This window comes from Vibrio neptunius (assembly GCA_019339365.1).
GTDB classification, from domain to species: Bacteria; Pseudomonadota; Gammaproteobacteria; order Enterobacterales; family Vibrionaceae; genus Vibrio; species Vibrio neptunius.
The window spans coordinates 115,344-1,038,089 of sequence record CP079859.1 but is presented as its reverse complement, the minus strand read 5'-3'; the positions used below and the strand labels follow the sequence as shown (position 1 = coordinate 1,038,089).

Below are 922,746 nucleotides of genomic sequence, written 5' to 3'. Positions count from 1 at the left end.
TGTATCCGGTGCCTCAACGGTAAAGGATGCCTCACCATTCACATTCATTGTTACATTACGCGCTTTATATTCCGCACTGTTATCACACAGTGAAAATGTCTTCACCGTTTTGTCAGACAGTACTTCTCGCCAGTAATCTCCACCATGGCTATCTAGGTTTACAATAGCGACAGAACCTGGTTTAAGCCCCTGATAAATTTCACCTTTAGCACGTTTAACGCCATCCATTGAGCCGAAACCTTCCAAGTGCGCAGCTGCAACGTTATTCACCAATGCGACATCTGGGCTAACCAGTTGTGTCGTGTAAGCAATCTCTCCAATATGGTTGGCACCCAATTCAATGACGGCAAAGTCATCTTCCGGTTGAGAACGCAGCAAAGTTAGTGGAACACCGATATCATTGTTAAAGTTGCCAGCGGTATACAGCACTTGGCCTTGCTGGCTCATAATACTGGCGACCATTTCTTTGACTGTCGTTTTGCCGCAGCTTCCTGTAATCGCTACAGTTGGCGTTTGACACACTTGATGAACAAACTGACCCAGCTTACCCAGTGCAACCTTGGTGTTTTCAACCAACAACTGAGGCACCTGAACGTCGACCGCTTTGCTCACCAACAACGCACTCGCTCCAGACGTGACAGCCTGACCTGCAAAGTCATGGGCATCAAATCGTTCACCCACCAATGCGACAAATAGAGACCCTGACTCAATCGTCCTCGTATCCGTTGAGACAGATTGAATAGCAGTATCGTCACCGATGAGTTGGGCGTCCAGTACATCAACAAGTTGGGACAGCATTAGAGTAATCATAGTGTTAGCTCCAGAAGTCGTTGGGCAGATTCGCGATCAGAGTAATGAATGGTTTCATTAGCCATCACTTGGTAGTCTTCATGGCCTTTACCAGCGAGCAAAATAATATCGTCGCCACTGCTGTGCTTTAGTGCCTGAGCTAAAGCGTTATAGCGATCATGTTCAACAATGGCATTTTGAGGTGAAGCCATACCCGCCAGCATATCTTTTACTATCGCTGACGGCGATTCGCTGCGAGGATTATCATCCGTTAGAATAACCACATCCGCTAAACTTTCGCCAATTGATGCCATCATCGGGCGCTTGCCAGTATCTCTATCTCCGCCACAACCAAATATTGCCCACAATCTCCCTTTGCAATGGACCCTCAGCGCAGACAGCGCTTTCTCCAAGGCGTCAGGAGTATGTGCATAATCAACCACAACTTTGGCTTTGCCCTCTGCCTGAAACAATTCCATACGCCCTAAGACAGGTTTAAGTTGGCTGGCAGTGTCTATCAACGCTTGTTTTTCTATTCCCATAGATAGCAGCGCAGTAAAAGCCACCAGCACATTGCTGGCATTAAATGCTCCAATCAAAGGTACTGTAAAGCAGCCTTCACCATACTGACCGGAAAATTTCAGCGAAATACCCGCTTCAGAATATTCGACATGGCTAGCAAATACGCCATTACCGTTTTGAATCGGAGATAAAGAGACCGGAATACAATTGCCGAGCTGTTTAATCCAGCTTTCCCCTATGGGGTCATCAATATTGATCACAGCCTGAGCGCAATCATGTTGAGTAAACAAGGATAGCTTGGCTCGTGCATACTCTTCCATTGTGCCATGGTAATCGAGATGATCACGACTGAGATTAGAGAATACACCAACCGCAAAGCTGAGCGCTTTCACTCTGTCTTGAACCAAACCGTGAGACGAAATCTCCATCGCGGTATATTGTGCACCTTGTTTTTCTAAATCCACCAAAGTTTGCTGAACTTCTAACGCATTGCCCGTTGTATTCAAGGCTGGCTTCAACGAGTCTAAAAAACCGTTGCCTGTCGTTCCCAATACCGCCGCTTTTTTCCCAGTCAGCTCTATCCATTGAGCAATCAACTGAGTGATGGTCGTTTTACCGTTAGTTCCTGTCACTGCGATAAGTTGATTGCGCTCAAGAGGTTGAAAGCGGTTAGCAAGTCCAGACAAATGGCTGGATAGCTGCTTGATGTAAATCACAGGAACATCACCAATCCATGTCACCTTACCGTGGACGGCCTTCTCATCCGCTTCAGCAATAATGGCGTTGGCTCCCTGCTCAACCGCAGAGTGGATAAACTGCCGCCCATCGACAGCATGACCTTTAATGGCAACAAAGGTAGAACCAGGAACCACTTTACGACTATCGAGAACCAGTCTCTCAATAACAATGCCACCTCCAGTCTGGGGCGACAAGTCAGCCAAAGGAGCAAGCAAATTAGCCAGTGTGAGTTCTTTGGTCATCTAACACCTCACTTATTCTTCTTTAAATCTGTTTTCATCAGGAGCAACATTGAGGATCTGCAGTGTGCCCTTTAATATCTCAGAAAACACGGGGCCAGCCACGGAACCGCCATAGTAGTTGTCTCCTTGAGGTTCATTAACCACTACCACTAGAGCTACGCGTGGATTACTGACAGGCGCCACACCTGCGGTATAGGCAAAATACTCATCACCATATCCCCCTGCAATCGCCTTGCGTGAGGTACCTGTCTTTGCTGCAACACGATAACCAGGCACCGCCGCTTTGGTTGCAGTACCACCAGGCTGAGTTACGGTTTCTAACATATTCAGCACCATATGTGCATTGTTCTCATCAATCACCTGACGGGATAGGTCCTGTTGGTTGTTTTCGATAATATGGATGGGTTGATACTTGCCGAAATTACCCAGTGTGGCATAAGCATGCGCAAGTTGAAGGGGTGTAATAGTCAAACCATAACCAAATGCCAAAGTTGCAATTTCAAATTTGGACCAACGACGTCGATCGGGGAAAATACCTGATGTTTCACCCACTAGGTTCAGCCCTGACATTTCACCAAACCCGATAGAACTGTACATACCAAGCAAGGCTTCTAAAGGCATATCGAGCGCTAGCTTAGCAACACCGATGTTACTCGATTTTTTCAAAATCGTCGTTAGATCCGCTTTTCCTACTTTGGATGTATCACGTACTCTCTGGCCGCCAATTGGCATAATGCCACTGCCAGTATCAATGATCGTATTTTTATCAGCGACCCCGTTTTCCAGCGCGGCTAAAACAACAAAAGGTTTCACCGTTGAACCAGGCTCAAACGCATCAGTGATGGCCCGGTTTCTCATTTTGGCCGATTGAAGGTCAGAACGGTTATTTGGGTTGTATGAAGGAGCATTGACCATCGCCAACACTGCACCGGTCTTTACATCCAATATCACCGCTGTTCCCGAGGTAGCACGGTAATCAGCTACAGCTTGCTTGATAGAACGATAAGCAATGGCCTGAATACGTTGATCAATTGTCAGCTCGAGCGGTTTACCTTCTTCTCGCTCTTCCAATGAAATGTTTTCAACTACCCGACCATATCGGTCTTTACGAATGATGCGTTTACCCGCTTCCCCCGTCAGCCATTTATCATAGCTACGCTCAACACCTTCCAATCCGTGGCCATCAATACCAGTTACACCGACTAAGTGAGCACTAACTTCACCTGTCGGATAATAACGTCTGGACTCAGCTTTCAGACCAACGCCTGCAAGTTTCAGTTCACGGATATAGTGAGCCATTGCTGGGCTAACTTGACGTTGAAGATAGACAAACCGGCGGGATTTGTTACGACGGATTTTGTTGACCATTTCTTTACGGTCAAGGCCGAGAACATCGGCCAGAGCATACCAACGATCCATGTTAGCAAAGCCGTCACGTTTAAAAATAGTTGCCGGATCAGCCCAAACCGCCTCCACGGGCACACTAACAGCGAGAGGCTCACCATTGCGATCAGAAATGATTCCTCGAGCAGAGTGAATCGTTTTCGCTCGGATAGAACGTAAATCCCCCTGCTGAATGAGATTGTCAGGCTCAACGATTTGAATGTAGGCTATGCGGGCTACCAGAGCTGAGAATGCCCCTAAAACAAACAATAGGACTAAGTAAAAACGCCAACGGATCAAGCTAGGCTTCTCTGTATTCGCCGGTTTCTTGGTAGGAGCGGTGACTTTACTTTTACTCATGGGAGGTCAATTACCACTTCTTTATCTGAGTCCGGACGTTTCATTTGCAGTTCATCTTTGGCAATTTCTTGCACTCGACTATGCTCGGCTAGCGCCGTTTCTTCAATCAGCAAGTTGCGCCACTCATTGTCTAGCCTTTCTCGTTCCTGCAACGCTTGATCTTTTTCGGTAATGGCTTGTCGTGTGTGGTGTGTCGTGAAAACAACGCCCATGGCAGATGCAAAGATCAAAATCAATACCAGCAAAGGCATTCGCCCCACTGTCAGAAGGTCGACAACAATCAGTTTAGCTAGATTTGACTTGGCTTTACTCATTGCTATCAGAGTTTCTCCGCAATACGCAGTACAGAGCTACGAGAGCGAGTATTGATATCAATTTCTCGCTTAGAAGGCTTAATCGCTTTGCCTATTGGCTTTAAGTTAGCACTACCTAGGGCTTTGATTTGTGCTTCTGTCATTGGAATTCCATGAGGGACTTCAGGACCTTTGCTCTCTTTGCGAATAAAGCGCTTAACCATGCGATCTTCAAGGGAGTGGAAACTGATCACGGACAGACGGCCTTCAGCAGCTAAAATACTAGCAGCGCCTTTTAACGCGGTATCGATTTCTTCAAGCTCACTATTGATGTAAATACGGAACGCCTGAAATGCACGCGTAGCTGGGTGTTTTTTCTCTTTAAAACTCTTTGGCGCCGCGTCGGAAATCAGCTTAGCAAGCTGACCTGTACGTAGCAGCGGTTCATTTTCTTCGTTTTCCCGGTAAGCCACAATCGCTTTCGCAATTCGACGAGCATGTTTATCCTCACCAAACTCACGAATAACCCAAGTGATGTCATCTAGATCGGCTTCCATTAGCCACTGAGAAACAGGGATCCCCGATGTGGGATCCATGCGCATATCCAGCGGGCCATCTTTCATAAAACTGAAACCACGCTCAGCATCATCGAGCTGAGGAGATGAAACACCAAGATCAAGCAAGACACCATCAACTTGACCAACTAAACCTCGCTCTTTTGCATACTTCGCCATGCCTGAGAAAGGGCCATGAATAATCGTAAATCTAGGATCATCGATCGTTTGAGCTTCTTCAATGGCTTGCGGATCACGATCGATACTAAAAAGACGACCATGCTCTCCCAGCTGAGAAAGGATTTGACGACTGTGCCCACCACGACCAAAGGTTCCGTCAATGTAGGTACCATCAGGCTTAATGGCTAAGCCATCGATAGATTCATGCAGTAATACAGAAATGTGCTTAAATTCTTCGGTCATGATTTTTTATCTCGCTCTCGCACCGCGCGCTCAAACTCTCCAGTGTACTGATTTAGAGGGTGATCGCCACCCATTGCAGACTGGAACACGTGATATTGCGCTAAGTTTAGTGCTTGCAGAATTAATTTCGTCAATAAAAAGCAAAAAACCCATCATAACGCTGAGGTTACGATGGGTTTCGAATAGGTGGAGCCGACATGTAAGCCGGGTTCTGTTCCGCTTATGCGGTGGTAGCCATTCGTCTAGGCCAGCAATCGCTCACTGGCTCAAGCAACCTACCCGCTTCCTTACGCGAGCAACGCAATGTGGAAGCCTATTTGGTCTTGCTCCGGGTGGAGTTTACCTTGCAGCGAACTGTTACCAGTCGCCCGGTGCGCTCTTACCGCACCCTTTCACCCTTACCTGTACCCTAAGGCCATCGGCGGTCTTCTCTCTGCTGCACTTGTCGTAGGCTTGCGCCTCCCAGGCGTTACCTGGCACCCTGCTCTATGGAGCCCGGACTTTCCTCCCCTTCATCAGTCTCCCCAACACAAGGCTAGGGACATCAATGAAGCAGCGACTACCCAGTCAACTCCGATGCGGATTGTATAGAGATTGCCACTCAGTGTCTAGCGAGATCACACATTTGCCGTAAACCAACAACCAAGTGATTAGAAAACGAGCGACAACGTATTCACTCTAGACTCAGTTGAGGTTTTCTAGCCCCCATTTATATAAGGCATTTTTCTTCAAGTTATAGATTTCAGCCGACATGGCTGCAGCCTTCTTCAAAGGCAGTTCTTTTGTCAATATAGCCAAGGTACGAGTCGCTTCTTCCGGAAGAGAATCTTCAATAGCCGAGCGATAACCATGAATAAGTAGCGCCATTTCCCCTCTTTGCTGGTTCTCGTCCGATTTAACCCATTCAACGAGCTCCCCCAAAGGTAACCCGTGAATCGTTTCAAACGTTTTAGTCAGTTCACGAGCCAGAACCACTTCGCGCTCAGGGCCTAATATCTCCAACATATCTTCCAGAGAATCCACAATACGATGTGGGGACTCATAAAAGATACAAGTGCGCTCAGCTTTTGCTATCTCAAGAAATTTATCTTTGCGACCTTTACTTTTTGCTGGCAGAAAACCTTCGAAACTAAACCTATCAGAAGGTAGTCCAGAGGCACTTAACGCCGTGACAACTGCACAGGCACCAGGAAGTGGCACAACTTTAACGCCAGCCTGACGACATTTGGTGACCAAATGATACCCTGGATCACTAATTAGTGGCGTTCCTGCATCAGACACTAAGGCAATTGAGTGTCCGGATAATAGCTTTTCGACCAACATTTGCGCTTTTTGCTGTTCATTATGGTCATGCAATGCAAAGGTTTTTGTCGGAATGCCGAAATGAGACAACAGTTTGCCAGTATGGCGAGTATCTTCGGCAGCAATGAGATCGACATCGGTTAAAACATCAAGTGCACGTTGAGTGATATCCCCTAAATTTCCAATTGGGGTTGGAACAATGTAGAGAGTTGGGACCTCGGTTGGTAAGGTTTTGTTATCTGTCATTTGTTTACCATCACTTCAACGATTAATATAGACACAATTTTATACGGAATTAGTTAATTACTCATGGCCATAAAAAACCAAAAGCGACTTAGTGTAACACGCTTACTGACTCCTGTAGCCCTCGCTGTCACACTAGCAGCCTGTTCTACAACCCCCTCAGCGCCAACCAGCGTAGACATTACGCTCGATCCAAACCAGTCTATGCAGACTTATCTAATGCGAGCAGACAGTAGTGAAGGAAGTATTCAGAACGATTGGTTGGTTATGGCATTGAAAGCGGCCGTTGAGTCAAGTGACATTGCTCAGGCTAAGTTGCTACTCAAGCGACTAGCAAGACAAAACCTTTCCCATCTGCAACAAGCAGAATGGCAGCTCGCTAATGCTGAAGCTTTAATCAAACAAGAGCAATATGAGCAAGCACTGAACACACTTAAGTTCAAAACATCGTGGAAACTGGCCGATGAGCAGTGGAAAAGTTATCACCAGCTTCGTGCCAAGCTGTTCTCTCAACAAGGCCAGTACTTTGAAGCCGCTCGTGCATTAACTGAGTCAGCGGAGTTTGTTAAAGGTTCTGAGCAAGAAGTTATCGCACAAAGTGTGTGGAACAACCTGAGCCAATACAGTCAGTACCAGATCACCCAATTCTCTGCGGAGCCTGATGAAGCTGTTCTGGACGGTTGGCTGCAGTTAGCTATCTATACAAAAACATTATCCGGCAATATTCCTCAGCTTAAAAATACTCTCGAAAAGTGGTTGGAAGAAAATCCGGCTCACCCTGCAGCAGTTTACACGCCTAAAGCGATTAGCAATATTCTCGCTCTCGATATTGTAAAACCCGTCAGTACAGCCTTGCTTCTGCCTTTGTCTGGTAAATTCGCTAAACAAGCTCAGTTGATTCGTGATGGCTTCATCTTAGAAATGATGAACGACACGCAGCGCGATGAGAACGCTAATTTGACTGTCATTGATACCAATACCGTGACGCCAGAGCAGCTAGAGCAGACTTTAGTAGAGAAGAACATCGACTTTGTCGTTGGCCCACTCATCAAAAGCAACATTGAAAAGCTACAGCAAGCCCAAACCAGCTTTTCACGCCCACTGCCTACTTTAGCGTTAAATATTCCAGATGACCTAGAACTAGGCAATAACACTTGCTATTTAGCACTCTCACCAGAGCAAGAAGTTGCTCAAGCGGCAAAACACCTGTTTGCTCAAGGCTACCGCTACCCATTGATTCTTGCCCCTCAAGGCAGGCTTGGTACACGTGTTGTTGAAGCTTTCGAAAAGGAATGGAAGCATTACAGTAAAGATAAAGTCGCAGTCAATCTGTTTGGCGACAAACGCCAGCTTCAACGCGATATTAATAAAGTCTTTGGCTTACAAGAAAGCCAACAGCATATCGCGCAGATGGAATCATTACTTAATATCCCTCTAGAAAGCCAGCCGCGTAGCCGTCGTGATATAGATGCTGTCTATATCGTCGCAGGTAGCTCCGAACTAACATTGATTAAGCCATTTATAGAAGTCGCAGTCAATCCAGATACTACACCACCCAAACTGTTTTCAAATTCACGCAGTAATAGCGGGCGTCAACAATATGAAGATCTAACTGGAGTCATGTATAGTGACATCCCTCTTCTAATACAGCCAAATGCAGCACTAGAGGCTCAGATGGAACAACTTTGGCCGAAAGACTCTAATGCGGAGAAACGTCTTCAAGCTCTCGGAATGGATGCCTATTTACTCATGGAACAATTACCACAAATGAAAGTTGTCCAGGGTCATACTTTACAGGGTAATACCGGAGTACTGAGTATCAACGAAGACTGCGTAGTGCAACGAGAAATCAGTTGGGCTGAGCATGGCGTGGCTAAATAGACGTCATAGTGGCAAGCATTATGAGGTTCTGGCGGAGCAGTACTTGGTTCGTCAGGGTTTATCACCAATAGGAAGAAACTTCCATTCCAAAGGGGGTGAACTCGATCTTATAATGCTTGAAGGCTCAACCGTAGTTTTTGTTGAAGTACGCTATCGTGCAAGCCAACATTATGGTCATGCGGCAGAAACGGTCACCCCAAGTAAGATAAACAAACTCATTAACACAGCTAACGTCTGGTTGATGAAGCAAGGGAAATCTGTTCATACCACAGACTTTCGATTTGACTTGGTAGCGATGCACCAGCAAGGTAAACAAATCGAATGGATAAAAAACGCAATAACCCAAGGATAATCAATGCTAGACAGCATTAAAGACAGCTTCACTGAAAGTATTCAGATTCAAATCGCAGCAGCAGAAGCCCTGCCCGATGCAATTACCCACGCCGCCCAAGCAATGGTAGCGAGCTTATTAAACGGCAACAAGATCTTATGTTGTGGCAATGGAGGGTCGTCTTCTAATGCGCAGCAATTTGTATCCTGCCTCCTAAACCGTTTTGAAACTGAACGACCGAGTCTACCTGCTATGGCACTCACTGCCGACAATACAACGCTGACTGCCGTCGCCAATGATTACCATTATGAAGAGATCTTCTCAAAGCAGGTCAGAGCGTTTGGCCAGGCAGGAGACATTTTACTGGCTATATCGACCAGTGGTAACAAGTAAGAACATCATCAAAGCTATGGAAGCGGCGGTTACACGTGACATGACGATAATTGCTTTCACAGGTAAAGACGGTGGTGAAATGGCTGGTCTGTTAGGTGAGAATGATGTTGAGATTCGGATTCCATCTCACAGAACCGCAAGGATCCATGAAGTGCATATGGTGACACTCCACTGCTTATGCGATCTTATTGATCAAGTTCTATTTCCTGCGCACGAAGAGTAAGCTATGAAACACCTTAAAGCTTTTGTTATTACTTGTATTTTGCTAAGCACTACTGGATGTGCTGGTTTGTTTGTTGCCGGCGCCGCCACCACAGTTAACGTTGTGACTGACACTCGTACCACTCAAGAAATGTGGAACGACAATAACATCGAATTTGAAGTAGCCGGTCTGACGAACAAACCTCCTTTTCAGCGCGAAGTCCGAATTACAGCAAGTTCTTATGATGGAACCGTAATACTAATGGGCCAAGCCAGCAATCAAGATCTACTCAATCAATTTGTTGCTACAATAAAAGACTTTAAAGGTGTGGAAAAAATCCATAATCAGGTTCGAATTAAAGCACCATTGTCCGTTGGCCAAATAAGTCACGACAGTTGGATCACAACTAAGGTCAAATCTGCTCTTCTAACAAATGGCCAACTGAGTGGCGTGAAAGTAAAAGTCATTACTGAAGACAAAGAAGTGTTTTTGTTAGGCTACGTTTCTCCAGAGCAAGCGGCTATTGCAGTGGATGTTGCGCGAAACATTTCAGGGGTAAAGCAAGTCATTAAGGCGTTCAAGACTGGAAGCTAGTGTTATTTTATTACTCAATTTAAGACAAAAAAGCAGCGGTATCGCTGCTTTTTTCACTTTACAACTCTTAAGCTCGGACGACCTTTTGGTCGAGGTGGCTCATCATCTGGAGTGTTTTCTTCTTTGTTACTAGGCTCTATAGCCAAAGATAACCCTGAATCATCTTCTGGTGAATCTTCAACTTCAAACACTTCTTCATCAAAGTCGTTCATGTATGCCTCTTCGGGCTCAAACATAGTACCAGCACCGTTTTCACGCGCATAGATAGCTTGGACAGCATACAGTGGAACAATAACAGAATGAGGACGGCCAGAGAAACGAGCGTTAAAAGTGATTGCCTCGTTACCTAGCTCAAGGTTGCCTACTGCTCGTGGAGCAATGTTCAGAATAATTTGTCCATCTTGAACAAATTCAACTGGAACACGAACGCCAGGAAGGGTAGCGGCAACAACCAGATGAGGAGTCAAATCATTATCCACCAGCCAATCATAAAATGCTCTAAGCATATATGGTCGGCGTGGTGTCATTTTTTCTATGTCCATTTCGCTTCCAATTAGCGACTCAGACGCATTTCACGTTCAGCTTCTGTCAAAGAGGCTAAGAATGAATCACGCTCAAATACGCGGTTCATGTAAACCTTCAGCTCTTTAGAGCCAGGACCGGCAAGTTCGATACCTAGCTGAGGCAAACGCCACAATAGTGGAGCTAAATAACAATCGATCAGACTGAACTCTTCGCTCATGAAGTATTCAAACTCTGCAAAGACAGGGCCAAGAGTCAGAAGGTCGTTACGTAGTTTGTTACGTGCAGCTTCAGCTTCTTCAGCATTGCCTTTCACCACTTTTTCTGCCAGTGAATACCAGTTTTTCTCAATACGATAAATCATCAAACGACTGTTACCACGAGCAACTGGGTAAACAGGCATTAATGGAGGATGCGGGAAACGCTCGTCCAGATATTCCATGATAATTTTTGAATCGTAAAGCGCTAGCTCGCGATCAACCAAGGTTGGCACTGATTTATACGGATTTAGCTCAATCAGCTCTGCAGGAAGATTCGCTTCGTCGACGAGTTCAACTTCGACACTCACCCCTTTTTCAGCTAGAACGATACGTACCTGATGGCTATACATATCAGATGCACTTGAAAATAGAGTCATCACAGAACGTTTATTGGCAGCTACAGCCATGGAGCCCTCCAGCACACTTACAGATATAAAAATAATGGAGGTCAAGCCTCCATTATCAACAATAAAAATTGGGAATTAGCACAGCATGATAGCACAATTAGTGCACATCACGCCAATACTCTTTCTTAAGTAGAACCACCACGATGGTGAAGATAACGAGAAATGCCATGACCCACCAACCAAGAGCATGACGCTCCAGTTTCACAGGGTCACCTGAGTACTCAAGGAAGTTCACCAGATCGCGAACTGCATCGTTATACTCTTCTTGGTTAAGCTCGCCAGTACCATCGCTTTCAACACCAACTACAACCTTATGCTCTTCGCCATCAACGATTTGAGTATCGTAAACTGGCTTGGGAATGCCCTGAAGCTCTTCCAATACATGCGGCATACCGACACTTGGGAAAACAATGTTGTTTACTCCAAATGGACGAGATGGGTCTTCATAGAAAGAACGTAAGTATGTATATAGCCAGTCAGAACCACGAACACGGGCAACTAGCGTCAAATCTGGTGGCGTTGCACCAAACCATTTCGCAGCTGATTTGTCCGGAATGGCGTTTTCCATCAGATCACCAACTTTCGCATTTGGGTCGAAAATCAGGTTTTCCTTTAGCAACTCAACTGGAATACCGATATCACGAGCAACACGCTCGTAGCGTTGGTACTGCGCTGAGTGACACCCGAAGCAGTAGTTCATAAACAGCTTGGCACCATTTTGTAGTGAAGCTTGGTCACTTAGGTCGTTGTTTGCTTTATCAAGCGGTACATTTGCGCCCGCTGCCATTGCCAGAGAAGGCAGCATTGCAAACAAAATTACAATCCATTTTTTCATTTGAATGTCACCCTTTCTGGTAGTGGCTTAGTCGCTTCGTTCTTACTGTAGAAGTACAGAAGGACGAAGAACATGAAGTAAGCTAAGCTAAAGATCTGAGCTAATAGCGTGTATGTTGGCGTCGCTGGAAGCGCACCAAGAACACCTAGGGCAATAAAGCTGATCGTAAACTGGATGATATTGAATAAATGGAACTTACTGCGGTAGCGGTAAGAGCGAACTTTACAACGGTCTAGCCATGGTAGAACAAACAACACGACAATAGATGCCCCCATTGCGATAACACCTAGCAACTTATCAGGAACCGCACGTAGAATCGCGTAGAACGGTGTGAAGTACCATACTGGAGCAATGTGCTCTGGTGTTTTCAGTGGGTTAGCAGCTTCAAAGTTAGGCGGCTCAAGGAAGTATCCACCCATTTCTGGGTTGAAGAACAACACATAACAGAACAGGAATAGGAAACCTGCTACACCAACCATATCCTTCACCGTACCGTAAGGGTGGAAAGGAATAGAGTCAATGATGTCGTATTTCTTCGTGTAATCCTTATGGAATGGGAACTGAGTTTTGTAGTCATCGCCCATCGAACCTTTAGGTAGCTTAGTTTCGATACCGTCTGGGTTGTTAGAACCTACTTCATGCAGTGCCAAGACGTGCAGAACGATAAGCAGCAGAAGCACGATAGGAAGTGCGATAACGTGCAGAGCAAAGAAACGGTTCAGGGTAGCGCCTGAGATCACGTAGTCACCACGAATCCATAGCGTTAGGTCATCACCAATAACAGGAATTGCACCAAACAATGAAATGATTACCTGTGCACCCCAGTAAGACATCTGTCCCCAAGGTAGCAAGTAGCCCATGAATGCTTCTGCCATCAACACTAAGAAAATAAGCATACCGAAGATCCACAGTAGTTCACGAGGCTTCTGGTATGAACCGTAGATCAAGCCACGGAACATGTGCAGGTAAACAACAACGAAGAACGCAGAAGCACCCGTTGAGTGCATATAACGGAGTAGCCAACCGTACTCTACGTCACGCATGATGTATTCGATAGAAGCAAACGCGCCATCGCCAGATGGAACGTAGTTCATTGTCAGCCAGATACCTGTCAGAATCTGATTAACCAACACAAGCATTGCTAGTGAGCCAAACAGATACCAAAAGTTAAAGTTCTTCGGCATCGGATACTCAGAAAGGTGCTTTTTGTACGCATTCATTGCGGGTAGACGTTTTTCTACCCAATCAAGTAGAGCTTGCATTATGCCTCCCCTTCTTCGTCAACACCAATAATAATCTTAGTATCACTCAGGTACATGTGCTTTGGAACAACCAAATTAAGTGGAGCAGGTACACCCTGGAATACACGACCAGCCATATCAAACTTGGAGCCATGACAAGGACAGAAGAAACCTGATTTAACACCCTGAACCTGTTCACTGAAACTGTCCGGTAAATAAGTAGGTGAACAACCAAGGTGGGTACAGATACCTACAGCAACAAAGTACTCAGGCTTAATAGAACGGTAGGCATTTTGAGCATATGTGGGTTGCTGCTCTTCGCCTGATGCTGGGTCACGAAGCTGACCGTCGATACTTTTCAGCGCGTCTACAATGGATTGTGCACGGCGGACAACCCACACAGGTTTACCACGCCACTCGACACGAACCATCTGCCCTTCTTCAAGTTTACCGATATCAACTTCAACAGGGGCACCCGCAGCTTTTGCTTTTTCACTTGGGTTCCAAGATTTAATAAAAGGAACGGCGACAGCAGCTGCTCCGAGACCACCCACAACCGCGGTTGTAGCTGTCAAGAAACGTCTGCGACCGTTATTTAAAGGCGCATTGCTCATCCAAACATTCTCCCATTTGCTCCTTTTGGATTATTATTATTCCGCTTAAAGAGCATGGCTAACAAAATACGAATTTAGTTGTATTTATTTGATGGCAAATGATAAATAAAACCCTACTTTTTGACAAGATAAAGCTACCTTTTTGTAACAACCGTGAAGTAAATCGCCTATGAGGTCACAAAAGGGGAATATGTCAGATAAAAGTTAGTGAAACAGGTCTGGGAGAAGGGATTCTTTTGCTGAGAAAAACAAAAAGCCTGGCAAGAAGCCAGGCTTTTGAGACCACATTCCGGTGAGAACACCGAAGGCCAATCTTTTCGAAAAAGATTAACGCTTAGAGAACTGTGGACGACGACGTGCTTTACGTAGACCAACTTTCTTACGTTCAACGCAACGAGCGTCACGAGTAACGTAACCAGCGGCACGTAGAGTAGGACGTAGAGACTCATCGTATTCCATTAGAGCGCGAGTGATACCGTGACGGATAGCACCTGCTTGACCAGAAATACCGCCACCTTTAACAGTAACGTATAGGTCTAATTTCTCAGTCAATTCAACTAGCTCTAGAGGCTGTTTAACAACCATACGAGAAGTTGGACGACCGAAGTACTCATCAAGGCTACGCTTGTTGATTACGATGTTGCCGCTGCCTGGTTTGATGAAAACACGTGCAGCTGAGCTTTTGCGACGGCCAGTGCCGTAGTATTGATTCTCTGCCATTTTCGAAATCCCCGATTAGATGTCTAGTACTTGTGGTTGTTGAGCAACATGGTTGTGCTCAGCACCAGCGTAAACTTTCAGTTTACGGTACATAGCACGGCCTAGAGGACCACGTGGTAGCATACCTTTAACTGCTAGTTCAATCGCCATCTCTGGCTTACGATCAATTAGCTTCTCGAAGCTGATTGATTTTAGGCCGCCTGGGAATTCAGTGTGACGGTAGTAAATCTTACCTTTCGCTTTGTTACCAGTTACAGTAACTTTCTCCGCGTTTACAACGATGATGTAATCACCAGTGTCAACGTGTGGAGTGTACTCAGCTTTATGTTTGCCACGTAGGCGAGATGCAATTTCACTTGCTAGACGACCAAGAGTTTTACCTTCAGCGTCTACAACGTACCAGTCGCGTTTTACAGTTTCTGGTTTAGCAACGAAAGTTTTCATGCTAATAATAACCCGTTAATTTAAATTTACACTTCAGGAGCATTGCTCCCACTGACTAAGAGCCCAGTCATCACCCCTTCGAGTGGATGGCACTCTCGACCCTAGATCCGCTATGGATTTGGTCTGCAGTAACGGTGGGTCGCAGGATTATAGAGAAGTCAGTTGAAAAAATCACCTCTTTTCGGATAAAAAGTTAAATTTTTTTTCACTCCTCGTAGAAACACCCAACCCCTTATGCCAAATGCTCTTTCGCCAGATAATCATGACTTTGCATTTCGATCAATCGAGACTGGCAACGTTTGAATTCAAATTCCAATTGTCCCTGAGTGTATAACTCCTCTAACGGTACTTGTGCTGAGATAATCAATTTGACGTTTCGCTCATAGAACTCGTCCACCAGCGCAATGAAACGACGAGCTGCGTCGTCGCTTGCCCTCCCCATTTGTTGTACATCGGCAAGTAGCACCGTATTGTAAATTCTTGATAATTCAATATAGTCATTCTGACTTCTGGCCGATTGACATAACTGACTAAAAGTGGCGTGCAATACCCCTTCGTAAGAATTCACGACTTCTATCTGACGATGATTAATGTCTATGCTTTTGTCACCCTGCTTGTTTTCACCAACAAGCTGTTCAAAGTAATGGCACAGGTTGGTGTTGGCCTTCGTATCTAATGGGAAATGGTAAATCTCTGCTTGTTCCAATGTTCTTAGTCGGTAATCTATACCGCTGTCGACATTCAGTATCCGGCAATTAGCGTTGATTAACTCAATGGCTGGTAAGAAACGTACTCTTTGTAAACCATTTCGGTAAAGATCTTGAGGTGGGATATTAGACGTAGCTACAAGCACTACACCACGCTTAAACAAGGCTTGGAATAAAGTACCTAAAATCATTGCATCCGTGATATCTGAAACAAAAAACTCATCAAAACAGATAATTTCTGCTTCTGATTTAAACTTATCCGCCACTAACTCCAGAGGATCATTAACCTCTCCCAATGTGTTCAGCTCATCATGTACTCGATACATAAATCGGTGAAAGTGTACCCGCATTTTTTTTTTTCACAGGGCAAAGCTTCATAAAACGTATCCATTAAATACGTCTTTCCACGCCCTACCCCTCCCCAAAAATACAACCCCTTAGGGGCGACAGGTAACGAGGCTGTTTTACCGAACCAACTCTTCCACCTCGCAACAGGTTCAACTGAGGTGTTTACGTATTGAACAAATTCATGGTAGAGATTATCCAAAGCTGTCACTGCTTGAAGCTGCGCTTCATCTTGTTGAAAGCCATGTTCTTTTACATCTTTTGTATAGATCTCTAAGGGTGTCATCACTTCACTCACGTGCTATAGAAGGATTGAAACTGCTATGCAGAGCACACGCATTTTTCTTTATCGTCTCGAATTCTCATAGTAACATGTCCGATGAGCATGTGTAACCAGCCGGTAAAAAACATGTTAAATAACAATGATAAGGAGCGAATATGCCTTGGATTTATGCCCTCGTAGGTTTGCTTGTTGGCGCTGTTTTAGGAATCATCATCTCGCGCATTTCCACTCCGGGATACAAAAAACAGAAGACCATCCAGAAAGACTTAGAAACTGCTAAGTTCGAGCTTGAGCAACAAAAACAAGATCTTGCCGATCATTTTGCTCAGACAGCCGAAATGTTAGATTCACTGGGTAAGGAATACACTAAGTTGTACCAACATATGACGAAAACGTCTGCAGAACTGTTGCCAAACATTCCTGAGCAAGACAATCCGTTCAATAAAAAAGTCGCGGATCAATCTCAAACTGCACAGTCCGCTGAGCCCAAACAACCATCGCAGGCGTTTAGTGAAGCACCTAAAGATTACGTTTCAGGAGCAACGGGCATGTTAGCAGAAGAGGAAAAAGAAGTTCTCGACTCTGCACAGGCAGTCACTGCAAAAGCGTCGTAGTTCTATTTCACTTCTTGCTGAACTTTGCAAAGGTTTTTGAGTCATAACTCCCATAAGTGTCGATTGATTTCTTATTTTTCAAACAAATATTGAATCTCAGGCCTTAACTTAACTAGGAGTTATCAGATGAAAAAACCTTTGCTTGCTTTAACCGTCCTGTCTTTAAGCTTAAGTTCAATCATCACACCCATACAAGCTACAGCGGCTCTCCCTCTCTCTGTAGACGGAGAACAATTACCTAGCCTTGCACCAATGCTTGAAACCGTAACCCCTGCGGTGGTCAGTATTTCAGTAGAAGGCACTCAAGTATCTAAGCAACGTATACCCGATCAGTTCCGTTTCTTCTTCGGACCTGAATTTCCAACAGAACAATTGCAAGAACGTCCATTTAGAGGGCTCGGCTCCGGGGTTATCGTTAATGCAGAAAAAGGCTATGTGGTCACCAACTACCATGTCATTAATGGCGCAGAAAAAATTCGCGTTAAACTGCATGATGGCCGTGAGTACGATGCTGAGCTAGTTGGCGGAGACCAGATGTCAGATGTGGCTCTTCTGCAACTTGAGAAAGCTAAAAACTTAACGGAAATTAAGATTGCAGATTCCGATGCTTTGCGTGTCGGTGACTTCGCTGTCGCGATTGGTAACCCATTCGGCTTAGGTCAAACAGTGACTTCAGGTATTGTCTCTGCGTTAGGTCGAAGTGGTTTAAATATCGAAAACTTCGAGAACTTCATCCAGACCGATGCAGCCATTAACAGCGGCAACTCAGGTGGTGCTCTGGTTAATCTGAAAGGTGAACTGATTGGTATCAATACTGCGATTCTGGGTCCAAACGGTGGCAACGTTGGGATAGGTTTTGCCATTCCATCTAACATGATGACAAACCTCACCGACCAAATCTTAGAGTTTGGTGAAGTCAAGCGCGGAATGCTCGGTGTACAAGGGGGAGAAATCACTTCCGAACTTGCGGACGCTCTGGGTTATGAATCAAGTAAAGGGGCTTTTGTCAGCCAAGTGGTTCCAGACAGCGCTGCTGACAAAGCAGGCATTAAAGCTGGCGACGTCATTGTTTCTGTCAACGGCAAAGAGATTCACTCATTTAGTGAGCTGCGAGCTAAGGTCGCAACACTCGGTGCTGGCAAAAAGATCTCACTCGGAATTATCCGTGATGGCAAAAAGAGAACTTTGAGGTCACCCTAGGCGAGCAACAAAACGTGAAAGCATCAGCAGATAAACTGCACGAAGGGCTTTCTGGTGCTGAGTTAACCAACACAACATCGAGTGACTCAGTCCAAGGCATAAAAGTCGCTTCAGTAGAAAAAGGCTCGAAAGCTGAGGCGTATCAACTTGCAAAAGGAGACATTATCATTGGTGTAAACCGTAAGCGTGTCAAAAACCTTGCAGAGTTCAGAAAAGTCCTTGAAAAACAACCTGGTGTTTTGGCTTTAAATATTCAGCGCGGTGACCGCACGATTTATTTGGTTGTGCGTTAAAAACGAAAAATCCATGTCAAAGGACGGTAGGATCTTCTACCGTCCTTTTATTATTTTCTCATCTAATGCTATCCTTTCGCCACTTGTATGAATTTTGAAGTGGTTAGGAAAATATGCTGCAATTCTTGTTGCGTTCAATCGGTTTAGGGTTGGCGACAGCTGCTCTGTTACTATTAGCTATCCCCTCTCTACGTTCCAGTATTCTTCCTCAGACTTTCAGCAATGAAATCAATATCACTTCAGCTCAAGAGATATCCTTTAATGGTGCGGTGCGAAAAGCAGCCCCTGCCGTAGTCAATATATACAGCCGAAAATACACGGAAGACGATCGTTCTAAACTCCTGACTCAAGGGCTAGGCTCTGGAGTCATCGTTAGTGAAAAAGGCTACATCATAACCAACTACCATGTCGTCGCTCAGGCTGATCAGATTGTAGTAGCACTTCAGGATGGACGGGTAGCTGCCGCTCAATTAGTGGGTACTGACAAACGTACTGACATCGCGATTTTGCGTGTCGAAGGCAGTAATCTCCCCGTGATACCACTCAATCCTAATTACACTCCAACCGTAGGCGATGTGGTTCTTGCTATTGGTAACCCATACAATCTAGGTCAAACGACAACCTTTGGAATTGTTTCTGCGACTGGCCGTTCTTCCATTAGTGCAGGTGGACGACAAGGCTTTATTCAGACTGACGCGGCGATCAATGAAGGTAATTCTGGAGGGGCGTTAGTCAATACAAGAGGAGAGTTAGTTGGGATCAATACAGCCTCATTCCAGCAAGCAACTGAACTAGAAACCTACGGCATTTCTTTTGCTATTCCATACGCGCTGGCGAATAAGATCATGCAGAAGATCATTGCCGATGGTCGTGTTATCCGAGGCTATATAGGCATCGACGGTCAAGATATTAATTCCGTCACCTCTCGTTTATTGGGTAATGAGCATTTGGGCGGCATTGTTGTATTAGGCGTTGACCCTAACGGACCTGGTGCAGACGCAGGATTTCAGGCTCAGGACATTATTCTTAAAATCGATGGACAAAAAATCAATGGTCGTCAAAGCGTAATGGATATTGTCACTGAATTGAGACCAGGGACTAGCGTCGATGTACTGATTCTACGTAAGGGTAAAGAACAAACACTTAACGTTATGATTGCAGAAGACACTCAAGAGATTTAAAAATTGAATAAAAAAATCCCATACTTTCTAGCATGGGATTTGTTTTTACTCGCTGTCTTGCTCCATTGTAGAGCCTTCGATTTCTATGCGTGTTACTCTTTGCAATCCTCTAGGTAGTAGACTGCCTCGACGGCCTCGCTCACCACGGAAGTTGTCCAGATCGGCGCTCTTCAAACCTAGCTTACGCTTACCCGCATAAAGAGTGACTGAAGCTCCTTGAGGCAAGGATATCAAATGTGATACCACCTCTTCGCGTTCTTTGGCTTTAGCAGCAGGAATATTGATAATCTTATTACCCTTACCTTTACCCAATTGAGGAAGATCCTTGATAGGGAATAACAGCATTCGACCTTGGTTGGTGATCGCTAAAATTTCATCATTATCTAGATCACTAATGGTGTCAGGAGTAATCACTTCCGAGTTTTGTGGTAATGTAACCAGTGCTTTACCACTACGGTTTTTTGATAAAAGATCACTGCCTTTACAAACGAAACCATAGCCAGCATCAGAACCCACTAACCACAATTGCTCTTCTTCCCCCATTACCACATGACGGATATTAGTTCCTGCACTAATGTTAAGACGCCCAGTAATCGGCTCGCCCTGACTACGGGCTGACGGTAGAGAATGCGACTCGAGTGAGTAGCTTCGACCATCACTGCCGAGGAAAACGGCCTGCTGATTACTCTTACCGCGAGCATGAGCAAGGTATTTATCACCCGACTTATAGTTCAGGCCATCCGCATCAACATCATGTCCTTTAGCATGACGAATCCAACCTTTCTCAGAAAGCACAACCGTAATTGGTTCACTAGGGACTAAGTCACGCTCTGTTAGCGCCTTGGCTTCTGCGCGCTCAACCATTGGCGAACGGCGATCATCACCATACTTGTCTGCGTCCGCTTTGATTTCTTTCTTCAGAAGCGTATTAAGACGTCGCTCAGAACCTAATAGTTGCTCTAGCTTTTCACGTTCTTTTTCTAGCTCTTCCTGCTCTCCACGAATCTTCATCTCTTCCAATTTCGCTAAGTGGCGAAGCTTGGTATCGAGAATCGCATCGGCTTGAATATCAGTAATACCAAAACGTTCCATCAGCACCGCTTTAGGATCGTCTTCAGTACGAATAATCTCAATCACCTCATCAAGGTTAAGGTATGCAACCAACAAACCTTCCAAGATGTGCAAGCGAGCCATAACTTTATCTAAACGGTGTTGCAAACGACGACGTACAGTCGCACGGCGGAATTCGATCCATTCAGAGAGAATTTGAACGAGCCCTTTCACCTGAGGACGGTTGTCTAAACCAATCATGTTTAGGTTTACACGGAAGTTCTTTTCAAGATCGGTTGAAGCAAATAGGTGGTTCATCAACTGATCACAGTCAACGCGGTTTGAACGCGGCACCACCACGATACGAGTCGGATTCTCGTGATCGGATTCATCACGCAGATCGTCAACCATAGGCAGCTTTTTAGCACGCATTTGGTTAGCGATTTGCTCTAGTAACTTAGCGCCGGACACTTGGTGTGGCAGAGCGGTAATGACGATCTCTGAACCTTCTTTATGCCACACAGCACGCATTTTAATGCTGCCGCGACCAGTACGATAAATCTTCTCTAAGTCTGCTTTAGGCGAAATGATCTCTGCTTCTGTTGGGTAATCAGGCCCTTGAACAAAGTTCATTACATCTGCAAGTTCAGACTTTGGATTGTCGATAAGGTGAATCGTTGCTTCCGCCACTTCACGTACGTTGTGTGGTGGAATATCCGTGGCCATACCTACCGCAATACCTGTCACACCGTTAAGCAGGATGTGGGGTAAACGTGATGGCAACATTTGCGGCTCTTTCATTGTACCGTCAAAGTTCGGCTGCCATTCCACGGTGCCTTGACCTAGCTCGCCAAGCAAAACTTCCGCAAACTTAGAGAGTTTGGCTTCGGTATAACGCATCGCCGCGAACGATTTAGGATCATCAGGCGCACCCCAGTTCCCTTGACCATCTACGAGCGGATAGCGATATGAAAATGGCTGAGCCATCAATACCATAGCTTCGTAACAAGCAGAATCCCCGTGAGGATGGTATTTACCTAACACGTCACCAACAGTACGTGCTGATTTTTTGTATTTTGCCGCTGCCGAAAGGCCAAGCTCCGACATTGCGTAGATAATACGACGCTGAACCGGCTTTAAACCGTCACCAATATATGGCAACGCGCGATCCATAATGACGTACATCGAATAATTGAGATAAGCGTCTTCGGTGAACTTGCGCATTGGCAACTGTTCAACGCCATCAAATGTGATTTCAGTAGACATCTGTTAAACCTCTGCCATGTCGCCGTTGTTTTGTAACCAAGAGCGACGATCATCAGCACGCTTCTTACCAAGCAGCATATCCATCATTTCCATGGTGGCTTGGTTGTCATCAATGGTTAGCTGAACTAAGCGACGAGTATTTGGATCCATCGTCGTTTCACGAAGTTGCAGTGGGTTCATCTCACCCAAACCTTTGAATCGCTGTACGTTGATTTTTGCTTTCTTCTTCGACAAGCGCTCTAGAATGCCTTCTTTTTCATCGTCATCAAGGGCATAGAATACTTCCTTACCACAGTCGATACGATAGAGCGGTGGCATGGCTACATAGATATGACCCGCTTCAACGAGAGAGCGGAAATGACGCGTAAATAGAGCACATAGTAGCGTTGCGATATGCAAACCATCCGAGTCCGCATCGGCAAGGATACAGATCTTACCGTAGCGAAGACCATCAAGGTTCTCACTATCAGGATCAATCCCTAGTGCCACTGAGATATCATGGACTTCTTGAGAAGCGAGTACCTGATCAGGAGAGACTTCCCACGTATTAAGAATTTTACCGCGTAGTGGCATTACCGCTTGGAACTCACGATCACGAGCTTGCTTAGCTGAACCACCTGCCGAGTCACCCTCGACGAAGAAGATTTCAGTGCGGTTTAAATCTTGAACCGAACAGTCCGTCAGTTTGCCTGGTAGAGCTGGACCTGAAGCCACTTTTTTACGCACCACCTTCTTACTTGCACGCATACGACGGTGAGCGTTGGCAATACAGACTTCAGCCAGCTGTTCAGCCAATTGTGGTTTTTCATTTAGCCATAAGCTGAATGAATCCTTCACGACTCCAGAAACAAATGCAGCAGTTTGACGTGAAGAGAGACGCTCTTTAGTCTGACCAGCAAATTGGGGATCCTGCATCTTAACCGACAACACGTAAGAACAGCGATCAAATACATCATCCCCCGTCAGCTTAACGCCACGTGGCAACAGGTTGCGGAATTCACAGAATTCACGCATTGCATCAAGTAACCCCTGTCGTAGACCGTTAACGTGAGTACCACCTTGTGCGGTAGGAATGAGGTTAACGTAGCTTTCGGTGATCATCTCACCACCTTCTGGCTGCCAAATGACAGCCCAGTTTGCGGCTTCTGTTTCAGCAGAAAATTCGCCAGTAAATGGCTCTTCGGGCAAAACTGTATAGCCTTTCACGCCTTCCGCAAGATAATCTTTGAGACCATCTTCATACAACCATTTATGCTCGTTACCATTGACCTTATCAGAGAACGTGATTTCCAGTCCTGGACAAAGCACAGCTTTGGCTCGAAGGTTGTTAATCAGTCGGGTGACTGAGAAGTTTGCCGAGTCAAAGTACTTAGCGTCCGGCCAGAAGTGGACGCTAGTCCCTTTGTTACGACGTCCACAAGTCCCTGTCACGGTTAAATCAGAAACCTTATCACCATGTTCAAATGCAATGTCATACACCTGACCATCACGGCGCACCGTCACTTCCACACGCTTAGACAAGGCGTTCACCACGGAGATACCTACCCCGTGTAGACCACCAGAGAATTGATAGTTTTTATTCGAGAACTTACCACCTGCGTGAAGCTTACATAGAATAAGCTCCACACCAGAGACTTTCTCTTCTGGGTGGATATCAACGGGCATGCCTCGACCATCATCGATCACTTCAAGTGACTGGTCAGCATGGAGAATTACTTGAACTTTTGAAGCGTGTCCGGCGAGCGCTTCATCGACACTGTTATCGATGACTTCTTGTCCCAAATGGTTGGGACGCGCGGTATCCGTATACATCCCTGGTCGGCGACGTACTGGCTCCAAACCATTAAGAACCTCAATGGCTCCTGCATTATATTGTTCAGTCATAATACGGAATTTCGTTATATAAAATAAATGGGTTACTGAGCCAGCAATTTTTTGTTCTTTTTATCAATGAGCCTAAAAAGTAGCAAAAACGGCCAAACTCTCGTCGTTCTGAATCCAGCTCAGTACAGGTGAAACATAGTCTGGAAGAGAGGCAATGATGTCAAGCGGGATAACGAAGTAACCACTAAAATTATGACTCTTCCCTCAAGGAGTGCTAGAGCTGAAGAAATTCGATAATTTGTTGGGGGTAGCGTTCGAAGTTAATAAAACTATGATCCCCTCCTTCTTCAACCGTTTGCTTAGCTCCTAAAAATTTATCGACTGCCTGATGATAATCCAGCACTTCATCCTTAGTTTGCTGCAAAAGCCAGAAATCCTGAGGTCGCTTGATTGAAGGTGTATCCAATACTTTAAGCTCATCAATGTGTCTATCTTCTAAAACATAACGTTGATGTGTATAGGGATTTTCTTGTTCACCTAAGTAATCAGCGAGCAATTCATAAGGTTTTACTGCTGGGTTAACAACCACAGCTCTGAAGCCAAATTGAGCATTCAGCCACATAGACATGTATCCCCCAAGAGAGCTGCCAATCAAACCAATACGATATTCATTGATATGTTGTTCAATAATGTCCAATAAACACTCAGCGGCTTGTTTCGGGAAGCACGGTAGCTGAGGCACAACCACCTTAATATCAGGATGATATTGCTTACAATACTCCTTCATAACATTAGCTTTATGAGACAAAGGAGAACTGTTAAAGCCATGAATATAAAGAAGTAATGAAGGTCGCATAGAGATCCTTAGTAAGAAGAATTCAAGTTTAATAGCCCGTTGAATGAAAATCAGGTTGGAAGCTACCCACAGGTAGCCGTTTCACTTCAGTCTCGACAGTACCGTCGTCGTGTAACAGAAGTTCACGCCAACCTGGAGCCTGATTATCTAAAGCAAAATCATCGCAGTGTGGTTTGAACTGAACGCAGGTGGATGGCGTTGCCATAACACGAACGCCTTTACGAACGACATTCATATCTTGATGCACATGACCACATAAGACAGCTTTAACGTTATTATGTTTATCAAGGATTTGCCATAAATCTTCTGAATCTTTCAAGGTGTGCTGATCTAGCCAAGCACTACCAACCAGTATAGGATGATGATGAAGTAAAATCAGGGTGTAGCGTTGAGGGTACTGAGCGAGCTTTTCCTCAAGAAGCATAAGCTGCTTATCGCTCAAACGACCATGCGGTACACCTGCAACCTGAGAGTCGAGCACAATCATCTGCCATTGTTCACCCAACAGTGCATGTTCAATTTGCTGAATTTGCGGAGAAGGTATCACTGATGTCATGCTCGGTTTGAAATCATGATTACCCGGCAGCCAGAAACATTTTTTCTTGAGTGGGATAATACCTTTCTCAAACCGTTGGTAAGAAGCTTCGCTATGATCTTGTGAAATATCCCCTGTCGCCAAAATGGCATCATAGGCAGGATTTTCTTCGACAATAGCGTCAATGACAGCTTTAAAACTGTCGCCTGTATTCACACTCAAAAGGCTTCCATCTGCTGCTTCAAATAGATGAGTATCTGTAATCTGGAGCAGCCTAATGCTGCTATCTGATGAGCTTGACGTTACTTTCAAAACTAAAACCTAAATATTGATCGGCGTCCGGCTGATACCATGCCTTAAGCAAAAAGATAACCAATCACCCAAGAAACGATTCAATTGTACTTTCTCATCTTGTTGAACCATTTTGTCATTGGGATATTCGTATCGAGCATTCACTCGTTTTAAATGTTCGCACTCGCATACCTCGGCGACACGAGCATCGTGATAGAGCCTGACAGACATTTTTGGCAATGGAAACACCGGTATATCATCACTTTGACAAATATCGACCAAAGTTGTGTACTTTGTGACTTCGACCACTTGAATTTGATACGCCATGTCAGCAGCTTGATAGCAGCGTAAATCTCCGACCTTTGCTCCAAGTGGAAGTAAAGCGTTGAGCTTGGCGTAATTGGTTTCATAGGTACGCATCAAATCTGCTAAATCAACGTGATACGCCTTTTTTACTGCTGCTTGTGCCATTGTTCTCTTACTGCTTGGTAGTTGAGCTGTAACCACTGCAAAGCAATGATCGAAGCACCATTTTCAAATTTCCCGTCCGTGACCCATTGATAGGCGACCTCGCGATCAACCACATGAACTCGGATATCCTCACCTTCATAGTCTAAACCATGAACGCCATGTGCGGAGGAAGCTTGGGCTTTCCCAACGTACACATCCAGTTTCTCTGAACAGCCTCCAGAAGAAGGATAATAGGACATCACTTTGATTAACCCATCAACTGAAATGCCGGCTTCTTCTGCCGCTTCGCGACGAACCACCTCTTCTGGTGACTCTTGTGTATCAATCATCCCAGCGACAATTTCTAGTTGCCATGGATGAGCATGCTCCAAAGCCCCCACTCGAATTTGTTCAATCAACACAACCTGATCCGTCACTGGGTCATATGGCAGTAGAGCCGCAGCGTGCCCTCGCTCGAACATTTCACGTTCAATCACTTCACTCCAACCTCCTTCAAACAATTTATGTCGAAAGCGATACTTAACCATCTTAAAAAAGCCCTTAAATAGAGTTTCTTTTGAGATAATCTCTACATCTTGTGGAGTAAATTCACTTTGTTGACTGTCAGATAGTTGCATTCGGCACCTCAGTGAGTGAATCTTATAGTTTACTCAGACAAAAGCTTAACTTCCAAGGATATGGCTCAACTTTTTATACAATTTTTGTATTCTGAGTTAAATTGATGAATTAAATATATTGCACAAGTGGATAGTTAAGTGTAAAAATTTGCAAAGTTTTGCGTGAATTAGCATCAGTATGAGTTAAACTCTCGATGAGTCACCTTTTTCATATTTTGGCAGGAATAGGACCTATGAAAAAACTGCTTCCACTATTTATCAGTGCAGCACTAGGAAGCCTGAGCACAAATGCTTTCGCTGACACACTGACGGAAATTTATAACCAAGCAAAAGATAACGACCCAACATTACTTAGCGCAGCAGCTTCTCGCGATTCTGCATTTGAAGCGGTGACTTCTAGCCGTGCAACCTTACTACCTCAAATTAGTTTAACAGCAGCTTATGACGTAAACCGTGGTGAACGTAACAGTGCCACATACGATTCTGACGTTTGGACTGCCGCAGTAGGCTTTACCCAAGAGTTATACAAGCGCTCAAGCTGGATAACTCTAGATACAGCGGAAAAAACGGCACGCCAAGCTGACGCGACTTATGCAGCAGCCCAGCAAGATCTCATTCTTAGGGTTGCCACTGCCTATTTTGAAGTGCTAAGAGCAAAAGACAATTTGGTTTTTGTTCAAGCCGAAAAAGCGGCAGTGGGTCGCCAATTAGAGCAAACTAAACAACGTTTTGAAGTAGGCCTTTCTGCCATTACTGACGTACATGATGCGCAGGCGCAGTACGACTCAGTGTTAGCTGATGAGGTATTAGCTGAAAATAGTTTGGTAAACAGCTACGAGGGTTTACGAGAGATCACCGGCCTAGAACACGCCAATCTAAATGTATTAGACATTACTCGTTTCTCTGCGACTAAAACTCAAACGCCAGTCGACGCTTTAGTTGAAGAAGCTCAGCAGAAAAACCTGAGCCTACTGTCTTCACGTATCGCACAAGATATCGCCAAGGATAACATTTCACTTCAAAGCTCAGGTCACCTACCTTCATTAACTTTGGATGGTAACTACAGCCTTGCCGAACAAATGAATAGTACCCCAAGCTCTGGTGATTATGACTCAGATGGCTTTAACATCGGGCTAAATTTGTCGGTACCTCTATACACGGGTGGTTCAACGACCTCTCTCACCAAGCAAGCTGAATTTGATTACGTAGCAGCGAGCCAAGATTTAGAAGCCACTTACCGCGGCGTAGTAAAAAACGTACGTGCTTTTAACAATGACATCAGCGCTTCAATTGGAGCACTGCGTGCTTATGAACAAACCGTTGTATCGACTAAGTCTGCTTTAGAAGCCACTGAGGCGGGGTTCGATGTTGGTACTCGTACTATCGTTGATGTTCTCGATTCGACTCGCAACTTGTATGATGCGAACAAGAATTTATCTAACGCACGTTACGATTACATTCTGAGCGTATTAAAACTTCGCCAAGCCGTCGGAACTTTAAGCGAACAGGATGTTCTCGATATCAATGCTGGTTTGAAAGAGGCGCCAGCGAGTAGCTAAAACGAAAAAGGTTGATGCCTTGGCATCAACCTTTTCGATCTCTGGGAGACCAGTGACTAATAGACTGTATCTATTGCTACTTCTTTTTCTACCAGCCACTCGACCTTATCACCGTTCTTAAGCATGACAGCCACATCCACTGGTTGATCTGCATTCACAGCAAACTGCCACACAAAAGCGACCTCCCAGTGACTTTGATTATGTGTGCGTAATTCCAGTAATTCACCATCAATAGTCCAGCTATCATCACCTTGCTTAATAGAAATACTGTCAACTTCCAGAGTTGCGGGTAATAGCTTGTCAGACTCTAGATACAGCGAACCATGGAGCGTTTGATCTTGGACTTCACCTAAGGTCGGCATCTTATTCAACCAAAGGTTACTCTTCAAGCGTACCGTCGCTTCTTCAACTGTTGCTTGGTTTCTTTGTTCCCAACCGACTGGTGCGGTTGAACACCCTGCTAAAAGCACTGCGCCAAGAACGACTAATGCGATTTTTTTCATTGTTATCACCTTTGAGCCAACCACTCTTTCAGAATCTGAATATCATTCTGATATTCATTCTTTATTTCTTCAACCCAGTCATCGATATTTTCCCACCATGCAGGCAAGTCAGGGGATTGTGCTTTCTGAGCAATTTTCTGAATATGTTTGAGGCCAATAGAGCCCGCTGCGCCTTTAATCTTATGCGCTTCAGAAACAATACCGTCTTGATGCTTCGCTGTCATATTCGAATTAAGCACTTCAATGTATTCTGGCATCATGTTCTCAAACATATCAATACTATCCAGCACTGGCTTAGCACCAACAATACCCACGTAAGAGTCCAGCATCTCTAGGTCCAGCACTCGGCTGTATAAATCGTTAATTTCTGGAATATCGACCTCTTCAACAGGCTCTGGACGTTGGTACACTTCATCCGAGGTAAACTTGGCAATCACTTCCTGCACCGCGATCACCGATAGGGGTTTACTAATCGCATCGTCCATGCCTTTTTCAAGATACTCATTTTTATTCTTCAGTACATTAGCAGTAAGGGCGACCAAAGGAGGTAAATCTTTATAGGTTTTACGATAAAATTCTGCGACATCGAAACCTGTCATATCCGGAAGCTGTATATCGAGAAAGGCGAGATCATAGATCTCAGGGTCAAACATTTCGATCGCATCTTGCCCGGTCATGGCGACACTAACCTCATGCCCCATACTTTCAAGCAGCGAGCGCGCAACAGTGATGTTGAGTTCAATATCTTCAACCATAAAGATATTAAGTTCCTTACGCTCAGTATCAGGGACTCCAGACTCTTCCACGGCCTGAGATAGAGGGACATGAATAGTCACGGTAAAGGTACTACCAAAGCCTTCCTCGCTGCTTACCGTAATATCTCCATCCATCATCTTAATCAGTTGTTTAGACACGGCAAGGCCAATCCCCGTACCAACAGCATGCAGATTATCTTTGCCCGATTTAACTTGATAATACATGGCAAAAATCTTTTCCAATTCGGCTTCCGGTATCCCAATACCACTGTCTTCAATTTCCATTGTAATGCGAGCAAACTCTTCATCGACTTCAGCTTCTACCGTCATTACAACACCGCCTTCTTTGGTGAACTTCATGGCGTTGCTAATCAAATTCCACAACACCTGCCTCAATCGGGTTGCATCTACATCAATTGCCGTTGGAAGTTCACTAAGACGCTCAAGGTCAAAGCGCAGACCTTTCTGAGACGCCATTAAGGCAGAAATGCTCTCTATTTCAGCAACAAACTCTTCAAAATTCAGTGACGACGGGAAAAGCTCAAGCTTACGGCGATCAAACTTATCCATATCAATAATATCGTTAAAAATATTACCAAGAGTAATCGCGCTAACATTGATAGTTTGCATGTGGTTTCGCTGCTCATCTGTCAATGTCGTATCAAGCAGCATGCGGCTCAATCCAACAATACCATTAAGAGGTGTTCGCAGTTCATGGCTGATGGTTGAAATGAAAGTCGTTTTATCTCGACTCGCTTTCTTCAAAGATTCTTCATGACGCTTACGCTCGGTAATGTCACGTCCAAAACCAACCAATCCAAGATGACGGCCATCCTTGCTATAAAACGGAACTTTACGCAATTCAAAATAGTTCTTACGACCATCTGGGTATTCCAACCATTGCTCATAGGTCAACGCCTGATTGTTTGCAAACACCTTTTCATCTGTATCGACAATCTGCTGAGCAACTTCTCTGCTATAAACGTCCCATGGTGTTAAACCGACTAATTGATTTTCTTTTTTACCAGTCAACTCTTCCATGGCACGGTTACAGCCAGAGAACACACCATCGGCATTGCGGTAGTATATAAGATCAGGAGAAGCATCTATAAATGAACGAAGTAGCGCGGTTCTTTCAGCTAACTCAAGTTGAGTACGCTCACGCTGATAAACCTCATTTTCGAGATCTTTCATTGCTTCTTCGCGTGCTTCTTCAGCTTTAATCCGCTCTTCAATTTCCTGATTGAGCTTGGCAATGTTTTGCTGCAGCTTATGATTCAAGTCCTGATCCCGAGAGCGCATATCTTTGAGTTTAGAAACAAGCTTGGACAGGCGTTGGCGCGACTCCTCAAGCTGATCGACTACCACTGAAAGGAAGTACACAGCCCAAGGTGTGATCAGCAGACCGAAAAATACAGAGCGAACGATATCAATGTCATCCACATGGCCACTCAAAACTAACGTAATGCCAACCTGAACGACAACAGCTAAAGCGACTAATGCCAAGGCAAGTAAAATTGAGAAACGCAAAATGCCGAGCTTAACCAGAAGATCGACATAATACTGAGCGAGGTTTTTTATCGGTTTCATTGAGCGCTCCGTGCGACAAGGTTAGGTAAATACTACCTGTTTTCACTGAGCACGGCTAAGGGAACCTAGGTCCTGACGACGTTAATTGTCTGATGTGTGATGGACACAAGTTTGATTGCGTCCATTTGCTTTCGCCTGATACAAAGCACTGTCAGCCAGAGCAATCAAGCTTTCGCTATTGTCCATAGGTTGAGGAGAAAGAGTCGCGATACCAATACTCACGGTCAAGATGGAGGAGGCTTCTGAAGCACAATGCTCTAAATGCAACAACTTCACTTCTTGGTGAATCTTTTCTGCAACCTGCAAGGCACCGTCAACCGTTGTATTAGGTAAAATAAAACCAAACTCCTCACCGCCATATCGAGCCACGCAATCACTGGTTCGAAATAACACTGACTTGAACACCCCTGCAACTTTAGCTAGGGCTTCATCACCTGTTTGATGTCCATAATAGTCGTTGAAGCCTTTGAAATAGTCGATATCACATAACATAACGCTTAGAGGCTGACGCTCACGTATATGCAATGGCCACAAGGTCGCTAACTGTTCATCAAATCGACGTCGATTCGGAATTTGCGTCAAACTATCAATAAAGCTGAGCCGCTCGAGTTCCTGATTCGCCTCTTCAAGTTTTTGCGCAGCAAGATAACGATCAGAGACATCCCTAGCCATGACCAAGACACCATTCGTACCTGAAGCAGGATCGCGAAAAGGCGATTTCACCACATCATACCAAGTGAACTCACCGTTACTATTGATTGCCTTGTCAATGTAACGCAATGACTTTCCCTCATACAGCACCTTTTGATCCGTTTCAGACAAACGGCTATATACATCATCAGGAATCACATCTTGCAACCGTTTACCGATGAGATCATCAACATCAGAAATACCAAGAGCGCGAACAAATGGCTTATTACATGCCTGATAGACCATATTCTCGTTAAATATACCTATAGAGTCAGGGCTGGACTCTAGAATATTTTGCAAAATGGTATCGCGCTGAGCCAAAGCCACTTCAGTATCACGACGCTTGTCCATCTCATTACGGAGGTTTTGTTGCATATTGTGCCAGTCCGTCACATCATGACTGATACCTATGCTTCCCATCGTTTCCCCTGATGAAGAAATCAAAATATTCTGATAGGTTTCGAGTAGGCAACTTCGGCCATCGGCATTTGTGGTCCAGCGGCGTTTATTTGCCCGCCCTTTAACGACTCCTTTAATGTCTTCACTGCCTTCCTCAGCACGTACGCCCCAGAAACGTTCAAATGCACGATTCGTTGAAATTAATTCACCTTCGTTATTTTTTATAAAAACCAATTCAGAAAGGTTATCCAATGCACTTCTGACCACTGAAAGAGACTCAATTTCTCGCGCCATTTCATCCTCAGTTGCTTGGTAGGAAGACAGATATAGCAGCCAAGAAACACGTCTCCGGTAAATGGTTCTACGGCCACTCATCTCTACCTTAACACGGGTATTTTTCGACACCCGCCATTCTATAGGAAAGCGCTTAAACCCTTCGCCAGAGAACTGGTTGATTATCGATAGTAAGAATTGACATGGAACGGTGTCGGGCAAAAGATACGATTTACCTACCCGGCGAATTGCCAGCAATTGCATGGCACCCTTATTGGCAAGAAGTAACTTACCAGACTGAGCTTCAACTAATATCAAGGCTGTCGGTGTATCCTGAACCAACGCCTCAATATGTTTTTGTAAGCGAGAATAGAGCACAAAGGACATAATCACACAAAACAGAATGACAACAAGGCCAAAACCATGCCCATGGGAGGTATCCAATAACCAGTAAAACACCTGCTCCATTCTAATACTCTATGTCCATCTGCAACCTAATACTAAGGTTACAAAAGATATCAGCTTATTGCTGATTTTTCTGTATTTATTGAGGGTTTTGTATATAAAAAAGGTTGGTTAATTAAGGAACCTTGTGGCCCATCACGCTCAAGCGTACGTCCAATTTCTGTCATGGCTAACCAACGATTCTCACTCCATATAGGTGCGAGTAGTGTCGGCCCACGAACTGCTGAAGAAACCCGATGAAACACAATATCGGGTGGTGTCATGCGGATCATTGCGCTAGCAGTATCCACATATTGCTGCAGAGAGGGAGCATTAAGCTTGCCTGCCTTCCAAGCTTTAGCCATGGTACTACCTTCTACAATGTGCAAGCTGTGAAGTTTGATCCCATCAGTTCCGACATCAATAACTTTACGCATCGTATCAATGTTATCTTGGTGGGTTTCTTTCGGTAGGCCAACTATTAAGTGGGTACAGACTTTAATACCTAAAGCTCTCGCTCGTTTAGCGATGCTAGCATAACAATTAAAATCATGGCCGCGATTTATACGCTTAAGGGTATGATTGTTCGCAGTCTGAAGACCGAGCTCAAGCCAGACTTCATAACCTCGCCGCACATAACTCGCCAAAAGCTCTAACACTGCATCAGGAACACAGTCAGGTCTTGTTCCAACGCACAGTCCAACAATGTTTGCCGTTTTTAATGCCTGTTCATACATACGTTTCAACACTTCGACTTCTGCATAGGTGCTGGTGTAGGCCTGAAAATAAGCAAGATATTTTTCCGCTCTGCTGATTTCACCAGCGCGATCTTTGAGCTGTTCACCTATGCTCTTGATCTGATTTTTTTCGTCTGAAAAAGAAGCAACATTACAGAAAGTACACCCTCCTCGGCCTATTGTTCCATCTCTATTTGGACAGCTAAAGCCACCATGTAACGTCAACTTATGTACTTTCTCCCCGTAGCGGCGCTGAAGATCTTGCCCAATCGTATTGACTAGTTCGTGCAGTTGCAATTCCCACCCCAAACAATAATAAATATCATTCCCATTAATGTAATTAAATTACACAAATGAAAAAAATAAAGGTTGAAAGTTATCGATTTAAAACGGCTAGGGAGTTATCCAAAATCAATAAACATGCATAAAATGAAGCAATAAATACCAATGTTAAGCAAAAGTTAAACATAAAGATCAAAATCAGACATAAAAAAGAACGCCATCACCTCGAATTTCGATTGCATTTACGCCTAACAAAATTGTAGGATAATTTCAGATTTTAGTTTTATTTGTGCATTAAATTACACATTTAGTTACTAAAACATCGGTGTTTTCCAGCTCTCACCTATATAAATCACTAGATTGTGATACAAAAAACATGGATTGCACCAAGGATTGTTTTTCTCGCAATATTTTTCCTGCGAGGTACGGAATGGAGTCAAAGTCGCCAACCTAGGCAGGCTGCGAATCATAAAAATAAAGGACTGGACGTAGAACTAGTATCAGCTAGTACATTTGCGTCTACTGAACTGGAAGGATGTATCTATGGTAGATAGAGAGCAAAGTTCACAGGGTCTGTATACTCCTGAACTGGAGCATGACGCTTGTGGTATCGGTTTTGTTGCTCACCTCAAAAACCGTAAATCGCACGAAGTAGTAACTCAGGCATTGGATATGCTGGCACGAATGGAACACCGCGGTGGTCAAGGTTGTGACCCATGCAGCGGTGACGGTGCGGGTATCTTGCTACAAAAACCTCATGAATTCCTGTTAGAAGAAGCGGTTAAGCTAGGCATTAAACTGCCTTCGTTTGAAAAGTATGGTGTTGGTATCGTTCTTTTCCCGAAAGACGAATACAAACGTGAGCAATGCCGTGACATTCTGGAACGTAACGCACAACGTCTAGATCTTGAAGTCATCGGCTACCGTGTACTACCAACTGACAACTCAATGATCGGTGCAGATCCACTAAGCACAGAACCTCAGTTTGAGCATGTGTTTATCTCTGGTGGCCCGGGTATCACACCCGAAGAGCTTGAGCGCAAACTGTATGTACTTCGTAACTACACTGTACGTGTTTGCCTAGAAAGCGTTTCGAACATTGGTGACGACTTCTACATTAACTCGATGTCTTACAAGACATTGGTGTACAAAGGTCAGTTAACGACCGAGCAAGTACCTCAGTACTTCCTTGATCTGCAAAACCCAACCATGGTGACAGCACTGGCACTGGTACACTCTCGTTTCTCTACCAATACCTTCCCGAAATGGCGTCTTGCACAGCCTTTCCGTTACATTGCACACAACGGTGAAATCAATACCGTTCGCGGCAACTTGAATTGGATGAAAGCCCGTGAAGCAATCCTAGAATCAGACCTGTTTACTCAGGCTGAAATCGACATGCTTCTTCCAATCTGTCAGGAAGGGAGCTCAGATTCATCTAACTTTGACATGGCACTTGAGCTCCTAGTTCTTTCTGGTCGCAGCCTGCCACACGCATTGATGATGTTGATCCCAGAAGCATGGCAAGAAAACAAAAACATGGATCCTAAACGTCGCGCATTCTATCAATACCACGCGAATATCATGGAACCATGGGATGGTCCTGCTTCAGTATGTTTTACTGATGGTGTTCAAGTTGGTGCGACACTCGACCGTAACGGCCTACGCCCTTCTCGCTACACAGTGACCAAAGACAATTTCCTCGTGATGGCATCAGAGTCTGGTGTCGTGGATATTGAACCAGAGAACGTTGAGTTCCGCGGACGTCTACAACCAGGTCGTATCTTCGTTGCAGACCTCGAGCAAGGTCGCATCATTTCTGACGAAGAAGTGAAAGACAGCATTGCAACGGCGCAGCCTTACGAGAAGTGGGTAGAAGAAAACCTACTGAGCTTGAAGAAGCTACCAGATGCGAGCAACCAGTTCAGCCAACCTTCTCCTGAGCGTTTGCTGCACCGTCAACAAGCTTTCGGTGTGAGCACTGAAGAAGTGAACGAAATCATCGTTCCAATGGCGAATGACGCGAAGGAACCATTATCAGCTATGGGAGCCGACTGGCCTCTTGCGGTTCTATCTCATCAGTCTCAGCACCTTTCAAACTACTTTAAGCAGCTGTTTGCACAGGTAACTAACCCACCGATCGACCCGATCCGTGAGCGTATGGTTATGTCGCTGAACACATACTTGGGTAAAGACCAAAACCTTCTGGCTGAAACGCCACTTCACTGTCAGAAAGTCGAGTTGGAATCACCTGTTCTGGCGAACTCCGAGCTTGAAAAACTGCGTGCTATCGATAACGAGCACCTACAAGCGAAGACGTTGGATATCGTATTCCAAGCCAATGAAGATCAAGGCAAGCTTGAGCGTGCACTAAAACGTATCTGCCAATACGCAGAAGACGCGGTTGTCGATGGTTACTCAATCATCTTACTAACTGACCGTGCAGTGAACTCAAACCATGCAGCGATTCCAGCAATGCTGGCTGTTGGTGCTGTGCACCACCACTTGATCCGCAAAGGTCTACGTGCGAAATGTGACATCGTGGTTGAAACCGGTGACGCACGCGAAACGCACCACTTTGCAACGCTACTTGGTTACGGTGCGAATGCGGTTAACCCTTACCTAGTGATTGAAACCATCATTGAACTTCAACGTACCAAGAAGTTGAATCCAGAAGCGAACCCTCGCGATCTGTTCAACAATTACCGTAAAGCGATCAATGGCGGTCTTCTGAAGATCTTTTCGAAGATGGGGATTTCTACGCTACAGTCGTACCATGGTGCGCAAATCTTCGAAGCCTTGGGGATCCACAAGTCAGTGGTGGACAAGTACTTCACTGGTACGGTTTCCCGTATCCAAGGCCTAACCCTTGATGATATCGCCAAAGAAGTTTTGATCCGTCACCGCATCGGTTACCCGCAACGCGAAATTCCAATTCAAATGTTGGATGTTGGTGGTGTTTACCAATGGAAACAGCGTGGTGAGAAGCACCTGTTCAACCCAGAAACCATTTCTCTACTGCAAGAGTCTACGCGCAACAAGAACTACGATCAGTTCAAGCAATACGCGACCGCTGTAGATAAACAAGGTGACAACGCGGTAACCCTGCGTAGCCAACTTGAGTTCATTAAAAACCCAGCAGGCTCTATCTCTATCGACGAAGTCGAGCCAATTGAAAGCATAGTGAAACGCTTCGCGACCGGCGCAATGTCATTCGGTTCTATTTCGTACGAAGCACACTCGACACTGGCTGTTGCGATGAACCGCCTTGGCGCGAAATCGAACTCCGGTGAAGGTGGTGAAGACCCAATGCGTTTCGAGCGCAAAGAAAATGGCGATTGGGAGCGATCAGCAATCAAGCAGGTCGCTTCAGGTCGTTTCGGCGTAACCTCTTACTACCTAACCAACGCTGATGAGCTACAGATCAAGATGGCTCAAGGCGCGAAACCAGGTGAAGGTGGTCAGCTACCAGGCGATAAGGTAGACGATTGGATCGGTGCAACACGTCACTCAACTCCGGGTGTCGGTCTTATCTCGCCACCGCCACACCACGATATCTATTCAATCGAAGATTTGGCTCAGCTTATCTATGACTTGAAGAATGCGAACCGCGCGGGTCGTGTAAACGTTAAACTGGTATCGGAAGCGGGCGTCGGTACTATCGCTTCTGGTGTTGCTAAAGCGAAAGCAGACGTTGTACTTATCGCAGGTTTCGACGGCGGTACTGGTGCATCACCAATGTCTTCAATCCGTCATACTGGTCTTCCTTGGGAACTTGGTTTGGCAGAAACGCACCAAACGCTACTGAAGAACGGTCTGCGTAACCGTATCGTGGTTCAAGCGGATGGTCAGATGAAGACACCTCGTGACCTTGCAGTGGCAACACTACTTGGTGCAGAAGAATGGGGCGTGGCAACCGCAGCATTGGTGGTTGAAGGCTGTATTATGATGCGTAAGTGTCATAAGAACACCTGTCCTGTCGGTATCGCGACTCAAAACAAGACGCTTCGTGAGCGCTTTGATGGTCGCGTAGAAGACGTCGTCACCTTCTTCCAATACATGGCACAAGGTCTGCGTGAAATCATGGCTGAACTTGGCTTCCGCACTATCGATGAGATGGTCGGTCAAGGCCAGAAACTGAAGATTCGTCAAGACGTTTCTCACTGGAAATACAAGAACCTAGATCTGTCCCCTGTTCTCCACGTTGAGCAACCACGCGAAGCCGATGGCGTATTCAACCAAGCTCAGCAGAACCACAACCTAGAAGAAGTGCTAGACCGCAAGCTGATTCAAGCAGCAATTCCTGCTCTGGAGAAAGGCGAAGCGGTGAATGCCGAATTCCCTATCGTCAACACGGACCGCTCTGCAGGTACCATGTTGTCGAACGAAATATCTAAAGTGTACAAAGATGCGGGTCTGCCTGAGCCAATGAACGTCAAGTTCAAAGGTTCTGCGGGTCAGTCATTCGGTGCATTCCTAGCTAAGGGCGTGAAGTTCGAAGTGGAAGGCGACGCGAACGACTACTGGGGTAAAGGCTTATCTGGCGGTACATTAGTACTCTACCCAGACGCGAAATCGAGCATTGTCGCGGAAGACAACATCGTAGTTGGTAACGTGTGTTTCTACGGTGCAACTTCGGGTGAGTCTTTCATTCGCGGTATGGCTGGTGAACGTTTCTGTGTTCGTAACTCAGGCGCGAAAGTCGTAGTAGAAGGCGTCGGTGACCACGGTTGTGAATACATGACTGGCGGTGCAGCAATTATCCTTGGTTCAACAGGTCGTAACTTTGCCGCAGGTATGAGTGGCGGCGTGGCTTACGTATGGGATAAATCAGGTGACTTTGAGTCAAAGCTGAACCCAGAGCTAGTAGACCTAGATCCAATAGAGCAAGAAGACCGAGAGCTATTACTCGACATGCTAACTAAGCATATTCAATTCACAGGAAGTGAAGTCGCTCAGTCTTTCCTAGACAACTTTGAAGCAAGCCTAGCCTCTATGGTTAAAGTAATGCCACGTGACTACAAAGCAGTTCTTCAAAAACGCAAAGCTGAAGCACAGTCTCAAGGAAACGAAACTCAAGTGGAGGCCGTATAATGGGTAAGCCTACTGGATTTTTAGAGCATGGTCGTGAACTACCACAGAAGATCGACCCAGCTGAACGCATCAAGAACAACAAAGAGTTCGTTCTGAACGAGGAGTTTGGTGACAAGATCAATACCCAAGCTTCTCGCTGTATGGATTGTGGTGTGCCGTTTTGTCATAACGGCTGCCCTATCGGTAATATCATCCCAGAGTTTAACGATGCCGTTTATCGTGATAGCTGGGAAGAAGCATGGAACATTCTAAGCTCAACCAATAACTTCCCAGAGTTTACTGGTCGTGTTTGCCCTGCTCCCTGTGAAAGTGCTTGTGTACTTGGCATCAACCAAGATCCAATCACTATCTGTAATATCGAGAAAACCATCGTAGAAACGGCGTATCGTGAAGGGTACGCCAAACCAAAAACACCACGTTCTCGCACTGGCAAAACCGTTGCGATCATCGGTTCGGGCCCTGCAGGCCTTGCGGCGGCTGAGCAGCTAAACAGTGCAGGTCATACCGTGACGGTATTCGAGCGAGACGAGAAGGTGGGTGGTCTGCTACGTTTTGGTATCCCAGATTTCAAACTGGGTATGGACGTGATTGATCGTAAGATCAACCTGATGGCAGAAGCGGGCATCGAATTCAAAGTAAACCAACACGTTGGTGTTGATGTGAATGCCCAGCAACTGCGTCAAGAGTTCGATGTGGTTCTGCTAACGGGTGGCTCAACTGTCCCACGTGATTTACCTGTTCTAGGTCGTGAGCTAAAAGGCGTTCATTTCGCGATGGAATTCCTAGGTCAAAACAACCGCCGCGCCAACAACATGGATCTTAAAACCGAAGAGATCCACGCAAAAGGCAAACATGTTGTCGTCATTGGTGGTGGTGATACTGGTTCTGACTGCGTAGGTACATCAAACCGCCACGGTGCAGCAAGCATCACTCAGGTTGAAATCATGCCGATTCCACCAGAGAAACGCCCTGCTAATATGCCATGGCCACAGTACCCGATGATCTTGCGTACTTCGACATCTCATGAAGAAGGCGTTGATCGTCACTGGAATATCCTAACCAAAGAGTTCATTGGTAATGACAAAGGTGAAGTCACTGGCCTTCGATTAGCTGATATCGTTTGGCAAGATGCAAAAGCAGGCGAGCGTCCAAACTTCAAAGAAGTAGAAGGCAGCGAGCGTGTAATCGCGTGTGATCTGGCATTTCTAGCGATGGGCTTCCTACACCCAGAACCAACAGGGGTACTTGCTCAACTGGATATCGCGCTAGATGAGCGTGGTAACGTGGCAACTCAAGGTTTTGCTACAAACCAAGAAGGTGTATTTGCTGCTGGTGATATGCGAACAGGCCAGTCTTTAGTGGTTCGTTGTATCAATGAAGGTCGCGAATGTGCCCGTGCGATCGATGACTACCTAATGGGTGGGACTCATCTTGAAGCGAAAGACGATTCACTAATGCTATCAGCATAAGTCGAATCAACTCCAGCATCAGACAACAATGAATGATTCTGGAGTTCAAACGAATAACTAATCAATCCTTCCAAACTATCCATCTTGACCAGCACATTGTGCTGGTCTTTTTTATTTCAACCGAATTCAATTGTTGCAAAATTGTAACAACCAAAAACATATGCTCATGATATATAAGCACTTTTTAGGATATTAGTGGGTAAATAGAACATTGATGTTATATATCACCAAAAACTTGACCTTTTCTATCATACGCTATACGTTGTGAAGTCGATGAAAATGATTTCGTCTTGATTTAAAAAATAATAACAAACCATTCTGTGTATATTTATGCAGAATTTAACAATTTTAAAGCATAGTTAGTCATACATACCAACCCTTGTGATGTTGGTAGTTCTGTCTGGAAGACAGAGAAGCAAAGGGAGAATTGCAATGGCTTTATATGATCCTAGTCTTGAAAAAGACAACTGTGGATTTGGTTTGATCGCTCACATGGAAGGACAACCAAGCCACAAACTGGTTCGTACAGCAATTTCGGCATTGGATCGCATGACCCACCGAGGTGGTATCGCCGCCGACGGTAAAACTGGCGATGGTTGTGGACTTCTATTACAAAAGCCCGACTCATATTTACGCCTCATCGCGGAAGAGAACAGCTTTAACCTCAGTAAACAATACGCTGTAGGTATGATGTTTTTCAGCCAAGATCCAGTCAAAGCACAATCTGCTAAAGACATCATCAATAAAGAGTTAACTCAAGAAACTCTGACCGTTTCAGGTTGGCGTGATGTGCCGACCAACTCAGATGTTTTAGGCCCAATCGCGCTGGATTCGTTACCTAATATTCAACAAGTATTCATTTCAGCCCCTGCAGGCTGGCGTGAGCGTGACATTGAACGTCGTTTGTATATCGCACGCCGCCGCATAGAAAAACAAATCACGCAAGACAGTGATTTTTATATCTGCAGCTTGTCCACACAGGTGATTGTATATAAAGGCCTGTGTATGCCTGCAGACTTACCACGCTTTTACCTCGATCTCGCAGATTTGCGCATGGAATCCGCTATTTGCTTGTTCCACCAGCGTTTTTCAACAAATACCCAACCACGTTGGCCTCTGGCTCAACCCTTCCGCTATCTGGCACACAATGGTGAAATCAATACCATTGAAGGCAATCGCCAGTGGGCACGTGCTCGTGCATACAAATTCGCTTCGCCCCTACTGCCTGACTTGCAAACGGCAGCTCCATTTGTGAACGAAACGGGCTCTGATTCATCCAGTCTGGATAACATGCTCGACCTTTTCCTAGCGGGTGGCATGGACGTCTTCCGTGCGATGAGAATGCTGGTGCCGCCTGCATGGCAAAATCACCCGGATATGGATCCGGATTTGCGTGCATTCTACGATTTCAACTCCAAACATATGGAACCATGGGATGGCCCTGCTGGCATCGTATTGTCCGATGGTCGTTATGCTGCGTGTAATCTAGATCGTAATGGCCTGCGCCCCGCTCGTTATGTCATCACTAAAGATCAGCTCATTACACTGGCATCAGAGGTTGGTATTTGGGATTATGCTCCCGACGAAGTGGCAGAAAAAGGCCGTGTTGGACCGGGCGAATTGTTGGTCGTTGACACACGCCGCGGGAAATTATGGCAATCAAGTGAAATTGACAACGATCTAAAAGGTCGTCACCCATATAAAGAGTGGATGGACAATAACGTCCATAAGCTCACACCATTTGCTCAGTTGCCTGAAGATCAGGTAGGTAAGCGCAATTTTGATAGTGACTTGCTCAAGACCTATCAGAAGCAATTCGCTATGACTAACGAAGAAGTCGATCAAGTCCTTCGAGTCCTTGGTGATATGGGTCAAGAAGCGGTTGGCTCTATGGGTGATGATACCCCGATGGCCATTCTTTCCTCGAAAGAGCGATTAGTTACAGACTACTTCCGTCAGAAATTTGCTCAGGTCACCAATCCACCGATCGATCCGTTGCGTGAAAAGCACGTCATGTCACTGGCGACCAGCGTTGGTCAAGAAATGAACGTATTCTGTGAAACCGATGGACACGCTCATCGCGTCACTTTTGATTCCCCGGTGCTGCTGTACTCGGACATGCAGCAACTGCTCGAACTGGCTGATGCGCACTACCGTCATACCATCTTAGATATCAATTACGATCCTAAGAGTAAGGACCTCCAACAAGCGATCAACGATTTATGTGACCAAGCAGTCGATATTGTACGTGAAGGTACTGTACTGGTGGTGTTATCTGATCGCGCGTTGGTGAAAGGCAAGCTGCCAATTCCTGCTGCTATGGCGGTAGGCGCGGTGCAAACACGTTTAATTGAAGAGAATCTTCGTTGTGATGCCAACATTATTGTCGAGACAGCCACTGCTCGCGATCCACATCAATTCGCTGTCCTACTTGGATTTGGCGCAACAGCGGTATACCCATACTTAGCTTATGAAGCCTTGAGTAAACTGATTGATGATGGTGCACTTATAAAAAGCTACCGCGATGTGATGCAAAACTATCAATATGGTATCAACAAAGGCCTCTACAAAATCATGTCCAAAATGGGCATATCCACCGTCGCCTCTTACCGTTGTTCGCAACTGTTTGAAGCGGTAGGCCTGAGTGAAGATGTCGTCGAACTTTGCTTCCGCGGGGTCACGACACGTATACAGGGCGCCAGCTTCGACGATTTCCAGCAAGACTTGTTTAACCTTTCACGTAAAGCTTGGGCGAAACGTAAAGCCATCGAACACGGTGGTTTGCTTAAATACGTCCATGGCGGTGAGTATCATGCCTATAACCCAGATGTCGTAGGCACACTCCAACAGGCGGTAAAGTCTGGTGAGAGTGCTGATTATCAGAGCTTTGCCAAGCAAGTAAACCAACGTCCGGTTGCGATGCTGCGCGATTTGATGACGCTGAAAAAATCCGCAACACCGCTACCTTTAGAAAAGGTCGAGCCAAGCACAGAGTTATTTAAGCGTTTCGACTCTGCCGCGATGTCCATTGGTGCTCTGAGCCCAGAAGCCCATGAAGCACTAGCAACTGCGATGAACCGTCTTGGTGGCTATTCAAATTCAGGTGAAGGTGGTGAAGATCCACGTCGCTTCGGCACAGAGCGTAACTCTCGCATTAAGCAAATTGCCTCAGGTCGATTTGGTGTCACTCCGCATTACCTGACCAATGCCGATGTTCTGCAAATCAAAGTCGCTCAGGGTGCAAAGCCGGGTGAAGGTGGTCAGCTTCCAGGACATAAAGTGACGGCGGAAATCGCTAAGCTACGTTATTCAGTCCAAGGCGTGACGCTGATCTCTCCTCCGCCACATCACGATATTTATTCAATTGAAGATTTAGCTCAGCTGATTTTCGACCTAAAACAGGTCAATCCAAACGCCCTAGTATCAGTCAAACTCGTTTCCGAACCCGGTGTCGGTACTATTGCCACAGGCGTTGCAAAAGCGTATGCAGACTTGATCACTATATCAGGCTATGACGGAGGGACTGCCGCCAGCCCACTGACATCGGTAAAGTACGCAGGTTGTCCTTGGGAGCTGGGCCTTGCAGAGACTCAACAAGCCCTGGTTGCTAACGGGCTTCGTCACAAGATTCGCCTTCAAGTGGATGGCGGTCTAAAAACAGGTTTAGACGTTGTAAAAGCCGCGATTCTAGGTGCAGAAAGCTTCGGTTTTGGAACAGCACCTATGGTAGCGATGGGCTGTAAGTTCCTGCGCATTTGTCACCTCAACAATTGTGCAACAGGCGTTGCCACTCAAGACGAATTGTTACGCAAAGAGTTCTTCAAAGGCTTGCCAGAGCAAGTGATGAATTATTTTGTCGGTTTGGCTGATGAAGTACGCACCTTGTTAGCGGAACTGGAAGTGGAAAAACTCACTGATCTCATCGGGCGAACTGAGTTGCTGGAGGCAGCAGAAGGCATGACCGCCAAGCAAGCCAAGCTCGACTTAAGCAATATTCTCGAGGCGCCTGCATCACCAGAAGGTCATCCACTATTTTGGACAGAGCCTAACACACCGTTTGATAAAGCCGAGTTAAACCAGAAGATTATTGATGACGCGCTCTCAGCCGTAGAATCCGGCGAATCAGCTAGCTTCTTCTACAATGTCATCAATACCGATCGCTCGATTGGTGCGCGTCTATCAGGTGAAATAGCGAAACGCTATGGAAACCAAGGCATGGCGGCCACCCCCATTAAGCTGCATCTTGATGGCACCGCTGGACAGTCATTTGGGGTCTGGAATGCGGGTGGCGTAGAACAGTACCTCACTGGTGACGCCAACGACTATGTTGGTAAAGGTATGGCTGGTGGCAAGTTGGTCATCAAACCACATCAGGGAACCGCATTCCGCTGTAATGAAGCCACCATCATTGGTAACACCTGCTTATACGGGGCGACTGGAGGCAAACTGTTTGCAGCTGGTACGGCAGGCGAGCGCTTTGGCGTCCGTAACTCTGGAACCATCGCTGTCATAGAAGGCGCTGGCGACAACGCTTGTGAATACATGACAGGCGGTATTGTGGCAATTCTTGGCGCAACTGGGGTCAATTTTGGCGCAGGGATGACAGGGGGATTTGCCTACGTTCTTGATAAGAACGAAGACTTCCAAGGCCGGGTGAACAATGAATCCGTAGAAGCATTGGCGCTATCTGATCTCTATATCCATCAGGAACATTTACGTGGTCTGATTGCAGAGCATCTTGAAGAAACAAATTCCGTCCACGCAGAAGATATTCTGGCGAACTTTGATGAATGGATTCCAAAGTTCTATCTAGTGAAACCTAAAGCTGCAGACCTTCGTACCCTGCTGGGTCACCAAAGTCGTAGTGCCGCTGAACTTCGCGTTCAAGCGCAGTAATCATGGAGGATGTTTGAATCATGAGCCAGAACGTATACCAATTTATTGATGTACAACGCGTCGATCCTGCGAAGAAACCGATTAAAGTTCGCAAGATTGAATTCGTCGAAATTTATGAACCCTTTACCAAGCAACAAGCCACTGCTCAAGCTGATCGCTGTCTTGACTGCGGTAACCCATACTGCGAGTGGAAATGCCCTGTACATAACTACATTCCGCAATGGCTAAAACTTGCGAATGAGGGGCGAATCTTGGAAGCCGTTGAGCTTTCTCACCAAACTAATAGCTTACCAGAAGTGTGTGGGCGAGTTTGTCCACAAGACCGATTATGCGAAGGTTCTTGTACCCTGAATGATGACTTTGGCGCCGTAACCATAGGTAATATTGAAAAATATATCACAGATAAAGCCTTCGAAATGGGTTGGAAACCAGATATGTCCAAGGTGGAATGGACAGATAAGAAGGTCGCTATTATTGGCGCAGGCCCAGCAGGACTTGCTGCTGCAGATATTTTAGTGCGCAATGGAGTCAAACCTGTTGTGTTCGATCGCTACCCAGAAATCGGTGGCCTACTCACTTTTGGTATCCCATCATTCAAACTGGAAAAAGGCGTCATGGAAAACCGACGTCGAGTCTTTACTGAAATGGGCGTGGAATTCCAGCTCAACGTTGAGGTAGGTAAAGATGTTCAGATGCAGCAACTGATTGAAGAATACGATGCCGTGTTTCTAGGGGTTGGTACCTATAAAAACATGCGTGCCGGCCTAGAAAATGAAGAAGCGCCGGGTGTCTATGATGCACTGCCGTTTTTGATTTCCAACACATACAAAGTCATGGGCTTGGAAGCTGAGCAACCCTTCATTGATATGACGGGTAAGAAAGTCGTCGTACTCGGGGGCGGTGATACCGCGATGGACTGTGTTCGCACATCCATTAGACAAGGGGCCTCTAACGTCATTTGTGCCTATCGACGTGATGAAGCCAACATGCCAGGTTCTCGTCGAGAAGTAAAAAATGCTAAAGAAGAAGGCGTGGATTTTAAGTTTAACCTTCAACCTTTAGGTGTCGAAGTGGATGCCTTTGGCAAAGTTTCGGGGGTGAAAGTGGTTAAAACCGCGCTTGGAGAGCCCGATGAAGCAGGGCGTCGCCGTCCAGAGCCTGTGGCAGGCAGTGAACACATATTGCCAGCAGATGCAGTGATCATGGCATTTGGCTTCCAGCCACATAAAATGGAATGGTTGACACCGTATGATGTTGAACTCGATCAATGGGGACGCATCAAAGCACCTTCAGACCAAGAGTTTATGTTCCAGACAAGCAACAAAAAAATCTTTGCCGGAGGGGATGCCGTTCGCGGATCTGATCTTGTCGTCACTGCGATTGATGAAGGCCGCAAAGCTGCTGAAGGTATACTTGATTACCTTGAGTTATAGTCCTACCTCAACTCACAAAAGGATCCACTAATTGGATCCTTTTTTCATTTAAAACATATAATTGAATTCGATAATATACATCGCATTAATTAGATGCTCAGAAATTGTGTAGGGAAAATCGCTTAGAACAAGGCAAAGATTGCAGCTAGCTAGTTGTTCTGCCTACAAAATCTTTAACGCAGTTATCAGCGATTTTAACAAGCAAGAATGAGCAGATAATTGGTGTGATTGGTATAAAAACAAGACAAGGTATTTAAAATGAAGAACGCCGCTCTCCTTTTAATCACCCTATTGGGTTTAACCGCTTGTAGCCAAGGAGTACAAGATATGTCAGATCGCACAGCTTCCCCTTGTGGTGACAAGCCTAACTGCGTTTCAACACAAGATACTCGACCAGAGCATAACCTCGCACCGTTTGAACTCAATGACGGCGTGACCTTAGATCAGATCGAAGCTGTGGTACTAAAAGAGCCAAGAACCAAAACTGCGAAAAAAAGCGCTGATTATTTACGAGTAGAATTTACCAGTAAGATCATGCGTTTCGTCGATGATTTGGAATTAAGAATAGAAGGGAACAGTCTGATTGTTCGCTCTGAATCTCGCACCGGTCACTCTGATTTTGGGGTTAACCGTAAACGCGCTGATGCTCTTAGAGTAGCCCTTACTGAAGCTAAGCTAATTAAATAGCTGCTTACACAAGATCCCGATTCTTTTCTGAGGCTTTCAAAATATGAACCCTCACAAAGCTAGCTGAGGGAAATGACCTTTGTTGCTATTGCAGCAACTATGCGTAGTCATTACTGGTACAAAAAACCGAAGCATTTTGCTTCGGTTTTATATATTCAGTGGTGCGAGTCTGCTACTCGGCTTCTTCACGGAAGACAACTAGGCGCTTTGGTGCCACCTTACCATCATCATTGACTTCAGCAACACCAATGAACAACTTCTCTTCACCGGAAGTCATACGCAGCGGTGTGCCTTCTGGTGCGCCGAATACTTGCACTGGCATACCGTGCTGAACCAAATTGGTTAATTCAGCATTGAGGTTTACTTCTGGTAGATCTTCTACTGCAGTATCCATTGGTAGAAGCAAAGGATCGAGTAACTCTTTAGGTGCAATTTCATCACGTTGTGCTTGTTCTAAGAGGTCATTGAGCTGCTCTAACGTCACCATTTTCTCATACGGGTATTTGGCAACACCAGTACGACGAAGCATAGTCACGTGAGCACCACAACCAAGCATTTCACCCAAGTCATCGACGATGGTACGGATGTAAGTCCCTTTTGAACAGTGGACTTCCATCTCGACTTCATCACCTTCAAAACGATGCAGTACGATTTCATAAACCGTAATTTTGCGTGATTCACGCGGTACTTCAATGCCTTTACGAGCATATTCGTATAAAGGCTTACCTTGATATTTCAACGCCGAAAACATTGAAGGTACTTGGTCAGACTCACCACGGAACTTATCGATAGATGCTTCTAGCTTCTCTAGAGACACATCCACTGGACGAGTCTCAACCACTTCACCATCAGAATCCGAAGTATCCGTACGCTCACCTAACTTGGCGATCACTCGGTAGCGCTTATCAGAATCCAACAAGAACTGAGAAAACTTGGTTGCTTCACCAAGACAAATTGGCAGCATACCTGTCGCTAGGGATCCAGAGCACCGGTATGACCTGCTTTCTCAGCAAAGTAAATGCGTTTTACTTTCTGCAGCGCATCATTAGATGAAATGCCTGTTGGCTTGTCTAGGAGGACAACCCCATTAATTGGACGACCTTTACGACGGCGAGCCATTATGCCTTACCTTCTTCCGAATTTTCGTCTTCACGGCCAGCGTCTTGCTGTTTGCGCTTGTCTTCATTGATGACTTCACTGACGAGGTTAGACATACGCATACCATCAACCAAAGTACTATCGTAATGAAAACGAATTTCTGGGGTAAGGCGCAATCGAATGCGCTTACCTAGCATCATACGGATATGCACTTCGTGTTCGCGTAATGCTTCTAGGCAAGATTCAGGTGTTTGCTCACCAACACAAAGGAAAGTTACAAACACTTTTGCGTATGCTAGGTCACGTGACACTTCTACATCAGAAATGGTCACCATACCTAAGCGGGAGTCACGAACTTCACGCTGAAGGATCATTGCGAGTTCTTTTTGCAGCTGCTGAGCAACACGCTGCGTTCGGCTAAATTCTTTTGACATATTTTTTCTCTTATTAGAAAGAATGGGGGATGGATAAATTCCAGCCCCCCATGGCGTATTCAACAACCAATTACTACTTAACTATCAATAAGTAAGCCTGTAATTTTAGTCAATTAGTCTAGAGTTCGTTTTACTTCAACGATTTCGAAGACCTCGATTTGGTCACCAACGCGAACATCATTGTAGTTCTTAACGCCGATACCACATTCGTAGCCGTTCTTAACTTCTTGTACGTCATCTTTAAAGCGACGGAGTGACTCTAGTTCACCTTCGTAGATAACCACGTTCTCACGTAGTACACGAATTGGGTTACTGCGCTTAATAGTACCTTCAGTAACCATACAACCCGCAATAGCGCCAAGTTTTGGTGACTTAAATACATCACGCACTTCTGCAAGGCCGATAATTTCTTGCTTGAACTCTGGAGCAAGCATACCGCCCATTGCTTGTTTTACTTCATCAATCAATTGGTAAATGATTGAGTAGTAACGTAGATCTAGGTTTTCAGCTTCAACTGCACGACGCGCAGTTGCATCAGCACGAACGTTGAAACCTAGGATGATAGCGTTAGATGCGGCCGCTAGAACAGCATCGGTTTCTGTAATACCACCAACACCAGAACCCACGATGTTCACTTTCACTTCTTCAGTAGAAAGTTTACGTAGCGAGTCTGCGATAGCTTCCACAGAACCTTGAACGTCTGCTTTAAGTACCACATTAAGCTCAGCCACTTCACCAGCTGCCATGTTAGAGAACATGTTCTCTAGTTTCGCTTTTTGTTGACGTGCTAGTTTAACATCACGGAATTTACCTTGACGGTAGTTGGCAACTTCACGTGCTTTACGCTCATCACGAACAACCGTCGCTTCATCACCAGATGCAGGCACACCAGACAGACCAATGATTTCTACTGGGATAGAAGGACCCGCAGTGAAGATCTCTTGACCATTCTCGTCACGCATTGCACGAACACGGCCGTACTCTTGACCACAAAGAAGGATATCACCTTTGTTTAGAGTACCAGACTGAACCAGTACAGTGGCAACAGGGCCGCGACCTTTATCTAGGCGAGATTCAACAACCACACCAGACGCCATGCCTTCTTCTACCGCTGTCAGCTCAAGAACTTCAGATTGTAGAAGGATAGTTTCTAGCAGACCTTCAATGTTTGTACCCTGTTTCGCAGAGATGTGAACAAACATGTTCTCACCGCCCCACTCCTCAGGAATAACATCGTATTGAGCCAGCTCATTCTTAACGTTGTCTGGGTTCGCGTCTTCTTTATCGATCTTGTTCACTGCAACAATCAGAGGTACACCCGCCGCTTTCGCGTGCTGGATTGCTTCGATTGTCTGTGGCATTACGCCATCGTCTGCTGCTACAACAAGAACAACGATATCTGTTGCCTGAGCACCACGAGCACGCATTGCAGTAAACGCCGCGTGTCCAGGAGTATCTAGGAAGGTGATCATGCCGTTTTCAGTTTCAACGTGGTATGCACCGATGTGCTGTGTGATACCACCGGCTTCGCCTGACGCAACGTGCGCTTTACGGATGTAGTCAAGTGTCGATGTCTTACCATGGTCAACGTGACCCATGATGGTAACAACTGGAGCACGAGGTACCGCTTCCGCATTGCTGTCACGATCTGACAGTACTGCTTCTTCTAGCTCGTTCTCTTTACGCAGAATTACCTTGTGACCCATTTCTTCAGCTACAAGTTGTGCTGTTTCTTGGTCGATAACCTGGTTGATCGTCGCCATTGCCCCCATCTTCATCATTACTTTGATAACTTCTGTCCCTTTTACAGACATCTTGTTAGCCAGTTCTGATACAACGATGGTTTCACCGACAACAACGTCAGCTTTCGCAACAGTAGCTGTCTTATCGAAACCTTGCTGCATTGAAGCAGGCTTCGCCAATTTACCTTTGTTGCGACCTTTAGCGCCGCGCTGGTTACGGCCACCACGGTTTTGATCATCGTTGCCAGAAGCTTTCTTCTTCTTCTTACGACGACCACCTTCTTCTTTGCGATCCGCAGCATCTTCTGCTTCGCGAGCGTATGATGAAGTTGTTACGTGATAGTCAGAGTTTTCCAACTCTTTCTTCTTCTGTTCCGCTTCATTCCAGCGAGCTTCATTTTCTTCAGCAAGCTTACGAGCTTCTTCAACCAGCTTAGCTGCTTCTTGTTCAGCTTTACGCTGTGCTTCTTCTTCCTGACGACGTTTCAGTTCGTCAGCTTCGTTTTTCGCTTGCGCGTTCACTTCTGCACTTTTTGTTGCATTCATGTCTTTCTTAGCCTTATCAGCTTGTACGCGTTTGGCCTTTTCTTCAGCTTCACGTTTTGCGTCCGCTTCTCGCTTCGCTTTTTCTTCGGCCTCGCGTTGTGCTTTCTCTGCAGCTTCACGTTTTGCTAGCTCTTCAGCTTCACGCTTTGCTGCTTCCTCAGCCTCGCGGTTCGCGTCGTCTTCGATAGTGCTGCGCTTCACATAAGTGCGCTTTTTGCGCACTTCTACTTGAACATCCTTACTCTTGCCGCCACCAGCATTGACGCTTAGTGTGCTGCGAGTTTTACGCTGTAGAGTTAAACGAGTTGGTTCAGCTTCACCAGAAGTATCACCGTGCTCTTTTTTCAGGTGAGTAAGCAATTTTTGCTTCTCTTCTTCGGTTACCTGATCTGCACTCGCTTTTGTCATACCAGCATCAGCAAGTTGCTCTAATAAGCGGTCAACTGGTGTACCAATTTCTTCACTCAGTGCTTTAACAGTAATTTGTGTCATGCCGCTTTCTCCTTGCTGAATATTATTCGTCTTCGCCGAACCAACAGATGTTACGAGCTGCCATGATTAATTCACCCGCACGTTCTTCAGTTAGGCCATCGATACCTTCTAGGTCATCAATACCTTGATCAGCCAAATCTTCCAGTGTTACAACACCTTTCGCTGCCAGTTTAAATGCCATTTCACGTTCTAAACCTTCTAGAGCAAGCAGGTCTTCTGCAGGCTCTAGGCCTTCAAAAGATTCTTCCTGAGCCAGAGCCAGTGTAGTTAGGGCATCTTTTGCACGACTACGTAGTTCTTCGACAAGATCTTCGTCCAGACCATCAACTTCAAGCAGTTCGTTTACTGGTACGTAAGCCACCTCTTCAAGAGAAGAGAAGCCTTCTTCAACTAACAGCTGAGCGAAATCTTCTTCGATATCTAGGTATTTCATGAAGTTTTCAATTGACGCTTGAGACTCTTCTGCGTGTTTCTTCTGCAGATCTTCAACCGTCATTACGTTCAGTTCCCAACCGGTGAGTTGAGAAGCCAGACGTACGTTTTGACCGCTACGGCCAATGGCTTGTGCTAGGTTATCGGGGTCAACAGCGATATCCATTGCGTGAGCATCTTCATCAACGATGATAGAAGCTACGTCTGCTGGTGCCATTGCATTGATAACAAACTGAGCTGGGTTATCGTCCCAAAGCACGATATCAATACGCTCACCGCCAAGCTCGCCAGAGACTGCCTGTACACGTGCTCCACGCATACCAACACACGCACCCACTGGGTCGATGCGCTTGTCGTTAGTCTTCACTGCAATCTTCGCACGAGAACCCGGATCGCGAGCCGCACCTTTCAGTTCAATGATCTCTTCTGCAATTTCCGGTACTTCAACACGGAATAGCTCCGCCAGCATTTCTGGCTTAGACCGTGTGATGAATAGTTGGAAACCACGAGCTTCTGGCGCTACGCGGTACAGGAGACCACGAACGCGGTCCCCCGGACGGTGGTTTTCACGAGGAAGCTGGTCATCACGTAGAATTACCGCTTCAGCGTTGTTACCTAGGTCAAGTACGATAGTTTCGCGGTTAACTTTCTTAACCACACCAGTAACTAGCTCACCTTCATTGTCGATGAACTGCTCAACGATCTGTGCACGTTCAGCTTCACGAACTTTCTGTACGATGACCTGCTTCGCTGTTTGCGTAGTAATACGGTCAAAAGTTACTGATTCGATATCATCTTCTACGTAGTCACCTAGTTCAATCGTCTCATCATCAAACTGTGCTGCTTCAAGAGAGATTTCTTTTGTTGGGTTCTCTACTTCTTCAACAACTAACCAACGACGATAAGTATCGAACTCACCCGTTTTACGGTCAATTTCAACACGTACATCGATTTCGATTTCGTGTTTCTTTTTTGTAGATGTAGCTAGAGCTATCTCTAGGGCTTCAAAGATGCGCTCACGAGGTACCCCTTTTTCGTTTGATACCGCTTCTGCTACCGCTAAAATTTCTTTACTCATTTTAAATAGCCTCTAAGACCTTAATTAAAATTTAGGGATCAGGTTAGCTTTTGAAATGTTGCTCAAAGCAAACTCTTCTGCGTTGCCGTCCACAGTAACTGTTACTGTTTCACCCTCGATTGCGTGGATAACACCTTTCCACTTACGACGGTTACCAACAGCCATTTTCAAAACGATGCTTACCTCGTGACCAATAAATTGTTCATAGTGTGCTGCTTTGAAAAGTGGTCTTTCTAAACCTGGAGAAGACACTTCTAGGTTGTAAGCCACGGTGATTGGATCTTCAACGTCCATGACTGCACTGACCTGACGGCTAACTTCTGCACAATCATCTACAGAGATGCCATTTTCATGATCAATAAAGATACGTAGTGTTGAATGTTCGCCTGCGCGAATAAATTCTAATCCAACTAACTCATAACCTGATGCAGCTACTGGTGCTTCAAGCATTTCAGTAAGTTGTCTTTCTAAACCAGTCATTTAAACCACTCCAGAAACAAAAAAAGGGCTCAGAGCCCAATTTAAATTCCAAGCAATGTCTGAAATTCTGAGATACAGAAATTCAGATAACAAAAAACCCCGAAAGTCGGGGTTTTTTGATGCTGGACCCTGATGTGTTAAGCAATCAAAATCTGCTTAACTCACAGTTGCTATTGCAACTGCGCAAACTTGTCCACATCCACTATCTATAAAAGAAAAGGGATTTGGTTGCGGGGGCCGGATTTGAACCGACGACCTTCGGGTTATGAGCCCGACGAGCTACCAAGCTGCTCCACCCCGCGTCCGACTTGTCGAGCATTATACGCTCTCCAAGGTGTTTTACAAGTTTGTAAATAATGGTGCCGAGAGAGGGACTCGAACCCTCACACCTAAGGCACTAGCACCTCATGCTAGCGTGTCTACCAATTTCACCATCTCGGCAGCTAAATCTTTAGCTTATTGAGGAATTTCGTCGCCTGTAGGGGCTGGAACTTCACTCGCAGCATCGTCAGCTTTCTGGATAACTTGACCTTGAGTCGGGTCAACCCACTGAGATTCAGTTTTATGAGTTGACATGTTACCTAGCACTAAGCTGAGGATAAAAAATACTGTTGCAAAAATTGCAGTCATTCGGGTTAGGAAATTACCTGAGCCGCTTGCGCCAAACACTGTGTTTGATGCGCCAGCACCGAATGAGGCTCCCATATCTGCGCCTTTACCTTGTTGAATCAGCACTAGGCCGATTACACCAACCGCTGCCAACAGGTAAATCACAAGTAGAACTGTAAACATGATTTCCACCTATGTTCCAAATTGTTGAGCCAGCGCCGCTCGAAAACTCATTTTTGATGTTTTTGACCAAGGCTAGCGACCTCCTTACCGAAGGCCGAGCAATACTAGCGAAACGTTATTACGCTGACAAGTAGAATTTTTCAAAAAAAGACGACTTGGAGGCTAAGCGGTCAAAAAAAGGACAAAAGTCTTACTTTTCTCTACCTTCGCGTATGCACTCTACCTAAAACGCTGAAAACTCTGGGCTGTATTCAATTAGACCACTTCGATGAGTAAACTCACCTTCTGCAAGCGCTATAACTTGGAATGAACCAGTTGGCACTTCCCATTGACAGTTGAAACCATACTTTTCACTCACTTCAAAACCAAAGCGCGAATAATACTCAGGTTCACCCAGTACCACACAAGCCGGGTAGCCGAACTCTTTTAGCGATTCCAGACCTTCCTTAACTAGCTCAGCCGCCAGACCTTGTCGGCGGTAGTCTGCTTTTATAGCGAGTGGAGCCAAGCCCTGCCAGTTTAAGTCTTCACCATTTAATGTAACCGGACTGAACATGACGTGCCCAACCACTTCTCCTTCATCATTACAGGCAACCAATGATAAGGTTCTACGTCCATTTTCTCTTAGCTTCATAACTAAAGCTGCTTCAGCTTTTGTTTCAAAAGCAGACTTAAGTAGTCTGTCGACCGCAAGAATATCAGCCGGAGCTTCAGTTCGAATTAGCATTAATCACCTCACTTTGTGCAATAGGCGATTGTAACCCTTTCTGCACAAAATCGGCTAGTTGATTTAATAGAGTTTGCAATGGTTTCGGCAACTGCTCGAAATCAATACTATCCATTAAGTTTTTAATCTCTAACCCCAGCTCTGTATCCCCTTCTATAGACAAGCGGCGCTGAAAGAATAATGTATCAGGATCTTCTTTTCTTCCTGCGATTAATACTAGGTCATTGAGATTACCGCGAAACGTAATATCTTCCTCGACTTGAGAATTTGCAACAATCAGCTTGTCTTTCTTATAGCTCAAACACCAACTAAGATGCATATCCTTTATCTCTATTTTCAACCACTTATCTAGGAGAAACTCAAAATCACCGTCTTCGAGCGCCTCTTTAAATACCATCTTCAACCCATCCAGCAAGGCTTTTTTTTGTACAGATTCTGGTAATAACTGGACTGGAGATCTCAAAATTGATGCGGCATTTTCAACTAGCTGAGTACGAATCTTGTTAATCACGAGCGTTATCCGTTACTTTGTAAATAGGAAACTCATCATAATGGATGATGATGGAGCGATTCCTGTTGTGTATCAAAAATGAGTCTGATACCGCTAACCCTTTAATCTAGCGGCAATCACAGTTATAGTTATTGGTATCGCTTCTATTCACAACTCTGTGACTCGTATTGCTCTTTGGAGAGTCGGTAATACCTTTGATGCTTTCGCAACAACTACAGCATTGGTTCACGAAGATAACGGCGAACAGCCCGTTTTTTTTCGCCATTTTGGATAGCCAGCATAACTATGCCATGGTTAATGGTCGCTATTGCGATATAGCAGGTCTATCCAATCGAGAACTGGTCGGTATGAGCGATACGCAAACCTTAGGTGAACATTTCTATCATCAGCTCAAGCCTTATTATGAGAGAGCCTTTAACGGAGAATTTCTCGAAGCAGAAATCACACTGAACGAGATTGAGCTCGAAACCAGTCTGCATTTCAGCTTAGCCCCCATCGTAATCGACAAGAAAATTGACTACGTAGCTTTTCATGCTGTCGATACATCCGAAAAACATATTCTGGTTCGCTCTCTAGAAGAGTCGGAAAATAAGTTCTCAACACTCACTACCTTATTACCAGATGGCTTGCTCATTGTAGAAGACGATTGCATCATTTCAGCCAACCCTGCGGCGGTACGTTTACTCGGCTTTGAAGATAACAGTGATTTGTTGGGTGAAGAGCTTTCACGCTTATTTGTCGATGAGAAAACCAAAACGGTTTTCAGTAAATCGCTCAGCAGTTCACTGGCGAAAGCACCTTTAACCTGTCTGACAGGGCCAAGGTGTGGCTTTGAGCGCCGTGTTCAACTGCACGCTGATGAGGCAATGGTGCTAGGCAGTGGTTCTCAGTTAGTCCTCATTCAAGATGCTGATGAGGCCACCAAACATCTAAGTAACAAGCCCTTAGAGGATGCACACATTGATTCTTTAACTGGCCTTTACAATCGTTTTGGTTTTACCAAACGTCTTGAGCAGTTCATTCATAATGAAACACCACTTTTGTTGCTCTATTTAGATATTGATAATTTTAAAAACATCAATGATTCTCTAGGCCATCATATCGGTGACAAAGTGATAAAAGAAGTGTCGTCACGTCTTAAGCGTTTGTTGCCACAGCACGCAGTAGTAGGGCATTTAGGAGGCGATGAATTCGGTCTGATTATGCCTGAACCAGACAATCATCACATGGCCGAAATGCTTGCTGAACGCATCATTTCCCTCATTAATCAGCCTTTTGATCTGCACCATTTCAGCAAACGTTTAGCGTGCTCTATTGGCAGTGTGGCTTATCCAGGTGACGGCAACGACGCTCGTATTCTGCTGCAAAACGCAGACACCGCGATGTACGAAGCCAAAGACCGTGGCCGGAATCGTCTGATTAAGTTTAATGACCAGATGAACAAAGAAGCGCGTATGCGTTTATGGCTAGAGATAGAGCTGCAAAAAGCCCTGCAACAAAATGGCTTGGAAGTGTGGTACCAGCCTAAGGTTAACGCCCGTGATTTCAGCATTAATGGCGCCGAAGCTCTTATCCGCTGGAAACATCCCGTGGAAGGTTACATTAGCCCAGGAGCCTTCATTCCCGTAGCTGAGCGAGCAGGTTTGATTGAACACTTGGGTAGAGTTGTCATGCGAGAAGTATTCAGTACCGTTAAGCGTTGGAAACTTCAAAGTATTTTGCCAGGTCGAGTCGCAATCAACCTGTCGCCAGAACAGTTTGGCAATCCAAAACTGATCGATTACATGGAAAAACTCCTGCGTACTACAGAGCTTGATCCCAACTGTATCACGTTCGAACTGACCGAAAGTGCAGTGATGAGCGATAGCGAGCATACGCTGCAAATGCTTAACGCCATTAAAAAGCTTGGCTTTGCTTTGTCGATTGACGACTTTGGTACCGGCTATTCTTCGCTTTCTTATCTGGCCCGTTTCCCGATTGATGAGCTTAAGATTGATCGCGCTTTCATCAGTGACATAGATACGCTACCGAAACAGGTAACGGTGATCGAAAATATCATTAATCTGGGTAAATCACTTAATCTGACTGTCGTTGCCGAAGGCGTCGAAACTCAGCAACAAGCGACTCTCCTCTCTAACCTCAATTGCAATTCGATTCAGGGATTCCATTTCTATCGCCCGCAACCAAAGCACGAGGTCGAAGAGTTATTTGCTCAGCACCGCCGCCACAAAAACTGAACGCTACTCACTGTAAATGAGTATTTAACTCAGAAACTTACCTAAACCTGCCTTAAATCAAACTTGCCATTCACATTCCTTCATAAAATACGGAGCAATTTTTTGCAAAGACTGTTAAACAGATTGGAAGATGCATGGAACTCTTGTGCCCTGCAGGTAACTTACCTGCTCTTAAAACAGCCATCGACTGTGGTGCTGACGCTGTATACATCGGCTTCAAAGACGATACCAATGCGCGCCACTTCGCAGGTCTTAACTTCACTGGCAAGAAACTGGACAAAGCGGTTCAGTACGTTCACGACCATAAGAAAAAAATTCACGTCGCGCTGAATACTTTCGCCCATCCTGATGGATTTGAACGCTGGACGGACGCCGTCGATCGCGCCGCTCAAAGTGGCATTAATGCATTAATCATTGCTGATATCGCCGTACTGGATTACGCCGCCAACAAATACCCTGAGCTCGAACTGCATTTGTCGGTTCAAGCATCTGCAACCAATGTCGCAGCGATAGACTTCTATAAACGCAATTTCAATGTTAAACGTGTGGTGCTGCCGCGTGTACTGTCTATCCATCAGGTCAAACAGCTGTCACGCAATATTCCACAGGATGTCGATTTGGAAGTGTTCGCCTTCGGCAGCTTATGCATTATGTCTGAAGGCCGCTGTTACCTTTCTTCATATATGACGGGCGAGTCTCCCAATACCGTTGGCGCGTGCTCACCGGCAAAGTTTGTTCGTTGGCAGGAGACAGACAAAGGACTGGAATCTCGGTTGAATAAAATTCTCATTGATCGCTACAGTGATGGCGAAAATGCTGGCTACCCCACTTTGTGTAAGGGCCGATTCACGGCAGAGCTGGACGAGCACACTCAGGCTTATCATGCATTGGAAGAGCCCACCAGCCTCAATACACTCTCGATGTTGCCTGATTTGTTCGCCGCGAATGTGGCTTCTGTAAAAATCGAAGGCCGTCAACGAAGCCCCGCCTATGTAGAACAGGTGACTCGTACCTGGCGTGCCGCCATTGACCACTACTTAGCCAAACCTGAAACCTATCAAGTTGAAGCAGCTTGGGATGCTACGCTGGCCAACGTCTCGGAAGGTACTCAGACAACCCTCGGTGCTTATCACCGTAAGTGGCAGTAAGGTATAGAATGGAAAATACGATGAAATACGCCCTTGGTCCTCTCCTTTACTTCTGGCCTAAGCAAGATGTTGAAGAGTTTTATCTGCAAGCCGCATCGAGCGACGCCGACATCATTTATCTAGGTGAGAGCGTGTGTTCCAAACGTAGAGAAATGAAACCTGCACATTGGCTGGATATTGCAAGAGCGCTCAGCCAATCCGGCAAACAAGTCGTGCTATCCACCATGGCATTGCTTGAAGCGCCTAGTGAAGTCAATATCATGAAGAAGTACATTGATAATGGCGAATTTGCTATCGAAGCTAACGATGTCTCTGCCATACAGTTGGCTTCTGAACAGAAGATTCCGTTTGTCGTCGGCCCTGCTGTGAATGTTTATAACGCACATACGCTGAAACTATTTGTTAAACAAGGCATGATCCGATGGTGTATGCCAGTTGAGCTTTCCCGCGACTGGTTGGATAAAACAATGATGCAATCTGAAGAAATAGGGATTCGTGGACAGTTCGATGTTGAAGTTTTCAGCCATGGCTATTTGCCACTGGCCTACTCTGCGCGCTGCTTCACTGCTCGTGCTGAAAATAGAGCCAAAGACGATTGTGAAACTTGCTGTATCAAATACCCAACAGGTATAAAAGTCAGCAGTCAGGAAGGTCAACAAGTGTTTAATCTCAATGGTATTCAGACTCAATCAGGCTATTGCTACAACCTGATTAACGATTTGCCAAGTATGAGAGGATTGGTCGATGTCGTTCGTCTCAGCCCACTTGGCATCGAGACCCTTTCAGAGTTAAACCATTTTCGAGCTAACGAATTCGGACAAAGTCCGATGAACATTGAAAGCCGCCAATGTAACGGTTATTGGCATCAGATCGCAGGCCTGGAAGTGAAAAACCTCTGACCCTAGAGCCATAAAAAAGGCCGATACCACTGAGTGATATCGGCCTTTTCGCTGTTTTTACACTCGCTATTAAGCTTGTGGACGCATCGCAGGGAACAGAATCACGTCACGGATGGTGTGCGTGTTAGTAAACAGCATCGCTAGACGATCGATACCGATACCTTGCCCTGCCGTTGGCGGTAAGCCGTGCTCAAGGGCGGTAATGTAATCTGCATCATAGTACATTGCTTCGTCATCACCTGCGTCTTTCGCATCAACCTGAGCTTTAAAGCGCGCATCTTGATCTTCTGCATCATTAAGCTCTGAGAAGCCATTCGCCACTTCACGGCCGCCAATGAAGAATTCGAAACGGTCTGTGAAGAATGGGTTGTCATCGCTGCGACGAGCAAGAGGAGAAATATCCGCTGGGTAGCCAGTAATGAACGTTGGTTGGATTAGCTGAGGTTCCGCAGTCTCACCAAAGATCTCTTCTAGCAGTTGACCACATGTCCAGAACGTTTCTACTTCAACGTGTACTGATTTTGCGATAGCAACCATCTTGTCACGACTAGTAAGGTCTTGTTCTGTGAGCGCCTGGATCTCAGCGTGCTCTGGGTTGTAGTGTTTGATTGCTTCAAACATGCTCATGCGAGCGTACTTACCACCAAACTCAACTGTTTCGTCACCGTAAGGCATAGACGTTGAACCAAGAACGTCCATCGCAACTGTGCTTAGCATCTCTTCAGTCAGATCCATTAGGTCTTTGTAATCAGAGTACGCTTGGTAGAATTCCATCATAGTGAATTCTGGGTTGTGACGTGGCGATAGACCTTCGTTACGGAAGTTACGGTTGATCTCGAATACGCGGTCAAAACCACCAACCACTAGACGCTTTAGGTAAAGCTCTGGAGCAACACGTAGGTACATGTCGATGTCTAGTGCGTTGTGGTGAGTGATGAATGGGCGAGCCGTTGCACCACCTGGGATAACGTGCATCATTGGCGTTTCAACTTCTAGGTAACCTTTTGAGCTCATGAAGTTACGGATTGCCGATACAAGCTTAGAACGGATGATGAACGCTTCACGTGAATCTTGGTTGACGATAAGGTCAACGTAACGCTGACGGTAACGCATCTCTTGGTCAGTCAGACCGTGGAATTTCTCTGGAAGTGGACGAAGTGCTTTCGTTAGCAACTCGTACGACTCCATGTTCACGTAAAGGTCGCCTTTACCTGACTTGTGAAGAGCACCTTTCACACCGATGATGTCACCGATATCTAGGCCTTGGTATTTCTCTTTCAGCTCTTTTTGAACATCTTTTGCAGCGTAAGCTTGGATACGACCAGAGGTTTCTTGAATCGCTAGGAAAGGACCACGCTTAGCCATGACACGACCAGCGATTGCCACAACATGGTTTAGCTCTTCTAGCTCTTCTTTCGTCTTTTCACCGAATTCCGCTTGAAGATCGCCAGCTAGGTGCTCACGACGGAAGTCATTTGGGTGGCCGTTTGCTTTGCAGCTCTGACGGATATGATCCAGTTTAGCGCGGCGCTCAGCAATCAGCTTATTCTCTTCTTGTACATTGTCGTTTTGAACAGCATCAGTCATTTTGATGTATCCTGTCTTTCTTTATGAAAATAGTTTTTCGGTGAAAAGCTTACAGGCCTGATTTCAGGCTAGCTTCGATAAATTTGTCTAGGTCGCCGTCAAGAACCGCTTGAGTGTTGCGATTTTCAACGCTAGTACGCAGATCTTTGATGCGTGAGTCATCCAGTACGTATGAACGTATCTGGCTACCCCAACCGATGTCTGACTTAGCGTCTTCATTGGCTTGCTTCTCTGCATTTTGCTTTTGAATCTCTAATTCAAATAGCTTCGCACGAAGCTGTTTCATCGCCTGATCTTTGTTCTTGTGCTGAGAACGATCATTCTGACACTGAACCACAGTATTGGTTGGAACGTGAGTAATACGTACCGCCGATTCCGTGGTGTTAACGTGCTGACCACCCGCACCAGATGCACGGTATACATCAATACGTAGATCAGAAGGGTTAATGTCAATGTCGATGTTGTCATCAATCTCTGGGTAGATAAACGCAGAAGCAAACGATGTATGACGACGGCCACTTGAATCGAATGGCGATTTACGAACCAAGCGATGAACACCTGTTTCCGTACGTAGCCAACCATAAGCGTATTCGCCGGAGATCTTAACCGTTGCACCTTTCAGACCAGCAACTTCACCTTCAGAGACTTCGATCACTTCCGTCTTAAAGCCTTTCGCTTCAGCCCAACGTAAATACATACGTAGCATCATCGATGTCCAATCTTGCGCTTCTGTACCGCCAGAGCCTGACTGCAAATCAATGTAGCAATCAGACGCGTCATGATCGCCAGAGAACATACGACGAAACTCCAGCTTTTCTAACTTAGCTTCAAGCTCAGCAAGCTCTGGTTCAATTTCATCAAAGGTTTCTTGATCTTCTTCTTCAACTGCAAGCTCTAGAAGACCATCAACGTCCTCCACTCCTTGCTCTAGTTGGTCAATCGTTTCTACAACCGCTTCTAGCGCAGAACGTTCTTTACCTAGCGCTTGCGCACGCTCAGGTTCGTTCCACACATCCGGTTGTTCTAGTTCTGCGTTGACTTCTTCTAGACGCTCTTGCTTAGCGTCATAGTCAAAGATACCCCCTCAGGACATTGGTGCGCTCAGACACGTCCTTAAGGCGGTTTTTAATGGGATTGATTTCAAACATGTTTGCTCAACATTTATGAGTAGAATTTAACCGAAGAATTGTACTGAAAAGTGTGACGAAGATACAGGGATTTTTTGCACTCGAGCCTGAGAATAATACAACGAAAAATCCCCTGTCACACGAGGTACGACAGGGGATTATTATCCATGATTTGTTTTAGCTCAAACCGTTTTTTTGGCTAACTCTGGTTGAGTCGGTTTTCCAATAAAGAACATGCAGAGTATCGCCGCAATGGTTGGTAGTAACCACCCCATACCGATATCAAACAACGGTAACATACTCAGAGCAGATACATCAATGCCCGCTACTTTTGCTGCATCAATCAGAGCAAATAGAAGCGACACTAAAATAACCGTACGATAAGCTAATTTAGGACTTTGCAGTTTCTTGCGAACAAAGGTCAGTGCAACCAAAGCGATAGCGACTGGGTATAGAGCAAAGAGCACAGGAACAGACAGAGTGATCAGTTGAGAAAGACCGACATTGGCAACCAAAGCACACGCTGCACCATTGATTAGAACCCAAGTTTTATAAGACATCGGCGTCAAAGAACTGAAGTAATCAGAACACGCTGAGATAATACCTATCGCGGTCGTCAAACACGCTAAAAGCACAATCACTGACAACACAAGTTGACCATAAGGGCCGAAGAGAGATTGAACGTACACACTCAGAATCACACCACCATTGTCTGCGCCAGCAGCGACAGCCGCACTGGTTGCGCCGAGATAGAATAGCGATACGTATACAAACGCCAATCCTGCAGCGGCAACACACGCTGCTCTGATCAAGTATTTTGCAGTCGCCTTTTGGTCTGAAATACCTTTTTGACGGAGTGCATCGACGATAAGCCCACCGAACATCAACGAGGCAAAAGTGTCCATCGTGTTATAGCCTTCGAGGAAGCCTTTTTGCAATGGGTGCGAAAGGTAATCACCGTTTGCCGCAATCATTTCCCCTTGAGGATCGATAAACACAGCAACAGCAAGCACAAGCAAACCTAAGAAAAGCACTGGAGTCAACACTTTACCGATCACATCAATCAGTTTGCCTTGTGACCAAGCAAATAGCATTGCCACAGCAAAAAATAGGATAGAGAAAACCGTTAAATGCGATTGTGCCGCCTCGACGAAAAAGGGTTTTACCGCCATTTCGTAAGCCACCAAACCTGTGCGTGGCGCGGCAAATGCAGGTCCGATAATGATAAAGATCAATACCGCAATGGTCATTGCAACACGTTTAGGCAAATCTTTAGTGAGATGATCCCAAGAGCCACCAGCAACGGCAATAGCAACGATAGTAATAAGAGGAAGACCTACCGCCGTTAAAAGAAAACCTGTCATCGCAGGCACGAGGTTCTCACCTGCTAGCTGTCCTGCCAATGGCGGGAAGATAATGTTGCCCGCTCCAAGGAAGAAAGCGAAAAGCATAAAGCCCACCGCAATAATATCTGTTAATTTTAAAGTCTGATTCACAAGAGACCCTTAAATATTTTGATTGATGTTGTGCATGCTGAGCAGTCCGAATTGGCTACCCAATCTATAAATTTGGAGGCGAATAATGACGAAACACACACCTAACCGCAAGCCTAGGGCAAAAAACACCATATAAATTTATGTATTAGCCAGAATACTAGTAGTTTAAACCACCACAACATTAATTATTAGCTTAATATATGGATCAATAAATCAAAAAAATGAAACACTGATAGAACAAAAGGCCATACAAAGATCCAACATTAGACTTAATCACTCAATTAATAAACATGTGTAGAACAAAATGAAAAAAAACCAACTCAAGACAAAAGACTTTTCATTCAAGCAGTTTAAAATTGCAGGTGGTCACTCAGGCATGCCTGTCAGTACTGATGGCGTCTTACTCGGTGCGTGGTGCGACATCAAACAAGCGAATACCATTTTAGATATTGGAACTGGCACAGGTTTATTGGCTCTAATGTGTGCACAGCGAAATCCTGACTCTGTCATTGACGCAATCGACATTGATCAGCACGCTTTGCTGGCTGCGAAAGAGAACTTCGCCTCTTCTCCTTGGCTTTCCCGATTGACACTGCTGGAAGGTGACGTGCTTAACTTTCCATTCGTAACAAGCTATGACGCGATTGTCTGTAATCCGCCTTATTTCAATTCAGGGGAGCATGCCCAAAATCAGCAACGAGCGACCGCAAGACATACTTTAACCTTAAGCCACGAAGCTTTGCTTAGACAGTGCTTTAAATTACTGAGCTCTGACGGCCGGGCTTGGTTTGTCCTTCCTGAAGCAGAAGGACGTATGTTTATCTCCTTAGCAGAAACACTGGGTTGGCATCTGGTTGGTTTGTGTGAAGTACAGCCTACAGCCAAGAAACCCGTTAGCCGCTTACTGATTCAACTTGGTCAGCACGCCTCTAACGCCAAGACAGAACGTTTGATAATTCAACAAGATAATGGCTATAGCGATGAATTCGTCGCATTAACTAAAGCGTTTTATTTAAAGATGTAAAAATTAAGGTGTGATCCTTATCACCGAACCCTCTATAATACGTACCCTTAAATTATCATTCTCACTTACCAGCTCGTGGAGACACCAGAGTGATCAAAAATTTTGCTGAACTAGAGCTAGATGAAAACCTGCTCGTTGCCATCGAAGAAATGGGTTATACCCGTCCAACCCAGATCCAGGCCGAAGCAATTCCACAAGCTTTGGACGGCAGAGACATTCTCGCTTCAGCGCCAACCGGCACAGGTAAAACCGCAGCTTTTGTTCTGCCCGCTCTACAATACTTGCAGGACTTCCCGCGTCGTAAGCCGGGGCCTGCCCGTGTGCTTATCCTGACTCCTACTCGCGAGTTGGCAATGCAAGTCGCTGATCAAGCTCGTGAGCTCGCCAAAAACACTAATCTGAACATCTTCACCATCACTGGTGGTGTGCAGTATCAAGAACACGCCGATATTCTCGCTAAGACACAAGATATTGTTGTTGCAACGCCTGGTCGTTTGATGGAATACATCGAAGCGGAACGTTTTGACTGCCGTGCTATTGAATGGTTGATCCTTGATGAAGCGGATCGCATGCTCGATATGGGCTTTGGCCCGACAGTGGATCGCCTTTCTTCTGAATGTCGCTGGCGTAAACAAACGCTGCTCTTCTCTGCAACGCTAGAAGGCAAAGGCGTGGAAGGATTCACCGCAGATCTGCTTAAAGAACCTGCTGAGATCGACGCTGAGCCATCTCGCCGTGAACGTAAGAAAATTGCCCAGTGGTATCACCGTGCAGATGATATGGCGCATAAGCTGGCACTGTTGAAAACCATCATCAACGACCAAGCTGAGCGCTCTATTGTATTTCTGAAAACTCGTGAACGTTTAGCCGAGCTGCGCGTTGAACTGGAAAAAGCGCAAATTCCTTGTGCGTGGATCCAAGGTGAAATGCCGCAAGATCGTCGTAACAATGCCATTGCGCGTTTTCGTGACGGTACAGTAAACGTACTTCTGGCCACAGACGTCGCTGCCCGTGGTATCGACCTGCCAGATGTTAGCCATGTCATTAACTACGACATGCCACGCAGTGCAGACGTGTACCTCCACCGTATCGGCCGTACCGCCCGCGCAGGTAAAAAAGGCAATGCGATCTCTTTAGTTGAAGCTCATGACCAAACCATGATGGACCGTGTTGCTCGCTACGTAAAAGAAGAGATCAAAGAGCGCTTTATTAAAGAGCTTCGTCCGAAACACAAAAAACCAGTGTTTAAGAAGAAGAAAAAAGACGACAAGAAAAAAACAGCTTCTAAAGGCAAAAAGAAAGTCGCCAAGAAGAAATAGCGAAAGAGCTAGAGAAATTTGGAGGGTTGATGTGAGAGCATCAACCCTTTCTTTTTTCGAGCACATTAAGACCACGTCATCCTCAAGAGTGAGGTACGAACGAGTTGGGGATCTCATCAAACTTACGACTCGCTTTAAAAGATTCCTTACTCACTCATTCTTCGTTCTAAGGAATGACGGCCTAAAAAAATACCGCCTTAATGAGGCGGTATTTTTATAGCTTAGACTATCCAAAGGTCTTCTAAGTAGTTGGGGGCAGAACAAGGCAACAAGCAAATTCAGCCCCAAAAACATATTCTCACTCCATCTTCAAAGCATTTGTTGTGAGAGCAAGGCGACAAGTAAACTCAGCCTTGGGAGCGTAGTCCACTACGTGACCAAGGTGAGTTTGCGCAGTCAACGCCGCTATCGCAGCAAAGGCGAAGAAGATTAGTGTTCGCGGGTTGCGCGGAACTCCACTTCTGGGAAACGCTCTTTCGCCAGATTTAAGTTAACCATAGTCGGAGCAATGTACGTCAGGTTATCGCCACCATCTAGGGCTAGGTTGGTTTGGTTCTTACGCTGGAACTCATCCAGTTTCTTACCATCTTCACATTCGACCCAACGTGCGGTTGCAACGTTAACGCTCTCATAAATCGCTTCAACGTTGTACTCGGCTTTTAAACGCGCAACGACGACGTCAAACTGAAGCACACCGACCGCACCAACAATTAGGTCATTGTTTTGTAGTGGACGGAATACCTGTACAGCCCCTTCTTCAGACAGCTGGACCAGACCTTTAAGCAACTGCTTTTGCTTCAATGGATCTCTTAAGCGAATACGACGGAATAGCTCAGGCGCAAAGTTTGGAATACCTGAGAATTTCAGAGCTTCACCTTGAGTGAAGGTATCACCAATCTGAATGGTGCCGTGGTTATGCAAACCAATAATATCACCCGCGTAGGCATTTTCAGCACGAGAGCGATCACCCGCCATAAAGGTTACCGCATCAGAGATATTGATCTGCTTGCCAAGGCGCACATGGTTCATCTTCATACCCTGTGTGTAGGTACCAGATACAATACGCATGAAAGCAATACGGTCACGGTGCTTGGGATCCATGTTGGCCTGAATCTTAAATACGAAGCCAGAGAATTTCTCTTCGTTCGCTTCAACTTGACGTTCATTCGCTTGACGAGGCATTGGCGCAGGCGCCCATTCCGTCAAACCGTCCAACATATGGTCAACACCAAAGTTACCCAGTGCCGTACCAAAGTATACTGGCGTCAGTTCACCAGCAAGGAACAGCTCCTGATCAAACTCAGGGCATGCACCAATCACAAGCTCTAACTCTTCACGTAACTGTTCCGCTAACTCAGCGCCAACAGCTTCATCAAGTTCAGGGTTATCCAGCCCCTTCACCACCAGTTTCTCCTGAATGGTGTGGCCTTGGCCTGTGCTGTAGAGAATCGTTTCATCACGGTGAATGTGATAGACACCTTTAAACTCTTTGCCACACCCAATTGGCCAAGTAATCGGCGCACAGGAAATGTTTAGCTCACTTTCAACTTCATCCAATAACTCCATTGGGTCACGAATATCGCGGTCGAGTTTGTTCATGAAAGTGACGATAGGTGTATCACGAAGACGGGTAACTTCCATCAACTTACGTGTACGATCTTCAACACCTTTAGCGGCATCAATAACCATCAAACAAGAGTCAACTGCGGTCAACGTACGGTAGGTATCTTCTGAGAAGTCCTCGTGCCCAGGAGTATCCAATAGGTTGACCAGACAATCGTTATAAGGGAACTGCATCACAGAAGTAGTTACCGAGATACCACGTTCTTTTTCCATTTCCATCCAGTCAGATTTCGCGTGCTGAGCAGAACCTCGACCTTTGACTGTCCCAGCCGTTTGGATTGCACGCCCGAAAAGTAATACTTTTTCAGTAATGGTGGTCTTACCCGCATCTGGGTGAGAAATGATAGCGAACGTTCTACGCTTAGAAACTTCGCCCGTAAATGCTGTATTTGACATCAAAAGGTCTTCTTCGGTCTGTAAGCTAGAATCTCGTCACGAATCGTCATGACATATCACCTAGCAGATGGATTCGATATTGCGCGGTATTCTCGCTTATATTGCGCTTTGGAGCAACAGAGGCAAATAAAACCTCGATAAATCACATCCAAACAAGATACAAATTAAAATATCAATAAATTTGGGCTATAACTAAAGGAGTAGAGGGAACCATAGAAAATTATGCCTGCGAGCAAAAAAATTAATTCATTAGCATTTAGACAAGCGAAGACTGTTTTTCTCGTATCCGTGATACTAGGGATTATATTCAGCTTGTATCAAATTTTGGTGGATCTTCATCAGGAACAAAAGCGGATTGAAGAACACTACCAATTTAAGCTACTGCAGAACTACTCCAACGCGAGTCAAGCTGCCTATCACTTGAATCAGCTCCTAGCGGAACAGGTGGCATCAAGCTTGATGATGGATGGTGCTATTTATCAGGTTTCGATTGTTGACGACTTTGGCGATACCTTGACCGAAAGAGAAAGAGGTGTGTCACTTGAAAGCTCGTTTACAGAGGCACTTTCACGCTATCTAACACCGACAACCCCAGTCTATAAAACCGAGTTACATCAACCTAATTCGCATGTTGTCGTTGGGACACTGAGTTTCTCGGTCAATGGCGCCAATATCGCCAAGGACTTTATCGCTAAAACCAGTCAAATACTGCTGTTTGACCTGTTCCGGAATGTCTTGCTGACGACGATCTTATTGTTGTTCTTCTACCAAAAGCTCTCGAAGCCACTGGTGACGTTGATTGACTGGGTTCGCTCACTGCAAGATAAAAAAGCCGAAGTTCCAATGCCGAATCTGTATCGAGATGATGAACTCGGACACTTGGCGAAAACCTTCCATAATTTATGGAAAGACAGAGAAGCGGCAGAAGCAAAACTGAATCAATTGGCTTATTACGATTCACTCACGGGATTAGCCAATCGTAGTTTGTTGCTGCAAATGCTCGAAGAAGCGATCGATAATGCCAACAAGACCAATACATCTGGTGTGCTTTTCTATCTCGATTTAGATCGCTTTAAAACAATTAACGATTCATTAGGCCACACCATTGGTGACCACCTTATCAAAGCGATCTCGAAACGCATGGAGGCATGGTTGGTCGCAGATTATACAGCCGCACGTATCGGAGGAGACGAGTTCGCTATCTTAATGCCATCGATATCGACTGACAAAGCCCATGAAACTGCTCAACAGCTTTTAGCCTTGATCTCAAACCCTTACTCGATCGACGATCACTTACTTTACTGCACGACGAGTGTCGGTATTTCTGTGTTCCCCTCGGTCAACAGCACTAATATAGATGTATTGCGTCAGGCTGACACCGCCCTCTATCGAGCTAAAGTGGCTGGTAGAAATAAGTACATGTTCTATGAACCAGAAATGCAGGCTCAGGTCGAATCATTTTTAGAGATAGAGAAAGGGCTTCATGAAGCACTCAACAAAGGACAGTTAGAGCTCTACTATCAACCTCAGGTAAATGGAGAACAACAGATTGTCGGTGTTGAAGCCTTGATTCGTTGGAACCATCCTGAAAAAGGCGTTTTGCCTCCCGGCGTATTTATGCCAATTGCCGAAGAAACAGGACAGATCTTACAAATTGGTAATTGGATTATTGAACAAGCGTGCTACCAATACTCGCGTTGGCGTAAACAAGGGGTGCTGCCTGATACTTTCCGTCGCCTTGCCATCAACATCAGCCCATTACAATTTTCACAGAACAGCTTTGTCGAGCATATACATGATGTGCTTGCCCAAGCTGATATTGATGGCGAGCATATAGAATTGGAGATTACTGAGAACCTGTTACTTGAAAACGTTGAGAGTGCGATACAGAAAATGAGCGAACTAAAGCAATACAACCTCAAAATTTCGATCGACGACTTTGGTACGGGCTATTCTTCGCTCAGATACTTAAAACACCTTGCCGCTGATGTGTTAAAAATAGATCGCTCTTTTGTAACTCAATTGCATTTGGATGAAAGTGATCAAGCTATCGTAGATACTATCATTATGACAGCTCAGAGATTGAACCTAGAAGTGATAGCTGAAGGCGTAGAAGACGCTAACGAACTCAATACGCTAAAGCAACTCGGTTGTGACCAGTTTCAGGGCTATCTGTTCGACAAACCTCTCCCAGCATCCGAGTTAATTTCTCGATTTGAAGCAAATTTCTACCCCGTTGAAGGCTCACCCATCATCAAAGCAGTTCAAAAGTAGTTTACAAGAAGATGTAACTCATGATGATGGCATCTTCTTTGCCTTCATCCGTCGGATAGTACTTACGACGCCGATCGACTTCATTGAACCCCGCTGACTCGTACAAGTGAGCAGCACGAGTATTGCTTTCCCTCACCTCTAACCAGGCACTTTCCGCGTTTCTTTGCTCGCACAAGGCTAAAAACGATTCGATAAGCTGTTTGCCATATCCTTTACCTTGCAGAGTCGGATCCACAGCAATATTGAGCAGGGTGACTTCACCGATTATGTTCTGAGCATAAAAATACCCGACAACCTTATCATCATCGATGAGCACATGATGACACGCCCCTCTGCTTGTCACATCGCGAATCATTGTTTCTGTCCAAGGGTGCGTATGGGCTTGAATTTCTATTGAGTACACCGATTCTAGGTGAGTTTCAGCTAACGGAAGTAACTTCATTTTATTTCAAAGCTTGAATCTGCTGCCAAAGCGCGCGTTTATGTTGTTGATTGCCATCAATCTCACTCAGGTTTGGAGAATGAAGCGTTTTCTGGCCAAGATCCCTTTGCCCCTCACAGCCTGCGAACCAGATCCATTCGACCTGAGTGGGTGTAAGTAGACTAAAGTGTTCAGGGGCCAAATAGAGAGCATGTTCCAACGTCAAGTTCATTGTTTTTATAATGTTCTCAAACAGTATCGCAGTCGAACCCGAAGGTTGTTGAGGTGAAACCAAGAGGATTTTACAGTCTTCAGACAAAGTAATGCCTTCAACACTATAGCCATGTAACCTATCTGGATGGACCAGTTCATAGGCTTGTATCCCCATTTCATGTATATACGTAAGCTCTCGAGTCGACATCATTGGCAAATCGCTAGAATGAAAAACGATGCCATGCTATCACAAGCTGGCACCGCTATTATATGACTAAACGAAGTGAAAAGCCTTAGAAGCTCGCTTTCACTGCGTCTGCAATTTTTAATGCTGATGACTTCACTAGCTCAGCGTCTTCACCTTCCACCATGACGCGGATAAGGGGTTCAGTGCCTGATTTACGTAGTAGCACTCGACCTTTATCACCAAGTTCGGCTTCAACGGCGGCGACGGAAGCTTTTACCGCTTCAGCCTCTAGTGGATTAGAATCACCAGAAAAACGGACATTCTCCAGAACTTGAGGGTATAACGTCATACCTTGAGAAAGTTCATGCAAAGACATATCACTACCGACCACGGATGCCAATACTTGTAATGCAGCCACGATCGCATCGCCAGTGGTCACTTTATCAAGTAAGATCACATGTCCTGAATTTTCCGCCCCGATCTTCCAGCCTTTTTCAAGCAGCTGCTCCATCACATAACGGTCACCTACCGCCGCACGAACGAAGGGAATACCTAATTGCTTGAGGCCATTTTCCATTCCTAGGTTCGTCATCAGGGTTCCAACAACACCACCTTTCAACTCACCACGACGCATAGCATCACGAGCAATGATGTAAGCAATCTGGTCACCATCGACCTTATTCCCAAGGTGATCAACCATGATGATGCGGTCACCATCACCATCGAAAGCTAAACCAAGATGGGCCTGCTCCTGTACTACTCTCTGCTGTAGGGCTTTGACATCGGTTGCGCCCACTTCGTAGTTTATGTTGGTACCATTCGGTTCAATACCCATAGCAATCACATCTGCGCCTAACTCACTAAACACAGCCGGAGCAATATGGTAAGTCGCACCGTGGGCACAATCCACTACAATTTTCAATCCAGCGAGACTAAGTTCTGAAGGGTATGTGCTTTTACAAAACTCAATGTAACGTCCAGCAGCGTCATCAAGGCGACTCGCTTTACCTAGCAATGACGACTCGACACATTCAATGTCTTTATCAAGCTCCGCTTCAATCGCTAGCTCAATATCATCGGGGAGCTTAGTGCCCTCTGAAGAGAAGAATTTAATACCGTTATCGTAATAAGGGTTGTGAGAAGCGGAAATCACAATACCTGCTTCAGCCCGAAACGTTTGAGTCAAGTATGCCACTGCTGGTGTTGGCATTGGGCCAGTAAAGGTCGCTTGTAAACCCGCAGCAGCAAGGCCTGCTTCGAGAGCAGACTCCAACATGTAACCTGAGATTCGGGTATCTTTGCCAATAATGACTTTCTTTGTGCCCTGTTTTGCTAGGACTCTTCCTGCGGCCCATCCAAGCTTAAGCACAAAATCCGGTGTGATCGGGTACTGCCCCACTTTTCCACGTACACCATCTGTACCAAAATAACGTCTTTTATTAGACATGGTTGTTCCTTTTATCTTTCTATTCTGATCAATGATTCGCGTTGGTCATCGAAACCATTCTTATCGCATCCAACGTTTGCTCAAAATCGTGCACACGTATGATTTGTGCTCCTTTCATAGCGGCGATTGTAGCGCATGCGACACTAGCTGACACGCACTCTGCTGGGACTTTATCGAGGAGTTTGAAGATCATAGATTTTCGCGACATCCCTGCAAGAATTGGCAGACCAAATTGATGGAATTCTTCTAGGTGAGACAGCATATGGTAGTTGTGTTCAAGCGTTTTACCAAAGCCAAACCCAGGATCTAAGATCAATTTTTCACGAGCAATCCCTACCGCTTGACATGCAGCAACACGTTCTTGAAGAAATGCACCCACTTCTTGAATTAGATCTTCATAATGTGGGTGAGCTTGCATTGTGCGAGGTTGTCCCTGCATATGCATAAGACAAATAGGCAAACCACTAGCGGCAGCAACTTCTAATGCTCCTGGTTCTTGCAATGCACGGACATCATTAATGATATCAGCACCAACACTTGCCGCTTGCCGCATCACTTCGGCTTTACTGGTATCGATAGAGATCCATACATCAGATTGAGCACGAATTCCTTTAATAACGGGAATGGTACGTTGAAGTTCTTCTTCTAACGTAACATCAGGCGCGCCTGGACGAGTCGATTCACCACCAACATCAATAATGGTCACACCTGAATCGATCATACGTTGAGCTTGAGCAAGCGCATCTTCCAGTGCCCTAAACTTTCCACCATCAGAGAAAGAATCAGGGGTGACATTCAGAATGCCCATCACTTGTGGTTGAGATAAATCGAGAGTTTTATTATTGGCTTTCAAGATCATAAACACAAAAACCCCGAGTTGCCTCGGGGTTTCTCTTAATCATAACAATTATTCTGAATCTTTCTTCTCAGTCGTTTCAGCTGAAGCAGAATCTTGTGAAGGCGTTGGTTCATCAGCTTTCACTTCAGTCGCTTCTGCTTTACCTTCAGATTTGTCGTCAGGCTTTGCGTCTGGTTTATTGCTAACGCTGTCACCCCAACCTGCTGGTTCACGGATCTCTGCCTTACGCTGCATTAGATCTTCAATCTGGCCCGCATCGATCGTTTCGTACTTCATCAACGCATCTTTCATGGCATGCATGATATCCATGTTATCTTGAATCAGCTTTAGTGCACGATCGTAGTTGCGATCAATAATGGCTCGGATTTCTGAGTCTATCAGTTTGGCAGTATCATCAGACACATGCTTAGTCTGAGTCACACTGCGCCCCAAGAATACTTCGCCTTCTTCCTCGGCATACAGAAGAGGCCCAAGTTTTTCTGAGTATCCCCACTGAGTAACCATGTTGCGTGCCAGATTCGTCGCTACCTTGATATCATTCGATGCACCAGTAGAGACTTTATCAGCGCCATAGATCAAGTCTTCAGCAATACGTCCACCGTATAGAGTTGCAATTTTGCTCTCTAGGAATTGACGGCTGTAGCTAATTGCATCTTCTTCTGGGAGGAAGAAGGTTACACCAAGAGCGCGTCCGCGTGGGATAATTGTCACCTTGTGGACAGGATCATGTTCTGGTGACAGGTAACCAACAATAGCGTGGCCCGCTTCATGATATGCAGTCGATTCTTTAATCTCTTCAGACATAACCATAGATTTGCGTTCTGCACCCATGTTGATTTTGTCTTTTGCTTTTTCAAACTCAACCATGGAAACATTGCGCTTATTTCCACGCGCAGCAAACAACGCGGCTTCATTAACGAGGTTGGCAAGATCTGCACCAGAATAACCCGGTGTACCGCGCGCCAATACGGAGGCATCGACATCATCTGCACGCGGAACTTTACGCATATGGACTTTCAGGATCTGCTCACGACCACGGACATCTGGCAGACCTACCACTACTTGGCGGTCAAAGCGACCAGGGCGAAGCAGCGCAGGGTCAAGAACATCTGGACGGTTGGTAGCTGCGATAACAATGATGCCTTCGTTACCTTCGAAGCCATCCATCTCAACCAGCATTTGGTTAAGAGTCTGCTCACGCTCATCGTGTCCACCACCAACACCCGCACCACGCTGACGACCTACTGCATCAATCTCATCAATAAAGATGATACAAGGCGCGGCTTTTTTAGCTTGCTCGAACATGTCACGTACACGTGATGCACCAACACCAACGAACATTTCAACAAAGTCAGAACCTGAAATAGTAAAGAACGGAACTTTCGCTTCACCAGCGATCGCTTTAGCGAGAAGCGTTTTACCCGTACCTGGAGGGCCAACCATAAGCACACCCGTTGGGATCTTACCACCAAGTTTTTGGAATCGGCTCGGGTCACGAAGGAAATCAACCAACTCTTTGACATCTTCTTTTGCTTCATCACAGCCTGCAACATCAGCAAAAGTTGTCTTGATTTGTTCCTCACTCATCATTCGAGCTTTACTCTTACCGAAAGACATTGCGCCTTTACCGCCACCGCCTTGCATTTGACGCATGAAGAAAATCCATACACCAATCAGTAAGATCATTGGGAACCAAGAAATGAAAATGGTACTCAGCAAGCTCTGCTCTTCTGGCGGCGTACCTTGTACTTTAACATTCTGATTAATCAGGTCATCCAGCAGTTTCTGGTCATAGACCGGCATGTAAGTAACATAACGCGAGCCACCGCCACGACGAGTGAAGGTAATCTCCTCGCCTTTAAATGTTGCTTCCTGAACCTGGCCTTGGCCAACTTCCTGTACAAAAGTGGTGTAATCAACCGCTCTGCCGTTGTTTTCTCCAGGACCAAAGCTCTGGAAAACCGACATCAAGACTACGGCGATCACAAGCCACAGAATTAAATTTTTTGCCATGTCACTCAAGGTGTCAGCCTCGCGATAACTAATTGTAATTAAAGGTAGGGTACTACAGTTTGATGACTGTAGCTACATTGTTAACTGTTGCTCGATCAAGCAAATAGTTAACCTTTGTAACCAGTGGCTACAATAAATACTTCTCGGGAGCGAGCCCTTGAAGAATCGGGTTTACGGATTTTCACAACTTTGAACATGTCACGAACATCTTTAACGTATTGATCGAAGCCCTCTCCCTGAAAGACTTTGACAACAAAGCTACCATTGGGCGCAAGAACTTGTCGACACATATCTAAAGCTAATTCGACCAAATACATTGCTCGCGGCTGATCAACCGAATTGTTCCCAGCAATATTTGGTGCCATGTCAGACATAACTACATTAACCATTGAAGGTTGGATTCTGTCGAGTAACGCTTCTAAAACCGCATCTTCACGGAAGTCACCCTGCAGAAAACTCACACCAGCGATAGGGTCCATTGGCAGTAAATCACACGCGATGATTTTACCTTCATCCCCTACTATCTTAGCAGCATATTGGGACCAACCACCTGGGGCAGCACCTAAATCAACGACGGTCATCCCAGATTTGAGTATTTTGTCTTTGTTTTGAATCTCTTCCATTTTGAAATAGGCGCGAGAACGGTAGCCCTTTTTACGAGCTTCGTTTGCGAATTTATCGTCAAAATGTTCTTTCAACCAACGGCCAGAACTAGCCGAATGTTTCTGTTTACTCATTCGATTCCTAACTAATAGAGGGACCATCTTGCCCAATAAATTATAGTCTTCAAGGATAGATGGCGTTAAAATGGTATTTTTCAACCCTTATAGTAAAGAAAATTGGCCGCGTAATGAACCTAAGCACCAAACAAAAACAGCATCTAAAAGGCCTAGCGCACAGTCTAAAACCTGTTGTGCTTATGGGCGCGAATGGACTAACCGAAGCTGTTCTAGCGGAAATCGAAATCGCTCTCGATCATCATGAGTTGATTAAAGTAAAAATCGCTTCTGAAGATCGTGAAACGAAAAACCTGATTGTAGACGCTATCGTCCGTGAAACAGGCGCAGAGAAAGTACAAGTTATCGGCAAAACGCTGGTTCTGTATCGTCAGACTGAAGATCGCAAAATCGAATTACCACGTAAGTAATACTGGTTTCGCTTTTCTTGGTATAAAAAAGGTCGCATTCAGCGACCTTTTTGGGTTTTATCAAGCAGAGAGTGTTAAACATACTCAACGCTATCAATTTCAAAATCGCGATCACCACCAGGTGTAGAAATCACAACTTCATCACCTTCCATCTTACCAATCAAGCCACGAGCAATTGGTGAGCTTACCGAAATTCGACCAGCTTTAATGTCTGCTTCATCGTCACCCACAATCTGGTATGTTTTCTCTGCTTCCGTGTCGCAGTCAATCAAGGTGACTGTCGAGCCAAAGATAACCTTGCCTGAGTTATCCATCTTAGTAACATCAATGACCTGCGCTACTGAAAGTTTATATTCAATATCGCGGATCTGTGCTTCACAGATACCCTGCTCTTCGCGTGCCGCGTGGTATTCTGCGTTTTCTTTCAGGTCACCTAGCTCTCGAGCCTCTGCTATAGCTTCGGAAATCTGTGGGCGAAGTTTCAGTAGTCGGTCTAATTCTTCACGCAGCTTTTGTTCGCCACGCACTGTCATTGGGACTTTTTCCATTGTTTACCTCATTGCCAAAGCTACCTTTGGACAAAACAAAACTACCTAATCCTATGGATTAGGTAGTGAGTGAACGAATCATTTTCCTTTAGTGTAAACAAAGTTAGCGACTAAATCATCTGAATTCAATACTCATCATTTTTCCGCCCCATTTATGATAGTTCAGTCAACTAAATTTCCTGAAAACGTTTTTTTATAGTTGCTCCATTGGATAAAAAAAACTAAATAATAAAAATGTAAACAAACGAAAAAAATTGAAATAAATCCCATAAAAAACAAATACTTGATTATTTTTTACATAAAATAAAACAGTGTTCATTATTCCAATTTATATCATTTTACTAACTCATCGAGGAACTTTGGCGGTACAACAAGGCTCACCAAATGCTCTATGGCATTCCATGTGTGTTGTATTTCTTATCAATGATCACTCGAATCCATAGAACGGAAGAAAGAGAAAGGTGTAGCAAACTTTATGCTGTTTCTCAAAAAACTATTTATGGACAGTAAATTAGGACTTATAAGATGAACAAAACTCTGATCGCTCTAGCAGTTTCTGCAGCAGCAGTGGCAACTGGCGCAAACGCGGCGGAAATCTACAGCCAAGACGGCAACACTATCGAAATGGGAGGCCGCGCAGAAGCTCGCCTATCTCTAAAAGATGGTAAAGCTCAAGACAACTCTCGCGTGCGCCTGAACTTCCTAGGTACAGCTCAGATCAACGACAGCCTATACGGTGTCGGTTTCTACGAAGGTGAGTTCACTACAAATGAAAATGGTGGCGCAACAGATAGCAGCACAGACACTCTAACAAACCGTTACCTATACGGTGGTCTGGGTGGTCAGTTTGGTGAAGTCACTTATGGTAAAAACGAAGGTGCCCTAGGCGTACTAACAGACTTTACTGATATCATGGCTTACCATGGTAACTCAGCAGCAGACAAGCTAGCTGTAGCTGATCGTTCAGACAACATGATCTCTTACAAAGGCCAATTTGCTGACCTTGGCGTAAAAGCGAGCTACCGTTTTGCTGACCGTACAGAAGATGCAACTACGGGTTCATACACAGACAACGATGCTGACGGCTACTCTCTATCAGCTATCTACGCTTTCGGCGAAAGTGGTGTGAAGGTAGGTGCTGGTTACGCTGCTCAAGACGAAGCTAACGAGTACATGGGTACTGCGTCATACTCAATCAATGACCTTTACTTTGCTGGTATTTACACAGACGGTGAAAAGCAACTTTCTAACTCAAAGAGCACTGTTGACTACACAGGTTACGAACTAGCAGCAGCCTACACTATGGGTCAGACTGTTTTCTCGACGACATACAACAACGCAGAAACTAACAAAGAGACTTCTGCTGACAACGTAGCAATTGATGCAACTTACTACTTCAAGCCTAACTTCCGTGGCTACGTTTCTTACAACTTTAACCTAATCAGTGAAGGCGATAAGATCGGTTCGGTAGCAGCTTCAAACGGCACAGCTAGCAAGATTGACTCAGAAGACGAAATCGCTCTAGGTCTACGTTACGACTTCTAATTTGTGATTTAACGTCATGATATCTAAACGCCCGCTGCTAGCGGGCGTTTTTTTTTACTGGCTATACTGCTTTCTTGTCTTTCGATCTCACGGCGCTTTGCTATGCAGCTTTCCAAACTGTTTCTGTTGTTTTTTATCTCTCTGTTTTCTCTCTCAGCTTTTGCCTATGCGCCCGTGGGTCAATTGCCCAATGGCAGTCGAGCAGCTCTGCTTGTAGAATCACTCGACCAGCAAAATTCCTTACTTGATACTCACAATAGTGATCAGTACTTTCCTCCCGCGAGCACACTCAAGCTCGTCACTGCCTTAGCAGCAAAGCTTGAGCTAGGTGATAACTTTCGCTTTGAAACCCAACTTGAGCAAACCGATAAAGACATCATCATCCACTTTTCTGGCGACCCTACTCTGACAACTGAAGATTTAAAGCAGTTGTTTGTCGTCGCGAAGAGACATGGACTTAGCACGATTAAAGGCGACATCTGGTTAGATAACAGCGCGTTTACTGGATACGACCGCGCTGTCGGCTGGCCATGGGATATACTAGGCGTTTGTTATAGCGCCCCTGCAACTGCCATTTCACTTGACGGTAACTGTGTCCAAGCTTCTATTTATACCCAAGATGATGGCAACACTCGCGTTTACGTACCGGAGCACTTTCCTGTCTACGTCACTACCCAGGCATCCAGTGTCAGCAAAGACCATCAAGAAAGTACTCAGTGTGATTTGGAGCTGATCTCCTCTCCAGATAACCATTATCAGCTTCAAGGTTGTTTAACCGAGCGGAGCAAACCCCTGCCACTCAAATTCGCGGTACAAGATCCTGAGCTTTACACTCAGCGAATGTTAAACAGCGTGTTAAACCAATTAAATCTGCCTTTCTCAGGAACGGTACGTATTGGGCGACCAGATCACTCAACCAGCAAGGTCCTTCTCGCCACTCATAGTTCTTTACCACTCACAAAGTTACTTGAAACCATGCTGAAAAAATCGGATAACCTGATCGCCGATAATCTCACTAAAACACTGGGGGCCAAGTTTTATATCCAGCCCGGCAGCTTCAGCAATGGTACTAAAGCTATTAAGCAGATTATTTTTTCCAACACCGGAATAAACTTAGAGGCCACCCCAATGGCCGACGGTTCTGGTTTATCAAGAAACAACCGTTTTACCAGTCAGGCGATGTCTAAAATCTTACGCTACATCTGGCTCAATGACAGCACATTGAAGATGATTGATTTGATGCCAAAGTCGGGTGAATCTGGCACGCTAAAATATCGCCGAAGTATGCGTAAAGACCCAATAAAAGGAGCACTAATCGCTAAAAGTGGTTCACTTTACGGCAGTAATAATATGGCTGGTTTTGGGCTAGATGGGTCGGGAAAGCCAACCACCTTGTTCGTACAGTATGTGGCAGATTATTTGCCACCAAAGAAAAAGAGCGATGGTAAACCGACCATCGCTCCTATCACACAATTTGAAACTTTGTTTTATCAAGACATCGTAAAATTCAGTCAGGCAATGCCTAGAAAGTGATTCACAACGGTGAAGTAAATCCACATACCGGATATATCGACAATCGAAGCTAACACTGGGCTCACCAATACAGCTGGGTCCAGTTTGAACGCCCGAGCGAGAATCGGTAACAAACCGCCTAAGGTTGTCGACATCGTTACCTGAATAAACAGTGCGACTGCAATCGCCAGTGCGATATTGATGAGTTCAAAGCCGCCCGTTGATGCGCCATCACTAAACAGCATGACCCTGCCAACAATGACCAGCGCGATAGCCAAAGCCAAACACAATGCGACACGACTTTCTTTCCAAAACACCGCCAACCACTGGCGCTTTTTCAGCTCCCCTGTCGCTAAAGCTCGTATCACCAAAGTCGCCGCTTGAGAACCCGTGTTGCCGCCAGCTGCAGCAATGACGGGCATATAAACCGCCAACAACACCAGTTGACTCAAGGTGTCCTCATACTGGGCAATGATTAACCCAGAAACAATACCCAACAACGCCAAGGCAATGATCCAGCCAATGCGCTGTTTCACGTGCCCCAATACGGATGTACTAAGGTAACTGTTGGATGTTTCCACCTCTGAATGAATCAGGCCTAATTGGTGCGCGTAATGGCGCGCTAGCTTGTCATGGCCTTCATTTTCCAGCACAGAAATCAACTGCTGGACATAGCCAACTGAACAGTGGTGCAAGATAGCTACCGCTTCTTCAATAGGCATCACAGTCAACAAGTGAACCTGCTGTTGTTGCTCGTATTGCAGAAATGCATTGCGAGCTGCCCCAATTTCTTCCGAAGAGAAATGTAGGGTGTTTTCAATGTATGTATTGCTCATTACCGTCATGGCGAATCTCCCGATTGGCAGTAGGTAACGACCATCCAGTTACAGCAAGCACAACAAGCCTAACGCATACTGAGTATGAGTCTGTAACTGAATACTAGATAGGAAGGAGAAAAATCTGAGATTACTCAAGAAAAGAGACACTCTGCCACTTAGGCAGAGACGAAGATCGCCAATACCGAAGCGGTTTATTTTTCTCCCTTCATACTAGGAGGATGGTCGGTATTGTTCATAAAAATCTCCGAATGAACTGCCAGTTTGGCAGCGCGAGCATGATAACAAAGCGCAGGCTTTTTTACAGTCAATTTAATGAAAAAATCTCAGACTATTGACCAAATTTCTCGTATTAAAAAAGCGCCATTGAGGCGCTTTTTGTTATTGATGTTCAGCAGACGCTTACTTAATCGTAATACGAGCAAATTTACGTTTACCAACTTGGAATACGTACGTACCTGCTTGCGGCGCAAACTTAGAATCGGCGACTTTCTCACTATCAATCTTCGCAGCACCTTGCTTGACCATACGCATCGCTTCAGAGGTCGACGCACATAGGCCAGCTTCTTTCAGAAGGTTGCTAACCGGAAGGCCTGCATCAAATTCAAACTCTGGCATTTCATCTGGAATTTGATTCTTAGCAAAACGATTCACGAACTCTTGCTCGGCTGAGTCTGCATCCGCTTCGCTATGGAAGCGAGCAATGATCTCTTTTGCTAGCAAGACTTTAATGTCACGTGGGTTCTTACCTTCAGCAATACTTGCTTTAAACTGTTCGATTTCTTCCAAAGGACGGAACGACAGCAGTTCGTAGTAACTCCACATCAAATCGTCTGAGATTGACATGATCTTACCGAACATTTCACTTGGTGCTTCACTGATACCGATGTAGTTGTTAGCAGACTTCGACATTTTCTTCTCGCCGTCCAAACCAACAAGAAGTGGCATCATTAGTACCGCCTGTGGCTTCTGACCATTCGATTTTTGCAACTCGCGGCCCATCAGCAGGTTAAACTTCTGATCGGTACCACCTAGCTCAACGTCAGTTTCCATCGCAACGGAGTCCCAACCTTGCAGCAATGGGTACATAAACTCATGGATAGCGATTGGCTGACCGCCTGCGTAACGCTTTTTAAAGTCATCACGTTCAAGCATGCGAGCAACCGTTTGGTTCGCTGCAAGACGGATCATGCCTTCTGCGCCTAGTTCAGATAGCCATTCCGAGTTGAACTGAATCTTAGTTTTCGCAGGATCAAGGATCTTAAACACCTGTTCCTTGTAAGTTTCGGCATTTCGAAGTACATCTTCACGGCTCAGTGGTGGGCGAGTACTGTTCTTACCCGTTGGGTCACCGACCATAGCGGTGAAATCACCGATAAGGAACGTCACTTCATGGCCAAGCTCTTGGAACAAGCGTAGCTTATTGAAAATAACCGTGTGACCCAGGTGAATGTCTGGAGCGGTTGGATCAGCACCCAACTTAATACGTAGAGGACGATTCTCTTTCAGCTTTTCAATCAGCTCTTCTTCTGGAATTAGCTCTTCAACGCCGCGTTTAATCTCGGCCAGTGCAGCTTCAATGCTCGCCATTCTTGTTCACTCCCACAGATTTGGCAAAAATTTGGTAATTTCCCATCTTACTTGAATAGCGATGCTTTTTGAAACCAGTTAGACTAAACAGCTAGCTATTTTTACTGAATTTTTTAGAACGAACATAAATGTTGTCTATTTTTGCTCGACTTCCATGGATGCACCGAGCCTGTATCACCTTATTTAGTGCACTGATTGTCATCGCACTTTTTCTGCCATCACCTCAAGATCTCAGACCGGATGAGAAGCTTTATGAGGTTGGTGAACACTACCCTATCGCAATCGATGCTGAGGCGTTGATGTCTTCTGATTCAGAAAACACAGCGGCCTCACTGCGCTGGGAGAAACACACCATAGGTTCTGGTGACAGCATGGCTCTGCTTTTTCAACGAGCTGGTCTCTCCTCCCGCCTACTGTATGATCTGACCACAACCAGCAAAGAAATTAAGCAGCAGCTGACACGAGTCCGTCCTGGCGACTCCTTTCAGTTCGGTTTCGACACAGATGATCAACTGGTCCAGATAAAGCGTCAGCTCAATGCTTACGAAACCTTTTTAATTACCCGCTCTGAGACTGGATTTACTTCGCAACTCAATAAAAAAGAAGTCTCTTACCAATACAACTATGCAGAAGCAGACATCACGTCCAATTTCTGGAACGCGGGAGTTGGTGCAGGCCTCACTGCCAATCAGATTATGGAGTTGGCGGGTATTTTTGGCTGGGACATTGATTTCGCGCTCGACATCCGTAAAGGCGATCATTTTGAGATCCTGTATCAGGAACGCGTGGTAGAGGGAGAAGTGGTTGGACGTGGTAAGATTATCGCAGCAATTTTTACCAACCAAGGCGACACCTTCAAAGCGATTATCAATGATAAGAATGGCAACTACTACGATGAAAATGGTCGTGCGATGAAGAAAGCCTTCTTGCGTTCGCCACTGGATTTCCGTCGTGTTTCTTCCAACTTTAATCCTCGCCGTCGCCACCCAGTGACAGGAAAAGTACGTGCACACAGAGGAACAGATTACGCAGCCCCTGTAGGAACACCAATTTGGGCCGCTGGTGATGGTATCGTGCAAAAATCCAGCTACAACCAGTTCAATGGTAATTACGTATTCATCAAACACAGCAATACTTACATCACCAAGTACTTGCACTTAACTAAGCGAACGGTGAAAACCGGTCAGCGTGTCAAACAAGGCCAAACTATTGGTACTTTGGGCGGAACAGGACGAGTGACTGGCCCTCACCTGCATTATGAGTTCCTAGTCAATGGTGTTCACAAGAACCCAAGAACCGTTAAACTTCCACAATCTAAGTCATTAACTGGTAAAGATAAAGCCACCTTTATCGCCAACGCCAAGTTAAGGCTAGAAAAACTTGATCGCTACGGTGAACTGCTCGCGACTCGTTAAACTGTTTTAAGAAAAAGCCCGCTACTGCGGGCTTTTTTAATCTTCTACAATGATATTCGCGTTTTCTTCAACCTTGTGCTGCCGACCCAACATCAACAAGCATGGCGTCAACACCAAAGTTAATACCGTTGCAAACGCTAGCCCTCCAGCAACGGCGGTTGCCAATTGCGACCACCACTGAGTGCTTGGCGCACCGAACTCAACTTTCTGATTAATCAAGTCGATATTCATCTCCAATACCATAGGTAGAAGACCTAGAATTGTCGTCACTGTGGTTAGCAGAACTGGACGCAAACGCTGCATCCCTGTCCTTAAAATCGCATCTCGCTTATCCATACCGCGCTTGAGAAGTTGATTGTAGGTATCAATCAAAACGATGTTGTTATTCACCACAATGCCCGCCAAAGCAATCACCCCAATCCCTGACATGATAACGCCAAATGGCTTTTGGAAGATAAGTAAGCCAACAAAAACGCCCACGGTGGAGAACAGCACAGCACTGAGGATTAAAAATGCTTGATAGAAGCTATTAAACTGGGTGATCAAGATTAACGCCATCACTACTAAAGCGATCAAAAATGCCTTCTGTAAAAAAGCGGAGGAGTTTTCCTGTTCTTCATTCTGGCCACGAATCTTAAACTCGACCCCATCTGGCAGGTTCAGATCGGCAAGTGCTTGTTCAACGTTAGGCAGCTCCAACGCTAAGTTGTAGCCTTCTTTCATGTCGGCAAAAATATTGATCACTCTATGCCCGTCTATACGCCGTATCGTGTCTTGCTTATGATCAGGAACAATGCTGGCAAAGTTGGTGATAGGAACCATACCCGCGGCGGTTTTGACTTTAAGCTGATCGAAACGGCCAATATCACGCTTATCTTCTGGGTAACGAACCAGAATATCGACCTCTTCAGTGGCATCGTCTGGTAAGTAGTCCCCAAGTTTGAGGCCATTAGTGACAAACTGAACTGTATTGCCGACTAATGTCGCATCAGCGAGAAAGCGGGAGGCATCATCACGGCGGATGTCTATCTGCCAGTCGATGCCTTCTTTACTCGAGGTATCACTAATATTGGTGAAAGCAGGGTATGCATCTGCCCAGTGACGAACCATTTTAGCCGCACGGTCTAGCTCTCCCGGAATGCGCGTCGACATTTCAATCACCAGATCATGCTCCACAGGCGGCCCCGCATCTGGGAACTTGTACTCGATTTCTACCCCAGCGTATTGGTCGGTCGTTTGCTTTAATTCATCAATAATGGTTTTCACTTTACGGCGATATTGCCAATCCACTGGCGTGATCTGAATCTGGCCGATTTCATCGTCACCACCCGTTTTGGTATAAACGCTTTCAAATTCATCATGACCGAGCATGACAGACTCGATATCACGCATGATGACGTCTTTTTCATTGATAGACAGATCGCCATAAGAACGTACTTTGACAGTAAAGAATGGCGGGTCCACTTCAGGAAAAAACTCTGCACCTAAACCCGCTTTGGCATAGGTGAAACCGACTCCCACAGCAAGTAAAATCGCGCTTAACAGAATCTTTAGTGGATGGCGTAAAGCGATGTTAAGTGTTTCAAGATAGAGTTTAGTGAGCCCAGTCGCCTTAGAAAAGTCACCATCATGCAGAGCAACCATTTTCTCACGTTGCTGTTGAGTGACATGTTGCGGCTTGCCAATCAAGCCACCTAGCACAGGGACAAACAACAATGCCATTGCCAATGACGCTGCCAATGTGGCAATCAGGGTCAAAGGCAGGTATTTCATAAACTCGCCGGTAATATCTGGCCAAAATAATAACGGAGCAAATGCCGCTAAGGTTGTCGCGGTAGACGCTGTAATAGGCCAGGCCATACGTTTGGCGGCATCCCGGTATGCATCTCGGCGCGGCGTTCCTTCTTGCATACGACGATCAGCAAACTCCGTCACAACAATCGCGCCATCCACCAGCATACCGACCGCCATGATCAACGAGAACAACACCACAATGTTGACCGTCAAACCAAACACAGAAAGAACCAATAACCCGGTAAGAAACGAGCCGGGAATGGACACCCCCACTAATAAGGCCGTTCGGACACCCAAAATGGCGATGATCACTACAACAACCAGAATGATCGCTGACAGAATGTTGTTTTGCAGGTCATTGAGCATCATTTTGACGTCTTTCGACTGATCCCAAGTGTACTTCACCTGTAAGTTATTCGGCCAGTCGACGCGTTTTTGGCCTTCTTCCATGACCTGCTTGATCAAAGCAACAGTCTCAATAATGTTTTCGCCCGCTCGCTTTTTCACATCCAGAACAATCGCAGATTCGCCGTCAAGACGCGCGTAACTTTCAGGATCGCGAAACGCTCTGCGAACCGTTGCGACATCACCGAAAGTGATCACTTGTTTCCCGTCTACCTTAACTGGTAACTCTAGAACATCTTTCAACGAATCAAATACGGATGGGACTTTGACGGAGAAACGACCATAACCAGTGTCAACGAAACCTGCCGCCACAACTCGGTTATTGAGCGCAATAAGATTATAGATATCCGCTTGATCTAATCCATAGCTCTCCATTAATAAAGGGTCAACAATGATCTCAACTATGTCTTCCCTATCACCAGCGATATCGACTTCTAAGATCTGTCGGAAACTCTCCAGCTTATCTCGGAGTTGACGGGCTATTTGCACTATGGTGCGCTCGGGCACCGTACCATACAAAACCACCGTCAAAGCCGGCTCTTCTGAAGCGAACGTTACCTCATTGACCGTCGGCTCATCACTGTCTTCCGGTAATTTGGGCTTGGCTAAATCCACCGCTTCTCGCACATCCGCCATGGCTTTATTCAGATCCACACCAACACTAAACTCCAATTGTACGGAAGCATGCCCTTCGGAAGCGGTTGAGGTCATCTCCTTGACCCCTTCAATCGAGCGCAACTCTTGCTCGATTGGGCGAACCAAGAGACGTTCAGCATCAGTCGGTGAAATACCCTGATGCCCCACGGATACATAAATGATCGGAATGGTGATATCTGGGCTGGATTCTTTCGGTACCGTCAGGTACGTCATCACACCAGCTATCAAAACGAAAACCAATAACACCAGCATGGTACGGGTGCGAGATAAGGCCGCATCAATTAAGGCGTACATAATGACTCCTTACTATTGCTGCTCGACAGCGATCACTGGATCGCCGTCTCGCACAAAGCCTTGCCCAGTGGTGATAATACTGACCTGCTCACCCAACCCTGTTAGCCATACGCCGTCTTGCTCCGCTTTGACTAGCTGAATCGGAATAAAGTGCACTCTTTCTTCAATAAGCGTTTTAACTCCTAAGTTGCCAGATTCATCCAAGGCCAACATTGCTGGAGTCACTTTCACTGCCAGTTGCTGCTTGAGATTGAGTTCGACTTCAGCACTGATCCCAGCAGGAATTTTTTGCTGTGGATTAGGCAGAATAATTTCTATCGGAAAAGTATTGGTAGAAGCTGAAGAAATCCGAGAAATATAACGAACCTTACCCTCGACTTTTTGGCCACCAATAAAACTGACTAAAGCAGGCTGGTTAAGCGTAAGGTCTTGGATATGACGTTCGCTCACATCGGCTTCAATTACTACCTGACTAAGATCAATCAAACTTGCAACCGGATCACCAACGCCAACAAAATCACCGAGTTCGATATCCAAGCTGTCGACAATGCCGCTAAATGGTGCTGTGACCGCAGTATTTCTCAGAGCAATTTTGGCATTGCTTACCATTGCTTTGGCTTCAACTAAGGCCGCCTGCGCATTGCTGAAAGCCACCTCGCCTTGTAATCCTTTATCTTTAAGTGACTGAGCTGCCTTGTATTCTTTCTCACGCACTTTAAGCATGGCCTTAGCACGCTCAAGCTGGATCTCTAAATCCCCTTTATCAATCAAAGCAATGACTTGCCCCTGCTTGACGCTATATCCCTTGCGTACTTTTAACTCAACGATTTTTCCCGCGATCTCTGCACCGAGCTTAGCCTGTTTTTCTGGTGCGGTTCTGCCGTATAAGTCGATGGATTTATGGGTATTTTGAGCAGCAAAGGTCTGAAAGGCCACTTTCGCCAATGGCACAACGTCTTGCTGATGCTCAGGCTGACCATCGTCTGCTTTGAGTGTGCCAAGACCGAGCCAAATCGATAAAATGAGAATAATGACGAGTGAAACAATGTAGGGTCTGGCCGTGAGAAAACGGAATAGTGAAAATCTGCCCATAACAATCCTTTGCTAAGTAAAAGCACCAACGCTTATAGGCTCAGGATATAAATTAACCAGTGAAAAATAAAACACAGTTGGACAGTAATTCAGCCAAGGTCTCAGTTCTGGCCGAGTTGCATAGGTATTTAGAAGAAAAAAAAGCCGCGACTTAGCGCAGCTCTTCAAATAAGGCTTTTGATTTAGACACTGAATGAAGCGCCACAGCCACAAGTTGTTGTCGCATTAGGGTTACTAACAAAGAAACGTGAACCTTCCAACCCCTCGGTATAATCTACTTGACCACCAACAAGATACTGTAAGCTCATTGGGTCAACCACAAGCGTGACGCCGCTATTTACAATCGTGGTATCGCCGTCATTGACACTCTCATCGAATGTGAAGCCATACTGAAAGCCGCTGCAGCCCCCACCCGTAATGTAAACACGCAACTTCAGGTTTGGATTTTCTTCTTCAGCGATTAGCGCGCCGACACGTTGTGCCGCTGCATCTGAAAATGTTAGTGGGATATTTAGTTCGCTCACGATGACCTCTCTCACTCATGTAAATCCAATCACTGCACACAGTTTTGGATAAATCATCTTTCTATAATCGGTCCATTATCTAATACCTGAGTTATCCGTTCAAGTATTCACCACCTTTCGTCGATTTTTTTCATAAAAACTCCGCTTTCTTGATGGAAAACTGCCCATAATGTGGCGCAAAGCGTTTTCTTGAATAGGAATCGGCGGGTACAATGCCAGCCAAATTGGTCCGAGCAATCAAAAGAGGATATATCCATGACCAAATCAGCAGAGCTTTACGAAAAAGCACAACAGACTATTCCTGGTGGCGTTAACTCTCCAGTACGTGCTTTCAATGGCGTTGGCGGTGCACCTATTTTTGTAGAACGTGCAGATGGCCCGTTGATTTTCGATGCTGATGGTAAAGCGTATATTGATTATGTTGGCTCTTGGGGTCCTATGATCCTCGGCCACAACCACGCGGTCATTCGCGAAGCAGTGATTGAAGCAGCGCAACGCGGTCTAAGTTTTGGTGCGCCAACGGAATTGGAAATCCAAATGGCAGAACTGGTCTCTGAGCTCGTCCCATCAATGGAACAAGTCAGAATGGTCAGCTCAGGCACAGAAGCGACCATGAGTGCCATTCGCCTCGCACGCGGCTTTACCAACAGAGACAAAATTATCAAGTTTGAAGGCTGCTACCACGGTCATGCAGACAGCTTGCTGGTAAAAGCGGGGTCTGGTGCACTGACACTTGGTCAACCAAGCTCTCCAGGTGTTCCTGCCGATTTTGCAAAGCACACGCTAACCGCGACATTTAATGATTTAGATTCTGTTCGCGAACTGTTCGCAGCCAACAAAGGCGAAATCGCTTGTATTATCGTTGAACCCGTCGCGGGCAACATGAACTGTATCCCACCCGTCGCAGGGTTCCACGAAGGCTTACGTCAAATCTGTGATGAAGAAGGTGCACTGCTGATCTTTGATGAAGTCATGACTGGTTTCCGCGTCGCTTTAGGTGGTGCTCAAGGCTATTACAATATCAAGCCAGATATCACTACCCTAGGTAAAGTCATCGGTGGTGGTATGCCAGTGGGTGCCTTTGGTGGCCGTAAAGACGTAATGCAACACATCGCGCCAACAGGTCCGGTTTATCAGGCAGGTACGTTGTCTGGCAACCCAGTAGCAATGGCGGCAGGTTACGCTTGTTTAAGCCTATTGCAAGAAGAAGGTAACGAGAAACGCCTCGCTTCAAAAACCAAACAATTAGCCGATGGTTTTAAATCTCTTGCCGAGCAACACGGTATTCCAATGGTCGTGAATCAAGTCGGTGGCATGTTTGGTTTCTTCTTTACTGAACAGGAAGAAATAAACTGCTATGAAGACGTCACCAAATGCGACATCGAACGCTTTAAACGCTTCTTCCACCTAATGCTAGAGCATGGCGTTTATCTAGCGCCGTCGGCTTTTGAAGCCAGCTTTACGTCGTTGGCACATGGCAGCAAAGAGATTGAAGCGACATTAGAAGCAGCAGATCGCTGCTTTGCGATTCTAGCCAAAGAAGCGTAATTCAACATGATAATAAAAAAGGCTGCGCATGCAGCCTTTTTTATCGCCAGTTAAATACCACTAACACTACCAGAAGAAAAAGAATCAGTGAGAACCAAGGCATTTTTCGCTTCGGCTTAGTACTCCCACAACAGGATTTATCATTATTACAACAGCCCATAATTTCATCCTACGCTGATAACATTTTGATATTGCATTGAAGACTCAATGTTTTACAGCCATTATACTGCTATTGCGATGAATAATTGGACCACAAACGTGTCAGAAAAACTAAAAATAACTTCCAGCCATTGGGTATTGATTATTTCCTTACTTGCTGCTGGCTTTGCCTGTTTCCTGTTAGTTGAACCTTATATCAACTCAATTGTGATGGCATTTATCATCTCTCTACTGATGTTTCCCATTCATGAGTGGATTGAAAACAGAATGCCGAACTACAGAAATATCGCATCGCTACTCTCTTGCACCTTGCTTACCGTTATCATAGTACTCCCTCTACTGTTTGTTTTTGCCGCGATTGTTCAGCAGGGCTCCGCCTTTTCACAGAATGTGTATCAATGGGTAACGCATGGCGGCATCCAAGCTTTGTTTGAACATCCTTGGGTGGTAAAAGGCTTGTCAATCATCAATACCTACTTACCTTTTGATGAGATTCAACCTCAGGAAATCGGTCAGAAAGTGGCTCAGTTCGCCACATCATTTGGTTCGAACTTAGTCGGTATCAGTGCAAAAATCCTAGGCGATGCCACTAACTTCCTACTCAACTTTTTCCTGATGTTGTTTGTTTTGTTTTTTTTGCTCCGTGACCACGACAAAATCATTGCCGCGATTCGTCACATTCTACCGCTGTCTCGCAGTCAAGAGGACAAACTGCTGGATGAAGTTGAGCAAGTCTCTAAGTCCGCTGTAATGGGATCATTCCTAACCGCAATCGCGCAGGGCTTTGCGGGCGGTCTTGGTATGTGGCTCGCTGGTTTTCCTGGCTTATTTTGGGGCACCATGATGGGGTTTGCTTCCTTTATCCCAGTCGTCGGCACTGCACTTATCTGGATTCCAGCCGCCGCTTATCTTTTCTTAACCGGAGATACTACTTGGGCAATCTTCCTAACGATTTGGAGTGTTGCGATTGTCGGCTCGATAGATAACCTACTAAGACCGCTTCTTATGCAAGGCAGCGCAGGGATGAATACCTTGATGATTTTTTTCTCTCTATTAGGCGGCCTTCATCTCTTTGGCTTGATTGGACTTATCTACGGCCCTTTGATCTTCGCCATCACTATGGTGCTGTTTAATATTTACGAAGAAGAATTTCAGGACTTCCTCGACGAACAAGATCAAAACTAACATCTAAGGAACAGGAAAACTTCAAGAATGCGGGGGATTATGCGAAAATCCCCCGTCTTTTTTTCAGTCAGAGTCCATTATGTCTGCCTATATTGCACCGAGCCAAATTGCGCAACGACAACTCGCCTACTTTAAAGGTAAACATGTTCTTGTTGCTGGGGAATCAGAAGATCTGTTCCCTCTAGAGCTAACCAAACACTGTGAGTCCGTTACTGTGTTCACGACTAATTATGGATATTATCGTCAGTTGGAGCCCCACTCTCAGCTCACTACTGTGTTTGGCGCGGAGTTTACTCAGCAGACTCAAGCCGACATGATTCTACTGTACTGGCCTAAAGCAAAAGCGGAAGCGGAGTTTTTGCTGGCTATGCTGCTGGCCAAACTAGGGCCAGAAACTGAAGTCGTCGTTGTTGGTGAAAATCGCTCGGGGGTAAAAAGCATCGAAAAGATGTTTAAACCCTATGGACCAATCAATAAATTCGATTCAGCAAGACGTTGTTCTTTTTACTGGGGACAATGCCTTGAGCAGCCTGCTGAGTTCAATCTCAATGATTGGTTTAAGCAGTATCAGGTCAGCTATCAAGGGCATGAACTGACGATCAAAAGTTTACCTGGGGTATTCAGTCACGGTCAGTTCGATATTGGTAGCCAATTGCTGTTAGATACTCTGCCAGCGCTGTCAGGAAAAGTATTGGATTTTGGTTGTGGAGCCGGAGTAATTGGCTCAGTGATAGCAATGCGCCATGCTGAGATTGAACTCGAAATGTGCGACATCAGTGCACTAGCGGTTGAATCGAGTAAAGCGACACTCGACGCCAATGGATTACAAGGACGAGTGTTTGCCTCAGACATTTATTCTGATACCAGCCAAGATTACCAATTTATTATCAGTAACCCGCCTTTTCATTCTGGTCTAGATACCAGCTACAGTGCCACGGAAACCCTATTAGCTAATGCGCCAAAATACCAGAATACCAATGGTCAACTGTTGATTGTTGCCAATAGTTTTCTCAAGTACCCACCTATTATTCAACAGGCGTTTGGTAATTGTGAGACGCTAAATAAGACCAACAAATTCGCTATATACTCCGCAAAGAAGTAATTAATAGGCCCGAATCTTCCCTTTCTATCGGGCCCATTTGTTCCAATATCGCAAAATTTGCGCATCTCACCACGCTTTAATTTAGACTTACTTGTCAAAGTAAAAAAACTCGTTAATTTTGTCATTCAAAGAAAGTTACGTTTTTACTTAGGCAAGTTTATCGCTTGCTTTGATAACGGAAAGTCAAATTAGCTCATGTTCAAGTTGTATCGAAAACAAAGATTTAAGCGCCTACAACACACTTTGATGTTGGCTTTTCTGGTGCTTAGCATTACACCTCTCACCATTATTGCGCTCTTCTTTTTGCAATCTCACACCAAAGATCTACAAGAACAAAGTACTTCCCACCTAATCTCAGTGCGTGACAGCAAACAGCAGCAAGTCGTCGATTACATGGATGCCAAAGAATCGGAGATCATGGGCTTCGTGCGCTCCGAACTGGCTTATGCCAGTGGCGGCCGCTTTTATGGATTGGTCAATGCCTTTCGAAGTTTAGGTTTAGATATTGAGCAAGCCCGTGATTATGCGCAGCAACGTTACATTCCAGGCTCTGGAGATCAAATAAAAACGTCAATCCTTCCTCAATCCAATGTTTACAATGGCTCTGAGCGATACCGATTACTTCATAAACGCTACCATCGCGCCTACCTAGAGCTGCTTAAGCGCTCTGACTTTGACGATGTTTTGCTCGTCGACTTAGAGGGTAATGTCACCTATTCGATCTACAAAAACGATAACTATGGAACGAATCTACTGACTGGTCGTTTTCGAGAGACCAACTTAGGCAGCACTTTCCACAAGCTGAAAACTCAAGTCACCAAAAAGCGTAAATCCAATGAAGACTATACGCCCGTCATTGTTTCCGATTTCGAGATGGATAGAGGTAAACCTGTCGCTTGGCTCGGCGCTCCTATCGTCCAACAAGGCTACCTTCACAGCTATGCCATGTTCCGTTTACCAAACAATGGCATCACCAAGCTAATAGCCGATACAAACAATGCCTCAGCAATGAAAACCTTGCTGGTCGGTGCTGACCATCAATCAAGAACGATGGCGTACGAGCAAAAGGATATCGACAAGAGCCGCACTGTGGTTGATTTAGCATTACAGGGCAAAACTGATTTCGGAACATACACAAATATGGTCGGAGAAGCGACTATTGCGGCTTACAGCCCAATTTCGTTTAAAGGTATCGACTGGGCGATTGTGGTAGAAGTGCCAGAAAAAGAGGCTTTTGCACGGGTCCACCAGCTCGAAACTGTGTTTGTTTTTGCCATGCTATGTGCAATCGTGCTGGTAGTTGCCGCGTCTCATTATTTATCCAATTTTATAACCTCTCCTTTGTTGAAGCTAACCTGGGCGGCAGAAAAAGTCTCGGCAGGTGACCTCGATACTAATATGATCAATACCGAGCGTAAGGACGAGATTGGTCGACTGGCTATCAGTTTTGAACGCATGCAACGCTCTATTCGAGACAAAATACTGTTGATAAAACAACAGAACGAGGAGCTAGAAAGTAATCTTAAACTGATACAAAAACAAAATGATGAACTGCAACTCGCCAATAAACTGAAAGACGAGTTCCTCGCCACCACTTCTCATGAACTACGCACACCACTCCATGGCATGGTAGGCATCGCAGAAGCACTAATCTCCGGTGCCAATGGGCCAATTACCGCCAATCATAAGTACCAACTTGACATCATTATCAGTAGCGGCCAGCGACTCGCAACCTTGGTTGACGACCTACTTGACTACCACAAAATGCGCTACGGAAATCTCGATATCGACACCCAAGCAGTGGATATCTCTGGTGCCACGCGCTTGGTACTCGAACTGTCTAATCATTTATTAGGTAATAAACCCATTCGCATCATTAATCAGGTTCCTAACGAGCCGCTATGGGTATGCGCTGATCCTCAACGCTTAGAGCAAGTGCTTTATAATCTCGTTGGCAACGCCATCAAATACACCACTGAAGGTAAAATCGTTATTTCCGCTACCCAAGTTGACGAAAATATCAGAGTACAGGTGGTGGATACAGGTCAGGGAATTCCAGCTGATCAGCTCGAGCACATCTTTGAACCACTTATTCAAGCAGGTAGCGATAGCAGCCGCTATCGGCAAGGTGCTGGTTTAGGGCTGTCCATAAGCCGTCAGTTAATCGATTTAATGCAAGGCACGCTCTACGTCAGCAGCCAACCTATGGTTGGTACAACATTTAGCTTCACTTTGCCCATCGCCTCAAGCGAGCAGATATCTTTAGCAAGTCATATCGAAGGCGAACATTTCATTGCTCCAGAAAATAATGACCTCGAATTATTCGAAGGCTCAAACTTACCGGAAAACCCAGACGGCCCCTTACTCTTAGTGGTCGATGATGAGCCCGTTAACCTACGTGTCTTAGATAGCTTCCTTCGCCTTGAAGGCTACAGAGTACGCACCGCTAAAAATGGTGAAGAAGCTATTGAATCTGTTCATCATGAAAAACCGGAACTGATGCTACTCGATATCATGATGCCAGGAATGAGCGGTTACCAGGTATGTGAAGTATTGCGCAAAGACTACGACCATGCTCAGTTGCCCGTCATTATGCTTACCGCCTTGAATCAGCCCGATGATCGAGTTCGAGGTTTTGAAGCTGGCGCCAATGACTACCTATCAAAACCTTTTAATAAACAAGAGCTCGCTGCAAGGATTACAGCGCATTTAACCGCTAGCAAGGCTGAGGTGCGTAGAATTGAAAACCAGCAGTTGCAAAATGAGCTGAAACAACGCGCCATGGTTGAAGCCAGTTTATTGGAGACACAAGGACGCTTATTAGAACAATTAGAGTCCGCACCGGAAGCCATTATCTGTGTTCGCGACGACAATAAAATACGCTTTACCAATGATGCCGCCTCGCGTCTATTTAAGCGCTCCACAGAACAGTTGCGGCGTTCCAACGCGGATGAATTAATTGCACCAAAATTCCTTAACGTAGAACAGCCGCACTACTGTGGTGTCATTGATGTATATGTCGAAGATGTCCGTCAGCACTTGTCTGCAGATATACTAAAACTTCCTGAAGGGTCAGGACTAAAATCCATGTATATTTTCGATGTTGGGGGCGGAGTCAATGCGGCGCGAATCACCAATCTTGAAACAGCCATCGAAGCACTATCTAGCTACGCTTTTGAAGGTGACAAAGCGAAGCTTCAGGAATTGAAAGAACTTGGTGGAGAATTCACACGCTTGGCTGATCGTGTGACTGCGGAAAACCAATCTAAGCAAGATACCATGCGTGAAGTGCTGGTCGATTCAATGGCGAGTGCTCTGCTCTACTGGGAGAATGTTACCGGCCAAAGCAAGTTTGTATTCGCTGAACAAAGTGGTTTGTGGCGTGTATATCTTGACCGGAGCACACTGCAAACCCGTACTTTGGATAAATACCTTCGAATAGAAACCTTACCAAAAACACCACGCTGGCGAACGGTTCTAAATTCCTTGGACTACATTTTGGAACATTGTCAGGAAATGAGTCCAGAACGCACTCATATTGAACACTTGCGAGACAAGCTTCAATACCTTCTTACCAACTAGATGCCTCAACTAAAAAGCCCGCCCAGCGGGCTTTGTTTTGTCTAACCTCTCTCAAAGACAAATTCATCAAATGAGGTGGATATCAAAAGTTTTTACACAATATAAAACAACTTAAATTTAAGCGGAAAAATCCGATGCTATGTGGCCCTTACTAGACCAAAGTGACCGTTATTTAGCAACTCATTGAAGAAAATAACTCAGTTTGCGAACATAATCACAACAAGACGGCAGAATTAATTTTCCGTTATAAATTAACCCTAAAACTCTTTAGTGACAATGGTCTCACATACTCAACAACAGAATAAAACCAAAGAGATAAAAAGACACAAAACAAAAGTAACCACTCACTTTCAACCTTAATCATCTTCAATAATGCGATCCAACTCCAATCAAAGAACGAGTCAATATTTGAGCAAAAAAAGAGTGGATTAACGAAATTAACGTCTTTCGTGTGTTTTTTAACGTTTTTAACGAGATGGGCAATTGCCAAATTTAACGTAAAGGTGTTTTCTTAACTTGCCTAAGGCCTACAGGCCACTCAATCCCCTTATGCTCCTCCGCATATTAAGGATACGATTGAGGTAGGTTTTAGGGAGCGTCTATCCATTGACGACATTCGATTCCATACAGTGAAATGAAAGCAAATAGTAAGGAACAGCTATGCTTGCCAATATTAAAAGAACAACGCTAGCAACAGCAATTTTTGCAGTAGCGACAACAGGATTTACTTCTGTCGCTACCGCCGCTGAACGCAGTGAACTAACAGTACACCCTAAAGAATTCACCACTTTTGTACGCAATTTTAACCCGTATTTAGGAGCCACGAACCTTCACACAACAACAGACTTCTTATACGAGCCTCTTGTTGTGTTTAACGAAATGCATGGTAACACTCCTGTATTCCGTTTGGCTGAAAGCTTCAAAATGTCTGATGACCTAATGAGCGTTACTTTCGATATTCGTAAAGGCGTGAAATGGTCAGATGGCGAAACCTTTGATGCTAACGACGTTGTTTACTCTTTTAACCTAGTAAAAGAGAAGCCAGAGCTGGACCAAAGTGGTATCAACTCTTGGGTAGCTGGTGTTGAAAAACTGAATGACTACCAAGTCAAATTCCGCCTAACTGAGTCGAACTCTAACGTTCCTTACGAAATTGCTAAGGTGCCAGTTGTTCCTGAGCATATTTGGAAGGATGTTAAAAACCCAGCGACCTTCACGAACGAAAACCCGGTAGGTTCAGGCCCATTCACTGAAATCGATACCTTTACTGCGCAACTCTACATTCAGTGTCGTAACCCGAATTACTGGGATGCAGACAACTTGGAAGTGGATTGTCTTCGGGTCCCTCAAATCGCCAACAATGATCAGTTCCTTGGAAAAGTGGTTAACGGCGAAATGGATTGGACGTCGTCTTTTATTCCAGATATTGACCGCACGTACGCAGCGTCAAGCCCTAGCCACCAATACTGGTATCCACCAGCGGGTACTCAGGCATTCGTCATCAACTTCAAGAACCCAGATGCAGCTAAGCATGAAGCCTTGAACAATGTTGATTTCCGTCGCGCGTTCTCTATGGCACTGGATCGTCAAACCATCATTGATATCGCTTACTACGGTGGCGGTACAGTGAACGACTTTGCTTCAGGCCTTGGTTATGCATTTGAAGCTTGGTCTGACGAGAATGTTCACAATAAGTACAAAGCGTACAACACTTACAATGTCAGGGGTGCAAAAGCACTGCTAGACAAAGCAGGCTTTAAAGATGTCAACAAAGATGGCTTTGTAGACACGCCGTCAGGTAAATCATTTGAGCTCTTGATTCAATCACCAAACGGTTGGACAGACTTCAACAATACTGTTCAGCTAGCGGTAGAACAGCTCGCTGAAGTGGGCATCAAAGCCAAAGCTCGTACACCGGATTTCTCTGTGTATAACCAAGCCATGCTGGAAGGTAGCTACGATGTCTCGTACACCAACTACTTCCATGGTGCAGATCCCTACACTTACTGGAACAGTGCTTACAACTCAGCATTGCAATCTGGTGATGGCATGCCTCGCTTTGCCATGCACTTCTACAAAAATGATCAGCTAGATGGCCTACTTAACAGCTTCTACAAAACAGCGGATAAAAACGAGCAGCTAGAAATTGCTCACGGCATCCAGCAAATCATTGCCGCAGATCAAGTAACTGTACCTGTCATGTCTGGTGCTTACATGTATCAATACAACACAACTCGCTTCACTGGTTGGTGGAATAAAGACAATCCCAAGGGCCGTCCAAACATTTGGGCTGGTATTCCTGAGCGTCTACTTCACGTTCTGGACCTAAAACCAGTTCAGTAAGCGTTCATCTGCGTGGCGCACATTCCGTGCGCCGCCTTTTCCCCAAAAACTTTAACCAATTAAAGTATGGCGCCAGTCGTCAGGGGATTGTTCGCTCTCAATTTTGACTTTCGCTAGGAGCGACCTGAAACCAGAAACAGGGAAAATCTGGGCGAGTAAGGTGTAAGTTATGGGTTATTTTTTAAGACGTTTGTCATTTTACTTTGTCGCACTTTTAGTAGCCGCGACACTTAATTTTATTATTCCACGGGCAATGCCGGGCGATCCGGTCACCATGATGTTTGCTAACGCATCTGTCCAAGTGACGCCTGAGCGCATTGCCGCAATGAAAGAACTGCTGGGTTTTGTTGATGGTGGACTCTTTGTCCAGTACGTCGCCTACATGAAAAACATACTCAGTTGGGAACTGGGGACTTCCATACAGTTTTACCCACTCGCCGTTAATGACTTGCTAGGTAGCGCATTTGGCTGGTCACTGTTTCTGGCGGGCACAGCGGTCATTCTGTCTTTTTCTATCGGCTCTATTCTCGGTATCTACGCGGCTTGGAAGCGCGGTAGCAAGTACGACGCATTCATTACACCGGGCATGCTGATCATTCAAGCCGTACCACAAGTCGTCATTGCTATGATTGCCATGTTCATATTTGCGATTGGCTTGAAGTGGTTCCCGACTGGCTATGCGTATACCGCCGGCACTTCTCCAGACTGGACGAGTTGGGCATTCATTAAAGATGTGGCTTATCACGCTGTCCTTCCTCTTTTCTGTGCATCTGTTGTTCAGATCGGTGGCTTCCTTGTCAATATGCGCAACAACATGATTAACCTGCTAGCAGAAGACTACATCACAATGGCCAAAGGCAAAGGCTTGAGTGAGAACCGTGTGGTCTTCAATTACGCAGCACGAAATGCTTTATTGCCTAGTGTAACCGCCTTATCCATGGCGCTAGGTATGGCGATTGGTGGTCAGTTGATCATCGAAATCATCTTCAACTACCCAGGTTTAGGTTCAGTACTTTTCAATGCGATTAAAGCTCGTGACTATCAAGTTCTTCAGGGCCAGCTACTGATCATGACGCTATTCATGCTGTTCTTTAACTTATTGGCTGACATGCTTTATGTCGTTCTTGACCCTCGCCTACGTAAGGGAGGCAAATAATCATGAAGGGATTCATCAAACTCATCATAGGTAACCCAATCGCTTTGATTGGTAGCATCATCATCGGCATCTTCTTGTTTATTGCGCTTGCAGCACCTCTGCTCAGTAAACACGCACCGGACAAACGTACAGGTAACCCACACGAGTACCCAGCTTTCATCGTGAAATCAGCGCAAGCCAACCCAGACGGCTGGGTGGCAGAAAACCTAGCAACAGACCGCCGCACGCTGTTGATGTCGAAAAAAGCCGATCACACACTTGGCACCACCCGCATGGGACGCGATGTCTGGTCGCAGTTTGTCCACGGTGCTCGTGTATCACTTGCCGTCGGTTTTGGTGCTGGTATTACTGTGTGCTTTCTAGCTACTGTGATCGGCATTTCAGCGGGTTATTTCGGTGGTCGCATCGATGACTTTTTAACCGCAGCAATGAACATCATGTTGGTTATTCCACAGTACCCTCTACTCTTCGTATTGGCCGCGTTCATTGGCGAGGCCGGACCATTAACCATCGCCGTGATCATTGGCCTAACTGCTTGGGCCTGGGGCGCTCGGGTCATTCGCTCACAAACTTTAGCTCTACGTGAGAAAGAGTTCGTTAAAGCCGCAGAAGTACTCGGCGAATCATCTTGGCGCATCATCTTTGTCGAGATCCTACCGAACTTAATCCCAATTGTTGGCGCAAGTTTCATTGGTTCAGTGATGTACGCCATCATGATGGAAGCGACCATTTCCTTCCTTGGCTTAGGTGACCCTAATACCGTTAGCTGGGGCATCATGCTGTACAACGTTCAAACTTCATCCTCAATGCTTATTGGCGCTTGGTGGGAACTGTTTGCACCCTGTGCGGCCCTTGTCTTACTTGTGACTGGATTGGCATTGCTTAACTTCGCTGTAGACGAAATTGCTAACCCGCAGCTGCGCTCGCACAAAGGGATGAAGCGTTGGAAAAAACTAGCCCAGCAAGACAAAAAAGAACGTGAGCCAGAACTGGCACCACAAAATGCACTTTGGAGCGGAGATAAATAATTATGACAGCCCCACTCATTTCTATCCGTAACTTATGTGTTGATTACATTACAGCAGCGGGCGACGTGCGCGCCTGTAACAATGTCAGCTTTGATATCGCTCCAGGTGAAGTCTTTGGCTTAGCGGGCGAATCAGGCTGCGGAAAATCAACGGTCGCGTTCTCGTTAATGCGATTGCACAAGCCGCCTGCATTTATTACCGGGGGCCAAGTCATCTTCAATGGCGAAAACATCCTCAACTACAGCGATGAAAGAATGCAAGCCTTTCGCTGGAGCGAAATGTCAATGGTATTTCAGAGTGCGATGAATGCGCTGAACCCCGTTCTAACTATGGAAGAGCAATTTTGCGACGTGATTATGCGTCATACCAACATGACGCGTGAACAAGCACGTAAACGCGCAGAAGGGTTACTGGAGATCGTAGACATTCATCCAAGCCGTTTGACTGACTACCCTCACCAGTTTTCTGGTGGAATGCGCCAGCGTTTGGTTATCGCCATTGCCCTCGCACTCAATCCTAAAATGATCATTATGGATGAACCCACCACTGCTTTAGATGTTGTGGTACAACGCGAGATTCTTCAGAAGATCTACGCTCTGAAAGAAGAATTTGGTTTCTCTATCTTGTTCATTACCCACGATCTCTCGCTGATGGTCGAATTCTCAGATCGCATCGGCATTATGTACTCCGGTGAATTGATCGAAGTGGCGCCATCGAAGCAAATTTTAGAAAGCCCTTACCACCCGTACACCAAAGGGCTGGGAAGCTCTTTTCCTCCACTCACTGGTCCTAAAACCAAGTTGACTGGTATCCCTGGCAACCCACTCAACCTGCTGGAAATTCCACAAGGTTGTCGATTCCAAGCACGATGCGATCGTGTCCACGAAGCCTGTACCAAGATACCAACTCAACTGAAACAAATAGAACCAAGTCGTTTCTCAAACTGCCACCTCTATGGTGAGCCAATAGCCCAAGTCAAACTCTAGCGCTGGAAGACAAAAACATAACGATTACTGGAGACAATAATGAGCAAAGAATTTGGTGAACTACTAGTGGAAGGGAAAAATCTCGTTAAAGACTTTCCTATTAACAGTAATGCGCTGCAGCAACCCATGATGCGCGCGATAAACGACGTATCGTTTAAAATGTACAAAAGTCGCGGCTTGTCAGTGGTTGGCGAGTCAGGCTCAGGCAAATCGACCACTGCCAAGATGATCGCAAAGATGTATGCCCCAACCAGCGGCACCATTGAATATAAGGGGCGTGATATCCAGAGCATTGGTTCTCGTTCTGATCTAATGGCCTATCGCGAAGGCGTGCAAATGGTCTGGCAAGACCCCTTTGGATCTCTAAACCCAACCCATAATATTTTCCATCATATTGCCCGTCCATTGCTGATCCATAAAAAGGTCAAACCGGGGAATAAGAAGGAATTGGAAGAACGTGTTTACGACTTGCTTGAGCAAGTAGGACTCATTCCGCCTAAGGAAACCGCGCAAAAATTCCCGCACCAACTTTCCGGCGGTCAACGCCAAAGGGTCAACCTAGCGCGTAATATTGCTGTTGGCGCTGAGGTAGTACTCGCGGATGAACCAACATCCATGTTGGATGTCTCGATTCGCGCGGGCGTCCTTAACTTGATGGAAGAGATGAAGTTTGAAAAACAGATGTCACTGCTCTATATCACTCATGACATCGCAACCGCGCGCTACATCGCAGAAGATCTTGCCGTAATGTACGTCGGTCACATGGTCGAATGGGGAGATACAGAAGAGATCATTCACACCCCCCAACATCCATACACTCAATTACTGGTTTCCGCTGTGCCGGATCCAAGCAAGTCGATCCATGAACAGCTTAAAGGCAAGAAAGGTGAGATCCCTCTTTGGACACCTAACTCCCTAGGCTGCCCGTTTGCTGGACGTTGTCAGCATGCAACCAATCAATGCCGAGAACAATTGCCAGAAGTCACTCAACTGTCAGACAACCACTTTGTACGTTGTTACTTATATCAAAGCTAAAACCATGTTGAAGCCAGCCTATAAAACTTGGCTCATCAGATTTGCTCGGAGATTTTAATGCTGCTACTTACGAACCATATTGGTTATGAATCCCTGGGACCAAAACAGGCTATTCTGATGGCAGATGGACCCAACCTACCCTCTTTCACTGCCCTTTTGGTCTGTGCAGTTAACCATCAGACTGTTGCGTCACTGGATGTTGAGATTGGGACTCGAGTGGCAAATTGGCACCAGGGGTATTTTTTTCGCATTGATTTTTCCAACGTGAAAACACTAGGGCGCTACTACCTCAAATACAATAGTTGTCAGTCCTCTATTTTTTCGATCGAACAAGATCTGCTCTTCACCTCCACACTGTCTGACGTACTGCACTATTTTAAATCCCAACGCAGCAGCGGCATCTATGATCGTCGGGATCAAAACATACCGCTATTAAACAGCAGTCAAACTGTCGACGTTCGTGGCGGCTGGTACGATGCCTCTGGTGACGTCAGCAAATATTTAAGTCATCTCTCTTATGCCAACTATCTGAACCCACAACAAATTCCAATGGTGGTGTGGAATATACTCAAAGGTCTTAAGTTATGCAGTACCAACGCAAAGCTGGCAGGCTTCACTCAGTTACGTCTCAAAGAAGAGGCCTTATTTGGTGCCGATTTTCTGGTCCGGATGCAGCACGAATCGGGATTTTTCTATACCACAATCTTTGATAAGTGGTCGAAAGACCCAGAGCAGCGTGAGATATGCTCTTACGCAACGCAAGACGGCCACAAATCAGACGACTTTCAGGCCGGCTTTCGTCAAGGTGGTGGCATAGCCATAGCAGCATTAGCGGCAGCAGCACGTTTGGATACCCATGGCGACTTTACCACGCAGCAATACCTGAATGCTGCTGAATCCGGTTACCACCACCTGAAAGAACTCAATTGTCACTACCTCAATGATGGCGAAGAAAACATTATTGATGAGTATTGCGCACTGATGGCCTGCGCAGAACTGTACCAAACAACGCAAAAGCATTTCTATCTTGAAGAAAGCCGATACTGGGCGGCACGTTTAACGCAGCGACAGCAGTCAGATGCACTTATCCAGAATTTCTGGTCAGCGAATAAGGACGGCTCACGCCCTTATTATCATGCGGCGGAAGCTGGCTTACCTGTCATTGCTCTATGCCTGTATTTAGAGATCGAAGATGACTCACAACGACGCCAATCAACAGTCGATACCATCACGTATGCCTGTCAATTTGAACTGACGGTTTCCACTAAAGTCGCCAACCCTTTTGGCTATCCACGTCAGTATGTAAAAGGCGTTAATCAAGTAAAACAGGACGCTTTCTTCATCGCTCAGGATAATGAGAGTGGCTATTGGTGGCAGGGAGAAAATGCCCGTTTAGCGTCATTGTCTGCAATGGCGTACCTCGCTCAGCGGCATCTATGCGACGCTGAGCAAAAAAACAAGCTCAACCAGTTTGCCCAAAATGCTCTCAATTGGATTCTCGGCCTTAACCCGTATGACATGTGCATGTTAGATGGGCACGGACGCAACAATCCCGACTATTTACCACACCTTGGTTTTTTTAATGCCAAAGGAGGGATTTGTAACGGCATAACGGCAGGCTTCGACGATTCAGACGATATTGCATTTAACCCAACCGGACAAAAAGACGACATGCTACAAAACTGGCGCTGGGGCGAGCAATGGATTCCCCATAGTGCATGGTATTTACTTGCCATCATGGCTCAGCAAGCTCATTTCAGTCGCGTAGAGGAGCACTAACATGACTGAGTATTTTGTCGGAATTGATGGCGGAGGCACATCTTGCCGAGCACGCATCAGGGATCAACACGGTAAGCAACTTGGAGAAGGTAAAAGTGGCAGCGCCAATATTCTTTTAGGGGTCGATGTGGCACTTCAGTCAATTATCGACGCGGTAACAACTGCTACTCAAGAAGCTGGACTCGACTCATCTCAACTAAAACACATGCATTTAGGGTTAGCCTTGGCTGGGGCAGAACAAAGGTCGGTTTGGCATGAGTTTATGGCTCAAGCCCACCCTTTCGCTTCTATCGTACTCAACACTGATGCTTATGGGGCGTGCTTAGGCGCTCACAATGGCGACAGTGGGGCGATTATGATTGCTGGGACAGGGTCTTGTGGCATTTATTTGTCCGGCAATGAGCAGCATGTTGTAGGGGGCGAGAGTTTCCTATTTCCGATCAAGGCGGTGGCGCCGTGATGGGGCTGACACTGATTCAAAAAGTACTCCTTGCTGAAGATGGTATTGGTGAAAAAACACCTTTATGCCAAGAAGTGATGACCCACTTCTCCAACGATGTCGACCAAATTGTGAGTTGGTCGAAAAACGCCTTACCCTGTGACTATGGCCAGTTTTCGCCAATGATTTTTCGCCATGCGACCCAAGCCGATTCATTAGCTATCTCGTTACTTAAGCAAACTGCAGCAGACATTGAAATGTTCATTCTCGCCTTACATAAGAAAGGTGCCAACCGAATCTGCCTAATGGGCAGCATAGCAGAGCGTATGCATGACTGGCTTTCGCCTCCTGTTCAACAGTGGATTGTTGAACCCCAGTTCGATGCCATTGATGGGGCATTAATGTTTGCTGGCAAACCAGAGCACAACCTGTATTAAAGGGGATACCATGAGTTATCGTATTGACCTCACCGTTCTGTCAGAGCATAAGCAATACTGTCGTTTTGGTCTGACGCTGCACAATCTGTCGGATCAAGCACTAAACAATTGGCATTTGCAGTTCATCATTGACCGCTACATCCTTCCTGATAGCTTTCGTCATGGTTCGATCAAACAAACAGGCAGCTTTTGCGTTGTTACTCCGGATAGCCACACACTCGACGCAAATCAGCATTATTACTGCGAATTTAGCATCAATACAGCGCCATTGCGCTTTTACACTGACGGCCTCAAAGATGCTTTGATTGTCAGTGACAATGGTGCCAGTGAGTTAGCAGTAACGTTGACGCCTATTGCTCTCGCCTCCCCCTATCAAGAGCGCACCCAACTTGACCCGATATCTGCTGCAGAGCACTCACTGATCCCGGCACCAAATCAGATCAGTTATCAGGGTGGAACCTTTCATTTATCGGCCTCCAGCCAGATTACCCTGCAAACTGCGCAAGCGGAAAAAGCCGCGACTTGGCTAGAGAAAGAACTAACTACTCTATTTGGCTATCAGGCCAAGGCTATTGGTCAAAGCGAAATCCTGTTTCGCAATAATCCAACTCTGGATGAAAGTCAGTATCAGCTTATCGTATCCGCTACCGGTGTCAGGATTGAATCGGCATCGGCAGCAGGTTTCGTACATGCCAGTGCCACGTTAATGCAACTCATAACACTAGATAACGACCAATTAACAGTGCCTTATGTCAAGGTAATGGATAAGCCTCGCTTTAAATACCGAGGCATGATGCTCGACTGCGCTCGCCATTTCCATCCAATCGACGATATCAAACGGTTAATTAACCAACTCGCTCATTACAAGTTCAATACTTTTCACTGGCATTTAACCGATGATGAAGGCTGGAGACTGGAGATCAACGCTTTTCCTCAGCTCACGCAAGTAGGGGCATTTCGTGGAAGAGACTCGGAACTCAAGCCGCAGTTTAGCCACATTTCGCCAGTATATGGCGGGTATTATTCTCAGCATCAGGTAAGAGAAGTGATTGCTTATGCTCAAGAGCGAGGCATTACCGTGATTCCTGAAATTGATATTCCGGGTCACTGCCGAGCAGCGATTAAAGCCCTTCCAGAATTACTGCTCGATCCGAGCGACAAATCGGAATATCGCAGTATTCAGCATTACACCGATAATGTTCTCTCTCCTGCAATACCGGGGACTTATGAGTTTCTCGATAAAGTGCTTGAAGAAGTCGCCAGTCTGTTTCCAGCCCTTTGGGTGCATATTGGCGCCGATGAAGTGCCCGATGGCGTTTGGCTTCAGAGCGCGAATTGCCAAGCATTAATGGAATCTGAAGGTTACCAGAATACCAAAGAGCTTCAGGGGCACCTGCTGCGATATGCCGAGCAAAAATTACGCTCTTTGGGCAAGCGTATGGTCGGCTGGGAAGAAGCTCAGCACGGAGATAAAGTCAGCAAAGATACCGTAATTTATTCTTGGTTGAGTGAAGAGGCAGCCCTCAAGTGTGCCAAACAAGGTTTCGATGTTGTCCTACAACCGGCCCAATCCACCTATCTGGATATGGCGCAGGACTATTCCCCTGAGGAACCTGGCGTCGACTGGGCGAATGTCATTCCTCTCGAAAGCGCGTATCGCTATGAACCTCTGGCTGATATTCCACAAGAAGACCCAATCCGTAAACGTATTCTCGGCATTCAGTGCGCGCTATGGTGTGAACTTGTCTCCCACCAGCAACGGCTGGACTACATGGTGTTCCCTCGCCTGACAGCAATAGCAGAAGCTTGCTGGACAATGAAACAACATCGCGACTGGCACGACTATCAAGCAAGGCTGAAAGGCCATTTATCTTTACTGGATAAACAAGGCATTAATTATCGCAACCCTTGGAAATAACTTTTGCTGACGGCCATAGCCCTTAGCAGTTTTCTCTAGCAAATACATTAAGCCGCTGTTTCAGTGGCGGTAGGAAAAGGAATAAAACATGAAATACGGCTATTTCGATAACGAGAATCGTGAATACGTCATCACTCGCCCTGACGTACCTGCGCCATGGACAAACTACCTAGGCACTGAGAAGTTCTGTACGGTGATCTCGCACAATGCGGGAGGCTATTCGTTCTACAACTCGCCAGAATACAACCGTGTGACTAAATTCCGCCCGAATGCGACCTTCGATCGCCCAGGACATTACGTTTATCTGCGTGATGATGAAACAGGTGATTACTGGTCAATCTCTTGGCAACCAGTGGCCAAAAGCCTAGATGAAGCAAACTACGAAGTCCGTCATGGCTTGTCATACTCTAAGTTCAAGTGTAAATACAGCGGTATTACCGCGACGAAAACACTCTTCGTCCCTAAAGGCGAAGACGCGGAAATTTGGGATGTGGTGATCAAGAACACCTCTGAAAAACCACGCACCATCAGCGCGTTCTCTTTTGTTGAATTCTCATTCAGCCATATCCAATCTGATAACCAAAACCATCAGATGTCTCTGTACTCAGCGGGTACGACTTACAATGAAGGCGTAATTGAATACGACCTGTACTACAACACCAACGACTTCGAAGGTTTCTACTACCTTGCTTCGACGTTTTCTCCAGATTCTTACGATGGTCAGCGTGACAGCTTCCTAGGTCTTTACCGCGACGAAGCTAACCCAATCGCCGTAGAAAAAGGCCAATGCTCCAACACAGCTCAGACTTGTTATAACCACTGTGGTTCTCTACACAAGCAATTCACCATCCAACCGGGTGAAGAAGTTCGCTTTGCTTACATTCTAGGTATCGGCAAAGGCAACGGTGAACGCCTGCGTGCTCAATACCAAGATCTAGCAGAAGTCGATAACGCCTTCGCTGGAATCAAAGCCCACTGGGAAGAGCGTTGTGGCAAGTTCCAAGTGACATCGCCAAACCAAGGTCTAGATACCATGATTAATGCTTGGACACTATACCAAGCTGAAACCTGTGTGGTGTGGTCTCGTTTTGCATCCTTTATCGAAGTAGGTGGTCGTACTGGCCTTGGTTACCGCGATACCGCACAAGATGCGATTTCAGTCCCTCATGCCAACCCAGCAATGACACGCAAGCGTATCGTTGATCTACTGCGCGGTCAGGTGAAAGCGGGTTATGGTCTGCACCTATTCGATCCAGACTGGTTCGATCCAGAGAAAGCAGACGTGAAACCGTCTAAGTCACCAACGGTTGTTCCTACCCCTTCCGACGAAGACAAAATCCACGGCATTGAAGACACGTGTTCTGATGACCACCTATGGTTAGTGCCAACCATCTGTAAATACGTGATGGAAATCGGTGAGCACAGCTTCTTCGACGAAATAATTCCTTACGCAGATGGTGGCGATGCCAGCGTTTATGATCACATGAAAGCTGCCCTAGATTTCTCGGCTGAGTACGTAGGTCAAACCGGTATCTGTAAAGGTCTACGCGCAGACTGGAACGACTGCCTGAACCTAGGCGGTGGCGAATCATCAATGGTGTCGTTCCTCCATTTCTGGGCGCTACAAGAGTTCATCGACCTTGCTAAATTCTTGGGCAAAGACGCAGATGTAGAGAAATACACCGAAATGGCAGCAAACGTTCGTGAAGCATGTGAGACACATCTTTGGGATGATGAAGGCGGTTGGTACATCCGTGGTCTGACTAAAGATGGTGACAAGATCGGTACTGCTCAGCAAACAGAAGGTCGAGTTCACTTAGAGTCAAATACGCTAGCAGTATTGTCTGGTGCCGTTTCTCAAGAGCGTGGTGAGAAAGCGATGGATGCGGTTGATGAGAACCTATTCTCAGAGTATGGCTTACACCTCAACTCTCCATCTTTCGCCACACCTAACGATGACATCGGCTTCGTCACTCGCGTTTATCAAGGCGTCAAAGAAAACGGCGCTATCTTCTCACATCCAAACCCATGGGCTTGGGTTGCAGAAGCGAAATTGGGGCGTGGTGACCGTGCAATGAAATTTTACGATGCACTCAACCCATACAACCAAAATGACATTATCGAAAAACGGATTGCAGAACCCTACTCTTACGTGCAGTTCATCATGGGTCGTGACCACCAAGATCACGGACGTGCCAACCACCCGTGGCTAACTGGCACATCGGGCTGGGCTTACTTCGCAGTCACCAACTTCATTCTTGGCGTACGTACAGGTTTTGACGGGCTGACGATTGATCCGTGTATCCCAACCAACTGGCCGGGTTTCGAAGTGACCCGTCAGTGGCTAGAGGCGACGTACAACATCAAAGTGGAGAACCCAGACTCAGTGAGCAAAGGGGTCAAATCGATCCTAGTCAATGGAGAAGAAGTGTCTGGCTCCGCGATACCCGTACAGCCAAAAGGCAGCGTCAACGACGTCGTCGTTGTACTTGGTTAACTACCCAACGGGCCTCTCTCGCAGAGGCTCTTTTGTTGAATAAAGGATTAAAGCAATGATTAAGTTTGGTACTGGTGGCTGGCGCGCATTTATCGGTGAAGAGTTTACCAAAGACAATGTTCGCTTGGTTGCCCAAGCGCTGGCAAACATCATCAACCACGAGAAAGTCGCCGACAAAGGATTCATTATTGGTTATGACCGTCGTTTTTTATCCGATAAAGCGGGGCGCTGGTTCGCCGAGGTGCTTGCTGCTAACAATATTCCCGTTAGCTTCATCGACAAATTTGTTCCGACGCCAATTGTGATGTTTAAAGCCAAAGCGATGGGTTGTGCCTACTCGGCATGCATTACTGCGTCCCACAACCCAGCAGATTACAACGGCATTAAAGTCTTTATTGAAGGGGGCCGTGATGCCGATGAGATAATCACTGAAAAGATCGAAACTCAAATTGCAGCTTTAACTGGCGATAAAGTGCAAAGCGTAGAGTTTGAGCAGGCGGTTGAAGATAAACTGATTACAATCATTAACCCAATGAACGAATTCGTCGATTCGATTATCGATTTTATCGACATAGAAGCGATCAAAAAAGCCAATTTACGTGTACTGATTGATCCTATGTTTGGTGTGGCTAAAAACGCGCTGCAAACGGTATTGATCAATGGTCGCTGTGACGTTGATGTGATTAACGATGGCAAAAACCCTGACTTTGGTGGCTTGATGCCGTCTCCCAGCGCTGCCACTTTATATCGTCTAAAACATCTTGTTGCAGAGCAAGGTTACGATATTGGTATTGGTACCGATGGTGACGCTGATCGTCTCGGCATCATCGACGAAAAAGGTCACTTTATTCACCCTAATGAAGTGCTGATCCTGCTTTACTATTACTTGCTTGAGTACAAAGGCTGGTCCGGCTCCGTAGTTCGTAACATTGCGACTACTCATATCCTCGACAAAATAGCAGCTGACCACGGTGAGAAGAGCTTTGAAGTACCCGTCGGCTTTAAGCACATCAGCTCGCAAATGGAAGCCGATGATTCGTTGATCGGTGGTGAAAGCTCGGGCGGTTTGACCATTCGCGGCCATATCAAAGGTAAAGATGGCGTGTTTGCCTCCAGTCTGCTGGTTGAGATGATTTCAGTGACAGGCAAAAAGCTTTCTGAGCTGCTTGATGAAATCTATACCAAATACGGCTACGCCTATACGGCTGAAGGAGACTGTAGCTTTAAAGCCGGACAAAAGCAGGCACTCCACCACAAGATATATGTCGAGAAGCAACTACCACAGTTTGAGTTTGAAATTGAACGCGTGAGCTACGAAGATGGCGCTAAAGTCTATTTCAAAAATGGCGGTTGGGTCATTGCCCGATTCTCTGGTACCGAGCCTCTTCTGCGTATCTTTGCAGAGATGGCGGACAAGGAGACCGCAGAAGGCATCGTTGAACAGTTCAAAACATTCTTACAACTGTAACTAGCCTAGAGCTCAAAACACCTAGCGATTTGCTGGGTGTTTTGTTATTTAAAAAGCCAATACACCTTGCGTTTCAACTTTAACCGAGACAGGTTGACCTATCGACAGTGGCTCCGCGGAACTGGCCAACAATCGGCTACCACTGGCATCAATCACATAACGGCAATGGTCACCCATAAACTGTTGCTCCAAAACCGTCACACTACTCTCCTCAGTCGCACTGATCTGAACATGCTGTGGACGCAGCAATAGCTCACATTCCGCTTGTAGCTGAATTTCTTGCTGAGCTTGCGCCTCAACCACCCCTAACTCAGTTTCAAACTCAGACTCAGACACACGCTTCGCGATCAAGTAGCTGCCGCCTCCTAAGAAATCCGCAACAAATTTGCTCGAAGGCTGATAGTAAAGCTCACTCGCCGTACCATACTGTTCAATCACGCCGTGGTTCATCACCGCCATCTTATCGGCGAAGGCAAACGCCTCTTCCCGACTATGAGTAACAAATATCGCCGTGACGCCATGCTTTTTGAAGATCTTACGGATTTCTGCAATTAACTCGTGTCGAACCTGAGTGTCTATGTTAGAAAAGGGTTCATCTAACAGCAGTAGGTCAGGTTTGTATGCTAATGAGCGAGCAATAGCCACACGCTGCTGCTGTCCACCGGACAACTGATGCGGATAGCGCCCCTCAAAACCTGTCAGGTGAACCAGCTCAAGCATTTCTGCCACTTTGGCTTTTCTATCACCATTAGCCAACGTCTTCAGACCAAAAGCCACATTTTCTTCAACAGTTAAGTGTGGGAAAAGGGCGTAATCCTGAAAAATCATACCAATATTACGCTGCTCAGGCGGCAGCCAGTGTTTACCGTCGTCAATCGTCATACAGTTCAAACTCATTGAGCCTGAGCTGAGCGGCAACAAGCCCGCAATCGCTTTAAGTAAAGTGGTCTTCCCGCAGCCACTCGCACCTAGTAAGCAAACAATCTCACCGTGTTCCACCTCTAGCGACAGAGATTCCAATACGGTTGTCTGTTCATCGTACTTACAAGTTAAGTTATTGATTGATAATGCACAGCTCATCAGTGTGTATGCTCCAGTGAACGGTTAACCATAACTAAGGGAATCAATCCGACTAATACCAGCAGCACCGCAGGTAGGGCTGCCAATTCGAGTTGTTCGTCAGAGGCAAAGTTGTAGACATAGGTTGCCAATGTTTCGAAGTTGAAAGGCCTAAGCAGCAACGCTGCATTCAGCTCTTTCATTGATTCAATAAAAACCAACAAGCCAGCAATTAAGGCACCACGGCGAATCAAAGGGAAATGCACTCGCCACAACATCTGATTGGAATTGCACCCCATAGTGCGGGAAGCCATATCCAGAGAGGGCGAAACCTTATTTAAGCTGCTTTCAATACTGCCGATTGCAACCGCAGAAAATCGGACGACCAAGGCAAAAATAAGCGCAAACATTGAGCCTGAAAAAACCAGCCCCGGCCTACCCCATTGCATAAATTTGGCAATGTCATTGACCAAATGGTCCATAAACAAAACCGGGACCATTACCCCGATCGCCAACACGGTCCCCGGTACCGCGTACCCCATAGAAGACAAGCGCATGAACGCCAGCCCCTGACGGTTAGCTGCTAAGCGATTATAAAAATTCACGGTGATAGCGACAATTACCCCAATAACGGCCGCCGATAGCGAAACGTAGAGGCTATTCAACGCGTATTCTCGGAATTCCGGTGTCCAGCTCTGTGCAAAATACTTATAAGCGTAGATCACCAGTTGCATCAACGGGAACAAGAATGCAATCGCAACCAGTCCCCAGCACCAAGTCAGCGCCAGCCATTTCTTCCAGCCTGATAACTCGTAACGAAAGTCCTCCCGGCTACTGAACTGATTCTGGAATAGTTTTTGTTTACGACGACTGTAGCGCTCTGCGCTAAGCAGGAGAATCACAAACACCAACATAATGGCAGAAATCTTAGCGGCCGCGGTCAAGCTTGAGTAACCGAGCCAGGTATCATAAACCGCAGTGGTCAGAGTATTGACGGCGAAATAGCTCACCGTACCGAAATCACCAATGGTTTCCATTGCAACCAACGACAGACCGACGGCAATGGAGGGGCGGACAAGTGGAAGCGAGATACGACAGAAACTTTCCCAAGGAGAGCATTTTAGTAAGCGCGCTGATTGCAGCAAAGAGACATTTTGCTCCATAAATGCAGCACGACACAGCAGATAAACGTAAGGGTAAAGCACCAATGCCAGCACAATGATAGCGCCAGTCAACGTTCTGATATCTGGAAACCAATAATCTCCGGGGCCCCAACCTGTTAAATCACGCAGCAAAATTTGTAATGGTCCGGCAAAGTCGAGCCAATCAGTAAAGATGTAACCAACGATGTAACCCGGCATAGCCAGAGGCAACACTAAAGCCCATTGTAAAATCCGCTCGCTGGGTATCCGACACATGGCCATAATCCAAGCAGAAGGGATACCAAAAACTAGGGACAGAGCCATCGTACCTGCGGCCAAGACTACCGTATTAAAGGTATAGGTTGGCATTACCGTCGACATCAGATGCGAGAACAGGTCATCCGTCTCGCCGATAGAGGTAAGGAATATCGCTAAGATCGGCAAAACCAGTAGCAGGGCTAACGTCCCACTACTGGTTTTCCATAAATAATTATTTTCTTTCATCGCCTAACAATCACAGGTATACATCAATCAAATGCACTTGCTAATACATCTCATATACCTTCAATACGCTTAAGGGTCTGTTATACCCTTATAAACAAACAACCTCAAGTGGCCCTTGTAAAAGAGCGACTTGAGGTTGTGTATATAAAGCGTCGAACGATTACAGGTCGAACTTCACTTCATCAAGAAGCTTGATTGCTGCTGCGTGGTGGTCGGCAATTTCATCGAGAGAAATCGTGTCAGCTTTGAAATCGCCCCAAGATGCTACTAGGTCAGAACGCTTAACGCCTTCTTTCACTGGGTACTCGTAGTTCACTTCAGCGTACATGCTTTGAGCTTTATCACCCGCTAGGAATTCCATCAGCTTAAGTGCGTTCTCTTTGTTCGGAGAGTACTTAGCCATTGCCATACCAGAGATGTTTACATGCGTACCAGTTGTTTTCTGGTTAGGGAAGTTAATGTAAACCGCATCAGCCCACGCTTTCTGCTCTTTATCGTTCACCATCTTACCTAGGTAGTAGCTGTTACCCAGAGAAACGTCACATAGACCTTCTTTAATCGCTTTAACCTGTGCACGGTCGTTACCTTGAGGTTTACGCGCTAGGTTAGCTTTAACGCCTTCTAGCCACTCTTTAGTTTCCGCTTCGCCTTTATGAGCAATCATGGAAGAGACGAGAGAAACGTTGTAAGGGTGCTTACCACTACGAGTACAGATTTTGCCTTTGAATTCAGGCTTAGTAAGATCAGCGTACGTGAAATCATCACCTAGCTTACCAACACGGTCACGTGAAGAGTAAACGCTACGAGTACGGGTTGTCAGAGCAAACCACTCATTGTCAGCATCTTGGTACTGAGCTGGGATGTTCTTTTCAAGAACAGCGCTTTCTACTGACTGAACCAAGTCTTGCTTAGTTAGCTCAGACAAACGGCTGATGTCTACCGTCAGAATCACGTCAGCTGGGCTGTACTCGCCTTCTTGAGCTAGTTTCTCTGCTAGGCCTTTCTTTGCGAACTTAACGTTTACTTTGATGCCTGTTTCTTTAGTGAACTCGTTGAACATAGGTTCAACTAGGAAAGGTTGACGGTAAGAGTAGACGTTCACTTCTTCAGCAGCCATCGCAGTCGGTGCTAATGTCGCACATGCCAGAGCAGAAAGAGTCAGCAGTTTTTTCATTGGTTCAGTCCTTTAACTTCGTAATGATAACGTTTATCAGTTGCGTTATTATATTCATGATGATTTAGAAAACAATGCTGTAAAACGCAAAAACCTGCCGAACTTGGCAGGTTTTTGAGTATTTTATTTGTAACAGTCTGTGTCTTGTTCGAACTTATTTCACAGTCACAAATTCAGGGTAGGCACCCACACCACAATCGTGCATGTCCATACCTTCCAATTCTTCATCTTCAGACACTCGGATTCCGATCGTTGCTTTAAGCACTGCCCACACCGCAAGACTTGCACCGAACACCCAAGCAAAGATAACCGCCGCACCCAATAGCTGAGCACCAAACGTTGCATCACCATTACTCAGTGGCACAACCATCAGGCCGAAGAAACCACATACACCGTGCACCGAAATCGCCCCCACTGGATCGTCAACCTTGAGCTTATCAAGCGCAATGATACTGAACACGACAAGTGCGCCCGATACTGCACCAATAGCCACGGCATAGATTGGCGATGGAGACAGCGGATCGGCAGTGATGGCAACCAGACCAGCCAATGCACCATTGAGGATCATCGTTAGGTCTGCTTTACCCCACGTCGTTTTACACACCAGAAGAGCGGCAATCGCACCAGCTGCTGCTGCCGCATTTGTGTTGAGGAAGATTTGACCTACTGCCGTTGCATTCTCAAAGTCAGAGACCATCAACTGAGAACCACCGTTGAAACCAAACCAACCGAACCAAAGGATAAAGGTACCCAGTGTCGCAAGGGGCATGTTCGAACCCGGAATTGGGTAAATCTCACCATTTTTCCCGTATTTGCCTTTTCGAGCGCCTAACAGTAATACACCTGCTAATGCCGCGGCTGCACCCGCCATGTGTACAATACCTGAGCCAGCAAAGTCACTAAATCCCGCTTCTGACAAGAAACCTCCTCCCCAAGTCCAGTAACCTTCCATTGGGTAGATAAATGCCGTAAGTACCATTGAGAAAATAAGGAATGACCATAACTTCATTCGCTCTGCGACCGCACCAGACACAACAGACATAGCTGTCGCAACAAACACCACTTGGAAGAAGAAGTCAGATTCTAGAGAGTGGTCTGCGCCTTCCCCTTGTGTTCCTATCAACGTACCAAATGAAGGTAGCCAGCCGCCTTCACCATTGTCGACATACATGATGTTGTAGCCAACGACCAAATACATGGTACATGCAATTGCATATAAGCAAACATTTTTGGTCAGAATTTCAGTGGTGTTCTTTGAACGAACTAAACCCGCCTCAAGCATGGCAAAACCAGCCGCCATCCACATGACCAACGCACCTGAAATGAGGAAGAAAAAAAGTGTCTAGTGCATAACGTAATTCGGTTACTGTGGTTGTTAATTCCATTTTTTTATCTCCAGTTCTTTGAATTCTTAAAGCGCCTCAGCGTCCATTTCACCAGTACGAATGCGCACTGCCTGGCTCAGGTCATAAACAAAGATTTTTCCGTCACCGATTTTTCCTGTGTGCGCCGCTTTGGATACAGCTTCAATCACGCGGTCTACATTTTCAGCCTGTGTTGCTATCTCGAGTTTCACCTTAGGCAGGAAATCCACTTGATACTCTGCACCACGATAAAGCTCGGTGTGGCCTTTCTGACGCCCAAATCCTTTCACTTCGGATACCGTCATACCTTCGATACCGACATCAGCAAGAGCCTCTCGAACATCGTCTAATTTGAATGGTTTGATAATCGCATTAATAAGTTTCATCGCATCCTCTCTGAAGCTGTCATCCTTTTTATCTTTAATAATCCAAGTGACATGCCAACTTATTAAGCATTTGATAATTAATGATTTATTAATCGCAGAGGGCCAAATACACAAAAAGGCGCACCATAACGGTGCGCCTTTATCACAATAATGAGGCAATAATTTCATTCTTCACTATATCAGTGCAGATTTATTTGGTGGTCAGAAAACCTTTCCATTGTTCAATCAGTAGCTCAAAGTCATCTAAGCCACAACTGGCCGTACTCTCACTGTCATAAAAATTAAACTCGCTGTCTTCTGCCATCGCTTCCCCATGCGCCAACACATTCTCTTGAATGGTGACTTCATCACCATGAATAGAGATGGAAATCTCAGTACCCAGCATGGTGTGTTCCTGAAGTGGAGACTGGTGTACAGCCTCTAGCATAGACTCGACCTGCTCTATCTTCTGCCAATCCTTACCGATTTCTTCCTGCAACCAGCGACCAGCAATTTCATGGCCCATACTCGACTTAACGTAGTACTCGCCCATTAAAGTGTTTCTAATAAACTCAAATTCCATAGGGCGCCTCTTGCGGTTCTGCCTAACTCAATGGGCGGGAGTATACAAGGACTAAAGGTGTGAGGCGAGGTATAGACGACAAACTCCATTCTTATGATTAATTGCAACTCACTCTCGTCATCCTCAAGAATGAGGAACGAATGAGTTGGGGATCTTTTAAAACAACGACATACTTGAAGAGATTCCCTACTCCTTCCTTCGTCAGTCTAGGGAATGACAGAATTAGAATAGATCCTACTACTCTCGCATCTAGAGCGAAGCGTTCCATAGGACCAAGTCCGTTCCCATTGTCCAAAAAAAGCGCCCACCTTAAGGTGGGCGCTTAGTCAGCCATTCAGTGTTCCAGAGCTAATTATGCAGGCTCTTGAAAAATCACTGAGTCCGCTTTCTTAGTGTACTGATCCATCTTATGGAAGTTCAAGTAACGGTAGGTATCTGCGGCTGTCGCGTCGATTTGCTTCGCGTACTCTAGATACTCTTCCTTAGTGGGAATCTTACCTAGAATCGCACCAACCGCCGAAAGCTCAGCAGAAGCAAGATAAACGTTAGCACCGGTACCTAAACGGTTCGGGAAGTTACGTGTCGACGTTGACATTACTGTCGCCTTATCTGCCACACGTGCCTGGTTACCCATACATAGTGAACACCCTGGCGTTTCAATACGAACACCAGCACGGCCGTATATACCGTAGTAACCTTCTTCGGTTAGCTGATCGCGGTCCATCTTCGTTGGTGGAGCCACCCATAGGCGAGTATCTAACTGACCACCGAACTGTTCTAGTAGCTTACCTGCAGCGCGGAAATGGCCGATGTTAGTCATACAAGAACCAATGAAGACTTCATCGATATTGGTACCCTGAACTTCAGAAAGTAGACGAGCGTCATCTGGATCGTTTGGTGCACACAGAATAGGTTGATCAATTTCTGCTAGGTCGATTTCAATGATGTGAGCGTATTCCGCATCTGCGTCTGCTTCCATCAACTCTGGCTTCGCCAACCACTCTTCCATCGCAGTGATACGACGCTCGATAGTACGACGGTCACCGTAACCTTCGGAAATCATCCACTTAAGCATGGTGATATTCGAGTTTAGATACTCTTCAATCGACTCTTGAGACAATTTAACTGTACAACCAGCCGCTGAACGCTCTGCAGAAGCATCTGAAAGCTCAAACGCCTGCTCAACCGTTAGGTGTTCAACACCTTCAATCTCAAGCACGCGGCCAGAGAATTCGTTAATCTTACCCGCTTTCTCAACTGTCAATAGACCTTGTTGAATGGCGTAGTAAGGAATCGCATGAACTAAATCACGTAGCGTGATACCTGGCTGCATTTCGCCTTTAAAACGAACCAAGATTGATTCCGGCATATCAAGCGGCATAACACCTGTCGCTGCAGCAAACGCAACTAGACCAGAACCAGCTGGGAATGAAATACCCAGAGGGAAACGAGTGTGCGAGTCACCACCTGTACCAACAGTATCAGGAAGAAGCATACGGTTTAGCCATGAGTGGATAACGCCATCGCCTGGACGAAGAGAGACACCACCACGGTTCATGATGAAATCAGGCAACGTATGGTGCGTGTTGACGTCGACTGGTTTTGGATACGCAGAAGTATGACAGAATGACTGCATCACTAGATCAGCTGAGAAGCCAAGACACGCAAGGTCTTTTAGCTCATCACGCGTCATAGGGCCAGTTGTATCCTGAGAACCGACTGTCGTCATCTTAGGTTCGCAGTATTGACCAGCGCGAACACCTTCAACGCCACATGCTTTACCGACCATCTTCTGAGCCAGTGTGTAACCCTTGCTTGATGCGGAAGGATCAATCGGCTTCGCAAACAGATCGTTTTCTTCTAGGCCAAGCGAAGTACGAGCACGACTTGTTAAACCACGACCAATGATCAATGGAATACGGCCACCAGCGCGCACTTCATCAAGCAGTACCTTGCTCAGCTCAAAGTTTGAAATTTCTGCGCCACCTTTGCGCACAACACCTTCATATGGGTAAATTTCAATCACGTCACCCATGTTCATGTCTTGAACGTTTAGCTCAATTGGTAGTGCACCTGAGTCTTCCATCGTGTTGTAGAAGATTGGTGCGATCTTACCGCCTAAACAGATACCGCCTGTACGTTTGTTTGGTACAAATGGGATATCTTCACCCATGAACCAAAGTACAGAGTTAGTCGCTGACTTACGTGAAGAACCGGTACCCACGACATCACCGACGTAAGCCAATGGAATACCATCTTTTTGTAGCTCTTCGATTTGTTTGATAGGACCAACGCTTCCTGGTTCGTCTGGGTTGATACCATCACGTTCCATTTTCAGCATCGCTTTCGCGTGCACTGGGATATCTGGGCGCGACCATGCATCAGGCGCCGGAGACAAGTCATCGGTGTTAGTTTCACCAGTGACTTTGAATACTTTAACGGTAATTTTCTCAGCAACTTTCTCTTTCGAGGTAAACCACTCAGCATCAGCCCAAGATTGCAGTACTTGCTGTGCGTAAGTGTTACCTGCTTTCGCTTTCTCCTCTACGTCATAGAAAGCATCAAACATGAGTAGAGTGTGAGATAGTGCTTTTGCAGCAATAGATGCCAACGCGTCATCATCAAGAAGGTCAACTAGCGGAGCGATATTGTAGCCACCCTGCATCGTACCCAACAACTCAGCTGCTTTTTCACGACTTACCAGTGGCGATTCCACTTCGCCTTTGGTAATAGCCGTCAGAAAACCTGCTTTGACATATGCAGCTTCATCTACGCCAGGTGGGATACGATTTTCTAGTAGGTCAAGAATTACAGTTTCTTCACCTTGAGGGGGATTTTTCAGAAGTTCGACAAGACCAGCAACTTGCTCGGCGTCTAGTGGTTTAGGAACAACTCCTTCAGCAGCACGCTCTGCGACGTGTTTACGATAGGCTTCAAGCACGACTTTTTCCTCTCATTGCGGTTCCTCCGTTATTATTACTATTATTCAACGTAACGAAGTGAACATCCTTGGAAACTTGGCTCTCCTTTTTGCCATATTTTTCATTCATCTTGAGTGAGAAACAGTGCCAGAGAGGCCAAACTGTGGGCAGTAGGATAGCAAATTTAACGATAAATTAAAATCTCATCATTTTGACCAACATAGCAACTTAAGACTAAAGTTCTATGATTTTCTTTGCTTAATTTCATCAATTCCCTGCTTTGATAATAGATGATTGATTGAATGAATTATTAAATAACTATTTAAAACTCGTCCCTATAATCAAGTATATAGAATCGTAGTTTTGTTCTGTTCTGCCATAGCCAAACATGATTGGCCCAACGGGAGAATCAACCCCGGCAAACAGAGAACCTGCAGCGTACAATGGCGCCGAATCGAGTTTGATGCTTGGATCTGACCAAACACCACCGTATTCAAAAGACGCACCTAAGTAAAATGGTGAAGAAAACAACCCAAAGTCATTGTCGAACCAACGGTAGCGATACACCAAACTACCAAACGCTTTGTTCTGACCAATCAAGCTATTACGTGGGATACCAGATAAATTGAGGAAGCCGCCAAGCTCTTTGGGGTCGATGATAAGAGAAGAATTTTTGCTTTCTACCACTCCAACATCGAGGTTCGCAACCAAAGTATGGCGCGAGAAGCTATTGGCATAGACGATCTTAGCACCATATTCATAAGCCGTATCTTCATCATGACCTGCGAAAACACTACCTGAACTGCCGACACTTTCATCATGTGACACTAGGTAATCCAGATTCAAGTACAGCCCTCTATTGGGCAAACTGTAGTTATCTAAGGTATCGATGCGATAATTGGCAAACGCACCTAATCGCTTAAATGAGACGTCACCCAATGATGGCAGCGACGCGAGTTCTCCTGAGCCATCAGTGTATCTGACACCGACTTTAAATCGTCGCCACAAAGTATCTTGGTAACCCACAGCCCACTCAGATTCCCACTCAGTAAACGATATCGGGAAAAAATCTTGAGTCGCTTTGAGTGACGGCACTTCCCCTACATCGTTAGACACATTGACCTTTTCATTGCTGAACGTGACGCCCAAAGTAGTGAACACGTCAGAACTGGAAAAAATCGGGCTGTAAAATTCCCCTTCTATGAGTTTATCTGTGCCCATTTCAACATTAAGAGTCAGCTCAGCGCCAAACTCATTGATATTGGTAAAATTGGTCGATACCCCTATTGCGTATTGACTGTCAGTATCAAAGTCATCTTCCAGGAAGAAACGGAAGTTGACATAGTTAGGACCCCAAGACTTTTCTTTGACGTTTACAATTAAGGCGTCCTGATCGTCAATTTTATCATAGCGATAAGTGATCAATTCAAAACGATCTAACGCGTAAAGATTCTGAATACTCTGCTCAACTTCCGACGTTTTATAGCGATGACCTGCACTAAGGCCCAAATGTTTCTCTAGTATGGCATCACTATAGTGAGTGTGATTATGGACAACAATCTTATCAACGGTGATTTCGTCGCCATATCGCAGCTTTCTGCGTACATCTTCTTTGTGATCAACGTAATCCTGATACTCAGATGAAGACACGCTGTAGCGTTTGAGTAACTCTTTGTTTTGAATAGTAATTTGATAACCTTTTCTGAACGCTTCAGGCATCTTGTCAAATTCTGTCGTTTCCATATCACCAACTTGTGGCTTAAGGAACACATCGTCTTCCGTCAGCGTCTTCGCTTGGCGATTAGTCGTACTGCGCACTAAATAATTCGACAATTGATCCGCTACGGAGAACAGAGTAGTAAAATCATCTTCGTCTTTGTAATCAGTGCTGATATCAACGGCAATAACGATATCTGCGCCTAGATCTCTCGCCACATTGACAGGCATATTGTTGGTTACCCCACCATCCACCAGAAGCTGGTCATTGAGTTCGTAGGGTGGTAAGGCTCCCGGAACTGACATGCTAGCCATCATGGCATCAACAAGGTAACCATTTTCGATGACAACAGGTTTGAGCTCAAGAATGTCGGTTGCAACTGAACGATAAGGAATGGCGAGTTCATCAAAAGATTTAAACGGTGGAAGGTTGCCAGACGATTCACGTAGGATTTTTAGCATTCCTTGTCCTTGCACGATGCCACGGGCAGCACGCACTTCCCCCAGCGAAGACCTAAGTCTGTCGTCAGTTGGAATCTGTCTTCGTATTCTTTGTCACGCACACGACGCTGGCTGCGATCAACCCGATCACGGTAGCCACGGTTCCAATCTATGGTCTCGGTCAGGGTTTCAATCTCGTCCGCACTCATGCCAGTTGCGTACAAGCCACCCACGTAAGCCCCCATGCTGGTGCCCGTTATGTAATCAACTGGAATTCTGAGCTCTTCAAGCGCTTTCAAAACACCGATGTGCGCCGCCCCCTTAGCACCACCACCAGCTAGGACCACCGCGATTTTTGGCCGTTCTGGTACGGCAAGTTCTCTTGTATCAGAAAACGCCATGCGTGGTAACACAAACGCAGATGTAAATAAAAGCCAGACTAGTTTTTTCACTCTAGAGTTCCCGTATTATTCGCATACGTAAAGAAGTCGATAGTTTTATATTATTGACACAAGCAACTGTTTACCAACTCAATATGTTCTTTATCCACTGAGTAGGCTGACTGTCACATTGTTGTTGAAGCACACCATTTTTATCCCAAACGGGTAACTTAAACGAATTCTTACAGTCCAGTTGCAGGCTGCCTTGTTCTGTGGATGCAAAACCGAGGGTGCTGACGCCTTTTGGCCAAGGTAGCGACAGCTTTTCCGGTATGCGGTGATTGAGATATTCCGCATAGACTCTTAACGCACCACTGGAGCCCGTAAGTTTGGTTGGCTTATTATCATCTCGGCCAAGCCAGATAGTTGTCACTTCGCGTCCGTCAACACCAACGAACCAGCTGTCACGCGTATCGTTACTGGTCCCGGTTTTTCCGGCTAACGCCGCCCAGGCAAACTGGCGATTAAGATAACGGCCAGTGCCCTCCAAAACGCCGCGTTTCATAGCATAGGTCGTCAGCCAAGCGGCTTGCTGGTCGATAGTTTGAGACATGCGCGGCAGTGACTGAAAAAGGGCATTACCTTCTAAGTCAACCACAGAACGCAGCGCAGACAATGGCGCTTTCTTGCCCGAATTGGTCAACGTCTGATACATCTGCGCGACCTGAAATGGCGTCAATGTGAAAGAACCAAGAAACATTGATGGCACTGGACGGATTTCATTGCGGTCGACCCCCAACTTTTCCAAAGTATTGACAACATTTGGAATGCCGAGCTCCATACCCAGCTGCACTGTCGGTACATTGAGAGATTTTGCCAACGCCATGTACAAAGGGACATCACCCCGGAACTTACGATCATAGTTACGCGGCGACCAAACACTGCCTTTTGAACCTTTAAGGCTGATGGGTTTATCGTGCAAAGTGGTAGCAAGATTGTACTTATCAGGCTGTTCCAGAGCAGTGAGATAGACCGCTGGTTTGGCTAGTGAGCCAATTTGACGACTGGCGTTCAACGCACGATTGAATCCGTCATAGCCTGTCCGCTTACCTCCGACCATAGCGCGAATCTCTCCGGTATGGCGGTCAACGGCGATTGCAGCCCCTTCAAGCGATTTGCCTGCGATTTTACTAAGCTGAGGTATTTTCTTGGCAATGGCCTGCTCCAACTCTTGTTGAGAAACCGGATCGAGAGATGTAAACACCCTGAGGCCAATATCCGACTGAAACGCCTCACCCACTTTCTCTTTCAGCTCAATCTTCAACTGCTGGAAGTAAGCCGGTTGCCGGCTGGCAATACGCGGATTATCCTGAATATCCAGCGGACGACTCGCTGCCATGTCGTACTGGTTAGCGCTCAGGATCCCCTGCTGCATCATCAGACGAAGCACTAAATCTCGACGTTCTTTGGCTCGCTCAGGGAAACGCACTGGGTTGTAGTAAGATGGCCCCTTAACCATACCCACCAACAACGCCAACTGGTCAATGCGCAGTTCTTGAATCGGCTGTCCAAAATATAGGCGAGAAGCCAGTCCAAAGCCGTGAATGGCTTCTCCACGACTTTGCCCTAAATACACTTCATTCAGATAGCCTTCCAGAATGCGATCTTTGCTGTAGCGATAATCGATGATCAATGCCATGTAGGCTTCACGGACCTTACGCCACAGCGTTCGGTCACTGGAGAGGAAAATATTCTTCGCGAGCTGCTGCGTTAGGGTACTCCCCCTTGCACCGTGCGACCCGCCTTAACGTTGGCAACTAATGCACGGACAATGGCAAACGGTGAGACGCCATCATGCTGATAAAAATCTCTGTCTTCAGTCGCCAGCAACGCATCCACCATGACCTCAGGAAACTGATCACGCCTTAAGAACAGGCGCTGTTCATCGTGATTTTTCTCCAACATCCCCAACATCTTCGGCTCGACCCGCAAATAGCCAAGGTCTCCCGGTGATTCGAGCGACTGAATACGAAGTAAGCTTGAACCATCAAAGTGCAGCATCACATGGCGATCTGGCTCGGGCCCATCGGTAAACTCAAACGGGCGGCGAATCAGTTCAATTTTGGTTGACGACGACGAATATTCACCTGGATAACGGGGCTGACGTACTTTGCGGTAATTGAGTACATCGAGTTCATTGCGAACTTCCTGAATCGAGATCGAATCACCCGGAGAAAGGTTAAGAATGCGAGCGTAAACCACGGTCGGCAAGTCAAACAACTGTCCTTCAAAACGCTGTTTAACCACACTGTCTAGGTAAATACCGACAAACAATAACAAAGCAAACCCAGCTAAACCTAGCTTCCAAGTCACCCCCCATAGAGTTTTTAACCAGCGACGTTGGCCATTTGGCGTGGTTTTACGTTTCACTGTTGCCCGCTTGCGAGCAGGCTTTTTCGTTGCTTTGGTTTTACTGCTCGCAGGTGTTTTTTTCTTGGTCATGATTACAGTTGTCGCTTAGTTTTGGTCGTTGCCATATGGTTAGCCGGATCGTCTGGCCAAACATGCTTGGGGTAGCGCCCTTTCATTTCTTTTTGCACATCTTTATAGGCACCAGACCAGAAGCTCGCTAAATCACCTGTGACTTGGAGAGGCCGTTGTGCTGGAGAGAGTAATTCCATAACCAACGTTTTGCGGCCATCAGCAATGTTTGGCGACCTCTGCTCACCAAACATTTCTTGCATACGAACAGAAAGCACAGGCTCTTGGCCTTGTTGATAGCGTATCTTCTTCTTCGAACCTGTAGGTACGACGTAGTGTGTCGGCAGCCATTGGTCAATTTCCTGATTAAGTGGCCAAGCTATATAGGCCATCAGAGCAGGTTCCAAATCCACTTTAGCTAGCGCTTTGATTGAACTTACTCCAACCAGATAAGGCTCTAACCAAGTCTCAAGATTCTCCAACAATTCTGCATCGGAAACACCGGGCCATTGATGTTCTGGCAACCATTCAGCAGCACATCGGATGCGTTCAAGAGTGTCTTTGCTTCTATCCGACCAGTTTAATATATCCAGCCCTTTGCGACGTACACAATTTAGTAAAGCCTCGGTCATTTTTTGTTTATCTGGCTCAGGGAGTGGACAACGCTCAATCACTAAGCGCCCCAAATGACGTTGATGTTCTGCTATCAATCGCCCTTTGCGCTCATCCCAATCGACACTTTCTTTTGCCACAATCAATTGAGGAAGCCATTTCTCGATTGCAACGATGTCTAGTTCCGCAGCAAGAAAAATTCTCGAGGAATCAGAGTAGCTGCGCATCAGATCAGCGACTACCAGATACTCAGCGGTCGCGAGGCGTTCATCATCGGCCATTTCAGCACCATGACCGTTCGCCAATAAGAACTTCCCCGTCTGCGATTTTCTTCGTTGACCGATACGGTCAGGAAAAGCCGTCGCCAAGATCACGGCGACTAATGACTCATCAACAGCTTCAAGAGAAAAATTGATCGACAATTTACGTGCTAACACTTGGCCACGTTGCTGCGCGACTTTCTGTTTACTGTGAACACCGCGCTTAAAGCGATCAACACTGTGCATGAAATCGAGGACGTTATGTTCCGGTTCTTCTAGTAAACTCGCCACCGCTGAGGCTGTATTCTTCCAAACTTGCAGTTCAGTGTGCACCAACATCGCCGCAATTCGCGGCTCAACGCCGAGTTCATTTGTTAGGCGGCCATGTTCGGTTAACTGGTATTTGTCATCCAAAAGCCCCAGTTTGTTGAGCAAACGACGTGATTGATTCAGGCTATTCTGAGGAGGGACATCGAGCCATTTCATTTCAGCAGCACTCGCTGCGCCCCACTGTGCTAATTCTAATGCTAATGCTGCCAAATCTGAGTGAAGAATTTCAGCCTGTGGGACTTCTGGTTGCTGATTCAACTGGCTTTCACTATACAGACGCAGGCAAATTCCGGGTTCAATACGCCCAGCACGACCAGCCCGCTGTACCGCTGAAGATTGCGCAATTCTGCTTTGTTCCAGTTTTGTCACACCACTTTTTAAATCAAACTTCGCGACTCGTTCTAACCCTGCATCCACGACCAAGCGAATTCCTTCGATGGTTATTGACGTTTCAGCAATATTGGTCGCTAGCACCACCTTACGCTTACCATTTGGTGCTGGCTGAATGGCCGCTTGCTGCTGAGCAAAACCAAGTTGCCCGTACAAAGGACATACTTCGACGTTATCTGGCAGGTCACTCATTCTATCAGCAACACGCTTTATTGCCGCGACACCAGGTAAAAAAGCCAAAACAGAACCGGATTCTTTGCTCATTAGCGAAGCAATTTGCTTGGCCATCACCTCTTCCAATCGCTCATTGGGCTTTAGTGGCTGATAGCGATATTCAACGGGAAAACTGCGACCTTGAGATTCAATATATGCCGCATCCGGCATCAGTTGTCTCAATGCTCGTTGGTCAAGTGTTGCCGACATTACCACCAGTTTTAGATCCTCTCGAAAAGCATCTTGAATCTCAAGACTAAATGCCAAGGCGGTATCAGCATGAATACTACGCTCGTGAAATTCATCAAAAATTAGCAGTGAGACACCATCCAGTTCAGGATCTGACTGGACCATTCGGGTCAGGATTCCTTCGGTAACAATCTCTAATTTAGTCTCTGGGCCTATCTGGGTTTCTCCCCGCACTCGATATCCTACTTGCTGTCCGACCTTTTCTCCCAGTTGCTGAGCCAAATAACGAGCAATATTGCGTGCGGCTAGGCGTCTAGGTTCAAGCATTATAATTTTCCCATCCACGACGTTCTCACGAAGTAATTGCAGAGGAAAGCGGGTCGATTTACCGGCACCGGGCGCAGCTTTGAGGATAACTTGAGAACGAGTTCGCACGCTTGAGAGTAGCTCATGCATCACGCTCTCGATAGGCAGCTGTGACAATGGAAAAACCTTATGGTGTAATAATGTGAGTATTGTACATAAATCCAGTCCCAAATGAAGTTTGATCCCCAACTCGAATCAGCAATCCTAATTAAACGCTATAAACGTTTTTTGACAGACATCCTATTGCCCGACAACAGCGAACGTACTATACATTGTGCCAATACTGGCGCGATGACAGGGTGTGCAACTGCGGGCAACACGGTTTGGTACTCCACATCCGACAACCCGAAACGCAAATACCCTAACAGCTGGGAACTGACACAAACCTCGCATGGGTACTATATTTGCGTTAACACTGCGAGATCCAATCAGTTGGCGGTAGAGGCCATTGAATCGGGAGTTATCAGTGAATTACAGGGCTATGAAGAGCTGAAGACAGAGGTGAAATACGGCATTGAAAATAGTCGGATTGATATCTTGCTCAAGTCACAACATCAACCAACGTGCTATATAGAAGTAAAAAGTGTTACGCTGTTAGATGAAGAGCAGCAAGGACAGGGCTATTTTCCCGATGCAGTGACCACTCGTGGCCAGAAGCATCTGAGAGAGCTCACAGAAATGGCACAAAATGGAAGCAGAGCAGTACTTTTGTTCACTGTTTTACATTCAGGCATTGAAAAAGTCTCTCCAGCACACCATATAGACGCAAAATATTCACAATTGTTGAAAAGCGCACAAGAGCAAGGGGTGGAAGTTTTGTGCTACAAAGCAAAGCTTTCAAACACTGAGATGAAATTGATGGAACGCATCGATTTCACCTGTTGAGAAAAAAATGATGTCATCTTCACATTGACGACAAGTTTACGCTCCAGAGTTTGCCTCATATTGTTCTTTTTGCTATAGATAGCCGCCTTAAAATCTAACTGCGAGCGCAGTTGATTAGGTGTTAGTAGGAGATGCTGCATGCCAGAACCGAAGAAAAAAGCGCTAGGCATCCTAGCCATTGCAGGGGTTGAGCCATATACAGAGAAGGCTGGTGAAGAATACATGTCACCGGAACAAATGGCTCATTTCACAAAAATTTTGACAGCATGGCGCAACCAGCTCAGGGAAGAAGTTGATCGCACCGTTCACCATATGCAAGATGAAGCGGCGAATTTCCCAGATCCAGTTGACCGTGCATCACAAGAAGAAGAGTTCAGCCTTGAACTTCGTAACCGTGATCGCGAACGTCGTCTCATCAAAAAAATAGAGAAAACGTTAAACAAAATTGAAGAAGACGAGTTTGGCTTCTGTGATTCTTGTGGTGTCGAAATCGGCATTCGTCGCCTTGAAGCGCGCCCAACCGCTGACCTGTGTATTGATTGTAAGACGCTGGCAGAAATTAAAGAAAAGCAGATGCAAGGCTAAGCATTCGCTGTTAATAAACACGGTAAGAGGGAGCATACGCTCCCTTTTTGATTTTGATACGATAATAAATGATGAGTTACACAGGCCGTTTTGCACCATCCCCTTCTGGCCCATTGCATTTTGGCTCTTTGATCGCCGCTTTAGGCAGCTACTTTCAAGCCAAGGCCCAACAGGGAAAATGGTTGGTTAGAATCGAAGATCTCGACCCGCCTAGGGAGATGCCAGGCGCTACAGACTTGATCCTTCGTACGCTCGACGCGTATCAACTCCACTGGGATGGTGAGGTTGTATATCAAAGCCAACGACATGAGCGATATCAGGCCCAGATTGAACAGTGGTTGGGCTCATACCAAGCCTATTATTGCCAATGTACTCGTAAGCAAGTCAAAGCCATGGGTGGCTTTTATAATGGTACGTGTCGTCATCGGCTACTCGACAATCAAAAAGAATGTGCCGTGCGTTTAACCATGACACATCCTGTTTATTGTTTTGACGATCAAAAACACGGACAATTAAGTATCCCTAGTCAACTGGCAGATGAAGATTTTATTATAAAGCGTCGAGATGGATTGTTTGCTTACAACCTTGCAGTAGTATTGGATGACATTGATCAAGGGGTCACAGAAGTGGTTAGGGGTGCAGATTTAATTGAGCCTACAGGTCGCCAAATAAGTATGTACAAAGTGTTGGGGGTACCCCCTATCAGCTACCTCCATTTGCCATTGGCACTGGATAAAAATGGTCATAAATTATCCAAGCAAAATCACGCACCAGCCATTGATAACTGCAAGCCTAAACCAGCTTTAATCGAAGCAATGCGTTTTTTAGGTTTTGAGATGCCAAAGGAAATAGAGCAAGCTAATGTCCCAGAAATCATTGAGTGGGGAGTCTCAAACTGGCAAGTTAACCAGTTACCAGACTCGACTGAGATCACACCAATATTCTCAAATCGCTCACTGTGAGCTATCATTAGCCGCAAATCCGCCCCTAGGGCATAAACAGAATCAGAAGCAAGTCCTGACTAGGCACATTCAAACGCAGCTCACAACCAAAGAGATCAGCGTGACGAGTCACTAAAGCACATGAATAAAAACGACTATACACCAAGCGAAAAAGAAAATTATCCAGAGCTATCTCTGAACATTATTACTCGCCAAGAGCATAATATCTCTCGCAAACAAATCAGTGACAATGCATTGAAGGTGCTATACCGACTTCATGGTGCAGGCTTTGAGGCCTTCCTAGTCGGTGGTGGCGTACGCGATCTACTACTGGGTCAAAGCCCGAAAGATTTTGATATCGCTACCAATGCCACTCCTGAGCAAATTCGTCAATTGTTTAAAAACTGCCGCTTAATTGGTCGCCGTTTTCGTCTCGCACACATCATGTTTGGCCGCGACATCATCGAGGTAGCGACATTTCGTGGTCACCATCAGGAAACCAGTAAAAACATCTCTCAACAATCCAAAGAAGGGATGCTGTTACGCGACAATGTCTATGGCACCATAGATGAAGATGCTGAGCGGCGTGATTTCACCATCAATGCAATGTATTACAACATCGGTGATTATGCGATTCATGACTATGCTGGCGGTAATGAAGACTTAGAAGACCGATTAGTACGCCTGATTGGCGACCCTGAAACGCGTTATCGTGAAGATCCAGTGCGCATGCTGCGTGCCATTCGTTTTGCCGTAAAGCTCGACTTCGATATCGAAGAAGAAACGGCCGCACCTATAGAAGAAATGTCACCGCTGCTACGTGATATTCCATCGGCACGCCTGTATGAAGAGTCACTGAAGATGCTGCAATCAGGATATGGTCTAGAAACTTATCACCTGATGCGCGAATACAATCTTTTCCAGCAATTGTTCCCTATCATCTCTGCTGATTTCACTGCAGACTACGCTTCCAAAACAGAACAGATGCTTGACTTAGTTCTTGATTCAACCGATCAACGCATAGAAGAAGGCAAACGTATCAACCCTGCATTTATGTTCGCTGCTATGTTGTGGTATCCGTTGCAGGTTCGTGCTGCCCTACTGATGGAAAAGCGCAAACTGCCTTACTACGACGCTATCATGGAAGCGAGCAACTACATTCTTGATGATCAGGTTCGTACTATTGCCATACCACGCCGCCATACCGCCACTATTCGAGAAATTTGGCAGTTACAACTGCGCATGCCACGCCGAAATGGCAAACGCGCCTTCCGCTTGATGGAATTGAATAAGTTCAGAGCGGGGTATGACTTCCTCGAAATGCGAGGAGAGATTGAAGGTGGTGAAACTGAACAGCTAGCAAAATGGTGGGAAACCTTCCAAAACGCTGGACGTAACATGCGCCAAGCCATGGTTGCCGATCTCGATGTTGATTCGCCTGAGCCAAGCAAGAAGCGACGTCGCAAGCCATTTCGTAAGAAAAAGAGCAAGGCTCAATCATCATGATCACGGCATACATTGCTGTCGGCAGTAATCTTGCCGATCCTGTGACTCAAGCAGAAAGTGCGATTGAAGCTCTAAAAAAGCTACCAAGATCAGAGTTTTGTCGGACTTCTATGCTGTACAGTAGCACTCCGATGGGACCACAAAACCAGCCGGATTACATTAATGCGGTGGTAGAGATCCACACTGAATTAACGCCACTTGAACTACTTGATTGCACACAGGCGATCGAGCAAGAGCAAGGGCGTGTCCGTAAGAACGAGCGTTGGGGGCCAAGAACCCTCGACTTAGACATCGTTCTTTATGGCAATGAGGTGATTGATTCCGAGCGCCTGACAGTTCCTCATTATGGGATGAAGGAGCGCGAGTTCGTGCTTTATCCGCTCGCAGAAATCGCACCAAATTTAACCCTCCCATGTGGGACCAGACTGGAAGAACTACTCAATGTAGTCAAGCAAAACGGTCTGCGTACTTGGCAATCATAGCCAACTCCTTAAAAGGAAAAATCATGAAAAAAATTACCATAAACGACCTGATGAAATGGAAGCAGGAAGGTCGTAAATTCGCGACTTCCACCGCGTACGACGCCAGCTTTGCTCAGCTATTTGAAAGTGCGGAGATGCCAGTACTGTTAGTTGGTGACTCACTGGGAATGGTGTTGCAAGGTACACGCGATACGTTACCTGTTACGGTAGAAGAAATTGCTTATCATACACGTTGTGTACGTGCAGGTAGCCCTAATTGTTTGTTAATGGCCGATATGCCATTCATGAGCTATGCCACTCCAGAGCAAGCTTGTGACAGCGCCGCAAAGCTCATGCGCGCAGGCGCAAACATGGTAAAAATTGAAGGTGGCGATTGGCTAGTCGATACCGTAAGAATGCTGACAGAACGCGCGGTCCCTGTGTGCGCTCACCTTGGTCTCACACCTCAATCAGTGAACATTTTTGGTGGCTTCAAAGTCCAAGGTCGCGATCAAGATAAAGCAGATCGAATGGTTCGTGATGCGCTAGCGCTTCAAGACGCAGGTGCACAAATCATTCTATTGGAATGTGTTCCAAGCGAGCTTGCCGCTCGCATTACAGAAGTATGCGATGTCCCTGTTATTGGCATTGGCGCGGGTAATACGACCGATGGTCAGATCCTAGTGATGCACGATATGTTTGGTATTTCAGCCAATTACATGCCGAAGTTCTCAAAGGACTTCCTTGCTGAAACAGGTGACATGCGTAAAGCTGTTGCTATGTACAAAGACGAAGTTGAAAGTGGTGCCTTCCCAGGTGAAGCCCACACCATTGCGTAAGGATTTGACTGATGCAAACTTTTGCTGAAATTGCCGCTCTCCGTGAGCAGCTCAAACCGTATAAGCGTGATGGTCGCAGAATCGCCTTTGTTCCAACGATGGGTAACCTCCATGAAGGCCACCTCACTCTGGTTCGTAAAGCGCGCGAGCACGCTGACATTGTTGTGGTGAGTATTTTTGTTAACCCAATGCAGTTTGAACGCAGCGATGACCTCAACAATTACCCAAGAACTTTAGAAGACGATCTCACTAAGTTAGGTGCCGAAAGTGTAGATTTCGTTTTCACCCCGACCCAAGAAATCATCTACCCTGAAGGTCTGGATAAACACAGTTCAATTGAGGTTCCTAGTTTATCAAACATCCTGGAAGGAGCTTCTCGTCCCGGTCATTTTCGTGGTGTTGCGACTGTCGTCACTAAACTATTTAACATCGTTCAGCCAGATGTTGCTTGCTTCGGTGAAAAAGATTTCCAACAGCTCGCCGTGATTCGCAAAATGGCTGAAGATTTAGCCATGGACATAGAGATCGTAGGCGTGGCCACTGTTCGTGAAATGGATGGTCTGGCGATGAGCTCACGCAACGGCCTACTGACGATTGATGAACGACAGCGTGCCCCTGTTTTGGCTCGCACAATGCGTTGGATCAGCAGTGCTATGCGAGGCGGACGCGATGACTACGCATCTGTGATTGAAGATGCGAATGATCAGCTACGCGCAGCAGGCCTGCAGCCTGATGAGATCTTTATTCGCGATGCCCGCACCCTGCAAGGGATCACTGCCGATACCACTCAAGCTGTGATTCTAATGTCTGCTTTCTTAGGTAAAGCTCGCCTGATCGATAACCAAGTTGTCGAAATGGTGGTTGAATCAAAAGAAGAAGAAACCGCTGAAGCGCCTTCGGAAAGCGCTGAATAGCGAGAAGCGAGAAGCGAGAAGCGAGAAGCGAGAAGCGAGAAGCGAGAAGCGAGAAGCGAGAAGCGAGAAGCGAGAAAAGTTTGAAGGGTTGATATGAGAGTATCAACCCTTTTTGTTTTTATGGTCATCCTCAAGAGTAAGGAACGAACGAGTTGGGGATCTCATCAAGCTACCGACTCGATGTAAGAGATTCCCTACTCCTTCCTTCGTCAGTCTAGGGAATGACAATTAATCCCGAAGGGCGAAGCCCGCTCCCGTTTCCAAAAGCGAAGCGCTCCCGCTCTCCATAGGACGAAGTCCGTTCCCAGCAAACTGCTAGCTACGCAATCCTATCCCACGAGTCACTAGGTAATGGGCTACGGTATACAAAGCAACGACAAACACACCCAGAACACCGAATGACGTCATAATACCCACGTCCGATACCCCGAGAAAGCCGTATCTGAACGCATTAACCATATAGACGATGGGGTTTATTTTCGACACACCTTGCCAAAATTCAGGTAGCAGACTTATTGAGTAAAACACACCACCCAGATAAGTCAGTGGCGTCAGGACAAATGTCGGAATAATAGAGATATCATCATAAGTCTTCGCATAAACTGCATTGATTAAGCCGCCTAGTGAGAACACAACTGAAGTCATGAATACCGTTGCGAATATAATTCCCCAGTGATCAACTTGCAGGTCAACAAAGAATAGTGAAACAAAAGTCACAATAATTCCGACCAGTAAGCCCCGTACCACTCCTCCCATTACAAAGCCAAGAATAATGACATAGTTTGGTACAGGAGCTACGAGCAGTTCTTCAATGTTTTTCTGAAATTTAGCACTGAAAAATGATGACGCGACATTTGAATAAGAGTTAGTGATAACCGACATCATGATAAGACCAGGCACTATATATTCCATATAGCTGAAGCCATTCATTTCTCCAATTCTTGAACCTATCAGGCTACCAAAAATAATGAAATACAACGTCATTGTGATGGCTGGTGGAACCAAAGTCTGAACCCAAATGCGAGTAAAGCGATTAACTTCTTTCGTCAGCAAACTGCGAAAGGCCGTCCAATATAGGCGATACATATTACTGACCTCCCTCACGGACAATATTGACAAACAGCTCTTCCAATCGGTTTGCTTTATTGCGCATCGACAACACCTTTACTCCCAGCTCTGTTAGCTGACTGAAAATACTATTGAGCCCCTGAGTTTTCTCAATTTCAATCTCGAGCGAACCATTAACCACACTTTGACTGTTTACACCTTTCAACAGAGGGACCTCGACGCCTTCCTCTAAATCAAAAATAAAGGTTTCTACATGCAGCTTACCGAGTAGGTGTTTCATCGTGGTGTTTTCTATTAACTCACCTTTGCTGATGATACCTATGTTACGACATAGCATTTCAGCTTCTTCAAGGTAATGGGTCGTCAAAATGATCGTGATACCTTCTTGGTTAATCTCTTTAAGAAACTCCCACATAGAACGGCGCAGTTCAATATCGACGCCTGCCGTCGGTTCATCCAGAATCAATAACTTAGGCTCATGGACTAAGGCGCGGGCAATCATCAGACGACGTTTCATTCCTCCAGATAAGTTTCGTGCGCGTTCGTTACGTTTTTCCCACAAATCAAGCTTGGTTAAATACTTTTCGGCCCTTTGCTTCGCTAAAGGGCGTGACACCCCATAGTATCCAGCCTGTTGCAAAACAATTTGCTCAACGGTTTCAAATTGATTGAAGTTAAACTCCTGCGGGACTAAACCTAGGTGTTGCTTAGCCAGCTCCAGATCTTTGTCAGTGTCATAACCAAATACTCTAACCTTGCCAGAAGTCTTATTGACCAGAGAGGAGATCACACCAATAGTCGTCGACTTACCGGCACCGTTAGGCCCCAATAAGGCATAAAAGTCGCCTTTGGCGACATTGAGGCTAATACCCTTCAGCGCCTCAAATCCCCCGCATAGGTTTTGCGAAGTTGTTCAATTTCTAATGCATACATAGTTTTCAGTGTAATTGTTGGTTTGTGCGGATGTGGGTAACGTGCGTATGCCGTTAGAGAGCCACGAGTGTAATTCAGTTTATCGTTGAATAACGATGAATACAATTGCACGATTCGATTTATTTGGAAATATGAAATGCTGTAACCCTACTGCAAAAACGCCGCTGAGAGTCAGCGGCGTGAGTAGGTATTTGTCAGTCTAAACCGCTTGGAACTGATGCTCATCACTCTCGACATGCTTCAACGCCGCTTTGAGCGCCTCGTAACGAAATTTATATGTATTTTCTTGAGGTACTAAATCAATAACATGGAATTTTTCCAATTGTTGGCGGGTGCTTTCATTCGGGCACAACAGATAAACTTGGCAATTCGCGTCAAGAGCATCTTTAATCGCATTTTCTAGCGCGAGCCCGACCGTCACATCAATCATAGGCACGTCCGTCAGGTCTAGGATCATCACCTCGTAATCAGAAATACTGCTGTGCTGGCGTGAGATGGCTTTCGAAACACTAAAAATCATCGGCCCAGACAAATAGAAAAACAGTACTTTGTCATTGGCTCTATCTAACAGAGCTCTTTCACTGTCTGTCAAAGGAACATCATTTTCATCCGCATCACTGATGGCTTTGACCTGTCGAGCTTGTTCACGACTCAAACGTTCAATAATGATGATATTAGAAATGAAAACGCCAAGTCCCACAGCCACGATAAGATCCACAAACACTGTCAACAACATGACACCATACATGACCGCCATCCCCGCAAAGCTCACTTTATGCGCTCGTTGGATGAAGCTCCAGTCAAGTATATTGAAGCCAACGTACACCGCTATACCCGCCAATACCGCCATAGGAATAGGCTCGGTCAAACCTCCAGCGACCAACACCACTAAAGCGAGCATTAAAGCACGGATCACCCCAGATAGTGGTGAACGAGCCCCTACCTGAATATTTGTCACGGTCCCCATCGTAGCACCAGCCCCCGGCAGTGCACCAAAAAGACCTGAGACCATGTTCGCTAAGCCTTGACCGCGAAGTTCTTTATCTGAGTTGTGTTCTTTGCGAGTCAGTGAGTCGCCAATGACAGCAGTCAGCAGTGTATCGATACACCCCAGTGTTCCCAATACCAGCGCATCGATGACCATCTCGGTGAACATAGAAGAATCAATGTGCGGAATCACTAGAGATGGCAAGCCCGCTGGAATTTCACCAATACGACGAATATCTTCAGTGTCAAACACAACGATAGATAAGAGGGTAACGGCAATTAATGCCACTAGCTGAGCGGGTACGTATTTACGGTATTTTTTGGGAAAGAAAAACAAAATTCCCAGTGTCAGGAGACCGAGAAATAGCTCACTGAACTTCATATTGGCAACCGTTTCAGGGAAAGCGGATAAGGTGCCTAATACTCCGCCAGAAGGAGCGGCATGACCAAGCAGTGGCGACAACTGAAGAATAATCAAGATGACACCTATCCCTGACATAAAGCCAGAAATCACACTGTACGGCATCAAGGTAACATACTTTCCGAGCTTCAATGTTCCTAGTAAGATCTGAAAAGCACCGGCCATCATCACAACCGTAAAAGTCATCGCCATGCCAGTCTCGGGGTATTTAGCCATCATACTAGTAAGCACAGCGGTCATAATCACTGTCATTGGGCCTGTAGGCTCTGAAATCAGTGAGTTTGAACCACCAAATAGAGAAGCAAATAAACCGACCAAGATCGCGCCCCAAAGTCCGGCTTCAGCACCAGCTCCCGAAGCGACCCCAAAAGCTAGCGCTAATGGTAACGAAATAATAGCGGTGGTCACTCCACCAAAGGCATCACCTTTCAGATTAATATCTTCAAAACGATTTCCAAACACAATCCAGCTCCACTGCTTAATTAATGCGATTTTGATACTCGAAGAGGTAATGAGTCGTGAATACCCTCATTAAAAATAATAAATTAGACTAAATTTGCTGACATCTTCGTTGATATACCAACTAAAAAGCAACTTTAGCAAATATACCTAACTCGCGTTAGTACGATCACAGCCCCATCAAACACACTATATAACTCTTTGTTAGATTCACTACTAAGTTTATGATTTTTAGCGATGAAACACGTCAGATGAGTGCTTTTTTACACAGTTTTGACAGGAATGAAATTGTAACATTGTGTATAGTAGCGAAAGAAATGTTTAGGATTGATTGTAAGATGCCGGAAATTAAACAGCTTTTTGAAAACAACTCAAAGTGGTCTGAATCCATTAAGGCTGAACGACCAGAGTACTTTGCAAAACTTGAAGAAGGCCAGAACCCTGGGTTCCTTTGGATCGGTTGCTCTGACAGCCGAGTGCCTGCCGAGCGCCTTACTGGACTGTATTCAGGCGAACTATTCGTTCATCGCAATGTTGCTAATCAGGTTATCCATACGGACCTTAATTGCTTATCAGTTGTCCAGTATGCTGTAGAAGTTCTGAAAGTGAAACACATCATCGTTTGTGGCCATTATGGCTGTGGTGGTGTTAACGCTGCTATTGATAACCCCCAATTGGGACTAATCAATAACTGGTTACTCCACATTCGCGATAATTACCTCAAATATAAGACGCAAATCGAATCGTTACCACGTGCCCAATGGGGCAACAAGCTATGCGAAATCAATGTCGCAGAGCAAGTTTATAACCTAGGTCACTCAACAATACTGCAAGGTGCATGGGAAAGAGGCCAAGAGGTTGAGATTCATGGCTTCGTCTACGGTATTGGCAATGGCAAACTGCAAGATTTAGGTGTTCGCTGCTCAAGCCGAGAAACGTTAGAAAGTCGCCATCAAGAGGCATTGGATAAGATTTTAACTTCTCCTGTACTCGGCTAAACAACAAAAGACCCGCGAAATAGCGGGTCTTTTTACATTTGTCTAAGGAAAAACGTGGCTATTCTTGAGGAACCACTTTACCAATGTAAGGAAGGTGACGATACTTCTGCGCGTAATCAATACCCACCCCAACAACAAACTCATCGGGAATAGCAAACCCAATCCAATCAACCGGAACTTCAACTTCACGGCGTGACGGCTTATCGAGCAAAGTGCAGATAGCGATAGATTTGGGTTCACGCAAAGAAAGGATCTCTTTGATTTTATTCAGTGTATTGCCCGTATCAATAATATCTTCAATGATTAGAACATCTTTACCTTTAATATCATCATCCAGATCTTTAAGAATGCGAACATCGCGAGAGCTTTCCATCGTGTTGCCGTAACTAGAAGCCGTCATGAAATCTACTTGATGCGTTAGTTCAATCTTTCGAGCCAAGTCTGCCATAAAGACAAATGAGCCACGTAACAAACCAACCAGTACTAAATCTTCGCTGCCTTGATAGTGAAGGGTAATGGCTTTACCCAGTTCACTTACGCGTTCCTGAACCTCTTGCTCAGAAATCATTACTTCTACTGTATGTTTCATACCAATCTCGTTCTCTGCATTAACGATAGTTCACTAAACATTAGTTTAGATACCGTCAGATGATCTTAAGCACGTAGTTTATCACCACTATGTAGCAGGAGAAACGTTTGCTTGATTAAAGGCTGCAATAAACATATGCAACTACATGATCAGAAGCACGGTATTAATAAAAATGATTATTAAATAAACTGAAATCGTTGACCTAATTCATATGCACCATTACACTCATTACTGCGAAAGCAATAATAAAATACTAATTAGGGCAAAAGCCCACATATACAACTCAATTGGCAAGGAAATATAACTATGGATTCTATAGCTAAGAGACCGCGTACGCGTCTTTCACCACAAAAACGTAAACAACAGCTGATGGAAATCGCACTAGAGGTGTTTGCAAGACGTGGTATTGGACGTGGTGGTCACGCTGACATCGCAGAAATCGCACAGGTTTCTGTTGCAACTGTGTTTAACTACTTCCCAACCCGAGAAGATCTGGTTGATGATGTACTTAACTACGTAGTTCGTCAGTTCTCAAACTTCCTATCAGATAATATCGATCTTGATATTCATGCAAAAGAAAACCTACGTAACCTGACTTCGGCAATGGTTGATCTTGTTGTCAATGACTGTCACTGGTTGAAAGTTTGGTTTGAGTGGAGTGCATCGACTCGTGACGAAGTATGGCCATTGTTTGTGACAACAAACCGTACTAATCAATTGTTGGTCCAAAACATGTTTGTCAAAGCCATCGAGCGTGGTGAAGTGTGCGATGATCATGACCCAGCAGACCTAGCGACGCTATTCCACGGCATCTGCTACTCACTGTTTGTGCAGGCTAACCGTACTCAAGATGATGAGTCTGTAAACCGCCTGACACAAAGCTACCTAGATATGCTTTGCATCTACAAGTAGATTAACCAGTCTCATTGTAAAGCCGGGGTTTCACCCGGCTTTTTTATGTCTGCAAACACCCTAAAATAAAAAAGCCGCTGAGTAATCAGCGGCTTTTGTTATTCAGTCTTCAGAGAAATTATTTTTTCTTTTTAACTGCTTTTTTGTTTGGAAGGTCAGTGATAGAACCTTCGAATACTTCAGCAGCTAGGCCGACAGACTCATGTAGAGTTGGGTGAGCGTGGATAGTCAGCGCGATATCTTCTGCATCACAACCCATCTCGATAGCTAGACCGATTTCACCAAGTAGTTCACCACCGTTAGTACCAACGATCGCACCACCAATAACACGGTGAGTCTCTTTGTCGAAGATAAGCTTAGTCATACCGTCTGCGCAGTCAGAGGCGATGGCACGACCTGATGCAGCCCAAGGGAAAGTTGCCACTTCGTACTTGATGCCTTCTTCCTTCGCTTCTTTCTCCGTTTTACCAACCCACGCCACTTCTGGCTCAGTGTAAGCAATTGAAGGAATAACTTTAGGATCGAAGTAATGTTTCTTGCCAGCAATGACTTCAGCGGCTACATGGCCTTCATGCACACCTTTGTGCGCCAGCATTGGTTGACCAACGATATCACCGATCGCAAAGATATGAGGTACGTTTGTACGAAGCTGCTTGTCTACATTGATAAAACCACGCTCATCAATTTCTAGACCTGCTTTCTCACCATCGATAAGTTTACCATTTGGTACACGGCCGATAGCCACTAGAACGGCATCATAGCGCTCTGCATCAGCAGGTGCTTTCTTGCCTTCCATTGATACATAAATACCGTCTTCTTTTGCTTCAACTGCTGTCACTTTCGTTTCTAGCATTAGGTTGAACTTGTCTTTCACACGCTTAGTGTAAACTTTAACGATATCTTTATCTGCCGCAGGAATAACCTGATCAAACATCTCAACAACGTCAACTTTAGAACCTAGAGACTGGTACACCGTTCCCATTTCTAGACCGATGATACCACCGCCCATGATGAGTAGTTTTTCAGGAACTTCTTTCAGTTCGAGTGCGTCAGTAGAATCCCAAATTCGTGGATCTTCATGTGGGATGAATGGCAGTTTGATAGGGCGAGAACCAGCAGCAACAATCGCGTTATCAAAGTTTACTGTTGTTGCCTCACCTTCTCCTTCAACAAGGATAGAGTTAGGACCAGTAAATTTACCGTAACCATTAACAACCGTCACGTTACGCATCTTAGCCATACCGCTAAGACCGCCAGTCAGTTGATTAACAACCTTCTCTTTCCAGATACGAATTTTGCTGATGTCAGTTTGCGGCTCACCGAACACAACACCGTGATCTGCCATAGCTTTGGCTTCTTCAATAACTTTAGATACGTGAAGAAGTGCTTTGGATGGGATACAACCCACGTTTAGACATACACCGCCAAGAGTGCTATAGCGCTCGATTAGTACAGTTTCAAGACCTAAGTCTGCACAACGGAAGGCAGCGGAGTAACCAGCAGGACCAGAACCAAGTACAACAACTTGGGCTTTAATTTCTTTGCTCATTTTGACCTCTTGTAGTCATTATCCCTAACAGGCTGAGTGGGTATTGATTCTTATGTTTAAGAGTGGTTAGTTTTAAACAATTGTTTTCAGACCGCCAACAGTTTACAGAGATGTTAATGGTGTGAAAAGCAATTCCATTTAGCCTGTGAGCTAGCCAACAATTAAGTAAGGAAAACGTTCCCTTGACTCATTGTCAGATGTTTCTATTAACAGAGGCGGCTAAAAAAGGCCGCCTCTCAATCATCTCAATTCAATTAAAGAACCAGACGACGGATATCTGATAGCGCTGCGTTCAAGAACGTGATGAAGCGAGCACCTTCAGCACCATCAATCACACGGTGATCGTACGATAGAGATAGTGGAAGCTGTAGACGTGGTTCGAACTCTTTACCGTTCCACACTGGCTTCATTTCAGACTTAGACACACCTAGGATACCAACTTCTGGAGCATTTACGATTGGTGTAAACGCAGTACCACCAATACCACCAAGGCTAGAGATTGTGAAACAACCACCTTGCATATCACCAGCAGTTAGCTTACCTGCACGCGCTTTCTTAGAAATAGCCATTAGCTCTTCAGATAGCTCGTAGATGCCTTTCTTGTTCACATCTTTAAAGACAGGAACAACTAGGCCGTTAGGCGTATCGACTGCGATACCGATGTTGACATATTTCTTCAGAATGATGCTTTCGCCATCTTCGGATAGAGAAGAGTTGAACGCTGGGAATGCTTCTAGCGCTTTCGCTGCTGCTTTCATGATGAACACAAGTGGTGTGATCTTCATACCAGTGTCTTTCTTCGCTTCGATAGCGTTCTGCTCTTTACGGAATGCTTCTAGCTCAGTGATATCAGCGTTGTCCCACTGTGTAACGTGAGGGATCATTACCCAGTTACGGTGTAGGTTTGCACCCGAGATCTTCTTGATCTTAGAAAGCTTCTGAACTTCAGTTTCACCAAACTTGCTGAAGTCAACTTTCGGCCAAGGCAGTAGACCAAGCGCTGCGCCGTCGCCTTTACCAGATGCCGCTGCACCTGCGCCAGACTCAAGACGCTTAAGTGCATCTTTAACGTAAGACTGTACGTCTTCTTTTAGGATACGGCTCTTACGACCAGTACCTTTAACTTTAGAAAGGTTAACGCCAAACTCGCGAGCTAGACGACGAACAACTGGAGATGCGTGTGCGTACTCGTTGTTCTCTTGGAAATCGCCAGTCGTTGCTGGAGCTGCTGCCGCTGGTGCTTCAGCTTTAGGCACTGACGCTGCAGGTGCCGCCGCTTGAGCTGGAGCCGCGGCAGGAGCAGGTGCTGCACCCGCTACTTCGAAGACCATGATTAGCGAGCCAGTAGACACTTTGTCGCCTGTTGCAATCTTGATTTCTTTAACTGTACCAGCAAATGGAGCAGGAACTTCCATTGAAGCTTTGTCGCCTTCAACAGTGATTAGAGATTGCTCTTCTTCCACTGTATCGCCAACGGCAACCATGATCTCAGTGACTTCAACTTCGTCACCGCCGATATCAGGAACGTTCACTTCTTTAGCTGCAGATGCAACCGGAGCTGCCGCTGGCGCTTCTACTGCTGTAGGAGCCGCTGCTGCGCCTGAACCTGCTACCGGAGCGCCGGCCGTTTCGAATACCATGATTAGTGAGCCAGTCGTTACTTTATCGCCTGCTGCTACTTTGATTTCTTTTAGAGTACCAGCGAATGGTGCTGGTACTTCCATAGAAGCTTTGTCGCCTTCAACTGTTAGAAGAGATTGCTCTTCTTCGATGCTGTCGCCAACTGCAACCATGATTTCAGTGACTTCAACTTCATCGCCACCGATATCTGGTACGTGAACTTCTTTAAGCTCTGCCGCTGCTGGAGCTGGAGCTGCTTCTGCCGCAGGAGCAGGCGCAGCGTCAGCTGCACCCTCGGCTTCGACATTCTCTTCAACGAATAGCATGATTAGAGAACCAGTAGAAACAGAGTCGCCTTCAGCAACTTTGATTTCTTTAACGATACCCGCTTGAGATGCAGGAACTTCCATAGAAGCTTTATCGCCTTCAACTGTGATAAGAGACTGCTCTTCTTCAACCTTGTCGCCAACGCTTACAAGAATTTCAGTAACTTCAACCTCATCCGCACCGATGTCTGGTACATTAATTTCGATTGCCATTTCTTATTTACCTTCTCAATTAAGCGTATAGCGGGTTAGTTTTTTCTGTGTCGATGTCGAACTTAGCAATCGCTTCAATGACTACTGACTTCTCAACATCACCACGCTTAGCCAGTTCACTTAGCGCTGCTACAACAACGTAACCTGCGTTCACTTCGAAGTGACGACGTAGGTTTTCGCGGCTGTCTGAACGACCAAAGCCATCAGTACCCAGTACTTTATAAGACTCAGAAGGCATGAACGCACGAACTTGTTCTGCGTAGTTCTTCATGTAGTCAGTCGCTGCGATTGCTGGCTCACTGCCCATCACTTGTGTGATGTAAGGCACTTTTGTGTCAGCTTCTGGGTGTAGCATGTTGTCACGCTCTACCGCTTGGCCGTCGCGAGTCAGTTCGTTGAATGACGTTACAGAGAACACGTCAGACGCGATGCCGTACTCTTCGCTTAGGATAGTCGCTGCTTTACGTACTTCGTTCATGATAGTACCAGAGCCCATTAGCTGAACTTTAGACTTGTCACCTGCGTAAGACTCAAGCTTGTAAATACCCTTACGAATGCCTTCTTCAGCGCCTTCTGGCATGGCTGGCATTGCGTAGTTTTCGTTCATTACCGTTAGGTAGTAGAACACGTTCTCTTGGTTCTCACCGTACATGCGACGGATACCGTCTTGCATGATTACCGCAACTTCATACGCGAATGTTGGGTCGTAAGAGATACAGTTAGGAACTGTGTTCGCCATGATGTGTGAGTGACCGTCTTCGTGCTGTAGACCTTCACCGTTTAGCGTTGTACGACCAGCAGTAGCACCTAGTAGGAAACCACGAGCTTGTTGGTCACCCGCCATCCATGCCATATCGCCTACACGTTGGAAACCAAACATTGAGTAGTAGATGTAGAATGGAATCATTGGCAGGTCATTGGTGCTGTAAGATGTCGCAGCAGCAACCCAAGAAGCCATTGAGCCTAGCTCGTTGATACCTTCTTGTAGAACCTGACCAGATGTCGCTTCTTTGTAGTAAGAAACGATGCCTTTATCTTCTGGCGTGTATTCCTGACCGTGCGGGTTGTAGATACCGATCTGACGGAATAGACCTTCCATACCAAACGTACGTGCTTCGTCACAGATGATAGGAACGATGTTCTTACCAATGTTCTTGTTCTTAAGCAGGATGTTAAGCGTACGTACATAAGCCATCGTTGTTGAAATGTCACGCTTTTGCTCACTTAGTAGCGGCGCGAATTCTTCTAGCTCAGGTACTTTGAATTCTTGAGTAAAGTTAGGTAAACGCTGTGGCGTGTAACCTTTTAGTTCTTTACGACGAGCGTGTAGGTATTCGTATTCCGCAGAACCTTCTTCAAGTTTCAGGTACGGAAGCTCTTTAACCGCTTCGTCAGTTAAGATGTCTTGAAGACCTAGACGATCACGTAGGTGTAGTACGTGAGTCATGTCCATCTTCTTAACTTGGTGCGCGATGTTCTTACCTTCAGCCGCTTCACCCATACCGTAACCTTTAACAGTCTTAGCTAGGATTACTGTTGGACGACCTTTAGTCTCTGCCGCGTTTTTGTATGCTGCGTACAGTTTAGAAGACTCGTGACCACCACGCTTAAGTGCGAAGATTTCGTCGTCTGTCATGTCTGCAACGAGTGCAGCTGTCTCTGGGTATTTACCAAAGAAGTGCTCACGTACGTATGCGCCATCTTTAGATTTAAATGTTTGGTAGTCACCGTCTACAGTTTCGTTCATTAGCTGTAGAAGCTTGCCAGACGTGTCTTTCGCAAGTAGTGCATCCCAGTTGCTACCCCAGATAACTTTAACAACGTTCCAACCAGCACCTTTGAATAGGCCTTCTAGCTCTTGGATGATGCTACCGTTACCCATTACAGGGCCGTCTAGACGCTGTAGGTTACAGTTAACTAGGAAACATAGGTTGTCTAGTTTCTCACGCGCAGCGAAAGACAGTGAACCACGTGATTCTGGCTCATCCATCTCACCGTCACCTAGGAACGCGTATACACGTTGAGCTGTCGTATCTTTCAGACCACGACCGTCAAGGTACTTGAGGAAACGCGCTTGGTAGATCGCAGAGATTGGGCCTAGACCCATAGATACCGTTGGGAACTGCCAGAACTCAGGCATCAGTTTAGGGTGCGGGTATGATGGGATACCTTTGCCGTCTACTTCTTGACGGAAGTTGTCTAGCTGCTCTTCAGTTAGACGACCTTCAACGAATGCACGAGAGTAGATACCTGGTGAGATGTGACCTTGGTAGTACACTAGATCGCCACCGTCCGTCTCATTTGGAGCGCGGAAGAAGTGGTTGAAACATACTTCGTAGAATGCAGCAGAAGACTGGAAAGACGCCATGTGGCCGCCTAGCTCTAGGTCTTTCTTAGATGCACGTAGAACGATCATGATTGCGTTCCAGCGGATGATGGAACGAATACGGCGCTCAAGTGTTGTGTCACCTGGGTAAGCTGGTTCTTGATCTGCAGGAATCGTGTTGATGTAGTTGGTTGTGATTCCAGTTGGCATGTCAACACCGTCTAGACGTGCTTTGTCCAGAACTTGCTCTAGTAGGAACTGAGCACGCTCTACACCTTCTTCACGTACAACTGACTCAAGGGCTTGTAGCCATTCTTGAGTTTCCAGTGCGTCTACGTCATGCTTCATATCAGACATGGCGATCTATCCTTCTGTTGGTTGGATCTACTTATTTAAGTAACGCTCTTACGAGTCGTTACCCTGCTGAATTCGACGCAAAGATCGCTCACGGCGAGACTCTTCACGACTCAAATCCAACAATGTTTCTTCAATATAAGCTAAGTGTGAGTGCGACATTTCACGCGCCTTTTCTGGCTGACCAGAAACAATCGCATCAACGATATTAGCTCGGTGTTTACTTACTTTTTCCACCACTTCATCGCGGCGATGTAAGAGCTTAAGATTCTGAAGGACGTTTTGCTCCAGCAAAGGGGCCAAACTGCGAACGATATGAAGCAGGACAACGTTGTGCGCCGCTTCAGTCAAAGCGATCAGAAACTGCATAACTGCAGCCGCTTCTGCTTCAACATTTTTCTTCGTTTGCTCTTCGCTGATGTTTTTCAGGCAAGCCTGAATACGGGCAAAGTCCTCATCGGTGCCACGAACTGCTGCAAAATAAGCAGAAATACCTTCCATCGCATGGCGCGTTTCCAGTAAATCGAGCTGTGTTTCCGAATGGCTAGACAATAAATTTAGCAGAGGATCGGAAAAACTCGTCCAGATATTCTCGCTAACAAATGTGCCACCACCCTGGCGACGAGTAAGAAGACGTTTAGCTTCGAGGCGTTGAATTGCTTCACGGATTGAAGGACGAGACACATCAAACTGCTTTGCCAGTTCGCGCTCTGGTGGCAACTGCTGCCCCGGAGACAATGTTCCTTCCACAATCAGCCGTTCTAACTCTTGTTCAATTACATCAGAGAGTTTTGGCTGACGAATCCTTTGATAAGCCATAGTTGTTGTTCTTCTACTCTTTGCAGTCAATTGGTATTACCAATTTTAAGTTGGCGACGAAATTAACATAATTAAAACGCAAGTTCCAGTCAAAAATTGACCCAAATCATAGAACAAGCCATGCATCAACACTTTGATAACATTAGCTGATTAAAACAGCAATCAAATTGGTCTGACCAATTACAAAATATAAACAGATGGGAATAAGCCGTGCTAGCAAACACACTTTAATTGGTCAGTTTTAAAGGAATATGAACAGAATATGTTGTAACGAGATGGGAAGTTGCAGGATGTGGGATGCGGGATGCGGGATGCGGGATGCGGGATGCGGGATGCGGGATGCGGGATGCGGGATGCGGGATGCGGGATGCGGGATGCGGGATGCGGGATGCGGGATGCGGGATGCGGGATGCGGGATGCGGGATGCGGGATGCGGGATGCGGGATGCGGGATGCGGGATAATTATATCCCTTTAGTAAAAGGTGCCGTCAACCTCTTCCGATAAATCTACAACACCTTACTCTCAAAGGATAAAGTCCGTCCCCGCTTCCAGTAGCGAAGCGCTCCGTAATCCACAGAGCGCTGCCCATGCCTTTATTTCGCCTCAATATGATCAATCATTAACTGCAGCGATTGATTGCCGCGGAACTCGTTGATATCAAGCTTATACGCTAAACGAACCGTTTTCGCTGAAGCATCTGGCCAGCGACGCAGATCGACGTTGAATGCAATACCATCAATCATAATATTGGTTGGATGACCTTTGTGTAGAGGTTCTAGCATTAGTTTTAGGTGCTTTTCTCCCACCAGTTTCTGATGCAGAACCTTAAACTCACCGTCGAACAATGGCTCAGGGAACGCCTGCCCCCATGGTCCACCAGCACGAAGCATCTCTGCGATGTGCATTGAAAACTCTTCTGGCTTCAATTCACCGTCAGACAAAATCACACCTTTGAGTGCAGCGTCGTCCAACTCTTGTTTCACAGCCTCATCAAACAACTGAGCAAATCGTTCGAAGTCTTTTTCCATGATCGTCAGGCCAGCCGCCATGGCGTGACCACCAAACTTGAGGATCAGACCGGGATTTTGAGTATCAATACGATCGAGAGTGTCACGCATATGCAGGCCTGGAATCGAACGGCATGAGCCCTTAATGCTCCCTTCACCACCATCGGCGAAGGCAATCACAGGGCGGTGGAACTTCTCTTTGATTCGAGATGCTAAAATGCCAATCACACCTTGGTGCCAGTCACGCTGAAAAAGTACCAGCCCATGGGGCATGTTCTTATCACCAAATTGAAGACGCTCACAAAAAGCCATCGCTTCCTGCTTCATGCCTTCTTCGATTTCTTTACGCGTTTGGTTCAAACCATCCAGCTCACTCGCCATACGACGTGCAGCATGAATGTTGTTGGCCATCAATAGTTCAACACCAAATGACATGTCATCCAAACGACCAGCTGCGTTGATACGCGGACCCAGTGCAAAACCGAAATCGGCAGCGACCAATCGACGTGCATCTCGCTTTGCGACTTCAATCAAGGCTTGAATACCAGGTCTTGCTTTACCCGCACGTATACGCTGCAAACCTTGGTGAACCAGAATGCGGTTGTTTTCATCCAGAGGCACTACATCAGCAACCGTGCCCAGAGCAACCAAGTCGATCAGTTCCATCAGTTTAGGCTCTGCCATGCCCTGATGAACAAACCACCCGTGCTTTCTCATATGAACACACAGTGCCATCATGAGATAAAACGCGACTCCCACTCCAGCTAGGGCTTTCGAAGGAAAAGCACACTCTTCGAGATTTGGGTTGACCATAGCGTCAACATTCGGTAATTCGTGGCCGGGTAAGTGGTGGTCAGTAACCAGTACCTTCAAGCCCTGCTCTTTCGCATAGCGCACACCATCAATTGAAGAAACGCCATTATCGACCGTCATGATCACTTCAGCTCCAATCTCAATCGCCTGATCAACGACTTCAGGGCTAAGACCATAACCATCTTCAAAACGATTTGGCACCAAATAATCGACGTTATTGGAACCTAGCATTCGTAATGCAATCACCGACAAGGCCGAGCTGGTTGCCCCATCGGCGTCGAAATCTCCTACGACAATAATACGTTTATTGCCTTGAATAGCTTCAAACAGCAGCTCGACAGCAGCGTCAATACCGTGCAGTTTTTGATAAGAGTGCAATGCACGCGCCGTCGTTTCTAACTGCTGGGCACTGGTGATACCGCGTGAGATATAAATGCGCTTAAGAAGTGGCGCAATGTCGGTAGAAAGCAGACTGAGATCAACCTCAGGCCGTCGTTGAATTTCGATCATAGATTGGATTGAGCCTTGTTCTTGGGCAGGACGCCTGAATAGCGAACAAGTTAACAGATGAGAATCTTATATCAACCTAATTCATGGCATAGGATTCTCATCACAAGATAGCTTCTCAGGCACTCAAACGTAACTCTGAAGGCTGAGTTACGATTTTTGTGTTTGTTGTAGGCGTTGCAGCATCTGCTCAGGTGGTAAATAACCACCAACCATTTCACCGTTTGGTAGGAAAATTGCTGGCGTTCCGCTGATACCTAACTCACGTCCAAGTGCGTAATGCTCTTTGATGATTTCCTGATACTTGGCGAAATTTTTGCTCTTTTCAGGGAATTCACGTTTTACCTTGCCGTTATGCATGGCAGCTTGAGGATCATCCGAACCCCAAATCGTTGCCATTTGATCCGCAACAGAACCCGTTGCGCCCTGACGTGGGTAAGCCATGTAACGAATAGTAATGCCTAAATCGTTGTAGTCTTTCATTTGGCTATGAAGACGCACACAGTAACCACAAGTAATATCGGTGAAGACAGTGATAACGTATTTCTCGTCTTTGGCCTTAAACTCGATCATGCTGTCTTTGAAAGTTTCAATTTTATTCGCATTGATCGGTGCCTGACGTTTCGCCAACACATCTTCATACTGACCATTGCCATCAAGCTTATACAGTGTGCCCGCTAGAAAGTAGTCACCGTTTGGCGAAGCGAAAAGAATTCCACCACTAGTCTGCACTTCGACTAAACCATCTATCTCTGCTGGAACCACTTGTTTTACTTCTAGCCCTAACTTGGCAAAACGCTCTTCAAGCTGAGCCTTATCAAATTTGACTTCCGCTGCTACTGCCTGTGCCGCCACGAGCAGTGGTAACGTAAGTAGAGTTATTCGGCGTATTACGCTCATTAAATTCACCTTATTTTTAATATGATAAGAGATAATCCCTTATGCTCTTGGATGATGTTCACTGTGTAGCTGTTTTAGCCGTTCTGTCGCTACATGAGTATAAATTTGTGTCGTCGATAAGTCGCTGTGTCCGAGCAACATCTGTACGACTCGCAGGTCGGCGCCATAGTTAAGCAAATGCGTCGCAAAAGCGTGGCGCAATACGTGAGGTGATAACATCTCTGTATCGATACCCGCTAAAACCGCATAATGCTTGATACGATACCAGAAAGTCTGGCGCGTCATCTGGCGTGCTCTTTTTGCTCGGAAAGACAACATCAGATGTGATTTCCCCAAGTAACTCAGACCTGCCTTGTTGGATAAAAGTTTCAATCCAATCCACCGCATTTTCACCCATTGGCACCAAACGCTCTTTGCCCCCTTTACCCGTAACACGCACAACGCCCTGACGAAGGCTGATATTTTCCATCGTCAAACTGACGAGCTCGGTCACACGCAAGCCTGTCGCATAAAGTAATTCCAACATGGCTTTGTCACGCAGTTCCATTGCATCGTTTGGGTCTGGCGCATTGAGCAGCGCTTCAACCTGCTCTTCACTTAGATCTTTGGGTAGTCTCTTGGGCAACTTAGGGCTGACCAATAAAGCACTAGGATCATCCGCTCGCACTTTTTCTCGATGCAAATACTGAAACAAGCGACGAATCGCAGACAACATGCGGGCTCTTGAGGTCTGCTTGAAGCCCTGATCCATTAACCAACTTTGGTAATCCTGTAAACCAGACAAACTAATAAAATCGAGCCTATAGTTATTTGCAGTCATCCACTGAAGTAGTTTGGATAAATCATTACGATAAGATACCAACGTATTTTCGGATAATCCTCGCTCCAACCACATCGCATCTAGAAACTGCTCTACCATCCCCTGATCGGGTGACATCATCTCTGACACTGTAATCCTCAACTTTATGATATGCGCTCAATGTAAGTGCCACGCAGCAATAAAGCTATAAAAATTGCCATTCGATATGGATATTCGCTGCAAAGCTCGCCATTTTGTGTTTAGAATTCGCTATTGATTCAAAATAATGAAAAAGAACGTGATGAAAATTGGTCTATTTTACGGTTCTACGACTTGCTACACAGAAATGGCAGCCGAGAAAATGCGTGCCATCATAGGTGAGGAATTGGTGGATATCCGCAATGTCAAAGAAACGCCTCTGGCAGAGATGGCTGATTATGACTTTCTGATTTTAGGCATTTCAACCTGGGATTTTGGTGAAATTCAAGAAGACTGGAATGAGATATGGGATCAAATCGATGGTTTATCGCTCAATGGTAAGACCATCGCACTGTATGGCTTAGGCGATCAAGAAGGCTACGGCGAATGGTATCTGGATGCAATGGGCATGTTGCACGATCAACTTAAGAAGACAGGTGCAAACCTGATTGGCTACTGGCCAAACGATGATAGTTACGAGTTTGAAGCATCAAAGGCACTGACCGAAGATGGCAGCCAGTTTGTCGGCCTCGCTCTAGACGAAGATTCTCAGTATGAGCTCAGCGATGAGCGTATTGCTACTTGGGTTGAGCAGATCTTAGTTGAATATCAAGAGACGCTTTAGAAAAAGCATCAAACCAAGCATCGTCATTCCCGAGAGGGAGGGACGACCGAGTTGGGAATCTCCTAAACAGTAACAGCACACAAGAGATTCCTTATTCACTCATTCTTCGTTCTAAGGAATGACAACTCCGCGGCCTAAACGACTCTAGCGACACAACCCACTTCTAAATCGTACCCAATCAAACACCAACCCTGGGTCAGTTTTGCGCAGTGGCGCAATGTACTGGTGGCCAGTAATGCGCGGTAAGGTGATTTTCGGGTAACTGACTTGAATCTGCTTGGTGAGCTCCGTTAAAGCTTGGTATTGCGCATCAGTGTAGGCGATGCAGTCACTGCCTTCCAATTCAATACCAATCGAATAATCATTACACTTTTCTCGCCCCGCAAAACTTGAAACGCCAGCATGCCATGCCCTCGCTGTGAATGGTACAAACTGCACCACTTCACCGTCACGCCTTATCAGACAATGCGCAGAAACGCCCATCTCATGAATCACTTTAAAAAACGGATGCTCTTCAGCGTTGAGTTGCCCAGTAAAGAACTGCTCGATATATGGCCCGCCAAATTGGCCCGGTGGCAAGCTGATGTTATGCACCACCAGCAAGGAGATGTCTGTTGCATCGGTTCGCTGATCGAAAAAGGGAGACGGGACATATCTGGCACCTTGATACCAACCACTTTTATCAATCATGTTTGTCTCCTTTTGCTTACTAAGCTCTTGATTTTAGACTTTCAACAGTGAAATACCAGAATAATGGCTGAATTTCCTTCACAGTCATCGTATCATGCGCACCTTATGTTCAACTGCCTATTAGATTTGCAATGAAAGAAACCCACAATAGCCAAGAACGTCTTGAATATTTGAAACAGCATTTGCCTCTGGAAATCTCTCGCTCCGTGACCGAAACCATAAAAGAAGATCTCGGTGGTACCTTAGATCCAAGCGCTGATATTACCGCAAGTCTAATCCCTGCTGATGCCCACAACGAAGCCACCATCATTACCCGTGAGCATGGTGTATTTTGTGGTCAAGCATGGGCTGATGAAGTCTTCAAGCAACTGGGTGGTGAAGTAACGATTACATGGCATGTTCAAGATGGTGATGTCGTTGAGCCTAATCAGATACTTTGTCACCTATCAGGCCCTTCACGCGCGCTATTGACCGGCGAACGTAATGCGATGAACTTTATCCAAACACTATCAGGTTGCGCCACGATTACTGCCGAGTACGCAAAGCATCTCGAAGGCACAGATTGTAGACTGTTAGATACCCGTAAAACCATCCCTGGCCTACGCAGCGCGCTAAAATATGCCGTAGCGTGTGGCGGTGGTTTTAATCACCGTATCGGTGTTTTCGATGCCTATTTAATTAAAGAAAATCACATTATTGCCAATGGCGGCATCGCTCAAACGATTCAGAATGCTAAACAGTTGAATCCGGGTAAACCTGTTGAAGTTGAAACAGAGAGCTTAGAAGAACTGACTGAGGCAATAGAAGCTGGTGCTGACATCATCATGCTTGATAACTTCACAACCGAGATGATGCGTCAAGCCGTGAAGATTAACGCTGGTCGTGCTGCGCTAGAAAACTCAGGTAATGTCACTCTCGAAACCCTGCGCGAGTACGCGGAAACGGGTGTCGACTACATTTCTGTTGGCGCTCTAACCAAGCACGTCAAAGCCATGGATTTGTCAATGCGCTTTAAATAAACCCAACCGATATACAGAAAGGGGGCACTGCCTCTCTTTCTGCATTTTAAAGCTCCCACCATGTAAGACAATAAATACCAATTCATACAGCACTGATGTGTAATTCTAATGTCTGATTTGGATTAAGCTAAACTGGTCCTCTCGAATATATCCTCCTGTCTGATAGTAAGACCTGCGCTCATTATCCTACTCTTCAGCCAAATCCCTAAAACAGGCTGAGGAATCAATATCATGAGGATATCGTACATCAATAGATCACGAGGGTTTACGCTTATAGAACTAATGATCGTCGTGGCGATCATTGGTATTTTGTCTGCATTCGCCATTCCAGCTTACCAAAACTACACTCAACGCGCTCACGCCAGCGATCTACTTAGCGCAACATCCGCAATGAAAACAGCGGTAAACCTTTGTCTTACAAATCAGAGCTCAGCGGCTAGCTGTACCTCTGGGAACCATGGTGTACCAATACAGCAGAACTTCAACGGCTTTTATGTCAAGGCACAAACCAGCGGAGCTGCTAGTGTGATTGTCGCCGCCCTATCAGGGGCGAAAGGCTCGTTGCCAAGCAATGCCAGTGTGACTCTAACGCCAGACTTTTCGACCAGCGGGATTTCATGGTCAATCAGTTGTAGCGGTACCGAGAGCCAAAATTGGTGTCCAAGTCGCTAATGACGAGTCAGTTACCTCTGCTGCTGCAAAGAGCAAATAAGATAAATGAAGAGCAAGCTCTGCATGTGGTTGAGACTATTAGCGAGCGTAAAACGGATGCTTACACAGCGCTACTCTCACTTGATCAACTATCGCCCAAAAAACTGACTATGATACTCAGCGAGTTATTTAACCTTCCTATCATCAATTTGGACTCATACGATTACGTTCTGTGCTGCCAACACCTTGGGCTTGGAGATTTAGTGCGTCGTCACTCCGCGCTGCCTATTACTATCGACAACGAACAATTGACTTTGGCGGTTATCGATCCCTCCATCGCAGAACCTGAGCAAGACTTTCGCTTCGCCACAGGTATGAAAATCAATCTCGTTCTGTGTGATGCACGCACTATCACCAATGCGATACACAACTTGTACGGAGACACAGAATCGGAAAAATGGAGCGGTTTTAAAGAACTCACTCCCCAACAACTGGAACAACTGGTCGAGCTCCCAGCAGAGGAAACCGTCGATCATGACGCTCTTTATCAAGATACTTCGCCAATCAGTTGCTACATAAATCAAGTGCTGTTAGATGCCGTACGAAAACGTGCTTCAGATATTCATTTTGAACCTTATAAAGACTGGTTCCGCATTCGGTTCAGATGCGATGGTTTACTGATTGAGATGCAGCAGCCTCCTAGTCATCTGTCTCATCGTTTAACTGCCAGACTGAAAATACTCGCCAAACTCGATGTTTCAGAGCGCCGACTTCCACAAGATGGACGCATCACATTAGCGGTATCACCATCAAAAATATCGATATACGAGTCTCAACTTTACCGACAATTTGGGGTGAGAAAGCGGTGCTGCGATTACTCGACAAACGAATCACTAGCTTACAGTTGGACCACTTAGGCTACAACCCATCCCAAAGCGCATGTTATCGTCATGCACTAGCCAAACCTCAGGGGATGATCCTCATCACAGGCCCAACAGGTTGTGGTAAGACGCTCTCTTTGTACAGTGGTCTGAATATCCTCAATCAAGAGGATATCAATATTGCTACAGCAGAGGACCCCGTCGAAATACACTTATCTGGAATCAATCAAGTTCAGATCCAACCCAAAATTGGATTTGGTTTCGCTCAGGCGCTACGCGCTTTTCTCCGCCAGGACCCTGATGTGGTTATGGTCGGTGAGATACGTGATTCTGAAACAGCCGACATCGCTACTAAAGCTTCACAGACAGGACATTTAGTGCTTTCCACTCTACACACTAACTCAGCATCAGAAGCCGTTCTTCGCATGCAGAACATGGGCGTAAAGCCTTTCAATATCGCGGCTGCTCTAAGCCTTGTCATTGCTCAAAGATTGGTTAGACGCCTTTGTCCTCAATGCAAGCAAGCATCTCTGACTTCAATTTCTTCAAAAGATCAGGTGTTTGAAGCTAATCCAGAAGGTTGTCATTACTGTAATCAAGGCTACGCAGGACGAATAGGCCTGTTTGAAATACTTCACGTCACCCCCCAAATGGCAGAAATGATAGCGGCGGGTGCTACACCCCATCAAATTGAGAAATTAGCAACGGAACAAGGGATGCAGACTCTACAACAGTCTGGATTAGAAAAGCTGTCACAGGGGCTGACTAGCCAGGCTGAGCTGCAACGGGTACTACCAGAGCCATGACCATGAGCAGAGAATCCACTCGTACTTTTACCAAACTGGAGTCGTACTACTGGCAAGGTGTAAACCAAAAAGGTTTGAGGTTAAAAGGAACAATATTAGCGTTCAGTGACATACAGGTGATGGAACAACTCAACGAGCGCAATATTGATGTACGCCTCATTCGTCGAAAACCACTCGCCTGCGATTGGCGGTTCAAGCACAGCATTAGCAGCAAAGAACTCACCCATATCACGCGCCAGTGGGCGACAATGCTCACAGCTGGCTTACCGATAACCACCTCACTTAACATCATCATGCAAAACCAAAAACGTACTGAGGTAAGAGCAACATTATGGATGATAAGACATCAACTCCAAGCGGGCCACTCAGTCACAAGCGCTCTCAGGAACTCATCCCGATGCTTTGATTCACTGTACCTAGATATTGTTGATGTGGGCGAAAAAACCGGGGATTTGGCCGCTTCATTGGAGCGCATAGCTGAGCATAGAGAGAGAACTGAACAGCTAACCTATCGAATTCAATGTGCTGCTATCTATCCCAGTCTGGTTATGTTAACAGCATTGGCTGTCACTGCTTTGATGCTAACCAAAGTCATTCCGGAGTTTGAAGCCCTATTTAGCGGATACCAATCTGAACTTCCATGGTTCACCCAACAAGTTCTCTGGCTATCACAGACAGTGCAGCGGTATAGCTTAAGCATTGTTGCTTTCACTATTCTGGTACCAATAGCCATTACATTTTTATATAGAAGTTCGGCTCAATTCCAACACGAGGTTAGTCGTGCTAAGTTACGCCTGCCTGTAATAGGAAATTTGTTCATCAAAAGTTGTCTGGCGCGTTTCAGTCGTACACTGTCGACATGCATAGCATCGGGTTTACCCATCCTTATCAGCTTGGAAACAGCCGCACGAACAACGAGGAATGCTCACTATAAAAAAGCGATTGAACACATTGTCCAACAAGCTAGCTCAGGCGTCTCGTTGCACTCCGCTATGCGTCAATCAGGACGTTTTCCTGAACTCATGGTGCAAATGATTATGATAGGAGAAGAGTCTGGGCAACTTGATAAGATGCTGGAAAGAGTCGTGACACAGTTAGAAGACGAAATTAACACTGCTATTGAAAGCTTTGAAAAAATACTCGAACCGATTTTAATTTTAGTGCTAGGAGGTTTGGTAGGAAGTTTGGTAATTGCTATGTATCTACCTATCTTTAACTTAATGAACATAATGGGATAGTATATCTGCCTCAACTCCAGACGGCATAAGCACCAACTGAATTTTTATGGAACTCTTTAACTATTATCCGTGGTTGTTTCCAACTCTAGCGACTCTTTTTGGCCTTATCATAGGCAGCTTTCTCAACGTCGTCATTCATCGCTTACCTAAAATGATGGAAAGAGAGTGGCGCCAAGAGTGTTCTGAAAGCTTCCCTGAGTATGGCATTCAACCGCCACAAGGCACTTATAACCTCAGCATCCCCAGATCAACGTGCCCAAACTGCGACACTCAAATACGCAATATTGATAACATACCGTTACTGAGTTGGTTGGTTTTACGAGGGAAATGTCGTTTTTGCAAACATGTTATCAACCCACGCTATCCTATCGTTGAACTGGTTTCAGGGGTAATGAGTTTTGCGATCGCTTACCAATTCGAACTCAGCGTATTTACTGTCGCTCTGTTATTCTTTACCTTCGTTTTAATCGCTGCAACATTTATCGACCTCGACACCATGCTATTGCCTGACCAATTAACTTTACCACTGATTTGGTCTGGAATAGCCCTGTCATTGTTCGGCTTTAGCCCAGTCTCTTTACAAGACTCAGTGATTGGAGCAATGGTAGGCTACTTATGCCTGTGGTCCGTATACTGGGGGTTCAAACTTCTTACGGGTAAAGAGGGGATGGGTTATGGTGATTTCAAGCTGCTTTCTGCTCTCGGCGCGTGGTTAGGTTGGCAGTATTTACCTGTTATTGTTCTTCTCTCTTCATTAGTTGGCCTAATGTTCGGTCTCATTCAATTGCGACTCAGAAACCAAGGCATCGACAAAGCGTTCCCATTTGGTCCTTATCTTGCTATTGCGGGGTGGATCAGTGTGATGTGGGGAGAAAACATCGTACATTGGTACTTCACACAAGTTTTGGGGATCTGATATGCCTTTTGTTATCGGTCTAACAGGCGGTATTGCTAGCGGGAAAACGACTGTAGCCAACCTTTTTCATGATCTTTATGGTATTGAAATCGTCGATGCAGATATCGTTGCTCGAGAAGTGGTGGAGCCAGGTGGTGAGGGACTGAAAGCTATCGAAGAACGATACGGTTCTAACATTTTACTGGCAGACGGGACTCTAAACCGAGCTAAACTTAGAGAATACATTTTTACCAGTGATGAGGAAAAAACATGGCTCAACCAGCTGCTGCATCCCATGATTCGTCGAAAAATGCGTGCTGATATTACCAAAGTTTCGTCTCCTTACGCTTTACTGGTTATCCCGTTAATGGTCGAAAATAACCTGCAAAACCTAACAAATCGAGTGTTAGTTGTTGATGTAGATGAGCAAACGCAGCGCCAAAGAACAATGGATAGAGATCAGGTTCCTGTTGAACAGGTTGACTCAATCTTAGCGGCTCAAGCCAGCCGTTCACAACGACTGGCTATCGCAGACGATGTGATTAAAAATAACGCAACAAACGAAGAACTTTTGCCTCAAATCACAGAATTGCACCAAAAGTACCTAGAAATATGTAGGGAAAATCGGTGAGAATAAAGAAAGAAGAACCTAAGGCCGCATGTAATGACAACGCACTTTTTTGAACATCCGTTAAATGAGAAAACTCGCATATATTTACGCGTTGAAGCGTTATTGAATCAGTTAAGCGTTTCTTCTCAATTTAACGATGACATGCAGCATCTCTTGTTTTTCCGTTCTTTGTTTGATCTTCTGGAGATATTCGAACAGATACAACTTAAAAGTGAGCTTGCTAAAGACATAGAGAAGCAGCGCCTAACTTACCGCTCTTGGTTGGATGTTGACGGTGTAGACCAAGAAATGCTCAGCGGTGTTCTTAACGAAGTTGACCATGTTCACAGTGCCTTGATGGCGGCTGAACGTTTTGGTCAAAGTCTTAAAGAAGATCGCTTTCTCAGTGCTATTCGCCAACGATTCAACTTGCCCGGTGGATCATGCTGCTTTGACTTACCAGCCCTTCACCACTGGCTGCACTTACCGGTAGAGCAAAAAACCAAAGACACCAATCTATGGTTAGATACACTTCAACCTCTAACAGACGCACTCAAGCTTTGGTTGCGCTTAACCCGTGAAACTGGCCACTTCCAACCACAAGAAGCTACGGCAGGCTTTTACCAAAGTGATGCAGAAGATGCCAATATTCTGCGCCTCGAAATCCCAATGCAATACGGTGTTTTCCCAATGATTTCCGGCCATAAAAACCGTTTTGCAATCAAGTTTATCAACTTTACTTCGGGACAAGCTTCCGTCGATAATATTCAGTTCCGTCTGGCAGTTTGTAGCTAGCTTAGATAGCACTATACTCGCTCAACATTCAACATTTTCAGAGATAATCCCATGTCTAAAACTACCACCGTTCCCTGCCCAAAATGCAGTACAGACGTCGAGTGGGGAGAGCAAAGCCCTTTTCGTCCATTCTGTAGCAAACAATGCCAAATGATCGACTTTGGTGAATGGGCTGATGAAGAGAACAGCATACCAGGCGCACCGGATATGTCCGACTCTGACGGGTGGTCTGAAGAACAAAATTAATTGAGGCGTGAGATTTAAACCAGCATAGAGGGCTGATGTGAGAACATCGGCGCTTTTTATTTCTTCAGAGGAAACGAAATAGTATCCCGTCATCCTCAAGAGTGAGGTACGAGCGAATTGGGGATCTCATTTCACAAGTCGAAAGCTTGATGAGACTCCCTACTCCTTCCTTCGTCAGTCTAGGGAATGACAGGAAGTTTAAGTACAATTTTCAAATTCTGCGTATAAAAAAGCGGAGACCGATTGGTCTCCGCTAATACTATGAGAACGCTAGTTATAGCATTACTTCTTAGCAAGCTTCTCTTTAATACGAGCTGACTTACCAGAACGCTCACGTAGGTAGTACAGTTTGGCACGACGTACTGCACCGCGGCGTTTAACTTCAATGCTATCAACCATTGGAGAGTGAGTTTGGAACGTACGCTCTACGCCTTCACCGTTAGAAATCTTACGTACAGTGAATGCAGAGTGTAGACCTCGGTTACGAATACCGATTACAACGCCTTCAAAAGCCTGTAGACGCTCACGATCACCTTCTTTTACCTTAACTTGAACAACAACTGTGTCACCAGGTGCAAAGTTAGGCAGGTCTTTTTTCATTTGCTCTTCTTCAAGAGCCTTGATGATGTTACTCATTTTCAATATTCCTAGAATAAACTGATACTAAATTTAATAGGTTACTTCGCTTTACATTCTTTAATGAACTCAGCGAGTAATAGTTCCTGTTCGTCAGTCAGAGCTAGGTTTTCCAGGAGCTCTGGTCTTCTTATCCAGGTGCGGCCTAACGACTGCTTGAGCCGCCAACGACGAATGTCCCTGTGGTTACCGGATTTGAGCACCGCCGGTACTTCATCTCCGTCTAACACTTCGGGACGCGTATAATGTGGACAATCCAATAAGCCATTGGCAAAAGAATCTTCTTCTGCTGACGCGAAATCACCCAGTACCCCTGGAATAAACCGAGATACCGAGTCGATTAGCGTCATGGCTGGAATCTCTCCACCCGTCATCACGAAATCTCCGATTGACCATTCTTCGTCAACCTCAGATTGGATGATACGCTCATCTACCCCTTCATAGCGGCCGCAAATCAGAAGTAGATTCTCATTGGTTGCCAGCTCTTCCACCCCTTTCTGGTCGAGTTTACGACCTTGAGGTGATAGGTAAATAACTTTCGTCTTACCCGGTGAGGCTTGCTTAGCGGTATGGATAGCATCGCGCAAAGGCTGAACCATCATAAGCATACCTGGGCCACCACCGTAAGGTCTATCATCGACAGTTCGATGCTTGTCGTAAGTGAAATCACGAGGATTCCAAGTCTCAATCGACAAGAGACCTTTCTTAACCGCTTGACCTGTTACTCCAAAATCAGTAACAGAACGGAACATTTCAGGAAATAGGCTAATTACGCCAACCCACATGTCTATCTCGCTCTGGTAATTTGGAGTTTAGAATCCAGGATCCCAGTCAACTTCGATCCGTTGAGCTTCACGATCAATCAACTTGATCACTTGCTCTTCAAGGAACGGAATTAATCGTTCCTTTTGCCCGAAAGCATCTTTCAAATTTGCTTTAACAACCAAAACATCGTTGGAACCCGTTTCAAGCATGTCAGAGACCGTGCCTAAATCATAACCGTTATCAGTTACAACCTGCATTCCAATCAAATCACGCCAGTAGAACTCATCTTCTGGCAATTCTGGCAGTACCGCAGGGTCAATTGCGATTTCAAAGTTAGTCAGTAATTGCGCTTCTTCGCGCACGTCCAAACCTTCTAGCTTTACCACCAAACCTTTGTTATGGCGCTTCCAGCTTTCTACTTTTCGCTCAACCCACTCACCTTTCTGGTTGATAAACCAAGGTGCGTAATCAAATATGCTTTCAGTATTGTCTGTGTAGGAAAAAACTTTAAGCCAGCCACGAATGCCGTAAGTAGCACCAAACTTACCTACAACAATCTTCTCGCTGCTCATTGTTTCATTACCTTTCATCGACATAAGCTAATTACTACTTCTTAAATTAAGAATTAAGCCGCTTTTTGAGCGTCTTTAACTAGCTTAGCTACGCGGTCAGATAGAGATGCGCCTTGACCAACCCAGTGGTTAACGCGATCTAGGTCTAGACGTAGACCTTCTTCTTGACCTTTAGCCGTTGGGTTGAAGAAACCAACTTTCTCGATGAAACGGCCAGTTGCAGCATTGCGGCTGTCCGCTACTACGATTTGATAAAATGGACGCTTCTTAGCGCCGTGACGTGCCAAACGAATGGTTACCATGTCGTCCTCTTTGCTTTCTCAAAAATAAAATTAACCCCAGGAACTGCTCAATGAAAAACAGTTTGGGGTCTCGTGCCAAAATAAAGCTCCGGAATTTTACTCTTATTCCGGAGCAATGCAAGGCATTTAGCTACTTTTTCACCACCATAAAATGAGATTAGAGTTTGTGACTCAGCTAACACCTTGAATTTTTTCGTTGCCGGATGAAATTAGCGTCCGAAGGGATTGAAGCCACCGCCTCCACCCATGCCACCCATCATGCCTTGCATGTTGCGCATCATGCCTTTCATTCCACCCTTCTGCATTTTCTTCATCATTTTCTGCATCTGAGTGAATTGCTTGAGTAATCGGTTAACATCCTGAACCTGAGTACCAGAACCCGCGGCAATACGTTTCTTACGTGAGCCTTTAATCAACTCAGGGCGTTGACGTTCTTTCATGGTCATGGAATTGATAATGGCTTCCATTTGCTTAAACATCTTGTCATCAACTTTATCTTTGACGTTGTCTGGCAAATTACTCATACCTGGCAGCTTGTCCATCATACCCATCATGCCACCCATATTCTGCATTTGGCCAAGTTGTTCACGAAAGTCTTCAAGGTCGAAACCTTTCTTCTCTTTGAACTTCTTGGCTAGCTTCTCTGCTTTCTCAGTATCCACATTGCGTTGTAGGTCTTCGATAAGCGACAGGACGTCACCCATGCCAAGAATACGTGAAGCAACACGATCTGGGTGGAATGGTTCTAGCGCATCGGTTTTTTCACCAACACCTAAGAACTTAATTGGTTTACCTGTGATATGACGAACCGAAAGTGCAGCACCGCCGCGCGCATCACCATCTACCTTGGTTAAGATAACCCCTGTCAGTGGTAACGCATCGCCAAAGGCTTTAGCCGTGTTTGCGGCATCCTGACCTGTCATCGCATCGACAACAAACAAGGTTTCAACAGGATCAATCGTAGAGTGAAGCTCTTGGATCTCGCCCATCATCTGCTCATCGATCGCGAGGCGACCCGCAGTATCGACGAGGAGAACGTCATAAAATTTCTTCTTCGCATGGTCTATCGCCGCGTTGGCAATATCAATCGGCTTTTGATCGGGCGAAGATGGGAAGAAATCGACCCCAATGTCTGAAGCAAGCGTTTCTAACTGTTTGATCGCCGCTGGGCGATAAACGTCCGCAGAAACAACCAAGACTTTCTTCTTGTCTCTCTCTTTAAGCAGCTTAGAAAGCTTACCAACCGAGGTAGTTTTACCCGCGCCTTGCAAACCTGCCATTAAAATCACAGCTGGCGGCTGTGCTGCAAGATTCAGAGCTTCATTGGACTCACCCATAACAGCTTCAAGTTCAGATTGAACAATCTTAATGAACTCTTGGCCAGGCGTAAGAGACTTAGAAACCTCTACGCCCACAGCACCTTCTTTTACGCGCTTAACAAAATCACGTACAACCGGAAGAGCGACATCCGCCTCAAGCAATGCCATGCGCACTTCACGTAAAGTGTCTTTAATATTGTCTTCGGTCAAACGACCTTTGCCGCTGATGTTCTTCAGCGTTTTGGATAATCGATCCGTTAAATTATCAAACATCTTAGTCTCTTTACCTGAGCGACCTACAGTGCAGTCGCCCTAAAACGACGACAAATTACTGTGAGTATACCTTAGCCAGTCCCTCCTTTGCACGACTGCAATAACATTTGATCTCTCACTCAACACAAAATCAGGGAGATAAGTCATAGCTCAAGCTGTTGATGCAGGGTATAATTTGCTAAAAATTCACCAGATCTTTAGAGAAGAATGGACAACTTAATTGCCGTTGCTGCTGCCGTGCTTTATTTTTTAGCAATAGCAACCATAGTACCAGGCCTTGTGCACCAAACAGGGATCCGAACCAAAACGGTCTTGATCAGTGCTTTTTTAGCGCTCGTTTTTCATGCCTGGTTATTGAGCGATCTTATTATCGAAGGTTCGGGACAAAATCTTAGCATCCTCAACGTTGCCTCGCTGATTAGCTTTATTATTTCTCTGGTCTTAAGCATAGCAATGCTTAAAACACGTCTTTGGTTCTTACTGCCCGTAGTATATAGTTTTGCGGCAATCAATCTTTCTGCAGCCTCTTTTTACCCAGCACCTTTATTACGCATCTTGAACAAGATCCTAAACTGCTTATCCACATTTCGTTGGCACTATTCTCATACTCAACATTAACCATAGGTGCCTTGTATGCCCTGCAGCTAGCGTGGTTAGATCATAAACTTAAAACGAAAAAAGCCTTAGTGATCAACCCCAATTTGCCACCACTTTTAATGGTTGAACGACAGCTGTTTAAAATTATCTTAGTCGGAAACTTGCTTCTTACAGGCACACTGATTACTGGTTTCATCTTTGTTCAAGATATGTTTGCCCAAGGTAAAGCGCACAAAGGTATTTTGTCTTTCATTGCCTGGGTAGTGTATTCAATTCTTCTATGGGGCCACTATCAGAAAGGATGGCGTGGCCGCAAAGTTACATGGTTTGCAGTTGCTGGAGCAACTTTATTAACGCTTGCCTACTTCGGTAGTCGCTTTGTTCGCGAGATCATTCTTAACTAATTGATATTCACAGGTGCATATAATGCACCTTTCTTTTACAATACCCTGCCCACTACCTGAGATTGACTTGGCGCTTTAGTTAGGTCATAAATTAATCAAACATCAAAAGGAAAAGATAAGTTTTGGACGACATATCAACGGGTATCTTGTTTGCGCTACTCGCGTGTCTGATTGTTATTTCAGGATATTTCTCAGGTTCAGAGACTGGCATGATGGCTCTGAATCGGTATCGCCTTAAGCACCTTGCGAATAATGGACACAAAGGAGCAAAACGGGTTGAGAAGCTTCTAGATCGCCCTGATCGTTTGATTGGCTTGATTCTGATCGGCAATAACCTAGTCAACATTCTCGCCTCTGCTATCGCAACAATTCTCGGTATGCGTTTATACGGGGACATCGGTGTCGCTATTGCCACTGGTGCGTTAACCATGGTTATTCTTGTCTTTGCCGAAGTCACACCTAAAACACTGGCGGCGCTCTACCCAGAACGGGTATCTTACGCTAGTAGCATTCTTCTCAGTCTCCTGATGAAACTCCTGTCACCACTAGTTATGCTAGTTAACTTCATCACCAATGGTTTTATTCGATTACTTGGAATACGAGCGAGTCACGGTGGCGATGACCACCTCAGTTCAGAAGAATTACGCACCGTTGTTAATGAAGCAGGTAGTCTGATCCCAAGGCGACACCAGGATATGCTGATCTCAATCCTTGATCTTGAACATGTGACAGTGAACGACATCATGGTGCCAAGAAATGAGGTTACAGGTATCGATATCAATGACGATTGGAAATCGATTGTTCGCCAGCTGACCCACTCCCCTCACGGCCGAGTTGTTCTCTACCGTGATCAAATTGATGAAGTCGTCGGCATGCTTCGCTTGCGAGAGTCCTATCGTTTGATGCTGGAAAAGAATGAGTTCAATAAAGAAACACTCCTTCGAGCAGCAGATGAAGTTTACTTTATTCCAGAAAGCACACCACTCAATATTCAGTTACTGAAGTTCCAACGCAATAAGGAGCGAATTGGCCTAATCGTTAACGAGTACGGTGATATCATAGGTTTAATTACTCTCGAGGACATTCTGGAAGAAATCGTTGGTGAGTTTACTACCTCTATTGCACCAAGTTTGTCTGAAGAAATCACCCCACAAGGTGATGGCAGCTTCTTAATTGAAGGCAGTGCCAATATTCGCGATATCAACAAAGGTTTAATGTGGAAGCTACCGACTGACGGCCCTCGTACATTGAATGGTTTGATCCTTGAGCATTTAGAGGATATTCCTGAAAGCCACTTGAGTGTTCAAGTGTCAGGGCATCCAATGGAAATCGTCGAGTTAGAAGAGAACCGTATTAAACTCGTCAAAGTATTCCCAAGTAACGCCAATCAAGGCAATTGACAAGTTAGCTTTCGGAACACATGTAAGAGTGCACCACAGTACAAATAATAAAGCCTTGGCGATGCCAAGGCTTTGTCATTTATCTGAGGGTGATTTACTCTTCGTTCATACTGAAAAGGTTTTCCATGTTCAGCCCCTGTTTGATCAGTATCTCTCTTAAGCGGCGTAAGCCTTCGACCTGAATTTGACGCACACGCTCACGAGTCAAATTGATTTCGCGGCCTACTTCTTCCAATGTCGACGGTTCATACCCTAGCAGCCCGAATCGGCGAGCAAGCACTTCTTTTTGCTTCGGATTGAGTTCATCCAACCAATCGATCAATGAGGACTTGATATCATCATCTTGTGTGGATACCTCTGGGTCTGAGTTATTTACATCGGGAATAATGTCTAATAAAGCTTTCTCACCATCCCCACCAATTGGGGTATCGACTGAACTAATACGTTCATTAAGGCGTAGCATCTTACTGACATCATCAACTGGCTTATCAAGCTGTGTTGCAATCTCTTCTGCCGTCGGTTCATGGTCAAGTTTTTGTGATAACTCACGAGCAGTGCGTAGATAAATGTTCAGCTCTTTGACGACATGGATTGGAAGACGAATAGTTCGGGTCTGGTTCATAAGAGCTCGCTCAATGGTTTGACGGATCCACCACGTTGCGTAGGTTGAGAATCTAAAACCTCTTTCAGGATCAAATTTCTCAACAGCTCGTATCAGTCCAAGATTGCCCTCTTCGATCAAATCAAGCAGAGCAAGACCACGGTTACTGTATCGACGGGATATTTTCACCACCAAGCGAAGATTACTCTCAATCATACGTTTGCGCGCGGCTTCATCGCCTCTCAGGGCGCGACGTGCGTACAAGACTTCTTCTTCTGCGGTGAGTAGTGGAGAAAAACCAATTTCTCCTAAATAAAGTTGAGTGGCATCCAAACTTTTAGTGGAAACATCGAATTCATCTTTGTTTTCCTCAGTTTGGGTACGGTTGGTGGTAGTCAGTTCAACTGCCTGAACAGATTCCATTGTAGGTTCAAGCTCAAACTCTTCGACTTTCGTTGCTGTATTGCTGATACTCATAGCGCCTCCCCCTGGCGAGCTAGCAAGACATTACTACTTCTAATGTCGCTATATACCTATTAAGTATTATGGTAAGTAGCGTTTTGGATTCACCGACTTACCTTGGTAGCGAATTTCAAAGTGTAGACGAACACTGTTGGTTCCAGAACTGCCCATCGTTGCGATTTTCTGGCCTGCTTTTACACTTTGTCCTTCGTGTACGAGCAACCGTTCATTATGCGCATAAGCACTGAGGTAATTATCGTTATGTTTGATAATCACAAGATTACCATACCCACGCAGCGCGTTACCCGAATAAACGACGGTGCCACTAGCTGTAGACGATATCGACTGACCTCGCTGTCCTGCAATGTCGATGCCTTTATTACCTTGATCTCCAGCTGAGAAGTTTTTGATTATCCTCCCTTTTGTTGGCCACAACCACTTTGAGATTTTATCATTCTTTGGTTTTGAGCTACTGACTGGTTTGTTAACTTTTTGTTTACTTTTAGGAACAACATACTCCTTTGACTTTGATTGATCAACCTTCTTGATTGAATCTTTTTTAACCACTTTTTGTTTGTTTTGTGCACTACTGGCGTTAAGTGATTGATTCGAGTTTTTACTCGAATTTATACTAGGTGCAGAGGCTGCAGCGACAACAACAGGGGTAGATACCGCACCTATGCCTGTACTACCGTACGCTGGAGGGGTATAGGCAGGCTGCCAAAGTTTCAGTTTTTGCCCAGGAAAAATGGTGTAAGGAGCTGTTAAGCCATTGTAACGAATGATGTCTTTTACATCTTTATCTGTGACGTACGCAATAAAGTAAAGAGTGTCACCTTTATTGACCTGATAGTAGCTACCTCGGTAGCTACCGCGAGAAATTGAACTGTAGTCTTTGTTGAGACCTGAAACTGGCGCAGGGGAGTGAGCAGCACATCCAATCAGTATGCTACTTAAGGCCACAACAGGAATAAACTTAGACCAACATTTCATAGTTAAGCAAGTTCACCAGCAATCAGGGGAACAAAACGTACATCTTCAATAATTTGGGACAAGAACGCTTCACCTTGGCGAGTGATCTTGAGTAACTGCTGAACATCTTCACCGACAGGAATCACTAGAACCCCTCCTTCAGTCAGTTGCTCAAGCAATACAGGAGGAACAGAAGCGGCTGCCGCAGTGACAATAATAGCGTCAAAAGGTCCTTTTGTTGCCCATCCTTGCCAACCATCCCCGTGCTTGGTCGACACGTTATAAATATCTAACTGTTTGAGCCGACGCTTAGCCTCCCATTGGAGGGATTTTATACGCTCTATGGAATAAACGTGTCCTACCAACTGAGCCAAAACAGCTGTCTGGTAACCGGACCCCGTCCCCACTTCCAGAACTTTACTGGTTTGACTAAGCTCAAGCGCTTCTGTCATCTTGGCTACAATGTAAGGCTGAGAAATGGTTTGTCCCTGACCAATAGGTAACGCATTATTATCATACGCTTGATGTACCATAGCCTGAGAAACAAACCGTTCTCTCGGCAAAGCGTAAATTGCCTCAAGCACTTTTTGATCCTGAATGCCGCTGGCGACCAGAAAATCGATCAATCTGCCGGCATGTGGATTCGTCATGATTATTTGTCCTTCAACCAATTGCCCATACTTAACAACGACTCGTGAGCCGTGAGATCCACTTGTAGCGGGGTCAGAGATACATAGCCTTGCTCAATGGCATAAAAATCGGTTCCTTCACCAGCATCTTGCTCTTTACCTGGAGGCCCTAGCCAATAAATATCATGACCTCGAGGATCTTGCTGCTTGAGCATCGCTTCTGCGTGATGACGCGCACCTAAACGAGTAACTCTGATTTCTTTTAAGTCTTCAAGTGGCACGTCCGGAATATTGACGTTCAAAAGTCGATTGGTTGGGATCGGTGATGCTAGGTGCTGTTCGACAAGGTGACGAGCAATGTGAGCGGCCGTCGTAAAATGTGCATTCCCAACCAATGAGAAAGCAATCGACTGCACTCCTAGAAAATGACCTTCCATAGCCGCTGCTACTGTCCCTGAATACAACACATCATCACCTAGGTTGGCACCATGGTTAATACCAGACAGTACTAAATCTGGCAGGTCATCTTTCATTAGTTCGTTTAACGCAAAATGCACACAATCGGTTGGAGTTCCCTGCACAGAATAGTTACCTGCCGATAACTCATTGACGCGTAGAGGTTGTTCCAACGTCAGTGAGTTTGATGCTCCAGAGCGATTTCGGTCAGGTGCAACAATGGTAATATCGGCAAGATCGCTCAATGCCTCAGCCAAAACACGGATCCCTTCAGCATGTACACCATCATCATTGCTCAAAAGAATTTTCATCGCTTTCTCACTCATTCGTAGCTGCGCTCCACTTCCTGCTCTTGAATTAATTCACGAATGATTGCGGTGGCGAAGCAGCCAGCCTCCAAAGAGAATCGCAGTGTTATCGTGTCCTGTTCAACACTCCAAGAAAGACCCTGTGGCTTCAGTGCTACAGGGCGACGGTCGTGGCGCATACGATTTCCGCAGATCAGAGCCATCAAATCAGGTTCCGCATCCAGATGAGGTTGTTCTAAAGCCAGCGCCTTATCTGTAGTAGGCAAAGCATTATCACCCGCCATCGCTGCCGTGATCTGAACATCGCCTTGCTTAACAGATTCATTAAGCTCTGCCAACACTCCCGACTCTGCAACGACAACACCTTCCAATGTCTGAATACAATCACCTTCTACAGCCAGATTAAACACGTCTTGTTCAATACGCTGTGACACTATGTTATTGAATATCCACGAGCGTGCTGCCGAAAGATACAAACTTCTTTTGTTTTGATTTCGAGTGCGCACATTCTCACGACCCCAACGTCTTGCTTCATTGAGATTGTTACCGTTGTTCCCGAAACGCTGACTACCAAAATAATTTGGAACACCGTGTTGGCGGATTGATTCCAGTCGCACAATGACATCTTCGACATCACTTACCTCAGTCAACGTGATGATAAAATCGTTACCGATTAAGTCACCCGGACGTAATTTTTTGTTGTGGCGGCTGGTTTCGACAATCTCAATACTTGGATGTTGACTAAGAAACGCTGTGAAATCAGGAGTATCCCCTTTAGGCAGATGAACACTTAACCACTGCTCAGTCACAGCATGACGATCTTTTAAACCAGCCCAGCTGACATCTTTCGATTTCACGCCACAGGCTTTAGCCAGCTCATTTGCAACGAAGCTGGTATTCTCTCCCGTCTTACGGATACGCACCATCAGATGCTCTCCTTCGCCAGTAAAGGCAAAACCAAGATCCTCGTTAACCTGAAAATGCTGTGGCTGGGCTTTCAACTTCCCCGTTGCTTGAGGTTTTCCATTCAAATAGGCAAGTGAAGATAAAATGTCAGTCATAATGTTACCGTTACCCCTTTCAGCGATAGTCGCTAGGCGTAGTTTTTATTGTTGTTTTATTAGTAATACGACCGCTTCGGTCGCGATACCTTCTTTGCGGCCAGTGAAACCAAGGCGCTCAGTTGTTGTCGCTTTGACATTCACATTGCCAATATCCGTTTCAAGATCTTGCGCAATCACTTCACACATCGCCGTGATATGCGGGGCCATTTTGGGCGCTTGAGCCATAATGGTGACGTCCGCATTTCCCAGTATATAACCTTGTTCTTTCACTCTGCGGTACACGTCGCGCAGTAAACCCCGACTGTTGGCCCCTTTCCATTCATCATCGGTATCAGGGAAGTGACGACCAATATCACCCGCTGCAATGGCTCCGAGTAGCGCATCACATAGAGCATGCAGAGCAACATCACCATCTGAGTGAGCGATCAGCCCCTGCTCATACGGCACAGAAACACCACCTATAATTACTGGGCCTTCACCACCAAACTTGTGAACATCGAAGCCGTGACCAATACGAATCATGATTTATCCTTTATTACGATTAAGATAAAACTCTGCGAGCGCTAAATCTTCGGGCTGAGTAATTTTTATATTATCTGCCGCCCCCTGTACTAGGGCTGGAGATTGCCCAGACCACTCCATCGCGGACGCTTCGTCAGTAATCGTAATACCTTTCAAAAGCGCCTCACTCAAAGCCGTGGTCAATTGCTCAGTTTTAAACATTTGTGGAGTTAGTGCGTGCCACAGTGCTTCTCTATCTACAGTATGATCAATATTTTGACCTCTGTTTGCTCTTTTCATTGTGTCTCTGACGGGCGAAGCAAGAATGCCTCCAACCTCATGCTTTAATGACACCTCAATAAGCTTATCTAAATCTTGCTGTTTTACACATGGCCTAGCGGCATCATGCACCATCACCCAAGCGGCAAGCTGATGGTCACAAACAAACTTAAGCCCAGACAAGACGGAATCTGCTCGCTCCCGTCCTCCATCCACTTTTACCACTTGCGGGTGTTGGGCAATAGACAGCAGCGGAAAATATGGATCACCTTTGGTAATCGATACGATGACTTTGTCTATCTTTGGGTGTTGCAGTAGTTTCTCGACGGTATGCTCAAGGACGGCTTTATCGTTAATAGAAAGGTACTGCTTTGGGCGGTCTGCCTGCATGCGGCTGCCAACACCAGCCGCAGGGACTATCGCTACAATGGAAGGGTTTACTTGCGTCATGCTCAGTTGTCATCTCCGACAATGCGGTAAAACGTCTCACCTTCTTTTACCATTCCCAGTTCGTGACGAGCGCGCTCTTCGATTGCGTCTAGTCCTTGGCGAAGGTCATCAATTTCAGCGAACATTTCATCGTTTCGGTTCTGCAGGTTGCCATTGACCTGATGCTGAACTTCAATTTCAGCTTTGACCGACTGAAACTCAGAGATGCCATTTTTGCCCAACCACAAGGTGTACTGCAGCCAGCCTAATAACAAGAGTAAAGTTAGGGCAAAAATTCGCATAAAATATTCTAAGAATGAGAGATATAGAAAGACCACATATATATCATAATGTCTCTTTTCAAGCGAGATTGAAGAATGTGGTCTTTACAAAGTTATTGATGACTGTGCCTACTGCATGAGTAAAAATGCAAACAAACCGAAGCCGAGGATCAATCGGTAAATCACGAAAGGTGTCATCCCCATTCTAGAGATCAATTTCAGGAAGAAATGAATACATACGTAGGCGCTGATAAACGAGGTTACGATCCCGGTCAGCAACACGCCCAAATGAATAGGGTCGCCACTGCTTACTAGTTTCAGACCTAAATAACTACCAGCCAATAGAATAATAGGAATAGACATTAAGAAGGAAAATCTTGCCGCCGCTTCTCGGGTAAAACCTAGGTACAAGGCTGCCGTGATCGTCGCGCCAGAACGCGAAGTGCCAGGAATCATGGCTAGTGCCTGAGCAACACCAATAAACAAGGCTTTTTTCCAATCCGCCTGATATTCATCATCATCAAGACTCGAATATTTATCGACATACCACAGCAATAAACCAAACACGATCGTGGTGGTCGCTATCACCCAAGCACTGCGTAGATACAATTCTATAAAGTCTTTCATTAGCAAACCAAACACACACGCAGGAATAGTTGCTAGAATGATCATCCACGCCAGTTTTGCTTCTTTACTACGATCACCTTTAAAAATAGACGCAAAAAAGGCCGACAGTAACGACACAACTTCACTACGAAAATAGATCATGACGGCTGCTAATGTACCAACATGTACGGCCACATCGAACGCTAAACCTTGATCTTCCCAGCCTAATACTGCTGAAGGCAAGATTAAGTGCGCCGAGCTGGAAATAGGCAAGAACTCGGTAAGACCTTGTATTAAGGCCAGAATAAACGCTTCAAAATAACTCATTAGATACTCAATTATGTTTGGTAATCAAACCAGAGGTCGACTTTGTTTAAGGTTTCCGGATAAGACGATTCAAGCCAGATTTGGCGTATGGTTCGACCATCACCTGGCACACAAAGTTCAGCACACAGCTCATTAAGTGGCTCAATCACAAAACCGTATTTGTAGATATCGCTCCGAGGAAGCTCCGGCGAACGCTCAGAGATACTCTGATCAAATAAAATGATATCGAGATCGATAGTCCGCGGCTGAAACTTTTGGGCGTCTTCTTCCCTACCCCATTTGAGCTCAATATGACGCAGTTGTCGTGAAAATTCCGTTAAACTTAACGGCGTTTTCATTTCTACGACAAGGTTATAGAAAGTATCCCCTTCAAACCCAACCGCTTCACACTCATAAATCGTGGACAGTCTAAGATTCTGACCCAAAGCAGACAACTCATCAATTGCGGCTTTAATGTGTTTACGTCTTTCTACATTGGATCCTACTCCAATGTATGTGGTGTTCATGCCACGCCTCGTTCAATGATAACTCCAACACCAGCAGCTTGTGGTACAGCACCAGGTTTGGTTAGGCGAATCTTGACCCATGGCACACTGAATTGCGTCATGATCAGTTGCGCCACTTCTTCAGCCACACGCTCGACAAGTAAAAAACGGCCAGATTCAATATGAGATAACACCGCAGAACTGACTTGCGCATAGTCCAAGGCATCAGCCACATCATCACTTTTACCTGCTAGTTGATTGTCATGAGCCATTTCAATATCCAAAACCAGCTTTTGTTTGATTTCCTGTTCCCAATCGTAAACGCCGATAGTGGTGATCACTTCTAACTGCTCGATAAATACTTTATCCATGCGCTTTGCTTCCTTTAGAGGTCGGATACCCAAATCAGGTAAAAAGTCGTACTATTTTTATCTCAAACGCCACGCAGTTGGTAGTTTGAGTATTCTAAGCGCGATATGATATCAATTACTTGCCTAGCTAACATCTCTTTATAACGAGTGACTTTACTATGACGCCACTAGCACTTGTCATGATCATCCTTGCCTATCTACTGGGCTCGATCTCAAGTGCTGTTTTGATCTGTCGCATACTCAGGTTTCCTGACCCTCGAGGAGTAGGCTCTCACAACCCAGGCGCGACCAACGTGTTAAGAATTGGAGGTAAAAAGGCAGCAGCGGCAGTGCTGCTGTGCGATATGCTCAAAGGGACTATTCCCGTCTGGGGTGGCTACTTCCTGAATATTGACCCTATCATTCTTGGTGTAATTGCCATCGCAGCCTGTTTAGGCCATATGTATCCGATCTTCTTTCATTTTAAAGGTGGTAAAGGCGTTGCGACTGCCTTAGGCGCCATAGCCCCAATAGGACTCGACTTGACAGCAATGATCATTGCAACATGGCTGTTGGTAGTACTGATTTTCCGTTACTCATCTCTGGCTGCCATCGTCACGGTACTATTAGCACCTTTATATACGTGGATGATCAAACCTCAATACACATTACCCGTCGCCATGCTATGTTGTCTGATTGTGTTCAGGCACCACCAAAATATCAGACGCTTATTTGAGGGAACAGAACCTAAAGTCGGCGAGAAAAATAAAGGAATCAATAAGGCCTCCTGATGAGGCCTTGTTATTGTCTAGCTGTATACCTTGGAAAGGAAGTTCTGCAGCATTGCGGTAACAAATTCCGGCTGCTCTAGGTTGGCAATGTGACCAGCTTTTGGTACCTGAATCAGCTCAGAACCGGTAATACAATCGTTCATCAAATACGATTCCAGTACCGGACGAGGAATATCTTCTTGCCCCACAGCGATCAGTACAGGTAACGTGAACTTCTCAATATCTTCGATCTGATCTCGACGACCAAACACCATTCGACCCATACGTGCGACTTCGGCAGCTTGCTGACCTTTCAGATTAGATAACTTCTCTCGAAACCCAGCCACTAAATCAGGTGACTCTTGCTCTGCATTTCGCGCAAAAAACATCGGGGTCACAATATCAATGATAGGCTCTGGAACCATTTGTGCGGCCGAAATCGTTTCCAACATAGTAAAGTATTTCTTGTGGGTCACTTCCGGCTCTAAACCAACGAACGTATCCATCATAACCAAAGATTTGACACGCTCAGACGCCAGATTTACCACTTCACTGCCCCACATCCCCCCACAGAAAGCCCGATAATCGAAAACTGCTCAACTTCTAGATGGTCCATTAACGCTATAATTTGCTGAGCATAATCCACCAGTGAGTGAGTTGAATCCGGGGCAAACTCAGACTGACCATGCGCCCAAAAATCCGGCACTATGCAGCGATAATTTTGACTTAAGACTTCAATTTGAGGCGCCCACATTTTGCTGTCCCACAAATAGCTGTGACCCAAAACGATAACTGGGCCTTGGCCAACATCCTGATACGCCATTTGATGGCCATCTACAGCAAATTTATTCACAGTTTTTTCCATTGATATTATTTATAAAACTTAAGAGTATCATTAATGACAAAATTAACACCTCGGATGTTTTCAGTTTTACTCCAGAAGAAAGAAAAAAGGCCGACTCTCAAGAGCGGCCTTATTGCAGCAAGTCATTTATGCGATGGGTTCAAGCTGATCGATAGGCCAACGTGGCGTTGCCTGAACGGATAAATCAGCCAGCTCACCGTTCTTCAAACGTTGCATACCTGCGTAAGCGATCATCGCACCATTATCAGTACAAAACTCGGTACGAGGGTAATAAACCTCACCACCCACTTTCTTTGCTAGCTGCTCCAAGTCTGAGCGTAAGCGGCGGTTAGCACTCACACCACCCGCAATTACAATACGCTTAAAGCCCGTTTGCTCTAGCGCTCGCTTACATTTTATCGTTAATGTAGCACACACCGCTTCTTCAAACGCCAGAGCAATATCAGCACGAGTTTGCTCATCGTCACCGTTCGCAGCAATGGTGTTAGCCGTGAATGTTTTCAGCCCAGAAAAACTCATATCTAAGCCAGGTCTATCTGTCATTGGACGAGGAAATTTAAAGCGCCCTGGCGTACCTTTTTCGGCCAACTTAGAAAGCAGTGGGCCGCCTGGGTAATCCAACCCCATCAGCTTAGCTGTTTTATCAAATGCTTCACCAGCGGCATCATCGATCGATTCACCAAGAATCTTATATTCACCAATGCCGTTTACTTCAACCATCATGGAATGCCCACCAGACACCAATACCGCAACGAATGGAAAAGGTGGAGGATTATCTTCCAACATAGGGGCAAGGAGGTGACCTTCCATATGATGGACAGGCACAGCAGGCACACCCCACGCATACGCCAAGCTACGACCGATAGTTGCTCCGACAAGTAACGCCCCAACCAAGCCTGGACCTGCAGTATAAGCAACCCCATCAATATCCTTTGGCGTCAGGTTCGCTTCGGCCATTGCAGCTTTGATTAATGGGATCGTTTTCTTTACATGATCTCGTGAAGCAAGCTCAGGAACCACACCACCATAATCGGCATGGAGCTTAACCTGACTGTATAGCTTATGAGAAAGAAGGCCCTTCTCATCGTCATAAATCGCGATGCCTGTTTCATCACATGAGGTTTCAATACCAATAATGCGCATGGTTTAACCTAGGTGTCTTAATCTCAGATTCAAAATTGACGCAATCTTACCTCGGCTTGGCTTCGCAAACAAATTTTGTATACTGAATAGACGGAAAAGGGCTTTACAAAGCCTATGCGATCGGATTAAAATTCCGCACCATTTTTGATCAAGCTGATTGTAGACCCAGCATTTGAGCTCGGTACTGTGAAGTCAGCATTAACGAATAACCCCTGAGGTGAAAGGCATATGCCAGTAGTTAAAGTACGTGAAAACGAACCGTTCGACGTTGCTCTACGTCGTTTCAAACGCTCTTGCGAAAAAGCAGGTATCCTTTCTGAAGTGCGTCGTCGTGAGCACTACGAAAAGCCAACTACAGTTCGCAAACGCGCTAAAGCAGCGGCTCAAAAGCGTCACGCTAAGAAGCTAGCTCGCGAAAACGCTCGTCGCGTTCGCCTGTACTAATAACTAAGTCCAAAAGGATTATAGTTATGGCTCTGATTGATACTCTCAAAGAAGAGCAAAAATTAGCGATGAAAGCCAAGGACAAGTTGCGTCTTGGTACTATTCGTTTAGCTCTTTCCGCCATTAAACAACGTGAAGTTGACGAACAGATTACTCTGGGCGACGACGATATTCTCGCTGTACTGACGAAAATGGTTAAACAACGTCGTGACTCTGTCGCTCAATTCGAATCAGCAGGTCGTCAAGACCTTGCTGACGCTGAGCAAGCTGAGATTGCTGTACTTGAGGACTTCATGCCTCAACCGCTAACGGATGAAGAAGTGGCTGCACTTGTTGAAAGTGCTATTTCTGATTCAGGTGCAGCGGGCATGCAAGACATGGGTAAAGTAATGGGCGTGCTTAAGCCTCAAATTCAAGGGCGTGCAGATATGGGTAAAGTAAGTGGTTTAGTTCGCGCTAAACTTGGTTAATTACCCAACCCAAATTGCAACAAGCCGTGCTATCCTCTGGAACGCACGGCTTGTTTGTATCTAGATTAGTCTTTTCTTTCTTTGTTAGGTTTTATGGCAGGACACATCCCCCGCAGTTTCATTGATGACCTACTGGCTCGACTGGATATCGTCGATATCATTGACGCTCGGGTAAAACTTAAGAAAAAAGGCAAAAACTACGGCGCATGCTGCCCTTTCCACAACGAAAAAACGCCTTCTTTTAGCGTCAGCCAAGAAAAGCAGTTTTATCACTGTTTCGGCTGTGGGGCACACGGCAATGCCATCGACTTCATGATGGAGTACGAGCGCCTTGAGTTCCCGGAAGCCATTGAAGAACTTGCCTCTTACCTTGGGATTGATGTCCCAAGAGAGCAGCGTCAGGGTGGCCGCTTTCCTGCCAATCAGCCTCAAGTAGATACCGAACAAAAACGTAATCTCTACGATTTAATGACTGGGATTGCGCAGTTCTATCGAGACCAGCTCAAACTTTCTACCAGTAAGGTCGCGATTGACTACCTCAAAGAGCGTGGTTTATCTGGGGAAATCGTTCAGAAATTTGGTATTGGCTATGTTGCCGATGAATGGGATCTCATCCGTAAAAACTTTGGCCAGCAGAAACAAGCTCAAGATATGCTGGTTTCAGGTGGTATGCTGATTGAGAACGACAAAGGCAACCGCTATGACCGCTTTCGCGGCCGGGTAATGTTCCCGATCCGCGACCGGCGCGGTCGAGTAATTGGTTTTGGGGGACGTGTCCTTGGGGATGGAACGCCAAAGTACCTTAACTCACCAGAAACACCGATATTTCATAAGGGCAAAGAGCTATATGGCTTGTATGAGGTCATGCAGGCCTATCGGGAACCACCTAGAGTATTGGTGGTTGAAGGCTATATGGATGTGGTGGCACTAGCACAGTATGGTATTGACTACGCGGTCGCTTCTCTTGGCACATCTACTACTGACGATCATATTCGTCAGCTATTTCGCCAGACAAATACGATAGTATGTTGCTATGACGGTGACCGTGCTGGCCGTGAAGCAGCTAGGCGTGCTATGGAAAATGCTTTGGCCTTCCTAAATGCCAACAAAATCCTAAAGGTACTGTTCTTGCCCGATGGTGAAGACCCAGACAGTTTCGTGCGGAAGTTTGGCAAAGAGGCTCTTGAGGCAGAAATCGATAATGCTGACTCATTAATCGACTTTTTACTTAGCGAAATAAAAAAAGACGCTCCTGATACAGATCCTAAACGCTGGGGATCATATGTTGCTACTAACGCGGCACCACTGTTAAACAAAACAACAGACCCTACTTTACAAGCGTACTTGTGGAAAGAGTTAACACTAGGAACTGGTTGGAGCGATTTTCAGCTGCAAAAGTTTTTGAACTCTCTAATAACAAGCAACACTGAAACTAGGCCTCAGCCGCATAAGGAACTCAAGCGAACTCCTATGCGTGAGGTTATCGCTTTGCTTATTCAGAATCCGAGCTATGCTCAAATGGTACCTGACTTGGCAAGTGTGAGAGACTTACCAGTCCCAGGATTAAGTTTATTCATCGAGGTGCTTGAATATTGTCACCAGCACCCCAATGTAAACACAGGCCAGTTAATTGAACACTGGAGAGATAAGAGCCATGAAGCTCTAATGTCTCGTTTAGCCGGATGGGAAATCCCACTCGACGAAGATAATGAACAAGATATATTTTTAGACTCACTGGACAAAATATTGGCTCAGTGTGTCGAAAAACAAATTGAAAATCTGCAGGCCAAAGAAAGAAGTGTCGGTTTATCAACCGAAGAAAGAAGGGAGCTGCTAGCACTAATGCTAGATTTAAAAGCGTAACCCTGTTCGGATAGTCAGCAACAAATTAATTTGTTAATATGTGTGGTTTGCACTCGCATACTAATTCCTTCACCAGATACTAAGTTGGATACCGTCTATGGATCAAAATCCGCAGTCACAGCTAAAACAACTTGTCATTAAAGGCAAGGAACAAGGCTATCTGACCTACGCAGAAGTAAATGACCACCTGCCAGCAGAAATCGTAGATTCCGAGCAGGTCGAAGATATCATTCAGATGATCAACGACATGGGTATTCGAGTAGTAGAAACTGCTCCGGATGCTGATGATCTTGCACTGAACGATGACGATACAATCACCGATGAAGACGCAGCTGAAGCCGCTGCTGCTGCGCTTTCAAGCGTAGAAAATGAAATCGGCCGCACCACTGACCCTGTGCGTATGTACATGCGCGAAATGGGCACCGTAGAACTGCTGACTCGCGAAGGTGAGATCGATATTGCAAAGCGTATTGAAGATGGTATCAACCAAGTTCAAAACGCTGTTGCTGAGTATCCAGGAACTATCCCTTATATTCTTGAGCAGTTTGATAAGGTACAGGCGGAAGAACTTCGCCTAACCGACCTTATCACGGGCTTCGTCGATCCGGACGCAGATGAAACAACGGCACCAACGGCTACGCATATCGGTTCTGAACTTGCAGAAGCAGACCTTGAAGACGAAGATGCCGAGGAAGAAGACGCAGAAGAGTCAGAAGACGATGAAGAAGAGGAAGATACAGGGATCGATCCTGAGCTTGCTCTAGAGAAGTTCACAGCTTTACGTAACACTTTCCAAAATTACCAGCTTGCTTGTAACGAATATGGAAACGAGAGCCCGAAAGCGACACTTGCTCATGAAATGGTCATCGACGTCTTCAAAGAATTCCGTCTAACGCCTAAACAGTTTGACTACCTTGTTGAAGAGCTGCGCACCTCAATGGAGCGTGTACGTACTCAAGAACGCCTGATCATGAAAGCGTCCGTTGAGTATGGCAAGATGCCTAAGAAGTCTTTCATTACTCTTTTCACAGGCAACGAATCAAGCGAAGCGTGGTTGGATGAAATTTTATCTTCCGATAAGCCATATGCAGAAAAGATTCGTCGCAGTGAAGAAGATATTCGTCGTTCGATCTCAAAATTAAAGATCATCGAAGAAGAAACATCACTCACAGTTCAAAATATCAAAGACATCAGCCGTCGTATGTCTATCGGTGAAGCAAAAGCTCGCCGTGCGAAGAAAGAGATGGTTGAAGCAAACTTGCGTCTGGTTATTTCTATCGCGAAGAAATACACCAACCGTGGTCTACAGTTCTTGGACCTGATCCAAGAAGGTAACATCGGCCTAATGAAAGCCGTTGATAAATTTGAGTACAGACGTGGTTACAAGTTCTCGACTTACGCAACTTGGTGGATCCGTCAGGCAATTACTCGTTCGATTGCAGACCAAGCTCGTACTATTCGTATACCAGTGCACATGATCGAGACGATCAACAAGCTCAACCGTATCTCTCGTCAAATGCTGCAAGAGATGGGGCGTGAGCCACTGCCGGAAGAGCTGGCAGAGCGTATGCAAATGCCGGAAGATAAAATCCGTAAAGTACTGAAAATCGCTAAAGAGCCAATCTCGATGGAAACGCCTATCGGTGATGACGAAGATTCGCACTTAGGTGATTTCATCGAGGATACAACTCTAGAGCTACCACTAGACTCCGCAACATCAGGCAGTCTTAAAGTCGCTACTAAAGATGTTCTTGCAGGTTTAACACCTCGTGAAGCGAAAGTACTGCGTATGCGCTTTGGTATCGACATGAACACCGACCACACTCTTGAAGAAGTAGGTAAGCAGTTCGACGTTACTCGCGAGCGTATTCGTCAAATTGAAGCGAAGGCATTGCGTAAGCTGCGCCATCCAAGCCGTTCAGAGACGCTACGCAGTTTCTTGGATGAATAACCCATCAATTTGATTAAAAGGCGAGCAAGCGCTCGCCTTTTTTATATCTAAATGATTTAAATGGATAAAAACTAAACGCATTTACCCTATTAAGTGTCTAGACAGCCTAGTCGGCTTCCCCTATAATTCCTGTCCTAACGGCCCCTTAGCTCAGTGGTTAGAGCAGTCGACTCATAATCGATTGGTCCGCAGTTCAAGTCTGCGAGGGGCCACCACTTTCGTTCGGTAAAGAACAAGAAAGGCCTGAGAGCGATTTCGCTTCTCAGGCCTTTTGCTTTTATCAGGACCGTATAGCAAACCCAAAACAGGTCTATCCTACTAGAATCAAGAATCCCTATTTTTAACAGCCTAACTTTAGCCCAGTAACACTTAACGCATTCTAGTGGAAAGCTGGTTAAAGAGGTAAATTGATCCCTCTCCGTTCAGTGCGCGCCTGTCTACTCTAATAACCGTCATAATGTGTGATCTCCATTTGGCTACAAAAACCTTAAAAACGTCACATAACGATGAGCGTGCCCTTCAGTTTTCGTTGAGTGGCTGGGCGTTAAACAAACGCCTAAATACTCACTTTTATGCTCCCTCGGATACCAAATACCCAAGCACTATCTACCTGAGAGTTGAAAGGAAGGCGGCTAAGATATTGAGCGTTGGGGGCTATCGATACAGGGCCAAAATTCATTTGATAATAAAGTTCAGAGTTGAACGTATCATCAAACGGAGCATTAGGTTTTGCCCAGCCGACCGCAACACCAAGTGTTCCGGGTCCTAACCCGAGATAACCAGTTCCAGCAACAACAGACGACTTATAGAGTGCTTCTGGCCCTTTTGCGACACCGGCTCTGAAGAAAGGCACCCAACTGCCCATTTTATAAATGGTCGACCAATTAGCCCCATAGTTCTCACTAGGCTGAGCCTTAGGCCCGTCACTATGCCAAATCGTCAGGTGAGAGTTCTGCATATAAAATGCATCTTTGCTAGGTACCCACCCGATTTCCAGCGATTTAAAATATTGGTTTTCGCGAAAAAAATTTTCAACCCCATCAAACGGCTCGGTCGAGTCTGCTTTCGCATCAGAGAAGCTTAAATAGCCATAAAAATTTTCGGACATCATGTGCCGAACAGAAACCCCGAATGTCGATTCATCAGGAATAGCAATAGAGCCCGAGCCCGTACTGAACTGGATATTAGAAAAGCCGGAGTAGGGATTGCCAAGCGCGTAAGTGTCAATGTAGTCCGTGCTATCTAAAAAACCGACCATCATTTCTGTATCTTGTGCATTAAACTCATGCTTCCAGTACAGATTGGTAAGTCTTGAACCAATATCACTAAAAGCGGGCTGTATTAAGCCAAAACCACCGATATTCCCCATAACAAACTGAGAAGGAGCATCCTCGGTATAATCATGTTTATGATCGACCCTCAATCTTAATGACCCTTTATCTAGGTCAGTTTCATCTTGATAAGCCCACCAATCAATGGTTACCCTAGCGATGCCAGCGGCTGCAGTACCCTCTTTTCCTGAAAGCGTTTCACTGGAAGTTAACCCAAATGCGTAATAGTCACCCGTCACACTCACTGTTTGTTGTTCAGAAGAATACACTTCACTGGCAGTCATTAATGCAGTGACGGCTACAAGAGCCATCAGAAACTGCGGTTTTGATAATAAATGTTCACTCATTTCAATAGCTTCCTATGCTAGCTACTGAGTTGTACGACTTAGCTCAACCGTATTGTTTGAATAAAAAGGAGGACCGTTTTGCATGTGTGCAAAAGGAGAGAACATTACAATCTCGAGACGCGCATAAGTCCCTTAATTAATACTTATTAATCATTCAGATTCATTAAAGTTTAATCGTGTCCGTGATATGAGCAGGCAGTATCCTATATGAATTTGCAAGAGCATATAGTCGATGATGGCCCCAAGCAGGTCCAATTGTCACATCACTGTTGATTGAACTATAGGAAGTAAAAAGCCTGATGATAAAACACATCAGGCTATTTATTTGCTCGGCTTAACTACTTTTAGAAGCCTTTAGTTTTTTTGATCAGATCATAGGCACTTTGGATTTCTTGTGCCTTCTCTTTGGCTACATTCATCATTTCTGGCGGAAGACCTTTAGCCATCAGTTTATCTGGATGATGTTCATTCATCAGTTTACGGTATGCACGTTTAAGTGTTTTCGTATCGGCATTGCTGTCAACACCTAAAAGCTTGTACGCGTCACTAAGCTGATCGGCAGTCGATGCTTGCTGCCCTCGTCCGTATTGATGAGAGTGACCATTATTTGAATGTCCTCCAAAACCGCCTTGCTGAAAGCGGAATGCCGCTTCCTGCATGCGTAAGCGCTGCTCAAGCTGATCGGAAGAGAAACCCAACCCTTTTGCCACTTTATGCAGAACACTACGTTCACTAGGGTGAATATCTCCATCAGCAAACGCTGCCGATATCTGCAATTCTAAGAAGAACTGCATCAGATCAAATCGCTCCCCAGCAGAAATTCGAACTCTCTCCAACACAGTTTCCAACGGAAAGTCGGCTTCCTTACCCTCACGAAATGCATTTTGTGCAGCGCGTCGCAGCTCACCATGCAAATTCATCCGTTCCATCATGGTGGTCGCTAACTGAATTTCTTCACGAGTAACTTGTCCTTTAGCTTTCGCTACATGCCCCATCACGGCGAAACCAGCTTTAAAAAATTCTTCTTGACGTTCAGTTTGGCTGGGGCCACCACCGAAGCCAGGGTTAAAACCAGCTTGGCGCAATCTGCGTGCTTTATCGAACTGATGACCTAAAAAAAGGCCGAATATCGCACCAAACGGTCCTCCCATGAGGAAACCAAAAAAAGTGCCAAGTATTTTGCCGAAAATATGCATTATGTGTTCTCAATCTCTGAATTTTTTCTTCATAAAGCGGTCTGATAGTGCCGTAAGCTATAAATTCCTTTATTATAGGGACCGTTTTATTTTACATTCGGTCACCTATTCACCGGATATATCAAGTTAAACAGGATAGTAAAACTCGATGTCACGTTTTCCTCGCACCTTGTTAGCCACTTCAATTAGTGCCGCTTTTCTTATGCCTCAGGCTCAGGCTGAAGACATCCCTCTGGACACGTCACAAGAAATGCCGTTCATTGGCGAACGCCAAACATTAGACCTTATTGATCAATGCTTGGTCAATGAAGAGGAGCCTGAAAACGCAAAACAACTGCCAATTAACGTTGAAGCCGATAGCTTAGAAGCGATCAATGGTGATAAATCGACCTATAGTGGTAACGTAACCGTTGTACAAGGCAAAAAACGCATGAAAGCGGACAATGTCACTCTTCATCAGCAAGATAATATTGTCGTCGCTGAGGGTAACGTGACATTCAGCGATGGCGAGTTAAAAACGATCTCGGACAAAGCCGTAAATCATCTGAATACTGAACAAGTGACATTAGAGAATACCAACTATAAATTCTTGTGTGAGCCTGGTCGCGGTGAAGCTGTCTATGTATCCAAAACAGGCAAAGCTGTCTATGAGATAGAGGATGGCACGATCACTTCTTGTCCAGAAGGTGACAAATCTTGGCGAATGAAGGCTTCGAGCATCGATATCGATCAAAACGAAGAGGAAGCCACCTTCTATAACCCTCGGTTTGAAATACTAAACGTCCCTGTTTTTTACCTACCATTTCTGACCGTCCCCATTGGTGATACGCGTAAAACTGGTTTCTTATATCCAACCGTTTCCTACGGTTCTAGTGATGGCTTTGAAATGCAGGTGCCGATTTACTGGAACTTGGCACCAAACTACGACTTAGAGACCACTCTAAAGTATATGCAGGAGCGAGGCACCCAGCTCAACAGCGAATTTAGATACCTCTCAGACCTCGGCTATAGTACGCTCAAATCTGAGTATTTACCTGATGATCAAAAGTACCCAGAGCAAGGTGACCGTTGGGGATTTCAGTGGCAACACAGCGGTATTTTCCAAGAGAATTGGAAATTTGAAATTGATTACTCGAAAGTCAGTGATATTAGCTATTTTTCCAATATTGACTCAAGCCTAGGCAATCAATCCGATGGTCAGCTTCTACAAGAAGCCAGAGCTACTTATCGTTCTTTAACATGGGATGCCGCCGTTTTAACTAGAGATTTTCAAGTATTAACCACCAGCAGTAACACGCCATACCGACTGTTACCTCAAGTCGAGTTTAACTATTATTCTCCGGAGTTAATGCGCTATCTCGATTTCGATGTGATCAGCCATGTGTCTCAATTTGATACTGATGATCCCGCTAAACCGTCTGCAACGCGAGTGCATGTTGAGCCTGGTATAAAAATACCTGTTGGCACTACTTGGGGAACTTGGACCACAGAAGCTCGAGTTTTAGGGACCTACTATCAGCAAGATTTAGGGGGACTCAACCTGAGTGATTTTAGTAGCCAAGGCTACAACTTAAAAGAGTCAACCTCACGAGTCATTCCAGAGTTTCGGACCCATGCAGGTGTCGTTTTAGAGAGAGATACCGTTCTGTTCGATAGCTACACTCAAACATTGGAACCTCAGATCCAATATTTGTATGTGCCTGAAGAAGATCAAAGTGAAATTTATCTCTATGATACGACGCTCCTTCAAACCGATTACTATGGTTTGTTCCGCAGCCGTAAGTACAGTGGCGTAGACAGAATTGCCGCAGCTAACCAGTTTAGTTATGGCGCTTCCACTCGCTTTTTTGATGAACAATATAAAGAACGCCTGAATATCTCATTCGGACAAATCTTCTACTTGGACAAAGATACTAAAAATTCCAATATCTCCAATCAAGATAACAAATCCGATTACTCTGCATGGGCGGTCGAAATGGACTTCAACTATGACGACTACCTCTTCTATCATGGTGGTATCCAATATGATATAGACACCAGTGAAGTTCAGCTTGGTAATAGCACACTTGAATATCGATTCTCCGGAGGATTCATTCAAGGTAACTATCGCTACGTTACACGTAGTTATCTTGACAGTACCGTAGGAGACAGCCTGCCTCTAGATAGCCTAACCAAAGATGGCATTTCTCAGGCAGGCTTAATTGCAGGTTATCAACTAACCAGAAAGTGGTATGCAAGTGCCCAATATTTCTATGACCTAACAACCAAAGAAGATTTGGAATGGCTAACCAACCTAAGTTACAGATCAGATTGCTGGTATATCGGCTTCTCGTACAGCAATCAACTGCGCAGTGGTTTACTGTCTGATCCCGTACAGCCTATATATGAAAACAACTTCAGCTTTAATTTCGGTATTATTGGATTCGGCACTTCTATCGGCTCTGACTCCGGCGTGACAGGATCTGATACGGCTAATAGCTCTTTAGGTTACGGTCGCCCGTTCTTCTTAAACAACTAATTTGAAAGCCTGTGGTCTAAATTCGCAGGCTCATTCTTTTAACAGGAAATTTATGAAACTTTGGAAGCAAACCTTGTTTGGGCTAATTGCAGCCAGCCAGTTTTCTTTTGTACAAGCAGAGCCTGTCGAACTGGACAAAGTCGCGGTGATTGTAAATGGCGGCGTAGTATTGCAAAGTGATATAGAGACTTCTCTCAAAACTATTCGCGCGAATGCTAAACAAAACCAACAATCGCTACCTGCTGACGCGACTCTGCGTGAACAAGTCACAGAAAAGCTAATAGTAGACACCATCCAGCAGCAGGAAGCGCAACGTATTGGCATTCTTATCGATGACAGCCGCCTAAATGAAGCGATCGAAGAAATTGCAGAGAACAACAATCAGACGCTTGAGCAACTGACTGATTCTATAGCAAAAGAAGGATTGAGCTACGCGCAGTTCCGTGAACAGGTTCGCAAAGAAATTGCTGCTAGTGAAGCTCGAAACGCATTAGTTCGCCGTCGAATCAACATTTTGCCGGCTGAAGTTGATAACCTAGCAAATATGTTGGCTAAAGAAACCAACGCAACAGTACAATACAAAATTGGCCATATCCAACTTCGTGTGAATGATGGTGATGACAAGGCAGCCATTGAAGAGAAAGCCAATCAAATCGTCAAGGAGCTTAATCAAGGTGCTGATTTCAGCACTTTGGCATATACCTATTCAAAAGGTCCAAAAGCACTGCAAGGTGGTGATTGGGGCTGGATGCGCAAAGAAGAAATGCCTACTATCTTTGCAGACCAAATCAACCTAGAGAACAAAGGCAGTGTTATCGGTCCATTTCGCAGCGGTGTCGGTTTCCACATTCTAAAAATCGAGGATGTGAAAGGCCTAGAAACGGTTGCTGTGACAGAGGTCAATGCACGACATATTCTGATTAAACCTACAGTAATCCTCAGCGATGAAGGGGTGCAAAAAGAGTTACGCGATATCACTCGCCGTATTCAGTTGGGCGAAGCAACTTTTGGTGAAATGGCTCAGCAATATAGCCAAGATCCGGGGTCAGCAGCACAACAAGGTGAATTGGGTTTCCAGACTTCAGACCTCTACGTTCCTGAATTCAAACATCAAATTGACACTCTTCCTGTTGGCCAAATAAGCGAACCATTTAAAACCGTGCATGGTTGGCATATTGTCGAAGTGATGGAGCGCCGTGAGGTTGACCGCACAGATTCAGCGCTCAAGAATAAAGCCTATCGCATTATCTTTAATCGTAAATTTAATGAAGAAGCTAGTGCTTGGCTGCAAGAAATCAGGGCAAGTGCTTTCGTAGAAGTCGTCAAGGAAGGGCAAGATGACAATTAAGCGTATTGTGGTCACCGCAGGGGAGCCCGCAGGAATCGGACCGGATTTAGTTTTAGCCCTTTCGAAACAAAGCTGGCCACATCAAATAGTGGTCAGTGCCGATAAGGATTTGCTGGAGCAACGCGCTAAACAACTCGATATCAACGTACAACTAATTGATTATGATGCTGAGGCGCTTCCTACCCCTCAGCAAGCTGGCTCGTTGATTATCGATCATATTGCGCTTAATGTCCCTGCGATTGTGGGTCAGCTCGATGAGAAAAATGGCCACTATGTACTAGAAACACTAGAAAGAGCCGCTTTGGGCTGTATGAATGGTGAGTTTGATGCTATTGTCACTGGTCCTGTACACAAAGGCGTAATTAATCGAGCTGGCGTCGCGTTTAGTGGTCATACTGAGTTCTTTGCTGACAAATCAAATACACCACTGGTGGTGATGATGCTGGCCACAGAAGGACTCAGAGTTGCCTTGGTGACAACTCATATTCCATTGGCTTACGTTTCTAAAGCGGTAACCGAAGATAGACTAAAGAAAATAGTCCATATTCTCCATCAGGATTTGGTTGAGAAGTTTGCTATTTCATCACCTAAAATATACGTCTGTGGGTTGAATCCACACGCAGGAGAGGATGGCTGTCTGGGTAGGGAAGAGATTGACACCATCACACCAACGCTGAACAAGCTGCGCCAGGAAGACGGTATTGACCTTGTCGGTCCATTACCAGCTGATACGATTTTTAACGAAAAGTATCTCAACGAGGCGGATGCCGTACTAGGCATGTACCACGATCAGGTTCTTCCGGTGCTAAAATACAAAGGTTTCGGTCGTTCAGTGAACATTACTCTGGGCCTCCCATTTATCAGGACATCCGTGGATCACGGTACGGCATTAGACCTTGCAGGGACAGGTGATGCAGACACAGGAAGTTTTACAACGGCACTCGCTCATGCTATTGAGCTTGTCGACAAGAAAACCAGTTAACTTGAGAACACTATGAGAAATGATGTCCATTTAGGACACAAAGCACGTAAGCGCTTTGGTCAAAACTTCTTGAACGACCCATACATTATTGATGGGATTGTCTCTGCCATCAATCCTAAGCCAGGTCAAAACTTGGTTGAGATCGGTCCGGGTCTAGGCGCGATTACTGAGCCTGTAGGTCGAGAAGTCGATAAGTTCACTGTCATTGAACTTGACCGAGATCTCGCGGAACGTTTAAGGACTCATCCTGAACTTGCGGATAAGCTGACCATTCATGAAGGCGACGCCATGCGTTTTGACTTCACACAATTGGTTAAGCCTAACAATAAATTACGCATCTTTGGCAATCTACCATACAACATCTCTACACCTTTGATGTTCCACCTCTTTGAATACCATAAAGATATTCAAGACATGCACTTTATGCTGCAAAAAGAGGTGGTGAATCGTTTAGCCGCAGGCCCTGGCACTAAGGCTTATGGCCGTCTAACGGTAATGGCGCAATACTACTGTAAAGTCGTTCCGGTGCTAGAAGTGCCTCCAACAGCATTCGTCCCACCACCAAAAGTTGATTCAGCGGTTGTTCGCCTCGTCCCATATGAGACTCTGCCATACCCAGCGACCAGTCTGAATTGGTTAGATCGCGTTTGTCGTGAAGGCTTCAACCAAAGACGCAAAACCGTTCGCAACTGTTTTAAATCTCTGGTCGATGCTGAAACGCTGGAGCGGTTGGGTATTAACCCTGGTATGCGTCCCGAGAATCTGACTCTGGAACAGTTCGTTGATTTAGCTAACTGGTTAGACGCAAATCACAAATAATCTTCATATAATTAGAGTTGTAACCTGTTGGTCTACAGCTCTAATTTTTTGACTTGCACGCAGGAGTCTACATGGAAGCTAACCCTTGTATTAAAGTTCAAGTTCATACCAAATACATTTCGGAACAATCTCAACCCGATTCCAAGCGCTACGTCTTTGCCTATATCATAACTATTAAAAATTTAAGTAATCAAACCGTTAAGCTCATCAGTCGTCGATGGTTAATCACAGATGCCAATGGCAAACAAATGACCGTTGAGGGCGATGGTGTCGTAGGTCAGCAGCCTTTTATTCCAGGTAGTGATGAGTATACCTACAGCAGTGGTACCGCTCTAGAAACTCCCGTTGGCGTCATGCAAGGTCAATACATTCTTCTTGATGAGAAAGGCCGAGAGTTTATCACCGAAATTGAGCCGTTTAGACTTGCTCTACCTAATATTCTCAACTGATATCATTTAGGAATTTTTGTGTCCAATTATATTGTTGGTGATATTCAAGGCTGCTTTGATGAGCTGCAACTACTCCTTAAACAAGCCGGCTTCAAACCGCAATCTGATACACTCTGGGTTGCAGGAGATCTGGTTGCTCGAGGGCCAAAATCGTTAGAAACACTTCGCTTTATCAAAGATTTAGGCCAATCAGCTAAAGTGGTTTTAGGTAATCATGACCTGCACTTACTCGCCGTCTCAATAGGTGTACACAAAGTTAAGAGCAAGGATAAGACCGCTCCTATCTTTGATGCTGACGACAAACAAGAGCTACTCAATTGGCTTCGCCAGCAACCCCTTATCGCGGAGCATGATGAATTCATTATGTGCCATGCAGGCATTTCACCGCAATGGTCGCTTGATGTCGCTAGAAACTGTGCCAGAGAAGTCGAAGCCATTTTACAGAGTAAAGAATGGCATTGGCTGATCAAAAACATGTACGATAATCAGCCAGATTATTGGTATGACAAACTCAAGGGCATTGAGCGCTACCGATATATCATTAACGCCTTCACAAGAATGCGCTTCTGCTTTTCCGATGGAAGGCTAGATATGGCCTGTAAGCGGCCACCAAAAAGATGTCCAAGATAGTCATTTAACGCCATGGTTTAAACTTAACAATCGTATCCCGCTGAATAAGATAGTGTTGTTCGGCCATTGGGCAGCATTGGAAGGCTATACTGGCAAAGATGTCATTGGATTAGATACAGGTTGTGTGTGGGGTGGTAGCCTGACGATGTTGAGATGGGAAGATAAGCAGTTCTTTACTCAAAAGGCGTTATCTTAATATACCAACGTCATTCCCAAGCAGGAGGAACGACTAAGTTGGGAATCTCCAATAGTAAGCTCCCTTTTGTAAAGATTCCCTACTCTCTCCTTCGTCGCTCTATGGAATGACAATGATTTAATGCCTCACAGTTGAAATACGGAGCTATAAGCTAGCTTCTTTCCAATACGACAAAACGCATATCGTAGGCGTTCTTCTCATCAGCAGAATAAGACTCGGAGTAAGTTTCTTTAAACTCATCACTCCATGATGGGAACTGAGTATCGCCTTGAATCTCTGCTTTAATATGAGTGACATATAATTTATTGGCTTTAGGCAGGCAAGCCTCATAGATAGTACCACCACCAATGATCATCACTTCGTCTACCTCACCAGCAGCCTCTAAGGCCTGATCAATAGAGATCACTGTTGTGACGCCTTCAATGGCTAAGTTGGCATCACGGCTGATCACAATGTTCTGGCGGCCTGGAAGTGGACGGCCAATCGACTCGTACGTCTTACGTCCCATAACAACTGGCTTGCCCATAGTACAACGTTTGAACCAAGCAAAATCTGCTGGCAGATGCCACGGCATTTGATTGTCTTTACCAATTACTCGATCTTTTGCCATGGCGGCGATCATACTGATGATCATTGCTGATGCTCCTTTAAACGTCTCAGACTATCGATTTCCGGCGATAGAATAGCAACCCCGGCATGGCTAAGCCAACCGCTAATCCTGCAATTATAAACATTGCCTTGAGGAAGTTTTCCGCCAACATGGCCACCAACTCATGGCTGTATCCTCTGTGATTGAGCTCCACTAAGGCTATCATTGCCTTAAAAGCAAATACACCTGGAACCATAGGAATCAACGCGGCTACCGTAAACACTTTAGGATGAGCGAGAAAGCGATGAGACCAATGGATACCAATAATACTAACCAACATCGCAGCAAAAAAGGTGGCCCATTCGATAGGGATACCAAAATGCATCATCAAATAGCGTGAACCATGCCCAATTGCTCCCCCGATTGCACAATAAACTAAGGCTTTTTGAGGCACATTAAAAACTAAAGCAAAGCCCACAGCAGGAACCGCGGCAAACAGCATGTCGTTGAGCAAAGCAACCAATAAATCAAACCACATCACAACACCCACCCCCAGACACCAACTAGGCTCATGGCCGCGACGATACCAAGGCAGGTTGCCAAGGTAAGCAGGCTTGCCATAACAAAGCGAGCAATGCCCATATTGATATAGCCTTTGAGCATATCCGCGACAGCATTAATTAAAGGAAACCCTGGCACCAACATCAGTACCGAAGAGGCCATAACCAAAAACGGCGAATTACCCAGCCCATAAATCACCGCTTGTGCTGAAACAACAGTTGTAACAAACGCTGTCGCGGCAAAGTTCATCAAAGGATTAAAGTGACGATGGCCGATTTCCTGCCTGACTATCATCCCAATCGAAGAAGCGATGAATGTCATAGCAAAGACCACCCAATCGCCCCCCGCTAGTCGACTAAATGCAGCACAAGATAAACCGATCATTATTGCTACCAACCAACGATTGTATCGCTCTGGATTAATCTGGTCTAACTTATGCTGCGCTAAAGTATGATCGATGATTCCGCGTTCTAGCATTATGCAGATCCTCTGAACCTGAGTAATAACTCGCATGTTAATACCACGATCGGGGCTACGGCGTGCGGTGGTAATGCAGTGCTCTTGATACACAGTTGTCACCACTAACGAGCTGGCAGACAAAGAAACTTCGACTTCATCCATGCCACTAGCCAGTCCAATGCGTCGAGTCACATCCCCTACCAATGTGCTCTCTGCTCCGTGAGCAAGCAGCATTTGCCCGGCTTGAGCAATAAGGCGAGAAACACTGCGTTGTTTTGAAACCATAAATCAATCCTACTCCTTTAGAATCCTGCTATTGTGGCGAATCACGCCGACGATTGATTTGATTTAAATACAAAAAAGCCGCAATGCTTTAAACATTGCGGCTTTCAATCAACTTAAGGATTATTCGCGGACATAAACGACATGCCCGTCGTCTTCTTCATCGTCCCAATCATCCCAGTCATCGTCGTCTTCAGTAATGACGTCTTTGCCTGACATTGCGTCTTTATGGTAATCATCCCACATGAAGTCAACTTTCTCTTCTTCCGAGATCGCTTCTTCTTCACGAGGCAGATTTTCCATAAAATCAGCCAACTTGTAACAAAGCTCTTTGGTTCCTTGCTTATTCACCGCAGAGATCTTGTAGTAATCCTCTTCCCAGCCGAGAGCGTCGAGAATGTTTTGGATCACTTCGTTAACTTCTTCTTCAGGCATCAAGTCAACTTTGTTGAAGATAAGCCAACGCGGCTTATCTGCTAGCTTCTCACTGTACTGCTCAAGCTCATCAATGATGGTTAACGCATTTTGCACGGGATCACTTTGATCAATCGGCATAATGTCGATCATATGCAGTAGAACTCGACAGCGCTCTAAATGCTTCAAGAAGCGAATACCAAGACCAGCACCATCAGCAGCGCCTTCGATCAATCCAGGAATATCAGCGACAACAAAGCTCTTTTCAGGTACGACACTAACTACACCTAAGCTAGGGATCAAAGTCGTAAATGGATAGTCAGCTACTTTTGGCTTAGCGGCTGACACCGAGCGAATAAATGTTGATTTACCTGCATTCGGTAAACCAAGCATACCCACATCAGCAAGCAACAATAGCTCTAAGCGAACTTCACGGATCTCGCCTTTAGTGCCCAAGGTTTTTTGACGTGGTGCGCGGTTGACCGACGACTTAAAACGCGTATTACCTAAACCGTGCCAGCCACCTTTTGCGACCATGATTTTTTTTGCCATGCTCTGCGACTTCCGCCACGATTTCATTAGTGTGAATATCCACAGCACGAGTTCCGACAGGTACACGCAGCACCTTATCTTTCCCTCGTTTACCTGTACAATTACCACCGCGCCCATTTTCTCCGCGCTCCGCTTCGTAGAAGCGCTGAAAACGATAGTCAATCAGGGTATTAAGGTTTTCATCAGCTTGGATATAGACGTCGCCACCATCACCACCGTCACCACCATCTGGGCCACCTTTCGCAACGAATTTCTCTCTCCAGAAACTCACTACACCGTTACCGCCATCTCCGGCTTGAACTTTAACTACCGCTTCATCAACGAATTTCATCTCTTACTCCGCCCAATTACTACTTATCGTAGCTGCGTTGCAAATATCATCTCACTGACCCTGTTTCGGGATGTGAATGATATAAATTCTAGCAGATCCTAATTTCAGATCGATCACCTAAAATCCCAGATCGTTCTGCTACTCAGGAACATATAATGAGGGACTTTTTTGCAAAGTGCCTTAGTATCTATTCCAGCTTGCTACAAATAAAAAACCCCGCCGAATCGGCAGGGCTTTTGAATTCAGCTAGAAGCCTAAATTCTTAATCTCAGCGAGGATTACTCAGCTTCGATACTTACGAATTTACGGTTCTTAGGACCTTTCACTTCGAACTTCACTTTACCTTCAGTAAGAGCGAATAGAGTGTGGTCTTTACCGATACCAACGTTAGTACCAGCGTGGAACTTAGTACCACGTTGACGAACAATGATGTTACCTGCAAGAACAGACTCACCACCGAAACGCTTAACACCTAGACGTTTGCTTTCTGAATCGCGGCCGTTACGAGTAGAACCACCAGCTTTTTTGTGTGCCATTGTTAACTCTCCTAATAATTAAGCGTTGATACCAGTGATCTTCACTTCAGTGAACCACTGACGGTGACCCTGTTGCTTACGAGAGTGCTTACGACGACGGAACTTAACGACTTTAACTTTGTCGCCACGACCGTGTTGTACAACTTCAGCAACTACTTTGCCGCCCTCTACTAGAGGAGCGCCAACTTGAACGTCTTCGCCGTTAGCAACAAGAAGAACTTTATCAAATTCAACAGTTGCACCAGTTTCTACGTCTAATTTCTCTAAACGAAGAGTTTGACCTTCGCTTACACGGTGTTGTTTACCACCAGATTGGAAAACAGCGTACATATCTTACTCCGCTTTTTCCGCACAGCCTTATGCTTGTTTATTGAGCATCATGGGTGTGCGCTAAACTAATCATCAATAGGGCGCAGATTCTACAGAAGAGATGTCCCTATGACAAGCCATATTTTTAAAAAATTGGCGAAAAGCTAATCGCCAGATAAAAGTGCCGCAATCATGCCCTTTAGCCATGTATTTATCAACGTTTTTTAGTGTATTATTCAGCAATAAAGTCAGATAAGAAGACCTTACTAGTTCTAACTTCAGCCGGATTTACAATGGATTTTAAAGCTATCCAAGCTCTAACTGCCGACGACATGGCAAAAGTGAATGAAACCATTCACGCTCAACTCAACTCTGACGTATCTTTAATCAACCAATTAGGTTTTTACATCGTTAGTGGTGGTGGTAAACGTATACGTCCTCTTTTAGCCGTATTATCTGCTCGTGCTCTGGGTTATCAGGGCCAAGCGCATACAACAGCGGCTGCGTTTATTGAGTTTATTCATACTGCAACATTACTTCATGACGATGTGGTTGATGAGTCACATATGCGCCGGGGTAAAGCCACAGCCAACGCCGCTTTCGGAAATGCTGCCAGCGTTTTGGTTGGTGATTTTATTTACACACGCTCTTTTCAGATGATGACAGAGCTAGGATCAATGAAGATCCTCAAACTAATGAGTGATTCAGTCAACGTTATCGCCGAAGGCGAAGTCCAACAGCTCATGAACTGCAATGATCCAGATACGACTGAAGAAAGCTACATGCAGGTTATTTACTCAAAAACGGCTCGATTGTTTGAAGCCGCAACACAAATAGGGGCTATTCTCAATGAAGCCCCTGCTGATATGGAACTTGCCTTACAGAATTACGGCAAGTTCCTAGGGACGGCTTTCCAACTGATCGATGACGTGATGGATTATACGTCTGACGGTGAAGACATGGGTAAAAATGTCGGCGATGACTTAGCTGAAGGTAAACCTACCCTACCGCTACTTTACGCAATGCTCCACGGTTCGCCAGAACAAACCAGCATGATTCGTGAAGCCATTGAGAAGTCGAATGGTATGGAGAAACTTTCAGCCATCATGGAAGCGATGGAACAAACGGGCGCTCTGAAATATACCCGCGAAAAAGCTTATCAAGAAGCGGACAAGGCTATAGCAGAACTGAAAGTACTGCCAGAGTCTCAGTATAAAGAAGCGCTCGTCGCATTAGCCCACATGGCAGTTCACCGGACTAAATAATCGTTTAAAACAAGTTAACGGGAACCCTTGGTTCCCGTTTATTCCAGTGCAGCAAGTCGAAGGTTTATTGGCTCTACTATTACTAATATTGAGCGAAGTCTTGTGCCGCGCTTTATCAGTAATAAGCCTTTACATACCTATTTCAACCTAGCAGTAGATCACCAACACGGGCAAACATTACCTATGTTTTGCGACCAATCGTTTGATTCGTTCGAGTAAGCTTCCACTGTTACACCTAAAATTAGTAATGCGCTACCATTTATTCTTGGATCATGAAATCGTCATAGCTCATTCATAAATCTCTCATTTTTCTGACCTCAAATTGCAATCAAACCGACCTAACCTCGGTTTGTCAATCGTAGAACCGAGGACAGTATGGAAGTTTCGAGCCCTTTTCGTTTACCACGTAAGACACCTTTTGGTTTAGGAGAAAACTTAGCCGAGTGGGCCACTGGTCTGCAAAAAGCTTGATCGGTATTACGCACTGCGGCCAACTGACTGTGACAGCAAAGCTTTTCTGCGATTTACTCTAGAGATACTTGGCATTGAATATCAGGTAATCAAAGGCTCTTTGATGCATATCCCCACCCAAGGCGCAACAGTGGTCGTCGCCAACCATCCTCTTGGCTGCGTTGAAGGGGTGATATTGGCAGAGCTACTGCTGCACGTCAGAGACGATGTGCAGATATTGGCAAACCAGTATTTAAAAACCGTCCCTGAGCTGGATAAACTGTTTATCGGTGTCGATGTATTTGAAGGCCAGAACGCCCACAAAGCGAACCTGAAAGCGCTTCGACAGGCTCACCAACATTTAGATCAAGGTGGGCTATTACTCCTTTTCCCCGCAGGAGAAGTCTCCCAACTGGTTGATCGTAAGACTCAACGTATTGAAGATAAAGAATGGAGCCGCTCAGTGAGCAGCTTAGTACGTAAGGCCAGAGCGAATACCATACCAATGTTTATCGATGGTCAAAACTCCAAGCGCTTCTATATGGCTGGTAAAGTCCACCCACTACTTAGAACCTTAATGCTCGGCCGCGAACTACTCAATAAAAACCAGCGGCCAATCAATATATCCATCGGTTCGGCAATCAAGTTTAAAGAAGTGAACGGCCTAACAGACGCGCAAATTGTTAACTACCTTCGCCTCAATACCTACTTATTCCAAAACAAAACCTTAAGTGCTGAAAACACTGAAGAGTTGGAGTCCAACCCTTTACCTGTCGCACATGCTTTACCCGTTCAAGATCTTAAAACGGATCTTACCAAGCTACCAGCTGAACATCACTTGTTGACCAGTGGTGAGTTTGACGTCTATTGCACTGACGCCGAACATATCCCTTCATTACTGCATGAAATAGGCAGGCTGAGAGAGAATAACTTTCGTAAAGTAGGTGAAGGCACAGGGCTTGCTTTAGACATCGACGAATTTGATCGTTACTACAAGCATCTGTTTATCTGGGATAGAGATAATGAATGCTTAGTTGGCGCCTATCGTCTTGGGTTAATCGATAAGATCATACAGCATAAAGGTTTGTCCGGCCTTTATTCGAGAACCCTTTTTCATTACGGCGAAAACTTTCTAAACACCATGGGCAAATCGATTGAAATGGGTCGATCGGTGATTGATGAGCCTTATCAGAAAAGTATGGGCGCTCTGCTATTGCTCTGGAAAGGGATCGCAACTTTCGTCCACCGCAATCCAAGCTATACGCATTTGTTTGGCCCTGTCAGTATCAGCAACGACTATAGTGAACAAGCGAGACAACTGCTTGCGGATACCATGACTCTCCATTATTACGACTCAGAGAAAGCCGAATACGTAACACCATCGCATCCTCTGCCAGTTCAACCCAAAAACTGGAATACTAGCATGCTGACCGCGTTGGGCGATCTCCAGCTATTGTCGCGAGTGATTGCACGTATTGATGACGGCAAAGGGGTTCCCGTATTGTTGCGTCAATACTTAGGTCTTAATGGTAAGTTAGTGTCATTCAATGTCGATCCATCTTTTAACAATGCATTGGATGGATTGATCATGGTTGATCTTCAGCAAGTACCTGTCAAAACACTAGCCCGTTACATGGGCACTTCTCAAGCCCAGCAGTATCTAGCGCATCACACCCCTAAACTTGATTGAACACTAACGAAAAGGCTGCGTGACTTACGCAGCACTTTTGCTATCCAGAGAATTCACTTGATTTAAAATAAATTTCGAAGCGATCTTTTACACCTCAACTTAGTAACAAAGCAACAATCTTTCATGGCTGCTGAAAAACCGACTTTTATATCGATTGACCAAAATTATGCCAATTAAAAATCCATTGACGGAACTATCATCTAACTGAAATCTAGGGGCAACGATAATCACAATAACAGGAATTAGCTCCCATCATGATGCCATCTCATACAACCATTCGCTCTACAGTTACTGGCGCCATCGCGTTGGTATTAGGCTTAGCGTCTATCACCAGTTTCGCGGCGGAAAAAGTCTATCGACTCAAGCTAGCTGAAACTTGGGGACCAAATACTCCGATTCTAGGTGATGCCACCAAGAACGTGGCTCAGTTAGCAGAGGAGATGTCTAACGGTCGGCTTAAGATTCGCATTGACTCTGCCAATAAGCACAAAGCGCCATTGGGCATTTTCGATATGGTCAAATCAGGTCAGTACGATCTTGGGCACTCCAGTTCGTATTATTGGAAAGGTAAAGTACCTAATACACTGTATTTCTCTTCCATGCCCTTCGGGATGATCACGACCGAGCAATACGCTTGGTTTTATCGTGGTGGTGGTATGGAGTTGATGGAAAAAGTCTACGCACCGCATAACTTGCTTTCGTTCCCTGGTGGCAACTCCGATATCCAGATGGGTGGTTGGTTTAAAAAAGAGATCAACACCGTTGAAGATCTTAAAGGTCTAAAAATTCGTATTCCTGGATTTGCCGGTGAAGTAATGGCCAAAGTTGGAGCAAAACCAACCAACATAGCGCCTGGCGAACTGTATACCTCACTTGAACGAGGTACAATTGATGCGCTTGAATGGGTAGGCCCTGCTTTCGATTTGCGTATGGGTTTTCAAAAAATCGCCCCCTACTATTACACAGCGTGGCACGAGCCTGGCTCTGAAACTCAATTCCTAGTCAACAAAAAAACGTGGGACAGACTACCTAAAGATCTTCAATCGATCCTAGAAACAGCTTTCAGGGTGGCGGCATTTGATATGTACACTCAGGCAATCGATGCCAATGCCAACAGCTGGGCGAGCATGAGTGCTGAATATCCCAACATTAAAGTTCGAGATTTTCCACCGGAAGTGCTCAGTGCAATGCAAACCGCGACTCAAGAACTGTTAGAAGAGCTAGCGAACAAAGATGAACTAGCAAAGGAGATCATCAGCTCTCAGAAACAGTACCTGACTAAGGTGCGTGCCTGGACCAATATTTCTTCCAAAGCCTATCTAGATAGCAATTAAACCTTTTGTGGGTGGCAAAATGTCCTTGCCACCCACTTGAAAGCGACTGCCGTTCTTCTCTAGAGCGATTAAACAACGCACCTTCGGTTCGCGGCTTTTTTATTGCTACTGTTGATGTGTTTAATGACTCTATTGATGCGTTGATGCAGCGTATTTTCCAGAAAGATAACTTTGCGGTTCAATCTGTTGTCGGTCCACTGCTTCATGATTCAGGTCCACTGGGTGACTTATCAGTGCGTCTTAAACTCTTGTTTGGTTTAGGGGTACTACCCAACGATGTTTATCACGACATCGAAGATATCATCAAAATCAAAAACATCTTAAACGGTGATGTGACCGATTATGAATTTACCGACCCCAATATCTTAGACCCTATAAAGAAGCTTAATCTGGTCAAAAAAATGGGCATGGTACATATGGAAGTCATGGAACCGGATGATGATATCGATCTCGAGTTTTATCAGTTACAACTGAAACGCCAGCAACAAATAATCAAGTCTGGTCTCTCTCTCGCCATCGTTGAAATATGCAATGAACTAGGTAAAGAGAGCCCATTCTAATCATTGTGTAAGCCCCACACTATAGAAAGAACCTGATATTCTCAAAGCGGTACTCTTCGACATGGATGGCCTTATTTTTGACAGTGAGTCTATTTACAAACAAAGCTGGCAATTCGCGGATCTGGAGCAAGGGCTATCACTATCTGATGACTTTTATCAGCAGTTTATTGGTGTACAAGATCCGGAATGCGAACAACAGCTTGTAGACTACTTTCAAAGCGCTATCGATATACATCGTTATCGAAGCATTCGAGACCAGCACTACCACAACCTAAGATCTCACGGTATCCCTCTCAAACCAGGATTTGAACCGCTCCTTAGTGCTATAAAACAACGCGATCTACTCACGGCTATCGTCACCTCTTCGCAACGTTCGGATGTCGAACATAACTTTCGGACAAGTCACTATTTAGCGCAATTTGATCTCATTATTAGTGCTGAAGATGTCACTCTCGGCAAACCTAATCCCGACTGCTATAAGATGGCTTATTGCCAGCTAGGGGTTGATGCAAAACAATGCCTAGTACTGGAAGATTCGAACAACGGAATCAAAGCTGCCCTAGCAGCAGAGTGCAACGCGGTGATGATTCCTGATCTTCTGCCACCTCTTCGTGAGTTGAAAAGCAAGATAACCGTCTTAAATCAACTGGACGAAGTGATTCCATTGCTGGATAACATGTAAACAGATTAAAACTAAAAAACCGAGGCAATGCCTCGGTTTTCATTTGTCTAACTGAAGTTACTCTACCGTTACCGCTTTGGCTAAGTTACGTGGTTGATCTACGTCCGTACCTTTGATGAGTGCAACATAGTAAGACAGTAGCTGCATCGGAACCGTATAGTAGATAGGTGCAGTGATGTCACTTACGTGAGGCATCGTGATGATCTTCATGGTTTCATCAGCTTCAAAGCCGGCCTCTGCATCAGCGAAAACATACAGCAAGCCACCACGCGCACGCACTTCTTCAATATTCGACTTAAGTTTTTCAAGCAGTTCATTACTCGGTGCGACAACAACCACTGGCATATCAGCATCAATCAGAGCAAGAGGACCATGTTTCAATTCACCCGCCGCATAAGCTTCTGCGTGAATGTAAGAGATTTCTTTCAGCTTCAAAGAAGCTTCCATAGCAATCGGGTAAAATTCACCACGGCCAAGGAACAAGGTGTGGTGCTTATCAGCAAAATCTTCCGCTAGAGCTTCAATATCTTTCTCAAACGATAGCGCAGAGTTGATCTGTTTTGGTAATGCATGCAGTGCTTCAACAATCTCTTTTTCTTTCTCTTTGCTTACACGGCTTTGCTGCTTACCAAGTGCCGTCACTAGCATTAGCAGTGCTGAAAGCTGAGTTGTGAAGGCTTTCGTTGATGCAACGCCGATTTCGACGCCAGCGCGTGTCATGAAAGCAAAATCAGACTCACGAACTAACGAAGAGCCTGCAACGTTACAAATCGTCATTGCCGCCATGTAGCCTTTCTCTTTAGCAAGGCGAAGCGCTGCCAAAGTATCAGCCGTTTCACCTGATTGAGATAAAGTGATCAGCAGGCTATTTGGACGAGTCACAAATTTGCGGTATCGGAACTCAGACGCAATTTCCACATCGCAACTTACGCCTGCAATATCTTCAAACCAGTAGCGTGCAGTCATTCCCGCATTATAAGACGTGCCGCATGCGACGATCTGTACGTGCTCAACTTTACTCAAGATTTCTGCCGCATTAACACCAATAGCTTCGGTGACAACTGAATCCGATGTTAGGCGGCCTTCCATTGTGTTAATTAAAGCCGTTGGTTGTTCGTAGATTTCTTTTTGCATAAAGTGACGGTACTGGCCTTTGTCACCCGCATCGTGCTCTGCGTTTGACTCAATGATTTCACGCTCAACACGTTCACCAGAAAGATCAAACACGTTCACTTCACGACGAGTAATTTCAGCCACATCGCCTTCTTCCAGATACATAAAGCGACGGGTCACATTTAGCAATGCAAGCTGATCTGAAGCGAGGAAGTTTTCACCGACACCGAAACCAATGACGATCGGGCTGCCAGAGCGAGCAACAACAATGCGTGAAGGATCTTTGCGATCAACAGCAACTGTACCGTAAGCGCCTTCAAGTTGCTTGGCAGTTTTCTGAACCGCCTCAAGTAGTGAGTCAGCAGTGCGTAGCTCCCACTCAACCATGTGAGCAATGACTTCAGTGTCCGTTTGGGAGTCAAATACATAGCCACGAGATTTCAGCAGCTCACGCAGCTCTTCATGATTTTCAATGATGCCATTATGCACAACAGCAATATCACCAGACATGTGCGGGTGTGCATTAGCCTCTGAAGGCTCACCGTGGGTCGCCCAACGCGTGTGAGCGATACCTGTCCCACCGACCACTTCCGCTGCGTCCACAGCGTCCGCCAGTTCCTGAACTTTACCCAGACGGCGAAGGCGAGTCAGATTAGAATCACCATCAACTACAGCAACACCTGCAGAGTCATAACCACGGTATTCAAGGCGGCGTAAGCCTTCCACCAGAATTTCAGCCACATCTCGTTGTGCTACTGCACCGACGATTCCACACATATTTGTATCTCCGTTTTTTGGTATCCCTTCCTCATCCGAGGTACGCAATCTAGACAGCAAGCAAAAAAGCCAAATTGACGGGATTAAATTGATTAATTTGTTTTAAATAGCTTTATACGCAAATAACTTTCACATCATGAGATTCAATTTGCTGTTTGAACTCAGGATTTAAGTCTTTGTTAGTAATTAAGATATCGATGGAAGTCCAAGCCAGTTCGAGGTTTGGAATCTTACGACCAATTTTTTCAGATTCGACCATCACAATGACTTCACGTGACACTTCAGCCATCACTTTACTTAGGCCGACCAATTCATTAAATGTTGTCGTACCTCGCTCTAAGTCAACGCCATCAGCACCAATAAATAGCTGGTCAAAGTCATATGAGCGTAGTACCGACTCAGCCACTTGTCCTTGAAAAGACTCAGAATGTGCATCCCAAGTCCCGCCCGTCATCAATAACGTAGGCTCACTTTCAAGCTCATTAAGCGCGTTCGCCACATTGAGTGAGTTGGTCATTACAACCAAACCACGCATACCATCCAGTTGCTTGATCAATGAAGCGGTTGTGCTGCCACTGTCGATCACAATGCGATTGTGCTCGCGGATCAGCTTGGCGGCCGCTTGGGCGAGTTCATTCTTACGAATCGAAACATTTTCGCTCAATTCATCGCTGACGACTTCTTTTGGTAATGCGATAGCACCACCATAGCGACGCAATAATTGGCCATTTTTCTCTAAAGAGGCAAGATCCTTTCGAATTGTTACTTCAGAAGTCTCAAATTGGAGAGATAAAGCCTCAACACTGACCTCACCTTTTTCATTTACCAAATTAGAAATTGCGTGTCTTCTTAGTTGCGTGTTTCGTTTCGACATCTTAATTTCATTTAACAAGTTTCGTTGTGAAAGAAATTATAGTCAAACCGAAACTTTAAAGTCCATTTATTTTGAACCAAAAAATAAAAAAATAGCGGCAAAACCTTGTCCTAAGACAATTCTTAAACAGTGATATTGGCGTGAATCAGTGGTAGAATTCGCCACCGAAAAGAAAAAAAAATTACAGAATTGACCGTTATTTTTTTGCAACTAACCGCATATATCCTAGGTTAGTCACAGAAATGCTGAGTATTATCCAGACAGTTTGGTCATAAAATGACTAAACTTGTTGAAAGACTTTCAGTTCTGAAGTCGACGACAACATTGATGTTCTCTTGTATATAGAAGGCTCGAAATGCCAGGCGGGAACCCTCGACTTCAGCGAGATAAATGACTTTCAGATTGTAACTATTATTGACCGGAGAATATCTTCCATGAAAAAGACCAAAATCGTATGTACGATTGGCCCTAAAACTGAATCTGTAGAGAAGCTAACTGAACTCGTAAATGCAGGCATGAACGTAATGCGCCTAAACTTCTCACACGGTGACTACCAAGAGCACGGCACTCGTATTGCGAACTTCCGTAAAGTAATGGAAGAGTCTGGTAAGCAACTGGCCATCCTTTTAGATACTAAAGGCCCAGAGATCCGTACTATCAAGCTAGAAAATGGCGACGACGTTGATCTGGTTGCTGGTCAGGAGTTCACTTTCACAACTGACACTTCAGTTGTGGGCGACAAAGACAAAGTAGCGGTAACTTACGCAGGTTTCGCAGCAGACCTTAACGTTGGTAACACTATCCTAGTGGACGACGGTCTGATCGAAATGGAAGTACTGGCTACTTCAGAAACTGAAGTGAAATGTAAGGTACTGAACAACGGCGCACTAGGCGAAAACAAAGGGGTTAACCTACCTGGCGTTTCAGTAAACCTACCTGCTCTATCTGAAAAAGATAAGAACGACCTTAAGTTTGGTTGTGAGCAAGGCGTTGACTTTGTTGCAGCCTCTTTCATCCGTAAAGCGTCTGACGTGAAAGAAATTCGCGAAGTGCTTGCGGCTAACGGCGGTGAAAACATCCACATCATCTCTAAAATCGAAAACCAAGAAGGTGTTGATAACTTCGATGAGATCCTAGAGCTGTCTGACGGTATCATGGTTGCTCGTGGTGACCTAGGTGTTGAAATCCCAGCGGAAGAAGTGATCTTCGCTCAGAAGATGATGATCGAGAAATGTAACCGTGCTCGTAAGATGGTTATCACAGCGACTCAAATGCTTGATTCTATGATCAACAACCCACGTCCTACTCGTGCAGAAGCAGGCGACGTTGCGAACGCAGTGATGGACGGTACTGATGCTGTCATGCTTTCTGGCGAAACAGCCAAAGGTAAGTACCCAGTTGAAGCGGTAACTATCATGGCTCAAATCGCAAATCGCACAGATGCAGCACTAAAAGCGGAACTAGGTTCTCGCCTTGATAGCCCTCGTCTGCGTATCACTGAAGCAGTATGTAAAGGCGCTGTAGACACAGCTGAGAAACTAGCAGCTCCACTGATTGTTGTTGCAACTGAAGGTGGTAAATCAGCTCGCTCAGTACGTAAGTACTTCCCAACAGCAAACATCCTTGCACTGACTAACAATGCAAAAACAGCAGCTCAGCTTGTGCTAACAAAAGGTGTTCGCCCTGTGTTGGTTGATTCAATCGACAGTACTGACGCATTCTACGTACTAGGTAAAGAACTCGCACTTGAATCTGGTCTAGGTAACAAAGGTGACATCGTTGTTATGGTATCTGGCGCTCTAGTTGCTTCTGGTACAACAAACACAGCTTCTGTTCACGTTCTATAAGAACCGAATAAATATTCACTTTTTAAAGAGGGCCTCGGCCCTCTTTTTTTATCCCTTCCTCTTGTCTCACTATTTGGTACGCTGTATTATCCATCAAAGTATTGCATACCATTAAATTCACGACAGTTTTATATCGCGCTGTATTTATGCAAATGAGGAAAGGAAATTGTCTAGCCCAACGCTGACTAATAAAGTCTCGAAAATGATCTATCAAGACATATTAAGTGGGGAACTCAAGCCGAGCCAGAAGTTAGTAGTCGCCGATCTAAAAAGCCGATATCACGTGGGGGCTTCACCAATTAGAGAAGCACTAGTGCAGCTCTCATGGACAAAGTATGTCAGTCTCGAGCCACAAAAAGGTTGCTGGGTATCACCAGTATGTGTGAATGAACTTGCCGATCTTTACGAAAGCCTACGTACCGTCGCCGCTGTGCTACTGAAAAAATCGATTCTTTCAGGAAGTGAAGACTGGGAGCTCGAAGTTTTAACATCGTTTCATAAGCTATCACGAATAGATTTGCCTAACGATGAGTATGACTGGAAAGAGTGGGAAGAACGCCTGCATCAGTTCCATATCACGCTGCTTGAAGGTTCAAATTCACGCAACATGTTTGAGTTTTTCACTGACCTTATCAATCAAATCAAGCGTTACCGCTATTTCGCTCGCAACAACGGACTGGACACACGTCGTTTTGAGATTGATGAGTGTGAAAACATCATGAAATTGGTGCTAGCAAAAGACACTGAGCAAGCAGCAAAGCAGTTTGATCGTCATCTTCATCGCTCAATGGAACAAATACAAACCACAATCAAACAAGACGCATAATCCTGTAAAACAAGCCTAGGTTTTACGTAATGCCATTGCTAATTTTACACACAGATACTCTGTTTCACCGGTGCGTATTACATTCATAAACAGCAATATCATCGTATTTATTGCGGCGTGTATCAACTCCCAACCACAAAACCCATCTCATACAAGGCGTTAAAAATCACATAGCAAACTCACGGTTCTCTGCTAGCAACAGGACATATTCGTATAAACGGTGACTGTGAGGAAGAAGTTCGACAATAAACATGAATTGACTGCGAACGCTCTAATGTTGCTATTCAGTTGAGACTGGCTGACACCAAAAGACGTGTACTCAGAACCTCACCACAACTCCCAAATACGGTACTGTATGTAACTAAACAAGAAGTGGTTAAACAATCCAAAATGAAAATCAATAATTGAATGAAGCACCTTAAGTTTAGCGAGAAAAGGTGCTTTCATTGCTTAATCCAACTGATAAATGACGTCAACTCGATCACGTATCACGATTGTTGAGTCCTGATAGGTGTTTGATTCCGTTTTTGCGTCCATCGCCATTGAACGCATCAGTACCGGCTGACTGCTCGGCATATTGTAATCAATTCGCCAGACACCGTTGATATCTTTGCCAAAACCAGAGGCCAGTGACTCGGCTTTACTATTGGCATCCTTGATGGCGGCTTGGCGTGCTTGCTCTTGATATTTAGCCTGATCTTTCACTTTAAGCTGAATGTTTTCGACCTGGTTGATGCCCGAATTCAGCGCAATATCCAGATACTGATTCAAGTTCGCCAATTCATCGACAGTAACATTAACAGTGCGAGAAGCACGGTAACCCACTAACTCAGGCTTACCATTTTTCGGGTAATGGTATTGTGGTGAGATATAAAGATTAGAGCTGGTGATGTTATCAGCACGCATTCCCTGCTCTTTCAGTTTAGTCAGAAAGTCTGTCACTACTTTGTCGACTGTCTGCTTGGCTTGTTCTGCCGTCATGGTGGTTTCGACCACACGAACCGTAAACTTCGCCATATCAGGCTTTGCAACAACTTCACCATATCCGGTCGTAGCTAGGTGTGGGAAGTTAGGCGTATCAGCGTATGCACCAATACTGACCAGACCTGAAACGGCAATTGCCAGGCTAGAAACTATCTTCATTATTGTTCACCTTATTTAACTAATCACATACATCATAGCGTTTAGATGCTGCATGAGGAGTCTAGTTCGATGTTCTGACAGAACTTTAACCAAGTACTAGCTCGACAGCACATTTCTCGCATAATTAACAATGGATTGAGTCACTTCTTCCAATACACCCGATTCGAGTTGCCAGTGATGCCAATAGATGCGATATGAACTTAAGAACCCGGGCAAGATGTCGACTAATCTCCCTTGCGCTAACTCTTTTTGGATCTGAAAGCTTGGGATCAAACAATACGCAACTCCTGCCAGGGCCATTTTGACAAACGCTTCTGAACTGGCAACGCGGTGAGTCCGAACATTATCTGGCAAAATATTAAAATGCTCTTTTAAAAACAGCTGATGTTGATCATCATGCTGGTCGTATGCCACTGCTGGAGCCTGCAGTAGAGATTCATAGTTCACGCCATTGGGGAAATAACGCTCGACGAATTGCGGGTTTGCCACACAGACATAATCAACTCTGCCTAAATAGTCCGCCTGACATCCGGGAATAGGCCGAGATTCTAGACTAATTGCACCAGTCACCTCGCCACTTTTGAGCTTTTCTATTGCCCTAACTTCATTGAGTACTGCCAGTCTCAGCTCAATGTTCCGCGTTGTCAGTACCGGCTGTAGTGACGGCAACAGCCAAGTTGCCAGGCTATCGGCATTGGTGGCAATAGAAATCGCCAGCGGGCGCTCTGAATCACTATTAGTTAATTCAGGTACCAGCTCACTTTCTAGCAATTGCACCCTATGGTAAAGGCCCAACAGCTTTTTACCCACCATTGTTGCTCTAGGTGGCTGCTCGCGAACAAGCACGGGCTGAGCGAGAAACTTTTCTAACTGCTTAATACGCTGTGAGACCGCAGACTGCGAGATGTAGAGCGCCTCCGCTGCACGTTCAAAACTGCCTTGAGTCACTACTGACTCCAAAGCCTCTATCCATTTGTAATCCAACCCACGCATAGCGCCGCCAAAATAAGTAAAACTTATAATAGATTAAAATCATTAATTATACTTATCAAGATACTGACTCTATTCTCAACGCTCATATTCGCCATTCACTGGAGAGATAAACGTGAATCTATGGGTGTTATTACAAGGCTTTGGGCTGGGTGCCAGCATGATCATTCCAATTGGTGCGCAAAATGCCTATGTTCTCAACCAAGGTATTAAGAGAAACCATCACTTGACGACCGCTACTATTTGTAGCGTTCTCGATGTTATCTTCATCTCGCTAGGCATATTTGGCGGTGGTGCAGTCCTGTCACAAAATGAAACCCTACTCACGGTCGTCACCTTAGGCGGTATTGCCTTTCTGACCTTCTATGGCTTACTGTCACTCAACAGCGCCATGCACAGGAATAGAGCGTCCGAGTCCAAGCGTCAAGTCGTAGAACGTGGTCGCAGAGCGGTGATTCTCGGGGCACTGGCAGTCACCGTGCTTAACCCTCACCTGTATCTTGATACTGTGGTGATCCTTGGCTCAATTGGTGGACAATTTGAAGGACAAGAGCGAATTTCGTTTGCATTCGGTACGATCATGGCCTCTTTTGTTTGGTTCTACACCTTGTCGATCGGTGCTGCGAAGCTTGGTCCCACCTTATCAAGACCAAGAGTAAAACAAGGGATTGATATTGCGGTCGCTATAATGATGTTCACGATTGCCTTGATGCTTATAAACGAACTGGTCAATAAATACGGATAATTACATGGAACGATTAGATCAAATCTATCAGTACAACCTAAACCTTCTTCAACAGCATGAAGTGAGCTTTAAAGAATGGCGCCATGAGCCCATTCTCGATTTCGCCACTGATATGCGTGTCGCTGAACAACTTGGTTGGACAGGTACCCATAGCAAGAGTCTGTTTCTGAAATTGAAAGGGGGTGGACATGCGCTGTATCTGACCCACAAGGATGCACGCCTTGATAGTAAAGCCATCAAGCAAGTCTTAGGGAAGCGACCTTCCATTTGCAGCGATGAAGAAATGATAGCGCTGCTGGGCTGTGTTCCCGGCGCTGTTTGTCCTTTCGGTATGCCTGAACATGTTGAGATTGTCGTAGAACGTGCCTTATACCAGCACTCGGAAATCCTCTACACACCCGGTCACCCTGAACTGACCATAGGCATTGCAGGCACTTCCTTGCCGAAACTATTGCAAGCTATCCCCAACTCAGTCATTGAGATATAAAAAAGCGAGGCTAGGCCTCGCTTTTCCAATCAGGATTCAACCTTGTTGAGGTGAACATCCATTTGCGGGAACGGAATTTCAATGCCTTCATTATCTAAGCCTTCTTTAATCGCTTGCATTAGATCGAAATACACTCCCCAGTAATCAGACGTCTTAACCCATGGTCGAACCACAAAGTTCACTGAAGAATCCGCCAACGTATGCACGCCAACCAGGACAGCAGGATCTTTAAGGATACGCTCGTCAGAGTCACAGATCTTGGTTAAAAGCGCTTTGGTTTTCTGCAGATCCGCACTATAAGACACACCTATAATCAAATCGATGCGACGAGTTTCATGACGCGAGTAATTCGTGATAGGGCCGCCGATAACACTGCCATTTGGTACGACAACCATCTTATTATCTGGCGTCGTCAGAACCGTTTGAAAGATTTGGATGGACTCCACACTGCCTGCTACGCCACCAATTTCGACGTAATCGCCAGATTTAAATGGGCGGAAAGCAACAATCAGCACGCCTGCTGCAAAGTTTGACAGCGAGCCTTGCAGCGCTAAACCTACCGCTAAGCCTGCCGCACCGATAACAGCCACAACAGACGCGGTTTGGACCCCGATACGACTCAAAGCCGCAATCAGTACAATCACAAACAATAAGTAACGTACCAAACCATGGATAAACTCAATAACCGCTTTATCCATATTTTTCTTTTTCAGCATCTTAGCGACACTGTTCGCCACTATCTTAACGAAAATGTTACCGATGAATAGAATCAGAATGGCTGAAAGAACATTCACACCATACTGAATCAACAGGTCAGAATTATTGCTAATCCAAGATTCAGCCTGCGCTAAGCCATCCACTAATGGAGTTTCAATCTCCACCGACTTTCCTGCCATAATGTATACCCTCTAAAATGTGTGTCGATCTTATGAGTCACACGACTTTTTATGATTAATAGACGAAGTCGTCTTCATAGTTAACCTGAAGTTGTGTCAGATTTTTGGCACGATATATCAATTTTGACGGTTCATAAAGTGACGTTTATGCAAAGAACGCAAAAACAAAGAGTTATCAGAAAAAACTGATATCGGCTCGTTACAGATTACGCAATGGTTTTCAGTTTCGCCACTCTTTTAAGTGAGGAATAGCCCATTCATAAAACAAATATACCAGACACAAAAAAACCCGCTCATTGAGCGGGTTTTGCAAACTTAACAGAGTACTGAATTCCGGAGAATTATAGTACGTCTACTGCGTTTAGGTCAGCGAACGCTTTCTCTAGGCGAGTTACCATTGAAGACTGACCTGCGCGTAGCCATACACGTGGGTCGTAGTACTTCTTGTTTGGCGCATCTTCACCGGTTGGGTTACCGATTTGGCCTTGTAGGTAATCACGGTTTTCAGCTTCATACTTACGGATACCATCCCAAGTTGCCCACTGAGTATCAGTATCGATGTTCATCTTGATAACACCGTAGCCGATAGATTCTTGGATTTCAGCTTCAGTAGAACCTGAACCACCGTGGAAGACGAAGTTTAGAGCGTTAGGTGCGATACCGAACTTCTCAGCACAGTATGCTTGAGAATCACGTAGGATTGTTGGAGTTAGAACCACGTTACCTGGCTTGTATACACCGTGTACGTTACCGAAAGAAGCTGCGATAGTGAAACGGTGTGAAACAGCGTTTAGTTTCTCGTATGCGTAAGCCACATCTTCAGGTGAAGTGTAAAGCTCAGAAGCGTCCATGTCAGAGTTATCAACGCCATCTTCTTCACCACCAGTACAACCTAGTTCGATTTCTAGAGTCATGTCCATCTTAGCCATACGCTCTAGGTACTTAGCACAGATTTCGATGTTCTCTTCTAGAGACTCTTCAGAAAGGTCAATCATGTGAGAAGAGAATAGTGGCTTACCAGTTTGTGCGAAGAACTCTTCACCAGCGTCTAGAAGACCGTCGATCCATGGTAGTAATTTCTTAGCTGCGTGGTCAGTGTGTAGGATTACTGGAACACCGTAAGATTCAGCAACTGCGTGAACGTATTTAGCACCTGCTACAGCACCAAGGATTTGCGCACCTTGGCCTTCAAGTTTAATGCCTTTACCAGCGAAGAAAGCTGCACCACCGTTAGAGAACTGAACAACAACCGGAGCTTTCACTTTAGCTGCTGCTTCAAGTACTGCGTTTACTGAGTCAGTACCTACAACGTTTACTGCCGGAAGAGCAAAGTTGTTCTCTTTTGCTACTTCAAAAACTTTCTGTACGTCATCACCAGAGATAACACCTGGTTTTACGAAATCGAAGATCTTAGACATGGATGTAATCCTATTTATCTGTCGTTTTAAAAATAAAACTTGTTAAGTTTAAATTCTTGCAAACGTTTGCTCACAACGTGCGTCATTCTAGCAAAGAACAATGAGACTTGCAGCAAACCAGAAAGCGGGAGAGTCACTCCCCCGCTTTCGTTTAATTACTTAGCGCGCTCTTCAAGCATCGCAACTGCTGGTAATACTTTGCCTTCCACGAATTCAAGGAATGCACCGCCACCCGTAGAGATGTAAGAAACGTCAGCTTTAATACCGAACTTGTCGATAGCTGCTAGCGTGTCACCGCCACCTGCGACAGAGAAACCTGCAGACTGAGCGATTGCTTCAGAGATACCTTTTGTACCCGCTTCGAAGTTCTTAAATTCAAATACACCTACAGGGCCGTTCCATAGGATAGTTTTCGCGTTGCCGATGATTTCAGCTAAAGTCGCTGTTGATTCTGGACCAAGGTCGAAGATCATGTCGTCGTCAGCCACTTCTGAAACGTGCTTGATTTCAGCTTCTGCGTTTTCATCAAATGCTTTCGCACATGCAACGTCAGTCGCAACTGGGATAGAACACTCTTTCATTAATTTTTGAGCCGTTTCAACCAGGTCTGCTTCGTATAGAGACTTACCTACGTTGTGGCCATCTGCAGCGATAAATGTGTTCGCGATACCACCACCAACAACAAGTTGGTCAGCAACTTTAGATAGAGACTCTAGAACCGTTAGCTTAGTAGATACTTTAGAACCACCAACGATAGCAACGAGTGGACGCTCTGGGTTGTCCATTGCTTTGCCAAGTGCTTCAAGTTCAGCCGCTAGTAGAGGGCCAGCACACGCTACTGGCGCGTTCATACCAACACCGTGAGTAGATGCTTGTGCACGGTGAGCCGTACCGAATGCATCCATTACAAAAATGTCACAAAGCGCTGCGTATTTCTTAGATAGCTCTTCTTCGTTCTTCTTCTCGCCTTTGTTAAAGCGAACGTTTTCAAGAACAACAAGCTCACCCGTGTTTAGCTCTAGGCCATCTAGGTAATCTTTAGCCAGTTTAACGTCGCAATCTAGGGCATCGTTTAGGTAGTTAACAACAGGTTGTAGAGAGAACTCTTCTGCGTATTCACCTTCAGTAGGACGACCTAGGTGAGAAGTAACCATAACTTTAGCACCAGCTTCTAGGCAGTGCTTGATAGTTGGTAGAGATGCTAGGATACGTGCATCAGAAGTTACTTTGCCTTCTTTTACAGGTACGTTTAGGTCCGCACGGATAAATACACGTTTACCTGCTAGATCCAGGTCAGTCATCTTGATTACAGACATGATGTGTCCTCTCAAATATTCAAAAAGTAAAGTTTTTAAGACCCGGCGACCCTGCCAAGCCCAATAATTCTTCAAACTGATTTAGATATGGAGTTTATCATTATTTATTTCAAGGCAAGAAATAAACATTTCTCCATCGCCGCTAATCTGCGTTTCCTCTAAAAAGTGGCATTGCAGCGTCAAATTTGACGGGGAGCGGCTTGCATTGCGAGTGCCGTATCTAACATACGATTCGCAAATCCCCATTCGTTATCACACCAAACCAACATCTTAACCAAATGGCCATTACTGACACGGGTTTGCGTGCCATCGACGATCGCGCTATGGGGATCATGGTTAAAATCGATGGAAACGAGCGGAGCTTCAGTATAGTCAACAATGCCCTGTAATGTACACTGAGAAGCCTTAACAATGGTTTGATTTACGTCATTAACTTTCACATTTGTATTAATTGTGACGCTCAAATCCATGGCTGTGACGTTTACAGTCGGTACTCGTACTGAAATTGCTTCAAATTTGTTAGAAAATTTCGGGAAGATTCTTTCAATACCCTTATGCAACTTAGTGTCTACTGGTATGATCGATTGGCTGGCTGCACGAGTCCGTCTGAGATCAGAATGATAGGCATCGATGACCTGCTGATCATTCATCGAAGAATGGATAGTAGTGATAGTACCTGAATCGATTCCAAAAGCTTCATCAAGGGCTTTGATAATAGGTACAATGCAATTGGTCGTACATGAACCATTAGATACCACATTGTGATCTGCTGTTAGCGTATCGTGGTTAACACCGTAGATAATGGTATTGTCGAGATCGCTGGCACCAGGGTGAGAAAACAAGACTTTCTTCGCCCCCGCTTTGATATGCTCTTGACCATCAGCTTGAGAACCAAACACACCGGTGCAATCCAACACTAAATCCACTTCCAGATCTCTCCACGGTAGAAGATCGATTTCTGCCAGATGAAGAATACGGATGGAATCAAATTCTCCGCTCTCATGGTGAACGTAAATATGCTCCTGATCGTTAGTAATCTTCTTACCAAATCGACCGTGGCTAGTATCATATTGAAGCAAGTGTGCCATCGCATCGGGCTGCGCTAGCTCATTAACGGCTACCACCTTGATATCTTGGCTTTTGCCACTTTCATAGACTGCCCGCAAAACATTACGTCCAATACGCCCAAATCCGTTGATCGCAACTTTTAGCATGATTCCATCGCTCTACATCTTTTTCGTGTCACAAATACTACCTGATAGAGTTATAAATCGCATCTAGTTCCTCTTATCGGGCAAAAACAAAAAAGCCGAGTCACGAGGACCCGGCTTTCAAAGCAATTAATAATTAAGCTAAAAGCTCTTTCGCTGTGTTGACAACGTTTTCAGTGGTGAAGCCGAACATCTTGAACAGCTCACCTGCTGGTGCAGATTCGCCGAAGGTGGTCATGCCGATGATACGGCCGTCGAAACCAACGTACTTGTACCAGAAGTCAGCAATGCCCGCTTCTACTGCGATACGTGCCGTCACGTCAGATGGCAGAACCGCTTCACGGTAAGCGGCATCTTGCTTGTCGAATGCATCCGTTGATGGCATGGAAACAACACGTACTTGCTTGCCTTCAGCAGTCAGTTCAGTCGCAGCATTCACCGCTAGCTCAACTTCAGAACCGGTTGCGATAAGGATAAGCTCTGGCTTGCCTGCGCAATCTTTCAGGATGTAACCACCCTTAGCAATGTTCGCTACTTGCTCAGCGTCACGCTCTTGTTGTGCAAGGTTCTGACGAGAGAAGATAAGTGACGTCGGTGCATCTTTACGTTCGATAGCCAGTTTCCAAGCGACTGCTGATTCCACTTGGTCACATGGGCGCCATGTGCTCATGTTTGGCGTTAGACGTAGAGAAGCCATTTGCTCAACCGGTTGGTGAGTTGGGCCATCTTCGCCAAGGCCAATAGAGTCGTGCGTGTAAACTTGGATGTTTTGCACTTTCATCAGAGCCGCCATACGCATTGCGTTACGCGCGTATTCCATGAACATTAGGAAGGTTGCGCCGTATGGTACGAAACCACCGTGCAGAGCGATACCGTTCATGATAGCCGTCATACCGAATTCACGTACACCATAGTGGATGTAGTTACCTGCTGGGTTTTCAGCTGAAACAGACTTAGAACCAGACCACATAGTTAGGTTAGAAGGGGCAAGGTCAGCAGAGCCGCCTAGGAATTCAGGTAGCATAGCACCGAATGCTTCTAGTGCGTTTTGAGACGCTTTACGTGATGCGATGTTGGCAGGGTTAGCTTGAAGGTCTGCAATGATTTGTGTTGCTTTCTCTTCCCACTCAGCTGGCAGCTCACCGTTCAGGCGACGCTTAAGTTCTGCTGCTTCTGCAGGGTACGCCGCTGCGTACGCGTCAAACTTCGCATTCCACGCCGCTTCTTTCGCTGCGCCCGCTTCTTTTGCATCCCACTCAGCGTATACATCTGCTGGGATTTCAAAAGGACCGTGCTCCCAACCTAGCGCTTTACGAGTTGCTGCAATTTCTTCAGCGCCTAGTGGAGCACCATGACAGTCGTGTGACCCCGATTTGTTTGGTGAACCAAAACCGATGATAGTTTTAGTACAGATTAGGGTAGGACGTGGGTCTGCTTTCGCCGCGATAATCGCTGCGTTAATCGCTTCAGAGTCGTGACCGTCTACTGCTGGGATGACGTGCCAGCCGTACGCTTCGAAACGCTTAGGTGTATCGTCAGAGAACCAACCTTCTACTTCACCATCAATAGAGATGCCGTTGTCATCCCAGAACGCGATTAGCTTACCGAGACCTAGCGTACCTGCTAAAGAACAGGCTTCGTGAGAAATACCTTCCATCAGACAGCCGTCACCCATGAATGCATAAGTGAAGTGGTCAACGATGTCGTGGCCTTCTTTGTTGAATTGTGCTGCTAGTGTTTTCTCAGCCAGCGCCATACCTACCGCGTTAGTGATACCTTGACCTAGTGGGCCAGTCGTCGTTTCGATACCCGGTGCGTAACCGTACTCTGGGTGACCTGGCGTCTTAGAGTGCAGTTGACGGAAGTTTTTCAGGTCATCGATAGACAACTCGTAACCGGCAAGGTGAAGCAGAGAGTAAATCAGCATTGAGCCGTGGCCATTTGATAGCACGAAACGGTCGCGGTCAGCCCACTCTGGGTTTGCTGGGTTGTGATTTAGGTGAGAGCGCCAAAGAACTTCAGCGATGTCAGCCATACCCATAGGTGCGCCTGGGTGACCAGAGTTGGCTTGTTGTACGCCGTCCATGCTAAGGGCACGGATAGCATTAGCTAGATGTTTACGGGAAGACATGTCTGCTCCTGAATGCGTTAAGCGAAAACTAATTTTGATGGGCGATTATTCTCTCAAAGGCGTCTCAGCTCTGCAAACGTTTTACAGTCTGAATACTTGCGGTTCTCGCTTATTTTCTACTATTTTCATCCATCTTAGTGACATTTAACTCTATAAAAGAAAACATTTAGATATGTATTAAATTAAAAAAAGAGCTTGTAATTCGAGCAATGAAAATTAGAATAGACGTCTAGATGTAGATACACCTACAATTAATAATATTATTCAATGTCAGTGATGAAACTATTCACTGATATAACCAGATTAAAGTGGAGCTAACATGGCTAAGCACCTGTTTACTTCTGAGTCGGTATCAGAAGGACATCCAGATAAAATTGCAGACCAGATTTCTGATGCAGTACTTGATGCGATTCTTGAACAAGACCCAAAAGCCCGTGTTGCGTGTGAGACATACGTTAAAACCGGCATGGTAATGGTAGGTGGCGAGATCACCACTTCTGCGTGGGTAGACATTGAAGAACTCACTCGACAAACCGTTCGTGAGATCGGTTATGTCAACTCAGAAATGGGCTTCGACGCAAACTCTTGTGCGGTACTAAACACCATTGGTAAACAGTCTCCAGACATCAACCAAGGTGTTGATAAATCGGATCCAAAAGAGCAAGGTGCTGGTGACCAAGGTATCATGTTTGGTTACGCGACGAATGAGACAGATGTGCTAATGCCAGCCCCAATCACGTACTCCCATTTGCTTGTGCAGAAACAAGCGGAAGTACGTAAAAACGGCACACTACCTTGGCTACGTCCTGATGCAAAATCACAGGTGACGTTCCAGTACGACCAAGGAAAAATCGTTGGTATTGATGCTGTCGTTCTTTCGACTCAGCACTGTGACTCAATCTCGACTCCAGACCTACGTGAGGCGGTTATGGAAGAGATCATCAAGCCAGTTCTACCATCAGAGTGGCTAAACAAAGACACCAACTTCTTCATCAACCCAACTGGCCGTTTTGTTATCGGTGGCCCAATGGGTGACTGCGGTCTGACTGGTCGTAAGATCATCGTTGATACTTACGGTGGTGCTGCGCGTCACGGTGGTGGTGCATTCTCAGGTAAAGATCCATCAAAAGTTGACCGCTCTGCTGCTTACGCTGCACGTTACGTTGCGAAAAACATCGTTGCTGCTGGTCTAGCTGATCGCTGTGAGATTCAGCTTTCTTACGCAATCGGTGTTGCAGATCCAACATCTATCATGGTCGAAACCTTCGGTACTGAAAAAGTATCTCAAGACATCATTGTTGAAGCGGTACGCCAGCACTTCGATCTTCGCCCATACGGCCTACAAGAAATGCTGAACCTACTTCAACCAATCTACAAGAAAACAGCGGCTTACGGCCACTTTGGTCGTGAAGAATTCCCATGGGAAGCTACGGATAAAGCGTCACTTCTTCGAGACTTCGCTGGCATTAAGTAATGTAAACTGCCGCGATAACTTGCTTTTTAAGGGCTTCTGGGTAACCAGAAGCCCTTTGTTTTTGTGCGCAAAAATCGAACAACAAATTTGTATTTTTTTGTCATGGGGTCAATAGTTAACAATAAGTTAAAAGGTCAATGCTTTGTCGAAATTGCTTTTTAACAGACTAAGTTAGATGCGCAGCTTACTAGGCCAGTCGCAAAGCCGGGCATCGAGTTCCAAAACGCCACCCATTGACCTATGGGTGACTTATTACAGAATCGATCAAGGAGGATGTATGCCTCGTACGGTGAATCCACAAGACTTAAACGACAAGCGAAAGGAAGTCCCAGATAACGAATACGCACGCACTATTCCGTGCAATCACGTCAGTTTATCCGCGCCGTTTCACTGGCTATCACTCGGCTTGCACGACTTTGTGCGTATGCCATTGATCAGTGCCTTTTACGGCTTATGTTTTATGGCGGCAGCGATTGGTATCGTGCTGTTAGTACAATGGCAAGGCACACACTTAGTCGTAATGCCAAGTTTAGTCGTCTATATGCTAATAGGTCCCTTCCTAGCGCTAGGGCTTTATGATGCCAGTTGGGAACGGGAAAAGGGCCATCACGCCAGCTTACTTCACTCAATGAAAGCGATTGGGCGTAACTCTTCATCACAATGGGCGTTCGCTGTCATGCTCGCCGTGTGTATGATCTTCTGGATGCGTATCGCTGCATTACTTCATGCGTTATACCCGTCCGTTCAGGGCGCACCATTGACCGAGTTCCTTCCATTTCTGGTGATTGGTTCATTGGTGGGCATGGTACTGGCTGCAATCGTGTTTAGTATTTCAGCTTTCTCCATCCCACTGATGATGGAACGACGCGTTGATATGATGACCGCTGTGTTTACCAGCTTTAACGCCGTCAAATCCAATATACCAGCGATGATAGTGTGGGCCGCCGTGATTTGTGGCGGTATCTTAATTGGCTTTGCAACTTACGGGATTGGCATGTTGTTTACTATGCCAATCCTTGGCTACAGTACTTGGCACGCTTATCATGAAACCATCAAGAAAAAGCACCATTAGCGCTACCTTCTGATCCGGTATATGATTCGCCCCTTGTGTAAGGGGCGAATTTTTTGGAGATGAATTTGGATATAGAGCTTTGCTATCGCGCACAACAAGTGGTCGCTCGCTACATCATAATGGCTCAACATGCTTTTCAGCGTTCATTTTCCTTCCCTTCTATCAGCTACAAACTGAGAGGTAAAGCGGCGGGCAAAGCCTACCTCCAGCTCAATGAAATTCGCCTAAATCCCGTATTATTTGTCGAAAATCAGCAAGCGTTTTTCGATGAAGTCATCCCGCATGAAATCGCCCATTTGATCACTTTTCAGGTCTATGGTCGGGTCAGACCCCACGGTAAAGAATGGCAATCGGTCATGGAAAGCGTGTTCAGCATCCCTGCTCGTACTACGCACAGTTTTGAAATTACTTCCGTACAAGGGAAAACCTTCGAGTATCGCTGCGGATGCCAAACCTATCCGCTAACGATCAGACGCCACAATAAAGTCCTACGTCAACAAAGCAGCTACCGATGTCAGAGCTGTCAGCAAAGTCTTGTCTTTACGGGCAAACAACTCTCATAGCTCTGTGGCCATCGATAACACTCAATTTAAAATGCGTGGTAGACTGCGATAAGTAATACTTTTCTAATACTTATCGACATGAAAATTCGAGTATTTTTCGTTTGCTTAACTTTACTGATCACTTCATTTCAGGCCCTATCTGCGCCTCCCTCTTCGTTTTCGAAAGCCAAAAAAGAAGCGCTGAAAATATATGCAGATCACCCCACCAGCTTTTACTGTGGATGTGATATTACCTGGCAGGGAAAGAAAGGTATTCCCGATTTAAAGTCATGTGGCTACGAAGTAAGAAAACAGCAAAAACGAGCCTCAAGAATCGAATGGGAGCATGTTGTTCCAGCCTGGCAGTTTGGCCACCAACTTCAATGTTGGCAGTCTGGTGGGCGAAAAACTGCACCAAAAATGACACCGTTTTTCGTTCAATGGAAGCCGACCTACATAACCTCACTCCAGCCATTGGCGAAGTGAACGGTGACCGTTCGAATTATAATTTCAGTCAATGGAATGGTGTGGATGGTGTGACTTATGGCCGATGCGAGATGCAGGTCAACTTTAAGCAGCGAAAGGCCATGCCACCAAACCGCGCCAAAGGCTCCATTGCTCGAACTTATCTGTACATGAGTCAGGAATACGGATTCAAGCTCTCTAAGCAACAAAGCCAACTCATGACAGCTTGGAATAAACTCTACCCAGTAGACACATGGGAATGTGAGCGTGAACGCCGAATTTTCAAGATTCAGGGCAATCATAACCCTTTCGTTTTCAAAGCATGCCAGGCTCTGTAATTGCCCCTTATGAATTGTGGCGATATGTATAGCCTGCCCCTTGTTTTTTAGGCACAAAGCATCCATGTTAGGAGTTCATTCTCAATTATCTGGCCGGATACATAGCTGATGCGAATTCCTCGAATTTATCACCCTGAACCTATAACCCAACTTGGCAGTTTAGCGCTTGACGAAGACGCAGCCGGCCATGTAGGAAGAGTCTTGCGGATGAAAGTTGGACAAGAAGTATTGCTTTTTGATGGCTATGGCGCCGAGTTTCCTGCCGTCATTGAAGAGGTCACCAAAAAGTCCGTCATGGTGAACATCACTGAACGTGTTGAACGTAGCAGTGAGTCACCGCTGGACTTACATTTGGGTCAGGTCATTTCTCGCGGAGAAAAGATGGAGTTCACCATTCAGAAGTCCGTAGAGTTGGGCGTCAATACCATTACTCCATTGATTTCTGAGCGTTGTGGCGTCAAGCTGGATCAAAAACGTTTTGAGAAAAAGCTCGCCCAATGGCAGAAAGTGGCCATCAGCGCTTGCGAGCAAAGTGGGCGTAATATCGTTCCGCAGATTCGCCCTATCATGCAGTTAGATGAGTGGTGTGCAGAAGACTACGATGGCCTTAAACTCAATCTTCACCCAAGAGCAAAATACTCAATCAATACGCTGCCAGATCCGGTCGAGAAAGTTCGCCTGTTGATCGGCCCCGAAGGTGGCTTATCCGCAGAAGAAATCGAGAAAACCCGAGAATATCAATTTGAAGAGACTCTGCTAGGCCCACGCGTATTACGCACAGAGACCGCTGCTCTTACCGCAATTACTGCCCTTCAAGTTCGCTTTGGCGACCTTGGTTAAACGGAGAAAAACCATGATCAAATTAGGTATCGTGATGGACCCTATCGAGTCCATCAATATCAAGAAAGACTCTAGCTTTGCCATGATGCTTGAAGCGCAGCGCCGCGGCTACGAAATCCACTATATGGAAATGCATGATCTGCACCTAGACCAAGGTGTCGCTGTTGCTGATACTAAAGTGGTGGAACTCAAAGAAGATCCAACTGGCTGGTTTCAGTTTAAGTCAGAGCAAACGATTGAGTTGTCAGAGCTTGATGCCGTTTTGATGCGCAAAGATCCTCCGTTTGATACAGAGTACATCTACGCGACCTACATTCTTGAGCGCGCAGAAGAGAAAGGCACATTAATCGTCAACAAACCTCAAAGCCTACGTGACTGTAATGAAAAGCTGTTCACAGCCTGGTTCCCTGAACTTACCCCAACCACAATCGTGACCCGCAAAGCAGAGAAGATTAAACAATTCCGCGAACAGCACGGAGATGTGATCTTAAAACCACTAGATGGCATGGGTGGTGCATCTATTTTCCGAGTCAAAGAGAACGATCCAAATGTTTCTGTGATTATCGAAACCCTGACTAACCACGGTCAAAACTATGCGATGGCACAAACATTCGTTCCAGACATCAGCAACGGCGACAAGCGAATTCTAGTCGTGGACGGCGAAGCGATGCCTTATTGCCTAGCGCGTATTCCGGCAAAAGGAGAAACTCGCGGCAACCTTGCGGCAGGCGGCACCGGTGAAGCCCGACCTCTGAGCGAAACAGATAAACAGATCGCAGCGGCTGTAGCGCCTACACTTAAGGAAAAAGGTTTGATTTTTGTAGGTCTCGACGTCATTGGTGACAAGTTAACTGAGATAAATGTAACCAGCCCAACCTGTATTCGCGAAATCGAGGCTGCATTTGATATCTCAATTACGGGTAAATTGATGGACGCAATAGAGCGTCACCTCAACAAGCAGTAATTTACTCATATGATCATTGGGCGATAACTTGCCGCCCACTTTACGCTGGAGTAACTATGAATTTAACCAACCACTTTTTAGTTGCTATGCCAGGGATGAAAGATCCCTACTTCCAACGCAGCGTTATCTACGTATGTGAACACAATGATGATGGCGCGATGGGTTTAATGATTAATGCTCCAATCGACATCACAGTAGGTAAAATGCTCAAGCAGGTCGACGTTGAAGCAACTCAGCCTCAACTCAAAGTCGGTAGCCTTGAGAAACCGGTACTCAATGGCGGCCCAGTTTCAGGAGATCGAGGGTTTATTCTTCACCAACCGAAAGATCATTATGAATCCAGCATCCAGATGACTGACTGTATCTCTGTTACCACTTCGAAGGATATCCTCGCGGTGCTCGGTACAGAAGCCGAACCACCAGAATACATTGTTGCATTAGGCTATTCTGGCTGGGAAGCAGGCCAATTGGAAATTGAGCTTTCGGAAAACTCTTGGCTAACGATTGAAGCCGACCCTGATGTCATGTTTAACACACCGATCAATGAACGTTGGCAAAAAGCCGTGCAGATGCTGGGCATCGACGCGTCTCAACTGTCCAGCGATATTGGTCACGCATAACCTCATCACTGATAATTTATGTCTAGAACAATTATGGCTTTTGACTTTGGCACTAAAAGTATTGGCAGTGCCATTGGTCAGGAGATTACAGGCACGGCATCACCGCTGAAAGCCTTTAAAGCCAGCGATGGCATTCCCAACTGGGACGATATTGAAAAGCAGATCAAAGAGTGGCAACCAAATCTACTGGTTGTCGGCCTGCCAACAGACCTTCACGGCAAAGATCTGGAAACTATTACTCCTAGAGCGAAAAAGTTTGCTAACCGTCTTCACGGCCGTTTCGGCCTTCCTGTCGAGCTACACGATGAGCGCTTGTCCACCACAGAAGCTCGCTCAGAACTTTTCAGTATGGGCGGCTACAAAGCACTCAGTAAAGGTAACGTCGATTGCCAATCAGCGGTCGTTATCCTTGAAAGCTGGTTTGAGGCTCAATACGGCGACTAGAAAGCTGGTAAAATCAAAAAAGGGTGGTGTGTAAACATCACCCCCTTTTTCAACCAGTTAAAGCGTCATCCTCAAGAATGAGGAACGAACGAGTTGAGGATCTTTTACAGCAAGTAGAAAACCATTAGAGATTCCCTACTCTCTCCTTCGTCGCTCTATGGAATGACATTTCTAACTAGAATTGCATACTCAAAATAGTTGGAACCTTAGCAAGGCAACAAACGAATCAAGACCTATGAGCATAGGTCCCCTATGTGATTAGGTTTGATGAGAGCAGTTAACACAGATAAGGTTTCAAATATGAAGAGGATGTTAATCCATATCAATCTTCACATCTGCCAGAGCCCCACCACCGAAGCTTTCACCTCGTTGAGTTTTGAGCATGATCCGCAGGTCATTGGCTGAATCGGCACTGTGCAGCGCATCTTCTTCAGTAATTTTATCATTTACTACCAGTTGATAAAGCGCCTGATCAAACGTCTGCATACCCATTTCCTGAGATTTCGCCATGGTGGATTTGAGTTCATGCAAGTCCCCGCGGCGAATAAGATCCGATACTCGTGGACTGTTGATTAAGACTTCAAATACACCATGACGACCTTGGCCGTTTTTATCTCGAATCAACTGCTGACCGATAACACCTTTGAGGTTCATGGAGAGATCAAACAGGAACTGCTCTTTTTGCTCTTTCGGTACAAGGTGCAGGATCCTTTCCAAAGCTTGGTTAGCATTATTAGCGTGCAAAGTCGCCATACACAGGTGTCCCGTTTCGGCGAATGTCATCGCGTATTCCATGGTCTCTCGCGAACGGATCTCACCAATCAGGATCATGTCTGGAGCCTGGCGCAAAGAGTTCTTCAGTGCGACTTCATAACTTTCAGTATCCAAACCAACTTCACGTTGCGTCACGATGCATTTCTGATGTTCATGGACAAACTCAATCGGGTCTTCAACTGTCAGAATATGGCCGCTGCGCTCAGTATTTCGATAGCCGGTCATCGCCGCCATTGTTGTGGATTTACCGGAACCTGTGGCGCCGACTACTAACACCAAGCCGCGCTTGGCGATGGAAAGATCTTTCAGAGTGTCGGGCAGTTTTAAGTCATCAAAGGTGGGTATGGTGGTTTCGATTCTACGAATCACCGCACCGGGTAATTCTCGCTGATAGAAAGCGGAAACACGAAAACGACCAAAATCCCGCACTACGGCAAAGTTCGCTTCTCGACTGTGGCTATAGTCACTCTGGCGCTCTTCATCCATGGTGCTGTGGAGTAGCGTCAGCACTTCGGCTTCCGATAAGCTCTCTCCATGCGGCTTCAACTCACCATCAACACGATAAAGTATCGGGGCGCCAACAGTGATGTATAAGTCTGACGCTTTCTCAGTCAGCATGCCTTGCAGATAAGCATTGATATCCATCATGACCTCTCTCAGAACAGACCTTGCTCAACTTCGATTTTTTTCGACACTTCTTCCGCATCAACCAGACCTTGAGCAATCAACTGTTTCGAATGCTGCTCCATGGTTTGCATACCATGCGCCGCACCAGTCTGAATCACAGACTGCATTTGCGCGACTTTGTCTTCGCGGATCAGGTTACGAATCGCAGGCGTTGCCATCATGATTTCATGACAAGCGGTTCTCCCGCCACCAATCCGCTTGAGTAATTTCTGCGCAATCACCGCACGCAGAGACTCAGAGAGCATGGAACGCACCATGCCTTTATCGCTGCCCGGGAAAACATCAATGATCCGATCGATCGTTTTCGCCGCCGAACTGGTGTGCAAAGTACCAAATACTAAGTGGCCGGTTTCAGCAGCGGTCAACGCTAGACTGATCGTTTCCTGATCACGTAGCTCACCGACTAAAATGACATCGGGATCTTCACGCAATGCACTGCGCAGCGCGTTGTTAAAACTATGGGTATCATTGTGAACTTCACGCTGGTTGATCAGACATTTGTTATTGGTATGCACAAACTCAATCGGATCTTCAATAGTCAGGATATGTTTGTTGTGGTTGCGATTAATATGATCCACCATTGCCGCCAGAGTCGTCGATTTACCTGAGCCCGTTGGCCCAGTGACCAAGATTAATCCTTTTTCCATATTGGCGATATTTTCAAAGATCGACGGCGCTGCTAGCTGCTCTAAAGTCGGAATATCGGTTGGAATGGTACGAAATACGGCCGCACAACCGCGAGATTGGTTAAACGCGTTGACCCTAAAGCGGCCTACGTCAGGAAGTGCAAAAGAAAAGTCGACTTCGAGGCGTTCTTCAAATTCGCTACGCTGAGCATCGTTCATAATTTCAAACACCAAACGATGCACTTCGGAATGGTTGAACGCTGGTACGCCAAGCTTTCTTACTTCACCATCAATGCGTACCATAGGAGATACACCAGCAGAAAGATGTAGATCTGAAGCATTATGCTTTACACTAAAATCCAGTAATTCAGCGATATCCATTTAAAATCCTTAATAAAGTTAGCTATGAGTAGTATTCAACAAAATATTGAACAGATCACCTCACAGATTGAAGCGGCACAACAAAAGTGTGGACGCCCTCTAGGCTCAGTGCAACTTCTGGCGGTGAGTAAAACTAAACCGTTCGACGCGATTTTAGACGCAGCTCGCGCCGGTCAAGTCGCTTTTGGCGAGAATTACGTACAGGAAGGCGTTGATAAAGTTGCCTATTTCGCTGAAAACCACCCTGAACTAGCCCTAGAATGGCACTTTATTGGTCCAATTCAGTCCAATAAAACACGCCATGTCGCGGAAAGCTTTGCCTGGGTGCATACTGTTGATCGCGCTAAGATTGCGCAGAGACTCAATGATCAAAGGCCTCAAGAAATGGCGCCGCTACAGGTGCTTATTCAGGTCAATACCAGCAGTGAAAGCTCTAAATCTGGCGCCAGTGATGACGAAATCTTTGCTTTGGCAGAGTTGATTTCTTCTTTGCCAAACCTCACGTTAAGAGGATTGATGTCTATCCCGGCCAACGTTTCAGACTATCAGTCGCAACTTACAGCCTTTAACCATTTGGCAGAGCTGAAAAACCGATTGGCGCAACGTTACCCAGAGCTCAATCTCGACACGCTTTCGATGGGCATGAGTGGCGATATGGAAGCCGCAATTGAAGCGGGAACGACTATGGTCCGAATCGGAACCGCTATTTTCGGTGCTCGCGACTACAGCAATAAAGCTTAATCAGCAATAACAGGAAGAACACAATCAATGGAACACAAGAAAATTGCCTTTATCGGCGCAGGCAACATGGTCAAGGCTATCGTCTCAGGTTTAGTGTCAGGCGGTTATCCTGCTGACATGCTCACGGCGACAGCCCCATCTGAGACACGACGCCTGCCGTTGGAGCAAGATTATTCCATTAAGACCACCAGCGACAATATAGCCGCTGCCAGCGAGGCTGAGGTGGTCGTCCTTTCTGTGAAACCACAAATGATGGAAGCGGTATGTAAACCGCTTCAATCCATCGACTGGTCAGGCAAATTGGTCATTTCTATTGCCGCAGGGATAAGTAGCCAGCGCCTATGTGAAATGCTGAATCACAACCTAAACATCGTTCGCGTTATGCCAAACACGCCATCTCAGCTTGGTTTGGGAATGAGTGGCCTGTATGCTCCAGCGCACGTTTCACAGCAAGATAAAGCCTTTGCAGCTGAACTAATGGAGTCATGCGGCAAAGTTTGCTGGGTAGAGCAAGAATCCGGCATCAACAGCATCATTGCAGCTGCTGGCAGCGCTCCGGCTTACTTCTTCCGCTTTATGGAAGCGATGCAAGCTGAAGCCATTGCCCAAGGTTTTGATAAAGAGACAGCCCGCCTGTTAGTGCAGCAATCAGCCTTAGGAGCCGCCAGTATGGTCGTCGGCAATCCAGAAACAGAACTATCAACACTGCGCGAAAACGTCACCTCAAAAGGCGGTACAACGGCGGAAGCGTTACGCACATTCAACGAACACCAACTTTCAGATATAGTAGCAAAAGCGATGCAAGCCGCAGTAGCTCGTGCTGAAGAAATGGAAAAACAGTTTTAATTAGATTGAGCCTTGGCTCTACGAACAAAGGGTAACCTATGAATTCAATGAATTTTCTGATTTCCACCCTGTTTGATCTCTACATCATGGTGGTGATCTTGCGGATTTGGCTGCAAGCTGCGCGAGCAGATTTCTACAACCCATTCTCACAGTTTATCGTCAAAGCAACTCAACCCGTTGTTGCACCACTGCGCAGAGTTGTCCCTTCGATAGGCAGCATTGATTTGGCAACAGTACTGTTTGCTTATGTGCTATGTGTGCTGAAATTTGTCACTCTGATCTTGGTTGCCTCAGGTGGCTCGGTGTCATTCAGTGCAGAATTCTTCTTCCTTGGCCTGCTATCACTGATTAAAGCGGCAGGTGGCTTGCTGTTCTGGGTACTGCTTATCCGAGCCATCCTAAGCTGGGTCAGCCAAGGCCGCAGCCCGATTGAATATGTCTTCCATCAGCTTACAGAGCCTATGTTAGCGCCTATCCGCCGCGTAATTCCAGCAATGGGTGGGTTTGATCTTAGCGTACTGGTGCTATTTATTGGCCTTCAGTTCGCGAACTTCCTGATGGGTGACATGATTGGACCTATCTGGTTCCAGCTATAATGGCAAAAACCGCTTGGTTAGAAGGTGATGATCTGCTACTCAGGCTCTACATTCAGCCCAAGGCGAGCAGAGATAAGCTGATTGGGCTGCATGGTGATGAAATCAAACTCGCGATTACCGCCCCACCTGTAGACGGAAAAGCCAACGCTCACTTGAGTAAATACCTGTCCAAACAGTTCAAAGTCGCCAAAGGGCTAATCACCATAGAGAAAGGGGAACTAGGGCGACATAAGCAAGTCCGAATCCAGTCCCCAGCTCATATACCCGAAACAATAAAGGCCATCTTGTGATGGCCTTTTTAATAACTACTATTGTTTTTATGTAATTTAATAGAAAAATAACCACATATTGTTCAAAAATAAAATACTTAAAAACGTACAGCCTTCAGCTTGCTATGTGATTTTTATTCATAAAGTTGGGTTCAGAATGCAACCAATCACTCAAGCTGGGTAGAATTCTACTCAAAATGCTTAGCAAGGGAGCTATATCTTTTGGCATCAAAACTAAAATATCTTATTCCACTGTTAGTACTCATGCTTGGCTCCGCTTACATGAATGCCTACAACGAAGTGGGTGATAGCATTGAAATTACTATCGCATTTATTAGCCCCCTATTGGCTTATGTAGCTATCGCCGCGCTTATAGCAAAATTTCAAGGCTTAGAGCTATTTAGCTCAAACTTCATCAAGTACTTCTCTGTTGCACTTATCGCCACAACGATTGCAGAGACTGCTTACCCCGCTTTTATCTATCGAGATCAAACCGTTCCCCCCGACCTGTGGACGATTTTCTCAATACAACTTTTGTTTAACATTTACATTGTAAGAGTAATAAAAAATGACCAGTCTAATTAAAGAATTAAGCCCAGCAGGACCACTCCTCACTCTCTTGCTAAAAATGAAAAAACAGATAGATTCCAAAGTGGCGGCTACCTCTATCTTAGAGTGTTATCAGAGCTTACAAGTTTGATCTCCCCAAAGGACAGGCTTAGCTTATTCTTAGATATACATCCGCAAGCCACTTCACTATGAATACTGCGAACATCTTGACCCTAAAAAAATCCTTGGACATACGACGATTCAGAAAATCATTACTTATGCTCACTTAGCGCCTAATTGGTTATAAGCCGCTCTTAAAATTAATCCATTAATAAGATCAACAAATTAACTACTTTTACTGTTTAGATTCGAATATTGTAAATACAAACCGCTCTACAACCCCCTATACAGCCTAGAAAATCCTTACTTTACTGGCGATGCAAGCCTTGTTCTGATGGCCTTTTTCATTCGAATCACGAAAAGCACACTCTCAATACTTCACATCAAAAGCACAGCATAAATCGCCATTGGTCATCTAAAAACCTTCACAGAGTGAGGATCCAAACGTATGATCAGGCGTAAAAACAACAAGTATGTAGCGATATCATTGACGCTGCTCTTTTCCTCTGTAGTAAGCCATTAAGGAAGCATCATGAAAAAATGGATCACGTTAGCGCTGGCCAGTCTTTTAGCTCTACCCGCATGGGCAGGTCAGTTTAAAACCATCAAAGATGTCGAAGTTCACTACTCCGCGTTTAACTCCACGTTCCTAACCCCGCAAGTCGCACGTAGCTATAAGCTGAAACGAAACGGCTACTTAGCAATCATTAATATCAGCGTGTTAGACAATTATCAGGCTGGTAAACCAGCGATTACCGCTAAAGTTAGTGGCAGCGCGAAAAACTTAATCGGCCAAACCAAGACACTTGAGTTTCGTGAAATAAAAGAAGGCTCTGCGATTTATTACCTCGCTGAATTCCCTATTTCGGAAGAGGAAAACCTAACCTTCAATATCGATGTTAATGCTGGTAATAAAGGTACAGGCAGATTAAAGTTCACCCAGAAATTTTATGTGGAAGAGTAACGGCTAAATGCCCTTCCCAATATAGGCACAAACAAGATTATGAATGCACAAAAAATTGTCCTAGCGACAGGTAATCAGGGCAAGGTTCGTGAGATGGCCGATCTACTGGCAGATTTTGGTTTCGATGTCGTGGCACAAAGCGAATTTAATGTCTCAGAAGTTGCTGAAACTGGCACAACATTTATTGAAAACGCCATCATTAAGGCGCGTCATGCAGCGAAAGAAACTGGATTGGCGGCCATTGCCGACGATTCAGGTCTTGAAGTTGACTTCCTGAAAGGGGCCCCAGGCATCTACTCTGCACGTTATGCCGGAGAAGGCGCGAGTGACCAGCAAAATCTAGAGAAGCTGCTAGATGCAATGCAAGGCGTTCCGCAGGAGCAACGTACCGCACGCTTCCATTGTGTATTAGTACTAATGCGTCACGAATTAGATCCAACGCCGCTCGTCTGCCACGGTAAGTGGGAAGGCCGTATTCTGACTGAAGCTCAGGGCGACAATGGTTTTGGTTACGATCCGGTTTTCTTTGTTCCAGAAGATAACTGTGCTTCAGCAGAGCTTGAACCAACACGTAAAAAGCAACTTTCTCACCGTGGTAAAGCGCTTAAGCAGCTGTTTGCGACACTTTCTGAGCAGCAATAATGAGCCAATTGATTCCACCAGCGCTGAGTCTTTATGTCCACATCCCTTGGTGTGTACAAAAATGCCCGTATTGCGACTTTAACTCGCACGCGTTAAAAGCCGACATCCCTGAGCAAGAGTACATCGCTGCTCTGCTGGAGGACCTTGATACTGATATCGAGCGTTATCAGCTTAAAACCAAACCACGGGCACTCCACTCTATATTTATCGGTGGAGGAACCCCAAGTCTCATCTCAGCGCAAGGAATCGCTGATCTACTTGCTGGCATAGAAAAAAAGAATCGCCTTTAAAGACGAGATTGAAATCACCATGGAAGCCAACCCAGGCACGATTGAAGCGGAGCGCTTCGCTGGGTATCGCAAAGCGGGTGTGACGAGAATTTCGATTGGTGTACAGAGCTTCGAACAGCAGAAGCTCGAACGTCTTGGGCGTATACATGGTCAGGATGAAGCCGTCAATGCTGCTAAGCTGGCGCACAAAATTGGTTTAAATAGCTTTAATCTTGATTTAATGCACGGTCTGCCAGATCAAACCGTAGAGCAAGCACTTGCGGATCTGGAGAAGGCGATTGAGCTTAACCCGCCACATCTTTCGTGGTATCAGCTCACTATTGAACCCAACACCATGTTCCACTACAAGCCGCCTGTTCTGCCCGACGACGATGACTTGTGGGACATTTTTGAACTCGGTCACCAAAAGCTGGCTGAAGCGGGTTACGTTCAGTACGAAATCTCCGGCTACAGTAAGCCAGAATATCAATGCCAACATAATCTCAACTATTGGCGTTTTGGTGACTATCTCGGCATTGGTTGTGGCTCGCATGGCAAACTCAGTTTCGCTGATGGACGGATCATCCGTACGACCAAGGTCAAGCACCCGAGAGGCTATTTGGCAGCCTATCAGAATATGGTGAAACCCTACCTAGATAGTGAAGCCGATGTCGCTGGCGAAGATCGCCCTTTCGAGTTCTTTATGAACCGGTTCCGTTTGATGGAAGCCTGTCCTAAGCAAGACTTTTTAGATACAACTGGCTTGGGTTTTGAATCGATTCAGGAAACCATCGACTGGGCGAAAGAGATGCAATACCTCAGTGAGTCTGATACGCATTGGCAAATCACCGAGAAAGGCAAACTGTTCCTCAACGACTTACTCGAAGCCTTTATGGTGGAAGAATAGAGCGTAAATAGGATACGAGAGACGGGAACGGACTTCGTCCTATGGAAAGTGGGAGAATTTACAGGGTTGGCATTTTGCGCCAACCCTGTATTTTTTGTCATCCTCAAGAACAAGGAACGAGTGAGTTGGGGATCTCTTGAAGCGAATCGAACTCTTAATGAGATTCTCTACTCGCTCCTTCGTCACTCTATGGAATGACCGATTAATAGCACGGAGATGCTCTCGAAGGGCGCAGCCCGATCTCAAAGCAAAGCGTTCCGAGGATCTCTAAAAAATCGATCGCCCAATGCGCTCTGCTAACAATTCTAGCGCTTTAGTTCCTGCTAACGAGTTACCTGAAGGATCGAGCTCTGGAGACCAAACCGCAATCGTCATCTCTCCCGGTACGATAGCAATAATCCCGCCACCAACACCAGACTTACCTGGCATACCGACTCGGTAGGCGAATTCACCAGCGCCATCATACAAACCACACGTTGCCAGCAAAGCGTTAAGCTGCTTGGTTTGGGTAGGCGTCACCACAGGCCTACCGGTTTGCACTGAAGTGCCTTTGTTAGCCAGATAGCTGAATGTTTTCGCTAAATCGACGCAGCTCATCTTCAAAGCACACGCATGAAAGTAGTTATTCAGTACTGGTATAACATCATTGTCAAAGTTGCCAAAAGAGCGCATCAGATAGGCAATCGCCGCGTTGCGATCGCTGTGCATCATCTCAGATGCAGCGACTATTTTGTCATAACAAATATGAGTATCGCCCGACAGTTGACGGACAAATTCCAGCAAGCGTTGTCTCGGTGCGGACAAGCGACTTTGCAGCAAATCGGCAACCACTATTGCCCCAGCATTAATGAAAGGGTTCCGTGGAATGCCCTGCTCCATCTCAAGCTGAATAAGAGAGTTAAATGCCTGACCAGAAGGTTCCTTACCTACCCGCGCCCAAATCTCATTAGGGGTATATAAGCCCATTGCTAACGTCAAACTCAACGCTTTAGAAATGGACTGAATAGAAAAAGGCTCGTCGGCATCACCGGCTTTGATCACTTCCCCCTTATTGGTAAAGACAGCTATCGCTAGTTTATTAGCCGGTACTTTTGCCAACGCTGGAATATAATCGGCTACTTTTCCCTGACCGATAAGCGGCCTGACCTCTTGCAGGATGTCGGCTAAAATTTCTTTTGTCGGTTTCATTACTTACCTATCTTTCAAAGGCTTATTATTTTTCTTGTAGGGTCAAAAAAGCCAACATCAAAAATGTTGGCCTTCTCATTCGCTTTTATTTAGCGGGTGACTTAGCTAACACGCTTAAACTTAATGTCCCATACTCCGTGACCTAAACGGTGACCACGTGCTTCAAACTTGGTCAGAGGACGATCTTCCGGACGTGGAACAAAGTCACCATCCTCGGCGATGTTCTCATATCCAGGCGCTTGATTCATCACTTCAATCATATGCTCTGCGTAATTTTCCCAATCTGTCGCCATATGGAAGATGCCATCACCAACCATCAGTTTCTGGCGTACCATCTCAGCAAAGTCTAGCTGCACAATACGGCGCTTGTGGTGGCGCTTCTTGTGCCATGGGTCTGGGAAGAATAATTGCAGTGCTGCTAGGCTGCTGTCTGGGATCATGTGGGCAAATACTTCAACCGCATCGTGACACATCACTCGCAGATTGGTCAGGCCAGCTTCACGTGCATCAGCAAGACACGCACCCACACCTGGGCTGTGAACTTCGATACCAAGGAAGTTCTTCTCAGGTGCATTTTTCGCCATCTCAACCAGAGAAGCCCCCATACCAAAGCCAATTTCCAGTACCACAGGGTTGTCGTTGCCAAACACTTCTTTCCAATCAAGAAGCTTTTCTTGGTAATCAATACCCATTGTCGGCCAGCATTCATTCATTGCGTTTTCCTGACCTTTGGTCAAACGGCCTTCACGACGCACAAAGCTGCGCACTTTGCGTATCAATTTACCGTCTTCATTGTATTCGTTGGTGGTCACTTCACTCATGATTCTGCCTGTCTAAAAATTGCTCTCGACTTAAAGGGATTGTGATTATCCAAAGAATCGACACTGGTGCAAGTATTTTAGGTCATTTCTCGCAGAATAAACCCTTACTCTTTATCGGTTGTACTTTAGACAGTTTATGTGGTGCAATTTTAGCTCACCCAACAAATACAATATTACAGAGCAAGTCGTGACTCCTTTTGCTAAAGCCATCTTAGAGTGGTACGAAGACTACGGAAGAAAAAGCCTTCCGTGGCAACAAGATAAAACCGCGTATAGCGTTTGGTTATCTGAGATCATGCTTCAGCAGACTCAGGTCACTACCGTGATCCCTTATTACCAACGCTTTCTCGAACGCTTCCCGACTGTCGTCGACCTTGCCAATGCAGAGCAAGATGAAGTGCTGCACCTATGGACAGGGCTCGGCTACTACGCGCGAGCACGTAACTTACATAAAGCCGCGAAGATCGTTGCAGAACAGTATCAGGGAGAGTTTCCTCTCGATATTGAACAGATGAACGCCCTACCGGGTATAGGCCGTTCTACCGCAGCGGCAGTGTTGTCATCTGTCTATAAACAACCACACGCTATTTTAGACGGCAATGTGAAGCGCACACTGGCGCGCAGTTTTGCTGTTGAAGGCTGGCCGGGACAAAAGAAAGTCGAAAATCAGCTTTGGCAGCATGCTGAAGAACATACTCCCGATACCGATGTCGACAAGTACAATCAGGCAATGATGGATATGGGAGCCATGGTGTGCACTCGCAGCAAGCCCAAGTGTACATTGTGCCCAGTATCTTCCTTTTGTGCCGCCTACAAACAAGGTAACCCTCTTGATTACCCAGGAAAAAAGCCGAAAAAAGAAAAACCTGTCAAAGAAACCTGGTTTATTATGCTGCATCACCAAGGGCATGTATGGCTGGAGCAACGTCCACAATCAGGTATCTGGGGCGGGCTATTCTGCTTTCCAGAACATTTTGAAGCACAGCTCGATCATCAACTGACAATACGTGGTGTTCTTGACCAAGACATTCAACGCCATGAAACGTTGATTGCTTTTCGCCACACCTTTAGCCACTACCACCTCGATATCACACCAATTTTGGTAGACCTATCAAAGCAACCTGATGTGGTGATGGAAGCAAACAAAGGTCTTTGGTATAACTTATCGCAACCTGAAGAGATAGGTTTAGCCGCTCCGGTAAAACAACTACTGGAAAGCCTGCCTTTCGAACTTCAACATTAATTTAACTCTAAGGAGTCGTTATGAGCCGCACTGTATTTTGTGCTCGACTGAAAAAAGACGCTGAAGGTCTGGACTTTCAACTGTACCCTGGTGAACTAGGTAAGCGTATTTTTGACAATATTTCTAAACAAGCTTGGGCAGAGTGGCAACACAAGCAAACGATGCTGATCAACGAGAAAAAGCTCAACATGATGGATCCTGAGCACCGTAAATTAATCGAAACCGAAATGGTCAACTTCCTGTTTGAAGGTAAAGATGTCCATATCGAAGGCTACACGCCACCAAGCGAATAAAATTTGCCCTACAGGTCAAGGATAGAGAGAATGACATCACTGCGCTGCTTTGATGTCATTTTTTTAGGAGAAATATGAATAAGTTAGCTTACTTTTTTTCTGGCAATGGCGCTTACGGGTTGTAGCCGTGAGTTCATTGAAAATATCTACGATGTGAACTTTGAACCAACCAATCGCTTTGCCAAAAACTTAGCCGAGCTACCCGGTCAGTTTCAGAAAGATACGGCGGCACTCGATGCCTTGATCAGTAGCTTCTCAGGCAACATTGCAAAGCGTTGGGGACGCGGAGAAATAAAATTTGCAGGCAAGAGCAACTACGTCAAATACATCGACAACTACCTAAGTCGTTCAGAAGTCAATTTTGATAAGGGCACCATTATTATCGAAACCGTTTCACCAACCGACCCAAAAGGACATCTGAAAAATGCGATAGTGACCACACTGCTAACCCCCGATGACCCAGCAAACGTAGACTTATTCTCCTCCAAAGACATCAAGCTTGAAGGCCAACCGTTTCTTTATCGTCAGGTCGTCGACCAAGATAACAAGCCGATTCAGTGGTCGTGGCGAGCAAACCGATTTGCCGATTACCTGATTGCCAATAAGCTCAAAGTCAAAAACGTCGACTTCAAAAAAGCCTATTACGTTGAAATTCCGATGGTTGAGGAACAATTTGAGATACGCAGCTATAAGTATGCTGATATCGTTCAAAGAGCTTCACGCCGCTATGGTATTCCTGAAGATCTTATCTACGCGATTATCAAAACAGAAAGTAGTTTTAACCCATATGCTGTAAGCTGGGCCAACGCCTACGGGCTTATGCAGGTTGTACCTAAAACCGCAGGGCGTGATGTGTTTAAGTTGGTGAAGAAGAAGTCTGGTCAGCCATCCCCTGAATATCTATTTAATCCAGAAAACAACATAGATACCGGTACCGCTTATTTCTACATTCTGAAGAATCGTTATCTCAAAGATGTTCGCCATCCGACGTCTCTCGAATACAGCATGATCTCTGCTTACAACGGGGGGACTGGCGGTGTGCTCAATACTTTCAATCGTAATGATAGAAAACGAGCAATGCGCGACCTTAACTCTCTAAAGCCAAATCAGGTTTATTGGGCATTGACGAAAAAACATCCAAACGCAGAAGCGCGCCGTTATCTCGAAAAAGTAACAAAATTCAAAAAGGATTTTAACGCTGGTAAATCATAAGCACTAAAAACGCCTAAATTATCGGCACTCAACCACTTTTTTTGAATTTTTTTCTAAAAACAAGTTGACGGCAAGACGGAAAATCCGTTTAATAGCGCTCCGTTGCCCGGATAGCTCAGTCGGTAGAGCAGAGGATTGAAAATCCTCGTGTCGGTGGTTCGATTCCGCCTCCGGGCACCACAATTTCTTTATTGTTGGTGTCTAGCACGAACAATTAGTAAAAAGAATAAAGTGTGCCGACTTAGCTCAGTAGGTAGAGCAACTGACTTGTAATCAGTAGGTCACCAGTTCGATTCCGGTAGTCGGCACCATTCTTTTGCCTCGATAGCTCAGTCGGTAGAGCAGAGGATTGAAAATCCTCGTGTCGGTGGTTCGATTCCGCCTCGAGGCACCATTATTTGGTGCTTATCTGATAAGATAACACGAATAATTCCCCCTTAGTTCAGTTGGTAGAACGGCGGACTGTTAATCCGTATGTCGCAGGTTCGAGTCCCGCAGGGGGAGCCATATTAGAAAAAGCCTCATCACAAGATGAGGCTTTTTCGTATCTCATGCTCCTGCTTTGTTCCAAAGCAATGTCTCAGACCTAGCCGGCCGCGTTGATTCCCGCAGGGGGAGCCATTTTCAAGAAGCCAAGTCGGAAGACTTGGCTTTTTTGTTTTTCACTGCGTCTACTTCCAACCCTCAATCGATTCAACGTTCAAAAACCTCACAGGCACCTTTCTCATAGCATCTCAACTTTTTACGCAACTTTGATTTTATTCTCACTGCTCGAAGATAATCTCCCACTAAACCTTTAGGCGTGAATAACAGGCAGTCGTACTGATTCAGGCTGCTATAGTCGATCCAAAATACGCAGAAAATTGGGTTCAATTTGCCAATATCCAGAAAAACCGGCTGAACTAGTTCAGGACTAGACACTAATTCGTCTCTTAAACAACTGAAAAGTACCCTTTAAGGTATGTTTTTTGGCTATCTAAATACATTATTCCCTACTCTATCGGGTAGAACTTCTGTTGCTGGCTATACATTTATTATCCGAAATGAGCAAAAACAGCCCATTAAGTATAGAAAAACAACAAACGATATTTTTTTTGCAATTTAATATTGACCTCTAAGGCGAAAAGCCTTTTAATACACCTCGTCGCCCGGATAGCTCAGTCGGTAGAGCAGAGGATTGAAAATCCTCGTGTCGGTGGTTCGATTCCGCCTCCGGGCACCACAATTTATTAATTGTTGGTGCTTAGCACGAACAATAGTTAAAGAATAAGGTGTGCCGACTTAGCTCAGTAGGTAGAGCAACTGACTTGTAATCAGTAGGTCACCAGTTCGATTCCGGTAGTCGGCACCATTTCTTTAAACGAATAATTCCCCCTTAGTTCAGTTGGTAGAACGGCGGACTGTTAATCCGTATGTCGCAGGTTCGAGTCCCGCAGGGGGAGCCACATTCAATCAGTAAGCGAAAGCTTATTGATGAAAAAAGGCGCCGACTTAGCTCAGTAGGTAGAGCAACTGACTTGTAATCAGTAGGTCACCAGTTCGATTCCGGTAGTCGGCACCATTATTCCCCCTTAGTTCAGTTGGTAGAACGGCGGACTGTTAATCCGTATGTCGCAGGTTCGAGTCCCGCAGGGGAGGCCATATTAGAAAATGCCAAGTCGAAAGACTTGGCATTTTCGTATTTTATGCTCCTGCTTTGTTCCAAAGCAATGTCTCAGACCTAGCCGGCCGCGTTGAATCCCGCAGGGGGAGCCATATTAGGAAAAGCCTCATCACACGATGAGGCCTTTTCGTATCTCATGCTCCTGCTTTGTTCCAAAGCAATGTCTCAGACCTAGCTGGCCGCGTTGAGTCCCGCAGGGGGAGCCACTTTCAAAAAGCCAAGTCTTTCGACTTGGCTTTTTCCGTTGTTGCGTAACGACCCATTTGTTGAGCTTGTGGTCTCGATAATCGCCACTAGTATTAAATACTCAGATGATACGCATGCATAAGAGCAACAACCTCCACATCTCTTGGTTTGTCTAAACAATACATTCGTCGATCCTCTGATCTTATAAGCTCATTAAGCCGTCTCTTTACTTGTTTAAACTACCAGTACTGGCACTTTACACTTAGTACAAAAAGCCCCAGTCGATGACTGAGGCTGCTGTAGATAGATATCTGACCAGATTAAACTTTTACGCCCGCTTTCTCATTGAGCTGCTCCACTTCTTTGTCCAATGACTCTAGTTTGTCTTTCATCTGTTCTCGACAAAGAGTAGAAAGTTCGCGAATACTCTCTTTCCCGTACCCTTCGGTAATAATGGGTGGCAGCATCTCAACAATAACATGTCCATTATTCCAACGATTGATCTTAAGCCCATCGGTCGAGCTACAAACAATTGGAATAATAGGTAGTTGAGCACCAATCGCTGCATGGAAGGCACCTGTTTTAAAAGGTAGTAAGCCACGACCACGTGAACGCGTACCTTCAGGGAACATCCAGACGGATACATCACTCTGATTCATGCTATCCACAACCTGATCGATAGTACCCTTCGCCTTTGAGCGGTTCGCACGGTCAATCAGAATATTACCTGTTAACCAGTAAAGTTGGCCAAACAATGGCATCCACGCCAAGCTCTTTTTGCCTACTGTGACAACTTTTGGCGTCACAGCAGAAGAAACGGTAAACAAATCCCAGTTGTTCTGATGGTTGGCAATATATATATGCTGCCCACGTTTGTATGCATCTTCTGGTAAGCGCAGCTCTAGTGTGATGCCAAATACACGTGACATCTTGCCAAATAGGCGCCCAAAGGTAAAAACGTGTTTAGGGTTACGCGGGCTCAGCAAACAATAGCCACACCCAAACACAAACATCACAATTGCAAAAATCGCGACAGCGAACACACGTAGTAGTGCAATCATTAGTTGTTCTCCAAGAACAAAGTAGTCAATAAGATTTGCCCATGACTCTAACTGATCTAACGCTTATAAAAAAGCCGAAACTCTCGTTTCGGCTTACAAATGTTAGCTGAACTTAGTTAGAGTCCCGAAATCGTTCTATATTGGCACCGAGAGCAGACAATTTATCTTCGATTTTATCGTAGCCGCGATCGATATGATAAATACGATCAACAATTGTCTCACCATTCGCAATACAGCCTGCGATAACTAAGCTCGCTGAAGCACGCAAATCCGTCGCCATGACTTGCGCACCGCTGAGTTCTTCTACATCACCACAAATCACAGTATTGCCTTCGATTTCAGCTTTAGCCCCCATACGCATTAGTTCAGGTACATGCATAAAACGGTTCTCAAAAATAGTTTCTGTGATCACACCACCGCCTTTAGCCATTAAATTCAGTAGAGTGAACTGAGCTTGCATGTCTGTTGGAAAACCTGGGTGCGGCGCTGTACGTACTGTCACCGCTTTCAGTTCTCGGTCTGTCATATCAACTGAAATCCAGTCTTCACCAGTGTCCACTTTGGCACCAGCTTCTTCCAACTTAGCCAACACAGCTTCAAGGAGTTGAGCCTTAGTATTGCGACACACAACTTTACCGCCTGAAACGGCCGCGGCAACAAGGAAAGTTCCTGTCTCAATGCGGTCAGCAACAACAGCATGTTGCCCACCACCTAGACGTTCAACCCCTTCAATGGTGATCGTATCAGTACCAGCACCAGAAATTTTAGCACCAAGCGTATTCAGGAACTCAGCTGTATCAACAATTTCTGGCTCACGCGCAGCGTTGTCCAGTACTGTCTTACCTTCAGCCAGAGTCGCAGCACACATAATCGTAATCGTTGCGCCAACGCTGACTTTATCCATCACAATGTGCGCACCTTTCAGACGACCATCGACGTTAGCTTTAACGTAGCCATCTTCCAGTGTGATAGTGGCACCTAGCTGCTCTAGCCCATGGATATGCAGATCCACAGGACGTGCACCAATAGCACAACCGCCAGGTAAAGATACTTGACCTTGACCAAAACGCGCCACCAATGGACCCAATGCCCAGATAGATGCACGCATCGTTTTCACTAAATCATAAGGAGCGCAATATTCATTAATACTGCTCGGGTCAACATGTACAGAACCATTACGTTCTACTTTAGCACCTAGACGCTTGAGCAATTCCATCGTCGTATCAATATCACGTAGATGCGGAACGTTCGCGACTTCAACGGGCTCTTCCGCCAAAATAGAGGCGAAAAGAATTGGCAATGCTGCGTTTTTCGCACCAGAGATAGTGACTTCACCAACCAGAGGTTGTTTTGACCCTTTTACTCTAAACTTATCCATCATTAACCCTTACAGTGACATCAACTTCTTATCACGTGCCCACTCTTCTGGTGAGTAAGCTTTAATGGAAACAGCATGGATGTCATTTCTTTGGATATATTCCATCAATGGAGCGTAAATCATTTGTTGCTTCTTAACGCGGCTCATTCCTTCGAAGCTAGCATCAACAGCGACCACTTCGTAGTGGCTGCCTTCACCTTTAACATGTAACTCTTCTAGGCTAAGTGCTTCTTCTAAAATCTGTTGTACTTTTGCGCTATCCACAATTTACCCCTGTTTAATTCTTTAAATGCCCATCGATAAGCTCTTCGATATTACTCAACTGAAATAAAGTTAGCAGTTGTTTTGGCACGAAGCTGAGCATTATATGACAGTTTTGCTTTTTTGCATGCTCTAATAGATGAATTAGCATCACCATGCCCGCTGAATCAACTCTTTCAATCTTTTCTAAGCTGATTTCAATCGTCGAGCTGGTGGTTTTCCAGTTGCATAAAGAGCGCCATAGGGCAGGTACTGACTCTCTATCTAACGACCCAGTAATTTGGTATTGGCTGTCAGACAAACGTAACCACTGCTCAGTGCTCATTGTGCTTTACCTTCAAAACGAATTGGCTTCGCCGCGAGATCTTCTAAATCTTTTGCTACTGCAAGAATGCCTTCCTGACGTAACTTCCCACTCCATTCAGACTGTTTGCTTGACAATAGGCTAATGCCCTCAGCGATCATATCAAACGCCTTCCATTCACCAGTCTTTTTGTCCTTCCGGAGTTTAAACTCAAGTTTGATGTTTGGACGTGGTGCATCAATGATTTCAACTTTCACGCCAGCAATGCTTTTCTTCGGACTGGATTTTGGTTCTGGGCCAAACTCGATATCTTGGTCAGTATACTGAGTTAGTACCTGAGCATACGAACTGACAAGATAAGCTCGAAATGCTTCAATGAACGTACCAACATCCTCTCGCTTTGCCCCTTTCAAGTTAGGACCTAAAAGCTTAAGTGCTGCATACTTTTCATTAACGTATGGCATCAGCTCCTCCTCAACAATCACTTTGAGGTAATCCGGATCCTGATGTACTTTGTCTTGCTCAGCTTTCAGTCTGGCAAATGCCTGCTCAGACACCTGTTTCATCATCTGGTAAGGCTGGGTTTTATCTATTTGAGCCGCCCAAGCGGTGAACGACAAAGCAAATGTCACTAAAGTAAGTACTAACTTTTTCAGCATGATTATTCCTCTTCTTTAGCCGAATCAGAACCGCCAACGCTGTACAGCACCTGGCCGATCAAGTCTTCTAACACTAGAGCAGATTTAGTGTCTTCAATATAGTCACCTTCCACCAGCATTTGCTCGTCATCAAAAACAAAGCCCGGCGTCAAACCAATGTACTGCTCGCCAATAAGGCCAGAAGTTAAAATCTTAACGCTGGAGGTTTCTGGAAATTGGTCAAATTGACTGTTAATCGCCATCGTCACGACAGGTAACAAGTTTTCAGTATCTAACCCAATGTCCGTCACTCGCCCAATAACAACACCACCCACTTTCACTGGCGAGCGGACTTTAAGACTGCCGATGTTGTCGAACTCTGCTTTCAGTGAGTAAGTATCATTTGAGCCAATGCCCTTTACGTCAGCGACTTGAAAAATCATCACTAGAATTGCGCAAATTCCAGCAAGGACAAAGCTGCCGACCCATAATTCAGTTTTTCTTGTTTGTTGCATACTTAGTTCCCAAACATCAATGCAGTCAGTACAAAGTCTAAGCCTAGTACCGCCAATGAAGAGTGTACGACAGTGCGTGTCGTTGCACGGCTAATACCTTCCGAAGTGGGAATGGCATCGTAACCGTTAAACAGTGCTATCCAAGTTACGGCAATGGCAAACACTAGACTCTTAATCATGCTGTTACCAATATCTTGCCCCAATTCAACAGAAGCTTGCATGGCTGACCAAAAGCTACCGTGGTCAATACCTTTCCAATCAACCCCCACTAACTGGCCACCCCAAATACCGATAGCCATAAAAATCATGGCTAGCATTGGCATAGAAATCACACCAGCCCAAAAACGCGGTGCTATCACTCGTTTTAATGGGTCGATGGCCATCATTTCCATACTGGACAGCTGCTCTGTGGCTTTCATTAGACCAATTTCAGCCGTCAATGCAGAACCCGCTCGCCCAGCAAATAGCAATGCTGTTACCACAGGCCCCAGTTCCCGCAGGAGTGACAAGGCTACCATCTGGCCCAAGGCGCCTTCAGCGCCAAAATCGACCAAGATGACGTAACCCTGTAGGCTCAATACCATGCCAATAAATAAGCCAGACAGTACAATAATGATCAGAGACTGAACGCCAACGCTGTAGAGTTGTTTTACCAGCAAAGGGAAGTTTTGGATTGGACGTGGACGAGAAGCTAGCGCACCAAGGAGCATTAAGCTAGCACGGCCAAACGACTCACAAACACCCATCGCTCTGCGTCCTGTTGATGCGATAAAATTCGCGAAGTCAGAAACCATCAGAATAGCTCCTTCTCTATAGACTGAGCTGGATAACGAAATGGTACTGGGCCATCTGCGTCTCCTTTGAGAAATTGTTGAACCTGTGGGTCAGGATTATCACGCAGTGCTTGTGGCGACCCTTTAGCTATAATTTTACCGTTAGCCAGAATATAGACCCAATCGGCGATACTCATCACTTCAGGCACATCATGAGAAACAACAATAGAAGTCACACCGAGTGCTTGATTAAGGTTACGTATCAGCTCCACCAACACTCCCATAGTGATCGGATCTTGCCCCACAAAAGGCTCATCGTACATAATCAGTTCTGGATCAAGGGCGATGGCACGGGCCAGTGCGGCTCGACGAGCCATTCCACCTGACAACTCACTTGGCATCAACTGAGAAGCCCCACGAAGCCCCACCGCCTCTAATTTGAGTAGTACTAAGGTTCGAATAAATCTTTCGTTTAAGTCGGTATGTTCACGAAGTGGAAAGGCAACATTGTCAAACACGTTAAGATCAGTGAACAAGGCTCCAGATTGGAATAACATGCTCATTTTCTTACGCTCTTTGTACAATTTTTTGCGGCTGAGTGACGGAATATTCTTACCATCAAACCACACCTCACCTCGCTCTGGATAAATCTGACCACCAATCAGACGGAGTAGCGTCGTCTTGCCTATACCTGAAGGCCCCATAATGGCGGTGACCTTACCTTTTGGCACCTGTAAGCTAATATCATCAAAAATCTTCCTTTCCCCACGGGAAAAAGTCAGATTTTTAATGGTTACGAGATCTACTGAGGACATGTTGGACCCTGACTTAGCGCTTAGAATGGGCAATCATAAGCACATTGTGTGAAAATTAAAAGCACTGTTCAATTAAATATGGTAGACCTGTTAATATTAGAAGTCGGTTTCATTGTAGCCACATATAATCGCCATCAATTTAAATAGTTAATAATTAATTGCTTCCCTTTTCGCCCCTAAACCGTCAAAATTAACGGTTAAATTTGTCCCGTTGTACACAAAATTAAGGATCATCATGTTTGAAGCCATTGCGTTTCTAGTCGTAGGATTAGTCATTCTGGTATGGAGTGCAGATAAGCTTGTTTTTGGCGCCGCGGCTCTAGCCCGAAATGTCGGAATATCTCCACTGGTGATCGGTATGACCATTCTAGCAATGGGCTCTTCAGCACCTGAAATGATGGTATCAGCAACCGCCGCTCTTGATGGAAAAACCGATACTGCGGTAGGCAATGTTTTAGGCTCTAATATTGCCAACATTGCGCTGATTCTTGGCATCACAGCGATGATCAAGCCTCTCTCAATCAGCTCAGCAGTATTACGCCGAGAACTACCACTTATGATTGGCGTAACGATTTTGGCTGGTATCTTACTGTGGGACAGCCACTTAGGTTTTTACGAAGGTGTACTTCTTTTCGTTCTGTTTGCGGCCTTTATTATCGCTATGCTGCGCATCAGCAAAAAGGAGAAAAAAAGCGGGCAGTGATGATCCGCTTTTAGTAGAACAAGAGTCAGAAGTACCAGAAGGCGTCAGTAATGGTAAAGCAGCAATATGGGTTGTGATTGGCTTGGTACTCCTGCCTGTCGCCGCAGATACACTCGTGACCAACGCTGTATTTATCGCCCAATACTACGGTATGAGTGACCTTGTTATCGGCTTAACCATCATTGCTGTAGGTACCAGCTTACCAGAACTCGCGGCTTCATTAGCGGGTGTCATGAAGGGCGAAGACGATATGGCCGTAGGTAATATCATTGGATCTAACGTATTCAATATTCTCGCCGTCATGGGGATTCCAGGCATCCTCAACCCAGCCACTCTTAGTGAATATGCAATGGGACGAGACTTTTGGATAATGCTAGGCGTCTCATTGTTGCTGGTTGCAATGGCATTGGGTAAATCTCGTAGTATCAACCGAGCTGAAGGTGCTGTATTATTCTGCTGTTTTATTGCTTATCAAGGATATCTCATCCTGAACATGACAGCTTAACTTTATTTTTGCCTGCCGGAGTGTGACATGTTTGATTTTCGCTCTGCTGCTCTTGAAGTACTAAAAACAGAAATCGAAGCCCTTGAGCAGCTAGATCAGTATTTTAATGAGGATTTCATCCAAGCCTGTGAACTCATTCTTGCCAATAGAGAAGGTAAGGTTGCTGTCATGGGGATGGGTAAATCAGGACATATTGGTAATAAAATTGCCGCCTCACTAGCTAGCACTGGAACATCCGCATTCTTTGTTCACCCAGGTGAAGCCGCTCATGGCGACTTGGGAATGATCAAATCTGGTGATATCGTGCTTGCGATCTCCAACTCAGGAGAATCAGCCGAAATCTTAGGGCTTTTTCCTGTTTTGAAGCGCCTCAACATCAAAATCATTAGCATGACAGGCAAGCCAAGCTCGACGATGGCGAAGCTATCTGACTTTCACTTACAGATCACGGTTCCCAAAGAAGCTTGCCCACTGGGATTAGCACCAACAGCAAGTACCACCGCGACATTGGCCATGGGTGACGCACTGGCGGTTGCTTTGCTGCAGGCTCGCGGTTTTACCGCTGAAGATTTTGCCCTCTCGCACCCCGGTGGCGCATTAGGCAGAAAGTTGCTGCTTAAACTATCAGACATCATGCACACGGATGATCAACTCCCTTTAGTCACACCAGATACTGTAGTCCGAGAAGCATTGCTGGAAATCAGCCAGAAAGGTTTAGGAATGACTGCCGTCGTTGATAGCCACCAGCATCTAGTAGGGATTTTCACTGACGGCGATCTACGCCGTATTCTCGATAAGCGAATTGATATTCACAGTGCATTGATTGGTGAAGTGATGACGACCAACCCCACGACCGCCAGTCCGAACATTCTTGCTGCTGAAGGCCTCAATCTTATGCAGCAGAAAAGCATTAATGGCTTAATTCTATGCCTAGACGGCAAGGTTGTCGGTGCATTAAACATGCATGATTTGTTAAAAGCGGGGGTGATGTGATGTCGAAATTAATTGAAACCCTGTATAAACCAGTGGAACAAAACACGCTTAACATTGCCAAAGAAATTAGATTGTTAATCTGCGATGTCGATGGCGTCTTCTCTGACGGTCTTATTTACATGGGTAATGATGGAGAAGAGCTAAAAACATTTCATACACGAGATGGATACGGCGTTAAATCTTTGATGAATGCGGGCATCGAAATCGCTATTATCACTGGTCGACAATCACGTATTGTTGAGAATCGCATGAAGGCTCTGGGAATCTCACTGATTTACCAGGGGCAAGACGATAAAGTAAAAGCTTATCAGGACATTTGCAGCAAATTGAATATTGCGCCAGAGCACACCGGCTATATAGGTGATGATCTTATTGACTGGCCTGTCATGGAAAAAGTAGCTTTAAAAGTCTGTGTCGCTGACGGACATCCACTCCTGGCTCAACGCGCAAATTACGTCACTTCAATACGTGGCGGACACGGTGCAGTCAGAGAAGTGTGTGACCTCATTTTACAAGCACGCAATGAACTTGATGTCCACAAAGGTCTAAGTATATGAGTTTATCCCGTATCGGTTACCTGATACTGGCATTTGTTATCTGTTGGTCGACTTACTACCTATTTGATAAAGGACAGGGGTACGACATTCAGGTAGAACCGGATACCGAACTACCCATGTTTAGCGGTGAAGATTTAGTGAATACCTCATACAACCAGGAAGGTATTCGCAGCTACATCATCACATCCGTTAAACTCGATCACTACGCAAAAAGTGGTGATACCTTTTTTGATCAACCGGTCTTAAAAGTATACAAAGAAGGCACAACCCAAGAGTGGGAGGTCACTGCTGACCGAGGCATTCTAGGGCAAGATCATGTGCTGACATTATATGACAACGTATTGGCGAAAAACCTATTGCCAGATTCTGGCTTTGACACCATGTCAACGGATGTACTCGGCATCCAGTTGGATAATCGCGATTTTTGGGCAGACAACCAAGTCACCTTGGTTGGTCCTCAGTTTGAAACAGTAGGTCAGGCAATGAAAGGCAACTTTGCTGAAAACAACGCCATCCTCTACAAACACGTACAGGGTAGATATGAAACTCTCACACCTTAGTCTAATTTCTTGTTTGCTGATTTCTGGGCATGCTCTGGCGCTGTCTACCGATCAAGATCAGCCTGTCTACATCGATTCAGACAGCCAACAGCTTGATATGCAGAGCAACAAAGTGACCTTTCTTGGTGACGTGAAGCTCAAGCAAGGCAGCATAAATATTAATGCCGATAAAGTCATCGTGACTCGCGACCCTAGTGACGGGTCTATTCAAGAAATCGAAGGATACGGCGATTTAGCCACTTTCTCACAGCTTACTGATGATGGAAAAACCCTCTACGGTGAAGCAAAAGAGCTTTACTACGTAATGGTAGACGATCAACTCACAATGATAGATAAAGCGATGTTGTCCCAAGACGATAGTGTTATTCGTGGTACCAAAATCCGCTATAAAATCTCTTCTCAAAAGCTCATTGCTGATGGTAAAGAGAAAGGCGACCGCGTCTCAACGGTTCTTCAGCCACAAGCAGTGCAAGAATAATTATGGCAAAACTCAAAGCAGAGCATTTAGCAAAGACCTACGGAAATCGCAAAGTAGTGACTGACGTCAGTCTAGAAGTCACTTCAGGACAAATTGTAGGATTGCTTGGTCCGAATGGAGCAGGTAAAACCACTTCGTTTTATATGATTGTCGGCTTGGTAGCTCGCGATGAAGGGTCAATTACTATTGACGGTCAAGATATCAGTATTCTACCGATGCATAGTCGTTCTCGCATGGGCATTGGCTATCTCCCACAAGAAGCATCTATCTTCCGTAAATTGTCGGTTGAGCAAAACATCATGGCGGTACTAGAAACACGTGAAGAGCTAACCCGTGAGCAACGCCAAGATAAGTTGGAAGACTTATTGGAAGAATTCCACATTCAGCACATTCGCCACAGTGCAGGTATGGCACTATCAGGGGGTGAACGTCGTCGTGTTGAGATCGCTCGAGCTTTGGCTGCGAACCCACAATTTATCTTACTGGACGAGCCTTTCGCGGGTGTTGACCCAATATCGGTCATTGATATTAAGAAAATCATTGAACATCTGCGTGATCGCGGGCTAGGCGTTTTGATTACCGACCACAACGTCCGTGAAACATTAGACGTGTGTGAAAAAGCGTATATTGTGAGCCAAGGACACCTGATTGCAGAAGGTACACCAGAACAAGTGCTTAACAACGAACAGGTAAAACAAGTTTATCTCGGCGAACAATTCCGTCTATGATTAAAGTGAAGAACGGTAAGATTCTATAGCATCTAAGGCAAATAATACTGAATGAAACCCTCATTACAACTCAAGCTAGGACAGCAGTTAGCGATGACCCCACAGCTTCAGCAAGCCATCCGCTTGCTGCAGTTGTCAACGTTAGATCTTCAACAGGAAATTCAGGAAGCCTTGGATTCTAATCCTCTCCTAGAAGTAGAAGAAGGCGGCGACGAGACCTCAAATGTTGAAGACAAGTCAGCGAGTGAGGAAAAAGAACCAAGTGCAGAAGTCACAGAGCCTGAAGTCAAAGACAGTTCAGAGCTTATCGAAAAATCTGAAATCAGCAATGAACTTGAAATTGATACCACTTGGGAAGATGTCTATAGCGCCAACACAGGCAGTACAGGGATTGCTCTTGATGATGACACCCCTGTTTATCAGGGTGAAACTACGCAATCACTGCATGACTACCTGACTTGGCAATTGGATCTGACACCTTTTAGCGAGACAGACCGCACCATAGCGATGGCAATCATAGATGCAATCGATGACTATGGCTACTTAACCATTTCCACTGGCGATATTTTAGAAAGTTTCAATCACGAAGACATCGAATTAGATGAAATCGAAGCGGTTCGCAAACGAATCCAGCAATTTGATCCACTCGGCGTAGCATCACACAATCTGCAAGATTGCCTGCTCTTGCAATTAGCGACCTTTCCTGAAGACACACCGTGGCTCAAAGAAGCTAAGTTAGTACTAACTGACCACATAGAACAGTTGGGAAATCGTGATTACAAGTTAATAATTAAAGAAGCCAAACTGAAAGAAGCTGAACTTAAAGAAGCACTCAAGCTTATTCAGCAGCTCGATCCTAGACCCGGAAGCCGAATCTCAGCTGAGCACGCAGAATACGTCATTCCTGATGTTTCTGTGTTTAAGGATCATGGTAAATGGGTGGTCACTATCAACCCAGACTCCGTACCACGCCTTAAAGTCAATCAACAATACGCAGCGCTCGGCAAAGGAAACAATTCAGATAGCCAGTATATTCGCTCAAACCTGCAGGAAGCAAAATGGCTCATTAAGAGCTTGGAAAGTAGAAATGAGACACTACTCAAAGTTGCTAAGTGTATTGTTGAACATCAACGCGATTTTTTCGAGTATGGTGAAGAAGCGATGAAACCAATGGTGCTCAACGACGTCGCATTAGATGTCGATATGCACGAATCGACAATTTCACGGGTCACTACTCAAAAATACATGCATACGCCTCGTGGTATTTTCGAACTAAAGTATTTCTTCTCCAGCCATGTCAGTACCGATAATGGTGGAGAATGTTCATCAACTGCAATTAGAGCCCTAATTAAAAAGCTCGTAGCTGCTGAAAACAGTGCTAAACCGCTGAGTGACAGCAAGATTGCAGCTCTACTCGCTGACCAAGGGATTCAGGTCGCTAGAAGAACAATAGCTAAATACCGAGAATCACTAGGCATTGCCCCTTCCAGTCAGCGCAAACGCCTGCTTTAGGCACTAAACGAGAAGGAAAGTCTATGCAAATCAATATTAATGGCCAACACGTTGATCTCACCGATTCAATGCAAGACTACGTAAACGAAAAGTTTCAAAAGCTTGAACGTTTCTTTGACCACATAAATAACGTTCATGTTGTTTTAAAAGTTGAAAAACTCCGTCAAATCGCAGAAGCTACCCTTCACGTAAATCAGGGCGAAATTCATGCATCTGCCGACGAAGAAAGCATGTATGCCGCTATCGACGCTCTTGTTGACAAACTGGTTAGGCAGCTCAACAAGCATAAAGCAAAACTAAATACCCACTAGATACCATGCAATTAAGCGAAATCCTTTCATTGGACTGCACCAAAAGTGCGGTCCAATGTACCAGTAAAAAACGCGCTCTGGAAATGATCAGTGAAATCGTCGCTGAGCAGACCGGACAAAACTCTACCGAACTTTTCGAATGCATGCTTAGCCGAGAAAAGATGGGCAGTACTGGCATCGGAAATGGAATAGCCATTCCCCATGCTCGTATGCAATCCAGCGACAAAGCTGTTGCGGTTCTTATTCAATGCCAATCCCCTGTCGAATTTGACTCGATAGATAATCGCCCTGTTGATCTTCTTTTTGCCCTGCTTGTGCCTGACGCACAGTGCAAGGAGCACCTCAAAACCCTGTCTAGCATGGCAGAGCGATTAAATAACAAACAGATTCTCAAACAGCTACGCAAAGCTCAGTCCGACGAAGAACTTTATGCCATTATGGTGGATCAGTAATGCGCCTCATTGTCGTCAGTGGTCAATCTGGTGCGGGAAAAAGCGTCGCTCTGCGCGTACTCGAAGATTTAGGTTATTACTGCGTCGATAACCTGCCAGTAAATTTGCTCGATAATTTCGTTAAATCGGTAAAATCTAGCAAACAAAACGTAGCAGTCAGTATTGATATCCGTAACCTGCCAACAGAACCTAATTTAGTCACTGATGTTCTGACTAGGTTAAAGAAGTCGTCAGATGTCAGTGTACTGTTCTTAGATGCCCAAAAAGACACGTTGCTCAAACGCTACAGTGAAACGAGGCGTATACACCCTCTTTCACTCAGTCTCGAAAATACCTCACTTGAACAAGCCATTGAAAAAGAACGTTGTATTCTTTCCCCATTGAAAGAGCATGCCGATCTGATCATCGATAGCAGCAACCAATCACTACATGACTTAAGTGAGACCGTTCGCATGCGTGTTGAAGGTCGAGAACGCAAAGATTTAGTGATGGTATTTCAGTCATTTGGCTTTAAGTATGGCTTGCCAAGTGATGCAGACTATGTGTTTGATGTACGTTTTCTGCCGAACCCACATTGGGAACCCGCATTGCGTCCAATGACGGGGCTCGATACACCGATTAAATCTTTTCTGGAAAGTCATCAAGATGTATTGGATCTTAAACAGCAGATCCAGAAATTCATCGAAAACTGGCTGCCATTATTAGAAAAAAACAACCGTAGTTATTTAACCGTAGCAATTGGCTGCACAGGAGGTAAACATCGCTCTGTTTACCTCACTCAGCAAATTGGCGACTACTTCGCAAAAATGGGTCATCAGGTCCAAATTCGCCACACTACATTAGAGAAAATACATAAGGAATAGCGTATGCAGCAACAGAGTAGAACCGTCCTCATTCAAAACAGACTGGGGCTCCATGCTCGCGCTGCTGTTAAACTCGTCGAACTAGCCCAGTCTTTCGACGCTATTCTCACCATTCAAAACCATGAAGGTAAAGAGGCAACCGCTGACAGCGTCATGGGTTTATTGATGCTCGAATCCGCTCAAGGCGAGCATGTCACCATCAACGCTGAAGGCAATGACGCCACCCCTGCCCTTGAAGCGGTCTGCCAGTTAATTGAAGCCAAGTTCGAAGAAGCAGAATAATTTTTCCACTGATACAATAAAAATCACTACCTTCATATTAACTTATTAAATAAACACTAAAATTAAGTTACTATTCGACGCATTGTAAGCAGATAGAGTTAGGGGGAATGTATGGCCGAGCAAATTGAATTTGACCAAGCTCACCAAGCCCTCCAAGAAGTCACAGAAGCTCTAGAAAATGGTCGATTTGTCCATGTCCGTCGTCAGCTTCATGACATGGAACCAGAAGATATTGCCCATCTCTTAGAAGCCTCTCCACGTAAAAGTCGTGAAGTCCTTTGGCAACTTACTGATCCCGAAGATTACGGTGAAATCCTCGATGAATTGAACGAAGACGTCAAAGATGCTCTGGTTTCTAAAATGGAACCCGAAATGCTGGCCGAAGCGACAGAGGGCATGGACACTGATGATGTTGCTTACGTTTTACGTAGTCTACCAGACGATGTCTCACGTGAAGTTCTGTCCCAAATGGACACCGCCGATCGCTTGCGAGTGGAAACCGCGCTTTCTTACCCTGAGGATAGCGCTGGCGGACTGATGAACACCGACGTAATCACCATTCGTGGTGATGTCGATGTCGATGTCGTCTTGCGTTATTTGCGTATGAAAGGGGAGCTGCCTGATGCAACCGACGCACTGTATGTGATAGATGAGAACAGCCAGCTGCTCGGTCAATTGCCGATCACGACCCTAATCACTACCCAACCCGATATCAAAGTCTCTGAAGTGATGCAAGATGTGGACGAAGCCATCGAAGTCACCATGAGCGATTCCGATATTGCCAGCCTGTTTGAGCGCCGTAACTGGGTTTCCGCTCCCGTCATTGACGAGAACCAGCATCTTGTCGGTCGTATTACCATTGATGACGTGGTGGATGTAATTCGTGAAGACGCGGAACACTCCATGATGAGTATGGCGGGTATGGACGATGATGAAGATACCTTTGCACCAGTGGTTAAGTCGGCTCGTAAGCGTAGTATCTGGCTAGGTGCAAACGTGTTAGCTGCGCTTGCGGCGGCATCAGTTTCAAACATGTTTGAAGCCACATTAAATCAGATGGCGGCCATTGCTGTTTTGATGACTATCGTTCCTTCTATGGGCGGCGTGGCAGGCAACCAAACTGTTGCTCTGGTAATCCGAGGCCTCGCATTGGGCCATATCGGTGATGCCAACAAACGCGAGCTGCTAATGAAAGAAGCAGCAATCGGCCTGTTGAACGGTATCATGTGGGCACTGATCATTGGTGGTATCGTCATAGCATGGAAAGGTAACTGGATGCTCGGCGGGATTATTTCCGCAGCCATGTTAACCAACCTTCTGGTCGCTGGAATCGCGGGTGTCACCATCCCTATCTTATTAAAGAAAATGAATATCGACCCTGCTTTGGCCGGAGGGATGGCCTTAACCACAGTCACCGATGTGATTGGCCTCTCAGTGTTCCTTGGTCTTGCTACCATTATGATCTGATAGGCAATCATCAATAAAAAAGCACAGCTTTTGCTGTGCTTTTTGATCAACTTGTAGAGAATCAGTTAATATTTGGTCCTAACCACTTTTCAGCTTCTAACCTATCCCAACCTTTACGATCAGCGTAACTTTCGACCTGATCCGGCTGGATCTGCGCGATCGCAAAGTAACGTGAATCTGGGTGAGAGAAGTACCACCCTGATACAGAGGCTCCTGGCCACATTGCATAGCTGCTGGTCAAAGACATCTCAATCGTCTCTTCCACTTTGAGCAACTCCCAAAGTGGACCTTTCTCAGTATGCTCTGGACAGGCTGGATAACCTGGAGCTGGGCGAATACCTTGATATTTTTCACGAATCAGATCATCGTTAGAAAGATCTTCATCCGCAGAATATCCCCAAATTTCCTTACGCACTTTTTCATGCAGGTACTCAGCAAAAGCTTCAGCCAAGCGATCCGCCACAGCTTGAATCATAATCGCATTGTAATCATCTCCCGCTGCTTTGTATTCATCAGCGAGTTCACGTTCTCCAATACCACCGGTTACCGCGAATGCGCCAATCCAGTCTTTCTTACCTGAAGATTTTGGAGCGATGTAATCGGAGAGACAGTAATTATAGCCTTTGGGCTTCTCAGTCTGCTGACGAAGATTGTGCAATACTTTAGCCACTTTAGTACGCGACTCATCGGTGTACACTTCGATATCATCTCCAATACTTGCTGCTGGGAATAACGCACACATACCACGTGCTTTAAGCAAACCTTCTCGCTCGACCCTATCAAGCAGCTCATTCGCATCAGCAAACAACCTCTTTGCTTCTTCTCCGACTTCTTCGTGTTCAAGAATGGCAGGGTACTTACCAACTAAAGACCAAGTCATAAAGAATGGAGTCCAGTCAATGTATTCACGTAATGTTGCTATCTCAAAATCATCGAAAACATGTACACCCGGTTTAGCTGGCTCTGGTGGAGTATACGTTTCCCAGTCAATCGCGACCTTATTTGCTCGTGCTTGTTCTAAAGTGATAGGTTTCGTACGCGGTTTCTTGCGATTATGCTGGTCACGTACACGCACGTAGTCGGCATCAAGTTTTTCAACAAATTCAGGACGACGCTCGTCAGATAGCAATGAAGTACATACTCCAACGGCTCTTGAAGCATTGTTAACGTAAACCACTGGGTGCTTGTAGTTTTGCTCAATCTTAACCGCAGTGTGTGCTTTCGACGTTGTCGCGCCACCGATCAGTAATGGCAGATCGAAATCAAGACGCTCCATCTCTTTCGCCACATGCACCATTTCGTCCAATGAAGGAGTAATCAGGCCGGACAGACCAATAATATCTACATTCTCTTCTTTGGCGACCTTGAGGATCTGCTCACATGGCACCATCACGCCAAGATCAATGATCTCATAGTTGTTACATTGAAGTACAACACCAACGATATTCTTACCAATATCGTGAACATCCCCTTTCACTGTTGCCAGTAGTATCTTACCGTTTGAAGAACCCGCTTGTTTTTCCTTGTTAATGAATGGCTCTAAATGCGCTACTGCCTGCTTCATTACACGTGCGGATTTCACCACTTGAGGAAGGAACATTTTACCTTCACCAAATAAGTCGCCGACCACATTCATGCCATCCATTAGCGGCCCTTCAATCACCTCCAATGGTTTACTGGCATTAACACGAGCCTCTTCAGTATCTTCAACGATAAACTCGGTGATCCCTTGACTAATGCATGCTCTAATCGCTTCTCAACTGACCAAGTACGCCATTCAAGCGCAGAGGCATCTTCTTCCTTACCGACACCTTTACCTGCGTACTCAGCCGCAATATCGAGCAAGCGCTCGGTACCATCATCGCGACGGTTTAGTACCACGTCTTCTACGGCTTCACGCAATTTCTCAGGGACGTTGTCGTAAATCTCCAGTTGACCTGCATTGACGATCCCCATATCCATACCATTTTTGAAACAGTGATAAAGGAATACAGCGTGAATCGCTTCACGTACATAGTTATTACCACGGAACGAGAACGAGACGTTCGACACACCGCCAGAAATCATCGCATGCGGCAAATCTCGCTTAATGTCGGCAACAGCGCCGATAAAATCGACCGCATAATTGTTGTGCTCTTCAATACCTGTCGCAACAGCAAAGATATTCGGGTCAAAGATAATGTCTTCAGGTGGGAAGCCGACTTCATCAACCAGAATACGATAGGCGTTGGTACAGATTTCAAGCTTACGCTCGCGTGTTTCTGCCTGTCCTACTTCATCAAACGCCATGACGATGACAGCAGCACCATAGCGACGGATTAGCTTAGCCTGCTCAATAAACTTCTCTTTGCCTTCTTTGAGCGAGATAGAGTTAACAATGCCTTTACCCTGAATACATTTCAGTCCGGCTTCAATGACCTCCCACTTAGAGGAGTCGACCATGATAGGTACTTTAGAGATCTCTGGCTCAGATGCACACAGATTGAGGAAACGCACCATACATGCTTCGGCATCCAACATGCCCTCATCCATATTGATATCGATGATCTGAGCGCCATTTTCCACCTGCTGCCGAGCAACTTCTAACGCTTCATCATAGAGCTCTTCTTTAATCAAGCGCTTGAAACGAGCAGAGCCAGTCACGTTAGTTCGTTCACCAACATTGACGAATAAAGTGTCTTTTTCAATAGCTAGCGACTCAAGACCAGACAAACGACACGCCACATTTAAGTCTGGGAGTTGACGGGGAGCCACACCTTCAACGGCCTCTGCCATCTTACGAATATGTTCTGGTGTGGTACCACAACACCCACCTATTAAGTTCAGGAAGCCACTTTTTGCCCATTCTTTAACGTGCGTGGCCATATCCTCTGGTGAGAGGTCGTATTCACCAAATGCATTCGGTAAACCCGCATTCGGGTGCGCGGAGACAAAGCTTTCTGAAATACGTGACATTTCTTCAACGTATGGACGGAGCTCGTCTGGGCCTAAAGCACAGTTCAACCCAAATGACAGCGGCTGAACGTGACGTAGTGAATTGTAAAACGCTTCCGTTGTTTGACCAGAAAGCGTTCGTCCTGAAGCATCAGTGATCGTTCCCGAAATCATGATCGGTAATTTAACACCCATCTCTTCGAAAACACTGTCGACAGCAAAGGCACAAGCCTTCGCATTTAAGGTATCAAAAATAGTTTCAATCAGAATGAGGTCTGAGCCACCTTTAATTAAGGCGCGCGTCGATTCGGAATACGCAGCAACTAGCTCATCAAACGTAACATTGCGATAACCGGGGTCATTTACATCAGGTGAAATCGAACAAGTACGGTTCGTTGGGCCGAGAACACCCGCCACATAGCGTGGCCTATTTGGCGTTTTTGCCGTCCACTCGTCTGCCACTTCGCGAGCCAACCTCGCAGCTTCAAAGTTGATTTCTTCACTCAGGCTTTCCATATCGTAGTCAGCCATTGCGATCGTCGTTGCGTTAAATGTGTTGGTCTCAAGAATATCCGCGCCAGCTTCCAAATACTCAGCATGGATATCTTTAATTAATTTGGGCTGTGTCAGAACCAAAAGATCATTATTGCCTTTCAGGTCACAATGCCAATCGGAAAAACGCTCACCTCTATAGTCAGCTTCTTCCAGCTTATGGCTCTGGATCATGGTCCCCATACCACCATCTATCAGTAAGATGCGCTTACTTAGTTGAGCTTCTATCTGTTGTCTCACATTACTTCCCACAGTACAGCCTCATTCCTTTAGTTATCTGTCCATCCTATCACACATTAAAAAGGAGTCTAGACGTCTAAATGACTAAATTAATCACCTCTACATGACAAAAAAGTGTTTGCTATTTAATCACGTCGAGAACAAAATTCTCCTTCATAATTTGTTACATCCTGGGTATCCAATGTCGGTCTATTACACTCTCTGTTTTCTGTCCGCAGCAGCAATGTTAATCGCTTTTGTAAACAGCAAGATAGGTAAAATGCAAACCACAATTGCCATCACAGCTGGCTCAATGGTTTTATCTCTTCTTATTCTTATTGCAGGTCAAAACAACTGGTTCCATTTAACAGAAATTGCTTCGAAGACAATATCGAGCATTAACTTCGAAGATTTTTTGCTGAAAGGGATCTTAGGCTTTCTTCTATTTGCAGGCGGTTTGGGGATTAAACTCCCTCACCTTAAAAACCAGAAATGGGAAATTACCGTGCTCGCGCTGGGAGCAACACTGTTCTCGACCTTCTTTATTGGTTTCGCACTTTATGGTTTCTGCCATTTGATAGGCGTGCAATTCGACTTAGTTTACTGCCTATTATTTGGTGCATTAATCTCTCCAACTGACCCAATTGCAGTACTGGCTATCGTAAAAAAGCTGGATGCGCCGGAACGTATCTCAACCCAGATCGAAGGTGAGTCCTTATTTAACGATGGTTTTGGCCTCGTCATTTTTGTCACCCTGTTTACGATCGCTTTTGGCACTGAAGCACCAACGGTCGGCAGCGTGACAATGCTGTTCATTCAGGAAGCCATTGGCGGCATCGTCTATGGTTTTGCACTTGGCCTGCTGTTCCACTACCTTATCAGTGCGACCGATGACCACTCTATGGAGTTACTACTGACCATAGGTATACCGACCGCTGGCTATGCGTTTGCTGAAGTTCTGCACGTTTCAGGACCATTAGCGATGGTGGTATCCGGTATTATGATCGGGAACTGGACCCGATTTATCGGATTCTCTAAAGAAAGTGAAGATCACCTCGATCATTTCTGGGAGCTGGTCGATGAGTTCCTCAACGGCGTTCTGTTCCTATTAATCGGTATGTCGATGTTGCTATTTGAATTCCACAAGGAAGATTGGATTCTCATGGCGTTTTCAGTTCCATTAGTACTCGCTGCTCGCTATCTAAGCGTGTTCTGTTCATATATTGGATTTAAACGTCATCGCCAGTACAATCCTTGGTCAGTAAAAATTCTGACTTGGGGTGGGCTACGAGGTGGTCTAGCGTTAGCGATGGCGCTCTCCATCCCTTCAGGGATTTGGGTTATCCAAGACAAACTCATCGACGTAAAAGAAATCATTCTAGTCATGACTTATTCTGTCGTGGTGTTCTCGATCCTCGTTCAAGGTTCGACAATCACTCCTATGATAGAAAAAGCAAAGAAAGCAGAGAAAGAAATGCAGCCTGAGCCGAGCTCAGTGGAGTCATCTGATAAAGAATAACCAATATCGAATTACCCATTTGAAAGCCGCTCTATGAGCGGCTTTTTGTTATCCGGCGATAAACAGAGATGGACGCTTATTCACTTTCAGGGCTGGAATCAATAGGGTGGAAAGCTGTTTGAGCAGATTGTAATTATCTGTAAATAGAAGTCGATTATGACTTTCACCAAGAACCAAGTTCCTATACTGGTCTATGCGCAAATGGCGGTAAATTCACTTTTGTTTCGCCTCCACAACTAGTTATAGAGCCGTCAGTCAATCTTTAAGTAAATAGTTTTCCAATAACAGATCAACTGAAAAGCTTAAGTTTCTCGGTAAACCTTGGGTCACTAGTCCTGCAGTATGTATAAACTCATTAGCCGAAGAGCAAAATAACTCCGCACTTGCAACCAGTTACCCAGCATAGCTGTTGAGGTCGGGAATAAGTATGAGCTACGATCTTCTGTGCTCAAGTTGAGCTCATTCTCTGCAAGAGAGCAGTTGTGCTCTAAACGCCCCCTATTTCTCAAGAAGTTGCAAACATTGGAGATGCCTAGTTCGGGCCTATTTCTAATTGGGAACCATTGGTCACAGACTCAAAAATAATACCGCAGATACGAAAAAACCCTAACATTGCTGTTAGGGCTTTTTCTAAATAAGTGGCGGAGCGGACGGGACTCGAACCCGCGACCCCCGGCGTGACAGGCCGGTATTCTAACCAACTGAACTACCGCTCCGCACTGGTTAGACTCTTGAGTCTAAATTTAAAGCCTGGCGATGTCCTACTCTCACATGGGGAAGCCCCACACTACCATCGGCGCTATTGCGTTTCACTTCTGAGTTCGGCATGGAATCAGGTGGGTCCACAACGCTATGGTCGCCAAGCAAATTCTTTAATTCGGAAAGCTGCTTTCTCTTATATTAAGAGCGTGTTCTCTACACATTCAATCTGTTCTTGCTTTGAGTCCATCAAAACCCTTTGGGTGTTGTATGGTTAAGCCTCACGGGCAATTAGTACAGGTTAGCTCAACGCCTCACAACGCTTACACACCCTGCCTATCAACGTTCTAGTCTCGAACAACCCTTTAGGACCCTCAAGGGGTCAGGGAAGACTCATCTCAGGGCTCGCTTCCCGCTTAGATGCTTTCAGCGGTTATCGATTCCGAACTTAGCTACCGGGCAATGCCATTGGCATGACAACCCGAACACCAGAGGTTCGTCCACTCCGGTCCTCTCGTACTAGGAGCAGCCCCCTTCAATCTTCCAACGCCCACGGCAGATAGGGACCGAACTGTCTCACGACGTTCTAAACCCAGCTCGCGTACCACTTTAAATGGCGAACAGCCATACCCTTGGGACCGACTTCAGCCCCAGGATGTGATGAGCCGACATCGAGGTGCCAAACACCGCCGTCGATATGAACTCTTGGGCGGTATCAGCCTGTTATCCCCGGAGTACCTTTTATCCGTTGAGCGATGGCCCTTCCATTCAGAACCACCGGATCACTATGACCTGCTTTCGCACCTGCTCGAATTGTCATTCTCGCAGTCAAGCGGGCTTATGCCATTGCACTAACCTCACGATGTCCAACCGTGATTAGCCCACCTTCGTGCTCCTCCGTTACTCTTTGGGAGGAGACCGCCCCAGTCAAACTACCCACCAGGCACTGTCCTCAACCCGGATAACGGGTCTAAGTTAGAACATCAACACTACAAGGGTGGTATTTCAAGGACGGCTCCACCGATACTGGCGTACCGGGTTCAAAGCCTCCCACCTATCCTACACATGTAGGGTCAATGTTCAGTGCCAAGCTGTAGTAAAGGTTCACGGGGTCTTTCCGTCTAGCCGCGGGTACACTGCATCTTCACAGCGATTTCAATTTCACTGAGTCTCGGGTGGAGACAGCGTGGCCATCATTACGCCATTCGTGCAGGTCGGAACTTACCCGACAAGGAATTTCGCTACCTTAGGACCGTTATAGTTACGGCCGCCGTTTACCGGGGCTTCGATCAAGAGCTTCGACTTACGTCTAACCCCATCAATTAACCTTCCGGCACCGGGCAGGCGTCACACCGTATACGTCATCTTACGATTTTGCACAGTGCTGTGTTTTTAATAAACAGTTGCAGCCACCTGGTATCTGCGACTCTCAATAGCTCCATCCGCGAGGGACTTCACCGTCAAGAGCGTACCTTCTCCCGAAGTTACGGTACCATTTTGCCTAGTTCCTTCACCCGAGTTCTCTCAAGCGCCTTGGTATTCTCTACCCGACCACCTGTGTCGGTTTGGGGTACGATTCCTTACAATCTGAAGCTTAGAGGCTTTTCCTGGAAGCATGGCATCAATGACTTCACATCCGTAGATGCTCGACATCGTGTCTCAGCCTTAGAGAGAGCCGGATTTACCTAACTCTCAAGCCTACGCACTTGAACCTGGACAACCGTCGCCAGGCCCACCTAGCCTTCTCCGTCCCCCCATCGCAATTGTAAGAAGTACGGGAATATTAACCCGTTTCCCATCGACTACGCCTTTCGGCCTCGCCTTAGGGGTCGACTTACCCTGCCCCGATTAACGTTGGACAGGAACCCTTGGTCTTCCGGCGAGGGGGTTTTTTCACCCCTTTATCGTTACTCATGTCAGCATTCGCACTTCTGATACCTCCAGCAAGCTTTACAACTCACCTTCAACGGCTTACAGAACGCTCCCCTACCCAATACATAAAATGCATTGCCGCAGCTTCGGTTTACAGCTTAGCCCCGTTACATCTTCCGCGCAGGCCGACTCGACTAGTGAGCTATTACGCTTTCTTTAAATGATGGCTGCTTCTAAGCCAACATCCTAGCTGTCTAAGCCTTCCCACATCGTTTCCCACTTAGCTGTAATTTGGGACCTTAGCTGGCGGTCTGGGTTGTTTCCCTCTCCACGACGGACGTTAGCACCCGCCGTGTGTCTCCCGGATAGTACTTACTGGTATTCGGAGTTTGCAAAGGGTTGGTAAGTCGGGATGACCCCCTAGCCTTAACAGTGCTCTACCCCCAGTAGTATTCGTCCGAGGCTCTACCTAAATAGATTTCGGGGAGAACCAGCTATCTCCAGGTTTGATTGGCCTTTCACCCCTAGCCACAAGTCATCCGCTAATTTTTCAACATTAGTCGGTTCGGTCCTCCAGTTGATGTTACTCAACCTTCAACCTGCCCATGGCTAGATCACCTGGTTTCGGGTCTATATCCAGCAACTCGACGCCCAGTTAAGACTCGATTTCTCTACGGCTCCCCTAGATGGTTAACCTTGCTACTGAATATAAGTCGCTGACCCATTATACAAAAGGTACGCAGTCACACCACGAAGGTGCTCCTACTGCTTGTACGTACACGGTTTCAGGTTCTATTTCACTCCCCTCACAGGGGTTCTTTTCGCCTTTCCCTCACGGTACTGGTTCACTATCGGTCAGTCAGTAGTATTTAGCCTTGGAGGATGGTCCCCCATATTCAGACAGGATATCACGTGTCCCGCCCTACTCGATTTCACCTAAAATGCGCTGCCGGTTACGGGGCTATCACCCTGTATCGCAGACCTTTCCAGAACTTTCACCTGACGCATTAAAGGCTTAAGGGCTAATCCAATTTCGCTCGCCGCTACTTTCGGAATCTCGGTTGATTTCTTTTCCTCGGGGTACTTAGATGTTTCAGTTCCCCCGGTTCGCCTCATTACCCTATGTATTCAGATAATGATACCTGCTTATGCAGGTGGGTTTCCCCATTCGGAAATCCCAGACTCAAATGGCTTTTACTGCCTAATCTGGGCTTATCGCAAGTTAATACGTCCTTCATCGCCTCTGACTGCCAAGGCATCCACCGTGTACGCTTAGTCACTTAACCATACAACCCCAAAGGGTCTTACAGTCAAACAACCAAAGTTGTCTGCAATTATTTAAACATGATGCAGACTCGATTTTGCCGGACTCAAATATAAACATCACAAGGATGTTTCCAAGAACACTTGAATGTGTGTTGGTACCTAAATCTCTCTTTATTTAGAGAAAGTTAGGATTTGAGAACTTTTCAATGAATAACAACGCATCTCATAGAGATGGGGATTGTTGTTATTCGTCAGCTTTCCAAATTGTTAAAGAGCTAGCTTTCTTTGCTAATAAATAGCTGATGAAAACCATTTTTAAGAACACTTACGCAAATGCGCTTAAAGATGGTGGAGCTAAGCAGGATCGAACTGCTGACCTCCTGCGTGCAAGGCAGGCGCTCTCCCAGCTGAGCTATAGCCCCATCAGGTGTTGATACTGTGTGCCAATTCTTCTGGGAGGAAGATTGGTGGGTCTGAGTGGACTTGAACCACCGACCTCTCGCTTATCAGGCGAACGCTCTAACCACCTGAGCTACAGACCCAGTATCGTCTCTTAACGTGTATAAACGTATCAATCTGTGTGGACACTCATCATGAGTAATCATCGTATAAGGAGGTGATCCAGCGCCAGGTTCCCCTAGCGCTACCTTGTTACGACTTCACCCCAGTCATGAACCACAAAGTGGTGAGCGTCCCCCCGAAGGTTAAACTACCCACTTCTTTTGCAGCCCACTCCCATGGTGTGACGGGCGGTGTGTACAAGGCCCGGGAACGTATTCACCGTAGCATTCTGATCTACGATTACTAGCGATTCCGACTTCATGGAGTCGAGTTGCAGACTCCAATCCGGACTACGACGCACTTTTTGGGATTCGCTCACTTTCGCAAGTTGGCTGCCCTCTGTATGCGCCATTGTAGCACGTGTGTAGCCCTACTCGTAAGGGCCATGATGACTTGACGTCGTCCCCACCTTCCTCCGGTTTATCACCGGCAGTCTCCCTGGAGTTCCCGACATTACTCGCTGGCAAACAAGGATAAGGGTTGCGCTCGTTGCGGGACTTAACCCAACATTTCACAACACGAGCTGACGACAGCCATGCAGCACCTGTCTCTCAGTTCCCGAAGGCACAAGACTGTCTCCAGTCTCTTCTGAGGATGTCAAGAGTAGGTAAGGTTCTTCGCGTTGCATCGAATTAAACCACATGCTCCACCGCTTGTGCGGGCCCCCGTCAATTCATTTGAGTTTTAATCTTGCGACCGTACTCCCCAGGCGGTCTACTTAACGCGTTAGCTCCGAAAGCCACGGCTCAAGGCCACAACCTCCAAGTAGACATCGTTTACGGCGTGGACTACCAGGGTATCTAATCCTGTTTGCTCCCCACGCTTTCGCATCTGAGTGTCAGTATCTGTCCAGGGGGCCGCCTTCGCCACCGGTATTCCTTCAGATCTCTACGCATTTCACCGCTACACCTGAAATTCTACCCCCTCTACAGTACTCTAGTCTGCCAGTTTCAAATGCAATTCCGAGGTTGAGCCCCGGGCTTTCACATCTGACTTAACAAACCACCTGCATGCGCTTTACGCCCAGTAATTCCGATTAACGCTCGCACCCTCCGTATTACCGCGGCTGCTGGCACGGAGTTAGCCGGTGCTTCTTCTGCAGCTAACGTCAAATGATGCCGCTATTAACGACACCACCTTCCTCACTGCTGAAAGTACTTTACAACCCGAAGGCCTTCTTCATACACGCGGCATGGCTGCATCAGGCTTGCGCCCATTGTGCAATATTCCCCACTGCTGCCTCCCGTAGGAGTCTGGACCGTGTCTCAGTTCCAGTGTGGCTGATCATCCTCTCAGACCAGCTAGGGATCGTCGCCTTGGTGAGCCATTACCTCACCAACTAGCTAATCCCACCTGGGCATATCCTGACGCGAGAGGCCCGAAGGTCCCCCTCTTTGAGCCGAAGCTATTATGCGGTATTAGCCATCGTTTCCAATGGTTATCCCCACATCAGGGCAATTTCCCAGGCATTACTCACCCGTCCGCCGCTCGACGCCGTTATCTCCACCCGAAGGCTTTGATAACTCGTTTCCGCTCGACTTGCATGTGTTAGGCCTGCCGCCAGCGTTCAATCTGAGCCATGATCAAACTCTTCAATTTAAGATTTTGTCGGCTCAATGAATACTGAACATTACATAAAGTAATGTTTGAATTGACTGTGCTGAATCCGAAGATTCAATGGTCACTTCGTATCATTGAAACCTAATTTGATACCGAGGTATCTAATTGGATTATCATCAACGAGTGCCCACACAGATTGATAGGTTTATATTGTTAAAGAGCTGTGCTTTCAGTACCTTAGCACCTAAGCAGGACGCGTATATTACGCGACTGACTGTTGAAGTCAACATAAAACTCTAAACTTTTTTAGAATCTTATGGTGACTTGTCTACACAGTAGACAAAGTCGCTATTTTGTTTTCATTTTTCTAAAAAATGAAAGTAAATAGAAGCCTGGCGATGTCCTACTCTCACATGGGGAAGCCCCACACTACCATCGGCGCTATTGCGTTTCACTTCTGAGTTCGGCATGGAATCAGGTGGGTCCACAACGCTATGGTCGCCAAGCAAATTCTTTAATTCGGAAAGCTGCTTTCTCTTATACTAAGAGCGTGTTCTCTACACATTCAATCTGTTCTTGCTTTGAGTCCATCAAAACCCTTTGGGTGTTGTATGGTTAAGCCTCACGGGCAATTAGTACAGGTTAGCTCAACGCCTCACAACGCTTACACACCCTGCCTATCAACGTTCTAGTCTCGAACAACCCTTTAGGACCCTCAAGGGGTCAGGGAAGACTCATCTCAGGGCTCGCTTCCCGCTTAGATGCTTTCAGCGGTTATCGATTCCGAACTTAGCTACCGGGCAATGCCATTGGCATGACAACCCGAACACCAGAGGTTCGTCCACTCCGGTCCTCTCGTACTAGGAGCAGCCCCCTTCAATCTTCCAACGCCCACGGCAGATAGGGACCGAACTGTCTCACGACGTTCTAAACCCAGCTCGCGTACCACTTTAAATGGCGAACAGCCATACCCTTGGGACCGACTTCAGCCCCAGGATGTGATGAGCCGACATCGAGGTGCCAAACACCGCCGTCGATATGAACTCTTGGGCGGTATCAGCCTGTTATCCCCGGAGTACCTTTTATCCGTTGAGCGATGGCCCTTCCATTCAGAACCACCGGATCACTATGACCTGCTTTCGCACCTGCTCGAATTGTCATTCTCGCAGTCAAGCGGGCTTATGCCATTGCACTAACCTCACGATGTCCAACCGTGATTAGCCCACCTTCGTGCTCCTCCGTTACTCTTTGGGAGGAGACCGCCCCAGTCAAACTACCCACCAGGCACTGTCCTCAACCCGGATAACGGGTCTAAGTTAGAACATCAACACTACAAGGGTGGTATTTCAAGGACGGCTCCACCGATACTGGCGTACCGGGTTCAAAGCCTCCCACCTATCCTACACATGTAGGGTCAATGTTCAGTGCCAAGCTGTAGTAAAGGTTCACGGGGTCTTTCCGTCTAGCCGCGGGTACACTGCATCTTCACAGCGATTTCAATTTCACTGAGTCTCGGGTGGAGACAGCGTGGCCATCATTACGCCATTCGTGCAGGTCGGAACTTACCCGACAAGGAATTTCGCTACCTTAGGACCGTTATAGTTACGGCCGCCGTTTACCGGGGCTTCGATCAAGAGCTTCGACTTACGTCTAACCCCATCAATTAACCTTCCGGCACCGGGCAGGCGTCACACCGTATACGTCATCTTACGATTTTGCACAGTGCTGTGTTTTTAATAAACAGTTGCAGCCACCTGGTATCTGCGACTCTCAATAGCTCCATCCGCGAGGGACTTCACCGTCAAGAGCGTACCTTCTCCCGAAGTTACGGTACCATTTTGCCTAGTTCCTTCACCCGAGTTCTCTCAAGCGCCTTGGTATTCTCTACCCGACCACCTGTGTCGGTTTGGGGTACGATTCCTTACAATCTGAAGCTTAGAGGCTTTTCCTGGAAGCATGGCATCAATGACTTCACATCCGTAGATGCTCGACATCGTGTCTCAGCCTTAGAGAGAGCCGGATTTACCTAACTCTCAAGCCTACGCACTTGAACCTGGACAACCGTCGCCAGGCCCACCTAGCCTTCTCCGTCCCCCCATCGCAATTGTAAGAAGTACGGGAATATTAACCCGTTTCCCATCGACTACGCCTTTCGGCCTCGCCTTAGGGGTCGACTTACCCTGCCCCGATTAACGTTGGACAGGAACCCTTGGTCTTCCGGCGAGGGGGTTTTTCACCCCCTTTATCGTTACTCATGTCAGCATTCGCACTTCTGATACCTCCAGCAAGCTTTACAACTCACCTTCAACGGCTTACAGAACGCTCCCCTACCCAATACATAAAATGCATTGCCGCAGCTTCGGTTTACAGCTTAGCCCCGTTACATCTTCCGCGCAGGCCGACTCGACTAGTGAGCTATTACGCTTTCTTTAAATGATGGCTGCTTCTAAGCCAACATCCTAGCTGTCTAAGCCTTCCCACATCGTTTCCCACTTAGCTGTAATTTGGGACCTTAGCTGGCGGTCTGGGTTGTTTCCCTCTCCACGACGGACGTTAGCACCCGCCGTGTGTCTCCCGGATAGTACTTACTGGTATTCGGAGTTTGCAAAGGGTTGGTAAGTCGGGATGACCCCCTAGCCTTAACAGTGCTCTACCCCCAGTAGTATTCGTCCGAGGCTCTACCTAAATAGATTTCGGGGAGAACCAGCTATCTCCAGGTTTGATTGGCCTTTCACCCCTAGCCACAAGTCATCCGCTAATTTTTCAACATTAGTCGGTTCGGTCCTCCAGTTGATGTTACTCAACCTTCAACCTGCCCATGGCTAGATCACCTGGTTTCGGGTCTATATCCAGCAACTCGACGCCCAGTTAAGACTCGATTTCTCTACGGCTCCCCTAGATGGTTAACCTTGCTACTGAATATAAGTCGCTGACCCATTATACAAAAGGTACGCAGTCACACCACGAGGGTGCTCCTACTGCTTGTACGTACACGGTTTCAGGTTCTATTTCACTCCCCTCACAGGGGTTCTTTTCGCCTTTCCCTCACGGTACTGGTTCACTATCGGTCAGTCAGTAGTATTTAGCCTTGGAGGATGGTCCCCCATATTCAGACAGGATATCACGTGTCCCGCCCTACTCGATTTCACCTAAAATGCGCTGCCGGTTACGGGGCTATCACCCTGTATCGCAGACCTTTCCAGAACTTTCACCTGACGCATTAAAGGCTTAAGGGCTAATCCAATTTCGCTCGCCGCTACTTTCGGAATCTCGGTTGATTTCTTTTCCTCGGGGTACTTAGATGTTTCAGTTCCCCCGGTTCGCTTCATTACCCTATGTATTCAGATAATGATACCTGCTTATGCAGGTGGGTTTCCCCATTCGGAAATCCCAGACTCAAATGGCTTTTACTGCCTAATCTGGGCTTATCGCAAGTTAATACGTCCTTCATCGCCTCTGACTGCCAAGGCATCCACCGTGTACGCTTAGTCACTTAACCATACAACCCCAAAGGGTCTTACGGTCAAACAACCAAAGTTGTCTGCAATTATTTAAACATGATGCAGACTCGATTTTGCCGGACTCAAATATAAACATCGCAAGGATGTTTCCAAGAACACTTGAATGTGTGTTGGTACCTAAATCTCTCTTTATTTAGAGAAAGTTAGGATTTGAGAACTTTTCAATGAATAACAACGCATCTCATAGAGATGGGGATTGTTGTTATTCGTCAGCTTTCCAAATTGTTAAAGAGCTAATCACTTCTCATGAAGTAACCATTTTTAAAAGCACTTAAATAAATGCACTTAAAGATGGTATCCCGTAGGGGAGTCGAACCCCTGTTACCGCCGTGAAAGGGCGGTGTCCTAGGCCTCTAGACGAACGGGACACTAAGTTGAAGATATTGGGATATCTTCGTTCTCTTAAACTACATAAACCATCAATCTGTGTGGACACTCATCGTGAGTAATCATCGTATAAGGAGGTGATCCAGCGCCAGGTTCCCCTAGCGCTACCTTGTTACGACTTCACCCCAGTCATGAACCACAAAGTGGTGAGCGTCCCCCCGAAGGTTAAACTACCCACTTCTTTTGCAGCCCACTCCCATGGTGTGACGGGCGGTGTGTACAAGGCCCGGGAACGTATTCACCGTAGCATTCTGATCTACGATTACTAGCGATTCCGACTTCATGGAGTCGAGTTGCAGACTCCAATCCGGACTACGACGCACTTTTTGGGATTCGCTCACTTTCGCAAGTTGGCTGCCCTCTGTATGCGCCATTGTAGCACGTGTGTAGCCCTACTCGTAAGGGCCATGATGACTTGACGTCGTCCCCACCTTCCTCCGGTTTATCACCGGCAGTCTCCCTGGAGTTCCCGACATTACTCGCTGGCAAACAAGGATAAGGGTTGCGCTCGTTGCGGGACTTAACCCAACATTTCACAACACGAGCTGACGACAGCCATGCAGCACCTGTCTCTCAGTTCCCGAAGGCACAAGACTGTCTCCAGTCTCTTCTGAGGATGTCAAGAGTAGGTAAGGTTCTTCGCGTTGCATCGAATTAAACCACATGCTCCACCGCTTGTGCGGGCCCCCGTCAATTCATTTGAGTTTTAATCTTGCGACCGTACTCCCCAGGCGGTCTACTTAACGCGTTAGCTCCGAAAGCCACGGCTCAAGGCCACAACCTCCAAGTAGACATCGTTTACGGCGTGGACTACCAGGGTATCTAATCCTGTTTGCTCCCCACGCTTTCGCATCTGAGTGTCAGTATCTGTCCAGGGGGCCGCCTTCGCCACCGGTATTCCTTCAGATCTCTACGCATTTCACCGCTACACCTGAAATTCTACCCCCCTCTACAGTACTCTAGTCTGCCAGTTTCAAATGCAATTCCGAGGTTGAGCCCCGGGCTTTCACATCTGACTTAACAAACCACCTGCATGCGCTTTACGCCCAGTAATTCCGATTAACGCTCGCACCCTCCGTATTACCGCGGCTGCTGGCACGGAGTTAGCCGGTGCTTCTTCTGCAGCTAACGTCAAATGATGCCGCTATTAACGACACCACCTTCCTCACTGCTGAAAGTACTTTACAACCCGAAGGCCTTCTTCATACACGCGGCATGGCTGCATCAGGCTTGCGCCCATTGTGCAATATTCCCCACTGCTGCCTCCCGTAGGAGTCTGGACCGTGTCTCAGTTCCAGTGTGGCTGATCATCCTCTCAGACCAGCTAGGGATCGTCGCCTTGGTGAGCCATTACCTCACCAACTAGCTAATCCCACCTGGGCATATCCTGACGCGAGAGGCCTAAAAGGTCCCCCTCTTTGAGCCGAAGCTATTATGCGGTATTAGCCATCGTTTCCAATGGTTATCCCCCACATCAGGGCAATTTCCCAGGCATTACTCACCCGTCCGCCGCTCGACGCCGTTATCTCCACCCGAAGGCTTTGATAACTCGTTTCCGCTCGACTTGCATGTGTTAGGCCTGCCGCCAGCGTTCAATCTGAGCCATGATCAAACTCTTCAATTTAAGATTTTGTCGGCTCAATGAATACTGAACATTACATAAAGTAATGTTTGAATTGACTGTGCTGAATCCGAAGATTCAATGGTCACTTCGTATCATTGAAACCTAATTTGATACCGAGGTATCTAATTGGATTATCATCAACGAGTGCCCACACAGATTGATAGGTTTATATTGTTAAAGAGCGTTCTTCTTTTGTGATTAACTTCACTTCGGAAGAGGCGGCTATTCTAGCGTTTTAAGTTTTAGTGTCAACCACTTTTTTTAAAACTTTTTTCTTAAGCGCTTCCGCTTGGCTAGTTAACCTATCGACTTCGCTTGAACCCTTGTGAGCCCTTGCCCTGTCGACAAGGAGGCATTATAGAGATCGACATCACATTAGCAAGCGTTATTTTAATAAAATTGCAAAAATAACATTTAAACGCTGAATTTTCGCTCAAAGCCTTATTTATCCAACTTTACCCCAATATAGCGAACACCATACCCACAGGGTTATCCACAATCGCTATTTTTTCAGGCAAAATAAAAGGCCGCATTGCGACCTTTCCTCTTATTATAGAAGAGCAGACTAGATGCCTGAGCCATCTTGCTCGCTGTCATCTTCATGGAGCCCACATTCTCGTTTAAGGCCGAAGAACCGAGTTTCTTCTTCACTCATTCCTGGCTCCCATTTCTTGGTTGTATGAGTGTCTCCAATGGATAAGTACCCTTCATCACGTAACGGATGATACGGCAAGCCATGCTGTTCTAGATAATAGTGAACGTCTTTGTTTGTCCAATCGATGATAGGCAGAAACTTAAACACGCCATTTTGAATCGTCAGAATTGGCAGGTTTGCTCGAGACTTAGATTGCTCACGGCGCAATCCTGAAAACCAAGTCCCCACTCTAAGTTCATCCAAAGCGCGACGCATAGGTTCCACTTTGTTTAAGCGATTGTACTGTTCAATTCCCTCTATACCTTGCGCCCATAGTTTTCCATAACTTGCCTCCTGCCATGCCGCACTCTGCTTTGCACGATAGACTTGAAGGTTAAGGTTCAGCTTTTCCGTAAGGTCATCAATAAACTGGTAAGTTTCAGGGAAGAGATAGCCAGTATCTGTCAATATGACCGGGATATCAGGCCTAGCCTCCGTGACTAAATGCAGCATCACCGCTGCCTGAATACCAAAGCTTGAGGAAACAGCGTGTGTTCCTTCCAGATTTTCTATCGCCCAGGAGACTCTTTCCTGAGCCGTTAGCTTTTCGAGCTCTAAATTAATTTCCGCAAGACGGAGAGTCTGCTCCGTCTTTGTTGCCGTTAAGAGCTCTGCTAACTTCAGTTTTGAAGCCACGGAGTTAAGCATAAAAGTCCCTCTTAGAAACGAACACTTCATCGATAATGCCAGCTCTGATCGTGAAGTCACCAAAGCACTCACCGTCGGTACGCTCTTTGGCCCATCGACCGACTAGCTGATCGATCTCTTCTAGGATCTGTTTGTCTGTGATGTTTTCTTTATACATCTTAGGTACGCGCGTACCGCCACGATTACCACCAAGGTGCAAGTTGTAACGGCCAGGTGCTTTACCTACCAGACCAATTTCCGCCAACATCGCACGGCCACAGCCATTCGGACAGCCTGTCACACGTAATATAATGTTGTCTTCTTCCGGCAGGCCGTGTTTCTTGAGAATGTCTTCAACGTCCGTAACAAATTCTGGCAAGAATCGTTCAGCTTCAGCCATTGCCAACGGACAGGTTGGGAACGCAACACAAGCCATTGAATTCTTACGCTGCTCACTAACGGTTTCATCCATCAAACCGTGTTCAACAGCGATTTTCTCAATTTTCGCTTTATTGCTTTTTGAGACTCCTGCAACAATCAGGTTCTGGTTCGCCGTCATGCGGAAATCCCCTTTGTGGATTTTCGCTATCTCAGCCACACCTGTTTTAAGAGGCTTACCCGGATAATCCAGCAAACGACCATTTTCAATAAATAGAGTCAGGTGATGCTTTCCGTCAATCCCTTCGACCCAGCCGACTCGGTCGCCACGTTCAGTAAATTCATATGGACGGCTTGCTTCAAACTCTACCCCAGCACGCTTCTCCACCTCTGCTTTGAAAACATCACTGCCCACTCGATCAAGCGTGTATTTAGTTTTGGCATTTTTACGATTCGATCGGTTACCCCAATCACGCTGGGTAGTAACGACTGCCGCTGCAACATCTAGCGTTTTCTCAAGAGGGATAAATCCAAAATCATCGGCACGTCTTGGGTAAGTAGAGGTATCGCCATGAGTCATGGCTAGGCCACCGCCCACCAATACGTTAAAGCCCACCAGCTTGCCATCTTCAGCAATCGCGACAAAGTTAAGGTCATTCGCGTGTACATCGACATCATTTTGCGGTGGTATCACAACGGTCGTTTTGAACTTACGTGGCAAGTAGTTGCTACCCAGAATTGGTTCATCATCCTGAGTAGTTTCTACTTTATCGCCATCCAACCAGATTTCTGCATACGCTTTAGTCTTAGGTAAAAGATGCTCACTGATTTTCTTCGCCCACTCGTATGCTTCTTGGTGTAGCTCCGATTCAACCGGGTTTGTAGTACACAATACATTACGGTTCACGTCACCCGCTGTTGCAATGGAGTCAATACCAATGCTATTAAGCGTCTGGTGCATCAGCTTGATATTTGGTTTTAACACACCGTGAAACTGAAACGTCTGACGCGTAGTTAGACGAATACTTCCATACAAAGAGTGTTCTGTTGCGAACTTATCAATCGCTAACCACTGATCTGGTGTGATAATACCGCCTGGCATACGTGCACGTAACATGACGTTATGCAATGGTTCCAATTTCTGCTTAGTGCGTTCATTGCGGATATCACGATCGTCCTGCTGATACATTCCATGGAAGCGAATCAGTTGGAAGTTATCTGCAGTAAAGCCGCCGGTGATACGATCTTGTAGGTCTTGTTCAATCGTGCCACGTAGGAAATTACTTTCTCTTTTCAGGCGCTCGTTATCTGCAAGGGGCCCTAACTCTTCGCCCAAGACAATCTGTTTATTATTTTCGGTAGAAGCACTCATTAGTAAACATCCCTTTGGTAACGTTTCGCTTTACGGAGTTCGTTGATAAATTCTTCGGCATCATCACGTGATAGTTTGCCGTGCTGCTCTACGACATGAATCAGCGCTTCATGGACATCTTTCGCCATACGTGTCGCATCACCACAGACATAGATGTGTGCCCCTTCCTGAAGCCATTGCCATACTTGTTCGGCGTTTTCCAGAATACGATGTTGCACGTAGACTTTTTCTGCTTGGTCGCGACTGAAAGCCACATCAAGACGATTAAGCAAACCTGACTTTAGGTACTTTTGCCATTCAACCTGATAGAGGAAATCTTGGGTAAAGGTGCGGTCACCGAAGAATAGCCAGTTCTTACCCTCTGCTTCTCGGTCATCGCGCTCTTGGATAAAGCTTCTGAACGGAGCGATACCAGTACCGGGGCCAATCATGATGACAGGGGTATTGTCATCTTGAGGTAGTTTGAAGTTATTGTTGTGTTCAACAAATACTTTAACTTCACCACCTTCCTCTAAACGATGAGAAAGAAAGCTAGACGCACCACCAAAACGCTTTTCATCTCCCTTATCATATTCAACAAGGCCAACCGTTAGATGGACTTCTTCGTCCACTTCACTCTGACTAGAAGCAATAGAATAGAGGCGAGGTGTCAATCGGCGCAGTAAACCGACCAATTCTTCAGCGGATAGTTTGGTTTTCTTCTCCGCCAGGACATCGACCACTTGGGTGTTGGTCGCGTATTCGCGTAACTTGTCTTTATCTTCCACCAGCTTAAGTAGTTTCTTGCTACCCGATAACTCTGCAAATTTGGCGACAAGTTGCGGGTTTGCTGACGTTATCTCGTACTTACTCACCAGCGCACTGTGGATGGAAATACTTTCACCATCAACATCGACACTTTCCACACCAGACAGCCCTGCTTTAGCTAAGACCGCATTCGCAAGATCTGAGCTGTTCTCGAACCACACACCAAGTGCATCACCCGGTTGATATGTCAGACCTGAGCCATCCAAATCGATCTCGACATGGCGGACATCTTTACCTGAATCCCGACCAGTAATCTTCTGGCTTGTGAGCAAGGTTGCGGTGTAAGGGTTTTGCTTGTTGTATTGCGAGTGGCCAGGTGCCGCTTGACCGACTGGCAGTTGAACGACTTCCGCTTCATTACCTGACGCTAACGCTTCTTTGACTTTATCCAGTGCGTTTTGACGCCACTCACTCGCAGGCGCTTCATAATCAACATCACAGTCAATACGTTCAATAAATGAGGTCGCGCCAAGTTTAGATAGGTAAGAATCGAAATCTTTACCTGTCTGACAGAAGAATTCATAACTCGAGTCACCCAGACTAATCACACCGTATTTCAGGTTTGGTAACTTAGGCGCCTTCTTAGACTGAAGGAATTCATGGAGCTCAATCGCATTATCTGGTGCTTCACCTTCACCATTAGTGGAGGCAACAATAATGACGTGTGTTTCCTTAGCAAGGTTCTTTCCTTTGTAATCGCTGGCATCAAACAGCTCAACCGCTATTCCTTGGGCCTTGGCTTCTTGTTCCAGAGCTTCAGCAACGCCTTTCGCGTTGCCCGTCTGAGAAGCAAAGATAATAGAAAGCTTACCTGCAGGTTTTACGGCAACAGCCGCAGCCGCCTGACTAATAGGTGCTGCAGCACCCGCTGTTTGAGGTTGAGCTTGAGATAACCCCCAAAAATAACCGCTGACCCACGCTAACTGTTGCGGTGACAGTTCTGAGACTGTTTGTTTTAGCGTATTCAGTTGTTGATCATTTAAAGGAGCAGCGATTGACGGTAGTTCTTGTGGTGTGTTTCCTTGAGAGGACACGTTCTTGTTCAAAGACATGGTCTCGACATCCCTATTCATTGCGTGATGATAGATTAACCACTCCCTTTAATAACAAGAAAGAATAGAAATGAATGTTTTATAACTTTTGGAATTAAAGAAAGCCGAAAGTTTAAGCAGGCCTGATTACTTAGCTTCGACACGTACCTGTCTGAACCCTACAGCCATTGCTGACTTTGAAGCTAAATCCAGATCAAGATAGTGGCACTCCTCCCCATGAGAGTCGGTTAACAACACAAAGCCGCCACGTGCATGACGAAACTCGACAATCCAGCTCCCTTCCTGCGCAGAAGGTTCAATGATGGCTTCAACTAACTGATTTTCTCGATAAAGATTTCTAAGTTCATTGATAGTCATAGGAATCCTTTCTCTGAAGTTATTGACAAGAACCCTTAATAAGCATGGTCGAAAGACAAAAAACTGCTAAACGAAAAACGAAGATATAACGAATAGGCATAAAAAAACGCCGCGATATTACGCGGCGTTTTTAAAAAGACTCTGTAATTTAGAAACTGTATTCGGCACCAAGGAAGACACCATTCGCCATAATAAAAGGCTTGCCTAACGTGCTATCTTCAATATTGGACTTAAACTCATCAGACTCAAGATCGATCACGCGGTACCCCCACGGAAAGTTACCGTTGAACTATTCAGTGGCATTCGATATTGCATACCTGCCATCAAGTCAGTGCTCTTGATACCGCTACTATCACCAAAGTTCATTTCACCGATGATGTCAAAATTTGTGTCTGGCACTGTCATTTCAGCGTAGCCATAGAATGCCCACAGCAATTTATTAAAATCTTTCGTTTGACCCGTTTCGACGTTCTTGTGCTTTGTATTACTCATATCGCTGAGCGTAATACCGGCATCAAAGTGCAGTAGGTCGTGTTCCATCACTTGGTAGTAGAGCGTTAGATCCAGCTTGTCAAACGCCATGAACTCGTTATCAACGCTGGCTGTTCTGATACGTGCATTCGGTACATACTTAATGTCGTGCTCGATCGCTGCATAAACACTTGGAGTGACTTCTTTATCACGGCGGATTTCATTCACTTCTGTGTCTACCCACCATGCTTCAGCACCCACTTTAGCAATCACAGAATCTTCTGCCATTGCTGCTGAACTTGCCATCGACATCGCAGCTGCAGTAACAACCGCCAGTGCTGATTTGTTCATCTAAATTTAGCTCCTGAGCTCATTGAGGTAAGAGGTGTTGGAGCGATAGTATCACATTCTGCAAAGCGGTTTATGTCAAATTCCTGCGCGGATTAACGGTGGTCATACACGTAGTTTTTGAAAAACCAAATACCCACAGCAATAACAATCAGCCACGGGATAAGTTTAATCACTGCCCCGACCATCCCGAGTAACACCATCACCATCAAAGCAAAACCCGCCGCAGCAAATACCGTGAACATAGTAAGCCCCGTCACCAGCAGCGTTGCAATAAAGACCAATACAAAGATGAGTTCAAACATATCTTTCTCCTTAGTTATCTTTCACATTGCAGAAAGTAAGCCAAGTTAAAGAAAAATACATAACCATTTGATTTTAATAAAATAAAAAAGAGACGCTTTATAAAGCGTCTCTTTTATTGATTATCTTAGTTGGTCAAATTCACCAACCAAATACTATTAGGTGGTGAAATTTACACATTCAGCTCTTTAGGAATTTTACTCAGCGCCGTCTCTACCACTTCGATACCAGAACCTGGCTTGTGAGCATTCTCACTGATGTAACGACGCCATTGACGCGCTCCCGGCATATTCTGGAACAAGCCCAGCATATGACGAGTAATATGACCGAGATACGCCCCTTTCTCCAGCTGGCTTTCAATGTAAGGGTACATCTCTTCCACAACTTGAGTACGCTTCTTAACAGGCTTATCCAATCCAAAAATCTGCTGATCAACTTCCGCCAGCATATATGGATTCTGGTAGGCTTCACGGCCAACCATAACACCATCTAGGTGCGTCAAATGCTCTTTGGTGTCCTCCAGTGTCTTAACGCCACCATTAATAGCAATATTTAGGTGCGCAAAATCTTTCTTCAGCTGATAGGCACGCGGGTAATCAAGAGGTGGGATTTCACGATTTTCCTTTGGGCTTAGCCCAGAAAGCCAAGCTTTGCGTGCGTGAATAGTAAATTGATCACAGCCCCCTTCTCGGAAACCATCGATACAAAGTCGGTCAGAAACTCATAAGAGTCTTGGTCATCAATACCGATACGAGTTTTCACCGTGACTGGCACATCCACCACATTACGCATTGCGGCAACACATTCCGCCACAAGTTGTGGCTCTGCCATCAGACACGCGCCAAAGCGACCGTTTTGTACACGATCAGACGGGCAACCAACGTTGAGGTTGATTTCATCGTAGCCACGCTCTTGTGCTAATTTCGCACACGTCGCCAAATCGTCAGGGTTTGAGCCACCTAATTGAAGTGCCACTGGGTGCTCTTGCTGGTTATACGCCAGAAAGTCACCTTTACCGTGAATAATCGCCCCCGTCGTCACCATCTCGGTATAGAGCAAAGTTTCGCTTGTCAGCAATCGATGGAAGTAACGACAGTGTCTGTCAGTCCAATCGAGCATGGGTGCAATGGAAAAGCGGTTAGCCGCGTATTTACTAGTATTGTCAGGTTTCATAAGGTGTTACTCGAAATCTATATACTGTATAAATATACAGCAATCTGCTAGAATTGCCCTTAGTTTACTCATTCAGTACGGATATAGTACGTATCAAGGAGTAGGACAAATGGCGTCATTCAGCATTAAAAAACGCACACTCAAAAGCGGAGAAACTCGCTTCACAGTGGACATCATCGTAAAAAATAATTCGGCGATTATACACAGAGAATCAAAAACATTCAGGAAAAAAGAACTCGCTCGAAGCTATGGATACAAACGCGTCCAGGAGCTTGAAGACCCAGCAACGTTCAGTCAAAAATCCGTACCAATATACGTACTGCTCGACCGATTTATGGAAGAGCCGGAATTATGGAATAGAACCGGACGCACTAAGCTGTTCGTGATTAATATGCGGCGAGATGGTGATATTTCGCGAACGAAACGTAAGTTTCAGATAAAAAAGAGCTGGCCCAAAAGTGAGTTGGAGGCCAGCACCGTTCCATGAAGCAAATGAAATGATTGACAAATTACCCATAGGGACTTTTATCGTAGATGAACCAGATATGAATTCAATTTCATATTTGAATTTTTATGCTTCTGTCGCAAGATTTTGCGTATCACACCTAGGTTTAGAGTAATTGTTCCACACACACTACTTCGGATGTGTGATCTGCAACAAGCCTAACTGTGCATAAAATTCACGCAAAAAAAAGCTGGCCCTTGGAGTTAGCTGCCAGCATAAGCATTTGAATTGAAAATGAAAGATACATGAATGTTACAGTTTCATATCATCCCGATTAAGGACAACAGCAACCATATGGCAAGCATAATATCAACTCAAGCACATATGGCGATATATTTGGCTCAGCCACAATGTTTTTGCCATTTTCACTACTTAGCACACAAATCACATACCGTTTAAATGATTGAAAACATTAGGTTAATATAAACAAACTTATCTATTAAAACTTTTAGAAATAAACATTTTCGAGCTGTATTCTAAACATTTTGTATGCCACACATCCTTCGATCCAAGCTTGGAAATAGCAAATGCGTCGACCATGGGACTTTCCAAACTGTTCTTGGTAAATCTGTACATGTATCACTGTTCCAGTTATTTGACTCGTCTGATTAGCTAATTAGCACTGCAACTATTTATAAATATTCACTATTCTATCTGTAGATAGCCTATTAAGAGCGCATGGTAGAAGGATTTACTCATATGGCCTCTGATACATTAGACAAACCAACCGTACTGGTGGTCGATGACATCCCAGACAATATCCATACTTTGTCTGGCATTCTTTCCGATGAATTCAAAATCAAAGCCGCCACCAGTGGCGCGAAAGCTCTCAAGATTGCCAACAGTTCTCCACGGCCCCATTTGATATTGCTCGATATAATGATGCCAGAAATGGACGGCTATGAAGTATGCTCGATCCTTAAGTCCAACCCACTTACATCCGATATCCCCATAATCTTTGTAACGGCTAAAGCAGAAGTAGTTGATGAACAGAAAGGCTTCGAGATGGGGGCCGTCGACTACATCACCAAACCTGTCAGCCCACCTATTGTTAAAGCTCGTGTGAAAACACATATTGCGCTTTACGATCAAAACTTGGCGTTATCGGTTCAAGTAAAGCAAAGAACCGAACAATTAGAGCGTAGTCGCCTCGAAATCATTCAACGCTTAGGCAGAGCTGCTGAGTACAAGGACAATGAGACAGGCATGCATGTTGTTCGCATGAGTCATTACTCGCGCATTCTTGCTGAGCAGCTGGATGTCAGTAAACGTTGGGTCGAACTTGTCTTCCAGGCTTCTCCCATGCACGACATCGGCAAAATTGGTATCCCCGACAACATTTTAGGCAAGCCCGGCAAGCTGGATGGTGATGAATGGACGGTGATGCAAAAACACGTCAATTTCGGCGCAGACATTATCGGAGAAAGTGACTCACTCCTGCTACAGATGGCAAAAGAGATTGCGCTTTATCACCATGAAAAATGGGACGGTAGTGGCTATCCTCATGGTACTCGAGGTGAAGCGATCCCTTTAAGTGCTCGCATAGTGGCGATTGCGGATGTGTTCGACGCCCTAACCAGTGAACGTCCTTACAAAAAAGCGTGGACAGTTAAAGATGCAGTGGCATTACTGGAAGAAGGTGCTGGCGCGCATTTTGACCCTAACCTAGTTCCTATATTCATCAGTCAACTAGATGAAATCCTCAAAATCAAAGAATCCTTCAAAGACGAATTTTAAGCGCTTCGGCTAAGGCAGAGAATGAATCAAGTACAGAACTATGCGCTCGACTCTAAGCGTATTCTAACCGGCTTTGTTATTGCTTCTGTGATGTTACTAATTGCTGGCAGTATAGGCTGGATGAGCCTTAACCAGCGCTTTAATACAGTCGATCAGTATGCAAGTAATGCTCAGCTATTATCGACCTTAGATAGCGTGAAGATGCTCGAGCAAAGCTACATTCGTCTGCCTCAGGATGAGATCTCAGATGACATTTACCGTCAGATAGATAAAGCTCAAACGCTATCAGACATCGTTATCGCCAACGGTATTGATGCACAGATTACCGACTTGCTTGCGGATTATCGTCAGGAATTTACCCAGTACATCACACTCAGTCAGAATGAAACCACGACTCGTGAACAAATGAGCTCCATTGCCGAGCAGGCTTCTAATACTATCGATGTGATTCAACAGCTGCATGAAGATTTCATTGAAAACGGCATGGTAAGTATCGAGGAGCTGAGGGAGCAAGTGGATGAAGATTCAGATAGTGCGATTCGTGCCCACTGGCTTGTTGGATTAATTGCAAACTCACAAAACCACCAGAAGTCATACGTACTTACTAAAGACCAACAGGAACTTAACCAAGCACAGTTTGAGCTGAAGAAAATAGATCAACTCATCACTTTACTCGATGGCAAACTAACCGAACAAGCCAGCATCAATAAACTGACTTTAGTCAACAATGCTAAAAACCGCTATCTCAGCGCCCTCGTTCAGTTAAGAAGCTGGTCTAATGTTGGTGAAAAGCTCCAGCAAAGTATTCTCAATCAAGTAAACCGTTCTGGTGACGAACTGGCTCGTTCAGCCACTGACTTAAGAAATCACCTTCAAGACATTCTCCGAGCATCGCAACAGGCCGTTTCAAGCTCTCAGATTGCCATTAGTGAGCGTCTTGCTGTCAGCTCTAATTTACTTGTTCTTCAATCTTCGATCAGTGAAGCACAACAACTCGATCGCGACTATTCACTGTCACTTTCACCAACACGCCAGAAAACGATTGCTGACCAAGTCAATGATTATCTGGAATATTCACTGCGCCTTCTCGATGGCCTATCAGCTCAAGTGCCGACCGATGAAGAAAAAATCAATGTCGACAAAATACACACACTGACCAACAGCTACTATACGTTGTTCAATCAATTAACTTCAGCACGCAGTATTACCTCACAGCAGATCGCCCAGTTAGAAACAACCTACGACCAACTACAATCTTTCATTCAACCCGTTTACCAAGAGCAGCTAAATACGGTGGAAAATTCCGGTGCTATTGCCAGCTATCTAGCGATTGGTGGCGGTATCTTTGTCGTGACTTTACTGCTGCTGGGTTTACTCGCCCATAAATCTCATACAGCACTGGAACGTTTTGCCGATAAGCTAGCGTTGGCAAGAGACGATGCCGATGCTGCAAACAAAGCCAAGTCAGACTTCTTAGCCAACATGAGCCACGAGATCCGCACACCGATGAATGCCATTATCGGCATGAGCTATCTTGCACTCAAAACGGAGCTTTCCAAGGCTCAACGTAACTACATTCAGAAAGTGAAGCTTTCCGCCGATTCCCTGCTCGGTTTAATCAACGATATCTTAGACTTCTCAAAGATCGAAGCGGGTAAACTGGATATCGAAAACGTAGACTTCCACCTAGAGAATGTTCTCGATAATGTTTCCAATCTCGTTGGTCTACGCGCGTCTGAACGTGGGCTGGAATTATTGATCCACATTGATCGCGACGTACCAACCGCACTTGTTGGCGATCCTCTACGTCTAGGTCAGATCTTAATTAACCTAGCCAACAATGCAGTGAAATTCACTGAACAAGGTGAGATCAAAGTCAGTATTGCTTTGGAGAAGAAAAACGGCAGCAACATCACTCTCAAATTCTCTGTAACAGATAGCGGTATTGGCATGACTCCAGAGCAGTGTAATAAACTGTTCAACAAGTTTACTCAGGCCGATAGTTCAACCACACGCAAATATGGCGGTACCGGGCTCGGGTTGGCGATCAGTAAAGAACTTTGTCAATTGATGAGCGGTGACATTGGTGTAACAAGCGAACAAGGTAAGGGATCGACGTTCACCTTCACCGTTCAATTAGGTGTCAGCCATGCATTGAAACAAGAACAATTGTTGATACCGAAAGAACTCGGTCAGCTGAAAATTCTGGTGGTCGATGACAACGCCAGCGCTAGACTGATTGTGGAAGATATTCTCGAATCCCTTCAGTTTGAAACCACCAGCGTCAACAATGTCGATAGCGCGCTTGATGAGTTAGAAGAAGCCATCACCAACAAGCAACCTTATGATTTAGTGATTTCTGACTGGCAGATGCCGGTCAAAGACGGTATCGATTTAGCAGAAATCATGTGGGACAGACTGGCTGAGCCTGAACAACCAAAACTCTTAATGCTGACAGCTTATGGCCGTGAAGAACTGACCGATGCCTTCGTCAATCGCCAGTTAACACCGCCATCAATCCTAGACAAGCCTGTCACCTCTTCACATCTGTTCGATGCAATAGTGACACTTTATGGCGTTGAAGGCAGTCGTGTAAGCCGCAGTGATGTTGAAGAGCAAACACAACTGGCCAATGCCCAACAGCTAGCTGGTGCAAAATTGCTACTAGTCGAAGACAATGAGATTAACCAAGAGCTGGCCACCGAGCTACTTGAAGGCCAACAAGTACACGTGACGATCGCTGAAAATGGTCAGGTAGCGATCGAACTGTATAAGAGCCATGACTTCGATGGCATTTTAATGGACTGTCAGATGCCAGTCATGGATGGCTATGAAGCCACAGAATTCATACGTCAAAAACTGGATGATAAACACATCCCAATCATCGCCATGACGGCTAACATCATGGAACGCGATAAAGAAAAAGCGAAGAAGGCGGGCATGAATGACATCATCGCCAAACCTATTGATGTCGGCGCCATGTTCAGTACTTTGGCAAAATGGATTACACCTAAACACCCACAACAACTGGTTACGGGAGCAGAACACTCTACTGGCCGAGTCCCCGTTATTACTGGTCTTGATATGACTTCAGGCCTAACCCGTGCGAGTGGCCATGCCGATTTGTACATCAAGCTCATTCTGCGCTTTGCCAGCACCTATGCAGATACCAACGCTGTAGAAGCCGCTGTCACCGACGAAGACAGTGCAACACGCAAACGCAATATTCACTCTCTCAAAGGGGTCGCTGGCAATATAGGAGCGACTTCGCTGCACGAGCTTTGCCAAGAGCTGGAGCACGACAGCACAAATCAAGACTTACGCCAAAGAATGCTTAAATCACTCACCGCACTGGTCGAGAATATCCACGCCAGCGAACTCCACAGTGAAAAGCCTGCGGTATCTGCTGCAAATGGTATTTTCAATCAGGATTTGTTTGATCAGCTCAAACAAGCCGTAGATGAAAACGACACTCAAGCACTGTCTATTATGGAAGATATTGCATCAAGCTCTTCGGTTGGGTTGTCTGAGTCTGACTTCGCCCAGCTAAATAATGCGTTGGAAGAGTTTGATTTTGACTTGGGGCAGGAGATTTTATCCAACAGAGCGCACAAAGTGAGTAATACCAATGCGCCGTAGCAGTATCGTTTTATTAACAGATAAGGTAACTTATAACACTCAAAGCAGCTCCAGTTGCCCTAACCACATCGAGAGTGGTTAACTCACTGACTGTATTATCAGAAAATGCCTCTTGATAAACGAAATCCATCGAGAAATGGTATATTATTATTAAAGTCCAATGGTTATGGTGAAAAATTTGGACCACAAGCTACTAAAGCAAATTGAAGAAATGTGTGCATCGCGAGGAGTTAGACTTACTCCTCAAAGAAAAAGGGTTTTTGAGCTGATTTGTTCCAGTCCTAAATCGTCAAGTGCATACGAGTTACTGGAAGAGCTGAAGCAGAGTGAACCTCAGGCGAAACCACCGACCGTGTATCGCGCACTCGACTTTCTCTTGGAGCAAGGATTTATACATCGTGTTGAATCCACTAACAGTTTTATTCAGTGCAGCTCTTGCAATGCTCATAAGCACTACTCACATTTACTGATTTGCGACAAGTGCAGCAATGTTATTGAACTTCAAGATGATAGTTTGGTAGCCTTGCTAAAGGATAATGCTGAAAAACATGGCTTTACGATCACAAACCACGTGATTGAATCTCATGGAATTTGTCAGTCATGTTCAAGTGAACAGACGGAATAAGAATAGAAGAAGATTATGCGCGCTGAATTTGTAAACCCGTTTTTAGCTTCTCTGATGAACGTTCTAAAAACGATGGCTTCTCTGGAATTGAAGCCACAGAAACCTCGAGTAAAAAAAGATGAGATTGCTCGTGGTGATGTTTCAGGTTTAATTGGGATGGTAGGTCAGCAGACACGCGGTTCTATGTCTATCACATTCGATGAAAATCTGGCTCTGGAAATCATGCAGAACATGTTAGGCGAACGCCCTAACGGTTTAAATGACGAAATTACCGACATGGTTGGTGAGATCACTAATATGGTCGCTGGCGGTGCAAAACGCATCCTTTCTGAAAGCGGCTTCGATTTTGATATGGCAACACCCATCGTCGTATCGGGCAAAGGCCACACTATCCGACACAAATGTGAAGGCGCGATCATCATCATGCCGTTCACATCTCAATGGGGTAATGCGTTTATCGAAATTTGTTTCGAGTAACACACCTTACAGATAAATAAAAAGCTTCCCTTGGGAAGCTTTTTATTTATGCGATGATGTTTCTTTGTTTCAGTACAGCTAGACAATCCTCCACCAGCGCATCAATGGACTTCTCACCCGAAAGCAAGTTAATCTCAGGGCTCAGTGGCTTCTCATATGTCGAGTCAATCCCAGTGAAATTAGTGATCTCTCCCGAGCGAGCTTTTTGTACAGCCCTTTAGGATCGCGTTGTTCACATACTTCCAATGAGGTATTGACAAAGACTTCAAGAAACTCCCCTTCTGGCAGTAAATCCCTTACCAGTTGACGCTCTGCACGATGCGGTGAAATAAAAGCCGACAAAACAATTAAACCAGCATCAGCCATCAGTTTAGCCAACTCACCAATACGGCGAATATTCTCACGACGATCTTGCTCGGAGAAGCCCAGATCACTGCACAAACCATGACGCACATTGTCACCATCCAGCAGGTAGGTGTGATAACCCAGTTCTGCAAGCTTGTTTTCCAACGCGCCGGCAACCGTCGACTTCCCTGCCCCAGATAAACCGGTAAACCAAAGCACAACGGGTTTTTGTTGTTTTAACTCTGCTCTGAAAGCCTTATCAATATTATGCTGATGCCAAACGATGTTTTCTTCTTTGGTCGGCGCTTCCGTGGTCATAATTCTGTCCTTAAAACGGGAAAAATTGAGGAATCAAAGTCAATACCAACACCGAGTAAACGATGGAAACGGGGATGCCGACTCTGATGTAATCTGCAAGCTTATAGTTACCTACGCTGTATACAAGTAAGTTGGTCTGGTAACCATAAGGTGAAATAAAACTGGCGCTGGCACCAAATAGCACCGCCATGATGAATGGCATAGGATCGACGCCATACCCAATAGCCATACTGTAGCCCAGTGGAAACGCAAGCGCAGCAGCAGCATTATTGGTCACTAGTTCAGTCAGTATTAGCGTAAATAGATAAGTCGCGACCAAAGCCCCAAACGCTCCCCAGCCATTAAATGTCTGCATAAACATCTCGCCCAATGTGGCAGATAAGCCAGAAGACATCATCAATTGTGCAATGGTTAGGGCAGAGCCCACAATGACGATGATATCGACAGGGAAACGACGCCTAAGCTCTCCCATCTGAATCACACCGAAAAAAATAGCGGCTAGGAGAAAAATCGATAGACCTTTAATCAATGGCAAAACATTCAGTAACGCGGCGCCAATCACTCCTACAAATCCAAGTAAAACCAAACTTGATTTATTGGCATCAAGACGAGCACTCGAATCCAAGTCATTGACCAAAACAAACTCTTTACGGTGCGTCTTACGTTCCTGCTCAAAACGCTTGCCTGGCACCAAGACTAAGGTGTCCCCCGCGTTGAGTTCTATGTTGCCCAACCCACCCTGCAACCTTTCATGGCCGCGACGAATTGCGACCACCACTGCATCAAAGCGATCACGAAAATGAATGGATTTGAGGGTATTATTGCAGAAGCTAGCCGAAGAGCTCACTACCACTTCAACAAAACTCTGACCGTTAAGGTGATGTTGACCGAACAGTGTCAGCCCTTGAATTTCCTGAAGTGTTGCAACGCTTTCAATATCACCACAGAACAATAAGCGATCTTTAGACTGTAAAACAAAATCCGGTTCCACCGATGGCATGGTTTTACCACCACGTACCACTTCAGCTAGAAACAGTTTTCTCAATGCACGCAGGTTGTTCTCACTGATGCTTTTCCCCACTAAAGGCGAGCCTGGCTCTACAATCGCTTCAAGAAAATAGGGCAACTCTTCCTGCTGATGCTCTTCATAACTAGGAAGTAAATAGCTGAGCGGGATCAAGACCAATAGTCCACCTACCAGTACGGACAACCCGATCATAGTCGGAGTAAAAAAGCCAAGGCTCGGCAGTCCAGCATCTTCTACAAAGCTATTGATGATCAAGTTGGTAGAAGTACCGATCAAAGTCAATGTGCCACCAAGGATCGCAGTGTAAGAGAGTGGAATAAGTAGCTTAGAGGGTGCATGAGCTTGATTCCGCTTGATAGCACCGATAAGAGAGACAACCACAGCAGTATTATTAGTGAACGACGACAGAAGCGCCGTCGACAAACCCAGTTTGGCCACGACTGTACCAAGCTTACCTGTCGACAATGAACGACTGACCCAACTGATCAATCTGGTTTTTTCCAACGCGCTAGAGGCAAGGATCAACAAAACCAGCGTTAACAAAGACGAATTGGTAAAGTTAGTGGCAACATCGCCAATCTCAATCATCCCAGCAAGAAAAGCAATAAACGCTCCTCCTGCAAATATGAAACTTGGCTTAATTCGTGTTGTAATCAGGCATGCAATAATACCCAACAACACAGCCAGCACGAATCCTTGCTGCCACATCATGCTTTACCTGCTCCGCTCGGTTAGATTTTCGCATCCCACTCAGGGAAATGTTTAAGAATCAGCGCTTTTAGCTCAGTTTCAAAAGCCCCCATGCGCTCTTGAGGAGAACGTTGACGTTCAGCCAGAGCATCACGTACCAACCCCGCACCTACCGTCACGTTGGTCAAGCGATCGATGATGATAAAGCCACCGGTATCCTGCACAGCATCGTAATTGTCGATGGCTACTGACTCATTCAATGTCCACTCACACAAACCAATACCGTTCAGAGGTAGCTCTTCTGCCTTGCGCATAGACAAGTTGTTGATGTCGTACTGGTGGCGAATGGCTTCAACACGACCCACAGTCTTCTTGCCCGCAATCTTCACATCATAATCGCGGCCGGCCTGCAATGGCTGCTCTGTCATCCACACCACATTAGCAAGCAGTCGGTTACTTGACTCAACCTGAGCATTCTCAAGTACGATCAAATCACCACGGCTAATATCGATCTCATCTTCTAATGTTAGTGTCACCGCTAGGCCCGCTTGAGCTTGCTCGATATCGCCATCAAAAGTCACAATGCGAGCCACTTGCGAACTCTTACCTGAAGGCAAAGCTTTGATGCGGTCACCCACTTTGACATTTCCTGAGGCAATCGTGCCGGCAAATCCACGGAAGTCGAGGTTTGGACGATTCACATATTGAACAGGGAAACGGAAATCACCTTCTTCTTTGACCTGATCCACATCGACGTTTTCTAGAAGTTCAAGTAGCGATGGTCCTTCAAACCAGCTAAGTTTCTCGCTCGCTTCTACCACGTTGTCGCCCTCAAGAGCAGACAGCGGAATGATCTGAATATCCGTTTCACCCTGAAGGTTTTCTGCAAACGATAGATATTCGTCACGGATCTCTTCAAAGCGTTGCTGTGAGTACTCAACCAGATCCATTTTGTTTACTGCTACCACGAAATGCTTAAGGCCCAGCAGGTTTGAGATGAAAGAGTGACGGCGAGTTTGATCCAGCACGCCTTTGCGTGCATCAATCAAGATCACTGCGAGATCACAGGTCGATGCCCCTGTCGCCATATTGCGCGTATACTGCTCGTGCCCTGGAGTATCAGCAATGATGAACTTACGTTTCTGAGTTGAGAAGTAACGGTAAGCCACATCAATAGTGATCCCTTGTTCTCGCTCTGCCTGAAGTCCATCAACAAGCAGCGCAAGGTCTGGGCGCGATCCAGTGGTACCAACGCGTTGGCTATCGTTATGAACGGCTGCTAATTGATCTTCATAAATTTGCTTAGAGTCATGCAGTAAGCGACCGATCAAAGTACTTTTACCATCATCTACTGAACCGCAAGTGAGGAATCTAAGTAGTGATTTGTATTGGTGTTGTTTTAGGTATCCTTCAATACCAAGCTCTTCAAGCTGAGCTTCAACTGCGCTATTCATCTTCTTTATCCTCAATCCTTAGAAGTAACCTTGGCGTTTCTTAAGTTCCATCGATCCTGACTGATCATGGTCGATCGCTCTACCTTGTCGTTCACTGGACGTCGCCACCAACATCTCTTCAATAATGCCTGTGAGCGTATTGGCTTCAGACTCAATCGCACCAGTCAGTGGGTAACAACCAAGTGTTCTGAAACGAACGCTTTTCTCTTCGATTTTTTCACCTGGCTGAAGCTCCATACGATCATCATCCACCATGATCAGCATGCCATCGCGCTCAACAACTGGGCGCTTATCGGCTAGGTAAAGTGGCACAATCTCAATGTTCTCTAGGTAGATGTATTGCCAGATATCTAGCTCAGTCCAGTTTGAAAGTGGGAAGACACGAATGCTCTCCCCTTTGTTGATTTGGCCATTGTAAGTACGCCATAACTCGGGGCGTTGATTCTTTGGATCCCATGTATGGTTCTTGTCACGGAAAGAGTAAACTCGCTCTTTCGCACGAGATTTCTCTTCATCACGGCGTGCACCACCAAAAGCCGCATCAAAACCATACTTGTCCAAAGCTTGTTTGAGGCCCTGAGTTTTCATGATGTCAGTATGCTTAGAAGAACCATGGGTAAAAGGGCTACATCCCATCGCAAGGCCTTCTGGGTTCTTGTGAACCAAAAGCTCAAAACCGTATTTTTCTGCGGTTTTATCGCGGAATGTGATCATCTCCTTGAACTTCCAGTCGGTATCAACATGAAGTAAAGGGAACGGTATCTTACCTGGGTAAAAAGCCTTACGAGCGAGATGCAGCATGACTGAGGAGTCTTTGCCGATAGAGTACATCATCACTGGATTATCAAACTCCGCGGCAACTTCGCGGATAATGTGAATACTTTCCGCTTCAAGCTGCTTGAGATGGGTTAAACGTTCTTGGTCCATGTTAGTGCTTCCTTTGCGGCTCACTGAGAGCATCTGACAAATTCAAAATAAATAGGTATTACGCGAATTGGCGCTGTTGTAATGGTTCTTGCTGTGTGCCAAACCATGTTAATTTTTCTGACAAAGACACCACTTCCCCAATCACAATCAGTGACGGTGACTCAGCATCTTTAGCAAGGGTCGCCAGTTGTGATAGCTGACCTTTAAAAACCTTCTGACAGGATTGTGTTCCGCGTTCGATGATCGCAATTGGAGTCTCTGGGGAACGGCCATGTTCAATCAACTGACCTTGAATGTATTCCGACTTCATTAGCCCCATGTAAATCACCAAAGTCTGGTTGCCACGAGCGAGCGTTGACCAGTCCATTTGGTCACTTTCAGCTTTAAGGTGACCTGTAATAAACATCGCTGTTTGCGCATAATCGCGGTGTGTCAGTGGTATACCTGCATAGGCGGTTGCACCAGCAGCGGCCGTAATACCAGGCACAACATGAAATGAAACGCCTGCATCTGCCAAAACTTCCAGCTCTTCGCCACCACGACCAAAGATAAATGGATCACCACCTTTAATACGTACAACACGATGTCCTCTTTGAGCAAAGTCCACCAGTAGCTGATTGGTTTTGTCTTGGGGAACACTATGATGACCCGCTCGCTTGCCGACACAAACCAAGATCGTATCGCTTGGTACCAGTGCCATGATTTCATCGGAGACTAAATAGTCGTAAAGTACGACATCCGCCTGCTGTAAAAACCGAAGCGCTTTGATGGTCAGCAATTCAAAATCACCAGGACCAGCACCAATTAGAGCCACTTCGCCAGAGTTCAATACACTCTTACCAATACTCACGGTAGCAGAAGGCTGCGCTTGCGCGGCTCGTGGGTTGTGAAGTGGGAACTGAGAAATTGTATCCTTACTCGCCATCATGTTGTTCCTTTCCTGTCGTTGAAAGCATTATGGCGCTCTAGTTATATTACCTGAAATTCTAAAATTTCATTTTTTATACCTTTTCATGATAAGGGCGAAATACGATGTAAATAACCGTTGAACTTAGATGAGATCTGCTAAGCAGAACGGCATAAAGTAATCGCCCTGTGTCACACTTTGCTACTGAGTGAAATATTCGTTGCACAACGTTTTGTTACATTATGCAGCGTCTCACAATAACGCTATCGGAGCTTAAAAATGAAAGTCGCAGTGAACCCCCTTTCGATTGCTGTACTTGGTGGCATGCTAACTATGGCAGGCCCTACTATGGCTGAAACGATCAAGTTACGTATCGTAGAAACCACGGATATTCACACTAACGTCATGGACTACGACTACTACAAAGATAAACCGACCCAGAAGATAGGACTGACTCGTACAGCCACACTAGTGAAGCAAGCTCAGGCTGAAGTAGAAAACAGTGTACTGGTTGATAACGGTGACCTCATCCAAGGCAGTCCTATGGGTGACTACATGGCAGAGAAAGGCATCAAGCCAGGTGAAGTACACCCTGTATACAAAGCCATGAACCAACTTAACTACGATGTGGGTAACATCGGTAACCACGAGTTCAACTATGGCCTAGAGTTCTTGGCTGAAACTATCAACGATGCTGACTTCCCATACATTAGCGCTAACGTGTTCGACAAGAAAACCGGCGAACACTACTTCAAGCCATACATTATTAAGTCGCACACATTTAAAGATATTGATGGTAAAGAACACCAAATCAAAGTCGGCTACATCGGCTTCGTTCCACCACAAATCATGGTATGGGATAAGAAAAACCTTGAAGGTAAGGTCTTTGCTAAAGACATCAAAGAGACAGCAGAACAGCTTGTCCCTCAGATGAAAAAAGAAGGCGCTGATGTCATCGTTGCCATTCCGCACTCTGGCGTAGCATCTGACCCTTACAAAGTAGGTGCAGAAAACTCAACCTACTACTTATCAGAAGTCAAAGGCATTGATGCCATCGCCTTTGGTCATTCACATGCGGTCTTCCCGGGTAAAGGTTTTGACAACATCCAAGGCGTCGATAACCAAAAAGGTACCATTAACGGCGTCGCTTCGGTTATGCCTGGACGTTGGGGTAGCCACGTCGGTGTTATCGACCTAGAATTGAAACAACAAGATGGCAAGTGGTCAGTTGTGAAAGGTGAGGCAGAAACCCGTCCTATCTACGATAAAATGGCTAAGAAGTCTCTTGCCAAAGCCGATCCTGACATGGTTAAAGCGCTAGAAACAGACCATAAAGGTACGCGCGATTTCGTTAACCAGCCAATCGGTAAAGCAAACGACGTGATGTACAGCTTCCTAGCTCTTGTACAGGACGATCCAACCGTACAAATCGTTAACCTTGCACAGAAAGATTACGTTGAACGCTTTATTCAAGGCGACCCTGATCTGTCAGATATTCCAGTCCTTTCTGCAGCCGCTCCATTCAAAGCTGGTGGTCGTAAGAACGATCCCGCAAACTTTACTGAAGTCGAATCTGGTCAGTTGACGTTCCGTAATGCAGCAGACCTTTACCTTTACCCGAACACGCTTGTCGCAATGAAGGTCAAGGGTAAAGAAGTGAAAGAATGGCTGGAGTGTACTGCTGGCCAATTCCAACAGATTGATGTTAACAGCACTGCGCCACAGCAGCTGATCGACTGGGATGGCTTCCGTACTTATAACTTCGATGTCATTGACGGTGTTGAATACCAAATTGATGTCACTCAGCCAGCCAAATATGATGGTGACTGTAAGCAGATCAATGAAGGGGCTGAACGTATTGTTGGTTTGACTTACCAAGGTAAGCCAATCGATATGGAACAAGATTTCCTGATCGCTACCAATAATTACCGTGCCTACAGCAACAAGTTCCCAGGTACTGGCAGCGAATTTGTAGCGTTTGATTCTCCAGACGAAAACCGTTCTGTTATTGCGTCTTACATCAGTCGAGTAAGTAAAGAGAAAGGCGAAGTAACACCAAGCGCAGACAACAACTGGACATTCGCGCCAATTAAGTCTGAAAACAAACTGGACATCCGTTTTGAAACCTCACCAAGTGAGAAAGCTGCGGCCTTCATTGAGAAGAAAGGCCAATACCCGATGAAACATGTCGCAACAGACGATGTGGGCTTCGCGGTTTATCAGATAGATCTGCAAAAGTAAGCGTATGATATCGCTTTCAAGCCGCGATTTTTATCGCGGTTTTTTTTCATCAGAAGTTAGCGAATCGCACTTGATCGGTTAGAATTCTAAGCATGTTTTAGTTGATGATACAAAGTTCATGCAGCCCACCGAACGCTTTATGGAACAGCTCCAAGCCACAGGCTTCAACCACGATGAGATAGACCAATTACTTGATTCTTCCCAACTTATTGAGCTCCCAACTCGACATATATTGCTTCATCAAGGCCAGCTAGCTGACGAGATCTTTTTCCTCATCGAAGGGATCTGCCATTCAGCCTATCTCACTGATAAAGGTAAAGAATTCAGCAAGGAATTTTACTGGGAACACGACTGGATCATCGGCTTTGAAAGTTTAATCAAGCAGCAACCGTCACCCTACCTGCTCGAATCTCTGACCTCTTGCGTCCTCTTCTCGCTTCCAGTCGAAACGCTTCGTCAATGGCGCAGTCAAAAACATAGCGTGTATCTCAAGCTGCTAGAAACTCAGTTAATGTACAAAGAGAACAAAGAACGCTTTATGTTGTTATATACTCCAGAAGAACGTTATGAACTCTTCTGCAAGCACTATCCGCACTTACCCGAAAGACTGACTGACTATCAGATAGCCGCGTATCTAGGTATTACATCGATTAGCCTGAGCCGAATTAAAAAGCGAATGCAAAGTTAACATTTGTTAATGCTGCCTGATTTCATCACTGTTAACTTAGCTCTATATAACAACGAAACCGAGTAACGCTATGATCACCTGGCAACTTTTACCTTTTGACCAATTGTCTGTCCATCAGCTCTACCAGCTCCTCAAACTACGTGTTGATGTATTTGTCGTCGAACAAACCTGCCCCTACCCTGAGTTGGATGGCAAGGATAGCTTAGAAAACGTTTACCATTTAATGGGTTACAAAGACGACGAACTGGTTGCTTGTGCGCGACTTCTGCCACGAAACGCTAGCTACCCTTCGGTCAGCATTGGTCGAGTGGCTACCGAGAAAGCTCACCGCGGTGACGGGTTAGGCCATCAATTGCTCGAACAAGCTCTGTTGGAATGCGATAAGCTCTGGCCGGGACAAGATATTGAGATTGGTGCTCAGGAGCATCTGGAAACCTACTATAATCGCCATGGTTTTCAGCGTACCTCAGAGATGTACCTAGAGGACAACATTCCGCACATCGACATGAAATTTAGTCGTTAACTGTGGGTAGGCTTTCTCCTCAAGCCATCGCGCTGTGGCTACTCATTGCAGGTAATCTAGCGGCATCACTATCAGATGTGATGGTCAAATTACTCGACGGCAATGTGAGCCCGTTTCAGTACATTTTTATTCGTCAGTTAATCTCAGTGGCGGTGATCTACCCTTTATGGAGAAAAGAAGCACGAACAAAACGCCAGCTACATTCACCCAATCTCAACATCTTTCGCGCTCATCTCGTTTTAATTGGTAGTGGCTGCATGGTGGTAGCCATCACTCATATGACATTAGCCAGTGCAAATGCCGTATTCTACGCTGCCCCTTTATTGATGCTGCCCATTTCAATGTTGATGATAGGAGAAAAACCTTCTCGTTCCAAAGTGATCGGCACATTATTGGGTTTTGTTGGCGTACTGATTGTACTCAGACCTTCGCAATTTCATTGGGCCGCTCTTTTTGCTCTCGGTACTGCAATTACTCTGGCGTTGTTTAATGTCTCAGCGCGTAAGCTACCCGCTCAACAATCGATGATCAGTACTTTATTTTGGACCTCGCTACTCTCCCTTCCTGTTGCAGGCATTCTAGCCGCTTGGTCTTGGCAAGCAATCAGCGCCTCCCAATTGGGATTCATCGCCGCCGGTGCACTGCTGATTCTTATTTATAATGGGCTGGCGGTTTTAGCTTATCGGAAAGCGCCAGCTGGAGAGATAGGCTTAGCGGAGTATTCTGGATTAGTGTTTGTCACTCTGTTTGGAGTTTGGTGGTTTAATGAAATTCCTGATTGGATTACCGCCCTTGGTATCACGCTAATTATCGCTCCTTTATTACCCATAAGACGACGATTTCGACGGCATGTCGTGAGCAGTTAACTACTTACTGCGTCCAAATCCACCATCTGATAAACGGAAGAACATCACTGACGTTGAACGTTTTTCAAGCTGGAGAATATCTAACCTACCATCATCCGCGAGCTTAAAACGTACAAGCTGACCAGCTTTGATGTGGCTGAGTGGCTTATCGTTACCTTCAACGCGTACCAAGGCGTTTAAGTCAGCCATCGCTAAATCGTTATGACGAAACACTTGAGCCAGTGTGTCACCTTTTTTGACTGTGTATTCTTGCCATACTTCAGACTTCAAGTTTTCTTGTTCTTGGGAAGGCTGCTCGCTCAAACCTGTTGTATTTATGTCAACTTGCACGCGCTGCTGAACTGTTGGCTCTGCTTGTTGCTGAACACTTGTAGACTCCGCGCTAGGGAAGATAATTAAAAGAAAAACAACAGGGACTAGGACCATAAGAGCACGTCGGTGGAGTATAGGTAAGCGAAACCAAGCGCGCTTTGCTTGATCAACGAGCCTTTTCCAATCCACCTGTGAGATTTTTTGCTGCATTATCTCAGCATAATCTACCTGTTTGGCTTTCTTCTTTCTACGATTCACTATGCTAGGTCTCCCAAAATCCATGGCTACAAGTATAAAAACGAAGCGCACTCTAGTATAGGAGTTTTCAATGTGTTAAGTGATGTTCAGGTCAAATTTGCCAACCTCAGCTTAAAAGTAAGACGTAAATCTCACATTGTGATACTTGTTGTTGCATCCAAGCACGACCATTTCATCCCAACACTAATACTGGTATCCTGTCCCGCCTAAACACATCAAAAGTAGAGAGACATCATGTCTGAAGTTAAATTTGAAACTGTAGAACAAAAAGCAAGCTACGGCATTGGTCTACAGATGGGTCAGCAACTGGCGGGATCTGGTCTAGAAGGCCTGAGCGTTGATGCAATCGCAGCGGGTATCGCAACAGCGCTAGTGGGCGACATGCCAGCTATTGAAATCGACGAAATCAACTCTGCACTTCAAGACCTACACCAACGCGCAGAATCTGCTCGTCAGGAATCAGCGAAAGCAGCGGCTGCTGACGGTGAAGCGTTCCTAAAAGACAACGCACTTCGCCCTGAAGTAACGGTTCTTGAGTCAGGCCTACAGTACGAAGTTATCACAGAAGGTACTGGTGAAATCCCGACATCAGATAAGCAAGTTCGTGTTCACTACCATGGTGAGCTGACTGACGGCACTGTATTCGACAGCTCAGTATCTCGCGGTCAACCAGCAGAGTTCCCGGTAACTGGCGTAATCAAAGGCTGGGTTGAAGCACTTCAACTAATGCCTGTTGGTTCTAAGTGGAAACTATACATTCCTCAAGACCTAGCATACGGTGAGCGTGGCGCAGGTGCAGCGATTCCTCCGTTCGCAGCACTAGTATTTGAAGTAGAACTACTAGACATCCTTTAATTTCTTAAGAAATTTAAGCATGTATAACGGCGACCATTGTGTCGCCGTTTTTTTATCAATGCGTATAGGTACTATTGAAGCAAGGAGAGATAATGTACAAGAAATTAGCAATAGCGACTTTAGCAAGCCTTGCTTTAATAGGATGCAAAAGTACTTCAAGCGATGGTCAAGCAAGTGCGACATAAAGCAATTATGGCAAAATCGCCAAGGCGCAAGCAGCGGCTTGTTGGGTAGCTTAGGTACAATCTGGCAGTAAGAGCTGGAGAAATCTCGCTGGGTAGACACTTTTAGTCAATCCTTTGTTTTTGGCTAATGGTCATCCCCGAGAACGAGGAACAAGTGAGTTGGGGATCTCTTCAAGCAAGTAGATAATTTATTGAGATTCCCTACTCCTTCCTTCGTCAGTCTATGGAATGACGGGATATAGTGCCGGCCTATCCCAAAGGGCGAAGCCCGATCCCGTTTTCTACAAGCGAAGCGCTCCATAGGGCCTAGCCCGTTCTTTCACTATCTCTAAACGCAAAAAAGCCGAGCTAATGCTCGGCTTTTTCGTTCTTACGAACCTGATTACTCAGCAGCTTCTTCAGCAGCTGGGCGATCTACAAGCTCAATGTAAGCCATTGGAGCTTTATCACCAGCACGGAAACCAGCTTTTAGGATACGAGTGTAACCGCCCTGACGAGCAGCAAAACGTGGACCTAGTTCGTTAAATAGTTTTGCAACTACTTCGTTGTCACGAGTACGTGCAAATGCTAGACGACGGTTAGCAACGCTGTCAGTCTTAGCTAGTGTAATCAAAGGCTCAACTACGCGACGTAGCTCTTTAGCTTTTGGCAAAGTAGTCTTGATAACTTCATGACGTACTAGAGAGCTAGCCATGTTGCTGAACATCGCTTTGCGATGTGAGCTATTGCGGTTGAGTTGACGACCACTCTTACGATGGCGCATGACCTAATCCTTCTAACTAGTATCGATTAATCTTCAGCGATAGACGCTGGTGGCCAGTTTTCTAGGCGCATACCCAGAGACAGACCACGTGATGCAAGTACGTCTTTAATCTCAGTAAGAGATTTTTTACCAAGGTTAGGCGTTTTAAGTAGCTCAACCTCAGTGCGCTGTACAAGATCACCGATGTAGTGAATCGCTTCTGCTTTCAAACAGTTAGCAGAGCGAACTGTTAGTTCAAGATCGTCTACAGGACGCAGTAGGATCGGATCGAATTCTGGCTTCTCTTCCTTCTCCTCAGGTACACGTACATCACGTAGATCTACGAACGCATCCAATTGCTCAGCTAGGATAGTAGCTGCGCGACGGATAGCTTCCTCAGGGTCTAGAGTACCGTTCGTTTCCATGTCGATAACAAGCTTGTCTAAGTCTGTACGCTGCTCTACACGAGCTGCTTCTACAGAATAAGCAATCTTATCTACTGGGCTGTACGTAGCGTCAACCAGTAGGCGACCAATAGGACGCTCATCTTCTTCAGTATGGATACGAGCTGAAGCTGGAACGTAACCACGACCACGTTCAACTTTGATACGCATAGCGATCTCAGCGTTGTCATCTGTTAGGTGACAAATAACGTGTTCTGGGTTAGCGATCTCTACATCACCATCATGGGTGATGTCACCTGCAACCACAGGGCCTGAGCCTGATTTGTTAAGCGTAATAAACACTTCATCTTTGCCTTCGGCAACGCGTACAGCCAAACCTTTAAGGTTTAGAAGAATTTCAAGAATATCTTCCTGAACACCTTCTTTTGTACTGTATTCGTGTAGAACGCCCTCAATCTCCACTTCTGTTACTGCACAACCTGGCATAGAAGATAGAAGAATGCGGCGAAGTGCATTACCTAGAGTGTGACCAAAGCCACGCTCCAATGGCTCAAGAGTTACTTTTGCGTGTGTCGTGCTAACTTGTTCGATGTCAACAAGACGTGGCTTAAGAAATTCTGTTACAGAACCCTGCATTGTGTCCTCTCTTTAGTTTAAACCTTACTTAGAGTAAAGTTCGACGATCAGTTGTTCGTTGATGTCAGCAGATAGATCTGAACGCTCAGGCATACGCTTGAACGTACCTTCCATCTTACCACCATCTACTTCAATCCAAGTTGGTTTTTCGCGTTGTTCAGCAACTTCTAGAGCTGCTTTAATGCGAGATTGCTGTTTAGCTTTCTCACGGATAGAAACAACGTCGTTAGCCGCAACTTTGAAAGAAGGAACGTTTACAACTTTACCGTTAACTAGGATAGCTTTGTGGCTAACTAGCTGACGTGCTTCTGCGCGAGTTGCACCAAAGCCCATACGGTAAACTACGTTATCAAGACGACCTTCAAGAAGCTGAAGTAGGTTTTCACCAGTGTTGCCTTTAAGGCGAGCAGCATCTTTGTAGTAGTTACGGAATTGTTTTTCTAGAACGCCGTACATACGACGAACTTTTTGCTTCTCACGAAGCTGAACGCCATACTCAGATAGACGACCGCGACGAGCGCCGTGTACACCTGGTGCGTTATCAATTTTACACTTGGTATCGATCGCGCGAACACCAGACTTAAGGAATAAGTCAGTGCCTTCACGACGGCTAAGCTTCAGCTTAGGACCCAAATATCTTGCCATGATCTTTCTCCAGTAATCTAAAAAACGTTATACGCGACGTTTCTTAGGTGGACGACAACCGTTATGAGGGATTGGTGTAGCATCAACGATGTTTGTGATGCGGAAACCAGCAGCGTTCAGTGCACGAACAGTAGATTCGCGACCTGGACCAGGACCCTTAACCATAACTTCCAAGTTCTTTAGACCGTATTCTTTAGCCATTTCAGCACAACGCTCAGCAGCAACCTGTGCAGCGAACGGAGTAGACTTACGAGAACCACGGAAACCTGAACCACCTGCAGTAGCCCAAGCTAGAGCGTTACCCTGACGGTCAGTGATGGTTACGATTGTGTTATTGAAAGAAGCATGGATGTGCGCAACGCCATCTGCAACTTGCTTGCGTACGCGCTTACGAGCGCGAGTTGGTTGTTTAGCCATTGTACTCTACCTTCCCGATTATTTCTTGATCGGCTTACGCGGACCCTTACGGGTGCGAGCGTTGGTTTTAGTACGCTGTCCACGTAGTGGTAGACTGCGACGATGACGAAGACCACGGTAACAGCCAAGGTCCATAAGACGCTTGATGTTCATTGATACTTCACGACGTAGATCACCTTCTACAGTGTACTTAGCTACACCATCACGCAGTTGATCGATCTGCTCTTCAGTTAGTTCACTGATCTTAACATCTTCAGCAATACCCACTTCAGCTAGGATAGCTTGAGAGCGAGTTTTACCGATACCGTAGATCGCTGTTAGAGCGATTACGGCATGTTTCTGATCAGGAATGTTAATGCCTGCTATACGGGCCATTATTCACTCCTAAGTGTTTCTATAAAAAGAATTAGCCGCAGCAAAGCCCGTTATGGATACGCTGCGGAATACTACTTCTTTTGCACGCAAAAGGTAGGCCGAGGAATATACTCGACGCTACCTTATATTTCAAGTAAAAATTTCTGCTAATTAGCCTTGGCGCTGCTTGTGCTTTGGCTCACTGCAAATCACGCGAACAACACCGTTACGCTTGATAACTTTACAGTTACGGCAGATTTTTTTTAACGGAAGCACGAACTTTCATTGCTAAACTCCGTAAATGAAACCTAAATTAACGGCCGTAGCCCTTTAGGTTTGCCTTTTTCAACACAGAATCATACTGTTGAGACATCAGATGAGTCTGTACCTGTGCCATAAAGTCCATAATCACAACGACTACGATAAGTAGCGATGTACCGCCGAAGTAGAAACGTACGTTCCACGCGACCATCATGAACTCCGGAATCAGACAGATAAAGGTAATGTAAAGCGCACCAGCTAGGGTTAAACGCGTCATTACTTTATCGATATATTTCGCTGTCTGCTCACCTGGGCGGATGCCGGGTACGAATGCACCGGACTTCTTCAGGTTATCTGCTGTTTCACGCGGGTTGAATACCAACGCCGTGTAGAAGAAACAGAAGAAAATAATTGCTGCAGCATAAAGCATTACATACAGAGGTTGACCTGGGCTCAGAGCCAAAGACACGTCAGTTAACCAACCGAGCGTGCTGCTCTCACCATTTTGACCAAACCACTGCGCCAATGTTCCTGGGAACAAGATAATGCTTGACGCAAAGATTGCTGGAATGACACCTGCCATATTAATTTTAAGTGGCAAATGAGTGCTTTGCGCAGCAAATACTTTACGACCCTGTTGACGCTTCGCGTAGTTAACAACGATTCGACGTTGACCACGCTCCATGAAAACAACGAAGTAAATTACTGCAAAAGCAAGTACAACAATCAACAGCAGAAGAAGTACATGCAATTCACCTTGACGCGCTTGCTCGATTGTTTGACCGATTGCGGAAGGCAATCCAGCAACAATACCTGCAAAAATCAATAACGAAATACCGTTACCAATACCACGCTCTGTAATTTGTTCACCTAACCACATCAAGAACATGGTGCCGGTTACTAAACTTACGGTAGCAATTAGCGTAAACATGGTTTGGTTGATAACAACCAGATTGTCGACCATGTTTGGTAAGCCAGTTGCAATACCAATAGCCTGGAATGTTGCAAGTACAAGCGTGCCGTAGCGTGTATATTGGCTGATCTTACGACGGCCTGCTTCACCCTCTTTTTTGAGTTCAGCTAACGCTGGATGAACTACAGTTAGCAGTTGGACAACAATAGATGCCGAAATATACGGCATGATGCCCAACGCTAATATAGATGCACGCTCAAGAGCACCACCGGAGAACATGTTAAACATTTCAACGATGGTACCTTTTTGCTGTTCGAACAAATCGGCAAGTACAGCAGCGTCAATACCAGGAATCGGCACAAAAGAGCCTGCTCGGAATACTAAAAGTGCACCAATTACGAATAACAAGCGCGACTTTAGTTCACTTAAGCCGCTCTGAGCACTACGAAAATCTTGTCCTGGTTTCTTAGCCATCTGTACCTCGTTCCTCGAGATTATTCCTCGATTTTACCGCCTGCAGCTTCGATTGCAGCTTTAGCGCCTTTAGTCACACGTAGACCTTTAACAGTCACTGCTTTGTTAATTTCACCAGATAGAACAACTTTTACAAATTCGATGTTCTTAGTGATAACGTTAGCAGCTTTAAGGCTGTTTAGGTCAACGACGTCACCAGTAACTTTCGCTAGCTCAGCTAGACGAACTTCAGCAGACACTAGGCTCTTACGAGAAGTGAAGCCGAATTTTGGTAGACGTTGTTTCAGAGGCATTTGACCGCCTTCGAAACCTGGACGTACTGAACCGCCAGAACGTGACTTTTGACCTTTGTGGCCACGACCACCGGTTTTACCAAGGCCAGAACCGATACCACGACCTACGCGCTTCGCAGAAGGCTTAGAACCCGCAGCCGGTGATAGAGTATTCAAACGCATTCTGATTACTCCTCAACTTTAACCATGTAGAAAACCTTGTTGATCATGCCGCGTACACACGGAGTATCTTCAAGTTCTACAGTATGGTTGATTTTACGAAGGCCTAAACCCTTTAAACACGCTTTGTGCTTAGGTAGGCGACCGATTGAGCTTTTAGTCTGAGTAACTTTAATAGTTGCCATGGTGTTCTTACTCCGAAATAGATTCAACAGTTAGACCACGTTTAGCAGCAACCATTTCTGGCGACTTCATGCTACCTAGCGCATCGATCGTAGCACGAACGATGTTGATAGGGTTCGTAGAACCGTATGCTTTAGATAGTACGTTGTGTACACCTGCTACTTCTAGTACTGCACGCATCGCACCACCTGCGATTACACCCGTACCTTCTGCAGCTGGCTGCATGTAAACTTTAGAGCCCGAATGACGACCTTTCACCGGGTGGTGAAGAGTGCCTTCGTTTAAAGCGATCGTCGTCATATTGCGACGCGCTTTTTCCATTGCTTTTTGGATCGCTGCAGGTACTTCACGTGCTTTGCCGTAACCGAAACCTACACGACCGTTACCGTCACCAACTACAGTTAGTGCAGTAAAGCTCATGATTCGACCACCTTTAACCGTTTTTGAAACACGGTTAACTGCGATTAGCTTTTCTTGCAAATCATTCGCTTGAACTTGTTGTTCTTTAGCCATCTTCCAACCCTACCTTAGAATTTCAGACCAGCTTCGCGAGCAGATTCTGCTAGCGCCGCCACTCGACCGTGGTATTGGAAACCAGAACGATCAAATGCAACTGAATCAACGCCTTTTTCAAGAGCGCGCTCAGCAACAGCTTTACCTACTGCTTTAGCTGCATCGATGTTACCAGTGTTCTTAATTTGCTCACGGATCGCTTTTTCTACAGTAGAAGCTGCTGCGATAACCTCAGAGCCGTTTGATGCGATAACCTGAGCGTACACGTGACGAGGAGTACGGTGTACTACTAGGCGAGTTGCACCCAGTTCTGCAATCTTACGACGTGCGCGTGTAGCACGACGGATGCGAGATGCTTTCTTATCCATAGTGTTACCTTACTTCTTCTTAGCTTCTTTAGTACGCACATTTTCATCTGCGTAACGAACACCTTTACCTTTATAAGGCTCAGGCTCACGGTAAGAACGAATGTCAGCCGCAACCTGACCAACAAGTTGTTTGTCACAACCAGTGATCACGATTTCAGTTTGGCTTGGACACTCAGCTTTAATACCCGCTGGCAATTCATGCTCAACTGGGTGAGAGAAGCCAAGAGTTAGGCCTACAGCGTTGCCTTTGATAGCAGCACGGTAACCTACACCCTTAAGAGTTAGCTTCTTAGTAAAGCCTTCAGTAACGCCAACAACCATGTTGTTAACTAGAGCGCGAGCAGTACCTGCTTGTGCCCATGCGTTAGCAACACCTTCGCGTGGACCGAAAGTAAGATTGTTTTCTTCCTGAGCAACAACTACCGCATCGTTAAGAACGCGAGATAGTTCGCCTTTAGCACCTTTTACAGTGATTTCTTGGCCGTTTAGTTTCACCTCTACGCCAGCTGGAATAGCGACAGGTGCTTTAGCAACACGAGACATAGTCTACTCCTATTAAGCTACGTAGCAGATGATTTCACCACCAAGACCTGCTTTACGTGCAGCGCGGTCTGACATAAGACCCTTGGAAGTTGAAACGATAGCAACACCAAGACCACCCATTACAGAAGGAAGTTCATCTTTCTTCTTGTAAACACGTAGACCTGGACGAGAAACACGTTTAAGTTGCTCGATTACCGGTTTAGCTTGGAAGTACTTAAGTGTAACTTCTAGCTCAGGTTTAGCTTCGCCTTCTACAGCGAAATCAGTGATGTAACCTTCAGCTTTTAGTAGTGCAGCAATTGCAACTTTAAGCTTTGAAGAAGGCATTTTAACAGCAACTTTGTTTGCTGCCTGACCGTTACGAACGCGGGTCAGCATATCCGAAATCGGATCTTGCATGCTCATATGATTTACTCCAAATGATTAAGTGGCAATTACCAGCTAGCCTTACGAAGTCCAGGAATCTCGCCTTTCATGCAAGCTTCACGAACTTTGATACGGCTTAGACCGAACTTACGTAGGTAACCGTGTGGACGACCAGTTTGGTTACAACGGTTGCGCTGACGAGATGCACTTGAATCACGTGGAAGAGATTGCAATTTAAGAACTGCGTTCCAACGATCTTCTTCAGATGCGTTTACATCGCTGATGATAGCTTTAAGCGCAGCACGCTTTTCAGCGAACTTAGCTACTAGCTTCGCACGTTTTGCTTCACGTGCTTTCATTGAATTTTTAGCCATAACAGTAACCCTTCACCTTACTTACGGAATGGGAAGTTAAAGGCAGCCAGCAGAGCACGGCCTTCCTCATCAGTACCAGCAGACGTCGTAATAGTGATGTCTAGACCGCGTACTCGATCAACTTTATCAAAGTCGATTTCCGGGAAGATGATTTGCTCGCGAACGCCCATGCTGTAGTTACCGCGTCCGTCAAAAGACTTAGCGCTAACACCACGGAAGTCACGTACACGTGGAAGAGCGATGTTAATTAAACGCTCAAGAAAATCCCACATACGTTCGCCACGCAAGGTTACTTTACAACCGATAGGGTAGCCTTCGCGGATTTTGAAACCTGCAACAGATTTACGCGCTTTAGTGATAAGTGGCTTTTGACCAGAGATCGTTGCCATATCAGCAGCTGCGTTTTCTAGCAGTTTCTTATCGTTGATTGCTTCACCAACACCCATGTTTAGGGTGATTTTCTCGATTCTAGGGACTTGCATGACGCTTGTGTAGCTGAACTCTTTGGTCAGTTCAGCGACTACAGACGACTTGTAGTAATCATGCAGTTTCGCCATAGTAGAACTCCAAATTACTTCTATTAGTTAGAAACGATTTCGTTGTTAGATTTAAAGAAACGAACTTTCTTACCATCTTCAAAACGGAAACCGATACGGTCAGCTTTACCAGTAGCTGAGTTAAAGATTGCAACGTTAGAAGCATCAATAGCTGCTTCTTGCTCAACGATGCCACCTTGTTGACCTAGAGCCGGAACCGGCTTTTGGTGCTTCTTAACAAGGTTGATACCTTCAACAATAACTTTACCAGTTGCTAGAACCTTAGTTACTTTACCTTTCTTGCCTTTGTCTTTACCAGCAAGAACGATTACTTCGTCGTTACGACGGATTTTAGCTGCCATTTCTACGTGCTCCTTACAGAACTTCTGGAGCCAGTGAAACGATCTTCATGAACTTATCGCCACGAAGTTCACGTGTCACAGGGCCAAAGATACGTGTACCGATTGGTTGCTCAGTGTTGTCGTTCAACAATACGCAAGCATTACGGTCGAAGCGAATGACAGAACCGTCTGGACGACGTACGCCTTTACGGGTGCGCACTACTACCGCCTTCAGAACGTCACCTTTTTTAACTTTACCGCGAGGAATTGCTTCCTTAACAGTAACTTTGATGACGTCACCGATATGTGCATAACGGCGGTGTGAGCCACCCAGGACCTTAATACACATTACCTTGCGCGCGCCAGAGTTATCAGCTGCGTCAAGTGTACTTTGCATTTGGATCATTGTTAGTGCTCCGCTAAATATTAATAACTAGACCCATCACGGGTCGGGCTGCCTCTTTAAAAGGGACGCGAATTGTACCACCCTTTTCTGTGATTGGGTAGTCAAAAAATAAACGGCCCCAAAATAATTTTGGAGCCGTTTTTTTGTTTATAGAATAGTGAAGATTAGATCTTCGCCTTTTCTACAACTTTTACCAAAGTCCAAGACTTAGTCTTAGACAGTGGACGACATTCACGAATCTCAACAGTATCGCCTAGGCCACACTCGTTGTTCTCGTCATGTGCGTGAACTTTAGTCGTGCGCTTTACGAACTTGCCGTAAATTGGGTGTTTAACCATGCGCTCGATAGCAACAGTGATAGACTTGTCAGCCTTGTTGCTAACTACACGACCAAATGAAGTACGAATTTTGTCGCTCATTATGCGCCTGCCTTCTCAGTCAATACGGTTTTCACACGTGCGATATCACGACGTACAGCTTTCAGAGTATGAGTTTGCTGTAGCTGACCAGTTGCAGCTTGCATGCGCAAGTTGAACTGTTCGCGTAGCAAATTCAGTAGCTCAGAGTTAAGCTCTTCAACGCTTTTTCGCGTAGATCTTGTGCTTTCATCACATCACCTGCTTAGTTACAAACGTAGTTTTGAATGGCAGTTTACGCGCCGCTAGACGGAACGCTTCACGAGCCAATTCTTCAGGTACACCACCCATTTCGTACATAACCTTACCAGGTTGGATTTGGGCTACCCAGTACTCAACGTTACCTTTACCCTTACCCTGACGAACTTCAAGTGGTTTTTCTGTGATAGGTTTGTCTGGGAACACACGGATCCAGATTTTACCTTGACGCTTAACGTGACGTGTCATTGCACGACGTGCCGCTTCGATTTGACGAGCAGTTAGACGGCCACGGCCAGTTGCTTTAAGACCGAATTCGCCGAAGCTTACATCAGTACCTTTAGCTAGACCACGGTTACGACCTGTCTGAACCTTACGGAACTTAGTACGTTTAGGTTGTAGCATCTGTCGACTCCTTACTTACGGCCTTTGCGCTGCTTCTTAGGCTTGTCGCCTTTAGGCTCTACAGCGTTAGCTGCTGGCATACCGCCTAGGATCTCACCTTTGAAGATCCAAACTTTAATGCCGATCACACCGTATTGAGTGTGAGCCGAAGAAGTTGCGTAATCAATGTCAGCACGTAGAGTGTGTAGAGGCACACGACCTTCACGGTACCACTCTGAACGTGCAATTTCAGCGCCGCCTAGACGACCGCTTACTTCTACTTTGATGCCTTTAGCACCTAGACGCATAGCGTTTTGTACCGCGCGCTTCATAGCACGACGGAACATAACACGACGCTCTAGCTGAGACGCGATGCTGTCACCAACAAGTTGCGCATCTAGTTCAGGTTTACGTACTTCAGCGATGTTAATTTGCGCTGGTACACCTGCAATTTTAGCTACTGCTGTGCGTAGCTTCTCAACGTCTTCACCTTTCTTACCGATTACAACGCCTGGACGAGCAGTGTGAATTGTCACACGGATGCTCTTAGCAGGACGCTCGATAACGATGCGTGATAGAGACGCTTTTTTCAGTTCACTTGTAAGGAACTGACGTACCTTGAAGTCGCCGTCTAGGTTGTCAGCGAAATCTTTGGTGTTAGCAAACCATGTAGCATTCCAAGGCTTAACGATGCCAAGACGAATACCATTTGGATGTACTTTCTGACCCATTGCTTACTCTCCTAGTCTCTTAGCGATCTGCTACAACAACAGTGATGTGGCTTGAACGCTTCAAGATACGATCCGCACGACCTTTAGCACGAGGCATAATACGCTTCATGATAGGGCCTTCATCTACGAAGATCTTTGCGACACTTAGATCGTCAATATCTGCACCTTCGTTGTGCTCCGCGTTCGCGATAGCTGACTCAAGAACTTTCTTAACTAGATCAGCCGCTTTTTTGTTGCTGAAAGTTAGGATTTCTAGAGCTTGGTCAACTGATTTACCACGGATTTGATCCGCAACTAAGCGAGCTTTCTGAGGCGAAATGCGAGCAAAGTTATGTTTAGCTAGTGCTTCCATCATCTACTCCTTAACGCTTCTTAGCTTTCTTATCCACGACGTGGCCGCGGTAAGTACGAGTTGGTGCAAATTCACCCAGTTTGTGACCGATCATTTCTTCGGTAACGAAAACTGGTACGTGCTGACGACCATTATGGACAGCGATGGTCAAACCGATCATCGTAGGGATGATCATTGAACGACGGGACCAAGTCTTAATAGGCTTTTTGTCTCCGCTTTCCACCGCTTTCTCTACCTTCTTCAGCAAGTGTAGGTCAATAAATGGACCTTTCTTGAGAGAACGTGGCATGGCGATTCCTCTTTATATAGATTACTTGTTACGACGACGTACGATGTACTTGTCAGTGCGTTTGTTCTTACGAGTCTTGAAGCCTTTAGTTGGCTGACCCCATGGTGAAACTGGGTGACGACCACCAGAAGTACGGCCTTCACCACCACCGTGTGGGTGGTCTACTGGGTTCATCACAACACCACGAACGGTTGGACGAACACCACGCCAGCGGCTAGCACCAGCTTTACCAAGTTCACGTAGCATGTGCTCAGAGTTACCAACTTCACCGATTGTTGCACGGCCTTCAGAAAGTACTTTGCGCATTTCGCCAGAACGTAGACGGATAGTTACGTATGCACCGTCGCGAGCAACGATTTGAGCATATGCACCAGCCGAACGAGCTAGCTGACCACCTTTACCAGGCTTAAGTTCAACGTTGTGTACAGTTGAACCTACTGGGATGTTACGCATTGGAAGTGCGTTACCAGCTTTGATTGGCGCGTCAGCACCAGACTGGATAGCATCACCAGCTTGAACACCTTTAGGTGCTAGGATGTAACGACGCTCACCGTCTGCGTACAGAACTAGAGCGATGTTAGCGCTACGGTTTGGATCGTATTCTAGACGCTCAACTTTCGCTGGGATACCGTCTTTAGTACGTTTAAAATCAATTACACGGTAGTGGTGCTTGTGACCACCGCCGATGTGACGTACTGTAATACGACCGTTGTTGTTACGACCACCGTTCTTAGAGTTTTTCTCTAGAAGAGGTGCGTATGGCTTGCCCTTGTGTAGGTCAGCGTTAACAACTTTAACAACGTGACGACGACCAGGGGAAGTCGGCTTACATTTAACAATAGCCATTTCTCAACTACTCCTGTTATTCCGCGCCGCCAACAAAGTCAAGATCTTGACCTTCTTTCAAAGTAACGTACGCTTTCTTAACGTCGCTGCGGCGACCTTGGCGTAGACCTTGACGTTTGGTCTTACCCTTATTAATAAGAGTATTTACAGACTTAACTTCAACTTCAAATAGCTTTTCTACAGCTGCTTTGATCTCTTTTTTAGTAGCATCTTTAGCTACTTTGAAAACGATAGTGTTCGCTTTCTCAGCTGCCATAGTTGCTTTTTCAGAGATGTGCGGAGCACGTAGAACTTTTAGGATACGCTCTTCAGTGATCATGCTAGCATCTCCTCAACTTGCTTAACTGCGTCAGCAGTAATTACAACCTTGTCGAACGCGATTAGCGATACTGGGTCGATACCAGCAACGTCACGTGCGTCAACTTTGTATAGGTTACGAGCAGCTAGGAATAGATTCTCATCTACTTCGCTAGTCACGATAAGCGCGTCAGTTAGCTCAAGCTCTTTAAGCTTAGCTACAAGCTCTTTAGTCTTTGGTGCTTCTACTGAGAAGTTATCAACAACGATTAAACGCTCTTGACGAACAAGCTCAGAAAGAATGCTCTTCATAGCACCACGGTACATTTTTTTGTTTACTTTTTGGCTGTGATCTTGTGGTTTCGCAGCAAAAGTAACACCACCTGTACGCCAGATTGGGCTACGGATTGTACCAGCACGCGCACGGCCAGTACCTTTTTGACGCCATGGCTTAGCGCCACCGCCAGAAACTTCTGAACGTGTTTTTTGAGCACGAGTACCTTGACGAGCACCTGCTGCGTACGCAACAACTACTTGGTGTACAAGAGCTTCGTTAAACTCACGTCCGAAAGTAGTTTCGGAAACAGTTAGTGCATCGGCACCTTTAACCATTAGTTCCATTACTTACTCCTGAGACGTTATGCTTTAACAGCTGGTTTAACGATCACGTTACCGCCAGTTGCGCCTGGGACTGCACCTTTAATAAGAAGCAGGTTGCGCTCAGCGTCAACACGTACGATCTCTAGGTTTTGAGTCGTTACACGCTCAGCACCCATGTGACCTGCCATTTTCTTGCCTTTAAATACGCGACCTGGAGTCTGACATTGACCGATAGAACCAGGAGCACGGTGAGACAATGAGTTACCGTGAGTCATATCTTGAGTAGAGAAGTTCCAACGCTTAACAGCGCCTTGGAAGCCTTTACCTTTAGATGTACCAGTAACGTCTACTTTCTTAGTTTCGTTGAACAGTTCAACTGTTAGTTCAGCACCAACTTCAAACTCTTCACCGTTTTCCAAACGGAATTCCCAAAGACCGCGACCAGCTTCAACACCTGCTTTCGCAAAGTGGCCAGCTTCTGGCTTAGAAACACGGTTAGCTTTCTTAGCACCAGTAGTTACCTGGATTGCTGCGTAGCCGTCAGTCTCAAGTGTACGAACTTGAGAAACACGGTTAGCTTCAACCTCAACAACTGTTACTGGGATAGAAACGCCTTCTTCAGTAAATACGCGGGTCATGCCCACTTTACGACCGATTAGACCAATCATTCTTCTAATCTCCCTTAACCTAGGCTAATTTGTACGTCAACGCCCGCAGCAAGGTCTAGACGCATCAGAGCATCAACAGTTTTGTCTGTTGGCTCAACGATGTCGATTAGACGTTTGTGAGTACGGATTTCGTACTGATCACGAGCATCTTTGTTAACGTGTGGAGAGATAAGAACTGTGAAACGCTCTTTACGAGTAGGCAGTGGGATTGGACCACGAACCTGTGCGCCAGTGCGCTTAGCTGTTTCAACGATTTCCGCTGTAGAAGCATCGATTAGTTTGTAATCGAAAGCTTTTAGGCGGATACGGATACGTTGGTTCTGCATGAGACAGAGCTCCAATATTAAAAATTACACAAACAATATCGCCACTCACACTCGCAAAAGCGAGAGAATGCCGATTGATTTATGTGAAACCGTAACTTCCAAGATTAGGAAGTATTGTCAGTTAATTTTCGATTAACTACCCCTACATACCAGAATCACGTCTGGGGATAGTTATTCCGAAGAATAAGTAGCTAATTGTATTAACCGCGAACATAAGCTGAGTCTACATTACCTGAAATATCATAGAGATAAATCAGCTCCTCTTCGCTCATTGGTTCACAACTGGCTTAACCAGTGCGCTGCATTATACAGATCACAGTTTGACATGCAAGCGCTGTGTGAAAAATAAACGCATAAGAGGAAATGAGGAGTTGGAATTGGGATACCGGATGCGGGATGCGGGATGCGGGATGCGGGAACGGACTTCGTCCTATGGAGAAGCTGTAAATGGTATTCGATTTCCTGCAAATCCAAAACGGTCATCCTCAAGAGTGAGGGACGAGCGAATTGGGGATCTCGTAACTCAAGTAGATGTCTTTAAGAGATTCCCTACTCCCTCCTTCTTCGGTCTATGGAATGACATACCTGGAGTCATCGATTCCATTTAGCGATGTAACAACATAAAAGAGCGGGCTGAAACAACAGCCCGCTCTTTATATGTATTCCAACTTTTTACGCTAAGCGCTGACGTACCGCTTCAAACAAACAAATGCCTGAGGCAACAGAGACATTTAGACTTGAGACACTCCCTGCCATAGGGATCTTGATTAGGTCATCACAAGTTTCACGTGTCAGGCGACGCATACCATCGCCTTCTGCGCCCATGACGATCGCAAGAGGCCCAGTTAATTTAGCTTGGTAGAGGTCATGAGTTGCTTCGCCAGCCGTGCCAACAAACCAGATCCCCTGTTCCTGCAATGCGCGCATTGTGCGTGCTAAGTTGGTTACGCGAACCAAAGGTACTGTTTCTGCTGCGCCACATGCGACTTTGCTGACCGTAGCCGTAATATTCGCTGACTTATCCTTAGGAACAATCACCGCCGCCACTCCCGCAGCATCAGCATTGCGTAGACACGCGCCTAGGTTATGCGGATCAGTGACTCCATCCAATACTAGCAATAACGGTGTGGAATGTTGGGCAAGAATGTCATCGAGATCATTTTCATTCAGCGGCTTAGCTGGCTTCACCTTAGCCATAATGCCTTGGTGATTAGCACCACGTGCTTTGTCATCCAGAGTTTTACGTGTCATTTGTTGAATCGACACACCACATATCTGGAGTTCATTCAAGATTGGCATTAAGCGGTCATCTTGACGACCTTTTAATACGAAGGCTTCAACAAAGCGCTCTGGCTCTTTTGCCAGTACCGCTTTTACTGCGTGAATGCCGTAAATAAATTCATTACTCATTAATTTATCCGATTACTGTTTTTTACCACGCGCTTTCTTTGCTTTGTGACGTGGCTTTTTCTTACGCGCTTTTTCTGAAGGTTTCTTCGAGGTTTTACTGCCTTTGCCTTCTTCCTGACTGCCATCCGGGCGTTTTGTTGGTTCAACCATAGGCTTCGCTTTATCTGCGGAACGACGACCATTCGCTGCCGCATTTTTTTTGGCCTTAGCTTTTTTCTGTGCCTCGGCTGCACGTTTTTTGGCTGTTTTTCCTTTGCCGCGTAGCTTACGACTAGTTTCGACTAATTCAAAGTCAATTTGTCGATCATCTAGATTTACAGACAGCACTTTCACTTTCACTGCATCACCAAGGCGATAGATAGCGCCGAAAGTTTCACCAATTAGTCGCTGTCCAATCGGATCAAACTGGTAGTAGTCGTTTGCCAAAGCAGAAATATGCACTAGTCCGTCAATATGCAATTCAGTTAGACGGACAAAGAAACCAAAGCCAGTCACATTAGCAATCACACCTTCCAGCTCTTCACCAACGTGATCTTGCATGTACTCACATTTGAGCCAGTCAGAGACTTCACGAGTCGCGTCATCGGCACGACGCTCAGTCATCGAACATTGCTCACCATAGAAGTCCATGTCATCAAATGAATAGTGGCAACCACCTGTCGGTGTCCAGCGATCTTTCAATGTGCCATTCTCTTTGGCAATTAGATATTTGATCGCGCGATGCAATAGCAAGTCTGGGTAGCGACGAATAGGCGAGGTAAAGTGCGCGTAGCGTTTTAGTGCCAAGCCAAAGTGGCCGCAGTTATCTGCGTTATAGACCGCCTGCTTCATCGAACGTAATAACATGGTTTGAATCAGTTCTTTGTCTTGACGCTCGCCAATTTGCTTAACTAAGTCAGCGTAATCGGTTGGCGATGGTTCTAAACCACCATTTAAGTGCAGACCTAGCTCACCTAAGAAGTCTCGGAAACCTTGCAGACGTAGCTCACCCGGAGATTCGTGAATTCGGTAGAGTGCCGGTTCCTTTGCTTTTTCGACCAAAGAAGCAGAAGCGATATTGGCTAAGATCATACACTCTTCAATAATCTTATGCGCATCGTTGCGAATCACAGGTTCAATACTGTCAATCTTACGCTCCGCATTGAAGATGAACTTGGTTTCCACCGTTTCAAATTCAATCGCACCACGATTGTCACGAGCATGCTTAAGCACTTTGTACATCTTATGGAGCTCTTCTAAGTGAGGAACGAGTGGTTCGTATCTTTGGCGCAGCTCCTCATCTCCTTCAAGGATATGGTGTACCTTGTTGTAAGTCAGGCGAGCATGGGAGTTCATCACCGCTTCGTAGTGCTTATAGCCAGATAACTTACCCGTCTCAGAGATGGTCATCTCACACACCATACATAGGCGATCAACTTGCGGGTTGAGAGAACATAAGCCGTTAGACAATACCTCCGGAAGCATTGGAACGACTTGCGATGGGAAGTAAACCGAGTTACCGCGGTTAATCGCTTCTTTATCCAGTGCACTGTCTGGACGAACGTAATAGCTGACATCGGCAATAGCGACCCAAAGCCTCCAACCACCGCTTTTCTTTTTCTCACAGAAAACAGCATCGTCAAAGTCGCGAGCATCTTCGCCATCGATAGTCACGAGTGGCAGTTCGCGTAGGTCTACCCTACCGACTTTTGCCTCTTCCGGTACGTCTTCACCAAGCCCTTCTATTTGCTTATCGACCGCTTCAGGCCACTCATGCGGAATTTGGTGAGTACGGATAGCAATTTGTGTCTCCATCCCCGGGGCCATATTTTCACCCAGAACTTCAATCACTTTGCCCATCATGCCACGAGAGCGAGAGCCACGATCGGTAATTTCAATCACCACGACGTTACCCATACGCGCTCCTGCACGTAAGTCATTCGGGATCAGGATGTCTTGGCTAATACGCGAATCATCGGGCACAACATAGGAATAGCCGTACTCCATAAAGAATCGACCCACAATTTGCGTCTGACGCTCTTCAAGCACGCGAACCAAACGACCTTCTTTTCTTCCTCGCTTGGAGTTCTGTGTTGGCTGGACTAACACATAGTCGCCATGCAAAACACTTTTCATCTGGTGATGAGGCAATACCACATCGTTATCTTTGCCCACACTCCCTTCAGGCCGCACCCAGCCATGACCATCTTTGTGTCCGATAACGTAACCTTTCACCATTTCGAGTTTTTCTGGCAAGGCGTAGCATTGACGGCGGGTAAACACCAGTTGACCATCACGTTCCATCGCTCTTAATCTACGGCGTAAGCCTTCATATTGCTCTTCACCTTCTAAATGAAGCGCTTCAAAAAGATCGTTGCGATTTAAAGGAACGCCAGCCTGCTCAAGAAATTCAAGAATGAACTCCCGACTGGGAATTGGGTTTTCGTAGTTCTCTGACTCACGAGCGGCAAAAGGATCGTTTGTGGTGTTTTCTGACATAGGCGCGCCTAATTAAACAAGGAAGGTAATTAAAGCTAGTATATCTGACTCACTTACTAAGCTACAGGAGAGTTAGATTAAAAAGCCAAATTCTCACTCTATTTTCATCACTGGCTATGATTGGTCACAATCTTAGTGGCTTACGCTAGAGACCAGCTGCAGCTTTACGGGGGAAGCGAACGAACACAAAGGCAAGGTTTCTTGCCAAACACGGGCGAGGAATGCAACCAAGTAGTGGAAATATAAAGCAACAACGCCCAGCTTATGCTGAGCGTTTTGGTGTAACCTGAGTGCAGTCGGGTTATTGGATTACCAGAAAGTATCGCGTTTTTTTTGCTCTGGCGATAATATTCTGTGGCATTCGACGCTCTAGGCCTTGGCGCAGAATTGAAATGCGTTTGTGCGTACGCTGGTCCGCCGTCACCGAATTGTACAGCCAGCGATACGCATCTTCATAATCTAACGGGCTGCCGTAATCACGCAGCAGCAGTTCCGCCAAATGGATGCGTGCATTAAGATTGCCCATCGCAGCCGCTTCACGTAAGTAAGGGATTGCTCGTTCTTTGTCCTGCTGAACCAAGGTGCCGCGCGAGTAATAACGCCCGAGCTGCTCCAATGCCGCAGGTAAACCCTGATGCGCCGCATTTTCCATATAGTACAAGCCAAGTTCCACATCCTGCTCGACACAGACTCCCCACGCCAGCATGTCTCCATACAAAAACTCGTAGGATGGTAGGCTGATCCGGGTCGCTCGAGCGACGATATCTTCAACTAATTGGCAATTGTCTGACTTAACTTGTTCTAAATGTTTGTTTTCGTTGATCAGTTTTATCAGTTCAGCTTCGGTATATATGGGAATAGGCTCACCGATCTCAGTAAGCTCATTGGCATTAGCCACAGAAACCCCAAACAAAAATACCATCGAAGCAGCTAACTTTCTTAGCTTCATTGTCTGCACTCTTTGACTTCGATAATGTCTACACCTATCCGCTCACAAGACAGGTCATACAAGCTGGTTGTTAGCAACCTGTATCTTTAGGATTAACCGCAAAACGGCAATCTTGATACCTGTATCGGCAACGGCTGCTAACTCTTTAATCAAAATTGCCGACGACTGGCAAAAACTTGCCACTGTCAGTATAGATAGCGCATGAAAATTAAGCATAAAAAAAACCAGCGCTGATGCGCTGGTTTTTACAATCGTGGATAACAATCAGAATTAAGATTCGTAAGGATGAACCTTGATGATTGTTTCGTTGCGATCTGGGCCAGTCGAGATAATGTCGACAGGAACACCCGTTAACTCTTCGATACGCTTGATGTAGTCTAGAGCTGCTTGTGGAAGCGCGTCGATAGACTTAGCACCAAATGTTGTCTCAGACCAACCTGGCATAGTTTCGTAGATTGGCGTTGCTTCTTCGAATGACTCAGCGGCCATTGGAGACACTTCTAGGATAGCGCCATCTTTCATCTTGTAACCAGTACAGATCTTGATCTCTTTCAGACCATCAAGAACGTCTAGTTTAGTCAGACACATACCGGTTAGTGAGTTGATTTGAATTGCACGGCGCATTGCCACTGCATCAAACCAACCAGTACGACGTAGACGACCAGTTGTTGCGCCAAACTCGTGGCCAACATCGCCTAGGTGTTTACCAACTGGATCTTGCTTATCTAGACCGTCGTAAAGTTCTGTTGGGAATGGACCAGAACCAACACGAGTACAGTACGCTTTAGTGATACCAAGGATGTAACCGATGTGACGAGGGCCAAAACCAGAACCTGCAGCAACACCACCAGCCGTCGTGTTAGAAGACGTTACGTATGGGTAAGTACCGTGGTCGATATCAAGTAGCGTACCTTGAGCACCTTCGAACATGATCTTGTCGCCGCGCTTACGAGCTGCGTCTAGTTCGTCAGTAACGTCCATCACCATTGAAGTAAGAAGGTCTGCGTAACCCATGCACTGCTCAAGTACCGCTTCGTAGCTAACTGTTTCTGCTTTGTAGAAATGCTCTAGCTGGAAGTTATGGAATTCCATGACTTCTTTTAGTTTCTCAGCGAACATTTCTTTATCGAAAAGATCACCGACGCGTAGACCGCGACGAGCCACTTTATCTTCGTAAGCCGGACCGATACCACGACCCGTTGTACCGATAGCTTTCGCGCCACGAGCGATTTCACGCGCGTTGTCGATAGCGATGTGGTAAGGAAGAATTAGAGGACAAGCTTCAGAAACGAAAAGACGCTCGCGTACTGGAATACCGCGCTCTTCAAGAGGCTTCATTTCTTTAAGGAGAGCTTCAGGCGATAGCACAACGCCATTACCGATAACACATTTTACGTTATCGCGAAGAATACCTGATGGAATTAAGTGAAGAACGGTTTTTTCACCGTCAATGACTAGAGTGTGACCTGCGTTGTGACCGCCTTGGTAGCGAACCACGTATTTTGCATCTTCAGTTAAAAGGTCTACGATTTTACCTTTACCTTCGTCACCCCATTGGGTGCCCAGAACGACTACGTTATTTCCCATCTTTCCAAGTCTGATTGGTAGTTAAAAATGGATTCTAGCACTGAATCACACTTCTTGCAGTCATTTTTTAATCATAGAAGTGTAATGAAGCGCTATCCTTTTGTTAGTGCTAATATTAGGTTTTTTTTGACTCTATTCATCGGCATAAATCTTCACCAACAAGCTGCCATCCGTGCCAATACCCGCTCTATACATACCGCTGCTGTTCATCGCAAAGTGAACACGTCCATCACCGTCGATGGCAATCAGCCCCCTTCGCCACCCATGGCCTTCAACTCGCCTTGAATCACAGTCTCGCAGGCCGTGTGTACATCTTCCTTGAGATAACGCATTCGCGCTGCCACATCACTCGCAACGGTTTTACGGATGAAATACTCACCCATCCCAGTTGTCGATACAGCTACATTGCCATTTTCGGCAAACGTACCCGCGCCAATGATGGAAGAATCTCCCACTCGACCGTACTTTTTATTGGTCACACCACCAGTGCTAGTCGCAGCCGCTAAGTTGCCTTGCTGGTCTAGCGCGACAGCGCCTACGGTTCCATACTTTTTATCATCTGGGTACTTAGACTCAGAAAGAGCAAATAAACCCTTCTCTTTCATCGACTGCAGTTGATCATAACGTCGGTCAGTGAAGAAATAATCTTGCTCGGTGTATTGATGCCCCTGCTCAAAGGCAAATTCTTCTGCTCCTTCCCCAACCAACAGCACATGGTTACTGTCTGTCATCACATCACGAGCCAGCTCAATAGGGTTACGGATATGGCGCACGCCAGCCACCGCGCCAGCATTGGATTCTTTGCCGTGCATAACAGAGGCATCCATCTCAACAATTTCTTTATGGGTTAAGACAGAGCCCTTGCCAGCATTGAAGTTTGGTGAGTCTTCAAGCACTTTAACCGCGGCAACGACCGCATCCAACGCATCACCCGACTGAGCTAGAACGCTATGCCCAGCGCGAACCGAAGCTTCAAGGTCTTCTAGGATGGAAGCCTTTAACTCTTCGCTCATTTGATCACGCAATATAGTTCCGGCTCCGCCATGAATGGCGATTGAGAATGGTTGAGTCATCGACGGCTCTCCTAACAACGAGTTAACTGATAAGTTAATAACAAAAAAGGCGTTTCCCGTACAGCGGGAAACGCCTTTTCAATCTAGCTATAAGCTAACGGATTAGTGAGAACCACAGCTACCGCCACCGCAGCAGCCATCTTTCTTCTCTTCACTGTGATCATGGCCTTCGCCACCACAGCAACCACCTTCGTGATCGTGGTCGTGACCACAACCACCAGCTTGGTGAACATGACCGTGTTCAATTTCATCTGCTGTCGCTTCACGTACCGCTACAACTTCAACATCGAAAGTCAGAGTCTGACCCGCAAGCATATGGTTGCCATCCACCACCACTTCGTCGCCGTCCACTTCTGTCACTTCAACAGGGATTGGACCTTGGTCAGTATCTGCAAGGAAACGCATACCCACTTCAATCTCATCAACACCTTGGAATACATTCGCAGGTACACGTTGAACAAGTGCGTCGTTGTGATCGCCGTAAGCCTCTTCTGGAGACACTGTTACTGAGAACTGAGCGCCCGCTTCCTTACCTTCCAGTGCAGTCTCAAGACCTGTGATCAGGTTGTTGTTGCCGTGTAGGTAATCCAGTGGCGCTTCTGCTGTTGATTGATCAACCACAGCACCATCTTCCAGCTTAACCTGGTAAGCAAGGCTTACTACTACATTCTTTTCAATTTTCATAATGACTCCAAGGAGATAAAGAAACGGAGCAATTGAGTTGCTCCGAATAACAATTTTCTATGCGGGATATTATGGGGATCAAATAAAGAAACTCAATCAATCTGGCTTAAAAATACCGATCATCTCTTGTTGGGAGTGTTCGGTTTTCTCTACAGATTGCGGTTTACGCTGCTCCTGATACTCACACTCTACACACTCAACTAACTCAATATTGTTTTCTATCCACCAGCGCAAAGTATCTTGCTGAGCACATTTAGGGCAGCTAGCACCTGCGATAAATCTTTTTTCATTTTTTCATTCCACAACGTAAATCTTCACCAGAATGGAATGGTTGCCATGCTCTGGGAAGATTTGGATTTAATCCCAGAAGTTCTTTGATTGCTGATCTTTTTCCATCTCGCGACCAAAAATTTCTTCCAGTTCTTTTCGGGCTTCTTTGGCTCTCATGGCCAATTGCTTGTCTTCATGATGCTGAGGTAATAATTCTTTCAACATCGCATTATCTAATTTTCTAAAGTGCGCTTCGGCTCGCTTGGCCTGATAGGGGTGCATCCCGAGCTCAGTTAACGCTTGGCGACCCAAGTCTAAAGCACCGAGAAATGTCTCCCTTGAGTAGTTTTCGACCCCATGGCTCAACAGCTGATAGGCCTCAACTCGACTTCGTGCCCGTGCCAAAAGCTTAAGATGCGGAAAATGGTACTGACACAAATCGATAATCTTCATGATTTCGTCGGGAGAATCGGTACAAATCACCATTGCTTCGGCTTTATCGGCTCCAGCAGCCCGCAGCAAGTCTAACTGCGTAGCATCACCATAAAAAACCTTATAGCCATACTTTCTGAGTAATTGGATCTGACTGGCGTCACTTTCTAGTACCGTTACTCGAATTTTGTTGGCGTACATGAGTCGACCAACAATCTGACCAAAACGACCAAAACCCGCAATAATCACTCTTGGTTCACGGTTAACTACATCCGTGTGCAGCGACCCCGCATCATCATTCAAGCCACGTGCATACCACTTACTTTGTGCCATCAATAGCAGGGGCGTAGTGACCATAGATAAACTCACCACGACAAGTAGAAAAGCAGTTTGCTCTTGCGCTAACAGACCTTCTGCGCTCGCCGCTGTAAAAATAACAAACGCAAACTCGCCGCCTTGGCTTAAAATAGCCGCCATCTTACTGCGGGCTTTAGGTTTACTGCCTGCCAAGCGGGCTAAGAAGTAAAGGATAGCTGCCTTGACGGCCACTAAGCCAAACACCGCCATCAGTACATTCCAAGGCTCCAAGGCTAACAGGCCTAAGTTCACCGCCATACCCACGGCAATAAAGAACAACCCAAGAAGTAGCCCTTTGAATGGTTCGATAGCGATCTCAAGCTCGTGGCGATACTCACTCTCAGCCAGAAGGACGCCAGCAAGGAAAGTGCCGAGTGCCATAGACAAGCCAAGATGCTGCATCAGCAATGCGATGCCGATCACTAACAGTAACGCAGCGACCGTAAATAGCTCTCGTACTCCACTCAACACCACGTAGCGGAATAGCGGGCGAAGTAGAAAATGGCCGCCAACCAGAAGGCCGATAACACCACCCAACATCCACATGGCATCGAGCCAATCCCCTGCGGTGTTGCCTGCTAGAATAGGCAAAATCGCCAACATGGGGATGACCGCAATATCCTGAAAAAGCAATACGGCAAACCCAGACTGACCCGCTTCACTGCCAGCCAAACCTCGCTCTTCGATCACTTTCAGCGCGATAGCGGTCGATGACAACGCCAACCCCATACCAATCACTAAACTGGTTTGCCAATTAACGCCAGCGAGATTGGTTACGCTCGCCAAGACCGCGGTGGTAATCACAACCTGTGCACCGCCAAGCCCGAGAATCGGCCCTTTCATTTGCAGCAGCTTTTTGGGATTCAGTTCGAGACCAATCAGAAAGAGCAGCAGGACCACACCAAATTCAGCAAAGTGGAGAATCGCTTCCACATCGCTGATAAGGCCTAACCCCCAAGGGCCAATAATAATACCGGCCAGCAGATACCCCAACACCGAGCCAAGCCCTAAACGTTGGGCCAATGGCACTGCAACGACCGCTGCGGTTAGAAAAATGATGCAGCTCTGAAGGAAATCATTTTCAAGTGCCATGAGTTTCTCCTGAAGTTGCAGTCATCGTCGGGTTGAGCAGCCATTGGCGATAAGCCTCTGCGTGCTGATAGCGGTCCATATCAGAGACATTACGAGCCCAGTAAAGCACCAACGGTTCAATCCATGCCATTTGGCACAACGCTGCGGTCAACTCAAACGGCTGTAAAATTTCTGACAGCGGATACTTGTTGTAACCACTGCTGCCAAAGGCATCCTCATTACCACCTGTGGTAATAACACTGCGCCAATATTTACCCTTCAGTGCTTCGCCTTTTCCATAAGCAAACCCCTTACCCAACACTCGATCCATCCACTCTTTAAGCAGTGCCGGACAAGAGTACATATACAGCGGATGCTGAAAAACGATCACATCATGAGCAAGTAGACGCTGCTGCTCGGCATCCACATCAATAAAAAAGTCGGGGTAATACGCATAGAGATCATGCACAGTGACGTGATCAAGCGCCGTTATCTTCTTAATCATCACTTGGTTCGCGACAGAACTTTGCGATTCAGGGTGAGCATAAATCACAAGCACTTTCGGTTTTTCAGGCGACTCAGTATTTAAATCGTTTGCAGCCATTCCGTAAGTAGCCATCCTTTTGTTTTCAATACCTAAGTTATCGTTAGGTACAATTTTATCGTTATCGGTTTGTTATACGTTGTTGTTAAGCATAACGCAATGATCGACATTTTATCTCATTCCCCCTACTATTCGACGCGATACGAGCAAGAATAAAGCACAAGATTATGATTACCTTTTCTGACATCCAGCTGCTGCGTGGCGGTAAGCCACTGCTGGACCAAACTTCAGCGACCATTCACCCAGGCGACAAAGTCGGCCTAGTCGGTAAAAACGGCTGCGGTAAATCTACCCTATTTGCATTGATCAAAGATGAACTGTCTATTGATGCTGGTAACTTCAGCAAGCCTTCCCATTGGGAAATGGCGTGGGTAGCGCAAGAAACCCCCGCTCTCGAACGTCCGGCACTGGAATACGTCATTGACGGTGATCGTGAATATCGTGCACTGGAAGCACAGCTACTCAACGCTGAACAAACCGATGACGGTACACTTGTTGCCGAATTGCACGGAAAAATTGAGACCATTGGAGGTTACAGCATTCGTGCTCGCGCCGCAGAACTGCTTGATGGTTTGGGTTTTAGCCAAGATCAGATGAGCTGGAACCTCACTCAATTTTCTGGTGGTTGGCGTATGCGCCTTAACCTTGCACAAGCCCTGCTTTGTCGCTCCGATCTTTTGCTACTCGATGAGCCAACCAACCACTTAGATCTTGATGCTGTGATGTGGTTAGAAAGGTGGTTGCAAAACTATCCAGGCACGCTCGTCCTGATCTCACACGACCGTGATTTCCTCGATCCTATCGTCGGCCGTATTATTCATATCGAAAATGAGCAGATGAATGCGTACACGGGTAACTACTCTTCGTTTGAAGATCAGCGTGCGCAAAAGCTCATCTTGCAGCAAGCACAATTTGAAAAGCAGCAAAAGCAAATGTCGCATATGCAGAGTTATATCGACCGCTTCCGCTATAAAGCCTCAAAAGCTCGCCAAGCACAAAGCCGTATCAAAGCCCTTGAGCGTATGGAAAAAGTTCTACCTGCTCAGCTTGATAACCCATTCAGTTTCCAATTCCGCGATCCCGATGCGTTGCCTAACCCAATCATTATGATGGATGAGGTCTCTGCGGGTTATGATGACAAGCTGATCTTAGAAAAAATCCGCCTCAATCTGGTTCCTGGTAGCCGGATAGGTCTACTTGGACGTAACGGCGCGGGTAAATCCACCCTAATCAAACTGCTTTCTCGTGAATTGAACCCTCAAGGTGGCGATCTGACATACTCTCAGGGGGTTAAGATTGGTTACTTCGCTCAGCACCAGTTAGAGACACTGCACCCAGAAGAGACACCACTGCAGCATATGATGCAAATTGCACCGGATAAAAACGAACTTGAGCTACGTAATTATCTGGGCAGTTTTGGATTCCAAGGTGATAAAGCGCTAGAAAAAGTGGCCCCTTTCTCTGGTGGAGAGAAGGCTCGCCTCGTACTGGCTCTGATCGTTTGGCAAAAACCAAACTTATTGCTGCTTGATGAGCCGACTAACCACCTAGACTTAGACATGCGCCAAGCGCTCACGCTGGCTCTACAAACGTTCGAAGGTGCGATGGTGATTGTTTCACACGACCGTTACTTGCTGCGCGCAACCACAGACGATCTCTACTTAGTTCATGATCGTCAGGTTGCCCCTTTTGATGGTGATCTGAATGATTACTACAAGTGGCTGACAGAACAGCAAAAAGCGGAACGCCGCGAAGCGCAATCTGCGCAACCGGAGAAGAGCAACATCAACAGTGCCGCTGCCAAAAAAGAGCAGAAGCGTCGTGAAGCCGAATTCCGTAAACAGACCGCTCCTGCACGAAAAACACTCACTAAACTTGAGGCTAAGATGGAGACCCTTGGTCATCAATTAACGGAAGCAGAAACGCAATTATCTGATAACTCGCTGTATGAAGCGGAAAACAAAGCTAAACTTAATCAGATATTAACCGTTCAGAGTCAGGCTAAAGCCGAACTGGAAGACGTCGAAATGGAATGGATGGCGCTACAGGAAGAGCTGGAGCAGATGGAACAGGAGTTTAACGGTCAATGAGCTCAAAGCACGTATCAACATCTCTGACACTAGAACGTTTATGGCAGTTCAGCCTACAGTATTACAGTGTTAGGGAAGTCAAAGATGCGTGCCTGAATTTACAAAACCAGTTCAAAGGCAATGTGAACTTGCTGTTGCTGCTGAAATGGCTCGATGAGCAGCAAGCTGCCTTTCTCGATGAAGACTGGCACAAAGTCGAAGAATGTTTGGGGCGCTCAGAAACCTTGTTACACAGCTATCGAGACCTGCGCCGTAAACTCAAATCTCATGTTTCTGAGACCCTCTACAGAGAGGCTTTGCAGTTCGAATTACAACTCGAAAAGCAGCAGCAGTCTGATCTGGTCGACTGCATCAATAGTATAGAATTACAGAATAACCAAGATGAACCGCTGACGTTAAGATATTGTCGTCAGCTTGGCGGAGAACATTTACACGCCGTTTTTGCCCAATCCATCGATGATCTCACCCACTGACAGGCTTTCTTATGACTCAATTTATTGCTGCCAAAGGATTAGCCAATCCGCATCTGCAAACTCTAGCGCCACGATTTATTCGCAAAAAAGCGCTATTTGAACCACTGTGGCAAACCCTGAATACTCCAGATGGTGATTTCCTCGATCTGGCGTGGAGTGAAGACTGGCAAACTGAACACGCGAAGAAAAAGCCTGTTTTTATCTTGTTTCATGGCCTAGAAGGGTGCTTTTACAGCCCATATGCCAATGGCTTGATGCACGCATTTTCTCAGCAAGGTTGGCTATCTGTGATGATGCATTTCCGTGGCTGTAGCGGTAAACCTAACCACCGGGCACGCGCATATCACTCCGGTGAAGTAGAAGATGCGCGTTTCTTCCTTGAGCAGCTCAATCAACAAGTGCCGAACGAAACCAAAGTCGCCGTTGGGATTTCGCTCGGTGGCAACATGTTGGCTAACTATCTAGCTGAGTACAATCAAGCGCCTCTGCTTTCTGCGGCGACCATAGTGTCGGCACCACTTGACCTATCGGCTTGTTCAGAACGCATCGAGAAGGGTTTTTCCAAGGTTTACAAGACCTACTTACTCTCATCGTTGAAAAAAACGGCTTTGCGGAAACATCACCTAATTAAAGGTGAACTCGATGTTTCTTACCAGAGCATTAAGCGAGTCACCAAGTTGTTTGAATTTGATGACTTGATCACTGCACCACTGCACGGCTTTAAAGACGCACAGGATTATTATCAACGTTGTTCGGGTATCCACAAATTGAAAGACATTCGCATACCGACACAAATCATCCATGCTAAAGACGACCCTTTCATGACCGATGCGGTGATCCCTAAATATGTCCTCCCGGACAATATCGACTACCGGCTGTTCGAACAAGGTGGACACGTTGGTTTCTTAACTGGCAGTGCACTCAAACCTAGGTTCTGGTTAGAAGAAGCGTTACCAGCCTACTACCAAAGTCTGGCGGTTTCTGGATAATAGCCCTCAACTTTTCGAGCATAAAAGACAGAGGTATTTATGATCGTTCCATGGCAACAAATTGACTCAGACACACTAGACAACCTGATTCGTGAATTTGTCCTTCGCGAGGGCACTGATTATGGCGAACTGGAAATATCCCTACCAGACAAAGTCGAGCAAATAAAAAGCCAGCTCGAATCAGGCGAGGCTGTTGTGGTGTTTTCCGAGCTTCACGAAACCGTCGATATTCAACTCAAGCAAAAGTTTTAATTTAAAACACATCATACCGTGCCCTTCCAATAAAGCGTGTTATAGTGACATGCAACAAGGGACAGTTATTTACAGACAAGGTTTGTCATGTCAGCAAAACATCCAATCATTGCCGTCACCGGTTCTTCTGGTGCAGGCACTACTACGACATCTGAAGCGTTCCGCAAAATGTTCAACATGATGAACGTCAAGCCCGCTTGGGTCGAAGGTGATAGCTTTCACCGTTTTACTCGCCCAGAGATGGATGTCGAAATTCGTAAAGCCCGTGAGCAAGGTCGTCACATTAGCTACTTTGGTCCGCAGGCCAACGACTTTCCGGCGCTCGCAGAGTTTTTCCGTAAATACGGTAACGAAGGGACAGGTCAGGTACGTCGTTATCTGCACACCTTTGATGAAGCCGTACCATACAACCAAATGCCGGGGACCTTTACGCCGTGGCAAGAACTGCCAGAAAACTCTGATGTGCTGTTTTATGAAGGCTTACACGGTGGCGTCGTTGATGGCGATGTGAATGTCGCTCAACACGTCGATTTTCTGATCGGCATGGTCCCCATTGTCAACTTGGAATGGATCCAAAAGTTTGTCAGAGACACCCGTGACCGCGGCCATTCGCGTGAAGCGGTGATGGATTCAATTGTCCGTTCGATGGACGACTACCTCAACTACATCACTCCTCAGTTCTCAAGAACTCACATCAACTTCCAGCGTGTTCCGACCGTCGACACTTCCAACCCACTTAATGCTAAAGGCATCCCAAGCTTAGATGAAAGCTTTGTTGTCATTCGCCTGCGTGGTATCAAGAATGTCGACTTCCCATACCTGCTGGCCATGATTGACGGTTCATTTATGTCACGTCACAACACGCTCGTGGTGCCGGGCGGAAAAATGAGTTTCGCTGTCGAGCTGATTGTTCGCCCTATCTTGCAACAGTTAATTGAAACCGGAAAAATTGGCTAAGACTCGCGTTCTAAACACGATTACTTTTCATACCGTGATCATGTGCACATTTTTGCGTACAAAATCGTAAGATGTACCCGATTAAAATCAAGAAATCGATTTCAAAAAAAGATACTATTTGAAACCGAAACAAAGATGGCTTGCAGCATTTGAAAAGTGCTCTTATCCTAGTAGGTCTTGATTCAAGGCTTAGCTACAACATGGAAAGCAGCAAGCGTACCCTGCAGAGGAAGTGAGATATTATGGTTCTAGGTAAACCTCAAACCGATCCAACATTAGAGTGGTTCCTTTCACACTGTCATATTCATAAGTACCCATCAAAAAGCACGCTCATTCATGCGGGCGAAAAAGCAGAGACTCTTTACTACATTGTTAAAGGTTCTGTGGCTGTACTTATTAAAGACGAAGAAGGTAAGGAAATGATCCTTTCTTACCTAAACCAAGGTGACTTTATCGGTGAACTTGGTTTATTCGAAGAAGACCAAGAGCGTACGGCATGGGTTCGTGCCAAATCTCCTTGTGAAGTAGCAGAAATTTCATTCAAGAAATTCCGTCAGCTAATCCAGGTTAACCCTGACATCCTGATGCGTCTGTCTGCACAAATGGCAAGCCGCCTGCAGGTGACCAGTCAGAAAGTCGGTGACTTGGCATTCCTTGACGTAACAGGTCGCATCGCGCAGACACTGCTTAACCTAGCAAAACAGCCAGATGCAATGACACACCCAGACGGCATGCAGATCAAGATCACTCGTCAGGAAATCGGTCAGATTGTTGGCTGTTCTCGTGAAACCGTAGGTCGTATCTTGAAGATGCTAGAAGAGCAGAACTTGATTTCTGCCCACGGTAAAACAATCGTTGTTTACGGTACCCGTTAATTTCGATTAACCGCTAAGAATTTAAAAGCCACCAATGGAGACATTGGTGGCTTTTTTTGCTTATGTCATCCCCGAGAGGGAGGGACGACCGAGTTGGGGATCTCTTAACACAAGCGAGTCAATCTATAAAGATTCCCGACTCCCTCCTCCGTCGGTCTATGGAATGACGACTGTTTCACCACAGCCCGTTCTAAATTCTCGCAGGGCGCAGCCCGTATCTCGAAGCGCAGCGATCCCGAGGACGAAGTCCGTTCTCAGATCTTCCTACCCGTTAGTACTTTCGAAGATCTTATCAGCAGAGGCTGCAACAAATCCTGGATAGAGTTCACCGTTGCTCATAGGGTAGCGCTTAGCAAACTCATAGAAGCCACCAGGAATCATCTCAGTCCCTTCAGTGAAGGTCACTGGCACTTTATCTGCCATGGTAGAGGATTGCTCAAGCAGCACATCAGGCGAGCCTTTTACTTCACCGCCCGATTCATTGATCGTAAAACCAGCTTCACGCAGGTGATCATTGACGCCTTTCACTTCTTCAAAAGCGTCCAGCTGATTCACGCTAACCGTAAAGTGGTTAGCACCATAGCCGTGTGCGGCCAACCAAGAAGCGTATTCACTCTCTTTTGCTAGTAACTGGTAATCAGCAAAACTCAGATCCCACAGACGCCCACCAGACAAGAACTCATGACCTTTTAGTTTATCGGTGTCCAATTGCTCAACCAGCTTGGCAACAATGGCCTGAAGCTCTGGAGAACACTCGTTCACTTTTAACTCACTGATAAACACTTTCGGCTGTTTCGGATCTGGGTGCTCAAAATGTTTCGCCACTAACTTCTTGCTTTCGAACTCATAATCACCGCATGGCTTGTAGCCTACGTCGATAAACGGTTTGGCCAGTGTTTCAATGCCTAAAGGCGCTACGTTAAATGTACGCAGGGCGATGTGGTCATTGATCAGCGGCTCATTTTCCTGAAGCAGTTGGTGAACGTTATCAGCAGAGGGACATAAGCGTTGAATATAGTCATTCCATAACGACTGGAATAAAACTTGTGGCGTCATAACGCCTCCTTGTTTGGGTTTGTCTACGTTAACGGAGTTATACTTATTGTTGACTGAATTTTTTATAAAGGAGGCTATCTGACCAAATTTATCCAGAAATCTGATCAGATAGCCTTCAACCTGTGACGTTTAAAAACCTCCCTAAAAGGGAGGCGGTAAGGGAAACCCTTAAAATATGTTTATAACTCAACACCCGGGCTTAAGGTCGCGGGTAGTAGTGTTTCGCCCCCTTCCATTGAAGCCATTGGGTATGCGCAGTAATCTGCTGCGTAGTAAGCGCTTGGTCGTAGGTTGCCCGAAGCACCAGGACCACCAAACGGCGCATCACCGCTCGCGCCAGTTAGCTGACGATTACGATTAACAATACCAGCGCGAATGTGGTCAACAAAATAATCCCACTCGCTATCGTCAGTGGAAACCAGACCAGCCGACAAGCCAAAGCGCGTATCGTTTGCCAGCTCAACGGCTTTTTCCAAGCCTTGGTAACGCACCACTTGCAGTAGTGGACCGAAATACTCTTCATCTGGCAGATCAGCAATTGGCGTCACGTCAATAATGCCCGGAGACACAAATGCCGCTTCACCCGCTTTCGCTTCTAGCAAACTCACGCCGCCAAGACTTTGTAAGTTGGTTTGCGCATTAAGAATAAAGTCCGCCGCGGCTTTAGAAATTTGAGGGCCCATAAATGGCGCAGGCTCAGCAAATGGCTGATCAACACGAATCTTCTCTGTCGCTTCAACCAGCTTAGTCACCAGTTGATCGCCTTTTTCACCAACAGGAACGTAGAGACGACGTGCACAAGTACAACGTTGACCTGCACTGATGAAAGCAGACTGAATGATGGTATACACGGTTGCATCCAACTCGCCATAATTCTCAGAGATCACCATAGGGTTGTTGCCACCCATTTCTAGCGCCAACATTTTACCCGGCTGCCCTGCAAACTGACGATGCAGGATATGACCTGTATTAGCACTACCGGTGAACAATACACCATCAATGCCTTTTGAATCGGCGAGAGCAACACCCGTTTCCTTCGCGCCCTGAACAAGGTTGATGACACCGGCTGGTAAACCCGCCTGTTGCCAAAGTTTCATTGCGAATTCGCCAGTCAGTGGTGTTTGCTCAGATGGCTTAAACACAACCGTGTTACCTGCAAGCAATGCTGGCACGATGTGACCGTTTGGCAGGTGCCCAGGGAAGTTGTAAGGGCCGAATACCGCCATCACACCCAAAGGACGGTGACGAAGAACAATCTGGTTGCCAGCGGCTTCGCGTGTCGCTTCACCGGTACGGTCATGATAAGCACGGATAGAAATCGCTATCTTACCAGCCATGGCTGCCGCTTCAGTACGTGTCTCCCAGATAGGTTTTCCGGTTTCTTTCGCAATGATTTCAGCGATTTGTTCGCTGTTTTCTTTTACTTTCTCAGCAAACGCCAGCACGATAGCTTCACGCTCAGCGTAAGTCATCTTTTTCCAACTTAAGAAGGCGTGTCGAGCCGCACTGACTGCCGCTTCAACCTGCGCAGGTGACGCACTGTCGCCTTGCCAGATCACTTCATTGTTGTATGGGCTGGTCGAATTCATTGCTTCGCCCTGCCCGGCAAGCCACTCGCCTGCAATCCAATGTGTCATGTTTCTATTCCTTTCGATTACTGAGCCAGCATGCGAACGTATTCGCCTTCATTCACTTCCAGTGCTTTAGCCACACTCGGCGACAGAATCACAGATTCAGAAGCTTGGTCGTACGCCGCTTTAGTTGCTACAGCACGGAAGTTTTCAAACGATGTGTTTGAGATAAGGTAATCTTGCGAGCTGGTGTGCTCAGCAATGGTGATTTTGGCGCGGAAAGAGTGACGGACCGACTCAATATTGCGCACATCACATTCCACGGACGGGCCGCCATCAAAGATGTCGACGTAGTTACGGCACGTAAAACCTTCTTTCTCAAGCAGACGCAGTGCAGGTTTAGTATTTTCATGCACCTGACCAATCACAGCTTGAGCTTCTTTGCTTAGCAGGTTGATATAAATCGGCAACTTAGGCATAAGGTCGGCAATAAAACCTTTCTTACCGATACCGGTCAGGTAATCTGCCATAGTGAAGTCAATCGAGAAGAAATGCTCTTGCAGCCATTGCCAGAATGGTGAGTTACCTTCTTCATCTGACACACCACGCATTTCAGCAAATACCGTTTTCGAGAAACGATGCGGATGCTCCGCCATCATCAAGAAACGACATTTCGACATCAGACGACCGTTGAGCCCAACGCGGAAATCCGGGCGTAGGAACAAGGTACAAATTTCACTACAACCTGTGTAGTTATTGCCAAACGTCAGCAACTTCACCACATTGTTCACCCCGAGTTTCGGTGATGAATGCACTATGGTGCTAATGTGGTAAGAATAAAATGGCACATCCCAGCCAATAGACGCTTCAATACCAGTACAACCTGCCACTTCGCCAGTCTCACTGTCGAAACCAACCATCAAGTAACCTTCGTCACCGGGTTCAGTCACATTATCTTTGGCAAAGCTGTACTCTGAATGAGTAATACGATTGGTTAACAGTTCTTCGTTAACCGGAAGAGATGTAAATCCATGACCCGATTCCACCGCACACGTGTGCAGCGCGTCGTAGTCCGACATTGCTATAGGGCGAACAACCAGCATCGATACTCCCTCCTGATGCAGTGAACGCTAGTACTCATGAGTTATCCGTTTATACTTTGACTTCGTCATTCCCTTCAGTGAGGAACGAACGTGATTGGGAATCTCTCAACGCGATGCAGGAGATCCCCAACTCGGTCGTGCCTTCCTCTTGAGGACGACACCGTTTATATCAATATGAGTACTAGACTAGGTGTTTCTTATTTAGCTAGCGTTGCTAGAGCTTTATCTAGTCTTGCTAATCCTTCTGCGATTTCTTCTTTGGTGATAACCAATGAAGGTGTAAAGCGAACCACATTCGCGCCTGCCACTAACACCATCAAGCCTTCTTTACCTGCGGCAACCAGTACATCGCGCGCACGGCCTTGCCACTCTTCATTCAGAGCCGCACCAAGCAGAAGACCTTTACCACGGACTTCTGAGAACATGTGGTACTTATCATTAAGTGCAGTTAAACCATCACGGAATAGCGCTTCACGTTCTGCAACACCCGCTAGAGTTTCTGGTGCGCTTACGATGTCGACCACCGCTTCTGCAACCGCACACGCCAATGGGTTACCACCGTATGTTGAACCATGTGTCCCCACTTTCATGTGCTCAGACAGTTCAGAGGTCGTTAGCATCGCACCGATAGGGAAACCACCACCAAGCGATTTTGCTGTGCTTAAAATATCTGGTGTCACACCCAGACCTTGGTAAGCGTAGAAGTGGCCAGTACGGCCGTTACCCGTCTGAACTTCATCAAAGATAAGCAGCGCATTGTGTTTGTCACACAGCTCGCGAACCGTTTGAACAAACTCGTCTGTTGGAGAAATAATACCGCCTTCACCTTGAAGTGGCTCCATCATGATGGCACAAGTACGATCAGAGATGTGCTCGCGTAGCGTTTCAATATCGTTGTATGGCAAGTGAGTCACATCACCAGGTTTAGGGCCAAAACCATCAGAGTAAGCCGCCTGGCCGCCTACCGTGACGGTAAAGAAAGTACGACCGTGGAAGCCTTGTTTGAAAGCGATGATTTCAGATTTTTCAGGGCCAAACTTATCCGCAGCGTAACGACGCGCCAGTTTCAGCGCAGCTTCGTTGGCTTCTGCGCCTGAGTTAGCGAAGAACACTTTCTCTGCAAAGCTCACCTCTGTTAGCTTCTTCGCAAGGCGAAGTGCAGGTTCATTGGTCATGACATTGCTCAGGTGCCACAGTTTCTGACCTTGCTCAGTCAGCGCCTTAACCATAGCAGGGTGACAATGACCCAGACAGCTCACGGCGATACCACCAGCAAAGTCGATATATTCCTTGCCTTCCTGATCCCAAACACGGGCGCCTTCACCCTTGACCGGAACCATTTCCATTGGGTTATAACAAGGCACCATCACCTCATTAAACAAACCGCGTTCTACTTTATTTTCGACTGTCATTGCACATTCCCTCTCGATACCGCATGCCAGGTAATTTTTGCATCCTTGCTTTCATTTGACGAAAGCACATATTGTTTTGCATTTAAGCAATTGCGGCATTGTATTTACATTTAATTAACCATTTCAATAGTGAATTATTCTTTTTACTTCACTGCTGAAAGTCTGTTCTGCATTCGCTTTGAGTATTTATGCATTAAGCCACCGCTTTTATGAAGCAATATATTCTTATAACAAAGATAAGCTGTAGTTAAGCATAGTAATAACAAGGGCGGAGAGTCAGGCAGGGCAACGCCTACGAATAGTTTTTCACATAATATCCGCGCGCAACAATATGAAAGAAATGTTAAAAAAAGTGATCCCAGTCAGAATTTACTGAGGCCAACAGACGGCATTAACGGCGTAAAAAGTTAGCGAGAAGCTCATGCCCTTGCTCAGTTTTGATCGATTCTGGATGAAATTGCACCGCATCAATAGGTAACGTTTTATGCTGATAGCCCATGATTTCATCCATTGAGCCATCTTCGAGTTCCGTCCAAGCGGTGAGCTCAAAACACTCGGGTAGCGTGCCGTTTTGCACCACCAATGAATGATAACGTGTCACGGTAAGAGGGTTATTCAAACCAGCAAAAACACTGCGGCCGTTGTGTCGGATTGGGGAAGTCTTTCCATGCATGACCTGACGAGCACGCACCACTTCACCACCGAACACCTGAGCAATGGCCTGATGGCCTAAGCACACTCCAAGTATCGGCAATTTACCGGCAAAGTGTTCGATCACCTCAAGGGTGACCCCAGCTTGATTAGGCGTACACGGGCCCGGAGAGATCACTAGATGGCTGGGTTTCATCGCTTCAATCGCCGCTATATCTGTTTCATCGTTACGCACCACTTTCACCTCGGCACCTAACTCGCAAAAGTATTGATACAGGTTGTAAGTAAAGGAATCGTAGTTATCGATGATTAACAGCATGGGTCTGGATTGGTGTTGATAAAATTGCTTGTCAGGGGCGGTATTGTGCAATACCAAGGCGGAAAGGCAAGCAATAACTCCGCAAACGATAAAAATAACGCCAGACTGCGTTGGCGGTATGGGTTTACAGTGCTTTGTTAGTCTCTACTTACAGACTACTCGGATGAACTCTTTTTGCTTCGGTTATACCAATACATAAAAGTTATCAAAATCACATGCAGTGAAAATACCATAATAGAAATATTAACTAGGGTGTTCATTATATTTTGAACAGTCGCAATATCAGAGTCATCGACAGATGACCCAAGGCTAACCCAGTTTTTAAAAGTCATTGAAGCAAACATCGTCGCAATAAAGAAGGCGATATAAACAAATACAACACTCACTGCCCCGACCAATATAACTAGCTTACGGCTCATTGCTACTACCTAAAAGGCCACCACGAGTGCCACCAGAGTACCCTGATGAACTACCTGCATATCCCGAACTTTCGTCAAAAGCGCCAAGGCTTTGGCCAAACTTTCCTGCATAAAAAGCGTCTAATCGCTTATTTTTACCATAAACTCTCCATTTACTAGTCCAATACTCTCTCCTAGATATGAGGCAATATCACTAATTTCAACTTCTTGTAGTTCCGTGCCTGTATACCTGTAAGTACCTTGTTCACAAATATTATCAGGAGTATTACACACTATCTTAATCGTATAGTTCGGATGACTTGATGCGAGTATTCTGAAACCGACCCCTCCATCAGGAGCCGATAACCATAACATTTCACCAAGCATTTGGTGTTGAGTAGACGCTGTTTGTTCAAATCGAAACAAAGTAAAGAAAAGAATAATCAGTGCGAGTAGGGTCGCTATTGTAATTATTGATAACCATGTGATTATTTTTTGCATGTTACTCCGCAACGATTAACGTGTTAGTTGAGAAGTCATAATCTAAATCGACCTCAGAAAGTTGAAACTATGCAATATAGGCATTAGATAATCGACTGTGATTTCCCTACACCGCTAGAGAAGCGCCTCGATTGGTTCCCTAATGCTGAGTGCTTAAGCTAAACCAATAAGCACCTCGCTAACAAGCACCATAATGCGATGAAATACAATTTAAAACATCCAAGAGCGTGGCCCAATCGGGCCAAGGTTTTAGCCATAAAGGTAAGCGTAAAGCTTGGTGACAAAATTCCTGCGTTATCACTCGGCTTATGGTGTTTTTGCAACTGTTTTCTCAGCATGTTTGTGCGTAAAATAGCGGCATTAAACTAAAGGAACAACAAATGAAAAACAGAGGGTTAGCTTTGGGGTGTATGCTGCCACTACTGGCAGCGTGTAATACCAATAGTTCCGTTATCCATGTCACCAGTGACACCGTTTCCCAGCAGCAGTTGGATACAATTGTTAACAACATTGAGCAACACTACCCCGATGCAACCAACGTGCAACGACAAAGAGCGGCGGACGTAGTGGTGCGCGCTATCGAAACGCTGATATTTGTTGAGGGGGGCAGTTTTGACATGGGCGACTTTGGTGCCCCCTGCCTAGTACCCAGTGGCACTGTCAAGCGAATGGATTGGGCACCGGGTGTTGAGTGCTTAAGTTCCCCCTCCAGTACAGAAACAGGCGCTCATCAGCTGCATAAGGTGACATTGGATTCCTACTCAATCTCAAAATTTGAAACTCGTTTTATTGATATGGAATGGATGCGCTTGATTAATAATTTGCCAGTCGCTCGTGATTGGTCTAGTGATGGGCGTCATATCGAGAGAAACTCTGAGCGCTACCAGATACTCACGACGAAACGTAAAGATAACGCTGCCTCCACAAAAGAATGGCAGGAAGCGAAAGACTATTGTCAGTGGCTTGGCTCTATGAGTGGGTTGCCGTTCGATTTACCAACAGAAGCCCAGTGGGAATATGCCGCCAGAAGCCGCGGACAAAAAACTTATTTCGCCACCAATAATGGCTATCGACAAGTTTCTGAAGATGTCTATATCGACCCTACGACAAACTCCTACGTCGAGTATAACCAGTCTCAGGCGAATGCCTCTACAGGCATAGAAGATGTAGATACCTTCCCACCTAACCCTCTCGGTGTCTATGGCATGTCTAATCAAGTCAGTGAGTGGGTCAATGATTGGTACTCGCCCGATTATTACATTAACTCACCCGAGCATAATCCACAGGGTCCAGAGACTGGCACAGAGAAAGTGTTAAGAGACGCTGCTGGCGTTACCATGACTTTTGCTCGCATCCATCATGTACCTGCTCAAAAAGAATACTATGTCTCGGTCAGCTTTCGCTGCGCTTTACAGAGCACAACGCCGATACACTGAGCATGGCCCAATCGGGCCAAGGTTTTAGCCATAAAGGTAAGCGTAAAGCTTGGTGACAAAATTCCTGCGTTATCACTCGGGTTATGGTGTTGTTGCAACTGTTTTCTCAGCATGTTTGTGCGTAAAATAGGCGCATTGAACTAAAGGAACAACAAATGAAAAACAGAGGGTTAGCTTTGGGGTGTATGCTGCCACTACTGGCAGCGTGCAATACCAATAGTTCCGTTATCCATGTCACCAGTGACACCGTTTCCCAGCAGCAGTTGGATACAATTGTTAACAACATTGAGCAACACTACCCCGATGCAACCAACGTGCAACGACAAAGAGCGGCGGACGTAGTGGTGCGCGCTATCGAAGCACTGATATTTGTTGAGGGGGCAGTTTTGACATGGGCGACTTTGGTGCCCCCTGCCTAGTACCCAGTGGCACTGTCAAGCGAATGGATTGGGCACCGGGTGTTGAGTGTTTAAGCTCCCCCTCCAGTACAGAAACAGGCGCTCATCATCTGCATAAGGTGACATTGGATTCCTACTCAATCTCAAAGTTTGAAACTCGTTTTATTGATATGGAATGGATGCGTTTGATTAGCGGTTTACCCGTTGCAGAAGATTATACTCGTGATCGCTCACATGTTGAACGAGATTCAGAACGCTATGAATTATTAATATCTGATAGGAAAAACCGAGCTGCACCAGCTAAAAAATGGCAAGAGGCGAAAGACTATTGTCAGTGGCTTGGCTCTATGAGTGGATTACCGTTCGATTTACCAACAGAAGCCCAGTGGGAATATGCCGCCAGAAGCCGCGGACAAAAAACTTATTTCGCCACCAATAATGGCTATCGACAAGTTTCTGAAGATGTCTATATCGACCCTACGACAAACTCCTACGTCGAGTATAACCAATCTCAGGCGAATGCCTCGACAGGCATAGAAGATGTAGATACCTTCCCACCTAACCCTCTCGGTGTCTATGGCATGTCTAATCAAGTCAGTGAGTGGGTCAATGATTGGTATTCGCCCGATTATTACATTAACTCACCCGAGCATAATCCACAGGGTCCAGAGACTGGCACAGAGAAAGTGTTAAGAGACGCTGCTGGCATTACCATGACCTTTTCTCGACTTCATGATGCCCCTGAAAAAGAGGGCTATTTCCCATCAGTCAGCTTTCGCTGCGCTTTACAACAACCGTCTCCAGCTCAATAGAAACGATGCAGTCAAAATAGGCCCTAACTGGCCTATTTGTGATTATCGGTAGGGTAAATACTCATCACTACGAGCCATTATCTGGGCACGTTTTCGGGACAATTGCTCACCAGAAACTGGAAGATAAGGGTCTGCGTTATCAGTCAGCCTGTTTTTGTGCGCCAATTGAGTGACCCAGCGGTTAAACATTCGTTGCTGGGCTTCGTCCAAAATAGCATTAATGCGGTCAAGGTTATCAAACATCACTTTATCACCCGTCTGTTTTTTCCCCGCACTGTTCATTCGCTGCAAAATCTCTTCAAACTTATGCCAGCTATAGGTGCTCTCTTTAAGCAGTTTACAGATCGCGCGCTCCTGCAGCTCATTAAAGCTCAACAAAAACTCTTCTACTAAAGTGTCTAGCATCACACCGATAGCTTCAGGTAATACTTGACTAAATGGTACACCCGATAAGGTGGACTCATCCAAAATACGTTTTGCTAGCACAGTAGCTTTGTGCTTTCGGTCGCGCGTTGCATTGATGTCGTCTTTCCAGTCATTAACTTTGCTTTCCCCTGCAGCCAGCACCTTTTCAAATGTTTGAGTTGGATCATTAATCAAGTCCCGAGAAAAGGCGATTAAAGTGCAGTCCAAAAGGTAGTCATAAGCTTCATTATTTAGGTTAGCGAGTACTCGATAGTCAACATATTGAAGCCCTCGGAAAATAACTTTGGCCAACTCCCACAACTGCACCATGTCGATAAGGGCACCGAAACCGCCCCCGCCGCCAGCCCCCCAAACCAACTGACCTGAACATTTTAAATAAAATTTCCCGTCCACGAGTGAGAGCTGAAAATCTGCACCGAATCCGGCCCCGGCCGCGATATTGCCCGAGGTGCTCAGCTTTAACAGCACTTTAAAAGTGGTCGGTTTGTCTTCTTCAGGCGCTTTCCATTCCATCGAACCTGCCAATTGCCCGCTCGCTTGAAGGCCAGCAAAGCCTTGTGCACGTAGGCCAATTTCCCCCTTCGGTCCTTTGGAAAGATCGACATGTGGTGTAAACATTACCCCGACACTGCTGCCATTTTCCTCTTCTGCCTGCCCCACTTGAGCGCTGGCACCGACGGCCACCCCAGCAAAACACCCCACAGAAACGGTTCCTTTGAATCGAAAGCTACCGAACGAGTAAGTAGCATCTTTGCCCTTAGCGTCGCGGTAAGTCAGCTTAATCGGATAACCCGCTTCACAAGGTAAGAACAGATGGGCTTCCGCTTTGGCTTCGGCTAATGACACGCTGGCGTCTGCCCCAACGCCCAAATCAATTTTACCTTTGCTCGGCTCGAACGTGGTCGCCACACTTGCTTGGGCTCCCCAGCGAAACAGCTGCGCCTCTGCGCTAACGGCAAACACCGTTTCCCCCTCATCATTGAGGTATGGCTGAGTCGCTTTCCATTCAACGAATTTTCCTCCCTCTGCTGTCCATCCAGCCAGTTTATTCTGAATCTTGAGTGACTTGTTATCCTCAATAATGTCTTTAGCGATGGCTTTACCGAAACCTTTAAAACCTGTTTGTTCTAGAGCTTTCATCGCGGAGGTGTGATGGTAATTACGCTGCCAGCGCCTTTCCTCCCGCTCGAAAAATTTTGAGCGCATGTAAACAAATTTACTGTGCTTAACCGAATAGGATTCCACCACATGCCGACTGATCCGACGTGTGGTCAATCGTTTTCCATCGCTGTTCAAGTTTTTTAACGGCACGCCCAGTTTATTAGTCGGCACGGGAGGCTTAGCCTGTGCGGATTTGATTTCCAATGCCGTGTAAGACTGAATATCACTTTCAATTTCCGCTAAGACTTGCTGTCGCAGCACCTCCATTGAGCTTTCAGCAAACCAACGATTGCGATAATTTTCTACAAACCGCTGCCGATCCCTCAGTAACTTGAGTTCACTGTTCACTCTGGCTTGATTTGAATTGGCCAACGGTTTAGCGGCGGCGACTTGTGCAACACGCTTGGTCGCACGGCTTTGAGTCGTGCCCGCTGTGGCAAACATCCCGGCATACTGAGCATCTTTAAGCCATGCTTCCTTCTCACGAGCGTGTAACTCCAAGGCTTCAGGCGTCGCTGTATCGCCCTGAGGTACTTTAGCCAGAAGGGTTTTATAGTTGTTGAGCAGCAGGTCGGTCTGCTGGCTTTCTTTCTCCAGTTCTAACGCCGCTTTTTCATCAAGTAACCAGTATTCTAATGGGCCATCTCCGGTGACGAAAATGACGTCATGTACATCAATCGGTTGACACAAAGGAGGTGAAATCAGCGGCTGGTTCTCCTGCGGTTCTCGAATTTCTGAGACAGGCTCTACGGGATAGCTAGGCTCAATCGGCTCAACCTCTTTGTCTTTGGGTAACACCAGTGTATCGCCGATGTGAATCAGGTCTGGATTGGACTGATAACGAGGATTTAGATCCAGCAAGGTGGCAAAATCGACATTCTTTTCTACTGCGATTTTTAACAGTGTATCACCGGCTTGGACGGTATAGCTTAGGCTCATCAGGCGGCCCCTCCCTGCCATTGGTTGGCAATCATAGTCATGGTTTGAACTTGGTTTTCTTCTAACACCCAGTGAGTGAGTGGGCGTTGAGCATCTCCCGCCGGCCATTGCGCCGAAAGCCATTGCTTGTCATACCAATCGATTCGGTTCAGTCGTGGGAAAAACTGTTGACGTTGCTCAGTCGAGAGAGCGCCCAAGAACATCACCAACTTCCGAGGTTCGTAAAAACGCAACACCGTCGCCGCTTGATGGTAGGTGACGGTTATGCGGCTTCTTAATGATTCGGCGAGAGCATGAAGGCCAACATGATCAGGAGTCATCATTAAACAACCAGCAGGCGCTGATTCAAGATGACGCTGTAGCGCTTCAACCTTTTTGAGCTCTTGACCCAAGAGAACCAGTTGAGGGCCATTCGTCACCGATGCAAAACGGGTTCTATCAAATAAGGCCTCCGACTCGTTATCCGCCAGCACGGATTGAAAATCGGGCCACAGCAAAGGCTCAATAAGGGCATAAATCCGGTGATCTGATACGGTCGACACTGGAGAGACACTATTGATATTCCATTCTGGCGCTAGCGGTGCAATTGACATGTTTTACCACTCCCACATTGACATAGTTCCATCATTAAGTTGCCTTCTTCCACCATTCCTGCATAAGAGGCGGGAGACATTTCGGGCCGCGGCTTCTTGGCAAGAGACGGCTTTTTCGGTCTGCGCGTTGTCACACCGACTTGACTGCCTAAGGCAGCACTGTCGTTAATATTGACCTTGCCCCCATGGCCTTAACATCGCTCGCCCCATCAATGGTGATCGACGTTCCGTTAAGGTGGATGGCTCCGCTGCTTTTGAGCACTAAGCTTGAGGCCCCCACTTGCACTTTGATTTCATCCGCCGCAACGATGGCGGTGCGGCCCTCAGAGCGCACCGAGGTATTGCCGTTGACTTCAACACTGAGGTGTTTGCCAACCGTTAATGCGTCATCGCCACCAATGTCCTGAGCACGTGCATCCAAGATGACACTGGATTGATCCTCCCCCACCTCTAGGGTGTCATTTTTGCCTATCTGAGTGCGGCGATTGTCGTCAACATAGCCATCACGATTGTGCGTGAGTGAGACCGCTTCGTTGGCGTTGTAGGTCACCGTGACATCTTGTTCGACTCGCTCCATGAAGGTCTGCTTGGTGACCGAGGTTTTGTGACCATCAATCTCCTCTTTGCGATCACCGTGAACCACGTTTTCTTGCAGGTTGCCAACCACTAACTCTTCATCGTTCCCAATATCTCGATAGCGATTGTTGAGTACCTTGGTTCTCATGTCCTTCTGAGCACGCAGATACACCCTTTCTTGATTATTTTCGTCTTCGAAATAGAGCTCGTTATGGCCTTCTGCTTTGTGGCTTTGAGTGCGGAAAACGGTGCGCGTTTTGTGTTCTGGCAAGGAATAAGGCGGTAAGTGCAAGCCGTTGTAGACGGCGCCTGTCACCAGCGGCCTATCGGGGTCACCTTCTAAGAAGGTCACCACCACTTCGTGACCAATTCGCGGCAGGTATACCGCCCCCCAGCTTGGGGCCGCCATCGACTGACTGACGCGCAGCCAGCATGAACTGCGTTCATCATTTTTTCCGTAGCGGTCCCAGTGAAATTGGACTTTGATTCGCCCCAGCTCGTCGGTATAAATTTCTTCGCCCGCGGGACCAACCACCACCGCGGTTTGTGGCCCTTCAACCACCGGCGGGGCGATTTTCTTCACCCGATAAGTGACATCACGCGGTAAGCAGACAAATTGATTGCGGTATTGGGTGGGGGCGTCCGACCCTTCTTCTTCGTGGACGCGAGGGTTTTCGCCAAAGTGCGTCACAGAGAGCATCAGATAATCACGATTTATCGCCGCACGAGGGTGCTCAACTATCTCAAAGCCAGCCCCTGATGCTAAGCGCATAATATTGCTGGAGGCGTAAATTTGGTGGCTCTCTACCGTGTATTGTGACCTCCACTCGTTGCTGCGCAGAGCGCCAGTCTCGGGCGCCGTGTAGCGTCCTGGGTAGTCGTAGCGTTGCAAGTCGCTGTTGGCATCGTCCCCCGACTCTTGGCCTTGAGGAACCTTTGGGGTCAGGTAGTTGTAGTCGTTGTAGCTCACATGCCCTGTCAAAGCACGGTGAACTTGCGCCAAATCGAAAATGTGTTCTCGGTCGGCAACACCACCGCCTTGAGCGTGAAACAGCAAAGGCCCAAGGTAAGAGCCGTTCTGATGCGTGCTCACCAGTTCTGGAATGGCATCATTGCTGTCTACAATCACCATGGTATGCGCGCTATCGCTGTGCTCAAAGTAAAACCACAAGCCATGTTCTGCCAGCAGGCGCGTCACAAACTTATGATCACTTTCACGGTATTGTAAAACGTAGTCTTTTGCTTGGTACTGCCCCGTCAGTTCAAAGCGATAATCGCTCATTCCCGCGTCATCAAAGACATGGCGAATGATATCTGGCGCCGTTTGGTTTTGAAAAATTCGGCAGTCTTGGCGATAGGTCAAAAACCACAACTGCGGCACCAGGGTAATCTGATAGCGCGAGTAACGCCGACCCGTGCCCAAATAGCTCAGCGCTGAAATGCAGCCGTTAAACTGCCGAGCTGTCGCTAGACCTTGACCAAACAAACTCAGCACGCCGTTTTTCCTGCTCAGCGTTTCAAAGGTCATGTCATTGGTCTCTGATAACACCGTGAGGCTGATTTCAAACGCGGTGGACAGGGCTTCCTTGACACAAAAACTTTCAACTTTGAACCTGGGTAAAACACCAGACACTTCAAAGGTAAACTCTAAATCATTAGCCATACCGTTTCACTCTTGTGACCATCATCGATTGCGAAAAATGAACTTATGTGCATACCAAACGGTAAAACGGTAACAAGTTATGAGTGAGGTATCACTAGGCAAAAGTAGGGTGTTGAAGCGAAGAAAAACCGGCAAAATCACCAAATCATTAGTGTTTTTACCTAAAGGGGCATATAAGGACACCGCAGCTGTAGTGAAAAGCACGGTTTTGTTATCCGCAGATAAATGTGTTTTTTAGAACGATTTCACATTATGGGATTAGACGCACATTTAATAAGGGTATGATTGCTCTTAAGCACCTTTCTACTGTTGTTACGCAAACCCGATATCGAGTTCACTCAAGTGAGTAAGGGTAAGGACAGAACGCTTTTTTATGCTAAATAATTAGATTATTTAGAACAAGTGCAAGACCACAGAATGTTGATAAGGGTCATGGTTTTGCGAGTTTGGCGCAACCCGTGATGACTACCCATAGCCACACATCGCGGCGCAAAAAAAATCCGGAGCCTTGGCTCCGGATTGGGTGACTCACTGAGTGCCATCAATTAGATAGCAATAAAGTCTGCTTTGTAGTCAAATAACTTTCGGGTTCAGGCCTTGCGTTTTGACACAATACGGCTGACCCGTGAATAATGAATTCCGAAGTGGTTTGGGATTTTTTCTCACACTAGTACCTCGAAAAATATTTGGAAGTCTTGTTCATCCAAATAAATCGCTTGCCAAGCGTTTCCACGCGATGTCACATGATATAGCGCGCGAGCAGATTCAACCCTTAATGGTCGGCTCCTTTTCTCTCCCTGAAAACACCACACCAAATACTTAAACTAAACCACCCACAACTCAAAAAAAGCAAAAGGCAAGACCTGACCCTATTACTGATTTCTCAAAAATAAAGTAAATCTCAACGTATTTATCAAATCGAAAAAGTTGATGGTACAGAGTTATATTGCTCCAACTATAAAAATCAAACTCTACATTTCTTCCACATATATGCCAAAAGTAAATATTGACATATCAATATAAAAACGCCGCTAAACTTACCTAAGAAACCTGTAAGTATAAAAAACAAAAAAACCACCTTAAAACCAAAAATTTTCGTAAAATCGACTATCAAAGATAAAGTGCCAATAGTACCTATAGAAAAAATGAGCATTACAATCCTCATTTTTTCAAATGTCCATTCATTGTAGAAACCATAAAAAAAAGTAACACCGCCTAACGTCAGCCATAATGTTAACAAAAAAACGGTTACGATATATTTATCACTTCGTTGATATTCTGAAGTTTTAATCATTTTTATATACCTCCACGACGATTCCTGCACCAATTTCAAATAATGTATCTTCTTTTTGGGTACATCATTGTCTAGCATTTCATATCCAGAAGCCTTAAGACTACTAAATCGAACTTCACCTTCTAGCTTTTAAAAGCACACACACCAGAAAGCACAATAGGTCAAATTTTGAATGCCAGTCCAATTTAACCAGTGTTCATGGCATTAAGGTATGTGTCCTAAAAATTTGTTAAAAGGATTATTCTGTCTTCGCCAAAGCAAATACTTCTTCTTTGCTCTTAAACTCAGGACTTATGTCCCCTTTTACCATCCACTCGGGCATATATAGTGTATCGACGCTTGGCTCAAGCCCCCAACGGTGATGAGCCAAAGAAGCAAGAGCAGTGATTAGCAAGGCTATCCATTGTTCAGGGGGAGTATGTGATCGAAATATTCGTTATCAACTTGAATATTTCGATCACGCTCGCCTAGATAATTAAAAAGTAATACCTACAAATTGTCCAAAACGTCTTCTGCTCTCAGTCTTTGATTTGGAATATCTCCTTTAACCCAACAAAGAGGTAAGTAGTAACTCTCTACTTGCGGCTCCAAACCATAACGTTGAAACGCGAGCGACGCTAAAGCGGTTATGGGAAAAGATACCCACTGCGATGAATTCCAACCGAAACTAGGATCATCATCTGGAGCAGGTAAATCGAAGTAAGCTCGGTAAGTCCGGATAGCTTGCTCTAAAGCCTGGGGGTAAGCTTCGTTTCGATCTGAAGTATACATTGATGCCACAAGTGGTATTAAAGGCACATAAAGGTGATTCGCTTCATCACGCCACAAGGGGTCGATGTATTCAGGTGCAGACATTTCGGCAGCTGTTTTAATAAGCGCAGCCATATCTGCATTAGGGTTAAACATCCCTTTCAGCATAGCCAGTAGTGATTTAATGAAACGATCTTCAGGGTCAAACGACCACCCACCGGGCTCTGTAACAATATTTGACTCTTCAAATAACCAGATTGTTTCAAGTAACTCTTTATCACGAGTTATAAGTGCGAGACAAAATGCATTTAGCCAAGAGAAAAAGTCTCTGGAAGTTTGGTTAGTTTTCCCCTCAGCCTCAAACAGAAAGCCGGCATACTGGCACATAACCTGCCTATTGGGGTTCATAGCAATGCTGAAACCAACTGTCATCAGTTCAGCAGCCTCTTGAAGAAGCCATTGAGTCGTCGGCTTGTCCCAGTCAAAACGTTGTAATTTGCCAAGTAACCCTATAGCTTGATTGCCTCCCATGACTGCATTTTCCGGCTTTCTTTTAATGGCAAACTGTTGATTATTATAAAAATTAATCAATTCACGGGGAAGCATAGAGCTCACTCGTTCTACATGGGTGGCATTAGGCTCAATATGATGTTGTACTTTACTATACATTGTTAAATGCCTCGTTCACCTTCTTAATCGTGATTGGGTTCGTTGAATGCATGCTACCTTTTTGGTCAAGCTTAGTTTCAATCCTATAATATTCGATTGTTCCACCTTGACAATGCTTCTGCAAATCATCAATCGTATCAAGATCGCGCTGCAAGTCAGTTGGATTGACGGCTACTTGCTTTGCCGCCAAGTCATAGTCTTTTTGCATTTTAACTAAAATAGATTCGTTGTACTTAGGGTGCCCTAGCTTTTAAAAGGACACACACCAGAAAGCACAATGGGTCAAATTTTGGACATTAGTCTGATTTAACCGTTGTTCATAAGCATTAAGGTATGTATCCTCAAAATTTGACACAAAGTCCCTACATCCCACTCAATCTAATAAAAGCAAAAATCAAGACCTGACCTAACTCAGTGTTACTTTATTCAATTTCAATGATAAGATCATAGACTTCTACAAAACTTAAAATGAGAGTACATTCCTGATAAAAGCTTAAATAAGCTAAACGCAAAAAACAATCCAAGGACAACTTTAGGCTGTAATTCATGCCAGTAAACTAAGTACTGCCAATCACTATTCATTCTTGATTTATATACAGCGTAAACTAACACTCCCAAGCTATATAAAGAGGAAGATACAAAATTAATAAACAAAAAAACAGAACTTCTGCAAGCATTAGCTTTGTGAAAAGTTTTTTTCTTTTATGTCTATCAGGAGTTATTGGTTTGATATAAGATCTCCAACGATATTCCCAGTAGCGTTAGCCACCGACTCTATTTTTGTTGCATTTCCATGGCCAGAGATAGTCCCCCCGCTGACAAAATTGGCCTTATCCATCGACATATTATTCAATTTGGTACGTATTGTATATTCGATTTCATTTCTGAAAATCGAAATTAGTCATTACTACCAAAAATTTCCGCTTTGCTCTTAAACTCAGGGCTTATTTCCCCTTTTACCATCCACTCGGGCATATATAGAGTATCGACGCTTGGCTCAAGCCCCCAACGGTGATAAGCCAAAGAAGCAAGAGCAGTGATTAGCAAGGCTATCCATTGTTCAGAGACATAAGCATTATCATGCTGTGGTTCATCCCTCATCCAGTATGTTTTATGATCCTCTAGAGCTTCTTTTAGTTTCTCTGGGTACAAGGTTTCCCTGTCAGAACTGTACATCGCGTGAATCAAAGAGATTAACGGCAAGTAGCGATATTGCACCTCTTCCACTCTGTGATCGACTCCTTTTCTGGTGGAACCAATCGCCTGAGGGTCAAAGACTTTTTGTGCCGCATCCTTCAGTAGCGCTTCTATATCAGATTCTGGATGCAAAACTCCTTTCAATAACCGTAACATGGCTTTATCAAATTGCTTGTCTGCAGAGCTTGCGGTAAAAATATCCGCATCAATGAAAGAATCATTCATTTCGCATAGCTCAAAGGCACCATTGTAATCTTGAAGAATTAATGCCGCTGAAAATGAGATAACCCAATCATCCAAACCTAAGCCGCTATCGTAGACCTTACCAACCGCAGAATAACAGTGCTGGTTGACATTGATTGGAACCTGCGTACCTGCATTAAATGTCATTCGAAAATATGCTTGCCCTAGATGGTAGATAAGCTTCAGGTGCCACTCTAAATACGATTTTGGCTCCCCTTTAAGAAGGCGTTTTCCCAATACTTCAAGGTGCCAATCTTGCTGAGTAATACAACTAAATTGATATTCATGAGGATCTAGCCCTTCAAGATCATCCCTACACGGAGTCATACTTATCAACGGTTCTAACCACTGCGTCAACTTAAGCGAGGAGTAATCATCTCCCCAATTTCGTTGACAGTTCTCAATCACATGATGATCTAATATACATTTATTCATCTGGTTTAAATGCCTTCTCTTTAATCTGTATCCGGGTTCCATTTTCTTTATTAAAGCCATCGTGTATGAGCTTATACAAGCTTTTAAAAGGACACACACTAGAAAGCACAATGGGTCAAATTTTGGACATTAGTCTGATTTAACCGTTGTTCATAGCGTTAAGGTATGTGTCCTCAAAATTTGACACAAAGTCCCTACATCCCACTCAATCTAATAAAAGCAAAAATCAAGACCTGACCTAACTCAGTGTTACTTTATTCAATTTCAATGATAAGATCATAGACTTCTACAAAACTTAAAATGAGAGTACATTCCTGATAAAAGCTTAAATAAGCTAAACGCAAAAAACAATCCAATGAAAACTTTAGGCTGAAATTCATACCAATAAACTAAGTACTGCCAATCACTATTCATTCTTGACTTATATACAGCGTAAACTAACACTCCCAAGCTATATAAAGAGGAAGATACAAAATTAATAAACAAAAAAACAGAACTTCTGCAAGCATTAGCTTTGTGAAAAGTTTTTTCTTTTATGTCTATCAGGAGTTATTGGTTTGATATAAGATCTCCAACGATATTCCCAGTAGCGTTAGCCACCGACTCTATTTTTGTTGCATTTCCATGGCCAGAGATAGTCTCCCCGCTGACAAAATTGGCCTGATTCATCGATATATTATTCAATTGGGAACGTTTTGTATATTCAATTTCATTTCTGAAAATCGAAATTAGTCATTACTACCAAAAATTTCCGCTTTGCTCTTAAACTCAGGGCTTATTTCCCCTTTTACCATCCACTCGGGCATATATAGTGTATCGACGCTTGGCTCAAGCCCCCAACGGTGATAAGCCAAAGAAGCAAGAGCAGTGATTAGCAAGGCTATCCATTGTTTAGAGACATAAGCATTATCATGCTGTGGTTCATCCCTCATCCAGTATGTTTTATGATCCTCTAGAGCTTCTTTTAGTTTCTCTGGGTACAAGGTTTCCCTGTCAGAACTGTACATCGCGTGAATCAAAGAGATTAACGGCAAGTAGCGATATTGCACCTCTTCCACTCTGTGATCGACTCCTTTTCTGGTGGAACCAATCGCCTGAGGGTCAAAGACTTTTTGTGCCGCATCCTTCAGTAGCGCTTCTATATCAGATTCTGGATGCAAAACTCCTTTCAATAACCGTAACATGGCTTTATCAAATTGCTTGTCTGCAGAGCTTGCGGTAAAAATATCCGCATCAATGAAAGAATCATTCATTTCGCATAGCTCAAAGGCACCATTGTAATCTTGAAGAATTAATGCCGCTGAAAATGAGATAACCCAATCATCCAAACCTAAGCCGCTATCGTAGACCTTACCAACCGCAGAATAACAGTGCTGGTTGACATTGATTGGAACCTGCGTACCTGCATTAAATGTCATTCGAAAATATGCTTGCCCTAGATGGTAGATAAGCTTCAGGTGCCACTCTAAATACGATTTTGGCTCCCCTTTAAGAAGGCGTTTTCCCAATACTTCAAGGTGCCAATCTTGCTGAGTAATACAACTAAATTGATATTCATGAGGATCTAGCCCTTCAAGATCATCCCTACACGGAGTCATACTTATCAACGGTTCTAACCACTGCGTCAACTTAAGCGAGGAGTAATCATCTCCCCAATTTCGTTGACAGTTCTCAATCACATGATGATCTAATATACATTTATTCATCTGGTTTAAATGCCTTCTCTTTAATCTGTATCCGGGTTCCATTTTCTTTATTAAAGCCATCGTGTATGAGCTTATACAAGCGATCAATAAATGAAGGTTTGTCATTGCTAATACTCAATCCTTAGACTTTTAGCTGGCTTACTTAGCGCTCAAACATTGAAGCAGCTAACTCAGGTATATATAGCTAGGGAGATATCCGCACTCAAAATCTAGCGTGAACCCATGTTTTTCGTATGCATACTTGGCAGCGGTCAGTAATGGCAAAGAAATGTAACCCTGAACTCTTTGACTAAAATCTTCGTCATGTGTCCACCATTCTTTGTGCATTTCCAAAGCACGATACATAGCTTTACGATAGGCCTCTTGATCGTGCTGGTGAACGGTTTTCATCACCTCAAACTTCACATTGTTGCTGCGTTTTATCCTACCATCTATGTCGAAGATTAGTTCGGCACCACGGTATTCGATATTAGAATTTTTCCCTGCATTTATGTAGATCTTTCTTAGAGTCAGCGTCTTACCTAGATTCTATTATCTGCTGCCTATAATCTGGATCATCTCTATATTTTTTACTTTCCAATGCACCGGTCATAGCGTTTCTGCATATTCGCCCAAATAGCTTTATGGTAGACATCACTACCTTGTTGGGCATCTATGATGATTACTCTTAGAGCCAAAATTCACACTTCTCTTATTTTTATAAATTTATCACTACACATTTATAAGGGTTATCAATAAAATCCTCCCTTTGTTAAGATTCGTCCTTAATTTCATATCAATCGAGAACCATAATGACACTAAAACACATCGCAGTGGCGTGCCTTTCAGCGTTGGCTTTGAGCGCTTGTCAAACGACTAAAATTGAAGACTTACAACCGACAGCTAGCCAAGAAACCATTGATACCGCTAAAGAGCACCTAAGTGATATCAAAAATTTAAAAGTGACCGATCACGGTGTGATTTACTATTCTGCGAGCCTGCCTGGCAACTCTCGCTGGGTAACTGCGCACAATATTGAGTTGAGCTACCGATACGCTTGTGAAGATTTACGTTGGTATGTCGAGCGTGGCATGATTGTAAGAATGCATTTCCGCGGCAATGGCGGCACCACTCGTGATTACGATTTAGCTCGCTGTGAAACCGAAATTCCAACCGACTTATACGAATAAAAAAACCGCCACTGAATGTGGCGGTTTTTATTTGGTTTATCTAAACATGGGATTACTTACGACGACGCCATAGTGCTAAGCCAAACAATGACATTAATGCACCAAAACCGAATGAACCTGCCATGTTCAGTTCTAGAACGGCTGGATCATGGTCAGAAGAGCGGTAGTGGTCGTTGTACTTCGGCAAGTCACCTTTGAATTCATCATTGTAATCAAACAATGTCGATTCACCGCCATTGATATGCCAATCTGTCGCATCCACAAAATGCTTCTTCAGACTTGGGCTGATGAGCAGGTGGTCGAGCGCGCCGACTTCATCATTGTACGAGTAGCTCCAGCTATCTGGATGTTTCATCGCAACAGCATTGATGTAGTTGTACCCTTCTGTAATTACCGCACCATTATCACCAAATTGCTCTGTCTCACCAATGAAGGTGTTACGCGCCGCTTTGATCTGCTTACCGTACTTCTCTTCACTGTAATCGGTCAGAACCAGCATTGGATCTTCCATGCCGTAAGAGTTCAAGTCACCAAGAATCACTTTATGACCTTTGATGTCTTTCAGCGCATCGCCCAGTGCAACCGCTGCTGCAACACGGAAGTTTTCACAAGAGCCTTGTTGGTCTGCATCGACACCGCCCTGACCACCCTGTTCAACGGGTGCTGCGTCTTCCCAGCATTTAGAACCTTTCGATTTGAAGTGGTTGATCGCAACCGTGATCTTCTCATTGGTGCCTTTGATCTTGAACGTTGGTGCCAGTGAATTACGCTGGTAGTTCTTACCATCTTCGATCACTTTACCATCATCATCTAGCACTGCTGGTGCTTGCTGGCTTGGCATTTCGATAACGCGTACTTGTTTAAGCTTCGCCACTTTAGCGCGGTAGATAACGCCTGTGGTGATAACGTCAGTACCAATTGAGTCGTTCTCATCCGTCACTTTATCGCCATTGCTGTCAACGGCCACAAAGTCATAACGGTCTTTCTTCTTGTCGATACGCTGGTTGAGCTGTTCAACAAGTTGGCGAATTGCACCACTGTCACCAAAACCATTGTTTTCGATTTCCATCAAGCCAATGATATCGGCGTCAAGACGCAGGATAGCGTTAACAATTTTCGCCTGCTGAACTTCGAACTCTTCATAGCTGTTAGCACCACGGTTGTCGCCATGCTGGTTAGCGTCACCACCAAATGGGGAGTTGAAGTAGTTAAGTACGTTGAACGTCGCGATACGAAGATCACCTTGTTCCATATTGATGCCTTCAGTACGAGGATCGTTACGTACGAAGTTTTCGTTAGTTAAGGTGTTGGTAGCAATCAGGCGGTAATCACCGTAGCTGTAGCTTAGAACACCTTCCAAACCAACGATGGTGTCGTCGATGCGGATGTAGTCTTCTGTTGAACCATTCTGATCAACGTCGGTGCGACCAAAATCTGGGTAGTAAGGAACCGTACCGTTAGCTGCCTTAACATCAGACTCAATAAACAGACGACGTTGTGCGTTGTCAGTGCTCTGCTGTTTCGCTTGTTCAGAGCCTGCTGCAAAGTTCTGGTTAGGGTGCATGTTAACACGGCCATGAGCAACAACCATGTTGTTACGACGCGATGCGTAATCGTAACCAAAGGTGCGAGTAACGCGCATATCCAGCGCTTCCGTGGTCTTCACCAACATGCCTTCGTAACGCTCTAGCGTTTGATCAAAGTTGGCATCCTCCGCCATCACTTCAATCGCCGTTGCTGCCGGCGCAGCTTGCTCGCCTTGTTTAACCCAGTTGTTGTTTTCCGCTTTTAGTTGCGTCAGGTTGTAGCTCTCTTGAACTTTACCCTTCACACAAACCACATCGCCCGGTTTAAGATCAGAGCTTGACTGATTAGTATGGACGAACAGGCCTTCCGATGTTTTCGGATTGTAATCATCTTCCAGCGCTTGTAGATAGAAGCCTTTTGTTAGGCTTGTCGTCACTGCACTGACAACACCTTTAACGAAGAAATCTTCATCGGTGATAAATGGGTAGCCATTGATAAATGGAGAAGTATCGCCTTCACCCTGAATTTTTTGAATCGATGTAAAGACAGGTTCACCACCGTCTTGAGTACAAGCGAACGGCTCTGGTGTCTCACCGCCATCCAGTACACCTAAACCCTCGATGCTGTCTTTTGCTAGCGATGACCATTGAGAAGCGTCGTAAGTAGAAGAAGGCGTCATCGCATCAACATTGCGTACTAGAGTGACATCTTTTGCGAAGTCTGAGCCGCCCATGTTACCCAATACGTCATGCACGTTGCCGTTTTTAAGCAGCGCAACCGGATCATTGCCGTTAAATCCGATCACTGAGCCATTGAGGATGTCACTGACTGCTTTGATTTCATCACTCGAACTGGTGTGTGCAACAACCAGAACGCTTTGCGCTTGCAATACACGGCCATCTAGAGCCAGTTTGCTGCCCCACTCACCGCCGCCATTAGTCGATTTTGCTAGCTCATAGCCATCAAGTGTTACGGCAGAGTCACCAGTGTTGGCAATCTCAATCGCTTTATTATTGCTGCTACCTTCTACGTACTGAGAAATGACGATATCCGCCATCGCTGGAGCGGAGAGCGCACTTGCAACCACTGCGGCAAGTAAGGTTGGGGTTAGTTTTTGTTTCATTCTGTCCACCTTGTATCGCTTTCTTTGTTGTATAGGGATTAGAAAGCGTGTTTCAAATCACCTTTTCTATTGAGAAAAGACTTATAAAGTACGACAAGTGTTTATCTTTTTCATGAAACTAAAAACAACATTCAGTGACAGTGAGATTTCAGTCTCATAGATATGCTGAATATTTGAAGGTACTTCAAATTTTAAACATAAGGTGAAACGTTTGTTGCACAAATAAGATTAGATCGCTGATTTAGTTTAGCTTTTGCTTATAAATAGAACTAAAGCTCTAGATCGAAATACAAGTAAAGGCGCTGGGATGCGCCTTTATTTATCAAGTCTTGACGAGGCTTTTTCCATTAATTGAGACGATTGTTGTCGTCGCCATCCTTACGCTCATACTCCCCTTCAAACGTATTACCGTCTTTATTAGGTTGGTGATTAAACGGATCTTGATCAAAAGGGCCTTGTTGGAAGTTTCCAGAGCCAAAACCGCCTTGGAAACCACCGCCTACAGACTGCACCGTCATCTTACTCATAAGGTATTTGGCCATCGCAGCGCGTGGGGCCGGTAATAGTACCAACATGCCGAGCGCATCGGTCATAAAGCCCGGTGTCAGCAGTAGTACCCCAGAGACCGCTAGCATCACTCCTTCAACAATTTGTTGAGCAGGCAACTCGCCTTGTTGCAATCGGTTTTGCACTGACATCAAGGTCTGCAAACCCTGGCTGCGCACTAAGGAGGCACCGACAAACGCGGTGATCAACACGAGCGCGATCGTCGGCCACAATCCCAAGTAACCGCCAACCGAAATAAACAAGCCTATTTCAATAATAGGAACAAAAATAAACATCAATAATAAGATAGGAAACACACGCCCTCCTTTGTTAGGCCCAGTGTAAGCGCAAAGCGGATTCAAGCTCAAATCAAAGCTGTAAAAAAGAGTGATAGAAACCCTAATAAGTCACTACTATTTTATGGTTATTAATACCCTGTTCATATCTTGCAAAAGTTTAACCAAACAAAAGCAAAAAAGGTGATCAAGCTACTATTTTTATCCGCTGGGTACAGTATCATTAGCACCATAAGTCAGGACGGATTTTACAGCCAAAAATTCTGACGAAAGGATTCTTACACTGCAGAATGGCTAGCATTTTACTTTATCATCAGAATAATTATCTAAGGATCCTGTGATGGCTACCCTAACTGATACTCCAAGCACTGCAGCTGCAGCCACTCGTATCGAACAAGACCTACTTGGTGAACGCCACGTTCCTGCCGACGCTTACTACGGCATCCACACGCTACGTGCTATCGAAAACTTCAACATCTCTAATGTCACCATTTCAGACGTACCTGAATTTGTCCGTGGTATGGTGATGACCAAGAAAGCCGCAGCGTTAGCAAACAAAGAGTTAGGCGTTATTCCTAAAGATGTAGCGAAATACGTGGTTGAAGCGTGTGATTTGATCCTTGAAACAGGTAAGTGCATGGATCAGTTCCCTTCAGATGTCTTCCAAGGCGGTGCAGGCACATCAGTCAACATGAACACCAACGAAGTGATCGCCAACGTCGCACTTGAGCTGATGGGCAAGGAAAAAGGTCAGTACGAATTCGTTAACCCAAATGACCATGTTAATAAAAGCCAGTCAACTAACTGTGCTTACCCAACAGGTTTCCGTATCGCCGTTTACAACAGTGTTCACACTCTGATTGAAGCGATTGAATACCTGAAAGGGGCGTTTGAACTCAAGAGCCAAGAGTTCAAAGACGTGCTTAAAATGGGTCGTACTCAGCTTCAAGATGCGGTGCCAATGACCGTAGGCCAAGAGTTCCACGCATGGGCAGTGACTCTAAATGAAGAAATCCGCGCTCTGGAGTACACTTCAAAGCTACTGCTTGAAATTAACTTAGGTGCCACTGCGATCGGTACCGGTTTGAACGCAGCGGAAGGCTATCAGAAACTGGCAGTGAAACACTTAGCTGACGTAACTGGCCTTGACGTAGTCCCAGCAGAAGATCTGATTGAAGCAACATCAGACTGTGGTGCTTATGTCATGACACATGGTGCGCTGAAGCGTTTGGCGGTCAAACTGTCTAAGATCTGTAATGACCTGCGCCTGCTATCCTCTGGCCCACGTTCAGGTCTAAACGAATTGAACCTCCCAGAGCTTCAAGCAGGCTCTTCTATCATGCCAGCTAAGGTTAACCCTGTGGTACCAGAAGTGGTCAACCAAGTCTGTTTCAAAGTACTGGGTAATGACAACACCATCTCATTTGCCGCAGAAGGTGGTCAGCTACAGCTCAACGTGATGGAACCTGTCATCGCGCAAAGCATGTTCGAGTCCATTTCTCTGCTGTCTAACGCGTGTGTCAACCTACGTGATAAATGTATCGATGGCATCACGGTTAACAAAGAGATCTGTGAAGGCTACGTTTACAACTCAATCGGTATCGTGACTTATCTGAACCCATACATTGGCCACCACGAAGGTGATATCGTCGGTAAGATCTGTGCGGAAACGGGTAAGAGCGTCCGTGAAGTCGTACTAGAGCGCGGCTTACTGACTGAAGAAGAGTTGGACGATATCTTAAACGTTGAAAACTTTATGCATCCTAAGTATAAAGCGAAACGCTACGAATAAGATTGCTACCAAGGAGGGCCCAATAGGGCCCTTTTTTAGGCACTAATACGGTTAACCACAATTTTATCAGGGTTAACCCGCTCAGTGACTCCCTCCTGCGATTATCTAAACGTTTAGACACTGAGTGTTTAGATAATCGAATTTAAGTTAACAATATGAGGTATCTATTATGGTAGCGGTCGAACTGTTAGTCGTTCTGCTCTTTATCTTTTTAGGAGCTAGGATCGGCGGGATTGGCATCGGCTTTGCGGGCGGTGCAGGCGTTATCGCATTGTCATTAATTCTTGGCGTACCGACCAGTCAGGCATACATTCCTGTTGATGTTATTCTGATCATTATGTCGGTCATCACAGCAATTGCTGCAATGCAAGTTGCCGGTGGTATGGATTGGTTAGTACAACTGGCAGAAAACTTCTTGCGCAAGAACCCTGAGCGCATCACCTTTTATGCGCCTATCGTCACTTTCCTTATGACATTAATGGCCGGTACCGGTCATACAGCCTTTTCAACGCTACCCGTCATTGCAGAGGTCGCAAAAGGTCAAGGCGTTCGTCCATCTCGTCCTCTCTCCATTGCTGTGGTCGCATCGCAAATCGCGATTACCGCTTCACCTATCTCAGCGGCAGTAGTGGCATTCGCCGCAATGCTAGCACCCATGGGGGTTGATTACCTGACACTGCTTGCGGTGTGCATCCCAACCACCTTCATCGCTTGTATGATTGGCGCTTTTGTCGCGAACTTTATGGGCAGTGAACTGAAGGATGATCCAATTTATCAGGAGCGCTTAGAGAAAGGCCTAATCAAGCTCGCAACGGAAAAGCAACGTGAGATTCTTCCGACGGCGAAAACAGCCACATACATTTTCCTTGCGGCAATTGGCTTCGTGGTTTGCTACGCGGCAGCCATCTCAAAATCAGTAGGTCTGATTGTTGACCCTGCACTTGGGCGTAACGAAGCGATCATGACAGTGATGCTGGCGGCAGCGGCAGCTATCGTTCTATTTACTAAGATTGATGCTGCAAAGATTCCTAACGCCTCGACTTTCCGTTCGGGCATGACCGCTTGTGTATGTGTTCTGGGTGTGGCTTGGTTAGGTTCAACCTTCGTCAATGCACACGTGGATGGCATTAAAGAAGTGGCAGGTGCGTTGCTTTCTGATTACCCATGGATGCTGGCCATGGTACTGTTCTTTGCTTCTATGTTGCTTTACTCACAAGGTGCAACCACGGTCGCGCTGATGCCTGCTGCTCTGGCCATTGGTGTTGCTCCACTAACAGCAGTCGCGTCTTTCGCCGCAGTGAGCGCTCTGTTCGTTCTACCAACCTACCCTACGTTGCTTGCCGCCGTTGAAATGGATGACACAGGGTCAACTCGCATCGGTAGCTATGTATTTAACCACCCATTCTTCATTCCTGGCGTGGTGACCATTACATCTGCGGTTGGATTAGGCTTCACTTTCGGTGGCCTACTGATCTAATTACTACTGTAATCAGAAAGGGAGCCAGTGCTCCCTTTTTTATTTTGTTTCCAATAAAAAGTTTTATATCACAGTTTTATTTTGATTTTGGTCAAAAGATCTTTCAAAAAATGCTCTTGAATGAAAATCCGAGTTCATGAATAAAATTCCATATCTTATTTATTCACCATCAATCATCTCCTAAATAACTTGCCCTTACATCCAGAGAAGGAATAGAAATTCATTTTAATTAAACAAATACTCCAGCATTAATATTTTTTTAAAAACCAATAAGTCAACACTAGATATTTTTGTGAAGATCAACAAAGTTAGAAAGTCTATCAATAATTAAAATGGCTTCTAAGAGCTATTTGCAAACAGCTCAAAATAATTATCATGATTCCAATAACTTAGTATTTGTGAGTTTTATATTTGTAACTCTAGTCGCTGATTCACTTTTATTTGTTATTCAACAGGTAAGAGTAAGGAGATCACCATGACCACCCAAACTGTACCTACTGAAGAAAAAAAAAGGCGGCTTTTTTGCCAATTTTAAGTTCCCTTCAGCCTACACGATTCTGTTTATTTTGATTGCACTGGTTGCACTGCTGACCTGGATTGTCCCTGCTGGTCAGTATGATCGAGCAATGAATGAAGAGTTGGGGAGAGAAGTCCCTGTCACAGGCACTTACCAATCTGTGGAGGGTAACCCTCAAGGCGTTATTGACGTGCTTCTGGCACCGATTGACGGCTTCTATGACCACAATAGCTATGAAGCCGCTGCGATTGACGTATCTCTGTTCATCCTTGTGATTGGTGGCTTCCTCGGGCTGGTGACCAAAACAGGCGCTATAGACGCTGGGATTGAACGTGTAACACAGCGTCTCCAAGGCCGAGAAGAGATGATGATTCCTATCCTGATGGCTCTGTTTGCTGCCGGGGGAACCGTCTACGGCATGGCCGAAGAATCCTTGCCATTCTACACCCTGTTGGTACCAGTGATGATGGCAGCTCGTTTTGACCCATTGGTTGCCGCTGCCACTGTGTTACTTGGTGCTGGCATTGGTGTTTTAGGTTCCACTATCAACCCTTTTGCTACCGTGATTGCCGCTAACGCTTCTGGCATTCCGTTTACAGATGGCATCATGCTACGTGTCTTAATGCTAGTGATCGGCTGGATCATCTGTGTTGCCTACGTCATGCGCTACGCGCGGATGGTGCGAGAAGACCAAAGCAAGTCAATTGTTTACGATAAATACGAAGAAAACAAAGCGCATTTCCTTGGTAATCAAACTGGCGAATCTCTTGAGTTCACTACTACACGTAAAGTGATTTTAACCATCTTCGGCGCTTCATTCGGCGTGATGATCTACGGTGTCTCTGTCGCGGGCTGGTGGATGGCGGAAATTTCAGCCATGTTCTTAGCAGCAACAATTTTAGTTGGACTCGTCGCACGTATGAGCGAAGAAGAATTTACTAACAGCTTTATCGATGGCGCTCGTGACTTACTCGGCGTCGCGCTGATCATTGGTATTGCGCGCGGGATTGTGGTTGTCATGGACCGTGGCATGATCACTGATACCATCTTGTACTCAGCGGAGCAGATGGTGACGGGTCTGTCTTCGGTCGTGTTCATTAACGTCATGTTCTTCCTTGAGATATTGCTATCTTTCCTTGTGCCTTCAACCTCTGGTCTGGCGGTACTCACCATGCCAATTATGGCCCCACTCGCAGACTTTGCTGGTGTCGGACGTGACCTAGTCATCACGGCTTATCAATCTGCCTCTGGGTTGGTTAACCTCATTACCCCCACTTCGGCAGTCGTTATGGGCGGCCTTGCCATTGCCCGTGTGCCTTATGTGCGCTGGGTGAAATGGGTGGCACCATTGCTAGCCATTCTGACACTATTCTGTGTTGTGATGATCAGTATTGGTGCGCTTATCTAACTGACTATTTCCTTACATTCGCTCACAGGATGTGAGCTCTCAAAGCCGCCTAGTGCGGCTTTTCTTGTGTTTGGAGAGCTGGAGAAATTTTTGAGGGTTGAAACTTGAAGTCAACCCTTTATTTCAACACCTTACCCCGTCATCCTCAAGAGTGAGGGACGAGCGAATTGGGGATCTCTTCAGGCAAGCAGATGACTTATCGAGATTCCCTACTCCTTCCTTCGTCAGTCTAGGGAATGACGGGATATCATCGGTATTCCCTCCAAGGGCGAAGTCTGCTCTAAATCCTTTATTCCAACACCTTACCCCGTCACCCTCAAGAGTGAGGGACGAGCGAATTGGGGATCTCTTCAAGCAAGCAGATGACTTATCGAGATTCCCTACTCCTTCCTTCGTCAGTCTAGGGAATGACGGGATATCATCGGTATTCCCTCCAAGGGCGAAGTCTGCTCTAAATCCTTTATTTCAACACCTTACCCCGTCATCCTCAAGAGTGAGGGACGAGCGAATTGGGGATCTCTTCAAGCAAGCAGATGACTTATCGAGATTCCCTACTCCTTCCTTCGTCAGTCTAGGGAATGAGGGGATATCATCGGTATTTCCTCCAATTTGAGGAAGTGCAAATATTAATATGTGATCAGCACAACAATTATTACTAAATATATTGTTATAAAACGATTAATTCACACCTCAAAAGCAATTACCTAGAAAGATTCATTGCATATTTCCGCTTTATTCAACGTACTATCACCAAATTTTTATTGCATATATTTCCGACTAGTTATTATTTATCTATCATCTCGGATATTTACTTGCATAAAGTTCCAAACTGAGTGGCTAATTAGAGAGTTCACATACCAATAACAACTGCATAGATATTGTTAAACCCCTTAAAAACACTGACTTTAGGCATAAAAAACGAACTGTGATTGATCTCTAAGATTCCTCTCCAGACAAGCGTAATATGAATTTCAGAAACAAAATAAGTGAATAAATAAATTCGCTCTTCTATTCCCTACAAATTAAATATTAGTTTTTAAGTTTTAAAACTAATTATAAATATAAGAGAGATACGATCATGAGTAAGTTATACGTAGGTTCTGAAATCGGTCAATTGCGTCGCGTGCTGGTGCATCGCCCAAGACGAGCACTGACTCACCTGACGCCTTCCAACTGCCACGATCTGCTATTTGATGACGTACTTGCCGTCGAGCGTGCAGGGAAAGAGCACGATGTGTTCACCCAAACTCTGCGCGACCAAGGTGTGGAAGTCTTACTACTTACCGACTTGCTGGCAGATACACTGGCTGTCTCAGAAGCTAAAGACTGGCTGCTAAGTCGTCAGGTATCGGATTACCGTTTAGGTAGAACTTTTGCCAATGACGTTCGTTGCTACTTAAGTGACTTACCCAATGTTGAGCTGGCTAAGATCCTTACCGGTGGTCTTTCTTACGCTGAAATGCCGATGAAATCCTCATCTATGATGCAGGGGCTTCACGCACCAACAGATTTCATCATTGAGCCATTACCAAACCACCTATTTACCCGCGACACTTCTTGCTGGGTCTATGGCGGTGTCTCTATCAACCCAATGGCGAAGCCAGCTCGCCAACGTGAAACCAACCATGTTCGTGCTATCTACCGTTGGCATCCAAGCTTTGCTGGTCAGGACTTTATCAAATACTTCGGTGATGAAGAGAAAATCTACGACAACTCCACCATTGAAGGTGGCGATGTCTTAGTCATTGGTAAAGGCGCTGTGCTGATTGGTATGTCTGAGCGCACAACCGCTCAAGGTGTTGAACATTTAGCGTCTGGCCTATTCAAACATGGTCAAGCGAAGCAAGTGATTGCCATGGAATTACCGAAACATCGTTCCTGCATGCACTTAGACACTGTGATGACTCATATGCGTGAAGATACCTTCTCTGTTTACCCAGAGGTGATGCGCAAAGATGTCAAGTGCTGGAGCCTGACTGGCGATGCGTCTGGCGCTGTGAATGTCAAAGAAGAAGGTTACTTCGTGACGGCTATCGAGAAAGCGCTTGGCGTCGACCAGCTCAACCTTATCACCACTGGCGGTGACAACTTCAACGCGGAACGTGAACAATGGAACGATGCGAACAACGTTCTTACCGTCAAGCCTGGTGTCGTGATCGGATACGAAGGCAATACCTACACCAACGAGAAATACGACAAAGCGGGCATCACAGTATTGCCAATTCCTGGCGATGAGCTAGGTCGTGGCCGCGGCGGTGCACGCTGCATGAGCTGCCCAATCGAACGTGATGGTATTTAACTAACGGATAAGTTGGCGAGAGCGACTTAGCTCTCGCCCTCAGCAGAGAGATTAAAGCAATGACAAAACAAACTGTAGTTGTCGCACTTGGTGGAAACGCCCTACTTCGCCGCGGTGAACCGCTAGAGGCCGAAGTGCAACGTCAGAACATCGAAATTGCCGTCAAAGCTATTGCGGAAATAGCCGAGCAATACAATGTCGTGCTGGTGCATGGCAATGGCCCACAGGTCGGTTTGCTGGCTCTACAAGGCTTGGAATACAAAAAGGTAGCACCATATCCACTGGATGTTCTGGGCAGTGAAACGCAAGGCATGATTGGTTACATGCTGATGCAAGAGTTCAAAAACCAAATGCCGAACGTCAACGCGACTTGCATGTTAACGCAGATGACAGTCGACCCAAATGACCCGGCATTTGACAATCCAACCAAACCTATCGGCCCGATTTACCAAGAAGCAGAGGCGCGTGAACTGGCAGAGAAGTACCATTGGACCATCAAACCTGACGGCCAGCACTTCCGCCGCGTTGTACCTAGCCCACAGCCAACAGGCATCGTCGAAAATGAAGCCATCACTAAGCTCATCGATGAAGGCCACTTAGTGATTTGTACTGGCGGCGGCGGCATCCCAGTCAAAAAAGAAAATGGCAAACTGGTCGGTGTTGAAGCAGTGATTGACAAGGACATGTCCGCCGCATTCCTTGCCAAGCAGCTAAACGCTGATGCTCTACTCATCCTTACTGATGCGGACGCGGTTTACCTCGATTGGGGCAAGCCTACCCAACAGGCGCTGCGCAGCACTCACCCATCCGAATTAGCGCAGTACCAATTTGATGCTGGCTCAATGGGACCAAAAATAGAAGCATCATGCGAGTTCGTCCAACAAGGCGGCAAAGTGGTCGGTATCGGCGCACTGGAAGATGGTTTACGCATTCTTCAGGGCACGGCAGGCACCAATATCACTCAGGGCTAATACCAATCAGCTCTATCTTACGCTAGGGCTGAGATAAAACATTCACTCAAATTCATTACTGCACTTTCTTACCTCTTTCCCTGCAACGAGAAAGTGCACATCGATAAGAAGGAAAACATCATGGCTTTCAATCTACGTAACCGTAACTTCCTAAAACTATTAGACTTTACTCCACGTGAAATTCAACACATGTTGGACCTATCCGTCGAGTTGAAAAAAGCGAAATACAACGGCTATGAGCAACCTCGCCTGAAAGGCAAAAACATCGCTCTGATCTTCGAGAAAACATCAACTCGTACCCGCTGTGCCTTTGAAGTTGCGGCTTTTGACCAAGGTGCTCAAGTTTCATACTTAGGCCCAACAGGCTCTCAGATTGGTCACAAAGAATCGATGAAAGATACCGCTCGCGTTTTAGGCCGAATGTACGATGGTATCGAGTACCGTGGATTTGGTCAGGAAATTGTCGAAGAGCTGGGCGCTTACGCAGGTGTACCAGTATGGAATGGCCTGACCGATGAGTTCCACCCGACGCAAATTCTCGCTGACTTCCTGACTATGATGGAACATGGCCGTGGCAAACAGCTACACGAAATGAAGTTTGCCTACCTAGGTGATGCACGCAACAACATGGGCAACTCTCTGATGGTTGGCGCCGCTAAGATGGGCATGGATATTCGTCTCGTCGCGCCTAAGCAGTTCTGGCCAGAAGAAGCCCTTGTGGCACAGTGCCGTGAGATCGCTGCAACAACCGGTGCGAAAATTACCCTGACTGAAGAGGTTCAAGAAGGCGTTCAAGGTTGTGATTACCTGTACACTGATGTGTGGGTATCGATGGGCGAAGCAAAAGAAGCCTGGGCAGAGCGTATCAACCTCATGCTGCCTTACCAAGTCAACATGGACATGATCAAAGCAACTGGTAACCCTCATGTGAAATTCATGCACTGCCTACCTGCCTTCCACGGCGAAGATACCACGGTAGGTAAACAGCTTGCTGAAGAGTACCCAATGCTGAAAAACGGCTGTGAAGTAACTGATGAAGTGGTTGAATCGGACTACTCTATCGTGTTCGACGAAGCGGAAAACCGTATGCACACCATCAAAGCGGTGATGGTCGCAACACTGGGTGACTAATAATATCGATTAAAAGTAATCATACTCGAATAGACAGAGTATTGTTTGCAGGGAAATGCGGGTGGCATTCATCATGTAGTAAAAACATGCTGAATAAAGCCCGCATTTTTTTTCATACTCACGAGCTCATCATTCTCCTCAATGCAAGAGGGCACAACCGCTGCAAACGTGTTGCTAAAATAGGCGAAATACGAATAAAAATCCAATTTATGAATACTTTACGCAAACGCTTGCGTTGGCTTTTTTTGTCCGTATAATCCTCCGCAATTTGTCTTCGGAGGATCAAAATGAACCTGTCAGCAACCACTCAATGTTGGCTTAACTTATGCCCTGACTCAGGGACATGTGTGGTTTCATTTTGTTCTATCGATCCTTTTCAAGCCTCCTATTTAGGGGGCTTTTTTTTTGTCTGAAATTTACATCAACCCATGGATTAACAATCCACATCGGTTGGACAAACTCACCTATTGAGACGAGGAAACATTGCGATGGCGCATTCGTTATTTAACAAGCACATTATCTCCATTCCTGAGCTCAGCCGCAGCGAGCTAGAGCTTATCGTCGACACCGCGGCTAGGCTAAAAGCCGAGCCAAACCCGACACTGCTTAAAAACAAAGTGGTCGCCAGCTGCTTCTTTGAACCTTCCACGCGCACCAGACTGTCATTTGAAACGGCGGTGCAGCGTCTTGGCGGCACAATCATTGGCTTCGACAATGGTGGCAACACGTCACTGGCGAAAAAGGGTGAGACACTGGCCGATTCGGTACAGGTGATAGCCTCTTATGTCGATGCCTTTGTGATGCGTCATCCACAAGAAGGCGCAGCGCGTTTGGCGTCCGAGTTTTCTAATGGCGTACCTGTGGTTAACGGCGGTGACGGCGCAAATCAGCATCCAACTCAGACTCTGCTGGACTTGTTTTCTATCTACGAAACCCAAGGCACGCTCGACAACCTCAATGTCGCATTTGTTGGCGACCTTAAATACGGCCGAACCGTTCACTCTCTGACTCAGGCACTGGCCAAATTCAACAACGTTCGCTTCTTCTTTATCGCTCCTGAAGCGTTGGCGATGCCCGATTACATCTGTGAAGAACTCGAAGAAGCTGGCATCAAATTCAGTATGCACAACAACATCGAAGACGTCGTACCGGAGCTTGATGTCCTGTATATGACGCGTGTACAGAAAGAGCGCTTTGATGAGTCTGAATACGCTCATATCAAGTCAGCGTTCATTCTCACCGCCGATACGCTAAAAGAGGCTCGTGACAATCTTAAGGTTCTTCACCCGTTGCCACGCGTCGATGAAATCACAACAGACGTCGATAAAACACCACACGCTTACTATTTTGAGCAGGCTGAAAACGGTGTCTATGCGCGTGAAGCCTTACTTGCCCTTGTTCTAAGTGAAACCCTTTAATTGCAGGAGAATTACCATGGTGAAAGCAACTCAACTACAAGTAGAAGCCATTCGTAACGGCAGCGTGATTGACCATATTCCTGCTAACGTTGGCATTAAAGTGCTCAAACTATTTAAAATGCACAAGACCAATCAACGCATTACCATAGGTCTCAACTTACCTTCTTCGGCGCTCGGCGAGAAAGACCTTATCAAGATTGAAAATGTTTATTTGACCAAAGAGCAGGCCAACCGATTAGCTCTGTATGCGCCGAAAGCGACCGTAAACCAGATTGAAGAATATCAGGTGGTCAATAAACTCACTTTAGCGCTTCCAGAACATATTCATAGTGTCTTTGAGTGTCCAAACAGTAATTGTATTTCGCACGGGGAACCTGTCGAAAGCCACTTTAAAGTGCAGCAGAAACAGCATCACGTTCAGCTCAAATGTCATTACTGTGAAAAGGTATTCTCACGCGAAATCATGGCAGAAGCCCGCTAATCAGCCCCGATCGCCGCTCTATAAAAGCATTGTGGATATTTATTCCTATCTCAGAATAAATATCCACACACAACAGAATTATCAACCAATAGAATCGCAAATTAATAGTTATTAATTGGTGATCCCTTTCAAAAAGCCACACTTTATTTGGTGGTAAGATACTCTGAATAAACATCTTAAGTCACCAAAGAAGTGACAGCTCAATGTCTGAGGCACTACTAAGGAAAGAAGTGCTGAAGGTCGCAAGGAAGAGTTATCTCTACGTCATGTTTTAAGGAGTTCGCATGAGTGAAACTCTCAATCTAGTTTCAGTAAATTATGCTGAAGACAAAACCCTGACTGCAGCCTGTAAACGCCTGCTTCAACAACAGAGCTTTACCACTCAAAATGAGTTACGCGAAGCACTGGTTGATATCGGCTTTGATGGTATCAGCCAATCGACTGTCTCGCGTCTACTGTCTCAGCTTGGGGTGGTTAAGGTTCAGAATGCCTGTGGTAAAAAGGTGTATTGCATCACCGTTGAAACCGCACCTGTACGTGTTGAATCGTCAATTTCTTCACAAATTGAATTCATTACCCACAATCAGGCGATGGTGGTGGTTAAAACTCACCCTGGCAGTGCTCAGCTCGTCGCAAGATTGGTCGACATCGACCCACACACTGAAATTCTTGGTACCGTAGGGGGTAACGACACCGTCTTAGTGATACCAAAAGACATCGCTCATATTGATGCCTGCGAAAGAGTGGTGCGTACCCGACTCGGCGTGGCCTAAACCTTTCCGATGTTGTCGATACTTAAGTCAGGCATCGGCCTGACTTAAGCTTTTGAATTGGCGATATTTGTCGGAGTGTGAAACTTATTCCCCCTTTCCCCTGTCTGATTGAGTTAAACTGATGAAAATTTAACTCAAGTGACTTTTCTATGCGTGCCGTCTTTTCACTGATCCTATTATGCCTGACTGTAGCATCTGCTCCTGCCTTGGCGCTTTTCGAGCAGTCTAACTCTGCACCAAGCTTCGGAAATCAGACCAATACTTTTGTCCCTGTCGATCAAGCTTTTCCATTTAACGCCTATCAACAAGGCGATAGGGTTTTCCTCGACTGGCAAGTCAAACAGGATTACTACCTCTACCAGCACCGTTTATCGGTCAGTGGTGAACAAGTCAACGTTGGCAAGCTGAAAATGGAAGATGGTCAGCCCTACCAAGACGAGTTTTTCGGTGAGGTCAACATCTATACGACGCCCCTATTTGTCGAAGTGCCTTTGGCCGATTATCAGGATGGCGCGCGTTTGATTGTCCAGTATCAGGGCTGTGCAAAAGCTGGCTTTTGCTACCCACCAGAGACCCGCGTGGTTGACTTAACCAGTTTCCAATCCAGCGCTGGTGACGAATCGGCGCCATCAGATAGCACAAGTTCTGCACCAACAGACACTCCAGCCAAGCCGTCACAGCCGGTTTCTCAGGAGTCAAGCCTAGCATCTAGCCTAAGTGATAGCTGGTGGACACCATTACTGTTTTTAGCACTGGGTGTTGGTCTTGCGTTTACACCTTGCGTGCTGCCGATGTATCCGATTTTGACCAGTATTGTGCTCGGCAGCGGCAAACTGAGCCACGGCCGAGCATTGGGCTTGGCGTTTATTTACGTTCAAGGGATGGCTCTCACTTACACCTTATTGGGATTGGTTGTCGCCTCTGCGGGTATGCAGTTTCAGGCTGCCATGCAACACCCTTACGTCCTGATTGGTTTGAGCATCATGTTTGTTGCCCTTGCGCTATCAATGTTTGGTGCCTACACCATTCAACTGCCAAGTGCAGTACAGACGTGGCTGAATAACCTAAGTAACAAACAACAAGGCGGCAGCTCACTGGGCGTATTCGCGATGGGGGCGATTTCAGGATTAGTCTGTTCGCCTTGTACCACAGCGCCCCTTTCAGGCGCACTACTATACGTCGCACAAAGCGGTGACTTACTCACGGGCGGCGTCGCACTGTATGCTCTAGCGCTGGGCATGGGCATCCCGCTGATGTTGGTTGCGGTATTTGGTAACAAACTACTGCCAAAAGCGGGGAACTGGATGGACAGAGTAAAAACCCTGTTTGGTTTTATTTTACTTGCCGCGCCAATCTTCTTACTTGAGCGCATCTTACCAGAAACATGGGCGACTGGATTATGGTCAGCGCTGGGGCTAGCTGCTTTTGGCTGGCTATACCATGTTAAAAACTCACTGCCATTTGGTGGCTGGAAACAAAGTGCGGTCGGTATCATTGCGGTTCTTGGCTTATTTGCCTCAGCGCAGCCCGCACTCAACTACTGGTTTGGTGGTCATACAGAGCAAGCGCAGCCTAGTATTCAATTTACACGCATTACCACCGTGGATGATCTCAACACCCAATTAGAGCAAGCTAAGCTGGCGGGCAAACCTGTGATGCTCGACTTCTATGCTGACTGGTGTGTGGCGTGTAAAGAGTTCGAAAAGTACACCTTCCACCAGCCTGATGTGGAAGCAAAGTTGCGCAATTTTGTACTGTTACAAGCCGATGTCACTAAGAATCTACCGCAAGATATTCAACTGCTAAAACAGATGAATGTACTCGGTCTACCGACAATCGAATTTTGGGATGCCAGCGGCCAACATGTCTCCAACGCCAGAGTCACCGGATTTATGCAGGCAGAGCCGTTTTTACAACACCTTAGCGCCCATCGCTTGTAGGGGCTATCTCGTTTCACTCAACGCCAGTCTGATGACTGGCGTTTTTGCCTCTTGAGCAGTTAAAAGCAATTTGGCGATAAAACCCGATACAGTTCAGACTTTTAGGCTATGAATATTGTTCATACTCTCAAAGGTGACAATAATTCTTTTAAGCAAACTTTTATAGCAGTAAACGTCATGGATTCGACCTACACCATTATCATCGCCGACGATCACCCTTTGTTTCGCAATGCGCTGTTTCAGTCCGTGCATATGGCGATTAGTGGTGCCAATTTATTGGAAGCGGATTCCCTCGATGCACTTTTGGCAGTTTTGGCCAAGGAAGACGACCCCGACCTGCTGCTCCTTGATCTAAAAATGCCCGGCGCCAACGGCATGTCAGGGTTGATTCAACTAAGAGCAGAATATCCAGACCTGCCGATTGTGGTCGTGTCCGCTAGTGAAGAAGCGTCTGTCGTGACGCAAGTAAAAAGCCATGGAGCGTTTGGTTTTATCCCTAAATCAAGCGACATGCGAGAATTGGTCAGTGCCTTGAATCAGGTCTTGAGCGGCGAACCTTTCTTTCCAGAAGGTTCCATCACCAACAGTGCGGCCTGCAATGACTTAGCAGATAAAATTGCCACTTTAACGCCTCAACAATACAAAGTACTCGGAATGTTATCCGATGGTCTGCTAAACAAGCAGATTGCATATGAGTTAAATGTTTCTGAGGCCACCATCAAAGCCCACATGACAGCTATCTTTAGAAAGTTAGGTGTGAAAAGCCGCACTCAGGCTGTAATTTTACTTCAGCAGCTAGAATCTGAATCTTAATATTCTTTTTCACACTATCTCGATCATTTATCTGCTAAGATAGGCAAGTCGTTCATTCGTTCGACTTGTTCATCCCTCTGTTTCACTAACTCTGGGAGTCATATCATTGCTTAGCGTATTGATCACTCAATTTGTCGTTCTCTGGGCCGTCATCGATCCAATTGGATCCGTTCCAGTTTATCTGTCCCAAACTCAACACCTCACTGCCAAACAACGCCGTCTAGTGGCGCTAAAAGCGGTGGGTATCTCAGCAGGCGTGCTTCTGTTCTTCCTTATCGCAGGTCAGTTGCTTCTGGATGCGATGCAGATTCCTCTACCTGCATTTCAGGCTGCCGGTGGCTTAGTACTCTTGCTGTTCGCCCTAACAATGATTTTTGGTGAATCTAAACCTGAACAGGAAACTAAGCTGTCAGAAGAAGTCAGCCACTCGGATTTGGCCGATTTAGCCGTCTACCCGCTTGCCATCCCCTCGATTGCGTCTCCGGGTGCAATGATGGCGATCGTGATGCTGACCGATAATCACCGTTATTCTATGGTCGACCAAGGTATCACCGCTGCAGTAATGGTAGGTGTTCTTTTAATCACTTTGCTCTTGCTATTAGGTGCGACGCATATCCAGAAATGGATCGGCAATGTCGGGGCTGCAATCATCAGTCGTGTAATGGGGCTCATCCTTGCAGCAGTGGCACTAAATAACCTGCTCTTGGGTATCAAAGATTTCTACCTAGGGTAAATTATTTTACAAAGTCATCAATAATTCATTAGACCTTTGGCTAATTTAACAATGAATTAACATCACAAGAATCTATCATTTAAATCCTAAGCGCCTTATTTTGAGGCGCTTTTTGTTTTTCTCTACACGACTAAAGTTGAAAAGAGTTCTCGCTATTACCTTGCTAGAGTTGATAGTGAAACATTTTCTTAACAACACAATCAATCGTAAGGAGGCGGCAATGGCGTTTGAAAGTCAGGAACGAGCCAAGGCCTACTGGGATAAAAATGTAAAACTGATGATCAGCTTAATGGTTGTCTGGTTTGTCGTTTCTTTTGGCTGCGGCATTCTATTTGTCGACGAGCTTAATCAATTTCAGATAGGTGGCTATAAACTGGGCTTCTGGTTTGCACAACAAGGCTCCATCTATACCTTTCTAGGCATTATTTTCTACTACGCGTGGAAGATGCGCCAGATCGATCGCGAATTTGATGTGGACGAATAAGGAGCAGCTTAGATGGATTTGAAAACAATCACTTATCTCGTTGTAGGTGCCACTTTTATCCTTTATATCGGTATCGCAATTTGGGCACGCGCGGGATCAACTAAAGAGTTCTATGTAGCAGGTGGTGGGGTTAACCCAATCGCCAACGGCATGGCAACGGCCGCGGACTGGATGTCTGCTGCTTCCTTCATTTCAATGGCAGGCCTTATCGCCTTTATGGGCTACGGAGGTTCCGTATTCCTGATGGGGTGGACAGGTGGTTATGTACTACTCGCGCTTCTCTTAGCGCCTTACCTGCGTAAGTTTGGTAAGTTCACGGTACCTGAGTTTGTTGGTGAACGTTTCTACTCAAATACTGCCCGTATTGTTGCGGTCGTGTGTCTGATCATCGCATCAGTAACGTACGTCATCGGCCAGATGAAAGGGGTTGGTGTAGCCTTCGGCCGATTCCTTGAAGTAGACTACTCGACGGGTCTCCTGATCGGTATGTGTATTGTCTTTATGTACGCGGTGATGGGCGGCATGAAAGGTATTACCTATACTCAGATTGCTCAATACTGTGTACTGATTCTTGCGTACACCATTCCAGCTATCTTTATCTCGCTGCAGCTCACCGGAAACCCAATTCCACAAATTGGTCTCGGTAGTACCATGGCCGGAACAGATGTCTATCTGCTCGATCGACTTGACCAAGTAGTGACCGAACTTGGCTTCAGTGAATATACCACCCAAGTCCGTGGCGATACCCTGAACATGTTCGTTTACACCATGTCTCTGATGATAGGTACTGCCGGTCTGCCACACGTCATCATCCGATTCTTTACCGTACCGAAAGTGCGTGATGCGCGAACTTCAGCGGGTTGGGCTCTCGTCTTTATCGCCATTCTATACACGACTGCACCTGCGGTATCAGCAATGGCACGTCTAAACCTAATGGATACGGTTAACCCAGCTCCGGGGCAGAGTCTGGCTTACGATGAACGCCCTGACTGGTTCAAAAACTGGGAAAAAACTGGTCTACTTGGCTTTGATGACAAAAATGGTGATGGCAACATCCAATACACATCAAATGCTGAAACCAATGAGCTAAAAGTTGACCGTGACATCATGGTGCTGGCTAACCCAGAAATTGCCAAGTTACCTAACTGGGTCATTGCACTGGTGGCTGCTGGTGGCTTAGCCGCAGCACTGTCTACTGCTGCTGGTCTGCTGCTCGCAATATCATCGGCGATATCTCATGACTTAATCAAAGGTGTGATTAATCCGAACATCTCTGAGAAGAAAGAACTGATGGCTAGCCGAATATCCATGGCGGTCGCGATTGCTGTCGCGGGTTATCTAGGACTCAATCCGCCTGGCTTTGCTGCTGGTACGGTGGCACTGGCCTTCGGTCTGGCTGCTTCGTCCATCTTCCCAGCCTTGATGATGGGTATTTTCAGCAAGAACATCAACAAAGAAGGCGCGATTGCTGGCATGATTGCAGGTATCACGATCACACTGTTCTACGTATTCCAGCACAAAGGTATCCTGTTCATCGCGGACTGGACATACCTAGAAAGCTGGGGCAGCAACTGGTTCCTTGGTATCGAGCCTAATGCCTTCGGTGCCATTGGTGCGCTATTCAACTTCCTAGTTGCATTCGCGGTATCGAAAGTCACGGCAGAAACACCACAAGAAGTGAAGGATTTGGTCGAACATGTTCGCTTCCCAGCTGGCGCTGGAGATGCGGTAGACCACTAATCAACACTTAACATTGAAAGCCCCTCACGGGACGACCCGTCCGGGGCTTTTTTATTGCGCTTAATTCAGTTACCGTAGTTTCGAAATGTTATCGCAAGGAAGCCAAGATGTTCAAAAATAAGCACTTTATTGTCGCTCTTTTGATTGCCCCGATTCTGTCCATTATTGCCTATTTTGGCACTGACATGGCAGTCAGCGAAAAACCTCATGCTGCGAAAGAAGGCCAGAGTTACAAGCTGGCCAGCAAATCAAACTGTCGCTACACCAGTGGTTTATGCGATATGGAAAACGGGGACTTTAAAGTCAAGTTCCGATCTGAAAGGCTCACCGAAGACAGTCTTGAACTGTCATTGCATGCTGCGCATGCTCTTCAAGGGGTTAAGCTCTCTTTGGTTAGTAGCGAAAATCAGAACGCACAACCAATCGACATGCAGCCAGCCGACCAAGCAGGGCAGGACTGGTACATCAGACTACCTAAACCCACCTCAGCGGACAACTGGTTGAGAGTGGCCATTCAATCTGATGGCACCTTATATTATGGGGAAACACAAACCGTATTTGTAAAATACGAAACACTGTTTACGGAATAGAGAGACGCGGAGACAAAGAGCAAGGTTGATGCCATTGCATCAGCCCAGCTCTTTTTGATGCCCTATTTCGGCTCTGGTCCATACTGGTTATTGCCTTGATGGCCCTTGAGAAAACCACACTCAATAAGAATCCAAATGCCACACGCCAATGCAGCCAGAGAACTTAGGGCTTGAAGCATTGTAGACTGCGGCATCTGTGTTGGATCACCAGTTGGTAGCGTCATACGACCTATCACCAATGGGACATTGAGTAGTAGCCACCAACTGGACTTGCCTCTATCATGCCAGCGCTTGGCTGTAATGGCCAAATCCGGCACCAGAACCACAATCAAAAATAGTGGCAGTAACAGGTGCGCCATACTTGGAAACAGCGCATTCATACCCGTTGCAAAACCAATGATCAATGCGTAATAAACCACATTCCATATCCAGTAGGCTTTACGTCCTACTCGGCCTTGAAATGAAAACAACAGTTCTTTGATAGACATGACGACTTACCTAAAAATCAAAAATGTTAATTGACCACTTTTTGAAAACACTCTTTGTCCATATCTCGGATATTGACCGTTAGACTATGCACGTGACTTGCTTGCTCCTGCAACACATCCATTAACTGGCGTGAAAGGTCGCGCTTTTGCTCCGCTGTTCTGCCATCAAGCAGTTCAAAACTAATATGAATAAAGTCGACGTTATCGCCATCTTCTCCAATCAGCCAATTATGGCAGCGTAGCGCTCGGGATTTCACGGAAGGTACGTCAAAAAGCCCGCATTGAAGCGTCACTTGATGCAGGTCCTCCAATAGACCTTGTACATTCACGCGTTCATCGACGGAGTTAGAGTATTCCATTACTAAATTTGGCATTGTAGTCCTCAAATGTAAGAGAGTTTCAAAAAATCACTAAAATACTCCGCCACTATTACCAATTTCCACTGCGGTTTCCGAGTACAAAACCAGCATAATGCTTTACAGATCACTCAGTACAACAGAGCTTATACCAATTATGCGCTGTCACAACTTTATTCATTGCGTCAGAACCGATCAAGACATGATACTAGTCATGATTTGATGAGTTTAATCTGTTATATTCCTACGAAGATTTTTTACATTAATGAACTTTCTACATTAAATACAAAGGGAGATATTCCTATGCGTCGTCCTGTAGTGATGGGTAACTGGAAACTTAACGGCAGCAAAGCAATGGTAAAAGAGTTGCTAACTGGCCTTAACGCGGAACTTGAAGGTGTTGAAGGTGTTGACGTAGCCGTAGCTCCACCAGCGCTTTACATTGACCTTGCTGAGCGCGTTATCGCAGAAGGCGGTAACAAGATCATCCTAGGTGCACAGAACACTGACCTAAACAACAGCGGTGCATTCACTGGCGATATGTCTCCAGAAATGCTGAAAGACTTTGGTGCATCTCACATCATTATCGGCCACTCTGAGCGTCGTGAATACCACAACGAATCTGATGAGTTCATCGCGAAGAAATTTGCTTTCCTAAAAGAGAACGGCCTGAAGCCTGTTTTCTGTATCGGTGAATCAGAAGCTCAAAACGAAGCGGGTGAAACAGAAGCAGTCTGTGCTCGTCAAATTAACGCCGTGATCGATGCATACGGTGTTGAAGCACTCAACGATGCGATCATCGCATACGAACCAATCTGGGCTATCGGTACTGGTAAAGCAGCAACTGCTGAAGATGCACAGCGCATCCACGCTTCTATCCGTGCACTAATCGCAGAGAAAAGCGCAGCAGTCGCTGAGCAAGTTATCATCCAATACGGTGGTTCTGTTAAGCCAGAAAACGCTGAAGCTTACTTCTCACAACCAGACATCGATGGTGCTCTAGTGGGCGGTGCTTCTCTAGACGCTAAGAGCTTTGCAGCAATCGCTAAAGCAGCGGCAGCAGCGAAAGCGTAATTTTTCCTTTAGGAAAACTCTTATTGAGGTCAGCGCAAGCTGGCCTTTTTTGTGTCTCACACATCAATCAAGTATCCTACGCTTTTCGCCCCAAGAGTAGTGGTTTCGAATGCAGGATAAGCACGGCCTTTTGACTGGCCCCATCCCTCTCGTGCTCCGTCAGATGACCATTCCGATGACTTTCGGCATGGTAGCTATTCTGATGTTCAACTTGGTGGATACCTTTTTTATCTCTCTGCTCGGGACTGAAGCCCTTGCTGCCATCAGCTACACTTTCCCGGTGACCTTTGCGGTCAACTGCATCACGATGGGGATTGGTGTCGGCCTATCAGCCAATATCGGCCGCCTGCTCGGGCAAGGACAATCCGAAGATGCAGCACGCTTCTCAAGTCATGGACTCGCGCTAGCGGTGACTTTAGTCGCTTTTGCATCTGGCTTAGGTTACTTCACCATTGACCCATTGTTCCTAGCACTCGGTGCAGAACAAGAACTGCTGCCCCTGATAAACCAGTATATGCACATCTGGTACTTGACGATTCCATTACTTGTCGTCCCCATGGCAGGCAATAGCGCAATTCGTGCCACAGGAGATACCAAAACACCTGCCAAAATCATGATGCTGGCGGGCTTGATCAATGGTGTGCTCGATCCGTTACTGATTTTTGGTTATGGGCCATTTCCAGAGCTGGGGATTCAGGGTGCCGCCATCGCCAGTGCCCTAAGTTGGTTTGGCGCCTTAATCGGCTCACTGTATGTGTTGGTGAAAAGAGAAAAGCTTCTCGCCTTACCCCGCTTCAAAACGCTATGGGCTGACTGGCGACAAATCCTAAAAATTGGCACTCCGGCAGCGCTCTCCAACGCGATGAACCCTTTGTCCGGTGCCATTCTGATGATGCTACTCTCCAGTCACGGCACCGCGGCAGTGGCCGCTTATGGTGCAGCCCAGCGTGTGGAATCTATCCTTATCATTGTTTTGATGTCGCTCACCTCTACCTTAACACCATTCATTGCTCAAAATGTCGGGGCCAATAACCCTCAACGTAGCTTCGCTGGGCTATTTCTCAGCATGCGTTTTTCACTGCTGTTCCAGTTCGGGATTTTTGTCATGATGGTTCCGCTGAGCATTCCACTGGCAGCTTTATTTTCACAGGAACAAGCGGTGAAAGACCTGTTATGGCACTATTTGCTTGTCGTGCCATTCAGTTATGGGTTTCAGGGGATCGTCATGATGCTGGTGTCTAGCCTGAACGCGCTGCATGAGCCACTCAAAGCATTCCAATGGAGCTTTATGCGCCTATTCGCCTTTACCTTGCCTTGCGCATGGATGGGTAGCTACTTGTACGATATTGAAGGGCTATTTATAGGTATTGCGCTCGGCAATATATTGGGCGGCATTCTGGGTTATCTTTACGCGTTGAGAGTCCGACGCCAATTCTTAGCAGAAACCACATAGCAAAACACCGACCTTGAAGGTCGGTGTTTTTTGATTCTTTACTTTACCATTTAGTCGGCGATAAGCTCATCTTCTTCGTCGGTGTCGAGCTCAACATCCAATGGCTCTTGAGACAAGATAACACCAGTATTATCGGCGTAAAGGTAATCTTCGGGAATGAAAGTAACTCCCCCGAAATTGACGGGTACATCTACCTCGCCTACATTCTGCGATACCGCCCCAACAGGGATTGAGGCCAAAGCTTGAATGCCGACATTCATGTCTTCGAGATCATCAACCTCACGCACACAGCCATAAACGATCAAACCTTCCCATTCGTTTTCTTCAGCCAGTGACGCCAGTTCTGCATCAATCAAAGCACGGCGTAATGAGCCACCTCCATCAATCAGCAGAACACGACCTAGGCCATCTTGTTCGAGCACTTCTCGAATCAGACCGTTGTCTTCAAAACACTTCACCGTCGTGATTTGTCCGGCAAATGAGGCACTGCCGCCAAAATTGCTAAACATAGGTTCTACTACATCCACTTGTTCTGAGTAAATATCACATAAAGCCGACGTATTGTATTCCATAGTGTTCCTTCCCATACGGTTCGTCATCTCCATCGAGTATATAGAGAGATCAAGTCATTGCAATGACAAGGCTCAATTAACTGGCCAGAGTTTGAGCTATAACCACACCAGCAAACAACAAGTTAGTGACCAGAGAGCACTTCACAATAACTGGCATCATCGGGGCGATCTGCGCAGGCTGCTGTGCTTGCCATACGGCTTTGCCGTGTCTGTAAATTACCAATACGCTCAACAAAAACGGAACGCTCAGCCAGACAGACGCAGGCTGAAGCAGCAGGTACACAATAAACGCAAAGACAGCGCCAGCTAATAATAGTGCGTGATAATGCTTAGCATTTTTCTGCCCAAGACGAACAGCAACCGTGCGCTTTCCGCACTCTTCGTCGTTTTCAATATCCCGCATATTGTTGATGTTCAATACCGCGACTGCGAGTAAACCACAGCCTACCGAGGGCAAAACCAGCAAAGGTGCAATAAGGCCAGTGTGCAGAAAGAAGGTCCCAGCTACACCAAGCAAACCAAAGAATATGAATACTGATACATCACCGAGCCCCACATAACCATAAGGCTTATTCCCGACCGTATAAGCGATAGCAGCAACGATAGCCAGTATACCTAAGCCAATAAAAGTCAGAATGCTTTGCAGACTATCAAGCGCGTAAAAAACCAAAGCTAGCCCAGCAATGATGGTCAAGCCAACATTAATCACAATCGCCAGCCTCATATCTGCCTGAGTCACTGCACCGGATTGTACAGCGCGCGTAGGGCCAAGGCGTTTGTCGTTGTCAGTGCCTTTTATCGCATCACCATAATCGTTCGCTAAGTTGGATAGGATCTGCAATAAAGTGGCCGTGACAAAGGCTAAAACGCCAATCACCCAAGAAAAATGATGAGTAGAATATGCCAGCACACTACCGGTTAATATCGATACTAGTGCCAATGGCAGCGTTTTTGGTCGAGCGGCGTCGAGCCAGATACGTAAAGACTGTTTCATACTGACTAGTGTAGTCTCATTGTAGAGTACAAGAATTGTGGCACATCAAAGTTCACGTAGAAACAAAAAAGGCCACCGACGTGACCTTTTCTAAATCATGAGTAAGTGTACGCTTACTTAACGCGACCTACGTATTCACCAGAACGAGTGTCTACTTTGATCACTTCACCAATAGAGATGAACAGAGGTACTCGTACTACGGCACCTGTCGTTAGTGTTGCTGGCTTACCGCCCGTACCTTGCGTGTCACCCTTAAGGCCAGGATCAGTATCCGTTACTTCCAGCTCAACGAAGTTTGGTGGTGTCACAACAATAGGGTTGCCGTTCCAAAGAGTCAGCATACAAGAGTCGTTTTCAACCAACCACTTCGCATTTTCGCCAACGGCTTTGACATCCGCTGCAATTTGTTCGAATGTTTCGTTGTTCATGAAGTGGTAGAATTCACCGTCGTTGTACAGGTAGTCCAGATCGATATCCATGACGTCTGCAACTTCTACCGTGTCGCCTGACTTGAATGTCTTCTCTAGAACTTTGCCTGAAAGCAGTTTACGGATTTTAACGCGGTTAAATGCCTGACCTTTGCCTGGTTTTACATACTCGTTTTCGAGAATGACACAAGGCTCATTATCAAGCATAATTTTAAGACCGCCTTTGAATTCATTCGTGCTAACAGTAGCCATTTTTTCCTCTTACCATTCTTCGAGTTAAATTTAATGCCGCACATCATAACCCGAAAAGTCGAATCTGTTGAGCAAAACTGGCTCAAACAGCTAGCGAATGGGATCTCTGATCCTGAAAAACTTCTACTACAACTGGAAATTGATCCTTCTCCCTGGCAAGGCGGATTTGAAGCGCGCAAACTGTTCGCCCAACGAGTCCCACAAAGTTTTGTGGATCGAATGGAGAAAGGCAATCCGTTGGATCCTTTGCTGCGTCAGGTTTTACCACTCTCAGAAGAGTTTGACGTACATTCTGGCTACTCTAATGATCCTTTGGAAGAACAGGACAACCAAATACCAGGTCTACTACACAAATACCGCAACCGGGCCTTGATGATCGTAAAAGGTGGTTGCGCGATCAATTGCCGCTATTGCTTTCGTCGTCACTTCCCTTACAGCGAAAACAAAGGCAGTAAATCGGTATGGGCTAAGAGCTTAGATTATATACGCCAACACCCAGAGCTGAATGAAATCATTCTTTCAGGAGGGGATCCTCTGATGGCAAAAGATGAGGAGCTACGTTGGTTGATCGATCAAATAGCGGATATCCAACATATTATGCGGCTGAGAATTCATTCTCGCTTGCCCGTTGTGATCCCAGACCGAATAACCACCTCGCTGGCTGAATTGCTTATGACGACCCGTTTGCAGGTGATTATGGTCACGCACATCAATCACGCCAATGAGATCAATCAACAGCTGATAAATGCTTTAAGTACGCTAAAGCACTCGGGTGTGACTTTGCTAAACCAGGGCGTAATGCTCAAAGGCGTCAATGACAGCGTTGAGGCTCAAGTTGCGCTCAGCGAAGCACTCTTCGATGCGGGTGTGCTGCCCTACTACATGCACGTATTGGACAAGGTGCAAGGTGCAGCGCACTTTTTTGTTTCAGACCAACAAGCTAAACAGATCATGGCAGGGGTCATTGAACGAGTGTCCGGTTATCTAGTCCCTAAGTTAACCAGAGAAATCGGCGGCCGAAACAGCAAAACGCCATTAGATCTGCATTTAGAATGATGGTGAAAAGCAAACTAGGTTTTACTCTAATTGACTAGGTAAGCGTAATTATTGCAATCGGTATTTTGGCCGTGATGGCTTTGTCTTCCATCGGTTAACGGCTATTTATCCTAAAGATAAATATCTTTTGTTCGCCTAAACCGAAGCCACTCGGCATACTCCGCGGTTTAGGAGAATACTATGCACATTTTGCCAGATCCCTTGCTCGACCTTGGTCCATTTAATTGGAGTGCCCTCTTGTGCTGCGCATTCAATGGCCTGCTAATTGGTGCCGAACGTCAAACACGAGGTAAACCTGTCGGGATCAGGACTTCCATTCTAATCATCGCTGGTACTTACCTTTTTATGTCGATGGCAGTCTCTCTTTCACCTAATACTTTAGATCAAGCACGGGTGCTAGGTCAGATCATTACCGGTGTTGGCTTCTTAGGCGCTGGTGTGATGATGACATTAGATGGCAAAATTCATGGCGTAACGTCGGCTGCCGTGATTTGGTTACTGGCAGCATTAGGACTAATGATTGGTCTCGGCTATTCGCAGCAATCTGTTGTTCTTACGGGACTAGCACTGGTTGTTCTGTTAGGAGTCGATAAAGCCGAGAATCGAATTAAAGCCTTACGTCGGGGTGTGCATCAGAAAATTCAGCAGCGCAAGCGTTCAAATGTCAGAAAGAAAAATGCTTCGAACTAAGCATAAAAAAACCACCCAATTGGGTGGTTTTTATCAATTCATTGCCGTTTAAAACAACTCTTCCGCAACTTTGTACAGGTCTTCACGTACAGGGCGCTGCATGTTTTCAATGGCATCGATAATATCATGGTGAACCAGCTGCTCTTTCTGGATACCGACACAACGACCGCCATGGCCATCCATAAGAAGATGAACGGCGTAGTTGCCCATACGAGATGCAAGAACACGGTCAAATGCCGTTGGGCGACCACCACGCTGGATGTGACCAAGAACCGTTGCACGAGTTTCGCGACCCGTTGCCGTTTCAATCTCTTTCGCCAGTTCGTTAGCATCCATCATCAGTTCAGTCAGTGCAATAATGGCGTGCTTCTTACCTTTTTTTGATACCGTCCTGAATGTTGTTGATAAGCTTCTCTTTATCTAGACCAGTTTCAGGGGTGATGATGTACTCACAACCACCAGCAATCGCCGACATCAGAGTCAGGTCACCACAATGGCGGCCCATAATCTCAACAATAGAAATGCGCTGGTGAGAAGAAGAAGTGTCACGTAGGCGGTCAATGGCATCGATAACGGTATTCAAAGCGGTCAGGTAACCGATTGTGTAATCCGTACCAGCAATATCATTATCGATAGTGCCCGGCAAGCCAACGCATGGGTAACCCATTTCAGTCAGCTTCTTTGCTCCCATATAAGAACCATCACCACCGACGACAACCAACGCTTCGATACCATGCTTCTTCAGGTTTTCAATCGCTTTCTCACGAACAGCCACCTCTTTAAATTCAGGGAAACGAGCTGAACCTAGGAAAGTACCGCCTTTGTTGATCACATCAGATACACTTGAACGATCAAGCTTCTCGATACGGTCTTCATAAAGGCCTAGGTACCCGTCATAAACGCCGTACACTTCTAAACCTTCCGATAGAGCTGTACGTACCACACCTCGAACTGCTGCGTTCATGCCTGGTGCGTCACCGCCACTTGTCAAAACACCGATCTTCTTAATCATGCTCACCCTCGATTTTTTTGGGAATCTTATTTCAACTTTTACGTCAGCAATTTACAAATAAATTCCCGACAAGATTCTTATAGCTGCGCAATATGTTACCTTGACGCCCAAGGAATACTACTTTTATTTGCACAGAATTATGTAACTTTTCTACTTATGTAAGAGTATTACAGCTTTGCGCTGCCACTGGTTTGATACATATCAGAATACCAACGAATTGTGCGCTCGATGAAAAGATAGACAATAAACGGCTCATTGTCGCTTGAGGTAATATCTCGAGAGCCACACTACCAATCTTGAGCCTTTTGATTTTTCTCCGGCCCGAGCACTACAGAATAGGGATCCTGATGGATAAGTACATCAGCATGTGGGAACTGCTCCATCAGCCGACTCTCAACCAGATCAGAGATGCGATGCGCTTCAATCAGAGGAATCTGATCTTCGAGTTCTAAATGCAACTGAATAAAGCGTGTCGGCCCCGACATACGGGTTCTTAGTTGGTGCACACCGAGAACTTCTTCGACAGATAAACAACACGCTCTGATTTGTTCCAACTCTTCATCCGGTAACTTTCGGTCCAGCAATGTCTGAATCGCTTCTCTCACCATTTGAACAGCACTATACAAAATGTATAGACCAATACCCACAGCAAACACAGCATCCGCTTGAGTAACCCCAAACCAACTCAGCCCTAATGCCAACATGATCGCTGCGTTCATGTATAAATCTGACTGATAATGCAAGGAGTCTGCAGCAATCGCCTGACTGCCGGTTTGTCTAACAACGTGTTTCTGGAACTGCACCAAAGCAAAAGTGACAGCAATGGCGAATAGACTCACGTACACCCCATACTCGGGAGATTGCAACTCATGAGGCCTGAAGAAGCGCTCAATACCATTGAGGATCAAAAAGACGGCAGAGCCAGAAATAAACATCGCCTGAGCCAATGCAGCCAAAGACTCAGCTTTACCGTGGCCATAGGTGTGCTCCCTATCGGCTGGTTGGAGTGAATACCTGACAACAAAAAGGTTGACCAAAGACGCTGCAATATCAAGCATAGAGTCGATTAATGAAGCGAGTAAGCTGACCGACCCCGTAACCCACCAAGCGGCCAGTTTTACCACCAGCAGTAGAGTGGCAACAATCGTAGCTGTCCAAGCAGCCAGTGTCACCAAGCGTGCATATTCGTGTTTCATAAAGTAAAGCGTTTGAAAAACATTACCTTAAGTATAACGCGACAATTGTTGAATAAAAATGATACAAAAAAGCGGCCCATCGGCCGCTGCTGTTATCGCTCTATGCTTCACTGTCACTCAGGCGCTCTTGCATCTTGTTGAACCGCTTTTCCGCACGCTCTTTTTGCAGTTCTACGTATTTGGTTTTCTGTTCTGGAGTAAGGATACTCAGCATCTGATGTTGTTTTTCCAGCATTTTCACTTTACGTTCAGTCTGTTGTTCTACCATTTGCTTAGCCAGTTCGTTCGCGGCCACCTGATCAAATGTATCTGCGAGCACCAAAGCTTGTAACTTTTCTTTGTTGGCTTGCATTTTAGCATGGTGAGCTTCGAAGTTTTGTTTAAACTCGGCTTTCATCTGTGTTTTAGACGTTTCACGCAACGCTTTTATTTGCTCTTTCTGTGCATCTGTTAAATCAAGCTGACGCATGATGCCGCGATCAAAACCAAACTCACCGTGAGAACCTTTTTTATGATCTTTAGCAGCTAAAGCACTCGCTGTACCCAGAGTCAGAGGAAGAATCATCGCCGCCAATAACAGTTTCTTTGCAGTTTTCATAATCGTACCTTTCATATCCAGAGGAATGGAATCAAGCTGTCTATACAGCGCTTGAGTGTAGAATACGAACTGCAACGTAAAGTGACGTCTAGAGAGCGTAAATAATCGTAAAGAGCAAAATTTAGACTAAAGCTCTCAACGAATAATCAGTAATATTAGCTTAACCGATAAGATAGAGAGATATATTCCATGACAAATATCCTATTGATTGACGACGACACAGAACTGACTGGTTTACTTAAAGAAGTACTGACGTTCGAAGGTTACAATGTATCTGAAGCCAATGACGGAGAAGCAGGACTTGCGGCGATTTGTGACGATATAGATTTAGTTCTGCTGGATGTCATGATGCCTAAACTCAACGGTATGGAAACCCTCAAACGCCTACGAGAAAACTGGCAGACTCCAGTATTGATGTTGACAGCGAAAGGTGAAGAAATAGATAGAGTGATTGGATTAGAGCTTGGAGCCGACGATTACTTGCCAAAACCTTTCAGCGATCGTGAACTGCTGGCCCGCATCCGCGCAATATTACGTCGTACGCAAACAAAAAGCGTGGCTAAAAATAGCGACTGTGTTCATTATCAGGACATCAAAATTTATCCCGGTAAGCAGGAAGCGTATTGTCAGGAACAATACTTAGAGCTAACCACAACCGAGTTTGCGCTGCTTAGTCACTTCGTCCAGCATCCAGGAGAAACCTTGACCAAAGAAACTCTGAGTTTAGATGTTCTGGGTAAACGGCTAGCCGCTTTTGACCGCGCCATAGATATGCATGTTTCAAATCTGAGGAAAAAACTACCGGACCGTCAAGATGGTAAATCACGAATCAAAACCTTGCGCGGGCGAGGTTATTTGTTAGTTGAGGAAGATTAATGCGTCTACCTAAGATCACTAGCCTCTACGGACGTATCTTCGCCATTTTTTGGTTTACCATGTTTCTCGTTCTGATCGCTGTGTTGTCTCTACCTCATCTAGACCCAAGAAAATCAAGAGATATACCCGCAGAACATTACAAAAAGCTGTTAGCAACCAAGACAAAGATCGAGCAGCGCTTTGCTGGCGAAACAGATCTACGCCGGATTATATTCTATTTAGAAGGGCGTAAGCGTCCTCCAAGAGATCCCCGCCCACACTTTGTCTTAACGGATCTAGAAGGCAATATTCTGACCACTCGCGATCGTAAAGACTTCAAGCTCAAAGCGGTGCAAAATTTTATTACCAGTATCGAAGATCCTGAGTATCCAAAACAAAAACTCTATGGACACTACATGGTTGCAGGGCCATTACCAATCACACTGGCTCAGAAGGATCTGTTGATGTACATAGGCGTCAAATGGAATCAACCCTCTCCTTTCCTGATTCGACTGTTTGATAAACCTTTCCAGTTACTGCTTGCCGTAATGCTGGTCAGTACACCTTTGTTATTGTGGCTTGCATGGGCGCTGAGCCAGCCAGCAAGAAAGCTAGAACTCGCCGCTAAACGCGTAGCAAATGGAGAATTCAGTGTTGATCCACAACTGGAGAAAGGCACCTCCGAATTTCGCCAAGCGGGTAAAAGTTTTAACCAGATGGTTGAGGCAGTAAACCAGATGATTTCAGGTCAGCAACGCTTACTGTCTGATATTTCACACGAGCTTCGCTCGCCATTAACACGCTTACGAATGGCCACCGCTCTTGCTGCTCGAAAACAAGGAGAAAGCCCTGAGCTCACTCGGATTGACACTGAAGCACAAAGACTGGAGCAGATGATTGGGGAATTGTTAGAGCTGTCACGCATGCAGGTCGATAGCCATGTCGAACGCGAGCAGCAACCTATTATCAGCTTATGGGAGGCCATTCTTTCTGATGCCCAGTTTGAAGCAGAACAGATGAATAAATCATTCCGCTATGATGATATTCCTGAGCGCACAATTTCAGGGAACCCCAAATTGCTCATGAGTGCTGTAGACAATATTGTTCGCAATGCTATTTACTATGGCAAAGATGTTATTCAAGTGTCGCTCAACGTCCAAACAGATCAACTCACTATTGCCGTCGATGACAATGGCGAAGGTGTGCCTGAACATGAACTCGAAGCGATTTTCCGACCTTTTTACCGCGTTTCAACCGCACGAGATCGTCACAGTGGAGGCACGGGATTAGGGTTGGCCATTACCGAAAACGCCATCCGCCAGCACAGCGGAACTATTCGTGCTCTACGCAGCCAGCTTGGTGGGCTTCGCGTAGAGGTGATCCTGCCGCTGACACCAGAGAAATAACCTTATAAAAATACAGTTGATAATAGATCTCATTATCATTTAAAGTAAATCCTTCAATTACGGAGGATTTACTATGTCTCATACTTTCCCAGAGTTGCCTTACGCTTACGACTCACTAGAACCTTATATTGATGCCAAAACCATGGAAGTCCATTACAGTAAGCATCACCGCACTTACTTTGATAAGTTTGTAACAGCGGTCAAAGGGACTGAACTGGAAAATGCCTCACTGAAAGATATCTTTGCCAACATCTCCAAATATTCTCCCGCCGTCCGTAACAATGGCGGTGGTTACTACAACCATATCCTTTACTGGAATTGTATGGCCCCTGATGCCGGTGGCGAGCCGACTGGTGAGTTAGCTAAACAAATCAACGCCACCTTTGGAAACTTCGAACAGTTTAAATCTCTGTTCTCTGATGCAGCGATCAATACATTTGGTTCTGGTTTTGCCTGGCTAGTTGTGAAAGACGGCAAGCTACACATTGCATCCACCAGCAATCAGGACAACCCTTTAATGGATGTTGCGAGCGTTCAAGGTGAGCCTATTTTGGCGCTGGATGTATGGGAACACGCTTACTACATTAGCTATCAAAACCGTCGACCTGAATACATTGACGCTTGGTGGAATGTAGTGAACTGGGATGCTGTCAGTGAAAACTATGCCATTGCGTTAGCTCAAAACGCTTAAAAAAACGCACTACTTCATACTTGGCGGCATTTGAAAGCCGCCTTATACTGCTTAGCTTCCAAGCAAATGATAAGAAGTTAACGCTATGTTCGATATCGCCCTCTATGAGCCTGAAATTGCCCCAAACACAGGTAACATCATTCGCCTATGTGCCAATTGCGGTGCCAATTTGCATCTCATCGAGCCACTAGGATTTGATCTAGAAGAGAAAAAAGTACGCCGCGCTGGCTTGGACTATCACGACCTTGCACGTGTCACTCGTCATACGAATTATCAGGCGTTTGTCGAGTATCTAGAAAGAGAGCGCGATAACTATCGCATCTTCGCTTGCACAACAAAAACCACGGGGCACCACGTTGATGCCAATTTCCAGAAAGGTGACGTACTGCTATTTGGCCCTGAAACTCGGGGGCTGCCCGCTGAATTGATTGAAAGCATGCCGATGGCGCAGCGGATCCGCATTCCTATGATGCCGGACGCTCGCAGCCTGAACTTATCTAACGCGGTCGCCATTATTGCTTTTGAAGCTTGGCGCCAGATGGGATTTGAAGGTGCACAGTAGAGCGAAGTTAAGGATCGACCTCTGTCATCCTCAAGAGAGAGGCACGAACGAATTGGGGATCTCTTAAAGTGAGTCGAATACTAATAGGGATTCCCTACTCGCTCCTGCGTCACTCTATGGAATGACACGATACTGGAATAAAAAACGGACTCCAATGAGTCCGTTTTTTGTATTCAATTAATTTTGAGCATATTCGCCTACGGGCGAGTAACAAAACCGACAGCTTGATACGCTTTTTTCAGTGTTTCTGCGGCGCGAGCAGACGCTTTCTCGGCCCCTTGCTTCATCACGCTATCCATATAAGCGCGATCCTCACGGATACGGTGGTATTCAGCTTGGATAGGCTCCAGCATCGCCACAACCGCTTCGCCAACTTCTTTCTTAAATGGACCGTACATCTCTACGCCTTTGTATTGCGCTTCGATCTCTTCAAAGCTCTTACCTGTTGCAGCCGAGTAAAGACCCATTAGGTTAGAGATGCCCGCTTTGCTGTCCCAATCATGGGCAATGCGTGGTGGCGTTTCTGCATCTGTCTGAGCTTTGTTGATCTTCTTGATGATCGATTTCGGCTCTTCAAGCAGGGTAATGACATTCTTACGGTTATCGTCTGATTTTGACATCTTCTTCGTCGCGTCCTGAAGACTCATAACACGTGCATTCACAGTCGGAATGTACGGTTCTGGTACTTGGAAGATTGGCTGTTCTGGCGAGTAAATATTGTTGAATCGATTAGCGATATCACGAGCTAGCTCAAGGTGCTGTTTCTGGTCACTACCCACTGGTACTTGGTGTGCGCCGTATAGCAGGATGTCCGCTGCCATTAGCACAGGGTAGTCGAACAGGCCAACATTGACATCGCCAAACTGGCTTGAGCTGTCTTTCGAATAACGCGCAGATTTATCTTTAAACTGAGTCATACGGCTCAGCTCGCCCATTTGGGTGTAACAGTTAAGAAGCCAACCAAGTTGAGCATGCTCTGGTACGTGTGACTGAACAAATAGCGTGCTCTTTTGTGGATCAACGCCAACTGCTAAACAGATTGCTAATGCGTCTAGAGTCGCTTCATGCAGCGCTTTCGGGTCTTGCCGAACCGTGATCGCGTGAAGGTCTACAACACAATATTGGCAATCGTAATCGTCTTGCATCTGTTGCCATTGACGTAGAGCACCCAAGTAGTTACCGATACTTAGTTCACCTGATGGTTGAACACCACTCAATACAATGGGTTTGCTCATGGGAATAGTTCCTCTGACTTCTTATCTAAAAATGAAAAAACCGTGTGGGTTCTGGCCACACGGTTTACTCAGTGTACTCATTAACAAGTATTTTGGAAGATCTTTTGTTATGACTATGCGGAAACCGCGACCACATCGACTAGATCTGCGATGGTGTCCGCAACAAAATCTGGTTGTGACTGAGAAATGGGTTCACCATGATTGTAACCGTAAGTCAGACCAAACGATTGGCAGCCAGCATTTTTTGCCGCTTTGATGTCGTTGCTAGAATCACCGACCATCAGCATCTCTTGTGGCTGACAACCATGCTTATCAAGCAGCCAATTCAATGCTAGTGGGTTGGGTTTTTTTTCTGGGAAAGTATCACCACCAATCACATCAACAAAATACTTATCAATGCCGTGTTTAACTAAAACATCAGGCACAAACTTAGAAGGTTTGTTGGTAACCAGCGCCATGATAAAGCCCAATTTGTGCAGCTCTGCCAAGGTTTCTTTAACCGCAGGATAAAGGTGGCTGAGCTTGTGTCCGCTTTGCTCGTAATAGTCATCAAATAGAACACGAGCTTTGGCATGCAGTTCTGGATCCAAATCGGGCGATACTGTTAGGCTGCGACTCAGCGAACGCCCAATAAGCACATCAGCGCCGTTACCGACGTAATCCCGCACCTGCTCTTCTGTTACTGCTGGGTAACCGAGTGCTTGCACGGCTTGGTCGGCAGCGACTGCTAGGTCAGGCACGCTATCCAATAACGTCCCATCCAAGTCAAACGCGATAAGTTTAATATTGCTCATTCAATTACTCTGCCTTTGCTAATTCAGCACGCATTTGGTCGATGACTTCTTTGTAGTCAGCTTGGTTGAAGATCGCGGAACCAGCCACAAACATATCGGCACCGGCTTCAGCTATCTCTTTGATGTTTTCGACCTTAACACCGCCATCAATTTCCAGACGAATATCGCGCCCCGACTCATCAATCATTTTACGCACGGCACGCAACTTATCTAACGTTTTAGGAATGAAAGACTGTCCACCAAAACCAGGGTTCACTGACATCAGTAGGATCATATCAATCTTATCCATGATGAATTCCAGATGAGATAGCGGTGTCGCGGGGTTTAACACTACACCGGCTTTACACCCATGCTCTTTGATCAATTGCAGTGTACGGTCTACGTGCTCAGACGCTTCAATATGGAAAGTGATCATCGATGCGCCCGCTTTGGCGAAGTCTGGAATGATACGATCGACTGGTTTCACCATCAGGTGAACATCAATTGGTGCAGTAATACCGTAATCGCGCAACGCCTGGCAAATAGGCGCACCGAAAGTCAGGTTAGGTACGTAGTGGTTATCCATTACGTCAAAATGAACCACATCGGCTCCGGCTGCGAGTACTTTTTCCACGTCTTCGCCTAGACGAGCCATATCTGCAGACAAAATCGATGGCGCGATAAGGAAATCTTTCATACCTGACCTCTAGAATAAATTGGGCAAAACGACTGAATATACGTTGAGCGCAATTCTACCTAAGCTAAACGCCAGAAGATAGTTGAGAAAAGAGAAATGTCGTTAACAATGGTCTTGATGCTTAAACAATGCCAACAGTTCGTCTACTTTGTTACGACCAGCACCATTGCGACTGATGGTACGCTTAACCTTGACCACATTGAGCTCAGCTCCATGGTATAGACGGCGTGTCAACGTCGTATCATGGTTGGATATCAACACAGGGATATTGCGCTCTTTAGCCGCCTTTTCGGCAACATCAGCTAAGGCAGCTTGGTCATCCAAAGTAAAGCCATTACCTGCGTATGAGGTAAAGTTGGCGGTATTCGAGAGCGGCGCATATGGCGGGTCACAATAAACGACACTCCCTTTACGAGCACGCTTGAAAGTATCAGTATAACTCTCGCATACAAACGTCGCTTTCTTGGCTTTCTGAGCGAAGCACTCTAGCTCAGCCTGAGGAAAATATGGCTTTTTGTATGAACCGAAAGGCACGTTGAAACCACCCTTCTTGTTATAACGACAAAGACCGTTAAACCCAAAACGGTTCATGTAAAGAAATGCCAACGAACGATACATCACATCATCGGTGCCATTAAACTCAGCTCGAATAGACAAGTAAGCCTCTTTGCGATTGTTCTCTGGTACGAACCATCGTTTGGCCTCAGAAATATATTCGTCTGGCTTTTCTTTGAGTAAGTTATAGAGATTAATCAGATCAGGATTAATATCAGCGAGAAGATACTGCTCGTAGTCAGTATTGAGAAATACGGAGCCAGCACCAACGAACGGTTCAACCAGCTTACGGCCTTCGGGCAAGTATCGCTGGATATCTTCGACAAGTCCGTATTTTCCACCTGCCCATTTAAGGAAGGCACGCTGCTTCTTCATCTAGTGCTCTATCTATCAACCACAAATTAAGGCTGCGGAATGTAACATATTTTCCCGCTAAGCTCAGCGTTATTTCACTCGATCGATTTCTCGATGAACCTGACTAAGTGATTTGGCCCAAGGATCCAACTGTTGCAAGTCGTCAGGCAACGCTTCTACTGCATCCCTAGCAACCTGGATGGTTGGATAGTTTTGGTAAGTGATGATGAACCACTCGACATCATTGCGCACAGTGGGATAGATATACACATTGTCAGCCAAGCGGTGTTTATCTAGGAAAACTTGCACGTCTTCCAGTGACCGAACCGCTGCAAGCTGCAGAGTATAGCTACGCGGAGAAAAACGTTTTAGTTCGTCTCGAGTGAAAGAAAACTGCACGATGGTTTTTTCTGGCTGCGCAGGACTTTCGGTTTGATCAGCCGAATCTATTGAAACTAAGCTCGGAGTCGCTGTTTTTTCTCGCTCAGCACTAGGCGATTCGACCACTTGATTGATGGCTGTAGTATCCGCTTTCTCTGGTTTACCATCCAGTAAGGCATCCACCACTTCAGAAGTGATAACAACACGTTGATGGTCGCTTTCCGAGTTGCCCACGCTCGATGTTTGTTCTGTCACAGCTGGTGGTAGAGATTCCGAGTCATCTTCTGCTGAAGAAAGCATAACATCGCCTTCCGCTTGAACATCAGCCAACGTACTTTCCGCTGCGGAATCTTCAGGTAAAGTGGGAATTACGGTCTGCTCAATTGCGTCGACCATTTTCTGCGCTTGCTCATCCGGAGAAGGTTGACTCATCATCCACCAGTAACCACCGCCAATAAATACAAGCAGTGTCACCACTAGCAAGGCAACGTTGATTGGTGAACCAATGATTGAGCGGATAATAATCCTCTTTTCCACTTTGTGATCCCCTAAGGCCATAATCTCGCCCGGTCGACGGGCAACAGTTCGATATGCGTTACGTACGCGTTTTTCTTTTTCATCTTCGACAAAACGAATCACTAGATGCTCAAAGAATCGATCGGCTTCATCTTGGCTTAATGTGTCTATCTCTAGATCAATTGGCTTATGTTCCTGCCCATAACTGAGCCGAGTCAGTAACACGTCGAGGCTATTCGACTGTGCAAACAACACCACATTGATTGTCCATGCTGGGTTTTCCTGTGCCTCCAAAACCAACATCCATAATTCAGATACGAAAGACTCCTGCAACAGGTGCGCATCATCGATAACAATGACAACATCACAGCCCTCACCTTGCATTTGTCGAGCGAAACTCTCCGTTAATGGATCGGATGGATTATACATCGGCTCAGAAAAGAGCTGAGTTAGAATCATGGTACGGCGTTGTTGAGCGTCCTGATTTGGATGACACATCAGGAGAGATTGGTTTTTATCTGGTGCCCAGGCTTCTAGGTAGCGCTGAGCAAGCCAAGATTTACCCGCTCCTGATGCTCCACCAACAGTGACTAAGTTTGAACCGAAGTTAGTCAGCAATTGCATACGTTCAAGCAACTCCACTTGAGAATCTAACTCCAACACACGGGATTCATGCGTCAAACTCATTTAACCATCCTAATGACAGCCCACTGTCTAAAGAAAAGAACTTAGATATCGCGACAAAAATCGATCGCTTGCTTGATGACCGACTCAGGCACACCCTTTACTACTTCTGCACTACCAATACTGGTTGGTAAGACTAAACGCAGTTCACCAGAGAGCACTTTTTTGTCGCGCATCATATGTTTCATGAAGTCGTCAAAAGTCATCATATCTGGTGTATGCACAGGCAATTGTGCTCTCTTCAGTATAGAGAGAATTCTTTCTACTTGCTGATCGGTGATAAGCCCCTGAAGTTGAGCCGTTTTGGCCGCCATTACAGTACCAGAAGAAACCGCTTCGCCATGCAGCCATTTACCATAGCCTAACTCAGCTTCAATCGCATGACCAAATGTATGACCTAGGTTCAGTAATGCACGAATACCTGACTCTTTTTCATCCTGAGCCACTACTTCTGCCTTGATTTGACAGCAGCGCGCAATAGCATAGGTCAGCGCCTGCTCATCAAGCTCGTACAGGCTGTTAAGGTTATCTTCTAGCCAAACAAAAAAGTCCGAATCGTAGATAATACCGTACTTGATGACTTCAGCCATACCGGCCGCAAACTCTCTTTGGGGCAATGTCGCTAGGCAATCAGTATCAATGATCACTGATTTAGGCTGATAGAAAGCACCAATCATATTCTTGCCCAACATGTGGTTCACGGCCGTTTTACCACCCACCGAAGAATCCACTTGAGACAATAGCGTCGTTGGGACTTGGACAAAATCAACACCACGCTGATAACACGCAGCAGAAAAGCCCACCAAATCGCCAATAACACCACCACCGAGAGCAATGACAACAACATCGCGTGCAAAATTACCTTCGAGAAGATAACTCATCACGGTGTTGAAAGTATCAAGCGACTTATACTGTTCGCCATCAGGGAGCTCAAGCAGGGAAGCTTCACAGCCTACTTGCTCAAGGAGAGATAAGATTTTATCTGCATACAATGGCGCTACAGTGACATTAGTAATCACGACAACTTTTTGTTTTGCTGATAAAAATGAAAGGTGGGCCGGATCATTAAATAATCCGGCACCAATTGAGATTGGATAGCTACGTTCACCTAAACTGACCGTAATCCTTTCCATGGGTATTCTCCAGTTGCTAAAATTTAACGTATTAACGTTCTTCTAGCATTTTTACGATCTGGTTGGCTACCACTTTTGCACTTTGATCGTCAGTACGCACTGTGTAATCCGCAATTTCTTCGTAAAGAGGGTTGCGTTCACCTGCCAGTGATTCCAGCACGTTACGAGGATCGTCCGTCTGAAGTAGAGGGCGTTTCTTGTCACGATTGGTGCGTGCTAGTTGCTTTTCGATTGTGGTTTCAAGATAAACAACGATACCGCGTGCAGAGAGACGATTACGGTTTTCTCTACTCTTGATAGAGCCACCACCTGTCGCCAGAACAATACCTTGCTCTTCTGTTAGGTCGTTGATCACCTTTTCTTCACGGACACGAAAACCTTCTTCGCCTTCTACATCAAATACCCACGCGATATCCGCGCCAGTGCGTTCTTCGATCACTGTATCCGAATCAACAAACTCCATATGAAGTTGTTGAGCCAGGTGTCTACCAATTGTACTTTTGCCGGCTCCCATTGGGCCAACAAGAAAAATATTGCGTTTTTCAGCCATGTTCAGCATTAATTTACAACGTTAATTCAATGACATCGCTACAAGAAAATCAGGTTTTTTCTGATTTCAGATATGCTTGTAGCACCTATTCCTCACAGATAATTCGTGATAAGACCCGAAATTATCTAGATAAGGTGACACTAATGCAAATTTATTTTTATCTATCTGTTGATTGATTCAGGAACCACCACTTTTGGCGTGACAAAAATCAGCAACTCACTTTTGCGCATTTTCTGATAATTTCGTCGAAAAAGTGCACCCAATACAGGAATATCACCTAAAACGGGAACCTGATCGACAGTATCTGTCATGCTGTGCTGATAAATTCCCCCGAGAACAATCGTTTCACCGTTATTGACCAATACTTGAGTTCCTATCCGTTGTCTATCTATCGCTACGGCTTCTCCCGTGCCTGTTTTCACCACTTCTCCTGGCCTATCTTGTGTAACATTGAGATCTAAGATTAGGCGATTATCGACCGTGATATGTGGCGTCACTTTCAAGCTCAAGACTGCTTTTTTAAAACTGACACTGGTTGCGCCACTTGAAGAAGCCTCTAAATAAGGGATGTCCGTTCCCTGCTCAATATAAGCAGGCTGCTTATTGGTCGTGATCAAGCGTGGACTAGATATAACCTCAGCTCTCGATTCTCTTTGCAGTGCTGACAATTCAAGATCTAAAAGCGTTTCACTGCCCAGTTTTGCCACTTGAAAAGCCGTAGTCGATAGCGAAGTGTTATTAATATTCGTGCGTAGCAAATCATCCAATGATACTCCGCTATCCCCATACAACTGTAGGCCAACAAGATTGCCTTCTCTTATCTCTTCAACAGAGCGATTACCACCTCCCCAAAGCACTCCTAACTCCTGTAAGTCTCCTTCATTGAAGCTGACAATTCGAGCTTCAATTTGCACTTGTTTCACCGGTACATCTAATTCCTCAATGATCGACTTTATCGCCTGAATATTGCTCACAACATCGCGAATCAGGAGGCTATTCGTTCTGTAATCAATTGACATAGAACCACGCTCAGAGAGCATGCTGGTTTCCGCCTGTTTACCGAGTATCGCCGCAATATCGGCTGCTTTGGCAAAACGCAGTGGGACCATTTCTGAGTTCAAAGGTAAGAGTTCCGACAGCATTGCATCCTGCTCATGCTCCTGCTGCTGAAGCTGAGCGATTTCAGCCGCTGGTGCCACAATAAGCACATTACCCTTTATATGCTTTTCAAGGCCTTCCACATGCAGAATAATATCCAGCAACTGAGACCAGGGGACATTCTTCAACCTCAGTGTCATGTTGCCCGTCACAGCATCAGAAACCACTAAATTGAAGTCATTGTAGTCCGCAATTTGCTGCAGGACCCGGCGAACAGAAATATCCTGAAAGTTAACAGATAGCGTCTCTGACTGAGGCAGTTCTTCAGAACGCTCTGACGAGGCAATGCGAGCATCTACACACGTAGAGAGCAAGACGAAACCGAAAGTCACTAGACAATATCTCTTCATCGTTGTCACCTAATTGATCACCAGCTTGATGTTTCTGTAAACAACACATCCAACGCCATCCAGCACAGACTCACGAAGTTCCAACGCATCTGCACTAATGTCCGTAATCAATCTGTTATTGGCAACAGACTGACCTCTCGTCTTGGTGATTAGTGAACCGTTTGGTAGTTCAATCAGTGCGGCATGTTCTCCTCGTATCGTCATGATTCCTGCTAAACGAAATTGAGGGTGGGCTGTTGACTGCTTGTCAGCCACAATGCCTGTCCTTTCGTCACACTGTGAAGAGTTACCACCCAAGGCCTTTGAAATAGCGAGTAACGAAAAAGGGTCTCGACTCATTGATAAGCTGGCATTTTGCGGAATAGAGAAAAGATGTGGACCAGGCTTTTTTGAGGATGCCACAGATGATTGCTTCACCTCTGATACGACCAGAGGATGCTGATTGGCTTTACAACCGCTCAAAGCGATAAGCAGAAACACCAATGGTCTAGTTCGCACTGTCGACCTCATCCAGAGACTGCAAGAGGTACGCCTCACCTGTCAAAATCAATGTCGTACTGTCGATTTCGGCTCGGCGCCAGTGCAACTCATCGAAATATAGAAAGTCAGGCAATGTCGCCACTGCGTGAAAGAAGGAAGCAATCTGCTGATATTGGCCTAAAAGCTCAAACTGTAGCGATGATTGCAAAAAAGAGCCTGTGGATTGGCTATTACTCTGAACAACACGCTCCATTAACAGCGAATGCTGTTGAGCCATTCGATTTAGAAGGCTCAACACGTCCGTGATACTGGCAGTCTGTACCATTTGTTCCTTTATCTGCACCCTCACTTCTGCTAGTTGCTCAAGTTCCGTCTGGTGCGATGCGAGCAATAAAACTCTTTGCTGTTTTTGATCTAGAATGGTTTGCAGTTGCTGCTCTTTTGCTAGCAAAAAGCTCAGGCTTGACAACGTCGGTCTCCACACAGTGACATAGCCGAATGCCAATAAAATCAGCATAGAAACGCAAAACAATCCACATTGCTTTGCTTTTGGCAAACTAGCTAGAGAGTCTAAATCAATATCGCGCATATCAACCAAGGTGACCTTCGACCAACTTGAAGGTCATAGAAAACGACTGATAAACAGTCGCAAAGCGTTCTACGCCATTCACCAACGACTGCACCCTAAGCTCACTCACCAGAGGTGAATTTTGCAAGTTAGCAAGAAGCAGATCGACTTGCTCGGTGGTAGCGGCAATACCGGTCAAACTCACTTGCCTGCCTAGCATCTCAATTTGGTCGAGATATACAGTTTCCGGTAACAACTCTGAAAGTAAGCCAACCAACTGCAATGGCAAGTAACGCTTGGCATGCAGCGTTTTCAGATCAACGATGTCTGCTCGTAGCACCACCACTGCTTTCTCAACAGCGTTCACTTGGTTGACTTTATGATCTAACTTATCGTTCCATTCATTAAGCTGCTCAATACGCGATTGCTGAACACTAACTTGTGACTGCAGATATAATTCAACAGCAACAACCATCAACACAGTTATCGCCACAATTGAACCGCAAGAAAAAACAAAATAGCGGATTTTCCGCTGGCGTTGATGTTCGCGCCAAGGTATCAAGTTGATATCAAGCTGCATGACCTTTCTCCATACAACCTAAACCACTTAACGCTAAACCTAGCGCTATTGCATATTGTGATCCAAATTCACGCTCTGCTTTTCTCTGCTGGCAGTCAAACAAGTCATACAACTCTAATACCACGCAGGCCAGACCCAGTGTAGACGACAAAAGAGCAGCAAATGCTCCTAACAAAGCCTTTTCTCCACTTAACCAAACACCTTCAGGCTCTAGATCAAGTAGATTAATCGTCATAAGAAGCCGTTCAAACAATTTTTCAACCGCGATTTCGGATCCGTTGAGGGGAAGCTCTTTATATACAAACCCTTGCTTTTCAGTTTCAACACACACAGCGACATGATCTAAATTGAAGTTCATCAGCATCCACTTGGACTCACCAGAGCTTCGAGTAATATGCCGCAAAAGCTGAGCAAGATTGTGTGAGTATGGGTTGACCAAGATAGGTTTAAAACCAGACTGGAGAAAAGGGGCTATTCGCGCATCTACACATTCTTTTCTGACCGCATATACGTGATAATTCGCTTTTACCTGCGTCTGATCACCAGCAAGAGCAACAAAATCAATGTAAAGCTTCTCCACTGCGACCGGAGTTTGCCGAGCAAAAATCTGAGCGATCACATATTGGCATTCCTCATCACTTAAATCGCTATCTATCTGTAATTGCTTACTTATTACAGAATTGTCGGGAACACTTAAGCACACTTTACGACTAAATAGTGGCAAAGCCTTTCTTAGTTCTTTGAGTTTCTTTACAATTTTCTGATAATTTAGCCTGTGGTTATCAGTGAAAATATCCACTTCCACTGGCATTTGGTGATAACTAACAAGTGTGAAAGTGTCTTTTCTAGGCTTTAAGACCACCGCTCTGATACTCTGGTGGCTAATATCTATGCCTGTAATTAATGATTTGACCATATAGCTCAGCTCCGTAAATTTGCGTAGCGCTTCGGCTTAGATCGTTGATCTAGTGAAAACATAAACAGATTTGAGCTACTTTTTAGCTTAAAATACTTAGATTTGCATAACGGTAAGCTTAATTAATCAGGGATTATCCGGTGAAGTTCATAAAGCGATTGTTTATTTTCGTATTGGTTTGCACGGCACTTGGGGTCGGAACCATTTTTGGTTTCTACCTCTACGTAAAACCAGAGTTGCCCGATGTCGCAACTTTAAAAGATGTCAAACTGCAGACACCTATGCAGATATTCAGTCAAGACGGCAAACTGATTTCCCAGTTTGGAGAAAAACGTCGCATTCCTGTCAATTACGATGAGATTCCTCAACATTTAATTGAAGCCTTGATCGCGACAGAGGATAGTCGTTTCTACGATCACCCGGGTATAGACCCTATTGGTATTACCCGAGCAGCAGTTGTAGTGGCACTGTCGGGCTCAGCAAAACAAGGCGCGAGCACCATAACCCAGCAGCTTGCACGTAATTTCTTCTTATCAAATGAGAAGAAAATTATGCGCAAGATCAAAGAGATATTTATTGCCATTCACATTGAACAATTACTAAGCAAAGAAGAGATCATGGCGCTGTACGTCAACAAGATCTTCTTAGGGTATCGCTCTTATGGATTTGGTGCTGCCGCTCAGACGTACTTTGGTAAGGATCTGAAAGATCTGACACTGAGTGAGATCGCCACCCTTGCGGGCATGCCAAAAGCGCCCTCTACCATGAACCCTATCTACTCAATTGATCGTGCAACTCACCGACGCAACGTAGTGTTAAAACGCATGCTGGATGAAAACTACATCACGCAAGATGAATACGATCAGGCTCGTACAGAAGAGATTCTCTCACGCTATCATGGGGCAGAAATCGAACTCAGTGCGCCCTATGTTGCAGAGTTGGCTCGTGCTTGGATGGTGTCACGTTATGGCGAAGAAGCTTATACATCAGGTATGAATATCTACACGACCGTAGATTCAAAACTGCAAGCCGCAGCAAACGAAGCTGCAATTAATAACTTGCTATCTTATGACGAACGTCATGGCTACCGTGGCGCTGAAAAAGTCCTTTGGCAAAGCGGACAACCCGCATTTAATGAACAGAAAATTGATGACACACTGGACAATGTTCCAACCTATGGGTCGTTGATTCCTGCTGTCGTTACCAAGGTCACCGCTCTAGAGGCGACGGTATGGGTGAAAAACCAAGGCGTCAAAACACTCGAGTGGGATGGCATCAAGTGGGCACGTAAATTCCTCACCGATGACCGCCAAGGCCCAGCACCAAAAGCTGCCACGGATGTTCTGGAAGAAGGTGAACAAATATGGGTCCGTCAGGTAGAGACACCTGTTGAAGACGGCGAAGTGCAAACGGCTTGGCACTTAAGCCAGGTGCCGAATGCCAATACAGCGTTTGTTGCCATGGATCCAGAAAATGGCGCAGTCTTGTCTCTAGTGGGTGGTTTCAACTTCGTCCACAACAAGTTCAACCGCGCTACTCAATCCGTGCGCCAGGTTGGTTCTAGTATCAAGCCGTTTATTTACTCGGCAGCTATCGATAAGGGTCTGACCCTAGCGACGTTGGTAAATGATGCACCAATCAACCAGTGGGATAAGAGCCAAGGTACCGCATGGCGCCCGAAAAACTCGCCTCCGACCTACATCGGGCCAACTCGCTTAAGAATTGGCTTAGCACAATCTAAAAACGTCATGGCAGTGCGCGTGCTGCGTGAAGTGGGCTTAGATGAAACGCGCCAGTATCTGACTCGATTTGGCTTCGATATTGATCAGGTGCCACGTTCAGAAACCATCGCACTAGGCGCAGGCAGCCTGACACCAATGAAGATGGCACAAGGCTACTCAGTGTTTGCTAATGGTGGCTACTACGTCGAACCACATTACATCAGTAAAGTGGAAGGCCCATTTGGCAACATTGAGTTTAAGGCAACCCCAAAAACGATCTGCCGCCAAGATTGTGAACCCGCACAGACAGTAGCAAACGAATTCCAAGAGCAGGATGTTGATCCCCAGCAACAACCAAAATACGCACCGCACGTACTCTCAGAGCAAACGGCTTTCTTGGTACGTGAAATGATGTATAGCAATATTTGGGGTGGCGGTAACTGGCGCGATGGTACCGGCTGGAATGGTACCGGCTGGCGAGCACAAGCCCTGAAACGTCGCGATGTTGGTGGCAAGACGGGTACCACTAATGACTCAAAAGATGCGTGGTACAACGGCTACGGCCCAGGCATGGTCGCCGTAGCTTGGGTCGGTTTTGATGACCATACCCGCAAGCTTGGCCGGACCAAACCAAACAGCAATTTAGGCAAAGAGCAAATTTCTGGTGCCGAAGCCGGCGCGAAAACTGCTCAGCCAGCTTGGGTTGACTTTATGCACACCGCTCTAGCGGGCGTACCTGCTCAGCAGAAAGTCATACCACCAAATATTGTCCGTGTTCGCATTGATCGCAATTCTGGCCTACTGACCAACAAATTCGACTCCAGTTCGATGTTTGAATATTTTCTTGAAGGCACAGAACCGACAGAATTCGTCACGGATGAAATTACTGACAGTATCTACACTTCAGCAGAAAGCGAAGAGCTGTTCTAACCAGCATCAAAACAGAAAGGGCGGATGTCATAACATCCGCCCTTTTTATTCGCTGGGATTTACTTGGCTTCAAGCTGTTGCTTTATTGCTTCAGCCAGCTGTTCGAAACGAGCACGTAGCGGCGAACCAGGGCGGTACGCCAGAACAATACTTCGAGAAGGCACTGGGTTAGTCGCTCGGACATAACACACGCCATCTTTTTGCTTTTCTTTCGGTAGCGATAGCTCGGGTAACAGAGTGATACCAGCGCCTGCGGCGACCATGTTACGCAGAGTTTCAAGACTCGTCGCTTTAAAACGCTCATCATCTTTTGCCCCAGCGGCAAAACAAAAGCCCAGCGCCTGATCGCGCAGGCAGTGCCCATCACCCAGTGCAAGTACGGTTTTGCCATTCAGCTCCAGCATATCGATCTCTTCAAGACCAGACCACTCATGATCGCAAGGTACTGCCACGCTCAATGGCTCTTCATACACTGCAATTTCTTTGAATGGTGCCGTTTCGGCCACCGATGCTAAAACCAGACAATCGAGCTTGCCATCTTCCAACTGACGCACCAACTGGTGAGTCTGTGCTTCATGCAAGAACAGCTCTAGCTCTGGGAACTGTTCCTTCAACGTCGGTACGATTTTCGGCAATAGATAAGGACCTACCGTTGGAATAAAGCCTATGTGCATTGGCCCGGTCATAGCTTCACCTTGACCACTGGCCATATCACGGAAGGTTTTCACCTCAGATAGAATACGTTTGGCCTGATCCACCAGCTGTAGACCGGCATCAGTAAACAATACTCGACGACTGCTACGCTCCAGTAAAGCAGTACCCAATTCGTCTTCCAATTTACGGATCTGCCCGCTCAGTGTCGGCTGGCTGACAAAGCAGGCTTCAGCAGCCTTACGGAAGTGGTTGTGCTCAGCGAGCGCTACCAGATACTCAAAATCACGGATATTCATCTTGCTAATTTACCTATCTCGATACGATAGAAAACATCTATCAAAACCATAGCATTAAACGATTAGAGCTATCAAAGGAAATTTAGAATAATAACCTTATCGAAACAAAGCCACTTAGCAAAAGCACGCTAAGCTCTAATACGAATTAATCAGAATCTACCAAAGGACACTACTATGTTTGCGTCAAAAGAAGGTCAAAACGTTCCACAAGTTACATTCCCAACTCGTCAAGGTGATGCTTGGGTCAATGTCACCAGCGATGAGCTATTTAAAGGCAAGACAGTGATCCTATTCAGTCTGCCAGGTGCATTTACACCAACCTGTTCATCGAGTCACCTGCCTCGCTACAACGAGTTGTTCCCAGTATTTCAAGACCACGGCGTTGACGAAATTATCTGTGTCTCTGTCAACGACACTTTTGTGATGAACGCTTGGAAAAGTGACCAGGAAGCAGACAACATCACTTTCCTACCCGATGGTAACGGTGAATTCACTGATGGTATGGGGCTACTGGTTGACAAGAACGATCTTGGCTTTGGCAAACGCTCATGGCGCTACAGCATGCTGGTTAAAGACGGCGTGGTAGAGAAAATGTTCATTGAACCAAACGAGCCAGGCGACCCGTTCAAAGTGTCTGATGCTGATACTATGCTGAATTACATCGCACCTAACTACAAAACGCAGGAATCGATCACTGTATTCACTAAGCCAGGCTGTCCTTTCTGTGCCAAGGCGAAACAAAATCTTATCGACCACGGTCTTCAGTATGAGGAAGTGATTTTGGGTAAAGATGCAACAACAGTAAGTTTGCGTGCTATTTCAGGGCGTACAACAGTACCTCAGGTCTTCATTGGTGGTAAGCACATTGGTGGCAGCGAAGAGCTTGAATCTTACCTAGGATAATTATATCGCTCCCTCGATTCTCCGGCTTTCCCTAAGGTCGGAGAATCTATTCCAGAACCAAGCCGCTATCTTAATTTTATTCTGGTAGCGGAATCAAATTCATCCCCCCAGGTTGGCTAGGAAGCCTGGACAGACAAAGCGAGAACTCACAATGAAACAGCTCAATGTCGATGTCGCCATTATTGGTGGTGGTACAGCCGGCCTAGGCGCTTATCGCTCAGCCAAAGCGCATACCTCTAGTGTCCTTATGATTGAAGGTGGACCATACGGAACAACCTGTGCTCGAGTGGGCTGTATGCCTTCTAAGCTGCTGATCGCGGCTGCCGAAAGCGTACATCAGATAGAAAAAGCACCAGGCTTTGGTATCCATCCGCAAGGTGAGATTGTCATCAATGGTCGTGAAGTCATGAATCGCGTCAAGAGAGAGCGTGATCGCTTCGTTGGCTTTGTACTTGAAGGCGTGGATGAGATCCCAGCTGAAGACAAAATCTCTGGCTACGCTAAGTTTGTCGACAACAACACATTGATGGTGGATGACCATACCCAGATCACGGCCAAACGTATTGTGATTGCAACAGGCTCTCGACCGGCATATCCGGGTGTCTGGAATGAGCTAGGGGATCGTCTGGTCATCAATGATGATGTGTTTGATTGGGATGATCTGCCTGAGTCGGTGGCCGTATTTGGACCGGGGGTGATCGGCCTTGAACTGGGGCAGGCACTGCATCGGCTTGGCGTTAAGGTCAAACTGTTCGGCCTCGGCGGTCAGGTAGGGCCGCTAACAGATCCTGAAGTAATGGCCTATGCCGACAAAGCGTTTAAAGAAGAGTTCTATCTTGATGCTGACGTGAAAGTCGAAAGCATGCAACGCATAGAAGGTGAAGATAAAGTCGAGATCCAATTCATCAATCACGATGGCGAGCTGGAAACCTTCATTGTTGACTATGTACTTGCTGCGACGGGTCGCCGGCCAAACGTCGATCAGTTGGCAATCGAAAATACCCAAGTTGCCCTTGATGAGCGTGGCGTACCAACAGCCGACCATTACACACTGCAAACATCGGTAGACAATATTTTTATTGCCGGCGATGCCAGTAACCAGATTCCGTTGCTCCACGAAGCCGCAGATCAAGGCCGAATTGCTGGTGACAATGCAGGTCGTTACCCAGATATCCGAGCAGGATTGCGTCGTTCGTCAATCTCGGCGGTATTCTCCGACCCACAGATTGCAATGGTAGGTGAATCCTTTAAGCAGCTTGAAACTCGTCTAGGCAACTGTGGTTGCTTTGCGACAGGAGAGGTGTCATTTGAAGGTCAAGGCCGTTCACGCGTTATGCTACGCAACAAAGGCATCTTGCATGTCTATGGCGAACAAGGTACTGGGCGTTTCCTGGGAGCCGAAATGATAGGGCCTAATGCTGAGCATCTTGCACACTTACTGGCTTGGGCACATCAAAATAAGATGACCGTTTCAGAAATGCTCGATATGCCTTTCTATCACCCTGTGATTGAAGAAGGGGTTCGCACTGCTCTGCGCGACCTGAATGCGAAACTGCACTTAGGCCCAGAGATGATTAAACACTGTCTTGATTGTGGACCGGGTTGCTAATCCTAAACAGACAATAAAAAACGAGCCAATTGGCTCGTTTTTTTCGTATAGACTCGTTATTTCTCAGCTGCAATCACAGAGATCTCCACCAACAAGGCTTCACGAGCCATATCAGCAGTAACACATGCACGAGCTGGAGCGTGACCTTCAGGAACCCATGCATCCCATACCGCATTCATTTCCTGGAAGTCTTTCATGTCCTTCAAATAAATCGTCGCAGACAACATATGCTCCTTGTCACTGCCCGCTTCAAGCAGTAGCTGTTCAACTTTGTCGAGCATGGTTTGCGTCTGTTCAGTAATGCCTTTCGTCGCATCCGCACACACTTGACCACATAGGTAAATCGTGCCGTTATGCTTCACGATACGGCTCATACGTTGTTTAGTTTGTTGACGTTCGATCATTTTTATCACTTTCACGTTAGCTTGAGATATTATCAAAGCACATGTTACCCAATAAACGATGCTCATGACATGCGACTACTGTAAAAACAGCAACTGGTTCTGGAAAAAAATAGGCCGTTGTCAGCGATGTATGGATCAGCTTACTGTGCTGTCGGTATTGTGCTGGGTCATCTGGTGGTTTGCCTTCAGGGATAACCCTCAAAGCATAGAGTCCATCGCTTTGATCATCGCAGGGTTTGCATTCAACGGCTTGCTATTCCTTCACCTTTGGATGCGCTTTGTCATTTTGCCTTGGCGACGCCGAAACAAAAAAAGTAAGAGGTAATGGGTTTGGGGAAACATTCTCGGTACGAGAAAAGAAAAAAGCCCCAAAATCAATGTCGATTCTGGGGCTCTCTTAGATTCATCTAAGAAAAAGCAGTGGTATTTTAATAGACCCTGCCTTTTGAATAAGGTTCCCAAAAACATTCGATCTTTTTTGATCTTTCTTCCAAAACCCTAGCCATCAATACGTTAAGCAACATTTGCTCGCGCGATGGACTTCTCAACCAGATTCACTTCTAACGCCACTTCATCACAAGCGTGCTGACGAGGGCACTGATCACAATCTTTAAGCACTTTCTCCGGTAATAGCGACTTCGATGTCGGTAGAAAACTTTGCTTCATAAAGAACTCGGGAGTACGAGTCAGAACGAACACTTTCTTGATCGCCATCTGGCGTGCTTTTTCCACCAAGTATTGTACAATCGCGCTACCCTGACCTTGCCCTTGCCAACCAGCTTCGACACCTAGTGAACGAATCTCGGCCAGTCCAGAGTCATACACATAGAGTGATGCACACCCGGTTACCTCGCCATGGTGCTCTGCAACCGCGAAAGAGCCAATATCTCTGACCAGTTCGCTACGAGAACGAGGCAAGTTCTCCCCCATATTTGCCCAGTAGGTCACCATACCTTCTAAAGCTTCAATATCCGTTAAACGCGCAGGACGAACATTCACCGCAGAGGTATCCCGTTTGATAAGGCGCCCTTCCGCTTGCTCGACCGCATGAGCGACTTGCTTTGGAGAGACCCCACCCAGAGCACTACGCTTCTCAAGACATGACTCTATCGTCAGTATGCTGTAAACATCTTCTTCTATGACTGAGGAGAACTCCTTCAGCTCCACAATCGACAGTTCCTCTAACGCACAACCTTTCGCAATGGCCCCCACTACTGCGACACCCACAATGTGGTGTGCCTCACGGAATGGGATGCCTTTAGCCACCAGATAATCTGCCAACTCAGTGGCATTCGCATAGCCTTGTTTCGCAGCTTCCAATGTACGCTCGCCGTTTACTTTGATGCCATCGAAACAAAGCGCCGCCATTTCCATACAGTCGTTCCAGGTGTCTAGCGCATCGAACAGCCCTTCTTTGTCTTCCTGCATATCTTTGTTGTAAGCGAGCGGCAATGCTTTCACCGTCATCATCATGCCAGCCAGTGAGCCGTAGACCCGCCCTGTCTTACCACGGATCAGCTCCAGCGCATCTGGGTTTTTCTTTTTGTGGCATCAACGACGATCCAGAGGTCACAGTATCCGCCAGTTCGATAAAGTTAGATTCACCCGAGTTGTAGAAAATCATATCTTCTGCCAAACGCGACAAGTGAAGCATAGCGATAGAGGCTACCGACATCAGCTCCATGACATGATCACGGTCGGACACCGAATCCAGTGAGTTACGTGTTGCGCGGCGAAAGCCGAGGTTATGTGCCAACTGCTCCCGGTCGATAGGATAAGCCGTTCCCGCCAAAGCACCGGAGCCAAGCGGGCAGGTATCTAAACGTTCAATGGCGTCATGAAGGCGCGAGTAGTCCCGCTCAAACATTTCCACATAAGCCAAACACCAATGAGCAAACGTCACCGGCTGGGCACGTTGCAAGTGCGTGTAGCCCGGCAGAACCGTTGCCTGATGCTCTTTCGCGACCGATACCATTTGAGATTGCAGACGATCCAATGCCATCAATAGCTGTTGACCTTGCTGACGACACCAGAGTTTAAGGTCAGTCGCGACCTGATCGTTTCTAGAACGGCCTGTGTGAAGTTTTTTGCCTAAGTCACCCACTTTGCCAATCAGTTGTTGCTCAACCCATGAATGGATATCTTCCGCGTCAGAACGAAGGATCTGATGAGGATCCTCCATCACTTCTAGCTTAAGTTCATTCAACGCCAGTTCCAGCTTCTGTTGCTCTTCTTCATTAAGCACATCCACTGATAACAACGCTTTCGACCAAGCGATTGAGCCCACAATATCTTGTTCTGCTAATCGGTAATCAAAACGCAATGAATCGTTAAATTCTTTGAATCTCGTGTCTGCTGCTTGGGTAAATCTTCCGCCCCATAATGCCATTGCGTATCTCCTGATTACCGGTGCTCACTGTCAGTGCGGACAGTTTTTTGATCTATTGCTATTTCTGGGTGAAACCCAGTATTTTTCTGATGGTTCAAACTTACGGCAATTCAAACCAAAAATAAAGTATTAATTCATTATCTCTACATATTTATTCATGTATGTTTTAAGCGATGTTGTTTTAGTTACCAAAAAACAACGAGCCCATTTGCTAAGCAAATGGGCTCGTCAGCTAAATAAGTTAAGGGTTACTTTTTCTGACTGTTCAGCGCACGAATGCGACTAGACAGTGAGTAAAGGCGAATGAAGCCTTCCGCATGACTTTGATCGTAAACTTCATCTTCTCCAAAAGTAGCAAACTCTTCACAATAAAGGCTGTTCACTGAGCGCTTCTGGGTCACCGTAGCTTGACCTTTATACAGCTTAATCACGACTTCACCGTTTACGTCTTGAGCTAGTTCTTCTGACGCAGCGAGAATGGATTTACACAATGGTGTGAACCAACGGCCGTCGTATACAAGATGAGATGCCTTAACGCCTAGCTCTTCACGGAATTCAAATGCGGTCTTATCCAGTACCAGCTGCTCAACGGCACGCAGCGCTTCCATCATAATCGTGCCACCCGGAGTTTCATAACAACCACGAGACTTCATACCAACTAGACGGTTTTCTACAATATCGATTCGGCCAACACCATGCTTAGCACCTTTTTCATTCAGGTAAACAAGTGCGTTGTATGGCGTCATGTTTTCACCATCCACGCCAACCACTTCGCCTTTTTCGACTTTCAGCGTCACGTATTCAGCTTCATTCGGAGCTTGCTCAGGATCGACGGTCCACACCCAGCAATCTTCATTAGGCGCATTCCACGTATTTTCCAGAACACCGCCCTCTGTTGAGATGTGCCACGCATTGGCATCACGTGAATAAATTTTCGTTAATGAAGCCGTACAAGGAATGTTGCGTTCCGCAAGGTAATCCAAACACTCTTCACGACTAACCAGATCCCACTCACGCCAAGGAGCAATCACGTGAAGATCAGGGGCCAAAGCGGCAAAAGCGCCTTCAAAGCGTACTTGATCGTTACCTTTACCTGTACAGCCATGACAAAGGGCATCAGCGCCAACTTTACGCGCAACTTCAACCTGAGCTTTCGCAATGATTGGGCGAGCCATCGATGTACCCAACAAGTATTTACCTTCGTAGTAAGCGCCTGTTTTCAGCGTTGGGTAGATGTAGTCTGCGACCATTTCTTCTTTCAGGTCCGCGATATAACACTCAGATGCACCTGAAGCTTTCGCTTTTGCTTCGATGCCTTCTAATTCTTCAGCGCCTTGACCAACATCGGCAACAAACGCGACCACTTCACAATCATAGTTTTCTTTCAACCAAGGGATAATCACTGAAGTATCCAGACCGCCAGAATATGCGACTACGACTTTATTGACTTTTAACTTGCTCATTTTCTTTTCTCCAAAATCCCGGCTCTGCGCGTGGCGGTCAGTGCTACGGGTGACTTTTCGTTCTTTTTGTTGTGCTCGTGTCTTAACACGAGCGACTAATTCTTTGGTAAAAATTGTGTCCCGATGCTTTGTCCAGCAAACAGCTCGGCGAGCTTTTCTGGATAACGCCAGGTAGCCACTTCTATTGGTCGGCCTAAATCGTTAGCCGCTTCCAGTGCTGCATTGACTTTGACGATCATGCCGTCGGTGATTACCTGCCCATTGATCAAACTTTGTGCTTCTTGCTCATCTAAGCTTTTGATCAGATGCCCTTTCCCATCCAAAACGCCACTGACGTCCGACAATAGAACAAGCTCGGCATCCAAGGCACCTGCAACGGCAACCGCCGCTTGGTCAGCATTGACGTTCATCATCTGACCTTCTGCAGTCAGGCCAATTGAGCTAATGATAGGTAATGTATCAGCGGCTAAAATCGCCTGTAACACGGTAGAGTTACCTGGTGTCGCTTTACCAACAGCGCCTAGTTCTGGATCCAACTCTTCAACCTGGCACAACCCACCATCAGCAAGGGATAACCCGACAGCATTCAAACCGTCTTTGATCGCCTGCCCCTGAAGCATCTTGTTCGCCGTACCGGCTAAAGCACCTACTATTAAAGGAATTTGCTCATAGGGAGTAACACGAAGCCCGTCTTTCTTCAGCGTTTCAATCTGAAGCTGGGCCATAAGATCGTCCACAAGATAACCTCCTCCATGGACGATCACGATTCGTCGCTGAGCCTGCTTCTGATAGTCAGCAATTGCACTAAAAACCTGACTTAACGTCTCAGTACACGAAAGGGCAGCACCGCCCAATTTGATCACTAATGGAGTTGGTTTGTTATCTGTCATTACTTTTCCCTTTACCGACTTGCTTATACAAGGGCAGTTAACTCTGGAAATCCGTAGTGGATATTTAAACATTGCATCGCTTGACTCGATGCACCTTTAAGCAAGTTATCAATCGCAGAAACGACAATGATATGCTCGCCTTGTACCTTCCAACCAATATCGCAGAAAGGTGTATTTTCAACATGTTGAATACTAGGTAACGTCGCTTGGTGCAGGCGCACCGCAGGTTTATTCTCATATGCCGTATTAAATGCTTGTGAGACCTGCTGCTCACTCACTCCGCTAGCTAACTTCATGGTGATGGTCGCAAGGATTCCACGTTTAAAGTTACCTAAGTGAGGGGTGAAAATTACGTCAGTCCCCAGATGAGTCGCGATCTCAGGTTGGTGCCTGTGACCGAACACACCATAAGGCTGCAAACTCACTTCACAGAAACTGTTGGTCATCGATGCTTTTCGACCAGCTCCTGAGACACCACTGGTTGCATTGATTACTGGCCACTGAACAGAATCCAGCAAACCCGCCTCGACCAAAGGTTTAATCGCAAGCTGTGAGGCTGTTGGGTAACAGCCAGGCACAGCAATGAGCTGGCTGTGTTTAATAGCGTTGTGGTTCCACTCAGCAAGACCGTAAGCTGCGCTATCTAGCCAATCTTCATGTTGATGCTCAAAGCCATAAAATTCGTTATAGAAGCCGTGTTTCTTAACTCGGAAAGCGCCCGACAAGTCGAATACCTGACAATCTTGTTTCAAAAACGTAGGCGCAATGTCGTGGCTGACCTCATGGGCAGTAGCAAGAAAAACGATATCGCTTTCCGCCGCTACAGCATTGATATCTTTCAAAGGCTCTACAGTCTGACTGATAATACCCGCCAGTTTTCCATGTAGCTCAGAGATACATTTACCGGCATCAACACTATTGGCGGATACATATAAACCTGATAGCGTAAGTTGTGGGTGTTTATGCACCATCAGTGCTAACTCAGCTCCGGTATAACCGCTGGCGCCAATAATTGTAGTTTTGAGCATCTCAGACATCCATTAAGACCTTAAAGTCGTCACACAACCAGTGACTATAAATTTAATAAACCTAGCTTTTAATGGTTTTTTATTCATTAAAAATGATTTATTATGTGTTTTACCTTCATTATTGATTTATGTCAACAGGCAAAGCGAACTTAATATGCAAATACCCAGTTTTCTTGAGGTCTACAAAGGCCTGATTTCTACCTCTTCCATCAGTTCAACCGATCCGAGTTGGGATGAAGGGAATGCAAAAGTCATTGAAAAGCTTGCCAGTTGGATGCAAGACATAGGTTTTGAAGTCGACATTATCGAGGTCGAACCCGGGAAGTTTAACCTGCTAGGTAAAATAGGAAGCGGTGAAGGAGGGCTTCTGCTGGCTGGTCACAGCGATACAGTACCTTTCGATGAAGGCCGCTGGAATTACGAACCTCACGCCCTCACAGAAGCGAATAACCGCTTCTATGGTCTAGGAACGGCTGATATGAAAGGTTTCTTTGCTTTCATTCTTGAAGCAGTAAAGAAGGTTGACTGGAGTAAACAAAGTAAGCCGTTATATGTCTTAGCGACGTGTGATGAAGAGACAACCATGCTTGGTGCACGTCATTTTACTGATAATGCACCATTCAAGCCGGACTATTGCATTATCGGAGAACCTACGAGCTTGGTTCCGATACGAGGCCATAAAGGCCATGTTGCCAATGCTATTCGAGTCACAGGCAAATCTGGCCATTCGTCAGATCCGGCTTTAGGGGTCAATGCTATTGAAATCATGCATGAAATCCTTTTTGCCATGATGCAGTTGCGTGACAAACTCATCAAAGAGTATCACCATCCTGGGTTCGCGATTCCAAGCCCAACACTTAACCTTGGCCACATTCATGGTGGAGACAGCGCTAACCGCATCTGTGGTTGTTGTGAGCTTCATTATGACGTACGCCCTCTACCTGGAATAAGCCTTGATGGCTTGGATAACATGCTTCGTGGCGCCTTAAAAGAAATCGAGTCAAAATGGCCTGGCCGAATTGATATAACACCTCTACACGAACCGATTCCTGGTTACGAATGTCAGCATGATCATCCTTTTATAGGAGGAGTGGAAGAGATATGCGGTATTGACTCGGAAACTGTCAATTACTGTACTGAAGCACCCTTTCTTCAACAGCTATGTCCGACGCTAGTACTTGGTCCGGGATCTATTGACCAAGCTCACCAACCGGATGAATTCCTTGCGTTTGAGTTTATCGACCCTACTGTCGAGATACTTTCCAAGGCTATGTATAAATATTGCTTCTAGCCAACCTAAGACGAATACTTCACCACTCATCTCCAGATACTAACAAGCCCTTTGCATCAGCAACGGGCTTTCAATTTCATAAGTAACCGAGCTTGCGCTCAATTGAACTCGCACACGAGCGAGCGCGTTGGTTGTAGACCAAAATAATCCCTCGGATACAAAAAGACCCCAGCATCGCTGCTGAGGTCTGAAATAAGTGGCGGAGCGGACGGGACTCGAACCCGCGACCCCCGGCGTGACAGGCCGGTATTCTAACCAACTGAACTACCGCTCCGCACTGGTTAGACTCTTGAGTCTAAATTTAAAGCCTGGCGATGTCCTACTCTCACATGGGGAAGCCCCACACTACCATCGGCGCTATTGCGTTTCACTTCTGAGTTCGGCATGGAATCAGGTGGGTCCACAACGCTATGGTCGCCAAGCAAATTCTTTAATTCGGAAAGCTGTTTTCTCTTATACTAAGAGCGTGTTCTCTACACATTCAATCTGTTCTTGCTTTGAGTCCATCAAAACCCTTTGGGTGTTGTATGGTTAAGCCTCACGGGCAATTAGTACAGGTTAGCTCAACGCCTCACAACGCTTACACACCCTGCCTATCAACGTTCTAGTCTCGAACAACCCTTTAGGACCCTCAAGGGGTCAGGGAAGACTCATCTCAGGGCTCGCTTCCCGCTTAGATGCTTTCAGCGGTTATCGATTCCGAACTTAGCTACCGGGCAATGCCATTGGCATGACAACCCGAACACCAGAGGTTCGTCCACTCCGGTCCTCTCGTACTAGGAGCAGCCCCCTTCAATCTTCCAACGCCCACGGCAGATAGGGACCGAACTGTCTCACGACGTTCTAAACCCAGCTCGCGTACCACTTTAAATGGCGAACAGCCATACCCTTGGGACCGACTTCAGCCCCAGGATGTGATGAGCCGACATCGAGGTGCCAAACACCGCCGTCGATATGAACTCTTGGGCGGTATCAGCCTGTTATCCCCGGAGTACCTTTTATCCGTTGAGCGATGGCCCTTCCATTCAGAACCACCGGATCACTATGACCTGCTTTCGCACCTGCTCGAATTGTCATTCTCGCAGTCAAGCGGGCTTATGCCATTGCACTAACCTCACGATGTCCAACCGTGATTAGCCCACCTTCGTGCTCCTCCGTTACTCTTTGGGAGGAGACCGCCCCAGTCAAACTACCCACCAGGCACTGTCCTCAACCCGGATAACGGGTCTAAGTTAGAACATCAACACTACAAGGGTGGTATTTCAAGGACGGCTCCACCGATACTGGCGTACCGGGTTCAAAGCCTCCCACCTATCCTACACATGTAGGGTCAATGTTCAGTGCCAAGCTGTAGTAAAGGTTCACGGGGTCTTTCCGTCTAGCCGCGGGTACACTGCATCTTCACAGCGATTTCAATTTCACTGAGTCTCGGGTGGAGACAGCGTGGCCATCATTACGCCATTCGTGCAGGTCGGAACTTACCCGACAAGGAATTTCGCTACCTTAGGACCGTTATAGTTACGGCCGCCGTTTACCGGGGCTTCGATCAAGAGCTTCGACTTACGTCTAACCCCATCAATTAACCTTCCGGCACCGGGCAGGCGTCACACCGTATACGTCATCTTACGATTTTGCACAGTGCTGTGTTTTTAATAAACAGTTGCAGCCACCTGGTATCTGCGACTCTCAATAGCTCCATCCGCGAGGGACTTCACCGTCAAGAGCGTACCTTCTCCCGAAGTTACGGTACCATTTTGCCTAGTTCCTTCACCCGAGTTCTCTCAAGCGCCTTGGTATTCTCTACCCGACCACCTGTGTCGGTTTGGGGTACGATTCCTTACAATCTGAAGCTTAGAGGCTTTTCCTGGAAGCATGGCATCAATGACTTCACATCCGTAGATGCTCGACATCGTGTCTCAGCCTTAGAGAGAGCCGGATTTACCTAACTCTCAAGCCTACGCACTTGAACCTGGACAACCGTCGCCAGGCCCACCTAGCCTTCTCCGTCCCCCCATCGCAATTGTAAGAAGTACGGGAATATTAACCCGTTTCCCATCGACTACGCCTTTCGGCCTCGCCTTAGGGGTCGACTTACCCTGCCCCGATTAACGTTGGACAGGAACCCTTGGTCTTCCGGCGAGGGGGTTTTTCACCCCCTTTATCGTTACTCATGTCAGCATTCGCACTTCTGATACCTCCAGCAAGCTTTACAACTCACCTTCAACGGCTTACAGAACGCTCCCCTACCCAATACATAAAATGCATTGCCGCAGCTTCGGTTTACAGCTTAGCCCCGTTACATCTTCCGCGCAGGCCGACTCGACTAGTGAGCTATTACGCTTTCTTTAAATGATGGCTGCTTCTAAGCCAACATCCTAGCTGTCTAAGCCTTCCCACATCGTTTCCCACTTAGCTGTAATTTGGGACCTTAGCTGGCGGTCTGGGTTGTTTCCCTCTCCACGACGGACGTTAGCACCCGCCGTGTGTCTCCCGGATAGTACTTACTGGTATTCGGAGTTTGCAAAGGGTTGGTAAGTCGGGATGACCCCCTAGCCTTAACAGTGCTCTACCCCCAGTAGTATTCGTCCGAGGCTCTACCTAAATAGATTTCGGGGAGAACCAGCTATCTCCAGGTTTGATTGGCCTTTCACCCCTAGCCACAAGTCATCCGCTAATTTTTCAACATTAGTCGGTTCGGTCCTCCAGTTGATGTTACTCAACCTTCAACCTGCCCATGGCTAGATCACCTGGTTTCGGGTCTATATCCAGCAACTCGACGCCCAGTTAAGACTCGATTTCTCTACGGCTCCCCTAGATGGTTAACCTTGCTACTGAATATAAGTCGCTGACCCATTATACAAAAGGTACGCAGTCACACCACGAAGGTGCTCCTACTGCTTGTACGTACACGGTTTCAGGTTCTATTTCACTCCCCTCACAGGGGTTCTTTTCGCCTTTCCCTCACGGTACTGGTTCACTATCGGTCAGTCAGTAGTATTTAGCCTTGGAGGATGGTCCCCCCATATTCAGACAGGATATCACGTGTCCCGCCCTACTCGATTTCACCTAAAATGCGCTGCCGGTTACGGGGCTATCACCCTGTATCGCAGACCTTTCCAGAACTTTCACCTGACGCATTAAAGGCTTAAGGGCTAATCCAATTTCGCTCGCCGCTACTTTCGGAATCTCGGTTGATTTCTTTTCCTCGGGGTACTTAGATGTTTCAGTTCCCCCGGTTCGCTTCATTACCCTATGTATTCAGATAATGATACCTGCTTATGCAGGTGGGTTTCCCCATTCGGAAATCCCAGACTCAAGTGGCTTTTACTGCCTAATCTGGGCTTATCGCAAGTTAATACGTCCTTCATCGCCTCTGACTGCCAAGGCATCCACCGTGTACGCTTAGTCACTTAACCATACAACCCCAAAGGGTCTTACAGTCAAACAACCAAAGTTGTCTGCAATTATTTAAACATGATGCAGACTCGATTTTGCCGGACTCAAATATAAACATCGCAAGGATGTTTCCAAGAACACTTGAATGTGTGTTGGTACCTAATGAACAAATCATTAGGATTTGAGAACTTTTCAATGAATAACAACGCATCTCATAGAGATGGGGATTGTTGTTATTCGTCAGCTTTCCAAATTGTTAAAGAGCATGTTTCTTCACAAGGAAGTTACATTTTCTAAAGACTTTCAGCGGCAAAAATCCAACCACGTACGTATTACTGAAGTGGTTTGGAAATCTGAATCCAAAAATACTTAGAGAATGGTGGGCGATACCGGGCTCGAACCAGTGACCCCCTGCTTGTAAGGCAGGTGCTCTCCCAACTGAGCTAATCGCCCACATAAGTTTTGATTCTTCGTGGAGAAGAATGGTGGGTCGTGCAGGATTCGAACCTGCGACCAATTGATTAAAAGTCAACTGCTCTACCAACTGAGCTAACGACCCAATGGTATCCCGTAGGGGAGTCGAACCCCTGTTACCGCCGTGAAAGGGCGGTGTCCTAGGCCTCTAGACGAACGGGACACTAAGTTGAAGATATTGGGATATCTTCGTTCTCTTAAACTACATAAACCATCAATCTGTGTGGACACTCATCGTGAGTAATCATCGTATAAGGAGGTGATCCAGCGCCAGGTTCCCCTAGCGCTACCTTGTTACGACTTCACCCCAGTCATGAACCACAAAGTGGTGAGCGTCCCCCCGAAGGTTAAACTACCCACTTCTTTTGCAGCCCACTCCCATGGTGTGACGGGCGGTGTGTACAAGGCCCGGGAACGTATTCACCGTGGCATTCTGATCCACGATTACTAGCGATTCCGACTTCATGGAGTCGAGTTGCAGACTCCAATCCGGACTACGACGCACTTTTTGGGATTCGCTCACTTTCGCAAGTTGGCTGCCCTCTGTATGCGCCATTGTAGCACGTGTGTAGCCCTACTCGTAAGGGCCATGATGACTTGACGTCGTCCCCACCTTCCTCCGGTTTATCACCGGCAGTCTCCCTGGAGTTCCCGACATTACTCGCTGGCAAACAAGGATAAGGGTTGCGCTCGTTGCGGGACTTAACCCAACATTTCACAACACGAGCTGACGACAGCCATGCAGCACCTGTCTCTCAGTTCCCGAAGGCACAAGACTGTCTCCAGTCTCTTCTGAGGATGTCAAGAGTAGGTAAGGTTCTTCGCGTTGCATCGAATTAAACCACATGCTCCACCGCTTGTGCGGGCCCCCGTCAATTCATTTGAGTTTTAATCTTGCGACCGTACTCCCCAGGCGGTCTACTTAACGCGTTAGCTCCGAAAGCCACGGCTCAAGGCCACAACCTCCAAGTAGACATCGTTTACGGCGTGGACTACCAGGGTATCTAATCCTGTTTGCTCCCCACGCTTTCGCATCTGAGTGTCAGTATCTGTCCAGGGGGCCGCCTTCGCCACCGGTATTCCTTCAGATCTCTACGCATTTCACCGCTACACCTGAAATTCTACCCCCCTCTACAGTACTCTAGTCTGCCAGTTTCAAATGCAATTCCGAGGTTGAGCCCCGGGCTTTCACATCTGACTTAACAAACCACCTGCATGCGCTTTACGCCCAGTAATTCCGATTAACGCTCGCACCCTCCGTATTACCGCGGCTGCTGGCACGGAGTTAGCCGGTGCTTCTTCTGCAGCTAACGTCAAACGAGGCCGCTATTAACGACACCACCTTCCTCACTGCTGAAAGTACTTTACAACCCGAAGGCCTTCTTCATACACGCGGCATGGCTGCATCAGGCTTGCGCCCATTGTGCAATATTCCCCACTGCTGCCTCCCGTAGGAGTCTGGACCGTGTCTCAGTTCCAGTGTGGCTGATCATCCTCTCAGACCAGCTAGGGATCGTCGCCTTGGTGAGCCATTACCTCACCAACTAGCTAATCCCACCTGGGCATATCCTGACGCGAGAGGCCCGAAGGTCCCCCTCTTTGAGCCGAAGCTATTATGCGGTATTAGCCATCGTTTCCAATGGTTATCCCCCACATCAGGGCAATTTCCCAGGCATTACTCACCCGTCCGCCGCTCGACGCCGTTATCTCCACCCGAAGGCTTTGATAACTCGTTTCCGCTCGACTTGCATGTGTTAGGCCTGCCGCCAGCGTTCAATCTGAGCCATGATCAAACTCTTCAATTTAAGATTTTGTCGGCTCAATGAATACTGAACATTGCTTTGCTAAGTAAATAGCATAAGTAATGTTTGAATTGACTGTGCTGAATCCGAAGATTCAATGGTCACTTCGTATCATTGAAACCTAATTTGATACCGAGGTATCTAATTGGATTATCATCAACGAGTGCCCACACAGATTGATAGGTTTATATTGTTAAAGAGCTGTGCTTTCAGTGCCTTAGCACCTAAGCAGGACGCGTATATTACGCGACTGACTGTTTAAGTCAACATAAAACTCTAAACTTTTTTAGAATCTTATGGTGACTTGCTTAGTAAATAAGCAAAGTCGAAATTAAAGCCTGGCGATGTCCTACTCTCACATGGGGAAGCCCCACACTACCATCGGCGCTATTGCGTTTCACTTCTGAGTTCGGCATGGAATCAGGTGGGTCCACAACGCTATGGTCGCCAAGCAAATTCTTTAATTCGGAAAGCTGTTTTCTCTTATACTAAGAGCGTGTTCTCTACACATTCAATCTGTTCTTGCTTTGAGTCCATCAAAACCCTTTGGGTGTTGTATGGTTAAGCCTCACGGGCAATTAGTACAGGTTAGCTCAACGCCTCACAACGCTTACACACCCTGCCTATCAACGTTCTAGTCTCGAACAACCCTTTAGGACCCTCAAGGGGTCAGGGAAGACTCATCTCAGGGCTCGCTTCCCGCTTAGATGCTTTCAGCGGTTATCGATTCCGAACTTAGCTACCGGGCAATGCCATTGGCATGACAACCCGAACACCAGAGGTTCGTCCACTCCGGTCCTCTCGTACTAGGAGCAGCCCCCTTCAATCTTCCAACGCCCACGGCAGATAGGGACCGAACTGTCTCACGACGTTCTAAACCCAGCTCGCGTACCACTTTAAATGGCGAACAGCCATACCCTTGGGACCGACTTCAGCCCCAGGATGTGATGAGCCGACATCGAGGTGCCAAACACCGCCGTCGATATGAACTCTTGGGCGGTATCAGCCTGTTATCCCCGGAGTACCTTTTATCCGTTGAGCGATGGCCCTTCCATTCAGAACCACCGGATCACTATGACCTGCTTTCGCACCTGCTCGAATTGTCATTCTCGCAGTCAAGCGGGCTTATGCCATTGCACTAACCTCACGATGTCCAACCGTGATTAGCCCACCTTCGTGCTCCTCCGTTACTCTTTGGGAGGAGACCGCCCCAGTCAAACTACCCACCAGGCACTGTCCTCAACCCGGATAACGGGTCTAAGTTAGAACATCAACACTACAAGGGTGGTATTTCAAGGACGGCTCCACCGATACTGGCGTACCGGGTTCAAAGCCTCCCACCTATCCTACACATGTAGGGTCAATGTTCAGTGCCAAGCTGTAGTAAAGGTTCACGGGGTCTTTCCGTCTAGCCGCGGGTACACTGCATCTTCACAGCGATTTCAATTTCACTGAGTCTCGGGTGGAGACAGCGTGGCCATCATTACGCCATTCGTGCAGGTCGGAACTTACCCGACAAGGAATTTCGCTACCTTAGGACCGTTATAGTTACGGCCGCCGTTTACCGGGGCTTCGATCAAGAGCTTCGACTTACGTCTAACCCCATCAATTAACCTTCCGGCACCGGGCAGGCGTCACACCGTATACGTCATCTTACGATTTTGCACAGTGCTGTGTTTTTAATAAACAGTTGCAGCCACCTGGTATCTGCGACTCTCAATAGCTCCATCCGCAAGGGACTTCACCGTCAAGAGCGTACCTTCTCCCGAAGTTACGGTACCATTTTGCCTAGTTCCTTCACCCGAGTTCTCTCAAGCGCCTTGGTATTCTCTACCCGACCACCTGTGTCGGTTTGGGGTACGATTCCTTACAATCTGAAGCTTAGAGGCTTTTCCTGGAAGCATGGCATCAATGACTTCACACCCGTAGGTGCTCGACATCGTGTCTCAGCCTTAGAGAGAGCCGGATTTACCTAACTCTCAAGCCTACGCACTTGAACCTGGACAACCGTCGCCAGGCCCACCTAGCCTTCTCCGTCCCCCCATCGCAATTGTAAGAAGTACGGGAATATTAACCCGTTTCCCATCGACTACGCCTTTCGGCCTCGCCTTAGGGGTCGACTTACCCTGCCCCGATTAACGTTGGACAGGAACCCTTGGTCTTCCGGCGAGGAGGTTTTTCACCCCCTTTATCGTTACTCATGTCAGCATTCGCACTTCTGATACCTCCAGCAAGCTTTACAACTCACCTTCAACGGCTTACAGAACGCTCCCCTACCCAATACATAAAATGCATTGCCGCAGCTTCGGTTTACAGCTTAGCCCCGTTACATCTTCCGCGCAGGCCGACTCGACTAGTGAGCTATTACGCTTTCTTTAAATGATGGCTGCTTCTAAGCCAACATCCTAGCTGTCTAAGCCTTCCCACATCGTTTCCCACTTAGCTGTAATTTGGGACCTTAGCTGGCGGTCTGGGTTGTTTCCCTCTCCACGACGGACGTTAGCACCCGCCGTGTGTCTCCCGGATAGTACTTACTGGTATTCGGAGTTTGCAAAGGGTTGGTAAGTCGGGATGACCCCCTAGCCTTAACAGTGCTCTACCCCCAGTAGTATTCGTCCGAGGCTCTACCTAAATAGATTTCGGGGAGAACCAGCTATCTCCAGGTTTGATTGGCCTTTCACCCCTAGCCACAAGTCATCCGCTAATTTTTCAACATTAGTCGGTTCGGTCCTCCAGTTGATGTTACTCAACCTTCAACCTGCCCATGGCTAGATCACCTGGTTTCGGGTCTATATCCAGCAACTCGACGCCCAGTTAAGACTCGATTTCTCTACGGCTCCCCTAGATGGTTAACCTTGCTACTGAATATAAGTCGCTGACCCATTATACAAAAGGTACGCAGTCACACCACGAGGGTGCTCCTACTGCTTGTACGTACACGGTTTCAGGTTCTATTTCACTCCCCTCACAGGGGTTCTTTTCGCCTTTCCCTCACGGTACTGGTTCACTATCGGTCAGTCAGTAGTATTTAGCCTTGGAGGATGGTCCCCCCATATTCAGACAGGATATCACGTGTCCCGCCCTACTCGATTTCACCTAAAATGCGCTGCCGGTTACGGGGCTATCACCCTGTATCGCAGACCTTTCCAGAACTTTCACCTGACGCATTAAAGGCTTAAGGGCTAATCCAATTTCGCTCGCCGCTACTTTCGGAATCTCGGTTGATTTCTTTTCCTCGGGGTACTTAGATGTTTCAGTTCCCCCGGTTCGCTTCATTACCCTATGTATTCAGATAATGATACCTGCTTATGCAGGTGGGTTTCCCCATTCGGAAATCCCAGACTCAAGTGGCTTTTACTGCCTAATCTGGGCTTATCGCAAGTTAATACGTCCTTCATCGCCTCTGACTGCCAAGGCATCCACCGTGTACGCTTAGTCACTTAACCATACAACCCCAAAGGGTCTTACAGTCAAACAACCAAAGTTGTCTGCAATTATTTAAACATGATGCAGACTCGATTTTGCCGGACTCAAATATAAACATCGCAAGGATGTTTCCAAGAACACTTGAATGTGTGTTGGTACCTAATGAACAAATCATTAGGATTTGAGAACTTTTCAATGAATAACAACGCATCTCATAGAGATGGGGATTGTTGTTATTCGTCAGCTTTCCAAATTGTTAAAGAGCTAGCTTTCTTTGCTAATAAATAGCTGATGAAAACCATTTTTAAGAACACTTAAGACTTTTTCTTTAAAAAGAAATGCGCTTAAAGATGGTGGAGCTAAGCAGGATCGAACTGCTGACCTCCTGCGTGCAAGGCAGGCGCTCTCCCAGCTGAGCTATAGCCCCATCAGGTGTTGATACTGTGTGCCAATTCTTCTGGGAGGAAGATTGGTGGGTCTGAGTGGACTTGAACCACCGACCTCTCGCTTATCAGGCGAACGCTCTAACCACCTGAGCTACAGACCCAGTATCGTCTCTTAACGTGTATAAACGTATCAATCTGTGTGGACACTCATCGTGAGTAATCATCGTATAAGGAGGTGATCCAGCGCCAGGTTCCCCTAGCGCTACCTTGTTACGACTTCACCCCAGTCATGAACCACAAAGTGGTGAGCGTCCCCCCGAAGGTTAAACTACCCACTTCTTTTGCAGCCCACTCCCATGGTGTGACGGGCGGTGTGTACAAGGCCCGGGAACGTATTCACCGTGGCATTCTGATCCACGATTACTAGCGATTCCGACTTCATGGAGTCGAGTTGCAGACTCCAATCCGGACTACGACGCACTTTTTGGGATTCGCTCACTTTCGCAAGTTGGCTGCCCTCTGTATGCGCCATTGTAGCACGTGTGTAGCCCTACTCGTAAGGGCCATGATGACTTGACGTCGTCCCCACCTTCCTCCGGTTTATCACCGGCAGTCTCCCTGGAGTTCCCGACATTACTCGCTGGCAAACAAGGATAAGGGTTGCGCTCGTTGCGGGACTTAACCCAACATTTCACAACACGAGCTGACGACAGCCATGCAGCACCTGTCTCTCAGTTCCCGAAGGCACAAGACTGTCTCCAGTCTCTTCTGAGGATGTCAAGAGTAGGTAAGGTTCTTCGCGTTGCATCGAATTAAACCACATGCTCCACCGCTTGTGCGGGCCCCCGTCAATTCATTTGAGTTTTAATCTTGCGACCGTACTCCCCAGGCGGTCTACTTAACGCGTTAGCTCCGAAAGCCACGGCTCAAGGCCACAACCTCCAAGTAGACATCGTTTACGGCGTGGACTACCAGGGTATCTAATCCTGTTTGCTCCCCACGCTTTCGCATCTGAGTGTCAGTATCTGTCCAGGGGGCCGCCTTCGCCACCGGTATTCCTTCAGATCTCTACGCATTTCACCGCTACACCTGAAATTCTACCCCCTCTACAGTACTCTAGTCTGCCAGTTTCAAATGCAATTCCGAGGTTGAGCCCCGGGCTTTCACATCTGACTTAACAAACCACCTGCATGCGCTTTACGCCCAGTAATTCCGATTAACGCTCGCACCCTCCGTATTACCGCGGCTGCTGGCACGGAGTTAGCCGGTGCTTCTTCTGCAGCTAACGTCAAATGATGCCGCTATTAACGACACCACCTTCCTCACTGCTGAAAGTACTTTACAACCCGAAGGCCTTCTTCATACACGCGGCATGGCTGCATCAGGCTTGCGCCCATTGTGCAATATTCCCCACTGCTGCCTCCCGTAGGAGTCTGGACCGTGTCTCAGTTCCAGTGTGGCTGATCATCCTCTCAGACCAGCTAGGGATCGTCGCCTTGGTGAGCCATTACCTCACCAACTAGCTAATCCCACCTGGGCATATCCTGACGCGAGAGGCCCGAAGGTCCCCCTCTTTGAGCCGAAGCTATTATGCGGTATTAGCCATCGTTTCCAATGGTTATCCCCCACATCAGGGCAATTTCCCAGGCATTACTCACCCGTCCGCCGCTCGACGCCGTTATCTCCACCCGAAGGCTTTGATAACTCGTTTCCGCTCGACTTGCATGTGTTAGGCCTGCCGCCAGCGTTCAATCTGAGCCATGATCAAACTCTTCAATTTAAGATTTTGTCGGCTCAATGAATACTGAACATTGCTTTGCTAAGTAAATAGCATAAGTAATGTTTGAATTGACTGTGCTGAATCCGAAGATTCAATGGTCACTTCGTATCATTGAAACCTAATTTGATACCGAGGTATCTAATTGGATTATCATCAACGAGTGCCCACACAGATTGATAGGTTTATATTGTTAAAGAGCTGTGCTTTCAGTGCCTTAGCACCTAAGCAGGACGCGTATATTACGCGACTGACTGTTTAAGTCAACATAAAACTCTAAACTTTTTTAGAATCTTATGGTGACTTGCTTAGTAAATAAGCAAAGTCGAAATTAAAGCCTGGCGATGTCCTACTCTCACATGGGGAAGCCCCACACTACCATCGGCGCTATTGCGTTTCACTTCTGAGTTCGGCATGGAATCAGGTGGGTCCACAACGCTATGGTCGCCAAGCAAATTCTTTAATTCGGAAAGCTGTTTTCTCTTATACTAAGAGCGTGTTCTCTACACATTCAATCTGTTCTTGCTTTGAGTCCATCAAAACCCTTTGGGTGTTGTATGGTTAAGCCTCACGGGCAATTAGTACAGGTTAGCTCAACGCCTCACAACGCTTACACACCCTGCCTATCAACGTTCTAGTCTCGAACAACCCTTTAGGACCCTCAAGGGGTCAGGGAAGACTCATCTCAGGGCTCGCTTCCCGCTTAGATGCTTTCAGCGGTTATCGATTCCGAACTTAGCTACCGGGCAATGCCATTGGCATGACAACCCGAACACCAGAGGTTCGTCCACTCCGGTCCTCTCGTACTAGGAGCAGCCCCCTTCAATCTTCCAACGCCCACGGCAGATAGGGACCGAACTGTCTCACGACGTTCTAAACCCAGCTCGCGTACCACTTTAAATGGCGAACAGCCATACCCTTGGGACCGACTTCAGCCCCAGGATGTGATGAGCCGACATCGAGGTGCCAAACACCGCCGTCGATATGAACTCTTGGGCGGTATCAGCCTGTTATCCCCGGAGTACCTTTTATCCGTTGAGCGATGGCCCTTCCATTCAGAACCACCGGATCACTATGACCTGCTTTCGCACCTGCTCGAATTGTCATTCTCGCAGTCAAGCGGGCTTATGCCATTGCACTAACCTCACGATGTCCAACCGTGATTAGCCCACCTTCGTGCTCCTCCGTTACTCTTTGGGAGGAGACCGCCCCAGTCAAACTACCCACCAGGCACTGTCCTCAACCCGGATAACGGGTCTAAGTTAGAACATCAACACTACAAGGGTGGTATTTCAAGGACGGCTCCACCGATACTGGCGTACCGGGTTCAAAGCCTCCCACCTATCCTACACATGTAGGGTCAATGTTCAGTGCCAAGCTGTAGTAAAGGTTCACGGGGTCTTTCCGTCTAGCCGCGGGTACACTGCATCTTCACAGCGATTTCAATTTCACTGAGTCTCGGGTGGAGACAGCGTGGCCATCATTACGCCATTCGTGCAGGTCGGAACTTACCCGACAAGGAATTTCGCTACCTTAGGACCGTTATAGTTACGGCCGCCGTTTACCGGGGCTTCGATCAAGAGCTTCGACTTACGTCTAACCCCATCAATTAACCTTCCGGCACCGGGCAGGCGTCACACCGTATACGTCATCTTACGATTTTGCACAGTGCTGTGTTTTTAATAAACAGTTGCAGCCACCTGGTATCTGCGACTCTCAATAGCTCCATCCGCAAGGGACTTCACCGTCAAGAGCGTACCTTCTCCCGAAGTTACGGTACCATTTTGCCTAGTTCCTTCACCCGAGTTCTCTCAAGCGCCTTGGTATTCTCTACCCGACCACCTGTGTCGGTTTGGGGTACGATTCCTTACAATCTGAAGCTTAGAGGCTTTTCCTGGAAGCATGGCATCAATGACTTCACACCCGTAGGTGCTCGACATCGTGTCTCAGCCTTAGAGAGAGCCGGATTTACCTAACTCTCAAGCCTACGCACTTGAACCTGGACAACCGTCGCCAGGCCCACCTAGCCTTCTCCGTCCCCCCATCGCAATTGTAAGAAGTACGGGAATATTAACCCGTTTCCCATCGACTACGCCTTTCGGCCTCGCCTTAGGGGTCGACTTACCCTGCCCCGATTAACGTTGGACAGGAACCCTTGGTCTTCCGGCGAGGAGGTTTTTCACCCCCTTTATCGTTACTCATGTCAGCATTCGCACTTCTGATACCTCCAGCAAGCTTTACAACTCACCTTCAACGGCTTACAGAACGCTCCCCTACCCAATACATAAAATGCATTGCCGCAGCTTCGGTTTACAGCTTAGCCCCGTTACATCTTCCGCGCAGGCCGACTCGACTAGTGAGCTATTACGCTTTCTTTAAATGATGGCTGCTTCTAAGCCAACATCCTAGCTGTCTAAGCCTTCCCACATCGTTTCCCACTTAGCTGTAATTTGGGACCTTAGCTGGCGGTCTGGGTTGTTTCCCTCTCCACGACGGACGTTAGCACCCGCCGTGTGTCTCCCGGATAGTACTTACTGGTATTCGGAGTTTGCAAAGGGTTGGTAAGTCGGGATGACCCCCTAGCCTTAACAGTGCTCTACCCCCAGTAGTATTCGTCCGAGGCTCTACCTAAATAGATTTCGGGGAGAACCAGCTATCTCCAGGTTTGATTGGCCTTTCACCCCTAGCCACAAGTCATCCGCTAATTTTTCAACATTAGTCGGTTCGGTCCTCCAGTTGATGTTACTCAACCTTCAACCTGCCCATGGCTAGATCACCTGGTTTCGGGTCTATATCCAGCAACTCGACGCCCAGTTAAGACTCGATTTCTCTACGGCTCCCCTAGATGGTTAACCTTGCTACTGAATATAAGTCGCTGACCCATTATACAAAAGGTACGCAGTCACACCACGAGGGTGCTCCTACTGCTTGTACGTACACGGTTTCAGGTTCTATTTCACTCCCCTCACAGGGGTTCTTTTCGCCTTTCCCTCACGGTACTGGTTCACTATCGGTCAGTCAGTAGTATTTAGCCTTGGAGGATGGTCCCCCCATATTCAGACAGGATATCACGTGTCCCGCCCTACTCGATTTCACCTAAAATGCGCTGCCGGTTACGGGGCTATCACCCTGTATCGCAGACCTTTCCAGAACTTTCACCTGACGCATTAAAGGCTTAAGGGCTAATCCAATTTCGCTCGCCGCTACTTTCGGAATCTCGGTTGATTTCTTTTCCTCGGGGTACTTAGATGTTTCAGTTCCCCCGGTTCGCCTCATTACCCTATGTATTCAGATAATGATACCTGCTTATGCAGGTGGGTTTCCCCATTCGGAAATCCCAGACTCAAATGGCTTTTACTGCCTAATCTGGGCTTATCGCAAGTTAATACGTCCTTCATCGCCTCTGACTGCCAAGGCATCCACCGTGTACGCTTAGTCACTTAACCATACAACCCCAAAGGGTCTTACAGTCAAACAACCAAAGTTGTCTGCAATTATTTAAACATGATGCAGACTCGATTTTGCCGGACTCAAATATAAAAACATCACAAGGATGTTTCCAAGAACACTTGAATGTGTGTTGGTACCTAAATCTCTCTTTATTTAGAGAAAGTTAGGATTTGAGAACTTTTCAATGAATAACAACGCATCTCATAGAGATGGGGATTGTTGTTATTCGTCAGCTTTCCAAATTGTTAAAGAGCAATCATAGCTCGAAGCTTACGCTTCAAAACCATCAATCTGTGTGGACACTCATCGTGAGTAATCATCGTATAAGGAGGTGATCCAGCGCCAGGTTCCCCTAGCGCTACCTTGTTACGACTTCACCCCAGTCATGAACCACAAAGTGGTGAGCGTCCCCCCGAAGGTTAAACTACCCACTTCTTTTGCAGCCCACTCCCATGGTGTGACGGGCGGTGTGTACAAGGCCCGGGAACGTATTCACCGTGGCATTCTGATCCACGATTACTAGCGATTCCGACTTCATGGAGTCGAGTTGCAGACTCCAATCCGGACTACGACGCACTTTTTGGGATTCGCTCACTTTCGCAAGTTGGCTGCCCTCTGTATGCGCCATTGTAGCACGTGTGTAGCCCTACTCGTAAGGGCCATGATGACTTGACGTCGTCCCCACCTTCCTCCGGTTTATCACCGGCAGTCTCCCTGGAGTTCCCGACATTACTCGCTGGCAAACAAGGATAAGGGTTGCGCTCGTTGCGGGACTTAACCCAACATTTCACAACACGAGCTGACGACAGCCATGCAGCACCTGTCTCTCAGTTCCCGAAGGCACAAGACTGTCTCCAGTCTCTTCTGAGGATGTCAAGAGTAGGTAAGGTTCTTCGCGTTGCATCGAATTAAACCACATGCTCCACCGCTTGTGCGGGCCCCCGTCAATTCATTTGAGTTTTAATCTTGCGACCGTACTCCCCAGGCGGTCTACTTAACGCGTTAGCTCCGAAAGCCACGGCTCAAGGCCACAACCTCCAAGTAGACATCGTTTACGGCGTGGACTACCAGGGTATCTAATCCTGTTTGCTCCCCACGCTTTCGCATCTGAGTGTCAGTATCTGTCCAGGGGGCCGCCTTCGCCACCGGTATTCCTTCAGATCTCTACGCATTTCACCGCTACACCTGAAATTCTACCCCCCTCTACAGTACTCTAGTCTGCCAGTTTCAAATGCAATTCCGAGGTTGAGCCCCGGGCTTTCACATCTGACTTAACAAACCACCTGCATGCGCTTTACGCCCAGTAATTCCGATTAACGCTCGCACCCTCCGTATTACCGCGGCTGCTGGCACGGAGTTAGCCGGTGCTTCTTCTGCAGCTAACGTCAAATGATGCCGCTATTAACGACAACACCTTCCTCACTACTGAAAGTACTTTACAACCCGAAGGCCTTCTTCATACACGCGGCATGGCTGCATCAGGCTTGCGCCCATTGTGCAATATTCCCCACTGCTGCCTCCCGTAGGAGTCTGGACCGTGTCTCAGTTCCAGTGTGGCTGATCATCCTCTCAGACCAGCTAGGGATCGTCGCCTTGGTGAGCCATTACCTCACCAACTAGCTAATCCCACCTGGGCATATCCTGACGCGAGAGGCCCGAAGGTCCCCCTCTTTGAGCCGAAGCTATTATGCGGTATTAGCCATCGTTTCCAATGGTTATCCCCCACATCAGGGCAATTTCCCAGGCATTACTCACCCGTCCGCCGCTCGACGCCGTTAACTCCACCCGAAGGCTTTGATAACTCGTTTCCGCTCGACTTGCATGTGTTAGGCCTGCCGCCAGCGTTCAATCTGAGCCATGATCAAACTCTTCAATTTAAGATTTTGTCGGCTCAATGAATACTGACTTCAAAACTACTGTGTAATTTTAAAGCTATTATCGTTCCAACAGAACGATAATGAATTGACTGTGCCAAGACTAAGTTTCCTTTTACAAAGAAAGCTAATCTCGATAGGTCACTTCGTTTCATTGAAACCTAATTTGAAGCCGAAGCTTCTAATTGGATTATCATCAACGAGTGCCCACACAGATTGATAGGTTTATATTGTTAAAGAGCTTTTTCTAACTTCCGTTGCGCTCAGCGCCGCGTCGTTAGGGGTGCGTATCTTACGCTTCCCAACTTTAGAGTCAAGAGTTTTTTCAAACTTTATCTTCTCTTGTTTCAACTCGGTGTGTGATGCTTGTCTCACTCCGTGTCGGTGAGGCGGCATTATAGGGAGCTTAGAAAGGATGACAAGTGTTTTTTTGAATTTATTTTTCGTTCGGTTAAAAACAAATCAAAACGCCAAGAATAGAATAAAATTTCAACATTTGAGTCACGTCACATCAATAGGTTGGAAAAACAACAACCATATACGTAAGATCAGTGTGTCTATTTTGTTAATGCTTAGGCACTTTTTTCTTAAACTACGAAGTTGTATTTAAATATGAGTTCTAATAAATCGACCTTAATGATTCTTGCCCTAGCGGTATTAGGTGGAATCATCTTTTCGCAGGTTGCTATTTCTCCTGCACTCAGCTTTGTTATCGGTGTTTTTGCTTCTGCTTTTGTTTTTAAATTTTCAAACACCACAACTGAGTCAGCAACCTTAAATGAACCCGCGACCAAAACCCTTTATGTCGGTAACCTTCCATACAAAGCAAATGAATCCCATGTAAAGGAATTGTTTACTAAGCATGGTGAAGTTTTTGCTGTCCGTCTGATGAAAGATAAGCGAACAGGTAAAAGACGAGGATTTGGTTTTGTTGTCATGGCAGCAACGGATGCTGCTGGCGCTATAGAAGGACTAAATGAAAAGGATTATATGCAGCGTACATTAAAGGTACGTATCGCTAATGATCCAAAATCTCAAGCTGAACAGGACTAAAGCCTAAGTTTTGTAATGCTAGATTCAACGCTCCTTCTGCATAAGGGGGAGCCGTTGAAAATATTTCCCTCTGACCCTGTCCTTCTTTCGCATCCTCAAGGTTCAACAACTCTTGCACTCGACGAGCAATCGCCTCACCGGAATCCACCAGCACAACCTGATCGCTCAGCACCCTCTGTATTTCTTCTTTGATAAGGGGAAAATGCGTGCAACCTAATACAGCGACATCGACTTTACCGACCATTGGTGACAGTACTTCGCTCAGCTCTTGAATTGAGACAGGATTACCACGAAGCTTTTCCTCTGCCATATCTACCAGTCGAGTAGAGCCTAACAGCTCAACCGGTTTGCTTTGCGAGAAGTCGCGAATCAATTCCTGAGTATACTGACGTGTTACAGTCGCTGGCGTTGCTATCAGACCAACTGCTTTATTCGCTAAATTGGACGCTGGTTTAATCGCAGGCACGACACCGACAACAGGAATGGAGAGCAAAGTTCTCAATGAAGGCAGTACAATGGTGCTGGCGGTATTGCATGCAATCACCACCAAATCCACTTGGTGATCAGCGACATACTGCGAAACCAACGCTTCCACGCGAGAAACTAAGGTGTGATGGTGCAATTCACCGTAGGGATAGGCTGCGTTATCAAACAAATATACATAATCAAGTTGAGGGAACCTTTTCTCTATCTCTTGGAAAACAGAAAGCCCTCCGACTCCAGAGTCAAAAATTAGTACTTTTGCTTGTAGTGACACTTGATATACCCACATATTCCGATGTGGCAATCATACTCACACAAATCAGTTTGGCAATATCTTCGCTTGGTAACGTTGATGAGCAAAGCGCTCTAGGACGTCAAGGGTGGTTAAACTCAACTCTATCTTGCCTTTATAGCTACGGGTTTGCGTAACAAGCGTATGAAACTCTCCATCTTCACCGCATGGGTCCACACCACTCGGTAGAGAATCAATGAAGGTTCTGTCGTACCATCGCCCACAATACGCAGGGTCAAGTGCTTGGCCATCAGTCGTCACAACCAAGGTTTTAATATCACGCTCTAAGATTTCATTCGCAAGGTCTTGGCTGTTTTGCCCAATGAGAGGGAAAACGCACTCCCAACCAGCGGGTTCAATATAGCTACGGCGATAGGCTTCAATACCATTGCAAAACATATCACCAAAAGCCACAGCCTGAATATCAAGTCTACTACCCTTTAGTGCCTCAATGATGGTCGACTGATAGATATCATTAGGCGGAAATGTTTCCGGCAATTCAATCTTAATCAGGGGCAACCTAAGCAAAGCGGCTTGCATATCGAGCACTTCTACAGGAGTGGCTTGGAATGGGACTTCATCTTTTACGTAAGTGGTGTAAAGACCAACAACATTGTAGTGTTCACTATCGACTAGCCTTTCTAGAGTGAGGGTCGAATCCTTTCCGCTCGACCAACTGATAATGACGTTCTTTTTCATTGTTACTGCCTATAGATAAGAAAAAAACCGCCGAAGGCGGTTTAGAGTTAAAACTTATAGTTAAGTCCTGCGAAATAGCTACGTTCTTGAGTGTTGTAGCCATATGACGTTTCGTAGTCCTCATCAAACAAGTTGGCAATCTTGCCACGAACAATCAAGTTGTCTGTAATGTAATAATGCGTTGAGAAGTCAACTAAAGAGTATGCATCCAACTTGGTATTGTTAGCCTCGTCGTCATAGCTCTCACCACGATATAAGTAACTCAAATCAAAGTGCCAGTCGTTATATGCGTAGTTTACATTCCATTTAGCACTGTATTTTGATCTACGAGCTAACTCTTTACCTGTGTCCTTATTCTCTGTATCCATTACATCGATGCTTGCTGAATGGAAGAAGTCACCCGTTGAAAACTCCCCAACAAGTTCGAGGCCCTTTATTTGAGCTTCCGCGATGTTTTCATATTTACCCGACGAACTCGAACGCGATATCAGATCAGAGATTTCATTCTGGTACAGAGCAATTCTAAAATCAGCCATTGTCGGAGTTACATCCAAAGCAATTTCATAGTTTAAAGACTCTTCTGGAGTTAAGTTGGGATTGGCTGAATCTCCCCACTGGGATGCTGGATAATACAAATCGTTAAATGTTGGGGCTTTAAAAGCAGTCCCCGCCATTACGGAAAGACGGTAGATTGGAGTTAATTGGTAGCCAGAACCCACTTGCCAAGTGGTGTAATCCCCAAATTGCTCATTATCATCAATACGCAGACTCACTTCAGCCTGTACTTTATCTTTAGCGTACAGCGCCGATGTGTAGGCACCCAGATTTGAACGACTTGTCTCGGCATACGCTGTCGTGGACTCCGACACATCGTCATTGACCCAGTCAACACCACCTAGCATTAACAGCTCAGGATTAACTTGATAGCCGTTTTGCCAAGCAACAGATTGTCGATTCGTCTCATAGTTACCCGATAAACCCACATAAGTAGATTGATCTCTACTGGCTGAAAATATCAGCTCGCTACTCAGTAACTCTGTCTTGTAAGCCCCAACAATTGAACTGCTTAACAGCTTTTGTTCTTTCTCACCAGAATCATATTCAACATCACCGTCTGTGTAGTTTGTGTTCCATTTAAAACTTAACTCGTCATTCGGTTTTATCCCAAGCTCTAGCAACAAGTCAGTATGGTCATAACCATCGTCGTCGGGATCAAAATATGAACTATTCTGGTTGGTTGCTGAAAACCCATCTGTTTTTTCTCGGTTAACAGAGGCCTTGACCCAACCGTTTTCACCGAGCTGGTTAGCAGTACTTACCGCGTATTTTTGATAGTTATCACTACCACCTTCTGCCCACAACTCAGTCTCGTCACCCGTATATGAGGTGATAATATTGATGACTCCACCAATCGCATCTGAGCCGTATACCGCGGTTCGTGGACCTCGAACATACTCTATTCGCTCCACTCCGTTTAGTGGCAAAGAACCAATGGCCGTTGAACCAGTAGTGGCACTGCTCAAACGAACACCATTTACCAGTATCAGCGCATGATCAGACTCAGTACCTCGAATATAAACGCTAGCCGTTTGACCATAGCCACCATTACTAGAGATTTGTATACCGGGCAATCGACGCAATACTTCTTCAATCGACTTAGCTTGGCTCGACTGAATCTCATCCTTGGTCACTACAACGACGGGGGCAAGAGTTGAATCTATAGATTGCTCAAATCGACTTGCCGTGACCACCATAGTCTCATCAGCTGAGGCTTCTTTGGCGTATGAAAGGGAGGCGTGAGGAAGTAGCGATGCCACTGCTATCGCCAGAATAGAACGGTTCATTTTTATAATCCTAAATCGCGTAAATCCTACCGAGCTTGGAGCACTTGCTTCCAGTGATTGGCTCAGCTGCTGGCAGGTATTCGGACTTAAGAGCTCATTTTGCACCACCTACTAACTCGACTTCCCACATAGTCCTCTATGCAGTGTCTGTTGAGTGTTCGTTCTCTTTTACCGCTGCGCGTCAGTTCTGGATTCACACCAGATTCCCTTTTCAGCCATCTATACTGCTAGATAGCACCAGCTAGGCACAAATGTTATTCAGCTGTCATTCCTTTGTCCAGCCAATATTGTGCTTTTATATAACCAGCCGCTTTATCACTAATGCCTGACAACGGGTTTACACACTATATTGATCACAGGAGACTGACAAAGCTGGACATGTCGCAGATATTGAATAAAATCTGCGCTCCTAAAACAAACGCACTCAGCACTTGAAGGTAAGAAACATGGCGACTCTTGAAGTAAATCCACAGCGCTACCAAGAACAACTGGCGGAAAAGGTCGAACGTCTTAATGAGATGTTTGCTCCGTACCACGTTCCAGAACTGGAAGTGTTTGAGTCCCCAGAGCAACATTATCGTATGCGCGCTGAGTTCCGTGTTTGGCATGAAGGGGAAGACCTTTACTACATCATGTTCAATCAGGAAACGCGTGAAAAATACCGTGTTGACCAATTCCCAGCGGCGAGCCGTCTGATAAACGACCTGATGCCATTGCTGATTGATGCAATGAAAAACAACGACTCTCTGCGTCGTAAGCTGTTCCAAGTGGATTTTCTATCGACACTGAGCGGTGAGATTCTGGTATCTCTGCTATACCACCGCCAATTGGATGATGAGTGGACGAAGAACGCAAAAGCGCTCAAGCAACGTCTGAACGATGAAGGATTCAACCTGAACCTGATCGGTCGGGCACGTAAAATGAAGATTGTTCTGGATCGCGACTACGTGATTGAAAAACTCGACGTCAATGGCCAGCCGTACATTTATCAACAAGTCGAGAACAGCTTCACGCAACCCAACGGCAAAGTAGCTGAAAAGATGCTGGAGTGGGCAATCGACTGTACCAATGAAAGCCAAGGCGATTTGCTCGAGCTCTATTGTGGTAACGGTAACTTCTCACTGGCACTCGCGCAGAACTTTAATCGCGTACTGGCAACCGAACTTGCCAAACCATCAGTTGAGTCTGCGCAATACAATATTGCTGCCAATAACATTGATAACGTCCAGATCCTTCGCCTATCCGCGGAAGAATTTACTCAGGCAATTGAAGGCAAGCGTGAATTTCGCCGCCTAAAAGACGCGGGCGTCGATTTGAAGAGCTACAACTGCAACACGATTTTTGTCGATCCTCCTCGCTCAGGTATGGATATTGATACGTGTAAGATGGTTCAGGGCTATGAGCGCATCCTTTACATCTCCTGTAACCCAGAGACACTCAAAGACAATCTTGACGTTTTAAGCGAAACACACAACATCACGCGTTTTGCTCTGTTTGATCAGTTCCCTTATACCCACCATATGGAAGCGGGTGTCCTACTGGAACGCAAAGCATAAGTTGACAAGCAAATATAAAAAACGAGCCAAATGGCTCGTTTTTTATATTTAGGTTCAGGCTACTCAGCACTAGCTGAGCGGTTAATAAAACCGAGTTTCTTACCAATCCATAGTAAAAGTAACAGTGATACTATGATGGCAAAGAAGTTAGACCCCGCATCTGGGTGCTGCGCTTTAACAAAAGCAGAATGACCAAAAGCGCCAACGAAGAAACACGCTAGACCAACCAGCGGAATGTCTTCGGAGACAGGGTTACGTAGATATTCTTGGTACAGCGCCTGTACAGACAGTACAAGCGCAATCAGTGGAAAAATAGAGAAAGAAACTTCACTCATTGTCAACCATGACAATAATGCGTCTCCACACATGCCAGCAATCAATGCAAGCACTAGCGTCTTCTTCTCAGAACCACGATTAACTTGTTTTACTTCATTCGACATTAATCAATCCCACCTTTTAATCGGTTACGTTCACGTTCTTTGCGATACCATAAAGCCCCTTTGGCTATCATTCGCAATTGCATAATCAATCGTTCCGCAAGCTCATCTCGCTCGCGTCGATTTAAATCCAGCGCCTCTGCGCCTGAGCTAAATACCAAGGTGACAGAAGCTTCGGCCTGTGTATAGGCCTCATCGCGCGTCATTCCTGTACTGATCAAATACTCTGTCAGTTCAGCGGCAAAATGTTGAATTTCTCTCGCGACAGCAGTACGAAAGTCAAACGATGTACCCGAACGTTCTCGCAATAGTAGTCGAAACACATTGGGGTTGTTTTCAATGAACTCCATAAACGTCTCGATAGAAGTGCGAATCACACTCCCCTCTTTGACGATTCGCTGTCGTGCCTGGCGCATCAACTGACGAAGCAGCAAGCCGCCTTCGTCAACCATGGTCAACCCCAGCTCATCCATATCTTTGAAATGGCGGTAGAATGAGGTTGGAGCAATCCCTGCTTCCCGGGCTACTTCTCGTAAACTCAAGTTCGAAAAGCTTCGGTCAGCGCTAAGCTGGCTAAACGCAGCATCAATTAATGAACGACGCGTTTTTTCTTTTTGCTGTGCACGGATTCCCATGGATTTCATCTGTTTTCTATTTCTTTGTTTAGTCGCAGTTAATATACAACGATTACCTTAAGGACATAAGCCAAAATCGTAACCTTTGACTACCGCGTGACAATTAAACTCAGCCTGATTTCTTTTTCAATCACTTAACTTTGGTTTAGAGACCTATCACCGCACAAATACCAGATATGAAACATTCTGCGTGATCGCTTCCACTCTCTAGTGCGCTGACCGTGTGCTCTATCGTGAAATCAGTTAAAATCTCGCTAAAGCAATGTTAAGACAATATAACAAAGGAAAAGTTATGGCGGAAAGTAACCACTTTGACGTAATCGTTATTGGTAGTGGCCCTGGCGGTGAAGGGGCAGCAATGGGACTAACCAAAGCGGGACTCAATGTCGCCATAGTGGAAAAAGAGAGCAGTGTCGGTGGCGGTTGTACCCACTGGGGCACCATCCCTTCTAAAGCGCTGCGTCATGCGGTCAGCCGTATCATTGAATTCAACAATAACCCGCTGTTTTGCCATAACAATACCAGCTTACACTCGACGTTCTCCAATATCTTGGGCCATGCCAAATCTGTAATTGATAAGCAGACTCGCCTGAGACAAGGTTTTTACGATCGTAATCAATGTTCTTTGATTTTCGGCACAGCACGCTTCACTGACAAGTATACCATTGCCGTTACGCAAGCAGATGGCACCGAAGAACTATACAGTGCTGACCGATTTGTGATTGCAACGGGCTCGCGCCCATATCAGCCAGATGATGTCGATTTTCTGCATGAGCGTATCTATGACAGCGATTCTATTCTCAGTTTGGAGCATGACCCACGTCATATCATCATTTATGGCGCTGGTGTGATCGGTTGTGAATATGCATCAATCTTCCGTGGTTTAGGCGTAAAAACGGACTTAATCAACACTCGAGACAGACTGCTGTCTTTCCTTGATAATGAAGTATCAGACGCCTTGTCTTATCACTTCTGGAACAGTGGTGTTGTGATCCGCAACGACGAAACTTACGAGAAAATTGAAGGCACAGAGGATGGCGTCATTATCCATCTCGAATCAGGTAAGAAAATGCGTGCCGATTGTATTCTTTACGCCAACGGACGCACGGGTAACACCGACAAACTCAACCTGTCGGCAGTGGGGTTGAACGCTGACTCTCGTGGCCAGTTGTCCGTTGACAGCAACTACCAGACGGCAGTCGACCATATCTACGCCGTCGGCGATGTTATTGGCTACCCTAGCCTAGCCAGCGCTGCTTATGACCAAGGTCGATATGTGGCACAGGCGATTAATAAAGGTCAGGCCGATGGCAATCTGATTGAAGATATCCCGACCGGTATTTATACCATTCCGGAAATCAGCTCCGTAGGTAAGACAGAGCAAGAGCTGACGGCGGCAAAAGTCCCTTATGAAGTGGGTCGTTCTTCGTTTAAGCATTTAGCTCGTGCTCAGATTGCAGGTAAAGATATCGGCAGCTTGAAGATTCTCTTCCACCGCGAAACCAAAGAGATACTTGGTATTCACTGCTTTGGTGAGCGTGCGGCAGAAATCATCCATATCGGACAAGCGATCATGGAGCAAAAAGGCGAAGCCAATACGATAGAATACTTCGTCAATACCACATTCAACTATCCGACCATGGCCGAAGCGTACCGCGTAGCGGCGCTGAATGGCCTCAATCGCTTATTTTAAGTCGAGCAATAAAAAAGCCGCAGTCATCGCTGCGGCTTTTTGTTAAGCAGTCAAAAACTGTTGTTTGCGCCACTGCTGATAAAAAATCACCGCCAGTGTCACACCACGCATCCCCATAAAGCTCAACATAGCCAGCCACAACGCATGATTACCGAAACTGGCCAAGGCGAAAAACACCCCAAAGAAAGCGCACATTGCGAAAAACATACTGTTGCGCATTTCTCTCCCTTTCGTTGCCCCAATGAATATGCCATCCAATAAGAAACACCACATTGAGACTAAAGGCATCGCCACCAGCCAAGGAAGATAGTTCAGCGCGGTATCATGCACTGTCGGAATATCGGTGATCAGGTTGATCAATGACGATCCGCCAAAAGCAAACACCGCAGTCAAACCCAGACAGATGATGAGGCTCCAGAAGAACGTCCCCATCAATGACGCGCTGAGCTGTTGTTTATCTTTAGCGCCTATCGCTTTACCAACCATCGCCTCCATCGCATAGGCGAACCCATCCATGCCGTAGGAAATGATCATCAGAAAACTCATGAGCACCGCATTAGCAGCAACAATGTCATCGCCAAAGCTTGCTCCTTGGAACGTCATAAAAGTAAAAGTCGCTTGCAGACACAAAGAACGCAGGAAAATATCACGGTTAAGCTTTACGAAACGGCTTAATCCATGGGTGGTGTCTTTCAGCAACGAAGCAATCGAGGGTAAATGTTTTTTAAGCCAAGTGCGCCAAACACACCATAAGCCAAAGCTCATACCGCTGTAATCAGCAATCACCGACGCCAGTGCAGCCCCTTCCACTTTCCAGCCAAAGCCAATCACAAACAGCACATCAAGAACGATGTTAGTGACGTTTGCAATAATCACCATCCACATCGGTGCACGTGCGTTCTGCGCCCCTAGCAACCAGCCCAATAAGACAAAGTTAACCAAGGCCGCAGGAGCGCTCCAAGCACGAATGGCAAAATACTGTTCACCATAAAATTTGACTTCATCACTCGCACTGCTCAGCGAAAATACCAGATTGGCAATCGGTTGATGAAATAGTAGAAACAGCAATGAAAAACCCAAGGCCATCGCGACACCCTGAGTGAACACTAAACCGAGTTGTTTACCACTTTGAGCACCATACGACTGCGCCGCCAGCCCAGTGGTCGACATCCGCAAAAACCCCAGTAGCCAGAAAGTCACACTGATCATGGTACTGCCAAGGGCGACTCCGCCCAGATACCAAGCATGTTCAAGGTGGCCAATCACCGCCGCATCAACTAAGCCGAGTAAAGGTACGGTTATGTTCGATACAACCATGGGGATCGCCAGCAGTAGAACCTGCTTATGTAGCGCTTTATTGGATAGGGTTTGAAGCAATTGCACGTTCGCACTCATCATGAAAGAAGAGTACAAAGTGTAACCGGATTACCAGCGAAGCTGAACCACTACCGGGGTGAGTCTGTGTTTAACAGAAGTGAACTTAGTAAGCCAACGTTGCCATAGTTTCCAACGCCCGCAATGTTTGTCTAGAGGAGAGAAAGTCTTTGCCCATCGCGCCCATGGCAGATAATTAAGGGTTGCATCCCCTGGTGACACGTAGCCATGATGATAACGTCCTGCCCCCATTTTCTTACCAAGCTTGCTTGCCGCGAGATCTCCCGCTAGCACAACACAAGCTCTCGCTGAATCAAAATGGCAACCAAGCGCCTGAATAAACTTGCCAACTTGTTTTTCACTGCAATCCAATAAGGCGTGTTCACAGACAACCAGTACCGGAGCCTTTTCCGGAACAGGTAAGTTATCCAGCCATGACAAATCATCAACATTGCCACACATATGTTGGTAACGTTCACTTTTATGGAATAGTTTCTGACGCCAAAGGAGGTTTTCTGTCACATCCAACTCGATCCAGTGACAGCGGCCATTGTCGACTCGATAGAAACGCGTATCAAGGCCAGCGCCAACATTGATGATCCACCCATCAGGGTTACGTGAAATGAAATGATTAACCTGCTCATCACAGATTTGAGTCAAGGTGGCATGAAGAAGTTGTTTTTGATCGATGTCTCCAGAGAGGCACTCTGGTGCGAGCTGGCAGCGCTGACAAGCATTGGCCGCGATTGGGTCATAAACCAAGCCGTTATCGACCAAGCTTTCTCGGCTGCGAAGCCAGAGAGGCTGCAACAAATTGGCCGGGATTTGATAGCGATGTGTTGAAGCTTTTTGCTTAGCGGCCATGATCATCTTCCTTCCATACCAGAAATAAGATGATAATGAATATCAATTACAAAAACAAGTAATTGAGAATAGATCTCAATTAAAAAGAGCTCGAACCATAGTTAATAGACTGAAACAACAACATAATGTCAGCGAACATGCTCGCTGACGTTAGAAGCCATTCAATACCACTTCTAGAAACAGTGGTTACATCCAATCAGTATTGCGGATGATTCCTACCGCTAAACCTTCAATCACTAGGTGCTGACATGACAAGTCGACTTTAATGGGTTCAAACTCTTCATTCTCTGCGTGCAGTAAAACAGTTGAACCTTTACGCTCTAAACGCTTAACCGTCACATCGTCATCAACACGAGCAACCACCACCTGACCGTCATGAACGTCTTGAGTTTTATGCACTGCGAGCAGATCACCGTCCATAATACCGATATCTTTCATACTCTCGCCATTGACGCGCAATAAGAAATCAGCTTGAGGCTTGAACATGGCCGGGTCTACCTGATAATGAGCTTCAACATGCTCCTGAGCCAGAATTGGCTCACCTGCAGCAACCTGACCGATCAAAGGCAGGCCATCATCATTGGCAGACTCTTCTAGTAAAATGCGGATTCCACGCGATGCGCCGGGAATAATTTCAATGGCTTGCTTACGTGCTAGAGCTTTTAAATGCTCTTCTGCGGCATTGGCAGAACGAAAGCCCAGTTCACGAGCGATTTCAGCACGCGTAGGAGGCATGCCTGTGTCATCAATTTTACTTTTTATCAGATCAAATACTTGTTGCTGGCGTGGCGTTAACGGCTTCATAAGTCACCTGTCTTTTTATACAGTTAACTGTGAGTATATCCAGTAATGATTTAAATGAAAAGCCAATTGCTGGTTTTTTGATAGAGTTAAACTTTTTACTACAAAAACAATACTTCCAGCCACACGTAACCTGTCAATAACATGGTGATCATGACGGCAGCAGATCCAATATCTTTGGCTCTACCGGCCAACTCATGCTGCTCTTCACCAATGCGATCAACGACGGCTTCAATAGCACTGTTAAACAGTTCAGCAATCAGCACCAGTACGACTGTCACAATCAGTAAAATTCGATCGATTTGAGTCACGTCTAGCCAACATGCGATGGGAATCATCACTGCTGCAAGAACAACCTCCTCTCTAAAAGCAGGCTCATTTTGAAACGCAGCTTTTAACCCCTGACATGAGTATCGGGTAGCGTTTTTAATCCGTTTAAGACCATGAAGTGTTTTTTGCGGCACAGCATTTTCTCTTTAATTATTAGATATATGATTGAAGTTTGGTGAAATTGATGTTTTCGTGTTCAATTTAAAGTGAAAGGTTCGACCAGTTTCTGATATCCTTGCAGCCTTAAAAATATCAGCTTGAGCACATCTTCCGCTTCTACAATGAATGAAGATGGAAAACTGCTTTTGCGATTTATCTGTTTTTTTGAGGCCAAGAACCTTATGTCTTCTGGACAACCACTATCGAGTTCCTTACTCAAGCTCCCTTTGTCAGTCATGGTAAAAGGAACCGCGATTCCTTCAAATCCTATTGAAGATCATAGCATTGATGTAAACAAGCCGATTATTTATGCCTTGCCCTACCGTTCAAGCGTTGATTTAATCACTTTGCAAATGCAGGTTATCAACCTCGGCTTACCTGACCCACTCAAGCCAGTCGAAATCAATGGTAAGTCCTTCAAGCGTTATGTCTTTACTTCATCACGTCAAACTGTGATGAGTAACGACCAAGACGTACCGAGCGAATCTATCGCTCTCTTCTCAGATCTCCTTGAACAACACAAATTTGACAGTGAATTGGATGTACAGGTCCTTCCTGCAACGGTTTTATGGGGTCGAAAACCCGGAAAAGAATCGCAGCAAACACCGTACTTACAACCATTAAATGGGCCTGAAAAAGCGTTAGCAGTATTAAAAGCTGGTCGGGATTGCTTAGTACGTATCAGCCCTGTAGTGTCTTTACGCCATATGGCGGACTCACACGGCACAGACGCTTCAATTGCCCACAAGCTAGCACGCGTTGCGCGCATACACTTTTCTCGCCAAAAACTAGCTGCCTCAGGACCAAACCTGCCCAACCGCCAAGCTCTGTTTAATCGTTTGATGAAATCCAAGGCTATCGAGAAAGTGATTGAAGACGAGGCAAAAGCAAAAGGGATATCGCCAGACAAAGCGCGTAAAGAAGCGCATGACATCATGGATGAAATCGCGGCAGACTTCTCCTACTCATTGGTTAAAAATGGCGATCGTATACTGAGCTGGTTGTGGAACAGAATCTATCAAGGTTTAAACATCAATAATGCCTCAACGGTGCGTAAGTTAGCCCAAGATGGACACGAAATCGTTTATGTCCCTTGTCATCGCAGCCATATGGATTACTTACTGCTGTCTTACGTCTTGTACCATGAAGGCATGGTACCTCCGCATATCGCTGCCGGTATCAACCTCAATTTCTTCCCCGCAGGACCTCTATTCCGTCGCGGTGGAGCGTTCTTTATTCGACGAAGCTTTAAAGGTAACAAACTTTATTCCACTATTTTCCGTGAATATCTGGCTGAACTGTTCACCAAAGGCTATTCGGTTGAGTACTTCAGTGAAGGTGGGCGCTCACGCACTGGTCGACTGCTTCAGGCTAAAACAGGCATGTTGGCGATGACCATCCAAGCTATGTTACGCGGCCTCAACCGCCCCGTTACGTTAGTACCAGTATATATTGGTTACGAACATGTCATGGAAGTGAGTACTTACGCTAAAGAGCTGCGTGGAAAGCGAAAAGAGAAAGAGAACGCTGGCCTAGTTCTGCGTACCATTCGCAAACTACGCAATTTTGGTCAAGGCTACGTGAACTTTGGTGAGCCGATTCCACTCAACCAATACCTAAATGAAAATGCGCCTGAGTGGACACACGATATTGACCCTATGGGGAGCACCAAACCGCAATGGTTAAATCCAGTGGTTAACGACTTAGCGACGAAAATGATGACGCACATTAACGATGCTGCAGCGGCTAACGCATTAACTTTGTGCGCGACAGCTTTGCTTGCTTCACGCCAGCGTGCCTTGTCTCGTGACAGCTTAGTCAAACAGATCGAATGTTACCTCTCTTTACTGAAGAACGTGCCTTATTCGTCGACTTTCACCGTTCCGGATGAAGATGCGGAAGACCTAGTCAAACATGCTGAGTCGCTAGACAAGTTTGTCATCGAGTCTGACACTATGGGCGAGATCGTATCACTGGATCGTAATCAGTCGATCCTAATGACTTACTATCGCAATAACATTATTCACCTGTTCGCGATTCCGTCTCTCATTGCTCAAATGTTGATACGTCATCAGCAGCTTAGTTTGGCTCAAATCAAAGCTAATGTGGCTTTGGTGTATCCATTCCTAAAACAAGAATTGTTCCTGAGCATCGAAGAGGAGCAGCTCGGTGATGTTACTGAAGCCTATATTGAAGAGATAGCACGCCTCGGATTGGTTGCGATTGATACCGAGCAAAACGTCTCTCTCAAGCAAGGCAACACTCAGGTACTGATGTTGTTAGGTCGAACGATTACCGAGACACTGCAGCGTTATGCAATCACACTGAACCTGCTCACAGCGAATCCAGAGCTCGGAAAAACGGACTTGGAACAAAAGAGTCAGGAAATCGCTCAGCGTTTGGGTCGCTTACATGGTATTAACGCACCTGAGTTCTTCGATAAAGGGGTATTCTCAGCGATGTTTACCACACTCAAACAACAAGCTTACCTAGATAAGGATGGGAACTGCGAGCAGGAGAAAAGCCAGATCCTGGCTGGGCTGTTGTATTCAATGCTCTATCCTGAAGTGAGACTAACGATCAAAGAGAGTATTTGTCAGGTAGGCGTCTCTGAGTAATTACTGCACAGCACCAATAAGAAAGGGTACCCTAAAGTACCCTTATCTCTATATGATTTACCAAAATGCGACGAGCAGCCCTATGGTAATAACCATCCCAACATGGCTGTTGTTGAGAAATGCTCTAAAGCACAAATCTCGATCACGATGGCGGATAAGGTGATGCTGAAATACAAACAATGCCCCAGCAACCAGCAAGCTCCAGTAGTAACTCGCACCCAATTCGTACCAGTTGCCAAGTATAATCAACATCCCTACCGTCACCAACTGCAATACACCTATGATCATTTTGTCATAACAACCAAACAGAATAGCCGTCGACTTAATACCGATCTTCAGATCATCATCTCGATCAACCATGGCATATTGCGTGTCATAGGCGATTGTCCATAACGCATTGGTTACAAAAATAAACCACACCATCGCCGGCAATTCGTTGGCTTGAGCAGCCCATGCCATAGGTATCGACCAACTGTATGCTAACCCCAGAAATAGTTGAGGAAGGTGAGTATACCGCTTCATAAAAGGGTAAATAAAAGCAAGAAACAACCCAACAAAAGAAAGCTGAATAGTTAGTAGGTTCATCGTTAGAACCAGCAAGAAAGACCCCACTGCCAATATAAGAAACAAGCCGATAGCTTCTTTCGAAGTGACGCGGCCAGAAGGCAGAGGCCTCTGGCTGGTTCGCTTAACATGACCATCTACTTTACGGTCGGCAAAATCATTAATCACACATCCTGCAGAACGCATAAAAAAAACACCAAGAACAAACACAGCCAGTATCATAGGATCTGGAAAGCCTTGAGCTGCGATCACAAGTGACCACATAGTGGGCCAGAGTAATAGCAAACTCCCTATTGGCCTGTCCATGCGCATCAATTGCCAATACGCTTTAGCTTTAGCAAACGTCATTTACCTCTCTCCTTTGAGTAAATAGGAGCGGCAGGTAAAAACAGCTCTGCCACCAACATAGGTTTGTGGTTCATCCATAAACGAGAGCGACGAGCAAGAAACTGGCCATCAGATGTTTTGGCCCAGCCAACTTGTAACGCATCACGCTTGACATTTTCAGCGTTGAACACAGTTAGCCCAAGCGGGATCTCTCCCTGACGCGTCAGATCATACTGTTGACCATTCATCGAAGACTGAGGGATTAAGGTTCTACCTAATACCCAAGGTTGTTGATCGCCTTTTAGTACAACCTTTCGCAACAAACATTCTTCTTTTGTCAGTAACACTATCTCCTGAGAGTCAAGCTTCTCAGCTTTAACCACTTTGTTGTGCAACAAGTCGACATTTAACGTTTGGCAGTGGGACTCCAATAAACGTGATAGTGAGCCCTGTTCTAACAACCAATTTTTCGCATTCTGTGTAGGAAAGCTAAACTTATCAGGCTCTTGCCACTCAACCTGACGAAGAGCAGATAAATAAAGCGAAGTAGATTGATTCATACTAGTATTCAATAAGTAGCCTTATCGTCGTACAATAAAGCTTCGATCTTTGTTGTTAACCACCCATAGAGTGCTTAACGCATAATTATTACAAATAGATGCTCTATTGTAACAAGACTCAGACGATTCGAGTATCGTGATTAGAAGAAAGAAAAGACAGAAATATGATTAAACGTTACTTAGTCCATATAATTTTCGCATTGAGCGTCTTGGTCAGTTTCACATCAATGGCAGAGGAGAGCAACGAACCTAAGCTCGCATATTTTACTCTGGAGCCAGATCTCACCACTAATTTTTACACTCAAGGTAAAAAGTTGGGCTACATTCAGGTCCGCATCGATATCATGGTGGCTAACGACAAGGACCTAGCCATTATTGAGCTTCACCAGCCATTGATCCGTGATGCCGTCATTGAGCTACTTGGCAAGCAATCATCAGATACGATCACTTCCTTGGCCGGCCGTGAGGACTTACGCAAAAAACTCGTCGAACAACTGAACTCTATATTGCTACCAGAAACAGGCCGAACGATCATTGCCGATTTGCTCTTTACTAAATACCTCTACCAGTAAGCACGCTTTGCAAAAAAGCGGCTTCGCCGCTTTTTATCTCTTTATACGGCTAACATCCACTAAGCCAACTACAACACCAGAAATTAAACCAACCAGATGAGCTGTATTGGCGATCGCCATGAATGGTTGAATAAACCCTAATACCAGCCACACCAGCATAAAACCTATGATTGGCTTTGGTATACTCAGGCCGAGTTGTGGTGCTTTGTATCCCAGCACCCACAAGTAGCCGACTAATGCATACACAACACCAGATAGACCACCAAAGTTAGCCCCTTCTACCCAGTACTGGCCTGCACCCGACATGGCCGCTGACACCACAAACAACTGAAGCAGTTTTTTCGCTCCCAAGCGCTGCTCAATGTCTCCCCCTAGTTGCCACCACCACAATAAGTTAAACACAATGTGCATGACCGAGAAGTGCAGAACCGCATGACTGACCCAGCGCCACAACTGCCACTCTTGTCCGGCAAACGCCGGAAAGTGCAATGCCGAGAAAACTGCCTGGCCTGCACCAAACTGCTGTAAGGCAAAGATGACGATACATACCAAGATCACAGCTAACGTCACAGGACCAGCTTTGGCTTTCACCATCGCTAACATACTCGGAGACTGATAGCTAAACCGACCGGTTCGACTTTCAGCCATGTCCCATGACGCAGCTTGGTATTTAGCCTCACTGGGATTCGCGAGAAAATGCTGGAGCTCAGCTTCCACTTCAATCTGATATTGAGTATCGGTGAGCCACAACGCAAACTGACCACTTCCTTCCGGCATCATTTTCACATCAATACGGCGTGATGCCATGTAATCGATAAACGCTTGCGCCATACGCGGATTGGAAATAGAGATCAGTTTTATCATGGTGGTTCCTATGGCAAGTTGGATTCCGTCGGCAACTCAGCTCGTTGCCAAGCCTCAAAGCCTCCATCCACACTATACACCTGCTCAAAGCCTTGGTTAATCAAATATTGAGCAGCACCTTGGCTACTAATTCCGTGGTAACACATTACCAGAACTGGTTGCTCAAACTCTGCTTCATCCATGAATTGAACCATGGTGTCATTTGTTAGATGGAAGGCTGTTTGTGGGTGAGCCACAGCGAAAGACTGTGGATCGCGAATATCAACGAGGCGAGCGTCACCTTGCTCCAATAACGCCTGGGCACCGGCAACATCAATGTGTTTGAACTGGTCCATTTACTGTCTCTTGAGAAGAATTGTTGTTGGCTGTCATTGTAACCTATCCAGTGTTCAACAAGTACACTGGAGCTGTAGGGTTATCCACTCGCGATCATTTATTCACCACTTGTGGATAAACCTGTGAATTACGTTGATAAAGTAGTTTTCCAACATTTGATCCACAACATGTAGTGATGATCCTTATTTCTTTGTGTGTAAAAGTAAAAGTATCCCCATGAACTAATTACTCTCTACACCTTTATTCACCCGCCTTTCTGACAGATAGCCAAGAAATTTATCACAGAGTTACCCACAGGACACTGGGCAAAGTTCGATCCCCAAAAGAGCCTAAATGACTCGTGACTCGATCTTAGAAACAGAAAAAGCCGAGACCCTTCGATCTCGGCTTTCTGAATTTGCTAGGCTAAAAAGATTAAAAGTCGCCGACCGCTGCTTTTAGCTTTTTCATTGCGTTCTTTTCTAACTGACGGATACGCTCCGCTGACACATTGTATGTCTCAGCCAGTTCTTGCAGAGTCGACTTGCTATCTTCTAACCAACGAGAGCGAACAATATGCTGGCTACGTTCGTCAAGACTCGACAGTGCTAAGCTCAAACGATTGTTCGTGTGCGCTTCCCAGTTAGCAGCTTCAATATTGTCCGCTACGTCCGACGCTTTATCTTCAAGATACAACATTGGTGCAGAGTAGGATGAGCCTGAATCGTCATCATCGTTTTGCATTTCAAATGCCGCATCTTGTGCTGCCAGACGAGATTCCATTTCGCGCACTTCCGAAGGCTCAACACCTAGCTCTTTCGCCACGGTTTCCACTTCACCGTTGTTGAACCACCCTAGGCGTTTCTTTGACTTTCGCAGGTTGAAGAACAACTTACGCTGAGCTTTAGTGGTCGCAATTTTAACAATGCGCCAGTTACGCAAGACGTACTCGTGAATCTCAGCTTTAATCCAATGTACTGCAAATGACACCAAACGCACGCCGACTTCTGGATTAAAGCGCTTTACTGCTTTCATCAAGCCGATGTTACCTTCCTGAACAAGATCCGCCATTGGCAAACCGTAGCCAGAGTAACCACGAGCTACGTGCACTACGAAACGTAAATGCGAAAGAATCAAGCCTTTTGCCGCTTCTATTTCGCCTTCATAGTGTAGTCGCTCAGCCAGTTCACGCTCCTCCTCAGCGGTCAGCATTGGATAGCCGTTCACTGTGCGGATATAGCTATCTAAGCTATCTTGTGTCACTACAGCCATTGGATACGCTTGGTTAGTCATTTAATTCCTCATCAATATCTGATCTGGAGTAAGTTTTAACCCATCAATCTTGAACCTAAAATGAACAAGATTCAAGCGGGGAAAGTTATTATGCATAAACCATTCGTCTATACAAGCAAAAAGTATACGGTGGCGTATACTTTCAAAAAATTATGACAACTTCGACTTATACTGGTTCAATTTCTTTCAAATGACGCTGCGCTGAAACTTTTGCAGCCAAGCACCCCAGAAAAGTTCCGAGCATCAATAACAGTAAGCTTTCATCCCAACTCAGCCCAATAAGACGAAACCGACTATCGTAAAGTAAAGCCAGTTGCTCCACACTGCTATTGAGGACCACGGTAATAATCGCTGTCATGATCCATGCCGTAAGTGCACCGAGCAATCCAAACCACATTCCTGAGTACAGATACGGTCTTAAAATAAAGCTATTCGTTGCACCGATCAATTTCATGGTTTGAATCTCTTCTTTATTCGCAAGGACGTTAAAGCGCAACGTATTACCAACAATGAGGAACACAGACCCGAGCATCAGCACAGACAAGGTAACCACAATACCACTGACCAAATTCTTGATCGCATCTAAACGAGTTAACCAATCTTCATCAAGGCGCACATCTGTCACCTCGTCTTCTTCTGCAAGACTCGCAGCCAGCTGTTTGATTTTTGCTTTATCTTCAATGCTAGGAGTAACGATTAACACACCCGGCAAAGCATAATTATCCAGCAATGAAATCGCGTGATCGAAACCTGAATATTGGCTTAGGTCATCGAGCCCTTGCTGAGGCGAGATGTATTCCACCTTGGCAACCTCATCCATACTCTCCAACTGGTCTTTCAATACCATAATGCGAGCTTCCGGTGTTTGTTCCTTTAGATAACCACTCACTTTCGATGGGCTGGTCACATTGGTGGAAGCAGCAGCCAAGTTCTTACCCAGCAGGTACATTGCCGCTGGCATCGCTAACGCCATAGAAATCACGGCTAGAGTAAGGATATTCCCCAAAGGTCGCGACCACATTACTGCAAACGCTGCGTTTGCCTGTTTGAAGTGTACGGTAAAGAAACTGTCACGCTTGACGCGATTCTGTGGTCGGCCTTTGGCCGACTTTTTATTACGCACATTAGCAGCCATAATCTTCTACCTCACTCAGAAAGCCTTGGTTCAGTTCAAGATGGCGATATTGCGGACGCGTATTGACCAGCCCGATATCGTGTGTGGCTAATAAAATGGTGACACCAGCCCGATTAAACTCTTCAAAAAGCTTAATGACACGATTTGACAACTCTGGATCCAAGTTACCTGTCGGTTCATCTGCTAAAAGTAACGTTGGGCGGTTAACCACAGCACGGGCAATACCGACTCGTTGTTGCTCCCCCCAGATAACTGGCTCGGCAAGCATTTCGCTTTGTCCAACAGATCTGTTTTGTCCAGTGCCGCTGATACACGACGTTTGATTTCACTCTCAGAGATAGACTCGATACGCATTGGCAATGCGACATTATCGAACACAGAGCGGTCCATCAATAAGCGATGATCCTGAAAGACAATGCCAATGTTGCGACGCAGGAAAGGAATATCTTTATTGGGAATACGAGTAATATCATGATCATTAAAGCTGATTTTACCATCCGTCGGGCGTTCAATGGCACAAATCAACTTGAGCAAAGTACTTTTACCAGCACCAGAATGGCCGCCAAGAAACGCCATCTCTCCACGACGCAGGTGGAAATCGACCTTTTGCAGCGCTTGCATGCCACCACGGTACGCTTTACTTACTTGCCGAAATTTTATCACTCGTCATCCCTCTTACTGAACTGCCAATTAATCTTCTCGACTAAACAATGCGTCAATAAATTCCTGAGTTTCAAATGGGCGTAGGTCATCAATACCTTCACCCACACCAATGTAACGGATTGGAATCTGAAACTGGTCAGCCAGCGCAAAGATCACACCACCTTTTGCAGTACCATCAAGTTTGGTCAGGGTGATACCTGTCAGCGGTGCTACATCGCTAAACAGTTTTGCCTGACTAATCGCATTCTGACCTGTGCCAGCATCCAATGTCAGCATGATTTCATGCGGTGCCGAATCGTCCACCTTCTTCATCACACGGACGATCTTGCGTAGCTCTTCCATTAGGTTTGATTTATTTTGTAGACGCCCAGCAGTATCAGCAATGACAACATCTACGCCTTTGGCTTTTGCCGATTCAATAGCATCATAAATTACCGATGCGCTATCCGCCCCCGTATGCTGCGCCACAACAGGTACCTTATTGCGTTCTCCCCATACCTGAAGCTGCTCAACAGCTGCAGCACGGAAGGTATCCCCTGCTGCCAGCATGACTTTTTTACCTTGTGACTGAAACTGTTTTGCTAGTTTACCGATTGTTGTGGTTTTACCGACACCATTCACGCCAACCATAAGGATCACATAAGGGGTTTTGTTGGTATCAAGTTCAAGCGGCTTTTCGACAGTCGAGAGAATACCTGCCATCTCTTCTTTCAACAGACCATAGAGCGCTTCGCCGTCTTTCAGTTCCTGACGTGAGGCTTTTTCTGTCAAATTGTCGATGATTTTCACCGTAGTATCCATACCAACATCGGCAATCAGTAGCTGCTCTTCCAGCTCTTCAAACAGCTCATCATCAATTTGTTTGTCTTTAAACAAGCCAAAGAAGCCAGCGCCTATGTTTGCTTTGGTACGCGCTAAGCTACGCTTTAAGCGGGCAAAAAAGCTTTCCGTTGGCTTCTCTTGCTCAATCACACGAGGTTCTTGTGGCTGTTCTGCTTCTGCTTCTGCTTCTGCTTCTGCTTCTGCTTCTGCTTCTGCTAAGTCAGCCTGAGGCTCTGGCTGAACGTCGTCAACGGTTTGCGCTTGTTCTGCAACTTCTTCAACTATTTCCGATTGGGTTTCTTCAGCAGCTTGCTTGGCTTGTTGCTCCTCATCACCGAAGCCAAGCCAAGAAAGTAATCCGCGCTTCTTTTTTTCCGTCATCTGGGGATATCCTAGATTGTCTTAATTTACTCTGGCACTTTTCGCCGGGCATTGTCCCGGTAAAGAAAAGAAAAATGACAACAGAGTGAAAAGTTTCCAGCGTTATAACGATGGTATACACTTTGTCATCAACAAAATTTGGGCTGTACTCAGGGCGAACTCACTGAGCGACTGGGTATAGTATCACTTTATTAGCGGTCAAAAAATCTATGGTACAGCGTCGCCAGCAAAACACATCACAAAAAAAGCCTTCAACAGGCTTTGTTCGAATTATTAGCGGCTTATGGAGAGGAAGAAAACTGCCTGTTCATGATGCAGAGGGGCTACGCCCGACAACGGATCGTGTAAAAGAAACCCTTTTCAACTGGCTGGCTCAGGATGTTCCTCAAGCAAAATGCCTCGACTTGTTTGCCGGTTCTGGCGGGTTGGGCTTTGAAGCGGCTTCGCGTCAGGCTGATAAGGTCACCATGATTGAGCTCAACCCGACGGCATTCAAGCAGTTAGAAAAAAACATTGCGGCTCTTAATTCAGATAACCTTACCGCGATTAACAGCGATGCGTTGGGCTTTCTTCAACAAGCAGGTACACCGCATCATGTGGTGTTTATAGACCCACCATTTCGCAAAGGCTTACTGGAACAAACCGTCACTTTGCTGGAAAGTAATGGCTGGCTGGCCAACGATGCCATGATTTATATTGAAACTGAGAAAGAACTTGCGTTGGAAGGCATTCCAACCAACTGGCACCTACACCGAGAAAAAACGGCAGGCCAAGTCAGTTACCGATTATTTGAAAGACAACAAGACTAAAAAGGAAGTCTCATGAAAGCTCTACTTTTTCTTGCCAAAGCCGCGATTGGCTTTGTGTGGTTCATCCTGATCCTGAACTTCTTTATGCCCTTTCCGGGCAAAGCGGCGATTGCGCTTTACATCATGACAGCCTTCCTGTTCATCATGCATGGCCTGCAATCAGCCATCTTTATCGGCGCGTTTGGTGACAAGATTAAGATGACCAGTTGGGAAAAATGGTCGATTCTGATTTTCGGCATCTTTGCCCTGCTCGATATTCGTCGCAAGTACATGATGTAAAACCCACACCATCCAATGTAAAACGCCGCTCATCTTGAGCGGCATTTTTTTGTTTCTTAGCTTAGATAACTCTTCACTCCATTGAGGAACATCTGAGTCGAAATCATCACTAGCAGCAGCCCCATCAGGCGCTCAATGGCTTTTAAGCCTCGTTCACCTAAGATACGGTGGAAGAAGTTATAGAACATCAAGATAAAGAAGGTCGCCCCCCACGCCAGCAGAACAGCGCCAGACAACTCAAGCAACTTGTCCGGGTGCTGGGTCGAGAGAAGTAACAGTGCCGCAATCACCGATGGCCCCGCAATCATAGGAATGGCCATAGGGACAATAAACGGCTCTTCACCAGCAGCTAACCCCGTAATGCTGCCCGCACTCGGGAAAATCATCTTAATCGCGATGATGAACAGGATAATACCGCCAGAAATACTCAACGTTTCGGGCTCAACATGAAGAAAGCTAAGAATCGCCTTACCTGCAAACAAAAATAGCATCAATATTATCAGCGCAAAAAGCAGCTCACGAATGAGAACCTTACGTCTGCGCTTAGGATCAAGGTGCTTCAGAATAGAAAGAACGATAGGGAGGTTACCGAGCGGATCCATGATAAGAAACAACATGGTTGCGGCAGAAAGAATTTCCATGAATTAGCCTCCAAAGCCAAAGGTTCTCAAAAGCAGAGCAAAAAGTCGGCGAAGTATATCAACACCGTTCGACAATTTGGAGGCAAAAAGCAGAGTTTTTAGTGGCTACAAACACGCTCTAAATTCAACGCCCATTTACCACCGACATCGACAATTTTCTCTCGTTCGATAAAAAATGCCATCAGTGCATCGAGATCCAGCCCGTTCAGCTTGCAGGTATAAAACTTTGCCTGCACACCAAACTCAGCGCAGGCAACATCACGTAATTCCTGCATTGTCATTGGTCTGTCATGCAATAAGTTTAGAACTTTGTGTGCGTGTATTTCATTGAACATCATTTTCTCCACTTACAGGTCAGTAGAGGAAGAGTAACTTGATACTATCTCGTTGATTTTGATTTTAGATAATCAAAGATGCGGTAATCAATGAGTGTGCTAGCAGGTAACTGCCAGAGATAAGATAACGCCCATATCGAATGGAATGTCTGTAATCATGCACAGCCAGAAGCCCTGCTGATAAAGTGAGAGTAAAGGTGCCTAAGAAACCTAATAGGCTAGCCCATGCCCCTGTCAATAACCATACTTCACCGGCAGCCCAATTGAGCTGCAACAGCATCATTCCCATAATCACGACAGGAAAGATCAAGCGGTCTATCTTAGGCAGCATCAGGAAAAACACCACAATGCCGATAGCCAAAAGCATAGCAGGCAGCCACCAGACAATCTCCCCAGAGAGTTGCAACCAAAAAGACGAGCTGTAGCAAAGTTGAGCCCCAACAAACGCAGCAAAACACAACTTCTGATGTCGCTGATAGATATACAGACCATCAGCCACCATAGAGATCAGCAAGCCCAGTGTCACCCACCATACCGATATACCAGCGACACTGTTCTGGCTCCACAGTATGACAACGAGCATAGCTAGCGACAATGTTTTAAACACGACAGCTTGCTTGTTTTGGTTGCTTTCATTAGCAGAAATACTAATAAATCCTGATAGCGCGACTGAAAGCCAGCTCCACATGAGTCCACCTCTTTTAAACTGAGTCGCCAGTGTAGGCAGGACGCTAAAGATGTCCAGAAATGGAAAGCAAAACTTGGATCTTGATTGGCTTCTGACAGGCGCACATAGGCATAGGTAAAGCAGCGCATTCTCTTTTATCGCGATCTGATTTCACCAATAATTTGGTATAAAACACGACTTTAGCCAAATTGACCAACTCTAGAGAGCCAAGATCCAAAAAAGCATGAAAACACGCAACAAAAAACAAAACAAAATAATAAAAATCAATAATTTAACTTTAATTTAAGGCATATTATAAGCACCCAAAACTAAAAGAATGTAATCTTAGGCAAGTAAGCCGATAGCTATTTTAATCAGAAACTAGGTAAAACAAGCTAAAACCAAACCCGATAACCATCAATTTAACCCAACACTGACACCAAGATAGTAATCAAGCAAAAAAATGACAATCTCTATAATTTAACAATAGTTAAACACAAAATAAGCACATAAAAATCATACACTTAAACAAAAAAAACTTAAAGAGAACAGTTTTCAACCAACTCAAAAACCATAGAAAAACAATCAAAAAACCATCCAAAACACTGCATTTTCGTACTTACACAGCGTTACTTTTAACGCTTAGTAAAATAAAAACTTGATCAAACCACAAAAACACTGCTATTCTAAATTACATAGAGTTAAGCATCACTGAATAGGAGCAGGGTTATGATTACTTCTTCACAAAAACAAGGACTTGTAATGATCGCAGTTGTTGTTGGCCTAATGACACTGCCGATGATGTACTAAGTCATAATTACAAAAGCAAAAAGGGACGCATTCGCGTCCCTTTTTGCTATGTCGCAGATTTTTCACACAAAACCCGTCTACAAATCCAACGGATTTCTAAGTTTGACTATTTTTTAAAAACAGTCTGTTTTAGACCTTTTATTACAAATGCTTAGACAAAATATCCCAATGAGCATAATAGAAAAGTAGTGCTGCTAATGTAATCAGAGTCATCAAAGTAATCGCCGCTCGCCAGATAAAGCGGCTACTGCGTGGTGTGAGTTCTTTTTCACATTCATCACACACCGAAAGAAAGTCACTACAACTTTCCAACTTGTAATCTTCTTCATGAACTATTTTATTGCGAATGGTTGCTATATAACGCAGCTTACCAATCACATCATGCGGTAAGCGTTCTTCACAGCTGGTAATCAACTGATGTAACCCCTTACCTTCAGCGTGATATTGCGTGCGAAGCAGCTTTTCAATTGTTCGTGTCCGTGTCACTACTTTTTCGATATCAGACATGGCTTCCCTCCATCGCTAGTAAGTTTAGGGGCAGAGACTGACCTCATCCTGCCAGTACTATAAGTAAATAATATTCTGTCTTATTATCTACTATCTAGCCCCATTTTCACCGCCCTTTGCAAGTAAATTAATGTAAAGGAATCAATGACTAGCTCTATAAGCATACTGACAAAATCACCACTAACGTGTGACGTATCTCGAAGAATGCTACAAATAGTCATAGCTGAAGCTCACTGTTATGTTCAAAGCCTCAACCTGTGGTCAAACTAACACTAAAATAACCCATCAGCTTTTTGGGAGAGCAACAATGCCATTAACGTTATTCATCGCCATTATTGTGTTTGTGCTCGCCAGTGGTTGGGTATTTAGCCGACTTTATCGCAAACACATTCAGGGGGAAAATGCGCCTGAACAAACAGCGGACGTCACTGTTCTTGATAAACAGGCCATTGATGTTCATGACGCCCAACAAGGACAAGATGAGCAGGAATACTGGATTTACGTGCAGAAAGGTCGTCTAGGCCCTAAGCGAGAGTTTCAGGTTGGAGTGCATTATTTCCATGCCTTAAATCCTGGAGACAAAGGCATGCTGACTTATCAGGGTGATAAGTTTCTTCATTTTGCGATGAAGCGCTAATCTAGCGCTTCACCATTTTGAGCATGTTGTTTTTCGCCATGTTTTCAGCCACGTCATCTGGCAGCGCATCCAATACTTCATCCCAACGAGATAAAACTTCACCCGTAATTTTAAAACGGCCTACAACATCAGAACCAATCATAAAGCGATCGGGATACTCTTTGATCAACGCTACCCATGCTTGCTTCGATTCAGGACTCGCCAGTATCACGTCGCGCAAGCTCCAAGATGCCAAGATGTAGAGGTTAGCGTAATCATCCAGCAGCTCGCTGACTTCATCGATTAGAAAAGATAAATTCTGGCGTCGTAGCAGTGTCGAACTGGTCCCTGCGTGCGCCCAGATAAAATTAGTTTTACTATTTTCTTCTAACGCCTCCACCAGCTCATGCTTGTACAACGGGTGCGTTTCTCGTTCAGACGTGATATTGGTGTGCAGGATCACTGGCATTTTGTGCTTCGCAGCGACCTGATACACCTTCATCAAAGCAGGATGATTAGCTCTGGCCTGTTCGCCTAATGTCAGCGCGGACAAACTATCATGACGAGTCAGAATCTCACCTATGCCTCTCCAGAAACCGGGATCGCTTTCAATCATCTGCTCAACTTGTTCCGCCGCGAACATATCCGTGGGGTTAAAGCCAGTAATGAAAGGAAACAGTCGATCTTGATACGGTGAGTCTTTCAGCGCTCGGTAGAGAATCTCATCAGTACGTGAGTAATAATAGACGGGTGAGTCATCGCCAAATTCAAAACGGGGAGCAACCGGATCGTGGGCGTTCCACTTTTTCATAATCGGCAGGCCCATCACAAACGCATGTTCAATATTGCTTTGATCCATCTTATGCACCAGATATTTGATGCCATCGGTACGCTGAAAAAAATCAACATAATGGATCTCAGCATCGTTAAAACTGCCGTCATACCCGTAGGCGAATGGAGCTACTGACAAGATAAAGCCCGCTAACCATTGTCTGTTCATATTCTCTTCCTGAGCCAGTGTTACCGTTTACTTCACTGCGATTAAGTTTTCAATATAACAATTAACCAGATGACTGAGGCAGTTTAATGCCATGTTTTAGACATAAACCGTTTTAATTTAATCGGTTACGATTTGAGAACATAAACAAACACCAATTAATGGTGACTAGCTGACAACCATGCTAAGGCAACAACCAGCGAGTACGGCGGGATTTAGACACCATCCAACTCATCAATAGCGCCCCAGATCCACTCAAAACAATCCACACGGGAATCACCCACGCAGGGTGACCTTGGTACCAGCCATACTCTTTCATTGGCCATAGAAAGATCGGATGGAGAATGTAAATACCAAGACTGTGTTGACTAATAAACCCAATCACTTTGTTGGCCTTATCAGGCAAGTTTTCACCAACATAACGACATAACACGAAAATCATGCTCGCAGCCAGTACCACATTGAGTGTCTTATACGACAGCCATCGCCCTACCGTATATTCTTGTGCTTCAACACTGTTGGTGATGACCGCGTATCCCGTCATGATAAGAGCCCCTATTCCCACGACCGCGAACATGGCGACATAAGGCGAAGTCAGAGGCACTCTTTTATACAACAAGTACCCTAGAGGTAAATAGCCGCTGTATAGCCACATTTGATGACTCCAAGGCCCATCAATACCGATTAAAAACAATAAGGTCGTCACCAGCCAAATAGCCACATAAGAGTACAACGAGCTATCACCATACTGCCTGATCACATATTGAAAAAACGGAATGACGAAATACAAAGGAATGAAGTAGTAGAAGAAACCGAGATGATAATAAGTGGCGTGAGAAGCACTATTGGCAAGCACTTGCTTGGTTTCTTCAGGATTAAAACCGTTCAAGCTCCACCCCGAAAGATACGCATAGAACAGCGACCAAACAATAAACGGCACCAAAACTTTACCTAATCGACGTTTGACATAGTATTTTGCATCAAATGGCCTGGCATCGCTAAGCAATAGCGCACCAGTAATAAGAATGAACACCGGCACCGCCCAGCGGATCGCGCTATTCAAACCAATCGCAATAGACCATTCTGAGAAGGGGATGCTACCGAGTTCTTGGCGATAAGGAGCAAGAACATGAATCGCGATAACTGCCACAGCAGCGACACATCGCAATAAGTCAAAAAACAGTACTCTATCTCTCATATCGCTATCTTTGTTCAATCAATGTTGAACAAAGGTAGCAATAAAAAAGTGGACCACGGTGTAACCTTGGTCAACTTTGAGTCATGTGACTGTTTTAATTTACGTAGTTGCTGATTGGGGCAACTTAGGCAGCTTGATTGAAATGAGGGTGGTCAAAGCAAGAAATGCGAAGGACACCCATAAGCACGCAGCCAAACCCGCAACCTGAAATATCCAACCTGACAGTACTGTACCAATTAAGCGACCCATAGCGTTCGCCATGTAGTAGAAACCGACATCCAGTGATACACCATCACCTTTAGCATAGCTAACAATCAAATAGGAATGCAGGGAAGAGTTAACCGCAAATACAGTACCAAAAATCAAGAGTCCAATAACGATAACCAACTGGGGTTGCCAGCCAATTTGCACTGCGTACGCAATTCCCGCAGTGATCACCGCCAACAAGCCAGCCCACATCAGCGCCGCACTACCGTCAGGGACTTTACCTTGTGCTTTACCAGTGATCTTAGGAGCAAAGCCTTGGACAAAGCCGTAAGCAATCACCCAAGTCGCCAAGAAACCGCCAACCCAAAGATGATCCCAACCAAACACACTGCCCAGATAGATAGGTAAGGCGACGACAAACCAAACATCTCGTGCCCCAAACAGGAACATACGTGCTGCAGACAAGATATTGATTGAACTCGACTTAGAAAAAATCTGGCTGAACTTAGGTTTGTTTTTGGCTTTACCCAAATCACTTTCAAGGCCGATTAAGCTGCCGATCAGAACCAGTGTCAACACACCCGCCATCAGCAGCACCGCGTACTTAAAGCCAATCAGAGACAGCAATAAACCACCGATGAAGAAGCCAACACCTTTAAGGGCATTTTTCGACCCCGTTAGAATCGCGACCCACTTATACAAGGCGCCTTGCTGCTCGTCAGGCACCAGTGCCTTAATGGAACTTTTGGCACTCATCTTATTGAGATCTTTGGCAATACCAGACAACGCCTGAGCCAGCATTACCCAAGGTATGGTCAGCCAGACATTGGGCACTGCGAGCATCGCCAGCGCCACTATCTGCATCGCCAGTCCAAGGTTCATGGTTTTGTTTAAGCCAAGCCTCGCGCCAAGCCATCCGCCAATCAGGTTGGTTACCACGCCAAAGAACTCGTAAAACAAGAACAAAGACGCGATTTCTAACGTGCTGTAGCCCAGATCATGGAAATACAGCACCACCAGCATTCTCAGTGCACCGTCAGTAATGGTGAAGTTCCAGTAATTGAACGTTACCAACATATATTGACGTACACTCTTACTCAGATTTGCGATCATAGAGGACCCAATTTTCTCTTATGTACAGCGATGGGAGCTTTTGGATACCGATGATCCAAAAGCTCCTCAAGGGGTTATTTCGCCGCGGCTACGTTGATGTAATCGACCTGAACAGGCTTGGTAAAAGCACCCGGACGTAGCGCCTGTACCTCTTTGATAATGTCGCTCAACGGCCATTGTTTTTCTAACAGCAGATGCGCGGCTAACAGGCCCGTACGACCTGACCCGCCCATGCAATGCATTGCGACTTTGCCGCCATTATCGACAACCTGATGCAGTGCAGAGCTGGCTTGCTGCCATTTTGCGGCAAAATCATCACCCGGTGCGCAGTCATCTTCAATTTCAATCTGAAACCACTGCATACCTAACTTCTCTGCCGCTTCACCAAGCTGAGCAACGCCTTTGCTCTCTAACTCTGTATTATCCAGCGCCGTCACTATCGCTTCGACACCTTGCTCTTTTAGCTGCACAAGCGAAGCTTCCAGATCAACGCCTTTAGTACCTGGACAAGGAGTAAGTACCAACGCACCTTGTTCAAGATCCAATTGCCAAGTCGGATGTGTCATCTCTATCACTCCTTATACCAAGCCCACGTTACGTACCAGTTCAGCTGTACGTGTCGCGTAGCCCATTTCATTATCGTACCAAGCGTAGATCTTCACCATGCGGCTACCTACCACCATAGTCGACTGCGCATCAACGATGGTTGAACGTTGGTCGCCTTTGTAATCAATCGATACCAGCGGACGTTCTTCAAAACCAAGAATACCGTTCAGCTCACCTTGTGACGCCTCTTTAAGCAACGCATTCACTTCTTCCGCTGTGGTATCGCGTTTCACATCAAAGATGATGTCTGTGAGTGATGCGTTAGCCAGAGGAACGCGCACCGCGTGACCGTTAATCTTGCCTTTCAGATCTGGGAAGATTTCCACAATCGCTGTTGCGCTACCAGTCGTTGTCGGGATAAGGCTCATGCCGCAAGCACGGGCACGGCGCAAATCTTTATGTGGCGCATCAAGAATGGTTTGCGTGTTGGTCAGGTCATGGATAGTGGTAAAAGAAGACTGCGCAATACCCAACTTCTCATGAATCACTTTCACGACTGGCGCAATACAGTTAGTCGTACAAGAGGCTGCTGTAACAATCTGATGCGCTGCAGGGTCAAAGATATGATCATTCACACCCACCACAATGTTCGCCACGCCTTCTTCTTTAACCGGCGCAGAGACCACTACTCGTTTCACACCTTGAGCTAGATACTTTTTAAGAATCGAGGTTTTACGGTGTTTGCCCGTCGCTTCAATCACAACATCACAGCCAGACCAGTCGATGGCATCAATGTCTTTCTCTTGCGTTGCTTTGATAACCTGATCGTTAATCAGGATTTGATCGCCTTCCGCTTTGACCTCGTGATTCCAGCGTCCTTGAACTGAATCAAACTCCAGCAGGTGTGCGAGTGTTGCGGCATCGCCCGCCACATCATTGATCTGCACAAACTCCAGTTCTTCCCAATCAAACGCCGCACGCAGAGCCAAACGTCCAATACGACCAAAACCGTTAATTCCGACTTTAATTGTCATCTTTCTATCTCTCTTATTTCAAATTACTGGCAGCAAACAGGACGAGCCTGAATAGCATGAAGTCTCTCTATATCTTGTCGGTACTCTGTTTTGAGGCAGTTAGACGCGACAAGATCATCAATCAGTTTTTTCATCCAACCCGGCAATTCCGCCGACAAACGATAAAACACCCATTGCCCTTGGCGGACGTCAACCAACACACCACTTGAGCGTAGCTGAGCAAGATGACGGGAGATTTTCGGCTGGCTTTCCTGAAGCGCTTCGGTCAATTCACCCACTGACAAACACTCTTCACGTTCAATCAGCATCAGGCACCGGACTCGAGTTTCGTCAGATAGTAATTTGAAAAACTGATGTGGCAACATTTAAATATACTCATATATGGATATGCATATATATTTGTTTAAACTAAACTAAAGATCAATATTCAATCGGAACTGTCATAAAAGATTCACAAAAGAGAAGAGCTGCCTCATACTAGGCGGTTGATGTCCTGACTCCAGCGCTGCGCTTCAGAAATGCGCGGCATAACGTCATCGACGGATAGGTTCAATTGACGACACGCTTCCTGCATGCCTTGCCAGTCAGCCCGTTCATAGCACTCTTCCAACCCAAGCAAGATGCCATAAGGACCTTGACGCTCAAGTAAAGCGACCTTAATCGCCTGATTGAGCGGCAACTGCTTAACCAACTCCTCAAGCGAGAGATCCAGTAACGCATCCAAGGTTGAGAACAAGCCGATAAGAAAGGCCTGTTCACGGAACTGGCTGAATGGATTTTCGTTCGCCATCAACTGGCAAAACTGAGCGCGTTGCAACGAAAGATTGTACAGCTCTTTGGGCTTTTTAGCGGAAATAAAAGACGCCACGGCCAACGACACAAAGATACGAAGTTTGTCTTCACCAAGATACACCAAAGCCTGCCTAAATGAAGAGATGCTGACTTCGAGCCTTTCCGACATAGTGTTTACAAAGCGGAGCAATTTATAAGACAGCGCAACGTCTTTGGCCACGATAGCTTCAACTTTCTCGAAGTCGACGTTGGTCTGACATACTTCACGAAGCAACTCCATCGCAATCACCTGTTCAGGGCTAATGTATTGCTGACGGATGACTTCAGGCTTACTAAAAAAGAAGCCTTGAAAGAACGAAAAGCCCGCCGAGCGCGCGGTCAAGAATTCTTCTTCTGTTTCAACTCGCTCAGCAAGAAACTTACGGCGAATCCCACGTGACTTATGCTCTTGGACAAATTCACACGCCGCGTCTAACCCCATCGCCATGATATCAAGCTTAATGATCTGAACAAATGGTAAGAAGCGTTCCCACTCAGGGCTATAAACAAAGTCATCTAGTGCAATCAGGTAACCTGCTGCGTTGAGCTCTTTTATCGCTTCATATAGCTCGTCCGTCGGTGGACAAGTTTCCAGTACTTCAATGACAATCTGCTCTCTGGGCAGCGACAGAGGTAAGCGACGAATAAGGCTTTTATACGGAAAGTTGATGAAACTGCGCGATTGTGCAAAAGCAGGATTAGTGCCCAGAGACAGGAAGTTCTCGACAACTAAACGATACGTTGCACGGTTGGAATCGACATGAGCTGGGTATGCATTGTTTTCTCCGTCACGGAACAACAGTTCATACCCGAGCGTTTGTCTTTTGGCGTTTAAAATGGGCTGACGAGCCACATAGGTATCGCGCATTGACTGCTACACCTTGAAATTACTTAAGCTTTGGCAGCCGCTAATAATGCCCCACAACCGACAAACATGGAACCAAATACCTTGTTGATCTTACTCATAATCTTATCAGAACGGATAAAACGCCCCATTTGTGCCGCCAAAGAGGTGTAGCCCAGCATAACAATCGAGTCTATCACCACAGTTGTTACTCCCAATACCGCCAATTGCGTCAGCTGATCTTTGGCAGGGTCAATGAATTGCGGAAACAACGCGACCAAAAATACGATGGATTTGGGATTGGTCAGATTAATCAGAACAGCATTCCTCATCAGTTTAGTGCCGGATAACGCTTCCCCTTCGGTGTGAGTCGCCAAACCAGACTTATCGCGCCATTTCTGAATACCTAGCCAAACTAAATAAGCTGCACCGACCCATTTAATCACGGTAAATGCAGTTGCTGATTGAGCAACCAAGGCTCCAATGCCGGCACCGACTAAGATAATGTGTAACGTCAGCCCAATTTGCAGCCCTGCGATCGCTGAGAGAGATTTACGTGTACCATAGCTCAGACCATTACTGATTGAGTTCACGGTTCCTGAACCTGGAGCGAGGCTGAATACAATAGCTGTCACTACGTAGGCTAACCAAACATGCATATCCATAGTGTTTTCCTCTCGACTAAACTTCCTTAGCCACACATAATTTAGACTTGTTTACTTGTCAGTGTTGATACTAGGCCCCGATATCATGAATGAATCGAGCACCAGCATTAATCCACCTTATACTCAAGAGTCGAATTTTGAGCAAGCAATCAATAACAATATTGCTCAATTTTGGCGCTCCCGTGAGGAAGGCTTCTTTAAGTCATTTGATAAAATCCGGCTGTTCTGGGTGAAACTTACCTCTCCGGAGCACACCAAAGCTATCGTGGTGGTCAATGGCCGTATAGAGTGCACCTGGAAGTATCAGGAACTGTTCTATGACCTGTTCCAACAAGGCTATGACATCTATTCCTTCGACCATCGAGGTCAGGGCCTGTCCGATCGACTGATTGAAGACCAACAAATGGGTTATGTCGAAGATTTCGAGGACTATGTGCAAGATTTACATGGTTTGATTCATCACTTTGACTTAAGTGGTTACGATAAACGTTACTTGCTCGGCCATTCAATGGGAGGCAATATCGCCACTCGTTACCTACAGAGCTATCCAGATCATTCATTTTCAGCGGTGTCACTCAGTGCACCTATGTTTGGCGTCAATCTGCCCTGGCATCTTAAACCAATCGCAATACCCCTTGGCCAAATCATGACTGCGCTTGCGCCCAAGCCAACTTTTGCCCCCGGCCAAGCCCCCTATTACCCAAAACCATTTGAAGGTAACTTCCTAACTCAAAGCCAGATCCGCTATCACTGGTTTCGTGATCTCTATGAGCAGAGGCCAGAGCTAAAAATTGGCGGAGCCAGCACGCGCTGGGTGTGGCAGGGATTAATGGCGGCCAGAAAGTGTCACCTGATGACGCGCCAGATAAAAATCCCATTGTTACTCCTTCAAGCTAGCAGTGACCAGATCGTTTCCAATCAGGATCAGCTCAAATTCATCAAGAAACTGGCGAAAACCAACTATCAGTGCGCGCTAAAGATCATTTACAGCTCGCGCCACGAAGTATTATTCGAAAAAGACGAATATCGCGATCAAGCACTGGATGCCACACTGTCTTTCTTCAATCAGCATTGATAAAAATAGGAAATACTCGAGGGTAACTTTTACCCTCTTTTTCCCCTTTCTGTTGCAGTAGAATAGTCACTCTGCCCTTCCCGGGCTGTTCAACGCATTACGCACGAGGGTGATATGACACACACACGCAAAGAGACTCCTTTCCAACTGGTAGCTTCTGATCTCGATGGCACTTTACTGGCACCTAACCACCAGCTGAGTGACTTCTCTAAGCAAACGCTGAGCGAACTACACCAAAAGGGCTACACTTTTATCTTTGCTACCGGTCGTCACCATGTCGATGTCTCCGGTATTCGTCAACTCGCGGGCATCCCGGCTTATATGATCACCTCAAACGGTGCCCGTGTTCACGATCAAGACGACAACCTGATGTACAGCAACAATGTACCGCAAAATCTGGTTCAACCCGTGATCGATGTGATCAGACAAGATCCTGATATTTTTATCCATATGTATCAGAATGATAGTTGGCTCCTAGACAGAGACGACGACATGCTCGCGAAATTCCACAGTGAATCTGGTTTCGCCTATCAGCGCTTTGATGCCGATGTGGCGCCAACCAATGGAATAGCGAAAATCTTCTTTACCCATCCAGCTAAAGATCACGACCATCTGGTGAAGTTTGAGCAACAACTTAATGACAAGTTTGGTGACCAGCTCAATGTGGCGTTCTCAACTCCTTGGTGTCTGGAAGTAATGGCGGCAGAAGTATCGAAAGGAGAAGCGCTTAAAGTTGTGGCTGAGTCTCTCAATCTCACAATGGAAAACTGTGTTGCTTTTGGTGATGGGATGAATGATGTTGAAATGTTGTCCATGGCAGGCAAAGGCTTGGTGATGGAAACTTCGCATATCAAAGTGAAACAAGCCTTGCCAGATAATGAAGTGATAGGCAGTAACGCCGACGATGCGGTGGCACACTACCTACATACTCACTTGTTCTAATCTTCACTCTTTAAGAGAGACGCATTACCTTTGCGACGGTAATTTCTCTTTATCCAGTATCGCCTGCCATTCCTGCTCACTCACCGGCATAATTGACAGGCGATTGCCACGCTTCACCAAAGGCATGTTTTCCAGCTCAGGCATCGCTTTCATAACTGAAAGAGGGATCAGCCTTTCCGTCTTTCTGACAAACTCAATATCCACCATCACCCAGCGTGAGTTATCCGGCGTAGACTTCGGGTCAAAATAGTCACTTTCAGGGTCAAAGGCGAAATGATCGGGGTAAGCCTCTTTGGTTACTTTCGCAATACCAGCGACTCCAACCTTCTTGCATGAAGAGTGGTAAATCAGCACCAAATCACCTTCTTTGACCTGATCTCGCATCATATTGCGCGCCTGATAATTACGCACCCCTTCCCAGCAGGAAGTATTTTGTGTGCGAAGTGTGTCAATAGAGAAAGTGTCCGGTTCTGTTTTGAATAACCAATATGCCATAATGACGTCCGAATAATTAAGTATGAGGAAGATATAGCATGAAGGCGTTAAGAAACCCAGTAACAGTGACGACCTTACTGGCCCTTCAGGCCTGTGCCGGTTTTCAATCCGGACCGGAGCAAGCGCACAGCCCCCAAGCAACGCTGAGTGACCCTTCCTCGATCAAACCTCAAACTTTTGTCATGCGCGGTAAAGTCATCCTTGGTCATGAAGTACGCTCTATTGTGCCGTGTGGTAGCCAGCAACAATATTGGTTGGATCTGCCTGAAGATAGATTCCAGCAAGGGATGAAGCTGGTACGTTCTCCTTATGCACCACTGTACGGCGAGGTGATTGGCCATCTTAAACCTGTGGGTAAAGAAGGATTCGCCGCTGATTATGCTGCTCGCTTCGTAGTCGACAAGATTAACCTACTGACAGCAGAAAACACCCAACGTTGCGCACAAACTGTTCAGCCTACGACAGCCTTTGGTAACGAGCCATTCTGGTCAGTTCAATTTGCAGACAAGGCCCTACAATTCAGCCAGATGGGCCAAGAAACACAACAACTAAAGCTGACCACAACAAAGATTGAAGCGGATCGCCGCCGCTACACATTCAGCCAAGGCCAACTAGAGCTTAACCTGCGTAGTTGCAGTGATGGTATGAGTGATAGTCTTTACGGCTGGAGCTCAACCCTCACAATCGGCGATAAAACCTATCGTGGCTGTGCGACGTTATCAAACCAAGACACGACCCAACGCTGGGCGGCGACTTATCAGGCTCAAACAAGCAAGAATGCTCCCTTTAGCGTTTCTCTGGCAATAAACCCAGACCACACCGCCAACACCACTTACCGCTATCAGAATGGTGGTTCGGATACGGTTGAAAAAGGGTTCTGGCAACAATTGAATCGCAATCAAGTTCAAATTGTAGGTACTCACTTACAGGGGCAAAGACTTAACTCAGAGCGTATCTACACCCAAGCGGATAACCGACTGATCACAAATAAGGAGAAAGTGGGTAACGTTGTCTACGACATTACGGACGGCGGACTCACGCTTTACAAAACGGGTAATACTCTTTCTTCCCAACAAACCGTGGCAGACAGCAACAAAGTCCCGTCAAGTGCGGAGTTTAACCCACGAGTTGATCAAGCTCTGCGTGATTACTTCAAGGAAGAGAAGCAGGATCCCACTGGTACACGTTATCGCTGGTTGACGTACGATCTTAATGGCGATGGCAACAAAGAATTGCTGGCTCAGCTAGACTGGTGCGGCTCAGGTGGTTGCACCTTGCTGATTTTCAACAATGTGGATCAGAAATGGCAATTCAATAGCCGGATTACCTTGGTTCAAACGCCTTTAAACTTAGGAACGCAGTCTCATCAAAATTGGCGCGATCTGGTGATGTTTGTTAGCGGTGGCGGCGCCGTACCCAACCAGCACACTTTGCAATTTAACGGTACACACTACCCTCTCAATCCAAGTGTCGCGCCCGTGGCAAACTACGAAGAAATCAGCCCAGTTCAGCTGTTTTCCGATGGTCTGACTCCTCATCAGGGAGGCGTCACGCTGTAAGATGTCGACTTCAAGCCCCTGCCCAAAATGTTTGCTAAATCACAACTGTGTTTGTAAGTACTTACCTCACATCAATGTGCCAGCACATCTGGCTATCTTGATGCACGAAAATGAGTGTCAGCGGGAAACCAACACTGGGCAGTGGCTACTGAAAACGGTCCATCCTAGCAGTCAACATATCTGGCAACGCAAACAGCCCTGCTCCGAACTGGCTCGACTAATCAACCATGAGGGTTATCAACCGCTGCTGCTGTTTCCTGGTCAAGATAGCCTACCCATCAACCAGATTACTCGGCACACAGAGCAGAAAGCACATAAGCCTTTATTCATTATTCTTGATGGGACTTGGCAAGAAGCGAGGAAAATGCTGCGTAAAAGCCCTTGGCTGCAGGCACTTCCCAAAGTGCACTTAGCTCCAGCTTCTACATCCAACTATCAGCTGAGGCGTAATCAAGATAAGGGCCATTTATGCACACTAGAGGTGGGTGCAGAAATCATAGGTTCTTTAGGCCAAGAACCACAAGCAGAGCATTTACGGCAGTTTCTCAGTCACTACATGAAAGCATTTCAGGCGGATAAAAGCGGGCACGCGCTAAAATAGCCGTTTTGATACCCTGAGATAGACACCTTGTAAATAGTCGCCCCCTACTTCTTCCGTAATCTCACACGCCGCTAGGTTGTGAACACACTGCGCAACCATTTTCCCCTGGTGCACTTGGTAAAATTTGACTCACTGCAAGATGATTGGGCGCTGTTTCGGCTCCGTATCCTAGTTGGGACATATAGCCATCCATCGTGCACGGCTCAAAGCGAACCGGAGTTCTCACACAGTAGCAATAATTCCTGTAAACAGGAGACTTCAATGTCGGGCAATGTCCGAGCTCTTCGATGCTGGATTAAGCTAGAACCTTGATCGTTGAACCAACACGCCGACAAGCCACTATTTTTGGCACCTTTAACATCACTAATCAAATGATCACCAACGTGTAAGATGTTCTGCGCCGAGCATTGAAGATGATTGATGGCTTTGTTGAACATCTGTGGGTGTGGTTTAGCATAGCCATCCGGCCCTGATTGAAGAATTAAGGAAAAATACTTAGCCAAACCGATACGCTCGGCATCCACATTGCCATTGGTAATCGCCACTAAAGGCATTTGCTTAGCAAGCCTCTGCATAACCTGATGCGTTTGTTCAGGTACAGTAAAATCACTGCGTAGCCGCAGTACTTCCTGAATGGCCTGATCAGCGGCACATTTGGCCTCTGCTTGCTCATAGCCGAGTCGATAAAGGCCTTGCTCTATCTGAGTATGGCGCCACAACGTCATATCATTATGCAGCCAGGGGTCAGCAACCACCAATTCCATTTTTAACTCATGCCACCAGCTTAGTGGTTTGCTCGCAGAAATCGGGTGGTGTTTATGCAGCCAAGCAACCACCTGCGCCTCCACCCTAAGAATCACAGGACGGTTGTCATACAAGGTATCATCAAGATCAAACGTCATCGCTTCAATGACAGGTAATTGGCGATAAAAATACATCAATCACTCTCTTTCTTTTTGGCTCTGGGATGAGCCTGGTCGTAAACATCGGCAAGATGCTGAAAGTCCAAGTGTGTATAGATCTGAGTGGTTGAGATGTTTTCATGACCCAGCAGCTCTTGAACGGCTCTGAGATTGTTGCTCGACTCCAGCATGTGAGTGGCAAACGAGTGACGCAGTTTATGTGGACTGATATGACTGGCAACAGACTGCTTTTGTCCCCATTCAGCCATGCGCTTTTGCACATTACGGTGTGAAATCCGCACCCCCAGCTTAGACACAAACAACGCAGACTCATCCGCATTGGCTAGTGAACCTCGTACTTTGAGCCATTTGGCAACCCACTCTTCTGCCATACCAGAAAAAGGCACTTTACGCTCTTTGTCACCTTTACCTACTACACGTATCTCCCCAGAGGATAGACTGACATCGCGTGTATCGACACTGACCATCTCAGCCAGTCGTAAACCTGCGCCATACATCAGTTCCATCATCGCTCTATCGCGTATGGCTAACGGGTCATCTTCGTTGACCTCGAGTAACTGACCGACTTCATCCACATCGAGATTCTTCGGTAAGGGCCTTTTCTTCCTTGGAGCAGACACACCCTTGGCAGGATTTGCTGTTAATTCTCCTCGCAGGATTAAGAAATCAAAGAAACTCCGTAATGCGGACAATCGAGTAGCAAGACTACTGGCTTTCATGCCATCGCGCATACCTTTACTCGCCAGTTGACGAACCCAAGCCGCATCAACCTGAGACCAGTCTTTCAACCCCATAGTCACCAAATGTTGAGCCATGGTTTCCAGTTGCTGCTTGTAATTACGTTGAGTATGCAGACTAAGCCCTTTCTCACTTCTCAAATACTCATAGAAGCGATTGAGAGGGCTTTTAAGTCCGTTAGGCAGAGGTATTACTGATTCGTTCATGGTCGTCACTTTGCCAAGGAAGAGTTTCTACCAGGTGAGAAAGCACCAGAGCGAGGTGTCGCAGGAATAAGGTGTCCATATGCGGCTGAAAGTGCCCTCCATCGCTACTGGAAAAGGCCAGAATACCTTGTAATGACTTCTTATTCAGTGGCAACACCACGTAAGATCCCATCTCAGGGGCGCGCGTTGTACCACCAAACAGCAGTTCTCTATCCGCCTTACGCATCCGCCCTAAGTAAGCACTCTTACCATTGAGATGATTAGTAGCAAAACGCTGGTAATTGTCTTTATCGAGCGAGTAATACGCTGACTCACTATCGAGCAAACGCACATACGCCATCAACCCGAGAGATTTAGCCATCTCTTCAACAGCTTTAACCGCTGGCAACAAGGCATCACAAGTCAGGATATGCTCCTGTAAACTCATAAACTCATGAAAAGTACGATCATTGTTTTTCGCCAGCGACATCAGAGTGGTTATCTCTTCTTCTAGCTCTTCAATACGCTGACGTTGTCTGGTCATTTGAACATGGACCAGTGACACCGCACCCTGCTCTTGATGAGGCAAGGCAAGGCGATCGACTAAATCACTTCGGGTGCTAAAAAAATCTGGGTTGTCACGCAAGTATTCCGCGACAACCTCAGCTGTCAGCGCATCAGCTTCAATCTGCGACACGTTAGTTCCTTTATTTTTTCTCTTCTTAACAGCTTAGCTGACCATCGAACACATGAGTGGCAGGGCCCGTCATATAAAGGGGCTTTCCTTGTCCTTGCCAGCTGATTTTTAGCGAACCACCTGGCAGGTTGACTTTCACCTTCTCGTCCAGTAGTTCCTGAACAATACCTACTGCAACCGCGCCACAAGCCCCACTACCACATGCCTGAGTTTCACCAGCACCACGTTCATACACTCTAAGATTCACTTCGCTGCGGCTTAATACCTGCATAAAGCCAGCATTTACTCTCTCAGGAAAACGCTCGTGAGATTCGAGTAGCGGGCCTAAAGTATCGACATCAGCGGTATTGGTATCATCAACCACGGTGACAACATGAGGATTCCCCATACTTACCGCACCACAGAACAACGTCTTATCATCAGTACGCAAGATATAGGTCTTTTCGGTCTGCTTAGCTTTGAATGGAATCTTGCTTGGCTCAAATTCTGGCACACCCATGTTAACCGTCACCTGATCGTCTTCCTCGATATTGAGGACCATTTTGCCTTTCTTTGTACTGACACTGAAGCTGTACTTATTAGTCAGGCCTTTCATACGCACAAAACGAGCAAAACAACGTGCACCGTTACCACACTGCTCCACTTCACTACCATCAGCATTAAAGATACGGTAGTGAAAGTCGGTTTCTGGATCATAAGGTGCTTCAACCACTAACAGCTGGTCAAAGCCGACTCCTGTATGACGATCCGCCAGACGGCGGATCAAATCAGGAGAAAAGAAAATGTTCTGAGTAATGCAGTCAACGACCATGAAGTCATTACCCAAACCATGCATTTTAGAAAAGTGGAAATGCATAAGACGCCAATTACTCCGGAAGAATATTTTCTAGGGCCCATAGGCTCGACAGCTCTTCTCGCTGACGTACTAGATGAACTTTATTGCCATCAACCATCACTTCAGCAACACGAGTACGTGTGTTGTAATTGGATGACATCACAAAGCCATACGCACCTGCTGAGCGAACAGCAAGTAGGTCATTTTCCTGCAACACCAGAGCGCGGTCTTTACCAAGGAAATCTCCCGTCTCACAAATTGGGCCAACCAGATCGTATGTCACTGATTCACCTTCACGTGGGTTAACAGGAACAATGTCTTGCCATGCCTGATACAAAGCCGGTCGCATCAAGTCATTCATCGCGGCATCGATAATGGCGAAGTTTTTATGTTCTGTATGTTTTAGAAACTCAACCTTCGTCAGCAGTACACCTGCGTTGGCTGCAATTGCACGGCCTGGTTCGAAAATCAGCTCCAGATTTTGATGGTTTTCCAGTCGACCTAACAGTGCTTTGGCATATTCAGAAGGCTCTGGTGGCAGCTCATCACGATAGATCACACCCAGTCCCCCACCCACATCAAGATGCTCAATATTGATGCCTTGTGCTTTTAAATCATCAATAAGTGCCAGCAAACGGTCAGTAGCATCAATAAACGGTTCGATATCCGTTAATTGAGAGCCAATGTGACAGTCGATACCTTTGATCGTTAAGTTTTCAAGGCTTTGCGCGAACTGGTACACCTCAGGCGCACGGTCAAAGGCAATACCAAACTTGTTGTCACGAAGCCCCGTAGAAATGTAAGGGTGCGTATTAGCATCTACATCAGGGTTGATACGCAATGAGATCGGCGCTTTAACGCCCAGCTCACCCGCGACCTTGTTAAGGCGTTCTAGCTCTGGCTCAGACTCTACATTGAAACACTTGATACCCAGTTCAAGTGCACGTTTCATTTCAGGCGCCGTTTTGCCGACACCAGAGAAGACCACTTTGCTTGCTTCACCGCCCGCTGCAATCACACGTTCCAGCTCACCACCAGAAACAATATCAAAACCTGAACCAAGACGAGCGAGTGTATTAAGTACACCTAAGTTCGAGTTGGCTTTAACCGCATAACACACGAGGTGCGGGTGCTTACCAACGGATTTGTCAAAAGCATGCCAATGACGCTCAAATGTTGCGCGAGAATATACGTAAAGTGGTGTTCCAAATTGCTCTGCTAAGTCAGTTAATGGAACATCTTCGGCCCAAAGTTGGCCATCATCCTGATAGTTGAAGTAATCCAAAGTGCTATCCCTTATGTCATTATTTATTGTTGTGAAGGCTGCTCGTTCTGAGATGCATCTTCAGGCATGTAAAGAGGACCAGTCTGACCACATCCAGTCAGACCAAGAACAGATAAAAGAAACAGAGCGATGAGTGATTTTTTCATGGGTTGTATCGTGATTAATCTTTCAATGCCCCCTATAATCGCACCACACTCAGGAAAAGCAATAGGATTACAAGATGAACGAGACTGAATTTCATCAGTTGGCAGATGCTCAAATGCAAATTATCGAAGAAATGATTGATGATTCAGGTGCGGACATTGATTATGAAACTTCTGGTAATGTCATGACCCTAGAGTTTGAAGACCGCAGCCAAATCATTATTAATCGCCAGGAACCAATGAAAGAAATCTGGCTGGCATCTAAATCTGGTGGCTTCCACTTCGCAATGGTAGAAGGTCAGTGGACCTGCTCAAAAACGGGCTTAGAGCTGATTGCGATGGTAAAACAAGAATGCGAAAAACATTCAGAGGAAGAGATTGAATGGGTGTAGTGACCTGTATAGGCCAGACACAAAAAAGAGCACAGTGAGTGCTCTTTATTCATCGATTCGATTTACGCATTTACGGCCCGACTTGGCTTGGAATAGTTCGAGCCATCATTTCGATATGGCACAATATAAGAATCACCTTCTACTGGGTGAACGATTTGATAGTATTGCGGCAAATTGAAGTTAATAAACTGAGTCGACAATTCGTTATCATCTTTGACGGACGTGTAGAAACTGTTCACGCTGGCAATCATCTCATCTTTCATGCCACTGAATTGATGATATACCTCAACACGATTCGCCTCATCCAACACATAAATATTGAAACCTTGTGCAGAGTCTTCAAAAAAGAACTGAATCAAACCCTCACTGGCAAAGCTATCGACAATTTCTGGTAGTTGGTAGTCTTGTTCTTTGTCCAACATTAACAAAGGCGAGCCTTTCAGCTTACTGGTCGAAATACTGCGATAAAAATCGACCGAATTCTCCAACATCTGTACAGATACACCACGACGTTCAAAGAATAAGCCATAGGTTTGCTGAGCAATACGCAGCGCTTTAAAACGGCGACGCTTCTCTTGTTCAATCGGCTTAAGGCGCAAATCAATGCATTCAGCGAGCAGTTGATAAACCATGTTGCGCATCACACCACGCAGATTCTTGCTATAGCAGAACACATCGACGGATTCTGGTGGTAGCGCGTCTTGGTGCATCTTACCCATAATGGTCTTTAACGCGTCCAACATGGCAGTTTCACCTTTAAAATGCAGCGTGCGCACTTCATGCCAAGAATTCCGATACACCAGATCGACACTACCAACCAGACAGGTTTGTTTTGAGCCGAAGCTAAAAATATCTGTCGTTTTAAGGTCAACTTTCAGCGAACGCCCACTCAATGCCGCAGTAGGATCATTTTCAAAGTTGATGAACATTGCCAGCTGGCTGATTTCACAAGGACTCGCCAATGCCTGCATGGTTGGGCGACGCTTACGCAATGAAAAGGTATTCCGTAAATCGCTGACCATCTGATAAAACTTATCAATATCCAAGTGAGCATCACGAACTACCGAGTGCAGACGCGTCGACTCTGTAATTAGACCATTGAAAAATGACCAAGCGACCAACTTACTGAGGTATTCATTATGTTCTAAGAATGGCTGACCAAGAAGACGTTCTGGCTGAAGAGGTTGCTTATAGAGGTACCAACCCGCTTGATTTGTACGACCCGGCCTCACTTCAATAAAGCTCAAGTCGGATTCATGTAAATCTGGTGAAATTTGCGGGTTAAGCAAAGTTACCTTACCAGGTAAAACCTCAAACGCAGCATAAAGCTTACGCGCTAAAATACTAATGTCTTGTGGACTGATCGCAGAAGTGATGTCGTTACGTCGAGCAAATTGAATCAGATTCCGGTAGCTCAGCATAAGTGCATCAAGTAAGGCATGGTGAACTACTTTCACTTGTTCAACCTTCCAGTTACGGCGGTCATCCAGCTCAACAAGCACTGAATGCTCCCAATGCCATTTCTGGATCATGTCACTCATGGCTTCACGGCGCCAAGCAACGGAACCCATGTCAGGCTCACGAGATAACTTCTCATGCGTTTTTAGATAAAAGCAGCGACGGACAAGGTCAAGACGCGAGTGATCACCAATGCGTACAAGATAGCGCGTCACCTTTTCAAGCATCAAGTAGTATGCATCCATCCCGTAAAGGTCAGGTTCATGGGCAAAAAAGCGACGCTTGGTATCAATACTGAGGAGTTGAGTGTTCGGATACTCCCACGAATACGCTTCAAGCAGAATCGCTTTCAGCACCGACTTATAAGGTGAGTCAATGCTCTTGTACAACTGCCATAGATTTGAGCCAAAATATTCTTCGGCTGGAATACGGTTCAGTTGACCAAAATCAATCCATTGCGAGCAATCTATGCAACCTTGGCGACACAGATCTCGAACGTATTCGTCGTAACACTCTTCCATTTCAGGTGGTACGATTTGCCATAGCAAACGTTGACCGGCAAGACGAACAGCAGAACGATAAAATTCATCCAGTAGCAAAAGGTGCTGGGATGAACCACAGTTGTCACCTGTCATTTCTTCAGAGCGATTGGTGCGAAAGCGCTCCTCATCCATCAGGAAGAAATTTGCCTCAACACCCTGTGTCTGAGCCCAGTCGGTGATCAGCAGGCATTTATTGGTTAGGCATTCTCTTTCTTCACAACTCATCGACGGTGATACACACACCCAGATATCGAGATCGCTCGAACTACTCTGCCCAATCGAAGAGGTGCTCCCCATAGTATACAAACCAAGGATGGCCGACTCTACACTGGTGCGCAGCGATTGCCCAATCGTAAGCTCAGTATCCTCAATAAACTGCTTCTGCACTTCATTGAATTCGAGACCGTATACACCGTAGGGGACTTGAGAATCGTAATAACCGGGGATGGCTGGGTGATTGAAGTGCAGAAGAGTAGGAATCAGATGGAAAACACGCTGACTTTGCATATCCATAAGAGCCAGCGCGCGCTCAATACGCTGCTGGTTTAGGTTATCAAGTCTCTGGATAAGCGTCTTTATATAAGCCTGCAAGGGTGATTCCTTGTTTGATTCCTAACTGTGCCTTGACGACAAATTGTTCTAAAGCACTAACAAAACGTGATCAATCTAACATTTTTATTTCGATTGGTAAAGAAATGTACGATCGAATCGACATTGTTTTGTTAATCAATATGCTCGCGACATAGTGTGGTACGTATCCGCCTTTTGTAATAATAGCCCATTTTACAAACGAGATGAACATCACACTATTTTGAATATTTTCTGCTAGTCGGACGTCTGATATTTATCGAGACGATCTAGCAGTAAGACTTTTTCCAAGAGAATGGTAGGATTAGCCCATCAAAACTGTTTTTCAAAGACCATCATGACTCAATCGACTCCAATTCGAATTGCTACACGCAAAAGCCCTCTTGCTCTTTGGCAAGCCTATTATGTACGAGATGCTCTTCAAGCAGCGCACCCTGGTTTGGAAGTTGAACTTGTGACTATGGTGACGAAAGGCGACGTCATTCTCGACACTCCATTAGCCAAAGTAGGTGGCAAAGGTTTGTTCGTAAAAGAGCTCGAAGTCGCCATGCTGGAAGGACGTGCAGATTTAGCCGTTCACTCAATGAAAGATGTACCGGTTGATTTTCCCGAAGGGCTAGGGTTAGTTACGATTTGTGAGCGTGAAGACCCACGAGATGCTTTCGTTTCCAATACCTTCGCTAACATTGACGAACTACCACAAGGTGCAGTTGTCGGCACTTGCAGTCTGCGCCGTCAGTGTCAGATTAAGGAATACCGTCCAGATCTGGTCATCAAGGAACTACGCGGTAATGTAGGTACACGTTTGGGTAAACTCGATGCTGGCGAATATGATGCCATCATTCTTGCAGCAGCAGGTTTGAAACGCCTGAATCTAGAAGCGCGAATTCGCAGCTTTATCGAGCCAGAACAATCTCTACCCGCTGTTGGGCAAGGTGCAGTTGGCATTGAATGCCGCCTAGATGATGAACGTCTTATCAAGTTACTTGAACCACTCAACCACAGAGATACTGCTGATCGCGTGCTGTGTGAGCGCGCAATGAATTTAACCTTGGAAGGGGGTTGCCAAGTACCTATTGGCAGCTACTCCCTACTCGATGGTGATGACATCTGGTTGCGTGCGCTTGTCGGCGAACCTGACGGCTCCAAGATTGTGCGCGGCGAAATCAAAGGCTCGCGCGCTGATGCTGAGAAACTTGGGGTGACATTGGCCAACCAACTACTGGATGACGGTGCACGCGATATCTTGACTAGACTGTACGCGGTTCACGAGTAACTTTATGGCAGTGTTGGTTACTCGGCCAGGTGAACAAGGCCGCTCACTCTGCCAACAACTCAACAGCGCGGGTATCTGCGCGCTTCATCAACCTCTTATCGAAATCCTGCCGGGGAAAGATCTCTCCGGCATTGACACGCAGCTTTGTCAGTTCGACTGTATTCTTGCCGTCAGCCAACATGCGGTCACGCTCACACAACAAGCCTTTACATCTCAGAAAGAATGGCCTCAAACAGCAACCTACATTGCCGTCGGTCAAAAAACCGCACATGTTTTAAGCAAACTCAGCCAGCAAAAAGTACACTACCCCGACGTCGGTGACAGCGAGCATTTGCTCAAACTGGACATACTAAAAAGAGTCAAAGGTAAAAAGGTCGTTATCCTTCGAGGCAACGGTGGACGAGAGCTAATCTACGAGACACTCAAATCTCGAGGCGCTCAGGTCAGTTATCTTGAAGTATACAAACGACAAAACCTTGCTTTTGACTCAGATTTATTCGTCCCTTTCTGGCAGGATAAACATATCCAACAGTTAGTCATCACCAGTTCAGGTCAGCTGAGTTATTTTGTATCACAGCTTACACAAGCGCAATTGAACTGGGCACTCGGACTGCAACTTTATGTGCCGAGTGCACGTATCGCAAATGAAGCGCAACAAATAGGCTTTGTTCATATAACCAACACGGGAAGCGCTTCCAATAAGGATTTACTGGCTACTCTCCGGCCAACGTGAAACAGGACAATCGCAATGACAAGTAACAATAAAAACGACTACATTGAACCTGAGAAAGACCAAGAAGCAGCATCATCTGCTGAGACTCAAGCGTCTTCCAACGACATTTCCAATGCGTCTGAATCTCCCTCTGCATCTTCCAAGAAAAAGTCTGGAACTAAAGCGTCACCAGACACCATCCGACAACAAGAAAAAAATGCTAAGCGCGGAATTAAACTTGGTGCGGTTGCAATCGTTGTTTCATTACTATGTGGTGGTTTTACACTTCAGGTAACGCTACAAAATGCTGAGTACCAATCTCAAATTGAGCAACTGCAAAAGCAACTGGAACAAACTACCGTTTCTTTTAAGCAGGATTTGAACGCCACTCAGCAGGAAACATTAGCAAAAGCCACTGAGATCAGTCACAAAACAGAAACTGTTTTATCACAGCAGCAAAAAAGCATTGAAGGTCTTCAGCTTGCACTTGCTGACGTAAAAGGTCGTCGCCCGAATGACTGGCTATTGGCAGAAGCCGATTATCTAGTGAAATTAGCAGGCCGAAAACTATTTTTGGAGCATGATACCGTCAGTGCCACAAAACTGATGGAAAGCGCCGACCAACGTATCGCTGCGTTGAGCGATCCTAGCTTGGTACCTTTGCGTCGAACCATGGCCCATGACATCACGGCACTTAAATCCATACCGATTATCGATCGAGAAGGTCTGGTTCTTAGATTAACGTCGCTGCAACAGCAAGTAGACAGCCTTCCGTTAGCCAATGCAATTCTTCCTGATTCGCCTGAGCGGAGAGTTCAGCATGTCTCTGAAGACATCTATGATTGGAAAGACAATCTGATGACGTCACTTAAAGACTTCTCTGAGAGTTTCATCACATTCCGCACCCGTGATGGCAATGTCACTCCTTTGTTATCTCCAGAGCAACATTTCTACCTTAAAGAGAACATGAAGGCCAAACTGGAAACAGCGATTAAGGCGGTATACGTTGAGCAGCAAGATATTTACCAAACGGCGTTAACCACTGCTGAAAAATGGTCGAGTTCATTCTTCGACCAACACACCAATGCGGTTATTGAGTTCAATAACGCTCTAAAGATGCTAAGTAAGCAAAATGTACAAGTTGAGTACCCTGCAAAGTTAGACACAGAGCAACTTTTGTCCGACGTTATACATGATCGTCTGCGACATGAAGTGACCACCTTGGTTACGGAGGAAAAATAATGTTCAGATTAATTTTTCTATTCGTCACCCTAGGTGCTGGTCTTTTTGCCGGTACCAAATATGCAGGCCAGCAGGGCTATGTCCTGATTTCGGTTGTAGATACGACCATTGAAATGAGTTTTACAACGTTTGTCATATTGGTCATTGCATTATTGGCAGCGCTTTTTAGCTTAGAGTATCTGATCAAGACAACCCTTTATGTGGGCTCAGCAACCTGGAACTATTTTGGTATCCGAAAAATGCGCCGCTCTCGCCGCTTCACCAATGAAGGCATCATCAAGTTACTTGAGGGGGACTTCAAACTGGCAGAAAAGAAAGTCACTCGCTGGGCAAATCACCATGATATGCCTCTACTGTGCTATTTAGTGGCTTCAGAAGCGGCACAGGGAATGGGAGACAATGAAAAGCGTGACCGCTATCTTAAACTCGCATCTGAGCAAGAAAACGCTCTGCTGGCAGTTGAACTCACCAGAGCAAAACAGCAAGTAAAAGAAGCCAATTACACTGCAGCATTTGAGACGTTAACTCAACTCAAATCCAGCTATCCAAATAATCGTGTCGTCCTTAATCTATTAAAAAATGTCTACATTGAACTTAAGATGTGGAAACCCCTGCTGAATACCTTACCTTCACTTGTGAAAAGTAAAATCATTACTAAAGAGGAGCAGATTCAGTTAACCCAACGTGCGCAATGCGGCTTGCTAGAGGAAGTTGCAGAGCAAAAAGGCAGTGAAGGGCTGATAGCTCACTGGAACAGCCTTACTCGCAAGCTAAGGAGCAATGTTTACTTGATTGAATGCTTTGCAAAGCAGCTTATCGCTCGTAAAGCAGACAGTGAAGCTTTTACATTGGTCAAAGAGAACCTCAAGAAGCACCCAGATTCAAACCTCTATGCATTACTGCCTGATATAAAACTAGCAGATTATCATCCTGTCGTTGTGCTCCTAGAAGATATGCTAAGAAAAGACGGCAATAATGCTCCAGCGCACAGCGCTCTTGCGCAGTTCCATCTAAGAAATGAAAACTGGTCTGAGGCTCAACGGCATTTAGAGCAAGCACTTCAAGTGCGTTCTAGTGTATCTGATTATGCCTATTTAGCTGATGCACTTGAGAAACAAAATATGACTAAAGCGGCTCATGAGGTATCAAAAAAAGCCCTTACTTTGGTTCAAGCGTAAATTTCATTCATCTTTGCTAACTAAGCCGACCATTAGGTCGGCTTTTTATTCTCTACTCGATAAAAAACAATACCAATTGAACCAGTCTCTTAGGACATTAACCACCTAAATACTAAGATCCTTGCATACACAACAAGCAATCAGAACTTTCAATGCCTAGGCTTTCAATAAGTTTAAGATTGCTTTGATTTATTGGTCTGTATTCGTCAGCCAAAGAGCGATAAGAATTAAGACCCCAGTATTTCTGCTGAGGTCTGGAGTAAATGGCGAAGCGGCCGAGCTTGCGCTCAATTGGACTCGCACACGAACGAGCGCGTTGGTCGTAGACCAAAATAATCCCTCAGATACGAAAAAGCCCTAACATTGCTGTTAGGGCTTTCTTCTGAATAAGTGGCGGACGGCCGGGGTTGTGGGCAACGGGCAAACCTTTTGCGGGACTCGTTGGTCACAGACAAAAATAATCCCTCGGATACAAAAAGACCCCAGCATCGCTGCTGAGGTCTGAAATAAATGGCGGAGCGGACGGGACTCGAACCCGCGACCCCCGGCGTGACAGGCCGGTATTCTAACCAACTGAACTACCGCTCCGCACTGGTTAGACTCTTGAGTCTAAATTTAAAGCCTGGCGATGTCCTACTCTCACATGGGGAAGCCCCACACTACCATCGGCGCTATTGCGTTTCACTTCTGAGTTCGGCATGGAATCAGGTGGGTCCACAACGCTATGGTCGCCAAGCAAATTCTTTAATTCGGAAAGCTGTTTTCTCTTATACTAAGAGCGTGTTCTCTACACATTCAATCTGTTCTTGCTTTGAGTCCATCAAAACCCTTTGGGTGTTGTATGGTTAAGCCTCACGGGCAATTAGTACAGGTTAGCTCAACGCCTCACAACGCTTACACACCCTGCCTATCAACGTTCTAGTCTCGAACAACCCTTTAGGACCCTCAAGGGGTCAGGGAAGACTCATCTCAGGGCTCGCTTCCCGCTTAGATGCTTTCAGCGGTTATCGATTCCGAACTTAGCTACCGGGCAATGCCATTGGCATGACAACCCGAACACCAGAGGTTCGTCCACTCCGGTCCTCTCGTACTAGGAGCAGCCCCCTTCAATCTTCCAACGCCCACGGCAGATAGGGACCGAACTGTCTCACGACGTTCTAAACCCAGCTCGCGTACCACTTTAAATGGCGAACAGCCATACCCTTGGGACCGACTTCAGCCCCAGGATGTGATGAGCCGACATCGAGGTGCCAAACACCGCCGTCGATATGAACTCTTGGGCGGTATCAGCCTGTTATCCCCGGAGTACCTTTTTATCCGTTGAGCGATGGCCCTTCCATTCAGAACCACCGGATCACTATGACCTGCTTTCGCACCTGCTCGAATTGTCATTCTCGCAGTCAAGCGGGCTTATGCCATTGCACTAACCTCACGATGTCCAACCGTGATTAGCCCACCTTCGTGCTCCTCCGTTACTCTTTGGGAGGAGACCGCCCCAGTCAAACTACCCACCAGGTACTGTCCTCAACCCGGATAACGGGTCTAAGTTAGAACATCAACACTACAAGGGTGGTATTTCAAGGACGGCTCCACCGATACTGGCGTACCGGGTTCAAAGCCTCCCACCTATCCTACACATGTAGGGTCAATGTTCAGTGCCAAGCTGTAGTAAAGGTTCACGGGGTCTTTCCGTCTAGCCGCGGGTACACTGCATCTTCACAGCGATTTCAATTTCACTGAGTCTCGGGTGGAGACAGCGTGGCCATCATTACGCCATTCGTGCAGGTCGGAACTTACCCGACAAGGAATTTCGCTACCTTAGGACCGTTATAGTTACGGCCGCCGTTTACCGGGGCTTCGATCAAGAGCTTCGACTTACGTCTAACCCCATCAATTAACCTTCCGGCACCGGGCAGGCGTCACACCGTATACGTCATCTTACGATTTTGCACAGTGCTGTGTTTTTAATAAACAGTTGCAGCCACCTGGTATCTGCGACTCTCAATAGCTCCATCCGCGAGGGACTTCACCGTCAAGAGCGTACCTTCTCCCGAAGTTACGGTACCATTTTGCCTAGTTCCTTCACCCGAGTTCTCTCAAGCGCCTTGGTATTCTCTACCCGACCACCTGTGTCGGTTTGGGGTACGATTCCTTACAATCTGAAGCTTAGAGGCTTTTCCTGGAAGCATGGCATCAATGACTTCACATCCGTAGATGCTCGACATCGTGTCTCAGCCTTAGAGAGAGCCGGATTTACCTAACTCTCAAGCCTACGCACTTGAACCTGGACAACCGTCGCCAGGCCCACCTAGCCTTCTCCGTCCCCCCATCGCAATTGTAAGAAGTACGGGAATATTAACCCGTTTCCCATCGACTACGCCTTTCGGCCTCGCCTTAGGGGTCGACTTACCCTGCCCCGATTAACGTTGGACAGGAACCCTTGGTCTTCCGGCGAGGGGGTTTTTCACCCCCTTTATCGTTACTCATGTCAGCATTCGCACTTCTGATACCTCCAGCAAGCTTTACAACTCACCTTCAACGGCTTACAGAACGCTCCCCTACCCAATACATAAAATGCATTGCCGCAGCTTCGGTTTACAGCTTAGCCCCGTTACATCTTCCGCGCAGGCCGACTCGACTAGTGAGCTATTACGCTTTCTTTAAATGATGGCTGCTTCTAAGCCAACATCCTAGCTGTCTAAGCCTTCCCACATCGTTTCCCACTTAGCTGTAATTTGGGACCTTAGCTGGCGGTCTGGGTTGTTTCCCTCTCCACGACGGACGTTAGCACCCGCCGTGTGTCTCCCGGATAGTACTTACTGGTATTCGGAGTTTGCAAAGGGTTGGTAAGTCGGGATGACCCCCTAGCCTTAACAGTGCTCTACCCCCAGTAGTATTCGTCCGAGGCTCTACCTAAATAGATTTCGGGGAGAACCAGCTATCTCCAGGTTTGATTGGCCTTTCACCCCTAGCCACAAGTCATCCGCTAATTTTTCAACATTAGTCGGTTCGGTCCTCCAGTTGATGTTACTCAACCTTCAACCTGCCCATGGCTAGATCACCTGGTTTCGGGTCTATATCCAGCAACTCGACGCCCAGTTAAGACTCGATTTCTCTACGGCTCCCCTAGATGGTTAACCTTGCTACTGAATATAAGTCGCTGACCCATTATACAAAAGGTACGCAGTCACACCACGAGGGTGCTCCTACTGCTTGTACGTACACGGTTTCAGGTTCTATTTCACTCCCCTCACAGGGGTTCTTTTCGCCTTTCCCTCACGGTACTGGTTCACTATCGGTCAGTCAGTAGTATTTAGCCTTGGAGGATGGTCCCCCATATTCAGACAGGATATCACGTGTCCCGCCCTACTCGATTTCACCTAAAATGCGCTGCCGGTTACGGGGCTATCACCCTGTATCGCAGACCTTTCCAGAACTTTCACCTGACGCATTAAAGGCTTAAGGGCTAATCCAATTTCGCTCGCCGCTACTTTCGGAATCTCGGTTGATTTCTTTTCCTCGGGGTACTTAGATGTTTCAGTTCCCCCGGTTCGCCTCATTACCCTATGTATTCAGATAATGATACCTGCTTATGCAGGTGGGTTTCCCCATTCGGAAATCCCAGACTCAAATGGCTTTTACTGCCTAATCTGGGCTTATCGCAAGTTAATACGTCCTTCATCGCCTCTGACTGCCAAGGCATCCACCGTGTACGCTTAGTCACTTAACCATACAACCCCAAAGGGTCTTACAGTCAAACAACCAAAGTTGTCTGCAATTATTTAAACATGATGCAGACTCGATTTTGCCGGACTCAAATATAAACATCACAAGGATGTTTCCAAGAACACTTGAATGTGTGTTGGTACCTAAATCTCTCTTTATTTAGAGAAAGTTAGGATTTGAGAACTTTTAAATGAATAACAACGCATCTCATAGAGATGGGGATTGTTGTTATTCGTCAGCTTTCCAAATTGTTAAAGAGCTAGCTTTCTTTGCTAATAAATAGCTGATGAAAACCATTTTTAAGAACACTTACGCAAATGCGCTTAAAGATGGTGGAGCTAAGCAGGATCGAACTGCTGACCTCCTGCGTGCAAGGCAGGCGCTCTCCCAGCTGAGCTATAGCCCCATCAGGTGTTGATACTGTGTGCCAATTCTTCTGGGAGGAAGATTGGTGGGTCTGAGTGGACTTGAACCACCGACCTCTCGCTTATCAGGCGAACGCTCTAACCACCTGAGCTACAGACCCAGTATCGTCTCTTAACGTGTATAAACGTATCAATCTGTGTGGACACTCATCGTGAGTAATCATCGTATAAGGAGGTGATCCAGCGCCAGGTTCCCCTAGCGCTACCTTGTTACGACTTCACCCCAGTCATGAACCACAAAGTGGTGAGCGTCCCCCCGAAGGTTAAACTACCCACTTCTTTTGCAGCCCACTCCCATGGTGTGACGGGCGGTGTGTACAAGGCCCGGGAACGTATTCACCGTGGCATTCTGATCCACGATTACTAGCGATTCCGACTTCATGGAGTCGAGTTGCAGACTCCAATCCGGACTACGACGCACTTTTTGGGATTCGCTCACTTTCGCAAGTTGGCCGCCCTCTGTATGCGCCATTGTAGCACGTGTGTAGCCCTACTCGTAAGGGCCATGATGACTTGACGTCGTCCCCACCTTCCTCCGGTTTATCACCGGCAGTCTCCCTGGAGTTCCCGACATTACTCGCTGGCAAACAAGGATAAGGGTTGCGCTCGTTGCGGGACTTAACCCAACATTTCACAACACGAGCTGACGACAGCCATGCAGCACCTGTCTCTCAGTTCCCGAAGGCACAAGACTGTCTCCAGTCTCTTCTGAGGATGTCAAGAGTAGGTAAGGTTCTTCGCGTTGCATCGAATTAAACCACATGCTCCACCGCTTGTGCGGGCCCCCGTCAATTCATTTGAGTTTTAATCTTGCGACCGTACTCCCCAGGCGGTCTACTTAACGCGTTAGCTCCGAAAGCCACGGCTCAAGGCCACAACCTCCAAGTAGACATCGTTTACGGCGTGGACTACCAGGGTATCTAATCCTGTTTGCTCCCCACGCTTTCGCATCTGAGTGTCAGTATCTGTCCAGGGGGCCGCCTTCGCCACCGGTATTCCTTCAGATCTCTACGCATTTCACCGCTACACCTGAAATTCTACCCCCTCTACAGTACTCTAGTCTGCCAGTTTCAAATGCAATTCCGAGGTTGAGCCCCGGGCTTTCACATCTGACTTAACAAACCACCTGCATGCGCTTTACGCCCAGTAATTCCGATTAACGCTCGCACCCTCCGTATTACCGCGGCTGCTGGCACGGAGTTAGCCGGTGCTTCTTCTGCAGCTAACGTCAAATGATGCCGCTATTAACGACACCACCTTCCTCACTGCTGAAAGTACTTTACAACCCGAAGGCCTTCTTCATACACGCGGCATGGCTGCATCAGGCTTGCGCCCATTGTGCAATATTCCCCACTGCTGCCTCCCGTAGGAGTCTGGACCGTGTCTCAGTTCCAGTGTGGCTGATCATCCTCTCAGACCAGCTAGGGATCGTCGCCTTGGTGAGCCATTACCTCACCAACTAGCTAATCCCACCTGGGCATATCCTGACGCGAGAGGCCCGAAGGTCCCCCTCTTTGAGCCGAAGCTATTATGCGGTATTAGCCATCGTTTCCAATGGTTATCCCCCACATCAGGGCAATTTCCCAGGCATTACTCACCCGTCCGCCGCTCGACGCCGTTATCTCCACCCGAAGGCTTTGATAACTCGTTTCCGCTCGACTTGCATGTGTTAGGCCTGCCGCCAGCGTTCAATCTGAGCCATGATCAAACTCTTCAATTTAAGATTTTGTCGGCTCAATGAATACTGAACATTGCTTTGCTAAGTAAATAGCATAAGTAATGTTTGAATTGACTGTGCTGAATCCGAAGATTCAATGGTCACTTCGTATCATTGAAACCTAATTTGATACCGAGGTATCTAATTGGATTATCATCAACGAGTGCCCACACAGATTGATAGGTTTATATTGTTAAAGAGCTGTGCTTTCAGTGCCTTAGCACCTAAGCAGGACGCGTATATTACGCGACTGACTGTTTAAGTCAACATAAAACTCTAAACTTTTTTAGAATCTTATGGTGACTTGCTTAGTAAATAAGCAAAGTCGAAATTAAAGCCTGGCGATGTCCTACTCTCACATGGGGAAGCCCCACACTACCATCGGCGCTATTGCGTTTCACTTCTGAGTTCGGCATGGAATCAGGTGGGTCCACAACGCTATGGTCGCCAAGCAAATTCTTTAATTCGGAAAGCTGTTTTCTCTTATACTAAGAGCGTGTTCTCTACACATTCAATCTGTTCTTGCTTTGAGTCCATCAAAACCCTTTGGGTGTTGTATGGTTAAGCCTCACGGGCAATTAGTACAGGTTAGCTCAACGCCTCACAACGCTTACACACCCTGCCTATCAACGTTCTAGTCTCGAACAACCCTTTAGGACCCTCAAGGGGTCAGGGAAGACTCATCTCAGGGCTCGCTTCCCGCTTAGATGCTTTCAGCGGTTATCGATTCCGAACTTAGCTACCGGGCAATGCCATTGGCATGACAACCCGAACACCAGAGGTTCGTCCACTCCGGTCCTCTCGTACTAGGAGCAGCCCCCTTCAATCTTCCAACGCCCACGGCAGATAGGGACCGAACTGTCTCACGACGTTCTAAACCCAGCTCGCGTACCACTTTAAATGGCGAACAGCCATACCCTTGGGACCGACTTCAGCCCCAGGATGTGATGAGCCGACATCGAGGTGCCAAACACCGCCGTCGATATGAACTCTTGGGCGGTATCAGCCTGTTATCCCCGGAGTACCTTTTTATCCGTTGAGCGATGGCCCTTCCATTCAGAACCACCGGATCACTATGACCTGCTTTCGCACCTGCTCGAATTGTCATTCTCGCAGTCAAGCGGGCTTATGCCATTGCACTAACCTCACGATGTCCAACCGTGATTAGCCCACCTTCGTGCTCCTCCGTTACTCTTTGGGAGGAGACCGCCCCAGTCAAACTACCCACCAGGCACTGTCCTCAACCCGGATAACGGGTCTAAGTTAGAACATCAACACTACAAGGGTGGTATTTCAAGGACGGCTCCACCGATACTGGCGTACCGGGTTCAAAGCCTCCCACCTATCCTACACATGTAGGGTCAATGTTCAGTGCCAAGCTGTAGTAAAGGTTCACGGGGTCTTTCCGTCTAGCCGCGGGTACACTGCATCTTCACAGCGATTTCAATTTCACTGAGTCTCGGGTGGAGACAGCGTGGCCATCATTACGCCATTCGTGCAGGTCGGAACTTACCCGACAAGGAATTTCGCTACCTTAGGACCGTTATAGTTACGGCCGCCGTTTACCGGGGCTTCGATCAAGAGCTTCGACTTACGTCTAACCCCATCAATTAACCTTCCGGCACCGGGCAGGCGTCACACCGTATACGTCATCTTACGATTTTGCACAGTGCTGTGTTTTTAATAAACAGTTGCAGCCACCTGGTATCTGCGACTCTCAATAGCTCCATCCGCAAGGGACTTCACCGTCAAGAGCGTACCTTCTCCCGAAGTTACGGTACCATTTTGCCTAGTTCCTTCACCCGAGTTCTCTCAAGCGCCTTGGTATTCTCTACCCGACCACCTGTGTCGGTTTGGGGTACGATTCCTTACAATCTGAAGCTTAGAGGCTTTTCCTGGAAGCATGGCATCAATGACTTCACACCCGTAGGTGCTCGACATCGTGTCTCAGCCTTAGAGAGAGCCGGATTTACCTAACTCTCAAGCCTACGCACTTGAACCTGGACAACCGTCGCCAGGCCCACCTAGCCTTCTCCGTCCCCCCATCGCAATTGTAAGAAGTACGGGAATATTAACCCGTTTCCCATCGACTACGCCTTTCGGCCTCGCCTTAGGGGTCGACTTACCCTGCCCCGATTAACGTTGGACAGGAACCCTTGGTCTTCCGGCGAGGAGGTTTTTCACCCCCTTTATCGTTACTCATGTCAGCATTCGCACTTCTGATACCTCCAGCAAGCTTTACAACTCACCTTCAACGGCTTACAGAACGCTCCCCTACCCAATACATAAAATGCATTGCCGCAGCTTCGGTTTACAGCTTAGCCCCGTTACATCTTCCGCGCAGGCCGACTCGACTAGTGAGCTATTACGCTTTCTTTAAATGATGGCTGCTTCTAAGCCAACATCCTAGCTGTCTAAGCCTTCCCACATCGTTTCCCACTTAGCTGTAATTTGGGACCTTAGCTGGCGGTCTGGGTTGTTTCCCTCTCCACGACGGACGTTAGCACCCGCCGTGTGTCTCCCGGATAGTACTTACTGGTATTCGGAGTTTGCAAAGGGTTGGTAAGTCGGGATGACCCCCTAGCCTTAACAGTGCTCTACCCCCAGTAGTATTCGTCCGAGGCTCTACCTAAATAGATTTCGGGGAGAACCAGCTATCTCCAGGTTTGATTGGCCTTTCACCCCTAGCCACAAGTCATCCGCTAATTTTTCAACATTAGTCGGTTCGGTCCTCCAGTTGATGTTACTCAACCTTCAACCTGCCCATGGCTAGATCACCTGGTTTCGGGTCTATATCCAGCAACTCGACGCCCAGTTAAGACTCGATTTCTCTACGGCTCCCCTAGATGGTTAACCTTGCTACTGAATATAAGTCGCTGACCCATTATACAAAAGGTACGCAGTCACACCACGAGGGTGCTCCTACTGCTTGTACGTACACGGTTTCAGGTTCTATTTCACTCCCCTCACAGGGGTTCTTTTCGCCTTTCCCTCACGGTACTGGTTCACTATCGGTCAGTCAGTAGTATTTAGCCTTGGAGGATGGTCCCCCATATTCAGACAGGATATCACGTGTCCCGCCCTACTCGATTTCACCTAAAATGCGCTGCCGGTTACGGGGCTATCACCCTGTATCGCAGACCTTTCCAGAACTTTCACCTGACGCATTAAAGGCTTAAGGGCTAATCCAATTTCGCTCGCCGCTACTTTCGGAATCTCGGTTGATTTCTTTTCCTCGGGGTACTTAGATGTTTCAGTTCCCCCGGTTCGCTTCATTACCCTATGTATTCAGATAATGATACCTGCTTATGCAGGTGGGTTTCCCCCATTCGGAAATCCCAGACTCAAGTGGCTTTTACTGCCTAATCTGGGCTTATCGCAAGTTAATACGTCCTTCATCGCCTCTGACTGCCAAGGCATCCACCGTGTACGCTTAGTCACTTAACCATACAACCCCAAAGGGTCTTACAGTCAAACAACCAAAGTTGTCTGCAATTATTTAAACATGATGCAGACTCGATTTTTCCGGACTCAAATATAAACATCACAAGGATGTTTCCAAGAACACTTGAATGTGTGTTGGTACCTAAATCTCTCTTTATTTAGAGAAAGTTAGGATTTGAGAACTTTTCAATGAATAACAACGCATCTCATAGAGATGGGGATTGTTGTTATTCGTCAGCTTTCCAAATTGTTAAAGAGCAATCATAGCTCGAAGCTTACGCTTCAAAACCATCAATCTGTGTGGACACTCATCGTGAGTAATCATCGTATAAGGAGGTGATCCAGCGCCAGGTTCCCCTAGCGCTACCTTGTTACGACTTCACCCCAGTCATGAACCACAAAGTGGTGAGCGTCCCCCCGAAGGTTAAACTACCCACTTCTTTTGCAGCCCACTCCCATGGTGTGACGGGCGGTGTGTACAAGGCCCGGGAACGTATTCACCGTGGCATTCTGATCCACGATTACTAGCGATTCCGACTTCATGGAGTCGAGTTGCAGACTCCAATCCGGACTACGACGCACTTTTTGGGATTCGCTCACTTTCGCAAGTTGGCCGCCCTCTGTATGCGCCATTGTAGCACGTGTGTAGCCCTACTCGTAAGGGCCATGATGACTTGACGTCGTCCCCACCTTCCTCCGGTTTATCACCGGCAGTCTCCCTGGAGTTCCCGACATTACTCGCTGGCAAACAAGGATAAGGGTTGCGCTCGTTGCGGGACTTAACCCAACATTTCACAACACGAGCTGACGACAGCCATGCAGCACCTGTCTCTCAGTTCCCGAAGGCACAAGACTGTCTCCAGTCTCTTCTGAGGATGTCAAGAGTAGGTAAGGTTCTTCGCGTTGCATCGAATTAAACCACATGCTCCACCGCTTGTGCGGGCCCCCGTCAATTCATTTGAGTTTTAATCTTGCGACCGTACTCCCCAGGCGGTCTACTTAACGCGTTAGCTCCGAAAGCCACGGCTCAAGGCCACAACCTCCAAGTAGACATCGTTTACGGCGTGGACTACCAGGGTATCTAATCCTGTTTGCTCCCCACGCTTTCGCATCTGAGTGTCAGTATCTGTCCAGGGGGCCGCCTTCGCCACCGGTATTCCTTCAGATCTCTACGCATTTCACCGCTACACCTGAAATTCTACCCCCTCTACAGTACTCTAGTCTGCCAGTTTCAAATGCAATTCCGAGGTTGAGCCCCGGGCTTTCACATCTGACTTAACAAACCACCTGCATGCGCTTTACGCCCAGTAATTCCGATTAACGCTCGCACCCTCCGTATTACCGCGGCTGCTGGCACGGAGTTAGCCGGTGCTTCTTCTGCAGCTAACGTCAAATGATGCCGCTATTAACGACACCACCTTCCTCACTGCTGAAAGTACTTTACAACCCGAAGGCCTTCTTCATACACGCGGCATGGCTGCATCAGGCTTGCGCCCATTGTGCAATATTCCCCACTGCTGCCTCCCGTAGGAGTCTGGACCGTGTCTCAGTTCCAGTGTGGCTGATCATCCTCTCAGACCAGCTAGGGATCGTCGCCTTGGTGAGCCATTACCTCACCAACTAGCTAATCCCACCTGGGCATATCCTGACGCGAGAGGCCCGAAGGTCCCCCTCTTTGAGCCGAAGCTATTATGCGGTATTAGCCATCGTTTCCAATGGTTATCCCCCACATCAGGGCAATTTCCCAGGCATTACTCACCCGTCCGCCGCTCGACGCCGTTATCTCCACCCGAAGGCTTTGATAACTCGTTTCCGCTCGACTTGCATGTGTTAGGCCTGCCGCCAGCGTTCAATCTGAGCCATGATCAAACTCTTCAATTTAAGATTTTGTTCGGCTCAATGAATACTGAACATTACATAAAGTAATGTTTGAATTGACTGTGCTGAATCCGAAGATTCAATGGTCACTTCGTATCATTGAAACCTAATTTGATACCGAGGTATCTAATTGGATTATCATCAACGAGTGCCCACACAGATTGATAGGTTTATATTGTTAAAGAGCTGTGCTTTTCAAGAAACTTTCTCTCAAAGCGGAGGTGCATTCTAGCGAGATAATTTGAAGAGTCAAACACTTTTTCAAACTTATTTTCTCAGAAGCTTTTCACCTCTCTAACACCGCTGAAGCCTTGTGGCGTCTGCCGTGTCAGTGGATGCGCATTATAGAGAGTCCCTCTGATAGCGCAAGCCCTTTTTCAAAAAAAATTGAAAAAACTCATCGTTCGTTGAAAATGTGTTCAAAACAACAAAAAAGAGGGCAAAAAGCCCTCTTTTATCTATCTATTTCATTCAATTTTAAATAAATGCGTACGCGTCAGCAAACATACGGTCGCTGTTAGCACCTTTGTTCTGGGTAAATTGTTCACGAGCCGCACCCGCCATTTCAAAACGTCCAGCAATGTAAATGTCATATTCTGCAAGAGAATCAAAATCGTCACTGACGGCTTGAAGTACGTTTCCGACTTTGCCTTGCCATTCAGAAGTCGCTTCTTCTACTACTGGAATAAAGTGCACGTTGCTGAACTGTGTTGCGATACCATCCAGTTCATCCTTAGCATATAGCTGGCGTTCATCTCGGCCACCCCAATAAAGATAGATCTCATTAGTTTTATTTTGAGCGACACAGTGGTCCAATATCGAACGCACATAGCTAAAGCCTGTACCACCAGCAATCAAGAGTAGAGGACGCTCGCTCTCTTCTTTAACCCACGCCTCGCCATGAGGTGCATCAATACTGATGTCACCATCATTTTCTAATGCGTTTTGCATCGCTTCCACAACTTCAAGAGCATACGCGTTATGCTCTGCTGCACCAATGTGAAGCTCAAGCTCACCTTCATGACGACAAGGACTGCTTGCAATAGAGAATGGACGTTTATCTTTTTCTCCCATCACAACCATTAGATACTGGCCAGCCTTAAAGCTGACTGGTGTCTCTGGGTGCAACAGAATTCGATGGGTATTACAAGCTAATGGCTCAATAGACTTTACTTTACATTGGATGGTCATTTTATTCCTCTTACTTACTCCTCAAAAGTAAGTACCAAATTACTTTCTGCGAAGGCCTGACAAGCAAACACCCAGCCTTGTTGCTGCTCTTTCTCTGTGAGCATTGGCTCAAGCTGGTAATTGACTCGACCTTCTATTTTCCGACACAGACACGCTGCGCATGCTCCCACTTGGCAGCGGTTTGGGAAGCTGATGTGATTGTTGAGCGCAGCTTCCAATACCGTTTCCCCTTCCTGCACATAGAATTGTATATTCTGCGGCTTCAAGGTCACCAAATGGCTCATAATATTCCCAGCTTACTCCATTTTGCATCGACCTGCGCAACTAACTGAGAATCTTTCTTGATTGGGACGCCCCACTCTCGCTGGACTTCTCCCTCAAACTTGTTGGTCGCATCCAAACCCAATTTGGAACTACGACCTTCTTTTGCTTCTATCTGCACTGTGTCACGATTTGGATCCATTCTCGTGGTAATCGCCCAAATTATGTCATTCCAATCGTGCACATTGACGTCATCATCGCAGAGAATAACAAACTTGGCATCTGTATACTGCTTTAGAAACTCCCACACACCATTGAGCACCGCTTTCGATTGCATGGCGTGGTTTTTCTTCATCGACAACACCATAAAGCGATCGGCACCAGCAGATTCTGGCAAAGCGATATCGACAATTTCCGGAAATGCCTGACGAAGTTGACGTAACTGTTCATCTGTAATCGCTGTTTGGCTTGCAGCCATTGCCTGCGAATCTAACGCCTTCTCCGCATCCCATTTAATCGTCGCATCCAAACCCATCTTAGAGCCAAGCCCTACAACTGGTGAGGCGAAATCGAGAGAGTCAATAGGTGTATTGTCAATCATTAAGGTATCGCGAACAGGTTCCATATGCTCGCACATGGCCTTGACGACATCATCCCAACTGCGCGCGTTGACACTTTCATCACACACCACAACAAACTTGGTATACATAAACTGACGAAGGAAAGACCATACACCCATCATGACGCGCTTGGCGTGGCCAGGGTATTGCTTTTTCATCGTCACCACGGCCATTCGGTATGAGCACCCTTCAGGTGGTAGATAAAAATCGTCTATTTCAGGAAACTGCTTTTGTAGAATCGGAACAAAGACTTCGTTTAACGCCACACCCAATACTGCAGGTTCATCTGGCGGACGCCCCGTGTAGGTACTGTGATAGATCGGGTCCTTACGCATCGTAATATGCGTAATGGTAAACACGTGGTGTTTCTCTTTTTCGTTGTAATACCCTGTATGATCACCATAAGGGCCTTCGTCTGCATACTCGTTCGGGTCAATGTAACCCTCAAGCACGATCTCGGCGCTGGCAGGTACTTCAAGATCATTACTAACAGATTTGACAACTTCTGTTTTGCTGCCTCTAAGCAAACCCGCAAACGCATACTCAGATAACGTATCAGGCACAGGGGTGACTGCACCCAAAATAGTGGCTGGGTCAGCACCAAAGGCAACCGACACTGGAAATGGCTCTCCCGGATGGGTTTCGATCCAGTCACGCAGATCAAGTGCACCACCACGGTGTGCTAACCAACGCATGATTATTTTGTTGTTGCTAATTTTCTGCTGACGGTAAATTCCAAGGTTCTGACGCTTTTTATGTGGCCCTCTAGTCACGGTGAGTCCCCAAGTAAGCAGAGGAGCAACGTCATCCTGCCAACAACTCATCACAGGAATTTTATCGAGGTCGACATCGTCACCTTGCCAAACAATCTCCTGACACGGCGCTTTACGTAGCCTTTTGACAGGCATATTCAGGACTTGTCTAAAAACAGGAAGTTTCTCTAACGCATCCTTAAAACCACGTGGAGGTTCTGGCTCTTTGAGATAAGCCAACAATTTACCCACTTCACGCAGATCTTTGACATCCTCGCGCCCCATACCTATCGCAACTCGCTCGGGAGTACCAAATAAGTTGGTGAGTACAGGCACATCGTAGCCAACAGGGTTTTCAAACAACAACGCTGGACCACCGGCACGCAAAGTACGGTCACTAATTTCTGTCATTTCATAATGTGGGTCGACAGGCTCAGAGATGCGTTTAAGCTTCCCTTCCTGCTCAAGGTGAGCGATAAAGTCGCGTAAATCCTTAAAACTCATTGGTCTTCTGTGACTGATTAAAGTGCAAGCAGTATAACAAAAAGAGGGATCTTACGATCCCTCTTTTCTATAAGGTTATTTTTATTGTGATAAAACGTTCAAAATCGCGCTACTACGGACTGTTTGATTATGGTTAGCTAGCTCTTTTAACCATGACGAATAGCCCTGATTCGCAAGCTCTGTCGCGACCATCGAAGCTTCACCTCGAATTGCCATTCGGTCTATCAAAAAGGCCTTTACCTTATCCTTCATTGGCTTGATACGAGTCAGCTCTTTGATAGCTTGTTCCTTAAGGCTCGGATTATGAGCAGCAAGCATGATCTGATTGACTGAGAATTCATCGCCCACTGTCGCCAAACGGCTAAGTTCAGACTGGCTTTGAAAATCGGCACGCATCAACCAAAGCAGTTTATAGACGTCAGGGTTTTCACTCACCTGAGCTAAACGCACCATAACCTGTGATGAGGGTAGCCAACTGGTCACAGCTGTTCCGGTGAGTTGAAGCACTAAATTTTGCACGGCCTCCGGCGACAAACTATCCAACTCACGAACCAGTAATGCTTCACGCGCTTGGATTTGATAATCACTACCCGACAGCCACTGTTTTAGTTCCAGCTCGCCACGTTCTGCACTCAACACAAATTCTAGTGTCGATTGATCCTGTTGCCATTGTTTAAGTAAACGACTGGCGATAGCTGGATAGTTAAAGGCAGGAATGGAAAACTCATACCCATCGCCTCTCTCCAACACTTGATAGGTCGGCACCATGGCTTTTTGTTTTTCAACGAACAAAGCCATTTTAGGCGTCAAGATGACATCTTGGTCTTCAATTTTTTTTAACAGTAGGAAACGCGCCACTTCTTGTTGGGGAAGCGACAGTCTTTCGAGAGCGAAATTGAGTGAGTCGATATTATTTTCGACAGCATGTTGGAGCAGTTCTGCAACTTTCAGATTAATCTGTTGATCCTGAAGTAACAGCTCGACTTGTTCTGACTGCATTTCCTTCGCAGCAACCGTTGGTGCTCCAATCAATAATGACGTGCATAGGAGAACCGACGACAACATTCCTTGTTGCATGTTAACCTCCTCTTAACATTCTTGGCCATTGTGGAGCCAATCAGATAAGAATGCAAACAAAAACGCCACCGACAATGTCGATGGCGTTTGAGGTCACAAATTTTTACTGACGACGCATGGCGTCAAAAAACTCATCGTTAGTCTTGGTCATGGCGAGCTTGTCGATCAAGAACTCCATCGCGTCGATTTCACCCATTGGATGAACAATCTTGCGCAAAATCCACATCTTCTGAAGCTCTTCATTCTTAGTCAGAAGTTCTTCACGACGAGTACCTGAACGATTGAAGTCAATGGCAGGGAAAACACGTTTCTCAGCTATCTTACGGTTCAGGTGAATTTCCATGTTACCTGTACCTTTAAACTCTTCGTAGATAACTTCGTCCATCTTAGAACCAGTATCAACAAGAGCCGTCGCGAGAATTGTCAGGCTACCGCCTTCTTCTACGTTACGTGCAGCACCAAAGAAACGCTTAGGACGGTGCAATGCATTTGCATCGACACCACCAGTCAAGACTTTACCTGATGATGGAACAACTGTGTTGTATGCACGAGCTAGACGAGTGATAGAGTCAAGCAGGATTACTACGTCTTTCTTGTGTTCAACAAGACGTTTTGCTTTCTCGATAACCATCTCGGCAACTTGTACGTGGCGAGACGCTGGTTCATCAAACGTTGACGCAACCACTTCACCTTTAACTAGGCGTTGCATCTCGGTAACTTCTTCTGGACGCTCGTCGATAAGAAGTACCATTAGCTCACATTCAGGGTGGTTGTAAGCAATGCTTTGAGCGATATTCTGTAGCAGCATTGTTTTACCCGCTTTTGGCGGAGCAACAATCAGACCACGCTGACCTTTACCAATTGGTGAAGCCAGATCAAGAACACGTGCAGTAATATCTTCAGTCGAACCGTTACCACGCTCCATCACCATACGCTCGTTTGCGTGCAGTGGCGTCAAGTTTTCAAATAGAATCTTGTTACGCGCGTTGTCTGGCTTGTCATCGTTAACTGTATTGACTTTTAACAGAGCAAAATAACGTTCGCCATCTTTTGGTGGACGAATCTTACCAGCAATAGAGTCACCTGTACGAAGGTTGAATCGGCGGATCTGACTTGGAGATACATAGATGTCATCTGGGCCTGCCAAGTAAGAGCTGTCTGCACTGCGCAAGAAGCCAAAACCGTCTTGAAGTATTTCCAGAACCCCGTCGCCAAAAATGTCTTCGCCGCTTTTCGCATGCGCTTTAAGGATAGCGAAGATAATGTCTTGTTTTCTTAGACGAGCTAGGTTTTCAAGGCCCAAGCTTTCGCCAAGTTTGACAAGATCAGACACTGGTCTGTTCTTCAGTTCTGTTAGATTCATGGTGGTGGATACTTTTTTAGTCAAAATAGGATCTGTTATTTAGTTAAGATGAATTTTGGTCACAGGATCGACCAAGAAGAGAAACTTGTTTATTTAACGTGCGATAAATTAGCACTAAATACTAGCCTAGTCTAGATTTTGTTAGTCTTCAAAAACAAAACCGTGCATTTTGTTAAATGCACGGCCTTATCTGAACAACTGAATTATAGGTTAGCGTCCAAAAACTCTTTCAACTGAGTTTTAGACAGCGCACCTACTTTCGTCGCTGCAACACTACCATTTTTGAAAAGTAATAGTGTTGGGATACCACGAATACCAAATTTAGGTGGAGTACCTGCATTTTGGTCGATATTCAGTTTACCGATAGTGAGTTTGCCTTCGTACTCTTCGGCGATCTCGTCCAGAATAGGAGCAATCATCTTACAAGGACCACACCATTCTGCCCAAAAATCAACAAGAACCGGGCTTGCAGCGTTGAGTACGTCGGCTTCAAAACCGTCATCAGTTAGCTGCAAAATCTTATCACTCATCTTCCACTCCAATGTGTTTTTTCGGAACTGGTTGGATGATAACCAGTATTTAGATGCCCTATTGGAATGTATTTACTTTCGTATTGCAAGCTTAAGCTGATATTCTATAGCCATGAAAAAGACGCATATCACAGAGCAAAAGTTCGCCGATTTGGGTTTACACCCCCAAGTTGTTGAAGGTTTGGAGAAAAAAAGGGTTCGAGTTTTGTACCCCAATTCAAGCCTTGGCGTTGCCGGTACTGCTCACCGGCCAAGACATTGCAGGTCAGGCTCAAACAGGGACAGGAAAAACCCTGGCTTTTCTGACTGCTACTTTTAACCACCTGCTGAATACACCAGAGCACGAAGGTCGCAAGCCGACTCAACCACGTGCGATTATCATGGCACCGACTCGTGAACTGGCAATTCAGATTTACAATGACGCTGAACCTCTGATTGCAGAAACCGGTATTAAAGCCGCACTAGCATATGGTGGCGAGAGCTACGACAAGCAACTTGCTAAGTTAGAGCAAGGTGTAGACGTGCTGATCGGTACCACAGGTCGTATTATCGACTTCTACAAGCAGAAGGTATTTAACCTTAACCACATTCAAGCGGTTGTGCTTGATGAAGCGGATCGCATGTTCGATCTTGGTTTCATTAAAGATATTCGTTTTCTATTCCGTCGAATGCCTGAACCCAAAGAGCGTTTGAACATGTTGTTCTCTGCGACTCTATCGTACCGTGTTCAGGAGCTGGCTTTCGAACATATGCACAACCCAGAACACGTTGTGGTGGAGCCAGAAGTCAAAACTGGTCACCGCATTCAGGAAGAGCTGTTTTACCCATCTAACGAACACAAGATGTCTCTGCTACAAACTCTTATTGAAGAAGAGTGGCCAGAGCGCGCGATCATCTTTGCCAATACCAAACACAAGTGTGAATCCGTATGGGGCCACCTAGCGGCTGATGGGCATCGTGTAGGTCTATTGACGGGCGATGTACCGCAGAAGAAGCGCGAACGCATCTTGGAACAGTTCACTAAAGGTGAAGTTGACCTGCTAGTGGCAACAGACGTAGCAGCTCGTGGCCTTCACATCCCTCAAGTGACTCACGTATTTAACTTTGACCTACCTGACGATTGCGAAGATTACGTACACCGCATCGGTCGTACGGGTCGTGCAGGGGCAAGTGGCCATTCAATCAGCTTTGCGTGTGAAGACTACGCTATTAACTTACCGCCGATTGAAGAGTACATTGAGCACACCATTCCTGTTTCAGACTACGACCCAAGTGCGCTGATCGAAGATTTACCAGCACCACTACGTATGCGTTCTAATCGTCCGCAACAACGTCGTACCAACACAGGTGGTTCACGCTCAGGCAACCGTCGTAACAACAACCGCTCTCGTCAACGTCACCAAAAGGATTCTTAAGTCGTCTATGAGCCAAGCAGTTTCTTCCCCGCTCTACGCTGCCATCGACCTCGGGTCGAACAGTTTTCATATGCTCGTTGTGCGTCACATTGATGGCAGCGTTCAGACTATGGCAAAAATTAAACGTAAGGTTCGTCTTGCCGCAGGGTTAGACGACAATAACGCTTTAAGCCAGGAAGCCATGCAACGCGGATGGGACTGCTTGAGTCTATTTGCAGAGCGACTTCAAGATATACCAACGCAGAATATCCGCATTGTGGGCACGGCAACACTGCGCACCGCCACCAATGTGGATATCTTTCTTGATAAAGCAAACCAGATTCTTGGTCACAAGATTGACGTGATCTGTGGCGAAGAAGAAGCGGCCACTATTTATAAAGGGGTGGCACACACATCTGGCGGCAGCGGTCGTCGTTTGGTGGTCGATATTGGCGGTGCCAGTACCGAACTTATTATCGGTGAAGGTTTTGAAGCCAAGGCACTGACCAGCCTGAAAATGGGTTGTGTTACTTGGCTGGAGCGTCACTTCAAAGACCGCCAGCTCACCGTAACCAACTTTAACAATGCGATTGAAGCGGCTAAAGAAACGCTGAGACCTATCCTTGAGCAATACACTAAAATTGGCTGGGATGTGTGTGTCGGTGCTTCTGGTACAGTTCAGGCTTTGCAGGAAATTATGCTGGCACAGGGTATGGACGAAGTCATTACTCACGCCAAACTCAAGCGTCTGCAAAAACAAGCTATGCTGGCGGATCATTTGGAAGAGCTGGAGATAGAAGGGCTAACGCTAGAACGCGCACTGGTCTTCCCAAGCGGTCTTTCGATTCTCATCGCTATCTTTGAATTACTGGAAATTGATTCAATGACATTGGCTGGCGGCGCACTGCGCGAAGGCTTAGTGTATGAAATGGTCGATGAACTCAAGCAAGACGATATTCGTGCTCGCACAATTGCCAGTGTTCAAACCCGCTACCAAATTGATACGGTTTACGGTCAACAAGTCGCAACCTTAGCCAGTAAACTGCTTGAGCAATGTGAAGCCGAGTGGATTGCAGAAGCTCAGGGCAGCGTTCTGCTTGAGACAGCGGCGAAGCTGCATGAAATCGGTCTAACGATTGACTTCAAGAAAGGCGGTGAGCACAGTGCGTACTTATTGCAAAACTTGGATCTACCCGGTTACACCCGAGCACAAAAGCACTTCCTTGGTGAAGTATCACGTCGTTATCGCGAACAACTCACTTCTCTGCCAGAGCAACATGCGCTGTCAGGTAACAGTGCCAAACGGGTATTACGTTTGCTGCGTCTCGCGGTTTTACTGACCCATCGTCGCAATCCGGATTTGGAGCCCAATATCGCACTTCAATCTCAAGGCGATAAGCTCACCCTAACGGTTGCAGAACAGTGGCTGAAAGCCAACCCTCTAACTGCGGCGGAGTTAGAAATAGAAGCCAACCGTCAAAGTGACATTGGCTGGCCTTTGAGCATCATTGCCAACTAACTAAAGAACAAATAAAAAGCCCGACAAGGTCACTTGTCGGGCTTTTTTGTTTTCGAAGGGCGAACCTTATTTGGCGCCAATCACTTTAAAGTCAGGATTAACAGCTGTGAGTTTCTTCACCAAGTAATTCAGCAGCACACCATACATAGGTACAAATAGGCCCAAGCTGATCACCAGTTTGAATCCATAATCCACCAGCGCGATTTCGGTCCAGTGCTCGGCCATAAATGGATCAGGGCTTTGGTAGAATGCAATGGCAAAGAAAGCGATAGTATCCAGCGCGTTACCAAACAGAGTGGAACACGTTGGGGCAACCCACCACTGCTTCATCTGGCGCAGGCGATTAAACACATGCACATCTAGGATTTGCCCTAGTAGATAAGCCATAAAGCTCGCAATCGCAATACGCGCAACAAACAAATTAAACTCACCTAAGTGTGAGAAACCCTGAAATTGCCCTTCAAAAAACAATACCGATAAACCATAAGACACTGCCAGCGCTGGTAGCATCACCCAGAAAATGATCTTACGCGCAAGTTGGGCACCAAAAATTCGTACTGTCAGATCAGTTGCCAAAAAGATAAACGGAAACGTGAAGGCGCCCCACGTGGTGTGGAAACCAAAGATAGTAAATGGAAGCTGAACCAGATAATTACTCGATGCAATAATGATCAAGTGAAATAGAACTAATAACAAAAGGGCTTTGCGCTGCTGCGCAGGGGTAAAGTTACTCATGCGATACCTTTTTAGTTTGGTTTGGGGGTGAGGGAACCCAAAGCGAATCTGTTCCAGCCACGGAAAGACTCTTACCAACAATGTAAAACGAAAATAAAACTCGATATTGAGATGACTACCGCTTCATCAAAATAGCGCTGTGCCATTAAACCAAGTGAAGCTTTAAACATGACCAATATCGCGGCCGGCGATTATACATTAACCGATATAAGTGGCAATAGATGTGCTTAATGCAATCGGTTCGCCTAACTAGAATCCATGTTGAAATAGACCCGCGAGGTAATCCAACTCTTCTCTGCTCTCTGTTATGGCCAAAGCCTCCAACCAAACACTCTCGCTATAATGTTCCGATTTGAGAAACAACTGACATCCTTCAAAATCAATCAACCATGAATGCATGTCGGCGTCCCATTGCTTTTCAATCACAGACGCAGAGAGGAGTTTTATCAGCTTATCAGCCAGCTGAGGAAAACTATCAAAATCAAAACGCGGAGATCGAATAATGATACGCCCTTCTTGCGCTTGATACTCAAGCAAACCAAATTCCGTTTGCTGCACTGAATCAACCATGATGAGTAATGTGCTCCTGAATTAAATCTAAGAATGGATCGGCATATTTGTCTAACTTACGCTGCCCTACCCCATTGACCGCTAGCATTTCACCATAAGAGGTTGGCAAAATTTCTGCCATATCAATCAAGGTGGCATCGCTGAACACCACGTATGGTGGTAAACCATCTTCATCGGCAATCGCTTTGCGAAGCTTACGCAACTTAGCAAATAGCTTTTTATCGTAGTTCTTACTGGTAAGTTTGTCCGACTTAGCGGCTCTCGCGGCGGTATCCAGACGAGGAACCGCCAATTCAAGAGCGGTATCACCACGTAATAGCGGACGCGCTTCTTCCGTAAGCTGTAAGGTTGAGTTGCGAGTAATATTCTGGAACAACATGCCTTTATGAATCAACTGACGGAAAATACTCACCCAGTAGTCGTGGCTATTCTCACGTCCTATACCATAAGTGGTGAGCTTGTCGTGACCATTTTCGCGTATGCGGATGTTCTGCATACCACGCAAGACTTCAACCACATAACCCATACCAAAGCTCTGATTAACCCGGTAGACACAAGACAGCGCTTTACGTGCCTGTTCAGTGGCATCAAAATGCTTGGGCGGGTCCAAACAGATGTCGCAGTTGCCACAAGGCTGCTCACGGTACTCACCAAAGTAATTTAGTAACACTTGACGACGGCACGTCTGCGCTTCAGCAAAGGCACTCATCGCATTGAGCTTATGCGCTTCCACTTGCTTTTGTGGCCCATCGTCTTTTTCATCCAACATGCGCCTCAACCAGCTGATATCTGCTGGGTCATACAGCATCATCGCTTCCGCTGGCAAACCATCCCGACCTGCTCGACCAGTTTCCTGATAGTAGGATTCAATGTTGCGTGGAATATCAAAATGGACCACAAAGCGTACGTTGGGTTTGTTGATCCCCATACCAAACGCCACCGTGGCGACCACAATTTGGATATCATCACGCTGAAACGCTTCTTGCACATAAGCGCGCTCGTCTGTCTCTAAGCCTGCATGGTAACTGGCGGCACGAATATGGTTGTTGCACAGTTTTTCCGTCACCATTTCAACTTTCTTACGGCTACCACAATAGATGATGCCGCAGTTGCCTTTCTGAGTGTCGAGAAAACGGATCACCTGAGAAATCGGTTTGTGTTTTTCAACTAAGGTATAACGGATGTTGGGGCGATCGAAACTACTCAAGTGGATATGAGGCTCGTTCAATTGCAGACGATGCATGATGTCATTGCGCGTCGCATCATCGGCCGTTGCCGTCAGCGCCATAAAAGGCACATGAGGAAAGTGTTGTTTGATCTGGCCAAGCGACGCGTATTCAGGTCTAAAATCATGTCCCCACTGAGAAATACAGTGTGCTTCGTCAACGGCGATCATAGACAGCGACAGACTTTCAAGGCGTTCGATAAAGTCGCGCATCAACACGCGTTCGGGTGACACATACACCAGTTTAAGTTGGCCTGACTGCATCCGCTGATAGACCGAGAACAACTCATCGCGGGGCATGGAAGAGTTGACACACTCCGCCGCAACACCATTGGCTTTGAGCTGATCGACCTGATCTTTCATCAGTGATATCAGAGGAGAAATCACCAATGTTAAACCGTCACGCACCAAGGCCGGAACCTGATAGCAGAGTGATTTACCGCCACCCGTAGGCATGATGACCAAACTATCCTGACCGCTGACAGCCGCTTCAATGACCTCTTGCTGACCATCTCGAAATGACTGATAACCAAACACATCCTCCAGTACGCTTTGTGGAGTTGGTGACGGTTCAGATTGTTCAGCAAGCAGTGTCGCGGTCATTGATATCTCGATTGAGCAAAGAATGGGGAATGCAAAGGCCACATTGTAGTAGTGTTCGGATGTGAATAAAACCGCAAATTGCTAGGTGATTAACTGACTCATTCGTATACTGGATGCTTCCTTTTGCAGACAATCATCCTTTGAGTAAACGTCAATGACACCAGAAGAACAGCAAAGAGCACGGCAAGGCATCCTTCTCGCCATCGGTGCCTACACCATGTGGGGCATTGCACCGATCTATTTTAAATCCATCAGTGAAGTGTCACCGTTTGAAATTCTCAGTCATCGAGTGGTGTGGTCTTTTGCTCTGTTGGCAGTATTACTACATATAGGCCGTCGCTGGCGTGGCGTGCGAGATGTCATTCGCTCCAAAACCAAAGTGCTGTTTCTGGTTTCGACTTCACTCCTCGTAGGAGTCAACTGGCTGATTTTCATCTGGGCGGTCAATGCCAATCACATGCTGGATGCCAGTCTCGGTTACTACATCAACCCACTAATTAATGTGCTACTCGGCATGTTGTTCTTAGGTGAGCGGCTACGTAAATTGCAGTGGTTTGCCGTTGCACTTGCAGCTTGCGGTGTGATGGTTCAGTTGATCGCTTTTGGCTCTGTGCCTATCGTCGCGATCGCGCTTGCACTAACATTTGGTTTTTACGGGCTATTACGTAAGAAAGTCAGCCTCGATGCTCAAACGGGCCTATTTATTGAAACACTGGTTATGCTGCCAGCCGCAGCGGTGTATCTATTGTGGATTGCCGACTCCCCGACTTCCGACTTTGCAGCGAACCCTATTACCCTGAACCTGCTGCTGATCTCCGCAGGCGTCATCACCACTTTACCTTTGTTGTGTTTCACTGGCGCAGCCACTCGTCTTAAGCTCTCAACCCTAGGATTTTTTCAGTATATTGGCCCAAGCTTAATGTTCCTACTGGCGGTTTTAGTATATGGCGAAACCTTTACCACAGACAAAGCCATCACCTTTGCCTTCATTTGGGGGGCTTTAGTGATCTTTAGCTTTGATGGTCTGAAGACCAGCAAGCGTTCGCGTAGAGCGGCAACAGAAAAGTGATCGTTTTTTACAAGACAAATCACTGACCCACATATAAGCTTGATGAAATACTCATCAAGCTTTTTTCGTTGTATGGATAAGGTCAATTACCACAGTACTGAGACAAAAGAGATAGGTCTGATTGAAGCGAATTATCGGTCATTCGCTTTTTCACGCCACTATCATCTTGATTTTCATATTGGCCTTATCACGGGTGGACAACAAAAGTTCCACTATAAAGGCTCAAACCATCATGTGGGGAAAGGGCAATTAGTCATCATGCCCCCTGATGAGCTGCATGACGGTCAATCCATCTTGGAGTCTGGGTATCAAACCCGGGTATTTTCGCTTGACCCTGCGTGGTTTAGCGAACTTGCTCAGCTCAAGCAACAGAGTGCTCTACTTCACTTCAAGCAACTGATTATTTCCGATCAAAAAGTGTTTCAGCCTCTCTCACAACTTCACCAATTGCTTACATGCAATAAGCTCAGCCAACTGGCAAAAGATTGTCTGCCTTACGAGGGATTTGAACGTTTGTTTAGCCATTACGGCCGTTTAGAACAAAAGCGCGCCATCCCCTTAGGTAACCAATCTATAGCAACATTGAAAGAGTACCTATTGGACAATCTCGATCAGCCAATGAGACTAGAACAACTGTCACAGTTATGTGAATTGAGCCCTACCCAGTTTCAACGCCATTTCAAAGCCAAAGTCGGATTAACCCCCTATGCTTGGTTGAGCCGCCTGCGCATGGAGCAAGGAATGAAGCTGCTCAAATCGGGAGTGAGCGGCACTGAAGTCGCCCATCAAGTGGGTTTTTATGATCAGGCTCATTTCAGCAAGGCGTTTAAGTCCACTTACGGCGTTAACCCTTCTCAAATCAGTTAGTGTCAGTTTTTTACAATCTTTCAAACGCAATCCATAGCACACTGAAGCCATCTAAAACAATAAACCAAATCAGATGAACGAAATCACCATTCTCACCACCTTAGCTGTGGTTCACTTTGTCGCTTTAATGAGCCCGGGACCGGATTTTGCGCTGGTGGTACAAAACGCAACACGCTATGGTCGCCAGACGGGCTTATACATTGCGCTTGGCTTATCATTTGGCATTCTTCTGCACTCGGTACTGAGCTTAACGGGCGTCAGCTACCTTGTTCATCAGCAACCGATGTTGTTTGCTGTGCTGCAGTTAGCTGGTGGCAGCTACTTGTTCTACCTGGGTTACGGCGCACTCAGGACCAGCTGGTCAACACTCCGCAATAACCATCACATTGACGAGCGCCCCGCACAAGCCAGCTTATTACTGAGCAACAAACGTCAGGCTTTGTCACGCGGGTTTGCCACTAACATACTCAATCCAAAGGCTTTGGTGTTTTTTGTCAGCCTGATGTCGAGTTTGGTGCCTGCCAGCATGTCGTTCACTGGTAAAGGGTTAGCGCTGGTTATTCTCTGGAGTCTGTCGTTATTCTGGTTCTCGTTTCTTGCTTGGGCACTGTCCACGCAGCGCATGCAACGAAAAATTCATTCTCTAGCCGTATACATAGATGGCCTTTGTGGCGTGCTATTCACTGTTATCGGAGTGAGCATTTTATGGCAATCCTTGTCTGCCCTACTCTCTAGTGTCTAAAATTTGATTCGAGCTTACATTTTCATAACAAACTCTTAGACTCACGGTCACTCCGCTGTCACTCTTGTCGCTGCATAAATAACAAGGAGAACAAGATGCAGTGGAAACGTACTTTCCTAACGACGTGCCTATTACTAACGTCCGTTGGTGCGGCCGCAAATCAGGCCGCCGATTCAGTTGCCCCAGAACACAGTAGTGGCTTAGAACAAAAGCAACTGGTTAAGGCCAAAGACTGGATGGTCACCGCCGCTAACCCGCTAGCAACACAAGCAGGTGCTGATATCCTCAAACAAGGCGGTAACGCTATCGATGCTATGGTCACCACTCAGCTCATGCTTGGCCTAGTGGAGCCACAGTCCTCTGGTATTGGTGGCGGTGCTTTTTTAGTGTATTGGGATGCAAAAAAGCAGCAGTTAACCACTTATGATGGCCGTGAAACTGCACCTCTAGCAGCAACACCTCGCCTTTTCCAAGATGAGAATGGCGAACCGATGCAATTTTACGATGCTGTGGTAGGTGGCCGCTCTGTCGGTACACCAGGCACCGTGAAACTGATGTGGGAGACTCACCAGAAATACGGCAAACTTGAATGGAAAACGCTGATTGAACCTGTAGTTAAGGTCGCTAAAAACGGTTTTACCATTAGCCCTCGCTTAGCCACCTTGATTGAGAAAGATGCAGAACGTCTATCGCGTTTCCCAGCAACCAAAGCCTATTTCTTTAACAGTGATGGCTCTGCCAAGCAGCAAGGTACATTACTGAAGAACCCTGAATACGCGGCCACACTCGAAGCAATCGCTAAAGCGGGTGCGGACGCCTTTTATCAGGGCAAAATTGCAAGCGATATCATCAACACAGTCCAATCGGCCGCTGGCAACCCAGGCGTACTAGCGCAAGCTGATTTCGATGCTTACCAAATCAAACAGCGTCAGCCTGTCTGCTCCGCGTATCAAAGCTTCGACATCTGTGGAATGGGGCCACCAGGCTCTGGCGCTCTTACCGTGGGTCAAATTTTGACCATAACAGAGCAGTTTGATCTTAAAAACTGGGGTCCTGATAACGCCAAATCTTGGCAAGTCATCGCCGATGCTTCACGCTTAGCCTTTGCCGACCGCGGCATGTATATGGCCGATGAAGATTTTGTCCCTATGCCTACTCAAGGTTTACTCAATTCAGACTATCTCAAACAGCGTGCAAAACTCATTACACCGGGGAAAGCACTGGAGTCAGCATCTGCAGGTACACCGCCTTGGAGCTACGCTCAGCGTCAAAGCCGCGATGAATCGATTGAGCTGCCATCGACCAGCCACTTCAATGTGGTGGATAAAGAAGGCAATGTGGTGTCGATCACCACCACGATTGAAAACGCGTTTGGCTCACGTTTGATGACCAATGGGTTCCTGCTAAACAATGAGTTGACCGACTTTTCTTTCCGGTCCCACAAAGACGGTCACCCTATTGCAAACCGTTTAGAGCCGGGTAAGCGTCCTCGCTCTTCAATGGCGCCGACCATCATCATGCAAGAAGGCAAACCTTACATGGCGATCGGCTCTCCGGGTGGCAGTCGCATTATTGGCTATGTCGCTCAAGCCATCATTGCTCACACTCAGTGGGATATGGATATTCAGCAAGCGATCAACCAACCACACTTACTGAATCGCTTCGGTACATTAGATATTGAGCAAGGAACAGAGGCAGAAAACCTCAAGTCAGAACTAGAGAAAATGGGTTTCGAAGTGAATATTCGTGACTTGAATTCTGGCCTACACGCAATTCTATTCAAGAATAATGAATTAGAAGGCGCAGCAGACCCAAGACGCGAAGGTGCGGCTATCGGCCAATAGCGTCGATCTGCTCACCAGCTTGTGCGAGATCTCTTACAGGCTGGTGAGCAAAAATAGCTTTTTTAGTGAGAAGATTACAATTTATGACATGTATGTCATTGTAATAAAAGACAATGAGTTATTTTTAACCAAACGCTCATTCAACAAATCTAATTCTGCGCTGTTGCTGAAAGCCGTCAGAAACGTAATATTAAACCTGTCGGAAGGATGCTGACACGGAACAGGAATTACCAAGGATTTGGTCATCTTCAGGAAGAAGATACGGTTGCTCAGGATGAACAATCGGCAAGGACAGCGAATAGGACATTGAACGGACTCATTAGTAACTAGGATGGTTGCTACTCAGGATGGGAAATGGACACCTCAGGATGAGGAAAGGACTTATTATCAGGATGATGACAAGGACACCGCTAAAGGAACAAGCGAAGTGAGCTAACCAGGATAGTTAGTGGACCAGGATAGGGTCAAGGACACCGCTAGGATGGCGATGAATGGACGACGCTGAAGGACATCAGCATACTATCAAGGATTTGATGCATGGAGCACTTATAGTAGCCGGATTGCTGCGAGTAAGACTATAACCCCGATGGGCGCAAGCCCTCGGGGTTTTTCTTTATCTTTTTCTCTTCATATTTGAACTTTAGACTGCGTTGTCTGCTTTCACTCGCCCCATCACATAGGTTCCCTATTCTCAGGGGGCTCGTTCAATTGCCGCCTTGTCTACAAGCCCAACTATTTTGAGAAAATAAACTTAGCGGTTATAACGTTTCTAGTTTAGCGTAAGCGGTGACTAGCCATTTGATGCCTTCACCATTAAATGCAACCTGCACTCGACTCTGTGGGCCGCTGCCTTCAAAGTTGATGATCGTCCCTTCACCAAACTTAGGGTGCATAACGCGAGAACCAAGACTAAAACCTGTCTCGTTAAAATTCTCTTTGACAACCGTTTGACTAAAGCGACCCGAGCTTGTCGGACGGCTGACCTGCGCTTTCATCCGCACTTCATCTAAGCAACCTTCTGGCAGTTCACGGATAAAGCGCGAAGGTTTGTGGTATTTGTCCTGACCGTACAAACGACGCATCTCAGCATAGGTGATGTAGAGCTTTTCCATCGCCCGGGTCATCCCCACGTAGCACAGTCGACGTTCCTCTTCCAAGCGCCCAGCCTCTTCAGCGGACATCTGGCTTGGGAACATACCTTCTTCGACACCAACCATAAACACCAATGGGAACTCCAGACCTTTTGCACTGTGCAAGGTCATCAGTTGCACCGCATCTTCGAACTCGTCGGCCTGACCTTCACCCGCCTCCAGCGCTGCATGGGTCAGGAATGCCGTGAGCAAGGTCATTTCTTCTGCTTCTTCCGGCTTTTCGAATTGGCGCGTGGCGGTGACCAACTCTTCCAAGTTCTCTATTCGCGCCTTGGATTTCTCGCCTTTTTCCTGTTCGTACATGGCAAATAAGCCGGAGTATTTGATCACATGGTCCGTCTGCTCATGCAGAGACATTTCACAGGTATCATCTTCCAGCGCGCTGACCAGCTCAACGAAACGGCTTAACGCTCCCGCCGCTCGACCAGCCAAAACCTGCTCATCCAGCAGAGCAACACTCGCTTGCCACATGGTGCAACCACGATCCCGCGCTGCAAAACGAATCGTCTCTAAGGTTTTGTCTCCAAGCCCGCGGGTTGGTGTATTTACCACCCGCTCAAACGCCGCGTCATCATTGCGATTTGCCATCAATCGTAGATAGCTCAGTGCATCTTTGATTTCCTGACGCTCGAAGAATCGCATACCACCATAAATGCGATAGGGTAGGCCAGCCTGAATTAACGCTTCTTCCAGTACCCGAGACTGAGCGTTGTTACGATAAAGCATGGCGGCATCATTCAATGCACCACCTTTTTCCTGCCATTCTTTAATCTTGTTGACAGCAAAACGGGCTTCATCCAACTCGTTGTAAGCAGAATAAACAGAGATCGGCTCACCTTCGACGCCATCAGTCCATAGCTCTTTCCCCATGCGCTCTGTATTATTAGCAATCAGAGTATTGGAAGCTTCGAGGATGGTCTTAGTAGAGCGGTAGTTTTGCTCCAGACGAATGGTGTTGACGCTTGGGAACTCGCGCGTGAACTTCTCAATATTTTCAATCTTAGCGCCACGCCAGCCGTATATAGACTGGTCATCATCCCCAACAATCATCACGTGTGACTCTGGGCCGGCCATCATTCTCAGCCAAGCGTATTGAATGTTGTTGGTATCCTGGAACTCATCCACCAAGATATGTTTAAAGCGTGCCTGGTAGTGCTCACGCACAAACTTGTTATCCCGCAACAACTCATGTGTACGTAGAAGAATTTCGGCGAAATCGACCAAACCAGCACGGTCACATGCTTCCTGATAAGCCGTATAGAGCTGCAGATAGGTTTTGGTCACAGGATCGTGGTAAGCATCAATATGACTTGGACGCAGACCTTCGTCTTTTTTGCCGTTAATCCACCAGCTTACCTGTCGTGCTGGCCATTGCTTCTCATCCAGATTTTGCGCTTTAATGAGACGACGCAACAATCTCTGTTGGTCATCCGTATCAATGATCTGAAAGTCTTCCGGTAATTTCGCATCAATATAATGGGCACGTAGGATACGATGGCAGATACCGTGAAACGTGCCATTCCACATTCCTGATGCACTACCCATCATCAACTCTTCAATACGGCCGCGCATTTCCGAAGCGGCTTTATTGGTAAACGTCACCGACATAATGGAAAAAGGAGACGCCTGCTCCACCGACATCAGCCACGCGATACGGTGCACCAGCACCCGGGTTTTACCACTCCCTGCGCCCGCTAGGACAAGTAAATTTTCAAGTGGAGCGGCCACGGCTTCACGCTGCTTATCGTTAAGGCCGTCAAGAAGTAATGAAGGATCCATTATGAGCTCAGCTACTGGTTATCTATACATGAAAATCGATTATAACCTAAACACCCTACCTATTTCAGAAGAAAAAGCACAAATTTTTTATGCTGTATTTTCTTTATAAAACATAACTTTAAATAAATAAAATCAATAACAAGGCAATTTTTTATTGGTTTTCTGAAAGTTTATTGAGGCTTTTTCTATCCTTTTAATTAAGCAAGTTTATGAATTAGCTTGTGAAAAATACCCAAGTGACCTTTGAAGAAACGTTTTAGCCGCAGATCACTTGGGTATTCACTAAGAAAGGAAAAGTCTGAGGAAATTACTATGAAAAAGTCTAATCTTGCTGTTACTGCTGCTGTTACTGGTCTACTCGCTTTAGGCGGCACAATGCTCACTGCGGCACCTGCTGTTGCTGCAGAAAAAGAGAAATGCTACGGCGTTTCAAAAGCAGGTAAAAACGATTGTGCAACCAAAACCAGTTCTTGTGCAGGGACTGCAAAAGAAGATAACCAGAAAGATGCCTTCGTAGTCGTTCCTAAAGGACTATGTGGCAAGCTCGTTGGCGGTAGCACTCAGTCTTCTTAATCGATTGGATGAGGCGACCTAGGCTCAACTCGGTCGCCTTTATTGTTTTTACCCACAAAGGAAGAGTTCGTGAATAAGGACAACTACCACAATCAGGTGGGTGTAGGACTGCGCGCTCCTCATATCGATTATTTCACTGACAATAAACCCGGCTTATCTTGGTTGGAAATTCACAGTGAAAACTACTTTCAACCCTACTCACCAGCGAGACAAAGCCTGCGCAAACTGAGGGATGACTACCAAATAAGCTGTCATGGCATTGGCTTATCGCTCGGCAGCGTTGACAGGGTTAACCAACACCACCTTAAACAACTCAAATCACTCATTGATGAGGTCAACCCGTTTTTGGTCTCCGATCATCTCAGTTGGAGTGAAAATGGCGGCCACTATTTTAATGATCTGCTGCCACTGCCTTATACAGAAGAAGCCTTAGCGGTGTTTTGCCGCAACGTCATCGACGTTCAGGATGTTATTCAGCGGCCAATGCTGATAGAAAACCCATCGAGCTATGTGAAGTTTGCTCACTCTACGATTGCCGAATGGGAATTTCTGGCTGAAGTACAAAAGCGTACCGACTGCCGATTACTGCTTGATCTCAACAATATCCACGTTTCCGCCTTTAACCACGGTTTCGATAGTCAGACCTACATCAACGCGATTCCAGCCGATAAAGTCGATGAAATTCATTTGGCAGGCTTTACGATTAAGCCGTTGGAAAAAGGTCAAATCTGGATAGATACCCACAGTCAGCCTGTTTCTGATGAAGTGTGGATGCTATACGAACAATGGCTGGCTGCTCACGGCCCGCGCCATACGCTAATTGAATGGGATCTGGACATTCCCCAGCCCGACGTGCTGTTGGCAGAGTGCCATAAAGCCAGTGACAGGCTGATTCAGTTCGACGCGTTGCAGGGGAGGAAGGTGTCATGAGTCAATCTCTAGCAGAACTACAAAAAAACTTCGCCAATGCCCTGCACTATCAAGCGACGGGTGATGCCTGTGATATCTGCTCTGATACCTTCAGTGCCGACGAACGGATGCAGATTTACCGCAACAACTTCATCATCAGCTTAAGCGAAGTCCTTCAGGCCACTTACCCTATGGTACTGGCGCTGGTGGGTGAAGAGTGCTTTGAGCAGTTGGCTCGTCAGCATGTTCTCAACCACCCTCTTCGCTCTGGTGACGTGACTGACTATGGCGAGCATTTCGCCACCACCATAGAAGCTTTCCCAGCTGTGGTTGAAGCGGCCCCTTATGCGGCGGATGTGGCGCATTTTGAATGGCAAATCGATGTCTCTCAACAACGTCAAGGTAGTGTCAAAACACCGGAAGATATTTGGCCGATTGCTCGCTTAGCGGAAGTGGCAGAGCAGCAGCAGCCTAACATCCATTTTCACCTTTCGCCCGGCACTTTACCTTTTCATTCACCCTACGCGGTATATGCGCTGCGTCTGGCCATTGAGAATAATAATTTCGAACAGCTGACGCTCAATCAAGCCGAATATGGCGTGATCATCAGTCAACCCGACGGTCAATGTTGGACGATGTCGCTCGATCAGCTGCCTTTTGAACTGCTTCAGTATCTCAGCTCAGGTTGCACGCTAGGAGAAATCCCAGCAACACACCTGCCTTATCTGGGAGTGCTACTGGAGAACCAGTTAATCTCTGGGTTTTCTCTCGCCCAATAAGAATAAGGATTGTTGCTATGTCTAACGCTATAAAAAACATGATTGAGCGCTACGACGCCTTAGTCGATAAAGCCCAATGTGTGTTTGTGCCACTGCTACTGCTGTTTTGTCGACTCTGGGTTGCTTGGGTCTTTTTCAATTCTGGCCTGACTAAAATTGCCTCTTGGGACAGCACCCTTTACCTGTTTGAATACGAATATCAGGTGCCGATTTTACCTTGGGAGCTGGCAGCTTACCTAGGTACTGTCGCTGAGCTTATTCTGCCTGCTTTCTTAGCATTTGGCCTGTTGACCCGACCCATGGCAGCTATCTTGTTCGTGTTCAATATTATTGCTGTCGTTTCCTACCCGCTGCTATGGGAGAAGGGCTTCTACGACCATCAGCTTTGGGGCTTGATGATTCTCAACGTCGTAGTCTGGGGACCGGGCTTAGTTTCTCTGGATAAGCTGATTAAGCGCAAGCTACAAGGGTAAACCCAATACCAAAACGCCCTCCGATCTGGAGGGCGTTGTTTAGTGTCACATCTCAGCGGTTAAGCGCTAATACCAGAATGACGCAGCAAGGCATCGATTTGCGGCTCACGACCACGGAAGCGCTTGAACAACTCCATTGGCTCTTCACTGCCGCCCATTTCCAGAATGTTGTTTAGGAAGCTCTTACCGGTGTCGGTATTAAAAATGCCTTCTTCTTCAAAACGAGAGAAGGCATCTGAAGAAAGCACTTCTGCCCACAGGTAGCTGTAATAACCTGCACTGTAACCACCAGCAAAGATATGGCTAAAGCTGTGCGAGAATCGGTTCCATTCCAGACTTGGCAAGACGGCAACCTTAGACTTAACATCGGCTAACGTTTCCAGCACACGAGGACCGATTTCTGGGTCAAACTCCGTGTGCAGCGTGAAATCAAACAATCCGAACTCTAGTTGACGAAGAATAAACATCGCCGACTGGAAGTTCTTCGCTGCCAGCATCTTATCCAGCATCTCTTTTGGCAGGGGTTCGCCCGTTTCGAAGTGCCCAGAGATAAACGCCAGCGCCTCTTCTTCCCAACACCAGTTCTCTAGGAACTGACTTGGCAACTCGACCGCATCCCACGGTACACCGTTGATACCCGAAACTGAACCCGTATCAACCTGAGTCAGCATGTGGTGAATACCGTGGCCAAACTCATGGAATAACGTCACGACTTCATTGTGAGTAAACAGCGCAGGCTTGTCGCCAACCGGTTTGTTGAAGTTACAAGTCAGATACGCCACCGGTGATTGCAACTCACCTTGCGCATTGATACGGCGCACACGGCATTCGTCCATCCAAGCGCCGCCGCGCTTGTGTTCACGCGCATACAGGTCAAGGTAGAAGCTGCCACGAAGCTGATCGTTGGCATCAAAAATATCAAAGAATCGTACGGACTCATGCCAAACATCAACGCCCTCTCGCTGTTTGACATTCATACCAAATACACGGTTTAAGACTTCAAACAAGCCACTGACCGCTCTTTGTTCTGGGAAGTAAGGGCGTAGCTCTTCGTCAGAAATCTGGAACAAGTGCTGCTTCTGCTTTTCACTGTAGTAAGCAATGTCCCAAAGGTTGAGTTCTTCAACCCCAAACTCACTCTTTGCAAACTGGCGCAACTCTTCAACTTCGCGCTCGCCTTGCGGTTTGGCTTTGTTGGCAAGGTCATTGAGGAAGCCCAACACTTGCGATGGGTTTTCTGCCATCTTAGTCGCCAGAGACTTCTCACTGAAGGTATTAAAACCCAGCATACGGGCGATTTCATAACGCAGTTTCAACTGTTCGTTAATGATTTCACTGTTGTCCCACTCGCCCGCTTTCGGGCCACGGTCCGAGGCGCGAGTGACATAAGCTTCATAGAGCTCTTTACGTAACGCCTGATTGTCACAGTAGGTCATCACCGGCAGGTAAGATGGGATATCCAGCGTTAGCAGGTAACCCTCCAGCTCTTTGGACTCGGCCGCCGCTTTGGCAGATGCCAATGCAGACTCCGGCATACCTGCCAATTGTTTTTCATCTTCAACGTGTTTGGTCCAACCCATGGTCGCGTCCAACACATTGTTGGAAAACTTAGAACCCAACTCAGACATACGCTTACTGATCTCTCCGTAACGGTGCTGCTCGTCAGCAGGTAAACCGATGCCTGACAACTCGAAATCACGTAGCGAATCTGTGATGGTTTTTTGCTGTGCCTGAGTCAAGTCAGCAAATTCTTCACTGGCTTTCATCGCTTTATAGGCTTCAAATAAGCCTTTGTGCTGCCCTACCCAAGTACCGTATTCGGACAATAGAGGTAAGCAGCTTTCATACGCTTCACGCAATTCATCACTGTTCATCACTGAATTCATATGACTCACAGGTGACCAAAGGCGGCTGAGGCGATCATCCACTTCTTCAATTGGTGCAACAACGCTTTCCCAGCTTGGGTTACTGTTGCCTTCTAGTACCTGCTCGATTTTTGCTCGGCAGTCTGTAATCGCCTGTTCAACGGCTGGTTTCACGTGTTCAGGTTTGATATCAGAAAACGGGGGCAAATCGGTAAAGCTCAGAAGAGGATTAGACATAAAGCATTCCTTTTATTGGCAAAAAGCGAACTGACGGGTCCGTCTTTGGTATTTCTCGTTTGTCTTAAATAGTAAATATAGGTAGGTTCAGCAATTTTCAATAGTGGCGTATACTATCTGCTATTAAATTACCCGGTGTCGTCACCAGTTAGAGAGTGTCATTTTGTTAAGTTATCGCCACAGCTTCCACGCAGGTAACCATGCTGACGTGGTTAAGCATATTGTTCAAAGCCTTATCCTCAACGCGCTCAAGCAAAAAGATAAGCCATTTGTTTACCATGATACCCACTCGGGTGTGGGTCGCTATGACTTAACCCACGAATGGTCAGAAAAGACAGGTGAATACAAACAAGGTATCGCACGTGTCTGGCAACAAGCTGAGATCCCAGAAGAGATCCAAAGCTACCTCGCATCGATTCAGGCACTGAACAACGGTGACACACTGCGTTATTACCCAGGTTCGCCGCGTGTGGCTCGTGCGCATCTGCGCCCACAGGACCGTATGGTCTTGACGGAGCTTCACCCAAGCGACTACCCATTGCTGGAACAAGAATTTCATCGTGACCGTCAAGTCAGCATTTATAAGGAAGACGGTTTCAAGCGTTTGAAGGCAAGCTTACCTCCACAAGAACGCCGTGGTCTGGTACTGATTGACCCACCTTACGAACTGGCAAAAAGAATACCGTGATGTCGTCCAAGCGATTTATCAGAGCCATAAACGCTGGGCCACGGGGATCTATGCAATCTGGTATCCGGTGGTTAATCGCTGCGACATTGAAGACATGATTGAAGGTCTGCAAAGCTTGGGTATCCGTAAGATCCTGCAAATTGAACTAGGTGTCGCGGCCGACAGCAATGAACACGGGATGACCGCGTCAGGCATGATTGTGATTAATCCTCCGTGGAAATTGGAAAGCCAGATGAATGCTATTTTGCCTTTCCTCAAAGAAGCCATTGCGCCTGCAACCGGTCATATCAAAGTAGACTGGATAGTACCGGAGTAATAGCCGCTTGCGACGATTACCGCGCAGGGCGAAGAAAAATTAAATAGGATAGATTGAGTTCAACCGATCTATCCTCCATATCAAAGACAATGAATTAAAACTCGCAGGGAGCTTGCGACTGGGCAACAGATGTCGCACAGCGCCTTAATCCCGCAATAATTGGAGAAAGTAATGGCGACTCATTTTGACTATATCTGTATCGGTGGCGGTAGTGGTGGTATTGCTTCAGCAAACCGAGCAGCGATGTATGGTGCTAAAGTTGCGCTGATTGAAGCTCAGGATCTAGGCGGCACGTGTGTAAACGTAGGTTGTGTACCGAAGAAAGTCATGTGGCATGGTGCTCAGGTGGCTGAAGCGATGAACCTGTACGCTGAAGACTACGGCTTTGATGTTGATGTAAAAGGCTTCGACTGGAACAAGCTGGTTGAAAGTCGTCAGGCTTACATCGGTCGTATTCACCAATCTTACGATCGCGTACTGGGCAACAACAAAGTCAATGTTATTAAAGGCTTCGCTAAGTTTGTTGACGAGAAAACCGTTGAAGTAAACGGCGAACACTACACCGCCGACCACATCCTGATTGCCGTAGGTGGCCGCCCAACAATTCCTAACATCCCAGGGGCAGAACACGGCATCGATTCAAACGGTTTCTTCGAACTGAACGAGCAACCAAAACGCGTCGCGGTTATTGGCGCGGGTTACATCGCGGTTGAAATTGCTGGCGTACTGAGCGCGCTTGGCACAGACACTCATCTATTCTGTCGTAAAGAATCACCACTGCGCAGCTTTGATCCAATGATCATCGAGACGCTGGTTGAAGTGATGGAAGCCGAAGGCCCAACACTGCACACCCACTCAGTACCAAAAGAAGTGGTTAAGGAAGCCGATGGCAGCCTAACGCTTCACCTAGAGAACGGTAATTCTCAAAACGTCGATACGTTGATCTGGGCGATTGGCCGTCATCCAGCAACTGACGCTATCAACCTAGCATCAACGGGTGTTGAAACCAATGACCGTGGTTACATCAAGGTCGATGAATACCAGCAGACCAATGTGTCTGGCATCTACTGTGTCGGTGATATCATGGAAGGTGGTATCGAGCTAACGCCAGTGGCCGTTAAAGCAGGTCGCCAGCTATCTGAGCGTCTGTTTAACAACAAGCCAGAAGCTAAGATGGACTACAACCTAGTACCAACGGTGGTCTTTAGCCACCCGCCAATCGGCACTATCGGCCTCACAACCCAAGAAGCGGAAGAGATGTACGGCAAAGACAACATCAAAGTCTACACATCTGGCTTTACCGCCATGTACACCGCGGTCACTAAGCATCGTCAACCATGTAAAATGAAACTGGTCTGTGCTGGTGAAAAAGAAACCGTCGTCGGACTACACGGTATCGGCTTCACGGTCGATGAAATGATCCAAGGTTTCGGCGTGGCGATGAAGATGGGTGCAACCAAAGCCGACTTCGACTCTGTGGTAGCTATCCACCCAACGGGCTCAGAAGAGTTTGTTACTATGAGATAATGTAGAAAATTTATCTTACACAGACATACAACCATTAACCACCGACCATGCCATCAGTAGGGTCGGTGGTGTTATTTTCACTTAGCCTGAATCACAGACAACGAAAAGCCTCTTCAATATCGTATTTATGCCAACGTATCTGATCGCGCCCAGCAGCAATTTCCTGCTCTTGCTGCTTTTGCTTAAGTGCAAACTCTTCTGGGGTGAGGAAAAAGGGTAAATAAGCCAAGAGTTACTCCTGTAACGTAATTTCGCCTTGCGACGCAATTTCGCCTTGCGTATTGCTTAGCGTCTGAGTGATGGTCTCTTGTTTACTGCTGTCTGAAATAACGCTGTAAGAGGCCGTTTGAGCGAGCGAATATTGCAACCAGTAGTGACGCTCCCCCTCCTCGCTGGGGTAGCTGATTCGCAGAGCCAAATAGCGCATATTATCCCTGACTGGCAGGATCACACTGTACACGCTTTTACCTTGGGTCGCATCGGCGGCTAGGCTCTCGATATTGGCATTAGGGTGCCACTCCCCTGCGGTGAGCTCGTCTGCGCTGGCTTCGGTATTGGTGCGCAGTATTAGCCCCTGTTTGGCTACCAAGTTGGGTACCTGAATATGTACTTTCACCCCAACGACAGTGGTGTCTACATATTGTGCGAGGCCAGGCCGGGTGTGCACTTGCTCAATCGGTTTATGGTACACCGTTGGCTGCTGAGCAATAGTGTCGAGTTCAAATAAGGCTTGTTGCACTAGTTGGCTATCTTGCTGCTGACGCTCTACCAAGGTTGCTGCCTGGCTCCAGCGTGTTCTTTCCGGGTGATAGCCCCAAGGCAATTTATCTAGCCACTTTTGATACTGGTCCTGTTTTAGCCCATCAAGAGCGGAACTAGACCAGAGATACATCAGGGTAAGAACAAGCAACCCAGCCATAACCGGCCCACCAAAGAGAATATTGGCAGACAAAGCCCCCGTCGCTCCGCCTATCGTTTGGAACAATCCGACGCTGGTCATTAAACCCAAAGCAGAAAAGTGCATCCACTGCAAACTTCTCTCTACACCATAGGTTTGATCGATTCTCTCGAATGAGCGGTAAGCTTCAATCCCTGAAGCGAGCATACCCAAACAGGCAGTAGTGGCTAGCCATTTATTAAACAACTTAAGATCATCTAAAACTAAACCCGAAAATCTATCATTGTTTTCCACTAATGAGCGCAATGCGTTTAATGAAGAGCCTCTCAATTTTTTACTGGCGCTAATTCTATTCCATACAGACCAAGTACGGATCCCTGTCCATGCCGTGGCAACGTAAAACATCTTTTGCTGCACATCGAGGGCATCATCCTTCGACACCAGCCCGGTATGTTTTATGGTGCTGATTGCATCGCCAAGGGCGATGGCGTTAAAGAGAAAGGCGAGAAAACCTAGGCCACCGACATTCTCAAACACAGTGTGCAGATTTTTGACCTGATTGTTGAGGATATTACGATGCAACTCTATCGTACGCTTGACCATATCACCTTTAAGTACAATCCGCTGCGTGAAGCCCATAGCATTGGCGTTGACCACTTTTTTAGCTGGCGCTGTTTGTCGAGTAAGGCTTTGCGCTGTTTGTTTGAGGTATTGCGTTGCGCGGCAAGTTCTTTGTTAACCAGCTCAAGCTCTTTATGGGCGGTGTTGATCCGCCCTCGCCAGTCGGCAAACTTGGCCGCATAACCCTTCGGTATGGTCACCGCTGTGGCATTGGCAACCAGTTCCGCCGCAATGGCAAACCAACAAAAAGAGTGACGATGTAAAGGCTTAGAAAGGTACGCCATCATGAGCGACGAGGCCTTCGCACTCAAGCTAACCGAATACTCAGCCACCCCACGCATGGCGGCACCCGCCGCCGCTTTAAAGACTTTATCCAACTCTTGGAAGCCTTGCGCCAGCTCTTTGAGGATCATGGTTTCAGCACTGTTGGGGTTTGACATAAAGTCGGCGACTTTGGCATACATGCCCGTGCGGCTACTCCACGCCGATACATGCTCCATAATCGTCTCTTCAGACTCATCCTCTACCTCAATCGGTGACGGCAAGGATTCGCCCAACTTGTTGTACAGGCTGCACTAAAACCCGCGGTGTACAATGGCAACATGCTGGTGGGTTTTGACCACTGGCCATCTGCCCATTGTCTGTCGTCTTCTTCTATCACTAAGCTGAAAGACTCCATCGCTTCAAGGTGCAGATGGCTCAGGCTCCATTGCGTCTCTTCGCTGTACAAATCGAAGATCTGCTCAAGGTGGTGCGGTGACAAAGCTTCCAGTGCCGCAATAAAGTCCTGCTTCGTTGCCACGATCTGTGCGAGCATCGCTTCCTTCTGCTCAGACAGGGCGTGCATCTCACTGAGCATTTGTTGCCAATTAAGTTGCCTGCGCCAACGATCGCCAGCAATCCACTGCTCGTAGCGTCCAAATTGTGACGCGGAAATACCAAATTCTTTTTGGATCGACTCCGCAACGGCTGAGGTCTGGTGCTCGAAGTAGTTAATGTCCCCTTGTGAAAACGGCGCAGGCATGCCCTTGGCGATCGGGCCTTGGGGTGAGTTCCGACATCGCATGGTTGTCGTAGTAGTCACTCATCTTTTGATAAAATTCGAGTTGCTGGCTTTTCTTTCTGACGTGATAAGGATACTTGATTTCGTCACTGGCGCCGAACATGCACAGTTGCATCGCGGTCTGCATCAGTTGCCACTGGCTGGCATTTTGTTCGGTAAACAGTCGATACGGACTGGCAAGACAGGCAAAGTGGATCGCCATATCTCGGATATCTGCTGCATGGTCGGTGACGGCAACAAAATAGGCCGACTCCTCCTCTGGTATGGCACTGGTGATGTCACTTTCAATCGCAATAGGTTTGATGATGCTGTCGTGCTCATCCGCCACTGTGGCCACACTAGACTGAGCAAAACGGCCATCTTCCGTGGCTGACGCTTCAATATCCGCCACTTCGGTGAGGTTTTCAATCGGGCCGATATGACGTTGGTGCTCACTGGGATTAAGCACCACGGTTTGCATTCGACCGATGTGGCTGCTTGGGTTGTCTAGTACCTTTAAGTACATGGTCCATGTCCAACGGTGCTCTGAAAAACACAGTGACACCAGACTGCCTTCAAGATAACTCAGGTAGGGTAAGCTTGCTTGAGGGCTGCCTCGCTGCGGCGATTGCGGGTCTTCATTTTCGCCCAGTTTGTAATGGGTAAACTGGTTGCCTTTTACCTCATACTCATCAAGCGTTTCTTCTTGGGCATTGTACACATACAGCCATCTCTCAGCTGCCTGAGAGTGTAACTGAGCGTGTTTAACCGTGCGGGGCCAGAACCGCGCCATTGTTCCGGCAAGCCAAAGAGTGGCAAGCTGTCAGATTCAGGCTGATCTAAGGCATAGCGCACAGGCACAAAGTGGGCCGGTGCGGCTTCGGATGCGATTTTGGGCTGATTGAACTGGCGAGGCTCGGGCTCGGTTTGGACCGGTGGTTCAATTTTTCGGTTCCCCCTTCCCAAAACATGCTGTGCTTAGGGGGAGCACCGTCAATATCTTCAGCTGGTGCGTCGGAGACGTTAGCAAACGACAACAAATTGCCATCAGCTTCATAGGCGGATTTGGCCTGCTCAAAAGTGAAGTCATGGTCATCCCAGAACATCGACGTTTTGGGGGGAATGGGTAGGCAGTTACTCATGGTTTTACTCCGACACTGGCACAGGGCTTACCGCAAAATAAGGACGAGTAGTGCAAGAAGTACGCCCAGCGCAACATGCTAATTAATTCAATGAGTTGTAATGACTAATTTATTTTCAAAAACGAAAAATTGGAAAATCTGCCAATTTCTTGTGTCTCTTTTTCAATTTTTGGTTTTTGACACTCTAGGTTGACGATAAATAAAGGCGCTAAACACTGCGTGTTAGCGCCTATATTTCACTGGTTTGAATCCCTATGCCGAGTGAACCGGCTCTGGGTGCGCTGGGGTATTAAAACGGTACAGTACCGCGAGCCCCGGTAAGGTGGCGAGCGCCACATACACACCAACATAGATGGCACTGAATGACATCGCTTCGGCCACAATTAATGGGGTTAAGCCACCAAAAATAGACAGGGCGATGTTGTAACCAATGCCCAAGCTGGTGGTTTGGTTGGCGGATTGCTGCCATAACAGCGCGGCCAAATTACCGAGAATGATCGCTGCCAACGTACTGATACCCAACACCGCGAGCGCTTGCCAGATGAAGATACTGGATCCGAGTAAGGCAAACAGTGGCACTGCTGCGAACAGCATAAATAAGGCGCCGATTTTGAATCCTTGCTGTGGTGAAGAGGCTTTGTCGACGATAAACGACAACACGAACAGCAAGACAACCAGCACTGATGCGTTGATCAGCGCAAGGTTCTCAATGCCCATGGCTTTACCCAAAATGCCACTGGCCAGATTCTGCACATAGAACACCACCGCGCCAAGAATGGAGATACAAAACACTTTGGCAATGATCTGGCTGCTCGACTTGCTTGCCACCGCTTCTGCTTTGGGCAATTCAGGCAGAGAAAGACGCAAGTACAAGCTGACGATGATGTTGGCAACTCCGACTAGTAGCGGTACTCGCCACCCCCAAGCGCTCATCTCTTCTGCTGTTAAGTAGTGCTCTAAGCTTGCCACAATAAGCAGGGAAATAATCACACCGACAATCGAGCTGGCAACAATCAAGCTACTGACACGTGAACGTTCGGATTGCTTCGCATCGTAAAGAAGATAGTTGATCAAGGTCGGGTATTCACCACCAAAGCTAAACGCTTGAATCATCTGGAACAACAAGAAAACCACCACCACGTACTGTCCAACGGTGTCGACAGGGACAAACGCCATTGAGACGGTGGCTATTCCCGTCAGTAGGTTACAAAAAACCAGTGCCCGCTTGCGGCCGTATTTGTCGGCGTAGCGACCGATAACAACACCGCCAAAAGGCCTGACCAAAAAACGTAAGGCAAAAACGCCCCACACCACCAGCTCTGAGTGCTCAATACCTTGGGTGGCGAAAAGCTGGGAAATGTACATCGATATCGATGCGAATACAGCGATATCATAAAACTCCATGGCATTACCAAGGACAGCACTGGTGCGCTGCTTCCAGGTGAGTGACATTCTGTTTTACTCCTCTATAAGTTCTAATTGATTTCCATCGGGGTCTGAACAGAAAAAGTAACGGAAACGACCTAGCCTAGCGTTGTAAATAGTCGTGATGTTGGTGACTTCCGATAATTTTCTATGTAAGGCTTCAAGATCATTGACCCGCAAAGCGAAATGGGTGATGCCCACTGTTTTTAACGCGATCAATGGTTGAGGTTCTGGGGCCAAAACGTCCCCAGAAAATTGAAAAAGCTCGATTCTCGAGCCTTGGTTTTCCAACATATGAATGGTGACCTGCGCATCCCGATAACGTCGTTCAAGCTGATAACCAAACAATGCATAGAAATCTTGGCTGGCGACTAAATCGCTGACCGTTAACGATACGTGATGAAACTGTCCAGACATGCGACTGTGACTCCATGTTCGACCAGTTTTCTGAAGAAGACTGAATCGGGCTGAGATTCACAGCCTAGTTTGCATTTGATGATATAGAGTCGCCGCGCTTCTTCTGCCTCTTTGCAACCACGCAGTAGCGCCACCTCGTGTAAGGTTTTCATCTCAAGAAAATAGCGGACGCTGGTGAGCTCTTCGTGGGTTAACGTCAGTTTGCCAAACACGTAAGGTTTCTCTTCGCCATCGTTCGCTTGCGCGAAGTGGGTGGCCGGCAAACTGTCGATAGAGATTTGTATCTCTTTATCGCTCCAGCACTCAAGTGCAAGGTGGTTCACCTTAGGGCGAAACGCGATCGCTTGACTGACCACGTCGCAAGGTAGCGGTGTAATTGGCAGCGAGATAGAGAGGATGTCGTATTGCGATCCCTGATTGGTGACAATATCAACACGATTATGGCTGGCCTGTGCTGACTCACGGAAATTATGCGCTCCCTGACTGTTCCATAGGTTAATGCCCGGCTTGAGACGCGAATGGAGGTTTTTATACAGCTCGTCGCCCCAATACGCTAGGTGCCATGAGTAGTTGGTCGATACGGTTTTCACCTGCTCTAACTGGGTATCTACCCGAGAAAAAGACACCGTCTGATCGACGCCCATGTACTCAACATAGCGTTTGAATACATGGCACATGGCTTCCATGTCTGGGTTACGTACATCCATGATTTATCAAAACTATCAGCAAAAATAATATGCGTATCATACCCTATGCATTGTGTTTTACTACTAAAAGTAAGGATAAGATGGTCGCGACTGATACGAGCGAGGATCAACAGAGAAAAGTGCACACCACAGAAAGGAAGTGGTTGGTTCACAGCGGTTAAATTTAGAAGCCGATTAAGGTCACCTTACCTTGCGCCATGTCTTCAAGCTGACAAGAAAAATCAACTCTCTTATCGGCCTCTTTACTGTACAAGGCTTCCAGTTTTTCAAACGCAGAGGGGACAAAGCTGACGTTTTTCAATCGCAGACTCTTGCGTGAGTTACCGTCAAGAAAGGCCAGCGAGGATTTGTCTAGCACCTGCTGGCAGGTATCGAGGATGTCTTTGCTCACCAGCTTACTGTGCACTGCTCTTTGCAGGTCCTGCTTGCTTATCGCAGCGTTGCAGCGCGCGAATACACAAATCGCATAGATGTCGAGAATCGCGACGGCACGTGGTCTTTGTGTTTCGCCATCTTCGTATACCGCGAGTAGGCACGGGATTTTGCTCTCATCAAACGATTGCTGACGGATATTGTTCAACACTAGGCGATCGCTGACTTCCCTTTTCAACAGCTTTTCCAGTTGGGACAACTTAGGTAAAGCCAGTTCTTTCTGGACACTATTGATGTTGTCTAACGCGCGTTCGCTTTCTTCTGCTCCCTGCACTAAGGGTAAGAGTTTACGATGCAGCTCTTTGTCATTGAAAGGTTTGGACAACACAAAGCTGGCACCCGCTGCTTTGGCTTGATTGATCTGTACTTGGTCATCGACGGTCGTGATCATGCCCATCTTGACACCCAAGTCGAGTTTTTTGATTTCCTCAATTAAGGTAAGCCCCGTCATATCAGGCATGTACCAGTCGGTCAGGACGATTTCGGGCTGCGATTGTTTCACTTGTTCCAGAGCATCAAGGGCACTGTCGGTTTTCTGAATAGACAAACGACGGTAACCAAAATTCTCTAAGGCTCGCCTGACAATTTCTAATGTGGCTTTGCTGTCATCAACAATAAGAATCTTCACAAATCGTATTCTGCTCTTGGACCCGACTGTCTAAATTATAGGCACAATTTGTTATGACAACTAAACTTACACTCTATTGGGATTGAAAAACATGGAATGAGTTCATGGATTTAGCACCTCTCCTCACCACAGAAAATCTCATCGCCCTCGCGGTCGACCTGGGTTTGTTGATCCTGTTGGTATGGTTTGTGATCTTATTGCTGATACTTCGCGAGTTTCGCCACTTCGCCAAAGAGGTGGTCCATGGCAAGAAGAATATGGACGACAATACCTATGAAGTTTGCCAGCAATCCGTTGACAGCGCGTTGAACTACACCGCTGAAAACAATGACACTCTCAATGACCTGATCCTTATCCAGCAAGCTTTAGAGGCGCAGGTTTCACAAATCAAATCCGCGAATCAAGGGGGCTGAGTGCTCAGGATCAGGAATCCATCGAAGACCTTAACCAAAAATTGAGTAAATCGCACCAATTGATCAAAAAGCTAAAAGGCGACCTTAGCCGCAGTATCAAAGGGCTTAAAAAGGCAAAAAATAAGCTCCTCCGACAATCGGATACGGTAGAAAGCCTGCAACAAGAGAAAGAGCAGTTAGAGAAACAGTTTGAGCAGCTGGAACAAGAATATGTCGAAATCAGTGAGGCTGGAGGCTTCAATAAACTTGAGCAGGAGTATCAGAACGAAAGGCAACAACTGCTTGGCATTATAGAGACCTATAAGAAAAAAAGCCGCGGAGAAAGGCGATCTCGGTGAAGTTAAAGCCCAACTTGAAGCGGTTCAGCAGCAGTTACACCACACTATTAAAGAGAAAGACTTTGTTGAGCAGAAGTATCTCGATTTAATGAAAGAGGCGGAAGATAAAAATCCCTAGCCCAGCCACTGGGTTTGGGATTACTTATTACTTAACACACATGACATTCAGCAGCGATGTGCCTTTGAGCTGATTGACTTTACCACTATAGAAAAGCCCAGTACGCTCTGCGCCCCAATACGGCAAGTGCATGGGCCACTTGTCGCGTGACATCACCTTTGCATTGAGCAAAGCTTGCCATTCGTTTGCGGTCGCCAAACGCATTCCCATTCGATAGCAAGTTTTATACGCCATCTCATAGTCCATGCGATTCCAAGGCAATTCATGTTCCATATAGAACTGATCGTTCCCAAACATCGCGTAGGGCACCTTGTACTCAACGCCATTGATGATGGTGTGCTGACGAACCGACACCCCTTTTTCCCGTGAGGGCTCTGACTGAGGCTTTGCAGCGGCTTTAGGCTCAGGCTTGCTGGGTGGTGGAAGTATTGTTGTCTTTTGCTGCGCCACTTTCATCGCAGGCGTCGGCTTAGACTTTGTCACTGCGCGTGCCACGCTCGCCGCTTTAACAGCAGGCGCACCTTTGACGATTTCACGTATAAAGGCTTGTTGGTAATTTGGCAACTGTTTGACTTTGGCCAGATCCGCCTTTGCTTCGGAGAACGCTTTGTAAGGCCCAATCAAACAACGGTAAGTATTGCCTTCTTGCTTGGCCCAAATATCGGTACTGATATGTTGATACACTTGCTTCGCTTCAGGCAAAGCCAAGGGTTGGCCAAACACCCCACACTGAATCCAAAAGTAAGACGACTGCCCTTTCGGCTGCTGTTTGCCCCACATCCCTTTACCTATTGGGCAAGCGGCATCTAATACTGGCAAAGAGGCACTGGAAGCTTGAGTCGCATCACAGAGAAATTCTTCAGCGTAGGTCGGGGCGGACAACATAGGCAAAGCGAATACCGCAAAGCTCATCAGTGCTAACAAAGGTCGCTTAGATTTAACAGCCATTCTCGTTCCCATAGTCTAAATTCAAACCCTAAAGTCGGTGTCGCTACCCTAAGGGCATAGTGACATTATTGACGGCTCACTGTTGAGAAAATGTCGATGAAAAAAAGAGCCGTATTTAGATACGGCTCTGAGTTTAGTGTGAATTTTATAATCAAATCTTAGGCTTGGATCACCCTTTGTAGATTTTCGGGTTAAATACATCACGTAACCAGTCACCCAACAGGTTGATAACTAATACTAATGTTACCAATACGATGCCTGGGAAGGCGGTGATCCACCACGCTCCAGAGAAGATGTAGTTAAAACCAATACTGATTAGCGCACCCAATGATGGTTGGTCTACAGGTAAACCTAAGCCAAGGAAAGAAAGTGCCGCTTCAGACATGATGGCATTTGCCACCTGTACCGTCGAAATCACTAAGATGGGTGACAGACAGTTGGGTAGAATGTGGCGGAACATGATACGTGGCGCTTTAAAGCCCATCACACGCGCCGCTTCGACATATTCTTTCTTCTTCTCAGCCAATACTGAAGCACGAATAGTTCGCGCGTATTGCGGCCATTCTGCAACACCAATAATCACCACCAACATCACGACAGCATATTGGCTGTAAAAGTCACTACCAAAGCTGGCTTTGAAAATGGCCGATACGATGATGGCGACCATCATGGTAGAAAACGAAAGCTGTACGTCGGCAAAACGCATCAGGAAGCTATCGATACGACCGCCAAAATAACCCGCTGACAAACCAATGATGATACCAAGTACCAGTTGTAGACCTACCGCCAAAAAGCCGATGGTCAGTGACAAACGTGAGCCATAGAGAATGGTCGATAGAATATCACGTCCCTGCTCATCGGTACCCAGTAGGAATCGCTCATCGCCCTCTTCCATCCATGATGGTGGCAGTTCTGAGTCCATAATATCAATCGACGACAAGTCGTATGGGTCAGTGGGTGATAGCACTGGTGCAGCCAAAGCCATCACTAAGAAAAGCATGAACACGGTAAAACTTGCCATCGCGACTTTGTCACGCTTGAAGTAATACAAGAAATCCGATTGTTTAAAACGCTCCCAACGAGAAGGAGCAGTTGCTGTCTGGTTCATGATTATGCTCCTTTACCAGTGAGATTTACGGTCGGGTTGATGACGCCGTATAGCAAGTCAACAATGGTGTTCGTCACGACGAAAATCAGGCCAACGAAGATAACGTAAGCCGTGATTAACGGTGTATCAACACGGTTGATCGCTTCTAGGAAAAGGAAGCCAGTACCCGGCCACTGGAATACTGTCTCAGTCAGAATGGTGTATGCCACCATGGTACCAATTTGTACACCACCCACAGTCAGCACCGGCAACATGGTGTTTTTCAGTGCGTGCTGGTAGTAGATTTTATTCAGCGCTAAGCCTTTCGCTTTACCAAACTTGATGTATTCAGAACTCAGCACTTCCAGCATTTCAGAGCGAACCAAGCGAATAAAGAGCGGCAGCATAATAGAGGCGAGCGCGATGCATGGCAGTATTAAGTGTGCCAGGCCATCCAGAGTAAAGTAGCCAGACTCCCAGCCAAATAGGTTCGCTGTTTCGCCTCGACCATAAGATGGCAACCAACCGAGCTCAATCGAGAAAACATACATCAGCATAATGGCGGTTAAGAACACCGGAATCGAGATACCGATACTACTCCCAGCCATGACGAGCTTAGTGAAGAAGCTTTTTGGATGAATCGCCGAGTAAACACCTAGAGGGATCGAGCAGAATACAATGATCAGCGTGGCACCAAATACCAGCTCAAGTGTGGCGACTAATTTATCGAGAATCACTTCAACCGCTGGGCGCTTGAAGAAGTAAGATGTACCTAAATCACCTTGTAGCGCATTGCCGACAAAGCGTGTGTATTTTGTAATGAAGGGATCATTCAGACCTAGATCATCACGTAGCGCTTGACGCTCGGCTTCTGAAACCGACTGACCAACCAACTCACGTAATGGGTCGCCTAAGTTATCCTGAATGGCAAACGCCACTAGACTGATCACAAACATCACTATCAGTGCCTGAAACAGGCGCTTGACCAGAAACGAAAACATTCCTTGCCCCTTTAACTTTCCATGGATTTCAGTCTGCTCAACCAGAAATATTCCGGTGGCATTATCAGTCTGAAAAATGGCACTTAACCCGACTGAAACAAAGCCAAGCACCAAAAAATTAAGTGTGGCACCCGATGAGGGTGCCAGTATTGTTACTTAATTCTGTGCCGGGTTATTTCACCACCAAGTCACCGAAGTAAGGGAAGTTCATGCCGTTGATGATTGGACCAATATCAACGTTACCTTTCGCTGCCCATGATGGATCTTGCCAGTGTAGAGGAACAAATGCCGCTTCGTTGTATAGAATCTCTTCGACTTTCTTCAGCGAGGCACTGCGCTTCTTAAGGTCTGTCATTGTGTTCGTTTCTTCAATCAGCTTATCGACTTCAGCGTTTGAATAGTGACCACAGTTGTACTGACCTTTACCTGTTTCAGCGTTGCGCGTCATAGCTAGGAACTCAGTAAAGTTACCTGAATCTTCAGTATCTGGGTGCCAGCCGATCATGAGCATGTCCGCAGCACACTTATCGAATTCAGGCCAGTATTGCGCTTTTGGCATCGTCTTTAGGTCAACCTTGATGCCGATTTTAGAAAGCATGGCCGCAGAGGCTTGAGCAATCTTGTCATCGTTCACGTAACGGTTGTTTGGTGCCATCATCGTTAGCGTAAAGCCGTTTTCATAACCCGCTTCTTTCATCAGCTGTTTTGCTTTCTTAAGGTCGTAGCGAGGCTTAAGGTCTGGGTTGTGACCAACGAAGCCTACTGGGCTCTGTTGACCCGCGGCGGTTGCCGCACCCTTCATCACTTTCTTAGTGATGCCTTCGTTATTAATGGCGTAGGTGATCGCTTGACGAACGCGCACGTCTTTCAGGGCTGGGTTGCTGTTTTGGTTCATCTGGAACGTGATCACACGCGTACCAGGCATAGTGTAAAGGTCGACACTGTCGGCTTTCTTAATGCGCTTGTAGTCGTTTGGCGCTACTGGCGCAATCATGTCTACATCACCAGATAGAAGAGCGGCAACACGGGTCGCATCTTCTTTGATTGGCACTAGTGTTAGCTTGTCTACGTTACCGTTGGAGGCTTTATCCCAGTAATCGTTGAAACGCTCAAACGTGACTTTTACGCCCTGCTCACGTTGCGTGATGATAAAAGGCCCCGTGCCAGACACATGAGTCGATGCGTAAGAGTTACCGTGCTTCACTAGCTCAGCTTTGTCTTTACCATCTTCTGTCTTACCTGAGTAGAACTTGCTGTCCATCGGGAATAGGTAAGTCATGACGTTTTCTACTAGCGGGTAAACGCCATCGGTTTTGACTTCAACGGTATAGTCACCCGTTTTAGTCACAGAAACGATTGGACCGAAGATACCTTTGAAGTCCGGCGAGCTTTTAAGACGGTCAAATGTCCACACTACATCGTCTGCCGTTAGTGCATTACCTGAGTGAAACTTCACACCTTGGCGGATAGTAAACTGCATCGTTTCGCCATCAAGACGTTTCCAAGATTCAGCCAATCGAGGTTCAAATTCCATTTTCTGATTAAAACGGATAAGTGGGTCAAATACCATGTGAGACATTTGCAGTGTACCGCCAGACAGTTGCTCATGCGGATCCAGTGACACTGGGTCGGCATCATAAGCGACGGTAATATCTGCTGCCGCTGCGCCAAAGCTAAGGCCAGCTGCCATTAAAGCCACTGCTAGTTTGCTTTTCATGGTTTTCATTGCATAACTCCTTATGCGGGATTTCTATCCCTAGTTGTTGTATTTGTGTCTGTTTAGTCCCTGATGATGCTTGTATCAGGAAAGGTCTACGACTTACGCCGTTTTCATTTCTTCTCTTAAGCCCGTGAATTCAGGCATTAGGGAAATCAGTTGTTTGCTGTATTCATGCTGAGGTGAATTAAACAGTTGCTCTGTCGGGGCGACTTCTAACAAGGTTCCCATCTGCATTACACCAACACGGTCACACATCTGACGAATCACAGGCAAGTCGTGGCTGATAAACAGCATGGTTAAATTTAATTCATCTTGCAGATCTTTGAGCAAGTTAAGGATCTGAGCCTGCACTGACACGTCGAGCGCTGACGTCGGTTCATCACAAATAAGCAGACGAGGACGGGTCGCTAATGCGCGAGCAATGGAGATGCGCTGACGCTGCCCGCCTGAAAATTCATGCGGGTACTTCACACCCGCCATTTTTCCGAGGCCTACGTGATCGAGAAGGTCATGCACGATCTGCCTGGTTTCCGTTTCATTACTGGTTAACTGATGGAAACGGATAGGTTCCGCGATGATGTCAAAAATCTTCATGCGCGGATTCATTGACGTATATGGGTTCTGGAATACCATCTGCATCTGACGACGCAGAGGGCGACGTTCTTTTTCTGATTTCAGCGATGTCAGATCAATCCCTTCAAAGGTGACTTTGCCCGAGTTTGGCTGATACAGACCAGCAATGACCCGCGCAATGGTTGACTTACCCGAACCAGATTCGCCCACCAAACCAAACGTTTCCCCTTCAAAAATTTCGAAGCTGACATTGTTCGATGCTTGAACATACTCACGGCGGCTTTCAAACAGTGAATCTTTAGTGGTAAAGCGAAGATTGACATTCTCAACTGTCAATAATGAGCCAGTGTAATCACGGTGATCCTGGCTTTGACCTAACCAATGGTTCTTAACATCCAATGGTTCCATTTCGTGTGCTTCTTCTATGTAGCTCACGAGTGGGAAGCGATCGAGCTTGATATCAGAGCGTGGTACCGCAGAAATCAGGCTGCGAGTATAGGAATGATCGGGTTCGCCCAGCACTTTGGCTGTAGGGCCAAATTCAACCAGATCACCCCGGTACATCACTGCGACACGGTCTGTCACATTGGAAACCACACCCATATCGTGTGTCACCAACATGCAGCCCACATTGTTCTTAATGCACAATTCGCGAATGAGGCTAAGAATTTGGTCTTGGATTGAAACGTCGAGCGCCGTAGTTGGTTCGTCAGCAATGATCAGGTCAGGCTCACCAGCCAAGGCAATCGCAATTACAACACGCTGACGCATACCGCCAGAAAACTGGTGCGGAAACTGCTTGAGGCGGTTTTCCGGTTGAGGTATCCCCACTTGCTGCATCAGAGATAAAGCGCGCTGATACGCCTCTTCGTCTGTCACCTTCATGTTGGCATGAATCGTTTCTTTCAACTGCTGTTCAACAGTAAAAAGTGGGTTCAGTGAGGTCATTGGATCCTGAAAGATAAATCCAATTTTTGAACCTCGTACTTGGCGCATTTCTTCTGCCGATAAACCTGAAATCAGCTCACCATCTAAATAAACTTCACCACTAGCGATGCGGCCAGGTGGGCTAAGTAGATCAATGACGGCATTACCGACCGTTGATTTACCTGCGCCAGACTCACCCACAACGCCGACAATTTCTCCACGCTCAATATTGAACGATAGAGATTTAACCGCGGCATGCACACCGTGACGTGATGGGTATTCGATACGAAGATTTTTAACTTCTAAAAGTGACATTACCAGACCTCTACTGCTTTGGCAGTTTTCTGCCCTGTCTGAAAAGTGAATCCATTCAAGCCAGCCTGATCACCCAATCAAGTGAAGCAAAATTGGGGACACGGTTCTGGCAATTTACAAGGTCATCAATTTGGCAAAAATTCACAGAAAAGCAACAAACATAGAATAAAAAGTCGAGTTTGAACAAATACCAAGCAGCTTATGAAAATAAGTATGCAATTGAGTTATATCATCAGTTGGTCATACCTGTTCAAAAAATACAGCAAAACATCGCCAAAACTAAACTTATAGCTATTTCATACAACTTTTAGCAATAAGCCAATGTGAATATAAATTCAAGACGTCACCAGATTTCACAATTAACAAATTAAAAACAAAAAACCAAATAAGAAATATAATTTAGTTTATTAATTTATATTTAGACTAAAAATATGGCTTTATCCAATGCAATGAAAAAACAAAGCAGAGCTATAAGCTAATTAGAATCTTAGCTAGTCTTATAATTATGACTAAGTGGATTGCTTGAGTATGAGGGCAACAAAGCCGGAAGGATTAGATCAAGAAGCGAGGGTTCTGTGCGTGAGTGAGAAGCCAACGATTTAGGGGAAATTTAAACTAGAAGCTAAACGATAAGAGATTCCCTACTCCCTCATTCTTCGGTCTATGGAATGACGATGTATTGGGTATGACTTTAAGAATTATCTAACGCCAGAAAGTAAAAAAGCCCCGTCATTTCTAGCAGGGCTATCTTGTAGTGGTCAGTGAAGAGCCATTTTTTGAACATCAGTCGAACCCAAATTTGGGTTATAATCAAATGCACAGATCTCAAGATGAAAAAAGCCCTAGTCTTTCGACTAGGGCTTCAATAGTGGTCGGTGAAGAGGGATTCGAACCCCCGACCCTCTGGTCCCAAACCAGATGCGCTACCAAGCTGCGCTATTCACCGACTTATGTTTTTTCTCATTTTTACAAGAAAGGGAGCAAAGCTACCTGAATAATGGGGTGGCTAACGGGACTCGAACCCGCGACAACTGGAATCACAATCCAGGGCTCTACCAACTGAGCTATAGCCACCAACAATTCTTGTGTCTACCGCTCTAAAAGCCATAAACGAAAAAGTGGTCGGTGAAGAGGGATTCGAACCCCCGACCCTCTGGTCCCAAACCAGATGCGCTACCAAGCTGCGCTATTCACCGACAAGCTATTTTTTTACTTGGTTTACGTTATAGAGGGTCAACCCTCTGGTCCCGCTTATTCCAAGAGCCGAGATGCGCTACAAACACGCTATTCAACGACTTATGTTTTATCTCGATAATGAACCAAGAATGGAGACAATGCCACCAGAATAATGGGGTGGCTAACGGGACTTGAACCCGCGACAACTGGAATCACAATCCAGGGCTCTACCAACTGAGCTATAGCCACCATTATATATGCCAATTAACTTACCTTAGTAAGCGTCCGGATGGCGCGCCCGAAAGGATTCGAACCTTCGACCTTTGGCTCCGGAGGCCAACGCTCTATCCAGCTGAGCTACGGGCGCATGCCCTATCGGCGGAGTGGAATAATACGGATATCACACTAGGCCGTCTAGTACTTTTTACACTTTTTTTTATCGTTTGACGCCTTTTTGGGCAATTAAAGTGTGATAAACCCCTATTTCCGATTAGATAACCCTATGGAAGCGGTTAACTTGTTGTTTATTGCAACAAGTTATCAGGATATAATCACCCAATATTTACATTGATTTAACAGCAAAACGCTGTCGATCAAGCCACACTCTAATAATAGGTAAGCACGAACTTACCTTCAGGAATGTAAAGTGAGTTTAATGGATATGTCTCGAAAAATCTTAACCGCTTTGGCCGCTGCGATCACTTTTTCTAGCGCCTCTTTTGCAGCTAATGTCAGCCAAGAAGACTACGATGCGATTGCAGAACGCATTAAACCTGTTGGTGGTGTTTATCTGGCTGGCGCTGAGCCAGTAAAAGCTGAGCCAACTGGTCCACGTGATGGTGCAACGGTTTACGGCACATTCTGTATTGCTTGTCACGCATCAGGGGTCAGCGGCGCACCAAAAACTGGTAACGCTGGTGACTGGGCCCCGCGTATTGCGCAAGGTAAAGATGTGCTGAAGGACCACGCCATCAACGGCTTCAACGCCATGCCAGCGAAAGGCTCTTGTATGGATTGTTCAGATGACGAAATCGTTGCTGCCATTGAGCACATGATTGCAGGTCTGTAATCCCTCATTGATATAGAAGAAGGGCTTGGTTTTCACCAAGCCCTTGTTTTTCTGTTCCATTGAAAAATAACCGCTATTTTTTGTTGAACATGGCACGAATATTCGCAATGTGTGCCTGCCCTTTAGCCATACGCTCTTCTTGCGTTTGTGGCTTTTTATTAACTTCCCATTCCACGTCATCAAACGGTAATTCATCAAGGAAGCGACTTTGAGTTGGCTTGATTAACTCACCAAACTGACGACGCTCTTTACACATGGTAAAGGTCAACTCACGCTGGGCTCGGGTGATCCCGACGTACATCAAACGGCGCTCTTCCTCAACATTGTCTTCATCGATGCTGGTCTGGTGAGGCAGAATCCCCTCCTCCGAACCAATCAAGTAAACATAAGGGAACTCTAGGCCTTTGGAAGCATGTAGGGTCATCAATTGTACCGCATCGCTGTCATCATCTTCTTCACCACGTTCCATCATGTCACGTAGTGTTAAACGTTGAACCACTTCTTTAATGGTCTTCTCTTCCTGGTCATAATTATCCCCTTCTAAATCAGCGACAATCCAGGAATAGAGATCGGAGACGTTTTTCATCCGCATCTCGGCCGCTTTCGGGCTCGCAGAGGTTTCATACAACCAGTCTTCATAATTGATATCACGCACCAATGAACGCACGGCTTCTACTGTGTCTCCGCGCTCGGCCTGATCCGCTATCTTGACTAACCACTGGCTAAAGCGGCGTAAGTTTTCTAACCCACGGCCAGACAAATGTTGCTCCAGCCCAATTTCAAAACTGCATTCAAACAGACTTTTACCACGCATATTGGCGTAACTACCCAGTTTTTCCAGTGTTACTGGGCCAATCTCACGCCGAGGCGTGTTCACAATGCGCAAAAATGCGTTGTCATCATCAGGGTTCACCAACACTCGTAAATACGCCATGATGTCTTTGATTTCCGCACGAGCAAAAAACGAGGTACCGCCAGAGAGCTTGTAAGGCACTCGGTTTTGCATCAGAGATTTTTCAATCAACCGAGACTGATGGTTACCACGATACAAAATAGCGTAGTCGCGGTAATCGGTTCGGTTAAGAAACTTATGCGCAATCAGCTCACCTGTCACCCGCTCCGCTTCGTGTTCTTCATCTTTCGCCAGTAATACTTTAAGCTTTTCGCCATCCGGTATTTCAGAAAACAGTGACTTTTCGTACACGTGTGGGTTGTTGGCAATCAGTATATTGGCAGCACGCAAAATTCGGCTGGTAGAACGATAGTTTTGCTCTAGCTTTATCAAACGAAGGCTTGGATAATCTTCACCCAACAGCACCAAGTTCTGGGGTTTCGCACCACGCCAAGAATAGATTGACTGGTCATCGTCCCCTACCACCGTCAGGCGACCCCGCTCGCCAACAATCAGCTTGACCAACTCGTACTGACTGGTGTTGGTATCCTGATACTCATCGACCAATAAATAGCGAATACGATTCTGCCAACGCTGACGGACTTCTTGATTGGTACGCAGCAACAGAACCGGTAAAGCGATCAAGTCATCAAAGTCGAGTGCATTGTAGGCTTTCATCTGTTTCTGATACATGTCGAAACAGAAGGCAAACAGTTGCTGCTGTTCACCTTGAGCATATGCTTTCGCCTGCTCCGGAGTCAGCATGTCATTTTTCCAGTTTGAAATCGTACTCAGTAGCTGGCGCAATAAATCTTTATCGCCATCAAGCTGCTTTTCTGTCAGCTCCTTCAATAACGCTAACTGATCTTGGTCGTCAAACAGAGAAAAGCCTGACTTTAACCCCAACGCCTTGTATTCACGTTTAATAATGTTGAGGCCTAAGGTGTGGAACGTCGATACCATCAAGCCTTTCGATTCGTTCTTGCCAAGCGTCTGACCAACACGTTCTTTCATTTCACGCGCCGCTTTATTGGTGAACGTCACCGCTGCGATGTTACGAGCTTTATAACCACACTGCTGAACCAGATACGCAATCTTGTTGGTAATAACACGTGTTTTACCCGATCCCGCTCCCGCTAGAACCAAACAGGGTCCTGATACGTACTTAACGGCTTCGTCTTGATTGGGGTTCAGCTTCATAGAGGTCTCTGAGGTCAAAATTTATGGCGCCTATAATAATGGTGCAATAGATCGATTGCTATGTTTAATCGTAGCGCAGCCACTCCAGCTAAAAGGATCTCATTGGTTGTAAATTTATCTAATTAATAAAATGTTTTTATTGCACTAGTGTGCAGCTATCGGGCTATAATGAATGAACGTTCATTCATTGAAAGTGAGACTATGTCTAGTAACACATCAATAGATAAGCACGAGCAGATCCTCACAGCCGCTGAAAAGCTGATTGCAGAGTCAGGCTTTCAAGGCCTTTCGATGCACAAGCTGGCAAAAGAGGCAGGGGTGGCCGCAGGTACTATCTATCGTTATTTCTCAGATAAAGAGCATCTCCTGGATGAAGTGCGTTTAAACGTCGCCGAACGAATTGCAACTGCCGTTCAAGCTGACGTCAACGACGATATGCCCTTAAAAACACGCTATCGCACTATGTGGTTAAACATCTGGAACCTTGCAGGTTCCAATATGGAAACCCTGAGCAATCGCGTTCAATATGAATCTCTTCCCTGTGCAAACAAGCGAAAAACTCGGGAACTTGAGCGACAAATGTTTGCCAAAGTGGATCGGTTGTTTAATCAAGGAAAGGAACAAGGGATTTTTAAACCTCTCGACAATGAGATTCTTTCAGGGCTGAGTTTTGAAGCCAGTGTTGCACTGGCTCGCAAACATGCTTTGGGATACTACCAGCTGGATGACGTCGCTTTAGAGGCCGCCATCGAAGCTAGCTGGGATGCAATCATTCAACACTAACTTGGAGTTCTGATCAGAATGAAAAAGTGGACTTTCTTTATGTTGCTTATCGCAATACTGCTGTTTGGTAGCGTGATAGGCTTCAATCTATTCAAGCAACAGAAGATAGCCGAATATTTGGCTAATCGCCCAGAACCTGAGTTTCCGGTGACCGTAACGGAAGTACAACCTGTTGATTGGGTTCCTGTCATCGAAGCGATCGGTTTCATTGAACCGAACCAAGGTGTCACTGTAGCCAATGAAACAGCGGGAGTGATTGATAAAATTACTTTCGACTCAGGTACCGTCGTTGAAGAAGGTCAGCCTCTTGTTCTACTCGACTCTGAAGTGGAAAAAGCTGATCTGAAGAGCTCGCAGGCCAAACTACCAGCAGCACAGGCTAAGTATAAACGCTACCAAGGTCTATATAAGAAAGGCTCAGTATCGAAAGAAGCCTTTGATGACGCCGAAGCGAACTACTTCTCGCTTAAAGCCGATATTGAAAGCTTAAAAGCGACCATCGACCGTCGTGAAATCAAAGCCCCTTTCGCAGGCGTCGTTGGTATTCGTAACGTTTACCTAGGTCAATACCTACAAGCAGGTACGGACATTGTTCGCCTAGAAGACACCAGTGTTATGCGCTTGCGCTTCACTGTGCCTCAGACTGATATTTCCCGCATCAAACTCGATCAGCAAGTCGATATCTTCGTTGATGCTTACCCTGAGACACCATTTGAAGGCTCAATCACCGCGATTGAACCTGCAGTTAACGTCCAAAGTGGTCTGATCCAGGTTCAAGCTGATATTCCAAACAGCGATGGCAAGCTCCGTAGCGGTATGTTCGCACGTGCCAATATCATTTTGCCAACGCTCGAAAATCAGGTAACCCTGCCACAAACCGCCATTACCTTCACACTTTATGGGGACAATGTTTACATCATCTCTGAAGAGAATGGTGAAAAACGCGTTCAGCAACATGTGGTTAAAGTGGGCGAACGAGTGAAAGACATTGCGCACATCCTCGATGGCGTTAAACCTGGTGATGTTGTCGTGACATCTGGTCAGGTTCGTCTAAGCAATGACGCGAAAGTTCGTGTAGTAGAAAGCGATGCGACTACTCCACCAGCTGAAACACCTATGCTGTAATTGGAGGCCTCATGCGCTTTACTGATGTTTTTATTAAACGTCCAGTTTTAGCGGTATCGATCAGTTTTTTGATCGCCTTGCTTGGTTTGCAAGCGGTGTTCAAGATGCAGGTCCGAGAATACCCTGAAATGACAAACACGGTAGTAACGGTCACCACCAGTTACTACGGCGCCAGTGCCGACCTTATCCAAGGCTTTATTACTCAGCCTCTGGAACAGGCTGTCGCTCAGGCTGACAATATTGATTACATGACGTCCTCGTCAGTACTCGGTACATCAACCATTACCGTTAACATGAAGTTGAACACTGACCCGAATGCCGCCTTGTCTGACATTCTGGCTAAGACCAACTCGGTTCGCTCTCAACTTCCAAAAGAAGCCGAAGACCCAACTGTAACTATGTCGACGGGTTCTACAACCGCGGTGCTCTACATCGGCTTTACCAGTGATGAGCTTTCATCAAGCCAGATAACAGACTACCTAGAGCGTGTCATCAACCCGCAGCTGTTCACTGTTAATGGTGTCTCTAAGGTTGACCTCTATGGTGGTATGAAATACGCGCTGCGTATTTGGCTAGACCCTGCCAAAATGGCAGCACTGGGCAAAACCGCCACTGATGTTATGAACGTGCTGAATGCCAACAACTACCAGTCAGCGGCTGGTCAGGCTGTCGGTGAGTTCGTTCTGTATAACGGTAGCGCTGATACTCAGGTCTCTAACGTCGAAGAGCTAAAGAACCTTGTTGTCAGTTCTGATGAAGGTGATGTCACTCGCCTGAGCGATATCGCAAAAGTCACCCTCGAGAAGAGCCACGATGTCTACCGTGCAAGTGCCAATGGTAAAGAAGCGGTCGTGGTGGCGATCAACGCGGCGCCAAGTGCGAACCCAATCAACATCGCAGCGGATGTCCTTGAGCTGTTACCTCAACTAGAGCGTAACCTGCCAAGTAACATCGACATGAACGTGATGTATGACTCGACCATCGCTATCAATGAGTCGATCAACGAGGTTATTAAGACCATCGCGGAAGCGGCACTGATTGTATTGATCGTGATTACTCTGTTCCTCGGTTCTTTCCGTGCAGTGATGATCCCTATCGTTACCATCCCGCTATCTCTGATTGGTGTGGCGATGGTGATGCAAGCGATGGGCTTCTCATGGAACCTGATGACACTACTGGCAATGGTATTGGCCATCGGCCTAGTGGTCGATGATGCGATCGTTGTTCTGGAGAACGTCGACCGACACATCAAGCTGGGAGAGTCACCTTTCCGTGCAGCCATTATCGGTACACGTGAAATCGCTGTGCCAGTTATCGCCATGACTCTAACGCTGGGTGCAGTATACGCACCGATTGCCTTGATGGGTGGTATTACTGGCTCACTATTTAAAGAGTTTGCCCTCACCCTCGCAGGTTCGGTATTCGTATCCGGTATCGTCGCTCTGACACTATCACCTATGATGTGTTCGAAGATGCTGAAGGCTAATGAAACGCCAAACAAATTCGAACAAAAGGTACATAGTGTCTTAGATGGCATGACCAGCCGTTACGAGCGTATGCTGGGTGCGGTCATGAAGCACCGCCCTGTAGTGATTGGTTTTGCTCTCATAGTGTTTGCTAGCTTGCCGATGCTGTTCAAGTTCATCCCAAGCGAATTGGCACCGTCGGAAGATAAAGGGGTAGTCATGCTGATGGGTACTGCTCCATCGAATGCCAACCTCGACTTCATGCAAAATACCATGAATGACGTTAACCGGATTCTGTCTGACCAACCAGAAGTCGCGTACGCGCAGGTGTTTACTGGTGTGCCTAACTCGAACCAAGCCTTTGGTATCGCGTCTATGGTGCCATGGAGTGAGCGTGAAGCGAGCCAGTCTGAAGTTGCCAACCGCGTGACAGGCTTAGTCAGCCACGTTCCTGGAATGGCAGTGACAGCATTCCAGATGCCGGAACTTCCAGGTGCAGGTTCAGGTCTTCCGGTTCAATTCGTGATCACCACACCTAACGCGTTCGAAAGCTTGTTCACTATCGCCACCGATATTCTTGGTGACGTGAAGTCTAACCCGATGTTTGTTTATTCTGAGCTGGACCTGAACTACGACTCAGCAACAATGAAGATCAACATCGACAAGGACAAAGCGGGTGCGTATGGCGTAACAATGCAAGACATTGGTACCACGCTGAGCACTATGATGTCTGATGGTTACGTCAACCGAATTGACCTTAATGGTCGTTCGTATGAAGTGATCCCTCAGGTTGAGCGAAAATGGCGTCTAAACCCAGAATCGATGAACAACTACTACGTGCGTGCTGCTGATAACCGCGCGGTTCCACTAGGTAGCTTGATCACCATTGATGTTGTCGCTGAGCCACGCTCACTGCCACACTTCAACCAGCTTAATTCTGCCACCATTGGTGCTGTACCCGCACCAGGCACAGCCATGGGTGATGCTGTCAACTGGCTAGAAAATATTGCGACTGAAAAACTGCCAAACGGTTACAATCATGATTACATGGGTGAAGCTCGCCAGTATGTCACAGAAGGGAGTGCGCTGTACGCAACCTTTGGTCTAGCACTAGCGATCATCTTCTTAGTTCTGGCAATTCAGTTTGAGTCTCTCAAAGACCCAATCGTCATCATGGTTTCCGTACCATTAGCAATCTGTGGCGCTTTGATCGCTCTAGCGTGGGGGCAGCTTCAATGAACATCTACTCTCAGGTCGGTCTGATCACCTTGGTTGGTCTGATTACCAAGCACGGTATCTTGATCTGTGAAGTGGCCAAAGAAGAGCAGTTGCACAATAAACTCGGTAAGACAGAAGCGGTCATGGAAGCGGCGAAAGTTCGTCTACGCCCTATCCTGATGACAACTGCGGCGATGATTGCAGGTCTGATCCCACTGATGTACGCAACAGGCGCAGGTGCAGCTCAGCGCTTCAGTATCGGTATCGTTATCGTTGCTGGTCTGGCGATTGGTACTCTGTTTACCCTGTTCGTACTGCCGGTTATCTACAGCTACCTAGCTGAGAAACACAAGCCACTACCGGTGTTTGTTGAAGACAAGGATCTGGAAAAACTGGCTCGTGTTGACGAAGCAAAAGCCGCACAGCGTCAGCTGTCTGACAACAGCTAAACTCAACATTTGTCAAAAGGCCACTTCGGTGGCCTTTTTTATTGGTCACTATTTGTCGTTAGTCGCTTCGAATTTTTGCTATCGAAGTAGCGACTTTCCCGTATCAATTACATAGAATACCAACAATAAGAGACAGGAGTTTTCGTCACATGTTTGACCCAAAGAAACTAGAACAAATTGCTAAACAGATACATGACTCAATGCCAACACCAGTGAAAGAGCTTGGTGCAGACGTTGACCAGAAAGTACGCCAAGTCATCCAAGGCCAACTGAACAAACTCGATGTCGTGAGCCGCGAAGAGTTTGATGTTCAAACTCAGGTACTGCTACGTACTCGCCAAAAACTGACCGAAATGGAGCAGAAATTGGCTGAACTGGAAGAGAAGCTAGCAGACAAGTAAGCTGAACAGCAAGAGCCCCTTAGGGCTGGCGTGAGAACGCCAGCCCTTTTTGTGTCTATACTTGTCATCCTCAAGAGCGAGGAACGAGTGAGTTGGGGATCTCATACAGTGAGCGAAGAACCGTTAGAGATTCCCTACTCCTTCCTTCGTCAGTCTAAGGAATGACGGTTTATCTCTCGAAAGGTATAAAGCGCTGCCAAAAAACAAAAAAGGCTTGGTCATCCAAGGCCAGCTGAACAGCAAGTGATCCCTGAGGGCTGGCGTGAGAACGCCAGCCCTTTTTGTGTCTATACTTGTCATCCTCAAGAGCGAGGAACGAGTGAGTTGGGGATCTCATACAGTGAGCGAAGAACCGTTAGAGATTCCCTACTCCTTCCTTCGTCAGTCTAGGGAATGACGGTTTATCTCTCGAAAGATATAAAGCGCTGCCCCAAAAACAAAAAAGGCTTGGTCATCCAAGGCCAGCTGAACAGCAAGTGATCCCTGAGGGCTGGCGTGAGAACGCCAGCCCTTTTTGTGTCTATACTTGTCATCCTCAAGAGCGAGGAACGAGTGAGTTGGGGATCTCATACAGTGAGCGAAGAACCGTTAGAGATTCCCTACTCCTTCCTTCGTCAGTCTAAGGAATGACGGTTTATCTCTCGAAAGGTATAAAGCGCTGCCAAAAAACAAAAAAGGCTTGGTCAACGGCGACCAAGCCTTTTCATTTAGATGTTGTGTTTGTTTTGTATTTATCACCCCAGTCTGCCTGGAGTTCTCTACTAACCTAGGTTAGTGAATTTCGCAGTAAATTAATATTCACAGCTAAGAGCTTAAGTTCGCGGAGGTAACACGGAGTTTGCGCGAGCAAATGAGTATTACCGACAAAGAAATTAAGCTCCTTAGCGAAGAAGATTAGCCGCCTACCGCGATGTTCTTCATATCTGTCATATAACCACGCAGCTCTTCACCAATATACTCAACTGGGTGGTTGCGAATCGCATCGTTCACCGCAATCAGCGTTGCATTGTCTACTTGGTTAGACGTCTCACCTAGACCTTTACCGATAACGTCAGTGCCAACTGAAGGCATGAACTTCTCACGCAGTAGCGGCGTTGCGACGTTAGCGAATAGGTAGTTACCGTATTCAGCTGTATCAGAGATAACAACGTTCATTTCGTACAGACGCTTACGTGCTACTGTGTTTGCGATTAGTGGTAGCTCGTGTAGTGACTCGTAGTACGCTGACTCATCAATGATGCCTGATGCTGTCATTGCTTCGAATGCTAGCTCAACACCTGCGCGAACCATTGCAACCATTAGGATACCGTTGTCGAAGTACTCTTGCTCTGAGATCTCAACATCACCTGCTGGGTAGTTTTCAAATGCTGTTTCACCTGTCTCTGCACGCCAGCCTAGTAGGTTGGCATCGTCGTTTGCCCAGTCAGCCATCATAGTGCTAGAGAAGTGGCCTGTGATTACGTCATCCATGTGCTTGTTGTACAGTGGACGCATCAGCTCTTTCAGCTCTTCAGAAAGCTCAAATGCTTTGATTTTTGCTGGGTTTGATAGGCGATCCATCATGTGTGTGATGCCACCAAACTTCAGCGCTTCTGTAATGGTTTCCCAACCATACTGGATTAGCTTACCTGCGTAGCTTGGGTCAATACCTTCAGCAACCATCTTCTCATAAGAAACGATTGAGCCCGCTTGTAGCATGCCACATAGAATAGTCTGCTCGCCCACTAGGTCAGATTTTACTTCAGCAACGAATGAAGACTCTAGACAGCCCGCGCGGTGACCACCAGTACCCGCAGCCCAAGCTTTAGCGATATCCCAACCTTCACCTTTTGGATCGTTCTCTGGGTGAACCGCAATGAGGGTAGGAACGCCGAAACCACGCTTGTACTCTTCACGTACTTCTGTACCTGGACACTTAGGCGCAACCATCACGACGGTTAAGTCTTTACGAATCTGCATACCTTCTTCAACGATATTGAAGCCGTGTGAGTAACCCAGTGCTGCGCCTTCTTTCATTAGCGGCATTACCGTCTCAACCACATTGGTGTGCTGCTTATCCGGTGTTAGGTTAACCACTAGGTCTGCTTGAGGGATAAGTGTCTCGTAGCTGCCTACTTCAAAACCATTTTCTTTCGCGTTTTTGAACGATTGACGCTGTTCATCAATCGCTGCCTGACGCAGTGCGTAAGCTACATCAAGACCTGAGTCACGCATGTTCAGACCTTGGTTCAGACCTTGTGCACCACAACCAACGATAACCACTTTCTTACCTTTCAGGTAATCCGCTTCTGTCGCGAATTCACTGCGGTCCATAAAGCGACAACGGCCAAGCTGATCTAGCTGCTCACGTAAGTTTAATGTATTGAAATAGTTAGCCATGTTAGGGCTCTCCTTTGAGAATTTATCCGTTTGGGTCGGCGTTTCATTACCGAATGCCTCGATACTAAATCAGACATTGGGTTGCTTAAAGTGATATATTCACAATTAGTTATTGCAAAAAATGCAACAAGGAAGCACTTATTTTATGAACATTAAAAGTCTGCAATTGTTCATTCACCTGTGTGATAGCAAAAGTTTCGCCAAAACAGCATCTGCCATGCACATCAGCCCTTCTGCTCTCAGCCGTCAGGTACAAAAGTTAGAAGCAGAAACAGGCCAAGAACTGTTCGTACGGGATAACCGCAGCGTTGAGTTGACCCCAGCGGCCAAAAAACTTTTGCCTGTTGCTTTAAAGATTCTCGGAGAATGGCAAAACTTCAATGCGCAGCTACAGGGGCATGAAGAGGAGTTAAAAGGTGAAATTCGCTTGTTTTGCTCGGTGACCGCCAGCTATAGCCACCTACCTGAGCTGTTGTCAGAGTTTCGCCTTCAACATCCGTTTATCGAGTTTAAACTGTCTACAGGCGATCCGGCTCAGGCGATAGACAAAATCCTTAACGATGAAGTCGATGTCGCCATCTCTGCTCAGCCAGAAACACTGCCCGCCAAGCTCAAATTTGAAACCATTAGTGAGATTCCGCTGTCGGTGATCGCCCCGGTCGGAGTGAGCAACTTTGCACCAGCTCTACAAAAGGATAAACCTGACTGGTCGTCTATTCCTTTTATTGTGCCGGAATCGGGTACCGCACGAGACCGCGCCAACACTTGGTTTAAAGCAATGAGAATTAAGCCGAACATCTACGCGCAGGTTTCAGGTCATGAAGCCATTGTCAGCATGGTGGCGTTGGGTTGCGGTGTTGGGATCGCACCCGATGTGGTGATCAACAACAGCCCAGTCAAAGAGAAAATTCAACGGCTCAAAGTGGCCTCGATTAAACCCTTTAAGCTTGGGGTGTGCTGCAAGCGTTCACAACTGGATAATCCACTTGTCAAAGCACTATGGGAAGTCGCACAAGATGCCTATATTGCGCCCTAACTCATTAGTATTACGCCAGATACAACAAAGCCACCGCTTTTTCAGATCGAAAGAATAACGGTGGCTTTTATACTTCAACTTGTTTTCCAAAACTAAGCTGTCATTTCTGAGAAGGAGGAACGACTGAGTTGGAAATCTCTGATCGCTTGATGAGATTCCCGACTACACGACTTCGTCGCTATCGGGAATGACTATAAGATTAAATCACTCGCGAGAATTGCTGCTGACGCGCCTTCGCTCGGAGATATTTATCAAAACACATGCAGATATTACGAATGAGTAGACGACCGCGTAATGTCACTCGTATTTCTTTGTGGTCGACTTCCACTAGCTCATCATCAATAAAGGTTTGCAACAACTCTAGATCTTCGCTGAAGTACGGGTTGAACTGAACATTGAATTCCGTTTCTATTGCTACTTTATCAAGCTTAAAGTTACAGATGAGTTGTTTGATAACCTCTCTTCGGAGTAAGTCATCACTATCAAGAGAGAGGCCCTTCCATAATGCATGACGCTGTTCATTGACCTGAGCATAGTACTTTTTCAACTCTTTCTGGTTCTGCGCATAGGCATCACCAATCATCGAAATAGCAGAAACACCAAAGCCAACCAAGTCACATTGACCTTGCGTGGTATAGCCTTGGAAATTGCGGTGAAGGATGCCATTACGCTGAGCTACAGCCAATTCATCATCCGGCTGAGCAAAATGGTCCATACCAATAAATTGGTAACCGGCGTTGGTCAAGGTGGCGATAGTGTCTTGAAGAATGGCCATTTTCTCTTCTGCTTGTGGCAAGTCTTCATCTTTGATTTTGCGCTGAGCAGCAAACAGTTGCGGCATATGAGCATAGTTAAATATAGACAGGCGACCCGGCTGCATTTCAAGCACTTGAGCCAGTGTGTCAGCAAAACGAGCTTGAGTTTGTTTCGGTAGCCCGTAAATCAGATCTAAATTTGTCGAACGGAAGCCCAGCTGTTTCGCACGCTCAACCATAGCAAAAATGAATGCTTCGTCCTGTTCACGATTGACCAGCTTCTGAACTTCTTTATTGAAATCCTGAACACCAATGCTCAAGCGATTAAAGCCTTCTTGTCGCAAGTGATCGAGCATATCGAGTTCAATCTCACGCGGATCGACTTCAATACTGATTTCTGATTCAGCTTCAAAGCTAAATTCAGCACGCAGAATATTCATCAAACGGCTGATTTGGGCTTGGGTCAAAAACGTGGGTGTACCACCACCAAAATGCAACTGGGTCACCTTACGTCCTTGCAGTAAGGCGGCACGTGTCAGAATCTCCTGCTCCAGTACATCGAGATACTCATCTGCTTTATGGGCATGACGCGTAATGACCTTGTTACAACCGCAGTAATAACAAAGCTTGTGGCAAAAAGGAATATGGATGTAAAGCGACAGTGGTCGCTCTGGATACTCAGTACAAGCCATGTCGTAGTCGGCAATGGTAAACGCTTCATGAAATTCCAACGCGGTAGGGTAAGACGTATAACGCGGACCAGAATAGTTGTACTTATCTAGGATGGCTTGATCCCACACTATTTGTTGGCTTGCGACGGCTTGCTGAGACATGGTGTACTTCCGTTAATGCTGTAATGCGTATCCGGTGTGATTGACCGTGATAAATTTGGGGCTATTTTGCCACACACTGAGGCGGGTCACCGGGTGGCAACGTAATTTTTGAGTGACAATAGTCAGAATTGATAACTCGATCACTCACTCATCAGTGTAAGTGATCGAGTGACTAAAGTATCAATCTAGATCATCTGAATGTTGATCTGGTTGTTTAAAGGCTGAACTTTTTTCTGCAGCAGTTTTAGCTCTTCGACGATCGCATCCTGAAGACGCGACTCGGCTTTGTGGCGTTCCAGATTTTGCTTCATGCGATCTTTCTTCGCCATTTGTTGGCGATCGTCACCACGAGGCATATCTTTTACAATGTGGAAAAGCTCGGCTGTCGCCGGAAATTCCTTATCAAAATCAACACGCTCTTCACCCTGAACGTAGTCCATGATGTTGTAGACACGAATACTGATTTCCGATAAATCACACTGGCCCTGAATGCCGGCCATACACAATATATGGACGTTTTCAAAGATGTTGGCGTTACGCTTTTCGATGGCCAGCTTCTTATGCTGTTCCTGCAATTCCTTTTGCTTCTTCAACTGGAGCAGAAGGTAACCTGCATAGGACGCTAAGCCGAGAACAATGACTCCACCAGCAATGGCTAACAAGGTTACGTTCATGAATCGCTTTACCCTTTAAACTGGTCCAAATCTAGAATCTTCAAACTGCGATAGCAGTTCATCTTCTGATGAGGTTTTCTTGCTCGCCTTTTTCGCCACAGGTGCGCTCGGCTCTTCAACGACTTCTGGCTCTTCTTCCTCTTCGTAGAGGCCTAGTTGCTTCATCAGTATTTCAATACGTGCCAATTTCTCATCGACATACTTCTGAAGACCTGCACCTAAACTTTCACCATTATCAAGGCGATCAAGTAGGACATTCAACTGGGCGTCATTTTCCAGCATCTCCAGCTCTTGTTCTGCATTAACACGACGTTCGGCCTTGGTTGGCTTCTTCACCGCTTCAACCACGAGAGGAATTTTCTTCTTGCTACCTAGACGTGTATCGCGCTTTTGTCCCGCTGTCTGCTGTTTAGGTTGCTTCGCTTCAGAATTGCGACCACCGGTCTTTAGACCTTTACGTTTCTTCTCTTTTTTACGCAGACGTCCTTCAACGTCAGCTTCTGTACGATTTCGAACAACAATAACGTCGCCATTACCGCCCGATCTTACTTTCTTACTACGGCTCATTACTGGGCTTTCCTCAGTAAAATTACATCATTACCAATAAATTCAAGCTTGAGCTGATCCCGCTCTGCCAAGTACTTAAACGTGTTACGGCTAAAAAAGACCACATGCGTTGGGTCATTTTTATAGTGCCATCTAGCAAACGCTTCGACATCAATGACCATCTTGGTCATCAGACCAATCCAGCCACCTGGCTTAACTAAATTCAACCATTGCTGCCATATTTGATCTGGATAATACAAATGCTCGATCACCTCAGTGGCAGTCATAAAGTCATAAGTACGATTTAGCACCTCAGTATTGGGGTGATAATAAAGGTCGTACAACGACATGTTGTGTCCCTGCTCTTGCAACATCAAGGAGAGTGTTGGCCCAGGGCCACAACCAAAATCTATTCCTGTCGAGCCAGACTCAATACGTTCCAATATGGGGGTTGCAACCCGCGATAAAAAGGTACGATAGCCAGCATCATTTGGATCGTTCTCATGCAGATCGTAGTGGGCTTTTTCAGCCTTTGCATCCAATCTTTGCTCTGGGTTAACAAACACCAGCTCACATCGCGGACATTGGAGATACTCACGACGCTTGTCTCCAAAGTAATTCAGTGATTCCGGGTTATGGCAAAGTGGGCAGTGGTGCATGATGATATCCTCAAACAGGGATGCGAAACATACCAGAAAGTGGCCAGAGAGTGGAGTACTATTGTGCAAATAATCATCGATTCAGTGAAATATTCCCTCTCCGACCAATAATCTTATCGATGGAATAAAGCAACCGTGTTGACGAGAGATAGAGGCTAGTGGATTTCAGATATAAAAAAGCGATAGATAACTCTATCGCTTTCTAAAAATGCCTTTCGGCGAAACTGTGTTACACGGATTATCGTGCACCAAATTTCCATTTATTTTTGGCGCTTTCCCTGCAAAAGGTGTCGTTTTTCACCGTCCTGGTGAATTTTGGCTTTCCGTTTACTTCCCGTATCTGGGCTAGTCCTTAGCCTGATCCTTTTCGCTGTCTACACCATTAGACGAGTCGACCATCCCTATCCAGTAAGCTTCCTGCTTACCTATATTCCTTTAAGACCTCCAAGCATCCATCGCCTGCATCCTTGGAGACCATCATGGTCTAAATTCCGTATCAGCGCCCTGCCGATGAGTACACTTTAACGATTGACCAATTTTGAACAATCCACTTGAAGAAAAAAAACGTCTTTTTTTTCCCCTTCAATCCTCTTCTATTATTTTTCAAACAGTTATAAACAGTGTAAAGAAATGAGCACAAGATAGCATAGCCGATCTCTCACAAAAACTCGGGAAAGATGGAGCCACACAAGGAAAAAACCGATGTGACGTGTGTCATACGAAAAAGCCCAGACTTTCGTCTGGGCTCATTCAATACAACATTGCTCGGGCAGTATTTAATAGGGCTTAGTGTAGGCCGCCAACATATTTAGACAAAGTATCGATGTCTTCGTCTGTCAGTTTCTTCGCGATATCTTGCATCATGCCATTCATATCATTAGCACGAGAACCATCACGGAATTTTACTAGCTGAGCTTTAATGTAGTCAGCATGCTGACCTGAAATTTTAGGGAAACCTGAAAGCTCAGTACCGTTACCGCGAGGGCCATGACATGCAATACATGCCGTCAGACCACGTTTTGCATCACCCGCTGTATATAGGGTTTTGCCTTGCTCCACCACGTTTTCAGGCGTCGTGTTGTGAGAAATTGGTAGAGAGGTATAGTAAGCCGCAAGATCTTTCATATCCTGCTCAGACAGTGGCATCGCCATACCGCCCATGACTGGATCCACACGACCCTGCTGACCACCACTGGTCATACCCAGTTTGAAGTCTTTCAGCTGTTTCTCAATATACTTAGCATGCTGACCTGCTAGTTTAGGGTACATTGCGAGTTGGCTGTTGCCATCAGCACCATGACAAGCAACACAAGTTTGGGATTTTGCTTTACCAGCTTCGATACTGCCTTGGGCCCATACAGAGCAGCTGGCTAAAAGACTCAAGATTAGCGCTAATTTCTTCATGACATTCCATTATAATTATCAAGCTTCCAGTACCACTCCGAGTTGCCACTCATGGTACAATAGGCGACCTTATGCCGAGCACGGTTATTTTACACAATTTCACATAAAAGTAATCAATCGACTACACAAAGTCGAGATGGAGTTAACAGTGAGCGTAAAAATTCATTATCAAAACACCCATTTCATCACCAGCGCACCTGATATTCGTCACATGCCTGAAGATGAAGGTATCGAAGTTGCGTTCGCGGGACGCTCCAACGCGGGCAAATCGAGTTCTCTTAACCGACTTACCAACCAAAAGAGTTTAGCAAAAACCAGTAAGACACCAGGCCGAACTCAATTGATCAACCTATTTAAAGTCACTGAAGGTTGCCACATCGTCGATCTACCAGGATACGGGTTCGCCCAAGTTCCACTGGAGATGAAAAAGAAATGGCAGAAGTCATTAGGAGAGTATTTACAAAAGCGTCAATCATTAAAAGGGCTGGTGGTACTGATGGATATCCGCCATCCAATGAAAGACCTAGATCAACAACTGATTTTCTGGGCTGTAGACAGCGGCATCCCAGTGCAAGTGCTGTTGACTAAGGCCGATAAACTCAAAAGCGGAGCGCGCAAAGCTCAGGTACTGAAGATTAAAAACGACGCGGTCGGCTTTGGTGGCGACGTTAGTGTCGCAGCGTTTTCTTCTTTGAAAGGTCTTGGCGTTGACGTACTACGTAACAAACTCGATGAGTGGTTTGCCCCTGCCGTCGCACAACAGTTAACGGATGAGATTATTGAAGACCAGCAAAGCGACGAACAAGAATAATCACACTTTTGAGTAACACGAGCCTCACTGTTTCAGTGGGGCTTTTTTGTGTCAGCACGACAAGGAACGTACAAAATAAAAATCCCCACCACTTGGTGGGGTAACGGGAGAGAAATAAAAGGTCGTTATAATTATCCCAGTAGAATTGTTCAAAGCTGCAAACAATGCAACGCTTGTTTTTTCTCTTCTCCCTTGCTCCCTCACCACACCCATTATCACTAACATTATGATAAATATAATAAATCAAACCAGAACCACCAAACCATGTGCACAAGTTAAGGCTTGGTTTTCTAGTTGAAAAAATAAAAGTGTGACTGAAGTTTTATTACAAAATTGGCCTGAGTTACCAAATACTCTCAATACTCACGATTAAGTAGATGTGATCTGGTGATAGACGCTGAACAAGAGGAATGACATAGGGGGCGGCAGGAAACTTTTGAAATATATGAGTTTTTTATTTTGTACAATAAAAAACGCCCCAGTCAAATACTGACTGGGGCGGCTGAATCAGCCTAATCCAATAACGTGAAACAAAAGGTCTGAAAGATAGAACATCTTACCTCTGTACCCTACGCAGATTAATGTACAACAATTGGTCAGAAATGGAAACTATTTTTGTAATTTTTTTTCATTAAAATTTTATTAAACTACATCATCCACCTATCAACATTGGCTTATTTAGACTCAAAAAAAAGCCAGCGATTGGGCGCTGGCTCATGTAATTCGGCGAATTTACGCTATTTTCTGGCTAGTGCGCTTGATCCCAGTTGTCCCCATGACCAGATTCGGCTATCAAAGGTACATCAAGCTGAGCCGCTGACTCCATCAATTCTTGTACTTTACTTTCAATTTCGGCTAAAGCTGACTCTTGAACTTCAAAAACCAGTTCATCGTGTACTTGCATTAACAGCTTCACTCGCCCCTGACCTTGGTTTTCAATCCATGTGTCAACCAGCAACATAGCTTTCTTAATGATGTCTGCCGCTGTGCCTTGCATTGGTGCGTTGATCGCGGCACGCTCTGCCGCTTTGCGACGCATACCATTACGTGATTTTATTTCCGGAAGATGCAAACGGCGGCCAAAGATGGTTTCGACATAACCTTGTTCAGCGGCGGCGCTACGTGTGTCTTCCATGTATTGCATCACACCTGGGTAGCGCTCAAAGTAGGTATCCATGTATTGCTGTGCTTCGCCACGTGGAATGCCCAACTGTTTGGCCAAACCAAATGCACTCATGCCATAAATCAGGCCAAAGTTAACGGCTTTAGCACGACGACGTTGCTCTGAGCTCACTTGGTCGATAGTCGTACCCATAATTTCTGCAGCTGTGGCAGCGTGAATGTCTTTTCCTTGCTGGAAAGCGTCTAACAGTGCCTTATCTCCTGAAAGGTGCGCCATAATACGCAATTCAATCTGGGAGTAATCGACCGCCATGATCTTGTAACCATGTGGAGCAACAAACGCCTGACGAATACGACGACCTTCTTCATTACGAATCGGGATGTTCTGTAAGTTAGGATCAGTCGATGATAAACGGCCTGTCGCGGTAACAGCCTGATGATAAGAAGTATGTACACGCCCTGTCTCAGAGTTAATCATCTTAGGCAGTTTGTCGGTGTAGGTTGACTTAAGCTTAGCCAGGCCACGGTACTCCAAAATTACCTTAGGTAACGGGTAATCTAATGCCAGCTCTTGTAGAACCTCTTCATTGGTTGAAGGCGTGCCAGACGGCGTCTTCTTAATGACTGGCAGACCCATTTTTTCGAATAACAGTGCTTGTAGCTGTTTCGGAGAGTTCATATTGAACTCTTGCTCAGCAATCTCATAAGCTTTCTGCTCTAGCTCGTCTAAACGCTGTGCAATTTCCTGAGACTGAGCTGCTAACTTCATGTCGTCAATCAGAACACCAGTGCGCTCAATACGTGATAGCACAGGAACCAAAGGGACTTCGACCTCTTCATAGATGGTTTTCAGTTTTTCGTCTTGTTCAATGTTGGCTAATAGGCGATTGTGTAAACGAAGCGTCACATCAGCATCTTCCGCTGCGTATGGTGAGGCTTGCTCCAATTCAATCTGATTGAACGTAAGCTGCTTTTTGCCTTTACCCGCTATCTGCTCAAAAGAAATACAGCTATGCTGTAGGAAGCGCAATGCTAGACTGTCCATGTCATGCTTACCACCGACACTGTTGTATACATAAGACGCCAACATGGTGTCATGCTTAATGCCTTTCATCTCAATGCCATAACGAGCCAATACCGACGCATCGTACTTTAGGTTCTGTCCCACTTTCGCCTGAGCATCGTCTTCAAGAATCGGCTTCAATTGTTCCAAAACCCAGTCACGTTCAAGCTGTTGCGGGGCATCAAGGTAATCATGTGCCACAGGTACGTATGCAGCAATGCCTTCTTCTGTCGCAAACGACACACCAACCAGATTAGCGACCATGTAATCGAGGTTGTCGGTTTCGGTATCAAACGCAAAAACGTCCGCCGCTTTGAGTTTATCTAACCAAGTGTTGAATGCCTGTTGGTCAAGAATGGTTTCGTACTGACTGCGATCAATGGTCACTGCAGAGGTGTCGATCTCGCTGGCTGTCGCAGAGGCTCCTGCCCCCGACGCTGCACCGGACTTTTCATCTGCCAAGACAACACCCGTACCACCTTCAAGTAATTCATTGAGCCAGGATTTGAAGACTAACTGGCCATAGAGTTTGATCAGTTCGTCAGTATTCGGTTCGGCCTTGAGCAGTGAATCTGGTGTTTCATCCAGCTCAACATCCAACTTAATCGTGGCGAGCTCGTAAGAAAGAAACGCTTCTTCTTTGTTATCGACCAGCTTTTTCGCCATGGTCTTCGAACCACGGAACCCAAGCGGTGCGATATCATCAAGGTTGTCATACAGCGTTTTCAAGCTACCGATACCTTGCAGTAACGCGGTTGCGGTCTTATCACCGACACCCGGCACACCTGGGATGTTATCAACTTTGTCGCCCATCAAGGCGAGATAGTCGATAATCAGCTCTGGTGGGATACCAAATTTTTCAATCACGCCTTCTCGATCCATCACCACATTGGTCATGGTGTTGATCAGAGTCACGTTGTCATCCACCAACTGCGCCATATCTTTATCGCCAGTACTGATCAACACTGGCATCCCAGCTTGTGATGCTTGGTAAGCTAATGTACCAATGACATCATCAGCCTCCACACCTGGTACACAGATTAAAGGCAGACCCATTGCACGAATCACATTGTGCAGAGGTTCAATCTGACAGCGGAGATCATCAGGCATTGGCGGACGGTTGGCTTTGTATTCCGGGTACATCTCATCACGGAATGTTTTCCCTTTGCATCAAACACCACAGCTATGCGCTCAGACGCGAACTGGCGCATCATACTGCGCAACATATTCACAACGCCATAAACCGCATTAGTTGGGATATCACCATTGCTCATAGTGCCCGGATAAGCATGAAATGCGCGGTAAAGATAAGAAGATCCGTCAATCAAAATCAACGGGTTGTCAGGAATACGAGCCATAGTCTTTAAGCATCCAAAGAAAAAAGATCTGCCTAGGATGCCATGACTCTTTCAGTGGATCCATTTTAACTCTGCCTGCACTACTCACACATTTGACGAATAATCCTCTGAACCGCACCCCAGCCTGTGGATAACTCTGTTTATATTATTTACACCCCAACACTGAAATCAGTCACAAAACTGCAATTAAACAGTTTAATTAATTGAAATTTAACAATAAATAATTAGATCCGACATCACAATAACGATCCGAATATGATCTTTAACTGTGGAAAAGCTCATCGGTGTCCTTTTATACAGCCATGAATTTCAGACATAAAAAAAGCGACATCTTATCGATGTCGCCTAGCAAAAAGGGGTTAAAGCTTATTCAATCGAATAGTGCGCTTTACCATAAAGCTATAAATTACACTGGAAGCAATGTGAGCAATGTCGTGTCAAAAAGAACTAGTGCAAGTTCAATTAAGTTCAGTGTCATCACCGTCTCCAAGTTGAATCTGGTAACTCGACGTCCTTGTGAACTTCTCTTATTCCCTAAGACGAGATAAATAATAATTATTCTCATTTATCTCGTCAACCCCTAAATGAGAAAAAATCTCATTTAATTTTTATGACAGTGCTAAAACTGTTTCACGAAATGAATTCTTGACTCGTCGAGAGGATCTTTTACTTCAAACTTTTCAATTAGATAGCCATTCCTAAGCAAGAGTCTCAACATGGAAGGAAATTGATTACGAGATTTCACCTTTAGTTGAGAATAAGCGTGTTTTTTGACCCAGATCTCCTGATAATCGAGCAGCTTCTGCGCTACCCCCTTATTTCTAGCCAATGGTGATACCCCACCAAACCAGCTATAAAAAGTGTTTTCGTCGATCTCATATCCAATTTTAAACCCAAGTAATTGGCCATTTTCTTCAGCCACTTGAATAAGGTGCTGCTTACCTTCTAATCGTTCGGACAAGCTTTCTACGCTTTCTTTGTGTATGAACTCTTTGATAGTCGTAACAATCTCAACACACTCTTCGAGTGTGCCAAGTCGATATTCAACGCTCATCTGTCCTCCTTAAACAACAAAGGCTGGCAAAAGCCAGCCTTTTCATCTTTGTAAACTGAGCTATTCAGCGTCTTTTAGAAACTGAGCAGGCTGAGCATTTTCTTCGGCCAACCACTCAGCGACATCTTTAGCAAAATAAGTCAGGATGCCGTCGGCTCCTGCGCGCTTAAAGCAAAGCAGTGATTCCATCACCGTCTCGCGCTCTTTAAGCCAACCATTTTGGAATGCCGCCTTATGCATCGCGTATTCACCCGATACTTGATAAGCGAACGTCGGGACTTGCAGTTCCGATTTAACACGGCGCACCACGTCAAGATATGGCATACCCGGTTTGACCATCACCATATCCGCGCCTTCGTTGACATCCATCGCAACCTCGTGCACCGCTTCATCACTGTTGGCCGGATCCATCTGGTAGTTTTTCTTGTTACCACCTTTAAGGTTCGTCGCTGAACCGACTGCATCACGGAAAGGCCCATAGTAGTAAGACGCGTATTTCGCAGAGTACGCCATGATCTGAGTATTGATATGCCCTGCTTCTTCCAACGCTTCACGAATCGCACCAATACGGCCATCCATCATATCAGACGGCGCAACGACATCAGCGCCCGCTTCCGCATGGGACAAAGCCTGTTTGACCAGAACTTCTGTCGTCGCATCATTCAGGACGTAACCTTCATCATCGATGATGCCATCTTGACCATGAGTCGTGAACGGATCCAATGCCACATCGGTAATTACGCCAATTTCTGGCACATGCTCTTTCAAAGAACGAACCGCGCGCTGAACCAAACCCTCTGGGTTGTATGCTTCAGCCGCACACAAGCTTTTTGCGTCCTGATTCACCACAGGGAACAATGCAATCGCCGGCACACCGAGTCTGGCTAAGTATTGTGCTTCTTCCAACATCAGGTCGATAGACAGGCGCTCAATTCCAGGCATAGAGTCAACGGTTTCGCGGCGGTCTTTCCCCATCAAAATAAACATTGGGTAAATCAGATCGCTTGCGGTTAATTGATTCTCAGCCATGAGGCGACGACTAAAGTCATGCTTGCGTATACGACGCATGCGACGGCCAGGGAACTGACCTTGAATGGAAACTGACACTCTGTTCTCCTTGTGTGGTGAAAGTGCTTGATTTGCATAATATCACTCTTGTGTGGTGACGCTAGCGGCAAGCGATAAAAATGCAAAAAATGACCAAATGCTCACACTGCCGTATACTCTGGCCAATCCTGCTTTAGAGAGACAAATCATGATCGATACTCACGCCCATATCTATGCTAGCGAATTTGATAATGACCGCGATCAGGTGGTAGAGAGAGCCTTAGCTCAAGGAATAGACAAAATCCTGCTGCCCAATATCGATCTAGATTCTATTGAGCCTATGCTAAAAACCGAGGCGGCCTATCCTCAGGTGTGTCGCTCTATGATGGGGCTTCACCCATGTTATGTCGATGGCAATGTTGAACAGACACTGCAAGTCATTCGCCATTGGTTTGAGAAACACAACTTCATTGCTGTAGGGGAAATCGGCATCGATCTCTACTGGGATAAGACTTATAAAGCCGAACAGGAAATAGCATTTGTCACCCAGCTCAACTGGGCTAAAGAGATGCAATTACCTGTCGTCATTCATACCCGCGATTCCATTGAAGAAACGCTCCAACTGCTTAAGCAAGAACAGGATGGATCGTTGTCTGGCGTATTCCACTGTTTTGGTGGCAGCATTGACGAAGCAAAAGCGATCAATGGATTAGGCTTTCACCTCGGCTTGGGTGGGGTATCGACGTTTAAAAATGGCGGGATGGATACAGTCATTCCGTCGCTGGATATGGACTATGTGATCCTTGAAACGGACTGCCCTTACCTAGCTCCAGTGCCACACCGTGGCAAACGCAATGAACCTGCATACACATCCTTGGTTGCCCAGCGAGTCGCTGATTTACGTGACATCAGTGTCGACCAAGTCGATGCCATCACCACATCCAACGCTACTCAACTATTCCAGCTGTAGTACAAAAAAAGGCTTGCCACCTGGCAAGCCTTTTTCTTAGATCATAACCTGATATCAGGCTTCTTCTTGTTGTTCTTCATCGTCACTCTTACGCACATAGAAGCGCGCAAAGAACAGGCCGACCTCAAACAACAAGCACATCGGGATCGCGAGCAACGTCTGCGAAATCATATCCGGCGGCGTCAGCATCATGCCGACGATAAACGCACCAACGATAATGTATGGGCGCTTTTCGCTTAAGCTTTTCGGATCCGTCGCCCCCGTCCAGCACAACAATATAATCGCTACCGGCACTTCAAACGCAATACCAAAGGCTAAGAACAACGCCAGCACAAAGTCGAGGTAACTGGAAATATCCGTAGCGAACTCTACACCGCCCAGTGATATCGCCGTGAAAAAGCCAAACACCAGTGGGAATACCACGAAGTACGCGAAAGCGACGCCACAATAGAACAGCAGCGAGCTGGAGAACATCAGTGGCATAATCAGTCGTCGTTCATGCTTGTATAGACCGGGAGCAACAAACGCCCAGACCTGATAAAGAATGTACGGCACAGCCACAAAAATTGACGCGATTAAAGTCAGTTTAAGTGGTGTGAAGAAAGGCGATGCAACATCGGTCGCAATCATTGTCGCCCCTTCAGGTAAGCGTTCAACGAGAGGCGACGAGACAAACTCATAGATGTCATTCGCGAAATAGATCAGACCAATAAACACCACTAGAACGGCAACAATCGCTCGTAACAGGCGATTACGCAGCTCTAGAAGATGGCTGATCAAAGGTTGTGTCTGCTCAACAGAAGACATGAAAACCTCTACTCTAAAAGATCGAAAAGGAGCTGCTCACAGCAGCTCCCCTAATACGAGACTATTCGGCTTTTTTATCTGCCTGAGGTGCTGGCTCGGTATCCAGTGGCTCGACCGCGTCTATGGAGTGTTTCGCTTCTGTAATGGACGGTTTATCCATTTCAGTTTCAACGCTGGTAGGCGTTGGAGCGCTTTTACTCGCATATGGGCGCTGCACATCTTGCGCGGCTTGCTTGAGTTCTTCAACAGAAGACTTTAGCTCTGGTGATAGGTCTTCCATCCCCATTTTCTCAGCTTTACGCAAGTTTTCTTGCAGTTCCTGAACCTTTAATTCATGCGAAAGCTCGTCTTTCACACTGTTTGCCATGTTTTTCGCTGCGCCGATAAATCGTGACACACTGCGAATCGCATGAGGCAACCGCTCTGGACCGAGGACCACCAGCCCGACGACAGATATTAATACCAGTTCCCAGAAACCGATATCAAACACGTGTTACGCCTGCTCTTTGTCTTTCTTGGTTTCAGCAGAAGCTTCAGCTTTCTGCTGCTCAATGTTTTTTGGCTCAAAATCCGCGTCTTTTTCGCCGGATCTTCATCGTTCATGGCTTTCTTGAAGCCCTTCACTGCGCCACCTAGATCACCACCGATACCACGTAGTTTCTTAGTACCGAACAGAAGAATAACAATGACAGCAATAATCAGAAGTTGCCAAATACTAATACCACCCATTTTTTATACCTCGGGTCTTATTAAACAAATTATTTTAAGAGCTTAACGTCTATTGACGATAAGCTCGCCAACTGAGCAACCAAAATGTGACACCACCGATAGCGCTTACCATGGATAGCTGCTCATATGCACTGTTGACCAATATTGCCGAGCATACGACTAATGTGGCCCCAATACCAAATAAAAATTTCCCCGTTGCCTGCTGACGTTTCGTTGTACGGTAGCCTTGATAAAGCTGATCCATACGCTGATTCATCATCTTGCCCTGACGTAAACTGTCATACAGTAGCTCTGGCAATTCAGGTAACTTCTCTGCCCAAAACGGTGCGCGATCTTTAACTGCATTAATCACCGCCTGCGGCCCAACTTGATTCATCATCCATTTTTCAAGGAATGGCTTCGCAGTTTCCCATAAGTCAAGCTGTGGGTAGAGCTGACGTCCCAAGCCTTCTACATACAATAAAGTTTTCTGCAGCAGCACCAACTGTGGCTGCACTTCCATATTGAAACGACGCGCGGTGTTAAACAGATTCAGTAATACATGTCCGAACGAGATTTCACACAACGGCTTCGCAAAAATCGGTTCACACACAATGCGAATGGCGAACTCAAACTCATCAATGTTCGTTTCACGTGGAACCCAACCTGATTCTACATGTAACTCAGCCACACGACGGTAATCACGGTTAAAGAAGGCGAGGAAGTTTTCCGCCAGATAGCGTTTATCTTCACTATTCAGCGTTCCAACAATGCCACAGTCCAAACCAATCCATTGTGGATTTTCCGGGTGCTCGGGGTTAACAAAAACGTTGCCCGGATGCATATCGGCATGGAAAAAGCTGTCGCGGAACACCTGAGTGAAAAAGACACTCACACCACGCTCGGCCAATAGCTTCATATTAGTGCCGTTGGCCTTCAAGCCTTCTATGTCAGAAACTTGGATGCCGTATATTCGCTCAGAAACCATGACAGTTTCATTACTAAAGTCAGTGATAACTTCAGGAACATACAATTCATCACTGCCTTCAAAGTTTCTTCTCAGCTGAATCGCATTGGCCGCTTCTCGTCGTAAGTCCAACTCATCGAGGAGCGTTTTTTCATACTCACGCACCACTTCAACTGGTTTCAAACGACGTGCTTCAGGAAGTGCTTTGGCGACTATACGCGCCATTCGGTACATCAGTTTTAGATCTGCATCAATGACCGGACGAATATCTGGCCGGATGACCTTTAATACCACTTCTTGGTTAGTCGACTTGAGCTTGGCGGTGTGGACTTGAGCGATCGATGCGGAAGCCAGTGGTTTGATATCAAAATCGGTCAACCAATTTTCCAACGGGCCACCTAACGCCAGCTCGATCTGCTCTTTAGCTAGCTGACCGTCAAAGGGAGAGACTTGGTCTTGAAGCAACGCCAGCGGATCGGCAATGTGCGCAGGGAAAAGGTCACGTCTGGTCGACATCATCTGACCAAACTTGATCCATACCGGGCCAAGTTCTTGCAGAGCAAGGCGTAACCTTTCACCTAACTCTTTGTCAGCATGTTGGTTTTTAATCCAAAACAGCGCCTTACGAGCAAGCAGAGGGCCTTTAGTTAACTGGTGATTAGGCAGCAGTTCGTCGAGACCGTATTCGAGCTGAACTTTGATAATGCGGTAGAGTCGTTTCAGTTCAGCCGGAGTCATGCGCGCTCCAGTAGCTGATTTAACTTAGCTTCAACACGAGCGGCCTGACTTCTGACGTCGTCGACCTGATCGCAGAAATGCGTAATTTCCAACGGCGCTGGCGCCAGCTTCCACTCTTCAGTAATGACCTGAGCAAGGTGGTTCTGGTGCTTATCCGCTTTCGCTTTGACAAACTGCCCTAAGTTGAACACGCCTTGAACTAAATTGTGCGCGACCACATCACCTGTGACGCGCGAAAGCCATTCTTCAATATTCGGTTTACAATCCGTCATGAGTTGAGAGAATTTTTGCGCCAGTTGAATATCTCCTTCCAGTATCACTTTGTCTTGCTTAATCAACTTGGTGATATTGGACTGGTCACGCAGCTCCGGTAATACCGATAGGTTCAATGATAGGTAGCAGTCTGGCTGGCCTTCGTAATTCACCAAAACATCAATTTGCTGGCTGAAGATAAAAGTCAGTGTCTTATTGAGCTCTTTGAGGTGAACTTGAATCACCTGTCCTTTAAGACGAGCAAGACGACGCCCCAACTCAGGGTCGTCGTTGATCAGTGTATTGAGTGTCGATTCAATCGCAGCAGTAACAAGAGGTTCAAATGGCATAGCGATCCTTTAACCTCAGAATTTGTAGCCACGATGGAGCGCAACAATGCCACCAGTCAGATTGTAGTAGCTGGTATTATCAAAGCCGGCTTCTTCCATCATGCCTTTGAGGGTTTCTTGATCCGGATGCATACGAATAGACTCTGCCAGATAACGATAGCTCTCAGAATCATTCGCTACCAGCTCACCCATTTTCGGCAATAAGTGGAATGAGTAAGCATCATAAAGTTTTGACAGAGGTTCAAGCACAGGCTTAGAGAATTCGAGCACAAGAAGACGACCACCAGGTTTCAAAACGCGGAACATTGAGCGCAGGGCTTTATCTTTGTCGGTCACGTTACGTAGACAGAAGCTGATCGTAATGGCGTCAAAGTAATCATCTGGGAAAGGCAGTTCTTCAGCGTTTGCCTGTACATAATGCACGTTGCCAACAATGCCGTTATCACGCAGTTTGTCGCGACCAACGTTTAGCATGGAGTTGTTAATATCAGCCAGAACCACATGGCCTTTTTCACCGACAATGCGAGAGAACTTCGCCGTTAGATCGCCCGTACCCCCACCGAGGTCCAGCACGCGTTGACCAGGGCGTACGCCGCTACAATCAATCGTAAAACGCTTCCAAAGGCGATGCACACCACCAGACATTAAGTCGTTCATGATGTCGTACTTAGCTGCAACAGAATGGAATACCTCTGCTACCTTGGTGACTTTTTCTTCTTTGGCGACTGTGGTGAAACCAAAGTGGGTGGTTTCATTTGATTCTAAAGCTGTATTCGGCTGCACGCTTGTATCTGTCATGATGATTCCTCTTCGAGCAACGCTATGAATAAATACGACTGAGCGCTGCGGGCGATTAGTTTACTTTATCCTCAGTCGGATGTCTTTCAGCGATAGAATCATTTTCACTCACCGAGTTGTTTTCTGTGAGCCCATCATATTGAGCCAGTTCTGTCAGGCTCGAAGATATTGGTTTTTTTACCTCAACACCAAGCTGCTTAAAGCTTTCAGCTTGGCGAATCACATTTCCTCGGCCAGTGGCGAGCTTGTTCATCGCACCTTGATAATTCTGGTTCGCTTTATCCAGCGCGCCACCTAAGCTTTCCATATCATCAACAAACAAGCGCAACTTGTCGTAGAGCTTACTGGCTCGCTCAGCAATGACTTGTGCATTCTGATTCTGTCGTTCGTTGCGCCACAAGTTATCGATCGTACGCAATGCCACCAGCAAGGTTGTCGGGCTAACTAGAATGATATTTTGCTCCATCGCATCCTTAACAAGATCTGGGTCTGCCTGAATCGCTACCTGAAACGCTGGCTCAACGGGAATAAACATCAGCACATAATCGAGGCTCTGAATCCCTTTAAGCTGATGATAGTCCTTTTGTGACAGCCCTTTAATATGATTCCTAACTGATAGTAAGTGTTCACTTAAAGCTTGCTCTTGATCTAACTCTGATTCGGCGTTGAAATAGCGCTCATAAGCGACCAGGGTCATTTTAGAATCAACGACCACTTGTTTGTCTTGCGGGAGGTAGACAATCACATCCGGCTGATAGCGTTTACCCGCTTCGTTTTGCAGGCTCACCTGAGTCTGGTATTCGTGCCCTTCACGCAGTCCAGACTCTGCCAAAACGCGAGCAAGGACGACCTCTCCCCAATTACCTTGCTGCTTATTGTCGCCTTTGAGAGCCTGAGTCAGGTTGACTGCTTCACGCGTCATCTGTTCATTGAGGCGTTGCAGGTTCTTCAGTTCATAAACTAAGGTGTGTCGCTCCTTGGCTTCAACCGTGAAGCTATCGTTTACCTGCTTCTTAAAACTCTCGAGTTGTTCTTTTAAAGGAGAAAGTAAACCTTCAAGACTCTGTCGGTTTTGTTGGTCGACTTTGGCAGTCTTTGCTTCAAACAACTGATTGGCCAGATGTTCAAATTGCTGTTTAAGACGAGATTCGGCTTGTTCCAGTAGTTGCAATTTGTCGTGGTTGGCTTTGTTCTCTTCTTGATGGCGAGCTTCTTGCTCTCTAAGTTGAGCCTCTAGTTGAGCCTTCTGATCGCGGCTTTGAGTCAGTTCCTCAGCATATTGTTGACGCTCTTGCTTAACTGCCTCGAAGTAACGCAACTTTTCCAATACCGCCATCAATTTACCGTGCGACTGCTTGAGCTCATAAGCGGCTTTATCACGCTCACTATCCAGCTCGTCCAATTCCTGCTGTGCTTGTTCTAGCTCTTTTTGTAACTGGCTGATCTGTGTTGTTGCCAGTTGCTGGTTGGATTCAAGTTGTTGTTTCAAAAGCTGTTGATCAAAACGTGTTTTCTGCCTGATCCACCAGCCCACTCCGACTCCGCTGATCGCCGCACTGCTAATCGCGCTGATAAGTAGGGCTTGGTTATCCAGAATCCATTGCATAATAAAGGGTTAACTCTTATTTCATGTACTGTTTCAATGGTATTTTACCACTGGATAAATGTCCAGTTTGTCGGCTAGATATCGAACAGCTAGACTAGGTACTCTTAATTCTACCTACCATCAGTCACCAACAAGTCTAACGTTGGTTTTTATGAAGGAACATCATGAACGAGCGCCGTGCTTTAGGTTTTGGTCTGTCTGCCGTCTTGCTTTGGTCTACTGTCGCTACGGCTTTTAAATTGACTCTCGCCGAACTCACTCCGATTCAAATGGTGACCGCGGCTAGCGGGGTTTCTGCTCTCGCTCTAACCACCGTGTGTGCGCTGCAAGGTAAACTGTCTTTATTATCCAGTACTTTCTTCGCTAACCCTTGGTATTACTTGCTACTTGGTTTGATCAATCCATTGGCGTACTACGTCATCTTATTTAAAGCCTATGATTTACTTCCCGCCTCACAAGCACAAGCGATCAACTATAGTTGGGCTATCACTTTGACTCTGATGGCCGCCGTCTTCCTTGGCCAAACAATCCGCAAGCAGGACTGGATAGCCTGTACGCTGAGTTACTTTGGCGTGATTGTCATTGCCACTAAAGGCGATGTGCTGGGCCTAAGTTTCGAGAGCCCGCTAGGGGTGGGACTGGCTTTGCTATCAACTCTGCTTTGGGCCAGCTACTGGATACTCAATACCAAAAACAAAGCCGACCCTATTGTCGGCGTATTACTCGGTTTTTTGGTTGCCATACCCTTCGCAATTGGCCTGAGCCTATACGAAGGCACCAGTTGGAACAGTATTTCTCTGCAAGGTTGGCTCGCGGTCAGCTATGTTGGCCTATTTGAGATGGGCGTAACCTTCGTCCTATGGCTCAGCGCACTCAAACTGACGCAAAACACCGCACGTATCAGCAATCTGATATTCGCTTCACCGTTTATTTCTCTGGCGTTGCTGGCAACTGTCATTGGTGAAGAAATTCATCCTACAACCTTGGTGGGCTTAATGTTGATCATTGCAGGGCTTGTGATCCAGCAGATCAAATTCGGCAAGAAAGATCTCACACGGTCTGTGAGTTAACATTTTTAAAACAACTGGTAGGCCATCTCACTTCCCTGACCTCGCACTTCATCAATTTTCTCTGTGAAGTCTGGGGAAATTTGTAACGCGATCGCCGCTTTGTGTTGGCTGAGATAACTCTGCTTTTCATCACTACTTAGCATTGAATCCCACTGATGATCAATGTCACGTGCTAAGAACATCAGACAAGCTAGTCGCTTCGACTCCATTGCTTTGCTCGGGTGATTCACATTCGCAATCGCGTCAATGAGTTCAGAAGGAAATTTCCAGCTTTCAGCCAACGCAGCACCGAGTTGCTGGGCATCAGTACCTAACACATCTCTTTGTACTTCCACGGGCTTTTCACCATCTTCCACGCGACGGCTGATCTTCATTGCTTGTTCAGGCTCCAAAGAGTGAATCATCAGTTCACCAATATTATGAAGAACGCCAGCAATAAATGCCTCATTGGGATCGACTTTGGCTTGTTTGGCAATGGTACTGGCAATAGTTGCGACTTCAAAAGTACTTGCCCAATAGTCTTTGATGTTGAGGGTTTCCAGCTTGGGGAAAGTGGAAGCTAGAATCGAAGAAGAAATCAGATTACGAATAGCCCCAACGCCAATACGCACGATCGCGTCATTGATATTTGATACCCCTTTTACGCCGCCGAACTGTGCTGAATTTGCCATCCGTAGCACGCGCGCTAACAATACCTGATCCATGGCCATTTTCTTTGCCAGTTCCCCAAAATCGATTTGCTCCCTGTTCACCATCTCCAGCAATTCCTGAAGCACACTTTCGATTCTAGGTAGTTCATTGATTCTTGAGATCAGCGCTTGATAGCTCATATACCACTCCTTAAGCACGTTCTGTTCTCATTTACTATAGGACATAAATTGAGTAAAAGATTAATAACAGAGGTACAGTCGCACTATTGCTAGTGTGTATATCGCAACCAATTTCAATGGCTTTCGCTGCAACGGCAAAGATTGCGCCACCGATAGACACCCGATATGGTGGCTATTGTGCCTTTGGCGTTGCTATGGGTAAAAAGTTCGAGACCGAACCAAAAGCTTGGAAGATAGAAAACGGCAAGTTGTATCTCAAGCTAGATAAAACGGTGCAAAATCCTTGGTTGGAAAACACTCAAAAGTTCATTCGGGATGCCAACGAGAATGGGCTAACAATCAAAACCGTTGCGGCTGATAAACGGTAACACGGCTGCGCATCAAGCCGGGACGCAGCTTTTTCCGCGTTCCCATCCTATATTCATTCTCAGCTCTAATAAGTCTCCTAAATCACATCAATACAAGATGTCAATTCAATGAGACAAAGTCGATAATTGATTAAAAAATATTCATGCGGTTGAACCAGCATAATAGTATATTGATACTCTCAATAACATTTGAGATGACAACAATAACTATAAAACGCTGGCTGTATGATTATATTTCACTCCGTTCAGAACAAACTTTCTAACACACAACGCGTCATTAAGATCGGTTATCGTGAAGCACAGGTGCTTGACCTGCTACTCCAACACTCCCCAGAGGTCGTCAAGAAACACGACATTATCCAACATGCATGGGGCAGTGAGTACATTGGTGATACATCGCTCGCTAAAAGCATCAGCACACTGAGGCAAGCCTTAGTTAAGCTTGGTGCTAAAGAATCTCCGATTGTCACTGTGCCTAAAGTCGGCTATCGACTCGTCAGCCACTGTATTGACTATGCCCCCACAGAACCGATCCCAGACCTAGCCACTACCAAATCGACTCCAGAACTATCCAGTTCGGCTTCCATATCAAATCGTCGTCTCACATCTAATTTATCTTTTAGTGAGTGCAAATCACCCGTGTGTTACGTTGCAGCAATAGCGCTGCTATTTGCCTCCAGTATTTTGGCACTCAGTAAGGTGCATGGCTGGCGCTGGGAGGATATTCCTACTGATAAGTACCTGAATCAGCATAGCGTCGGCCAACTTCAAGTCTTTACCGAATCCCACACTCAACTCAGCCTACCACTGCGACAACTGCTATCACAGAACCAATGTGATTGCGTGGTTTACATAGAAGAAAACGGCCAATTTTCAGAACTGTCATGGTTAGATAGGCAGCGTCAACAGGCGATTAATATCTTCTACACACCAGGCCAACTAAAACAGGTATCCGTTCAGATTGAACGCTTTTTACAGGAGGGAAAACAATGATCCCATACTTCACATTGATCATCGCCACGGTCATCTTTTCTATTGTCCTCAGCCTACCTTGGTCCAATCGTATTGAAGATCACCGTTACCAGCACAGCGAGATTCATATTCAATCAGACAACCATATTTTTCGTTCAGATGGGATAACACGAGTTGACAACAACGAGATCGTTCATCTTGCCTCACTTCAAGATGACAAGATGGAACAGCCGATAGTAATTCGTTTTGAAGGACAAGCAGAGTCGTTCAGCCAGTTTGGGTTTTCACTCTCTGGTATCATTAATCTGCTCTCGGTCCATAAGTTAAGACCTGTCATGAATGATGCCACCATCTCGCCATATCTGCTGCTCAATGACGACCCTTACACTCTTGATATCGACATCCTTTATTCGGCTAACTGCTTCATCATAGTACGTGATAGAAAAACGGGTCGGGCTCAACTGCTCGCTAAACGCTAAACTTACGTGCTCAGTCTTTGCTTGGGCTAGTCTCTCTGTCTTTCCCCTATTTAAACGCCCAACAATTTTCTAAATCTCATCGAAGCAAGATCACAATCAGTACACAACCCGTACTTAACTTGCATATAATAAACAAAACAAATAATACAAGTCATTGAATTTTAATGGTAATAAAATTCAACTCTTTTCAGTACTGTAAATAATATGACTATGGAAAGGTAAACCTGTTGCTTTTAACAAGCAGCCAACAATGACAACACAACATCATAAAACTAAGAAAAGTTACGAAAGGAAACGTCTATGTCTACGGTGAAAAAACATGTGTTATCAGCTGCGGTTCTTTCCGTCCTGTCTGCTGGGGTACAAGCTAAGATTTATCCTGACCAGTTAGTACTTGACCAACTGGGTGAAGATGTCTGCCGTTCTGGCTACCGCCCGATTGACCGCTTCGAAGCATCCGAACAAAAGGACTACATTGTTTCTCGAATGGGTCAGTGGCAAATCGCTGGTTTAAAAGACAATTGGGTGATCATGGGACCTGGCTATCATGGTCAAATTAAGCAGGATAATCCCAATGGCAGTACTTGGTGCTACCCTGACGATGCTTTGTCTGAAATTCCAAGCTACACCTCAAAGTCCATTCCAGAAGGTGACGAATTGGACATTCAGTATGAGCTGGTGACCAACCACTCTAGTTTTGTTCGCCCTTTGAGCTACCTCGCTCATTACCTTGGTTATGCTTGGGTTGGGGGCAATCATGGCCAATATGTCGGCGAAGATATGGATGTCAGACGTGAAGGCAACGGATGGGTGATTCAAGGTAACAATGGCGGCTCATGTAACGGCTATCGCTGCGATGAGAAAACCAAAATCACTGTCGATAACTTTGCCTATACCCTCAATGACAGCGATTTCTGGCATGGAACTGTAACCGAGTCTGATCGCCAGCTAGTGAAAACCGTGACGGCGATGGCTCGCAACCATAGTAACATCCCGCAACAGGTGGTCGTGGATCTGAAAGTCGATGAGTCAACCAATTGGTCAAAAACCAATAGCTATGGCTTTGCTCAGAAAGTATCGACAGAAAACACGTTTAAATGGCCTTTGGTCGGCGATACCAAGCTAACCATTACCCTAGAAGCCAACCAAAGCTTCGCTAATACCAATGGTGGTTCCAGCAGCGAACAGGTAACACTTCAGGCAAGACCTACGGTTCCCGCGAACTCGGAAATTCCAATTCGTGTCGAGCTCTACCGCTCTAGCATCTCTTATCCATATCGCTTTGGCGCGGATATCAGCTACGACGTCGAATTTAATGGCTTCTTGCGCTGGGGTGGCAACGCTTGGCATTCTCACCCAGACAACCGTCCATACAAAGCTCACACCTTTACAATGGGACGCGGTAGCGAGAACTCGGCAGATATTCGTTATCAATGGGATCACCGTTATATCCCAGGTGAAGTCAAATGGTGGGATTGGAGCTGGGCCATCAATGAAAATGGCTTAGGTAATATGCAGTACGCGACTGGAGCAAGCCTACGCCCGTTTTACTCTCATGTTTCCGGCGATTTCTACGCGGAATCTCAATTTGCTGGCACGATCGAAATCGGTCAAGCCACACCGATTGGCAACGCAGCACAAAGCAGCCGCGTCAAACGCTCTGCGGAAGCTCTGGTTAGTGAACATATCGGTGATATAGAAGTCACAACCAACTTTGACGCACAAGAACTTGAGGCACTTGGCTTTGGTGATGCTCAACTGACCATCACTCCTGCTAAATAACTTGCCTGTAGCCCGAAACACAAACGGAAGAGTTCCCCACTCTTCCGTTTTTTTAGTAGGGATTTATACCCACTGGCCAGCGACAAAACCTGAACTCCAACACCACTGGAAGTTATAACCTCCAAGCCAGCCCGTCACATCCATGACTTCACCGATGAAATACAGGCCTTTGATCTCCTTACACTCCATCGTTTTTGAAGACAGGTGATCGGTATCAACACCACCTAGCGTTACTTCCGCAGTGCGGTACCCCTCCGTACCGTTGGGCGCGATGGTCCAGTTTTCTAATTGCTGAACAATCTGTTTCAACTGATTGATACCGAATTGCTTAAGTGGCAAATCGATCAGCACGTTACGCTCAATCAACACTTCAACCAGACGCTTTGGCAAGACTTTGGCCAAGGTGTTTTTCAGGCTTTGGTTTGGGTGCTTTTCCAGAGAACGATTCAGCAAGGTATCTAGGTCCACTTCCGGCACTAGATTCACGGTTACCGCTTCACCAGGCTTCCAGTAGGACGAAACCTGTAAGACAGACGGACCAGATAACCCTCGGTGAGTAAACAATAAAGCTTCTTTGAAGGTGGTATTGTTTTGCGTGGTGATTTCGACAGGAATTGCAATACCAGACAGCTCGGCGAAGTCCTCTTTATCCTCTTTGTGTAAGGTAAATGGTACCAAGCCCGCCGTTGTCGGCAGCACAGGCAGACCAAACTGCTCTGCCACTTTGTAGCCAAAGGGCGTGGCACCCAGTTTTGGCATCGACAATCCGCCAGTCGCCACCACCAAGGACTGACATTCAATCACATCGGTATTGGCGTGCAGCTCAAAGCCCGTGTCCGTTTTTTCAATATGGTGAATATCTTGACGATAACGTTGTTCGACCGTTGGCAAATCACACTCGGCCAACAGCATTTTGACTATGTCTTTAGAGTCGCAATCACCGACACAGAACAGCTGACCATGATCGCGTTCTTCAAACTGAATTTCATGTTTGTAGATCATCGAAATAAAGTCCCAGTTGGTGTACTGGGCAAGCGCCGATTTGACGAAATGCGGATTACTGCACAGGTAGTTTTTGGCCGATACATCGTAGTTAGTGAAATTACAACGCCCACCACCCGAGATAATAATCTTGCGGCCCGGTTTTTTAGCGTGATCCAGCACGAGGACTTTCCGCCCACGCTTGCCCGCTTCTGCAGCACACATTAATCCTGCCGCACCTGCACCGATGACGACGACATCAAACTTTTCCGCCATGACCTTTTCTCAACCAAAATCCAATAAAAAAGGATGTGCATTTAGCACATCCTTAGCCAGTTTCGACGCTATTCTAGCGATAAATGGAACGCTTGCCAATTCACCAATTATAAGATGAACGCTGCAAATAAAGTGACGCCGAGTAGTGAAGTAGAAAGAATAAAGAGTTCTCTGACTCGCTCGCACTTGCCGGTAAACACTTCGTCATGATGATGGTGATATTCTCTACTCTTCAGGTAATGAAACAAGCGCACTTGTTTAGAGACATTGCCATGAGTGGTGAAGAAACCATTCCCATCAACTTGCTGATAGAGCAGCGGGTGGGCTTCACGCATGATATAAATAAGAGAACGCAGTGCAGTCAGATATCTGAGCATGTTTACCAGCGTTATCAACATAAGCGTGAATAAAATAGTATCAGCATTGATCATCTTTTCCTCCCTACTCTTCTACCCTCAGCCCAGAAGAAAAAGACGATCGATTTAGCGCGTCTTTCGCTGAAGTTTATTCAGCAGAGGCATCCATGATAGAAGATGAACCTTCTTTCGCTAGAGCGGCTAGGTCTTTGTCGATAAAGAACAGCGCTTTGCCGTCTTCACCAACCAACTCTAGCTTATCTAAAATCCCTTTGAACAACTTCTCTTCCTCGTGCTGCTCAGCGACGTACCACTGCAAGAAGTTGAAAGTAGAGTAATCTTGGGACGTAAAAGCTAGGTGAGCAAGCGTATTGATTTTCTGAGTTATCATCTGCTCATGCTCATAGGTTTCACGGAAAACATCGCCTAAGCTGCCGAATTCATGTTTTGGTGCATCGATCGCACCTAGAATTGGCATCGCGCCAGTCTCGCTCACATAAGTGAATAGTCGCTGCATGTGCTCCATTTCTTCTACGGCGTGTGTACGTAAAAACTCAGCAGCACCCTCGAAACCGTTGTCTTCACACCAAGCACTCATCTGTAAGTATAGATTGGATGAGAAAAATTCGAGATTAATTTGCTCATTCAATTGATCAACCATTGCCTGTGAAAGCATTTATCACTCCTAATTAACTCGATAAACTTTTATGAACTATATCATTAGCTCACCATAACACTTTGACGAATGAATGTGGATCTGAGATCACTGCGACAAAAATATTCTGACCTTAATGCTAACCTTTGATTAGATACTTAAATGGAGATAGCACTATGAGTTATCAGCATATTTTAGTTGCCATCGACCTGTCCGAAGACAGCAAAACCTTAGTCGATAAAGCGGTAGCCCTTGCCAAACCTCTCGGCGCCGATGTCTCTTTCATTCATATCGATGTCAACTACGCAGAACTATACACTGGCTTGATTGATATCAACTTGGCTGAAACCCAGCATCAAGCAATTGAAGCATCTCAACAACAGTTGAAAAACTTTGCCGAGCACGCCAACTATCCGATCAAACATACGCTGGTGGGTAGCGGTGATTTGAGTAATGAATTGTGCGATACCATCCGAGAGTTCAATATCGACATGGTGGTATGTGGTCATCATCAGGATTTCTGGAGCAAACTGCTCTCGTCAACCCGACAATTGATCAATTGCTCTCCGGTTGACATGTTGGTCGTGCCACTTAAAGACTGATCGCAGCATCGTTTTCGTATAGACTGCAGAGCAGTTATTGATAATGAGTATTAATTATGGGTTATCTATCTGCAGTCACCCTTTTGTGGGCGTTCTCGTTTAGCCTAATTGGCGTTTATCTCGCTGGTCAGGTCGATTCTTGGTTTTCTGTACTGATGCGCGTTGCGCTGGCGAGTTTGGTATTTCTTCCGTTCCTCAAGTTTAGGGGTGTCGATAAATCTTTGATCATTAAGCTGATGACCGTGGGTGGTTTCCAGCTTGGCTTAATGTATTGCTTCTACTACCAGTCTTTTCTTTTGCTCTCCGTGCCAGAAGTTCTACTTTTCACCATTTTCACACCGATCTACGTGACCCTAATTTACGATTTACTTAAACGACGCTTTTCTCCCTGGTATTTGGTTACTGCCGTCATTGCTGTCGCTGGCGCAGCGTTTATTAAATTCGCAGGTATTAATGAAAACTTCATTCTTGGTTTCCTTGTCGTTCAAGGTGCTAATGTCTGCTTTGCCATTGGTCAGGTAGGCTACAAATATTTGATGGAGAAACAGCCGGTTGAATTGCCGCAGCATACAATTTTTGGTTATTTCTACCTAGGCGCTCTGTGTGTTGCCTTGGTGGCTTTCGCGTTAATGGGCAACATCGAAAAGATGCCGACTAACAACACGCAATGGGGCATCCTGATTTACCTTGGACTGATTGCTTCAGGTTTTGGCTACTTTGCCTGGAACAAAGGAGCGACTATGGTTAACGCTGGTGCTCTCGCGGTCATGAATAACGCACTGGTTCCTGCAGGACTGATCGTCAACATAGTGATTTGGAACCGAGATGTTGATCTCGTCCGCCTATCAATTGGTGGTACGATCATCATGCTGTCGTTGTGGATTAACGAAACATGGGTCAAACGCAAAGTTGCCCAAAGTTATCACTCGGTAAGCGAATAAAAAAACGCTCTCCAACTGGAGAGCGTTTTTTTATCAATGCATATTGGACGTCGATGCGGGTTCAAACTGCTCAGGCGACAAACTCAGAGCAGGTTTCTTACTGAGTTGAGCCTTGATTCGAGCCTCGTGCTTTTGCAATTTATGTTGCTTCTTAACTAGCTTTAAGAGCTTCTTCTGCTGTTTATACTGTTTCTTCAGCGCTTTCTTGGCCTTCTTAATCGCTTTCTTATCGGACAAGTCCAGTGTCAGCTCGTCGGCAGTGGTTTTGGCTGCGGTAGATACCTTAGGCTGAGCCTTCTCTTTGACCCGTTCAAGGACTCGGCGAACTGCTTGGGACTTCTGTTCAGAAAGTTGACTTATTTGAGTATCTTGCGAAGGCAAGGCTTCCGCTAACAGACCACAGGAGCGTTGTTGCTCTATAGGTTTGTTCTGGCACTGCTGAGGAGGAATGGCTGCAGGTTTGCACAAAGAGGCTTTATCTGCTGAAGAACGAGCACAAGAACGACAGACAAACTTAGGTGCAACCACCAAACGATGGATTTCATTCAATCCATCAGCTATTTGCTTACGATTCATCTTACAAAGTCGTTTAGCCATGCTACTACTCCAGCTAAGAATACGAATAATTCTTAGTATGATATACCTGCATGGTGACGAATAAGCAAGCACTAAATAACGCTGTCAAATACGATTGAGTGCTAAGTCATTGATGCATTCACATAAACGTCAAAACGATTTTTTTTCGTCTCAATAGCCATCGCGGGCTTTTGCCCATTCAGCCACTCTGCGTAGTCAGGTCGCTTAACCACCACCCTTTTACTCGCAAGGGCTAACGCAGGTTCTAACAGCTTATCAGCATCCAGATCGGCACCCACTAAAGACTGAAACACCCGCATTTCTTTTTTAACTAGCGCACTCTTCTTTTTACCTTCTGGATGTGGGTACATCGGGTCTAAATAAACCACATCAGGTTTAGCAAACTCAGCGTCGTTGGCCAGAGATTCTAGGGCGTTATGGCTAGAGGCATGAAGTAAGGACATTCGCTCACTGACCCAGTCTCCAATTTCTGGGTCCTGTTTCGCACGTTCAAGGCCATCATCAAGCAATGCAGCCACAACAGGATGGCGTTCTACCATTTGCACTTTACACCCTAGTGAAGCGAGTACAAACGCATCACGCCCCAACCCTGCAGTGCCGTCAAGTACTGTAGGAATCACACCTTTATTCAAACCAGCGGCTTTTGCAATCGCCTGCCCTTTTCCACCACCAAACTTGCGCCTGTGAGCCACTGCACCACCCGCTAAATCGACGCAGATAGCGCCCAACTTAGGCTCATCGACTTTACGCAGCTCTAAACGTTCCGCAGTCAGAACCAACGCAAAAGCGCTTTGTTCATCATGTGATAGCCCCCAGCGTTGAGCCAACTGATTCAGTTGCTCATTTCGGTTCGGGTCTTCACTAATGAGTTGTAACTGCACGATGGGCTCCATTGGGGGTCATGTTGTCGGGCCGCCAGTGTAATGGATTTTGCTATTCGACACTACGCTTGTTGTTCAATAGCTCTGCGACTAGGGCTTCTAGTGGCTTAGGCTTACCAATAACATAACCTTGTGCGTAATCCACACCCAATTCCACCAGAAGATCAATGATACGATTGTTCTCGACGAATTCAGCAACGGTTTTTTTACCCATCTGTTTAGCTAAATCATTGATTGAACGGACCATTAGGTGATCAACTTCATTGACATCAATGTCGCGTACAAACAAGCCATCAATTTTCACGATATCTACTGGCAGTTTTTTTAGATAACCAAAAGAAGAGAGGCCGGAACCAAAGTCATCGAGTGCAATTTTGCAACCCAATTGCTTGAACTGAGAAAACAGATCGATAGCCTGGTTCATGTTGCTCATTGCCGCTGTTTCTGTGATTTCAAGACAGATTTTCTCGCACGGAACAGAACTGTACTGAAGCTTATCCAACAAGAAGGCAATAAACTCCTTATTTCCCATCGAGTGGCCAGATAAGTTAATAGAACACATGCCAAGATTCGCTAACGCCAAGGGATTGGCAGCTAGCCAGTCTAACGTTTGAGTGACCACTTGTTTATCTAACAATTGAGCAATATTGTAACGCTCTGACGCTGGCATAAAGATACCCGGCGAAATGTATTCCCCTTCGGCATTGCGAATACGGATCAGGATCTCAAAGTGCATCAGTGTATCGTCTTGGTTCAAAGCGATGATCTGCTGAGCAAACAATTCAATACGATCAGTCGCCAGCGCTTTATGTACTAAGCTGACACATTCCATTTCCTGTTCACGTCGACGTAGATCTGCATCATCCTGACAGTAGAGGTTATAGCGGTTGCGCCCTTCCTCTTTGGCGGCATGACAAGCCGTATCAGCCTGAGCATGAACCATTTGCGGAGAGTCCGCAGTATGGTCGATCAAACGTATGCCTATCGAGCAAGTCATGTTGAGACGAATGTCATCCCAGACAAAAGGCTGCTCACCAAGCGTCATCACAATGGTATTGGCAACATTCTTGGCATCACGCTCGGTACAGTCTTTGAGTAACACAGCGAACTCGTCTCCGCCCATACGCGCCAAAATGGCGTTATAAGGTAGCACTTCTTCCAACATACTGGCACAGAACTGAATGGCGGTATCGCCTGCTTCGTGACCTGCCGTGTCATTGAGAACTTTGAGTTGGTCGAGATCCAAATACAACATCGCATGAGTACGTGTGTAGCTTTCTACCTCCAGCAGCGATTTCGCTAGCTCCATTTCGAAATGGTTGCGATTAAACGTTCCAGTCAGCAAATCATGGCGCGCCTGATATTCTAGCTGCTCTGCTAACTTCTTGGTTTCTGTAATGTCCTCACCAACAATCAGTAAATGTCCTGATTCGATAAGTGGACGAATATTCTCTCGAATCCATACTGGTTTGTCATCGGCATGACGGTACTCAATTTCACGCCGCCACACTCCACGCATCGCCTGCTTAGGCTGTAACAATACCTGACGAGGAATAATCGCATCGGTATGCAGATAAAATTCACTCAATCGATGGCCAAGCACTTTATCGGATGAAAAGCCCAATAGCTGCTCCGCAAACTGATTTACCTGTTGGATGCGATTGTGCTCATCAAGAGTAATCATCATCACAGGTTGCTGGTCGTAGTAATGGCTGAGGTTAACTTCTCGCTGGTAGAGTCGAGCCTCAGTTATCTTTCTAGAAGTTATCTCACGCGCTTCAAGAAGATATTCAGCGCCTTGACCTGTCTCTGGTAAAGGTTTTAAAGATACTTCAAGCACCATTGCTCCCTGCTCTGGATGCCAAATTTCCGCTTCAAATTGAGTATTTTGGTTTTTCTGGTGGCCGTTAAAATAACGCTTCAGTTTGTCAACCGCTTGGTCTTCCCAATGCTGATGCTGCCAAATAGGTCTGTCTATACTGAAGTCCTGATGATAAAGAAGATCCTGCAACTTACTGTTGCTTGAAATAGTTCGACCTTGTCCATCAAGTAAACCGATGAAGTGATAGCTCTGGTCAAACACCATCTCAATTAGCGTCTGGCTCTCTTTAGCCAGAGCCTCACTTTTTTTCAATCGGCTCAAGTAATAAATCAAGACCAGAATAACGAGAGAAAGAAAGACGACTAGACTGCCAATCACTTTAAGTTCTTTCTGATACCGAATAGCAAAAGACTGAGGTTTGTTGAACAAGGTTGTCGCTACCTCACCATCGATACCCAATCCCCATTTAACAACAGCTTGATAATCGAGTTTTATTTCAGGAGTACCCACTTCTACTTTGGGTAATTCTCCACTATTCTCCCTGAGTACTTTGAGAAGTTGCTTAGCTGTTTGTTGCCCCTGTGTCCGGCCATTTAAAATAACGCCACCTACAGCCCCATTGCCAAGCCCGAGGTCATGCACCATATAGATAGGAGACTTAGATACCTGATTGAACCTCTTCCAATTTTTATCTGTCGCAATCCGACCTTGCTTATCTCGGTAATACACCCAAAACAACACACTACTGGTAGCATCTAGGTTAGAAGAAAAATCAATTAGCTGCTCATAGCTTTCGGGCACTAACTGTTCAACCATATGCTGATATTGACTATTGATAGCGAGAAAGCGTTCAACTTGTAACCTCACTGCTTCTCCTGTCACCGAGTAGTCACTGACGACATAAATCTTCTCTACTTTCGGTTGAATACGCTCAATCAAGTTAACGTTGTTGTAAATATCGATATCTTCAATCACCCCCGTAGCTCTGAGCTGCGAGTGCATTTGTGGGCTGTAGTTGTTGATGCCTCCAAATATCACTGGAGTACTCCCCACTTCAGGGGCAAGCCGCTGGATGAGATTGAGGGCATTATTGTCACTGACAACGATAGCAGCAAAGGTTTCTTGAGAAAATTTGGTTTGATAGAGCTTATAAAGCTGCTCCAAGTATGCGGGGTTTTGTAGTCGTTTCGAATCTAGATACACCACTCGCGTGGTGATATCTTCCCCTGATAACACGTCTTCAAGGCCATGCTGAAAAGCGTCAGTCCAAAAGAAACCTTGATGATAAGAATGAACAATTAGTACATCTTTGTCTGTCGCATGTGCATGTGAAAGGACTGTCGAAAATATGGCTAGAAGAATCAGGCAAAAGCGCACTAAAATAGCTCTCAGATGAGGTGAACAATTACTTTAATATTATCACTCTTGTTGATATTTTGAACACATACATAGCGTTAAGTAGGGATAAAGATGCAAACTCAACATACCAAACTCGACGAGCTTGACCGAGCGATCTTAAAAACACTAATGGAAAATGCCAAAACCGCCTATGCGGAAATGGCAAAAAAGTTCGAAGTCAGCCCAGCGACTATTCATGTGCGTATCGAAAAAATGAAGGCGGCAAACATCATACAAGGCACAGAAGTCATCGTTGATACCAAAAAGCTGGGCTACGATGTATGTTGCTTTATCGGCATTAACCTCAATGCTGCACGTGACTACCATTCGGCGCTTGAAAAACTCAATGCTTTGGAAGAAGTGGTTGAGGCTTATTACACTACTGGGGCTTATAACATCTTCGTAAAATTGATGTGTCGTTCGATTGAAGAGCTACAGTATGTTCTGATTGATAAACTGCAGGCTATTGACGAAGTGCAATCAACTGAAACCTTAATTTCTCTGCAGAATCCTATCAACCGTAACGTCAATCCATAAACAAAAGGCCCGCATAATGCGAGCCTTTTGTTATTTGGATTCGAAATATTTCTTCAGTTCTTCTGCCGAAATACCTTGCTCTGCGATATTTTTTGCAATTGAAGCAATCTCTTCCTCTTTTCGGTCATCAACCACTTGCTGAAACTGATATACAATATCACGCAACATATGAAGTGGAACTTGCTTCGCCGCACTGCGAATACGCTCGCCACTTTGATTGCCTAGCTCGTTTAACAGTTTCCCAAACATCACTTTTTCAGGAGCATCTTCCAGTTGTTCAAGTACACGAGCCATTTCATAAGTTGTCATCGACATCGAGGTTTAGTATCCAAAATAGTTATTAGAAGTGAAGCTCAAATATACAATGTTTTTTTAGTTGTTCAAAGCAATTAGGCCAAACTTACGCCATTGCTGTATGCCATTTTTTACCCGCTTTACTCATCAGTACAAAAATACCTGGAACAATAATCAACATCTGCACAGCAATCATGACTTGAGGCTCCATTCCCAGTCGCTGTACTGTCCCAACCACTAATCCAGAACCACTCATCTGGAACAAGCCCAATAAAGCGGCTGCAGTTCCAGCCTTGTCGCCAAATGGCGCCAAGGCTTTACCTGCTGCAGCACCCAAAACCAAAGCAAATCCAATCGAAGACAAGAAGATTGGTAACATAAACGCTAAGGCTGTCTGTATCTCAGCTAGGGCCAGCATTGCGATGCCACCGAAACCAAGCGTCATGATGCCCACGACCAATGTTTTATGTGTTCCATGTTTTTCCATAAACTTAGGTGCCGTCATGCAAGTGACGATATTGATCACCGCATTGATACCAAACCACATGGTAAATTCATTCATGGTAAGCCCCTGTTTTTCCATAAGAACAACAGGTGCCGAGGTAACATAAGCTAGAATGACAGACATCGCCAACATACAGAGTGATGCGTGGAATAAGAATGAAGGTGTTTTAACGACCGCTAGATAGCGGCTGAGACGAAATACGGGCTCTTTGCTCGGTGCAGGATTGGTCTCTTTCATACCCATACACATCACAATAAACGCGAGTATGGCAAAGCCAGCCATGAACGAGAAGTTAGAGCGCCAACCAAACTGTTGAGTAAGCCAACTGCCAAGAATTGGAGCTAATGCCGGAATAAAACAAATAGCGCCATTCAAGTAACTGATCATCTTGCCACTTTTTTGTGGTCCAAAAATATCGCGAACTGTTGCAAAAGCTGCCACCGATGTCGCACACGCACCTAAGCCTTGCAGCAGCCTAGCAGCTAGCATCCATTCAATATTTTGAGCCCCCCACGCCAATAAGGCACTCAATGCGTAGATACTAATACCACCCAATGCAACAGTTCGACGTCCTATCTTGTCAGCTAGTGGGCCAGCAAATAATTGACCAACACCCATAGCGAACAAAAACCATGTAATCGTATCTTGCGCAAGTGCGTGTTCCACGTGAAACGCCTGAGAAATCTGAGGTAAAGCAGGCAGATAGATATCAATTGCCAAGGGGCTGAATAGCACCAACAAGGTGAGCAACACCATTTGCATTTTACCGTGATTTTGTTGAGAAGCAGTTTGCACGAAGAAGACTCCCGCATAGAATTGATGAAATTGTTTGCAGTGTAAGCTAGTCTAGATATGACATCCAATGACGCTTTATCATTAAAGATATTCCCTTAAGGAATTTCACGTGCATATAGAAAAACTCGCCCGTCTCGACCTCAACCTTTTAGTCTGCCTCAAAGTACTTGCTGAAGAACTTAATGTCACTCGAGCCGCCCACCGTTTGTGCTTAAGCCAATCGGCGGTCAGTAAAAACCTCGCCAAATTACGCCTACAGTTTGAAGATCCGCTTTTTGTTCGCCACGCTCATGGATTAAAGCCGACACCAAAAACACTGTTCCTCAAGCCCAAACTGGATAGCCTGATTAACCATTTGGAACAAATCACTCAACCAGAACAGTTCGCACCAGACTCGAGTGATCACAAGTTCCAAATTGCCGCTGTAGAAAGTGTGTATCCGTTAATCCTACCCCATTTCTTACCTGAGATTTTTAAGCGGGCACCAGGCGTCACTATCAGCACACATTCTTGGGCAGACCAAACCTTTAAGCAGATTCAACGTGGCGAAATTGATCTTGGTATCACAGGAAAAGACATCGATATCAATGATGCTAAGCTGACCATGTTGCCGCCCAACGATATTTGTGAGCAAGAAATCTATCGAGACAATCAGATGTGTCTGTTGCGCCACAACCACCCGATTCTCTCAGGTAGCTGGAATCTCGATACTTATCTTGAACAAAGGCACGTTCAAGTTCGCTGTGATGGTAATGATCGCTGGTTATTGGATTACAGACTCGCAGACATAGGTAAAGAGCGCGATATCGCCATCACGGTGCCAGACTTTAATAGCGCAGCCAGCCTCTGTTCCTATACCGATTTCATCTTCACAGCACCTAGTCACTTCGTGAAGTTATCGTCTAAGCAACTAGGCCTCACCGTATTGCCTCTACCACTGGAATTCCCTCCGATGGCCTACACCTTGTTCTGGCATCGAGACAGAGAAAATGATCCTGCGTTGTCTTGGTTACGTCGAATAATTACAGATAAAACCACTGCATTGAGATGATTTGCAGGCTGACGGTAAAAGGAGTAGCTTATTGCCACATCGTCCGCTTTTTTGAAAGGACGCGTGAATAAATGATAAAGGATTAATAGATGCTTACCACTACTGAACAACGTTTGGCGGCCATTCGTGAATGGCTGGTTCAGCACAATATAGATGCGTTGCTCATCCCACATGAAGATGAGTACCTAGGCGAATATGTGCCCGCTCATAACGAACGCTTGCACTGGTTGACGGGCTTTACTGGTTCTGCGGGTGCTGCAGTAATTACACAAGACAAAGCAGCAATGTTTGTCGATGGCCGCTACACCGTTCAGGTGACCAAAGAAGTACCAGCCGATCTATTTGAATACCGTCACTTGATCGAAGAGCCAGCTTTGAACTGGGTGAAAGACCAACTTTCTCAAGGCCAAACGGTCGCGATAGACCCAAGAATGCACAATTCCGCTTGGCTAACGATGGCACAATCAAAGCTTGCAGGTTCACTGGAACTAAAAGTACTTGCTAGTAACCCTATCGACGAACTTTGGCATGACCGCCCTGCTCCCGTCGTTTCAGACGTACGTCTGATGGCGACAGAAGCCGTGGGGCAATCATGTGAGTCTAAGCGAAAAGAGATTGCCCAGCTCGTCGCTCAGGCAGGCGCCGATAGCGCGGTAATAACCGCTTTGGATTCCGTCTGCTGGCTGCTCAACGTGCGCGGTTTAGATGTATCTCGTCTTCCTGTTTTGTTATCACATGTCATTCTCCATGCCGATTCAACTTTGGAATATTTCCTAGACCCTACTCGCTTACCTGAAGGTTTCGCTCAACACGTAGGTGAAGGCGTAAGTGTGCATCACCCAGAAGCCCTACAAACGCGCCTCGAAGCTTTGTCAGGAAAAAGTGTCTTAGTCGATCCAGCAACAAGCAACGCATGGTTTAAATTGGTACTTCAGAATAGTGGTGCTAACGTTGTAAGTGCTGCCGATCCTTGTCTTATGCCAAAAGCAGCGAAAAACGCTGTTGAAATTGCTGGTATGAAAGCGTGTCATATTCGTGATGGCGTTGCGATGAGTCAGTTTTTGTGTTGGCTAGATGATGAAGTAGCAAATGAAAGACTGCATGATGAAGCTACTTTGTCAGACAAGCTGGAATCATTCCGTAGACAAGATCCAACCTTGATGGATCTTAGCTTTGATACGATTTCCGCAGCTGGCGGAAACGCAGCCATGTGTCACTACAATCATGAGAATCAGCCTGAACCTGGTAAGCTAGAACTCAATACACTTTACTTGGTCGACTCTGGCGGTCAGTACCTCGATGGCACTACAGACATCACCCGTACAATCGCTATTGGTCAACCAAGTGACGAAATGATTAAGCAATTCACACTAGCACTGAAAGGCCATATTGGTGTTGCTCGTGCACGCTTCCCGAAAGGCACACGTGGTTATCAGATTGACACATTAGCACGCCAACATTTGTGGGCTGAGGGGTTTGATTATGACCATGGCACAGGCCATGGTGTGGGCCACTTCCTCAATGTCCATGAAGGCCCTGCCAGTATATCGAAGCGACAGATTGATGTTCCTTTAGTCGAAGGCATGGTGCTTTCAAACGAGCCGGGCTATTACCGCGCTGATGCTTTTGGTATTCGTATCGAAAACCTTGAACTGGTCGTAGAAACAAAAACTAACGGCGATTTCCCAGTCCTTTGTTTCGAGTCCCTGACTCGTTGTCCGATTGATACTAGAAACATCAATGTCGACATGTTGACTAAGCCAGAGTTGAATTGGGTAAATGAGTATCACCAAAAAGTTTGGAACGATCTCAGCCCATTAGTACAAGGTGATGTTAAAACTTGGTTGGAAAAAGCAACTCAACCAATAGCACATAGCTGATCGCTATTTCAGGAAATAAAAAGCTCTCCATTGGAGAGCTTCTATTGATGTTTCACGTGAAACATAACAGCCTTTACGATTCACCCAGAGTAAACTGAGTGCCAGTCTTTCCAAACAGGGTCAAACCCTTTCGCTCTAATCATCGCCTCTACTGAACCAGCGCTTCTTTCATCACTTATCTCAAACTGTTCTAATTCTGCTTCTCCATTCGCATAGCCACCGGGTTGAGTCTTCGATGCGGCGGACATTGACGTAACACCAAGCGGCAAAACATTGTCTCTAAATTCCGGTGACTCGCGAGTAGACAATGACAGTTCAACTTCAGGATTCAGTAAGCGGAATGCACAAATAAGCTGTACTAGTTGTTTGTCTGTCATCACTGACTTAGGTTGAAGCGCACCCTCGCAAGGCCTTAAACGCGGGAAAGAGATCGAGTATCGAGTTTGCCAATAGGTGCGTTCAAGATAATCGAGATGCGCAGCTACATAAAAGCAGTCAGTTCGCCATTCTTCTAGCCCAATTAATGCACCAATTCCTATCTTATCAATACCTGCTTTTGCTAACCGATCCGGAGTTTCCAAGCGATATTCAAAATCCGTTTTGTTGCCACGCAAATGATGTTCCGCATACGTCGAAGGGTGATAAGTTTCCTGATACACCATGACAGCATCGAGACCTAATGTTTTGAGTTCTGCGTACTGATCTTGTTCAAGCGGCTGCACTTCCATCGCTAAATAATTAAATTTCTCTTTTATGACGGGCAACATCTCACGGAAATAATTCATCCCGACTTTAGTTTCATGCTCACCAGTGACTAGGAGAACGCTATCAAACTTCATGCGTTTAATGGCTTCCACCTCGGCTTGGATTTCATCCTTATTCAATGTTCGCCGTTTAATACGATTCTCCATTGAAAAGCCACAATAGGTACAAGCATTAGCGCACAAATTCGATAAGTATAGGGGAATGTACAATGACAGCGTATTACCAAATCGCTTTCTAGTTAATACGTAAGACAGCTGTGCCATTTGCTCCAAGTAGGGTTCAGCTGCTGGTGATAGTAGCGCCTTGAAATCTTCCAGATCTCGTTTGGGTTTCGCTAGCGCTCGCTCAACATCCTTAGCTGTCTTGGCATAAATTGACATCGAAATGTCATCCCAACTCAGCTTTTTGAATTGTTCAACAAAAGTCATTCTCAATACCTACTTTAACTACAGTTCATCGAGAAAAGACGTCAACGGACTTGATGCCACCGCATGAGAGACCTGGCCCGCTAAACCGGCTTCATACGCCATTCGCCCAGATTCAACGGCCATTTTAAATGCAATCGACATCGTAACCGGGTCGGCTGCGGCAGCAATCGCAGTATTGACCAATACGGCGTCAGCACCCATTTCCATCGCGCGCGCTGCATGGGAAGGTGCGCCAATACCAGCATCGACAACAACAGGAACGTTAGCTTGGTCAATAATGATCTCAAGAAAATCGTGCGATGCTATGCCCTTATTTGAGCCAATTGGAGCTCCTAAAGGCATCACTGCTGCACACCCTACCTCTTCCAATCGCTTACATAAAACAGGATCAGCATGACAGTAAGGCAGTACCGTAAACCCATCTTTGACCAGTTGCTCCGCTGCAGATAGCGTTTCTATCGGATCAGGCATTAGATACTTAGGATCTGGATGAATCTCGAGTTTGAGCCAATTTGTTCCCAGAGCCTCTCTTGCTAAGTGTGCGGCAAATACCGCATCTTTGGCATTTTTTGCTCCCGAAGTGTTAGGCAATAAATGCACTCCTGCTTCAGTTAAAGGCTGAAGAATATCATCTTGTTGATCGTGTATATCAACACGCTTCAAAGCCATGGTGGCCAATTGTGAGCCCGACACCTTAATCGCCTGTTCCATTAAAAATTTGTTGGCAAACTTTCCAGTGCCCGTAAACAGTCGTGACTTGAATTCTCTATCTGCAATCTTAAGCATCGTTGTTACCCTCCAGCAATGGCTTGAAAAAGTGAAATCGCATCGCCTTCATTTAGGCAAGTGGTTGGCCAATCACTACGTGGCACAACGGTATTGTTAATAGCAAACACGCATCCCACTTCAGGCAGTGAGAACTGCTGAATGATGTTTTCTAGGCTCGCGCCTGCGCTGACACGCTGAGACTGTTCGTTGATGATTATGTGTATCTCACTCATTGCTTCACTTCTTGATTATGTCATTTGGTTGTTATTGACTGCACACCGTACACTGCCGGTCGCGTGCAATCGTCATCACTTGCCAGTTAAGTTTTAATCCATTGAATAAGTGCAATTGGCCAATTGGAAAATCAAAATGTCCTAATGCCAATTTCTGTAATGTCGCTAATGCTTGATAGTTGCCTAAGGTGCCGACGACAGGACCCATGATTCCATTTTCACTGCATTTGCTTGGTTTGCTTAGCTCATCAAAGGGGTAGAGGCAGCGATAGCATCCAGACTCCTTGTTCGATGAATAATCGAAGACCGTAAATTGTCCTTGCCAACCAATAGCGGCAGCGGAAACAAGCGGCTTACTTTGTTGGTAGCAAACTAAGTTGACCAACTGACGAGTTTGAATATTGTCAGTACAATCCAACACCACATCCGCTAACATCACTTCTAGTGCTAATTGAGATGCTGATAGCCGCTTTCCGATGGTGCGTATTTGCACACCAGAGTTAAGCTGGTTTAACTGTTGGCGTATGGCCTCTGTTTTGGCTTTACCGAGATTGTCCTCACGATAGACAATTTGACGTTGTAGATTACTAGAATCAACATCATCATCATCGACCAACACCATTCGCCCTACTCCAGCTGCAGCTAAATACAGACTCGCTGCACTGCCTAATCCGCCACAGCCAATAATCAAAACATGCGATTGAGTAATCTTTTCCTGCCCATATTCACCAATTTCCGGCAGTGAAATCTGCCTTTGATAACGTAGGAAGTCTTGGTCACTTAGCATGCAGAAACCTCTTTCAAAACATCAACACTAATGTTTCTCCGCTCATCGGTTGTTAACTGAGTAAAGAATTCAATCGCCTGTTCCAGTGATGGCGCGTTAGTGATAGCACTCACCAGCGCCAAGCTAGTAACCCCACAATTCCAAACTGAACGCGCATTGGATTGAGTAATACCACCAATCGCGACGGTAGGTACGCCTGTCGAATTTATATAAGGCATGGTATTAACCAGCTTTTGATAGAGTGCAAGTTTCACTAGCCCTTGAGGGTTGGTTGCGATTTGTTTCGTCTGGGTAGGAAAAATATGACCCAAAGCGAGATAACTTGGATTAGTCTGTGCAACTCGAAGCAACTCATAATAACCGTGGGTCGATAACCCTAAACGCAAATTGGCTTTAGCTAATTCAGCTAAGTTGCTTTCCTCAATATCCTCTTGACCCAGATGAACACCATAAGCCTGATGTTTAATTGCTAGGCGCCAGTGATCATTGATAAAAACCTGAGCATCATGTCGACGACCAAGTGCAACCGCATCTTTAATTTGTTGCTCCAAATCATTTGCCAGTGGTTCTTTAATTCTCAGCTGAACCGTTTTGACACCACTTTCTAAAAGCTTTTTGACCCAGCCAATGCTATCAACAACTGGGTACAGCCCTAAATCACATTTAGATACGGATGGAAATGCCAATTGGTGACCTGATTTAATCCAGCCAGCGCTAATTCCTAGTCGGTAATCTTCGAGAACAGGGGATGGAAAGTCGACAATGTTCTCTGCCCATGTTTCACGTGAAACATTCGCCATGGCTCGTGCAAGTGTAAGAGCATCTTCAAGTGTAAATGCCAAGCTGATGAGGGTAACAACCCATGCAAAGTGACGTTTACGATCAAACTCTGATTGATTGACTGAACTCGATAATGCACATACTTGATCACGACTAGTGTCTAACCAAATATCTAGCACCTGATTTACATCCAAGACATTAATGTAAACGTGAGATAAAGCTATTTTGGGCCTAGATGGCTTGATAGTGATGCCAGAGCAATACTCGATAAAGTACGTACGTTCATCGCCCACCACACCGGACTCCACTAAATCTGTAGACAGCTTTGTCCATTCTGAGCCATGAGATATTTGAACTGTTTGAGCTGGACTGACGCCCAGCTCAATGTTTTCTATCTCGAAGCCTTTTTCCTTGGCCAGCTGTAAGCATTGCTCAATTTCAGGTTTGACATCAGCTAACGCTGTAGGAATAAGGATCTTTGCCATTACTCCTCCGTTACAGCCGTAGCAGCGGGATGGTAAAGCTCTGAGCCCGTGTCACGAAACTCCTTCGACTTCTGACGCATACCTTCAAGTGGATCATCCAACATTTTGACACTGATCGCTTGGTCCGCTGCTACTTGCTCAGTATCTTTGGCGTATTCACGTACTTCTTGTGAGATCTTCATTGAGCAGAATTTTGGACCACACATAGAGCAGAAATGGGCGACTTTACCCGATTCTTGAGGCAGGGTTTCATCATGGAAAGCACGTGCGGTATCAGGATCGAGCGCAAGGTTAAACTGGTCTTCCCAACGGAACTCAAATCGTGCTTTTGACAGTGCATTATCGCGCACTTGTGCTCCTGGGTGCCCTTTAGCTAAGTCGGCAGCGTGCGCGGCAAGTTTATAGGTAATCAGCCCAGTTTTTACATCTTCTTTATTAGGCAGGCCTAAGTGTTCTTTTGGGGTCACATAACACAGCATTGCACACCCGTACCAACCGATCATCGCCGCACCAATACCTGATGTAATGTGGTCATAGCCCGGAGCAATATCTGTGGTTAGAGGGCCGAGCGTATAGAAAGGGGCTTCATGGCAATGCTCTAGCTGCTCTTCCATGTTCTCTTTAATCATATGCATTGGCACATGCCCTGGGCCTTCAATTATCACCTGAACATCATACTCCCATGCGATCTTTGTAAGCTCTCCAAGGGTGCGTAATTCTGCAAACTGGGCTTCATCATTTGCATCGGCGACAGAGCCAGGGCGCAGGCCATCACCAAGCGATAGCGCCACATCGTATTTAGCACAGATTTCACAGATCTCGCGGAAGTTGGTATAGAGGAAGCTTTCCTGATGATGAGCAAGACACCATTTAGCAATGATAGAACCACCGCGTGAAACAATGCCTGTCACGCGTTTGGCTGTCATAGGTACATAGCGAAGGAGTAAGCCCGCATGGATAGTAAAGTAATCGACGCCCTGCTCCGCTTGCTCAATTAAAGTGTCACGCATTACCTCCCAATTGAGATTTTCGGCAATGCCGTTCACTTTCTCCAATGCTTGATACATAGGTACTGTACCAATTGGGACAGGGCTATTACGCAGAATCCATTCACGAGTCTCGTGAATATTACGACCAGTAGACAAATCCATCACTGTATCGCCCCCCAACGTGTCGACCACACCAGCTTTTCAACTTCTTCCTCAATTGATGAGGTCACAGAGGAGTTACCAATATTGGCGTTTACCTTCACAAGAAAGTTACGGCCAATGATCATAGGCTCAGATTCTGGGTGATTGATGTTTGAAGGGATAATGGCACGACCCTCGGCGACTTCTTTTCGCACGAATTCAGAGCTGATTTCGTCGGGAAGATTGGCACCAAAACTTTGCCCAGGGTGCTGCTGATTGAGAACCTGATCGCGATACTTTGCGCGGCCCATATTTTCGCGCAATGCAATGTACTCCATCTCAGGTGTGATAATGCCTTTGCGGGCATAGTGCAGCTGAGTAACGCATTGGCCATCTTTCGCACGGCGGATGCGTGGCAAGTTGCCATATCGAAGCTCATCGAGCGTTTCATCTTCCAATCGCTGCTTGGTGTATACAGAGCTGACATCATCGAGTACTTCTGTATCGCTACGTTCTTCTATCCATTCCTCTCTCAGTTTAGGTAAGCCACTGTACAGGTCTATTGTATGCGTAGGATCGGTATAGACGCCTGAAGTATCATAGACACGTACTGGCTCATTTGGCTCAAAAATTGGAGAGTCTTTGGTGCCCCCAATCAAACTATCTGCGAGAGATATTTCGCGCATCGGGACACGAATGTCAGGGCGTGAACCCTCAACGTATACTTTGCGAGAATTTGGGTACGGTTGTACAGAAAGAGAATCAATGAACTGTTTTGCTTCCAGTCTCGCTTGCTTGCGACTCGACATAGCATTTTTCCTTGCTTTGTTATTCTAGATAAAAAGATTTTGGATAAAAATGCTTGGCGGATAGATGCGACAAGAGGAGTCAAAATACAGGTGATGCGACTAGAGTGTTAACTAATGATCACCGAAACAACTTCGACTATTTGATAGATGCACCCAGAGAGAATTCTGGTGTAGGTATCGTCTCTTGTTCCCTTCGCAGGTGTTAGCCTGATCAGGTTCAACGGATCCCGAATTAACGGTCTCAGCCTTATGGCACTCCGACAAGTAAAGTCAGTATATAAAAACGGCCTGGTGAAACCAAGCCGAGTTGTCTATTTTTAGAACAATTTTATCAAGTATTAGCTTTTGATCAGAATTTGAAAGCCTATCCAAGCCGCCGATATACTCAAGACAACATTGAGCAGTACATTTATCCCCATCTTGAAAAGTGCACCTTGCTGCATAAGAAGTACATTATCCATGGAAAAGGTTGAGAAGGTGGTCAGCGCGCCAAGGAAGCCTAGGCCGATGATTTGACGCCATGGTTCGGTGGCCAACACTTCATTTTCAAATGCGGCAATCAACAAGCCCATAATAAATGAACCCACAACGTTGACCGTGAGCGTACCATAGGGGAAACCTCGCCCGAGCAATACCGCACAAAACTCCGAAACTAAGTATCGCGAGCATGCACCAAATGCACCACCCAATGCGATAAATCCAAGTATAGAAAGTTGTCCCATGGTTCCTCCTGTCACATTCTGCCGTATTGTATCTGGAATAAGGCTATTTTCGAATCAAAATCGCAACACATTATCTCAAATTAATTTTGAGATTTAAAAAGTTACAGGAGTCACTTTACCTCGATGTAACCCATTAGTCCGGTTTTCATGTGTTCAATAACGTGGCAGTGATACATCCAGCGCCCTGGATTATCGGCAACAAACGCCGCTTTGGCTCTGCCGTTTTTGCCTAGTAGTACGGTATCGGTATGGAACGGTTCAGCAATCTTTTTACCGTCCATTTCCAGAACAGTGAATGTATGACCATGAATATGAATTGGGTGGTGATATTGGGTAACGTTCTTCAAATCAAATATATAAGTTTTACCGTACGCGAGCGTCGCCAACGGAGCCGGGATGTTATCTTTACTCATGCCTTCCCACGCTCTCTTATTGGTTAACCAGAACTTGGGCATAGCTTTACCATCTTTACTCGTTGGAGTAACCGCTCCCTCCCACTCAAAAACAAAGTCAATTTCCTCAGCATTAGCCAAATCAAGCTGAGGCACTGGATTCAATGGTAACTTGGGCAACGGTTGACACTCAGGTAAAGAGGATTCGACAACTTCGAATTCACACAAAGGAAATGGGAAACGTCCCTTCATTTGACGAACATAGACACGCTCACCAGCTTGAGGAGCAATAAGACCTATATCAACCCTCATTCCTGGGCCAACTTTATGCTGAGATAGCTTATAGGGTGTTTTTACGGGGTTACCATCAATAGCGATGACCCATGCCTCAGCACCTTCCACTACAATCGGGTAGGTAATGGTATTGTCGACGTTGGCGATTCGTAACCGTGTCGTTGCTCTGGTCTTGAGTTGGTAAATCGGCTCATGTACTCCATTCACACTGCTCCACTCCCCGGGGTGCCCATTCGCGCACTCATACGCGGGATCATTAAGTCTTTCCACTGGCCTTTTTTATCGAGGTGCCAGTGCTTGAGCATCAACTCGTGTTCTTCATCGAAGATAACAGGCTGACTTTCTTCGACAATGATCAGCCCAACCAACCCCATTCCAAGCTGCTTAACACTGTTCATGTGCGGGTGATACCAGAATGTGCCGGCATCAGGTGGTGTAAATTCATAGCTGAAAGTCTCACCTGGCATGATAGGAGGCTGGCTAAGGAATGGAACACCATCCATTTCAATCGGTATTCTCAGGCCATGCCAATGGATAGTAGTAGGCTCTGATAGCTTATTAGTGAATCTTATGATGACAGGCTCACCTTGACGACAACGAATCGTTGGGGCTGGAATCTGTCCATTGAATCCAAGCACTTGGGTTTGATAACCAGGCACCAATTCTGCAGTAGCAGGTTCAGCCGTTATATCGTAGACATAACGCCCCTCAGGATCGGTTGAACGATTGACTGAGCAAGCGGGCAAAATACTGAGCGCCGAAATGGCGAGTGAGGATTGCAGGAAGCGACGACGAGAAATTTCCATATACTGATAACTTTTAGTGATGCATCTGCAAAATGTAACAAACTATTAGTAATAATTCTCAACAAGAGAGCAAGTTTTGGCAAGCCACGATAAATTGGATGTACCAATTTGGAGTTGGCTAAAGAAATATCTCATTCATTGCTGCTCAATCTAAAAGAGTACTGGCCTATACGACTTTAGCGGTTAGGGGAATATAGGGGCAGATGCTCTGCTCTTTTAGCTGGGACTCGCAGTCGACATGAGATGACTATTCATATTTCATATATCATATGCTCTAGAAGATAGAAATACCTGATATGTATTGCTTGGTAATTAGGGAAATCAGTAAACAGTGAAATGAAAAAGGCTTCAGTTTTTCGACTAGAGCCTTAAAGATGGCAGGGGTGGAGAGATTCAGCTCCCAACACGCGCTATTTTTGGTAAATCGGGGAATCCGCTGCTCTGCCAATTGAATAGTTCAACTTCAAAAAGTAAAAAGGCTCCAGTCTTTCGACTAGAGCCTTAAAGATGGCAGGGGTGGAGAGATTCGAACTCCCAACACGCGCTATTTTTGGTAAGTCGGGGAATCCGCTGCTCTGCCAATTGAATAGTTCAACATCAAAAAGTAAAAAGGCTCCAGTCTTTCGACTAGAGCCTTAGAGATGGCAGGGGTGGAAAAACTCGAGCTTTTAACACGCGCGTCTTTGGTAGTGGCGGAATCCGCTGCTCGTTCCTAGCTACAAAAGAAAAGGCTCTAGCATTTCTGCTAGAGCCTTAAATGTGGCAGGGGTGGAGAGATTCGAACTCCCAACACGCGGATTTGGAATCCGCTGCTCTGCCAATTGGAGCTACACCCCTGTAGATGCTTAAGCATACATATTGTAGATTCAAAAAAACCTCGCTAAAGCGAGGTTCTTAAAATAAGTGGCGGAGCGGACGGGACTCGAACCCGCGACCCCCGGCGTGACAGGCCGGTATTCTAACCAACTGAACTACCGCTCCGCACTGGTTAGACTCTTGAGTCTAAATTTAAAGCCTGGCGATGTCCTACTCTCACATGGGGAAGCCCCACACTACCATCGGCGCTATTGCGTTTCACTTCTGAGTTCGGCATGGAATCAGGTGGGTCCACAACGCTATGGTCGCCAAGCAAATTCTTTAATTCGGAAAGCTGCTTTCTCTTATACTAAGAGCGTGTTCTCTACACATTCAATCTGTTCTTGCTTTGAGTCCATCAAAACCCTTTGGGTGTTGTATGGTTAAGCCTCACGGGCAATTAGTACAGGTTAGCTCAACGCCTCACAACGCTTACACACCCTGCCTATCAACGTTCTAGTCTCGAACAACCCTTTAGGACCCTCAAGGGGTCAGGGAAGACTCATCTCAGGGCTCGCTTCCCGCTTAGATGCTTTCAGCGGTTATCGATTCCGAACTTAGCTACCGGGCAATGCCATTGGCATGACAACCCGAACACCAGAGGTTCGTCCACTCCGGTCCTCTCGTACTAGGAGCAGCCCCCTTCAATCTTCCAACGCCCACGGCAGATAGGGACCGAACTGTCTCACGACGTTCTAAACCCAGCTCGCGTACCACTTTAAATGGCGAACAGCCATACCCTTGGGACCGACTTCAGCCCCAGGATGTGATGAGCCGACATCGAGGTGCCAAACACCGCCGTCGATATGAACTCTTGGGCGGTATCAGCCTGTTATCCCCGGAGTACCTTTTTATCCGTTGAGCGATGGCCCTTCCATTCAGAACCACCGGATCACTATGACCTGCTTTCGCACCTGCTCGAATTGTCATTCTCGCAGTCAAGCGGGCTTATGCCATTGCACTAACCTCACGATGTCCAACCGTGATTAGCCCACCTTCGTGCTCCTCCGTTACTCTTTGGGAGGAGACCGCCCCAGTCAAACTACCCACCAGGCACTGTCCTCAACCCGGATAACGGGTCTAAGTTAGAACATCAACACTACAAGGGTGGTATTTCAAGGACGGCTCCACCGATACTGGCGTACCGGGTTCAAAGCCTCCCACCTATCCTACACATGTAGGGTCAATGTTCAGTGCCAAGCTGTAGTAAAGGTTCACGGGGTCTTTCCGTCTAGCCGCGGGTACACTGCATCTTCACAGCGATTTCAATTTCACTGAGTCTCGGGTGGAGACAGCGTGGCCATCATTACGCCATTCGTGCAGGTCGGAACTTACCCGACAAGGAATTTCGCTACCTTAGGACCGTTATAGTTACGGCCGCCGTTTACCGGGGCTTCGATCAAGAGCTTCGACTTACGTCTAACCCCATCAATTAACCTTCCGGCACCGGGCAGGCGTCACACCGTATACGTCATCTTACGATTTTGCACAGTGCTGTGTTTTTAATAAACAGTTGCAGCCACCTGGTATCTGCGACTCTCAATAGCTCCATCCGCAAGGGACTTCACCGTCAAGAGCGTACCTTCTCCCGAAGTTACGGTACCATTTTGCCTAGTTCCTTCACCCGAGTTCTCTCAAGCGCCTTGGTATTCTCTACCCGACCACCTGTGTCGGTTTGGGGTACGATTCCTTACAATCTGAAGCTTAGAGGCTTTTCCTGGAAGCATGGCATCAATGACTTCACATCCGTAGATGCTCGACATCGTGTCTCAGCCTTAGAGAGAGCCGGATTTACCTAACTCTCAAGCCTACGCACTTGAACCTGGACAACCGTCGCCAGGCCCACCTAGCCTTCTCCGTCCCCCCATCGCAATTGTAAGAAGTACGGGAATATTAACCCGTTTCCCATCGACTACGCCTTTCGGCCTCGCCTTAGGGGTCGACTTACCCTGCCCCGATTAACGTTGGACAGGAACCCTTGGTCTTCCGGCGAGGAGGTTTTTCACCCCCTTTATCGTTACTCATGTCAGCATTCGCACTTCTGATACCTCCAGCAAGCTTTACAACTCACCTTCAACGGCTTACAGAACGCTCCCCTACCCAATACATAAAATGCATTGCCGCAGCTTCGGTTTACAGCTTAGCCCCGTTACATCTTCCGCGCAGGCCGACTCGACTAGTGAGCTATTACGCTTTCTTTAAATGATGGCTGCTTCTAAGCCAACATCCTAGCTGTCTAAGCCTTCCCACATCGTTTCCCACTTAGCTGTAATTTGGGACCTTAGCTGGCGGTCTGGGTTGTTTCCCTCTCCACGACGGACGTTAGCACCCGCCGTGTGTCTCCCGGATAGTACTTACTGGTATTCGGAGTTTGCAAAGGGTTGGTAAGTCGGGATGACCCCCTAGCCTTAACAGTGCTCTACCCCCAGTAGTATTCGTCCGAGGCTCTACCTAAATAGATTTCGGGGGAGAACCAGCTATCTCCAGGTTTGATTGGCCTTTCACCCCTAGCCACAAGTCATCCGCTAATTTTTCAACATTAGTCGGTTCGGTCCTCCAGTTGATGTTACTCAACCTTCAACCTGCCCATGGCTAGATCACCTGGTTTCGGGTCTATATCCAGCAACTCGACGCCCAGTTAAGACTCGATTTCTCTACGGCTCCCCTAGATGGTTAACCTTGCTACTGAATATAAGTCGCTGACCCATTATACAAAAGGTACGCAGTCACACCACGAAGGTGCTCCTACTGCTTGTACGTACACGGTTTCAGGTTCTATTTCACTCCCCTCACAGGGGTTCTTTTCGCCTTTCCCTCACGGTACTGGTTCACTATCGGTCAGTCAGTAGTATTTAGCCTTGGAGGATGGTCCCCCCATATTCAGACAGGATATCACGTGTCCCGCCCTACTCGATTTCACCTAAAATGCGCTGCCGGTTACGGGGCTATCACCCTGTATCGCAGACCTTTCCAGAACTTTCACCTGACGCATTAAAGGCTTAAGGGCTAATCCAATTTCGCTCGCCGCTACTTTCGGAATCTCGGTTGATTTCTTTTCCTCGGGGTACTTAGATGTTTCAGTTCCCCCGGTTCGCCTCATTACCCTATGTATTCAGATAATGATACCTGCTTATGCAGGTGGGTTTCCCCATTCGGAAATCCCAGACTCAAATGGCTTTTACTGCCTAATCTGGGCTTATCGCAAGTTAATACGTCCTTCATCGCCTCTGACTGCCAAGGCATCCACCGTGTACGCTTAGTCACTTAACCATACAACCCCAAAGGGTCTTACAGTCAAACAACCAAAGTTGTCTGCAATTATTTAAACATGATGCAGACTCGATTTTGCCGGACTCAAATATAAACATCACAAGGATGTTTCCAAGAACACTTGAATGTGTGTTGGTACCTAAATCTCTCTTTATTTAGAGAAAGTTAGGATTTGAGAACTTTTAAATGAATAACAACGCATCTCATAGAGATGGGGATTGTTGTTATTCGTCAGCTTTCCAAATTGTTAAAGAGCTAATCACTTCTCATGAAGTAACCATTTTTAAAAGCACTTACTAAGTACGCTTAAAGATGGTGGGCGATACCGGGCTCGAACCAGTGACCCCCTGCTTGTAAGGCAGGTGCTCTCCCAACTGAGCTAATCGCCCACATGAGTTTTTCGTCTTGTGGAAGACGTCAAGAATGGTGGAGCTAAGCAGGATCGAACTGCTGACCTCCTGCGTGCAAGGCAGGCGCTCTCCCAGCTGAGCTATAGCCCCATCTTGAGAATCATTTCTGTAAAAGAAATGGTGGGTCGTGCAGGATTCGAACCTGCGACCAATTGATTAAAAGTCAACTGCTCTACCAACTGAGCTAACGACCCAATGGTATCCCGTAGGGGAGTCGAACCCCTGTTACCGCCGTGAAAGGGCGGTGTCCTAGGCCTCTAGACGAACGGGACACTAAGTTGAAGATATTGGGATATCTTCGTTCTCTTAAACTACATAAACCATCAATCTGTGTGGACACTCATCGTGAGTAATCATCGTATAAGGAGGTGATCCAGCGCCAGGTTCCCCTAGCGCTACCTTGTTACGACTTCACCCCAGTCATGAACCACAAAGTGGTGAGCGTCCCCCCGAAGGTTAAACTACCCACTTCTTTTGCAGCCCACTCCCATGGTGTGACGGGCGGTGTGTACAAGGCCCGGGAACGTATTCACCGTGGCATTCTGATCCACGATTACTAGCGATTCCGACTTCATGGAGTCGAGTTGCAGACTCCAATCCGGACTACGACGCACTTTTTGGGATTCGCTCACTTTCGCAAGTTGGCCGCCCTCTGTATGCGCCATTGTAGCACGTGTGTAGCCCTACTCGTAAGGGCCATGATGACTTGACGTCGTCCCCACCTTCCTCCGGTTTATCACCGGCAGTCTCCCTGGAGTTCCCGACATTACTCGCTGGCAAACAAGGATAAGGGTTGCGCTCGTTGCGGGACTTAACCCAACATTTCACAACACGAGCTGACGACAGCCATGCAGCACCTGTCTCTCAGTTCCCGAAGGTACAAGACTGTCTCCAGTCTCTTCTGAGGATGTCAAGAGTAGGTAAGGTTCTTCGCGTTGCATCGAATTAAACCACATGCTCCACCGCTTGTGCGGGCCCCCGTCAATTCATTTGAGTTTTAATCTTGCGACCGTACTCCCCAGGCGGTCTACTTAACGCGTTAGCTCCGAAAGCCACGGCTCAAGGCCACAACCTCCAAGTAGACATCGTTTACGGCGTGGACTACCAGGGTATCTAATCCTGTTTGCTCCCCACGCTTTCGCATCTGAGTGTCAGTATCTGTCCAGGGGGCCGCCTTCGCCACCGGTATTCCTTCAGATCTCTACGCATTTCACCGCTACACCTGAAATTCTACCCCCTCTACAGTACTCTAGTCTGCCAGTTTCAAATGCAATTCCGAGGTTGAGCCCCGGGCTTTCACATCTGACTTAACAAACCACCTGCATGCGCTTTACGCCCAGTAATTCCGATTAACGCTCGCACCCTCCGTATTACCGCGGCTGCTGGCACGGAGTTAGCCGGTGCTTCTTCTGCAGCTAACGTCAAATGATGCCGCTATTAACGACACCACCTTCCTCACTGCTGAAAGTACTTTACAACCCGAAGGCCTTCTTCATACACGCGGCATGGCTGCATCAGGCTTGCGCCCATTGTGCAATATTCCCCACTGCTGCCTCCCGTAGGAGTCTGGACCGTGTCTCAGTTCCAGTGTGGCTGATCATCCTCTCAGACCAGCTAGGGATCGTCGCCTTGGTGAGCCATTACCTCACCAACTAGCTAATCCCACCTGGGCATATCCTGACGCGAGAGGCCCGAAGGTCCCCCTCTTTGAGCCGAAGCTATTATGCGGTATTAGCCATCGTTTCCAATGGTTATCCCCCACATCAGGGCAATTTCCCAGGCATTACTCACCCGTCCGCCGCTCGACGCCGTTATCTCCACCCGAAGGCTTTGATAACTCGTTTCCGCTCGACTTGCATGTGTTAGGCCTGCCGCCAGCGTTCAATCTGAGCCATGATCAAACTCTTCAATTTAAGATTTTGTCGGCTCAATGAATACTGACTTCAAAACTACTGTGTAATTTTAAAGCTATTATCGTTCCAACAGAACGATAATGAATTGACTGTGCCAAGACTAAGTTTCCTTTTACAAAGAAAGCTAATCTCGATAGGTCACTTCGTTTCATTGAAACCTAATTTGAAGCCGAAGCTTCTAATTGGATTATCATCAACGAGTGCCCACACAGATTGATAGGTTTATATTGTTAAAGAGCGTTCTTCTTTTGTGATTAACCTCACTTCGGAAGAGGCGGTCATTTTAGCGAGATAAAGTTTAGTGTCAACCACTTTTTTCAAACTTATTTTCAAGTGTTTCCACTTGGCTAATCGACCTTGCTAACTGGGCTTTATGGTTTCGAGACATAAGCTTCGAAGCGTTCCCGTGTCAGCGAGGGGGCATTATAGAGATCAAGATTTTCTTGGCAACCCCTTTTGATGATTTTTTAGTTTTTCTTACCTTTCGGTTAAAGCTTGACCCCAAACGACCAAATATCACTCTTATCTTCACAAATTGCTAAACTTTTGAGCGAATAACGAGACCTTTTTCCAGTTAGTGTATTCGACCTCTTTACTGGTGTCCGTCTCGCCTCCAGTCATGCTCATAATTAGCTTAATCATCATTTTATCGAACCAATTATATCGTGGATAGTAAAGAGCACCTGCGAATACGCCGATTAACTTTGGTTTCCAAGATGATTTGACTAAGAACTTGCGAATGTAAGCACTGCCTTCAGGTGTGTCCTTACCTTGCGCTTCTTTTCTGGCAGTCAGATTGACACAAAAGAAGGCAACCTTATTAGAATCTAGCTGTTGTTTATACCGTTCAATAAACTGGTACAGACGTTTGTTCAAATGGCCATATCGAATTGAAGCTCCAATCAATACCTTGTCATACGATACGAAATCGATATTTTCCGCACTGTGTAGATCTTGGGTTTCCACGTCAAACTCCGCTAGTTCTTGCTCTATATAACGAAGTATCTTTTGGGTTTGCCCTTCGCGAGAAGAGTAAAGAAATAGTGCTTTGGTCACAAAAGCTCCTTAACTACGCCAAAATGTCGGAGTTAGTAGAATCAATAAAGTAAATATTTCAAGACGTCCAAACAGCATAGAGACAATTAACACCCATTTGGCTTTATCATTGACATCACCAAAATTAAGGGCGACTTCTCCTAAGCCTGGACCAAGGTTATTTAGAGTTGCGGCCACTGCAGAAAAGGCACTGAGCTCATCCATACCTGTGGCTATCAGACCTAGCATACATACGACAAAGACTAAAGCATAAGCAGAGAAGAACCCCCATACCGCATCAACCACACGTTGAGACAGTGCCGTACCACCGACTTTGATGGTGTAGACTGCTCTCGGGTGTACCAAACGCTTTAACTCACGTGCTCCTTGGAGGGTGAGTAACAAGACACGTATGACTTTCATACCGCCACCCGTTGAACCAGCACAGCCTCCGATAAAAGAAGAGAACAATAGCAATACAGGTAGAAATAGAGGCCACTCTGAAAAGCCCGTTGTCGTAAAACCAGCAGTGGTTGAGATAGACACCGTCTGGAACAGCGCCTGGTCGAACGCATCATAAACAGAATCGTAGGAATGGTGATTAAGCAAGATAAGGAAGCATACAACAAAGAGGAGTGCCTGTATGAAGATAAAAGCACGAAATTCAGGATCCTTCCAATAATACTTAGGATGAACACCACCAGACGCGAACGCGGCAAAATGCAAAGAATAGTTACACGCAGAGATCAACAAGAATACGACTGTAATCATGTTAATCGCGTAGCTATCAAAGTAGCCCATACTAGCGTCATGAGTTGAGAAGCCACCGATGGCTATCGTAGAAAAACTATGGCCGATGGCATCGAACGGTGTCATTCCCGCCAGCCAGAACGCCAAGGCACATGTGATCGTCAAGCTCAGATAGATGTACCACAGCGCCTTTGCTGTTTCAGCAATTCTTGGTGTCATCTTACTGTCTTTCACGGGGCCGGGAATCTCAGCTCGATACAACTGCATTCCCCCGATACCCAATACAGGCAAAATAGCGACGGCAAGTACAATGATTCCCATTCCACCAAACCACTGTAGGAATTGACGATAGAAAAGTACTGCTTTAGGGAGCTCATCGAGTCCAACAATGACCGTGGCTCCAGTGGTGGTCAGAGCAGAAAAAGATTCAAAAAAGGCGTCTGTTACTGACACGTTAGGGTTATCAGAGAGTAAGAAAGGAAGCGACCCCGCACTACCTATAACCGTCCAAAACAAAACAACGATAAGGAAACCATCTCGCGCTTTAAGTTCATGTTTATGGCGTCGATTTGGCCACCAGCAGATAGCACCACAGATAAGTAGGACAAAGAAAGTGGTGACAAATGGCACACCCGCTCCGTCACGATAAATCAACGCGACTAGCGCAGGCGCTAGCATTGAGACACTAAAGAGTGCGAGCAATAGCCCGACAATTCGAATAATTGAACGAAACTGCATGGATAGATGATGACTGAAGCTGAGCTTCCGACTTCCTGATTCTCTTTATTTTCCGTCTAAAGGGGTAACCAAAACTCTGGCTCCACTTTTGTTGATTATGGTTTGGGTAAAGTCACTCACATAGCGAAGCTCAATTTCCACGACCATCTTTACTTGTTCACTATAGTCAGTGTCCACTTGTTGCGCGCCAAATTGCGGCAATAGGTTCTGGATAATAGCAATTAAGCCATAGTCTAACTCCAGTAATAGCTTTGTGGTTATTTTTTTCTCAATAGTTTGAAGCAGCTTGAGAGCCTGCTGAACACCACCACCATATGCCTTGACCAAACCACCCGTGCCTAGCTTGATTCCGCCAGAGTAACGAGTAACAACTGCTGTAATCTCGCCTACACCAGCTCCCGATAGTTGAGCTAAGATAGGTTTGCCGGCTGTACCGGATGGCTCCCCATCATCACTGAACCCCCATTGCATAGAGTCTTCTGGTCGGCCTGCTACGAACCCCCCAGCAGTTATGCCTCGCATCTGAATGCTGCATTTTTACCTTCTCAACAAAAGCCTTGGCTGCCTCTACCGAAGGGGTATGTACCAGCTGAGTGATAAATACACTTTTCTTAATTTCTTCTTCAAATAGAGCAAGTTGAGCTGGAATAAGATAGGGCTGGTCGTTCATATCATTGCGTCAGTTTTTATTATCATGCCATTTTATCATGCTCTCCTAATAAGAGCCCTTAAAAGATCGGCCACAGCGCACAATGTTAAACACTTGTTTAAAAAATGTATTGAATTTAACTCTAGCTGAGTCCACACTAAAACAACTGGTCTAACCAGAATAAGAATAAAGCGACATTTCTATATGCTGGCCCACAAGCCTTATGCTTGAGGCTGGTATACGCGCAATCCCAAGATTGTATGTCATGGAGATAGATAATGATTTACCAAGCCGAAACCCTACAGGTAAAGGAATTACACGACGGTATCGCTGAGCTAAGTTTCTGCTCACCAAATTCTGTCAACAAGCTCGACCTCGCCACTCTGGAATCACTCGATAAAGCCTTGGATGCCCTGAATGCATACCAAGGTCTAAAAGGCCTGTTACTGACTTCAGATAAAAATGCCTTCATTGTCGGCGCAGATATCACAGAATTCTTAGGTCTATTTGCTAAGGAAGAAGCCGAACTCGATAAGTGGCTACAATTTGCCAACAGCATCTTCAATAAGCTTGAAGATCTGCCTGTACCAACCATTTCTGTACTGAAAGGTCATACTCTTGGTGGCGGATGTGAGTGTGTACTCGCTACTGACATGCGCATTGGTGATAAAACCACCAGCATTGGCTTACCAGAAACAAAACTCGGTATCATGCCTGGCTTTGGCGGCTGTGTGCGCCTCCCTCGCGTCATTGGTGCTGACAGTGCCATGGAAATCATCACACAAGGCAAAGCTTGCCGCGCAGATGAAGCGCTAAAAATTGGTCTGCTAGATGCTGTTGTCGACAGTGAATCACTGTATGAATCAGCACTAGCAACACTCAAACAAGCAATTAATGAGAAGCTAGATTGGCAGCAACGCCGTAAACAAAAAACCTCTGCACTGACCTTAAGTAAGTTAGAAGCCATGATGAGCTTCACGATGGCAAAAGGTTTAGTGGCACAAAAAGCAGGCCCACACTACCCTGCGCCAATGAAAGCGGTCATCGCCATTGAAGAAGGTTCACGTTTTGCACGTAATGAAGCCCTAGATATTGAACGTAAGTACTTCATCAAACTGGCTAAATCCGAAGAAGCGAAAGCGCTGGTTGGCCTTTTCCTTAACGACCAGTACATCAAGGGCATTGCCAAGAAAGCGGCAAAACATGCCAACAAACAAACTGAACGCGCAGCCGTGCTAGGTGCAGGCATTATGGGTGGCGGTATTGCTTACCAGTCGGCTCTCAAAGGCGTGCCGGTTATGATGAAAGACATTGCTCAGGCATCGTTGGACCTCGGCATGACAGAAGCCTCTAAGCTGCTCAATAAGCGCTTGTCACGCGGCCGTATCGATGGATTTAAGATGGCGGGTATACTAGCATCAATTACTCCTAGCCTACATTACGCGGGGGTTGAAAATTCGGATGTGATTGTTGAAGCCGTAGTAGAAAACCCAAAAGTCAAAGCCGCCGTATTAAGTGAAGTAGAACAACAGGTCAGCGAAGATACTGTCATCACTTCCAATACTTCAACGATCCCAATTAACTTGTTGGCCAAGTCGCTTCAGCGCCCAGAAAATTTCTGTGGTATGCACTTCTTCAACCCAGTGCACCGAATGCCTCTCGTTGAGATCATCCGTGGTGAGCACACCTCTGATGAAACCATCAATCGTGTTGTCGCTTACGCCGCTAAGATGGGTAAATCGCCAATCGTGGTCAATGACTGTCCAGGTTTCTTCGTTAACCGTGTACTCTTCCCGTACTTTGGCGGCTTCAGCATGCTACTTCGTGATGGCGCAGACTTTACTAAAGTCGACAAAATCATGGAGCGCCAGTTTGGCTGGCCGATGGGTCCAGCTTACCTACTGGATGTAGTGGGTATTGATACTGCACACCACGCACAAGAAGTCATGGCGAAAGGTTTCCCTGAGCGTATGGGTAAATCATCTCGCGACGCCATTGATGCATTGTTTGACGCCAATAAGTACGGGCAAAAGAATGGCAGCGGCTTCTATAGCTACAGTGTCGATAAACGTGGTAAACCGAAAAAGACCTTCAGTGACGAGGTTTTACCGATTTTGTCTGAAGTATGCAGTCAAGCTCAAGAGTTCGACGATCAAACCATCATTCAACGTATGATGATTCCAATGATTAATGAAGTCGTACTGTGTTTGCAGGAAGGCATTATTGCTTCTCCGCAGGAAGCCGACATGGCATTGGTATACGGTCTAGGATTCCCTCCATTCCGCGGCGGTGTGTTCCGCTACCTAGATAGTGTGGGCATCGCTGAATTTGTAGCGATGGCAGAGCAGCACCAAGGTCTTGGTGCTATGTATCAGGTTCCACAAATGCTGATTGATATGGCTGCCAAAGGCGAAACCTTCTATGGCACTCAGCAACACGGTTCTATCTAAGGAGATTCCCACATGGCTTTACAAACAAGAAACGTCGTTGTCGTAGATTGTCTGCGTACACCAATGGGGCGCTCCAAAGGTGGCGCTTTCCGACACACACGAGCTGAAGATTTATCAGCCCATTTGATGAAAGGGATTTTAGCTCGTAACCCTCAGGTTAACCCAAGCGAAATTGAAGACATCTACTGGGGCTGTGTACAGCAAACGTTAGAACAAGGCTTTAACGTTGCGCGTAATGCAGCACTACTTGCAGGCTTGCCAATTGAAATTGGCGCGGTAACTGTCAACCGCCTATGTGGTTCATCAATGCAGGCGCTGCATGATGGTACACGCGCTATCATGACAGGCGATGCTGAAATCTGTCTGATTGGTGGTGTTGAACACATGGGCCACGTACCAATGAATCACGGTGTGGATTTCCACCCAGGCATGTCTAAAAACGTCGCGAAGGCAGCGGGTATGATGGGTCTGACAGCCGAAATGCTGGGTAAGTTGCACGGCATCAGCCGTGAACAGCAAGACGAATTTGCCGCACGCTCTCATGCTCGAGCCCACGCTGCAACGGTTGAAGGTCGTTTTAAAAACGAGATCCTGCCAACAGAGGGGCACGCTGCCGATGGCACCCTGTTCACGCTAGACCACGATGAGGTGATTCGTCCAGAAACATCAGTAGAAGGGCTTTCTCAGCTTCGTCCGGTATTTGACCCTGCGAATGGTACAGTTACAGCTGGTACGTCATCCGCGCTTTCAGATGGCGCGTCCGCCATGCTGATCATGAGTGAAGACAAAGCCAATGAGCTCGGGCTAACGATTCGAGCTCGTATTAAAGGTATGGCCATTGCGGGCTGCGATCCGTCTATCATGGGTTACGGTCCAGTTCCTGCAACCCAGAAAGCTCTGAAACGAGCTGGCCTGTCAATTGAAGATATGGATGTAGTTGAGCTTAATGAAGCCTTTGCAGCTCAATCACTTCCATGTGCAAAAGACCTAGGTCTGCTAGATGTGATGGACGATAAGGTTAACCTCAATGGCGGTGCTATTGCACTAGGGCACCCACTAGGTTGTTCTGGTTCACGCATCTCAACTACATTGATCAACTTGATGGAGTCCAAAGACGCCAAGTATGGTTTAGCGACTATGTGTATCGGTTTAGGCCAGGGGATTGCCACTGTATTTGAACGCCCTTAGTTGACATTGACCTAAACAAAAAGGCCTGCTGAGCAGGCCTTTTTATTTGAACAACGAGGCTTTCTTCTCATTCAACTACAGACATCCAAGTTCATTGAGATAGTTTAAACTTCATGGCTTCAAGTCGAATGTCGTTGCGAATTGGTTTTAACTCAGTTTGATGCATAACGCAGCCAATCGTTATGTAACTTATCCCCACTACCTAAATAATCCACCATCCACTGAATCAATTTGTGATTGTCATCTTTGCGCCAAACTAGGCAACAGCGACTGATTGGCTTGTCATCTGGCAATAACTTCTCAACCAACTGACCTTCATGGATCAGTGGCATCGCGATATGACGTGGCATATAGCCTACGCCGACCCCATTTTTTAAGCACTCGATGGCACTGTACCAGTTAGGCAGCAATAAACGACGTTGGTGAGGATAATGACCAGTGTGACGTTTGGGCAGTACATTGGAAGTATCATCAAGGCAGATCGCAGGAAACTGACTGACAAATTCTTCAGTCAGGTTTTGCTGGCGTACACAAGCGTGACTAGGTGAAGTGACAAATGCCCAATCGAGGATCCCCATATCCCGAACTTCAAAATCTCCACCCACTGGAATCGCCGACGTCGCCCCAATGACAATATCAGCTCTGCCCTGAGATATGGCCTCCCAAGACCCGTTGAACACTTCCATATTGATCTGCAGCTCAGCGTAAGGAAAGGTTTGATAAAAATCTTCAATCAATGGCTTGAGACGCTCCAGTTTAACCACATTATCTAACGTCAGTTTGAGTGTTTTCTGCCAGCCGTGCGCTGCACGCTTGGTTTGCGCTTTCACTTCTTCCATCTGTCGAAGCATTGCCCTAGCCTGTTCAAGAAACACTTCACCTGCGGGCGTCAGCTCTACCTTTCTTGGTAAGCGACGAAACAGCACCACATCCAATTCCTGCTCCATTTGGCGAATGCTGTAGCTAATGGCAGATGGCACTTTATGCAAGACCTCCGCTGCCGCTGTAAAGCTGCCAAGACGAGCCACTGTATCCACCAGCTCTAACGAAGTTTGAGAAAATACACTCATAGCCACCTTTCAAATTTTTTGATGAATAACTGCAAATTTTAGCGTTTCAATTTCACTATCACGAAAAATAGAATAGCAAAGTTAATAAAAATGTTGGCGACAACTTATAACAACCCGTGAATTTTTTTGAATGGAAAGATGATGAAAATCTCTAAATTACAACTTTTCTATTTAGCCTCGTTATCAATGCTAGGTTTTATTGCCACAGATATGTACTTACCTGCCTTCAAAGCAATGGAAGGTGATTTTGCTACTGGCCCAGAACAAATTGCACTGTCCTTGACTGTGTTTCTGGTCGGTATGGCGATTGGCCAACTTTTATGGGGACTAGCATCGGACAAATTTGGCCATCGAAATACGCTAGCCGCAGGTTTAGGTTTGTTTACCCTGGCCTCTTTTGGCCTCGCTTTCAGCGATCAAGTTTGGCAATTACTGACACTTCGCTTCATTCAGGCCATCGGCGTCTGCGCTCCTGCAGTGATCTGGCAAGCGATGGTCATCAAACGTTACTCCAGCAGCAGCCAACAAATCTTCGCCACTATTATGCCGCTAGTGGCACTATCTCCCGCTTTAGCACCGCAATTGGGTGTTGTGCTGGCAGATAGCTTTGGCTGGCACAGTATTTTTGTTGCTCTGACACTAATGGGATTGTTGCTAGTAGCCACGACGATGGCACAAAGCAATGAAAAGGAGCCAGCTAAGCAGACTAGCATGAGCTCAGATATCAAAGCACTAGTAAGCTCAAAGACTTATCTGGGCAACGTCATGATGTTTGCTACCGCATCAGCTGCATTCTTTGCGTATCTGACCGGTATGCCAGAAATCATGGCTCAGCTTGGCTACGAAGCCAAAGACATCGGTCTCAGTTTTATTCCTCAGACGATCGCCTTTATGGCTGGTGGTTACTTGGGCAAAAAAGGGGGTGGCCAAATACGGGGATGAAAAAGTACTGCGTCAGTTGATTGGATTATTCAGTGTCGCCTCACTACTCGTGTTTATCGCCTCACAATGGCAGCTCACATCCATCTGGCCGATTCTTGCACCCTTCTGCTTAATTGCCGTCGCTAACGGTGCGCTTTACCCGATTGTCGTCAACCGTGCATTGGCCAGCGCTAAGCAGAGCCCAGCGACTGCGGCAGGGCTACAAAACAGCTTGCAGATCTGCGTCAGCAGTCTCGCCAGTGCGTTAGTCGCGGCGATGGCCAGCCAAGCTCAAGTAGTCACAGGTATTGCAATCGTTATTTGTATGAGCGGTCTATGGATTGGCTACATTGTTTCTAACCGTCAATTATCGCAGCAGTTTACTGCCCCAGACAATTCTCGTGTCGTCAGTGACGAGTGACCAATTAAAAAGAGCCGCGTTGTGCGGCTCTTTCTTCGACAAAGCAATTACTTGCTCTTCAATCCCCATTTCTCAGCAGTTTGTCTGAAAAAGCCTTGGATCTTTTTCAGTTCTACCCAGTGATTGATGTAGTTAATCCATACTTGGTCATCTTGCGGCAGCAGCATCGCAATCGGGGTAGGTTTGCGTGGCTCTTTTACAGGTACAATAGCGAGTTGTTTAAACTTCTCAACTAACGTTGCTGCTTCAACGTTCGATGTCACGGAAACATCTGCACGGCGAGCTAGTAACTCTTGGAAATCTCGCGCTGGCGCTTCAATCACAATGTGTTTTGCCGAAGGAAAGAATTCTTTGACCATCTTTTCTTGCACCGTCCCCAATGTCGCTGCAACTTTCACCTCTGCCTTGTCAAAATCGCTCCAGTCTGAGAACTTTTGCAGATCTTTTTCTGTACCACAGGCACGAAAGCCAAGTAGAAATACGCTTGGCTGTAGCCCGCTACCTTCGCGCGAGACATATTCAGAGAGGCACTGCCCGTAATGTCGTACTTATTGGCGGTGATGCCATTGACCAATGTTTTCCAATCCGTTGCAACATATTCAACTTTGACGCCTAAATCTTTGGCCAGCTCAGTGGTTACATCAATATCAAAGCCTCGGTAGCTATTGGTAGCCGGATCTTTCATTGTCATCGGATTCCAGTCCCCAGTCGTCCCTACCCGTAACACCCCGCTATCAAGAATCTCATGGAGTCGACTTGTCTCGGCCGCTGCCTGACCGATTGATAAAATACACAGTCCGAGTGCTAGGATGAACTTGTTCATTTAATCTTCCTTAAAGTTATTACGCTCTGTGATCGTTCACTGCTAACATAGCAGCAACAAAGCAGTTTTTTTAGACAATACAGGATGTAATGTGACCTATCGTTATTTCTGGCTGGCCACCACTCTCCTTCTCACTGGCTGTAGTGACTATCAATGGGGCTGGTATGTACTCGATCCTTCGACGGAACAAGGTCAGACAAACCTGAAGTTTCTGAGCGCAGGATTTTACGACACCATCATGATTTCGCTATTGAGCATGGCTCTGGCAATGCTAATAGGTTTGTTGGTTGCTTTACCTTCATTATCAAATTCAAGATGGATCAATGGCCTGAATAGAGTTTATGTTGAGGTCATCCGCTCGATTCCTGTACTCGTTCTGCTATTGTGGGTCTATTACGGCCTACCAACACTGCTGGATATCTCACTCGATCATTTTTGGGCAGGTGTTATCGCCCTAACCGTTGCAGAAAGTGCTTTCATGGCGGAAGTTTTTCGCGGCGGGATCCAGTCCATCGCCAAAGGGCAACATGAGGCTGCAGAGTCACTCGGACTGAATTACTGGCAAAAAATGCGCTTGGTCATCCTGCCACAAGCATTTAGACAAATCCTGCCACCACTAGGTAATCAGTTTGTCTATATCTTGAAAATGAGTTCGTTGGTCAGCGTGATTGGACTGAGCGATTTAACGCGGCGAGCAAATGAGCTGGTGGTCAATGAGTATTTACCCCTTGAGATTTATACCTTTCTGGTGCTGGAGTATCTGATTTTAATTCTGTTGGTATCGCAGGCAGTCAGGTGGTTGGAGCGACGTATTGCGATTCCAAGTAACTAGCTATAAAAACGCCGCAATAAGCGGCGTTTTTTAATAATTGAGGTTTACTTTTGTTTCACTGGGCGCTGCCAGCCTGTGATTTTGCGCTCTTTCGCGCGAGTAATCACTAACTCACCTTCTGCAACGTCTTTGGTTAATGTCGTGCCAGCGCCGACGGTTGAACCATCCGCGATAGTAACAGGAGCCACCAGCTGACTGTCAGAGCCAATAAACACATCGTTACCGATGATGGTCTTAAATTTATTTGCGCCATCATAGTTACAAGTGATCGTGCCTGCACCAATATTTGTGCGTTGACCAATTTCCGCATCACCTAAATAGGTCAGGTGATTTGCTTTAGAACCCTCGCCAATGCGTGCATTCTTCACTTCAACAAAGTTACCCACATGAGAGTCATTACGCATCTCTGCACCTGGGCGTAAACGTGTGAACGGACCAACTGTACACTCTTCACCAACCGTCGCGCCTTCAATCACACTGTAAGGGCGAATGACACTATTGTCGTCGATTTCACAATCTTTCAGTACACTTCCAGTACCAATGATCACGTTGTCGCCCAAGGTTACTTTGCCTTCAATGATGACGTTGGTATCGATTTCACAATCCATACCACACTGCAACTCACCGCGCAGATCAAAACGTGCCGGATCACGTAACATGACGCCTTGCTCCAACAACTTTTGAGCTTGCATAGACTGAAAAGCACGCTCTAAACGAGCTAACTGAGCACGGTCGTTAACGCCTTCTACTTCAATGGGGTTTACTGGATGAACAGCTTCTACCGCACGGCCTTCATCATGAGCCGCGGCAATCACATCTGTTAAGTAATATTCACCCTGAGCGTTATTGTTGTTCAGGCCAGATAACCAACGCTTAAGATCACCGCCAGTAGCAACCATTACACCAGTATTAATCTCTTTGATCAGCTTCTGCTCTTCCGTCGCATCTTTCTGCTCAACGATGGCAACAACAGGGCCATTGCGACGCACGATGCGCCCATAGCCCATCGGATTATCCAGTACCACCGTCAGCAACGCGATACCACCTGTAGGCTGCGCATCCAATAGGCTTTCTATTGTCTCTTCTGAGATCAGCGGTACATCACCGTAGAGAACGAGGATTTTCTCGTCATCTTCAAACTGAGGAGAAGCCTGATCCACAGCGTGACCAGTACCTAACTGATCCGCTTGCAGTACCCAGTTTACAGATTCCTCTGCCAACTCAGCCTGCATCTGGTCACCGCCGTGACCGTAAACCAAATGAATATTCTGCGCGCCTAAACCAGTACACGTATCAATCACATGTTTAACCATGGGTTTACCTGCCAAGGTATGCAGTACTTTTGGCTTATTCGAGTACATGCGAGTGCCTTTACCCGCTGCGAGGATCACCGCGCTAAATTTCATTCAGTAACCTATATACTTGTTGTTAAACTGATGGATATTCTAGACACTAATCAGGGATTAGTTAATTGATCTGGAAAAATTTCCGTTAAAAATTAAGCAAAAAGGCGGTCATATGACCGCCTTTATCATTTTTAAAACACCGCAATTGAATTAACGACGTTTCTTTGTCAGCTCGATAACACGTAGCTGAGCAATGGCTTTCGCCAGCTCACTGGCCGCTTGAGCGAAGTCCATATCGCCGTGCTGATTCTGGATACTCTCCTCAGCGCGACGCTTGGCTTCTTCTGCCTTCGCTGCGTCTAGTTCTTCACCACGGATAGCCGTATCAGCCAGCACAGTCGCTGTACCTGGCTGAACTTCCACCATACCACCAGAAACATAAATGATTTCTTCGTGGCCGTGCTGTTTCACAATACGCACCATACCAGGCTTGATAGCGGTCAGTAGCGGAGTGTGGCCGTGGAAAATACCTAGCTCACCTTCGCTACCGGTCACCTGAAACGTTTCAACACGACCTGAAAAGATTTTCTTCTCAGCGCTTACTACGTCTAGGTGAAAGGTTATTGGTGCCATATCGCCTCCTAGTTAGCCTTATAGCTTCTTCGCATTCTCGATAGCATCGTCAATTGCACCACAGTACATGAACGCTTGCTCTGGAATGTCGTCGTAATCACCAGCTAGTAGACCTTTGAAGCCACGTAGAGTCTCTTTAAGAGGTACGTAGATACCAGGGTCACCAGTGAATACTTCCGCTACGTGGTAAGGCTGAGTTAGGAAACGCTCAATCTTACGTGCACGAGATACAACTTGCTTATCTTCTTCAGATAGCTCGTCCATACCTAGGATCGCGATGATGTCTTTCAGCTCTTTATAGCGCTGAAGTGTCTGCTGAACGTTACGAGCGATATCGTAATGCTCTTGACCTACAACTAGAGGGTCAAGCTGACGAGATGTTGAATCTAGTGGGTCGATCGCTGGGTATAGACCCATCGCTGCGATGTTACGGTTAAGTACAACCGTTGCATCCAAGTGCGCGAACGTTGTTGCAGGAGACGGGTCGGTCAAGTCATCCGCAGGTACGTAAACCGCCTGTACAGACGTGATAGAACCTTGCTTAGTTGACGTGATACGCTCCTGAAGTACACCCATTTCCTCTGCTAGAGTAGGCTGGTAACCTACCGCAGATGGCATACGACCTAGAAGTGCTGATACTTCTGTACCCGCTAGTGTATAACGGTAGATGTTATCAACGAACAGTAGAACGTCACGACCTTCGTCACGGAATTTCTCAGCCATTGTTAGACCAGTCAGTGCAACACGTAGACGGTTACCTGGTGGCTCGTTCATCTGACCGTAAACCATTGCTACTTTTGATTCTTCAGGCTTCTCAACGTTTACAACGCCCGCTTCCTGCATTTCAAAGTAGAAATCGTTACCTTCACGAGTACGCTCACCTACACCAGCAAATACTGATAGACCAGAATGCTGAAGTGCGATGTTGTTGATAAGTTCCATCATGTTAACGGTCTTACCTACACCTGCACCACCGAATAGACCGATTTTACCACCCTTAGCGAATGGACAAACTAGGTCGATTACTTTCACACCAGTTTCAAGTAGAGCTGTCTCGTTTGATTGCTCTTCGTAGCTTGGTGCTTCACGGTGAATAGAGTAAGTCTCTTCTGCACCGATTTCACCACACTCGTCAATCGCGTCACCTAGAACGTTCATGATACGACCTAGGGTCTTAGTACCTACTGGTACCGAAATTGGAGCGCCAGTGTTAACCACTTCAACTCCACGACGTAAACCATCAGAGCTACCCATTACGATACAACGAACTACGCCACCGCCTAGCTGTTGTTGAACTTCAAGAACTAGACGCTCTTTTGAGTCCGTTACGTTTAGAGCGTCATATACACTAGGTACTTCGCTCTGTGGGAACTCTACGTCGACTACCGCACCGATGATCTGTACGATCTTACCTGTAGCCATCGTTAATCCTCTAAACTATTTCGTTTTACCTAAGCTTAAACCGCTGCAGCACCTGAAACGATTTCAGACAGTTCTTGTGTGATCGCAGCCTGACGGGCTTTGTTGTACACAAGTTCTAAGTCTTCAATCAGGTTGCTGGCGTTGTCTGTTGCAGCTTTCATCGCAATCATACGAGCCGCTTGCTCACAAGCAAGGTTCTCAACCACACCTTGGTACACCTGAGACTCTACGTAACGCACTAACAGTGCATCCAGCAGAGGTTGTGGTTCAGGTTCATAGATGTAGTCCCATGAGTGCTCACGCTGCATTTCTTCGCTATCTGATTTAGGCAAAGGTAGCAATTGATCGATCGTTGGTTCTTGAACCATGGTGTTCACAAATTTGTTGAACACTACATACAGACGGTCCAGTTCACCTTCATCGTATTTCTTCAGCATTACGCTTACAGAACCGATTAGGTCTTCTAGGCTTGGGCTATCGCCCAGACCAGAAACCTGCGCAGCGACTTTAGCGCCACTGTTGTTGAAAAACGCTGTAGCTTTAGAACCGACAACCGCCAGTTCCACTTCAGCACCTTTCTCTTTCCAAGCTTGCATGTCTATAACAGCTTTCTTGAACACGTTAATGTTCAAACCACCACACAAGCCGCGGTCTGTAGAAACGATGATGTAACCAACTCGCTTCGCTTCACGCTCCTCTAGGTACGGATGACGGTACTCTAGATTTGCGTTTGCCACGTGACCGATCACTTTACGCATTGTTTCAGCGTATGGACGAGAAGCTTCCATTGCATCTTGAGAACGACGCATTTTTGAAGCTGCTACCATTTCCATCGCTTTCGTAATTTTCTGCGTGCTTTTAACACTACCGATTTTATTACGTATCTCTTTTGCGCCGGCCATCGTTACTCTCCATTAGTTGGTGGCAGAGACTGCCACCGACCTATTACCAAGTTTGGGTTGCCACGAAGTCGTCAGTCAGCTTCTTAAGCTGCGCTTCAACTTCATTGTTGTATGCACCCGTCTTGTCGATCTCAGCTGCGAAATCAGCGTATTGACCGCGAGCGTACGATAGTAGAGCCGCTTCAAAATCTAGCAGTTTGCTGAGTTCAACATCTGCTAAATAGCCACGCTCTGCCGCGAAGATTACTAGCGCTTGGTCAAATACAGACATAGGAGCGTACTGCTTCTGCTTCATTAGTTCTGTAACTTTTTGACCGTGGTCTAGCTGTTTCTTCGTTGCTTCATCAAGATCAGAAGAGAATTGAGCAAATGCTGCAAGTTCACGGTACTGAGCTAGTGCTGTACGGATACCGCCAGATAGCTTCTTGATGATTTTCGTCTGCGCTGAACCACCTACACGAGATACTGAGATACCTGGGTCAACCGCTGGGCGAACACCTGCGTTGAATAGCTCAGTCTGTAGGAAGATCTGACCATCGGTAATCGAGATTACGTTAGTCGGTACGAATGCTGAAACGTCACCTGCTTGAGTTTCAATGATAGGAAGAGCAGTCAAAGAACCTGTCTTACCTTTCACTTCACCATTAGTGAACTTCTCTACATATTCTTCGCTTACACGAGCTGCACGCTCTAGTAGACGAGAGTGGAGGTAGAAAACATCACCAGGGAAGGCTTCACGGCCCGGTGGACGTTTTAGTAGTAGAGAGATCTGACGGTAAGCGACAGCTTGCTTAGATAGATCATCATAAACAATCAGTGCATCTTCACCACGATCGCGGAAGTATTCACCCATCGCACAACCTGCGTATGGCGCTAGGTATTGTAGCGCTGCAGATTCAGAAGCAGATGCAACAACAACGATAGTGTTTGCTAGCGCGCCGTGCTCTTCTAGTTTGCGAACTACGTTAGCGATAGTCGATGCTTTCTGACCGATTGCTACGTAGATTGAGAAAATACCTGAGTCTTTCTGGTTAATAATCGCATCGATCGCCATCGCTGTTTTACCAGTCTGACGGTCACCGATTACAAGCTCACGCTGACCACGACCGATTGGGATCATTGAGTCAACTGATTTGTAACCAGTTTGTACAGGTTGATCTACCGATTTACGGTCGATTACACCCGGTGCGATCACTTCTACAGGTGAAGACAGTTTCGCTTCGATTGGACCTTTACCATCAATTGGCTCACCTAGTGTATTTACTACGCGACCTAGTAGCTCTGGACCAACTGGTACTTCAAGAATACGACCAGTACCTGTAACTTTCATGCCTTCCTTAAGGTCAGCATATGGGCCCATTACAACTGCACCAACCGAGTCACGCTCAAGGTTAAGTGCCAGTGCATAACGGCCACCCGGTAATTCAATCATTTCACCTTGCATCACGTCCGCTAGGCCGTGAATGCGGATGATACCATCGCTTACCGAAACGATAGTACCTTCATTGCGAGCTTCACTAACAACGTCGAAAGATTCGATACGCTGTTTGATTAGATCGCTGATTTCCGTGGAATTAAGTTGCATGCTCCAATCCCCATTAAGACTGCAATGCATCGCTCAGGCGGTTCAAACGACCACGCGCTGAGTCATCGATGACTAAGTCTCCGGCTCGAATAATCACCCCACCAAGTAGGGCCTCATCTACACTGCAATTCAGCTTAACTTTGCGTTCAAGACGCTGCTCAAGTTTGCTGCTGATACCTGCAAGCTGCTCATCAGAAAGGTTTGATGCTGAAATCACTTCAACATCCACTTCTTTCTCATGCTCTTTTTTCAGAGCAAAGAACTGTTCACAAATATCAGGAAGGGCCGCTAATCGGCCATTCTCTGCCATCACCTTCAATAGGTTTTGGCCATGAGCATCAACTTGATCGCCGCAAACTGCTACAAATACTTCTGCCAGTTTATCGGCAGAAACCGAACCCGTTAGGAGTTCGTGCATCTGTTCGTTTTTAGCTACTTCAGCAGCAAAAGAAAGCATCTGACCCCATTGGTCCAACGCGCCTTTTTCCACTGCAAAGTCGAATGCTGCTTTAGCATAGGGGCGTGCGATAGTAGTCAAATCAGACATAGGCGCCCCCAGACTTAAAGTTTTGCAGTAATGTTGTCGAGAATATCTTTGTGCGCATCTTTATCGATTGAGCGCTCAATGATTTTCTCAGCACCAGCTACAGCCAGAGTTGCAACTTGTTTGCGCAGCTCATCGCGTGCACGGTTGCGTTCAGCTTCAAGTTCAGCTTCCGCTTGTGAAAGAATCTTCTGGCGTTCTGCCTGAGCTTCTTCACGAGCTTCATCTAGAATTTGAGCTTTACGCTTATTCGCTTGCTCGATGACCTCTGTTGCTGTGCGCTTCGCTTCTTTCATCTGTTCAGAAGCGTTTGCTTGCGCTAGATCCAAGTCTTTTGCAGCACGTTCAGCTGCTTGTAGACCGTCAGCAATTTTCTTCTGACGCTCTTCGATCGCTTGCATCAATGGCGGCCATACATACTTCATGCAGAACCACACAAACATTGCAAACGAGATTGCTTGACCTAGCAGAGTTGCGTTTATATTCACAACAGCTACCCCTTCTATTCGGACTTAGTATTAATCAATAACAAGCCAAAGCTTGTCGAAAGTTAAGAGTGATTAACCTAGTTGACCAACGAATGGGTTCGCGAATGTGAATAGAAGTGCGATTACGATACCGATCATTGGAACCGCATCAAGTAGACCCGCGATGATGAACATCTTAACTTGTAGCATAGGAGCCATTTCTGGTTGACGTGCTGCACCTTCAAGGAATTTACCACCTAGAAGTGCGAAACCAATCGCAGTACCAAGAGAAGCAAGACCGACGATAAGACCTACGGCGATTGCAGAAAAGCTCAGTAAAGTTTCCATTACTATCTCCAATTTATAGTTGTTGGCTAGTTGCCCAAATAAAAAGCTTTAAAAAAATTAATGATCACTGTCTTCGTGTGCCATTGACAGGTAAACAATTGTCAACATCATAAACACGAAGGCTTGAATCGTGATAACCAAGACATGGAAGATTGCCCACGGTAGTGAACCCATCCATTGCAAGTACCATGGTAGCATTGCCGCACAAAGAATGAATACAACCTCACCCGCGAACATGTTACCGAATAGACGCATACCAAGAGACAGAGGTTTCGCCAGTAGCGAGACCACTTCAATCAGTAGGTTAAACGGAATCATCAGTGGGTGATTGAATGGATGTAGTGCTAATTCTTTAGCGAATCCACCTAGACCTTTCACTTTGATGCTGTAGTAAATCATCAGAGCGAAAACGCCTAGAGCCATAGCCATGGTGATATTCACATCAGCAGACGGTACAACCTTAAGATAAGGAATACCAAGCCAATGCTCTGCTGGGTAAGGTAAGAAGTCGATTGGCACTAAGTCCATCAAGTTCATTAAGAATACCCAACAAAAAGATAGTCAGTGCTAAAGGCGCGATCAGTGGGTTGCGTCCATGGAACGTGTCTTTGACGTTTTCCGCGACAAATTCAACGATCATTTCTACAGCACACTGAAGCTTACCTGGTACACCCGCTGTTGTTCTCTTTGCTACCTTGTAAAAGATTCCTAGGAAAATTAAACCAGTAAACCAAGAAAAAAACAGGCTATCGATATGTACGTTCCAGAAACTTGCCTCCTCCGCTACAAGACCTAACTTATAAGTAGAAAGGTTTGTAAGGTGGTGGGAAATATATCCGGACGCAGTTAGCGCTTCACCTGGCGCAGCCATAACTCATCCTATTTTTTGTTGTTAATGAATAGCACTGGCGCACAGATATTAATACCTAGAGCCAGCAAATAGGTTAGCTTAAGGGGAACAAGTTCCACCTGTATATACATGTAAGCAAAGGAAAAAAGCGCCACTGTGATAAGGATTTTCAGTGCTTCACCTGCATAGAAAGAGTTCGCGATACGCTTTGCAGCGCGAGCCCCACCATACATGAAAGCAAACAATGCGAACACCGCATTAGCAACAACAAAAATGCCGCCACCAATCAGTGCTGAAAGCCCCCATTCAGCATTCACAGCCACTGCCATTCCTGCCGCCATTAGTGTAACCGCGCCAAACTGGATCATTAACAATCGCTTTGCAAGCTCTCGTCCTGGTCTAGCTAACGCAGCTACCATGTATTCGTACCTCGAGTAAAATCCACAGCGTTACTACCTCATGCTGGGAAATTGGCGAAAATTATACGGTGAGTCCTATTGAATGCAATTAAAACACCGCAAAAAGTTACAATTTTGTTTACAAACCGACAACTTCCGCACAAAAATTCGTTTTTTTACACAATTGATCGAAATCAATTATCTCATTTAGCCTTCAAGCTTGGCAATCAGTTGCTCTAATTTGTGAGGCTCATCAAGACTAATCGTCACTTTCGACGCACCGTTCTTGGCACGCACGATTGCCACTTTAGCACTGAGCATTTCACTCAATTTCTGTGACATTTGTTGTGCCTCAGTGTCTTGAAGCTCATTTTTATCTTCAGATTGCGGCTGGAGACACTTTTTCACTAACTGTTCTGTCTGACGAACAGTCATTCGCTTCTTCGCGACTAGCTCAGCGACCTCAACCTGCTCTTCTCCTTCCAATGCCAAGAGTGCACGTGCGTGACCCATTTCGAGCATTTTTTCCGAAAGGAGATACTTGACGTCCATTTCCAACTGATTCAGTCGCAACAAGTTACTCACAGTAGCGCGCGACTTACCGATCACCTCAGCCACTTGCTGGTGGGTGAGAGAAAATTCTTCCTGAAGACGATCTAGAGCGACCGCCTCTTCGATCACATTAAGATCTTCACGCTGAATGTTCTCGATCAACGCCATCGCTATAGCTGCGCGATCGTCAACGTTTTTGATCACACACGGCACCTGCTTTAGACCCGCTTTACGTGCCGCGCGCCAACGTCGTTCCCCTGCGATGATTTCAAATTTGTCGTTTTCAACCTGACGAACCACAATCGGCTGAATAATCCCCTGAGACTCTATCGAAGCCGCGAGTTCTTCCAGTGCTTCAGGCTCCATATCCTTACGCGGCTGATAGACACCAGGCTTAAGGCTGTTGATGCTTAAATCCGTTAGTTCCCCATCAGAAGAAAGCTCTTGGCTGTGCAATGCACTTTGCTGTTTTTCACGTGCGAGCGAGCTCGTTGAAAGCAGAGCATCAAGCCCTTTACCTAAACCACGTTTAGACATGAGACAAATTCCTTTGGTTGGGTTATGCAGGGACTTCATCGCGGCGCAGCATTTCTCCGGCTAGAGCCAGATACGCTTTTGCGCCTGCGGAGTATTTGTCGTAGTACATGGCTGGTTTACCATGACTTGGCGCTTCAGCCAGACGAACATTACGCGGAATAACAGTGCGGTACACCTTGTTACCAAAGTGCTTTTTTAACTGATCAGACACTTCGTTTGACAAGCGGTTACGAGGGTCATACATGGTGCGAAGCAGACCTTCGATTTTAAGGTTTTCATTTACTACCGCTGCCAGCTTACTGATGGTATCCATTAATGCTGTTAAACCTTCCAGTGCAAAATACTCGCACTGCATAGGAACCAAGACCGAATCTGCTGCGGCCATGGCATTGATTGTAAGAAGGTTTAGCGATGGAGGACAATCGATAAAGATGAAATCATAGTTATCACGAACTGACGCAAGAGCGTGCTTAAGACGAACTTCACGTGCGAACACTTCCATTAGTTTGATTTCAGCGGCAGTAACGTCCCCGTTGGCGGCAATCAAATCGTAATTGCCTGAGGTTTTGCGACACACGACATCATCAAAGGCAACGTCTTCAACCAACAACTCATAAGCAGTGGCATCCACCTGATACTTATCCACGCCACTAGCCATAGTCGCGTTGCCTTGCGGGTCGAGATCAATCACCAAGACCTTACGCTTGGTCGCGGCCATAGACGCGGCTAAGTTGATACACGTTGTTGTTTTACCAACTCCACCTTTCTGGTTGGCGATTGCTACGATTTTTCCCACGGTGAACCTCGCTTTTATTCCTTGCGGGTTAAGATTACTAGATGACGCTCACCTTCCAATTCAGGAACTTGTAAAGCTTTGATGTCGGTCACAGAACACCAATCTGGGAGCTGGTCAATTTCATCTTGAGGCAGTTGGCCCTTGAGGGCCATAAAACAGCCCGTTTGTTCTTTTGGTAAGTGATGACACCATTCCACCATATCAACCATAGAAGCAAATGCTCGGCTCAACACGCCATCAAATTTGTCTTGTGGCTGAAACTCTTCAACACGGCTTTGAATCGGCGTAACATTACCGATCTTGAGTTCATGCAGCACTTGTTTTATGAAACGAATACGCTTGCCAAGGCTATCAAGCAAATAGAACTCTTTGTCTGGATTCATAATAGACAAAGGGATCCCCGGTAGGCCAGGACCTGTACCAACATCAATAAAACGTTGGCCTTGTAAGTGAGTGCTGACCACTATGCTATCTAGAATGTGTTTCACCAGCATGTCACTGGGATCACGCACAGATGTCAGATTATAAGCTTTGTTCCATTTGTTGAGCATTTCAACATAACCAACAAGTTGCTCTCGTTGACGATCTGAAACTTCAAGCGTGGTTTTAGCAATCAGTGCGTCCAATTGATGGCGTAATACACTCATTATGCCTCCTCACCTTTTTTCAGCATGCCTTGCTTCTTAAGATGAACCAGCAAGATGGAAATAGCCGCTGGTGTAATTCCAGAAATGCGTGATGCGATACCAATAGATTCAGGCTTAGATTCATTCAATTTCGCCACCACTTCATTCGATAGGCCTTTCACGTTGGCGTAATCCATATCAAGTGGCAGGTGCGTATGTTCATGGCGTAGAGATTTTTCAATCTCGTCTTGCTGACGCTTAATGTAACCTTCGTATTTAACTTGGATTTCCACTTGCTCTGCCGCCTGATGATCTTCCATCGCAGGCGCAAAGGCCTCTAGCTCTGTCAACTGCTGATAGGTCATCTCAGGACGACGCAGCAAATCTTCACCACTGGCTTCACGCACCATTGGTGTTTTTAGCAATTGGTTAAGCGCATCAATACCTTGTGATTTAGGATTCATCCAAGTGTCTTTCAGGCGCTGGCGCTCTTTGGTCATGTTGTCGATCTTTTCGTTGAAACGTGCCCAACGAAGATCATCGATCAAACCGAGTTCACGCGCCTGTTCTGTTAGACGCAAATCCGCGTTATCTTCACGCAGCAGCAAGCGATATTCGGCGCGTGAAGTGAACATGCGATAAGGCTCTTTCGTCCCCATCGTGGACAAGTCATCAATCAAAACGCCGACGTAAGCTTGATCACGACGTGGACTCCAACCCTCTTTGTCCTGACTGTATAAACTCGCGTTCAAGCCAGCCATTAAACCTTGCGCAGCAGCTTCTTCGTAACCAGTGGTACCGTTGATCTGACCAGCGAAGAACAAACCATTAATAAATTTAGTTTCGTAAGTCCGTTTCAAATCACGTGGATCGAAGAAATCATATTCTATCGCGTAGCCTGGTCGCACGATGTGGGCATTTTCAAACCCTTTCATGGAACGGACAATTTGAACTTGGACATCAAACGGCAAACTGGTTGATATACCGTTTGGATAAAGCTCATGCGTGTTCAGTCCTTCAGGCTCGATAAAGATCTGATGGCTGTTCTTGTCAGCAAAACGCATTACTTTGTCTTCAATCGACGGGCAGTAGCGTGGTCCGATCCCTCGATTACGCCCGCATACATCGGGCTACGATCTAAGTTATTGCGGATCACTTCGTGTGTTTGATCGTTGGTGTGGGTAATAAAACACGGGATCTGACGTGGATGCTGCGTTCTCTGGCCCATAAAGGAGAATACAGGTGTTGGATTATCACCATGTTGTGTTTCCAACTGGGAGAAATCAACACTACGTGCATCAATTCGTGGTGGCGTACCTGTTTTAAGGCGATCAACTCTGAATGGCAGTTCACGTAAACGATCCGCTAAAGCGATCGATGGAGGATCGCCTGCACGGCCCCCTGATGAGCTCTCCATACCAATATGGATTTTCCCCCAAGGAAAGTGCCAACCGTTAATACAATGGCTTTTGCGTGGAAACGAAGCCCCATTTGCGTCACAACACCTACGGCTTTGTCTTGCTCAACAATCAGATCATCGACAGATTGTTGGAACAAAGTTAGGTTTTGTGCATTTTCTAAGGCTTCACGGACATAAGCTTTGTACAGAGCACGGTCAGCTTGAGCACGAGTTGCTCTAACTGCGGGACCTTTGGATGCATTAAGGGTTCTAAATTGAATACCAGCGTGATCGATAGCTTGGGCCATTAGGCCTCCCATCGCGTCGACTTCTTTGACAAGGTGGCCTTTACCTATACCACCAATGGCTGGGTTACATGACATCTGACCTAAGGTGTCGATGTTATGCGTCAATAACAGCGTTTTTTGTCCTGTGCGAGCTGATGCGAGTGCGGCTTCCGTTCCTGCGTGTCCGCCACCGACAACAATGACGTCAAATTTTTCGTGATAAAGCATGAACTGACCTCTGGTATTCAATAAAGAGATGGGCAGATAAAAAAGAGCGCTATTCTACCTGCTTTCACATTGATAGAAAATCGCTTTTCGTGTTTTTAATCTAAGCCTCTGACAAAGCTTACTTATATAGGATCTCTATATATGATCTTTTATTAGATCTATTATAAGGATCGACGATCTCTGTGGATAAGTAAAAAATGATCAACAAGATCATGGATCTTAAACAGATCAAATGATGTGATCTTGCCTTGATCAGATCGAGGATTACCTGAGATCAAAATGGCTAGTTATTCACAGGTGAAAAATGAGTTAAGAGTTATTATTTGGATAACTATAGGTTAATCACCGGATACTTTGTATTTTATCCACAGGTAAAGCGATTTAAATTTAACCAGATTGAGAAAGAAGAAAGGAAATGACAATGAGAAATCACTTCCTTATTGGGGTTATAGGCTATCAATATGGTCGGCTAGCCAAGCCTCAGCGGCATCTTCTGGGACATCATGACTGAGCACATCGATTGTCAGACAGTCTGCAACCGGTGTACCACCGATATCTTCGAGTAGCGCATGAGCATGCTGGCCCGCGGCACAAAATGTATCGTAGCTGGAGTCGCCAATCGCTATCACGGCATACTTAACCCCAGACATTCTTGGTGGAGTGTTTTGCAAGGCTTGGATAAATGGTTGAATGTTATCTGGGTATTCACCGGCGCCATGGGTGGATGTGATTAGTAGCCAGGTGCCTTCTGCTGGGATCTCACTCAGCTCAGGTTGGTTGTGAATGCAGGTCTCAAAGCCTTTTTCAGTCAGGAGATCACTGAGATGATCGCCAACGTATTCAGCACCGCCTAATGTACTGCCAGTAATTATTTGGATCATAGGGTTTCCTTTTACCTAAAAAACACGCGACTCAGAAGTCGCGCGTATGGGGATTATTTGCCAATGCAGAAGGAGGAGAAGATACGCCCGAGCAGGTCATCTGAGCTGAACTCTCCGGTGATTTCATTGAGGTGCTGCTGCGCAATTCTCAGTTCTTCTGCGAGGATTTCGCCCGCCATGTAACCTTCCAGTTGCTGCTGACCTATATCAAGGTGTTGAGCCGCTTTTTCCAGTGCTTCTAGGTGGCGGCGGCGAGCCATAAAGCCGCCTTCGTGCCCACCCGCGAAGCCCATGCACTCTTTAAGGTGCGTACGCAATGATTCGACGCCCTGACCCGTTCTGGCCGACAGACGAATCAGCGTTGGATCGTTAACATGACAGATACCAAGTGTTTCATCGGTTTGATCAACTTTATTGCGGATCACTGTCATGCCGATATTGCTCGGCAATCGATCGACGAAGTCTGGCCAAATCTCTTTCGGATCAGTGGCATCTGTGGTGGTGCCATCGACCATAAACAAGACGCGGTCGGCTTGCTCGATTTCTTCCCACGCACGTTCGATACCTATCTTTTCAACTTCATCTGACGCATCGCGTAGGCCAGCAGTATCAATGATATGCAGTGGCATGCCATCAATATGGATGTGCTCCCTCAATACATCTCGGGTGGTGCCAGCAATGTCGGTCACAATGGCAGACTCTTTACCCGATAGAGCGTTCAGAAGGCTGGATTTGCCCGCATTTGGCCGACCGGCAATAACGACTTTCATCCCTTCACGCATGATAGCGCCTTGTGTTGCTTCTTTGCGCACGGCGGCGAGGTTATCAATAATCGTCTGTAGGTCGGCAGAGACTTTACCATCGGCAAGAAAGTCGATTTCTTCTTCGGGGAAATCAATTGCGGCTTCAACGTAGATCCTCAGGTGTATCAGAGACTCTACCAAGGTTTGAATTCGATTTGAAAACGCGCCTTGAAGCGATTTAAGGGCCGATTTTGCCGCTTGTTCTGAGCTGGCATCTATTAAGTCCGCAATCGCTTCGGCTTGGGCTAAATCGAGCTTGTCGTTGAGGAAAGCGCGCTCTGAAAACTCACCCGGGCGAGCAGTGCGGATCCCGGGAATTTGCAGGATGCGCTTGATCAGCATATCCATAACGACTGGGCCGCCATGGCCTTGCAGTTCTAGAACATCTTCTCCGGTAAAGGAGTTTGGATTAGGGAAGTACAGCGCGATACCTTGATCGAGCTGAGTACCATCCTGAGCCGTAAATGGTAGATACTCGGCGTATCTTGGACGTAACTCTTTGCCTGTTACCTCAGAAGCGACTTTTGCCGCAAGGGGACCGGATACGCGAATAATGCCGACACCGCCTCGTCCGGGCGCAGTTGCTTGAGCGACAATGGTCTCTGTAGTCATAGTGGTAGCCTGTGCGATGCATACCCTGTGAGGGTAAATAGTGAATGAGATGAATTGTAATCAGCCAAAAACAAAAAGGCGACCTTTTGGTCGCCTTTCTCGATTATTTACGCCGACTCGTTATTTTGAGTGCAAGCCTTTCTTCTCCAGCGCCTTATAAATCAGCGTCTGTTGGATCAGAGTCACGATGTTCGATACTAACCAGTAAAGAACCAGACCTGATGGGAAGAACAGGAAGAAACCAGTGAACAGAACAGGCATGAATGTCATGATCTTCTGCTGCATTGGGTCTGTCACTGTGGTTGGGCTCATCTTCTGGATCAGGAACATGGATGCACCCATCAGTAATGGCAAGATGTAGTAAGGGTCTTGCGCTGACAAGTCAGTGATCCAACCAAAGAATGGCGAGTGACGCAGTTCCACCGATTCCATTAATGCCCAGTACAGTGCAATGAAAATAGGCATCTGTAGAAGCAGAGGTAGACAGCCACCCAATGGGTTTACTTTCTCTTTCTTGTACAGTTCCATCATTTCTTGGCTCATACGCTGACGGTCGTCGCCAATACGCTCACGCATCGCTTGCAGCTTAGGCTGTAGCATGCGCATTTTTGCCATTGAGGTGTACTGTGCTTTTGTCAGTGGGTACATCGCACCACGTACAATGAAGGTCAGAGCGATGATCGCTAGACCCCAGTTAGACACAAAGCTTTGAATGAATGACAGTAGCATGTGCAGTGGTTTAGCGATAAACCATAGCCAGCCGTAATCCACAACCAAGTCTAGGTTCGGCGCGGTTTCTGCCATTTCTTCCTGAAGTTTCGGACCGACCCAAAGTGTCGCGTTGAATGTTGCTGAATCACCCGTTGCGATGGTTTTGTTCGGCATACGAACACCAATGTCACCCAGGTTACCAATCACACGAGTGTACAGGTTAGTGCCTGGTTCGTTGCGAGGATCCATGCTGATGCAAAGTAGTGTTGGATCATCGCTGCCCAACCCTGGCCATCAGGTAGGTTGATAGACAGGTTGCGATCCTGCATATCGTCAAAGCTGTATTTTTTGTAACGCGTTTCTTCGGTTGAGTACGCACCGCCACGGTAAGTTGGCATAGTGATGCTGCCGCCCGCGTCCATTAGGTTCTGACGCAGGTGAGCGTACATACCAAATGTCGCGTTGTTACCTGAGTTGTTGACTACATCGTATTCAACGTCAACCGCGTAGCTGCCGCGCTTAACAATAAATGTTTTGGTGTACTCAAGGCCATTTGCTTGGTATGTCATTGGGACGCGAAGTTCATCCTGACCGTCTTCCAGAGTGAAGCTATCCGCATTCACTGAGTAAGCTGGACGATTTGAGCTGCTCAGATCGATACCTTGAGGGCCGACTAAACCACTTTGCGCAATGAACTGATGGCCTGGTTCGTTTTTCAGTAAGACGAACGGGTCAGATGAATCCAGTTCTGCAGAGTATTGGTTCAGGTCTGCGGTGATAACATCACCACCAACCGTATCAATAGACAGAGTCAAGACGTCAGTTGTCACGGTAATCGTTTTAGCAGACGCTTGTTGCGCAGGTGCGGGATCTAAATCATCCGCAAGAGTAGGGGCAGGTAAGGTACTGCTTGATTGTGCCTGTTCAACCGGCTGTGGTGCAGGGTTTGTTTCGACTTGCCATTTTTGAAATAACAAGAAAGAAACCAGTGCTAGCGCGATTAACAGGATATTACGTTGAGAATCCATCGTTATTTATCTCTGTCTTGTTTCTGGACTGGTGGAACGGGATCAAAACCGCCCTCATTCAAAGGGTGGCATTTTAATAGACGTTTGCTTGATAACCAACACCCTTTTACAAAACCGTGAGCTTTTAGTGCTTCTATGGCGTAAGTGGAGCAGGTCGGAGTATAACGACAGCGTGGTCCGATAAGCGGACTAATAAGACCTTGATAAAGACGGACGAATCCGATTGCTACCCACGTGAGGGGCGAGAAAGGCGCTGCCATAACTTATCAAACAGTTTGAACATTTCTTCATTGCTCAGATCTTGGGCGCTTTTCTTGGCAATCACAACAAAATCTTTGTGAGCAAGCTGATGTTGATTGTTACGAAAGCTTTCACGAGCAAGGCGTTTAAAACGATTACGACCAACAGCGGTTTTAATCTGTTTTTTGGGAACGGCTAAACCTAATCGAGGGTGAGATAGGTTGTTATTACGAGCAATGATGGTGAAATGCGGTGAGCCAGCTCGATGAGCTTGCTGGAAGACATTTTGATAATGCTCGGGAGTTAACAAGCGTAACTCCCGATCGAACGCGTACGTTTTCAAAATAATCGAAGATTACTTAGAAAGACGCTTACGGCCTTTTGCACGACGTGCATTGATTGTTGCACGACCGTTCTTAGTAGCCATACGTGCACGGAAACCGTGAGTACGCTTGCGCTTTAGAACTGAAGGTTGAAAAGTGCGTTTCATGATAATTACCTTTACTGATCAGTAGTTTTAGGTCAATGTTAACCCGGCGTGGGCGACTTGGTCTTCTTTATATATAAAGAGGACAAACCGACGCCTCTCAACAAAGAGGCGGAATTGTAATCACAGTCACACAAAGTGTCAATCATTGAGCAACTGCTAAATTCCGGCCGGGCGATTATACGTTGTGTGAGCAAAATCTCAAGGATCAAGCGATCTTCTTAGGTGATCTTTACTCAGCACCAACTTGGCGAAGGAATCTCTGTAAACGAGGATCCTGTGGATTATTAAAGATATCCTGTGGAGAGCCTTGCTCAACGATATTGCCTTCCGCCATAAAGATCACGCGATCCGCCACTTCTCGGGCGAACTGCATTTCGTGTGTGACTACCAGCATGGTTTGGTGTTTAGTTGCTAACTCCTTCATTAACTGAAGAACTTCGCCAACCCATTCTGGGTCCAGTGCTGAAGTTGGTTCGTCAAACAGCAATAATTCGGGTTGCAGTGCCATCGCACGTCCGATACCCACACGTTGCTGCTGGCCACCGGACAGCGCCGCTGGATAACTGTCTCCTTTATCCCCAAGGCCGATGTCGTCAAGAATCTGCTGAGCGCGTGCCAATGCTTGGTCTTTCTTCCAGCCGCGGACGGTGATGAGGCCTTCAGCAATATTCTGACGGGCGGTCATATGGGCAAACAAGGCGTAGTTCTGGAAAACAAACCCTGTCTTACGGCGCAGAGCCAATACTTCCGCTTTAGTATGCTTTTCAGTATCCACGCTGACGTCATCAATGGTGATGACGCCTTTATCGGCATTTTCTAGAAAATTCACCGTGCGCAGCAGGGTAGATTTACCCGTACCGCTAGAGCCGATAATGACGATAATCTCGCCTTGTTTGATGTCGAGATCGATGCCTTTAAGGACTTCTGTCTCACCAAAGCGTTTGTGAATGTTGTCTAACTTGATCATCTTACGTATGCCTTATTCAACTTAGCTTCTGCCCAGATTTGCACACGAGTCAGTATTACTACAACGCCCCAGTAAATCAAAGCGACGGCAAGGAAGGCTTCGAAAAAGCGGAAGCTTGAAGAAGCTTCCATCTGAGCTTTTGCCATGATCTCTGCGACACCCAGTGTAAAGGCTAGAGAGGTCGATTTGATCATATCAATGAAGTAGTTCATCAATGATGGCAGAGCCACACGAGTTGCTTGCGGTAAGATCACTCGACGCATCGCCTGTGTCGTTGTCATACCCACTGAAAGGCTGGCTTCCATCTGACTACGATCGATACCAATGATCGCGGCGCGGATGCTCTCTGCCATGTAGGCAGCAAAATGCAAAGTCAAACCAATTACTGCGGCGCCGAACGCATCCAGACCGACTAGAAATGGAAAAACCTGTGGTAAGCCGTAATAGAGCAAAAACAGTTGAACCAGCAGTGGCGTTCCACGGAAGAAGCTGATGTAAAGTTGGCTCAACTGATCAAGTACAGGAACGCGAAATACACGGATATTCGCTAAAATGACGGCTAAAATCAGTGAAAAGACTAAACCCCATGTCGCCATTTCCATAGTGGTGCCCAGATACTTGAGCAGTATCGGCATCAGGTTCAGCATGTAGTTAAAATCGAATCCCATAACGTATCCCAGTGAAAAATAAGCCTGTATACAAAAGCAAAACCCACTGCAAAGGAAGGAGAGCAGTGGGTTAAGAGCAAATCCGGTTGAGTGTCTCAAACGGACGGGCGATACTCAAGAGTGGTTATTCAGTAATATCAGCCCCAAACCACTTCTGAGAAATTTTCTCGAGTGTCCCATCAGCACGCATTTCAGCCAGTGCTTTATTGACTTCAGCCTGAAGCTTTTTGCCGTTGTCATTGTCAACGAAAGGCCAAGCATTTTGAATCGTCTCAAAAGGTTTACCAGCCAATTGTAGTGGAAGGCCAGTTTTCTTTATTAGCTCAAGTGCGGACAGACGGTCCATAACAAAAGCGTCTGCACGACCGAGTGCTACATCGTGTTCGATACCAGTATCGTAAGTCTTGATCTTAATCTTGCCATCTTTGTCGTAGTTGCGTAGCAACTGTTCAAAGTTTGAACCTAGGTTCACGGCCACTGTCTTGCCTTCCAGATCTTTAATACCTTGGATACTGTCGTTGTCTTTGCGAACCGTTATCTGGGCACCATCAACAACGTAAGGGTCGGCGAAAAGGTATTTTGCCTTACGTGCATCTGTCATTGTGATTTGGTTCGAAATCGTATCGATACGACCCGTCTCCAGTAGGCCAAACAAACCGGAGAAGTTTGCTGTGACGTATTCCACTTTGTAATCGTTACGCTTACCGATTTCATCCCACAGGTCCACTTCAAAGCCTTGCAGCTTGTCTTGCTGAACGAAAGTGAAGGGGAAGTAGCGGCCAGACATACCGACTTTAACTTCAGTGGCGGCTTGAACCGTTGCAGCAGAAAGTGCAACTACTGCTACAGCAGCTTTAATCCAGTTTTTCATAGTACAACTCCATAGTTTTATGGACACAAATACTACTGTCACTTTAGTTAATTAGATAAATAACCAAGAGCAATAACCTAGACGTCAGTGGAATAAGATAATGTATGAATCGGTCGCCAGCGTATGGATTGAGACGTAGCAAAAAATCAAGAGAAGAGTTCGGAATAAAATCACATCTTACAAAAGCTTGATTCACAGACTTATCACCAGATGACGGATCTGTGAGAAAAAGCGCAAATGTGGATCCTTATGTGAGTAAGAATAGGGCAGCTTGTGTTGATCTAGCGGATAATGACGTAAATATTGTGAATAACTTAGATCTTATTCACTGGATCGTCGATCATTTGCTGGCGATCTTGGTTATCAACAGGTAAAATTGCCAATCTTTTTCGATCATTAACTTTGAGTGGGGGCACCGTGTCATCTTCGCTTTGGTTGCAATGTATGCAGCAGCTTCAAGAAGAGCTACCAGCTACAGAATTCAGTATGTGGGTACGTCCGTTACAAGCGGAGCTCAATGACAATACTCTCACTTTATTCGCACCTAATCGCTTTGTGATGGATTGGGTTCGCGATCGTTACCTCAACAGTATTAATCGTTTGTTGCAGGAATACTGCGGCAATGACATCCCGAGTTTACGTTTTGAAGTGGGGAGTCGCCCTGTTTCTGCACCCAAGCCAGCGCCGAAACGTACGCCAGCTGATGTGGCGGCAGAATCTTCGGCACCTGCTCAGCTTCAAGCGCGTAAACCAGTGCACAAAACGTGGGATGATGACGAGCAGAAGGTGGCAGAAATCAACCACCGTTCAAATGTGAACATCAAGCATAAGTTCAACAACTTCGTTGAAGGTAAATCAAACCAACTTGGTTTAGCGGCCGCTCGTCAGGTCGCAGATAACCCTGGCGCAGCGTACAATCCGTTATTCCTCTACGGTGGAACAGGCTTAGGTAAAACGCACTTGTTGCATGCGGTGGGTAATGCGATTGTGGATAACAAGCCGAACGCGAAAGTAGTCTACATGCACTCTGAGCGATTTGTTCAGGACATGGTAAAAGCGCTACAAAACAACGCGATTGAAGAGTTTAAACGCTACTACCGTAGTGTTGACGCTTTGCTGATCGATGACATCCAATTCTTCGCCAATAAAGAGCGCTCTCAGGAAGAGTTCTTTCATACCTTCAATGCGCTTTTAGAAGGCAATCAACAGATCATTTTGACTTCTGATCGCTATCCAAAAGAGATCAGTGGCGTAGAAGATCGCTTAAAATCCCGTTTTGGTTGGGGATTGACGGTGGCGATCGAGCCGCCTGAACTGGAAACCCGTGTCGCAATCTTGATGAAAAAAGCGGAAGATCACCAAATCCATCTTGCTGATGAAGTCGCATTTTTTATCGCCAAGCGACTGCGCTCGAATGTTCGCGAATTAGAAGGCGCTTTAAACCGCGTGATTGCGAATGCTAATTTTACTGGTCGCCCAATCACCATAGACTTTGTTCGTGAAGCATTGCGGGACTTATTGGCTCTACAAGAAAAATTGGTAACGATCGATAACATTCAAAAGACGGTGGCGGAATACTACAAGATTAAAGTCGCTGATCTGCTGTCTAAGCGTCGTTCGCGTTCGGTTGCTCGCCCGCGTCAATTAGCAATGGCGCTTGCGAAAGAGCTGACCAACCACAGCTTGCCTGAAATTGGCGATGCTTTTGGTGGTAGAGACCACACTACCGTATTACATGCTTGCCGAAAAATTGAACAATTGCGCGAAGAGAGTCACGACATCAAAGAAGATTATTCTAACCTGATTCGTACCCTTTCTTCTTAAATCACAGTATTCTAAGCACTAAATAGAATCATACCGTATTAGTTAAACGAATTCTGATAAGAGCGTACTATGAAATTTTCCATTGAACGTAACCACTTACTTAAACCGCTCCAGCAAGTGTCTGGCGCATTAGGTGGTCGTCCAACTCTTCCTATTTTGGGTAACCTGTTACTGAAAGTTGAAGACAACATGTTGTCTATGACAGCAACAGACTTGGAAGTCGAGCTTATCAGCCGTGTCGCTTTGGAAGGCGATTTTGAAGCGGGCAGTGTGACCGTTCCCTCGCGTAAATTTTTGGATATCTGTCGTGGTCTGCCTGACGATTCTGTTATTACCTTTGTTTTAGAAGGCGACCGAGTTCAAGTTCGTTCTGGACGCAGCCGATTTTCTCTATCTACTTTACCTGCCAACGATTTTCCGAACATTGAAGACTGGCAGAGTGAAGTCGAAGTCTCGCTGACTCAAGGTGAATTACGTGGATTAATTGAGAAAACTCAATTCTCGATGGCAAACCAAGACGTACGTTACTACCTCAACGGCATGTTGTTTGAGATTGATGGTACGATACTACGCAGTGTTGCCACTGATGGCCACCGTATGGCGGTATCTCAGGTTCAACTAGGGGCGGACTTTGCTCAGCAGCAAATCATTGTGCCACGTAAAGGTGTACTGGAATTGGTTAAGTTGCTGGATGCGCCTGAGCAGCCTGTTACATTGCAAATTGGTAGTTCTAATGTTCGTGCAGAAGTGAACAACTTTGTCTTTACTTCTAAACTGGTTGATGGTCGTTTCCCGGACTACCGTCGCGTGATGCCACAAACGACGACCAAAACGCTTGAAGCGGAATGTGATGAGCTACGTCAGGCCTTCTCGCGTGCCGCTATTTTATCGAATGAAAAATTCCGTGGGGTGCGCGTTAACTTAGCGGATACGGAAATGCGTATTACCGCCAACAACCCGGAGCAAGAAGAAGCGGAAGAGATGTTGGATGTCAGCTTCGAAGGTGAGCCAATTGAGATTGGCTTTAATGTTAGCTATGTCTTGGATGTATTAAATACTCTGCGTTGTGAAAAAGTGCGCGTGTCGATGTCAGACGCTAACGCCAGTGCCATGATTGAAAACGTGGACGACGACGGCGCTATGTATGTGGTAATGCCGATTCGACTCTAGCATGCCGCTTTCACGTCTTATTATTCAGCAGTTTCGCAACATTAAAGCCTGTGATATTGAACTATCAGCAGGCTTTAACTTTCTTATAGGTCCGAACGGCAGCGGCAAAACCAGTGTTCTGGAAGCCATCTACTTGCTTGGCCACGGCCGCTCTTTTAAAAGCTCCTTAACAGGGCGAGTCATCCAAAATGACTGTGAGGAGCTATTTGTACATGGCCGTTTTTTGAACTCGGATCAATTTGAGCTACCAATTGGCATTAATAAGCAGCGTGATGGCTCAACAGAGGTTAAAATAGGCGGTCAATCCGGACAAAAACTGGCTCAATTGGCACAGGTTCTGCCACTGCAATTGATCCATCCGGAAGGGTTTGATTTACTAACGGATGGCCCCAAACATCGCCGAGCATTTATCGACTGGGGTGTGTTTCACACTGAGTCGGCTTTCTATGATGCTTGGGGGCGGTTTAAGCGTCTGAATAAACAGCGCAATGCGTTGTTAAAAACGGCCACCAGCTATCGTGAGCTGTCGTATTGGGATCAGGAGATGGCAAGGCTGGCTGAAAACATCAGCCAGTGGCGAGCCACATATGTTGAACAGATGACCGAGAAAGCCACGGCAATCTGTCAGACATTTCTCCCCGAATTTGAGATCCAGCTGAAGTATTACCGAGGATGGGATAAGAACACACCTTATCAGGCTATTCTTGTGAACAATTTTGAGCGGGATCAGGCACTGGGTTACACCTTTAGTGGTCCGAATAAAGCCGATTTAAAAATTAAAGTGAACGGGACTCCGGTTGAGGATGTTCTGTCACGAGGTCAGCTCAAGCTCATGGTGTGTGCACTGCGCGTGGCGCAAGGTCAACACCTCACTGAGATGACCGGCAAGCAATGTATCTACTTAATTGATGACTTTGCCTCTGAATTAGATAGTCAACGTCGTAAGCGTCTAGCAGACTGCTTGAAGGAGACGGGGGCGCAAGTTTTTGTCAGTTCTATTACAGAAAGCCAAATCGCCGACATGTTGGACGAAAATGGCAGGATGTTCCATGTGGAACATGGCACAATAGAACAAAATATATAGTGGAAGATAACTCATGTCTGAAAATTACGATTCATCGAGTATTAAAGTACTAAAGGGCCTGGATGCAGTACGTAAGCGTCCGGGGATGTACATCGGCGACACGGACGATGGTACCGGTCTACACCACATGGTTTTCGAGGTGGTGGATAACTCAATTGATGAAGCGTTAGCGGGTCACTGTCAAGACATCGTTGTGACAATTCATGAGGACAATTCAGTATCGGTACGCGATGATGGTCGTGGTATCCCTACCGAAATGCACCCAGAAGAGAACGTATCAGCAGCAGAAGTTATTATGACGGTACTTCACGCTGGTGGTAAGTTCGATGATAACTCATACAAGGTATCGGGTGGTCTGCACGGTGTTGGTGTTTCGGTAGTAAACGCACTATCAAAGCAAGTAACTCTGACTATCCATCGAGGTGGTCAAATTCATACTCAAACTTACCATCACGGTGAGCCACAAGCGCCACTTTCTGTGATTGGTGAAACGGACAAAACAGGTACAGAAATCCGTTTCTGGCCAAGTGAAGAGACCTTCTCTAACACAGAATTCCACTATGACATTCTAGCTAAACGTCTACGTGAGCTTTCTTTCCTAAACTCTGGCGTATCAATCAAACTACGTGATGAGCGTGAAGAAGATAAGCAAGATCACTTTATGTATGAAGGCGGTATCCAAGCGTTCGTTGATCACTTGAATACTAACAAGACACCAATCATCGAAAAAGTATTCCACTTTAACGCAGAGCGTGAAGACGGGATTGCCGTTGAAGTCGCGATGCAGTGGAACGATGGTTACCAAGAGAACATCTTCTGTTTTACCAACAACATTCCTCAGCGCGATGGTGGTACTCACCTTGCTGGCTTCCGTGCAGCCCTAACGCGTACATTGAACTCGTTCATGGACAAAGAAGGCTTCTCGAAGAAAGCGAAAACCGCTACTTCAGGTGATGATGCACGTGAAGGTCTAACCGCTGTTATTTCGGTTAAGGTGCCAGATCCTAAGTTCTCAAGCCAAACTAAAGATAAACTGGTTTCTTCTGAAGTGAAGTCAGCGGTTGAGCAGGCTATGGGTGAGAAACTGTCTGAGTTCCTAATTGAGCACCCAGCAGAAGCTAAAACGGTTTGTACTAAGATTATCGACGCAGCTCGTGCTCGTGATGCGGCGCGTAAAGCTCGTGAAATGACTCGTCGTAAAGGCGCGCTAGACCTAGCAGGTCTGCCAGGTAAATTGGCAGACTGTCAGGAAAAAAGATCCGGCACTTTCTGAACTGTACATAGTGGAGGGTGACTCGGCAGGCGGCTCCGCAAAACAAGGCCGTAACCGTAAGAACCAAGCGATTCTTCCACTGAAAGGTAAAATCCTTAACGTTGAGAAAGCGCGTTTCGATAAGATGCTCTCTTCACAAGAGGTAGCCACGCTTATCACCGCTCTTGGCTGTGGTATCGGTCGTGACGAATACAACCCAGATAAACTGCGTTACCACAACATCATCATCATGACCGATGCGGATGTCGATGGTTCGCACATCCGTACGCTACTATTGACCTTCTTCTACCGTCAAATGCCAGAGCTTATCGAGCGCGGCTACGTGTACATCGCTCAGCCACCACTTTACAAAGTGAAGAAAGGCAAACAAGAGCAGTACATCAAAGATGAAGATGCAATGAGCCAATACCAAGTGGCATTAGCATTAGATAATGCTTCTCTGCACGTAAACGCAGAAGCGCCAGCCCTATCGGGTGAAGCGTTAGAAAGCCTTGTTAAGCAATACAACTCAGGTATTAAGCTGGTGGATCGCATGAGCCGTCGTTACCCACACGCATTGGTTCATGAGCTTATCTACACACCGCGTCTGACGGCTGAGCAGTGCCATGATGCAGCAGCCGTTGAAGCGTGGACTAAACAGTTGGTTGAACAGCTGAATGCCAAAGAAGTCGGTGCGAGCCAGTACAGCTTTGAAGTTGAGCAACATGCAGAGCTAGGTTTAAGCCTACCTAAAATTGTTGTACGTACCCATGGTGTGACGCATGAGCATGCGCTGAGTATTGATCTGATTAACTCGAAAGAATACGGCAAGCTGGCTGATCTGTCAGAAGCACTTAACGGCCTGATTGAAGAAGGTGCTTACATTAAGCGTGGTGAACGTACTCAGCCTGTTTCAAGCTTTGTTGATGCATTGAACTGGTTAATCAAAGAGTCACGTCGTGGCCTAAGCCTGCAGCGCTACAAAGGTCTGGGTGAGATGAACCCAGAACAGCTTTGGGAAACGACAATGGACCCAGAAACGCGCCGTATGATGCAGGTAACGATTGAAGATGCTGTTGGTGCAGACCAGTTATTCACGACACTAATGGGTGACCAAGTAGAGCCTCGTCGTAACTTTATCGAAGAGAATGCATTGAAAGTAGCAAACCTAGACGTTTAGATTGTTTTCTCTTCGCTGGATGAACTGATTTCTGTGTCGAAGGTGCTCATTTATGCTTATAAACCTTTATTGTTATAAGAATGGCGCCTTCTCCTTGAACTAAGCTCACCCAGCTTCGATAAAAATAATCTAAAGATTTTAAAGGACTGCCAGAAATGGTGGTCCTTTTTTGTTTCTGATGTTTTCATTATTTTTCAATTGGCTGGAGCGTCATCCTCAAGAGGGAGGAACGACGGAGTTGGGGATCTCTAGAAGCGCGTAGAAAATTTTTTAATCCGGTCCCTTGAAACTATTTTACTCAATCCACATATCTATTGTTGAAGAGGTAAGCTGTCTTGCTCAAGAGAGAAGAAACAGAACCTCTGGATCGCTGATAAGGTATCGCTCAGGAGAGGATGACTTTAGAGGCACACAATTGAACTTGATTCGACACTAGGTCCCAGAGTTAGCAGAACCCGAGGAGTAGTGAATGAATCCCTTAGTCGGCAAGGACCTGTACAAGATAGATCCGCGCAAACTCACGGCTAAGACTATTGCTTACTATGAGGATAGCATTATGAGAACTGTAGATTTCACTCCACTTTACCGCAACGCAATCGGCTTCGATCGTCTATTCAACATGATGGAAGCGAACACTTCGAAGAACACTTCTGGCGGTTACCCTCCATACAACATCGAGCAAAAAGATGAGAACAACTACCGTATTACTATGGCAGTTGCAGGCTTTGCTGAAGAGCAGCTAGACCTTACTCAAAAAGAAAACATGCTGATTGTTAAGGGTGAGCGTAAATCAGAAGAAGAGAAGCAATACGTGTATCAAGGTATCGCAGAACGCGATTTCGAGCGTAAATTCCAGCTAGCAGACTATGTAAAAGTGGTGGGTGCAAGCATGGAAAATGGTCTGCTACACATTGACCTAGAGCGCGAAATCCCTGAAGCAATGCAACCACGTAAGATTGCGATTGGTGGCAAAAACCTAATCGAAGGTTAACTCGTCATATTTGAAGCCACAGCGTTGTTGACTGCATAAATTTCCCCTAATCACATAGGTTCCCTATGCTCATAGGGCTGAATTTCTTTGTCGCCTAGCTGCAACTCCAACTATTTAGAGTTAATGGCTATATATCGGGAATAAGAGTGAAAGAGCACCATCTAGGTGCTCTTTTTTGATCTAACCGAAGCAGTTTACTTAGGCTTCTTGATAAGCTTTTTCGACTTCTTCAGCAATAACCTTGATACCTTTCTGCATCATTTCGTCTTCTTGGACATAATTCATGCGCAGACATTGGTGTGCGTGCTCCCAGTCATCTTCCTGACCAATAAAGAAGTACTCACCTGGCACGATTAATACTCCGCGTGCTTTCAGTCTTTGATATAACTCCATAGTGGTGATTGGCAGCTCATCAAACCAAAGCCATAGGAACATCGCCCCTTCTGGTTTGTGAATGCGAAAACGTGAGTCAGTGATGGCCGTTTGCAGCAGTTCGACAGCTCGCTGAGACTTTTGCTTGTAAAATGGTTTGATAACCTTGGTGCTGAGATTCAGCAGGTCATTATTCTTGATCATATGATGACCCAACGCAGGGCCCAGACTCCCTGGAGCCAAACTGATAATGCCATTCATATTGGTCATGGCCTGCGTCACTTCTTCACTGGCAATCACAATCCCGCAACGTACACCCGGAAGGCCGAGTTTAGACAGGCTCATACATAGGATGGTGTTTTCGTTCCAGAATGGCTGAACATCTTCAAAGATGATATTGGGGAATGGCAGGCCATAGGCATTGTCGATGATGAGCGGAATGTTATTTTCGCGCGCCAGTTTATCCAGTTTATGGATTTCTTCATCAGTGAGTACGTTACCGGTAGGGTTGGTTGGGCGTGATGCACAAATGGCGGCAACCGAGTCATCGACTTTGAGCTGTTCGAAATCGACGTGGTATTTAAACAGGCCATTGTCGAGCATTTCAATTTCTGGGTGGTAGGAGACAAAGATATCTTCATCAACACCTGCATCGCCGTAGCCAATGTATTCAGGCGCTAAAGGCAGCAAGATTTTCTTATGCGAGCCATCTGGCTGCTTACCCGCCAGCAGGTTGAACAGATAAAAGAAGCCGCTCTGACTGCCGTTGGTCAAGCTGATGTTTTTTTCTGATATGTTCCAGCCATAAGTGTCTTTTAATAACTTAGCCAGAGCTTTTACAAACGCGTCTTTGCCTTGCGGGCCATCATAGTTGGCCATGGCGGCCACGAGGTCCCCGTTGGCGAGCATCTCCTCACTGGCTTGGCGAAAGTATTCGAGCATGGCTGGAATAGCGGCTGGGTTACCACCTCCGAGCATGATCGCACCTGGCGTGCGCAGGCCGTCGTTTAAGTCATCCATTAAACGCGTGATACCGGAATACTGATTGAATTTTTCACCAAACTTAGAGAATTGCATTTGTAGTTATACCTAATTCATTGTGATTGCTTTACGTGTCATAGTGACTAGTCGAAGCTAGTCATTCCAAGACTCACCTTGAGCGTAGTAGTCTATGGATAATCGGATAATCCCTGAACATACCTTAATGTGGTTACGAGGCAAAGCACAAAATTCCGTCACTGATAAAAACAAAGCCCAACTCCGAGGAGTTGGGCTTTGTAGAACCTATATTGTTCGATATATTACTTCTGTAGAAGTGAAATATCCGCGATCTGTAGGAATAGGTTACGCAGGTTATTCAGTAGCGTTAGACGGTTTTTCTTCAGCGCTTCGTCGTCTGCCATTACCATGACGTTATCGAAGAAAGCATCTACTGGCTCACGCAGGTCTGCAAGCTTGCTTAGCGCTTGTTGGTAGTTACCCGTTGCGAACGCTGGCTCTAGCGCTTCTGTCATTACTTCAACGCTTTCTGCTAGTGCTTTCTCTGCGTCTTCTTGTAGCAGCGATAGATCGATGTCTGCTGCTAGCTCACCATCGAACTTGGCTAGGATGTTGCCTACACGCTTGTTCGCCGCAGCCAGTGCTTCTGCCGCTTCCAGTTCACGGAAGTGAGAAACCGCTTTAACACGTTGGTCAAAGTCAGCTGGCTTAGTTGGACGATTCGCCAGTACCGCTTGGATGATATCCACGCTGAAACCTGCATCTTGGTACCATGCGCGGAAACGACCTAGCATAAAGTCGATAACATCAGCTTCTACGTTGTCGTTGGTCAAACGGTCACCAAACAGAGATTTTGCTTTCGCGATTAGGTCTGTGAGGTCTAGGTTGTAGCCGTTTTCAACGATGATACGCAGTACACCTAGAGAGGCACGGCGAAGTGCGAATGGGTCAGAACCCTTAGGCGCTTGGCCAATACCGAAGATACCAACAATTGTATCTAGCTTGTCAGCCATTGCTACCGCAGATGAGATACCAGTGCTTGGCAGTTCGTCACCGGCGAAACGAGGCATGTACTGCTCGTAAAGTGCCAGTGCAACTTGCTCGTCTTCACCATCGTGAGTCGCATAGTGCATGCCCATTACACCTTGAGTATCGGTAAATTCGAATACCATAGATGTCATTAGGTCACACTTAGCCAGTAGGCCTGCGCGCTTAGATTTCTCAACGTCAGCGTCGATTTGCTCAGCGATGTAGCCAGCAAGCTCTGTGATGCGGTCTGTCTTGTCTTTGATAGTACCAAGCTGCTTCTGGAAGATCGCTTGCTCTAGTTCAGGCAGGCGGTCGATAAGAGGACGCTTACGGTCAGTGTTAAAGAAGAACTCAGCATCCGCTAGACGTGGACGTACTACCTTCTCGTTACCTTCGATAACATAACGAGGCTCTTTCGATTCGATGTTAGAAACAAAGATGAAGTTTGGTAGTAGCTTCTTGTTTTCGTCATACACTGGGAAGTACTTCTGGTCACCTTTCATGGTGTAAACTAGCGCTTCAGAAGGCACCTTTAGGAACTCTTCTTCGAACTTCGCCGTCAGTACCACTGGCCATTCAACCAAAGAAGTCACTTCTTCAACTAGGTCATCTTCGAGATCAGCAACACCGCCAACGGCAGCAGCTGCTTTTTGCGAGTCAGCAAGGATGATAGCTTTACGTGCTTCGTAATCTGCCATCACTTTACCGCGCTCTTCTAGGATCGAAGGGTATTGCTCTGCAGATTCGATAGTGAACTCTTGCTCACCCATGAAGCGGTGACCACGGATAGTGCGATCTGATGCTACGCCAAGGATTTCACCTTCGATAAGATCTGAGCCCATAAGCATGGTTAGTGTTTTAACTGGGCGGATAAACTGAGTTGTTTTGTTACCCCAACGCATTGGCTTAGCGATAGGCAGGTTACCCAGCGCTTTAGCTGCTAGGTCGACAACGATTTCAGACGTCGCTTGGCCTTTTACTTCTTGTTTGAAAAGAAGCCATTCGCCTTTGTCTGTCACTAGGCGGTCAGCTTGCTCTACTGTGATGCCGTTGCCACGCGCCCAACCTTGAGCCGCTTTCGTCGCGTTACCGTCCGCATCGAATGCGACAGAAACTGCTGGTCCACGTTTCTCAACCACTTTGTCCGCTTGGCCTTCAGCCAATGCAGCAACTTTGAGTGCTAGACGACGAGGAGCGGCGTACCATTTCACGCCTTCGTGTGCTAAGTCTGCACTTTTTAACTCAGCTTCGAAGTTTGCTGCGAACGCTTCCGCTAGGGTGCGAAGTTGCGTTGGTGGTAGCTCTTCTGTACCCAGTTCAATTAGAAATTCTTTTGCCATGATTACTTCTCCTCGCCTTCTTTCTTACATTGGGAAGCCAAGCGCTTCACGTGATGCGTAGTACGCTTCTGCAACCGATTTAGTCAGGTTGCGGATACGAAGGATGTAACGTTGGCGTTCTGTTACCGAGATAGCTTTACGTGCATCAAGAATGTTGAATGCATGACCTGCTTTAAGAATGCGCTCGTAGGCTGGAAGCGGCAGTGGCTTCTCAAGCTCAAGTAGCTCTTTGGTTTCTTTTTCACATTGGTCGAAGAAAGTGAATAGGAAATCGACGTCTGCGTGCTCGAAGTTGTACGTAGACTGTTCCACTTCGTTCTGGTGGAAAATGTCACCGTAAGTCACTTTGCTACCGTCTGGGGCGATGTTCCATACAAGATCGTAAACCGAGTCTACTTCTTGGATGTACATAGCAAGACGTTCGATACCGTAAGTGATCTCACCGGTTACTGGTTTACACTCAAGGCCACCAACCTGCTGGAAGTAAGTAAACTGAGTCACTTCCATGCCGTTTAGCCACACTTCCCAGCCTAGGCCCCATGCGCCTAATGTTGGGTTCTCCCAGTTATCTTCGACGAAACGAATGTCGTGAACCAGAGGATCGACACCAAGTACTTCTAGAGAACCTAGGTACAGCTCCTGAATATTGTCTGGCGATGGTTTTAGCGCTACTTGGAATTGGTAGTAGTGCTGAAGACGGTTAGGGTTTTCACCGTAACGGCCATCGGTCGGACGACGTGAAGGTTGTACGTAAGCTGTAGACATTGGCTCTGGGCCAAGCGCTCGTAGACAAGTCATTGGGTGAGAGGTACCCGCACCCACTTCCATATCTAGCGGTTGAACAATGGTACAACCATTTTGAGCCCAATAATCCTGCAGCGCGAGGATCATTCCCTGGAAGGTTTTGATATCGTATTTTTGCATAAGTCAGGTTCGCGCGATTCTTCTGTTGCTGTTATTGATCAAATGTTCGCCGTAGTCATGGCGATTTCTATCACTTTCAGCACATTAATATAATGAAAATAACAATCAAGTATACCCAGATATTGCGTAGGGGAGTAGGGCTAATCTTGATTAATTCCTAGTCATAATTCTCCTTTAATGGATTTTTAATGGCTTATTCGTCCAAATTTTCCTAAATGGAAGTTTTTGACCACTTTGTTACTTGAGAAATGACATAGAGCTGGATAGAATTGCGTCCATCTTTGGGGAGTAGCTTACCAACACAATCAGCCTGATTGTTTGGTTCGTTCGTCAACATAATTGGTGCACAATCACCATGGCGCTCGAGACTCATCGCCTGATGGGTTTAGCAAGACCTTAGATAAACATCGTGAACCGGGGTGGGGCACGAGGTTTGTCTTAGGTTTAAAATAATTATCCCTGCCTCAATGAGCATGTCGTGAGCGTTTTAGCTATTTCAATTACCACTGTCGCTTTAGCCGAAATTGGTGACAAAACCCAGCTATTGTCTTTACTGTTGGCCAGTCGTTATCGAAAACCGATACCGATTATCGCCGCAATTTTCTTCGCTACTATTGCCAATCACGCCCTTGCGGCTTGGTTAGGCGTGGTTGTGGCCGACTATTTATCACCAGAAGTGCTTAAGTGGGTCGTGGTGGCAAGTTTTCTCGCTATGGCGGGTTGGGTGCTAATCCCAGATAAGTTGGATGATGACGATGAAATTTCCAACCGAGGACCGTTTGTTGCCAGCTTCATCGCGTTCTTTATCGCTGAAATTGGTGATAAAACTCAGATTGCTACCTCTATCTTAGGGGCTCAGTTTGCCGACGCGCTGACGTTGGTGATTATAGGTACTACGCTGGGTATGCTTGCAGCCAATGTTCCCGTGGTTTTGATTGGTAAATTGTCGGCTGATAAAATGCCGCTCAACCTGATTCGTAAGCTGACCGCTCTGCTATTTATCGCTCTAGCGGTAGGTGCAGCATTCTTGTAGAAATGTCGCTAAAGTGTGGTAAAAATCGGATATCTGGTGGAGAAATGCGATAGATCAAACTCTGTGCTAAATTCGTGTAAGGGCGTGATCGTTGACATATTAGTGTCATACTTGTCATGCTAACTTAACGGTGTGAATGATGTTACTCAAGGTCAGAAGAATTCTGTTTTTTCTTCAAACACCTAGAGTATAGCGAGAGGGCAACATTATGCTTACACGTTATATGGGGATGACCCCAAAAAAGTCAGAGTTATCTATTCACTTTCGGCTTGGTACTGTGTTTACTGGCAATGGTACTGACCGACATGTGGCTACCGATTGTTGCAGGTTCATTTGTGTTGACCGCATTGACGGTTGAGGCCTGGATTCGAGTCGCGCACATTATCCCAATGCATGAAGAAATGCGGGTAATGCGAAAACAGCTGAAAAAATTACAATCTGAAGTCCACACCATTGAATATGACGAATAAACAAACGGCTGCTCCAGGCAGCCGTTTTTCATTTCAATGAGTTTAGCGTTAACGCTAATCCATTCCTTTCTTGATCAGATACTGATAAGGCAGTTCTTCAGTTTGAGCCGCAATTAGCTGGTGATCCATAAAGCGGCAGAAGCTCGGAATGTCACGTGTGGTGGATGGGTCATCGGCTTTTACCAGCAGAATCTCACCCTCTTTCATGTTACGGATTGTCTTCCTGACCATCATCACTGGCTCTGGGCAGCGCAGTCCTTCTGCCTCTAAAGTTTGGGTCGCCTGTTCTGAATTGATTGTCATGGTCATATCTTTATTACCTCAATAGGAGGTAGATAATACTGGTGAAGAAAAAATATTCAATAACCCCTTGGCAAAGCGATCAAATTGTTTTAACTTACTTAACAAGTTGGTAACATTTAAAACAAGGAGCGCTTATGTTGACAGCTTTAGATCGTCTAACCATCTATTCCGTGCTGTGCTTTATTTCTTTTTGCGCACTTGTTTTACGTACACCAGCAGAATCGTCGTTTATGCCTTTGCTCGGCATGGTTGCGACGGTTGTAGGGATTTGGCTCGAGATGCATCGCTGGCCGAGCGCATCTGAAGAGCAAGAAAATTGATGGTTGAACTTCCAACAACCATTCTCAATGGTAACTACGCTCAATTACATTCCGACACTATCCCCATTTTTCTTGGGCTTCCCCGCTGAAAGGCGGGATTTTTTTTATCTAAAGAGTACAATTCAATAAATATACCCTTCATTTTAAGTGGCTATTTGTGGAATTAGAAGACATCTATCGCCGTGATCTGAATTTGCTGGTGGCGTTGCGGGTTTTAATCGAAGAGTGCAGCGTGAGTAAAGCAGCACATCGGCTTAATCTTAGCCAGTCTGCGATGAGCCGAGTGTTAGGTCGGCTGCGTGATATGCTGGGTGACCCCTTGTTTACACGTCAGGGGCAGCATCTGATTCCAACCGAAAAAGCGCTCGAGGTCGACAAAGCACTGGGAGAGCCGTTGGAGTCGCTGCGTCAGGTGTTGTCTCCGATTCAAACTGAACCGCAAAGCTTTGAGAACACCTTCAATATCGCCACCACTGACTATGCGATGCAGACTATTCTGCCCTTTGCTTTGCCGCGTATTTATCAGGAAGCGCCTAATGTGTCGATTAACTTTCTGCCTCTGCAACATGACCGATTAGCTGATCAGTTGACGTATGAGGGAGCGGATTTAGCCATATGCCGACCCATTGGCCCAGTAGATCCACTACGCAGTGAAATTCTTGGGCGTGTAGGGGTTTTATGCCTCTTATCTAAACAGCACCCGTTGGCCAACACATCACTCAGTTTGAAGGACTACCTTACCTATCCACATGCGATGATCGCCATCAGTGATGGAGTCAAAACGTTAATTGAGCAGGCTCTGGTCGATCAGCCAAAACGAAAAATGGTGCTGCGGGCTTATCATCTGGAAGCGGCATTGGCCATTGTGGATACCATGCCGCTGATTATTACGGTGCCAGCGGATTTAGCTTATCTGGTTGCAGAGCGTTACGACTTGGCGGTTAAACCTTTGCCGTTCCAGTTCACGTCGTTTGATTATTCGATGATCTGGCATGCACGTTGCGAGCACTCACCGGCACAGGAATGGCTGCGATCTGTGGTGAGAGAAGAGTGCAGCCGCTTGATCGCCAAACGTATCGCAGACATGGGATTGGATTAACACGATTTCCATCGATACAAAAAAGAGCCAGCAATGCTGGCTCTATTATTTTGAGTCTTAGAATTACAGCTTAATCACAACGCGACCTGTTACTTGGCCGTTAGTGATGTTTTCTGCGTACTTTGGTGCATCGGCAAGAGCTACTTCGGTACAGGCTTGCTCAAAGTAGCTGTCAGGTAGTAGTTCAACCAGTCTTTCCCAAGCGGCGATACGCTTCTCTGTTGGGCACATCACTGAGTCTATGCCTTGCAGGCGAACATTACGCAGAATAAAAGGCATCACGGTTGTTGGTAGGTCAAAGCCACCAGCCAAACCACAAGCAGCTACTGCGCTGTTGTAATCCATTTGCGCCAGTACTTTAGCCAGTACTTTGCTGCCCACGGTATCAACGGCGCCAGCCCAAACTTGTTTTTCCAGCGGACGTGCGGGTTCTTCAAACTCGACGCGATCAATAATGCGGCTTGCGCCCAGTTTTTCTAAGAGAGGACCATTTTGTTCAATGCGGCCAGTCACCGCTGCTACTTTGTAGCCGAGCTTAGCCAGTAGCGTTACCGCTACTGAACCCACACCACCACTGGCACCTGTGACCAGAATTTCACCTGACTCAGGTTTGACACCAGCGTCGATCAGCGCTTGAACACACAGCATGGCAGTAAAGCCAGCGGTGCCGACCATCATGGCCTTTTTGCTGTCGATCCCTTTTGGCAGTGGTACCAACCAGTCAGCTTTTAGGCGCGCACGTTGAGCCATACCCCCCAGTGATTCTCACCGACACCCCAGCCAGTTAACACGACTTTATCGCCGACTTGGTAACGTTCATCATCTGAGTGAGCAACGGTGCCTGCCATATCGATGCCCGGTACCATAGGGAAGTTGCGGATGATCTTACCTTTGCCAGTGATCGCCAGACCATCTTTGTAGTTGAGTGATGAGTAATCGACATCGATTAGTACGTCGCCTTGTGGCAATTGTGCTTCGTCGATTTGTTCTACAGAGGCGATGGTGCGTTTTTCTTCTTGGTTTAGAATCAGTGCGTTAAACATAGATGGTCTCCACTACGCGGTAGCAAACATTTAAAAACTGATATTGAGTGTAGACTGAAAGTTACTATGACTAAAATGAAACTTTAGCATTATATACATGCATACAGTGCATTGTGGGAAGTCGCATTGGGCAGAAAAGAAAAAGCCAGTCATGTGACTGGCCTTTTGATGATTAAGAAAGGAAAAACTGATATGACGGATTGTTGGTTTCGTCTTTGCATTGATAGCCCAGCTCTCGCAAATGGGCGGAAAAGCGCGATAAGTCGGCTTCATCCAGTTCAAAACCACACAGTACTCGACCATAGTCGGCACCATGGTTGCGATAATTGAACAGACTGATGTTCCAATGTGTACCTAATGTGCTGAGGAATTTCAGCAATGCACCTGGGTACTCTGGGAATTCAAAGCTGTATAGGCGTTCTTTAAGCTGCTTCGATGGCTTACCACCTATCATGTAACGAATGTGCAGTTTTGCCATTTCGTCGTCTGACAAGTCGACCACAGGGTAGCCACCTTCACGCAAATCGTGAATGATGTGTTCCAGCTCTTCCTGCCCACCTTGTAGACGGACACCAACAAAAATGTTGGCCAGATCGTCATCGTTGTAGCGGTAGTTGAACTCAGTGACCGCTCGGCCGCCAATCAGGTTACAGAACTCAAAGAAAGCGCCTTGGCGTTCTGGAATCGTGACTGCCAGCAGGCCTTCACGTTTTTCACCCAGTTCACAACGCTCTGAGACGTAGCGCAGACCGTGGAAGTTCGTGTTTGCACCCGATAGAACAGTACCTAGGTTGCTGTTCTTAAGCTCGTTTTGCTCGGCGTATTTTTTCAACCCTGCTAACGCTAATGCGCCAGAAGGCTCTGCGATAGCACGCGTATCTTCAAAGATGTCTTTGACTGCGGCGCAAATCTCATCGCTGGAAACGGTAATGTGCCCATCAAGGTATTTTTGACACAGGCGGAAGGTTTCTTCACCGATGCGTTTTACCGCGACGCCATCAGCAAACATGCTGACCTGATCGAGAACGACGGGCTCACCAGCATCTAAAGCGGCTTTAAGACACGCTGAATCTTCAGGCTCAACGGCAATGACTTTGATTTCTGGCATCAGCTGTTTGACCAGCACTGCCACACCTGCCGCTAAACCTCCGCCACCAACTGGGACGAAGATATGATCGAGATGACCATTCTGTTGCAGCATCTCCATACCAATGGTGCCTTGGCCCGCTATCACTAATGGGTGATCAAAAGGAGGCACAAACGTATAGCCATGCTGTTCAGATAAACGCTCGGCTTCGGCTTTGGCTTCATCAAAGTTATTGCCGTGCAGTACCACGTGACCGCCAAAACCACGAACCGCTTCGACTTTAATGTCAGGTGTGGTTTTTGGCATCACAATTGTGGTTTTGATACCAAGCTTAGTACCAGAAAGCGCCATGCCTTGGGCATGATTACCCGCTGAGGCGGCAATCACGCCAGCGGCTTTTTGCGCTTCAGACAAACTGGCAACCATATTGTAGGCACCACGTAGTTTGAACGAATGTACAGGCTGGCGATCTTCGCGCTTGATTTGCACCTTGTTGCCAATCCGTTCACTCAGGCGTGGCATCTCCTGCAGAGGCGTCACCGTTGCGGCTTCATAAACCGGGGCTCTTAAGATATGGCGCAGATAGTCTGCGCCAGTCTGTTGAGCTTTCCCTGAAAAGAGAGAATCAGACATAAGCTAGTCCTCTAGCTTAGATTTGTCTCGTACCGCCCCTTTGTCAGCACTGGTTGCCATACTTGCGTACGCTTTGAGTGCAAAAGAAACTTCGCGTTGACGATCGACCGGTTTCCAGCCTAGTTCGTCTTGTTTTGCACGGCGCTCAGCAAGTTCCTGCTCTGAGACTTCTAGAGAAATAGAACGGTTTGGAATATCAATCGCGATCATATCGCCCTGTTTCACCAGACCAATCGCGCCACCATTCGCCGCTTCAGGTGAAGCGTGACCAATGGAAAGGCCAGAGGTACCGCCAGAGAAGCGGCCATCCGTCAGCAATGCACACTCTTTACCAAGCCCCATTGATTTCAGGTAAGTGGTTGGGTAAAGCATTTCCTGCATGCCTGGGCCCCCTTTCGGGCCTTCATAGCGGATGACAACCACATCGCCTGCTTTTACTTTGCCGCCTAAGATGCCTTCAACGGCGTCTTCCTGGCTTTCAAACACTACAGCAGGACCAGTGAATTTATGGATACTTTCATCAACGCCAGCCGTTTTCACAATACAACCATCAAGGGCGATGTTGCCCGATAGGACAGCTAGGCCACCTTCTTGAGAGAACGCGTGATCGATTGAACGGATACAACCATCAGCGCGGTCATCATCAAGGCGATCCCAACGACAATCTTGTGAGAAAGCTTTGGTAGTACGAATGCCTGCAGGGCCTGCGCGGAAGAACTTCAATACATCTTCATCTTCCGTTTGGATGATGTCGTATTGTGCTAGCTGCTCTTTCATTGAAAGGCCGAGTACGGTGCGCGCATCATTGTGAAGCAAACCTGCGCGGTCTAGCTCACCGAGGATAGCCATAACACCACCCGCGCGGTGTACGTCTTCCATGTGATATTTCTGAGTAGATGGCGCCACTTTACATAGGTGAGGTACTTTGCGAGATAAGCGGTCGATATCTTCCATATCGAAGTCAATCTCACCTTCTTGCGCAGCAGCGAGCAGGTGAAGAATGGTATTAGTTGAGCCGCCCATGGCGATATCCAGCGCCATTGCGTTTTCGAATGCATCAAAAGTGGCGATATTGCGCGGCAGCGCCGATTCGTCATCTTGCTCGTAGTAACGACGTGTCAGTTCAACAATACGTTTACCTGCATTGATAAATAGCTCTTCGCGGTCTGCGTGTGTCGCTAGCATTGAACCGTTACCTGGCTGAGAAAGACCAAGCGCTTCAGTCAGGCAGTTCATAGAGTTGGCTGTGAACATACCTGAACATGAACCACATGTCGGACACGCGCTGCGTTCGATCTGTTCACTTTGCTCGTCTGAGACTTTCGGGTCTGCACCTTGGATCATTGCATCAACCAAGTCTAGCTTGATGATTTGGTCAGAAAGCTTGGTTTTACCCGCTTCCATTGGGCCGCCAGACACGAAGATCACAGGAATGTTAAGGCGCATTGACGCCATTAGCATTCCCGGAGTGATTTTGTCACAGTTGGAGATACATACCATGGCATCGGCACAGTGAGCATTCACCATGTACTCTACCGAGTCAGCGATAAGCTCACGTGATGGCAGTGAGTAAAGCATGCCGCCGTGGCCCATTGCGATACCGTCGTCAACCGCGATGGTGTTGAATTCTTTGGCGATACCGCCAGCTTTTTCTATTTCACCGGCGACCAGTTGGCCCATATCTTTGAGGTGAACGTGGCCCGGTACAAACTGAGTGAATGAGTTCACGACTGCGATGATTGGCTTACCAAAATCTTCGTCTTTTACGCCAGTTGCACGCCACAGTGCACGAGCACCCGCCATGTTACGACCGTGAGTGGTGGTTGCTGATCTGTATTTAGGCATCTTACTACTTCCTTTATTTTGCCGCGTCTGCTGGGTAAACGTAATCTAACCAGCCCCACTTATCTTTAGTGGTGCCGTTGAATAGTCCAAAGTAAGCTTCTTGCAGCTCTTTGGTGATAGGGCCGCGTTTACCGCTGCCTACGTCAATTTTATCTATGGTTGCAACAGGAACGACCTCTGCTGCTGTACCTGTCATAAACACTTCATCTGCGAGATAGAGTGCTTCACGAGCAATATTTGCTTCGCGTACTTCGTAACCTTTGTCACGAGCAATAGTCATGATCGAATCACGAGTGATGCCCGGAAGGATGGCGCTGGTTGCTGGTGGCGTGGTGATCAATCCATCTTTAATCACAAAGATGTTCTCACCTGCGCCTTCAGACAAATAACCATCAACACTTAATGCAATACCTTCATCGTAGCCATGACGACGTGCTTCACCGCCAACCAGCAATGAAGAAAGGTAGTTACCGCCAGCTTTCGCTGCGGTTGGAATGGTGTTTGGCGCCGCGCGGTTCCAGCTGGAAATCATCGCATCGACCCCTTTTTCTAAGGCTTCTTCACCTAGGTAAGATCCCCATGGGAAAGCAGCGATGATAAGGTCCATTTCGGTGCCCTGCGGGGGACACACCCCGAGGCCAACATTGCCGACAAAACCTAGTGGGCGGATATAAGCACTATCGAGTTTGTTCTCGCGTAGTGTTTCGCGCGTCGCTTCCATGATTTCATCCACGGAGTAAGGGATAGGGAAACGGTAGATTTTGGCTGAATCTTTCAGTCGCTTCGCATGCTCACGATGGCGGAAGATAATTGGCCCTTTAGGAGTGTTGTAGCAGCGCACACCTTCAAATACTGACGTACCGTAGTGCATAGCATGAGTCAGTACGTGAACATTTGCTTCTTTCCACGGTACCAGCTTGCCATTAAACCAAATGTAATCCGCTGTTGTAGTAGCCATTATTGCCTTCCTTTATGCACAAATTTGTTGTTGTAGGTTGTTATTTGGTAGCTCGTCACTAGCGATTTGTGTTACCTCAACTGTGCGCACATCCCAGAGCTTTTCAATCTGATTGGTCAGAAAGGAGATCGGACGATCGCTGTCGACGATGATCTCCACACTGGCAATCTTGCTCTCATGATTCTGTGTACCTGCAACTTGTCTAACAATGAAACCACGATGGCGAACAACACGAAGAACACGCTCCAGCAGCACAGGTTTATCGTCTGCTTTTATGTCGATTAGATATCTTTCCATCTTAAGTGTTCTCCAGCATGTCATTGTTAGAAGCACCTGGCGGTACCAGTGGCCACACGTTTTCTTCTTCGTCGATCAAAACGTGCAGCAAGTACGAGGTTTCACTCTCCAGCATTTCCTGAATCGCTGGCTCAACTTCTTCTTTTGTTGTGATCGTTTTACCAGGAATATCAAACGCTCTTGCTAAAGTGATGAAGTCCGGATTGTCATCCAGAATCGTTTCACTGTGGCGACCATCAAAGAACAGCGATTGCCATTGACGTACCATGCCTAAACGTTGGTTGTTCAATAGAACGATTTTGACCGGAATCTGGCGACGTTTTAGCGTGCCCAGTTCCTGAACGTTCATCATGAAAGAGCCGTCACCTGTAATAAGGATAGACTGATCATCCGGACGTGCGACCGCGGCACCCATAGCGGCAGGAAGGCCAAAGCCCATGGTGCCTAAGCCTGCGGATGTGATGAAGTTCTGTGGGTCACGGGGCTGAATATGTTGCGCCGCCCACATCTGATGCTGCCCCACATCGGTTGAGACCATCGAACTATCAGGCATCATGTCGGACAACTGCTTGAGCAAGCCCGGAGCAAAAATGAGATCGCCCGGATGGTCGTAACGCCACTTAAAGCCACTACGCAGGCTTTCACTGTGCTTGACCCATGGCGTGATGTCTTGAGTCAGTTCGAGTTGAGGAAGAAGGGAATTGATATCACCACGCAGTGGCGCATGGGCGTGACGCAGCTTGTTGATCTCAGCAGCATCAATGTCGATATGGATAACGCGAGCGTGAGGGGCGAACGTTTCTAGCTTACCTGTCACTCGGTCATCGAATCGCGCACCAACCGCAATCAGCAGATCACATTCTTGCACGACTAAGTTAGCGGCTTTAGTACCATGCATACCTAGCATGCCAAGGTAATGTGGATCGTGACGTTCGATAGTACCTAAACCTTTTAGTGTGCTGACCGAAGGCATTGGGTTTAAACGTAAGAATTCGCGAACGGAGTCTGTGGCTTTACCCAGTTGAACACCACCACCAACATAAAAGACAGGACGGGTACTTTGTGAAAGAAGCGCCTGAGCGGCAGAAACGGCTGCTGCTTCAGGGACGGGATTCGTTGGTGGAGTGAATGGAGGTAAAATACTCACTGGAGCTTGAGCCAACTGAACATCTTTAGCGATATCGACAATCACTGGCCCTGGTCGGCCTGTTTTGGCCACTTCAAACGCTTCGGCTAAAGTGGGTGCCAGATCTTCAATCTCAGTCACTAGGTAGCTGTGCTTGGTGCAGGATAGCGACATTCCTATCACATCCATTTCCTGGAAAGCGTCTGTTCCGATGTGAGAACTGGCTACCTGACCTGTTATCGCGACCATTGGGATCGAGTCCATAAACGCATCGGCCAAACCGGTTACAAGGTTGGTTGCGCCGGGGCCGGATGTTGCCATACAGACTGCAACGTCCTGAGTTGCACGCGCCATACCGATAGCGGCCATGGCTGCACCTTGTTCGTGACGGCAAAGGATGTGCTCGACGCCCCCATCATACAGTGCATCATAAATTGGCATGATGGCCCCGCCTGGGTAGCCAAATACGGTTTTTATGCCTTGTTGTTTTAGTGCGGCTACGACTAATTCAGCACCTGTCATCGTAAGCCCCTTTGGCTACCTAAGTAGCAATGTTGTGTTGTTGTGCACGTCATGTGCGCTCCCATTCTTCCTGCCAGCTCGCGGCTGAGCTCTTTATTTTTCTGTCTATCTGACTGAGTCAGTGTTTATTTTGTCGCTGATTTTCAGCGTTTAAGTTGAAAAAAACCCCGGACTTTTCAGTGCGGGGTTTTTTTTGAATTTGGTGTTTTATTTTTCGCCCACCAGCCCCCGCGCGGAATCAATAATGACCACGATAATCAGGACAATCAGTGCGTTAATGCGGGCGTTGAAATTCATATTCTTTTCTAATGTTGTGCTTACGTAATATGGTAAGAAATTGTCTACGTCATTAGTGGTAACATAGAATTCCGTTACATGACAAGCAAAAAGTCATTCTTTTTTCACATTCTCTCATCATCTCATCACGCTATATAACAAGATTGTTAGAAAAGAGCGCAAATTATCAAACAGATAAATGAATAGCAGAGAGTGTAGGGAAAGTTATGGGTCTAGCCATTATTTACAGTCGCGCATCGGTGGGGGTCGAAGCTCCACCTGTGACGGTAGAAGTGCATATCAGCAATGGAATGCCGGGGTTTACTCTGGTGGGGTTACCTGAAACCACCGTCAAAGAATCACGCGATAGAGTACGCAGTGCAATCATCAATTCTCGCTTTGAGTTTCCAGCTAAGCGAATCACGGTCAATCTTGCGCCTGCAGACTTGCCCAAAGAAGGAGGACGTTTTGACCTACCCATTGCACTTGGTATTCTCGCCGCTTCAGAGCAAATTCCAGTCAACGGCTTGGCGGAAAAAGAATTTGTTGGTGAACTGGCTTTGTCGGGTGAGCTGCGAGGAGTGAAAGGGGTATTGCCTGCAGCGCTTGCTGCCAATAAAGCACAGCGAAGCTTGGTCGTGCCGAATAGCAACGGGGATCAAGCCGCCTTAGTGGGTGAAGAACAGCATAAATCTGCTCAAAGCTTACTGGAAGTGTGTGCCGATCTTTACGGTCAAAAAAAACTGAGCCTACATCAAACGCCAATGGTAAATCTAACGATGAATAATGGACGTGATTTACAAGATATCATTGGCCAGCAGCAAGGCAAGCGGGCTTTGGAGATTGCCGCAGCAGGAAACCACAATTTGCTATTTTTAGGTCCACCTGGGACAGGGAAAACTATGCTTGCCTCGCGCTTGTGCGATTTGTTGCCGGAAATGAGTGACGAGGAAGCGATGGAAACCGCGTCTGTTGCGTCACTGACTCAGCAGGAAATCAATGCTCTGAATTGGAAACAACGCCCTTTTCGTGCGCCACACCATTCGAGCTCGATGGCCGCTTTAGTGGGTGGCGGTACGATTCCAAGGCCAGGAGAAATTTCGTTGGCGCACAATGGATTGTTGTTTCTTGATGAAATGCCAGAGTTTGAACGTAAGGTGCTTGATTCGCTGCGCGAACCACTGGAGTCTGGCGAAATCATTATCTCTCGGGCTCAGGGTAAAACTCGTTTTCCTGCACGTTTTCAACTGGTGGGCGCTCTTAACCCTAGTCCTACGGGTTACTATGAAGGCAATCAATCGAGAGTAAATCCGCAAACGATTTTACGTTATTTGGGTCGATTATCTGGCCCTTTGCTCGATCGTTTTGATATGTCGCTAGAGATCCCAGCATTGCCCAAAGGTACCCTAGCGGAAGGTGGTGATCGTGGTGAGCCCACAGAGGTCGTTAAGCAAAGGGTTGTTAGTGCTAGAGTGTGTATGTTGGAGCGTTCCAATAAGGTCAATGCGCTGTTGGGTAGTCGAGAAATCGAGGAGTACTGCCCACTGAAAAAGAAGATGCGCAGTTTTTGGAAAGTGCTTTGCACCAGCTCGGGTTATCCATTCGAGCTTACCACCGAATTATTAAGGTTGCGCGCACCATTGCTGACTTAGATGGTCAACCACAAATAGCTCGCCATCACTTGGCTGAAGCCTTGGGGTATCGAGCAATGGATCGCTTACTTAAGCAATTGACGGCTCAGTCGGTGTAAAAGAAAGCCCGCGTAATGAGGCGGGCTCAGTCTTTACCTAAAACTGGTAGTTCATACCAACAGAGAACAAGTATTGGTCTTCATCGTAGAAGTCGATGTTGGTATCTGTTTTGGAGTAACCAGCAAACGAAACCAGTGACCAGTCTTGCCAGCCCATGAACTCTTGGTATTCGTATGCAGCGAAAAAGCTCAGTTCATCTTCGTCACGTGTTTTGCCGTAAATCGGGTTAGACGCATCGTAAGAGCGGTTAGTGTACCCAGCGGTGATAGCGAACTGGTGGCGATTCAATATCTTAAAGTAACTCAGCTCACCACCAACTGAATCGAGTGAGTTGGCATCACCATCGGCATCGGTTTTGATGTAGGTTAGTGAGGGTTGTAGGAACGACGTGCGAGTCAGCGGCAGGCGATAATCCCCTTTTAAGTAGATCGATGAAGCGTCACGTTGTAAGGCCCTCCTCTCTGCGGTTGTTAGAGAGTTGTCACTGGCTCCAGACTTCTCATTGTCTATGTCACTGGTAGCGTACGCAGTATCCAAGCTGAAGTTGGACCCCATAATATTGCTGAACTTAAGACGGAATGCGTTACCTGTTTCGTCTGTGGTTTGGCGCTCTTGACCCGTCAGAAATGGGTCTGACCACGTTTCGCCTGACATAATGGTTGGAAGGAACGAGGCATCAATCACCATACCCGATGAAAGCTGCTGCTTGTAGCCCAGCTCTAAAGCTAGAGTACCGACAGCAATATCTTCACGAGCCATACCTACGTAAAACTGTTTGTCTAGATTTGCACCAAAGGTATAGGCTAGGCTACCGAGGGGCAGAACTAGAGAACCACTATCTGCAGACGCGGTTTGATTGACATTACTGATGGTTTTATCGCCATCGGTATTAAAGTTGGAAGTGCTGGAGGCAAATCCAGCACTGAGTGACACTTCACCACTAAATCCTGCTTGTTCTGATAGCTGAGCCATGGTTGGAAGGGCAACCAGCGACAGGACAGCTAGAGAGAATTTGGCTTTCATTGAGGGTTCTCCTTGTTATGAACCTTGCACTTTGTAAGTGGCAGTGGTCGTCGAACTAATCTGACCATCGTCAGAGTGATTCCAATGTGGTTAAGGAATTGTATAATTACACGCTGTTTTATTATTCATAAATGAAACGTTGTAAATTCTATCTTGGATCTCATTAATAAGCGTTATGTTTGCATACCTACTCCTTGTACTGAATGTGACTCTAGTCATCCTTAACTCAGCTTTTTGCTCGGTCGCCATTTGTATCATTGCTTTGATTAAAGTCGTGTTACCAACAAGTAAATTGCAGGCAAAATGTACAGCAATGGCCAACTGGATGATGTGGCTGTGGGCAACCATTAATTCAGCTATTCTTTCTTTGTTTAATCGTGTCGAGTGGGACATCGAAGGTGGTGAAAGTCTGACAAAGGATGGCTGGTATCTGCTGATCAGCAATCACCTCAGTTGGACGGATATCGTGGTGTTATGTTGTGTATTCAAAGACCGCATTCCAATGCCAAAGTTCTTTCTAAAGCAACAACTGTTCTACGTTCCATTTATAGGTATGGCTTGTTGGGCGCTCGATATGCCGTTTATGCGCCGTTATTCGCGAGAGTACTTGCTTCGCCATCCAGAAAAGCGTGGTCAAGACTTGGAAACGACGCGTCGATCTTGCGCTAAGTTCAGGCACACACCGACGACTGTGGTGAATTATGTGGAAGGTACACGTTTTACCCAGCAGAAGCAGAAAAAGAGCAAAGCGGGCTATCAGCATTTGTTACAGCCTAAAACAGGGGGGATGGCTTATACGTTGGCGGCAATGGGCGATCAGTTCGAAAACATCATTGATGTCACTTTAGCCTACCCGGAAAACACCGATAAGCCGTTTCGCGATATTTTGATGGGGCGCATGACTAAGATTGTTGTGCGCACCAAGGTGATGCCTGTGGACGAAAGCGTACGTGGAGATTACTTCAATGACAAGCCGTTTAAACGCCAGTTTCAGCAATGGTTGGGCGGCGTATGGAAGGACAAAGATGAACTGCTAAAAGAGATTCATCAAGATAACAAGTAAACCCATCAAATAACAAAAAGGGAGCTAATGCTCCCTTTTTTGCGTAATCAACTTCATTACTTTTGAGTCAGTAGGAAGTTAACCAGATCGAAATATTCGTCAATGGTTTTGATACTTTGTGCCTGAACAAGGTACTTATTGTTTACGACAACTGCTGGTACGCCAGATAGGCCGCTGTCTTTAAACTGCTTGTCGAAGCGGCGCACCATAGAGTCAACGGCAAACCCTTTGAATGCCGAGTCAAATTTTTTCGCATCAATGCCTTCGTCTAGGAAGATTTGACGTAATTCTTCATCATTTTTTGGTGGTTTACGCATGTTATGAATACGGTTAAACATGACTGGCACCATTTTGTCTTCCACTTTTAGCGCTACCATGGTCGCGTAAGCTTTGCTCATCGACTCACCCATGCTACCACCCATGAAGGAAACGTGATTTTTCTGGAATTTAGCCTCTTCTGGAAGTTGAGCTTTTAGCTGTTCGATGATGGGCTCAAACTTACTACAGTGTGGGCAATAGAAAGAGAAAAACTCGGTTACTGTTGGCTTTTGTGAAGCCTTGCTGAGAGAAGCTGAAGGAATATCAAGAACTTGATAATGTTCACCTTCTTTGAATTGAGCGGCGTGAGCAGAAAGGCTCAACATAACAGTTGCGACAAGTGCAAACAGCTTTTTCATTATTGACTCCATGTTTGTCATTTTGGCTTCTTACCACTGAGGCATCAGTGAGAGTGGTGGCTCACTCAATGCCGAAATTTGTTCTTTGAAAGCTAATACCTGGCTTTCCCAATATTTAGGATCGTCAAACCATGGGAAGGCGATAGGAAAAGCAGGATCCTGCCATCTTTTTGCCAACCATGCCATATAGTGCACCATACGTAGACCGCGTAAAGGTTCAATTAGTTTCAATTCGTTAGTATTAAAGTCGTTAAATTCCTGATACGCCTCAAGCAGGATATCCAACTGCATCAATTTATCAGCGCGCTCGCCATTGAGCATCATCCACAGGTCTTGTACCGCGGGCCCATTGCGAGAGTCATCAAGATCGACAAACATAGGGCCATCACGCCAGAGAATGTTGCCTGGGTGGCAATCACCGTGAAGACGAATGATGTTGGCTGAGTCATCCCATTGTTGTTGCAGCGATTGAATCAACAAGTCTAAGTCATTGAAGAAGGCATTCTCTAGATGAAATGGAATAAACTGTGATTGTTCCAGAATCTTACGCGGTTGATGCAGGTATTCTTCGAGGCTGATGGTAGGTCTGTGCTTAAAGGCCATTCGAGCACCAACTTTATGGATTCGACCAAGGAAACGACCTACGCCTTCCAATTGTTCGAGGTTATCCACTTCAAACTGGCGTCCGCCAACACTGGCAAACAGTGCAAACAGATAGCCCTGATATTGATGCAGAGTTTGCCCTTGGAATTTTATCGGTGGGGCAACCGGGATGTCAGATTCAATCAGCTCCAGAGTAAAGTCGTGCTCTTCTTGTATCTGCGCTGAACTCCAGCGCTCGGGGCGATAGAACTTCACCACATAACGTTGACGCTCTTCATCGGTAAACTGATAAACACGGTTTTCATAGCTGTTGAGTGGTAGAAAGCCGGATTCGGCGCGAACGCCAATGCTTTCCAAGGCGTACCACATAAAGTCGGGTGTCAGAGCATCAAAGTTAAAGGCTTGTTGTATCATAAATAAAAAGGGCTCATTGCTGAGCGTTCCTTAGGTTGTTTAGTGTGGGTAATTGTAGTTAATTGTTTTAAATACAATTACTTAGCATCTAGCGTTATATGGCCATGGGTCGTTCAGGGTCATAAATGTGGTCAGGAGCCAAATGCGCGTATGTCATCGTTTGATTAATACTAGCATGTCCGAGTATTTCCTTAAGCGTTAAAATATCTCCGCCATTCATTACAAAGTGACTTGCAAATGTGTGACGCAGTACATGCACCTTTTGCCCTTTGGGTAAATATCAAAACCTAGCTTGGTAAATATCTTCCCTAACCTTACCTGAGGGTCTTCACTAAACAGATTACCGCCGTTCTCAGGATATATATCATCATATAGCTGTTTGCTAATCGGGACGGTTCTTGGTTTACCTGTTTTGGTGTTAGTAAATCGGATGCGGTAAGGGCTAAGGTTACTTGATTTTAGTGTGATAGTTTCCCTCCATCGTGAACCAGTAGCTAAGCTAATTTCTACGATTTTTAAAAGTTCCCAATCATTTTTAAGGTAGTCCAAAAGATCTTGGGTTTGCTTGAGGGTTAAGTAAGTCATTTCTGACTTTTCGGGCGCGGGTTGCTTTAAGTCTTTGAGTGGATGTGCACCAGTAAAGTCACCAGTCTCAATCAGTACTGAAAAGACATTGCTTAAGCAACTGTTATGAAAGCACTATTAAAGAACACGTTAAATATCGACTTAGACCAACCGTCCACGAAAAAGGGGATTGCTTTGCTGGGTGCGGGTGTCGCTCTGGCGGCTGGTCACCCTGAACTGATCACAGCGAGTATCACGGCAGAAGGAGTGCAATACGGCGGTATCATCGGCACAGCTATTCCGGTAGCGATGGGGCTATGGGAAACCTTCCGCAATGAGTTCATCTAGAGATGGTCGAGCTGATGCAATATCTAACTTCAATGGGACTTTCCCCATCTATGTTGCTTATTGTCGCTATATTTTGGCGGCACAATGAGCGCATTATACGACTGGAAACGAAAGTGTTTTAAAGAAGAAGCCCGCTTTGAGAGCGGGCTTTTAAATCTAAACCTTTAATTTTTTTCAGCCAATATATATACGTCGCTATCAAAGCCAAAGGAGCGGTGGTTCTCTTTTGTATGGCTGTACTCATACCCCGCTGATTCTAAAAGGCCGATCTCGAAATCTTTGAAAGCAAAGCCAACTAATGCCATCAAGCAAAGTGCAACAACACTTATGATAACTATCGTTCTTTGACAGTATATTTCCCATAACTCAAGCGGGGCTCTCATTCGTTTCCGATTAAGTAATAAAAAGGGGATCGTATACGCAAACAAGAATAGTGTTACTACGATAACCATTCCATCGCTATAACTGACTGTAACTTTGGGCACTTGGCCACGTATGCTTAACGCGAGGTCCATAATTACGAAGTCATATACAGCGTATGCAAAAAAGCAAGTAACAAAAAAAACCAAGTGTCATAGATATGTATCTATACTTCTGTGGCAACTTTCAACTCCTCAGTAATCTTGTCTTGAACTTCGAATTGAGCAAATAAAAAATCAACAGTTACCGCTATGCCTATAGCAATTGCTACACCTATGATGATTGGTACACTGGAAGGAACAAACAAAAGGGTTAGTACACTAGTGATTCCAATTTTGAGCAAGTCTGTCCCCATTGAACCATACCAATCGACCATATGATATTCATCATTGTTAATAAGTTGCTCTGTAGCCAATGCTGCGCTGATTATAATTGTTAACACTCCAGCTTTAATAGCACCGCGAATTTTCGTGTTTTTAGCGAACCCCAATTGTTGGATTTTCGGATTATCCATTGGATAAGGATGATTTTTCTTGATATTGATGCCATTGACAGTTGCATAGTGCATTTTACTGTCATTCCATACACTTGATATAACGATGGCAGCTTTACCATTTTTGGTTGTGGTTTCTTTGGCGACTATTCCTAGACCTCCCAATGCTTTAGCAAGGAAAACGGCATTGATTATGGCTGTTCCTTTATCTAGATAGCCTTTTATCTTATTGATGTTCTGTAACACATCAGCACCAAAAGTTTTTCCATCTTCTGTCATGGCTGTCCAGTTATTCACTGTATAAACCATTGCATCCCAAAGAGTCATAACCTGAACTTGAATATGATTACGTTCAAGTGTTTCTTTTAGTTTGTCAGTGAGATCTTTTTCTCCTTCAGGAGCCAAAGGGTTATATGGGGGCCAAGCCATACTCGATTGCGTTTCTGCAAAAGCCGTTTGTTGGGTTGACGGTGGCATAGGTACAGTCGGCACAGTATTAGGTAGCGCAGAAGCACGGTTTATTCTATTTGCTTCCAGAGCTTGAGTCGCCGGTGATTTTACTGGGTTACGCTGCATTTTTTTGTCAACACCTTGTTGGGCTTCATATTGAGAGGCGGCCTCATCATAGCTCATTGAGGTACTGTGACTTTTCCAATAGGCTGACGTTGGGGGTGGGAATGGATATTCGGGCTTATGCATTTTTTATCTCTTTGTATCAGGTGCTAAAGCTATTAGCTTCAACAGCACAGGCGTCAAGTTAGACCAAAATATTTAGAGAATATATCGATATTGTGTCCATTAAATATAAGGACCTTTTCTATAAATGGACTTACGGCCACTAGTATTAAAAACAAAAAACCCAACAAATACATTGGATATCTAGTAACTGTTTTGAGCCAGCTAAGTTGCTCGGTCATTACACCGGACAATATGACTTTAGATTTATAGTCTTTCTTTGCCATTTTTCTTAGGCGAGTAACTTCTTTGGGGAAGAGAGACTGGCCTTGCCACCATATGAAAAAAACAACAAATAGAGACAAAATAGCGCTAATGCAAGGGATAGGTGTGCCTAAGGAAGCGAGTCCAAGAGTGAAGGCTAGCACTCCTATAGCATTGTTTAAAAAACTTTCCCAAAGCTTAAATTGACTTCGTATCTTCTTTAAATAGTCATCTTTCAAGCCGCTTTCGTCCATCCTCTCTAATGAATCTTCATTGAGGTCATTTTGTGGTCGATCTTCGTTTTTTATCATTTTAAATCAATTGCTTAGTTTTAATAAAAAGGGCTCATTGCTGAGCCCTTTTCCATATTTTAGGTAGAGGCAGCCGCTAAAGCTTTTTAATAAAGCGACTTTCTACTTCAATCGTAAAGTCTTCGCTATCGGACAGTATAAACTGAATTGTCGCAACAGGAGAGCTGAGAATATCTGGATTGACACCTAAGCTCATTGGCAGATTGTACACTTCGCCCGGTGCAACGTTGATGGTTTGTTTGCCGTACCAAGAAACATCAGTGAGCCCTAACACATCCAATTTATATTCTTGGCTTTGTTGAGTTTTGTTGATGATTTTCAATGTGTAAGTATTTTCCACTTCGCCGGAGCTGTTAATGCGGAATAACTGATTACGATCACGCAGTACGCTAAGGCCTGCTGGATCAACGGCCGCGACTTGAGCGAAGAACAGGCCTATCATGATTAGCAATACTGCGCCATAGCCAAGTAGTTTAGGGCGCATGACTTTGGTATTTTTGCCTGATAAACGATGCTCTGTAGTGTAGCTGATCAGGCCTTTGTCATAGCCCATCCTATCCATAGTATTGTCACAGGCATCAATACAGGCGCCACAGTTAATACACTCATATTGCAGACCATCGCGAATATCGATGCCGGTCGGGCATACCTGTACACATAGGTTACAGTCGATACAGTCACCTAACCCCAGCGCTTTTGGATCGGCTTTACGTGAGCGAGCACCACGAGATTCGCCTCGTTTTGTATCGTAGCCAACGATGAAGGTATCTTTATCAAACATGGCTGACTGGAAGCGTGCATACGGACACATGTGAACACACATAATCGAGCGCATCCAGCCTGCATTCGCGTAGGTACAGCCTGCAAAGAACAGCACCCAGAACACAGGCCAGAAATCCGCGTTAAGGGTGAAGAAACCAAGTACAAGATCTTTCACTGGGACAAAGTACCCAGTAAAGGTGAAACCTGTTGCGAGTGCAATGGCCCACCACGCAAGGTGCTTTAGCCCTTTACGCATTGCAAGGTTAGCGGTCAGCTTGCCTGAGTCTTGTTTGCGGCGTTTGTTGGCGCTGCCTTCCAGTTTCTCTTCAAACCAGATGTACATGAAGGTCCAGACGGTTTGTGGACACAAATAGCCACACCACACGCGACCTAAGAAGGTGGTGAGAAAGAACAGACCGAAAGCAGAAATCATGAACAGCAATGCCAGCAAGGTCAGATCTTGTGGGTAAAGTGTGGTACCAAAGAAGTTAAACTGCTGATGACCAAGGTCTAATAGTACAGCTTGACGTTCCCCGTAAGGAATCCAAGGCACCATAGCGAAGAGAACCAGTAGCAACCAGCCTCCATATCGACGTAACTGCTGAAATGTGCCCTTACTTTCACGCACGTAGATGCGATTGCTCGGGTTAAACCTGTCCCCAGTGTTTTTGTGCGTCTTGGGATTAAAGGTTTTTGGAGTCACGTCTTTGATCTCAATTTTGTCCTGACTCATTACGCTTCCTTCTTGGGCTAAAGGCGAGATTTCTTAGCGATCCCGCTCTATCGACTGTGCTCTTTAATATTTTAGTATTTTCTTATGGACAGAGATTATATACGCAATCATTTTTTTATTTCTTTAAGACTATCAACCTTTAACAACAAAGATCAGTACAGTTTTATAAAAAAAATGCCTAACAGTTTTACTCACTTAAATGATTTGGGTATAAAAAAAGCGACCTTGTGGTCGCTCTGGCTTCAGCCTGATCACTCGATGATGCCTCGAGCACGAAGGATCGCGGTTTTAAAATCGTCTTCCTGATCTTTTTCAACCCCGGAATCATTTCATCTTTATTGCTATTGCGCATTTTGAGATGGTAGATAAGCACATCGTCGGTGAGATCTTCAAGTTGACCTTGGTAACCAGCTTCTTGTGTTAGCTTGACAATAAACTGCAGCAGGTTCATGTGCTGATCTTTTTGCCATTCAGGCTCAAGTAGTTCGATTAGCTCTTCAATACGATGGCACTTCATCGGCTTTCTCCACACTTTCTATGTTGGTATGTGGCTAAGGTATCAAATCAGGCAGGCCAATACCATGGGCTCAGAGGAGAGTGAGAAAAGAAAAAGCGCAGTGGAGACTGCGCTTTTTGCCTATGCCGCCTTAGTGACTTTGGCTGAAGCCGACGCTAGTAAAGCCGTCTTTTCCACTAAAGTCATTCCGGGCGCGAGTTTTGTTGCCGCTGGAGTAGTGACAAAGCCACCACGACGACGCATCGCACGGTTTGTGTGCGACGTACACCTGACTGCTGTTGGGCGCATTGATTAACCTAACTGTCAGACACATCCATTGCCGAACTTATGGCCTGATTAGTTATGAGTTGCGCCTCATTACTGAAGCATGGCTCTTTTGGCTCACGCCAATCCAAATAGCTAATCAGGAATAATGATATGAAATATGCATATCAGAGATCAGATTAGCATCATCCGATCAATTGATCGATATCTAATCGATCGTGTTTGTTCCCTCTCACTACAATTATGTGAGAGACGTAGTAGCAGTGAGACAAGTGTGCGGATTAGTATGATACTGTGTGATTATATTGATGGCTGCGCTTTACCAAGGAGGTGTGTATGTCGTTTTTTAAGAAAACCCTCGCGAGTTTTGGTATCGGTTCGGCAAAAGTCGATTCCGTTCTGCAGCAGGAAGTGCTGTACCCGGGTGAAAAGGTCAATGTGACGATTCATGTCTATGGCGGTTCGACGGCTCAGGAAATTGATAATATTGAGATGAAGCTTTATTGCCGCTACATCAAAGAAGTACCAGCCAATCAAGATAGAGATAGGCACAACAGCGGTCATATGCGCCGTATGCCGACCAGTTATACCTTAGCTCATTGGACCTTGCCGTATGCATTTACCATTGAGCCTGGTGAAACGCGTGATTTTGAAGTGGAGCTGGATGTGCCGTGGAATGCCCCAGTCACCATTGGCGAATCTAAAGTGTGGTTGGAAACAGGGCTGAATATCGCTTTAGCTAAGGATCCTAGTGACACTGATATTCTTACGGTACGCCCAGATCCTTTGTTAGATGGTATTTTTACTGCTTTGGAAGAGCAGGGTTTGCGTATCCGTCAAGTTGAGTGTGAAGCTGTTGAAGGGTTTGAATTGCCGTTTGTTCAGGAGTTTGAATTTGTACCGACCACAGGGCCTTTTCATGGTCGCTGGCGTGAACTGGAAATTGTGGCGTACCGCAGCGATGATCAATTACAGATGTGGTTTGAAATTGATCGTCATCGTGAAGGTGCAAGAGGAATGCTAGCGAGCTTGCTAGGAAGCGGGCAGTTAACACGCCAGATGACGATCTCTGTTGAGACCCCGGCAGATCAAGCTGGTCAGCAAGTTTTGGAGTATCTCGACAGTCACTCTTAACGTAAAGTTAACTTTTTGGGCTTACAAGTGTAAGCTGAATGTGCCATACTTTGGAGTAAATATTCCACCAGAGTATAGCTTGTTATGTCGACCAATCACACTGCGCCTTACAGCGTCAAAGAAGAAATCGCCAATACACTGACCCACGGTATCGGTATGGTACTTGGCATTGTGGGCTTGGTGTTGCTGCTGATAAAAGCTGTTGATCACAATGCGGATGCTCTGACTATTACCAGTATGAGCATCTACGGTGGCAGCATGATCGTGCTGTTTCTTGCTTCCACTCTGTATCACGCGATTCCTTATCAGAAAGCCAAGCGGGCGCTTAAAACGTTTGATCATTGTGCGATTTATTTGCTGATTGCTGGCAGCTATACCCCATTTTTGCTCGTTAGCCTTAGAACGCCGTTGGCGATTGGTTTGATGATCGTCATCTGGAGCATCGCTCTGGTCGGCATCATCATGAAATTGGCATTTGTCTATCGCTTTAAAAAGCTTTCGCTTGTGACCTACTTATTGATGGGTTGGCTATCGCTGGTGGTCATTTATCAACTGGCGTTGAATCTGGATGTTGGTGGGTTAACTTTGCTGGCTGCGGGAGGAGTGATTTATTCACTGGGTGTGATTTTCTATGTCGCTAAGCGCATCCCATTTAACCATGCCATTTGGCATGGCTTTGTTTTAGCAGGATGCGCCTGTCATTTTCTAGCGATTTATCTCTATGTCGAGCCGATCTAACGTGTTGCGAGATTAACGACTTTGGCGGTTACTAAATACTGCTCAGCTTTATCAATCGTCAGTTCAATCGTTTTACCCTGTTCTACTTGTTGAGGGCGTAAATACGTGTCGGCCATGCGCTTGATGGATTGCCACACTTTGACTGACTCTTTGCTCAGCACGTCTCCAGAGGTCGTCGAGACCTGAATTTCGATTTCCACTAAAATCACTGATTGGCTGCTTTGGTTCGTGACTGAAGTTGGAATTATCAGCCGACCATTTTCATAGCTCACTGCGCCTAATAACACTTCCACACCTGAGTCAGACAGTTGCATGGTGGCGCGATCGCTGCCAACAGTAGCTATGGTTCCTACGGCTTTCTCGATCAGCGGAATGGCCGCCACTTTAGGCTTCTTAATTGGAATGGTGACGGCTGGCTGAACGGTCTCTTTAACTACTGCTATTTCATCGGTTTTGGTTGTTTCCACTGGCACTACATATTGCCAAGTGAAGTCGTCGTTAAGCTGAACTTGGCGACCATCTTCGAGAGTGACAGTTTGGCTGGCAAAAACCAATGAACTGGTTAGCAAGGTAAAAAGTCCGATAAGTTTGTTCATTGTTATATCCTTAACGTTTCCAGAAAGCCGGGAAAAATAGCACCAATAAGGTGAGGATTTCGAGTCGCCCCATCAGCATGCCGAAGCTGAGAAGCCACTTAGCGGCATCTGGTAATGGGGCAAAGTTACCCGTCGGCCCAATCACTGCACCCATGCCAGGACCAACGTTGGCCACGGCGGTGATAGACCCGGAAATGCTGGTAATAGGATCTAGTCCCAATGCGCTTAAGCATCCAGCAATAAAAATAATCGTGATAAAGAACATCAACGCGAACGCAACCACAGAGCGCACGATGTCATCGTTCACCGGCCTATGATTGTAACGCTGAACAAATACCCCAGAAGGGTGAATAAGCTTCATCATTTGTTTGTTGAGTAGCGTCATCGCAATCTGAAAGCGGAAGACTTTGATTCCGCCAGAGGTTGATCCTGAACAGGCTCCCGCCATCATTAAGAAGGCAAACAAGGTGGTTGGCAGTGCGCCCCATGCGGTGAAGTCTTCTAGACCAAACCCTGTGGTTGTGACGACAGAGACGATGTTGAACATCGATACCCGTAGCGCATCCATGACGCTGTAGCCATCTCGTATCACTAACCAAGCTGAAATGATCAGGCTGGTGATAAGAAACAGGTAAGTGAAACCGCGTACCTGCGCGTCATTGATTAACTCATCTACCCGTCGCTTGCGTATTGCTGCTACAAACAGTAAGAAGGGTAGGCCACCGAGGAACATAAACAGGGTCGCTACCCAGTGAGAGCCGTTAGAAAAGTGGTTCATCGAACCATCGGAGGTGGAGTAACCACCAGTCGATAGTGTAGTGAACGAGTGGTTAATGGCTTCGAATAAATTCATGCCCGTCAGAAGATAGCCGATCATGCACAATCCAGTGAGGATCAGGTAGACCAACATGATATTTTTTGCCACGGTCTTGGCGCGTGGGCTGCTTTTATCTGACCAGTCAGAAGATTCGGTATGGAATAGCTTCATACCACCGACGTTGAGCATTGGGAGCACTGCGACCGCCATGACAATGAAGCCTATTCCACCAAGCCACTGCAAGATGGAACGCCACAGCAAGATGCTCGGAGCCATGTCATCAAGTCCGCTGAGTACGGTTGAGCCTGTTGTGGTAATGCCAGACATGGTTTCAAAGTATGCATCGGTAAAACTGATGTGGTTAATGAAAACAAACGGCAGAGCTGCAAAGGCACTGGCAACCATCCAAACGAGGCTGGTAATAAGGAACATATCCCTCGCACTGAGCTTAAAACGCTTAGTGCGGCCGATACTCAGACAGACGAAGGCGGCAAGATGGGTGATGACCACTGACTGACCAAATTCAAGAAAGCCAGAGGTGCCTGTAAAGAAAGCCACCAGAGTGGGCACGTACATGAATAGGGCCAGTTTCGATAGAACCAGCCCGATGACAAACAGTACAGGACGTAAGTTGACCATAGTGTCGATCCTAAAGGAAGAAAGGACTCGGCTGGAATAGCGCTTCGACGTCTGGAACGTACTTCTTATCCACTAGGAACATGACCACATGGTCGTCTTGCTCAATCACGGTTCTGTCATGAGCGATCAATACTTCTTCACCACGCACAATCGCACCGATAGTTGTGCCCGGTGGTAACTTGATGTCACCAATCGCACGACCAACCACTTTAGAAGTGGTTTCATCACCGTGAGCGATGGCTTCGATGGCTTCTGCTGCGCCGCGACGTAGTGAAGAGACGTTAACAATATCCGCTCGACGAACGTGCGTTAGCAAGGCGGAAATCGTTGCTTGCTGAGGTGAGATAGCGACGTCAATCACACCACCCTGAACCAGATCCACATAGGCACCGCGCTGGATAAGCACCATCACTTTCTTGGCTCCCATGCGTTTCGCCAGCATGGCGGACATGATATTCGTTTCATCTTCATTGGTCAGGGCGATGAACACGTCGACCTGATCGATATTTTCTTCGGTAAGTAGCTCTTGATCCGCAGCGTCACCACAGAAAACAATGGTGTTTTCCAGCTCTTCAGACAGTTTTTCAGCGCGCTGGTAACTGCGCTCAATCAACTTGACGCTGTAGGACTGCTCAAGGCGTCTGGCTAAGCTGGCACCGATGTTACCACCCCCAACAATCATGATACGGCGATATGGCTTTTCCAATCGTTGTAGCTCACTCATGACCGAACGAATGTGGTTACTGGCGGCGACGAAGAACACTTCATCATCAGCTTCGATGATAGTGGTGCCCTGAGGGCGGATGGGGCGCCCCTGACGGAAAATAGCAGCAACGCGAGTATCGATGTGTGGCATGTGCTCACGCAAGGCAGATAGGGCATTACCAACCAGCGGGCCACCGTAATATGCTTTCACCGCCACTAAGCTGACTTTCTGTTCGGCGAAGCTCACCACTTGCAGTGCCCCTGGATATTGAATTAGGCGCTCAATGTAGCTGGTCACCAGTTCTTCAGGTGCGATCAGGTGGTCAACCGGAACGGCACCGGATTGGAATAGCGCTTCTTTCTCGGCCAAGTATTGTGGCGAGCGGATACGAGCGATTCGGTTGGGAGTATTAAACAGAGAAAAGGCAACCTGACAGGCCGCCATATTGGTTTCATCCATATTGGTCACGGCGACCAACATGTCGGCATCTTGTGCGCCGGCTTCACGCAGCACATCTGGGTGACTGGCGTAGCCGTTCACTACCCGTAAATCATATTTATCTTGCAGCTCACGCAGTCGATCACTATTTCTGTCGACTATGGTGATGTCATTGTTTTCACCAACCAGATTTTCTGCCAGTGTACCGCCTACCTGACCAGCGCCAAGAATGATGATTTTCATACCGTTTCTCGTCTAACCAAAATTTAAGGGATCGATGATCCCCGAATTACTACGCGATTTTTGTCAGGATGGCGTAATAAAAGCCATCCATGTCCTCTTCGCCTGGAAGCACTTGCCGCCCTGGGTTGTCTACCGGCGAACCTTCTAACTGAGCATTCGCGGTGCGCGCCAGAAACGCTTTCACCTGTTCGCTGTTTTCCTGTGGTGTGATAGAGCAGGTCGCATAAACCAGCGTACCGCCCGGCTTCAGCTGTTGCCACATCGCATCCAGAATCTCGCTTTGTAGTTCTGACAATGCTGCGATGTCATCACCACGACGCAGCCATTTGATGTCTGGGTGGCGGCGAATAACACCCGTGGCCGAACAAGGTGCATCGAGCAGGATGCGATCAAATTGCTCGCCTTGCCACCAATCTTTTGGCTTACGTGCGTCACCGCAAATAACTTGCGCTTTCAGTTGAAGGCGTTGCAGATTGTCGTGTACGCGTTTGAGGCGGCTGTCATCACAGTCAATGGCCACAACCTGTGCATCTTGAGTACGCTCAAGAATATGGGCAGTTTTGCCTCCTGGTGCAGCACAGCAATCTAGAATTAACTCGCCATCTTTTGGCGTCAGGTAGTTAATCGACAGCTGAGCTGCTGCGTCCTGAACGGAAACCCAACCTTTCTCAAAGCCTGGCAATTTTGTCACGTCGCACGGGGCGGCCAATTTTAGGGCGTCGCTTGCTTCACTGTGAATACTGCTATCTATGTTTTCATTTTTGAGCAGTTGCTGGTATTCGTCACGGCTGTGATGTTGGTGATTCACACGCAACCACATTGGTGCTTTACTGTTGTTGGCTTCAATAATGTCTTGCCATTGCTGTGGGTAGGCGTCCTGAAGCAGTTTAAGCAACCAACTCGGGTGACCATATTTACCGGCATTGTGGCTCATAGCATGAGCGTCTAGCTCTTCTTGGTTACGTTGATAGTTACGTAACACTGCATTGATTAAGCCGCGTAGGCGTGGGCCTTTGAGCGTTTTGGTGCCTTCGACGGTTTCACCGACGGCTGCGTGCGCTGGAATACGCATAAAGCTCAGTTGGTAAATACCGACCAGAATCAGGTGGTGGAAAACGCGTTGTTTGCCTTTAAGAGGCTTATCCATCAGCTCATTCGCGATCGATTCAAGGCGAGGCAAATAGCGTAACGAGCCATAGCAGATTTCCTGTAACAACGCTTGATCGCGAGGTTTGACTTGTTGTTGAGCCGCAGGAAGTGCGTTAGACAGAGACTGGCCTTTATCGACCACTTGGAAAAGGACATTAGCCGCAGCAGCGCGAACATTCATGTTGAATACCTTAACAGTAAGGGAGGGTGTCTCCACCCTCAAAAAGTACGTATAAATTAGGTCAGCTGAGTGCCGACTTCAAACCAGCTGGCACGTGAGTTGAGGATATCCTGAACTGACATGGCTTTTTTACCAGGCACCTGAAGTTGTTCAAGAACCAGAATATGCTTGCCAGTGGCAATGTAGATCCCGGTTTTATCTGCTTGCAGTATGGTGCCGGGTGCCTCAGTTGTCGTTTGAACGTCAACGCGGCTTTGCCAGACTTTGATGCTGTTGTCGGCGGCCTCAAAATGGCTCATCGGCCAAGGATTGAAGGCACGTACACAACGTTCAATATGCTCAGCGTCATCACTCCAGTTAATTCGTGCTTCTTCTTTGCTGAGCTTTTTGGCGTAGTTGGCCAGCTCGTCATCTTGTTTTTCAGGTGACGCCTTGCCGTCAGCAATGTCAGCCAAACACTCAACTAAAGCTTGCGGGCCAAGCTCAGCCAGCTTTTCATACATAGATGCGCTGGTATCTGTCGTTTCGATTGGCAAAGTAGCAATTTTCAGCATATCGCCAGTATCTAAGCCGATATCCATCTGCATTATGGTGACGCCCGTCTCCTGATCGCCAGCCCAAATAGAGCGCTGGATAGGGGCGGCACCGCGCCAACGTGGCAGAATCGAACCATGGACGTTGATACAACCTAGCTTTGGTGTATCGAGTACTGCTTGTGGCAGCAATAAGCCGTATGCGACGACGACCATCAGATCCGCATTCAAATCAGCCAGTTCTTGCTTCGCTTCATCTGATTTAAAGTTTTCTGGTTGGTAAACCGGGATATCATGCTCAAGAGCGATGTGCTTGACTGGGCTGGCAGTCAGCTTTTTGCCTCGACCTGCTGGGCGGTCTGGCTGGGTGTAGACTGCAATGACTTCGTACTCCGAAGACAACAACGCCGCCAAATGACGGGCGGCGAAGTCCGGAGTACCGGCAAAAACAATTTTCAAAGGTTTGCTCAAAGTACGTTCCTTTCATTTAGCTACTAGGCTTAGCTGGCGTGCTTTTCGTTAAAGCGTTTGATTTTCGCCAATTTGTCCTGAATGCGCTTGCGTTTTAGAGGCGAAAGATAATCGACAAAAAGCTTGCCTTCTAGATGGTCAAGCTCGTGTTGCACACAAATTGCCAGCAGATCATCTGCTTCAAACGTGTATTCTGTGCCATCACGATCTAAAGCTTTGACGCTGACTTCGGCAGCGCGAGGTACTAGTGCTCGTGCGCCCGGAACAGACAGACAGCCCTCTTCAATGCCATCTTCGCCGCGTTTTTCTAATATTTCAGGATTGATGAGAACCATTGGCTGATCTCGTGTTTCTGAAACATCGATAACAACGATACGTTGGTGGAAATCGACCTGGGTTGCTGCCAGACCAATACCTTCTTCGTCATACATGGTTTCAATCATGTCGTCGACGAACTTTTGAATCTCAGGGGTCACCTTTTCCACTGGTTTTGCAACAGTGCGAAGGCGCTCATCTGGGAATGTTAATACTTGTAATACAGACATATACACTCGAAATGTTGAACTGAGCCGAATCAGGATAAACCTTGTTGGCTCAATTCTAGACATTTTGCCACCTAAATGACAGCCTCATTGTGTTTTTGCGTATTTTCCCGAGTTAATCACAACGTTAAATTTGGCGAACGATGAGCGGCCAAAAGTGGCTTTAAATGCGAAGTCTAGGTTGGCTCGCTTTGGCCATTTGGTGTCGTGTAATAAGTGACTAGGTCTGATGATATTTTCCTATGACAGAAGAAGAACTAACGGCTTGGCTGAGCTTGTACTTTACGCCTCGGATCGGGCCAAAAGCGTTTCAGCGTTTGGTAGAGGTGGATTCTCCAATCAACATCATTGAGTCTTCATCTGAGACATTGCGCCGTTTAGGCTTTTCTGACTCCCAACTGACATATCTCCAGCACCGGGCTGCGGGGATGTTGAGGTGTGTTTCGAGTGGCAAGAAGCCTCAAATGTCAGAACCATTCTACCTTCAAGTGACCATCGGTATCCGGCACTGTTGAAACAAGCTGATGCTGCGCCAGCAACGTTGTTTGTTGAAGGTCAGCTTGAAAGCCTGTGTCTGCCACAAATAGCTATCGTGGGCAGTCGCAATGCCAGTATTGATGGGCTTAACACCGCTCGCCGCTTTGCAACACAGTTGGTGAATCAAGACATGGTTGTGACCAGCGGTTTAGCGTTGGGTATTGATGGTTATGCCCATGATGGGGCTCTCAATGGTAATGGGCAAACTGTCGCCGTGCTCGGTTGTGGCTTAAATTCTGTGTATCCGGCACGTCATCAGGCGTTAGCTCAACGAATCATTCAGCAAGGTGCACTAGTGTCGGAGCTCCATCCTAATATGAAGCCCAAAGCCGATAACTTCCCACGCCGAAATCGAATCATTAGTGGTTTGTCAGTGGGTGTTTTAGTGATAGAGGCAGCAAAGAAAAGTGGCTCTTTAATTACCGCTCGTTATGCGATAGAACAAGGCCGTGAAGTGTTTGCCGTTCCGGGGTCGATTCACCATCCTCATGCCAGAGGCTGTAACCTATTGATAAAACAAGGAGCATGCTTGGTTCAACAGGTTTCTGATATTGTCGATGAAATAGAGAGCCTTATTCGCTGGTCTGATTTAAATAAGCCTTCTGTTCAAAATGAACTATTTGAACAAATTGATTGCAAAGAAGAATTGCCATTTCCTCAGCTGTTAGCTAACGTAGGAAGTAAGGCTACACCAGTTGATATTCTTGCAAGCAGGACCAATATACCTGTTCATGAAGTCATGATGCAGATCTTGGAGCTTGAGCTCTTGGGGCATGTTGTTGCGGTTTCCGGTGGCTATATTCGAAAGGGGAGGGGCTAGCTATGATGATGGATATCCTAATGTATCTGTTTGAAACTTACATCCATAGCGATGCAGAGTTACAGGTCAATCAAGATGAGTTAGAGGAAGAATTACTTCGTGCTGGCTTTCATCAAAAAGACATTTATAAAGCCCTTGTCTGGCTAGAAGAGTTGGCTGCATTGCAGCAAAGCGAAACGCACTCCGCGATTTCTATTTGTAGCACATCCACTTCAACGCGTATCTATACTGCGAAAGAGTGTGAGCGCCTAAACCTTGAATCGCGAGGTTTTCTGACTTTCCTTGAACAGGTCAATGTGCTGACGACTGAGACTCGTGAAATGGTTATTGACCGTATTATGGGGCTTGAGACAGACGAATTTGAACTGGATGATCTGAAATGGATTGTGCTGATGGTGCTGTTTAATGTGCCAGGTAATGAAAACGCCTACACGCTTATGGAAGAGCTGTTGTATACCAAAGAGCAAGGTATTCTTCACTAAACTCCATGAGTGGCTATGAGCGGTAAAATAGATCATCAGTTGTTTTCGGCCCATGAGCACGCTTTAGAACACAAAGCGTGCCCAAAATGCCAGTCAGAGAAGCGAGAAGGCGAACTACAACTTCGCCACGGCAAGCACGGTCCGTTTTTGGGCTGTAATCAATATCCTACTTGCGACTTTATCCAACCTTTACATCAGAATGACGGCCATATTATTAAAGAGCTGGGCGTACCCTGTCCGGAGTGCTCTAATGAATTGGTGCTGCGCCAAGGGCGTTACGGAATGTTTATTGGTTGTAGTCATTATCCGCAGTGTGATCATATTGAGTCACTTGAGACGCCGACTGAACAAGAGGCTCAAGTAGAGCATGTGTGTCCGGAGTGTGGCAAAGGTCATTTGGTCGAGAGAAAGAACCGTTTTGGCAAAGTTTTTTTTGCTTGTGATAATTACCCTAAATGTAAGTTTGCGGTTAATCAGCCGCCAGTTAAGGGTAAGTGCGAACAATGTGGCTTTCCTTTATTGCTCGAGAAGAAGCTCGCTAGTGGGGTTAAACATCAGTGTGCTGATCGCAAATGCCATTACACCCAGAGTCAACAATAAAAACGGCGCTGTTTCAGCGCCGTTTTTTATCAAGATTGCAATGATTAGTACTTACTGTGACGCGCTATATCGTGAACCGCCGCGAAAGCATCCGCGTCTAAGACTTCTGCCAGAGCAGATAATTGACGTTGCAGTTCACCACTGTAATCACCACACACGTTAATGTGGCCCATTTTGCGTCCTGCGCGCTTTTCTTTCCCATACCAGTGAACGTGACATCCAGGCATAGCGAGCACGCTGTCTGGCAGGGTATCTTCACCGAGGATATTGATCATCGACGTTTCGCGGATCAGCTTGGTGCTACCCAGCGGCATGCGACACACTGCTCGTAAGTGATTCTCAAACTGGCAGGTTTCTGCACCTTGTTGTGTCCAGTGGCCAGAGTTATGGACACGAGGTGCAATTTCGTTGACCAACAAGGTGCCATTCAAATCAAAGAACTCGAGTGCCAGAACGCCTACATAGTTGAGCTCGTTAGCTACCGCAGTGAACATTTCTTGTGCTTGCTGTTGCAGCTCAGTATCGGCAATGGCGGTCGAGACGCTCAGTACGCCATTGGTGTGGACGTTTTCTGCAAGTGGGTATACTGTAACTTCGCCATTTTTACCGCGTGCACCGACAAGTGACACTTCACGTTGAAAAGGAACGAACTCCTCCGCAACAATGGCTTGTGTTTCTGTGGCGTTAATACACGCTTCCATCTCAGCCCATAGTGCGTCTATCTGAGCTGGGTCTTTGAGTCGCCACTGACCTTTGCCATCATAACCACCCAAGGCACTCTTTAACACCATTGGAATACCGACATACTCTATTGCATGAGCAAAGTCTTCGCGTGTCTGGATCACATGGTATTTGGCGTTGTGGACCTTAGCACTGTCTAGCAATGCTTTTTCGATTCGTCGGTCACCGCCAGCTTTGATGGCGTCGGCAGAGGGGAAGAGCTTTCCACTTGCTTGGCAAACATCAAGAATATCATGTGGGATATGCTCGAACTCGGCGGTAATCACATCTGCTTGCTCAATAGCATTGTTCAACCCTTTGCCCAGAAGCGACTGAGTTAGCGGATGGACGATATTTTCGCTCGCCACATCATACGCAATAATATCGATGTTCAGAGGAGCGCCAGCCAGTGACATCATGCGTGCCAGCTGTCCCGCTCCAAGCACTAACACTTGCATGGGATTAGTCCTCTGCTGGGTTTGGGTTCGCTAACACGGTTTCAGTTTGTTGGTGGCGAAATGCTTCGACTTTCTCCATCACAGTGTCATCGTGCGTGCCAATGATCTGAGCCGCGAGAATGCCCGCATTTGCCGCGCCTGCTTCACCAATAGCCAATGTGCCTACCGCGATACCTTTTGGCATTTGAACAATCGATAGTAGCGAGTCCATCCCTTTTAATGCTCGCGATTGAACAGGGACACCGAGAACAGGCAAGCTAGTGAAAGCAGCTGCCATACCTGGTAAATGAGCGGCACCGCCGGCACCGGCAATGATGACTTTGAGGCCACGCGCTTTGGCGCTATTGGCATAATCAGCAAGAAGCTGCGGAGTACGGTGAGCTGACACCACTTTTGTTTCATATTCGACGCCAAACTGATCCAGCATTTCAGCTGCTAGTTTCATGGTTGGCCAGTCAGATTTAGAACCCATGATGATACCGACTTTCATCTTAAACTCCCTTAATGCAACTCTATTGATGAGCAGATAAATTTGAGCGCATTATACGGGGATTTTAATCTCAAGCAAACGTTTGCGTAAAGTTTCAATCTAGATTGACACAATTTATAAATAAATAGCTTTAGTCACTATCAATGATTGTTTGTAAACTTAGTGGTTAGACAGTACATCAGACAGGAAAGAATCAGTGGATAATTTTGAGCAGGCTCTATTAGCTCTGAAAAACGGTGAAGTGATTGCGTACCCGACGGAGGGCGTATTCGGTGTTGGTTGTGATCCTGATAACCCTGAAGCGATTAAGAAACTATTAGAGCTGAAACAAAGGCCAGTAGAGAAAGGTTTGATTCTGATTGCCGCCAGTTATGAACAATTACTGCCATACATTGACGAGTCTCAGCTGACGGATGAGCAGTTACAGAAAGTGCATCAAACTTGGCCTGGCCCAGTTACTTGGATCATGCCGTGTAGCGATAAAGTGTCGGATTGGGTTTCAGGCCAGTTTGACTCGATTGCGGTGCGTGTGACGGATCATCCTTTGGTACAAAAGATGTGTAATGCGTTTGGAAAGCCGTTAACCTCTACCAGCGCAAATTTGACCGGTGAACCCCCTTGTATGACGACCGCAGAAGTTGAACAGCAACTCGGTGATTGCTTAGTTGCAATTCTGGCGGGAAAAACGGGTGGGCGAGACAAGCCAAGTGAAATTCGCGACGCAAAAACATCCAAGGTATTAAGACAGGGTTAGCCCTGCAAAGGAAGTAGAAACATGTCAGCCATCGACAAGCAAGCAGTTAAACAGTTCCTGATGGAGCTACAGGATTCCATTTGTCAACAACTCGAACAGGCCGACGGCCAAGCTGAGTTTGTAGAAGATGCCTGGAGTCGTGAACCTGGTGAGCGTTTAGGTGGTGGTGGTCGCACTCGAGTGATGACTGAGGGTGCTGTGTTTGAGCAAGGTGGTGTGAATTTTTCGCATGTACAGGGAAAAGAAATGCCAGCGTCGGCGACGGCACATCGCCCTGAGCTTGCAGGTCGTCGATTTGAGGCGATGGGTGTATCTTTGGTTATGCATCCGAAAAACCCTTATATCCCCACATCACACGCCAATGTGCGTTTCTTTATTGCCGAGAAAGACGGTGAAGCGCCTATCTGGTGGTTTGGCGGTGGTTTTGACCTGACACCTTTCTATCCTTTTGAAGAAGACGCCCAATATTGGCATAACACTGCCAAAGAGTTGTGTGCCCCGTTCGGCAGTGAAGTGTATCCAGAGCATAAAGCTTGGTGTGACAAGTATTTCTACCTTCCTCATCGTGATGAAACACGTGGTGTTGGTGGTTTGTTCTTTGACGACTTGAATCATTGGGAGTTCGATAAGTGTTTTGATTACATCAAAGCCGTTGGTGAAGGGTATTGCCAAGCATACTTACCAATTGTCGAGCGCCGCAAAGCAACCGAATACGGTGAGCGAGAGCGTCAGTTCCAGCTCTATCGTCGTGGTCGCTATGTTGAGTTTAACTTGGTCTATGACCGCGGAACGCTCTTTGGTCTGCAAAGTGGTGGCCGTACTGAGTCTATCCTGATGTCTATGCCACCATTGGCAAGATGGGAATACAGTTACCAAGTGGAGCCGGGAACCCATGAATCAGAGTTGTATCAGGACTACTTGAAGCCTCGCGATTGGTAACACTTTCTTCCTTATAGGGTTAATGATAGGGTCATTGGTTTGCAATGGCCCTTTTTGTTTTGAGTAGGTAAGGATATGACCCAGCAGATAGATCGTTATGCCGTTTTCGGAAACCCGATAAGCCAAAGTAAGTCACCGTTCATTCATACACTGTTTGCTCGTCAAACCAATCAGTCATTGACGTATTCTGCTGAGTTGGCTCCAGTGGATGGATTTATTGCGGCGGCTGAAGCTTTTTTTGCTCAAAACGGAAAAGGGTGCAATGTCACTGTGCCATTTAAGGAAGATGCTTGCCGACTGGCTACACGCTTAACAGAGCGGGCTCAGTTGGCAGGTGCCGTCAATACGCTGAAAAAGCTCGATGATGGTGAGATCTTGGGCGATAACACTGATGGTGAAGGGTTGGTACAGGACCTACTGCAGAATCAGGTCGTGATTGAAGGTGCAAGAATTCTCTTGATCGGTGCAGGAGGGGCGGCTCGTGGTGTAATCAAGCCTCTGCTTGACCAAAGCCCTGCTGAAATTGTGATTACCAACCGGACCTTATCTAAAGCGCAGACGTTGCAAGATATGTTTGCAAGTTTTGGTTCGATCAAAGCGGTTGAGATGGCACACATCGAACAGAGCTACGACATTATCATCAACTCGACGTCCTCCAGTCTCAGTGGTGAGCTGCCCGCGATTTCATCGGCAATCTTCTCATCGAGAACGACGGTTTATGACATGATGTATGGCTCTGGTCACACGACATTCAATCAGTGGGCAATTGAGCATAACGCGGCGATGGTATACGACGGCTTGGGCATGTTGGTGGGGCAGGCTGCGGAAAGCTTTATGTTATGGCGTGGTATCCGACCTGGAACAAAACAAATTCAACGTGAATTAAGAAAGAATTTAGAGGGTATGTAATGAATCAGTCGATTCTGTTTCCCGATATGCAGCATTGGGATGACCACCTACAAGCAATCGTGTTTCCTGCGCAGCAGTCAGGTGCATTGATAGAGTGCGTGGTTACCTTGAATCAGCTGGAAGTATTGGCTGGGCAAAAGCTTCAAGGTGCTGAGCAAGCTCTCGTTTGCTTTAATCAGCACCGATTTGATCTGGAGGAGTTAGCCGAAGAACTGATTGAAGACGAAACCTTCAATCAGTCAGGGCAGGTCGAAGTTATTTGCTAATCACATCGACATGATGCAGGTAATCTTCTTTGTTCTGCACATAATTGTCTGCTGACTTTTGTAGGAAGGCGCGTTCTTTATCGTTAAGAGGACGTGCCTGTTTGACTGGGCTGCCTACATATAAGTAGCCGCTTTCGAGAGTCTTCCCTGGTGGGACCAAACTGCCTGCACCAATCATTACGTCTTCTTCTATTACTGCCCCATCCAATACAATCGCGCCCATACCTACTAGAACCCTGTCTTTGATAATGCATCCATGTAGCATCACTTTATGGCCGACAGTGACATCGTCGCCAATGATAAGCGGGTAACCATTAGGGTTTTGCTGATTTTTGTGCGTAACATGCAATACGCTGCCATCTTGGACATTGGTTCTCTTGCCAATGTGAATATGGTTGACATCACCGCGAGCTGCAACGAGAGGCCAGATGCTCGAATCATCGCCAATTCTAATATCGCCCACCAACACTGAGCTTTGATCAATATAGACACGTTCACCAATGACGGGACGTGTATCTTTATAACTACGCAAGGCGCTCATTTTTTCTCCTTATAATAGAGGAATTCTGGATAAACAGAGGTAGAAGAGTAAGGAAAATAGCTATCTTTGAATAGAAAATACTCAAACGGCAAAAAAATCAAAAAAAACTGCAAAAAGGGGTTGCCAACGTGACGCTGATCTCTATAATGCCCCCTCGCTGACACGGGAACGCTTCGAAGCTTATGTCTCGAAACCATAAAGCCCAGTTAGCAAGGTCGATTAGCCAAGTAGAAACACTTGAAAATAAGTTTGAAAAAAGTGGTTGACACTAAACTTTATCTCGCTAAAATGACCGCCTCTTCCGAAGTGAGGTTAATCACAAAAGAAGAACGCTCTTTAACAATATAAACCTATCAATCTGTGTGGGCACTCGTTGATGATAATCCAATTAGATACCTCGGTATCAAATTAGGTTTCAATGATACGAAGTGACCATTGAATCTTCGGATTCAGCACAGTCAATTCAAACATTACTTATGCTATTTACTTAGCAAAGCAATGTTCAGTATTCATTGAGCCGACAAAATCTTAAATTGAAGAGTTTGATCATGGCTCAGATTGAACGCTGGCGGCAGGCCTAACACATGCAAGTCGAGCGGAAACGAGTTATCAAAGCCTTCGGGTGGAGATAACGGCGTCGAGCGGCGGACGGGTGAGTAATGCCTGGGAAATTGCCCTGATGTGGGGGATAACCATTGGAAACGATGGCTAATACCGCATAATAGCTTCGGCTCAAAGAGGGGGACCTTCGGGCCTCTCGCGTCAGGATATGCCCAGGTGGGATTAGCTAGTTGGTGAGGTAATGGCTCACCAAGGCGACGATCCCTAGCTGGTCTGAGAGGATGATCAGCCACACTGGAACTGAGACACGGTCCAGACTCCTACGGGAGGCAGCAGTGGGGAATATTGCACAATGGGCGCAAGCCTGATGCAGCCATGCCGCGTGTATGAAGAAGGCCTTCGGGTTGTAAAGTACTTTCAGCAGTGAGGAAGGTGGTGTCGTTAATAGCGGCATCATTTGACGTTAGCTGCAGAAGAAGCACCGGCTAACTCCGTGCCAGCAGCCGCGGTAATACGGAGGGTGCGAGCGTTAATCGGAATTACTGGGCGTAAAGCGCATGCAGGTGGTTTGTTAAGTCAGATGTGAAAGCCCGGGGCTCAACCTCGGAATTGCATTTGAAACTGGCAGACTAGAGTACTGTAGAGGGGGGTAGAATTTCAGGTGTAGCGGTGAAATGCGTAGAGATCTGAAGGAATACCGGTGGCGAAGGCGGCCCCCTGGACAGATACTGACACTCAGATGCGAAAGCGTGGGGAGCAAACAGGATTAGATACCCTGGTAGTCCACGCCGTAAACGATGTCTACTTGGAGGTTGTGGCCTTGAGCCGTGGCTTTCGGAGCTAACGCGTTAAGTAGACCGCCTGGGGAGTACGGTCGCAAGATTAAAACTCAAATGAATTGACGGGGGCCCGCACAAGCGGTGGAGCATGTGGTTTAATTCGATGCAACGCGAAGAACCTTACCTACTCTTGACATCCTCAGAAGAGACTGGAGACAGTCTTGTGCCTTCGGGAACTGAGAGACAGGTGCTGCATGGCTGTCGTCAGCTCGTGTTGTGAAATGTTGGGTTAAGTCCCGCAACGAGCGCAACCCTTATCCTTGTTTGCCAGCGAGTAATGTCGGGAACTCCAGGGAGACTGCCGGTGATAAACCGGAGGAAGGTGGGGACGACGTCAAGTCATCATGGCCCTTACGAGTAGGGCTACACACGTGCTACAATGGCGCATACAGAGGGCAGCCAACTTGCGAAAGTGAGCGAATCCCAAAAAGTGCGTCGTAGTCCGGATTGGAGTCTGCAACTCGACTCCATGAAGTCGGAATCGCTAGTAATCGTGGATCAGAATGCCACGGTGAATACGTTCCCGGGCCTTGTACACACCGCCCGTCACACCATGGGAGTGGGCTGCAAAAGAAGTGGGTAGTTTAACCTTCGGGGGGACGCTCACCACTTTGTGGTTCATGACTGGGGTGAAGTCGTAACAAGGTAGCGCTAGGGGAACCTGGCGCTGGATCACCTCCTTATACGATGATTACTCACGATGAGTGTCCACACAGATTGATGGTTTATGTAGTTTAAGAGAACGAAGATATCCCAATATCTTCAACTTAGTGTCCCGTTCGTCTAGAGGCCTAGGACACCGCCCTTTCACGGCGGTAACAGGGGTTCGACTCCCCTACGGGATACCATTGGGTCGTTAGCTCAGTTGGTAGAGCAGTTGACTTTTAATCAATTGGTCGCAGGTTCGAATCCTGCACGACCCACCATTCTTCTCCACGAAGAATCAAAACTTATGTGGGCGATTAGCTCAGTTGGGAGAGCACCTGCCTTACAAGCAGGGGGTCACTGGTTCGAGCCCGGTATCGCCCACCATTCTCTAAGTATTTTTGGATTCAGATTTCCAAACCACTTCAGTAATACGTACGTGGTTGGATTTTTGCCGCTGAAAGTCTTTAGAAAATGTAACTTCCTTGTGAAGAAACATGCTCTTTAACAATTTGGAAAGCTGACGAATAACAACAATCCCCATCTCTATGAGATGCGTTGTTATTCATTGAAAAGTTCTCAAATCCTAATGATTTGTTCATTAGGTACCAACACACATTCAAGTGTTCTTGGAAACATCCTTGCGATGTTTATATTTGAGTCCGGCAAAATCGAGTCTGCATCATGTTTAAATAATTGCAGACAACTTTGGTTGTTTGACTGTAAGACCCTTTGGGGTTGTATGGTTAAGTGACTAAGCGTACACGGTGGATGCCTTGGCAGTCAGAGGCGATGAAGGACGTATTAACTTGCGATAAGCCCAGATTAGGCAGTAAAAGCCATTTGAGTCTGGGATTTCCGAATGGGGAAACCCACCTGCATAAGCAGGTATCATTATCTGAATACATAGGGTAATGAAGCGAACCGGGGGAACTGAAACATCTAAGTACCCCGAGGAAAAGAAATCAACCGAGATTCCGAAAGTAGCGGCGAGCGAAATTGGATTAGCCCTTAAGCCTTTAATGCGTCAGGTGAAAGTTCTGGAAAGGTCTGCGATACAGGGTGATAGCCCCGTAACCGGCAGCGCATTTTAGGTGAAATCGAGTAGGGCGGGACACGTGATATCCTGTCTGAATATGGGGGGACCATCCTCCAAGGCTAAATACTACTGACTGACCGATAGTGAACCAGTACCGTGAGGGAAAGGCGAAAAGAACCCCTGTGAGGGGAGTGAAATAGAACCTGAAACCGTGTACGTACAAGCAGTAGGAGCACCTTCGTGGTGTGACTGCGTACCTTTTGTATAATGGGTCAGCGACTTATATTCAGTAGCAAGGTTAACCATCTAGGGGAGCCGTAGAGAAATCGAGTCTTAACTGGGCGTCGAGTTGCTGGATATAGACCCGAAACCAGGTGATCTAGCCATGGGCAGGTTGAAGGTTGAGTAACATCAACTGGAGGACCGAACCGACTAATGTTGAAAAATTAGCGGATGACTTGTGGCTAGGGGTGAAAGGCCAATCAAACCTGGAGATAGCTGGTTCTCCCCGAAATCTATTTAGGTAGAGCCTCGGACGAATACTACTGGGGGTAGAGCACTGTTAAGGCTAGGGGGTCATCCCGACTTACCAACCCTTTGCAAACTCCGAATACCAGTAAGTACTATCCGGGAGACACACGGCGGGTGCTAACGTCCGTCGTGGAGAGGGAAACAACCCAGACCGCCAGCTAAGGTCCCAAATTACAGCTAAGTGGGAAACGATGTGGGAAGGCTTAGACAGCTAGGATGTTGGCTTAGAAGCAGCCATCATTTAAAGAAAGCGTAATAGCTCACTAGTCGAGTCGGCCTGCGCGGAAGATGTAACGGGGCTAAGCTGTAAACCGAAGCTGCGGCAATGCATTTTATGTATTGGGTAGGGGAGCGTTCTGTAAGCCGTTGAAGGTGAGTTGTAAAGCTTGCTGGAGGTATCAGAAGTGCGAATGCTGACATGAGTAACGATAAAGGGGGTGAAAAACCCCCTCGCCGGAAGACCAAGGGTTCCTGTCCAACGTTAATCGGGGCAGGGTAAGTCGACCCCTAAGGCGAGGCCGAAAGGCGTAGTCGATGGGAAACGGGTTAATATTCCCGTACTTCTTACAATTGCGATGGGGGGACGGAGAAGGCTAGGTGGGCCTGGCGACGGTTGTCCAGGTTCAAGTGCGTAGGCTTGAGAGTTAGGTAAATCCGGCTCTCTCTAAGGCTGAGACACGATGTCGAGCATCTACGGATGTGAAGTCATTGATGCCATGCTTCCAGGAAAAGCCTCTAAGCTTCAGATTGTAAGGAATCGTACCCCAAACCGACACAGGTGGTCGGGTAGAGAATACCAAGGCGCTTGAGAGAACTCGGGTGAAGGAACTAGGCAAAATGGTACCGTAACTTCGGGAGAAGGTACGCTCTTGACGGTGAAGTCCCTCGCGGATGGAGCTATTGAGAGTCGCAGATACCAGGTGGCTGCAACTGTTTATTAAAAACACAGCACTGTGCAAAATCGTAAGATGACGTATACGGTGTGACGCCTGCCCGGTGCCGGAAGGTTAATTGATGGGGTTAGACGTAAGTCGAAGCTCTTGATCGAAGCCCCGGTAAACGGCGGCCGTAACTATAACGGTCCTAAGGTAGCGAAATTCCTTGTCGGGTAAGTTCCGACCTGCACGAATGGCGTAATGATGGCCACGCTGTCTCCACCCGAGACTCAGTGAAATTGAAATCGCTGTGAAGATGCAGTGTACCCGCGGCTAGACGGAAAGACCCCGTGAACCTTTACTACAGCTTGGCACTGAACATTGACCCTACATGTGTAGGATAGGTGGGAGGCTTTGAACCCGGTACGCCAGTATCGGTGGAGCCGTCCTTGAAATACCACCCTTGTAGTGTTGATGTTCTAACTTAGACCCGTTATCCGGGTTGAGGACAGTGCCTGGTGGGTAGTTTGACTGGGGCGGTCTCCTCCCAAAGAGTAACGGAGGAGCACGAAGGTGGGCTAATCACGGTTGGACATCGTGAGGTTAGTGCAATGGCATAAGCCCGCTTGACTGCGAGAATGACAATTCGAGCAGGTGCGAAAGCAGGTCATAGTGATCCGGTGGTTCTGAATGGAAGGGCCATCGCTCAACGGATAAAAGGTACTCCGGGGATAACAGGCTGATACCGCCCAAGAGTTCATATCGACGGCGGTGTTTGGCACCTCGATGTCGGCTCATCACATCCTGGGGCTGAAGTCGGTCCCAAGGGTATGGCTGTTCGCCATTTAAAGTGGTACGCGAGCTGGGTTTAGAACGTCGTGAGACAGTTCGGTCCCTATCTGCCGTGGGCGTTGGAAGATTGAAGGGGGCTGCTCCTAGTACGAGAGGACCGGAGTGGACGAACCTCTGGTGTTCGGGTTGTCATGCCAATGGCATTGCCCGGTAGCTAAGTTCGGAATCGATAACCGCTGAAAGCATCTAAGCGGGAAGCGAGCCCTGAGATGAGTCTTCCCTGACCCCTTGAGGGTCCTAAAGGGTTGTTCGAGACTAGAACGTTGATAGGCAGGGTGTGTAAGCGTTGTGAGGCGTTGAGCTAACCTGTACTAATTGCCCGTGAGGCTTAACCATACAACACCCAAAGGGTTTTGATGGACTCAAAGCAAGAACAGATTGAATGTGTAGAGAACACGCTCTTAGTATAAGAGAAAACAGCTTTCCGAATTAAAGAATTTGCTTGGCGACCATAGCGTTGTGGACCCACCTGATTCCATGCCGAACTCAGAAGTGAAACGCAATAGCGCCGATGGTAGTGTGGGGCTTCCCCATGTGAGAGTAGGACATCGCCAGGCTTTAAATATCGTTACTCGTAATACGTGTAACTACATCATCAGTGTATTAATCTGACGATGACAATTTGTGGAGAGATGGCTGAGTGGTTGAAAGCACCGGTCTTGAAAACCGGCATACGTTAATAGCGTATCTAGGGTTCAAATCCCTATCTCTCCGCCACTATTAAGAAAGCCCGTTGCTAGCGCAACGGGCTTTTTGCATTTCTAGTATTAAAAAAACACTACTTAGCTTCGATAAAGAGCAGCTTTGGAAACCTAAAAACTGAACTTATTATCTCTATATCTTGCTGCTGAAGATACGAAAAAGCCGACACATAATGTCGGCCAAAAAAGCGAGTAAAAAGATTAAGCGCGGTTGGCGACTTTATTCTTAAGTTCTTGCTTCTCTGCATCCGAGATGAATGCCAGCTCTAAGCCATTGCTCTGTGCCTGACGAATGTCTTCTTGTGATAGGCCCGCTTGCGGTGCAGCCACTTCGTATTCGTATGGCAGCTCAATACCTTCCACTGCTGGGTCATCGGTGTTTAGACAGGCGAGTACACCGTGATCAAGGAATTGTTTGATCGGGTGATTGGTGAGCGACTCTACCGTACTGGTCTGGAAGTTAGAGGTTAGACAAGACTCAATACCAATACGGTTTTCTGCGAGGTAATCCATCAGTTTAGGATCGTGAATCGCTTTGACGCCATGGCCAATACGAGTGGCTCCTAGCTCTTGAATGGCTTGCCACATGCTTTCAGCGCCGGCAGCTTCACCTGCATGAACAGTGACATTTAGACCCGCATCTTTGACTTGAGTGAAATGTTTCACAAAGCGATCGCCCGGCTGACCCAATTCATCTCCTGCTAAGTCAACAGCAACGATTTTATCTCGTTGGGTCAGAATCGCATCTAACTCTTGCTGACATGCGTCTGTACCGAATGTACGACTCATAATACCAATTAGGTTAGCTTTGATACCAAAATCACGAATACCAGCTTCCACACCATCGACAACTGCTTCAACTACACCAGCCACAGGCAGTTTGTGTTTCATCGCCATGTAGTAAGGTGAGAAGCGAAGTTCAGCGTAATCAATTTGTGCATTCAATGCATCTTCAACGTTTTCGTAAGCAACGCGGCGACAGGCATCCAGATCACCAAGAACAGATACTCCCCAATCTAATTTAGACAGGAACGCGACAAGAGACGGCTCTGCTTCAACGATTTGAACATGCGGCGTCAGTGACTCCACATCGTACGCTGGCAGGGCAATACCAAATTTCTGGCCAAGTTCTAAAATTGTTTTGGTGCGAATATTTCCGTCAAGGTGACGGTGCAAATCTGTAAGTGGTATGTTCTTGGTTATCATTATAGTAATTCCGATTGTCTGAATTGAGCTAAGTATAAGAATCAATGCCAGAAGTGTCAGTAACAAATGCTCGCAAAACCGACCAAGAGTGGTGTTATTTACTTCATGTTAACCAGATTTGTTGGCCATTCGTCAAACGGAACTGGTCGACTAAACAAGTACCCTTGCCCCTGAGGACAATTGAGAGAAGTCAGCATTTGCGCCTGCTCTGATGTTTCTATACCTTCAGCGACCAAATCAACTTTCATACCACGAGTCATGTTGATGATGGCAGCAACAATGGAAGTGTCTAGATTCTCTCTTTCCATCTTTTGCACGAAAGTTCGATCTATCTTCAGGCAGTCGAATGGTAGCTTGTGCAAATACGCCAGTGAGCTGTAGCCCGTACCAAAATCGTCAATGGCGATATGAATACCCAGATCGCGAATAGCCTGCATGTTTTTGACGATGACGGGATCATTATCGACAATCCTTGACTCTGTGATTTCTAAAGTCAGGTTGCCAGCGCGTAAACCTGACGAAGAAAGTACCGAGCGCAGTGAATCTATGAGGTTTGGCTGAGAAAGCTGATTGACTGACAAATTGACATGCAGATGGAAGTCTTCGTCCCATTTTCCTTCTTCCATGCCTTTCACGGTATCATTGCAGGCTTGGGTAAGTATTTGCTCACCGATAGAGCCAATTAACCCGCTTTCTTCTGCAATAGGAATAAAGTCGAGGGGTGAGATGAGGCCTGAAGCGGGAGATAGCCAGCGAGCGAGTGCTTCTGCGCCAACAATAGCGCCCGTATTGAGGTCGACAATTGGTTGGTAAAATGGCACAAATTCTCTGTGCTCAAGGGCATCCTTGATTTTGGCTTGCATTAAGGTGCGCCTACGAGAAATGTCCGCCATTTCTGGTTTGTAGTGGCTAACTTGATTGAGATCTTGTTTGGCAGTACTTAATGCGATACTTCCGTTACGCAGCCATAGTGTCATATTGCTATGTTTGCTCTCGGTCACGACACCGATCGATACGTTGACGACTACACTGTCCTGTTCCATCACAAAAGGAGCGGCAAACATTTGTTGAACTCTGTGTGTTGCAAAAGTGATTTGCTCTTTGCTGAGAGGTTCGGTGAAATAAACCGCAAACTCGTCACCACCTATTCTAGCCATGTAACAATCATCATCAAATAAGGCTTTCAACCTCTCTGCGATGATGATGAGCAACTGATCTCCTTTGTAATGCCCCAAACTGTCATTGATATCACGGAATTTGTTGATCCCAATGAGCATCAGACAGCCGCTCATTTTGGGTAAGGTATCACATGTCTCGATCAAACCTTCTCGGCTATACAGTTTAGTCAGAGAATCAAATAGCAACTGAGAGCGCAGCGCACGAAAAGACGCTTTGAGGTTATTGGCCATTTCGTTGAAGGCAAATACCAACATGTTGGTTTCGTAGATAAACCCGGGCTGTGGCATCGTGCTATCCCAATCGCCTCTAGCTAAGTGCTTGGCTGCTGCAACGGTAGACGTGATCGGTTTTACAACTCGATTAAAGGCGAGTAAACCAATCAGAATGCCTATAAAGCTCGCGATGATGCCTATGACCCAACTGTCGCGCTGACTCTCTGGCAATTGGCCAAGCAGCTCTGATTCTGAAATTGCGATGCCAATGTACCATTGGAGACCGAAATCATCAGTGTAAGGTGTGATGTGATTAAAATATCGCTCACCATTAATCTCTAAGTTAAAGCGATTAATGTTCGGTGATGTGTGATAGTGCTGGGCAAATGCAAATTCGGCACTGGCTTTTATCACAGGGCTAGAACTTTCAGTCGCTAATAGGCGTTGGCCTTTGTCGCTCAATGGTGTTCCCCAAGAAACGACACTTCCACCAGTGGAGTGGGCAACCAACCGCTGCTCTTGATCAAACAAGTAGAGCGTAGCACGGGTTTTCTCTTGCTGTTTTTTAAGGAAGGTATTGAAGGTATTAATTCTAACATCAGTAACAACGACCCCCTGAAAGCGCCGATCTTGAAAGACGGGGGTTAACGCCGATAAAGTGATTTCCTGACGTTCGTCAGCGTTAGCGTAAATGGATGACCACATAGGCGAAAGACTGTCTGAGACTGGTGCATACCATGGGCGAATACGTGGGTCATAACCTTCAAATACTGAGCGAATATCATTACTGACAACTTGCCCACGATAAATGACCAACTTCTGCTCTGTACGGTCATCCTGAATCATCAAGGTGTATCCTTGGTCTGCTTCTTTGCGAAATCCAACGTATTCGCCACCTTCACCTCCGAAGCCGATGACATCGAGTTGCGGGATAGAGTGATAGAGACCTTGGAAACTGGTGAGAAGAAAGTGTTGTATGACAGAGGTGTTCCCTTTCTCATACAGTTGATTAAAGCCAATGTTGTGACTGAGAGCTAAACTGGCCTGAAGTGGGCGAGTTAAGAAATCATTCAGTTCTAGGGTGACATTATCTGTCAGTGCGGTGAGCTGCTTGTCACTGATGTCTCGCACCATTTCTTCATAGCTGCGTTTTTGTAAAGTAACGATGACCCCGATTGTTAAGATAAAAATCATTACAAAAGGTAGAACGACCGCGGTTCTCAATGTAATTTGCGTAGTTGCCGACATGCTGTCCTTACGTACTTGAAACTAAAATCCGTATTAGCGAGTTTGAGTCTGCAAGCCAACAGCCATAGCGCACTGATGCTGACCCATAAAGCCTTAAAATGCCTATCAATTGTACAATGCGACCAGCTTTATGGAATAAGTTAATTGAGTCAGCGGTTAATAAAGCTCTTTTAGTTTTCTGGTCAAAGTATTTCTACCCCAACCAAGAACTTTGGCTGCATCTTGCTTGTGGCCATTGGTATGTTCCAAGGCCGCTTCCAAAAGTATACGTTCAAATTCTGGAAGTGCGTAGGTGAGCAATTCAGTATCCCCTTGGGACAGTGACTGCCTAGCCCAGCTGGACAGTTGTTGCTGCCAGCTCACATCAGCATCAAAGTTGTTGACGTTGGATCTCTCTTCCAATAATTCTGCGGGTAGGTCTGCAGGAAGAATTTCACTACCGCTTGCCATCACGGTGAGCCAACGGCAAACATTTTCTAACTGCCTAACGTTGCCGGGCCAGTTAAGTCTGTTGAGCACTTCAATGGTTGAAGGGTGAAGAGTTTTGATATCTACACCAAGCTCTTCTGAGGCCAAGGCAAGAAAATGTAAGGTGAGTTTTTCTATGTCTTGTTTGCGCTCACGCAATGCTGGAATGTGAACTCGTATGACGTTAAGGCGATGGAATAAATCTTCACGGAAATCACCTTGGTGAACCAGCTTTTCCAGATTTTGGTGGGTTGCAGCGACAATACGTACATCTACTCTGATTGGAGAGTGGCCACCGACGCGATAAAACTGGCCGTCGGCAAGCACTCGTAGCAATCGCGTTTGAATATCGAGCGGCATATCGCCAATTTCGTCGAGGAACAATGTGCCACCATTGGCCTGCTCAAACCGTCCTTGTCTGATGCTGTTGGCACCAGTAAATGCCCCTTTTTCATGTCCAAACAATTCTGACTCAATCAGGTCTTTGGGAATCGCAGCCATATTTAGTGCGATGAAGGGTTTACTTGCTCTCGGGCTGTGACGATGTAAGGCGTGAGCGACCAATTCTTTACCTGTCCCTGATTCACCATTAATCAAGACAGAAATTGAAGAGCGAGATAGGCGGCCGATAGCGCGAAAGACTTCCTGCATCGCTGGCGCTTCACCAATAATCTCCGGTGCACTGTAGTCGTTGGGATCAGCATTTGCCTGTTCGCGTTTCTGTTCCTGGCCATGTGCAATGGCACGTTCGACTAAGGTTAGCGTTTCATCGACGTCAAATGGCTTTGGCAGGTATTCGAACGCCCCTTTTTGATAGGCATTGACCGCGGCATCCAGATCTGAGTGCGCTGTCATGATGATCACCGGTAAGTCTGGTGAGCGTTCATTAACTTGTTTGAGTAGCTCTATCCCATCAATACCCGGCATACGAATGTCGGACACCAGGACGTCCGGTGTTTCGCGCTCCAGTGCCAGTAGAACGCTTTCTGCGTCAGAAAACGTATCGCATTTTATATTTGCTGATGAAAGGGTTTTCTCCATGACCCAGCGTATCGAGCTGTCATCATCTACTACCCAAACGTATCCTTTACTCATAACAAACTTATCCTTTCAGCAATGCCACTAACGTAAAATTTAAATTGGCAGATATATGGTGAATGTGGTTCTGCCAGGCCAGCTCTCGACATCAATTTTTCCCTGGTGCTGGTCTATCAGGTTTTGAGCAATAGATAATCCCAATCCTGTCCCCCCTCTCTCCCGCTGACCATTGGATAGAAAAGGGTGTCTTGTAACTCTGCGGGGATCCCCGGTCCGTTGTCGATGATCTCCACCCGCGCCGCTAATTTGCAGCGCTGGCCATGAATATTGGTTTGATGCACCGTTCTGGTGCGAATGATGATATTGCCATTGTTCTGTTTTTGCAGAATCTGGCCAGCATTGCTGACAATATTCAAAAGCGCTTGCTCAATCTGATCCGAATCCATCAAAAACTCTGGCAAACTAGGGTCGTAATCGCGCTCAATCGTGATGGACTGACTCACTTCGAGTTCGACTAACTGTCGCACTTTTTCCAGAATCAGATGGAGGTTTTCCTGTTGCTTCCTACCCGGCTTTTGCGGTCCAAGTAGTCGGTCGACTAAGGAGCGTAGTCGGTCTGCCTGTTCGATGATGATTTGAGTGTATTCCATCAGAGATTGATCAGGTAGCATACGTTCGAGTAACTGAGCCGCGCCGCGCAAACCACCCAGTGGGTTTTTAATTTCATGAGCAAGACCGCGAACCAGCAGTTTGGCCGCTTGTTGTTGAGCGTGCTGATTGAGTTCTTGCGAGAGTCGACGTTGCTGGCCAATTTTGCGCATTTCGACCAGTAGCATCAGCTCTTTTTGCCAAGAAATCGGGCTGACGGTCACTTCAAGCATTAAGGGTTTACCATCGACGACAAAAGTCACATCGCTGTCGGTGATGCTTTGGCCGCTTTGTAACGGTTGAGATAATAAGGCGAGATCCATAGAAGCGTGTTGGATGAGCTTTGACAACGGCTGGTCAACGATACGTTTAGCGCTTTGTGAAAACAGCTGCTCTGCGGCTGGGTTGGCGTAACGAACCTGAAGCGATTCGTTCATGATCATCACGGAGGTGACCTGATGATTGAGTATTATGTTATCGAGTTCGCTGCTCACTGTCGTCCCTCATCCTTGACCTTAAAATGTGCAATGCACCAATTTGGTGCGGTTACATTCCAAGTATGGCGCAATAACTCATGCAGAAGAAGTGAAAAGTCCAGATATCATAGGCTTTTCAATATCGTTGCCGTTAATTGCACCGTTATGAAGGGTAAAGATGCAATAAGCTTGCCGTGCGTAAGGCTTTGAATAAAAAAGATTTTAAGTGAAGTGTCACTGATACCTAAGACACAAAAAAGGCTCACCAAAAAGGTGAGCCTCGAAGGAAGGGTTTAATCGATTGAGCGATTACACAGAGTAGTAAAGTTCAAACTCAAGTGGGTGAGTCGTCATGTTTACTTGCTCAACGTCTTGAGACTTAAGGCCGATGTAAGAATCGATAAAGTCGTCAGAGAACACACCGCCTGCTGTTAGGAACTCACGGTCTGCATCTAGTGAATCTAGTGCATCTTTTAGTGAATAAGCGACGGTTGGGATTTCAGCTGCTTCTTCCGCTGGTAGATCATACAAGTCTTTGTCCATTGCTTCACCCGGGTGAATCTTGTTCTTAATACCGTCAAGACCAGCCATTAGCATTGCTGCAAAACATAGGTATGGGTTAGCCGAAGGATCACCGAAGCGAACTTCGATACGACGTGCTTTCGGGCTTGGTACTACAGGGATACGAATAGAAGCACTACGGTTACGAGCAGAGTACGCCAGCATTACAGGCGCTTCGAAGCCTGGAACGAGACGCTTGTATGAGTTAGTTGATGCGTTCGCGAATGCGTTGATTGCGCGAGCGTGCTTGATGATACCGCCGATGTAATAGAGAGCTGTTTCAGACAGGCCGCCGTACTTATCACCCGCGAATAGGTTAACGCCATCTTTAGCGAGAGATTGGTGAACGTGCATACCAGATCCGTTGTCACCAACTAGTGGTTTAGGCATAAAGGTCGCTGTCTTACCAAATGCGTGAGCAACGTTATGAACCACGTATTTGTAGATTTGGATTTCGTCTGCTTTCGAAGTCAGTGTGTTGAAACGAGTCGCGATTTCGTTCTGACCTGCAGTCGCTACTTCGTGGTGGTGAGCTTCTACAACTAGACCCATTTCTTCCATGATTAGACACATAGCAGAACGGATGTCTTGAGATGAATCGACAGGAGCCACTGGGAAGTAACCACCTTTCACGCCTGGACGGTGGCCTTTGTTACCTTCTTCGTAATCAGAGCCTGTGTTCCATGCAGCTTCTACGTCGTCGATCTTAAAGAAAGAGCCTGACATATCAGTCGCGAACTTCACGTCGTCGAATAGGAAGAATTCTGGTTCAGGACCGATAAGTACGGTATCTGCAACACCTGTAGAGCGCATGTAATCTTCAGCACGTTTGGCGATAGAGCGAGGATCGCGATCGTAGCCTTGCATGGTTGCAGGCTCAAGGATGTCACAACGGATGTTCAGTGTTGCATCTTCTGTGAATGGGTCAAGTACAGCGGATGATGCGTCTGGCATCATAACCATGTCTGACTCGTTGATGCCTTTCCAGCCAGCAACTGAAGAACCATCGAACATCTTACCTTCTTCGAAGAAGTCTGCATCGATCTGGTGAGCAGGAATTGAGATGTGCTGCTCTTTACCTTTTGTATCGGTAAAGCGTAGGTCAACAAACTTAACTTCGTTTTCTTGGATCAGCGATAGAACGTTTTCAACTGACATCTTGGATAACCTCCAGTGTTATTAAAGCGGTGTTAGCTCGATTGGTGAACAAATCCAGCATTGATTAATTTCATTTCAATCGTATTAATCGATGCTGATATCAATAAAGCCAAAACCATGCCAAAAAATTTATTCCATTAATTTCAATAAATTAGTGGTTTTGCTGTCATTTTGGTGCACCAGCTTGCACCAAAATGACCTTAGATTGCACTCTATTGGTGCAGAACTTTTAAGATGCACCAATATGAAACAAAAGCGTATTCCATTCAGCCGCCATTCGCTACCTATGTCAATGCACAATTTTGCATATTCAGAGCGATATTGTGTTCGATCAAAGCATATTCTTCAGAAAACCAACGTATCAGATCACATATTTCTGGGTTTTTCGCTAAAATCTGGTACATTATGGCCGTTTTTTTAATCAAGTAAGCTCGCTTCATTCATTGACCATGTTTGAAGCGAGCTTCTACTATCGAGTGAATCAAATCCATGGCTACTCCACAGATTGATAAATTGAGAAATATCGCGATCATCGCGCACGTTGACCACGGTAAAACAACACTGGTTGATAAACTGCTACAGCAATCAGGCACTTTAGAGTCTCGCGGTGAAGCTGAAGAGCGAGTCATGGACTCGAACGACATCGAAAAAGAGCGTGGCATTACCATCCTTGCTAAAAACACAGCAATTAACTGGAATGACTACCGCATCAACATCGTAGATACTCCGGGACACGCGGACTTCGGTGGTGAAGTTGAGCGTATCATGTCAATGGTAGACTCAGTGCTGCTGATTGTTGACGCTGTTGATGGCCCTATGCCGCAAACACGTTTCGTAACTCAAAAAGCGTTTGCTCACGGTCTTAAGCCAATTGTTGTTATCAACAAGATTGACCGTCCTGGCGCTCGTCCTGACTGGGTTATGGATCAAGTATTCGACCTATTCGACAACCTAGGTGCCACTGATGAACAGCTAGACTTCAAAGTGGTTTACGCATCAGCGCTTAACGGTTGGGCTTCTCTAGAAGAAGGCACAACTGGCGAAGATATGGAGCCGCTATTCGAAACCATCGTTGAAGAAGTGACAGCACCGCAAGTTGACCTAGACGGTCCACTACAGATGCAAGTATCTCAGCTGGATTACAGCTCTTACGTCGGTGTTATCGGTGTTGCTCGTGTCACTCGTGGTAGCGTTAAGCCTAACCAACAAGTCACTGTTATCGGTGCGGACGGTAAGACTCGCAACGGTAAAGTGGGCACCGTAATGGGCTACCTAGGCCTTGAACGTCACGAGGTTGACCAAGCGAACGCAGGTGACATCGTTGCAATCACAGGTCTTGGTGAGCTAAAAATTTCTGACACTATCTGTGCACAGAACCAAGTTGAAGCGTTGCCAGCACTTTCTGTTGATGAGCCAACGGTAACTATGACGTTCCAAGTAAACACGTCTCCGTTTGCAGGTAAAGAAGGTAAGTTCGTGACGTCACGTAACATCCTTGAGCGCCTAGAAAAAGAACTCGTACACAACGTAGCATTGCGCGTTGAGCAACTAGATGATCCAGACAAATTCCGCGTATCAGGCCGTGGTGAACTTCACCTATCTATCCTGATCGAAAACATGCGTCGTGAAGGCTTCGAGCTAGCGGTATCTCGTCCTGAAGTTATCATCAAAGAAGAAGATGGTCAGCTAATGGAACCGTACGAAACGGTAACTATCGACGTGATGGAAGAGCACCAAGGCGGCATCATGGAGAACATCGGCCTACGTAAAGGTGAGCTGACTGATATGTCTCCAGATGGTAAAGGCCGTGTACGTATGGACTTCATCATGCCATCTCGTGGCCTGATTGGTTTCCAAACTGAATTCATGACGCTAACGTCGGGTTCTGGTCTTCTTTACCATACGTTTGATCACTACGGTCCTCACAAAGGCGGCGAGATCGGTCAACGTATCAACGGCGTACTGATTTCTAACGGTATGGGTAAAGCGCTAACCAACGCACTATTCAACCTACAAGAGCGTGGTCGCATGTTCATCGGTCACGGTGTTGAAGTTTACGAAGGTATGGTTGTTGGTATTCACAGCCGTGATAACGACCTAACAGTAAACGTACTAAAAGGTAAGCAGCTAACCAACGTTCGTGCTTCTGGTACTGATGATGCGCAGGTTCTTACTCCACCAATTATCATGACTCTTGAGCAAGCACTTGAGTTCATCGATGATGATGAGCTAGTAGAAGTAACACCTGAAAGTATCCGTGTCCGCAAGAAGTTCCTAACGGAAAGCGATCGTAAGCGTGAAGCGCGTAACGCTAAGTAATTTCACTTAATCGTTATCTAAGTTTTAAAGCCCTGAGTTGATATCAACTCAGGGCTTTTTGTTATTCGCAGCAGTAAAAGAACGCGTAGCTTTTTTTCGTCACAGCTATAGTCGCTGCGGCCACAAACGAAAATCGCCTCACTTGGAGTGGGCGTTAGAGCACTACTTTTGATTGAGCTTTTGCAGGAATTTATCTGATTCTGCTATCGCGGTATTCATATCCTTGATTGCGTACTGGATATCTTGTTCCAAGTTGGCAAACTCGCCTTGCAGAGAACCAATCGCACTTGCGTTGAGGTTGTGTTTCAAGTACAGCGTATTGTCGCGCAATGTATTGAGTACAGGTGTCATCTTGTCTTCTGCACGCTTCATTGCGCTTAACATAGTGTTGTACGAACGCTGAGTCTGTTTGAGTTTCTGTTCACTTGCGCGTTTGAGCTTAGTGCTGGTATAGAGATCTAATTCGCTTTGCCATTCAGCAAACAATGCGTCTGACACATCTTCAATGGCCGCAATTCGGTCACTGACTTCTTGTGCTGCTTTTTCACTGTCTTGGTACTTGTCGTTAATCTGGTTGTAGACGGTTTGCAGCTCGCCACCATCAAACTGAGTAAGTGCTGAGAGCGCTTCTAGTGCACTGGTGAACTCTTGTTGTGCTTCTTGCTGAGACTGTTTGGCATCTTCGACACGATCTACCATGATGTCGCGTTTGTGATAGCCTACTTGTTCCATCGCTGAGTAATAAGCAGATTGACAGCCAGTGAGGGTAAAAATGGAGAGCATCAGCGCCAGTAAGTACGGCATGATTGTGTCCTTTCCTTTAAAATGATGATGTTAGGATGGCGGAGTTGATGAGGAGTTACAAGTTGAATATCGAGCAACTGAGCAAGCAAAGTCTGAACTTTGGGCGATATCTGCTCACCCGAATGGGGCATGACAGAGTGAACGTCAATGCGGGCTATCTGGCATACATCACCTTACTGTCGATTGTGCCTATGTTAACCGTGTTGTTATCTGTACTGTCTTCGTTTTCTGTATTCGCTAACGCTGGGGATGTGATTCAAGATTTTGTCATTACCCATTTTGTGCCCGCAGCAGGGGATGCCGTTAAGCAAGCGCTACTCGAGTTTGTCGCTAACACGGGTAAAATGACCGCTGTGGGTGGTTTGTTCTTATTTGTCGCCGCTTTGATGCTGATCTCCAATATCGATAAGAACCTCAATTACATCTGGCGAGTGGAGCACAAACGGCGTGCCGTGTTTTCATTTTCTATGTACTGGATGGTGCTGACTTTAGGGCCGATCTTGGTTGGAGCGAGTATCGCCGCGACTTCTTATGTGACGTCATTAAAAATTATCGATAGCGAGGCCATTTCAGGGGCTTACGACTTTCTGTTGCGCTGGCTGCCTTTTTTACTGTCTTTCTTTGCGTTCATGGGCTTGTATATCTTGGTACCGAATAAGAAAGTCTATGTCTCTCATGCGGTAGTTGGAGCTATTGTTGCGGCATTGCTGTTTGAGGCAAGTAAAAAAGGCTTCGCGGCGTACATTACTCAATTTCCGTCCTATCAGTTAATTTATGGCGCGCTGGCTGCGATTCCGATTTTGTTTGTCTGGGTTTATTTGTGCTGGTTGATTGTTTTGATTGGTGCTGAGGTCACGGCGGCATTAGGTGAGCGAGAGCTGTGGAGTGACAACCAAGAAATGGTACACTCGACGGAAACGATCAAACAGCAGCAAGAAGGAAAGAGCAGTGATAGCGCTGATCCAAAGAGTAAGTGAAGCCGCAGTGCGCGTTGATGGCGAAGTAGTTGGTGAGATCGACCAAGGTCTACTTGTTCTACTGGGTGTAGAAAAGGACGATGATGAAGCTAAAGCGAAGCGATTGATGGAGCGTGTGACCACTTACCGAGTATTTGGTGACGATGAAGGCAAGATGAACCTCAACGTGAAACAGGTCGAAGGTAAAGTGCTGGTGGTTTCCCAATTTACTTTGCCTGCCGATACCAAAAAAGGTACCCGTGCGGGTTTCTCACGTGGAGCGCATCCAGCGGAGGCTGAGCGTTTATACGATTACTTTGCAGACCAATGCTCGAAAGTGCTGCCGACAGAGCGAGGGCGCTTCGCAGCAGATATGAAAGTATCACTGGTCAATGACGGCCCAGTAACCTTCTGGTTACAGGTATAATTATAAAGATAGGCTAGAGGGGAAACGCCAAGTGCGTTTCCATGGAAAAGGAATTTTATGTTTAAGCTGATCACGCCAAAAACGGATAACCAACTCAATAAGTATTACCACTTTCGCTGGCAAATGCTGCGCGAACCTTGGCGCATGCCGCTAGGCTCTGAGCGTGATGAATACGATCCGATGAGCCACCATCGCATGATTGTCGATGGTCGTGGACGACCTATGGCAATCGGCCGTCTTTACATCACTCCAGACAGCGAAGCACAAATTCGATATATGGCGGTGAAAGGCAATCGTCGTAGCAAAGGCATGGGTTCGCTAGTGCTGGTGGCTCTGGAATCGCTTGCCCGTCAGGAAGGGGCCAAGCGTTTGGTGTGTAATGCGCGAGAGGATGCCATTTCTTTCTACGAAAAGAACGGTTTTGAGCGGCGCGGTGACTTAACGGATGAACGTGGTCCCGTGCGTCATCAGCAGATGGTCAAAAAGCTCGACCCAATGGCCAACGTACTGCGTAAACCTGAGTGGTGCACTGAGCTGCAAGAACGCTGGGAGCATCAAATCCCTATCAGCGATAAGATGGGCATTAAGATAAATCAGTACACGGGTTATCAGTTCGAGTGTTGTTCTCAGCTCAACCCTAATCTCAACCCGCATAACACTATGTTCGCAGGCTCAGCCTTTACCCTTGCGACATTGACAGGGTGGGGAATGACGTGGTTGCTGATGAAAGAGCGTGGTCTGAGTGGTGATATTGTGTTGGCAGACAGCCAGATCCGCTACCGCCATCCGGTGACTCAGAATCCAGTAGCTTCAACCTCTTTGGATGGGATTAGTGGGGACTTAGATCGCCTAGCTTCAGGCCGAAAGGCCCGTATTGTCATTCATGTCACAATTCACAGTGGTGATACGCAAGCTGTTGATTTTATTGGTACTTATATGCTACTACCGAATTACAAGTCGATGCTGGATTTGCCTGCCTCTTCATCTTCTGAAGAGTGACTTTCTTCGCGGGCGGGTGCGGTTGATTCGATCGGCTCGCCACACACATCTTGAATCACATTGGTCAGATTGAATATATCAGACCATAATCTCTGACAGTTATGCTCGCTGGTAAAAATTAATGTGCCAAACTCAGGTTTGGTCAGATCTAATGTCCCAGCTAGTTGTGCTTGTTGTCCCTTTGATGCAATTTTAATCCGGCCACGATCGGCTTGGAGTGTAATTTTATCTAATGGCCAAATCTGCAGGTAGCTTTGATCGCCATCGGCACTTTTTGCTTCCAGTGCCCCATCATGCAGGTAGCCATTGATTGAGCCGCTCAGGCTGTGTGCCAGCATCGAATAATCACCAGACAAGCCACTCATTTCCAGTTCGACTTCAGCTAGTCCGGCGAGCTTAAACGGCAATTGGGCTTGTAATAGCGGTTGATTGACCTGAAAACCATCGGCATGCAGTGACAGTTGCCATGGGGCACTGACAGATTGACGCTGCCATTGCCCGCTTGCCTCGATATAGCCTTGATCTAGAGGTATAAAAGCGCGCTCTAAGGTAATATTGCCCTGTTTGGCCGATGCTTTTAGCACCGCTTGGGTAGTCAGCAGCTGTTCGATACTGGCATTGTTGGCACTTATTTCCAGGCTGCCATCGTAAAGTCCGACTTGGTCGTCATGAATCAAGGTTATTTCCTGCCCCTCGATATTGAGGCCAGATAACTGCCAGTAGGGAGGATGTTCGACTTGAATAAGTTGGGCATTTTCGATGTCGAGCTCAGCAATCTTCAGTGAGTGCAGAGGTTGTGATAGTTGCGCCAGAGTACTCATGAGCTGATCGGTTTGCTCCAGCCATTTTACGCCAGTGATTTTTAAGCGGTTAAGTGCAATGTTTTCTGGTGTCAGCGTGCCACTTAGTTGGACACGGCCTTGCTTGAAATCAGTATCAAACTCATCCACTGAGATGCGATTTGGAGTGAAGCTCAGCTTGGCTGTCGGTGCGACAAACCTTAGCTGGTTGAAGTCCGCACTTTCAGCATCAAACGAGATATAGCCTTGCTCTTGCTGCCACAAAGGGCGGTCAAGCGTGAGATTCTCCAAAGACGCATCGAGATGATTGAATTGCCACCCTGCGTAATGGAGGTTGCTGCTGAGGAGGTCGAGGCTATTGATCTGATAAATCGGTAGGTCGAGCGATTTAAGCCTTGAGAGTAATGTCTCTACAGAGCTATTCGGCGGTAAATCGAGCCTGTTGACGGTGACGTTGATCAACGACCACCCTTGGCTAAACTGCTCCGCTTGACCGGAAATTTCCGCTCCATGCCAGTTGAATGAAGCACCATAGATGGTACTGTCTTTTGCCTGATATTGCGCGTCGATCAGCAGGTTATCTAATGCTTCTCCTTTGATATATAACTGCTCGGCTGACAGTTGAATGTCACCATAAGGCAGGTTTTGCTCTTGGTTGAGCCACTGAGGCTTTTTGACCTGAAGATTGACGTCTCTGGCTGACCAACCCGGCGCAGTAATGTCGACATGCTGCAGCGCCAGTTGCTGCAAGTTAATGGTATGCAGCAAGGGTGAATTCAGTTCGTCGATGTCTAGATTGGCACCTTCAATTAAGACAGAGTCAAACGAGGCTTGGTTGTTTTGCCACAGTGTTGGGCTCAACCAGACGGTCAGCTTGGGGATGAGAGTCGCTTTTGGCTCGGTGTTAATTTCAACATCTTCTAATGTTAGCTGGAAGGGAGGGGAATATGACGCTTGCTGAGTTGTGATGGTATAAGAGGTCAGATTTTGTAGCATCACGTTGACCACTTTGCTCGCATAGTTGGTGTTAAGCAGAACAAACAGAGCCAGTAGCGGTAAGCTGATCAGGCTGACAATAGCAATAGCCGTCAGCAGCAGTGCTTTCTTCAAAGTCTCGACCTTCCCTCGTAGTAGATGTAGCTAGCTTGGAACATTTTTGCTTTTCAGGCAACAAAAAGCCCCTCGAAAGAGGGGCTTAGCTAAGCAATTGGTGATGATATCACTAATCTAGTTGAGGGCCTGCTGCAACCAGTGATTTCCCTTCATCGTTATCCGTGTACTTGTCGAAGTTGTTGATGAAGCGCTGAGCCAGATCTTTGGCTTTGCTTTCCCACTGTAGTGGATCAGTGTAGGTATCACGTGGATCTAGGATGGCTGGATCGACGTCATGCAACGCAGTCGGCACTTCCAGATTAAAGATTGGAATATGTTTCGTTTCTGCGTTCTCAATTGAACCATCGAGGATAGCATCGATGATACCACGGGTGTCTTGAATGGAAATACGCTTGCCACTGCCGTTCCAACCTGTGTTTACTAGGTACGCTTCAGCACCCGCTGCTTCCATACGTTTCACCAGTACCTCTGCGTACTTGGTTGGGTGTAGTGTCAGGAATGCCGCACCGAAACAAGCGGAGAAGGTTGGTGTTGGCTCTGTAATGCCACGCTCAGTACCAGCAAGTTTCGCGGTAAAGCCAGATAGGAAGTGGTACTTGGTTTGCTCTGGAGTCAACTTGGAAACAGGAGGCAGCACGCCGAATGCATCCGCAGACAAGAAGATCACCTTGTTTGCGTGACCAGCTCTCGATACTGGCTTAACGATGTTCTCAATGTGCTCAATTGGGTAAGACACTCGAGTATTTTCTGTTTTTGAACCGTCATCGAAGTCAATTGAACCGTCACTGCGTACGGTTACGTTTTCAAGTAGCGCGTCACGACGAATTGCGTTATAGATGTCCGGTTCTGCTTCTTTCGAAAGCTTGATGGTTTTGGCGTAGCACCCACCTTCGAAATTGAAGATACCATCGTCATCCCAACCGTGCTCATCATCACCGATTAACTCACGCTTAGGGTCAGTTGAGAGTGTTGTCTTACCTGTGCCTGATAGGCCGAAGAAGACAGCAACATCACCATTTTCTTTGCACTTGTTTGCGCTACAGTGCATAGAGGCTATATCTTGCAGGGGAAGGAAATAGTTCATCATCGCGAACATGCCTTTCTTCATTTCACCGCCATACCACGTGCCTCCGATCAACTGCATACGTTCAGTAAGGTTGAATACAGTAAAGTTTTCAGAGTTCAAGCCGTGCTCTTTCCATTTCTGGTTCGTGCACTTAGCACCATTCATCACCACAAAGTCAGGTTCGAATGTTGCCAACTCCTCTTCGCTAGGGCGTATGAACATGTTTTTGACGAAGTGTGCTTGCCATGCGACTTCAGTGATAACGCGAATACTTAGACGCGTATCTGGGTTAGCACCACAGTAACCGTCGATAACAAACACGCGTTTTCCAGAAAGTTGATTAGTGACCTGTTCTTTGAGGTCATTCCAGATTTCTTGAGTGATGGGCTTATTGTCGTTTTTAACCGCATCTGAAGTCCACCACATGTGCTCTTCTGTTGTTGCGTCTTTAACGATGTACTTATCTTTTGGTGAGCGTCCAGTAAAGATACCCGTGTCCACGGCAACTGCGCCTAGTTCGGTGACTACACCCTTCTCGTAGCCTTCCAGATCTGCGCGTGTTTCTTCTTCGAACAGCATTTCGTAACTTGGGTTGCGGACAACCTCTTTTACGTTGTGAAGCCCGTGTTTGGTAAGATCAATTGTTGCAGCCTTTGCATGTTCCATAACGGTCATAGGTGCTCCTTGTAGGAATATTCTGTAGGGATTTTGTAATAATGTATTGGTTATTATCTGCTCACCATGCTAGCAACGGGTCTCTGTGAAAACAGGGATACAGCTCAAAAAAAAATCCATGATTCCTGTATGGTTTTAGGCGACTCATCACATATTGGCTGGAGTAGTGTATCGTGCGCGCAAAGGATTGCGCTAGATCAAAAAGAATTATTAATTGAATAAAATTAAGTGGTTGCTTTATTACGTGAAAGTCCAATTTTTACGGGCTTTTGATCACAAAAAGGCCAGCGAAGTGCTGGCCTTTTGACTGGTAAATTACGTGCTTCTTAAATGTAAAAAATTAATGTAGCGTTTCGTTGTCCGAATCCGTGTGATCAAACAGCTCTGCGATCTGAGCTTCATCGAATGTATAGTCCGTACCGCAGTAATCGCAATGCAGAGAAATTGAGCCGACTTCCGCTAATATATCCTTTATTTCCGCACGATCGACGGTCATGATCGCAGCGCCACTGCGCTCGCGTGAGCAACCACAATGGAATGCCACTGGCTGTGGCTCAAACAGGCGAACCTTCTCTTGGTTGTAGAGACGATAAAGCAGCTCGTTGGCTTGGAGCGTAAATAGCTCTTCGTTTTTGACGGTATCCGTTAATTGCTCTAAGTGTTCAAAGTCGTCAGGTGCTCCCGTTCCATCTGGCATCACCTGAATTAGCATACCAGCAGCATGCTGCTTGCCCTCATGCTCCCCAAGACGCAACCAGATACGTGTTTTAAGTTGCTCTGAGTTTGCGAAGTAGCTTTCAAGAACTTCAGATAAGTTATCACCATCAAGGCCAACAATACCCTGATAGCGCTCTCCCTTCTTAGGATCTATGGTGATCACTAAGTGGCCTTTACCCATCATGTCATGGATGCTCGCATCTTCAGCAATGTCTCCTTCCCAGCGTGCTACACCGCGGACTTTCTGATCATGGTCGCCATTAATGACAGCCAATGAAACAGGGCCGTCACCCTGAAGTTGCAGGGTGATAGAGCCTTCGAACTTTAACGTTGCTGTCAGCAGAGTCGTCGCTACCAAGAGCTCGCCGAGTAGACTCTGAACAGGCGCTGGGTATTCCTTGCTGGAGATAATGCGTTGGTAAGCTTCATCCAATTGTACCAACTCGCCACGTACAGAAAGGTCTTCAAAAAGGTAGCGGTTTAAAACATTGTTTGCCATGTAAGCATTTCCTCGTACGTACGGTACTGATATCAGCCGAATGTTGGCTGATATTTATTGATGTTTGAATTTGATGATGTCGCGACGCTGCTTTTTATCGGGGCGGCGCTCTGGACTTGGGTTGTGCGCATGAAGTTTGCGACGGGCGGCATTTTCTTCACGCTTAGCAAGACTGTCCCCAGTTTCGGTATAGAGGGTTTGTGCTTCGGGAGCGCCACGTCGTTGATCCGAAATTTTTTCGATAACAACGGTTTTCTCCTCATGCCCCTGGCGAAGAGTAATCATTGCGCCTAGTTCAACGGCTTTACTTGGCTTGCTGCGCTGGCCATTATAGTGAACTTTGCCGCCGTCGACCATATTTCGAGCAATGGAGCGTGTTTTGTAAAAACGTGCTGCCCATAGCCATTTATCGAGTCTAACTACTTCAGTTTGGGAACCCATTGTGGATACTCGCCTCTAACTGGTGATGAATCTTGTGCCAAATTATTGCTGTAACAATGGTGATGAAGCGCGCATTTTTCAAGGTATATGGTAAAATTCCACCGCTTTACATGTTAATCAGGCGGTTAGCTATTTAGCCTGTTTCATATTTTGGTAGAATGTTTCGTTCAAATAAAAACTCAAATTATAGAGTGCTTTGTTTGGTAAATAGTACCTTGCATGGCTTTGTCAGCTGGTGATGAAAAGGATTGTGAGTGAACATACGTGGTGTAATTCAACTGGACAGTTTTGTTAAAAATCAAGACCGCCTGAGCTCAATGGCGACAGTTGTATTGTTGGGAGTAAGTGCCTGGGTGGCTGGCGCACTAATATGGAAACCTATGGAGTCGCAATCTGTTGCCCAATGGCGTCCTACTTTGGTCAGCGGTAGTGTCAGCAAAGACTCGGGTTTGAATCTTGCTGAATTGCAAAACAGCCACTTGTTTGGCCGCTATCAATCCCAAGCTCCGGTTGCGAAAAAACCCGTAGTGACGGAAGCGCCTAAAAGTCGTTTGAGTGTCATTTTGGTTGGGGTTGTCACCAGCACAGAACCCGGTAAGAACCTTGCTGTAGTCGCAAGTCGAGGTCAACAAGCGACCTATGGGATCGGTGAAACTCTGGAAGGGACAAGAGCCAAGGTGGTTCAGGTGCTGTACGATCGAATTATTGTTGATAACTCGGGTCGTAATGAGACGGTTATGCTGGAAGGACTTAAATACACTAAAGATCCGCAACCACAACCTAAAGCCAAATCGGTCAAGGCAGACGTTTCAGTTGATAAGCTGGAAGAAATTCGTGCTGTTATCCGCAAAGACGCAAAACAAATTTTCCAATATGTTCGTATGTCTCAGATTAAAAGAGACGGAGACGTTATTGGCTATCGCTTAACCCCGGGTAAAGAGAAAGAACTCTTCGAATCAGTTGGCTTACAGTCAGGGGATATAGCAACACAAATTAATGGCCAAGATCTGAGTAACCCTGCAGCGATGGGAGAGATCTTTAAAAACATGTCTCAACTCACCGAGCTCAACCTGACGGTGGAAAGAGATGGCCAGCCTTATGAAATTTATATTGAATTGTAAGAATGATGCAGATTCTTGAATCATTCCGAGGAGTAGAGAGTGAACCATTGGCTTAAAAAAAGCGCTTGGCTTTTAGCAGGAAGCTTGTTGATGCCACCAGCTACTGTATTCGCTAACGAATACAGTGCGAGCTTTAAAGGCACAGATATTCAAGAGTTCATCAACATTGTTGGTCGAAATCTGGAAAAAACCATCATTGTTGACCCGTCAGTACGTGGCAAAATTGACGTGCGCAGCTATGACATGTTGTCAGAAGAGCAGTATTACAGTTTCTTCTTAAATGTTCTTGAAGTGTATGGCTATGCGGTTGTCGAAATGGACAACGGTGTTATCAAAGTCATTAAATCTAAAGATGCAAAAACGTCGGCGATTCCTGTTGTTGGTGATGGTTCAGTCCAAGGTGACGAAGTCGTGACGCGTGTCGTTGCGGTACGTAATGTCTCGGTACGCGAACTGTCCCCTTTGTTGCGTCAGCTCAATGATAATGCTGGCGCGGGTAACGTTGTGCACTACGATCCTGCCAATATTATTCTTATTACGGGTCGCGCTGCGGTGGTTAATCGACTGGCCGACATCATCAAGCGTGTCGACCAAGCAGGCGATAAAGAAATTGAAGTGGTTGAGTTGGACAATGCTTCCGCCGCAGAAATGGTACGAATTGTTGACGCTCTGAACAAAACAACGGACGCGAAAAGTACGCCAGAGTTTCTTCAACCCAAGTTGGTTGCAGATGACCGTACTAACTCCATTCTTATCTCTGGTGATCCTCAGGTTAGAAAGCGTCTGCGCAAGCTGATTAAGCAGCTTGATGTTGAAATGGCGACCAAAGGTAACAATCGCGTCGTTTATTTAAAGTACGCTAAGGCTGAAGATCTCGTTGATGTTCTGAAAGGTGTCTCTGACAACCTGCAAGCCGAGAAGTCTTCTGGCTCTAAACAGGCTTCCAGTGTCAAGCGTGGTGAAGTGATGATTTCGGCTCACACGGGTACCAATGCGCTTGTTCTGACGGCGCCGCCAGATATTATGAACGCGCTTCAGGATGTGATTTCTCAATTGGATATTCGCCGTGCGCAGGTACTGATTGAAGCTCTGATCGTCGAAATGACAGAGGGCGATGGCATCAATTTGGGCGTTCAGTGGGGATCACTCGATACGGGCGCAGTTATCCAATATGGGAATGCTGGAACCAAGATCGGTAGTGTCATGGTCGGCCTAGAAGAGGCAAAAGACACCGTCGAGAGCAAGCCTATCAGAGATAGTACTACTGGTGAGATAAAATACTACGAACAAACAACGACGAAAGGCGATTACTCAACACTGGCTTCCGCGCTTTCTGGCGTTAACGGTGCAGCATTGAGTGTTGTCATGGGAGACTGGACTGCCTTGATCAGCGCAGTGTCGAGTGATACCAACTCTAACATTTTGTCTTCTCCGAGTATTACTGTGATGGACAATGGCGAAGCATCGTTTATTGTCGGTGAAGAAATACCGGTAATCACTGGTTCTGCTGCGGGATCAAACAACGACAACCCATTTCAGACTGTTGATCGTAAAGAAGTCGGTATCAAGCTGAAAGTCGTTCCGCAAATCAACGAAGGTAACTCGGTACAGCTCACCATTGAGCAGGAAGTGTCTAACGTTCTGCCTGCGACCAGTAACGCGGCGGTGGATGTTAGCTTTGCTAAGCGCCAACTTAATACGTCAGTGATGGTAGAAGATGGCCAGATGATTGTTCTGGGCGGTTTGATTGATGAACGCGCGCAAGAGAGTGAGTCTAAAGTTCCGCTGTTAGGTGATATCCCTTATTTAGGTCGTTTGTTTAAGTCGACCAGCTCTCAAATGCAGAAATCCAACCTGATGGTATTCATCAAACCAACCATTATTCGCGATGGTGTGACTGCAGATGGTATTACTCAGCGTAAATACAATTTTATTCGTGCTGAGCAGCTTTATAAAGCAGAACAAGGTCTCAAGCTGATGGAAGACGCGCAAACGCCTGTATTGCCTAAGTTTGGTGAAGAAATTAGTCACCCAGCTGAGATTCAGGCTTTCCTTGACCAAATGGAAACGAAGTGATGGATGAGATAACCACTTTCCGTCGCTTACCGTTCAGCTTTGCCAATCGTTCGCAACTGGTTCTTGAGCCTTCAGAGCAGGGGTTGGTTCTGTATTATGTTGCCCCTTTGTCGTTTGAAGCCTTAATCGAAGTAAAGCGTGTGGCGGGTGAGCATTTTGAGTTGCGCGAAGTGTCTAAGGAAGAATTCGATTCAAAGTTGACCGAAGCGTATCAGCGTGACTCGTCGGAAGCCCGCCAGTTAATGGAAGATTTGGGCGCGGACAGTGATGATTTCTTCTCGCTAGCTGAAGACCTGCCGCAAGATGAGGACTTACTTGAGTCCGATGATGATGCGCCGATCATCAAGCTGATTAATGCCATGCTAGGTGAAGCGATCAAAGAAGGGGCATCGGATATCCATATTGAGACATTCGAAAAAGCGCTTTCAATCCGCTTCCGAATTGATGGCGTGCTGCGGGATGTGTTGTCACCAAGTCGCAAATTAGCACCACTATTGGTCTCGCGTGTAAAGGTTATGGCTAAGTTGGATATTGCCGAGAAGCGCGTTCCTCAAGATGGACGTATCTCTCTGCGCATTGGCGGCCGAGCGGTTGATGTACGTGTGTCTACCATGCCGTCCTCTCACGGAGAGCGAGTGGTGATGCGTCTTTTGGATAAGAATGCAACTCGACTTGATCTGCATAGCTTAGGTATGACGCCAGCTAACCATGAAAGCTTCCGCCGTATGATTGAACGCCCGCATGGCATCATTTTGGTTACTGGCCCAACTGGCTCAGGTAAGTCGACCACCTTGTATGCTGGTCTGCAGGAGCTCAATAGCAACGAACGCAATATCCTTACTGTTGAGGACCCGATTGAATTTGATATCGATGGTATCGGTCAGACTCAGGTTAACCCCAAAGTAGATATGACGTTCGCTCGTGGCTTACGTGCTATTTTGCGTCAAGACCCTGATGTTGTCATGGTCGGTGAAATTCGTGATTTGGAAACCGCGCAGATCGCTGTTCAGGCCTCGTTGACCGGTCACTTGGTGATGTCGACCCTACACACCAATACAGCCGTGGGCGCGATCACCCGCTTACGTGATATGGGCATTGAGCCGTTCCTGATCTCCTCATCACTGTTAGGCGTGTTGGCACAGCGCCTAGTTCGTACGCTTTGCCCAGATTGTAAAGAGCCCTACGAAGCAGACAAAGAAACCAAAAAACTCTTTGCTCTGGAGAAAGAAGAACCATTGATCCTCTACAGGCCTAACGGCTGTGAACACTGTAATCAGAAGGGCTATCGTGGTCGTACTGGTATCCATGAGTTACTGGTAGTTAACGAGCTGGTACAAGAGCAAATTCATAGCGAAGCGGGTGAGCAGGCGATTGAAAAAGCCATTCGTAAGCACACGCCAAGTATTCGTGATGATGGTTTGAGCAAAGTTCGTCAAGGTATCACTTCTCTTGAAGAAGTCATGCGGGTGACTAAGGAAGGCTAATGGCAGCGTTTGAATATAAAGCCCTCAATAAGAAAGGCAAAACCCAGAAAGGGGTCATTGAAGGCGATAACGCACGTCAGGTCCGAGCTCGGCTAAAAGAGCAAGGCTTAATGCCTGTTGAGGTGAGTGAAACACGTCAGAAAGCCAAAAAGCAGACCGAGCAAGCTGGGCTGACCTTCAAGCGCGGTATCAGTACGCCTGACTTAGCTCTGATTACTCGCCAGTTGGCGACCTTAGTTCAATCAGGAATGCCGCTAGAAGAGTGTCTGAAAGCAGTTTCGGAGCAGTCTGAAAAGCCGCGAATTCGTACCATGTTGCTGGCGGTACGTTCAAAGGTTACTGAAGGTTATACGTTGTCTGACAGTCTCGCGGACTTCGCGCACATCTTTGATGACTTGTTCCGCTCTATGGTGTCGGCGGGAGAAAAATCTGGCCATCTAGATGCGGTTTTGGAGCGTTTGGCGGACTATGCAGAGAATCGACAAAAAATGCGCTCTAAACTGCAGCAGGCAATGATTTACCCTGTGGTTCTGGTGGTTTTTGCCGTCGGTATAGTGGCGTTTTTGCTCGCGGCAGTGGTGCCCAAGATTGTTGGCCAGTTTGTTCAGATGGGGCAAGAGTTGCCTCAGTCGACTCAGTTCCTTCTTGCTTCCAGTGATTTTATTCAACACTGGGGTATTCAACTTTTAGTGGCTCTGGCCGTTCTGGTGTATTTGTTTAAGTTTGCTCTAAGTAAACCAAACCTGCGCTTGAGCTGGGATCGTAAGATTGTTCATATGCCAATGATTGGCAAAATCTCTCGTGGCCTGAATACCTCTCGCTTTGCGCGTACCTTATCTATCTGTACTTCCAGTGCTATTCCGATCTTGGAAGGCATGAAAGTGGCGGTAGACGTGATGTCGAATCACTACGTCAAGCAGCAGGTCCTCAGCGCGACTGATAACGTTCGTGAAGGGGCGAGCCTGCGCAAATCACTCGAACAGACCAAGCTCTTCCCGCCGATGATGCTACACATGATTGCCAGTGGTGAACAGAGTGGTGAGCTAGAGAGCATGCTTACTCGTGCGGCTGACAATCAGGACGCCAACTTTGAATCAACGGTCAATATTGCTTTAGGTATTTTCACTCCGGCATTGATTGCACTGATGGCTGGATTAGTGCTGTTTATCGTAATGGCGACTCTGATGCCAATTTTAGAAATGAACAACTTAATGAGTGGATAGTCATACTGAGAGCAGTTTAACCTCTCGCTATGAACTTTTATTTGGAGATTACAATGAAAAGAAAAATGAACAAGCAGTCTGGCTTTACACTTCTAGAGGTGATGGTTGTTGTCGTCATCTTAGGTATTTTAGCGAGTTTTGTTGTTCCTAACCTTCTAGGGAACAAAGAGAAGGCTGACCAACAAAAAGCCATTACTGATATTGTTGCGTTAGAAAATGCACTGGATATGTATAAGCTCGATAACAGTGTTTATCCGACCACAGACCAAGGTTTGGAAGCGTTAGTCAATAAGCCATCAAGCCCTGAACCACGTAACTATCGCGACGGTGGTTACATCAAGCGTCTGCCAACCGACCCTTGGGGCAATGATTACCAATACTTGAGCCCAGGTGACAACGGCAACATCGATATTTTCACCCTAGGTGCTAATGGTCAAGAAGGTGGTGAGGGTGTCAATGCTGATATCGGTAACTGGAATATTCAGGACTTTCAATAAGGCAGAGGCGGCATAAGCCGCCCTCTTTTTCCTATGCGCCAACGTTACCCAACTCTTGCTCGTACTGGCTTTACTTTGCTGGAAATCTTACTGGTTTTGGTACTCGTATCCCTCGCTTCAGTAGCGGTGATCTCTACGTTACCTACCAGTTCAAAAGACGTCGCAAAGAAGCAGGCTGAATCTCTTTTTCAACGAATATTGCTCCTTAATGAAGAAGCGATGCTCAGTGGAAGAGATTTCGGCCTGCGCGTCGACGAGAAAAAATCGATCTACTACTTGATGTCGTTGGAAAGTGAAGGTTGGCAGAAGCTCAACATCGACCAAATTCCATACGAAACGAAGATGAATGAGTCGGTTGCCGTGACGCTGAATATGGGAGTGGGCGCATGGGCTGATGATGAACGTCTGTTCAAACCGGGAAGCCTGTTTGATGAAGATATGTTTGCTGAATATAAAGAAAAGAAAAAGTTGCGCCCGCCACAAGTATTTATTGTTTCTAGTGGTGAAGTCACGCCATTTTCTGTTGCCATTTATCCTGAACAAGGCGATGAAGAGCAGGATGCATGGAAGGTAGTGGCAAAAGAAAATGGACAAATAGTGCTATTGGCTCCGGGAGAAAGCGAAGATGAAAGCTAAACGGGGTATGACGCTATTAGAAGTATTGGTTGCGTTAGCGATATTCGCTACCGCTGCGATCGCGACAATTCGCTCTGTAAGCCAGCACATCAACACATTAAATTATCTGGAAGAAAAAACGTTTGCTGCATTAGTCGCTGACAATCAGATGGCTAAAGTCATGTTGGCAGGGAGTAAACCGAGTAAGAAGAAAGGTAAGGATGAATTAGCTGGGCGCGATTGGTTCTGGTCGATAGAACCTGTTGAGACCGCCGGTGATATTTTGCAGGCGTTTGATGTCAAAGTGGCGACCAGTGAAAAAAGTTCGCCAGTGGTGACGGTGAGAAGCTATGTGGCGAAGTAAAACACCAGCCTCTCAGGGCGGTTTCACACTGATTGAAGTTTTGGTGGCGATTGCCATCTTTGCCAGCTTGAGCGTGGGCGCTTATCAGGTGCTCAATCAGGTCCAGCGCAGCAACGAACTGTCCATGGAGCGCAGCGAGCGACTGAAAACGCTGCAACGAGCCTTAGTGTTTATGGATGGCGACTTTCGTCAGATGGCACTGCGTCAGACTCGTACCAATGGTGAGGAGTCCAATGGTCTGTTGATACAGTGGAAAGAGTATTTGCTGGACTCTGATGCCAACGGGATCTTGTTCACTCGCTTAGGCTGGCATAACCCGCAGCAGCAATTTCCACGTGGCGAAGTGAGTAAAGTGGGTTATCGAATCAAGGATGACGTTTTGGAGCGTGTCTGGTGGCGCTACGCTGATACGCCTGCGGGACAAACGGGAATCGTCATGCCATTGCTCGACAAAGTGGAAAAGTTTAATGTGAAGTTCTTTGATGGCTCAGACTGGAAAAAGGAGTGGGATAAGAAAGCCACGTTACCTCAAGCAGTAGCGGTTGAACTTGAACTAGAAGACTATGGCAAGATTGAGCGTATTTATATGACGGCGGGTGGCCAAATGGGCGGTTCTGAGGAGAAAAGCAATGACAGCTAAACGCCCTCAGCGCGGTGTTGCCTTAATCGTGATTTTGCTCCTCTTGGCGGTGATGGTCAGTATCGCTGCCAGTATGGCTGATCGTTTGTTTAGTCAGTTTAAGCGTGCTGGCAGCCAAATCAGTTATCAGCAAGCGTACTGGTACAGTCTGGGTGTTGAAGCTCTCGCGAAGTATGGTATAGAACAAAGTTATAAAGATAACGATGACAGCATCAATCTGTCACAGCCTTGGGCACAAGAGCTGAATAGCATGGCCTTGGACTATGGCACCGTGAGCGGTAAGTTGCATGATGCACAAGCCTGTTTCAATATCAATGCGCTGTCTGGTGCGGAGCAAACCGCAGGGTCTGCTCAGCTCCCTTTCTTGGTGGAAAAGTTTCAGAACCTGCTTGAGGAGTTGCAGGTGGACAATTACGAAGCAGAAACCATTGCACAGTCACTATGGGAGTTTGTTGATAGCAATGATTCGGTGAACTCCTCATCGGGCGTCGAAGACAGCCACTACGAAGGTTTATCACCTGCGTATTTGAGTGCTAATACACTGTTAGCAGACAGCAGTGAGTTGCGAGCAGTAAATCAGGTCAGTGGTGAAGTGATGGAAAAAGTCGCTCCGATGATTTGCGCACTGCCCACGTCTGATTTTCGTCTGAATGTGAATACCATTGCGCCAGAGCATGCAGTGCTGCTGGCGGCTATGTTCTATCCGAACCTGAGCTCGTCTCAGGCAAAACAGATTATAGAAAACCGTGGCCCCGATGGATGGGCATCAACGGATGACTTCCTCGCTGAATCGGACCTAAGTGGTTTGAGTGAGGATGTCAAAAAACAAGTCAAAGGCTACCTGAGTGTCGATAGCGTGTATTTCGAGCTCGATGCTGAGGTGCTAGTGGATAAATCCAGGGTGCGAATTCGCAGCCTGTTGTTTAGTAATAATAGAGAAACTGCAACGGTAATACGCCGTCGCTTTGGAGGGATCGGTGAACGAGTTTCTAATCGTTCGGCTGAGCAAAAGTAAAACAGCAGCGATTCAATGGCTGGTTTGGTCAGAAAGCCAAAAGGAAGTGATAGCGAGCGGTGAACTGCAAAATCACCAAGATTTGACTGAGCTTGCCAATTACGCAGAAGGGCGCCAAGTTATTGTACTGGTGTCCGCAGCCAATTTGGTTCTGACGCAGCTGGAAGTCCCAGCAGGCGCGAATCGTCAGTTTGAGTCTATGCTGCCATTCATGTTGGAAGACGATGTGGCGCAGGATGTGGATGAGCTCCATTTTACTATTTTGGCAAAGGCAGCCAATCAGGCTTATGTCTGTGGTATTGACTACAGCTGGTTGGAATCAATATTAGCTGACATGCGACAGCTTGGCTTTGCTGTGCGTAAGGTATTACCTGATGCATTGGCTTTGCCTGTCGCTGAAGAGTCAGGCTTGAGTGCGGTAGAGCTGGATGGTCAGTGGTTGGTGAAAAAAGGTCAGTTCAGTGCGGTCAGTATTGAGCTAGCTTGGTTGCCGTTCTTGGCTCAGTCTGACTGGGTGAAGCAAGGGGATGAATATCTGCCACTTCAGGCCTATTCCCCCTTACCAGAACTAACGTTAGCCGATGATCAAAAATGGCACAACGAACAACCACAGTTGGTCATGCAGCTACTGGCTGAACAAGCTGTCAAAAGTAAAGTCAACCTGTTGTCCGGTGAGTTTAAGCCGAAGTCGTCTTTTGGTCGTCATCTCAAGGTTTGGCGTAAAGCGGCGATTGCAGCAGGAATCTTGGTTGCCATTCTCAGTGTCGACAACTGGCTGCAAATCCAAAGTGCTGAAACGCAAGCCAACGCCTATCGTGAGGAAAGTGAACGTATTTTCCGTCAAGTGACCAACATGAGTAAAATTCCGACCGTCACCTATCTCAAACGAGAAATGGAGCGGGAGGAGAGCCGACTGTCTGGTGGTGGTAGTGGTGACTCGGTACTGGAGTGGATGGTGAAAATGCCTCAAGTGATGAAGCAGGTCCCGAGCCTCAAGCTCACCAGCTTCAAGTATGACAGTACTCGCGGAGAAGTCAGGCTTCAGGCGCAAAGCAATGATTTCCAGACGTTTGAGAAAGCGCGTGAACTGATGTCTGGTCAATTTACGGTTGAGCAGGGACAACTGAGTAAATCAGGGACTCTCGTTAATGGCACCTTTGTGCTTAAGCGATTATAGGGAGCTGCTGGTGAAACAATTACTATCTTCACTTCAGGCATGGTGGGCAGGTACCAGCCAACGTGAGCAACGTTTGCTGATTGCTTGTTCGGTATTGTTATTTTTGGGTGTGATCTACTGGGGCATATTGCAACCAGTCAGTCAGCGTGCCGACATGGCGACGAATCGTATCCAGAGCGAGAAACAATTGCTCAACTGGGTGAAAGACAAAGCAGACACTATCAGTCAACTGCGTGCTCAAGGCGGAGTGGCATCGTCGAGCTTGCCACTTAATCAGTCCATTTCTTCAACGGCTTCACGTTTTGGAGCAGAGCTTGTCAGAGTTCAGCCACGTGGCGAGGAACTGCAGGTTTGGGTTCAACCGATGCCATTCAATCGCTTACTTGATTGGATGACGTTCCTGCAGGAAAAACACGGTGTATCCGCTACCTTTATGGACATTGATAAAGGTGATCAAGATGGGACTGTTGAAGTCAAGCGCTTACAGTTTGTTAAAAGGTAAAGCTAAGTGAAAAAAGTCATTCTGCTCAGTCTGACGTTGGTGATGGTCTTTCTGATCAGTGCTGTGGCGCATGTTCCAGCTCAGGTTGCGCTGAACTATTTACCATTGCCACCTCAGCTAGTCGTCCATGGTGTCTCAGGTACGGTCTGGGATGGCAGCGCCACAGGGTTAACCTGGCAAAGCCAGAAGTTAGGCGCCTTACATTGGCAATTGGCGCCACTAAAATTGCTCATGGGTAAAGCCGAAGCTCAGGTGCGTTTTGGTCGTGGCAGTGATATGCAAATGACGGGACGTGGTGTGGTAGGCTACAGTATGTCTGGCCCTTATGCTGAAAACTTGATCGCTTCATTGCCCGTTGCAAAAATTCTCGAACTGGCGCCTCCAGTGCCCGTTCCAGTGGAACTGACAGGGCAGGTTGAGCTGAGTATTAAGTCGATGGTTTATGCCGCTCCATATTGCCAGACCGCTGAAGGTTCAGTAGTGTGGAATACTGACAAAGTGATTACGCCATTGGATGAGCTTAGCGTTGGTCCAGTGGTGGTTAACTTTAGTTGTCAGGATAGCCAGATCACATTGAAAGGTGATCAAAACAGCCAACAGGTGAGCAGTGCGGCGGAAGTTATGATCCAAGCTAATCGCAGCTATCAGGCTTCCGCTTGGTTTAAGCCGGGCAACGAGTTTCCTAGTTCGCTGGCGGAACAGCTGAAATGGCTTCCATCGCCAGACTCTGAAGGTCGTTATCAGTTTACTTATCATGGACGCCTTTAAATCTGTTGATATCCAAAAAAAGGGCTAACGCCCTTTTTTATTGGATAGGCTATTTGCCGACTGCTGGAAAACTGATCTGCGCCCGTAAGCCACCACCGCTACGATTATTGATTAGCACCGTCCCTTTATGCTGGCTAGCAATACGCTTCACTATGGCGAGTCCAAGTCCTGTACCTTCGCTGCCTCTGGCGGTGTCGCCGCGGGTGAAAGGTTCAAACAGCTTGCTTACTTGGCTTTGCTCTATACCCGGACCGTTGTCCTCTATACACACCCAAACCCGTTTATTATCTGCAGTGACACCAGTGCTGACTTTGACCCAGCCATTACCATACCGTATGGCGTTTACAACTAAGTTACTTACTGCTCGTTTAATCGCGATCGGACTGCCATTGGTAAACCTAAGGGGCTGTTGCAGCTCAGTTTCAATTTGAATCTCATAACCACCTTCTGAAGTTGCAATATCATTGGCGATGTCATTAAGGTCAACGTCGATGAATGAATCTTTGTTGACGGGTTTTAGGTAGTCCATAAACTGGCTGATGATCTCGTTACACTCTTCGGTATCACTGATGATGCCTTCAGCCAAATAGCTATCTTCCGGTGACATCATTTCAGTAGCAAGCCGGATCCGAGTCAGAGGGGTTCTCAAATCATGACTGATACCGGCCATGAGCAGAGTACGGTCTTCTTCTAGAGCCTGAATACCTTTAGACATCTGATTGAATGCCCTTGTCACCGAACGGATTTCCGTCGCGCCTTTCTCAGGTAATGGCGGAGGAATGTCCCCTCGACCAACACCTTTGGCGGCTTTTTCTAGATCAATCAAAGGTCGGTTTTGTAAACGGATGAAAAGCCAACCACCGGCGACGATGAGTAACGCCATAATTAAGCTATTGCGAAATAGAGGCGCAAAGTCTTCTTCCTGTAGTTCAGATAGCGGAATACGCAGCAGCGAACCAGGCAATGAATCGATTCTCATCCACAGAATGTAGCTGTCAGTGCCTAGCATCATGCGTACATCGGTCGGTGAACCGAGTTCTTTGCTCATCTCCTCGCTCATGAGATCTATACTGATGGCGTGATAATACTCATCCGCTATCGGGCTATCGTCGGCGTGGATGGTGACGCCAAGCTGTTCTAACACTCTGCGTCTAAGTGGAGCATCCATCTGCAATCCCCCTCGATGGCTGCTGAATCGTCGAGCATTAAATTGATTTCGTGACTGAGGATCTTATTAAACTGCTGAAGACTGGGCATCAAAGCATAGTTAAACACGGCGTAGTAGGAGTAAACCTGACTGGCAATCAATAAGGTAAGAAAGATAAAAATCGATTGAGTAAAGGAACTGCGAATACGCATATTGGTGGCCTTGATTGAGGTGAAAACAAAAAGTGCGAGACACAGTCTCGCACTCTCATCAGGTGAGCAATTATGCTTCTTTGCCGTCTGGTACGAAAACGTAGCCTAAGCCCCATACAGTTTGAATATAACGAGGTTTACTCGGATCGACTTCCAGCATACGACGCAGACGAGAAATCTGTACGTCGATGGATCGTTCCATGGCAGAATACTCACGACCGCGGGCCATATTCATTAGTTTGTCACGTGACATCGGCTCACGGGCATTGGTAACCAGCGCTTTAAGCACCGCAAATTCGCCCGAGGTCAGAGGCATTGACTCCTCACCGCGAAACATTTCACGTGTACCAAGGTTTAGGCTGAACTCACCGAATTCGACCACCGACTCTTCTGAGCTAGGTGCACCGGGCAGTTCAGTTGTCTGACGACGCAATACGGCTTTGATGCGTGCCAGCAGCTCACGTGGGTTAAATGGTTTTGGCAGGTAGTCGTCTGCGCCCACTTCCAAGCCAACAATTCGGTCAATTTCATCACCTTTTGCAGTGAGCATCAGGATCGGTAAGGTACTGTTAGCGTTACGCAGGCGACGGCAAATAGACAGGCCATCTTCACCTGGCAGCATTAAATCCAATACCATCAGGTGGAAGTTTTCACGGGTTAACAGGCGGTCCATCTGCTCACTGTTAGCGACACTACGTACTTGGAATCCTTGTTCAGACAAGTAACGCTCCAGCAATGCACGTAAACGTGCATCGTCATCAACGACTAAGATCTTGTGATTTTCTTGCATGTAATGATTCCACCTATTAAATAAGACAGCGCTTTGTCGGAGCTAATGTACAGCCCTTTCTCACGAATCAAAATGTAACATTGTTCTGATGAAAGTGGCGCAAAGAATTGTTAACGATTATTACCTTTTTAAGTCCTTTTTAGCTAATGTATACGCCATATTCAATTCACTAGCGTCAGAAATATGAAAACAAACCTAATCACACGCGAAGGCTTTGACCGACTTAAAAAAGAACTCGATTTTCTATGGAAAGAAGATCGCCCGGAAGTGACTAAAAAGTGACTTGGGCAGCGAGTTTAGGTGATCGCTCAGAAAATGCGGATTATCAGTACAATAAGAAACGTCTGCGTGAAATTGATCGTCGTGTACGTTACCTGCGCAAGCGTCTTGAGCAGGTGAAAGTGGTGGATTACGCTCCGCAGCAGGAAGGAAAAGTGTTTTTGGTGCATGGGTCGAAGTGGAAAATGAATCTGGAGAAGTGAAAAAGTTTCGCATTGTTGGCCCTGATGAAATTTATGGTGGCGCCAAAGATTACATCTCGATTGACTCGCCAATGGCGCGAGCCCTGTTAAAGAAAGAAGTGGATGACGAATTCAGCGTCAAAACGCCGGAAGGTGAGAAAGAGTGGTTTGTGAACAGTATTTGTTATAGCCGTTGAAAAGGGTGCCGCGCATAGGAGCTCGGCACTTGTCTTTTATTTTTCGTAGTCGGGTTTTTCAGTAATGATGTAGTCCTTATCACTGCTAACAATGGCCCCATATTTGAGGAAGTTTTTGCCTAAAATCATGCTGTAGTGGAAACGCCCTCTGTCTTGGAGGTTAACGCGAATGATCTTATCCAACTCTCCCAGCCTGACTCGCATTTCAACCACAGGGCGCACGTTGGCTTTTTCCCCTTTCTTGGCTGTAATGCGCATCACATCGACTACTTCTCGAGTGAATTCCTGTTTCATCCCGACATCATTTTCATAGGTGAACGTGACCATATCTTTGCCATCTTTCTGATACTGCTTGATGTTCTTGGCATTGATTGAGCTGACATCCGCTCCTGTATCTAGCTTGACCGGAAAAGCCAGATCTTCGACTTGAACGACTTCAATGTGACCAGCTCTGAATAGCGGACTTGGGCTGAGTAGATCCTCTGTACGAGTGTTGAGTAGTACATTGCTTTTCGCCATGTTGTGGCCCATGACAAAGAAAGGCTTGGTGTCATTTTTGCCAAGACTATCGATAGCAAATTCCAGTTCTCGTTTTTTGTCTCCTAACTCGAATACACCTTCCACAACCGGACGAACGGATTTGCCGACTTTGAGTATACGCAGGACAGGCTTAGTCAACGTTTTGATTTCACCTTGGCGGTTTTCAAGAGTGAAACTGACCTGTTCCTTGCCGCCTTTCTTGCTGAGTTCAAACTCTTTGACTCTCAGTAGTGGAGTTTTAACGATAAAACTAGGCTGTGCAGGAATGCTGAACTCTTGGTCTATGGTGATGGTCTCTTTGGGTGAGATCACCAATGGATCAGACTTGAGGGCCGTCTTGAAGCTAGTATCGGCTTTTTTGAGCAGGTTTTCGCTATCGGTATCGATAACGAAATGTTCGCTGGCGACATCTCGTCCAAGGCTGATCTGACTGCTTAAATGGCTGCGGTCACGTAAATAAACCAGCCAATGCTGAGTGTGATTCTGATTGAGCTTGACTGGTAGGTAAACCAGTGGACGCTCACCATTGCTGGTATTCAAAATACGGATCAATGGCAGAGTCATAGCTTTGCGTTTGCCTTTGTCATCTTCCAATTTGAACGAGACTGATTGAGCCTTTTTGTCGATTTTTACATCCAAAGCATGGGCGTTGGTGTAACGGCTGGTGGTCGCAACACTGACCTTATAGGGAACGCCGTCAACTTCTACTGTTTCTTTTTTGCCTATGACTTGAGCATGCGGCTGCTCTTGGAGGTAATCATAACTCGCCATCACCCAAGCATTATCTTCAAGAAACGTTTTACCAATCAGGATGGGTGACGAGAACTGGCTACGTTTGGTGAGGTTAATCATGGCATCCACGGTGCGGCCACCGATCGTCAGTGGCATTCGTACCGCTGGACGAAGGATTGGTTTTTCGCTGGAGCGGCTGCGGATGATGCTGATGCGTTCGAGATCATCTCTGATATTGATGTCTTCGCCGGTATACGGGTGGCGAATGGTAAAGGCAATCGTGATCTGATAAGACAAGTAGGTTTCTGTATTTCTCTTTAGCTTGTTTTTTCGCCGATCATTGACCACCGCCCAAAGTAGGTCATCATCGGTCAAGTCTTCAAAGTCTGGGTGCGTGCTAGTGATGTGAATGTTTTCAGCATGAATCGATGTGGTGTCGGCACCCGTATCGATCTTGCCCATAAAGGGTACGCCTTTGAGTTCTGGAATATCGCTATAGTAGACATTTTCGATGCGTCCGAGAATCAGTGCGTTATCCAACTGGTAGGCAGGGTTTTGTGTGGTAGTGGCAAGGGGTTCAGACCAAGCTTGCGGGGCTGTCATTAGGGCGCTTGTCAAAGTCAGAATCAAAGAGAGCTTCTTCATGCAATAATTTCCCAAACTAAATCGATGTATCGATGCTTATTAACTAACTCGAAATGATATAACTTACTTAAATGTAATGAATATATTTCAATTGCGACTGCAGTTTTGACACAAATGTGCACCGTGTCTATCAGGCGTCGGTGATTTTTTCAGGGCAAGATTTAAAACATTGCAAAATCCATGATTTGCCCCCATGTCTAGAGCAGACCAACTCCTTCACACACTATAATTAAGAGAATCAACGGATGAGCCAAGCTATCTGTCAAATGATTGCTCACGAACTGAATGTTCGTACTGAGCAAGTTAACGCTGCTGTTAATCTCATCGATGATGGCAATACGGTGCCATTTATCGCCCGCTATCGAAAAGAAGTGACAGGTGGTTTGGATGATACCCAACTGCGTAATCTCGACAGCCGTCTCTCTTACCTGCGTGAATTGGATGATCGTCGTCAGACGATTCTGAAATCCATTCAGGAGCAAGGTAAATTGACGACTGAGCTCGAAACTGAAATCAATCAGGCGGACAGTAAAACCCGTCTGGAAGACCTGTATCTGCCTTATAAACCTAAGCGCCGCACCAAAGGTCAGATTGCGATTGAAGCTGGTTTGGAACCGCTGGCAGACAAATTGTGGAACGAACCACAGACGGAGCCGGAGCAAGAAGCGGCTCAATACCTTGATGCAGACAAAGGTATTGCAGACACGAAAGCGGCGCTTGATGGCGCGCGTGCCATTGTGATGGAACGTATTGCTGAAGATGCCAACCTGCTGGAAAAAATTCGTACGCATCTTAACCGTAGCGCAGAGCTGGTGGCTCGCGTTGTGGAAGGCAAAGAGCGCGAAGGCGAAAAATTCAAAGATTACTTTGAGCACAATGAAGCCTTAAGCAAGGTGCCATCGCATCGTGCGCTGGCTATGTTGCGTGGCCGTAATGAAGGTTTCTTAACATTGGCGATGAATGCTGACCCAGAGCAAGAAGAAGGTGCTCGCCAGTCGTATTGTGAAACCATTATTGCCGATCACTATGGTATTTCACTTAGCCAAGCCCCAGCGGATGTGTGGCGTAAGCATGTGATCAGTTGGGCATGGCGCATCAAGGTGTCGATGCACATGGAAACTGAGCTGATGGGAGCGATGAAAGAGCGTGCTGAAATCGAAGCGATTGAAGTGTTTGCCACAAACCTGAAAGATTTATTGATGGCGGCTCCAGCAGGTCCACGAGCCACGCTAGGTCTCGATCCGGGCTTGAGAACGGGGTCGAAAATCGCGGTGGTAGATTCAACAGGTAAAGTGCTAGCAACAGAAACCATCTACCCTCATCCGCCGCAAAAACAGTATGACAAATCGGCTCAGGTGGTGGCGAAGCTGGTACAGCAGTTTAATGTCGACCTAATTGCCATTGGTAACGGCACGGCATCGCGTGAAACGGACAGTTTTGTCGCTGATCTGATTAAGCGAAATAACCTTAACGTGCAGAAGATTATGGTCAGTGAAGCGGGCGCGTCCGTCTATTCGGCGTCAGAGCTGGCTGCCAAAGAATTCCCTGGTTTGGACGTGTCACTGCGTGGCGCAGTGTCGATTGCTCGCCGTCTGCAAGACCCACTGGCGGAGCTGGTGAAAATTGACCCTAAATCGATTGGTGTTGGCCAGTATCAACACGACGTCAGCCAGTCGATGCTGGCTAAGCGTCTGGATGCGGTTGTTGAGGACTGTGTAAACGCTGTTGGTGTTGATGTGAATACGGCGTCTCCTGCTTTGTTAACGCGAGTGGCGGGGCTGTCGAGCACTATTGCGCAGAACATTGTTGATTACCGCGACGAGAATGGCCGTTTTGAAGCACGTACCACACTGAAGAAAGTCGCCCGCCTTGGGCCAAAAGCGTTTGAACAGTGTGCAGGTTTCCTCCGTATTATGGATGGTAAGAACCCGCTGGATGCGTCATCGGTTCACCCAGAAGCGTATCCTGTGGTGAAAGCTATCGCAGAGAAAAACAGCAAAGACGTTCGCGCCTTGATTGGTGATACTCAGTTCCTGCGTGGCTTACATGCTGTGGATTACACCGATGACAATTTTGGTGTTCCGACGGTCAGCGACATCATCAAAGAGTTGGACAAGCCAGGGCGAGATCCTCGCCCCGAATTCAAAACTGCAACGTTCGCTGATGGCGTAAATGAAGTGTCAGATCTCGAACCGGGTATGGTGCTGGAAGGCGTGGTATCCAACGTGGCGAATTTTGGCGCTTTCGTTGATATTGGCGTGCATCAAGATGGCCTAGTGCATATTTCGGCTTTAACCGATCGATTTGTCTCTGATCCAAGAGAAGTCGTTAAGGCGGGGGATATCGTTAAAGTCAAAGTGATGGAAGTGGACATTCAGCGTAAGCGTATTGGCCTATCTATGCGTCTTAATGATGAACCGGGCCAAGATAACCGTTCTCAGCGTTCTACCGCGCCACGTGGTCAACAACGTCAGAGCCAAGGCAACAAAGGTAGCCAACGTCGTCGTGAAGAGCCAGCAAATGGCGCGATGGGCGGGGCATTTGCCGCTGCTTTTGCCAAAGCCAAAAAATAGCTTCGGCTAAAAATACAAATCCCCGCAATAGCGGGGATTTTTTTCGGTATTTCCTAATTCAATCTTTAGGTACTACAACACCGCAATGACATCTGAAGGTGTATTGGGTGCAACCGCATCACCGTAGTGAAACTTAATCACGGTTCTGCGCTTGGCCATTTTGCCTTCAGTTATCGCCGCATCGATTATGTGCCTTGGTAACCGAAAGCGCATCGCGTAGCCCTTGCCCTGATCTTCACTGTAGCTGTCCAGAGCAATCAATTGAAAAATCCGTTCGAGCGTATCTTTCGGATCTTCCTGATAAGTGGCTTTAACGTCTTCCTGTTCGCTGGCTTCATAGCTTGGGTGCTCAGCCGGATCCCAAGAGGATTGTTGTCGCCTTTTATCATCGGCTTTAACTTTACGTTCTGCGTTACTTTTGGTTAATGCCACAGTGGGAGTGACGGGCTCGCGGACTTTATTGTCTCTGGCTGCCTGCTCCGTTTGCACATTAACCGATGGGGCGATCAGCGGTACACTTACATTTGTAGGTGATACGAGCATTTAACCTCCTCACGCCATGCCAAAAATACAATAAAACAGCGTTTTCTTGGCTTGGTTACTTATCGGCCTGTAGAGTCATAATTTTAGCGTGTTGGATAAAATAATTGTTATCTGTCAGTAGAAAAGCGAGTAACTTGCTGACAAAACTCATTAAATTCCGTCATGAATGGTGCATGTGATGAAGCGCTAAATACATAGCTCTCACTGGTTGGCATCAATGTATCCACCTCAGTAGCGACTTTAGCCGGTACCAAACCATCAAGGCGTCCATATAAGCGTAGGGTGGGTATTGAGATATTAGGTAGCGCCTGACGATAATCTACATGTGCCAGTAGCTTTAAGCCAGTGAGTAGGGATTGAGGATTTGGCTCTGGACGAGATAGGATGGCTTTCTTGAGGTTTTTGACGTCTTGTCGGGCAGAAGGGCTACCCATTGCCTGTAAAGCCATAAAGCGCTCTACGGTAACACGAAAGTCGTCGACCAATTGTTCTGTAAACGCATTCAATACTTGAGGTTGTATTCCGCGCCAGCGTTTGTCTGCTGAAAACTTAGGTGAGCTTGCCACGGTGATCAGTTTAGTGATGCGCTCAGGGTGATGAATAGCGATATGCGTTGCCACCAAGCCGCCCAAAGACCAGCCGAGCCAAATTGCATTGTCTGGGGCGCTCTCCAGCACCTGTTGTATGAGTTCTTCCATCGTTTCGAAATGCAATTGATGGCTATGGCCAAACCCAGGTAGATCAACAACGTGTACCCGAAAGTGCTCACTTAACTGCTCAGCGGCCTGATGCCATACAGCGCCATTCATTCCCCAACCATGTACTAAGACCAAATCGTTACCATGACCCGTTGATTGCCAATATGGCGTTGTTGGTTTGATCTCATTTTGTACCACGTTTTCCATCCTTTACACCTGAATTAAAGCGGTAAGTTAACTATTGAGTTCTAAGATATTGAGCGCCATGTTAACCGATTGGATCAAGAAACACACAGCCTACCTGTTGCCAAGTCATTGTGATTTATGCCAGATGATAATTGAATCGCAAGCGACCCATCCCTTGTTTTGTTGCTTTTGTCAGCAATGTTTTGCGCCAGTTGCGCGTTGCAGACGGTGCGGCTTAGTGACGCCTCAATCTGTGGATATGTGCGGAGAGTGTTTAGTTTCCCCACCGTTGTGGACAAATTTATACTGCGTTGGGGATTATCAACCGCCGCTATCGAGCTATGTTCACCGCCTGAAATATGAAGGCCAGTACTGGCAAGCTAAAACCTTAGCTTTGCTTCTGGTACCGCGTATCGACACACGACCAGACCTAATTACTTTTGTCCCTTTGCATTGGCGTCGTTACTGTTATCGAGGCTACAACCAAAGTCATCATCTGGCATGCCAAATTGGACGAGCACTGGCCGTACCTTGTAAAGCGCTCTTTAAAAAGGTGCGAGCAACGGACAGGCAACAAGGAATGAATAAAAAGCAGCGTAAGGAGAATGTTCGTCGGGCTTTTTGTCTGAATCAATCGATAAAGGCTGGGCATGTTGCTATTATCGATGATGTGCTAACTACGGGCAGTACCGTACATCAATTATGCCAATTGTTGCTTGATGCCGGTGTGAAAACGATTGATATTTACTGCATTTGCCGCACTCCGGAACCTTCTAATCGCTAAAGTAGCGCTGATTTGATCTAAAAGGCTAGATCTTGAGGAAATCAGGAGTAAAATGGCGCTTAAATAACCTACAAATTTACTCAGGTATTCGTCGTGTCAAATCCTATTACTATTACTGAAAATGCCCAAAAACACTTTGCTAACCTTTTGAGCCAGCAGCCAGAAGGGACAAACATCCGCGTATTTGTTGTGAATCCAGGGACGCAAAATGCCGAATGTGGCGTTTCTTACTGCCCAACTGAAGCGATTGAAGCTTCAGACACTGAGATCAAGTATGAAGGTTTCTCCGCTTACATTGACGAGCTGAGTCTACCATTCCTTGAAGATGCTGAGATTGACTTCGTCACTGACAAGATGGGTTCTCAACTGACGCTGAAAGCGCCTAACGCGAAAATGCGTAAAGTCTCTGATGATGCACCATTGGTTGAGCGTGTTGAATATGCAATCCAAACCCAGGTTAACCCCCAGTTAGCAGGTCATGGTGGCCACGTTAACTTAGTAGAGATTACCGATGACGGTGTTGCGATTGTTGCCTTCGGTGGCGGCTGTAATGGGTGTTCTATGGTCGACGTGACGCTAAAAGAAGGTATTGAAAAAGAGTTACTGCAACAGTTCGAAGGAGAACTGTCTGCGGTTCGCGATGCAACAGAGCACGATCGTGGCGAGCACTCTTACTACTGATAAATGGTTCAACATAAGATTTAACCATATGTACGACAAAGGGTTGACGAAAAAGTCAGCCCTTTTTTGTTTTCAAACATAGCAGTTTTCTCATATATTAATGACTTCCTCTACCGCTAAGGAGCAAGCAAGTGTCTAAACGGAATCCACCAGAAATTTTGGAAAAACAAACAGTAGCTCGATCCAAATTATTTGCTATTGAGGCACTTGATTTACGTTTTAGCAATGGTGTCGAACGGACTTATGAACGCATGAAACCGAGTGGTCGTAATGCCGTCATGATGGTACCGGTGACTGCAGAAGGAGACATACTACTGGTTCGTGAGTATGCGGCGGGTACAGAGCGTTATGAGCTTGGTTTTCCTAAAGGTTTGATTGATTCTGGAGAATCTCCAGCACAAGCAGCAGACCGAGAGCTAAAAGAAGAAATCGGTTTGGGTACCAACAAACTGACGCCAATGAAAGATGTAGTGCTCGCCCCTTCTTATTTCTCAAGCAAAATGACCCTGTTTATCGCAGAGGAACTATACTCAGAACAACTAGAAGGGGATGAACCGGAACCACTGGAAGTGATTCGCTGGCCACTCGCTCAAGCCGAAGAACTTCTGACTCACCTCGATTTTTGTGAGGCGCGCAGTATTACCGCGCTGATGCTTGCTCTACGTATCTTAAAACCATAATCAATGTAGAGCGTGAAGGATTGACTATGCCAATGACAGAAGACCTTTCCCACCATTTGCCAGCCGTAATTGATATTGCCCGCTCGGCAGGCCAACTCATTCTCGATATTTATGAGAAAAAAAGAATACCAAGCCTACACCAAAAGTGATGAAACACCTGTCACTAGTGCCGACATCGCGGCACATAAGCTGATTATGGAACAGCTTGCTGAACTGACGCCGGATATTCCGATTTTGTCCGAAGAAGCGGCAGACATCAGCCTCGAAAAACGCTCACAATGGAGTCGCTACTGGTTGGTTGATCCACTCGATGGGACCCAGGAATTTATCGCTCGCAGCGGAGACTTTGCCACCATTATTGCACTGATCGAAAATCATCAACCAGTAATGGGCGTTGTGTATGGCCCTGTGTCTGGTGTGACTTACTATGCCTATAAAGACAAAGGGGCGTGGAAGATTCCCGATATGGATGAAAGTGTGCGGATCAAATCCCACAATCATGATGGTAAGGCACACCCTATCGCGATTGCGATCAGCCGTCGTCAGGACATCAATCGTATTACTAGTCGTATGAGCAGTGGTTGGAATTATGATTTGGTGCCTTTGGGATCGGCAGCACTTAAAGCGTGCTTGGTCGCTGAGGGTGCTGTGGATTGCTACCTCCGCCTTGGACCGACCGGAGAGTGGGATACCGCTGCGACTCAGTGCATTGTTGAAGAGGCGGGCGGTCGGATTCTAAGTACTCAGCTTGAGCCTCTGTCCTACAATGAGCGTGAAACCTTGGAAAACCCAAACTTCTTGGTTCTTGGAGATGAGAACTTACCTTGGGATGAGATTTTAAAGGTGAAGGACTAGAGAATCGATATAAGCTATCTACTTGCCTTCAGAGATCCCAACTCGCTCGTGCCTCACTCTTGAGGATAACGTAGCTAAAACGTGTCATTCCATAGAGCGACGAAGGAGTGAGTAGGGAATCTCTCAAAGAATTCTGTTCACCTACCGCTTACGCCTTCGAATACATATCTCTATCACCTAACCAGCGGTTGATAATCGCAGCTGCATTGTCTGGGAAGTTATCATGAATATGACGTGCGACACGCTGTACTTCAGGTATGAGATGCTGATCGCGAACCAGATCGGCGATTTTAAAGTCGGCCATACCAGTCTGCTTAGTACCCAAAAGTTCACCGGGGCCGCGAATTTCCAGATCGCGTTGAGCTATCACAAATCCATCATTACTTTCGCGAAGTACTCCTAAACGCTTTTGTGCTGTTTTAGACAATGGAGAATGGTAGAGCAGTACACAGTGGCTGGCTACACTACCTCGACCCACTCGCCCGCGTAACTGGTGGAGCTGAGCCAATCCCAATCGCTCCGGGTTTTCAATGATCATTAAGCTTGAATTGGGGACATCAACCCCTACTTCGATGACAGTTGTGGCAACCAGCAGGTGTAACTTGTTGTCTTTGAAATCTTGCATGACGGTTTGTTTTTCGGCTGGTTTCATCCGGCCATGTACCAAGCCAATGTTAACGTCAGGCAGCTTTCTTTTTAGCTCTTCAGCGGTATCGGCGGCGGCCTGAGCTTCCAATACTTCTGACTCATCGATCAGTGTGCATACCCAATACGCTTGTTTACCTTCATTGAGGCAGGCGTTACGTACACGTTCGACAATATCATCTCTTTTTGTATCCGGAATGGCGACGGTCTGGATAGGCGTGCGCCCTGGGGGAGTTCATCAATGACGGAAGTCTCGAGATCGGCGTAGGCGGTCATCGCTAGCGTTCGTGGGATGGGTGTTGCTGTCATGATCAACTGATGAGGAAATGCACCCTGCTTCTCTCCTTTTTCACGGAGTTCAAGACGTTGATGGACGCCAAATCTGTGTTGTTCATCTATGATGACTAACGCTAGGTGATGAAAGGCGACGTGTTGCTGAAAAAGCGCATGAGTACCGACCACCATTTGCGCTTCACCGCTGGCAATTTTCGCCAGCTCAGCCTCTTTGGCTTTGCCCTTCAGTTTGCCAGCTAGCCAACCAACATTGATGCCCATAGGTTCCAGCCATTGAGCAAAGTTAATCGCATGTTGCTCGGCCAGCAGTTCAGTCGGTGCCATTAACGCCACCTGATAGCCATGCTCTAGCGCCCTAAGCGCTGCTAATGCAGCGACTAAAGTTTTTCCCGATCCCACATCTCCCTGAACCAAGCGCATCATCGGGTGAGGCTTTGCCAAATCTTGCTCAATTTCAGCTACAACTCGAGATTGCGCTTTGGTTGGAGAAAAAGGTAATTGATCCAACAACTGCTGTTTAAGTTGGTTACGCTCAGATAAAGGCAGAGCAACATCCTGCTGACCTTTGCTGCGAACGGAAAGCATTGAGAGATTCTGCGCCAATAATTCTTCCATGATCAGGCGTATTTGTGCTGGGTGTTTGCCTTCATCAAAGGCTTGTAGATCGATGTTAGGAGTCGGCCTGTGAATCGTATGTAGAGCCTGAGCCAGTGATACCTGCTGGTTATACAGGCCGGATGGTAAGAGCTCTTGTACTGCTGCTTTATCAATAAGCTCCAACGCCTGATCGGTTAAGTTACGCAGAGTGATCTGGCGTAAACCATCGGTCGTTGGGTAAACCGGCGTTAGGTTTTGTTCTACTTCAGTAGGCTGATTTGGGGCGTAAAACTTATAATCGGGATGGACGATTTCCAGTCCAAAACTGCCACGTTTGACTTCACCGTAGGCGTGGATAGTTTTGCCTTCAGCAAAATTGTTTTTCATGCCTGCTGTGAAATTGAAAAAGCGCAGCGTAATAGTGCCATTGCCATCGCTGATTTTTACCGACAACATCTTGCGCTTACCAAACAAAGTATCGACACTCATGACTTTACCCTGTACGGCGGCCCATAACCCGGCATGCAACTTAACAATGGGGTAAACGCGAGTGCGGTCCTCGTATCGCAGAGGAAGATGGAATAAAAGATCTTGTACTGAATTGAGCCCGACTTTCGCCAGTTTTTCTGCCACTTTGGCACCGACGCCAGTCAGAGAAGTCAAAGGGATAGCAGATAGTAATTGGGACATAACAAAGCTCGGTAAGTTATTCAGTAAGTTACATAGGCGATTACCCTAATAGTTAACCACTGAGCTGTGTTTTTGTACAGGGAAAAATGAACAGAAAAAATCGGGAACGCCTGCGAGGAGGCTCATTGTCATTCCATAGACTGACGAAGGAAAGAGTAGGGAATCGCTCAATTCATTGGTAAAAAAAGAGATCCCCAATTCGCTCGTCCCTCACTCTTGAGGATGACGAACGAGCGACAAAGAGAAGGCTACTTCTTCTGCATTTCTGCCCACCATTCGTCATCGGCGATGATCTGGCCTTCTTCATCCAATGATGGGTAAGGCACTCCTTTCCGTTTAGCGACTTTGGCTAGGACCGGATGACCCCGTTCAAACAAAATGCGATGAATAGTGTCTTGCGGTAATGTGCTGACTTGATTGGAGTACATGCCAGCTTCTTGGCGTTGGCGTTGAGCTTCATACATGATAACCGCGCTCGCGACGGAGACATTGAGTGACTGCACCATCCCAATCATCGGGATGATAATATCCTGATCAGCCAGTTGTTTGGCCTCTTCTGAAGCGCCAATTTTCTCGCTACCAAGAATAATTGCGGTCGGTTTGGTGTAGTCGATCTCACGAAAATCGACTGCAGTTTCAGACAAATTAGTCACCAATATCTGCATGCCCTGAGACTTGAGCTCGGCAACCGCTTCATTAATAGAATCGTGGGTTTCGACTTCGACCCAGTTTCGCGCGCCAGCAGAGGTATGGCTGAGCGTGCGCATCTCGTTGGGCCATACAGCATGAATTTTGTGAATTCCAGTTGCGTCAGCGGTGCGGATCACTGCTGAAACATTATTGGGTTTATGTACTTCTTCAAGACAGAAAGTCAGGTCAGCCTGACGAGACTTGAGCACTTGTTGGATTCGGTTGTAACGTTCTGAGTTCATAGTAGTCGTAAAATAAAAGCCCTTGAAACTGTCATTCCAAGGGCATAACTCTGTGTGAGTAGGTCGTTAGTTTTTGCGACGGCGCACTTTTAGTGCGTTCGGCATCGCTTTAATCTTACGCATGATTCCAGCAAGGTGAACACGATCTTTGGTCGTGAGCAATACGGTCACTGTGTAAAGTCGACCATCTCTCTCTTCGGTAGAAAGACCATGAATGTTCGAGCCAGTTTTGGAGATAACATTAGTCAGTTCAGCCAACACACCTTGACGATTTTGCACATCAACATACAGTTCAGTGATGAACTCTTGGTCGTACTCTTCTGACCATTCCACGGCCATATATTTGTCTGGTTCTTTCTGATAACCGCGTACGTTTGGACATGTCTCACGGTGAACAACCAATCCACGACCCGGTGAGACGTGGGCAATGATGTGATCGTCTGGTATTGGATGACAACAGTTGGCGAAAGTCAGCAGTAACCCTTCCGCTCCACGGATTGGCAGTTTCTTCTTCGGCTTATTACTATCGCTGCTTGCCACTTCAGTGAGTTCATCGACATCACCCAGTAAGCGACGAGCTATCACAATACTCATCAGCTCACCTAAGCCAATATCTGCTAGCAAGTCTTCCACGCTGTCGACTTTTAGCTCAGAAAGTACATGATTGATATTTTCTTCGTCGATGTCAGACAGGGACATATCGCCCAACGCATGATTGAGCAGGCGACGACCAAGCGTGATTGATTCTTCGCGACGCATGGTTTTCAGAACCTGACGGATCTTGGTGCGCGCACGTGAAGTCACCACATAATTGAGCCACGCTGCATTCGGGCGTGCACCCGGAGCGCTGATAATTTCAATCGTCTGGCCATTTTTCAGCGACTTGCTGAGAGGATAAGGATTACGATCAACTCGCGCGCCAACACAGGTGTTGCCTACATCCGTATGGACAGCATAAGCGAAGTCCACAGCGGTAGCCCCTACTGGCAGTTCGACAATGCGCCCTTTCGGTGTGAAAACGTAAATCTCGTCTGGGAACAGGTCTGATTTCACGTTTTCGATGAATTCAAACGAGTTACCTGCGCTTTGTTGGAGCTCAAGAAGACTTTGCATCCATCGCTGAGCTTTCACTTGCGCGGTGGTACCAGTGCGATCGCCATTACCTTTGTAAGACCAGTGAGCGGCAACACCTTTATCCGCCATTTGATCCATATCTTCGGTACGGATCTGCACCTCGACAGGTACGCCGTGAGGGCCAACCATCGAAGTGTGAATAGATTGATATCCGTTAGCCTTAGGCACCGCAATGTAATCTTTCATGCGACCTGGACGTGGCTTATACAAGCTGTGAACCTGACCGAGTACGCGATAACAGGTATCGGCGTCCTCAACCACAACGCGAAACGCATAAATGTCCATAATGGTATGGAAGCGCTGCTCTTTGGTTTTCATCTTGTTATAGATGGAAAAGAGGTTTTTTTCACGACCAAACACACGGGCTTTGAGGCCGACTTCTTCAAGACGGCCTTCGATTTCACTATGGATGCGTTGGATCATCTCTTTACGGTTGCCACGCGCCGATCTGACCACTTCTTTAAGAACGCGGTAGCGGTTTGGGTATAACGCTTCAAAGCCGAGCTCTTCAAGCTCAGTTTTTATGTTATGTATACCTAGGCGATGGGCAAGCGGCGAGAATATTTCCAGCGTTTCACGGGCGATACGACGTTTTTTATCCGCACGAAGAGCACCCAAGGTGCGCATGTTATGTGTGCGGTCAGCCAGTTTGATCAGAATAACGCGAATGTCTTGCACCATGGCAAGAACCATTTTGCGGAAGTTTTCAGCCTGAGCTTCTTTGCGGTCTCGAAATTTAAGCTTATCCAGCTTAGATACACCATCAACCAATTCAGCCACTGTCGTACCAAACTGAGTTTCTAACTCTTCTTTGGTGACTTCTGTATCTTCAATGACATCGTGAAGTAGAGCCGCTTGTAGCGTTTCAATATCCAGACGCATTTCGGCCAGAATACGAGCAACGGCGACGGGGTGGATGATATAAGGTTCACCGCTTGAGCGGGTTTGCCCTTCATGGGCGTCTTTCGCTACCACATAAGATTGACGCAGAGCCTCAACTTGAGGCTCTGATAGGTATTCTTGGGCAACGTCTTTTAGGCTATCGAATAGATACAAACTTTAGGCCCGGAAGATAGTTGATGAGAAGAAAGTCAGATTAACGACTGTGAGCGATGCTGCTTACAGCGGCTAGTTCTGCTGCTTCTTGTTCCTGCTGTTCCTGACGCTCTCGAGCATCTAGGATTTCTTTAGTGATCAGGCCTTCTTCGATTTCGCGCAGAGCGATAACCGTTGCCTTATCATTCTCTTCTGGCACTAGTGAATCTTTACCGCCAGTTTGCATTTGACGAGCGCGGCGAGCCGCAATGAGAACTAGGTCGAAACGGTTGCCAACTTTTTCAACAGCGTCTTGAACAGTTACGCGTGCCATGAGGACTCCAAATTAGTTAACTAAAATTTTGTATGACGAGAAAGTATACAGTCTCTGTGTTCCCAGTGTCTAGTTCAGAGTATGCAGAGACTGTATTTCTTGAGAAACAGCTTGTTTATTCTGCTAAAAGCGCGTCAAGCATGCCTTTATATTTAGCAGCTTGCTTATCTTGCTTCAATCTTTCTGCACGGATGATGGCTTTAAAATCCATCAGTGCGCTATCGAAATCGTCATTGACGATCACATAGTCGTATTCGTTGTAATGTGAAATTTCTGATTTTGCTTCGGCCATGCGCTTGGCGATAACGGCATCGCTGTCCTGACCGCGAGCATTTAAGCGGCGCTCAAGCTCACCATTAGACGGTGGCAGAATAAAAATGCTCTGCGCCTGAGGCATTTGCTCGCGGATTTGGCGTGCCCCTTGCCAGTCGATATCAAGGAAGACATCAATGCCTTTATCGAGATTTTCTTCAATCCACGGGCGAGAAGTACCGTAGTAGTTGCCAAACACTTCGGCGTATTCAAGGAAGGCACCTTGGTCGATCAGCTCTTCAAAATATTCCTTTTGTACAAAATGGTAGTGGACACCATCTTGCTCACCCGGGCGCATGCCGCGTGTTGTGTGCGATACAGACACTTTCATGGCGTAAGTCGGATTGGTTTCCAGCATGGCTGAAATCAAGCTCGATTTACCAGCGCCGCTTGGTGCAGATACGATATAAAGAGTGCCTTTGCCCATAGGTACAATTCCACGTTTGATTTGATCGTGCCGACTTGGAAAGCCGACATGTTAAAGATAGCACCGACCATGAAGGATCACCGAAGTGGTGAAAATTAGGTCAGAAAAATGGAGGCGAAGAGTAGCATGATCCTTAGGATCATCACAAGTATTTGCGTGGTGAGCTGCCGTTTTTAAAATGCAGATAATCGACGCGTTTCTTCCTGTGAAATGCTCAGTTGAATGCCCCTGATGGATCTCAACTTCTCCTTATCAATCAGTCCCTTAAATGGGGTGTCGTGTGGTTAAATTCTTTTTTGTCTAAATTTTAAGTGTAATTAACTGATTTATTTATGATTTAGACAGTAGATTGAATTCCCATAGCACACTTTTTTTCAATAATCGTTGCTTATGAATAAATTTTAATGATAATTATTTTCATTTGTGATCTTATGCAACTGAAAGAAGGAGTGGCAAATTATGACGGCCATCAGCCCTGTGGATATCAACGAAGTGGACAGCATGTATCGAGAGCATCATGGCTGGCTTTCGTTGTTTATTCAGCGGAGATTGAGCTGCCCTCAAGTCAGTGCTGATCTGGTTCAGGACACGTATTTGCGCCTTCTTGTTAGTGGTAAATTGCCCGAACGTAAAGATTCCCGTCGTTACCTGACACATATTGCGAAAGGTTTAGTGATTGACCTCTATCGCCGCCGCCGGATTGAAACAGCCTATTTAGAGCTGCTCGAACAGCAGCCTGAGGATGTGATCTCATCGCCGGAAACTCAGACCATGATGGTGGAAGTGCTGGTGGAGATTGATGCGATGTTGCATAAATTGCCATTTAAAGTCCGTCAGGCTTTGGTCCTGAGGCAGATGGAAGGCTTGAGTTATAAGGAAATTGCTCAGCGTCTGGACGTGTCGGTGTCTTCAGTGGAAAAGTATGTCGCCAAAGCGTTGCAAGGTTGCATGCTGGTTGCCATGGAAGGTTATTACTGAGCATGGAGCGTGTATCTCGTAAATCAATTGAACAGGCGTCTTTATGGATGGCACGCATGTGGTCTGATGATGTGACCGAGCAGGATAAGCGTGCATTGGATCTTTGGCGTACTCGTCACCCGGATAATGATTATGCTTGGCGGCAAATGGAGTCGTTACAGCAAAAACTGACCTCACTGCCGGATCCGCATTCGGGGAGTAAGGTTCTAGGAACCTATCGTCAACGCGTGTCACGCAGACAAGTGTTGATTTGGGGAAGCGTTTCTCTAGCCACTATGAGTTTGGTGCTTTCTAGTGATGCTGCCATGCTACAGGGTGAAACAGAATATGCGTCTGCCACAGGAGAAGTAAAGCCGGTAAGGTTATCAGATGGTACCGTGGTGGTGCTCAATACTGCCAGTCGTATGCGTGTCGACTTCAATCAGCATCAGAGAATTATCCGCCTGATGGAAGGTGAAATTATGCTCACCACTGGCCATCACCTGACGCCTTTCCATGTTATCACTCCACAGGGCAGCGTGACGCCGATCGGGACTAAGTTCAGTGTTCGCCTTGAATCTGAACAGACGCGGGTCAGTGTGTTCGAAGGCGAAGTCATCGCGAAGTCTCAGCGACAGGCACAAGGCCAGCATCTGCTCGCTGGGGAGAAAAGCGAGTTTAGCGCTTACCATCAAGGCCGAAAACAGAGCTTGCTCGCCACGGATGCGCTGTGGTTAGAAGAAAAAATCCTTGCCCACGATACGCCGCTACCGGAATTTATTACTGAGCTGTCCCGTTATCGCCGCGGCGTGATCAAGGTATCCCCTGAGTTGTCAGCGTTGCGTATCTCCGGCGTGTATTCGATTCGAGATACTGACCAAACACTGGAAAACCTGCGCCAGCTGTTGCCTATTGAAGTGCACTTCCGTACTCGTTTTTGGGTCAGTATTTCCAGCAAAAGTGCATGAGTGACTGACAACTTGCATAATTTTTCTCTTATCGATTGAGGCTTTGACTCATTCGCTCGGTGTAATCACTAGTTAACCCAGCGAATAAGGACATAAACGTGCCGTCTCCTTTCACCTCGAACCTTTTGTCAATGACAATTCGTACTCAACTCGGCTTGGCTTGTCTAGCATTGCCGATTGTGGCGCTATCTGCTCAGGCACAGAATTTCGATATATCCGCAGGCGACTTAGATAGCGTACTGAATCAGTTTGCGCTTCAGGCAGGTATTGAGTATTCGATTGACGCTAGCCTGAGTCAGGGTCAATACAGCTTGGGTTTACAGGGAGATTATCAACCAGACGACGCGTTTCGTATTTTACTGGCGGATGCCGGACTCAGTGCGCAAAAGCAGGTTGATGGCTCGTATCTAGTGGACGGTGGTGATGAATGGTCGCTGGATGCGATTCAGGTCGGGACCAGTCTTGATGGTGGCATAAGCCGCGATGAAGCGGGGGAAGCCAATGTCTACGATAGAGACACTGCGACTGAATACCGTGGCAAGGAAGAACTTGAGCGCTTCAAAGGGGCGGACGCTTCGGACATCTTCAAAGGGATGGCCAACGTGCACAGTGGCGATGCGCGTAATGGCGGTGGTATTGACCCGAACATTCGCGGCATTCAGGGGCCGGGACGCGTCCCTGTGATTATTGACGGTACTGAGCAGGCGATTACGGTGAACAACGGTTATCGCGGGGCGTCTAACCGGAGTTTTCTCGACCCGAACTTGATTGGTGGCATGACAGTTCATAAAGGTGCTCAAATCAACCCAGACGTGAATACCTCAGTGGGTGGAGCGGTGGAAATCACGACGTTATCTCCACGAGATATCGTCCAACCCGGCGAGACGTTTGGTATGGAATTTATTGTCGAAAGCAGCAGTAATTCAACGGCACCAGAAGAGCCGAGGCTATATACAGGACAAGACGTTAGCACCATTCCAGAATATGCCAATCTAGAAAACCCGGCTCAAGATTTGATTTATACGGATCCTGCTCTGGTGATAAATCCGGATAAGCGTCAGGATGATAATCCGTTAAACGGTGAAGATACTGCCTATCGACTGGCTGTCTCGGGCATTGGGCCAAAAGTGGAATGGCTCGCGGCTTACGCTTATCGTAATCGCGGTAACTATTTTTCGGGCAAGAATGACGCGGGATTCTATCAACAGCCTTGGGATGGCGATGAATCTCAGGAAATCGAAAACCGCAGGTTGTTTATTCAACCAGAGCATTTGGCTTTGGTCTACCACCCCGGTGAAGAGGTACCGAATACTTCCTCCAAAATGGAGTCCTTTTTAGGTAAGTTTGCCTTTAAGCTAAACTACGACACTAAGGTCGAGTTTGGGGCTCGTTATACCCAGAGTGTTCATGGTGAAATTCTCGCCGATCGCGCTGAGACGAGGTATATGTCTGGCGTGGCTCAATGGCCGTTAAATGAGACCAGACTGCAAGCCTACAATCTCAAACTGCGTTCTAAGCCTGATAATCCCTATATCGATTTTAAATCCAACCTGTGGATGACTTTGTCCGATGTTAGTTCAAATTCGGGATCCGGTTCCCCCAACAGCCTGACAGATGGCTCGACAATTATTAAAAACACAGCACGCATAAACTCTGAAGAAGATCGCTATGGCTTGAGTGTCAGCAACAAAATGCGGCTTGGTAACGATGTTGATTTCACTCTCTCTGGTAACTACCAATTCCATGAGCTGGCACCTAAAGGCGACTTGAACGCTGTGATTGAGGAGTTTGAACAAGCGCGAGCGGGGAGCGAACGGAATACAATGGCAGCGCCAATATTGAGTGGCGGGCTACGGAGTCGTTGATCTTTAACGCGGGTGTTCGTTATGGCTACTACAAAACCGTCGATAACTATGTCAAAAATCGCTTGGCAGCGGGCGATACTCAAGCGTTATCTCAATATGGCAGTGAAGGCTATAAGCTTTCTTACCAGATGAATGTGCCGATTACTGAGGAGAATCGTGCGGAATATTTATCTGGTATTGAAAGTAGCATCAGAAATGAGAATACCCCTTTAAACGAAGAGATTGCGGATTTAAGGCAGGCAATAAACAATGTCCCCCCTTTCCTTATTCCCGTTGTGCAGACACAGTTAGCTGCCAAAGTTATTGAGCAGGATGCGCTAGTAGCTCAGGGAGTCGCTGACGCTGCCAAACACACATCTTATGTGGAAGATATTGAGTCAGAGTGGCGCCATGATGGGCAGAATAACTACAGTGCATCAGACAATGGCTGTATTACCGCTGCCAACGACCCTAACTATGTGGCGGGCAGTTGCTCCGCACAATCCATCAGTGCTTCCTCTGCCAGTACCTATACCAATACCGAATCAAGTGACAGCGGTTGGATGCCATCGGCTTCTCTAACTTGGTTAATGACCGAAGACAGCCGCAGTTATATTCGCTACGCCGAATCATTGCGTTTTCCTAGCATGTTTGAAAGTACGGTGGGCTTTTCGGCGGTGCCATCGGTGTCATCGCCACTTAACTCCGAGCGTTCCAAACTCTGGGAGCTGGGCTATGTCTACTATTTCGAGCACGCCAATATCAAACTGACCTACTTTGATCAGGTGATTGAAGATGTGATGGACAGAAATACGTCACTAAATACAACCAGCTTTACTAACTTAGAGAAATTGAGTACCAGTGGCTTAGAGTTGCAGCTGGATTATGACGATGGCGATTATTTTGGTGATTTATCCGTTGCCTACAATCTAGAATACGAAGTGTGTGATGAAAGTGCCGCCACGCAGCGTTTTATGGCGGACATTGCTAGCACGGGCTCCGCGGAGTATAAACAATGTCGACGTGGTGGCTTTAGCGATACGAGTTATCTTGCCAATAAAATCCCCCCTGAAATCAGTGGTAGTGTTCACTTTGGGGCACGATTCTTTAACAAGAAGTGGATTGCTGGAACTCGCACCTATTATGCGGCAGACAGTCATTCAGAAGACTATGTTCAACGCGATCATGTAACCACTGTGGATGCATATATTGGTTACGCCTACAACGAACACCTTCAGTTTGAAGTACGGGGCAGTAACCTAACCGATATGTACTATCTCGAACCTGGAGCCGTGACTGGGATTCCTGCACCGGGGCGAACCATCAGCGTCAAACTGACCAGCCGATTCTAACTTCAATCAAAAAGCCGCAGCTAAGACTGCGGTTTTTTCATGCTTATTTACGGGTTCCTCTGTTTCATCCGGTGTATGGAATGAAGCTGTTGAAGACAGCGGATAGCAACGTCTGAGCAGCAGATGACAACATATAGCCTATAAGGATTGAATAATGAAAATCGTACAACTTTCATGGATTTCAGCGGCCATGCTTGGCCTAAGCTCACTGGCACATGCTGGTTTTGATGGTGCCATCAGTGATGGTTCACAGCGTCAGGTGGGTGAATCTGAAGTCTGGGTTCCGTTTATCCACTCTAAAGGTAAAGCAGGTATTGGTAGCACAGGTGGCAAGAAGGTCGACTTTGATGGTTTAACTGTTTTTGCTAGCCAAAATGGTGATGTGTATACCTCTGGCAGTGACCACAACAACTCTAAATACGTTTTCTCTCAGGTTGCGGGTCAAGATATCTGGTTTGGTGAATGGTCTTCAGGTACTGAAAATGGTCAAGCTGTGGATCGTGCAGTGTACTACGTGGGCAATGACACAGGCACGACGGTACCTACCTCTGGTTCAGCGACCTATACAGTCGCTGGCATCAATAATGGCGCGACGTTGAGCGGCCAGTTCACGGCGGACTTTGGTGCTCAAACACTTAACGGTGCTCTTTCAAACAGCAATTTGGCGATCAATCTGTACAACAACGCTATTAATGCCTCTACAGCAGAATTCTCTGGAACAGCGGTGGCGAATGGCATGTCTATCGGTCACTCTCAGGGCCACTTCTTTGGCGCGGATGCCGCTTTTCTAGCAGGCTTTGCTAAGTTTGCTGGCGACAGCACGCTCAATACTGCCTTTGGCGGTAGCAAAAACTAATTTTTGTTTTTGTCTTTCTCTTTTGGGGAGCAAGTGACTTGCTCCCATTTTTTCTCCGATTGAAAAACATCAATGAAAGTCGACCGTAACTTTATTCTTGGCTCACTGTTTATGGTGAGCGCGATTTACTCCTCTTGCTCTTATGCGGATCAGGATACCGACTTACGTATCCAGCAACGTGACGCGTTATCTTCCCGTCAGAACGAAAATGCTCTTCTCGAAGAAGAACTGGAAAAAGAACGCCTAGCCGAACAGTCTGCGTCAAGCACTGAGTCGAGTGTAGAGAATACCGCTAATGAGCTTGGACCGGCATTGCATCTCGCGGTCAGGCAACGTCAATGGGCACTGGCAGATAATCTGCTGCAAAGGTATATGGCGTTGGCGGATTTCGATCCTATGCTGGTGCACTACGCATCGGGGGCACTGGCACGCAATGCGCGTGATTATGATCGGGCAGAAACGCACTACACGACATTACTTGAGATGCAGGAAAACTTTTTGCCCGCAGAACTGGAGTTAGCTCGCGTCTGGTTTGAAGACAGAGAAAACAGTGCTTCTTTGTCGTTGTTTAATGAGATCCTCAACCGCTTGCCTGCTGATAACCCAAGAGCGGCGGGAGTCCGGAATACGGTAGAAAGCTTCGTTAGTGCACTGGAGTATCGTGATGATTGGCAAGGCGCGTTTTCCTTTGGGCCGACCTACAATGACAACCTGAATTTGTCCTCGAAACATTATGAATGCCTAGTGTATTTCACCAATGGTCAGTGCTTTTTAGAGCGCAGTGCTCCCAAGGTTAAATCTGCCTATGGTGTTGACTACGACGCCAGTTTAAATCGACGCTTCTCGCTGAGTGGTCATCATGGCTTGCAGCTACGCAGCTTTGCCTATGGCACCAATTACCAAAACCACAAAGAACATAACGAGCAGACCTTAAATGTGACCTTTGGCTACAGTTATCAGACCGCCAAACATCAGATCAGTATTGCGCCGCAGTTCGAGTATCGCGCCTTAGCGAATCAGGCTCTGTTTGCTTCGGGCGGTTTCAAGGCGGATTGGTTTGCTAATCTTGGTCAGACTTCTGCCATCAAATTTGAAGTAAAAGGTGAATATCTCGATTATCGTAATCAAACCTTTGCTTACCAGTCCGACTGGCAATGGTCGGTCTTTGGCACCTATTGGCATCAGTTACCCGATGAGTGGCTATTGTTTGGTGGCTTAGATTGGACATTGAAACAAAACCGACAGGCTGTACATGAATACGATTTGTGGGGAGGTCGATTGGGTGTGAATAAAACCTTCATATCGCTGAACACTGATGTGGCCTTATTCGCTTCGCTGAGGCAACGTATTTATGGTGACTTCAATGCGGTGCTCGGTGAGCGGCGCGACGATACTGAGCAAAATTATACCTTAGAGGTGACGCTGCCAGAGCTGTTTGCCGGATTTCAACCGCTCATCGAAGTCAAAGCCAATCAGACCAAGAGTAATGTAGATTGGGCATACAGTTACAAGCAGCATCAATACAGTCTAAAACTAGAAAAAAGATTCTGAAAATAATCAATGGCTTATTGTTTTTTCAAAAAATAATTAAAAAACTTTTACGGATTTTTCATTGTGGTTCGGTGTTACTGATAGAGGTGCACGTGTTTGGCTAGGCATAGTGCGCACAGATAAACCGAATGTGAGTAAAACAATGGAATGCTTATCCAGATCACTACTGATTATTTGCTTTTTTTTAGCGGCCCCATTCAGCTGGGCTGAAACAACGTCAGAAACCGGGTCACAACCCGTTATGCAGGAAAGTGCGACCATCGTAGAGAAGGCTGAAATCTCTGCGCTTCCTGCACCGGTGAGCGACAACATGTCGCCACCGGATTTGGTCGCCGCTACTGCTCAACACGACATGTCCCCCTATGGCATGTATCAATCGGCTGACTGGGTGGTCAAAGCGGTGATGATTTTACTGCTGGTGGCCTCAGGCGTGACTTGGGCGATCGGTATCGCAAAGCAAATCCAGTTGAACCTAGCGTGTCGCCGTGCGCGTCATATTGTTAATGAATTGCTTGATTCTGAAACCTTGGTCGAAGGCAAGCTGCGCTGCGGCAGTGCAGAAGGCGCTGGGCTGGCGTTGATTGAAGCTACAGAAAAAGAACTGGCGTTGTCTGCCCGAGCAGATAATGAGGACGGTATCAAAGAGCGCTTACAGCTCAGGCTTGAACGTGTTCAGGCTGGTTTAAGCAGTGCGATGGTTGGAGGTACCGGAGTGCTGGCAACAGTGGGTTCCGTTGGCCCTTTTGTCGGGCTATTTGGCACCGTTTGGGGGATCATGAATGCCTTTATCGGCATCGCCAAATCTCAAAACACCACATTAGCTGTCGTAGCGCCGGGGATTGCAGAAGCGTTGTTGGCAACGGCGATTGGTTTGGTGGCCGCGATTCCTGCGGTAGTGCTTTATAACCACTTTACTCGCGGTGTCAGCCAGTATCGCGCGCTTATGGCAGATATCTCTGCAGCGCTGATGGTACTGGTGAGCCGAGATCTCGATAGAGAGCCCGTTTCTATCGATGGAAAAAAGTTGGCAGCCTGAGCGGAGCATAGAGATGGGATTTAAAGTTGCTTCGCAGCAGGACGAGTTGGTGGTCAATCATGAGATCAACATCACGCCGTTTGTTGATGTCATGCTGGTGTTGCTGATCATTGTAATGGTCGCGGCACCACTGGCGACGGTCAATATACCGGTCGATTTACCCACGTCTTCGGCTGCACCGACACCTCAACCTAAGGCTCCGTTTTACTTGACTGTTAGCACCGATCTGGCGCTGACATTAGGCGAGGAGAGTACGGTGACTCTCGAACAACTGCCTCAAGCGCTAGCCCAAGTACTGCCTGATAAAGAGCAGCGGATCTATTTACGTGCTGATAAAGCACTGGATTACCAAAGCTTGATGAAAGTGATGAATGCGTTGGTCGCGGAAGGTTATGCGCAGATCGCTCTGGTCGGATTGGAACAACCAGAGAAATGAGAGGCAGTCAGTTAGGCAGATCCACGGCGCATGATAGCTTTGGCCCATGGTTGTTACCTGGAATCATCATTAGTGTCGGTTTTCATCTGGCTGTCGCGGTTTATTATTTGTACCAACCTAAAGCTGAACTTATTCAGCCGCCAGCAGCGATTCCCGTCAGTGTTGCTTTGGTTGCCCCCGTCGCGGCGCCACATGTTGAGAAGCCCGCGTTAAACTCGGGTCCTGAGCAAAATGAGTCGATGGATTCTAAGGCATCAATGGCTCGCCCAGAGCCGCTTGAGCCACAACAGAAGATCCAACAAGAGATCGAGAGTGTGCCGGAGCCATCTCCGATTATAGCTAAAGAAGCACAGCGCTCTTCAGAGATTGCGACGCCTGAAAAACCAATAGAGACGAAGCCAAAAACGACAGCAGAGAGCAAACCTGTCGCGCAGGTTCAAAAACAGTTGGAAACGCCGCAAGCCGAGACACCTTCAGTCAGCCAACAGGCTTCGGTCGCTCAGATTAAAAAGAGCGCGCCACAGCTTGAAGTTGAAAAGGTACACAAGCAGGTTCAAGGCGTATCAGGTGCATTTAGCCAGCACCTCAAACAAATTAAGATGAGTTGGAAGCAGCAACTGGTGCTGCATCTTGAGCAGCATAAGCAGTATCCGCGCCGCGCTAAGCGGATGCGTAAACAAGGTGTGCCCTTGATTACTTTTACTATGGATAGAGCGGGGCAGGTACTGGGCGTCAAACTGGTACGCAGTAGCGGAACAGAATCGCTCGATAAAGAAGCGGTGGATCTTGTCTACCGTGCTATGCCATTGCCATTACCACCAGATGAAATCAGTGGTGCGACCTTAACTTGGACGGTTCCGGTTCGGTTCTACGTTCAGTAGTGAATGAATCTAGCATTTGAGTGACCTATATTTTCGAAAGCAAACGTTTGCTAAAATTGCACAAAACCATTGAGATTTCACTCAAGATCCTTAAAATCCGCGCAAACGATTAAATGCTGTATATGTCTGATGAAATGGATTGGACGTTTCTACCGCTGAGCCTATCTCGGTGACTACAGTTGCTTTGCCCCTTTTCTCTTCATACAGCATTGGATCCGTTTACTGTTTACCCCACTTGTAAAGGTTTCATTGTGAGTCTCGAATCAACCCTGAAAAACCAGAATCAGTCCGGTGTACTGGAATCGGTATTTAAAATCACTCAACGTAACACCACCCTAGGTACTGAGCTGTACGCAGGCTTTATTACGTTTTTGGCGATGAGCTATATTCTGGCTGTTAACCCAGCCATTCTGGGCAGTATTCCCGGCATGGATCAAGGCGCGGTGTTTACGGCGACGGCGATCGCAGCGGCAGTGGCAACGCTAATTATGGGCATTTGGGGCAATTACCCAGTGATGCTGGCGCCAGGCATGAGCATGAATGGTTTCTTCAAGGGGATGTTGCTGAGTAGCTCGGTTGCCTTGGTGTGGCATGAAGCACTGTTTGGTATCTTTCTATCCGGTGTGTTGTACCTGATTCTGTCGATGACCAATATCCGCAAAGCGATGATTGAGTCGATACCAGAAGATCTTAAGCTGGCGATTACCGTTTCGCTTGGATTGTTCATTGCCTTTCTTGGTCTTAAAAATGCCGGCATTATTGTTTCTAACCCGATCATTTTGGTCAGCATGGGCAAGGTGACAGACCCACAGGTCATCATTGCTTACATCAGTATCTTTGTCGCTTTGGGTTGCATGGTGCGCGATATCAAGCTCGCGACCTTTATTTCTTTTGTTACTGCTATTGTGTTAACTGTCTTTGCTGACATGGTGATGGGGACCAACAACGCGCCGATTCCAGAGCAATTGGTCTCTGCTCCGCCAAGCTTAGCGGGCAGCTTTGGTGCGGTGTTTGATTTTTCAGGATTAACCGCAGACAAAATGTTTGATCTGCTGCTTATTGTGATTATTTTCCTGATCGTCGATTTCTTTGATGGCCTGAGCACGATTGTTGGCGTTGGCCGTGATGCAGGGATCATCGATAAGGATGGCAAAGTGCCCAATGCACGTTCTGCATTGGTTGCAGATGCGGGTGGCACGGTGATTGGTTCAGTTCTGGGAACCACCTCTATCACTGCTTTCTCAGAGTCTGGCATTGCCTCTTCTCAGGGTGCCAAAACCGGATTGGCCGCCGTGATGGTTGCGGGCCTGTTCCTAGTCTCTCTATTCCTATATCCATTGTTTTCGATTTTTTCAGCCGCCATGGTGGCCCCAGCGATGGTCGTTGTTGGCATTTATATGATCGGGCGTTTAGGGCAAATTAGCTGGGAACAAAAAGAATCCCGCATTGCGGCATTCTTTACCATCATGTTCACCGTTCTCAGTTTTTCACCAGCCAACGGTATGGCGATGGGCTTTATCAGCTATGCATTTACCATGATTGTGGCAGGCAAAGGTAAACAGGTTCATCCGGTGATTTACGCCCTATCGGCTATCTTCCTGACGTACTTGATACTGTTGTAATAAGATTCTGAAACTAAAAAGCCCCGCTCTCAGAGCGGGGCTTTTTTTATTAGCCTGATTCTAATCATATCTTTCACACTAATATGCAACATGTTTATTTGATGTGTTTTTAGTCAATTTCATTCTTGTCAAATTTTAATCAAATGTTATGGTCTTTGACTCACAAGTAAGAAATTTATCATTCATTTTGCAAAAAAAATCACGTTTTGATTGGTAGGTGAAATATGTTGTCTTTACAGTGTGGAGTTAAAGCGACCGCACTCGGTGTGTTTGTCGTTATGTCAATTAAGTTGAGCATGGCTGCAACCCCCATGAATGTAGTGTCTCCTTCTACTCTTGCTGAGCAAGAAAGAGAGCAAGCAATCAGATTAGAGCAGTTAGAAAAAGCAAACGATTCTGTTAGTCAGTTACACAATGTCCCTACTTTGCCAAAAAATGACAGCGTAGAATCGGCTGAATGCTTTGAAGTGCATAGTTTGAGCTTCGAGGGTAACGAGACTTACTCTGATGAAGAGTTGGTGCATTGGTTGAATTTTTCCCCATCATGTATTGGCTTAAATGAAATCAATGAGTACTTAAGGATGATTACAAACCACTATGTTAAGAGTGGTTACGTTACCTCACGCGCTTTCCTCATTCCTCAAGATCTTAGTTCTGGTGTGCTTAAGATAGTCATTCTGGAAGGAAAAATTGAACAGATACTATTAAATGGTGCTCCTTCGCCCAGTTTGGATATGGCGCTTCCAAGAACCACCGGAAGAGTGCTTAATTTAAGGGATATTGAGCAAGGTTTAGAACAGATAAATCGATTGTCTCGTTACAATGCTCAAATTCAGTTTCTGCCAGGTAAAAAACAAGGCTACTCGATTGTTGACATAAAAACTGAACCAGGTCGAATCGTCTCAGCTAGTGCTGGTTTGAGCAATGGTGGTCAAAAAGGGAAAATAACAGAAAATAAGAAATAACAGAAGAAATAACAAGGACAGGCACTATAAAGAAGATTGCCCAGCAATTCGTTGCCCTGCTCTTACTTTCTACCAACGTAACCATCACCCATTAGGCTAGTGATGTTTTTGTTGCTTATTACTTATGAAAATGTGAAGTGATATGTCAATGAAGCGTGACAATCCAATCGCGAGTTATGCCTTGTAAAGTTTGAGGTTATTGAGGTTTACTCAATTTGAAAGGCGTGTACCCGTTGTCTCTTCAAAGTCGGTTTGAAGTGGTTAAGAGTGTGGCGAGATGCTATGTAAAACACGCGCTTAGATTCTAGCTGAGTAACGACCTTTAACCATTCTGACTGAGAAAGGGATAGCCGCTGCAAAATTGGCGGGAGCTTGCCACTTATACTCGCTTTTCCTTGCCGGAATTGCCTCGCACTCCAGTCGACCAATTCGATGTAATCAACCAATCGAAAAGGAATGCCTTGAATCATGTCGTTGGAAGGGTTGCCAATAAAAGGCGCTAGGGGCTCCGGTGTTAATGGGTGGGTCGCAATGGCATCCAGTCTCAGTTTTATGGAAGTATGATGAGACTGCTCGGGGTTCGGTGGGATGTTTGCCCTAACAGGATTTAAATCTGTATAGGCCATCGCGGCTAACAGAGCCTTTTCGTCGAGTAAGGCCTGGCATTTGTAACGGCTTTCCCAGAAGTGCCCTTTGCATTGGTCTTCTTGGTTGGCCTTTAGCGCGATTTCAAAATTAAGCTCTTTCATAAACCAGCTCATACTTTTTAATAGTGCCTGTCCTTATATTTTATATTTTTCAAAATCTCATCCATAAATGGACACTATAATGTCCAATTTCTGTTTTTTTTCGTTATAATGGATATAATTGTATCTATTTTGTCTTTGCGGATGAATTTTACCTTACTTGATGATACCGACGTCAGCCAAGCTTATGCGGCTTATTTACGTGAGTTACGCAAGCAGGCAAAGCTGTCACGAGCGGCGCTTGCTGAGCGAAGCTGTGTACCTGCGTCCACCATTAAGAAATTTGAGCTGACTGGGCAAATTTCATTTCGCCAATTGCTGTTGCTATGGCAGACCCTTGATTCTCTAGATAGGCTTTATCAGCTCACGCAACCTAGCAAAGAACGCGCTGCTATACCCACGAGTATTGATGAGGTGCTAAAAGATGAGTTTTAAACCCATTCAAAAACTCGCCGTAACTCGTACGCTAAGCTCAGGTGAGCAGGTTGATGTAGGGGTCTTGGCGCAGAATCGGCAAGGCGTTTTTTTTCAGTATGCAGACAGCTATTTGCAGCAGTTTGGCAATTTATCACCGTTTACCTTGCAGTCGAGCACACAAGTTCAAGCCGCACCTAAAGCGCCGCACCAAGGTGTACATGGTGTATTTGGAGATTGTTTGCCCGATGGTTGGGGCATGCTGTTGCAAGATCGTATTTTCCGGCAAAAGGGTATCCTGCCTAATCAATTAACGGCGATGGATAGACTGGCCTTTGTCGGTGATAAAGGTATGGGAGCATTGTCTTTTTCTCCGGTGTCTGAGTTTTCAGCCACCACGCACGCGGATATTGATTTAGCGACGTTAGGCTTAGAAGCGCAAACGCTGTTCGATGCTTCAATGTCAGATTATATGGACGACAACCACGATGAGTTAGATGGGCATACGCAACAGGTGTTGGCCGCATTAGTCGCGGGTGGTAGTTCGGGTGGGGCAAGGCCAAAGGCACAGATTTATATGCCTGCTGGAGAAACTAAGCATTGCCGAACCTTTGCAAAGCCTGGTGATGAAGCGTGGTTGATTAAGTTTACCTCGAAAAATTTTGCGCTCGGGCATGAAGAAGGTTTGTGCGAGGCGGTTTATTTGAAAATGGCTGAGCAAGCCAATTGCCAACCGCCAATTTGGCAACTCATTGAAGCACCATCTACAAGCGGTGCGCCAGCCTGGTTATCGCTTAAGCGTTTTGATTATGTCACTCAACAGACCAATTTAGGTCGCCTGCATATGCACAGCGCCTGCGGGCTGCTGGATGCAGACTTTCGAACGCCAAGTTTAGATTATATTGACTTAATTAAAGCCAGCCGTCAGTTGTGTAAATCTCCAGCGGCAGGACAGCTGCAATTTCGCCGTGCTGTTTTTAACCTGCTGTCGTCCAATCAAGACGACCACAGTAAAAACTGGGCGTTTTTGCAAGCGGATGACGGCCAATGGGATCCTGCACCATTTTACGATGTTACCTACAGCCCACATCCATTCAACGAACACGCCACTGCGTTCGGAGGTTATGGCAAAGCGCCACCGCTTAAGGTGATGCAAAAACTTGCTACCAGTGCTGGCTTTTCGAATTGGAATGATGCAAGGCAAGTCATTGAAGAAGTCGCAGAAGCCATCAGCCAATTTACGTATCTGGCACAGCAGCAAGGGATCAGTAAAACAACAGTGTCTGTGATTGCTAAGACATTGGATCAGCGCAAACAGGAAAATGCAGCGCTTTTTCAATGAAATCAAAACAAACCTTTCAATTCACAAAAAATACATAGCAAGGTCATCGTGAGCGAATATCAATACTATAAATTTGAGCGTCTGGATGGGTATTTAGATGCTAAAACGCGCCAAGTACTCAGAGCCATTTCAAGCCGTGCCGAGATCAGTAGATAAAGACAACAAGGACAGGCACCATAAAGAATAATATCGATGACGGTCATTTATCGATAGACAATAATCGCGCTGAACGGGCAATAAAACCGCTAGTTATTGGCAGAAAAAATGGGTTATTCTCGACCACTGCAAATGGCGCTGACGCGAGCGCGATGCTTTACAGTATCGTCGAGACCGCGAAAGCCAACGGCCTTATCCTCTATGACTATATGGTCAGTGCATGAAAGAACTGGCGAAAGCAGAGCAAGATATCGATGCACTCCTACCTTGGAACTTCAAACATTAGCAACATCGTCCCGTGGGTTCATGGGGCGCATACCTTCTGTCTGTCGATACGGATTAAAGAATTTAAGTTAAATCACCCCAAATACACCGCGATAGAAAAAATACCAACGGGTAAACCACCGATAAGCATGTAAGCCCCAAACCACCACCAAAGTTTTTTGTAGACGGTGTATATAGAGCCTATAAAAAAACCAGGAACCATTGCAATAATCCCCAAAAAATTAAATAAACTGTTAGGTATCAAACCACTAGGCTTTAGACCATCACCAGTGTATTCAACTGTGTCATCATAGAGAACACCATTAGGGAGCATATCAACATTAAAAACAACTCCAAACCAAAGCAAAACAAAAAAAAAATAAGGGGATTAACAACAAAGAATATCGAAAAACCTTACTCATAATTCAAAATCCATTTTTGTTATAAAAGGCTGATAACCATAACCCTTGAAGTGCTGAAGCAAATACCAAGAGCGAAATCCTTCCAACTGTTCGTATTGCCTTTGACCTCCTCCTTATTCTATAGGATAAGAGTGAGTCAACAAGCATCACAAGAAAACAGGCAAAGTGAGAAAGTTGCAGCGGTGGGGGTAATGTACGCAATTGATTTGTTTGTTACTTTTTAATAGTGCCTGTCCTTATATTTCTTGAGCCTTAGGGTCGTCTGGTGATACAAACGGTTCACTCTTATCGCGGTGAACAGCGCTTCATGCGACTTCACGTCGCACGGACAAAAACGTGTCAGTGGTTTTGCTAATTTAGCAATTCATGGATAACTTTTGATATTACAAAACTAGTTGTGACGAGCTAGTGCGATGAGAAACATCGCACCAGAAAAAGATTGGTTTAGGTGCGGATTAAACCAATTATGATAATCGACAAATTTTAGAACTTCTCGCACAAGGAAAGATCAGAAACATAGTTACTCATTAAGTTTTTTTTGTAACCTACCTTTTCAGGACACTCAATCATATTATTGGGTTTAATCACTAAATAAAAATTAGCATAGTTAACGCCAGTTCCTATCAATGCACCAATAAGCATTGGAATATAGAACCATCGAATAGACCCTTTTCTTTTTCCTCGAATAAATTGTAATGGAAGTAAAATAAAAACTATCGATATAACGAGAACAAAAAAAACCAAACAATGCCATAAATGGGAATGGCACATAGGAAAAAGGAACGCTCTCTATTTGTTCAATCGAGACAAATAAAGGGCTTGCACATAAATATGCCACATACCCTAGCACGGCTATGATAGCTATTAAAAATACACTAATTAAAATTTTCAATAGCACCCTCTACAACTTTACTTTGAAAATCAGTAGTTTTATCAATAGTCCAAACTGCAAAGCTAGATCCTACTATTATGAGTGTTCCAGCCAAAAACGTAGCAGGAATAGAAGCTACAGCCAAAATCCCAAGGATACCACCTGCCAAAGCAGTAGAACTAAAAACGCCAACCAATAGTTTAGCTTCATCGATTCCCAGTTGTTTTAGAATGCATCGTAATTGCCTTTCATTGTACCATGCAGCCTTTCCCAACGCTCGATTACTTGATGAGCGGTTAAAGTGGATGCCCGTTCTTTATCAATATGCACGACAATATGGTAGTGATTACTCATGACGGCATAGGCGCACACATCTATGGTGTAAATTTTAGAAAGGAGATGTATCCGCTTCTCAACCCATGACTTTCGATGCTCGTAATCACGTTTATGTTGCGTGTCATATCCACATAAAAATGAACGACGAACACAACGAGAGACACAGTGATAGTAACGAGTGGCCTCTAAACAGACTTGCTGTTTTCGCGGTGTAGTCATGACTTTTCCTCCTTATTCTATAGGATAAGAGTGAGTCAACAAGCATCACAAGAAAACAGGCAAAGTGAGAAAGTTGCAGCGGTGGGGGTAATGTACGCAATTGATTTGTTTGTTACTTTTTAATAGTGCCTGTCCTTATATTTCTTCGTGGGTTCATGGGGCGCATACTTTCTGTCTGTCGATACGGATTCAAGAATTTTAGTTAAATCATCCCAAATACACCGCGATAGCAAAAATACCAACGGGTAAACCACCGATAAGCATATAAGCCCCAAACCACCACCAAAGTTTTTTGTAGGCGGTGTATATAGAGCCTATAAAAAAACCGGGAACCATAGCTACAATGGATACGGAATCAAACCAGCTTTGAGATATAAAACCTGTTGGTTTTTTACCATCTCCGCTATATTTAACGGTATCATCACGTAAGAAACCATCAGGGATTAAATCTATTCCAAAGACCACTCCAAACCAAGCCAAACCTAAGAAAAGCAGAGGGATAACAAGCAAAATATATCTAATTAATATTCTCATAGTTCAAAGTCTATTTTAGTGATGAATGGTTTATAACCGTATCCTTTAAAGTGTTGAAGCAAATACCAAGAGCGAAATCCTTCCAACTGTTCGTATTGCTTTTTAATGCCATCGCTAAAATCATGATTAATGTCATTAGTATCGAGTCCAAAGTGATCTTGAACTTCATACTTAAATAATGCTCTCCCTAAAAAGGGAGTATAAGATCACAGCTAAATGTGATCGTCAAATCGAGCGCTGTTTTGTCTAAAAAACGTTCACGATCTCACCCTAGCAACTTAAGGTAAAGCCAAAAGCCAAAACCTAGAAACATGTAAGCAGCAAACCACCACCAAAGTTTTTTATAAGCCGTATATATCGAACCAATAAAAAAGCCAGGGATCATTGCAACAATAGCAATGGAATCAAATAAATTTTGTGAAACAAGTCCCGTTGGTTTTTTACCATCTCCGCTATATTCAACGGTATCATCACGTAAGAAACCATCAGGGATTAAATCTATTCCAAAGACCACTCCAAACCAAGCCAAACCTAAGAAAAGCAGAGGGATAGCAAGCAGAATATATCTAATTAATACTCTCATAGTTCAAAGTCTATTTTAGTGATGAATGGTTTATAACCGTATCCTTTAAAGTGTTGAAGCAAATACCAAGAGCGAAATCCTTCCAACTGTTCGTATTGCTTTTTAATGCCATCGCTAAAATCATGATTAATGTCATTAGTATCGAGTCCAAAGTGATCTTGAACTTCATACTTAAATAATGCTCTCCCTAAAAAGGGAGTATAAGATCACAGCTAAATGTGATCGTCAAATCGAGCGCTGTTTTGTCTAAAAAACGTTCACGATCTCACCCTGGCAACTTAAGGTAAAGCCAAAAGCCAAAACCTAGAAACATGTAAGCAGCAAACCACCACCAAAGTTTTTTGTAGGCGGTGTATATAGAGCCTATAAAAAAACCAGGAACCATTGCAATAATCCCCAAAAAATTAAATAAACTGTTAGGTATCAAACCACTAGGCTTTAGACCATCACCAGTGTATTCAACTGTGTCATCATAGAGAACACCATTAGGGAGCATATCAACATTAAAAACAACTCCAAACCAAAGCAAAACAAAAAAAAATAAGGGGATTAACAACAAAGAATATCGAAAAACCTTACTCATAATTCAAAATCCATTTTTGTTATAAAAGGCTGATAACCATAACCCTTGAAGTGCTGAAGTAAATACCAAGAACGGAATCCCTCTAATTTTTCATACCAACGATGTGGCTCACTCCATTCATGATCTATATCACGATGATCTAGACCAAAATGGTCTTGAACAGTGTACTTAAAAGTCCCACGGATTTGATTTCCTTTATATTCAAGTTGTTCAACATAGACACGCATAGACCAAATTCCATGTACAGTAAGCACATTTCCATTGTAAAGATCCGCTCCTGTTAGATCAGTAGAGAACTGAGGTAAGTTAGCCCCTTTCCCCTTAGTGGACATATACAGACTTGAAACACTAAGAACATCATCGGGCAACCTACCATCCTGAACGTTGTCACCTAGGCATTTTTTTAGAGCTTGATGAAAACGTTGAGTTGTCTCATGCTCTTGCAATGCCCTACTTAACAATGGATTACTGTAGTAACCGCCCTCATTGCGCTCAAATTTATCAACCATTTCAAAAAAGATATCTTTCGTTTCGCCCTCGGTTGAAAAGCCAACACCTAAAACCGCATCATTTGCCAAACTACGCATACGCTTAAAATGTTCACTTGCAGGTAAGGAAAATTGGTCTTCTAACACTGTATAGTTAGAAGCAGGATAGCCAGCTTGAGGCGCAGCGTAACTGTCTTTAAATGGCTGCATAAATCCGTAAGACTCTATTTTAAAACGATCTTCATCTCCGGAATTCATATCCGGAGCATCAAAATCATCCATTTTATTTTTAGTTTCAAAAACCAATAACGGAAAATCACCCGCCACAGATTGCCACTGTTCTTGAACGAATTCGCGTTTACCTTCGCTGGCTTGAATTTCTTGTAAATTGGGCTGAACAGAAGCTATCTCTGCACTTCTAGCTGACGGCTCATGAACAACTTCATTCGTAAACTGTTCGAAAATGCCCTTTGATACGTCACCCATTGGTTTTAACGGACGCTCAAGCGGATTAGCCAAACCATCTTCCGTCGGATTTAAACGACCACGGATCGCATCATTCATGTTTTTAAATGCCTTGATGCCTCTTGCTTCAAGCTCAAGCTGTTCCTGCTCTTTCTTTTGGTAGAAGCTATTCTGATCCTGTGTATATGCCCTTTGAGCATCAAAAATGGTTGGATACTTTACTCTTTTATAGACCAGAGAATTCACGATAGGATCATGACCTAAATGTTGCTGCATCGCGGTTTGGTCATAATACATATCGACAGCTTGATCATATGTGACATGACACTGTTCCCAAAAAGCACTACCTCGCTGTGCGAATGGATAGTTTCGACCTTTCGGTGGAGGATTCCTGCTCATGATTTACTCACATTATTGAATAAAGAGCATGAAATCATAACTATTTTTCTTGGTGCGTAATATGGGTGATTATGTTCAATGTAACTAATATTATTATATTTTATATATTAATAAACTCTTTTTCTTGTGAGAGTGTAAATCATGTAGGGCGACCGCACGTGTATTTAATATTTGAGCTAAAAATAAATAACAATAAATAACAAGGACAGGCACTATAAAGAAGATTGTCCAGCAATGCGTTGCCTTCTCTTTACTGTCCGCCTATACAGTCATCATTCGTTTTATTGGTGATTATGACGAAAAATGCGCAGTGGAGAATTGATGAAGCGTGACAAGGCAATCCAATCGCGGGGTATGCCTTGAATCATGCCATTGGAAGGGTGGCTAGTAAAAAGCGATAGAGATTCGGGTGTTAATTGATGGGTCATAACGGCATTATAATCCTCCCCAAAAATAAAGGGTTCCAATAGGAACCCTTTATTTTCAAAGCATTTAAGTTAACTGAATGACGGTGAAATGCTATTCAATATTCTGGATCTGCTCGCGCATCTGCTCAATCAGCACTTTTAGTTCAACGCCAGAGGCGGTGATGTCAGTGCTGATAGACTTGGATGCTAACGTGTTCGACTCGCGGTTGAACTCTTGCATCATAAAATCGAGACGACGACCACATGCGCCGCCTTTTTTCAGGATATTGGTCGCTTCTTTAACGTGAGAGTCCAAGCGGTCCAGCTCTTCTGCTACGTCTGACTTTTGCGCCAATAAAATCAGCTCTTGTTCAACTCGTGAAGGGTCAAGTTCAATTTTGGCGTCTTCAAATTTGGCAAACAGGCGCTCACGTTGCCAATCGAGAATTTCCGGCATGCGAGCACGAACTTTAACCACTTCGTCAGTAATGGCTGATAAACGCTGTTCAATCAGCGCCTTCATGTTTTCGCCTTCACGGCCACGGGCTTCGATAAATTCGCTTACCGCTTGGTCAAAAGCCGCCAACAAATCCTTGTTTACCGCATCCATGTCCTGCTCAGAAGTTTCCATCACGCCCGGCCAGTTCATGATCTGGAAGGGGTTAAGACGGCTTTCGTCACCGGTCATCTTCATCACTTGGCTAGCGGCATTGATCACTTGTTGTGCTAAGCCTTCGTTAATGCTTAGCTCGCCTTTTGCTGCTGGGTTCGCTTCAAAGCGCAACGCACATTCCACTTTACCGCGTGCTAGGCGCTTGCGAAAACGCTCGCGAAGAACGGGCTCTAAACCTCGGAACTGTTCCGGTAGGCGGAAGTAGGTTTCCAAGTAACGCTGGTTCACACTGCGGATTTCCCACACAGCGGTACCCCAATCACCTTTCACTTCTTTCCGTGCGTAGGCGGTCATACTGTAGATCATCGAATTTTCCTATTTCATCATCTTTGAAAATAACGCGTTGCAATAGTAGCAGAATGCACGAGATTTGGAACGCAACGCCGTGGGGTGCTTTCCCGATATCTCGCTTTCTGCTAGAATCCTGCTCCAACCAAATTCGTCTCCCCCTCTTGTTAGGTAGATAACTAAGGTAGATGCCCATGCGTCCAAATGACCGTCAGGCGGATCAAATTCGCCCAATCAAAATCACTCGTAATTACACGGCTTACGCTGAAGGCTCAGTTTTAGTGGAATTCGGCAATACAAAAGTATTGTGTAATGCGACCGTTGAAGAGAATGTGCCACGTTGGCTAAAAGGTCAGGGCAAGGGCTGGGTGACGGCTGAATACGGCATGTTGCCACGTTCAACGCATTCACGTATGCGTCGTGAAGCGGCAAGTGGTAAACAGGGCGGCCGTACGATGGAAATCCAGCGTCTGATTGCACGTAGCCTTCGTGCCGTGGTCGACCTAGAAGCCATGGGTGAGATTATGGTCACCGTCGACTGTGACGTAATCCAAGCGGATGGCGGTACACGTACGGCATCGATTTCAGGCGCAAGCGTGGCAATGGCCGATGCGTTCCAGCACCTAATTGAAAACGGTAAGCTGAAGAAAAACCCGATGAAAGGCCATGTGGCTGCTGTTTCAGTTGGTATCCTAGGTGAAGATGTATTGTGTGACCTAGAGTATGTCGAAGACTCTGCCGCTGACACGGATATGAACGTGGTCATGACGGAAGATGGCCGCATGATTGAAGTTCAAGGTACCGCAGAGGGCGAACCGTTCACCCATGCTGAGCTGATGAAGTTATTGGAGTCGGCGACCAAAGGGGTCACCGAGATTGTAGCGGCGCAGAAGGCGGCGTTAGAAAATTGATTTAGATAGCTCCCACAACGGGGGCTATTTTTTTATCAAAATTTGGCCAAGGCTAAGTTTTGAACTGTTTATAAACCGTCTAGACAACTAGACCTTTTATTTAGAGAGAAAGTGATGAAAGCATACCAGCGTGAATTTATTGAGTTTGCATTAGAGAAAGAAGTACTGAAGTTTGGTGAGTTTACTTTAAAGTCAGGTCGTAAGAGCCCGTATTTCTTTAACGCTGGTCTTTTCAACACGGGTCGAGATTTAGCGCGTTTGGGTCGATTCTACGCCGCTGCACTGGCAGATTCTGGCATCGAGTTTGATGTTTTGTTTGGCCCAGCATACAAAGGGATTCCAATCGCGACGACCACAGCCGTTGCGTTGGCGGATCATCACGAGATTGACACGCCATACTGCTTTAACCGCAAAGAGGCGAAAGACCACGGTGAAGGCGGCAACCTTGTTGGCAGTGCGCTAGAAGGCCGTATTATGCTGGTTGATGATGTGATTACTGCGGGTACTGCGATTCGCGAGTCGATGGAAATCATCAAAGCCAATGGAGCAGACTTGGCTGGTGTATTGGTGGCAATTGACCGTCAGGAAAAAGGCAAAGGTGAGTTGTCTGCGATTCAAGAAGTCGAGCGTGACTTTGGCTGTGCAGTGATTTCCATTGTTAGCTTAGGTGACTTAGTGACTTATCTTGAAGAGAAAGGTAATGCGACCGAGCACCTGGAAGCGGTAAAAGCTTATCGTGCTGAGTACGGCATTTAATAATCAACCAGTTTAGAGTCGCTAGCTGCGATGCGACTGATTAAGAGGTGTCATTCCATAGAGTGACGAAGGAGCGAGTAGGGAATCTCTATAGGTTACTACTTGCTTGAAAAGATTCCTAACTCTGTCTGCCTCCCCTCTCGGGAATGACATGCTTAACGATTGAATCGAAAAGGGTTGATGCTGATGCATCAACCCTTTTTGCTTCTTGCCTCTCACGAGCTTTTATTGCCTTAGTGAGAGTTATCGTAGATTTTGCTTCCATCTCGCTGCGTTTTTAATAACGACAGGTTCCACATGTATTGTTCAGGATGCGGTCTGACCAAATCTTCGATCGCTTGGTTCATTGCACGAGCATCAGCTTCTTCATCGCCGGTCGGGAAGTTTTCCAAGGCTGGCAGAATGTGCACTTCGTACTTACCCGATTTGTCGTTGTAAGCAGGCAAAACCGGAATCACCTTGGCTTTCGATAGGCGGGCCATCTTGCCAAAGCCTTTTAGCGTCGCTTTCTCTGTACCAAAGAATGGGACAAATACCGAGTTGGCGGCGCCGAAGTCTTCATCTGGTAGCCAGTAGCCAAGATACCCATCTTTAATTGAGCGTACGAAAGGTTTTACCCCCGCTTCCCGAGCGAAGATACGACCACCATATTGCATACGTTGCACTTGCATTAGCCAATCGCCGATTGGGTTGCGCTGCGGCTTCATGATGGTGGTGACTTTATAGCCCTTCGCCGCCAGCATCACGGCTGGATAATCAACGGCCCAAGCGTGAGGCGCTAAGATGATCACTTTTTCCCCCCGCGTCGAGCAGCGGTAAGATGTTCTCTTCGCCGATCATGACCCCGCGGTCTTGGTTGTGTTTGGTTGAGCGAATTAGAAATTCAGAATAGCCAAATAGGTACTGAGCGGCCTTAACAAAGGTTTCTTCCAAAATCTCCTGACGTTCTTGGTCTGACTTTTCAGGGAAACAGTATTTGAGGTTCACTCGCGCACGACGTACAACACGGCCATTTTTGCGTACCACAAATACAGACAGTTTTCGCGCCAAGTTATCGCGCCAGCGGTAGGGAATAAAGGCCAACAAGGTGGCAAATAAAATGCCCAGCCATGTACCCCAGTGTTTAGGGTGTAAAAATGCCCACTCAAAAGTAGGGTTATGCAAATGTTTATCGATGCTATTTTTATCGTTGTTGCTCATTGAAAGCAGCACCTATGTTATTGATATCTTGAGTTAGTAAGAGAGTGATCTGGCAACGATTTGAATCGCTTGTGTAGCCACATCCACTGTTCCGGAGCACGCATGATAATCTCTTCGACGAATTTATTCATGTAGGCAGCGGCCGCCGTTTCATCTTTTTGTGGAAAATCTTGGTCGATAGACTTATCGGCCATGATTTCGTATTTGCCGCTTTGGTTGCGGAACCCTGAACCCGGCACAATGGCACTCTTACTAGTGTAAGCAAGGATGCTGGTTCCTGTTGTTGTACAAGCTTCTTCAACAGCAAAGAAAGGCACGAACACAGATTTATTGTGGCCGTAGTCCTGATCCGGCAGGTAGAACAGGCGATGGCCTTGGCGTAATACGCGCACCATTTGTTTAAGATCACGACGATAAATGAGTTGGTTGCCGTTACGTGTGCGTCCTCTGTATTGGATGAACTCGTAAGCAGGATTGGTGTGGGGGCGGTAAGCGCCGTATCCAGGTAAACCCAGAACACCAAATGCACGAGCAGTAATTTCTAAGTTCAGCGCATGCACACAACAGAGCAGCACACCCTTACCTTCATCGTTGAGCCGCTGGAGCTCTTTGATGTCTTTTGCAATCAAAATACGCTTAAAACGCCAAGTGGGCCAAAACCAAGTAATGCCAGTCTCAATTAAAGCCATACCCGTGTTTTTGAAGTTCTCTACGACCATGCGGTCGACTTCTTTGGCCTCCATCTCAGGAAAAGCCAGCTCAAGGTTACGTTTGGCGATTTTGACGCGGGATTTACCCAACTTCATGCCCAACGCACCAATACCTCGGCCGATTTTAAGTAATAGGGCGTAAGGAAGCAGATTGACGGTCAGGGCCAGCAAACCAAACCCAAACCATACCCCCCAATATTTAGGATGAAGCAGGGCTGGGGTAAATTGAGGTTTTTCGACGCTATTTTTTTTTGCTCATAGTGATTACTTAATTTGTGCACTCAAGAGTGACCAGTATTCTTCAAAGTTGGCCGTGGGTTGATATTTAAAATCTGAGCGAACGAAACGGTTTAGGCTACCTTCAACTTGACCAAGCAACTGTGCTGCCAGAATGCTTTCATCAACGGGGAAGGATTTCTCTTCTCTGATTTTTCGCTCACGCAGAATCTGACGAAGGGAAGTTTCAATACGTTCAAACAGTTGGTTGATGCGCTCTCTCAATCGCTCATTTTCAAACATCAGTGCGTGTCCGGAGAGAATACGCGTTAATCCAGGGTTGCGCTCTGCAAAGGCCAGAATCAGCTGCAGGACTAAACGGATGCGCGTCAGGGTATCTTTTTCTTCATCCAGAATGCGATTGATGCGCGACATCAAGGATTCCTCGATGAACTCGATCAGGCCTTCAAACATGCGCGCTTTACTCGGGAAATGGCGATATAACGCCGCCTCTGAGACGCCAACATGTTTTGCAAGCTTGGCAGTCGTGATGCGAGATCCCCCATCGTTAGATTCGAGCATTTGTGCAAGTGCTTGTAAGATTTCTTCCCGGCGGTTGCTTTTTCTTGTTCCGGCCATGAACGTGTTCCTTTTGTTACCACTGTTGATGCCCGTAGACACGGGCATTCGCCCAACTTAGCAGGCTAAGACGGGCGGAATAGACGAATATCTGATTGTTAGAATAGCGACTTAATTGTCTAACTTTGCGGCGATAATTGTAAGTATCTGCTTCGCAATTTGTTGTTTTGATGCAAGGGTAAGTGATTGCTCACCATCTTTCCAGTATAGGTTAATTGCATTGTCGTTGCTGTTGAAACCTTGTCCTTCTACTGAGACATCGTTGGCACAAATCATATCGAGATTTTTCTTGGTCAGTTTAGTCCGCGCGTAGTGTTCAACATCCTGAGTTTCCGCGGCAAAACCCACGGTAAACGGGCGCTGCTCAGTCATTCCAGCAACGGAGGCAACAATATCTGGGTTTTTGACCATAGTGATGGTCATTGGTTCGCTGTCATCCGTCTTCTTAATTTTCTGCTCTGAAACCGCTTGTGGGCGATAATCTGCCACGGCAGCGCAGCTGATGAAAACATCATGCTCACCAGCCTTGTCCATTACGGCGTTATACATATCTTCTGCACTCGCCACATCAATGCGCTGCGCTCCAGCTGGTGTTTTAAGATTCACTGGCCCAGCGACTAACGTGACCGTTGCACCGAGTTGAGCCGCTGCTTCAGCCAATGAGAAGCCCATTTTCCCTGAGCTGTGATTAGTGATGTAACGTACTGGGTCGATGGCTTCACGGGTTGGCCCGGCAGAAATCAATACTGACTTTCCTTTGAGAGGTTTGTCGCCCCAGAACTGTTCGCACAATCCCACCAGTTGCATTGGCTCTAACATTCGGCCAGGACCGACATCGCCACAGGCCTGTTCACCCGCTGCAGGCCCCCAGATGTGCATGCCGCGTCTCTCTAGCGTCGCAATGTTCTCTTGTGTTGCTTGGTTGCGATACATCTGTTGGTTCATGGCCGGAGAGACTGCAATTGGAGCATCGGTCGCAAGTACCAGTGTGGTGAGTAAATCATTACCCATGCCTGCAGCCATGCGTGCAATGAGATCAGCGGTGGCTGGTGCAAGTAAGACCAAATCGGCCCATTTAGCCAGCTCAATATGGCCCATTGAGGCTTCTGCTGCCGGATCCAATAAGCTATCGGAGACTGGACGTCCGGAGACCGCCTGCATTGTCAGTGGCGTAATGAACTCTTTTGCTGCTTTCGTCATCACAATCTGAACTTCAGCGCCACGTTCAATCAGACGACGTGTTAGGTCGGCACATTTATAAGCGGCAATACCACCACCGATACCAAGTAGGATCTTTTTGCCCGCGAGTGTTTGCATGATGATCATCCTTAAAAAATACTGCGCGTAGATTACCACGCAGCCAATAGAGACTCTAGAAATGGAAAGTGTTGTTGCAGATTCTGTGCGTTTTTGCCCTTTTCTTTCTTGCTCTTTTATATACCTATTATTTGCATAAAATCTTTCACTGCGACGAAGATAATGGTTTTGATTGCCAGAGAGTGAGCAGGAGAGTTTAAGCTAACGTCACCCACTTTATTGTCTTAAGGATAAGTGTTTGTATGTTGCCTAAAGAGTCGATGCCGAGAGAAAAACTGCTCAGCCGAGGCCCACAATCGCTCACCGATGCGGAGCTATTAGCGATTTTTTTTGCGCACTGGTACGCAAGGCATGAATGTTCTGCAGTTATCGGACAAACTGCTTAAGGATCTCGGTTCGCTGCGAAGATTATTTGCAGCGAGTAAGGAAGAGTTCTGTCAGCACAAAGGGCTGGGAGAAGCCAAATATGTCCAGCTGCAAGCCGTGCTTGAGATGACACAGCGCTATTTAAGTGAAACCTTACAACGTGGCGAAGCGTTAACCAGCCCTCAGCAGACCAAACTTTATCTTTCTAGTATCTTGCGTGACCGACAGCGTGAAGCTTTCTATATATTGTTTCTTGATAATCAGCATCGAGTGATTAAAGAAGAAGTGATGTTTGAAGGCACGATTGATTCTGCGTCTGTTTATCCGAGGGAGGTGGTCAAACGGGCGTTAGAGTTCAATGCTGCGGCTTTGATTCTTGCGCACAATCATCCTTCGGGTGTGGCGGAGCCGAGTCAGGCCGATCGAAGAATCACCCGGCGTATCAGTGATGCATTGGCTTTGGTCGACATTCGAATTCTCGACCATTTTGTGGTTGGAGATGGTGATGTCATTTCCTTCGCTGAGCGTGGATGGATTTAAATCACATTATTTGTTGTGAGTTGCGCGAATTCTGCTACAATCCCCCGACATTTTTTGAACTATTATCAGCTCTGCCTAAAAAAGATCACGAAAACCTTGAAAAAGGATCTGTTCGGGTCTTGAGCAATGCTAGTCAAGTTAGTATAATGCGCGACCTTTGATAGCCTTGTATGGGTTTCCATAGCGGTATAAGACCTCAAACTTCTATATTTAGAAACTGAGAGGTTCGGCCACCAAGGTTGATATCGAGCTGAAACGATTTTGGAGAAGACATTCATGTCACGAGTATGCCAAGTAACTGGTAAGCGTCCAGTAACGGGTAACAACCGTTCACACGCACGCAATGCTACTAAGCGTCGTTTTCTGCCGAACCTACAAACTCATCGTTTCTGGGTAGAGAGCGAAAAACGTTTTGTTAAACTACGTCTATCTGCTAAAGGTATGCGTATCATCGATAAGAAGGGCATTGATGCTGTTCTTGTTGACATTCGCGCAAACGGCGAAAACGTTTAAGAGGAAATAGGCAATGGCAAAGAAAGGCGTACGTGAGAAAATCCGTCTAGTATCTTCTGCAGGTACTGGTCACTTCTACACTACTGACAAGAACAAACGTAACATGCCAGGCAAATTTGAGATCAAAAAGTTTGATCCAGTTGTTCGCCAGCACGTTATGTACAAAGAAGCTAAAATCAAGTAATTGATTCTTCTTTGAAGCTTCTTAAACAGAAGTCTGTATTTGAAACCCAGCATTTTGCTGGGTTTTTTATTGTTTGATGTTTTGCAAAGTCGCCACGGTCAAACCTACCTGTCTCCATTTCCCTCGTTGTTATTTTCTGCTACCTTTTCTTATAGTTACCTATAAGGAATGACAAATTCATGCGTGTTTCTACCTCACGGCGTCGCCGCTGGAACAACATCATGATATTGGGCATCATCGCGTTTATCGCGATACTCAACTTGCCTACCATCATTAAAACCTACCTGATTGATGACCAGTCGTCGGTTGAAGTGCAATCTGACTACCCTTATCTACTCAATCCGTCAGCGCAATTGAAAGCCCTGCATTTTTCTGACTGGTCACTAGAGCACTTGAACGGGGAGTGGAGTATGACGAAGCAAAGTAGCCTTGCTCCTCAGGAGCTAGTTGAACGTTGGACCGGTCTCGTCGGGACCGAAATTGACCAGCAAACCTTTGATGGATTAAAGACTCAATTGGTCTCACCACAGACGATAGAAGTTTGGTACCGTGATCAGGAAGAACCTCAAAGGATCACCTTCTATCAAACCCCGCAATTCTGGCTATTGAAAAACTGGCAGGATCAATGGATAGCCGTTTCAGTTGCTTCTGAATATCTGATACCTTAAATACCCTGAGCTATCCATCACTATACCATTATGCCTGAATTACCCGAAGTTGAAGTCAGCCGTATGGGGATCACTCCTCATTTGGCTGGACAAACCGTTGCTAAGCTGACTTTTCGCACCCCTAAGCTGCGTTGGGACATCCCACATGAGCTGAAGAAAATGGAAGGTCAGGTGATTCGAAGTATCTCCCGCCGTGCTAAGTATTTGCTGATTGAAACCGATATGGGTAGCGCTATTGTGCATTTGGGTATGTCGGGGTCTTTACGTGTACTGGATGCCTACATGGAGCCGGGAAAGCATGATCATGTCGACTTGATGCTAACTAATGGCAAGATATTGCGCTATAACGATCCGAGACGATTTGGGGCTTGGTTGTGGACCGAAGATGGTGAACATGATGCGTTGGGCCATATGGGGCCAGAGCCGCTAACGCAAGACTTTGATGCGGACTATATCGTAGACAAGGCAAAGAATAAGCGCGTCGCGGTGAAGCAGTTCATTATGGATAACAAAGTGGTCGTTGGAGTAGGGAATATTTACGCCAATGAGTCTTTGTTTAGTGCACGTATCCATCCGACGCGAGCAGCAGGCACACTCACGGTTAAAGAGTGGCAACGCTTGGTTAAAGAGATTAAGCAGGTGCTCGATACGGCCATTAAACAGGGCGGAACAACGTTAAAAGATTTTGCTCAGGCAGATGGCAAACCAGGCTACTTTGCTCAAGAGCTGCAAATTTATGGCAAAGCCGGTGAAGCTTGCCCTAGCTGTGGGGAAGCAATTGAAGAGCAGAAGATTGGCCAGCGTAATACTTTCTTCTGCAGTCATTGCCAGAAGTAGCCAGATAGAGAGCTAAAACGTTTAGCTCTCTATCGCTTCCATTCTCAGACTTTTGCTTGGTTTTTTAACGCTGCTGCCACTGCTTTAGGGACAAAATTGGTGACATCACCGCCGTGAATAGCCACTTCACGGACGATTGTCGAAGAGATAAATGCATGTTCTTCTGCGGGTGTCAGGAAAACGCTTTCTAATCCGGGCATCAGTCTGCGATACATATTGGTTAAACCAAATTCGTATTCAAAGTCGACGGTGGTACGTAGTCCACGAATAAGAACATTTGCATTTTCTTGCTTTGCAAAGTCGACCATTAAACCGGAAAAGCCTTTAGAGCTGACATTATCCAGATGCTGAGTCACTTGTTGTGCGAAAGCGACGCGCTCTTCTAACGTAAACATGGTGTTCTTACTTGGACTGGCCGCAACAGCAATGATGACCTCATCAAACATGTCTGCTGCTCGTTCTATGAGATCTAAATGGCCATTAGTAATCGGATCAAAAGTTCCTGGATAGATCACGCGGGAAAGACGTTTTTTGCTCACAATTCATTACTCAGATGATTCTTTGGTATCGCTTAATGGTAACAAAAAGGCTCACATTTACCCAACTTAGCCGTTATCATTGGGAGCAAAGACTGAGAGTTAGGAAGTGTAATGAAAAAGATACTGGTGATTCGGAACGACAAAATAGGCGACTTTATGCTGGCTTGGCCCAGCTTTGCGATGCTGAAAGCGTCGATGCCGGATTGTCAGATCACCGCGCTGGTGCCTAATTACACGGTAGCGCTGGCAGAGCTGTGTCCTTGGATTGATAACGTGTTGGTTGATCCAACGCAAAAGGGCCCTAAGCAGGCGCAATCGACTTTGATTGAGCAAATAAAAGCGGAGCGCTTTGATGCATCCATCAACCTTTTCTCTACGACCTATAACGCTAAATTGGTCTGGAAAGCGAAAATCCCTTACCGCCTTGCTCCGGCGACAAAACTGGCGCAGATCTTTTATAACAAGCGTATCAAACAAAAACGCTCACAATCAGCAAAACCAGAATACGAATACAACCTGGATTTAGTACGTGCGTTTTTAACGGATATTGGCCAAGCTGTGGTTGAGCCTAGCGCACCCTACCTCTGCTTCTCAGTTGACGAGCTGCAGCAACAAAAGCGCAAGCTCTCACAACAATTGAATTTGAATGTAGAGAAGCAATGGGTGTTCGTTCATGCTGGTAGCGGTGGTTCAGCCAATAACTTATCTCTACAGCAATACACTCAGTTAATCTGCGATATGCCGGAGCCGTTTGAAATTATACTGACGGCTGGGCCGGGAGAAGAACAGAAAGCGGCTGAGTTACATAGCCTACTGAAAGAAAAAGGCAGAGCCTCGGTGGTGTACGACAAGAACGATGGCTTGGTTGATTTCTCTTGTTCTATCGCTTGTGCCGACTTGTTCGTTGCAGGCTCTACTGGGCCCTTGCATATCGCAGCGGCGATAGATGTACCGACCGTTGGCTTTTTCCCAAGCAAGCGTTCAGCAACGCCTCTACGCTGGAAACCAATTAACTCGGCAGGCAATCATATCGCTTTTTGCCCACCTCAGGCTGAAGATAAAGCCAGTCAGGAAAATATGGCCAGAATTGATATAGATGTGGTCTCGAGAGAGTTACAACCATGGATAAGTCGTAAGCTGAATTAATAAAAGGGCGATAGAAATATCGCCCTTAGTATGTATTGAAAGACTTAGAATTTATCCGGCATCTTGTCTGTTTCACTACGAATCCACAGGTCCGCATATTTCACAAAAGTAGAGTGTGCCGAAAGCAGGGAGAGCAAGAACCCTTGCTTGCCGTCAAGAAAGCCTGCTTTGACAACGTACATTTTCAAGAAGCAGCCAAACGCGTGCAAAATGCCTTGTGAGATACTGCTCTTCTTACCTTTTTTCTCGCGCTGCTCAGCCCATGCTTTTGCATAGCCCGCCGACTTCACTAAGTAGTGATTCATGTCGTTATAGGTAAAGTGAATCAAGTCGCCATTCAAGTTTTCGACTTTCATGGTTTTCGTCACTTCGACTTTTTCATGCACCAGAGCGTCATTGTATTGTGTCAACTTGGTTGGGTATAAGCGCAATACACGATCGGGGTACCAGCCGCAATGACGAATATAGCGTCCAAACACCCAGCTTAGACGGGCCGTTTGATAAATGGTATCCACCTTGTTTGCACTCACTGAATCTAAAATGCTTTGCTTGAGCTCAGGAGTGACACGCTCATCGGCATCTAACCACAGAACGTAATCCGACTCGACGTAGGATTGAGCCAAGCGGCGCTGAGGGCCAAAGCCAGGCCATTCAGGATTGACGAAAAACTTGTCCGTAAAACGGCGTGCAATCTCTTCGGTATTGTCTGTACTTCCAGAGTCTAGTACCACAATCTCGTCTACCCAGTCGTGAACGGTTTCTAAACAAGCTTTCAGGTGCTGCGCTTCGTTCTTAACGATAAGTGCGACGGCAATGGTTGGTTTACTCACTGTGGTACCTCTGAAGTCTCTCGGAGTTTATTGTAAATGGAGTTCTGTGGTTACTTTATCAAACATGGCGATGACTTGCTGTGGTTGAATGCGCTGCATGGCGTTTTTGTCTTTGACACGGGCGCGCCAGCTGAGTTGTTCTGCAGATTTTCCTGTTTCAGCCTGAATGGCTTCTTTATAAGCAGACACCACATATTGGCGATATTGATAAGGCCCAGTACGTTCAGGGTTATGGTGGGCATACAAACCGATAACGGGTGTATTGACCGCATTGGCCATATGAGCAGGGCCTGTATCAGGTGCGACTACCAAATCCGCTTTGTCTAACAGTGCCAGCATTTGTTTTAGTGAACTTTGACCGACCTGATTGTTGACGGCGCATGTCAGCTTGTTCTCAATCTTCGTTGCTAGGTCTAATTCTACTTGCGCTGGGCTACCGGCTAAGGTGACCTGCCAACCTTGGTTGACGGCGTGCTGGATAAGTTCGGCGTAGCCTTCTGCTGTCCAGTTTTTGTAGGCTTTACTTGCTGCTGGTACGACAACCAAGTTGCGCTTGCCAGTCGATAATTGCTGTTGCGCCCAATGTTCATCTGCATCTGAATATTCAAGTGTCCAGACTGGGTTCATATCTTGAACACCAAGCTTATGGCCGAAGGCGAGCAGTCCATCTAAGACATGCATGGAACTAGGTGAAGGCACTTTGATATTGGTAAACAAGGTTTGGAAATCCTGACTGCGGATGGAGTCAAAGCCAAGCTTGTATTTCGCCTTGATGCCAAGAGTCGCTACACTGGCTCTAAATGCATACTGCATGTGCAGCAGTGCATCAAATTTTTGTCCTTTTAATGCAGCCCAGAGCTTTTTATAGCCCTGCCAGCCTTCCTTCTTGTCAAACACTATCACACGAATGCCAGGTAGGTCTTCAATCAGTTTGGCTTCAAGCTTGCCGGTGATCCAAACGATGTCGGTTTGCGGCCACTGACGCTGAATGGCTTGAACTGCAGCAAGGGTATTACACACATCACCAATGGCAGACAAGCGCAAAATACACAAAGAGTCAGGGGCGGAAGAAAAAAGGCTCATAAATAATTCACTTGGCTAGCAATGGTGAAGATTATGCAGAGGCGCTCAATAAATGTAAAATAGCCATTCGAATTTAATCAGAGATGCTCTCGCATGAAAACCACGCAATTGGACAACCAAACCATCTGGTATGATGATGTCTTGCTCAAGGAAGATCCTAAGCAGGTGTTCGACGCTGAGTTTTGGCAAAGTGCAGGTAAAGTCATCGGCAGTGCTCAAGGACGTGGCACGACTTGGTTTGTTCAAACGGAAACGATTGACGCGGCACTCAGGCATTATCGCCGTGGTGGCTTGTTTGGAAAACTAGTGGAAGACAGTTATCTCTTTTCAAGCTGGGAAAAAACTCGCAGCTATCAGGAATTTCAGTTGCTAAACACTTTGATTGAAGCTGGTGTCAATGTACCTAGACCAATCGCTGCTCGTGCAACAAAGAATGGCGTAACCTATAAAGCGGATCTACTGAGTGAGAAAATTCCTAATGCAAAGGATTTGGTTTCCATTCTGATAGAAAAGCCACTTTCTGAAGATATGTATCGAAAGGTTGGCCTCGAAATCCGTAAAATGCATGATGCACAGGTCAATCATACGGATCTCAATATCCATAATATCCTCATCGATGAGCAAGACAAAGTGTGGATCATCGACTTTGATAAATGCTATCAGCAATCAGGAAATGCGTGGAAACAAGGTAACTTGGAGAGATTGAAAAGGTCGTTTGAGAAGGAAGTCGATAAGCGTCAAATTTCTTGGGATTGCACTGGCTACGATTTGCTCTTCAACGGTTACAATGGTCTTAGTATCCACGATTAGTACTCATCAATATGAAGTTTGAAGATATAACCTTTGTTGTCCAAGGGCCAATACATCCAACTATTACTCAACGTTCAATTTTGACATTAAGAAATAGGTTTCCCGGGAGTCAAGTGATACTTTCGACTTGGGAAGGTGAGGACGTCTCAGGGCTTAATGCTGATGTTGTGATTTTTAATAAAGATCCAGGTTCAACGACTTTTGTATACAGCAAAAAGGATGAAGCGGTTAAGGTTAATGTCAATCGCCAGATTGCTTCGACTTACTCCGGCTTAAACGCAGTGAAGACTAAGTACGCTGCAAAGCTACGCTCTGATAATGTACTTCACAATACGAATGTTATCGAGTTATTTGAAAAATACCCCCAACGTGATGAACGCTATTCGTTTCTTAATCAAAGGTTGGTCTGCTCCAATTTTTATGCCAAAGAGTATGAGCGTGGGCTTCGTATTCCCTATTTCTATTCAGATCTTTTCCAGTTTGGGGAAACTGCTGATCTGTTGAAAGTATGGAACATAGAGTATTTCTCAGACTACGTTTTTCGAGAAGAACTAAGTGGAAAAAAACAACACGAGCACTATCCCAAAGATAGTGTCCATGTTGAACAGAAAATATGGAGCCACTTTGTTAACCAGTTTATCCCTGCTAAATTGGTTGATGAACATGGTTCCAAGCAAGATTTAAAGAATTCTCGAAATGTCATGCTAAATAATCTAGTTATTGTTAATGGGGACGTACTAGGTTTAGAGGTGCCAGAACGTTTGCGTCAGCAGAATGGTTATCCCTATGACTGCTATACTTACCAACGTTGGCAATGGCTTTATGAAAGGGGCTTTGGGGTCAGTTTAGGGATACCTTTGTTGTTTAAGGCAAAGTGGGTTCTAGCAACATCATGGATGTTTTTTAGAAAAGGAATGCGTCTAAAAATTCGGAAATTGGTTAAGATAAGTTAGCCACAACAGGGCTAACTTGGCTTTATTGCCCTGATTCCCTGGCCTATCAGTTCTTTGTAGCAGCGATAAAGTCTTTTTTTTATCTATTGGCTTGTTCGTTTGGTTGTTGAAATAAAGCCAATCCTTCAAATCATACTCTAGCGCTAAATTCCCCCGCTTATAAAAGCGTTCTGTAACATCTAGCCCGATGTTCTCAGGTAAGTCGACAATAAGATTGTTGGCGATAAAGTTCTTCCAATAACCTTTCCCAAGACCTGCATCATCATCCGCTTTAGTATTGATATGACAGTCTTTCCCAAGCAAACGAGAAATCCAGCTTAGACAGAGAAATTGTTCTGTCGCAGGATAGCGAGATTTATAGCCTGACTTCTTACTAAAGCTGAGTTCTGGAATAAGATGCTCACTCCAAATTTTTAGCAAATCCTGAGTTTCACCGAAGTCAAACAAATCACTTTTATGGAAATACACTGGTTTACCAGCATGCGATGAAATGAAAAATGTGCTGCTAGTGACTACCCTAGAATTGAGCAGGCTAAACTGAGGTTGCCTTGGTGCTTGGGCGTACTGCTCAAAAAGTTCGACAAATCCGCGTCCTGTAAGTTTGTTGTCTGTTCTAATCTTGGCTGAGTATTTGGTTTTTGCAGAGCTTAGTCCCATATGAGAGCTGTAAATCTGACGATTGTTATTGAGTTTTACTTTGGTGCCATCTTGAACGATGTAGTTAGGGCCAGGGTCGTCAAGCTCGATTAACTTATCGTAATCTAACCCTGAAATATTCTGCCCTTTCCATGTAGAAAGAATGATCGTGGCTTGTGGGAAATAATAGCGTATTGATTTTAAACACTCTTCTGTAATACCGGACAGCTGCTTTCTATCTGTGCTCTCTTGAACAGGTCCCTGAACGACAAATGAGATATCTTTATCCGCTATTTTCATGATCTACTTCGCCTTGCTTAAAAAGTCTGTATATTCGTCAGGTACACCACAGAATATCACGTTATTGCGGTCGATTAGGTGATAGTGAATATCCAACCCTTTTTCTATCAATAAATTGTAGAGAGGTGCAATGTAGAGTTCGCCCTTTTCCCAATCATGAACTGGCTTGGCAAGGTACTGATAGTAAGCATCTAAGAAGTCTTTCTGGTGATTAAAATGATACAACCCTGTACTGCACAAATCAGAGATTGGGTTCTTCTCCGCTGTTTGTATAACTCGCGTTGTATATTCACTTTCTGGTTTGGCAAATGACCAGTTAGCCCCTTCACCTTTGAATACTTCTAGATAGCCATCACTTTTCGTAATCACATCAGGCAATAGGAAGTCTGGTCTGAAAGTATCAATATTAAAGATAGTAATAGGGCCGTTATGATCTATCCCCTTAGACTGCAGCTGCTCGATGCCCAGTGCGACGGTTTCTGCTTGGCCTCGAGTATCTTCCTCTAATATCGATATATGGAATTCCGTAATACCCATTTCTTGTGCTTTTTGTCGCACAAATTGTGGAGTATCGAACACGTTTTTCACAATGAAAAGAAATGGTACAGTCGAGAAATAAGCCTGAAAACTTTGTACTGAATGTTCAAACAGCGTTTGTCCATGCGCTTCAAGCATGTACTTAGGCTTGGTGTAACCAGCTTTAAAAAAGCGAGAGCTCATTCCCGCCATTGGAATTACAATCATTGTTTTAACCTTACTAGGACATGGTAAAGACGGAATGCGTTAGCAAATAGAGCTTGTTGGCGCGATGAGTCATCGGCATGCAGTGGCAGCATGGAAAGAAATAACTGAATTTGCATTGCGTACAAGTTATGAGCTGTCAGGCCAAATTCCTTTTCGATGAGCTCTATAAAGGCTTGTTGCGTTTCCTTGTGCTGGTTCTCTTCTGCGATTTGCAAAAAAATCTCGTCTTCTTGAATCTTGACTGAGCAGTAGCCTGCAATGATCCAGTCATACAGGCCCAAAATGGAGTGGCTTAACTTGGCTAAATCATAACGTATATCACCAAAAATGGTTTTTTCACCGTTGGGGGTCATGCCCCTAGGGTCTATAGTTTTGATCTTACCTGCTCTAAAGTCATAAAGAATATTACTAAAGCAAAAGTCTCCATGTAAGACAGAGTCCGAGGTGGGACTTTTCGGCAGATGTTTATCACTCTCTGTCAGTATCTCTCGAATCGAAACGCTGTCAGATTTGTTAAATATCCATTGTTGGTCCAAGGACACACCATGTGATTGACAATAATCGTTCAATCTCTGCTTGGTTTTTTGAGAAAATAAGGCATCTAACGAGTTACCGGAACCGTTATCAGGGGCTTTACTTTTTTCACATAAAGATAAGAACTCAATGCAGCTAGCAAGTATCTGGTTCCATATGTGTCCGGGTAGTTTAGAAAAGACGAACAGCTCATTCAAAGCTGTTAGATGCAGATATTCCAATCGGTAGGATGTTTTACCGTCTTTGTGAGTGGCACCTAGATACTGAGGAATGTTTCCCCTTAGTTCAGCTGGTAACTCTGAGAACCAGTTAGCTTCCGCCGCTATTTTACTGTCCTTTGAGCTAGACTTTTCAATCCATTTTGCATTGATAGTCAGTTCATTGAAGGCTCTCTGAGTTGTGAACTGAGCTTTTGAACGGTAATAAGTATTCACATGACCAAAGTCAAGCCAGTTGTCAGACTCTACTGGTGTTAAACCGACGCTACTATGATAACGGTTTAATCCCTCAATGAAGTTCCATTCGCTTTGGGTGATATTCTTAATCAATTCTCTCGGATTACTAAACTTAAAATACCCATCAATAATTTTTTGAGAATCGTTGGTTGTCTGTGTGTTGCTATCCTTAAGCCAATGTGCACTGTCATCGGTTAATACAGCCCAGTTATAGCTATCTTTTGCATGAGAAATGCTAGCTAAATCGTCTCCCACTGGTAACTTCCGATACAGAGTGTCTCCATATAGAACGTGAAGAGGTTTGGACAAGCTATGACCAGATATATTGAGCGCTGCTACCAGAGATGCGCCTAAACTCAAACCATCGGGAATTGCTAGTACATTGACATGGTGATCGTCCAACCATGCTTTATCTATTGAAGATATCTGAAATGATTCAGGAATAGATAGGAGCAGTTCAACACCCTCAGGAGCTAACGCTAGTTGATGTTGAAAGAGTCTTCGGTTACCTAGAGGCAAAAAACTAGGAGGGATCTTGCCAAACTCTGATTCAAGTTCTTGACCCACATAGGCCCCGGACATGATTAAGAACATTGCTTTTCTTTCTCAAACAGTTGGTTAATTTCATCATTACTTAGAGTTGCAAACTCTGATGGTCGTATTGCGCGGTCATCTATATAGAACCCCTCATGCCCACACCAAGGTTTACCTACAATGATTTCATCATAAGGGACATTGTGTTTATCTAGCCATTCAGTAATGATAGGCAATGTATGAATGTTAATTTTTCCGACGTTACCTTCGTAAGTACGCATGTTCCTAGCAGTGGCTATGACAATTTCAAAACCTTGATTCTTATAATTCCGAACCTGTTCAATTACATCTAAGCGAGGTAGAACATTTCTGTAATCAGAAGTATTGGCTTGGGTTAATGTACCATCGAGATCAACAACTAGCTTTTTCATTGCATACCTTACTTATAGATTAACGTGGTTGAGTGTGTTTTTCAGAGCACCGGCATTTAAATTAACGATCTCCAAGGCTGCTATGCCTTGTTCTTGCGCTTTCATTGGATGTTCAAATAGAAATTGTAATGCTTCAGCTAGCTCTTCAGCATTATTAATTATTTGACATGCTCCAGAGGATATCAATGACTCAGTGATGTCTGCAAAGTTGTAATAACTTGGCCCTGTCAGAGTGGGTTTAGCGAGTGCAGCTGGCTCTAACAGATTGTGACCGCCAACCTTTTTACCCAGTAAGCTACCTCCCATAAAACACACATCGGATGAACCTAAAAATGTCATCATCTCACCCATAGTATTGCCGATATATACTTGCACTGACGGCTGTACGTTGTGAGTACTGGTCCGAGTAATGGTTGAAAACAAAGTGTCTGCAAGCTGTTCTACTTGTCCAAATCGTTCAGGATGCCTTGGGACAAGGATCAATAACGCGTCAGGTAAGCTTCGTAATAACAGTTTGTGCGCTTCCAGTACTATCTCATCTTCACCTTTGTGTGTACTGGCAGCAATCCATATTGGCCTTTCCGAGCCTATGTTTCCTTTAAGACACAGGGCGTTGTCTTTTGATTCTTGACTGATTTGGATATCAAATTTGATTGATCCCGTAACCGCCAGTTTCTCTCTCGGTACCCCGAGTTTTTCAAAGCGCTTGGCGTCGCTTTCATACTGGCATAATACCTTTGTTAAAGGTGAGATACATTGCTTAAACAAAGGTAAAATGCGCCGGTAACCTCGGAAGGACTTTTCTGATAGACGTGCATTAATGACGGTAATGGGGATGCCAGCTTTATGAGTTTGGACCAAAGTGTTGGGCCACAATTCAGTTTCAATGATTAGAAGCTGTGAAGGTGAAAAGCGCTTGATAAATGCCCGAACTGCGAAGCTAAAATCAACGGGCATATAGCGATGTTCGACTAAATCACCAAGAGTTTCCGCTTGCTTTGCGCCTGTCGGCGTGGTGGTTGTGAGTAAAATGGTTGTGCTAGGGCTTGATTGCTTTATCTGTTTAATTAAGGGGGTTGCTGCGATTGTCTCCCCAACCGAAACGGCGTGTATCCACAATGGCTTGGTTGTGTTTAACTTAGGAGAATGGCCAAAATGCTCTTTCCAGCGCTTTCCTACATGGGGCTTGCCACTCTTTTTTCTAAAAAGCCCATATAGTAGAAAAGGTGCTGCTAATGAAAGCAGCACTGTATAAAGCATTCGAATGATCATTTCTTTTTGACAAGTTCTTCTGGGTTAATGTGGGTCCATTTACCACGAGGTTTGTCGATGTATTGAAAATATTCGTTGGTAAAAGTGCCCTGAATACATACGAACTTACGGTCTCGAACGTTTACGTCGTCTCTGTTAATGAGCAAATTATGTAAAACGGTTGGGCCTGTCGAGTGGTAAACACCCATTGAAGGCTCATAATTGTTTACGTTGTATACCGCTTGCTCTATGGCTTTTGCCAAGTCAGGGTTATTTGGGGCAGTCGCAATAAAGTAGTTAGTGAATCGGGTGTTTTTGTCGATTTTTATATACAGAGAATCGTGGTCATTACCCAGTAGTTTATCCAAAGACCAAACCACCGTAGCGTCAATATCCATATATATCCCGCCTTTTTGATTTAGAACCACCAAGCGCCACAAATCTGCTTGTGCAGCACCATTGGTTAATCTCGAGTAGGCGTCATAAACCTCTGCAGATGCATTTTCTTTTAGGTACTCCCCACGAGCCTCGGTACTTACATAGTTGTAATCGCAGTGCAGAGTGAGCAAACGGTTAAAAAGGTAATTCAAATAAACCGGTAGGGCTGCTTGATCTGTAAAGTTTGTCTGCCAGATTTGTCGAGGAATTCTTCTTGAGCTCGATAGCTTTATTTTGGCTGGAGAGTGTGCAGGAATAGTAAAGCGCTTGTTTGGGAACAGGTAATGAAATGGGTAGGATAACACCTTGAAAATATTGCCAGTTAAGCGAATCAATCGGTTGGCGATCAAAATGGGTAAATTATTCATTAATCATGTTCTCTTTCTATGAACGGATGGAGATCAGCTAGTTTTGCAATGCTGCTTGGATAGCATGAGTAATGTGCTCGACTGAAGGAACGTCACCATTGGACTTCATAACAATGCTGTGTTGCTCATAAAGCGGAGTGTATCTGAACGGAACCGTTGAGTAAAAGATACCTACGGTCGGAGTATGGGTTGAAATGGCTACGTTACGAACACCTGTATCAGGAGCAACCATCAAGGTAGCTTTAGCCGTCAACTCGACAAGTTGCTCCAAAGGTAAGCAAGGTTGAATCTTAAAATTTGAATACTTAAGCAATTCCTGACAAAAATCCCCTTTCTCAAAGTCATTTTTTCCTTCCAAGTACACATGAGTATGATGCGGGTTTTCTTGGATTGCCTTTTCTAACACTGCAAACATTTGCTCTTTGGATAATATTTTTCTCAGCTGCGAAGCCCCGTTAAAATAGAGTATAAAGGGAGCTTCGGTGTCCATCAGTTCGCGATGATCCGGATAGGCGAAGTCCAGTGGATGAGCGGGGTTGTGGCCCAGTAGCTTTAGCATGTCTAACATGCATTCCACTTCTGGCTGAAAGTCTGAACGATGAACGGTAATATTAAACAAAGTACCACAGAAGTACCATTTGTATGGGAACCCTATCTTTAGTTTGGCTGTACTTAAGGCTGTCATCCAATGAGAGCGGTTAGTGCTTGCCAAATCGAAAATTATATCTTGCTCACCTAGTTGTTTGATATTTTTAATTTTTTTCTTTAGTGGATGTTGTTTTTCCTGACTCTTTTCCAGGCATCACATGAACACGGTCAACTAAGTCACTTGGTATTCCATACATATAGTTGGATACTGGAACTAATGTAATTTCAGCGTTAGGAAAAAACTTCCTAGCTTCAACTAGAAACGGGCGAACAATAACCTGATCACCAAGGGCTGCGTGTCTAATTACCGCGATCTTCTTGATTTCTTGAGGCTTAAATTCTTCTTGGATATACTTGCGTGCTTTTTTAGAAGCGTAAGCACCACGCTCAAACCATAGGTGTTTCATGAGTTATTGCTCTAGAAATTTATCAACAGCATTTATTACCTGAGAAGGCATTAGTTTATTGAGACAGTCTTGGTGACCAAGCGGACATTCGCGTTTGAAACACGGTCGACACTCAATGTCAGTATGCACCATTTCTAACTTGTCAGTCAGAGGCGGAGTATATTTTGGTGAACTAGAGCCATAAATCGCAACTATATTGCACCCTACTGCTGCAGAAACATGCATTAAGCCAGAATCATTAGATACAACAGTATGGCAAGCTGCGAGTAGGTCGACCGCTTCAATTAGCGAAGTCTCACCAGCTAAGTTAAAGCAGTATGGTTGTTGCTCTGGGGTAAGAGTGGATTTGATGTTGTCGGTGACAGCTCTGTCTTTTTCTGAACCGAATAACCAAACTTGCTGGCCTTTATCTATGAGATGTTTGGCAAGCTTAGAATAGTGCTTGTCTGGCCAACGCTTAGCCGGACCAAACTCCGCGCCAGGGCAGAGGCCTACAACCGGAAGTTGTAAATCTAGATTTAGTCTTTGCCGAGCTACGATTTGTGAAGTGGTGTCGACAGTCAAACTGGGTTTTGGGCAATGGGCTAACTTAACCTCTTCCAACATCTTTTCAGAAGTCGAAGCGAGAGCTGCGTACCTTTCAACCATATATTGAAATACACGCTTATCAGGGCGAAGATCTGTAAGTAGCCCATATCTGAACTCGCCTTTCCAGCCGGTTCGTGTTGGAATTCCAGCAAACCATGGAATTAGCGCTGACTTTGCCGAATTAGGTAATATGAATGCATGACTATAATGATTTTTACGTAACTCATGCCCAATTGCTCTTCGACCAAATAGATTTAAGTCCCCATGTCCAATCGGCATCTCAATGGCTTGATTTACTTCTGGCATGCGTTCTAGGATCGGTTTACACCAAGCAGGAGCAAGGACATCCAGCTCACAATCTGGATATTTATCTTTTAGAGTTGCATACAAGCTTTGCGACATCACCATGTCGCCCACCCAAGAGGGACCGATAATGAGAATTTTCATTTAGGAAGATAGGAGTCGTCTAATAAGTCAGTTTATGTTGCCATGATACTTCATTCTGTACTACTTTGGCAGGGTTACCAGCAGCAATAGCTCTAGGTGGTACTGATTTGGTCAAGGTAGAGTTGATGCCAATGATTGATCCTTCACCGACAGTAACACCTTTTAAAACTGTTACATTATCTGTAAGCCATACCTTTGGACCAATTTCGATACTTTGAGCACTATTGATGCGCTTTCCACCTCTAATAATATTATGCCCATCACTAGTCATAATCTTCACGTTTCGAGATAGCATGCTCCCTTCGCCAATTTTGAGCTGAGTTCCATCTTCTCTGGCAGAAAGGTAGCAATCATGCCCTATGATAGTGTCATCACCGATTATTAAGTGACAATTGTTTCCATCAAGTTCAATTGTGCTACGGCGTAAGTTGACGTTTTTTCCTATCCTTAGGGTATTGTTGTCTCCTTTAAGAACAATTCTGCACTGTCTTATTTTTGAGGATTTGTCTATCATAACTTGATGACGACCCGATGATTTTATTTTGTTTCTTAACTTGTTAGTCAAGCTGAACATTGTATTTACCTATCAATCCATATCATCTACATATGTTATAGTTCATTCGCTTAGATATAAAGCGATGACTGTGTAATCATATTGGTGATTAGTGATTGAAAAACAGTTAGCATAGTCGGATTTATAGTTGTTGAGCTTAACTATGAATGAGCTGAACTAAACATATGGAAAGCCACTTCAAGTGAAACTAGTTGCTCTTTTTTTCTTAGTTGTATAGAAACATTAGGATCTAAAAGCTTGGTATGTTGAAAGAGCAACGTTAATCGTGCGTGAGAGTTGAGTAAAGTCAGTTCAATTTGCTTGCCATATATGGTCTAATGGCGTCCATATCTCTTGGTTTGGTATTGTTAAGTGAAAATATTTGTTATTAGTCTAAAACGTAGTCCTGAGCGCAGAGATTACATAAAGAAGCAGCTAGACCAACTTGATATTGACTTTGAATTTTTTGATGCAGTTGACGGTAGAGCAGAGCCGCCTCACAAATTGTTCGAAAATTATAACTATTTTAAACGATTGTGGCTTACAAGTGGCCGAATGCCCTCGAAAGGAGAGCTCGGTGTATACGGGAGTCATTACCTTCTGTGGAAGAAATCGATTGAACTTGATGAACCTATTATAGTTTTTGAAGACGATGCTGCTATCTTACCCTCCTTCCCAAGTAGCTTGAAAGTTGTTGATGAAAAAGTCGAGCATTATGGTTTTTTGCGTTTAGAGCCCAAAACAGACAAAGGGGTTTTGTGTCTTAAGGAAGAGGGTGATAATTTTAGCATCTCTTTCATGACGAATAACTTTGGCGGGCTTCGGTGCTATGCTATTTCTCCGAGGGCAGCAAAAAAGCTTGTTAGCAAATCTGAACGATGGTGTATGCCAGTAGATAACTATGTGGGATCCTTATATCTACATGATATGCCATCTTATATTCTTTCCCCTGCTGTTGTTGAAAACCCCCAAGAATTCGCAACAACCATTCAACTAGGTGAAGAAAGTAAAGCTATGTGGTATCGAAAACCTACTCGAGAGCTCTACTCTCTATACAGAAAGATTGTTTTGCGCATTTACAACAGAAAATATCAATGAAAAATTTAGTTCAGCAATTGGAGAAAGTACTTCTTTTCTCTCCAATTCTTTTAGTTTTAATCTCAATATTTAACTTCACGGATACTAAGTATTTAGTTTCGAGAGTTGCTGCTATCGTTATTATTTACAGCATAATAAGATATAGACAATGTATTAAGATTAATTTTAACCAGCATAATTACAAAAAATTCTTTTTTAGCTAGCAGTCTGGTTTTTGCATACTTCTCTATTATGCATGTTTGGAGAGGTGACAATTTTGGATTGCCTAGGACTTTGTTAACATGTTTGATTTACTTGTCTGTTATCCCTTGGAGTAAGTTTTCTAGAGCCTGGATTTATAATACGGTTATATTATCTGCATATGTATGTGGAGTTAATGCTATTTTTGAGCATTATTACCTAGATCTAGAAAGAGTCGGTATGGCTACTAACCCAATACCCTATGCTCTTTATTGCTCATTTGCCTCTTTATCTTGCTTGGCTCTGACTAAGTACTATCAGTCTAGAGCCATTCAGGGTTTATGTATTGCTGGCTTCTTATTATCCCTATGGGCGTTAATCTTGACTGATTCTCGTGGAGTCTGGGTAGCATATCTAATAGTTATGGTCTTCCTTATTTATAGGCTTTTCACTACTCTATCGCTTATTAAGTTGAGTACATTTGTATTAATTGGTTTGAGTACGGTTTATTTTTCATTTAAACCTATTATTAATGAACGTATTGATAAGACAGTAGCTGAGTTTAACTCTATAAGCAAAGGTAATTATGAAACATCTGTCGGTACCCGGCTGGAGTTGTGGATGTTCGGTATGGATGTTTGGCAAAAGCAACCAATTTTTGGTCAAGGGGATGTAATGTTAGAAGAGGGTATTAGAAAAGTACCGAATAGAACGGCTTATCTACAGCCTCATCTCCATAACCAATATATAGATACTCTTGCTAGGTATGGTTCCTTTGGTCTTGTAATTATGATGGTTTGGCTTTTTCTCCCAATAAAACTAAAAAAGAACAAAGATGAATATATTGTCATTTTTCAATTGTTAGTTATGCTAATATTTATTTCTGGGTTATCTGATGTTCCCTTCCATCATACACATATAGTTTATTTATTCACCCTTGTAGCTGGCCTATTCTCTTTGAATCAAATGGAGCCTTAAGCTAGTCCTCTGGGGGTTACTTATGGTAGTGGGTTGCGAGCCTTTCAATATGTGCGCTCATCGAGAACTCTGATTTTGCACGCTGATAAGCTAGAATTGAATTCTTCCTCATCAAGTTCTTGTTCAGAAGGTAAGATTCTATGCTAGCTGCTATTTTGAGGGGAGCGAATGGGTTTGTAAGTAAAGCTGTTGATTCTAGTATTTCTGGCAGCGCTCCAGTATTGGCTGCTACTATTGGTTTCTTTGCAGCCATAGCCTCTATTGCAGTTAAACCAAAAGCTTCATTGTGATTTGGTAAACACACAATATCCATTGCAGCGAGCATGCGACTGGTATCTGTCCGAAATCCAGCTAAGTGAACGCGTTGAGTCAAACCTAAATTATCAATTCTCTCTTTTAGCTCGTTAACGAACTTATTGTCCGAACCCTCTGAGGCATCTAACCCTCCAACGAGTAACAGATGGAGCCTTGAGTATTTGTCGCTCAGCAAATTAAATGCCTCTAAAAGCTGCATTTGGCCTTTACCTAAGCAAACTCTACCTAGGTTACCAATAACAATACTGTCTGAAGGTAACCCTAACTCGGACTTTATAGGGGCAATTTGATTTTGGTTATCAATTGGTTGCTCTGATATATCAGTACCTAGCCAGAGTCGGGTAATTCTGTTTGCAGGAACAGGGAGTGCGTTTAGGTTACGTTTAAAGGTTTCATCACTGATCGAAAAAACTTGGTTAACATGTGAATATGCCCATTTGTGGTAGAGATCTTTTTTAGGGCGAGTCACTCCCATGTGTTCCGTAAAAAAGTTTTTCGTCTATTGAACAGACTCAGGAGCGCAGAGGCAAGAATATCCCCAGACTTGTGGCAATGAACTATTTTAACGTTTCTTTTTTTTAACCATTGGTCCAGCTTCAAAAGCTGAGGTGTAACTAATTGCGCTTTGCTTGATATCTCAAAGGTCTCGATACCAGCGCTTCTCATTCCATTGGCAACTTGTGTGTCACTGGTGCATAGGCCGTAAACTTTATAGCCACGCTCAAGAAACTCTTTGCCAGTCCTGATCGGATACATCTCTAATCCCCCCACCCTTGGGAAAGACAAATATGAAGAATTGCTGGTTTTGACACAACTTACCTTTATCTGGTGGTGAAGAAAAAAGGTGGCATGTAAACCACCTTATTTTAATAGACCTTTAAACAATTGACGCTACTTGTTGATCTGCTGCATATATTCAGCGACGCCTTCGGAGACTGTTTTGAACTTGTGGTCACAGCCTGCAGAACGAAGTTTTGTTAGGTCTGCTTGGGTGAACTCTTGATATGCGCCTTTGAGATGTTCAGGGAATGGAATAGTCTCTACTTCACCTTTGCCATGGAACTTAATCACCGCTTTAGCTACTTCTTCGAAAGATTCCGCATTACCTGTGCCTAAATTGAAAATACCTGACTTACCTTTTTCCATAAACCAAAGGTTTACAGCAGCAACATCTCCCACATAAACAAAGTCGCGTTTAAAATCTTCACTTCTCTCAAATAATTTTGGATTATCACCTGCATTCATTTGGTTGTTTAGGTGAAAGGCTACAGAAGCCATAGAGCCTTTGTGCTGCTCGCGAGGGCCATAAACATTGAAGTAACGGAACCCTGTTACTTGAGATAGTTTCTCTCCATGCTCCTTGGCATCAAGCCAGATACGACGAACATAGTTATCGAATTGCTGTTTTGAGTAACCATATACGTTTAATGCGCCTTCGTACTTTTTCTCTTCGATAAAGGTATCAGTATCACCGTAAGTTGCGGCAGAAGAGGCGTATAGGAAAGGAATATCACGCTCGAGGCAGTAATGAAGAAGCTCTTTGGAGTATTCATAGTTATTAAGCATCACATACTTGCCATCCCACTCAGTAGTCGCTGAGCATGCACCTTGATGGAAGACAGCTTCGATAGGTCCGAAGTCATCACCGGCCATAACCTGAGTTAGAAAGTCGTCACGGTCCATGTAGTCGGTTATGTCCAAGTCGACTAAATTTTCGAACTTGCGACCATTGGTTAGATTGTCTACGACAAGAATATCGGTGTAGCCTTGCTCATTGAGCTGTTTGATGATGTTGCTGCCAATCATGCCAGCGCCGCCAGTTACGATGATCATGCTTTATTTGCCTTTATGTATGCGAGTGCGCAAATTATAACAGTCGTAGGGGTAGCAAGCTAGCATCTAAAAAAGTAAACTCCAATGTAGATTTTAAATATCTCTTAGTAATATTTATTCGCATGATCTTATTTTAAGTTTTACTGATTAGCGTATGACTCATAACTTTTTTTTGGAGAGACGATTGATGAGTTTTTTCGTTTTAGATTGCACCCTTCGAGACGGTGGCTATTACAACAACTGGGACTTCGCTCCTGAAGTCGTAACTCAATATCTTAATAGTGTCGCAAGTGCCGGTATTGACTACGTTGAACTAGGCTTACGTAACTTTGCCAAGTCGGGTTTCTTAGGTGCATTCGCTTATACGACTGAAGATTTCATCAATACTTTGACCTTACCTGAGGGGCCAACCTACGGTGTGATGGTTGATGCTAAGACCATTCTTGAGTCTGGTATGTCAATTGAAGAAGCGATTGATACGCTATTTGTACCAGCGACTGACAGTAAAATTGAACTCGTTCGAGTTGCTGCTCATTTTAACGAAGTCGAGCTCTCAGCACCTATCGTTGCTAAACTAAAAAAACTGGGCTACATCGTAGGTTTCAACCTAATGCAAGCCGGAGGCAAGCCGGACGACGTGATTGCAGACAAAGCACGTCAAGCTGCAAGTTGGGAAGGCTTAGATCTCCTGTACTTTGCTGATTCATTGGGCAACATGGATGGTCAAGAGGTTCAGCGTATTGCAACCGCACTCCGAACTCACTGGTCTGGCCCTATGGGTATCCATACGCACAACAATATGGGGAAAGGCTTAGATAATACTCTTTCAGCAATGGAAGCTGGTGTTTCTTGGCTAGATACAACCGTGACAGGTATGGGACGTGGAGCCGGTAATACCCAAACTGAAAGTCTACTTGCTTACTTAGATAAAGGGGACTCTAAGTACCATCCAAAGCCAATTTATGAACTGGTTATCCGACACTTTGAAGCGATGCAAAAAGAATACGGTTGGGGCAGTAACTTGCTGTATTTCTTGGGTGCTCAGAATGATGTACACCCTACTTATATTCAAAACCTGTTGTCTAGTACACACTACGGAACAGATGAAATCATTGGTGCGATAGACTACCTTAGTAACTTAGAGGGTACGACGTCGTATAACGGTGCGGTACTCGATACTGCGTTGAGTTTCTCGGGCAGCAAAGCTGAAGTGACCGGAAGCCAAGATGTACAAGGGCTTTTTGATGGTAAAAATGTACTCATCATTGCTAATGCTCCAAATACAGAGAAATATGCGTCAGCGATTGAGGCGTACATTAAGAACACTCAGCCAGTTGTGATCTCAATTAATACAACTGCGCACGTTGCCCCTGATCTAATTGATTACTATGTAATTTCTCACAACTCAAAATTCTTGTCAGAATCAAAATCTTACAAGAGTTTAGATAAGCCCGTTATCCTACCCAAATGCCGTTTCACATCTACTGAACTGTCAGAGTTTGAAGGTGTGAGCTTGATTGATTATGGACTAGAGGTCGTAAAAGAGAAATTTGCGATTCAAGGCACCCACACGACTGTACCATACGATATTACAACGGCATATGTTCTTGGAGCTTTACTAGAGTCAACAGTGAATTCCATTTCCGTGATTGGTTTTGATGGTTATGCTCAAGATGATGTTCGTCAGCAAGAGATGGTGGAGATCCTGAATCTTTACCACGCTCATGAGAAAAGTCTAGAAATTACCTCTTTGACCCCAACGAGTTACCCTATCGCTAAAGGCTCTGTTTATGCACCGACTAAGTGAATATGAGGTATACATTTTTGATTGTGATGGTGTGATTTTAGACTCCAATCAATTGAAAATCGAAGCTATGAAAAATGCGCTGGAGGCGCATTTTTCATCTCAAGACCTTATCGCGGAGTGTGTCGAGTATTTCCGCCATAACTTTGGGAAATCTCGCTTTCATCATGTTGCCCACTTTCTGGATAACATCTTCACTATTGAAGAAGAAGAAAGAAGTAAACTAGAGCAACTTGTTTTGTCAGACTTCTCCGAACAGTGCCGAATCTTATACTTAACGGCACAGGTGACACCCGGCTTTATGTCGTTTCTTGCGCAGTGTAAAGGTAAACGATACGTCGCAAGTGGCTCTGAGCAAAGTGAGCTAAGAGATGTTTTTGTCCAGAGAGGTCTCGATACTCACTTTGATGGTGTTTTTGGCTCGCCCACGCCGAAAGCAGAGCTTATCCGTCGTGTTCTTGCTCAAGAACAGAACACAAATGCAGTGATGTTTGGTGACGCTGAATCCGATTTATTGTCAGCCCAGCAGAATCATATTGACTTTGTGTTTTACGCGCCTTATTCAAATGTAAAAGAGAAGATGATTGAGCGATGTTACATGCAACAACACTTGATTATCGATGATTTTTCAACTGTGAGATTCTAGTCATGAGCAATGAGAAAACCTTTGCTGTCGTCATTCCAGCACGTTACGAATCAAGCCGATTCCCAGGCAAGCCATTGGTCGATATCTGTGGAAAGCCAATGATACAACACGTATGGGAGCGTTGCTGCCTAGCTGTGGGGCGAGAAAAAGTATATGTTGCGACCGATGATGCTCGCATCCAGCATACTGTTGAGAATTTTGGTGGTCGAGTTGTTATGACAAGTCCTGAGTGCTTAACGGGTACAGATAGACTTGCAGAAGCCAACTTACAGCTTGACTGTGATTTTATCGTTAATGTGCAAGGTGATGAACCACTTATCAATCCAGATGATATTAATAAGGTGATTAGGGCCTTCATGAAGAGTGGCAATGTAACAAATGCAATGTGTGCTATTACTTCAGAGCAAGAGTTTCGATCTTTTACGGTGCCTAAAGTTACTTTCAGCCAATCTGGTAAGCTGCTTTACATGAGCCGAGCAGGTATACCTCAAACTAAAACGGGTGAACATCATTTGGGTTACAAGCAGGTGTGTATTTACGCTTTCTCAAAGGAACAGTTAGCGTTTTTTTACAGTAATAAAGTAAAGACTCACCACGAACAAGTTGAAGACATTGAGATTTTACGCTTTCTGGAATCAGATTATGTGGTTGATATGGTTGAAGTCGAGTCGGGCTCCCTTGCTGTTGATGTGCCAAGTGATTTAAGTGCAGTGTGTCAGAAGCTAGAAACTGCATTAAAATTTAATTGTTAGGAATTAAGATGAAAATATTAGTGACAGGTGGCGCTGGCTTTATTGGTAGCGCAGTAATTCGCAATATAATATCAAATACATCTGATAGTGTCATAAATGTTGATTGTTTGACTTATGCCGGGAACTTAGAGTCACTTAAAGATATAGAATCAAGCGACCGATACTTCTTCGAACAAGTTAATATTTGTGAACGTAATGACTTGGAGAGAGTGTTTGAGCAGTACAGACCAACAGCGGTAATGCATTTGGCTGCAGAGTCACATGTTGACCGTTCAATTGATGGCCCTGCGGTATTTATAGAAACTAATATTATTGGGACATATACATTACTAGAGGTTGCTAGGAAATACTGGACGAATCTAGAACAAGACGAGAAAAGATTATTCCGTTTTCATCATATATCCACTGATGAAGTATTTGGGGATCTTAAATCTACAGATTGCTTGTTCACGGAGACAACACCTTATGCCCCTAGTAGTCCCTATTCAGCATCAAAAGCATCTAGTGATCACTTAGCACGAGCTTGGCAACGCACGTATGGTTTACCAACCATAGTGACAAACTGTTCTAACAACTATGGTCCTTACCATTTCCCAGAGAAATTAATTCCACTAGTTATTTTGAATGCCTTATCAGGGCAAAGCATTCCTGTATATGGTGACGGTTTGCAGGTTCGAGATTGGCTATATGTTGAGGATCATGCTCGTGCACTATATAAAGTTGTGACTGAAGGTAAAGTCGGTGAAACCTATAATATAGGTGGTCATAACGAGAAGACGAATATTGAGGTGGTGAGAACAATCTGTTCTTTACTCGAGGAGTTTATTCCAAGCAATAATATTGGTATAGCGTCTTATGAGTCTCTTATTACTTATGTTAAAGATCGGCCCGGGCATGATATACGATATGCAATTGACGCAGCTAAAATTTCTAATGACCTGAATTGGGAACCAAAAGAAACTTTTGAGTCCGGCATTAGGAAAACAGTTGAATGGTATCTGGATAACAAGCAATGGTGGCAGCGAGTTCTTGACGGCTCTTATGCCCTAGAAAGGCTAGGAGTGGGTGACAAATGAAAGGTATAATTCTTGCGGGAGGTTCTGGAACTCGACTTTATCCGATTACACGTGGCGTTTCTAAGCAACTTTTGCCAGTTTATGATAAACCGATGATCTACTACCCTCTTTCTGTACTAATGCTAGCAGGTATTCGAGATATTCTGGTTATCACCACCCCGGAGGAACAACAAAGTTTCGAGCGCTTGCTTGGCGATGGTTCTGACTTTGGTATCGATATCCAATATGCTGTTCAGCCGACACCTGATGGCCTTGCTCAAGCATTTATTATTGGTGAAAAATTTATTGGTGATGACTCGGTTTGCTTAGTTCTAGGAGATAACGTATTTTACGGCCAAGGATTTTCGCCTAAGCTAAGACAAGCTGCTGAATTGACTGATGGGGCAGTAGTTTTTGGTTACAAAGTCAAAGACCCTGAGCGTTTTGGTGTCGTTGAGTTCGATGAGAATATGCGTGCAATCTCTCTAGAAGAAAAACCTAGTCTCCCAAAGTCTAACTACGCCGTTACGGGCTTATATTTCTATGATAATAATGTTGTAGAGTTTGCTAAACGAGTTGAGCCTTCTTTACGTGGAGAGTTGGAGATTACCAGCCTCAATCAGATTTATCTTTCGAAGAGCAAGTTAAGTGTTGAGCTTCTAGGAAGAGGGTTTGCTTGGCTTGATACAGGTACGCACTCTAGCCTTCATGAAGCGTCTTCTTTTGTAGAAACGATTGAAAATGTTCAAGGTTTAAAAGTAGCTTGTCTTGAGGAAATTGCCTGGAGGCAGGGATGGTTAACTGACAAAGAACTTAGGCGTGCTGGAGAAGCTCTATCTAAGAATGAATATGGTCAATATTTGCTGTCATTATTAGAAGGAAAGGGTAAATAGGGTGAGCTTAATTCAGTGGATTGATTTTAAAGAAATTGGGGATGAAAGAGGGTGCTTAGTTGCATTGGAGTCAAATAGGAATATCCCTTTCGCGATAAAAAGAGTTTACTATTTATACAACTTAAGTCCTGACTTACCACGCGGCTTTCATGCTCATAGAAAGCTGGTTCAAGTGGCAATATGTTTAAGTGGTTCTTGCAACATCCTGATGGATGATGGCTCACACAAGATAGAGGTCAATTTGAACTCACAATCCAAAGGGTTGCTAATAGATGTGATGCAATGGCATGAGATGAGAAGTTTTTCGAAAGATTGTGTCCTATTGGTTTTGGCAAGTGATATGTACCAAGAGTCGGATTATATACGTGACTACAATTGCTTTCTAGAAGAGGTTAAAGGTGAAAATTCATCCATTAAGTGACGTAGCTAGCAGTGCTATAGGGCAAGGGACTACAATCTGGCAGTTTTCGGTTGTCCTTGAAGGCGCAGAAATTGGTAATGATTGTAATATATGCGCTCATACATTTATTGAGAATGATGTTCGATTAGGTGACCGGGTTACGCTAAAGAGCGGGGTCTATTTGTGGGATGGGATAACATTGGAAGACGATGTGTTTATTGGTCCAAACGTTACTTTTACCAATGACAAGTATCCTCGTTCTAAGAAGTACCCGGAGTCATTTTCCAATATTCTGATACAATCTGGAGCTTCTATCGGAGCAAATGCTACTATACTCCCAGGAGTGACAATAGGAAAAGAAGCTATGATTGGAGCAGGCTCTGTCGTCACTAAGAATGTACCAGCCAAAGCTATAGTTCTAGGTAACCCAGCAAGAATCATGCGATATATTGAGGAATAAGCAATCATGATCCCGTTTCTAGATTTAAAAAAATTAACTCTCAATACCACATGGATTTGAAAGAGGCATGCAAGAGGGTTATAGATTCAGGCTGGTATATTATGGGCAAAGAGCTAGAGCAATTTGAAAGCGACTTTTCTCAGTACAACGGCTCTAAATACTGCATAGGAGTTGCCAATGGGTTGGATGCTCTGACTTTGACTTTAAGAGCTTGGAAAGAGCTTGGAAAACTGAAGGCTGGCGATGAAGTGATTGTACCATCAAATACTTATATCGCCTCGATTTTAGCCATCACAGAAAATGGCTTGACTCCAGTACTAGCAGAGCCTGATGAAATAACTTTAAATATAAATAGAAGTAGTATCGAAGAACTAATTACTGAAAATACTAAAGCTATTCTTCCTGTCCATCTCTATGGCCTCATCTGTCCGATGGATGAAATAATGGAGCTATCCGATGAGTATAATTTACTCGTTCTTGAAGATTGTGCTCAGTCACATGGGGCAGAACTAAAAGGTAGAAAATGTGGCTCATGGGGACATGCCGGAGCATTTAGTTTTTATCCAGGGAAAAATCTCGGTGCTTTAGGAGATGCAGGTGCAATCATTACCGATGATGAAGAGCTATATCATGTTATGCTTGCTCTCCGTAACTATGGTTCTCACAAGAAATACGAAAACAAGTATACTGGTGTTAATAGCAGATTGGATGAAATTCAAGCAGCTATGTTACAAGTCAAGTTGGCGTATCTAGATCAAGACACTTATTCTAGAAGATGTGTAGCAAGTCGCTATTTAAATGAAGTCATTAACCCGAAAATCAAGCTACCGAGTGTTAGTGATTCATCTTTACATGTATGGCACTTATTTGTTGTTAGAGTTGATAATAGGCAAGAGTTTACAGATTTTCTTGATGAAAACGATGTAGCCTCGATGGTTCACTACCCGATTCCTCCCCATAGACAACAAGCTTATTGCGGTGTTTTTAATCAAGAACTTCCTATTTCAGATAGGCTGCACGAAACAGTAGTGTCAATTCCGATTAGCCCTGTTTTAGATGAAGAACAAGTAAGTCGAATTATACAAGTACTAAATGAATATTAAGAAAGCCTTTTTCTGGACTGGCTTACAAACAGCTATAAAAGTCTTATCCGGTATCGCTATAAATAAAGTTATAGCAGTATATCTAGGGCCATCTGGTCTTGCGCTGATTGGCCAGTTTCAAAACTCAACTGGCCTGCTTTGTAGCATTGCAAATGGCTCTATTCAAACCGGAGTCGTATCAAATATTGCTAAGTCCAAAAATGAGAGAGAGCATCTAGCTGTTAGAAGTAATGCTGTTCTTATTATGGCTGTGTTATCTATTGTAGTTTCTGTAATATTAGTTATATTTCATGGTTATTTTTCTAAAGTTCTCTTTTTATCAGATGGATATTCAAAACACCTTTTTCTTCTAGCATTTTCGATGATATTTTATTCTTTTAATATTTATATTATATCTATACTTAATGGATTGGGAAGAGTCAAAGAATATTCATTTTTGAATATATTCCTTAATGTGATTATTGCTATATGCGTCGTTACATTAACTATTTTTAATGGAATATCAGGTGCGATATTAGGCTTTATTACAAGTCAAATAGGGTTCTTTTTTTTGTTCTTATGTTTCTACAAAGGTGCATTTAATTACCAGTTTTTCAAAGTCAGCCTTGTTTGTGTTGATAGGCGTCAGTTGATTAGTTTATTTTCATATGGCCTGACATCATTTCTGAGTGGGTTCATTATGGCAATGATGTTAATGACAGTAAGGTTTGTAGTAATAACCCATATTGACCAATCTAGTGCTGGTTATTGGGAGGGGTTATATAAAATAGGCTTTTATTTTCATATGCTTTTTGCACTACCGATATCTATATATTACCTGCCTAAGTTCTCCTCAACTGGGTGTGCTAATGACATTAAAAAATATATATTGGCTAGTTTTAAGTTTTGCATTTTGGGGCTCTTGATAATAGGGGCTTCTATATTTATTTTTAGAGAGTTAATTGTAAATATATTGTTTAGTAGTGAGTTCGGTGTAATAAGTGATTTGATTCCAATTGTTCTAATTTCAGAAGCCTTTAGGGTAATGACGTCTATTTTTTCTACTTTTTTGTATTCTAAGCAGGCACTGAAGGCAATCATTTTAAATGAGAGTGTTTGGGCGATTATATTTGTGGTGTTGAGTTATATATTTGTACAAATGTTTATGCTGAAAGGTATACTATATGCTTATTTCATCGCGTGTGTTATTCAATTTATTATAATTTCATATTTTTCAAGATTTAGAATCACACATTTACATGGTGAGAGGTTATGTTCTTAGATCTATCAGGTTATACCTTATCAGGAAAAACTGCCATTATTGATTTAATGAGAGAGTTTGATTGCTGTTCTGTTCAAGATAAAGAATTTGAATTTGGTTTACTACGCATGAAGGACGGCTTGTTTGATCTAGAAAATGCCTTAGTAAAAGATTGGTCACCAGTTAGATCGGACAGCGCCATACGTAAATATAGTAATTTAGTTAGAATATTGAGTGGTGAATATAAGCGTTATAGTTTGAAGTGGCTTTTTTCTCCATCAGGATATAACTATAAAGAATTAGTAAATAAAGACTTTCTTAGTATATCGAATAGCTATATAGACTCATTAGTGACGGAACGTGAGGAGACTTATTGGCCTTTTGCATTGCATGATGAAGGTGGTATAGCTTGTATGCGTTCAAAAGTTTCATACTTCCTAAATAAAGATAAACTGCAAACAAATCAAAGGATGTTTCTGGATGGTAGCCAGTTTTATGCTAAAACACAATCTTACCTGACAGATTTATTTAATATTTCTGAACACAGTAAAGTAAAGGTTTTGCATAACTCTTTAGAGCCGTATCGAGCAAGAGACGTCGGATTGTTTTTCAAAAATGGAAGATGTATTGTAATCGATCGCGATCCTCGGGTTATATACTCCACATCCATAGGAAGTAACTATTCTAACTTTAGTTCAGTTCAACATTTTGTTAAACATTTTAAATTTACAAGAAGTAGAGCAAATGTTGACAGCGAGCATGTTTTAACTATTGGCTTAGAAAGTCTTATCTATAACTATGATGAAGTGTTAGATACTATTAAATTTTTCCTTGGTTTCTCAAATTCTCAGCATGTTAATCAGAAAAGGTACTTTGATCCGAAGTTATCTAAGAAATACGCTGAAGATTGGAAAAAAGTTATATCAGCTAGTGATGCAAAGTATATTGAAAGGGAACTGGAGCACTATTGTTTTGACTTCTAAAATCGTTTTTTGTTTTCCATATCGTGGAGTTGGAGGAGTATCTCTATTATTTTCAAGAGTGGCTAGTGTTATTTCACTAGAGCACGAGGTTTATGTGGTTGACTATTCAGATGGATTTATGGCAAGAAGAGTCAATCAGCGTGTTAAGCTGATTGAATATAATGATAATTCCCAGTGTAAAATTCCAGATAACTCAGTTGTCGTTTTTCAAGCCATGACACCTTGGAGTATATTCCCTTCTCTTCGATTTGGTGATTCAACAAGAATGTTTTTTTGGCATTGCCATCCTTATAATTTGGTTCCATCTTTCCCTTATATTGATGATTTTTTAAAATCAAATAAGTCGATCAATAGGTTGATCTACAAGACGTTATTTTACGGATATTGGAAAAGATCGAGAGACTTTTTGAAATATTTGATTGAGAATGATGCTATTGGGTTTATGGATGAACCTAATAAAAATACGAGTAGTTATTTTTTTAAAGATATCATTCCCAGCAATATTGATTATTTACGAATTCCAGCCAACTCGGTTGAGGTTAAGGAGTTATCTCATAGCAAAGGTGTTATGAGGTTTGGATGGTTGGGACGAATTACAGATTTTAAATTCAGTGTTCTTGAACGAGCAATTATAACTTTGGATGAAGTAGCAGCTAACTCAGAATGTGAAATAGAGTTTAGTGTAATTGGTTCTGGTGATTATTTAGAATATGTTATGGACCTTTGTAAAGGAACTAGCCATGTTAAAATTGATTTTATCGATTATATTGAACCCTCACATTTAGATGATTTTATATCTGAAAATATCGATGTTATGTTGGCGATGGGAACTTCTGCTTTAGAGGCGGCTAAACTGGGTGTTCCCACTGTATTATTAGATTTTTCTTATGAGGAAGTTCCGAGTACGTATATATTTTCGCCAATTTTTTTGAGGAATGGTAATACGCTTGGTACTCAAGTGTCCGAGCTAGAAGACTGTGCATTCAGCTCTCAGGGTAGCTACGAGTCAATTATGAAAATAGTTGCTGACATTGAAAGCGGAAGGTTTGATGAGTATTCAGAGAAGACACTGCACTACTTTAAAAAATATCATGAAGTAGATAAAATTGCAGAACAATTGGTTATTATGCTAATGAATACCAAAGCTAACTACTTAGACTTACACAAAGCTAATGTTTGTTCAAGTAGAACGAGCCTATATTCGTTGGTTAAAAGATTAAAAAGACTTAAAAGAGGATAGTATGAAAGTATTGTTGTTGGCTGGTGGACTAGGGACTCGCCTTAGTGAAGAAACAGATGTAAAACCTAAACCAATGGTAGAAATCGGTGGAAAGCCGATTCTATGGCACATAATGAAAATGTATTCTGAGTATGGATATAATGATTTTGTTATTCTCCTTGGATACAAGGGCTATTATATTAAAGAGTATTTCGCGAATTACTTTCTTCATCAAAGTGATGTAACTATTGATTTAAAAAATAATGAAATGAAAATTCATAAAAATACTTCAGAGCCATGGACGGTTACATTGCTGGATACCGGAATCCATACAATGACGGGAGGAAGAGTAAAAAGAGCTCAAGACATTATTGGTGATGAGCCGTTTATGCTTACGTATGGCGATGGGGTATCAGATGTAAACATATCCGAACTTGTTGCTTTCCACCAATCACATGGAAAAGCGATAACTATGACGTCAGTACAACCAGATGGTCGGTTTGGTGCCATCGAACTTGAACAGAACAGAATTACACGATTTTTAGAGAAGCCGAAAGGCGATGGCTCATGGATCAATGGAGGCTTTTTTTGTTTGTGAACCTAAGGTTCTAAATTATATTGAGTTGGGCGATCAAACCGTTTTCGAGCAAGAGCCTCTACAAAAACTTGCTCAGGACGGTGAGTTGTATTCATATAAACACCATGGCTTTTGGAAATGTATGGATACACTGAAAGATAAAAATGATCTCAATCATATGTTGGAATCAAACAACGCAAAATGGAAGACTTGGTAATTATGTTTAGTAATATATACAATGGTAAAAAGTTTTAGTAACTGGTCATACTGGTTTTAAAGGAACATGGCTTACTGCGTGGTTATTGAATCTTGGAGCCAAAGTTTGTGGAATATCTAAAGATATTCCAACTAAACCATCTATTTTTGAAGAATGCAATCTGGAAAATGACATTGAACATCATTTCGCAGATATACGTGATTTTAATAAAATTAAAAGTATTATAGAGGAATTCGAACCAGATTTTTTATTTCATTTAGCTGCACAGCCTATTGTTTCGAAGTCTTATTCGGAGCCTCTAGACACTATATCTAGTAATGTAATGGGTACCGCTCATATACTTGAGGTTCTTAGGGATGTTAGTTTTGAGTGTACTGCTGTTATTATCACTAGTGATAAATGCTATGAAAATGTTGAGTGGTTATGGGGTTATAAAGAGACAGACGCGCTTGGGGGCAAGGATATCTATAGTGGTTCGAAGGGAGCAGCAGAAGTTATTTTTCATGCTTACCATAGCTCATTCTTCCCTTTAGGGCACAATGTTAGTTTAGCTACAGGAAGGGCGGGTAACGTTATTGGAGGTGGTGACTGGGCAGAAGATAGAATTGTTGCCGATTGCATGCGAGCGTGGAGTACTGACAACAAGGTAGAGATTCGATGTCCTGAAGCTACAAGACCTTGGCAACATGTGCTTGAACCACTTAGCGGCTATTTACATTTAGGTATGATGCTAGACAAAGAGCGTAGTCTTAGCGGTCAGCAGTTCAATTTTGGGCCTAGAGCGGAACAAAACCATACAGTCAAAGATCTGCTGTCGGACCTTTCGAATCATTGGGGTTTTGAGGATGAGCATGACGCCTTTCAAGTCACAGACAACATCCCATTTAATGAAGCTGGGTTACTGAAATTAAATTGCGATAAGGCTTTGTCTTATCTTAAATGGGAAGCCACTCTAGATTACTCTACCTGTGTAGAGTTTGTCAGTGAGTGGTATGTTAATTTTTACAAAGGTTCACGTAGCCCAAGAGACTTCACGAACTCTCAAATCCACGCTTATGAATCAATTGCTCGAGAAAAGGGGGTTGCATGGGCTTTTTAGAAGGTGTGTGCGTTGAACCACTGCGTATTATCAAACATGATAAAGGTGATATACTCCATGCGTTAAAAGAAAACGATAGTGTATACTCAGGTTTTGGTGAAGTTTATTTCTCAACTGTCCACCATGGAGAGGTAAAAGGTTGGAAAAAACACACTACAATGAACATGAATCTCGTGGTTCCTGAAGGTGAGGTTAGGATAGTAGTCTACGACGACAGAGAAAGTAGCTCAACTAGAGGGCAATTCTTAGTTGCTCAACTTTCAAGAAACAATTATTCGAGAGTTACTGTTCAGGCGGGTTTATGGGTCGCATTTCAAGGTGTTTCTCGTACAACTAACTTACTTATGAACTTTGCTGATATAAAGCATGATCCTTCTGAGTCCATTAGTATGCCACTAGATTCGATTCAATTTGATTGGAGCTTACATGAAGAACATTCGCCTATCTAAAGCGTGTATTTCTGAGGAAGAGGTACGGCAGGTTTCGGATGTCCTAACCAAAGAATATTTAGGTATGGGACAAGAGACAAGAATGTTTGAAATTGATTTAGCAAACTATCTTGGAGTGCCTGTAGAACATGTCGTAGCAGTTAATACGGGAACGTCTGCACTGCACATATCATTAAGTGCTTTAGGAGTAGGGCATGGAGATGAGGTACTGGTCCCATCTATTACTTATGTAGCGTCGTTTCAGGCAATTTCTGCATTAGGGGCAACCCCTATTGCTTGTGATGTATCCCCTGATACTGCGTTTATAGATATTGCAGATCTAGAGTCTAAAATTAGCGCTCGAACTAAAGCTATAATGCCTGTACATTACGCAAGCTCTTGTGAAGGTATAGATCAAGTCTATGATTTGGCGCGTAAATACAACTTGAGGGTTGTTGAAGATGCCGCACAGTCCTTCGGTAGTGAGTATCAAGGAAAAAAAAGTCGGTACATTTGGCGATATTGTCTGTTTCAGTTTTGATGGAATAAAAAATATCACCTGCGGCGAAGGAGGATTAGTTGTTTCCGCTGATCCTGTATTTGCTGAAAAGGTCAGAAATGCCCGTTTACTAGGTGTCCTCAAAGATACAGATATGAGGTACACTAACAAAAGGAGCTGGGATTTTGATGTATTAGAGCAAGGTTTTCGTTATCACCTTAGTAATATCAATGCAGCAATAGGGCGAGTTCAGTTAACAAGAATTGATGAATTTAGAAATAAACGACAAGGTTTGGTCAAGACATATTTAAGTAATCTAAAAGAAGTTAAGCCTCTCAATCTTAGTTATAAAGAAATAATGTCACATATTTTTGTCGTACGTGCTGATCGTAGAGATGAACTTAGAGATTATCTCATTGGTAATGGTATTGAGATAGGAGTGCACTATAAACCCAACCATTTGCTATCTCTATATCAGGGCGATTATGATCTCCCTAATACCGAAAAGTTAAGACACGAATTGATTAGTTTACCGTTACACTGTGATCTCAACGAAGAAGATATACTTTATATTTGTCGATTAATAAATGAGTTTTACAAATGAACAACCCTAAAGTGTCCGTAATAATAAATTGTTTTAACGGGCAAGAACACTTGAAAGAAGCGATTGACTCTGTTTATGCCCAAGATTTTGATGATTGGGAAATTATTTTTTATGATAATGCCTCGACAGATAGAAGTGCAGAGATTGCTTCTATGTATGATGAAAAATTACATTATTTCAAGCGAGAGAACAATGTTTCTTTAGGTGAAGCTAGAAAAGATGCTATTCGTTTAGCCAAAGGGGAATGGATTGCTTTTTTAGATACCGATGATAAGTGGTTACCCAATAAGCTAAGTCTGCAAATCTTGGCTGTTGATGGTAGCGAGTTTGTTCTAACTTACGGCGGAGTTTCTGAGATAGATGATAGAGGTAAACTGATCAGAGATGTTCTTCCAGCTCATAGTAGTGGTTATATATTTCCTCAGCTTTTGATTGACTTTGATATTAATATGGTCACCCCACTAATTAATCGAAAGTTTTTAATTGACAATAATCTTAGCTTTGAGCCGGTTATTGTTGCATCAGAAGAATATAATTTGTTTATGCGAATTGCTGCAAAAGGTAAAATACACTGCGCTTCTGATGTGCTTGGTTATTATCGAGTAAGTGATAACTCTTTGACAAATAAATCTATCTCCAAGTGGTCTTTTGAGCGTGAATATACTTTAAAGCAATTGGTTCAAGAAAACCCTGGCATAGATATCGAATACCCGCTTGAATTTGAATCAGCTAAAGATCGCGCAGTTTATTATGAGGCACGATACCATATGTATCGAGATGATAGCAGTAAGGCATCTGATTGTATGTCCAATATTAAGAACAAAAGTAAAGTTTATTATGTACTATGGTTATTATCTCATATTCCTTACTGCTGGAAGTTAGTGCATTCTAACTTTTTAAAAGGAAAATGATTAAACTATTCGTTCGATGAGTGTTCGTAAATGGCGCGTTTAGTATGCTTTATGGTTTTTGCCGTTCTAGTCAGTTCTGTAGGGATAGCTGATACACTTTTTCAGTATATTACCATCTTTGTTTGTATGCCACTTATTTTTTTGGTTGGCTTGGCGAGTGGCCCTATAAAGTTTAAATTAGATAAGATTATAGATATATTACCACTATTTATTATTCTTTCATGGGTATATGGATTAGCGTTAGGGATATTTAACGGCAATGAACCAGTAAATGTTATTCGCAATTTTTTTGGCATGTCGTTGTATATTTTATATTATGTATTTGTTATTTTCTCCATACCCAAGATATCTTTGCTTAAGACACTACTTTATGCTTCTCTTTTGAACGCTTTATACTCTCTAGGCTACTTTTTCAACTATTGGTTTTTAGGAGGCATGGGCAATCAGAGTATAGATTTTGATGGGGGGCTATCTGCTGTATATAGAAGCTATTACTCGGTAGGCCTTTTGGTCCACTTGCCAATAATTGCTCTCCTCCTTCTCTACTTATTTTCTGGAGCAGGCCTTGGTCAGCTAAGTATATTTAAGAGACGTACTTCGATGTTTTTTGTGTTATTATGCTTGTCTTTTTCCTTAGTCGGAACCACTGCTTCAAAGGGTTTTTTGCTTTCTTTAGTTGCTCTCGGTTTGATAATTGCCATAATATTGTCCTTACGTAGTGTATTTGCGAGAAAAATTCATGGAGGTGCCATTTGGAGTCTGTTCGCTGGTATTGCCTTTTCTGCTTTTGTTATAGGATATACAGACGTTGGGCAGCAAATTACGTATTCTTTTTCCTCCGCTGAGTCGAGTAATTCAGTCAGAAATGAGCAAAGAGAAAAAATATTTGATGAAATCAACGTGTTTGGCTCTGGGTTAGGAGCAACACTTAAAAGTGGCTACAAAAGAGATGACTCTGGTTACGGCTTTGAGGTGACTTACGAAAACCTATTTCATAAATTAGGAGTCATATCTATAGGTATTTTTGCTGTGTTTCTCGGTACATGTTGGGTGTCGGCGGCTAACATATATCGTGGGGTTGATATTGAGTACTCTACATTATCTCTAGGGCTAATGATGTATCTCATTCCGTCAGCAGGCAATCCAATGCTATTTAGTCCAATTTGTGTAACTATGCATTGTATAGCTATGTACCTCTTAAGGGGGCGTAGCTACGAGGTCGGACATGCAACATGAATTTATGTTTTAGATGATGGTATTTAGGTTTAATTATGCTTAGTTTTTGTGGGAAAATTCTTTTGATTACCGGGGGCACTGGTTCATTTGGTAATGCTGTTCTGGATCGTTTCTTAGAGACCGATATCAAGGAAATACGTATATTCTCTCGTGATGAGAAAAAACAAGATGATATGCGTAAAAAATACAACTCGCCTAAACTAAAATTCTATATAGGTGATGTGAGAGACTATAACTCCATTTTATCGGCGACTCGTGGTGTTGACTTTGTATACCATGCCGCAGCATTGAAACAAGTTCCCTCTTGTGAATTTCACCCAATGGAAGCAGTAAAGACTAACGTCCTTGGTACGGATAATGTTCTAGAAGCTTGTATTGCAAATGAAGTGTCTCGAGTTGTTTGTTTGAGCACTGATAAAGCAGTTTACCCTATTAATGCGATGGGGATTTCCAAAGCAATGATGGAAAAAGTCATTGTTGCAAAGTCTCGTAATGTCAATCCTGACAAAACAGTAATATCGGCGACACGTTACGGAAACGTTATGGCGTCTCGTGGTTCTGTTATCCCACTATTTTTACGCCAGATTATAAACGGTGAACCAATTACTATTACCGATCCGAATATGACTCGATTTATGATGACTTTGAACGATGCTGTTGATCTGGTGTTACATGCATTCACACGTGGTGTAAATGGTGATATTTTCGTCCAAAAAGCGCCAGCGGCAACGATAGAAGTATTAGTTGAAGCCTTGAAAAAGATAACTTCTAAACCTGACCACCAAGTCAATATTATTGGTACACGACACGGTGAAAAGTTGTATGAAGCACTATGTAGTCGTGAAGAAATGTTTGTTGCTGAAGATCAAGGTGGTTACTATCGAATTCCATCTGACAATAGAGATTTAAACTACTCTCAATATGTTGAAGAAGGTGAGCAGGATCTAAGCACGATTGAAGATTATAACTCTCATAATACTGAGCGCTTAGGCGTAGCGGGCATGATTAAATTACTTCATAAGCTAGAGTTTATTTCAGCTATAGAAGCTGGCGGTGTAAATGTTCCGGAAGGTGTGTAATGAAGATTCTAATTACCGGAGCAAAAGGTTTTATTGGAAAGAACTTATCTCTACTTCTTAAAGAACAGGGTAAGTACATAGTTACTGAAGTTGATCGCGATACTTCTGCAAGTGAGTTGAACGAAGCATTAGCTCAAACTGATTTTGTTTTTCACCTTGCGGGTGTTAACCGCCCGAAGAATGACTCAGAGTTTAAAGAAGGTAATACAGACCTAACTTCTCATATTGTCGCTGTTTTGAAGGATAGTGGCCGTAAGGTTCCTTTGATGATTAGCTCATCAACACAGGCTGTCAGCGACAATGCGTATGGTGCCAGTAAAGCGGAAGCTGAGAAAGTTGTAGAAACTTATGGGCAAGAAACAGGATCGCCTTACTTCATTTACCGCTTCCCAAATGTATTCGGTAAGTGGTGCCGCCCAAACTATAATTCTTTTGTTGCGACCTTTTGCCATAATATTCTGAATGACATCGAGATTAGCATTCATGATTATAATGCTCCAGTTGCATTGATTTATATCGATGATGTTTGCAAGTGTTTGATGGCTTTGTTAGATGGCGACACTCCATCTGGTGCAACCAAGGTTACTCCTGAGTACCCAACAACAGTGGGCTATGTTGCAGACACGCTAAAGGCGTTCAAACGCAGCCGTGATACCTTAATTACTGAAAATGTGGGATTTGGTTTAGAGCGCGCCCTATATTCAACTTACTTAAGTTATATGCAACCTAGTCAGTTTAGCTATACCGTTCCAAGTTATGGAGACGAAAGAGGAGTCTTTTGTGAAATGCTAAAGACGAAGCAAGCTGGTCAGTTCTCGTTTTTTACTGCTCACCCAGGTATCACTCGCGGTGGACATTACCACCATACTAAGAATGAAAAATTCCTCGTGATCAAAGGTCAAGCTTTGTTCAAGTTTGAACATGTGATTACTGGCGAACGTTATGAACTAACAGTTGATAGCGACAAGCCAGAGATTGTAGAGACAGTTCCAGGGTGGTCACATGATGTGACTAACGTAGGCTCTGAAGAGTTGATCGTTATGTTATGGGCGAATGAAATTTTCGACCGTGAGGCACCAGATACAATTGCGAAACCTCTGTAAGGTAAATGATGAAAAAAATGAAAGTAATGTCAGTGGTTGGCACTCGCCCTGAAATTATTCGCTTATCTCGTGTACTTGCTAAGCTTGATGAGCATTGCGAACATATTCTGGTGCACACAGGGCAAAATTATGACTTTGAGCTAAATGAAGTTTTCTTTAATGATCTTGGAGTTCGTAAACCAGATTATTTCCTAAATGCAGCAGGTAAAAATGCCGCAGAGACTATTGGTCAAGTTATTATCAAGGTTGATGAAGTTCTAGAGAAAGTACAGCCAGAAGCAATGCTTGTTCTAGGTGATACTAACTCTTGTATTTCAGCACTGCCTGCAAAACGCCGTAAAGTGCCAATTTTTCATATGGAAGCGGGCAACCGTTGTTTTGATCAACGCGTTCCCGAAGAGACAAACCGCCGGATTGTAGATCATACCTCTGATATTAACCTTACATACAGTACTATAGCTCGCGACTATCTTTTAGCTGAGGGCTTACCTGCTGATCGAGTGATTAAAACGGGTAGTCCAATGTTTGAAGTTCTGAATCACTATATGGATCAGATTGATGCTTCAGATGTCCTCAAGCGACTGAAGTTACACCAAAGCGAATACTTCGTAGTGAGCTTGCACCGTGAAGAGAATGTAGACTCTCCTGAGCAATTAGCAAAGTTAGCAGAAACACTAAATACTGTCGCTGAACGCTACGCGCTTCCGCTTATTGTTTCTACTCATCCACGTACGCGAAATCGTATTGAGGCTCAAGGGTTAGAGTTTCATAAGAATATCCAGCTACTAAAGCCATTGGGTTTCCATGATTACAACCATCTTCAAAAGAATGCGAAAGCGGTTCTTTCTGATAGCGGCACTATTAATGAAGAGTCTTCGATCATGAACTTTCCCGCGCTGAATATGCGCGAAGCACATGAAAGACCAGAAGGTATGGAAGAAGCATCAGTCATGATGGTTGGTCTAACAGCTGAGAGAGTAATGCAAGGCTTGAAAGTTCTTGAAAGCCAGCCATCAGGTGATATGCGTTTACTTCGTCTAGTAGAAGATTACAGCATGCCAAATGTATCAGATAAGGTGATTCGTATTATCCACTCTTACACAGATTACGTTAAACGAGTTGTTTGGAAACAGTACTAGCGCACATTTTTGTGCTCGTTAGAATTAATGAGTGTTTAATGAAAATTCTATTGCTTACTCAGTGGTTTGACCCCGAACCAACATTTAAAGGTTTACTGTTTGCTAAGTCTTTGCAAGATGAGGGACATGAAGTCGAGGTATTAACCGGTTTTCCAAATTATCCTGGAGGAAAGGTCTACGATGGCTACAAAATATCTGTATACAAGAAAGAGATTGTCGATGGCGTAACCGTGCATCGTGTTCCGTTGTACCCAAGTCATGATGGCTCGGCGGTGAAGCGCATTTTCAACTATGTATCGTTTGCTGTTAGTTCGTTTGTCATCGGTTTGCTTAAAACTCGAAAAGTTGATGTTATCTATAGCTATCACCCTCCTTTGACGACTTGTTTATCAGCACTTTTGTTGTCTCGTTGTAAGCGGATTCCCTTTGTGGTTGACGTACAGGACCTTTGGCCAGATACGCTTTCTGCAACAGGAATGGTGAGCAACCAGAAAATTCTGAGCGTTGTGGGAAAAATATGTGACTTGATATACCAGAGGGCTTCAAAGATTGTTGTACTCTCACCTGGCTTTATGAATAAGCTAATTTCTCGGGGAGTACCAGCGGAAAAGATCGAGATTATTTATAACTGGTGCAATGAACCAGCACTCATGGATTATCATGATTCTGATGTATCGCTTCCCAACAACGGAAAGCTTAACCTCTTGTTCGCCGGTAATTTGGGTTTTGCACAGGGTCTACCTGCAATTGTCGACGCTGCAGAGCTATTACAGCATAATAATACTAGCGTGAACGTCGTAATTTTAGGGGATGGTATCGCTAAAGAAGAAGCGATTGTGAGAGGGCAGGATAAAAGTTTAAACAACCTATACTTTTTGCCTAGGGTTCCTATGAACCAAGTTGGTGGTCTATTATCCAATGCAGATATTTTACTTGTACACTTGAAGGATGACGATTTGTTTAGAATTACTATTCCATCTCGTACTCAAGCAAGCCTAGCTGTAGGCAAACCCATTGTCATGGGAGTGCAAGGTGATGCAGCTGACCTCATACGCGAGTCTGGTGCCGGTATCGTTTGCGCTCCGAACTCACCTTCTGAACTAGCTAGCTCAATACAGACCATAGCATCCAAAACACAAGAGGAACGCTTGAAAATGGCTGAAAATGCACGGAAGTTTTACTTCGAAAAGCTTTCGCTTGCTAAGGGTGTTAAGAAGTTCATAGCAGTTTTTGAAGAGGTAACATGAAACGCTTTATTGACATAGTGGCTTCACTAATGGTGTTAGTTCTTCTGTCTCCAGTTATTCTTCTTGTGGCCTGGAAGATCCGTAAGAACTTAGGGTCACCAGTTTTGTTTCGCCAGACTCGTCCAGGTTTATACGGTAAGCCTTTTGAAATGGTTAAGTTTCGCACTATGAAGGATGCCTTCGATCAGAAAGGAAATCCATTGCCTGATTCCGAGCGTATGACACCTTTTGGAGATAAGCTCAGAAATAGCAGTTTAGATGAGCTCCCAGAATTATGGAACGTGATTAAAGGTGATATGAGCTTGGTTGGACCTCGTCCTCTACTAATGCAATACCTCCCTCTATACAGCGAAGAGCAGGCTCGTCGTCATGAGGTCAAACCTGGCGTGACTGGTTTGGCTCAGGTTAATGGACGTAATGCTATCAGTTGGGATGATAAGTTCAAAATGGACGTCTGGTATGTGGATCATCAAACTTTATGGCTAGATATAAAAATTATCTTATTGACTGTAAAGAAAGTCCTTATAAAAGAAGGTATATCAGCTGATGGGGAAGCGACGATGCCACCATTTCAAGGGAGCAATACTAATGAAAAAAAATAAGCTAATAGGCGTATATGGTGCTAGTGGGTTTGGTCGAGAAGTTATGCCTCTAGTAAAAAAACAGTACCAAGCAGACCACGATATAGTATTTATCGATGACTCCAAGCAGAAAGATAGTATCAATGATTGTAAAGTTCTGACGTATAATGAGTTTATTGGTGTTCCAGACACGAATAAAAGCGCCGTTATTGCCATCGCAGACGCTCAGATTCGCGAGAAACTTATGGCGCGGCTTGAAATAGATAGTGTATCTATCTTGACAACTCGTGCAGATAATGTGGTCGTGTTAGATCAAAATAAAATAGGTGAAGGAGCGATTCTGTGCCCGTTTGTTACAATTACATCCAACGCTGAGATAGGTAAAGGATTTCACGCCAATATATACAGTTACGTAGCACATGATTGTGTGATTGGAGATTATGTTACATTCGCACCAGGAGTGAAATGTAACGGCAATGTTCATATTGACGATTTTGCTTATATAGGCACAGGCGCCGTCATTAAGCAAGGCACACCTGAGAAACCTCTACTAATAGGTAAAGGTGCAATAGTCGGAATGGGTGCAGTTGTTACGAAAAGTGTCAAAGCAGGTGATACGGTGTTTGGAAATCCTGCTAAGTCTTTAAAAAGAGGTAGTTAGAATGCATATATCTAATGGAATGCCCATTGATGAAATAGACGTTGGTATGAGTGTATCATATTCGCAAACAATTACCGATGCAGACGTTAAGCAGTTTGCTGGCATTTCTGGAGATCATAATCCAGTTCATGTTGATGAGGTTTATGCCTCTGAGTCTCGTTTTAAAAGACGCATAGCTCATGGTCTACTATCCGGTAGTTTTTTCTCAGGAATGTTTGGCACTCGCTTACCTGGCCATGGTTGTGTTTACGTTTCTCAGTCATTTAATTTTAAAAGACCAGTCTATCTTGGCGATACTGTTACTGCTATTGCTACTGTAAAGTCAATTGATGTATCTACAAGGAGGGTTATCTTTGACACTGTTTGTAAGGTGCGTGGAAAAACCGTTATTGACGGTGTCGCTGAAATCTATATTCCTTGAGGGTCGACATGCTAAATACATCTTTTTCACCTTGGCCATCTTTCTCTGAGAAAGAAGCTGAGGCTATTAAGCAGGTTTTACTTTCAAATAGAGTTAACTATTGGACAGGAATAGAGTGTAGAGAGTTTGAAAAAGAGTTCGCGAATTGGTCTTGTTCCTCGTATGCGATAGCTGTTTCAAACGGCACTGTTGCGCTTGATCTTGCCCTTAAGGCTATTGATGTGGGACCTGGCGATGAAGTCATTACTACATCAAGAACATTTTTAGCTTCAGCTTCAAGTATTGTAACGGCTGGGGCAGCACCTGTGTTTGCAGATGTGGACTTGAATTCACAGAATATAACAGCGAAAACTATTGAGTCAGTTCTAACACCAAAAACGAAAGCGGTAATTGTTGTTCATTTAGCAGGCATGCCAGCAGAAATGGATGAAATTATGGAGTTATCTAGAAAGTATGGCTTTTTTGTAATCGAAGACTGTGCTCAAGCTCATGGTGCTAAGTACAAAAGTCGAAGTGTTGGTTCAATAGGCCATATCGGAGCTTGGTCTTTCTGTCAGGACAAGATTATGACGACAGGCGGAGAGGGAGGCATGGTGACTACTAACGATGAGTCTCTGTGGAAGTTTATGTGGTCTTATAAAGATCATGGAAAGAACTACGACTCTATTTACCACAAAGAACACCCGCCAGGTTTTCGATGGTTGCATGACTCTTTTGGAACAAACTGGAGAATGACCGAAATACAAGCAGCAATAGGTCGGATACAACTGCAACATATGGAAAAATGGACTCAGTTACGTCAAAACAATGGTGCAGCTATTGACTTGGCTGTACAAGATATTGATGCAGTTAGAACTGTTGTTGTTCCGAGTTATATACAACATGCAGAGTATAAGCATTACCTGTTTGTGGAACGTGACAACTTAGCGGCCGGCTGGAGTCGGGACCGCATTATTGACGAAATTTGTGCTAGAGGAGTCCCTGTATATCAAGGTAGTTGCTCTGAAGTCTATTTAGAAAAAGCTTTTGATAACACTATGTGGCGCCCTACTAACAGACTTCCCAATGCGGTGAAGCTAGGAGAGGAAAGTTTGATGTTTTTGGTTCACCCGACTTTGACACAAGCAGAAGTAAATAAAACCTGCTCAGTTCTTCGTGAGGTGTTATTATTGGCTATAAGCCGATAATTAATATCTTTTCATGAGCAACGTTGACTTTAAATCTAATGGCTAGACTAAATTACATTTGGGACTTACCAAGAATTCATAAACGGCTTATCAGTGTTGTCATTGATGCATTGTTTGTTATTGCTTCATTTTTTGCTGCGTATTGGAGTCGTATAGGACACCTTAAGTCTCTCGATAGTCAACTGACATGGTATGTGGTGTGTGGTACGTTAGTTGTAACGATTGTTACCTTTACAAAACTTGGACTTTACCGTGCTATCCTGAGATATCTTACTTTTCATGCGCTAGCTGTGGTTAGTTTAGGTACACTAATTTCCGCAGCTTCAATCTCTGTATTAGCATTTTACTTTGATGCTCCAGTTCCCCGCTCTGTGCCAATTATTTATGGTGCTTTCTTATGTTTGTTATGTGGAGGGTCTCGTTTAATAGTTCGGGTCTTAGTTACGCAAGCGAATGGGAAGGGAATGAAGAGGGTATTGATTTATGGAGCGGGTGCTGCTGGTCGCCAATTAGCTCTAGCTTTACGTTCTTCTGAAACACATAAAGTTGTTGGTTTTATCGATGAAGATAAAACCCTTTACAACACAATTATCATGGGTATCAAAGTTAAAAGCATCAGTAGGGCCGAGAGGCTTATCGAAAAACATTCTGTGAGCCAGGTTTTGTTAGCGGTGCCTAGTGCATCGAGAGCTCGCCGTAAAGAGATTCTAGATTCTTTAGTTCATCTTTCAGCAGAAGTCCTTACCGTTCCGGACATGAAGGATATCGTTGATGGAAAAGCTCAGATAGATGAGTTAAAAGATGTTGCAATAGAAGACTTACTTGGGCGTGATTCAGTCGCACCACAACAAGCTTTGATGGAAGCGAATATCAAAGCTAAGGTGGTAATGGTGACCGGAGCCGGGGGCTCTATTGGCTCAGAACTTTGTCGTCAAATTGTTAGACAAAAGCCAAAGGCTTTGGTCTTGTTTGAGCTTTCTGAGTTCGGTTTGTATCAAATCGATCGTGAGTTATCTAACTTAATTGAAAGCGAATGTTTAAATGTAGAAATTGTTCCTCTACTGGGTTCTGTGCAACGTATAAATCGACTGGCAACCACTATGAAGAGCTTTGGTGTACAAACAGTTTACCATGCTGCTGCTTATAAACATGTTCCTCTAGTTGAGTACAATGTTGTTGAAGGTGTTCGCAACAATGTATTCGGGACTTATTACACTGCGAAAGCGGCAATTGAAGCTAAAGTTGAATCGTTTGTTTTAATTTCTACTGATAAAGCCGTGCGGCCAACGAATGTGATGGGTACGACTAAACGTATGGCTGAGCTAGGTCTGCAGGCTCTAGCAGAACAGGAAAATGTTAAAGAGAATGGTACCCGTTTTTGTATGGTTCGCTTTGGTAACGTTTTAGGGTCTTCGGGTTCTGTGATACCACTATTTAAGAAGCAGATTGCTGCTGGTGGGCCAATCACGGTAACTCACCCAGATATCATTCGTTACTTTATGACAATACCTGAGGCTGCACAACTCGTTATTCAAGCGGGTGCTATGGGTAAAGGTGGGGATGTGTTTGTCCTTGATATGGGTGAGCCCGTGAAAATCACGGACCTAGCAGTTAATTTGATTCAGTTATCAGGATTAGAACTGAAAGATGATAATAACCCATACGGTGACATCGCCATAGAGTTCTCTGGCCTGCGCCCAGGAGAAAAGCTATTTGAAGAGTTGCTTATCGGAGATAATGTTGGTGAAACTGCTCATCCAAGAATTATGACAGCTAGTGAACGTTTTCTTCCTTTGGATGAATACATTGAGGTGATTGATCGTCTCGACATAGCATGCCACAACTTTGAGCACGATAAGATCAGGGAGCTATTGCTTGAAGCACCGACAGACTTTAATCCAACTGACGGTATTGGTGATTTAGTTTGGCAAAAACTCCATGATGCCAAAGAAGATATCGATATAATTCATTAGATTAAACAAGAGCTCCAAGTAGGAGCTCTTTTCGTATCCCCGTAGTTACAATATCTGCTTCAACACCCGATCTGCTCTTACACGAGTTATCTTTCGTATTAGTTTCTGCACTGCATCAGGGTAGTCTTCCGCTTTTTCTAATTGTCTGTAAGTACAAATTAGCTGAGTGTGCTGAAGAATATTTTCCACTTCTTTTTCAAACTGAGGTGTTAAGTGATGAAAGTTGTCTTGAATAAAGAGAGCGTTTTCCAAGTCTAAGTTCCAAGCTCGAGGGTTGAGGTTGTTGCCCGTAATCAACATATAGCGTTTATCTACCCAAATACCCTTTAAATGGAAACTGTTGTCTTCGTGTTTCCATACATTGATAGACAGTTTGCGACTGGCGATATTGGCTTCATTTGACTTAGCAAACTGACGCAAATTGCGCTCATAAAGGTAAGGCAGACCACCGATGGTTTTAAACTCTTCCTCAGGTGAAATATAAAAGTCATTGGCAGTTTTATCACCTACGACGATAGTCACCTTCACACCACGCTTTAGCGCTTTTTTTACTTCCTTGGCTACGCTGCGAGGGAAGTTAAAATAAGGTGTGCAAATGAAGATTTCATCTTTGGCTTGTGAAAGTAACTGGTTAATGCCTTGATTGAGCTTGTTGCGTTTCTTTCCAACCCCTACGATAGGTGTAACAGCAACCTGTTCTTGAGAGACTTCTTGTGACTCAAATTGATAAGTGGATTTAGCAAGAGAAGCTCGTAATTGGCGAATTTGAGTTTTTATCTCTTTAGTCTCAGGCTTATTTGAACAAGCGAGATTATTAACAGCAGGGTGCTCAATCATCTCTTTCTGAACGAAGTTGACCATCGTATCGGCGAGTGCTTTGTTGTTTAGCACATGATATCGGTCAAAACGATAACGCTCTTTGTAATTGAGATAGATGTTGTTAAGGCTTGCACCACTGTAGATAACTTGGTCATCAATAATGAAGCCTTTTAAGTGCAAAACGCCGAATACTTCACGTCCTCGAACCGGAACACCATAGATTGGAATTCTGTGCTCGTAATTATCCGCGAAGCTTTTATACATAGAGGCGTTGGTTTCGCCAGGTTCAGCACCAATTAAGCCACGTTGAGCCCGGTGCCAGTCGACACATACATTGATCTCGAGGCCAGGGTTACGTTGCTTCGCTTCGTAGAGCTCGGTTAAGATTTCTCTTCCCGCCTCATCATCCTCCAAATAAAGAGCAACCAGGTAGATTCGTTTACTTGCCTGACGAATCGCTTCAATTAAGCGAATTCGAAAATCTTTAGCCGCATAAAGTGTCTCAAATTGAGTAGGATCTTGCGCCAAAGTAGGAAGTTGTTCGAATAAGTTCCTATTAGTCATCATATTGGATGGGTTACCTTTACTTAAAGTGGACAAGGATATTAGCAAAATGTATTAGTAGTTCCTAGTTGCCAGATCCTAGTTCCGCAATACTGGTTGTAAAACCTGTGATTTACTGATTAGAACGAAGACTGATTTCACCGCCGATGTAGGTTTGTAACCCATCCTCGGTTTCTAAAATGACCGCACCTTGACCGTTGATACCTTTAGCGATTCCACAAATCTCTCTAGGCCCCATAATGAGTTTCACTGGACGATTGATAAAGTTGTCCAAACGGTTCCATCTCTCAACAAAACCCGCCATCCCGCATAGCTCATAGTCATCCAAAGCCTTATGAAGGGTGGTTATCATGTTAATCGCAAGTTGGTTTCTATCAATCTCTTGATTATCGGCAACTTCATCTAAGCTAGCCCAAGGTTGGGTAATGCCCTCTGTGGCTTCTGACATCATCAAGTTGAGCCCCATTCCTATAACAAGGTTGGCCGCTGCACCCGCTTGGCCTGACATTTCGACCAAAATACCTGCGAGCTTCTTGTCTTGATAGTAGAGATCATTCGGCCACTTTAGTTTTACCCCGGCCAGCCCCATCTCTTCGAGAGCTTCAACGATCGCCACACCAACTACCAGACTTAATCCCATTGCGGCCGCCATACCGGCATCTAAACGCCAAAATATCGATAGGTATAAGTTTGAGCCAAAAGGAGATACCCACTCGCGCCCGCGGCGACCTCTGCCTTTAGCTTGATACTCTGCAAGGCACACAGCCCCTGACTCTAAGCTATCGACTCTGTCGAGCAGATATTGGTTGGTAGAGTCAATAACAGGCATCAGCTCGACGCGGTTAGCTAAACTTTTTTGCAGTAGGTCTTTATCGAGCAGTTGCATAGGTTTGGCGAGCTGGTAGCCCTTGCCCTGTACGCTAAACACATCAACTCCCCAAGCTTGGATACCTTTAATATGCTTGCTGATCGCGGCTCTAGATACGCCAAGTTGATCTCCTAGTTCTTCTCCGGAATGAAAGCCGCCTTGAGATAAAGCCTTCAAGATAGAAAGTTTGGCTGAATGCTCTTTCATTGCTGACTCTCCAATATTGTCTCTAGGTTTGTTTCTGCATGAGAACCGATAAATCTCACTTCATGTTCTAACGCTATCTGATATTTGTCTAATACGGTTTGGCGGACTTTTGCTGCTAGATTGATCACATCTTTTGCCGATGCATTGTCTGTGTTCACGAGCACCAACGCTTGGTTCGGGTGGACCTGAGCACCACCGATTTGATGGCCTTTTAACTGGCATTGATCTATCAGCCAGCCTGCGGCGACTTTTATACCACCTTGAGTTGGGTACGCTGCAATATTAGAGAACTGTTGACTTAACATTTCGAACTGCTGGTTGGAGATAACCGGGTTTTTAAAGAAGCTCCCTGCATTGCCAAGCTTGGCAGGGTCTGGCAGCTTTTCCATTCGGATTTGGCACACTCGTTCAAACACTTGCTGCGCGGTGAGCGTTTCGCTTTGAAGAGATTGAAGCGGACCATATTCGATATTTGCTGACCACTGCTTTGGGAGCTTTAAGCCGATCGCTACAACCATAACTTTCTCAAACAACTCATGTTTAAAAATGGAATCTCGATAGCCAAACTGACACTCTTCAGCACTCAAGCGCTTTGTATTGAAAGTTTCTAAACAAAGTACGTCGACATATTCGCAGATGTCTTTCAGTTCAACGCCATAAGCACCGATGTTCTGAATAGGAGCGCTGCCGGCACATCCGGGTATGAGAGCGAGATTCTCTAATCCAAAGTAACCTTGTTCAACACTCCATTTCACCAAGCTTGGCCAATCTTCACCGCCAGCGATATGTAAATGCCAATGCGTGTCGGTTTCACTGATCGACTTACCGAGCAATTTATTGACTACCACTACGCCTTGGTAGGGCTGGGTAAACAAAATATTACTGCCTTTGCCCAAGATCAGTTTAGGAAGGCTCAACCACTCTTGTTTTTGATAGACATGTTTGATTTCTTCAACGGTGGCAACCTCAACTAGGTAAGAGCAGGTTTGCGAGATAGAAAAGGTGTGGGAGCGACTAAGATCGGCGTTAGCTAATATTTGCATCGGATTTATCGAGTAATCTAAACTGCCTGCATTCTACCCTAAATTGAAGTTTGGTGATAATGAGCCCAATCCAGATTAAAACCTTAGACCCAATAAAACTCCCCCTTGTCTCGCGTTTGTACAAAGCTCACTATCCTTCAGGTAAGGCGAAAAAGGATGAGCTGACCATTGTTGGTACTATTGAGCAGCAAATTGTCTCACTGGTTCGTTTTAGAAATATTGAGCAATTTCGTTTACTGACAGGAATGCTAGTGTTACCAGAACATAGGGGTAGCGGCTTGGGTCATCAGTTAATGGGTTACTGTGTTCAGCATGTTTTATCTGAGCACGACTTCTGCTTTGCCTACAGTCATCTAGAAACATTTTATGCTCAACATAACTTCAAGACGATTGACGCAAGTCAGTTACCTAATTCGCTGAAAGGACTGTTTGAACGTTATAGCCTTAAGAAGCAACTCGTGGCGATGAAGTACGTCAAACCATCTCGGTAAAGCGTTTGCAACGTTTGTGCGAGTGGGGCATAGGTTCACGAAGCGTGCTGCCCCTTTGTAATAACCAAGATGATGCAGTTAGGTGTCTCAAAATTGAGAAATCAAAGTTAGTATATTTCATTTCTCATCTCCTTCACCTATGCTCTTTTTATGGTGTTGATAAAATTATCACCACTGAGGAGCTATAATGAGTGCAACATTAATCAATCAAACCCTGCCGACCTTTGACGAACTAATGGTTCTGGCGCAAGATAATCCAGAAGCTTTCAATCGGTTCAAAAAAGAGATGTGCCAAGAAATGATTCAGTCTGCTTCTGAGGACATGCGAGATAGGCTGTGGGCTCAGCAAAGCCATATTGATAGGGTTGTCGGTCAGTGCAAAAACCCTAACCACACTAATGTCGTACTAATGCGAGAATTAGTGAGCCAAGTGGGAAAATTTCACGAAGCGCTAGAGGGTGACATGCGAGATAAACACACTCAAGATGCTGAGGTGATTCTCCTAGAACAATGGCGTTGAATCGTAATCAATTGTATGAGTGAAGCCGAGGCTCTGTTCACTATATATTCGCTATGCTACACTCCCGCGCTGAACAAAAATATATAATGTTAAGGTACTATAGGCCTTAAAAGGATCACGTGTGAGCGGGCAAATTCAACAATCACCTAACGAGCAGCAATACCCACCTCAATTACCTAAATCATTATCAGTTAGTGACGAAATTGATCTTAGAGAGCTATTTAACGCTCTTTGGGGTGGTAAGTTTCTGATATTAGCAACAACTTTAATAATTGCTGTCGTGGCAATTGTTGTTGCAATGACTTCTCAAGAGTGGTGGTCATCGACTGCTAAGGTTGCTAGACCTCAAGCTCAAGATATGGCGGAATACAGAAGACAGGTGAAACAATTTCAACCTGTCTTTGATATTTACCAAGAGGATGGTACGGTTTTAGTTAGCGAAGATCTTGATGACTTGATCGATTCAGAGGTTCTGTTTAATCGATTTATCGATGTTTTTAACTCGAGTAACGAAAAACGGTTTTTTTGGATTCAAGTCAAGAATTTCAGCAGTTCAAAGAAAATATCGGAAGTGAATTAAATGACGAGGAGCTTATTAAAGCCACGCGTATTTTATACTCGGAATGGTTTGGAAAGATTTCAGCAAAACCTGAAAGTCCTAACAGTAAAATGACGTCTTACGATATTAGCTTTCAATCAACAACGAGTGAAAGTAGCTATTCATTACTGGTTAACTATATCAAAACAATAAAGGTTAAGGCACATCAAGATGCGCTAAACAATTTAGAGGCAATGGTTGCCGCTAAGAAAGATGAGTTAGTTCAACAGAAGAGAATACTTGAAACACAGGCGAAAAATCGCCTATTAGTTGAAGCTGACAAGGCACGCTATGCGCTTAGTATCGCGAATGCAGCTGGTGTGACACAACCGATTCAAACTAATAGTAATAATGAATTATTTGGTATCGATTTAGGCACTAAAGCACTTGAAGCAAAAGTTAAGGCGTTAGAGTCAGTGAAAAACTTAAGCGTCGTGGAGCCTCGTCTTCAGCAAATCAATGCTAAATTGGAAATGCTAGAAAATCTGAAGATAGATCGTTCGATTCAGTTTCAAACCTTCCGTTTTTTAGAAAATGTTGAGCAGCCTATCACACGAGATAAGCCTAAAAGAGCTTTGATTGTTGTTTTAGGCACTCTACTCGGCGTTATGTTAGGTGCAGCAATTGTCCTTATTCGATTTGCATTTCGCAGAGAAGAAGATTAAGTAGGTTTAACTTTCTTGCTTTCAAACGCCTCAAGAGCCACAAACTTGTGAGGCGTTTTTTGTTTCCCCTGCTACGATTGAACTTATCTCTGAACCAGATCACAAAAATCCACTACTTCCCCCTTGGGTTTCCCAAGTTTATCCCTCATATAGTTAGCACAAGACTTTGAAGCTTTGTGCTTTCGCGCAATGCAATTCTCAAACAACATGGAAATTTTCAGGAGAGACGACCGATGAACATTCGTCCATTACACGACCGAGTTATCGTAGAACGCCAAGAAGTTGAGTCTAAATCAGCAGGTGGCATTGTTCTGACTGGTTCTGCTGCAGAGAAATCTACTCGCGGCGTAATTCTAGCTGTAGGTAAAGGCCGCATTCTAGAAAATGGCACTGTGATGCCACTGGACGTGAAAGTCGGTGACACGGTTATCTTCGCTGAAGGTTACGGTACTAAAACTGAAAAAATCGACGGTAAAGAAGTGCTAGTGATGTCTGAAAATGACATCATGGCAATCGTTGAATAATAGCAATCATTGAGTAATTTTTTGCTCAAGTTCAGCTGAAAATCAAAACAAAGAATTTAGAAAAGGAAACTAAAGATGGCTGCTAAAGACGTTAAATTTGGTAACGACGCACGCGTAAAAATGCTAGAGGGTGTCAACGTTCTAGCTGACGCAGTAAAAGTAACACTTGGTCCTAAAGGCCGTAACGTGGTTCTAGACAAATCTTTCGGTGCACCAACGATTACTAAAGATGGTGTATCTGTTGCGCGTGAAATCGAACTGGAAGACAAGTTCCAAAACATGGGCGCGCAAATGGTTAAAGAAGTCGCGTCTCAAGCAAACGATGCAGCGGGTGACGGTACAACAACAGCAACTGTACTTGCTCAAGCTATTGTAAATGAAGGCTTAAAAGCGGTTGCAGCTGGCATGAACCCAATGGATCTTAAGCGTGGTATCGACAAAGCGGTTGTTGCTGCTGTTGAAGAGTTAAAAGCGCTGTCAGTTCCATGTGAAGACACTAAAGCGATTGCTCAGGTAGGTACTATCTCTGCGAACTCTGATTCAAGTGTCGGTAATATCATTGCTGAAGCGATGGAAAAAGTTGGCCGTGATGGCGTTATCACTGTTGAAGAAGGTCAGGCTCTACAAGACGAGCTAGACGTGGTTGAAGGTATGCAGTTCGACCGTGGTTATCTATCGCCTTACTTCATCAACAACCAAGAAGCAGGTTCTGTTGATCTAGAGAATCCTTTCATTCTTCTGATCGATAAGAAAGTATCAAACATCCGCGAACTTCTTCCTACTCTAGAAGCAGTAGCTAAAGCCTCTCGCCCTCTATTAATTATCGCAGAAGACGTTGAAGGCGAAGCATTAGCAACTCTAGTCGTGAATAACATGCGCGGCATCGTGAAAGTAGCGGCGGTTAAAGCACCTGGCTTCGGTGATCGTCGTAAAGCAATGCTTCAAGACATCGCTATCCTAACGGGTGGTACAGTGATTTCTGAAGAAGTAGGTCTAGAGCTAGAGAAAGTGGTTCTAGAAGACCTAGGTCAAGCGAAGCGCGTTGCTATCACCAAAGAAAACACAACGATCATCGATGGCATTGGTGAAGAAGCCATGATCTCTGGTCGTGTTGCTCAAATCCGTCAGCAAATCGAAGAAGCCACTTCAGACTATGACAAAGAGAAGCTACAAGAGCGCGTTGCTAAACTAGCTGGCGGTGTTGCAGTGATCAAAGTTGGCGCTGCGACTGAAGTTGAAATGAAAGAGAAGAAAGATCGCGTAGAAGATGCTCTACACGCGACTCGCGCTGCAGTTGAAGAGGGTGTTGTTGCTGGTGGTGGCGTAGCGCTAATCCGCGCGGCTTCCAAGATCACTGAACTTCAAGGTGATAACGAAGAACAAAACGTGGGTATCCGCGTTGCTCTACGTGCAATGGAAGCGCCTATCCGTCAAATCACTAAGAACGCTGGTGATGAAGAGTCAGTAGTTGCAAACAACGTTCGTGCTGGCGAAGGTAACTACGGTTACAATGCGGCGACTGGTGAATACGGCGATATGATTGAGATGGGTATCCTAGATCCAACTAAAGTAACTCGCTCAGCCCTTCAATTTGCTGCATCAGTAGCGGGTCTAATGATTACGACTGAAGCCATGGTGACAGACCTACCACAAAAAGATGCTCCTGCAATGCCTGATATGGGCGGCATGGGTGGTATGGGTGGCATGGGTGGTATGATGTAGTGCGACGAGAGTCGCGGAGGTCGCTAACCTCGCGGGCTACGGCCAAAGTAAATACTAACTTTTAGTCAGTATTTACTTCCCACCCTCGCAAAATTAGTAGTCGAAATCCGTTGATCGGATCGCACAATCCGATCAACGGCATTCCCTCACGGGAGTGTTCGCCTGATCGCATCTGTGCGATTAGCTTAAAATTGGCGCATTCGCTGCCGTTCAAAAGTCATATCTAGGAAAGCCATATTGTGCTACTGGCAAAAGCGGCGGTTCGCCTGCCGATCAAACGCCAATCCGAAATATTGCTGTTAAGCATGATCAACGTGATTCATTACTGTAGCGTCCTTCGGGCGTAAGCTATTGTAATTATTGTCTCAGCATTCGAGCTTGCTCTTATGTAGCGAGACCTGCTATACGACTGGCAGTAGCCTAGGGGTAGTGCATAACTGGTAACGGTCTTGTGCGAAGCTCCCTGACAATGTATCTCTGCGAAAGTAGCTCTAAACCTGTGAGGGTGAAGAGTAATCCATAAACAATATGTGGGTTGAGGGCTAGGCTAAGCAGCATGGTTAACATAAGTGAACTGTTGATAAACACCGTCAGCCGCAATGAGCGAAATATTGTTGATACGCTCTGACCAAAAGGTATGTGGTCGGTTATTCCTCTTACATCTGGGAATACGTCGTCAATTGACCTCCGGTGGATAGACAGAACCTAAACTGCTTGTGTAATTGCAATGGAACTCGGTAAGCCCAACTATTTGCCTAAATACAGTTCTGACTTAGGCAGGTCGACCGTAAGGAAGGCTGATAAATAAGTGGGTAAAGGAGGTTGGAAAAAGCGAATGCAAAGCTGTAATGGCTTTGATAGGGATTCGAACTTTGTCCTAACCAGAAATGGTGCAGACTTCCAACTGGTCTTTAGTCGTGTGAAAACATGTAAAGTCATCTAATGAATTAGCCCAACGGGGATTAGCTACCCCCGTTGGGGCAATAGCTTCTCTCCGTTAAGGCTATGGAGGAAAGCAAGATGAGTACAGCAACAATGCAAAGGTTACCTGCATCCTCCCACTTAATGGAGCATTGGCACAGTATCGACTGGGCGTTAATGCATCAGACAGTGAGAGGGCTACAGGTTAGGATCGCGAAGGCAACGAAAAAGTCTGACTGGCGACAGGTTAAAAGACTGCAACGCATGTTGACCCGATCGTTTGCTGCCAAGGTGATTGCCATTAGGCGAGTCACCGAAAACAGAGGGAAAAACACCGCAGGGGTTGACGGGGAAACTTGGAGTACACCTGCAAAGAAATGGGAAGCAATAGAGCAGCTACAGCGAGCGGGCTACAAGCCCAAACCGCTCAGGCGAGTCTATATTCCCAAAGCCAATGGTAAGAAGAGGCCACTGGGGATACCGACAATGGGAGACAGAGCAATGCAAGCTCTATACTTGCTAGCTCTTGAACCCATCTCGGAAACCACGGCGGATCGAAACAGCTATGGCTTTCGCCCAAATCGCTCTTGCGCTGATGCAATCGAACAATGCTTCGTGAACCTTAGTCGTAAAGCGAGTGCCCAGTGGGTATTGGAGGGTGATATTAAAGGATGTTTTGACTTTATCAGCCATGATTGGCTTATCGACAATATCCCTATGGATAAGGCGATACTCAAGAAGTGGCTGAAAGCTGGATTCATGGAATCTGGGAAGATCAACTCGACAGAAACAGGCACACCACAAGGTGGGATTATCTCACCTGTGCTTGCGAATATGGCCTTAGATGGACTGGAAGCGGTGCTCGAATCCCACTTCGGGAAGAAGAATACCAAAGCTAGTTACAAAACTAAGGTTAATTATGTGCGATACGCGGATGACTTTATCATTACTGGGATCTCGAAAGAGCTACTAGAAGATAAGGCATTACCAATAGTTGAAGCCTTTATGGCAGAACGTGGACTGCAATTATCAGCAGAGAAAACGCTGATCACGCACATAGATAACGGGTTTGATTTTCTTGGGCAGAACTTGCGTAAGTACAACGGCAAGATGTTAATTAAGCCGTCAAAGAAAAACGTGAAAAACTTTCTGCGCGGTATACGAGATTATCTCAACAGCCATAAAACGGTTCCAGCATCAGTGGTGATTACCAAGCTGAATCCGATGATCAGAGGGTGGTGTAACTATCACCGTTGGGTCTGTGCAAGTGAGACATTCAAGTATATTGATTACCGGATCTGGAAAATGTTGTGGCAGTGGTGTCGTCGAATACACAAAAACCGTCGCAAACGCTGGATTAAGGACAAGTACTTTAAAACAGCAGGCGACAGAAATTGGGTATTTAGCGCACCAAAAACGAAAGGGGAAGAGGGACACTATCGCTTGCTTAGTGCAGCGAGAGTAGCAATCGATAAGCATGTAAAGATTAGAGCAATGGCTAATTGCTACCTACCGGAGGACGAACAATATTATGAGCGTCTGAAGATGCAAAGGCTGAAAAAGTCTTTGTCGGGTAACATGAAGTTATGGAAAATTGCCGCAAGGCAAGATTTCAAATGTGCGGTTTGCCACCAGCAATTCAACTCAGAGGATGAATGGGATATTCACCATATCGTCAGACGAGTTGACGGTGGAACGGATATTAGCTCTAATTTGATGATTTTGCATATTAACTGCCACCGACAAGTACATAATATTGGATAACAATCATTACTGGGCTAACCTTGTGTGAATTAGTATTCATATTAAGGTGCTGGTATGAGTGGAACAAAACGTTACTGGGAACATCAGGAAGCAAAACGACAAGCTGCAACTCAAATAGCTATAGAATCAGGTGCTTTGAGGGAATGTGAAGTGCATGACGATATTTTATTAGAGGGTAGTAGCGATATAGAAGAAGCCTATAAACTAGGTAACTTTAAGTTTACTCAAGGTCAATTGAATGGTGTCTTTGATTCTCGAAAAGAGATGACGGACCTTATTTTAGAGGCTAAAGAGCTTGCTAACTACCAATGCGAACGTTGTAACGATCCTGATTAGACAATGGGAAATTGCTGGCTCACAGTTAAAATGAGCTTATAAAGGCTTGAGCCGTATGCGGGGAAACTCGCACGTACGGTTCTTAGGGGAGGGACAACCAGTAATGGCTGTTCCTTACCCGACATCATCCCTAGCTACTTAGCCAAATAAAGCGGAGCCGTTAGGCTCCGTTTTCGTATCTAATGGGCTGTGTTTACAGGGTCAGAAGGTTAGCTCCCCCTTCCAGCAACGCCACTAGGTGCTAGAGAATGATCTCTCTTACTTCAGCGTCTTTGCGCTCAAGATAGTGAGTGGACTTAATTCGACGAATGGTACGGCAACGACCACGGATAAGCAGTGTTTCTGTGGTCGCAATGTTACCTTGGCGAGTGATGCCATCGAGAAGATCACCTTTAGTAATCCCCGTTGCTGAGAAGACCACATTATCGCTCTTGGCCATCTCTTCCATCGTGAGTACTGTATTCGCTTCTACGCCCATTTCTTTGCAGCGTTTTAGCTCTGCAGTCCCATAAATTCGGTTTTCTTCCGTATCGCCTTTGACCTCATGACGGGGCAGTAAACGGCCATGCATGTCACCATCCAGAGCGCGGATCACTGCAGCAGACACCACCCCTTCAGGTGCGCCGCCAATGCAGTACATCGCATCAACTTCGCTGTCAGGCATACATGTTAGAATCGAAGCGGCCACATCGCCATCTGGAACAGCAAACACACGTACCCCCATTGCCTGCATCTCTGTTATCACTTGGTCATGGCGTGGCTTAGCTAGTGTAATGACGACGAGCGTATCTAGCGTTTTATTCAACGCTTGGGCGATGTTCTCTAGATTTTCTTTAAGTGGCTTGTTGAGGTCGATACAGCCTTTCGCGCAAGGGCCAACGACTAACTTTTCCATGTACATGTCAGGTGCTTTTAGGAAGCTGCCTTTCTCACCTGCGGCGAGTACGGCTAACGCATTGGATTGCCCCATAGCCGTCATGCGCGTACCTTCAATTGGGTCGACTGCAATATCGACTGCATCCCCGCCGATTCCGACGTGTTCTCCAATATACAGCATAGGCGCATCGTCAATCTCGCCTTCACCAATCACAATTTCCCCACTGATATCGGTCTTATTGAGCAAGGTTCGCATCACTTCAACGGCAGCGCCGTCAGCCGCATTTTTGTCACCACGTCCCAGCCATTTATAACCAGCCAATGCGGCGCCTTCTGTTACTCGGGAAAATGCCATTGCTAAATCGCGTTTCATAATGACTCCAAATCTAGAGAATAGGGGAATGAATTAAACGCGCAGGATTTTAGCATAGTTGCAAGTAAACGTTTGCCACTTTCGCCAAGCGAAATTGAACTCGATCAAAATCAGGGGGAAATCGATAAAAAATGTGCTCTCAGAGCTTCTCCGTCAGTGCATTGTCAATGTATGCTGCTTTTTTGACCGAATGGTGCGAAATATAGAATATAGGGCGTGTTTATCACTCTCTGCCTGAGTAGAATGAGTACATTAGGTGGAGAAAGCTCTTCACAATAACCGGACAATACAAGGTAGGCTAAGATGTCTTTTGAAGTACTAGAAAAACTAGAAGCGAAAATCCAAACTGCAGTTGACACCATTGCACTTCTACAAATGGAAGTGGAAGAGCTGAAAGAAGAAAAAGAGAAGCTGGCAGTAGAAGCAAATGAACTGCGCTCTAGCCGTGAAGAGATCGAACAAAAAGCGCAGCAGATGCAACAAGAACATTCAGCTTGGCAGGATCGTATCCGTAATCTGCTAGGTAAGATGGACGAAGTAGAGTAATCATAGTCTAATGATAAAAAGGGTAGCCATGGCTACCCTTTTTACATTTTTAGAGGGATCATGAGTGTTGAGGTTACACCACAGGTCGCACGCCTAAGGTATGGCACAGTGCATAGGTCATTTCTGCACGGTTTAGTGTGTAGAAGTGGAAGTCTTTCACACCTTCTCGGCTCAGCACTCGAATCATATCGATGGCTTGGCTCGCACCAACCAGTTGACGTGTGGTTGGGTCATCATCCAAGCCTTCAAACTGTTTCGCCATCCAGCTTGGTACTTTAACGTTGTTCTGAGCGGCAAAGCGTGATGCTTGCTTAAAGTTCGAAACCGGTAAAATACCCGGTACGATTTCAACGTCGATGCCTGCTGCAACACAACGGTCGCGGAAACGAAGATAGCTTTCGACGTCAAAGAAAAACTGAGTAATAGCGCGGTTTGCGCCTGCATCGACTTTACGTTTGAGGTTGAGTAGATCAGCTTGCGCACTTTTTGCCTCTGGGTGCACTTCTGGGAAAGCGGCAACGGAGATATCAAAATCATGACGCTCTTTTAGCAGTTTCACCAGATCAGAGGCGTACATTTCTGGCTTACCGCCGCCCGGTGGGATGTCACCACGCAGCGCGACGATGCTGTGAATACCATTTGCCCAGTAATCATCAGCAATACGTGCTAGCTCTTCACGTGACGCGTCAATACACGTTAGGTGGGGAGCGGCAACTAACCCTGTTTCAGCTTTAATTTCTTTAATGATGGAGTGTGTGCGGTCACGTTCACCTGAGTTCGCACCGTAAGTGACAGAAACGAATTTAGGCTTGAGCGTTTTGAGGCGATGGACGGAATTCCATAAGGTTTCTTCCATCTTTTCACTACTGGGTGGAAAAAACTCAAATGACACATTGATGTTGTCAGAAAGTTCGGCAATATTCTGGTTTAAGGCATCTATATGGCCGGCGTGCGTATATCCCATCTTACTCTCTCCATGTGGTAACTGGACCACAAAACTCAAATCCTCAAATCGACGTTTAGACGTCTATATGTCCACAGAATGTATTGAATACGATTTAAAGTCAACAGTACGATTATGAATTTTTTTCAAGTTAAATATTAGACGTTTTCAACTTGAAAGGTAATGGTATGACTGAGAAAGAAAAAGCGCAGCTAAGGGCTGCGCTTTATTCAATTATAACAAGCTGGAAAGCAGGTTGAGGTCAGACTGAATTGCACCTGCGGTGACCTCTCGGCCTGCGCCGGGGCCGCGAATGACCAGTGGGTTATCCTTGTACCATTTGCTTTCGATGGCGAAGATGTTGTCACATGGCAGCAAGTTAGCCAGCGCATGCTCTTTGCTAAGCGCTTCAACGCCGACCGTTGCGGAACCATTTTTCTCCAGCCTTGCAACGTACCGCAGTATCTTGTCTTCGCGTTGAGCTTTATCTAAACGCTCGGCCAATAGTTCACTCAATAGCTGGCTTTTATCTAGGAAATCGTCTAGCGATAGAATCGGCGAGTTCAGCAGGAACCAGACTTTCCACTTTAACCGCTTCAGGTTCCAGATCGAGCCCAGCTTCACGCGCTAAGATCACTAACTTACGCATGACATCAGAGCCATCCAGATCGCTGCGTGGGTCCGGTTCAGTCAAACCTTGCTGCCAAGCGAGATCGACGAGTTCCGCAAAAGGCACATTACCGTCATACTGCTGAAATAGCCAAGAAAGCGTGCCAGAGAAAATACCGGATAAAGCATGAATGTCATCGCCACTTTCCCGTAGGTCTTTCACCGTATGGTTGATCGGTAAGCCAGCTCCAACCGTTGCATTGTAAAGCCAATGGCGGTTTATCTTGGCAAAAGCATCTTGCACTTGATGATAATAATCACTCGATGCGGAGCCAGCGACTTTGTTGGCTGAGATAAGGTGCAGACCTTGTTCTGCGATATTCAGGTAACGTTCGGCCAGTTGCTGGCTGGCCGTCACATCGAGCACAACGACGTCATCGTAGCCCTGAATCGCGCCAAGTTTTCTTACCCACTCATCGCCTTGATACTCAATGGCTTCTTCTTCGTAGTGGCCGCTTACGGTACTGGCATCAATCCCTTTAGGATTGAACCAGTAGTTTTGGCTGCCAACAACAGCAACCAATTCGAAGTTCATGCCGCGACGTTTTTCTAGCTCTGCTTTTTGCTCAGCGAAAAGTTCAAGCCAGCTCGAGCCAATATTACCTTTGCCACAAAGAGCAATGCCGACACGTTTCTGAGCTTGAAACAACTGGCTGTGAATTGACTTGACCAGAACAGAAGTCTCCGTACGACGCAGCACCGCGACTAAGCTCAATCCGGACTGAGATTCTGAAACAAACTCCACAGGAGAAGACTTAAGCTTCTGGTAGAAGCCATAACAATGGTTGGCGCTTTTAGTGACGCCTGCGCCGACAGCTGCAATTAACGAATAGCCTTCTTTGAGCTTAATTTCAGCTTCTATTGCAGCGTCTTGCAGGTACTCAAGAGCACCGCCTGCAATCTCTGCGGTATATGCTAAACGCAGTGTTTGTTGATCTTCTTGTGCTTCATAGGTCAGTGGCTCAAGTTGAGCTCGCTTCAGACCGGTTAGGGTTTCTTGTTCAAGGCGGCTGAAATCGTGTCCAGAGGCAAAATTTAGTTGGATCAGCAGTACTTCTTTCAGCGACGAGATGATTTTCGCACCGCGACCTGAGGCCAGTACACGTTCAATGCGTGTGGAGCCGTCCTCTGGTTCGTGGCTGCAACGTAGATGCAAGTCCATCGTACTTTGCGCGACTGGCTGAAGAGTACGGCTGTGCAGGACTGGCGCAGCAAGTCGGGCTAACTCACTGGCTTCATCAAGGCGAAGTAATGGCAGAAGGCATGCATCAGAGACTAAACGAGGGTCTGCACTGTAGACGCCGGCCACGTCGCTCCAGATTGTGACACGTTTCACTTCGGCTAGAGCACCAATAACGGTAGCGGAGTAATCCGAGCCATTGCGACCAAGCAGTACGGTATGGCTTTGCTCATCCTGTGCCATAAAGCCCGTGATCACAACGCGATGATGGGCGTGTTGAGCGAGTACTTCCTTGAGCAGCGGATAGGAGGTGCCTCGGTCGACTTCAGGTTGTGTACCTGCTTCGGCACGCAGGAAGGTTCTTGCATCTAGAGCAACGGCCTGTAGGTCATTTTGATTTAGTAATGCTGCCAGTAGTCGAGAAGACCAAACCTCTCCATGACCCAATACGGCTGCGCGCTCGGCAGTCTTTAAGGGAGCTGTTAGCTCACCCAGTGTGGTGAATTCGTCGTTGAGTGTGGCAAGAAGCTGCTGTTGGATTTCACCTTGTAACAGGTTTTCGACTAGCTGGACCTGAAACTGGCGTAATGACTGCAATGCTTCGTGTGCGAGGCGACCGTCTTTGTTAAGAGCGTCTATAAACTCAATCAAACGATTGGTGGTCTTGCCTGCCGCTGAGACGACAATTAAGTCTTCTTTATCAGAATACTCTTTGAGAATATTGACTACGCGGCGGTAGCAGTCTGGATCTGCGAGGCTACTACCGCCAAATTTATGCAATTGACGCTGCTGGCTCATGACAACGCCTCCTGAGTTTTACAGAATGCTTGTTCTAGATCGGCAATCAGGTCATCCGCATCTTCGAGGCCGACGGAAAGGCGGAGCAGTTGCTGTGAAACACCAGCTTCTGCTAATGCCACTTCACCCATAGCTCGGTGTGTCATTGACGCTGGGTGGCAAATCAGGCTCTCTACGCCGCCAAGTGATTCGGCGAGTGAGAACAGTTCTAGCTCACCAACAAAGTGCTTGAGCTGCTCAAAGCTGCCTGCAAACTCAAAACTAAGCATAGAGCCGAATCCAGACTGCTGCTTTTTCGCAATCTCATGGCCTGGGTGTTCCGGCAAGCTAGGGTGATAGATGTTCCCCACCAGAGACTGAGACTGCAGGTAATTGAGGATTTGTGCCGAGCTTTCTTCATGCACTTTCATTCGTGCACCCAAGGTGCGAATACCGCGTAATGTCATGTAGCTGTCGAATGGTGTACCAGTCGCACCGATGCAGTTGCCCCACCAAGCAAGATCTTCAGCATGCTGCTCAGTTTTGGTGATTACCACACCACCAATCACATCTGAATGGCCGTTAATGTATTTGGTTGTTGAGTGAATGACGAAGTCAGCCCCTAGCTCTAGAGGTTTTTGGAACACAGGAGTCAAAAAGGTATTGTCGACGCCAACCAATGCTCCAACTTGACGGGCTTTTTCACATACTGCGGCTATGTCGACGACTCGTACCAGAGGATTGGACGGTGTTTCTAACAGAATCAATTTAGGCTGCTTTGCAATGGCGTCGTCCAAGGCTTTTTGATCAGACTGATCGACAAACTGAACCTTGAAGTCACCTTTCTGAGCGCGGGTGTTAAACAAACGGTATGTACCGCCGTAGCAATCGTGTGGCGCAATGATCAGGTCATCTGGGCCAAGAAATGCGGAGACCCACAGGTTTAATGCTGAGGTTCCACAGTTGGTCACTACTGCGCCTCTACCAGACTCCAGTTCATAGAGCGCTTTTTCTAGCAAACCACGGTTTGGGTTACCTGAGCGAGTATAGTCATATTTGGGCACTTCACCGAAGGCGGGAAATCCGTAGTTAGTCGAGAGGTAAATAGGTGGCACAACGGCATGATGCTGAGTGTCTGACTCGATACCAGTACGTACCGCGATTGTGGCTGGTTTACGGGCGCTCATAAGTGTTTCCTTTCGAACTGTAGTGACTTGACTGGAGACTACACTATACCTATTTGCCGGATGTTAGATATATGTTATTCCAATCGTATATCCCTTCACTTTACTTCTCATTTTTTGAGACGTCAACACTTCTAGACGTCTATATGTCTTTGCTTGTGGACATGAATCCCGCTAAAATTACGCTTTCTAACTTTATACATAATGAATCATAAAGGTGCGCAATGGCAGATTGGAACGGCGAATACATAAGTCCGTATGCTGAACATGGAAAAAAAAAGCGAGCAAGTAAAGAAGATTACAGTTTCTATTCCATTGAAAGTATTGAAGGTTTTAACTGATGAGCGAACGCGTCGTCAGATCAATAACTTGCGCCATGCGACAAACAGTGAGCTGCTGTGTGAAGCGTTTCTACATGCTTATACTGGCCAACCATTACCGACTGATGAAGATTTGCGTAAAGATCGCCCAGATGATATCCCGGCGGAAGTAAAAAAAACTCATGACTGAGATGGGTATTGAATTCGAAGCTTATGACGAAGAGTAATAACTGGCGGCGCGCCTGGTTTTTATTTTGCTGAAAACTAAAAAACCGCTGAATGTTCAGCGGTTTTTTGTTGCTAGAGAGGAAGGCCTACGCTTCCATGTAATTCTCTGGCATTTCAATACGAGCCACACCCGACTCTACTGCTGCAAGAGCAACCGCTTTTGCGACACGTGGCAATAGGCGAGAGTCCATCGGTTTAGGAATGATGTAACCAGGGCCAAATTCCAGCTTATCTACGCCAGCGGCTTTCAATACTTCTGCTGGAACTTCTTCTTTCGCTAGTTCACGAATGGCATCTACGGCAGCGAGCTTCATTTCATCGTTGATTTCGCTAGCTCGAACGTCTAAAGCGCCGCGGAAGATGAATGGGAAACACAACACGTTGTTCACTTGGTTCGGGTAGTCACTACGGCCTGTACCCATGATTAAATCATCACGGACTTCGTGTGCCAGCTCTGGCTTGATTTCCGGATCTGGGTTTGAACATGCGAAGACCACAGGTTTATCAGCCATCAGTTTTAGTGCTTCAGGTGCGAGTAAGTTCGGGCCAGATACGCCTAAGAATAGGTCAGCACCTTCAATTACGTCTTCCAGTGTACGCTTGTCAGTGTTGTTGGCAAATAGCTGCTTGTATTCGTTGAGATCATCACGGCGAGTGTGGATAACACCTTTGCGGTCAAGCATGTAAATTTTTTCACGCATCGCACCACATTTAATCAGTAGTTCCATACAAGCCACTGCCGCAGCACCGGCGCCAAGACAAACAATCGTAGCATCTTCTAGTTTTTTGCCTTGGAGTTCAATTGCGTTAAGCATACCTGCTGCGGTGACGATAGCTGTACCATGTTGGTCGTCGTGAAAAACCGGTACATCACAGCGCTCGATCAGCTGTTTTTCAATCTCAAAACAGTCTGGTGCTTTGATGTCTTCGAGGTTGATACCTCCAAAGGTATCGGCAATGTTAGCGACGGTATCGACGAATTCTTCGATCGTGCGGTGTTTGACTTCAATGTCGATAGAGTCCAAACCTGCGAAGCGTTTGAACAGGAGAGCTTTACCTTCCATGACAGGCTTAGATGCCAGCGGACCTAAGTTTCCAAGACCAAGAATAGCTGTTCCGTTGGAGATAACTGCTACCATGTTACCCTTAGAGGTATATTTGTAGACATTATCTGCATTCTGAGCAATTTCACGTACCGGCTCAGCTACGCCTGGGCTGTACGCTAACGCCAGATCACCTGCCGTTTCAGCTGGTGTTGTCAGCTCAACCGAAATCTTGCCTGCTGTAGGGTAGGCATGGTAATCCAATGCTTGCTGACGGAATTGTTCTTCAGGGGATAGTTCTTGGTGATTGTCATCGGACATAGGTGTAGGTACTCGTTATTAATAATTAGGATAGGGGGGAACCCATTCTAGAGTAACTAAGTCAAGCTGCAAAGGTCAGAATGCGAGCTAAAGCAATAAAATGTGCTAAATGACAGGAGATAAGACCAGATGGTTAGAGATGTGGCTGGCGAATGTTAAACAGCGGAAGATATTACTCTGAATGATTCGCTGGGGATGTAGGGAACAAAAAAGGACGCCGTAGCGTCCTTTTCTCTTCATCTAAAAAGAAATTACTTCTTAGAAGAAAGAGCACCGAAACGCTTGTTGAAGCGATCTACACGGCCGCCAGTATCAACGATACGCTGCTTACCAGTGTAGAATGGGTGACATTTGTCACATACGTCTAGGTGGATTGACTCTTTAGTTAGAGTTGAGTTGAACTCGAAAGAGTTACCGCAAGAACAAGTTGCTTTAACTGCTTTGTATTCTGGGTGGATACCAGCTTTCATGGGAGAACCTCTAAAATAGGCCGTGTCGCTATCCGATTCTATGCCGGACACCACACGTAGTTAATAAAATTTCCTTTGGATACCGCTGCTCAAAAGCAAGCCATATCACTAAGGCGCGATATAGTAATGAATACAGACTTAGGGATCAACTGATTTACTAAGAAAGTTGCTACTTTTTTAGCCGCTGGTCTTTATCCGTGCTAGAAATCGGCTTAGCAATGCTATCACTTTCGCGCTTAGTGCTTTTCCCTTAGACTAACTGAGTTCCTTTCATTGTGCTTTAAGTCTATATGCGACCGACAATTGCCCGAGTGGCTTTACCTGTACCACTCGACAAACAGTTTGATTATCAGATTCCTGTTCACCTGTTTCCTATTATTGGTGGGCGTGTGTCTGTTCCGTTTGGTCGTCAGACGCTGGTCGGCGTGGTCACGGCGTTGGTGAATCAGTCCGAGTTCAGTGTTGACAAGCTCAAACCGCTAAAACAAGTGCTGGATTCTCAACCTGTTTGGCCAGATAGCCTCTATGAGTTGTTGCAATGGTGCAGTCAGTTTTATCAGTACCCTCTTGGAGACACCCTGCTCAATGCGATGCCAAGTGCACTTCGTAAAGGTAAAGAAGCCGATTTTGCAACGCTGGTGGAGTGGCAGTTGACTAATGCTGGGCGTAACCAACTGATGTTAGGTTTTGGCCGAGCAGTCAAGCAGGCTAAGGTCATGCATATGCTTGAAAGTGGTTCAGTACCACACCAGCATTTCATTGATCAAGAAGTCAGCTCTAGCGTTCTCAAAACCTTGCAGGAGAAAGGCTGGATTGAGTCGATCGAGTGCAAACCGGAGATTCGCGACTGGAGTCATCAGGTTGAAGCAGATGTGGACAAGCCAAAGCTTAATGAAGAGCAGGCTGTCGCTATTGCGACCGTAAATAGCTTTGATGGTTTTGGGTGTTTTTTACTGGAAGGAGTGACCGGTTCAGGTAAGACAGAAGTGTATCTGAACCTTATTAAGCCAGTATTGGAGAAAGGGCGGCAAGCCCTAGTATTAGTGCCTGAAATTGGCTTGACACCACAAACCATTAACCGTTTTCGCCACAGGTTTAATGTGCCAGTCGAAGTGATTCATTCGGGGCTTAACGACAGCGAAAGATTGAACGCTTGGTTAAGTGCCCGAGATAAAGCCGCTGGCATCGTGATTGGCACGCGCTCAGCACTGCTGACGCCTTTTGCTGATCTCGGCATCATCATTGTGGATGAAGAGCACGATGCTTCTTATAAGCAGCAAGACAGCCTTCGCTATCATGCGCGTGATGTTGCTGTGATGCGAGCTAGCAAAGAGCAAATTCCAATTGTACTGGGATCGGCGACACCAGCTCTGGAAACTCTACATAATGCTTTATCTGGCAAGTATCACCATCTGACACTGACCGAGCGCGCTGGTAATGCGGTACCGACGACCAACAAGGTGCTGGATGTGAAAGGTCAGTATTTGGAAAGTGGTCTATCTGCCTCCTTGATCGCTGAGATTCGTCAACACCTCAGTGCGGGTAATCAAGTGATGTTGTTCCTCAATCGGCGCGGTTTTTCGCCTGCTTTGATGTGTCATGATTGTGGTTGGATTGCGGAATGTAAGCGATGCGATGCTTATTATACCTATCATCAATACAGCAATGAGATCCGTTGTCACCACTGTGGTTCACAGCAGCCCACTATTCATCAGTGCCAAGGATGCGGATCGTCCAATTTGGTCACGGTGGGTGTAGGGACTGAGCAGCTCGAAGCGCAGCTTGGTGAGCTTTTTCCTGAATATCAAACCATTCGTATTGATCGCGATAGTACCCGACGTAAAGGCAGTCTGGAATCAGCTCTCGGAGCTATTCGCAGTGGTAAATATCAAATATTGATTGGTACGCAAATGTTGGCGAAAGGTCATCATTTTCCAGATGTGACATTGGTGGCGTTGTTGGATGTCGATGGATCACTTTACAGCAGTGACTTCAGAGCCTCAGAGCGTTTGGCTCAATTGTTTATTCAGGTCGCGGGACGAGCAGGGCGAGCCAGCAAGCCAGGAGAAGTTATATTGCAAACCCATCATCCTGAACATAGTTTACTTCAAGCTCTGCTGACGAAAAGTTATCGACATTTTGCCGAGACCGCCTTGCAGGAACGTAAACTGGCTATGTTGCCTCCTTACTCTTACTTGACCTTGTTCCGTGCTGAGGCGAATGACTCTCAGTATGTAGAAGCATTTTTACGTCAAGTACGCCATACGTTGGAAGCGCACCCACTATTTGATGATTGCTGTCAGGTGCTAGGTCCTACGCCAGCTCCGTTGGCGAAGCGGTCAGGCAAATACCGCTGGCAGCTAATGTTGCAGACGCAAACTCGATCAACGATGCAAAAACTATTAGGGAGTGCAAAGCCAGCGATCCAAATGTTGCCAAATGCGAAGAGAGTTCGCTGGTCTCTAGATATTGAGCCGCAGGACTTGAGTTAATTTGCATCTTTTTCATTTAATTGTGATTCGCATCTCATCACCGGGTTTAATTTTGTTAATCTTCCCGTAACTTTATGTTTCGAAATGAATAAACTATGGATTAGCTTGATTGAATAAATTGATTGATATAAGACAGGTAAACGATTGCTCTAGGCAATAAACATAAGAATGAGTTTCAGCTCATCAAAATCGGTTTAGGTGGCACTAAGCGCTACCATGTTTAGAAAACGAAGAGGGTAATGAATTTATGGCGACAATGAAGGATGTTGCTCAACTAGCAGGCGTTTCAACAGCAACAGTATCGCGTGCTCTAATGAACCCGGAAAAAGTATCTACAGCCACACGGAAGCGGGTCGAAGATGCAGTTTTGGAAGCCGGGTATTCACCAAATTCTCTTGCGCGCAACCTGCGCCGAAATGAATCCAAGACCATCATAGCTATTATTCCGGACATCTGTGATCCCTATTATACAGAGATTATCCGTGGGATAGAGGATGCGGCGATGGAGCATGGGTACATCGTACTTCTCGGAGACAGTGGCCAGCAGAAAAAGCGTGAGAGCTCTTTTGTCAATCTTGTCTTTACTAAGCAAGCGGATGGGATGTTGCTGCTTGGTACTGATCTCCCATTTGATGTCAGCAAACCAGAGCAAAAAAACTTACCACCTATGGTGATGGCGTGCGAGTTTGCTCCGGAGTTAGAGTTGCCGACGGTCCACATCGATAATCTGACTTCAGCATTTGAAGCGGTTAATTATCTGACGCAAATGGGCCATAAGCGCATCGCGCAGATATCTGGTCCGGACTCGGCGGTGTTATGCCAGTTCCGCTACCAGGGCTATCAGCAGGCACTTCGCCGAGCGGGCATCACGATGAACCCAAATTACTGCACTTATGGTGATTTCTCATTCGAAGATGGTGCAAAAGCATTACGTAAGCTTCTTTCCCTGCCTGAGCCACCAACGGCTATTTTCTGTCACAATGATGCGATGGCAATTGGAGCGATTCAGGAAGCCAAGAAATTGGGCTTACGTATTCCGCAAGACCTTTCTGTGGTGGGTTTCGATGATATTCAATTTGCCCAGTACTGTGATCCACCGTTGACAACCATCTCTCAGCCACGTTACGAAATTGGCCGTCAGGCGATGCTGATGATGCTCGAATTGCTCAGAGGGCATGACGTCCGCGCTGGCTCAAGGTTGCTGGAAACCCAGCTGATTGTGAGGGAAAGTGCGGCTCCACCAAGAATCAACTAACCAAACCTTCTCTCTCCGCGGCGCATTTTGATGCGCCGCTTCCATTTCCCCTCTGTAATCAGGGCGCAAACTGCATTACCATAACGAAAGAGGCAATAGATGTTGATGTACAGCAGTGGCAAATAGAGATTATGTAAAACGCGGTCGCGGAAACAGTGGGCGAAAACCAGCGCGTAAGAAGTCGGCGCCAAAGAGAAGGCCTTGGCGCAGTGGATTGCTGGCGATTCTGCTGGTGTGTGGATTTGGGTATGGGTTATATACGCTCAGTAATGACCCTCAACCGCCTCAGCCTGTAGTAAAGCAGACTCAGCCGAAGCCTAAACTCAAAGCCGAAAAAACGTTGCCACCTCCTCCGGAGGAAAAGTGGGACTATGTTGAGTCTTTACCAAGCCGCGAAATTGAAGTGACTGCCAAAAAGCAGGTGGTGTCTGAGATCCCATACATAATGCAGTGTGGCGCGTATACCAATGCCTCGCAGGCTGAAGCACGTAAGCTCGATATCGCTTTTCAGGGCATAAACAGTAAGATCCGTAAAAAAGAAGGGAGCAAATGGTATCGGGTAGTGCTCGGACCATATAAATTCAAGCGTGATGCCGAGCGAGACAAACACAAGCTTCAGCGCGCCAAGATTGAACCTTGTGCAATCTGGAAAGAAGCGCAGTAAAGATATTAAAGCGAACCCTGATGGGTTCGTTTTTTATTGGCTCCTTACCTGTTTGTCATTCCATAGACTGATGAAGTAAGGAGTAGGGAATCTCTTAAGTTAGCCAAAAGTTGAAGAGATCCCCAACTCACTCGTCCCTCGCTCTTGAGGATGACCAGATAAATAGGCTTCTCGTCAATTGTAACCTTTTATCTCCCCTTGAATTCCTCTCGCTATAACCTCATATAATCTTCAATACTGAGATTAAAACAATGATGAGGCCCTACTCGTGACTACTATTGTATCTGTACGTCGAAACAACAAAGTCGTCATTGCTGGCGATGGACAAGTATCACTGGGTAACACTGTGATGAAAGGCAACGCACGTAAAGTACGTCGTTTGTATAACAACAAAGTGCTTGCTGGCTTTGCTGGTGGTACCGCAGACGCATTTACGCTGTTTGAAAAGTTTGAAAGCAAACTGCAAATGCACCAAGGCCATCTAACCAAAGCGGCTGTTGAGCTGGCCAAAGACTGGCGTAGTGATCGCGCGCTACGCAAACTTGAAGCCCTACTCGCGGTAGCAGATGAAACAGCCTCGCTTATCATCACTGGTAATGGTGATGTGGTACAGCCTGAGAACGATCTGATTGCGATTGGCTCTGGTGGTAATTTCGCCCAAGCAGCAGCGACGGCTTTACTTGAGAACACAGAGCTAGATGCTCGTGACGTCGCGGAGAAATCACTAAAAATTGCTGGTGATATCTGTGTGTTTACCAATCATCACCACACTATCGAAGAACTAGAAATCCCAGTTGAACTTAACGCTGAATAACCCCGGATAGTGGCTACTGAATTTAAGGAATTTGATTATGTCTGAAATGACTCCCCGCGAAATTGTGCATGAACTTAACCGCCACATCATTGGTCAGGATAACGCGAAACGCTCAGTGGCCATTGCACTGCGTAACCGCTGGCGTCGTATGCAGCTTGAAGAAAGTTTGCGTGTTGAAGTCACACCAAAGAACATTCTGATGATTGGCCCAACGGGTGTCGGTAAAACGGAGATTGCGCGTCGTTTAGCTAAACTGGCCAATGCGCCGTTTATTAAAGTGGAAGCAACAAAATTCACTGAAGTGGGTTACGTTGGTAAAGAAGTTGAGACCATCATTCGCGATCTGACAGATGTCGCTATTAAGATGACACATCAGCAGGCGATGGAGAAAGTTAAATTCCGTGCTGAAGAGCAAGCAGAAGAACGTGTTCTTGATGCGCTTTTACCACCAGCGCGAGACGCTTGGGGGCAAAATGAGCAGCAAGACGAAAGCGCTTCTAACACGCGTCAAATCTTCCGCAAGAAACTCCGCGAAGGCAAACTCGACGACAAAGAGATCGAAGTCGATGTAGCCGCACCTCAGATGGGTGTAGAAATCATGGCGCCTCCTGGCATGGAGGAAATGACTAACCAGCTTCAAGGTATGTTCCAAAACTTAGCTGGCGATACTAAGAAAAAACGTAAGCTGAAAATCAAAGATGCATTTAAGGCACTAACGGAAGAAGAAGCCGCGAAACTGGTTAATCAGGAAGAGCTGAAAGAACAGGCGATCTTCAACGTTGAGAACAACGGTATCGTGTTTATCGATGAGATTGACAAGATCTGTAAGCGTGGCGAAAGCTCAGGTCCAGATGTGTCTCGCGAAGGTGTTCAGCGTGACCTGCTTCCTTTGATTGAAGGTAGCACAGTCTCAACTAAGCACGGCATGGTGAAAACAGACCATATTCTATTTGTGGCATCTGGCGCATTCCAAGTGGCTAAGCCATCGGATCTGATCCCTGAACTGCAAGGTCGTCTGCCAATTCGTGTCGAGCTAGAAGCGCTTTCAAGTCACGACTTCAAACGTATTTTGACTGAGCCCAAAGCGTCACTGACAGAGCAGTATATTGCTCTGATGAAGACGGAAGACGTTGATATCGAATTTACTGAAGAGGGTATCACTCAAATCGCAGAAGCGGCATGGACAGTGAATGAAACCACTGAGAATATCGGTGCTCGCCGCCTGCATACGGTGATGGAGCGCTTGATGGATGAGATTTCATTTGAAGCAACAGACAAATCAGGTTCGAAACTGACGATTGATGCCGAATACGTTAAAGCTAAGTTAGGTGAAACCATAGAAGATGAAGACCTAAGTCGTTTCATTCTTTAATCTATTCCTGAAGAAAAAGCCGATCGCAAGATCGGCTTTTTTGTTATTAATCGTTGAGGGAAATTTGCGTTCACTCTCACTCTTTGGTTTCCATCCATTTGCTAACTCGCGAGATAGACAAATAACGCTATATTGGAATGACTCTAACTGCGCAAGGAAGCAACATGTCGACCACAGAATCCCATTCGCCTTTGAATGATTTTATTGAATTTCCTGCCGAGGAAATGTCAGCGCGTGCTGAGCAAAACTACCAGCAGCTCAAACGCCGCCATTCGATTCGCCGCTTTTCAGATCGACCAGTAGCGAAAGATGTCATTGAGAACTGTATCCTTGCAGCTGGAACCGCGCCTAGTGGAGCGAATCATCAACCTTGGCATTTTGTCGCCATCAGTCGTGCGGAAGTGAAAGGTCAAATTCGCCAGGCTGCAGAAGAGTTAGAGCGTTCTTTCTACGAAGGGAGAGCAGGGCAGGAGTGGCTGGATGCTTTAAAGCCCTTAGGGACTCACGCCAGTAAACCCTATCTTGAGACAGCGCCTTGGTTAATTGCCGTTTTTTCACAGAAGAAAGGTGGCGTGAGCAATGATGGTGAGCAAACCAATTATTACGTGCATGAATCGGTCGGTATAGCAACGGGCTTTTTACTCCAAGCATTGCATAACGCAGGCCTAGGAACATTAACGCATACCCCTAAACCAATGAGCTTTCTGAGTAAGATTTGTGGCCGTGATAACGATGTCGACAGGCCGTACATGTTGATTGTGACGGGTTATCCTGCTGAAGATGCAACGATTCCTGAACATGCGACTCATAAGAAACCTTTATCTGATATCGCAACTTTCATGGAATGAGATGGCTTGCGAGCAATATAAAAGCTGGCGTTAAGCCAGCTTTTCTCTTCAGGTTTTGCTCAGAGCATAAAGATAAAAATCACGCTCAAGACCGAGATGAGCCCTGCAAAGGCGTAACAGCCGACTTTCCCAGCTAGTCCAGCATGAATTTTGAGATCATGCATACCATGATGGACACGGTGCATTGCATGCCACATTGGTAGCGCTAGCGTACCAATGATAAATAGAGCGCCAATGATGCTTGTTGCAAAATTAACCACACGCTCGTAGCTTAGAGCTTCTGCATTGATGATGCCCAATGGAGCAAGTAATCCAAGAACCAGAATCGTCACAGGGGTAATCATGGCAAACCAAGTACCGCCAGCGCCAAACAGTCCCCACCAAATTGGTTCATCAGAACGCTTAGGGGCTCTATCTACAGAAAAATTAGGTTTCATAGTCATAGCTCCTTAAACGATTACCAGCACAATCAGAGAAATAAATGCCACGGCTGCCCATTGAGTAAGCACAATGATCTTCTTATCCACTGGCTTACCTTTTAAGCGAATCGGCATTACCTGCGGCATCATGCTGAAGAACGTTTGAGCGTGCAGTAGGCTACCTGCAAGCGCAACGATGTTAATCGCTACGACCACTGGATTGGCCATAAACTCAAGCCAACCTTGCCATGCTTCTGGGCCTTTCACTAATGAACCTAAACCGAAAGTTAGGAAGACAGTAAATAGGATCAGAGGCAGTACAGTCGCTTCGCGAAGCATGTAGAAGCGGTAAAAAGGATGATCTTTCCACCAAGTACGCTTTACTTCACGAACGTAAGGTTTACGATTGCTCATTCTTATGCCTCCTCTGCTGTTTTTGCTGGTGTGCCGTCAGGCTTCAGCATAGCAATCACGAAGTCCATAGAAGACTCGACTTTACCTTGGTTTACTGCGGCTGCAGGATCGACGTTCTTCGGGCACACTTCAGAACAGTAACCGACGAAGGTACAGCCCCAAGCGCCGTTTTCACCATTGATCATCGCCATACGTTCAGCTTTACCATTGTCACGACTATCGAGGTTGTAACGATGGGCAAGAGTCAGTGCAGCAGGGCCGATAAACTCAGGGTTTAGACCAAACTGCGGACACGCTGCGTAACATAGGCCACAGTTGATACAACCTGCGAACTGCTTGTACTTGGCCATTTGCTCTGGCGTTTGCAGGTTAGTGCCATCTTCAGGTTTACGATCGTTACCGATGATGTAAGGCTTGATGGCTTCAAGGCGCTCAATGAACGGCGTCATGTCGACAATCAGGTCCTTCTCGATTGGGAAGTTTGCGAGAGGCTCGATCTTCACGCCGTTTGGGTAATCGCGGAGGAAGCTTTTACAAGCAAGTTTTGGCACGCCGTTAACCATGATGCCGCATGAACCACAGATCGCCATACGACAAGACCAACGGTAAGACAGGTCTTTATCTAGGTTATCTTTGATGTAGCCAAGTGCATCAAGCGTCGACATGGTTTCGTCGAATGGTACTTCAAATGTCTGGAAATGCGGTTCTGCGTCTTTCTCAGGGTCATAACGCAGAATCTCTACTTTTTGGATGCGATTTGCTGACATTATGCTTGCTCCTCTGTGCTCTTCTGTGACGCTTTTGCTGCTTCTTCAGCGGCTGCTTTCTCAGCTGCTTCACCGTATAGACGAGCTTTCGGTTGTGACTTAGTGATGGTCACCTTGCTGTAGTCGATGGTTGGCGCTGCATCTGGTTGGAAGAAAGCCAGAGAGTGTTTGAGGAACTCTACGTCATCACGTTCAGTACAGCCATCGTCTAGACGTTGGTGGGCGCCACGAGACTCTTTACGTAAGATCGCAGAGTGAACCATCGCTTCTGCCACTTCTAGGCCGTAACCGACTTCGATTGCGTACAGAAGGTCAGTGTTGAACACTTTGCCTTTGTCTTTGATGCTGATGCGCTTGTAACGCTCTTTCAACTCAGTGATTTTATTAATGGTGGCTTGCATCAAATCTTCTTGGCGGTAGATACCACAGCCTGCTTCCATGGTGTGACCCATTTCTGTGCGGATATCAGCCCAGTTTTCATCGCCTTCTTGGTTCATTAACGCGGCAATACGCTGCTGAACATCTTTGACTTGAGCGGCAATAGACTCTTCGTTCCAGCCCTTGAATTCCGCAGCGCGTTTCACTGCTTGTTCACCAGCAACACGGCCGAATACCACAAACTCAGCCAGCGAGTTAGAACCTAGACGGTTAGCGCCGTGAAGACCAACAGAAGCACATTCGCCTACTGCGAATAGACCTTTAATGCGCGTCTCACATTCGCCGTTAGTTTCAATACCACCCATGGTGTAGTGCACCGTTGGACGAATTGGAATCGGCTCTTTCGCAGGGTCAACGTTAACGTATGCTTTCGCTAGCTCACAGATAAACGGTAGACGCTCTTGCAGGTACTCTTCACCAAGGTGGCGAAGGTCTAGATGAACCACATCACCTAGAGGATGTTTAATGGTGTTGCCTTTCTGCTGTTCGTGCCAGAAAGCCTGTGAAACCTTGTCGCGAGGACCGAGTTCCATGTATTTGTTCTTTGGCTGGCCAACTGGAGTTTCAGGGCCCATGCCGTAGTCTTGTAGGTAACGGTAGCCATTCTTGTTAACGATGATACCGCCTTCACCACGACAGCCTTCGGTCATCAGGATACCTGTACCTGGAAGACCGGTTGGGTGGTACTGAACGAATTCCATATCACGTAGAGGTACGCCATGACGGTAAGCCATTGCCATACCATCCCCGGTTACGATACCGCCGTTAGTATTACAGTGATAAACACGACCTGCGCCACCTGTTGCTAAAACAACAGACTTGGCTTTAATCGTAACGAGTTCACCTTCTGACATGTGGATAGCGATAAGACCTTGCACTTCGCCTTCATCGACAAGCAGATCTACCACAAAGTACTCATCAAAGCGTTTGATGTTGTCGTACTTCATTGATGTCTGGAATAGGGTGTGAAGCATATGGAAGCCAGTTTTATCAGCCGCAAACCATGTGCGCTCAACCTTCATACCACCGAATCGGCGTACGTTGACTTCACCGTTTTCTTTACGACTCCATGGGCAGCCCCATTGCTCCATTTGGATCATTTCGCGAGTCGCGTTTTCTACAAAATATTCAACAACGTCCTGTTCACATAGCCAGTCGCCACCGCCAACCGTGTCGTTGAAGTGGTTGTCTAGGCTATCTTCATCCTTGATAACTGCTGCCGAGCCACCCTCCGCTGCGACCGTGTGAGAACGCATTGGATAAACTTTAGAAATCAGTGCGACTTCTAGGTTAGGGTTTGCTTCAGCTGCTGCAATAGCAGTGCGAAGACCAGCGCCGCCAGCGCCGATGACTGCGATATCTGTGGTGATAGTTTGCACAGTTATCCTCCAGTGTGAATTTGCGGATTGTTCCGCTTGTTGTAATTACATGGGGTAAAACCCCAAAGTTGATAGGGCTAGTGTAGAAGAGCTAACTGGCAGAAAAATTGATGTATTTAGGTTTTTGCTCCGGTAATGCATGTAAAGGCATAGAAAATATAGGTTATGTGATTGCTATCACGGCAAACCTATATCAGCGCTCTCCCTTTGCGGTATCAGCTGTTACGGGGATATTGCGAGTGAGATTTGTTATTAATTTCACCAATGATTAATGGAAGGAATTATTGGCTGTAAGACGTGATTTAAGCGCTTCAGGTTAAGTACAACTCATTTTCATTTTGAGCAAAAGATGCTAGTTTTCGCCACAATTAAGCATCATGAGAGATTAGGTATGCAGGCAGATTGGCAACCCACAGCAAGCATTGAACAATTAAAGCAGCGAGCGAGTTTAATTCGACAGGTACGCCAGTTTTTTGATGATAGAGGTGTCCTTGAAGTTGAGACGCCAGCGATGAGTCATGCGACGGTAACGGACATCCATCTTCATACATTTCAAACTGATTTTGTCGGCCCGGGCTATGCAAAAGGCCAAAAGCTCTATCTGATGACCAGCCCAGAATTCCATATGAAGCGCTTACTCGCGGCGGGAAGTGGTTGTATCTACCAGATCTGTAAGTCTTTTCGAAATGAGGAAAATGGTCGATATCATAACCCTGAATTCACCATGCTTGAATGGTATCGGGTCGGATTTGATCATCATCAGTTGATGAATGAAATGGATGACCTGTTACAGCGACTTCTGGAAGTTGGCGCAGCGGAGCGTATGACGTATCAGCAGGCCTTTCTGAAAATATTAAATGTTTGCCCTTTAGAGGCGTCGATGGAAGAGCTTAAAGTGGCGGCTGGTAAGCTCGGGCTCAGTGATATCGCTCAACTTGAGCAGGATAGAGACACTTTGTTGCAGCTATTGTTTGGTGTTGGGGTTGAGCCTGAAATTGGTCAGCAGGTGCCTGTCTTTGTATACGATTTTCCTGCGTCACAAGCGGCATTGGCAAAGATAAACCGTCAAGACAGCCGCGTTGCGGACCGCTTTGAGGTGTACTTTAAAGGAATAGAGTTAGCAAATGGCTTCCATGAACTAGACAGCGCAACAGAACAGCTTAAACGTTTTGAGTCAGATAATGCCAAACGAGAAAAAATGGGGCTAGCCACTCAACCTATTGATAGCCATTTGATCAAAGCGCTAGAAGCTGGTTTACCTGAATGTGCGGGTGTGGCATTAGGTATCGACCGTCTCATCATGCTAGCGACCAGTCACGATCATATTGATAAGGTAACTGCATTCCCTTTCCCTAGGGCCTAATAGTAAAAAGGCTGACATTACTGTCAGCCTTTTTATTCTGCATTCTACTCAACAGTACTTGGCCTCTGGTACCACTGAGAGCGAACGTCCGTTTTATCAAACAGGTCGTACTGTTTGTTCAGCATTTGTCCGCCATCTCGGGTGATTGGTTCCCATGAAATGTTTGCTCGGCCAGTGCTTGGTTTTATTGTCATGATGTCTAAAGGAATCGAAATATAGAAGCCTTTGTTGTAGCTTCCTTCCCCATATTCTTCTGCTGTCAAATCGGTAAAGGTAGCGTAAGCACCGACAATCACACCAGACTTGAACTGTTTAGAAAAATCGAAGCGAGCGCCCATGTCTCCACCCAAGAACTTACCTGCACTAACCTTAAACAGTGTATCTCTTAGGAAGTCCCAATTTGGCATATAGTAACCTGTGATATGCCCTGTGGTACCTTGGCTTAAAACATACGCTTGGCAAGAAGGTGTTGGGTCATTACAAGCTGCTTCATCATAGAAGAAGTAATCTTCACTGTATGTGCCAAACCATGAATCCGGGTCACGTTGGCTGACTAGGTTAGCATCGAAACCTACTGCCCAGTTCTTATTCATTGGTCTGTATAGTACTTCACCTCCGACACCAGCGAACATCATTTCTAGATAGCCACCGTACATCTGGGTGTAAACTTCTTCAAATGGTTGTTCAAACCATGTGAGCTGAAGATGGTTGAGTCTGACTGGATTATCATGCACATAGGCACGAAACATGGTTCGAACTCTAGGCGTTGAGTAATTTCTTACATGTGGAGAGTTTTCAATGTAGTTAAACTTGTCGTAGTTGTCGACCAAGTTGAAGATGATTGAACCGCCAAGCTCAAGGTTATCCGTTAGCCAATAGTTCGAGTTTGCGCTGACGCCTAAACTGTACAAATAGAATGACTCAGGACCACCAATACTCTGCTTTAATACGGGTTCGAAGCCATAATCCCAGCGTTCTTTGTTTTCTACTACGGGTGCTTTTGCAATACTCTTGGGCTCTGACTCCTCAAAACTATTTTTGACCTTCGCATCGATTGATAAGTAATTCGCTGCAGTGAGGTATTTCTGTTTATCGATGGTGGTTTCTTTCAGGTCCATGCCATCTTGTTGTTCTACAACTTTAAATACGCGAATCAGGTCGTTTGAATGGTTAGACAAAATGGCGGCGGTTCGATCTAGCGCTTCTTCTCTGTCGCGGTACTTCTTCTGCTGGCCTTTGACTATGACGGTATCGCCATCAAGTGTAATCGAGTTTTGCTCAAAGCCCGCGTTTGACTCAATCTGCTTTGCTGCCGATTGCCAGTCAGGGTTATTGTTATCCACGCTGGTGACAGCCTGCTTGGGCTCATCACGCCATGTCGCTTTCATCTCGTTAAAATTGGTGTAGATATTGATACCAAAAGTGATGGTATCTCCACGTTGATAGCTGACTTTGGCGTCTCCCCAATCCCCTAAACGATAGTTAACCCCTACATTCCATGGAGTATGTTGAGGCAGGGGTTTGCCAGCTCGAACTACAGGATAGTCTTGTGTATAATCATTGCCATCGTATTCGAGCTTTAAGCGGAGTGGTGCATAAGGTGTTTGGTACTCAAGACCGCCGAATATAGCTGCTGGGCCTTTAAACCAGCGCTCGTAATCGACACTGCCGCCTGTCCCTCTGAAATCACCGTCACGAGTACAGTATTCATCGTTTGCTTTACAGAAAGGATTGGTCACATTACCACGCTGGCCTAAGTACCCCCAGCCAAGACCTAGGGTTACATCTAAATTGCCAAAGCGTTTTGTTGCAGCAACAAACTCACCGTCAAACAAACCAGTGCCGCCGAAGTCGCGCACACCAATTGAAGTTTCAGGTAACCAGTAACCTTCTTGCCAAAGGCGGACTTTGAAGTCGATGCCTTTATCGGTATATAAATTGTCGCCACTGTAAGAAGGGTCGCTACTAAACAGTAAGTCTGGCACCCTTGTGTAACGGACTGTGGACTCCAACCAATTCATTAACTGAATTGAGGCAGTGTATTGTTGATAGTCGTCGTTGACGCTGACACCTAGATTGAACTCCCCTTCTTCCGCCATACGTCCTGAAGGCATCTGCATTAGTCCCACACCACCGAAGTCAGTTTGGGATACTTTGAAAATATCATTGGCCTGAACTGTTGCAACGAAACCGAGAGAGAGGAATAAAGATGTGATTGCATTAAGTTTCATTAGTAATTTCTTCTCCAGGCAATGAGAGAGACGATGTCTTGCTCAAGTTGAGAAAGCTCTGTTGATGGATTGTTAAATCCGAGGAAGATGCTAGAGCCTGGAGGTAATGGGGTATTCTCATCATTCCAGTAAGCGAAACCAACTTGCTTATAATTGCCATCTGGGTAGATAACCCAAGCATAACTATTACTGGCGCTAGAAAGCACGCTAGACGTTGACAAGTAATCTTTTACCGTCCAATCAGGCCTTGCTTCTGGCATAGTGGTACTAAAAAATAGCCCCTCTAAGTGTATGTTTTTTGGACGATCTGGATATTCGAATTGGTAATGACCGCTAAGCATAGGGTTGGCTGAAGGAGTAAGGCGAATAAAGTCGAGATCTAGTGCAACGTTTTCTCTGTAACCTACAGGCCAAGTTTTCACTTGTTCGTGTAAGATGCCGAGACTTTCATAAAGTGCTGAATCTTGCTTTTTAAGTTTATCGAGTAAATTCAATACGGCTTGTTTTTTATTATTGGCGACTCTTTGCTTGTCTATGTTGAATAGAGCATTATTCAGTGGATAACTAAATGGGGCATGGTTCTCACTATGTAATATAGTGTCAGCAATGGCTCTATCAAGGCGGACGGGGGCAGTATAGTTAATCACTAATTGCTCACTGGGAAGCTCTACTTTAACGCTACTGGCGACGGCATTTGTAAAAGAAACTAAAGTGAAAAGAAATAAAAAGCTATGCTTCATCAAGATCATCCTTTATATGGCTTGAGTATTTCTTGCTCGATGAAAAGCTGGTCTGGAATGACCCATTGGGCCGATTTCAGTACATCTCCATTGTCATTTACCCAATAAGTGCTTTGCATGGTCTTATCCAATTTCTCAAATGAAATGTATTCTTGCCAGATGTTGACCTTTTGAGACCACAATACAGAGTTTAACTGTATTGTGGCTACAGATTCGGTGGTAATTTTCGCTTGATGGTTGTATTGATAGTCAGGCTGCCAGTCATAAACAGAAGTCCAATAATATTGAGGGTTATTAAAATGTGTCATGTTCTCAGAAGAGACTTTACTACTTAAGTTTGCATCTGGAAGATTGTATGTTTTAACAATACGGCCCTCTTCGGTAACAATCATCGCTTTGTCATTGGATAGCCACTTATGCTGAGTTTTTCCGGATTGTGGATTCTTTTCAACAAATGCAAGCACCATAAAAATTTGTGGTCCATCATTAATTTTGAAATAGCTACTAGCATAGGGTATTTTTTCGATTGTTTCTTTCTTTAAATTCACATCTTCAAAGCCCCAAAAGGCTTCCTTTAAAGTCGCGTTAGTGTCAGCGAAACGTTGTGTACATCCCGTTAATAATGTGAACAAAGTCGCTATAACTATAAATAGTGCAGTTGCCTTATATGCTGTCATCTTGAAAACTCAGAACTAATAAATATCGCAAAAAAACACCCTTAGCAAAGCTGCTAAGGGTGTTTATTATTAGAAGTACTAACTAGTTAGTACCAGTAGTACCTGTTGTGCCATCGTTATCTGATGCTGCTACGGCAACGGCGGCTACAGCAACGGCTGCGCCTACTGCTACCGCAGTTGTTGTCGCTACGCCTGCTGCGGCAGTAGAAGCAGCAGCGGTTGAGCCAGCAGCTGTGCCACCAGCAGCAGAACCGCCAGCAGAACTACCTGCGGTGCTTGCTGTAGAACTTTCTTCAGCGAAAGCGCCAGTTGATGCACATAATGCAACTAACATGGTTAGAGCAATTTTCTTCATTGAGTTTTCCTTGTAAATTTACAATTTAACATCGATGTCGGAACAAATTAGTTTGTTCCAGTTTTGATTCTATTTCACTTTGTTATATCTGTAAAAATTTAAATTTCTTTAATGCAAGGTGATCACAGTATGGTGGATTGCTTAATCCATAACGCCCTTTATAATGAGCTAAAACGAAGCTAACCAACATTGAATTGCTCGTGTTTCATATCGATGCAGAGACAAAAGAAGGACATATGCGAAGGATTGATAGGCTTGGAATATCCATATCATTTACATCTATCTTTTTAATGAATACCTATGTCTATTCTTCTCCTTGGATCGAAGCCAACGATCCTTTTTAAGGTCCTCAATGCTAGCGCTAAGTGATGGAGGTGTGCTTAACGGAGTGACTAGTACATTTCCATTACGTTGGTCATCTATTGCCGATGGTGATCATGTCATCGAACCCTCTGGTTACTTAGATGCCGAACTTGGCCACTTGAACTACGCTCTACAGACCGCCAAGCTTAATCGAGGCAATCGTCGCTTTGCTATTTCTGGTGGCAACAAAGATCTAAACAATGGCTGGTTTTCCGATGTGGACCGTGACAAGTGGGTGATGGAAGCGAGCTATGAGCATCTCGCTAACAGTTATGCATTCCGGCTTAACTCTTCGTATCTAGACAACGCTAGCGACCAAGAGCTTTCTTTTAAAAACAGTTACATTGCCCTAAATGCTGGTCGTACGTTATTCGATGTGGGTATGTTACCTAGGTGGTGGGGGCACGGTTGGAATCACAGTCTCATTTTATCAACGTCTGGACGTGATTTAGATGCTGCTCTTAGCTGGATAGGAGACAATCCTTTTCTGGGAGTGTGGAGCCTGAATATTGTGACTTCCAAGTTAGAAGACCTAGACTATGATTACAGAACTTCATTAAGATATGCTGGTAAACTAAATTCGTGGCTAGAATTGGGCTTGACACAACATTATTGGTTTGAGGCGAGTCAGCAGCAAGTTTCTAGTCATCAACAGCAAACGGCTGTCGATGTAAAGCTTACTTTACCCCAAGTTAACAATGTGCAGCATGGTCTTTATGCTGAGCTCGCTTCTGCACAAAAGGATAGTGGATTAGGCGCGTATCTCATAGGCTGGACTGGTCATCGACCTGTATTCGGAAGTTCGTTGCGTATGTCTGTAGAATATCAGTCATTAACTTCACAGGAGAGTGAATTAATTTTCAGTAAAAAAATTGATAATTACCTCCAGTCGAGTTATCTGAATGAAAGTAGTTTGTCTTTGAGTAGTTATCTTCAGCTTGCCAATGACCATCAGGTTTCCGCAACCTTTGTAAGTAAACATTTGTTGGATGACAAAAATAATAAACAGGAACAATACCAATTGGCTTATCAGCTTCCAGCGCTACAAGGAAGAGTTAGCCTTAGTGCCGACTATCTCAATAAAGATACCCGTGAAAGTGAGATGGTATTTGGTTCTATGTATGAATTCAGGTTTTAACTGTGTCGTAAACACCAGAGAAGATTATATAATTTAATGAGTACCACAACATTGAAGTTTAATACACACATGTTGGCCGCCTCAATACTCCTAAGTGCGAGTGTCAATGCTGCAATGCCAACTCAAGCGCAGATTAATCAGTTCAAATCTCTTCCTAAGACCCAACAAGAACAGCTTGCTCGGCAACTGGGTATGGATCTTTCGTCAATTGATTCTCTTGGTGTGCCTTCTTCGAGTTCAGATCTCGATACACCCGAAATTAAGAAGCCGGAGAGAGCAACTGAAGCTCCAAAGAAAGGCATTCAAACTGATAGGGAATATGAGAATAGTGGGAGTTCAACTGAATTGCCTTATTTTGGTTATGATGTTTTCTCTGGTAATTCATTAGACTTTACGCCAGTCGAACATTTGCCTGTTCCCCATGACTACATTATTGCTCCAGGGGATGAAGTCCGAATCCAACTTTACGGAAAATCTTATAGCGACTTAAAGTTAAAAATTGATGGAGAGGGCAAACTCAATATCCCTGAATACGGTCCTGAGTATGTGGCAGGGCAAACGTTTAGTGAGTTGAAGAACTACGTGGCATCTCTTATTCAACGCAAGTCTATTGGTGTTGAAGCGGTCGTTTCTTTGAGCGCCATGAGAACAATGCAGGTGTTTGTGACTGGTGATGTTAAACAGCCTGGTGCCTACAATGTCAATGGACTGACTACTTTATCTCAAGCTTTGATTGCAGCAGGAGGGATAAAGTTAACGGGCAGTTTGAGAAACATTAAAGTAAAACGACTTGGCAAAACGGTTGTTACATTTGATGCCTATGACTTGATAGTTAATGGAGATTCTCGTCAAGACATTCGGTTACAAGCGGGAGACACTATTCTCGTCCCGGCAAAGAAATCTGATATTGTTATCAAAGGAGAAGTACTTCGCCCCGCTCATTATGAGCTTAAGATAGACAGTCGTTTAAATGACTTAATCAATGTCGCTGGTGGTGCTTTGCCTAGTGCCTATTTATCAAAAGTGAGCGTAAAAAGACGTAGCTCAAAGGGTATTGAGCAGCTGACATTAGACTTATCATCACAGCATGGAAAAACGTTTAAGTTGCAAGCTGGTGATGAAGTCTCATTGTTACACACAGGGGAGAAGCTTGAGAATGCGATTGCACTTCGTGGCGAGCTATTCCGCCAAGGTGCATATCAATATAAAAAGGGGCTTAGGATCAGTGATGTGATCAGTCGCGTTGACGTTAAAGAGAATGCCGATCTGTCTTATGCGTTGCTCGTTAGAGAAGAACCCGAAAGTCGTCATATCAGCGTGTGGCAGTTTGATTTAGGTGAGATTTTCAATTCACCGAGCACAAGCGACAATTTCTCTCTTCAAAAAGGTGACCAACTATTTGTATTTGATAATGGTCTCAATGTTGACTATTGGTACAGAGAGCAAAAGTCTACCAATTTAAAACGAATGACTAAGCTCACTGAGACTGTCGAGAAGAATACAAATGAGCAATTCCAAGCTCAATCTATCCCAACTGAGTCAGTACAATCGCAAACACAATCGCAATTGAGAACGCCATTGCCATCCTATAATTCTAAGAGCGTTATGGTTCTGGATTCAGCAACAGGCGCGCTGGTAGAAAAAGAGCAGCAAAAGAAACTCGATATTGCGGACGATGATAAATTTGCTATTGCGGATGATTTTCGCATGTCTAGTCGCGAATCATTGTTAAAACCAATCATTGAAAGACTTAAAGCACAGGCTAGTCTTACAGAGCAAGCTAAAATCATCGAAGTGACTGGTGCGGTAAAATATCCAGGTGTCTACCCGTTAACAGAGAATACCAGCTTTGAGAAAATAATCGTTGCTGCTGGTGGCTTTGCTGAACAAGCGTTTTTATACAGTGCTGAGTTGAGCCGTTCGAAGAAAATAAAACAAGATTTTGTTGTCGAGCATCACTCTTTTTCCCCTAATGAGATTTTAAGTGGTCAAGAAGAACTTAATATTCAGGCGCAAGATCATATTGTTATCAAGACTCAACCAAACTGGCAGCGTGGTAATTCAATTGAATTACAAGGTGAGGTTGTTTTCCCGGGAACCTATACGTTCCAGCGCGGAGAGACGATTCAAGATCTTATAGAGCGAGCAGGTGGATTAACTCAGTTTGCCTATGCACAAGGAGCGGTATTCAGTCGTGAAAATCTGCGTCGCCAAGAGGAAGAGCGGTTAAAACTACTCAATCTTCAATTGAAACAAGAAATTGGTAATTTAGCGCTTCGTCGCCAGAACTCAAGCGCTACTTATACCACTAGTCCAACGGAAGCGATGACTATTGCTGATGAGCTAGCATCTACGGAAGCCATTGGACGCTTAGTGATTAACTTGCCTGAAGCGTTAGCTGGAAATATCAATGCTGACATTATTGTCGAGAAAGGCGACAAGTTGTATGTACCAGCTAGGCAGCCAATTGTCAGCGTAATGGGTGAAGTTCAGTTTACCTCGAACCACACTTTTACTCCCGGAATGACGATCGAAGATTATATATCTTCTGCAGGTGGGACCAAAAAGCAGGCGGATACCGACCGAATTTATGTTGTTCGTGCTGATGGTTCTGTCATGTTGCCCAATAATTCATTTTGGTTCAGTCGTAAATCTAATCCTCTGGAGCCTGGAGATACTATAATCGTACCGCTAGACACCGATTACCTAGATGGCTTGAGCACACTGACATCAGCGACACAAATCTTGTATCAAATTGGTGTGGCCTGGAGCGCTGTAAAGAATTAATTAGTTTATAAACTCTCTCAAACTGAGGGAGTTTCATATGCAAGAAGATATTATGAATAAGCCAATTATCCATGAAAATAATTTCACCCAAGTTCAAAACTTGCCAATTACTAGCGATGAAATAGATCTACGGCAAGTGTTCCTTACTCTGTGGAGAGGCAAGTGGATAGTGGTGGCTACTACTTTCCTATTTGCGTTAGGCGGTCTTGTATTTGCGTTATCACAACCGAATACTTACCGAGCGTCTGCCACTTTGGTTGCTTCAAATGATGAAAAAGTTGGCGGGCTTGCTGCAATGGCGAGCCAATTTGGGGGCTTAGCTTCCTTGGCTGGAATTAATGTGGTGGGTGGAAAAACAGATGATAAGTCTTTGTCTTTGGCCACGCTGGAATCTCGCAAGTTTATCAATGCATTTATTGATAAATATGCTTTGCTCCCTATTTTGATGGCAACCAAATCGTGGGACAAAGAGAACAACAAGCTTTTACTTGATCCTGAACTTTATGATGGTATTCGTTGGCTCCATGATCCGGAAGATCCTGAAAAATCATTAGAGCCGACGGTTTGGGAGGCCTACAAAGCATTTAAAAGTATATTAGATGTCTCTGAAGCTAAAGATACTGGTATTGTCACCGTCAGTATTACCCACCTATCTCTATATGTGGCGCAGCAATGGACTCAATGGTTGGTGAAAGAGCTAAACTCTTGGATGAAAGAAGAATCTTTAACAGACACCAATCGTAATATTGAATACCTTGAACAGCAGTTGGACAGAACCAAAGTCGTCGATATGCAGAATGTATTCTATCAACTCATTGAAGAGCAAACTAAAACTCTTATGTTGGCTGAAGTAAAGGATGAATATGCGTTTAAAGTTATCGACCCTCCTGTAGTACCTGAAGAAGAAGTTGGTCCGAAGAGGGCTCTGATATGTATACTCATAATGCTGCTTGGGACTATGCTGGGTGTTGCGATTGTGCTTGCTCGTTATGCATTTCATAGAGAAAATGACTAGCTATTCTTCCTATTACTTAAGGCACTCTCGCCTTAAGTTCTTATCCCCGCTATACTCCCAGTCTGAATTTTAGTCCAGAGCTGCTTAGAATTGAGCAGCTCTATTATTGAAGAGCACAGGACATGCAAGAATACATCGCATTTTTTCAAGAGAACATGATTCTCTCTCTAGTATGGGTTGGTCTACTGGTTGCCCTTATTGTGAATATTGTTAAGTCAACGACAGCAGCGTACAAAGAGATCACTGCATCACAAACGACGCACCTAATGAACCGTGAAAATGGTGTTGTTGTTGATATCCGTAGTAAAGATGAGTTCCGCAATGGACATATTACTGATGCAGTTCACATTTTACCTTCTGATATCAAAGCTGGTAACTTTGGCAGCCTTGAAAACCAAAAATCTAACCCAATCATAGTGGTATGCAAAACAGGCAATACGGCGCCAGAGAGTGCTAATCTTCTCGTCAAAGCTGGTTTTGAAAATGTCAGTTTGCTGAAGAATGGCCTGCTTGCTTGGAGTGAAGCAAACTTGCCGTTAGTGAAAGGCAAAAAATAAACTGAGTGGTTTTTCTGCAAACGCTGATTGAAAAAACAGCGTTTGTTAAAGAGAGGTGTGGACATTTCCACGAATTTTATGAGAAGCCTAGTAATAGCAATCTCTCTCGTCTAGTCTCCTAGAAAATTGATTATTAAAGGATTTCAAAATGGCTGAAGCAGCACCACAACAACAAGACGCACAAAACTTTGCGATTCAACGCATCTTCCTAAAAGACGTTTCTTTTGAAGCGCCTAATTCACCAAACATGTTCCAAAAAGAGTGGAACCCAGATGTGAAACTAGACCTAGACACCCAAAGCCGTGAACTAGGTGAAGGTGTTTATGAAGTTGTTCTACGTCTGACTGTAACTGTGAAGAACGAAGAAGAAACTGCGTTTTTGTGTGAAGTTCAACAAGGTGGTATTTTTACTGCTGATAAAATGGAAGCAGGCCAGCTTGCGCATTGTCTAGGTGCATTCTGCCCTAACATTCTATTCCCATACGCTCGTGAAACGATTTCTAGCCTAGTGGTTAAAGGTACATTCCCGCAATTGAACTTAGCGCCAGTTAACTTTGACGCATTGTTTATGAACTACCTGCAGCAGCAAGCTCAGCAAGAAGGCACTGCGGAAGCTTAATTACGTTATCGCTGTTTCTTGGTATCAACAAAATGCACAGAGCATCCAAGGATGTGATGTGCATTTTTTATTTATTGCCTACAATAGTGCCTTACATCGAAATCAATCGAAGCTCCAACTTCCAAACTTTTAATACGATCGGACGGATTAATGACGGACTCAGACTTTCAAAACGGCTACGGGAAAGCAATTGCTATGACGGTGCTTGGTGCTGGCTCATACGGTACCTCTCTGGCTATTTCACTGGCGAGAAATGGCGCGAATGTGGTGCTTTGGGGCCATGACCCTGAGCATATGGCACGTTTGCAGTCAGATAGAGCGAATCACGAATTCTTACCGGGTATTGATTTTCCACAATCACTGATCGTTGAGTCAGATCTAGAAAAAGCGGTCCAGGCAAGTCGTGATTTACTGGTTGTGGTACCGAGTCATGTGTTTGGCATCGTGCTTAACAACATTAAACCTCACCTAAGAGCAGACACACGTATTTGCTGGGCAACGAAAGGTCTTGAGCCAGAGACAGGGCGCCTACTGAAAGATGTGGCTATAGAAGCGTTAGGTGAAGAGTACTCTTTAGCTGTGCTATCAGGGCCTACGTTTGCCAAGGAGCTAGCGCTAGGTATGCCTACGGCGATTTCAGTCGCGTCTCCTGATGAGAGTTTTGTTTCTGAACTGCAGGAGAAAATTCATTGCAGCAAGACGTTTCGTGTTTATGCCAACAGTGATTTTACAGGTATGCAGTTAGGTGGAGCGGTTAAGAATGTGATTGCGATCGGTGCAGGAATGTCAGACGGTATTGGCTTTGGAGCTAACGCTAGAACAGCTCTTATTACTCGTGGCCTCGCAGAAATGACGCGTCTTGGTGCTGCATTAGGCGCTCAGCCAGAAACCTTTATGGGTATGGCTGGGCTGGGCGATCTGGTTCTGACTTGTACAGATAACCAATCACGTAACCGTCGATTTGGCCTGGCTCTAGGGCAAGGTAAAGATGTAGATACGGCTCAGGATGAGATTGGACAGGTCGTTGAAGGTTATCGCAACACTAAAGAAGTTTGGCTACTGTCACAGCGCATGGGAGTCGAGATGCCAATTGTTGACCAAATTTATCAAGTGTTGTATCAAGGAAAAGATGCACATATTGCAGCAAAAGATTTGCTTGCTCGTGATAAGAAATCGGAAGCGTAAGCGTCCAGAGACATGGAAGGCAAACAACACTTAAGCAGGCTTAGGTGAAGGGTTGAGAAATGAAACATTGTGAAAAACAGAAAGTATGGCAAGCCATCGTTCGAGAAGCTCGAGAGCTCTCAGAACAAGAGCCGATGCTAGCAAGCTTTTATCATGCGACGATCATCAAGCATGAAAGCCTAGCCGCTGCACTTAGCTATATTTTGGCCAACAAGCTTAATACAGTGTCTATGCCCGCGATGGCGGTTCGTGAAGTGGTGGAAGAAGCGTTTAACGCAGAACATTCGATCACAGAGGCAGCGGCTTGTGATATCTGTGCCACAGTGAATCGAGATCCTGCGGTTTCCATGTACTCAATGCCTTTGCTGTACTTGAAAGGTTATCATGCTTTGCAAGGTTATCGCGTGGCGAACTGGCTATGGCGCCAAGGACGCATTGCGCTGGCCACTTACCTGCAAAATCAAATTTCGGTAGCGTGCCAAGTGGATATTCATCCAGCAGCAAAAATTGGCCACGGTATCATGCTAGACCATGCAACAGGTATTGTGATTGGAGAAACAGCAATTGTGGAAAATGACGTCTCGATTCTGCAAGACGTCACGTTAGGTGGTACAGGTAAGGAATGTGGCGACCGACACCCGAAGATCCGTGAAGGTGTGATGATCGGTGCTGGTGCTAAGATCCTTGGTAATATTGAGGTGGGTCAAGGTGCGAAGATCGGGTCTTGTTCTGTTGTTTTACAACCAGTACCCGCTCATACCACCGTCGCGGGCGTGCCTGCTAAGATTGTAGGTCGACCTAAAACAGATAAGCCTTCATTGGATATGGACCAGCAGTTCAACGGTCGCTCACAGAGCTTTATTGGTGGTGATGGTATTTAACTAAGCTGCTCGGTAAGGAAAATAAAAGGGTGAAGCATTGGCTTCAACCCTTTTTTGTACCGTTAGCCTAGAGAGGATAATTCATGGAGTACTTCATCAGCCCATTCTACCCACGCTTGGCGGACTAGTAGATTACGACGGAGTGTTAAACGTTCTAAACGCTGTTGTTTGTCCAGGGTAGAGGGCGTCGAATAATACGCGTTCTCTATTTCCTGATAGTGAGCAACCAACTTGCGCGATTCTTCTACAAGTTCAGCGAGTTGTTCACGGTAAGGTGCGGAAGGTTGAACAGCACAAGCCATCAATTTCGCACAGAATTCATCACGAACGGTCGGATGTGCTGTTGGTTGATCAAACCATTCGCCCAGTGCGACGCGACCAGAGTCTGTGATGGAATATACTTTACGGTCTGGTTTACCTTCTTGAGGTTCTAGAACGCAGGTAACCAACTCATTTTGAGCCATTTTATTGAGCTCGCGATAGACTTGTTGGTGGCTTGCTTTCCAAAAGTAGCCAATAGTGGCAGAAAATTCTTTGGTGATATCATATCCAGTTGCGTCGCGTGTGCTCAGAACTGTCAGGATAACGTGTGGTAATGACATGTCTTCAATCCAAATGGTCAAATAACTACTAACAACTGCTTAGTTACTGTTGTGCTTCTGTGGCACTTGTCATCAGTGAATTTTTAAGCAGCGCCAACAAAGTTGGCCATGTCACCTTAAAAGCCGTTTTATCACCTAGAGCGATATGTTGATGTTATTGTTTACCGCTAGGGAGCATTAGTATATCTAAATAATAAGCATAAAGTAGAATAGAAGGGTAAAATAAATCAAAAAACTGATAATTTTCTCAATAATTAAATATTTTGGTTAATTATTCTGTTTTTTTGTAATTAGACCTATTTTTCATTTTGATGATGCTGAATGATTTGATGTTTTTAGAATCAGATATAGAAAAGGCTGTCGAATCTGACAGCCTATTTCATATTTGGTTACAAGTTTAACCGGTGTTTCTCATCCCTGCGGCAATACCAGCGATAGTCACCATCAGTGCTTCCTCTAGCTCAGGTGATGCAGTATCGTTCTGACGAGTACGATAAAGCAGTTCAGCCTGCAGCATGTTCAATGGTTCGACGTAAATGTTACGTAGGCGAATAGACTCTTGGCCCCACGGGTCACTTTGCATCAGGTTCTCATTATTTTCAACGTTGAGCACCGCTTTGATATCTTGCTGAAGCTGTGCTCGCAGCTTATCGCCTAGAGGAAGCAGTTTAGGATCAGCTAAGCGTTCATCATAGTAACGTGAGATCTCGAGGTTACATTTTGTGTACACCATTTCGAGCATGCCGAGCCGGGTAGAAAAGAATGGCCACTCGCGACACATCTCCTCAAGCAGGGCTTGATGACCTTTATCGATCGAGTATTGAATCGCTTCACCTGCACCTAACCATGCTGGCAGTACCAAGCGGTTTTGGCTCCAAGAGAAGATCCATGGGATCGCACGCAAGCTCTCGACCCCACCTTTAGGGTTGCGCTTCGCTGGGCGAGAGCCAAGAGGTAGTTTACCTAGCTCTAATTCTGGCGTTGCCTGACGGAAATATGGAACAAAGTCAGGTTCACCACGAACGACGCTTCGATACGCTTCACAGCTGACTTCTGAAAGAACATTCATCAAATCACGCCATTCCTGTTTCGGTTCCGGTGGTGGCAGTAAGTTAGCTTCCAAAATCGCACTGGCATACAAGTTGAAGCTATTAACGGCAACCTCAGGTAAACCCAATTTGAAACGGATCATTTCTCCTTGTTCTGTTACTCGGAGGCCGCCTTTTAAGCTCTTCGGTGGTTGAGACAAAAGAGCGGCATGAGCAGGTGCACCGCCTCGACCAATAGTGCCGCCTCGGCCATGGAATAGTGTCAATTCAACCCCTTCATCTTCAGCGACTTTGACCAGTGCTTCCATCGCATGATACTGAGCCCAGCCAGCAGACATCACGCCAGCATCTTTTGCTGAGTCAGAGTAACCGATCATCACCATTTGGTGGTTCTGAATAAAACCTCGGTAGAGGTCAATTCCCATTAACTGTTTAACTACAGATTCGGCATTATTCAGATCATCCAAGGTTTCAAATAGGGGACATACATCCATCCGATACGGGCAGCCGGCTTCTTGAAGTAGTAGGTGTACGGCTAATACATCTGAAGCCGTACGTGCCATGGAAATCACATAAGCGCCAAAGGCTTCTCGTGGTTGAGCTGCGACAATCTTACAGGTATCAAGAACTTCTTTGACCTGCTCTGATGGCTGCCAGTCACGTGGGAGAAGTGGGCGTTTGGAGGCTAGCTCATTAGTTAAAAAAGCAACTTTGTCCTGTTCGCTCCACTGGTTGTAATCACCAATGCCAAGGTAGCGAGTGAGTTCAGATAAAGCATCAGAGTGGCGAGTGCTTTCCTGACGAATATCGAGACGAACAAGGTGAACGCCAAAGGCTTTGATTCGGCGCAGTGTGTCTAGTAGTGAACCATCCGCGATGATACCCATACCGCACTCATGAAGAGATTGGTAACAAGCATAAAGTGGTTCCCATAGCTGCTCGACTCGCTGCAGAGGTGCTTTCACTGCCAGCTTCTGACCGTTTACTTTGGCATCCAGTATTTCTTTGGTTTCCGTCAGCAAGGCACGCAGTTGTTTTAGTACCGCACGGTAAGGTTCGTGTTCATCCTCTCCCGCAAGCGAGCGTACCGCGTCATTGCAACGAGTCATCGACAGCTCACTGACTAGCTCATTGATATCATTGAGGTACAGATCTGCGGCTTTCCAGCGTGACAGTAACATGACTTCACGGGTAATGGTGTGGGTGACAAATGGGTTACCATCGCGGTCTCCCCCATCCAAGACGAGAAATGCACGGGGCGAGCATCAATAGGCAGGCCCTCTTCAAGATAGCCACGCAGACGACCGTCCAATTCGCGTAAGAAGTCAGGCACCGCTTCCCATAGAGAGTTCTCGACGACCGCAAAGCCCCACTTTGCTTCATCAAGAGGAGTTGGGCGCTGCTGACGAATGGTGTCAGAGTGCCAGCCTTGGGCAATCAATTGTTCGAGGCGGCGTTCTGTCTTCTGACGTTCTTTGGCTGAAAGGTCGTTTAACTCTAGTTTCGACAAGCATTTATTAATTTTGACCAGCTTGTTGATCATGGTGCGTCGAGTGATCTCGGTTGGGTGTGCAGTAAGCACTAATTCAATGTTGAGATCTCGCACCGCTTGAGCAGTATCGAGCTTACTTATGTCGTTTTGGCTAAGTTTGGAAAACAGGTTGTTAATGGCGTCTGGTTCGCAGACATGCGCATCGCAATGACGTGAAATAGTGTGGTACTGCTCCGCCATGTTCGTCAGGTTGAGGAATTGGTTGAAAGCATGGGCAACAGGCGTCAGTTGCTCATCGGGTAGGCTTTTGATTTCCTCAATCAAGCTTTCGCGATCGGATTGATTGCCAGAAAGCGCAGATTTAGAAAGCTTACGAATCGTTTCTACTTTTTCCAGAAGTGCATCACCATGGGCGTCCTTAATGGTGTTGCCGAGCAAGTGTCCTAACATGCTCACATTGCTTCTGAGTGCAGAGTATTTCTCGTTCATTGTCATCCTGCCTTGTAAAAAAATTACATCCATTGTTCCTTGTTAAGTAGACAATCTAGCGAAAAATATCGCTGTGAGTCAAATGCTGTAGGCTAAGATTGCAAATATTGTGCAAATCAATGCAACTGATATAACGTGGTCATTTTTTCTATATTTGTTGAAATTTTATTACAGAAATTCGAGCGAATTCAAAACTCGTTTATCGTCCAATCCCTATATGAGCATGCACGTATTCGCGAATAAAAGGCACCACTTCGGCTTCGAACCAAGGGTTACGCTTCAACCACAAAGTATTTCTTGGAGAAGGGTGAGGTAGAGGTAAATAGTGAGGTGCCCACTGCTGCCACGCTCTGACAGTTTCGGTGAGTGTTTTGGGTTTGTTTTGCAGATAATAGTTTTGTGCGTACTGGCCTACCAACAGCGTCATACCAATGTTAGGCAGTTGTTCGAGTACTTGACTGTGCCATTGCGGTGCACATTCTTTTCGTGGAGGGAGATCGCCGCTTTTACCTTTGCCGGGATAACAAAGCCCCATGGGCATGATGGCTATTTTGCTTGCATCATAAAATGCTGTTTTATCAAGCTCAAGCCATTGTCTTAATCTGTCACCGCTCGGATCATTCCAGGGAATGGATGTTTTGTGCACTCGGGTCCCTGGCGCTTGCCCGATGATCAATAGCTTGGCTTCTTTATTCGCCTGAATAATGGGATTGGCTCCCAGAGGTAAATATGGCTCGCACAGCCGACATTGGCGAATTTGTTGGAGTAGATCTTCTAGCATCAGTAACCTTTATCGAGGTCGACTTGATTGAGTAGTGAGAATCCATCTCGCCAGCGATGATAGTTGTCAGCAAAGATCTCTACGACTTGGTCAGGGAAGCTGAGAGCAGCGATATGCGGCGTGATCGTTATTGCAGGGTGGTGCCAGAATGGGTGATTGGTTTCCAGTGGCTCGTGTTCAAACACATCAAGAAAGGCATGGGCAATGGCTTGAGCCTCTATCGCGGCAAGTAAACCTGTCTCACACACCACATCCCCTCGTCCCACATTGAACAGTAGGGCGGATTGGCAGTGACTGAGAGACTGATGATTAAGTAGATGATGCGTTTCTTTGGTACTGGGCAGCGTGTTAACGACCACATCGACTCGGCTTAGGACACTCGCTAGCTCCTGAATATGGTAAGTCTCGTCAAAAGGGGAGTGCATGGTCGGAATACCGCTTCGGTTAATGCCGACCACTTTTATGCCAAATGCTTGAGCCGTTTTGGCGAGATGACTCCCTATCGAGCCTGTCCCCAATATTAATAACGTGAGTGAACGCAGAGACTGATAGGGTTTGGGTTCCCATTTTGACTGACTCTGACTTTCTTGGTAATGTAAAAAGTGGCGATGATGTTGTATCAAGTAACCGAGAACGTATTCCGAGATTTGCTGACCAAATATTCCCTTCACATTGGTCAGCAGAAAGTTCGGGGTGTCGCTGGTGAGAGCATCGACACCAGCATAAACCGATTGCATCCACTCGACGTTAGGAAATTCATTAAGCCGCTTGACGGCCAGTGGTGGAGAGGCCAGTAAAATATTAGCACCTTGTGGATTCTCAGTGATCTCGAGATCCGGTAAACGCAGCTTGTCGAGTTGCTGCTGGTAAGTTTCGTTATGCTCAGTCAGTAAATAAACTTTGTTGGTGAAATTGTTCATCGGCTTCGCTTTTTTCCACTATGGTTATCAAGTACACTTCCGCTGTCTTTTTCTGAACCAATGAGTCCTTATGCTACAGAACCCTCTTCAACTTCGCCTTGAGAAGTTAGAACCTTGGAAGCAGATCACCTTTATGGCGTGTCTGTGTGAACGTATGTACCCAAATTATGCGATGTTTTGTGACAGTACGGAATTTGCAGAGCCACGTATTTATCGCGATATTCTGGATAGCATTTGGGAGCAGCTGACAGTCAAGAGTGCCAAGGTTAATTATGAGCGCCAGTTGGAGAAGTTAGAAGAGATTATTCCAAGTTCTGAGGATTTTGATTTTTATGGTGTTTACCCCGCGATTGATGCCTGTATTGGTTTGTCTACATTGCTACATGGCTTGTTAGATCGCGATGACTTATTTGAAAGCATGCAAAAAGTCAGTCAACAGTCGGTACAGACGGTTGCTCAGCTAGAAGAAGCGCAAACCGGTCTCGAGGTCACCAATGGTAATCAGAAAGACAATGAAGCGGTTTGTGAAGAGTGGGATGTGCAATGGGCTATTTTCCGTCCATTGAAAGATGCTCAAGAACGAGACATTGAACTGATTAAAGATCTTCGCTTTGAGCTGAGAGAAGATGGCATCAGCAATATTGGTGTTAGTCTTTAATGAAAAACGGGAGTCATAGAGACTCCCGATTAGATTAGTGGTCTTCTTTCTTGGCTTGTGGTTCAGAAACCTGATCATCTTCATCGTCATCGCGACTTTCGATTACGCCATGCGTCTCTTTCCATTTTTCCCAGCGCTCAAACGCCAGCTCTTGCATGTCAGTGGCTCGATCGGCTTCATCGACGATTTCTTCCCCAACCAGATGTTCGAAGATATCTTCCAGTGTCAGAATTCCCTGTATGGTGCCGTATTCATCAACAACCATTGCTAGCTGGAGGCGTTTCGCCATCATCTGCTCAAACGCTTTTGGCAGAGATAGGTTGTTCAGTAAAACGTGAACCGGACGCATCACGGCTCCTAGTTGTTTTTCGCCACAGCCCGCTTGCTGAAGTTTAAACATCTCTAAGCGGTGAACAAAGCCAATGATATTGTCTTTGGATTGGCTGTAAACCAGCGGGCGAGAAAACGGTGTGTCTTTATGCTGAGAAAGAAACTCATTAATACTCATTTCAGCATCAACACGGAATACAACTGGGCGTGGTGTCATGACCTGAGTAACAGGCACGTCTTGAATACCGAGAAGGTTAGTGAGGATCTTAGTCTCACCTTCCGCAAATTCACCGCTCTCTTTAGCCAAGATAGCCATCGCTGATAATTCGTCGCGCATCTTAGGCGCTTGATGACCGCTTGCTAGGCGTTTGGTGATTTGCTCTGAGAACCACACAAACGGTGTTAGCGCCCATACCATCCAACGCAGGGTCACCGCCGCTAGAGGAGCCAGTTTACGCCAATAGGTCGCACCAATTGTTTTTGGCACAATCTCAGATAACACAAGAATACCTAGCGTCAAGACGCCAGAGAATACGCCCAGCCACTCACTTCCGAAAACAACAGCCGCTTGAGCACCTGCACTGGCCGCACCTATGGTGTGAGCAATGGTATTCAGAGTCAGAATTGACGCCAGTGGACGATCGATATCTGCTTTTAACTTTGATAACTTTTCTGCAGCAGGATGCCCTTGCTGACGCAGTTGTGCCAGATAACTGGGAGTAATACTCAGAAGTACTGCTTCGAGGACCGAGCAGATAAAGGATACGCCAATCGCAACAGAGACGTAGATGGTTAGCAGTAACATACATGTCCTATATCAGGTTTATACCACCACCGAATTTTGCAATGTAACCATTAAAAATATCAATTGCTAAATGAGCTACTATGCCTGGGCATTATTGGTGTGAGTATTTTATATTCGCTTCAGGCCCCACAATATCAGGCTTCATGGGCTTTCCACGTTCTATAAATAAGGTTCATTATGATTAAAAACAAGCCTCTGGATAGGAGAGGAAAGTAACAAATTGTGAGTTATTACTCATATTATGGTTAAAAGTACGTCATGAAAGCTAAAGATCGCTTACAAACCTTTGCCAGATGGGGCATTTATGATTTAGAGTGAGATGAATTCGATAACATATGAGAAGGGAAACCTAATGAACAAGACCCAATTAATCGACTTTATCGCAGAGAAAGCAGACCTATCTAAAGCACAAGCTAAGGCTGCTCTTGAAGCAACTCTTGATGGTGTAACTGATGCACTTAAAGAGGGTGACCAAGTTCAACTAATTGGTTTTGGTACATTCAAAGTAAACCACCGTGCAGCTCGTACAGGTCGTAACCCTAAAACAGGTGCTGAGATCCAAATTGCTGCTGCAAACGTTCCTGCATTTGTTGCAGGTAAAGCTCTGAAAGACGCAGTGAAATAATTGATAATGCGCCAAGGTAGTTTTCTGTCTTGGCGCATCACTGTCATGAAAAAACGTTTATTTTCTTCACTAATCACCTCTTTTATCCTTGGTTGTTCTTCCAACGCCCCTACATCCAACTTAACCCAACTCACTAGCTACACAGGTGGAAAGAGCATGGGTGATGCCACAAGCCTGTACTGGTATACCGAAAAATTAGCGTCTCCAAGTACGGCTGCAGATTATGTCACGGCTGGAGATTATGGCTGGTATAAGACAGACTATCGCTGGGCTGAAGGAGAACTTCGAGAGTTGATTCGTGAAGGTGAGCAATTGAAAGGTGAACAAGGGCTGGTGAAATACAGTGTGCATGTTCGCTTTAACAAGGAAGGCGAAGCGGTTTATCAGCAGTATCGTCTAGATGGAAAAGTGTTTCCGGTGAAGCCTGATGAACTCGAGCGATACAAGAATGATGCCGTGACTGTGGCAACAGTAACGAAAAGGCAGGATAAAAAAGGTCAGGAGTTGATTCAAGGCTATTGGGATGGTTCAACGTTTGAAACTTGTTCTGGTCAGAGTTATTCCCGATTGGAGTTTAATCAGACACTTCCGTCATTTGTGGTGAGTCGCTTAGCTGGAGTGGATAACTATGTGGCTTTTCTCGGTTCTACGCGCACCAATCGAGTCATTGTTGAAGATTTACTCATGCTGGCAGATGAAGAGCACTCGTGTATTGAAAGACCTAGTTTATTGTCTGATTAAAATATAAAAGGCGCCTAAAGAAGCGCCTTTTTTGATACTGAGAGGTTATTCGCTTTGTTCGCGCTCTATCGCTCGGTAACCAATGTCATTGCGATGGAACATACCATTCCAACTAACTTGCTGAGCCAGCTTATACGCTTGTTTCTGTGCATCTGAGACGCTATTTCCCAATGCTGTTGCACACAATACCCGGCCACCGTTAGTTACGATTTCACCCGCTTTGTTGTTCGCTGTACCAGCGTGAAAGATCTTCTGGCCTTCCACTTCACTGGCAGGCAGAGAAATTACATCACCTTTTGCGTAGTCTGCTGGGTAGCCCCCTGCGGCTAGAACCACACCGATAGATGCACGCTGATCCCACTTAGATTCGGCTTCATCTAGCTTCTCATCGATAGCCATCAGGCATAGTTCAACCAGATCTGATTCCATACGCATCATAATTGGCTGAGTTTCTGGATCGCCAAAGCGGCAGTTATACTCGATGACTTTTGGCGTGCCGTCTTTGTCGATCATAAGACCAGCATAAAGGAAGCCAGTGTAAGGGTGACCTTCCGCGTCCATGCCGCGCACGGTTGGGTAGATAACTTCTTCAAGAATACGTTCGTGGATCTCTGGCGTGACTACTGGTGCAGGGGAGTAAGCCCCCATACCTCCCGTGTTAGGGCCAGTGTCTTTATCGCCAACACGTTTGTGGTCTTGGCTGGTGGCCATAGGTAAAACGCTCGCACCATCAACCATAACGATGAAACTGGCTTCTTCTCCATCAAGGAACTCTTCGATCACCACGCGACTTCCCGCTTCACCAAAGGCGTTGCCTGCGAGCATGTCTTTGATGGCGTCTTCTGCGTCTTCTAGTGTCATCGCAACGATAACACCTTTGCCAGCCGCCAGACCGTCTGCTTTAACAACGATAGGCGCACCTCGTTCACGAACGTAAGCCAGTGCTGGCTCGATTTCAGTGAAGTTAGCGTAAGCTGCAGTAGGAATATTGTGACGGGCTAAGAAATCTTTGGTGAATGCTTTTGACCCTTCTAGTTGCGCAGCGGCTTGAGTCGGGCCAAAAATAGGTAATCCCGCTTCACGGAAAGCGTCAACCACCCCAATAACGAGAGGTGCTTCTGGGCCAACAATCGTCAGCTCTATTTGCTTATCTTGAGCGAATGCAACCAGCTCAGAAATCGCTTCTACACCTATGTCTACGTTCTCAAGTTTAGGCTCCAGTGCTGTACCTGCATTACCAGGTGCAACGAATACGGTTTCAACGTTTGGGTTTTGTGCTGCTTTCCAACCTAAAGCGTGCTCACGACCGCCAGCACCGATGATAAGTACGTTCATTTTAAATCCTTCAATCAAAAATCGTCATTCCCGACGTTGAGGAACAAAACTGTCAGGAATCTGTTTAACATGTTAAACCCAGAGATTCCGTACTACGCTCGTTCCTCGCTATACGGAATGACGGTTTTGAGAAATTTAGTTAAGTCTTGCTCTTCTCGGAGCGCCGCGTTCCCGTTTCCAGAAGCGAAGCGCTCGCTTCTTTCTAGTGGCGGAAGTGACGCATACCGGTAAAGATCATTGCCATACCGTGTTCGTCCGCTGCAGCGATAACTTCGTCATCACGCATAGAGCCGCCCGGTTGAATGACACATTTGATGCCCGCTTCTGCCGCCGCATCGATACCGTCACGGAATGGGAAGAATGCATCAGAAGCCATTACGCTACCGGCAACTTCTAGACCCTCATCTGCCGCTTTAATGCCCGCAATTTTCGCAGAGTAAACGCGGCTCATTTGGCCTGCGCCTACACCGATAGTCATGTCACCTTTCGAGTAAACGATCGCGTTAGATTTCACGTACTTCGCTACTTTCCAACAGAATAGGGCATCTTTCAGCTCTTCATCAGTTGGTTGACGCTTAGAAACCACTTTAAGGTCGTCTAGGGTAACCATGCCTTGGTCGCGGTCTTGAACCAGTAGGCCACCGTTAACGCGTTTTACGTCGAAGCCAGTGGTTTTAGTTGTCCACTCGCCACATTCAAGTAGGCGAACGTTCTTCTTCGCTGCAACAATCTTGATTGCTTCTGCAGAGACAGATGGCGCGATGATAACCTCAACAAATTGACGCTCAACAATCGCAGATGCTGTTACTGCATCAAGTTCGCGGTTGAATGCGATGATACCGCCAAATGCTGATGTTGGGTCAGTTTGGTAAGCACGGTTGTACGCTTCAAGGATGTCTTCGCCAAGTGCAACACCACATGGGTTTGCGTGTTTTACGATCACACACGCTGGTTCATCGAACTCTTTTACGCACTCAAGCGCTGCGTCAGTGTCTGCGATATTGTTGTAAGAGAGAGCTTTGCCTTGGATTTGGCGAGCAGTGGAAACCGAAGCTTCTTCAGGGTTTGCTTCAACGTAGAAAGCAGCTGCTTGGTGGCTGTTCTCACCGTAGCGCATGTCTTGCTTCTTCTCGAATTGCTGGTTGAATGTGCGAGGGAATTTGCTCTCTTCATCACCTTCTTTGTTCTCGCCGTAGCTAGGAACCATAGTGCCGAAGTAGTTTGCGATCATACCGTCATAAGACGCGGTGTGCTCGAATGCCGCGATAGCGAGGTCGAAGCGTGTTTCTAGCGTAAGAGACGTTTCGTTTGCGTCCATTTCTGCAATAACGCGGTCGTAGTCGTGTGCATTTACAACGATAGTCACGTCTTTGTGGTTTTTCGCCGCAGAGCGAACCATTGTTGGACCACCAATATCGATGTTCTCAACCGCGTCAGAAAGCGTACAGCCTTCTTTAGCCACAGTTTCAGCAAATGGATATAGGTTAACGACAACCATATCGATAGGGGTGATGCCGTGTTTTTCCATCACATCATCGTCTTGACCGCGACGGCCTAAAACACCACCATGAACCTTTGGGTGAAGTGTTTTAACGCGTCCGTCCATCATTTCCGGGAAATCCGTATAATCGGATACTTCTGTGACAGCAATGCCTTGCTCAGCAAGCAAGCGGGCAGTACCACCTGTGGATAGGATATCGACATCGCGTTCAGCGAGAGCTTGGGCAAACTCAACAATACCTGTTTTGTCTGATACGCTGATAAGGGCGCGGCGAATTGGACGAGCGTTGTTCATGCTTCCATCTTCCTCAAAGTCATGGAGTTAAACTAAAGATATTTGCCAAAAATGAACTTGTTTTTATCTCGTAGGGATAAAATATTGGCCAGTTTTGGTAAAGACCTTTTTGCCAGTCGAAACTGGGCAGATATTAGACTCTAAACTTGATGGCGCACATTCTAACTAATTTATTACAAAAAAGCTCGCGCAATCGTTTGGCATCTCAAAAATAATTATGAAAACCGTGCTTTTTAACTTAAAAAGTAACGAGATAGTTAATAAGGAAAGTTATGTTCCAGATTGGAGAACTGGCAAAGCGTTGTGGTGTGACGACCGATACTTTGCGTTTCTACGAGAAAAATCACCTGCTCCGCCCTATGGGACGCAGTGAATCGGGGTATCGTCTTTATAATGAAGAAAATCAAAAACAGGTCGGATTTATTCTAAAAGCCAAAGATCTTGGGTTAAGTTTGGAAGAGATTCGCGAGCTGTTGGAGATAAAGCTAGAAGCCACCGAACATAGTTGTGCGGAAGTCAAAGCCATTACCTCAGCAAAACTCGAATTAATTGATGAAAAGATTGCAGAGTTGACCCGTATCCGCAAGGCATTGAAGAAAATCAACGATGCGTGCTGTGGCCATGTTGATGATGATGCCAGTCATTGCTCGATTTTAGAGGCGCTGGGTAGTGAAGAACGCTCCTCGACGTGTTGTGATGAGCTTTAACTCGCTTGTCGAATTTTGGCTTGAATCGCAGACTGAACCTTCATATCCGGCAAGTTATCGTGATAGAGCGTAACTTGGTTACGACCCGTCTGCTTGGAGTAGTACATCGCTTTGTCTGCTTGAACCAACAGCTCTCTTACATGAGAGATATCTGAGGTGACTTCTGCGATACCAATACTGACGGTTGGATGAATGATATGGCCGTCGACATTGCAGGGGGCATTTTCAATCGATTGTCGTATGCGTTCGGCAATGTCATAAGCTTGAATGGCGTTTGTGTTTGAAAGTACAATGCCAAATTCTTCGCCGCCAAGTCGCCCAATGTAGTCGCTGCCACGAATCTGCTTCTGGCACATACTAGCAACCAGAGTAATGACTTCATCACCAGAAAGGTGGCCAACTTGATCGTTGATTTCTTTGAAGTGATCAATATCGATCATTAAGCATGACAAATTACGCTGAGTCTCATTATAGCGTTGTAATTCTTGTTCAAGAGATTCAAGGAATGCTCGGCGGTTGAAAATGCCAGTTAGCTCATCCGTTTCAGAAAGGCGTTTCAGCTCTTCCTGGCGGCGATAGTTGCTCGTGATATCACGCTCTTGCCACAATACATACTGCGTACCATCTCCTAAGCATAGGGGCTTAATGGTGGCTTCGAACCACATGTCTTCAGAGCCATCTAGCGTTTCCAGCTCATCAATGGATAGTTGTAAGCATTCAATAGGGTTGACACTGTACTGCACAACCAGCGGTTTGGCAGATTCACTAACATCTTTTATGTAACTGAGTAGTTGGTCGGCTTTATCCTGTGGAAGGATGTCGTGTAGCGCTTTGTTGGCGTAACCATTTTTTTCAAGGCTAACTGTGTGGAACGTTCCCCCAAAACCCTCGATAAAGCGCCCCGACTGCTCTAACACGAAAAGTCGGTCAGGAAGTTCATTTAAAATCAGGCTTAGCCATGCTTCCCTTTGCTTATCAAGCATATAGTTTTATCCAACAACAGATGAACACCGCATTATATCTAGACAAGTAGTGATGGCAATCGTAATAGATCACAGTTTGATTACTATTTACTCACTTAAATGGCGTGAAAATGAGACTCGATATGTGTTGGGTTTCTATGCTCAACTGTAGTCTCAAAAATAAAACAGTGGGTGAACAAGTGAGTCGCACTAAAGTTATAAAACTAATGACATTTTATAAATGAAATGCGGCAGAAACGGAAAAAGCCGACTCTAACTGGAATCGGCTTTCTCAAAATAAAATTCGTCAGAACGTATTAGTTCATGCCGTATTTTTTAAGTTTCTTGCGAAGAGTACCGCGGTTAATACCCATCATAGTTGCTGCGCGAGTCTGGTTACCGCGAGTATATTGCATGATGGTATCTAGCAGTGGCTGTTCAACTTCAGCTAGAACTAATTCGTATAGTTCTGTGACTTCTTGGCCGTTTAGTTGAGCCAAGTAGTTTTTAAGAGACGCTTTAACAGAGTCACGTAATGGTTTCTGAGTAATCTGGTCCTGTGACGTTACTGTAGTTACTGTTAATGCTTCTGAAGTCAGATTTTGTTCGAACATATTCGGTCTAGCTCTTCTCTTAATTATGATGCAACGTTTAGCCATTATATCTGAAGCGATTACTTCAAATCGTTAGGCTTTATCAAAATACGCTTCTAACGCTTCAAGTTGCAGCTCTGCTGCCTCAATCGCGTTGAAGGCACGGCGAAACCCACTTGCTTGCTCATGCTCTTTTAGATACCAGCCTACGTGCTTACGCGCGATTCGCGGCCCTAAGTACTCCCCATAGAAATCGTGGAGCGCATTCACATGACCCAGCAGAATGTCCTTCACTTCCGCGGACGGAAGATCTGGCATTGTGGTGCCGTTTTCCAAAAAGTATTGGATTTCCTGGAAAATCCATGGACGACCTTGGGCGGGACGTCCAATCATCAGAGCATCCGCACCGGTGTACTCCAGTACGCGCTTGGCTTTCTCTGGGCTATCGATATCACCGTTTGCGATAACGGGTATCGAAATTGCCTGCTTGACGGCTCTGATGCTGTCATATTCGGCCTCACCTTTGTACATACATACTTTTGTTCTGCCATGCAGAGCAAGTGCTTGTATGCCGCAGTCTTCGGCTAATTTAGCGATTTGGACACAGTTCTTATTGTCTGGGTCCCAGCCTGTTCGGGTTTTGAGTGTCACAGGGACATCGACTGCATTGACCACCGCTTTCAGGATATCTTCGATGATATCTGGGAAGCGAAGCAGTGCAGAACCGGCAAGCTTCTTATTCACTTTTTTTGCTGGGCAGCCCATGTTGATATCGATGATTTGCGCACCGTTCTCAACGCTAAACTGTGCAGCGTCGGCCATCAGTTGTGGATCAGCCCCCGCAATCTGTACAGATCGAATGCCCGATTCACCTTCATGGACCATGCGCTGCTTGGATTTTGACGTTTTCCATAGCTTTGGGTTTGAGGACATCATTTCACTGACGGCCATCCCAGCACCATAGCGAAGGCATAACTCTCGAAATGGTCTATCAGTCACTCCCGCCATAGGGGCGACGATGAGATTATTCTTAAGTTGATGATTTCCGATTTTCAAAACGTCTTCACAGCTTAGTACCAGCAAGGGCGCGCATTTTACGCATTTTTTTCCGCTGTGAAAAGACTAATATTTGAGCATTTACAAATTGTTTTTGTAATTTGTATGAATTTCAATCAATTAGCCTTGAAAGTCTTATCTAGCCTTGCTTTCGACCAGAGATTCGACACCACTCATTTTGCTCCTTGATAGGATCAATGTGAAGTTCATCACGGTAATAGTTAGCGACATCTTCAGCCTGTGTATCCAGCACGCCGGACATCGCCAGCTCACCATTTGGTTTGACCAAGGACTTAATCACTGGCGACAACTCACGGAGTGGTCCGGCGAGAATGTTCGCGACGACGATGTCAGCGAGCAGACCTTCTGGTTGATCTTGTGGTAGGAATACTTCTAGTTTCTCGGCAACACCATTACGTTCAGCGTTGTCTTTAGAGGCAAGCAGTGCTTGAGGATCAATATCGATCCCAATGACCTTTTTGGCACCGAGCTTGATCGCAGCGATCGCTAAGATGCCAGACCCACAACCAAAGTCGATCACGGTTTTACCCGACAGGTCTAGCCCTTCCAGCCACTCCAGACACAGCGCAGTAGTTGGGTGAGTACCAGTACCAAAAGCGAGGCCAGGGTCTAACATCACGTTGACTGCATCCGGCTCTGGGACGTCTCGCCAGCTTGGACAGATCCACAAGCGCTCACCAAACTTCATTGGGTGGAAGTTGTCCATCCACTCTCGTTCCCAGTCTTTGTCTTCCAACTGCTCCACTTTGTAAGCAAAGCCTTCGGGTAGCAAGTTGCTGTTCTTGGTCTGTTCAATAATAAACTGAGTATCCGCTTCAGCGTCGTACAGAGCGAGAATATCCGTATCACCCCACAGACGAGTTTCTCCCGGCAAAGGCTCAAATACTGGCGTGTCGTGCGCGTCTAAGAAGGTCACCGACAGCGCTCCTGTTTCTTCCATTAGCATATCGCCGATTTGCTCAGCGTTGTCGTTGGTCGCATTGAGTTTGATTTGAATCCAAGGCATGGGTATGTGCTCGTCTAGATAGTTAGATTTAAATTTGCGCAGAGTGTAGCAGAACTCTGGGGGTTATTTGAGTCCAGAGTGCGCTGAAAACAAAAATGCTCACCGAAGTGAGCATTTGTATCGTGTCAGCAATCGAATTACTGCAGACCCAGTTTTTTCTCTAGGTAGTGGATGTTAGCACCACCATGTTGGAAGTTTTCGTCGTTCATGATGCTTTCTTGTAGCGGAACGTTGGTCTTGATGCCTTCGATGATCATCTCACCGAGTGCGTTCTTCATACGAGCAATGGCAACATCACGGTTTTCACCGAATGTGATCAGCTTACCGACCATTGAGTCATAGTGCGGTGGTACTGTGTAGCCCGTGTAGATGTGCGACTCCCAACGAACGCCCATACCGCCTGGCGCGTGGAAACGCTCGATCTTACCTGGTGAAGGTAGGAAACGCTCAGGGTCTTCTGCGTTGATACGACACTCAATCGCATGGCCGCGGATCTTGATGTCATCCTGAGTGAATGACAAAGGTTGGCCTGCTGCAACACGAAGCTGTTCTTTGATCAGGTCAACACCAGTCACCATTTCTGTTACTGGGTGCTCTACCTGAATACGCGTGTTCATTTCGATGAAGTAGAATTCGCCGTTTTCGTAAAGGAACTCGAACGTACCCGCACCACGGTAACCTATTTCCAAACAAGCACGCGTACAACGCTCACCAATGTACTTACGCATTTCTGCTGTGATACCCGGAGCAGGCGCTTCTTCAACCACTTTCTGGTGACGACGCTGCATAGAACAGTCACGTTCACCTAGGTGGATAGCACCGCCTTGCCCATCAGCAATCACCTGTACTTCAACGTGACGTGGGTTTTCTAGGAATTTCTCCATGTAAACCATGTCGTTGTTGAATGCTGCTTTTGCTTCTGCACGCGTCATCGCGATAGCTTCTACTAGCTCAGCTTCAGAGCGAACCACGCGCATACCACGACCACCGCCGCCACCAGAGGCTTTGATGATAACTGGGTAGCCGATGCGTTTAGCGTGCGCTTTATTCGCCGATTCATCATCGTTTAGAGGGCCGTCAGAACCTGGTACACAAGGAACGCCCGCTTTTTTCATTGCTGTGATAGCAGAAACCTTGTCACCCATGATGCGGATAGTTTCCGCTTTTGGGCCAACAAAGATAAAGCCGCTACGCTCAACTTGCTCGGCAAAGTCTGCATTCTCAGACAGAAAGCCGTAACCCGGGTGGATAGCGATCGCGCCCGTTACTTCTGCAGCAGAAATGATACGTGGGATGTTCAAGTAACTATCGATGCCGCGAGCTGGACCGATACAAATTGCCTCATCAGCAAGAAGAACGTGTTTCAAGTCACGGTCTGCTGTTGAGTGCACGGCAACGGTTTTGATGCCTAATTCTTTACATGCGCGAAGAATACGAAGCGCAATTTCGCCTCGGTTCGCGATGACTAATTTATCTAACATAAGAGACAGCCTCTATTATTCGATAACAACAAGTGGTTGGTCGAATTCAACTGGCTGACCATCGTCAACTAGGATTGCAGTAACAACACCAGATTTGTCTGCTTCGATTTGGTTCATCATCTTCATTGCTTCAACGATACATAGAGTTTCGCCAGCGGTGACTGATTGACCTACTTCGATGAATGACTTTGAATCTGGGCTTGGAGCACGGTAGAAAGTACCGACCATTGGAGAAAGCACTTGATGACCCGCTGGTACTGCTGGCGCTGCTTCTGCTGCTGGGGCAGGCGCTGCTGCCGGTGCCGCCGCAGGCGCTGCTGCTGGTGCCGCTGCAACTGGTGCTGCGTATTGAATTGGAGCGGGTGCCGCTGAACCGTTACGGCTGATTCGTACCGACTCTTCACCTTCAGAGATTTCTAGCTCAGCAATGCCAGATTCTTCAACTAACTCGATAAGCTTTTTGATTTTACGGATATCCATCTTTTCTTTCTCTTTTATCTTGTGAATAAGACAGCTCTTGGTGAGCTGCAGAGTGTGTTCATTTACTGTGATAGTAATTAAGTTACTGTGCCTGCAATGTGTTTACGGCAGCAGACAAAGCGAATTCATAACCTTGTGCACCTAGGCCGCAAATCACACCTTGTGCCTTATCTGAGAGATAAGAATGATGGCGGAAAGGCTCGCGTGCGTGCACGTTGGATAAATGTACTTCAATAAATGGGATAGAAACGCCGAGCAGGGCGTCTCGCAGAGCAACACTAGTATGTGTGAAGGCTGCTGGGTTGATGATAATGAAATCAACTTTGCCAAAAGATTCGTGGATTTTCTCAATCAGTTCATATTCGCGATTTGATTGCAGATGCTCTAGTTCAACACCAGCTTTGTGGGCTTGCTCGGTCAAAGTGTCGATAATCTGTGGTAAGGTTTGAGAACCATAGTGACCCGGTTCGCGTAGACCCAACAGATTTAAATTTGGACCATTTAAGACAAGAATGCGTGATTTAGCTGTCATTGTGCTGCCATCTTCCTACTTCATGATATGAACTGGAATCTTCCCATAATATTGCCGATCCAGCGTGATTATATTGTCAAATTTCACGCTAGATCTTTAAAATAGACCAAGATTATAGCCAATTCAGCGCATTTAGCAGCAATTTACTGGTCTAATCTCCCGTTTCTGAGATGAAAAACTGCTACCAAGGTAACAAATTTGACTGCTTTGTCTTGGACTTCAAGTCGTTGGATATGTTCCTACAAATAAAAAAACCGCCACAAATGTGGCGGCTTAGTCTTGTTTGCTATTTCTATGCAAGTTCTGCTTTTTCGGCGATTAACTTGTCAACAACGCTTGGGTCGGCCAGTGTTGAGGTGTCGCCTAAGTTGCTGGTATCCCCAGTGGCTATCTTACGCAAGATACGACGCATGATCTTACCGGAGCGAGTTTTCGGCAGAGAATCTGTCCAGTGCAGCACATCTGGCGTAGCGATGGGGCCAATCTCTTTACGTACCCAGTCCTTCACTTCTTTGTGAAGTTCTGCTGATGGGAACTCGCCATCGTTCAGAGTAACGTAAGCGTAAATTGCTTGCCCTTTGATGTCATGCGGAATACCGACAATCGCCGCTTCGGCAATCTTATGGTGTGCCACCAGAGCTGATTCGATTTCTGCGGTACCCATACGATGCCCAGAGACATTGAGTACGTCATCTACACGACCTGTGATCCAGTAGTAGCCGTCTTCGTCACGACGCGCTCCGTCACTGGTGAAGTACATGCCTTTGAAAGTAGAGAAGTACGTTTGCTCAAAGCGTTCATGGTCGCCGTAAACGGTACGCATTTGACCTGGCCATGAATCAAGAATCACCAAGTTACCTTCTGCTGAGGTCTCCTCAATAATGTTACCCATGTTATCGACTAATGCAGGCTGTACGCCAAAGAATGGACGAGTGGCAGAGCCAGGTTTTAGTGCTGTGGCACCTGGTAGTGGAGTGATGAGGATGCCACCAGTTTCGGTTTGCCACCAAGTATCAACGATTGGAGATTTCTCATTACCAATCGTCTTGTAGTACCACTCCCATGCTTCAGGGTTAATGGGTTCACCCACTGAGCCCATGATGCGCAGGCTGTCACGAGAGGTGCCATTGACCGCTTCATTGCCTTTTGCCATCAACGCACGAATAGCGGTTGGCGCAGTGTAAAGAATATTGACTTGGTGCTTATCAACGACTTCACTCATGCGGTTGGTGTTCGGGTAGTTTGGTACTCCTTCGAACAGAATGGTTTTGGCACCATTAGCCAGAGGGCCATAGATCAGGTAAGTGTGACCTGTGATCCAACCTACGTCAGCGGTACACCAGAAGGTTTCACCTGGCTGGTAGTCGAAGACATATTTGAAAGTCATGGTGGCGTAAACTAGGTAGCCGCCTGTGGTGTGAAGGACACCTTTAGGTTTACCGGTTGAACCTGATGTGTAGAGGATGAAGAGTGGGTCTTCCGCTTTCATCTCTTCTGGCGGGCAATCATCTGATACAGACGCTGTCGCTTCATGCCACCAAACATCACGATGATCATGCCAGTCAACATCGCCGCCAGTGCGCTTGAGCACTAATACTCTATCGACCGTTTTCACTTCTGGGTTGGTCAATGCTTCATCAACGTTTTTTTCAGTGGAACCGCTCGACCACCACGCACACCTTCATCGGCGGTAACAACGACTTTAGCATCTGAATCGATGATACGTCCCGATAGGGCTTCTGGTGAGAAACCACCGAAAACAACCGTGTGTACAGCACCGATACGAGTACACGCTAGCATAGCAATAGCTGCTTCAGGCACCATTGGCATGTAAAGACACACGACGTCGCCTTTACGTACTCCTTGTTCTTTGAGAGCGTTGGAGAAACGACATACTTCTTTGTGCAGTTCGTTGAATGTCAGTGCTTTATCGTCTGCTGGGTTGTCCCCTTCCCATATGATTGCCACATCGTCACCGCGCTCAGCTAGGTGACGGTCAATACAGTTTGCAGAGACGTTGAGCGTACCATCTTCAAACCAGCGAATATCGACATGGCCTGTATCAAATGAAGTGTTTTTGACTTTGGTGAAGGGTTTAATCCAATCAACAATCTTACCGTGTTCATTCCAGAATCCCTGTGGGTCAGAGACTGACTGCTGATACATGGCGAGGTAGGTATCATTATCCGCATGGGTATTTGTTTTGATATTTTCTTTTACCGGATAAATATGGGCTTCACTCATTGCTTTTCTCCTTGGGCTTAATTCATAACGAATTGAGCAAATGTTCGTTTAAAACGTTTTTCACGTTTGTTGACATTCCCTATATCTGTAACTTTCTAGCACCAAGCGTAATTCGACAATTAGACTTTAGGATGAGAGGCCTGATTCTGCTTTGTATTGGTGGTGCTATGTTTGATTTTGAGAGTTGGATCGTAGGAAATACTCAACGGTTGTAAGGCAGGCTCAAACTGGGAAGGTCTCCCTTGGTTAGACGAACGAATATCAACGCCGCTGATATAGCATCTTGCAACGCGTCGTGCTTACTTTGTATGGGCAAGTCTAGATGCGTGCAAATGGCTTCCAGACTCAGGTCGAAATAAGCGTTGGGTAGGTGTTTTTCCAGTTTGTCGTGGTAAATCTGGCTGACCTCAATCAAAGGGTTAGGAAGAGGGAAACCGAGGTGACGTTTACACGCTAGATCAAGAATCTTTTTGTCGTAGCGAATGTGGTAACCCACTAATGGTCGAGTGCCGATGAAAGCTAACAAGCGTGTCAATGCCTGTTTCTCATCGGTACCATCGGCCAGATCTGAATGACGAATATGATGGATCTTCACTGAGCTAGAATCCAGAGATTGTGGCGCTCTTAATCTCACTTCGAAAGGTTGACTCGTGATGATGCGATTATCGATGATTTTGGTTGCTGCAATGGTGACCAACTCAGCACGCTTTGGATCTAAGCTAGTGGTTTCACAATCGAGTGATACGTACTCACCTTTTTGGACTGAGGCAAATAGGGGCTGATATGGGGAGTTTCTCAATTTGTGATACCAGTAACGGCGCTGAATCCAGTTCATCATTAGTCTCGAATTTGATAGTGATAGCCAAGGAACTGTTTGAATTTTTTGACCACATGTAGGCTGTGGCGCAGTAAGTCACGTTCTGTGCGTTCGAGCAGTTTGAGGTTGATGTGGTTATGGCTGTGTTGATTGGCGACCTGCTGGCTAAGACGTAACTTGAAGAACAGCTTCAAAGCTTCATTGAGGTTATCTGCGGTTTCCGGCTCCAAGATGCGTTTGCTGCGTAACGCATCAATTCGGTCAAAGGTGTTGTTTTCCTCTAAACCATATTCCAGTGTTAAGGTGCGAATCCCGTGGACGATTGGAAAAATACCGCCAATTTTTAGATCGACCCCTTGCTTATTTGATTTGACGTTGCCAAATAGAGTCAGTGGCAGAGAGAACTGCAACGCTGGTCGAGTGAAGTCCTGTAGCGCCAGCATATTATTCAGCATCAGTCCTTTGAGGTGTTGTCGTACAGGTTTGAGTAATGTTTTGTTGCCCGCGACCGCATGAGCATCGGTGAAAATGGCCAGATCCATGACATGTTCGGCAGAAGACGGCTTAGACCAGCGTGTTAATGTTGTCTGCCAGTCACTCTGACTTTTCACCCATTTCGGGTTGTTGACCATCACATTACCCGGGCAAAGTGGGTAGCCTAGTTGCTGTAAGGTGTGCGTCAGCTGAGCCATAATCGTGTTGCACTGATGCCATTCCAGTCCATCTTTGATAATCAATGCATTGTCTTGGTCGGTTTTTAAGATCTGTTCCCCGCGCCCTTCTGAGCCTAAAACGATCAGACAACAATGATCGTGCAGTGCAGGTGGAACAATAAGCTGAAACGCTTTTTCTATGATTTGCTCGTTGACCGCAGAAATCAACTCCATGATAAAGCGAGTACGAATCCCGTTTGCTAGCAGACTATCGACTAACTGACGTTGGCGATTGGAGGCTAATGCCAGTTCTTCAATGCTCGAAGCGCGGGCTATACTTAAGGTTAATACATGAGAATGGGTTGAAAAGGCACTGAGAATCTGGGTCATATCCAGCATACCGACCGCTTTTGTACCGTCCGCCACCAGAACTCGTTTCAAACGTTGACGGGTCATCTTAATCATTGCGTTAAACAGAAAATCGCCATCGTCGACGTGAATGACTGGGAAGGTAGCAATTGCGCTGACCTGAGTGTTTAGCGGATATTCGTCAAGCATCACGGCATGCAGCATGTTGGTGCGAGTGACGATAGCAAAAGGTAGATGACTTGGAGTGTTAGTCAAGCGTGGGTCGTCATCGTGGAGTCTGACCAAAGCGGCATCAATCCCGTTCTGCTTTAATATCTGAGTAACCTCATTAAGCGGCTGCTCAGGACTAAGAATCATCGGTGGGTGATAGATATCACGGTCCACTTTAGTGAGAATAAACTCGGCCAGATTTTGTTGTTGTTGCGCAGCTTCAATTAGTTGCTGCCGTTTGGCGAGATTATTATCGAAATAGGCCGCAAACTGGCCATTTTGGTTATAAAGCTCAAGAAAGACGGATTTAGGCAACAAATAAGTGAGCGTATCTTCCAGCGCGACGTAGTGATGGCGGATTTTCCCTTCAAACAGCGCGCGCACATCAAATAAGTCATCATTGGCGTAATGGGCGAAGATTTCCTCTCCTTTGGCACTGCGTTCTTCTACCGTTCCTTTAATCAGAATATGAAGGTGCTGGCTGTTCCCACCGGTTGCCAGCAAAACTTCTTTATCTCGGTAATACGCCACATCCAGTGAGGCACGCAGCTTGTTCTGCTGTCGTTCGTCTAGGCGATCAAACGGTGGAGAGTGCATATTGAATTTATCTGGCATACCGAACCCGCGTGAGAAAAGAAACCATACTCTAAGTGTGACAAGTTTCCTTTTAAGTGCCAGACGACTTTGGTCGAATCACTCTGATTTAGGATGTCTGTACGGAAACAGATTGGTGAGTAATCTTCCCTTTTTATTCAGCAAATAAGCAGAGATAATGCGGCATCCGCTCTCATATCGCATTCAGAGGTCAAAATGCTCAATCCGTCTCCCTACGGCTGGATATCTCAATACTTTTTCGGATTCTTTTTTGCCTATGGTGTCTATCTGCCATTCTGGGCGTTGTGGTTTGAGGAGCAGGGCGTTTCAGCTACCGATATCGGCTTACTCGTCGGCATTGGTTTTGCGACTCGTTGTGTCGCCAATATGGTACTAACGCCGCGTATCCATAAAGTTGAACACCTAATGCCTGCACTGCGCTGGCTGAGTATTGCTGCCCTAATTTTTATCGTTTTCCACTTCTTTACCGACGGTAGTTTTTGGTTGATGGCGGGTGCAACTGTGCTGTTTAACCTTTGTTGCGGGCCGATTGTGCCATTGTCTGATGCGATGGCGAACTACTACGCGCGGCTGAAGATGCTTGACTACGGACGTGCCCGGCTGTGGGGATCCGTTGCCTTTATTGCAGGCTCCACGGTGGTCGGCTATTTAGTGGCCAAATTCGGTACGGATATGATTTTGTATACTGCGCTAGCGGGGGTGTTTTTTGCTATTTTAGTTGGGATGCGCAACACCAACCCGATGCCTGTCACGACGGAAGAGGAACAGGCAGAAAGACCGAAGCTGGTGGAACTTCTAAAGGAACCGTCGGTTTTGAAGTTCCTCGCTTTAGCCGCTTTGATTCAGGGCAGTCATGCTGCTTATTACAGCTTTAGCTCGATACACTGGAAAGAAGCCGGGCACTCTGAAGATATTATCGGCTATTTATGGAGCTTAGGTGTGATGGCGGAAGTGGCGGTTTTTGCGTTGAGTAAACGTCTGTTTGCCGGTTGGTCGTTACGTGCCCTTTTTTTTAGCCGCTGCGATGGGTGTCGCGGTGCGCTGGGGGTTGACCGCTTCGACAACAGTACTGTTAGGACTTGTCTTAATTCAATTACTCCACGGTGTGACGTTTGCCGTGGCACACATTGCTGCTATTCAATACATCCAGCACTCGGAGCCAAGAAAAATGGTCGCTCTGCAAGCGCTATACAATGCGATCCCGCTAGGCGCTTTTATCGCTCTGATGACTGCCTTGAGTGGCTGGGGATATGAGAATTGGGGCGCGAACATTTTTTGGGTGATGGCGATGATGGGTATTCTGGCACTGTTTATTCGTGTTGAACCAAAACGCCAACGTGCTTCGGTTATCGACGTTAAAGCACAGAATTAAGCGGAACTGTTTGAGTTCGATTCGCTTCCTTAGTTAAATGAAACCTCTCCAATATGGAGAGGTTTTTGTTTGTATAAACAAAGCAGCGGAACTCAATTCGATAAGGAAATCAGATGCAAGGTTGGCTAGTGATCACCGTATCGCTGATGTACCTCGGACTACTCTTTCTCATCGCTTGGTATGGCGATAATCAGCATCGTTGGCTAGCCCGCTGGCGGCCGTGGATCTACAGTTTGTCGATTGCGGTCTACTGTACGTCGTGGACCTTCTACGGCACGGTGGGGCAGGCCAGTAACAACCCGTGGTCGTTTCTCCCGATCTATATCGCACCTATCTTAGTCTTCACCCTTGGTTGGCGTGTGTTAGCACGTCTGATCATTACCGCTAAGCGCGAGCACATCACATCGATTGCCGACTTTATCGCTGCTCGCTATGGTAAATCTCAAGGTTTAGCCGTCGCCGTCACGCTGATTGCCGTCGCGGGGATCTTGCCTTACATCGCTTTACAGCTGCGTGGTATTACCATGGGGCTGGAGATTGTCTCTCCTGAACTACCAGAAGCATTCAATGCTCAGGGCATGGATGTATCTTGGTTTGTGGTTGGTGCATTGGCGATATTTACCATGTTGTTTGGTACGCGGCACATCGACAATACTGAACACCATCGCGGAATGATGATGGCAATCGCATTTGAGTCGATCGTCAAACTGGTAGCATTTCTCGCTGTTGGGTGTTTTATCCTTTATCTGGCGCTCAATCGCAGTGACATTGAGTTGATGTCGATAGCCTCTGACACCTATCAGTCACCAAACCTACCGACATTATTAATTCATACTGTGTTGACCATGATGGCGATTGTCTGTTTGCCGCGTCAGTTCCATACCATGGTGGTGGAAAACGAGCGCGCGCAGGACTTGCATACTGCACGCTGGTTATTTCCTATATATCTGGTGATGATGGGGATCTTTGTTCTGCCTATTGCTTGGGTAGGGCAGGGTTTGCTAAGTAGTGCGAGCCCTGATACGTATGTGATCAGTTTGCCTATGGCCGTAGGTGCACAGGATATTGCTTTGCTGGCTTTTCTCGGTGGAACGTCTGCCGCTAGCGGCATGGTTATTGTCTCGACCATTGCTTTAGCCATTATGGTATCGAATGATTTGGTGATGCCACTTTTGCTGCGTCGGATGAAACTGGCTCAGAGAAATCATCGCCACTTCTCTGGCCTATTATTGGTGATTAGGCGTGGCTTGATTTTACTGCTGTTACTTGGCGCATGGGGTTTCTATCATGCACTGGGTAGTAGTCATTCTTTGTCTGCGATCGGCTTCCTATCATTCGCTGCGATTACTCAGTTTGCTCCGGCTCTACTGGGTGGAATGTATTGGCGAAAAGGCAATCGAAAGGGAGTCTATGTTGGCCTAGCGTTCGGGTTTGGTTTATGGCTTATCACTCTGATGAGTCAGACTGATATGTTGGCTGGCGATGCCAACAGTAATTTCCTTCTTTGGCTAGTGACACCGCCAGAGGCCTTGCAATCTTTTTGGTATCGAAGGTTCTGATTGGGGAATTGTCCTTAGCATGATAGTTAATGCGCTGTGCTATGTATTGGTGTCACTTATGACGCGTTCGAGTTTGAGTGAACGTCTTCAATTAGCATCCTTTGTCGGTACACCCATGCCTGAGAATGAGAATATCAGCCTCTACCAGAGTCGAGTGACGGTGGGTGAGTTGGAAATGCTGGCATCACGGTTTGTTGGCCGAAAGCGGGTACGTAGCGCCTTTGAACAGTATTGGGCTCAGCAGCACGAAGCCATGTTGCCTAATCAGCAGGCCACCGCGAGTTTCATTCGTCACACGGAGCGGGTACTGGCTGGTGTTTTTGGTGCCTCTTCAGCAAAATTGGTTCTGACCTCTGCTCTGCAAGGGCGCAACATGCAGTTAGAAGAAGTTGCGACTATTGTCGATGAAGCCTCTGAGTTGTATGACTTTAGCCGAGGTCTCCTCCAAGGAGCGATTGAACATATAGGGCAAGGGATCGCTGTGGTGGACAGACAGCTTAGGCTGGTGGCGTGGAACCAGCGTTATCTGGAGTTGTTTGTATTTCCTCAAGGGTTGATCCAGGTGGGTAGACCGATCGCGGATGTCATTCGCCACAACGCTGAGCAAGGGCTGTGTGGTCCTGGCGATCCAGATGATCATGTCCGTCGTCGCATTTATCACCTTGAGCAAGGCACCCGTCATACGTCTTCACGAGTCCGGCCTGATGGTCGGGTTATTGAAGTGCAGGGGAATCCGATGCCAGGGGGAGGCTTTGTCATGAGTTTTACTGACATAACGGTATTCCGTGATGCAGAGCAGGCACTCAAGGATGCCAATGAAAGTTTGGAAGAGCGAGTCCATGAACGAACTCAGGAGCTGGAGCAATTGAACAAACAGCTGGTGTCTGCCACTCAACGCTCTGAGCATGAATCTCAATCGAAATCGCGCTTTCTTGCGGCGGTCAGTCATGATTTGATGCAGCCACTTAATGCTGCCCGTTTGTTTGCATCGTCATTATCTGAGGTAGCACAACAAGAGGAAACTAAGCGCCTCTCCAAGCATATCGAAAGCGCCTTGGAGGCCGCTGAAGACCTGATCGGTGACTTGCTTGATATCTCTCGTTTGGAGTCGGGCAAGCTCGATATCAATGTGCATGGCTTTGCCATTAATGACGTTCTCTCCAATCTAAACGCTGAATTCAGTGCGCTAGCAAAACAACAGGGGATTGAATTTGAGATGGTGCCAAGTCAGTTGATAGTCCAATCTGACCCGAAGCTGCTTCGCAGAGTGATACAGAACTTCCTGACCAACGCTTTCCGTTATAACCCCAAGGGTAAGGTAGTGCTCGGGGTAAGACGGGTTGGACAACAAGCGAGGATTGAAGTCTGGGATAACGGCGCAGGTATCGATGAAGACAAGCAACAGGAAATTTTTGAAGAGTTTACCCGTGGCAGTCAGGTTCGTTCGGATCAAGGGCTTGGACTTGGATTAGCAATCTCGAAAGGTATTGCCCACGTGCTCGGACATCAAATATCTATGCGTTCATGGCCCAATAAAGGCAGCGTGTTCTCAATCGCACTCAATCGCAGTGAGGAGGCTTTGGTACGGCCGCAAATCGTGCCCTCTGCTGCAGTCTCTGACCTCAGTCACCTCAATGTACTTTGTGTCGATAATGAGCAGGAAATCTTGGTTGGGATGGAAAGCTTGCTGGCACGTTGGGGATGCAATGTACGCACGGCGACCGATATTGTCACCAGCCTGCAGTGCATCGACGAAGAATGGCTGCCGGATGTGATTCTCTCCGACTATCGTCTGGATAACGGTCGCACTGGGCTTGAAGTACTACAACAATGTCGGTTGCGTTTAGGAGATAGCTTTAAAGGAGTGATCATCAGTGCTGACCGAACTAACGATATGATGGAAGGTATCAAGTCTAATGGGTTTAGCTTCGTTCCTAAACCCGTTAAACCACTCAAACTTAGGGCTATTCTCAATAAAGTGGCATAAATGCAAGTAAGGCTTTGCAATAGGAGAGTGATATTGCGAGATCAACTATTGGTACTCTAACTACTTTCTGAGCAATACTTTTTCAACTCTATGATCTTGACCTTTTTTCAAGATCAGCTGAGCCCGCCCTCTGGTCGGTAAGATATTGGCCGTAAGGTTGATGCCGTTGATGGACTGCCAGATTGAGTGTGCCTTGTCGATCGCCGCTTTCTCAGTTAGTTCGGTATAGTGACTAAAGTAAGACCCCGGTTTGGTGAAGGCTCCTAAGCGGAATTTCAGGAAGCGTTCTACGTACCATTGTTCAATAACATCGCACTCTGCATCGACATATAGGGAGAAGTCGAGGAAATCTGATACAAACACGCGATGTGGATCGTGTGGATAGTCCATACCACTTTGTAGAACATTCAGCCCTTCAATAATCAGAACATCCGGACGGTCTACCACTTTAACATTGTCGGTAATGTCATAGGTGATATGTGAGTAGACGGGAACCTCGAGATTAGGTTTTCCGGCTTTCATATCCGACACAAACTCAACCAAACGCTTGATATCATAAGATTCTGGAAAACCTTTACGATGCATGATTCCGCGTTCGTTCAATACCTTTTTGGGATAGAGGAAACCGTCGGTTGTCACTAGTTCAACCTTAGGGTGGTTTTCCCAGCGAGAAAGTAGCGCTTTAAGAAGACGAGCCGTTGTGCTTTTGCCTACGGCAACACTACCTGCGATGCCAATAATAAAAGGTGGTGCGCTCTCTTGATTGTCCAAAAAGTTGTTGAGAACAGAATTACGGCTTTGCCTAGCGGCAACATATAAGTTGAGCAAACGTGCAAGTGGTAGGTAGATCTCGACGGCTTCTTCCATGGTTAGGCTTTCATTGACGCCCTGCAGCTCGATAAGATCCTCTTCGGATAGCGTCATCGGGACAGAATTTCGCAATTCGGCCCATTGCTGACGATTAAAAGAGAGATATGGCGTCATAGTCTTCCTAACTGAGATTCGCGATAGAGAGCTGCGAAAATACAACAACCGGCGCAAATTGCCAAATAACTCGGCGGAGATAAGCGCTTTTATCGAGTGAATTGTGCGATTTTTCAGCAAATAAACAGAAACTGGCTAAAATCGCATTTTTTTTTAAATTAGCTATTGCAAGGTAGAGATTCCTTCAATAGAATGCGCACCACTTATGCCGACTTAGCTCAGTAGGTAGAGCAACTGACTTGTAATCAGTAGGTCACCAGTTCGATTCCGGTAGTCGGCACCATTCTCTCCTTTAGTAGTGAGAATGGATGAAAAATTTGGAGGGGTTCCCGAGTGGCCAAAGGGATCAGACTGTAAATCTGCTGGCACTGCCTTCGATGGTTCGAATCCGTCCCCCTCCACCATATTCCTTAAGGAAATAGCTCTCAGAGTTACGTGTTGCGGGCATCGTATAATGGCTATTACCTCAGCCTTCCAAGCTGATGATGCGGGTTCGATTCCCGCTGCCCGCTCCACTCTAATTTGAGTGCTGATATAGCTCAGGTGGTAGAGCGCATCCTTGGTAAGGATGAGGTCGGCAGTTCGAGTCTGCCTATCAGCACCAGCTCTTAAGCAAAGCTTTCCTTTTGATACTTTCTTTCGACTAAACTACGTTTAGTGTTTGAAAGTAAGTTTTTCACCAATACTTTTTGGTTGCGTGGTCATCAAAGCCACCTAAATCCGTACCTAGAGGGACAACTCATGTCTAAAGAAAAATTTGAACGTACGAAACCGCACGTAAACGTTGGTACTATCGGCCACGTTGACCACGGTAAAACAACTCTAACTGCTGCAATCTGTACAACTCTTGCTAAAGTGTACGGCGGTGAAGCGAAAGACTTCGCATCTATCGATAACGCTCCAGAAGAGCGTGAGCGCGGTATCACAATCGCAACATCTCACGTTGAGTACGACACTCCAACTCGTCACTACGCACACGTAGACTGTCCAGGACACGCGGATTATGTTAAAAACATGATCACAGGTGCTGCACAGATGGACGGTGGTATCCTAGTTGTTGCTGCGACAGATGGCCCAATGCCACAAACTCGTGAGCACATCCTACTAGGCCGTCAGGTTGGTATCCCATACATCATCGTATTCATGAACAAATGTGACATGGTTGACGATGAAGAGCTACTAGAGCTAGTAGAAATGGAAGTTCGTGAACTTCTATCTGAGTACGACTTCCCAGGTGATGACCTACCAGTTATCCAAGGTTCTGCACTAGGCGCACTAAACGGCGAGAAGCAGTGGGAAGACAAGATCGTTGAGCTTGCTGAAGCACTAGACTCTTACATCCCAGAGCCAGAGCGTGCAGTAGACCAACCATTCCTACTACCAATCGAAGACGTATTCTCAATCCAAGGTCGTGGTACAGTAGTAACTGGTCGTATCGAGCGCGGTATCCTAACAGTAGGTGATGAAGTCGAAATCGTAGGTATTAAAGAAACTACAACAACGACTTGTACTGGTGTTGAAATGTTCCGTAAGCTTCTAGACGAAGGTCGTGCGGGTGAGAACGTTGGTGCCCTTCTACGTGGTACTAAGCGTGACGAAGTAGAGCGTGGTCAAGTACTAGCGGCTCCTAAGTCAATCAACCCACACACTAAGTTCGAATCAGAAGTATACGTACTGTCTAAAGATGAAGGTGGTCGTCACACTCCATTCTTCAAAGGCTACCGTCCACAGTTCTACTTCCGTACAACTGACGTAACTGGTGATATCTCTCTACCAGAAGGCGTAGAAATGGTAATGCCTGGCGACAACATCCAAATGCAAGTAGAGCTAATCGCTCCAATCGCAATGGATGAAGGTCTACGTTTCGCTATCCGTGAAGGTGGCCGTACAGTAGGTGCTGGTGTTGTTGCTAAGATCTTCGACTAATTCTTAGGAATTGCTGAAGACTTCTGAAAAATCTTTGAATAAGATTTGACGAACCAGTAGCAAAAAGGGCATCATTTGATGCCCTTTTTCTGCACTAAATTTAATGTTTGTTCATTTTATCGTCCAAACAAATAGTAAGCAGAATTCTTTGTCCGAGAGGTTACTTCTTGGTCATTTAGAAAGAGTACGTCAATCGAGTTAAGGTTGTCGTTTCATGGATTTGCCCTGCAACAGCGGGGTTGTTGTCTGTATGTAAGACTTGTGACAGGTTTGGTTTTATGAAAGCAAATAATGCTGAAACTCCTGAAAGCTCAAATGGCGCAGATTTCTTCAAGTGGATTGTCACTTTTGTTCTGCTAGTTGCCGCTGTTGTGGGTAATTACCTGTATGGTGAAATGTCTGTAGTGATTCGCGCTGCAGGTGTTGTTGTACTGATTGCTGCGGCACTTGGTGCTGCTGCTACAACAACAAAAGGTAAAGCTGCGATTGAGTTCGCTAAAGAATCTCGTATGGAAGTTCGCAAAGTGGTTTGGCCAACACGCCAAGAAACTATGCAAACTACTTTGATCGTTTTAGCTGTAAGTATAGTAATGGCTCTAGCACTTTGGGGCATCGACGGCATTATGGTTCGTCTTGTCAACTTTGTGACTGGGGTATAGAGGGTTTTAATTCATGAGTGAAGCTCCTAAAAAACGTTGGTATGTAGTGCAAGCCTTCTCTGGATTTGAAGGCCGTGTAGCGCAGTCTCTTCGTGAGCATATCAAAATGCATGGCATGGAAGAGCTATTTGGTGAAGTTCTCGTCCCTACTGAAGAAGTAGTGGAAATGCGTGCAGGCCAACGTCGAAAGTCTGAGCGTAAGTTCTTCCCAGGTTACGTCCTCGTTCAAATGATTATGAACGATGAATCATGGCACTTAGTACGTAGTGTGCCGCGTGTCATGGGCTTCATTGGTGGTACCTCTGACCGTCCAGCTCCTATCACTGATAAAGAAGCTGATGCTATCCTCAACCGTCTTGAGAAAGCGAGTGAGTCTCCTCGTCCACGTACTATGTACGAAGCGGGCGAAGTAGTGCGTGTTACTGACGGTCCATTTGCTGACTTCAACGGTACAGTTGAAGAAGTGGATTATGAGAAGAGCCGCATGAAAGTGTCTGTATCGATCTTTGGTCGAGCAACACCAGTTGAGCTTGAATTTGGTCAGGTTGAAAAACTGGACTAATACTCTGATTTAAAGAGTATAAAAAATCACCTTTTAAGGGTTGTGCAAGGCGCGAATTATGACTATAATTTCGCGCCTTATTATTTTGGATGAAACGTAAGTTTTAATCCAGAATGAAAAGAATTTATATCAACGGGGAGCTGATCAGTTGGTTAGCGTTAGTACCCAAAATTAGGAATAATCATGGCTAAGAAAGTTGAAGCTTACATCAAGCTGCAAGTTGCTGCTGGTATGGCAAACCCAAGTCCACCAGTTGGTCCTGCTCTAGGTCAACACGGTGTAAACATCATGGAATTCTGTAAAGCGTTTAACGCGAAAACAGAATCTATCGAGAAAGGTCTACCGACTCCTGTTGTTATCACTGTATACAACGACCGTTCTTTCACGTTCATCACTAAGACTCCACCTGCTGCAGTTCTTCTTAAGAAAGCGGCTGGCGTTAAGTCTGGTTCAGGTCGTCCAAACACTGAAAAAGTGGGTACAGTAACTGACGCTCAAATCCAAGAAATCGCAGAAACTAAAGCTGCTGATATGACTGGTGCTGACATCGAAGCAATGAAGCGTTCAATCGCTGGTACTGCTCGTTCAATGGGCCTAGTGGTAGAGGGTTAATAAGATGGCTAAACTAACTAAGCGCATGCGCGTTATCCGCGAAAAAGTTGACGTAACTAAAGAATACGAAATCAACGAAGCTGTCGCTCTTCTTCAAGAACTAGCGACTGCTAAATTCGTTGAGTCTGTAGACGTTGCTGTTAACCTAGGCATCGATGCTCGTAAATCTGACCAGAACGTACGTGGTGCAACTGTACTACCTCACGGTACTGGCCGCGAAATCCGCGTTGCAGTGTTCACTCAAGGTGCAAACGCTGAAGCAGCTAAAGAAGCTGGCGCAGACATCGTTGGCATGGAAGATCTTGCTGAGCAAGTTAAGAAAGGCGAAATGAACTTCGACGTAGTTGTTGCTTCTCCAGATGCAATGCGCGTTGTAGGTCAACTAGGTACTATCCTAGGTCCTCGCGGTCTTATGCCAAACCCTAAAGTTGGTACTGTAACTCCTAACGTTGCTGAAGCGGTTAAGAACGCTAAAGCTGGTCAGGTTCGTTACCGTAACGACAAAAACGGCATCATCCACACTACTATCGGTAAAGCAAACTTCTCTGCTGAGCAGATCAAAGAGAACCTAGAAGCACTTCTAGTGGCTCTGAAGAAAGCTAAGCCGTCTTCTGCTAAGGGTACATTCCTGCAGAAAGTAAGCATCTCTACTACTATGGGTGCTGGTGTTGCTGTTGATCAGACTAGCCTGAACACTCTAGCAAGCTAATATATTTGCTTAGGCGTGAAATTTGTGTATAATTTCGCGCCTAATATTTGTGGTTGGGGCTGAACTTTGGTTCTGTAAGAATTAATACCCAGTCTCCGTCCAAGACCGTAGGTGTCTGAGTTTGTTTAACAAATGATGACTTAATTATCCTACGTAGATGGTGCCCGAACTGACAGAAAGCTCTATGTAAATAGTTACCTTTCTTCTGGGAAGCACCTCAATAACTCTCACTGTCGTGATGATAGTGAGTGGTGTAACGACAACCAGGAGTAAATCCAAGATGGCTTTAAACCTTCAAGACAAAAAAGCAATTGTTGCTGAAGTCAACGAAGCTGCCAGTGGTGCACTTTCTGCAGTTGTAGCTGACTCTCGTGGCGTTGAAGTGGGCGCGATGACTTCTCTACGTAAACAAGCTCGTGAAGCGGGTGTTTATGTACGAGTTGTTCGTAACACACTTATGCGTCGTGCGGTTGAAGGTACTGACTACGAGTGTCTAACAGACACTTTCACTGGTCCTACTCTAATCGCATTCTCTAACGAGCACCCAGGTGCTGCAGCGCGTCTTTTCAAAGACTTCGCTAAAGAGAACACTGACTTCGAGATCAAAGCTGCTGCATTTGAAGGCGCGCTAACTGACGCTGAAGTACTAGCGACACTACCAACTTACGACGAAGCTATTGCACGCCTAATGATGTGCATGAAAGAAGCTTCTGCTGGCAAGCTGGTTCGCACTATCGCTGCACTACGCGATCAAAAAGAAGAAGCTGCGGCGTAAGCCTTGCTTTTTACTGGTTGCTAATTAAACTTATTGTTGATTTTAAAAGAGAATTGTTATGTCTATTACTAACGAGCAAATCCTAGACGCAGTTGCAGAAATGTCTGTAATGCAAGTTGTTGAACTAATCGAAGCAATGGAAGAGAAATTCGGTGTTTCTGCTGCTGCTGCTGTTGTAGCTGGCGGCGCTGCTGGTGGCGAAGCTGCTGCTGAGCAAACTGAATTCGACGTAATCCTAGAATCTGCTGGCGGTAACAAAGTTGCTGTAATCAAAGCAGTACGTGGCGCAACTGGCCTAGGTCTTAAAGAAGCTAAAGCTCTAGTAGACGGCGCACCTGCACCTCTAAAAGAAGGCATCGAGAAAGATGAAGCTGAAGCTCTTAAAGCTCAGCTAGAAGAAGCTGGTGCAAGTGTTACTGTTAAGTAATTATTGCATAGTTTCTTAGCCTAACGGCTAATGGCTGGTGGTTTTATAACCACCGGCCTTTTTGCGCTGTAGGGGTTGGGTGATTTTTCCGCTGTTTGAGCACCCAAGTTCCTAGCAAAAAACATTTCATTAGTTCTTAATGAAATGTCACTACAATCAAACAGGTGTTAGTCACTGTCTCATAACGATTGGAGACAGTTTGGGTCACTTATCAGCGAGCTGAGGAACCCCATGGTTTACTCTTATACCGAGAAAAAGCGCATCCGTAAGGACTTTGGTACTCGTCCACAAGTGTTGGACATTCCATACCTGCTATCGATCCAGCTCGATTCGTTCGAAAAATTCATCGAACAGGATCCTGAAGGTCAATACGGTCTTGAAGCTGCTTTCCGTTCTGTATTTCCAATTCAGAGCTACAACGGCAATTCCGAGCTGCAATACGTTAGCTACCGTCTTGGTGAGCCAGTTTTTGACGTTAAAGAATGTCAAATTCGCGGCGTAACTTACTCAAAACCACTTCGCGTAAAATTACGCCTAGTTATCTTTGATAAAGACGCGCCAGCAGGTACTGTAAAAGACATTAAAGAACAAGAAGTCTACATGGGCGAAATTCCGCTTATGACAGACAATGGTACCTTCGTTATCAATGGTACCGAGAGGGTTATCGTATCCCAGCTGCACAGAAGCCCAGGTGTATTCTTCGACAGCGATAAAGGTAAGACCCACTCTTCAGGTAAAGTTCTATATAACGCACGTATCATTCCTTACCGTGGTTCATGGCTTGATTTCGAGTTTGATCCTAAGGACAACCTATACGTTCGTATCGACCGCCGTCGTAAGCTACCAGCATCTATCATTCTTCGCGCACTAGGTAAGACGACAGAAGAGATCCTGGACATCTTCTTTGAGAAGGTGAACTTCGAGGTTAAAGATCAAACTCTACTTATGGAGTTGGTTCCTGATCGTCTACGTGGTGAAACTGCGTCATTCGATATCGAAGCAAACGGCAAGACTTACGTTGAAACAGGTCGTCGTGTAACGGCACGCCACATCCGTCAGCTTGAAAAAGATGGCGTTGAGCATATCGAAGTACCAGTAGAGTACATCGTAGGCAAAGTGTCTTCGAAAGACTACATCAACGAAGCGACTGGTGAGATCATCGTTGCGGCTAACCAAGAAATCAGTCTTGAAGCACTAGCGAACCTATCTCAGGCAGGCCATAAAGCTCTAGAAGTTCTATTTACGAACGACCTAGATCACGGTCCATTCATGTCAGACACACTACGCATCGACAGCACTGTTGATCGTATTTCTGCATTGGTAGAAATCTACCGCATGATGCGCCCTGGTGAGCCACCAACGAAAGAAGCTGCTGAAGCACTATTCGAAAGCCTATTCTTCTCAGAAGAGCGTTACGATCTATCGACTGTTGGTCGTATGAAGTTCAACAGCTCTATCGAACGTGAAGATGCTCAAGAGCAAGGCACACTTGACGAAACTGATATCGTTGAAGTGATGAAGAAGCTTATCGCTATCCGTAACGGCATCGGTGAAGTGGACGATATCGACCACCTAGGTAACCGTCGTATCCGTTCAGTTGGTGAAATGGCAGAAAACCAATTCCGCGTTGGTCTAGTACGTGTTGAACGTGCTGTTAAAGAGCGTCTAAGCCTTGGTGACCTTGATGCAATCATGCCTCAAGATCTAATCAATGCTAAGCCTATCTCTGCTGCGGTTAAGGAATTCTTTGGCTCTTCACAGCTTTCACAGTTTATGGACCAAAACAACCCACTATCAGAAGTAACGCACAAGCGTCGTATCTCTGCATTGGGTCCTGGTGGTCTAACTCGTGAACGTGCTGGCTTCGAAGTACGTGACGTACACGTAACTCACTACGGTCGTCTATGTCCTATCGAAACCCCTGAAGGTCCAAACATCGGTCTGATCAACTCTCTATCTGCGTTTGCGCGTTGTAACGAGTACGGTTTCCTAGAGACTCCATACCGTCGCGTAGTCGATGGCGTAGTAACAGACGAAGTCGATTACCTATCTGCTATTCAGGAAGGTCAGTACGTTATCGCTCAGGCGAACACGGTACTTTCTGAACAAGGCACATTCTCTGAAGAGCTAATCACAGCTCGTCAGAAAGGTGAATCTGGCCTACACCCACGCGAACATGTTGACTACATGGACGTTGCAACTAACCAGGTTGTATCTATCGCTGCATCGCTTATCCCGTTCCTAGAACACGATGATGCGAACCGTGCATTGATGGGTGCGAACATGCAACGTCAGGCCGTTCCAACACTTAAAGCTGACAAGCCTCTAGTTGGTACTGGTATCGAGCGTAACATCGCCGTTGACTCTGGTGTTACAGCGGTAGCGAAACGTGGTGGTGTAATCCAGTCTGTAGATGCTTCTCGTATCGTTGTTAAAGTAAACGAAGACGAGCTGATCCCTGGTGAAGCAGGTATCGATATCTACAACCTAACTAAATACACTCGTTCTAACCAAAATACGTGTATCAACCAGCGTCCATGTGTGATGCCGGGTGAACCAGTTGCACGTGGTGACGTTCTTGCTGATGGTCCTTCAACAGACCTTGGTGAGCTAGCACTTGGTCAGAACATGCGTATCGCATTCATGCCTTGGAATGGCTACAACTTCGAAGACTCGATCTTAGTATCTGAGCGCGTAGTTCAAGAAGACCGTTTCACTACGATCCACATTCAAGAGCTATCTTGTGTGGCGCGTGATACTAAGCTTGGTGCTGAAGAAATTACAGCTGATATTCCAAACGTAGGTGAGTCTGCTCTGTCTAAACTAGACGAGTCAGGTATCGTTTACATCGGTGCGGAAGTGAAAGGCGGTGACATCCTTGTAGGTAAAGTAACGCCTAAAGGTGAAACTCAGCTAACTCCTGAAGAGAAGCTACTACGTGCTATCTTCGGTGAGAAAGCGTCAGACGTTAAAGACACGTCTCTACGCGTACCAAACTCTGTTTCAGGTACAATCATCGACGTTCAAGTATTTACTCGTGACGGTGTTGAAAAAGACAAACGTGCACTTGAAATTGAACAGATGCAGCTTAAAGAAGCGAAGAAAGACCTTACTGAAGAATTCCAGATTCTTGAGGGTGGCCTTCTGAACCGTGTTAAAGCTGTACTTCTTGACGGTGGTTACACTGAAGCGAAACTAGACGCTATCGATCGTAAGAAGTGGCTAGAGCTAACGCTTGAAGATGATGCTCAACAGACTCAGCTTGAACAGCTAGCAGAGCAGTACGACGAGCTACGAGCTGACTTCGATAAGAAGTTTGAAACTAAGCGTCGTAAGATCACACAAGGTGATGATCTAGCACCTGGCGTACTTAAAATCGTTAAGGTTTACCTAGCGGTTAAACGTCGTATCCAGCCTGGTGATAAGATGGCGGGTCGTCACGGTAACAAGGGTGTAATCTCTAAGATCAACCCTGTTGAAGACATGCCTTACGATGAGAAAGGTCAGCCGGTTGACATCGTACTTAACCCACTGGGTGTACCTTCGCGTATGAACATCGGTCAGATCCTAGAAGTACACTTAGGTCTGGCAGCGAAAGGTATCGGTGACAAGATCAACCAGATGGTGAAAGAGCAGCAAGAGCTCGCTAAGTTCCGTGACTTCCTACAGAAAGTTTACGACCTTGGTGATACTCGTCAGAAAGTAGACGTTGCGTCTCTATCTGATGACGAAGTTCGTACTCTGATCAAGAACCTACGTGGTGGTCTACCGATCGCGACTCCAGTATTTGACGGTGCTTCTGAGCAATCAATCAAAGAGCTATTGAAACTAGGTGACCTACCAGAATCTGGTCAGCTAACGCTGTTTGATGGTCGCACAGGTGATGCGTTTGAGCGTCCTGTAACGGTTGGTTACATGTACATGCTGAAACTGAACCACCTTGTTGATGACAAGATGCACGCTCGTTCAACTGGTTCGTACAGCCTAGTAACTCAGCAACCACTTGGTGGTAAAGCTCAGTTCGGTGGTCAGCGTTTCGGTGAGATGGAAGTATGGGCACTGGAAGCATACGGTGCTGCTTACACGCTTCAAGAAATGCTAACCGTTAAGTCGGATGACGTTAACGGCCGTACTAAGATGTACAAGAACATCGTAGATGGCAACCACAGCATGGAACCTGGCATGCCAGAATCGTTCAACGTACTGTTGAAAGAGATTCGCTCGCTAGGTATCAACATCGAGCTAGAAGACGAAGAGTAATCCCTTCTTTCTTAATTGAGAAAAGCGATTATTTGGTAGAAGGTGCTCACTTTTGCGGGTGAGCTCCTTTTAACTCCTTACAGGAGCTGATTGTGAAAGACTTATTAAACTTTCTAAAAGCGCAGCATAAGACCGAAGAATTTGATGCAATCAAAATCGGTCTATCTTCACCAGACATGATCCGTTCATGGTCTTTCGGTGAAGTTAAAAAACCTGAAACGATCAACTATCGTACGTTCAAGCCTGAACGTGATGGTCTGTTCTGTGCGCGTATTTTTGGTCCAGTAAAAGACTACGAATGTCTTTGTGGTAAATATAAGCGTCTGAAACACCGTGGTGTTATCTGTGAGAAGTGTGGCGTTGAAGTTACACAAACTAAAGTTCGTCGTGACCGCATGGGCCACATCGAGCTTGCTTCACCAGTTGCTCACATCTGGTTCCTAAAATCATTGCCGTCTCGTATCGGTCTACTCATGGATATCCCTCTACGTGATATCGAGCGTGTTCTTTACTTCGAAATGTACGTAGTAACTGAACCGGGTATGACTGACCTAGAAAAATCTCAGATGCTAACTGAAGAAGAGTATCTGGATCGTCTAGAAGAATGGGGTGATGAGTTCACGGCTAAGATGGGTGCGGAAGCGATCAAAGACCTACTTGCGTCTATGGATCTGCCTGCTGAAATCGAAGAAATGCGTGAAGAGCTTCAGTCTACTAACTCAGAGACTAAGCGTAAGAAGATCACTAAGCGTCTGAAGCTTGTTGAAGCGTTCGTTCAATCTGGTAACAACCCAGAGTGGATGATCCTTACTGTGCTTCCGGTACTTCCGCCAGATCTACGTCCTCTAGTTCCACTAGACGGCGGTCGCTTCGCGACTTCTGATCTGAACGACCTATACCGCCGTGTAATCAACCGTAACAACCGTTTGAAGCGTCTACTAGAGCTTGCTGCTCCGGACATCATCGTACGTAACGAAAAGCGTATGCTACAAGAGTCTGTTGATGCACTTCTAGATAACGGTCGTCGCGGTCGCGCGATCACGGGTTCGAACAAGCGCCCTCTTAAATCTCTTGCTGATATGATCAAGGGTAAACAAGGTCGTTTCCGTCAGAACCTTCTAGGTAAGCGTGTAGACTACTCTGGCCGTTCTGTAATCACAGTAGGTCCATACCTTCGTCTACACCAGTGTGGTCTTCCTAAGAAGATGGCACTTGAGCTATTCAAACCATTCATCTACAGCAAGCTAGAGACTCGTGGTCTTGCGACGACAATCAAAGCTGCTAAGAAGATGGTAGAGCGCGAAGAAGCGATCGTTTGGGATATCCTGGACGAAGTCATCCGCGAACACCCAGTACTATTGAACCGTGCACCTACACTTCACCGTCTAGGTATCCAGGCGTTCGAACCAGTACTAATCGAAGGTAAAGCGATTCAGCTGCACCCACTAGTGTGTGCGGCGTACAACGCGGACTTCGATGGTGACCAAATGGCGGTTCACGTGCCTCTAACTCTAGAAGCACAGCTTGAAGCTCGTACTCTGATGATGTCGACAAACAACATTCTGTCGCCAGCGTCAGGTGATCCGATCATCGTACCTTCTCAGGACGTTGTATTGGGTCTTTACTACATGACTCGTGACAAGATCAACGTGAAAGGCGAAGGTATGTACCTTGCTAGCCCAGCTGAAGCTGAGAAAGCATATCGTACTAAGTCTGCAGAGCTGCATGCTCGCGTTAAAGTTCGTATCACTGAGACTGTAAAAGACGAAGATGGCAACAGCACAACTGAGACTAAGCTGGTTGATACCACTATCGGTCGTGCAATGCTATGGCAAATCGTGCCTGATGGCCTTCCGTACAGCATCGTTAACCAAAAGCTGGGTAAGAAGCAAATCTCTCACCTACTTAACGAGGCTTACCGTAAGCTAGGTCTAAAAGACACTGTCATCTTCGCTGACCAAATCATGTACACAGGTTTCGCTTACGCGGCACTTTCTGGTGTATCTGTTGGTATCGACGACATGGTTGTTCCAGCAGCTAAGTACACTGAGATCGAAGAAGCGGAAGCAGAAGTTCGCGAAATCCAAGAACAGTACCAATCTGGTCTTGTAACAGCGGGCGAGCGCTACAATAAAGTGATCGATATTTGGGCATCGACCAACGATCGCGTAGCGAAGTTGATGATGGAAAACCTCTCTTCTGAAGCTGTTGTTAACCGCGACGGTGAAGAAGAGCAGCAAGAATCGTTCAATAGCATCTACATGATGGCCGACTCGGGCGCACGTGGTTCTGCGGCTCAGATTCGTCAGCTTGCAGGTATGCGTGGTCTGATGGCCCGTCCAGATGGTTCAATCATCGAAACGCCGATCACTGCGAACTTTAAAGAAGGTCTAAACGTACTTCAGTACTTTATCTCAACGCACGGTGCTCGTAAGGGTCTTGCGGATACAGCACTGAAAACAGCGAACTCGGGTTACCTAACTCGTCGTCTAGTAGACGTTGCTCAAGACGTTGTTGTACACGAGCATGACTGTGGCACCCATGAAGGTGTTGACATGATGCCGCACATCGAAGGTGGTGACGTTAAAGTTGCACTTTCTGAGCTGGCTCTTGGTCGTGTAGTTGCAGAAGACGTACTGAAGCCAGGTACTGAAGATGTACTGATCCCACGTAACACTCTAATTGATGAGAAGTGGTGTCAGATCATGGAAGAGAACTCAGTTGACCGCATGAAAGTGCGCTCTGTAGTTACCTGTGATGCAGACTTCGGTTGTTGTGCTCAGTGTTACGGTCGTGACCTAGCACGTGGTCACCTAGTGAACCAAGGTGAAGCAGTGGGCGTTATCGCTGCTCAGTCTATCGGTGAGCCGGGTACACAGCTTACGATGCGTACGTTCCACATCGGTGGTGCGGCATCTACTGCAGCAGCAGAGAACAGCATCCAAGCTAAGACGACTGGTACAGTTAAGCTACACAACGCTAAATTCGTTATCAACAAAGATAAGAAGCTTGTCATCACTTCTCGTGCTTCAGAGCTGACTATCATTGACGAATTTGGTCGTACTAAAGAGAAACACAAACTACCTTACGGTTCTCTACTATCTAAAGGCGACAACGACGCAGTTGAAGCTGGTGAAACAGTAGCGAACTGGGAAGCGCACACTATGCCAATCATCACTGAAGTGGCAGGTCGCATCCAGTTTGTGGACATGATCGATGGCGTGACAGTTTCTCGTCAAACAGATGATCTAACAGGTCTATCTTCAAGCGAAGTAACTGAAGCAGCAGCTCGCCCAGCAGCAGGTAAAGATATGCGTCCAGCTATCAAACTTGTTGATGCGGCAGGTAACGACGTAATGATCCCTGGTACTGAAATGCCAGCTCACTACTTCCTACCTGGTAAAGCGATTGTAAACATCGAAGATGGCGCTGAAGTAGGCGTGGGTGATACTCTATCTCGTATCCCTCAGAAATCTGGCGGTAACAAAGATATCACCGGTGGTCTACCACGCGTAGCTGACCTATTCGAAGCTCGTAAGCCGAAAGAGCCTGCGATTCTTGCTGAGCACACAGGTACTGTAAGCTTCGGTAAAGAAACGAAAGGTAAGCGTCGTCTAGTCATCACTCGTGAAGGCGGCGACGCATACGAAGAGATGATTCCTAAGCATCGTCAGCTTAACGTATTCGAAGGCGAGAAAGTTGAACGTGGTGACGTGATCGCAGATGGTCCAGAGTCTCCACATGACATTCTACGTCTACGTGGTATCCACGCTGTGACTCAATACATCGCGAACGAAGTTCAAGAAGTATACCGTCTACAAGGCGTTAAGATTAACGATAAGCACATCGAAACTATCGTTCGTCAGATGCTACGTAAGTGTACAATCACACACGCTGGTGACTCTACAGAGTTCCTAGTGGGTGAGCAGGTTGAATACGCGAACGTTAAGATTGCTAACCGTCAGCTAGAAGCTGAAGGCAAAGAGCTAGTTCGTTTCGAGCGTGAGCTACTTGGTATTACTAAGGCATCTCTAGCGACCGAATCGTTCATCTCTGCGGCATCGTTCCAGGAAACAACTCGCGTACTAACAGAAGCTGCGGTTTCTGGTAAGCGTGATGAGCTACGTGGTCTGAAAGAAAACGTAATTGTTGGTCGTCTAATCCCAGCAGGTACAGGTTTCGCTTACCACCAAGATCGTCAAGCTAAGCGTGTAGAAGAGCAAGAAGGTCCTTCCGCTGAACAAGCGACTGACAACCTTGCAGCGCTACTAAACGCAGGCTTTTCTTCAGAAGAATAAGGCTGCAGACGAGTAATCGCTCGCAAAGAAATGACAAAAGGCACCTTAGGGTGCCTTTTTTTGTTTTGTGCAATGGGAAATGTCATTCCATAGAGAGGTGAAGGCGCGATTAGGAAATCTTCATTAGTTGTTTACTTGCCTTGAGAGATCCCCAACTCACTCGTGCCTCGTTCTTGAGGATGACGATGATAGTCATTGTTCGAAAATGTCATTCCATAGAAAGGTGAAGGCGCGATTAGGAAATCTTCATTAGTTGTTTACTTGCCTTGAGAGATCCCCAACTCACTCGTGCCTCGTTCTTGAGGATGACGATGATAGTCATTGTTCGAAAATGTCATTCCATAGAAAGGTGAAGGCGCGATTAGGAAATCTTCATTAGTTGTTTACTTGCCTTGAGAGATCCCCAACTCACTCGTGCCTCGTTCTTGAGGATGACGATGATAGTCATTGTTCGAAAGTGTCATTCCATAGAGAGGTGAAGGCGCGATTAGGAAATCTTCATTAGTTGTTTACTTGCCTCGAGAGATCCCCAACTCACTCGTGCCTCGTTCTTGAGGATGACGATGATAGTCATTGTTCGAAAGTGTCATTCCATAGAGTGACGAAGGAGCGAGTAGGGAATCTCTCTTCGATTTCGGCTTGCTTTGCGAGATCCCCAACTCGGTCGTACCTCTCTCTTGGGGGGACGGTATTGAAGAAAAGCATAGCTTCTGAATCACTCTTAGAAATCGCCGGTTGATGACTGTGGTAAAAACGTAAAAGGGTTGACGTAAAACGTCAACCCCTCAAAACTTTCTCGCTTCTCGCTTCTCGCTTCTCGCTTCTCGCTTCTCGCTTCTCGCTTCTCGCTTCTCGCTTCTCGCTTCTCGCTTCTCGCTTCTCGCTTCTCGCTTCTCGCTAAGCCCCAGGCGGAATCGCCAAGCTATCAGCGATAAGTTGAATCAACTGATCTTCTACTTCAAAGCGAACTTCGAGTAGTTCTCCAACCTTTGACATATCTACTTCGAAATCGGGAAGTTCATCATCCGCGCTTACACTGACGTACTTGTCATTAAACTCGAGCAATGGTTCCGTGGTTAAAACGATTTTCGCGTAGGTAGCATCAATCTCATTGTTGGTTTTAAAACCTGTCGCTTGCCATTTTTCCATCACCATATCGTAAATTTTGAAATGACCCTCGGAAATATAATCCACAACATGATCACAAAAAGAGCTGATTTTTTTGGGAGAAGGAAGTTCGACAACGTTAGCATGCCCATTCGCGGGTTGAAGGGAACCTAACTGACAGTATTCTACAATCAGTGATTGTCTTGTTTCGAGCCAGTGGTCGATCACTTCGCTTGAACCACCCCACTGTTGTTGCGTTTGTTTGAATTTATTTAGCATGACCATGCCCTCATGATCGGATCACAGCTCCGGTGATCATTACGCTTTGCTTTGCAAAGCCATCCTAGAGAATAACCTCTTGTCCTTACTAGAATTTATAGCCAGAAAATTGTTCCACTACAAACTCTGGTATGAAATTAGATTGCCAGTAAAATGAATGAACTGCAAGCAGAGAGGATGGGTAATGTTTAAGAACAGTGACACAAACCGTACGAGTAATGCATATTGGTGTGTTGTATCAGGGAGTGAGGTTTGGTTGATAGACAATGAATTGCCTTGTGGCCCAGCCCAAGCATTTGCTCTGTCAGAAGAAAGTGCAGTAAAGATTGGAGATTACAATGGGTTACCTGTTATGTGGCTCAACGCACATGATCTCGAGCAATCTCTGCCTTTAACTTCATTGCGTGATTGCTTGGTCTTAGCTGAGCCATTGTTTTTGCTGATCAGTAAAGCTGTACAGTATAGCCACATGACACAAACTTTGCGTTTTTGTCCAACCTGTGGCGGCCGTAATCGCTTAAACCATAATCAAATTGCTATGCAGTGTGGTGATTGCCGGACGCTACACTACCCGAGAATATTTCCTTGTATCATAGTTGCAGTACGCAACGGCGATCAAATTCTGCTAGCACAGCATCCGAGACACCGTAATGGGATGTACACGGTGATTGCCGGGTTTGTTGAAGTTGGCGAGACTCTGGAGCAATGCGTTGCGCGTGAAGTCAAAGAAGAAACGGGTATCGATGTGTGTAATATTCGCTATTTTTCCAGCCAACCTTGGGCGTTTCCTTCCAGTTTGATGATGGGTTTTTTAGCTGACTATCGCGGCGGGGCGCTAAAGCCTGACTACAGTGAATTGAGTGATGCTCAGTGGTTTACTGTGCCGAATCTACCTCCTGTCGCTCCACATGGAACTATCGCGAGGGCATTAATTGAACAAACGATTAAGGACATTGATTGAAATAAAACCCTGATTGACAGGTAAAAAAAACCCTCCGAGAGGGAGGGGGTAAGTAAGATGTCGTTATGAGATGCTGAGTAGCGAGTACTCAGGTTATAATTGTTGTTTTCGCTAGCACACAAATATTTAACACTGTTACAAGTTGGGTGCAAATTAAGCACTGATTTAAAACTTAATAACATGATCTAGGTTGCAAAGCACACAGCTTTTGCGTGGTAAACGGTGTTAGAATAGCGCCCCTAAATAGAAGCCAAATAGTTGGAAAACGGAATGACTGAATTAAAAAATGATCGCTATTTGCGTGCGATTTTAAAACAGCCTGTCGATTACACGCCAGTATGGATGATGCGTCAGGCAGGACGCTATCTACCTGAGTATAAAGCGACTCGTGCTGAAGCGGGCGATTTCATGTCTTTGTGCAAGAACGCTGAACTGGCGTCGGAAGTCACTTTACAGCCACTTCGTCGTTTCCCTTTAGACGCTGCAATCTTGTTTTCTGATATCTTAACAATCCCAGATGCAATGGGACTTGAACTTCGATTTGCCGCTGGTGAAGGTCCGGTATTTGACAAGCCAATTACCTGCAAAGCGGACGTAGAAAAAATCGGTATTCCAGATCCTGAAGGTGAGCTCAAGTACGTAATGAACGCAGTGCGTCAGATCCGTAAAGATCTCAATGGTGATGTACCGCTAATTGGCTTCTCAGGCAGCCCATGGACACTGGCAACTTATATGGTTGAAGGTGGAAGTTCTAAAGCGTTCACCAAGATCAAAAAGATGATGTATGCAGAGCCACAAACGCTGCACTTACTTCTGGATAAACTAGCAGACAGTGTTATTGAATATTTGAATGCACAAATCAAAGCGGGTGCTCAGTCTGTAATGGTCTTTGATACATGGGGTGGTGTGTTAACTCCGCGTGACTACAACCTATTCTCACTGCAATACATGCACAAAATTGTTGATGGGCTTATCCGTGAAAACGAGGGGCGTCGAGTGCCTGTCACCTTGTTTACGAAGAATGGTGGCATGTGGCTAGAACAAATCGCAGCCACTGGCTGTGATGCGGTTGGCCTAGACTGGACAATCAACATCCAAGATGCGGTAAAACGTGTAGGTGATAAGGTTGCTCTACAAGGCAATATGGACCCATCCATGCTCTACGCTTCCCCTAAGCGAATTCGAGAGGAAGTATCGACTATCTTGGAAGGTTTTGGCGATGCGGGCACAGGTCACGTATTTAACCTTGGTCACGGCATCCACCTAGATGTGCCTCCAGAAAATGCGGGCGTATTTGTCGAAGCGGTACACGAGTTATCCAAGCCGTACCACAAATAACTAAGAAACCAATGAAAGCGCCTGGTCTAATCAGGCGCTTTTTTGTTATTGGTTAATATACTCAGTTATAATGATAAAATTAATGGAAAGGGTACGGAAAACGAATGAAGACACGCGACAAAATAGTGCTCGCCGCATTGGATTTATTTAATGAACATGGTGAACGAAACATCACCACTAACCACATTGCAGCGCATATAGACATTAGTCCGGGCAACCTTTACTACCATTTCCGCAACAAACAAGAAATTGTACGCGAAATCTTTGCGCTCTACTCAAATGAGCTGCTGGAAAGGTTCTCGCCAATTCATGGTCAACAAGAGAGCTTAGTCCTTCTTAAGCACTATCTCGATTCTATTTTCAACCTGATGTGGAAATATCGTTTTTTCTACGCCAATCTGCCAGAAATACTCCAACGCGATGAACACTTACACGAAGATTACATTCAGGTACAGGAGAAGCTTCAAGCAAACCTGATCAATATCATGCGAGCATTTGTCGATTTGGAATTGGTTTCTGTTGAAAATAGCGAAATGAAGTCACTGGTCACAACTCTGCACCTCATCGCTTCTAGCTGGCTGGGTTACCAAGCAGCCATGTCACCAAAGACCCAAATTACCGAGCAAATCATACATCAAGGCATGTTGCAGATGATTGCAGTGGTTAAACCCAAAGCAACGCAACAAGGCCTAGAACAACTTCAATTGCTTGAAGATGGCGTTAAAGCGATTCATGCTTAACCATAACTAAATGCGATTGTTGAATGGCTTCTAACCCCTTAAAGTATATCGAAATATATTAAGGGGTTTTTGTGTATGCACTACGATGTGTTCAATGGCGATGCAGATGGCATTATCGCGCTTCTTCAGTTACGCCTAGCTGAGCCTAAAACATCGACTTTAGTTACCGGAGTCAAACGTGATATCAAGCTGCTCAAGCCCCTCAAGTGCCGAACCAGTGATTCGCTCACCGTACTGGATATCTCGATGGAGAAAAATAAGGCGAGTTTAGAAGCGATTCTTGCCGTTGGGGCTCAGGTGTTCTACGTCGACCACCACAAGTCTGGTGATATTCCACAGCACATGAACCTCAGGGCTCACATTAATTTAGATGCCAATACCTGTACCGCCTTGATTGTGGATGAGTTGTTGAACGGTCGCTTTCACTTATGGGCTATCACCGCTGCATACGGTGATAACTTGCTCGCGAAAGCAGACGAATTGGCTGACAGAGCTGGTCTCACTAGAGAACAGAAAGAACAGCTAAAAGAGTTGGGGACACTCATTAACTACAATGGTTATGGCGCAGAGCTGGCAGATTTGCATTTTGACCCTGCTCAGCTGTTTAAGCACCTTTTGGCTTATAATGATCCTTTTGCTGTCATTGCTGATCAGCATTCTCCTTATCCCATTCTCAAATCAGCGTATCAAAGTGATATGGATCGAGCTATCGCCACTCAAGCTTCTCATCAAAGTGATGTGTTGGCGGTGTTTGAGTTGCCTAACCACGCCTCTTCACGACGTATCAGCGGTGTTTATGGCAATTGGTTGGCGAATCAAACCCCTGCTCGTGCGCATGCCGTGCTTTCCGTGAATGAGGATGGGAGCTATACCGTTTCATTACGAGCTCCATTGAATAATAAGCAGGGGGGGGGGGATATATGCGCTCAGTTTTTGACTGGTGGTGGCCGTGCGGCAGCGGCGGGGATCAATACACTACCCAAAGCGCAGGTTGGCTTGTTTATTCAAGCCGTTGAGAGCTATTACGCTTCGTCTTACCGGAGCAAATGACGATTATCTTGTCAGCCAACCTTTAGGGTTTTGAGTTTTACTGTTGCGTCGAATTTCAAAGTACAGTGACGCTTGTGGTTGGCCACCAGTATCACCAGCCAATGCGATGGTTTCCCCTGCTGCGACTTTATCGCCTTCTTTTTTCAGCAAGCTTTGATTAAATCCGTATAAGGTCATATCACCTTTCCCGTGATCGAGAAGGATCACTAAGCCATAGCCTCTTAGGTAGTCAGAGAAAACCACCGTACCAGAATACACGGCTTTCACCGATTGACCATAGTTGGCATCAATGACCATCCCTTTCCAGTGGATTTGTCCTGTCTGACGTGAACCGTAGTTGTGTAAAATTTTTCCTTTAAGTGGCCAAGGCAAGCGACCTTTTCGTTTTGCCAAACCGTCCATTGGAACGGTATTGAGCTTGGCGGCTTTCGCAGCTTTGGCGGCTTTCGCAGCTTTGGCGGCTTTGGCAATCTCGGCTTTTAAACGTGTCTCATTGCGCTGCAGCTCTGACAAATAGACTTTATCACTGGTAATGTTCTTTTTGATATTAGTGACGGTGCCTTTTCGCTTAGATTGCGCCTTCGACAATTGCTGACGTTTTTGATTCTGCTGCGCGATCAGCTTAGTGATTTGCTGTTTCTCGAGGTTAAGTTGAGTTTCGCTTTCCGCGAGCTGATCCATTGTGGCGTCTAGCGCTTCAATTGTATTAGCGCGTTGTTTGGCTAAGTGTTGGAAATATTGACTGATCCTGTCTTCTTCAACACCTTGATTGAGAATGCTAGCGGAAGATTTTGCTCGCTGAGTGACGTAATAGGTTTGCAATAGCTCAGCGAGCTTGTCACTTTGTTGCTGTTTTTGTCGCTTGAGTGCAGCGATGCGGCTTTCCAATGCCGTAATGTTGTGATTGGTTTGGCTTAGGGAGCGTTTGGCTTCTTTGATTTCTTTTTCTAAGCGGACAATGCCCAATTCTTGTGTCTTGAGCGATTTTTGTAGCGAGTCTAGTTTTTTCTGTTGAGAACTTAGTGCTTGCTTTTGGCGAGAGATTTCACTACTGACCCCTTTTAACTCATTTGAGGAAGAAGACCAGCTAGGGAAAGCTAAGGTAGAGGCAACAATCAATACTAACGCAGAGAGCGTTGAGGAGGCGAGCAGTCGTCCTTGTTGCTGTGTTGCCATGTGATGAGTCTGTCCTAAGTTTTTGATTGAGAGCCAGTATACCCAAACACATTCCTTCGAAGAAAGAGTAATGTCAAAACTTGTTGAGGGAGAAATAAAAAAGCTCAGGTATTAACCCGAGCTCTTCAATACTACCAGCATTACGTCATACTGTGTTTATTTGACCAATACTTCACCAGACATTTCAGCAGGGATCTCTAGGCCCGCTAGGGACAACATTGTTGGCGCAAGATCAGAGAGTTTACCGTTTTCTTTAAACTCAACCGCTTTGTCACCTACGTAGATGAGTGGTACTGGTAGGTTAGTGTGTGCAGTATGTGTACCGCCAGTTTCTGGATCGACCATCATTTCCGCGTTGCCGTGGTCGGCTGTGATCAGGAGCTGACCACCCACTTCTTTGATTGCTTCAACCACTTTACCGACGCTTTCATCCAGTGCTTCGATCGCTTTTTCAGCGGCTTCGTAGATACCAGTGTGACCAACCATATCTGCATTCGGGTAGTTACAGATGATGGTATCGAATTTGCCTGACTTGATCGCTGCGACCATTTTTTCAGTCAGCTCTGGAGAGCTCATCTCTGGTTGCAAGTCATAAGTGGCAACTTTTGGAGAAGCAACAAGTTGACGCTCTTCGCCGGCGAATTCGCTCTCAACACCACCGTTGAAGAAGAAAGTTACGTGTGCGTATTTCTCTGTTTCAGAGATACGTAGCTGAGTTTGACCTTGCTTAGATAGCCACTCACCGTAAGTGTTCTCTAGAGACGCTGGTGGGAATGCGATTGCTAGCGGGATGTCAGCCGCGTACTGCGTTAGCATTACGAAGTTGACTGCTGGGAATACAGCACGCTCGAAGCCGTCGAATGCAGGTACGAAAGTACGTGTGATTTGACGAGCACGGTCAGCACGGTAATTCATGAAGATGACTGCATCGCCATCTGCGATAACCGCGTCTTCCTGGCCTTCAGCTTTGATCGCGGTCGCTTTAACGAACTCATCGTTCTCTTCACGAGCATAAGCCGCTTCTAGACCCGCGACTGCTGAGTCAAAAGTAAATTCTGCTTTCGCTTGAGTGAGAAGTTCGTAAGCCACTTGTACGCGATCCCAGTTGTTATCGCGGTCCATTGCGTAGTAGCGACCTACTAGTGATGCCACTCGGCCTTTGCCTAGCTTAGCGAATAGCTCGTCAAAACGTTGTAGTGAGTTTTCGGCACTACGAGGTGGTGTGTCACGGCCGTCTAGAAAGCAGTGTAGGTAGATTTTCTCAGCGCCACGGGCTGCTGCCATTTCAACAGCTGCGTAGATGTGGTCTTCGTGAGAGTGAACGCCGCCTGGAGACATCAGACCCATAAGGTGAACCGCTTTGCCTGCTTTTACCGCAGAATCAATGGCTTCGATAAGCGCTGGCGTTTCTGAAAATTCACCATCAGCAATAGATTTAGTAATGCGAGTCAGGTCTTGGTATACAACCCGGCCGGCGCCAATGTTTGTGTGACCTACCTCAGAGTTACCCATCTGACCGTCAGGAAGACCAACATCCAGACCAGAAGCAGAGATTAGTGTGTGTGGATTGTTTGCAAGCAGGCCGTCGATAACAGGCGTTTTCGCATTTGCGATAGCGTTGCTTGCAGTTTCTTCACGGTGACCGTAACCGTCAAGAATGACTAGAGCCAATGGCTTCTTAGCTGACATAGTGATGTCCTCGTCAAATTCAAAGTAACTTTGGAAACAAAATTAGCGTAATTTTACTACACTTTTTAACCAAAACTGTAGGCTAAGATCAAATATTGTTTGCTAAATATTGTTGTTATCTTTCACCTTATACAAAGTAGTGACTACTGAGATGCGCTTTATACTCACCTTGTTATCACCATTGTCGCTCATCAAGGGAAAATTTAAAGCGGGTATAAACTATTACTCTAATAGCTGCTAACTGACTAATAGCCCAGTCCCTGCCACCGCCAAAATGGCTCCTAGCCATGCAAATCGGTTAGGGCGCTTCTTAGTGTAAACCCAAAGTAGAGGTAGTAGCATGATGGGTGTCGTAGAAGAAAGTAGTGCTACCATACCGACATTACCCTCTTGTAGAGCGTAAAGGATAAGTGTCATACCCACAGCCATAGCGAGAAAGCCGTTGACAGCAGTGATTACAAACAAGCGAAGGTTCATCGGTAATGTTGCTTTTGCAATCTTTGTTCCACTGAAGAAAAACAGACAATGCGCTGCAAAGGCCGTCATCATGCGCATCGCTGATGCGGCGACAGGATCGATAGCCGTCTGCATGACTGGTTTTGCGATAATGCCCCCAAGTGCCTGACATAAGGCTGCGACAAGACCTAAAGCAATTCCTAGCCAGATATTACCTTTCACTGACTCGAGTTGATGATTGTTTTGCCCTTTTCGACCAAAAAATATGGCGGTTAGAACACCGGAAAAAACCAGCGCTGATCCGATAAGCTCGATACTCGTCATCGTTTCGCTAAACAGGAAATAGCCAAGTATGGCAGAAAAGACCGCATGGCAGGAAAACAGCAACCCAGCTTGACGAGGGCCCATACGATTCAAGCAGGCAAACAGTGCAGTATCACCGATAAAAATACCGATCAGTCCCGACAACGCCATGGCTGAGAGGGCACTGGTTTCAACGGTTGCCCACCCCCCAGTGAAGCCAGCCATTGAAGCAAGAATGACAGATGTACATCCCATTCTCCAGCGGCTGTAGGCAAAGGTACCAAGGTGCTGTGCAGGGCCAACAGAAAGTAGGCTAGCCACTGCCCAGAGAAAGGCGGCGGCTAATGCCAGCCATTCAAACTCCATTAGTTGTTCGTCCTATGAACAAAGAAATCAGTAGGCTGACAATATGCATTAAATGATGAAAGAAACAAAGTCTAAACTTTAAAACGTTCTACCTCAGTTCGGACAGTATTGGCAGAGGTAAACATGTTGGTCGCGCTTTCGCTGCTGTGCATGGCCTGTTCTGAAAGAACATCGGACGCATCCTTAATCCCTTGAGTGTTACGGCTAATGTCTTCGCTGACGGCACGTTGTTCTTCTGCAGCGCTGGCAATTTGCAAGGCCATGTCATTGATTTCCGTAATAGCAGATGTGATGGTATTGAGACTTTCATACGCTTGTTGAGCGTAATCAACACTAGTATCTGCTAAGGCGGTGCTGCTCTCCATGCTGTTGACCGCCAACTGGGTATTGTTTTGTAATGTTTCAATCATGCTGCGAATTTCTTCGGTTGAGCCATGTGTTCGTTGACTCAGTACGCGCACCTCATCGGCAACGACAGCAAAACCGCGGCCCTGCTCACCGGCTCGTGCAGCTTCGATTGCAGCGTTGAGTGCCAGCAAATTAGTCTGCTCAGCGATCTCACGGATGGTGGAGAGGATTTGGTTGATGCTCTGTGTATTGTTTTCCAACTCGGAAATAATACCTGATGCAGCGGAAACCTGATCGGCCAGCTCCACGATTGCCTGGCGGTTCTTCTCAATGACTTGTTGACCATCTTCACAAGCCGAGGCTGAGCCTTGAGACGCATTCGCTGTCAATTCTGCGTGGTTGGCAACTTCGGCGGCTGTCGCGGACATCTCATGAATAGCAGTGGCTATCTGGTTGACATCATTTTGTTGTGTTTCTACCTGCTGAGAGGATTGTTGCGCCAATTGGTTCGCTTGTTTTGCCTGAACAGACAGCTCTCTACTGTGATGGATGATGCCACTAAGCATTGACTGCATTTGGCTCAAGAACTGGTTGACGTGCTGAGCCAGTTCCCCGATTTCATCCATACGACGGATTTCAATTCTCTGGGTTAAATCTCCCTCGCCATGAGAGAGCTGAGAAAGTGCCGCGGACAAGGTTTGTAAAGGTTTAAGTAATCGGGTGATCACATAGGTACTGATCGAAGCAATCAGGATATAGAGGAAAATAGAAGCGATCGCTGTGAACTTAATCTGTTCCGTGACGGAGGCATAAGCCATACCTTTATCGACCACGATACCCAGTGACCAATCCGTATTTGGCACATTAACGACATAGATGAGTTTGTCACCTTGCTGAGGCCAGTGAATCGTTGATATGGTGGAGGTATTCACTAACTGATGAACTTTGTCAGCCGATAACGCCGGGTTGAGTTCAGTCAGAGGCTGCTGGCTCAATTTCTCATCTTGATAAGCAACAATGTTATTTTTTCCATCGACTAAAAATGAGAAACCATCGTTATCTAAATGCACGTTGAGGACTTCTTCTATGATACTCGTGACGGTTAAGTCGGCAGCGAGTACGCCATTTTTTCTGCCATTAAAAGCTTTGGCAAAACTGACCACAATACTGCCATCAAAGTCTTGATAAGGTTCGGTGACGATTAGCCCATTGGTTGCCATGGCGTCTTTGTACCAAGGACGAGTTCGAGGATCGTAATTGGCTGGCCAATCCTCGGTTTTATCGCCATAGGCAATAGAGCCGTCATCAAAACCTGCGTATACAGATAAGAACTTGCCAGCACGCTTGGTGATTAACATCTCTCTATCGGCATCACTCGAATTGAGTATGCTTACCTCATTAGCCAGCATCATATCGCTTCGAATCAAGAGCCAGTCGCTGATATAGCGAGACGTTGCGTGACTGACGTTGGCCATCTCACTGTTCAGTGCGGAAGTGGTTTCTTGTTTTAACTGACTAACGGATATCCAAGCTTGGACCCCGGAGACAATTGCAATAATGATCGCGATGGCGATCTGAATTTTTAACTTAATCGTGTTTCTCATTGCCTTTCCTTAATACTCAGACAACCTATCGAAAATCAGAGTGTTTAGGTTTGAATTGGTTTTTACACCCTGTTGGAGCGGAAATTTACGTAGGAACTGCTGAAATGGCTATAAATGTTGGTTTAACAAGCTGATATTATAGAAATTGTTAAAATATAGATTTGATCTATATAGATATTCAGAGAGTGGAATATCAATGAAGTCCGACCTTTTTACTGAATTGTGACTTCTTGCCCAACAATTAAGCGAGAAGCCACCACCTGATGTTCAGGTCAGCAATAGCGCAGCAATGTAGACAATGATTAGTCCCATCACACCAAGGATGACACCGGTTTTAGCCATGTCTCTACTCTCAATAAGCCCGGTGGAATAAGCCAGAGAGTTTGGTGGAGTTGAGACTGGTAGAATCATACCAAGTGAGGCCGAGAAGGCGACGACAACCAGCAAGCCTTGCAATCCGCCCATAGAAGAGAGACTCTCCATTGAAGCGCCAATAGCGGCAGCAATAGGCATCAAAAGGTTAGCTGTCGCCGTGTTGGACATAAAATTGGCCATTAACCAACATACAATCGACATGGTAATCACGACTGCAACAGGAGAGAGTGCTTCGTAGTCGATCGCGTGTGCGAGTGCGGCTGCCAACCCGGTTTTATCCAAGCCAATGCCAATCGCGATCCCCCTGCAACCAACCACAGCACATCCCAGTTGATCTGTTTGAGCTCAGCTTTACCCATAATGCCCGTTAGGGTGAAGACTGCGAGTGGAATGATTGAGACGACATAGGTGTTCATCCCATGTAATTTAGTGGTCATCCAGAGCAAGATGGTGGCGGCGAATGTTGCGTACACCACAATGGCGCGCCAGTTGCGCTGAAATTGTCCATCTAGTTTAAGCGTCATGGTCTTCTGAGAAGAAGGGAAGAGTTTTTGGAGCAAGAACCAAGCGATCGTTAACTGAATAATGACAAAGGGGAGGCCCATCATCATCCAGCTTAGAAAGTCGATGCTATTTTCACCGGTTAGATATTGCAGGGCAATCGCGTTAGGTGGTGTACCGATCGGGGTTGCGATGCCCCCTGTGTTGGCGGCAATCGGAATACATAAAACGAGTGCTTTGATACCGATGTCACCTTTGGGAGCTGAAGCGACGATCGGGCCAAGCAACGCGAGCATCATTACCGTGGTGGCGGTGTTGGACATGAACATGGAAAACACGGCGGTGATCAGCATCAATCCAAGCATGATAAATTTAGGCTGGTGACCAAAAGGCCGCAGTAAAACTCGAGCGAGATTATTGTCCAGTTCATATTTTGATGCGGCGATGGCCAAGGCAAACCCGCCCATAAATAGGATGATAATAGGTGAGGAAAAGGCACTGAAAATATCAGTGTATTTCATCAGTTCGCCGAGACCGTGCCCCGCTGGTGGGGTACGGAACAAGTGCAGACCTTTATCGGAAATCATGATCAGCTCAAGTGCAATGATCAGAATTGAAGTGGCAAAGACAGGCACAGGTTCAAGCACCCATAGTAGGGCTGCAAGCAGAAATATCGCCAACAAACGATGTTGTATTAGGGTCAGATCTGCGATGGGAATGGCATCAATCGGCATCATCAATACCGCGATGGGTAAGCCAAAACAAATCAGCAATTTGATCACTATGGTTGGATCAATTCTAGGCATAAAGGTTTAACCTCAAAGCGAAACTCTGCGGCTAAGAATAAAGAATAACCAAACTAGGGTCTTAGATTGAGGTGGAAATTTTTGAATGCAATAAAGAAATGTTGCGTAAGGTTTGTTTCTGGTCAAAAAAGCCCCGAAAAGCGGGGCTGTTATGGTTATTCTTGTTCTTGTTCTTGTTCTTGTTCTTGTTCTTGTTCTTGTTCTTGTTCTTGTTCTTGTTCTTGCTCTGGAGCGGTAAGGTGAGCGTAGGGGGTGCCCATCACAGTTGTGTGGCCGTTAGCCATAGAGTCATCAAATTTTATCGCATCTTTAGCAAACAGGTTGATCACCGTTGAGCCCAGTTTAAATCGACCCATCTCTTCCCCTTTTTTGAGTATGACCGCTTTATCGCCTTCGCTTGGGTAATCCCATTTGTAGACAGTGTTGCCACGCGGCGGAGTGATGGTGCCTGCCCAGACTTGCTCTATGCTACCGACGATGGTCGCGCCGACTAATACTTGAGCCATAGGGCCAAATTCAGTGTCGAAAATACACACTACGCGCTCATTACGCGCGAACAGGTTTGGTACATTTTCTGCGGTCAAAGGGTTTACCGAGAACAGGTCACCCGGCACATAGATCATCTGGCGCAGTGTACCGTCACAAGGCATGTGCACTCGGTGGTAATCTCGTGGTGAAAGGTAAAGTGTTGCAAATTCGCCATCGGCAAATTCAGCCGCCAGATCAGCGTCACCACCCAGTAATTCTTGAGCTGTAAAATCATGGCCTTTTGCCTGAATGAGTTTACCATCCTGAATAGGACCAAACTGGCTGACACAAGCATCTGCTGGATGAGTAATGAGGCTTTCCCCTTCAGTAATTGGGCGAGCACCGTCTTTCAGCTCACGGACAAAAAACTCATTGAAGGTTTTGAAATGCTTAGGATCAGAGTGCTTGGCCTCGTCCATATTGACGTTGTACTGCTTGATGAACCAGCGAATGACGGCAGTGGTTAGGCCGCCCGCTTTTGCGGATGCCAATTTACCGACCAAACGGGTCAAACCGTGTTGAGGGATCCAGTACTGCAGTCCAACTTTAATCTTATCCATTGTCATAAATTCCAATGCTAACTGTATGTTTGCTTACTTTTGGGCGCGAGATACTACTTAAATTTGCAGGTAAAGTCAGTATCAAGCGCTGATGATTTGTGCAAGAAGCCGTTACAGATCGGCTTTTTTGTTGCGTGAGTACTGACGGTTGGCTTTGACTTCGGCCATGCTTTCAAGGATGCGATGGTAGTTTTCAAAGCGAACTTCACTGATTTCACCATTTTCTACTGCTTCACGTAATACACATCCTGGATCATCATTGTGTTTGCAGTCTCGGAACTTACAGCTGCCAAGGTAGCTGCGGAACTCAACGAACGCCTTGGTGACTTCTTCCGCCTCCAAATGCCACAAACCAAACTCACGTACTCCGGGAGAGTCAATCAGATCGCCACCCGTTGGAATGTGATAAAGTCGGGAAGCGGTGGTGGTGTGCTGACCTAAACCAGAGTTTTCTGATACCTCACCTTCTTCAACGTTAAACTCCGGCATCAACGCATTCACTAAGCTCGATTTACCGACGCCAGATTGACCTACAAAAATGTTAGTACGATCTTTGAGTTCGGCTTCCAGTGCTGCAATGCCTTCTCCCGTCTGTTTACTGACTAGCAGCACTTTGTAACCGATACGCTCGTACTCACTCAGCCATTCCTGATATAGGTGACGTTGCTCTTCTTCAAGTAAGTCAATTTTGTTTAACACGAGAAGAGGGGCGATGTTGAGTGTTTCAGAGGCGACTAAGTAGCGGTCAATGATGTTGAGTGATAATTCTGGTAGTACAGAAGAGACGATGACCATTTGATCGACGTTTGCAGCTACTGGTTTCAGACCGTCATAGTAGTCAGGGCGAGTCAGCACTGAGCTGCGTGGCTCTACGGCTTCAACAACGCCGTTTATGCCTTCCATTGATTCGAGACCTGCTCGCCAAATCACCTTGTCACCGGAGACCAAAGTCTCAATACCGCGACGCAAATTGCAACGGTGGATTTCTCCGCTTTCTGTGTCTTCAATGTCGGCGTGTTGACCAAAACGGGTAATAACCAGACCTTTTTGAGTCGCACCCAGCATGGATTCTTCCCATTGAACAGAATCCTCTTTTGCCAGTTTACGTTTCTGGTTACTTCTCACTCGTCTGACTTGACCTTTGGTTAGCTTTTTTTTTCTTTGCCACAATTGTCTACTTAACTTTAATCATCTTGATGGAGCCTAGGATCGCTATCCTGAGGATCAGAATTTGGGTATAGTACCTCTTTTAGCATAAAACCAATAGGCAACGATTTATGTCCTTTAGCGATCAAAATTTAATTTGGATTGATCTCGAGATGACAGGTTTAGACCCAGAAACCCATAAAGTCATCGAAATCGCCACTATCGTCACGGATAGTGAGTTGAATATTTTAGCTGAAGGACCGGTACTTGCCATCCACCAACCAGAAGAAGAGCTGGCTAAAATGGATGAGTGGTGTACGACTACTCACACAGGCAGTGGCTTGGTGGATCGAGTTCGCGCCAGCAAAGTGACTGAACAGGACGCGGTTCGTCAGACTATTGGGTTCCTTGAACAGTGGCTACCAAAAGGTGTGTCGCCCATATGCGGTAACAGTGTAGGGCAAGATCGCCGATTCCTATACAAACATATGCCTGAGCTAGAAACTTACTTCCATTATCGCTATATCGACGTCAGTACAATTAAAGAGCTGACCCGCCGTTGGAAACCAGAAGTATTAGACGGGTTTTCTAAGACAGGTAGTCACTTGGCGTTGGATGATATCCGTGAGTCAATTGCTGAGCTAAAGTACTACCGACAAACAATTTTTAACATCTAGAAAAACACGGCTTTCTATTAAGAGTAACGATGGAAAAGCCTCGCTTAGATGGAAAAAACTTCTATTCTGTGTGCTTTTTCATCAAACAGAAAAAAAACACCTTTTTTTTGCAGGAAGGACTTGCATCACAAAAAAATGCTCTTATAATTCGCAGCCCTAAACGACGGAAACGTTGTTAAAGCGACACTAGCTCAGTTGGTAGAGCGCAACCTTGCCAAGGTTGAGGTCACGAGTTCGAACCTCGTGTGTCGCTCCAAATTTAAAGTTGTCATCGTGCTTAACGGTGAAACAATACGGACGCGGGGTGGAGCAGCTTGGTAGCTCGTCGGGCTCATAACCCGAAGGTCGTCGGTTCAAATCCGGCCCCCGCAACCAAATTTTTAGGTGTTGTGATTCGCTAGCTCGTCGGGCTCAGCTATTCATAAAACCTCGCGAAGGTCATCGATTACTATCCGGCCTCGCAACCAAATGCGACACTAGCTCAGTTGGTAGAGCGCAACCTTGCCAAGGTTGAGGTCACGAGTTCGAACCTCGTGTGTCGCTCCAAATTTAAAGCTGTCATCGTGCTTAACGGTGAAACAATACGGACGCGGGGTGGAGCAGCTTGGTAGCTCGTCGGGCTCATAACCCGAAGGTCGTCGGTTCAAATCCGGCCCCCGCAACCAAATTTAATCAATAGCACTTGCTGTTGATATGCGACACTAGCTCAGTTGGTAGAGCGCAACCTTGCCAAGGTTGAGGTCACGAGTTCGAACCTCGTGTGTCGCTCCAAATTTAAGGCTGTCATCGTGCTTAACGATGAGACAATACGGACGCGGGGTGGAGCAGCTTGGTAGCTCGTCGGGCTCATAACCCGAAGGTCGTCGGTTCAAATCCGGCCCCCGCAACCAAATTTTTAGGTGTTGTGATTCGCTAGCTCGTCGGGCTCAGCTATTCATAAAACCTCGCGAAGGTCATCGATTTATATCCGGCCCCCGCAACCAATGCGACACTAGCTCAGTTGGTAGAGCGCAACCTTGCCAAGGTTGAGGTCACGAGTTCGAACCTCGTGTGTCGCTCCAAATTTAGAGGCTGTCATCGTGCTTAACGGTGAGACAATACGGACGCGGGGTGGAGCAGCTTGGTAGCTCGTCGGGCTCATAACCCGAAGGTCGTCGGTTCAAATCCGGCCCCCGCAACCAAATTTTTAGGTGTTGTGATTCGCTAGCTCGTCGGGCTCAGCTATTCATAAGACCTCGCGAAGGTCATCGGTTCAAATCCGGCCCCCGCAACCAAACTTAATCAATAGCACTTGCTGTTGATATGCGACACTAGCTCAGTTGGTAGAGCGCAACCTTGCCAAGGTTGAGGTCACGAGTTCGAACCTCGTGTGTCGCTCCAATTTTCTAAGCCTTCATTATGCTTTGAATAATGAACTGCGACACTAGCTCAGTTGGTAGAGCGCAACCTTGCCAAGGTTGAGGTCACGAGTTCGAACCTCGTGTGTCGCTCCATTTTAAAGCCTTCATCGTGCTTAACGATGATAAAGACGCAACACCCGCTCAGTTTGATTGAGCGCAACCTTGCCAAGGTTGAGGTCACGCCTTTTTGTTTATGAATAGGGAACCTCGTGTGTCGCTCCAAATTCTTCTCAGACTACAGATGTCTGAATCGACCTTAAAGGTCACCGCTCTTTATCTAATGCTGTGAAGCATAAACCAATCAACATCATAATAAGTCCTCCATTACGGTGGGCGTTTTTATGTCTAAAATTCAAATCAGCACGAGATGTGCTCGTTTTATTTTTTAATGATAAGCCTCGGTGAGTCAGGGCTAGCTGTAAATACTAACAGAGTTATCCACAGAATTTTTTTGTGGATAAGTTAGTGGGTAACCTGATTATGGATGCTGATTTTAATCGAATAGAAATGATCTTTTGTGTTTTGAAAATTTCTTTCTAATTCTAAATATAATGTTAAGTCATTGTATATTAATGGATTAATGGTTTTTTCTTGTTAGCCAACGCGTATTTCTGACGATCATTAAGTGGTTGTTTTTTGATCCTAGTCATTTATAGCTAATGTGATTAACTTCTTTAGCTGAAAGAAAACAAGCAATCGCCTTTTCTTTTTTCCACATTCTCGTTTTTAGAGCTAAATCAAACTTCGCCATGTCATAGCAGGCAAAGTTTATGCATCTCTAGGTAGCCCTTTTTGCACGATACGGATTAGCCTATTGAGCTTAGTCGATGAATGAGGTATCTGGGCAATTTGTTGCTCTATTGCCCAATGAATATGCTGATCCAGCACTTCACTTAATCCTATACGTTGCTCTAGTGCCTCAATAATATTAGCTGAGTATGGTGCATTTCCCATGGCGATCGACAAATTTCTTAACCACTGAATATGACCTATTCTTCGAATGGCAGAACCTTCCATATTTTTGAGAAATGTTTTTTCATCCCATGCAAACAGGGTAATAAGATCTGGCGAGGTCAATGCCTGTCTGCGATGAAAATCTTCGCTTTCAGTTAAGTCAGAGAAGCGATTCCATGGACAAACAAGTTGGCAGTCATCGCACCCATAAATGCGGTTCCCCATAGGTTTGCGGAATTCCTCAGGAATCACGCCGTCGAATTCAATGGTTAGGTAAGAAATGCATCGCCGTGCATCAACGACACCTTCTTCAACAATGGCTTGAGTAGGGCAGGAAGTGATACAAGCGGTACATTTGCCACAATCGCCTTGGTGCGCTTCATCGATCGGCAGTGGTAAATCGATAAGTAGTTCACCAAGAAAAAACCACGAACCACAATCTTTATCCAGAATGAGGGAATGTTTTCCCGTCCAACCGAGTCCGGCTTTCTGTGCCAACGGACGCTCTAAAATAGGCGCGGAATCAACAAAAGGCCGGTAGCCAAACTGACCCACTTCTTGTTCTATTTTCTGGCCTAGTTTCTTTAACTGGTTGCGAACCAGTTTATGGTAATCCCGACCCAGCGCATAGCGGCTGATATAAGCCTGGGTAGGGTCGGCTAGATTGGCGGCGAATAGCGCTTCAGGAGGGAGGTAGTTCATACGGACACTAATGACTCTCACTGTGCCAGGCAGAAGCTCAGCAGGCCGTGCTCGCATCATGCCGTGACGTGCCATCCAATCCATCTCACCGTGATAGCCAGCATCAAGCCATTTTTGCAGTGCAGACTCGTGTTCACTCAGGTCAATGTCGCAGATACCGGCTTTCTGGAAGCCAAGCTCTTGGGCCCAAACTTTGATCTTGTTTGCGAGCTCTTGGTAGTTCATGCTTATGACTCTGGTGAAATGGGGGGCGGATCTTAACGGATCTTTTTGTTGAATCTAGCATCGAAGCCAGAGAATTCATGCAAAAATAGCAGGAATTTGGCTTTTACTTACACAACAGATCTTGTCTCTCAATTCCAACCCGGTTTACTATTCCTGTTCTTTTGATTTTTATATAGTCACCCAGCAGAGATTGATCTTCATGACCACGAAACATTTTGCCCTTAAAGATGAACAAGCAACAATTCAATTAGGGACAGTCTTGGCAAAGCTATGCTTTCAGCAAACCACCATCTATTTGCATGGTGATTTGGGGGCAGGAAAAACGACATTTAGCCGAGGTTTTGTGCGTGCACTGGGTCATAAGGGGAACGTTAAAAGCCCAACCTATACCCTAGTGGAACCGTATCAGCTGGACCAATGGCAAGTTTATCACTTTGATCTATACCGTTTAGCCGATCCGGAAGAGTTGGAGTTTATGGGGATCCGAGATTACTTCACGCCTGATGCTATCTGTCTGGTTGAATGGCCAGAGAAGGGACAGGGCTTACTTCCTCGCGCAGATCTGGATATAGAGTTGCGTTACGATGATGAAGCGCGTGTGGTTGATCTTACTGCTAATAACGATTATGGATCTAAATTACTTGAACAGTTGGAGTTATGACAATCAATAAATTCTTTCGAGCTGTCTCTGTCTCTTTTCTCTTAGCTCTGCTTCTTTTGCCCACCCGAGTGTTGGCAAATGCTCTTGAAAGTATTCGTGTTTGGCCGTCTCCCGACGAAACCCGCGTGGTTATCGATTTGGCATCGGAGGCGGAGTACAGCTATTTTACGCTCAGTACTCCTGATCGCTTAGTTGTGGATCTCAAGCAGACTTCTATCAACACCAAATTACCGATTAACGTCTCAGAGAGCCCTGTTCTGAAAAGGATTCGTAAGAGCTCACCGCCCCAGAAAGGGACTTATCGACTGGTGTTTGAACTCAAACGGAAAGTCACGCCACAGTTGTTTAAGCTAGCGCCTACTCCGGGGGGCAATATGGTCATCGTTTGGTGATAGACATGCCTCATGGCTCATCCTCTTCGTCTAGTGCAGCGGTCAAGCCTTCTTCTCCAAGTCGTTCAACTCAAGTGAGCCGAGATGCTTCTCAGTTACTAGGTACCGCTGATATTGTGGTTGCGATTGATGCAGGGCACGGTGGTGAAGACCCAGGCTCTATAGGACCAAACCGTAAGTATGAGAAACATGCGACACTGGCCATTTCCAAGAAAATAGCTGCTCAAATCAATGCGGTGCCGGGAATGAAAGCTGTGTTGACCCGTCGTGGTGATTACTTTGTTAATCTCAACAAGCGTTCTGAAATCGCACGTGGTAGCAAGGCGCATCTATTAGTGTCCATTCATGCAGATGGTTTCCGTACTCCGCAGCCGCGTGGAGGTTCAGTGTTCGTTCTCAATACCCGTCGAGCGAATTCAGAAATTGCCCGTTGGGTAGAAAATCACGAGGAGCAGTCGCAGTTGCTTGGTGGTGCTGGCGAGGTTCTGTCTAAAAACACCAGTGATAAGAATGTCAGTCAAACGTTGTTAGACCTGCAGTTCAGTCATTCTCAGAAAGAAGGCTATAAAGTCGCCACTAAGATCCTTAAGCAGATGAGTCGTGAGGGAATCAAGTTACACAAGAAGCAGCCTGTGAACGCTAGCCTCGCGGTGTTGAAATCACCTGATATTCCATCAGTGTTGGTTGAGACAGGGTTTATCACAAACCCTACAGAAGAAAAATTACTCTTCCAACGTAGTCATCAGGATAAATTGGCGCGCGCACTGACTAAAGCGATTGTTCAGTACTTTGAAGCCAATCCACCAGAAGGAACCTTGTTCGCGAATCGCGGCAAGACGATCAAGCATAAGGTTAAGCGCGGTGAATCGCTGTCAGTGATCGCCAAAAAATACGGCACGACAACGAAAGCTATCATGCAGACCAATAAGCTGAAAAGCTCTGGGCTTGCTATTGGTCAGGTACTGTCAATTCCTGGTTCAAAAGGTGCAGTGCCAGTGCCTAAAGTGACAAATCCGGTGGAAACCAAGACGATTACTCATGTGGTTCAGAGTGGAGAATACCTGGGTAAGATTGCTGCGCGATATAAAGTGTCGGTTGCAACGATAAAACGCGAAAATAAACTGCGTTCTGACACGCTTAAGCTCGGTCAAAAGCTGAAAATTACCGTCAGCATGAAAGATCAGCCATTGCGTAAACACAAAGTGAAGCGTGGTGAGTTTCTTGGGAAAATTGCCAGTCAGTATGATGTGAGTGTCAGCGCGATCCGAAAAGCTAATAATCTGCGTTCAGATGAACTGGCGATTGGTCAGGTTCTGATCATTCCTAATAAGTAGCGATAAGCATGACGATTAAAATTCTTCCAGCACGACTGGCTAACCAGATTGCCGCAGGGGAAGTGGTCGAGAGACCAGCTTCAGTCGTCAAAGAACTGGTCGAAAATAGTATAGACTCTGGTGCAACCCGGATTGATATTGATATTGAAAAAGGTGGCGCTAAGTTAATCCGTGTACGTGATAATGGCAAAGGCATCGCAAAAGATGAGCTGGGTTTAGCACTGAGTCGTCACGCTACATCGAAGATCCACTGTTTGGATGATCTAGAAGCGATCATGAGCCTGGGTTTTCGCGGTGAAGCGCTTGCCAGTATCAGTTCTGTTGCGCGCCTAACGCTAACCTCTCGCCCTGCTACACAGGACCAAGCTTGGTCTGCATACAGTGAAGGGCGCGAGATGGAAGTCAAGCTTCAACCGACGGCGCACCCTATTGGTACTTCAGTAGAAGTGTTGGATCTGTTTTTCAATACGCCTGCTAGGCGTAAATTCCTCCGCACAGAGAAGACCGAGTTTACTCATATTGATGAGCTGTTAAAACGTATCGCTTTAAGCCGATTTGACGTCACGATCAATTTGCGCCACAACGGTAAGATGATTAAGCAATACCGAGCGGCTAAAACTCAGGTCCAAGAAGAAAAGCGCATAGCAGCGGTATGTGGCAACCCGTTTGTACGTAACATGCTGAAGATTGAGCTTGAACACCAAGGGCTCAAGTTGCATGGTTGGATCACCACGCCTGAAGGCGCTCGTCAGCAAAGTGACCTGCAATATTGTTACGTCAATGGCCGGATGATGCGTGATAAGTTGATCAATCACGCTATTCGTCAAAGTTATGAGAGTAGCCTACGCCCAGAACAGTTTGCCACTTACGTGCTATTTATCGAAATAGACCCCCATCAAGTTGATGTGAATGTACACCCAGCGAAACATGAAGTGCGTTTCCATCAAGCCCGTCTAGTACATGACTTCATTTATCAAGCCTTGAGCGATGCTCTAGTTCAGAGTGCTCAGATTGATAAACCCGACATCAACGCCTCTGCATTTCACACTGAACCCGTTACACCTGAAATACCGGCCCCTTCCGCTGCCGAGCCCAATACGGTGTCTAAAAACGTGTACCGCGCAGTAGAAAAAGTGCCTGCTTATCCTGGCCAGCAAGGCTATGAAGAAAAGCGTCAAGCTGAGAAAGAGCGAACTCAGGTGTGTGAGGCTGTTGCGAGAAGTGACTGGGTAGAGTCGCGTCCTGTACCTCGGCAAAAAGTGAAATCTGAAGAACGCTATGGAGAGCCAGCCCCAAGCAAGCAGGAAGTGCGTGCTTACAAAGAGTTACTGGAAACACCTGTATTGTCTCAGAAAGCCCCTTCAACTCCATCAGAACTCGAACCTGTGCCTTCAGCTCCTACAGAGCCTGCTGAGGTAATAGAGGCATTAGGCAAAGCTGTCTGCGTGACTCATGGCCAATACTTGCTTATGGGAGATAAACTGGGAGCTAGGGTAGTCTCAATGGCTAAAGCAGAATGGTTGCGTGTGAACGGACAGTTGTCTCTCAATGGAGGTGCATTGAAGAGTCAGCCTTTATTAGTGCCATTGTCATTGAAACTCGATCCTCAGCAGATTGAAGCCTCTCAACAGCATCACGCAATGTTGATGCAGTTTGGCATAGAGTTGAAGAGTCGAAGTTCCTCCTCATTGATGATCATGGGTGTACCTCAGCCGCTTCGTCAGCAAAATTTGCAACAATTAGTACCAGATCTGTTATCTTACGCCGCTTTGATATCAGAGAATGATCAAATACTGCCACCACAGGCGCTCTCTGATTGGTTAACCAACCAGATCACACAGGTCAAAAACGACTACACTTTGTCGGAAGCAATACAGGTCATTGCTGAGATAGAACAACTTTGGCAGGGGAACCTGCCGTTGGATGACCGTACTTTTGTTCGCCCTGTTGATTTTTCTGCAACCATTGCAGCGATGAAGTTATGAAGAATGAATTACCTTTAGCCCTCTTTCTAATGGGGCCAACCGCATCGGGCAAAACCGATCTGGCTATCCGTTTGCGAAAAAAATACCCAGTAGAGCTCATCTCTGTTGACTCTGCTTTGATTTATAAGGGAATGGACATTGGCACCGCCAAGCCAGATGAAGACGAGCAAGCACTCGCTCCTCATCGTTTGATTGACATTCTCGATCCGAGTGAAGCTTATTCCGCCGCAGACTTCCGTCGTGATGCGTTGAATGAAATGCACAAGATTGTAGAGCAAGGTAAGATCCCACTCTTGGTTGGTGGAACCATGCTCTACTACAAAGCATTACTGGAAGGTTTATCACCTCTTCCGGCTGCAAACCCTGAAATACGTCAGCAAATTGAGCAAGAAGCATTGACTCTTGGCTGGGACGTACTGCACGATCAACTCAAAGAGATTGATCCGGTTTCAGCTGAACGAATCCACCCCAATGATCCACAAAGATTGTCTAGGGCATTGGAAGTTTATCGAATTTCAGGTAAAACTCTTACTGAACTGACTCAAACCAAAGGTCAAAGCCTGCCGTTTAGGGTAAAACAGTTCGCAATAGCTCCCAAGGAAAGGGCTGAACTCCATCGCCGAATTGAGTTTAGATTCGACAAAATGATGGAAGCGGGATTTGAACAGGAGATGCGTGGCTTGTATGCCAGAGATGATCTTCATTCTGATCTTCCTTCTATTCGTTGTGTCGGTTATCGGCAGATGTGGGATTATTTGGATGGGAACTGCACACTTGACGATGCCATTTTTAAAGGTATCTGCGCGACCCGCCAGTTGGCCAAGCGACAAATCACCTGGTTACGCAGTTGGGATGATTTAACTTGGTTAGATAGCGAAAACATAGAACAAGCTCTAGAAACCGTATCAAATGCCATAGCGTCTGAAGGTTTTAGCTGTGTATAATGTGATCGCTTTTGCGTGAATGAACTCTGTAAAGGATCTGTTACTTGAAATTTGGTAACAAAGCCGCCATAACAGGTAACGACAGGGTGTTTTTTATTCGTTTAGCTCAGATGCAAAGGCGCACCTAGTTTTTCAGTGCACCACTAGCTAAATAACTAGAACAAAATTACAAAATAAGGAAAATAAAATGGCTAAGGGGCAATCTTTACAAGACCCATTCTTAAATGCATTACGTCGTGAACGTATTCCCGTATCAATCTACCTAGTAAACGGAATTAAACTACAGGGTCAGATTGAGTCTTTCGATCAATTTGTGATCTTGCTGAAAAACACCGTCAACCAGATGGTATACAAGCACGCTATCTCCACAGTAGTGCCTGCTCGTCCAGTTAGCCACCATAGTGGTGAGCGTCCTCAGGGCGGCGAGCGTCAGCAAGAGAAATCAGAAGATTAATTCTCGGAAAAAGAAATTAGTATTATTTTAAGGAGTTGATTGCTTGTTTGACCGTTATGAAGCCGGTGAGCGAGCCGTACTTGTTCATATCAACTTCACGCAAGAAGGGGAGTGGGAAGATCTCAGTGAGTTTGAAATGCTGGTATCTTCGGCTGGGGTCTCAACGTTACAAGTTGTAACTGGAAGTCGCCAGTCACCACACCCTAAATACTATGTCGGAGAGGGTAAAGCTCAGGAAATTGCCCAAGCGGTGCAACTTGCTGCTGCGGATGTAGTGATATTCAATCACGCCCTCTCTCCTGCCCAAGAACGTAACCTAGAATCGTTGTGTAAATGTCGAGTTCTTGATCGTACCGGTCTCATCTTAGACATTTTTGCTCAACGTGCCCGAACGCACGAAGGTAAACTGCAGGTTGAGCTTGCTCAACTTCGTCATATTTCTACTCGACTTATTCGTGGTTGGACCCACCTTGAAAGGCAAAAAGGTGGCATTGGTTTACGTGGTCCAGGTGAAACTCAGTTAGAAACTGACCGACGTTTATTGCGTGACCGTATAAAAGCTATATTGCGCCGTTTGGAAAAGGTGGCAAAACAGCGTGAACAAGGTCGCCGAGCCAGAAATCGAGCGGAAATCCCCACTATCTCTCTGGTTGGTTATACCAATGCGGGTAAATCCACTATGTTTAACCGTATCACTGAAGCAGGCGTTTACGCAGCTGACCAGCTGTTTGCCACTTTGGATCCAACGTTGAGAAGAATAGAGCTAGCTGATGTGGGTACAGCCATTTTGGCAGATACGGTTGGATTCATCCGCCATTTACCCCATGATCTGGTTGCTGCTTTCAAAGCAACCCTGCAAGAAACGCAGGAAGCTGACATTTTGTTACATGTTGTCGATGCCAGTGATGAGCGTTTTCGTGAGAATATTCATGCAGTTCATGATGTACTTGAAGAGATAGATGCCCATGAGGTGCCTGCTCTGATTGTCATGAACAAAATTGATAACCTCGAAGACCAGAAACCTCGAATAGAAAGGGACGAAGAAGGTGTTCCTCGTGCCGTTTGGGTTTCAGCAATGGAAGGCGTGGGTATTGAACTGCTGTTTGAAGCCCTGACTGAGTGTTTAGCCAGTCAAATGGTTCAATATCAGTTGCGAATACCGCCACAGCATCAGGGGCGCATTCGTAGTACATTCTTCCAGATGAAATGTATTCAACGAGAAGAATATGATCAGGATGGCAACTTGTTGATTGATGTTCGAATGCAACAAGTTGATTGGTCTAGACTTGAAAAAGAGAAGGGGCAGTTTTACGTGACTTTATAGTTACTTAAATGACTGCTACAGTATAACGTCATATCAAATGATGGAGCTTTCTAATGGCGTGGAATGAGCCTGGTAATAACAACGGCAACAATGGCCGCGATAACGACCCATGGGGTAATAATAATCGTGGTAATAAAGGTGGCCGTGATCAAGGACCGCCAGACTTAGACGAAGTGTTTAATAAACTGAGTCAGAAACTGGGTGGAAAGTTTGGTGGTGGAAAAGGAGGCAAAGGATCGTCTATAGGCGGTGGCGGCGGTACACTAGGTTTTGGTGTCATTGCAGTTATCGCGATAGCAATTTGGTTCTTTGCTGGCTTTTACACCATTGGTGAAGGTGAGCGTGGTGTCGTGCTACGTCTAGGTAAGTATGACCGTGTGGTTGATCCAGGTTTGAACTGGCGTCCTCGCTTTATCGATGAGTATCAAGCGGTCAACGAACAGGCAATTCGTTCGCTACGTTCTTCTGGTCTAATGCTGACAAAAGATGAAAACGTTGTGGCTGTTGCGATGGATGTTCAATATCGTGT

722 protein-coding genes, 54 tRNA genes, 27 rRNA genes, 1 other RNA gene, 86 pseudogenes and 3 riboswitches (2 of these 893 running past the window's edge) are annotated in these 922,746 nt (G+C 46.0%); of the genes and pseudogenes, 385 read left to right on the top strand and 505 right to left on the bottom strand.

The features are described 5' to 3' along the window. The 8 genes from murF to rsmI form a co-directional block, all read right to left on the bottom strand. A protein-coding gene (murF, locus tag KW548_04970; GenBank protein ID QXX07378.1) for a UDP-N-acetylmuramoyl-tripeptide--D-alanyl-D-alanine ligase crosses the window boundary here: on the bottom strand, positions 1-810 show its 5' portion. The gene continues 549 nt to the left of window position 1, outside the view; only the first 810 of its 1,359 coding nucleotides appear in the window; it begins with the start codon at positions 808-810; the stop codon falls past the left edge of the window. Beyond that, a complete protein-coding gene (gene murE, locus KW548_04965; protein ID QXX07377.1) occupies positions 807-2,291 on the bottom strand; it encodes a UDP-N-acetylmuramoyl-L-alanyl-D-glutamate--2,6-diaminopimelate ligase in 1,485 nt (494 codons plus the stop codon). Before murE ends, murF begins: the two co-directional genes overlap by 4 nt. Before the next feature lie 12 nt (positions 2,292-2,303). Continuing rightward, positions 2,304-4,034, bottom strand: coding sequence for a peptidoglycan glycosyltransferase FtsI (locus tag KW548_04960; GenBank protein ID QXX07376.1), 1,731 nt, complete (start codon positions 4,032-4,034; stop codon positions 2,304-2,306). Continuing rightward, positions 4,031-4,348 carry a cell division protein FtsL gene (ftsL, locus tag KW548_04955; protein ID QXX07375.1) on the bottom strand — a complete coding sequence of 106 codons (318 nt, stop codon included), beginning with the start codon at positions 4,346-4,348 and terminating at the stop codon, positions 4,031-4,033. The genes KW548_04960 and ftsL overlap by 4 nt, the downstream gene beginning before the upstream one ends. A gap of 5 nt (positions 4,349-4,353) precedes the next feature. Next, positions 4,354-5,304, bottom strand: coding sequence for a 16S rRNA (cytosine(1402)-N(4))-methyltransferase RsmH (gene rsmH / locus KW548_04950; protein ID QXX07374.1), 951 nt, complete (start codon positions 5,302-5,304; stop codon positions 4,354-4,356). Then, positions 5,301-5,438: a hypothetical protein gene (locus KW548_04945; GenBank protein QXX07373.1), complete on the bottom strand. Its 138-nt coding sequence runs from the start codon at positions 5,436-5,438 to the stop codon at positions 5,301-5,303. The genes rsmH and KW548_04945 overlap by 4 nt, the downstream gene beginning before the upstream one ends. Before the next feature lie 50 nt (positions 5,439-5,488). Then, positions 5,489-5,879, bottom strand: an RNA gene (gene rnpB / locus KW548_04940) — RNase P RNA component class A. A 109-nt stretch (positions 5,880-5,988) separates the two neighbouring features. After that, a complete protein-coding gene (rsmI, locus tag KW548_04935; protein QXX07372.1) occupies positions 5,989-6,852 on the bottom strand; it encodes a 16S rRNA (cytidine(1402)-2'-O)-methyltransferase in 864 nt (287 codons plus the stop codon). Between the two features lie 63 nt (positions 6,853-6,915). Here rsmI and KW548_04930 point away from each other — a divergent pair, with 63 nt between their 5' ends. The 4 genes and pseudogenes from KW548_04930 to KW548_04915 all read left to right on the top strand — a co-directional run bounded on the left by KW548_04930 (position 6,916) and on the right by KW548_04915 (position 10,250). Then, the gene (locus tag KW548_04930) at positions 6,916-8,730 is read left to right on the top strand and encodes a penicillin-binding protein activator (GenBank protein ID QXX07371.1); all 1,815 of its coding nucleotides are present in this window, start codon (positions 6,916-6,918) and stop codon (positions 8,728-8,730) included. Further along, positions 8,714-9,082, top strand: a complete 369-nt coding sequence (locus KW548_04925; GenBank protein ID QXX07370.1) for a YraN family protein — start codon at positions 8,714-8,716, stop codon at positions 9,080-9,082. The genes KW548_04930 and KW548_04925 overlap by 17 nt, the downstream gene beginning before the upstream one ends. A gap of 3 nt (positions 9,083-9,085) precedes the next feature. Continuing rightward, positions 9,086-9,677 (top strand): annotated as a pseudogene (locus KW548_04920) (phosphoheptose isomerase). A gap of 3 nt (positions 9,678-9,680) precedes the next feature. Then, on the top strand, positions 9,681-10,250 hold the full coding sequence (locus KW548_04915) for a BON domain-containing protein (protein QXX07369.1): 570 nt from the start codon (positions 9,681-9,683) through the stop codon (positions 10,248-10,250). Between the two features lie 53 nt (positions 10,251-10,303). Here KW548_04915 and sspB read toward each other — a convergent pair whose 3' ends face one another. From sspB to KW548_04875, 8 genes and pseudogenes are all read right to left on the bottom strand, one after another. Continuing rightward, positions 10,304-10,792: a ClpXP protease specificity-enhancing factor gene (gene sspB, locus KW548_04910; GenBank protein ID QXX07368.1), complete on the bottom strand. Its 489-nt coding sequence runs from the start codon at positions 10,790-10,792 to the stop codon at positions 10,304-10,306. An 11-nt stretch (positions 10,793-10,803) separates the two neighbouring features. Beyond that, positions 10,804-11,439, bottom strand: coding sequence for a stringent starvation protein A (sspA, locus tag KW548_04905; GenBank protein ID QXX07367.1), 636 nt, complete (start codon positions 11,437-11,439; stop codon positions 10,804-10,806). Positions 11,440-11,536: 97 nt separating this feature from the next. Continuing rightward, on the bottom strand, positions 11,537-12,274 hold the full coding sequence (locus tag KW548_04900) for a cytochrome c1 (GenBank protein QXX07366.1): 738 nt from the start codon (positions 12,272-12,274) through the stop codon (positions 11,537-11,539). Continuing rightward, entirely contained in the window at positions 12,271-13,536 is a 1,266-nt protein-coding gene (locus KW548_04895; protein QXX07365.1) for a cytochrome bc complex cytochrome b subunit, read from the bottom strand. Before KW548_04895 ends, KW548_04900 begins: the two co-directional genes overlap by 4 nt. Continuing rightward, entirely contained in the window at positions 13,536-14,129 is a 594-nt protein-coding gene (petA, locus tag KW548_04890) for a ubiquinol-cytochrome c reductase iron-sulfur subunit (GenBank protein ID QXX07364.1), read from the bottom strand. Before petA ends, KW548_04895 begins: the two co-directional genes overlap by 1 nt. 327 nt (positions 14,130-14,456) lie before the next feature. Then, positions 14,457-14,849: a 30S ribosomal protein S9 gene (rpsI, locus tag KW548_04885; protein QXX07363.1), complete on the bottom strand. Its 393-nt coding sequence runs from the start codon at positions 14,847-14,849 to the stop codon at positions 14,457-14,459. A 15-nt stretch (positions 14,850-14,864) separates the two neighbouring features. Further along, a complete protein-coding gene (gene rplM / locus KW548_04880) occupies positions 14,865-15,293 on the bottom strand; it encodes a 50S ribosomal protein L13 (protein ID QXX07362.1) in 429 nt (142 codons plus the stop codon). Between the two features lie 232 nt (positions 15,294-15,525). Beyond that, positions 15,526-16,631, bottom strand: a pseudogene (locus KW548_04875) (AFG1 family ATPase). Positions 16,632-16,783: 152 nt separating this feature from the next. Between KW548_04875 and KW548_04870 the strand changes: the two are divergent. From KW548_04870 to degS, 3 genes and pseudogenes are all read left to right on the top strand, one after another. Beyond that, positions 16,784-17,242 (top strand): DUF1043 family protein, encoded by a 459-nt coding sequence (locus tag KW548_04870; GenBank protein ID QXX07361.1) that lies wholly within the window; start codon positions 16,784-16,786, stop codon positions 17,240-17,242. 126 nt (positions 17,243-17,368) lie between these two features. Beyond that, a pseudogene (locus tag KW548_04865) lies at positions 17,369-18,735 on the top strand (DegQ family serine endoprotease). 113 nt (positions 18,736-18,848) lie between these two features. Then, positions 18,849-19,916 (top strand): outer membrane-stress sensor serine endopeptidase DegS, encoded by a 1,068-nt coding sequence (gene degS / locus KW548_04860; protein ID QXX07360.1) that lies wholly within the window; start codon positions 18,849-18,851, stop codon positions 19,914-19,916. Between the two features lie 45 nt (positions 19,917-19,961). Here the strand turns inward: degS and parC are convergent, their stop codons facing one another. The 6 genes from parC to nudF form a co-directional block, all read right to left on the bottom strand. Next, positions 19,962-22,232 (bottom strand): DNA topoisomerase IV subunit A, encoded by a 2,271-nt coding sequence (gene parC, locus KW548_04855; GenBank protein ID QXX07359.1) that lies wholly within the window; start codon positions 22,230-22,232, stop codon positions 19,962-19,964. A gap of 3 nt (positions 22,233-22,235) precedes the next feature. Continuing rightward, complete coding sequence (parE, locus tag KW548_04850) at positions 22,236-24,116, bottom strand: DNA topoisomerase IV subunit B (GenBank protein ID QXX07358.1); 1,881 nt, start codon at positions 24,114-24,116, stop codon at positions 22,236-22,238. A gap of 214 nt (positions 24,117-24,330) precedes the next feature. Next, positions 24,331-24,912 (bottom strand): esterase YqiA, encoded by a 582-nt coding sequence (gene yqiA, locus KW548_04845; GenBank protein QXX07357.1) that lies wholly within the window; start codon positions 24,910-24,912, stop codon positions 24,331-24,333. Between the two features lie 28 nt (positions 24,913-24,940). Next, positions 24,941-25,759, bottom strand: coding sequence for a 3',5'-cyclic-AMP phosphodiesterase (gene cpdA, locus KW548_04840; GenBank protein ID QXX07356.1), 819 nt, complete (start codon positions 25,757-25,759; stop codon positions 24,941-24,943). A 9-nt stretch (positions 25,760-25,768) separates the two neighbouring features. Beyond that, positions 25,769-26,209, bottom strand: coding sequence for a DUF1249 family protein (locus KW548_04835; protein QXX07355.1), 441 nt, complete (start codon positions 26,207-26,209; stop codon positions 25,769-25,771). Next, positions 26,191-26,826, bottom strand: coding sequence for an ADP-ribose diphosphatase (nudF, locus tag KW548_04830; GenBank protein QXX07354.1), 636 nt, complete (start codon positions 26,824-26,826; stop codon positions 26,191-26,193). Before nudF ends, KW548_04835 begins: the two co-directional genes overlap by 19 nt. 233 nt (positions 26,827-27,059) lie before the next feature. Between nudF and tolC the strand changes: the two genes are divergently transcribed. Then, complete coding sequence (gene tolC / locus KW548_04825) at positions 27,060-28,385, top strand: outer membrane channel protein TolC (protein ID QXX07353.1); 1,326 nt, start codon at positions 27,060-27,062, stop codon at positions 28,383-28,385. Positions 28,386-28,441: 56 nt separating this feature from the next. Here the strand turns inward: tolC and KW548_04820 are convergent, their stop codons facing one another. From KW548_04820 to KW548_04805, 4 genes are all read right to left on the bottom strand, one after another. Then, positions 28,442-28,888 (bottom strand): hypothetical protein, encoded by a 447-nt coding sequence (locus KW548_04820; protein ID QXX07352.1) that lies wholly within the window; start codon positions 28,886-28,888, stop codon positions 28,442-28,444. Between the two features lie 5 nt (positions 28,889-28,893). Next, positions 28,894-31,233: an aerobic respiration two-component sensor histidine kinase ArcB gene (arcB, locus tag KW548_04815; GenBank protein QXX07351.1), complete on the bottom strand. Its 2,340-nt coding sequence runs from the start codon at positions 31,231-31,233 to the stop codon at positions 28,894-28,896. An 81-nt stretch (positions 31,234-31,314) separates the two neighbouring features. Further along, complete coding sequence (locus KW548_04810) at positions 31,315-33,063, bottom strand: diguanylate cyclase (protein QXX07350.1); 1,749 nt, start codon at positions 33,061-33,063, stop codon at positions 31,315-31,317. 50 nt (positions 33,064-33,113) lie between these two features. After that, positions 33,114-34,073 carry a TIGR01212 family radical SAM protein gene (locus tag KW548_04805; protein ID QXX07349.1) on the bottom strand — a complete coding sequence of 320 codons (960 nt, stop codon included), beginning with the start codon at positions 34,071-34,073 and terminating at the stop codon, positions 33,114-33,116. Positions 34,074-34,601: 528 nt separating this feature from the next. On the opposite strand from KW548_04805, the gene gltB (KW548_04800) reads away from it, so the two are divergent. The 5 genes from gltB (KW548_04800) (at position 34,602) to KW548_04780 (ending at position 47,637) form a co-directional block, all read left to right on the top strand. Beyond that, a complete protein-coding gene (gene gltB / locus KW548_04800; protein ID QXX07348.1) occupies positions 34,602-39,152 on the top strand; it encodes a glutamate synthase large subunit in 4,551 nt (1,516 codons plus the stop codon). After that, positions 39,152-40,621, top strand: coding sequence for a glutamate synthase subunit beta (locus tag KW548_04795; protein ID QXX07347.1), 1,470 nt, complete (start codon positions 39,152-39,154; stop codon positions 40,619-40,621). Before gltB (KW548_04800) ends, KW548_04795 begins: the two co-directional genes overlap by 1 nt. A 432-nt stretch (positions 40,622-41,053) precedes the next feature. Continuing rightward, positions 41,054-45,517, top strand: a complete 4,464-nt coding sequence (gene gltB / locus KW548_04790) for a glutamate synthase large subunit (GenBank protein QXX07346.1) — start codon at positions 41,054-41,056, stop codon at positions 45,515-45,517. Positions 45,518-45,537: 20 nt separating this feature from the next. Then, complete coding sequence (locus KW548_04785) at positions 45,538-46,950, top strand: FAD-dependent oxidoreductase (protein QXX07345.1); 1,413 nt, start codon at positions 45,538-45,540, stop codon at positions 46,948-46,950. Positions 46,951-47,208: 258 nt separating this feature from the next. Then, the gene (locus KW548_04780) at positions 47,209-47,637 is read left to right on the top strand and encodes a DUF1499 domain-containing protein (protein ID QXX07344.1); all 429 of its coding nucleotides are present in this window, start codon (positions 47,209-47,211) and stop codon (positions 47,635-47,637) included. Between the two features lie 172 nt (positions 47,638-47,809). Here the strand turns inward: KW548_04780 and truB are convergent. The 10 genes and pseudogenes from truB to KW548_04730 all read right to left on the bottom strand — a co-directional run bounded on the left by truB (position 47,810) and on the right by KW548_04730 (position 55,969). Continuing rightward, positions 47,810-48,756 (bottom strand): annotated as a pseudogene (truB, locus tag KW548_04775) (tRNA pseudouridine(55) synthase TruB). Further along, positions 48,756-49,169, bottom strand: a complete 414-nt coding sequence (gene rbfA / locus KW548_04770; protein ID QXX07343.1) for a 30S ribosome-binding factor RbfA — start codon at positions 49,167-49,169, stop codon at positions 48,756-48,758. The pseudogene truB and the gene rbfA overlap by 1 nt, the downstream one beginning before the upstream one ends. Positions 49,170-49,282: 113 nt before the next feature. After that, positions 49,283-51,949, bottom strand: coding sequence for a translation initiation factor IF-2 (infB, locus tag KW548_04765; protein QXX07342.1), 2,667 nt, complete (start codon positions 51,947-51,949; stop codon positions 49,283-49,285). 22 nt (positions 51,950-51,971) lie between these two features. Next, positions 51,972-53,459 carry a transcription termination factor NusA gene (nusA, locus tag KW548_04760; protein ID QXX07341.1) on the bottom strand — a complete coding sequence of 496 codons (1,488 nt, stop codon included), beginning with the start codon at positions 53,457-53,459 and terminating at the stop codon, positions 51,972-51,974. A 24-nt stretch (positions 53,460-53,483) separates the two neighbouring features. Continuing rightward, entirely contained in the window at positions 53,484-53,939 is a 456-nt protein-coding gene (rimP, locus tag KW548_04755) for a ribosome maturation factor RimP (protein ID QXX07340.1), read from the bottom strand. Positions 53,940-54,164: 225 nt separating this feature from the next. Beyond that, positions 54,165-54,241, bottom strand: a tRNA-Met gene (locus tag KW548_04750). A gap of 55 nt (positions 54,242-54,296) precedes the next feature. Further along, positions 54,297-54,380: transfer RNA gene (locus tag KW548_04745), tRNA-Leu, on the bottom strand. A 15-nt stretch (positions 54,381-54,395) separates the two neighbouring features. Continuing rightward, positions 54,396-54,731 (bottom strand): preprotein translocase subunit SecG, encoded by a 336-nt coding sequence (gene secG / locus KW548_04740; protein ID QXX07339.1) that lies wholly within the window; start codon positions 54,729-54,731, stop codon positions 54,396-54,398. A gap of 223 nt (positions 54,732-54,954) precedes the next feature. Continuing rightward, positions 54,955-55,458, bottom strand: coding sequence for an N-acetyltransferase (locus KW548_04735; protein QXX07338.1), 504 nt, complete (start codon positions 55,456-55,458; stop codon positions 54,955-54,957). Further along, positions 55,442-55,969 (bottom strand): SCP2 domain-containing protein, encoded by a 528-nt coding sequence (locus tag KW548_04730; GenBank protein QXX07337.1) that lies wholly within the window; start codon positions 55,967-55,969, stop codon positions 55,442-55,444. The genes KW548_04735 and KW548_04730 overlap by 17 nt, the downstream gene beginning before the upstream one ends. A gap of 188 nt (positions 55,970-56,157) precedes the next feature. On the opposite strand from KW548_04730, the gene KW548_04725 reads away from it, so the two are divergent. From KW548_04725 to KW548_04715, 3 genes are all read left to right on the top strand, one after another. Then, positions 56,158-58,206 carry an EAL domain-containing protein gene (locus KW548_04725; GenBank protein ID QXX07980.1) on the top strand — a complete coding sequence of 683 codons (2,049 nt, stop codon included), beginning with the start codon at positions 56,158-56,160 and terminating at the stop codon, positions 58,204-58,206. A gap of 134 nt (positions 58,207-58,340) precedes the next feature. After that, positions 58,341-59,354, top strand: coding sequence for a U32 family peptidase (locus tag KW548_04720; GenBank protein ID QXX07336.1), 1,014 nt, complete (start codon positions 58,341-58,343; stop codon positions 59,352-59,354). Between the two features lie 20 nt (positions 59,355-59,374). Then, on the top strand, positions 59,375-60,253 hold the full coding sequence (locus tag KW548_04715; protein QXX07979.1) for a U32 family peptidase: 879 nt from the start codon (positions 59,375-59,377) through the stop codon (positions 60,251-60,253). Positions 60,254-60,322: 69 nt separating this feature from the next. Here the strand turns inward: KW548_04715 and lysS are convergent, their stop codons facing one another. The 3 genes from lysS to brnQ form a co-directional block, all read right to left on the bottom strand. After that, positions 60,323-61,840, bottom strand: a complete 1,518-nt coding sequence (gene lysS, locus KW548_04710; GenBank protein QXX07335.1) for a lysine--tRNA ligase — start codon at positions 61,838-61,840, stop codon at positions 60,323-60,325. Positions 61,841-61,889: 49 nt separating this feature from the next. Continuing rightward, a protein-coding gene (gene prfB / locus KW548_04705) for a peptide chain release factor 2 (protein QXX07334.1) occupies positions 61,890-62,988 on the bottom strand; the annotation gives its coding sequence in 2 pieces (ribosomal slippage) (positions 61,890-62,912 and positions 62,914-62,988; 1,098 coding nt in all). Between the two features lie 161 nt (positions 62,989-63,149). Next, complete coding sequence (gene brnQ, locus KW548_04700) at positions 63,150-64,463, bottom strand: branched-chain amino acid transport system II carrier protein (GenBank protein ID QXX07333.1); 1,314 nt, start codon at positions 64,461-64,463, stop codon at positions 63,150-63,152. Positions 64,464-64,767: 304 nt separating this feature from the next. On the opposite strand from brnQ, the gene KW548_04695 reads away from it, so the two are divergent. Both KW548_04695 and srmB read left to right on the top strand, forming a co-directional pair. Then, positions 64,768-65,487, top strand: a complete 720-nt coding sequence (locus KW548_04695) for a methyltransferase (GenBank protein ID QXX07332.1) — start codon at positions 64,768-64,770, stop codon at positions 65,485-65,487. A gap of 89 nt (positions 65,488-65,576) precedes the next feature. Beyond that, a complete protein-coding gene (srmB, locus tag KW548_04690; protein QXX07331.1) occupies positions 65,577-66,806 on the top strand; it encodes an ATP-dependent RNA helicase SrmB in 1,230 nt (409 codons plus the stop codon). A gap of 429 nt (positions 66,807-67,235) precedes the next feature. Here srmB and prfC read toward each other — a convergent pair whose 3' ends face one another. Continuing rightward, entirely contained in the window at positions 67,236-68,825 is a 1,590-nt protein-coding gene (prfC, locus tag KW548_04685; protein QXX07330.1) for a peptide chain release factor 3, read from the bottom strand. 222 nt (positions 68,826-69,047) lie between these two features. On the opposite strand from prfC, the gene KW548_04680 reads away from it, so the two are divergent. Then, entirely contained in the window at positions 69,048-71,099 is a 2,052-nt protein-coding gene (locus tag KW548_04680; GenBank protein ID QXX07329.1) for an EAL domain-containing protein, read from the top strand. Between the two features lies 1 nt (position 71,100). On the opposite strand, the gene rimI is transcribed toward KW548_04680, so the two are convergent. The 6 genes from rimI to rlmE form a co-directional block, all read right to left on the bottom strand. Continuing rightward, entirely contained in the window at positions 71,101-71,541 is a 441-nt protein-coding gene (gene rimI, locus KW548_04675; GenBank protein QXX07328.1) for a ribosomal protein S18-alanine N-acetyltransferase, read from the bottom strand. Position 71,542: 1 nt separating this feature from the next. Then, positions 71,543-71,941, bottom strand: coding sequence for a DNA polymerase III subunit psi (locus KW548_04670; protein QXX07978.1), 399 nt, complete (start codon positions 71,939-71,941; stop codon positions 71,543-71,545). An 85-nt stretch (positions 71,942-72,026) separates the two neighbouring features. Then, positions 72,027-73,367: a phosphoglucosamine mutase gene (gene glmM / locus KW548_04665; GenBank protein ID QXX07327.1), complete on the bottom strand. Its 1,341-nt coding sequence runs from the start codon at positions 73,365-73,367 to the stop codon at positions 72,027-72,029. A gap of 28 nt (positions 73,368-73,395) precedes the next feature. After that, positions 73,396-74,226 carry a dihydropteroate synthase gene (gene folP, locus KW548_04660; GenBank protein QXX07977.1) on the bottom strand — a complete coding sequence of 277 codons (831 nt, stop codon included), beginning with the start codon at positions 74,224-74,226 and terminating at the stop codon, positions 73,396-73,398. A gap of 48 nt (positions 74,227-74,274) precedes the next feature. Further along, the gene (ftsH, locus tag KW548_04655) at positions 74,275-76,239 is read right to left on the bottom strand and encodes an ATP-dependent zinc metalloprotease FtsH (protein QXX07326.1); all 1,965 of its coding nucleotides are present in this window, start codon (positions 76,237-76,239) and stop codon (positions 74,275-74,277) included. A 107-nt stretch (positions 76,240-76,346) separates the two neighbouring features. Beyond that, positions 76,347-76,976, bottom strand: a complete 630-nt coding sequence (gene rlmE / locus KW548_04650; protein QXX07325.1) for a 23S rRNA (uridine(2552)-2'-O)-methyltransferase RlmE — start codon at positions 76,974-76,976, stop codon at positions 76,347-76,349. A gap of 113 nt (positions 76,977-77,089) precedes the next feature. On the opposite strand from rlmE, the gene yhbY reads away from it, so the two are divergent. Further along, positions 77,090-77,386, top strand: a complete 297-nt coding sequence (gene yhbY, locus KW548_04645; protein QXX07324.1) for a ribosome assembly RNA-binding protein YhbY — start codon at positions 77,090-77,092, stop codon at positions 77,384-77,386. Positions 77,387-77,460: 74 nt separating this feature from the next. Here yhbY and greA read toward each other — a convergent pair whose 3' ends face one another. Next, positions 77,461-77,934 carry a transcription elongation factor GreA gene (greA, locus tag KW548_04640; GenBank protein ID QXX07323.1) on the bottom strand — a complete coding sequence of 158 codons (474 nt, stop codon included), beginning with the start codon at positions 77,932-77,934 and terminating at the stop codon, positions 77,461-77,463. Between the two features lie 525 nt (positions 77,935-78,459). Between greA and KW548_04635 the strand changes: the two genes are divergently transcribed. After that, positions 78,460-79,479: a porin gene (locus tag KW548_04635; protein QXX07322.1), complete on the top strand. Its 1,020-nt coding sequence runs from the start codon at positions 78,460-78,462 to the stop codon at positions 79,477-79,479. A gap of 102 nt (positions 79,480-79,581) precedes the next feature. Next, positions 79,582-81,012, top strand: coding sequence for a serine-type D-Ala-D-Ala carboxypeptidase (gene dacB, locus KW548_04630; GenBank protein QXX07321.1), 1,431 nt, complete (start codon positions 79,582-79,584; stop codon positions 81,010-81,012). Here dacB and KW548_04625 read toward each other — a convergent pair. Both KW548_04625 and tyrS read right to left on the bottom strand, forming a co-directional pair. Then, entirely contained in the window at positions 80,991-81,836 is an 846-nt protein-coding gene (locus tag KW548_04625) for a magnesium transporter (protein ID QXX07320.1), read from the bottom strand. The two genes, dacB and KW548_04625, sit on opposite strands and share 22 nt — an antisense overlap. 393 nt (positions 81,837-82,229) lie before the next feature. After that, positions 82,230-83,417, bottom strand: a complete 1,188-nt coding sequence (tyrS, locus tag KW548_04620) for a tyrosine--tRNA ligase (protein QXX07319.1) — start codon at positions 83,415-83,417, stop codon at positions 82,230-82,232. Positions 83,418-83,545: 128 nt separating this feature from the next. Between tyrS and KW548_04615 the strand changes: the two genes are divergently transcribed. Continuing rightward, the gene (locus KW548_04615) at positions 83,546-84,832 is read left to right on the top strand and encodes a peptidoglycan DD-metalloendopeptidase family protein (protein ID QXX07318.1); all 1,287 of its coding nucleotides are present in this window, start codon (positions 83,546-83,548) and stop codon (positions 84,830-84,832) included. A gap of 36 nt (positions 84,833-84,868) precedes the next feature. Here the strand turns inward: KW548_04615 and KW548_04610 are convergent, their stop codons facing one another. From KW548_04610 to erpA, 3 genes are all read right to left on the bottom strand, one after another. Then, the gene (locus KW548_04610; GenBank protein ID QXX07317.1) at positions 84,869-87,982 is read right to left on the bottom strand and encodes an efflux RND transporter permease subunit; all 3,114 of its coding nucleotides are present in this window, start codon (positions 87,980-87,982) and stop codon (positions 84,869-84,871) included. A 12-nt stretch (positions 87,983-87,994) separates the two neighbouring features. Further along, positions 87,995-89,074, bottom strand: coding sequence for an efflux RND transporter periplasmic adaptor subunit (locus KW548_04605; GenBank protein QXX07316.1), 1,080 nt, complete (start codon positions 89,072-89,074; stop codon positions 87,995-87,997). 182 nt (positions 89,075-89,256) lie between these two features. Continuing rightward, a complete protein-coding gene (gene erpA / locus KW548_04600; protein QXX07315.1) occupies positions 89,257-89,598 on the bottom strand; it encodes an iron-sulfur cluster insertion protein ErpA in 342 nt (113 codons plus the stop codon). A 255-nt stretch (positions 89,599-89,853) separates the two neighbouring features. Between erpA and hemL the strand changes: the two genes are divergently transcribed. The 14 genes and pseudogenes from hemL (at position 89,854) to KW548_04530 (ending at position 112,260) form a co-directional block, all read left to right on the top strand. Further along, positions 89,854-91,146 carry a glutamate-1-semialdehyde 2,1-aminomutase gene (gene hemL / locus KW548_04595; GenBank protein QXX07314.1) on the top strand — a complete coding sequence of 431 codons (1,293 nt, stop codon included), beginning with the start codon at positions 89,854-89,856 and terminating at the stop codon, positions 91,144-91,146. A 258-nt stretch (positions 91,147-91,404) separates the two neighbouring features. Next, positions 91,405-92,490 (top strand): AI-2E family transporter, encoded by a 1,086-nt coding sequence (locus tag KW548_04590; GenBank protein ID QXX07313.1) that lies wholly within the window; start codon positions 91,405-91,407, stop codon positions 92,488-92,490. A gap of 79 nt (positions 92,491-92,569) precedes the next feature. Next, positions 92,570-93,592 carry a 16S rRNA (guanine(1207)-N(2))-methyltransferase RsmC gene (gene rsmC / locus KW548_04585; protein ID QXX07312.1) on the top strand — a complete coding sequence of 341 codons (1,023 nt, stop codon included), beginning with the start codon at positions 92,570-92,572 and terminating at the stop codon, positions 93,590-93,592. Positions 93,593-93,787: 195 nt separating this feature from the next. Next, complete coding sequence (locus KW548_04580; protein ID QXX07311.1) at positions 93,788-97,174, top strand: response regulator; 3,387 nt, start codon at positions 93,788-93,790, stop codon at positions 97,172-97,174. 660 nt (positions 97,175-97,834) lie between these two features. Beyond that, positions 97,835-99,517, top strand: coding sequence for an ABC transporter substrate-binding protein (locus tag KW548_04575; GenBank protein ID QXX07310.1), 1,683 nt, complete (start codon positions 97,835-97,837; stop codon positions 99,515-99,517). Between the two features lie 169 nt (positions 99,518-99,686). Beyond that, complete coding sequence (locus KW548_04570) at positions 99,687-100,673, top strand: ABC transporter permease (protein QXX07309.1); 987 nt, start codon at positions 99,687-99,689, stop codon at positions 100,671-100,673. Positions 100,674-100,675: 2 nt separating this feature from the next. Continuing rightward, a complete protein-coding gene (locus tag KW548_04565) occupies positions 100,676-101,701 on the top strand; it encodes an ABC transporter permease (protein ID QXX07308.1) in 1,026 nt (341 codons plus the stop codon). Between the two features lie 2 nt (positions 101,702-101,703). Then, positions 101,704-102,687, top strand: a complete 984-nt coding sequence (locus KW548_04560; GenBank protein QXX07307.1) for an ABC transporter ATP-binding protein — start codon at positions 101,704-101,706, stop codon at positions 102,685-102,687. Positions 102,688-102,726: 39 nt separating this feature from the next. After that, positions 102,727-103,722: an ABC transporter ATP-binding protein gene (locus KW548_04555; protein QXX07306.1), complete on the top strand. Its 996-nt coding sequence runs from the start codon at positions 102,727-102,729 to the stop codon at positions 103,720-103,722. A 57-nt stretch (positions 103,723-103,779) separates the two neighbouring features. Beyond that, positions 103,780-105,501, top strand: coding sequence for a glycoside hydrolase family 9 protein (locus KW548_04550; GenBank protein QXX07305.1), 1,722 nt, complete (start codon positions 103,780-103,782; stop codon positions 105,499-105,501). A gap of 1 nt (position 105,502) precedes the next feature. Beyond that, a pseudogene (locus KW548_04545) lies at positions 105,503-106,377 on the top strand (N-acetylglucosamine kinase). 10 nt (positions 106,378-106,387) lie between these two features. Continuing rightward, positions 106,388-108,295 (top strand): family 20 glycosylhydrolase, encoded by a 1,908-nt coding sequence (locus KW548_04540; protein QXX07304.1) that lies wholly within the window; start codon positions 106,388-106,390, stop codon positions 108,293-108,295. A gap of 88 nt (positions 108,296-108,383) precedes the next feature. Continuing rightward, on the top strand, positions 108,384-110,792 hold the full coding sequence (locus KW548_04535; GenBank protein ID QXX07303.1) for a N,N'-diacetylchitobiose phosphorylase: 2,409 nt from the start codon (positions 108,384-108,386) through the stop codon (positions 110,790-110,792). A 55-nt stretch (positions 110,793-110,847) separates the two neighbouring features. Beyond that, the gene (locus KW548_04530) at positions 110,848-112,260 is read left to right on the top strand and encodes a phosphoglucomutase/phosphomannomutase family protein (protein QXX07302.1); all 1,413 of its coding nucleotides are present in this window, start codon (positions 110,848-110,850) and stop codon (positions 112,258-112,260) included. A 48-nt stretch (positions 112,261-112,308) separates the two neighbouring features. Here the strand turns inward: KW548_04530 and KW548_04525 are convergent, their stop codons facing one another. From KW548_04525 to hrpB, 10 genes and pseudogenes are all read right to left on the bottom strand, one after another. After that, positions 112,309-113,340 (bottom strand): ABC transporter ATP-binding protein, encoded by a 1,032-nt coding sequence (locus KW548_04525; protein QXX07301.1) that lies wholly within the window; start codon positions 113,338-113,340, stop codon positions 112,309-112,311. After that, entirely contained in the window at positions 113,340-114,965 is a 1,626-nt protein-coding gene (locus KW548_04520; GenBank protein QXX07300.1) for an iron ABC transporter permease, read from the bottom strand. Before KW548_04520 ends, KW548_04525 begins: the two co-directional genes overlap by 1 nt. A 160-nt stretch (positions 114,966-115,125) precedes the next feature. Further along, positions 115,126-116,139, bottom strand: coding sequence for a Fe(3+) ABC transporter substrate-binding protein (locus tag KW548_04515; GenBank protein QXX07299.1), 1,014 nt, complete (start codon positions 116,137-116,139; stop codon positions 115,126-115,128). A 154-nt stretch (positions 116,140-116,293) separates the two neighbouring features. After that, positions 116,294-117,524: pseudogene (locus tag KW548_04510) on the bottom strand (ammonium transporter). Positions 117,525-117,550: 26 nt separating this feature from the next. Further along, positions 117,551-117,889 carry a P-II family nitrogen regulator gene (gene glnK, locus KW548_04505; GenBank protein ID QXX07298.1) on the bottom strand — a complete coding sequence of 113 codons (339 nt, stop codon included), beginning with the start codon at positions 117,887-117,889 and terminating at the stop codon, positions 117,551-117,553. Positions 117,890-118,079: 190 nt separating this feature from the next. Beyond that, the gene (locus tag KW548_04500; GenBank protein QXX07297.1) at positions 118,080-118,451 is read right to left on the bottom strand and encodes a YacL family protein; all 372 of its coding nucleotides are present in this window, start codon (positions 118,449-118,451) and stop codon (positions 118,080-118,082) included. A 352-nt stretch (positions 118,452-118,803) separates the two neighbouring features. After that, the gene (gene acnB, locus KW548_04495) at positions 118,804-121,392 is read right to left on the bottom strand and encodes a bifunctional aconitate hydratase 2/2-methylisocitrate dehydratase (protein QXX07296.1); all 2,589 of its coding nucleotides are present in this window, start codon (positions 121,390-121,392) and stop codon (positions 118,804-118,806) included. A 298-nt stretch (positions 121,393-121,690) separates the two neighbouring features. Further along, positions 121,691-123,930: pseudogene (locus KW548_04490) on the bottom strand (patatin-like phospholipase family protein). A 121-nt stretch (positions 123,931-124,051) separates the two neighbouring features. Next, a pseudogene (gene mrcB / locus KW548_04485) lies at positions 124,052-126,411 on the bottom strand (penicillin-binding protein 1B). Between the two features lie 2 nt (positions 126,412-126,413). After that, entirely contained in the window at positions 126,414-128,867 is a 2,454-nt protein-coding gene (hrpB, locus tag KW548_04480; GenBank protein ID QXX07295.1) for an ATP-dependent helicase HrpB, read from the bottom strand. Between the two features lie 54 nt (positions 128,868-128,921). Between hrpB and sfsA the strand changes: the two genes are divergently transcribed. From sfsA to panC, 7 genes are all read left to right on the top strand, one after another. After that, entirely contained in the window at positions 128,922-129,635 is a 714-nt protein-coding gene (sfsA, locus tag KW548_04475; protein QXX07294.1) for a DNA/RNA nuclease SfsA, read from the top strand. 138 nt (positions 129,636-129,773) lie between these two features. Further along, entirely contained in the window at positions 129,774-130,220 is a 447-nt protein-coding gene (gene dksA / locus KW548_04470; GenBank protein QXX07293.1) for an RNA polymerase-binding protein DksA, read from the top strand. A gap of 71 nt (positions 130,221-130,291) precedes the next feature. Continuing rightward, positions 130,292-131,182 (top strand): tRNA glutamyl-Q(34) synthetase GluQRS, encoded by an 891-nt coding sequence (gene gluQRS, locus KW548_04465; GenBank protein QXX07976.1) that lies wholly within the window; start codon positions 130,292-130,294, stop codon positions 131,180-131,182. A 120-nt stretch (positions 131,183-131,302) separates the two neighbouring features. Beyond that, on the top strand, positions 131,303-132,667 hold the full coding sequence (gene pcnB, locus KW548_04460) for a polynucleotide adenylyltransferase PcnB (GenBank protein QXX07292.1): 1,365 nt from the start codon (positions 131,303-131,305) through the stop codon (positions 132,665-132,667). Beyond that, positions 132,664-133,149, top strand: coding sequence for a 2-amino-4-hydroxy-6-hydroxymethyldihydropteridine diphosphokinase (gene folK, locus KW548_04455; protein ID QXX07291.1), 486 nt, complete (start codon positions 132,664-132,666; stop codon positions 133,147-133,149). Before pcnB ends, folK (KW548_04455) begins: the two co-directional genes overlap by 4 nt. Positions 133,150-133,172: 23 nt before the next feature. Next, positions 133,173-133,967, top strand: coding sequence for a 3-methyl-2-oxobutanoate hydroxymethyltransferase (panB, locus tag KW548_04450; GenBank protein QXX07290.1), 795 nt, complete (start codon positions 133,173-133,175; stop codon positions 133,965-133,967). Between the two features lie 11 nt (positions 133,968-133,978). Continuing rightward, positions 133,979-134,881 (top strand): pantoate--beta-alanine ligase, encoded by a 903-nt coding sequence (gene panC, locus KW548_04445; GenBank protein QXX07289.1) that lies wholly within the window; start codon positions 133,979-133,981, stop codon positions 134,879-134,881. 315 nt (positions 134,882-135,196) lie between these two features. Here panC and KW548_04440 read toward each other — a convergent pair whose 3' ends face one another. The 3 genes and pseudogenes from KW548_04440 to KW548_04430 form a co-directional block, all read right to left on the bottom strand. Continuing rightward, positions 135,197-135,967, bottom strand: coding sequence for an ABC transporter permease (locus KW548_04440; protein QXX07288.1), 771 nt, complete (start codon positions 135,965-135,967; stop codon positions 135,197-135,199). Between the two features lies 1 nt (position 135,968). After that, a pseudogene (locus tag KW548_04435) lies at positions 135,969-136,882 on the bottom strand (ABC transporter ATP-binding protein). Between the two features lie 199 nt (positions 136,883-137,081). Then, positions 137,082-138,752 (bottom strand): SulP family inorganic anion transporter, encoded by a 1,671-nt coding sequence (locus KW548_04430; protein QXX07287.1) that lies wholly within the window; start codon positions 138,750-138,752, stop codon positions 137,082-137,084. 335 nt (positions 138,753-139,087) lie between these two features. On the opposite strand from KW548_04430, the gene can reads away from it, so the two are divergent. Continuing rightward, entirely contained in the window at positions 139,088-139,747 is a 660-nt protein-coding gene (can, locus tag KW548_04425; GenBank protein ID QXX07286.1) for a carbonate dehydratase, read from the top strand. 58 nt (positions 139,748-139,805) lie between these two features. On the opposite strand, the gene hpt is transcribed toward can, so the two are convergent. Then, positions 139,806-140,336 (bottom strand): hypoxanthine phosphoribosyltransferase, encoded by a 531-nt coding sequence (hpt, locus tag KW548_04420; protein QXX07285.1) that lies wholly within the window; start codon positions 140,334-140,336, stop codon positions 139,806-139,808. Positions 140,337-140,642: 306 nt separating this feature from the next. On the opposite strand from hpt, the gene KW548_04415 reads away from it, so the two are divergent. Continuing rightward, positions 140,643-141,248 carry a TetR/AcrR family transcriptional regulator gene (locus tag KW548_04415; GenBank protein ID QXX07284.1) on the top strand — a complete coding sequence of 202 codons (606 nt, stop codon included), beginning with the start codon at positions 140,643-140,645 and terminating at the stop codon, positions 141,246-141,248. 118 nt (positions 141,249-141,366) lie between these two features. On the opposite strand, the gene lpdA is transcribed toward KW548_04415, so the two are convergent. The 7 genes and pseudogenes from lpdA to xerD all read right to left on the bottom strand — a co-directional run bounded on the left by lpdA (position 141,367) and on the right by xerD (position 152,620). Continuing rightward, on the bottom strand, positions 141,367-142,797 hold the full coding sequence (gene lpdA / locus KW548_04410) for a dihydrolipoyl dehydrogenase (protein ID QXX07283.1): 1,431 nt from the start codon (positions 142,795-142,797) through the stop codon (positions 141,367-141,369). 254 nt (positions 142,798-143,051) lie between these two features. Continuing rightward, on the bottom strand, positions 143,052-144,956 hold the full coding sequence (aceF, locus tag KW548_04405) for a pyruvate dehydrogenase complex dihydrolipoyllysine-residue acetyltransferase (protein ID QXX07282.1): 1,905 nt from the start codon (positions 144,954-144,956) through the stop codon (positions 143,052-143,054). Between the two features lie 19 nt (positions 144,957-144,975). Next, positions 144,976-147,639 (bottom strand): pyruvate dehydrogenase (acetyl-transferring), homodimeric type, encoded by a 2,664-nt coding sequence (gene aceE / locus KW548_04400; protein QXX07281.1) that lies wholly within the window; start codon positions 147,637-147,639, stop codon positions 144,976-144,978. A gap of 48 nt (positions 147,640-147,687) precedes the next feature. Further along, entirely contained in the window at positions 147,688-148,455 is a 768-nt protein-coding gene (gene pdhR / locus KW548_04395) for a pyruvate dehydrogenase complex transcriptional repressor PdhR (protein ID QXX07280.1), read from the bottom strand. Positions 148,456-149,049: 594 nt separating this feature from the next. Next, entirely contained in the window at positions 149,050-150,786 is a 1,737-nt protein-coding gene (gene recJ / locus KW548_04390; protein QXX07279.1) for a single-stranded-DNA-specific exonuclease RecJ, read from the bottom strand. Between the two features lie 147 nt (positions 150,787-150,933). Beyond that, positions 150,934-151,683, bottom strand: a complete 750-nt coding sequence (locus KW548_04385; protein ID QXX07278.1) for a thioredoxin fold domain-containing protein — start codon at positions 151,681-151,683, stop codon at positions 150,934-150,936. A 39-nt stretch (positions 151,684-151,722) separates the two neighbouring features. Next, positions 151,723-152,620 (bottom strand): annotated as a pseudogene (gene xerD / locus KW548_04380) (site-specific tyrosine recombinase XerD). Between the two features lie 163 nt (positions 152,621-152,783). On the opposite strand from xerD, the gene fldB reads away from it, so the two are divergent. Next, positions 152,784-153,305 (top strand): flavodoxin FldB, encoded by a 522-nt coding sequence (gene fldB / locus KW548_04375; GenBank protein ID QXX07975.1) that lies wholly within the window; start codon positions 152,784-152,786, stop codon positions 153,303-153,305. A gap of 144 nt (positions 153,306-153,449) precedes the next feature. Here the strand turns inward: fldB and ampD are convergent, their stop codons facing one another. Further along, a complete protein-coding gene (gene ampD / locus KW548_04370) occupies positions 153,450-153,995 on the bottom strand; it encodes a 1,6-anhydro-N-acetylmuramyl-L-alanine amidase AmpD (protein QXX07277.1) in 546 nt (181 codons plus the stop codon). Positions 153,996-154,126: 131 nt separating this feature from the next. Here ampD and nadC point away from each other — a divergent pair, with 131 nt between their 5' ends. The 8 genes and pseudogenes from nadC (at position 154,127) to yacG (ending at position 161,136) form a co-directional block, all read left to right on the top strand. Continuing rightward, positions 154,127-155,014, top strand: coding sequence for a carboxylating nicotinate-nucleotide diphosphorylase (gene nadC / locus KW548_04365; protein QXX07276.1), 888 nt, complete (start codon positions 154,127-154,129; stop codon positions 155,012-155,014). A gap of 231 nt (positions 155,015-155,245) precedes the next feature. Next, positions 155,246-155,686 (top strand): prepilin-type N-terminal cleavage/methylation domain-containing protein, encoded by a 441-nt coding sequence (locus KW548_04360; protein QXX07275.1) that lies wholly within the window; start codon positions 155,246-155,248, stop codon positions 155,684-155,686. After that, a pseudogene (pilB, locus tag KW548_04355) lies at positions 155,686-157,352 on the top strand (type IV-A pilus assembly ATPase PilB). Before KW548_04360 ends, pilB begins: the two are co-directional and overlap by 1 nt. 2 nt (positions 157,353-157,354) lie before the next feature. Further along, positions 157,355-158,590 (top strand): type II secretion system F family protein, encoded by a 1,236-nt coding sequence (locus tag KW548_04350; protein QXX07274.1) that lies wholly within the window; start codon positions 157,355-157,357, stop codon positions 158,588-158,590. A 46-nt stretch (positions 158,591-158,636) separates the two neighbouring features. Further along, a complete protein-coding gene (locus KW548_04345) occupies positions 158,637-159,506 on the top strand; it encodes an A24 family peptidase (GenBank protein ID QXX07273.1) in 870 nt (289 codons plus the stop codon). Position 159,507: 1 nt separating this feature from the next. Then, the gene (gene coaE, locus KW548_04340; GenBank protein QXX07272.1) at positions 159,508-160,116 is read left to right on the top strand and encodes a dephospho-CoA kinase; all 609 of its coding nucleotides are present in this window, start codon (positions 159,508-159,510) and stop codon (positions 160,114-160,116) included. Between the two features lie 33 nt (positions 160,117-160,149). Beyond that, on the top strand, positions 160,150-160,890 hold the full coding sequence (gene zapD, locus KW548_04335) for a cell division protein ZapD (GenBank protein ID QXX07271.1): 741 nt from the start codon (positions 160,150-160,152) through the stop codon (positions 160,888-160,890). Between the two features lie 51 nt (positions 160,891-160,941). Beyond that, positions 160,942-161,136 carry a DNA gyrase inhibitor YacG gene (yacG, locus tag KW548_04330; GenBank protein QXX07270.1) on the top strand — a complete coding sequence of 65 codons (195 nt, stop codon included), beginning with the start codon at positions 160,942-160,944 and terminating at the stop codon, positions 161,134-161,136. Between the two features lie 282 nt (positions 161,137-161,418). Here yacG and rplS read toward each other — a convergent pair whose 3' ends face one another. The 5 genes from rplS to ffh all read right to left on the bottom strand — a co-directional run bounded on the left by rplS (position 161,419) and on the right by ffh (position 165,003). Next, positions 161,419-161,772 carry a 50S ribosomal protein L19 gene (rplS, locus tag KW548_04325; GenBank protein ID QXX07269.1) on the bottom strand — a complete coding sequence of 118 codons (354 nt, stop codon included), beginning with the start codon at positions 161,770-161,772 and terminating at the stop codon, positions 161,419-161,421. A gap of 41 nt (positions 161,773-161,813) precedes the next feature. Next, positions 161,814-162,557, bottom strand: a complete 744-nt coding sequence (gene trmD / locus KW548_04320; protein ID QXX07268.1) for a tRNA (guanosine(37)-N1)-methyltransferase TrmD — start codon at positions 162,555-162,557, stop codon at positions 161,814-161,816. Between the two features lie 27 nt (positions 162,558-162,584). Beyond that, on the bottom strand, positions 162,585-163,133 hold the full coding sequence (gene rimM, locus KW548_04315; protein QXX07267.1) for a ribosome maturation factor RimM: 549 nt from the start codon (positions 163,131-163,133) through the stop codon (positions 162,585-162,587). A 29-nt stretch (positions 163,134-163,162) separates the two neighbouring features. Continuing rightward, the gene (gene rpsP / locus KW548_04310) at positions 163,163-163,411 is read right to left on the bottom strand and encodes a 30S ribosomal protein S16 (GenBank protein ID QXX07266.1); all 249 of its coding nucleotides are present in this window, start codon (positions 163,409-163,411) and stop codon (positions 163,163-163,165) included. 209 nt (positions 163,412-163,620) lie between these two features. Continuing rightward, complete coding sequence (ffh, locus tag KW548_04305; GenBank protein QXX07265.1) at positions 163,621-165,003, bottom strand: signal recognition particle protein; 1,383 nt, start codon at positions 165,001-165,003, stop codon at positions 163,621-163,623. A gap of 207 nt (positions 165,004-165,210) precedes the next feature. Here ffh and KW548_04300 point away from each other — a divergent pair. Continuing rightward, positions 165,211-166,004: pseudogene (locus tag KW548_04300) on the top strand (inner membrane protein YpjD). A gap of 122 nt (positions 166,005-166,126) precedes the next feature. Further along, positions 166,127-167,404: a DUF21 domain-containing protein gene (locus tag KW548_04295; GenBank protein ID QXX07264.1), complete on the top strand. Its 1,278-nt coding sequence runs from the start codon at positions 166,127-166,129 to the stop codon at positions 167,402-167,404. Between the two features lie 94 nt (positions 167,405-167,498). Here the strand turns inward: KW548_04295 and rpoS are convergent, their stop codons facing one another. The 11 genes from rpoS to folB all read right to left on the bottom strand — a co-directional run bounded on the left by rpoS (position 167,499) and on the right by folB (position 175,175). After that, the gene (rpoS, locus tag KW548_04290; protein ID QXX07263.1) at positions 167,499-168,482 is read right to left on the bottom strand and encodes an RNA polymerase sigma factor RpoS; all 984 of its coding nucleotides are present in this window, start codon (positions 168,480-168,482) and stop codon (positions 167,499-167,501) included. Between the two features lie 66 nt (positions 168,483-168,548). Beyond that, positions 168,549-169,460, bottom strand: a complete 912-nt coding sequence (gene nlpD, locus KW548_04285) for a murein hydrolase activator NlpD (GenBank protein QXX07262.1) — start codon at positions 169,458-169,460, stop codon at positions 168,549-168,551. Positions 169,461-169,462: 2 nt separating this feature from the next. Beyond that, positions 169,463-170,089, bottom strand: a complete 627-nt coding sequence (locus KW548_04280) for a protein-L-isoaspartate(D-aspartate) O-methyltransferase (protein QXX07261.1) — start codon at positions 170,087-170,089, stop codon at positions 169,463-169,465. Positions 170,090-170,091: 2 nt separating this feature from the next. Further along, on the bottom strand, positions 170,092-170,835 hold the full coding sequence (gene surE, locus KW548_04275; protein ID QXX07260.1) for a 5'/3'-nucleotidase SurE: 744 nt from the start codon (positions 170,833-170,835) through the stop codon (positions 170,092-170,094). Between the two features lie 11 nt (positions 170,836-170,846). Then, a complete protein-coding gene (gene truD / locus KW548_04270) occupies positions 170,847-171,893 on the bottom strand; it encodes a tRNA pseudouridine(13) synthase TruD (protein QXX07259.1) in 1,047 nt (348 codons plus the stop codon). A gap of 45 nt (positions 171,894-171,938) precedes the next feature. Further along, positions 171,939-172,418, bottom strand: a complete 480-nt coding sequence (gene ispF / locus KW548_04265) for a 2-C-methyl-D-erythritol 2,4-cyclodiphosphate synthase (protein QXX07258.1) — start codon at positions 172,416-172,418, stop codon at positions 171,939-171,941. Between the two features lie 3 nt (positions 172,419-172,421). Further along, positions 172,422-173,126, bottom strand: a complete 705-nt coding sequence (gene ispD, locus KW548_04260; GenBank protein ID QXX07257.1) for a 2-C-methyl-D-erythritol 4-phosphate cytidylyltransferase — start codon at positions 173,124-173,126, stop codon at positions 172,422-172,424. Positions 173,127-173,128: 2 nt separating this feature from the next. Beyond that, complete coding sequence (gene ftsB / locus KW548_04255; GenBank protein ID QXX07256.1) at positions 173,129-173,407, bottom strand: cell division protein FtsB; 279 nt, start codon at positions 173,405-173,407, stop codon at positions 173,129-173,131. A 108-nt stretch (positions 173,408-173,515) separates the two neighbouring features. Further along, positions 173,516-174,319 (bottom strand): undecaprenyl-diphosphate phosphatase, encoded by an 804-nt coding sequence (locus tag KW548_04250; GenBank protein ID QXX07255.1) that lies wholly within the window; start codon positions 174,317-174,319, stop codon positions 173,516-173,518. 11 nt (positions 174,320-174,330) lie between these two features. After that, on the bottom strand, positions 174,331-174,825 hold the full coding sequence (folK, locus tag KW548_04245; protein ID QXX07254.1) for a 2-amino-4-hydroxy-6-hydroxymethyldihydropteridine diphosphokinase: 495 nt from the start codon (positions 174,823-174,825) through the stop codon (positions 174,331-174,333). Next, on the bottom strand, positions 174,822-175,175 hold the full coding sequence (gene folB, locus KW548_04240) for a bifunctional dihydroneopterin aldolase/7,8-dihydroneopterin epimerase (GenBank protein QXX07253.1): 354 nt from the start codon (positions 175,173-175,175) through the stop codon (positions 174,822-174,824). The genes folK (KW548_04245) and folB overlap by 4 nt, the downstream gene beginning before the upstream one ends. A gap of 158 nt (positions 175,176-175,333) precedes the next feature. On the opposite strand from folB, the gene plsY reads away from it, so the two are divergent. Beyond that, positions 175,334-175,945, top strand: a complete 612-nt coding sequence (plsY, locus tag KW548_04235) for a glycerol-3-phosphate 1-O-acyltransferase PlsY (protein QXX07252.1) — start codon at positions 175,334-175,336, stop codon at positions 175,943-175,945. A 17-nt stretch (positions 175,946-175,962) separates the two neighbouring features. On the opposite strand, the pseudogene KW548_04230 reads toward plsY, so the two are convergent. Both KW548_04230 and tsaD read right to left on the bottom strand, forming a co-directional pair. Continuing rightward, positions 175,963-176,777, bottom strand: a pseudogene (locus tag KW548_04230) (alpha/beta hydrolase). 138 nt (positions 176,778-176,915) lie between these two features. Then, positions 176,916-177,932, bottom strand: a complete 1,017-nt coding sequence (tsaD, locus tag KW548_04225) for a tRNA (adenosine(37)-N6)-threonylcarbamoyltransferase complex transferase subunit TsaD (GenBank protein ID QXX07251.1) — start codon at positions 177,930-177,932, stop codon at positions 176,916-176,918. Positions 177,933-178,160: 228 nt separating this feature from the next. On the opposite strand from tsaD, the gene rpsU reads away from it, so the two are divergent. From rpsU to KW548_04200, 5 genes are all read left to right on the top strand, one after another. Next, positions 178,161-178,376 carry a 30S ribosomal protein S21 gene (gene rpsU, locus KW548_04220; GenBank protein QXX07250.1) on the top strand — a complete coding sequence of 72 codons (216 nt, stop codon included), beginning with the start codon at positions 178,161-178,163 and terminating at the stop codon, positions 178,374-178,376. A 26-nt stretch (positions 178,377-178,402) separates the two neighbouring features. Continuing rightward, complete coding sequence (locus tag KW548_04215) at positions 178,403-178,846, top strand: GatB/YqeY domain-containing protein (GenBank protein ID QXX07249.1); 444 nt, start codon at positions 178,403-178,405, stop codon at positions 178,844-178,846. Between the two features lie 93 nt (positions 178,847-178,939). Continuing rightward, positions 178,940-180,709, top strand: a complete 1,770-nt coding sequence (dnaG, locus tag KW548_04210; protein QXX07248.1) for a DNA primase — start codon at positions 178,940-178,942, stop codon at positions 180,707-180,709. Positions 180,710-180,806: 97 nt separating this feature from the next. After that, positions 180,807-182,660: an RNA polymerase sigma factor RpoD gene (gene rpoD, locus KW548_04205; protein ID QXX07247.1), complete on the top strand. Its 1,854-nt coding sequence runs from the start codon at positions 180,807-180,809 to the stop codon at positions 182,658-182,660. 139 nt (positions 182,661-182,799) lie between these two features. Next, positions 182,800-182,875, top strand: a tRNA-Ile gene (locus KW548_04200). A 341-nt stretch (positions 182,876-183,216) separates the two neighbouring features. Here the strand turns inward: KW548_04200 and KW548_04195 are convergent. After that, positions 183,217-184,338, bottom strand: coding sequence for a carbohydrate porin (locus tag KW548_04195; protein QXX07246.1), 1,122 nt, complete (start codon positions 184,336-184,338; stop codon positions 183,217-183,219). Between the two features lie 344 nt (positions 184,339-184,682). Then, complete coding sequence (djlA, locus tag KW548_04190) at positions 184,683-185,534, bottom strand: co-chaperone DjlA (GenBank protein QXX07245.1); 852 nt, start codon at positions 185,532-185,534, stop codon at positions 184,683-184,685. A gap of 148 nt (positions 185,535-185,682) precedes the next feature. Between djlA and lptD the strand changes: the two genes are divergently transcribed. The 6 genes and pseudogenes from lptD to apaH all read left to right on the top strand — a co-directional run bounded on the left by lptD (position 185,683) and on the right by apaH (position 192,476). Beyond that, positions 185,683-188,052 (top strand): LPS assembly protein LptD, encoded by a 2,370-nt coding sequence (gene lptD, locus KW548_04185; protein QXX07244.1) that lies wholly within the window; start codon positions 185,683-185,685, stop codon positions 188,050-188,052. Positions 188,053-188,104: 52 nt separating this feature from the next. Then, positions 188,105-189,400 (top strand): peptidylprolyl isomerase SurA, encoded by a 1,296-nt coding sequence (gene surA / locus KW548_04180; GenBank protein ID QXX07243.1) that lies wholly within the window; start codon positions 188,105-188,107, stop codon positions 189,398-189,400. Further along, positions 189,390-190,382, top strand: coding sequence for a 4-hydroxythreonine-4-phosphate dehydrogenase PdxA (gene pdxA / locus KW548_04175; protein ID QXX07242.1), 993 nt, complete (start codon positions 189,390-189,392; stop codon positions 190,380-190,382). The genes surA and pdxA overlap by 11 nt, the downstream gene beginning before the upstream one ends. A 12-nt stretch (positions 190,383-190,394) precedes the next feature. Further along, positions 190,395-191,201 carry a 16S rRNA (adenine(1518)-N(6)/adenine(1519)-N(6))-dimethyltransferase RsmA gene (gene rsmA / locus KW548_04170; protein ID QXX07241.1) on the top strand — a complete coding sequence of 269 codons (807 nt, stop codon included), beginning with the start codon at positions 190,395-190,397 and terminating at the stop codon, positions 191,199-191,201. A gap of 71 nt (positions 191,202-191,272) precedes the next feature. Beyond that, positions 191,273-191,650, top strand: a complete 378-nt coding sequence (apaG, locus tag KW548_04165; GenBank protein QXX07240.1) for a Co2+/Mg2+ efflux protein ApaG — start codon at positions 191,273-191,275, stop codon at positions 191,648-191,650. An 18-nt stretch (positions 191,651-191,668) separates the two neighbouring features. Then, positions 191,669-192,476 (top strand): annotated as a pseudogene (gene apaH / locus KW548_04160) (bis(5'-nucleosyl)-tetraphosphatase (symmetrical) ApaH). 151 nt (positions 192,477-192,627) lie between these two features. Here the strand turns inward: apaH and folA are convergent. From folA to rplU, 6 genes and pseudogenes are all read right to left on the bottom strand, one after another. Further along, positions 192,628-193,110, bottom strand: a complete 483-nt coding sequence (folA, locus tag KW548_04155; GenBank protein ID QXX07239.1) for a type 3 dihydrofolate reductase — start codon at positions 193,108-193,110, stop codon at positions 192,628-192,630. Between the two features lie 22 nt (positions 193,111-193,132). After that, positions 193,133-193,603 (bottom strand): threonine/serine exporter family protein, encoded by a 471-nt coding sequence (locus KW548_04150; protein ID QXX07238.1) that lies wholly within the window; start codon positions 193,601-193,603, stop codon positions 193,133-193,135. After that, on the bottom strand, positions 193,603-194,370 hold the full coding sequence (locus KW548_04145) for a threonine/serine exporter ThrE family protein (GenBank protein ID QXX07237.1): 768 nt from the start codon (positions 194,368-194,370) through the stop codon (positions 193,603-193,605). The genes KW548_04150 and KW548_04145 overlap by 1 nt, the downstream gene beginning before the upstream one ends. A gap of 120 nt (positions 194,371-194,490) precedes the next feature. Then, positions 194,491-195,664: pseudogene (cgtA, locus tag KW548_04140) on the bottom strand (Obg family GTPase CgtA). A gap of 278 nt (positions 195,665-195,942) precedes the next feature. Further along, a complete protein-coding gene (gene rpmA, locus KW548_04135; GenBank protein ID QXX07236.1) occupies positions 195,943-196,200 on the bottom strand; it encodes a 50S ribosomal protein L27 in 258 nt (85 codons plus the stop codon). Between the two features lie 18 nt (positions 196,201-196,218). After that, complete coding sequence (gene rplU, locus KW548_04130; protein ID QXX07235.1) at positions 196,219-196,530, bottom strand: 50S ribosomal protein L21; 312 nt, start codon at positions 196,528-196,530, stop codon at positions 196,219-196,221. Positions 196,531-196,802: 272 nt separating this feature from the next. On the opposite strand from rplU, the gene ispB reads away from it, so the two are divergent. The 5 genes and pseudogenes from ispB (at position 196,803) to KW548_04105 (ending at position 202,490) form a co-directional block, all read left to right on the top strand. Further along, a complete protein-coding gene (ispB, locus tag KW548_04125; protein ID QXX07234.1) occupies positions 196,803-197,774 on the top strand; it encodes an octaprenyl diphosphate synthase in 972 nt (323 codons plus the stop codon). 375 nt (positions 197,775-198,149) lie between these two features. Continuing rightward, positions 198,150-199,914, top strand: a pseudogene (locus KW548_04120) (lysophospholipid acyltransferase family protein). A gap of 254 nt (positions 199,915-200,168) precedes the next feature. Beyond that, a complete protein-coding gene (locus KW548_04115) occupies positions 200,169-201,248 on the top strand; it encodes a TRAP transporter substrate-binding protein (GenBank protein QXX07233.1) in 1,080 nt (359 codons plus the stop codon). A gap of 11 nt (positions 201,249-201,259) precedes the next feature. Then, entirely contained in the window at positions 201,260-201,808 is a 549-nt protein-coding gene (locus KW548_04110) for an MltR family transcriptional regulator (protein QXX07974.1), read from the top strand. A 37-nt stretch (positions 201,809-201,845) separates the two neighbouring features. After that, positions 201,846-202,490: an HAD family phosphatase gene (locus tag KW548_04105; GenBank protein QXX07973.1), complete on the top strand. Its 645-nt coding sequence runs from the start codon at positions 201,846-201,848 to the stop codon at positions 202,488-202,490. A gap of 57 nt (positions 202,491-202,547) precedes the next feature. Here KW548_04105 and glmS read toward each other — a convergent pair whose 3' ends face one another. Together glmS and KW548_04095 are read right to left on the bottom strand one after the other, a co-directional pair. After that, positions 202,548-204,380 carry a glutamine--fructose-6-phosphate transaminase (isomerizing) gene (glmS, locus tag KW548_04100; protein QXX07232.1) on the bottom strand — a complete coding sequence of 611 codons (1,833 nt, stop codon included), beginning with the start codon at positions 204,378-204,380 and terminating at the stop codon, positions 202,548-202,550. Between the two features lie 112 nt (positions 204,381-204,492). After that, positions 204,493-205,254 carry a DeoR family transcriptional regulator gene (locus KW548_04095; GenBank protein QXX07231.1) on the bottom strand — a complete coding sequence of 254 codons (762 nt, stop codon included), beginning with the start codon at positions 205,252-205,254 and terminating at the stop codon, positions 204,493-204,495. Positions 205,255-205,688: 434 nt separating this feature from the next. Here KW548_04095 and pykF point away from each other — a divergent pair, with 434 nt between their 5' ends. Further along, entirely contained in the window at positions 205,689-207,101 is a 1,413-nt protein-coding gene (pykF, locus tag KW548_04090; GenBank protein ID QXX07230.1) for a pyruvate kinase PykF, read from the top strand. A gap of 166 nt (positions 207,102-207,267) precedes the next feature. Continuing rightward, complete coding sequence (locus KW548_04085; GenBank protein ID QXX07229.1) at positions 207,268-207,927, top strand: GntR family transcriptional regulator; 660 nt, start codon at positions 207,268-207,270, stop codon at positions 207,925-207,927. A gap of 450 nt (positions 207,928-208,377) precedes the next feature. On the opposite strand, the gene KW548_04080 is transcribed toward KW548_04085, so the two are convergent. Together KW548_04080 and KW548_04075 are read right to left on the bottom strand one after the other, a co-directional pair. Then, positions 208,378-209,070, bottom strand: coding sequence for an oxidative stress defense protein (locus KW548_04080; GenBank protein QXX07228.1), 693 nt, complete (start codon positions 209,068-209,070; stop codon positions 208,378-208,380). 96 nt (positions 209,071-209,166) lie between these two features. Next, entirely contained in the window at positions 209,167-210,063 is an 897-nt protein-coding gene (locus KW548_04075; protein ID QXX07227.1) for a LysR family transcriptional regulator ArgP, read from the bottom strand. A 112-nt stretch (positions 210,064-210,175) separates the two neighbouring features. Between KW548_04075 and KW548_04070 the strand changes: the two genes are divergently transcribed. After that, positions 210,176-210,805, top strand: a complete 630-nt coding sequence (locus tag KW548_04070; protein QXX07226.1) for a LysE/ArgO family amino acid transporter — start codon at positions 210,176-210,178, stop codon at positions 210,803-210,805. A 4-nt stretch (positions 210,806-210,809) separates the two neighbouring features. Further along, positions 210,810-211,292: a YbaK/EbsC family protein gene (locus KW548_04065; GenBank protein ID QXX07225.1), complete on the top strand. Its 483-nt coding sequence runs from the start codon at positions 210,810-210,812 to the stop codon at positions 211,290-211,292. A 29-nt stretch (positions 211,293-211,321) separates the two neighbouring features. On the opposite strand, the gene mscS is transcribed toward KW548_04065, so the two are convergent. The 5 genes from mscS to tkt all read right to left on the bottom strand — a co-directional run bounded on the left by mscS (position 211,322) and on the right by tkt (position 218,264). Continuing rightward, positions 211,322-212,188: a small-conductance mechanosensitive channel MscS gene (gene mscS / locus KW548_04060; GenBank protein QXX07224.1), complete on the bottom strand. Its 867-nt coding sequence runs from the start codon at positions 212,186-212,188 to the stop codon at positions 211,322-211,324. Between the two features lie 341 nt (positions 212,189-212,529). After that, a complete protein-coding gene (gene fbaA, locus KW548_04055) occupies positions 212,530-213,606 on the bottom strand; it encodes a class II fructose-bisphosphate aldolase (protein QXX07223.1) in 1,077 nt (358 codons plus the stop codon). A 155-nt stretch (positions 213,607-213,761) separates the two neighbouring features. Next, complete coding sequence (locus KW548_04050) at positions 213,762-214,922, bottom strand: phosphoglycerate kinase (protein QXX07222.1); 1,161 nt, start codon at positions 214,920-214,922, stop codon at positions 213,762-213,764. Positions 214,923-215,101: 179 nt separating this feature from the next. Next, the gene (epd, locus tag KW548_04045; protein QXX07221.1) at positions 215,102-216,136 is read right to left on the bottom strand and encodes an erythrose-4-phosphate dehydrogenase; all 1,035 of its coding nucleotides are present in this window, start codon (positions 216,134-216,136) and stop codon (positions 215,102-215,104) included. 133 nt (positions 216,137-216,269) lie between these two features. Further along, on the bottom strand, positions 216,270-218,264 hold the full coding sequence (gene tkt, locus KW548_04040) for a transketolase (protein QXX07220.1): 1,995 nt from the start codon (positions 218,262-218,264) through the stop codon (positions 216,270-216,272). 319 nt (positions 218,265-218,583) lie between these two features. On the opposite strand from tkt, the gene metK reads away from it, so the two are divergent. The 8 genes and pseudogenes from metK (at position 218,584) to ruvX (ending at position 225,023) form a co-directional block, all read left to right on the top strand. After that, entirely contained in the window at positions 218,584-219,738 is a 1,155-nt protein-coding gene (metK, locus tag KW548_04035; protein ID QXX07219.1) for a methionine adenosyltransferase, read from the top strand. Between the two features lie 277 nt (positions 219,739-220,015). Continuing rightward, positions 220,016-220,810 (top strand): DUF2189 domain-containing protein, encoded by a 795-nt coding sequence (locus KW548_04030; GenBank protein ID QXX07218.1) that lies wholly within the window; start codon positions 220,016-220,018, stop codon positions 220,808-220,810. Between the two features lie 65 nt (positions 220,811-220,875). Then, positions 220,876-221,373, top strand: coding sequence for a SprT family zinc-dependent metalloprotease (locus KW548_04025; GenBank protein QXX07217.1), 498 nt, complete (start codon positions 220,876-220,878; stop codon positions 221,371-221,373). 78 nt (positions 221,374-221,451) lie between these two features. Further along, positions 221,452-222,155 (top strand): annotated as a pseudogene (locus tag KW548_04020) (endonuclease). Positions 222,156-222,263: 108 nt separating this feature from the next. After that, on the top strand, positions 222,264-222,995 hold the full coding sequence (rsmE, locus tag KW548_04015) for a 16S rRNA (uracil(1498)-N(3))-methyltransferase (GenBank protein ID QXX07216.1): 732 nt from the start codon (positions 222,264-222,266) through the stop codon (positions 222,993-222,995). Between the two features lie 13 nt (positions 222,996-223,008). Then, a complete protein-coding gene (gene gshB / locus KW548_04010; protein ID QXX07215.1) occupies positions 223,009-223,959 on the top strand; it encodes a glutathione synthase in 951 nt (316 codons plus the stop codon). A 56-nt stretch (positions 223,960-224,015) separates the two neighbouring features. Then, positions 224,016-224,579, top strand: coding sequence for a YqgE/AlgH family protein (locus KW548_04005; protein ID QXX07214.1), 564 nt, complete (start codon positions 224,016-224,018; stop codon positions 224,577-224,579). 18 nt (positions 224,580-224,597) lie between these two features. Next, a complete protein-coding gene (ruvX, locus tag KW548_04000) occupies positions 224,598-225,023 on the top strand; it encodes a Holliday junction resolvase RuvX (GenBank protein ID QXX07213.1) in 426 nt (141 codons plus the stop codon). A gap of 312 nt (positions 225,024-225,335) precedes the next feature. Here ruvX and KW548_03995 read toward each other — a convergent pair whose 3' ends face one another. Both KW548_03995 and KW548_03990 read right to left on the bottom strand, forming a co-directional pair. Then, complete coding sequence (locus tag KW548_03995) at positions 225,336-226,442, bottom strand: PilT/PilU family type 4a pilus ATPase (protein QXX07972.1); 1,107 nt, start codon at positions 226,440-226,442, stop codon at positions 225,336-225,338. An 11-nt stretch (positions 226,443-226,453) separates the two neighbouring features. Beyond that, positions 226,454-227,491 (bottom strand): type IV pilus twitching motility protein PilT, encoded by a 1,038-nt coding sequence (locus tag KW548_03990; protein ID QXX07212.1) that lies wholly within the window; start codon positions 227,489-227,491, stop codon positions 226,454-226,456. 24 nt (positions 227,492-227,515) lie between these two features. Here KW548_03990 and KW548_03985 point away from each other — a divergent pair, with 24 nt between their 5' ends. The 8 genes and pseudogenes from KW548_03985 to hemW all read left to right on the top strand — a co-directional run bounded on the left by KW548_03985 (position 227,516) and on the right by hemW (position 233,394). After that, positions 227,516-228,232, top strand: coding sequence for a YggS family pyridoxal phosphate-dependent enzyme (locus tag KW548_03985; GenBank protein ID QXX07211.1), 717 nt, complete (start codon positions 227,516-227,518; stop codon positions 228,230-228,232). Positions 228,233-228,259: 27 nt separating this feature from the next. Further along, positions 228,260-229,078, top strand: a complete 819-nt coding sequence (gene proC, locus KW548_03980) for a pyrroline-5-carboxylate reductase (GenBank protein ID QXX07210.1) — start codon at positions 228,260-228,262, stop codon at positions 229,076-229,078. A gap of 38 nt (positions 229,079-229,116) precedes the next feature. Continuing rightward, positions 229,117-229,674 carry a YggT family protein gene (locus KW548_03975; protein QXX07209.1) on the top strand — a complete coding sequence of 186 codons (558 nt, stop codon included), beginning with the start codon at positions 229,117-229,119 and terminating at the stop codon, positions 229,672-229,674. Continuing rightward, the gene (yggU, locus tag KW548_03970) at positions 229,674-229,964 is read left to right on the top strand and encodes a DUF167 family protein YggU (GenBank protein ID QXX07208.1); all 291 of its coding nucleotides are present in this window, start codon (positions 229,674-229,676) and stop codon (positions 229,962-229,964) included. Before KW548_03975 ends, yggU begins: the two co-directional genes overlap by 1 nt. Positions 229,965-230,165: 201 nt before the next feature. Then, positions 230,166-230,528 carry a hypothetical protein gene (locus tag KW548_03965; GenBank protein ID QXX07207.1) on the top strand — a complete coding sequence of 121 codons (363 nt, stop codon included), beginning with the start codon at positions 230,166-230,168 and terminating at the stop codon, positions 230,526-230,528. 616 nt (positions 230,529-231,144) lie between these two features. After that, entirely contained in the window at positions 231,145-231,576 is a 432-nt protein-coding gene (locus KW548_03960) for a DUF4426 domain-containing protein (protein QXX07206.1), read from the top strand. A gap of 39 nt (positions 231,577-231,615) precedes the next feature. Further along, positions 231,616-232,218 carry an XTP/dITP diphosphatase gene (locus tag KW548_03955; protein ID QXX07205.1) on the top strand — a complete coding sequence of 201 codons (603 nt, stop codon included), beginning with the start codon at positions 231,616-231,618 and terminating at the stop codon, positions 232,216-232,218. Beyond that, positions 232,218-233,394, top strand: a pseudogene (hemW, locus tag KW548_03950) (radical SAM family heme chaperone HemW). Before KW548_03955 ends, hemW begins: the two are co-directional and overlap by 1 nt. Positions 233,395-233,661: 267 nt before the next feature. Here the strand turns inward: hemW and glsB are convergent. Next, the gene (glsB, locus tag KW548_03945) at positions 233,662-234,582 is read right to left on the bottom strand and encodes a glutaminase B (GenBank protein ID QXX07204.1); all 921 of its coding nucleotides are present in this window, start codon (positions 234,580-234,582) and stop codon (positions 233,662-233,664) included. 101 nt (positions 234,583-234,683) lie between these two features. Continuing rightward, on the bottom strand, positions 234,684-235,403 hold the full coding sequence (gene trmB / locus KW548_03940) for a tRNA (guanosine(46)-N7)-methyltransferase TrmB (GenBank protein QXX07203.1): 720 nt from the start codon (positions 235,401-235,403) through the stop codon (positions 234,684-234,686). A 187-nt stretch (positions 235,404-235,590) separates the two neighbouring features. On the opposite strand from trmB, the gene mutY reads away from it, so the two are divergent. The 12 genes from mutY to KW548_03880 all read left to right on the top strand — a co-directional run bounded on the left by mutY (position 235,591) and on the right by KW548_03880 (position 239,792). Then, a complete protein-coding gene (gene mutY, locus KW548_03935; protein ID QXX07971.1) occupies positions 235,591-236,646 on the top strand; it encodes an A/G-specific adenine glycosylase in 1,056 nt (351 codons plus the stop codon). Between the two features lie 20 nt (positions 236,647-236,666). Next, a complete protein-coding gene (locus tag KW548_03930) occupies positions 236,667-236,939 on the top strand; it encodes an oxidative damage protection protein (GenBank protein QXX07202.1) in 273 nt (90 codons plus the stop codon). A gap of 105 nt (positions 236,940-237,044) precedes the next feature. Beyond that, on the top strand, positions 237,045-238,151 hold the full coding sequence (mltC, locus tag KW548_03925) for a membrane-bound lytic murein transglycosylase MltC (protein QXX07201.1): 1,107 nt from the start codon (positions 237,045-237,047) through the stop codon (positions 238,149-238,151). A gap of 104 nt (positions 238,152-238,255) precedes the next feature. Next, positions 238,256-238,331, top strand: a tRNA-Phe gene (locus KW548_03920). Positions 238,332-238,386: 55 nt separating this feature from the next. Further along, positions 238,387-238,462: transfer RNA gene (locus KW548_03915), tRNA-Thr, on the top strand. 7 nt (positions 238,463-238,469) lie between these two features. Then, positions 238,470-238,545 (top strand) — tRNA-Phe (locus KW548_03910). Between the two features lie 37 nt (positions 238,546-238,582). Further along, positions 238,583-238,658 (top strand) — tRNA-Asn (locus KW548_03905). A gap of 639 nt (positions 238,659-239,297) precedes the next feature. Next, positions 239,298-239,373, top strand: a tRNA-Phe gene (locus KW548_03900). A gap of 53 nt (positions 239,374-239,426) precedes the next feature. Next, positions 239,427-239,502 (top strand) — tRNA-Thr (locus tag KW548_03895). 18 nt (positions 239,503-239,520) lie between these two features. After that, positions 239,521-239,596: transfer RNA gene (locus KW548_03890), tRNA-Asn, on the top strand. Between the two features lie 40 nt (positions 239,597-239,636). Next, a tRNA-Thr gene (locus KW548_03885) sits at positions 239,637-239,712 on the top strand. A gap of 3 nt (positions 239,713-239,715) precedes the next feature. Beyond that, a tRNA-Asn gene (locus KW548_03880) sits at positions 239,716-239,792 on the top strand. Between the two features lie 528 nt (positions 239,793-240,320). Here the strand turns inward: KW548_03880 and KW548_03875 are convergent. From KW548_03875 to mlaF, 8 genes are all read right to left on the bottom strand, one after another. Continuing rightward, positions 240,321-241,061, bottom strand: a complete 741-nt coding sequence (locus KW548_03875) for a 1-acylglycerol-3-phosphate O-acyltransferase (protein ID QXX07200.1) — start codon at positions 241,059-241,061, stop codon at positions 240,321-240,323. 112 nt (positions 241,062-241,173) lie between these two features. Next, a complete protein-coding gene (gene murA / locus KW548_03870) occupies positions 241,174-242,439 on the bottom strand; it encodes a UDP-N-acetylglucosamine 1-carboxyvinyltransferase (GenBank protein QXX07970.1) in 1,266 nt (421 codons plus the stop codon). Between the two features lie 9 nt (positions 242,440-242,448). Then, complete coding sequence (gene ibaG / locus KW548_03865; GenBank protein ID QXX07199.1) at positions 242,449-242,703, bottom strand: BolA family iron metabolism protein IbaG; 255 nt, start codon at positions 242,701-242,703, stop codon at positions 242,449-242,451. A 13-nt stretch (positions 242,704-242,716) separates the two neighbouring features. Then, on the bottom strand, positions 242,717-243,025 hold the full coding sequence (locus tag KW548_03860; protein QXX07198.1) for a lipid asymmetry maintenance protein MlaB: 309 nt from the start codon (positions 243,023-243,025) through the stop codon (positions 242,717-242,719). Beyond that, positions 243,022-243,663: a phospholipid-binding protein MlaC gene (locus KW548_03855; protein ID QXX07197.1), complete on the bottom strand. Its 642-nt coding sequence runs from the start codon at positions 243,661-243,663 to the stop codon at positions 243,022-243,024. The genes KW548_03860 and KW548_03855 overlap by 4 nt, the downstream gene beginning before the upstream one ends. Positions 243,664-243,665: 2 nt before the next feature. Next, positions 243,666-244,157, bottom strand: a complete 492-nt coding sequence (gene mlaD, locus KW548_03850) for an outer membrane lipid asymmetry maintenance protein MlaD (protein ID QXX07196.1) — start codon at positions 244,155-244,157, stop codon at positions 243,666-243,668. Positions 244,158-244,159: 2 nt separating this feature from the next. After that, positions 244,160-244,951: a lipid asymmetry maintenance ABC transporter permease subunit MlaE gene (gene mlaE / locus KW548_03845; protein QXX07195.1), complete on the bottom strand. Its 792-nt coding sequence runs from the start codon at positions 244,949-244,951 to the stop codon at positions 244,160-244,162. Beyond that, on the bottom strand, positions 244,951-245,745 hold the full coding sequence (mlaF, locus tag KW548_03840) for a phospholipid ABC transporter ATP-binding protein MlaF (protein ID QXX07194.1): 795 nt from the start codon (positions 245,743-245,745) through the stop codon (positions 244,951-244,953). Before mlaF ends, mlaE begins: the two co-directional genes overlap by 1 nt. Before the next feature lie 235 nt (positions 245,746-245,980). Between mlaF and KW548_03835 the strand changes: the two are divergent. The 12 genes and pseudogenes from KW548_03835 to mgtE all read left to right on the top strand — a co-directional run bounded on the left by KW548_03835 (position 245,981) and on the right by mgtE (position 255,156). Continuing rightward, positions 245,981-246,953: pseudogene (locus KW548_03835) on the top strand (calcium/sodium antiporter). Positions 246,954-246,980: 27 nt separating this feature from the next. Beyond that, positions 246,981-247,946 (top strand): KpsF/GutQ family sugar-phosphate isomerase, encoded by a 966-nt coding sequence (locus tag KW548_03830; GenBank protein ID QXX07193.1) that lies wholly within the window; start codon positions 246,981-246,983, stop codon positions 247,944-247,946. After that, positions 247,946-248,503 carry a 3-deoxy-manno-octulosonate-8-phosphatase KdsC gene (gene kdsC, locus KW548_03825; protein QXX07192.1) on the top strand — a complete coding sequence of 186 codons (558 nt, stop codon included), beginning with the start codon at positions 247,946-247,948 and terminating at the stop codon, positions 248,501-248,503. Before KW548_03830 ends, kdsC begins: the two co-directional genes overlap by 1 nt. Continuing rightward, complete coding sequence (gene lptC / locus KW548_03820; protein QXX07191.1) at positions 248,500-249,063, top strand: LPS export ABC transporter periplasmic protein LptC; 564 nt, start codon at positions 248,500-248,502, stop codon at positions 249,061-249,063. The genes kdsC and lptC overlap by 4 nt, the downstream gene beginning before the upstream one ends. Continuing rightward, a complete protein-coding gene (gene lptA / locus KW548_03815; protein QXX07190.1) occupies positions 249,044-249,541 on the top strand; it encodes a lipopolysaccharide transport periplasmic protein LptA in 498 nt (165 codons plus the stop codon). Before lptC ends, lptA begins: the two co-directional genes overlap by 20 nt. 2 nt (positions 249,542-249,543) lie before the next feature. Next, complete coding sequence (gene lptB / locus KW548_03810) at positions 249,544-250,269, top strand: LPS export ABC transporter ATP-binding protein (GenBank protein ID QXX07189.1); 726 nt, start codon at positions 249,544-249,546, stop codon at positions 250,267-250,269. A 51-nt stretch (positions 250,270-250,320) separates the two neighbouring features. Next, positions 250,321-251,781, top strand: coding sequence for an RNA polymerase factor sigma-54 (locus KW548_03805; GenBank protein ID QXX07188.1), 1,461 nt, complete (start codon positions 250,321-250,323; stop codon positions 251,779-251,781). 23 nt (positions 251,782-251,804) lie between these two features. Continuing rightward, positions 251,805-252,092 (top strand): ribosome hibernation promoting factor, encoded by a 288-nt coding sequence (gene hpf / locus KW548_03800; protein ID QXX07187.1) that lies wholly within the window; start codon positions 251,805-251,807, stop codon positions 252,090-252,092. Positions 252,093-252,097: 5 nt separating this feature from the next. Beyond that, positions 252,098-252,544 (top strand): PTS IIA-like nitrogen regulatory protein PtsN, encoded by a 447-nt coding sequence (gene ptsN / locus KW548_03795; GenBank protein QXX07186.1) that lies wholly within the window; start codon positions 252,098-252,100, stop codon positions 252,542-252,544. Then, entirely contained in the window at positions 252,544-253,407 is an 864-nt protein-coding gene (gene rapZ, locus KW548_03790) for an RNase adapter RapZ (protein QXX07185.1), read from the top strand. The genes ptsN and rapZ overlap by 1 nt, the downstream gene beginning before the upstream one ends. Before the next feature lie 3 nt (positions 253,408-253,410). Further along, on the top strand, positions 253,411-253,689 hold the full coding sequence (locus KW548_03785) for an HPr family phosphocarrier protein (GenBank protein ID QXX07184.1): 279 nt from the start codon (positions 253,411-253,413) through the stop codon (positions 253,687-253,689). A 111-nt stretch (positions 253,690-253,800) separates the two neighbouring features. After that, positions 253,801-255,156: a magnesium transporter gene (mgtE, locus tag KW548_03780; GenBank protein QXX07183.1), complete on the top strand. Its 1,356-nt coding sequence runs from the start codon at positions 253,801-253,803 to the stop codon at positions 255,154-255,156. A gap of 61 nt (positions 255,157-255,217) precedes the next feature. Here the strand turns inward: mgtE and metH are convergent. Further along, positions 255,218-258,894 (bottom strand): annotated as a pseudogene (gene metH, locus KW548_03775) (methionine synthase). Positions 258,895-259,063: 169 nt separating this feature from the next. Here metH and KW548_03770 point away from each other — a divergent pair. Beyond that, positions 259,064-260,380, top strand: a complete 1,317-nt coding sequence (locus KW548_03770) for a sodium:proton antiporter (protein ID QXX07182.1) — start codon at positions 259,064-259,066, stop codon at positions 260,378-260,380. A gap of 639 nt (positions 260,381-261,019) precedes the next feature. Here KW548_03770 and KW548_03765 read toward each other — a convergent pair. The 17 genes and pseudogenes from KW548_03765 to dusA all read right to left on the bottom strand — a co-directional run bounded on the left by KW548_03765 (position 261,020) and on the right by dusA (position 279,452). Further along, positions 261,020-261,096: transfer RNA gene (locus KW548_03765), tRNA-Asp, on the bottom strand. Positions 261,097-261,128: 32 nt separating this feature from the next. Further along, a 5S ribosomal RNA gene (gene rrf / locus KW548_03760) occupies positions 261,129-261,244 on the bottom strand. Between the two features lie 105 nt (positions 261,245-261,349). Then, positions 261,350-264,237, bottom strand: a 23S ribosomal RNA gene (locus KW548_03755). A 326-nt stretch (positions 264,238-264,563) separates the two neighbouring features. Further along, positions 264,564-264,639, bottom strand: a tRNA-Ala gene (locus KW548_03750). 43 nt (positions 264,640-264,682) lie between these two features. Continuing rightward, positions 264,683-264,759, bottom strand: a tRNA-Ile gene (locus KW548_03745). Between the two features lie 67 nt (positions 264,760-264,826). Further along, positions 264,827-266,377, bottom strand: a 16S ribosomal RNA gene (locus tag KW548_03740). A gap of 351 nt (positions 266,378-266,728) precedes the next feature. Further along, positions 266,729-266,844 (bottom strand): 5S ribosomal RNA (rrf, locus tag KW548_03735). 105 nt (positions 266,845-266,949) lie between these two features. Continuing rightward, positions 266,950-269,837 (bottom strand): 23S ribosomal RNA (locus KW548_03730). A 314-nt stretch (positions 269,838-270,151) separates the two neighbouring features. Continuing rightward, positions 270,152-270,227, bottom strand: a tRNA-Glu gene (locus KW548_03725). A gap of 89 nt (positions 270,228-270,316) precedes the next feature. After that, positions 270,317-271,870, bottom strand: a 16S ribosomal RNA gene (locus KW548_03720). A 565-nt stretch (positions 271,871-272,435) separates the two neighbouring features. Then, on the bottom strand, positions 272,436-273,212 hold the full coding sequence (locus KW548_03715) for a phosphoadenylyl-sulfate reductase (GenBank protein ID QXX07181.1): 777 nt from the start codon (positions 273,210-273,212) through the stop codon (positions 272,436-272,438). Beyond that, a complete protein-coding gene (gene cysI, locus KW548_03710) occupies positions 273,205-274,941 on the bottom strand; it encodes an assimilatory sulfite reductase (NADPH) hemoprotein subunit (GenBank protein ID QXX07180.1) in 1,737 nt (578 codons plus the stop codon). The genes KW548_03715 and cysI overlap by 8 nt, the downstream gene beginning before the upstream one ends. After that, positions 274,941-276,800 carry an assimilatory sulfite reductase (NADPH) flavoprotein subunit gene (locus KW548_03705; GenBank protein QXX07179.1) on the bottom strand — a complete coding sequence of 620 codons (1,860 nt, stop codon included), beginning with the start codon at positions 276,798-276,800 and terminating at the stop codon, positions 274,941-274,943. Before KW548_03705 ends, cysI begins: the two co-directional genes overlap by 1 nt. 126 nt (positions 276,801-276,926) lie before the next feature. Then, positions 276,927-277,157, bottom strand: a complete 231-nt coding sequence (locus tag KW548_03700) for a hypothetical protein (protein ID QXX07178.1) — start codon at positions 277,155-277,157, stop codon at positions 276,927-276,929. Positions 277,158-277,305: 148 nt separating this feature from the next. Beyond that, positions 277,306-277,979 (bottom strand): annotated as a pseudogene (locus KW548_03695) (TIGR04219 family outer membrane beta-barrel protein). Positions 277,980-278,071: 92 nt separating this feature from the next. After that, positions 278,072-278,281, bottom strand: a complete 210-nt coding sequence (pspG, locus tag KW548_03690; GenBank protein ID QXX07177.1) for an envelope stress response protein PspG — start codon at positions 278,279-278,281, stop codon at positions 278,072-278,074. A 170-nt stretch (positions 278,282-278,451) separates the two neighbouring features. After that, positions 278,452-279,452: pseudogene (gene dusA / locus KW548_03685) on the bottom strand (tRNA dihydrouridine(20/20a) synthase DusA). 109 nt (positions 279,453-279,561) lie between these two features. Here dusA and KW548_03680 point away from each other — a divergent pair. The 5 genes and pseudogenes from KW548_03680 to KW548_03660 all read left to right on the top strand — a co-directional run bounded on the left by KW548_03680 (position 279,562) and on the right by KW548_03660 (position 286,435). After that, positions 279,562-279,867 (top strand): annotated as a pseudogene (locus KW548_03680) (site-specific integrase). A gap of 789 nt (positions 279,868-280,656) precedes the next feature. After that, on the top strand, positions 280,657-281,694 hold the full coding sequence (locus KW548_03675) for a two-component system response regulator (protein QXX07176.1): 1,038 nt from the start codon (positions 280,657-280,659) through the stop codon (positions 281,692-281,694). 21 nt (positions 281,695-281,715) lie between these two features. After that, entirely contained in the window at positions 281,716-285,333 is a 3,618-nt protein-coding gene (locus KW548_03670; protein QXX07175.1) for a response regulator, read from the top strand. Between the two features lie 166 nt (positions 285,334-285,499). Then, positions 285,500-285,958, top strand: a complete 459-nt coding sequence (gene zur, locus KW548_03665; protein QXX07174.1) for a zinc uptake transcriptional repressor Zur — start codon at positions 285,500-285,502, stop codon at positions 285,956-285,958. A gap of 15 nt (positions 285,959-285,973) precedes the next feature. Further along, positions 285,974-286,435 carry a chemotaxis protein CheX gene (locus tag KW548_03660; protein QXX07173.1) on the top strand — a complete coding sequence of 154 codons (462 nt, stop codon included), beginning with the start codon at positions 285,974-285,976 and terminating at the stop codon, positions 286,433-286,435. Positions 286,436-286,481: 46 nt separating this feature from the next. Here the strand turns inward: KW548_03660 and cysC are convergent. From cysC to cobA, 5 genes and pseudogenes are all read right to left on the bottom strand, one after another. Further along, positions 286,482-287,098 (bottom strand): annotated as a pseudogene (gene cysC / locus KW548_03655) (adenylyl-sulfate kinase). A gap of 10 nt (positions 287,099-287,108) precedes the next feature. Continuing rightward, positions 287,109-288,833 (bottom strand): SLC13 family permease, encoded by a 1,725-nt coding sequence (locus KW548_03650; protein QXX07969.1) that lies wholly within the window; start codon positions 288,831-288,833, stop codon positions 287,109-287,111. Positions 288,834-288,856: 23 nt separating this feature from the next. Beyond that, positions 288,857-290,269 carry a sulfate adenylyltransferase subunit CysN gene (cysN, locus tag KW548_03645; protein QXX07172.1) on the bottom strand — a complete coding sequence of 471 codons (1,413 nt, stop codon included), beginning with the start codon at positions 290,267-290,269 and terminating at the stop codon, positions 288,857-288,859. 18 nt (positions 290,270-290,287) lie between these two features. Continuing rightward, the gene (cysD, locus tag KW548_03640; protein QXX07171.1) at positions 290,288-291,229 is read right to left on the bottom strand and encodes a sulfate adenylyltransferase subunit CysD; all 942 of its coding nucleotides are present in this window, start codon (positions 291,227-291,229) and stop codon (positions 290,288-290,290) included. 25 nt (positions 291,230-291,254) lie between these two features. Then, positions 291,255-292,121: a uroporphyrinogen-III C-methyltransferase gene (gene cobA, locus KW548_03635; GenBank protein ID QXX07968.1), complete on the bottom strand. Its 867-nt coding sequence runs from the start codon at positions 292,119-292,121 to the stop codon at positions 291,255-291,257. Between the two features lie 261 nt (positions 292,122-292,382). On the opposite strand from cobA, the gene cpdB reads away from it, so the two are divergent. The 4 genes from cpdB to KW548_03615 all read left to right on the top strand — a co-directional run bounded on the left by cpdB (position 292,383) and on the right by KW548_03615 (position 296,421). Beyond that, on the top strand, positions 292,383-294,344 hold the full coding sequence (cpdB, locus tag KW548_03630; GenBank protein ID QXX07170.1) for a 2',3'-cyclic-nucleotide 2'-phosphodiesterase: 1,962 nt from the start codon (positions 292,383-292,385) through the stop codon (positions 294,342-294,344). A gap of 139 nt (positions 294,345-294,483) precedes the next feature. Further along, positions 294,484-295,032 carry a Crp/Fnr family transcriptional regulator gene (locus tag KW548_03625; GenBank protein QXX07967.1) on the top strand — a complete coding sequence of 183 codons (549 nt, stop codon included), beginning with the start codon at positions 294,484-294,486 and terminating at the stop codon, positions 295,030-295,032. 70 nt (positions 295,033-295,102) lie between these two features. Beyond that, positions 295,103-295,555, top strand: coding sequence for a GNAT family N-acetyltransferase (locus KW548_03620; GenBank protein ID QXX07169.1), 453 nt, complete (start codon positions 295,103-295,105; stop codon positions 295,553-295,555). Between the two features lie 2 nt (positions 295,556-295,557). Further along, positions 295,558-296,421, top strand: coding sequence for a DMT family transporter (locus tag KW548_03615; protein ID QXX07168.1), 864 nt, complete (start codon positions 295,558-295,560; stop codon positions 296,419-296,421). Here KW548_03615 and KW548_03610 read toward each other — a convergent pair whose 3' ends face one another. Continuing rightward, complete coding sequence (locus tag KW548_03610) at positions 296,422-296,991, bottom strand: lysine transporter LysM (protein QXX07167.1); 570 nt, start codon at positions 296,989-296,991, stop codon at positions 296,422-296,424. It lies immediately after the preceding gene. Positions 296,992-297,225: 234 nt separating this feature from the next. Between KW548_03610 and KW548_03605 the strand changes: the two genes are divergently transcribed. Continuing rightward, on the top strand, positions 297,226-297,846 hold the full coding sequence (locus KW548_03605; GenBank protein ID QXX07166.1) for an FKBP-type peptidyl-prolyl cis-trans isomerase: 621 nt from the start codon (positions 297,226-297,228) through the stop codon (positions 297,844-297,846). A gap of 567 nt (positions 297,847-298,413) precedes the next feature. Here KW548_03605 and rplQ read toward each other — a convergent pair. The 37 genes and pseudogenes from rplQ to kefG form a co-directional block, all read right to left on the bottom strand. Further along, a complete protein-coding gene (rplQ, locus tag KW548_03600; GenBank protein ID QXX07165.1) occupies positions 298,414-298,794 on the bottom strand; it encodes a 50S ribosomal protein L17 in 381 nt (126 codons plus the stop codon). Positions 298,795-298,820: 26 nt separating this feature from the next. Continuing rightward, positions 298,821-299,813: a DNA-directed RNA polymerase subunit alpha gene (rpoA, locus tag KW548_03595; protein QXX07164.1), complete on the bottom strand. Its 993-nt coding sequence runs from the start codon at positions 299,811-299,813 to the stop codon at positions 298,821-298,823. Between the two features lie 24 nt (positions 299,814-299,837). After that, positions 299,838-300,458 carry a 30S ribosomal protein S4 gene (gene rpsD / locus KW548_03590; protein QXX07163.1) on the bottom strand — a complete coding sequence of 207 codons (621 nt, stop codon included), beginning with the start codon at positions 300,456-300,458 and terminating at the stop codon, positions 299,838-299,840. Positions 300,459-300,485: 27 nt separating this feature from the next. Then, positions 300,486-300,875 (bottom strand): 30S ribosomal protein S11, encoded by a 390-nt coding sequence (gene rpsK / locus KW548_03585; protein QXX07162.1) that lies wholly within the window; start codon positions 300,873-300,875, stop codon positions 300,486-300,488. An 18-nt stretch (positions 300,876-300,893) separates the two neighbouring features. Next, positions 300,894-301,250: a 30S ribosomal protein S13 gene (gene rpsM, locus KW548_03580; GenBank protein ID QXX07161.1), complete on the bottom strand. Its 357-nt coding sequence runs from the start codon at positions 301,248-301,250 to the stop codon at positions 300,894-300,896. Positions 301,251-301,400: 150 nt separating this feature from the next. Then, positions 301,401-301,515: pseudogene (gene rpmJ, locus KW548_03575) on the bottom strand (50S ribosomal protein L36). A gap of 27 nt (positions 301,516-301,542) precedes the next feature. Then, the gene (gene secY / locus KW548_03570) at positions 301,543-302,877 is read right to left on the bottom strand and encodes a preprotein translocase subunit SecY (protein ID QXX07160.1); all 1,335 of its coding nucleotides are present in this window, start codon (positions 302,875-302,877) and stop codon (positions 301,543-301,545) included. Positions 302,878-302,897: 20 nt separating this feature from the next. Next, positions 302,898-303,332 (bottom strand): 50S ribosomal protein L15, encoded by a 435-nt coding sequence (rplO, locus tag KW548_03565; GenBank protein QXX07159.1) that lies wholly within the window; start codon positions 303,330-303,332, stop codon positions 302,898-302,900. Positions 303,333-303,337: 5 nt separating this feature from the next. Next, positions 303,338-303,514: a 50S ribosomal protein L30 gene (gene rpmD, locus KW548_03560; protein ID QXX07158.1), complete on the bottom strand. Its 177-nt coding sequence runs from the start codon at positions 303,512-303,514 to the stop codon at positions 303,338-303,340. Between the two features lie 7 nt (positions 303,515-303,521). Further along, positions 303,522-304,025, bottom strand: coding sequence for a 30S ribosomal protein S5 (gene rpsE, locus KW548_03555; protein ID QXX07157.1), 504 nt, complete (start codon positions 304,023-304,025; stop codon positions 303,522-303,524). Positions 304,026-304,039: 14 nt separating this feature from the next. Then, a complete protein-coding gene (rplR, locus tag KW548_03550) occupies positions 304,040-304,393 on the bottom strand; it encodes a 50S ribosomal protein L18 (protein ID QXX07156.1) in 354 nt (117 codons plus the stop codon). Positions 304,394-304,402: 9 nt separating this feature from the next. Beyond that, positions 304,403-304,936 (bottom strand): 50S ribosomal protein L6, encoded by a 534-nt coding sequence (rplF, locus tag KW548_03545; protein ID QXX07155.1) that lies wholly within the window; start codon positions 304,934-304,936, stop codon positions 304,403-304,405. Between the two features lie 12 nt (positions 304,937-304,948). Continuing rightward, positions 304,949-305,341, bottom strand: a complete 393-nt coding sequence (gene rpsH / locus KW548_03540; protein ID QXX07154.1) for a 30S ribosomal protein S8 — start codon at positions 305,339-305,341, stop codon at positions 304,949-304,951. 29 nt (positions 305,342-305,370) lie between these two features. After that, a complete protein-coding gene (gene rpsN, locus KW548_03535) occupies positions 305,371-305,676 on the bottom strand; it encodes a 30S ribosomal protein S14 (protein ID QXX07153.1) in 306 nt (101 codons plus the stop codon). A gap of 17 nt (positions 305,677-305,693) precedes the next feature. Beyond that, positions 305,694-306,233 (bottom strand): 50S ribosomal protein L5, encoded by a 540-nt coding sequence (rplE, locus tag KW548_03530; GenBank protein QXX07152.1) that lies wholly within the window; start codon positions 306,231-306,233, stop codon positions 305,694-305,696. A 23-nt stretch (positions 306,234-306,256) separates the two neighbouring features. Continuing rightward, the gene (gene rplX, locus KW548_03525) at positions 306,257-306,574 is read right to left on the bottom strand and encodes a 50S ribosomal protein L24 (protein QXX07151.1); all 318 of its coding nucleotides are present in this window, start codon (positions 306,572-306,574) and stop codon (positions 306,257-306,259) included. A 13-nt stretch (positions 306,575-306,587) separates the two neighbouring features. Further along, a complete protein-coding gene (rplN, locus tag KW548_03520; protein QXX07150.1) occupies positions 306,588-306,959 on the bottom strand; it encodes a 50S ribosomal protein L14 in 372 nt (123 codons plus the stop codon). A gap of 164 nt (positions 306,960-307,123) precedes the next feature. Beyond that, complete coding sequence (gene rpsQ, locus KW548_03515; GenBank protein ID QXX07149.1) at positions 307,124-307,378, bottom strand: 30S ribosomal protein S17; 255 nt, start codon at positions 307,376-307,378, stop codon at positions 307,124-307,126. Then, positions 307,378-307,568: pseudogene (gene rpmC, locus KW548_03510) on the bottom strand (50S ribosomal protein L29). Before rpmC ends, rpsQ begins: the two are co-directional and overlap by 1 nt. Further along, entirely contained in the window at positions 307,568-307,978 is a 411-nt protein-coding gene (gene rplP, locus KW548_03505; protein QXX07148.1) for a 50S ribosomal protein L16, read from the bottom strand. The pseudogene rpmC and the gene rplP overlap by 1 nt, the downstream one beginning before the upstream one ends. Before the next feature lie 11 nt (positions 307,979-307,989). Further along, positions 307,990-308,688, bottom strand: coding sequence for a 30S ribosomal protein S3 (gene rpsC / locus KW548_03500; protein QXX07147.1), 699 nt, complete (start codon positions 308,686-308,688; stop codon positions 307,990-307,992). A gap of 19 nt (positions 308,689-308,707) precedes the next feature. Continuing rightward, positions 308,708-309,040, bottom strand: coding sequence for a 50S ribosomal protein L22 (rplV, locus tag KW548_03495; protein ID QXX07966.1), 333 nt, complete (start codon positions 309,038-309,040; stop codon positions 308,708-308,710). Positions 309,041-309,050: 10 nt separating this feature from the next. Continuing rightward, complete coding sequence (rpsS, locus tag KW548_03490; GenBank protein QXX07146.1) at positions 309,051-309,329, bottom strand: 30S ribosomal protein S19; 279 nt, start codon at positions 309,327-309,329, stop codon at positions 309,051-309,053. 21 nt (positions 309,330-309,350) lie between these two features. Continuing rightward, entirely contained in the window at positions 309,351-310,175 is an 825-nt protein-coding gene (rplB, locus tag KW548_03485) for a 50S ribosomal protein L2 (protein ID QXX07145.1), read from the bottom strand. A 16-nt stretch (positions 310,176-310,191) separates the two neighbouring features. Beyond that, a complete protein-coding gene (rplW, locus tag KW548_03480; GenBank protein ID QXX07144.1) occupies positions 310,192-310,494 on the bottom strand; it encodes a 50S ribosomal protein L23 in 303 nt (100 codons plus the stop codon). Then, the gene (gene rplD, locus KW548_03475) at positions 310,491-311,093 is read right to left on the bottom strand and encodes a 50S ribosomal protein L4 (protein QXX07143.1); all 603 of its coding nucleotides are present in this window, start codon (positions 311,091-311,093) and stop codon (positions 310,491-310,493) included. The genes rplW and rplD overlap by 4 nt, the downstream gene beginning before the upstream one ends. Positions 311,094-311,110: 17 nt before the next feature. Then, the gene (gene rplC, locus KW548_03470) at positions 311,111-311,740 is read right to left on the bottom strand and encodes a 50S ribosomal protein L3 (protein ID QXX07142.1); all 630 of its coding nucleotides are present in this window, start codon (positions 311,738-311,740) and stop codon (positions 311,111-311,113) included. Positions 311,741-311,754: 14 nt separating this feature from the next. Next, positions 311,755-312,066, bottom strand: a complete 312-nt coding sequence (gene rpsJ / locus KW548_03465; protein ID QXX07141.1) for a 30S ribosomal protein S10 — start codon at positions 312,064-312,066, stop codon at positions 311,755-311,757. 672 nt (positions 312,067-312,738) lie between these two features. After that, complete coding sequence (gene rlmB, locus KW548_03460; protein QXX07140.1) at positions 312,739-313,476, bottom strand: 23S rRNA (guanosine(2251)-2'-O)-methyltransferase RlmB; 738 nt, start codon at positions 313,474-313,476, stop codon at positions 312,739-312,741. A 12-nt stretch (positions 313,477-313,488) separates the two neighbouring features. Continuing rightward, on the bottom strand, positions 313,489-315,954 hold the full coding sequence (gene rnr, locus KW548_03455) for a ribonuclease R (protein ID QXX07139.1): 2,466 nt from the start codon (positions 315,952-315,954) through the stop codon (positions 313,489-313,491). A gap of 301 nt (positions 315,955-316,255) precedes the next feature. Next, on the bottom strand, positions 316,256-316,903 hold the full coding sequence (locus KW548_03450; GenBank protein QXX07138.1) for a sel1 repeat family protein: 648 nt from the start codon (positions 316,901-316,903) through the stop codon (positions 316,256-316,258). A 270-nt stretch (positions 316,904-317,173) separates the two neighbouring features. After that, the gene (locus KW548_03445) at positions 317,174-318,490 is read right to left on the bottom strand and encodes an adenylosuccinate synthase (protein ID QXX07137.1); all 1,317 of its coding nucleotides are present in this window, start codon (positions 318,488-318,490) and stop codon (positions 317,174-317,176) included. Between the two features lie 132 nt (positions 318,491-318,622). Continuing rightward, positions 318,623-319,563: pseudogene (locus tag KW548_03440) on the bottom strand (isoaspartyl peptidase/L-asparaginase). Positions 319,564-319,665: 102 nt separating this feature from the next. Then, positions 319,666-320,247, bottom strand: coding sequence for a peptidylprolyl isomerase (gene slyD, locus KW548_03435; protein ID QXX07136.1), 582 nt, complete (start codon positions 320,245-320,247; stop codon positions 319,666-319,668). A 96-nt stretch (positions 320,248-320,343) separates the two neighbouring features. Then, on the bottom strand, positions 320,344-320,523 hold the full coding sequence (locus KW548_03430; protein ID QXX07965.1) for a YheV family putative metal-binding protein: 180 nt from the start codon (positions 320,521-320,523) through the stop codon (positions 320,344-320,346). An 81-nt stretch (positions 320,524-320,604) separates the two neighbouring features. Further along, positions 320,605-322,398, bottom strand: coding sequence for a glutathione-regulated potassium-efflux system protein KefB (kefB, locus tag KW548_03425; GenBank protein QXX07135.1), 1,794 nt, complete (start codon positions 322,396-322,398; stop codon positions 320,605-320,607). After that, positions 322,388-322,981 carry a glutathione-regulated potassium-efflux system ancillary protein KefG gene (kefG, locus tag KW548_03420; protein QXX07134.1) on the bottom strand — a complete coding sequence of 198 codons (594 nt, stop codon included), beginning with the start codon at positions 322,979-322,981 and terminating at the stop codon, positions 322,388-322,390. Before kefG ends, kefB begins: the two co-directional genes overlap by 11 nt. A 167-nt stretch (positions 322,982-323,148) precedes the next feature. On the opposite strand from kefG, the gene KW548_03415 reads away from it, so the two are divergent. From KW548_03415 to crp, 6 genes are all read left to right on the top strand, one after another. Continuing rightward, positions 323,149-325,071: an ABC transporter ATP-binding protein gene (locus tag KW548_03415; protein QXX07133.1), complete on the top strand. Its 1,923-nt coding sequence runs from the start codon at positions 323,149-323,151 to the stop codon at positions 325,069-325,071. Continuing rightward, positions 325,068-325,544, top strand: a complete 477-nt coding sequence (locus KW548_03410; protein QXX07132.1) for a TIGR02444 family protein — start codon at positions 325,068-325,070, stop codon at positions 325,542-325,544. Before KW548_03415 ends, KW548_03410 begins: the two co-directional genes overlap by 4 nt. Positions 325,545-325,555: 11 nt before the next feature. Then, the gene (locus KW548_03405; GenBank protein QXX07131.1) at positions 325,556-326,533 is read left to right on the top strand and encodes a hydrolase; all 978 of its coding nucleotides are present in this window, start codon (positions 325,556-325,558) and stop codon (positions 326,531-326,533) included. A gap of 39 nt (positions 326,534-326,572) precedes the next feature. Next, positions 326,573-326,785, top strand: coding sequence for a YheU family protein (locus KW548_03400; protein ID QXX07130.1), 213 nt, complete (start codon positions 326,573-326,575; stop codon positions 326,783-326,785). An 87-nt stretch (positions 326,786-326,872) separates the two neighbouring features. After that, on the top strand, positions 326,873-327,742 hold the full coding sequence (locus tag KW548_03395) for a phosphoribulokinase (protein QXX07129.1): 870 nt from the start codon (positions 326,873-326,875) through the stop codon (positions 327,740-327,742). A gap of 242 nt (positions 327,743-327,984) precedes the next feature. After that, a complete protein-coding gene (crp, locus tag KW548_03390; GenBank protein ID QXX07128.1) occupies positions 327,985-328,617 on the top strand; it encodes a cAMP-activated global transcriptional regulator CRP in 633 nt (210 codons plus the stop codon). Positions 328,618-328,881: 264 nt separating this feature from the next. Here the strand turns inward: crp and KW548_03385 are convergent, their stop codons facing one another. The 7 genes from KW548_03385 to KW548_03355 form a co-directional block, all read right to left on the bottom strand. Then, on the bottom strand, positions 328,882-329,673 hold the full coding sequence (locus KW548_03385) for a DUF1338 domain-containing protein (protein QXX07127.1): 792 nt from the start codon (positions 329,671-329,673) through the stop codon (positions 328,882-328,884). A 179-nt stretch (positions 329,674-329,852) separates the two neighbouring features. Then, positions 329,853-331,310 (bottom strand): succinylglutamate-semialdehyde dehydrogenase, encoded by a 1,458-nt coding sequence (gene astD / locus KW548_03380; GenBank protein QXX07126.1) that lies wholly within the window; start codon positions 331,308-331,310, stop codon positions 329,853-329,855. A gap of 17 nt (positions 331,311-331,327) precedes the next feature. Then, entirely contained in the window at positions 331,328-332,347 is a 1,020-nt protein-coding gene (gene astA / locus KW548_03375) for an arginine N-succinyltransferase (GenBank protein QXX07125.1), read from the bottom strand. Positions 332,348-332,544: 197 nt separating this feature from the next. Beyond that, positions 332,545-333,759 (bottom strand): aspartate aminotransferase family protein, encoded by a 1,215-nt coding sequence (locus KW548_03370; GenBank protein QXX07124.1) that lies wholly within the window; start codon positions 333,757-333,759, stop codon positions 332,545-332,547. Between the two features lie 391 nt (positions 333,760-334,150). Then, entirely contained in the window at positions 334,151-334,729 is a 579-nt protein-coding gene (locus KW548_03365; protein QXX07123.1) for an aminodeoxychorismate/anthranilate synthase component II, read from the bottom strand. A gap of 155 nt (positions 334,730-334,884) precedes the next feature. After that, complete coding sequence (locus KW548_03360; GenBank protein ID QXX07122.1) at positions 334,885-335,148, bottom strand: hypothetical protein; 264 nt, start codon at positions 335,146-335,148, stop codon at positions 334,885-334,887. Positions 335,149-335,268: 120 nt separating this feature from the next. Next, positions 335,269-335,502: a hypothetical protein gene (locus KW548_03355; GenBank protein ID QXX07964.1), complete on the bottom strand. Its 234-nt coding sequence runs from the start codon at positions 335,500-335,502 to the stop codon at positions 335,269-335,271. A 506-nt stretch (positions 335,503-336,008) separates the two neighbouring features. Here KW548_03355 and KW548_03350 point away from each other — a divergent pair. Both KW548_03350 and KW548_03345 read left to right on the top strand, forming a co-directional pair. Further along, complete coding sequence (locus KW548_03350) at positions 336,009-337,064, top strand: formylglycine-generating enzyme family protein (protein QXX07121.1); 1,056 nt, start codon at positions 336,009-336,011, stop codon at positions 337,062-337,064. 155 nt (positions 337,065-337,219) lie between these two features. Then, a pseudogene (locus tag KW548_03345) lies at positions 337,220-338,274 on the top strand (formylglycine-generating enzyme family protein). A 42-nt stretch (positions 338,275-338,316) separates the two neighbouring features. On the opposite strand, the gene KW548_03340 reads toward KW548_03345, so the two are convergent. From KW548_03340 to KW548_03300, 9 genes and pseudogenes are all read right to left on the bottom strand, one after another. Further along, positions 338,317-340,800, bottom strand: a complete 2,484-nt coding sequence (locus tag KW548_03340) for a LysM peptidoglycan-binding domain-containing protein (protein QXX07120.1) — start codon at positions 340,798-340,800, stop codon at positions 338,317-338,319. Next, complete coding sequence (locus KW548_03335) at positions 340,800-341,393, bottom strand: DUF4123 domain-containing protein (GenBank protein ID QXX07119.1); 594 nt, start codon at positions 341,391-341,393, stop codon at positions 340,800-340,802. The genes KW548_03340 and KW548_03335 overlap by 1 nt, the downstream gene beginning before the upstream one ends. 148 nt (positions 341,394-341,541) lie before the next feature. Next, positions 341,542-343,632, bottom strand: coding sequence for a type VI secretion system tip protein VgrG (vgrG, locus tag KW548_03330; GenBank protein QXX07118.1), 2,091 nt, complete (start codon positions 343,630-343,632; stop codon positions 341,542-341,544). A gap of 1,532 nt (positions 343,633-345,164) precedes the next feature. After that, a pseudogene (locus KW548_03325) lies at positions 345,165-345,335 on the bottom strand (immunity 49 family protein). An 80-nt stretch (positions 345,336-345,415) separates the two neighbouring features. Beyond that, positions 345,416-346,345, bottom strand: coding sequence for an immunity 49 family protein (locus KW548_03320; GenBank protein ID QXX07117.1), 930 nt, complete (start codon positions 346,343-346,345; stop codon positions 345,416-345,418). Then, complete coding sequence (locus tag KW548_03315) at positions 346,338-346,535, bottom strand: hypothetical protein (protein ID QXX07116.1); 198 nt, start codon at positions 346,533-346,535, stop codon at positions 346,338-346,340. The genes KW548_03320 and KW548_03315 overlap by 8 nt, the downstream gene beginning before the upstream one ends. 707 nt (positions 346,536-347,242) lie before the next feature. Beyond that, a complete protein-coding gene (locus KW548_03310; GenBank protein ID QXX07115.1) occupies positions 347,243-348,220 on the bottom strand; it encodes an immunity 49 family protein in 978 nt (325 codons plus the stop codon). Positions 348,221-348,948: 728 nt separating this feature from the next. Then, positions 348,949-349,926, bottom strand: a complete 978-nt coding sequence (locus KW548_03305; protein ID QXX07114.1) for an immunity 49 family protein — start codon at positions 349,924-349,926, stop codon at positions 348,949-348,951. A gap of 165 nt (positions 349,927-350,091) precedes the next feature. Beyond that, a pseudogene (locus KW548_03300) lies at positions 350,092-350,325 on the bottom strand (immunity 49 family protein). A gap of 392 nt (positions 350,326-350,717) precedes the next feature. On the opposite strand from KW548_03300, the gene KW548_03295 reads away from it, so the two are divergent. Then, a complete protein-coding gene (locus KW548_03295) occupies positions 350,718-351,095 on the top strand; it encodes a hypothetical protein (GenBank protein QXX07113.1) in 378 nt (125 codons plus the stop codon). A gap of 52 nt (positions 351,096-351,147) precedes the next feature. On the opposite strand, the gene KW548_03290 is transcribed toward KW548_03295, so the two are convergent. Both KW548_03290 and fxsA read right to left on the bottom strand, forming a co-directional pair. Further along, complete coding sequence (locus tag KW548_03290) at positions 351,148-353,745, bottom strand: ExeM/NucH family extracellular endonuclease (protein QXX07112.1); 2,598 nt, start codon at positions 353,743-353,745, stop codon at positions 351,148-351,150. Between the two features lie 347 nt (positions 353,746-354,092). Continuing rightward, positions 354,093-354,608: a membrane protein FxsA gene (gene fxsA, locus KW548_03285; GenBank protein QXX07111.1), complete on the bottom strand. Its 516-nt coding sequence runs from the start codon at positions 354,606-354,608 to the stop codon at positions 354,093-354,095. A 319-nt stretch (positions 354,609-354,927) separates the two neighbouring features. On the opposite strand from fxsA, the gene aspA reads away from it, so the two are divergent. The 15 genes and pseudogenes from aspA to KW548_03210 all read left to right on the top strand — a co-directional run bounded on the left by aspA (position 354,928) and on the right by KW548_03210 (position 373,154). Further along, the gene (aspA, locus tag KW548_03280; GenBank protein ID QXX07110.1) at positions 354,928-356,379 is read left to right on the top strand and encodes an aspartate ammonia-lyase; all 1,452 of its coding nucleotides are present in this window, start codon (positions 354,928-354,930) and stop codon (positions 356,377-356,379) included. Between the two features lie 169 nt (positions 356,380-356,548). Continuing rightward, positions 356,549-357,856 carry an anaerobic C4-dicarboxylate transporter gene (locus tag KW548_03275; GenBank protein QXX07109.1) on the top strand — a complete coding sequence of 436 codons (1,308 nt, stop codon included), beginning with the start codon at positions 356,549-356,551 and terminating at the stop codon, positions 357,854-357,856. Positions 357,857-358,331: 475 nt separating this feature from the next. After that, a pseudogene (locus tag KW548_03270) lies at positions 358,332-359,781 on the top strand (YfcC family protein). 1,078 nt (positions 359,782-360,859) lie between these two features. Then, positions 360,860-362,080, top strand: a complete 1,221-nt coding sequence (gene arcA / locus KW548_03265; protein ID QXX07108.1) for an arginine deiminase — start codon at positions 360,860-360,862, stop codon at positions 362,078-362,080. A gap of 59 nt (positions 362,081-362,139) precedes the next feature. Further along, the gene (gene arcC / locus KW548_03260) at positions 362,140-363,051 is read left to right on the top strand and encodes a carbamate kinase (GenBank protein ID QXX07107.1); all 912 of its coding nucleotides are present in this window, start codon (positions 362,140-362,142) and stop codon (positions 363,049-363,051) included. Between the two features lie 120 nt (positions 363,052-363,171). Then, positions 363,172-364,182, top strand: a complete 1,011-nt coding sequence (locus KW548_03255) for an ornithine carbamoyltransferase (protein ID QXX07106.1) — start codon at positions 363,172-363,174, stop codon at positions 364,180-364,182. A 488-nt stretch (positions 364,183-364,670) separates the two neighbouring features. Continuing rightward, positions 364,671-365,600 (top strand): aspartate carbamoyltransferase, encoded by a 930-nt coding sequence (gene pyrB, locus KW548_03250; protein QXX07105.1) that lies wholly within the window; start codon positions 364,671-364,673, stop codon positions 365,598-365,600. A 16-nt stretch (positions 365,601-365,616) separates the two neighbouring features. After that, a complete protein-coding gene (gene pyrI / locus KW548_03245) occupies positions 365,617-366,081 on the top strand; it encodes an aspartate carbamoyltransferase regulatory subunit (GenBank protein ID QXX07104.1) in 465 nt (154 codons plus the stop codon). A 284-nt stretch (positions 366,082-366,365) separates the two neighbouring features. Continuing rightward, positions 366,366-366,854, top strand: coding sequence for an arginine repressor (locus tag KW548_03240; GenBank protein QXX07103.1), 489 nt, complete (start codon positions 366,366-366,368; stop codon positions 366,852-366,854). A 149-nt stretch (positions 366,855-367,003) separates the two neighbouring features. Beyond that, entirely contained in the window at positions 367,004-368,794 is a 1,791-nt protein-coding gene (locus tag KW548_03235; GenBank protein ID QXX07102.1) for a protein-disulfide reductase DsbD, read from the top strand. Positions 368,795-368,971: 177 nt separating this feature from the next. Continuing rightward, positions 368,972-369,607 carry a response regulator transcription factor gene (locus tag KW548_03230; GenBank protein QXX07963.1) on the top strand — a complete coding sequence of 212 codons (636 nt, stop codon included), beginning with the start codon at positions 368,972-368,974 and terminating at the stop codon, positions 369,605-369,607. Positions 369,608-369,713: 106 nt separating this feature from the next. Beyond that, positions 369,714-370,340, top strand: a complete 627-nt coding sequence (locus KW548_03225) for a MarC family protein (protein QXX07101.1) — start codon at positions 369,714-369,716, stop codon at positions 370,338-370,340. Between the two features lie 220 nt (positions 370,341-370,560). Continuing rightward, on the top strand, positions 370,561-370,824 hold the full coding sequence (locus tag KW548_03220; GenBank protein ID QXX07100.1) for a DUF4212 domain-containing protein: 264 nt from the start codon (positions 370,561-370,563) through the stop codon (positions 370,822-370,824). A 12-nt stretch (positions 370,825-370,836) separates the two neighbouring features. After that, positions 370,837-372,564 carry a cation acetate symporter gene (locus KW548_03215; protein ID QXX07099.1) on the top strand — a complete coding sequence of 576 codons (1,728 nt, stop codon included), beginning with the start codon at positions 370,837-370,839 and terminating at the stop codon, positions 372,562-372,564. A gap of 107 nt (positions 372,565-372,671) precedes the next feature. Continuing rightward, complete coding sequence (locus tag KW548_03210) at positions 372,672-373,154, top strand: hypothetical protein (protein QXX07098.1); 483 nt, start codon at positions 372,672-372,674, stop codon at positions 373,152-373,154. Between the two features lie 62 nt (positions 373,155-373,216). Here KW548_03210 and KW548_03205 read toward each other — a convergent pair whose 3' ends face one another. Both KW548_03205 and KW548_03200 read right to left on the bottom strand, forming a co-directional pair. Next, positions 373,217-373,642: a DUF805 domain-containing protein gene (locus tag KW548_03205; GenBank protein QXX07097.1), complete on the bottom strand. Its 426-nt coding sequence runs from the start codon at positions 373,640-373,642 to the stop codon at positions 373,217-373,219. 26 nt (positions 373,643-373,668) lie between these two features. Further along, a complete protein-coding gene (locus KW548_03200) occupies positions 373,669-374,016 on the bottom strand; it encodes a 5-carboxymethyl-2-hydroxymuconate isomerase (GenBank protein QXX07096.1) in 348 nt (115 codons plus the stop codon). 285 nt (positions 374,017-374,301) lie between these two features. Here KW548_03200 and tpiA point away from each other — a divergent pair, with 285 nt between their 5' ends. Together tpiA and KW548_03190 are read left to right on the top strand one after the other, a co-directional pair. Then, on the top strand, positions 374,302-375,072 hold the full coding sequence (tpiA, locus tag KW548_03195) for a triose-phosphate isomerase (protein QXX07095.1): 771 nt from the start codon (positions 374,302-374,304) through the stop codon (positions 375,070-375,072). A gap of 109 nt (positions 375,073-375,181) precedes the next feature. Continuing rightward, entirely contained in the window at positions 375,182-376,525 is a 1,344-nt protein-coding gene (locus tag KW548_03190) for an MATE family efflux transporter (GenBank protein ID QXX07094.1), read from the top strand. Positions 376,526-376,575: 50 nt separating this feature from the next. Here KW548_03190 and rraA read toward each other — a convergent pair whose 3' ends face one another. The 3 genes from rraA to efp all read right to left on the bottom strand — a co-directional run bounded on the left by rraA (position 376,576) and on the right by efp (position 378,771). Next, positions 376,576-377,097, bottom strand: coding sequence for a ribonuclease E activity regulator RraA (gene rraA / locus KW548_03185; protein QXX07093.1), 522 nt, complete (start codon positions 377,095-377,097; stop codon positions 376,576-376,578). A 76-nt stretch (positions 377,098-377,173) separates the two neighbouring features. After that, positions 377,174-378,091 carry a 1,4-dihydroxy-2-naphthoate polyprenyltransferase gene (locus KW548_03180; protein ID QXX07092.1) on the bottom strand — a complete coding sequence of 306 codons (918 nt, stop codon included), beginning with the start codon at positions 378,089-378,091 and terminating at the stop codon, positions 377,174-377,176. A 113-nt stretch (positions 378,092-378,204) separates the two neighbouring features. Continuing rightward, positions 378,205-378,771, bottom strand: coding sequence for an elongation factor P (gene efp / locus KW548_03175; protein ID QXX07091.1), 567 nt, complete (start codon positions 378,769-378,771; stop codon positions 378,205-378,207). 33 nt (positions 378,772-378,804) lie between these two features. On the opposite strand from efp, the gene epmB reads away from it, so the two are divergent. Together epmB and KW548_03165 are read left to right on the top strand one after the other, a co-directional pair. After that, entirely contained in the window at positions 378,805-379,827 is a 1,023-nt protein-coding gene (gene epmB, locus KW548_03170; GenBank protein QXX07090.1) for an EF-P beta-lysylation protein EpmB, read from the top strand. A gap of 180 nt (positions 379,828-380,007) precedes the next feature. Further along, positions 380,008-380,517: an MgtC/SapB family protein gene (locus KW548_03165; protein ID QXX07089.1), complete on the top strand. Its 510-nt coding sequence runs from the start codon at positions 380,008-380,010 to the stop codon at positions 380,515-380,517. Between the two features lie 48 nt (positions 380,518-380,565). Here KW548_03165 and pfkA read toward each other — a convergent pair. The 3 genes and pseudogenes from pfkA to KW548_03150 all read right to left on the bottom strand — a co-directional run bounded on the left by pfkA (position 380,566) and on the right by KW548_03150 (position 383,323). Then, positions 380,566-381,529: pseudogene (pfkA, locus tag KW548_03160) on the bottom strand (6-phosphofructokinase). 287 nt (positions 381,530-381,816) lie between these two features. Further along, entirely contained in the window at positions 381,817-382,725 is a 909-nt protein-coding gene (fieF, locus tag KW548_03155) for a CDF family cation-efflux transporter FieF (protein QXX07088.1), read from the bottom strand. A 100-nt stretch (positions 382,726-382,825) separates the two neighbouring features. After that, positions 382,826-383,323, bottom strand: coding sequence for a CpxP family protein (locus KW548_03150; GenBank protein QXX07087.1), 498 nt, complete (start codon positions 383,321-383,323; stop codon positions 382,826-382,828). Positions 383,324-383,512: 189 nt separating this feature from the next. Here KW548_03150 and KW548_03145 point away from each other — a divergent pair, with 189 nt between their 5' ends. The 4 genes from KW548_03145 to trmL all read left to right on the top strand — a co-directional run bounded on the left by KW548_03145 (position 383,513) and on the right by trmL (position 386,837). After that, positions 383,513-384,199 (top strand): response regulator, encoded by a 687-nt coding sequence (locus KW548_03145; GenBank protein ID QXX07086.1) that lies wholly within the window; start codon positions 383,513-383,515, stop codon positions 384,197-384,199. Next, positions 384,199-385,584 carry an envelope stress sensor histidine kinase CpxA gene (cpxA, locus tag KW548_03140; protein ID QXX07085.1) on the top strand — a complete coding sequence of 462 codons (1,386 nt, stop codon included), beginning with the start codon at positions 384,199-384,201 and terminating at the stop codon, positions 385,582-385,584. The genes KW548_03145 and cpxA overlap by 1 nt, the downstream gene beginning before the upstream one ends. 73 nt (positions 385,585-385,657) lie before the next feature. After that, entirely contained in the window at positions 385,658-386,275 is a 618-nt protein-coding gene (locus KW548_03135) for a superoxide dismutase (GenBank protein ID QXX07084.1), read from the top strand. 85 nt (positions 386,276-386,360) lie between these two features. Next, positions 386,361-386,837, top strand: coding sequence for a tRNA (uridine(34)/cytosine(34)/5-carboxymethylaminomethyluridine(34)-2'-O)-methyltransferase TrmL (trmL, locus tag KW548_03130; GenBank protein ID QXX07083.1), 477 nt, complete (start codon positions 386,361-386,363; stop codon positions 386,835-386,837). 197 nt (positions 386,838-387,034) lie between these two features. Here trmL and trpS read toward each other — a convergent pair whose 3' ends face one another. From trpS to pilM, 12 genes are all read right to left on the bottom strand, one after another. Continuing rightward, positions 387,035-388,072 carry a tryptophan--tRNA ligase gene (trpS, locus tag KW548_03125; GenBank protein ID QXX07082.1) on the bottom strand — a complete coding sequence of 346 codons (1,038 nt, stop codon included), beginning with the start codon at positions 388,070-388,072 and terminating at the stop codon, positions 387,035-387,037. Between the two features lie 113 nt (positions 388,073-388,185). Continuing rightward, on the bottom strand, positions 388,186-388,866 hold the full coding sequence (locus tag KW548_03120) for a phosphoglycolate phosphatase (protein QXX07081.1): 681 nt from the start codon (positions 388,864-388,866) through the stop codon (positions 388,186-388,188). A 4-nt stretch (positions 388,867-388,870) separates the two neighbouring features. Further along, positions 388,871-389,542 carry a ribulose-phosphate 3-epimerase gene (rpe, locus tag KW548_03115; protein ID QXX07080.1) on the bottom strand — a complete coding sequence of 224 codons (672 nt, stop codon included), beginning with the start codon at positions 389,540-389,542 and terminating at the stop codon, positions 388,871-388,873. Positions 389,543-389,644: 102 nt separating this feature from the next. Further along, positions 389,645-390,472: a Dam family site-specific DNA-(adenine-N6)-methyltransferase gene (locus KW548_03110; protein ID QXX07079.1), complete on the bottom strand. Its 828-nt coding sequence runs from the start codon at positions 390,470-390,472 to the stop codon at positions 389,645-389,647. 69 nt (positions 390,473-390,541) lie between these two features. Beyond that, a complete protein-coding gene (locus KW548_03105) occupies positions 390,542-392,035 on the bottom strand; it encodes an AAA family ATPase (protein QXX07078.1) in 1,494 nt (497 codons plus the stop codon). A gap of 41 nt (positions 392,036-392,076) precedes the next feature. Further along, complete coding sequence (gene aroB, locus KW548_03100) at positions 392,077-393,165, bottom strand: 3-dehydroquinate synthase (GenBank protein ID QXX07077.1); 1,089 nt, start codon at positions 393,163-393,165, stop codon at positions 392,077-392,079. 31 nt (positions 393,166-393,196) lie between these two features. After that, complete coding sequence (gene aroK, locus KW548_03095; protein QXX07962.1) at positions 393,197-393,715, bottom strand: shikimate kinase AroK; 519 nt, start codon at positions 393,713-393,715, stop codon at positions 393,197-393,199. Between the two features lie 161 nt (positions 393,716-393,876). Next, a complete protein-coding gene (locus KW548_03090) occupies positions 393,877-395,223 on the bottom strand; it encodes a type IV pilus secretin PilQ family protein (GenBank protein ID QXX07076.1) in 1,347 nt (448 codons plus the stop codon). Positions 395,224-395,232: 9 nt separating this feature from the next. Next, the gene (locus KW548_03085; protein ID QXX07075.1) at positions 395,233-395,721 is read right to left on the bottom strand and encodes a pilus assembly protein PilP; all 489 of its coding nucleotides are present in this window, start codon (positions 395,719-395,721) and stop codon (positions 395,233-395,235) included. Continuing rightward, entirely contained in the window at positions 395,711-396,292 is a 582-nt protein-coding gene (gene pilO, locus KW548_03080) for a type 4a pilus biogenesis protein PilO (protein ID QXX07074.1), read from the bottom strand. Before pilO ends, KW548_03085 begins: the two co-directional genes overlap by 11 nt. Before the next feature lies 1 nt (position 396,293). Beyond that, positions 396,294-396,851 carry a PilN domain-containing protein gene (locus tag KW548_03075; protein QXX07073.1) on the bottom strand — a complete coding sequence of 186 codons (558 nt, stop codon included), beginning with the start codon at positions 396,849-396,851 and terminating at the stop codon, positions 396,294-396,296. Beyond that, on the bottom strand, positions 396,841-397,767 hold the full coding sequence (pilM, locus tag KW548_03070) for a type IV pilus assembly protein PilM (protein ID QXX07072.1): 927 nt from the start codon (positions 397,765-397,767) through the stop codon (positions 396,841-396,843). The genes KW548_03075 and pilM overlap by 11 nt, the downstream gene beginning before the upstream one ends. Positions 397,768-397,907: 140 nt before the next feature. Between pilM and KW548_03065 the strand changes: the two genes are divergently transcribed. Next, positions 397,908-400,418: a PBP1A family penicillin-binding protein gene (locus tag KW548_03065; protein ID QXX07071.1), complete on the top strand. Its 2,511-nt coding sequence runs from the start codon at positions 397,908-397,910 to the stop codon at positions 400,416-400,418. Between the two features lie 59 nt (positions 400,419-400,477). Here KW548_03065 and oxyR read toward each other — a convergent pair whose 3' ends face one another. After that, a complete protein-coding gene (oxyR, locus tag KW548_03060; GenBank protein ID QXX07070.1) occupies positions 400,478-401,368 on the bottom strand; it encodes a DNA-binding transcriptional regulator OxyR in 891 nt (296 codons plus the stop codon). Positions 401,369-401,542: 174 nt separating this feature from the next. On the opposite strand from oxyR, the gene KW548_03055 reads away from it, so the two are divergent. Next, positions 401,543-402,271, top strand: a complete 729-nt coding sequence (locus tag KW548_03055; GenBank protein ID QXX07069.1) for a redoxin family protein — start codon at positions 401,543-401,545, stop codon at positions 402,269-402,271. A gap of 151 nt (positions 402,272-402,422) precedes the next feature. Continuing rightward, a complete protein-coding gene (locus tag KW548_03050; protein ID QXX07068.1) occupies positions 402,423-403,880 on the top strand; it encodes a dihydrolipoyl dehydrogenase in 1,458 nt (485 codons plus the stop codon). 56 nt (positions 403,881-403,936) lie between these two features. Here the strand turns inward: KW548_03050 and KW548_03045 are convergent, their stop codons facing one another. Beyond that, positions 403,937-404,284 carry a RidA family protein gene (locus KW548_03045; GenBank protein QXX07067.1) on the bottom strand — a complete coding sequence of 116 codons (348 nt, stop codon included), beginning with the start codon at positions 404,282-404,284 and terminating at the stop codon, positions 403,937-403,939. 64 nt (positions 404,285-404,348) lie between these two features. Between KW548_03045 and KW548_03040 the strand changes: the two genes are divergently transcribed. Further along, on the top strand, positions 404,349-404,609 hold the full coding sequence (locus tag KW548_03040; protein QXX07066.1) for a DUF3624 domain-containing protein: 261 nt from the start codon (positions 404,349-404,351) through the stop codon (positions 404,607-404,609). 188 nt (positions 404,610-404,797) lie between these two features. Here the strand turns inward: KW548_03040 and argH are convergent. The 4 genes and pseudogenes from argH to argC form a co-directional block, all read right to left on the bottom strand. Beyond that, a pseudogene (gene argH, locus KW548_03035) lies at positions 404,798-406,673 on the bottom strand (argininosuccinate lyase). Positions 406,674-406,921: 248 nt separating this feature from the next. After that, positions 406,922-408,136, bottom strand: coding sequence for an argininosuccinate synthase (locus tag KW548_03030; GenBank protein QXX07065.1), 1,215 nt, complete (start codon positions 408,134-408,136; stop codon positions 406,922-406,924). A gap of 95 nt (positions 408,137-408,231) precedes the next feature. After that, positions 408,232-409,026, bottom strand: a complete 795-nt coding sequence (gene argB / locus KW548_03025; GenBank protein ID QXX07064.1) for an acetylglutamate kinase — start codon at positions 409,024-409,026, stop codon at positions 408,232-408,234. 23 nt (positions 409,027-409,049) lie between these two features. Then, positions 409,050-410,054, bottom strand: a complete 1,005-nt coding sequence (argC, locus tag KW548_03020; protein ID QXX07063.1) for an N-acetyl-gamma-glutamyl-phosphate reductase — start codon at positions 410,052-410,054, stop codon at positions 409,050-409,052. A gap of 154 nt (positions 410,055-410,208) precedes the next feature. Between argC and argE the strand changes: the two genes are divergently transcribed. Then, a complete protein-coding gene (argE, locus tag KW548_03015) occupies positions 410,209-411,345 on the top strand; it encodes an acetylornithine deacetylase (protein ID QXX07062.1) in 1,137 nt (378 codons plus the stop codon). Positions 411,346-411,542: 197 nt separating this feature from the next. Here the strand turns inward: argE and KW548_03010 are convergent. From KW548_03010 to KW548_02940, 15 genes are all read right to left on the bottom strand, one after another. Beyond that, positions 411,543-411,619 (bottom strand) — tRNA-Asp (locus KW548_03010). 32 nt (positions 411,620-411,651) lie between these two features. Next, a 5S ribosomal RNA gene (rrf, locus tag KW548_03005) occupies positions 411,652-411,767 on the bottom strand. A gap of 105 nt (positions 411,768-411,872) precedes the next feature. Further along, positions 411,873-414,761: ribosomal RNA gene (locus KW548_03000) — 23S ribosomal RNA — on the bottom strand. Between the two features lie 357 nt (positions 414,762-415,118). Next, positions 415,119-415,194: transfer RNA gene (locus KW548_02995), tRNA-Val, on the bottom strand. Between the two features lie 30 nt (positions 415,195-415,224). Next, positions 415,225-415,300 (bottom strand) — tRNA-Lys (locus KW548_02990). A gap of 2 nt (positions 415,301-415,302) precedes the next feature. Beyond that, positions 415,303-415,378 (bottom strand) — tRNA-Glu (locus tag KW548_02985). A gap of 89 nt (positions 415,379-415,467) precedes the next feature. Continuing rightward, positions 415,468-417,020: ribosomal RNA gene (locus KW548_02980) — 16S ribosomal RNA — on the bottom strand. A 333-nt stretch (positions 417,021-417,353) separates the two neighbouring features. Next, positions 417,354-417,469 (bottom strand): 5S ribosomal RNA (rrf, locus tag KW548_02975). A 105-nt stretch (positions 417,470-417,574) separates the two neighbouring features. Further along, positions 417,575-420,463, bottom strand: a 23S ribosomal RNA gene (locus tag KW548_02970). Between the two features lie 331 nt (positions 420,464-420,794). Then, positions 420,795-420,870 (bottom strand) — tRNA-Ala (locus tag KW548_02965). A gap of 43 nt (positions 420,871-420,913) precedes the next feature. After that, positions 420,914-420,990: transfer RNA gene (locus KW548_02960), tRNA-Ile, on the bottom strand. Between the two features lie 67 nt (positions 420,991-421,057). Continuing rightward, positions 421,058-422,609 (bottom strand): 16S ribosomal RNA (locus tag KW548_02955). A gap of 333 nt (positions 422,610-422,942) precedes the next feature. Then, positions 422,943-423,058, bottom strand: a 5S ribosomal RNA gene (gene rrf, locus KW548_02950). 105 nt (positions 423,059-423,163) lie between these two features. Further along, positions 423,164-426,052: ribosomal RNA gene (locus KW548_02945) — 23S ribosomal RNA — on the bottom strand. A gap of 328 nt (positions 426,053-426,380) precedes the next feature. Further along, positions 426,381-427,933 (bottom strand): 16S ribosomal RNA (locus KW548_02940). Positions 427,934-428,542: 609 nt separating this feature from the next. Here KW548_02940 and KW548_02935 point away from each other — a divergent pair. After that, positions 428,543-428,983: an RNA-binding protein gene (locus KW548_02935; GenBank protein QXX07061.1), complete on the top strand. Its 441-nt coding sequence runs from the start codon at positions 428,543-428,545 to the stop codon at positions 428,981-428,983. Here the strand turns inward: KW548_02935 and murI are convergent. The 3 genes from murI to KW548_02920 are packed head-to-tail and all read right to left on the bottom strand — an operon-like array spanning position 428,949 to position 432,301. Beyond that, positions 428,949-429,740, bottom strand: coding sequence for a glutamate racemase (gene murI / locus KW548_02930; GenBank protein ID QXX07060.1), 792 nt, complete (start codon positions 429,738-429,740; stop codon positions 428,949-428,951). The genes KW548_02935 and murI overlap by 35 nt on opposite strands. A gap of 45 nt (positions 429,741-429,785) precedes the next feature. Further along, entirely contained in the window at positions 429,786-430,457 is a 672-nt protein-coding gene (locus KW548_02925) for an adenine nucleotide alpha hydrolase (GenBank protein ID QXX07059.1), read from the bottom strand. A 47-nt stretch (positions 430,458-430,504) separates the two neighbouring features. After that, the gene (locus KW548_02920) at positions 430,505-432,301 is read right to left on the bottom strand and encodes a TonB-dependent receptor (protein QXX07058.1); all 1,797 of its coding nucleotides are present in this window, start codon (positions 432,299-432,301) and stop codon (positions 430,505-430,507) included. Between the two features lie 53 nt (positions 432,302-432,354). Beyond that, positions 432,355-432,558: riboswitch (cobalamin riboswitch) on the bottom strand. A 189-nt stretch (positions 432,559-432,747) separates the two neighbouring features. On the opposite strand from KW548_02920, the gene trmA reads away from it, so the two are divergent. Beyond that, entirely contained in the window at positions 432,748-433,857 is a 1,110-nt protein-coding gene (gene trmA, locus KW548_02915) for a tRNA (uridine(54)-C5)-methyltransferase TrmA (GenBank protein ID QXX07057.1), read from the top strand. Between the two features lie 59 nt (positions 433,858-433,916). Here trmA and KW548_02910 read toward each other — a convergent pair whose 3' ends face one another. Beyond that, entirely contained in the window at positions 433,917-434,297 is a 381-nt protein-coding gene (locus KW548_02910; protein QXX07056.1) for a YijD family membrane protein, read from the bottom strand. Then, positions 434,297-434,938, bottom strand: coding sequence for an HTH-type transcriptional repressor FabR (fabR, locus tag KW548_02905; GenBank protein QXX07055.1), 642 nt, complete (start codon positions 434,936-434,938; stop codon positions 434,297-434,299). Before fabR ends, KW548_02910 begins: the two co-directional genes overlap by 1 nt. Positions 434,939-435,191: 253 nt before the next feature. On the opposite strand from fabR, the gene sthA reads away from it, so the two are divergent. Then, positions 435,192-436,622 (top strand): Si-specific NAD(P)(+) transhydrogenase, encoded by a 1,431-nt coding sequence (sthA, locus tag KW548_02900; protein ID QXX07054.1) that lies wholly within the window; start codon positions 435,192-435,194, stop codon positions 436,620-436,622. A 42-nt stretch (positions 436,623-436,664) separates the two neighbouring features. Here the strand turns inward: sthA and dinF are convergent, their stop codons facing one another. From dinF to KW548_02880, 4 genes are all read right to left on the bottom strand, one after another. Further along, on the bottom strand, positions 436,665-438,020 hold the full coding sequence (gene dinF, locus KW548_02895; protein QXX07961.1) for an MATE family efflux transporter DinF: 1,356 nt from the start codon (positions 438,018-438,020) through the stop codon (positions 436,665-436,667). A gap of 27 nt (positions 438,021-438,047) precedes the next feature. Next, the gene (locus tag KW548_02890; protein ID QXX07053.1) at positions 438,048-438,866 is read right to left on the bottom strand and encodes a class I SAM-dependent methyltransferase; all 819 of its coding nucleotides are present in this window, start codon (positions 438,864-438,866) and stop codon (positions 438,048-438,050) included. Positions 438,867-439,046: 180 nt separating this feature from the next. Beyond that, on the bottom strand, positions 439,047-439,664 hold the full coding sequence (lexA, locus tag KW548_02885; GenBank protein QXX07052.1) for a transcriptional repressor LexA: 618 nt from the start codon (positions 439,662-439,664) through the stop codon (positions 439,047-439,049). Between the two features lie 98 nt (positions 439,665-439,762). Beyond that, positions 439,763-440,125 (bottom strand): diacylglycerol kinase, encoded by a 363-nt coding sequence (locus KW548_02880; protein QXX07051.1) that lies wholly within the window; start codon positions 440,123-440,125, stop codon positions 439,763-439,765. 207 nt (positions 440,126-440,332) lie between these two features. On the opposite strand from KW548_02880, the gene plsB reads away from it, so the two are divergent. Then, positions 440,333-442,768: a glycerol-3-phosphate 1-O-acyltransferase PlsB gene (gene plsB / locus KW548_02875; protein ID QXX07050.1), complete on the top strand. Its 2,436-nt coding sequence runs from the start codon at positions 440,333-440,335 to the stop codon at positions 442,766-442,768. Positions 442,769-442,825: 57 nt separating this feature from the next. On the opposite strand, the gene ubiA is transcribed toward plsB, so the two are convergent. Both ubiA and KW548_02865 read right to left on the bottom strand, forming a co-directional pair. Continuing rightward, complete coding sequence (gene ubiA / locus KW548_02870) at positions 442,826-443,680, bottom strand: 4-hydroxybenzoate octaprenyltransferase (protein QXX07049.1); 855 nt, start codon at positions 443,678-443,680, stop codon at positions 442,826-442,828. Next, on the bottom strand, positions 443,677-444,219 hold the full coding sequence (locus KW548_02865; GenBank protein QXX07048.1) for a chorismate lyase: 543 nt from the start codon (positions 444,217-444,219) through the stop codon (positions 443,677-443,679). Before KW548_02865 ends, ubiA begins: the two co-directional genes overlap by 4 nt. 164 nt (positions 444,220-444,383) lie before the next feature. Here KW548_02865 and fliL point away from each other — a divergent pair, with 164 nt between their 5' ends. Beyond that, positions 444,384-444,791, top strand: a complete 408-nt coding sequence (fliL, locus tag KW548_02860) for a flagellar basal body-associated protein FliL (protein QXX07047.1) — start codon at positions 444,384-444,386, stop codon at positions 444,789-444,791. Positions 444,792-444,824: 33 nt separating this feature from the next. Here the strand turns inward: fliL and glpG are convergent, their stop codons facing one another. The 6 genes and pseudogenes from glpG to ftsY form a co-directional block, all read right to left on the bottom strand. Further along, the gene (gene glpG, locus KW548_02855; GenBank protein ID QXX07046.1) at positions 444,825-445,655 is read right to left on the bottom strand and encodes a rhomboid family intramembrane serine protease GlpG; all 831 of its coding nucleotides are present in this window, start codon (positions 445,653-445,655) and stop codon (positions 444,825-444,827) included. A gap of 8 nt (positions 445,656-445,663) precedes the next feature. Next, positions 445,664-445,990 (bottom strand): thiosulfate sulfurtransferase GlpE, encoded by a 327-nt coding sequence (glpE, locus tag KW548_02850; protein QXX07045.1) that lies wholly within the window; start codon positions 445,988-445,990, stop codon positions 445,664-445,666. A gap of 415 nt (positions 445,991-446,405) precedes the next feature. Beyond that, positions 446,406-447,263, bottom strand: coding sequence for an RNA polymerase sigma factor RpoH (rpoH, locus tag KW548_02845; protein ID QXX07044.1), 858 nt, complete (start codon positions 447,261-447,263; stop codon positions 446,406-446,408). A gap of 166 nt (positions 447,264-447,429) precedes the next feature. Beyond that, on the bottom strand, positions 447,430-448,398 hold the full coding sequence (gene ftsX / locus KW548_02840) for a permease-like cell division protein FtsX (protein QXX07043.1): 969 nt from the start codon (positions 448,396-448,398) through the stop codon (positions 447,430-447,432). Beyond that, positions 448,388-449,061 (bottom strand): annotated as a pseudogene (gene ftsE, locus KW548_02835) (cell division ATP-binding protein FtsE). Before ftsE ends, ftsX begins: the two are co-directional and overlap by 11 nt. 27 nt (positions 449,062-449,088) lie before the next feature. Then, complete coding sequence (ftsY, locus tag KW548_02830; protein QXX07042.1) at positions 449,089-450,264, bottom strand: signal recognition particle-docking protein FtsY; 1,176 nt, start codon at positions 450,262-450,264, stop codon at positions 449,089-449,091. Between the two features lie 209 nt (positions 450,265-450,473). On the opposite strand from ftsY, the gene rsmD reads away from it, so the two are divergent. Then, the gene (gene rsmD / locus KW548_02825) at positions 450,474-451,073 is read left to right on the top strand and encodes a 16S rRNA (guanine(966)-N(2))-methyltransferase RsmD (protein ID QXX07041.1); all 600 of its coding nucleotides are present in this window, start codon (positions 450,474-450,476) and stop codon (positions 451,071-451,073) included. Positions 451,074-451,085: 12 nt separating this feature from the next. Then, positions 451,086-451,352, top strand: coding sequence for a DUF1145 domain-containing protein (locus tag KW548_02820; GenBank protein ID QXX07040.1), 267 nt, complete (start codon positions 451,086-451,088; stop codon positions 451,350-451,352). A 56-nt stretch (positions 451,353-451,408) separates the two neighbouring features. Here the strand turns inward: KW548_02820 and KW548_02815 are convergent, their stop codons facing one another. The 4 genes from KW548_02815 to KW548_02800 all read right to left on the bottom strand — a co-directional run bounded on the left by KW548_02815 (position 451,409) and on the right by KW548_02800 (position 454,312). Beyond that, positions 451,409-451,993, bottom strand: coding sequence for a YhgN family NAAT transporter (locus KW548_02815; GenBank protein QXX07039.1), 585 nt, complete (start codon positions 451,991-451,993; stop codon positions 451,409-451,411). Between the two features lie 98 nt (positions 451,994-452,091). Next, positions 452,092-452,328, bottom strand: coding sequence for a YecH family protein (locus tag KW548_02810; GenBank protein QXX07960.1), 237 nt, complete (start codon positions 452,326-452,328; stop codon positions 452,092-452,094). A gap of 64 nt (positions 452,329-452,392) precedes the next feature. After that, a complete protein-coding gene (locus KW548_02805) occupies positions 452,393-453,016 on the bottom strand; it encodes a lysoplasmalogenase (protein ID QXX07038.1) in 624 nt (207 codons plus the stop codon). Between the two features lie 930 nt (positions 453,017-453,946). Continuing rightward, on the bottom strand, positions 453,947-454,312 hold the full coding sequence (locus KW548_02800; protein ID QXX07037.1) for a DUF4145 domain-containing protein: 366 nt from the start codon (positions 454,310-454,312) through the stop codon (positions 453,947-453,949). Positions 454,313-454,619: 307 nt separating this feature from the next. Between KW548_02800 and KW548_02795 the strand changes: the two genes are divergently transcribed. Then, on the top strand, positions 454,620-454,949 hold the full coding sequence (locus KW548_02795) for a DUF2500 domain-containing protein (protein ID QXX07036.1): 330 nt from the start codon (positions 454,620-454,622) through the stop codon (positions 454,947-454,949). Position 454,950: 1 nt separating this feature from the next. Here KW548_02795 and KW548_02790 read toward each other — a convergent pair whose 3' ends face one another. From KW548_02790 to rhtB, 8 genes are all read right to left on the bottom strand, one after another. Continuing rightward, positions 454,951-455,928 carry an amidohydrolase family protein gene (locus KW548_02790; GenBank protein QXX07035.1) on the bottom strand — a complete coding sequence of 326 codons (978 nt, stop codon included), beginning with the start codon at positions 455,926-455,928 and terminating at the stop codon, positions 454,951-454,953. A 181-nt stretch (positions 455,929-456,109) separates the two neighbouring features. After that, the gene (locus KW548_02785; GenBank protein QXX07034.1) at positions 456,110-457,123 is read right to left on the bottom strand and encodes an acyltransferase family protein; all 1,014 of its coding nucleotides are present in this window, start codon (positions 457,121-457,123) and stop codon (positions 456,110-456,112) included. A gap of 99 nt (positions 457,124-457,222) precedes the next feature. Continuing rightward, on the bottom strand, positions 457,223-458,443 hold the full coding sequence (gene arsJ / locus KW548_02780; protein ID QXX07033.1) for an organoarsenical effux MFS transporter ArsJ: 1,221 nt from the start codon (positions 458,441-458,443) through the stop codon (positions 457,223-457,225). A 74-nt stretch (positions 458,444-458,517) separates the two neighbouring features. Then, positions 458,518-459,009 carry a cyclin-dependent kinase inhibitor 3 family protein gene (locus tag KW548_02775; protein ID QXX07032.1) on the bottom strand — a complete coding sequence of 164 codons (492 nt, stop codon included), beginning with the start codon at positions 459,007-459,009 and terminating at the stop codon, positions 458,518-458,520. Positions 459,010-459,021: 12 nt separating this feature from the next. After that, the gene (locus tag KW548_02770; protein QXX07031.1) at positions 459,022-460,023 is read right to left on the bottom strand and encodes an ArsJ-associated glyceraldehyde-3-phosphate dehydrogenase; all 1,002 of its coding nucleotides are present in this window, start codon (positions 460,021-460,023) and stop codon (positions 459,022-459,024) included. A gap of 23 nt (positions 460,024-460,046) precedes the next feature. Beyond that, the gene (locus KW548_02765; protein ID QXX07030.1) at positions 460,047-460,388 is read right to left on the bottom strand and encodes a metalloregulator ArsR/SmtB family transcription factor; all 342 of its coding nucleotides are present in this window, start codon (positions 460,386-460,388) and stop codon (positions 460,047-460,049) included. A gap of 107 nt (positions 460,389-460,495) precedes the next feature. Next, on the bottom strand, positions 460,496-461,722 hold the full coding sequence (locus tag KW548_02760; protein ID QXX07029.1) for an HDOD domain-containing protein: 1,227 nt from the start codon (positions 461,720-461,722) through the stop codon (positions 460,496-460,498). Positions 461,723-461,745: 23 nt separating this feature from the next. Further along, on the bottom strand, positions 461,746-462,363 hold the full coding sequence (gene rhtB, locus KW548_02755) for a homoserine/homoserine lactone efflux protein (GenBank protein ID QXX07028.1): 618 nt from the start codon (positions 462,361-462,363) through the stop codon (positions 461,746-461,748). 85 nt (positions 462,364-462,448) lie between these two features. On the opposite strand from rhtB, the gene KW548_02750 reads away from it, so the two are divergent. Continuing rightward, positions 462,449-463,438 carry an alpha/beta fold hydrolase gene (locus KW548_02750; protein QXX07027.1) on the top strand — a complete coding sequence of 330 codons (990 nt, stop codon included), beginning with the start codon at positions 462,449-462,451 and terminating at the stop codon, positions 463,436-463,438. 114 nt (positions 463,439-463,552) lie between these two features. Then, on the top strand, positions 463,553-464,380 hold the full coding sequence (locus KW548_02745; GenBank protein ID QXX07026.1) for a Cof-type HAD-IIB family hydrolase: 828 nt from the start codon (positions 463,553-463,555) through the stop codon (positions 464,378-464,380). A gap of 24 nt (positions 464,381-464,404) precedes the next feature. Here KW548_02745 and KW548_02740 read toward each other — a convergent pair whose 3' ends face one another. Further along, positions 464,405-464,875, bottom strand: a complete 471-nt coding sequence (locus tag KW548_02740) for an EVE domain-containing protein (GenBank protein QXX07025.1) — start codon at positions 464,873-464,875, stop codon at positions 464,405-464,407. 38 nt (positions 464,876-464,913) lie between these two features. Here KW548_02740 and KW548_02735 point away from each other — a divergent pair, with 38 nt between their 5' ends. Together KW548_02735 and KW548_02730 are read left to right on the top strand one after the other, a co-directional pair. Then, positions 464,914-466,434, top strand: coding sequence for a hypothetical protein (locus tag KW548_02735; protein ID QXX07024.1), 1,521 nt, complete (start codon positions 464,914-464,916; stop codon positions 466,432-466,434). Between the two features lies 1 nt (position 466,435). Further along, positions 466,436-467,035, top strand: coding sequence for a DTW domain-containing protein (locus KW548_02730; protein ID QXX07023.1), 600 nt, complete (start codon positions 466,436-466,438; stop codon positions 467,033-467,035). A 203-nt stretch (positions 467,036-467,238) separates the two neighbouring features. On the opposite strand, the gene yigB is transcribed toward KW548_02730, so the two are convergent. The 6 genes and pseudogenes from yigB to KW548_02700 form a co-directional block, all read right to left on the bottom strand. Next, complete coding sequence (gene yigB / locus KW548_02725; protein ID QXX07022.1) at positions 467,239-467,973, bottom strand: 5-amino-6-(5-phospho-D-ribitylamino)uracil phosphatase YigB; 735 nt, start codon at positions 467,971-467,973, stop codon at positions 467,239-467,241. Further along, entirely contained in the window at positions 467,973-468,902 is a 930-nt protein-coding gene (gene xerC, locus KW548_02720; GenBank protein QXX07021.1) for a tyrosine recombinase XerC, read from the bottom strand. Before xerC ends, yigB begins: the two co-directional genes overlap by 1 nt. Next, a complete protein-coding gene (locus KW548_02715; GenBank protein ID QXX07020.1) occupies positions 468,874-469,578 on the bottom strand; it encodes a DUF484 family protein in 705 nt (234 codons plus the stop codon). The genes xerC and KW548_02715 overlap by 29 nt, the downstream gene beginning before the upstream one ends. Positions 469,579-469,603: 25 nt before the next feature. Then, positions 469,604-470,434, bottom strand: a complete 831-nt coding sequence (gene dapF, locus KW548_02710) for a diaminopimelate epimerase (GenBank protein QXX07019.1) — start codon at positions 470,432-470,434, stop codon at positions 469,604-469,606. 10 nt (positions 470,435-470,444) lie between these two features. Further along, entirely contained in the window at positions 470,445-471,698 is a 1,254-nt protein-coding gene (gene lysA, locus KW548_02705; GenBank protein QXX07018.1) for a diaminopimelate decarboxylase, read from the bottom strand. A gap of 23 nt (positions 471,699-471,721) precedes the next feature. Beyond that, positions 471,722-471,939 (bottom strand): annotated as a pseudogene (locus KW548_02700) (lipoprotein). On the opposite strand from KW548_02700, the gene cyaY reads away from it, so the two are divergent. Beyond that, positions 471,919-472,233, top strand: a complete 315-nt coding sequence (gene cyaY / locus KW548_02695; GenBank protein ID QXX07017.1) for an iron donor protein CyaY — start codon at positions 471,919-471,921, stop codon at positions 472,231-472,233. The pseudogene KW548_02700 and the gene cyaY overlap by 21 nt on opposite strands. A gap of 62 nt (positions 472,234-472,295) precedes the next feature. On the opposite strand, the gene KW548_02690 is transcribed toward cyaY, so the two are convergent. Further along, complete coding sequence (locus KW548_02690) at positions 472,296-474,824, bottom strand: class I adenylate cyclase (GenBank protein QXX07016.1); 2,529 nt, start codon at positions 474,822-474,824, stop codon at positions 472,296-472,298. A 334-nt stretch (positions 474,825-475,158) separates the two neighbouring features. On the opposite strand from KW548_02690, the gene hemC reads away from it, so the two are divergent. Genes hemC through KW548_02670 form a run of 4 tightly spaced genes read left to right on the top strand, consistent with a single transcriptional unit; the run spans position 475,159 to position 479,229 of the window. Next, on the top strand, positions 475,159-476,097 hold the full coding sequence (hemC, locus tag KW548_02685) for a hydroxymethylbilane synthase (protein QXX07015.1): 939 nt from the start codon (positions 475,159-475,161) through the stop codon (positions 476,095-476,097). Between the two features lie 4 nt (positions 476,098-476,101). Next, a complete protein-coding gene (locus tag KW548_02680; GenBank protein ID QXX07014.1) occupies positions 476,102-476,830 on the top strand; it encodes a uroporphyrinogen-III synthase in 729 nt (242 codons plus the stop codon). A gap of 15 nt (positions 476,831-476,845) precedes the next feature. Then, a complete protein-coding gene (locus KW548_02675; protein ID QXX07013.1) occupies positions 476,846-478,051 on the top strand; it encodes a uroporphyrinogen-III C-methyltransferase in 1,206 nt (401 codons plus the stop codon). Next, the gene (locus KW548_02670) at positions 478,051-479,229 is read left to right on the top strand and encodes a heme biosynthesis protein HemY (protein QXX07012.1); all 1,179 of its coding nucleotides are present in this window, start codon (positions 478,051-478,053) and stop codon (positions 479,227-479,229) included. Before KW548_02675 ends, KW548_02670 begins: the two co-directional genes overlap by 1 nt. 511 nt (positions 479,230-479,740) lie before the next feature. Here the strand turns inward: KW548_02670 and KW548_02665 are convergent. The 15 genes from KW548_02665 to trxA form a co-directional block, all read right to left on the bottom strand. Continuing rightward, positions 479,741-479,817 (bottom strand) — tRNA-Asp (locus KW548_02665). Positions 479,818-479,849: 32 nt separating this feature from the next. Next, positions 479,850-479,965, bottom strand: a 5S ribosomal RNA gene (gene rrf / locus KW548_02660). A gap of 105 nt (positions 479,966-480,070) precedes the next feature. After that, positions 480,071-482,959 (bottom strand): 23S ribosomal RNA (locus KW548_02655). Between the two features lie 326 nt (positions 482,960-483,285). After that, positions 483,286-483,361 (bottom strand) — tRNA-Ala (locus KW548_02650). A gap of 43 nt (positions 483,362-483,404) precedes the next feature. Beyond that, positions 483,405-483,481 (bottom strand) — tRNA-Ile (locus tag KW548_02645). 67 nt (positions 483,482-483,548) lie between these two features. After that, positions 483,549-485,100: ribosomal RNA gene (locus KW548_02640) — 16S ribosomal RNA — on the bottom strand. Between the two features lie 333 nt (positions 485,101-485,433). Next, positions 485,434-485,549 (bottom strand): 5S ribosomal RNA (rrf, locus tag KW548_02635). Positions 485,550-485,654: 105 nt separating this feature from the next. Further along, positions 485,655-488,544 (bottom strand): 23S ribosomal RNA (locus KW548_02630). A 326-nt stretch (positions 488,545-488,870) separates the two neighbouring features. Next, a 16S ribosomal RNA gene (locus tag KW548_02625) occupies positions 488,871-490,422 on the bottom strand. 474 nt (positions 490,423-490,896) lie between these two features. Further along, on the bottom strand, positions 490,897-491,610 hold the full coding sequence (gene fre, locus KW548_02620; protein ID QXX07011.1) for an NAD(P)H-flavin reductase: 714 nt from the start codon (positions 491,608-491,610) through the stop codon (positions 490,897-490,899). A gap of 14 nt (positions 491,611-491,624) precedes the next feature. Beyond that, a complete protein-coding gene (locus KW548_02615; GenBank protein ID QXX07010.1) occupies positions 491,625-491,894 on the bottom strand; it encodes a 2Fe-2S iron-sulfur cluster binding domain-containing protein in 270 nt (89 codons plus the stop codon). Beyond that, a complete protein-coding gene (ubiD, locus tag KW548_02610; GenBank protein QXX07009.1) occupies positions 491,891-493,747 on the bottom strand; it encodes a 4-hydroxy-3-polyprenylbenzoate decarboxylase in 1,857 nt (618 codons plus the stop codon). The genes KW548_02615 and ubiD overlap by 4 nt, the downstream gene beginning before the upstream one ends. Positions 493,748-493,828: 81 nt before the next feature. Further along, complete coding sequence (locus tag KW548_02605) at positions 493,829-494,824, bottom strand: hypothetical protein (protein ID QXX07008.1); 996 nt, start codon at positions 494,822-494,824, stop codon at positions 493,829-493,831. 103 nt (positions 494,825-494,927) lie between these two features. Continuing rightward, entirely contained in the window at positions 494,928-496,187 is a 1,260-nt protein-coding gene (gene rho, locus KW548_02600; GenBank protein QXX07007.1) for a transcription termination factor Rho, read from the bottom strand. A gap of 203 nt (positions 496,188-496,390) precedes the next feature. After that, a complete protein-coding gene (trxA, locus tag KW548_02595) occupies positions 496,391-496,717 on the bottom strand; it encodes a thioredoxin TrxA (GenBank protein ID QXX07006.1) in 327 nt (108 codons plus the stop codon). A gap of 112 nt (positions 496,718-496,829) precedes the next feature. On the opposite strand from trxA, the pseudogene rhlB reads away from it, so the two are divergent. Further along, a pseudogene (gene rhlB, locus KW548_02590) lies at positions 496,830-498,132 on the top strand (ATP-dependent RNA helicase RhlB). 7 nt (positions 498,133-498,139) lie between these two features. After that, the gene (gene gppA, locus KW548_02585) at positions 498,140-499,630 is read left to right on the top strand and encodes a guanosine-5'-triphosphate,3'-diphosphate diphosphatase (protein ID QXX07005.1); all 1,491 of its coding nucleotides are present in this window, start codon (positions 498,140-498,142) and stop codon (positions 499,628-499,630) included. A gap of 66 nt (positions 499,631-499,696) precedes the next feature. Here gppA and KW548_02580 read toward each other — a convergent pair whose 3' ends face one another. The 3 genes from KW548_02580 to recQ all read right to left on the bottom strand — a co-directional run bounded on the left by KW548_02580 (position 499,697) and on the right by recQ (position 502,763). Continuing rightward, the gene (locus KW548_02580; protein QXX07004.1) at positions 499,697-500,365 is read right to left on the bottom strand and encodes a 7-cyano-7-deazaguanine/7-aminomethyl-7-deazaguanine transporter; all 669 of its coding nucleotides are present in this window, start codon (positions 500,363-500,365) and stop codon (positions 499,697-499,699) included. Between the two features lie 249 nt (positions 500,366-500,614). After that, positions 500,615-500,935, bottom strand: a complete 321-nt coding sequence (locus KW548_02575; protein ID QXX07003.1) for a DUF3630 family protein — start codon at positions 500,933-500,935, stop codon at positions 500,615-500,617. Next, a complete protein-coding gene (gene recQ / locus KW548_02570) occupies positions 500,928-502,763 on the bottom strand; it encodes an ATP-dependent DNA helicase RecQ (GenBank protein QXX07002.1) in 1,836 nt (611 codons plus the stop codon). The genes KW548_02575 and recQ overlap by 8 nt, the downstream gene beginning before the upstream one ends. A gap of 154 nt (positions 502,764-502,917) precedes the next feature. On the opposite strand from recQ, the gene rarD reads away from it, so the two are divergent. From rarD to ggt, 4 genes are all read left to right on the top strand, one after another. Further along, on the top strand, positions 502,918-503,832 hold the full coding sequence (gene rarD / locus KW548_02565) for an EamA family transporter RarD (GenBank protein QXX07001.1): 915 nt from the start codon (positions 502,918-502,920) through the stop codon (positions 503,830-503,832). A 72-nt stretch (positions 503,833-503,904) separates the two neighbouring features. Beyond that, on the top strand, positions 503,905-504,699 hold the full coding sequence (locus KW548_02560) for an AraC family transcriptional regulator (GenBank protein ID QXX07000.1): 795 nt from the start codon (positions 503,905-503,907) through the stop codon (positions 504,697-504,699). Between the two features lie 73 nt (positions 504,700-504,772). Next, entirely contained in the window at positions 504,773-505,441 is a 669-nt protein-coding gene (locus tag KW548_02555) for a LysE family translocator (protein ID QXX06999.1), read from the top strand. 95 nt (positions 505,442-505,536) lie between these two features. After that, a complete protein-coding gene (ggt, locus tag KW548_02550) occupies positions 505,537-507,285 on the top strand; it encodes a gamma-glutamyltransferase (GenBank protein QXX06998.1) in 1,749 nt (582 codons plus the stop codon). A 758-nt stretch (positions 507,286-508,043) separates the two neighbouring features. Here ggt and uvrD read toward each other — a convergent pair. Beyond that, a complete protein-coding gene (gene uvrD, locus KW548_02545; GenBank protein ID QXX07959.1) occupies positions 508,044-510,218 on the bottom strand; it encodes a DNA helicase II in 2,175 nt (724 codons plus the stop codon). Positions 510,219-510,527: 309 nt separating this feature from the next. Here uvrD and KW548_02540 point away from each other — a divergent pair, with 309 nt between their 5' ends. The 4 genes from KW548_02540 (at position 510,528) to KW548_02525 (ending at position 512,949) form a co-directional block, all read left to right on the top strand. Continuing rightward, on the top strand, positions 510,528-510,788 hold the full coding sequence (locus KW548_02540; GenBank protein ID QXX06997.1) for a DUF2282 domain-containing protein: 261 nt from the start codon (positions 510,528-510,530) through the stop codon (positions 510,786-510,788). A gap of 69 nt (positions 510,789-510,857) precedes the next feature. Continuing rightward, a complete protein-coding gene (locus tag KW548_02535; protein QXX06996.1) occupies positions 510,858-511,718 on the top strand; it encodes a DUF692 domain-containing protein in 861 nt (286 codons plus the stop codon). Continuing rightward, entirely contained in the window at positions 511,715-512,476 is a 762-nt protein-coding gene (locus KW548_02530; protein QXX06995.1) for a DNA-binding domain-containing protein, read from the top strand. The genes KW548_02535 and KW548_02530 overlap by 4 nt, the downstream gene beginning before the upstream one ends. Positions 512,477-512,493: 17 nt before the next feature. Next, on the top strand, positions 512,494-512,949 hold the full coding sequence (locus KW548_02525; GenBank protein ID QXX06994.1) for a DoxX family protein: 456 nt from the start codon (positions 512,494-512,496) through the stop codon (positions 512,947-512,949). Positions 512,950-513,008: 59 nt separating this feature from the next. Here the strand turns inward: KW548_02525 and prlC are convergent, their stop codons facing one another. After that, positions 513,009-515,051, bottom strand: a complete 2,043-nt coding sequence (prlC, locus tag KW548_02520; GenBank protein QXX06993.1) for an oligopeptidase A — start codon at positions 515,049-515,051, stop codon at positions 513,009-513,011. Between the two features lie 163 nt (positions 515,052-515,214). On the opposite strand from prlC, the pseudogene KW548_02515 reads away from it, so the two are divergent. Both KW548_02515 and gorA read left to right on the top strand, forming a co-directional pair. After that, a pseudogene (locus tag KW548_02515) lies at positions 515,215-516,055 on the top strand (23S rRNA (adenine(2030)-N(6))-methyltransferase RlmJ). Positions 516,056-516,226: 171 nt separating this feature from the next. Next, positions 516,227-517,582: a glutathione-disulfide reductase gene (gorA, locus tag KW548_02510; GenBank protein ID QXX06992.1), complete on the top strand. Its 1,356-nt coding sequence runs from the start codon at positions 516,227-516,229 to the stop codon at positions 517,580-517,582. A 91-nt stretch (positions 517,583-517,673) separates the two neighbouring features. On the opposite strand, the gene KW548_02505 is transcribed toward gorA, so the two are convergent. From KW548_02505 to KW548_02480, 6 genes and pseudogenes are all read right to left on the bottom strand, one after another. Further along, positions 517,674-517,811 (bottom strand): hypothetical protein, encoded by a 138-nt coding sequence (locus KW548_02505; protein ID QXX06991.1) that lies wholly within the window; start codon positions 517,809-517,811, stop codon positions 517,674-517,676. A gap of 3 nt (positions 517,812-517,814) precedes the next feature. Then, positions 517,815-521,285, bottom strand: a pseudogene (locus tag KW548_02500) (hypothetical protein). A 252-nt stretch (positions 521,286-521,537) separates the two neighbouring features. Then, on the bottom strand, positions 521,538-522,737 hold the full coding sequence (locus tag KW548_02495) for an MFS transporter (GenBank protein ID QXX06990.1): 1,200 nt from the start codon (positions 522,735-522,737) through the stop codon (positions 521,538-521,540). Between the two features lie 6 nt (positions 522,738-522,743). Then, a complete protein-coding gene (locus KW548_02490) occupies positions 522,744-523,127 on the bottom strand; it encodes a VOC family protein (GenBank protein ID QXX06989.1) in 384 nt (127 codons plus the stop codon). Then, positions 523,097-523,834, bottom strand: coding sequence for a hypothetical protein (locus KW548_02485; protein ID QXX06988.1), 738 nt, complete (start codon positions 523,832-523,834; stop codon positions 523,097-523,099). The genes KW548_02490 and KW548_02485 overlap by 31 nt, the downstream gene beginning before the upstream one ends. A 163-nt stretch (positions 523,835-523,997) precedes the next feature. Then, positions 523,998-524,894: a response regulator gene (locus KW548_02480; GenBank protein QXX06987.1), complete on the bottom strand. Its 897-nt coding sequence runs from the start codon at positions 524,892-524,894 to the stop codon at positions 523,998-524,000. A 104-nt stretch (positions 524,895-524,998) separates the two neighbouring features. On the opposite strand from KW548_02480, the pseudogene KW548_02475 reads away from it, so the two are divergent. Next, positions 524,999-525,763 (top strand): annotated as a pseudogene (locus KW548_02475) (chromosome partitioning protein ParA). A gap of 27 nt (positions 525,764-525,790) precedes the next feature. Here KW548_02475 and KW548_02470 read toward each other — a convergent pair. From KW548_02470 to KW548_02425, 10 genes are all read right to left on the bottom strand, one after another. Continuing rightward, positions 525,791-526,723 (bottom strand): SPOR domain-containing protein, encoded by a 933-nt coding sequence (locus KW548_02470; protein QXX06986.1) that lies wholly within the window; start codon positions 526,721-526,723, stop codon positions 525,791-525,793. Between the two features lie 157 nt (positions 526,724-526,880). Next, entirely contained in the window at positions 526,881-527,819 is a 939-nt protein-coding gene (locus KW548_02465) for an ABC transporter permease (GenBank protein ID QXX06985.1), read from the bottom strand. Between the two features lie 2 nt (positions 527,820-527,821). Further along, entirely contained in the window at positions 527,822-528,799 is a 978-nt protein-coding gene (locus tag KW548_02460) for an ABC transporter permease (GenBank protein ID QXX06984.1), read from the bottom strand. 172 nt (positions 528,800-528,971) lie between these two features. Further along, positions 528,972-530,525: an ABC transporter substrate-binding protein gene (locus tag KW548_02455; protein QXX06983.1), complete on the bottom strand. Its 1,554-nt coding sequence runs from the start codon at positions 530,523-530,525 to the stop codon at positions 528,972-528,974. Between the two features lie 93 nt (positions 530,526-530,618). Continuing rightward, positions 530,619-532,334 carry an ABC transporter ATP-binding protein gene (locus KW548_02450; protein QXX06982.1) on the bottom strand — a complete coding sequence of 572 codons (1,716 nt, stop codon included), beginning with the start codon at positions 532,332-532,334 and terminating at the stop codon, positions 530,619-530,621. An 869-nt stretch (positions 532,335-533,203) separates the two neighbouring features. After that, positions 533,204-533,280, bottom strand: a tRNA-Pro gene (locus tag KW548_02445). Positions 533,281-533,332: 52 nt separating this feature from the next. Next, positions 533,333-533,408: transfer RNA gene (locus tag KW548_02440), tRNA-His, on the bottom strand. Between the two features lie 45 nt (positions 533,409-533,453). Next, a tRNA-Pro gene (locus tag KW548_02435) sits at positions 533,454-533,530 on the bottom strand. A 153-nt stretch (positions 533,531-533,683) separates the two neighbouring features. Further along, positions 533,684-533,759, bottom strand: a tRNA-His gene (locus KW548_02430). A gap of 41 nt (positions 533,760-533,800) precedes the next feature. Continuing rightward, positions 533,801-533,877, bottom strand: a tRNA-Arg gene (locus KW548_02425). Between the two features lie 288 nt (positions 533,878-534,165). Here KW548_02425 and KW548_02420 point away from each other — a divergent pair. Beyond that, positions 534,166-534,579 (top strand): cytochrome c5 family protein, encoded by a 414-nt coding sequence (locus KW548_02420; protein ID QXX06981.1) that lies wholly within the window; start codon positions 534,166-534,168, stop codon positions 534,577-534,579. Between the two features lie 73 nt (positions 534,580-534,652). Here KW548_02420 and rep read toward each other — a convergent pair whose 3' ends face one another. Continuing rightward, the gene (gene rep, locus KW548_02415; protein QXX06980.1) at positions 534,653-536,671 is read right to left on the bottom strand and encodes a DNA helicase Rep; all 2,019 of its coding nucleotides are present in this window, start codon (positions 536,669-536,671) and stop codon (positions 534,653-534,655) included. 201 nt (positions 536,672-536,872) lie between these two features. Here rep and KW548_02410 point away from each other — a divergent pair, with 201 nt between their 5' ends. The 4 genes and pseudogenes from KW548_02410 to KW548_02395 all read left to right on the top strand — a co-directional run bounded on the left by KW548_02410 (position 536,873) and on the right by KW548_02395 (position 542,113). After that, the gene (locus KW548_02410; protein QXX06979.1) at positions 536,873-537,454 is read left to right on the top strand and encodes a TetR/AcrR family transcriptional regulator; all 582 of its coding nucleotides are present in this window, start codon (positions 536,873-536,875) and stop codon (positions 537,452-537,454) included. 18 nt (positions 537,455-537,472) lie between these two features. Then, positions 537,473-538,579, top strand: coding sequence for an efflux RND transporter periplasmic adaptor subunit (locus KW548_02405; protein QXX06978.1), 1,107 nt, complete (start codon positions 537,473-537,475; stop codon positions 538,577-538,579). Positions 538,580-538,590: 11 nt separating this feature from the next. Continuing rightward, positions 538,591-541,712 (top strand): annotated as a pseudogene (locus KW548_02400) (multidrug efflux RND transporter permease subunit). Between the two features lie 149 nt (positions 541,713-541,861). Then, positions 541,862-542,113, top strand: coding sequence for an accessory factor UbiK family protein (locus KW548_02395; GenBank protein QXX06977.1), 252 nt, complete (start codon positions 541,862-541,864; stop codon positions 542,111-542,113). Positions 542,114-543,007: 894 nt separating this feature from the next. On the opposite strand, the gene ilvC is transcribed toward KW548_02395, so the two are convergent. Further along, entirely contained in the window at positions 543,008-544,492 is a 1,485-nt protein-coding gene (ilvC, locus tag KW548_02390; GenBank protein ID QXX06976.1) for a ketol-acid reductoisomerase, read from the bottom strand. A gap of 145 nt (positions 544,493-544,637) precedes the next feature. Between ilvC and ilvY the strand changes: the two genes are divergently transcribed. Then, a complete protein-coding gene (ilvY, locus tag KW548_02385; protein QXX06975.1) occupies positions 544,638-545,528 on the top strand; it encodes an HTH-type transcriptional activator IlvY in 891 nt (296 codons plus the stop codon). A gap of 199 nt (positions 545,529-545,727) precedes the next feature. Here the strand turns inward: ilvY and hemN are convergent, their stop codons facing one another. The 5 genes and pseudogenes from hemN to KW548_02360 form a co-directional block, all read right to left on the bottom strand. Beyond that, entirely contained in the window at positions 545,728-547,116 is a 1,389-nt protein-coding gene (hemN, locus tag KW548_02380; protein ID QXX06974.1) for an oxygen-independent coproporphyrinogen III oxidase, read from the bottom strand. 185 nt (positions 547,117-547,301) lie between these two features. Next, a complete protein-coding gene (locus tag KW548_02375) occupies positions 547,302-547,790 on the bottom strand; it encodes a DUF2489 domain-containing protein (GenBank protein ID QXX06973.1) in 489 nt (162 codons plus the stop codon). 8 nt (positions 547,791-547,798) lie between these two features. Beyond that, positions 547,799-548,357: pseudogene (locus KW548_02370) on the bottom strand (GTPase-activating protein). After that, entirely contained in the window at positions 548,357-548,995 is a 639-nt protein-coding gene (locus KW548_02365) for a class I SAM-dependent methyltransferase (protein QXX06972.1), read from the bottom strand. Before KW548_02365 ends, KW548_02370 begins: the two are co-directional and overlap by 1 nt. A 786-nt stretch (positions 548,996-549,781) precedes the next feature. Beyond that, the gene (locus tag KW548_02360) at positions 549,782-550,399 is read right to left on the bottom strand and encodes a cytochrome c4 (protein ID QXX06971.1); all 618 of its coding nucleotides are present in this window, start codon (positions 550,397-550,399) and stop codon (positions 549,782-549,784) included. Between the two features lie 148 nt (positions 550,400-550,547). Here KW548_02360 and yihA point away from each other — a divergent pair, with 148 nt between their 5' ends. Further along, positions 550,548-551,210: a ribosome biogenesis GTP-binding protein YihA/YsxC gene (yihA, locus tag KW548_02355; GenBank protein ID QXX06970.1), complete on the top strand. Its 663-nt coding sequence runs from the start codon at positions 550,548-550,550 to the stop codon at positions 551,208-551,210. A 748-nt stretch (positions 551,211-551,958) separates the two neighbouring features. Here yihA and polA read toward each other — a convergent pair. The 3 genes and pseudogenes from polA to hemB form a co-directional block, all read right to left on the bottom strand. Then, positions 551,959-554,753, bottom strand: a pseudogene (gene polA, locus KW548_02350) (DNA polymerase I). 619 nt (positions 554,754-555,372) lie between these two features. Next, the gene (locus KW548_02345; protein ID QXX06969.1) at positions 555,373-555,807 is read right to left on the bottom strand and encodes a GNAT family N-acetyltransferase; all 435 of its coding nucleotides are present in this window, start codon (positions 555,805-555,807) and stop codon (positions 555,373-555,375) included. A gap of 60 nt (positions 555,808-555,867) precedes the next feature. Then, positions 555,868-556,914 carry a porphobilinogen synthase gene (gene hemB / locus KW548_02340; protein ID QXX06968.1) on the bottom strand — a complete coding sequence of 349 codons (1,047 nt, stop codon included), beginning with the start codon at positions 556,912-556,914 and terminating at the stop codon, positions 555,868-555,870. A gap of 148 nt (positions 556,915-557,062) precedes the next feature. Here hemB and KW548_02335 point away from each other — a divergent pair, with 148 nt between their 5' ends. After that, the gene (locus KW548_02335; protein QXX06967.1) at positions 557,063-557,824 is read left to right on the top strand and encodes a TatD family hydrolase; all 762 of its coding nucleotides are present in this window, start codon (positions 557,063-557,065) and stop codon (positions 557,822-557,824) included. Between the two features lie 54 nt (positions 557,825-557,878). Here KW548_02335 and tatC read toward each other — a convergent pair whose 3' ends face one another. From tatC to rmuC, 7 genes and pseudogenes are all read right to left on the bottom strand, one after another. Continuing rightward, positions 557,879-558,631, bottom strand: a complete 753-nt coding sequence (tatC, locus tag KW548_02330; protein ID QXX06966.1) for a twin-arginine translocase subunit TatC — start codon at positions 558,629-558,631, stop codon at positions 557,879-557,881. Positions 558,632-558,692: 61 nt separating this feature from the next. Beyond that, positions 558,693-559,121: a Sec-independent protein translocase protein TatB gene (tatB, locus tag KW548_02325; protein ID QXX06965.1), complete on the bottom strand. Its 429-nt coding sequence runs from the start codon at positions 559,119-559,121 to the stop codon at positions 558,693-558,695. Between the two features lie 3 nt (positions 559,122-559,124). Continuing rightward, positions 559,125-559,360: pseudogene (tatA, locus tag KW548_02320) on the bottom strand (Sec-independent protein translocase subunit TatA). 49 nt (positions 559,361-559,409) lie between these two features. Next, positions 559,410-561,044 (bottom strand): ubiquinone biosynthesis regulatory protein kinase UbiB, encoded by a 1,635-nt coding sequence (gene ubiB, locus KW548_02315; GenBank protein QXX06964.1) that lies wholly within the window; start codon positions 561,042-561,044, stop codon positions 559,410-559,412. After that, positions 561,041-561,646 (bottom strand): SCP2 domain-containing protein, encoded by a 606-nt coding sequence (locus KW548_02310; protein ID QXX06963.1) that lies wholly within the window; start codon positions 561,644-561,646, stop codon positions 561,041-561,043. The genes ubiB and KW548_02310 overlap by 4 nt, the downstream gene beginning before the upstream one ends. A gap of 15 nt (positions 561,647-561,661) precedes the next feature. Beyond that, the gene (gene ubiE / locus KW548_02305) at positions 561,662-562,444 is read right to left on the bottom strand and encodes a bifunctional demethylmenaquinone methyltransferase/2-methoxy-6-polyprenyl-1,4-benzoquinol methylase UbiE (protein ID QXX06962.1); all 783 of its coding nucleotides are present in this window, start codon (positions 562,442-562,444) and stop codon (positions 561,662-561,664) included. 55 nt (positions 562,445-562,499) lie between these two features. Then, complete coding sequence (rmuC, locus tag KW548_02300) at positions 562,500-564,050, bottom strand: DNA recombination protein RmuC (GenBank protein ID QXX06961.1); 1,551 nt, start codon at positions 564,048-564,050, stop codon at positions 562,500-562,502. Positions 564,051-564,214: 164 nt separating this feature from the next. Between rmuC and KW548_02295 the strand changes: the two genes are divergently transcribed. Further along, complete coding sequence (locus tag KW548_02295) at positions 564,215-565,120, top strand: DMT family transporter (GenBank protein QXX06960.1); 906 nt, start codon at positions 564,215-564,217, stop codon at positions 565,118-565,120. 5 nt (positions 565,121-565,125) lie between these two features. On the opposite strand, the gene KW548_02290 is transcribed toward KW548_02295, so the two are convergent. Then, the gene (locus KW548_02290) at positions 565,126-565,950 is read right to left on the bottom strand and encodes an HDOD domain-containing protein (GenBank protein QXX06959.1); all 825 of its coding nucleotides are present in this window, start codon (positions 565,948-565,950) and stop codon (positions 565,126-565,128) included. 161 nt (positions 565,951-566,111) lie between these two features. Between KW548_02290 and KW548_02285 the strand changes: the two are divergent. From KW548_02285 to KW548_02270, 4 genes and pseudogenes are all read left to right on the top strand, one after another. After that, positions 566,112-566,318 (top strand): annotated as a pseudogene (locus tag KW548_02285) (hypothetical protein). A 225-nt stretch (positions 566,319-566,543) separates the two neighbouring features. Continuing rightward, positions 566,544-567,311, top strand: coding sequence for a winged helix-turn-helix domain-containing protein (locus KW548_02280; protein ID QXX06958.1), 768 nt, complete (start codon positions 566,544-566,546; stop codon positions 567,309-567,311). Further along, on the top strand, positions 567,308-567,769 hold the full coding sequence (locus KW548_02275) for a hypothetical protein (protein ID QXX06957.1): 462 nt from the start codon (positions 567,308-567,310) through the stop codon (positions 567,767-567,769). Before KW548_02280 ends, KW548_02275 begins: the two co-directional genes overlap by 4 nt. A gap of 300 nt (positions 567,770-568,069) precedes the next feature. Further along, positions 568,070-569,551, top strand: coding sequence for an aerolysin family beta-barrel pore-forming toxin (locus tag KW548_02270; protein QXX06956.1), 1,482 nt, complete (start codon positions 568,070-568,072; stop codon positions 569,549-569,551). A 63-nt stretch (positions 569,552-569,614) separates the two neighbouring features. Here the strand turns inward: KW548_02270 and KW548_02265 are convergent, their stop codons facing one another. The 3 genes from KW548_02265 to ftnA all read right to left on the bottom strand — a co-directional run bounded on the left by KW548_02265 (position 569,615) and on the right by ftnA (position 571,840). Beyond that, positions 569,615-570,808 carry an NAD(P)/FAD-dependent oxidoreductase gene (locus KW548_02265; protein QXX06955.1) on the bottom strand — a complete coding sequence of 398 codons (1,194 nt, stop codon included), beginning with the start codon at positions 570,806-570,808 and terminating at the stop codon, positions 569,615-569,617. A gap of 107 nt (positions 570,809-570,915) precedes the next feature. Beyond that, positions 570,916-571,239 (bottom strand): universal stress protein UspB, encoded by a 324-nt coding sequence (gene uspB, locus KW548_02260; GenBank protein QXX06954.1) that lies wholly within the window; start codon positions 571,237-571,239, stop codon positions 570,916-570,918. 73 nt (positions 571,240-571,312) lie between these two features. After that, entirely contained in the window at positions 571,313-571,840 is a 528-nt protein-coding gene (gene ftnA / locus KW548_02255) for a non-heme ferritin (GenBank protein ID QXX06953.1), read from the bottom strand. Positions 571,841-571,995: 155 nt separating this feature from the next. On the opposite strand from ftnA, the gene uspA reads away from it, so the two are divergent. Then, on the top strand, positions 571,996-572,421 hold the full coding sequence (gene uspA / locus KW548_02250) for a universal stress protein UspA (GenBank protein QXX06952.1): 426 nt from the start codon (positions 571,996-571,998) through the stop codon (positions 572,419-572,421). 56 nt (positions 572,422-572,477) lie between these two features. Further along, entirely contained in the window at positions 572,478-573,362 is an 885-nt protein-coding gene (locus tag KW548_02245) for a carboxylate/amino acid/amine transporter (GenBank protein QXX06951.1), read from the top strand. Positions 573,363-573,395: 33 nt separating this feature from the next. On the opposite strand, the gene KW548_02240 is transcribed toward KW548_02245, so the two are convergent. The 3 genes from KW548_02240 to KW548_02230 all read right to left on the bottom strand — a co-directional run bounded on the left by KW548_02240 (position 573,396) and on the right by KW548_02230 (position 578,039). Then, positions 573,396-573,959: a hypothetical protein gene (locus KW548_02240; protein ID QXX06950.1), complete on the bottom strand. Its 564-nt coding sequence runs from the start codon at positions 573,957-573,959 to the stop codon at positions 573,396-573,398. Positions 573,960-574,060: 101 nt separating this feature from the next. Continuing rightward, positions 574,061-574,840 carry a class I SAM-dependent methyltransferase gene (locus tag KW548_02235; protein QXX06949.1) on the bottom strand — a complete coding sequence of 260 codons (780 nt, stop codon included), beginning with the start codon at positions 574,838-574,840 and terminating at the stop codon, positions 574,061-574,063. 52 nt (positions 574,841-574,892) lie between these two features. Then, a complete protein-coding gene (locus KW548_02230; GenBank protein ID QXX06948.1) occupies positions 574,893-578,039 on the bottom strand; it encodes an EAL domain-containing protein in 3,147 nt (1,048 codons plus the stop codon). 93 nt (positions 578,040-578,132) lie between these two features. Between KW548_02230 and asnC the strand changes: the two genes are divergently transcribed. Next, positions 578,133-578,597, top strand: coding sequence for a transcriptional regulator AsnC (gene asnC / locus KW548_02225; GenBank protein QXX06947.1), 465 nt, complete (start codon positions 578,133-578,135; stop codon positions 578,595-578,597). 30 nt (positions 578,598-578,627) lie between these two features. Here the strand turns inward: asnC and KW548_02220 are convergent, their stop codons facing one another. Together KW548_02220 and KW548_02215 are read right to left on the bottom strand one after the other, a co-directional pair. Continuing rightward, positions 578,628-578,912, bottom strand: a complete 285-nt coding sequence (locus tag KW548_02220) for a hypothetical protein (protein ID QXX06946.1) — start codon at positions 578,910-578,912, stop codon at positions 578,628-578,630. A gap of 85 nt (positions 578,913-578,997) precedes the next feature. After that, on the bottom strand, positions 578,998-580,191 hold the full coding sequence (locus KW548_02215; GenBank protein ID QXX06945.1) for a multidrug effflux MFS transporter: 1,194 nt from the start codon (positions 580,189-580,191) through the stop codon (positions 578,998-579,000). A 109-nt stretch (positions 580,192-580,300) separates the two neighbouring features. Here KW548_02215 and KW548_02210 point away from each other — a divergent pair, with 109 nt between their 5' ends. Together KW548_02210 and KW548_02205 are read left to right on the top strand one after the other, a co-directional pair. Further along, positions 580,301-581,242: a LysR family transcriptional regulator gene (locus tag KW548_02210; protein ID QXX06944.1), complete on the top strand. Its 942-nt coding sequence runs from the start codon at positions 580,301-580,303 to the stop codon at positions 581,240-581,242. Between the two features lie 89 nt (positions 581,243-581,331). Beyond that, positions 581,332-583,122, top strand: coding sequence for an aminopeptidase P family protein (locus KW548_02205; protein ID QXX06943.1), 1,791 nt, complete (start codon positions 581,332-581,334; stop codon positions 583,120-583,122). Between the two features lie 80 nt (positions 583,123-583,202). On the opposite strand, the gene thiH is transcribed toward KW548_02205, so the two are convergent. The 20 genes and pseudogenes from thiH to KW548_02105 all read right to left on the bottom strand — a co-directional run bounded on the left by thiH (position 583,203) and on the right by KW548_02105 (position 601,162). Next, complete coding sequence (gene thiH / locus KW548_02200; GenBank protein QXX06942.1) at positions 583,203-584,315, bottom strand: 2-iminoacetate synthase ThiH; 1,113 nt, start codon at positions 584,313-584,315, stop codon at positions 583,203-583,205. An 18-nt stretch (positions 584,316-584,333) separates the two neighbouring features. Next, on the bottom strand, positions 584,334-585,101 hold the full coding sequence (locus tag KW548_02195) for a thiazole synthase (GenBank protein ID QXX06941.1): 768 nt from the start codon (positions 585,099-585,101) through the stop codon (positions 584,334-584,336). Between the two features lie 5 nt (positions 585,102-585,106). Beyond that, complete coding sequence (thiS, locus tag KW548_02190) at positions 585,107-585,316, bottom strand: sulfur carrier protein ThiS (GenBank protein QXX06940.1); 210 nt, start codon at positions 585,314-585,316, stop codon at positions 585,107-585,109. 31 nt (positions 585,317-585,347) lie between these two features. Further along, the gene (locus KW548_02185; GenBank protein QXX06939.1) at positions 585,348-586,103 is read right to left on the bottom strand and encodes a HesA/MoeB/ThiF family protein; all 756 of its coding nucleotides are present in this window, start codon (positions 586,101-586,103) and stop codon (positions 585,348-585,350) included. Beyond that, positions 586,097-587,368 carry a thiamine phosphate synthase gene (locus tag KW548_02180; GenBank protein ID QXX06938.1) on the bottom strand — a complete coding sequence of 424 codons (1,272 nt, stop codon included), beginning with the start codon at positions 587,366-587,368 and terminating at the stop codon, positions 586,097-586,099. Before KW548_02180 ends, KW548_02185 begins: the two co-directional genes overlap by 7 nt. Then, a pseudogene (gene thiC / locus KW548_02175) lies at positions 587,368-589,307 on the bottom strand (phosphomethylpyrimidine synthase ThiC). Before thiC ends, KW548_02180 begins: the two are co-directional and overlap by 1 nt. A 171-nt stretch (positions 589,308-589,478) precedes the next feature. Next, positions 589,479-589,577: riboswitch (TPP riboswitch) on the bottom strand. Between the two features lie 68 nt (positions 589,578-589,645). Further along, on the bottom strand, positions 589,646-590,029 hold the full coding sequence (crcB, locus tag KW548_02170) for a fluoride efflux transporter CrcB (protein ID QXX06937.1): 384 nt from the start codon (positions 590,027-590,029) through the stop codon (positions 589,646-589,648). A gap of 110 nt (positions 590,030-590,139) precedes the next feature. Next, positions 590,140-591,521 (bottom strand): annotated as a pseudogene (locus KW548_02165) (multicopper oxidase family protein). A gap of 760 nt (positions 591,522-592,281) precedes the next feature. After that, positions 592,282-592,358, bottom strand: a tRNA-Trp gene (locus KW548_02160). A gap of 67 nt (positions 592,359-592,425) precedes the next feature. Further along, positions 592,426-592,502 (bottom strand) — tRNA-Asp (locus KW548_02155). A 32-nt stretch (positions 592,503-592,534) separates the two neighbouring features. Then, positions 592,535-592,650 (bottom strand): 5S ribosomal RNA (rrf, locus tag KW548_02150). Between the two features lie 105 nt (positions 592,651-592,755). Then, positions 592,756-595,646 (bottom strand): 23S ribosomal RNA (locus tag KW548_02145). 313 nt (positions 595,647-595,959) lie between these two features. Continuing rightward, a tRNA-Val gene (locus tag KW548_02140) sits at positions 595,960-596,035 on the bottom strand. Positions 596,036-596,070: 35 nt separating this feature from the next. Further along, positions 596,071-596,146: transfer RNA gene (locus tag KW548_02135), tRNA-Ala, on the bottom strand. A gap of 28 nt (positions 596,147-596,174) precedes the next feature. Then, positions 596,175-596,250 (bottom strand) — tRNA-Lys (locus KW548_02130). A 2-nt stretch (positions 596,251-596,252) separates the two neighbouring features. Continuing rightward, positions 596,253-596,328: transfer RNA gene (locus KW548_02125), tRNA-Glu, on the bottom strand. Between the two features lie 89 nt (positions 596,329-596,417). Further along, a 16S ribosomal RNA gene (locus tag KW548_02120) occupies positions 596,418-597,969 on the bottom strand. 528 nt (positions 597,970-598,497) lie between these two features. Beyond that, positions 598,498-599,025 carry a menaquinone-dependent protoporphyrinogen IX dehydrogenase gene (hemG, locus tag KW548_02115; protein ID QXX06936.1) on the bottom strand — a complete coding sequence of 176 codons (528 nt, stop codon included), beginning with the start codon at positions 599,023-599,025 and terminating at the stop codon, positions 598,498-598,500. 9 nt (positions 599,026-599,034) lie between these two features. Beyond that, positions 599,035-600,492, bottom strand: a complete 1,458-nt coding sequence (locus KW548_02110; protein ID QXX06935.1) for a TrkH family potassium uptake protein — start codon at positions 600,490-600,492, stop codon at positions 599,035-599,037. 45 nt (positions 600,493-600,537) lie between these two features. After that, positions 600,538-601,162 (bottom strand): annotated as a pseudogene (locus tag KW548_02105) (YigZ family protein). Between the two features lie 257 nt (positions 601,163-601,419). Between KW548_02105 and fadB the strand changes: the two are divergent. Then, positions 601,420-603,591 carry a fatty acid oxidation complex subunit alpha FadB gene (fadB, locus tag KW548_02100; GenBank protein ID QXX06934.1) on the top strand — a complete coding sequence of 724 codons (2,172 nt, stop codon included), beginning with the start codon at positions 601,420-601,422 and terminating at the stop codon, positions 603,589-603,591. Positions 603,592-603,603: 12 nt separating this feature from the next. Next, entirely contained in the window at positions 603,604-604,779 is a 1,176-nt protein-coding gene (gene fadA, locus KW548_02095) for an acetyl-CoA C-acyltransferase FadA (GenBank protein ID QXX06933.1), read from the top strand. A 152-nt stretch (positions 604,780-604,931) separates the two neighbouring features. Here the strand turns inward: fadA and KW548_02090 are convergent, their stop codons facing one another. Next, entirely contained in the window at positions 604,932-605,849 is a 918-nt protein-coding gene (locus tag KW548_02090; GenBank protein ID QXX06932.1) for a LysR family transcriptional regulator, read from the bottom strand. 141 nt (positions 605,850-605,990) lie between these two features. On the opposite strand from KW548_02090, the pseudogene KW548_02085 reads away from it, so the two are divergent. After that, positions 605,991-607,191, top strand: a pseudogene (locus tag KW548_02085) (Bcr/CflA family multidrug efflux MFS transporter). A 47-nt stretch (positions 607,192-607,238) separates the two neighbouring features. Here the strand turns inward: KW548_02085 and KW548_02080 are convergent. Further along, positions 607,239-608,014: pseudogene (locus KW548_02080) on the bottom strand (transporter substrate-binding domain-containing protein). A 91-nt stretch (positions 608,015-608,105) separates the two neighbouring features. Between KW548_02080 and KW548_02075 the strand changes: the two are divergent. After that, entirely contained in the window at positions 608,106-608,846 is a 741-nt protein-coding gene (locus KW548_02075) for an amino acid ABC transporter permease (protein ID QXX06931.1), read from the top strand. 44 nt (positions 608,847-608,890) lie between these two features. On the opposite strand, the gene glmU is transcribed toward KW548_02075, so the two are convergent. The 23 genes and pseudogenes from glmU to KW548_01960 form a co-directional block, all read right to left on the bottom strand. Beyond that, a complete protein-coding gene (glmU, locus tag KW548_02070; GenBank protein QXX06930.1) occupies positions 608,891-610,252 on the bottom strand; it encodes a bifunctional UDP-N-acetylglucosamine diphosphorylase/glucosamine-1-phosphate N-acetyltransferase GlmU in 1,362 nt (453 codons plus the stop codon). A 150-nt stretch (positions 610,253-610,402) separates the two neighbouring features. Continuing rightward, positions 610,403-610,825: a F0F1 ATP synthase subunit epsilon gene (gene atpC, locus KW548_02065; GenBank protein ID QXX06929.1), complete on the bottom strand. Its 423-nt coding sequence runs from the start codon at positions 610,823-610,825 to the stop codon at positions 610,403-610,405. Between the two features lie 18 nt (positions 610,826-610,843). Then, positions 610,844-612,247, bottom strand: coding sequence for a F0F1 ATP synthase subunit beta (gene atpD, locus KW548_02060; GenBank protein QXX06928.1), 1,404 nt, complete (start codon positions 612,245-612,247; stop codon positions 610,844-610,846). 35 nt (positions 612,248-612,282) lie between these two features. Beyond that, a complete protein-coding gene (atpG, locus tag KW548_02055; GenBank protein QXX06927.1) occupies positions 612,283-613,149 on the bottom strand; it encodes a F0F1 ATP synthase subunit gamma in 867 nt (288 codons plus the stop codon). 43 nt (positions 613,150-613,192) lie between these two features. Next, positions 613,193-614,734 carry a F0F1 ATP synthase subunit alpha gene (gene atpA / locus KW548_02050; GenBank protein QXX06926.1) on the bottom strand — a complete coding sequence of 514 codons (1,542 nt, stop codon included), beginning with the start codon at positions 614,732-614,734 and terminating at the stop codon, positions 613,193-613,195. 13 nt (positions 614,735-614,747) lie between these two features. Then, a complete protein-coding gene (atpH, locus tag KW548_02045; protein ID QXX06925.1) occupies positions 614,748-615,281 on the bottom strand; it encodes a F0F1 ATP synthase subunit delta in 534 nt (177 codons plus the stop codon). 14 nt (positions 615,282-615,295) lie between these two features. Next, complete coding sequence (atpF, locus tag KW548_02040; protein QXX06924.1) at positions 615,296-615,766, bottom strand: F0F1 ATP synthase subunit B; 471 nt, start codon at positions 615,764-615,766, stop codon at positions 615,296-615,298. Between the two features lie 72 nt (positions 615,767-615,838). Continuing rightward, the gene (atpE, locus tag KW548_02035) at positions 615,839-616,093 is read right to left on the bottom strand and encodes a F0F1 ATP synthase subunit C (protein QXX06923.1); all 255 of its coding nucleotides are present in this window, start codon (positions 616,091-616,093) and stop codon (positions 615,839-615,841) included. Between the two features lie 57 nt (positions 616,094-616,150). Further along, positions 616,151-616,964, bottom strand: a pseudogene (gene atpB / locus KW548_02030) (F0F1 ATP synthase subunit A). An 8-nt stretch (positions 616,965-616,972) separates the two neighbouring features. Further along, a complete protein-coding gene (locus KW548_02025; protein QXX06922.1) occupies positions 616,973-617,362 on the bottom strand; it encodes a F0F1 ATP synthase subunit I in 390 nt (129 codons plus the stop codon). A 186-nt stretch (positions 617,363-617,548) separates the two neighbouring features. Then, entirely contained in the window at positions 617,549-618,430 is an 882-nt protein-coding gene (locus KW548_02020; GenBank protein ID QXX06921.1) for a ParB/RepB/Spo0J family partition protein, read from the bottom strand. A 22-nt stretch (positions 618,431-618,452) separates the two neighbouring features. Then, positions 618,453-619,226, bottom strand: a complete 774-nt coding sequence (locus tag KW548_02015; GenBank protein ID QXX06920.1) for a ParA family protein — start codon at positions 619,224-619,226, stop codon at positions 618,453-618,455. Positions 619,227-619,240: 14 nt separating this feature from the next. After that, the gene (rsmG, locus tag KW548_02010; GenBank protein ID QXX06919.1) at positions 619,241-619,873 is read right to left on the bottom strand and encodes a 16S rRNA (guanine(527)-N(7))-methyltransferase RsmG; all 633 of its coding nucleotides are present in this window, start codon (positions 619,871-619,873) and stop codon (positions 619,241-619,243) included. Then, positions 619,873-621,766: pseudogene (mnmG, locus tag KW548_02005) on the bottom strand (tRNA uridine-5-carboxymethylaminomethyl(34) synthesis enzyme MnmG). The gene rsmG and the pseudogene mnmG overlap by 1 nt, the downstream one beginning before the upstream one ends. A gap of 446 nt (positions 621,767-622,212) precedes the next feature. Next, positions 622,213-622,647 (bottom strand): FMN-binding protein MioC, encoded by a 435-nt coding sequence (gene mioC / locus KW548_02000; protein QXX06918.1) that lies wholly within the window; start codon positions 622,645-622,647, stop codon positions 622,213-622,215. Between the two features lie 53 nt (positions 622,648-622,700). Then, positions 622,701-624,062 carry a tRNA uridine-5-carboxymethylaminomethyl(34) synthesis GTPase MnmE gene (mnmE, locus tag KW548_01995; GenBank protein ID QXX06917.1) on the bottom strand — a complete coding sequence of 454 codons (1,362 nt, stop codon included), beginning with the start codon at positions 624,060-624,062 and terminating at the stop codon, positions 622,701-622,703. 120 nt (positions 624,063-624,182) lie between these two features. Beyond that, a pseudogene (gene yidC / locus KW548_01990) lies at positions 624,183-625,801 on the bottom strand (membrane protein insertase YidC). Between the two features lie 2 nt (positions 625,802-625,803). Next, positions 625,804-626,061 (bottom strand): membrane protein insertion efficiency factor YidD, encoded by a 258-nt coding sequence (yidD, locus tag KW548_01985; GenBank protein QXX06916.1) that lies wholly within the window; start codon positions 626,059-626,061, stop codon positions 625,804-625,806. Next, complete coding sequence (rnpA, locus tag KW548_01980) at positions 626,028-626,384, bottom strand: ribonuclease P protein component (protein ID QXX06915.1); 357 nt, start codon at positions 626,382-626,384, stop codon at positions 626,028-626,030. Before rnpA ends, yidD begins: the two co-directional genes overlap by 34 nt. A 12-nt stretch (positions 626,385-626,396) precedes the next feature. Then, complete coding sequence (gene rpmH, locus KW548_01975) at positions 626,397-626,531, bottom strand: 50S ribosomal protein L34 (GenBank protein QXX06914.1); 135 nt, start codon at positions 626,529-626,531, stop codon at positions 626,397-626,399. A 229-nt stretch (positions 626,532-626,760) separates the two neighbouring features. Further along, positions 626,761-627,498, bottom strand: a complete 738-nt coding sequence (locus tag KW548_01970; GenBank protein ID QXX06913.1) for an amino acid ABC transporter ATP-binding protein — start codon at positions 627,496-627,498, stop codon at positions 626,761-626,763. Continuing rightward, the gene (locus tag KW548_01965; protein QXX06912.1) at positions 627,495-628,166 is read right to left on the bottom strand and encodes an amino acid ABC transporter permease; all 672 of its coding nucleotides are present in this window, start codon (positions 628,164-628,166) and stop codon (positions 627,495-627,497) included. The genes KW548_01970 and KW548_01965 overlap by 4 nt, the downstream gene beginning before the upstream one ends. 124 nt (positions 628,167-628,290) lie before the next feature. Beyond that, the gene (locus KW548_01960; GenBank protein ID QXX06911.1) at positions 628,291-629,037 is read right to left on the bottom strand and encodes an amino acid ABC transporter substrate-binding protein; all 747 of its coding nucleotides are present in this window, start codon (positions 629,035-629,037) and stop codon (positions 628,291-628,293) included. Positions 629,038-629,454: 417 nt separating this feature from the next. Between KW548_01960 and dnaA the strand changes: the two genes are divergently transcribed. The 5 genes and pseudogenes from dnaA (at position 629,455) to KW548_01935 (ending at position 636,538) form a co-directional block, all read left to right on the top strand. Continuing rightward, entirely contained in the window at positions 629,455-630,861 is a 1,407-nt protein-coding gene (dnaA, locus tag KW548_01955; protein ID QXX06910.1) for a chromosomal replication initiator protein DnaA, read from the top strand. Positions 630,862-630,930: 69 nt separating this feature from the next. After that, positions 630,931-632,031: a DNA polymerase III subunit beta gene (gene dnaN, locus KW548_01950; GenBank protein QXX06909.1), complete on the top strand. Its 1,101-nt coding sequence runs from the start codon at positions 630,931-630,933 to the stop codon at positions 632,029-632,031. A gap of 1 nt (position 632,032) precedes the next feature. Then, positions 632,033-633,115 (top strand): DNA replication/repair protein RecF, encoded by a 1,083-nt coding sequence (recF, locus tag KW548_01945; GenBank protein ID QXX06908.1) that lies wholly within the window; start codon positions 632,033-632,035, stop codon positions 633,113-633,115. A gap of 13 nt (positions 633,116-633,128) precedes the next feature. Continuing rightward, positions 633,129-635,547, top strand: a pseudogene (gene gyrB, locus KW548_01940) (DNA topoisomerase (ATP-hydrolyzing) subunit B). A 556-nt stretch (positions 635,548-636,103) separates the two neighbouring features. After that, positions 636,104-636,538, top strand: coding sequence for an Hsp20 family protein (locus KW548_01935; protein QXX06907.1), 435 nt, complete (start codon positions 636,104-636,106; stop codon positions 636,536-636,538). A 198-nt stretch (positions 636,539-636,736) separates the two neighbouring features. Here KW548_01935 and KW548_01930 read toward each other — a convergent pair whose 3' ends face one another. From KW548_01930 to glyQ, 3 genes are all read right to left on the bottom strand, one after another. Next, positions 636,737-637,987, bottom strand: a complete 1,251-nt coding sequence (locus tag KW548_01930) for a valine--pyruvate transaminase (GenBank protein QXX06906.1) — start codon at positions 637,985-637,987, stop codon at positions 636,737-636,739. A gap of 224 nt (positions 637,988-638,211) precedes the next feature. After that, positions 638,212-640,278, bottom strand: coding sequence for a glycine--tRNA ligase subunit beta (glyS, locus tag KW548_01925; protein ID QXX06905.1), 2,067 nt, complete (start codon positions 640,276-640,278; stop codon positions 638,212-638,214). A gap of 24 nt (positions 640,279-640,302) precedes the next feature. Next, positions 640,303-641,202: a glycine--tRNA ligase subunit alpha gene (glyQ, locus tag KW548_01920; GenBank protein QXX06904.1), complete on the bottom strand. Its 900-nt coding sequence runs from the start codon at positions 641,200-641,202 to the stop codon at positions 640,303-640,305. A 478-nt stretch (positions 641,203-641,680) separates the two neighbouring features. Between glyQ and KW548_01915 the strand changes: the two genes are divergently transcribed. Beyond that, entirely contained in the window at positions 641,681-642,235 is a 555-nt protein-coding gene (locus tag KW548_01915; GenBank protein ID QXX06903.1) for a TMEM165/GDT1 family protein, read from the top strand. Between the two features lie 208 nt (positions 642,236-642,443). Further along, positions 642,444-642,705: pseudogene (locus KW548_01910) on the top strand (hypothetical protein). 54 nt (positions 642,706-642,759) lie between these two features. On the opposite strand, the gene tusA reads toward KW548_01910, so the two are convergent. After that, on the bottom strand, positions 642,760-643,008 hold the full coding sequence (gene tusA, locus KW548_01905) for a sulfurtransferase TusA (GenBank protein ID QXX06902.1): 249 nt from the start codon (positions 643,006-643,008) through the stop codon (positions 642,760-642,762). A gap of 134 nt (positions 643,009-643,142) precedes the next feature. Between tusA and KW548_01900 the strand changes: the two genes are divergently transcribed. Both KW548_01900 and KW548_01895 read left to right on the top strand, forming a co-directional pair. Further along, entirely contained in the window at positions 643,143-643,328 is a 186-nt protein-coding gene (locus KW548_01900; protein ID QXX06901.1) for a hypothetical protein, read from the top strand. Positions 643,329-643,485: 157 nt separating this feature from the next. Next, positions 643,486-644,427: a LysR family transcriptional regulator gene (locus KW548_01895; protein ID QXX06900.1), complete on the top strand. Its 942-nt coding sequence runs from the start codon at positions 643,486-643,488 to the stop codon at positions 644,425-644,427. A 63-nt stretch (positions 644,428-644,490) separates the two neighbouring features. On the opposite strand, the pseudogene KW548_01890 reads toward KW548_01895, so the two are convergent. The 6 genes and pseudogenes from KW548_01890 to ilvG all read right to left on the bottom strand — a co-directional run bounded on the left by KW548_01890 (position 644,491) and on the right by ilvG (position 651,938). Further along, positions 644,491-645,470: pseudogene (locus KW548_01890) on the bottom strand (oxidoreductase). A 172-nt stretch (positions 645,471-645,642) separates the two neighbouring features. After that, positions 645,643-647,190 (bottom strand): threonine ammonia-lyase, biosynthetic, encoded by a 1,548-nt coding sequence (gene ilvA / locus KW548_01885; protein QXX06899.1) that lies wholly within the window; start codon positions 647,188-647,190, stop codon positions 645,643-645,645. Between the two features lie 3 nt (positions 647,191-647,193). After that, the gene (ilvD, locus tag KW548_01880; GenBank protein QXX06898.1) at positions 647,194-649,035 is read right to left on the bottom strand and encodes a dihydroxy-acid dehydratase; all 1,842 of its coding nucleotides are present in this window, start codon (positions 649,033-649,035) and stop codon (positions 647,194-647,196) included. A gap of 13 nt (positions 649,036-649,048) precedes the next feature. Then, complete coding sequence (ilvE, locus tag KW548_01875) at positions 649,049-649,993, bottom strand: branched-chain-amino-acid transaminase (protein QXX06897.1); 945 nt, start codon at positions 649,991-649,993, stop codon at positions 649,049-649,051. Positions 649,994-650,005: 12 nt separating this feature from the next. Continuing rightward, the gene (ilvM, locus tag KW548_01870) at positions 650,006-650,290 is read right to left on the bottom strand and encodes an acetolactate synthase 2 small subunit (GenBank protein ID QXX06896.1); all 285 of its coding nucleotides are present in this window, start codon (positions 650,288-650,290) and stop codon (positions 650,006-650,008) included. A 1-nt stretch (position 650,291) separates the two neighbouring features. Further along, positions 650,292-651,938, bottom strand: a complete 1,647-nt coding sequence (ilvG, locus tag KW548_01865; GenBank protein QXX06895.1) for an acetolactate synthase 2 catalytic subunit — start codon at positions 651,936-651,938, stop codon at positions 650,292-650,294. A gap of 503 nt (positions 651,939-652,441) precedes the next feature. Between ilvG and KW548_01860 the strand changes: the two are divergent. Next, positions 652,442-653,964, top strand: a pseudogene (locus KW548_01860) (YifB family Mg chelatase-like AAA ATPase). 37 nt (positions 653,965-654,001) lie between these two features. Here KW548_01860 and KW548_01855 read toward each other — a convergent pair. Further along, positions 654,002-654,988 carry a DUF2860 domain-containing protein gene (locus KW548_01855; GenBank protein QXX06894.1) on the bottom strand — a complete coding sequence of 329 codons (987 nt, stop codon included), beginning with the start codon at positions 654,986-654,988 and terminating at the stop codon, positions 654,002-654,004. Positions 654,989-655,163: 175 nt separating this feature from the next. Between KW548_01855 and KW548_01850 the strand changes: the two genes are divergently transcribed. After that, on the top strand, positions 655,164-656,051 hold the full coding sequence (locus tag KW548_01850) for an acyltransferase (GenBank protein ID QXX06893.1): 888 nt from the start codon (positions 655,164-655,166) through the stop codon (positions 656,049-656,051). Positions 656,052-656,107: 56 nt separating this feature from the next. Here the strand turns inward: KW548_01850 and KW548_01845 are convergent, their stop codons facing one another. The 3 genes and pseudogenes from KW548_01845 to KW548_01835 form a co-directional block, all read right to left on the bottom strand. Further along, a complete protein-coding gene (locus KW548_01845) occupies positions 656,108-656,728 on the bottom strand; it encodes a thiol:disulfide interchange protein DsbA/DsbL (protein QXX06892.1) in 621 nt (206 codons plus the stop codon). Between the two features lie 30 nt (positions 656,729-656,758). Beyond that, a complete protein-coding gene (locus KW548_01840) occupies positions 656,759-657,745 on the bottom strand; it encodes a serine/threonine protein kinase (protein QXX06891.1) in 987 nt (328 codons plus the stop codon). 94 nt (positions 657,746-657,839) lie between these two features. Further along, a pseudogene (locus KW548_01835) lies at positions 657,840-658,432 on the bottom strand (tyrosine-type recombinase/integrase). Positions 658,433-658,435: 3 nt separating this feature from the next. Between KW548_01835 and KW548_01830 the strand changes: the two are divergent. Next, entirely contained in the window at positions 658,436-658,657 is a 222-nt protein-coding gene (locus KW548_01830; GenBank protein ID QXX06890.1) for a hypothetical protein, read from the top strand. Between the two features lie 586 nt (positions 658,658-659,243). On the opposite strand, the gene KW548_01825 is transcribed toward KW548_01830, so the two are convergent. The 4 genes and pseudogenes from KW548_01825 to KW548_01810 form a co-directional block, all read right to left on the bottom strand. Further along, positions 659,244-660,269 carry a hypothetical protein gene (locus tag KW548_01825; GenBank protein QXX06889.1) on the bottom strand — a complete coding sequence of 342 codons (1,026 nt, stop codon included), beginning with the start codon at positions 660,267-660,269 and terminating at the stop codon, positions 659,244-659,246. Positions 660,270-660,322: 53 nt separating this feature from the next. Next, positions 660,323-660,820: a hypothetical protein gene (locus tag KW548_01820; GenBank protein QXX06888.1), complete on the bottom strand. Its 498-nt coding sequence runs from the start codon at positions 660,818-660,820 to the stop codon at positions 660,323-660,325. A 76-nt stretch (positions 660,821-660,896) separates the two neighbouring features. Then, entirely contained in the window at positions 660,897-662,315 is a 1,419-nt protein-coding gene (gene ccoG / locus KW548_01815) for a cytochrome c oxidase accessory protein CcoG (GenBank protein ID QXX06887.1), read from the bottom strand. 251 nt (positions 662,316-662,566) lie between these two features. After that, positions 662,567-662,832 (bottom strand): annotated as a pseudogene (locus KW548_01810) (YihD family protein). A gap of 100 nt (positions 662,833-662,932) precedes the next feature. Here KW548_01810 and KW548_01805 point away from each other — a divergent pair. From KW548_01805 to KW548_01795, 3 genes are all read left to right on the top strand, one after another. Next, on the top strand, positions 662,933-663,127 hold the full coding sequence (locus KW548_01805; protein ID QXX08098.1) for a hypothetical protein: 195 nt from the start codon (positions 662,933-662,935) through the stop codon (positions 663,125-663,127). Positions 663,128-663,432: 305 nt separating this feature from the next. After that, positions 663,433-664,230 carry a sporulation protein gene (locus KW548_01800; GenBank protein QXX06886.1) on the top strand — a complete coding sequence of 266 codons (798 nt, stop codon included), beginning with the start codon at positions 663,433-663,435 and terminating at the stop codon, positions 664,228-664,230. Between the two features lie 84 nt (positions 664,231-664,314). Continuing rightward, positions 664,315-664,968, top strand: a complete 654-nt coding sequence (locus KW548_01795) for a hemolysin III family protein (GenBank protein QXX06885.1) — start codon at positions 664,315-664,317, stop codon at positions 664,966-664,968. On the opposite strand, the gene KW548_01790 is transcribed toward KW548_01795, so the two are convergent. The 6 genes from KW548_01790 to def are packed head-to-tail and all read right to left on the bottom strand — an operon-like array spanning position 664,965 to position 671,286. Next, a complete protein-coding gene (locus KW548_01790) occupies positions 664,965-665,564 on the bottom strand; it encodes a DUF3157 family protein (protein ID QXX06884.1) in 600 nt (199 codons plus the stop codon). The genes KW548_01795 and KW548_01790 overlap by 4 nt on opposite strands. A gap of 10 nt (positions 665,565-665,574) precedes the next feature. Further along, a complete protein-coding gene (locus KW548_01785) occupies positions 665,575-667,020 on the bottom strand; it encodes a TrkH family potassium uptake protein (GenBank protein QXX06883.1) in 1,446 nt (481 codons plus the stop codon). A gap of 10 nt (positions 667,021-667,030) precedes the next feature. Next, complete coding sequence (trkA, locus tag KW548_01780; GenBank protein ID QXX06882.1) at positions 667,031-668,407, bottom strand: Trk system potassium transporter TrkA; 1,377 nt, start codon at positions 668,405-668,407, stop codon at positions 667,031-667,033. A 49-nt stretch (positions 668,408-668,456) separates the two neighbouring features. Then, the gene (gene rsmB, locus KW548_01775) at positions 668,457-669,737 is read right to left on the bottom strand and encodes a 16S rRNA (cytosine(967)-C(5))-methyltransferase RsmB (protein ID QXX06881.1); all 1,281 of its coding nucleotides are present in this window, start codon (positions 669,735-669,737) and stop codon (positions 668,457-668,459) included. A 56-nt stretch (positions 669,738-669,793) separates the two neighbouring features. Then, the gene (gene fmt, locus KW548_01770) at positions 669,794-670,741 is read right to left on the bottom strand and encodes a methionyl-tRNA formyltransferase (GenBank protein QXX06880.1); all 948 of its coding nucleotides are present in this window, start codon (positions 670,739-670,741) and stop codon (positions 669,794-669,796) included. A 29-nt stretch (positions 670,742-670,770) separates the two neighbouring features. Further along, entirely contained in the window at positions 670,771-671,286 is a 516-nt protein-coding gene (gene def, locus KW548_01765) for a peptide deformylase (protein ID QXX06879.1), read from the bottom strand. Between the two features lie 239 nt (positions 671,287-671,525). On the opposite strand from def, the pseudogene dprA reads away from it, so the two are divergent. The 3 genes and pseudogenes from dprA (at position 671,526) to KW548_01750 (ending at position 673,722) form a co-directional block, all read left to right on the top strand. Then, positions 671,526-672,640: pseudogene (gene dprA, locus KW548_01760) on the top strand (DNA-processing protein DprA). A 5-nt stretch (positions 672,641-672,645) separates the two neighbouring features. Then, entirely contained in the window at positions 672,646-673,122 is a 477-nt protein-coding gene (locus tag KW548_01755; protein ID QXX07958.1) for a DUF494 family protein, read from the top strand. Positions 673,123-673,137: 15 nt separating this feature from the next. After that, entirely contained in the window at positions 673,138-673,722 is a 585-nt protein-coding gene (locus KW548_01750) for a topoisomerase DNA-binding C4 zinc finger domain-containing protein (protein ID QXX06878.1), read from the top strand. Between the two features lie 44 nt (positions 673,723-673,766). Here the strand turns inward: KW548_01750 and KW548_01745 are convergent, their stop codons facing one another. Further along, positions 673,767-674,900 carry a 5-(carboxyamino)imidazole ribonucleotide synthase gene (locus KW548_01745; GenBank protein QXX06877.1) on the bottom strand — a complete coding sequence of 378 codons (1,134 nt, stop codon included), beginning with the start codon at positions 674,898-674,900 and terminating at the stop codon, positions 673,767-673,769. 4 nt (positions 674,901-674,904) lie between these two features. Beyond that, the gene (purE, locus tag KW548_01740; protein QXX06876.1) at positions 674,905-675,390 is read right to left on the bottom strand and encodes a 5-(carboxyamino)imidazole ribonucleotide mutase; all 486 of its coding nucleotides are present in this window, start codon (positions 675,388-675,390) and stop codon (positions 674,905-674,907) included. 196 nt (positions 675,391-675,586) lie between these two features. On the opposite strand from purE, the gene KW548_01735 reads away from it, so the two are divergent. The 4 genes from KW548_01735 (at position 675,587) to KW548_01720 (ending at position 678,258) form a co-directional block, all read left to right on the top strand. Further along, positions 675,587-676,144 carry a threonylcarbamoyl-AMP synthase gene (locus tag KW548_01735; protein QXX06875.1) on the top strand — a complete coding sequence of 186 codons (558 nt, stop codon included), beginning with the start codon at positions 675,587-675,589 and terminating at the stop codon, positions 676,142-676,144. A 21-nt stretch (positions 676,145-676,165) separates the two neighbouring features. Then, positions 676,166-677,083: an oxygen-dependent coproporphyrinogen oxidase gene (gene hemF / locus KW548_01730; protein QXX06874.1), complete on the top strand. Its 918-nt coding sequence runs from the start codon at positions 676,166-676,168 to the stop codon at positions 677,081-677,083. Between the two features lie 75 nt (positions 677,084-677,158). Beyond that, complete coding sequence (gene aroE, locus KW548_01725; GenBank protein QXX06873.1) at positions 677,159-677,992, top strand: shikimate dehydrogenase; 834 nt, start codon at positions 677,159-677,161, stop codon at positions 677,990-677,992. Further along, entirely contained in the window at positions 677,992-678,258 is a 267-nt protein-coding gene (locus tag KW548_01720; protein ID QXX06872.1) for a DUF1488 domain-containing protein, read from the top strand. The genes aroE and KW548_01720 overlap by 1 nt, the downstream gene beginning before the upstream one ends. On the opposite strand, the gene KW548_01715 is transcribed toward KW548_01720, so the two are convergent. Next, positions 678,248-678,799 (bottom strand): gamma carbonic anhydrase family protein, encoded by a 552-nt coding sequence (locus tag KW548_01715; GenBank protein QXX06871.1) that lies wholly within the window; start codon positions 678,797-678,799, stop codon positions 678,248-678,250. The genes KW548_01720 and KW548_01715 overlap by 11 nt on opposite strands. Before the next feature lie 530 nt (positions 678,800-679,329). Between KW548_01715 and KW548_01710 the strand changes: the two genes are divergently transcribed. From KW548_01710 to KW548_01680, 7 genes are all read left to right on the top strand, one after another. Beyond that, positions 679,330-680,882: ribosomal RNA gene (locus KW548_01710) — 16S ribosomal RNA — on the top strand. An 89-nt stretch (positions 680,883-680,971) separates the two neighbouring features. After that, a tRNA-Glu gene (locus KW548_01705) sits at positions 680,972-681,047 on the top strand. Between the two features lie 2 nt (positions 681,048-681,049). Then, positions 681,050-681,125: transfer RNA gene (locus KW548_01700), tRNA-Lys, on the top strand. Between the two features lie 30 nt (positions 681,126-681,155). After that, a tRNA-Val gene (locus tag KW548_01695) sits at positions 681,156-681,231 on the top strand. Between the two features lie 357 nt (positions 681,232-681,588). Continuing rightward, positions 681,589-684,477, top strand: a 23S ribosomal RNA gene (locus tag KW548_01690). A 105-nt stretch (positions 684,478-684,582) separates the two neighbouring features. Continuing rightward, a 5S ribosomal RNA gene (gene rrf, locus KW548_01685) occupies positions 684,583-684,698 on the top strand. 69 nt (positions 684,699-684,767) lie between these two features. Further along, a tRNA-Ser gene (locus tag KW548_01680) sits at positions 684,768-684,858 on the top strand. A 185-nt stretch (positions 684,859-685,043) separates the two neighbouring features. Here KW548_01680 and add read toward each other — a convergent pair. From add to glnA, 5 genes and pseudogenes are all read right to left on the bottom strand, one after another. Next, a complete protein-coding gene (gene add / locus KW548_01675; protein ID QXX06870.1) occupies positions 685,044-686,048 on the bottom strand; it encodes an adenosine deaminase in 1,005 nt (334 codons plus the stop codon). 98 nt (positions 686,049-686,146) lie between these two features. After that, a complete protein-coding gene (locus tag KW548_01670; protein QXX06869.1) occupies positions 686,147-688,687 on the bottom strand; it encodes an EAL domain-containing protein in 2,541 nt (846 codons plus the stop codon). A gap of 156 nt (positions 688,688-688,843) precedes the next feature. Then, positions 688,844-690,250 carry a nitrogen regulation protein NR(I) gene (glnG, locus tag KW548_01665; GenBank protein ID QXX06868.1) on the bottom strand — a complete coding sequence of 469 codons (1,407 nt, stop codon included), beginning with the start codon at positions 690,248-690,250 and terminating at the stop codon, positions 688,844-688,846. A gap of 39 nt (positions 690,251-690,289) precedes the next feature. Continuing rightward, positions 690,290-691,335, bottom strand: a pseudogene (glnL, locus tag KW548_01660) (nitrogen regulation protein NR(II)). 291 nt (positions 691,336-691,626) lie between these two features. Next, entirely contained in the window at positions 691,627-693,036 is a 1,410-nt protein-coding gene (glnA, locus tag KW548_01655) for a glutamate--ammonia ligase (protein ID QXX06867.1), read from the bottom strand. Between the two features lie 489 nt (positions 693,037-693,525). Here glnA and typA point away from each other — a divergent pair, with 489 nt between their 5' ends. Further along, positions 693,526-695,355 carry a translational GTPase TypA gene (gene typA, locus KW548_01650; protein ID QXX06866.1) on the top strand — a complete coding sequence of 610 codons (1,830 nt, stop codon included), beginning with the start codon at positions 693,526-693,528 and terminating at the stop codon, positions 695,353-695,355. Between the two features lie 162 nt (positions 695,356-695,517). Here typA and KW548_01645 read toward each other — a convergent pair whose 3' ends face one another. Then, positions 695,518-696,159, bottom strand: coding sequence for a DUF2959 domain-containing protein (locus KW548_01645; protein ID QXX06865.1), 642 nt, complete (start codon positions 696,157-696,159; stop codon positions 695,518-695,520). Positions 696,160-696,221: 62 nt separating this feature from the next. On the opposite strand from KW548_01645, the gene KW548_01640 reads away from it, so the two are divergent. Genes KW548_01640 through KW548_01630 form a run of 3 tightly spaced genes read left to right on the top strand, consistent with a single transcriptional unit; the run spans position 696,222 to position 698,541 of the window. After that, a complete protein-coding gene (locus KW548_01640) occupies positions 696,222-697,136 on the top strand; it encodes a virulence factor BrkB family protein (protein QXX06864.1) in 915 nt (304 codons plus the stop codon). Beyond that, positions 697,108-697,542, top strand: a complete 435-nt coding sequence (dtd, locus tag KW548_01635) for a D-tyrosyl-tRNA(Tyr) deacylase (protein ID QXX06863.1) — start codon at positions 697,108-697,110, stop codon at positions 697,540-697,542. The genes KW548_01640 and dtd overlap by 29 nt, the downstream gene beginning before the upstream one ends. A gap of 57 nt (positions 697,543-697,599) precedes the next feature. Further along, complete coding sequence (locus KW548_01630) at positions 697,600-698,541, top strand: bifunctional GNAT family N-acetyltransferase/hotdog fold thioesterase (protein QXX06862.1); 942 nt, start codon at positions 697,600-697,602, stop codon at positions 698,539-698,541. Here KW548_01630 and KW548_01625 read toward each other — a convergent pair. The 4 genes from KW548_01625 to hslR all read right to left on the bottom strand — a co-directional run bounded on the left by KW548_01625 (position 698,493) and on the right by hslR (position 703,852). After that, positions 698,493-700,451: an AsmA family protein gene (locus tag KW548_01625; GenBank protein ID QXX06861.1), complete on the bottom strand. Its 1,959-nt coding sequence runs from the start codon at positions 700,449-700,451 to the stop codon at positions 698,493-698,495. The two genes, KW548_01630 and KW548_01625, sit on opposite strands and share 49 nt — an antisense overlap. A gap of 112 nt (positions 700,452-700,563) precedes the next feature. Then, a complete protein-coding gene (gene pckA, locus KW548_01620) occupies positions 700,564-702,195 on the bottom strand; it encodes a phosphoenolpyruvate carboxykinase (ATP) (protein ID QXX06860.1) in 1,632 nt (543 codons plus the stop codon). A 340-nt stretch (positions 702,196-702,535) separates the two neighbouring features. Then, the gene (gene hslO, locus KW548_01615) at positions 702,536-703,411 is read right to left on the bottom strand and encodes an Hsp33 family molecular chaperone HslO (protein QXX06859.1); all 876 of its coding nucleotides are present in this window, start codon (positions 703,409-703,411) and stop codon (positions 702,536-702,538) included. A gap of 54 nt (positions 703,412-703,465) precedes the next feature. Beyond that, positions 703,466-703,852 carry a ribosome-associated heat shock protein Hsp15 gene (gene hslR, locus KW548_01610; GenBank protein QXX06858.1) on the bottom strand — a complete coding sequence of 129 codons (387 nt, stop codon included), beginning with the start codon at positions 703,850-703,852 and terminating at the stop codon, positions 703,466-703,468. Positions 703,853-704,106: 254 nt separating this feature from the next. On the opposite strand from hslR, the gene gspC reads away from it, so the two are divergent. The 12 genes from gspC to KW548_01550 are packed head-to-tail and all read left to right on the top strand — an operon-like array spanning position 704,107 to position 715,334. Beyond that, a complete protein-coding gene (gspC, locus tag KW548_01605) occupies positions 704,107-704,973 on the top strand; it encodes a type II secretion system protein GspC (GenBank protein ID QXX06857.1) in 867 nt (288 codons plus the stop codon). Between the two features lie 39 nt (positions 704,974-705,012). Then, on the top strand, positions 705,013-707,049 hold the full coding sequence (gspD, locus tag KW548_01600; GenBank protein ID QXX06856.1) for a type II secretion system secretin GspD: 2,037 nt from the start codon (positions 705,013-705,015) through the stop codon (positions 707,047-707,049). Continuing rightward, a complete protein-coding gene (gspE, locus tag KW548_01595) occupies positions 707,049-708,533 on the top strand; it encodes a type II secretion system ATPase GspE (GenBank protein QXX06855.1) in 1,485 nt (494 codons plus the stop codon). The genes gspD and gspE overlap by 1 nt, the downstream gene beginning before the upstream one ends. Continuing rightward, positions 708,533-709,756, top strand: a complete 1,224-nt coding sequence (gspF, locus tag KW548_01590; GenBank protein ID QXX06854.1) for a type II secretion system inner membrane protein GspF — start codon at positions 708,533-708,535, stop codon at positions 709,754-709,756. Before gspE ends, gspF begins: the two co-directional genes overlap by 1 nt. Before the next feature lie 53 nt (positions 709,757-709,809). Then, entirely contained in the window at positions 709,810-710,253 is a 444-nt protein-coding gene (gspG, locus tag KW548_01585; protein QXX06853.1) for a type II secretion system major pseudopilin GspG, read from the top strand. Positions 710,254-710,286: 33 nt separating this feature from the next. Next, the gene (gene gspH, locus KW548_01580) at positions 710,287-710,889 is read left to right on the top strand and encodes a type II secretion system minor pseudopilin GspH (GenBank protein QXX06852.1); all 603 of its coding nucleotides are present in this window, start codon (positions 710,287-710,289) and stop codon (positions 710,887-710,889) included. Continuing rightward, on the top strand, positions 710,879-711,232 hold the full coding sequence (gene gspI / locus KW548_01575; GenBank protein ID QXX06851.1) for a type II secretion system minor pseudopilin GspI: 354 nt from the start codon (positions 710,879-710,881) through the stop codon (positions 711,230-711,232). The genes gspH and gspI overlap by 11 nt, the downstream gene beginning before the upstream one ends. Continuing rightward, positions 711,219-711,872: a type II secretion system minor pseudopilin GspJ gene (gene gspJ, locus KW548_01570; protein QXX06850.1), complete on the top strand. Its 654-nt coding sequence runs from the start codon at positions 711,219-711,221 to the stop codon at positions 711,870-711,872. Before gspI ends, gspJ begins: the two co-directional genes overlap by 14 nt. Continuing rightward, positions 711,862-712,887: a type II secretion system minor pseudopilin GspK gene (gspK, locus tag KW548_01565; GenBank protein ID QXX06849.1), complete on the top strand. Its 1,026-nt coding sequence runs from the start codon at positions 711,862-711,864 to the stop codon at positions 712,885-712,887. The genes gspJ and gspK overlap by 11 nt, the downstream gene beginning before the upstream one ends. Next, entirely contained in the window at positions 712,850-714,064 is a 1,215-nt protein-coding gene (gspL, locus tag KW548_01560) for a type II secretion system protein GspL (GenBank protein ID QXX06848.1), read from the top strand. The genes gspK and gspL overlap by 38 nt, the downstream gene beginning before the upstream one ends. Before the next feature lie 10 nt (positions 714,065-714,074). Then, a complete protein-coding gene (locus KW548_01555) occupies positions 714,075-714,566 on the top strand; it encodes a type II secretion system protein M (protein ID QXX06847.1) in 492 nt (163 codons plus the stop codon). Positions 714,567-714,572: 6 nt separating this feature from the next. Then, on the top strand, positions 714,573-715,334 hold the full coding sequence (locus KW548_01550; protein QXX06846.1) for a type II secretion system protein N: 762 nt from the start codon (positions 714,573-714,575) through the stop codon (positions 715,332-715,334). A gap of 49 nt (positions 715,335-715,383) precedes the next feature. On the opposite strand, the pseudogene envZ reads toward KW548_01550, so the two are convergent. Beyond that, positions 715,384-716,693 (bottom strand): annotated as a pseudogene (gene envZ, locus KW548_01545) (two-component system sensor histidine kinase EnvZ). Positions 716,694-716,763: 70 nt separating this feature from the next. Further along, positions 716,764-717,483 carry a two-component system response regulator OmpR gene (ompR, locus tag KW548_01540; protein ID QXX06845.1) on the bottom strand — a complete coding sequence of 240 codons (720 nt, stop codon included), beginning with the start codon at positions 717,481-717,483 and terminating at the stop codon, positions 716,764-716,766. A 183-nt stretch (positions 717,484-717,666) separates the two neighbouring features. On the opposite strand from ompR, the pseudogene greB reads away from it, so the two are divergent. Next, positions 717,667-718,141: pseudogene (gene greB / locus KW548_01535) on the top strand (transcription elongation factor GreB). Between the two features lie 36 nt (positions 718,142-718,177). Here greB and KW548_01530 read toward each other — a convergent pair. After that, positions 718,178-720,058: a RimK/LysX family protein gene (locus KW548_01530; GenBank protein QXX06844.1), complete on the bottom strand. Its 1,881-nt coding sequence runs from the start codon at positions 720,056-720,058 to the stop codon at positions 718,178-718,180. Between the two features lie 245 nt (positions 720,059-720,303). Here KW548_01530 and KW548_01525 point away from each other — a divergent pair, with 245 nt between their 5' ends. After that, on the top strand, positions 720,304-722,631 hold the full coding sequence (locus tag KW548_01525) for an RNA-binding transcriptional accessory protein (protein ID QXX06843.1): 2,328 nt from the start codon (positions 720,304-720,306) through the stop codon (positions 722,629-722,631). 72 nt (positions 722,632-722,703) lie between these two features. Here the strand turns inward: KW548_01525 and KW548_01520 are convergent, their stop codons facing one another. Together KW548_01520 and bioH are read right to left on the bottom strand one after the other, a co-directional pair. Beyond that, entirely contained in the window at positions 722,704-723,174 is a 471-nt protein-coding gene (locus tag KW548_01520; GenBank protein ID QXX06842.1) for an ATP-dependent Lon protease, read from the bottom strand. A gap of 107 nt (positions 723,175-723,281) precedes the next feature. Further along, positions 723,282-724,079: a pimeloyl-ACP methyl ester esterase BioH gene (gene bioH / locus KW548_01515; GenBank protein ID QXX06841.1), complete on the bottom strand. Its 798-nt coding sequence runs from the start codon at positions 724,077-724,079 to the stop codon at positions 723,282-723,284. A gap of 58 nt (positions 724,080-724,137) precedes the next feature. Here bioH and KW548_01510 point away from each other — a divergent pair, with 58 nt between their 5' ends. From KW548_01510 to cysQ, 4 genes and pseudogenes are all read left to right on the top strand, one after another. Further along, a complete protein-coding gene (locus tag KW548_01510) occupies positions 724,138-724,842 on the top strand; it encodes a ComF family protein (protein QXX06840.1) in 705 nt (234 codons plus the stop codon). 93 nt (positions 724,843-724,935) lie between these two features. Then, positions 724,936-725,523, top strand: coding sequence for a Fe-S biogenesis protein NfuA (gene nfuA / locus KW548_01505; protein ID QXX06839.1), 588 nt, complete (start codon positions 724,936-724,938; stop codon positions 725,521-725,523). Positions 725,524-725,654: 131 nt separating this feature from the next. Continuing rightward, a complete protein-coding gene (gene nudE / locus KW548_01500) occupies positions 725,655-726,203 on the top strand; it encodes an ADP compounds hydrolase NudE (GenBank protein QXX06838.1) in 549 nt (182 codons plus the stop codon). Positions 726,204-726,229: 26 nt separating this feature from the next. Further along, positions 726,230-727,058: pseudogene (gene cysQ / locus KW548_01495) on the top strand (3'(2'),5'-bisphosphate nucleotidase CysQ). Between the two features lie 148 nt (positions 727,059-727,206). On the opposite strand, the pseudogene recG reads toward cysQ, so the two are convergent. The 5 genes and pseudogenes from recG to gmk form a co-directional block, all read right to left on the bottom strand. After that, positions 727,207-729,284: pseudogene (gene recG, locus KW548_01490) on the bottom strand (ATP-dependent DNA helicase RecG). Positions 729,285-729,532: 248 nt separating this feature from the next. Continuing rightward, positions 729,533-730,216: a tRNA (guanosine(18)-2'-O)-methyltransferase TrmH gene (gene trmH, locus KW548_01485; GenBank protein ID QXX06837.1), complete on the bottom strand. Its 684-nt coding sequence runs from the start codon at positions 730,214-730,216 to the stop codon at positions 729,533-729,535. A gap of 66 nt (positions 730,217-730,282) precedes the next feature. Then, positions 730,283-732,406, bottom strand: coding sequence for a bifunctional GTP diphosphokinase/guanosine-3',5'-bis pyrophosphate 3'-pyrophosphohydrolase (gene spoT, locus KW548_01480; GenBank protein ID QXX06836.1), 2,124 nt, complete (start codon positions 732,404-732,406; stop codon positions 730,283-730,285). A gap of 40 nt (positions 732,407-732,446) precedes the next feature. Then, a complete protein-coding gene (gene rpoZ / locus KW548_01475) occupies positions 732,447-732,719 on the bottom strand; it encodes a DNA-directed RNA polymerase subunit omega (protein ID QXX06835.1) in 273 nt (90 codons plus the stop codon). Positions 732,720-732,834: 115 nt separating this feature from the next. After that, on the bottom strand, positions 732,835-733,458 hold the full coding sequence (gmk, locus tag KW548_01470; protein ID QXX06834.1) for a guanylate kinase: 624 nt from the start codon (positions 733,456-733,458) through the stop codon (positions 732,835-732,837). Positions 733,459-733,917: 459 nt separating this feature from the next. Here gmk and KW548_01465 point away from each other — a divergent pair, with 459 nt between their 5' ends. The 10 genes and pseudogenes from KW548_01465 (at position 733,918) to KW548_01420 (ending at position 745,899) form a co-directional block, all read left to right on the top strand. Continuing rightward, on the top strand, positions 733,918-734,436 hold the full coding sequence (locus KW548_01465; protein QXX06833.1) for a sigma-70 family RNA polymerase sigma factor: 519 nt from the start codon (positions 733,918-733,920) through the stop codon (positions 734,434-734,436). A 2-nt stretch (positions 734,437-734,438) separates the two neighbouring features. Further along, a complete protein-coding gene (locus KW548_01460; GenBank protein QXX06832.1) occupies positions 734,439-735,383 on the top strand; it encodes a FecR domain-containing protein in 945 nt (314 codons plus the stop codon). A gap of 98 nt (positions 735,384-735,481) precedes the next feature. Then, positions 735,482-738,579: pseudogene (locus tag KW548_01455) on the top strand (TonB-dependent receptor). 154 nt (positions 738,580-738,733) lie between these two features. Next, complete coding sequence (locus tag KW548_01450; protein QXX06831.1) at positions 738,734-739,435, top strand: transferrin-binding protein-like solute binding protein; 702 nt, start codon at positions 738,734-738,736, stop codon at positions 739,433-739,435. Positions 739,436-739,507: 72 nt separating this feature from the next. Further along, a complete protein-coding gene (locus KW548_01445; GenBank protein ID QXX06830.1) occupies positions 739,508-740,986 on the top strand; it encodes a DUF560 domain-containing protein in 1,479 nt (492 codons plus the stop codon). Between the two features lie 241 nt (positions 740,987-741,227). Next, positions 741,228-742,022: a tonB-system energizer ExbB gene (gene exbB, locus KW548_01440; GenBank protein QXX07957.1), complete on the top strand. Its 795-nt coding sequence runs from the start codon at positions 741,228-741,230 to the stop codon at positions 742,020-742,022. 13 nt (positions 742,023-742,035) lie between these two features. Further along, positions 742,036-742,458 (top strand): TonB system transport protein ExbD, encoded by a 423-nt coding sequence (gene exbD / locus KW548_01435; protein ID QXX06829.1) that lies wholly within the window; start codon positions 742,036-742,038, stop codon positions 742,456-742,458. Beyond that, a complete protein-coding gene (locus KW548_01430; protein QXX06828.1) occupies positions 742,455-743,339 on the top strand; it encodes an energy transducer TonB in 885 nt (294 codons plus the stop codon). The genes exbD and KW548_01430 overlap by 4 nt, the downstream gene beginning before the upstream one ends. A gap of 96 nt (positions 743,340-743,435) precedes the next feature. Beyond that, positions 743,436-743,535, top strand: a riboswitch (purine riboswitch). A 55-nt stretch (positions 743,536-743,590) separates the two neighbouring features. Continuing rightward, on the top strand, positions 743,591-744,961 hold the full coding sequence (locus tag KW548_01425) for an NCS2 family permease (GenBank protein ID QXX06827.1): 1,371 nt from the start codon (positions 743,591-743,593) through the stop codon (positions 744,959-744,961). Positions 744,962-745,185: 224 nt separating this feature from the next. Further along, positions 745,186-745,899: pseudogene (locus KW548_01420) on the top strand (ShlB/FhaC/HecB family hemolysin secretion/activation protein). Positions 745,900-746,132: 233 nt separating this feature from the next. Here the strand turns inward: KW548_01420 and KW548_01415 are convergent. Further along, positions 746,133-746,675, bottom strand: coding sequence for a hypothetical protein (locus KW548_01415; protein QXX06826.1), 543 nt, complete (start codon positions 746,673-746,675; stop codon positions 746,133-746,135). A gap of 141 nt (positions 746,676-746,816) precedes the next feature. Between KW548_01415 and KW548_01410 the strand changes: the two genes are divergently transcribed. The 3 genes and pseudogenes from KW548_01410 to KW548_01400 all read left to right on the top strand — a co-directional run bounded on the left by KW548_01410 (position 746,817) and on the right by KW548_01400 (position 748,870). After that, positions 746,817-747,107: a helix-turn-helix domain-containing protein gene (locus KW548_01410; GenBank protein QXX06825.1), complete on the top strand. Its 291-nt coding sequence runs from the start codon at positions 746,817-746,819 to the stop codon at positions 747,105-747,107. Continuing rightward, on the top strand, positions 747,097-748,428 hold the full coding sequence (locus KW548_01405) for a type II toxin-antitoxin system HipA family toxin (protein QXX06824.1): 1,332 nt from the start codon (positions 747,097-747,099) through the stop codon (positions 748,426-748,428). Before KW548_01410 ends, KW548_01405 begins: the two co-directional genes overlap by 11 nt. A 188-nt stretch (positions 748,429-748,616) precedes the next feature. Next, positions 748,617-748,870, top strand: a pseudogene (locus KW548_01400) (transposase). Positions 748,871-749,266: 396 nt separating this feature from the next. Here the strand turns inward: KW548_01400 and KW548_01395 are convergent. The 10 genes and pseudogenes from KW548_01395 to KW548_01350 all read right to left on the bottom strand — a co-directional run bounded on the left by KW548_01395 (position 749,267) and on the right by KW548_01350 (position 755,134). Continuing rightward, positions 749,267-749,356, bottom strand: coding sequence for a DUF3289 family protein (locus KW548_01395; GenBank protein QXX06823.1), 90 nt, complete (start codon positions 749,354-749,356; stop codon positions 749,267-749,269). A 789-nt stretch (positions 749,357-750,145) separates the two neighbouring features. After that, complete coding sequence (locus KW548_01390; protein QXX06822.1) at positions 750,146-750,337, bottom strand: hypothetical protein; 192 nt, start codon at positions 750,335-750,337, stop codon at positions 750,146-750,148. A gap of 29 nt (positions 750,338-750,366) precedes the next feature. Continuing rightward, the gene (locus KW548_01385) at positions 750,367-750,696 is read right to left on the bottom strand and encodes a hypothetical protein (protein QXX06821.1); all 330 of its coding nucleotides are present in this window, start codon (positions 750,694-750,696) and stop codon (positions 750,367-750,369) included. Positions 750,697-750,903: 207 nt separating this feature from the next. Further along, positions 750,904-751,230 carry a hypothetical protein gene (locus tag KW548_01380; protein QXX06820.1) on the bottom strand — a complete coding sequence of 109 codons (327 nt, stop codon included), beginning with the start codon at positions 751,228-751,230 and terminating at the stop codon, positions 750,904-750,906. After that, positions 751,227-751,406 (bottom strand): annotated as a pseudogene (locus tag KW548_01375) (DUF3289 family protein). Before KW548_01375 ends, KW548_01380 begins: the two are co-directional and overlap by 4 nt. A gap of 89 nt (positions 751,407-751,495) precedes the next feature. Next, positions 751,496-751,813, bottom strand: a complete 318-nt coding sequence (locus tag KW548_01370; GenBank protein QXX06819.1) for a hypothetical protein — start codon at positions 751,811-751,813, stop codon at positions 751,496-751,498. Then, positions 751,810-751,989: pseudogene (locus KW548_01365) on the bottom strand (DUF3289 family protein). The gene KW548_01370 and the pseudogene KW548_01365 overlap by 4 nt, the downstream one beginning before the upstream one ends. An 89-nt stretch (positions 751,990-752,078) precedes the next feature. Further along, positions 752,079-752,396, bottom strand: a complete 318-nt coding sequence (locus KW548_01360; GenBank protein ID QXX06818.1) for a hypothetical protein — start codon at positions 752,394-752,396, stop codon at positions 752,079-752,081. Continuing rightward, positions 752,393-753,370 carry a DUF3289 family protein gene (locus KW548_01355; GenBank protein QXX07956.1) on the bottom strand — a complete coding sequence of 326 codons (978 nt, stop codon included), beginning with the start codon at positions 753,368-753,370 and terminating at the stop codon, positions 752,393-752,395. Before KW548_01355 ends, KW548_01360 begins: the two co-directional genes overlap by 4 nt. 897 nt (positions 753,371-754,267) lie before the next feature. After that, positions 754,268-755,134, bottom strand: coding sequence for a YicC family protein (locus KW548_01350; protein QXX06817.1), 867 nt, complete (start codon positions 755,132-755,134; stop codon positions 754,268-754,270). Between the two features lie 176 nt (positions 755,135-755,310). On the opposite strand from KW548_01350, the gene rph reads away from it, so the two are divergent. Together rph and pyrE are read left to right on the top strand one after the other, a co-directional pair. Further along, positions 755,311-756,027 (top strand): ribonuclease PH, encoded by a 717-nt coding sequence (rph, locus tag KW548_01345; protein ID QXX06816.1) that lies wholly within the window; start codon positions 755,311-755,313, stop codon positions 756,025-756,027. A gap of 114 nt (positions 756,028-756,141) precedes the next feature. Beyond that, complete coding sequence (gene pyrE, locus KW548_01340; protein ID QXX06815.1) at positions 756,142-756,783, top strand: orotate phosphoribosyltransferase; 642 nt, start codon at positions 756,142-756,144, stop codon at positions 756,781-756,783. 233 nt (positions 756,784-757,016) lie between these two features. Here the strand turns inward: pyrE and lpxM are convergent. From lpxM to coaBC, 4 genes and pseudogenes are all read right to left on the bottom strand, one after another. Further along, positions 757,017-757,983, bottom strand: a pseudogene (gene lpxM, locus KW548_01335) (lauroyl-Kdo(2)-lipid IV(A) myristoyltransferase). A 17-nt stretch (positions 757,984-758,000) separates the two neighbouring features. Then, positions 758,001-758,906, bottom strand: coding sequence for an LpxL/LpxP family Kdo(2)-lipid IV(A) lauroyl/palmitoleoyl acyltransferase (lpxL, locus tag KW548_01330; protein ID QXX07955.1), 906 nt, complete (start codon positions 758,904-758,906; stop codon positions 758,001-758,003). 51 nt (positions 758,907-758,957) lie between these two features. Further along, positions 758,958-759,548 (bottom strand): nucleoid occlusion factor SlmA, encoded by a 591-nt coding sequence (slmA, locus tag KW548_01325; GenBank protein QXX06814.1) that lies wholly within the window; start codon positions 759,546-759,548, stop codon positions 758,958-758,960. Between the two features lie 111 nt (positions 759,549-759,659). Further along, the gene (gene coaBC / locus KW548_01320; protein ID QXX06813.1) at positions 759,660-760,865 is read right to left on the bottom strand and encodes a bifunctional phosphopantothenoylcysteine decarboxylase/phosphopantothenate--cysteine ligase CoaBC; all 1,206 of its coding nucleotides are present in this window, start codon (positions 760,863-760,865) and stop codon (positions 759,660-759,662) included. A gap of 230 nt (positions 760,866-761,095) precedes the next feature. Here coaBC and radC point away from each other — a divergent pair. The 5 genes and pseudogenes from radC (at position 761,096) to mutM (ending at position 763,973) form a co-directional block, all read left to right on the top strand. Then, positions 761,096-761,771, top strand: a pseudogene (gene radC, locus KW548_01315) (DNA repair protein RadC). A 276-nt stretch (positions 761,772-762,047) separates the two neighbouring features. Further along, positions 762,048-762,284, top strand: a complete 237-nt coding sequence (gene rpmB, locus KW548_01310) for a 50S ribosomal protein L28 (protein ID QXX06812.1) — start codon at positions 762,048-762,050, stop codon at positions 762,282-762,284. Between the two features lie 13 nt (positions 762,285-762,297). Further along, positions 762,298-762,468, top strand: coding sequence for a 50S ribosomal protein L33 (gene rpmG / locus KW548_01305; GenBank protein ID QXX06811.1), 171 nt, complete (start codon positions 762,298-762,300; stop codon positions 762,466-762,468). A gap of 179 nt (positions 762,469-762,647) precedes the next feature. Further along, entirely contained in the window at positions 762,648-763,136 is a 489-nt protein-coding gene (locus KW548_01300; GenBank protein ID QXX06810.1) for a hypothetical protein, read from the top strand. 30 nt (positions 763,137-763,166) lie between these two features. Beyond that, the gene (mutM, locus tag KW548_01295) at positions 763,167-763,973 is read left to right on the top strand and encodes a bifunctional DNA-formamidopyrimidine glycosylase/DNA-(apurinic or apyrimidinic site) lyase (GenBank protein ID QXX06809.1); all 807 of its coding nucleotides are present in this window, start codon (positions 763,167-763,169) and stop codon (positions 763,971-763,973) included. A 44-nt stretch (positions 763,974-764,017) separates the two neighbouring features. On the opposite strand, the gene coaD is transcribed toward mutM, so the two are convergent. Beyond that, a complete protein-coding gene (gene coaD, locus KW548_01290; GenBank protein QXX06808.1) occupies positions 764,018-764,512 on the bottom strand; it encodes a pantetheine-phosphate adenylyltransferase in 495 nt (164 codons plus the stop codon). Between the two features lie 111 nt (positions 764,513-764,623). Here coaD and KW548_01285 point away from each other — a divergent pair, with 111 nt between their 5' ends. Beyond that, positions 764,624-765,658, top strand: coding sequence for a glycosyltransferase family 9 protein (locus KW548_01285; GenBank protein QXX06807.1), 1,035 nt, complete (start codon positions 764,624-764,626; stop codon positions 765,656-765,658). A 44-nt stretch (positions 765,659-765,702) separates the two neighbouring features. On the opposite strand, the gene KW548_01280 is transcribed toward KW548_01285, so the two are convergent. Both KW548_01280 and KW548_01275 read right to left on the bottom strand, forming a co-directional pair. Next, positions 765,703-766,488, bottom strand: a complete 786-nt coding sequence (locus tag KW548_01280) for a glycosyltransferase family 2 protein (protein ID QXX06806.1) — start codon at positions 766,486-766,488, stop codon at positions 765,703-765,705. 27 nt (positions 766,489-766,515) lie between these two features. After that, positions 766,516-767,571, bottom strand: coding sequence for a glycosyltransferase family 9 protein (locus KW548_01275; protein QXX06805.1), 1,056 nt, complete (start codon positions 767,569-767,571; stop codon positions 766,516-766,518). 93 nt (positions 767,572-767,664) lie between these two features. On the opposite strand from KW548_01275, the gene KW548_01270 reads away from it, so the two are divergent. Both KW548_01270 and KW548_01265 read left to right on the top strand, forming a co-directional pair. Then, complete coding sequence (locus KW548_01270; protein QXX06804.1) at positions 767,665-768,381, top strand: 3-deoxy-D-manno-octulosonic acid kinase; 717 nt, start codon at positions 767,665-767,667, stop codon at positions 768,379-768,381. A gap of 11 nt (positions 768,382-768,392) precedes the next feature. Continuing rightward, positions 768,393-769,334 carry a WavE lipopolysaccharide synthesis family protein gene (locus KW548_01265; protein ID QXX06803.1) on the top strand — a complete coding sequence of 314 codons (942 nt, stop codon included), beginning with the start codon at positions 768,393-768,395 and terminating at the stop codon, positions 769,332-769,334. On the opposite strand, the gene KW548_01260 is transcribed toward KW548_01265, so the two are convergent. The 9 genes and pseudogenes from KW548_01260 to KW548_01220 form a co-directional block, all read right to left on the bottom strand. Beyond that, a complete protein-coding gene (locus KW548_01260; protein QXX07954.1) occupies positions 769,302-770,273 on the bottom strand; it encodes a WavE lipopolysaccharide synthesis family protein in 972 nt (323 codons plus the stop codon). The two genes, KW548_01265 and KW548_01260, sit on opposite strands and share 33 nt — an antisense overlap. Further along, positions 770,274-771,014 (bottom strand): glycosyltransferase family 2 protein, encoded by a 741-nt coding sequence (locus tag KW548_01255; GenBank protein QXX06802.1) that lies wholly within the window; start codon positions 771,012-771,014, stop codon positions 770,274-770,276. After that, the gene (locus KW548_01250; protein ID QXX06801.1) at positions 771,011-772,597 is read right to left on the bottom strand and encodes a capsular biosynthesis protein; all 1,587 of its coding nucleotides are present in this window, start codon (positions 772,595-772,597) and stop codon (positions 771,011-771,013) included. The genes KW548_01255 and KW548_01250 overlap by 4 nt, the downstream gene beginning before the upstream one ends. After that, positions 772,588-772,968, bottom strand: a complete 381-nt coding sequence (locus KW548_01245; protein QXX06800.1) for an HAD hydrolase family protein — start codon at positions 772,966-772,968, stop codon at positions 772,588-772,590. The genes KW548_01250 and KW548_01245 overlap by 10 nt, the downstream gene beginning before the upstream one ends. A 12-nt stretch (positions 772,969-772,980) precedes the next feature. Beyond that, a complete protein-coding gene (gene waaA, locus KW548_01240) occupies positions 772,981-774,240 on the bottom strand; it encodes a lipid IV(A) 3-deoxy-D-manno-octulosonic acid transferase (protein QXX06799.1) in 1,260 nt (419 codons plus the stop codon). Beyond that, positions 774,237-775,025 carry a glycosyl transferase gene (locus KW548_01235; GenBank protein QXX06798.1) on the bottom strand — a complete coding sequence of 263 codons (789 nt, stop codon included), beginning with the start codon at positions 775,023-775,025 and terminating at the stop codon, positions 774,237-774,239. Before KW548_01235 ends, waaA begins: the two co-directional genes overlap by 4 nt. A gap of 37 nt (positions 775,026-775,062) precedes the next feature. Continuing rightward, positions 775,063-776,080: pseudogene (locus KW548_01230) on the bottom strand (glycosyltransferase family 9 protein). 3 nt (positions 776,081-776,083) lie between these two features. Then, positions 776,084-777,115, bottom strand: coding sequence for a lipopolysaccharide heptosyltransferase II (waaF, locus tag KW548_01225; GenBank protein QXX06797.1), 1,032 nt, complete (start codon positions 777,113-777,115; stop codon positions 776,084-776,086). 19 nt (positions 777,116-777,134) lie between these two features. Then, entirely contained in the window at positions 777,135-777,689 is a 555-nt protein-coding gene (locus KW548_01220) for an acyltransferase (GenBank protein QXX06796.1), read from the bottom strand. Between the two features lie 351 nt (positions 777,690-778,040). Here KW548_01220 and KW548_01215 point away from each other — a divergent pair, with 351 nt between their 5' ends. After that, positions 778,041-778,766, top strand: a complete 726-nt coding sequence (locus KW548_01215) for a glycosyltransferase family 25 protein (protein ID QXX06795.1) — start codon at positions 778,041-778,043, stop codon at positions 778,764-778,766. Beyond that, positions 778,763-779,924: pseudogene (locus KW548_01210) on the top strand (O-antigen ligase family protein). The gene KW548_01215 and the pseudogene KW548_01210 overlap by 4 nt, the downstream one beginning before the upstream one ends. A 16-nt stretch (positions 779,925-779,940) precedes the next feature. Here KW548_01210 and KW548_01205 read toward each other — a convergent pair. Both KW548_01205 and rfaD read right to left on the bottom strand, forming a co-directional pair. Then, positions 779,941-780,995 (bottom strand): annotated as a pseudogene (locus KW548_01205) (glycosyltransferase). Positions 780,996-781,130: 135 nt separating this feature from the next. Beyond that, positions 781,131-782,072 (bottom strand): ADP-glyceromanno-heptose 6-epimerase, encoded by a 942-nt coding sequence (gene rfaD, locus KW548_01200; protein QXX06794.1) that lies wholly within the window; start codon positions 782,070-782,072, stop codon positions 781,131-781,133. 187 nt (positions 782,073-782,259) lie between these two features. Between rfaD and KW548_01195 the strand changes: the two genes are divergently transcribed. From KW548_01195 to KW548_01065, 27 genes and pseudogenes are all read left to right on the top strand, one after another. Next, positions 782,260-783,879 carry an aldolase catalytic domain-containing protein gene (locus KW548_01195; GenBank protein ID QXX06793.1) on the top strand — a complete coding sequence of 540 codons (1,620 nt, stop codon included), beginning with the start codon at positions 782,260-782,262 and terminating at the stop codon, positions 783,877-783,879. After that, a complete protein-coding gene (locus tag KW548_01190; GenBank protein QXX06792.1) occupies positions 783,863-784,522 on the top strand; it encodes an HAD family hydrolase in 660 nt (219 codons plus the stop codon). Before KW548_01195 ends, KW548_01190 begins: the two co-directional genes overlap by 17 nt. A gap of 2 nt (positions 784,523-784,524) precedes the next feature. After that, positions 784,525-785,274: a 3-deoxy-manno-octulosonate cytidylyltransferase gene (locus KW548_01185; protein ID QXX06791.1), complete on the top strand. Its 750-nt coding sequence runs from the start codon at positions 784,525-784,527 to the stop codon at positions 785,272-785,274. 8 nt (positions 785,275-785,282) lie between these two features. Beyond that, entirely contained in the window at positions 785,283-786,350 is a 1,068-nt protein-coding gene (rfbB, locus tag KW548_01180) for a dTDP-glucose 4,6-dehydratase (protein ID QXX06790.1), read from the top strand. Next, positions 786,347-787,222, top strand: coding sequence for a glucose-1-phosphate thymidylyltransferase RfbA (gene rfbA, locus KW548_01175; GenBank protein QXX06789.1), 876 nt, complete (start codon positions 786,347-786,349; stop codon positions 787,220-787,222). Before rfbB ends, rfbA begins: the two co-directional genes overlap by 4 nt. A gap of 1 nt (position 787,223) precedes the next feature. Further along, on the top strand, positions 787,224-787,643 hold the full coding sequence (locus KW548_01170) for an FdtA/QdtA family cupin domain-containing protein (protein ID QXX06788.1): 420 nt from the start codon (positions 787,224-787,226) through the stop codon (positions 787,641-787,643). Further along, positions 787,621-788,082 (top strand): N-acetyltransferase, encoded by a 462-nt coding sequence (locus KW548_01165; GenBank protein QXX06787.1) that lies wholly within the window; start codon positions 787,621-787,623, stop codon positions 788,080-788,082. Before KW548_01170 ends, KW548_01165 begins: the two co-directional genes overlap by 23 nt. A 50-nt stretch (positions 788,083-788,132) precedes the next feature. Then, positions 788,133-789,185, top strand: a complete 1,053-nt coding sequence (locus tag KW548_01160) for a DegT/DnrJ/EryC1/StrS family aminotransferase (GenBank protein QXX06786.1) — start codon at positions 788,133-788,135, stop codon at positions 789,183-789,185. Next, positions 789,175-790,446, top strand: coding sequence for an oligosaccharide flippase family protein (locus KW548_01155; protein QXX06785.1), 1,272 nt, complete (start codon positions 789,175-789,177; stop codon positions 790,444-790,446). The genes KW548_01160 and KW548_01155 overlap by 11 nt, the downstream gene beginning before the upstream one ends. Beyond that, positions 790,437-791,408 (top strand): hypothetical protein, encoded by a 972-nt coding sequence (locus KW548_01150; GenBank protein ID QXX06784.1) that lies wholly within the window; start codon positions 790,437-790,439, stop codon positions 791,406-791,408. The genes KW548_01155 and KW548_01150 overlap by 10 nt, the downstream gene beginning before the upstream one ends. Then, entirely contained in the window at positions 791,398-792,648 is a 1,251-nt protein-coding gene (locus KW548_01145; GenBank protein ID QXX06783.1) for a hypothetical protein, read from the top strand. The genes KW548_01150 and KW548_01145 overlap by 11 nt, the downstream gene beginning before the upstream one ends. 1 nt (position 792,649) lies before the next feature. Continuing rightward, positions 792,650-793,421: pseudogene (gene rfbF, locus KW548_01140) on the top strand (glucose-1-phosphate cytidylyltransferase). Positions 793,422-793,452: 31 nt separating this feature from the next. Further along, a pseudogene (gene rfbG, locus KW548_01135) lies at positions 793,453-794,520 on the top strand (CDP-glucose 4,6-dehydratase). Continuing rightward, on the top strand, positions 794,508-794,969 hold the full coding sequence (locus KW548_01130; protein QXX06782.1) for a dTDP-4-dehydrorhamnose 3,5-epimerase family protein: 462 nt from the start codon (positions 794,508-794,510) through the stop codon (positions 794,967-794,969). The pseudogene rfbG and the gene KW548_01130 overlap by 13 nt, the downstream one beginning before the upstream one ends. Continuing rightward, a complete protein-coding gene (locus tag KW548_01125) occupies positions 794,947-795,489 on the top strand; it encodes an aminotransferase class I/II-fold pyridoxal phosphate-dependent enzyme (protein QXX06781.1) in 543 nt (180 codons plus the stop codon). The genes KW548_01130 and KW548_01125 overlap by 23 nt, the downstream gene beginning before the upstream one ends. Further along, entirely contained in the window at positions 795,410-796,051 is a 642-nt protein-coding gene (locus tag KW548_01120) for a DegT/DnrJ/EryC1/StrS aminotransferase family protein (GenBank protein QXX06780.1), read from the top strand. The genes KW548_01125 and KW548_01120 overlap by 80 nt, the downstream gene beginning before the upstream one ends. Then, positions 796,048-796,962: a glycosyltransferase gene (locus KW548_01115; protein ID QXX06779.1), complete on the top strand. Its 915-nt coding sequence runs from the start codon at positions 796,048-796,050 to the stop codon at positions 796,960-796,962. Before KW548_01120 ends, KW548_01115 begins: the two co-directional genes overlap by 4 nt. A gap of 30 nt (positions 796,963-796,992) precedes the next feature. Continuing rightward, the gene (locus tag KW548_01110) at positions 796,993-798,198 is read left to right on the top strand and encodes a hypothetical protein (GenBank protein QXX06778.1); all 1,206 of its coding nucleotides are present in this window, start codon (positions 796,993-796,995) and stop codon (positions 798,196-798,198) included. 35 nt (positions 798,199-798,233) lie between these two features. Next, entirely contained in the window at positions 798,234-799,277 is a 1,044-nt protein-coding gene (locus KW548_01105) for a polysaccharide biosynthesis protein (protein QXX06777.1), read from the top strand. Continuing rightward, entirely contained in the window at positions 799,277-800,380 is a 1,104-nt protein-coding gene (locus KW548_01100) for an NAD-dependent epimerase/dehydratase family protein (protein ID QXX06776.1), read from the top strand. The genes KW548_01105 and KW548_01100 overlap by 1 nt, the downstream gene beginning before the upstream one ends. A gap of 8 nt (positions 800,381-800,388) precedes the next feature. Then, the gene (wecB, locus tag KW548_01095) at positions 800,389-801,519 is read left to right on the top strand and encodes a UDP-N-acetylglucosamine 2-epimerase (non-hydrolyzing) (protein ID QXX07953.1); all 1,131 of its coding nucleotides are present in this window, start codon (positions 800,389-800,391) and stop codon (positions 801,517-801,519) included. A gap of 38 nt (positions 801,520-801,557) precedes the next feature. Next, the gene (locus KW548_01090; protein ID QXX06775.1) at positions 801,558-802,766 is read left to right on the top strand and encodes a glycosyltransferase family 4 protein; all 1,209 of its coding nucleotides are present in this window, start codon (positions 801,558-801,560) and stop codon (positions 802,764-802,766) included. After that, entirely contained in the window at positions 802,763-803,368 is a 606-nt protein-coding gene (locus tag KW548_01085; GenBank protein QXX06774.1) for a sugar transferase, read from the top strand. The genes KW548_01090 and KW548_01085 overlap by 4 nt, the downstream gene beginning before the upstream one ends. Next, positions 803,355-804,008, top strand: a complete 654-nt coding sequence (locus KW548_01080) for an acetyltransferase (protein ID QXX06773.1) — start codon at positions 803,355-803,357, stop codon at positions 804,006-804,008. Before KW548_01085 ends, KW548_01080 begins: the two co-directional genes overlap by 14 nt. 1 nt (position 804,009) lies before the next feature. After that, positions 804,010-804,429, top strand: a complete 420-nt coding sequence (locus tag KW548_01075; protein ID QXX06772.1) for a MaoC family dehydratase — start codon at positions 804,010-804,012, stop codon at positions 804,427-804,429. Positions 804,430-804,437: 8 nt separating this feature from the next. Beyond that, positions 804,438-805,616: a DegT/DnrJ/EryC1/StrS aminotransferase family protein gene (locus KW548_01070; protein ID QXX06771.1), complete on the top strand. Its 1,179-nt coding sequence runs from the start codon at positions 804,438-804,440 to the stop codon at positions 805,614-805,616. A gap of 38 nt (positions 805,617-805,654) precedes the next feature. Further along, positions 805,655-807,589, top strand: a complete 1,935-nt coding sequence (locus KW548_01065) for a polysaccharide biosynthesis protein (GenBank protein QXX07952.1) — start codon at positions 805,655-805,657, stop codon at positions 807,587-807,589. A 45-nt stretch (positions 807,590-807,634) separates the two neighbouring features. On the opposite strand, the gene pssA is transcribed toward KW548_01065, so the two are convergent. From pssA to murB, 3 genes are all read right to left on the bottom strand, one after another. Continuing rightward, positions 807,635-808,975, bottom strand: coding sequence for a CDP-diacylglycerol--serine O-phosphatidyltransferase (gene pssA / locus KW548_01060; protein QXX06770.1), 1,341 nt, complete (start codon positions 808,973-808,975; stop codon positions 807,635-807,637). A 109-nt stretch (positions 808,976-809,084) separates the two neighbouring features. After that, positions 809,085-810,047, bottom strand: a complete 963-nt coding sequence (birA, locus tag KW548_01055) for a bifunctional biotin--[acetyl-CoA-carboxylase] ligase/biotin operon repressor BirA (protein QXX06769.1) — start codon at positions 810,045-810,047, stop codon at positions 809,085-809,087. Beyond that, positions 810,044-811,090 carry a UDP-N-acetylmuramate dehydrogenase gene (gene murB, locus KW548_01050; GenBank protein QXX06768.1) on the bottom strand — a complete coding sequence of 349 codons (1,047 nt, stop codon included), beginning with the start codon at positions 811,088-811,090 and terminating at the stop codon, positions 810,044-810,046. The genes birA and murB overlap by 4 nt, the downstream gene beginning before the upstream one ends. A 59-nt stretch (positions 811,091-811,149) precedes the next feature. Between murB and KW548_01045 the strand changes: the two genes are divergently transcribed. From KW548_01045 to KW548_01015, 7 genes and pseudogenes are all read left to right on the top strand, one after another. Beyond that, entirely contained in the window at positions 811,150-811,581 is a 432-nt protein-coding gene (locus KW548_01045) for a GNAT family N-acetyltransferase (protein QXX06767.1), read from the top strand. A gap of 187 nt (positions 811,582-811,768) precedes the next feature. Then, on the top strand, positions 811,769-812,101 hold the full coding sequence (locus KW548_01040) for a DUF3135 domain-containing protein (protein ID QXX06766.1): 333 nt from the start codon (positions 811,769-811,771) through the stop codon (positions 812,099-812,101). A 121-nt stretch (positions 812,102-812,222) separates the two neighbouring features. Then, a pseudogene (locus tag KW548_01035) lies at positions 812,223-813,364 on the top strand (LPS chain length-determining protein). A 233-nt stretch (positions 813,365-813,597) separates the two neighbouring features. Further along, positions 813,598-813,888, top strand: a complete 291-nt coding sequence (locus tag KW548_01030) for a co-chaperone GroES (protein QXX06765.1) — start codon at positions 813,598-813,600, stop codon at positions 813,886-813,888. A gap of 75 nt (positions 813,889-813,963) precedes the next feature. Beyond that, positions 813,964-815,610 carry a chaperonin GroEL gene (gene groL, locus KW548_01025; GenBank protein ID QXX06764.1) on the top strand — a complete coding sequence of 549 codons (1,647 nt, stop codon included), beginning with the start codon at positions 813,964-813,966 and terminating at the stop codon, positions 815,608-815,610. A gap of 1,020 nt (positions 815,611-816,630) precedes the next feature. Then, positions 816,631-818,295: a group II intron reverse transcriptase/maturase gene (ltrA, locus tag KW548_01020; protein QXX06763.1), complete on the top strand. Its 1,665-nt coding sequence runs from the start codon at positions 816,631-816,633 to the stop codon at positions 818,293-818,295. A gap of 54 nt (positions 818,296-818,349) precedes the next feature. Then, on the top strand, positions 818,350-818,631 hold the full coding sequence (locus KW548_01015; protein QXX06762.1) for a hypothetical protein: 282 nt from the start codon (positions 818,350-818,352) through the stop codon (positions 818,629-818,631). Positions 818,632-818,872: 241 nt separating this feature from the next. Here KW548_01015 and glpX read toward each other — a convergent pair whose 3' ends face one another. After that, positions 818,873-819,880: a class II fructose-bisphosphatase gene (glpX, locus tag KW548_01010; protein ID QXX06761.1), complete on the bottom strand. Its 1,008-nt coding sequence runs from the start codon at positions 819,878-819,880 to the stop codon at positions 818,873-818,875. A 303-nt stretch (positions 819,881-820,183) separates the two neighbouring features. Here glpX and zapB point away from each other — a divergent pair, with 303 nt between their 5' ends. Beyond that, positions 820,184-820,426 carry a cell division protein ZapB gene (gene zapB, locus KW548_01005; GenBank protein QXX06760.1) on the top strand — a complete coding sequence of 81 codons (243 nt, stop codon included), beginning with the start codon at positions 820,184-820,186 and terminating at the stop codon, positions 820,424-820,426. 73 nt (positions 820,427-820,499) lie between these two features. Here the strand turns inward: zapB and metF are convergent, their stop codons facing one another. The 3 genes and pseudogenes from metF to KW548_00990 form a co-directional block, all read right to left on the bottom strand. Beyond that, positions 820,500-821,390, bottom strand: coding sequence for a methylenetetrahydrofolate reductase (metF, locus tag KW548_01000; GenBank protein ID QXX06759.1), 891 nt, complete (start codon positions 821,388-821,390; stop codon positions 820,500-820,502). A gap of 213 nt (positions 821,391-821,603) precedes the next feature. Continuing rightward, positions 821,604-824,016, bottom strand: a pseudogene (locus KW548_00995) (bifunctional aspartate kinase/homoserine dehydrogenase II). Continuing rightward, the gene (locus KW548_00990) at positions 824,013-825,182 is read right to left on the bottom strand and encodes an O-succinylhomoserine (thiol)-lyase (protein QXX06758.1); all 1,170 of its coding nucleotides are present in this window, start codon (positions 825,180-825,182) and stop codon (positions 824,013-824,015) included. The pseudogene KW548_00995 and the gene KW548_00990 overlap by 4 nt, the downstream one beginning before the upstream one ends. Positions 825,183-825,403: 221 nt before the next feature. Here KW548_00990 and metJ point away from each other — a divergent pair. Continuing rightward, positions 825,404-825,726, top strand: a pseudogene (metJ, locus tag KW548_00985) (met regulon transcriptional regulator MetJ). 87 nt (positions 825,727-825,813) lie between these two features. Here metJ and KW548_00980 read toward each other — a convergent pair. Then, entirely contained in the window at positions 825,814-827,091 is a 1,278-nt protein-coding gene (locus tag KW548_00980; protein ID QXX06757.1) for a malate dehydrogenase, read from the bottom strand. 251 nt (positions 827,092-827,342) lie between these two features. After that, a complete protein-coding gene (gene rpmE / locus KW548_00975; GenBank protein QXX06756.1) occupies positions 827,343-827,561 on the bottom strand; it encodes a 50S ribosomal protein L31 in 219 nt (72 codons plus the stop codon). Positions 827,562-827,851: 290 nt separating this feature from the next. Here rpmE and priA point away from each other — a divergent pair, with 290 nt between their 5' ends. From priA to KW548_00945, 6 genes are all read left to right on the top strand, one after another. Continuing rightward, a complete protein-coding gene (gene priA / locus KW548_00970) occupies positions 827,852-830,053 on the top strand; it encodes a primosomal protein N' (GenBank protein QXX06755.1) in 2,202 nt (733 codons plus the stop codon). 247 nt (positions 830,054-830,300) lie between these two features. Further along, positions 830,301-831,308 (top strand): DNA-binding transcriptional regulator CytR, encoded by a 1,008-nt coding sequence (cytR, locus tag KW548_00965; GenBank protein ID QXX06754.1) that lies wholly within the window; start codon positions 830,301-830,303, stop codon positions 831,306-831,308. A 115-nt stretch (positions 831,309-831,423) separates the two neighbouring features. Then, complete coding sequence (locus KW548_00960) at positions 831,424-831,972, top strand: SPOR domain-containing protein (protein QXX06753.1); 549 nt, start codon at positions 831,424-831,426, stop codon at positions 831,970-831,972. A 268-nt stretch (positions 831,973-832,240) separates the two neighbouring features. Next, positions 832,241-832,786, top strand: a complete 546-nt coding sequence (gene hslV / locus KW548_00955) for an ATP-dependent protease subunit HslV (GenBank protein ID QXX06752.1) — start codon at positions 832,241-832,243, stop codon at positions 832,784-832,786. Between the two features lie 37 nt (positions 832,787-832,823). Further along, a complete protein-coding gene (gene hslU, locus KW548_00950) occupies positions 832,824-834,158 on the top strand; it encodes an HslU--HslV peptidase ATPase subunit (GenBank protein QXX06751.1) in 1,335 nt (444 codons plus the stop codon). 164 nt (positions 834,159-834,322) lie between these two features. Next, a complete protein-coding gene (locus KW548_00945) occupies positions 834,323-835,006 on the top strand; it encodes a nitroreductase family protein (protein QXX06750.1) in 684 nt (227 codons plus the stop codon). A 59-nt stretch (positions 835,007-835,065) separates the two neighbouring features. Here the strand turns inward: KW548_00945 and frdD are convergent, their stop codons facing one another. Genes frdD through frdA form a run of 4 tightly spaced genes read right to left on the bottom strand, consistent with a single transcriptional unit; the run spans position 835,066 to position 838,423 of the window. Then, positions 835,066-835,443 (bottom strand): fumarate reductase subunit FrdD, encoded by a 378-nt coding sequence (gene frdD / locus KW548_00940; protein QXX06749.1) that lies wholly within the window; start codon positions 835,441-835,443, stop codon positions 835,066-835,068. A 12-nt stretch (positions 835,444-835,455) separates the two neighbouring features. Continuing rightward, positions 835,456-835,839: a fumarate reductase subunit FrdC gene (gene frdC, locus KW548_00935; GenBank protein ID QXX06748.1), complete on the bottom strand. Its 384-nt coding sequence runs from the start codon at positions 835,837-835,839 to the stop codon at positions 835,456-835,458. Positions 835,840-835,841: 2 nt separating this feature from the next. Beyond that, positions 835,842-836,606 (bottom strand): succinate dehydrogenase/fumarate reductase iron-sulfur subunit, encoded by a 765-nt coding sequence (locus KW548_00930; GenBank protein QXX06747.1) that lies wholly within the window; start codon positions 836,604-836,606, stop codon positions 835,842-835,844. Continuing rightward, positions 836,606-838,423, bottom strand: coding sequence for a fumarate reductase (quinol) flavoprotein subunit (frdA, locus tag KW548_00925; protein ID QXX06746.1), 1,818 nt, complete (start codon positions 838,421-838,423; stop codon positions 836,606-836,608). Before frdA ends, KW548_00930 begins: the two co-directional genes overlap by 1 nt. 391 nt (positions 838,424-838,814) lie before the next feature. Here frdA and epmA point away from each other — a divergent pair, with 391 nt between their 5' ends. Further along, positions 838,815-839,786 (top strand): elongation factor P--(R)-beta-lysine ligase, encoded by a 972-nt coding sequence (gene epmA, locus KW548_00920; protein ID QXX07951.1) that lies wholly within the window; start codon positions 838,815-838,817, stop codon positions 839,784-839,786. Positions 839,787-839,830: 44 nt separating this feature from the next. Here the strand turns inward: epmA and KW548_00915 are convergent, their stop codons facing one another. From KW548_00915 to KW548_00900, 4 genes are all read right to left on the bottom strand, one after another. Further along, positions 839,831-842,017: a YjbH domain-containing protein gene (locus tag KW548_00915; GenBank protein ID QXX06745.1), complete on the bottom strand. Its 2,187-nt coding sequence runs from the start codon at positions 842,015-842,017 to the stop codon at positions 839,831-839,833. Beyond that, complete coding sequence (locus KW548_00910) at positions 842,017-842,757, bottom strand: capsule biosynthesis GfcC family protein (protein ID QXX06744.1); 741 nt, start codon at positions 842,755-842,757, stop codon at positions 842,017-842,019. Before KW548_00910 ends, KW548_00915 begins: the two co-directional genes overlap by 1 nt. Before the next feature lie 5 nt (positions 842,758-842,762). Beyond that, entirely contained in the window at positions 842,763-843,434 is a 672-nt protein-coding gene (locus KW548_00905; protein ID QXX06743.1) for a YjbF family lipoprotein, read from the bottom strand. Positions 843,435-843,516: 82 nt separating this feature from the next. Then, positions 843,517-843,789, bottom strand: a complete 273-nt coding sequence (locus tag KW548_00900) for a hypothetical protein (GenBank protein ID QXX06742.1) — start codon at positions 843,787-843,789, stop codon at positions 843,517-843,519. Positions 843,790-844,025: 236 nt separating this feature from the next. On the opposite strand from KW548_00900, the pseudogene KW548_00895 reads away from it, so the two are divergent. The 7 genes and pseudogenes from KW548_00895 to cysE all read left to right on the top strand — a co-directional run bounded on the left by KW548_00895 (position 844,026) and on the right by cysE (position 852,334). Then, positions 844,026-845,290: pseudogene (locus tag KW548_00895) on the top strand (capsule assembly Wzi family protein). Between the two features lie 69 nt (positions 845,291-845,359). Further along, complete coding sequence (locus KW548_00890; GenBank protein ID QXX07950.1) at positions 845,360-848,077, top strand: SLBB domain-containing protein; 2,718 nt, start codon at positions 845,360-845,362, stop codon at positions 848,075-848,077. 52 nt (positions 848,078-848,129) lie between these two features. Next, positions 848,130-849,092, top strand: a complete 963-nt coding sequence (locus KW548_00885) for an LPS O-antigen length regulator (protein ID QXX07949.1) — start codon at positions 848,130-848,132, stop codon at positions 849,090-849,092. Between the two features lie 122 nt (positions 849,093-849,214). Next, on the top strand, positions 849,215-849,649 hold the full coding sequence (locus KW548_00880; GenBank protein QXX06741.1) for a rhodanese-like domain-containing protein: 435 nt from the start codon (positions 849,215-849,217) through the stop codon (positions 849,647-849,649). A gap of 148 nt (positions 849,650-849,797) precedes the next feature. Next, positions 849,798-850,268, top strand: a complete 471-nt coding sequence (gene secB / locus KW548_00875) for a protein-export chaperone SecB (protein ID QXX06740.1) — start codon at positions 849,798-849,800, stop codon at positions 850,266-850,268. Between the two features lie 150 nt (positions 850,269-850,418). Then, positions 850,419-851,453 (top strand): NAD(P)H-dependent glycerol-3-phosphate dehydrogenase, encoded by a 1,035-nt coding sequence (gpsA, locus tag KW548_00870; GenBank protein QXX06739.1) that lies wholly within the window; start codon positions 850,419-850,421, stop codon positions 851,451-851,453. A gap of 59 nt (positions 851,454-851,512) precedes the next feature. Further along, positions 851,513-852,334: a serine O-acetyltransferase gene (cysE, locus tag KW548_00865; GenBank protein QXX06738.1), complete on the top strand. Its 822-nt coding sequence runs from the start codon at positions 851,513-851,515 to the stop codon at positions 852,332-852,334. A gap of 62 nt (positions 852,335-852,396) precedes the next feature. On the opposite strand, the gene KW548_00860 is transcribed toward cysE, so the two are convergent. From KW548_00860 to KW548_00845, 4 genes and pseudogenes are all read right to left on the bottom strand, one after another. Further along, positions 852,397-852,936 (bottom strand): PadR family transcriptional regulator, encoded by a 540-nt coding sequence (locus KW548_00860; GenBank protein ID QXX06737.1) that lies wholly within the window; start codon positions 852,934-852,936, stop codon positions 852,397-852,399. A gap of 397 nt (positions 852,937-853,333) precedes the next feature. Beyond that, a pseudogene (ppc, locus tag KW548_00855) lies at positions 853,334-855,966 on the bottom strand (phosphoenolpyruvate carboxylase). A 199-nt stretch (positions 855,967-856,165) separates the two neighbouring features. Next, positions 856,166-856,747, bottom strand: a complete 582-nt coding sequence (locus tag KW548_00850) for a uracil-DNA glycosylase family protein (GenBank protein ID QXX06736.1) — start codon at positions 856,745-856,747, stop codon at positions 856,166-856,168. Next, positions 856,747-857,667: a D-2-hydroxyacid dehydrogenase gene (locus tag KW548_00845; protein ID QXX06735.1), complete on the bottom strand. Its 921-nt coding sequence runs from the start codon at positions 857,665-857,667 to the stop codon at positions 856,747-856,749. The genes KW548_00850 and KW548_00845 overlap by 1 nt, the downstream gene beginning before the upstream one ends. Positions 857,668-857,737: 70 nt before the next feature. Here KW548_00845 and KW548_00840 point away from each other — a divergent pair, with 70 nt between their 5' ends. Further along, complete coding sequence (locus KW548_00840) at positions 857,738-858,325, top strand: DUF416 family protein (GenBank protein QXX06734.1); 588 nt, start codon at positions 857,738-857,740, stop codon at positions 858,323-858,325. A gap of 34 nt (positions 858,326-858,359) precedes the next feature. Here KW548_00840 and KW548_00835 read toward each other — a convergent pair whose 3' ends face one another. After that, positions 858,360-859,460 (bottom strand): hemolysin family protein, encoded by a 1,101-nt coding sequence (locus KW548_00835; GenBank protein ID QXX06733.1) that lies wholly within the window; start codon positions 859,458-859,460, stop codon positions 858,360-858,362. A 352-nt stretch (positions 859,461-859,812) separates the two neighbouring features. Here KW548_00835 and hupA point away from each other — a divergent pair, with 352 nt between their 5' ends. Beyond that, positions 859,813-860,085, top strand: a complete 273-nt coding sequence (hupA, locus tag KW548_00830; protein ID QXX06732.1) for a DNA-binding protein HU-alpha — start codon at positions 859,813-859,815, stop codon at positions 860,083-860,085. A 6-nt stretch (positions 860,086-860,091) separates the two neighbouring features. After that, positions 860,092-860,826: a DUF1481 domain-containing protein gene (locus tag KW548_00825; GenBank protein QXX06731.1), complete on the top strand. Its 735-nt coding sequence runs from the start codon at positions 860,092-860,094 to the stop codon at positions 860,824-860,826. Between the two features lie 45 nt (positions 860,827-860,871). On the opposite strand, the gene purD is transcribed toward KW548_00825, so the two are convergent. Both purD and purH read right to left on the bottom strand, forming a co-directional pair. Beyond that, positions 860,872-862,161, bottom strand: a complete 1,290-nt coding sequence (purD, locus tag KW548_00820; GenBank protein QXX06730.1) for a phosphoribosylamine--glycine ligase — start codon at positions 862,159-862,161, stop codon at positions 860,872-860,874. Between the two features lie 202 nt (positions 862,162-862,363). Then, a complete protein-coding gene (gene purH / locus KW548_00815) occupies positions 862,364-863,956 on the bottom strand; it encodes a bifunctional phosphoribosylaminoimidazolecarboxamide formyltransferase/IMP cyclohydrolase (protein ID QXX06729.1) in 1,593 nt (530 codons plus the stop codon). A 272-nt stretch (positions 863,957-864,228) separates the two neighbouring features. Here purH and zntR point away from each other — a divergent pair, with 272 nt between their 5' ends. Continuing rightward, positions 864,229-864,663 (top strand): Zn(2+)-responsive transcriptional regulator, encoded by a 435-nt coding sequence (zntR, locus tag KW548_00810; GenBank protein QXX06728.1) that lies wholly within the window; start codon positions 864,229-864,231, stop codon positions 864,661-864,663. Here the strand turns inward: zntR and KW548_00805 are convergent. From KW548_00805 to KW548_00760, 10 genes and pseudogenes are all read right to left on the bottom strand, one after another. Further along, complete coding sequence (locus KW548_00805) at positions 864,660-865,646, bottom strand: GGDEF domain-containing protein (protein QXX06727.1); 987 nt, start codon at positions 865,644-865,646, stop codon at positions 864,660-864,662. The two genes, zntR and KW548_00805, sit on opposite strands and share 4 nt — an antisense overlap. 296 nt (positions 865,647-865,942) lie before the next feature. Continuing rightward, positions 865,943-866,239 carry a DNA-binding transcriptional regulator Fis gene (gene fis, locus KW548_00800; protein ID QXX06726.1) on the bottom strand — a complete coding sequence of 99 codons (297 nt, stop codon included), beginning with the start codon at positions 866,237-866,239 and terminating at the stop codon, positions 865,943-865,945. A gap of 72 nt (positions 866,240-866,311) precedes the next feature. Then, the gene (dusB, locus tag KW548_00795) at positions 866,312-867,274 is read right to left on the bottom strand and encodes a tRNA dihydrouridine synthase DusB (protein ID QXX06725.1); all 963 of its coding nucleotides are present in this window, start codon (positions 867,272-867,274) and stop codon (positions 866,312-866,314) included. A gap of 139 nt (positions 867,275-867,413) precedes the next feature. Next, positions 867,414-868,301 carry a 50S ribosomal protein L11 methyltransferase gene (gene prmA / locus KW548_00790; GenBank protein QXX06724.1) on the bottom strand — a complete coding sequence of 296 codons (888 nt, stop codon included), beginning with the start codon at positions 868,299-868,301 and terminating at the stop codon, positions 867,414-867,416. Between the two features lie 137 nt (positions 868,302-868,438). Beyond that, entirely contained in the window at positions 868,439-869,782 is a 1,344-nt protein-coding gene (accC, locus tag KW548_00785; GenBank protein QXX06723.1) for an acetyl-CoA carboxylase biotin carboxylase subunit, read from the bottom strand. A gap of 15 nt (positions 869,783-869,797) precedes the next feature. Beyond that, on the bottom strand, positions 869,798-870,262 hold the full coding sequence (accB, locus tag KW548_00780; protein QXX06722.1) for an acetyl-CoA carboxylase biotin carboxyl carrier protein: 465 nt from the start codon (positions 870,260-870,262) through the stop codon (positions 869,798-869,800). A gap of 82 nt (positions 870,263-870,344) precedes the next feature. After that, on the bottom strand, positions 870,345-870,794 hold the full coding sequence (gene aroQ / locus KW548_00775) for a type II 3-dehydroquinate dehydratase (protein ID QXX06721.1): 450 nt from the start codon (positions 870,792-870,794) through the stop codon (positions 870,345-870,347). 292 nt (positions 870,795-871,086) lie between these two features. Next, positions 871,087-873,038: pseudogene (gene acs / locus KW548_00770) on the bottom strand (acetate--CoA ligase). A 202-nt stretch (positions 873,039-873,240) separates the two neighbouring features. Continuing rightward, a complete protein-coding gene (locus tag KW548_00765) occupies positions 873,241-873,873 on the bottom strand; it encodes a 3'-5' exonuclease (GenBank protein QXX07948.1) in 633 nt (210 codons plus the stop codon). 2 nt (positions 873,874-873,875) lie between these two features. After that, positions 873,876-875,702: a cyclic nucleotide-binding domain-containing protein gene (locus KW548_00760; GenBank protein ID QXX06720.1), complete on the bottom strand. Its 1,827-nt coding sequence runs from the start codon at positions 875,700-875,702 to the stop codon at positions 873,876-873,878. Between the two features lie 195 nt (positions 875,703-875,897). Between KW548_00760 and KW548_00755 the strand changes: the two are divergent. Further along, positions 875,898-877,074: pseudogene (locus tag KW548_00755) on the top strand (3-phenylpropionate MFS transporter). A gap of 113 nt (positions 877,075-877,187) precedes the next feature. Continuing rightward, a pseudogene (locus KW548_00750) lies at positions 877,188-880,620 on the top strand (hybrid sensor histidine kinase/response regulator). 60 nt (positions 880,621-880,680) lie between these two features. On the opposite strand, the gene coaA reads toward KW548_00750, so the two are convergent. Beyond that, positions 880,681-881,604: a type I pantothenate kinase gene (gene coaA, locus KW548_00745; protein QXX06719.1), complete on the bottom strand. Its 924-nt coding sequence runs from the start codon at positions 881,602-881,604 to the stop codon at positions 880,681-880,683. A gap of 207 nt (positions 881,605-881,811) precedes the next feature. Between coaA and KW548_00740 the strand changes: the two genes are divergently transcribed. The 13 genes from KW548_00740 (at position 881,812) to rpoC (ending at position 895,832) form a co-directional block, all read left to right on the top strand. Beyond that, positions 881,812-881,887, top strand: a tRNA-Thr gene (locus tag KW548_00740). Between the two features lie 36 nt (positions 881,888-881,923). Further along, positions 881,924-882,008 (top strand) — tRNA-Tyr (locus KW548_00735). 36 nt (positions 882,009-882,044) lie between these two features. Then, positions 882,045-882,119: transfer RNA gene (locus KW548_00730), tRNA-Gly, on the top strand. Between the two features lie 13 nt (positions 882,120-882,132). Next, positions 882,133-882,208 (top strand) — tRNA-Thr (locus KW548_00725). A 137-nt stretch (positions 882,209-882,345) separates the two neighbouring features. Next, positions 882,346-883,530 carry an elongation factor Tu gene (gene tuf, locus KW548_00720; protein QXX06718.1) on the top strand — a complete coding sequence of 395 codons (1,185 nt, stop codon included), beginning with the start codon at positions 882,346-882,348 and terminating at the stop codon, positions 883,528-883,530. Between the two features lie 278 nt (positions 883,531-883,808). Continuing rightward, positions 883,809-884,189, top strand: coding sequence for a preprotein translocase subunit SecE (secE, locus tag KW548_00715; protein QXX06717.1), 381 nt, complete (start codon positions 883,809-883,811; stop codon positions 884,187-884,189). Between the two features lie 13 nt (positions 884,190-884,202). Then, positions 884,203-884,751, top strand: a complete 549-nt coding sequence (gene nusG, locus KW548_00710; GenBank protein QXX06716.1) for a transcription termination/antitermination protein NusG — start codon at positions 884,203-884,205, stop codon at positions 884,749-884,751. Between the two features lie 183 nt (positions 884,752-884,934). Further along, a complete protein-coding gene (gene rplK, locus KW548_00705; protein QXX06715.1) occupies positions 884,935-885,363 on the top strand; it encodes a 50S ribosomal protein L11 in 429 nt (142 codons plus the stop codon). Between the two features lie 4 nt (positions 885,364-885,367). Next, positions 885,368-886,072, top strand: a complete 705-nt coding sequence (gene rplA, locus KW548_00700) for a 50S ribosomal protein L1 (GenBank protein QXX06714.1) — start codon at positions 885,368-885,370, stop codon at positions 886,070-886,072. A 280-nt stretch (positions 886,073-886,352) separates the two neighbouring features. After that, positions 886,353-886,847, top strand: a complete 495-nt coding sequence (gene rplJ / locus KW548_00695) for a 50S ribosomal protein L10 (protein QXX06713.1) — start codon at positions 886,353-886,355, stop codon at positions 886,845-886,847. Between the two features lie 58 nt (positions 886,848-886,905). After that, on the top strand, positions 886,906-887,274 hold the full coding sequence (gene rplL / locus KW548_00690) for a 50S ribosomal protein L7/L12 (protein ID QXX06712.1): 369 nt from the start codon (positions 886,906-886,908) through the stop codon (positions 887,272-887,274). Between the two features lie 231 nt (positions 887,275-887,505). After that, complete coding sequence (rpoB, locus tag KW548_00685) at positions 887,506-891,534, top strand: DNA-directed RNA polymerase subunit beta (GenBank protein QXX06711.1); 4,029 nt, start codon at positions 887,506-887,508, stop codon at positions 891,532-891,534. A gap of 92 nt (positions 891,535-891,626) precedes the next feature. Then, positions 891,627-895,832 carry a DNA-directed RNA polymerase subunit beta' gene (gene rpoC, locus KW548_00680; protein QXX06710.1) on the top strand — a complete coding sequence of 1,402 codons (4,206 nt, stop codon included), beginning with the start codon at positions 891,627-891,629 and terminating at the stop codon, positions 895,830-895,832. 897 nt (positions 895,833-896,729) lie between these two features. Here rpoC and KW548_00675 read toward each other — a convergent pair. After that, on the bottom strand, positions 896,730-897,224 hold the full coding sequence (locus KW548_00675; protein ID QXX06709.1) for an Rsd/AlgQ family anti-sigma factor: 495 nt from the start codon (positions 897,222-897,224) through the stop codon (positions 896,730-896,732). Between the two features lie 178 nt (positions 897,225-897,402). Between KW548_00675 and nudC the strand changes: the two genes are divergently transcribed. From nudC to KW548_00655, 4 genes are all read left to right on the top strand, one after another. Continuing rightward, on the top strand, positions 897,403-898,179 hold the full coding sequence (nudC, locus tag KW548_00670) for an NAD(+) diphosphatase (protein QXX06708.1): 777 nt from the start codon (positions 897,403-897,405) through the stop codon (positions 898,177-898,179). 270 nt (positions 898,180-898,449) lie between these two features. Further along, on the top strand, positions 898,450-899,517 hold the full coding sequence (gene hemE / locus KW548_00665; GenBank protein QXX06707.1) for a uroporphyrinogen decarboxylase: 1,068 nt from the start codon (positions 898,450-898,452) through the stop codon (positions 899,515-899,517). Positions 899,518-899,621: 104 nt separating this feature from the next. Continuing rightward, positions 899,622-900,257, top strand: coding sequence for a TetR/AcrR family transcriptional regulator (locus tag KW548_00660; GenBank protein QXX06706.1), 636 nt, complete (start codon positions 899,622-899,624; stop codon positions 900,255-900,257). 75 nt (positions 900,258-900,332) lie between these two features. After that, the gene (locus KW548_00655) at positions 900,333-901,307 is read left to right on the top strand and encodes a DHH family phosphoesterase (protein ID QXX06705.1); all 975 of its coding nucleotides are present in this window, start codon (positions 900,333-900,335) and stop codon (positions 901,305-901,307) included. A gap of 3 nt (positions 901,308-901,310) precedes the next feature. Here the strand turns inward: KW548_00655 and KW548_00650 are convergent, their stop codons facing one another. From KW548_00650 to rsgA, 7 genes and pseudogenes are all read right to left on the bottom strand, one after another. Further along, positions 901,311-902,483, bottom strand: coding sequence for a murein hydrolase activator EnvC (locus tag KW548_00650; protein QXX06704.1), 1,173 nt, complete (start codon positions 902,481-902,483; stop codon positions 901,311-901,313). Positions 902,484-902,639: 156 nt separating this feature from the next. Then, positions 902,640-904,172, bottom strand: a complete 1,533-nt coding sequence (gene gpmM, locus KW548_00645) for a 2,3-bisphosphoglycerate-independent phosphoglycerate mutase (GenBank protein ID QXX06703.1) — start codon at positions 904,170-904,172, stop codon at positions 902,640-902,642. Positions 904,173-904,409: 237 nt separating this feature from the next. Beyond that, a complete protein-coding gene (locus KW548_00640) occupies positions 904,410-905,297 on the bottom strand; it encodes a DMT family transporter (GenBank protein ID QXX06702.1) in 888 nt (295 codons plus the stop codon). Positions 905,298-905,368: 71 nt separating this feature from the next. After that, positions 905,369-907,249: a methyl-accepting chemotaxis protein gene (locus KW548_00635; protein ID QXX06701.1), complete on the bottom strand. Its 1,881-nt coding sequence runs from the start codon at positions 907,247-907,249 to the stop codon at positions 905,369-905,371. 267 nt (positions 907,250-907,516) lie between these two features. Continuing rightward, positions 907,517-908,931: pseudogene (locus KW548_00630) on the bottom strand (SLC13 family permease). A gap of 155 nt (positions 908,932-909,086) precedes the next feature. Next, complete coding sequence (gene asd, locus KW548_00625; protein QXX06700.1) at positions 909,087-910,019, bottom strand: archaetidylserine decarboxylase; 933 nt, start codon at positions 910,017-910,019, stop codon at positions 909,087-909,089. Positions 910,020-910,130: 111 nt separating this feature from the next. Further along, positions 910,131-911,189, bottom strand: coding sequence for a small ribosomal subunit biogenesis GTPase RsgA (rsgA, locus tag KW548_00620; protein QXX06699.1), 1,059 nt, complete (start codon positions 911,187-911,189; stop codon positions 910,131-910,133). Between the two features lie 107 nt (positions 911,190-911,296). Between rsgA and orn the strand changes: the two genes are divergently transcribed. From orn to KW548_00565, 11 genes are all read left to right on the top strand, one after another. Then, the gene (orn, locus tag KW548_00615) at positions 911,297-911,842 is read left to right on the top strand and encodes an oligoribonuclease (GenBank protein QXX06698.1); all 546 of its coding nucleotides are present in this window, start codon (positions 911,297-911,299) and stop codon (positions 911,840-911,842) included. Positions 911,843-912,022: 180 nt separating this feature from the next. After that, a tRNA-Gly gene (locus KW548_00610) sits at positions 912,023-912,098 on the top strand. Between the two features lie 42 nt (positions 912,099-912,140). Continuing rightward, a tRNA-Met gene (locus KW548_00605) sits at positions 912,141-912,217 on the top strand. A gap of 95 nt (positions 912,218-912,312) precedes the next feature. After that, positions 912,313-912,388 (top strand) — tRNA-Gly (locus KW548_00600). A 42-nt stretch (positions 912,389-912,430) separates the two neighbouring features. After that, a tRNA-Met gene (locus KW548_00595) sits at positions 912,431-912,507 on the top strand. A 30-nt stretch (positions 912,508-912,537) separates the two neighbouring features. Continuing rightward, positions 912,538-912,613: transfer RNA gene (locus KW548_00590), tRNA-Gly, on the top strand. Between the two features lie 42 nt (positions 912,614-912,655). Further along, positions 912,656-912,732, top strand: a tRNA-Met gene (locus KW548_00585). Between the two features lie 95 nt (positions 912,733-912,827). After that, a tRNA-Gly gene (locus tag KW548_00580) sits at positions 912,828-912,903 on the top strand. Between the two features lie 43 nt (positions 912,904-912,946). After that, positions 912,947-913,023 (top strand) — tRNA-Met (locus tag KW548_00575). 123 nt (positions 913,024-913,146) lie between these two features. Beyond that, a tRNA-Gly gene (locus KW548_00570) sits at positions 913,147-913,222 on the top strand. Positions 913,223-913,259: 37 nt separating this feature from the next. After that, a tRNA-Gly gene (locus KW548_00565) sits at positions 913,260-913,335 on the top strand. Positions 913,336-914,010: 675 nt separating this feature from the next. Here KW548_00565 and queG read toward each other — a convergent pair. After that, a complete protein-coding gene (gene queG / locus KW548_00560; protein ID QXX06697.1) occupies positions 914,011-915,123 on the bottom strand; it encodes a tRNA epoxyqueuosine(34) reductase QueG in 1,113 nt (370 codons plus the stop codon). A 199-nt stretch (positions 915,124-915,322) separates the two neighbouring features. Between queG and tsaE the strand changes: the two genes are divergently transcribed. The 7 genes and pseudogenes from tsaE to hflK all read left to right on the top strand — a co-directional run. Continuing rightward, positions 915,323-915,784: a tRNA (adenosine(37)-N6)-threonylcarbamoyltransferase complex ATPase subunit type 1 TsaE gene (gene tsaE / locus KW548_00555; protein ID QXX06696.1), complete on the top strand. Its 462-nt coding sequence runs from the start codon at positions 915,323-915,325 to the stop codon at positions 915,782-915,784. Further along, positions 915,781-917,510: pseudogene (locus KW548_00550) on the top strand (N-acetylmuramoyl-L-alanine amidase). Before tsaE ends, KW548_00550 begins: the two are co-directional and overlap by 4 nt. A gap of 8 nt (positions 917,511-917,518) precedes the next feature. Next, entirely contained in the window at positions 917,519-919,495 is a 1,977-nt protein-coding gene (gene mutL, locus KW548_00545) for a DNA mismatch repair endonuclease MutL (GenBank protein ID QXX06695.1), read from the top strand. After that, on the top strand, positions 919,492-920,439 hold the full coding sequence (gene miaA / locus KW548_00540; GenBank protein QXX06694.1) for a tRNA (adenosine(37)-N6)-dimethylallyltransferase MiaA: 948 nt from the start codon (positions 919,492-919,494) through the stop codon (positions 920,437-920,439). Before mutL ends, miaA begins: the two co-directional genes overlap by 4 nt. A 187-nt stretch (positions 920,440-920,626) precedes the next feature. Beyond that, positions 920,627-920,893, top strand: a complete 267-nt coding sequence (gene hfq, locus KW548_00535; protein ID QXX06693.1) for an RNA chaperone Hfq — start codon at positions 920,627-920,629, stop codon at positions 920,891-920,893. Positions 920,894-920,936: 43 nt separating this feature from the next. Then, a complete protein-coding gene (hflX, locus tag KW548_00530; protein ID QXX06692.1) occupies positions 920,937-922,217 on the top strand; it encodes a GTPase HflX in 1,281 nt (426 codons plus the stop codon). A gap of 53 nt (positions 922,218-922,270) precedes the next feature. Beyond that, positions 922,271-922,746: the start of an FtsH protease activity modulator HflK gene (gene hflK, locus KW548_00525; protein ID QXX06691.1), read on the top strand. The gene runs 715 nt beyond the window's last position; only the first 476 of its 1,191 coding nucleotides appear in the window; its start codon is at positions 922,271-922,273; its stop codon lies off the right edge, out of view.

Excerpts from the sequence above, each read along its gene's own strand:
- KW548_04065 (QXX07225.1), top strand. The coding sequence starts at position 210,810 with ATGGAACGATTAGATCAAATCTATCAGTACAACCTAAACCTTCTTCAA.
- nusA (QXX07341.1), bottom strand. The coding sequence starts at position 53,459 with ATGAGTAAAGAAATTTTAGCGGTAGCAGAAGCGGTATCAAACGAAAAA.
- ilvE (QXX06897.1), bottom strand. The coding sequence starts at position 649,993 with ATGGCTACTACAACAGCGGATTACATTTGGTTTAATGGCAAGCTGGTA.
- rpsQ (QXX07149.1), bottom strand. The coding sequence starts at position 307,378 with ATGAGCGACAAAATTCGTACTTCATTTGGTCGTGTAGTTAGCAACAAG.
- yggU (QXX07208.1), top strand. The coding sequence starts at position 229,674 with ATGGCAAAAACCGCTTGGTTAGAAGGTGATGATCTGCTACTCAGGCTC.
- tsaE (QXX06696.1), top strand. The coding sequence starts at position 915,323 with ATGACCACGAAACATTTTGCCCTTAAAGATGAACAAGCAACAATTCAA.
- KW548_04780 (QXX07344.1), top strand. The coding sequence starts at position 47,209 with ATGAAGAACGCCGCTCTCCTTTTAATCACCCTATTGGGTTTAACCGCT.
- glyS (QXX06905.1), bottom strand. The coding sequence starts at position 640,278 with ATGGCAAAAGAATTTCTAATTGAACTGGGTACAGAAGAGCTACCACCA.
- trmH (QXX06837.1), bottom strand. The coding sequence starts at position 730,216 with ATGAACTCAGAACGTTACAACCGAATCCAACAAGTGCTCAAGTCTCGT.
- atpC (QXX06929.1), bottom strand. The coding sequence starts at position 610,825 with ATGGCACCAATAACCTTTCACCTAGACGTAGTAAGCGCTGAGAAGAAA.
- KW548_02815 (QXX07039.1), bottom strand. The coding sequence starts at position 451,993 with ATGGAAATTCTTTCTGCCGCAACCATGTTGTTTCTTATCATGGATCCG.
- KW548_01965 (QXX06912.1), bottom strand. The coding sequence starts at position 628,166 with ATGGGATTCGATTTTAACTACATGCTGAACCTGATGCCGATACTGCTC.
- KW548_03310 (QXX07115.1), bottom strand. The coding sequence starts at position 348,220 with ATGAATAAATGTATATTAGATCATCATGTGATTGAGAACTGTCAACGA.
- KW548_02555 (QXX06999.1), top strand. The coding sequence starts at position 504,773 with ATGAACGAAATCACCATTCTCACCACCTTAGCTGTGGTTCACTTTGTC.
- KW548_03605 (QXX07166.1), top strand. The coding sequence starts at position 297,226 with ATGTCTGAAGTTAAATTTGAAACTGTAGAACAAAAAGCAAGCTACGGC.
- KW548_02375 (QXX06973.1), bottom strand. The coding sequence starts at position 547,790 with ATGAACGTAACCTTGTTAGCCATTGCTGGTGGAGTCATTGTTCTCGGC.
- lexA (QXX07052.1), bottom strand. The coding sequence starts at position 439,664 with ATGAAGCCGTTAACGCCACGCCAGCAACAAGTATTTGATCTGATAAAA.
- rpsD (QXX07163.1), bottom strand. The coding sequence starts at position 300,458 with ATGGCAAGATATTTGGGTCCTAAGCTGAAGCTTAGCCGTCGTGAAGGC.
- KW548_03830 (QXX07193.1), top strand. The coding sequence starts at position 246,981 with ATGTTTGATTTTCGCTCTGCTGCTCTTGAAGTACTAAAAACAGAAATC.
- glsB (QXX07204.1), bottom strand. The coding sequence starts at position 234,582 with ATGAAACCGACAAAAGAAATTTTAGCCGACATCCTGCAAGAGGTCAGG.
- secG (QXX07339.1), bottom strand. The coding sequence starts at position 54,731 with ATGTTTACAGTTCTACTTGTGATTTACCTGTTGGCAGCGGTTGGTGTA.
- lptA (QXX07190.1), top strand. The coding sequence starts at position 249,044 with ATGAAACTCTCACACCTTAGTCTAATTTCTTGTTTGCTGATTTCTGGG.
- rpmD (QXX07158.1), bottom strand. The coding sequence starts at position 303,514 with ATGGCAACTATTAAAGTTACTCAGACTAAAAGCTCAATCGGTCGCCTA.
- pykF (QXX07230.1), top strand. The coding sequence starts at position 205,689 with ATGAAAAAGACCAAAATCGTATGTACGATTGGCCCTAAAACTGAATCT.
- sspB (QXX07368.1), bottom strand. The coding sequence starts at position 10,792 with ATGGACATAGAAAAAATGACACCACGCCGACCATATATGCTTAGAGCA.
- KW548_01630 (QXX06862.1), top strand. The coding sequence starts at position 697,600 with ATGTTTAAGCTGATCACGCCAAAAACGGATAACCAACTCAATAAGTAT.
- KW548_01040 (QXX06766.1), top strand. The coding sequence starts at position 811,769 with ATGAGTGCAACATTAATCAATCAAACCCTGCCGACCTTTGACGAACTA.
- ftsH (QXX07326.1), bottom strand. The coding sequence starts at position 76,239 with ATGGCAAAAAATTTAATTCTGTGGCTTGTGATCGCCGTAGTCTTGATG.
- rplN (QXX07150.1), bottom strand. The coding sequence starts at position 306,959 with ATGATCCAAATGCAAAGTACACTTGACGCAGCTGATAACTCTGGCGCG.
- rplR (QXX07156.1), bottom strand. The coding sequence starts at position 304,393 with ATGGATAAGAAAGCATCTCGCATCCGTCGTGCTACACGCGCACGTCGT.
- KW548_02920 (QXX07058.1), bottom strand. The coding sequence starts at position 432,301 with ATGAACCGTTCTATTCTGGCGATAGCAGTGGCATCGCTACTTCCTCAC.
- KW548_04520 (QXX07300.1), bottom strand. The coding sequence starts at position 114,965 with ATGAAAGAAAATAATTATTTATGGAAAACCAGTAGTGGGACGTTAGCC.
- cyaY (QXX07017.1), top strand. The coding sequence starts at position 471,919 with ATGAACGAGACTGAATTTCATCAGTTGGCAGATGCTCAAATGCAAATT.
- secE (QXX06717.1), top strand. The coding sequence starts at position 883,809 with ATGAAAGCAAATAATGCTGAAACTCCTGAAAGCTCAAATGGCGCAGAT.
- KW548_03240 (QXX07103.1), top strand. The coding sequence starts at position 366,366 with ATGAGTGAAACTCTCAATCTAGTTTCAGTAAATTATGCTGAAGACAAA.
- KW548_04250 (QXX07255.1), bottom strand. The coding sequence starts at position 174,319 with ATGAGTTATTTTGAAGCGTTTATTCTGGCCTTAATACAAGGTCTTACC.
- rph (QXX06816.1), top strand. The coding sequence starts at position 755,311 with ATGCGTCCAAATGACCGTCAGGCGGATCAAATTCGCCCAATCAAAATC.
- atpA (QXX06926.1), bottom strand. The coding sequence starts at position 614,734 with ATGCAACTTAATTCCACGGAAATCAGCGATCTAATCAAACAGCGTATC.
- KW548_03370 (QXX07124.1), bottom strand. The coding sequence starts at position 333,759 with ATGACAGTCGAAAATAAAGTAGAACGCGGTTTGTTTAATGAGGTGATG.
- KW548_01720 (QXX06872.1), top strand. The coding sequence starts at position 677,992 with ATGAATCAGTCGATTCTGTTTCCCGATATGCAGCATTGGGATGACCAC.
- efp (QXX07091.1), bottom strand. The coding sequence starts at position 378,771 with ATGGCTACTGTTAGCACGAATGAATTCAAAGGCGGTCTTAAAATTATG.
- KW548_01465 (QXX06833.1), top strand. The coding sequence starts at position 733,918 with ATGACGGCCATCAGCCCTGTGGATATCAACGAAGTGGACAGCATGTAT.
- KW548_01795 (QXX06885.1), top strand. The coding sequence starts at position 664,315 with ATGTCGACCAATCACACTGCGCCTTACAGCGTCAAAGAAGAAATCGCC.
- KW548_03625 (QXX07967.1), top strand. The coding sequence starts at position 294,484 with ATGGAACAGCTCCAAGCCACAGGCTTCAACCACGATGAGATAGACCAA.
- uspA (QXX06952.1), top strand. The coding sequence starts at position 571,996 with ATGAGTTATCAGCATATTTTAGTTGCCATCGACCTGTCCGAAGACAGC.
- KW548_04030 (QXX07218.1), top strand. The coding sequence starts at position 220,016 with ATGCCTCGTACGGTGAATCCACAAGACTTAAACGACAAGCGAAAGGAA.
- KW548_02530 (QXX06995.1), top strand. The coding sequence starts at position 511,715 with ATGAGTCAATCTCTAGCAGAACTACAAAAAAACTTCGCCAATGCCCTG.
- KW548_04385 (QXX07278.1), bottom strand. The coding sequence starts at position 151,683 with ATGAGCGTAATACGCCGAATAACTCTACTTACGTTACCACTGCTCGTG.
- nudC (QXX06708.1), top strand. The coding sequence starts at position 897,403 with ATGTTTAAGAACAGTGACACAAACCGTACGAGTAATGCATATTGGTGT.
- greA (QXX07323.1), bottom strand. The coding sequence starts at position 77,934 with ATGGAAAAAGTCCCAATGACAGTGCGTGGCGAACAAAAGCTGCGTGAA.
- rsmH (QXX07374.1), bottom strand. The coding sequence starts at position 5,304 with ATGACCGAAGAATTTAAGCACATTTCTGTATTACTGCATGAATCTATC.
- miaA (QXX06694.1), top strand. The coding sequence starts at position 919,492 with ATGAAGAATGAATTACCTTTAGCCCTCTTTCTAATGGGGCCAACCGCA.
- KW548_04720 (QXX07336.1), top strand. The coding sequence starts at position 58,341 with ATGGAACTCTTGTGCCCTGCAGGTAACTTACCTGCTCTTAAAACAGCC.
- KW548_04625 (QXX07320.1), bottom strand. The coding sequence starts at position 81,836 with ATGACGGTAATGAGCAATACATACATTGAAAACACCCTACATTTCTCT.
- KW548_03165 (QXX07089.1), top strand. The coding sequence starts at position 380,008 with ATGCACATTTTGCCAGATCCCTTGCTCGACCTTGGTCCATTTAATTGG.
- KW548_01160 (QXX06786.1), top strand. The coding sequence starts at position 788,133 with ATGGATTTGAAAGAGGCATGCAAGAGGGTTATAGATTCAGGCTGGTAT.
- KW548_03335 (QXX07119.1), bottom strand. The coding sequence starts at position 341,393 with ATGTCAATTGCACCGCTAGCGCCAGAATGGAATATCAATAGTGTCTCT.
- mnmE (QXX06917.1), bottom strand. The coding sequence starts at position 624,062 with ATGACTACAGAGACCATTGTCGCTCAAGCAACTGCGCCCGGACGAGGC.
- KW548_01070 (QXX06771.1), top strand. The coding sequence starts at position 804,438 with ATGCTAAATACATCTTTTTCACCTTGGCCATCTTTCTCTGAGAAAGAA.
- KW548_01745 (QXX06877.1), bottom strand. The coding sequence starts at position 674,900 with ATGCAAGTGTTAGTGCTTGGAGCGGGACAGCTGGCACGCATGATGTCA.
- KW548_04820 (QXX07352.1), bottom strand. The coding sequence starts at position 28,888 with ATGAAAAAAATCGCATTAGTCGTTCTTGGCGCAGTGCTTTTAGCAGGG.
- gspE (QXX06855.1), top strand. The coding sequence starts at position 707,049 with ATGGATGAGATAACCACTTTCCGTCGCTTACCGTTCAGCTTTGCCAAT.
- ilvG (QXX06895.1), bottom strand. The coding sequence starts at position 651,938 with ATGACAGGTGCTGAATTAGTCGTAGCCGCACTAAAACAACAAGGCATA.
- KW548_00945 (QXX06750.1), top strand. The coding sequence starts at position 834,323 with ATGTCGACCACAGAATCCCATTCGCCTTTGAATGATTTTATTGAATTT.
- glmS (QXX07232.1), bottom strand. The coding sequence starts at position 204,380 with ATGTGTGGAATCGTCGGTGCAGTAGCACAACGAGATGTGGCTGAAATT.
- KW548_04895 (QXX07365.1), bottom strand. The coding sequence starts at position 13,536 with ATGCAAGCTCTACTTGATTGGGTAGAAAAACGTCTACCCGCAATGAAT.
- KW548_01380 (QXX06820.1), bottom strand. The coding sequence starts at position 751,230 with ATGAGAATATTAATTAGATATATTTTGCTTGTTATCCCTCTGCTTTTC.
- accC (QXX06723.1), bottom strand. The coding sequence starts at position 869,782 with ATGTTAGATAAATTAGTCATCGCGAACCGAGGCGAAATTGCGCTTCGT.
- KW548_01935 (QXX06907.1), top strand. The coding sequence starts at position 636,104 with ATGAGAACTGTAGATTTCACTCCACTTTACCGCAACGCAATCGGCTTC.
- KW548_01415 (QXX06826.1), bottom strand. The coding sequence starts at position 746,675 with ATGAAAGAGCTTAATTTTGAAATCGCGCTAAAGGCCAACCAAGAAGAC.
- ompR (QXX06845.1), bottom strand. The coding sequence starts at position 717,483 with ATGCAAGAAAATCACAAGATCTTAGTCGTTGATGACGATGCACGTTTA.
- oxyR (QXX07070.1), bottom strand. The coding sequence starts at position 401,368 with ATGAATATCCGTGATTTTGAGTATCTGGTAGCGCTCGCTGAGCACAAC.
- KW548_02270 (QXX06956.1), top strand. The coding sequence starts at position 568,070 with ATGTCTACGGTGAAAAAACATGTGTTATCAGCTGCGGTTCTTTCCGTC.
- KW548_04615 (QXX07318.1), top strand. The coding sequence starts at position 83,546 with ATGTTGTCTATTTTTGCTCGACTTCCATGGATGCACCGAGCCTGTATC.
- KW548_03415 (QXX07133.1), top strand. The coding sequence starts at position 323,149 with ATGATTACCTTTTCTGACATCCAGCTGCTGCGTGGCGGTAAGCCACTG.
- KW548_01155 (QXX06785.1), top strand. The coding sequence starts at position 789,175 with ATGAATATTAAGAAAGCCTTTTTCTGGACTGGCTTACAAACAGCTATA.
- yhbY (QXX07324.1), top strand. The coding sequence starts at position 77,090 with ATGAACCTAAGCACCAAACAAAAACAGCATCTAAAAGGCCTAGCGCAC.
- KW548_01110 (QXX06778.1), top strand. The coding sequence starts at position 796,993 with ATGGCGCGTTTAGTATGCTTTATGGTTTTTGCCGTTCTAGTCAGTTCT.
- coaBC (QXX06813.1), bottom strand. The coding sequence starts at position 760,865 with ATGCAAACACTCGCGGGCAAAAAGATCCTACTTGGTATCGGTGGTGGT.
- purD (QXX06730.1), bottom strand. The coding sequence starts at position 862,161 with ATGAACGTACTTATCATCGGTGCTGGCGGTCGTGAGCACGCTTTAGGT.
- kefB (QXX07135.1), bottom strand. The coding sequence starts at position 322,398 with ATGGCACTTGAAAATGATTTCCTTCAGAGCTGCATCATTTTTCTAACC.
- arcB (QXX07351.1), bottom strand. The coding sequence starts at position 31,233 with ATGAAACCGATAAAAAACCTCGCTCAGTATTATGTCGATCTTCTGGTT.
- rplE (QXX07152.1), bottom strand. The coding sequence starts at position 306,233 with ATGGCGAAACTGCATGATTACTACAAGTCGTCTGTAGTCGCTGAACTG.
- KW548_04005 (QXX07214.1), top strand. The coding sequence starts at position 224,016 with ATGAATTTAACCAACCACTTTTTAGTTGCTATGCCAGGGATGAAAGAT.
- ptsN (QXX07186.1), top strand. The coding sequence starts at position 252,098 with ATGCAATTAAGCGAAATCCTTTCATTGGACTGCACCAAAAGTGCGGTC.
- rbfA (QXX07343.1), bottom strand. The coding sequence starts at position 49,169 with ATGTCAAAAGAATTTAGCCGAACGCAGCGTGTTGCTCAGCAGCTGCAA.
- tatC (QXX06966.1), bottom strand. The coding sequence starts at position 558,631 with ATGTCTTCTGTTGAGCAGACACAACCTTTGATCAGCCATCTTCTAGAG.
- def (QXX06879.1), bottom strand. The coding sequence starts at position 671,286 with ATGTCTGTATTACAAGTATTAACATTCCCAGATGAGCGCCTTCGCACT.
- dnaG (QXX07248.1), top strand. The coding sequence starts at position 178,940 with ATGGCAGGACACATCCCCCGCAGTTTCATTGATGACCTACTGGCTCGA.
- argE (QXX07062.1), top strand. The coding sequence starts at position 410,209 with ATGCAAATACCCAGTTTTCTTGAGGTCTACAAAGGCCTGATTTCTACC.
- KW548_04680 (QXX07329.1), top strand. The coding sequence starts at position 69,048 with ATGCCTGCGAGCAAAAAAATTAATTCATTAGCATTTAGACAAGCGAAG.
- nusG (QXX06716.1), top strand. The coding sequence starts at position 884,203 with ATGAGTGAAGCTCCTAAAAAACGTTGGTATGTAGTGCAAGCCTTCTCT.
- trkA (QXX06882.1), bottom strand. The coding sequence starts at position 668,407 with ATGAAAATCATCATTCTTGGCGCTGGTCAGGTAGGCGGTACACTGGCA.
- rplO (QXX07159.1), bottom strand. The coding sequence starts at position 303,332 with ATGCGTTTGAATACTCTATCACCGGCTGCGGGTTCTAAGCCTTCTGCG.
- KW548_04350 (QXX07274.1), top strand. The coding sequence starts at position 157,355 with ATGAGCAGAGAATCCACTCGTACTTTTACCAAACTGGAGTCGTACTAC.
- KW548_02490 (QXX06989.1), bottom strand. The coding sequence starts at position 523,127 with ATGTCTGGACAGTTTCATCACGTATCGTTAACGGTCAGCGATTTAGTC.
- KW548_02245 (QXX06951.1), top strand. The coding sequence starts at position 572,478 with ATGGGTTATCTATCTGCAGTCACCCTTTTGTGGGCGTTCTCGTTTAGC.
- KW548_01525 (QXX06843.1), top strand. The coding sequence starts at position 720,304 with ATGAGCCAAGCTATCTGTCAAATGATTGCTCACGAACTGAATGTTCGT.
- add (QXX06870.1), bottom strand. The coding sequence starts at position 686,048 with ATGATAACCAAGAACATACCACTTACAGATTTGCACCGTCACCTTGAC.
- tpiA (QXX07095.1), top strand. The coding sequence starts at position 374,302 with ATGCGTCGTCCTGTAGTGATGGGTAACTGGAAACTTAACGGCAGCAAA.
- KW548_01270 (QXX06804.1), top strand. The coding sequence starts at position 767,665 with ATGAAAACCACGCAATTGGACAACCAAACCATCTGGTATGATGATGTC.
- KW548_03190 (QXX07094.1), top strand. The coding sequence starts at position 375,182 with ATGCAGGATAAGCACGGCCTTTTGACTGGCCCCATCCCTCTCGTGCTC.
- KW548_04610 (QXX07317.1), bottom strand. The coding sequence starts at position 87,982 with ATGTACGCCTTAATTGATGCGGCCTTATCTCGCACCCGTACCATGCTG.
- KW548_01645 (QXX06865.1), bottom strand. The coding sequence starts at position 696,159 with ATGCCGTACTTACTGGCGCTGATGCTCTCCATTTTTACCCTCACTGGC.
- rpoD (QXX07247.1), top strand. The coding sequence starts at position 180,807 with ATGGATCAAAATCCGCAGTCACAGCTAAAACAACTTGTCATTAAAGGC.
- KW548_02420 (QXX06981.1), top strand. The coding sequence starts at position 534,166 with ATGGATATGTCTCGAAAAATCTTAACCGCTTTGGCCGCTGCGATCACT.
- tsaD (QXX07251.1), bottom strand. The coding sequence starts at position 177,932 with ATGCGCATTATTGGTATTGAAACCTCATGTGATGAAACAGGCATCGCG.
- lpdA (QXX07283.1), bottom strand. The coding sequence starts at position 142,797 with ATGAGCAAAGAAATTAAAGCCCAAGTTGTTGTACTTGGTTCTGGTCCT.
- KW548_03705 (QXX07179.1), bottom strand. The coding sequence starts at position 276,800 with ATGTCTTTGAACAAGAACGTGTCCTCTCAAGGAAACACACCACAAGAA.
- KW548_00760 (QXX06720.1), bottom strand. The coding sequence starts at position 875,702 with ATGCCAGATAAATTCAATATGCACTCTCCACCGTTTGATCGCCTAGAC.
- KW548_04960 (QXX07376.1), bottom strand. The coding sequence starts at position 4,034 with ATGAGTAAAAGTAAAGTCACCGCTCCTACCAAGAAACCGGCGAATACA.
- purE (QXX06876.1), bottom strand. The coding sequence starts at position 675,390 with ATGAAAGTCGGTATCATCATGGGTTCTAAATCTGACTGGCCAACCATG.
- sfsA (QXX07294.1), top strand. The coding sequence starts at position 128,922 with ATGAAGTTTGATCCCCAACTCGAATCAGCAATCCTAATTAAACGCTAT.
- KW548_01845 (QXX06892.1), bottom strand. The coding sequence starts at position 656,728 with ATGAAAAAGCTGTTTGCACTTGTCGCAACTGTTATGTTGAGCCTTTCT.
- KW548_04440 (QXX07288.1), bottom strand. The coding sequence starts at position 135,967 with ATGTATCGCCTATATTGGACGGCCTTTCGCAGTTTGCTGACGAAAGAA.
- kefG (QXX07134.1), bottom strand. The coding sequence starts at position 322,981 with ATGGCTGCAAACGATTTAAATACTGAGTCGCCTGAAAAACCGAAAGTG.
- rsmB (QXX06881.1), bottom strand. The coding sequence starts at position 669,737 with ATGAATGTTCGCGCTGCTGCGGCTAATGTCCTTTTCCAAGTGGTCGAT.
- hfq (QXX06693.1), top strand. The coding sequence starts at position 920,627 with ATGGCTAAGGGGCAATCTTTACAAGACCCATTCTTAAATGCATTACGT.
- ggt (QXX06998.1), top strand. The coding sequence starts at position 505,537 with ATGCAGTGGAAACGTACTTTCCTAACGACGTGCCTATTACTAACGTCC.
- KW548_01715 (QXX06871.1), bottom strand. The coding sequence starts at position 678,799 with ATGAGCGCCTTGCGTAGTTATAAAGATACACGTCCCGTCATTGGTGAA.
- KW548_01530 (QXX06844.1), bottom strand. The coding sequence starts at position 720,058 with ATGAAGAAGCTCTCTTTGATTCTGACTTTGACAAGCGCCCTAATGACA.
- KW548_02740 (QXX07025.1), bottom strand. The coding sequence starts at position 464,875 with ATGGCATATTGGTTATTCAAAACAGAACCGGACACTTTCTCTATTGAC.
- fliL (QXX07047.1), top strand. The coding sequence starts at position 444,384 with ATGATTAAACGTTACTTAGTCCATATAATTTTCGCATTGAGCGTCTTG.
- KW548_02360 (QXX06971.1), bottom strand. The coding sequence starts at position 550,399 with ATGAAGAAATTAGCGCTAATCTTGAGTCTTTTAGCCAGCTGCTCTGTA.
- KW548_00660 (QXX06706.1), top strand. The coding sequence starts at position 899,622 with ATGAAGACACGCGACAAAATAGTGCTCGCCGCATTGGATTTATTTAAT.
- trmD (QXX07268.1), bottom strand. The coding sequence starts at position 162,557 with ATGTGGGTTGGCGTAATTAGCCTATTTCCTGAAATGTTCCGTTCTGTT.
- frdC (QXX06748.1), bottom strand. The coding sequence starts at position 835,839 with ATGAGCAATCGTAAACCTTACGTTCGTGAAGTAAAGCGTACTTGGTGG.
- KW548_02345 (QXX06969.1), bottom strand. The coding sequence starts at position 555,807 with ATGAGCGTTGAATATCGACTTGGCACACTCGAAGAGTGTGTTGAGATT.
- KW548_01445 (QXX06830.1), top strand. The coding sequence starts at position 739,508 with ATGAAAGTCGACCGTAACTTTATTCTTGGCTCACTGTTTATGGTGAGC.
- surE (QXX07260.1), bottom strand. The coding sequence starts at position 170,835 with ATGAAAATTCTTTTGAGCAATGATGATGGTGTACATGCTGAAGGGATC.
- gspH (QXX06852.1), top strand. The coding sequence starts at position 710,287 with ATGCGCCAACGTTACCCAACTCTTGCTCGTACTGGCTTTACTTTGCTG.
- KW548_02925 (QXX07059.1), bottom strand. The coding sequence starts at position 430,457 with ATGAAAAAGAACGTCATTATCAGTTGGTCGAGCGGAAAGGATTCGACC.
- aceF (QXX07282.1), bottom strand. The coding sequence starts at position 144,956 with ATGGCAATCGAAATTAATGTACCAGACATCGGTGCGGATGAGGTTGAA.
- KW548_04570 (QXX07309.1), top strand. The coding sequence starts at position 99,687 with ATGGGTTATTTTTTAAGACGTTTGTCATTTTACTTTGTCGCACTTTTA.
- pyrE (QXX06815.1), top strand. The coding sequence starts at position 756,142 with ATGAAAGCATACCAGCGTGAATTTATTGAGTTTGCATTAGAGAAAGAA.
- folP (QXX07977.1), bottom strand. The coding sequence starts at position 74,226 with ATGATCTTGAAAGCCAATAATAAAACTCTCGATTTATCTCAACCACAA.
- KW548_01970 (QXX06913.1), bottom strand. The coding sequence starts at position 627,498 with ATGATCAAGTTAGACAACATTCACAAACGCTTTGGTGAGACAGAAGTC.
- KW548_03650 (QXX07969.1), bottom strand. The coding sequence starts at position 288,833 with ATGTGGCAGCAAGGATTCGTGCTGGCTGTGTTGTTGGGTATTATTGCA.
- KW548_02195 (QXX06941.1), bottom strand. The coding sequence starts at position 585,101 with ATGCTTAAGATTGCAGATAGAGAATTCAAGTCACGACTGTTTACGGGC.
- KW548_01235 (QXX06798.1), bottom strand. The coding sequence starts at position 775,025 with ATGAATAATTTACCCATTTTGATCGCCAACCGATTGATTCGCTTAACT.
- epmA (QXX07951.1), top strand. The coding sequence starts at position 838,815 with ATGCAGGCAGATTGGCAACCCACAGCAAGCATTGAACAATTAAAGCAG.
- atpD (QXX06928.1), bottom strand. The coding sequence starts at position 612,247 with ATGGCTACAGGTAAGATCGTACAGATCATCGGTGCGGTAGTCGACGTA.
- recQ (QXX07002.1), bottom strand. The coding sequence starts at position 502,763 with ATGACCGCGACACTGCTTGCTGAACAATCTGAACCGTCACCAACTCCA.
- KW548_04870 (QXX07361.1), top strand. The coding sequence starts at position 16,784 with ATGCCTTGGATTTATGCCCTCGTAGGTTTGCTTGTTGGCGCTGTTTTA.
- KW548_02110 (QXX06935.1), bottom strand. The coding sequence starts at position 600,492 with ATGCAGTTTCGTTCAATTATTCGAATTGTCGGGCTATTGCTCGCACTC.
- ispD (QXX07257.1), bottom strand. The coding sequence starts at position 173,126 with ATGACGCAAGTAAACCCTTCCATTGTAGCGATAGTCCCTGCGGCTGGT.
- KW548_01825 (QXX06889.1), bottom strand. The coding sequence starts at position 660,269 with ATGCATAAGCCCGAATATCCATTCCCACCCCCAACGTCAGCCTATTGG.
- KW548_01030 (QXX06765.1), top strand. The coding sequence starts at position 813,598 with ATGAACATTCGTCCATTACACGACCGAGTTATCGTAGAACGCCAAGAA.
- birA (QXX06769.1), bottom strand. The coding sequence starts at position 810,047 with ATGAAAGAGCATTCAGCCAAACTTTCTATCTTGAAGGCTTTATCTCAA.
- rpsK (QXX07162.1), bottom strand. The coding sequence starts at position 300,875 with ATGGCTAAACAACCAACTCGCGCTCGTAAGCGCGTACGCAAGCAAGTT.
- gspK (QXX06849.1), top strand. The coding sequence starts at position 711,862 with ATGACAGCTAAACGCCCTCAGCGCGGTGTTGCCTTAATCGTGATTTTG.
- truD (QXX07259.1), bottom strand. The coding sequence starts at position 171,893 with ATGACTGACATTTTATCTTCACTTGCCTATTTGAATGGAAAACCTCAA.
- KW548_02735 (QXX07024.1), top strand. The coding sequence starts at position 464,914 with ATGAAGGCGTTAAGAAACCCAGTAACAGTGACGACCTTACTGGCCCTT.
- KW548_03110 (QXX07079.1), bottom strand. The coding sequence starts at position 390,472 with ATGAAGAAGCAGCGTGCCTTCCTTAAATGGGCAGGTGGAAAATACGGA.
- KW548_00640 (QXX06702.1), bottom strand. The coding sequence starts at position 905,297 with ATGGAGTTTGAATGGCTGGCATTAGCCGCCGCCTTTCTCTGGGCAGTG.
- KW548_03040 (QXX07066.1), top strand. The coding sequence starts at position 404,349 with ATGACATGCGACTACTGTAAAAACAGCAACTGGTTCTGGAAAAAAATA.
- groL (QXX06764.1), top strand. The coding sequence starts at position 813,964 with ATGGCTGCTAAAGACGTTAAATTTGGTAACGACGCACGCGTAAAAATG.
- rplQ (QXX07165.1), bottom strand. The coding sequence starts at position 298,794 with ATGCGCCATCGTAAGAGTGGTCGTCAACTCAACCGCAATAGCTCACAT.
- folK (QXX07254.1), bottom strand. The coding sequence starts at position 174,825 with ATGAACACCACATACATTGGAGTAGGATCCAATGTAGAAAGACGTAAA.
- lptC (QXX07191.1), top strand. The coding sequence starts at position 248,500 with ATGAGTTTATCCCGTATCGGTTACCTGATACTGGCATTTGTTATCTGT.
- rpmB (QXX06812.1), top strand. The coding sequence starts at position 762,048 with ATGTCACGAGTATGCCAAGTAACTGGTAAGCGTCCAGTAACGGGTAAC.
- rarD (QXX07001.1), top strand. The coding sequence starts at position 502,918 with ATGACACCAGAAGAACAGCAAAGAGCACGGCAAGGCATCCTTCTCGCC.
- epmB (QXX07090.1), top strand. The coding sequence starts at position 378,805 with ATGCCGCACATCATAACCCGAAAAGTCGAATCTGTTGAGCAAAACTGG.
- ilvY (QXX06975.1), top strand. The coding sequence starts at position 544,638 with ATGAACATTAAAAGTCTGCAATTGTTCATTCACCTGTGTGATAGCAAA.
- atpE (QXX06923.1), bottom strand. The coding sequence starts at position 616,093 with ATGGAAACTTTACTGAGCTTTTCTGCAATCGCCGTAGGTCTTATCGTC.
- coaE (QXX07272.1), top strand. The coding sequence starts at position 159,508 with ATGCCTTTTGTTATCGGTCTAACAGGCGGTATTGCTAGCGGGAAAACG.
- KW548_03030 (QXX07065.1), bottom strand. The coding sequence starts at position 408,136 with ATGAGCAAGTTAAAAGTCAATAAAGTCGTAGTCGCATATTCTGGCGGT.
- gspI (QXX06851.1), top strand. The coding sequence starts at position 710,879 with ATGAAAGCTAAACGGGGTATGACGCTATTAGAAGTATTGGTTGCGTTA.
- KW548_02310 (QXX06963.1), bottom strand. The coding sequence starts at position 561,646 with ATGCCATTTGAACCTCTTGTTACTGCTGCGATTGAATCGACACTCAAT.
- yacG (QXX07270.1), top strand. The coding sequence starts at position 160,942 with ATGTCTAAAACTACCACCGTTCCCTGCCCAAAATGCAGTACAGACGTC.
- KW548_00655 (QXX06705.1), top strand. The coding sequence starts at position 900,333 with ATGCACTACGATGTGTTCAATGGCGATGCAGATGGCATTATCGCGCTT.
- KW548_02795 (QXX07036.1), top strand. The coding sequence starts at position 454,620 with ATGCCATTAACGTTATTCATCGCCATTATTGTGTTTGTGCTCGCCAGT.
- KW548_03045 (QXX07067.1), bottom strand. The coding sequence starts at position 404,284 with ATGATCGAACGTCAACAAACTAAACAACGTATGAGCCGTATCGTGAAG.
- KW548_02605 (QXX07008.1), bottom strand. The coding sequence starts at position 494,824 with ATGCAACAAGGAATGTTGTCGTCGGTTCTCCTATGCACGTCATTATTG.
- hemE (QXX06707.1), top strand. The coding sequence starts at position 898,450 with ATGACTGAATTAAAAAATGATCGCTATTTGCGTGCGATTTTAAAACAG.
- apaG (QXX07240.1), top strand. The coding sequence starts at position 191,273 with ATGGAAGCTAACCCTTGTATTAAAGTTCAAGTTCATACCAAATACATT.
- pdxA (QXX07242.1), top strand. The coding sequence starts at position 189,390 with ATGACAATTAAGCGTATTGTGGTCACCGCAGGGGAGCCCGCAGGAATC.
- metK (QXX07219.1), top strand. The coding sequence starts at position 218,584 with ATGGCTAAGCACCTGTTTACTTCTGAGTCGGTATCAGAAGGACATCCA.
- xerC (QXX07021.1), bottom strand. The coding sequence starts at position 468,902 with ATGAACGAATCAGTAATACCTCTGCCTAACGGACTTAAAAGCCCTCTC.
- KW548_03445 (QXX07137.1), bottom strand. The coding sequence starts at position 318,490 with ATGGGAAATAACGTAGTCGTTCTGGGCACCCAATGGGGTGACGAAGGT.
- gltB (QXX07348.1), top strand. The coding sequence starts at position 34,602 with ATGGTAGATAGAGAGCAAAGTTCACAGGGTCTGTATACTCCTGAACTG.
- fldB (QXX07975.1), top strand. The coding sequence starts at position 152,784 with ATGAAAATTGGTCTATTTTACGGTTCTACGACTTGCTACACAGAAATG.
- KW548_01900 (QXX06901.1), top strand. The coding sequence starts at position 643,143 with ATGTTGACAGCTTTAGATCGTCTAACCATCTATTCCGTGCTGTGCTTT.
- KW548_02025 (QXX06922.1), bottom strand. The coding sequence starts at position 617,362 with ATGGTAGCTGCGTTAGCTAGACCAGGACGAGAGCTTGCAAAGCGATTG.
- KW548_04795 (QXX07347.1), top strand. The coding sequence starts at position 39,152 with ATGGGTAAGCCTACTGGATTTTTAGAGCATGGTCGTGAACTACCACAG.
- KW548_01670 (QXX06869.1), bottom strand. The coding sequence starts at position 688,687 with ATGTCGGCAACTACGCAAATTACATTGAGAACCGCGGTCGTTCTACCT.
- KW548_01075 (QXX06772.1), top strand. The coding sequence starts at position 804,010 with ATGCATATATCTAATGGAATGCCCATTGATGAAATAGACGTTGGTATG.
- waaF (QXX06797.1), bottom strand. The coding sequence starts at position 777,115 with ATGAAAATTCTCATTATCGGTCCCTCTTGGGTGGGCGACATGGTGATG.
- rsmG (QXX06919.1), bottom strand. The coding sequence starts at position 619,873 with ATGAGTGTATTACGCCATCAATTGGACGCACTGATTGCTAAAACCACG.
- rpsI (QXX07363.1), bottom strand. The coding sequence starts at position 14,849 with ATGGCAGAGAATCAATACTACGGCACTGGCCGTCGCAAAAGCTCAGCT.
- ampD (QXX07277.1), bottom strand. The coding sequence starts at position 153,995 with ATGATTGATAAAAGTGGTTGGTATCAAGGTGCCAGATATGTCCCGTCT.
- KW548_03255 (QXX07106.1), top strand. The coding sequence starts at position 363,172 with ATGGCTTTCAATCTACGTAACCGTAACTTCCTAAAACTATTAGACTTT.
- KW548_02910 (QXX07056.1), bottom strand. The coding sequence starts at position 434,297 with ATGTCGAATGAAGTAAAACAAGTTAATCGTGGTTCTGAGAAGAAGACG.
- KW548_01265 (QXX06803.1), top strand. The coding sequence starts at position 768,393 with ATGAAGTTTGAAGATATAACCTTTGTTGTCCAAGGGCCAATACATCCA.
- KW548_01820 (QXX06888.1), bottom strand. The coding sequence starts at position 660,820 with ATGATAAAAAACGAAGATCGACCACAAAATGACCTCAATGAAGATTCA.
- KW548_01105 (QXX06777.1), top strand. The coding sequence starts at position 798,234 with ATGCTTAGTTTTTGTGGGAAAATTCTTTTGATTACCGGGGGCACTGGT.
- arsJ (QXX07033.1), bottom strand. The coding sequence starts at position 458,443 with ATGATCGCAAATCTGAGTAAGAGTGTACGTCAATATATGTTGGTAACG.
- KW548_03400 (QXX07130.1), top strand. The coding sequence starts at position 326,573 with ATGATCGTTCCATGGCAACAAATTGACTCAGACACACTAGACAACCTG.
- tkt (QXX07220.1), bottom strand. The coding sequence starts at position 218,264 with ATGTCTTCCCGTAAACATCTAGCTAATGCTATCCGTGCCCTTAGCATG.
- trmB (QXX07203.1), bottom strand. The coding sequence starts at position 235,403 with ATGAGTGAAGTGACCACCAACGAATACAATGAAGACGGTAAATTGATA.
- KW548_00900 (QXX06742.1), bottom strand. The coding sequence starts at position 843,789 with ATGAAGAAAATTGCTCTAACCATGTTAGTTGCATTATGTGCATCAACT.
- dksA (QXX07293.1), top strand. The coding sequence starts at position 129,774 with ATGCCAGAACCGAAGAAAAAAGCGCTAGGCATCCTAGCCATTGCAGGG.
- crp (QXX07128.1), top strand. The coding sequence starts at position 327,985 with ATGGTTCTAGGTAAACCTCAAACCGATCCAACATTAGAGTGGTTCCTT.
- KW548_03055 (QXX07069.1), top strand. The coding sequence starts at position 401,543 with ATGTTTGCGTCAAAAGAAGGTCAAAACGTTCCACAAGTTACATTCCCA.
- KW548_02935 (QXX07061.1), top strand. The coding sequence starts at position 428,543 with ATGAGTTCTAATAAATCGACCTTAATGATTCTTGCCCTAGCGGTATTA.
- zur (QXX07174.1), top strand. The coding sequence starts at position 285,500 with ATGGTGAAAAATTTGGACCACAAGCTACTAAAGCAAATTGAAGAAATG.
- rfaD (QXX06794.1), bottom strand. The coding sequence starts at position 782,072 with ATGATCATCGTAACTGGCGGCGCTGGCATGATTGGCAGCAACATCATC.
- ccoG (QXX06887.1), bottom strand. The coding sequence starts at position 662,315 with ATGAGTCAGGACAAAATTGAGATCAAAGACGTGACTCCAAAAACCTTT.
- cpxA (QXX07085.1), top strand. The coding sequence starts at position 384,199 with ATGCGTCTACCTAAGATCACTAGCCTCTACGGACGTATCTTCGCCATT.
- rplK (QXX06715.1), top strand. The coding sequence starts at position 884,935 with ATGGCTAAGAAAGTTGAAGCTTACATCAAGCTGCAAGTTGCTGCTGGT.
- KW548_04195 (QXX07246.1), bottom strand. The coding sequence starts at position 184,338 with ATGAGTGAACATTTATTATCAAAACCGCAGTTTCTGATGGCTCTTGTA.
- rsmD (QXX07041.1), top strand. The coding sequence starts at position 450,474 with ATGGTACAGCGTCGCCAGCAAAACACATCACAAAAAAAGCCTTCAACA.
- KW548_04525 (QXX07301.1), bottom strand. The coding sequence starts at position 113,340 with ATGAGCTGTGCATTATCAATCAATAACTTAACTTGTAAGTACGATGAA.
- KW548_00905 (QXX06743.1), bottom strand. The coding sequence starts at position 843,434 with ATGACAGCATATAAGGCAACTGCACTATTTATAGTTATAGCGACTTTG.
- KW548_04565 (QXX07308.1), top strand. The coding sequence starts at position 100,676 with ATGAAGGGATTCATCAAACTCATCATAGGTAACCCAATCGCTTTGATT.
- rsmE (QXX07216.1), top strand. The coding sequence starts at position 222,264 with ATGCGAATTCCTCGAATTTATCACCCTGAACCTATAACCCAACTTGGC.
- lysS (QXX07335.1), bottom strand. The coding sequence starts at position 61,840 with ATGACTGATGCTGTTCAAAACGACAATGTACAAGAAGAGAATAAGCTG.
- rsmI (QXX07372.1), bottom strand. The coding sequence starts at position 6,852 with ATGACAGATAACAAAACCTTACCAACCGAGGTCCCAACTCTCTACATT.
- gorA (QXX06992.1), top strand. The coding sequence starts at position 516,227 with ATGGCGACTCATTTTGACTATATCTGTATCGGTGGCGGTAGTGGTGGT.
- ltrA (QXX06763.1), top strand. The coding sequence starts at position 816,631 with ATGAGTACAGCAACAATGCAAAGGTTACCTGCATCCTCCCACTTAATG.
- fadB (QXX06934.1), top strand. The coding sequence starts at position 601,420 with ATGATTTACCAAGCCGAAACCCTACAGGTAAAGGAATTACACGACGGT.
- KW548_03405 (QXX07131.1), top strand. The coding sequence starts at position 325,556 with ATGACTCAATTTATTGCTGCCAAAGGATTAGCCAATCCGCATCTGCAA.
- KW548_01785 (QXX06883.1), bottom strand. The coding sequence starts at position 667,020 with ATGGTCAACTTACGTCCTGTACTGTTTGTCATCGGGCTGGTTCTATCG.
- KW548_04415 (QXX07284.1), top strand. The coding sequence starts at position 140,643 with ATGGATTCTATAGCTAAGAGACCGCGTACGCGTCTTTCACCACAAAAA.
- KW548_02240 (QXX06950.1), bottom strand. The coding sequence starts at position 573,959 with ATGGCTAAACGACTTTGTAAGATGAATCGTAAGCAAATAGCTGATGGA.
- KW548_02785 (QXX07034.1), bottom strand. The coding sequence starts at position 457,123 with ATGAGAGATAGAGTACTGTTTTTTGACTTATTGCGATGTGTCGCTGCT.
- ftsL (QXX07375.1), bottom strand. The coding sequence starts at position 4,348 with ATGAGTAAAGCCAAGTCAAATCTAGCTAAACTGATTGTTGTCGACCTT.
- KW548_04635 (QXX07322.1), top strand. The coding sequence starts at position 78,460 with ATGAACAAAACTCTGATCGCTCTAGCAGTTTCTGCAGCAGCAGTGGCA.
- KW548_02265 (QXX06955.1), bottom strand. The coding sequence starts at position 570,808 with ATGGCGGAAAAGTTTGATGTCGTCGTCATCGGTGCAGGTGCGGCAGGA.
- KW548_02580 (QXX07004.1), bottom strand. The coding sequence starts at position 500,365 with ATGAGTAACTTTACCCCTGCGCAGCAGCGCAAAGCCCTTTTGTTATTA.
- KW548_01085 (QXX06774.1), top strand. The coding sequence starts at position 802,763 with ATGAAACGCTTTATTGACATAGTGGCTTCACTAATGGTGTTAGTTCTT.
- KW548_01510 (QXX06840.1), top strand. The coding sequence starts at position 724,138 with ATGTTAACCGATTGGATCAAGAAACACACAGCCTACCTGTTGCCAAGT.
- KW548_03450 (QXX07138.1), bottom strand. The coding sequence starts at position 316,903 with ATGAAGCTAAGAAAGTTAGCTGCTTCGATGGTATTTTTGTTTGGGGTT.
- KW548_01370 (QXX06819.1), bottom strand. The coding sequence starts at position 751,813 with ATGAGAGTATTAATTAGATATATTCTGCTTGCTATCCCTCTGCTTTTC.
- dnaN (QXX06909.1), top strand. The coding sequence starts at position 630,931 with ATGAAATTTTCCATTGAACGTAACCACTTACTTAAACCGCTCCAGCAA.
- atpG (QXX06927.1), bottom strand. The coding sequence starts at position 613,149 with ATGGCCGGCGCAAAAGAGATACGTAATAAAATCGGTAGTGTTAAAAGC.
- KW548_01015 (QXX06762.1), top strand. The coding sequence starts at position 818,350 with ATGAGTGGAACAAAACGTTACTGGGAACATCAGGAAGCAAAACGACAA.
- KW548_03385 (QXX07127.1), bottom strand. The coding sequence starts at position 329,673 with ATGACGCCACAAGTTTTATTCCAGTCGTTATGGAATGACTATATTCAA.
- ftnA (QXX06953.1), bottom strand. The coding sequence starts at position 571,840 with ATGCTTTCACAGGCAATGGTTGATCAATTGAATGAGCAAATTAATCTC.
- KW548_02485 (QXX06988.1), bottom strand. The coding sequence starts at position 523,834 with ATGGATGTACGTAACCCAGACATGGAAGCCATGTGCCATGTATTCAAA.
- KW548_00840 (QXX06734.1), top strand. The coding sequence starts at position 857,738 with ATGCTACAGAACCCTCTTCAACTTCGCCTTGAGAAGTTAGAACCTTGG.
- KW548_00850 (QXX06736.1), bottom strand. The coding sequence starts at position 856,747 with ATGCTAGAAGATCTACTCCAACAAATTCGCCAATGTCGGCTGTGCGAG.
- pssA (QXX06770.1), bottom strand. The coding sequence starts at position 808,975 with ATGATGACTAATAGGAACTTATTCGAACAACTTCCTACTTTGGCGCAA.
- recJ (QXX07279.1), bottom strand. The coding sequence starts at position 150,786 with ATGATCGAAATTCAACGACGGCCTGAGGTTGATCTCAGTCTGCTTTCT.
- orn (QXX06698.1), top strand. The coding sequence starts at position 911,297 with ATGTCCTTTAGCGATCAAAATTTAATTTGGATTGATCTCGAGATGACA.
- crcB (QXX06937.1), bottom strand. The coding sequence starts at position 590,029 with ATGGGACAACTTTCTATACTTGGATTTATCGCATTGGGTGGTGCATTT.
- tusA (QXX06902.1), bottom strand. The coding sequence starts at position 643,008 with ATGACAATCAATTCAGAACAGGCGACCCAAACTTTAGAGGCAGAAGGA.
- gmk (QXX06834.1), bottom strand. The coding sequence starts at position 733,458 with ATGGGCAAAGGCACTCTTTATATCGTATCTGCACCAAGCGGCGCTGGT.
- rho (QXX07007.1), bottom strand. The coding sequence starts at position 496,187 with ATGAATCTAACAGAACTGAAGAACAGACCAGTGTCTGATCTTGTCAAA.
- KW548_04735 (QXX07338.1), bottom strand. The coding sequence starts at position 55,458 with ATGCTAATTCGAACTGAAGCTCCGGCTGATATTCTTGCGGTCGACAGA.
- KW548_00860 (QXX06737.1), bottom strand. The coding sequence starts at position 852,936 with ATGTCATTACCACACGTTATCCTGACAGTTCTGAGCACACGCGACGCA.
- folA (QXX07239.1), bottom strand. The coding sequence starts at position 193,110 with ATGATCATCAGTATGATCGCCGCCATGGCAAAAGATCGAGTAATTGGT.
- KW548_00880 (QXX06741.1), top strand. The coding sequence starts at position 849,215 with ATGCAAGAATACATCGCATTTTTTCAAGAGAACATGATTCTCTCTCTA.
- KW548_00635 (QXX06701.1), bottom strand. The coding sequence starts at position 907,249 with ATGAGAAACACGATTAAGTTAAAAATTCAGATCGCCATCGCGATCATT.
- KW548_04360 (QXX07275.1), top strand. The coding sequence starts at position 155,246 with ATGAGGATATCGTACATCAATAGATCACGAGGGTTTACGCTTATAGAA.
- trxA (QXX07006.1), bottom strand. The coding sequence starts at position 496,717 with ATGAGTGATAAGATTTTGCAGCTAACTGATGACGGTTTTGAAGCCGAC.
- KW548_03700 (QXX07178.1), bottom strand. The coding sequence starts at position 277,157 with ATGACTATCAATGAACTTAGAAATCTTTATCGAGAAAATCAGTTAGTT.
- fis (QXX06726.1), bottom strand. The coding sequence starts at position 866,239 with ATGTTCGAACAAAATCTGACTTCAGAAGCATTAACAGTAACTACAGTA.
- pyrI (QXX07104.1), top strand. The coding sequence starts at position 365,617 with ATGGTGAAAGCAACTCAACTACAAGTAGAAGCCATTCGTAACGGCAGC.
- KW548_04925 (QXX07370.1), top strand. The coding sequence starts at position 8,714 with ATGGCGTGGCTAAATAGACGTCATAGTGGCAAGCATTATGAGGTTCTG.
- atpH (QXX06925.1), bottom strand. The coding sequence starts at position 615,281 with ATGTCTGATTTGACTACTATCGCACGCCCCTATGCTAAAGCAGCATTC.
- vgrG (QXX07118.1), bottom strand. The coding sequence starts at position 343,632 with ATGGCTAATGATTTAGAGTTTACCTTTGAAGTGTCTGGTGTTTTACCC.
- rnr (QXX07139.1), bottom strand. The coding sequence starts at position 315,954 with ATGTCAGAAAACACCACAAACGATCCTTTTGCCGCTCGTGAGTCAGAG.
- rplM (QXX07362.1), bottom strand. The coding sequence starts at position 15,293 with ATGAAAACTTTCGTTGCTAAACCAGAAACTGTAAAACGCGACTGGTAC.
- cysN (QXX07172.1), bottom strand. The coding sequence starts at position 290,269 with ATGAATAGCGCAGTTGAAGCTCAGCTTGAAGAGCTTGGTATTGAAGGA.
- KW548_00845 (QXX06735.1), bottom strand. The coding sequence starts at position 857,667 with ATGAACAATTTCACCAACAAAGTTTATTTACTGACTGAGCATAACGAA.
- hemF (QXX06874.1), top strand. The coding sequence starts at position 676,166 with ATGTCAGCCATCGACAAGCAAGCAGTTAAACAGTTCCTGATGGAGCTA.
- KW548_03675 (QXX07176.1), top strand. The coding sequence starts at position 280,657 with ATGGCCTCTGATACATTAGACAAACCAACCGTACTGGTGGTCGATGAC.
- KW548_01125 (QXX06781.1), top strand. The coding sequence starts at position 794,947 with ATGAAGAACATTCGCCTATCTAAAGCGTGTATTTCTGAGGAAGAGGTA.
- panB (QXX07290.1), top strand. The coding sequence starts at position 133,173 with ATGAAAAAAATTACCATAAACGACCTGATGAAATGGAAGCAGGAAGGT.
- KW548_04080 (QXX07228.1), bottom strand. The coding sequence starts at position 209,070 with ATGAAGATAGTTTCTAGCCTGGCAATTGCCGTTTCAGGTCTGGTCAGT.
- KW548_02540 (QXX06997.1), top strand. The coding sequence starts at position 510,528 with ATGAAAAAGTCTAATCTTGCTGTTACTGCTGCTGTTACTGGTCTACTC.
- purH (QXX06729.1), bottom strand. The coding sequence starts at position 863,956 with ATGAACAACGCTCGTCCAATTCGCCGCGCCCTTATCAGCGTATCAGAC.
- zapB (QXX06760.1), top strand. The coding sequence starts at position 820,184 with ATGTCTTTTGAAGTACTAGAAAAACTAGAAGCGAAAATCCAAACTGCA.
- sspA (QXX07367.1), bottom strand. The coding sequence starts at position 11,439 with ATGGCTGTAGCTGCCAATAAACGTTCTGTGATGACTCTATTTTCAAGT.
- KW548_04810 (QXX07350.1), bottom strand. The coding sequence starts at position 33,063 with ATGGAGCAGGTGTTTTACTGGTTATTGGATACCTCCCATGGGCATGGT.
- KW548_02760 (QXX07029.1), bottom strand. The coding sequence starts at position 461,722 with ATGCGCGATACCTATGTGGCTCGTCAGCCCATTTTAAACGCCAAAAGA.
- pilM (QXX07072.1), bottom strand. The coding sequence starts at position 397,767 with ATGGTCAAATCATTAATTACAGGCATAGATATTAGCCACCAGAGTATC.
- pyrB (QXX07105.1), top strand. The coding sequence starts at position 364,671 with ATGGCGCATTCGTTATTTAACAAGCACATTATCTCCATTCCTGAGCTC.
- KW548_01930 (QXX06906.1), bottom strand. The coding sequence starts at position 637,987 with ATGCAATTCTCTAAGTTTGGTGAAAAATTCAATCAGTATTCCGGTATC.
- KW548_01220 (QXX06796.1), bottom strand. The coding sequence starts at position 777,689 with ATGTTCAGCTTGACTAACAAGTTAAGAAACAAAATAAAATCATCGGGT.
- glpE (QXX07045.1), bottom strand. The coding sequence starts at position 445,990 with ATGGACCAGTTCAAACACATTGATGTTGCCGGTGCCCAGGCGTTATTG.
- rplL (QXX06712.1), top strand. The coding sequence starts at position 886,906 with ATGTCTATTACTAACGAGCAAATCCTAGACGCAGTTGCAGAAATGTCT.
- ftsX (QXX07043.1), bottom strand. The coding sequence starts at position 448,398 with ATGGCTGCTAATGTGCGTAATAAAAAGTCGGCCAAAGGCCGACCACAG.
- pcnB (QXX07292.1), top strand. The coding sequence starts at position 131,303 with ATGAATAAAAACGACTATACACCAAGCGAAAAAGAAAATTATCCAGAG.
- KW548_03860 (QXX07198.1), bottom strand. The coding sequence starts at position 243,025 with ATGAGCACTGAGCAGTGGTTACGTTTGTCTGACAGCCAATACCAAATT.
- asnC (QXX06947.1), top strand. The coding sequence starts at position 578,133 with ATGCAAACTCAACATACCAAACTCGACGAGCTTGACCGAGCGATCTTA.
- folB (QXX07253.1), bottom strand. The coding sequence starts at position 175,175 with ATGGATAAAGTATTTATCGAGCAGTTAGAAGTGATCACCACTATCGGC.
- gluQRS (QXX07976.1), top strand. The coding sequence starts at position 130,292 with ATGAGTTACACAGGCCGTTTTGCACCATCCCCTTCTGGCCCATTGCAT.
- KW548_03955 (QXX07205.1), top strand. The coding sequence starts at position 231,616 with ATGAATGCACAAAAAATTGTCCTAGCGACAGGTAATCAGGGCAAGGTT.
- KW548_03875 (QXX07200.1), bottom strand. The coding sequence starts at position 241,061 with ATGATTGCACTACTACGTGTGTTCGCTGTCGCGATTTTTGCAATTGTG.
- glpX (QXX06761.1), bottom strand. The coding sequence starts at position 819,880 with ATGAAACGCGATTTAGCAATGGCATTTTCCCGAGTAACAGAAGGCGCC.
- nudF (QXX07354.1), bottom strand. The coding sequence starts at position 26,826 with ATGCAACTATCTGACAGTCAACAAAGTGAATTTACTCCACAAGATGTA.
- KW548_00890 (QXX07950.1), top strand. The coding sequence starts at position 845,360 with ATGTTGGCCGCCTCAATACTCCTAAGTGCGAGTGTCAATGCTGCAATG.
- aroE (QXX06873.1), top strand. The coding sequence starts at position 677,159 with ATGACCCAGCAGATAGATCGTTATGCCGTTTTCGGAAACCCGATAAGC.
- KW548_00675 (QXX06709.1), bottom strand. The coding sequence starts at position 897,224 with ATGGTCATGCTAAATAAATTCAAACAAACGCAACAACAGTGGGGTGGT.
- rlmE (QXX07325.1), bottom strand. The coding sequence starts at position 76,976 with ATGAGTAAACAGAAACATTCGGCTAGTTCTGGCCGTTGGTTGAAAGAA.
- rep (QXX06980.1), bottom strand. The coding sequence starts at position 536,671 with ATGAAGCTGAACCCCAATCAAGACGAAGCCGTTAAGTACGTATCAGGA.
- rplW (QXX07144.1), bottom strand. The coding sequence starts at position 310,494 with ATGATCACTGAAGAGCGTATCCTAAAAGTTCTACGTGCTCCGCACATC.
- KW548_04670 (QXX07978.1), bottom strand. The coding sequence starts at position 71,941 with ATGTCGACTCGAGAGCTTACGTATATACATGAAATGGGGATACAAGCC.
- epd (QXX07221.1), bottom strand. The coding sequence starts at position 216,136 with ATGCTAAAAGTTGCGATCAACGGATTTGGGCGTATTGGACGTAATGTT.
- prmA (QXX06724.1), bottom strand. The coding sequence starts at position 868,301 with ATGCCTTGGATTCAAATCAAACTCAATGCGACCAACGACAACGCTGAG.
- mscS (QXX07224.1), bottom strand. The coding sequence starts at position 212,188 with ATGGCAGGAAAGTCGGTGGAGATTGAAACTCCATTAGTGGATGGCTTA.
- KW548_03215 (QXX07099.1), top strand. The coding sequence starts at position 370,837 with ATGGATTTGAAAACAATCACTTATCTCGTTGTAGGTGCCACTTTTATC.
- KW548_02090 (QXX06932.1), bottom strand. The coding sequence starts at position 605,849 with ATGAGTGTATTTTCTCAAACTTCGTTAGAGCTGGTGGATACAGTGGCT.
- cytR (QXX06754.1), top strand. The coding sequence starts at position 830,301 with ATGGCGACAATGAAGGATGTTGCTCAACTAGCAGGCGTTTCAACAGCA.
- wecB (QXX07953.1), top strand. The coding sequence starts at position 800,389 with ATGAAAAAAATGAAAGTAATGTCAGTGGTTGGCACTCGCCCTGAAATT.
- KW548_02450 (QXX06982.1), bottom strand. The coding sequence starts at position 532,334 with ATGTCACTTTTAGAAGTTAAAAATCTTCGTATCGAATACCCATCACGT.
- rmuC (QXX06961.1), bottom strand. The coding sequence starts at position 564,050 with ATGCAATGGATTCTGGATAACCAAGCCCTACTTATCAGCGCGATTAGC.
- rpsH (QXX07154.1), bottom strand. The coding sequence starts at position 305,341 with ATGAGCATGCAAGATCCGATTTCGGATATGCTGACCCGCGTTCGTAAC.
- KW548_01800 (QXX06886.1), top strand. The coding sequence starts at position 663,433 with ATGTCGTTTTTTAAGAAAACCCTCGCGAGTTTTGGTATCGGTTCGGCA.
- KW548_02280 (QXX06958.1), top strand. The coding sequence starts at position 566,544 with ATGATTATATTTCACTCCGTTCAGAACAAACTTTCTAACACACAACGC.
- rpoH (QXX07044.1), bottom strand. The coding sequence starts at position 447,263 with ATGACTAACCAAGCGTATCCAATGGCTGTAGTGACACAAGATAGCTTA.
- KW548_02410 (QXX06979.1), top strand. The coding sequence starts at position 536,873 with ATGTCTAGTAACACATCAATAGATAAGCACGAGCAGATCCTCACAGCC.
- astA (QXX07125.1), bottom strand. The coding sequence starts at position 332,347 with ATGCTGGTTGTTCGCCCTATAGCAATGTCGGACTACGACGCGCTGCAC.
- exbB (QXX07957.1), top strand. The coding sequence starts at position 741,228 with ATGCAGGAAAGTGCGACCATCGTAGAGAAGGCTGAAATCTCTGCGCTT.
- KW548_02495 (QXX06990.1), bottom strand. The coding sequence starts at position 522,737 with ATGTCACTCACCTGGAAGCAGCGCACCAGTGCTGTCCTTGGTAATGCC.
- rfbA (QXX06789.1), top strand. The coding sequence starts at position 786,347 with ATGAAAGGTATAATTCTTGCGGGAGGTTCTGGAACTCGACTTTATCCG.
- gltB (QXX07346.1), top strand. The coding sequence starts at position 41,054 with ATGGCTTTATATGATCCTAGTCTTGAAAAAGACAACTGTGGATTTGGT.
- KW548_02770 (QXX07031.1), bottom strand. The coding sequence starts at position 460,023 with ATGACAATTAAAGTCGGAATTAACGGTTTTGGTCGTATTGGACGTTTG.
- rplX (QXX07151.1), bottom strand. The coding sequence starts at position 306,574 with ATGGCAGCTAAAATCCGTCGTAACGACGAAGTAATCGTTCTTGCTGGT.
- rplF (QXX07155.1), bottom strand. The coding sequence starts at position 304,936 with ATGTCTCGTGTTGCTAAAGCACCTGTCGCTATTCCAGCTGGCGTAGAG.
- KW548_01255 (QXX06802.1), bottom strand. The coding sequence starts at position 771,014 with ATGATTGTAATTCCAATGGCGGGAATGAGCTCTCGCTTTTTTAAAGCT.
- KW548_01840 (QXX06891.1), bottom strand. The coding sequence starts at position 657,745 with ATGATACAACAAGCCTTTAACTTTGATGCTCTGACACCCGACTTTATG.
- KW548_00915 (QXX06745.1), bottom strand. The coding sequence starts at position 842,017 with ATGAAACTTAATGCAATCACATCTTTATTCCTCTCTCTCGGTTTCGTT.
- hemL (QXX07314.1), top strand. The coding sequence starts at position 89,854 with ATGACCAAATCAGCAGAGCTTTACGAAAAAGCACAACAGACTATTCCT.
- rpsE (QXX07157.1), bottom strand. The coding sequence starts at position 304,025 with ATGGCTAAAGAACAACAAGTTCAAGCGAATGATTTGCAAGAAAAGCTA.
- KW548_02525 (QXX06994.1), top strand. The coding sequence starts at position 512,494 with ATGTCTAACGCTATAAAAAACATGATTGAGCGCTACGACGCCTTAGTC.
- KW548_02335 (QXX06967.1), top strand. The coding sequence starts at position 557,063 with ATGATCGATACTCACGCCCATATCTATGCTAGCGAATTTGATAATGAC.
- rpe (QXX07080.1), bottom strand. The coding sequence starts at position 389,542 with ATGAAAGATTTCCTTATCGCGCCATCGATTTTGTCTGCAGATATGGCT.
- metF (QXX06759.1), bottom strand. The coding sequence starts at position 821,390 with ATGGGATATACGCACGCCGGCCATATAGATGCCTTAAACCAGAATATT.
- rplB (QXX07145.1), bottom strand. The coding sequence starts at position 310,175 with ATGGCTATTGTTAAATGTAAGCCGACTTCCCCTGGTCGTCGTCACGTT.
- yqiA (QXX07357.1), bottom strand. The coding sequence starts at position 24,912 with ATGCGACCTTCATTACTTCTTTATATTCATGGCTTTAACAGTTCTCCT.
- KW548_01080 (QXX06773.1), top strand. The coding sequence starts at position 803,355 with ATGAAAAAAAATAAGCTAATAGGCGTATATGGTGCTAGTGGGTTTGGT.
- hpt (QXX07285.1), bottom strand. The coding sequence starts at position 140,336 with ATGAAACATACAGTAGAAGTAATGATTTCTGAGCAAGAGGTTCAGGAA.
- KW548_02820 (QXX07040.1), top strand. The coding sequence starts at position 451,086 with ATGAAAGCTCTACTTTTTCTTGCCAAAGCCGCGATTGGCTTTGTGTGG.
- KW548_01405 (QXX06824.1), top strand. The coding sequence starts at position 747,097 with ATGAGTTTTAAACCCATTCAAAAACTCGCCGTAACTCGTACGCTAAGC.
- KW548_03220 (QXX07100.1), top strand. The coding sequence starts at position 370,561 with ATGGCGTTTGAAAGTCAGGAACGAGCCAAGGCCTACTGGGATAAAAAT.
- hemN (QXX06974.1), bottom strand. The coding sequence starts at position 547,116 with ATGTCTCAGCAAGCCGTCGCAAGCCAACAAATAGTGTGGGATCAAGCC.
- KW548_03670 (QXX07175.1), top strand. The coding sequence starts at position 281,716 with ATGAATCAAGTACAGAACTATGCGCTCGACTCTAAGCGTATTCTAACC.
- mlaD (QXX07196.1), bottom strand. The coding sequence starts at position 244,157 with ATGCAACAAACAAGAAAAACTGAATTATGGGTCGGCAGCTTTGTCCTT.
- hslU (QXX06751.1), top strand. The coding sequence starts at position 832,824 with ATGTCTGAAATGACTCCCCGCGAAATTGTGCATGAACTTAACCGCCAC.
- folK (QXX07291.1), top strand. The coding sequence starts at position 132,664 with ATGATCACGGCATACATTGCTGTCGGCAGTAATCTTGCCGATCCTGTG.
- fieF (QXX07088.1), bottom strand. The coding sequence starts at position 382,725 with ATGAAACACGAATATGCACGCTTGGTGACACTGGCTGCTTGGACAGCT.
- KW548_01960 (QXX06911.1), bottom strand. The coding sequence starts at position 629,037 with ATGAAAAACTGGATTAAAGCTGCTGTAGCAGTAGTTGCACTTTCTGCT.
- KW548_01450 (QXX06831.1), top strand. The coding sequence starts at position 738,734 with ATGAAAATCGTACAACTTTCATGGATTTCAGCGGCCATGCTTGGCCTA.
- rpoA (QXX07164.1), bottom strand. The coding sequence starts at position 299,813 with ATGCAGGGTTCTGTAACAGAATTTCTTAAGCCACGTCTTGTTGACATC.
- KW548_03805 (QXX07188.1), top strand. The coding sequence starts at position 250,321 with ATGAAACCCTCATTACAACTCAAGCTAGGACAGCAGTTAGCGATGACC.
- prlC (QXX06993.1), bottom strand. The coding sequence starts at position 515,051 with ATGTCTAATCCTCTTCTGAGCTTTACCGATTTGCCCCCGTTTTCTGAT.
- KW548_04530 (QXX07302.1), top strand. The coding sequence starts at position 110,848 with ATGATTAAGTTTGGTACTGGTGGCTGGCGCGCATTTATCGGTGAAGAG.
- arcC (QXX07107.1), top strand. The coding sequence starts at position 362,140 with ATGACAAAACAAACTGTAGTTGTCGCACTTGGTGGAAACGCCCTACTT.
- KW548_03235 (QXX07102.1), top strand. The coding sequence starts at position 367,004 with ATGCGTGCCGTCTTTTCACTGATCCTATTATGCCTGACTGTAGCATCT.
- KW548_03340 (QXX07120.1), bottom strand. The coding sequence starts at position 340,800 with ATGAGCCTAAGCTATACCGTCCAAGCCGGTGATACACTGTTAAAAATC.
- arcA (QXX07108.1), top strand. The coding sequence starts at position 360,860 with ATGAGTAAGTTATACGTAGGTTCTGAAATCGGTCAATTGCGTCGCGTG.
- KW548_02395 (QXX06977.1), top strand. The coding sequence starts at position 541,862 with ATGTTTGACCCAAAGAAACTAGAACAAATTGCTAAACAGATACATGAC.
- KW548_03855 (QXX07197.1), bottom strand. The coding sequence starts at position 243,663 with ATGCTGAAAAAGTTAGTACTTACTTTAGTGACATTTGCTTTGTCGTTC.
- KW548_01245 (QXX06800.1), bottom strand. The coding sequence starts at position 772,968 with ATGAAAAAGCTAGTTGTTGATCTCGATGGTACATTAACCCAAGCCAAT.
- gppA (QXX07005.1), top strand. The coding sequence starts at position 498,140 with ATGAGCCAAGCAGTTTCTTCCCCGCTCTACGCTGCCATCGACCTCGGG.
- ilvA (QXX06899.1), bottom strand. The coding sequence starts at position 647,190 with ATGTCTGATTCTCTCTTTTCAGGGAAAGCTCAACAGACTGGCGCAGAC.
- KW548_03355 (QXX07964.1), bottom strand. The coding sequence starts at position 335,502 with ATGTTATGGTTATCGGCTCCTGATGGAGGGGTCGGTTTCAGAATACTC.
- KW548_04095 (QXX07231.1), bottom strand. The coding sequence starts at position 205,254 with ATGTCGAAACGAAACACGCAACTAAGAAGACACGCAATTTCTAATTTG.
- gspJ (QXX06850.1), top strand. The coding sequence starts at position 711,219 with ATGTGGCGAAGTAAAACACCAGCCTCTCAGGGCGGTTTCACACTGATT.
- infB (QXX07342.1), bottom strand. The coding sequence starts at position 51,949 with ATGACACAAATTACTGTTAAAGCACTGAGTGAAGAAATTGGTACACCA.
- kdsC (QXX07192.1), top strand. The coding sequence starts at position 247,946 with ATGTCGAAATTAATTGAAACCCTGTATAAACCAGTGGAACAAAACACG.
- KW548_00765 (QXX07948.1), bottom strand. The coding sequence starts at position 873,873 with ATGAACTGGATTCAGCGCCGTTACTGGTATCACAAATTGAGAAACTCC.
- ffh (QXX07265.1), bottom strand. The coding sequence starts at position 165,003 with ATGTTTGATAATTTAACGGATCGATTATCCAAAACGCTGAAGAACATC.
- KW548_01520 (QXX06842.1), bottom strand. The coding sequence starts at position 723,174 with ATGCTCGTATCACCTACAAATGTAAGTGTACCGCTGATCGCCCCATCG.
- cobA (QXX07968.1), bottom strand. The coding sequence starts at position 292,121 with ATGGCGAGTAAGGATACAATTTCTCAGTTCCCACTTCACAACCCACGA.
- thiH (QXX06942.1), bottom strand. The coding sequence starts at position 584,315 with ATGACTTTTGTTGAACAATTCAAAAAGCTGAGTTGGGATGACATTTCG.
- KW548_03320 (QXX07117.1), bottom strand. The coding sequence starts at position 346,345 with ATGTATAGTAAAGTACAACATCATATTGAGCCTAATGCCACCCATGTA.
- fre (QXX07011.1), bottom strand. The coding sequence starts at position 491,610 with ATGACCATCCAATGTAAAGTAAAGTCTATTGAGCCATTAGCTTGTAAT.
- KW548_01410 (QXX06825.1), top strand. The coding sequence starts at position 746,817 with ATGAATTTTACCTTACTTGATGATACCGACGTCAGCCAAGCTTATGCG.
- ilvD (QXX06898.1), bottom strand. The coding sequence starts at position 649,035 with ATGCCTAAATACAGATCAGCAACCACCACTCACGGTCGTAACATGGCG.
- KW548_03200 (QXX07096.1), bottom strand. The coding sequence starts at position 374,016 with ATGCCAAATTTAGTAATGGAATACTCTAACTCCGTCGATGAACGCGTG.
- rpoS (QXX07263.1), bottom strand. The coding sequence starts at position 168,482 with ATGAGTATCAGCAATACAGCAACGAAAGTCGAAGAGTTTGAGCTTGAA.
- zntR (QXX06728.1), top strand. The coding sequence starts at position 864,229 with ATGTTCCAGATTGGAGAACTGGCAAAGCGTTGTGGTGTGACGACCGAT.
- rpmE (QXX06756.1), bottom strand. The coding sequence starts at position 827,561 with ATGAAAGCTGGTATCCACCCAGAATACAAAGCAGTTAAAGCAACTTGT.
- KW548_00650 (QXX06704.1), bottom strand. The coding sequence starts at position 902,483 with ATGGCAACACAGCAACAAGGACGACTGCTCGCCTCCTCAACGCTCTCT.
- KW548_01830 (QXX06890.1), top strand. The coding sequence starts at position 658,436 with ATGAAAGCACTATTAAAGAACACGTTAAATATCGACTTAGACCAACCG.
- KW548_04915 (QXX07369.1), top strand. The coding sequence starts at position 9,681 with ATGAAACACCTTAAAGCTTTTGTTATTACTTGTATTTTGCTAAGCACT.
- hupA (QXX06732.1), top strand. The coding sequence starts at position 859,813 with ATGAACAAGACCCAATTAATCGACTTTATCGCAGAGAAAGCAGACCTA.
- accB (QXX06722.1), bottom strand. The coding sequence starts at position 870,262 with ATGGATATCCGTAAAATCAAAAAGCTTATCGAGTTAGTTGAAGAATCT.
- cpdB (QXX07170.1), top strand. The coding sequence starts at position 292,383 with ATGAAAGTCGCAGTGAACCCCCTTTCGATTGCTGTACTTGGTGGCATG.
- panC (QXX07289.1), top strand. The coding sequence starts at position 133,979 with ATGCAAACTTTTGCTGAAATTGCCGCTCTCCGTGAGCAGCTCAAACCG.
- ruvX (QXX07213.1), top strand. The coding sequence starts at position 224,598 with ATGTCTAGAACAATTATGGCTTTTGACTTTGGCACTAAAAGTATTGGC.
- KW548_00835 (QXX06733.1), bottom strand. The coding sequence starts at position 859,460 with ATGTTACTGCTAACCATCTACGTCTCTGTTGCGATTGGCGTATCCTTT.
- pdhR (QXX07280.1), bottom strand. The coding sequence starts at position 148,455 with ATGGCTTATCAAAGGATTCGTCAGCCAAAACTCTCTGATGTAATTGAA.
- KW548_03395 (QXX07129.1), top strand. The coding sequence starts at position 326,873 with ATGTCAGCAAAACATCCAATCATTGCCGTCACCGGTTCTTCTGGTGCA.
- ftsB (QXX07256.1), bottom strand. The coding sequence starts at position 173,407 with ATGCGAATTTTTGCCCTAACTTTACTCTTGTTATTAGGCTGGCTGCAG.
- KW548_02290 (QXX06959.1), bottom strand. The coding sequence starts at position 565,950 with ATGAGCTATCAAGCGCTGATCTCAAGAATCAATGAACTACCTAGAATC.
- KW548_02730 (QXX07023.1), top strand. The coding sequence starts at position 466,436 with ATGTCGACTTCAAGCCCCTGCCCAAAATGTTTGCTAAATCACAACTGT.
- KW548_00825 (QXX06731.1), top strand. The coding sequence starts at position 860,092 with ATGCGCCAAGGTAGTTTTCTGTCTTGGCGCATCACTGTCATGAAAAAA.
- rplC (QXX07142.1), bottom strand. The coding sequence starts at position 311,740 with ATGATTGGTCTAATCGGTCGTAAAGTGGGCATGACCCGCGTATTTACT.
- parC (QXX07359.1), bottom strand. The coding sequence starts at position 22,232 with ATGTCTACTGAAATCACATTTGATGGCGTTGAACAGTTGCCAATGCGC.
- plsY (QXX07252.1), top strand. The coding sequence starts at position 175,334 with ATGACGCCACTAGCACTTGTCATGATCATCCTTGCCTATCTACTGGGC.
- KW548_04575 (QXX07310.1), top strand. The coding sequence starts at position 97,835 with ATGCTTGCCAATATTAAAAGAACAACGCTAGCAACAGCAATTTTTGCA.
- KW548_02765 (QXX07030.1), bottom strand. The coding sequence starts at position 460,388 with ATGTTGCCACATCAGTTTTTCAAATTACTATCTGACGAAACTCGAGTC.
- KW548_04930 (QXX07371.1), top strand. The coding sequence starts at position 6,916 with ATGGCCATAAAAAACCAAAAGCGACTTAGTGTAACACGCTTACTGACT.
- KW548_02615 (QXX07010.1), bottom strand. The coding sequence starts at position 491,894 with ATGAGCCATTTGGTGACCTTGAAGCCGCAGAATATACAATTCTATGTG.
- KW548_02185 (QXX06939.1), bottom strand. The coding sequence starts at position 586,103 with ATGCTAAGTGACCAAGACTTCCTACGTTATCAAAGGCAGATTTCACTG.
- rfbB (QXX06790.1), top strand. The coding sequence starts at position 785,283 with ATGAAAATATTAGTGACAGGTGGCGCTGGCTTTATTGGTAGCGCAGTA.
- ftsY (QXX07042.1), bottom strand. The coding sequence starts at position 450,264 with ATGACGGAAAAAAAGAAGCGCGGATTACTTTCTTGGCTTGGCTTCGGT.
- KW548_03975 (QXX07209.1), top strand. The coding sequence starts at position 229,117 with ATGAATTCAATGAATTTTCTGATTTCCACCCTGTTTGATCTCTACATC.
- KW548_01360 (QXX06818.1), bottom strand. The coding sequence starts at position 752,396 with ATGAGTAAGGTTTTTCGATATTCTTTGTTGTTAATCCCCTTATTTTTT.
- rlmB (QXX07140.1), bottom strand. The coding sequence starts at position 313,476 with ATGAGTAATGAATTTATTTACGGCATTCACGCAGTAAAAGCGGTACTG.
- pspG (QXX07177.1), bottom strand. The coding sequence starts at position 278,281 with ATGTTTGAACTCATCTTTGTATTGGTCTTTATTGCAACGCTGCTGGTG.
- KW548_01755 (QXX07958.1), top strand. The coding sequence starts at position 672,646 with ATGATGGATATCCTAATGTATCTGTTTGAAACTTACATCCATAGCGAT.
- bioH (QXX06841.1), bottom strand. The coding sequence starts at position 724,079 with ATGGAAAACGTGGTACAAAATGAGATCAAACCAACAACGCCATATTGG.
- KW548_02365 (QXX06972.1), bottom strand. The coding sequence starts at position 548,995 with ATGCACCACTGCCCACTTTGCCATAACCCGGAATCACTGAATTACTTT.
- KW548_01750 (QXX06878.1), top strand. The coding sequence starts at position 673,138 with ATGAGCGGTAAAATAGATCATCAGTTGTTTTCGGCCCATGAGCACGCT.
- rplA (QXX06714.1), top strand. The coding sequence starts at position 885,368 with ATGGCTAAACTAACTAAGCGCATGCGCGTTATCCGCGAAAAAGTTGAC.
- mutM (QXX06809.1), top strand. The coding sequence starts at position 763,167 with ATGCCTGAATTACCCGAAGTTGAAGTCAGCCGTATGGGGATCACTCCT.
- tyrS (QXX07319.1), bottom strand. The coding sequence starts at position 83,417 with ATGGCGAGCATTGAAGCTGCACTGGCCGAGATTAAACGCGGCGTTGAA.
- KW548_01355 (QXX07956.1), bottom strand. The coding sequence starts at position 753,370 with ATGGGTGACGTATCAAAGGGCATTTTCGAACAGTTTACGAATGAAGTT.
- KW548_00990 (QXX06758.1), bottom strand. The coding sequence starts at position 825,182 with ATGAGCGCCCGTAAACCAGCCACAATCGCGGTACGTACTGGTATCGAG.
- ispB (QXX07234.1), top strand. The coding sequence starts at position 196,803 with ATGGATTTTAAAGCTATCCAAGCTCTAACTGCCGACGACATGGCAAAA.
- plsB (QXX07050.1), top strand. The coding sequence starts at position 440,333 with ATGTCTTCTGGACAACCACTATCGAGTTCCTTACTCAAGCTCCCTTTG.
- KW548_02790 (QXX07035.1), bottom strand. The coding sequence starts at position 455,928 with ATGAACAGACAATGGTTAGCGGGCTTTATCTTGTCAGTAGCTCCATTC.
- KW548_03350 (QXX07121.1), top strand. The coding sequence starts at position 336,009 with ATGAAAAACAGAGGGTTAGCTTTGGGGTGTATGCTGCCACTACTGGCA.
- KW548_04145 (QXX07237.1), bottom strand. The coding sequence starts at position 194,370 with ATGGTTTCAAAACAACGCAGTGTTTCTCGCCTTATTGCTCAAGCCGGG.
- mlaF (QXX07194.1), bottom strand. The coding sequence starts at position 245,745 with ATGTCCTCAGTAGATCTCGTAACCATTAAAAATCTGACTTTTTCCCGT.
- KW548_04345 (QXX07273.1), top strand. The coding sequence starts at position 158,637 with ATGGAACTCTTTAACTATTATCCGTGGTTGTTTCCAACTCTAGCGACT.
- fadA (QXX06933.1), top strand. The coding sequence starts at position 603,604 with ATGGCTTTACAAACAAGAAACGTCGTTGTCGTAGATTGTCTGCGTACA.
- rimM (QXX07267.1), bottom strand. The coding sequence starts at position 163,133 with ATGTCGATGAAAGGTAATGAAACAATGAGCAGCGAGAAGATTGTTGTA.
- KW548_02295 (QXX06960.1), top strand. The coding sequence starts at position 564,215 with ATGAACGAGCGCCGTGCTTTAGGTTTTGGTCTGTCTGCCGTCTTGCTT.
- glnG (QXX06868.1), bottom strand. The coding sequence starts at position 690,250 with ATGAGTAAAGGATACGTTTGGGTAGTAGATGATGACAGCTCGATACGC.
- KW548_02775 (QXX07032.1), bottom strand. The coding sequence starts at position 459,009 with ATGACACATCCGACTTGGCAATTGGATCTTGAACAAGGTGCGTTGGTA.
- ubiE (QXX06962.1), bottom strand. The coding sequence starts at position 562,444 with ATGACAGATACAAGCGTGCAGCCGAATACAGCTTTAGAATCAAATGAA.
- queG (QXX06697.1), bottom strand. The coding sequence starts at position 915,123 with ATGAACTACCAAGAGCTCGCAAACAAGATCAAAGTTTGGGCCCAAGAG.
- thiS (QXX06940.1), bottom strand. The coding sequence starts at position 585,316 with ATGAGTGAGATACACATAATCATCAACGAACAGTCTCAGCGTGTCAGC.
- rpmG (QXX06811.1), top strand. The coding sequence starts at position 762,298 with ATGGCAAAGAAAGGCGTACGTGAGAAAATCCGTCTAGTATCTTCTGCA.
- KW548_02180 (QXX06938.1), bottom strand. The coding sequence starts at position 587,368 with ATGGCAAAGATCCTTATTCCTACAGCGTTAGCTGATGTCAAACCTGAA.
- recF (QXX06908.1), top strand. The coding sequence starts at position 632,033 with ATGCCGCTTTCACGTCTTATTATTCAGCAGTTTCGCAACATTAAAGCC.
- parE (QXX07358.1), bottom strand. The coding sequence starts at position 24,116 with ATGACTGAACAATATAATGCAGGAGCCATTGAGGTTCTTAATGGTTTG.
- KW548_01350 (QXX06817.1), bottom strand. The coding sequence starts at position 755,134 with ATGATCTACAGTATGACCGCCTACGCACGGAAAGAAGTGAAAGGTGAT.
- KW548_03205 (QXX07097.1), bottom strand. The coding sequence starts at position 373,642 with ATGTCTATCAAAGAACTGTTGTTTTCATTTCAAGGCCGAGTAGGACGT.
- rimI (QXX07328.1), bottom strand. The coding sequence starts at position 71,541 with ATGAAGTTACTTCCGTTAGCTGAAACTCACCTAGAATCGGTGTACTCA.
- KW548_04540 (QXX07304.1), top strand. The coding sequence starts at position 106,388 with ATGAGTTATCGTATTGACCTCACCGTTCTGTCAGAGCATAAGCAATAC.
- argC (QXX07063.1), bottom strand. The coding sequence starts at position 410,054 with ATGCTCAAAACTACAATTATTGGCGCCAGCGGTTATACCGGAGCTGAG.
- KW548_03660 (QXX07173.1), top strand. The coding sequence starts at position 285,974 with ATGCGCGCTGAATTTGTAAACCCGTTTTTAGCTTCTCTGATGAACGTT.
- KW548_03230 (QXX07963.1), top strand. The coding sequence starts at position 368,972 with ATGGATTCGACCTACACCATTATCATCGCCGACGATCACCCTTTGTTT.
- KW548_02220 (QXX06946.1), bottom strand. The coding sequence starts at position 578,912 with ATGTCGATGACAACTTATGAAATGGCTCGTGTACTTGAACAACTGGAA.
- KW548_03985 (QXX07211.1), top strand. The coding sequence starts at position 227,516 with ATGAGTAGTATTCAACAAAATATTGAACAGATCACCTCACAGATTGAA.
- KW548_03090 (QXX07076.1), bottom strand. The coding sequence starts at position 395,223 with ATGAAGAGATATTGTCTAGTGACTTTCGGTTTCGTCTTGCTCTCTACG.
- glmU (QXX06930.1), bottom strand. The coding sequence starts at position 610,252 with ATGAAATTTAGCGCGGTGATCCTCGCAGCGGGTAAAGGCACTCGCATG.
- KW548_02890 (QXX07053.1), bottom strand. The coding sequence starts at position 438,866 with ATGATCATGGCCGCTAAGCAAAAAGCTTCAACACATCGCTATCAAATC.
- KW548_00885 (QXX07949.1), top strand. The coding sequence starts at position 848,130 with ATGAATAAGCCAATTATCCATGAAAATAATTTCACCCAAGTTCAAAAC.
- KW548_01130 (QXX06782.1), top strand. The coding sequence starts at position 794,508 with ATGGGCTTTTTAGAAGGTGTGTGCGTTGAACCACTGCGTATTATCAAA.
- secB (QXX06740.1), top strand. The coding sequence starts at position 849,798 with ATGGCTGAAGCAGCACCACAACAACAAGACGCACAAAACTTTGCGATT.
- murA (QXX07970.1), bottom strand. The coding sequence starts at position 242,439 with ATGGATAAGTTTAGAGTAAAAGGGTCAAAACAACCTCTGGTTGGTGAA.
- gpmM (QXX06703.1), bottom strand. The coding sequence starts at position 904,172 with ATGTCAGCTAAGAAGCCATTGGCTCTAGTCATTCTTGACGGTTACGGT.
- KW548_01430 (QXX06828.1), top strand. The coding sequence starts at position 742,455 with ATGAGAGGCAGTCAGTTAGGCAGATCCACGGCGCATGATAGCTTTGGC.
- KW548_02750 (QXX07027.1), top strand. The coding sequence starts at position 462,449 with ATGAATGAATCGAGCACCAGCATTAATCCACCTTATACTCAAGAGTCG.
- KW548_03995 (QXX07972.1), bottom strand. The coding sequence starts at position 226,442 with ATGGATATCAATGCTTATCTGCAAGGCATGCTGACTGAGAAAGCGTCA.
- KW548_03770 (QXX07182.1), top strand. The coding sequence starts at position 259,064 with ATGTCGGTCTATTACACTCTCTGTTTTCTGTCCGCAGCAGCAATGTTA.
- KW548_01120 (QXX06780.1), top strand. The coding sequence starts at position 795,410 with ATGCCGCACAGTCCTTCGGTAGTGAGTATCAAGGAAAAAAAAGTCGGT.
- frdD (QXX06749.1), bottom strand. The coding sequence starts at position 835,443 with ATGAAACCTAATTTTTCTGTAGATAGAGCCCCTAAGCGTTCTGATGAA.
- KW548_01385 (QXX06821.1), bottom strand. The coding sequence starts at position 750,696 with ATGACTACACCGCGAAAACAGCAAGTCTGTTTAGAGGCCACTCGTTAC.
- KW548_04560 (QXX07307.1), top strand. The coding sequence starts at position 101,704 with ATGACAGCCCCACTCATTTCTATCCGTAACTTATGTGTTGATTACATT.
- KW548_03295 (QXX07113.1), top strand. The coding sequence starts at position 350,718 with ATGACACTAAAACACATCGCAGTGGCGTGCCTTTCAGCGTTGGCTTTG.
- hslR (QXX06858.1), bottom strand. The coding sequence starts at position 703,852 with ATGGGTTCCCAAACTGAAGTAGTTAGACTCGATAAATGGCTATGGGCA.
- KW548_03050 (QXX07068.1), top strand. The coding sequence starts at position 402,423 with ATGAAACAGCTCAATGTCGATGTCGCCATTATTGGTGGTGGTACAGCC.
- KW548_01090 (QXX06775.1), top strand. The coding sequence starts at position 801,558 with ATGAAAATTCTATTGCTTACTCAGTGGTTTGACCCCGAACCAACATTT.
- KW548_03620 (QXX07169.1), top strand. The coding sequence starts at position 295,103 with ATGATCACCTGGCAACTTTTACCTTTTGACCAATTGTCTGTCCATCAG.
- KW548_03990 (QXX07212.1), bottom strand. The coding sequence starts at position 227,491 with ATGGATATCGCTGAATTACTGGATTTTAGTGTAAAGCATAATGCTTCA.
- astD (QXX07126.1), bottom strand. The coding sequence starts at position 331,310 with ATGACACATTGGATTGCAGGCGAGTGGCTTGCCGGGCAGGGCGAAGCA.
- KW548_01790 (QXX06884.1), bottom strand. The coding sequence starts at position 665,564 with ATGAACAAACTTATCGGACTTTTTACCTTGCTAACCAGTTCATTGGTT.
- aroB (QXX07077.1), bottom strand. The coding sequence starts at position 393,165 with ATGGAAAGGATTACGGTCAGTTTAGGTGAACGTAGCTATCCAATCTCA.
- rplJ (QXX06713.1), top strand. The coding sequence starts at position 886,353 with ATGGCTTTAAACCTTCAAGACAAAAAAGCAATTGTTGCTGAAGTCAAC.
- tolC (QXX07353.1), top strand. The coding sequence starts at position 27,060 with ATGAAAAAACTGCTTCCACTATTTATCAGTGCAGCACTAGGAAGCCTG.
- gshB (QXX07215.1), top strand. The coding sequence starts at position 223,009 with ATGATCAAATTAGGTATCGTGATGGACCCTATCGAGTCCATCAATATC.
- ubiD (QXX07009.1), bottom strand. The coding sequence starts at position 493,747 with ATGAGTTTTAAGGATTTACGCGACTTTATCGCTCACCTTGAGCAGGAA.
- KW548_02460 (QXX06984.1), bottom strand. The coding sequence starts at position 528,799 with ATGTTTTCGTTTCTGGTCAAGCGCCTGTTTCAGGCACTGATAGTGATG.
- KW548_02275 (QXX06957.1), top strand. The coding sequence starts at position 567,308 with ATGATCCCATACTTCACATTGATCATCGCCACGGTCATCTTTTCTATT.
- trmA (QXX07057.1), top strand. The coding sequence starts at position 432,748 with ATGGCGACTCTTGAAGTAAATCCACAGCGCTACCAAGAACAACTGGCG.
- aroQ (QXX06721.1), bottom strand. The coding sequence starts at position 870,794 with ATGACAGCTAAATCACGCATTCTTGTCTTAAATGGTCCAAATTTAAAT.
- KW548_02670 (QXX07012.1), top strand. The coding sequence starts at position 478,051 with ATGTTCAGATTAATTTTTCTATTCGTCACCCTAGGTGCTGGTCTTTTT.
- mltC (QXX07201.1), top strand. The coding sequence starts at position 237,045 with ATGGCGCTTACGGGTTGTAGCCGTGAGTTCATTGAAAATATCTACGAT.
- KW548_03960 (QXX07206.1), top strand. The coding sequence starts at position 231,145 with ATGAAAAAATGGATCACGTTAGCGCTGGCCAGTCTTTTAGCTCTACCC.
- KW548_03210 (QXX07098.1), top strand. The coding sequence starts at position 372,672 with ATGTTCAAAAATAAGCACTTTATTGTCGCTCTTTTGATTGCCCCGATT.
- KW548_02680 (QXX07014.1), top strand. The coding sequence starts at position 476,102 with ATGGCAGTGTTGGTTACTCGGCCAGGTGAACAAGGCCGCTCACTCTGC.
- KW548_04715 (QXX07979.1), top strand. The coding sequence starts at position 59,375 with ATGAAATACGCCCTTGGTCCTCTCCTTTACTTCTGGCCTAAGCAAGAT.
- KW548_03360 (QXX07122.1), bottom strand. The coding sequence starts at position 335,148 with ATGAGCCGTAAGCTAGTTATATTGGTCGGGGCAGTGAGTGTTGTATTT.
- rpsC (QXX07147.1), bottom strand. The coding sequence starts at position 308,688 with ATGGGTCAGAAAGTACATCCAAATGGTATTCGTCTTGGCATCGTTAAG.
- KW548_01285 (QXX06807.1), top strand. The coding sequence starts at position 764,624 with ATGAAAAAGATACTGGTGATTCGGAACGACAAAATAGGCGACTTTATG.
- KW548_04500 (QXX07297.1), bottom strand. The coding sequence starts at position 118,451 with ATGGAATTTGAGTTTATTAGAAACACTTTAATGGGCGAGTACTACGTT.
- tuf (QXX06718.1), top strand. The coding sequence starts at position 882,346 with ATGTCTAAAGAAAAATTTGAACGTACGAAACCGCACGTAAACGTTGGT.
- murB (QXX06768.1), bottom strand. The coding sequence starts at position 811,090 with ATGCAAATATTAGCTAACGCCGATCTTAGTCGCTCCCACACCTTTTCT.
- KW548_01300 (QXX06810.1), top strand. The coding sequence starts at position 762,648 with ATGCGTGTTTCTACCTCACGGCGTCGCCGCTGGAACAACATCATGATA.
- KW548_04515 (QXX07299.1), bottom strand. The coding sequence starts at position 116,139 with ATGAAAAAACTGCTGACTCTTTCTGCTCTGGCATGTGCGACATTAGCA.
- rpmH (QXX06914.1), bottom strand. The coding sequence starts at position 626,531 with ATGAAACGCACTTTTCAACCTTCAGTTCTAAAGCGCAAGCGTACTCAC.
- rpsJ (QXX07141.1), bottom strand. The coding sequence starts at position 312,066 with ATGCAGAACCAACGTATCCGTATCCGCCTAAAAGCTTTCGATTACAAA.
- KW548_03785 (QXX07184.1), top strand. The coding sequence starts at position 253,411 with ATGCAGCAACAGAGTAGAACCGTCCTCATTCAAAACAGACTGGGGCTC.
- KW548_03305 (QXX07114.1), bottom strand. The coding sequence starts at position 349,926 with ATGAATAAATGTATATTAGATCATCATGTGATTGAGAACTGTCAACGA.
- KW548_03275 (QXX07109.1), top strand. The coding sequence starts at position 356,549 with ATGGTAGCGGTCGAACTGTTAGTCGTTCTGCTCTTTATCTTTTTAGGA.
- KW548_04785 (QXX07345.1), top strand. The coding sequence starts at position 45,538 with ATGAGCCAGAACGTATACCAATTTATTGATGTACAACGCGTCGATCCT.
- KW548_01195 (QXX06793.1), top strand. The coding sequence starts at position 782,260 with ATGAGTTTTTTCGTTTTAGATTGCACCCTTCGAGACGGTGGCTATTAC.
- rsmC (QXX07312.1), top strand. The coding sequence starts at position 92,570 with ATGTCTGCCTATATTGCACCGAGCCAAATTGCGCAACGACAACTCGCC.
- KW548_01855 (QXX06894.1), bottom strand. The coding sequence starts at position 654,988 with ATGAAAGCCAAATTCTCTCTAGCTGTCCTGTCGCTGGTTGCCCTTCCA.
- aceE (QXX07281.1), bottom strand. The coding sequence starts at position 147,639 with ATGTCTGATATGAAGCATGACGTAGACGCACTGGAAACTCAAGAATGG.
- cysD (QXX07171.1), bottom strand. The coding sequence starts at position 291,229 with ATGCTCTCAGTGAGCCGCAAAGGAAGCACTAACATGGACCAAGAACGT.
- KW548_02745 (QXX07026.1), top strand. The coding sequence starts at position 463,553 with ATGACACACACACGCAAAGAGACTCCTTTCCAACTGGTAGCTTCTGAT.
- ubiB (QXX06964.1), bottom strand. The coding sequence starts at position 561,044 with ATGACTCCGGCTGAACTGAAACGACTCTACCGCATTATCAAAGTTCAG.
- nlpD (QXX07262.1), bottom strand. The coding sequence starts at position 169,460 with ATGAAATGTTGGTCTAAGTTTATTCCTGTTGTGGCCTTAAGTAGCATA.
- KW548_02810 (QXX07960.1), bottom strand. The coding sequence starts at position 452,328 with ATGTTCAATGAAATACACGCACACAAAGTTCTAAACTTATTGCATGAC.
- KW548_00980 (QXX06757.1), bottom strand. The coding sequence starts at position 827,091 with ATGTCCGATGACAATCACCAAGAACTATCCCCTGAAGAACAATTCCGT.
- KW548_04115 (QXX07233.1), top strand. The coding sequence starts at position 200,169 with ATGATGCCATCTCATACAACCATTCGCTCTACAGTTACTGGCGCCATC.
- rpsU (QXX07250.1), top strand. The coding sequence starts at position 178,161 with ATGCCAGTAGTTAAAGTACGTGAAAACGAACCGTTCGACGTTGCTCTA.
- KW548_02405 (QXX06978.1), top strand. The coding sequence starts at position 537,473 with ATGAAAAAGTGGACTTTCTTTATGTTGCTTATCGCAATACTGCTGTTT.
- yidD (QXX06916.1), bottom strand. The coding sequence starts at position 626,061 with ATGGCAGCGCCTTTCTCGCCCCTCACGTGGGTAGCAATCGGATTCGTC.
- KW548_03105 (QXX07078.1), bottom strand. The coding sequence starts at position 392,035 with ATGAGTTTGACGCATGAATCCCGTGTGTTGGAGTTAGATTCTCAAGTG.
- KW548_01115 (QXX06779.1), top strand. The coding sequence starts at position 796,048 with ATGAACAACCCTAAAGTGTCCGTAATAATAAATTGTTTTAACGGGCAA.
- rsmA (QXX07241.1), top strand. The coding sequence starts at position 190,395 with ATGAGAAATGATGTCCATTTAGGACACAAAGCACGTAAGCGCTTTGGT.
- prfC (QXX07330.1), bottom strand. The coding sequence starts at position 68,825 with ATGTCAAATACAGCATTTACGGGCGAAGTTTCTAAGCGTAGAACGTTC.
- glpG (QXX07046.1), bottom strand. The coding sequence starts at position 445,655 with ATGATAAAACTGATCTCTATTTCCAATCCGCGTATGGCGCAAGCGTTT.
- KW548_01045 (QXX06767.1), top strand. The coding sequence starts at position 811,150 with ATGAGCCCAATCCAGATTAAAACCTTAGACCCAATAAAACTCCCCCTT.
- KW548_03930 (QXX07202.1), top strand. The coding sequence starts at position 236,667 with ATGAGCCGCACTGTATTTTGTGCTCGACTGAAAAAAGACGCTGAAGGT.
- glmM (QXX07327.1), bottom strand. The coding sequence starts at position 73,367 with ATGTCTAATAAAAGACGTTATTTTGGTACAGATGGTGTACGTGGAAAA.
- rpmA (QXX07236.1), bottom strand. The coding sequence starts at position 196,200 with ATGGCACACAAAAAAGCTGGTGGTTCTACTCGTAACGGCCGCGATTCA.
- KW548_04555 (QXX07306.1), top strand. The coding sequence starts at position 102,727 with ATGAGCAAAGAATTTGGTGAACTACTAGTGGAAGGGAAAAATCTCGTT.
- proC (QXX07210.1), top strand. The coding sequence starts at position 228,260 with ATGGAACACAAGAAAATTGCCTTTATCGGCGCAGGCAACATGGTCAAG.
- gspG (QXX06853.1), top strand. The coding sequence starts at position 709,810 with ATGAAAAGAAAAATGAACAAGCAGTCTGGCTTTACACTTCTAGAGGTG.
- KW548_03135 (QXX07084.1), top strand. The coding sequence starts at position 385,658 with ATGTCTCATACTTTCCCAGAGTTGCCTTACGCTTACGACTCACTAGAA.
- dapF (QXX07019.1), bottom strand. The coding sequence starts at position 470,434 with ATGCATTTCCACTTTTCTAAAATGCATGGTTTGGGTAATGACTTCATG.
- KW548_04835 (QXX07355.1), bottom strand. The coding sequence starts at position 26,209 with ATGGCACAAGCAGCAGTAAAAAAGGCGTATCACGTTGATTTAGCAGAT.
- dacB (QXX07321.1), top strand. The coding sequence starts at position 79,582 with ATGCAGCTTTCCAAACTGTTTCTGTTGTTTTTTATCTCTCTGTTTTCT.
- typA (QXX06866.1), top strand. The coding sequence starts at position 693,526 with ATGGCTACTCCACAGATTGATAAATTGAGAAATATCGCGATCATCGCG.
- glnA (QXX06867.1), bottom strand. The coding sequence starts at position 693,036 with ATGTCAGTTGAAAACGTTCTATCGCTGATCCAAGAAAACGAAGTTAAG.
- hslO (QXX06859.1), bottom strand. The coding sequence starts at position 703,411 with ATGGCAAACAATGTTTTAAACCGCTACCTTTTTGAAGACCTTTCTGTA.
- ilvM (QXX06896.1), bottom strand. The coding sequence starts at position 650,290 with ATGGAAAGATATCTAATCGACATAAAAGCAGACGATAAACCTGTGCTG.
- KW548_02470 (QXX06986.1), bottom strand. The coding sequence starts at position 526,723 with ATGGGAACGAGAATGGCTGTTAAATCTAAGCGACCTTTGTTAGCACTG.
- cysE (QXX06738.1), top strand. The coding sequence starts at position 851,513 with ATGAAACATTGTGAAAAACAGAAAGTATGGCAAGCCATCGTTCGAGAA.
- rplU (QXX07235.1), bottom strand. The coding sequence starts at position 196,530 with ATGTACGCTGTTTTCCAATCTGGTGGTAAACAACACCGTGTAAGCGAA.
- yigB (QXX07022.1), bottom strand. The coding sequence starts at position 467,973 with ATGTATTTTTATCGCCAATTACCTGTCATTGAAGCGATGACGTTTGAT.
- KW548_02865 (QXX07048.1), bottom strand. The coding sequence starts at position 444,219 with ATGAATCAATCTACTTCGCTTTATTTATCTGCTCTTCGTCAGGTTGAG.
- djlA (QXX07245.1), bottom strand. The coding sequence starts at position 185,534 with ATGCATATTTTCGGCAAAATACTTGGCACTTTTTTTGGTTTCCTCATG.
- rpoB (QXX06711.1), top strand. The coding sequence starts at position 887,506 with ATGGTTTACTCTTATACCGAGAAAAAGCGCATCCGTAAGGACTTTGGT.
- murE (QXX07377.1), bottom strand. The coding sequence starts at position 2,291 with ATGACCAAAGAACTCACACTGGCTAATTTGCTTGCTCCTTTGGCTGAC.
- KW548_03145 (QXX07086.1), top strand. The coding sequence starts at position 383,513 with ATGACAAATATCCTATTGATTGACGACGACACAGAACTGACTGGTTTA.
- rpsN (QXX07153.1), bottom strand. The coding sequence starts at position 305,676 with ATGGCTAAAAATTCAATGAAAGCACGTGAAGCAAAACGTGCGAAGCTA.
- KW548_00930 (QXX06747.1), bottom strand. The coding sequence starts at position 836,606 with ATGTCAGCAAATCGCATCCAAAAAGTAGAGATTCTGCGTTATGACCCT.
- rplS (QXX07269.1), bottom strand. The coding sequence starts at position 161,772 with ATGAGTAACATCATCAAGGCTCTTGAAGAAGAGCAAATGAAAAAAGAC.
- aroK (QXX07962.1), bottom strand. The coding sequence starts at position 393,715 with ATGGCTGAAAAACGCAATATTTTTCTTGTTGGCCCAATGGGAGCCGGC.
- KW548_04050 (QXX07222.1), bottom strand. The coding sequence starts at position 214,922 with ATGTCTGTAATCAAGATGACTGACCTGGATCTAGCAGGTAAACGTGTA.
- slmA (QXX06814.1), bottom strand. The coding sequence starts at position 759,548 with ATGGCCGGAACAAGAAAAAGCAACCGCCGGGAAGAAATCTTACAAGCA.
- ilvC (QXX06976.1), bottom strand. The coding sequence starts at position 544,492 with ATGGCTAACTATTTCAATACATTAAACTTACGTGAGCAGCTAGATCAG.
- lptD (QXX07244.1), top strand. The coding sequence starts at position 185,683 with ATGTCACGTTTTCCTCGCACCTTGTTAGCCACTTCAATTAGTGCCGCT.
- KW548_03715 (QXX07181.1), bottom strand. The coding sequence starts at position 273,212 with ATGCTTAACTCCGTGGCTTCAAAACTGAAGTTAGCAGAGCTCTTAACG.
- surA (QXX07243.1), top strand. The coding sequence starts at position 188,105 with ATGAAACTTTGGAAGCAAACCTTGTTTGGGCTAATTGCAGCCAGCCAG.
- ubiA (QXX07049.1), bottom strand. The coding sequence starts at position 443,680 with ATGACGTTTGCTAAAGCTAAAGCGTATTGGCAATTGATGCGCATGGAC.
- rraA (QXX07093.1), bottom strand. The coding sequence starts at position 377,097 with ATGGAATACAATACGTCGGCTTTATGTGATATTTACTCAGAACAAGTG.
- KW548_00805 (QXX06727.1), bottom strand. The coding sequence starts at position 865,646 with ATGCTTGATAAGCAAAGGGAAGCATGGCTAAGCCTGATTTTAAATGAA.
- ispF (QXX07258.1), bottom strand. The coding sequence starts at position 172,418 with ATGATTCGTATTGGTCACGGCTTCGATGTTCACAAGTTTGGTGGTGAA.
- KW548_04280 (QXX07261.1), bottom strand. The coding sequence starts at position 170,089 with ATGACGAATCCACATGCCGGCAGATTGATCGATTTTCTGGTCGCCAGC.
- slyD (QXX07136.1), bottom strand. The coding sequence starts at position 320,247 with ATGAAAATTGAAAAGAATGTAGTAGTAAGCCTTGCTTACCAGGTTAAG.
- aspA (QXX07110.1), top strand. The coding sequence starts at position 354,928 with ATGGCTACCCTAACTGATACTCCAAGCACTGCAGCTGCAGCCACTCGT.
- gpsA (QXX06739.1), top strand. The coding sequence starts at position 850,419 with ATGACGGACTCAGACTTTCAAAACGGCTACGGGAAAGCAATTGCTATG.
- KW548_01850 (QXX06893.1), top strand. The coding sequence starts at position 655,164 with ATGTTTGCATACCTACTCCTTGTACTGAATGTGACTCTAGTCATCCTT.
- rimP (QXX07340.1), bottom strand. The coding sequence starts at position 53,939 with ATGACTGGTTTAGAAAGACAACTTACTGAAATGCTTGAAGCACCAGTA.
- KW548_02800 (QXX07037.1), bottom strand. The coding sequence starts at position 454,312 with ATGTCTGATATCGAAAAAGTAGTGACACGGACACGAACAATTGAAAAG.
- KW548_02465 (QXX06985.1), bottom strand. The coding sequence starts at position 527,819 with ATGAACCAGACAGCAACTGCTCCTTCTCGTTGGGAGCGTTTTAAACAA.
- zapD (QXX07271.1), top strand. The coding sequence starts at position 160,150 with ATGACAACGCACTTTTTTGAACATCCGTTAAATGAGAAAACTCGCATA.
- KW548_04580 (QXX07311.1), top strand. The coding sequence starts at position 93,788 with ATGTTCAAGTTGTATCGAAAACAAAGATTTAAGCGCCTACAACACACT.
- KW548_02205 (QXX06943.1), top strand. The coding sequence starts at position 581,332 with ATGCTTACCACTACTGAACAACGTTTGGCGGCCATTCGTGAATGGCTG.
- rpsP (QXX07266.1), bottom strand. The coding sequence starts at position 163,411 with ATGGTAACCATTCGTTTGGCACGTCACGGCGCTAAGAAGCGTCCATTT.
- exbD (QXX06829.1), top strand. The coding sequence starts at position 742,036 with ATGGGATTTAAAGTTGCTTCGCAGCAGGACGAGTTGGTGGTCAATCAT.
- gspF (QXX06854.1), top strand. The coding sequence starts at position 708,533 with ATGGCAGCGTTTGAATATAAAGCCCTCAATAAGAAAGGCAAAACCCAG.
- KW548_00910 (QXX06744.1), bottom strand. The coding sequence starts at position 842,757 with ATGAAGCATAGCTTTTTATTTCTTTTCACTTTAGTTTCTTTTACAAAT.
- KW548_04215 (QXX07249.1), top strand. The coding sequence starts at position 178,403 with ATGGCTCTGATTGATACTCTCAAAGAAGAGCAAAAATTAGCGATGAAA.
- asd (QXX06700.1), bottom strand. The coding sequence starts at position 910,019 with ATGGATAAGATTAAAGTTGGACTGCAGTACTGGATCCCTCAACACGGT.
- KW548_01250 (QXX06801.1), bottom strand. The coding sequence starts at position 772,597 with ATGTTCTTAATCATGTCCGGGGCCTATGTGGGTCAAGAACTTGAATCA.
- dinF (QXX07961.1), bottom strand. The coding sequence starts at position 438,020 with ATGATGAGTGCGAACGTGCAATTGCTTCAAACCCTATCCAATAAAGCG.
- trpS (QXX07082.1), bottom strand. The coding sequence starts at position 388,072 with ATGAGCAAACCCATTGTATTGAGTGGTGTTCAACCATCAGGTGAACTA.
- KW548_03075 (QXX07073.1), bottom strand. The coding sequence starts at position 396,851 with ATGCAGCTTGATATCAACTTGATACCTTGGCGCGAACATCAACGCCAG.
- KW548_02805 (QXX07038.1), bottom strand. The coding sequence starts at position 453,016 with ATGTGGAGCTGGCTTTCAGTCGCGCTATCAGGATTTATTAGTATTTCT.
- can (QXX07286.1), top strand. The coding sequence starts at position 139,088 with ATGCCGGAAATTAAACAGCTTTTTGAAAACAACTCAAAGTGGTCTGAA.
- KW548_04150 (QXX07238.1), bottom strand. The coding sequence starts at position 193,603 with ATGTGGTTTGATTTATTGGTTGCTTTGCTCAACGACATGCTGTTTGCC.
- KW548_02020 (QXX06921.1), bottom strand. The coding sequence starts at position 618,430 with ATGTCTAAACGTGGTTTAGGTAAAGGGCTTGATGCTCTGCTTTCAACG.
- rapZ (QXX07185.1), top strand. The coding sequence starts at position 252,544 with ATGCGCCTCATTGTCGTCAGTGGTCAATCTGGTGCGGGAAAAAGCGTC.
- KW548_01150 (QXX06784.1), top strand. The coding sequence starts at position 790,437 with ATGTTCTTAGATCTATCAGGTTATACCTTATCAGGAAAAACTGCCATT.
- KW548_01185 (QXX06791.1), top strand. The coding sequence starts at position 784,525 with ATGAGCAATGAGAAAACCTTTGCTGTCGTCATTCCAGCACGTTACGAA.
- glnK (QXX07298.1), bottom strand. The coding sequence starts at position 117,889 with ATGAAACTTATTAATGCGATTATCAAACCATTCAAATTAGACGATGTT.
- KW548_01065 (QXX07952.1), top strand. The coding sequence starts at position 805,655 with ATGGCTAGACTAAATTACATTTGGGACTTACCAAGAATTCATAAACGG.
- KW548_01100 (QXX06776.1), top strand. The coding sequence starts at position 799,277 with ATGAAGATTCTAATTACCGGAGCAAAAGGTTTTATTGGAAAGAACTTA.
- mutL (QXX06695.1), top strand. The coding sequence starts at position 917,519 with ATGACGATTAAAATTCTTCCAGCACGACTGGCTAACCAGATTGCCGCA.
- cysI (QXX07180.1), bottom strand. The coding sequence starts at position 274,941 with ATGAGTGCTTCTACCGAAAATAATAAACAGATTGTCTTGGGCGAAGAG.
- mgtE (QXX07183.1), top strand. The coding sequence starts at position 253,801 with ATGGCCGAGCAAATTGAATTTGACCAAGCTCACCAAGCCCTCCAAGAA.
- lptB (QXX07189.1), top strand. The coding sequence starts at position 249,544 with ATGGCAAAACTCAAAGCAGAGCATTTAGCAAAGACCTACGGAAATCGC.
- rpsM (QXX07161.1), bottom strand. The coding sequence starts at position 301,250 with ATGGCCCGTATAGCAGGCATTAACATTCCTGATCAGAAACATGCCGTA.
- uspB (QXX06954.1), bottom strand. The coding sequence starts at position 571,239 with ATGATCAATGCTGATACTATTTTATTCACGCTTATGTTGATAACGCTG.
- fabR (QXX07055.1), bottom strand. The coding sequence starts at position 434,938 with ATGAAATCCATGGGAATCCGTGCACAGCAAAAAGAAAAAACGCGTCGT.
- KW548_02560 (QXX07000.1), top strand. The coding sequence starts at position 503,905 with ATGGATAAGGTCAATTACCACAGTACTGAGACAAAAGAGATAGGTCTG.
- KW548_04900 (QXX07366.1), bottom strand. The coding sequence starts at position 12,274 with ATGAAAAAATGGATTGTAATTTTGTTTGCAATGCTGCCTTCTCTGGCA.
- rpoZ (QXX06835.1), bottom strand. The coding sequence starts at position 732,719 with ATGGCACGCGTAACTGTTCAAGACGCTGTTGAAAAAGTTGGCAACCGT.
- mioC (QXX06918.1), bottom strand. The coding sequence starts at position 622,647 with ATGATCCAAATAATTACTGGCAGTACATTAGGCGGTGCTGAATACGTT.
- coaA (QXX06719.1), bottom strand. The coding sequence starts at position 881,604 with ATGACGCCATATCTCTCTTTTAATCGTCAGCAATGGGCCGAATTGCGA.
- KW548_04605 (QXX07316.1), bottom strand. The coding sequence starts at position 89,074 with ATGGGCAGATTTTCACTATTCCGTTTTCTCACGGCCAGACCCTACATT.
- rhtB (QXX07028.1), bottom strand. The coding sequence starts at position 462,363 with ATGGATATGCATGTTTGGTTAGCCTACGTAGTGACAGCTATTGTATTC.
- rpsS (QXX07146.1), bottom strand. The coding sequence starts at position 309,329 with ATGCCACGTTCTCTCAAGAAAGGTCCATTTATTGACCTACACTTGCTG.
- nadC (QXX07276.1), top strand. The coding sequence starts at position 154,127 with ATGAAAGAAACCCACAATAGCCAAGAACGTCTTGAATATTTGAAACAG.
- degS (QXX07360.1), top strand. The coding sequence starts at position 18,849 with ATGCTGCAATTCTTGTTGCGTTCAATCGGTTTAGGGTTGGCGACAGCT.
- KW548_02455 (QXX06983.1), bottom strand. The coding sequence starts at position 530,525 with ATGAAAACCATGAAAAGCAAACTAGCAGTGGCTTTAATGGCAGCTGGC.
- argB (QXX07064.1), bottom strand. The coding sequence starts at position 409,026 with ATGACAGATAACAAACCAACTCCATTAGTGATCAAATTGGGCGGTGCT.
- secY (QXX07160.1), bottom strand. The coding sequence starts at position 302,877 with ATGGCTAAGAAACCAGGACAAGATTTTCGTAGTGCTCAGAGCGGCTTA.
- KW548_03180 (QXX07092.1), bottom strand. The coding sequence starts at position 378,091 with ATGAAACAGTCTTTACGTATCTGGCTCGACGCCGCTCGACCAAAAACG.
- rplD (QXX07143.1), bottom strand. The coding sequence starts at position 311,093 with ATGGAACTAATGGTTAAAGGTGCCGATGCACTAACTGTTTCCGAAACT.
- KW548_02675 (QXX07013.1), top strand. The coding sequence starts at position 476,846 with ATGACAAGTAACAATAAAAACGACTACATTGAACCTGAGAAAGACCAA.
- KW548_01460 (QXX06832.1), top strand. The coding sequence starts at position 734,439 with ATGGAGCGTGTATCTCGTAAATCAATTGAACAGGCGTCTTTATGGATG.
- KW548_04535 (QXX07303.1), top strand. The coding sequence starts at position 108,384 with ATGAAATACGGCTATTTCGATAACGAGAATCGTGAATACGTCATCACT.
- priA (QXX06755.1), top strand. The coding sequence starts at position 827,852 with ATGCGACCGACAATTGCCCGAGTGGCTTTACCTGTACCACTCGACAAA.
- rplP (QXX07148.1), bottom strand. The coding sequence starts at position 307,978 with ATGCTACAACCTAAACGTACTAAGTTCCGTAAGGTTCAGACAGGTCGT.
- KW548_04695 (QXX07332.1), top strand. The coding sequence starts at position 64,768 with ATGAAAAAAAACCAACTCAAGACAAAAGACTTTTCATTCAAGCAGTTT.
- petA (QXX07364.1), bottom strand. The coding sequence starts at position 14,129 with ATGAGCAATGCGCCTTTAAATAACGGTCGCAGACGTTTCTTGACAGCT.
- glyQ (QXX06904.1), bottom strand. The coding sequence starts at position 641,202 with ATGCAAAAATACGATATCAAAACCTTCCAGGGAATGATCCTCGCGCTG.
- KW548_03290 (QXX07112.1), bottom strand. The coding sequence starts at position 353,745 with ATGAAACAAAAACTAACCCCAACCTTACTTGCCGCAGTGGTTGCAAGT.
- trmL (QXX07083.1), top strand. The coding sequence starts at position 386,361 with ATGTTCGATATCGCCCTCTATGAGCCTGAAATTGCCCCAAACACAGGT.
- rplV (QXX07966.1), bottom strand. The coding sequence starts at position 309,040 with ATGGAAGCACTAGCTAAACATAACTTTGCTCGCATTTCGCCTCAGAAA.
- sthA (QXX07054.1), top strand. The coding sequence starts at position 435,192 with ATGTTAAGACAATATAACAAAGGAAAAGTTATGGCGGAAAGTAACCAC.
- pckA (QXX06860.1), bottom strand. The coding sequence starts at position 702,195 with ATGACCGTTATGGAACATGCAAAGGCTGCAACAATTGATCTTACCAAA.
- hpf (QXX07187.1), top strand. The coding sequence starts at position 251,805 with ATGCAAATCAATATTAATGGCCAACACGTTGATCTCACCGATTCAATG.
- hemC (QXX07015.1), top strand. The coding sequence starts at position 475,159 with ATGACTCAATCGACTCCAATTCGAATTGCTACACGCAAAAGCCCTCTT.
- KW548_04550 (QXX07305.1), top strand. The coding sequence starts at position 103,780 with ATGCTGCTACTTACGAACCATATTGGTTATGAATCCCTGGGACCAAAA.
- KW548_03150 (QXX07087.1), bottom strand. The coding sequence starts at position 383,323 with ATGAAAACTGCAAAGAAACTGTTATTGGCGGCGATGATTCTTCCTCTG.
- KW548_01190 (QXX06792.1), top strand. The coding sequence starts at position 783,863 with ATGCACCGACTAAGTGAATATGAGGTATACATTTTTGATTGTGATGGT.
- KW548_02575 (QXX07003.1), bottom strand. The coding sequence starts at position 500,935 with ATGGTTGATTCAGTGCAGCAAACGGAATTTGGTTTGCTTGAGTATCAA.
- KW548_01275 (QXX06805.1), bottom strand. The coding sequence starts at position 767,571 with ATGAGCCTTTTTTCTTCCGCCCCTGACTCTTTGTGTATTTTGCGCTTG.
- fbaA (QXX07223.1), bottom strand. The coding sequence starts at position 213,606 with ATGTCTAAGATCTTCGATTTCGTAAAACCAGGTGTTATCTCTGGTGAT.
- KW548_04075 (QXX07227.1), bottom strand. The coding sequence starts at position 210,063 with ATGCGTGGGTTGGATTACAAATGGATAGAGGCTTTGGAGTCAGTAGTG.
- KW548_03120 (QXX07081.1), bottom strand. The coding sequence starts at position 388,866 with ATGAGCAATATTAAACTTATCGCGTTTGACTTGGATGGGACGTTATTG.
- mlaE (QXX07195.1), bottom strand. The coding sequence starts at position 244,951 with ATGGTTTCTGACTTCGCGAATTTTATCGCATCAACAGGACGCAGAGCG.
- pilO (QXX07074.1), bottom strand. The coding sequence starts at position 396,292 with ATGCGCGATATTGATTTAGACTCTCTAGCTAGTTTGCCAAAAGCAAAG.
- KW548_03410 (QXX07132.1), top strand. The coding sequence starts at position 325,068 with ATGAGCTCAAAGCACGTATCAACATCTCTGACACTAGAACGTTTATGG.
- waaA (QXX06799.1), bottom strand. The coding sequence starts at position 774,240 with ATGATCATTCGAATGCTTTATACAGTGCTGCTTTCATTAGCAGCACCT.
- KW548_03365 (QXX07123.1), bottom strand. The coding sequence starts at position 334,729 with ATGCTGTTAATCATCGATAACTACGATTCCTTTACTTACAACCTGTAT.